The sequence below is a fragment of the Plantactinospora sp. BC1 genome (assembly GCF_003030345.1).
Lineage (GTDB): Bacteria > Actinomycetota > Actinomycetes > Mycobacteriales > Micromonosporaceae > Plantactinospora.
In genome coordinates, this window is the sequence record NZ_CP028158.1 from 6896243 (window position 1) to 7818988 (window position 922746).

General features: G+C 72.5%; 776 protein-coding genes, 9 tRNA genes, 1 rRNA gene, 1 other RNA gene, 17 pseudogenes and 4 riboswitches (1 of these 808 running past the window's edge). Of the genes and pseudogenes, 387 read left to right on the plus strand and 417 right to left on the minus strand.

The window, feature by feature from the left end; translation table 11 throughout:
* The first annotated feature begins 24 nt into the window (after positions 1 to 24).
* A complete protein-coding gene (locus tag C6361_RS30225; RefSeq protein WP_107263489.1) occupies positions 25 to 249 on the plus strand; it encodes a hypothetical protein in 225 nt (74 codons plus the stop codon).
* A gap of 77 nt (positions 250 to 326) precedes the next feature.
* Here C6361_RS30225 and C6361_RS30230 read toward each other — a convergent pair whose 3' ends face one another.
* The 6 genes from C6361_RS30230 to C6361_RS30255 all read right to left on the minus strand — a co-directional run bounded on the left by C6361_RS30230 (position 327) and on the right by C6361_RS30255 (position 5853).
* Positions 327 to 1124: a carbon-nitrogen hydrolase family protein gene (locus C6361_RS30230; RefSeq protein WP_107269818.1), complete on the minus strand. Its 798-nt coding sequence runs from the start codon at positions 1122 to 1124 to the stop codon at positions 327 to 329.
* 64 nt (positions 1125 to 1188) lie between these two features.
* A complete protein-coding gene (clpX, locus tag C6361_RS30235; RefSeq protein WP_101367583.1) occupies positions 1189 to 2481 on the minus strand; it encodes an ATP-dependent Clp protease ATP-binding subunit ClpX in 1293 nt (430 codons plus the stop codon).
* Between the two features lie 218 nt (positions 2482 to 2699).
* Positions 2700 to 3368, minus strand: coding sequence for an ATP-dependent Clp protease proteolytic subunit (locus tag C6361_RS30240; RefSeq protein WP_101367584.1), 669 nt, complete (start codon positions 3366 to 3368; stop codon positions 2700 to 2702).
* A gap of 12 nt (positions 3369 to 3380) precedes the next feature.
* Entirely contained in the window at positions 3381 to 4025 is a 645-nt protein-coding gene (locus C6361_RS30245; RefSeq protein WP_107263487.1) for a ClpP family protease, read from the minus strand.
* A 208-nt stretch (positions 4026 to 4233) separates the two neighbouring features.
* Positions 4234 to 5586, minus strand: coding sequence for a trigger factor (gene tig, locus C6361_RS30250; protein ID WP_107263486.1), 1353 nt, complete (start codon positions 5584 to 5586; stop codon positions 4234 to 4236).
* Positions 5587 to 5779: 193 nt separating this feature from the next.
* Positions 5780 to 5853: transfer RNA gene (locus C6361_RS30255), tRNA-Pro, on the minus strand.
* Between the two features lie 247 nt (positions 5854 to 6100).
* On the opposite strand from C6361_RS30255, the gene C6361_RS30260 reads away from it, so the two are divergent.
* A tRNA-Gly gene (locus C6361_RS30260) sits at positions 6101 to 6174 on the plus strand.
* Positions 6175 to 6331: 157 nt separating this feature from the next.
* Here the strand turns inward: C6361_RS30260 and C6361_RS30265 are convergent.
* Positions 6332 to 6574, minus strand: coding sequence for a hypothetical protein (locus tag C6361_RS30265; protein WP_107263485.1), 243 nt, complete (start codon positions 6572 to 6574; stop codon positions 6332 to 6334).
* A gap of 650 nt (positions 6575 to 7224) precedes the next feature.
* On the opposite strand from C6361_RS30265, the gene C6361_RS30275 reads away from it, so the two are divergent.
* Both C6361_RS30275 and C6361_RS30280 read left to right on the plus strand, forming a co-directional pair.
* Positions 7225 to 7983, plus strand: a complete 759-nt coding sequence (locus tag C6361_RS30275) for a helix-turn-helix transcriptional regulator (RefSeq protein WP_107269819.1) — start codon at positions 7225 to 7227, stop codon at positions 7981 to 7983.
* Positions 7984 to 7985: 2 nt separating this feature from the next.
* The gene (locus C6361_RS30280; protein ID WP_107263484.1) at positions 7986 to 8453 is read left to right on the plus strand and encodes an NUDIX hydrolase; all 468 of its coding nucleotides are present in this window, start codon (positions 7986 to 7988) and stop codon (positions 8451 to 8453) included.
* Here the strand turns inward: C6361_RS30280 and C6361_RS30285 are convergent.
* Positions 8450 to 9010 (minus strand): HD domain-containing protein, encoded by a 561-nt coding sequence (locus C6361_RS30285; protein WP_107271275.1) that lies wholly within the window; start codon positions 9008 to 9010, stop codon positions 8450 to 8452. The genes C6361_RS30280 and C6361_RS30285 overlap by 4 nt on opposite strands.
* An 84-nt stretch (positions 9011 to 9094) precedes the next feature.
* Here C6361_RS30285 and C6361_RS30290 point away from each other — a divergent pair, with 84 nt between their 5' ends.
* Positions 9095 to 9592, plus strand: a complete 498-nt coding sequence (locus C6361_RS30290; protein WP_234359116.1) for an NUDIX hydrolase — start codon at positions 9095 to 9097, stop codon at positions 9590 to 9592.
* Between the two features lie 1297 nt (positions 9593 to 10889).
* On the opposite strand, the gene C6361_RS30300 is transcribed toward C6361_RS30290, so the two are convergent.
* The 3 genes from C6361_RS30300 to C6361_RS30310 all read right to left on the minus strand — a co-directional run bounded on the left by C6361_RS30300 (position 10890) and on the right by C6361_RS30310 (position 13871).
* Positions 10890 to 11516 carry a class I SAM-dependent methyltransferase gene (locus C6361_RS30300; protein WP_107269821.1) on the minus strand — a complete coding sequence of 209 codons (627 nt, stop codon included), beginning with the start codon at positions 11514 to 11516 and terminating at the stop codon, positions 10890 to 10892.
* Positions 11517 to 11893: 377 nt separating this feature from the next.
* Complete coding sequence (locus tag C6361_RS30305) at positions 11894 to 12475, minus strand: GNAT family N-acetyltransferase (protein ID WP_107263401.1); 582 nt, start codon at positions 12473 to 12475, stop codon at positions 11894 to 11896.
* A complete protein-coding gene (locus tag C6361_RS30310) occupies positions 12468 to 13871 on the minus strand; it encodes an APC family permease (RefSeq protein WP_107269822.1) in 1404 nt (467 codons plus the stop codon). Before C6361_RS30310 ends, C6361_RS30305 begins: the two co-directional genes overlap by 8 nt.
* Before the next feature lie 112 nt (positions 13872 to 13983).
* Here C6361_RS30310 and C6361_RS30315 point away from each other — a divergent pair, with 112 nt between their 5' ends.
* Positions 13984 to 14457: an Lrp/AsnC family transcriptional regulator gene (locus C6361_RS30315; RefSeq protein WP_107264561.1), complete on the plus strand. Its 474-nt coding sequence runs from the start codon at positions 13984 to 13986 to the stop codon at positions 14455 to 14457.
* A 189-nt stretch (positions 14458 to 14646) separates the two neighbouring features.
* Positions 14647 to 17562, plus strand: a complete 2916-nt coding sequence (locus C6361_RS30320; RefSeq protein WP_107269823.1) for a tetratricopeptide repeat protein — start codon at positions 14647 to 14649, stop codon at positions 17560 to 17562.
* A 110-nt stretch (positions 17563 to 17672) separates the two neighbouring features.
* On the opposite strand, the gene C6361_RS30325 is transcribed toward C6361_RS30320, so the two are convergent.
* The 3 genes from C6361_RS30325 to C6361_RS30335 all read right to left on the minus strand — a co-directional run bounded on the left by C6361_RS30325 (position 17673) and on the right by C6361_RS30335 (position 20540).
* Positions 17673 to 18578, minus strand: a complete 906-nt coding sequence (locus tag C6361_RS30325) for a hypothetical protein (RefSeq protein WP_107269824.1) — start codon at positions 18576 to 18578, stop codon at positions 17673 to 17675.
* Positions 18579 to 18874: 296 nt separating this feature from the next.
* The gene (locus C6361_RS30330) at positions 18875 to 20056 is read right to left on the minus strand and encodes an alanine racemase (RefSeq protein WP_199853129.1); all 1182 of its coding nucleotides are present in this window, start codon (positions 20054 to 20056) and stop codon (positions 18875 to 18877) included.
* 94 nt (positions 20057 to 20150) lie between these two features.
* Positions 20151 to 20540 (minus strand): VOC family protein, encoded by a 390-nt coding sequence (locus C6361_RS30335; protein WP_107269825.1) that lies wholly within the window; start codon positions 20538 to 20540, stop codon positions 20151 to 20153.
* 308 nt (positions 20541 to 20848) lie between these two features.
* Here C6361_RS30335 and C6361_RS30340 point away from each other — a divergent pair, with 308 nt between their 5' ends.
* The 8 genes from C6361_RS30340 (at position 20849) to C6361_RS30375 (ending at position 29920) form a co-directional block, all read left to right on the plus strand.
* The gene (locus C6361_RS30340; protein WP_107271277.1) at positions 20849 to 21724 is read left to right on the plus strand and encodes an STAS domain-containing protein; all 876 of its coding nucleotides are present in this window, start codon (positions 20849 to 20851) and stop codon (positions 21722 to 21724) included.
* Positions 21724 to 22173, plus strand: coding sequence for an STAS domain-containing protein (locus C6361_RS30345; RefSeq protein ID WP_107269826.1), 450 nt, complete (start codon positions 21724 to 21726; stop codon positions 22171 to 22173). The genes C6361_RS30340 and C6361_RS30345 overlap by 1 nt, the downstream gene beginning before the upstream one ends.
* A complete protein-coding gene (locus C6361_RS30350; protein WP_107263395.1) occupies positions 22170 to 22595 on the plus strand; it encodes an anti-sigma regulatory factor in 426 nt (141 codons plus the stop codon). Before C6361_RS30345 ends, C6361_RS30350 begins: the two co-directional genes overlap by 4 nt.
* Positions 22577 to 23605, plus strand: coding sequence for a SpoIIE family protein phosphatase (locus C6361_RS30355; RefSeq protein ID WP_107269827.1), 1029 nt, complete (start codon positions 22577 to 22579; stop codon positions 23603 to 23605). Before C6361_RS30350 ends, C6361_RS30355 begins: the two co-directional genes overlap by 19 nt.
* Positions 23606 to 23618: 13 nt before the next feature.
* Complete coding sequence (locus C6361_RS30360) at positions 23619 to 25001, plus strand: sensor histidine kinase (protein WP_107269828.1); 1383 nt, start codon at positions 23619 to 23621, stop codon at positions 24999 to 25001.
* Positions 24998 to 26554 carry a fused response regulator/phosphatase gene (locus C6361_RS30365; protein ID WP_107269829.1) on the plus strand — a complete coding sequence of 519 codons (1557 nt, stop codon included), beginning with the start codon at positions 24998 to 25000 and terminating at the stop codon, positions 26552 to 26554. Before C6361_RS30360 ends, C6361_RS30365 begins: the two co-directional genes overlap by 4 nt.
* A gap of 166 nt (positions 26555 to 26720) precedes the next feature.
* Positions 26721 to 28997, plus strand: coding sequence for a transporter substrate-binding domain-containing protein (locus C6361_RS30370; RefSeq protein WP_107269830.1), 2277 nt, complete (start codon positions 26721 to 26723; stop codon positions 28995 to 28997).
* 134 nt (positions 28998 to 29131) lie between these two features.
* Positions 29132 to 29920 carry a hypothetical protein gene (locus tag C6361_RS30375; RefSeq protein WP_159079567.1) on the plus strand — a complete coding sequence of 263 codons (789 nt, stop codon included), beginning with the start codon at positions 29132 to 29134 and terminating at the stop codon, positions 29918 to 29920.
* A 252-nt stretch (positions 29921 to 30172) separates the two neighbouring features.
* Here the strand turns inward: C6361_RS30375 and C6361_RS30380 are convergent, their stop codons facing one another.
* A complete protein-coding gene (locus tag C6361_RS30380) occupies positions 30173 to 30895 on the minus strand; it encodes a CDP-alcohol phosphatidyltransferase family protein (protein WP_234359118.1) in 723 nt (240 codons plus the stop codon).
* A 215-nt stretch (positions 30896 to 31110) separates the two neighbouring features.
* Between C6361_RS30380 and C6361_RS30385 the strand changes: the two genes are divergently transcribed.
* From C6361_RS30385 to C6361_RS30410, 5 genes and pseudogenes are all read left to right on the plus strand, one after another.
* Positions 31111 to 32103: a zinc-binding alcohol dehydrogenase gene (locus C6361_RS30385; RefSeq protein ID WP_107269832.1), complete on the plus strand. Its 993-nt coding sequence runs from the start codon at positions 31111 to 31113 to the stop codon at positions 32101 to 32103.
* Between the two features lie 75 nt (positions 32104 to 32178).
* Entirely contained in the window at positions 32179 to 32577 is a 399-nt protein-coding gene (locus C6361_RS30390; protein WP_107263389.1) for a 6-carboxytetrahydropterin synthase, read from the plus strand.
* 241 nt (positions 32578 to 32818) lie between these two features.
* Positions 32819 to 33859, plus strand: a pseudogene (locus tag C6361_RS30400) (glycosyltransferase family 4 protein); the annotation flags it as partial.
* A gap of 242 nt (positions 33860 to 34101) precedes the next feature.
* Positions 34102 to 34965, plus strand: a complete 864-nt coding sequence (locus C6361_RS30405; protein WP_107269833.1) for a class I SAM-dependent methyltransferase — start codon at positions 34102 to 34104, stop codon at positions 34963 to 34965.
* A gap of 210 nt (positions 34966 to 35175) precedes the next feature.
* Positions 35176 to 36189, plus strand: a pseudogene (locus C6361_RS30410) (lysylphosphatidylglycerol synthase transmembrane domain-containing protein); the annotation flags it as partial.
* A 374-nt stretch (positions 36190 to 36563) separates the two neighbouring features.
* On the opposite strand, the gene C6361_RS30415 reads toward C6361_RS30410, so the two are convergent.
* A complete protein-coding gene (locus tag C6361_RS30415) occupies positions 36564 to 37256 on the minus strand; it encodes a dihydrofolate reductase family protein (RefSeq protein ID WP_107269834.1) in 693 nt (230 codons plus the stop codon).
* 228 nt (positions 37257 to 37484) lie between these two features.
* On the opposite strand from C6361_RS30415, the gene ribA reads away from it, so the two are divergent.
* The 7 genes from ribA (at position 37485) to C6361_RS30450 (ending at position 44652) form a co-directional block, all read left to right on the plus strand.
* Positions 37485 to 38192 carry a GTP cyclohydrolase II gene (gene ribA / locus C6361_RS30420; RefSeq protein ID WP_107269835.1) on the plus strand — a complete coding sequence of 236 codons (708 nt, stop codon included), beginning with the start codon at positions 37485 to 37487 and terminating at the stop codon, positions 38190 to 38192.
* 81 nt (positions 38193 to 38273) lie between these two features.
* Positions 38274 to 38762 (plus strand): GNAT family N-acetyltransferase, encoded by a 489-nt coding sequence (locus C6361_RS30425; RefSeq protein ID WP_107269836.1) that lies wholly within the window; start codon positions 38274 to 38276, stop codon positions 38760 to 38762.
* Between the two features lie 248 nt (positions 38763 to 39010).
* Positions 39011 to 39982: an acetylxylan esterase gene (locus tag C6361_RS30430; protein WP_107269837.1), complete on the plus strand. Its 972-nt coding sequence runs from the start codon at positions 39011 to 39013 to the stop codon at positions 39980 to 39982.
* Between the two features lie 2 nt (positions 39983 to 39984).
* Positions 39985 to 40728: a hypothetical protein gene (locus C6361_RS30435; RefSeq protein WP_199853131.1), complete on the plus strand. Its 744-nt coding sequence runs from the start codon at positions 39985 to 39987 to the stop codon at positions 40726 to 40728.
* A 262-nt stretch (positions 40729 to 40990) separates the two neighbouring features.
* The gene (locus C6361_RS30440; protein ID WP_107269838.1) at positions 40991 to 42628 is read left to right on the plus strand and encodes a S8 family peptidase; all 1638 of its coding nucleotides are present in this window, start codon (positions 40991 to 40993) and stop codon (positions 42626 to 42628) included.
* A gap of 27 nt (positions 42629 to 42655) precedes the next feature.
* Positions 42656 to 44014 carry a hypothetical protein gene (locus C6361_RS30445; RefSeq protein WP_107269839.1) on the plus strand — a complete coding sequence of 453 codons (1359 nt, stop codon included), beginning with the start codon at positions 42656 to 42658 and terminating at the stop codon, positions 44012 to 44014.
* A 194-nt stretch (positions 44015 to 44208) separates the two neighbouring features.
* Complete coding sequence (locus C6361_RS30450; protein WP_369930728.1) at positions 44209 to 44652, plus strand: ATP-binding protein; 444 nt, start codon at positions 44209 to 44211, stop codon at positions 44650 to 44652.
* A gap of 165 nt (positions 44653 to 44817) precedes the next feature.
* On the opposite strand, the gene fusA is transcribed toward C6361_RS30450, so the two are convergent.
* From fusA to C6361_RS30485, 7 genes are all read right to left on the minus strand, one after another.
* The gene (gene fusA / locus C6361_RS30455; protein ID WP_107269841.1) at positions 44818 to 46920 is read right to left on the minus strand and encodes an elongation factor G; all 2103 of its coding nucleotides are present in this window, start codon (positions 46918 to 46920) and stop codon (positions 44818 to 44820) included.
* A gap of 452 nt (positions 46921 to 47372) precedes the next feature.
* Positions 47373 to 48215, minus strand: coding sequence for a carbohydrate ABC transporter permease (locus tag C6361_RS30460; protein ID WP_234359119.1), 843 nt, complete (start codon positions 48213 to 48215; stop codon positions 47373 to 47375).
* A complete protein-coding gene (locus tag C6361_RS30465) occupies positions 48205 to 49212 on the minus strand; it encodes a carbohydrate ABC transporter permease (RefSeq protein WP_234359120.1) in 1008 nt (335 codons plus the stop codon). The genes C6361_RS30460 and C6361_RS30465 overlap by 11 nt, the downstream gene beginning before the upstream one ends.
* Positions 49205 to 50515, minus strand: coding sequence for an ABC transporter substrate-binding protein (locus C6361_RS30470; protein ID WP_107269842.1), 1311 nt, complete (start codon positions 50513 to 50515; stop codon positions 49205 to 49207). Before C6361_RS30470 ends, C6361_RS30465 begins: the two co-directional genes overlap by 8 nt.
* 221 nt (positions 50516 to 50736) lie before the next feature.
* Entirely contained in the window at positions 50737 to 51660 is a 924-nt protein-coding gene (locus C6361_RS30475) for an SMP-30/gluconolactonase/LRE family protein (protein WP_107263378.1), read from the minus strand.
* Between the two features lie 139 nt (positions 51661 to 51799).
* On the minus strand, positions 51800 to 52561 hold the full coding sequence (locus C6361_RS30480; RefSeq protein ID WP_107269843.1) for a response regulator transcription factor: 762 nt from the start codon (positions 52559 to 52561) through the stop codon (positions 51800 to 51802).
* Complete coding sequence (locus C6361_RS30485; RefSeq protein ID WP_159079568.1) at positions 52558 to 53766, minus strand: sensor histidine kinase; 1209 nt, start codon at positions 53764 to 53766, stop codon at positions 52558 to 52560. The genes C6361_RS30480 and C6361_RS30485 overlap by 4 nt, the downstream gene beginning before the upstream one ends.
* Before the next feature lie 305 nt (positions 53767 to 54071).
* Here C6361_RS30485 and C6361_RS30490 point away from each other — a divergent pair, with 305 nt between their 5' ends.
* From C6361_RS30490 to C6361_RS30500, 3 genes are read left to right on the plus strand one after another with little or no spacing between them, the layout of a single operon-like run.
* Positions 54072 to 54695, plus strand: a complete 624-nt coding sequence (locus C6361_RS30490; RefSeq protein WP_107271280.1) for a PH domain-containing protein — start codon at positions 54072 to 54074, stop codon at positions 54693 to 54695.
* Positions 54692 to 56314 (plus strand): PH domain-containing protein, encoded by a 1623-nt coding sequence (locus C6361_RS30495; RefSeq protein ID WP_107269845.1) that lies wholly within the window; start codon positions 54692 to 54694, stop codon positions 56312 to 56314. Before C6361_RS30490 ends, C6361_RS30495 begins: the two co-directional genes overlap by 4 nt.
* On the plus strand, positions 56296 to 56976 hold the full coding sequence (locus C6361_RS30500) for a DUF998 domain-containing protein (protein WP_107269846.1): 681 nt from the start codon (positions 56296 to 56298) through the stop codon (positions 56974 to 56976). Before C6361_RS30495 ends, C6361_RS30500 begins: the two co-directional genes overlap by 19 nt.
* Before the next feature lie 53 nt (positions 56977 to 57029).
* On the opposite strand, the gene C6361_RS30505 is transcribed toward C6361_RS30500, so the two are convergent.
* Positions 57030 to 57206 (minus strand): hypothetical protein, encoded by a 177-nt coding sequence (locus C6361_RS30505; RefSeq protein ID WP_234359121.1) that lies wholly within the window; start codon positions 57204 to 57206, stop codon positions 57030 to 57032.
* 287 nt (positions 57207 to 57493) lie between these two features.
* Here C6361_RS30505 and C6361_RS30510 point away from each other — a divergent pair, with 287 nt between their 5' ends.
* Positions 57494 to 57775, plus strand: coding sequence for a hypothetical protein (locus tag C6361_RS30510; protein WP_159079569.1), 282 nt, complete (start codon positions 57494 to 57496; stop codon positions 57773 to 57775).
* A 422-nt stretch (positions 57776 to 58197) separates the two neighbouring features.
* Here the strand turns inward: C6361_RS30510 and C6361_RS37270 are convergent, their stop codons facing one another.
* Entirely contained in the window at positions 58198 to 58971 is a 774-nt protein-coding gene (locus C6361_RS37270) for a hypothetical protein (protein WP_159079570.1), read from the minus strand.
* A gap of 477 nt (positions 58972 to 59448) precedes the next feature.
* Between C6361_RS37270 and C6361_RS37275 the strand changes: the two genes are divergently transcribed.
* Entirely contained in the window at positions 59449 to 60030 is a 582-nt protein-coding gene (locus tag C6361_RS37275; RefSeq protein WP_159079571.1) for a hypothetical protein, read from the plus strand.
* Positions 60027 to 60815 carry a hypothetical protein gene (locus tag C6361_RS37280; RefSeq protein ID WP_159079572.1) on the plus strand — a complete coding sequence of 263 codons (789 nt, stop codon included), beginning with the start codon at positions 60027 to 60029 and terminating at the stop codon, positions 60813 to 60815. Before C6361_RS37275 ends, C6361_RS37280 begins: the two co-directional genes overlap by 4 nt.
* A 594-nt stretch (positions 60816 to 61409) precedes the next feature.
* Here C6361_RS37280 and C6361_RS30520 read toward each other — a convergent pair.
* The 9 genes from C6361_RS30520 to C6361_RS30560 all read right to left on the minus strand — a co-directional run bounded on the left by C6361_RS30520 (position 61410) and on the right by C6361_RS30560 (position 71975).
* Complete coding sequence (locus C6361_RS30520) at positions 61410 to 62393, minus strand: phosphotriesterase (RefSeq protein WP_107269849.1); 984 nt, start codon at positions 62391 to 62393, stop codon at positions 61410 to 61412.
* 13 nt (positions 62394 to 62406) lie between these two features.
* Complete coding sequence (locus C6361_RS30525; RefSeq protein ID WP_107269850.1) at positions 62407 to 63309, minus strand: shikimate dehydrogenase; 903 nt, start codon at positions 63307 to 63309, stop codon at positions 62407 to 62409.
* 132 nt (positions 63310 to 63441) lie between these two features.
* Entirely contained in the window at positions 63442 to 64479 is a 1038-nt protein-coding gene (locus C6361_RS30530; protein WP_107269851.1) for a phosphoglycerate dehydrogenase, read from the minus strand.
* Positions 64476 to 66071, minus strand: coding sequence for a xylulokinase (xylB, locus tag C6361_RS30535; RefSeq protein WP_107269852.1), 1596 nt, complete (start codon positions 66069 to 66071; stop codon positions 64476 to 64478). The genes C6361_RS30530 and xylB overlap by 4 nt, the downstream gene beginning before the upstream one ends.
* Before the next feature lie 7 nt (positions 66072 to 66078).
* Entirely contained in the window at positions 66079 to 67134 is a 1056-nt protein-coding gene (locus C6361_RS30540; protein WP_107269853.1) for an ABC transporter permease, read from the minus strand.
* Positions 67131 to 68735 (minus strand): sugar ABC transporter ATP-binding protein, encoded by a 1605-nt coding sequence (locus C6361_RS30545; RefSeq protein WP_107269854.1) that lies wholly within the window; start codon positions 68733 to 68735, stop codon positions 67131 to 67133. Before C6361_RS30545 ends, C6361_RS30540 begins: the two co-directional genes overlap by 4 nt.
* Positions 68736 to 68748: 13 nt before the next feature.
* Positions 68749 to 69786 carry an ABC transporter substrate-binding protein gene (locus C6361_RS30550; RefSeq protein ID WP_107269855.1) on the minus strand — a complete coding sequence of 346 codons (1038 nt, stop codon included), beginning with the start codon at positions 69784 to 69786 and terminating at the stop codon, positions 68749 to 68751.
* Between the two features lie 32 nt (positions 69787 to 69818).
* Positions 69819 to 70415 (minus strand): glucose-6-phosphate isomerase family protein, encoded by a 597-nt coding sequence (locus C6361_RS30555; protein WP_199853132.1) that lies wholly within the window; start codon positions 70413 to 70415, stop codon positions 69819 to 69821.
* Positions 70416 to 71183: 768 nt separating this feature from the next.
* Positions 71184 to 71975 (minus strand): GntR family transcriptional regulator, encoded by a 792-nt coding sequence (locus C6361_RS30560; RefSeq protein WP_107269856.1) that lies wholly within the window; start codon positions 71973 to 71975, stop codon positions 71184 to 71186.
* Between the two features lie 67 nt (positions 71976 to 72042).
* Here C6361_RS30560 and C6361_RS30565 point away from each other — a divergent pair, with 67 nt between their 5' ends.
* Complete coding sequence (locus C6361_RS30565) at positions 72043 to 72414, plus strand: VOC family protein (RefSeq protein ID WP_107263364.1); 372 nt, start codon at positions 72043 to 72045, stop codon at positions 72412 to 72414.
* Between the two features lie 46 nt (positions 72415 to 72460).
* On the opposite strand, the gene C6361_RS30570 is transcribed toward C6361_RS30565, so the two are convergent.
* Positions 72461 to 74713 (minus strand): glycoside hydrolase family 127 protein, encoded by a 2253-nt coding sequence (locus C6361_RS30570; protein ID WP_199853133.1) that lies wholly within the window; start codon positions 74711 to 74713, stop codon positions 72461 to 72463.
* Positions 74714 to 75005: 292 nt separating this feature from the next.
* Positions 75006 to 75770 carry a hypothetical protein gene (locus C6361_RS30575; RefSeq protein ID WP_107269858.1) on the minus strand — a complete coding sequence of 255 codons (765 nt, stop codon included), beginning with the start codon at positions 75768 to 75770 and terminating at the stop codon, positions 75006 to 75008.
* A 130-nt stretch (positions 75771 to 75900) separates the two neighbouring features.
* Between C6361_RS30575 and C6361_RS30580 the strand changes: the two genes are divergently transcribed.
* On the plus strand, positions 75901 to 76614 hold the full coding sequence (locus C6361_RS30580) for a hypothetical protein (protein ID WP_107269859.1): 714 nt from the start codon (positions 75901 to 75903) through the stop codon (positions 76612 to 76614).
* Positions 76607 to 77659: a TrmH family RNA methyltransferase gene (locus tag C6361_RS30585; RefSeq protein WP_107269860.1), complete on the plus strand. Its 1053-nt coding sequence runs from the start codon at positions 76607 to 76609 to the stop codon at positions 77657 to 77659. The genes C6361_RS30580 and C6361_RS30585 overlap by 8 nt, the downstream gene beginning before the upstream one ends.
* 2 nt (positions 77660 to 77661) lie before the next feature.
* On the opposite strand, the gene C6361_RS30590 is transcribed toward C6361_RS30585, so the two are convergent.
* The 3 genes from C6361_RS30590 to C6361_RS30600 all read right to left on the minus strand — a co-directional run bounded on the left by C6361_RS30590 (position 77662) and on the right by C6361_RS30600 (position 80717).
* Entirely contained in the window at positions 77662 to 78177 is a 516-nt protein-coding gene (locus tag C6361_RS30590) for an O-acetyl-ADP-ribose deacetylase (RefSeq protein ID WP_107263359.1), read from the minus strand.
* A 96-nt stretch (positions 78178 to 78273) separates the two neighbouring features.
* Positions 78274 to 79296, minus strand: a complete 1023-nt coding sequence (locus C6361_RS30595) for a hypothetical protein (protein ID WP_107263358.1) — start codon at positions 79294 to 79296, stop codon at positions 78274 to 78276.
* 3 nt (positions 79297 to 79299) lie between these two features.
* Positions 79300 to 79433, minus strand: a riboswitch (cyclic di-AMP (ydaO/yuaA leader).
* A 255-nt stretch (positions 79434 to 79688) separates the two neighbouring features.
* Positions 79689 to 80717, minus strand: a complete 1029-nt coding sequence (locus C6361_RS30600; RefSeq protein ID WP_107263357.1) for an SDR family oxidoreductase — start codon at positions 80715 to 80717, stop codon at positions 79689 to 79691.
* 332 nt (positions 80718 to 81049) lie between these two features.
* Here C6361_RS30600 and C6361_RS30605 point away from each other — a divergent pair, with 332 nt between their 5' ends.
* A complete protein-coding gene (locus tag C6361_RS30605; RefSeq protein WP_107271283.1) occupies positions 81050 to 81784 on the plus strand; it encodes a polysaccharide deacetylase family protein in 735 nt (244 codons plus the stop codon).
* Positions 81785 to 81886: 102 nt separating this feature from the next.
* On the opposite strand, the gene C6361_RS30610 is transcribed toward C6361_RS30605, so the two are convergent.
* Positions 81887 to 83008 (minus strand): glycosyltransferase family 2 protein, encoded by a 1122-nt coding sequence (locus C6361_RS30610; protein ID WP_159079573.1) that lies wholly within the window; start codon positions 83006 to 83008, stop codon positions 81887 to 81889.
* Between the two features lie 155 nt (positions 83009 to 83163).
* Entirely contained in the window at positions 83164 to 83709 is a 546-nt protein-coding gene (locus C6361_RS30615) for a hypothetical protein (protein ID WP_107263355.1), read from the minus strand.
* Positions 83710 to 84059: 350 nt separating this feature from the next.
* On the opposite strand from C6361_RS30615, the gene C6361_RS30620 reads away from it, so the two are divergent.
* Positions 84060 to 84371, plus strand: coding sequence for a hypothetical protein (locus C6361_RS30620; protein WP_107269862.1), 312 nt, complete (start codon positions 84060 to 84062; stop codon positions 84369 to 84371).
* A gap of 39 nt (positions 84372 to 84410) precedes the next feature.
* On the opposite strand, the gene C6361_RS30625 is transcribed toward C6361_RS30620, so the two are convergent.
* The 3 genes from C6361_RS30625 to C6361_RS30635 all read right to left on the minus strand — a co-directional run bounded on the left by C6361_RS30625 (position 84411) and on the right by C6361_RS30635 (position 87119).
* Positions 84411 to 84884 (minus strand): ribose-5-phosphate isomerase, encoded by a 474-nt coding sequence (locus C6361_RS30625; RefSeq protein WP_107269863.1) that lies wholly within the window; start codon positions 84882 to 84884, stop codon positions 84411 to 84413.
* Between the two features lie 158 nt (positions 84885 to 85042).
* Positions 85043 to 86377: a DUF1015 family protein gene (locus C6361_RS30630; protein ID WP_234359122.1), complete on the minus strand. Its 1335-nt coding sequence runs from the start codon at positions 86375 to 86377 to the stop codon at positions 85043 to 85045.
* Between the two features lie 112 nt (positions 86378 to 86489).
* Positions 86490 to 87119, minus strand: coding sequence for a DsbA family protein (locus tag C6361_RS30635; RefSeq protein ID WP_107269864.1), 630 nt, complete (start codon positions 87117 to 87119; stop codon positions 86490 to 86492).
* Between the two features lie 219 nt (positions 87120 to 87338).
* Between C6361_RS30635 and pepN (C6361_RS30640) the strand changes: the two genes are divergently transcribed.
* Complete coding sequence (gene pepN / locus C6361_RS30640) at positions 87339 to 89891, plus strand: aminopeptidase N (protein ID WP_107269865.1); 2553 nt, start codon at positions 87339 to 87341, stop codon at positions 89889 to 89891.
* 190 nt (positions 89892 to 90081) lie between these two features.
* Entirely contained in the window at positions 90082 to 90645 is a 564-nt protein-coding gene (locus tag C6361_RS30645) for a Uma2 family endonuclease (RefSeq protein WP_107271285.1), read from the plus strand.
* A gap of 77 nt (positions 90646 to 90722) precedes the next feature.
* Here C6361_RS30645 and C6361_RS30650 read toward each other — a convergent pair whose 3' ends face one another.
* The 4 genes from C6361_RS30650 to C6361_RS30665 all read right to left on the minus strand — a co-directional run bounded on the left by C6361_RS30650 (position 90723) and on the right by C6361_RS30665 (position 93895).
* Entirely contained in the window at positions 90723 to 91148 is a 426-nt protein-coding gene (locus C6361_RS30650; protein WP_234359681.1) for a DUF5130 family protein, read from the minus strand.
* A gap of 4 nt (positions 91149 to 91152) precedes the next feature.
* Positions 91153 to 91431, minus strand: a complete 279-nt coding sequence (locus tag C6361_RS30655) for a hypothetical protein (RefSeq protein ID WP_107269866.1) — start codon at positions 91429 to 91431, stop codon at positions 91153 to 91155.
* 169 nt (positions 91432 to 91600) lie between these two features.
* Positions 91601 to 92881, minus strand: coding sequence for a kynureninase (gene kynU / locus C6361_RS30660; RefSeq protein ID WP_107269867.1), 1281 nt, complete (start codon positions 92879 to 92881; stop codon positions 91601 to 91603).
* A gap of 54 nt (positions 92882 to 92935) precedes the next feature.
* Entirely contained in the window at positions 92936 to 93895 is a 960-nt protein-coding gene (locus C6361_RS30665) for a tryptophan 2,3-dioxygenase (RefSeq protein ID WP_107269868.1), read from the minus strand.
* A 148-nt stretch (positions 93896 to 94043) separates the two neighbouring features.
* Here C6361_RS30665 and C6361_RS30670 point away from each other — a divergent pair, with 148 nt between their 5' ends.
* The 3 genes from C6361_RS30670 to C6361_RS30680 all read left to right on the plus strand — a co-directional run bounded on the left by C6361_RS30670 (position 94044) and on the right by C6361_RS30680 (position 96009).
* Entirely contained in the window at positions 94044 to 94496 is a 453-nt protein-coding gene (locus tag C6361_RS30670; protein WP_107269869.1) for an Lrp/AsnC family transcriptional regulator, read from the plus strand.
* Positions 94497 to 94645: 149 nt separating this feature from the next.
* Complete coding sequence (locus C6361_RS30675) at positions 94646 to 95167, plus strand: hypothetical protein (protein ID WP_234359123.1); 522 nt, start codon at positions 94646 to 94648, stop codon at positions 95165 to 95167.
* 14 nt (positions 95168 to 95181) lie between these two features.
* Positions 95182 to 96009, plus strand: a complete 828-nt coding sequence (locus tag C6361_RS30680; protein ID WP_107269870.1) for a class F sortase — start codon at positions 95182 to 95184, stop codon at positions 96007 to 96009.
* A gap of 128 nt (positions 96010 to 96137) precedes the next feature.
* On the opposite strand, the gene C6361_RS30685 is transcribed toward C6361_RS30680, so the two are convergent.
* Positions 96138 to 96671: an HNH endonuclease gene (locus tag C6361_RS30685; RefSeq protein ID WP_107263344.1), complete on the minus strand. Its 534-nt coding sequence runs from the start codon at positions 96669 to 96671 to the stop codon at positions 96138 to 96140.
* Between the two features lie 368 nt (positions 96672 to 97039).
* Here C6361_RS30685 and C6361_RS30690 point away from each other — a divergent pair, with 368 nt between their 5' ends.
* The 3 genes from C6361_RS30690 (at position 97040) to C6361_RS30700 (ending at position 100379) form a co-directional block, all read left to right on the plus strand.
* Positions 97040 to 98074 (plus strand): mechanosensitive ion channel family protein, encoded by a 1035-nt coding sequence (locus C6361_RS30690; RefSeq protein ID WP_107264544.1) that lies wholly within the window; start codon positions 97040 to 97042, stop codon positions 98072 to 98074.
* A gap of 341 nt (positions 98075 to 98415) precedes the next feature.
* A complete protein-coding gene (locus tag C6361_RS30695) occupies positions 98416 to 99792 on the plus strand; it encodes an MFS transporter (RefSeq protein WP_107269871.1) in 1377 nt (458 codons plus the stop codon).
* Between the two features lie 155 nt (positions 99793 to 99947).
* The gene (locus C6361_RS30700) at positions 99948 to 100379 is read left to right on the plus strand and encodes a globin (RefSeq protein ID WP_107263342.1); all 432 of its coding nucleotides are present in this window, start codon (positions 99948 to 99950) and stop codon (positions 100377 to 100379) included.
* Between the two features lie 25 nt (positions 100380 to 100404).
* On the opposite strand, the gene C6361_RS30705 is transcribed toward C6361_RS30700, so the two are convergent.
* The 4 genes from C6361_RS30705 to ettA all read right to left on the minus strand — a co-directional run bounded on the left by C6361_RS30705 (position 100405) and on the right by ettA (position 104111).
* A complete protein-coding gene (locus C6361_RS30705) occupies positions 100405 to 101007 on the minus strand; it encodes a YbjN domain-containing protein (RefSeq protein ID WP_107263341.1) in 603 nt (200 codons plus the stop codon).
* Between the two features lie 131 nt (positions 101008 to 101138).
* Complete coding sequence (locus C6361_RS30710; protein WP_199853134.1) at positions 101139 to 101927, minus strand: hypothetical protein; 789 nt, start codon at positions 101925 to 101927, stop codon at positions 101139 to 101141.
* A gap of 11 nt (positions 101928 to 101938) precedes the next feature.
* Complete coding sequence (locus C6361_RS30715) at positions 101939 to 102442, minus strand: thioesterase family protein (protein WP_234359124.1); 504 nt, start codon at positions 102440 to 102442, stop codon at positions 101939 to 101941.
* On the minus strand, positions 102435 to 104111 hold the full coding sequence (gene ettA, locus C6361_RS30720; RefSeq protein WP_107269874.1) for an energy-dependent translational throttle protein EttA: 1677 nt from the start codon (positions 104109 to 104111) through the stop codon (positions 102435 to 102437). Before ettA ends, C6361_RS30715 begins: the two co-directional genes overlap by 8 nt.
* A 356-nt stretch (positions 104112 to 104467) precedes the next feature.
* Here ettA and C6361_RS30725 point away from each other — a divergent pair, with 356 nt between their 5' ends.
* Positions 104468 to 105868, plus strand: coding sequence for a trehalose-6-phosphate synthase (locus C6361_RS30725; protein WP_101367673.1), 1401 nt, complete (start codon positions 104468 to 104470; stop codon positions 105866 to 105868).
* A gap of 11 nt (positions 105869 to 105879) precedes the next feature.
* A complete protein-coding gene (gene otsB, locus C6361_RS30730; RefSeq protein ID WP_107264543.1) occupies positions 105880 to 108474 on the plus strand; it encodes a trehalose-phosphatase in 2595 nt (864 codons plus the stop codon).
* A 97-nt stretch (positions 108475 to 108571) separates the two neighbouring features.
* On the opposite strand, the gene cobA is transcribed toward otsB, so the two are convergent.
* The 3 genes from cobA to cobC are packed head-to-tail and all read right to left on the minus strand — an operon-like array spanning position 108572 to position 112382.
* Positions 108572 to 110119 carry a uroporphyrinogen-III C-methyltransferase gene (gene cobA, locus C6361_RS30735; RefSeq protein ID WP_234359125.1) on the minus strand — a complete coding sequence of 516 codons (1548 nt, stop codon included), beginning with the start codon at positions 110117 to 110119 and terminating at the stop codon, positions 108572 to 108574.
* A 2-nt stretch (positions 110120 to 110121) separates the two neighbouring features.
* Positions 110122 to 111204 carry a nicotinate-nucleotide--dimethylbenzimidazole phosphoribosyltransferase gene (gene cobT, locus C6361_RS30740; protein WP_107263336.1) on the minus strand — a complete coding sequence of 361 codons (1083 nt, stop codon included), beginning with the start codon at positions 111202 to 111204 and terminating at the stop codon, positions 110122 to 110124.
* Entirely contained in the window at positions 111204 to 112382 is a 1179-nt protein-coding gene (gene cobC, locus C6361_RS30745) for an Rv2231c family pyridoxal phosphate-dependent protein CobC (RefSeq protein ID WP_107271287.1), read from the minus strand. The genes cobT and cobC overlap by 1 nt, the downstream gene beginning before the upstream one ends.
* 143 nt (positions 112383 to 112525) lie before the next feature.
* On the opposite strand from cobC, the gene C6361_RS30750 reads away from it, so the two are divergent.
* Positions 112526 to 114691 (plus strand): transglycosylase domain-containing protein, encoded by a 2166-nt coding sequence (locus C6361_RS30750; RefSeq protein ID WP_107269876.1) that lies wholly within the window; start codon positions 112526 to 112528, stop codon positions 114689 to 114691.
* Positions 114692 to 114714: 23 nt separating this feature from the next.
* On the opposite strand, the gene C6361_RS30755 is transcribed toward C6361_RS30750, so the two are convergent.
* Entirely contained in the window at positions 114715 to 115290 is a 576-nt protein-coding gene (locus C6361_RS30755; protein ID WP_107263333.1) for a GNAT family N-acetyltransferase, read from the minus strand.
* Between the two features lie 250 nt (positions 115291 to 115540).
* Entirely contained in the window at positions 115541 to 117907 is a 2367-nt protein-coding gene (locus tag C6361_RS37285) for a cobyrinate a,c-diamide synthase (protein WP_107269877.1), read from the minus strand.
* A 203-nt stretch (positions 117908 to 118110) separates the two neighbouring features.
* Between C6361_RS37285 and C6361_RS30765 the strand changes: the two genes are divergently transcribed.
* Both C6361_RS30765 and C6361_RS38515 read left to right on the plus strand, forming a co-directional pair.
* Positions 118111 to 118947 (plus strand): SURF1 family protein, encoded by an 837-nt coding sequence (locus tag C6361_RS30765; RefSeq protein WP_107269878.1) that lies wholly within the window; start codon positions 118111 to 118113, stop codon positions 118945 to 118947.
* Positions 118948 to 119078: 131 nt separating this feature from the next.
* Complete coding sequence (locus C6361_RS38515; RefSeq protein ID WP_234359126.1) at positions 119079 to 119717, plus strand: hypothetical protein; 639 nt, start codon at positions 119079 to 119081, stop codon at positions 119715 to 119717.
* 23 nt (positions 119718 to 119740) lie between these two features.
* Here C6361_RS38515 and uppS read toward each other — a convergent pair whose 3' ends face one another.
* From uppS to C6361_RS30785, 3 genes are all read right to left on the minus strand, one after another.
* On the minus strand, positions 119741 to 120517 hold the full coding sequence (gene uppS / locus C6361_RS30775) for a polyprenyl diphosphate synthase (RefSeq protein ID WP_107269879.1): 777 nt from the start codon (positions 120515 to 120517) through the stop codon (positions 119741 to 119743).
* Between the two features lie 51 nt (positions 120518 to 120568).
* The gene (locus C6361_RS38520) at positions 120569 to 122464 is read right to left on the minus strand and encodes an ATP-dependent DNA ligase (protein ID WP_107269880.1); all 1896 of its coding nucleotides are present in this window, start codon (positions 122462 to 122464) and stop codon (positions 120569 to 120571) included.
* 78 nt (positions 122465 to 122542) lie between these two features.
* Positions 122543 to 122749 carry a hypothetical protein gene (locus tag C6361_RS30785; RefSeq protein WP_101367685.1) on the minus strand — a complete coding sequence of 69 codons (207 nt, stop codon included), beginning with the start codon at positions 122747 to 122749 and terminating at the stop codon, positions 122543 to 122545.
* Between the two features lie 188 nt (positions 122750 to 122937).
* Here C6361_RS30785 and C6361_RS30790 point away from each other — a divergent pair, with 188 nt between their 5' ends.
* Positions 122938 to 124599 carry a peptidase gene (locus C6361_RS30790; RefSeq protein WP_159079574.1) on the plus strand — a complete coding sequence of 554 codons (1662 nt, stop codon included), beginning with the start codon at positions 122938 to 122940 and terminating at the stop codon, positions 124597 to 124599.
* Positions 124600 to 124788: 189 nt separating this feature from the next.
* Here the strand turns inward: C6361_RS30790 and C6361_RS30795 are convergent, their stop codons facing one another.
* From C6361_RS30795 to C6361_RS30805, 3 genes are all read right to left on the minus strand, one after another.
* Positions 124789 to 126147: a dipeptidase gene (locus C6361_RS30795; protein ID WP_107269882.1), complete on the minus strand. Its 1359-nt coding sequence runs from the start codon at positions 126145 to 126147 to the stop codon at positions 124789 to 124791.
* Between the two features lie 139 nt (positions 126148 to 126286).
* Entirely contained in the window at positions 126287 to 127456 is a 1170-nt protein-coding gene (locus tag C6361_RS30800; protein ID WP_107263326.1) for a M48 family metallopeptidase, read from the minus strand.
* A 91-nt stretch (positions 127457 to 127547) separates the two neighbouring features.
* Complete coding sequence (locus C6361_RS30805) at positions 127548 to 128300, minus strand: uridine kinase (protein ID WP_107269883.1); 753 nt, start codon at positions 128298 to 128300, stop codon at positions 127548 to 127550.
* Between the two features lie 48 nt (positions 128301 to 128348).
* Between C6361_RS30805 and C6361_RS30810 the strand changes: the two genes are divergently transcribed.
* Positions 128349 to 128759 (plus strand): rhodanese-like domain-containing protein, encoded by a 411-nt coding sequence (locus tag C6361_RS30810; RefSeq protein WP_107263324.1) that lies wholly within the window; start codon positions 128349 to 128351, stop codon positions 128757 to 128759.
* A gap of 79 nt (positions 128760 to 128838) precedes the next feature.
* Here C6361_RS30810 and C6361_RS30815 read toward each other — a convergent pair whose 3' ends face one another.
* Both C6361_RS30815 and C6361_RS30820 read right to left on the minus strand, forming a co-directional pair.
* Entirely contained in the window at positions 128839 to 130473 is a 1635-nt protein-coding gene (locus tag C6361_RS30815; protein WP_107271288.1) for a cobyric acid synthase, read from the minus strand.
* Between the two features lie 5 nt (positions 130474 to 130478).
* Positions 130479 to 131585, minus strand: coding sequence for a cobalamin biosynthesis protein (locus C6361_RS30820; protein WP_234359127.1), 1107 nt, complete (start codon positions 131583 to 131585; stop codon positions 130479 to 130481).
* Between the two features lie 471 nt (positions 131586 to 132056).
* On the opposite strand from C6361_RS30820, the gene C6361_RS30830 reads away from it, so the two are divergent.
* Entirely contained in the window at positions 132057 to 133595 is a 1539-nt protein-coding gene (locus C6361_RS30830) for an acyltransferase (protein ID WP_234359128.1), read from the plus strand.
* Between the two features lie 328 nt (positions 133596 to 133923).
* On the opposite strand, the gene ssb is transcribed toward C6361_RS30830, so the two are convergent.
* The gene (gene ssb / locus C6361_RS30835; protein WP_107269885.1) at positions 133924 to 134688 is read right to left on the minus strand and encodes a single-stranded DNA-binding protein; all 765 of its coding nucleotides are present in this window, start codon (positions 134686 to 134688) and stop codon (positions 133924 to 133926) included.
* Positions 134689 to 134859: 171 nt separating this feature from the next.
* On the opposite strand from ssb, the pseudogene C6361_RS30840 reads away from it, so the two are divergent.
* The 6 genes and pseudogenes from C6361_RS30840 to ligD all read left to right on the plus strand — a co-directional run.
* Positions 134860 to 135876: pseudogene (locus C6361_RS30840) on the plus strand (alpha/beta hydrolase); the annotation flags it as partial.
* 1231 nt (positions 135877 to 137107) lie between these two features.
* Positions 137108 to 137180: transfer RNA gene (locus tag C6361_RS30845), tRNA-Arg, on the plus strand.
* 194 nt (positions 137181 to 137374) lie between these two features.
* Positions 137375 to 138016: a ClpP family protease gene (locus C6361_RS30850; protein ID WP_107269886.1), complete on the plus strand. Its 642-nt coding sequence runs from the start codon at positions 137375 to 137377 to the stop codon at positions 138014 to 138016.
* A 95-nt stretch (positions 138017 to 138111) separates the two neighbouring features.
* Positions 138112 to 138594 (plus strand): annotated as a pseudogene (locus tag C6361_RS38525) (N-acetyltransferase family protein); the annotation flags it as partial.
* Positions 138595 to 138675: 81 nt separating this feature from the next.
* The gene (locus tag C6361_RS38530; RefSeq protein WP_234359682.1) at positions 138676 to 139077 is read left to right on the plus strand and encodes a DUF3224 domain-containing protein; all 402 of its coding nucleotides are present in this window, start codon (positions 138676 to 138678) and stop codon (positions 139075 to 139077) included.
* Between the two features lie 115 nt (positions 139078 to 139192).
* Positions 139193 to 140161 carry a non-homologous end-joining DNA ligase gene (ligD, locus tag C6361_RS30860; RefSeq protein ID WP_107260131.1) on the plus strand — a complete coding sequence of 323 codons (969 nt, stop codon included), beginning with the start codon at positions 139193 to 139195 and terminating at the stop codon, positions 140159 to 140161.
* A 169-nt stretch (positions 140162 to 140330) separates the two neighbouring features.
* On the opposite strand, the gene C6361_RS30865 is transcribed toward ligD, so the two are convergent.
* The 5 genes from C6361_RS30865 to C6361_RS30885 all read right to left on the minus strand — a co-directional run bounded on the left by C6361_RS30865 (position 140331) and on the right by C6361_RS30885 (position 145405).
* Entirely contained in the window at positions 140331 to 141662 is a 1332-nt protein-coding gene (locus tag C6361_RS30865; protein WP_107260133.1) for a PHB depolymerase family esterase, read from the minus strand.
* 182 nt (positions 141663 to 141844) lie between these two features.
* Positions 141845 to 142894 (minus strand): LacI family DNA-binding transcriptional regulator, encoded by a 1050-nt coding sequence (locus C6361_RS30870; protein WP_107260135.1) that lies wholly within the window; start codon positions 142892 to 142894, stop codon positions 141845 to 141847.
* Positions 142895 to 143016: 122 nt separating this feature from the next.
* Positions 143017 to 144012 (minus strand): asparaginase, encoded by a 996-nt coding sequence (locus tag C6361_RS30875; protein WP_107269887.1) that lies wholly within the window; start codon positions 144010 to 144012, stop codon positions 143017 to 143019.
* Between the two features lie 128 nt (positions 144013 to 144140).
* Positions 144141 to 144914, minus strand: coding sequence for a Clp protease N-terminal domain-containing protein (locus C6361_RS30880; RefSeq protein ID WP_107269888.1), 774 nt, complete (start codon positions 144912 to 144914; stop codon positions 144141 to 144143).
* Between the two features lie 56 nt (positions 144915 to 144970).
* The gene (locus C6361_RS30885; RefSeq protein WP_107269889.1) at positions 144971 to 145405 is read right to left on the minus strand and encodes a hypothetical protein; all 435 of its coding nucleotides are present in this window, start codon (positions 145403 to 145405) and stop codon (positions 144971 to 144973) included.
* Positions 145406 to 145808: 403 nt separating this feature from the next.
* On the opposite strand from C6361_RS30885, the gene alaS reads away from it, so the two are divergent.
* On the plus strand, positions 145809 to 148481 hold the full coding sequence (gene alaS, locus C6361_RS30890; RefSeq protein WP_107269890.1) for an alanine--tRNA ligase: 2673 nt from the start codon (positions 145809 to 145811) through the stop codon (positions 148479 to 148481).
* A 168-nt stretch (positions 148482 to 148649) separates the two neighbouring features.
* On the opposite strand, the gene C6361_RS30895 is transcribed toward alaS, so the two are convergent.
* Positions 148650 to 149288 (minus strand): hemerythrin domain-containing protein, encoded by a 639-nt coding sequence (locus C6361_RS30895; RefSeq protein ID WP_107260144.1) that lies wholly within the window; start codon positions 149286 to 149288, stop codon positions 148650 to 148652.
* Positions 149289 to 149467: 179 nt separating this feature from the next.
* Positions 149468 to 150640: a serine hydrolase domain-containing protein gene (locus C6361_RS30900; RefSeq protein ID WP_107269891.1), complete on the minus strand. Its 1173-nt coding sequence runs from the start codon at positions 150638 to 150640 to the stop codon at positions 149468 to 149470.
* 111 nt (positions 150641 to 150751) lie between these two features.
* On the opposite strand from C6361_RS30900, the gene C6361_RS30905 reads away from it, so the two are divergent.
* Entirely contained in the window at positions 150752 to 151228 is a 477-nt protein-coding gene (locus C6361_RS30905; protein ID WP_107269892.1) for a hypothetical protein, read from the plus strand.
* A gap of 46 nt (positions 151229 to 151274) precedes the next feature.
* Positions 151275 to 152126 carry an SDR family NAD(P)-dependent oxidoreductase gene (locus tag C6361_RS30910; RefSeq protein ID WP_107269893.1) on the plus strand — a complete coding sequence of 284 codons (852 nt, stop codon included), beginning with the start codon at positions 151275 to 151277 and terminating at the stop codon, positions 152124 to 152126.
* Positions 152127 to 152267: 141 nt separating this feature from the next.
* On the opposite strand, the gene C6361_RS30915 is transcribed toward C6361_RS30910, so the two are convergent.
* Both C6361_RS30915 and C6361_RS30920 read right to left on the minus strand, forming a co-directional pair.
* Entirely contained in the window at positions 152268 to 153098 is an 831-nt protein-coding gene (locus C6361_RS30915; RefSeq protein ID WP_107269894.1) for a hypothetical protein, read from the minus strand.
* 78 nt (positions 153099 to 153176) lie between these two features.
* Positions 153177 to 153629, minus strand: a complete 453-nt coding sequence (locus tag C6361_RS30920) for a hypothetical protein (RefSeq protein ID WP_107269895.1) — start codon at positions 153627 to 153629, stop codon at positions 153177 to 153179.
* Between the two features lie 340 nt (positions 153630 to 153969).
* Between C6361_RS30920 and C6361_RS30925 the strand changes: the two genes are divergently transcribed.
* Complete coding sequence (locus C6361_RS30925) at positions 153970 to 154167, plus strand: S9 family peptidase (RefSeq protein ID WP_107269896.1); 198 nt, start codon at positions 153970 to 153972, stop codon at positions 154165 to 154167.
* Between the two features lie 52 nt (positions 154168 to 154219).
* On the opposite strand, the gene C6361_RS30930 is transcribed toward C6361_RS30925, so the two are convergent.
* Positions 154220 to 155338, minus strand: a complete 1119-nt coding sequence (locus C6361_RS30930) for a nucleotide disphospho-sugar-binding domain-containing protein (protein ID WP_107269897.1) — start codon at positions 155336 to 155338, stop codon at positions 154220 to 154222.
* Positions 155339 to 155617: 279 nt separating this feature from the next.
* Here C6361_RS30930 and C6361_RS30935 point away from each other — a divergent pair, with 279 nt between their 5' ends.
* The 4 genes from C6361_RS30935 (at position 155618) to C6361_RS30950 (ending at position 158875) form a co-directional block, all read left to right on the plus strand.
* Positions 155618 to 155956, plus strand: coding sequence for a PadR family transcriptional regulator (locus C6361_RS30935; RefSeq protein ID WP_107260159.1), 339 nt, complete (start codon positions 155618 to 155620; stop codon positions 155954 to 155956).
* A complete protein-coding gene (locus tag C6361_RS30940; RefSeq protein ID WP_107269898.1) occupies positions 155953 to 156816 on the plus strand; it encodes an ATP-binding cassette domain-containing protein in 864 nt (287 codons plus the stop codon). The genes C6361_RS30935 and C6361_RS30940 overlap by 4 nt, the downstream gene beginning before the upstream one ends.
* A complete protein-coding gene (locus C6361_RS30945) occupies positions 156813 to 157496 on the plus strand; it encodes an ABC transporter permease (protein WP_107269899.1) in 684 nt (227 codons plus the stop codon). Before C6361_RS30940 ends, C6361_RS30945 begins: the two co-directional genes overlap by 4 nt.
* A gap of 191 nt (positions 157497 to 157687) precedes the next feature.
* Positions 157688 to 158875: an MFS transporter gene (locus tag C6361_RS30950; protein WP_107269900.1), complete on the plus strand. Its 1188-nt coding sequence runs from the start codon at positions 157688 to 157690 to the stop codon at positions 158873 to 158875.
* Between the two features lie 145 nt (positions 158876 to 159020).
* Here the strand turns inward: C6361_RS30950 and C6361_RS37295 are convergent, their stop codons facing one another.
* The 11 genes from C6361_RS37295 to C6361_RS31005 form a co-directional block, all read right to left on the minus strand.
* Complete coding sequence (locus tag C6361_RS37295; RefSeq protein WP_159079577.1) at positions 159021 to 159998, minus strand: hypothetical protein; 978 nt, start codon at positions 159996 to 159998, stop codon at positions 159021 to 159023.
* An 81-nt stretch (positions 159999 to 160079) separates the two neighbouring features.
* A complete protein-coding gene (locus tag C6361_RS30960; RefSeq protein WP_199853593.1) occupies positions 160080 to 162122 on the minus strand; it encodes a glycogen debranching N-terminal domain-containing protein in 2043 nt (680 codons plus the stop codon).
* Positions 162116 to 162523 carry an SCP2 sterol-binding domain-containing protein gene (locus C6361_RS30965; RefSeq protein WP_159079578.1) on the minus strand — a complete coding sequence of 136 codons (408 nt, stop codon included), beginning with the start codon at positions 162521 to 162523 and terminating at the stop codon, positions 162116 to 162118. Before C6361_RS30965 ends, C6361_RS30960 begins: the two co-directional genes overlap by 7 nt.
* Before the next feature lie 64 nt (positions 162524 to 162587).
* Entirely contained in the window at positions 162588 to 164651 is a 2064-nt protein-coding gene (locus C6361_RS30970) for a glycogen debranching N-terminal domain-containing protein (protein ID WP_107260172.1), read from the minus strand.
* Positions 164651 to 165022 (minus strand): SCP2 sterol-binding domain-containing protein, encoded by a 372-nt coding sequence (locus C6361_RS30975; RefSeq protein WP_107260174.1) that lies wholly within the window; start codon positions 165020 to 165022, stop codon positions 164651 to 164653. The genes C6361_RS30970 and C6361_RS30975 overlap by 1 nt, the downstream gene beginning before the upstream one ends.
* Positions 165023 to 165178: 156 nt before the next feature.
* Complete coding sequence (locus tag C6361_RS30980) at positions 165179 to 165595, minus strand: CBS domain-containing protein (RefSeq protein ID WP_107260176.1); 417 nt, start codon at positions 165593 to 165595, stop codon at positions 165179 to 165181.
* A gap of 360 nt (positions 165596 to 165955) precedes the next feature.
* The gene (locus tag C6361_RS30985; RefSeq protein ID WP_107271289.1) at positions 165956 to 166393 is read right to left on the minus strand and encodes a PPOX class F420-dependent oxidoreductase; all 438 of its coding nucleotides are present in this window, start codon (positions 166391 to 166393) and stop codon (positions 165956 to 165958) included.
* A gap of 80 nt (positions 166394 to 166473) precedes the next feature.
* Positions 166474 to 167499, minus strand: coding sequence for an aspartate-semialdehyde dehydrogenase (locus C6361_RS30990; protein WP_107269902.1), 1026 nt, complete (start codon positions 167497 to 167499; stop codon positions 166474 to 166476).
* A 114-nt stretch (positions 167500 to 167613) separates the two neighbouring features.
* On the minus strand, positions 167614 to 168975 hold the full coding sequence (locus tag C6361_RS30995; RefSeq protein ID WP_107260180.1) for a pitrilysin family protein: 1362 nt from the start codon (positions 168973 to 168975) through the stop codon (positions 167614 to 167616).
* Positions 168972 to 170270 (minus strand): pitrilysin family protein, encoded by a 1299-nt coding sequence (locus tag C6361_RS31000; RefSeq protein ID WP_107260182.1) that lies wholly within the window; start codon positions 170268 to 170270, stop codon positions 168972 to 168974. Before C6361_RS31000 ends, C6361_RS30995 begins: the two co-directional genes overlap by 4 nt.
* A gap of 59 nt (positions 170271 to 170329) precedes the next feature.
* Positions 170330 to 171319: an endonuclease/exonuclease/phosphatase family protein gene (locus tag C6361_RS31005; protein ID WP_234359129.1), complete on the minus strand. Its 990-nt coding sequence runs from the start codon at positions 171317 to 171319 to the stop codon at positions 170330 to 170332.
* 235 nt (positions 171320 to 171554) lie between these two features.
* Here C6361_RS31005 and C6361_RS31010 point away from each other — a divergent pair, with 235 nt between their 5' ends.
* Entirely contained in the window at positions 171555 to 175268 is a 3714-nt protein-coding gene (locus C6361_RS31010) for a M12 family metallo-peptidase (protein WP_234359130.1), read from the plus strand.
* Positions 175269 to 175662: 394 nt separating this feature from the next.
* Positions 175663 to 176157, plus strand: a complete 495-nt coding sequence (locus C6361_RS31015) for a hypothetical protein (protein ID WP_107269904.1) — start codon at positions 175663 to 175665, stop codon at positions 176155 to 176157.
* 128 nt (positions 176158 to 176285) lie between these two features.
* Here C6361_RS31015 and C6361_RS31020 read toward each other — a convergent pair whose 3' ends face one another.
* The gene (locus C6361_RS31020; RefSeq protein ID WP_107269905.1) at positions 176286 to 176867 is read right to left on the minus strand and encodes a GIY-YIG nuclease family protein; all 582 of its coding nucleotides are present in this window, start codon (positions 176865 to 176867) and stop codon (positions 176286 to 176288) included.
* 107 nt (positions 176868 to 176974) lie between these two features.
* Between C6361_RS31020 and C6361_RS31025 the strand changes: the two genes are divergently transcribed.
* Positions 176975 to 178003: a hypothetical protein gene (locus C6361_RS31025; RefSeq protein WP_107269906.1), complete on the plus strand. Its 1029-nt coding sequence runs from the start codon at positions 176975 to 176977 to the stop codon at positions 178001 to 178003.
* A gap of 291 nt (positions 178004 to 178294) precedes the next feature.
* Here C6361_RS31025 and C6361_RS31030 read toward each other — a convergent pair whose 3' ends face one another.
* Positions 178295 to 179035, minus strand: a complete 741-nt coding sequence (locus tag C6361_RS31030) for a phosphotransferase (protein ID WP_369930758.1) — start codon at positions 179033 to 179035, stop codon at positions 178295 to 178297.
* Between the two features lie 177 nt (positions 179036 to 179212).
* Between C6361_RS31030 and C6361_RS31035 the strand changes: the two genes are divergently transcribed.
* From C6361_RS31035 to C6361_RS31060, 6 genes are all read left to right on the plus strand, one after another.
* Positions 179213 to 179815: a hypothetical protein gene (locus tag C6361_RS31035; protein WP_159079579.1), complete on the plus strand. Its 603-nt coding sequence runs from the start codon at positions 179213 to 179215 to the stop codon at positions 179813 to 179815.
* 248 nt (positions 179816 to 180063) lie between these two features.
* Positions 180064 to 180903 carry a helix-turn-helix domain-containing protein gene (locus C6361_RS31040; protein ID WP_234359131.1) on the plus strand — a complete coding sequence of 280 codons (840 nt, stop codon included), beginning with the start codon at positions 180064 to 180066 and terminating at the stop codon, positions 180901 to 180903.
* A 66-nt stretch (positions 180904 to 180969) separates the two neighbouring features.
* Positions 180970 to 181551 (plus strand): dihydrofolate reductase family protein, encoded by a 582-nt coding sequence (locus tag C6361_RS31045; RefSeq protein ID WP_107269909.1) that lies wholly within the window; start codon positions 180970 to 180972, stop codon positions 181549 to 181551.
* A 135-nt stretch (positions 181552 to 181686) separates the two neighbouring features.
* A complete protein-coding gene (locus tag C6361_RS31050; protein ID WP_159079580.1) occupies positions 181687 to 182034 on the plus strand; it encodes a cupin domain-containing protein in 348 nt (115 codons plus the stop codon).
* 94 nt (positions 182035 to 182128) lie between these two features.
* Positions 182129 to 182848, plus strand: coding sequence for a DUF6193 family natural product biosynthesis protein (locus tag C6361_RS31055; protein ID WP_107269911.1), 720 nt, complete (start codon positions 182129 to 182131; stop codon positions 182846 to 182848).
* A 62-nt stretch (positions 182849 to 182910) separates the two neighbouring features.
* Entirely contained in the window at positions 182911 to 183690 is a 780-nt protein-coding gene (locus C6361_RS31060; RefSeq protein WP_107269912.1) for a hypothetical protein, read from the plus strand.
* A gap of 265 nt (positions 183691 to 183955) precedes the next feature.
* Here C6361_RS31060 and C6361_RS31065 read toward each other — a convergent pair whose 3' ends face one another.
* Positions 183956 to 184204, minus strand: coding sequence for a flavin reductase (locus tag C6361_RS31065; protein WP_107269913.1), 249 nt, complete (start codon positions 184202 to 184204; stop codon positions 183956 to 183958).
* A 651-nt stretch (positions 184205 to 184855) separates the two neighbouring features.
* On the opposite strand from C6361_RS31065, the gene C6361_RS31075 reads away from it, so the two are divergent.
* The 3 genes from C6361_RS31075 (at position 184856) to C6361_RS31085 (ending at position 186218) form a co-directional block, all read left to right on the plus strand.
* Positions 184856 to 185722 carry a helix-turn-helix transcriptional regulator gene (locus C6361_RS31075; RefSeq protein ID WP_107271291.1) on the plus strand — a complete coding sequence of 289 codons (867 nt, stop codon included), beginning with the start codon at positions 184856 to 184858 and terminating at the stop codon, positions 185720 to 185722.
* Positions 185719 to 185919, plus strand: coding sequence for a DUF397 domain-containing protein (locus tag C6361_RS31080; RefSeq protein WP_107260206.1), 201 nt, complete (start codon positions 185719 to 185721; stop codon positions 185917 to 185919). Before C6361_RS31075 ends, C6361_RS31080 begins: the two co-directional genes overlap by 4 nt.
* Positions 185920 to 185990: 71 nt before the next feature.
* Entirely contained in the window at positions 185991 to 186218 is a 228-nt protein-coding gene (locus tag C6361_RS31085) for a DUF397 domain-containing protein (protein WP_107269915.1), read from the plus strand.
* Positions 186219 to 186338: 120 nt separating this feature from the next.
* Here C6361_RS31085 and C6361_RS31090 read toward each other — a convergent pair whose 3' ends face one another.
* Positions 186339 to 186818 carry a hypothetical protein gene (locus C6361_RS31090; RefSeq protein ID WP_107269916.1) on the minus strand — a complete coding sequence of 160 codons (480 nt, stop codon included), beginning with the start codon at positions 186816 to 186818 and terminating at the stop codon, positions 186339 to 186341.
* 152 nt (positions 186819 to 186970) lie between these two features.
* Here C6361_RS31090 and C6361_RS31095 point away from each other — a divergent pair, with 152 nt between their 5' ends.
* From C6361_RS31095 to C6361_RS31105, 3 genes are read left to right on the plus strand one after another with little or no spacing between them, the layout of a single operon-like run.
* Complete coding sequence (locus C6361_RS31095) at positions 186971 to 188104, plus strand: sensor histidine kinase (RefSeq protein WP_234359132.1); 1134 nt, start codon at positions 186971 to 186973, stop codon at positions 188102 to 188104.
* Positions 188101 to 188760, plus strand: a complete 660-nt coding sequence (locus tag C6361_RS31100) for a response regulator transcription factor (protein WP_107264519.1) — start codon at positions 188101 to 188103, stop codon at positions 188758 to 188760. The genes C6361_RS31095 and C6361_RS31100 overlap by 4 nt, the downstream gene beginning before the upstream one ends.
* A gap of 56 nt (positions 188761 to 188816) precedes the next feature.
* The gene (locus C6361_RS31105; protein WP_199853135.1) at positions 188817 to 189446 is read left to right on the plus strand and encodes a hypothetical protein; all 630 of its coding nucleotides are present in this window, start codon (positions 188817 to 188819) and stop codon (positions 189444 to 189446) included.
* Here C6361_RS31105 and C6361_RS31110 read toward each other — a convergent pair.
* The 3 genes from C6361_RS31110 to C6361_RS31120 all read right to left on the minus strand — a co-directional run bounded on the left by C6361_RS31110 (position 189395) and on the right by C6361_RS31120 (position 191614).
* Positions 189395 to 190258 (minus strand): hypothetical protein, encoded by an 864-nt coding sequence (locus C6361_RS31110; RefSeq protein ID WP_107269917.1) that lies wholly within the window; start codon positions 190256 to 190258, stop codon positions 189395 to 189397. The genes C6361_RS31105 and C6361_RS31110 overlap by 52 nt on opposite strands.
* A gap of 6 nt (positions 190259 to 190264) precedes the next feature.
* Positions 190265 to 190780, minus strand: a complete 516-nt coding sequence (locus C6361_RS31115; protein ID WP_107263208.1) for a SigE family RNA polymerase sigma factor — start codon at positions 190778 to 190780, stop codon at positions 190265 to 190267.
* A gap of 66 nt (positions 190781 to 190846) precedes the next feature.
* Complete coding sequence (locus C6361_RS31120; protein ID WP_234359133.1) at positions 190847 to 191614, minus strand: MBL fold metallo-hydrolase; 768 nt, start codon at positions 191612 to 191614, stop codon at positions 190847 to 190849.
* Between the two features lie 66 nt (positions 191615 to 191680).
* Here C6361_RS31120 and C6361_RS31125 point away from each other — a divergent pair, with 66 nt between their 5' ends.
* A complete protein-coding gene (locus C6361_RS31125; protein WP_107271293.1) occupies positions 191681 to 192622 on the plus strand; it encodes a threonine/serine dehydratase in 942 nt (313 codons plus the stop codon).
* Positions 192623 to 192668: 46 nt separating this feature from the next.
* On the opposite strand, the gene C6361_RS31130 is transcribed toward C6361_RS31125, so the two are convergent.
* Positions 192669 to 193598, minus strand: a complete 930-nt coding sequence (locus C6361_RS31130; protein WP_107269918.1) for a DUF72 domain-containing protein — start codon at positions 193596 to 193598, stop codon at positions 192669 to 192671.
* A gap of 109 nt (positions 193599 to 193707) precedes the next feature.
* Between C6361_RS31130 and C6361_RS31135 the strand changes: the two genes are divergently transcribed.
* The 5 genes and pseudogenes from C6361_RS31135 (at position 193708) to C6361_RS38865 (ending at position 198863) form a co-directional block, all read left to right on the plus strand.
* The gene (locus C6361_RS31135; RefSeq protein WP_107269919.1) at positions 193708 to 194496 is read left to right on the plus strand and encodes an alpha/beta fold hydrolase; all 789 of its coding nucleotides are present in this window, start codon (positions 193708 to 193710) and stop codon (positions 194494 to 194496) included.
* Positions 194497 to 194611: 115 nt separating this feature from the next.
* The gene (locus C6361_RS31140; protein ID WP_107263211.1) at positions 194612 to 195205 is read left to right on the plus strand and encodes a TetR/AcrR family transcriptional regulator; all 594 of its coding nucleotides are present in this window, start codon (positions 194612 to 194614) and stop codon (positions 195203 to 195205) included.
* A gap of 125 nt (positions 195206 to 195330) precedes the next feature.
* Positions 195331 to 196773 carry a YibE/F family protein gene (locus C6361_RS31145; protein ID WP_107269920.1) on the plus strand — a complete coding sequence of 481 codons (1443 nt, stop codon included), beginning with the start codon at positions 195331 to 195333 and terminating at the stop codon, positions 196771 to 196773.
* Positions 196774 to 196938: 165 nt separating this feature from the next.
* Positions 196939 to 197628 (plus strand): annotated as a pseudogene (locus tag C6361_RS38860) (arabinan endo-1,5-alpha-L-arabinosidase); the annotation flags it as partial.
* Between the two features lie 86 nt (positions 197629 to 197714).
* Entirely contained in the window at positions 197715 to 198863 is a 1149-nt protein-coding gene (locus C6361_RS38865) for an RICIN domain-containing protein (protein WP_255416229.1), read from the plus strand.
* Positions 198864 to 198872: 9 nt separating this feature from the next.
* Here the strand turns inward: C6361_RS38865 and C6361_RS31160 are convergent, their stop codons facing one another.
* Entirely contained in the window at positions 198873 to 199769 is an 897-nt protein-coding gene (locus C6361_RS31160; RefSeq protein WP_107271294.1) for a LysR family transcriptional regulator, read from the minus strand.
* Positions 199770 to 199925: 156 nt separating this feature from the next.
* Here C6361_RS31160 and C6361_RS31165 point away from each other — a divergent pair, with 156 nt between their 5' ends.
* From C6361_RS31165 to C6361_RS31180, 4 genes are all read left to right on the plus strand, one after another.
* On the plus strand, positions 199926 to 200288 hold the full coding sequence (locus tag C6361_RS31165) for a DUF1801 domain-containing protein (RefSeq protein WP_107269923.1): 363 nt from the start codon (positions 199926 to 199928) through the stop codon (positions 200286 to 200288).
* Positions 200285 to 200680 carry a VOC family protein gene (locus tag C6361_RS31170; RefSeq protein ID WP_199853136.1) on the plus strand — a complete coding sequence of 132 codons (396 nt, stop codon included), beginning with the start codon at positions 200285 to 200287 and terminating at the stop codon, positions 200678 to 200680. Before C6361_RS31165 ends, C6361_RS31170 begins: the two co-directional genes overlap by 4 nt.
* Positions 200681 to 200912: 232 nt before the next feature.
* The gene (locus tag C6361_RS31175; RefSeq protein WP_107269924.1) at positions 200913 to 201830 is read left to right on the plus strand and encodes a hypothetical protein; all 918 of its coding nucleotides are present in this window, start codon (positions 200913 to 200915) and stop codon (positions 201828 to 201830) included.
* A gap of 348 nt (positions 201831 to 202178) precedes the next feature.
* Positions 202179 to 204146: an LVIVD repeat-containing protein gene (locus C6361_RS31180; RefSeq protein ID WP_107269925.1), complete on the plus strand. Its 1968-nt coding sequence runs from the start codon at positions 202179 to 202181 to the stop codon at positions 204144 to 204146.
* Between the two features lie 210 nt (positions 204147 to 204356).
* Here C6361_RS31180 and C6361_RS31185 read toward each other — a convergent pair whose 3' ends face one another.
* The gene (locus C6361_RS31185) at positions 204357 to 205040 is read right to left on the minus strand and encodes a DUF305 domain-containing protein (RefSeq protein ID WP_107263217.1); all 684 of its coding nucleotides are present in this window, start codon (positions 205038 to 205040) and stop codon (positions 204357 to 204359) included.
* A 344-nt stretch (positions 205041 to 205384) separates the two neighbouring features.
* On the opposite strand from C6361_RS31185, the gene C6361_RS38540 reads away from it, so the two are divergent.
* The 3 genes from C6361_RS38540 (at position 205385) to C6361_RS31200 (ending at position 208331) form a co-directional block, all read left to right on the plus strand.
* A complete protein-coding gene (locus C6361_RS38540; protein ID WP_107269926.1) occupies positions 205385 to 206884 on the plus strand; it encodes an LPXTG cell wall anchor domain-containing protein in 1500 nt (499 codons plus the stop codon).
* 112 nt (positions 206885 to 206996) lie between these two features.
* The gene (locus C6361_RS31195; RefSeq protein ID WP_107269927.1) at positions 206997 to 207557 is read left to right on the plus strand and encodes a hypothetical protein; all 561 of its coding nucleotides are present in this window, start codon (positions 206997 to 206999) and stop codon (positions 207555 to 207557) included.
* 195 nt (positions 207558 to 207752) lie between these two features.
* Positions 207753 to 208331, plus strand: a complete 579-nt coding sequence (locus C6361_RS31200) for a hypothetical protein (protein ID WP_107269928.1) — start codon at positions 207753 to 207755, stop codon at positions 208329 to 208331.
* A gap of 66 nt (positions 208332 to 208397) precedes the next feature.
* On the opposite strand, the gene C6361_RS31205 is transcribed toward C6361_RS31200, so the two are convergent.
* On the minus strand, positions 208398 to 209123 hold the full coding sequence (locus C6361_RS31205; RefSeq protein WP_107269929.1) for a peptidylprolyl isomerase: 726 nt from the start codon (positions 209121 to 209123) through the stop codon (positions 208398 to 208400).
* A 520-nt stretch (positions 209124 to 209643) separates the two neighbouring features.
* Between C6361_RS31205 and C6361_RS31210 the strand changes: the two genes are divergently transcribed.
* Entirely contained in the window at positions 209644 to 212169 is a 2526-nt protein-coding gene (locus C6361_RS31210; protein ID WP_107269930.1) for a DUF262 domain-containing protein, read from the plus strand.
* Between the two features lie 88 nt (positions 212170 to 212257).
* Here C6361_RS31210 and C6361_RS31215 read toward each other — a convergent pair.
* From C6361_RS31215 to C6361_RS31350, 30 genes and pseudogenes are all read right to left on the minus strand, one after another.
* Positions 212258 to 212331, minus strand: a tRNA-Ile gene (locus C6361_RS31215).
* Between the two features lie 214 nt (positions 212332 to 212545).
* Positions 212546 to 213886, minus strand: coding sequence for an FAD-dependent oxidoreductase (locus C6361_RS31220; protein ID WP_107271296.1), 1341 nt, complete (start codon positions 213884 to 213886; stop codon positions 212546 to 212548).
* A gap of 14 nt (positions 213887 to 213900) precedes the next feature.
* On the minus strand, positions 213901 to 216132 hold the full coding sequence (locus C6361_RS31225; RefSeq protein WP_107269931.1) for an MMPL family transporter: 2232 nt from the start codon (positions 216130 to 216132) through the stop codon (positions 213901 to 213903).
* 176 nt (positions 216133 to 216308) lie between these two features.
* Positions 216309 to 216381 (minus strand) — tRNA-Asn (locus C6361_RS31230).
* Between the two features lie 405 nt (positions 216382 to 216786).
* Entirely contained in the window at positions 216787 to 217137 is a 351-nt protein-coding gene (locus tag C6361_RS37795; protein WP_199853137.1) for a hypothetical protein, read from the minus strand.
* A 131-nt stretch (positions 217138 to 217268) separates the two neighbouring features.
* On the minus strand, positions 217269 to 218276 hold the full coding sequence (locus tag C6361_RS31240) for a sugar phosphate isomerase/epimerase (RefSeq protein ID WP_101367472.1): 1008 nt from the start codon (positions 218274 to 218276) through the stop codon (positions 217269 to 217271).
* Positions 218277 to 218656: 380 nt separating this feature from the next.
* Positions 218657 to 220807, minus strand: a complete 2151-nt coding sequence (locus C6361_RS31245; protein ID WP_107269932.1) for a ThuA domain-containing protein — start codon at positions 220805 to 220807, stop codon at positions 218657 to 218659.
* Positions 220808 to 220878: 71 nt separating this feature from the next.
* The gene (locus C6361_RS31250) at positions 220879 to 223770 is read right to left on the minus strand and encodes a PQQ-dependent sugar dehydrogenase (protein WP_107269933.1); all 2892 of its coding nucleotides are present in this window, start codon (positions 223768 to 223770) and stop codon (positions 220879 to 220881) included.
* Between the two features lie 356 nt (positions 223771 to 224126).
* On the minus strand, positions 224127 to 225194 hold the full coding sequence (locus C6361_RS31255; protein WP_107269934.1) for a polyprenyl synthetase family protein: 1068 nt from the start codon (positions 225192 to 225194) through the stop codon (positions 224127 to 224129).
* Entirely contained in the window at positions 225191 to 226660 is a 1470-nt protein-coding gene (locus C6361_RS31260; protein ID WP_107269935.1) for an alkaline phosphatase family protein, read from the minus strand. The genes C6361_RS31255 and C6361_RS31260 overlap by 4 nt, the downstream gene beginning before the upstream one ends.
* On the minus strand, positions 226653 to 227885 hold the full coding sequence (gene eboE, locus C6361_RS31265; protein WP_107269936.1) for a metabolite traffic protein EboE: 1233 nt from the start codon (positions 227883 to 227885) through the stop codon (positions 226653 to 226655). Before eboE ends, C6361_RS31260 begins: the two co-directional genes overlap by 8 nt.
* Positions 227885 to 228751: a TatD family hydrolase gene (locus C6361_RS31270; protein ID WP_107264525.1), complete on the minus strand. Its 867-nt coding sequence runs from the start codon at positions 228749 to 228751 to the stop codon at positions 227885 to 227887. Before C6361_RS31270 ends, eboE begins: the two co-directional genes overlap by 1 nt.
* The gene (locus C6361_RS31275) at positions 228751 to 229413 is read right to left on the minus strand and encodes an EboA domain-containing protein (protein ID WP_107269937.1); all 663 of its coding nucleotides are present in this window, start codon (positions 229411 to 229413) and stop codon (positions 228751 to 228753) included. Before C6361_RS31275 ends, C6361_RS31270 begins: the two co-directional genes overlap by 1 nt.
* Before the next feature lie 80 nt (positions 229414 to 229493).
* Positions 229494 to 230393, minus strand: coding sequence for a sugar phosphate isomerase/epimerase (locus tag C6361_RS31280; RefSeq protein WP_107269938.1), 900 nt, complete (start codon positions 230391 to 230393; stop codon positions 229494 to 229496).
* A gap of 68 nt (positions 230394 to 230461) precedes the next feature.
* Complete coding sequence (locus tag C6361_RS31285; RefSeq protein WP_107269939.1) at positions 230462 to 231340, minus strand: SCO3242 family prenyltransferase; 879 nt, start codon at positions 231338 to 231340, stop codon at positions 230462 to 230464.
* Positions 231324 to 232493, minus strand: a complete 1170-nt coding sequence (locus tag C6361_RS31290; RefSeq protein WP_107263231.1) for an inositol-3-phosphate synthase — start codon at positions 232491 to 232493, stop codon at positions 231324 to 231326. The genes C6361_RS31285 and C6361_RS31290 overlap by 17 nt, the downstream gene beginning before the upstream one ends.
* 777 nt (positions 232494 to 233270) lie before the next feature.
* The gene (locus C6361_RS31295; protein ID WP_199853595.1) at positions 233271 to 234446 is read right to left on the minus strand and encodes a Gfo/Idh/MocA family protein; all 1176 of its coding nucleotides are present in this window, start codon (positions 234444 to 234446) and stop codon (positions 233271 to 233273) included.
* 54 nt (positions 234447 to 234500) lie between these two features.
* Positions 234501 to 235583 carry a substrate-binding domain-containing protein gene (locus C6361_RS31300; protein WP_107269940.1) on the minus strand — a complete coding sequence of 361 codons (1083 nt, stop codon included), beginning with the start codon at positions 235581 to 235583 and terminating at the stop codon, positions 234501 to 234503.
* A 109-nt stretch (positions 235584 to 235692) separates the two neighbouring features.
* Complete coding sequence (locus tag C6361_RS31305; protein ID WP_107269941.1) at positions 235693 to 236823, minus strand: ABC transporter permease; 1131 nt, start codon at positions 236821 to 236823, stop codon at positions 235693 to 235695.
* Entirely contained in the window at positions 236820 to 238481 is a 1662-nt protein-coding gene (locus tag C6361_RS31310; protein WP_107269942.1) for a sugar ABC transporter ATP-binding protein, read from the minus strand. Before C6361_RS31310 ends, C6361_RS31305 begins: the two co-directional genes overlap by 4 nt.
* Before the next feature lie 64 nt (positions 238482 to 238545).
* Positions 238546 to 239724 carry an ROK family protein gene (locus tag C6361_RS31315; protein WP_107269943.1) on the minus strand — a complete coding sequence of 393 codons (1179 nt, stop codon included), beginning with the start codon at positions 239722 to 239724 and terminating at the stop codon, positions 238546 to 238548.
* 166 nt (positions 239725 to 239890) lie between these two features.
* Complete coding sequence (locus tag C6361_RS31320) at positions 239891 to 240847, minus strand: YihY/virulence factor BrkB family protein (RefSeq protein WP_199853138.1); 957 nt, start codon at positions 240845 to 240847, stop codon at positions 239891 to 239893.
* A 163-nt stretch (positions 240848 to 241010) separates the two neighbouring features.
* Positions 241011 to 241820, minus strand: a complete 810-nt coding sequence (locus C6361_RS31325; RefSeq protein WP_107263238.1) for an ABC transporter permease — start codon at positions 241818 to 241820, stop codon at positions 241011 to 241013.
* 60 nt (positions 241821 to 241880) lie between these two features.
* Positions 241881 to 242684 carry an ABC transporter permease gene (locus C6361_RS31330; protein WP_369931461.1) on the minus strand — a complete coding sequence of 268 codons (804 nt, stop codon included), beginning with the start codon at positions 242682 to 242684 and terminating at the stop codon, positions 241881 to 241883.
* A gap of 10 nt (positions 242685 to 242694) precedes the next feature.
* On the minus strand, positions 242695 to 243627 hold the full coding sequence (locus C6361_RS31335; RefSeq protein ID WP_234359134.1) for an ABC transporter ATP-binding protein: 933 nt from the start codon (positions 243625 to 243627) through the stop codon (positions 242695 to 242697).
* 59 nt (positions 243628 to 243686) lie between these two features.
* Positions 243687 to 244223, minus strand: coding sequence for a hypothetical protein (locus C6361_RS31340; protein ID WP_234359135.1), 537 nt, complete (start codon positions 244221 to 244223; stop codon positions 243687 to 243689).
* 3 nt (positions 244224 to 244226) lie between these two features.
* Positions 244227 to 245930 (minus strand): annotated as a pseudogene (gene dnaG / locus C6361_RS39335) (DNA primase); the annotation flags it as partial.
* A gap of 291 nt (positions 245931 to 246221) precedes the next feature.
* Positions 246222 to 246890: pseudogene (locus C6361_RS39340) on the minus strand (LAGLIDADG family homing endonuclease); the annotation flags it as partial.
* 15 nt (positions 246891 to 246905) lie between these two features.
* Positions 246906 to 247094 (minus strand): annotated as a pseudogene (locus tag C6361_RS39345) (CHC2 zinc finger domain-containing protein); the annotation flags it as partial.
* 76 nt (positions 247095 to 247170) lie between these two features.
* Positions 247171 to 248013 carry a siderophore-interacting protein gene (locus C6361_RS31350; RefSeq protein ID WP_107263242.1) on the minus strand — a complete coding sequence of 281 codons (843 nt, stop codon included), beginning with the start codon at positions 248011 to 248013 and terminating at the stop codon, positions 247171 to 247173.
* Positions 248014 to 248166: 153 nt separating this feature from the next.
* On the opposite strand from C6361_RS31350, the gene C6361_RS31355 reads away from it, so the two are divergent.
* Both C6361_RS31355 and C6361_RS31360 read left to right on the plus strand, forming a co-directional pair.
* Positions 248167 to 248391 carry a potassium transporter TrkA gene (locus C6361_RS31355; protein ID WP_107269947.1) on the plus strand — a complete coding sequence of 75 codons (225 nt, stop codon included), beginning with the start codon at positions 248167 to 248169 and terminating at the stop codon, positions 248389 to 248391.
* A 150-nt stretch (positions 248392 to 248541) separates the two neighbouring features.
* The gene (locus C6361_RS31360; protein WP_107269948.1) at positions 248542 to 250029 is read left to right on the plus strand and encodes a cation:proton antiporter; all 1488 of its coding nucleotides are present in this window, start codon (positions 248542 to 248544) and stop codon (positions 250027 to 250029) included.
* A gap of 18 nt (positions 250030 to 250047) precedes the next feature.
* Here C6361_RS31360 and C6361_RS31365 read toward each other — a convergent pair whose 3' ends face one another.
* Positions 250048 to 251655 carry an MFS transporter gene (locus C6361_RS31365; RefSeq protein ID WP_107269949.1) on the minus strand — a complete coding sequence of 536 codons (1608 nt, stop codon included), beginning with the start codon at positions 251653 to 251655 and terminating at the stop codon, positions 250048 to 250050.
* Between the two features lie 10 nt (positions 251656 to 251665).
* The gene (locus C6361_RS31370) at positions 251666 to 252361 is read right to left on the minus strand and encodes an SDR family oxidoreductase (protein WP_107269950.1); all 696 of its coding nucleotides are present in this window, start codon (positions 252359 to 252361) and stop codon (positions 251666 to 251668) included.
* Between the two features lie 370 nt (positions 252362 to 252731).
* Here C6361_RS31370 and C6361_RS31375 point away from each other — a divergent pair, with 370 nt between their 5' ends.
* Together C6361_RS31375 and C6361_RS31380 are read left to right on the plus strand one after the other, a co-directional pair.
* On the plus strand, positions 252732 to 254258 hold the full coding sequence (locus C6361_RS31375; RefSeq protein WP_107269951.1) for an alkaline phosphatase: 1527 nt from the start codon (positions 252732 to 252734) through the stop codon (positions 254256 to 254258).
* 15 nt (positions 254259 to 254273) lie between these two features.
* Complete coding sequence (locus tag C6361_RS31380) at positions 254274 to 255779, plus strand: hypothetical protein (protein ID WP_234359136.1); 1506 nt, start codon at positions 254274 to 254276, stop codon at positions 255777 to 255779.
* 19 nt (positions 255780 to 255798) lie between these two features.
* On the opposite strand, the gene C6361_RS31385 is transcribed toward C6361_RS31380, so the two are convergent.
* Positions 255799 to 257037, minus strand: a complete 1239-nt coding sequence (locus C6361_RS31385) for a deoxyguanosinetriphosphate triphosphohydrolase (protein ID WP_107271297.1) — start codon at positions 257035 to 257037, stop codon at positions 255799 to 255801.
* Between the two features lie 34 nt (positions 257038 to 257071).
* On the minus strand, positions 257072 to 257425 hold the full coding sequence (locus C6361_RS31390) for a VOC family protein (protein WP_107263248.1): 354 nt from the start codon (positions 257423 to 257425) through the stop codon (positions 257072 to 257074).
* A gap of 443 nt (positions 257426 to 257868) precedes the next feature.
* Between C6361_RS31390 and C6361_RS38545 the strand changes: the two genes are divergently transcribed.
* A complete protein-coding gene (locus tag C6361_RS38545; RefSeq protein WP_234359137.1) occupies positions 257869 to 258375 on the plus strand; it encodes a roadblock/LC7 domain-containing protein in 507 nt (168 codons plus the stop codon).
* 171 nt (positions 258376 to 258546) lie between these two features.
* Here the strand turns inward: C6361_RS38545 and ppdK are convergent, their stop codons facing one another.
* Complete coding sequence (gene ppdK / locus C6361_RS31400; RefSeq protein ID WP_107269953.1) at positions 258547 to 261255, minus strand: pyruvate, phosphate dikinase; 2709 nt, start codon at positions 261253 to 261255, stop codon at positions 258547 to 258549.
* A 386-nt stretch (positions 261256 to 261641) separates the two neighbouring features.
* On the opposite strand from ppdK, the gene C6361_RS31405 reads away from it, so the two are divergent.
* Positions 261642 to 263330 carry a beta-N-acetylhexosaminidase gene (locus tag C6361_RS31405; RefSeq protein ID WP_304598515.1) on the plus strand — a complete coding sequence of 563 codons (1689 nt, stop codon included), beginning with the start codon at positions 261642 to 261644 and terminating at the stop codon, positions 263328 to 263330.
* Positions 263331 to 263493: 163 nt separating this feature from the next.
* Here the strand turns inward: C6361_RS31405 and dusB are convergent, their stop codons facing one another.
* The 4 genes from dusB to C6361_RS31425 all read right to left on the minus strand — a co-directional run bounded on the left by dusB (position 263494) and on the right by C6361_RS31425 (position 267424).
* Positions 263494 to 264684, minus strand: coding sequence for a tRNA dihydrouridine synthase DusB (gene dusB / locus C6361_RS31410; RefSeq protein ID WP_107263252.1), 1191 nt, complete (start codon positions 264682 to 264684; stop codon positions 263494 to 263496).
* Between the two features lie 59 nt (positions 264685 to 264743).
* Positions 264744 to 266123, minus strand: coding sequence for a glycine--tRNA ligase (locus C6361_RS31415; RefSeq protein WP_107263253.1), 1380 nt, complete (start codon positions 266121 to 266123; stop codon positions 264744 to 264746).
* Positions 266124 to 266330: 207 nt separating this feature from the next.
* Entirely contained in the window at positions 266331 to 266807 is a 477-nt protein-coding gene (locus tag C6361_RS31420) for a hypothetical protein (RefSeq protein ID WP_107264529.1), read from the minus strand.
* Positions 266808 to 267082: 275 nt separating this feature from the next.
* The gene (locus C6361_RS31425) at positions 267083 to 267424 is read right to left on the minus strand and encodes an antibiotic biosynthesis monooxygenase (RefSeq protein WP_107263254.1); all 342 of its coding nucleotides are present in this window, start codon (positions 267422 to 267424) and stop codon (positions 267083 to 267085) included.
* Positions 267425 to 267519: 95 nt separating this feature from the next.
* Between C6361_RS31425 and C6361_RS31430 the strand changes: the two genes are divergently transcribed.
* The 6 genes and pseudogenes from C6361_RS31430 to C6361_RS31455 all read left to right on the plus strand — a co-directional run bounded on the left by C6361_RS31430 (position 267520) and on the right by C6361_RS31455 (position 271448).
* Positions 267520 to 267777, plus strand: a complete 258-nt coding sequence (locus C6361_RS31430; protein WP_107263255.1) for a hypothetical protein — start codon at positions 267520 to 267522, stop codon at positions 267775 to 267777.
* 109 nt (positions 267778 to 267886) lie between these two features.
* Positions 267887 to 268870 (plus strand): metal ABC transporter substrate-binding protein, encoded by a 984-nt coding sequence (locus tag C6361_RS31435; protein ID WP_107269955.1) that lies wholly within the window; start codon positions 267887 to 267889, stop codon positions 268868 to 268870.
* Positions 268867 to 269634: a metal ABC transporter ATP-binding protein gene (locus C6361_RS31440; RefSeq protein WP_107269956.1), complete on the plus strand. Its 768-nt coding sequence runs from the start codon at positions 268867 to 268869 to the stop codon at positions 269632 to 269634. The genes C6361_RS31435 and C6361_RS31440 overlap by 4 nt, the downstream gene beginning before the upstream one ends.
* A 76-nt stretch (positions 269635 to 269710) precedes the next feature.
* Positions 269711 to 270479, plus strand: a pseudogene (locus tag C6361_RS31445) (metal ABC transporter permease); the annotation flags it as partial.
* 213 nt (positions 270480 to 270692) lie between these two features.
* Positions 270693 to 270992 carry a helix-turn-helix transcriptional regulator gene (locus C6361_RS31450; RefSeq protein WP_101367512.1) on the plus strand — a complete coding sequence of 100 codons (300 nt, stop codon included), beginning with the start codon at positions 270693 to 270695 and terminating at the stop codon, positions 270990 to 270992.
* Between the two features lie 48 nt (positions 270993 to 271040).
* A complete protein-coding gene (locus tag C6361_RS31455; protein ID WP_107263259.1) occupies positions 271041 to 271448 on the plus strand; it encodes a Fur family transcriptional regulator in 408 nt (135 codons plus the stop codon).
* Between the two features lie 12 nt (positions 271449 to 271460).
* Here C6361_RS31455 and C6361_RS39090 read toward each other — a convergent pair whose 3' ends face one another.
* Positions 271461 to 274073 (minus strand): CHAT domain-containing tetratricopeptide repeat protein, encoded by a 2613-nt coding sequence (locus tag C6361_RS39090; RefSeq protein WP_107269957.1) that lies wholly within the window; start codon positions 274071 to 274073, stop codon positions 271461 to 271463.
* A 203-nt stretch (positions 274074 to 274276) separates the two neighbouring features.
* On the opposite strand from C6361_RS39090, the gene C6361_RS31465 reads away from it, so the two are divergent.
* The 5 genes from C6361_RS31465 to C6361_RS31485 all read left to right on the plus strand — a co-directional run bounded on the left by C6361_RS31465 (position 274277) and on the right by C6361_RS31485 (position 278873).
* Positions 274277 to 275584 (plus strand): S8 family serine peptidase, encoded by a 1308-nt coding sequence (locus tag C6361_RS31465; RefSeq protein WP_234359139.1) that lies wholly within the window; start codon positions 274277 to 274279, stop codon positions 275582 to 275584.
* Positions 275577 to 276275 carry an RNA polymerase sigma factor gene (locus tag C6361_RS31470; RefSeq protein WP_234359140.1) on the plus strand — a complete coding sequence of 233 codons (699 nt, stop codon included), beginning with the start codon at positions 275577 to 275579 and terminating at the stop codon, positions 276273 to 276275. Before C6361_RS31465 ends, C6361_RS31470 begins: the two co-directional genes overlap by 8 nt.
* The gene (locus tag C6361_RS31475) at positions 276250 to 276714 is read left to right on the plus strand and encodes a hypothetical protein (RefSeq protein WP_107271300.1); all 465 of its coding nucleotides are present in this window, start codon (positions 276250 to 276252) and stop codon (positions 276712 to 276714) included. The genes C6361_RS31470 and C6361_RS31475 overlap by 26 nt, the downstream gene beginning before the upstream one ends.
* A 325-nt stretch (positions 276715 to 277039) precedes the next feature.
* Entirely contained in the window at positions 277040 to 278077 is a 1038-nt protein-coding gene (locus tag C6361_RS31480; RefSeq protein ID WP_159079581.1) for a hypothetical protein, read from the plus strand.
* A gap of 181 nt (positions 278078 to 278258) precedes the next feature.
* Positions 278259 to 278873 (plus strand): hypothetical protein, encoded by a 615-nt coding sequence (locus tag C6361_RS31485; protein WP_107271301.1) that lies wholly within the window; start codon positions 278259 to 278261, stop codon positions 278871 to 278873.
* A gap of 89 nt (positions 278874 to 278962) precedes the next feature.
* On the opposite strand, the gene C6361_RS31490 is transcribed toward C6361_RS31485, so the two are convergent.
* Together C6361_RS31490 and C6361_RS31495 are read right to left on the minus strand one after the other, a co-directional pair.
* Complete coding sequence (locus C6361_RS31490; RefSeq protein ID WP_107269960.1) at positions 278963 to 279349, minus strand: DoxX family protein; 387 nt, start codon at positions 279347 to 279349, stop codon at positions 278963 to 278965.
* A 26-nt stretch (positions 279350 to 279375) separates the two neighbouring features.
* The gene (locus C6361_RS31495; protein WP_234359141.1) at positions 279376 to 280305 is read right to left on the minus strand and encodes an RNA polymerase sigma-70 factor; all 930 of its coding nucleotides are present in this window, start codon (positions 280303 to 280305) and stop codon (positions 279376 to 279378) included.
* 90 nt (positions 280306 to 280395) lie between these two features.
* Here C6361_RS31495 and C6361_RS31500 point away from each other — a divergent pair, with 90 nt between their 5' ends.
* Complete coding sequence (locus C6361_RS31500; RefSeq protein ID WP_234359142.1) at positions 280396 to 281364, plus strand: aldo/keto reductase; 969 nt, start codon at positions 280396 to 280398, stop codon at positions 281362 to 281364.
* 12 nt (positions 281365 to 281376) lie between these two features.
* On the opposite strand, the gene C6361_RS31505 is transcribed toward C6361_RS31500, so the two are convergent.
* Entirely contained in the window at positions 281377 to 283365 is a 1989-nt protein-coding gene (locus C6361_RS31505) for an acyl-CoA dehydrogenase family protein (RefSeq protein ID WP_107269962.1), read from the minus strand.
* Between the two features lie 379 nt (positions 283366 to 283744).
* Here C6361_RS31505 and C6361_RS31510 point away from each other — a divergent pair, with 379 nt between their 5' ends.
* Together C6361_RS31510 and C6361_RS31515 are read left to right on the plus strand one after the other, a co-directional pair.
* Complete coding sequence (locus C6361_RS31510) at positions 283745 to 284425, plus strand: DUF5753 domain-containing protein (protein WP_234359143.1); 681 nt, start codon at positions 283745 to 283747, stop codon at positions 284423 to 284425.
* Positions 284416 to 284604, plus strand: a complete 189-nt coding sequence (locus tag C6361_RS31515) for a DUF397 domain-containing protein (protein WP_107269964.1) — start codon at positions 284416 to 284418, stop codon at positions 284602 to 284604. Before C6361_RS31510 ends, C6361_RS31515 begins: the two co-directional genes overlap by 10 nt.
* A gap of 363 nt (positions 284605 to 284967) precedes the next feature.
* On the opposite strand, the gene C6361_RS31520 is transcribed toward C6361_RS31515, so the two are convergent.
* The 6 genes from C6361_RS31520 to C6361_RS31545 form a co-directional block, all read right to left on the minus strand.
* Positions 284968 to 285849, minus strand: a complete 882-nt coding sequence (locus tag C6361_RS31520) for a serine hydrolase (RefSeq protein WP_107269965.1) — start codon at positions 285847 to 285849, stop codon at positions 284968 to 284970.
* A gap of 31 nt (positions 285850 to 285880) precedes the next feature.
* On the minus strand, positions 285881 to 286573 hold the full coding sequence (locus C6361_RS31525) for a hypothetical protein (protein WP_159079582.1): 693 nt from the start codon (positions 286571 to 286573) through the stop codon (positions 285881 to 285883).
* An 82-nt stretch (positions 286574 to 286655) separates the two neighbouring features.
* Positions 286656 to 288587: an EAL domain-containing protein gene (locus C6361_RS31530; protein ID WP_107269967.1), complete on the minus strand. Its 1932-nt coding sequence runs from the start codon at positions 288585 to 288587 to the stop codon at positions 286656 to 286658.
* Entirely contained in the window at positions 288584 to 289165 is a 582-nt protein-coding gene (locus C6361_RS31535; RefSeq protein WP_107269968.1) for an RNA polymerase sigma factor, read from the minus strand. The genes C6361_RS31530 and C6361_RS31535 overlap by 4 nt, the downstream gene beginning before the upstream one ends.
* Before the next feature lie 379 nt (positions 289166 to 289544).
* Positions 289545 to 290054: a DUF6328 family protein gene (locus C6361_RS31540; protein ID WP_107271303.1), complete on the minus strand. Its 510-nt coding sequence runs from the start codon at positions 290052 to 290054 to the stop codon at positions 289545 to 289547.
* Positions 290055 to 290194: 140 nt separating this feature from the next.
* Positions 290195 to 290944 carry a sugar isomerase domain-containing protein gene (locus C6361_RS31545; protein ID WP_107263272.1) on the minus strand — a complete coding sequence of 250 codons (750 nt, stop codon included), beginning with the start codon at positions 290942 to 290944 and terminating at the stop codon, positions 290195 to 290197.
* Between the two features lie 132 nt (positions 290945 to 291076).
* A riboswitch (TPP riboswitch) is annotated at positions 291077 to 291184 on the plus strand.
* Positions 291185 to 291260: 76 nt separating this feature from the next.
* On the opposite strand from C6361_RS31545, the gene C6361_RS31550 reads away from it, so the two are divergent.
* From C6361_RS31550 to C6361_RS31560, 3 genes are all read left to right on the plus strand, one after another.
* Positions 291261 to 291851 (plus strand): ECF transporter S component, encoded by a 591-nt coding sequence (locus tag C6361_RS31550; RefSeq protein ID WP_107263273.1) that lies wholly within the window; start codon positions 291261 to 291263, stop codon positions 291849 to 291851.
* A 105-nt stretch (positions 291852 to 291956) separates the two neighbouring features.
* On the plus strand, positions 291957 to 293414 hold the full coding sequence (locus tag C6361_RS31555; RefSeq protein WP_107269969.1) for an ABC transporter ATP-binding protein: 1458 nt from the start codon (positions 291957 to 291959) through the stop codon (positions 293412 to 293414).
* Positions 293414 to 294214 (plus strand): energy-coupling factor transporter transmembrane protein EcfT, encoded by an 801-nt coding sequence (locus tag C6361_RS31560; protein WP_107269970.1) that lies wholly within the window; start codon positions 293414 to 293416, stop codon positions 294212 to 294214. Before C6361_RS31555 ends, C6361_RS31560 begins: the two co-directional genes overlap by 1 nt.
* A gap of 79 nt (positions 294215 to 294293) precedes the next feature.
* On the opposite strand, the gene C6361_RS31565 is transcribed toward C6361_RS31560, so the two are convergent.
* The 4 genes from C6361_RS31565 to recO all read right to left on the minus strand — a co-directional run bounded on the left by C6361_RS31565 (position 294294) and on the right by recO (position 298685).
* Positions 294294 to 296249 carry a serine/threonine-protein kinase gene (locus tag C6361_RS31565; protein ID WP_107269971.1) on the minus strand — a complete coding sequence of 652 codons (1956 nt, stop codon included), beginning with the start codon at positions 296247 to 296249 and terminating at the stop codon, positions 294294 to 294296.
* A gap of 194 nt (positions 296250 to 296443) precedes the next feature.
* Entirely contained in the window at positions 296444 to 296728 is a 285-nt protein-coding gene (locus C6361_RS31570) for a hypothetical protein (protein ID WP_107269972.1), read from the minus strand.
* A gap of 296 nt (positions 296729 to 297024) precedes the next feature.
* Positions 297025 to 297837: an isoprenyl transferase gene (locus tag C6361_RS31575; protein ID WP_199853596.1), complete on the minus strand. Its 813-nt coding sequence runs from the start codon at positions 297835 to 297837 to the stop codon at positions 297025 to 297027.
* An 8-nt stretch (positions 297838 to 297845) separates the two neighbouring features.
* Positions 297846 to 298685: a DNA repair protein RecO gene (gene recO / locus C6361_RS31580; RefSeq protein ID WP_107269973.1), complete on the minus strand. Its 840-nt coding sequence runs from the start codon at positions 298683 to 298685 to the stop codon at positions 297846 to 297848.
* A 156-nt stretch (positions 298686 to 298841) separates the two neighbouring features.
* Between recO and C6361_RS31585 the strand changes: the two genes are divergently transcribed.
* Positions 298842 to 299627 carry a DUF4097 family beta strand repeat-containing protein gene (locus C6361_RS31585; protein ID WP_107263280.1) on the plus strand — a complete coding sequence of 262 codons (786 nt, stop codon included), beginning with the start codon at positions 298842 to 298844 and terminating at the stop codon, positions 299625 to 299627.
* Here the strand turns inward: C6361_RS31585 and C6361_RS31590 are convergent.
* The 10 genes from C6361_RS31590 to C6361_RS31635 all read right to left on the minus strand — a co-directional run bounded on the left by C6361_RS31590 (position 299608) and on the right by C6361_RS31635 (position 309107).
* The gene (locus C6361_RS31590; protein ID WP_107269974.1) at positions 299608 to 300705 is read right to left on the minus strand and encodes an acyltransferase; all 1098 of its coding nucleotides are present in this window, start codon (positions 300703 to 300705) and stop codon (positions 299608 to 299610) included. The genes C6361_RS31585 and C6361_RS31590 overlap by 20 nt on opposite strands.
* Before the next feature lie 149 nt (positions 300706 to 300854).
* On the minus strand, positions 300855 to 301511 hold the full coding sequence (locus C6361_RS31595; RefSeq protein WP_107263282.1) for an MOSC domain-containing protein: 657 nt from the start codon (positions 301509 to 301511) through the stop codon (positions 300855 to 300857).
* 108 nt (positions 301512 to 301619) lie between these two features.
* Positions 301620 to 302459 (minus strand): NAD(P)-dependent oxidoreductase, encoded by an 840-nt coding sequence (locus C6361_RS31600; RefSeq protein WP_107263283.1) that lies wholly within the window; start codon positions 302457 to 302459, stop codon positions 301620 to 301622.
* 35 nt (positions 302460 to 302494) lie between these two features.
* Positions 302495 to 303457, minus strand: a complete 963-nt coding sequence (era, locus tag C6361_RS31605) for a GTPase Era (RefSeq protein WP_234359144.1) — start codon at positions 303455 to 303457, stop codon at positions 302495 to 302497.
* On the minus strand, positions 303454 to 303849 hold the full coding sequence (locus C6361_RS31610) for a cytidine deaminase (protein ID WP_107263284.1): 396 nt from the start codon (positions 303847 to 303849) through the stop codon (positions 303454 to 303456). Before C6361_RS31610 ends, era begins: the two co-directional genes overlap by 4 nt.
* Positions 303842 to 305275, minus strand: a complete 1434-nt coding sequence (locus tag C6361_RS31615; protein ID WP_107269975.1) for a hemolysin family protein — start codon at positions 305273 to 305275, stop codon at positions 303842 to 303844. The genes C6361_RS31610 and C6361_RS31615 overlap by 8 nt, the downstream gene beginning before the upstream one ends.
* Entirely contained in the window at positions 305275 to 305742 is a 468-nt protein-coding gene (gene ybeY / locus C6361_RS31620) for an rRNA maturation RNase YbeY (RefSeq protein ID WP_107263286.1), read from the minus strand. Before ybeY ends, C6361_RS31615 begins: the two co-directional genes overlap by 1 nt.
* 53 nt (positions 305743 to 305795) lie before the next feature.
* On the minus strand, positions 305796 to 306857 hold the full coding sequence (locus tag C6361_RS31625; protein WP_107263287.1) for a PhoH family protein: 1062 nt from the start codon (positions 306855 to 306857) through the stop codon (positions 305796 to 305798).
* Between the two features lie 362 nt (positions 306858 to 307219).
* Entirely contained in the window at positions 307220 to 308611 is a 1392-nt protein-coding gene (locus C6361_RS31630) for a serine hydrolase (RefSeq protein WP_107269976.1), read from the minus strand.
* Between the two features lie 142 nt (positions 308612 to 308753).
* Positions 308754 to 309107, minus strand: coding sequence for a histidine triad nucleotide-binding protein (locus tag C6361_RS31635; protein WP_107264534.1), 354 nt, complete (start codon positions 309105 to 309107; stop codon positions 308754 to 308756).
* 213 nt (positions 309108 to 309320) lie between these two features.
* Between C6361_RS31635 and C6361_RS31640 the strand changes: the two genes are divergently transcribed.
* Together C6361_RS31640 and C6361_RS31645 are read left to right on the plus strand one after the other, a co-directional pair.
* On the plus strand, positions 309321 to 310082 hold the full coding sequence (locus C6361_RS31640) for an SDR family NAD(P)-dependent oxidoreductase (protein ID WP_107269977.1): 762 nt from the start codon (positions 309321 to 309323) through the stop codon (positions 310080 to 310082).
* A 141-nt stretch (positions 310083 to 310223) separates the two neighbouring features.
* Positions 310224 to 312746 (plus strand): glycoside hydrolase family 3 C-terminal domain-containing protein, encoded by a 2523-nt coding sequence (locus C6361_RS31645; RefSeq protein ID WP_107269978.1) that lies wholly within the window; start codon positions 310224 to 310226, stop codon positions 312744 to 312746.
* 78 nt (positions 312747 to 312824) lie between these two features.
* Here the strand turns inward: C6361_RS31645 and C6361_RS31650 are convergent, their stop codons facing one another.
* The 3 genes from C6361_RS31650 to hrcA all read right to left on the minus strand — a co-directional run bounded on the left by C6361_RS31650 (position 312825) and on the right by hrcA (position 315892).
* Positions 312825 to 313568, minus strand: a complete 744-nt coding sequence (locus C6361_RS31650) for a 16S rRNA (uracil(1498)-N(3))-methyltransferase (protein ID WP_107263291.1) — start codon at positions 313566 to 313568, stop codon at positions 312825 to 312827.
* A 98-nt stretch (positions 313569 to 313666) separates the two neighbouring features.
* Positions 313667 to 314803, minus strand: coding sequence for a molecular chaperone DnaJ (gene dnaJ, locus C6361_RS31655; RefSeq protein ID WP_199187901.1), 1137 nt, complete (start codon positions 314801 to 314803; stop codon positions 313667 to 313669).
* A gap of 66 nt (positions 314804 to 314869) precedes the next feature.
* On the minus strand, positions 314870 to 315892 hold the full coding sequence (gene hrcA / locus C6361_RS31660; protein WP_107269979.1) for a heat-inducible transcriptional repressor HrcA: 1023 nt from the start codon (positions 315890 to 315892) through the stop codon (positions 314870 to 314872).
* Positions 315893 to 316172: 280 nt separating this feature from the next.
* Between hrcA and C6361_RS31665 the strand changes: the two genes are divergently transcribed.
* Positions 316173 to 316931 (plus strand): DUF4870 domain-containing protein, encoded by a 759-nt coding sequence (locus tag C6361_RS31665; protein WP_107263293.1) that lies wholly within the window; start codon positions 316173 to 316175, stop codon positions 316929 to 316931.
* A gap of 78 nt (positions 316932 to 317009) precedes the next feature.
* On the opposite strand, the gene hemW is transcribed toward C6361_RS31665, so the two are convergent.
* Entirely contained in the window at positions 317010 to 318233 is a 1224-nt protein-coding gene (gene hemW, locus C6361_RS31670; protein ID WP_107269980.1) for a radical SAM family heme chaperone HemW, read from the minus strand.
* A gap of 17 nt (positions 318234 to 318250) precedes the next feature.
* On the opposite strand from hemW, the gene C6361_RS31675 reads away from it, so the two are divergent.
* The 3 genes from C6361_RS31675 to C6361_RS31685 all read left to right on the plus strand — a co-directional run bounded on the left by C6361_RS31675 (position 318251) and on the right by C6361_RS31685 (position 321190).
* On the plus strand, positions 318251 to 319036 hold the full coding sequence (locus C6361_RS31675) for an enoyl-CoA hydratase-related protein (RefSeq protein ID WP_107263295.1): 786 nt from the start codon (positions 318251 to 318253) through the stop codon (positions 319034 to 319036).
* Between the two features lie 88 nt (positions 319037 to 319124).
* The gene (locus C6361_RS31680; protein ID WP_107269981.1) at positions 319125 to 319985 is read left to right on the plus strand and encodes a hypothetical protein; all 861 of its coding nucleotides are present in this window, start codon (positions 319125 to 319127) and stop codon (positions 319983 to 319985) included.
* A 302-nt stretch (positions 319986 to 320287) separates the two neighbouring features.
* The gene (locus tag C6361_RS31685) at positions 320288 to 321190 is read left to right on the plus strand and encodes a phytanoyl-CoA dioxygenase family protein (protein WP_107263296.1); all 903 of its coding nucleotides are present in this window, start codon (positions 320288 to 320290) and stop codon (positions 321188 to 321190) included.
* A gap of 377 nt (positions 321191 to 321567) precedes the next feature.
* On the opposite strand, the gene C6361_RS31690 is transcribed toward C6361_RS31685, so the two are convergent.
* The 4 genes from C6361_RS31690 to lepA form a co-directional block, all read right to left on the minus strand.
* Positions 321568 to 322329 (minus strand): hypothetical protein, encoded by a 762-nt coding sequence (locus C6361_RS31690; RefSeq protein ID WP_107269982.1) that lies wholly within the window; start codon positions 322327 to 322329, stop codon positions 321568 to 321570.
* 422 nt (positions 322330 to 322751) lie between these two features.
* Positions 322752 to 323039: a GlsB/YeaQ/YmgE family stress response membrane protein gene (locus C6361_RS31695; protein ID WP_107263298.1), complete on the minus strand. Its 288-nt coding sequence runs from the start codon at positions 323037 to 323039 to the stop codon at positions 322752 to 322754.
* A 77-nt stretch (positions 323040 to 323116) separates the two neighbouring features.
* The gene (locus tag C6361_RS31700; RefSeq protein WP_107269983.1) at positions 323117 to 323668 is read right to left on the minus strand and encodes an NUDIX domain-containing protein; all 552 of its coding nucleotides are present in this window, start codon (positions 323666 to 323668) and stop codon (positions 323117 to 323119) included.
* On the minus strand, positions 323665 to 325545 hold the full coding sequence (gene lepA, locus C6361_RS31705) for a translation elongation factor 4 (protein ID WP_107263300.1): 1881 nt from the start codon (positions 325543 to 325545) through the stop codon (positions 323665 to 323667). Before lepA ends, C6361_RS31700 begins: the two co-directional genes overlap by 4 nt.
* 346 nt (positions 325546 to 325891) lie before the next feature.
* Between lepA and C6361_RS31710 the strand changes: the two genes are divergently transcribed.
* Positions 325892 to 326875 (plus strand): phosphotransferase, encoded by a 984-nt coding sequence (locus tag C6361_RS31710; protein ID WP_107269984.1) that lies wholly within the window; start codon positions 325892 to 325894, stop codon positions 326873 to 326875.
* Between the two features lie 156 nt (positions 326876 to 327031).
* A complete protein-coding gene (gene rpsT / locus C6361_RS31715) occupies positions 327032 to 327298 on the plus strand; it encodes a 30S ribosomal protein S20 (protein WP_107269985.1) in 267 nt (88 codons plus the stop codon).
* Between the two features lie 246 nt (positions 327299 to 327544).
* On the opposite strand, the gene C6361_RS39350 is transcribed toward rpsT, so the two are convergent.
* The 10 genes from C6361_RS39350 to pepN (C6361_RS31765) all read right to left on the minus strand — a co-directional run bounded on the left by C6361_RS39350 (position 327545) and on the right by pepN (C6361_RS31765) (position 340039).
* Positions 327545 to 328357, minus strand: coding sequence for a hypothetical protein (locus C6361_RS39350; protein ID WP_369930795.1), 813 nt, complete (start codon positions 328355 to 328357; stop codon positions 327545 to 327547).
* A complete protein-coding gene (holA, locus tag C6361_RS31725) occupies positions 328354 to 329328 on the minus strand; it encodes a DNA polymerase III subunit delta (protein WP_107269986.1) in 975 nt (324 codons plus the stop codon). Before holA ends, C6361_RS39350 begins: the two co-directional genes overlap by 4 nt.
* Before the next feature lie 245 nt (positions 329329 to 329573).
* Entirely contained in the window at positions 329574 to 332021 is a 2448-nt protein-coding gene (locus C6361_RS31730) for a ComEC/Rec2 family competence protein (RefSeq protein ID WP_107271304.1), read from the minus strand.
* Between the two features lie 272 nt (positions 332022 to 332293).
* Positions 332294 to 333115, minus strand: coding sequence for a ComEA family DNA-binding protein (locus tag C6361_RS31735; protein ID WP_107271305.1), 822 nt, complete (start codon positions 333113 to 333115; stop codon positions 332294 to 332296).
* A 162-nt stretch (positions 333116 to 333277) separates the two neighbouring features.
* Positions 333278 to 334525: an alginate lyase family protein gene (locus C6361_RS31740; protein WP_234359146.1), complete on the minus strand. Its 1248-nt coding sequence runs from the start codon at positions 334523 to 334525 to the stop codon at positions 333278 to 333280.
* A 238-nt stretch (positions 334526 to 334763) separates the two neighbouring features.
* A complete protein-coding gene (locus tag C6361_RS31745; RefSeq protein WP_107269988.1) occupies positions 334764 to 335609 on the minus strand; it encodes a DegV family protein in 846 nt (281 codons plus the stop codon).
* 89 nt (positions 335610 to 335698) lie between these two features.
* A complete protein-coding gene (locus tag C6361_RS31750) occupies positions 335699 to 336331 on the minus strand; it encodes a histidine phosphatase family protein (protein ID WP_107263307.1) in 633 nt (210 codons plus the stop codon).
* Positions 336328 to 336726, minus strand: a complete 399-nt coding sequence (gene rsfS, locus C6361_RS31755; protein ID WP_107264537.1) for a ribosome silencing factor — start codon at positions 336724 to 336726, stop codon at positions 336328 to 336330. The genes C6361_RS31750 and rsfS overlap by 4 nt, the downstream gene beginning before the upstream one ends.
* Before the next feature lie 99 nt (positions 336727 to 336825).
* Complete coding sequence (gene nadD, locus C6361_RS31760; protein ID WP_107269989.1) at positions 336826 to 337422, minus strand: nicotinate-nucleotide adenylyltransferase; 597 nt, start codon at positions 337420 to 337422, stop codon at positions 336826 to 336828.
* A 94-nt stretch (positions 337423 to 337516) separates the two neighbouring features.
* Complete coding sequence (pepN, locus tag C6361_RS31765) at positions 337517 to 340039, minus strand: aminopeptidase N (RefSeq protein WP_107269990.1); 2523 nt, start codon at positions 340037 to 340039, stop codon at positions 337517 to 337519.
* Positions 340040 to 340109: 70 nt separating this feature from the next.
* Between pepN (C6361_RS31765) and C6361_RS31770 the strand changes: the two genes are divergently transcribed.
* From C6361_RS31770 to trpS, 3 genes are all read left to right on the plus strand, one after another.
* Positions 340110 to 340328, plus strand: coding sequence for a DUF397 domain-containing protein (locus C6361_RS31770; RefSeq protein ID WP_101371446.1), 219 nt, complete (start codon positions 340110 to 340112; stop codon positions 340326 to 340328).
* A 323-nt stretch (positions 340329 to 340651) separates the two neighbouring features.
* The gene (locus C6361_RS31775; protein WP_107269991.1) at positions 340652 to 343375 is read left to right on the plus strand and encodes a PQQ-dependent sugar dehydrogenase; all 2724 of its coding nucleotides are present in this window, start codon (positions 340652 to 340654) and stop codon (positions 343373 to 343375) included.
* Positions 343376 to 343667: 292 nt separating this feature from the next.
* Positions 343668 to 344699 carry a tryptophan--tRNA ligase gene (gene trpS, locus C6361_RS31780; protein ID WP_199853139.1) on the plus strand — a complete coding sequence of 344 codons (1032 nt, stop codon included), beginning with the start codon at positions 343668 to 343670 and terminating at the stop codon, positions 344697 to 344699.
* A 3-nt stretch (positions 344700 to 344702) separates the two neighbouring features.
* Here the strand turns inward: trpS and C6361_RS31785 are convergent, their stop codons facing one another.
* The 8 genes from C6361_RS31785 to C6361_RS31820 form a co-directional block, all read right to left on the minus strand.
* Positions 344703 to 345200: a GNAT family N-acetyltransferase gene (locus tag C6361_RS31785; RefSeq protein ID WP_107271307.1), complete on the minus strand. Its 498-nt coding sequence runs from the start codon at positions 345198 to 345200 to the stop codon at positions 344703 to 344705.
* Between the two features lie 120 nt (positions 345201 to 345320).
* The gene (gene obgE / locus C6361_RS31790) at positions 345321 to 346805 is read right to left on the minus strand and encodes a GTPase ObgE (RefSeq protein WP_107269992.1); all 1485 of its coding nucleotides are present in this window, start codon (positions 346803 to 346805) and stop codon (positions 345321 to 345323) included.
* A 155-nt stretch (positions 346806 to 346960) separates the two neighbouring features.
* Positions 346961 to 347218, minus strand: coding sequence for a 50S ribosomal protein L27 (gene rpmA, locus C6361_RS31795; protein ID WP_101367567.1), 258 nt, complete (start codon positions 347216 to 347218; stop codon positions 346961 to 346963).
* A gap of 29 nt (positions 347219 to 347247) precedes the next feature.
* Positions 347248 to 347562 (minus strand): 50S ribosomal protein L21, encoded by a 315-nt coding sequence (gene rplU, locus C6361_RS31800; RefSeq protein WP_101367568.1) that lies wholly within the window; start codon positions 347560 to 347562, stop codon positions 347248 to 347250.
* 229 nt (positions 347563 to 347791) lie between these two features.
* A complete protein-coding gene (locus C6361_RS31805) occupies positions 347792 to 348325 on the minus strand; it encodes a hypothetical protein (protein ID WP_107263313.1) in 534 nt (177 codons plus the stop codon).
* Positions 348326 to 348470: 145 nt separating this feature from the next.
* Complete coding sequence (locus C6361_RS31810) at positions 348471 to 351518, minus strand: Rne/Rng family ribonuclease (protein WP_107269993.1); 3048 nt, start codon at positions 351516 to 351518, stop codon at positions 348471 to 348473.
* A gap of 109 nt (positions 351519 to 351627) precedes the next feature.
* Positions 351628 to 352374: a TIGR03936 family radical SAM-associated protein gene (locus tag C6361_RS31815; RefSeq protein WP_107264539.1), complete on the minus strand. Its 747-nt coding sequence runs from the start codon at positions 352372 to 352374 to the stop codon at positions 351628 to 351630.
* A gap of 137 nt (positions 352375 to 352511) precedes the next feature.
* The gene (locus tag C6361_RS31820) at positions 352512 to 354500 is read right to left on the minus strand and encodes a TIGR03960 family B12-binding radical SAM protein (RefSeq protein WP_107269994.1); all 1989 of its coding nucleotides are present in this window, start codon (positions 354498 to 354500) and stop codon (positions 352512 to 352514) included.
* 235 nt (positions 354501 to 354735) lie between these two features.
* On the opposite strand from C6361_RS31820, the gene C6361_RS37305 reads away from it, so the two are divergent.
* Positions 354736 to 356772 carry a hypothetical protein gene (locus C6361_RS37305; protein ID WP_159079583.1) on the plus strand — a complete coding sequence of 679 codons (2037 nt, stop codon included), beginning with the start codon at positions 354736 to 354738 and terminating at the stop codon, positions 356770 to 356772.
* 37 nt (positions 356773 to 356809) lie between these two features.
* Here the strand turns inward: C6361_RS37305 and C6361_RS31835 are convergent, their stop codons facing one another.
* Both C6361_RS31835 and ileS read right to left on the minus strand, forming a co-directional pair.
* Entirely contained in the window at positions 356810 to 357496 is a 687-nt protein-coding gene (locus tag C6361_RS31835) for a 1-acyl-sn-glycerol-3-phosphate acyltransferase (RefSeq protein ID WP_107263317.1), read from the minus strand.
* A gap of 134 nt (positions 357497 to 357630) precedes the next feature.
* A complete protein-coding gene (gene ileS / locus C6361_RS31840; protein ID WP_107269997.1) occupies positions 357631 to 360804 on the minus strand; it encodes an isoleucine--tRNA ligase in 3174 nt (1057 codons plus the stop codon).
* A 378-nt stretch (positions 360805 to 361182) separates the two neighbouring features.
* Here ileS and C6361_RS37310 point away from each other — a divergent pair, with 378 nt between their 5' ends.
* Positions 361183 to 361986 (plus strand): hypothetical protein, encoded by an 804-nt coding sequence (locus C6361_RS37310; protein ID WP_159079584.1) that lies wholly within the window; start codon positions 361183 to 361185, stop codon positions 361984 to 361986.
* A 182-nt stretch (positions 361987 to 362168) separates the two neighbouring features.
* Here the strand turns inward: C6361_RS37310 and ndk are convergent, their stop codons facing one another.
* The gene (gene ndk, locus C6361_RS31855; RefSeq protein WP_107270000.1) at positions 362169 to 362594 is read right to left on the minus strand and encodes a nucleoside-diphosphate kinase; all 426 of its coding nucleotides are present in this window, start codon (positions 362592 to 362594) and stop codon (positions 362169 to 362171) included.
* A gap of 213 nt (positions 362595 to 362807) precedes the next feature.
* On the opposite strand from ndk, the gene C6361_RS39355 reads away from it, so the two are divergent.
* The gene (locus C6361_RS39355; RefSeq protein WP_369930803.1) at positions 362808 to 364598 is read left to right on the plus strand and encodes a VOC family protein; all 1791 of its coding nucleotides are present in this window, start codon (positions 362808 to 362810) and stop codon (positions 364596 to 364598) included.
* A gap of 31 nt (positions 364599 to 364629) precedes the next feature.
* On the opposite strand, the gene C6361_RS31865 is transcribed toward C6361_RS39355, so the two are convergent.
* The 3 genes from C6361_RS31865 to C6361_RS31875 form a co-directional block, all read right to left on the minus strand.
* Positions 364630 to 365154: a DUF4233 domain-containing protein gene (locus C6361_RS31865; RefSeq protein WP_107270001.1), complete on the minus strand. Its 525-nt coding sequence runs from the start codon at positions 365152 to 365154 to the stop codon at positions 364630 to 364632.
* On the minus strand, positions 365151 to 366422 hold the full coding sequence (locus C6361_RS31870; protein WP_369931462.1) for a folylpolyglutamate synthase/dihydrofolate synthase family protein: 1272 nt from the start codon (positions 366420 to 366422) through the stop codon (positions 365151 to 365153). Before C6361_RS31870 ends, C6361_RS31865 begins: the two co-directional genes overlap by 4 nt.
* A gap of 261 nt (positions 366423 to 366683) precedes the next feature.
* Positions 366684 to 369326: a valine--tRNA ligase gene (locus tag C6361_RS31875; protein ID WP_107263322.1), complete on the minus strand. Its 2643-nt coding sequence runs from the start codon at positions 369324 to 369326 to the stop codon at positions 366684 to 366686.
* A 68-nt stretch (positions 369327 to 369394) separates the two neighbouring features.
* Here C6361_RS31875 and C6361_RS31880 point away from each other — a divergent pair, with 68 nt between their 5' ends.
* Positions 369395 to 370126 carry a hypothetical protein gene (locus C6361_RS31880; RefSeq protein ID WP_107270002.1) on the plus strand — a complete coding sequence of 244 codons (732 nt, stop codon included), beginning with the start codon at positions 369395 to 369397 and terminating at the stop codon, positions 370124 to 370126.
* Between the two features lie 160 nt (positions 370127 to 370286).
* On the opposite strand, the gene rrf is transcribed toward C6361_RS31880, so the two are convergent.
* From rrf to C6361_RS31900, 4 genes are all read right to left on the minus strand, one after another.
* Positions 370287 to 370403, minus strand: a 5S ribosomal RNA gene (gene rrf / locus C6361_RS31885).
* A 145-nt stretch (positions 370404 to 370548) separates the two neighbouring features.
* Positions 370549 to 371361: an alpha/beta fold hydrolase gene (locus C6361_RS31890; RefSeq protein ID WP_107270003.1), complete on the minus strand. Its 813-nt coding sequence runs from the start codon at positions 371359 to 371361 to the stop codon at positions 370549 to 370551.
* A gap of 75 nt (positions 371362 to 371436) precedes the next feature.
* A complete protein-coding gene (locus C6361_RS31895; protein WP_234359147.1) occupies positions 371437 to 372606 on the minus strand; it encodes a MalY/PatB family protein in 1170 nt (389 codons plus the stop codon).
* Positions 372607 to 372691: 85 nt separating this feature from the next.
* Positions 372692 to 373360, minus strand: a complete 669-nt coding sequence (locus C6361_RS31900) for a helix-turn-helix domain-containing protein (RefSeq protein WP_107270005.1) — start codon at positions 373358 to 373360, stop codon at positions 372692 to 372694.
* 64 nt (positions 373361 to 373424) lie between these two features.
* On the opposite strand from C6361_RS31900, the gene C6361_RS31905 reads away from it, so the two are divergent.
* Positions 373425 to 374153, plus strand: coding sequence for a DUF899 family protein (locus tag C6361_RS31905; protein WP_107270006.1), 729 nt, complete (start codon positions 373425 to 373427; stop codon positions 374151 to 374153).
* 33 nt (positions 374154 to 374186) lie between these two features.
* Here the strand turns inward: C6361_RS31905 and C6361_RS31910 are convergent, their stop codons facing one another.
* The 4 genes from C6361_RS31910 to C6361_RS31925 form a co-directional block, all read right to left on the minus strand.
* Positions 374187 to 374366, minus strand: coding sequence for a hypothetical protein (locus C6361_RS31910; protein ID WP_107270007.1), 180 nt, complete (start codon positions 374364 to 374366; stop codon positions 374187 to 374189).
* A gap of 117 nt (positions 374367 to 374483) precedes the next feature.
* Entirely contained in the window at positions 374484 to 374681 is a 198-nt protein-coding gene (locus C6361_RS31915; protein WP_107270008.1) for a DUF397 domain-containing protein, read from the minus strand.
* Positions 374682 to 374758: 77 nt separating this feature from the next.
* Entirely contained in the window at positions 374759 to 375241 is a 483-nt protein-coding gene (locus C6361_RS31920; RefSeq protein WP_107270009.1) for a hypothetical protein, read from the minus strand.
* A gap of 96 nt (positions 375242 to 375337) precedes the next feature.
* Positions 375338 to 377239 (minus strand): ABC transporter ATP-binding protein, encoded by a 1902-nt coding sequence (locus C6361_RS31925; protein ID WP_107270010.1) that lies wholly within the window; start codon positions 377237 to 377239, stop codon positions 375338 to 375340.
* A 168-nt stretch (positions 377240 to 377407) separates the two neighbouring features.
* Here C6361_RS31925 and C6361_RS31930 point away from each other — a divergent pair, with 168 nt between their 5' ends.
* A complete protein-coding gene (locus C6361_RS31930; RefSeq protein WP_107270011.1) occupies positions 377408 to 378928 on the plus strand; it encodes a glycosyltransferase family 39 protein in 1521 nt (506 codons plus the stop codon).
* Positions 378929 to 378983: 55 nt separating this feature from the next.
* Positions 378984 to 379826 (plus strand): MOSC domain-containing protein, encoded by an 843-nt coding sequence (locus C6361_RS31935; RefSeq protein ID WP_107270012.1) that lies wholly within the window; start codon positions 378984 to 378986, stop codon positions 379824 to 379826.
* A gap of 84 nt (positions 379827 to 379910) precedes the next feature.
* Here C6361_RS31935 and lon read toward each other — a convergent pair whose 3' ends face one another.
* The 8 genes from lon to C6361_RS31975 form a co-directional block, all read right to left on the minus strand.
* Positions 379911 to 382253, minus strand: a complete 2343-nt coding sequence (gene lon / locus C6361_RS31940) for an endopeptidase La (protein ID WP_107262712.1) — start codon at positions 382251 to 382253, stop codon at positions 379911 to 379913.
* A 156-nt stretch (positions 382254 to 382409) separates the two neighbouring features.
* Entirely contained in the window at positions 382410 to 383450 is a 1041-nt protein-coding gene (locus tag C6361_RS31945) for a hypothetical protein (RefSeq protein ID WP_159079585.1), read from the minus strand.
* 47 nt (positions 383451 to 383497) lie between these two features.
* Positions 383498 to 384529, minus strand: a complete 1032-nt coding sequence (locus tag C6361_RS31950) for a LuxR C-terminal-related transcriptional regulator (RefSeq protein WP_107270014.1) — start codon at positions 384527 to 384529, stop codon at positions 383498 to 383500.
* Between the two features lie 150 nt (positions 384530 to 384679).
* Positions 384680 to 385744 carry a hypothetical protein gene (locus tag C6361_RS31955; protein WP_107270015.1) on the minus strand — a complete coding sequence of 355 codons (1065 nt, stop codon included), beginning with the start codon at positions 385742 to 385744 and terminating at the stop codon, positions 384680 to 384682.
* Entirely contained in the window at positions 385741 to 386772 is a 1032-nt protein-coding gene (locus tag C6361_RS31960) for a LuxR C-terminal-related transcriptional regulator (protein ID WP_107270016.1), read from the minus strand. The genes C6361_RS31955 and C6361_RS31960 overlap by 4 nt, the downstream gene beginning before the upstream one ends.
* 307 nt (positions 386773 to 387079) lie before the next feature.
* The gene (locus tag C6361_RS31965) at positions 387080 to 388078 is read right to left on the minus strand and encodes a fibronectin type III domain-containing protein (protein ID WP_159079586.1); all 999 of its coding nucleotides are present in this window, start codon (positions 388076 to 388078) and stop codon (positions 387080 to 387082) included.
* 184 nt (positions 388079 to 388262) lie between these two features.
* The gene (locus C6361_RS31970) at positions 388263 to 389555 is read right to left on the minus strand and encodes a hypothetical protein (RefSeq protein ID WP_159079587.1); all 1293 of its coding nucleotides are present in this window, start codon (positions 389553 to 389555) and stop codon (positions 388263 to 388265) included.
* Between the two features lie 203 nt (positions 389556 to 389758).
* Complete coding sequence (locus C6361_RS31975; RefSeq protein WP_159079588.1) at positions 389759 to 391078, minus strand: hypothetical protein; 1320 nt, start codon at positions 391076 to 391078, stop codon at positions 389759 to 389761.
* A 419-nt stretch (positions 391079 to 391497) separates the two neighbouring features.
* On the opposite strand from C6361_RS31975, the gene C6361_RS37315 reads away from it, so the two are divergent.
* Positions 391498 to 391662, plus strand: a complete 165-nt coding sequence (locus C6361_RS37315) for a hypothetical protein (RefSeq protein WP_159079589.1) — start codon at positions 391498 to 391500, stop codon at positions 391660 to 391662.
* Between the two features lie 15 nt (positions 391663 to 391677).
* On the opposite strand, the gene C6361_RS31990 is transcribed toward C6361_RS37315, so the two are convergent.
* From C6361_RS31990 to C6361_RS32000, 3 genes are all read right to left on the minus strand, one after another.
* Positions 391678 to 392280 carry a hypothetical protein gene (locus C6361_RS31990; protein WP_107270021.1) on the minus strand — a complete coding sequence of 201 codons (603 nt, stop codon included), beginning with the start codon at positions 392278 to 392280 and terminating at the stop codon, positions 391678 to 391680.
* The gene (locus C6361_RS31995) at positions 392280 to 393155 is read right to left on the minus strand and encodes an ABC transporter ATP-binding protein (protein WP_107264434.1); all 876 of its coding nucleotides are present in this window, start codon (positions 393153 to 393155) and stop codon (positions 392280 to 392282) included. The genes C6361_RS31990 and C6361_RS31995 overlap by 1 nt, the downstream gene beginning before the upstream one ends.
* Before the next feature lie 71 nt (positions 393156 to 393226).
* Positions 393227 to 393529: a hypothetical protein gene (locus C6361_RS32000; protein ID WP_107262702.1), complete on the minus strand. Its 303-nt coding sequence runs from the start codon at positions 393527 to 393529 to the stop codon at positions 393227 to 393229.
* A gap of 268 nt (positions 393530 to 393797) precedes the next feature.
* Here C6361_RS32000 and C6361_RS32005 point away from each other — a divergent pair, with 268 nt between their 5' ends.
* The 5 genes from C6361_RS32005 (at position 393798) to C6361_RS32025 (ending at position 399744) form a co-directional block, all read left to right on the plus strand.
* Positions 393798 to 396002, plus strand: coding sequence for an ATP-dependent RecD-like DNA helicase (locus C6361_RS32005; protein WP_234359686.1), 2205 nt, complete (start codon positions 393798 to 393800; stop codon positions 396000 to 396002).
* A gap of 113 nt (positions 396003 to 396115) precedes the next feature.
* Positions 396116 to 396421, plus strand: coding sequence for a CU044_2847 family protein (locus tag C6361_RS32010; RefSeq protein WP_107262700.1), 306 nt, complete (start codon positions 396116 to 396118; stop codon positions 396419 to 396421).
* 6 nt (positions 396422 to 396427) lie between these two features.
* A complete protein-coding gene (locus tag C6361_RS32015; RefSeq protein ID WP_107270023.1) occupies positions 396428 to 397282 on the plus strand; it encodes a hypothetical protein in 855 nt (284 codons plus the stop codon).
* Complete coding sequence (locus C6361_RS32020; RefSeq protein ID WP_107270024.1) at positions 397263 to 399188, plus strand: sigma-70 family RNA polymerase sigma factor; 1926 nt, start codon at positions 397263 to 397265, stop codon at positions 399186 to 399188. Before C6361_RS32015 ends, C6361_RS32020 begins: the two co-directional genes overlap by 20 nt.
* The gene (locus C6361_RS32025; protein WP_107270025.1) at positions 399172 to 399744 is read left to right on the plus strand and encodes a CGNR zinc finger domain-containing protein; all 573 of its coding nucleotides are present in this window, start codon (positions 399172 to 399174) and stop codon (positions 399742 to 399744) included. The genes C6361_RS32020 and C6361_RS32025 overlap by 17 nt, the downstream gene beginning before the upstream one ends.
* Positions 399745 to 399826: 82 nt before the next feature.
* Here C6361_RS32025 and C6361_RS32030 read toward each other — a convergent pair whose 3' ends face one another.
* Positions 399827 to 401032 (minus strand): LPXTG cell wall anchor domain-containing protein, encoded by a 1206-nt coding sequence (locus C6361_RS32030; protein WP_107270026.1) that lies wholly within the window; start codon positions 401030 to 401032, stop codon positions 399827 to 399829.
* Between the two features lie 410 nt (positions 401033 to 401442).
* Positions 401443 to 402219 (minus strand): A24 family peptidase, encoded by a 777-nt coding sequence (locus tag C6361_RS32035; RefSeq protein WP_107271310.1) that lies wholly within the window; start codon positions 402217 to 402219, stop codon positions 401443 to 401445.
* Positions 402220 to 402866: 647 nt separating this feature from the next.
* On the opposite strand from C6361_RS32035, the gene C6361_RS32040 reads away from it, so the two are divergent.
* From C6361_RS32040 to C6361_RS32095, 12 genes are all read left to right on the plus strand, one after another.
* The gene (locus C6361_RS32040; protein ID WP_107270027.1) at positions 402867 to 403427 is read left to right on the plus strand and encodes a hypothetical protein; all 561 of its coding nucleotides are present in this window, start codon (positions 402867 to 402869) and stop codon (positions 403425 to 403427) included.
* Positions 403421 to 404377, plus strand: coding sequence for a hypothetical protein (locus C6361_RS32045; RefSeq protein ID WP_107270028.1), 957 nt, complete (start codon positions 403421 to 403423; stop codon positions 404375 to 404377). The genes C6361_RS32040 and C6361_RS32045 overlap by 7 nt, the downstream gene beginning before the upstream one ends.
* Entirely contained in the window at positions 404374 to 405033 is a 660-nt protein-coding gene (locus tag C6361_RS32050) for an SAF domain-containing protein (RefSeq protein ID WP_107270029.1), read from the plus strand. The genes C6361_RS32045 and C6361_RS32050 overlap by 4 nt, the downstream gene beginning before the upstream one ends.
* 2 nt (positions 405034 to 405035) lie before the next feature.
* A complete protein-coding gene (locus tag C6361_RS32055; RefSeq protein ID WP_107270030.1) occupies positions 405036 to 405839 on the plus strand; it encodes a hypothetical protein in 804 nt (267 codons plus the stop codon).
* A 97-nt stretch (positions 405840 to 405936) separates the two neighbouring features.
* Positions 405937 to 407397 (plus strand): CpaF family protein, encoded by a 1461-nt coding sequence (locus tag C6361_RS32060; RefSeq protein WP_369931463.1) that lies wholly within the window; start codon positions 405937 to 405939, stop codon positions 407395 to 407397.
* A 55-nt stretch (positions 407398 to 407452) separates the two neighbouring features.
* Positions 407453 to 408349 (plus strand): type II secretion system F family protein, encoded by an 897-nt coding sequence (locus C6361_RS32065; protein WP_107271311.1) that lies wholly within the window; start codon positions 407453 to 407455, stop codon positions 408347 to 408349.
* Positions 408349 to 409218, plus strand: a complete 870-nt coding sequence (locus C6361_RS32070; protein ID WP_107264431.1) for a type II secretion system F family protein — start codon at positions 408349 to 408351, stop codon at positions 409216 to 409218. The genes C6361_RS32065 and C6361_RS32070 overlap by 1 nt, the downstream gene beginning before the upstream one ends.
* A gap of 34 nt (positions 409219 to 409252) precedes the next feature.
* Complete coding sequence (locus tag C6361_RS32075) at positions 409253 to 409495, plus strand: hypothetical protein (RefSeq protein WP_107262690.1); 243 nt, start codon at positions 409253 to 409255, stop codon at positions 409493 to 409495.
* 87 nt (positions 409496 to 409582) lie between these two features.
* Positions 409583 to 410020, plus strand: coding sequence for a TadE/TadG family type IV pilus assembly protein (locus C6361_RS32080; protein ID WP_234359687.1), 438 nt, complete (start codon positions 409583 to 409585; stop codon positions 410018 to 410020).
* Positions 410017 to 410523 (plus strand): TadE/TadG family type IV pilus assembly protein, encoded by a 507-nt coding sequence (locus C6361_RS32085; RefSeq protein WP_234359148.1) that lies wholly within the window; start codon positions 410017 to 410019, stop codon positions 410521 to 410523. Before C6361_RS32080 ends, C6361_RS32085 begins: the two co-directional genes overlap by 4 nt.
* Entirely contained in the window at positions 410520 to 410993 is a 474-nt protein-coding gene (locus tag C6361_RS32090; RefSeq protein WP_107270033.1) for a pilus assembly protein TadG-related protein, read from the plus strand. The genes C6361_RS32085 and C6361_RS32090 overlap by 4 nt, the downstream gene beginning before the upstream one ends.
* A gap of 15 nt (positions 410994 to 411008) precedes the next feature.
* Positions 411009 to 412175, plus strand: coding sequence for a LysM peptidoglycan-binding domain-containing protein (locus C6361_RS32095; RefSeq protein WP_107270034.1), 1167 nt, complete (start codon positions 411009 to 411011; stop codon positions 412173 to 412175).
* Between the two features lie 34 nt (positions 412176 to 412209).
* On the opposite strand, the gene C6361_RS32100 is transcribed toward C6361_RS32095, so the two are convergent.
* The 3 genes from C6361_RS32100 to C6361_RS32110 form a co-directional block, all read right to left on the minus strand.
* On the minus strand, positions 412210 to 412434 hold the full coding sequence (locus C6361_RS32100) for a DUF397 domain-containing protein (protein WP_107262686.1): 225 nt from the start codon (positions 412432 to 412434) through the stop codon (positions 412210 to 412212).
* Positions 412425 to 413228, minus strand: a complete 804-nt coding sequence (locus C6361_RS32105) for a helix-turn-helix transcriptional regulator (RefSeq protein WP_107264428.1) — start codon at positions 413226 to 413228, stop codon at positions 412425 to 412427. The genes C6361_RS32100 and C6361_RS32105 overlap by 10 nt, the downstream gene beginning before the upstream one ends.
* Before the next feature lie 178 nt (positions 413229 to 413406).
* The gene (locus C6361_RS32110; RefSeq protein ID WP_107270035.1) at positions 413407 to 414255 is read right to left on the minus strand and encodes a Rieske 2Fe-2S domain-containing protein; all 849 of its coding nucleotides are present in this window, start codon (positions 414253 to 414255) and stop codon (positions 413407 to 413409) included.
* A gap of 107 nt (positions 414256 to 414362) precedes the next feature.
* Here C6361_RS32110 and C6361_RS32115 point away from each other — a divergent pair, with 107 nt between their 5' ends.
* Both C6361_RS32115 and C6361_RS32120 read left to right on the plus strand, forming a co-directional pair.
* Entirely contained in the window at positions 414363 to 415406 is a 1044-nt protein-coding gene (locus C6361_RS32115; protein ID WP_107270036.1) for an NAD-dependent epimerase/dehydratase family protein, read from the plus strand.
* 31 nt (positions 415407 to 415437) lie between these two features.
* The gene (locus C6361_RS32120) at positions 415438 to 415797 is read left to right on the plus strand and encodes a nuclear transport factor 2 family protein (RefSeq protein ID WP_107271313.1); all 360 of its coding nucleotides are present in this window, start codon (positions 415438 to 415440) and stop codon (positions 415795 to 415797) included.
* Between the two features lie 46 nt (positions 415798 to 415843).
* Here the strand turns inward: C6361_RS32120 and C6361_RS32125 are convergent, their stop codons facing one another.
* A complete protein-coding gene (locus C6361_RS32125; RefSeq protein ID WP_107270037.1) occupies positions 415844 to 417031 on the minus strand; it encodes a serine hydrolase in 1188 nt (395 codons plus the stop codon).
* Between the two features lie 124 nt (positions 417032 to 417155).
* On the opposite strand from C6361_RS32125, the gene C6361_RS32130 reads away from it, so the two are divergent.
* Genes C6361_RS32130 through C6361_RS32140 form a run of 3 tightly spaced genes read left to right on the plus strand, consistent with a single transcriptional unit; the run spans position 417156 to position 419586 of the window.
* Positions 417156 to 417731, plus strand: coding sequence for a DUF402 domain-containing protein (locus C6361_RS32130; RefSeq protein ID WP_107270038.1), 576 nt, complete (start codon positions 417156 to 417158; stop codon positions 417729 to 417731).
* Positions 417732 to 417773: 42 nt separating this feature from the next.
* Positions 417774 to 418760, plus strand: a complete 987-nt coding sequence (locus C6361_RS32135; RefSeq protein WP_107270039.1) for a DMT family transporter — start codon at positions 417774 to 417776, stop codon at positions 418758 to 418760.
* Positions 418761 to 418818: 58 nt separating this feature from the next.
* Positions 418819 to 419586, plus strand: a complete 768-nt coding sequence (locus C6361_RS32140; RefSeq protein ID WP_107262681.1) for a crotonase/enoyl-CoA hydratase family protein — start codon at positions 418819 to 418821, stop codon at positions 419584 to 419586.
* A 42-nt stretch (positions 419587 to 419628) separates the two neighbouring features.
* On the opposite strand, the gene C6361_RS32145 is transcribed toward C6361_RS32140, so the two are convergent.
* The 4 genes from C6361_RS32145 to C6361_RS32160 all read right to left on the minus strand — a co-directional run bounded on the left by C6361_RS32145 (position 419629) and on the right by C6361_RS32160 (position 424953).
* On the minus strand, positions 419629 to 420222 hold the full coding sequence (locus tag C6361_RS32145; protein ID WP_107262680.1) for a pyridoxamine 5'-phosphate oxidase family protein: 594 nt from the start codon (positions 420220 to 420222) through the stop codon (positions 419629 to 419631).
* Between the two features lie 239 nt (positions 420223 to 420461).
* The gene (locus tag C6361_RS32150; protein ID WP_107271314.1) at positions 420462 to 422099 is read right to left on the minus strand and encodes a glycoside hydrolase family 13 protein; all 1638 of its coding nucleotides are present in this window, start codon (positions 422097 to 422099) and stop codon (positions 420462 to 420464) included.
* Positions 422100 to 422456: 357 nt separating this feature from the next.
* Positions 422457 to 423458: a LacI family DNA-binding transcriptional regulator gene (locus tag C6361_RS32155; protein WP_107262679.1), complete on the minus strand. Its 1002-nt coding sequence runs from the start codon at positions 423456 to 423458 to the stop codon at positions 422457 to 422459.
* 52 nt (positions 423459 to 423510) lie between these two features.
* On the minus strand, positions 423511 to 424953 hold the full coding sequence (locus tag C6361_RS32160; RefSeq protein WP_107270040.1) for an NAD(P)/FAD-dependent oxidoreductase: 1443 nt from the start codon (positions 424951 to 424953) through the stop codon (positions 423511 to 423513).
* A 318-nt stretch (positions 424954 to 425271) separates the two neighbouring features.
* Between C6361_RS32160 and C6361_RS32165 the strand changes: the two genes are divergently transcribed.
* The 3 genes from C6361_RS32165 (at position 425272) to C6361_RS32175 (ending at position 428589) form a co-directional block, all read left to right on the plus strand.
* Positions 425272 to 426651 (plus strand): ABC transporter substrate-binding protein, encoded by a 1380-nt coding sequence (locus C6361_RS32165; RefSeq protein ID WP_107262677.1) that lies wholly within the window; start codon positions 425272 to 425274, stop codon positions 426649 to 426651.
* Positions 426652 to 426732: 81 nt separating this feature from the next.
* Positions 426733 to 427689, plus strand: a complete 957-nt coding sequence (locus C6361_RS32170; RefSeq protein ID WP_107270041.1) for a carbohydrate ABC transporter permease — start codon at positions 426733 to 426735, stop codon at positions 427687 to 427689.
* A 12-nt stretch (positions 427690 to 427701) separates the two neighbouring features.
* A complete protein-coding gene (locus C6361_RS32175) occupies positions 427702 to 428589 on the plus strand; it encodes a carbohydrate ABC transporter permease (protein WP_107262675.1) in 888 nt (295 codons plus the stop codon).
* Between the two features lie 12 nt (positions 428590 to 428601).
* Here the strand turns inward: C6361_RS32175 and C6361_RS32180 are convergent, their stop codons facing one another.
* Complete coding sequence (locus C6361_RS32180; protein WP_107270042.1) at positions 428602 to 429549, minus strand: phytoene/squalene synthase family protein; 948 nt, start codon at positions 429547 to 429549, stop codon at positions 428602 to 428604.
* A gap of 191 nt (positions 429550 to 429740) precedes the next feature.
* Between C6361_RS32180 and crtI the strand changes: the two genes are divergently transcribed.
* The 8 genes from crtI to C6361_RS32220 all read left to right on the plus strand — a co-directional run bounded on the left by crtI (position 429741) and on the right by C6361_RS32220 (position 435185).
* Complete coding sequence (gene crtI / locus C6361_RS32185; RefSeq protein ID WP_107270043.1) at positions 429741 to 431228, plus strand: phytoene desaturase family protein; 1488 nt, start codon at positions 429741 to 429743, stop codon at positions 431226 to 431228.
* On the plus strand, positions 431225 to 431959 hold the full coding sequence (gene idi / locus C6361_RS32190; RefSeq protein WP_107270044.1) for an isopentenyl-diphosphate Delta-isomerase: 735 nt from the start codon (positions 431225 to 431227) through the stop codon (positions 431957 to 431959). The genes crtI and idi overlap by 4 nt, the downstream gene beginning before the upstream one ends.
* Entirely contained in the window at positions 431949 to 432875 is a 927-nt protein-coding gene (locus tag C6361_RS32195; protein WP_107270045.1) for a MerR family transcriptional regulator, read from the plus strand. The genes idi and C6361_RS32195 overlap by 11 nt, the downstream gene beginning before the upstream one ends.
* A 90-nt stretch (positions 432876 to 432965) precedes the next feature.
* Positions 432966 to 433757, plus strand: coding sequence for a polysaccharide deacetylase family protein (locus tag C6361_RS32200; protein WP_107270046.1), 792 nt, complete (start codon positions 432966 to 432968; stop codon positions 433755 to 433757).
* A gap of 138 nt (positions 433758 to 433895) precedes the next feature.
* Positions 433896 to 433968 (plus strand) — tRNA-Glu (locus tag C6361_RS32205).
* 37 nt (positions 433969 to 434005) lie between these two features.
* Positions 434006 to 434082 (plus strand) — tRNA-Asp (locus C6361_RS32210).
* Between the two features lie 103 nt (positions 434083 to 434185).
* Positions 434186 to 434259, plus strand: a tRNA-Phe gene (locus C6361_RS32215).
* Positions 434260 to 434660: 401 nt separating this feature from the next.
* Positions 434661 to 435185, plus strand: coding sequence for a GNAT family N-acetyltransferase (locus C6361_RS32220; protein ID WP_107270047.1), 525 nt, complete (start codon positions 434661 to 434663; stop codon positions 435183 to 435185).
* 102 nt (positions 435186 to 435287) lie between these two features.
* On the opposite strand, the gene C6361_RS32225 is transcribed toward C6361_RS32220, so the two are convergent.
* A complete protein-coding gene (locus tag C6361_RS32225; RefSeq protein ID WP_107270048.1) occupies positions 435288 to 435770 on the minus strand; it encodes a hypothetical protein in 483 nt (160 codons plus the stop codon).
* Between the two features lie 195 nt (positions 435771 to 435965).
* On the opposite strand from C6361_RS32225, the gene C6361_RS32230 reads away from it, so the two are divergent.
* Entirely contained in the window at positions 435966 to 436487 is a 522-nt protein-coding gene (locus C6361_RS32230; protein ID WP_107270049.1) for an SRPBCC family protein, read from the plus strand.
* A gap of 26 nt (positions 436488 to 436513) precedes the next feature.
* On the opposite strand, the gene C6361_RS32235 is transcribed toward C6361_RS32230, so the two are convergent.
* The 3 genes from C6361_RS32235 to C6361_RS32245 form a co-directional block, all read right to left on the minus strand.
* Entirely contained in the window at positions 436514 to 438718 is a 2205-nt protein-coding gene (locus C6361_RS32235; protein ID WP_107270050.1) for an FUSC family protein, read from the minus strand.
* Between the two features lie 157 nt (positions 438719 to 438875).
* Entirely contained in the window at positions 438876 to 439586 is a 711-nt protein-coding gene (locus tag C6361_RS32240; protein ID WP_107262665.1) for a DUF2786 domain-containing protein, read from the minus strand.
* Positions 439587 to 439671: 85 nt separating this feature from the next.
* Positions 439672 to 440061: a hypothetical protein gene (locus tag C6361_RS32245; protein WP_101368637.1), complete on the minus strand. Its 390-nt coding sequence runs from the start codon at positions 440059 to 440061 to the stop codon at positions 439672 to 439674.
* Positions 440062 to 440231: 170 nt separating this feature from the next.
* Here C6361_RS32245 and C6361_RS32250 point away from each other — a divergent pair, with 170 nt between their 5' ends.
* From C6361_RS32250 to C6361_RS32280, 7 genes are all read left to right on the plus strand, one after another.
* Positions 440232 to 441602 carry an ABC transporter substrate-binding protein gene (locus tag C6361_RS32250; protein ID WP_107262664.1) on the plus strand — a complete coding sequence of 457 codons (1371 nt, stop codon included), beginning with the start codon at positions 440232 to 440234 and terminating at the stop codon, positions 441600 to 441602.
* A 148-nt stretch (positions 441603 to 441750) separates the two neighbouring features.
* Complete coding sequence (locus C6361_RS32255) at positions 441751 to 442413, plus strand: hypothetical protein (RefSeq protein WP_107270051.1); 663 nt, start codon at positions 441751 to 441753, stop codon at positions 442411 to 442413.
* 249 nt (positions 442414 to 442662) lie between these two features.
* On the plus strand, positions 442663 to 442911 hold the full coding sequence (locus tag C6361_RS32260) for a hypothetical protein (protein ID WP_199853141.1): 249 nt from the start codon (positions 442663 to 442665) through the stop codon (positions 442909 to 442911).
* Between the two features lie 301 nt (positions 442912 to 443212).
* Complete coding sequence (locus C6361_RS32265) at positions 443213 to 446422, plus strand: ABC transporter permease (protein ID WP_107270052.1); 3210 nt, start codon at positions 443213 to 443215, stop codon at positions 446420 to 446422.
* Complete coding sequence (locus tag C6361_RS32270; RefSeq protein WP_107270053.1) at positions 446419 to 449220, plus strand: permease; 2802 nt, start codon at positions 446419 to 446421, stop codon at positions 449218 to 449220. The genes C6361_RS32265 and C6361_RS32270 overlap by 4 nt, the downstream gene beginning before the upstream one ends.
* A gap of 25 nt (positions 449221 to 449245) precedes the next feature.
* Entirely contained in the window at positions 449246 to 450232 is a 987-nt protein-coding gene (locus C6361_RS32275; RefSeq protein ID WP_107270054.1) for an ATP-binding cassette domain-containing protein, read from the plus strand.
* 53 nt (positions 450233 to 450285) lie between these two features.
* The gene (locus C6361_RS32280) at positions 450286 to 450999 is read left to right on the plus strand and encodes an ABC transporter ATP-binding protein (protein WP_107270055.1); all 714 of its coding nucleotides are present in this window, start codon (positions 450286 to 450288) and stop codon (positions 450997 to 450999) included.
* A gap of 78 nt (positions 451000 to 451077) precedes the next feature.
* Here the strand turns inward: C6361_RS32280 and C6361_RS32285 are convergent, their stop codons facing one another.
* Together C6361_RS32285 and C6361_RS32290 are read right to left on the minus strand one after the other, a co-directional pair.
* Entirely contained in the window at positions 451078 to 451287 is a 210-nt protein-coding gene (locus C6361_RS32285; protein WP_007073996.1) for a BldC family transcriptional regulator, read from the minus strand.
* A gap of 265 nt (positions 451288 to 451552) precedes the next feature.
* Positions 451553 to 452392, minus strand: a complete 840-nt coding sequence (locus C6361_RS32290) for a hypothetical protein (protein ID WP_101368644.1) — start codon at positions 452390 to 452392, stop codon at positions 451553 to 451555.
* A gap of 195 nt (positions 452393 to 452587) precedes the next feature.
* On the opposite strand from C6361_RS32290, the gene C6361_RS32295 reads away from it, so the two are divergent.
* Entirely contained in the window at positions 452588 to 453670 is a 1083-nt protein-coding gene (locus C6361_RS32295; RefSeq protein WP_107262658.1) for a Glu/Leu/Phe/Val dehydrogenase, read from the plus strand.
* Positions 453671 to 454013: 343 nt separating this feature from the next.
* Positions 454014 to 454229, plus strand: a complete 216-nt coding sequence (locus C6361_RS32300) for a DUF3073 domain-containing protein (protein ID WP_107262657.1) — start codon at positions 454014 to 454016, stop codon at positions 454227 to 454229.
* A 273-nt stretch (positions 454230 to 454502) separates the two neighbouring features.
* Here C6361_RS32300 and amcA read toward each other — a convergent pair whose 3' ends face one another.
* The 5 genes from amcA to C6361_RS32325 form a co-directional block, all read right to left on the minus strand.
* Positions 454503 to 454742, minus strand: a complete 240-nt coding sequence (gene amcA / locus C6361_RS32305; protein WP_107262656.1) for a multiple cyclophane-containing RiPP AmcA — start codon at positions 454740 to 454742, stop codon at positions 454503 to 454505.
* Positions 454711 to 455814, minus strand: coding sequence for a cyclophane-forming radical SAM peptide maturase AmcB (amcB, locus tag C6361_RS32310; RefSeq protein ID WP_304598558.1), 1104 nt, complete (start codon positions 455812 to 455814; stop codon positions 454711 to 454713). Before amcB ends, amcA begins: the two co-directional genes overlap by 32 nt.
* 178 nt (positions 455815 to 455992) lie before the next feature.
* Complete coding sequence (gene purM, locus C6361_RS32315; protein ID WP_107262654.1) at positions 455993 to 457138, minus strand: phosphoribosylformylglycinamidine cyclo-ligase; 1146 nt, start codon at positions 457136 to 457138, stop codon at positions 455993 to 455995.
* 144 nt (positions 457139 to 457282) lie between these two features.
* A complete protein-coding gene (purF, locus tag C6361_RS32320; RefSeq protein ID WP_107262653.1) occupies positions 457283 to 458848 on the minus strand; it encodes an amidophosphoribosyltransferase in 1566 nt (521 codons plus the stop codon).
* Positions 458849 to 459000: 152 nt separating this feature from the next.
* Complete coding sequence (locus C6361_RS32325; RefSeq protein WP_107270057.1) at positions 459001 to 459354, minus strand: sterol carrier family protein; 354 nt, start codon at positions 459352 to 459354, stop codon at positions 459001 to 459003.
* Between the two features lie 263 nt (positions 459355 to 459617).
* On the opposite strand from C6361_RS32325, the gene C6361_RS32330 reads away from it, so the two are divergent.
* Entirely contained in the window at positions 459618 to 461468 is a 1851-nt protein-coding gene (locus tag C6361_RS32330; protein WP_159079590.1) for a carboxypeptidase-like regulatory domain-containing protein, read from the plus strand.
* A 121-nt stretch (positions 461469 to 461589) separates the two neighbouring features.
* Here the strand turns inward: C6361_RS32330 and C6361_RS32335 are convergent, their stop codons facing one another.
* The 4 genes and pseudogenes from C6361_RS32335 to purS form a co-directional block, all read right to left on the minus strand.
* A complete protein-coding gene (locus C6361_RS32335; protein WP_107271315.1) occupies positions 461590 to 462366 on the minus strand; it encodes a 2-phosphosulfolactate phosphatase in 777 nt (258 codons plus the stop codon).
* 629 nt (positions 462367 to 462995) lie between these two features.
* A pseudogene (gene purL, locus C6361_RS32340) lies at positions 462996 to 465372 on the minus strand (phosphoribosylformylglycinamidine synthase subunit PurL); the annotation flags it as partial.
* A gap of 110 nt (positions 465373 to 465482) precedes the next feature.
* Positions 465483 to 466166 carry a phosphoribosylformylglycinamidine synthase subunit PurQ gene (gene purQ / locus C6361_RS32345; protein WP_107262650.1) on the minus strand — a complete coding sequence of 228 codons (684 nt, stop codon included), beginning with the start codon at positions 466164 to 466166 and terminating at the stop codon, positions 465483 to 465485.
* Positions 466163 to 466426 (minus strand): phosphoribosylformylglycinamidine synthase subunit PurS, encoded by a 264-nt coding sequence (purS, locus tag C6361_RS32350; protein WP_107262649.1) that lies wholly within the window; start codon positions 466424 to 466426, stop codon positions 466163 to 466165. The genes purQ and purS overlap by 4 nt, the downstream gene beginning before the upstream one ends.
* 380 nt (positions 466427 to 466806) lie before the next feature.
* Between purS and C6361_RS32355 the strand changes: the two genes are divergently transcribed.
* Entirely contained in the window at positions 466807 to 467463 is a 657-nt protein-coding gene (locus C6361_RS32355) for a trypsin-like serine protease (protein ID WP_369931464.1), read from the plus strand.
* A 158-nt stretch (positions 467464 to 467621) separates the two neighbouring features.
* A complete protein-coding gene (locus C6361_RS32360) occupies positions 467622 to 468140 on the plus strand; it encodes a YbjQ family protein (protein ID WP_369931465.1) in 519 nt (172 codons plus the stop codon).
* A 52-nt stretch (positions 468141 to 468192) separates the two neighbouring features.
* Here the strand turns inward: C6361_RS32360 and purB are convergent, their stop codons facing one another.
* The gene (gene purB, locus C6361_RS32365; protein WP_107270059.1) at positions 468193 to 469617 is read right to left on the minus strand and encodes an adenylosuccinate lyase; all 1425 of its coding nucleotides are present in this window, start codon (positions 469615 to 469617) and stop codon (positions 468193 to 468195) included.
* Positions 469618 to 469731: 114 nt separating this feature from the next.
* Here purB and C6361_RS32370 point away from each other — a divergent pair, with 114 nt between their 5' ends.
* Complete coding sequence (locus C6361_RS32370; protein WP_107262645.1) at positions 469732 to 470163, plus strand: uL11 family ribosomal protein; 432 nt, start codon at positions 469732 to 469734, stop codon at positions 470161 to 470163.
* Between the two features lie 45 nt (positions 470164 to 470208).
* Here the strand turns inward: C6361_RS32370 and C6361_RS32375 are convergent, their stop codons facing one another.
* From C6361_RS32375 to C6361_RS32385, 3 genes are all read right to left on the minus strand, one after another.
* Positions 470209 to 471522 carry an MFS transporter gene (locus tag C6361_RS32375; protein WP_107270060.1) on the minus strand — a complete coding sequence of 438 codons (1314 nt, stop codon included), beginning with the start codon at positions 471520 to 471522 and terminating at the stop codon, positions 470209 to 470211.
* A 2-nt stretch (positions 471523 to 471524) separates the two neighbouring features.
* A complete protein-coding gene (locus C6361_RS32380) occupies positions 471525 to 472088 on the minus strand; it encodes a transcriptional regulator (protein WP_107270061.1) in 564 nt (187 codons plus the stop codon).
* A 246-nt stretch (positions 472089 to 472334) separates the two neighbouring features.
* On the minus strand, positions 472335 to 473627 hold the full coding sequence (locus C6361_RS32385; RefSeq protein ID WP_107262642.1) for an acetyl-CoA C-acetyltransferase: 1293 nt from the start codon (positions 473625 to 473627) through the stop codon (positions 472335 to 472337).
* 57 nt (positions 473628 to 473684) lie between these two features.
* Here C6361_RS32385 and C6361_RS32390 point away from each other — a divergent pair, with 57 nt between their 5' ends.
* From C6361_RS32390 to C6361_RS32400, 3 genes are all read left to right on the plus strand, one after another.
* Positions 473685 to 475043, plus strand: coding sequence for a 3-oxoacyl-ACP reductase (locus C6361_RS32390; protein WP_107270062.1), 1359 nt, complete (start codon positions 473685 to 473687; stop codon positions 475041 to 475043).
* On the plus strand, positions 475043 to 475966 hold the full coding sequence (locus C6361_RS32395; RefSeq protein WP_369931466.1) for a MaoC/PaaZ C-terminal domain-containing protein: 924 nt from the start codon (positions 475043 to 475045) through the stop codon (positions 475964 to 475966). Before C6361_RS32390 ends, C6361_RS32395 begins: the two co-directional genes overlap by 1 nt.
* A 252-nt stretch (positions 475967 to 476218) precedes the next feature.
* Positions 476219 to 477199, plus strand: coding sequence for a polysaccharide lyase family 1 protein (locus C6361_RS32400; RefSeq protein ID WP_234359150.1), 981 nt, complete (start codon positions 476219 to 476221; stop codon positions 477197 to 477199).
* Positions 477200 to 477338: 139 nt separating this feature from the next.
* On the opposite strand, the gene C6361_RS32405 is transcribed toward C6361_RS32400, so the two are convergent.
* The 4 genes from C6361_RS32405 to C6361_RS32420 form a co-directional block, all read right to left on the minus strand.
* Positions 477339 to 478892 (minus strand): serine hydrolase, encoded by a 1554-nt coding sequence (locus C6361_RS32405; RefSeq protein ID WP_107270063.1) that lies wholly within the window; start codon positions 478890 to 478892, stop codon positions 477339 to 477341.
* A gap of 38 nt (positions 478893 to 478930) precedes the next feature.
* A complete protein-coding gene (locus tag C6361_RS32410) occupies positions 478931 to 479293 on the minus strand; it encodes a hypothetical protein (RefSeq protein ID WP_107262638.1) in 363 nt (120 codons plus the stop codon).
* Positions 479290 to 479673, minus strand: a complete 384-nt coding sequence (locus C6361_RS32415) for a winged helix-turn-helix domain-containing protein (RefSeq protein ID WP_107270064.1) — start codon at positions 479671 to 479673, stop codon at positions 479290 to 479292. The genes C6361_RS32410 and C6361_RS32415 overlap by 4 nt, the downstream gene beginning before the upstream one ends.
* Before the next feature lie 186 nt (positions 479674 to 479859).
* Complete coding sequence (locus C6361_RS32420; protein WP_107262636.1) at positions 479860 to 480507, minus strand: TetR/AcrR family transcriptional regulator; 648 nt, start codon at positions 480505 to 480507, stop codon at positions 479860 to 479862.
* A gap of 98 nt (positions 480508 to 480605) precedes the next feature.
* On the opposite strand from C6361_RS32420, the gene C6361_RS32425 reads away from it, so the two are divergent.
* The 3 genes from C6361_RS32425 (at position 480606) to C6361_RS32435 (ending at position 483947) form a co-directional block, all read left to right on the plus strand.
* Positions 480606 to 481058 carry an SCP2 sterol-binding domain-containing protein gene (locus C6361_RS32425; RefSeq protein ID WP_107262635.1) on the plus strand — a complete coding sequence of 151 codons (453 nt, stop codon included), beginning with the start codon at positions 480606 to 480608 and terminating at the stop codon, positions 481056 to 481058.
* Positions 481059 to 481131: 73 nt separating this feature from the next.
* Positions 481132 to 482346 (plus strand): acyl-CoA dehydrogenase family protein, encoded by a 1215-nt coding sequence (locus C6361_RS32430; RefSeq protein WP_107270065.1) that lies wholly within the window; start codon positions 481132 to 481134, stop codon positions 482344 to 482346.
* An 11-nt stretch (positions 482347 to 482357) separates the two neighbouring features.
* Positions 482358 to 483947 (plus strand): AMP-binding protein, encoded by a 1590-nt coding sequence (locus C6361_RS32435; protein ID WP_107270066.1) that lies wholly within the window; start codon positions 482358 to 482360, stop codon positions 483945 to 483947.
* A gap of 67 nt (positions 483948 to 484014) precedes the next feature.
* On the opposite strand, the gene C6361_RS32440 is transcribed toward C6361_RS32435, so the two are convergent.
* The 4 genes from C6361_RS32440 to C6361_RS32455 all read right to left on the minus strand — a co-directional run bounded on the left by C6361_RS32440 (position 484015) and on the right by C6361_RS32455 (position 488530).
* Positions 484015 to 484959, minus strand: coding sequence for an endonuclease/exonuclease/phosphatase family protein (locus tag C6361_RS32440; protein WP_234359151.1), 945 nt, complete (start codon positions 484957 to 484959; stop codon positions 484015 to 484017).
* Positions 484960 to 485076: 117 nt separating this feature from the next.
* Positions 485077 to 485700 (minus strand): hypothetical protein, encoded by a 624-nt coding sequence (locus C6361_RS32445; RefSeq protein WP_159079591.1) that lies wholly within the window; start codon positions 485698 to 485700, stop codon positions 485077 to 485079.
* 187 nt (positions 485701 to 485887) lie between these two features.
* Positions 485888 to 487177 carry a phosphoribosylamine--glycine ligase gene (purD, locus tag C6361_RS32450; protein WP_107271318.1) on the minus strand — a complete coding sequence of 430 codons (1290 nt, stop codon included), beginning with the start codon at positions 487175 to 487177 and terminating at the stop codon, positions 485888 to 485890.
* Positions 487178 to 487231: 54 nt separating this feature from the next.
* Positions 487232 to 488530, minus strand: a complete 1299-nt coding sequence (locus tag C6361_RS32455; protein WP_107262630.1) for an adenylosuccinate synthase — start codon at positions 488528 to 488530, stop codon at positions 487232 to 487234.
* A 126-nt stretch (positions 488531 to 488656) separates the two neighbouring features.
* On the opposite strand from C6361_RS32455, the gene C6361_RS32460 reads away from it, so the two are divergent.
* Entirely contained in the window at positions 488657 to 489652 is a 996-nt protein-coding gene (locus C6361_RS32460) for a hypothetical protein (protein ID WP_107270068.1), read from the plus strand.
* Between the two features lie 903 nt (positions 489653 to 490555).
* Complete coding sequence (locus tag C6361_RS38560) at positions 490556 to 492547, plus strand: chromosome partitioning protein (RefSeq protein ID WP_369931467.1); 1992 nt, start codon at positions 490556 to 490558, stop codon at positions 492545 to 492547.
* Positions 492548 to 492653: 106 nt separating this feature from the next.
* Here the strand turns inward: C6361_RS38560 and C6361_RS32470 are convergent, their stop codons facing one another.
* Complete coding sequence (locus tag C6361_RS32470; protein ID WP_107262627.1) at positions 492654 to 493082, minus strand: DUF3151 domain-containing protein; 429 nt, start codon at positions 493080 to 493082, stop codon at positions 492654 to 492656.
* A 352-nt stretch (positions 493083 to 493434) separates the two neighbouring features.
* Here C6361_RS32470 and C6361_RS32475 point away from each other — a divergent pair, with 352 nt between their 5' ends.
* Entirely contained in the window at positions 493435 to 494715 is a 1281-nt protein-coding gene (locus tag C6361_RS32475; protein ID WP_234359152.1) for an LOG family protein, read from the plus strand.
* Positions 494716 to 494806: 91 nt separating this feature from the next.
* On the opposite strand, the gene fbaA is transcribed toward C6361_RS32475, so the two are convergent.
* Both fbaA and C6361_RS32485 read right to left on the minus strand, forming a co-directional pair.
* On the minus strand, positions 494807 to 495835 hold the full coding sequence (gene fbaA / locus C6361_RS32480) for a class II fructose-bisphosphate aldolase (protein WP_107262625.1): 1029 nt from the start codon (positions 495833 to 495835) through the stop codon (positions 494807 to 494809).
* 229 nt (positions 495836 to 496064) lie between these two features.
* Entirely contained in the window at positions 496065 to 496445 is a 381-nt protein-coding gene (locus C6361_RS32485; RefSeq protein WP_107262624.1) for a phage holin family protein, read from the minus strand.
* A gap of 137 nt (positions 496446 to 496582) precedes the next feature.
* Here C6361_RS32485 and C6361_RS32490 point away from each other — a divergent pair, with 137 nt between their 5' ends.
* Complete coding sequence (locus C6361_RS32490; RefSeq protein WP_107270070.1) at positions 496583 to 496798, plus strand: hypothetical protein; 216 nt, start codon at positions 496583 to 496585, stop codon at positions 496796 to 496798.
* Here the strand turns inward: C6361_RS32490 and C6361_RS32495 are convergent.
* The 3 genes from C6361_RS32495 to C6361_RS32505 all read right to left on the minus strand — a co-directional run bounded on the left by C6361_RS32495 (position 496795) and on the right by C6361_RS32505 (position 500189).
* The gene (locus C6361_RS32495) at positions 496795 to 498384 is read right to left on the minus strand and encodes a glycosyltransferase family 4 protein (RefSeq protein ID WP_107271320.1); all 1590 of its coding nucleotides are present in this window, start codon (positions 498382 to 498384) and stop codon (positions 496795 to 496797) included. The genes C6361_RS32490 and C6361_RS32495 overlap by 4 nt on opposite strands.
* Before the next feature lie 174 nt (positions 498385 to 498558).
* A complete protein-coding gene (locus C6361_RS32500) occupies positions 498559 to 499707 on the minus strand; it encodes an LCP family protein (RefSeq protein ID WP_107270071.1) in 1149 nt (382 codons plus the stop codon).
* The gene (locus C6361_RS32505) at positions 499704 to 500189 is read right to left on the minus strand and encodes a SigE family RNA polymerase sigma factor (protein ID WP_107262621.1); all 486 of its coding nucleotides are present in this window, start codon (positions 500187 to 500189) and stop codon (positions 499704 to 499706) included. The genes C6361_RS32500 and C6361_RS32505 overlap by 4 nt, the downstream gene beginning before the upstream one ends.
* 102 nt (positions 500190 to 500291) lie before the next feature.
* Here C6361_RS32505 and C6361_RS32510 point away from each other — a divergent pair, with 102 nt between their 5' ends.
* The 3 genes from C6361_RS32510 to C6361_RS32520 all read left to right on the plus strand — a co-directional run bounded on the left by C6361_RS32510 (position 500292) and on the right by C6361_RS32520 (position 505291).
* Positions 500292 to 501803, plus strand: coding sequence for a 3' terminal RNA ribose 2'-O-methyltransferase Hen1 (locus tag C6361_RS32510; RefSeq protein WP_107270072.1), 1512 nt, complete (start codon positions 500292 to 500294; stop codon positions 501801 to 501803).
* Positions 501800 to 504379 (plus strand): polynucleotide kinase-phosphatase, encoded by a 2580-nt coding sequence (locus C6361_RS32515; protein ID WP_107270073.1) that lies wholly within the window; start codon positions 501800 to 501802, stop codon positions 504377 to 504379. Before C6361_RS32510 ends, C6361_RS32515 begins: the two co-directional genes overlap by 4 nt.
* A 195-nt stretch (positions 504380 to 504574) precedes the next feature.
* A complete protein-coding gene (locus C6361_RS32520; protein WP_107262618.1) occupies positions 504575 to 505291 on the plus strand; it encodes a DedA family protein in 717 nt (238 codons plus the stop codon).
* A 67-nt stretch (positions 505292 to 505358) separates the two neighbouring features.
* Here C6361_RS32520 and C6361_RS32525 read toward each other — a convergent pair whose 3' ends face one another.
* From C6361_RS32525 to clpB, 7 genes are all read right to left on the minus strand, one after another.
* The gene (locus tag C6361_RS32525; RefSeq protein WP_107270074.1) at positions 505359 to 506279 is read right to left on the minus strand and encodes a class II aldolase/adducin family protein; all 921 of its coding nucleotides are present in this window, start codon (positions 506277 to 506279) and stop codon (positions 505359 to 505361) included.
* Positions 506280 to 506373: 94 nt separating this feature from the next.
* Positions 506374 to 506751, minus strand: a complete 378-nt coding sequence (locus C6361_RS32530) for a helix-turn-helix transcriptional regulator (protein ID WP_007073957.1) — start codon at positions 506749 to 506751, stop codon at positions 506374 to 506376.
* Positions 506752 to 506808: 57 nt separating this feature from the next.
* Positions 506809 to 507348, minus strand: a complete 540-nt coding sequence (gene pyrE / locus C6361_RS32535; protein ID WP_107262616.1) for an orotate phosphoribosyltransferase — start codon at positions 507346 to 507348, stop codon at positions 506809 to 506811.
* 183 nt (positions 507349 to 507531) lie between these two features.
* Entirely contained in the window at positions 507532 to 508308 is a 777-nt protein-coding gene (locus C6361_RS32540; RefSeq protein ID WP_234359689.1) for an SDR family oxidoreductase, read from the minus strand.
* A gap of 328 nt (positions 508309 to 508636) precedes the next feature.
* The gene (locus tag C6361_RS32545; protein WP_107270076.1) at positions 508637 to 509389 is read right to left on the minus strand and encodes a hypothetical protein; all 753 of its coding nucleotides are present in this window, start codon (positions 509387 to 509389) and stop codon (positions 508637 to 508639) included.
* 174 nt (positions 509390 to 509563) lie between these two features.
* Entirely contained in the window at positions 509564 to 509941 is a 378-nt protein-coding gene (locus tag C6361_RS32550) for a hypothetical protein (RefSeq protein WP_107271321.1), read from the minus strand.
* A gap of 124 nt (positions 509942 to 510065) precedes the next feature.
* Positions 510066 to 512657 carry an ATP-dependent chaperone ClpB gene (gene clpB / locus C6361_RS32555; RefSeq protein WP_107270077.1) on the minus strand — a complete coding sequence of 864 codons (2592 nt, stop codon included), beginning with the start codon at positions 512655 to 512657 and terminating at the stop codon, positions 510066 to 510068.
* A gap of 259 nt (positions 512658 to 512916) precedes the next feature.
* On the opposite strand from clpB, the gene C6361_RS32560 reads away from it, so the two are divergent.
* From C6361_RS32560 to C6361_RS32570, 3 genes are all read left to right on the plus strand, one after another.
* Entirely contained in the window at positions 512917 to 513417 is a 501-nt protein-coding gene (locus C6361_RS32560; protein WP_107262611.1) for a cation:proton antiporter regulatory subunit, read from the plus strand.
* Between the two features lie 5 nt (positions 513418 to 513422).
* Complete coding sequence (locus tag C6361_RS32565) at positions 513423 to 514628, plus strand: cation:proton antiporter (RefSeq protein ID WP_107270078.1); 1206 nt, start codon at positions 513423 to 513425, stop codon at positions 514626 to 514628.
* A gap of 198 nt (positions 514629 to 514826) precedes the next feature.
* Positions 514827 to 515258, plus strand: a complete 432-nt coding sequence (locus C6361_RS32570; protein WP_107262609.1) for a hypothetical protein — start codon at positions 514827 to 514829, stop codon at positions 515256 to 515258.
* 354 nt (positions 515259 to 515612) lie between these two features.
* Here the strand turns inward: C6361_RS32570 and C6361_RS32575 are convergent, their stop codons facing one another.
* From C6361_RS32575 to dnaK, 7 genes are all read right to left on the minus strand, one after another.
* Positions 515613 to 516251 (minus strand): DUF4360 domain-containing protein, encoded by a 639-nt coding sequence (locus tag C6361_RS32575; protein WP_107262608.1) that lies wholly within the window; start codon positions 516249 to 516251, stop codon positions 515613 to 515615.
* 189 nt (positions 516252 to 516440) lie between these two features.
* The gene (locus C6361_RS32580) at positions 516441 to 517085 is read right to left on the minus strand and encodes a DUF4360 domain-containing protein (protein ID WP_107262607.1); all 645 of its coding nucleotides are present in this window, start codon (positions 517083 to 517085) and stop codon (positions 516441 to 516443) included.
* A gap of 252 nt (positions 517086 to 517337) precedes the next feature.
* Positions 517338 to 517883, minus strand: coding sequence for a DUF4360 domain-containing protein (locus C6361_RS32585; protein WP_234359153.1), 546 nt, complete (start codon positions 517881 to 517883; stop codon positions 517338 to 517340).
* 574 nt (positions 517884 to 518457) lie between these two features.
* Positions 518458 to 518850: a heat shock protein transcriptional repressor HspR gene (locus C6361_RS32590; protein ID WP_107264418.1), complete on the minus strand. Its 393-nt coding sequence runs from the start codon at positions 518848 to 518850 to the stop codon at positions 518458 to 518460.
* Between the two features lie 84 nt (positions 518851 to 518934).
* Positions 518935 to 520122 carry a molecular chaperone DnaJ gene (gene dnaJ, locus C6361_RS32595; RefSeq protein ID WP_107262605.1) on the minus strand — a complete coding sequence of 396 codons (1188 nt, stop codon included), beginning with the start codon at positions 520120 to 520122 and terminating at the stop codon, positions 518935 to 518937.
* A 140-nt stretch (positions 520123 to 520262) separates the two neighbouring features.
* Positions 520263 to 521219, minus strand: coding sequence for a nucleotide exchange factor GrpE (grpE, locus tag C6361_RS32600; protein ID WP_107262604.1), 957 nt, complete (start codon positions 521217 to 521219; stop codon positions 520263 to 520265).
* A 57-nt stretch (positions 521220 to 521276) separates the two neighbouring features.
* Positions 521277 to 523157: a molecular chaperone DnaK gene (dnaK, locus tag C6361_RS32605; protein ID WP_107262603.1), complete on the minus strand. Its 1881-nt coding sequence runs from the start codon at positions 523155 to 523157 to the stop codon at positions 521277 to 521279.
* 303 nt (positions 523158 to 523460) lie between these two features.
* Here dnaK and C6361_RS32610 point away from each other — a divergent pair, with 303 nt between their 5' ends.
* The 4 genes from C6361_RS32610 to C6361_RS32625 are packed head-to-tail and all read left to right on the plus strand — an operon-like array spanning position 523461 to position 528828.
* Positions 523461 to 525380 carry an ABC transporter gene (locus tag C6361_RS32610; protein ID WP_369930837.1) on the plus strand — a complete coding sequence of 640 codons (1920 nt, stop codon included), beginning with the start codon at positions 523461 to 523463 and terminating at the stop codon, positions 525378 to 525380.
* Positions 525377 to 527095 (plus strand): GTPase, encoded by a 1719-nt coding sequence (locus C6361_RS32615; RefSeq protein ID WP_107270079.1) that lies wholly within the window; start codon positions 525377 to 525379, stop codon positions 527093 to 527095. The genes C6361_RS32610 and C6361_RS32615 overlap by 4 nt, the downstream gene beginning before the upstream one ends.
* The gene (locus tag C6361_RS32620) at positions 527092 to 527589 is read left to right on the plus strand and encodes a hypothetical protein (RefSeq protein ID WP_107270080.1); all 498 of its coding nucleotides are present in this window, start codon (positions 527092 to 527094) and stop codon (positions 527587 to 527589) included. Before C6361_RS32615 ends, C6361_RS32620 begins: the two co-directional genes overlap by 4 nt.
* 9 nt (positions 527590 to 527598) lie before the next feature.
* Positions 527599 to 528828, plus strand: coding sequence for a hypothetical protein (locus C6361_RS32625; protein WP_107262600.1), 1230 nt, complete (start codon positions 527599 to 527601; stop codon positions 528826 to 528828).
* Positions 528829 to 528857: 29 nt separating this feature from the next.
* Here the strand turns inward: C6361_RS32625 and C6361_RS32630 are convergent, their stop codons facing one another.
* Together C6361_RS32630 and C6361_RS32635 are read right to left on the minus strand one after the other, a co-directional pair.
* Positions 528858 to 529472 carry a Uma2 family endonuclease gene (locus C6361_RS32630; RefSeq protein WP_107270081.1) on the minus strand — a complete coding sequence of 205 codons (615 nt, stop codon included), beginning with the start codon at positions 529470 to 529472 and terminating at the stop codon, positions 528858 to 528860.
* 154 nt (positions 529473 to 529626) lie between these two features.
* The gene (locus C6361_RS32635) at positions 529627 to 531159 is read right to left on the minus strand and encodes a M28 family metallopeptidase (RefSeq protein WP_107270082.1); all 1533 of its coding nucleotides are present in this window, start codon (positions 531157 to 531159) and stop codon (positions 529627 to 529629) included.
* 390 nt (positions 531160 to 531549) lie between these two features.
* On the opposite strand from C6361_RS32635, the gene C6361_RS32640 reads away from it, so the two are divergent.
* Positions 531550 to 532245, plus strand: coding sequence for an NUDIX domain-containing protein (locus C6361_RS32640; protein ID WP_107270083.1), 696 nt, complete (start codon positions 531550 to 531552; stop codon positions 532243 to 532245).
* A 30-nt stretch (positions 532246 to 532275) separates the two neighbouring features.
* On the opposite strand, the gene C6361_RS37320 is transcribed toward C6361_RS32640, so the two are convergent.
* Positions 532276 to 533088: a hypothetical protein gene (locus C6361_RS37320; protein ID WP_159079593.1), complete on the minus strand. Its 813-nt coding sequence runs from the start codon at positions 533086 to 533088 to the stop codon at positions 532276 to 532278.
* A 483-nt stretch (positions 533089 to 533571) separates the two neighbouring features.
* Here C6361_RS37320 and pdhA point away from each other — a divergent pair, with 483 nt between their 5' ends.
* The 5 genes from pdhA (at position 533572) to C6361_RS32665 (ending at position 540911) form a co-directional block, all read left to right on the plus strand.
* Positions 533572 to 534753, plus strand: coding sequence for a pyruvate dehydrogenase (acetyl-transferring) E1 component subunit alpha (pdhA, locus tag C6361_RS32650; protein ID WP_107262595.1), 1182 nt, complete (start codon positions 533572 to 533574; stop codon positions 534751 to 534753).
* Entirely contained in the window at positions 534753 to 535742 is a 990-nt protein-coding gene (locus tag C6361_RS32655; protein WP_107270085.1) for an alpha-ketoacid dehydrogenase subunit beta, read from the plus strand. Before pdhA ends, C6361_RS32655 begins: the two co-directional genes overlap by 1 nt.
* 5 nt (positions 535743 to 535747) lie before the next feature.
* Positions 535748 to 537223: a dihydrolipoamide acetyltransferase family protein gene (locus C6361_RS32660; protein WP_107270086.1), complete on the plus strand. Its 1476-nt coding sequence runs from the start codon at positions 535748 to 535750 to the stop codon at positions 537221 to 537223.
* A 236-nt stretch (positions 537224 to 537459) separates the two neighbouring features.
* On the plus strand, positions 537460 to 537597 hold the full coding sequence (locus tag C6361_RS37800; RefSeq protein ID WP_199853142.1) for a hypothetical protein: 138 nt from the start codon (positions 537460 to 537462) through the stop codon (positions 537595 to 537597).
* A gap of 359 nt (positions 537598 to 537956) precedes the next feature.
* Positions 537957 to 540911 (plus strand): hypothetical protein, encoded by a 2955-nt coding sequence (locus C6361_RS32665; RefSeq protein WP_107270087.1) that lies wholly within the window; start codon positions 537957 to 537959, stop codon positions 540909 to 540911.
* A 108-nt stretch (positions 540912 to 541019) separates the two neighbouring features.
* Here C6361_RS32665 and C6361_RS32670 read toward each other — a convergent pair whose 3' ends face one another.
* Positions 541020 to 541214, minus strand: coding sequence for a winged helix-turn-helix domain-containing protein (locus C6361_RS32670; protein WP_234359154.1), 195 nt, complete (start codon positions 541212 to 541214; stop codon positions 541020 to 541022).
* A gap of 346 nt (positions 541215 to 541560) precedes the next feature.
* Between C6361_RS32670 and C6361_RS32675 the strand changes: the two genes are divergently transcribed.
* The 6 genes from C6361_RS32675 (at position 541561) to C6361_RS32700 (ending at position 547438) form a co-directional block, all read left to right on the plus strand.
* Complete coding sequence (locus C6361_RS32675; RefSeq protein ID WP_107270088.1) at positions 541561 to 542586, plus strand: ABC transporter substrate-binding protein; 1026 nt, start codon at positions 541561 to 541563, stop codon at positions 542584 to 542586.
* Positions 542587 to 542597: 11 nt separating this feature from the next.
* Positions 542598 to 543389: an ABC transporter permease gene (locus C6361_RS32680; RefSeq protein WP_107262590.1), complete on the plus strand. Its 792-nt coding sequence runs from the start codon at positions 542598 to 542600 to the stop codon at positions 543387 to 543389.
* An 18-nt stretch (positions 543390 to 543407) separates the two neighbouring features.
* Complete coding sequence (locus tag C6361_RS32685; RefSeq protein ID WP_107270090.1) at positions 543408 to 544193, plus strand: trans-aconitate 2-methyltransferase; 786 nt, start codon at positions 543408 to 543410, stop codon at positions 544191 to 544193.
* 229 nt (positions 544194 to 544422) lie between these two features.
* The gene (locus C6361_RS32690; RefSeq protein ID WP_107270091.1) at positions 544423 to 544776 is read left to right on the plus strand and encodes a hypothetical protein; all 354 of its coding nucleotides are present in this window, start codon (positions 544423 to 544425) and stop codon (positions 544774 to 544776) included.
* A gap of 75 nt (positions 544777 to 544851) precedes the next feature.
* Positions 544852 to 546690, plus strand: coding sequence for an NHL domain-containing thioredoxin family protein (locus C6361_RS32695; protein WP_107270092.1), 1839 nt, complete (start codon positions 544852 to 544854; stop codon positions 546688 to 546690).
* A 70-nt stretch (positions 546691 to 546760) separates the two neighbouring features.
* A complete protein-coding gene (locus C6361_RS32700; RefSeq protein WP_107270093.1) occupies positions 546761 to 547438 on the plus strand; it encodes a hemolysin III family protein in 678 nt (225 codons plus the stop codon).
* 471 nt (positions 547439 to 547909) lie between these two features.
* Here C6361_RS32700 and C6361_RS32710 read toward each other — a convergent pair whose 3' ends face one another.
* Positions 547910 to 553786, minus strand: a complete 5877-nt coding sequence (locus C6361_RS32710; protein WP_234359155.1) for a ThuA domain-containing protein — start codon at positions 553784 to 553786, stop codon at positions 547910 to 547912.
* 342 nt (positions 553787 to 554128) lie between these two features.
* Positions 554129 to 554239: riboswitch (TPP riboswitch) on the plus strand.
* Here C6361_RS32710 and thiE point away from each other — a divergent pair.
* The 7 genes and pseudogenes from thiE to thiC form a co-directional block, all read left to right on the plus strand.
* Positions 554234 to 554854: pseudogene (gene thiE / locus C6361_RS32715) on the plus strand (thiamine phosphate synthase); the annotation flags it as partial. (Overlaps the previous riboswitch by 6 nt.)
* Positions 554855 to 554955: 101 nt before the next feature.
* Positions 554956 to 556021, plus strand: a pseudogene (gene thiO / locus C6361_RS32720) (glycine oxidase ThiO); the annotation flags it as partial.
* A 169-nt stretch (positions 556022 to 556190) separates the two neighbouring features.
* Positions 556191 to 556391 carry a sulfur carrier protein ThiS gene (gene thiS, locus C6361_RS32725; protein WP_107260853.1) on the plus strand — a complete coding sequence of 67 codons (201 nt, stop codon included), beginning with the start codon at positions 556191 to 556193 and terminating at the stop codon, positions 556389 to 556391.
* A 6-nt stretch (positions 556392 to 556397) separates the two neighbouring features.
* Positions 556398 to 557195 (plus strand): thiazole synthase, encoded by a 798-nt coding sequence (locus tag C6361_RS32730; RefSeq protein ID WP_107260851.1) that lies wholly within the window; start codon positions 556398 to 556400, stop codon positions 557193 to 557195.
* Positions 557192 to 557827 carry a thiamine phosphate synthase gene (locus C6361_RS32735; RefSeq protein ID WP_107270096.1) on the plus strand — a complete coding sequence of 212 codons (636 nt, stop codon included), beginning with the start codon at positions 557192 to 557194 and terminating at the stop codon, positions 557825 to 557827. The genes C6361_RS32730 and C6361_RS32735 overlap by 4 nt, the downstream gene beginning before the upstream one ends.
* Positions 557824 to 558726: a bifunctional hydroxymethylpyrimidine kinase/phosphomethylpyrimidine kinase gene (thiD, locus tag C6361_RS32740; RefSeq protein ID WP_107270097.1), complete on the plus strand. Its 903-nt coding sequence runs from the start codon at positions 557824 to 557826 to the stop codon at positions 558724 to 558726. The genes C6361_RS32735 and thiD overlap by 4 nt, the downstream gene beginning before the upstream one ends.
* A complete protein-coding gene (gene thiC, locus C6361_RS32745; RefSeq protein WP_107270098.1) occupies positions 558723 to 560315 on the plus strand; it encodes a phosphomethylpyrimidine synthase ThiC in 1593 nt (530 codons plus the stop codon). The genes thiD and thiC overlap by 4 nt, the downstream gene beginning before the upstream one ends.
* A gap of 205 nt (positions 560316 to 560520) precedes the next feature.
* Here thiC and C6361_RS32750 read toward each other — a convergent pair whose 3' ends face one another.
* From C6361_RS32750 to C6361_RS32760, 3 genes are all read right to left on the minus strand, one after another.
* Positions 560521 to 563544, minus strand: coding sequence for an MFS transporter (locus C6361_RS32750; protein WP_107270099.1), 3024 nt, complete (start codon positions 563542 to 563544; stop codon positions 560521 to 560523).
* A gap of 103 nt (positions 563545 to 563647) precedes the next feature.
* Positions 563648 to 564457 (minus strand): ABC transporter ATP-binding protein, encoded by an 810-nt coding sequence (locus tag C6361_RS32755; RefSeq protein WP_107260841.1) that lies wholly within the window; start codon positions 564455 to 564457, stop codon positions 563648 to 563650.
* A gap of 109 nt (positions 564458 to 564566) precedes the next feature.
* Positions 564567 to 565760 (minus strand): ABC transporter substrate-binding protein, encoded by a 1194-nt coding sequence (locus C6361_RS32760; protein WP_107260839.1) that lies wholly within the window; start codon positions 565758 to 565760, stop codon positions 564567 to 564569.
* 454 nt (positions 565761 to 566214) lie between these two features.
* On the opposite strand from C6361_RS32760, the gene C6361_RS32765 reads away from it, so the two are divergent.
* From C6361_RS32765 to C6361_RS32785, 5 genes are all read left to right on the plus strand, one after another.
* On the plus strand, positions 566215 to 569352 hold the full coding sequence (locus C6361_RS32765; RefSeq protein ID WP_107270100.1) for a sensor histidine kinase: 3138 nt from the start codon (positions 566215 to 566217) through the stop codon (positions 569350 to 569352).
* Positions 569349 to 569759, plus strand: coding sequence for a roadblock/LC7 domain-containing protein (locus C6361_RS32770; RefSeq protein WP_101368105.1), 411 nt, complete (start codon positions 569349 to 569351; stop codon positions 569757 to 569759). Before C6361_RS32765 ends, C6361_RS32770 begins: the two co-directional genes overlap by 4 nt.
* Before the next feature lie 64 nt (positions 569760 to 569823).
* Positions 569824 to 570192, plus strand: coding sequence for a DUF742 domain-containing protein (locus C6361_RS32775; protein WP_107260835.1), 369 nt, complete (start codon positions 569824 to 569826; stop codon positions 570190 to 570192).
* Entirely contained in the window at positions 570173 to 570826 is a 654-nt protein-coding gene (locus tag C6361_RS32780) for an ATP/GTP-binding protein (protein WP_369930847.1), read from the plus strand. The genes C6361_RS32775 and C6361_RS32780 overlap by 20 nt, the downstream gene beginning before the upstream one ends.
* A gap of 73 nt (positions 570827 to 570899) precedes the next feature.
* On the plus strand, positions 570900 to 571619 hold the full coding sequence (locus C6361_RS32785) for an SDR family NAD(P)-dependent oxidoreductase (protein ID WP_107260833.1): 720 nt from the start codon (positions 570900 to 570902) through the stop codon (positions 571617 to 571619).
* 75 nt (positions 571620 to 571694) lie between these two features.
* On the opposite strand, the gene C6361_RS32790 is transcribed toward C6361_RS32785, so the two are convergent.
* The 7 genes from C6361_RS32790 to C6361_RS32820 all read right to left on the minus strand — a co-directional run bounded on the left by C6361_RS32790 (position 571695) and on the right by C6361_RS32820 (position 581809).
* Positions 571695 to 572471: an ABC transporter permease gene (locus C6361_RS32790; RefSeq protein ID WP_107271324.1), complete on the minus strand. Its 777-nt coding sequence runs from the start codon at positions 572469 to 572471 to the stop codon at positions 571695 to 571697.
* A 169-nt stretch (positions 572472 to 572640) separates the two neighbouring features.
* Positions 572641 to 573660 carry an ABC transporter substrate-binding protein gene (locus C6361_RS32795; RefSeq protein ID WP_159079594.1) on the minus strand — a complete coding sequence of 340 codons (1020 nt, stop codon included), beginning with the start codon at positions 573658 to 573660 and terminating at the stop codon, positions 572641 to 572643.
* A gap of 416 nt (positions 573661 to 574076) precedes the next feature.
* Positions 574077 to 575165: a uroporphyrinogen-III synthase gene (locus C6361_RS32800; protein WP_107270102.1), complete on the minus strand. Its 1089-nt coding sequence runs from the start codon at positions 575163 to 575165 to the stop codon at positions 574077 to 574079.
* Positions 575165 to 575509, minus strand: coding sequence for a nitrite reductase small subunit NirD (gene nirD / locus C6361_RS32805; protein WP_107271325.1), 345 nt, complete (start codon positions 575507 to 575509; stop codon positions 575165 to 575167). The genes C6361_RS32800 and nirD overlap by 1 nt, the downstream gene beginning before the upstream one ends.
* Positions 575510 to 575574: 65 nt before the next feature.
* The gene (gene nirB, locus C6361_RS32810) at positions 575575 to 578142 is read right to left on the minus strand and encodes a nitrite reductase large subunit NirB (protein ID WP_107270103.1); all 2568 of its coding nucleotides are present in this window, start codon (positions 578140 to 578142) and stop codon (positions 575575 to 575577) included.
* Positions 578139 to 579626 (minus strand): FAD-dependent oxidoreductase, encoded by a 1488-nt coding sequence (locus tag C6361_RS32815; RefSeq protein WP_107270104.1) that lies wholly within the window; start codon positions 579624 to 579626, stop codon positions 578139 to 578141. The genes nirB and C6361_RS32815 overlap by 4 nt, the downstream gene beginning before the upstream one ends.
* Entirely contained in the window at positions 579623 to 581809 is a 2187-nt protein-coding gene (locus C6361_RS32820; protein WP_107270105.1) for a molybdopterin oxidoreductase family protein, read from the minus strand. The genes C6361_RS32815 and C6361_RS32820 overlap by 4 nt, the downstream gene beginning before the upstream one ends.
* Before the next feature lie 158 nt (positions 581810 to 581967).
* On the opposite strand from C6361_RS32820, the gene C6361_RS32825 reads away from it, so the two are divergent.
* The 7 genes from C6361_RS32825 to glmM all read left to right on the plus strand — a co-directional run bounded on the left by C6361_RS32825 (position 581968) and on the right by glmM (position 587594).
* Positions 581968 to 582666: a class I SAM-dependent methyltransferase gene (locus C6361_RS32825; RefSeq protein WP_107270106.1), complete on the plus strand. Its 699-nt coding sequence runs from the start codon at positions 581968 to 581970 to the stop codon at positions 582664 to 582666.
* Between the two features lie 170 nt (positions 582667 to 582836).
* Positions 582837 to 583088, plus strand: a complete 252-nt coding sequence (locus C6361_RS32830) for a DUF6364 family protein (RefSeq protein ID WP_107260817.1) — start codon at positions 582837 to 582839, stop codon at positions 583086 to 583088.
* A complete protein-coding gene (locus C6361_RS32835) occupies positions 583081 to 583371 on the plus strand; it encodes a type II toxin-antitoxin system PemK/MazF family toxin (RefSeq protein ID WP_107260815.1) in 291 nt (96 codons plus the stop codon). Before C6361_RS32830 ends, C6361_RS32835 begins: the two co-directional genes overlap by 8 nt.
* A gap of 125 nt (positions 583372 to 583496) precedes the next feature.
* A complete protein-coding gene (locus tag C6361_RS32840; RefSeq protein ID WP_107270107.1) occupies positions 583497 to 584945 on the plus strand; it encodes an MFS transporter in 1449 nt (482 codons plus the stop codon).
* Positions 584946 to 585204: 259 nt separating this feature from the next.
* The gene (gene rplM / locus C6361_RS32845; protein WP_107260811.1) at positions 585205 to 585648 is read left to right on the plus strand and encodes a 50S ribosomal protein L13; all 444 of its coding nucleotides are present in this window, start codon (positions 585205 to 585207) and stop codon (positions 585646 to 585648) included.
* A 20-nt stretch (positions 585649 to 585668) separates the two neighbouring features.
* Positions 585669 to 586121 (plus strand): 30S ribosomal protein S9, encoded by a 453-nt coding sequence (rpsI, locus tag C6361_RS32850; protein WP_107260809.1) that lies wholly within the window; start codon positions 585669 to 585671, stop codon positions 586119 to 586121.
* A gap of 114 nt (positions 586122 to 586235) precedes the next feature.
* Positions 586236 to 587594 (plus strand): phosphoglucosamine mutase, encoded by a 1359-nt coding sequence (gene glmM, locus C6361_RS32855; protein WP_107270108.1) that lies wholly within the window; start codon positions 586236 to 586238, stop codon positions 587592 to 587594.
* Between the two features lie 27 nt (positions 587595 to 587621).
* Here the strand turns inward: glmM and C6361_RS32860 are convergent, their stop codons facing one another.
* The gene (locus C6361_RS32860; protein ID WP_107270109.1) at positions 587622 to 588365 is read right to left on the minus strand and encodes an ABC transporter ATP-binding protein; all 744 of its coding nucleotides are present in this window, start codon (positions 588363 to 588365) and stop codon (positions 587622 to 587624) included.
* A 2-nt stretch (positions 588366 to 588367) separates the two neighbouring features.
* Positions 588368 to 591187 (minus strand): FtsX-like permease family protein, encoded by a 2820-nt coding sequence (locus C6361_RS32865; RefSeq protein WP_107270110.1) that lies wholly within the window; start codon positions 591185 to 591187, stop codon positions 588368 to 588370.
* A gap of 90 nt (positions 591188 to 591277) precedes the next feature.
* Here C6361_RS32865 and C6361_RS32870 point away from each other — a divergent pair, with 90 nt between their 5' ends.
* On the plus strand, positions 591278 to 591892 hold the full coding sequence (locus C6361_RS32870) for a PadR family transcriptional regulator (protein WP_107270111.1): 615 nt from the start codon (positions 591278 to 591280) through the stop codon (positions 591890 to 591892).
* A gap of 18 nt (positions 591893 to 591910) precedes the next feature.
* On the opposite strand, the gene C6361_RS32875 is transcribed toward C6361_RS32870, so the two are convergent.
* Positions 591911 to 593110: a pyridoxal phosphate-dependent aminotransferase gene (locus C6361_RS32875; protein WP_107270112.1), complete on the minus strand. Its 1200-nt coding sequence runs from the start codon at positions 593108 to 593110 to the stop codon at positions 591911 to 591913.
* 33 nt (positions 593111 to 593143) lie between these two features.
* Positions 593144 to 594241, minus strand: a complete 1098-nt coding sequence (locus C6361_RS32880; RefSeq protein ID WP_107270113.1) for an MmpS family transport accessory protein — start codon at positions 594239 to 594241, stop codon at positions 593144 to 593146.
* 257 nt (positions 594242 to 594498) lie between these two features.
* On the opposite strand from C6361_RS32880, the gene glmS reads away from it, so the two are divergent.
* The 7 genes from glmS (at position 594499) to C6361_RS32915 (ending at position 601891) form a co-directional block, all read left to right on the plus strand.
* On the plus strand, positions 594499 to 596397 hold the full coding sequence (gene glmS / locus C6361_RS32885) for a glutamine--fructose-6-phosphate transaminase (isomerizing) (RefSeq protein ID WP_107270114.1): 1899 nt from the start codon (positions 594499 to 594501) through the stop codon (positions 596395 to 596397).
* Between the two features lie 48 nt (positions 596398 to 596445).
* Entirely contained in the window at positions 596446 to 596814 is a 369-nt protein-coding gene (locus C6361_RS32890; RefSeq protein WP_101368082.1) for a holo-ACP synthase, read from the plus strand.
* A complete protein-coding gene (locus C6361_RS32895) occupies positions 596811 to 598280 on the plus strand; it encodes an NAD(P)H-hydrate dehydratase (protein WP_107270115.1) in 1470 nt (489 codons plus the stop codon). Before C6361_RS32890 ends, C6361_RS32895 begins: the two co-directional genes overlap by 4 nt.
* Before the next feature lie 65 nt (positions 598281 to 598345).
* On the plus strand, positions 598346 to 599464 hold the full coding sequence (alr, locus tag C6361_RS32900) for an alanine racemase (protein WP_107270116.1): 1119 nt from the start codon (positions 598346 to 598348) through the stop codon (positions 599462 to 599464).
* Between the two features lie 86 nt (positions 599465 to 599550).
* Positions 599551 to 600609, plus strand: coding sequence for an alpha/beta fold hydrolase (locus tag C6361_RS32905; protein WP_107264245.1), 1059 nt, complete (start codon positions 599551 to 599553; stop codon positions 600607 to 600609).
* 9 nt (positions 600610 to 600618) lie between these two features.
* Positions 600619 to 601122 carry a tRNA (adenosine(37)-N6)-threonylcarbamoyltransferase complex ATPase subunit type 1 TsaE gene (tsaE, locus tag C6361_RS32910; RefSeq protein WP_107270117.1) on the plus strand — a complete coding sequence of 168 codons (504 nt, stop codon included), beginning with the start codon at positions 600619 to 600621 and terminating at the stop codon, positions 601120 to 601122.
* An 82-nt stretch (positions 601123 to 601204) separates the two neighbouring features.
* On the plus strand, positions 601205 to 601891 hold the full coding sequence (locus tag C6361_RS32915; protein WP_107260788.1) for a uracil-DNA glycosylase: 687 nt from the start codon (positions 601205 to 601207) through the stop codon (positions 601889 to 601891).
* Position 601892: 1 nt separating this feature from the next.
* Here the strand turns inward: C6361_RS32915 and C6361_RS32920 are convergent, their stop codons facing one another.
* A complete protein-coding gene (locus C6361_RS32920; protein WP_107270118.1) occupies positions 601893 to 602594 on the minus strand; it encodes a helix-turn-helix domain-containing protein in 702 nt (233 codons plus the stop codon).
* 161 nt (positions 602595 to 602755) lie between these two features.
* Between C6361_RS32920 and tsaB the strand changes: the two genes are divergently transcribed.
* Genes tsaB through C6361_RS32960 form a run of 8 tightly spaced genes read left to right on the plus strand, consistent with a single transcriptional unit; the run spans position 602756 to position 610799 of the window.
* Complete coding sequence (gene tsaB, locus C6361_RS32925) at positions 602756 to 603457, plus strand: tRNA (adenosine(37)-N6)-threonylcarbamoyltransferase complex dimerization subunit type 1 TsaB (RefSeq protein WP_107270119.1); 702 nt, start codon at positions 602756 to 602758, stop codon at positions 603455 to 603457.
* A 29-nt stretch (positions 603458 to 603486) separates the two neighbouring features.
* On the plus strand, positions 603487 to 603948 hold the full coding sequence (gene rimI, locus C6361_RS32930) for a ribosomal protein S18-alanine N-acetyltransferase (RefSeq protein ID WP_107264244.1): 462 nt from the start codon (positions 603487 to 603489) through the stop codon (positions 603946 to 603948).
* A complete protein-coding gene (gene tsaD, locus C6361_RS32935) occupies positions 603941 to 604987 on the plus strand; it encodes a tRNA (adenosine(37)-N6)-threonylcarbamoyltransferase complex transferase subunit TsaD (protein WP_107260782.1) in 1047 nt (348 codons plus the stop codon). The genes rimI and tsaD overlap by 8 nt, the downstream gene beginning before the upstream one ends.
* A gap of 20 nt (positions 604988 to 605007) precedes the next feature.
* The gene (locus tag C6361_RS32940; protein WP_107264243.1) at positions 605008 to 605262 is read left to right on the plus strand and encodes a hypothetical protein; all 255 of its coding nucleotides are present in this window, start codon (positions 605008 to 605010) and stop codon (positions 605260 to 605262) included.
* A 58-nt stretch (positions 605263 to 605320) separates the two neighbouring features.
* A complete protein-coding gene (locus C6361_RS32945) occupies positions 605321 to 607027 on the plus strand; it encodes an ABC transporter ATP-binding protein (protein WP_107270120.1) in 1707 nt (568 codons plus the stop codon).
* Between the two features lies 1 nt (position 607028).
* Positions 607029 to 608792: an ABC transporter ATP-binding protein gene (locus C6361_RS32950; protein WP_107270121.1), complete on the plus strand. Its 1764-nt coding sequence runs from the start codon at positions 607029 to 607031 to the stop codon at positions 608790 to 608792.
* A 55-nt stretch (positions 608793 to 608847) separates the two neighbouring features.
* Positions 608848 to 609477 carry a transcriptional regulator gene (locus C6361_RS32955; protein ID WP_107270122.1) on the plus strand — a complete coding sequence of 210 codons (630 nt, stop codon included), beginning with the start codon at positions 608848 to 608850 and terminating at the stop codon, positions 609475 to 609477.
* Positions 609477 to 610799 carry an MFS transporter gene (locus C6361_RS32960; RefSeq protein ID WP_107270123.1) on the plus strand — a complete coding sequence of 441 codons (1323 nt, stop codon included), beginning with the start codon at positions 609477 to 609479 and terminating at the stop codon, positions 610797 to 610799. The genes C6361_RS32955 and C6361_RS32960 overlap by 1 nt, the downstream gene beginning before the upstream one ends.
* On the opposite strand, the gene C6361_RS32965 is transcribed toward C6361_RS32960, so the two are convergent.
* The 8 genes from C6361_RS32965 to C6361_RS33000 all read right to left on the minus strand — a co-directional run bounded on the left by C6361_RS32965 (position 610777) and on the right by C6361_RS33000 (position 618657).
* Entirely contained in the window at positions 610777 to 611520 is a 744-nt protein-coding gene (locus tag C6361_RS32965) for a copper homeostasis protein CutC (protein WP_107270124.1), read from the minus strand. The genes C6361_RS32960 and C6361_RS32965 overlap by 23 nt on opposite strands.
* Positions 611521 to 611683: 163 nt before the next feature.
* The gene (locus tag C6361_RS32970) at positions 611684 to 611980 is read right to left on the minus strand and encodes a DUF1707 domain-containing protein (RefSeq protein ID WP_107260772.1); all 297 of its coding nucleotides are present in this window, start codon (positions 611978 to 611980) and stop codon (positions 611684 to 611686) included.
* Positions 611981 to 612008: 28 nt separating this feature from the next.
* Complete coding sequence (locus C6361_RS32975) at positions 612009 to 613208, minus strand: ROK family transcriptional regulator (RefSeq protein WP_107260770.1); 1200 nt, start codon at positions 613206 to 613208, stop codon at positions 612009 to 612011.
* 8 nt (positions 613209 to 613216) lie between these two features.
* A complete protein-coding gene (locus C6361_RS32980; RefSeq protein ID WP_107260768.1) occupies positions 613217 to 614482 on the minus strand; it encodes a sugar ABC transporter permease in 1266 nt (421 codons plus the stop codon).
* A complete protein-coding gene (locus C6361_RS32985; protein ID WP_107270125.1) occupies positions 614479 to 615303 on the minus strand; it encodes an ATP-binding cassette domain-containing protein in 825 nt (274 codons plus the stop codon). The genes C6361_RS32980 and C6361_RS32985 overlap by 4 nt, the downstream gene beginning before the upstream one ends.
* Before the next feature lie 166 nt (positions 615304 to 615469).
* Entirely contained in the window at positions 615470 to 616561 is a 1092-nt protein-coding gene (locus tag C6361_RS32990; RefSeq protein WP_107270126.1) for a sugar ABC transporter substrate-binding protein, read from the minus strand.
* Positions 616562 to 616943: 382 nt separating this feature from the next.
* Positions 616944 to 617423: a Cys-tRNA(Pro) deacylase gene (gene ybaK, locus C6361_RS32995; protein ID WP_107264242.1), complete on the minus strand. Its 480-nt coding sequence runs from the start codon at positions 617421 to 617423 to the stop codon at positions 616944 to 616946.
* A 10-nt stretch (positions 617424 to 617433) separates the two neighbouring features.
* On the minus strand, positions 617434 to 618657 hold the full coding sequence (locus tag C6361_RS33000) for a methyltransferase domain-containing protein (RefSeq protein ID WP_107270127.1): 1224 nt from the start codon (positions 618655 to 618657) through the stop codon (positions 617434 to 617436).
* A 248-nt stretch (positions 618658 to 618905) separates the two neighbouring features.
* Here C6361_RS33000 and groES point away from each other — a divergent pair, with 248 nt between their 5' ends.
* The 3 genes from groES to C6361_RS33015 all read left to right on the plus strand — a co-directional run bounded on the left by groES (position 618906) and on the right by C6361_RS33015 (position 622740).
* A complete protein-coding gene (gene groES / locus C6361_RS33005; protein ID WP_199187625.1) occupies positions 618906 to 619220 on the plus strand; it encodes a co-chaperone GroES in 315 nt (104 codons plus the stop codon).
* A gap of 79 nt (positions 619221 to 619299) precedes the next feature.
* Complete coding sequence (gene groL / locus C6361_RS33010) at positions 619300 to 620946, plus strand: chaperonin GroEL (RefSeq protein ID WP_107260760.1); 1647 nt, start codon at positions 619300 to 619302, stop codon at positions 620944 to 620946.
* A 228-nt stretch (positions 620947 to 621174) separates the two neighbouring features.
* Positions 621175 to 622740: a molybdopterin-dependent oxidoreductase gene (locus C6361_RS33015; RefSeq protein ID WP_107271326.1), complete on the plus strand. Its 1566-nt coding sequence runs from the start codon at positions 621175 to 621177 to the stop codon at positions 622738 to 622740.
* A gap of 37 nt (positions 622741 to 622777) precedes the next feature.
* On the opposite strand, the gene C6361_RS33020 is transcribed toward C6361_RS33015, so the two are convergent.
* Positions 622778 to 623188 carry a WhiB family transcriptional regulator gene (locus C6361_RS33020; protein ID WP_107264240.1) on the minus strand — a complete coding sequence of 137 codons (411 nt, stop codon included), beginning with the start codon at positions 623186 to 623188 and terminating at the stop codon, positions 622778 to 622780.
* A gap of 253 nt (positions 623189 to 623441) precedes the next feature.
* Here C6361_RS33020 and C6361_RS38565 point away from each other — a divergent pair.
* Together C6361_RS38565 and C6361_RS39360 are read left to right on the plus strand one after the other, a co-directional pair.
* Positions 623442 to 624303: pseudogene (locus C6361_RS38565) on the plus strand (helix-turn-helix transcriptional regulator).
* On the plus strand, positions 624297 to 624488 hold the full coding sequence (locus C6361_RS39360) for a response regulator transcription factor (RefSeq protein ID WP_369930863.1): 192 nt from the start codon (positions 624297 to 624299) through the stop codon (positions 624486 to 624488). Before C6361_RS38565 ends, C6361_RS39360 begins: the two are co-directional and overlap by 7 nt.
* Positions 624489 to 624513: 25 nt before the next feature.
* Here C6361_RS39360 and C6361_RS33035 read toward each other — a convergent pair whose 3' ends face one another.
* Positions 624514 to 624939, minus strand: coding sequence for a DUF5319 domain-containing protein (locus C6361_RS33035; RefSeq protein ID WP_107260758.1), 426 nt, complete (start codon positions 624937 to 624939; stop codon positions 624514 to 624516).
* Between the two features lie 306 nt (positions 624940 to 625245).
* Between C6361_RS33035 and guaB the strand changes: the two genes are divergently transcribed.
* From guaB to C6361_RS33055, 4 genes are all read left to right on the plus strand, one after another.
* On the plus strand, positions 625246 to 626808 hold the full coding sequence (gene guaB, locus C6361_RS33040; RefSeq protein ID WP_107270128.1) for an IMP dehydrogenase: 1563 nt from the start codon (positions 625246 to 625248) through the stop codon (positions 626806 to 626808).
* Positions 626809 to 626857: 49 nt separating this feature from the next.
* Positions 626858 to 627976 (plus strand): GuaB3 family IMP dehydrogenase-related protein, encoded by a 1119-nt coding sequence (locus C6361_RS33045; protein ID WP_107260754.1) that lies wholly within the window; start codon positions 626858 to 626860, stop codon positions 627974 to 627976.
* A gap of 25 nt (positions 627977 to 628001) precedes the next feature.
* Positions 628002 to 629420 carry a M1 family metallopeptidase gene (locus C6361_RS33050; protein ID WP_107270129.1) on the plus strand — a complete coding sequence of 473 codons (1419 nt, stop codon included), beginning with the start codon at positions 628002 to 628004 and terminating at the stop codon, positions 629418 to 629420.
* A gap of 145 nt (positions 629421 to 629565) precedes the next feature.
* Positions 629566 to 631029, plus strand: a complete 1464-nt coding sequence (locus C6361_RS33055) for a M1 family metallopeptidase (protein WP_234359157.1) — start codon at positions 629566 to 629568, stop codon at positions 631027 to 631029.
* A 115-nt stretch (positions 631030 to 631144) separates the two neighbouring features.
* On the opposite strand, the gene C6361_RS33060 is transcribed toward C6361_RS33055, so the two are convergent.
* A complete protein-coding gene (locus C6361_RS33060; RefSeq protein WP_234359158.1) occupies positions 631145 to 632137 on the minus strand; it encodes a hypothetical protein in 993 nt (330 codons plus the stop codon).
* An 18-nt stretch (positions 632138 to 632155) separates the two neighbouring features.
* Entirely contained in the window at positions 632156 to 633229 is a 1074-nt protein-coding gene (locus C6361_RS33065; RefSeq protein WP_369931468.1) for an LCP family protein, read from the minus strand.
* A 271-nt stretch (positions 633230 to 633500) separates the two neighbouring features.
* Between C6361_RS33065 and C6361_RS33070 the strand changes: the two genes are divergently transcribed.
* Both C6361_RS33070 and guaA read left to right on the plus strand, forming a co-directional pair.
* Complete coding sequence (locus C6361_RS33070) at positions 633501 to 635297, plus strand: FAD-dependent oxidoreductase (RefSeq protein ID WP_107271327.1); 1797 nt, start codon at positions 633501 to 633503, stop codon at positions 635295 to 635297.
* Positions 635298 to 635376: 79 nt separating this feature from the next.
* A complete protein-coding gene (guaA, locus tag C6361_RS33075; RefSeq protein ID WP_107270133.1) occupies positions 635377 to 636930 on the plus strand; it encodes a glutamine-hydrolyzing GMP synthase in 1554 nt (517 codons plus the stop codon).
* Positions 636931 to 637135: 205 nt separating this feature from the next.
* On the opposite strand, the pseudogene C6361_RS33080 reads toward guaA, so the two are convergent.
* A pseudogene (locus tag C6361_RS33080) lies at positions 637136 to 637450 on the minus strand (PspC domain-containing protein); the annotation flags it as partial.
* A 166-nt stretch (positions 637451 to 637616) separates the two neighbouring features.
* Between C6361_RS33080 and C6361_RS33085 the strand changes: the two are divergent.
* From C6361_RS33085 to C6361_RS33095, 3 genes are all read left to right on the plus strand, one after another.
* On the plus strand, positions 637617 to 638564 hold the full coding sequence (locus tag C6361_RS33085) for an NUDIX domain-containing protein (RefSeq protein ID WP_107260741.1): 948 nt from the start codon (positions 637617 to 637619) through the stop codon (positions 638562 to 638564).
* 158 nt (positions 638565 to 638722) lie between these two features.
* Positions 638723 to 639652, plus strand: a complete 930-nt coding sequence (locus C6361_RS33090; protein WP_107271328.1) for an NUDIX hydrolase — start codon at positions 638723 to 638725, stop codon at positions 639650 to 639652.
* A gap of 443 nt (positions 639653 to 640095) precedes the next feature.
* On the plus strand, positions 640096 to 641001 hold the full coding sequence (locus tag C6361_RS33095) for a phosphatidylcholine/phosphatidylserine synthase (protein ID WP_234359693.1): 906 nt from the start codon (positions 640096 to 640098) through the stop codon (positions 640999 to 641001).
* A gap of 198 nt (positions 641002 to 641199) precedes the next feature.
* Here the strand turns inward: C6361_RS33095 and C6361_RS33100 are convergent, their stop codons facing one another.
* From C6361_RS33100 to C6361_RS33110, 3 genes and pseudogenes are all read right to left on the minus strand, one after another.
* Positions 641200 to 642453: a phosphatidylserine decarboxylase gene (locus C6361_RS33100; protein WP_107260737.1), complete on the minus strand. Its 1254-nt coding sequence runs from the start codon at positions 642451 to 642453 to the stop codon at positions 641200 to 641202.
* Positions 642454 to 642918: 465 nt separating this feature from the next.
* Positions 642919 to 643197, minus strand: a pseudogene (locus C6361_RS39365) (hypothetical protein); the annotation flags it as partial.
* Positions 643194 to 644807, minus strand: coding sequence for a PspC domain-containing protein (locus tag C6361_RS33110; protein WP_107270134.1), 1614 nt, complete (start codon positions 644805 to 644807; stop codon positions 643194 to 643196). The pseudogene C6361_RS39365 and the gene C6361_RS33110, both read right to left, overlap by 4 nt.
* 205 nt (positions 644808 to 645012) lie before the next feature.
* Here C6361_RS33110 and C6361_RS33115 point away from each other — a divergent pair, with 205 nt between their 5' ends.
* The 7 genes from C6361_RS33115 to C6361_RS33145 all read left to right on the plus strand — a co-directional run bounded on the left by C6361_RS33115 (position 645013) and on the right by C6361_RS33145 (position 653237).
* A complete protein-coding gene (locus tag C6361_RS33115) occupies positions 645013 to 646257 on the plus strand; it encodes an ATP-binding protein (RefSeq protein ID WP_304598560.1) in 1245 nt (414 codons plus the stop codon).
* Between the two features lie 5 nt (positions 646258 to 646262).
* Positions 646263 to 646946, plus strand: coding sequence for a response regulator transcription factor (locus C6361_RS33120; protein WP_107260733.1), 684 nt, complete (start codon positions 646263 to 646265; stop codon positions 646944 to 646946).
* 459 nt (positions 646947 to 647405) lie between these two features.
* Positions 647406 to 649037, plus strand: a complete 1632-nt coding sequence (locus C6361_RS33125) for an ABC transporter substrate-binding protein (protein ID WP_107260731.1) — start codon at positions 647406 to 647408, stop codon at positions 649035 to 649037.
* A gap of 180 nt (positions 649038 to 649217) precedes the next feature.
* Positions 649218 to 650144, plus strand: a complete 927-nt coding sequence (locus C6361_RS33130) for an ABC transporter permease (protein WP_107260729.1) — start codon at positions 649218 to 649220, stop codon at positions 650142 to 650144.
* 93 nt (positions 650145 to 650237) lie between these two features.
* Positions 650238 to 651176 (plus strand): ABC transporter permease, encoded by a 939-nt coding sequence (locus tag C6361_RS33135; protein ID WP_107260728.1) that lies wholly within the window; start codon positions 650238 to 650240, stop codon positions 651174 to 651176.
* A gap of 8 nt (positions 651177 to 651184) precedes the next feature.
* Positions 651185 to 652231 (plus strand): ABC transporter ATP-binding protein, encoded by a 1047-nt coding sequence (locus C6361_RS33140; protein ID WP_107270135.1) that lies wholly within the window; start codon positions 651185 to 651187, stop codon positions 652229 to 652231.
* The gene (locus tag C6361_RS33145; RefSeq protein WP_107270136.1) at positions 652212 to 653237 is read left to right on the plus strand and encodes an ABC transporter ATP-binding protein; all 1026 of its coding nucleotides are present in this window, start codon (positions 652212 to 652214) and stop codon (positions 653235 to 653237) included. The genes C6361_RS33140 and C6361_RS33145 overlap by 20 nt, the downstream gene beginning before the upstream one ends.
* A gap of 180 nt (positions 653238 to 653417) precedes the next feature.
* Here the strand turns inward: C6361_RS33145 and C6361_RS33150 are convergent, their stop codons facing one another.
* Positions 653418 to 653741, minus strand: coding sequence for a chorismate mutase (locus C6361_RS33150; RefSeq protein WP_107260722.1), 324 nt, complete (start codon positions 653739 to 653741; stop codon positions 653418 to 653420).
* 324 nt (positions 653742 to 654065) lie between these two features.
* Here C6361_RS33150 and pcrA point away from each other — a divergent pair, with 324 nt between their 5' ends.
* The gene (gene pcrA, locus C6361_RS33155; protein ID WP_107270137.1) at positions 654066 to 656471 is read left to right on the plus strand and encodes a DNA helicase PcrA; all 2406 of its coding nucleotides are present in this window, start codon (positions 654066 to 654068) and stop codon (positions 656469 to 656471) included.
* 45 nt (positions 656472 to 656516) lie between these two features.
* On the opposite strand, the gene C6361_RS33160 is transcribed toward pcrA, so the two are convergent.
* Both C6361_RS33160 and C6361_RS33165 read right to left on the minus strand, forming a co-directional pair.
* Positions 656517 to 657341 carry a M23 family metallopeptidase gene (locus C6361_RS33160; RefSeq protein ID WP_107270138.1) on the minus strand — a complete coding sequence of 275 codons (825 nt, stop codon included), beginning with the start codon at positions 657339 to 657341 and terminating at the stop codon, positions 656517 to 656519.
* 269 nt (positions 657342 to 657610) lie between these two features.
* Positions 657611 to 658336: a M23 family metallopeptidase gene (locus tag C6361_RS33165; RefSeq protein ID WP_107264236.1), complete on the minus strand. Its 726-nt coding sequence runs from the start codon at positions 658334 to 658336 to the stop codon at positions 657611 to 657613.
* 448 nt (positions 658337 to 658784) lie between these two features.
* Between C6361_RS33165 and C6361_RS33170 the strand changes: the two genes are divergently transcribed.
* The 4 genes from C6361_RS33170 to C6361_RS33185 all read left to right on the plus strand — a co-directional run bounded on the left by C6361_RS33170 (position 658785) and on the right by C6361_RS33185 (position 663201).
* Complete coding sequence (locus tag C6361_RS33170; protein WP_107270139.1) at positions 658785 to 659192, plus strand: cobalamin B12-binding domain-containing protein; 408 nt, start codon at positions 658785 to 658787, stop codon at positions 659190 to 659192.
* 434 nt (positions 659193 to 659626) lie between these two features.
* Positions 659627 to 660805 (plus strand): ADP-forming succinate--CoA ligase subunit beta, encoded by a 1179-nt coding sequence (gene sucC / locus C6361_RS33175; protein WP_107260715.1) that lies wholly within the window; start codon positions 659627 to 659629, stop codon positions 660803 to 660805.
* Position 660806: 1 nt separating this feature from the next.
* Positions 660807 to 661694, plus strand: a complete 888-nt coding sequence (gene sucD, locus C6361_RS33180) for a succinate--CoA ligase subunit alpha (RefSeq protein WP_107270140.1) — start codon at positions 660807 to 660809, stop codon at positions 661692 to 661694.
* A 169-nt stretch (positions 661695 to 661863) separates the two neighbouring features.
* Positions 661864 to 663201: a DUF6350 family protein gene (locus tag C6361_RS33185; protein WP_234359161.1), complete on the plus strand. Its 1338-nt coding sequence runs from the start codon at positions 661864 to 661866 to the stop codon at positions 663199 to 663201.
* 124 nt (positions 663202 to 663325) lie between these two features.
* Here the strand turns inward: C6361_RS33185 and C6361_RS33190 are convergent, their stop codons facing one another.
* Both C6361_RS33190 and C6361_RS33195 read right to left on the minus strand, forming a co-directional pair.
* Positions 663326 to 663889, minus strand: coding sequence for a DUF4190 domain-containing protein (locus tag C6361_RS33190; protein WP_107260711.1), 564 nt, complete (start codon positions 663887 to 663889; stop codon positions 663326 to 663328).
* Between the two features lie 29 nt (positions 663890 to 663918).
* A complete protein-coding gene (locus C6361_RS33195; protein WP_107260709.1) occupies positions 663919 to 664209 on the minus strand; it encodes a CD225/dispanin family protein in 291 nt (96 codons plus the stop codon).
* 229 nt (positions 664210 to 664438) lie between these two features.
* Between C6361_RS33195 and purH the strand changes: the two genes are divergently transcribed.
* Positions 664439 to 666637, plus strand: coding sequence for a bifunctional phosphoribosylaminoimidazolecarboxamide formyltransferase/IMP cyclohydrolase (gene purH, locus C6361_RS33200; protein ID WP_234359162.1), 2199 nt, complete (start codon positions 664439 to 664441; stop codon positions 666635 to 666637).
* 17 nt (positions 666638 to 666654) lie between these two features.
* On the opposite strand, the gene C6361_RS33205 is transcribed toward purH, so the two are convergent.
* The 6 genes from C6361_RS33205 to C6361_RS33230 form a co-directional block, all read right to left on the minus strand.
* Positions 666655 to 667119 carry a hypothetical protein gene (locus tag C6361_RS33205; RefSeq protein WP_107270141.1) on the minus strand — a complete coding sequence of 155 codons (465 nt, stop codon included), beginning with the start codon at positions 667117 to 667119 and terminating at the stop codon, positions 666655 to 666657.
* A gap of 285 nt (positions 667120 to 667404) precedes the next feature.
* The gene (locus C6361_RS33210) at positions 667405 to 668448 is read right to left on the minus strand and encodes an ABC transporter ATP-binding protein (protein WP_107270142.1); all 1044 of its coding nucleotides are present in this window, start codon (positions 668446 to 668448) and stop codon (positions 667405 to 667407) included.
* The gene (locus C6361_RS33215) at positions 668435 to 669481 is read right to left on the minus strand and encodes an ABC transporter ATP-binding protein (protein WP_107270143.1); all 1047 of its coding nucleotides are present in this window, start codon (positions 669479 to 669481) and stop codon (positions 668435 to 668437) included. The genes C6361_RS33210 and C6361_RS33215 overlap by 14 nt, the downstream gene beginning before the upstream one ends.
* 4 nt (positions 669482 to 669485) lie before the next feature.
* Complete coding sequence (locus C6361_RS33220; RefSeq protein WP_107270144.1) at positions 669486 to 670412, minus strand: ABC transporter permease; 927 nt, start codon at positions 670410 to 670412, stop codon at positions 669486 to 669488.
* Positions 670413 to 670425: 13 nt separating this feature from the next.
* Complete coding sequence (locus C6361_RS33225) at positions 670426 to 671364, minus strand: ABC transporter permease (protein WP_107260699.1); 939 nt, start codon at positions 671362 to 671364, stop codon at positions 670426 to 670428.
* A 101-nt stretch (positions 671365 to 671465) separates the two neighbouring features.
* The gene (locus C6361_RS33230) at positions 671466 to 673097 is read right to left on the minus strand and encodes an ABC transporter substrate-binding protein (protein WP_107260697.1); all 1632 of its coding nucleotides are present in this window, start codon (positions 673095 to 673097) and stop codon (positions 671466 to 671468) included.
* Between the two features lie 474 nt (positions 673098 to 673571).
* On the opposite strand from C6361_RS33230, the gene C6361_RS33235 reads away from it, so the two are divergent.
* Both C6361_RS33235 and mdh read left to right on the plus strand, forming a co-directional pair.
* On the plus strand, positions 673572 to 674453 hold the full coding sequence (locus tag C6361_RS33235) for a bifunctional methylenetetrahydrofolate dehydrogenase/methenyltetrahydrofolate cyclohydrolase (protein WP_107270145.1): 882 nt from the start codon (positions 673572 to 673574) through the stop codon (positions 674451 to 674453).
* Positions 674454 to 674584: 131 nt separating this feature from the next.
* Positions 674585 to 675535: a malate dehydrogenase gene (mdh, locus tag C6361_RS33240; RefSeq protein WP_107260693.1), complete on the plus strand. Its 951-nt coding sequence runs from the start codon at positions 674585 to 674587 to the stop codon at positions 675533 to 675535.
* 85 nt (positions 675536 to 675620) lie between these two features.
* On the opposite strand, the gene C6361_RS33245 is transcribed toward mdh, so the two are convergent.
* Entirely contained in the window at positions 675621 to 677294 is a 1674-nt protein-coding gene (locus C6361_RS33245; protein ID WP_107260691.1) for an alkaline phosphatase, read from the minus strand.
* 62 nt (positions 677295 to 677356) lie between these two features.
* On the minus strand, positions 677357 to 678175 hold the full coding sequence (locus C6361_RS33250) for an MBL fold metallo-hydrolase (RefSeq protein WP_107270146.1): 819 nt from the start codon (positions 678173 to 678175) through the stop codon (positions 677357 to 677359).
* 81 nt (positions 678176 to 678256) lie between these two features.
* Here C6361_RS33250 and C6361_RS33255 point away from each other — a divergent pair, with 81 nt between their 5' ends.
* On the plus strand, positions 678257 to 679474 hold the full coding sequence (locus C6361_RS33255) for an NADP-dependent isocitrate dehydrogenase (protein WP_107270147.1): 1218 nt from the start codon (positions 678257 to 678259) through the stop codon (positions 679472 to 679474).
* Between the two features lie 330 nt (positions 679475 to 679804).
* On the opposite strand, the gene C6361_RS33260 is transcribed toward C6361_RS33255, so the two are convergent.
* The 6 genes from C6361_RS33260 to cysC all read right to left on the minus strand — a co-directional run bounded on the left by C6361_RS33260 (position 679805) and on the right by cysC (position 687084).
* On the minus strand, positions 679805 to 680248 hold the full coding sequence (locus C6361_RS33260) for a VOC family protein (protein ID WP_107270148.1): 444 nt from the start codon (positions 680246 to 680248) through the stop codon (positions 679805 to 679807).
* Between the two features lie 70 nt (positions 680249 to 680318).
* Positions 680319 to 681491 (minus strand): serine hydrolase, encoded by a 1173-nt coding sequence (locus tag C6361_RS33265; RefSeq protein ID WP_107270149.1) that lies wholly within the window; start codon positions 681489 to 681491, stop codon positions 680319 to 680321.
* Between the two features lie 47 nt (positions 681492 to 681538).
* Positions 681539 to 682609, minus strand: a complete 1071-nt coding sequence (gene galT / locus C6361_RS33270; protein ID WP_369930876.1) for a galactose-1-phosphate uridylyltransferase — start codon at positions 682607 to 682609, stop codon at positions 681539 to 681541.
* 5 nt (positions 682610 to 682614) lie between these two features.
* Positions 682615 to 683394, minus strand: coding sequence for a DeoR/GlpR family DNA-binding transcription regulator (locus C6361_RS39095; protein ID WP_107260680.1), 780 nt, complete (start codon positions 683392 to 683394; stop codon positions 682615 to 682617).
* Positions 683394 to 685427, minus strand: coding sequence for a beta-galactosidase (locus tag C6361_RS33280; RefSeq protein WP_199853143.1), 2034 nt, complete (start codon positions 685425 to 685427; stop codon positions 683394 to 683396). The genes C6361_RS39095 and C6361_RS33280 overlap by 1 nt, the downstream gene beginning before the upstream one ends.
* Positions 685428 to 685554: 127 nt before the next feature.
* Positions 685555 to 687084 (minus strand): adenylyl-sulfate kinase, encoded by a 1530-nt coding sequence (cysC, locus tag C6361_RS33285; RefSeq protein WP_107270150.1) that lies wholly within the window; start codon positions 687082 to 687084, stop codon positions 685555 to 685557.
* Between the two features lie 264 nt (positions 687085 to 687348).
* On the opposite strand from cysC, the gene C6361_RS33290 reads away from it, so the two are divergent.
* From C6361_RS33290 to C6361_RS33305, 4 genes are all read left to right on the plus strand, one after another.
* Positions 687349 to 688344: an ABC transporter ATP-binding protein gene (locus C6361_RS33290; RefSeq protein WP_107260676.1), complete on the plus strand. Its 996-nt coding sequence runs from the start codon at positions 687349 to 687351 to the stop codon at positions 688342 to 688344.
* Positions 688344 to 689228, plus strand: a complete 885-nt coding sequence (locus C6361_RS33295) for an ABC transporter permease (protein ID WP_107270151.1) — start codon at positions 688344 to 688346, stop codon at positions 689226 to 689228. Before C6361_RS33290 ends, C6361_RS33295 begins: the two co-directional genes overlap by 1 nt.
* Entirely contained in the window at positions 689225 to 690136 is a 912-nt protein-coding gene (locus C6361_RS33300) for an ABC transporter ATP-binding protein (protein WP_107270152.1), read from the plus strand. The genes C6361_RS33295 and C6361_RS33300 overlap by 4 nt, the downstream gene beginning before the upstream one ends.
* 136 nt (positions 690137 to 690272) lie before the next feature.
* On the plus strand, positions 690273 to 690983 hold the full coding sequence (locus C6361_RS33305; protein ID WP_107271332.1) for an ABC transporter permease: 711 nt from the start codon (positions 690273 to 690275) through the stop codon (positions 690981 to 690983).
* Between the two features lie 54 nt (positions 690984 to 691037).
* Here the strand turns inward: C6361_RS33305 and ppc are convergent, their stop codons facing one another.
* From ppc to C6361_RS33330, 4 genes are all read right to left on the minus strand, one after another.
* Complete coding sequence (gene ppc / locus C6361_RS33310; protein WP_107260668.1) at positions 691038 to 693824, minus strand: phosphoenolpyruvate carboxylase; 2787 nt, start codon at positions 693822 to 693824, stop codon at positions 691038 to 691040.
* 660 nt (positions 693825 to 694484) lie between these two features.
* Positions 694485 to 695297 (minus strand): TetR/AcrR family transcriptional regulator, encoded by an 813-nt coding sequence (locus C6361_RS33320; protein WP_107270154.1) that lies wholly within the window; start codon positions 695295 to 695297, stop codon positions 694485 to 694487.
* A 168-nt stretch (positions 695298 to 695465) separates the two neighbouring features.
* Positions 695466 to 696884, minus strand: a complete 1419-nt coding sequence (locus C6361_RS33325; protein ID WP_107270155.1) for an alpha/beta fold hydrolase — start codon at positions 696882 to 696884, stop codon at positions 695466 to 695468.
* A gap of 65 nt (positions 696885 to 696949) precedes the next feature.
* Positions 696950 to 697873, minus strand: a complete 924-nt coding sequence (locus tag C6361_RS33330; protein WP_107260662.1) for an AraC family transcriptional regulator — start codon at positions 697871 to 697873, stop codon at positions 696950 to 696952.
* 300 nt (positions 697874 to 698173) lie between these two features.
* Between C6361_RS33330 and mfd the strand changes: the two genes are divergently transcribed.
* From mfd to C6361_RS33350, 4 genes are all read left to right on the plus strand, one after another.
* Entirely contained in the window at positions 698174 to 701815 is a 3642-nt protein-coding gene (mfd, locus tag C6361_RS33335; RefSeq protein WP_107271333.1) for a transcription-repair coupling factor, read from the plus strand.
* A 131-nt stretch (positions 701816 to 701946) separates the two neighbouring features.
* Positions 701947 to 702669 carry a hypothetical protein gene (locus C6361_RS33340; protein ID WP_199853144.1) on the plus strand — a complete coding sequence of 241 codons (723 nt, stop codon included), beginning with the start codon at positions 701947 to 701949 and terminating at the stop codon, positions 702667 to 702669.
* A gap of 73 nt (positions 702670 to 702742) precedes the next feature.
* Positions 702743 to 703747 (plus strand): nucleoside triphosphate pyrophosphohydrolase, encoded by a 1005-nt coding sequence (locus C6361_RS33345; protein WP_107270157.1) that lies wholly within the window; start codon positions 702743 to 702745, stop codon positions 703745 to 703747.
* A 180-nt stretch (positions 703748 to 703927) separates the two neighbouring features.
* Positions 703928 to 705289: a glycoside hydrolase family 6 protein gene (locus tag C6361_RS33350; RefSeq protein ID WP_199853145.1), complete on the plus strand. Its 1362-nt coding sequence runs from the start codon at positions 703928 to 703930 to the stop codon at positions 705287 to 705289.
* 33 nt (positions 705290 to 705322) lie between these two features.
* On the opposite strand, the gene C6361_RS33355 is transcribed toward C6361_RS33350, so the two are convergent.
* Together C6361_RS33355 and C6361_RS33360 are read right to left on the minus strand one after the other, a co-directional pair.
* The gene (locus C6361_RS33355; protein ID WP_234359163.1) at positions 705323 to 706492 is read right to left on the minus strand and encodes a glycoside hydrolase family 3 N-terminal domain-containing protein; all 1170 of its coding nucleotides are present in this window, start codon (positions 706490 to 706492) and stop codon (positions 705323 to 705325) included.
* Positions 706493 to 706674: 182 nt separating this feature from the next.
* On the minus strand, positions 706675 to 707610 hold the full coding sequence (locus C6361_RS33360) for a DMT family transporter (RefSeq protein ID WP_159079595.1): 936 nt from the start codon (positions 707608 to 707610) through the stop codon (positions 706675 to 706677).
* Positions 707611 to 707760: 150 nt separating this feature from the next.
* On the opposite strand from C6361_RS33360, the pseudogene C6361_RS33365 reads away from it, so the two are divergent.
* Positions 707761 to 709399, plus strand: a pseudogene (locus C6361_RS33365) (DUF885 domain-containing protein).
* A gap of 3 nt (positions 709400 to 709402) precedes the next feature.
* On the opposite strand, the gene C6361_RS33370 reads toward C6361_RS33365, so the two are convergent.
* A complete protein-coding gene (locus C6361_RS33370) occupies positions 709403 to 710119 on the minus strand; it encodes a hypothetical protein (RefSeq protein WP_107270159.1) in 717 nt (238 codons plus the stop codon).
* Positions 710120 to 710353: 234 nt separating this feature from the next.
* On the opposite strand from C6361_RS33370, the gene eno reads away from it, so the two are divergent.
* From eno to C6361_RS33395, 5 genes are all read left to right on the plus strand, one after another.
* A complete protein-coding gene (gene eno / locus C6361_RS33375) occupies positions 710354 to 711637 on the plus strand; it encodes a phosphopyruvate hydratase (RefSeq protein WP_107260652.1) in 1284 nt (427 codons plus the stop codon).
* Between the two features lie 33 nt (positions 711638 to 711670).
* A complete protein-coding gene (locus C6361_RS33380) occupies positions 711671 to 712348 on the plus strand; it encodes a septum formation initiator family protein (protein WP_107270160.1) in 678 nt (225 codons plus the stop codon).
* Positions 712345 to 712956 carry a DUF501 domain-containing protein gene (locus C6361_RS33385; protein ID WP_107270161.1) on the plus strand — a complete coding sequence of 204 codons (612 nt, stop codon included), beginning with the start codon at positions 712345 to 712347 and terminating at the stop codon, positions 712954 to 712956. Before C6361_RS33380 ends, C6361_RS33385 begins: the two co-directional genes overlap by 4 nt.
* Positions 712953 to 713507 carry an amino-acid N-acetyltransferase gene (locus C6361_RS33390; RefSeq protein WP_107270162.1) on the plus strand — a complete coding sequence of 185 codons (555 nt, stop codon included), beginning with the start codon at positions 712953 to 712955 and terminating at the stop codon, positions 713505 to 713507. The genes C6361_RS33385 and C6361_RS33390 overlap by 4 nt, the downstream gene beginning before the upstream one ends.
* A 117-nt stretch (positions 713508 to 713624) precedes the next feature.
* Positions 713625 to 714572, plus strand: coding sequence for a Ppx/GppA phosphatase family protein (locus C6361_RS33395; protein WP_107271336.1), 948 nt, complete (start codon positions 713625 to 713627; stop codon positions 714570 to 714572).
* 325 nt (positions 714573 to 714897) lie between these two features.
* On the opposite strand, the gene aspS is transcribed toward C6361_RS33395, so the two are convergent.
* Positions 714898 to 716223: an aspartate--tRNA(Asn) ligase gene (aspS, locus tag C6361_RS33400; protein WP_107270163.1), complete on the minus strand. Its 1326-nt coding sequence runs from the start codon at positions 716221 to 716223 to the stop codon at positions 714898 to 714900.
* 464 nt (positions 716224 to 716687) lie between these two features.
* Between aspS and C6361_RS33405 the strand changes: the two genes are divergently transcribed.
* Entirely contained in the window at positions 716688 to 717776 is a 1089-nt protein-coding gene (locus tag C6361_RS33405; RefSeq protein ID WP_369930884.1) for a lipoyl synthase, read from the plus strand.
* Positions 717777 to 717930: 154 nt separating this feature from the next.
* Positions 717931 to 719406, plus strand: coding sequence for an NAD(P)/FAD-dependent oxidoreductase (locus C6361_RS33410; protein WP_107261646.1), 1476 nt, complete (start codon positions 717931 to 717933; stop codon positions 719404 to 719406).
* A 41-nt stretch (positions 719407 to 719447) separates the two neighbouring features.
* Here C6361_RS33410 and C6361_RS33415 read toward each other — a convergent pair whose 3' ends face one another.
* Both C6361_RS33415 and C6361_RS33420 read right to left on the minus strand, forming a co-directional pair.
* Positions 719448 to 722381 carry an AAA family ATPase gene (locus C6361_RS33415; protein WP_234359164.1) on the minus strand — a complete coding sequence of 978 codons (2934 nt, stop codon included), beginning with the start codon at positions 722379 to 722381 and terminating at the stop codon, positions 719448 to 719450.
* A 162-nt stretch (positions 722382 to 722543) separates the two neighbouring features.
* Positions 722544 to 722726 carry a hypothetical protein gene (locus C6361_RS33420; protein ID WP_159079596.1) on the minus strand — a complete coding sequence of 61 codons (183 nt, stop codon included), beginning with the start codon at positions 722724 to 722726 and terminating at the stop codon, positions 722544 to 722546.
* 300 nt (positions 722727 to 723026) lie between these two features.
* Here C6361_RS33420 and C6361_RS33425 point away from each other — a divergent pair, with 300 nt between their 5' ends.
* Positions 723027 to 723719, plus strand: coding sequence for a DUF4191 domain-containing protein (locus C6361_RS33425; protein WP_107261650.1), 693 nt, complete (start codon positions 723027 to 723029; stop codon positions 723717 to 723719).
* Between the two features lie 7 nt (positions 723720 to 723726).
* On the opposite strand, the gene C6361_RS33430 is transcribed toward C6361_RS33425, so the two are convergent.
* The 3 genes from C6361_RS33430 to C6361_RS38590 all read right to left on the minus strand — a co-directional run bounded on the left by C6361_RS33430 (position 723727) and on the right by C6361_RS38590 (position 725609).
* Entirely contained in the window at positions 723727 to 723948 is a 222-nt protein-coding gene (locus C6361_RS33430; RefSeq protein WP_107261652.1) for a hypothetical protein, read from the minus strand.
* A 2-nt stretch (positions 723949 to 723950) separates the two neighbouring features.
* Complete coding sequence (locus tag C6361_RS33435) at positions 723951 to 724997, minus strand: LacI family DNA-binding transcriptional regulator (RefSeq protein ID WP_234359165.1); 1047 nt, start codon at positions 724995 to 724997, stop codon at positions 723951 to 723953.
* Positions 724998 to 725171: 174 nt separating this feature from the next.
* Positions 725172 to 725609, minus strand: coding sequence for an RDD family protein (locus C6361_RS38590; RefSeq protein ID WP_369930887.1), 438 nt, complete (start codon positions 725607 to 725609; stop codon positions 725172 to 725174).
* 339 nt (positions 725610 to 725948) lie between these two features.
* Between C6361_RS38590 and glnA (C6361_RS33445) the strand changes: the two genes are divergently transcribed.
* Complete coding sequence (gene glnA, locus C6361_RS33445; RefSeq protein ID WP_107270167.1) at positions 725949 to 727373, plus strand: type I glutamate--ammonia ligase; 1425 nt, start codon at positions 725949 to 725951, stop codon at positions 727371 to 727373.
* Between the two features lie 146 nt (positions 727374 to 727519).
* Here the strand turns inward: glnA (C6361_RS33445) and C6361_RS33450 are convergent, their stop codons facing one another.
* Positions 727520 to 728623 (minus strand): GDSL-type esterase/lipase family protein, encoded by a 1104-nt coding sequence (locus C6361_RS33450; protein WP_107270168.1) that lies wholly within the window; start codon positions 728621 to 728623, stop codon positions 727520 to 727522.
* 150 nt (positions 728624 to 728773) lie between these two features.
* On the opposite strand from C6361_RS33450, the gene C6361_RS33455 reads away from it, so the two are divergent.
* From C6361_RS33455 to C6361_RS33465, 3 genes are all read left to right on the plus strand, one after another.
* A complete protein-coding gene (locus tag C6361_RS33455; protein WP_107270170.1) occupies positions 728774 to 729217 on the plus strand; it encodes a helix-turn-helix domain-containing protein in 444 nt (147 codons plus the stop codon).
* Between the two features lie 125 nt (positions 729218 to 729342).
* Positions 729343 to 729747 (plus strand): PadR family transcriptional regulator, encoded by a 405-nt coding sequence (locus tag C6361_RS33460; RefSeq protein WP_107270171.1) that lies wholly within the window; start codon positions 729343 to 729345, stop codon positions 729745 to 729747.
* Positions 729744 to 730847: a GlsB/YeaQ/YmgE family stress response membrane protein gene (locus tag C6361_RS33465; protein WP_234359166.1), complete on the plus strand. Its 1104-nt coding sequence runs from the start codon at positions 729744 to 729746 to the stop codon at positions 730845 to 730847. The genes C6361_RS33460 and C6361_RS33465 overlap by 4 nt, the downstream gene beginning before the upstream one ends.
* Here the strand turns inward: C6361_RS33465 and C6361_RS33470 are convergent, their stop codons facing one another.
* Positions 730848 to 732356, minus strand: a complete 1509-nt coding sequence (locus tag C6361_RS33470) for a pyridoxal-dependent decarboxylase (RefSeq protein ID WP_107270172.1) — start codon at positions 732354 to 732356, stop codon at positions 730848 to 730850.
* A 330-nt stretch (positions 732357 to 732686) separates the two neighbouring features.
* On the opposite strand from C6361_RS33470, the gene C6361_RS33475 reads away from it, so the two are divergent.
* The 4 genes from C6361_RS33475 to C6361_RS33490 are packed head-to-tail and all read left to right on the plus strand — an operon-like array spanning position 732687 to position 739957.
* Entirely contained in the window at positions 732687 to 737093 is a 4407-nt protein-coding gene (locus C6361_RS33475) for an SdrD B-like domain-containing protein (RefSeq protein WP_159079597.1), read from the plus strand.
* Entirely contained in the window at positions 737077 to 737343 is a 267-nt protein-coding gene (locus tag C6361_RS33480) for a hypothetical protein (protein ID WP_159079598.1), read from the plus strand. Before C6361_RS33475 ends, C6361_RS33480 begins: the two co-directional genes overlap by 17 nt.
* Complete coding sequence (locus tag C6361_RS33485) at positions 737343 to 739313, plus strand: nucleotidyltransferase family protein (protein WP_107270177.1); 1971 nt, start codon at positions 737343 to 737345, stop codon at positions 739311 to 739313. The genes C6361_RS33480 and C6361_RS33485 overlap by 1 nt, the downstream gene beginning before the upstream one ends.
* A gap of 41 nt (positions 739314 to 739354) precedes the next feature.
* Positions 739355 to 739957 carry a lasso peptide biosynthesis B2 protein gene (locus C6361_RS33490; protein ID WP_159079599.1) on the plus strand — a complete coding sequence of 201 codons (603 nt, stop codon included), beginning with the start codon at positions 739355 to 739357 and terminating at the stop codon, positions 739955 to 739957.
* Here C6361_RS33490 and C6361_RS33495 read toward each other — a convergent pair.
* The 8 genes from C6361_RS33495 to C6361_RS33530 form a co-directional block, all read right to left on the minus strand.
* Positions 739945 to 740226, minus strand: coding sequence for a PqqD family protein (locus C6361_RS33495; RefSeq protein WP_107270180.1), 282 nt, complete (start codon positions 740224 to 740226; stop codon positions 739945 to 739947). The two genes, C6361_RS33490 and C6361_RS33495, sit on opposite strands and share 13 nt — an antisense overlap.
* A complete protein-coding gene (locus C6361_RS33500; protein WP_107261674.1) occupies positions 740223 to 741449 on the minus strand; it encodes an asparagine synthase-related protein in 1227 nt (408 codons plus the stop codon). The genes C6361_RS33495 and C6361_RS33500 overlap by 4 nt, the downstream gene beginning before the upstream one ends.
* Entirely contained in the window at positions 741442 to 742329 is an 888-nt protein-coding gene (locus C6361_RS33505) for an ABC transporter permease (protein ID WP_107270181.1), read from the minus strand. The genes C6361_RS33500 and C6361_RS33505 overlap by 8 nt, the downstream gene beginning before the upstream one ends.
* Complete coding sequence (locus C6361_RS33510; RefSeq protein WP_107270183.1) at positions 742326 to 742940, minus strand: ATP-binding cassette domain-containing protein; 615 nt, start codon at positions 742938 to 742940, stop codon at positions 742326 to 742328. Before C6361_RS33510 ends, C6361_RS33505 begins: the two co-directional genes overlap by 4 nt.
* A 49-nt stretch (positions 742941 to 742989) precedes the next feature.
* Positions 742990 to 743154: a lasso RiPP family leader peptide-containing protein gene (locus tag C6361_RS33515; protein ID WP_159079600.1), complete on the minus strand. Its 165-nt coding sequence runs from the start codon at positions 743152 to 743154 to the stop codon at positions 742990 to 742992.
* Between the two features lie 117 nt (positions 743155 to 743271).
* Positions 743272 to 745065: a hypothetical protein gene (locus tag C6361_RS33520; protein WP_107270184.1), complete on the minus strand. Its 1794-nt coding sequence runs from the start codon at positions 745063 to 745065 to the stop codon at positions 743272 to 743274.
* The gene (locus C6361_RS33525; RefSeq protein ID WP_107270186.1) at positions 745058 to 748270 is read right to left on the minus strand and encodes a bifunctional [glutamine synthetase] adenylyltransferase/[glutamine synthetase]-adenylyl-L-tyrosine phosphorylase; all 3213 of its coding nucleotides are present in this window, start codon (positions 748268 to 748270) and stop codon (positions 745058 to 745060) included. Before C6361_RS33525 ends, C6361_RS33520 begins: the two co-directional genes overlap by 8 nt.
* A 39-nt stretch (positions 748271 to 748309) precedes the next feature.
* Positions 748310 to 749125 (minus strand): type 1 glutamine amidotransferase, encoded by an 816-nt coding sequence (locus C6361_RS33530; RefSeq protein WP_107261688.1) that lies wholly within the window; start codon positions 749123 to 749125, stop codon positions 748310 to 748312.
* A 68-nt stretch (positions 749126 to 749193) separates the two neighbouring features.
* On the opposite strand from C6361_RS33530, the gene C6361_RS33535 reads away from it, so the two are divergent.
* On the plus strand, positions 749194 to 750123 hold the full coding sequence (locus C6361_RS33535; protein WP_107270187.1) for an LD-carboxypeptidase: 930 nt from the start codon (positions 749194 to 749196) through the stop codon (positions 750121 to 750123).
* A 62-nt stretch (positions 750124 to 750185) separates the two neighbouring features.
* Here the strand turns inward: C6361_RS33535 and C6361_RS33540 are convergent, their stop codons facing one another.
* Positions 750186 to 751823 carry a N,N-dimethylformamidase beta subunit family domain-containing protein gene (locus C6361_RS33540; protein ID WP_107270189.1) on the minus strand — a complete coding sequence of 546 codons (1638 nt, stop codon included), beginning with the start codon at positions 751821 to 751823 and terminating at the stop codon, positions 750186 to 750188.
* A 493-nt stretch (positions 751824 to 752316) separates the two neighbouring features.
* Here C6361_RS33540 and C6361_RS33545 point away from each other — a divergent pair, with 493 nt between their 5' ends.
* Positions 752317 to 752865 (plus strand): hypothetical protein, encoded by a 549-nt coding sequence (locus tag C6361_RS33545; protein ID WP_107271339.1) that lies wholly within the window; start codon positions 752317 to 752319, stop codon positions 752863 to 752865.
* Between the two features lie 94 nt (positions 752866 to 752959).
* Here the strand turns inward: C6361_RS33545 and glnA (C6361_RS33550) are convergent, their stop codons facing one another.
* A complete protein-coding gene (gene glnA, locus C6361_RS33550; protein ID WP_107261696.1) occupies positions 752960 to 754312 on the minus strand; it encodes a type I glutamate--ammonia ligase in 1353 nt (450 codons plus the stop codon).
* Between the two features lie 277 nt (positions 754313 to 754589).
* On the opposite strand from glnA (C6361_RS33550), the gene C6361_RS33555 reads away from it, so the two are divergent.
* Together C6361_RS33555 and panB are read left to right on the plus strand one after the other, a co-directional pair.
* A complete protein-coding gene (locus C6361_RS33555) occupies positions 754590 to 756395 on the plus strand; it encodes an NAD+ synthase (protein WP_107270190.1) in 1806 nt (601 codons plus the stop codon).
* 130 nt (positions 756396 to 756525) lie between these two features.
* The gene (gene panB / locus C6361_RS33560; RefSeq protein WP_369930896.1) at positions 756526 to 757383 is read left to right on the plus strand and encodes a 3-methyl-2-oxobutanoate hydroxymethyltransferase; all 858 of its coding nucleotides are present in this window, start codon (positions 756526 to 756528) and stop codon (positions 757381 to 757383) included.
* A gap of 69 nt (positions 757384 to 757452) precedes the next feature.
* Here panB and npdG read toward each other — a convergent pair whose 3' ends face one another.
* Complete coding sequence (gene npdG, locus C6361_RS33565) at positions 757453 to 758151, minus strand: NADPH-dependent F420 reductase (protein WP_107261700.1); 699 nt, start codon at positions 758149 to 758151, stop codon at positions 757453 to 757455.
* A gap of 140 nt (positions 758152 to 758291) precedes the next feature.
* On the opposite strand from npdG, the gene C6361_RS37330 reads away from it, so the two are divergent.
* Positions 758292 to 759062, plus strand: coding sequence for a hypothetical protein (locus C6361_RS37330; protein WP_159079601.1), 771 nt, complete (start codon positions 758292 to 758294; stop codon positions 759060 to 759062).
* Here the strand turns inward: C6361_RS37330 and C6361_RS33575 are convergent.
* Positions 759059 to 759262 (minus strand): hypothetical protein, encoded by a 204-nt coding sequence (locus tag C6361_RS33575; protein ID WP_107261704.1) that lies wholly within the window; start codon positions 759260 to 759262, stop codon positions 759059 to 759061. The two genes, C6361_RS37330 and C6361_RS33575, sit on opposite strands and share 4 nt — an antisense overlap.
* A gap of 291 nt (positions 759263 to 759553) precedes the next feature.
* On the opposite strand from C6361_RS33575, the gene C6361_RS33580 reads away from it, so the two are divergent.
* Together C6361_RS33580 and C6361_RS33585 are read left to right on the plus strand one after the other, a co-directional pair.
* Positions 759554 to 760135, plus strand: coding sequence for a hypothetical protein (locus tag C6361_RS33580; protein ID WP_159079602.1), 582 nt, complete (start codon positions 759554 to 759556; stop codon positions 760133 to 760135).
* Positions 760136 to 760211: 76 nt separating this feature from the next.
* Complete coding sequence (locus C6361_RS33585; protein WP_107271340.1) at positions 760212 to 760715, plus strand: NUDIX domain-containing protein; 504 nt, start codon at positions 760212 to 760214, stop codon at positions 760713 to 760715.
* A 294-nt stretch (positions 760716 to 761009) separates the two neighbouring features.
* Here the strand turns inward: C6361_RS33585 and C6361_RS38595 are convergent, their stop codons facing one another.
* Positions 761010 to 761750, minus strand: coding sequence for an alpha/beta fold hydrolase (locus C6361_RS38595; protein ID WP_107270196.1), 741 nt, complete (start codon positions 761748 to 761750; stop codon positions 761010 to 761012).
* Complete coding sequence (locus C6361_RS38600) at positions 761747 to 762022, minus strand: hypothetical protein (protein WP_234359167.1); 276 nt, start codon at positions 762020 to 762022, stop codon at positions 761747 to 761749. Before C6361_RS38600 ends, C6361_RS38595 begins: the two co-directional genes overlap by 4 nt.
* Positions 762023 to 762513: 491 nt before the next feature.
* Here C6361_RS38600 and C6361_RS33600 point away from each other — a divergent pair, with 491 nt between their 5' ends.
* Entirely contained in the window at positions 762514 to 763317 is an 804-nt protein-coding gene (locus tag C6361_RS33600; RefSeq protein ID WP_199853147.1) for an aminoglycoside phosphotransferase family protein, read from the plus strand.
* Between the two features lie 57 nt (positions 763318 to 763374).
* Here the strand turns inward: C6361_RS33600 and C6361_RS33605 are convergent, their stop codons facing one another.
* The 4 genes from C6361_RS33605 to C6361_RS33620 form a co-directional block, all read right to left on the minus strand.
* Positions 763375 to 763917, minus strand: a complete 543-nt coding sequence (locus tag C6361_RS33605; protein WP_107270197.1) for a GNAT family N-acetyltransferase — start codon at positions 763915 to 763917, stop codon at positions 763375 to 763377.
* 82 nt (positions 763918 to 763999) lie between these two features.
* Positions 764000 to 764566 carry a hypothetical protein gene (locus C6361_RS33610; RefSeq protein WP_107261712.1) on the minus strand — a complete coding sequence of 189 codons (567 nt, stop codon included), beginning with the start codon at positions 764564 to 764566 and terminating at the stop codon, positions 764000 to 764002.
* 287 nt (positions 764567 to 764853) lie between these two features.
* Complete coding sequence (locus C6361_RS33615) at positions 764854 to 765186, minus strand: transcriptional regulator (RefSeq protein ID WP_107261713.1); 333 nt, start codon at positions 765184 to 765186, stop codon at positions 764854 to 764856.
* A complete protein-coding gene (locus tag C6361_RS33620; RefSeq protein WP_107270199.1) occupies positions 765186 to 765659 on the minus strand; it encodes a hypothetical protein in 474 nt (157 codons plus the stop codon). The genes C6361_RS33615 and C6361_RS33620 overlap by 1 nt, the downstream gene beginning before the upstream one ends.
* Positions 765660 to 766079: 420 nt before the next feature.
* Between C6361_RS33620 and C6361_RS33625 the strand changes: the two genes are divergently transcribed.
* Positions 766080 to 766673, plus strand: coding sequence for a hypothetical protein (locus C6361_RS33625; RefSeq protein ID WP_159079603.1), 594 nt, complete (start codon positions 766080 to 766082; stop codon positions 766671 to 766673).
* Positions 766674 to 766742: 69 nt separating this feature from the next.
* On the opposite strand, the gene rnpB is transcribed toward C6361_RS33625, so the two are convergent.
* An RNA gene (gene rnpB / locus C6361_RS33630) (RNase P RNA component class A) lies at positions 766743 to 767183 on the minus strand.
* 128 nt (positions 767184 to 767311) lie between these two features.
* On the opposite strand from rnpB, the gene C6361_RS33635 reads away from it, so the two are divergent.
* Complete coding sequence (locus C6361_RS33635; protein WP_107270202.1) at positions 767312 to 768142, plus strand: sulfite exporter TauE/SafE family protein; 831 nt, start codon at positions 767312 to 767314, stop codon at positions 768140 to 768142.
* A gap of 321 nt (positions 768143 to 768463) precedes the next feature.
* Here the strand turns inward: C6361_RS33635 and mctP are convergent, their stop codons facing one another.
* Entirely contained in the window at positions 768464 to 770140 is a 1677-nt protein-coding gene (gene mctP / locus C6361_RS33640) for a monocarboxylate uptake permease MctP (RefSeq protein ID WP_107261725.1), read from the minus strand.
* A gap of 6 nt (positions 770141 to 770146) precedes the next feature.
* Positions 770147 to 770395, minus strand: a complete 249-nt coding sequence (locus C6361_RS33645) for a DUF3311 domain-containing protein (RefSeq protein WP_107261726.1) — start codon at positions 770393 to 770395, stop codon at positions 770147 to 770149.
* Positions 770396 to 770764: 369 nt separating this feature from the next.
* Between C6361_RS33645 and C6361_RS33650 the strand changes: the two genes are divergently transcribed.
* The gene (locus C6361_RS33650) at positions 770765 to 771643 is read left to right on the plus strand and encodes an alpha/beta fold hydrolase (protein ID WP_107261728.1); all 879 of its coding nucleotides are present in this window, start codon (positions 770765 to 770767) and stop codon (positions 771641 to 771643) included.
* A gap of 68 nt (positions 771644 to 771711) precedes the next feature.
* Here C6361_RS33650 and C6361_RS33655 read toward each other — a convergent pair whose 3' ends face one another.
* The 5 genes from C6361_RS33655 to C6361_RS33675 are packed head-to-tail and all read right to left on the minus strand — an operon-like array spanning position 771712 to position 776430.
* A complete protein-coding gene (locus C6361_RS33655; protein ID WP_107270203.1) occupies positions 771712 to 772890 on the minus strand; it encodes a bifunctional RNase H/acid phosphatase in 1179 nt (392 codons plus the stop codon).
* Positions 772891 to 772923: 33 nt separating this feature from the next.
* Positions 772924 to 773664: a zinc ribbon domain-containing protein gene (locus tag C6361_RS33660; protein ID WP_107261732.1), complete on the minus strand. Its 741-nt coding sequence runs from the start codon at positions 773662 to 773664 to the stop codon at positions 772924 to 772926.
* The gene (locus tag C6361_RS33665) at positions 773661 to 774554 is read right to left on the minus strand and encodes a Nif3-like dinuclear metal center hexameric protein (protein ID WP_234359168.1); all 894 of its coding nucleotides are present in this window, start codon (positions 774552 to 774554) and stop codon (positions 773661 to 773663) included. The genes C6361_RS33660 and C6361_RS33665 overlap by 4 nt, the downstream gene beginning before the upstream one ends.
* A 51-nt stretch (positions 774555 to 774605) precedes the next feature.
* Positions 774606 to 775175 (minus strand): flavoprotein, encoded by a 570-nt coding sequence (locus C6361_RS33670; protein WP_234359169.1) that lies wholly within the window; start codon positions 775173 to 775175, stop codon positions 774606 to 774608.
* 22 nt (positions 775176 to 775197) lie between these two features.
* The gene (locus C6361_RS33675; RefSeq protein ID WP_107261736.1) at positions 775198 to 776430 is read right to left on the minus strand and encodes a helix-turn-helix domain-containing protein; all 1233 of its coding nucleotides are present in this window, start codon (positions 776428 to 776430) and stop codon (positions 775198 to 775200) included.
* Positions 776431 to 776667: 237 nt separating this feature from the next.
* On the opposite strand from C6361_RS33675, the gene C6361_RS33680 reads away from it, so the two are divergent.
* A complete protein-coding gene (locus C6361_RS33680) occupies positions 776668 to 777348 on the plus strand; it encodes a bifunctional DNA primase/polymerase (protein ID WP_107270204.1) in 681 nt (226 codons plus the stop codon).
* A 275-nt stretch (positions 777349 to 777623) separates the two neighbouring features.
* Positions 777624 to 777878 (plus strand): DUF3040 domain-containing protein, encoded by a 255-nt coding sequence (locus C6361_RS33685; protein WP_107261740.1) that lies wholly within the window; start codon positions 777624 to 777626, stop codon positions 777876 to 777878.
* Between the two features lie 16 nt (positions 777879 to 777894).
* On the opposite strand, the gene C6361_RS33690 is transcribed toward C6361_RS33685, so the two are convergent.
* Positions 777895 to 778803, minus strand: coding sequence for an SWIM zinc finger family protein (locus C6361_RS33690; RefSeq protein WP_107270205.1), 909 nt, complete (start codon positions 778801 to 778803; stop codon positions 777895 to 777897).
* Complete coding sequence (locus tag C6361_RS33695; RefSeq protein WP_107270207.1) at positions 778800 to 782036, minus strand: DEAD/DEAH box helicase; 3237 nt, start codon at positions 782034 to 782036, stop codon at positions 778800 to 778802. The genes C6361_RS33690 and C6361_RS33695 overlap by 4 nt, the downstream gene beginning before the upstream one ends.
* Positions 782037 to 782412: 376 nt before the next feature.
* Between C6361_RS33695 and C6361_RS33700 the strand changes: the two genes are divergently transcribed.
* Together C6361_RS33700 and C6361_RS33705 are read left to right on the plus strand one after the other, a co-directional pair.
* Positions 782413 to 782736 (plus strand): zinc ribbon domain-containing protein, encoded by a 324-nt coding sequence (locus C6361_RS33700; protein ID WP_159079604.1) that lies wholly within the window; start codon positions 782413 to 782415, stop codon positions 782734 to 782736.
* A gap of 58 nt (positions 782737 to 782794) precedes the next feature.
* Positions 782795 to 783004, plus strand: coding sequence for a hypothetical protein (locus C6361_RS33705; RefSeq protein ID WP_107270211.1), 210 nt, complete (start codon positions 782795 to 782797; stop codon positions 783002 to 783004).
* Between the two features lie 112 nt (positions 783005 to 783116).
* On the opposite strand, the gene C6361_RS33710 is transcribed toward C6361_RS33705, so the two are convergent.
* From C6361_RS33710 to C6361_RS33730, 5 genes are all read right to left on the minus strand, one after another.
* Entirely contained in the window at positions 783117 to 783815 is a 699-nt protein-coding gene (locus C6361_RS33710; RefSeq protein WP_107261750.1) for a DUF4142 domain-containing protein, read from the minus strand.
* Positions 783816 to 784101: 286 nt separating this feature from the next.
* Positions 784102 to 784173 (minus strand) — tRNA-Val (locus tag C6361_RS33715).
* A gap of 123 nt (positions 784174 to 784296) precedes the next feature.
* Positions 784297 to 784761, minus strand: a complete 465-nt coding sequence (locus C6361_RS33720) for a peroxiredoxin (RefSeq protein WP_107264333.1) — start codon at positions 784759 to 784761, stop codon at positions 784297 to 784299.
* 150 nt (positions 784762 to 784911) lie between these two features.
* Positions 784912 to 785349, minus strand: coding sequence for a DUF3052 domain-containing protein (locus C6361_RS33725; protein ID WP_101367358.1), 438 nt, complete (start codon positions 785347 to 785349; stop codon positions 784912 to 784914).
* 110 nt (positions 785350 to 785459) lie between these two features.
* Entirely contained in the window at positions 785460 to 787874 is a 2415-nt protein-coding gene (locus tag C6361_RS33730) for a transketolase C-terminal domain-containing protein (RefSeq protein WP_369931470.1), read from the minus strand.
* A gap of 299 nt (positions 787875 to 788173) precedes the next feature.
* Between C6361_RS33730 and C6361_RS33735 the strand changes: the two genes are divergently transcribed.
* Positions 788174 to 789829, plus strand: coding sequence for an alkaline phosphatase (locus C6361_RS33735; protein WP_107270215.1), 1656 nt, complete (start codon positions 788174 to 788176; stop codon positions 789827 to 789829).
* Positions 789830 to 789945: 116 nt separating this feature from the next.
* Here C6361_RS33735 and C6361_RS33740 read toward each other — a convergent pair whose 3' ends face one another.
* Positions 789946 to 791598, minus strand: a complete 1653-nt coding sequence (locus C6361_RS33740; protein WP_107270217.1) for a DUF4139 domain-containing protein — start codon at positions 791596 to 791598, stop codon at positions 789946 to 789948.
* A 71-nt stretch (positions 791599 to 791669) separates the two neighbouring features.
* On the minus strand, positions 791670 to 792074 hold the full coding sequence (locus C6361_RS33745) for a YjbQ family protein (RefSeq protein ID WP_107261757.1): 405 nt from the start codon (positions 792072 to 792074) through the stop codon (positions 791670 to 791672).
* Positions 792075 to 792298: 224 nt separating this feature from the next.
* Between C6361_RS33745 and aceE the strand changes: the two genes are divergently transcribed.
* On the plus strand, positions 792299 to 795055 hold the full coding sequence (gene aceE / locus C6361_RS33750) for a pyruvate dehydrogenase (acetyl-transferring), homodimeric type (RefSeq protein ID WP_107261759.1): 2757 nt from the start codon (positions 792299 to 792301) through the stop codon (positions 795053 to 795055).
* 60 nt (positions 795056 to 795115) lie between these two features.
* Here the strand turns inward: aceE and C6361_RS33755 are convergent, their stop codons facing one another.
* Complete coding sequence (locus C6361_RS33755; protein WP_107261761.1) at positions 795116 to 795553, minus strand: SRPBCC family protein; 438 nt, start codon at positions 795551 to 795553, stop codon at positions 795116 to 795118.
* Positions 795554 to 795749: 196 nt separating this feature from the next.
* On the opposite strand from C6361_RS33755, the gene gltX reads away from it, so the two are divergent.
* Positions 795750 to 797159: a glutamate--tRNA ligase gene (gltX, locus tag C6361_RS33760; RefSeq protein WP_107271343.1), complete on the plus strand. Its 1410-nt coding sequence runs from the start codon at positions 795750 to 795752 to the stop codon at positions 797157 to 797159.
* Between the two features lie 76 nt (positions 797160 to 797235).
* Here the strand turns inward: gltX and C6361_RS33765 are convergent, their stop codons facing one another.
* On the minus strand, positions 797236 to 797880 hold the full coding sequence (locus C6361_RS33765) for a copper resistance CopC family protein (RefSeq protein WP_234359170.1): 645 nt from the start codon (positions 797878 to 797880) through the stop codon (positions 797236 to 797238).
* Between the two features lie 206 nt (positions 797881 to 798086).
* Here C6361_RS33765 and C6361_RS33770 point away from each other — a divergent pair, with 206 nt between their 5' ends.
* Entirely contained in the window at positions 798087 to 798743 is a 657-nt protein-coding gene (locus C6361_RS33770) for a hypothetical protein (RefSeq protein ID WP_107261763.1), read from the plus strand.
* Between the two features lie 47 nt (positions 798744 to 798790).
* Here C6361_RS33770 and C6361_RS38605 read toward each other — a convergent pair whose 3' ends face one another.
* On the minus strand, positions 798791 to 799498 hold the full coding sequence (locus C6361_RS38605) for a hypothetical protein (RefSeq protein WP_234359171.1): 708 nt from the start codon (positions 799496 to 799498) through the stop codon (positions 798791 to 798793).
* A gap of 200 nt (positions 799499 to 799698) precedes the next feature.
* Complete coding sequence (locus C6361_RS33780) at positions 799699 to 800256, minus strand: hypothetical protein (protein WP_107261767.1); 558 nt, start codon at positions 800254 to 800256, stop codon at positions 799699 to 799701.
* A gap of 205 nt (positions 800257 to 800461) precedes the next feature.
* On the opposite strand from C6361_RS33780, the gene C6361_RS33785 reads away from it, so the two are divergent.
* Positions 800462 to 801937 carry a sensor histidine kinase gene (locus C6361_RS33785; RefSeq protein WP_107270219.1) on the plus strand — a complete coding sequence of 492 codons (1476 nt, stop codon included), beginning with the start codon at positions 800462 to 800464 and terminating at the stop codon, positions 801935 to 801937.
* 98 nt (positions 801938 to 802035) lie between these two features.
* Positions 802036 to 802689 (plus strand): response regulator transcription factor, encoded by a 654-nt coding sequence (locus C6361_RS33790; protein ID WP_107264336.1) that lies wholly within the window; start codon positions 802036 to 802038, stop codon positions 802687 to 802689.
* Between the two features lie 36 nt (positions 802690 to 802725).
* Here the strand turns inward: C6361_RS33790 and C6361_RS33795 are convergent, their stop codons facing one another.
* The gene (locus C6361_RS33795; protein WP_107270221.1) at positions 802726 to 803388 is read right to left on the minus strand and encodes a phosphatase PAP2 family protein; all 663 of its coding nucleotides are present in this window, start codon (positions 803386 to 803388) and stop codon (positions 802726 to 802728) included.
* A gap of 59 nt (positions 803389 to 803447) precedes the next feature.
* On the opposite strand from C6361_RS33795, the gene C6361_RS33800 reads away from it, so the two are divergent.
* The 7 genes from C6361_RS33800 to C6361_RS33830 all read left to right on the plus strand — a co-directional run bounded on the left by C6361_RS33800 (position 803448) and on the right by C6361_RS33830 (position 810584).
* Positions 803448 to 804668, plus strand: coding sequence for a CdaR family transcriptional regulator (locus C6361_RS33800; RefSeq protein ID WP_107261773.1), 1221 nt, complete (start codon positions 803448 to 803450; stop codon positions 804666 to 804668).
* 133 nt (positions 804669 to 804801) lie between these two features.
* On the plus strand, positions 804802 to 805977 hold the full coding sequence (locus C6361_RS33805; RefSeq protein ID WP_107270223.1) for an acyltransferase domain-containing protein: 1176 nt from the start codon (positions 804802 to 804804) through the stop codon (positions 805975 to 805977).
* Between the two features lie 49 nt (positions 805978 to 806026).
* Positions 806027 to 806956 carry a beta-ketoacyl-ACP synthase III gene (locus C6361_RS33810; protein WP_107271346.1) on the plus strand — a complete coding sequence of 310 codons (930 nt, stop codon included), beginning with the start codon at positions 806027 to 806029 and terminating at the stop codon, positions 806954 to 806956.
* A 132-nt stretch (positions 806957 to 807088) separates the two neighbouring features.
* Positions 807089 to 807328, plus strand: a complete 240-nt coding sequence (locus C6361_RS33815) for an acyl carrier protein (RefSeq protein WP_107261778.1) — start codon at positions 807089 to 807091, stop codon at positions 807326 to 807328.
* Between the two features lie 2 nt (positions 807329 to 807330).
* Entirely contained in the window at positions 807331 to 808557 is a 1227-nt protein-coding gene (gene fabF, locus C6361_RS33820) for a beta-ketoacyl-ACP synthase II (protein ID WP_107261780.1), read from the plus strand.
* A 121-nt stretch (positions 808558 to 808678) separates the two neighbouring features.
* Positions 808679 to 809311, plus strand: a complete 633-nt coding sequence (locus C6361_RS33825; protein WP_107270224.1) for a cyclopropane-fatty-acyl-phospholipid synthase family protein — start codon at positions 808679 to 808681, stop codon at positions 809309 to 809311.
* Between the two features lie 10 nt (positions 809312 to 809321).
* Positions 809322 to 810584 (plus strand): D-arabinono-1,4-lactone oxidase, encoded by a 1263-nt coding sequence (locus tag C6361_RS33830; protein WP_107261784.1) that lies wholly within the window; start codon positions 809322 to 809324, stop codon positions 810582 to 810584.
* 18 nt (positions 810585 to 810602) lie between these two features.
* Here the strand turns inward: C6361_RS33830 and C6361_RS33835 are convergent, their stop codons facing one another.
* The 4 genes from C6361_RS33835 to C6361_RS33850 form a co-directional block, all read right to left on the minus strand.
* Positions 810603 to 812885 carry a hypothetical protein gene (locus C6361_RS33835; protein WP_107270226.1) on the minus strand — a complete coding sequence of 761 codons (2283 nt, stop codon included), beginning with the start codon at positions 812883 to 812885 and terminating at the stop codon, positions 810603 to 810605.
* Positions 812882 to 813985, minus strand: coding sequence for a glycosyltransferase family 2 protein (locus C6361_RS33840; protein ID WP_234359172.1), 1104 nt, complete (start codon positions 813983 to 813985; stop codon positions 812882 to 812884). The genes C6361_RS33835 and C6361_RS33840 overlap by 4 nt, the downstream gene beginning before the upstream one ends.
* Before the next feature lie 94 nt (positions 813986 to 814079).
* Positions 814080 to 815801, minus strand: a complete 1722-nt coding sequence (locus C6361_RS33845) for a glycoside hydrolase family 3 protein (protein ID WP_107270227.1) — start codon at positions 815799 to 815801, stop codon at positions 814080 to 814082.
* A 71-nt stretch (positions 815802 to 815872) separates the two neighbouring features.
* Positions 815873 to 816364, minus strand: a complete 492-nt coding sequence (locus C6361_RS33850) for a DUF3145 domain-containing protein (RefSeq protein WP_107261790.1) — start codon at positions 816362 to 816364, stop codon at positions 815873 to 815875.
* A 292-nt stretch (positions 816365 to 816656) separates the two neighbouring features.
* On the opposite strand from C6361_RS33850, the gene C6361_RS33855 reads away from it, so the two are divergent.
* From C6361_RS33855 to C6361_RS33865, 3 genes are all read left to right on the plus strand, one after another.
* On the plus strand, positions 816657 to 816986 hold the full coding sequence (locus C6361_RS33855) for a hypothetical protein (RefSeq protein WP_107261791.1): 330 nt from the start codon (positions 816657 to 816659) through the stop codon (positions 816984 to 816986).
* Between the two features lie 302 nt (positions 816987 to 817288).
* On the plus strand, positions 817289 to 818293 hold the full coding sequence (locus tag C6361_RS33860; RefSeq protein ID WP_107271348.1) for an alpha/beta fold hydrolase: 1005 nt from the start codon (positions 817289 to 817291) through the stop codon (positions 818291 to 818293).
* A 152-nt stretch (positions 818294 to 818445) separates the two neighbouring features.
* Positions 818446 to 820569 carry an AAA family ATPase gene (locus C6361_RS33865; RefSeq protein WP_107270228.1) on the plus strand — a complete coding sequence of 708 codons (2124 nt, stop codon included), beginning with the start codon at positions 818446 to 818448 and terminating at the stop codon, positions 820567 to 820569.
* A gap of 79 nt (positions 820570 to 820648) precedes the next feature.
* Here the strand turns inward: C6361_RS33865 and C6361_RS33870 are convergent, their stop codons facing one another.
* Positions 820649 to 820831 (minus strand): DUF397 domain-containing protein, encoded by a 183-nt coding sequence (locus C6361_RS33870; RefSeq protein ID WP_107261795.1) that lies wholly within the window; start codon positions 820829 to 820831, stop codon positions 820649 to 820651.
* A complete protein-coding gene (locus C6361_RS33875) occupies positions 820812 to 821597 on the minus strand; it encodes a helix-turn-helix transcriptional regulator (RefSeq protein WP_107261797.1) in 786 nt (261 codons plus the stop codon). Before C6361_RS33875 ends, C6361_RS33870 begins: the two co-directional genes overlap by 20 nt.
* Positions 821598 to 822305: 708 nt before the next feature.
* Here C6361_RS33875 and C6361_RS33880 point away from each other — a divergent pair.
* Together C6361_RS33880 and C6361_RS33885 are read left to right on the plus strand one after the other, a co-directional pair.
* The gene (locus tag C6361_RS33880) at positions 822306 to 822596 is read left to right on the plus strand and encodes a hypothetical protein (RefSeq protein ID WP_107270229.1); all 291 of its coding nucleotides are present in this window, start codon (positions 822306 to 822308) and stop codon (positions 822594 to 822596) included.
* Between the two features lie 463 nt (positions 822597 to 823059).
* Positions 823060 to 823578, plus strand: a complete 519-nt coding sequence (locus C6361_RS33885) for a cupin domain-containing protein (RefSeq protein WP_107261803.1) — start codon at positions 823060 to 823062, stop codon at positions 823576 to 823578.
* A gap of 49 nt (positions 823579 to 823627) precedes the next feature.
* On the opposite strand, the gene C6361_RS33890 is transcribed toward C6361_RS33885, so the two are convergent.
* Positions 823628 to 825025, minus strand: a complete 1398-nt coding sequence (locus tag C6361_RS33890) for a DM9 repeat-containing protein (RefSeq protein ID WP_107270230.1) — start codon at positions 825023 to 825025, stop codon at positions 823628 to 823630.
* Between the two features lie 43 nt (positions 825026 to 825068).
* Here C6361_RS33890 and C6361_RS33895 point away from each other — a divergent pair, with 43 nt between their 5' ends.
* The 3 genes from C6361_RS33895 to C6361_RS33905 all read left to right on the plus strand — a co-directional run bounded on the left by C6361_RS33895 (position 825069) and on the right by C6361_RS33905 (position 830250).
* Complete coding sequence (locus tag C6361_RS33895) at positions 825069 to 827768, plus strand: ABC transporter permease (protein WP_107270231.1); 2700 nt, start codon at positions 825069 to 825071, stop codon at positions 827766 to 827768.
* An 82-nt stretch (positions 827769 to 827850) separates the two neighbouring features.
* The gene (locus C6361_RS33900) at positions 827851 to 828765 is read left to right on the plus strand and encodes a cation diffusion facilitator family transporter (RefSeq protein ID WP_107264339.1); all 915 of its coding nucleotides are present in this window, start codon (positions 827851 to 827853) and stop codon (positions 828763 to 828765) included.
* Positions 828766 to 829012: 247 nt separating this feature from the next.
* A riboswitch (cyclic di-AMP (ydaO/yuaA leader) is annotated at positions 829013 to 829140 on the plus strand.
* Positions 829141 to 829146: 6 nt separating this feature from the next.
* On the plus strand, positions 829147 to 830250 hold the full coding sequence (locus C6361_RS33905; RefSeq protein ID WP_369930914.1) for a coiled-coil domain-containing protein: 1104 nt from the start codon (positions 829147 to 829149) through the stop codon (positions 830248 to 830250).
* A gap of 74 nt (positions 830251 to 830324) precedes the next feature.
* On the opposite strand, the gene C6361_RS33910 is transcribed toward C6361_RS33905, so the two are convergent.
* A complete protein-coding gene (locus tag C6361_RS33910; RefSeq protein ID WP_107261808.1) occupies positions 830325 to 831569 on the minus strand; it encodes a cellulose-binding domain-containing protein in 1245 nt (414 codons plus the stop codon).
* A 209-nt stretch (positions 831570 to 831778) separates the two neighbouring features.
* On the opposite strand from C6361_RS33910, the gene C6361_RS33915 reads away from it, so the two are divergent.
* The 5 genes from C6361_RS33915 to surE all read left to right on the plus strand — a co-directional run bounded on the left by C6361_RS33915 (position 831779) and on the right by surE (position 836695).
* Positions 831779 to 832111 (plus strand): YnfA family protein, encoded by a 333-nt coding sequence (locus C6361_RS33915; RefSeq protein WP_107270233.1) that lies wholly within the window; start codon positions 831779 to 831781, stop codon positions 832109 to 832111.
* A gap of 239 nt (positions 832112 to 832350) precedes the next feature.
* The gene (locus C6361_RS33920; protein WP_107270235.1) at positions 832351 to 834177 is read left to right on the plus strand and encodes a carbohydrate-binding module family 20 domain-containing protein; all 1827 of its coding nucleotides are present in this window, start codon (positions 832351 to 832353) and stop codon (positions 834175 to 834177) included.
* Positions 834178 to 834227: 50 nt separating this feature from the next.
* Positions 834228 to 834839 carry a hypothetical protein gene (locus tag C6361_RS33925; protein WP_107270236.1) on the plus strand — a complete coding sequence of 204 codons (612 nt, stop codon included), beginning with the start codon at positions 834228 to 834230 and terminating at the stop codon, positions 834837 to 834839.
* Between the two features lie 28 nt (positions 834840 to 834867).
* On the plus strand, positions 834868 to 835845 hold the full coding sequence (locus C6361_RS33930; protein WP_234359173.1) for a 1-phosphofructokinase family hexose kinase: 978 nt from the start codon (positions 834868 to 834870) through the stop codon (positions 835843 to 835845).
* Between the two features lie 22 nt (positions 835846 to 835867).
* Positions 835868 to 836695 carry a 5'/3'-nucleotidase SurE gene (surE, locus tag C6361_RS33935; RefSeq protein WP_107261818.1) on the plus strand — a complete coding sequence of 276 codons (828 nt, stop codon included), beginning with the start codon at positions 835868 to 835870 and terminating at the stop codon, positions 836693 to 836695.
* 54 nt (positions 836696 to 836749) lie between these two features.
* Here the strand turns inward: surE and C6361_RS33940 are convergent, their stop codons facing one another.
* Positions 836750 to 837121, minus strand: a complete 372-nt coding sequence (locus tag C6361_RS33940) for an STAS domain-containing protein (protein WP_107261820.1) — start codon at positions 837119 to 837121, stop codon at positions 836750 to 836752.
* A 436-nt stretch (positions 837122 to 837557) separates the two neighbouring features.
* On the opposite strand from C6361_RS33940, the gene C6361_RS33945 reads away from it, so the two are divergent.
* Entirely contained in the window at positions 837558 to 837701 is a 144-nt protein-coding gene (locus tag C6361_RS33945; RefSeq protein WP_159079606.1) for a hypothetical protein, read from the plus strand.
* A gap of 127 nt (positions 837702 to 837828) precedes the next feature.
* Entirely contained in the window at positions 837829 to 838263 is a 435-nt protein-coding gene (locus C6361_RS33950; protein ID WP_107270238.1) for a hypothetical protein, read from the plus strand.
* A 94-nt stretch (positions 838264 to 838357) separates the two neighbouring features.
* Here C6361_RS33950 and C6361_RS33955 read toward each other — a convergent pair whose 3' ends face one another.
* Positions 838358 to 841096: a cellulose binding domain-containing protein gene (locus tag C6361_RS33955; protein ID WP_107270239.1), complete on the minus strand. Its 2739-nt coding sequence runs from the start codon at positions 841094 to 841096 to the stop codon at positions 838358 to 838360.
* Between the two features lie 289 nt (positions 841097 to 841385).
* Positions 841386 to 843563, minus strand: coding sequence for a hypothetical protein (locus C6361_RS37815; protein WP_199853148.1), 2178 nt, complete (start codon positions 843561 to 843563; stop codon positions 841386 to 841388).
* 237 nt (positions 843564 to 843800) lie between these two features.
* On the opposite strand from C6361_RS37815, the gene C6361_RS33965 reads away from it, so the two are divergent.
* Positions 843801 to 844478, plus strand: coding sequence for a BON domain-containing protein (locus tag C6361_RS33965; RefSeq protein ID WP_107270241.1), 678 nt, complete (start codon positions 843801 to 843803; stop codon positions 844476 to 844478).
* 13 nt (positions 844479 to 844491) lie between these two features.
* Here the strand turns inward: C6361_RS33965 and C6361_RS33970 are convergent, their stop codons facing one another.
* Positions 844492 to 847332 carry a LuxR C-terminal-related transcriptional regulator gene (locus tag C6361_RS33970; protein ID WP_234359174.1) on the minus strand — a complete coding sequence of 947 codons (2841 nt, stop codon included), beginning with the start codon at positions 847330 to 847332 and terminating at the stop codon, positions 844492 to 844494.
* A 318-nt stretch (positions 847333 to 847650) separates the two neighbouring features.
* Here C6361_RS33970 and C6361_RS33975 point away from each other — a divergent pair, with 318 nt between their 5' ends.
* Entirely contained in the window at positions 847651 to 847989 is a 339-nt protein-coding gene (locus tag C6361_RS33975; protein ID WP_234359175.1) for a hypothetical protein, read from the plus strand.
* A gap of 262 nt (positions 847990 to 848251) precedes the next feature.
* Here the strand turns inward: C6361_RS33975 and C6361_RS37335 are convergent, their stop codons facing one another.
* A complete protein-coding gene (locus C6361_RS37335) occupies positions 848252 to 848665 on the minus strand; it encodes a peptidase inhibitor family I36 protein (RefSeq protein WP_159079607.1) in 414 nt (137 codons plus the stop codon).
* A 710-nt stretch (positions 848666 to 849375) separates the two neighbouring features.
* Positions 849376 to 850194, minus strand: coding sequence for a trypsin-like serine protease (locus C6361_RS33985; RefSeq protein ID WP_107270244.1), 819 nt, complete (start codon positions 850192 to 850194; stop codon positions 849376 to 849378).
* A gap of 165 nt (positions 850195 to 850359) precedes the next feature.
* On the opposite strand from C6361_RS33985, the gene C6361_RS33990 reads away from it, so the two are divergent.
* A complete protein-coding gene (locus C6361_RS33990; protein WP_107270246.1) occupies positions 850360 to 851520 on the plus strand; it encodes a MerR family transcriptional regulator in 1161 nt (386 codons plus the stop codon).
* 12 nt (positions 851521 to 851532) lie between these two features.
* On the opposite strand, the gene C6361_RS33995 is transcribed toward C6361_RS33990, so the two are convergent.
* The gene (locus C6361_RS33995; RefSeq protein WP_107270247.1) at positions 851533 to 851967 is read right to left on the minus strand and encodes a VOC family protein; all 435 of its coding nucleotides are present in this window, start codon (positions 851965 to 851967) and stop codon (positions 851533 to 851535) included.
* A gap of 144 nt (positions 851968 to 852111) precedes the next feature.
* Between C6361_RS33995 and C6361_RS34000 the strand changes: the two genes are divergently transcribed.
* Both C6361_RS34000 and C6361_RS34005 read left to right on the plus strand, forming a co-directional pair.
* A complete protein-coding gene (locus tag C6361_RS34000; protein ID WP_107270249.1) occupies positions 852112 to 853071 on the plus strand; it encodes a L,D-transpeptidase in 960 nt (319 codons plus the stop codon).
* Positions 853072 to 853190: 119 nt separating this feature from the next.
* Complete coding sequence (locus tag C6361_RS34005) at positions 853191 to 853997, plus strand: hypothetical protein (protein ID WP_159079608.1); 807 nt, start codon at positions 853191 to 853193, stop codon at positions 853995 to 853997.
* Between the two features lie 54 nt (positions 853998 to 854051).
* Here the strand turns inward: C6361_RS34005 and C6361_RS34010 are convergent, their stop codons facing one another.
* The 3 genes from C6361_RS34010 to C6361_RS37340 form a co-directional block, all read right to left on the minus strand.
* Positions 854052 to 854558: a GNAT family N-acetyltransferase gene (locus C6361_RS34010; RefSeq protein ID WP_107270253.1), complete on the minus strand. Its 507-nt coding sequence runs from the start codon at positions 854556 to 854558 to the stop codon at positions 854052 to 854054.
* 78 nt (positions 854559 to 854636) lie between these two features.
* Positions 854637 to 855389, minus strand: a complete 753-nt coding sequence (locus C6361_RS34015; protein ID WP_107270254.1) for a G5 domain-containing protein — start codon at positions 855387 to 855389, stop codon at positions 854637 to 854639.
* A 172-nt stretch (positions 855390 to 855561) separates the two neighbouring features.
* Positions 855562 to 855702 (minus strand): hypothetical protein, encoded by a 141-nt coding sequence (locus C6361_RS37340; RefSeq protein ID WP_159079609.1) that lies wholly within the window; start codon positions 855700 to 855702, stop codon positions 855562 to 855564.
* On the opposite strand from C6361_RS37340, the gene C6361_RS34020 reads away from it, so the two are divergent.
* Entirely contained in the window at positions 855691 to 856767 is a 1077-nt protein-coding gene (locus C6361_RS34020; RefSeq protein ID WP_107270256.1) for a BTAD domain-containing putative transcriptional regulator, read from the plus strand. The genes C6361_RS37340 and C6361_RS34020 overlap by 12 nt on opposite strands.
* Before the next feature lie 3 nt (positions 856768 to 856770).
* On the opposite strand, the gene C6361_RS34025 is transcribed toward C6361_RS34020, so the two are convergent.
* A complete protein-coding gene (locus C6361_RS34025) occupies positions 856771 to 857118 on the minus strand; it encodes a hypothetical protein (protein WP_159079611.1) in 348 nt (115 codons plus the stop codon).
* Between the two features lie 211 nt (positions 857119 to 857329).
* Positions 857330 to 857941: an ABATE domain-containing protein gene (locus tag C6361_RS34030; protein ID WP_107270260.1), complete on the minus strand. Its 612-nt coding sequence runs from the start codon at positions 857939 to 857941 to the stop codon at positions 857330 to 857332.
* A 111-nt stretch (positions 857942 to 858052) separates the two neighbouring features.
* Between C6361_RS34030 and C6361_RS34035 the strand changes: the two genes are divergently transcribed.
* From C6361_RS34035 to C6361_RS34045, 3 genes are all read left to right on the plus strand, one after another.
* Positions 858053 to 858799, plus strand: a complete 747-nt coding sequence (locus C6361_RS34035; RefSeq protein ID WP_107270262.1) for a metallophosphoesterase — start codon at positions 858053 to 858055, stop codon at positions 858797 to 858799.
* A 2-nt stretch (positions 858800 to 858801) separates the two neighbouring features.
* The gene (locus C6361_RS34040) at positions 858802 to 859440 is read left to right on the plus strand and encodes a LysE family translocator (protein WP_107270264.1); all 639 of its coding nucleotides are present in this window, start codon (positions 858802 to 858804) and stop codon (positions 859438 to 859440) included.
* A gap of 152 nt (positions 859441 to 859592) precedes the next feature.
* Positions 859593 to 860567, plus strand: a complete 975-nt coding sequence (locus C6361_RS34045; RefSeq protein WP_107270266.1) for a TIGR04222 domain-containing membrane protein — start codon at positions 859593 to 859595, stop codon at positions 860565 to 860567.
* Between the two features lie 79 nt (positions 860568 to 860646).
* On the opposite strand, the gene C6361_RS34050 is transcribed toward C6361_RS34045, so the two are convergent.
* A complete protein-coding gene (locus C6361_RS34050; protein WP_107270267.1) occupies positions 860647 to 861732 on the minus strand; it encodes an epoxide hydrolase family protein in 1086 nt (361 codons plus the stop codon).
* 141 nt (positions 861733 to 861873) lie between these two features.
* On the opposite strand from C6361_RS34050, the gene C6361_RS34055 reads away from it, so the two are divergent.
* Entirely contained in the window at positions 861874 to 862344 is a 471-nt protein-coding gene (locus C6361_RS34055) for a MarR family winged helix-turn-helix transcriptional regulator (RefSeq protein ID WP_107271352.1), read from the plus strand.
* Between the two features lie 222 nt (positions 862345 to 862566).
* Here the strand turns inward: C6361_RS34055 and C6361_RS34060 are convergent, their stop codons facing one another.
* A complete protein-coding gene (locus C6361_RS34060; RefSeq protein WP_107270269.1) occupies positions 862567 to 864609 on the minus strand; it encodes a prolyl oligopeptidase family protein in 2043 nt (680 codons plus the stop codon).
* A 90-nt stretch (positions 864610 to 864699) separates the two neighbouring features.
* Between C6361_RS34060 and C6361_RS34065 the strand changes: the two genes are divergently transcribed.
* Positions 864700 to 866547, plus strand: coding sequence for a copper resistance protein CopC (locus C6361_RS34065; RefSeq protein WP_369930925.1), 1848 nt, complete (start codon positions 864700 to 864702; stop codon positions 866545 to 866547).
* 9 nt (positions 866548 to 866556) lie between these two features.
* On the opposite strand, the gene C6361_RS34070 is transcribed toward C6361_RS34065, so the two are convergent.
* Together C6361_RS34070 and C6361_RS34075 are read right to left on the minus strand one after the other, a co-directional pair.
* Positions 866557 to 867213, minus strand: a complete 657-nt coding sequence (locus C6361_RS34070; RefSeq protein ID WP_107261859.1) for a response regulator transcription factor — start codon at positions 867211 to 867213, stop codon at positions 866557 to 866559.
* A 2-nt stretch (positions 867214 to 867215) separates the two neighbouring features.
* Positions 867216 to 868268 (minus strand): sensor histidine kinase, encoded by a 1053-nt coding sequence (locus C6361_RS34075; RefSeq protein WP_107270270.1) that lies wholly within the window; start codon positions 868266 to 868268, stop codon positions 867216 to 867218.
* Positions 868269 to 868555: 287 nt separating this feature from the next.
* Here C6361_RS34075 and C6361_RS34080 point away from each other — a divergent pair, with 287 nt between their 5' ends.
* The 3 genes from C6361_RS34080 to C6361_RS34090 all read left to right on the plus strand — a co-directional run bounded on the left by C6361_RS34080 (position 868556) and on the right by C6361_RS34090 (position 870821).
* Positions 868556 to 868828, plus strand: a complete 273-nt coding sequence (locus C6361_RS34080) for a hypothetical protein (protein ID WP_107261863.1) — start codon at positions 868556 to 868558, stop codon at positions 868826 to 868828.
* A gap of 153 nt (positions 868829 to 868981) precedes the next feature.
* Positions 868982 to 869440 carry a CBS domain-containing protein gene (locus tag C6361_RS34085; RefSeq protein ID WP_107261865.1) on the plus strand — a complete coding sequence of 153 codons (459 nt, stop codon included), beginning with the start codon at positions 868982 to 868984 and terminating at the stop codon, positions 869438 to 869440.
* A 94-nt stretch (positions 869441 to 869534) separates the two neighbouring features.
* On the plus strand, positions 869535 to 870821 hold the full coding sequence (locus C6361_RS34090; RefSeq protein WP_107270272.1) for an SLC13 family permease: 1287 nt from the start codon (positions 869535 to 869537) through the stop codon (positions 870819 to 870821).
* Positions 870822 to 870950: 129 nt separating this feature from the next.
* Here the strand turns inward: C6361_RS34090 and C6361_RS34095 are convergent, their stop codons facing one another.
* A complete protein-coding gene (locus C6361_RS34095; RefSeq protein WP_107270274.1) occupies positions 870951 to 871580 on the minus strand; it encodes an MBL fold metallo-hydrolase in 630 nt (209 codons plus the stop codon).
* Positions 871580 to 872668 (minus strand): S-(hydroxymethyl)mycothiol dehydrogenase, encoded by a 1089-nt coding sequence (locus tag C6361_RS34100; RefSeq protein WP_107261871.1) that lies wholly within the window; start codon positions 872666 to 872668, stop codon positions 871580 to 871582. Before C6361_RS34100 ends, C6361_RS34095 begins: the two co-directional genes overlap by 1 nt.
* A 485-nt stretch (positions 872669 to 873153) precedes the next feature.
* On the opposite strand from C6361_RS34100, the gene C6361_RS34105 reads away from it, so the two are divergent.
* The 12 genes from C6361_RS34105 (at position 873154) to C6361_RS37345 (ending at position 898069) form a co-directional block, all read left to right on the plus strand.
* Positions 873154 to 874308: a hypothetical protein gene (locus C6361_RS34105; RefSeq protein ID WP_159079612.1), complete on the plus strand. Its 1155-nt coding sequence runs from the start codon at positions 873154 to 873156 to the stop codon at positions 874306 to 874308.
* A 4-nt stretch (positions 874309 to 874312) separates the two neighbouring features.
* Positions 874313 to 875020: a hypothetical protein gene (locus C6361_RS34110; protein ID WP_159079613.1), complete on the plus strand. Its 708-nt coding sequence runs from the start codon at positions 874313 to 874315 to the stop codon at positions 875018 to 875020.
* Complete coding sequence (locus C6361_RS34115; protein ID WP_107270280.1) at positions 875017 to 879945, plus strand: DEAD/DEAH box helicase; 4929 nt, start codon at positions 875017 to 875019, stop codon at positions 879943 to 879945. Before C6361_RS34110 ends, C6361_RS34115 begins: the two co-directional genes overlap by 4 nt.
* Positions 879946 to 880232: 287 nt before the next feature.
* Positions 880233 to 880433: a transposase gene (locus tag C6361_RS34120; protein WP_199853149.1), complete on the plus strand. Its 201-nt coding sequence runs from the start codon at positions 880233 to 880235 to the stop codon at positions 880431 to 880433.
* Positions 880434 to 881102: a Crp/Fnr family transcriptional regulator gene (locus C6361_RS34125; protein ID WP_107270282.1), complete on the plus strand. Its 669-nt coding sequence runs from the start codon at positions 880434 to 880436 to the stop codon at positions 881100 to 881102. It begins immediately after the preceding gene.
* 43 nt (positions 881103 to 881145) lie between these two features.
* On the plus strand, positions 881146 to 882027 hold the full coding sequence (locus C6361_RS34130; RefSeq protein ID WP_199853150.1) for a hypothetical protein: 882 nt from the start codon (positions 881146 to 881148) through the stop codon (positions 882025 to 882027).
* Positions 882024 to 884072 carry a hypothetical protein gene (locus C6361_RS34135; protein WP_107270286.1) on the plus strand — a complete coding sequence of 683 codons (2049 nt, stop codon included), beginning with the start codon at positions 882024 to 882026 and terminating at the stop codon, positions 884070 to 884072. The genes C6361_RS34130 and C6361_RS34135 overlap by 4 nt, the downstream gene beginning before the upstream one ends.
* On the plus strand, positions 884065 to 884805 hold the full coding sequence (locus C6361_RS34140; RefSeq protein ID WP_107270288.1) for a hypothetical protein: 741 nt from the start codon (positions 884065 to 884067) through the stop codon (positions 884803 to 884805). The genes C6361_RS34135 and C6361_RS34140 overlap by 8 nt, the downstream gene beginning before the upstream one ends.
* Before the next feature lie 337 nt (positions 884806 to 885142).
* A complete protein-coding gene (locus tag C6361_RS34150; RefSeq protein WP_159079614.1) occupies positions 885143 to 885655 on the plus strand; it encodes a Pycsar system effector family protein in 513 nt (170 codons plus the stop codon).
* A 1605-nt stretch (positions 885656 to 887260) separates the two neighbouring features.
* Positions 887261 to 890368 carry a LamG-like jellyroll fold domain-containing protein gene (locus C6361_RS34160; RefSeq protein WP_369930932.1) on the plus strand — a complete coding sequence of 1036 codons (3108 nt, stop codon included), beginning with the start codon at positions 887261 to 887263 and terminating at the stop codon, positions 890366 to 890368.
* Positions 890369 to 890510: 142 nt separating this feature from the next.
* Positions 890511 to 897137 carry a putative adhesin gene (locus tag C6361_RS34165; RefSeq protein WP_107270296.1) on the plus strand — a complete coding sequence of 2209 codons (6627 nt, stop codon included), beginning with the start codon at positions 890511 to 890513 and terminating at the stop codon, positions 897135 to 897137.
* Positions 897138 to 897157: 20 nt separating this feature from the next.
* Complete coding sequence (locus tag C6361_RS37345; RefSeq protein ID WP_159079615.1) at positions 897158 to 898069, plus strand: hypothetical protein; 912 nt, start codon at positions 897158 to 897160, stop codon at positions 898067 to 898069.
* 1214 nt (positions 898070 to 899283) lie between these two features.
* Here C6361_RS37345 and C6361_RS38610 read toward each other — a convergent pair.
* The 3 genes and pseudogenes from C6361_RS38610 to C6361_RS34180 form a co-directional block, all read right to left on the minus strand.
* Positions 899284 to 899653, minus strand: a pseudogene (locus tag C6361_RS38610) (transposase); the annotation flags it as partial.
* Between the two features lie 349 nt (positions 899654 to 900002).
* Positions 900003 to 900440: a hypothetical protein gene (locus tag C6361_RS34175; protein ID WP_107270298.1), complete on the minus strand. Its 438-nt coding sequence runs from the start codon at positions 900438 to 900440 to the stop codon at positions 900003 to 900005.
* 80 nt (positions 900441 to 900520) lie between these two features.
* Positions 900521 to 901108: a hypothetical protein gene (locus tag C6361_RS34180; RefSeq protein WP_107270300.1), complete on the minus strand. Its 588-nt coding sequence runs from the start codon at positions 901106 to 901108 to the stop codon at positions 900521 to 900523.
* A 135-nt stretch (positions 901109 to 901243) separates the two neighbouring features.
* On the opposite strand from C6361_RS34180, the gene C6361_RS34185 reads away from it, so the two are divergent.
* The 3 genes from C6361_RS34185 to C6361_RS34195 all read left to right on the plus strand — a co-directional run bounded on the left by C6361_RS34185 (position 901244) and on the right by C6361_RS34195 (position 906303).
* Entirely contained in the window at positions 901244 to 904054 is a 2811-nt protein-coding gene (locus C6361_RS34185; protein WP_107270301.1) for a BTAD domain-containing putative transcriptional regulator, read from the plus strand.
* Positions 904055 to 904196: 142 nt separating this feature from the next.
* A complete protein-coding gene (locus C6361_RS34190; protein ID WP_107270303.1) occupies positions 904197 to 904436 on the plus strand; it encodes a hypothetical protein in 240 nt (79 codons plus the stop codon).
* A gap of 1 nt (position 904437) precedes the next feature.
* On the plus strand, positions 904438 to 906303 hold the full coding sequence (locus C6361_RS34195; protein WP_107270304.1) for a RiPP maturation radical SAM C-methyltransferase: 1866 nt from the start codon (positions 904438 to 904440) through the stop codon (positions 906301 to 906303).
* Positions 906304 to 906680: 377 nt separating this feature from the next.
* Here the strand turns inward: C6361_RS34195 and C6361_RS37350 are convergent, their stop codons facing one another.
* The 3 genes from C6361_RS37350 to C6361_RS38615 all read right to left on the minus strand — a co-directional run bounded on the left by C6361_RS37350 (position 906681) and on the right by C6361_RS38615 (position 908338).
* The gene (locus C6361_RS37350; RefSeq protein WP_159079616.1) at positions 906681 to 906887 is read right to left on the minus strand and encodes a hypothetical protein; all 207 of its coding nucleotides are present in this window, start codon (positions 906885 to 906887) and stop codon (positions 906681 to 906683) included.
* Between the two features lie 288 nt (positions 906888 to 907175).
* A complete protein-coding gene (locus tag C6361_RS38870; protein ID WP_255416183.1) occupies positions 907176 to 907574 on the minus strand; it encodes a low temperature requirement protein A in 399 nt (132 codons plus the stop codon).
* The gene (locus C6361_RS38615) at positions 907508 to 908338 is read right to left on the minus strand and encodes a low temperature requirement protein A (RefSeq protein WP_107270308.1); all 831 of its coding nucleotides are present in this window, start codon (positions 908336 to 908338) and stop codon (positions 907508 to 907510) included. The genes C6361_RS38870 and C6361_RS38615 overlap by 67 nt, the downstream gene beginning before the upstream one ends.
* 671 nt (positions 908339 to 909009) lie before the next feature.
* Between C6361_RS38615 and C6361_RS34215 the strand changes: the two genes are divergently transcribed.
* Positions 909010 to 909783, plus strand: coding sequence for a maleylpyruvate isomerase family mycothiol-dependent enzyme (locus C6361_RS34215; RefSeq protein ID WP_107270310.1), 774 nt, complete (start codon positions 909010 to 909012; stop codon positions 909781 to 909783).
* Between the two features lie 478 nt (positions 909784 to 910261).
* On the opposite strand, the gene C6361_RS38620 is transcribed toward C6361_RS34215, so the two are convergent.
* Positions 910262 to 911287, minus strand: a complete 1026-nt coding sequence (locus C6361_RS38620) for a hypothetical protein (RefSeq protein ID WP_234359177.1) — start codon at positions 911285 to 911287, stop codon at positions 910262 to 910264.
* Positions 911288 to 912148: 861 nt separating this feature from the next.
* Here C6361_RS38620 and C6361_RS34230 point away from each other — a divergent pair.
* From C6361_RS34230 to C6361_RS34240, 3 genes are read left to right on the plus strand one after another with little or no spacing between them, the layout of a single operon-like run.
* Positions 912149 to 912916, plus strand: a complete 768-nt coding sequence (locus tag C6361_RS34230) for an SAVMC3_10250 family protein (protein WP_107270311.1) — start codon at positions 912149 to 912151, stop codon at positions 912914 to 912916.
* A gap of 11 nt (positions 912917 to 912927) precedes the next feature.
* Entirely contained in the window at positions 912928 to 916524 is a 3597-nt protein-coding gene (locus C6361_RS34235; protein ID WP_107270313.1) for a WD40 repeat domain-containing serine/threonine protein kinase, read from the plus strand.
* A gap of 1 nt (position 916525) precedes the next feature.
* Entirely contained in the window at positions 916526 to 917443 is a 918-nt protein-coding gene (locus C6361_RS34240) for a tetratricopeptide repeat protein (RefSeq protein ID WP_107270314.1), read from the plus strand.
* Between the two features lie 140 nt (positions 917444 to 917583).
* Here the strand turns inward: C6361_RS34240 and C6361_RS38625 are convergent, their stop codons facing one another.
* The 3 genes from C6361_RS38625 to C6361_RS34250 form a co-directional block, all read right to left on the minus strand.
* The gene (locus C6361_RS38625) at positions 917584 to 917871 is read right to left on the minus strand and encodes an integrase core domain-containing protein (protein ID WP_369930938.1); all 288 of its coding nucleotides are present in this window, start codon (positions 917869 to 917871) and stop codon (positions 917584 to 917586) included.
* Entirely contained in the window at positions 917754 to 918629 is an 876-nt protein-coding gene (locus C6361_RS34245) for an integrase catalytic region (protein ID WP_234359179.1), read from the minus strand. The genes C6361_RS38625 and C6361_RS34245 overlap by 118 nt, the downstream gene beginning before the upstream one ends.
* Before the next feature lie 342 nt (positions 918630 to 918971).
* Positions 918972 to 919205 (minus strand): hypothetical protein, encoded by a 234-nt coding sequence (locus C6361_RS34250; RefSeq protein WP_234359180.1) that lies wholly within the window; start codon positions 919203 to 919205, stop codon positions 918972 to 918974.
* A 563-nt stretch (positions 919206 to 919768) separates the two neighbouring features.
* Between C6361_RS34250 and C6361_RS34255 the strand changes: the two genes are divergently transcribed.
* Positions 919769 to 921199 carry an extracellular solute-binding protein gene (locus tag C6361_RS34255; protein WP_107260090.1) on the plus strand — a complete coding sequence of 477 codons (1431 nt, stop codon included), beginning with the start codon at positions 919769 to 919771 and terminating at the stop codon, positions 921197 to 921199.
* Positions 921200 to 921234: 35 nt separating this feature from the next.
* Positions 921235 to 922746: the 5' portion of an ABC transporter permease subunit gene (locus tag C6361_RS34260; RefSeq protein ID WP_234359181.1), read on the plus strand. The gene runs 468 nt beyond the window's last position; only the first 1512 of its 1980 coding nucleotides appear in the window; it begins with the start codon at positions 921235 to 921237; its stop codon lies beyond the right edge, outside the window.

The window sequence follows — 922746 nt, forward strand, 5'->3', positions numbered from 1 at the left end:
GCCGGTCGTGTCAGAGTGGCAACCATGGCCGCGTTTGCGAGCTCCACACAGATCACCCTCGCGCAGGACAGCATCACCGCGCTCCTGTTGCCGTTCTGGCAGCTCGTGATCGGTGGGCTGGTGCTGGTGGCCGTGGTCGCCTCGGTACGCCGGCTGGCCCGCCGTGGCCGATCCCGGATGACCACCGGGCTGCTCGTGACGGCCTCCGCGATCATCGGCCTGGCCGTCGTCGGCATGCTGCTCCAGTGACCGTACGGCGGCCGGTGGGCCGATCGCTCCCGTGATCCGGGCCACCGTGGAAGCCCCCGACCGGATCGGCCCGTGCGTCAGAGGCGGCGGTTCGCCAGGCTGGGCAGCTCGGTGCGGATCTCCCGCAGCCGATCCAGATCGAGGTCGCTGACGACGATCCCGACCGTGTCGGGCGCCTGGCCGAGCACGGTCCCCCAGGGGTCGACCACCATGCTGCGGCCGAAACAGGTACGCCCGGGATCGTGGTCGCCGATCTGCGCCGCCGCCGCGACGTAACACTGGTTCTCGATCGCCCGCGCGCGCAGCAGCACCTCCCAGTGGTCCCGACCGGTGTGCAGCATGAAGGCGGCGGGCACCACCAGCAGCTGAGCCTGGCCGACGACCGCCAACTGCCGGTACAGCTCGGGGAAGCGCAGGTCGTAACAGATCGACAGGCCGACGCGTACCCCTTCGACGTCGACGGTGACCGGCTCGGAGCCGGCGGCGACGGTCTTGGACTCCAGGTAGGAGACCCGCCCGGGGATCTCCACGTCGTAGAGATGGATCTTCCGGTACGTCCCGGCGAGCGCACCCGTGCGGTCGAAGACCAGCGAGGTGTTGTAGGTGTGCTCCGGATCCGGGCCCGTCTCGTGAAACGAGCCGGCGTGCACCCATATTCCGTGCTGCCGGGCCGCCTCGGCGAAGAACTCGGCGAACTCGCCGTCGACCGGCTCCGGGGCCGGCAGCCCACGCGACGGGCCGAGATAGTCGACGTACTCCGGCAGGATCGCCAGGTCCGCCCCGGCGGCCGCAGCCCGGGCGAGCAGCTCGCCGGCGGCGGTCAGGTTGGCCTTCCGGTCGTCGCGGGCGTTGAGCTGGCAGACGGCGACGCGCATGCGGAGAGCCTACGGGGACGGTCCCCTGGTGACCAGGCTTACCGGAACGGTCGGCGGAGCGGCCTCAGGCCGAGCGCTCCTCACGCTCCCGGCGGGCGCGCCGGCCGGTGAACTCGCGCGGCACGATCGTCGGGTTGACGTTCTCCAGCACGACACCCCGGGTGATCAGGACGCGGGCCGCGTTGGGGTTGCTGGGCACCTCGTACATCACGGAGAGCAGGACCTCTTCGAGGATGGCGCGCAGGCCCCGGGCACCGGTGCCCCGCAGCATCGCCTGGTCGGCGATCGCCTCCAGCGCCGCCGGCTCGAACTCGAGCTCCACGCCGTCGAGCTCGAAGAGGCGTTGGTATTGCCGGACGAGCGCGTTGCGGGGCTCGGTGAGGATCCGGACCAGCGCCTCGCGGTTGAGGCTCCGGACGTTGGTGATCACCGGAAGCCGGCCGATGAACTCGGGAATCAGACCGAACTTGAGCATGTCCTCCGGCATCACCCGGCCGAAGATGTCGTCGGTCGAGCGCTCGGAGACCGAGCGGAGGTGGGCACCGAAGCCGAGCCCACCCTGACCGGTGCGGGCCTCGATGATCTGGTCGAGGCCGGCGAAGGCACCACCGCAGATGAAGAGCACGTTGGTGGTGTCGATCTGGATGAACTCCTGGTGCGGGTGTTTCCGGCCACCCTGCGGCGGCACGTTCGCCACGGTACCTTCGAGGATCTTGAGCAGCGCCTGCTGCACACCCTCACCGGAGACGTCCCGGGTGATCGACGGGTTCTCCGACTTTCGGGCGATCTTGTCGACCTCGTCGATGTAGATGATTCCGGTCTCGGCCCGCTTGATGTCGTAGTCGGCGGCCTGGATCAGCTTGAGCAGGATGTTCTCGACGTCCTCGCCGACGTAGCCCGCCTCGGTCAGCGCGGTGGCGTCGGCGATCGCGAACGGCACGTTCAGCATCCGGGCGAGGGTCTGGGCCAGGTGTGTCTTGCCGCACCCCGTCGGGCCGATCAGCAGGATGTTGGACTTCGACAGCTCCACGCCGTCGCTCGCGCCGGGCCCGCCGGCCGACTCCGCCTGGATCCGCTTGTAGTGGTTGTAGACCGCGACCGCGAGGGCCTTCTTCGCCTGGTCCTGACCCACGACGTACTGGTCGAGGAACTGGCAGATCTCCATCGGCTTGGGAAGCTCTTCCCACTTCACCTCGCCGGACTCGGCCAGCTCCTCTTCGATGATCTCGTTGCAGAGGTCTATGCACTCGTCACAGATGTAGACCCCGGGGCCCGCGATGAGCTTCTTGACCTGCTTCTGCGACTTACCGCAGAAGGAGCACTTCAGTAGGTCGCCACCGTCGCCGATCCGTGCCACCTACGTTCTCCCTGCGCTCATCGGCCAGCCTCGCTGAGCGGAGGCCCTGGCCTGCGGACGGTACACCCCGTCGGTTCTCTTCGCCGGCCGGTTCCGACCGGCCGTGGGCGGTGCAGAACCGACGTTACCCGCTGCGCGAGGTTTCTCCGACCCCCAAAACGGGTGTGTCAGAGGCCGGCCGCCGGACAGCCGGCCGGCCGGCCTCTGACCCAAGATGATCAGCTCGAGGCGTTCGCCGCGAGCAGGCCCTTCTTTCGGCTGGTCAGGATGGTGTCGACCAGGCCGTACTCACGAGACTCCTCGGCAGTCATGAACTTGTCACGGTCGATATCACGACGGACTCGTTCAATCGGCTGGTTGGAGTGTCGGGAGAGCATCTCCTCGAGCTGGGTACGCATCCGGAGGATCTCCCGAGCCTGGATCTCGATGTCCGAGCCCTGCCCGTAGCCGCCCTCGGTGGCCGGCTGGTGGATGATGATCCGGGAGTTCGGCAGCGCCATGCGCTTGCCGGGGGTACCGGCGGCGAGGAGTACGGCCGCGGCGCTGGCCGCCTGCCCGAGGCAGACGGTCTGGATGTCCGGCCGGACGTACTGCATCGTGTCGTAGATCGCCGTCATGGCGGTGAACGAGCCGCCGGGCGAGTTGATGTACATGATGATGTCGCGGTCCGGGTCGGTGCCCTCCAGCGTCAGCAGCTGGGCCATCACGTCGTTGGCCGACGCGTCGTCCACCTGCACGCCGAGGAAGATGATCCGGTCCTCGAAGAGCTTGTTGTAGGGGTTCGACTCCTTGACGCCGTACGAGGTGCGCTCGACGAAGGAGGGCAGGACGTACCGGTTGTGCACGGGCTGGAAGCCACCACCGGCAAGCAGGGTCGGGTCAGTCATCGTTTCCGCTCCTCAGCTCAGGGTCCCGGCGCCTTCCGGAACCTGCGCGGCTCCGGTGATCACCTTGTCGATGAAGCCGTAGTCCTTGGCCTCGGTGGCGGTGAACCAGCGGTCCCGGTCCGAGTCGGCCTCGATCTGGGCCTGGTCCTGGCCGGTGTGGTGGGCCACCCGCTCCTGGAACATCCGCTTGGTGTAGAGCATCTGCTCCGCCTGGATGGCGATGTCCGATGCCGTACCGCCCATGCCGCCGGAGGGCTGGTGCATCATGATCCGCGCGTGTGGCAGGGCGTAACGCTTGCCCTTGGTGCCGGCGCAGAGCAGGAGCTGGCCCATCGAGGCGGCCATGCCCATGGCGACCGTGGAGACGTCGTTGTCGATGAATTGCATGGTGTCGTAGATCGCCATGCCGGAGTAGACCGAGCCACCCGGCGAGTTGATCCACAGGTTGATGTCGCGGCCGGGGTCCTCCGCGGCGAGTAGCAGCAGCTGTGCGCAGATGCGGTTGGCGACCTGGTCGGTCACCTCGCTGCCAAGGAAGATGATCCGCTCCTTGAGCAGCCGGTTGTAGACCGAGTCGTCGAGGTTGCCACCAAGTGCGTCCGCACCGCGGGCTTCGGTCACCCGCAGGGGCATAGCTGAGAAGTCTGAACCAGTCATGGCAGCCCTTCGCTCTCCGTGCGTCTTACGCCCGACATTAACCGCTGGCCGGGGTCGTAACGTCCCGGTCCGGGCACTGTTCGCTAACAGCGCAGTTGCCGGCGGTACGGCAGCGGCGTGCTGACCGCCGGGGCGTACCCGGTGGGGTTCTGGTTGGTCGGGCCCGGAGCGGAGCGTCCGGGCCCGGCGGTCCGCGACCCCGCGCGGCTCAGTGCTCGTGGTCGTGGTCGTGCTCCTCGCCACTCGCGGCGCGGAGCTCGTCCATGTTGATCGGGTTGCCGGCCGAGTCGGTGATCTTGATCCGCTCCATCACCATGGCCAGCGCCTTGCCGCGCCGGACGTCGCCGAAGACCGCGCCGGCCGCGCCGGAGCGGACGAGCTGGTCGTAGTACTGCTGAGGGGCCATCCCGGCGCGCTGCGCCCGGTGCACGATCTCGTGCCCGAACTCGTCGTCGGAGACCTGGACCTGCTCGGCGTCGGCCAGGGTGTCCAGCAGCAGCTGGATCTTCACTCCCTCGGTGGCCGCGTCCTTCAGCTCGGCGTCGATCTGCTCCTCGGTCTTCTCCTCGGAGGTCAGGTATTCCTCCAGGGAGGCGCCGATCCGCTCAAGCTGGTCGACCATGGCCTGCTTGCGGTGCTCGACCTCCTCGCGCACGACCCCCTCCGGAGCCGGCACGTCGGCGGCCGCCACCATCTGCTCCAGGGCGCGGTCCCGGGCGGCGTAGATCTGCTCGATCTTCTTCGACCGGCTCACCCGCTCGCGGATGTCGCCACGCAGCTCGTCGAGGGTGTCAAACTCGCTGGCGAGCTGAGCAAAATCGTCGTCGAGCGGCGGAAGTTCCTTCTCCTTGACCGTGCGGACCGTCACAGCGACGTCGGCGTCCCGGCCGGCGAAGTCGCCGCCGACGAGCTGGGTCTGGAAGGTGGTCGAGTCGCCGGCCGAGAGGCCGACCAGCACCTCGTCCAGCCCCGGCAGGAGCTGCTTGCTGCCGACCTCGTGCGAGATGTTGGTGGCCGAGCCACCCGGCACCTCCTCGCCGTCGACGGTCGCGGCCAGGTCGATCTGCACGTAGTCGCCCTCCTGGGCGGCCCGCTCGACCGTCTTGAGGGTGGCGAACCGCTCCCGCAGACTGGCAACCTGGGCGTCGATCTCGCTCTCGTCGATCTGGAGCTCGTCGACGGTCACCTCGACCGTGGAGAGGTCGGGCAGCGTGATCTCGGGCCGGACGTCGACCTCGGCGGTGAACTTCAGCGAGTCACCGTCGTTGAACTCGGTGATCTCGACCTCGGGCCGGCCCAGCGTCTTCACGTCGTGCTCGCGGACCGCGGCGAGAATGTTCTCCGGGATGGCGTCCTGGACGGCCTCGTTCAGCACCGTGCCCCGGCCGACCCGCTGGTCGATCACGGCGGCCGGCACCTTGCCGCGCCGGAAGCCCGGGACGTTGACCTGCGAGGCGATCTCCCGGTACGCCTTCTTGAGGCTCGGCTCGAGCTCGACGAACGGCACCTCGATGGCGAGCCGCACGCGCGTCGGGCTCAGAGTCTCGACGGTGCTCTTCACAGGCGTACTCCTTGACGGATCTCGATCTTAATTCTGGGCCGGTCTTCAGCCCATCGCCGGTCTTCAGCCCATCGAGTGTAGGCGAGCCGGCAGCGGCGGCTGACGGCGCGGGGTGGTAGGACTCACCCCGCAGCCGAGGCTCACCCGCCCCGCGACCGAGGCTCTCCCCCGCAGCCACAGCCGCGGGCGACAGTCGGGGTGGCGGGATTTGAACCCACGGCCCCTCGCTCCCAAAGCGAGTGCGCTACCAAGCTGCGCCACACCCCGTGGCGGTGAAGAGTGTATGCCGTCCGGTCAGGGTCGCGCCCGCCCGGTCTCCGTGCCGGACCGCCGTGTCGTCCCGATCCAGCTTGATCCTGGCGTACGCGGGGTGCTGGCACTTCCGGTTCCGGCTGTCGGTGAGGGGTGGGCGGCTGTCGGTGAGGGGTGGGCGGCGCTCGGCGGGATGCCGGTATCCAGGGGGCGGGGCGACCCGTTAGGCTATCCGTCGCGTCCCGAGATGATCGGGGCGAGCGCGGGCGTAGCTCAATGGCAGAGCTTCAGTCTTCCAAACTGACGGTGCGGGTTCGATTCCCGTCGCCCGCTCCAGTCCTTCCGGCCCAGGTCAGCGGCAGTTTCGCCGAGCCTGGGCCGTTCTGTTTCCGGCTCTGATCGATCTTGCGGGCCATTGGTGTGGGACGGGCTGGTCAAGTAGCACCTGCGCGGCAAGCGGCTCCCTCCGGTCGCCGGCCCGACAGGTAGAGGCTCACTGCGAGGATCGGTCGGTGGCCAGCCGGGAGGCACGGACGAGGACCTGGGCCTGGTCGCCGGAACGACCGTCGTAGCCGATCTTCACGCCCTCCAGCCACACCCACTCGTCCTGCTCCGGCCGATTCGCCACCAGCCGTACGCCGGTCACCCACAGCACCACCGGGCCCTCTGTCGGACGGAGCCGGTCGGCGGCGGACAGCCGGATCACCTCGCCGAGCCGCACCCGAAGGTCGAACACGACGCCCCCTCGCTACCGGCGGACGTCCCGCCGAGACCGAACGCCGAGCCGGAGCGGCCAGACGGAGGCCGGCGAGGCGGACGAAGACGTCGCGCCGGTCGAGCGCCTGCCCGCGCTGATCGAGGACGTAGCCGGTCAGCCAACACCAGCCGTGGTATGTCGGACGGCCACAGACCACGGTCACTCGGAGCAGGATCGACCGGCCTCCGGCGAACTGGACCGACGCGTGACCATCCAGCAACAACAGGTCACCCGGCTTGGAACCACCCGCCATCCCTCCCCACTCGTTGGACGGGCGTCGAGGCGGGCGGGCATTCGGACGGCCGTACGTCGACCGTGCGGCCTGGCGCCGGCACCCACCCCGACGCCCAGCTCACGAAACAGTCACCGGACCCGAGCCCGCACAGTCCAGAGACGACGGCCGCGCCACCGCTCGCCTGAACAGCGGTGCCACTCCCACCGACCGCTGATGGCACCGGCGCCTTGTGACATCGACTCTCTCTTCCCAGGTGACAGCGGCTCGAAGGTCGGAAGACCGATGCCAACAGGGTCGATCAGAAACGGAGACGCTCCGACCCCACGGTTGGACAACTTGGGACGTCTTGACTAGTTTGAACCCGTCCCCACTTGTCCAGGGCGAGGGTCAGGGCATGCCGAACGACCGGCTACGTGACGTACTTCTGCGCAACGGGCTGACTCCCGTCGCCGTCGCCGAGAAGCTGGGCGTCGATCCGAAGAGCGTCGAACGATGGATGACGCAGGACCGGACGCCGTACCCCCGTCACCGGCACGCGATCGCGGCCCTGGTCCGCGAGAGTGAGTCGTACCTGTGGCCAAACGCGGTCTCGTCGGAGAGGGCGACCCGGATAGCTCAGTCGGAGGTTGTACAGGTCTACCCCCGGCGTGCCGCAGTACCGTCCGACCTTTGGGGCAGGCTCCTCCGCAACGCAGACAGCCAGATCGGCATCCTGGTCTACGCCGGCCTGTTCCTCGTGGAGCAAGAGCCCAGGCTGGTCCACCTTCTGAAAACCAAGGCGGTTGAGGGAGTGAAGGTCCGTGTCCTGCTCGGCGACCCTGAGGCGAAGGCGATTGCGTTGAAGAGCGTCGAGGAGGGAACCGCCGGGGTCATGAGAGCGAAGATCGAGCAGGTCATGCGGTATTACCGCCACCTACGAGGCGTCGCCAACACGCAGGTGCGCTTCCACCACACCACGCTCTACAACTCGATCTACCGTTTTGACGACGAGATGCTGGTCAACACCCACGTCTACGGCTTCCCTGCCCCCCACGCCCCGGTGCTGCACATCCGCAAGCTCTCCGGCGGCGACCTGTTCGACACGTACGCCGACAGCTTCGACCGGGTGGAGGCCGCAGCACGCCCGGCCTGGCCGGCAGAGGTGACAGCCTAGACATGACCAGGACCGATCACTACCACGAGCCAGACGCGCCGAAGGCCAACAGCATCGTTGTCGCCGTCACCGTGTTCGTTCGGGACGACCAGGACCGCGTACTGCTCATCCAGCGGGCCGACAACGGACTGTGGTCCATCCCCGGCGGCGGCCACGAGATCGGTGAGTACATCGCCGACACGGCGGTCCGGGAGACGCACGAGGAGACCGGCATCGACGTGGAGGTGACCGGGATCGTCGGCGTCTACTCCGACCCCAACCATGTCGTCGAGTACTCCGACGGCCAGGTACGCCAGCAGTTCTCCGTCTGCTTCCGGGCCGAATACCGAGACGGCAGCCCGACAACCAGCGACGAGTCACCTTCCGTCCGCTGGGTAGCACGCGACGAGCTGGACGATCTGACCATTCACCCATCGATCCGACTACGGATCGAGCACGGCTACGATCGCCGCGATCCCTACATCGGTTAAGCCAGCGACCTCCGGGCCAACCGCTGCTCCGTACGCCGCACTGCGGCCACGATCTCCGGCTCGGCCCGATTGATGAAACGGGTCACCAGATGCTCAGGTCCGTAACGGGAGCAGATCTCCGCCAACCGCTCCAGCACCTCGAAGCTCTGCCCGTCCGGACCGGTCGTCATGTCGGCGTAGCAGAGAGCATCGGTGACCGGGCCTTCTTCCCGCTCGAACTCCTCGCGCAACGCCTGGCCGAGCCCGCGCTCCTCTGCCTCCAGCCAGGCACAGGAGTGATGGGCGACCAGTGCGGTGACGCGCTCGTCAACCTGTTGTCGCCGGAGCCACCGGGCACCGTCCAGCGAGTGGAAGCCGGTATCCACAAGTCCCGGGCTGTAGCCCACGTCGTGAAGCCACGCGGCAGCGATCAAGGTTTCCCGATCCGAGGACGGGACCGCACCAGCAGCTTCATCTGCTTTGGCTGCGACGGCTTGGACATGTCGCCACCGGCGAGGCAGCGTCTCCTCTAGCCGCTGCCGGGCGAGGGAGCGAGCGGCAGCGACAGCAGCGGTCATGTGAAGGAGCCTACGTAGCCGCTCCATGCCTCCCTACCCGCGTGGCGCGTGCTGGCGGTGGGAAGCACATCTACGCTGCCGGGAGTGACCGCCTCCCAGCAGCCACCTATGGCAACGCCACGCGTTGCCGCAGGCGCCCTCTTCTTTGACGCCGCCGGCCGCGTGCTCCTCGTGCGCCCCAGCTACAAGCAGGGCTGGGAGATCCCTGGTGGCTACGTCCAGCTCGGCGAGTCACCCCGCGCCGCTTGCATGCGGGAGGTTCAGGAGGAGCTTGGTCTCACAGTTGACGTGGGCGCTCTCCTCGTCATCGACTGGGCGCCCGCTGCCAACGAGGGTGACAAGCTCCTTTTCGTCTTCGACGCGGGCCCTTTCGACGGTGACCGCCAACGCCGCATCGCCTTCACCGACGGCGAAATCACCGAGTGGCGGTTTGTCGCCGTCGAGGACTTGGACGACTACGGGCCAGACCGCCTGATCCGTCGCATCCGTACGGCGATCGCAGGCAGGACCCGAGGGCGCACGATCTATGCCGAACACGGAATGATGGCGGGTCCGCAGCCTGAGACCCTGCCCGAGCCGTGAGACGTTTCTGTACGTCTTCAAGGCGGCCCTTGACCGGCCGCACGCGCCGCCGCCTGAGCGCGCGGAGGGCGGGAAGCCCCTTGGGCCGCCGGATGACGACACGAGATGCGCTGCAGATCACCTCATCGGGCACCACAAGGGCTACCAGCCTCTTCAGACGGGGTCAAGGTCGTTCGTCCGGTAGCGCACTCCACCTTGGCCCCGTCCGGGGAGGCTGGACGGTCTACGACTGCCCGACGAGGAAATCCGCTTTCAAGCAGCTGGTAAACCAGGGCGATGCGGCAATGCATGCGGCTACTAGCTGGACTGGCGTCTGTTCCGGCGAGCCGGGAGAACTCGGTCGATCACTATCACCGGAAGCATGGCGATTGCACCGGCCACGGCGAGTGCCCACCAAGGCCAGTCGCTGAGGAAGAGCCCAGCCGCTGTCAAGATGGCGAAAGTCGACAGATAGGCGAGGTACACGGGCCAGCGCATGCCGCTCAGCCTAGATGGCAGGGGCAATCCCGTCGGCCATGAGCGGTCCGCAAGAGGCCGGTTGACGGCGGGAGAGCGGCGAGAGATGAGGAGAAGCAGAAACGCTGGTAGACCGCCGTCCGCGCAGCTTGTCGGGCCGCCCGTTTTGATCTCGTAATGCGTCGGTCGTTGTCCGGGGATGCCACCGGACAATGCCGTGACGATCGCACGGGTTGCTGGGGCATCGTCGAGCGTAGGGCGATCACTGCCGAGCCGCTTCGCGGCTTGCCACCGGAGTACGTGGTCCAGGCGCACGGTGAACCGGCGCCACGGCAAGCCGTCCCGGCCCGAAGGCCGGGGCGGGAAGCCGTACGACGCCGGCCAGTCGCCCTGAGGTCGAGCGCGTGCCAGCCACGTGCCAGAAGCCGATGCCGTAGACGGTCACCAGCGGGCAGTACCGGTCATCGCCATCCCGCCGTTGACCAGGCACAACGGACAGATCTGGGCAGGCGGAAACGATCTTCCAAACTGACGGTGCGGGTTCGATTCCCGTCGCCCGCTCCAGTCCTTCCGGCCCAGGTCAGCGGTGGTTTCGCCGAGCCTGGACCGTTCTGTTTCCGGCTCTGATCGATCTTGCGGGCCATTCGCGGGCCAGTAGCGCCGTCTCCCTTCCGGGGCGGTTTTGTCGCCGCCGAGGACTTGGACACCTACGGACCGGAGCGCCTCATCCGCCGCATCCGTATGGCGATCACAGCCAGGATCCGGGGCGCACGATCTACGCCGAACACCGAATCGATGATCAGGTGGATGGGGTTTCGGACTCGGCGCGTCGCGGGACTGGTCAGCTCTGTAGGCGCTGCGCCCAGAAGAGGGCGTGTCCGCTGGCGCCTTCCGGGATGAAGTCCTCGGCTGTGATCGTCAGTCCCGCCTGTTGTAGCCAGGACCGGTAGGTGGGGGCGTCGGCGTGGCTCCACCACATGGTGGCGGAGCCGTCGAGCCAGTTGTCCTCGGTACCGGTCCAGGCGCTGTTGCCGACGGTGGTCAGCAGCCAGCCACCGGGGCGTAGCCAGGTGGCGATGCTGTTGAGGAGCCGGGGTTGGTCGGCCAGGGGCATGTGGATGAGGGCGTAGAGGCAGACCACGGCGTCGAACGAGCCCGGTGGCAGGTCGAGTTGCGTGGCGTCGTCACGGAAGAAGGTGCCGGTCGGTACCAGGCGGCGTGCCCGCTCGATCTGCACGTCGCTGATGTCGACGCCGGTGACGTGGTGCCCAGCGTTGGCGAGGAAGCGGGCGACCGGCACGCCGCACCCGCATCCGAGGTCGAGGACCGCTGCTGACGCCGGTAAGCGGCGATGCAGGCCCGCGAGCCAGGGGGCGTACTGACCGTCGTCGGCATCGTCCGATCGATAGTGGTAGGAGAGTGCGTCGTACCCGCGTCGGACCAAGTCGCGCTCGTCGTTGCTGCCCATCCTCGGACGCTACGAGTGCGGGTGGCGCTTGCCGACTCATTTATCGGCACAGGGCTCCTTAGGATCACAGCGCCGCGCGAGATCCTGCTCATGTCTCACGGCGCGGTCGGCGGCCCCGGGCGGCCTGTTGCCAGCCATCAGCTCCACGTCCCGCTCCTGAGCCGGGCTCGTGGGCCGGGTGGTGGCTAGTTCGCAGCAACGGGTCGTACGAGATCGTGCCGCCCGGTACCACTCCCTGACCGTCCGCAGCGTCACCGCCGCCGGTCTCCGCTCGACGACCACCACCTACAGGTTCCTCGTGGTGGCCGAAGCCGCCCGGACCGGTTGACCAGCCGCCGGCCACGGTGGTGGTGGCGGCAACGCTCCAGCCGCCCGCGCTACCGTGGCCGCGCCCGGCCGACCGGGTCGCCGGGACCGGCCCACTCCTCCGCCAGCAGCCCGTAGATCAGGTTGTCCGCCCAGGTGCCCTTGGTCCAGTAGTCCCGCCGCAGGTGCGCTTCCCTGACCATGCCGACCCGTTCGCAGAGCCGCGCCGACGCCTCGTTCAACGCGTTGAGCTGTGCGATCACCCGATGCATCCCGCAGTGTGTGAAGGCGACGCCGAGGAACGCGCGTACCGCCTCGGTGGCGAAGCCACGGCCGGAGACCGACGGGTGAAAGGCCCAGCCCATCTCGCCCCGGGACAGCGTCTCGTCGGCCGGCCACAGGATCAGGTCGCCGACCACCTCGCCCTTGTGCTCCACCACCACCGCCAGCCGGGATTCGATCCCGGTGATGCTGGTGTAGTGGATCCGCCGGCCGACCATCTCGGCCGCGAACTCGCGCGTCCACGGCTCCCACGGGATGTAGCGGGCGACCACTGGGTCGCTGTAGTAGGAGTACAGCGCGTCCACGTCGTCGGGACGGTACTGCCGCAGCAGCAGTCGCTCGGTACGGATCGGCAGTGCCAGCTCAGACATGCTCCCAGTATCGTTCCTGATCTCCGTCGCACCCGGGCTGACCCGGCACGAGCCCCGACCGACCGGCGCCGGCGTCCGGGGAAGAGGAAGAGGCACCGGCCTGCGGGGAAGAGACATCGGCCCGCGAGGAAGAGGCATCGGCCCGCGGGCGGAGCCGAAGGCGGCCGGGCCGGCGTGCGGCGAGCAGGGCCAGTGCGGTGACGCAGGCGGCGGGAATCAGGGCGTACCCGCTGAAGGCCAGCACCACGACGACCGCGCCGAAGGCGACGGCGGCGACCGCCCGCAGCGGCCCCGCCAGCACCCGACAGGCGGCGGCGGTGCAGCCGAGGTAGACGACCAGGAAGAACGTCGTCGGCACGTTGACCAGGGTGGCCAGGCTGATCATCCCACTGCCGAGCAGCCCGATCAGCAGGGCGCCCGAGCCGAGGAGGGCGGCGACCAGCCACGGTGGAACCGTGTCCCGGGCGACCCGGCCGGGCGCCAGCGAGCGGGCCAGGCTGCCGGCGCCGGAGAGGTACGCGAGGACGGCGCCGACGGTGAGCACCACCGCGCCGACGGCGGCCACGGTCTGCCCGGCCGGGCCGACGGCGAGGGTGAGCAGCGCGGCGAGCGGCACCGACGTGCTCGCCTGCGGGCCGAGCGCGGCGACGGTGACGGCGCCGAGCGCCAGGTAGATCACGGTGGTGACGCCGAAGGCGATGCCGATGACGACCGGGAGTTGCCGGCGGGGCTCGGCGAACCGGTTGGTCAGCGGTGCGATCGCCTCCCAGCCGACGAAGGCGAGCATCAGGGTCGAGGCCGCCGGGCCGATCGCCGCCCAGCCGTGCGGCGCGAACGGCGTCCAGTTGGCGGTGCTGCTCGCCGGTGCCGCCCCGGCGACCGCGCCGACGACGATCGTGACGAGCAGCACGACCAGGCCGAACTGCACCGTGGCCGAGGTACGGACGCCGCGCAGCGTCACCCCGAGGGTGCCGAGCAGCAGCACGGCCGCGGTGGCGCAGGCGAGCCCGACGCCGCCGCCGAGCAGGTCGGCGACGTAGTTTCCGCAGGTGACACAGACGATCGGCGCACCGGTGACCACCCCGGCGAGGAAGCACCAGGCGACCGCCCGGCCGACCCGGGGACCGAGACCCGCCTCCGCGTACGCCCGGACTCCGCCGGCCGACGGGTGACGCACGCCGAGGGCGGCGAAGACGACCGCGAAGAGGCCGGACGCGACCAGCAGGCCGGCCCAGGCCAGGATCGACGCCGGTCCGGCCCGGGTCACCGCCAGGCCGGGCAACAGCAGCAGGCCCGGCCCGAGCAGGGCTCCGACGTAGAGCGCGGCTCCGCGCAGCACACCGAGATCGGGTACGACGGCCGCACGCTGGCCGGTCAGGCTCGTCACGCTGGTCATGCCATGGAGTCTTGCAGCGTACCCGAGGCATACGATGGCAAATGTGCGCGCCTGGACTCGCTGCTACGCAACATCGTTGCGTGACATGCAGATGTTGCCGCATCATGTGCCGATGGCCTCGTACGACTCCACGGACCGGGCGATCCTCGACCGCCTCCAGACCGACGGGCGGATCGCCAACGTCGACCTCGCCGAGGCGGTCGCGCTCTCGCCGTCGGCCTGCCTGCGTCGGGTACGCGCCCTCGAACAGGACGGGTTGATCGCCGGCTACCGGGCCGAGCTGGACCGGGCCCGGCTCGGGCTGGACCTGACGGTCTTCATCGAGCTGAAGGTCGGGCAGCACTCCCGGGAGACGGCGGCCCGGATCGAGTCGGTGCTGAGCGGCATCCCCGAGGTCGTCGCCTGTCACGTGATCTCCGGCTCCGCCGACTTCCTGGTGGAGGCGGCGGTGGCCAACCTCGCCGCGTACGAGCGGCTGCTGATCGACCAGATCCTGGTCATCCCGGCGATCGTGGACGCCCGCAGCACCTTCGCCATCCGCACGGTGAAGACCCGTGGACCCCTGCCGCTGAGCCAACTCCGCTGACCCAACCTCCGCTGACCCAACTCCGCTGAGCCAACCTCCGCTGACTCAACCTCCACCTCCGCTGACCGAGCCAGCGCGGCCGGGGACCGCCCGGCAGTCGCGAAATAGGCTGCTCGGCACCGGTACGGTGCGGCATCCTGCTGTCACGGCGTCACCGAACGTGACCCGGGTCAGGAGGTACGGCCGGCGATGGCGGTGGAGCTGTTGCTCTTCGGCGAGGTGCGGGCCCTGGTCGACGGGCGGCCGCTCGATCTCGGGCACGCGCGGCAGCGCTGCGTACTGGCGGCGCTGCTGGTCGACGCCAACCGGATCGTCCCGGCCGACCGGCTGCTGGACCGGGTCTGGGGCGAGCACCGGCCCCGGCACGCCCGCAACGCGCTGGCCGGGTACGTCTCCCGGCTGCGTACCCTGCTCGGCGGCAGCGGCGGGCTCGCCATCACCCACCGGTCGGACGGGTACCTGCTGACGGTGCAGCCGGACGCGGTCGACCTGCACCGGTTCCGCCGGCTGCTCGCCCGGGCCCGCTCCCTCGCCCGTCCCGAGAGCCTCGACACCGGCGGCGAAGCCCCGTCAACACCGCGGATCGACGGCGAGACCCCGGCGGCACTGCTCGAAGCGGCGCTGTCGCTCTGCCGGGGCGAGCCCTTCGGCACCCTCGACACGCCCTGGCTGGCCGGGCTCCGGACCACGCTCGCCGCCGAGCGGCTGGCCGCCGAACTCGACCTGGCCGATCTCGCCCTCGCCGCCGGCCGGCATGCCGAACTCCTCGGCGAACTGGCCGCCCGCGCCGCTGGGTACCCGTTCGACGAGCGGATCGCCGGGCAGGTGATGACCGCGCTCTACCGCTGCGGCCGGCAGGCCGACGCGCTCCGGCACTACCAGGAGGTCCGGTCCCGGCTGGCCGGGGAACTGGGCATGGACCCGGCCCCGGCGCTGCGCCGACTGCACCGGCAGATCCTGACCAACGACCCGACGCTGGACGGCCCGCCCGCGCCGGCCCCGGAGCGGCCCCCGGCCGGCACCGCCACCACCGCGTCGCCGTCGGTGCCGCGACAACTGCCGGCGCCGCCGGTCGCGTTCACCGGCCGGGAGTACGAACTGACCGAACTGGACGGGCTCCTCGACCCGCCCTCGGGTACCGGCGCCACCGCCGTGGTCTCCGGTTCGGCCGGGGTGGGCAAGAGCGCCCTGACGCTGTACTGGGCACACCGCAACGCCGACCACTTCCCCGACGGGCAGCTCTACGTCAACCTGCGCGGCTTCGACCCGGACGGCGTGGTGGTCGCCCCCGAGGAGGCGGTACGCGGCTTTCTCGACGCGTTCGGGATCGCCGCCCGGCGGGTACCGGTGGGGCTCGCCGCGCAGACCGCGCTCTACCGCAGCCTCGTCGCCGGGCGGCGGATCCTGGTCGTCCTCGACAACGCCCGCGACGCCGCGCAGGTACGCCCGCTGCTGCCCGGCGCACCCGGCTGCGCCACCGTGGTGACCAGCCGGAACCGGCTCGCCGGCCTGGTCGCGGTCGACGGTGCCCGGCCGGTCGGCGTCGACCTGTTCAGCCCGGCCGAGGCCCGGCACTTCCTGGCCCGGCGCCTCGGCACCGACCGGGTGGCCGAGGAGCCGGCCGCCGTGGCCGAGATCGCGGCCCGGTGCGCGCGGCTGCCACTGGCGCTGGCCGTGGTGGCCGCCCGTGCCGCCGCCTACCGGAGCTTCCGCCTCACCGACCTGGCCGCCGAGCTGCGGACCGCCGGCGACAGCCTCGACCCGTTCGACGGCGGCGACCCGGCGGCGGACGTCCGGGCGGTCTTCTCCTGGTCCTACCGGGCGCTGAGTCCCACCGCCGCCCAGGTGTTCCGGCTGGTCGGACTCCACCCCGGAGCCGAGTTGACCGGCCCGGCCGTGGCCAGCCTCGCCGGCCTGCCGGTGGCGGCGGCCCGCCGGCCACTGACCGAGCTGGCCCAGGCACACCTGCTCGACGAGCGGTCGCCGGGGCGGTACGCCCGACACGACCTGCTGCGGGCGTACGCCGCCGAGCGGGCCGAGGCGGAGGAGACCGGCACCGACCGGCGTACGGCGGCGAACCGGCTGCTCGACCACTATCTGCACACCGCGTACGCGGCCGACCGGCTGCTCTATCCGCACCGGGACCCGATCGTGCTCGCCGAGCCGGTGCCGGGGGCCGGAGTCGAGTCCTTCGCCGACCAGGCCGGGGCGAGAGCCTGGCTGCACGCCGAGCACCGGACGCTGCACGCCCTGGTCGACTGGGCCGGCCGGACCGGCTTCGACCGGCACTGCTGGGAGCTGGCCTGGAGCCTGACCAGCTTCTTCAACCTCAGCGGGTACTGGCACGACCAGGTCGCCGTGCAGCGTACCGCCCTGGAGGCGGCGGGCCGGATCGGCGACGAGGCGGCGCAGGCGCACGTACACCGGAATCTCGGCCGGGCACAGACCCAGCTCGGCCGCCTCGACCAGGCCCGGACCCACCTCGCCGAGGCGGCCCGGCTCTTCGTCGCGGTCGGCGACCGGGCCAACCAGGCGCAGACCCGGGTGAACCTCGCGCGGATCCTCGAACAGCAGGGTCGTGACCTGGAGGCGCTCCGTCACGACCGACGCTCGCTCGACCTCTATCGGGAGGCCGGCCACCTGACCGGGCAGGCCCGGGCGTTGAACAACATCGCCTGCATGCTGACCCGGCTCGGCGACCACGACCAGGCCCGGGAGCTGTGCCGGCAGGCGCTCCGGCTCAACGAGGAGATCGGCAACCGGCACGGCGCCGCCACCAACTGGCAGAGCCTCGGCTATCTCGAATGCGCCGCCGGGGCGTACCCGGCAGCGGTCGCCGGCTGCCGGCGGGCGCTCGATCTCTTCGCCGAGGTCGGCGACCGGGCCGGCGCCGCCGAGACGCTGACCTGCCTGGGCGAGGCGCTGCACGGCAACGGTGAGCTCCGGGCCGCCGTGCGGGCCTGGGAACGGGCCCTGCTGCTGCACGACGAGATGGGCCATCCGGACGCCGACCGGGTCCGCCGGCACCTGCTCGCGGCCCGGGAGGCCGGCCGGGTGCGGAGCGCGCTTCCGACGGGTACGGCCGGCGCCGCCCTGGACGGTTAGCGCGCGCTGTCCCGGATGGATAGCGGTGCTGTCCCGGCTCGGGATCCGCCGCCCGGCCCGGAACGTTCCGCGGGCCGCCACCGGTGGACGGTGGCGGCCCGCTCCGATCGTCAGGAGGCGCAGATCGCCTGGCTGACGATGAAGTCCCAGTCCTGGCTGACCGGGGTGTTCTCCACCGCGAACGCCTCGACGTCGTCGAGCGCGTTGGCCGGGTAGATCACCTGGAGCGACACGCCACCGGGTGCGGCGTCGGAGATGGCCGCACCCGCGCCGTGCACCCGGGTACCGGTCGGGCAGCGCGCGAACGCGATCTTCTCCGCCTCCGAGTCGCTCTGCGTCGAGGCGGTGGTGACCACCTGGTAGCCGGCCGGCCGGTTCACGCAGACCGCGTACGCGTCCACGGTCCAGTTCCCGGCGTAGCCGTCGGCGTCCTCGTGTGCGGTGGCCCGGAAGATGTCACCGGTGGCGGAGGCGCGGGACACCTGGAGTGCCACGTCCCGTCCCGGGTTGACGATCCGGGCGCCGCCGCCGAGGGCCCGCCTGGTGCCGCAGGACGCCCGCGCCTCCACCTCGACAGGTGACGAGGTCGCCGAGTTCCGGGTACCCACCACCTGGTAGCCGGCCAGCCCGGACGGACTGGCGCAGATGGCGTACGCCTGCACCCACCAGTCGCCGGTCATCGCGGCCGTGGTCTCCGAGCCGGTCACCACGTAGCTGTCCGGCGTCCCGTCGGTGCGGTGCTCCGGGAAGAGCTGCACCAGCGTCACCTTGGCGCTGTCCGCGGCGGCCACGGCGAAGGCCCAGCCCCCGCCGCCGATCACCCACTTGCCGGCCGGGCACTGCGCCCGGGCGGTGTGCGTCTGCTGTGAGTCGACCGCCGACAGCGGCGACGTCACCTTCTCGATGCCGGTCACCGCCGCGGCCGGGCCGGCGCCGGCCAACTGGATTCCGACCTGGGCGGCCAGCACGATGGTGGCGGCACCGGCCGGGGCGAACCAGCGGTACGTCCGAGTCATTGCCCTGTTCCCTTCTCGTTCCGGGTCGGCGATCGGCCCGGGTAACTGCCGACAACGGTGGCCGGCCGGGTTTCGGCAACTCTTCGGCGACGATGAAATCGCAGGTCAGCGGCCCACGCGGTGTGGGATCTCGTCCACTACCGGCGCGGGCAGGTGGTGTCCCGGTCACTGGCCGAGTTCTGCATGCTGCTCGACGTACCGCTGGGGATCGGTGTCGTCGGTCTCGCGTTCCTCGGCTGACCCTGGCGAGAGGAGGCCCGCCTGCTGCGCCGTACCGACGCTGGGCGGACGGGCGGCTACCAGCCGCGCAGCCGGGGCCAGACCTCGGTCGCGTCGCCGCTGGCCGGGTCGAGCACCAGATATTCGTCGTGCTGGGCGGCGGTCGCGCAGGCGTGGATCGGCAGGATCCGGACCCGGGTACCGACCGGAAGATCGGGCAGCGCGGCGGGGCTGCCCGGGCGGACCGTCAGGATGCCGTGCTCCTGGCTGGCGTCGGTCATCACCAGGTCCGGATAGAGCGGCCCGTCGAGCCGGGCGACCAGGCCGTACCCCTGGTCGACGGGCTGCGCCGAGGTACCCCGGTCGCGCGAGGTGGCCATCCAGCCGCCGTCGGTGAGGATCCAGCCCTTCTCCGGCCGGTGGCCGATGACCGTGACGACCACGGACATCGCCAAATCGTCCACGGCGCAGACGCCGATCCCGGCCATCACCAGGTCGAAGAAGACGAAGTTGCCGGCCCGGACCTCGGTGACCCCGGTGAGGTCCTCCGCGAAGTGCGCGGTCGGGGTCGAGCCGACGCTCAGCACCGGCGTGGCGAACCCGGCCGACCGGAGCAGTTCGGCGGCCCGGACAGCGCTGGCCCGCTCGTTCTCGGCCGCCGCGACGAGTTTCTCCCGGGACCGGCAGTGATAGGACTCACCGGCGTGCAGCAACACTCCCCGGGCCTCGGCGCCGCCCCGCTCCAGCGTCTCGGCGATCCGCACCGCCGTCGGGTCGTCCGGGAGCAGCCCGCCCCGGTGCCCGTCACAGTCGACCTCGATCAGTGCCGGGACGGATATCCCGGTCCGGGCCGAGGCGGCGGCCACCGCCTCGGCCTGGGCGACGCTGTCGATCAGTACCTGAAGGTCCACCCCGGCGCGGTGCAGCGCCAGTATCCGGTCCAGCTTCTGCGGGGCGAGCCCGACCGCGTACAGGATGTCGGTGTAGCCGTGTGCGGCGAACGCCTCTGCCTCGCGCAGCGTCGACACGGTGATCGGCCCCGGTTCGCCGTCGAAGAGCAGCCGGGCGACGGCGAGCGACTTCGCCGTCTTGACGTGCGGGCGCAGCGGGGTGCCCAGCCGGGCCAGCCGGGACCGGAGCCGGGCGATGTTCCGACCCACCCGCTCCGGGTCGACCACCAGGAACGGGGTCTCGGGCTGGCCCTCGGCGGGCCGTACCTCGCCGGCCGGCGCCGGCCGGGCGTCACTGGTCAGGGTCACGGCGCTCTCCTCCGGGTTGCCCGGGCAAGTCTAGGCCGCCCACCCCGGCCGGAACCGGGGCGGCCGGGGTCAGCAGCCTGTGCCGGGGCACCGGTCAGCGCGGCGGGCCGGCGACTCCGACCAGGTTGCCCTCGGGGTCGGTGAAGTGCCCGACCGAGAAGGCTCCACCGCTGTCCGGGGCGGGACCGAGCACCCGGGTCCCGCCGAGGCTCTCGGCCCTCCGCAGCGCCGCCTCTACGTCGGGGACTCCCACGTAGAACAGGACCCGACGCTGGTATCCGGCGCCGCCGCCGACGCCGCCGTTGATCCCGGTACCGTCGCCGGCCGCGCTCCCGTCGACGAAGCCGTACTCGCCCGGCGCGGAGACCGCCTCGGTGGCGGCGTCGCCGACGCCGAACTCCCAGCCGAAGAGTTCACCGTAGTAGCCGCGCAGCGCCGCTGGATCGGTACCGATGATCTCGAAGTGCACCACCTGATGTCCCATGGTCTTTCCCTCCAGGTCACGATGTCGCGCCCACGGCCAACGGCCCACGGCTCACGGCCGTCGACCCTCCGGGGCGCGGCGGCACCTTGGCGGCACCACGCAGCAGAGGTCGGAGCCGACAGCCCGTCCTCGACCTCCGGCGGCCCGGCCCAGGACCGCCGGCCCGGCCAGCCGCGCGGCCGGGGCATCGCGTACCGCCGATATCGGCTGGCCACAGCGGCCTCGGGACCGCTCCCACCGGGCCCGGTGATACAGTCCACCGGCCGGCCCGACCAGGAGTGGCCGCGACCTGGATCGGGGAGGGAATGATGGGCATCACGGCCGACGAGAGCAGCCGATTCGCCGCGGTACTCGAGACCCACTCGGAGCGGCTGGTCGAGCGCTGGACCGAGGTCGTCGCCGCCTCCCTGCGAGGTCGGATGACCCAGACGGAGTTGCGCCAGCAGGTGCGGGAGCTCCACAGGGCGTTGCGCTCCGCGCTCGACGACGGACGGTTCGACCTCTCCGCCGAGGGGTCGGCCGCGCTCCGGTCCACCCTCGTGGAGATGTCCCGCAGCCGGGCGCAGCAGGGCTTCACCGCCTCCGAGACGGCGGTCAGCGTCTTCTCGCTCAAGAACGCCCTGCTCGACGTGCTGGACGTCCATGCCGGCGACAAGCAGGCGCTGGCGGACTACGTCGCCGCCTCCGCGGTCGTCGACGAGCTGGGGCTGTTCACCTTCGAGCGGTACGCCCGCTCCCGGGAGGAACTGCTCGGCGAGCAGGCCGAACAGCTCCTGGAACTCTCCACCCCGGTGGTGAAGCTCTGGGAGGGCGTGGTCGCCATCCCGCTGGTCGGCACCCTGGACTCGGCCCGGGCCCAGGTCGTGATGGAACGACTGTTGCAGACCCTGGTCGACACCGGCTCGCCGTACGCGATCATCGACATCACCGGCGTACCGGCGGTGGACACCCAGGTCGCGCAGCACATCCTGAAGACCGTGGTGGCCGCCCGGCTGATGGGCGCCGAGTGCATCGTCTCCGGCATCCGGCCGCAGATCGCCCAGACCATCGTGGCGCTCGGCATCGAGTTCGGTGACATCGCCACCAAGGCGACCCTGGCCGACGCGCTCCGGCACGCCCTGCGGATGATCGAGCAGTCCCGCCGGAGCAACGGCAGCGGCACGGCCGGGACCCGGGGCGCCTGATGGACCGGGTACCGGTCCTCAAGATCGGCGACCTGCTCCTGGTTTCGATCCAGGTCGACATGGAGGACCAGACCGCGCTGGCCCTGCAACAGGACCTCTCCGACCGGATCGTGGAGAGCGGCTGCCACGGGGTGATCATCGACATCACCGCGATGGACATCGTCGACTCCTTCGTCGGCCGGATGCTCTCCACCATCGCGGCGATAGCCCGGGTCCTCGACGCCGAAACCGTGGTGGTCGGGATGCGCCCGGCCGTCGCGATCACCCTCGTCGAGCTGGGCCTGTCGTTGAACGGCATCCGGACCGCGCTCAACGTCGAACGCGGCATGGAGCTGCTGGCCCGGTCGCGGCAGGAGGAGCCGGATTCGGCACCGGGCGCGGAGTCGGACACGGCGTGGATGCTCGCCCTGAGCCCCGACTCCGACCACCCGACGGCGATCACGTCTTGACCGGGGCCGCCAAGCTGACCACTCCGCAGCTCGTGACGATCAGCTCGGACGCGGACGTGGTCCGGGTCCGGCAGCTCGTCCGCACCGCCGCCGTGGCGGTCTCGCTCTCCCTGGTCGACCAGACCAAGCTGGTCACCGCAGCGAGCGAGCTGGCCCGGAACACCCTGGTCTACGGCGGTGGCGGCGGCGCCGAGGTCGACGTCGTGGACAGCGGCCGCCGCAAGGGCATCCGGATCGTCTTCTCCGACGACGGGCCCGGGATCGCCGACCTGGAGCTGGCGCTCACCGACGGCTACACCTCCGGTGGCGGCCTGGGCCTCGGCCTCGGCGGCGCCCGTCGACTGGTCGACGAGTTCGAGGTGGACACCGGCAAGGGCCGGGGGACCCGGGTCACCATCACGAAATGGGCGCGGTCGATGTGAGCGGCGACCACCGGCTCGACGACGAGGGCGTTTGGTTCCAGGTCGAGGAGCCCGGTGCGGTCGGCACGGTACGCCGGGCCGCCGAGCTGCTGGCCGGCCGGATGGGGCTCGACGAGGCCCACGCCGGCGCCCTGGCCATCGTCGCGGCCGAACTCGCCAGCAATCTCGTCAAGCACGCCGACAGCGGACAACTGCTGGTCCGGCCGGCCCGGAACGACGAGGTGGCCGGGGTGGAGCTGATCGCCGTCGACTCCGGCCCCGGCATGAGCGACGTGGTCTCGTCGACCCGGGACGGCCACTCGACCGCCGGCTCCCTGGGCATCGGGCTCGGGGCGATCGGCCGGCAGTCGAGCTGGTTCGACGTCTACTCCCTGCCCGGACGCGGCACGGTGAGCGCCGCCCAGGTCTGGCCGGCGCGGGCACCCGAGCCGGACTGGATCGCCGGGCTCAGCCGGCCGATGAGCGGCGAGCAGTCCTGCGGCGACGGGTTCGCGGTGCGTACCGTCGAGGGCCGGCGGCAGGTGCTGGTCTGCGACGGGCTCGGGCACGGGCCGCTCGCCGCGGTGGCCGCCCGGGCCGCCGTGCACGCGTTCCACCTCGCCCCGGCGGCACCTCCGGCGGCGGTCCTCGAACACCTGCACCGGGCGATCAGCCACACCCGGGGCGCCGCCGCCGCGGTCGCCGAATTCGACCCGGCGGCCGGGCTGCTGCGGTACGCCGGGCTCGGCAACATCGCCGGCTCCGTGCAGCACTACGACGAACGGCGCGGCCTGGTCTCCATGCCCGGCATCGTCGGTCACCAGCGTCGGACCGTACGCGAGTTCGACTACCCGTTCCCCGGCGGCGCCTGCCTCGTCATGCACAGCGACGGGGTGACCGACCGCTGGCGGCTCGCCGACTACCCCGGACTGCTGGGGCGCTCGCCGCAGGTGATCGCCGGCACGCTCCTGCGGGATGCCGCCGTACGCCGCGACGACGCCTGCGTCCTGGTCGCCCGGGCCACGCCGTGACCAGGGACCGGAGATGACCGAGGGTACGGCGGCCGGCGCGGCACTGCTGCGGCTGACGCTGCGCGCCGAGTCGGACGTGTTCCTGGTCCGCCAGCGTGGCCGGGAGGTCGCCGCCGCGGTCGGCATGGAACACCAGGACCAGGTCCGGCTCGCCACCGCGCTCAGCGAGATCGGCCGGTACCTCGTGGTCACCCTGCCCACCGCGGCCCGGGCCGAGGTCGCCTTCACGGCCGCGGTCGGCGAGTCCGGGGCGACGCTGGTCACCGAGGTGACCAGCGTGCTGCCGGCCGGCACGTCGACGCAGACGCTCACCGGCGCCCTGCTCGTCGGCCGGCTGGTCGACACCTTCGACGTCGGCCGGGACGGTGACGCCACCGTCATCCGGATGACCCGCAAGATCCCCGCCACTACCACGCTGACGCCGGAGCGTCTCGACGTGATACGCGACAACCTGAACGCCTCGGCCGCCCGTACTCCGCTGGAGGAGATGGCCGAGCAGAACGAGCAGCTCCTCGCCGCGCTGGAGCAGACCCGGGCCCAACGCGACGAACTCGCCCGGCTCAACGCCGAACTCGCCGAGACCAACCGGGGCGTACTCGCGCTCTACACGCAGCTCTCCGAGGAACTCGACGAGACCAACCGGGGCGTCGTCGCGCTGCACGCCGAGCTGGAGGACCGCTCGGTGCAGCTCCGTACGGCCAGCGAGGCGAAGACCCGGTTCCTGGCCAACGTCAGCCACGAACTGCGCGCACCGGTGACCGCGGTGATCGGGCTTACCCGGCTGCTGCTGGACCCGGCCTCCGACCCGCTCACCGCCGAGCAGCGGGAGCAGGCCGAGCTGATCCGCAGCTCCGCCGCCGACCTGCTGTCGCTGGTCAACGACCTGCTCGACCTCGGCAAGGCGGAGTCCGGCGCGATCGAGCCGAACTGGTCCGAGGTCGAGCTGCGGGCCGTCTTCGGCCAGCTCCGGGGCACGGTACGCGCGATGGCCACCCGGCCCGAGGTCCAGTTGGTGGTCGTCGACCCCGAACCGCCGGCGGTGATCCGTACCGACGAGGTGCTGCTGACCCAGGTGCTGCGCAACCTGCTGCACAACGGGCTCAAGTTCACCGAGTACGGCGAGGTCCGGATGACGGCCGAGGTCGCCGACGACTCGTTGGTCGTCCGGGTCCGCGACACCGGGATCGGCATTCCGGCCGAACTCCAGGAGCGGATCTTCGAGGAGTTCTACCAGGTACCGGGGCGTGGATCGCCGACCGGCGCCCGGGGCACCGGCCTGGGCCTGCCGTACGCCCGGCGGCTCTCCCGGCTGCTCGGCGGCGACCTGCGGGTCGCCAGCGAGCCCGACCGGGGCAGCACGTTCAGCGTCCACCTGCCGCTGGAACCGGTGCCGTGAACAGCCCGGAACAGGTCGGCACCGGCGCGACCATCCTGGTGGTCGACGACAGCGCCGCCAAGCGCTACCTGCTGGTGAGCTGGCTCACCCGGGCCGGATTCACCGTGGTGCAGGCGGACAGCGGCGGTGCCGCGCTCGACCGGATGGAGCGGGAGGAGATCGACCTCGTCGTCCTCGACGTACGGCTCGGCGACATGAGCGGTTTCGAGGTGAGCGAGCGGATCAAGTCCGACCCTCGGCACGCCTCCCGACCGGTCATCCACGTCTCGGCGCACGCGGTCAGCGTGGCCGACCGGGCGCAGGGGCTGACCCGGGGCGCCGACGCGTACCTCGTCGAACCGATCGAGCCGGACGAGCTGATCGCCACCACCCAGGCGGCGCTGCGCTACTACCGGGCCCGCAGCCGGGCCGAACTGCTGGCCACCCGGCTCGCCCGGCTCGCCGAGACCACCCTGGCGGTGAACGCCGCACCCTCGTTCGCGTCGATGCTGACCGCTGCGGCGAGCGGAGCGGCCCGGATCTTCGGCACCGGGGCGCTGGTCGCCGGGCAGGACGCCGACGGTCGGGGCTGGGCGGCGGTGGTCGGCGAACCGGAGGGGCCGGCGACGATCCAGGAGTGGGCGGCCGATCTCCGGGCGGTGCCGGTCGGCGTCGGGATGCGCACCGAGACGCCGGCCGACTGGCCGGTGCCGGTCCACCCGGACGACCGGATCCGGGTCGCCACCGCACGGCTGCGGCCCGACCGCCCGGCCGTGCAGGTGGGGGTACCGGAATCGGTGCTGGCGACCGAGTCCGCCGTACTCAGCCAGCTCGTCCAGGCGGTGGCGACGGCGGTCGAGGCGCAGCGCTCGTACGACGAGGAGCACCGGATCGCGGTGACGCTCCAGCGCAGCCTGCTGCCCCGCCGGCTACCCGCCGTACCCGGCCTCGACCTCGCCGTCTGCTACGAGCCGGCGAGCGCGCAGACCGAGGTCGGCGGCGACTTCTACGAACTCGCGATGATCGACGGCCGGCTGGTCGTCGCGATCGGCGACGTGGCGGGCCACTCGCTGCACGCCGCGACCGTGATGGCCGAACTCCGGCACGCGATCCGGGCGTACGCCGTGGAGCGGCATCCGCCGGGCGGCATCCTGGAACGGGTCGACGAACTCCTGCGCACCCTGCTGCCGGGCGAGTTCGCGACGCTCTGCCTGCTGACCCTGGAGCCCGCGACCGGCCGGATCCGGCTGGCCAGTGCCGGGCACCTGCCGCCGCTGGTCGTCACGGCGGACTCGACCGAATTCGTCGTACACCGGGCCCCGCTGCTCGGCGTACGGGCCGATCGGCCGGACGACCTGGAACTCGTCCTTCCCCCCGGCGCCACCCTCGTGCTCTACACCGACGGCCTGGTCGAACGCCGGGACATCGATCTCGACCGCCGGCTGGACGACCTGGCCGGCTCGGCGGCGACGGTCGAACCGGACCTCGACGGGTTCTGCCGGCGACTGCTGGCCGAACTCGGCCCGGTCGACGTCACCGACGACATCGCCGTGGTGGCGTTGCGCCGGCACTGAGGCCGCCGAGCCGGACGCCGACCGAACTTCCCGGCGCACGCCCGACCATCCGACGCTCCGCGAGCCGCCGGCCGGCGTAGCCGGTGGCCAGCGAACGCGTGTCCGGGTTGGAGCCGGCGTCGGACACCGACGTCCGGGACCGTCGGGCGCCCACTAGGCTGCCAGGGTGACGGACGGTGGGTTCCGGCTGAGCGTCGACTATGGAACGTCGCACACCGTTGCCGTGCTGCGCTGGCCCGACGGGCGTACCCGGCCGCTGCTCTTCGACGGTTCGCCACTGCTCTCCTCGGCCACCTGTGTGGAGGACGGCGGCACGATCCTGTCCGGTCAGGACGCCACCGATGCCGCCCGACGACGGCCACAGGGCTTCGAGCCGTACCCGAAGCGGCGCATCGGCGAGGGCACCGTCTGGCTCGGCGACCGGGAGGTCTCGGTCACCTCGCTGGTGGCCGCCACGCTGGCCCGGGTCGCCGACGAGGCCAACCGGGTCGCGGGGCCGGGCGGGCCCGGATCGGTACTGTTCACCCTGCCCGCCACCTGGGGGCCGACCCGGCGGGCGCTGCTGGTGGCCGCCGCCGTCGAGGCCGGCCTGCCCGAGCCCCGGCTCGCCGCCGAGCCGGTCGCCGCCGCGAGCTATCTGGTGGGGGCCGGCGCGCTGGACGTGCCGGCCGGTGGTCACGTCGCCGTCTACGACCTCGGCGCGGGCACCTTCGACGCGACCGTCGTCCGGCGCACCGCCACGGGCGGCTTCACCGTGCTGGCCACCGACGGGCTGCCGCAGACCGGCGGGCTGGATCTCGACGCTGCGCTCGTCGACTACGTCGGCCGGCTGCTGGCGGAGCGCGATCCGGTCCGGTGGCGGCGGCTGACCGCACCGGGCGACGACGCCGACCGCCGCGCCGCGCTGGCCCTGTGGGACGAGGCCCGCCGGGCGAAGGAGAGCCTGAGCCGCACCTCGGTCGGTTACCTGCACGTCCCGCTCTTCGACGAGTCGGTGCCGGTCGGCCGGGAGGAGTTCGAACGGCTGGCCCGGGTGGTGCTGGACCGTACCGTCGAGGTGACGGTGGCGGCGGTCCGCTCGGCCGGCCCCGGAGTGGGACCGGCCACCGTCGTCCTGGTCGGGGGCGCGAGCCGGATCCCGCTGGCGGCGACGCTGCTGCACCGGGTCCTCGGGGTGGCACCGGTCGTCACCGAGCAGCCGGAACTCGTGGTGGCCGAGGGCGCCCTCGCGGTGTCGCAGGACGACATACTGCCCACCGGCCCCGCCCCGGCACCGCCCGGCCTTCCCGTCCCGCCGCCACCCGGCGCTCCCGTGCCGCCGCCATCGCCACCCGGCCTCTCCTCGACCGGCTCTCCCCTGGCCGGCGTTCCGTCGACCGGCGTTCCGTCGACCGGCTCTCCCCCGACCGGCTCTCACCTATTACCGGTCGACCCGGTGGCGCCAGCGCCCGGACCACCGGTAGCGGTGCCCGGCCCGCCCGCTCCGGCCGCAGGGGCCGAGTCGCCGGCCGGCGCCCCGGGCCGGTCCGCGCCGCCCCAAAGAAGCGGTCGGATGCTCCTCGCCGGGGTACTCGCGTTGGCCGTACTGGCCGTGCTGGCCATCGTCGTGGTGCTGAATCCGTGGGACCGACCCGGTGGCGGGCCTGCCGACCCGACGCCGAGCGCCCAGGCGTCGCCGGTCTTCGCCGAGGGTACGACCATGCGACGGTTGCAGGCGGCCCGGCAGATCGCGATCGGCAGCAGGTTCGACCTCCCCGGTACCGGCTACCGGGAGCCCGACGGGACGATGACCGGGTTCGACGTGGAGATCGGGCGGCTGATCGCCGGTGAACTCGGCATCGACCCCGACCGGGTGCGGTGGACCGACGCGCCGTTGACGGGCCGGGAAGAACTCATCGAGCAGGGCCGGGTCGACCTCGTCATCGCCAGCTACACCATCACCGAGACCCGCGCGCAACGGGTGGCGTTCGCCGGGCCGTACCACCTGCCGGGGCAGCAACTGCTGGTACGGGCCGGCGAGACCGCGATCACCGGCCCCGAGTCGCTACGGACCGAGGGCTACCGGATCTGCACCGTCACCGGAACTCCACACGGCAGGCGGCTCGAAGAGCACCTCGGTGGCCGGTCGCTGGCGCTGACGTCGCTCGGCGGCTACCAGGAGTGTGCGGAGGCGCTCGCGGCCGGCAGGGTCGACGCGATCACCGGGGACGGGCCGGCCCTGGTGGGACTGGCCGCCGGCAGCAGCGCCGGATTCCGCCTGGTGGGCCGGGCCTTCGATCCGCAGCCGTACGGGATCGGCCTGCGCCGGGGTGACGAGCCGTTCCGGGCCTGGCTCACCGAGACGTTGCGCCGGATCGTCGCCGACGGTCGTTGGCGGGCCGCCTGGCACCGCACACTTGGCCGGTACGACGAGCAGGAGCCCACCGTCCCCGAGGCCCGCTGACTCCCCGAGACCCGCTGAGTCCGCGAGGCTCGTTGCGTTTTCCCGGGGTGGAGGCGGCGTCGGGAACATCTCGGGCGACCGCTTCTGGGCGAGCCGCGACCGTCGGAGCGGATTCCCGGCCGAGAATGCATGGCATGCCGACGGTATCCGCAAGACCGGACGGTGCGGCCCGGTGGCCGTCCCGAGCCGTATCCCGGCCCGGGACGGCGGCGAGGCCGGTCGCCGCCGGGTCGATGCTGGACTACTACCTGGTCCGGCCCGACAACCCGGACTTCGCCGGCCCGGCGGGAATCCTCGTCGAGGAGTTCGTGTTGGACCGCGACTATTCGGCGGTCCGGCTCGACAGCACCGGGTGGACGGCCGGCGGCTCCCGTTGGCGGGGCGCCTCGGCGTTCAGCCGGGGCGTACGTGCCGACGCCGCACTGCGGGACCGGGTCGTCGGCGCCAACCGGCAGGAGGTCGAGTTCGTCTACCGCCATCTCGGCGGAGGCGAACTACCCGGCGAGGAGGTGCTGCGCGGACACTTCGACGACGGCATCCGGCTGCCCGCCTCGGCACCGCTGCGGCTGAGCCCCGGCCGGGCCACCCCGGGCTTCACCGAAACCCGGCTCTACCGGGTCCTCTTCACCGCCGGACTCGACCCGGACGCCCTGACCGGACTGCTCGGCACCTGGCGGATGCGACCCGGTCAGCGCGGCACCGGCGCCCTGACCGGAGTCGTCGGTACGGCGCGACGCCGGATCGGTGCCGACGCCTTCACCTGGGAACTACGCCGGATCGGTGCGGGTGCCGCCTGGTGCCTGGACCTGACGGCCGACCTGGCCGGCGACCGCGACGACGCCATCGGAGCACTGCTGCGCGAGCTGGCAACGGCGGCCAGGATGGCGGGGCTGATCCCGGTGACGATCGAGCGCCTCCGCTGACCGACCGGGCCGGAATGCGGCGGATGCCACACCCCGGTCACCGGCGCGGCAGGTTCACCCCGCCTCCGCCAGCCCCCGCGACGGACCGTGCGGAGGGGCGTTCCCCGCGACGGACCGTGCGGAGGGGCGTTCCCCGCGACGGACCGTGCGGAGGGGCGTTCCCCGCGACGGACCGTGCGGAGGGGCGTTCCCCGCGACGGACCGTGCGGAGGGCGTTCCCCCGCGACGGACCGTGCGGTGGGCGGACGGGGTTCAGCGCGAACCGACCGGTACCGGGTCGCGGTGGTGTGCCCGCCACAGCCAGCCGACGTCCCGGCCGAACGACCAGCAGAGCAGGGCCAGCGCCAGCCCGACCGACGCGTACGCCAGTGGTCCCGGAAGCAGCCCGGAACTCGCCACCGCCAGCACGATGCCCTGCATCGCGGCGACGGTCTTCCGGGAGAACCGGTGCGGCAGCGCCGCGTTGAGCCACGGCAGCGCCCAGGCGGCCGCGACGAAGAGGTACCGGAGGACGCCGATGGCCAGTACCCAGGCACCGAGGGACTGCGCCAGATAGGCACTCAGGACCAGGATGAGGAAGGCGTCGACCTCCATGTCGAACCGGGCGCCGAGCGCGGAGGTCGTGCCGGTGCGCCGGGCGACCTGACCGTCGACCCAGTCCAGCGCCAGCGCCACCCCTGCCACGGCGACCAGCAGCCCGACCGGGGCCGGCGACCAGAAGGAGGCCGCCACCAGCGCGGTCACCCCGCCGACCAGGGTGCCCCGGGCCAGGGTGACCTGGTTGGCCGCGCCGAGCATCCGGGCGCCGGAGCGGCGCATCGCCCGGCCGAGCAGCAGCCAGGTGACCACCGCGTACGCCGAACCGGCGAACCAGCCGGCGGGGCCCAGCCCGACCGTGGCGGAGAGCGCCGCCAGCAGCACGAACTGGACGGCCAGCCCCACCGCCGGTCCGTCCAGCTCCGCTGGCGTGCCCACCGGTACGGGGCGACGACCATCGAGCGGTACGGATACCGCCCGCTGCCGCGCGGGACGCAGGCGGACCAGGGATGTTGCGATCGGGTGATCACTGACAGTCAACGTTCCTCCGTCACGGTTTGGCGCGATCGACGCGCCGCGTATCGTTGCCGCTGCCCACCCCCGTGGAAACGGAAAACACCCGCGTTCGGTTCATCGCACCGGGAAAGGAGTTGATGACAGTGCGTGCCGAGGCCTTCTGGCTTGCCGCACCCGGCCGGGGCGAGATCCGGTCGGTACCGCTGGCGCCGCCCGGTGCCGACGAGGTGTTGGTCCGCACTCTCCACTCCGGGCTGAGCCGGGGCACCGAGACGCTGGTCTTCGCCGGCAAGGTGCCGCCGAGCCAGTACGCGACGATGCGCGCCCCGTTCCAGGAGGGCGACTTCCCCGGCCCGGTGAAGTACGGCTACCTCAACGTCGGCCTGGTCGAGGCGGGGCCGGAGCACCTGGTCGGCCGTACCGTCTTCTGCCTCTTCCCGCACCAGACCCGGTACGTCGTGCCGGCGTCGGCGGTCACCGTCGTACCGGAGGGGGTGCCGGCGTCCCGGGCGGTGCTCGCCGGCACCGTGGAGACCGCGGTGAACGCGCTCTGGGACGCCGCGCCGCTGGTCGGCGACCGGGTCACGGTCGTCGGGGCGGGGATGGTCGGCAGCGCGGTGGCCGGGGTCCTCGCCCGGTTCCCCGGCGCCCGGGTGCAGCTGGTCGACGCCGACCCCGGCCGGGCGGGAGTCGCCGCCGCGCTCGGCGTCGACTTCGCGGCGCCCGCCGACGCGTCCGGCGACCGTGACCTGGTGGTGCACGCCAGCGCCACCTCGGCCGGGCTGACCCGGTCGCTGGAACTGCTCGCTCCGGAGGGGACCGTCGTCGAGCTGAGCTGGTACGGCGACCGCCAGGTCAGCGTGCCGCTCGGAGAGAACTTCCACTCCCGCCGGCTGGTCGTACGCAGCAGTCAGGTCGGTACGGTGTCACCGAACGTACGCGGGCGGCGTACCTTCGCGGACCGGCTCGCGCTCGCCCTGGAGCTGCTAGCCGACCCGGTCTTCGACGCCCTGCTCACCGGTGCCTGCGACTTCGCCGAGCTGCCGGAGGTGCTTCCCCGGCTGGTCAGCGGGGAACTATCCGCGCTGTGTCACGTGGTCAACTACGGTGACGCGGCGATCGACCGTTAGCTCCGACAGACTGACCAGCTGCGACAGAGCGACCCGATCGGGCGACCCGATCGGGGAAACACCAGGAGGAGATCCTTGTTCAGCATCACCGTCCGTGACCACATCATGATCGCGCACAGCTTCCGGGGCGAGGTCTTCGGCCCCGCCCAGAAGCTGCACGGGGCGACCTTCGTGGTGGACGCCACGTTCCGCCGGCCCGAACTCGACGCCGACAACATCGTCGTCGACATCGGGCTGGCCTCCGGAGCGTTGGCCGAGGTGCTGGGCGAACTCAACTACCGCAACCTGGACGACGAGCCCTCGCTCGCCGGGATCAACACCTCGACCGAGGCGCTCGCCCAGATCATCGCCGACCGGCTCGCCGAGCGGGTGCAGGCCGGGCAGCTCGGTGCGGGAGCGCGCGGGCTGACCGGCATCACCGTCACGCTGCACGAGTCGCACATCGCCTGGGCCAGCTACGAGCGGACCCTGTGACGGGAGCGGATCCCGGCGGCCCGCCGGGGCCGGGGCCACGGACGGCGCGATGAACACCGGCGACACGGGCGCCACGCTGAACGCCGGGGACGGGCGGCCGGACGCGATGAACGCCGGCGACGCGGGCGCCACGCTGGGCGCCGGGGACGGGCGGCCGGACGCGATGAACGCCGGCGACGCGGGCGCCACGCTGGGCGCCGGAGATGGGCGGACGGGCGCGACGAGCGCCGGGACCGCTTACGTGGTGCTGCCCGGGGACATCGACGACCCGGCCACCCCGAGCGGCGGCAACGCCTACGACCGCCAGGTCATCACCGGGCTGGTCCGGCTCGGCTGGCAGGTGCGCGAACTCGCCGTGCCTGGGAGCTGGCCCCGGCCGGACCCGGCCGAGCGGGCGGCGCTGGCCGCCGCGCTCGACGGCGTACCGGACGGCGCGGTGGTGCTGCTCGACGGGCTGGTGGCCTGCGGGGTGCCCGAGGTCGTCGGCCCGGCCGCCGCTCGGCTCCGGCTGGCGGTGCTGGTGCACCTGCCGCTGCGCGACGAGACCGGGCTGCCGCCCGATCTGGCCGCCCGCCTCGACGACCTGGAACGGCGCACCCTGCGGGTCGCCCCGGCGATCGTCGCGACCAGCGCCGGGACGGGGCGGACGCTGGTGCGGCGACACGGCCTGCCCGCCGGGCGGGTGCACGTCGTGCCGCCCGGGGTCGCGGCCGCACCGCTGGCATCGGGTACGGACGGCGCCGCGAGCCTGCTCTGCGTCGCCTCGGTCATCCCCCGCAAGGGCCACGACGTACTGGTGGAGGCGCTGGCGAGCGTCGCCGACCGCCCCTGGACCTGCCGCTGTGTCGGCCCCGTGGACCGGGATCCGGAGTACGTCGACCGGCTGCGCCGCTCCGCCGCGGCGGCCGGACTGGCCGACCGGGTACTGTTCGCCGGTCCGCGTACCGGTGTCGAGCTGGCCGCCGACTACGCCGCCGCCGACCTGCTGGTGCTGCCGTCCCGGGCCGAGCCGTACGGCATGGTCGTCACCGAGGCACTGGCCCGGGGCGTACCGGTGCTGGGCAGCGAGGTGGACGGGCTACCGGAGGCGGTCGGCCGGGCACCCGACGGAGCCGTACCCGGACTGCTGGTACCGCCCGGTGACCCGGCGGCGCTGGCCACGGCGCTGCGCCGCTGGTTCGACGAGCCGGACCTGCGGCAGCGGCTCCGGGCCGCCGCCCGGGACCGCCGGGCGGACCTGCCGGGCTGGGACGTCACCGCCGCCCGCCTCGGCGAGGTGTTGACCGCGCTGGCCCGGCAACCGGGACCGCCCCGGCAGCCACGGTCGGCCGAGGACGATCCGCCGCCCACCGGCCAGGACGATCCGCCGCCCACCGGCCAGGACGATCCGCCGCCCACCGGCCAGGACGATCCATCGCCCGCCGGCCAGGACGATCCATCGCCAGCCAGCCAGGACGATCCGTCGTCAGCCAGCCAGGGCGATCCGTTGGAAGACCGCAGAAGTGAGCGCAGCGAGGGGACGGCATGACTGAGCACGGCGAGCGAACCGGGCAATCCGACGGCGGCGACGACGATTCGCCGTACAGCCTGGCCTGGCTCGGCCTGCGCGAGCCGGCCGACGCCCGGGCCCGGGCGGACGAGCTGGTGGAAGCGCTGCGTGGCCTGCTGCCGGACGCCGGCCCGATCGTGATCCGGGACCTCGGCTGCGGCAGTGGTTCGATGGGGCGCTGGCTCGCCGGTCGGCTACCCGGTCCGCAGCAGTGGGTGCTCTACGACCGGGAGGCCGGGCTGCTTGAGCACGCCCGGGACCACCTGCCGCGCACCGCCGCCGACGGCTCGCCGGTCAGCGTGCTGACCCGGGAGTGCGACCTCACCCGGCTGACCGCCGACGATCTCGCCGGGGCGTCGCTGGTCACCGCCTCGGCCCTGCTCGACCTGCTCAGCCTGGCCGAGGTGGAGCGGCTCGTCACGGCCTGCGTCGACGCCGGCTGCCCGGCGCTGCTGACCCTCTCGGTGCTCGGCGAGGTGGAAATCTCCCCGGCCGAACCGCTCGACGCCGAGATCGCCGCCGCGTTCAACGCCCACCAGCGACGCGACACCGCCGACGGAGCGCGACTGCTCGGCCCGGACGCCGTGGACGCGACCGCCGAGGCGTTCCGCCGGCTCGGTGCGCAGGTGCGGGTCCGGCCCAGCCCGTGGCGGCTCGGCCCGGCCGACGCGGAACTGGCCGCGTGGTGGCTGCGCGGCTGGGTCGCCGCCGCCGTCGAGCACCGTCCGGAGCTGGCCGGCCCGGCCGCCGGATACCTGGAGCGCCGGCTCGCCGCCGCGACCGCCGGTGAGCTGCGGGTGGTCGTCGGGCACGCCGACCTGCTCGCCACGCAGGCATGAGCCCGTACCGACCCGCTCGGCACGCACGAGTGAGCCCGTACCGACCCGCTCGGCATGCACGAGTGAGGCCGTACCGATCCGCTCGCCGGGCACGGATGAACCGCAGCCCCGGTTGCCTCGTATAACTGGCGAGACACCGATCGAAGGAGGCTGGCGGATGTGCGGGGCGAGGACGGCACGGCGGGGAGTTCCGGCGGACCGGGCGGCGTCGTGAGGCGTACGTTCTGGGCCTGGGCACGGCTGCTCGGCGGTGCCGCGATCCTCGGCTTCCTGCTGTGGCGGCTCGGCACCGAGGCGTTCCTGGACGGGCTGCGGGTGATCGACGCCGGCACCCTGCTCGCCGCGCTCGGGATCGGGCTGCTGACCACGGTGTTCAGCGCGTGGCGCTGGTGCCTGGTGGCCCGAGGGCTCGGCATCCGGTTGCCGCTGGGCAGGGCCGTCGCCGACTACTACCGGGGGCTCTTCCTCAACGCCGCGCTGCCGGGCGGCGTACTCGGGGACGTGCACCGGGCGGTGCGGCACGGCCGGGACGTGGACGACGTGAGCCGCAGCGTCCGGGCGGTGGTGCTGGAACGTTCGGCCGGACAGATCGTGCTGGTCACCGTCGGCGTACTGGTGCTGCTGCTCGGCTATCCCGCCCCGCTGCCGGCCGGGGTCGGCTCCAATCCGACCGGCCCGCTGCTGGTCGTCGTCCTGGCTGCGGCCGGGGCGCTCGGTCTCGCCTGCTGGCTGGTACTGCGGTCGCGACGGCGACTGCACGCTTCCGCTGCGGACCACTCCCCTTCCGCTGCGGACGGCGCCACCCCGGGACGGGTACGGCCTACCAGCCCGGAGGCGGTCCGCCCGGCCGGTTCGCGGTGGCGCCGGGCGTGCCGGACGGCCGTTTCCGACGTACGGCTCGGGTTGCTCGCCCGGAACAGTTGGCCGGGAGTGGCGCTCTCCTCCGCCGTGGTGCTGGCCGGACATCTCGGCACCTTCGTCGTCGCGGCCCGGGCCGCCGGCTCGTCGGCGCCGGTCGGCCAGCTCGTACCGCTGATGCTGCTGGCCCTGATCGCGATGGCGCTGCCGCTGAACGTCGGCGGCTGGGGTCCCCGGGAGGGCGTCACCGCCTGGGCCTTCGGCGCCGCCGGGCTGGGCGCCTCGCTCGGTCTCACCGTCGCCGTGGTCTACGGGGTGCTCGCCTTCGTCGCGAGCCTGCCCGGAGCCGTGGTGTTGGTCACCCGCTGGATCGCCGGGCTCCGCACGACCGAAACCGGACCGACCGCGATCAGCACAACCGCGATCAGCCAGACCGTGATCAGCACGACCGCGATCAGCCAGACGGCAGCCGTGGCACCTGCGGCCATGGCGTCCGCGACCCTGGCGTCCGCAGCCGTGGCACCCGCGACCGTAGCGTCCGCAGCGCTGGCACCCGCGACCGTGGCGTCCGCAACGCTGGCACCCGCGACCGTAGCGTCCGCAACGCTGGCACCCGCGACCGTGGCGTCCGGCAAGCGGGTGACGGCGCGCCTCCGGCTACCCCGAGCGGTCGCGTGACCGGCGGCAAGGCCTCCCGCACGCCCTTCGCCGCCCCGGCCGGCCCGGCGGCCGTCCACGGGTCACGTCGCGGCGAACCGCTCCGAGAGGGCGTAGCGCAACAGCACCACATCGTCGATCTGGCAGACCTCGGCGAGTTCCGCCCGGCGGTCGGGTCCCCACGGAAACCGGCCGTCGCCGACGAAGCGCGGCGCCCGGGAGTCACCGACGAAGAATGGCGCGATCACCAACTGCAACTCGTCGGCGAGGCCGGCGGTGAGGAACTGGGTGTGTATCTGCCCGCCGCCCTCGACCATCAGCCGGGCCACGCCCCGGGCGTGCAGGTCGGCGAGCACCATCTCCAGGTCGACGGGGTCGCCGCTGTCGACCACGGTCGCCACCTCGCCGAGACGCTTACGGGCCTCGTCCAGGCTGGCGCTCGCACAGTAGACGATCTTGTCGATGTCACCCGTGACGAAGAACCGGGCGGCCGGGTCCAGGTCGGCCCGACCGGTCACGGTCACCTTCAGCGGTGTCGGCCGCAGTCCCCGGGCCACCCGCTCGGCCCGGCGCCGCGCGGACCGGACCAGGAGTCGCGGGTTGTCCTGGCGGACCGTACCCGCGCCGACCAGGATGGCATCGCATTCCGCCCGTACCGCATCGACCCGGTCGAAATCCGCGTCGTTGGAGAGCAGCAGGCGCGTCTCGCCGGCGTTGTCCAGGTAACCGTCGATTGACATGCCGCAGCTGAGCAGTACGTACGGCCGGTCGCCCACTTGTCGCACCTCTCCGTCGATGAACAGCCCGCGCGGTGGGTCAGTCTTCCGCATCGTCGGCGCCCGTCCCCGCCGACCTCGCCCCGATGCTGGTCAGGTGGCCCGCATCGGATGACCGCGCACCGGGTACCAGCCTCCACGCTCTGCAGATGCGCGGGCGGGCAGACCCCCGAGAGAGGCACCCTAGATCTTCAGGGCGTACGCACCCGACCCCAAGAGGGAGAACTGATGCCGCACACACCGCCCCAGGTAACCACCGCCGAGGCGCCCGAAACGCTCGACGCCGTCGGGCCGGTTCCGGCCGCCACCGTCCGTCGGCAGGTGACCGTACCGCTCCGCTTCGCCGACGGCTACACCGCGACCGCGAGCGTCTTCACCTTCGACGGGCTGGTGGACGGCCGCGAGCATCTCGCACTCGGTCTGGGTGACTGGCGGAGCAGACTGGGCCAGTCCCTCGACGGCACTGCCGCGCCGCTGGTGCGGCCGCACAGCGAGTGCATGACCGGTGACGTCTTCGGGAGTCAGCGGTGCGACTGCGGCCCGCAGCTACGGGAGGCGGTCGAGCGGATCAGCGACCAGGGCGGGTTCCTGCTCTACCTGCGGCAGGAGGGCCGGGGCATCGGGCTGTACGCGAAACTCGACGCGTACGCCCTACAGGACGTGGGGCTGGACACCTACGAGGCCAACCTGGCGCTCGGGCACGGCGAGGACGAGCGGGACTACACCGTGGCGGCGCAGATGCTGCGTACCCTCGGCGCGGACCGGATCGCGCTGCTGAGCAACAACCCCGACAAGGCGGAACAACTCGACCGGCTCGGCGTGCAGGTCGCGGAGCGGGTACCCACCGGTGTGCACCTCTCCGCCGCCAACGCCCGATATCTGAAGACGAAGGCCAACCACACCGCGCACACCATCGACCTGCCGCTCGCCGACTGAGGGCCGGTGCCGGTCCGTGTGCGGCCACCCCCGCCGGGACGGAGCGCCGGCCGGGCGGGACGGAGCGGATAGAGTGCCGAGATGTCGTCGTCGCCGCGCCTGGAGAAGGTCACTCCGGACAACGTCGTCGCCGCCTGCAAACTGCGGATCCGCCCCGACCAGGAGCATCTGGTCGCGCCGGTCGCGCAGTCGCTGGCCGAGGCGTACGTCCAGCCGGAGGTCGCCTGGCCCCGGCTGGTCTACGACGCCGATCGGCTCGTCGGCTTCGTGATGGCCTTCTTCCTGGTCAGGTTCGATCCGGACGACCCGGCCGACGAGCCCCGCTCCGGGCTCTGGCGGCTGAACATCGCCGCCGACCAGCAGGGTCGGGGGTACGGCCGGTTCGCCGTGCTGGCGGTCTGCGACGAGCTTCGTCGGCGCGGGCAGGACCGGGCCTATGTGACCTGGGCGCCGGGCGAGCACGGACCGGAGCGCTTCTACGCCCGGCTCGGCTTCCGGCTCACCGGCGAGCGGATCGGCGACCAGGTGGTCGGCGTCCTGGACCTGACCCTCCCGAACGACCAAACCTGACCGTCCCGAACGACCGGACGGGCTTCCCGAACGACGGGACCTGACCGGCCCCGGACGACCGGAGCGACCTCCCACGCGACCAGGGACTCGACGACGATTTCGCGTCGTCCGCACCGCGGTGCCGCGCACCGGCACGTGGCGATCCGCGGCCCGGACGCTACCCTCCGATTTCGGGACGCCTCGGCTCGCGGCCGGGGCCGCTCGCGGGCTGCACCCCTCCAGCCCGCGACGACGAGAGGAGACGGCGCATGCTTGTCGACTGGCCACTGGACCGGTTGCGCGACTACCGACCGAAGCGCGAGGAACCGTCCGACTTCGACGCCTTCTGGGCCGACACCCTGGCCCAGGCCCGCGACGCCGGCACCCCGGCGCGGTTCGCACCGTACGACGCCGGACTCTCCACTGTAGAGGTCTTCGACCTCACCTTCTCCGGCTTCGCCGGCCAGCCGGTACGCGGCTGGTTCCTGCTCCCCCGGCACAGCACCGGCCGACTCCCCTGCGTCGTCGACTACCTCGGGTACGGCGGCGGGCGCGGGTTGCCGCACGAGTGGCTCGCCTGGAGCGCCGCCGGCTACGCCCACCTGGTGATGGACACCCGGGGCCAGGGCAGCGCCGGTCACCTGGTCGGCGACACCCCGGACCCGGACCCGGTCGGCCTGCCGCAGACCCCCGGTTTCCTCACCCGGGGACTCACCGATCCGAGCAGCTACTACTACCGGCGGGTCTTCACCGACGCGGTCCGGGCCGTGGAGACCGTCCGGGCGCACCCGAGGGTCGACCCGGAACGGGTGGTGGTGGGCGGCACCAGTCAGGGCGGCGGGATCAGCATCGCCGTCGCCGGCCTCGTCGACGGGCTCGCGGCGGTACTGCCGAACGTGCCGTTCCTCTGCCACTTCCGCCGGGCCACCGAGATCACCGACGCCACGCCGTACCACGAGCTGGTGACGTACCTGCGGACGCACCGGGGCGACGTGGAGCAGGCGTTCCACACCCTCAGCTACTTCGACGGGGTCAACTTCGCCAGCCGGGCGAGCGCCCCGGCGCTCTTCTCCGTCGCCCTGATGGACGCGGTCTGCCCGCCGTCGACGGTCTACGCCGCCTTCAACCACTACGCGGGCGAGGAGAAGGAGATCACGGTGTGGCCGTACAACGGGCACGAGGGCGGGGCGGGTTTCCAGTTCCCCCGGCAGGCCGCACTGCTCCGCCGGCTCTTCGGCTGACCGTGGGTAGCTCGGAGCAGCGGAGGGTCGCCGAGCCGGTCGCCGGCTACGGCGCCGCCTTCGACCGGCTCTTCGTCCGGGGCCGCGACGCGGTGCTGGCCGGCAACCACTACCGGGACTCCCCGCCGGTCGACGGCGGCCGGTGGGGGCTGTCGGTGGTGCTGCCGCCCGATCCGGCCTGCGCCGCCCGGCTCGCGGCGGTGACCGCCGAGGCGCTCGCGGTGGCCGGCCCCGACCACTGGCCGACGGGTACGCCGGAGGCGGCGCATTTCACGGTACGGGCGTTGGAGGCGCACCGCAGCGGCGTGCGGGCCGGCGATCCGCTGGTACGCCGGGCCAGCTCGGCGCTGCGTCGGGCCGCGGCGGCGTGCCGGCCGGTACGCCTGGTACTGCGCGGGCTGACACTCACCCCGTCCGGCGTGATGGCCTGCGGGTACCCGGTCGACCCGGCGGCGGACGAGTTCGCCGCGCGGCTCGGCGGCGAACTCGGTGCCGACGCCTGGTTCGAGGCCGACTTCACCCGGGACATCTGGTACGCCACCCTCGTGCACTTCACCGGGCCACTGCGCGATCCGGTGGGCCTGGTCGACTGGGTCGCCGCAAGTCGTGGCCTGCACCTGGGTGACGTGGTCGTCGGCGCGGCCGAGCTGCTGCGCTTCCGGTTCAACGGCCGCCAGCCGGTACGGGTGCCGCTCGCCCGCGCACCCTTCGGCACCGGCACCGGTACCGGCACGGGTACCGGATAGTCCTGGCACGGTCCGGACGCCTCCGGCCGACGGCGGCGGGAGGCGTCCGCGGACATCGGACGACGCGGCCACCTCCGCGACCGGGCGTGGGTCAGCGGGCCCCCACCGGAGGCGACCGTGGCCGTATGATTACCCGGCTCCCCGACCGGTCGCACCCGACCCGTCCGCAACACAGTCGACGACGACTGTCAGATCCACGTCCGCCGCTTCTCCTCCGGCCGTCCGTGAGGAAACGATGGTCCGGAAGTCACGGGAGGAATCGATGGACTCCGACAGCGTCGACCCGGGCCGTCCGACGGAGCCGCTGCCCGCCGAGTTCGGTTCGGCCGAGCAGAACGCCGACGGCGGCGACCGGGCGAGCCCGCTCTCGCCGGTGCCGACCTCACCCAGCCTGGTCACCGACTCGGTCATCGCCCGGCCATTGCAGGAGCGGATGCGGGAGTCGGGCGAGGAGCCGATCGGCGTGGTGATCGAGCTGCGCACCCGCTACGTCGGCGGCGTGCGCCGGGCACAGTCCCGGGTGACGGAGCTGATCCGGGAGGTCGCTGACGCCGAGACGCCGGTCTGGCCGATCGGCTCGTACGTCAGCACCGCCCTGACCGCCGCGCAGATCCGCGCCCTGGTCGCCGCCGACGCCGAGGAGGCCGAGGAGGTCGCCCAGGAGCAGGCGGAGATGGAGTCCGGGCTGGCGGAGCAGGCACCATATTCCGGCCCGGCCACCGAGGAGCCGTCGGCGTCGACGGTCGGCGCCGGTCCGGCCCCGCGCTCGGCGATCCACCGCATCTGGCCCAACTTCGAGGTCCAGCCGCTCATCCACCGCTCGGTGGTGACCACCAAGTGCCAGGCGGCACACCGGGCCTTCAACGCGTACGGCCAGGACATCGTCTGGGCGGTACTCGACTCCGGCATCGACGAGCGGCACGGGCACTTCCAGCGGCACGGCAACCTGGCCCTGACCCCGCCACTGGCGCACCGGTCCTTCGTCGGCGACAGTGACGCCGAGGCGACCAGGGACGTGGCCGGGCACGGCACGCACGTCGCCGGGATCCTGGCCGGCGAGCAGATCGTCGCCGACGACCAGGATCCGCTGACCGCCGCCACCTTCTATCAGCCGGAGGCGGGTGACCTGCGTACCGAGCGGCTGCGCCTGCGGTCGATCAGCGGGATGGCGCCGCGCTGCCGGCTGCTCTCCTGCAAGATCCTCCGGGACGACGGCTCCGGTGACATGGCGGCGGTGCTGGCCGCGCTGGAGTACATCCAGGAACTCAACGACCACGGCCGGGAACTCCTCGTGCACGGGGTCAACCTGTCGGTCGGCTATCCCTTCGACCCGACCTGGTTCGCCACCGGTCTCAGCCCGATCTGCCGCGAGGTCGACCGGCTGGTGCAGTCCGGCGTGGTCGTGGTGGCGGCGGCCGGCAACACCGGCTACGGCTACGTCATCGACGCCGGTGGCCGGCGGATGCGGACGGCGTTCGACCTGACCATCAACGATCCCGGCAACGCCGAGCTGGCCATCACGGTCGGCGCCACCTCGTGCCGGCCGCACGCCTCCGGCGTCTCCTACTTCTCCTCCAAGGGTCCGACCGGGGACGGCCGGGCCAAGCCGGATCTGGTGGCCCCGGGTGAGCGGGTGATCAGCGCCGGTACCGGCCGACTGCTCGACCAGGCGCGGCTGGGCGTCCCCGGCGCGACCTACGTGGAGAACTCCGGCACCTCCATGGCGGCACCGCACGTCTCCGGGGTGGCAGCGGCGTTCATGTCGGTGCACCAGGAGTTCATCGGCCGCCCGCACCGGGTCAAGCGGGCGCTGCTCGACTCCGCCACCGACCTCGGTCGGGATCCTTCGTTCCAGGGCCGTGGCCTCGTCGACGCGATGCGGGCCCTCCAGTCGGTCTGACCCAGACGCAACGGACGAGGTGCACTGATGCAGTTTCCGTACGCGGAGGTGGAGATCCGGTCCACCGGCGAGATCCACGACGACGCCCAGCGGCGGGCGGCGGTGGAGCTCGTCGCCTCCTCCGGCGCCACCGACGTACTCGTGCTCTGCCACGGCTGGAACAACGACATCCCGCAGGCCCGTCGCCTCTACCAGCGGCTCACCGACAACCTGGCGGCGGTACGCCCGGCGGTGCCCGGCGCGGCGTCCCGGACCCTGGTCGTGGTCGGCGCGCTCTGGCCGTCGATCCGCTGGTCGGACGAGGACGAGGTGGCCGGCGGCGGGGTCGCGGTCGGCGACCAGGCAACGGCGCTGGTCGGGGCGATCGCGACCCGGGTCGAGGATCCGGCCCGGGCGGCGCTGCTGACCCGGCTGGTGCCGAGACTGACGGATTCGGCCGAGGCCCGGCAGCGGTTCCTCGACGCCCTGCGGGAGCAGATCCCGCCCGCGCCGACCGCACCGTCGACGGCACCCTCGACGGCACCGTCGACCGGTGCGACGGAGGTGGACGAGGACCCGCCGCCGACGGCGCTGCTGCACGCCGACGCGGAGACGGTCTTCCAGGCGGTGGGTGGCCCCGTGGTCGACCTCGGGTCCCCGGAGCGGACCGGCGGCGCCGCCGCCAGCGGCAGCATGTCGGGCGGGATGGCCGACACCACGGCCGGGGCGACAGCCGGCGGGGCGGCCGGGTTCGGCTTCGACCTCGACAGTGTGCTGGCCAAGGCGCGCGGGGTGCTGAACATCACCACCTACTACACGATGAAGGACCGGGCCGGGAAGGTCGGCTCGGGTGGCATCGCGACGCTCCTCTCCGAGCTGGCCGGGGCGTCGATGTCGGGCGTACGGCTGCACCTGGCCGGTCACTCGTTCGGCGCCCGGGCGCTGGCCGCCGCCGCCGTACGGCAGCCCCGGCTGCACTCCTACACGCTGATGCAGGGCGCCTTCAGTCACCACGCCTTCGCGGTGGACTTCGACGGCCGGGGCGGGAACGGACACTTCCGCTCGCTGCTGGCGGATCGGCGGCTCACCGGCCCGATGCTGGTCACGCACACCGTCAACGACCGGGCGGTCGGCCTGGCGTACGCGGCGGCGTCCCGGCTCGCCCGGCAGGCCGGTGCCGGGCTCGGCGACGCCAACGACCCGTACGGCGGGATCGGCCGGAACGGGGCGCTGAAGACACCCGAGGTGGTCCAGCCCGGCGTCGAGCTGCTGGAGGTGGGCGGCAGCTACCAGTTCCGGCCGGGGCGGGTGTTCAACCTGAAAGCGGACAGGTTCATCAGCTCGCACGGCGACGTCAGCGGTCAACAGGTTGCCTACGCTCTGTATTGTGCGATCAACAGTCAGTGAGATCGGTGTCTCGGCCCTGCCCGAGGCGACGGTTCCGGCCCGCCCGGCGGGCTGAATCCTCGCTGGGCTTTGATTGACTCGGCCGCCGGTGGGTACCGTCCGCGCTGTACCCTGACGGGTCCGGTGACCTTGGAGGCGCCATGACGGACGGTCCGTTGCACGATCAACGGACGGAGACACAGCATGAGCCTCTGTTGCTCCAGGCCGAATTCGACGGGGACCAGGTCGCCGAGGTACGCCGCGCGCTGACCGAGTGCCTCCTCGTGGCCGGCTTGACCGGGGAGCGGCTGGACGACTTCGTGACCGCGGTCAACGAGGCGATGACCAACGCGGTCCGGCACGGTGGCGGAAGGGGCGAGCTGCGGTTCTGGCGGCGACGGCACCTGATCTGTGAGATCCGGGACTACGGGAGGGGCTTCGGCGATCCTCAACCGACCGTTCCGACCAGCCGTCCCCGCCCCTCCGCCAGCGGCGGGATGGGGCTCTGGCTGGCGCAGGAACTCGCCGACTCGATCGAGGTGCGCAGCGACGCCGACGGGGTCCGGGTACGGCTGAGCATGGCCGTCACCGGCCCGGCCGACGTACCGGCGGCGTCCGGACCGGACGGCACCGCTGGCTTCGGCCCGAGTCACGCCTAGATCGACCGGACCGTGTGACGGTTTGGCCCGCTCGACCTCCGGCCGACCGCGCCCCTCCGGGACGAGCGCGACGGACGAGCCGGCGACGGACGGATCGGGGACGGGCGAGCGGGGAGCTGCCATGCCGCAACTCCCCACCCGCCCTCCCCCGGGCAGCGGGTCCGGTCAGCCGCGCGGCACCGAGTCGGCGACCGCGCCCGGCACCGGCTGGTAGCCGGTGGCCCGGGTGCTGAACGTTCCCCGGCCCTGGCTCCGGCTGCGCAGCCGGGTCGCGTAGCCGAAGAGTTCGGCCAGCGGCACGGTCGCGGTGACCACGACGGTGCCGGCCCGGGTGGTCGAGCCGACGACCCGGCCGCGCCGGGCGGCCAGGTCGCCCAGCACCGCGCCGACGGCGTCGTCCGGCACGGTCACCGTCACCTCGACCACCGGTTCCAGCAGGACCATCTCGCTGGCGGCGAGCGCCGCCCGCAGCGCGAGCCGGCCCGCCGTACGGAACGCCAGCTCCGAGGAGTCCTTCACGTGGGTGGCACCGTCGGTCAGGGTGACCCGCAACCCGATCACCGGGTGGCCGCCGAGCGGCCCGTCGGCGAGCGCGTCCCGGCAGCCGGCCTCGACCGCCCGGACGTACTCCTTCGGGACCCGGCCGCCGACGACCGTCGAGGAGAACTCGAACTCCGGTACGTCGCCGTCGCCCGCCGCCGGATCGCCGGGAAGCGGTGCCACGTCGAGGACGACGTGCGCCCACTGGCCGGCGCCACCGTCCTGCTTGACGTGCCGGTACACCAGTCCGGTGACGCCGCGCACGACGGTCTCCCGGTAGGCCACCTGCGGCCGTCCCACGGTCACCTCCAGCCCCACGTCCTGGCGGATCTTCTCCACCGCCACCTCCAGGTGCAGCTCTCCCATCCCGGAGAGCACGGTCTGGCCGGTCTCCGGGTCGGTCCGGACGGCCAGCGAGGGATCCTGCTCGACCAGCCGGGCCAGTGCCGAGGCCAACCGTCCGGTGTCGGTGCTCCGGCGCGCCTCGACGGCGACCGAGACCACCGGGTCGGCGGCGGTCGGCGGTTCGAGCAGCAGCGGCGCCTCGGGGGCGCAGAGCGTCGTACCGACCCGTGCCGACTTCAGCCCGACCACCGCGACGATGTCGCCGGCCGCCGCCCGGTCCACTTCGGTGTGCCGGTCGGCCTGCACCCGGAGGATCCGGCTGACCCGTTCGGTACGCCCGGCTCCGGCGTCCAGCACCACTCCTCCCTTCCGGACTGTGCCGGCGTAGACCCGCAGGTAGCTCAGCCGGCCGGTACCGGTCGAGTTGACCTTGAACACGAGCGCGGTGAACGGCGCCGCCGGGTCGGCGGGACGCTCCCGCCGCTCGCCGTCGGAGGTGCTGCCGCGCACCGCCGGGACGTCCAGCGGTGACGGCAGGTAGCCGACGGCCGCGTCGAGCAGTGGCTCGATGCCGCGGTTGTGGTACGCCGAACCGCAGAGCACCACCACGCCGTCCCCGTCCCGGGTCAGGTCCCGCAGCGCGCCCCGGAGCGTCTCGGCGGCCAGCGTCGACCGTTCGCAGTACTCCTCCAGCGCGGCCGGATGCCGCTCGGCGACCGCCTCCACCAGTACCCGACGACGCCGCTCCGCCTCCGCCCGCAGCTCGTCGGGAACCGGGCCCTCGACGGGGGTCTCCGCGCCGTCGGCCCAGACCAGCGAGCGCATCGTGACCAGGTCCACCACGCCGGTGAAGTCGTCCTCCCGGCCGATCGGCAGTTGCACCACCAGCGGGGTGACCCGGAGCCGGTCGCGGATCGACCGGACCGCCGCGTCCAGGTCGGCGCCGGCCCGGTCCAGCTTGTTGACGAAGGCGATCCGGGGTACGCCGTGCCGGTCGGCCTGCCGCCACACCGACTCGCTCTGCGGCTCGACTCCGGCGACACCGTCGAAGACCGCGATCGCGCCGTCGAGTACCCGCAGGGCCCGCTCCACTTCGTCGGCGAAGTCGACGTGCCCCGGGGTGTCGATCAGGTTGATCCGGTGACCGGCCCACTCGCAGCTCACGGCGGCGGCGAAGATGGTGATGCCGCGGTCGCGTTCCTGGGTGTCGAAGTCGGTGACGGTCGTCCCGTCGTGCACCTCGCCGCGCTTGTAGGTGGCTCCGGTGGCGTAGAGGATCCGTTCGGTGGTGGTGGTCTTGCCGGCGTCGACGTGGGCGAGGATGCCCAGGTTACGCAGCAGACCAAGCGGGTGGGAAACGTTGCGGTGCAGCTCGGTACGCATGGCCGATGGCCTCTCTGGATGATCTGATCTCCGCTCTCCGACGGCGCGATTTCCGCGACGTCCCCTGGGCAGGACGCGGCCAGGCGGGACCCCCGGGCCGGCAGCCGGACCGACCGAGGCGACCAGCCGGTCGACGGACGCGACCACCCCGGCGACGACCGGGGTCGACGTCGGGGTGTGGCTCGGGGAGGATTCGTCACGGATCTGCGGTGTGGCCGCGCGGGCCGACACCGGACGTCAGGAAGACGCCAGAATCACCCGGTGCAGCGACTGGGGAATGACGACAGCGGTGCGGTAGCGCACGGCCGGCTCCCCTCACTCGTCGTCGCGCGCGTCCGCCATCGATGGCCAAGATCGCGCTGGGCTGGTCACGAGTGTACTGAACGGAACCCGGACGCACAGCCCGGTTTTCCGGGCCGCGACAGGGTCCGGACCGCCCGGCGCAGCCGTGCTCACTTCACGGCGCCGGCGGTCAGGCCCTGCACCAGGAAGCGTTGCAGCATCAGGAATCCGGCCGCGACCGGCACGCTGACCACCAGCGAGGCGGCCATCACCTGGTTCCAGTAGACACCGGCCTGGGTGGAATAGAGCTGGAGCCCGACCGGCAGGGTACGGCTCTGCTCGCTGGTCATGATCGAGGCGAAGAGCACCTCGCTCCACGCCGTCACGAAGGCGTAGATGGCGACCGCCACGATCCCCGGGGTGGCGACCGGCACCACCACCCGGAGCAGCGCGCCGATCGGCCCGGCGCCGTCGACCAGCGCCGCCTCGTCGAGTTCCCGGGGGATCGAGTTGAAGTAGCCGACCAGCATCCAGATGGAGAACGGCAGCGAGAAGGTCAGGTAGGTGATGACCAGACCGAACCGGGTGCCGTACAGGGTGATGCCGGTGAGCTGGTCGATGTTGACGTAGATGAGGAAGAGCGGCAGCAGGAAGAGGATGCCGGGGAACATCTGGGTGGAGAGCACGGTGACCGAGAAGAGGGCCCGGCCGGGAAACCGGAACCGGCTGATCGCGTACGCGGCGAAGACCGCGACCAGCACCGAGCAGACCGCGGCGGCGGTGGAGACCAGCACGCTGTTCAGGAAGTACCGGCCGAGCGGGATGGTCCGCCAGATCTCGGCGAACGGGCTCAGCGTCAGCTCGGTCGGCCACCAGTGGAACTCGCCCTGCACGTCCCGCAGCGGTTTCGCCGCCGAGGTCGCCATCACGTAGAGCGGCAGCAGCACGATGACGGTGAAGAAGGCCAGGCCCACCCAGCGGACCCAGCGGAACCAGCGGGGCTCAAACAGCACGGCGGCGCCTCCGGGAGGTCAGCAGCAGGTATCCGGTGGTGAGCAGGAGCAGGAAGAGCAGCAGCAACACGGACATCGCCGAGCCGAGCCCGAAGTTCCAGGTGACGAAGGAGGACTGGTAGATGTGCACCGATATCAGGTCGGCCTGGTCCGGCGTCGCCTCGCCGAACAGCACGAACGGGGTGGTGAAGTCGTTGAACGTCCAGAGGAAGAGCACCAGCGCCAGCACCAGGTTGACCGGTCGCAGCATCGGCAGGGTGACCCGGCGGATCTGCTGCGCCGGCCCGGCGCCGTCGATCGCCGCCGCCTCGTATAGCTCGGTCGGGATGTTCTGCATCCCGGCCATGATGATCAGGAAGGCGAACGGCCAGTGCCGCCAGATCGACACCATCACCACGGCGACGAAGCTGCGGTCGCCGAGCAGCCAGAACGCCCGGTCGTCGGTGAGGTGCAGGTTCTCCACCAGCAGGTGGTTGAGCATCCCGTTGTCCCGCTGGAGCAGGAAGTTCCAGGCGATCACCGCGGCGTACCCGGGCAGCGCGTACGGGACGAGGAAGAGGGTGCGCAGCAGTCCCCGGCTGCGCATCGGGCGCTGGAGCAGCAGGGCGGCGACGAAGCCGAGCAGCCACGAGCCGGCGACCGCCAGCAGGGCGTACGCCAGGGTGATCCAGAGCGAGCGGAGCAGCGCGGCACCGATCGCGGAGTCGACGTCGAGCGCCACCCGGTAGTTGCGCAGTCCCGCCCAGGGTGCCGCCGACCAGTTGCGGATGAAGAACTGGGTCAGTTCGCGGAAGCTCATCCAGACGCCGACGGCCATCGGCACCAGGTGGACCAGCAACTCCAGTACGAACGCCGGCAGCAAGAGCAGGTACGCCAGGCCGGGCCGGCGCCAACCGGCACCGGCCCGACGACGTGCCCCGGCCGTCCCGGGGCGGTCGGCTGCCCCGGCCGCCTCGGGGCGGTCACGTACCCCGGTCGAGCCGGGGTGGTCAGCCACCGGTGCCCATCTCCTGCTGGGCCTTTTCCAGCGCCGCCGCGATCTCCGGTTCACCGACCGGCTGTCCACTGGCGACCTTGGTGAACAGGTCCCGCATCCCGCTGCCGACCGTGGTCTCGAACTTGCTCTCCTCGGGGACCTGGGGCAGCGGCGCGGCGGTGTTGCCGAGTACGTCCTGGAAGACCTTGATCAGCGGGGTCTGGAAGGCGGGGTCGTCGTAGGCGTCCTTGACCACCGGCAGCGAGCCGAACGCCTTGTTGAGGATCCGCTGCTCCTCGCTGCTGGTCAGGAACTTCACCAGTTCGAGCGCGCCGTCCCGGTTGTCGGTGTTCTTGAAGATCGAGACGTTGATCCCGGCCACGTGGCTGTTCACCCGCCGGCCGCCGGCCGGCAGCGGGTCGGCGATCGGGATCGGGGCGACACCGTACTCGTCGGGCTTCATCCCGGCGGCGGCGAGCAGGCTCATCGCGTTGCTCTGCCAGAGCAGCATCGCGGCCTTGCCCTTGGCGAAGTCACCGATCGGCTGGTTCGGCGTGCTGTACTCGGCGTTGCTGGGGTTGGCGATCCTGTGGGTGGCCATGAAGTCGATGTACTGCTTGACCGCCATGACGTGGTGATGCCCGGTGAAGTGCGGCTTGCCGGCGTCGTCGAAGAATTCCGCCCCGTGCTGCTGGCCGAAGATGAAGGCGTGGTGCGCGTTCTCGGTGTAGCTCGCCCCCTCGACCGCCAGCCCCCACTGGTCGCCCTTGGTCAGCTTCTTTCCGGCGGCGACGAACTCGGTCCAGTTCTTCGGCGGGCTGTCGATGCCGGCCTCGGCGAAGAGCCGCTTGTGGTAGAAGAGCCCGTACGCCAGGCCGTAGAGCGGGACCGAGGTAGGCGGCTGTCCGGCGGCGCCGGTCGCCGAGAAGCTCGGCCCGAGGAACCGGGCGGGGCCGCCGAGCGGCTCCAACTCCGCGGACTCGAACGGCAGGAACGCCCCCGTGGCCTGCAACGAGGCGGACCAGGTGTTGCCGATGTTGAGTACGTCGGGTCCCTGCCCGGAGGTGGTCGCGGCCAGGATCCGGTTGAGCAGGTCCGGCCAGCCGATCACCTCCAGCTCGACCTTGATCCCGGTCTGCTGGGTGAACTTGTCGAGTTCCGGTTGCAGGACCTTCCGGTCCTCGTCCAGGCTCGGCCCCTGGTTGCTGGCCCAGTAGGTGAGGGTCTTGCCGTCGCCACCGCCACCGCCGTCGTCGCCGCAGGCGGCCAGCGGCATCAGCAGCAACACCGCCGCAGCGGTCGCGCCGACCTTCCGAAATCGCATGTCTACCCCCAGGACACCATCGCCGGAGCGGTCGGCGAGCCGCCGATCGTCATCGATAAATGGAAATCTATCGAATAGTGTCTGTCAAACCCCTGCGGGATCGCCATCCTCGACCGGCCGCGCCCGGCGGCACACCGGCCGGCGACCCGGGAACGGCGACGCCGCCGGCGAGCGGATGCTCACCGGCGGCGTCGGAGACGGATCGGGTACGACCGACCGCGCTACGGCTTCGGGATGGCCACCGCCGTGTAGGTGGTCTCCGGCGTCGGCGGGGTGCTGAACCGCGCGTTCGGCAGATAGAGCCGGTTGCCGTACGAGGCGACCGTGGTCGGGATGTCGAACCGGGGATCGGTCAACCGGGCGACGATCCGCCCCGAGCGACCGTCCGACGACATCCGGAGTACGGCCACCGTGTTGAGCCGGTTCAGCACGGCGTAGAGCGTGCGGCCCTCCAGCAGCAGCCCGTCGCCGTTGGTGAGGAGTTCCCCGCCCAGGTCCACCTGCCGGGCCACCCCGGAGGAGGGGTCCACCCGGAACAGCAGCCCGGTGTTGGACTGCACCACCAGCAGCGCCCGGCCGTCCGGTGTCCGGCAGATGCCGTTGGCGTTGTTCCCGGTGGTGTAGACGATGTCCCCGGTCAGCGGCAGGTTGCGGACCGTCGCCCGCCGGCCGGTCGACACGACGTACAGCACCGGGTTCTGCGAGTCGGTGAAGTACGCCGAGTGCGGGGTCAGCACCACGTCGTTGACGAAGCTGGTGCCGGTGGTGAAGCTGAGGTCGGCGAGCAGCCGGCCGCTCCAGGCGTCCACGATCCGGCCGGTGCCGGCCGTACCACCGGCGACGAAGAGCCGGCCCCTGCCGTCCAGCTTCAGCCCGATCGACGGGAAGCCCGCCCCCGGCCCCTGGCTGAGGACCCGACCCTTGCCGGTGGCCAGGTTGACCCGGTAGATCGAGCCGTCGGCCCGGGAACCGAAGTACGCGAACGGCAGCTCGCCGATCGTGATCCCCTCCGGCATCCAACCGTCGGGCAGGTCGAACGTGTCGGGGAACAGCCTGCCGGAGTGCGCGCTCGCCTTCTCCGGGGTACCGACCGCGGCGGCGATCCCCAGCGCGGCGAAGCCGGTCAGGACATTACGTCGGATCATGGGCGTTCTCCATCCGTACTCCTGAGTCTGTCGCAGTGCCGGAGGGCACTGGTCGCGCGAGAAGACACGCACGGGCGGATCGACGGGTTCAACTGCGGTCGGGATCGACCGACTGCCGGGACGAGGCGGCGGCCCGGTCCTACTCGTCGGCCGCGTCGTGGGCGAGCAGCGCGAGCTGGATCCGGTTGTCCAGGTCGAGCTTGGCCAGCGCGCTGGAGACGTACGCCTTGACCGTGCCGACGGAGAGGAACAGCCGGTCGGCGATCTCGCCGTTCGACAGCCCCTCGGCCACCGCCACCGCGACCGCCCGCTCCCGTTCGGAGAGCAGCCCGAACCGTTCCCGGGCCTGCTGCCGGCGCTGGTCCGTACGGCGGTGCGGGGCGACGCCCGCCACGTGGTCGATCAGGGTACGGGCGACCGTCGGGGAGAGTACCGGCTCACCGGCGGCGGCCCGGCGCACCGCGTCGACGATCTGCTCCGGCGGGGTGTGCTTGACCAGGAATCCGGCCGCGCCGTTGCGGAGCGCGTCGAGGATCGTCGCGTCGGCGTCGAAGGTGGTCAGCACGATGACCTCCGGACGGTGCCCGGATCGGGCGGTGATCGCCCGGGTCGCCGCGATCCCGTCGAGCAGCGGCATCCGGACGTCCATCAGCACCACGTCCGGGCGCAGCCGGGTCACCGCGTCGGCGACGTCGGCACCGTCCGCCGCCTCGCCGACGATCTCGATGTCGGGTGCCCCGCCGAGCATCAGCCGCAGCCCGGTCCGGACCAGCGCATCATCGTCGACGAGCAGTACCCGGATGGCCGGCTCGACACCCGACGCGGGGGGCTGGCGACCCGTCGCCGCCGGCTCGGCATCCGGTGCGGGCGGCTGGTGGCCCGGTGCGTCGCCCGGAGTCATGCCGGCCAGGGTAGCCGGGTGGAGAGCCGGAACGTCCCGCCGACCACGCCGTGCTCGATGGTCCCGCCGTCCAGGGCCAGCCGCTCGGCGAGCCCGGTCAGCCCGGCACCGGCCCCGGGCAGGTCGGCGGCCGCCCGCGGCGACGGCAACGGATTGCTGATCGTGGCGACGACGCCGGTACCGGGATCGACCTCGACCCGTACCGTCACCTCGGCCCGGCCGGCGTGCTTCCGGGCGTTGGTCAGTCCTTCCTGGACGGTGCGGTAGACCGTACGCTGCACCGCCGGGCGGAGTGACTCGGCCGCACCGGGCGCGCAGACCATCTCGAACGCGACCCGCTGACCCGCCGCCTGTGCCTCCTGGACCAGTCGGAAGATGTCGGCCAGCCTCGGCTGCGGTGCCGAACGGTGCGACGCCGACCGTTCGGCCGTACCGGTTTCCGGGTCCGGCCCGCTCCCGCCGTTGCGGTCCCCCCGCTCCGGCCGGAGTACGGCGAGTACGTCGCCCAGCTCGACGAGGGCCTGCCGGGCGTTGTCCCGGATCACCTCGATCGCCCCGCCGACCTCTCCCGGCTTGAGTGGGACACCCGCCCCCGCGTCGGCCTGGGTCGTCCGGTACGCCAGCGCGCCCGCGTGCACCGAGATCAGCGAGATCCGGTGCGCGAGTACGTCGTGCATCTCCCGGGCGATCCGCTCCCGTTCCGCCCGGCGGGCTCCGGCCAGCCGCTGCCGGTGTTCGTCACGCGCCCGGTCGACCTCGCGACGCAGGTTGGCGATCAGCTCCCGCCGGGCCCGGACCGCGATCCCCCAGCCGAGCGGCACCAGATACATCAGCAGGATCAGCGTCATGTATGCCCCCCGGGTGACGCCGGGCGGCGGATTCTCGTACCCGAACAACAGCGACGGCACCAGGTGCAGCACGGTGACCAGCGTGGCCGGCAGCCAGTTGCGGTGCACCGCGACGGTGAGCACCATGACCAGGGCCGCGCCGAGCCCGGTTGCCGCCAGCGCCATGATCAGCACCATCGCGATGCCGAGCAGGATCGGGAAGCGCCGCCGCCACCACAGGGTCAGGCAGCCGACCGCGCCGACCCAGGGGTCGATCGTGATCATCCAACCGGGGATCGTGTCGACGTAGTGCAGCGGAGCGCTGCGCCAGGTCCACACCCCGTAGAGCACCGCCAGGCCGAAGAGCACAGAATCCACGACCCAGTCCCGGACGCTGCGCCGCGCCCTGTCGCGCCGCGCCCTGTCGCGCCGCGCCCTGTCGCGCCGCGTCTCGTCGCGCCGCCTCTCGTCGCCGGGGTCGGTGTGGGCGGTCCGGGCCGGCGCGGCGGCGGTCCGGCCTCGACCGGGCCACCGAACGCGTCGGGCCAGCTCCATGCGCCGAGCCTACAAACGGTCGGCCCGTCGCCGGTCTGGTCGATCGGCCAACAGCCCTGGCCAGCCGACCAGAACCGATGGCCGACCGGCAGCGGCGCCGGGCCGGGTCCGTACCGCAACGTCCAAGGATGGGACAGCAGCAGCCGTACACCGGCGCACCGCCGACCGCCCCGGATCCGGACGACGGGGACTCCACCGGCCCGACCGTCGCGCCGTCGCCTCCGGTGGATTCCGCCGGGCCGGGCCCGGGGGTGGTGGCCGGGTCGATCGGGTTGCGCCCGCTGCGGCACCGGGTCGACCGCCGGGCCGTCGGCTGGTGGAGCACCCGGGTGATCTTCGGCGTCGCGCCGCTGGTCACGGTCCTTTCCATCGGGTACGCCGTGCTGCCCGCCGCCACCCGTGACTGGCTCGGCCCGATCCTGCTGGTGCTGGTACCGGCCTGGTTGGCATACCTGGCCGGGGTGCCGTCGTGGCGGTACGCCGTGCACGGTTGGGAGGTCACCCCGGAGGCCGTGTACGCGGTGTCGGGGTGGTTCGTCCGGGAGTGGCGGGCCGCCCCGATCTCTCGGATCCAGACCGTCGACACGGTCCGGGGACCGCTGGAACAGCTCTTCGGACTGGCCACGGTGACCGTGACGACGGCCTCGGCGAGCGGACCGGTCGTGTTGGTGGGACTCGACGCGGACCTCGCCGCGCGGACCGCCGAGCGGCTCACCGAGATCGTCCGGCAGACGGCAGGGGACGCGACATGACCGCGCCGTCCGAGACCGCGCGTGACTCGACTCCGGTGGCGGAGATCCCGTGGCGGCGGCTCGACGCCCGGATCATCTGGGTCGACGGGCTCTTTGCGCTGCTGTCGCTCGTACCCGCCGGGTTGGCCCTGCTCGTCGCCGACGAGCCGGGCGCCTCGACGCTGATCCCGGTGCTCGCGGTGGCCGTGGGTGGGGTTGTCGGCGCGGCCCGGGACACCCTGCGCTGGGTCAAGACCCGGTATCGGCTGACCGAGGAGCTGGTGGAGCTGCGCACCGGCCTGCTGGTCCGGCAACACCGCGCGCTGCGCCGGGAGCGGATCCGCACCGTCAGCACGACGGCGCGGCTGCGGCACCGGCTCGCCGGGCTGCGGGTGCTCACCGTCGGGGTCGGCCAGCCGGGCGCGACCGGGTACGAGGCGTTGCAGCTCGACGCGGTCACCCGGACCGCCGCCGACGAACTCCGCCGCGAGCTGCTGGCCGGTTCGGCGGAGACGGTTTCCGGTGGTACCGGTGCCGAGCCCCCGGGTGAGCGGGTCTTCGCCCGAATTCGCTGGTCGTGGGTCTGCTACAACGTGTTCAGTGTCTGGGCGCTGGTCACGGCGGCGGGGCTGCTCTGGGGCGGCTACTGGCTGGCGCAGTCGTTCGGGTTCGACGCGGCCGGGTTCGTCGCCGGGCTGGTCGACTGGCGGGCCCTCGGTCCGTGGCGTACCGGTGCGATCGCGTTCGTCGCCGTCGGCGCGCTCGGGGTGCTGGGCATGGCGGTCGCGTTCGTGGCCGAAAACTGGGCCTTCCGGCTGGTACGCGTCGACACGCCGACCGGCGCGGTGCTGCGCACGTCGCAGGGGCTGTTCCGGACCCGGGAGGTGAACCGGGACGTCAGTCGGCTGCGTGGAGTGGAGATCTCGGAGCCGCTGCTCTGGCGGTGGATGGGGATGGCGGACACCAACGTCATCTCGACCGGGCTGACGATCTGGAGCATGACGCCGGCCACCACGATCCTGCCGCGCGGCCCGATCGGCGTGGCGCGGTCGGTGGCCGCCCGGGTGCTGGACCTCGACGCCGGGGCGAGCCCGTTCGCCGTACCGCTGCGTCGGCATCCGGTCGCCGCGCTGCGGCGGCGGATCGGCTGGGCGACGCTGGTCACGGTCGCGGTTACCGGGTTGCTGGCCTGGCTGGGCGGTCTCGTGGCGGCGCTGCCGTCCTGGCTGTGGTTGGTCGGGGTGGGGCTGTTGCCGCTGGCGCTGGGCGCGGCGGTGGTGGCGTGGCGGGCGCTCGGGCACGGCATCGTCGGCGAGTACCTGGTGGTTAGGTCCGGGCTGGTCAGCCGGAGCACGGCGACGCTGGCCCGTCCGGCGGTGATCGGTTGGCGGCTGCGCCAGTCGGTGCTGCAACGACGCCTCGGCCTGGCCACCCTCACCGCCACCACCGCCGCCGGCCACGGGCAGTACGCGGCGGCGGACATGCCTGCGGGGACCGTGGTCGACTTCGCCGAGCAGGTGGTACCCGGATTGCTCGCCCCGCTGGTCGGTGACGTGCCTGTCGAGCCGTCGCCTGTGTCGTCCGCCGCGCCGTCCCCGGACGCTTCACCTTTGGAGGAGACATGTCACCGCGTCGGCTGACCCGAGTGCTGCTCTGGTGTGGGGTGGTCGGACCGCCGGTGTTCGTCCTGGTGTTCCTGGTCGACGGTGCGACCCGGGCCGGCTACGACCCGACGTACCACCCGGTGAGCGCGCTGAGTCTCGGGCCGCGTGGATGGATCCAGATCACCAATTTCGTACTGACCGGGGTGCTGCTGGTCGGCTTCGCCGTCGGGTTGCGCCGTGCGCTGCGTCCGGGGCGTGCCAGCCTGTGGGGGCCGCTGGCGGTTGGCGTGTTCGGCGTCGGGCTGGTGCTCTCCGGCGTCTTCGTGATGGATCCGGCTCGCGGCTATCCGCCCGGTGCGCCGTCGGACGGTGTCATGACCAGTTGGCCGGGCGTACTGCACGACAACTTCGGCATCGTGGTGTTCGTGTCGGTGCCGGTCGCCTGCTTCGTACTGGCCCGCCGGTCTGCCGGGCGGCTGACCGGTCGCGGCTGGGTCGGGTACGACCTCCTGACCGGACTCGCCGGCCTGGCCCTGTTCGTCACCTTCGGTACGGCGTGGGAAACCGACCATCCGTCGACCGGCCTGATCCAACGAGCGATGATCGCCGTCAACTGGACCTGGATCACGGTGCTCGCCCTCCGCCTGCTCGCCGAGAACAGTGGCCGGTCCGCCGAGCTGCCGCAGGTCGGACCCTAGGGTCAGCGCCGTACGGGTAACGGCGGATCTACGACCTCGTAATCCGCAGGCTGCTACGCCTGCTCGTCCTCGTCGTCCCGGTCCTTGAGCTGCTGAGGCCGGTACTTCCGGATGTACTCCTCGACGTCGCTACGCAGCCAAACCGAGCCAGCGATCAAGGTCTGGAACGGCGCGGGGAACCGGCGATCCGCGGTGATCTGCCGCAGCCGCGACCGGCCGACGCCGAGCATCTGGAGTATCTCGGCCGGGCCAACCAGAGGCCCCGGAGGAGGGTCCTGTCCCATCCACACGACGGTAGGCACACGCTGGTCTACCCATATCAGCGCGCATAATGTAACGCGCACATGTTGACAGGTCATCAGAGACGGGAGAGGATCCGACCAGGCCGTTGTCCGGGTGGCCATCGCAGGCGGTCGGGCAGGGTGCCGAACACGGGGCTGCTGCCGGCCCTTCTCTCAGGTCCTCCGGCGCCTGGCAGCAGCCCCCACCCGCCTACCCCAGCGAGGAGGGCAAACCCGTGCGAGTGGATGCGTACAGCTCTGACCCGCCGCCACCGATGACGCTGGAACAACAGAACGAGCGACTGAAAGCCGAACTTGCCTCCTGCCAGCAGGCCCTGTGCAACCTTCAGTCGCGGCTGACCGAGGCCAAGGTCCGGCTCGGGATGATCAGCCGGATCGTCCGTGACGTCGAACGAACCAGACGTGCACCAGGCGTGTCGTTCGCAGCCGTCCGAGCAGCCCTGTACGTCCAGCCGGACCGGCTCCGCGATCTCGGGGCCGACATACCCATCTTTTAGCTCAGGCCGAGTTCAAGGGCCAGCCCGGCGCCGCGACCCGTACCGGCACTGCCGCTGTAAAGCCATCCAGGTTTGGATCGTCGCGGCAGCACCTATCCCTGACCGACCTCTGGAACCCCTCTTCGTCCAGCAATCGAAAAGTCGCGATGGCTCCGCCCGCACATATGACGCGCTCGTAAGAATCAAAGCGATGTGCTGCCCGAGATAGTACGATGAGAACGCCGGGGTTGAGCCCGTTCGGGGTCGCTACGGCGAGACCACCATTGTTTATTACCCAGCCCAAAAGGGCATGATACTCGAGTCCCTTACTGCAGTGAGCGGTAAGTAGGACGACAGAGCCCGTACCCTCAACCGATCGAGCCGCCAGTCAGAGCAGAGGGCGATAACGGGAGCGACGTGTGCCCGGAGACCTTCCCCAGGGGCTACCACTGCCAACGAAACCCGGTCACTGTCTCCTCAATGAAGGGGATATATTTCCGCACAATGCCGTTCCTAATCTCCGTCCTTTCTTCTTCGACTAATGTTCCTCCTATCTGATCATCCCAGACGCACCACCACGCATCCCGTGGGGCTGCGCCCTGAAACTCGACGGCCATGTCGATATTTTCGACTCGGGCAAATGCGGTCCTTCTCACCTCGGAAAGACGCGACACCCCTTGCGTGAAATGAGCTCGATATTCTAGTGCTGTCGATTCAAACTTCAGTAAGGCGCTATCCAAAATAATCTCCGCACTATGGAGGCCTTCGCCATATTCATACCGTCTTCCAATCCTTCCTCCATGCATGACGTCGATCTTATCCGCCTCCGGCTCATGATTGAATATATAGATATCGACGCCATCTTCGATGGCACGTATAGTGTGCAGGGTGCGCCTGAAGAGCATCGCACCATCAGGGCCAACGGTGTAGCGCTCCACAAGGCTAACCGTTCGATGGCATTGACGTCTGATCATTTCCCGCCGTCGACGTAATGTGTGTGATATTCCCCCTCCTCCATGCCCCGCCCTTCCCGAAAAAACTTCCCAAAGGCGCTCTTGATCGTTCTGGTCCATACCGAAGGCATCAATGATCCATTGAAGCGTCTGTGCGGATAGCGACAAACCGTTCAGGGCTCTTGAAATGCGATCCTTCAACTGTCGCGCCAAGGAGGTTGCGCTCTCACTGCGCTCGCCGCTATCCCACAAGTAAAGTTCCACTACCTTAGCGACTGCCGCTTGGCTCAGATCGCTCCGGCTGCGCATGGCTCGGGCGCGCCACTGTCGCCTGTAACGAGGGTCGGTAGTGAGTAGATCCCGAAGCAGGGCGCTTGTTCGGGAAACATTTTGGCTGGGTCGCGGGTTTCCCGGCGACAACATGTTGACCTCCCGCTCCCCCGCTTCTCGTAGAGACTCAGTAGCCTGCTTCGTTCGTGGCGGAGCCGGGCGAAGGCCCGACTGACCTGCCCGAACGTCGTATTGGTAGTGACGGTTGGAGCCGGCGCGACGTAAGCGCGACGTTCCGGGTATGAGGTTGTACCCGCAGGACTCGAAGCGTCAAGAAGGGCCCACGGAAAGTCTCGCAGGAGGAGTACCATGATCCAAGCAGAAAGCGCTGGTCACGAGACCAGCGCACCAGCCACTGAGGGGCTATCCGATCATCAAGCATCTGGTGACGATCGTTCATATGTTCGAAGGATGGTTGGTTTCACCGAGCTGCGTGCGATGGAGACCGCGTACGCTGCGTTCGAACCCCTAGAGGAAGACGCACAAATACGTGCGTTGAGATGGCTTGGAGAGGCGCTGGGGATCGAGGGGATCCGACAGGAATCGGTGGAATCGCGAAGAACGCCATCGGTCTCCGTAGGTCCAACGGCATCGCTCGATGACACAAAGGACTTCCTGAGCCCCAGGGAGTTCATCAGCCAGAAGAAGCCACAGTCACTGGTCGAACGTATAGCCTGCCTAGGCTACTACCTCACCCATTATCGCGACACTCGTCACTTCAAAACTCCTGACATTGTTGCTCTGAATACCGAGGCGGCCGCACACAAGTTCGGCAACCCGTCTCGCGACGTCGATAATGCCGACCGTCAGAATGGGTACATAGTGTCTGCAGGAAAAGGCGCGAAGCAGCTTACGGTCCGCGGAGAGGCCCTTGTCGAAGCGTTGCCGGATCGAGAGGCCGTGAAAGCTGCACTTCACGAACATCCCTATAAGCCAAAGCGCTCCTCAACGGCGGCGAAGAAGGTGGCACCTCGCGATAAGGACGAATCATGACAGGGCGCATTACCGCTCTTCTCGAAGAAGCTTATGATACAGCTCTCGTGAAGGAACTCTTACTTGCATACGACGAGGCGAAGCGCAATTTCTACCTGGGTGGGCACCGTTTGAGTGCGGTGGAAGGTGGACGTTTTTGTGAAGCGGCGTACCGAATATTAGAGCTCAGAACTAAAGGTGCCTTCACTCCAATCGGAGAGGTACTGGACACCGAGAAGGTGGCGAAGCAGCTGAGTGGATTACCGTCTAGCGGCTTCCCCAAGTCACTAAGGATCTATATTCCTCGGGCGCTGCGAGTGGTGTACGACATTCGCAACAGTAGGGATGCGGCACACCTCGCCGACGGCGTCGATCCGAACCTTCAGGACGCGACCCTTGTGGTATCGATACTGGACTGGGTTCTTGCCGAATTCGTGAGACTAGGTGCCGGATCTTCCAGCAAAGATATCCAAGCGATGATTGACGGTCTCGTAACTCGACAGATTCCGGTAGTCCAGATATTTGGGCGGTATCCGAAAGTTCTGCGCACGGACCTAAGGGCTGGCGAGTTTGTGCTGGTGCTACTCTACCATGCCGGAGCCGCAGGTGTTCCAATACCGGATCTGCTCGCTTGGATCCCTAGCTCCATGAGAGCTAACCTGCGGCGAACGCTGCGGACACTTGAAACAAAGGCCCTCGTACACTTGGATGGTGAAGTGGCTCTTATAACCTACGCGGGCCAGAGAGTAGTCGAAGCCAAGCGGTTGTTCGATCCCCCCGTAACGGAAACCGCCATTCCGTCGTAGGTATGGATCAGACTACTCAATCGTCAAGGCTGGGGAGGGACCTCGGACACACACCCTTATGACAGGCTTCGGAGTAGCTTAGCGGGCTACTCAGGGCAGGGTGATGCGCGCCGGCATTGGGAGTAGGGGGAGTCAGCCCGATGACCCGGAGGCCGTCCCATTTGGCCCGTCTGACGCCTAGACGCTGGCAGGTCGGTCAATGTTCTAACATTATCGAACGGGCGAACTAGTTGACTCTAACAGTCGTGGCGGACGCTGTGACCGCCGGCTCGCAGTTCCCACCCCGAGGCTGCAAACATTGCCTCATGGTCCGACGCGCCCGACCGGTTTCCGGTTGCGCGGGCGCGTTTGTCCGCCGACGGCGACTGTTCCGCACTGATACGGTTACAAGGCCCGGTCGGCGATGCCCTAGCTGTCCCCCACTGGGGTCAGCCGATCTCACACCATCGAGTGGCCGCGTCACGGGCAAGATCAGCCCGTCAACGTATGCGACACAACCAGGCGGGATCGACAGTCTCGACTCTGCACGACAGCACCGAACCCGACTTCGCCGAGACCGCCCAGGAGCTGCCGGAACCGGTCGCTCGGCTGAGGTCATCCGAGTACCTCCGTGGTGGTCTTCCAGGTGAGTACTCGGGCAGGCGCGTCAACTACGATCCGCCGCACTACCTCCGGGCCGAGTCGCGCCCGCAGCCGGGGCAGGAACCGGTCCGGCAGGTACGCCAGCCCCGGCATCCCGCCGTACGCGACGTACCTGCTGCGGCGCGCCACGTCGCCGCCGAGCAGCAGGTGATCGGCCATCCCCTCCCCACACACCGCCTCGATCAACTCGATCAGCGCACTGTCCGGCTGCTCCCGGTGCCGGGCCATCCCGTCGTAGCCGAGGTACGCGCCCCGCTGGGCGAGTTCCACGTGCAGCCTCGGGTCCGGGTTCCGATCCGCGTGCGCCAACACCACCCGCCCGGCATCGACACTCTCCGCACCGAGCAGGTCGAGCACCTCGTGACCAGCACTCCCGTGCTCCAGGTGCACCATCACCGCAGCACCGGTCGCGCGGTGCGCCGCAGCCACCGCCCCGAGCACCCGCCGCTCGAACGCACTGATCGACCAGTACCCGATTCCCGCCTTGAGCAGCCCGGCCCGCACCGGCCGCCCCTCCGGATCCAGCGCAACCCCCGTACCCGCAGAAGCTGATTCGATGTCCCGGGCCGGGCAGCCGTCGACGAGGTCCGCCCGGAATCGCGCGGCGAGGTCCGACTCCGAAGCGGTGACCAGCGGATGGTCCGGCCCGTAGTGCGCCTCCCGGTGCGCGCCCGTGGTCGCCACCACCCGCATCCCGGTCGCGGCGCTGATCCTGGCCACCGCCGCCGGATCGCGACCCAGCCCGACCGGCGTCGCCTCGACCATCGCGGTGATGCCGGCGGCGAACAGCAGCCCGGTCTCCGTCCGGCTGGCCGCCTCGTCGTCCAGCTCGTCGCCGGGCAGCAGCGGAGTGACCTGGAACAGGTGCTCGTGATAGTCGGTCGGGCCGAGCGACTCCGGCGGCACGTCGCCGAGCACGGTCCGAACGAAGCTCACGAGCTGACCCCGATCACCGCACCGCCTCGGCCGCCGCCGACAGCCTCCGCACCGTCCGGGGATCCACGGGTACGTCGAAGATCTCGGCTATCGCCTGGCTCCAGCCGTGAATGAAGTACCGCCAGCCGTCGACCACGGTCAGCCCGCGCTCGTCCTGCTGCTCAGCAGCCTGGTGCAGGAACTCCAGGCTCCCCCGATAGTTGAAGTCCCAGGCGTAGCCGTCCCGGGGCAACCGAACCCCGGGCGGCAGCGGCGTCCCGGGCCGGTCTTTGCCGAGGCCGGTCGCGTTGACCACCAGGCTGCCGTCCGGCAGCGCATCGAGCACCGCGCCAACGTCGCCGGGATCGGCAACGAGCCGGTACCCGACAAGGTCGGCCGGCAGGCCGCCCCGCTCGACGACGTCGCGCAGGTGGGCGAGCCGGCTCGGGTCGGTGTCGGTGCAGACGATCCGGCGCGGTCGGTCGACGCGCTGGCCGAGGTACCAGACCAGCGCCGTCCCGGCGCCGCCCGCGCCCAGGCAGAGCACCTCGGCCCCGGTCGCCCCGAAATGATCGTCCGGCAGGAAGTCCCGCACGGCGAGCCCGGCGGTTATCGGGTCCTTGGCGCCGCCGCGCAGCCGGCCGTCCCGCTTCGCGATGCTGGAGATCTCGCCGCAGAGCTGCGCGAAGTCGTCCACCTCGTCGAAGAGGTCGTGCGCCGCCTGATAGAGCCGGAGCTTGTGGGTGGTGACCAGCGCGCCCAGGTGCGCCGGATCGTCCCGGATCCGCTTGACCAGGTCTCGATATTGCGCGTCGTCGGCGTCCAGCGGCAGGTCGTGCCCGACCAGCCGGTCGGTCGGCAGGCCGAGGATCTCGGCCCACCTCGGAAAGACCCGGTTGATCGACGAGCCGCCGGTGGTGACCCCGACGAAACCCATGTAGCCGGCTCCGTCCGACCCCCCGTCAGCCGATCCGCTGCGTTCGCCGTCGTCAATCCTCGCCGCGTCCACCGCTGATCCCCCTCTTGCCCTTGCCCTTGCCCTCGCCCCGCCCGTCAGTCTCCCGGCCGCTCACCCCGAGGCCGAGCCCGAGCCCGAGCCGGAGCCGGAGCCGGAGCCCGAGGCTGAGGCCGAGCCCGGCCCGCCGGCCGTCCGGACGGGATGCTTTGGAGTATCGCCGCCGAGCACCGCCAGCAGGTCGGCCACGGCGAGCGAGCCCATCCGGTCGATCGCCTCCACGGTCTGCGCCCCGAGGTGCGGGGTCAGGACGACCCGGTCGGCCAGATCTTCGGCGAGCAGCGGCGAACCGGCACCCGTCGACTCCGTGTCGAGGGTGTCGGCGGCATACCCGGCAATCGTGCCGGCACGCAGCGCCTCGGCGAGGGCCGGCTCGTCGACCAGGTCGGCGCGGGCGGTGTTGACCAGGAGCAGTCCGTCCCGGGCCCCGGCCAGCCACTCGGCGTCGACCAGCGGCCGGCCGCCGCCGGGGGCGTGCAGCGAGACGGCCGTGCAGCGGCGGGGCAGGTCGGCCAGGTCCGCGGGTTCGGCACCCGCCGCCCGGATCGCCGCCGTGTCCAACATCGGGTCGTACGCCAGCAGCGTGGCACCGAACCCGCGCAGCCGCTCCGCCACCGCCCGCCCGATCCGGCCGTACCCGACGAGTCCGACCGTCGACGAGCCGAGTTCCCGGCCCCGGGAGACGCTCCACTCCCCCGCCCGGACCCGGCGGTCCCCGGCCGGGATGCTGCGCAGCACGGCGAGGAGCAGTCCGACGGTCAGGTCGGCGACCGCCTCGGTGTTCGCCCCGGGGGTGTTGGTCACCACGATGCCACGTGCCGCCGCCGAGGTCAGGTCCACCGCGTCGACCCCGACGCCGTGCCGGGCCAGCACCGCGAGCTGCGGGGCGGCGGCGAGATGGTCCTCGGTCACCGGCGCGGTGCCGGCGATCCAGCCGACAGCGTCGGCCAGCAACGGCCGCAGCTCGTCGAGCCGGTGGTCGGTCGGGCCGCGTACCACCGTGAGGCCGGCGGCGCGCAGCTCGCCGAGCAGGTCCCGGGAGCCGGACGAGAACGACCGCGAGGTGACCAGCACGTTCCGCCGCCCGCTCATGCCGACCCGCCGCCCGTCGACTCGCCACTTCCCGACTTGCCACTTCCCGACTCGCCGCCCGCCGACTCGCCGCTTCCCGACTCGGCGCCCGCCGGCTTGTCGCCCCGGGTCGCGTTCCACGGCGCCAACCGCCGGTACGCGTCCAGGAAGATCGCGTGCCGTCGCCGGTAGTCGGCGTGTCGCCCCGGATCGGGCGTGAACTCGGCGGTGACCTCGGAGAGTTCCCGGGCGGCGCCGAAGTCGTCGACCAGGCCGAGCCCGACCGCCGCCGTCACCGCCGCGCCGAGGCTGTTCGCCTCCTCCACTATGGAACGTCGCCGGACCGTGGCGCCCCAGACGTCGGCGAGGATCCGCAGCCACGCGTCGCTGGCCGCCCCGCCGCCGATCGCGTCCACCCGATCCACCGGCATCCCCTGCTCGCGGAACGCGTCGACGCAGGTGAGCAGGTTGAACGCCACCCCCTCCAACACCGCCCGGACCAGGTGTGCCCGGTCGTGGTGCCGGCGGAGCCCGACGAACGCCCCGGCCGCCTCCGGATCCCAGTACGGGGACCGTTCGCCGAGCAGGTGCGGCAGGAAGTAGAGCCCGTCGCCGGCCGCCGTGGCGGTGTCGGCCGCCTCGACGAGCCGGTCGAACCGGTCCCCGTCACCGGCCGGCTCCAGCAGGTCGGCGATCCACTCCAGCGATGCCCCACCGGCCTGCATGGTGGCGGTCGGCACGTAGTGCCCGGGTACCACGTGGTCGAAGGTCATCGTCCGCATCGCCGGGTCGTGCAGCGGGCGCGGCGCGGCCAGCGAGATCCAGGACGACGAGCCGAGATAGCAGTACGCGCCGTCGGCCGGAGAGACGACTCCGGCGCCGACCGCCGCCAGGGGGCCGTCCCCACCGCCCATCAGCACCGGGGTACCGGCCCGCAGCCCGGTCGCCTCCGCCGCCGCCGAGGTCACGGTGCCCACCACGGCGGTGGCGGGGACGATCTCCGGCAGCAGCGCCGGATCGAGCCCGGCCGCGCCGAGCAGCACGTCCGACCAGGTCCCCCGCTCCTGGTCGTACGCGTTCGTGGACGAGGCGTCGGACGGGTCGGTGGCGAGTCGCCCGGTCAGCCGGTAGACGGCATAGTCCTTGGCGAGGCAGACGTGCCGGACCCGCCCGAACACCTCCGGCTCGTGGTCACGCACCCACATCACCTTCGTCAGCGAGTACGTCGGATTGAGCCGGTGCCCCAGCACCCTGTACGCCCGCTCCGCTCCGATCCGCTCCACCAGCTCGGCACACTGCGACCCACTCCGGGTGTCCGCCCAGATGATCGACGGCCGCACCGGCCGGTACGCCGCGTCGAGCAGTACCGCCCCCATCATCTGCCCCGAGATCGCCAGCCCCCGGACCTCCGCCGGGTCGACGTCGTGCCGGGCCAGCAGTTGCCGGGTCGCGTCGGCGAGCGCGCGCCACCAGTGCGCCGGATCCTGTTCGGCGACGCCGCCGGGGGCGTACCGGGTCGGGTAGGTCACCGTCACCGCGCCGACCAGCGCGCCGGTGTCGGTGTGCAGCGACGCCTTGTCGCCGGTGGTACCGAGGTCGTGCGCGATCAGCATCGCCCGCTCACGCTCCCCGACGCACGCGCCGCCGGCCCTGCAACTGGTCGACCCCCACCGCCACCAGGATCAACGCTCCGATCGCCACCTGCAACCAGAACGGGTCGATGCCGAGCAGCGTGCCGCCGTTGTTGAGCAGCCCGACGATCAGCGCCCCGACCAGGGCGCCGAGCGCCGAGCCCCGGGCGCCGAAGAGGCTCGCCCCGCCGATCACGCAGGCGGCGATGGCCTGGAGTTCGTAGCCGGTGCCGGCGGTCGGCACCCCGTTGCCGAGCCGGGAGGCGAGCAGGATGCCGCCGAGCGCGGCCAGCGTCCCGGCGAGCGCGTAGACGCTGAGCAGCACCGCCCGGACCGGTACCCCGGTGAGCCGGGCCGACTCCGGGTTGGAGCCGACCGCGTAGATGTAGCGGCCCCAGACCGTGCGTCGCAGCCCGAAGCCGACCAGCAGCGCGATCAGTACGGTCAACCAGATCAGGTTGGCGACGCCGAGGAACTCGCCGCCGGCGATCGAGGTGAAGGAGCGCGGCAGCGGCTGGATGGTCCGGCCGTCGGTGTAGAGCAGGGTGATCCCCCGGGCCATGCCCAGGGTGCCGAGGGTGACGATGAACGGCGGCATCTTGAGGATCGCCACCAGCACGCCGTTGACCAGGCCGACCGCCGCACCGGCGAGCAGCGCGAGCACGACGGCGAGCAGCACCGATCCGCTGCCGGCGGTGTCGAAGACCGCCTTCGCGGCGATCACTCCGGAAAGGCCCACCACCGAGCCGACCGAGAGGTCGATGCCGGCGGTGAGGATCACCAGGAGCTGCCCGATCGCGATGATCGCGTAGATCGAGACCTGGCGTCCGAGGTTGTCCAGGTTGGTGCCGGTCAGGAAGGTGTCGGTGGCCAGGCTCAACCCCAGGACCAGGAGTACGAGCACCGGCAGCCCGCCGAAGCCCCGGCCGAGCAGGCTGCCCAGCCCGAGTACCTCCGGCTCGGCCGTCGTGCCCTTCCCGGCCGCCGTCTCGGAGGCGGAGTCCGGAGTGGCGGCCTCGGCTACTTTGCTGTCGCGGGTGGTCATCGGGACTCCAGCGGGGGTCGGGGCGGCACGGAGGCTTGCGGTGACGAGGTCGGCGCCGTCGGGGTCGTCGGGGTCGTCGGGGTCGACAGGTCGGCGGCGGAGGTCGGCGGGCTGGTGAGCCGGAGGATGCCCTCCTCGGTCGCCTCGGCCGCCGGCAGCTCGCCGACGATCCGGCGCTCGCGTACCACGACGATCCGGTCGCAGAGCCCGAGCAGCTCGGGAAGGTACGACGAGACCACCAGTACGGCGATCCCGGTCCGGGCCATCTCGGCGATCGCCTGGTAGATGTCGGCCTTGGCGCCGACGTCGACGCCCTTGGTCGGCTCGTCCAGCAGCAGCACCTTGGCGCCGGTGCCGAGCCAGCGGGCCAGCAGTACCTTCTGCTGGTTGCCGCCGGAGAGCGAGGTGACCGGGTCGTCGAAGGAGCCGTACTTCAGCCGCAGCCCCTCGACCGCCTGCCGGACGTGCCGGCGTTCCCGGCCGCCACGCAGTACCGGCCCGCTGGCGACCCGGCCGAGGCTGGCGATCGAGACGTTCGCCTCGATGGAGAGTTCCAGCAGCAGCCCGGACTCCTTGCGGTCCTCGGTGAGCAGCGCGACGCCGTGCCGGGCCGCCGCCCGGGGCGAGCCGGCCGGGATCGGCGTACCGTCGACCCGCACCTCGCCGCCGTCGACCGGGTCGGCGCCGAAGACCGCCCGGACGATCTCGGAACGTCCGGCGCCGAGCAGCCCGGCCAGCCCGACGATCTCGCCCCGGTGCACGGTCAGCTCGACGGGGGCGGCGAAGCCGGGGATGCGCAGGTCGCGTACCTCCAGCCGGGGCGGGCCGATCTCGTGCCGCTCGCCGGGATAGAGGTTCTGCACCGGGCGGCCGACCATCGCCTGGATCAGCGAGTCGTGGTCGTAGTCGGCGACCGGCCGGGTCGCCACCACCCGGCCGTCGCGGAGCACGGTGACCCGGTCCCCGACCGCGAACATTTCTTCGAGGCGGTGCGTCACGTAGAGCACGGTGTGCCCGGCGTCGCGCAGCGCGGTGACCCGCTCCAGCAGGGCCGCCGCCTCCCGTTCCGAGAGTGCGGTGGTCGGCTCGTCGAAGATCACCAGCTTGGCCCGGGTGCCGAGGACGCGGGCGATCTCGACGAGCTGGCGGGTGGCGGTCGGCAGCGCGCGTACCGGCTGGTCCAGGTCGAGATCGGCCAGGCCGACCCGGTCCAGGTGGTCCAGCGCGGTACGCCGCTGCGCGGCCCGGTCCACGATACCGAGGAACCGGCGCGGGAAGCGGCCCATGGTGAGGTTGTCCAGCACGCTGAGGTCGGGCAGCAGGCTCAGCTCCTGGTAGACCACGCCGATCCCGGCGTCCCGGGTCTGCCCCGGGGACGGGCGCGGCCCGAGCGGCACCCCGTCGACCGAGTACTCGCCCCGGTCTCGGGCGACCGCGCCGGTCAGCACCTTGATCAGGGTCGACTTGCCGGCCCCGTTCTCCCCGGCGAGGCAGTGCACCTCGCCGGGGAGCAGCTCCAGGTCGACGTCGCCGAGCGCCGTCACCGGCCCGTACGTCTTGGTGACTCCGCGCAGCCGTACCACCGGCTGGTGCTCGGTCATCACACCTCCCCGCTCAGCCCTTGGTCTTCGGCGGGTTGAGCAGCGCCTTGAGGTCCTCGGCGTCCACGTTGGACTTGTCCACGAGTACGGCGCCCGGGTCGAGCCGCTGCGGCGCGTTGCTGCCGGCGACCGCCATCGCCGCCTCGACCACGCCCTGGTAGCCGAAGAAGAACGGGTTCTGTACGACGATCGCGTCGATCCCGCCGGACCGTACCGCTTCCACCTCGGCCGGGTCGGAGTCGAACGCCACCACCGCGACCCGGTCGGCGGCACCCTTCTCCTGCACCGCCTTGGCGGTGCCGACGCCGGAGGTGTTGTTGTCGGCGAAGATCCCGGCCAGGTCCGGCACCCGGGTCAGCGCGTCGTTGACCTGGCCGACCGCCTTGTTCAGGTCGTTGTCGTTGACCAGGGTCTGCACGATCGTCGCCTGCGGGCACTTCTCGGCGAGCCCCTGCTTGAACCCCTCGAACCGGTCGATCAGCACCTGTACGCCGGAGACGGCCGACTCGTGCAGCACCTTGCCGTTCGGCTTGCCGGCCTCGGTGATCAGTTCACAGAGCCGCTGCCCCGCCTGGGCGCCGGCCTTGACGTTGTCGGTACCGATGAAGCCGTCGGCCTTGGTCTGCACCGCGTTGTCGACGACGATCACCTTGATCCCGCCCGACCGGGCCCGGTCGATCACGCCGTTGAGCGCGGTGGAGGAGTTCGGGGCCAGCACGATCGCCTTGGCGCCGCGCGAGATGGCATCCTCGACCAGGCGTACCTGCGGTTCGATGTCCGCCTCGGAGGTCGGGCCGAACAGGTCGAGTTCGACGCCGAGGTCGCTGCCGGCCTTCTTCGCGCCGGCCAGCATCGACTGCCAGAACTCGCTCTCGGTGGCCTTGACGATGACGTCGATCTTCGTACCGGCGATCGCCGCCGTACCGGCGTTCCCGCCACCGCCGTCGTCGTCCGAGCCGCCGCCGAAGGCCCGGCCGGCGACGACGCCGACGGCCAGGGTGACGACCGCGGCGAGCCCGGCCGCGCCGAGTGAGACGCTCTTCGTTGCCATCTGGTCTCCTATCCGTGGAAGCTGGCGCTGGTTCAGGGCTTGCCGGCCGGTGCACCGAACGGGACGAGGTCGAGGCGACCGGGGTCCCCGACGCGCCGGGCGCGCAGGCCCATGCCGTGCTCGAGCACCCAGCCGTAGTCGTGCCCGGCGCTGCCCGGATAGACGGCGAGGAAGCGGTACGGCTCGTCGCCGACGTTGACGCTGCGGTGCGCCCAGCCGGGCGGGATGTAGCCGATGGTTCCCGGGCGCATCTCCAGCCACTCGGCCCGCTCGCCGTCGAAGAGCAGCAGACCGCCGTGCCCGGACAGGCCGAGGTAGATCTCGCCCTGCGGGTCGGGGTGCTGGTGCCCCTTGGTCATCCAGAACTCGCCGCCGGTGGCGCCCGGCTGGATCGTCGTGATCGACTGCGGCAGTTCCCGGGGGACCTCGGGAACGGGTGAGGAGACGACCGTGTAGACCACCGGATCGCCGTCGGCGACCGCCCGCGCCCAGGCATCGCCGTCGGCGAAGAGCCCTCTGAGGTCGGACATCCGCCGGGTCAGGACCTGGCCCTGCGGCTCCAGCGTGGCGTTGTCGGCGCCGAAGCTGATCGCGAAGGGCTGGATCGGCGGGGTGGCGCTGGTGGTCACGTCGTCTCCCGTTCTTCGGGTTCCGTTCCGGTCCCCATCTCGGTCCAGTGTCGGCCGTGTTTCGGGTTACTGTCGTCCTGTCATTACAGGATGTCAAGGGTTCCAGTAGAGATCAGCGAAGGATGCACCGTCCCGGAGGCCGAGCCGCCTGACCGGGGTTATCCCCTGTCGCGCACACTGTCGACCTGGGTGCACAAACGGGGCGGGACATTCCGGACAGCCGCCCAGCGAGACAGCCGATCACCAGCCGGCGGATGATGGCCTTCGCGGATCCGAGACCAGCGGAGGTGGCCTGCGGAGTTTGGCCGTCTCGACCGAGCCGGCGGACGCTGCCGTCCGCCGCGCGACTGTGACCGGCGGACGCTGCCGTCCGCCCCGCGACTGTGACCGGCGGACAGTGCCGTGCGTCTCGCGATCGGGACCGGTTCGGACGGGCCGCCCTCGCACTCCTTACTGGCCTGGAGCCCGGCAGCGGTTCGTGGGCGCACAGACGGGGCAGCTCGACAGGCGCGCGATCGGACAACCCCTGCTCGCCGCCCCCCCTCCCCGCGCGCGCCCGTCGTGGGTGGCGAGGGCGCTGGCAGCCAGGATTCTTGGCAAGAAAGGGCGCGCAGCGAACCAGAAATCGGCAAGAATCTTGCGCGCCCGACCACCCGACCGCCCGACCGCCTGACCGCCCGACCGCGAGTTCGGACGCCGAGGCAGAACCAAGGGGCCCGGGGCCGGGTGCAGGGACGGGGGCGAGGGGAGGTGCCGAGTGGGGGCGTGTCAGGCTTTCACGAGTACGAGTGGAGTGCCGGGTCGGCCGCCGGCCGTGGAGCGGGTCAGCTCGACCTGGAACCGGCTGCGGTCGCCCCGGTGCAGGGCGAGGAAGCTCTCCACCGGGCGGCCGGACTCCCCGATGCTGATGCTGCGCAGCGCCAGCACCGGATCGCCGCGCCGGATGCCGAGCAGCCTCGCCTGGGCGGCGCTGGCCACCGCCGCCTCGACCGAGCGCACCCCCCGGACCAGCCGCACCCCGTAGGACGACTCCAACACCTGATAGAGCGACCGGTCGGTGAGATCCTCGTCGACCAGCCCGGGGGCCAGATCAGCCGGCAGGTGCGTGACGGTCCAGACCCACGGCTCGTCGTCGACGAAGCGCAACCGCTCCAGGTGGATCACCGACTCGCCGGGGTCGATCTCCAGGTCGGCGGCGACGGCGGCGTCCGCCGGCAGCACCTCGACCCGGCGTACCTCGCTGCGCAGGTGACCGCCCCGGGCGGCGACGTCCTCGAAGAGCCCGGTGAGCGACTGCACCAGCCCCTCGGCGGTCTTCGGGTGCGCGACGAAGGTCCCTCGGCCCTTGACCCGCTCGATGACGCCCTCGTTCTCCAGGTCGGTCAGCGCCTGCCGGACGACGGTACGTGAGACGTCGTATCTGGCGCACAGCTCGTGGTCGCCGAGCAGGCGGTCGCCGGGCTGAAGGCGGCGACGCTCGATGTCCCGGACGATCAACTGTTTGAGCTGGTAATACATCGGCAGCGGCGAGCCGCGGTCGATCCGGTCCCCTGCCTGCATGTCATGAGAGGATAACAGGCGACGATCGGGGCGGCGGTGTGTCATACCCGCGCCCTACGCTGGCCCGATGGACTGGAAGATCGAACTCATCCCGGTGCCGGTGACCGACGTCGACCGCGCCAAGACCTTCTACGAGAAGGTGGGATTCAACGCCGACCACGACCACAGAGTGCACGAGGGTCTACGGTTCGTGCAGTTGACCCCGCCCGGCTCGGCCTGCTCGATCGTGATCGGCGACGGCATCACCGACAAGACGCCCGGCACGCAGGAGATCCAGGTCGTGGTGGCCGACGCCGAGGCGGCGCGCCGGCAGTTGGTCGAGGCGGGCGTCGAGGCGAGCGACGTCGACGCACAGCCGTGGGGAAGCTTCGTCTACTTCCGCGACCCGGACGGCAACCGCTGGTCGTTGCAGGCGATCGAGTCGCGCCCGAACGGTTAGACCTGACGCCACACCTCCGGCGTGGCGTCAGGTCATGGCGTACCCGTCAGGAGCCCAGCTCGTCCTCCGCGTTGCCGGCGGCGGTGATGATGTCCCAGCGTTCGTCCCGGGTGATCAACCCGGCCTGCACCCACTCGGTGGAGGTGCGGGAGACCTTCGTCATGAACTGGCTGTGGTTCTTGAAGGGTGCCGCCGCCCACACCTCGTCGAGGAACGACGTGCCGTCCGGCCGCTCCCGGTTCGGGACCCCGGAGTCGTGCGAGCCGAAGACGATCGCCGGCTCGGAGCGCCGGAAATAGACGTGCTGCGCCTGGGTGTCGCCGATGTAGAGCGGCCGCAGCGTGTGCTCGTTGGTGGTGAAGGTGCCGTCGCCGGCCGGTACGACCGCCCGGGAGAGGTCACCGGCCAGGGTGAAGTGCCGGTAGAGCGAGAACTCCTTGAAGCTGCTGCCGGTGCCGAGCGCCGGCAGCAGCACCGGGCCGTTGAAGATCGCCTGTACGTCCCGGTCGTCGAGCGCCTTCTCCAGCCGGAGTACGAACGGGATCGTCACCTCGATGGTGTCGCCGGGCTTCCAGTTCCGCTGGATGCTCAGGTAGCTGCCCGGGGTCACCTTCCCCTTCCGGGCCACCCCGTTGATTTTGACGGAGAAGCCCTCGGCCCAGCCCGGCACCCGGAGCCGGATGTCCAGCCGTCCCCGGCCCTGCACCGTCAGCTTGGCCTGCTCGCTGCGCGGATAGTCGGTCTCCTGCCGGATGATGAACCCGTTCGCCTCCCAGGTCAGCACCGACCCGACGTAGAGGTTGACGTAGAGCGTCGAGTTGTCCGCCGACCGGAAGTAGACGGACTCCTGGTATTTGGTGTGGTTCTCCAGGCCGGAGCCGCCGCAGCAGGTGCCGGTGTTGCCGTAGCCTCGGCTGCTGCCCGGGGTCAGCGGCAGGAAGTAGGTGACGTTCGGGGTGCTGGTGGACTCGTTGTCCCGCTTGGACCCGAGGATGTGGTTGAGCAGCGTCCGCTCGTAGTACTCCATGTAAGCCGGGTCCGGGTCGTGGAAGAAGAGGTTCCGGGCCACCTTGAGCAGGTTGTACGACGTACACGTCTCGGCGCCGTTCCCGGCGATCGAGCCCGCGATGTTCCCCCGGGGCTGGAACAGTTCGGCGTTGGTGTTCGCCGGCAGGTCCGGGGTGGCCGGCCAGGTGCCGCTGGTGCCGCCGTGCGCGTACATCCGGTGCGGCACCACCATGTGCCAGAAGTTCTCCGTCGCCGCGTGGTAGGTCTCCTCGGCGCCCTGGTCGAAGACGCGCAGGTAGCCGACGAACTGCGGTACGTGGGTGTTGGCGTGCAGCCGGGTGATGATGTCCCGGTCCTCCACACAGGCGTCGAAGAGGGACTGCCGGTTGTCGAAGCACTTCGCCGTGGCCAGGTATTTCGGGTCGCCGGTGATGGCGTGTAGGTCGGCCATCACCTCGTTCATCCCGCCGTACTCGCCCGCGATGTAGATGGCCCACATCCGGTTCAGGGTCTCCCGGGGCAGTACCGAGAGCCGGCTGTGCACCCAGTCGCCCATCGCGGTGACCACGGTCAGTGCCTGCGCGTTCCCGGCCAGCAGGTACGCGTCGAGCAGCCCTCGCATGATCTTGTGACAGGTGTAGTACGGCGCCCAGATCGTCGGGTACGTGGCGAAGGACTCCAGCCGGACGAACTGGTCCTCGGGGTAGGCGGCCAGGAAGCCGGGGTGGCTGTATTTTCCGCTCGCCGCCATCGCCGCCTGGCAGGCGGCCAGCTCGGCGACGATGTAGTCCACCTTGTCCCCGTAGGCCGAGTCGCCGGTGGAGGCGTACGCCTGGGCGAAGGCGGTGATCAGGTGGCCGCTGTAGTGCCCGCGCAGGTTGCCCGTGGCATCGTCCCAGCCGCCCGGCGGGGTGGACCCCTCCGGCAGCGGCAGCCCGGCGGTGACCCGGAAGTTGTGCAGCACCCGGTCGGCCGGGTACGCCCGGAGCAGGTTCAGGATCCGGTCCCGCTTCTCGGCGAAGAGCGTACCGTCGAGCAGTTCGACCTGGTCCAGCCCGAACGGCTTCACCACCCAGCGCGGGTTGCGGTCGTAGAAGTCCCCCTGGGACAACGTCGCGGCGGTCACCGCCGCCCCGTCCGGGACGGCGGCGGCGCGGGCCGGTGCCGCCTGGGCGGGTGCGGCCGATGCCGCCGCGCCGGGCAGCTGGGTCGCGGCGACGGTGCCGGCGGTCACCGCGCCGACGGTACGCAGGAAACGGCGACGGTCAAGTGCGTGCTGGTCTGCGACCACTGTCAACCTCCTCGGTGGTGGCTCTGATGTCTCCCGGCGCCCGCTGACGCAGATCGCGGCGCGGCAGGCACCGACGTGCTGGCTGACTCCCGATCCGTTGCGGCGCCTGACATTCCGGGGCGCGCGGTGACGCCTCGTCACCTCTCGGCAGGTCGACGCCGATGTGATCGCTAACATTCAACCAGAGACATGGCCGGCCATGATTGCGACAGTTGTCGAAATTCCCGGCCCGATCGACCGCCGACAGTTCGGCTGCCTGTCCACCGTCACCGGCCGGGCGGAGCGGACCTGATCAGCGGTAGCCGCACTCGGCGTGCAGCCGGGCCAGCTCGGTTGCGGTGCCGATCCCGGCCCGGTACGACGGATGTGCGACGTACTCCCGGATCGCCGAGGCGAGGAAGTCGGGTTGCACGTTCAACTGCCCGACCGGCAGCTCCTCGACACCCGGTGGACGGCCCGACCAGGGTTGCCGGCCCCGGCGGTAGAGCGTGATGCGGGGGCTGACCGGTGCCGGCTGCGGCGGCCCACCGGGCGCCAACTCGTCCCAGTCGATGGTGGTCGCGCCCGGGAACCCGGACACGGAGATCCCGGTCGGTGCCAGCACCAGACCTGCCCGTCGGAGGAACGGCGAGACCAGCGCGCACCCGACGAGGACGGCGAACATCGCACCGTGGTAGCTCTCGGACGGCCACTCGTTGAAGCCGAGCCTGTCCCGCGCCGGTCCGCGCTCGACCACGACCATTGCGGCGGCATTCCAGAGGAAGAAGATCGTCAGGACGCACTGGAAGCGCGGAAACCCCCCGACGACGAACCGGCGGCCGGCGGCGTCGACCTGGAAGGTGGCGGGCCGCCGCCGCAGCGGCGCGACGACCCGGATGAGGACGACGAGCGGCGCCACCAGGGTGAGGAACAGCGCCAGCAGTTGGAGCAGCAGGCCGAGGCCGGCGGGGTCGATCCGGTCGGTCACCGGTTCCACCCACCAGCTCACCGCGAACCGGCTCAGGAAGGCAACGATGCCGAGCGCCAGGGCGGCGGCCCGGAGCACGCCGAGCGACATGACCGCAGCGTAGCGAGGCCGGTCAATACCGTACCGACCGCGCGGGACAAGCCCGAGCCGCGCGAAATCCGATGGAGCCGCCCGCCGGGCACTGGTACCAAGAGCCGATGCGAACCCCATCCCGTACCGCGTGAGCCGCAGCCTGCACACCGACCCGTACCCGAGCCGCGCCGCCCGGCGACTCGACGCGCCCCGGGGCCGGCGCGCGGCCGAGCCGAGGGTACTGCGCCGCCGTGCCCGCCTCGCGGAGCAGCAGCGTCTCGCGCCCGAGCAGGTCGACCGGCCCGAGCCGATCGCCCGGCCGACGACCCCGTACCCCCCGCCCCGGCTCCCGATCCGGGAGTCTCCGGCCCGGCCGGGCTTCCTGCATCCGGCGACCGTCGGCGACGTCACCCGGCTGCTGGACTTCTTCGGCCCCGAACTGCGGTACGGGCTGCGCGCCGTCGAACTGCGGCACGCCGTCGGCGCCGACCGGCCCGGCCCGCTCCTCGCGGCGCTACTGGTGCCGGGCGTGGTGATCCTCTACGAGCAGCCGCGACCACCCTGGACCGTCCCCGGCCAACTCCTGCCACGGTCCCGGTCCCGACTGGAGCGGGCCGGTGCCCGGGTCGACTCCGCCGCGACGTCGACCAGGATCGACTGGCCCGGTACGACGCTGCGCGACTTCCTGCTCTTCGACGGCCTGCTGCACGAGATCGGCCACCACCTGGTGCAGCACGGCAGCGGCAGGCGGACCGCCCGGGTGCGCCGGACCGCCGACCACGAGCGCTACGCCGACGGGTTCGCGGCCCGCTGCCGGGAGCGCTGGACAGCCGCCGCCGCGCCCGGGGTCGCCCGTGGATAGCCCGGCCCGGCTGGTCGGTGACGGTCTGGAGAACCCGGCCAACGCGTACGCGCTGCGGGACGCCGCCGCGATGTTCGGGGTGCCGTGCCTGTTCCGGGACGGCCGGGGGCTGGCCGGGCGCTGGTCCGCCGAACGGGCCGGCGGGCCGCTGCACATCATCGACAGCGCCGAGCTGCTGGCGGCGTCGACCCCGATCGTCGCCGTCGAGAACGCACCCGGCGCGACCTCCGTCTTCGGTACCGCGCCGCCGGCCGGGCGACCGTCGGTGGTGGTCGGCAACGAACGGCTCGGCGTACGACCGGACGTGCTGCGGGCGGCCACCCGGTGCGTACAGATTCCGATGACGGGTCGCGGGGTGAACACCCTGAACGTCGCCTCGGCGGCGGCGGTGGCCCTGCACTACCTGCTGGCGGCGGTCGGCCGGCGTACCGTCCGGGGCACCCGTCCCGGTGCGCGCCGGCCGGCCGTACTCCTGCTCGGGCCCGGCGACCACGTCGAGGCGGGCAGCACGCTGCGCTCGGCCGCCGCCTTCGGCTGGCAGACGGTGGGACTGGACGACCGGGCGAAGGTGTGGTGGGGCACGCCCCGCCCGGTACGCACCGAGGCCCGGGCCGCCGCCCGCAGCTCCCGCAACCCGCTGAAGGTGGTACCGGTACCGGCGCAGCCGCCGTTGCCGGCCCGGCGGGTGGTGGTCGCCGGGCTGCACGTCGGCGGTCCGGCGCTGCACCGGGTCGACCTGACCGGCGGCCCGGAGACCCTGCTGGTGATCCCGGACGAGGAGGCGACCGGGCCGGCCGAACAGTGGCGGCGGCTCGGCCCGAGGGTGGAGTTCGCCCGGCTGGAGCTGCCGGCGGCGAACGTGCCGTACCGGTACCGGCTGGTCGCGGCGATCGTGCTCGCCGAGGTCGCCCGGCAGCTCGGTACCCGTGCTCCCGGCCGCCCCGGCCCGGCACCCCGGCACCGTCCCCGCTACGACAGCGCGCTCGCCCTGGGCGACTCCCCGGACGCCGAGCTGGTCACCCCGGCGGAGCTGGAGTCGTACTGAGGTCAGGCGGGGTCGGCACCGTCGAGGGCCGCCTGGATCAGGCCCCGGGTCTTCTCGTCGAAGGCGACCAGTCGGATCGACTCGACCGCCGACGGAGTGGAGCGGAGCGTCTGCACCGCTATCCGCGCCGCCCGGTCGGCCGGAAACCCGTAGACCCCGGTGGCGATGGCCGGAAAGGCGACGCTGCGCGCGCCCACCTCGTCGGCGACCGCGAGGCAGCGACGGTAGCAGGAGGCGAGCAGCTCGGCTTCGCCGTACCCGCCGCCCTCCCAGACCGGGCCGACGGTGTGGATGACATGCCGGACCGGCGGGTCGAGGTCGAACGCCGGGGTCGCCACCGCCTCGCCGGCCGGGCAGGGGGCGATCGCCCCGCCCGCCTCGGCGAGCCGCGGACCGGCCGCCCGGTGGATGGCACCGTCCACACCGCCGCCACCCAGCAACGACTCGTTGGCGGCGGTGACGATCGCGTCCACGTGCTCCCGGGTGATGTCGCCCAGCACGACTTCGATGGTGGCCATCCGCCGATGATGCCAGTCGACCGGCGACCTGTCCGCACAACGCCACCGCCCCGCCACCTGAGCGGACAGGTGACGGGGCGGTGGCGTTGGCTCGGGCTACAGCATCGAGACGTGCACGTGGTCGGTGTGGTCACTCGGACCGCTGTAGGAACTCCAGCCCTCGTCCGGGAACCAGATCTCCTTGTACCAGATCACGTAGAGGATGCCGAGCCGGTCCGCGTTGCGGATCAGGAACGCGGCCAGGTCGTTGCCGTACTTCATCTGGTCGTCGTTGGCAGCCCGGCTGAACCCGGAGTTGCGCAGCGACCAGTCACAGGCCCGGCCCTTCGGATGCTCGAACGGCCCACCGGGCCGGAAGCAGCCGACGAACCTCTTGAAGCCCGCCCGACGCACCTCGTTGTACATGTGGAGCGTTCGGGCGGTGATGCAGCCGCTGGTGGTCGGGTCCTTCTTGTTGCACGGCAGCCCGGGGAAGCCGTCCGCCATCCCCGGCCCCGGCCGGGCGACCGGCGAGGTGGCCGCCACCAGCCCCTTGTCGGGGCGCGAGTTGCCGCCCACCAGGGCGAGCGCCTTCTTCGCGTCCGACTGCTGCTTCTGGATGATCTTCTCTTGCGCGGCCTGCTTGGCGACCTCCTCGTCGATCGCCTTCTTGGCCGCGCCGACCTCGTTGCGCGCCTCGTTGAGCGCCCGGAGCTTGCTGTTGTTGAACAGGTTCAGCTCGTTGAGCGCCGAGGCCCGCTCGATGAACGAGTTCGACGAGGAGTCGGACGAGTTGTTGCTCAGCAGCATCGAGATGGCGCTGAGCTTGCCGCTGCGGTAGGACTCGGCCGCGATCTGGCTCGCCTCCGGCGTGAGCGCCGCCAGCCTGGCCTCCGCCTGCTTCAACTGGTTGCCGAGCTGCTGCTGCCGCCGCTGGGACTTGCTGCGCTCGGCCTTCGCCTCGGCGAGCCGCTTGCCGGCGCTGGCGAGCACGTCTCCGAGCACCGGCGAGTCGGCCTCCTCCTGGGGGGCCGGTTTCGGCGCGGGCGCCGCCGACGCCTCCGACGGGACCACGACCAGAGCTGCGGCGGTGAGCAGTGCCAGGGCAGTCGCCAGCCTTCGGCGTAGGGGTGCCCTCACATGTATCCCTTCCGTCGGCCGCCGACCGGGTTAGCTGACGGGTTCGGGATGGAAGTGGTCCCTACCGCTTGCGCGGATTCACCCCAGGGGTGCGTGGGTCCCCGGCTCGCCGGGTGGCGATTAGGCGGCGATCAGCGCCGGCACCACGCGGTATCCGGCGGCTATGAACGGCAGACAGCATACCCGGTTTCACTTCCGGAATGGCAAGCCCCGTTCGCGGGTAAAAGCGTTGCCGGACAACGACTATCAGTAATCACGGCGCGTCGGACGCATCGAAGGTCATGCTTTGTCCGCCATTATCGACTAGCTGCTGTCGGCTATTTACCAAGCGCGTTATCAACCGTCTGACGTGCGGAAACGTGTCCAGGTTGGTCGGTGGCGTGATTCCCCGGTCACCGTCGGCGCCAGGGCGTTGTGCCGAACAGCACACCGGCCACCGTACCGGCCGAGAGCAGACCCGCTGTCACCGCGCCCCGGTGCTGGGACAGCCAGAGTTGCGGACTCCGTGTCCGGTACGGCGTGTCGAACGAGCCGTGCGCGCCCCGGTCCACCCCGGTGCCGTCGTCGACCGGGTGCCACAGGTTGGCCGGTCGACCCCGCTCGGCCGGCTGCTCCGTCTGCTGGCCGGAGTACCCCGTCCGGGCCAGGTACCGGTCGAGCAGGCCGGGCACCAGCCGGTTGCCGAGGATGGTGCCGACCGTCGAGGCGCCGACCCAGTACTCCCGCCGGCCCGGGCGGTCGGCAGCGTGCACGATGGCCCGGGCCGCCAGTTCGGGCTGGTAGATCGGTGGCACCGGCTGGGCGCGGTTGCGCAGCCGGGACAGTACCCAGTCGAACTGCGGGGTGTTCACCGCCGGCAGGTGCACCATGGTGAGCCGGACCGGGCTCCGGTCGTGCAGCAGTTCGCAGCGCAGCGACTCGGTGAAGCCCGCGATGGCGTGCTTCGCGCCGCAGTACGCGGACTGGAGCGGGATCGACCGGTAGGCCAGTGCCGACCCGACCTGCACGATCGTGCCGCTGCCGCGCGCCAGCATCCGGTCGAGGGCGGCCCGGGTGCCGTGGACGTACCCGAGATAGCAGACCTCGGTCACCCGCCGGAACTCCTCCGGTCCGATCTCCTTGAAGGGCGCGAAGACCGAGACGATGGCGTTGTTGACCCAGAGGTCGATGGGCCCGAGTTCGCTGGTCGCCCGCTCCGCCGCCGCCTCCACCTGGCGGTAGTCCGCCACGTCGGTCTCGATCGGCAGCGCCACGCCGCCGGCCGCCCGGACGTCCTCGGCGGCGCCCCGCAGGCCGGTGTCGCCCCGGGCCAGCAGGGCGAGCCGCATCCCCCGGCTGGCCAGCAGCCGGGCCGTGGCCCGGCCCACCCCGGCACTCGCTCCGGTGACCACCGCCACCCGCGCCGCAGGTCGCCGCCGCATCCGCTCCCCCGTCCCGAACCTCCCCGGTCGCCGCGCGCCGGCTACCCGGCCGACGCCCCGACAAACTCCCGGACGCCCTCCGTCGCCGGGCCGCCACGGCACGCCGGGCCGCCACGGCACGTGCGGACGGGGGCTCTGGAGAGGCGGAGAGGCGGAGCCGGGCAGGAGGCGGGCAGTCGGAGTGACCGGCCGGGCCACCCGTCCGGGTGAGGATGAACCCCGGCCGGGCGGGTAACCGCGTCCGCGACGCGGCGGGCGTCGTCGAGGGGTGCGGCGGACGACGGTGCGGCGGGTGACGGTGCGGCGGGCGTCCGCGATGGGTGCGGCGGGTGATGGTGCGGCGGGCGGAGGAACAAGTGCGCGGCGGCGCGGTACCGGCGGCGACCGTCGGTGCCGCGCTGGCCGTCCAGGTGGTGCCGGCCGTGACGGTACTGCCCCGGGTACGGCTGCGGTTCTTTCCCCGGCTGAGCGGACGCGGCTCGCCGGGGCACGTCGCGCTCACCTTCGACGACGGCCCCGACCCGGCCTCCACCCCGCTCTTCGTCGAGACCCTCGCCGCACACCGGACCCGGGCGACGTTCTTCCTGCTCGGCTCGATGCTGGCCCGCGCGCCGGAACTCGGGCTGGATCTCGTCGCCGCCGGGCACGAGGTCGCGGTGCACGGCTGGGCGCACCAGAACCTGCTGCTCCGGGGGCCGCACGCCACCTACCGCGACCTGGCCCGGACCCGGGAACTGATCGGAGCGGTGACCGGACGGGTACCCCGGTTCTTCCGCCCGCCGTACGGGGTGTTCAGCGGCGCCGCCCTGATCGCCGCGCGCCGGCTGGACCTGACCCCGGTGCTCTGGACCTGCTGGGGGCGGGACTGGACCCGGTCGGCGACCCCCTCCTCGGTACTCGACACGCTGCGCGACGGGCTGGCCGGCGGCGGCACCGTGCTGCTGCACGACTCCGACTGCACCTCGGCGCCGGGTGCCTGGCGGGCCAGCCTCGCCGCCCTGCCCCACCTGCTGGAGGAGTGCCTCCGCCGGGGCTGGCGGGTCGGCCCGCTCGGCGAACACGGCTGATCCGGCCGCCCGGCGCCAAGAGCGCGGGGATCAGGCTCAACCAGCGGTTCGCCCGGGGTGTGCCGGTGCCCACTGCCCGGCGGGCTCAGCCCACCCGGTCGGTCAACTCACCCGGTCGGTCAGCTCCCCGGGTACCGCCTCGACCCGGCTGCCGGGCACGGCGGCCACCGGTGCCGACCCGGCGGCGTCGGCCGTCGGCCGCGACCCCAGCGGGTGCCGGACCCGGGTCACCACGCCGACGTGCGCCCGCCGCGCGGCCTGGAGCGCGGCGAAGAGCCCGTACGCTCCGCGACCGACCAGCCGGTGCTTGAGCCCGACGGCGCCGCCCGGCGGCTGGTAGCCGGCGGGCGGCAGGTGTGCCCGGTACCGGGTGACGATCTCGGCGAAGAACTCGCGGCGGCGCGCGGGCGGCACCCGTCGGGGATGGCCGAGCACCTGCAAGAGGTGCCAGATCATCCGCTGGAAGATCAGGTGACGCAGTTCGGCCGGCACCGCCGGGTCGGCGTCCAGCCCGGACAGCACCCGGTCCCAGTGCGCGAAGACCTCGAAGTGCCGGTCGCTGACCGTCGCGGTGATCGCACCCTCGGGACGCTGCCGGTACGCGTAACAGCAGCGGTCCAGCAGGGCGATCCGCTGCGCGGCGAGCATCAGCGGAAAGCTGAACGAGACGTCCTCGTACCAGCCGGGTCCGAAGGTCAGGCCGAGGTCGAGGAGGAACCGGCGCCGGATCACCTTGTTGCAGGTGATGTGCAGCACCGACAGCAGGGCCGGCCGCTGCCGGAGGGTGAAGGTATCCGGCCCCGGGCCTCCGGCACCGACCTGGGAGAGCGACAGGTGCCGGGTCCCGCCGTTCGGGTAGTACCGGGTGTACGCGGTGACCAGCAGGTCGGGCCGGGTCCGGGTCAACCGCTCGGCGACGGCGGTGAGGCTCCCCTCGGGCAGCCAGTCGTCGCCGTCGACGAACCACACGTACTCGCCGGTGGCCCGGGACAGGCCGGTGTTGCGGGCCGCCCCGAGCCCCTGGTTCTGGTCGAGGGTGACCACCACCAGCCGGCAGTCGCGTTCGGCGTACCGGGCCAGGATCGCCGCGCTGCCGTCGCGGGATCCGTCGTCCACCGCCACCAGTTCGAGGTCGCGGAAGGACGCGTCGAGGATGGAGTCCAGGCAGTCGGCCAGGTACGCCCGCACCTGGTAGACCGGGACTATCACGCTGAGCAGGGTCACCGTGGAAACCTCCGGGGGAGGACGGAGACCGAATAGTAGCGCCGAGTAATCAGCCGCCACGCGTTCAGTAACTAGCGAGTGACCAAATTGTGATTTGTCACTTCGATCAACACCTGTCCGGATCTACCGGTCAACCGGTTCGCGTACCCGGAGGGTCAGAGCCCCGCCACCCAGTTCCACAGGTCGACCACCCACTCGGTCTGGCGCAGGTACGCCACCCCGACCCCGGCCAGGAAGATCCCGGTGACCAGGTGCGCGCCCCGGGCACTACGGCGGATCTTGCCGAGCTGACGCTCCCAGACGACCCGGCCGACCAGCCGGGCCAGCGCGAAGAGGCCGACCGCGACGAAGAGGGTCAGCACGAAGGTGACCACCGGACTGGTCAGGTCACCCCGGGCCGAGATCGCCCAGATCCCCCAGCAGACGAAGGCAAAGAGGCCGCCCAGCATGCTCCAGTGCCGCCCGATGCGCAGCTGCCGCCAGTGGTAGCCCGGCGGAAGCTGCTCCCGCTCCTGCTCCACCACCGGCCACCCCGTACCGGTCGGCTCGTGCGGCGCCTCCGGCTCGGTACGCGGCCGAGGCACCCCGACCTGCGCCACACCCCGCCGGAAGCCCTCGGGACCCGGCGGCATCCCCGGTCCCTCGGCACCGGGCGGCATCTCGACGGTCCGCTCGGCCCACGGCTGCGTCTGGTCTGCCATCTGTCCCGTCCTCCCCATCGGCTCGGGTCCGGAACCCGCTCCAGTTCCGAGGGTAGCCAGCCGGCAAAGCCCGCGCCGAGCCACCGTCGATCGACCGGACCGGAAGCCGATCGACCGGACCGGGAGCCGATCGACCGGACCGGGACGATGACCTCCACGTCGTTCGACCTCCCGGCCCGGCCCTCCGCCGCGTTCGGCGGGCAGCGGGCACCCGCCGGTCCGGCGAGCTGCTGAGCCGGGACCGGCACGCCACCGGCCGGTAGGGTCGGCAGCATGACCGGGCGGAGCGAGGGCACCTGCCAGCTCCGGTCTGCCGGTCATGACGCCGACGGGCGGAGCGAGGAGGCGACATGACCGAGCCGGAGCGTCGACGGCGGAGGCTGCGGCACGACCCGTCGAGCGGCAGCGGCGGCACACCCGAACAGGGGCGTCGCGGCGGAGACCCGGGCACCGGGCCGGGCGCCGGGGACGACCGGGACGCGGAACGCGGCCTGCGCGGGCTGATCGGCTCGGGCGCCTCCCAGGTGAGTGTCGCGGCCGCGATGCGCGCCCGGGACGCGGCCCGGCCGACCGAGGCCGACCTCGCGGAGGCGGCCGAACGTCTGGTACTGGTCCGGCGCAACTGGGTACCCCGGGACGAGCTGCCGCGCGGCGGCCGCTGAGCGCCCGCCACCGACCAGCGGGGCGGGCGGCCCGTCCGGCTACGACGCCGGCAGTGCCGGCAGCGCGCCGGAGCGCTCGTACTCGGCGACCTGTCCGATCCGCCGCGCGTGCCGCTCGTTGCCGGAGAACGGCGTGGTGAGGAAGGCCTCCACGATCGCCGTCGCCTCGTCGAGGGTGTGCTGGCGGGCGCCGACCGCGACCACGTTCGCGTCGTTGTGTTCCCGGGCGAGCTGGGCGGTCTCGACGTTCCAGGCGAGCGCGGCGCGCACCCCGGCCACCTTGTTGGCGGCGATCTGCTCGCCGTTGCCCGAGCCGCCGATCACCACGCCCAGGCTGCCCGGGTCGGCCACCACCCGCGCCCCGCAGTGCAGGCAGAAGACCGGGTAGTCGTCGTCCGGGTCGAAGAGGAACGGCCCGACGTCCACCAGTTCGTAGCCCTGCTTGGCCAGGTGGTTGGCCAGGTGCACCTTCAGTTCGTAGCCGGCATGGTCGGATCCCAGATAGACGCGCATACCGCGCAGTCTGTCAGCCCGCCACCGGCAGCCGCCGGCAGGCACGGCGACAGCCGGACAGATCACAACTCGACCCCGCCCGCGGGCCCGGCCGGGCCACCCGGAACATCGCCGAGCGCCCGGCACCGTACGGCGGGTACCGCCAGTCCGCCGCAGGGTCAGTCGCGCGGGGTCTCCGCCGTGTCCCGGCCCAGCTCGGCCAGGACCAGGCCGGCCCGGGCCTTCGGGGTGAACCAGGTGCTCTTGCGGGGCATCTTCTGCCGGGCCAGGTTCACCGCGACGAAGTCCTGCACGGTCACCGGGGCGATCAGGATCGCCAGCTCCGCCCGGCCGGCGTCGACCTCGCCGACCAGCCACCGCGCCGGGTAGTCCCCACCGACGTACGTGATCCGCTTGTCGCCGGGGTCGAGCCCGAGCGCGTCCCGCAGCAGCACCCGCTCGACGAGCGCATGGTCCAGGTTCTCCACTCCCCCGCTTGGGCCCGAGGGGAGGGTGACGGCGTAGGTCGTGCCGGCCGCGTAGAGCTGGATCGTGCCGCCGGAGTCCGGTACCGCCGCCGGACCCGCCACCTGCTCGACCCGGGCGCCGGCCGCGCGCAGCCGGTCGAGCAGCTCGTCCGGGGTGCTGGTCAGCTCGCTGACCAGCCGGTTGTACGGCTGGATCGCCACCGAGCCGGGTGTGGTGACCACCGCGAGGAACCGGGGCAGCTCGCCGATCTGCGCGGCCAGACTGCGGTGGTTGCCGTCGGCGACGACGAGTTCTCCGGCACCGGCCAGCGCCAGCAACTCGTCCTGGCGGGGCCCCGGCCCCTCCAGCCAGATGGCGTGGGTCCGTCCCGCCTGGTCGGTGTCGGTCGCGGCCGGCGGGCCGGCGGCGTCGGTGGCCTCGGCCAGCGCCCGGTGCAGCGCCTCGCCGGCATTCGGCCGCGCACCGCCACCGCCGCTCGCACCGCCGCCGCCGCTCGCACCGCCGCCGCCGCTCGCACCGCTACCGCTGTCGCTCGCGCCGGGGTCGCCGCCGGCCCGGTTGCCGGTCTGGAGCAGCAGCACCGGCGAGAGGAGATGGCCGGTCGCCTCGGCGAGCGCCACCCGCTCCCGCACCTTGGCGATGAAGACGTCCTCGTTGCGGATCACCAGCCCGGGCTCGTCCGCACTGGTGGAGATCTGGTCGGTGTCGACCATGGCGAACATCCCGTAACCGGGCTCCTCGCCCGGCGCGGTGATCCGGTAGAGGACCACGACCTGCTCGGCCGGGGTGTAGCTGCCGTCCGCCCGCGCCTGCGCCAGCCGGGCGACCGCGTCCGGCAGCGCCTCGGTGAAGGACCGCCCGACGCTCTCCGGCGCCCGGTGCGGCATCTCGATCGCGAGTGCGCTGGCTGGGTTGTCCCGGATGATCGCCGTGATCTCGGCGTCGTCGGCGAACTCGTCGTAGTTCTGGGCGCCGGTGCCGCCAGTGGTGACCCAGGCGCGGCTGATCGGATGCACGACCGTCATGTGCCGGAACGCTACCGGCGGTGCCGGAGCCGGCGTACGGATACCCCGGCCGTTTCCACCCCGTGGGCGGCCCGGACCGGTGGGGTACCGGCCGAACCGCCCGGCGGTGCGCTCAGTCGAAGCTCGGCGCCTCGGTACGGGTCCGCTTCAGCTCGTAGAAGCCGGGCGTGCCGGCGACCAGGAGTACGCCGTCCCAGAGCCGGCCGGCCGCCTCGCCCTTCGGAGCCGGGGTGATCACGGGGCCGAAGAACGCGACGGTCTCCCCCGGCACCGGGCCGGGAGCGTGGACCACCGGGGTGCCGACGTCCTGGCCGACCGGCTTCATCCCGGCGTTGTGGCTGGCCCGCAGCGCCTCGTCGTACTCGGTGGAGTCGGCGGCCTCGGCCAGTGCCGGGTCCAGCCCGACGTCGGCCAGCGCCGCCCGGTACAGCTCCGGGCCCCGCTCCTCCTTGGCCAGGTGGATCCGGTTGCCGAGCGCGGTGTAGAGCTTGCCGACCGCCTCGGAGCCGTGCCGCTGCTCGACCGCGATGCAGATCCGCACCGGCCCCCAGGCGGTCCTCAGCCCCTCCCGGTACTGCTCGGGAAGGTCCTCCCGGCCCTCGTTGAGCACGGCGAGGCTCATCACCCGGAACCGGATGTCGACGGCGCGGACCTGCTCCACCTCCAACAGCCAGCGGGAGGTGATCCAGGCCCAGGGGCAGATCGGGTCGAAGAACATGTCAACGGACGCGCGCTCGGACACGGCGCGACTCCCTTCGTCGTCGGGGGCGGCCGAAATCGGCGGCACCGTTACAAATCTTCACCCGTGTACCCCGCACCGACAGCGGGATGAGACCGTGACATGGAGCACCAGTGCCATTCCCGCCGGCATGAAACACTCGACGTCGAGCCGTGGGGATGGCTCGGTGCTGTCAACGGGGACAGCCAGCGGGAAGACCGGATGGAGATTCACGTGCCAGGAGTGCGTAACCTGACCCAGGTCGAGGCGACGGATCGGGGTCGTCTGCTCGACGTCACCGGCTATGACATCCGCCTGGACCTGTCGTCCGCCGGGCTGGGCGCGGACGGCCGCACCTTCCGTTCGACGACCGAGGTCCGGTTCCGGTGCGCCGAGCCGGGTGCCAGCACCTTCATCGAGGTGGCCGCCGACTCGGTACGCTCCGCGACGCTGAACGGCACCCCGGTCGACCTCTCCGGCTGGTCGGCCGAGGACGGCCTCACCCTCACCGGTCTGGCCGCCGATAACACCCTGGTCGTGGATGCCGACTTCCTCTACTCCTCCAGCGGTCAGGGGCTGCACCGCAGCGTCGACCCGGTGGACGGCGAGACCTATCTCTACAGCCAGTTCGAGACCGCCGACGCGCAGCGGGTCTTCGCCTGCTTCGACCAGCCGGACCTGAAGAGCGTCTTCACCTGGCACGCGACCGTGCCGGCGCACTGGCGGGTCATCTCGAACATGCCGGTCAGCGGCGAGGAGCCGGCCGGCGACGACACCAAGACGGTCCACTTCGCCGAGTCGGTCCGGATGAGCACCTACATCACCGCGCTCTGCGCCGGTCCCTACCACGAGGTGCGGTACACCCACGACGGTCTCGACCTCGGCTACTTCTGCCGGACCAGCATGGCGCCGCACCTCGACTCGGCGGACCTGAACCTGATCACCGTCCAGGGCTTCGACTTCTTCCACCAGCAGTTCGGCGTCCGCTATCCGCTGCCGAAGTACGACCAGGTGTGGGTGCCGGACTTCAACGCCGGCGCGATGGAAAACTTCGGCTGCGTCACGCACGCCGAGGCGCACTACCTGTTCCGCTCGCAGGAGACCGACTTCGAGTACGAGCAGCGGGCCAACACGATCCTGCACGAGCTGGCCCACATGTGGTTCGGCGACCTGGTCACCATGCGCTGGTGGAACGACCTGTGGCTGAACGAGTCGTTCGCCGAGTGGGCCAGCCACTGGGCCAACACCAACGCCACCCGGTTCTCCGACGCCTGGACGACCTTCCTCTCCATCCGGAAGAACTGGGGCTACCGGCAGGACCAGCTCTCCTCCACCCACCCGGTCTACTGTGAGATGCCGGACCTGGAGGCCGTCGAGGTCAACTTCGACGGCATCACGTACGCCAAGGGCGCCAGCGTGCTCAAGCAGCTCGTCGCGTACGTCGGGGAGGCGCCGTTCCTGGAGGGCCTGCGCAGCTACTTCGGCAAGTACGCCTGGAGCAACGCCACCTTCGACGACCTGCTCACCGAACTGGAGGCGGCCTCCGGCCGGGAACTGCGCAAGTTCGCCGCCGAGTGGCTGGAGACCTCGCAGGTCAACACGCTCCGCCCGGAGGTGTCGATCGGCCCGGACGGGACGTACGAGTCGGTGGTGGTCCGGCAGGAGGCGCCGAGCGAGCACCCGACACTGCGTACGCACCGGATCGGGGTGGGCCTCTACGACCTGCGGGGCGACCGGCTGGTCCGGCGGGACCGGATCGAGGTCGACGTGGTCGGCGAGCGCACCGAGCTGCCCCAGCTCACCGGCGTCGCCGCGCCGGACGTGCTGCTGCTCAACGACGACGACCTGACCTACGCCAAGCTGCGGCTCGACGAGCGGTCCATGGCGACGGTGGTGCGGCACATCGCCGCGTTCGAGTCGTCGCTGGCCCGGGGCCTGTGCTGGGCCGCCGCCTGGGACATGGTCCGGGACGCCGAACTGGCCGCCCGGGACTACGTGGCGCTGGCGCTGGCCGGGCTGCCCGCCGAGACCGACATCAACCTGGTCACCGCGACGCTGCGGCAGGTCGCCGCCACGCTCACCTCGTACGCCGCCCCGCAGTGGGCGCCGACCGGCTGGGCGGAGTTCGCCCGTACCGCGGCGAGCGCGCTCGGCGCCGCCGAGCCGGGCAGCGGCCTGCAACTGGCCTGGGCCCGCACCTACGCCTCGGCGGCCCGCAGCGACGAGGAGCTGGCCGTACTCCGGGGCTGGCTGGACGGTACCGGCGTGCCGGCCGGGCTGACCATCGACACCGAACTGCGCTGGACGGTGTTGCGTGCCCTGGTCGCGGGTGGCGCGGCGGGGCGGGCCGAGGTCGACGCCGAGCTGGCCGCCGACCGCACGTCGAGCGGTGAGCGGGAGGCGGCGCTCGCGCACGCGCTGCTGCCCACCGCCGAGAACAAGGAGACGGTGTGGCGCACCCTGACCGGGGACGAGGCGCTGCCGAACTGGCGGCACCGGGCGCTGCTTCAGGGTTTCCAGCATCCGGCGCAGGTCGAGCTGACCGCACCGTACGCGGAGCGGTTCTTCCAGGTCGTCGGCCAGATCTGGAAGAACCGCGACAGCGAGCCGGCGCAGGAGTTCGTGATGCTGGCCTACCCGGCGTACCAGATCGGCGAGGAGACCATCCGGATGACCGACGCCTGGCTGGCCGAGTCTGGTCATCCGGCGCCGCTGCGCCGGCTGGTCGCCGAGGGCCGCGACGGGGTGGTCCGGGCGGTCAGGGCCCGGGCCAAGGACGCCGCGTCACCGGCCTGACCTCGCCGCCGAACTGACCGCCGCCGGGCGCCGGAGCCGATCCGACGCCCGGCGCCGTCGTCGCGCCCGGAAGCGATTCGGGTACGGCCACCGGGTGCGTCCCGTTCCGACCGCCACCCCAGGTCGGGGCGGTGCGGGGGCGACCGCCGGCCGGCCCGGGCCGTTAGGCTTCCCGATGGAGGTGGATTCGATGGCCCAACCGCGCTACGAGTGGCATCCGCCCGAGCAGGGGTGGACCGAGGACGATCTGCGCACCCTGCCTGCGGACGGGCACCGCTACGAGATCATCGACGGGAGCCTCCACGTGACCCCTCCGGCCGACTTCCAGCACCACGAGCTGGCCGACGAGATCCGCGCCGCCCTACGCGCCGCTACCCCACCGAAGTGGCGGGTGATCCGCGAGATCGGCCTCCGGGTACCGGGGGGCAACGCGATCCCGGACGTCACGGTGCTGCGACCGAGCGCGCCGCCGGACGCCATGTGGGCCGATCCGGCAGACGTGGCGCTGGTGGTCGAGGTGGAGTCGCCGAGCAGCCGGCGGCACGACCGGTTCACCAAGCTGGGCCTGTACGCCGAGGCCGGCATCGAGTCGTACTGGCGGATCGAACGCGCCGAGCGGGGCCCGATCGCCCATCTCTATCTGCGTGCCCCCGCCGGCCACTACGAGCTGCTCCGCTCGGTCCCGTCGACCGGCACCGAGCTGGTCGAGGTGCCGTTTCCGGTACGGGTCGCCCCCGGCAGCTGGCTGGGCTGACCGGCCGCCCGGCCCAGTGGCGGGGCGGCCGGACAGGCTACTCGGACGAGCCCGGCAGCGGCCGGACGGGCGCCGGGTCAGGCGGCGCGGCCGGCCCGGGTGGCGAGCTGGTCCAGCCCGCTGACGATGCCGCCGGTCAGGTCGCCGCCGCCGAAGGCGGCCACCATGGAGAGCGCGGCCAGCTTGGCGTCCCGGTCCGGGATCCGCTTGCGTGCCTCGGAGCCGGTGACGATCTCCAGCACCCGCTGGTTCGGCGAGAGGGCGACGAGTACCGCGCGGGCCGGGTCGACCAGCTCCAGGTGCAGCCGCTGCGCGTGCTCGCGTACCGGTTCGGTCAGCGGACCGACGTAGACGGTGAAGACCAGCCCGGTCGACTCGTCGGCGATCCGCAGCGCCTCGTCGATCCGGAGGAGCTGGCGGGTGGTGAACGGCCCGTCGAGCACGTCCGGCCGGGTGGTGGCGCTCGGTCCGACCTCGGCCTCGGGCCGTTCGGCCGTCGCCACGCTCTTACCAGCGGTCACTTGCGCCCCCTGTCACGCCGGCGCGCTTCGGCGCGCTGATGGTCTCGATCTCGCCGCTGCTCAGGGCCCGGGCCTCGGCGCCGGCCGGCAGCGCGTTCCGGGCGGAGTCGGTCAGGTGCTCGGGCGAGGAGAGGAACCAGACCGGAGTGAACTCGAAGGGCCGCCCCGGGCGGTAACGCCGGGCGTTACGGCCGCTCTTGCCGGCCCGGGCCAGCACGGTGATCACGAGCACCGCGGCGGCCGGGATGGCAACGAAGACCAGCAACGTGTCGGAAACAGACAACCTCAACGCCCCCAGGCGAAAACGGGATCATCGTGCCGGTCGGAGCAGGTGGCGAAGGTGTCCACCCGACCGACCCGGTCGCCGTTCACGGTATCGGAAACCGCCGCCCACCAGATCTCGGGGTGCCGATCCGGCCCGGGCGGCGCTCGGATCAGGCCCCGTCGACGAGCCGGGCCAGCGCCTCGGCCGCCCGCCAGCAGTCGTGGTACGTCGAGTAGAGCGGGACCGGGGCGAACCGGATCACGTCCGGCTCCCGGTCGTCGACGACCACGCCGTACTCCTTGGAGAGCCGCTCGGTCAGCGCGGCGGCCCCGCCCTGACCGATCCGGACGGAGAGCTGGCAGCCGCGCCGGGCCGGGTCGCGCGGGGTGAGCACGGTGAGGGGCCGGTCGGGGGTGATCTGGTCGAGCAGCCCTTCGAGATAGCCGGTCAACCGCTCGCTGCGGGCCCGCAGCGCGGGCATCCCGACCTGCTGGAAGATGGCCAGGGCGCTGCGCATCGGCGCCATCGCGAGTACCGGCGGATTGGAGATCAGCCACGCCTCCACGGTGGCCGGTGGCCGGGAGACCGGCGCCATCTCGAACCGGGTCGCCTCGTCGGTGCCCCACCAGCCCTCGAACCGGTCGATCGCCGGGTCGCCGAGGTGCCGTTCGTGCACGAACGCCCCGGCCAACGCCCCCGGCCCGGAGTTCAGGTACTTGTAGGTGCACCAGGCGGCGAAGTCCACGTCCCAGTCGTGCAGCGCCAGCGGTACGTTGCCGACCGCGTGCGCGAGGTCCCAGCCGACCATGGCGCCGGCGCGGTGCCCCGCCCGGGTGATCTCCGGGATGTCCATCAGCTCGCCGGTGAGGTAGTTGACCCCGCCGAGCAGGACCAGCGCCACCCGCTGCCCCTCCCGGTCGAGGTAGTCGACGACATCCTCGGTGCGCAGGGTCTCCTCGCCGGGACGGGGGCGCAGCCGGACGACGGTCTCGTCCGGATCCAGTCCGTGGTGCCGGGCCTGGCTGCGCACCGCGTAGCTGTCGGAGGGGAAGGCGCCGTCCTCGATCAGGATCCGGTCGCGGCCGGCGGTCGGCCGGTAGAACGAGACCATCAGCAGGTGCAGGTTGACCGTCAGCGAGTTCATCACCACGGTCTCGGCCGGCAGCGCGCCGACCAGCGCCGCGCTCGGCCCGGTGAGCGAGCGGTACGACGGCACCCACGGCCGGTCGCCGGAGAAGTGACCCGAGACGCCGAGCCTGGCCCAGGTCTCCAGTTCGGCGTCGATGTCGGCCCGGGCGGCCCGGGGTTGCAGCCCGAGCGAGTTGCCGACCAGGTAGGCGGCCTCGGCGTACCGGCCGCCCTCGGCCGGGGGCACGTGGAAGAGGTGCCGGTGCCCGGGGTCGGCCTCGTCGCGGCGCCGGGCCGCCTCCTCCTGCTCCGGGGTGGTCATCCGCTCGTCACTCCTCTGTCGCTCGCCTTCGGCACGGAACGGTAGCCGCCCGCGCTACATGTCGGTCCGGGCGGCCCACAGTTCGGGGAAGACCTCCCGGGCCATGCTCCGGCGCAGCCAGGCCGCGCCGGCCGACCCGCCGGTGCCGACCTTGGCGCCCATGGTCCGGCGTACCGCCTTGAGGTGCTGGTGGCGCCAGTCGTCGAACTGCTCGGCGATCTCCACCAGGGTCTCGCCGAGCTGTCGCAGCTGGTTGTCGGGTCCGGTGTCGGCGTAGATCTCCACCCAGGCGGCGGTCAGCTCGGCGCTCGGCTCGGCGTCGCCGGAGAAGTCCCGGTGCAGCAGCGTCTCCGGCAGCGGGAAGCCGCGACGGGCCAGCAGGGCGGTCACCTCGTCCCAGAGGCTCGGCGCCCGGAGCGTCTCCACCAGTTCGGCGTAGACCTCCGGCTGCCGGTGGAAGGGCCGGACCAGGGTGGCGGTCTTCAGCCCGAGCAGGAACTCCAACTGCCGGTACATCGCGGACTGGAATCCGGAGCCCTCGCCGAGCAGGTTGCGGAACCGGTTGAAGTCCGCCGGGGTCATCCAGCGCAGTCCCCGCCAGGCCGCGTTGAGCCCCTCCAGGTGCAGCGCCGCCCGGTGCAGCGGGGCGAGCGCCCCCCACAGGTCGTCGGCGCGCAGCCGCTGCCGCGCCTCGCGCAGTTCGAAGCAGGTCAGCCCGAAGTACAGCTCCATGATCTGGCTGACCATCAGGAACGACATCTCGCCCGGATCCTGGCTCAGCGGCTGCTGGAGGCGGTGCAGGGTGCTCGCGTGCACGTACGCGTCGTACGGCGTCCGCCCGGCCGGTTCCAGGGTCGGCTCGCCACCGTTGGCCGCCGCCCGGGCGGCCCGCTGGGCGGCGTTCACCGGGCGTACCCGGGGTCGACCGGGTCGCCGCTGCCGTTGGATGCTCTCCACCGTCGCCTCCGTTCCGCTCTCCACTGCCGCCTCCGTTCCGTTACGCACTACCGTCATGATCTCTCCCGTCCGACGCCGGATGGAATGCCGGACCAACGGCGCTACCGGCCGGCATTCGACGGTTCTGCGGTTCGGTGTTGAATTGGCTTAACGTTCGGAAGGTCGATCCGAGGTTCACGATTACGTCACGGAGAGTGAGGCAGCGGTGGACGACATGGACTGGGCGCTGCTCCGGGAACTCCAGGCCGATGCCCGGCTCTCGTTCAGCGAACTCTCCCGCCGGGTGCACCTCTCCCCGCCGGCCGTCGCCGAACGGGTCCGCCGGCTGGAGGAGTCCGGCGTGGTGACCGGGTACCACGCGCACGTCGACCTGGCCCGGGCCGGCCGGAACGTGGTGGCGATGATCCGGATGTCCTGTTACGGGGCGCGCTGCATCCTCCGGGACCCGGACGTGCCGGGGTGGCCGGAAATCCTGGAGATCCACCGGATCACCGGGGACGCCTGCTCGATGCTGAAGGTCGCGGCCGGGTCGATCGAGGCGTTCGAGCAGGTCATCGACCGTCTCGCCCCGTACGGGCAGCCGTCGAGCACGATGGTGCTCTCCAGCCCGCTGGCCTGGCACCCGGTGCTGCCCATCCCACCCACCTCGGGCGCCTGACCAGGGCAATCGTCCGGTTGTCGGCCCGCCGGAGGCGTGTGTGCGCCGGACCGGTGGGAACACGTCCCCCGACGACGGTCGCGCACCCGACCCGTGCGGCGATGCGACGGGTGCCCGGCCGAGGGGATGCACCGCCGGGGAGGGACATCATGCTCACTGCCAAGGTCGTCGGCCGTACGATCGCCGCCGGTGTCACCGTCGCCACGCTGGTCCCCGGGCCGCTGCTCGGGAACGCGGGCGCGGTACGGGCCGGACCGAACACCTTCGTCGAGGTGACCCCGAACACCGCCCAGGCGGGTACCCGGGTCAACATCCGGGCGAGCTGCGACGGCGCGAACAACCAGCAGGCCACGGTGCACTCGGACGCCTTCGGCCGGGTGATCGTACGCCCCGACAACGGCTTCCTGACCGGGTCGGTGACGATCCCGGGCAGCAAGGCTCCCGGGGCGTACGCGGTCAACCTGGCCTGCCAGCAGAACGGCAACAACGCCACCACCACGCTGACCGTGGTGAACATGAGCCAGGGCAGTCAGGGACCGGCCACCGGTGGCGGCGGTACGGCCGGCGGCCCGGGCGGGACGCTGATGATCGTCGGTGGTCTCGGCATCGTCGTACTCGCGCTCGGGTTCGGGGTGGCCGGCCGGCGACGGCGTACCGAACCGAGTAGCTGACCCGCGGACCGACGATGTTCCGCCCTCCCACGGCCGGTGGCACGTGGCGGGACCGGACGGGCCGGTGGTGGGCACGTACCGACCGGTGGCGACGCCGGACGGCCCGGCTCGCCCGGCAGGCCACCGCGGCCAGCATCACCAGCCCGGATCCGGCCGACGGCACCCCGCCCGGCACCCTGGCCGCCGCGCCACCCCGGCCGCCCCGGCGGGCGGGCCGGCGCGGTTGGGCCCGCCGCCCCGGGCCGGTACCGGTGATCAGCCTGCTGCTCGGCGTCCTCGTCACCCTCTTCGGGGTGCAGAGCGTCACCGGGATCACCCTGCTGCCCAGCGGGCTGCCGTTCGGCGCCCCGGCACCGCCGCGCAAGTTCCCGGTGCTGGAGTCGAGCCCGCCGGTCGCGATCGGCATCCGGTCGCTCGATCTGGACGCGCCGGTGCATCCGGTCGGGGTCGCACCGGACGGCACCATCGAGGTGCCGGCGTCGGACCGCCGCGACGAGGCCGGCTGGTACAGCCAGAGCCCGACGCCGGGCCAGTACGGGCCGTCGGTGATCGTCGGGCACGTCGACACCCGGACCGGGCCGGCCGTCTTCCACGACCTCTCCGGGCTCCGCCCCGGCGCCAAGATCGAGGTGGACCGGGAGGACGAGTCGGTGGCGGTCTTCGAGGTCAACTCCGTCAGGCGGTACAACAAGTCGGAGCTGCCGGTCGACCAGGTCTACGGCGACTTCAGCCGGCCGTCGCTGCGGCTGATCACCTGCGGCGGGCGCTGGGTCGGCGGCTCCACCGGGTACGCCGACAACGTCATCGTCTTCGCGTCCCTGGTCTCGGCCCGGCACACCTGACCCCGCGCACCGCCGCGCGGTTCCCGGTGCGGGTGAACGGCGCGGCGGGCGGTGGTGGTGGCGAACGGCGCGGCGGGCGGCGGTGCGGCTGGATGCCGGCGACCAGACCGTTGTGGGTCTGGCTGGCCTCAGGCCGCCTCGGCCTCGCGCAGGTCGAGCCAGTCCGCCCAGCGCGGGTCCGGGGCCCGGTGCCCCAGCACCCGCCACGCGATGCCCTTCGGCGCGGTCGGCAGCGAGTGCAGCCGCCAGCCCAGCTCCGCCGGAGTCTTGTCGCCCTTGGTGTGGTTGCACTTCGCGCAGGCCGCGACGACGTTCTCCCAGGCGTGCCGGCCGCCCCGGCTGCGCGGGAAGACGTGGTCGATGGTCTCGGCCGGGCCCCGGCAGTAGACGCAGCGCCAGTTGTCCCGGGCGAAGATGGCCCGGCGGGAGAGCCCGACGTGCGTCCGGTAGGGCACCCGGACGAACCGGGTCAGCCGGACGACCGACGGCACCGGCAGGGAGTTGCGGGCACTGTGCAGGATCCCCTCCCCGTCGGCCACGCAGACGGCCTTGGCGGAGAGAACCAGGATGGCGGCCCGACGCACTGAAACGACACACAGCGGCTCATAGGTGGCATTGAGCACCAACGCTCCGGAGCCCACCGTGGGTCGTATGTCAGGCATCGCGCTCACCCTCTCGGTTGTTTTCTCGTCCGCTCCCTCGCCCGCCTGGTGCCGGCCCCGGCCCGGTGCTGGTCGGCAGCAGGCGCCGACGACCGCCCAGACCACGGCCGACGCCGGCCGATCACCGGCGTCCGTGCGCCAATAGTCCCCGATAGCCGACGCGATTGCACGTACTAATCGGGGGTCCCGCAGAAAGCTTTCACGTCCCGTGGCAAGATGACCGGTTCCGTCCCGACCCCCGGCCCGACCCGGTCGCGGGACGGCGGCGTCCGCCACGTGCCGGCGGGTCGGCCGAGACCGCCGGACGTCGGTACGGTACGAAGGCATTCGTGAACCCCGCGACGCTGATCACCGCCGCCGTACTCGGAATGCCACACGCCGCGACGCCGGCCCCCGAGACGCCGGACCCGAAGCCGAGCTGCCTGGACAACCCGCTCTGCGACCAGGTCTACCGGGTGACCAAGTCGGCGTGGTTCGCCGAGGGCAGCAACCTCTTCCTGATCAAGCCGGCCACGATCGTGCTGATCCTGCTGGTGGCGGTCCTGCTCCGCTTCCTGCTGCACCGGACCATCAACCGGCTGGTACGCAGCACCTCGGAGAGCCGGATCCCGGCGGTACTCCGGCCGCTGCGCGAACGGATCCCCAGCGCCGCGCCCGACCCGCAGGCGGTGGTACCCGAACGGCGCCGGCAGCGGGCCGAGGCGATCGGCTCGGTGCTGCGCAGCATGACCACGGCGGTGGTCTTCGCGATCGCCGTGTTGCAGATCCTCAGCGAGCTCAGCTTCGACCTCGCCCCGCTGCTGGCCAGCGCCGGCATCGCCGGCCTGGCCCTCGGCTTCGGCGCACAGACGCTGGTCAAGGACCTGCTCGCCGGGCTCTTCATGCTGCTGGAGGACCAGTACGGGGTCGGTGACACGGTGGACCTCGGCGAGGCGACCGGGGTGGTCGAGGCGGTCGGCCTGCGGATCACCACCGTCCGGGACGCCCGTGGGGTGGTCTGGTACATCCGCAACGGCGAGATCATCCGGGTCGGCAACAAGAGCCAGGGCTGGGCGATGGTCGTGGTGGACATGCCGATCGGCTTCGCCCGTACCGAGGAGGCCACCGCCGTGCTGCGGACCGCCGCCGCCTCGGTCGCGGTCGACCCGGAGCTGGCGCCGGAGCTGGTGGAGCCGCCCGAGGTGGTCGGGGTCGAGCAGATCACCGTGGACGGTTCGGTGATCCGGACGGTCGCCAAGACCACCGCCGAGGGGCAGCTCCCGGTCTCCCGCGAGCTGCGCCGCCGGCTGGCCGAGGCGCTGGAGAACTCCGGCATCACCGCCGGCATCGCCGCGACCAGGATGTTCCCCCGGCCGTCGACCCCGCCGGCCGACGGGGAGACCGGCCAGGGTGGAGCGACCTGAGGCACCCCAACCCCTTCCGGGTACGCCGACCGGTTGACCCGGCATCGGTACGGGGCGCCGCCGCCCACGCCGGACGGTGCCGTACGGGTACCGGATGGCCTGACCGGAGGGCCGGCCGTCAGGGGTCGCGTACCGTGCGGGCGGTCGGGTATGGTCCGTTCGACCAGTCGCAGATGTGACGATCTATCCGTTCGCCCTAGCCAGTTGTCATACGATCGGGCAGAATCCAGAACTAGCTCCCTCCCGGAGCGTAACGAAGACCTTGCTGATCAGAACGTCTGAAACGTTCCCGGCAGCCCCATCACACGTGGTCAGCGGTCGAGAACGATGGAGGCCCACCGGTGTCCGAAGAGACACACACTCCCGAGCGGCCGGCAACCTATCGGGAGGTGTTCGCCCAGCGTGAATACCGGGCGGTCTTCGCGGCCACCGTACTGACCTGGACCGGCGACTATCTCGCCAAGGCGGCCGTCACGCTGCTGGTCTATCAGCAGAGCCAGTCCGTGGCCCTCTCCGCCGCCGCCTTCGCCACCAGCTACCTGCCGTGGCTGGTCGGCGGCCCACTGCTCACCACCCTCGCCGACCGGTACCCGTACCGCACGGTGATGGTGATCTGCGACCTCGTCCGGCTGCCGCTCTACGCGGCCATCGCGATCGACGGCCTGGACACGCCGGTGATCCTGGCGTTGCTCTTCGCGGCGACCCTGGCGAATCCACCCAGCCAGGCGGCCCGGTCCGCGATGCTGCCCCTGCTGCTCACCGGAGACCGGCTGGTCGTCGCGCTCTCCCTGCATGGCAGCGTGGGGCAGGCGGCCCAGGTGCTCGGCTACGCGGTCGGGGCCGGCATCGCGCTCTACAGCCCGGCCCTGGCCCTGCTGCTCAACGCCGTCGCCTTCGGGGCCTCCGCGGTGATCCTCTGGTTCGGCGTCCGGCACCGGCCCGCCGTGCCGCCGGAGCGGGGCCGGCGAAACCTGCTCCGGGAGACCGGTGCCGGGTTCGCCCTGGTGTTCGGCACCCCGGTGCTGCGGGCCATCGCGATCATGGTGTTCTGCGCGATGCTGTTCGCGATCGTCCCGGAGGGGCTGGCCGCGGCCTGGGCCACTGATCTCGCGGGTTCGGGCGCCGACCGGAGCGTCACCCAGGCGCTGATCATGGTCGCCGCACCGGCCGGTTTCATCCTCGGCGGCATACTGGTCGGCCGGACCCTCCGGCCGGACCTGCGCCGGACCCTGGTCCGGTTCTTCGCGGTACTCGCCCCGCTGGCCCTGGTGCCCGCCCTCTTCAACCCGCCGCCGCTGGTGGTCGCCCTGCTGGCCGCAGTCGCCGGCTTCGCGGTCGCCGGGCTGTTGCCGGTGACGAACGGGCTCTTCGTGCTGGCCCTGCCGCACGGCTACCGGGCCCGGGCCAACGGCGTGATGAACACCGGTGTGCAGGTGACCCAGGGCCTGGCGGTACTCGCCACCGGCCTGCTGGCCGAACGGTTCACCATTCCCCGGGTGGTCGGGCTGTGGAGCGCCGCCGGGGTGCTGCTGATGCTGGTGCTGGCGCTGCGCTGGCCGCAGCCGGAGCGGTTCGACGCGGCGATCGCGGAGGCCCAGCGCCGCTCCGCCGACCGGGAGGCGGCGGCTGGAGCGGCCCGTCCGGGCCAGCACCCGGCACCGACCTCCCCGCCCAACCCGAGGCCGCCCTCCTCCGAGGCGGGCATCGGCGCGGTCTGAGCCCCGAGCCGCCACCGATCGGCACGGTGTGAGCCCCGGTCCGCCAGCGGTGGGCGCGGTGTGAGCCCGCGCAGCGCCGCCGGTGTGAGCCAGCCCGCACCGGGGGTACGGCACAGACTGCCGACGATCGCCCACCCGAATGGCAGGATGGAGCGGTGAATCCCGCAGGTGAGCGAGAGCAGACCCGCCCGTCGCCGAACTTCTTCGAGGAGATCGGCGGCGAACCGACCTTCCGGAGGCTGGTCGACGAGTTCTACGCGGGTGTCGCCACCGACCCGGTGCTCCGGCCGATGTACCCGGAGGCCGACCTCGGCCCGGCGGCGGATCGGCTGCGGCTCTTCCTGATCCAGTACTGGGGTGGCCCGAACACCTACTCCGCGCAGCGCGGGCATCCCCGGCTCCGGATGCGGCACGCGCCGTACCGGGTCGGGCCGGTCGAGCGGGACGCCTGGCTGCGCCACATGCGGCAGGCCGTGGACCGGCTGGAGTTGTCGCCGGAGCAGCACGAGACCCTGTGGCAGTACCTGGAGCGGGCCGCGTACTTCATGGTCAACACGATGGACGAGACGCCGGGGCCGGCGCACTGAGCGCTGACCCTGCCGGGGGCCGCCCCTAGAGCAGCGCGCCCTCGTCGTGCAGCCAGTCGACGAAGGTGGTCGCCACGGCGGCTCCGCAGTCGAGCATCTCGACGAGCAGGGCGTCGTGCGCACCGGCGCTCAACGGCACCTGCAACTCGGCGTAGATGGGCAGCTGGCCGCGTTCGGTGGGGTCACCGACGTACGCCTTGCAGAACCGCCGGGTGTGGTTCCACTCGTTGACCACCCGGTAGGCCCGGTCGGCCCAGTCCGGCGGAACGGTCGAGTGTGGACGGGCCCGCATCACCAGGATCTCGTCGTCCGGCCCCTCCAGGGCGAACAGCACGGCGTGCCGCTCCCACATGGCCAGCAGGCTGCCGTCGCCGTCGGCGAGATAACGGACGTCGAGCAGGTCCAGCGCGTCACCGACCCGGCGGAGCGTCACCGGCGCGATCACCGGGGGGATCTCCCTGATCGAGGCCCGATCCCCGGGTCGGGCGTCGGGTTCCGGTCGGGAGTCGTGATCCGGCTCCCGGGGCGCCGGCGGCCCGACCCGGACGGCACCGTCCGACGCGATCCTGCTTCGAGTTTCCGGCTCGCCGCCACCGGCGTGGCCGGGGCGCCATGACCACCACGGCATCGCTTGCGCACCTCACTCCCCAGCGGATCCACGTGCCTACGTTGCGTTGGATCCGAGGCCCGACGGTACCCGTACAGCCGGCTCGAAGCACCCCCCCAACTACAGCCCCGGGACGGTTGGACCATACCGCCTCATCCGTTCGGATGATCACGCGCCGGTTTTATCGCAAGCTGACTGACTTTCTGTGACCATGCCACTCCGAATGGTGCGGCCAATCCGACCCAACGACCCATGATCCGCACCCGTACGGCGTCCTGACCGGGTGGGCCGGAGGAGCCGAGAAAGCCCATCCGGACGATGGCCTGGACCAGCCGTTGAGAGATCTCGATCCGGCCGCCGCCGGGTACCGGATCGGTGCCGGCGGTGCCGGCGTCGGGTACCCGATCGGTGTCGGCCGATGGCGCGGTCACCACCACCGCGACGTGGTCGAGCAGGGCGTCCCGGACCGCGCGCTGGCCGACCGCCCGGCCGGCGACGCCCTCGGCGGCGGCGCCGCGCAGCGTCTGCGCCGCCGCCACCGCGATCCGGCGCAGCTCGGCACCGGCGATGGTCTCCACCACCGTGCCGGGCCCGCCCGGCACCGGCCAGCGCCAGTCGGCGTCCCGGCGACGCGGCAGCGCCGCACCGCCACGGCCGAGTTCGGCGAGCAGCTCGGCGGCGGAGACCGTGGCGTCGCCCGGACCGGCCCCGGCCACCACCCGGCCCACCAGCACGTCCCAGGGCAGCCGCGCCCAGAGCACGGTCCGGTCCGGTGTCCCGGCCGCCGCACCGGGCGCCCCGGAGCGGAGCCGGACCACCGCGCCCGGGTCGAGCCGGGTCAACCGGGCCAGAAAGGCACCGGCGTCCGGCAGGCCGGCGAGCCCGTGCCCGGCACCGGGCGCCACCGGCCCACCAGCCGTAGCCTTCTCCGCAGCGGACACCGCATCGCTCCCTACGCTGGCTCGTCCCGGGTCACCGGCTCGACGAGGTACCGCCGGAGGAACTCCTGCTCCGCGTCGGTCAGCCGGCGCGGCCGCTGCTGTTCGAGGTCGAACGGCACCAGCACCGACCGGGCCCGGCTGGCCAGCACCGTACGGTCGAAGAGCTCGTAGGCGACGGTGAACCGGGACTGCCGCAGATCCTCGATCCACATCTCGATGCGTACCGTCGGGGCGCGCTCGGCGGTCGTCCCGTCCAGCGCGTACCCGACCGGGCGGAGGTAGTCGATCTCGTGCCGGTAGATCACCACGCCGTCGGCGAACGAGCCGACTCCCCAGGCCCGGCCGCCGGCGAACATCAACGCCACCCGCGCCTCCTCGTAGAGGGTGAGGAAGCGGGCGTTGTTGACATGCCCGTACGCGTCCAGGTCCGACCAGCGCAGCGTGCAGTCGTAGACGTACCTGCGGCTGTCGGACCGCTCCGCCTCCGCCGGCCGGGCCTGCACCGGACTAGTCACGGGTGAGCTTGCGGTAGGTGACCCGGTGCGGCCGGGCCGCCTCGGCACCGAGCCGGTCGATCTTGTTTTTCTCGTACGCCTCGAAGTTGCCCTCGAACCAGAACCACTTCGACGGGTCCTCGTCGTCGCCCTCCCAGGCCAGGATGTGCGTCGCCACCCGGTCCAGGAACATCCGGTCGTGCGAGATGACCACGGCGCAGCCGGGGAACTCCAGCAGCGCGTTCTCCAGCGAGGAGAGGGTCTCCACGTCCAGGTCGTTGGTGGGCTCGTCGAGCAGGATGACGTTGCCGCCGATCTTGAGCGTCAGCGCCAGGTTGAGCCGGTTGCGCTCGCCGCCGGAGAGCACCTTGGTCGGCTTCTGCTGGTCGGGGCCCTTGAAGCCGAAGGCCGCCACGTAGGCCCGGGACGGCATCTCGACCTTGCCCACCATCAGGTGGTCCAGCCCGTCCGAGACGACCTCCCAGACGGTCTTGTCGCCGGCCAGCCCCTCCCGGTTCTGGTCGACGTACGACAGCTTGACCGTGTCACCGATCTTGACCGAGCCGGCGGTCGGCTGCTCCAGCCCGACGATGGTCTTGAACAGGGTGGTCTTGCCGACGCCGTTCGGCCCGATGATGCCGACGATGCCGTTGCGGGGCAGCGAGAAGCTCAGGTTGTCGATCAGCACCCGCTCGCCGAACGCCTTGCGCAGCCCGTGCGCCTCGATCACGGTGTTGCCCAGCCGGGGGCCCGGCGGGATCTGGATCTCCTCGAAGTCCAGCTTCCGGGTCTTCTCGGCCTCGGTGGCCATCTCCTCGTAGCGGTCCAGCCGGGCCTTGGACTTGGTCTGCCGGGCCTTGGCGTTGGACCGGACCCACTCCAGTTCCTCGCTCAGCCGCTTCTTCATCTTGGCGTCGCGGCGCCCCTCGACGGCCAGCCGGGCCGCCTTCTTCTCCAGGTAGGTGGAGTAGTTGCCCTCGTAGCCGACCGCCCGGCCCCGGTCGAGTTCGAGGATCCAGCCGGCCACGTTGTCGAGGAAGTACCGGTCGTGGGTGATCGCCATCACCGTGCCGGCGTACTTGGCGAGGTGCTGCTCCAGCCACTGCACGCTCTCCGCGTCCAGGTGGTTGGTCGGCTCGTCCAGCAGCAGCAGGTCGGGTGCCTCCAGCAGCAGCTTGCAGAGGGCGACCCGGCGCCGCTCGCCACCGGAGAGCTGGGTGACGTCGGCGTCCGGCGGCGGGCAGCGCAGCGCGTCCATCGCCAGTTCGAGCTTGGAGTCGACGTCCCAGGCGTCGGCGTGGTCCAGCTCCTCCTGGAGCTGCCCCATCTCGGCCATCAGCTCGTCGGAGTAGTCGGTGGCCATCTGCTCGGCGATCTTGTTGAATCGCTCCAGCTTGGCCTTGGTCTCCGCCACCGCCTCCTCGATGTTGCCGAGCACGGTCTTGGCGTCGTTGAGCGGCGGCTCCTGGGCGAGCAGCCCGACGGTGTAGCCGGGCATCAGCCGGGCCTCACCGTTGCTCGGCCGGTCCAGGCCCGCCATGATCTTGAGCAGGCTGGACTTGCCGGCGCCGTTCGGACCGACCACACCGATCTTGGCCCCCGGCAGGAAGCTCAGCGTCACGTTGTCCAGCACGACCTTGTCGCCGTGCGCCTTGCGCGCCTTCTCCAGGACGTAGATGTACTGGGCCACGGTGCGGCCTACCTCCCACGGATGTGATGTCCCCGAATGCCGTGTTTACGACCGAGCACGACGTCGGGCTTGCTTGGACCGCGCTGTCGGTGTCACGCCGGCCACGCGGTGCGGCGGAAAACGCCATCGTCAATCCTGACAGGTCCGGCCCGGCCCGCCCACATCACCCTCCGCCGAGCCTCCGCCGGAGGGTGGTGTGGGAGCCGAGGCCGGACCGAACGGGTGGTCATGATCACCTTTGTGTTTTCGCACCGCGTCCCGCAGGGCAGTAACTGTGGCACTGGGGGTTAGGCACCGCAGCTACGCTCAGTACGCTCAGCGGTGGACCACCCGTCATCACCGGAGGTGCACTGATTGTGACCGTACGTAGCTCGTTCGTGGTCGTTGCGAATCGCCTGCCGGTCGACGAGGTGACAACTCCCGAGGGACGCCAGTGGCGGCGCAGCCCCGGAGGTCTGGTCACCGCCCTGCATCCGGTGCTCGCCCAGCACCAGGGCACCTGGGTCGGCTGGGCCGGCGGAGTGGGCGCCGCGCCGGAGCCGTTCGACCTGGAGGGCATCCGGCTGCACCCGGTGCCACTGAGCGCGGAGGAACTCGAACGCTACTACGAGGGCCAGTCCAACGCCACGATCTGGCCGCTCTACCACGACGCGGTGGAGACCCCGGCGTACAAGCGCCGCTGGCGTGAGGCGTACCGGCTGGTGAACGCCCGGTTCGCCGAGGCCGCGGCCGAGGTGGCCGCTGAGGGCGCCACGGTCTGGGTGCAGGACTACCAGCTCCAACTGGTGCCGGCGATGCTCCGCGAACTCCGCCCCGACCTGCGGATCGGCTTCTTCCTGCACATCCCGTTCCCGCCGATCGAACTCTTCATGCAGATGCCGCTGCGCGCCGAGGTGCTGCGCGGGCTGCTCGGCGCCGACCTGGTCGGCTTCCAGCAGCGGCTGGCGGCGCAGAACTTCGTCCGGCTGGCCCGGCACCTGCTCGGCCTCCGCTACGAGGGCCAGATGATCCAGGTGGACGGCCGGCAGGTCAAGGCGGGTGCGTTCCCCATCTCCATCGACGTGGCCGAGATGGAGCGGATGGCCGTCGACCCGGCGGTGCAGGCCCGGGCCAAGCAGATCCGTACCGAGTTGGGCGACCCGAAGACGGTGATCCTCGGGGTGGACCGGCTCGACTACACCAAGGGGATCGAGCTTCGACTCAAGGCGTTCCGCGAGTTGCTCTCTGACGGAAAGTTGACAGTTCCCGACGCGGTTATGGTGCAGGTTGCTACGCCAAGTCGGGAACGGGTGGAGCACTACCAGGCACTCCGGGTCAAGGTGGAACGCGAAGTTGGTCGAATTAATGGCGAATTCGGCCGGGTCGGCGTACCGGCCGTCCATTACCTCCATCAGTCGTACAGTCGCAGTGAACTGGCCGCGCTCTACTGCGCGGCCGACGTGATGATGGTGACCCCGCTGCGAGACGGAATGAATCTGGTGGCCAAGGAGTACGTAGCAACACGCGCCGACTCGGGCGGCGCCCTCGTGCTCAGTGAGTTTGCCGGCGCCGCCACCGAGCTGCGCCAGGCATTCCTCTGTAACCCGCACGACCCGGACGGAGTCAAGGACGCGCTGCTGCGCGCGGTCCACGTCGACAAGGTCGAGGCTCGGCGCCGCATGCGCATCATGCAGCGCCACCTGCGTACGCACGATGTCGGACACTGGGCCCGGTCCTTCCTCAACGAGTTGGGCGTACCCGAGACGGAGGACGAGTGAAGGTTGGTTCCCTGCTCGACGGGGGTCCGCGCACCCTCGACGGGATCGACCCCGAACTGCGGTCGGCCATCGGCCGGATCGCCCGGGTACCACAGCTCCTGGTCGCCTGCGACTACGACGGCACGCTCGCGCCGATCGTGGAGGACCCGACCAAGGCCGTGCCGCTGCCCGAGTCGGTCGCCGCGGTACGCGCGCTGGCCGCCCTGCCGCAGACCACCGTCGCCGTGGTCTCCGGCCGGGCCCTGCGCGACCTGGCCACGCTCTCCCGGTTGCCCAGCGAGGTACACCTGGTCGGCAGCCACGGCTCCGAGTTCGACATCGGTTTCGTCGAGCGGCTCTCCCCCGAGCTGATCGAGGTACGCACCCGGCTCCGCAACGAGCTGCGCCAGATCGTCGCCGGCCGGGGCCGGGTACGCCTGGAGACCAAACCGGCCAGCATCGCGGTACACACCCGGGGCGCCGACCCCGAGGTCGCCGCCGAGGTCGTCGCGGCGGTGGACGCCGGCCCGGCGATCTGGCCGGACGTCACCGTGACCCGGGGCAAGGAGGTCATCGAGCTGTCGGTGATCCCCACCAACAAGGGCACCGCGCTCGAACAGCTCCGCACCCAGCTCTCGGCGAGCGCCGCCCTCTTCCTCGGCGACGACGTCACCGACGAGAACGCCTTCGCCAAGCTGCACGGCCCGGACGTCGGCATCAAGATCGGCCCCGGCGAGACCCGGGCCACCTTCCGGATCGACGAGCCGGTCGACGCCGCCCGGGTGCTCGCGCTGCTGCTCGAGGTACGCCGGAACTGGCTCTTCGGCGAGCGGGCCGTACCGATCGAGCGGCACTCGATGCTCGCCAACGGGCGTACCGTCGCACTCGTCACCCCGGAGGCGAGCCTGAGCTGGCTCTGCCACCCCAAGCCCGACTCGCCGGCCATCTTCGCCGACCTGGTCGGCGGCAACCCGGCCGGCTATTTCAGCATCGCCCCGGAACGCGGTGGCCTGCCGCTCGGCCAGCGCTACCGGACCGGCACCATGACCGTGGAGACCCGCTGGTCCGGGCTGACCGTCACCGACTGGCTGGACCGGCCCTCCACCGACGGCGTGCCGAGCGGCCCGGCGGTGATCAGCGGTGACTCGACCCTGGTCCGGGTGCTCAGCGGCGCCGGCCGGGTCCGGCTGGACTTCGCCCCCCGGCCCGAGTTCGGCCAGGTAGCCGTGCAGCTCCAGCCGCTCGGCGACGGGCTGCTGGTGCTCGGCTCCAACGAGCCGATCGCGCTCTACTCCCCCGGCGTCGAGTGGGAGATCGTGAACGACGGCGGCTACGAGACCGCCCGCGCGGTGGTCGACCTGGCCGCCGCCGGTGGCCAGGTCACCTGCGAGTTGCGGTTCGGCTCGCACAGCCTGGAGCACCACCGGGTACCCGTGCAGGAGCGGCAGGCGGTGGCGGAGCAGCCGTGGCGGGACTGGGTCGCCGGGCTGCGGCTGCCCAGCACCGCCCGGGACCTGGTCGGGCGGAGCGCGCTGACCCTGCGCGGCCTGGTGCACGAGGCCAGCGGCTCGATCCTGGCCGCCGCGACCACCTCGCTCCCGGAGGAACTCGGCGGGGTACGCAACTGGGACTACCGGTACTGCTGGCTGCGTGACGCCGCGATGACCGCGCGGGCCCTGGTCGACCTCGGCTCGCTCGCCGAGGCCGAGGGCTTCCTGCGCTGGGTCGACGGCTGCGTCGAGCGCACCGGCGGGCACCCGGAACGGCTGCACCCGCTCTACACCGTCGACGGCTACGAACTCGGCGCCGAGGCGGTCATCGACACCCTGCCCGGGTACGCCGGCTCCCGGCCGGTCCGGGTCGGCAACCTCGCCAACCACCAGCTCCAACTCGACGTCTTCGGGCCGGTCGCCGACCTGCTGGCGGCCGTCGCGGACCTGCGCGGCGAGGTACGCGACACCGAGTGGCGTGTGCTGGAGAACATGGTCGAGGCGGTCGCCCGGCGCTGGCACGAACCCGACCACGGGCTCTGGGAGGCGCGGCTGCCACCCCGGCATCACGTCTACTCCAAGGTGATGTGCTGGATGACGGTGGACCGGGCGCTGCACGTGGTGCGGCGGCACGGCGACGGCGACCGGCCGGAGTGGGTGGAGCTGCGCGACCGGATCGGGCACAACGTGCTGGAGTTCGGCTGGCACGCCGGTGCCGGCGCCTACACGGTGGCGTACGGCGACGAGGAGATGGACGCCTCCTCGCTCTGGATCGGCCTGTCGGGGCTGCTGCCCGACGACGACCCCCGGTTCCTGGCCACCGTGCTGAAGGTCGAGGCCGACCTGCGCAGCGGTCCGGTGGTCTACCGCTACCGGTGGGACGACGGGCTGCCCGGCCGGGAGGGCGGCTTCCACATCTGCACGGCCTGGCTGATCGAGGCGTACCTGCGCACCGGTCGGCGGTCGGACGCGGAGGAGCTCTTCACCCAGATGGTCGACACCGCCGGCCCGACCGGCCTGCTCCCCGAGCAGTACGACCCGATCTCCGAACGCGGCCTCGGCAACCACCCCCAGGCCTACAGCCACCTGGGCCTGATCCGCTGCGCCCTCCTCCTGGACAACATGCTCAAGTCCTGACCCCCTCCGGGGGGTGATCCGCGCGCTACTTCGGTGCTGTGGTGGCCTCACGGCGTCCGTGAGGCCACCACATTCCGGAACCTGCTACGCGCCTGCCCTACGGGGCGGAGGAGGGGACCGCGGCGAGGGTCGTGGCCACGTCGCCGAAGACCACGACCGCGGGAGGGCGGAAACCGGCCGCGAGCGCGTCCGCGGCGACGGCGGCCAGGGTCGACCGGAGCACTCGCTGGCCGTGCGTCGTACCCTCCTGCACCACCGCCGCCGGGGTCTCCGGCCGCCGGCCGTGCGCCCGCAGCGCGGCAGCGATCGCCGGGAGGTTGTTCAGCCCCATCAGCACGACCAGGGTGCCGCGCAGCCGGGCCAGCGCCGACCAGTCGACCAGGGAGTCGGGATGCTCCGGCGGAAGGTGCCCGGAGACCACCGTGAACTCGTGCGCCACGCCCCGGTGGGTCACCGGGATGCCCGCCGCAGCCGGAGCGGCGACCGAGCTGGTCACCCCGGGGACCACGGTCACCGGTATCCCGGCGGCCGCACAGGCCAACGCCTCCTCGCCACCCCGACCGAAGACGTACGGGTCGCCGCCCTTGAGCCGGACCACCCGGGCGCCGGCCAGGGCGCGCTCCACCAGTACCCGGTTGATCTCCTCCTGGGCGGCGGCCGGACCGTGCGGGATCTTCGTGGCGTCCACCAACTCGACCTCGGGATGGAGTTCGTCCAGGAGCAGCCCGGGGACCAGCCGGTCGGCGACGACCACGTCGGCCTCGGCGAGCAGCCGCCGGCCCCGGACGGTGATCAGCTCGGGATCGCCGGGCCCCGCACCCACCAACGCGACCCGGCCGACGGGACGCTCCGGCAGCCCGGCCAGCATGGCTCGGCCGGCGACGACACTCGTGGCGGACCCGTCGACCGTCTCGGACCCGTCGACCGTCCCAGATCCATCGACGTCGTCCCGTCCCGCCGGCATACCGCCGTTGCCGGCCACGGGAACGTCCGATCCGGAGTCGGCGGCAGCGCCGGTCCTGCGGTTGCCGTCACCATGACCGTTGGTCTCGGTGTTGCCGCTGTCGTGGGCGTTGGCCGGGTTGGCGTTCTGGGGGCTCGGGTGCGTCGGTGCGGCGCCCTCCCTGGCATCGGCGGTGGCGTCGGGGGTGGCGCCGTCCGGGCCGGGTGGCGGGGGTGGCTCTGCCGCGACACCGGAGAGGGCGCCGGTGATCAACTGCTCTCGGATGGCGTCCCGGACCGCCACGGCGCGCCGAGGGTCGCCGCCGCCGAGCACGGCGACGGTGAGCGGGCCGTACCGGGTCACCGCCGGGGTCCAGGCGGTCGCGGCGTCGCGGTCGTCGGCGCGTACACAGAAGATCTGCCGCTCGAACGCGGCGGCGCTGACCGCCTCGGCGGCGGCCGGGTCGTCGACCGCCACCTGCACCAGCCAGGCACCGTCGAGGTCGGCCGGCGCGAACTCCCGGGCCACCCACTCCAGCCGTCCCGCGTCGACGTGTGCCCGCAACGCCGGGGTCAGCTCGGGGGCGACCACCACCACCCGGGCCTCCGCCTCCAGCAGCGCCGGTACGCGCCGGGTCGCCACCGCCCCGCCGCCGACCACCAGCACACGCCGGCCGGCGAGCCGCAGCGCAAGCGGATACATGATCATTTCTCCGACACTCCTGCCGCGTCGAAGGTGGCCACCTCGTGCAGCACCCGCACCGCACCGGCGACCACCGGATAGCCAAGCAGGGCGCCGGTGCCCTCGCCGAGCCGTAGGCCCAGATCGATTATCGGCAGCAGACCCAACCGGTCCAACCCGGCGGTCGCGCCCGGCTCGGCCGAGCGGTGCCCGGCGACCATCGCGCCGACCGCGTCCGGGGCGAAGGCTGCCGCCGCGAGCGCGGCGGCGACCGCGCTCACCCCGTCCAGCAGCACCGGGACCCGCCGTGCGGCACCGCCCAGGACGAAACCCGCCAGCGCCGCGTGCTCCAGGCCGCCGACCGCGGCGAGGACCCCGAGCGGATCGGCCGGATCGGGTACGTGCCGAGCCAGCGCCGCCCGGACCACGGCCACCTTGCGGGCGTACGTGACGTCGTCGATCCCGGTACCCCGGCCGGTGGCCTCGGCCGGGTCGATTCCGGTGAAGGCGGCGATCAGCGCGGCGGCCGCCGTGGTGTTGCCGATCCCCATGTCACCGGTCAGCAGGATCCCGGCCCCGGAGTCGAGCAGTTCGTGTGCGACCCGGATGCCGGTCTCGACCGCGCTGCGTGCCTCGTCCCGGGTCAGGGCGGGCCGGACGCTCATGTCCCGGCTGCCGGCCCGGACCCTGGCGCTGATCAGCCGGGGCGCCGACCGCGCCGACCGCTGTGCCGGCACCTTCACCTGGGGCAGCGGGGTGGCCACCCCGACGTCGACCACGGTGACCGTCGCGCCGATCTGCCCGGCGAAGGCGTTCACCACGGCACCGCCGGCCAGGAAGTTCCCCACCATCTGCGCGGTGACCTCCTGCGGCCACGGGGTGACCCCCTGGGCGTGCACCCCGTGGTCGGCGGCGAAGATCGCCACTGCGGCGGGCTCGGGCAGCGGCGGCGGACAGACGCCGGCCAGCCCGGCCAGCCGGATCGAGAGTTCCTCCAGCGCGCCCAGTGAACCGGCCGGCTTGGTCAGCCTCGCGTGCAGGTCCGCGGCCGCGGCCATGGCCGCCTCGTCGAGCGGACCGATCCCGGCGAGGGTGGCGTCCAACATCATTCCTCCAGGATTCCGGCCAGCGCGGCCACGAACAGGTCGGTGGTGGCAGTGTCCCGTACCGCGAGGCGCAGCCAGTCGGGGCCCAGACCGGGGAAGGTGTCCCCGCGTCGTACGGCGAAACCCCGGTCGCGCAGGGCCAGCCGTACCCGGGCCGCCCCGGGCAGGTGCACCAGGACGAAGGCGCTGGCCGGGGTACCCGCGACGCGTACCCGGGGCAGTTCGCCGAGCCGCCGGACCAGGTACGCCCGCTCGACGGCGAGTCGGGCGGCGATCCGGCGCTCCGCCTCGACCGCGCCGGGCGTGGCGCAGGCCGCCGCCGCGGCGAGCGCGGGGCTGGAGACCGCCCAGAGCGGTTGTACCGCCGCCAACCGCTCGACCAGCTCGGCCGGGGCGAGCAGGTAGCCGATGCGGAGTCCGGCCAGTCCCCAGGTCTTGGTGAGGCTCCGCACGACGACCAGCCCCGGGAGGTCACGCCGGCTCGCCAGCGACTCGGGCTCGGCGATCCCGCCGACCGTCGCTCCGAAGTTGGCGGTGACGGTGACGGTGGAGTCTTCGGTGATGGTGGAGTCGGCGAAGGCCTCGTCGACCACCAGTACCCGGCCGGGGCGGGCCAGGCCGGCCAGTACGTCGGCCGGGTGGAGTACCGAGGTGGGGTTGGTGGGGTTGCCGACGAAGACGAGATCGGCGTCGGCCGGTACCAGCTCGGGGTCCAGCCGGAAGTCGGTCTCCGGCGGCAGCAGCACCCGCTCGACCCGGTGCCCGGCCGCGCGTAGCGCCGCCTCCGGCTCGGTGAACTGGGGATGCACCACCACGGGCCGGTGGGCGCCCCGGAGCGCCTGGGCGAGCAGCACGAACCCCTCTGCGGCGCCTGCGGTGAGCAGTACCTCGTCGGCCGGGCGGCGGTGCCGGGCGGCGACGGCGGCCCGGGCCGGCGCCGGATCGGGATAGCCGGCCAGCGTCTCCAGTGCGGCGACGATCGGTTCCCGCAACCAGGCCGGCATCGGGTGCCGCTGCACGTTGACCGCGAGATCCACCAGACCGGGAGCGAGTTCGACGTCGCCGTGGTGGCCTAGATCCGGCCCGTCCGGGTCGAGCTGAGCGGGGGCGTGCCCGTCGGGCTGAACTGGGGCGTCCGGGTCGGGCTGAGCGGGCGGTGCGGGGGCGGGCCGGTGCATGGGCATGATCCTGCCGGGCGCCCCGGCGCGGGGGCCAGCGCCGTCCCGGAGCGGATCGGGAGCGGTCGAACCCGCCAGCCGGGAGACTCGCACATCTGCGAATCTTTATCATGTTTTACCGAGATTTATCATAGCTTGGAAACGTGACCAACCCCACCACCCGCTCCGCCTCTGGTCGACTCGTACCCCTGCTCCGTGCCGGACTCATCGCCGGTGTGGTCGTCGCGGCGGCGTTGTTCCCGTTCGTCGCGGTCGGTGGACTGGCCGCCAAGGCCGGCGCCGACCTGGTGGAGAAGACCCCGGCCGACCTGCTCGCCTCTTCGCCCGCGCAGACCAGCTACGTCTACGCCGCCGACGGGACCACCCTGATAACCACCTTCTACGAGGAGCACCGGCGGTACGTGCCGGTCTCCCAGATGTCGCCGTACATCCAGCAGGCGATCGTGGCCTCGGAGGACTCCCGGTTCTACGAGCACAACGGCGTCGATCCGAAGGGCGTACTCCGGGCCTTCGTCGCCAACCAGCAGGCCGGCGGAGTCTCCCAGGGCGCCTCGACGCTGACGATGCAGTACGTCCGGATGGCCCTGCGGGACAGCGCGAAGACGCCGATGGAGGCCCGGCAGGCCACCGAGCAGACGCCGCTGCGGAAACTGCGGGAGATGCGACTCGCCCTCGACCTGGAGAAGGAGACGACGAAGTCGCAGATCCTGGAGCGCTACCTCAACTCGGCCTACTTCGGCCACCGGGCGTACGGCATCTACTCGGCGTCGGAGATCTTCTTCTCCAAGCTGCCGAAGGACCTCACCCCGGTCGAGGCGGCCACCCTCGCCGGGCTGGTGAAGGCGCCGACCACGTACGACCCGGCCAGCTCGGACCGGAAGGCCGCCACCGACCGGCGCAACTACGTGCTCGAGCGGATGGAGGCGATGGGCTACCTCTCCCCGCAGGCCACCGCGGCGGCGAAGGCGGAGCCGATCCAGCTCCGCCTCAGCAACCCGCCGAACGACTGCGTCTCGGTGCCGGAGGAGCGCAACAGCTGGGGTTTCTTCTGTGACTACCTGAAGGCGTGGTGGGCCGCACAGCCGGCCTTCGGCAGCAACTCCCTGGAGCGCCTCGACCGGCTGCGCCGGGGCGGCTACACCATCGTCACCAGCCTGGACCCGAACATGCAGAAGGTCGCCGACGACCAGGTGCAGGCCGGGGAGGCCAACGGCAGCCCGTACGGACACGGCCTGGTCGCGGTCGAACCCGGCACCGGGTACGTCCGGTCGATGGCGGTGAACCGGTCCTACTCGCTGGACCAGAGCGAGAACGGGCCACACTCCGACCCGAGCAAACGCAACCGGATGAAGGGCAACTATCCGAACACCGTGGTCCCGCTGCTCGGCGGCGGGGATCTCCCCGGCTACCAGGCCGGTTCGACGTTCAAGATGTTCACCATGCTCGCCGCGCTGGACGCCGGGCTGCCACTCAGCACGGCGTTCAACTCCCCGCACCGGTTCGTCTCGATCTATCCGGACGGCAGCGGCGGCCCGACGGACTGCGGCGGATACTGGTGCCCGTCCAACGCCAGCGGCGCGATGAGCGGCAACCAGACCATGTGGTCCGGCTTCGGCAAGTCGGTCAACACGTACTTCGTCTGGCTGGAGCAGAAGGTCGGGGCCGAGAACGTGGTCCGGCTGGCCGAACGGTTGGGTTTGCAGTGGCGTACCGACATCGACAAGCGCCAGGCGTCACCGAGCCAGGCGAACAAGTGGGGTTCGTTCACCCTCGGGGTCTCCGACGTCACCCCGCTGGAGATGGCCAACGCGTACGCCGCCGTCGCCGCCGAAGGACGGTTCTGCGAGGCGCTGCCGGTCAGCTCGATCGTCGGGCCGGACGGCACCCCGGCGACGTACCGGAGCGGTTCCGGGATGGATCTGGAGATCGCGCTCCCCCGGTGCAGCCAGCAGGTCAGCGCCGACGCGGCCCGGGCCGCCACCGACGCCGCCCGGTGCCCGACCGGGGACACCCCGGCCCGGGGCTCCTGCGGCGGCTGGTCCACCGCCGACCGGGTACGGGGCATCGTCGGTCGGCCGGTGGCCGGCAAGACGGGTACCACCGACAGCGACCGGGCCGCCTGGTTCGTGGGCTACACCCCCGAACTGGCCGCCGCGAGTTTCCTCTCCGACCCGGACAGCCCGATGAACCCGGTCGGCTCGGGTCCGGCGAACAAGCCGATCGACGCCGTCGCCGGGTTCCTCAAGGGCGCGCTGAAGGACCAGCCGGTACGCCAGTTCAATCCACCCTCGGACGAGATGACCGGTTGACGGGAGGCGTACGGCGCGGGTGGTCAGTGTCGGTGCAGGTCGGCGACGACCAGGGACCAGACCTCCAGGTCGACCCGGCCGCTGTGCACGTACCCGGCGTTGCGCAGCAGCCCCTCGTAGGTGAACCCGGCCTTCTCGGCGACTCGCCGAGACGCGGTGTTGCCGGGGGCCACCCGTAGTTCGAGACGCTGGAAGCCGTGCTCCAGGATCAACGCTACGGCTATCGCGTCGACCGCCTCCGCCGCCATGCCGAAGCCGCGCGCCTCCGGCGCGACCGCGTACGACACCTCGGTGACCCGGCCTCCCCAGTCCGTACGCTTCGTCCACAGGCAGCCCACCAGCCGCTCGTCCTCGCGCCGGATCATGCCGTAGTGGTCGCCGTTGCCGCTGTCCCGCCGTTCCTGGGCCATCTCCGTGCACCATGCCTCGGCGTCGATCTCGCCGAGTTCACGCTGTAACGGCAGCCAGCGCCGGGTCTGCTTGTCGGCGAAGATCGCCGAGACCGCCTGCGCGTCCGTGCCGCGCAACGGCCGTACGTGCACCCGTGGCGTCGACACGGTCAGGGTCGGAAAGCGGCGCACCGCCACCTCTCCGCTCATTCCGCCGACTCACCCCATTCGCCGCCGGGTCGCCTCCCGACCGTCTCCCACCGGCCCGGCCGGCTGCCGATCCGGTCGTGCCGAACCGCCCACTCGGTCACATCCGCCACCTCATATCGGCTCATGCCCGCCGGGCCCGACATCCACGCAGAACACTGGCTCCCGGAGGTGGCGCCGACCCGCCCACCGGGGCCGGGAAGGGCCGTCCCCCGGGGTTCGGGGGCAGCCGCCCGCCCGGTCACCGACCGGATCACCCCACGGGTCCGCCAGCCGGACTGCTCGGTACCGCACCTGCGCTCCGCTCGGTCCCGGTCGTCCCGCCCGGTCCGGCGGCGTCCGCTGCCGACTCGGTACCCGTCCGGGCCGCCCCGGGCGCCGTACCCGATCCGTCGCCGGCCCGGGACGGACCCGGCCGGTCCGCGCTGCCACCGGGCACCCGCTGCTCGTCGACGGGCACCGGCTGCTCCTCTGCGGGCACCGGCCTCGGACGTGGCGCGGCCATCGCTGCGGGAGACTCGACCGCGCCGGCCGGCCGTGGCCGGGTCTGCGGTGTCGGTCCTGCCCCGGCTGGACCGGTGACCGGCCTCGGCGCACCGGCCGACGCCCCGCCAGTCGCACCATGCGGCGGACCGCCAACCGGGGTGGCGGCACCCGGAGGTACGGCACCCGGCCGGCCCGGACCGGACCGGCCGGCTGCTCCGGGTGGCGCGGCGCCACCGTTCGGGGCATGACCACCGTTCGGGGCATGACCACCGTCCGGGCCGGGGCGACCGGCGGGCGCGGGGCGGCCGTCCGAGCCGGGGCGACCCTCCGGGCCAAGGCGATCGGCCGGGACGGGGCGACCGGCGGGTGCCGGTGGCGACACCGGAGCAGCCGGTCCGACCTGTCCCGACGGTGAGACCGGGGCGGACGGTGAGATCGGGACCGACGAGGAGATCGGGGCCGACGGTGAGACTGGGACGGACGACGAGACCGGGGCCGGCGGTGCCGCCGGGGCGGACGGCGGGACCGGGGCCGAGGGTGCGACCGGACCCGGTGCTCCGGCCAGCGCGGGTGACACCGGCGCGGCCGGGCCGGTCGGGCCCGAGGGCGGAACCGCTCCGACCGGCCCGGCTGATGCCACGGCGGACGGCACGGCGGCGGCCGGGGTGGCCGGGACGGCCGGCGACACCGGAGCCGGGTTGGCTGAAGCAGGGTTTGCCGGGGCAGGGTTGGCCGGGGCAGGGGTACCCGCCGGGGCGGGCGTACCGGCCGACGCGGCGGCGGCGACCAGGCGGCTGGCGATCACCGGGCTGCTCGCCCAGTGCAACGTCAACTGGGAGGCGTGCACCCGGCGCCAGACGAACCCCTCCGGCGGGCCACCGCCCCAGCTCCACGCCGGGGTCTGCCCGGCCCGTGGGGTCAGGACGCCACGGTGCTGCTTGTAGCCGACCACCCGGGCACCGAGTCGGGCCACCGGGGTGTCCGCCTGCGCCGTCGCCTCGCGGTAACCGACCACGGTCCGGTCCAGGCTCGTCCCGGTGGCGTCCAGCACCCCGCACATCGGGCGGCCGTCGAACTCGCGGGCCAGCCAGAGCAGCCCGGCGCCCTCGGCGATCACGGGTCGACCGGTACGCGCCAGCTCGGCGACCGCGATGCAGAGCCGGCGGTTCGCCGACAGTTCCTCGGCGTACGTCTCGGGCAGCGCACCGCCGATCACCAGCGCGCCGGCCTCCGCCGGCAGTGTCTCGTCGCGGAGCGGATCGAAGGGGATCACCTCGGCACCGGCCGCCGCCAGCAGTTCCGCTGTCTCGGCGTACGAGTACGACAGGGCGGGGCCGCCGGCCAGCGCGACCACCGTACCCGTGGCGGGTGCCTCGCCGACCGGCCCCAGCTCGGCGAGCGCCTCCGCCGCCGACCAGGCGGTCACCGGTACCCGGGGTGCGGAGCGGGCCAGCGCCAGCAGCCGTTCGAGGTCGACGGCTCCGGCGATCGCCTCGCCGAGCCGCCGCACCCCCCGGTACGCCTCCACGCCGCGCTGCATCACCGGCACGACACCGTGCTGCCGGGACGGCAGTACGGCGGGCAGGTCCCGGCGGCGCAGCGCCCCGAAGACCGGTACCCCGATGTCGTCCAGCGCGTCCCGGAGCAGTTGCTCGTGCCGGTCCGAGGCGACCCGGTTCAGGATCACGCCGCCGAGCCAGAGCATCTCGTCGTACGCCCGGAAGCCGTGCGCCAGCGCGGCGACCGACTGGCCCATCGAGCCGACGTCGACGACCAGCACCACCGGGGCCCGCAGGGTGGTGGCGATCGCGGCGGTCGAGTCGACCTCGGGCCGGCCGGCCAGGCTGTCGAAGAGCCCCATCGTGCCCTCGACCACCGCGATCTCGGCGTCGGCGGAGCCGTGCGCGAAGAGCGGGGCGATCCGCTGCGAGCCGACGAGCCGGGGGTCGAGGTTGCGGCCGGGCCGCCCGGCGGCGAGTCCGAGATAGGCGGCGTCGGTGTGGTCGGGGCCGACCTTGAACCCGGCGGCGTCCAGCCCCCGGGCGGCCAGCGCGGCAAGCAGGCCGACCGCGATGGCGGTCTTGCCGTGTCCGGATGACGGTGCGCTCACCACTACGCGCGGCGCGGCGATCATGGTCGGCTCCTCGGGGCGCGGTCACCGGCCCGTGCGGGCGGTGCGGAGGTTCTGGTACGGACGGTGTGGTGGTGCGAGGGACGGCCCGGCCCGACCCGTCGATCGAACCGACGCGCGTGAGGATACCCGGCACCGCGCGCCGCGCCGGCCCGCCGAGCCGGCCACCTGGGAAACCGCCGGAACGGTCCGGGTAGCCTCGTGCTGTGTACCGGTTCCTGCTCACCCCCCGCTGGCTGGGCATCCTCGCGCTGACCCTGGTCGCGGCCACGGTGATGGTGCTGCTCGGCAACTGGCAGTTGAGTCGCTACCAGGAGCGGGCCGCGATCAACGAGCGGATCGACGAGACCGCGACGTTGGCGCCGGTGCCGGTGGACCGGGTGCTGCCCCGGCCGGGTGGCGCGGCCGGCACCGTCGGGCAGCCGCCGCCGGCCGGCGCGGCCTGGACCCGGGTCACGGTCACCGGGCGGTACGACAGCGCGAACGTGATCCTGATCCGCAGCCGTACCGTGCAGAGCAGGGTCGGCTTCGAGGTGCTCACCCCGCTGCGGCTGGCCGACGGTAGTGCCGTGCTGGTGGACCGGGGCTGGATCCCGCCGCTCCCCGGCGGGAGTGCGCTGGCCCGGCCCGAGATCCCGGCCGTACCGTCCGGTGAGGTGACGGTGGTGGGCCGGGTGCACCTGTCGGAGAGCAAGCCGGATGCGATCACCCGGCGGGACGGTCGGATCGAGACGCGGCGGATCGCCGTACCGGCGCTGGCCCGGGAGTTGCCGTACCCGGTCTACTCGGCGTACCTGCTGCTCGACGAGCAGACCCCGGCCGCCGACCCAGCCTTCTCCGCGATACCGATCCGGCACGAGAACGACTGGCAGAACGGCGGGTACGTCGTGCAGTGGTGGCTGTTCGCGGCGCTGACCCTGGTCGGCTTCGGCTGGGCGGCCCGCCGGGAGGCCCGCGGCGACGCGCCGGACGGCGACAGGAACCGGGACCGGGCCGCCGGTCCGGCCCGGCGGGACGAGCCGGCCGCGACACCGAGCCCCTGAGCCCGGCCGGCGGGTCGACCGGCGGTCGGGCGTGGGACGTCGACGTACCGGGTACACCTCGCGGTGGTGGCGGTCACGGTCCGGGTTAAGGTCTGCGGAACGGGCCGGGGTGGCACTGGGGAGGAGCCGGCATGAGCGTGGACCCGACCGGAGCGCCGGACGTGCCTCCGCCGCCGACCGATCCGTGGCCGACCGACGCCTCCGTCTCGCCCGGCTATCCGCCGTCGCACACCCCGGACGACCCGCCGACACCGACGCCGGCTCCGGGCCACCCGGGCCAGTCCTACCCGGTACCGGCGCAGCCGCATCCGGTTCATGCGCAGCCTCATCCGGTTCCTGCTCAGCCCCATCCGGGCGGGGGCCAGGCGGACGGGGGCCAGCCGGGCGGTGCGGCGGCGTGGCCGCCCCCGGCCGGATCGGAGCCGGTGGTCGCGCAGATCGGCGAGATCGCGGTCACCCCGTCGACGGTACGCACCCCGAGCGGCGACCTGCCGCTGGCCGGTTCACAGTGGCACGTCGCGGACTACTGGCAGAGCGAGCAGAAGACGCCGACCTGGGCGATCGTGGTGGCGGTGGTCGGCTTCTGCGTGCTGACCGTGTTCAGCCTGCTGTTCCTGCTGATCAAGGAGACCGTGCACCGTGGCACCGTGCAGGTGACGGTGACCAACGGGCTGCGGCAGTACGTCGCCCGGATCCCGGTCAGCGACCAGTTCCAGGTGCAGCAGATCCACCAGCAGGTCAACTACGCGCGGTCGCTGGCCGCGATCTGACTGGCTGCCGGCTGTCCCCCCGGTCAGGCGCCGTACCGGCGCTGCCGGCCGGCGTACGAGCGCAGGGCGCGCAGAAAGTCGACGTACCGGAAGCCGGGCCAGTACGCGTCGCAGAAGTACAGCTCGGAGTAGGCCGCCTGCCAGAGCAGGAAACCGGACATCCGCTGCTCGCCACTGGTCCGGATGATCAGGTCGGGGTCGGGCCGCCCCTGGGTGTAGAGGTGCGCCGCGATGTCCTCGGCGGTGAGCCGCTGGGCCAGTTCGGTCGGGGACGTACCGGCCCGGGCCGCCTCGTCGAGCAGGGAACGGATCGCGTCGACGACCTCGGCCCGGCCGTCGTAGCCGACCGCGATGGTGAGGTGGAATCCCGCCCCACGCTCGGCGGTCGCGTCCCGGGCCAGCTTCAGCGCGTGCCGGGTCGAGTCGGGCAGGGTGTCGAGCCGCCCCGCGAGGTGCAGCCGCCACCGGCCGGGGCGTTCGGCGAGCCGGGCGGCGACGATCCGCTCGACCACCTCCATCAGGTACCGGACCTCCTCCGAGGGCCGTTTCCGCAGGTTGTCGGTTGAGGCGACGAAGATCGTCACGTGTTCGATGCCGAGGTCGGCGCACCAGCCGAGCACCTCGTCGACGTGCTCCGCGCCGTACCGGTGACCGACGCTCGGGTTCTCGAAGCCCTGCTTGCGGGCCCACCGCCGGTTGCCGTCCATCACCATCGCCACGTGCCGGGGCAGCGAGCCGCTGACCAGTTGCGCCCGCAGGCGGCGGGCGTAGAGCCGGTAGAGGGCGTTCCGGAAGATCATTGCCGAACCGTAGCAACCGCTGACCAGTCGCCGGTGGTACCGCGACGGCGGTCAGTCCGGGCGGCGACCTGCGTGAATGGCGCGTACGGTGTCGATGGTGTCCGCCTCCGCCGCGCTCTTGTCGTCGCGGTAGCGCAGCACCCGGGCGAAGCGCAGCGCCACGCCACCCGGATAGCGCGGACTGCTCTGCACGCCGTCGAAGGCGATCTCCACCACCTGTTCGGGTCGTACCCGGACCACCCAGTCGCCACGCTCCACCGCCAACTCCTGGAACCGCTCGGTCTGCCAGCGCAGCAACTCGTCGGTCAGCCCCTTGAAGGTCTTGCCGAGCATCACGAAGCCGCCGGTCTCGGGATCGCGGGCACCGAGATGGAGGTTCGACAGCCAGCCCTTGCGCCGGCCACTGCCCCACTCGACGGCGAGCACGACGAGGTCGAGGGTGTGCCTCGGCTTCACCTTGATCCAGGCGGCGCCCCGTCGCCCCGCGTCGTACGCCGCGTCGGGCGCCTTGACCACGATGCCCTCGTGTCCCGCGTCGACGGCTGCGGCGAACGCCGTCGACGCCTGCTCGACCGTGTCGACGGTGATCCGCTCGACGAGCTGCGCCGGGGAGACGGTACGGGCCAGCGCGGCCCAGCGCTCGTGTCCGGGCGCGTCGAGCAGGTCGACGCCGTCCAGGTGCAGGATGTCGAAGAAGTACGGCGTCAGCACGACACCACCGCTGGTGTTGGCCGCTGCGGCCACTGCCGGAGCGACGGCCATCGGACGCTCCGGAGCGGGGATCTCGGCCGGTGCCGTCCCGGAGCTGCCGATCCGGGACACCTCGGAGATGTCCACCGGCCCGACCTCCCGCGCCGAGCCGGCCGTCGACGGCGCGACCGGCGCTGCCCCGAAGCTCCGGGCGCCGCCCGCGACGCCGCCAGCCTCCGTCCCGCCCGCCGCGCCGCCGCCGGCTCCCGCCTCGCCCGAGGCGTCGCCGATCGCTCCCGCCCCGCCCGAGGCGCCGTCGATCGCTCCCGCCTCGCCCGACGCGCCGTCACCAGTTCCCGCCGCGCCCGGGGTGCGGGCGGCCTCGTCCCGTACCGCTCGGCGGGCTCCCCTGGTGGCCGCCCGGCTCGCGGTCTCCTGGAACGGTCGTGGCCGGCCGGAGGCGTCGAGTGCGATCGCCTCACCGTCCAACACCAGCTCGCGGGCGGGCAGGGACCGGACCGCCGCCACCACCTCGGGAACCCGGGTGGTGATCTCGTCGAGGCTGCGGGTGAAGACCGCGATGTCGTCGCCGGAGCGGTGCACCTGGATGCGGATGCCGTCGAGCTTCACGTCGACCACCGCCGGCAGCCCGACAGCGGTCAGCGCCTCCTCGACCGAGGCCGCGCTCTGCGCCAGCATCGGTGCGAGGGGCCGGCCGACCTGCAACGCGAACCCGGTCAGCGCACCCGAGCCGCCGGTGAGCGCCGCCGCCGCGACCGTCTTCAGGTCACCGGCGAGCAGCAGGGCCCGGCGGACCGCCGGCAGCGGCACCTCGGCCGCCCGGGCGATCGCCTCGGCCAGCAGCCCGGCCTGGGCGCCCTGCCGCAGTTCCCCGCTGAACAGGCCGAGCAACAGCCGCCGCTCCTCGACGGTGGCGGCGCCGAAGAGGGCGGCCAACAGCTCGCGGCGGCGCTGCTGCGAGCCCGGCCCACGCACCTCGGCCAGCTCGGCTATCGCCGCGTCGACTCCGGCCACCGTCAGGGTCGGCTGCTCGGCCGCCGGCGGCAGCTCGCGAAGGCTGGCGTAACCGACCCCGGTCTGCCGCTGGCGAAGCTCTCCGGCCAGATAGCCGGAGCCGGCGACGAGTTCCTCCGGGGCGAGGTTTCGCAGCGCCTCGGCGAGCAGCTCGACCTTGGCCCGCCGCCCGGAGGTGGCGGCGACAGCGGCGGAGGTGGCTGCCAGGTCAACGAAGCGCACGGCTCCATCCTGGCAGCCACCGCCGACATCTTTTCGGCCGGCCCGTCCTCATCCCCCGGCTGAGCTGGGCGGGGACGCTCAGACCGGGGCAGGTTCCTCGATGCGCAGCCCCCGGGCGCGCACGCTGTCGGCCACCCGGGCGAGGGCGGCATCGAGCGCACAGAGAACGGTGGAAAGCTCGCCGAGCTGGTCCCGGAGCGCATCCTCGGACCACGCGGAGACGTCGACGTCCCGCAGCGCACTGACCGCGGCGTCGAGCCGCGCGATGGCCTCGTTCGTACTCATGTTCTAAATCTTACCGCCTCGGCGACCCCGCCGGGCGCTTTCTCCGCTTTCTTCCCGCGAACCTCCGTTCGTGAGACGAGTGGGCTATCTTCGGGTACGGACATCCATCCGTCCTCTGTCCACACTCCCCTCCAGCCAGACGCGGTCCGTTCCCGGACCCGGGCTCCGGCGAGACCCCCCGGAGAGTCATGACGAACGCCATCCTCCGCCCAGGCAGCCGGCTCGGCGCGGCTGCCGCCGCAGTGCTCGCGACGCTCGCCCTCACCGCCGCACCCAGCCCGGCGCACGCCGCCGCACAGCCACAGTTGCAGATCACCAGCGCCGTCGACGCGACGATCGACGCCGCCGGCACCACCATCGGCTTCCGGCTGCGCAACACCGGGGACGCACCGGCCACCGACGTCGGTGCGGTCTACGACGCCCAGCCCACCACCGACGACGTCATTTTCGTGGTCCCGGCCGGCCCCGAGGACTGCTACCAGTCCCGCAAGGCGGCGGACTGCCGGCACGGCGAACTGGCGGCCGGGCAGGAGCGGGTGGTCCAGCCGTTCATGCTGCGCAGTGGCCCGAACGCCCGGCCGGGTCCGGCGGGGGTGGTCCGGGTCAGCGTCACGGGCCAGGGTCCCGACGGCGCGGTCTCGGCGACGTACGAGCTTCCGGTGACGATCCGGGCCACCGGCTCGGGCCTGGTGGCCGAGGTGGATGACATCGGTTCCGAGGCGCAGCGGGTCGGCGGCGGTGACCGGCGCCCGCTGCACACCACCGTCTTCAACTTCGGCACCCGGACGCTGCCCGGCTTCGCTCTGACGATCACCCTCCCGCTCGGGGCGACCTTCGTCGAGCGCTACGGAGACTGCGTCTACGAGGACGATCTGCCCGGCGAGCCGCCCACGGGTTACGTCTACGGCCCGCAGCGGGTGACCTGCCAGATGCACCTGATCCTGGAACCCGGTTCCGGGGTCGCCTTCTCCGACCCGGTCTCCGGCGACGCGGCGTTCAACGTCGTCTTCGGCAAGAACCTGCCGGGGCCCGCCGAGCAGACCGGGCGGTTCGAGGTCGGCGAGCTGGACCAGCCGCTCCCCGAGGCCCAGCGCCGGGCGGAAGCGCCGGCCGGGCCGTCGCTGGCCGACAGGGTCGCCGAGCTGCGGACCAGGGCGGAGCAGCGGGCCGGGAGCGGGCAACGCGACCGGATCACGCGGACCACGCCGGGGCGGGCCACGACCGGCAGCACCGCGCCGTCCCCGGCGGCCGCCGGGGCGGAGCCCAACGTCGACCAGTTCAGCATCTGGACCAAACCCAACAGCCAGGATCTGGAGGTACGGGCAACCGAGGTCACCGGTTCGGTCGGTGACACCGTGGATGTGCCGTACACGATCACCAACCACGGGCCGTCGGACGGCGGTGCCGCCTGGCGGATCGTCGCGCCGAGCGGCACCGTGCTGCTGCCCAGCCAGTGGTGCACGTTCCGCGACGAGCAGGGTGAGCAGATCGCCGAAGCGACCGAGGTCGACTGCGGTACCGACAGCCGGTGGCTGGCGACCGCCTCCGGCGAGGGCGTGGTCTCCTCGGTCGTACGGGTGAAAATCACGTCGACGCCGGGTACGAACGGCAAGATCACTATCCGCGGTCTGGGCCCCTCCACGGAGACCGGTCCGAAGAGCAACAGCGCACAGCTCGTGATCAACCAGCCGGGCGGCGGTGGCGGCGCGGACGATGACGACGGACTCCCGATCACCGGTGTCCGGACCGGCCCCATCGCCGCCGTCGGGGCCGGCGCCCTGCTCCTCGGTGCGGTACTGCTGCTACTCGGCCGGCGGCGCCGGCCGGCGGCACCTCCGTCCGCCGAGTAGCCGGCAGGGAGGCCCGGCGGCAGGGACCGCCGAGGCGGGCGTGCTCCGGGGGTCGTGACCGGCGATCCGGTCCCGACCCCCGGGCGGTCAGCTCAGGAGGGGCCCGGCGTCGGGCCAGCTCAGGAGGCCCCGACTCCCGGGCCAGCTCAGGAGGGTCCGACGTCGGTCATACGGCGGTCTTGCGGACGGTCAGGCGGCGGCCTCGGCGACCTTGGCCAGCAGCAGCGCCTCGGCCAGGCAGACCCGGGCGAACTCGCCCAGGTGCAGGCTCTCGTTCGGCCCGTGGGCCCGCGCGTACGGGTCCTCGACCCCGGTCACCAGGATCGCGGCGTCCGGGAACATCCGGCGGAACGTCTCGATGAACGGGATGGAACCGCCCACACCCATGTCCACCGGCTCGACGCCGTCCCAGGCGGTCCGGAAGGCGGCCCGGGCGGCGTCGTACATCGGGCCGGAGGCGTCGATCACGCACGGCTCGCCGTCGTGTTCCAGCGTCACGGTGACGCTCGCCCCGTACGGGGTGTGCCGGCGCAGGTGCTCGGTCAGCGCGGCGTACGCCTTCGCGGCCTGGTCGCCCGGGGCCAGCCGGACGCTCAGCTTCGCCTTCGCCGACGGAACCAGCGCGTTCGGCGCCTCGGCGGTCGGCGGTGCGTCCAGCCCGATCACCGAGATCGCCGGCTTGTTCCAGAACCGGTCGGTCAGCCGCCCGGTGCCGATGAACGAGACGCCGTCGAGCATTCCGGCCTCGGTACGCAGCCGCTCCTCCGGATAGTCGACGCTGGCCCCCGGGGTGCTGACCAGCCCCTCCACCGCCACGTCGCCGGCCGGGTCGTGCAGGGTGGCGAGGAGTTGGCAGAGCGTGGTCAGCGCGTCCGGTACCGCGCCGCCGAACATGCCGCTGTGCACCGCCTGGGAGAGGGTACGGACCTCCACGAAGCAGTTGACGATGCCGCGCAGTGAGGTCGTCAGCGCCGGTACGCCGATGTCCCAGTTGCCGGAGTCGGCGATCACGATCACGTCGGCGGCGATCTCGTCCCGGTGCTCGACGAGGAGCCGTTCCAGCGAGTCGGAGCCGTACTCCTCCTCGCCCTCGACGAAGAGCACCACGCCGACCGGGAGCGCGTCGCCAAAGGCCCGCAACGCGGCGACGTGGGCCAGCACGCCGGCCTTGTCGTCGGCGGCGCCCCGTCCGTAGAGCCGGCCGTCCCGCTCCACCGGCTCGAACGGGTCGCTCTGCCACAGGCTCAGGTCGCCGACGGGCTGCACGTCGTGGTGCGCGTACAGCATCACGGTCGGTGCGCCGGGCGGGGCGGGACGTCGGCCGATCACCGCCGGCTGGCCGCCGGACCGGACCACCCGCACGTCGAGGGAGCAGCCGCGGAGCAGTTCGGCGACCGCCTCGGCGGACCGTTCGACCTGGGAGTGGTCGAAGCCGTCGAAGGCGATGCCGGGGATCCGGACCAGCCGCTCCAGGTCGGCCCGTACCCCGGGCAGCTCGCGCTCGATCGCGGCACGCAGTTCGGACTCGGTGCGGATAGTCGTGGTCATGGCAAAGATCGTATGCGCCGCCGGCCGGCGCCGGTCGTCGGAGTCCCCCGGGCCTGCCCGTCCGATCGCCGCCGACCTCGCCGATCCGACTCTCGGGGACGCTCGCCATCCGCCGAGGATGGTGGCCGGCGGGCGGCTGCTACCGGGTTTCCTCGTCGCGCGGTTCCGGCCCGTCGTCGTCGGCCCCGCTGCCCGGACCGGCGGTGCCGGCCGGGTCCGGCTTGCCGCCCCGGCGGGTACGCCCGGCGGCCCGGGCGGCGGCCTCGCCCGCCGCGTTCACCCAGGAGCGGGCCCGCCCCGCGCTGCCGCCGGCCCACTCGCCGAGGTCACTGGCGCCGTCGCCGAGCCGGCGCAGCAGACCGACCAGCGGGTCCTGGGAGCGTCCGAAAGCCTCCCGGTACGACTCCGCCGCAGCCTTGATCTCGGCGGAGACCGAGGTCAGGTCGTCGTCCTCCCGGCGCGGATAGTCGCCACCGAGCAGCCGGGCGTACTCGCCGGAGTCGACCCACCTGCGCAGGTCCGCCGCCCGGGCCACCGGCACGGGGTGGGTACTCCAGGCGGTCATCCGGATCTTGTGCAGGCTGTCCCGGAGGTCGCCGCCGCCGTCGTACTCTGATGCCTGCTCAAGGAAGGCGGCGGTGTCGATCTGGCTCAGGTCGCCGCCGCCGGCCATCTTCATCAGCACCCGCAGCGCCGCCGCCGGGTCCTGGCCGGCGAGCAGCCCGGCCCGGTCGCCGGAGAGTTCCGCCTTGCGCCACCACTCCAGCATCGCGGCGATGATCGCCCGGAGTGCGAGCGCGCCGACCGGCAGCCAGCTCAGGTTGGCCGCCCATCGGGTCAGGATGGTCAGAATGGTCTTGTAGACGGCGTGTCCGCTGCCCACGTGGCCCAGCTCGTGGCCGAGCAGGAAACGCAGCTCGTCGTCGTCGAGCTGGTTGACCGCGGCCGAACTGATCACGATGAACGGCCGGTCGAGCCCGATCGCCTCACCGGTCAGCCACGGCGACTGGGTCACGAAGAGTTCCGGCAGCTCGGCCACGTCCAGCGCCGCGCCCGCCTCGGCGTAGAGCCGGTAGACCCGGGGATACTGCCGGTGGTCGACCCGGATCGCGGCGGCCAGATAGGAGAGCCGGAAGCCGCGCTCGTTCCACATCCCGAAGAACGCCTTGACCACGTCGTCGAAGCCGCGCAGCTCGCGCAGCGCGGTCAGCGCGCCACGGTCGGCCGGATGCTCCCAGGCGCGGGAGCTGATCCCGCTGAGTGTCAACCTCCGTCGGGCCGGAGTGGGACTCGTGCCGTCGGTCGTCATGGTGTCCCCCCGCCCGCCGCTGCGTCGGCCTCTCCTGCCGATCGTGCCGCAGCGACCCGGATACGTCCATAAGCGGACCAGGGTCAGTCCGTCACCGGACGCGGACGAAGGCGGCGGCGTCCAGCGCAGGGCCGGCGGCGCCGTCCACCACCAGGTCGGCCCGTTCGGCGGTACGGTCCGCGGCGAAGTGCGCCCGCTCACCGCGACGCCAGACCGTGAGTCGAGGTGCCAGCGCGGCGCCGTCCCGGGCCAGGGTACGGTCCCGGCACAGCCGCGCCGGTGCGGTCACGAAGACGGCGAGGCTGAGTTCGGCGGCGATCACCGCACGGGCGCTGGAGACTCCTTCGACGATCACCACCGGGGCGGGCGGCACCACCGTCCAGTCCGGCCCGAAGCGGCCACGGGTCCAGTCGTAGCGGCGGTACCGTGCCGGGCGGCCGGCCCGCAGCGGGGCGAGTATCCACTCCTCCAGCCGGGGCCAGAAGGTGAACTGGTCCGCCCAGCCGTCGAGCAGGTCGTCGGTGTGCACCACCGGCGTCTTCGGCCCGTCGGCCGGCGTCTTCGGTCCGTCGGCCGGCGTCTTCGGTCCGTCGGCCGGCGGGTTCCGTCCATCGGGCGGCGGGTTCCGTCCGTCGGCCGGATTGGTGGAGGGTCCGTCGGCGGATCGGAGGGTGTCGTCGAGTGCCGGGGCGGCGTCGAGCGCGGCCGCCAGCCGGCTGGCGAAGACGGTCTTGCCGGCTCCGCTCGGCCCGTCGACGGCGACCAGCCGGGTCGGTCCCAGCCGGGCCGGCCGGCGCAGGATCCGCGCCGCCAACTCGGCGTACGCCTCGACCACGGGTGACATCCGGCCGACCCTACTCCGGGCTGACCTGGGCCGGGAGACACTGATCCGGTGTCGGATCAGGATCGGGGGGTGGCCGCACTGCTGGCTCGCTCCCGTGTCGGGGTACGCCGGTTGACGCCGCTGGAGACGCTCGCGGCCGGACGGCGCGGGGCGCTGCTGGTGGACACCCGTACCGATCAGCAGCGGGCGGAGCAGGGCGAACTGCCGGGCGCACTGGTGATCGACCGGACCGTACTGGAGTGGCGACTCGATCCGGCGAGCGGGTCGCGGATCCCGGAGGCGGTCGGTTACGACCTCGAAGTCGTGGTGGTCTGCCGGCAGGGTTACAGCTCCAGCCTGGCGGCGGCCAGCCTCCGCGGCGTCGGTTTGTGGCGGGCGACGGACCTGATCGGCGGCTTCGAGGCGTGGCGGCGGGCCGGACTCCCCCGTGCCGACGGCCCGGCCGACGTGCGGAGGTGATCCCTGCCCTCGACGCGACAGCCCGGAGCCTCCCACCGCCGTCGCCCGGCAGCCCCGGAGCCTCCCGTCGAATGGGCGGCTATCTCGTCGGAACGCCCGGGGCGGAGGCGGAGGCGGAGGCGGAGGCGGAGGCGGGGGCGGGGGCGGAGGCGGAGGCGGGGGCGGGGGCCGGCGGTGCGCCCGGCGGGACGAACGGTAGCCCGGCCGGTGGCCCCTGCTCGACGAGCCGCCACAGGGCGGCGGTGTCGAGGTGCTCCTCCACCAGGTCGCCGAGGAGGTCCAGGGTGCGTTCCCGGGCCGCCGCGAACGAGGTGTCCGGGGCGACCTGGAAGCCGTGCCGGCCGGCCAGTCGGGCCACCTCGGTGAGGAAGCGCCGACGAAACCCGTCCGAAGTGAAGGCGCCGTGCCAGTGGGTGCCGAAGAGGTGACCGAGCGCCGCTCCCTCCGGTCGGCCGTCCGAAGAGCGGATCAGCGGCGACGGTGCCGGGTCGGCGTTGGAGACGTACCCGTGGTGGATCTCGTAGCCCTGGACCGGGACCGACCCGAACGCCGTGCCCGCCGAGCGCGTCACGGTCTTGGCGGCGCCGAAAGTGATCTCGATGGGCAGCAGGCCGAGGCCGGCGACCCGGCCACGCCCACTCTCCACCTCGTCGTCGATGCTGCGGGCGAGCATCTGGAAACCGCCGCAGATGCCGAGCAGCGGTCGACCGGCGGCCACGTGTGCGTGCACCACGTCGGCCAGCCCGGTACGGCGCAGCCACTCCAGGTCCGCCACCGTCGACTTCGTGCCCGGCAGTACGACGAGATCGGCGGCGGCCACCTCGGCCGGCTCGACGGTCAACCGGACCCGTACCCCCGGCTCGGTGGCGAGCGCCTCCACGTCGGTGGCGTTGGAGACCCGGGGCAGCCGGACCACCGCCACGTCCAGCCACTCACCGCCCTTCGGCGGCGCCGGGCGGCCGAGCACCCGCCCGTAGGCGAGCGAGTCCTCGGCGTCCAGCCACAGGTCGACGTGCCACGGCAGCACCCCGTACGTCGGCCGTCCGGTGAGCCGGTTCAACATGTCGAGGCCGGGACGGAGCAGGTCCAGATCGCCCCGGAACTTGTTGACCACGAAGCCGGCCACGAGTTCCTGGTCGGCGGCGTCCAGCAGGGCCACGGTGCCGAACATCGACGCGAAGACGCCGCCCCGGTCGATGTCGCCGACCACGATCGTGGGCAGTCGGGCGTGCCGGGCCAGGCCCATGTTGGCGTAGTCGGTGTCCCGAAGGTTGATCTCCGTAGGGCTGCCCGCTCCCTCGCAGACCACCACGTCGTACTCCGCGCGCAGCTCGGCGAGCGCCTCGAAGGCGGCCGTCGCCAGCCGGGGACGGAGGGCACGGAAGTTGCCGGCGGTGACGGTGTCCACCGCCCGGCCGAGCAGCACCACCTGGCTCGACCGGTCACTACCGGGCTTCAGCAGTACCGGATTGAACCGCAGGTCCGGCGACACTCCACAGGCGGCGGCCTGCATGGCCTGGGCTCGACCGATCTCCCCGCCCCGCCCGTCCGGCCCGATCACCACCGCCGAGTTGTTGGACATGTTCTGGGCCTTGAACGGCGCCACCCTGACCCCCTGGCGGTGCAGCCAGCGGCAGATACCGGCGGTGAGCACGCTCTTGCCGGCGTCCGAGGTGGTGCCCGCGACCAGCAGTCCACCGCGCGCGGCCCGCACGGCGCTCACCGACCCGGCCGGGCTCGCCGACCCGACGGACTCTCCATGTGGGACCGGGCACCGAGTCGGGTCAACCGGCGGGTCAGCCAACCGGTCGTGACCCGACGCGGCCGGCTGGTCGCCGCGTACGCCACCGTCACGCCCAGCGCGGCGAGCCCGACCGCGCCGGAGAGCCGGGCGGCCCGATCGATGTGCCGCGCCTCCGGCCGAGGCCCGTCGCCGAGGAAGGGCCGCACCTCACACCGTCCGAAGTAGACGTTGCGGCCGCCCAGCCGGACGCCCAGCGCACCCGCCATCGCCGCCTCGCACTGTCCGGCGTTCGGGCTGGGATGGTCCGCCCGGTCGCGCCGCCAGACGTGCCAGGCACGTGTCCGGTCTCCCCTGACCAGCGGGGCGGCGCCGATGGTGAGCAGCCCGGTCAGCCGGGAGGGCACCAGGTTGAGCGCGTCGTCGAGGCGGGCGGCGGCGGTGCCGAACCGGGCGTACCGCTCCGAGCGGTGCCCGACCATCGCGTCCAGGGTGTTCACCGCCCGGTAGCCGAGCAGACCGGGCAGTCCCGCCACCGCACCCCAGACCAGTGGCGCGACCACCGCGTCGGAGGTGTTCTCCGCCACCGACTCGACGGTGGCCCGGGCGAGTTCCGGCTCGTCGAGTGCGGCAGGGTCGCGTCCGCAGAGGTGGCCCAGCCGTTGCCGGGCCGCCGGCAGGTCCGCCCGGCGAAGCGCCTGGCTCATGACCGTGGCCTCGCGGCGCAGCGTCCGCCCGCCGAGCACCGTCCAGGTGGCGGCGGCGACCAGCGCCGCGCGGGCCAGCGGCCGATGCCGGGTGGCGGCCGCCGCCGCCGCGCCGAGCACCACTGGTACGCCGACCGCCAGCGCCGCGAACCCGGCCCCCGAGGTACGCCGGGGCTGGTACAACCGCCGTTCGAGCGCCGCCGCGAACTGCCCGAACCCGGCGACCGGATGCCCCCGGCGGGGATCACCGAGGAGCGCGTCGAGTGCATAGCCGGCGGCCAGTCCGGCGGCGTTCGCCGCACCGCTGCCCAGCCACCCGGACGCCGCGCCCCGGCTGCCGGTCCGGTTCGCCCCGGCGGGCCACATCCTGCCGCGCAAGCCCGCCTCGTCGGCGGTTCCGGACGACCTGCTGTCGGTTCCGGGCAACCTGCTGTCTGGCCGCACTGCGACCACCTCCCCCGCCGGAGCCTAGTCCGGCCGCCCGGAGGCCGATCGCCGCTCCGCTGACCAGCGCCTCCGTCGGTAGGGCAGGCGCACCGGTGACCAGTGCCTCCGTCGGCAGGGCAGGCGCACCGGTGACCAGTGCCTCCGTCGGCAGGGCAGGCGCACCGGTGACCAGTGCCTCCGTCGGCAGGGCAGGCGCACCGGTGACCAGTGCCTCCGTCGGCAGGGCAGGCGCACCGGCAGATGCGCCGACGGCGGGCCGGCACGTCACCGGATAGGGTCGCGGACGAGCCCGCGACGGCGGGGGTACCCAGCCGGGAGGCCCCGTACGACCAGACACCCGGCACAATCCGGCCGACGGGAGGCGTAAGTGCTGGCCATCGATGTACCCAGCGAGGAGGTCCGATGACCAGTGTGACGGCCGTCACCGGGGAGTCCGCGGGCGGATCGGCTGCCGCCGGTGGGGTCGTACCGGCCGACCGAGCGGCGCAGATCGACCGAGCGGCGGAGACTGACCGAGCCGGGGATGGCGGCGGGCGGGGCGGCGTCGACTCGGCGGCGGGTGCCGGCCGGACGGGACGAGGCGGTGCGGACGGTGGACTGCACCGGCTGCCGTCCCTGACCGGATTGCGGTGGGTCGCCGCGATGCTGGTCTTCGGCTTTCACATCGGCACCATGCAGATCGTCGCCGAGCCCGACTATCGCCAGATCGTCGACTGGGTCTTCACGCTCGGCCTCTCCGGGGTGCAGTTCTTCTTCATCCTCAGCGGCTTCGTGCTGGTCTGGTCCGCCCGGCCCGGCGACACGAAGCGTGCGTTCTGGCGGCGTCGGGCGGCGAAGATCTACCCGAACCACGTCGTCACCTGGGCCGTGGTCATCGCCCTCGGGTTGTACTGGGCCGACCCCGTCAACATCAAGGCGGCGCTGGCCAACCTCTTCCTGGTGCAGGCCTGGATCCCGGTCGACGGCTACTTCTACAGCATCAACAACGTCAGTTGGTCGCTCGCCTGCGAGATGTTCTTCTATCTCACGCTGCCGTTCGTCCTCCCGCTGATCCGCCGGATGCGGGCGTGGCAGCTCTACGCCGTGCTCGTCGCCATGCCCCTGCTCATCCTGTTGATGTGGCCGGGCCAGCAACTGCTGCCGGAGACCGTCCGCTGGTGGTTCACGCAGATCTTCCCGGTCGTACGCTCCTTCGAGTTCTGGATGGGCGTCGCCGCCGCCGAACTCATGCTGCGGGGGAAGTGGCGAGGGCCGGGTTTGCTCCTCTCCACCGGTCTCTTCGTCGCGATCTGGGTGGCGTCGATGGAGTGGATCCGGGCGGAACTCTGGACCACCGTGCTGGCCTTCGGTTACATCCTGGTGATCGCCAGTGCCGCCCGGGCGGACACCACCGGTCGCTGGTCCCCGTGGCGGTCCCGTCCCCTGGTCTGGCTCGGCGAGGTGTCGTTCGCGTTCTATCTGGTCCATGTCTTCCTGATCAAGGCCATCTTCCGGTTCACCGGGCACAGCGGTGGGTTCCCCGGCTGGCAGGGGCCGGCCGTCGCGCTCGCCATGCTGGTGGTGAGCCTGTTCGCCGCCTGGTTGCTCTTCCGGTTCGTCGAGACGCCGATGATGCGTCTGCTCAATCCTCGGCGTCGACCTCGACCCACACCGCTGCCGCCCGGTGTCGTACGGCAACGGCAGCCCGACCGACCCGGTGAACCGACTCCGGATGCCGGGTCGGAGCCCGCCGGGACGGAGCCGGCGGGGACGGAGCCGGCGGGGATGGCGCCAGCGGGGACGGAGCCGGCGGGGGTGTCGGGTGGCGATGCTGCCGGGCCGGGGCAGGAGCGGCCGGAGCGGGTGAGTTCGGAGAGCCAGGCGACCGGGGCGGTGCCGGCACCCCGACGCGATCAGGAGTCTCGCGAGGATTCCGGAAGCCCGTCCCGGGCAAGGGCATAGCCCGCAGGGCCGGCCGAACCCTGCGATGCCCGGGCACGAGGCCCTCCGACGGCGGTGCGACCCGCTCGCCAGTACCACATCGCCCCTCGCTTTGAGACCGTGCGGCGAATTCGAGGCTGCCCGCCTAGACGGTTCGGGTGGGGAGATCGGCCAGTGCCGCGACCGATCTCCCCACCCTCGGTCAGCCCGGACGGCGGTGCGGAGGCGACCACCGCGTCGATCCGGGCGAACCGTTGTCCGGCCGACTATCGGACCGGACCGCCGGACCAGGCACGGTGAGATCGGACCCCTTTCCGACCGGAGTGCCTGGCCCGGATGTGTGGTGGGTTCAGACGGATACCGGCGTACGGCCACGACCACGTCGGCCACGACCGGCGCCACCGGTCTTGCCGAGGTCCGTGGTGTCCACGTCGGGCCCGTCCCGGAACTCCTGCTCGTCCTCGTCGGCACCGTTGGTGCCGGGTGCGACCTCGTCGTCCCCGAGATCGGCCGCGTCGACGCCGTCCAGCCCGTCGACGCCGTCCAGCCCGTCGAAGTGATCGGCGGGCAGGTGCAGGGAGTCGAGGCCCTGACCCGACGGAACCGGCAGGCCCCGGTAGTCGCCGTCGTCGTCGAACGGGCGCTCGTCGGGCAGTACCGGTGCTTCGTCGGGCGGGACCGATTCGGTGGTCTCGCCGTGCACCCGGGCCTCGGCCTCGGCCTCCTCCATCGAGGAGGTCGCCATCGAGGGCCGGTTGCGCGAGAACCGCCCCCTTCCCCGGGACAGGTCGTGGCCGACGGCCACCGCCTCCAACTCGTACATGGTCCGGTGGTTGCCCGCGTCGTCGGTCCAGTCCCGGGTGTAGAGCCGGCCGACCACGACGACCGGGTCGCCGACCATCACCGAGGAGGCAACCCCCTCGGCCAGCTTGCGCCAACAGTTCACCCTGACCCGCAGGCTGTTGCCGTCGACCCACCGGCCGCTCTCCCGATCGAGGCGACGGGCGGTCGAGGCCACCTTGAAGTTGGCCACCAGGGTGCCGCTCTGGGTGGTACGCCGCCATTCTGGAGCTGTCAGCACATTGCCGACAACCGTTACGTAAGTGTCGAACATCGTCCCTCCACAGGGATCCAGTTGTTCCCGTCCGAGCCGACTCGACCGACAGCCTCACCGCCGTACCCGCAAAGCCGCCACCGTGGCCGACACGCCTGTGGACAACCCGACGCCCTGTGGAAAAAGCCCTGATCAAAGACCGATCTGGTATTGCCGAGTAGCGTCGGGGAGGTGGAACCGGATCTGCTCGGACCGCCCTACGAGCGGCAGACGATCGATCTCGGCCGCGACGCCGAGGGACCGGTGGTGGCCACCCTGGTCCGGCGCCGGGCCAGCCGGCCGAGCGACCGGGCGGTGCTCTACGTGCACGGCTTCGTCGACTACTTCTTCCAGACCCACCTGGCGGACTTCTTCGTCGAGCAGGGCTGGCATTTCTACGCGCTCGACCTGCGCAAGCACGGACGCAGCCTGCTGCCGCACCAGACGCCGAACTTCTGTCACGACGTCACCGAGTACTTCCCGGAACTCGACGCGGCGGCCCGGATCATCCGCGAGACGGACGGCAACCGGACGTTGCTGGTCAACGGACACTCGACCGGCGGTCTGGTCACCGCGCTCTGGGCACACGAGCGCAGAGCCGCCGGAGTCGTCGACGGACTCTTCCTGAACAGCCCGTTCTTCGATCTCAACCTGCCCTGGCTGGTCCGCCGGCCGGCCCTGGCGATGCTCGCCCGGGTCAGCCGCCGGATGCCGTACCGGACCGTCCCCCGCCGGCTCTCCGCCGTGTACGGCCACAGCCTGCACGCCGAGCACCGGGGCGAATGGAACTACGACCTCACCTGGAAACCGGTCGGCGGATTCCCGGTCCGGGTCGGCTGGCTCGCCGCGATCCGACAGGCGCAGCGGCGACTCCGGGCCGGGCTGGAGATCCCGGTACCCGTGCTGGTGAGTATCTCCGAGCGCACCTTCCGGGGCCGGACCTGGCACGAGTCCGCCACCGGGTCGGACGCCGTACTGGACGTCGAGCACATCGCCCGGTGGGCGCCGAAGCTGGGCCGGCACGTGACACTGATCCGGTTCGACGGTGCCCTGCACGACCTCACCCTCTCCGGGCCGGCGGTGCGTCAGCGGGTCTTCACCGAGTTGGCCCGCTGGGCCTCGGCTTACGTCGTTTCGAGCCCCGCACCGGCGGCCGCTCCGGCCAGTCCGTCGTCCCTCCGTCCCCGGACGAACGCTGCCGGGGCACCCGGTACGGACCCGGCTCCGACCCCGAGGCGGCCCGCCACCGACCCCGTTCGGGCCCGGGTTCCGTCTCCGGCTCCTGATCAGGCTCCGGAGGGCCACCGTGCCACCGGGCCCGAGGCGCCCCGGACGCCGGCCGGGGGTCGTCCCGCCACCGATCCGGCTCCGATCCGGACTCCGGCCCCGGCCCCGGCCCCGGCCGAGAGTCGGCTCGCCGCCGCCCCGGAGCCGGACCCGGCTCCTCCGCTCGACGGGCACTCCGCCACCGCTCCGGCTCAGCTTCGATCTCAGGTTCGGGCGCCGGTCCCGGGGCCCCGCCCCGCCAGCGCCCCGACTCCCGGAACGGCTCCGACTCCGGCTCCGCGAACCGCTCCGGCTTCCGGAACCGCCCCGACTCCCGGAACGGCTGCGGGTCCCGGAACCGCTCCGGGTCCCCCCGGCGAGCCCCCCGGAGCCGCTCAGGACCCGGCCGCAGATCACGGTCCCGCTCAGGACCCGGCCGCAGGTCGCGGTCCCGCTCGGGAGCCGGCCGCAGGTCGCGGTCCCGCTCAGGAGCCGGCCGGCGATCCGGCTCCGGAGCCGGCTCCTCCCACCGGTCCGGCTGCGGTTCCGGCTCCGCCGTCGCCCGATACGGCGACCAGCCGCCCTGCCGCCACACCAGCAGCTCACGACTGAGCAGATTCTGGTCGCCCGCGAAGAAGATCCGGTCCACCGCCCGCCGTACCTTCTCCATGCCCGGTCGGGACGCCGTACCGGTGACTATCACCACGTCCCGGGCCGGTACGCCGACGACCAGCTCGCCCGGCACGGACCGCTCAAGGTCCTCCCAGACCTCGGCGGCGAGCAGCACCGTGGATTCCAGTCCGCCGAACGAGAGCATCGGCGCGGGCGGCTGCCCGTCGATCCGCAACCTGGGCAGGAGCCGGTAGAGATTGTCGACGGCCACCTGCCGCAACTCGGCCTGGCTGATCTCAAGCTCGTCAAGGTCATCCCAGGTGACGAGGCGATTACCGTACGGCGGTCCGAACGAATAGCCGACGTCGAGGTCCTGGGTGAAGTCTTCGAGCAGGTGGTTCTCGCCGTACCTGGTGTCTTCGGTGGAGACCAGGAGCGGCAGAAACATTGTGCTCGTCAACTGCACGCTTCGAAACCTAGTATGTGCTGGCCAGATCGTCACGTCCTCGTCGAGGCGTTGTCCCGGCAACGGTAACCTGCGGGGGCACACGACCACGTCCCCGCGCCCGTAGCTCAGCGGATAGAGCAGCTGCCTTCTAAGCAGTTGGTCGCAGGTTCGAATCCTGCCGGGCGCACCTCCTCCGGACCCACGGCCCGCGCGAGCCACCCCGGCAAAACCGGCAGACCGGCAGCCGCGAAAATCTCATGTACCCGGCCGCTGTCCCGTCGCCCGGGCCCGGAAGGTTGGCGGATTCCGCCGATGGCTGAAGACCTCCGCTGACAGCGTAAGCCGTCGATTCTTCCGGCCGGCCGTCACTAGGTTTCTGGCATGACTGACGTTGCTGGCACGACCGGCTCGCACACTCCACAGGCTCGCGGCGGGGAACAGCCGCACGGCACCCTCGACGACTCGGTCTACAGCCGGCTGTTGCGGGAGCGCATCATCTTCCTCGGCAGCGAGGTCACCGACGAGGTGGCCAACCGGATCTGCGCCCAGCTCCTGCTGCTCGCCGCCGAGGACGCGGAGCGGGACATCAACCTCTGGATCAACTCGCCGGGCGGGTCGGTCTACGCCGGCATGGCGATCTACGACACCATGCAGTTCATCGACAACGACGTCTCGACGGTGGCGATGGGGATGGCCGGGTCGATGGGGCAGTTCCTGCTCTGCGCCGGGACGCCTGGCAAGCGGTACGCGCTGCCGCACGCGCGGATCATCATGCACCAGCCGTCCGGCGGCATGGGTGGTACCGCGGCCGACATCGCGATCCAGGCCGAGCAGATGCTGCACACCAAGCAGATGCTGCTGGAGATGATCGCCCAGCACACCGGGCAGACTTACGACCAGGTCGTCCGGGACGCCGACCGGGACCGCTGGTTCACCGCGACCGAGGCCAGGGAGTACGGCTTCATCGACCGGGTGGTCAGCGGCACCGGCCGGGTCGCGGAGTCCACCGGTACGCCCGGTTGAGCCCGACACGTCAGCGGGATCCGGCCGCGCGGGCGGTAGGTGTCCGGGTCGGTATCCCGGTTGTCCGCCCGTGGCCCCGGCACTAGCCTCGCGGCGTGTTGATCCGCGAGTTCACCGAGGCCGACTGGCCCCGGGTGTGGCCGATCGTCCGGGACGTCGTACGGGCCCGGGAGACGTTCACCTACGACCCTCGGATGACGGCGGAGCAGGGGTACGACATCTGGGTCGAGTCGGCGCCGGGGCTGACCGTGGTGGCGGTCGAGCAGGACCGGCTGCTCGGTACGGCCAAGATGAGTCGGAACCGGCCCGGTCCGGGCGGCCACGTCTCGACCGCCAGCTTCATGGTCGCCGCCGACGCCCGGGGGCGGGGCGTCGGAACGGCGTTGTGCCGGTACGCCCTGGACTGGGCGAGACGGCACGGGTACGCCGGCATGCAGTTCAACGCCGTGGCCGAGTCCAACCGATCGGCCGTCGCGCTCTACCGGCGGCTCGGCTTCGCCGTGGTGGGTACGGTGCCGGGCGCCTTCGCCCATCCGACCCTGGGCCGGGTCGGCCTGCACGTGATGTACCAGGAATTCGCCGGCGCCGGCGGTGGCGCGAACACCCGATTCGCTGTCGGGGGGCCGACCTACGATGCCGGCATGACCGATGCCGACATGATGCGACAGACGGAGAACGCCCTCGCTCCGGGCACCGAGTTCACCGCCGACTTCGAGGTGACCGGATGGGACGAGCAGCCCTACGACGAGCCGGCCGAGGGCGGCACCCTGGCCAGGGTGACCGTGCGGAAGAGCTTCCGGGGCGTGATCGAGGGGACCAGCGTCGCCGAGTTGCTCACCGCGGCGAACCGGGGATACGTGGCGTCGGAGCGCTTCACCGGCAGCATCGACGGGCGGCCCGGGACGGTCGTCTTCCAGCACGCCGGCCTGGACGTCGAGCCTCCGCGTACCTTCGGGAACATCGTGCCGGGGACCGGGACCGGCGAGTTGACCGGCCTGACCGGGACGGTCAGTTTCCGCAACGACGAGTCCGGGCACAGCGTCCGGTTGGTCGTCGGCTGACCGGGTCGCGCCCGCGTGCCGCCGTGGCCACGGCGCCCGGCCCGGTGCGCGGCGGTCCGGTGCGCGGCGGTCCGGCCGAGTTGACCGCGCGGCGGCACCCCGGGAGAGTGGTTCGATGACGGGCAGAGCCGACGAGGTACGCGACGGGGTCTCGCTGACCAACCTCGACCAGCCGCTCTTCGACGGGGCGGACGCGACCAAGCGGGACCTGGTGGACTATCTCGACGAGGTGCGCGACCCGCTGATCGGCCAGTTGCGGGACCGGCCGCTCTCGGTGATCCGGGTGCTCCGGGGCCAGCCGCCGTTCATGCAGAAGAACGTTCCGCGTTACACCCCGTCGTGGGTCTCGACCGTGACGCTCTGGGCGGAGGCGTCCCGCCGCGAGGTGTCGTACGCCCTCTGCAACGACCGGCGCACCCTGTTGTGGTTCGGCAACCAGCGGGCCGTGGAATACCACCCCACCCTGGTCACGGCGCAGCGGCGGGACCGCCCGACCCATCTGGTGCTGGACCTCGACCCGCCGGCACCGGAGACGTTTCCGCTGGTCGTGAGCGCCGCGCACCTGGTCCGACAGGTGCTGGACGAGGCGGGGTTGTCCGGGGTGGTGAAGACCAGCGGTGCGAAGGGGGTGCACGTCTTCGTACCGGTCGACCCGGAGGCGCCGATCGAGGACGTGGCCGCCGCGACCCGGGCGCTGGCGGCCCGGGCGGAACGGCTGGATCCGGCGCTGGCGACCACGGCCTTCATCCGGGAGGACCGGGGTGGGCGGGTCTTCGTCGACTCGACCCGGTCCGGCGGCGCGACGGTGGTCTCGGCGTACAGTCCCCGGCTCCGGCCGGGGGTGCCGGTGTCGTTTCCGGTGCCGTGGGAGGAGTTGGACCGGGTCACTCCGGCCGACTTCACCCTGCGTACGGTGCCGCGCCTGCTGGCCGGGCACGACCCGTGGACCGAGCGGATGCCGCAGCCGCAGCGGCTCCCCGCCGACCTGGTCGCCGAGGGGCACACCATCCCGGTCGCCCGGGTGCAGGCGATGCACGAGGGCAAGCGGCGGGCCCGGGCCCGCCGCGCCGCCGAGGCGGACTGAGCGCGACCCGTACGCCGGTGCGAGCCCGGCCGGTACGCCGGTTCGAGCGGGTTCGCCGGACGGGACGGCGGGTTGCCGGCGGGGGATCATCCGCCGGCAACCCGCCCCTCCCTCGCGCGGCCCGTCGCGCTTCGATAACGGATTGGGGCCGACCGGGGTACGTCTCCGGTCAGCTCAGCGTGCAGGCCGTCCCGTTCAGGCTGACCGAGGCCGGCCTACCGGTGTTGCCGGTGTGGCTGGCCTGGAAGCCGATCCCGACCGACGCGTTCGGGGCGATCGTGCCGTTGTAGCCGGCGTTGCGGGCGGTCACCGCACCGCTGTTCGGGCTGTAGGAGGCGTTCCAGCCCGAGGTGATGGTCTGCCCGGCCGGCAGGGTGAAGGAGAGCGTCCAGCCGTTGATGGCCGAGGTACCCCGGTTGGTGATGGTGATCGCGGCGGTCAGCCCGCCGCTCCAGGCGTTCACCGTGTAGCTGACCGCGCAGCCGCCGGCCGGCGGTGGGGTCGGCGTCTGGGTGGGTGGCGGCGTGTTCGTCGGCCCGGCGGTCGGGGTCCTGGTCGGCGTCGGCGTGGCGGTCGGTGACGGGGTGCTGTCCAGCCCGAAGAAGCGGATCGCCTCGGCCGCGTTCACCGGCAGGTTGTGCGGCACTCCCTGCATGCTGATCGCCTCGACCGGCGCCGTCGGGCCGCTGCCGCCGTACCGGGTGCGGGTGTGCCCGGACTGCGGCGTGTCGGTGTAGGTCGGGGTCTGGCTCAGCCCGTGCACGTTCGTCCACTGCTTGATCTCTTCGCCGAAGTTCGCGTAGCGCAGCGTCTCGTCGTTGGTGCCGTGCCAGAGCTGCATCCGGGGTCGGGCGCCGGTGTAGCCCGGGTACGCGGCCCGGACCAGGTCGCCCCACTGCTGGGCGGTCCGGATGATCTGGCCGTTGGCGCACTCGCTGTTCCAGGTGGAGCCGCCGGTGGTGGCGAAGCAACTGTGCGGCACACCGGCGAAGGCGGCTCCGGCGGTGAAGACGTCCGGATAGTTGCCGAGCAGCACGTTGGTCATCATGCCGCCGGAGGAGACACCGGTGGCGAAGACCTGTCCGGTGCTGTAGCGCTGCTGCACGTACCGGACCATCGACATGATCGAGACGGGGTCGCTGCCGCCGTCGCGACGCAGCGCCTGCGGGGAGTAGACGTCGAAGCACTGGCCGCTGCGGGTCGCCGAGGGGTAGATGACGATGTAGCCGTAGCGGTCGGCGAGTGCGGCGAACTGGGTGCCGGAGTAGAACGCGGGTCCGGTACCGGTGCAGTAGTGCACGGCGACCACGATCGCGGGACGCGCCGCCAACCGGTCCGGCACGTACAGGTGCATCCGCAGGTTGCTGGGGTTGGTGCCGAAGTTGGTGACCTCGGTCAGTGCCGCCGCCGAGGCGGGGGTGGCCACCGTCAGGCTCACCATGCCCGCGCCGAGCAGCACCGCGCTGGTCGCGACGGCGAGTGCGCGTACGAGTCGTCGCATCCCGATCCTCTCTCCACCCGGCGAGGCGCGATCACGGACGGCGATCCGGGGCGTCCTGCCACTTGAAACATCCCAAAGTATCGATGGGAATGTTTCAATTCACAAGACATTGACCGACATGAGTTCGGTGGGGATGTCGCGGCGCGGGCCCACCAACCGGCCGGCGGGGTCGGCGCGAGTTTTCAGGCGGGGGTACGACCCGACGGCGGGGCGGTGCTCTCCCGCACGACGAGTTCGGTGGCCAGCTCGACCCGATGCTGGTCCAGCGCGTGGCCGGCCGCGAGGTCGATGATCATCCGGGCGGCGGTCGCCCCCATCTGCTCCAGCGGCTGCCGGATCGTCGTCATCGGCGGTCCGGACCAGCGGGTGAAGGAGAGGTCGTCGAAGCCGACCACGCTCAACTCGTCCGGGATGCGTACCCCGGCCCGCCGGGCCGCCTCGTAGACCCCGAGCGCCTGGAGGTCGTTGGCGGTGAAGATCGCGGTGGGCGGGTCGGGCAGCGCCAGCAACTCCCGGCCGTCGGCGAGACCGCCCTCGACGTAGAGGGTGCTGATCCGCACCAGGTCGGGATCGACCGGTACCCCCGCGGCGTCCATCGCCGCCCGGTATCCGTCGAGCCGGGCCCGGCAGCAGGGCCACTCCGGTGGTCCGCTCAGCATCGCGATCCGCCGGTGCCCGAGGTCGAGCAGGTGCCGGGTGGCGGCCAGCCCGCCGTTCCAGTTCGTCGCGCCGACCGAGGGGGTCTGGTGCAGCGGCTCCCCCGTCGGGTCCAGCACGACGAGTGGGATCGACCGGGTGGCAAGCTGCGACTGCTGTGCGACGGTCAGCTCGGAGAAGACCGCGATCACCCCGATCGGCCGCCGGGTCAGCACCTGCTCGGTCCAGGCCCGCCCCGGGGTCAGCCGCCCCTGCATCTCGGTGAGTACGACGGCCAGGTCGTGCTCCCGGGCGACCTTCTCGACGCCTCGGATGATCTCCAGTGCCCAGAGGCTCTCCAGGGCGTGGAAGACCAGCTCCACGATCGCCACCGAGGTCGACCCGCCCGGCCGGCGGTAGCCGTGCTCCCGCAGGATCGCCTCGACCCGTTTCCGGGTCTCCAGCGCCACTCCGGTCTGCCCGTTGATGACCCGGGAGACCGTCGGTGCGGAGACCCCGGCCAACCGGGCGATCTTGGCAACGGTGAGCACCCGGCCACGCCCGCTCCGGGCCGCCTGCGGATTGGTGCCGGTCATCGCCGCAGCCTACGCGAACATCGACCGGCGACACCGTCCCGGCAGCCGGGGTCCGGGCACTGCACCTCCCGGACGACCGCTCGTCGTCCGGCCAGAGTGGAGCGACCCGGGCCGCCGGCGGTTCACCGACCGGGCGGCGGGACCAGCCGGTCGAACCAGTCCCGGGCCGCCGCCACACCGCCGCCGTCGCCGAGGGCCACCATCAGCGCGGCCCGCGCCTTGCCGGCCGGCAGGCCCCGGGCGCCGATCGCGCCGACCCGGGCGGCCAGCCCGGCGGGTGGCGGCAGCTCCGCCAGGTCGACCGTCCGGGTCCGGCACCGGGAGGCGACCACCACCGGGACGTCCCAGTCGGTCAGCTCGGCGATCGCGGCGAAGAGGGCGGCCGGGACGTTGCCCGGCCCGGTCCCTTCGAGCACCACGCCCCGGGCGCCCGCGTCCACCACCGCGCCGAGCAGCCCGGAGTCCATTCCCGGGTACGTCTTCAGCAGCGCCACCTCCGACTCCGGCTCGCCGTACGCCTCGGGTGGCCGGGGCGGTGTCGGGCCGACCAGCTCGACCCGCTCCCCCACCACCCGGCCGAGCGGCCCGAACGGTGTCGACGAGAACCCTCGGACCGTGGTGGCGTCGACCAGGCCCACCCAGCGGGCGGCGTGCAGTTCGTCGTCCACGCAGACCACCGCGCCGACCCCACGCAGCAGCGGGTCGGCCGCGGCGGCGATCGACGACGCCAGGTTGCGCGGCCCGTCGGGCGAGAGTTCGTCGAACTGCCGTTGCGCGCCGGTGAAGACGATCGTGCCGCGTACGGCGGCCGGGCCGGCCAGCAGGTCGGTGAGGTAGGCGGTCTCCTCCAGGGTGTCGGTGCCGTGGCTGACCACCACCCCGTCGAATCCGTCGGCCAGGATCGCCGAGCGGGCCCGGCGGGCCAGCCCGAGCATCGTGCCGGGGGTGGTGTCCCAGCTCGGCTCGGCGAGTACGTCCTCGACCGTCACCTCGGCGGCGAGCCGCTCCGGCGGGATCGTGCCGAGCAACTCCGCCCCGGAGGCGACGCCCTCCCGTCCCGGGCCGGTCGAGTAGGCGATGGTGTCCTTGGTGGCGAGCAGCAGTACCCGACCGGGCACGTGAAGATCCTCTCCGGTGGCGGACCCGCGCTAGGGCAGGTCGGTCAGCAACGGCAACGCGAGTACCAGCAGGAAGGTCACCGTCGCGGCGACCGCCGGCACGATCCTGCGCATCCGAACCCGCCCGGTCAGTCGACCGCGTCGGTCCGGCCGGCCCGCTCCTCCAGCCGTTCGAGCCGGGCGACGATCGGCTGGAGTTCCCGGCGTACCGCGGCGGCCAGCAGCGCGGCGACCTCGGGGGACGGCGCGGCGCTGCCGGACGGCGGCTCCGCCGGGGTCTGGGCCCGCAGGTGGACGTAGCCGGCCAGCGCCGCCGCCACGGCCCGGCGGGTCAGTCGCAGCTCGGCGCCGAGTGACCGCAGCAGTTGCCCGCCGACCCCGTCGGGCTCGGCGACCAGCCCCAGGAGCAGGTGTTCGCAGCCGACGTAGTTGTGGCCGAACGCGGTCGCCTCGGTGACGGCCAGCTGTAGGGCGTTCGCCGCCGGGCCGCTGAAGTGCAGGCTGTCGTCGGGGTCGCCGCCCGGCTCGGCGGCGGGTTGGCCGGCGAGGTCCTGGAGCACCCGATCGGGCTCGATCTCCTCGACCCGCAGGACGTGCAGGGCCAGGTTGGTGCCCTCGGCCAGCATCCCGGCGAGCAGGTGGGCGGTGCCGACCGCCGCCGAACCCTCCTCCCGGGACCGGTCGACCGCGAGCAGCACCGTGGCGCGGGCCCGGGGGGTGAAGTTCGGCAGCCGGGTGGCCAGGTCGGCGTCGTCGAGGTCGCCGAGGGCGGTCTCCCGGATCGCGGTCACCCGGCGTACGGCCTGTTCGAGTGCGCGCTGGCAGACCGCCGAGACCGGAATCCCGGCGACCCGTACCGCCTCGGCCAGCTCGTCGGGCAGATAGACGTTGATCTTCGGCATCCCGGACTCCTCCTGTCGGTACCGCGACTGCCCCCACTATAACCCCGCTGGGGTTATCAGCTACCCCCATCCGTGGTCCGCAGGTCCGCCTCGTCGTCGGCGACCGGCCCGCCCAGCTCACCGGTGCCGTACGGGTCCAGGGTCTCCAGCACCCGCCGACCCCAGCGCTCGTGTGCCGCCTGCCGGCTGACCCCGGCCGCCCGGGCGATCAGTTCCCAGGTGACCCCCCAGCGGCGCAGCCCGACGACGCTGCCGAACGGGTCGACGCCGGACGCCAGCACGATCCGGAAGTGCACCAACTGGGACGCGATCTCGCGCTGCCGCCCGGCCGCCCCCTCCTGCTCGGCCGCCCACTCCGGGCTGCCGGGGGCCGGCCGGCCGCCGATCAGCAGGTCGGCCTGTCGGCTCGCCTCGTTGACGGCGGCGTCGGCGGCCGCCACGGCGGCGGAGGTGACGTCCACGGTGAGCGCGGTTTCCAAGAATCGATCCATGCTGTCAAGCTAGCCTTGACAGAAATCGCTGTCAAGGTGGGCTTGACGGAAAATAACGGCCTGCGATCCGTCGGGGGCCGGGTTACGCTCGACTGATCGCCACGGCCGCGCCGCCAGACGGACGGCGTCGCCTCGGCGGTGGGGTGGCCGGAACAGCCGGCCACGGATCGGACGGAGTGGACGATGGCGGCGGCAGGGCGGCGAGCTAGCCACGCCGAGCTGGGGAACGAGGACAGCGTCCTCGCCTGACCCCCTCGGCCCGGCTCGGCGTACCGCCCCTTCGGCCCCGGCCAGCCACGTTCCGCGCGAACGCCTCCGGACGGACACCGCGAGGACCCCGTACGGCTTCCGCCGTGCCGGGCTCCGGTACGCGTTCGCCACCCCACCCGACAGGGCCTCTCCGATGCGATCCTCAGACATCCGCCGCAGCTTCCTCGACTACTTCACCGAGCGCGGCCACACTCCCGTCCCGTCGAGTCCACTGATCCCGGACGATCCGGCGCTGCTGCTCACCATCGCCGGGATGAACCAGTTCAAGACGCACTTCCTCGGCGAGTCCACGCCACCCGCACCGCGACTGACCAGCGTGCAGAAGTGCGTACGCACCAACGACATCGACAACGTCGGCCGGACCAGCCGGCACGCCACCTTCTTCGAAATGCTCGGCAACTTCTCCTTCGGCGACTACTTCAAGGCCGAGGCGATCGGGTACGCCTGGGAGCTGCTGACCCGGCACTACCAGCTCGACCCGGACCGGTTGTGGATCACCGTCTTCACCGACGACGACGAGGCGGTCGACCTCTGGCGCCGGGTCGGCGTGCCGGAGCGGCGGATCCAGCGCCTCGGCATGGCCGACAACTACTGGTCGATGGGCACACCGGGACCGTCCGGCCCCTCCTCGGAACTCTGCTACGACCGGGGTCCGGCGTTCGGGCCCGAGGGCGGCCCGGCGGTGAACGACGAGCGGTACGTCGAACTCTGGAACCTGGTCTTCATGCAGCACCGGCGCGGCGCGGGCGGCGTCAAGCGGGACTTCCCGATCCTCGGCGACCTGCCGAGCCGCAACATCGACACCGGGCTGGGCCTGGACCGGCTCGCCACGATCCTCCAGGACGTCGAGACGGTCTGCGAGACCGACCTGCTCGCCCCGACCCTGCGGGTGGTGGCCGAACTCGCCGGCCGGCCGTACCCCGGCCGGGACGGCAGCCCCGAGTCGGTGTCGTTCCAGGTGGTCACCGAGCACGCCCGGACCGCCGCGTTCCTGATCGCCGACGGTGTGCTCCCCGGCAACGAGGGACGCGGCTACGTACTGCGCCGGATCATGCGCCGGGCGGTCCGGCACGCCCGGACACTCGGCATCGAGGAACCGGTGCTGGGCGCGGTCACCGGCAGTGTGATCGCGAACCTCGGCACCGCCTGGCCCGAACTCGTCGCCCAGCGCGAGCTGGTCGAGGCGGTCACCGCGCACGAGGAGGAGACCTTCACGGGTACCCTCCGGCAGGGTGGCCGGCTGCTCGACGCGGCGATCGGCCGGGCCCGCGAGACGAGCACCGGCCGGCTCTCCGGCGAGACCGCGTTCGAGCTGCACGACACCTACGGCTTCCCGATCGACCTCACCGTCGAGGCGGCCCGGGCGGCCGGGCTCGACGTCGACCGGGACCGCTACGCCACGCTCCTCGACGAGCAGCGCCGACGCGCCCGCGACGGCGGCCGGGACCGCGCCGCGGCGGCGCCGCACCGGATCCGGAGCTACCGGGAGCTGCTCACCCGGCACGGTCGGACCGACTTCGTCGGCTACACCGACCGGCAGGTCGAGACCGAGGTACTTGCCGTGCTGCGGGACGGCCGGCCGGTCGAGTCGGCCGGCGAGGGCGACCGGGTCGAGCTGGTGCTCCGGCGCAGCCCCTTCTATCCGGAGTCCGGCGGGCAGGTCGGCGACGCGGGACGGGTCCGGACCGCCGACGGCGGGCTGGTCCAGATCACCGACACCCGGTACGGGCTGGACGGCCTGCACGTGCAGTACGGGCGGGTCGCCTCCGGCGAGGTACGCCCCGGCGAGCCGGTCGCGGCGCAGGTCGACGGCGAGCGGCGGGCGGCCACCGAGCGGTCCCACTCGGCGACGCACGTGCTGCACGCGATGCTGCGCCGGGTGCTGGGCCCACACGCCCGCCAGCAGGGTTCGCTGGTCGCGCCCGGCCGGCTCCGGTTCGACTTCGCGCACTTCGCACCGGTCGACGAGACCGCGCTCGACACCATCGGCACCCTGGTCGACGACTACCTGCTGGCCGACCCGGAGGTGCGGGTCTGGCAGGCGAGCCGGGCCGAGGCGGAGGCGGCCGGCGCCACCGCGTTCTTCGGCGACCGGTACGGCGAGCAGGTCCGGGTCGTCGACATCGGAGACGCGTCCCGGGAGCTGTGCGGGGGTACCCACGTCGGGCACGGCGCCCAGGCCGGGCGGGTACGCATCCTCGGCGAGTCCTCCGTCGGCACCGGCGTACGCCGGATCGAGGCGCTGACCGGCCGGGACGCGCTCCGGCACGCCGACACCGAACGGCGGTTGCTGGCCGAGGTCGGCCGGCTCGTCGGCGCCCGACCCGAGGAGCTGCTCGACACCCTCGGCAAGCGGCTCGACGCGCTCGGCGCGGCCGAGGCGGCGCTGCGCCGGTACCGGCGGGCCGAACTCGACTCGATCGCCGGGACGCTGGTCGCGGAACGCCGGGCGGTCGGCTCGGGTTGGCTGGTCAGCGCGCGGCGCGACGACCTGACCCCCACCGAACTCCGGACGGTGGCCAGCGGCGTACTGGCGCGGAGTCCGGCCGGCACCCCGACGGTGGTGGTGTTGGCGACCGCGGACGACGAGCGGGCGCAGCTCGTCGCCGGGCTGGACCGGACGCTGCTGGACCGGGGCGGCCGGGCCCGTGACCTGCTCGCGGAGCCGGGTCGGCTGATCGGCGGGGGTGCCGGCGGGACCGGCAACCTGGCCCACGCGGGCGGCCGGCGGGCGGAGCGGGTCGGCCAGGCGCTGTCCCGGGCCGAGTCGGCGGCGGCCGACCTGCTCAGCCGGCACCCCGGCTGACCGGACCGCCGACCGGCCGCTGCGGAACGACCACGCTCCGGGGCCCTTCCGCAGCGCCGGGCGTGCCGGAGCGCGCCGGTCAGGAAGGCGAGGCCGAGCAGGGCGAGCGCGCCGCCGCCCACCAGCAGCGGTGCCGGCCCGACGGGGCGGCCGTCGGCGCCGGCCCGGTCAGACCTGACCCGGGTAGAAGCCGTGCCGGGCGAGCGGGCCGATCAACTGCGCCTCCTCGTAGGCGAAGTGCGACAGCAGGGTGTCGGTGAGCAGGTCGATCGCCTCGCTGATCGGGCCGTAGTCGGTGGGGTTGCGGGCCAGGTGTACGAGCGCCGCGTCGACCCCCTCCAGTACCTCGTGGATCGCCAGGTGCTCGTCGTGCAACCGGTCCAGTACCGCCGCCAGGTCCGGCTGGCTGCGCCGCAGGTGCGGGAAGATGCCCTGGCTCTCCATGGTGTGGTGGGTCGCCACTGCGCGGCACTGCGCCTGGCAGACCCCGCCCAGGGTCCAGTCGTTGGCCCGGATCGTCATCATGTTGAGCTGGTCGCGGGCGTCGCCGACCTGGGAGGTGCCCTCCCTGACCTGCTGGAGGATGTCGCGTACCTGCCGAAGTTCCGCCCGGTAGTGGTCGTGCACGTCGACGAGGTGCCGGCCGGCGTACCGGCCCTGGTGCGTGAAGGTGACCTCGGGCGGCGGTTCCGGCGCGGTCGGCCGGGTCGCCTCGTCCAGCACGCTCTTCGGGCTGAGCCGCTCGGTCGGCGGGGCGGTCGGCAGCACACCGGTCCGCCGGGTCAACCAGTCGTTCTGGGTGGTCATGACCTACCTTCACGATCTTCCGGGAGGTCTCGATTATCCGTCACGCCGGCCAGGGTGATCATCCGCAGGGTGTTCGCGCGTACGTCGGGACACCCGCCGACCATCTCGTGATCGAGTCGTGGCGCCCCGGCATCGGCTGGCGGCGACGGACCCGGGAGTGGATCCGCGCCAGGCGGTACTCAGTCCGGTTGCCGGGACAGCACCGCCCGGAGCGCCTCGACCAGGCTGACCGTCCGGGGGTCCGGGCCCAGGGTGACGCGGAGGCCGTTCGTCACGTACCCGAAGGCGATCCCGCTGGCCGGGTCGGCGTAGCCGAGCGATCCCCCGTGCCCGGGGAAGCCGAAGGCGGTCGGCGACCACCAGGGCTGGTCCGGCAGGGGCAGGCCGAAGCCGAGCGCCGGTCGGGTCGGCACCATCAGCACCCGGTCGACGCCGCTGGCCTGTTCGGCGGTGGCGGCGGCGAGCGTTGCGGCGTCGAGGATCCGGATCCCGTCGACCTCGCCGATCAGGCCGGCGTAGAACCGGGCCAGCGACGACGCCGTGCAGATGCCGTTGACGGCGGGTATCTCGGCCGTCCAGGTGGCGGGGTCGGTGAGGTCGAGTGGCGGATCCGTCACCGTCACCGACCGGACCGTCAGCGAGGCCGGATCGGTGTACGCGGCGAGGATCTCGCGCATCCGCTCGGTTACCTCCTCGGGAGCCGGCGCCGGGGCCGGCTGCTCGACGAGCCGACTGACCCGGTGCGTCTCGGCGGCGGGCAGGCCGATCCAGAAGTCCAGCCCGAGCGGCTTGCCGATCTCGTCGGCGAAGTACCGGCCCAGGCTGCGGCCGGAGACCCGACGCACCACCTCGCCGACCAGCCAGCCGTAGGTCAGCCCGTGGTAGCCGTGCGCCGTGCCCGGCTCCCAGACCGGCGCCTGCGCCGCCAGCGCCTCGACGACCGGGTGCCAGGCCAGCGCCTCGGCCAGCGGAACCCGACGGTCGAGCACGGGCAGCCCCGCCTGGTGGGAGAGGAGCCAGCGGACCGGGATGCGGCCCTTGCCGGCCGCCGCGAACTCGGGCCAGTACTCGGCGACCGGGGCGGCGAGGTCGAGCTGCCCGCGTTGGGCCAGCAGGTGCGCGCAGGCCGCCGGCACGCTCTTGGTGGCGGAGTAGACCACCTGGAGGGTCTCCGCCCGCCAGGCCCGGTCGGTGGTCGGATCGGCGGTGCCGCCCCAGAGCCGGACCACCTCGCGGCCGTACCGATAGACGGTGACCGCCGCGCCCAGCTCGGACCGGGTCTCGAAGTTCGCCAGGAACGCCTCCCGGACCGGCTCGTAACCGGCTGCCACCGTGCCGCTGACCACGGACATCACGCGCTTCCCTTCGCCATGGGTAGCCGCCCGGCGAACCCGTCCGGGCGACCGCGTCAGGGTATCCTGACATGCCACGTCAGGGAATCCTGACAGACATATGATTGCGGGATGGCGGAGGAACTGGCCCCGGGGCACGCGAACCTGATCGGGTTCCGGCTGCCGGACGGGACGCTGAGCACCGCCGCCACCGAACCCGCCGGCACGGTCGGCTTCCGCGCCCGGTGCTCCTGCGGCTGGACCGGCGCCGGCGACTATCCGCCGGCCGACGAGGGACGCTGGATGGCCGCCTCCGAGTGGAGCGGACACATCAAGCCGATCCTCGCCGCCACCCCGCCCGGCTGGCTGCTGAGCCGATCCGACACGCTCCGGGACAACGTCGCCGAACTCGCCACCACCTGGCCGTTGCAGGCGCTGGGCATCCTCGCCGAGGTCGAACGCTGGCAACGGCCACTGATCGAACGCGCCGTGGTCGCCGCCCGGGAGGCCGGACTCTCCTGGGCCGAGATCGGCAACGCGCTCGGCATCAGCCGCCAGTCGGCGCACGAGCGGTTCCGCAACGTCGTACCGGCCCGGCGGGCCAGCTGACGCCGCGTCCCCGGCGAGACCCGGCACCGGCCGGTACGGTGGGTCGATGTCGTACCCGACCGGCCAGGCCAGCCACCAGCGACCGTCCGGTTCGGACGGAGGCGGCTGCTATGTGGTGACCGGCGGCGGCCGGGGCGTCGGCCGGGCGATCGTCGAACGCCTGCTCGGCACCGCCGACCGGGTGGTGGTGCTCGAACGCGATCCCGAGGCGGCCGACCGGCTCTCCGGTCATCCCGCCGCGCGGCGGCTGGTCGTGGTCTCCGGCGACGCCGCCGACGAGGCGGTGGCGGAACGCGCCGCCGACGAGGCGAGCGCCGCCGGCCCGCTACGGGGCTGGGTGAACAACGCCGCCGTGTTCCGGGACGCCTCGCTGCACGACACCCCGGCCCGGGAGATCCTGAAGCTCGTCGCGGGCAACCTCGACGCCACGGTGGTCGGCTGCGGGGCGGCGATCCGGCGCTTCCTCGCCACCGGCACCCCCGGCGCGATCGTCAACGTCTCGTCCCACCAGGCCCAGCGGCCGGTGCCGGGCTGCCTGCCGTACGCGACGGCGAAGGCGGCCGTGGAGGGGCTGACCCGGGCCCTCGCCGTCGAGTACGGCCGGTACGGCATCCGGGTCAACGCGGTCGCCCTCGGCTCGATCGCGACCGAGCGCTACGCCGAACTGCTCGCCGGGGCGGACCCGGCCGGTGCGGCACGGATCGAGCGGGACATGCGACGACTGCACCCGATCGGTCGGGTGGGCCGCCCCGACGAGGTCGCCGCCACCGTCGCGCACCTGCTCTCCGCCGAGTCGAGCCTGCTCACCGGAGTGGTGCTGCCGGTCGACGGTGGACGGTCCGCACTCGGCCTCGACCCCGAGGCACCCGACCAGGCACCCGACTGGGCACCCGATTAGGCACCCGACCTCGCGGCACCCGACCAGGCGCCCGACCTCGCGGCACCCGACCAGGCACCCGATTAGGCGCCCGACCTCGCGGCACCGTCGAACCCGTCCTGAGCGTCCGGCGGGGGTGCCGACGCCGGACCCGTCGCAGCGTCAGCCGGCCCGGGCCGCGCGCCAGCGGCGGGCGGGGTCAGGCTGCCGGACCCCCTCGCTCGCCGACCCGACCGACGTCCCCGCCGGGGACGGCAGCCAGCGCCGGAGCGCCGCCGCGCGGCTGGCGGCGGCGAACGCCTCCTCCCGGAGGCTGCGGGCCGCCGCGGCGGCCACCTCGGCGTCCCGCCACGCGGCCCGTTCCCGCTCCTCCGCCGCCCGGTGCGCGGCCAGCGCACTGTCCCGGGCCGCCCGGCGAAGCACGATCTCCTGCTCGGCAGGGTGCCGGCGCGGATCCCAGCCGTTCCGGTTGGCCAGCGCGTCGCTGAGTTGCAGTACCGTCAGCTCCTGCCGGGTGCAGGCCGCCATCGCGGCGCGGTGCAGGAACCGCTCACGGTCGGCGTACTCGGCCGGCGTGCGCGGGGTACGCGGCTCGGGCAGTACGGCGGCGGCGGCGAGCCGGCGGGCGGCGGCGTCCGCCTCCTCGTACGCCTGCCAGGTCGACTCGACCGCCTCCTGCGCCGCCAGCCACTCGTCCCGGCGCCGCTGGGCGGTCACGGCCGACCGTTCGGCGGCGACCGCCACCTCCTCGGCGTACCGGTGCAGCTCGGCCGCCCGGGCCACCAGCCGTTCCCGGCGCCCCTCGGCGTCCCGGACCGCCACGTCGTAACCGGATTCGTCGTTCGGCTGGTCGGCGGCGGTGGCGGTGGCGGTGGCGGCACGCGGGCGCACGACCAGCCAGATGCCCGCCGCCAGTACGAGCCCGAGCAGTACGAGCCAGACGGCGGTGGCCCGGGTCACCTCGATCAGGAAGTCGAAGAGCAGATTTTCCATTGCGGCACCTCACGGGGTGGACGATGCGGACGAGGAGTCGACGGGACCGGACCGGAAGCGGTCGGGTGCGACCGGTCCTCAGCCGAGCGGGGGTGCGCGCGGCCCGACCACCCGGGCGTACGCGTCACCGGCCGGCGCCACCCCGGCCACCGCCCCGAGCGCCGGCCGATCCGGCTGCCCACCGAGCAGGTCGGCCCGGACCAGCACCGTCGGCACCACCGAGCCGGTCGCGGCGGACCGCTCGTCGGCCGCGACCGCGCTCTCGAACAGCACCGGAGGCTGCTCGGCCGCCGCGACGGGCGGCTCGTCGGAGACGCCGGAGGGCAGATCGGCGGCAGGATGCTGCTTGATCCGCACCACCGGGCCGGGATCGGGCGCGTCCGACCGAGCGGCCCCGACATCCTCCACAGTCGACTGTGCTGCGGCGGGCCGTGGCCCGGCCGCCGCGAGGGCCGGGCCGGAGGGTCCGGTCCGGGCTCCACCGGCGCCCAGCAGCAGGCCCATCAACACCAGGGCGGTCACGAACCGCACCGACCGGCACGCTATCCACCACACGGGGCGGACCAGCGCGACGGAAAACACGACCCCAAACTACCTCGGGTCACCGGGAACCGCTCGCCGAGCCGGAGCGGTCCCGGTCACGCCGCACCCCGCCCGACCGACCCGCCCCGGCCGAACTCCCGCTGCCCGACTGGGCCACCACGCCGGACGGGTCACGCCTGCCGGCCGCGTCGCGTCGCGTCGCCCCAAGGGTTACGCCGCCGGCCGGGTCGCGTCACCGCAAGGTTTACGCCGCCGCAAGGGTTACGCCGCCGCAAGGGTTACGCCGCCGGCCGGGTCACATCGCCGGAAGGGCCATCCGGGCAACCGGGTGCCGGTGCTGCTCGCGCACGGTCGCGCCGACGCGGCCGTACCGGTCGGGCAGGCGGTCGCGCTGACCTCGGCGCTGCTCCGGGCCGGCCACCCGGTGCACTCGCTGGTCACGGATGGCGGGCACGCCCTGCCGCTGCACCGGCCCGACATCCGTGCCGTCGTCGCGGCCTTCCTCGACGCGAACCTGCCCGGCTGACCGTCCCGTTCGGGGGCCGGTCGGGTGGCGCCGGGGCGGACCGGGCCGGCGCTCAGCCGAGCAGCGCTTCGAGCCGGGGTACCAGTTCCGCCGGTGCCGGCATCGCGGCCATCTCCCGGCGTACCTCGTCGGCGGCCGAGCGCAGCCCCGGGTCGGTGACGAGCCGGCCCAGTTCGGCCCCGCTGATCGCGCGTTCGGGTACGGCCAGCCCGGCGCCCCGGGCCGCCACCAGCTCCGCGTTGTGCCGGCGGTCGCCCGGGCCGGGCACCACGAGCTGCGGTACGCCCGCCGCCAGCGCGCCGAGCACCGAGCCGGCCCCGCCGTGGTGCACCACTCCGGCGCAGTACGGCAGCGCGGCGTTGATCGGGATCCAGTCGACGGTACGGACGTTGTCGGGCAGCGGCCCGTGCCGCAGTACCCGCCGGTCGGGGCGGACCAGCACGAACTCGGCGTCGACCCCGGCGGCGGCCCGCACCACGGAGGTCATCAGGGTGCCGCCTCCCGGGCCGGCCACCGTACTGCGACTGACCAGGATCCTCGGCCGCTCACCCGGCCCCCGCAGCCACTCCGGCAGCTCGCCGACGCCGGTGGACGGCACGCCGCGCAGCGGCCAGCCGGCCCGCTCGCCGACCACGCTGGGCGGGGCGATGGTCAGGGTGGCGGCGCTCGGGCGCAGGCTGCCGATCCCGCTGCGCTGTTGGGCCCGGACCAGCCGGGCGGCGGTCACCCGGACCAGTTCGGCGCCGTCGAAGAGCGAGTTCTCGTGCAGTACCGCCGGTACCGCCCGGCGGGCGGCGGCGAGCGCGCCGGAGACGGCCAGCGGTTCGTGGACGACGAGGTCCGGCTGCCAGCGGTCGGCGAGGGTGACCAGGCCGTCGACCATCTGCTCGTTGGCGGCGCCGAAGAGCAGCGCGACGCCCCGGGTGCCGGCCCGGCCGGCCAGTTCGGCCCGGGCGGTCAGCGGGTGCCGCAGCATGGTCCGCCGGGCGATCCGGTCGAACCGGAAGCCGGGGGCGATGTCCTCGACCGGCAGCCCGGTCCGGCCTACCGCGAGCCCGTCGCCGCCGGTGGCGAGCAGCACCTCGTGGCCGGCGTCCCGGAGCGCCTCGGCCAACGGCACCATGGGAAAGACGTGTCCGAGCAACGGCGCTGACGCGAAGAGGACCCGCATGCCGCCAGCCTAGTGAATCTTCCTCGATCCTCCCGTCGCGGCCGTGGGAACCCCGGCTGGAAGGGTTCAGTGCTCCGGTGACCATCCGGTGCAGCGGGCCGGTCGAGTACCGGACCGGGGCCGGTGATCCCGGCGAGCAGGGCCGGCGGCAACCGGGCACCGGCCGCCACCGCCAGCCGTCCGGGCGAGCGGCGCAGCGCCGTGACGTCGTGCCCGGGTACGGCGAACCGGCCCGCTAGGTCGCTGTGCCAGCTAGCTGACTGTGCTACCTTCTTCGCCGTGGATCAGGAGCGCCGTGGCCAGTGGTTGCGCGGGGTGCTCGACCTCTGCGTCCTCGCCCTGCTGCACCGCCGGGAGTCCTACGGATACGAGTTGGCCCAGTCGCTCGACGCGAGCGGGATCGGCCCGATCCAGGGCGGCACCCTCTACCCGGTGCTGCTCCGGCTGCAACGGACCGGCCTGGTGAGCGCGCAGTGGCGGGAGGGCGCCGCCGGCCCGGCCCGCAAGTACTACCGGATCACCCCGGCCGGCGCCGAGACGTTACGCCGGACCGCCGTCGACTGGGACGCCTTCGCCAGCGGGGTGGGGGCGGTCCTGCGGGAGGTGCAGACACGTTGAACTCCGACGGATGGCTTCAGGCGCTCACCGGTGAGCTGCACCGGCAGGGCCTCGACGCGGATCTCGTCCGGCACGTGGTCGCCGAGTCCGCCACGCACCTGCGGGACAGCGGCGAGCCGCCGTTGCAGGTCTTCGGCCCGCCGGGGACGTACGCGGCGGCGGTGGCGGAGAGCCTCGGCACGTCCCGGCAGAGCGCCGGGATCGGGACGGCCCGGGTGGGCACGCCGACCCGGGCACCACACGGCGCCGGCCCGGTCCGGCTGGAGGTACGCGGCATCACCAAGCGCTACCGCCGACGCCCGGTGCTGACCGGCGTGGACCTGACCGTACGGGCCGGTGAGATCGCCGCCGTGGTCGGGGCGAACGGCGCCGGCAAGAGCACCTTCCTGCGGATCTGCGCCGGCCTGCTCAGCCCGGACTCGGGCCGGGTCCGGGTGCACGGCACCCTCGGCTACTGCCCGCAGTCCGGCGGTACCGCCGACTTCCTCTACCCGGAGGAGCACTTCGTGCTGGTCGGTGCGGGGCGCGGGCTGCAGAGGGCACAGGCGCGGGCGGCCGGACGGGCGCACGCCGCCGCGCTGGACTGGGATCCGGCCGGCCGGACCCAGGCCCGGCACCTCTCCGGCGGGACCAGGCAGAAGCTCAACCTGGTGATGGCCGCGCTCGGCGAACCGGACGTGCTGCTGCTCGACGAGCCCTACCAGGGTTTCGACCGGGGCACCTATCTCGACTTCTGGCAGCAGCTCTGGCGGTGGCGGGCGGACGGCCGGGCCATCGTCGTGGTGACCCACCTGCTCAACCAACTCGACCGGGTCGACACCGTGCTCGACCTGACCCCGGCCCGGGAGACGTCGGCATGACCAAAATCTGGACGGTGGCGGAGCTGGCCCTGCGCGAGGTGGTCCGGCGCCGGGGCGTACTGCTGATCCTGCTGGTCTTCCCGCTGGCCTTCTACGCCAGCCGCCGGGACGACCACGCCGGCCAGTCGATCCGGTTCGTCTGTCTCGGGCTGAGCTGGGCGCTGAGCACCGCCGCGCTCTTCGCCGGGAGCGCCGCCCGGGGCATCGAGTCCCGGCTGCGGCTCTCCGGCTACCGGGCACACCACCTGCACCTCGGCCGGCTGCTGGCACTCTGGACGGTCGGTGCCCTGCTGTCGGTGCCGTACTTCCTGCTGGTCCGCTTCGACCAGGACGACGTCCGGTACGGCGCCATCGCGCTGATCATGGCGTTGACGGTGGCCACCGCCGTCCCCTTCGGACTGGCGCTGAGCGCGATCCTGCCCCGGGAGCTGGAGGGCACCCTGGTGCTGCTGATCGTGGTCGGGCTCCAGATGGTGATGGATCCGGCCGACACCGCCGCCCGGGCGCTGCCGTTCTGGTTCAGCCGGGAGATCGGCACCTACGCGATCGACCACACCGACAGCGGCTATCTGGCCCGTGGCCTGTTGCACGGCGTGATCCTGACCGTGGCGCTGACCGCGCTGGTGGCGACCGCCTCCGGAATCCGGCTGCGCCAGCGCCGGCACCTCCGGTTCGAGTGAGCCCGCCGGAGCCGTAGAGTTGTCCGGGTGATCCCGCTGGAGGCGGCCGCTGCCGCGTACGCGACCTGGATCACCCCTGACCTGCCGCTCTACGGCAACGACCACGAGCGCGCCGACTTCGCTCCCTGACCGGCCGGTTCCGCCCCGTCCACCGGCCCGTCACCTCCACCCCTCCCAGGGAGCGATCCACCATGTCGTCGACCGTCGACACCTCCGCACTCGCCGTCCTGAAAACCCCACAGACCGCCCGGGTACTCGCGGCCAGCCTGCTCGGCCGGATCCCGCTCGGCGCGGCACCGCTGGCCCTGCTGGTCTTCGCCCGGGAGACGATGACGCTGACCCTGGCCGGGCTGCTGGTCGGGGCGTACACCGCCGGGATGGCGGTCGGGCAGCCGATGCTGGCCCGGCTCGCCGACCGCTGGCGGCAGCCGCCGGTGCTCTGGCTGGCGGTCACCGTCTCCACCGCCGGCTTCGCGCTGGTCGCGGCGTCGCTGGCCGGCCCGTTGACCGTCGGTGCCGCCGCGCTGGCCGGGCTCGGGGCGCCGCCGTTCGAGGCGTGCCTGCGGGTGCTGTGGCGGGACCTGCTGCCGGAGGAGCGGATCCACACCGCGTACACGTTGGACACCGCGACCCAGGAACTGATCTTCGTGGTCGGGCCGGTGCTCACCCTCGGCGCCGTCGCCGCGTTCGGCCCGGCCGGCGGGTTGGCCGCCGCCGCGCTCTGCCAGGCCGTCGGTACCGCCTGGTTCGCGACCGCCCCGGCGGTCCGCCGCTGGCGGGGTGTGCCGGCGGTACGACACTGGGCCGGCCCGCTCCGCTCCGGGCCGCTCCGGGTGGTCCTCGGTGCGCTGGTGCTGATCGGTGCCGGCGTCGGCAGTGTGGCGGTGGCGGCGACCGGCTACGCCGAGGCGTCCGGCGGGCGGTCCTGGGCCGGCTGGCTGCTCGCCGCCCAGGCGGTCGGGGCGCTGGCCGGTGGCCTGCTCTACGTCCGGTCCCGCACCGCCCGCCGGTACGGCACGCTGCCCCGCGCGGCGGCGGCGCTGGCGCTGGGTTACCTGCCGCTGCTGCTCATCCCCGGCCCGCCGGTGATGCTGGCGCTGATGGCGGTCAGCGGGCTGGCCCTGCCACCGCTGCTCACCATCACCTTCGTCGGGATCGACGCGGTGGCACCGGCCGGTACCGCCGCCGAGGCGTTCGCCTGGGCCGCCACCGCCTTCTCGGTGGGCAGTGCGCTCGGCGCGGCGGCGACCGGTCCGCTGCTGGACGGCACCGGCAGCACCGCCGCCGGATTCGCCATCGCCCCGGTGACCATCGGACTCGCCTGGCTGGTCCTGGCCCTCGCCGCCCGCCGACCGACGCCCACCCCGGCCGGGGTGTGAACCCGGGCAGCAGCCCGGAGCCACCGACGCCGAGGGCAGCGGTGCCGGGGGCAGCGGTGCCGGGGGCAGCGGTGCCGAGCCGCCGGGCAAGCGGTGCCGGCGGGGCGGCAGCGACCGGCCGGCGGCGACGGGTGAGGTGGCCGGCTCAGGCGTCGTCGGGTCGCGGGGCGGGCGGATCGACGAAGAGGGCCAGCCGGTCGACGCTGACCGCGCTGGTCAGCAGCCGCTCCTTGCGGTTGCCGAGCAACCGGCGGGTCCAGTCGACGAAACCGCCGTCGCCGAGTTCGACCCGCTCGCCGTCGAGTACCGCTCCGAGCTTGAAGCAGCAGCCGGTGTAGTAGCCCCGGCCGCCGGAGCGGTCGGGGTCGTCGCGTACCAGGATCTTCGGATGGTCGGCCAGGGCGGCCCGGGCCGCCTCGGCGATCGGCGCCGCCGCCGGGTCCAGCACGGTGAGCGCGACCTCGACCGTCTCCACCCCGGCCGCCTCCAGCGCCGCGCAGAGGATCCGCAACTGCTCGGCGCAGCTACGCCGCTCGAACGCCAGGCTCCCGGTGTCCCGACCGGCGGTGACCAGGGCGAGGAGGCTGAAGTGGGCGAACCGGCCGGGCCCGCCGAACCGCTGGGCCCGGATCACCCGTTGCAGGGTGGCCAGCCGCACCGGCGGAGCCGACCGGCCGTCCCGGGCGAGCAGTTCCCGCCGCCGGACCGCCGCCTCCAGCGCCAGCCCGCTGGTCGGGTCGGCCGCCACCTCGCTGCCCCGGACCGTGGCGAGCACGTTGTTCTGGTTCACCCCGCCGACCACGGAGTGGGTGCCCAGCGGCGTGACCGGGGCGAGGGTGAGCAGTTCGTAGCGGTCCGGGACGGCGGAGAGCAGCAGGTCCTCGGCCCGGCGCAGCCGGCGGAATCCGGCCTGCGCCGGCGCGACGAACCGGTCCTCGGAGTACCGGCGGAGTACGTCGGCCGGGGTCAGGAAGCCCGCCCGGGTCCGGAACGCGGCCAGCAGCAGCGTGACCAGATCCGAACCGGAGAGGCGTACCCCCAGGGTGTTCAGGATCTCGGCGCCACCGGCCTGGCGCAGCACCCGGGCCAGCGCGGCCCCCTCGACCATGTCAGGATCCGCCATCGCATATCGCTATCACGGCGGATCGCCGTCCACCACCCACATTCGGCGTCCCGGCCCGTCACCGGCCGCTGCCGTCGGTCCTCACTCGGGCTCCAGCTGCACCCGGCCCCGGCCGAACGCGTCGGTCCGGCCCCACCGCCCCGGGATGCCGATCAGCTCGATCCGGCCGAGCCGCTCCGGGATCGCCGGGTCGATCGTCAGGTGGTCCTGGTGCGGCCGCAGGCCGAGCAGGGTACGGAGCAGCACCAGCGGGGTACCCGCCGACGAGCAGTGCGGGCTGCACGCCCGGGGGTACTGCACCGGGTACTTGGTGAGCTGGCGGTCGTACCCGGCGAACGCCTCCGGCATCCGGCCGCCGAAATACTCGGACGCCTCGATCATCGTCACCGCCAGCCGGGCCGCCTGCTCGACGAAGCCGTAGCGGCGCAACCCCATGGCGATGAGCGAGTTGTCACTCGGCCAGACCGCCCCGGTGTGGTAGCCGACCGGGTTGTACCAGGCCTGGTCGTAGGCGAGCGTCCGGACGCCCCAGCCGGAGAAGAGCGGCCGGCTGAGCAGGTGGTTGGCGACCAGACCGGCCCGGGACTCGTCGACGATGCCGCTCCAGAGCAGGTGGCCGATGTTCGAGGCGAGCGCGTCGACCTGGCCACCCTCGGCGTCGAGCGCGAGCGCGTAGTAGCCCCGTTCGGCGATCCAGAAGTCCCGGTTGAACCGGCTGCGCAGGTCGGCCGCCTCCCGCTCCAGCCGGTCCGCGTACGCCGGGTCGTTCCAGAAGGTACGCGCCAGCCGGGCACCCCGGATCTTGGCGTCGTAGGCGTACCCCTGTAGTTCGCAGGTGGCCCGGGGCTTGCCGGGCAGCCGGCCGTCGGCGTACATGACGGAGTTCCAGGAGTCCTTCCAGCCCTGGTTCTCCAGCCCGCCGGGACTGCGGCACTCGTACCAGACGTAGCCGTCGCCCATCAGGTCGCCGTACGTGTCGATCCAGGCCAGCGCCGACCGGGCCTCGTACTCCATCAGCCGCACCGTGTCGCCGTCCCCGGTCCACAGCTCGTACTCGTCGAGCAGGATCACGAAGAGCGGCGTGCAGTCGGCCGTTCCGTAGTAGGTGGTGTACGGGGTGTCCTCGAAGCCGCCCGGTTCGCCGTACCGGATCTCGTGCATGATCTTGCCCGGTTCCTCGTCCCGGAAGTCGTCGATCCGGCCACCCTGGAGCAGGGCGAGCAACCACAGCGCGCTGCGGGCGATGTGCGGCAGGAAGGGCAGCGTCTGGAAGCCGGCGAGCAGGCTGTGCCGGCCGAACAGCGTCATGTACCAGGGCAGCCCGGTCGCCGTCAGCTTCACCTGGCTGGTCAACCCGGTGTACTGCAACGCGGCGAGGTCGATCAGGCTGCGCCGGTAGGTGTCCGAGAGCGTCTCCGAGTCACAGGTGAGCTTCGGGGCCAGGGCCAGCCACTCCTGGAGTTCGCGCCGCTTCTCCGGCCGGACCTGCTGGTAGCCGCGGAGGTTCTCCCGGACGTCCCGGCCGCCCGCGCCCTGGATGACGCCGGTCGCCCGGATGGTGGTCGACCAGGTCCCGTGCGCGCCGAGTTCGACCCGGAAGGTGAGGCCGTCGGCGTCGATCTCGGCCGGCTCGCTGCTGGTGACGATCGTCTCGGAGACGTGCCGGTCCCGCTGGTGGCGAAGCCGCAGCCTGCCCTCCTCGACGAACTTCATCGCCCGCCCCGGCATGGACCGAAACTCCCGGGCGTCGAAGACGTCCGCGAAGTCGGAGTCGATCTCCATCCGCAGCGTCAGCACCACCGACTCGTCCCGGTGGTTGAGCACGGTCAACTGTTCCTCGAACGCCCCGCCGAGCGACCGGTGCCGGATCACCGAGGTCTTCGCGTCCACATAGTGGGTCGGCTGGCCGGGCACCAGGAAGAACCGCGACTCGAAGTACTGGAGGTCGTCGATGGAGAGGGCGTGCAGCCGCTCGCCGTCGATCGTGAGTACCCACTTGGAGAGGAAGCGGGTGTCCCAGGCGAAGAGCCCCGACGGATAGTCCGGCGACGGGTCGACGTCGCCGGTGGAGTCGCTGAGCATGAACGTGTTGCCGTCCAGGATGCTGACCAGGTCCTTCACGATCGACGCTCCCGTTCCCGAGCGCCGGTCCGGCCGGCGAACCGCTCCCGGATCCGCTCTCGGGGGTCCCGGGTGCCGGGCGGCGAGGGGAAGACCCGCCGGAACATCAGCAGCAGCGGCAGGCTCCCCCGTACCGTCACGTCGTTCCGGTTGTAGGCGGCGATCACCTGCGCCTCGCCGGTCGCACACCGGTCGAAGAGCGCCTTCTCGGCCTCGACCACACAGTCCGCGTCACGCTTCTCGTGCGACACCAGCACGTTGCCCCGGTTGATCGCGACGAACCAGTGGTCGACGTGGCCGTCCCGGTCGAGGTCGAACCGGAGCGTTCCCCGGGCGTGCGCCGGCAGCATCTCCGGCCCGTGCTCCTCGACCCGGCAGAAGAATTCGGCGGTCGGATCCGCCATCGGCTGGTGCCTCCCATTCCCGACTCGTCCGGCATCCCGCACAGCGGCGCGTGCCATCTCCCGATCACTCCATCAGCCGGGGCGGCATCCGGCTGTGCTCCGCCCGGCCCCGACCGAAGGCGTCGATCAGGCCCCACCGGCCGGGGATGTCCAGCAGCTCCATCCGGCCCATCCCCTCCGGCAGGGCCGGGTCCACCACCAGGTGCTCACCGTGCGGGTCGAGGCCCAGCAGGGTCCGGATCAGCAGCATCGGCGTACCGGTCGACCACGCCTGCGGGCTGCACGCCGTCGGGTACTGCACCGGATACTTCGTCAGCGCCCGGTCGTAGCCGGCGAACGCCTCCGGGAGCCGGCCGTCGAAGTACCGCCCGGCCTCGATCATCGCCTCGGCGATCTGGCCCGCCTCGTGCCGGAAGCCGTACCGGCGCAGGCCCCAGGCGATCAGCGAGTTGTCGAACGGCCAGACCGTGCCGACGTGATAGCCGATCGGGTTGTACCGCCCCTCCCCCTCGGCCAGCGTCCGCACCCCCCAGCCGGAGAAGAGCCTCGGCCCGAGCAGATGCTCGGCCACCTTCGCGGCCCGGTCCTCGTCGACGATTCCGCTCCACAGCAGGTGTCCCATGTTCGACGAGAGCGCGTCCACCTGGCCGCCCTCGATGTCCAGGGCCAGCGCGTAGTACTCGCCGTCGTCGACCCAGAAGTCCCGGTTGAACCGCTGCTTCAGCTCCGCCGCCTCCCGCTCCAACTGGTCGGCGTAGACCGGATCCTTCCAGCAGAGCCGGGCGAGCCGGGCGCCCCGCATCTTGGCGTCGTACGCGTAGCCCTGTAGTTCGCAGGTGGCCCGGGGGAAGGCCGGCAGCCGCCCGTCGGAGTACGAGATGCCGTCCCAGGAGTCCTTCCAGCACTGGTTCTCCAGGCCGTTGCGCAGGTTGCGTCGTTCGAACCAGACGTAACCGTTGCCCATCAGGTCCCCGTACCGGTCGATCCAGGTCAGCGCGGCCCGGGCCTCGGCCTCCAGCGTCCCGACCAGCTCGGTGTCCCCGCTCCACCGCTCGTACTCGTCGAGCAGGATCACGAAGAGCGGGGTCGAGTCGGCCGAGCCGTAGTACGGCGAGTGCGGCTGCTCCTCGAAGGCCGTCGACTCGCCGTACCGGACCTCGTGCAGGATCTTTCCCGGCTCGCGTTCCCGGAAGTCGTCCAGGGTCACCCCCTGGGACATCGCCAGGTAGCGCAGCGTCGGCCCGGCGAGTTCCGGGGTGAACGGCAGCGACTGGAGGCAGGTGATCAGGCTGTCCCGGCCGAACATCGTCATGAACCAGGGCAGGCCGGCGGCCGGCAACGGCGGCCCGGAGGTCAGCGGCCTGTACCGCAGCGCGGCCAGGTCGGTCAGGCTGCGCTGGTACGTCTCGGTCAGCGCCTCGCTGTCGCTGGTGAGCTTCGGCGCCCGCTCCAGCCAGGCGTCCAGGTCCCGCCGCATCTCCTGCGGGGAGCGGCTGTGGTGCTGCTGGATGCTGAGCCGGATGTCCCGGCCGCCGGCCCCCTCCACCAGGGTCTCCACCCGCAGCCGGGTCTGCCACTGCCGGTGCGCCCCGATCCGCAGCGTGAAGCTGATCCCACCCTCGTCGAACTCGGCGGGTGCGCTCGAGGTGATGATCGTCTCGCGCCGGTAGGTGTCCCGCTGGTAGCGCAGCCGCAGTCGGTCCTTCTCCACCAGCACGGTGGTGTTGCCGACCTTCTCCTGCACGTCCTTGATCTCGAACAGGTCGGCGAAGTCGCTCTCGGCGTTCAACCGGACGGTCAGCTCGACCGGCCGGTCCTGGTGGTTGAGGACGGTCAGATCCTCGACGAAGCTGCCGCCGATCGTCCGGTGCCGGATGATCGACAGCTTGGCGTCCACGTAGTGCGTCGGCTCGCCGGGCACCAGGAAGAACTGCGACTCGAAGTACTGGAGGTCGTCGACGGAGAGCGCGTTGAGCCGGTTTCCGTCGACGGTCAGCTCCCACTTGGACAGGAACCGGGTGTCGAACGAGAAGAGCCCGGTGGGAAAGGTCGGCGACGGGTCGATGTCGCCCCGGTTGTCGCTCACCACGAAGGTGTTTCCGTCGAGAATGCTGACCAGTGGTTTCATCACCGCTGCCCTCGCTGCCGTACCCAGTCCCGGGGCTCGTGCGCCCCCGGCGGCCCGGGAACGAGGTGGTTCAGGTAGCTGTACAGGCCGAGCTTCCCCTCCACCGTGACCCGGTTGCAGAGCAGCGCCGCGAACGGGTTCGACTCGCCGGCGGCGATCCGGTTGAAGAACTCGCGGTCGGTCCGCACCGTGCAGTCCGCCGAACGGTCCGTCTGGGTGGCGCTCACACTGCCGGCGCTGAGCACCAGCAGCCAGGTGTCGAGGTGCTCACCGGACTCGAGTTCGAAGCGGACGGTGCCGCGGATCCGGCTCAGCAACGGGTCCGGGGGCCGGTGGTTGAGCCCTTCGAAGAACTCCGTGGTCGGATCCATCGCCCTGCCCTCCCTCGCCTGCGACCGGGCACAGGTGCTGGCCCACGTCGAACCGCTGCCTCCGGGTCCCGGACGGGGACCTCCCGCTGCCGGAGCGGGGCGCACAGCCCGACGAGCCCGGGGACGCCGTTGTCGCCCGGACCCGTCGGGCCGGTCTCAGTTGTTCGGTTCATCGGCGCTGATGTCGGCGAGCACGGACTGCGGCTCCCGCTCGACCGCCAGGTCGCCGAGGGAGACCAGTCCGATCAACCGGCCGTCCTCGACCACCGGCAACCGCCGTACGCCGTACGTCCGCATCAGGTCGGCGGCGGCGACCGCGTCGTCGTACTGCGTCACGGTCACCACGTCCTGGGTGAGGATCTGGTTCAGCGTGGCGCTCGACGGGTTCAGCTCTTCGGCCACCCCGCGTACCGTGATGTCGCGGTCGGTGACGATACCTACCACGTCGTCCCCGTTGGTCACGATCACGTCGCCGATGGCGCTGTCCCGCATCTCCTGGGCGGCAGCGGTGAGCGTGTCGCCGCCGTCCATGGTCACCAAGCGGGTCGTCATGAACTCTCCGACGGTCGTCATCCTGCTCCCCTCTCAAGGTCGGCCGACGCGGTCTACCCGGGCAGACCTCGACGTAACGCCGCACGGCCGGGCCGGACGCTCCGCCCGGGGGCCACCCGCCCAGCACCGCAGGGCGGCCGCCGCCCGGGCCGGTCGGTACGGAAGGTCAGCATCGGTACGTTGTCCGCGGAGCCGTTCTTGTCCCGTCGGCGGAGATTCGCCCGGGAAGTACCCGGGTGTGCGGTTCTCGCCGGAGCCGGCGACGGGGCGGCGGCCGATCCGGCGGCATGCCCGAGGCGGGGAGCGGACCGAGCAATGTGGACGGTGCGGGTCCGGGAGAGGGTACGCCCGGTGGCCGGGCGGGTAGACCGTGCGGGCTAGCTAGCCGCGCGGCGGTGCGCCGTACACCCGGTCGACCGGGAGCCGCAGCACGAGTCGCCGGTCCGCGACCATCGCCCGGCGGTAGTCGTCCCAGTCCGGGTGCTCACCCTGGACCGCCCGGTAGACGTCGATCAGCTCCTCGACCGTCGGGTCGGTCCGCTCGGCCGCCACCGGGGTCAGCTCGGCGACGCCCTCGGCGACCGCGTACGCCCAGCCGTCGGCGGTGCTGACCTGGAAGCTCGCCCGGGGGTCGCGCCGCAGGTTGGCGGTCTTGGCCCGGTCGGCGGTGATGGAGACCCGGATCAGCCGACGCTCCGGGTCGTAGCAGTAGTTGACGTTGGACAGTTGCGGCCGACCGTCCCGCTTGATCGTCGCCAGCACGCCGAGCGACCCGTCCCGGATGATGCCGAGCAGCGCCTGTTCCGTCCGGTCGTCCACCACGCCCACCTCCAGAGCAGAATCGACCCCACCCTACCCACCGCCGCAGCCCCGCCGCCGGTGAGCGGCGGGGTCGGGCGTCAGCGCGACTCGCCGGCCACCAACTCGGCGATCTGCACGGCGTTCAGCGCCGCGCCCTTGCGCAGGTTGTCGTTGGAGCAGAAGAACGACAACCCGTGCTCGACGGTCTCGTCGACCCGGAGCCGGCCGACGTACGTCGGGTCCTGCCCGGCCGCCAGCAGCGGAGTGGGTACGTCCGCCAGCGCCACCCCGGGGGCCCCGGCCAGCAGCTCGCGGGCCCGCTCCGGGCGGAGCGGCCGGGCGAACCTGGCGTTGACCTGCAACGAGTGCCCGGTGAAGACCGGCACCCGGACGCAGGTGCCGGAGACCTTCAGCTCGGGAATCTCAAGGATCTTGCGGCTCTCGTTGCGGAGCTTCTGCTCCTCGTCGGTCTCCGCCGACCCGTCGTCGACGATCGCGCCGGCCAGCGGCAGCACGTTGAAGGCGATCGGCTGGGCGTACTGCCGGGGGGCCGGGAACTCGACGGCCCGGCCGTCGAAGGCGAGCGCGGCGGCACCGTCGGCGACCTTGCGGACCTGCTCGTCCAGCTCGGCGACCCCGGCCAGTCCGGAACCGGAGACCGCCTGGTAGGTCGCCACGACCAGGCTGAGCAGCCCGGCCTCGGCGTGCAGCGGACGCAGCACCGGCATCGCCGCCATCGTGGTGCAGTTCGGGTTGGCGATGATGCCCCGGGGGCGTACGGCGGCGGCGTGCGGGTTCACCTCGGCGACCACCAGCGGCACCTCGGGATCCATCCGCCACGCCGAGGAGTTGTCGATCACCACCGCACCGGCCTCGGCGACCCGGGGGGCGAGTGCCTTGCTCGTACCCTTTCCGGCCGAGAAGAGCGCGATGTCCAGCCCGGCGTAGTCGGCGGTCTCCGCGTCCTCGACGGTGACTTCACCGTCCCGCCAGGCCAGGGTGCGCCCCGCCGACCGGGCCGAGGCGAAGAGCCGCAGCTCGTCCACCGGAAACTGGCGTTCGGCGAGTATCCGCCGCATCACGCCACCGACCTGCCCGGTGGCCCCCACAATCCCGATCCTCATACCGCGAGGCTACCCAGCCGCTCCGGCGGCCCGGCAAGCCGATTACCGCACCGCCCAGCATCCGGTCAGCCCCGGCCGCCGGGCCGCCCGAACCGGGCCGCCCGGCGCAGCGCGTCAGCCGGCGGCGTCGACCAGCTCGCCGAGCCCGCTGGCGACCAGCTCGTCCCGGATCACCGCCGCGTCACCCTCGATCACCAGGGTCAGCCCCTGCGGATGCAGGTGCGTCGCGGCCGCCGCCGACACCGCCGGCTCGGCGGTGGAGAGCAACTGCTCGCGCAGCGTCGCGTGGTAGTCGTCCGGCAGGTCGTGCACGACCAGCGTGGCGAGCGCGCTGGCGATGGCCCGGGGCGTCTGCAACTCCACCGAGAGCTGCCCGGCCCGCCAGGCGCGGGCGACCGCCAGCTCCGGCTCGGTCACCCCGGCGTCCCGGGTACGGGTGATCTCGCCCACCGCGTCGACCAGGGCCGGCGCGGTGACGGCGGTCTGCACCCCGGAGCTGACCACGAACCGGCCGAACCGCCGGGAGTGGCCGAACTCGGCCCTGATCCCGTACGTGTAGCCGCGTACCTCCCGGATCAGGTGGTTCAGCCGGGAGGTGAAGGCCCCGCCGAGCACCGTGGCGGCCAGCGCCATCGGCACGTGGTCCGGGTGGGCCCGGTGCGGTGCCGGGTGCCCGAGCCGCAGCGTGGACTGGACCGAGCCGGGCCGGTCGACCAGGATGATCCGCCGCTCGTCCCGGACCGGCACCTCCAGCGGCGGACCGGCCGGCTGCACCGCACCGTCCGCACCGGCGAACGCGGTGGTGCCGAGCACGTCCAGGTCGATCCGGTCGAGGTCGCCGACGACCAGCAGGGTGCCGAACCGGGTCAGCCAGGCGGCGTGGAACGCGGTGACGTCGTCGACGGTGACCGCGGCCACCGAATCGGGATCGCCGTCCATCGGGCGACCGTGCCGCTGGTCCGCACCGAACAGGTCGGCGCGGAGCACGGCGTCGGCCCGTGGCCCCGGGTTGGCCCAGTACATCCGCAGCGCGGTGACCTCGTCGTCGCGTACCCGGGTGATGTCCGCCGGGTCGAGCCGCGGGGTCCGGACGGCCTCGGCCAGCAGCTCCACCGCCGCCGGCAGCCGATCCACCGGCACCAGCACGCTGACCTGAAACGCGTCCCAGTCGGTGGCGATGGTCAGCTCGGTGCCGAGCCCCTCCAGCGCCAGCGCGTACGCCGTGGAGTCGCGCCGGGTCGTCCCCTCCTCCAGCGCCTTCGCGAGTACCCCGGAGAGGCCCTCCCGGCCGAGCGGCTCCCGCCCGGCGCCCCCGTCGAGCAGCAGCACCGCGACGGCGAGATGGTGCCCCGGCAGGTGGGCCGCGACCACCTTGCCCCCGGCCACCGTCCGGCGGACCACCGTCGGGAAGGTGTACGGCCGGGCGGCCCCGGTCGGCGGCCGTTCCGTGATCAGGATGGGACCCGGCTCGCTCATGACGCCTCTTCCTCGGTCTCCGGCAGGTAGGTCAGGGTCGCCCGGTCCTCGGGCCGGAGCAGCTCGGCGGCGAGCGCGGCCACCTGCTCCGCGGTGACCGAAAGCCAGCCCGGCAGCCGGTCGGCGGCCCGGGCCGGGTCGCCGAGCTGGGTGGCGTGCCGGCCGAGGATGTCGGCCCGGCCGTCGACGCTGGCGAGCTGCCGCCACCAGCCGGTGGTGAGCAGCGCCTTGGCCCGGTCGAGTTCGGCTCCGGTCACCCCGTCGGCGAGCCCGTCCAGCACCTCGACGAGGCCCGCCTCCAACTCCTGCGCGGTCACTCCGTCCCGGGCGGTGGCGGTGACGATCATCGGAGCCGGCGCGTACGCCAGGTCGACGCCGAACGCGCCGATGCTGTCCGGCTGGGCGAGCCGCGCGCCGTCGGCGAGCCGCTGGTAGAGCCGGCTGCCCCGGCCGCTGCCGAGCAGCGTCGCCAGCACGGTCACGGTGTCGTAGCCGGGGCCGCCGAACGGGTGGGTCCGGTGCGCCAGGTAGACCCTCGGGGCGGGCACGTCAGCGGTGACGGTCTCCCGGACCGGCGCCCCGATGCTCGGCACGACCCGGCCGTCCGGGGCCGGCGGGATGTCCGGCTGCGGCACCAGCCTGCCGAAGTAGCGCTCGGCCAGCGCGAAGACCTCGTCGGCCGAGGCGTCACCGGCCACCGTGAGCACCGCGTTGTTCGGCGCGTAGTAGGTGGTGTGGAACGCCTGGAAGGTGGCCAGGTCGGCGGCGTTCAGGTCGGCCATCGAGCCGATCGTGGCGTGGTGGTAGGGGTGCCCGGGCGGATAGAGCAGCGGCAGCAGGCGCAGCCAGGCGTCGCCGTACGGGACGTTCTCGTAGCGCTGCCGCCGCTCGTTCTTCACCACCTCGCGCTGGTTGTCCAGGGTCTCCTGGGTCAGCGCCGGCACCAGGCCGCCCATCCGGTCCGCCTCCAGCCAGAGCGCGAGCGCCAGGTGCTCCGAGGGCAGCGTCTCGAAGTAGTTGGTCCGGTCCGGGTTGGTGGTCGCGTTCAGCGAGCCGCCGGAGCCCTGCACCAACTGCATGTGCTCGGTCTTGGCGACGTTGACCGAACCCTCGAACATCAGGTGTTCGAACAGGTGGGCGAAGCCGGTCTGGCCGTCGGGCTCGTGTCGTGAGCCGACGTCGTACCAGAGGTTGACCGCGACGACGGGGGCGCTGCGATCCTCGCTGACCACCACGCGCAGGCCGTTGTCCAGCCGGGTGGTCTCGATCGGCCAGGGATAACCGGTCTCGGGCATGGCCACGACGCTATCCGATCGGAGGGTTGCGGCGTGGACAGCCCCGCCGGGCGGGTGGGTCAGGTGGCCGGCAGGTCGACCGTCATCCAGATCGGCAGATGGTCCGAGGACTCGACCGGGGAGCCGGGCCGGCCACAGGTGTGCGGCAGTCCGGCGTTGGTGAAGAGATAATCGATCTTGATGGTGTTGGCGTTGTCGTGCGGGGTGCTCGTGTAGTAGGTGCCCGGCCCGGTACGCGGCGAACCGGTGCCGGCCTGGGCGCACTCCACGAAGGAGTCGTAGAGCGGCAACACCCCGCCGCCCGGATAGCTGACATTCGCCGGCGGTTGCAGGTTGAGGTCACCGCCGAAGATCACCCGGAACCGGGACGGCCAGACGTACGCCTGGTAGGCCGCGACCTGCTGGGTGCGGAACGCGTACGAGGCGTCGTCGCCGTTGTAGGAGAAGTGGGCGTTGCAGAGCTTCACCCACCACGACTCGACGGTGGCACAGATCGCCACCCGCCACTCCGCACCGTCGGCCGACGGCAGGTAGCGCGCCTCCCACCAGGTGTTCTCGTCCGGTACCGCGAGCATGATCCCGTAGTCGCCCCGGCCGCGTACGCACTGCTTGTCCGGGGAGGTCGCCGGGTCGGCGCTCTGCTTCAGCTTGATCGGCGCGAACCGGACGTCCCAGCCGTAGCCGTAGTGCTCCTCCAGTTGGTATTCGAGCGGCTTGGCGAAGGAGCTGCACACCTCCTGGACGATCGCCGCGTCCATCGGGGTGCCGTGGTTGCGCATGTGCCAGCGGATGGTCCCGATCAGCCCGTTCGGGTCCTCGTAGTATTTGCACGCCGAGTTGTTGCCGCAGGCGTTCCAAGTCATGATCTTGACTGTCCGGGCCGGTACCGCCGCGACCCCGACACCCGCCTCGGCCGGCCGGGCCGCCGCGACTCCGGACGCCTCCCGCCCGAGACCGCCGGCCCCCAGCGCGGCACCGGGCACACCGAACGTGGCCAGTACGCCCAGCACCGCCGAGGTGACCGCCAACCAGCGCCGTGTCGATCTCATCCGCTTCCCCCGTCGCAAGGCATCCAGAAGCACAGATATACACCACCGTGGCCGGGCCTGCGGGGGCGCCGGCCACGATGGTCGATCCCGGTTCCGGCCGCGTGGAGACTGTTGCCCGGCCGGTCCGGGCGCCTATCGTGCGGATCACCCCTGCACATTGGTCGATGGACCTGGCCGGGTGGCAGGAACGCCCGCGCGACCGACCGGCGCTCGGAGTAGTCCCAAGGAGACAGAGTTGACGACCCCCTCGACACCCGCCGCCACCAGCGGTCGGACGGCACCGCGCCGACGCCTGGCCACCCTCGCGGTGGCCGCCCTCGCCGCCGGCGTACTCCCGGTGCTGGTCACCTCCACCCCGGCCAGCTCGGCGCCGGGCCAGCCGGCCAACCCGTGGACCCGGCTCGCCGACGGCTCCAGCGCCGCCCGGTCCGCCGGGCCCACCGACATCCAGGCCGAGCGGTTCACCGGGTACGCCCTGGACCGGGCGAGCCTCGCCGCCACTCTGGAGCGGGCACCCGAGGAGCGCGCCGGCACCTCCCCGGCCCGGTCCCTGGTCGTGGCACTGCCCGCACCGGACGGTACGTTCCAGCGGTTCGCGCTGGTCGACTCGCCGGTGATGGCGCCCGGCCTGGCCGCCCGGCACCCGGAGATCCGGACGTACGCCGGCCGGGGGGTCGACGATCCGACCGCGACCGTCCGGGCCGACCTCACCCCGCTGGGCTTCCACGCCTCCGTCCGGTCCGAGCGCGGCGCCTGGTACGTCGACCCGTACAGCCGCGCCGACCAGGGCCGGTACGCCAGCTACTACGTGCAGGACGCCACGAACCCCGACGAGCCGTTCGTCGAGCGGGAGGACGTGGCGCAGACCGCCGAGGCGCTCGCCGACGAGGTCGGGGCGGCCCCGGGCGCGGCCGGCGGCGACGTGACACTGCGGACGTACCGGCTCGCCCTGGTCACCGACCCGTCCTACGCCAGCTACTTCGGGGCGGCCAACGTCACCGCCGCCAAGGTGACGCTGGTGAACCGGGTGACCCAGATCTACGAGGACGAGACGGCGATCCGGCTGGTGCTGGTCGACGAGACCGAGAAGACCAACCTGAACACCCCGGCCGAGGCGACCGGGGCGAACGGGCCGTGCGGTGCGGCGCCCTGCTACACCGAGGCGCAGCTCGCCTCCTGTGCCGGCGGCACGCTGAACCGCAACAACATCGTGCTCGGCCAGCTCGTCGGGGCGTCCGACTACGACGTCGGGCACATCGGGCTCGGCGTCAACGGCGGCGGGATCGCCGGGCTGGGCGTGGTCGGCGGGGCCAACAAGGCGCGCGGCTGCACCGGCCTGCCGACCCCGGTCGGGGACTTCTTCGCCGTCGACTACGTCGCGCACGAGATCGGCCACCAGTTCGCCGGCAACCACACCTTCAACGGCACCCAGTGGAACTGCTCCGGCGGCAACCGCAGCCCCGCGAACTCGTACGAGCCGGGCAGCGGTTCGTCGATCATGGCGTACGCCGGCATCTGCCAGCAGGACAACCTGCAACCGCACAGCGACCCGTACTGGTCGCAGCGCAGCTACACCGAGATCACCACGTACGTCGGCTCGGCCCGGCCGGCCGTCAACGAGGTCCAGAACGTCTCGCTGCGCGACTTCGACACCGACGGCGACTCGTTCACGCTGCGCTACGGCGATGCCGAGTCGGCGCCGATCGTCCGGGGCGCCAACTACAGCGCGGCCGGGATCAAGGCGGCGATCGAGGCGATCCCCGGCTGGCCGGCCGGCGCGCTCGTCGCCGTCGCGCCGTTCGGCGGCACCGGCGTGCTGGACGACACCGGATTCCAGGTCACCTTCGCCAGCGGCCCGGTGGCGGCGGTCAACGTCGGCACGCTCGCCGTCACCAACGCCAGCGGCGCGGACGGGTTCGTCGGCGAGACGGTCAAGGGCGGCCCGATCGACAACGGCGGCTGGCGGGTCGAGCAGACCGGCAACTCGGCACCGGTGGTCACCGCGCCGGCCGCGTACACCATTCCGGTCCGTACCCCGTTCGCGTTGACCGGCAGCGCCACCGACGCGGACGGCGACACCGTGACGTACCTCTGGGAGCAGAACGACCGCGGCGGCGTCAGCGGCGGCAGCACCGCCGGGACCGCGCTGGTCAGCAACACCAAGACCAACGGCCCGCTGTTCCGGCAGTTCGGCACGGCGGCGATCGTCAGCCCGACCGACACGCTGGAATACCACTCCCCCGGGCTGAACGCGGTCACCACCGACCCGACCCGGGTCTTCCCGGACCTGGCCCAGATCGCCGCCGACAACACCAACGCGAAGACCGGCACCTGCCCGGCAGCGCCGCCGCCACCGGTGAGCGGCGGGGCGAGCAACGTGCCGCCGGAAATCGTCGACTGCTACTCGGAGTTCCTGCCCACCGCCGACTGGGTCGGCTTCACCGGCGACCGGACCCTGCACTTCCGGCTCACCGCCCGGGACGGAAACCCGGGCGCGGGCGGGATCGGCAGCGCCGACACCGCGCTGACCCTGGCGCCGGCCGCCGGACCGTTCCTGGTCACCTCGCAGTCCGGCGCGCAGACCCTGACCGGCGGCGCCGCGCTGCCGGTGAGCTGGGACGTGGCCGGCACGGACGCCGCGCCGGTCGGGGTGAGCGAGGTGAAGATCTCGCTCTCCGTCGACGGCGGAAAGACCTTCGGGTACGTCCTCGCGGAGCGCACCGCCAACGACGGCGCCGAGACGGTGACCCTGCCGAACGTCGGCGCCAAGGCGGCCCGGATCAAGATCGAGGCGGTCGGCAACGTCTTCTTCGACCTCAACGACGCCGACCTCACGCTCCGGGCCACCCCGAAGGTGACCTTCGACGGTGGCGAGGTGGTGACGGTGCAGTACAGCGACCCGATCCTGCCCGAGGTGCGGGTCACCGCCACCGACCCGGACGGCGGTCCGGGACAGCTCACCGCGACCGCGACCGGGCTCCCCGCCGGCCTGGCGCTCGGCGCCAAGACGCCGGAGGAACCCGACGAGGCCGGCGCACCGGCGGTCTGGGGCGTCGTCGGCAACAACCGGGCCGCTCCCGGCGACTACCCGGTGACTGTGACCGTCACCGACCAGCACGGACAGACCGGAACGGTCTCGTTCACCGTCCGGGTGCTGCCGGAGGCGGCCGAGCTGGCCTACACCGGGGACACCCTGGTCTCCGGGTCCGGGCGGAGCGCGGAGGTGCTGCTCCAGGCCACCCTGCGGGAGATCCCGCCGGGTTCCGGCGCCGAACCGTGGCCGGGTGACGTCTCGACCGCGACGGTGACCTTCGCCGCCGGTGGCCGGACCCTCTGCACCGACGTACCGGCACCGCTCGGCACCGACGACTTCGGGGCGGTGGCGAGCTGCACGGCGAGCCTGCCGACCGGCAGCTCGGAGGTGACCGTCACGCTCGGCGGCAACTACGCCGGCAGCACGAAGGCGCGGGTCGAGGTGACCAGGGCGGGCACCTCCGTGGTGCTCGGCGGCGGCTCGGTGACCCCGACCAGGTCCGCCGGGGCGTACCCGGTGGAGCCGAAGTCCCGGGTCGACCTCAGCGTGCTGGTCGCGCAGACCCGGCTCGGCGGTACCGGTACGACGACTCTCTCCTTCCGGTCGGAGGGTCGCAGGTACGAGATCCGGGGCGTCGGGCTCGACTCGTTCGGCGTACGGTCCGGTGCCGGTGTCGACCGCCTGGACCTGCGCACCCGGGCCGGTCTCTACGACGTCACCGACCCCCGCCGACCGGTCACGGTGGCCACCGGGCTGAGCCTGCGGATCACCGGTACCGACCGTGGCCCGCTCGGCGGTAGGGACAGTGTGGCGGTCACCCTGACCGAGGGCGACCGGCTGCTCCTCGCCACCGACTGGACCGGCCTGACCAGCAAGGAGATCAACCTGACCAGCGGTACGCTGCTGGTCCTGTGAGTTGTGGGAAGGGCCTCTCCCCGTCGGATACGTACGGGAAGAGGCTCTTCTCCTTTTCCGTCCTCACGCCCTCCGGGAGTGATGGCCCTCGACCGGTGGCTCGACTGCTCTGGCAACCGCACGTACCAGCCGGACGACCCCGGCGACCCGCAACTCAGCTCGGCACCGGATGGGCCAGGACGCGAGTACCGATAGCCCTTCGATCCTGCCTTGGCGTCAGCCGACAGTTGACCGACCGTAGGGAGCCACGGCAACACCCAACGCTTTAGTGCTCGGCATGCTCAGCCACTGGTGCACCGTTCAGCGAGCGTGATACGGCCCGCCGGCCAGCGGCATGGGCGGATGCTCACTGTCGAGCCGGTGAGCAGCCCAGCCACCCTGGTACGAATGTCAGGTGGCCTACTTCGAGGACCTGAGCGCCTACCGCTATAGCGACGTCGACATCATCGAGATGGACTGGGGATGGCTTGAGTTCCGGCCCGGATACGAGCGGATCAACGTCGGTTGGCTCGATGCCTCGCACAAGTTCGACGAGGGACCCACCCCGAACTGGTTCGTGAACACGCTGCTCGACATCATCGAGGCACCGCGTATCAACACGATGCGCGGATTTCATCGGTGCCCCTTCTGTCCGGATCGTTCAGAGGGTTCGATGCTCTCCGTGGACCATCCGAACGGCGGGCTCCTGCTGGGACACACCGAGATCAGGGTACCGTCAGGGCCGGGCGTGATGTTCGCTGCACCGTCGCTCATCTGGCACTACGTCACCGCCCATTCGTACCGGCCGCCGACTGAATTCATCGAGGCCGTGCAGCAGTACGACCCGGGTTGGATTTCGGAAGCGAGCCCGTGGATACCCGACGATGCCACCCGCATCACGTTCGACTGATCCAAAGCGCCGACCGGCGTCGCGCCCATCGCGCCAGAAGCGCAATCAGCCGCCCCGACCACTCTCACCTCGGCTCGTGCGTGCACGGGGCCGGGCCATATCGGTACCTGCTCGCGCAGGGCAATCGGTCACGGCGCAGGCTCGGCCGGGCGGCTGCTGGTGTTGTAGGCGTTCTTCGCGGCGACCACGGCCGCCTGGACGTGTTCGGGGTCGACGCCGTGCACGTTGAGTGGCGGGTGCAGGCGCCGGACGAGTTCGGCCTCGATGGCCGCCGGCTCCGCGTCCTCGGCCCAGGTGAGGCGCAGGTGCGCGTACATCCACGCGGTCAACCGTGCCTCGTCCTCGGGGACCAGGACAACGCGGTTGGTCCAGGTCGTCCGGTAGCCCTCGGACGCGAGGAGCCCGGCCAGTGTGCGGCGCAGCGTCGAACTGCCCGAGCGCCGGAGATGAGTGCGCAGGATCCGGCCCCGCAGACTGGTCGCCCGACCGAGGTAGAGCAGCCGTAGCGACGGGACGTGCCCGTTCGGCGGTCCGGGGAGTTCGGGAAAGGTCGAAGGAGCGGCCCACCAGGCGTAGACACCGCTGCCGCGGCTGAGTCCCTTGACGGCGACGTCGAGTCCGACCGGCGTGCCGGACAGCAGGCGCAGAGCCTCTGCGGTACGGGCCTCGTTGGTGCGGACGTCGTCGGGTCGCATCTCGGGAGTGTTCATCGGGACGATGCTAAGCGTCCCGTCCGGTCCGGTCCTGTCGGTGCCGCTGGGACTGCCCCCGTTTCCTGCCGGGGCTGAGTGCTCGCGGGTACGTAGACTGCCGCGCCATGGGAGAGATCGTCGTGCTGGGCGAAATCAGCTGTCCGTCCGGGGAGGTTGTGATCCTTGACGGCGGCATCCTCGGCATGTGGTCCGGACAGCGCTCGCCGAACGAACTGGACCCGCGCGGTCTTGGTATCGACGATCCGCAGGTTTGCGCAGACGTGTCGGGAGCTGTCGACTATGCCGTTGTCGGACCCGATGCCGAAGGTGCCGCGGCGTCGTTCCCACGACGCCCGACGCGATACCACTACGACATTCCCGCCTCACGAACCGCCGACTGGACGGAGCTGTTCGCGCAGCACTGCCGCGAGCACCGGTGGGACGCCACCCTGCAACCCGCCGCAGCCCAGGTACCGCATCGTGAGCGGGCCCGCCGGTGCGCGGTCGAACGCCTTGCCGGGTTCCTGGTCTTCGGCCTGCCCGCGGTGGCGGTCGACGGGCTGCCCACCCGCGCCCCGGTCAGGCTCGAGGCCCAACGCTCCGACGGGCCGTGGCACGGCTGGTCGCAGATGATCCTCCGGGTGAGTGACGCACCGGTCGCCACGACGACCGGCGTGGGGTTGGTCGGCGTGGACGCCGCCCGACTGGCATTCGCCGACCCTGACGCGCTCGCCCAGTGGCGTCACGATGAACCACTGGACGGCCTGGCCGACGTCGCGTTCTGGGGAGTTGCCGCCGCCGAGGCGGCGGTGGAGTTCAGCGCCGACCCCCTGACCGCCGCCGGAGACGAGGGCAGCTACGGCTGGACAGACTTACCCATCCGATCCGCGCTGCGCCGCGCGACGACCATCGAGGCATGGATGAACGCCGAGCCCAGCCGGCGAATGGTGGTCGACTTCCGTCCACACTCCCACCACTGGCAGGTGATGCGGCAGGTCCGAGCCAGCGACAACGAGACCGGCCCCATCACCATCGGCGACGCCCAGATCCTGTTCGCCATGACCAGCTGGGGTGATGGGTTGTTCCCCGTACACGCGGACCGCGATGCCGCAGGGAATCTCGTCTCGCTCCGTATCACCCTGGCTGAACACTGAACAACTGAACACCGAACACCGAATTCGCGGCCGCTACGGCTCCGGATGGGGTGGTGCGCACGGATGGCCGCAGATGCCAGACGTCCATCGCGGGTGGGGTGCCGGGATGCGTCGCGCTCTCCGGAGCCGGAGCAGCGCGGCCTACGCGCGCAGGTTCACCGAACTCTGCGGTACCCGGGCATCGGATGCGCCCCGGCCCAGGGTCGTGACGTCGCCGCTCTATCGGGCGTCGACAACCGTCCAGCCGCAACGTTGCAGCTCGGCCAACACTGTCCCTTCCTCGTACGCGCTTCAGACCGCCCGAACTTCGGCAAGCCGCTTGACCGCGTACTCGTCGTCCCAGCAGACGGCGGCTTCCCATGCGGCCGACGCTTGTGCGGCAACGTCGTACGCGTCGTCGTCGAGGCCGGCAGCATTGTCGGGCAACACGAGGTCGAGGTCGGGGACGTCGACGTGTGACTCGTCCCAATCGACCAGCGCGACCTGATCTGCGGTCATGCGGACATTGCCAGGGTTGGGGTCGCCGTGGACGACGCATGTCTGACGCCCGGCGAGCCGGGCCCACGCGGCTCGGCATCGGACAACGCCCTCAGCGGGCATCACGCCGAGATCGATCTTCGTCCCGGTCTCGGCGTGCAAGAGGTCGGTCGACGATCGCCAGCCTGGGCGCTGCGGCCAGCCCTGCGTCAGCCGATGCAGCTCCCGCAGGGTACCGGCCACGCGACGCCAGTCGGCCTGCGTCTCGGGCGGTCCGCCCTCCAGGTAGGTCATCACCATCAGACCGTCGGCGAACAGCCGACCGTCCGTAGTCGGGATCGGCACCGGCACAGTCAGACCTGCGCGATCGAGGTACTGGAGGAGTTCGGTCTCCCACGCGAGGTCGGCGTCGCTCCTGGCACCGAGACGACCGACCGCGTGGCGCCCGTCGACGCGCACGATCCACACGTCGTTGGCGACTCCGCCAGCAAGCCGTTCGATGCGAGCGGCGTCTTCACCCCACTGCTCGAGTGCCTCCCACCCCACCTGCCACATTTTAGGGCGTTCCGAACATGACTGTTCTCGACATGATCGGACGCCGCAGCCGATGGGTCGGCCGAGACACCTGGATCGGGGTTGAAGGGTTGCCGGTCCAGGGTTGGACGCCCGCGCGTAGGTAGGAACGCTGATCCGTGTCCGATCAGGTTGCATCGTTCCGCTGCAATGGTCAGGGTGACCGCCGCTGCCACGTTGCGCCCCCGTCCGGCCGCTCTGGGCTCGCTGGCCGAGCCGATCATGCTCGTGTTCAGCGTTCCGGCTGCGATTGTGGGCGGCCTCACGGTCGGACTTCCGGCCGCCGTGGGAGTGCTGATGATCATGTGGCCGCCCGCCTTGGCCGGATGGATCTATGCCGCGCTGCGCCGACGCAACCTCCGGCTCGAGTTCGACGACGAGTGCCTGGTGCACGTGAACGTATGGCGGCAGCGCATCGTGATCCCGCGGACGGAGATCAGGGCGGCCCACGTCCTCTCGTTCGACGGTCCGGCCGGTGTGCCCGCCCAGGTCGTCATCGTCATGGGGCGGGACGGCGCGGTCGCACTGTCTCTATGGGAACCGCGATGGAATGTCGACCGTACGATCAAGTTCTTCGGAGGGCTGGTCCGGGTATTCGGGCAACCTCTGGGAGACAACCTCGACACCGTCCGCGCGGCGATCCCGGGCCTGCCCGTACCGTTCCGGGTGGCCCACCCGTTCCTCGCGGTGCTCGCGAAGTGGGCGGTCTTCACGGGCTACGTGGCACTGGCCCTGTGGCTCGTTGTCGCCGTGGCTACGTAACGCTGCACCGCATAGAGCCGTGGGACGGATCAGGTACCGCTCCGGCCAGCACCGGTCCTCGCCGATCGGGCATGCTTCCGTGCGACGGTAGCCACGGGAGCGGACCACGTCTACGAGATTCAGGCTGGCTGGCCTCGCCAAATCGATGTCGATGAGAGCGGCGGTCGGCGCCGGCTCGATGCTGGCGGCAGCGCGGGCTGGACCATCCCGGCGCGCGATGCCGGCGGGGCGTCGGCGATGCTGTGCGTGTGGAGTACGTGTCCAGAGTGTCGCGACCGCCGCTGGACGGGCTGATCGACGACCTTTACTACCTGGAGGGTACGCCGCCGTACGCTCGGCTGACGCTGCCGCCGATGCCGGCGGCGTTGCTCATCGTCAACCTCGGCGCGCCGTTCCGCATCCGCGCCGGTGCCGACATCGAGACGGCCGAGTACGCCGACGGCTGCGTGGTCACCACGCCCAGCCGCGCATTTGAATTCGGCTACCCACTCCCGACCCGGTCCGTCGGCGTGCACTTCAAGCCGTGGGGGCTGGCGCCGTTCCTGCCGATGCCCGCGGCCGAGCTGTGTGACCGGCCGGTGACGGTAGAGCAGGTCTGGGGCCGGCCCGCCATTGCCGAGCTGCGAGATCGGCTGGCCACGGCGGACGGACCGCACGAGATGCTGACGCTGCTCGAGGAGGAGCTGATGCGACGGCTCTGCGAGACCGCCGGCCTGGGGCTGGTCAGCCATGCGAGCAGCGTCATCGCGGCGACCAACGGTGCGGTGGCGATCGGCGACCTGAGCGTGGCAGCCGGTGTCAGCAGCACTCATCTGGCACAGCGGTTCAAGGAGCTGATCGGCGTCACGCCGAAGCGACTGGCCCGCACCTACCGCTTCGCCGCCACCGTGTTCGCGATCAACCCCGCCGTTCCGATCGACTGGGGCGACCTCGCCGGTGGCGCGGGCTACTTCGACCAGGCCCACTTCGGGCACGAGTTCCGGGCGTTCACCGGGCTCACGCCGACCCGGTACGTCGAAATCCGCCGGCGGTTCCTGCGCGAACATCCCGGTCACGCGCTGGACGGCTGGCCGCTGCCGGCGGATTGATTTCTTACAAGAGCGAGAGCCTACGTCACGCTAATTTAGGGGCATTCCAGAGCAGAGGAGAGCCCCGTGGGCACAGTGGTCATGTACAGCTCGGTGTCGGTGGACGGTTTCGTCGCGGACGAAAATGACCAGCCCGGACCGCTGTTCGACTGGTTGTCCAACGGTGACGTCCCGTTGGACGAGAGCGGCGCGGTGAAGGTGTCGCAGACCTCCTACGACTACACCCGGCCGTACTGGGACCAGATCGGGGCGACAGTCGTCGGCCGCCACGTCTTCGACCTGACGGACGGCTGGGACGGGAAGCCTCCGGGCGGGATCGACCACGTGGTCGTCGTGACGCACCGGCCGGCGCCCGAGGGCTGGGACCCCGAGGCGCCGTTTCACTTCGTCGACGGCATCGAGGCAGCCGTGGCCAAGGCGCAGGAGCTTGCGGGTGACCGCATGGTCGAGGTCGCCGCTGGCGACGTCGGCGGCCAGGTGCTTGCCGCCGGCCTGATCGACGAGGTGCGCATGGACGTCGTACCCGTCGTGTTCGGGTCCGGCAAGCGCTACTTCGGGTCGGTCGACGCGCAGCACCTGTTGGAGGATCCTGACGTGGTGATTCAGGGCAACCGGGTGCTTCACCTGCGCTATCGGGTGCGCCGTTGACCGATCTGAGCGGTACGCAAAGGACCCACCGACCGTGACAAAAGATCGGGTCAGCTGCGGCGAATTCAACTCAAGATCACTGGTTGCACCTTCTGTCGACCACCAGGACCAGGCCGGTTGGGTACGTTCATCCCCGTGACCGACTTCGTGATGCGGCGATGGAACCTGGCCCACTACCCGGGAGATCAGGCCCCACCTCATCGACACGACCGCTCCGACGAGGGATTCGTCGTGCTTCGAGGTCGTCTGGAGGTCCTGGTCGGTGCCGAACGGAGGATCCTTCAGCAAGGCGATCACGTGACCATTCCCGCCGGTACGACACACACGTTCGCCACCGTCGACAGTGAGGGTGCCGACGTCATTGCCGTCATGACTCCCGAGGTCGACCAGCTGGTAACGGCGCTGCACGCCGCAGCCACAGACGAGGAGCGGGCCGCTGTCTGGGAACGCTACAACTCCGCATTAGCGCCGGCCGATCGCTGAGTCGGTGCGCACGGACGGCGGCAGAAGCTGATGCCGTGACCCGGCCGTCTGGTGGTTGTCGCGGTGTTGCCGAGGCGCGGCAGAATCGTGAACCATGTCCACGTACCCCGATCCTGATGTTCTCTATCCGGAGGTTGCTGCTCACGGGAGCCTTGCGGCGGCACTGCGAGCGGTCGCCGTCGAGCAAGGGTTGTCTGTTCCCGTATCGGGGACGGAGTCCCGCTCGATGTACAACGCCGTCGTTTCCACCGCTGTCCCACACCGCGAGGAACTGCGGGGGTCCGCATGGCACGCGGAGCGTCAGTGGGCCATCTGGGGTGGTGAGCGTGCCCAAGGTCTGCCCCTCATCCAAGGAGAGACGCTGGATCTCGCTCAGATCGTCCGTGCCGCGCAGGCGTGGCACGACGGGGTTCCCTTGACCGGCATTGCCCGGGTCGCACCGTTCGTGAGGTTGACCGGACGGTTCGAGGTGCCCGACGGCGATCCGGCCCGGTTGATCGAATCGGAGTGGTTGTGCCTGCGTAAAGAGGCAGCGGAGGTGGACTGGCCCGAGCACCACGCGCTGATCGAGGCCGCGTACGCCGAGCCGGCGCTACGGCAGTACTACCCCTTCAAGAGCCATTGGACCTTGCGGTTCTCCACCAGCATCCGGCCCAAGCTCACCATCGTTCCCGTGTGCATACTTGCCGGGCTGGGCGAGGACTACACCGTCAGCGCGGGCTACCGGCAGCAACACCTTGGCGAGACCGCAACGGCGGAGGACGCGGTGGCGTTGGCGGTGCGCAACCTACCCGCCGACTTCACTCTCGGCTGAGGCGACCCGGCACGGTACACCGAACGACACCACGGTGCGGAGACGAACCGTACGATCCGGCGGTGATCGAGACGCCGCCACCCGTCGCGTACCTTGGCCTGCCGCTGTGGCTTGGCCCTCCGGTGCTGCTGATCATCATGCTGACTCGGGTACGGGTGGTACGCATCGTATTCGGAGTCGGGCTGTCCGCCGCTCTGACCCTCCTCTTCGCCGTCACCTTCGAGCTACTGCAGGGCCAGGGTCTGCCAAACTCTAACGAAGGGTTGGTGCTCTGGGGACCGACCACCCTCGCAGTGTGCGCCATAGCCCTCCTGGCCGATCGATGGCTTTCGCAGCGTCGAGGCGCTGGCCCCCGCCTGGAGTCAGGACAGAACCGGCGAGGATCGGTGGCGGGCCCGGGTGCGGCTAAGTTGCTGACGACAGCTTTCGTCGCCTGGTCAGCACTTTGCGGCTGTTGTACCTTCAGCCCTGCGGCCGTCGCCTTCGACCTGCGCCTCGACTCGCCTACACCGGGTCTCGTGCTGCCATTAGCGAAAGACCTGACCCTGGTCTCCGCCGACCGAGACTGCGGCTCGCAGACGTGCTCCGATACCTACCTCATCGGCTCACCCGACCAGGCCAGGGTGCAGGAGCTTACGGACCGCCTCTGGACGCACCTGGTCGCCACCAAGGGTTGGGAGCGTTTGCGTGACGACGCCGGATGCCAGCGGCCCGGATGGTTCCTACGGAACGAATTCTGCCTTTTCGTCGATGTCGAACGGACCGAGCCTGTCGCCGTGCTCAGCGTCCGCGTGACAGGGGCTTTGACTGTGGCCTCACTACCGCGCGTGACAGGGTACTGATCGGCCCGGGGAACGACGCGCGTCCAGCTCGTCGGGGGGCGACCGCGTCCGCGAGCGCCTGCGTCCCGATGGGCCCACCGCATCGTCATAGCCAGCGGAAAACTCGTCAGCCACCTGCCGTGGAGCGAGCGGCCCGCCGGTGAGGGCCGCACAACCGTTGGGCGGGCATGGGGTTCGGGGCGATACCGCAGGAACCTGCCCCGAGCTGCCAAGACCACGGCGAGATCGACAGCTCGGGGCGGGCACCGAGTGATGAGGGGGTCGGTCAGCGGCGGCGCGGTACCCAGTGGAGGAACCGGCCGGCGAGCAGTGCAGGGTGTACCTCGGGCAGGTCTTGCAGAGCGCGGGCAAGGTGGCTGCCGAGATACACCATCAGGCCCACCCGATCGCCCCGGAACCCGGTAAGCAGCGTCAGCCGCGCGTCCTGGCACGGCCAGTCAGCGCCGCAGTACCGGCACCGGTAGGAGGGATGCACCGGCACGTGCCGCCGCCAACGCTCCTCGCGGCCGATCATGGCAGCGCCGATCGGGCTTTCTCGGCTCGACGCGCCCGTGCGACCGGCCCGGGTGTCAACACATTGCCCCGGCCCGTCTGGGGTCGCCGCGATGGCACATTCCACAGTGGATCGCGGGCATTTCGCGCCCTGGGCCGAGCCGGCGGCACCGCACTGTCCGCCGTGACGCGCGCGGGAGCCGAGGCGCGCACGGCCGCCCGGTACTCGGCAGGGGAGAGTGGCGGCACCTTCGGCGCGTACGACATCGGGACCGGTTCGACCGAGTCCGGGCACCGCCAGCGGAGGCCGCACCGGCAGTACCGCCAGAGGCGACGCCAGTCCCGCCGATGCCGCACTCCTGAGCCGACCAGGAAGTCGATCAGGAAGTCGATCAGCGACCGGTAGAGCGTCCTCATCACATACCTCCTCGGGTGTTTTGGCGGGAGCCGGTCTCGGTGGGGAGAGCTGAGACCGGCTCCCGATGCGAGTTCCACCCGGGCGCTTGACGGTCACCGAGCGGTCCTGCTGCTGCCACTCTCGGTGCCCCCACAACAGACATGCAACGGTCTAAGCTGATGCATCCCTCGCTAGTCGTTCCTTTTTCACAATCCACCGAAAACAGTCCCAGAATCGATCGACTGATTGCTTCAAATTGAGACAGGAGGTCCGGTGATGACGGACGCGGGGTCGTCCATACCGCGCAGGCAACTCGGCCGGATTCTGAGGCAGGCTCGCGAACAGGCCGGGCTCTCCCTGGAGGCCGCCGGCACCGACCTCGAATGGTCGCGCTCCACGATGTACCGGATCGAGGGCGGTCAGGCCGCCGTCAAGGCGCGGGACGTCGAGGCGATGTGCCGGCTCTACGGCACCTCGGGCGAGATGACCGAGGCGCTGAAGAAGCTCGCCGCCGAGACCAAGGCGAAGGGGTGGTGGCACGCCTACGGTGACACCCTGCCGGCCTGGTTCGAGCTGTACGTCGGCCTGGAGGCGGCAGCCTCCCGCCTCCGCCACTGGGAACCCGCAGCACTGCCCGGCCTGCTTCAGACAAGGGAATACGCCGAATTTCTGCTCCGATCGCACCCGGATCTACCACCCCGCGAGGTCGGACGCCTGGTTGAGGTCCGGATGGAGCGCCAGAAGATTCTGAAGCGTAGACACCCGTTCCCGCCCCGCCTTGAGGTGATCGTGGACGAGAGTGTGCTGCGCCGGCCCTTTCCCGGGATGGCGGAACAGCTCGTCCACCTGCACACGCAGGTCAGCGACGGCACCGCAGCCATTCGTGTCGTACCACGATCCGCTCCACCCAACTACGCGCTGACGAACGGTGGGTTCGTCATCCTGGAGTTTCCGACCGCCGGTCTCCGGACCCCCGAGCCTGCCACCGTGTACAGCGAGTCCCTGACCGGTGCCCTGTACCTGGACAGGCCGAAGGAGGTAGCGACGTACGCTGTTGCTTGGAAGGTGCTCGAAGGGTTGTCACTCGACCCGGAACAGTCTGCGGACCTACTGATACAGATCGCCAAGGAGATGCAGCGATGAGCGAACTAAGCGGCGCAGTGTGGCGAAAGTCGAGCCGGAGCAACGGGGCTGGCGGGCAGTGCGTTGAAGTCGCCGACAACCTCTCCGGCGTCGTACTCGTCCGGGACACCAAGGACCGCGAAGGTGGCACGCTGTCGTTCGCTCCCGCACCGTGGCGAGCCTTCGTCAGCTTCGCAAAGCAGGCCCCGACCGGCTGACCCGCCGACGTACTCGCCCGGCCCCCCTCGGGCCACACCGGCAGGAAGCATGATCGGCAAGGAGATGAGCGATGACTGACCAGTCCGGCGCAGTGTGGCGCAAGTCCAGCCGGAGTAACGGCTCGGGCGGCGCCTGCGTGGAAGTCGCCGACAACCTCTCCGGCGTCGTACTCGTCCGGGACACCAAGGACCGCGAAGGTGGCACGCTGTCGTTCGCTCCCGCACCGTGGCGAGCCTTCGTCAGCTTCGCAAAGCAGGCCCCGACCGGGCGAACCCGAACCAGAGCGAGTACTGGATGAGCACCATCACCCTCGCCAACTGGGCCGCCGAACGCGGATACTCCGCATAACGCACGACCGAATGGGCCAGCCCCACCCCGGGGCTGGCCCATTCGCCGTCTCCGGATCCTCTCCGGCCCGTCAGGGACCGGCCGTCGGTTCGGCGGTGCCCAGCTCTGCCCCGAGCCGTTCGACGCCGTCCTTGATCATCTGGCCGTACGGGTCGTCGCCGAGCGCCGGCAGACTCTGCCGGGCCAGGGCCAGGTGTTCCCGGGCCCGGTCCGGCCGACCCAGCTTGCGGTAGTCCTCGGCGAGGTTGAGCTGCAACGACGGCCGGAACGCGGCGACCTGGAAACTGGCGTGGTGCTGCTGCACCCGATCGTCGGTCAGCGAGTCGGCGGCCTCCAACGCCCGCAGGTCCCAACGGAGTTCCTCGGCCGGGTCGGCCTGGAGGTCGGCCAGATAGTGCGCGAGAGTGCAGCGGTGGAACGGGTCCCCGGTCGGGCCGATCCGTCCCCACAGCTCGGTCAGCCGCTCGCGCGCCGCCTCGGTACGCCCGGCCCGCCCCCACTCGACCGCCTCGATGATGCTCGCCATCGTCTCGTCGGTACCCTGCTCCATCGTTCGTCCACTCCCCTGGTCGGCCGTGTGCCGCCACCGATGCTGCCGGCTCGACGAGGTCGAGGGTCAAGCCCGATACCCACCCGGCCCGGCCACCCCGGCTACCGCGTTCGTGGTACGTCTCCGGGTGCCCGGCTTCGTAGAGTGGCCGGGTGAGGGACGCAGCCGTGGCCGCGGTGGCGCTCGGCGGTGGCCGGTGGCGGCGCTGGGCGGTGGACGCCGGGATCGCGACGGCGGCCGGTGCCGTCACCGCGTACCGGATCGCGGTCGTGGCGGTGCAGCCGGGCGACCGGGCGCCGGACCTCTGGGCGTACGGCCTCGGCACGGCGATGGCCGCGGCCCTGCTCGCCCGGCGGCGCTGGCCCGCTGCGGTGCTGGCGGTGGTCGGCGGGCTGTTCCTGCTCTACCACGTCTCGCGCTATCCCGGCGGCGCACCGGCCGCGCCGGTCTGGGTCGCGCTCTACTCGGTGGCGGTCGCCCCGCGCCGCCGGCTCGGCCTGGCGCTGGCCGGACTCTTCGTCCTGCTGGACGCGCAGGGCCGGATCATGGTGGCCGGGGTGGGACCGCTGGACGCCACCCTGGACAGCTCGACCGTGGTCTTCGTGGCGGTACTGCTGCTCGGCGAGACGGTGCGGAGCCGGCGGATCCGGCTCGACCTGCTCACCGCCGAACGGGACCGCACGGCGCAGCGGCGGGTGGTCGAGGAGCGGATCCGGATCGCCCGCGAGCTGCACGACATCACCGCACACACCCTGGCGGTGGTCGGCGTGCAGGCCGGGGTGGCCGCCGACGTGCTCGACGACGACCCGGTGCAGGCGCGGGCGGCGTTGGAGGCGGTCCGGCGGGCCGCCCGGGAGGCGCTGACCGAGCTGCGGGCGGCGGTCGGGGTACTCCGGGACGGCACCCGCGCCGCCGGGCCGGAACCGCCGGCACCCAACCTGGACCGGCTGCACACCCTGGCCGAGACGACCGGCGCGGTACTGCGGCAGGACGGTACGCCGCGTCCGCTGCCCCGGGCGGTGGAGGCGACCGCGTACCGGATCGTGCAGGAGGCGGTGGCGAACGCGGTCCGGCACGCCGACGCCGACCGGATCGAGGTGCGGCTCGGCTACCGCCGCGACGGGCTCGACCTCACCGTCTCCGACGACGGCCGGGGGCCGACCGGACCGCCCGGCAACGGCCTGCGCGGGATGGCGGAACGGGCCGCCGGGCTGGGCGGTTGGCTGCGTACCGGTCCGGCCGACGACGGCGGCGGTTTCCAGGTACGGGGGTGGCTGCCGGGATGACGACGATCCGGGTGTTGCTCGCCGACGACCAGACGCTGGTCCGGGCGGGCTTCCGGGTGCTGCTGGAGCGGGCACCGGAGATCGAGGTGGTCGCCGAGGCCACCGACGGCGACGAGGCGATCGCGCTGACCCGGGCACACCGGCCGGACGTCGTGCTGATGGACATCCGGATGCCGGGCACCGACGGGCTGACCGCGACCCGGCGGATCCTCGCCGACGACCGGCTGCCGGGGGTCAAGGTCGTCGTGCTGACCACCTTCGAACTCGACGAGTACGTTTACGCGGCACTGCACGCCGGGGCGAGCGGCTTCCTGCTGAAGAACCTGGAACCCGACGAGCTGCGCCGGGCGGTCCGGGTGGTGGCGGCCGGCGACGCGCTGCTGGCCCCCGAGGTGACCCGCCGGCTGATCGCCGCCTACGCCGACGGTCCGGAGGTACCCGGCCTGCACACGCTGACCGCCCGGGAACGCGAGGTGGTGACGCTGGTCGCCGACGGACTCTCCAACGCGGAGGTGGGTGCCCGGCTCGGGATGAGTACGGCCACCGCCAAGACGCACGCGAACCGGGCGATGAGCAAGCTCGGCGCCCGGGACCGGGCCCAGCTCGTGGTCTTCGCCTACCGCGGCGGGCTCGCCGGGATACGACGACCGCGGTAGTCGGCGGCGCCGTCGGGCGGATCCGGCGGCGGCCGGCCGTTCGTAGCGTTCCCGGCATGTTTCTTCTTCTGGGACCGTTGCTGAACTTCGTCTCCGGCTTCTTCTGGGAGCCCGACTCGCAGGGCATCACCGGCGGTACGCTCGCCGCGCTCGCCTGCGCCTGCTGGCTCGTCGGCCTGATCGGCCTCTACGACCGGCTCCGCGCCGCCGCACCCCGCTACGTGGCGGTGGCGATGCCGTTGACCGTCTTCGCCGCCGTCGGCGGGGTGGCGTTCGGGGTGCAGAGCATCCACGAGGGACTCTTCGACGCCTCGCACGCCAGCACGATCGAGCTGCTCGACCAGCATCCGCTGGCCGCCTGGTCGCTCTACTGGCTCGCCGGTCCGCTCTTCCCGCTCGCCCTCTTCGCCCTCGGCGTGGCGTTGCTGAAGCTGCGCGCGGCACCGGTGCCGGTCGGCGTACTGCTCTGCCTGGGCGCGCTGGCGTTCCCGCTCAGCCGGATCACCCGGGAGCCGATGATCGCGCACGTGGCCGACCTGCTCCTGCTGCTGCCCTTCCTCTATCTCGGAGTACGCGCGCTGACCGGGGCCGACCGCCCGGAGCGGTCGTCCCCGGCCAGCCGGGCCGGGCTGGACTACCCGGTGACCACGTCGGCCGGCGGCTCGACCGTCACCGGTGCCCCGTAGCCGGAGAACTCCATGTTCACCCGCACCTCGCGGGTGAACTCGGTCGGCGGCTCCGCCGTGGTCCGCCCGGTCATCCGCCACTCGTAGCGCAGCGTCCGGACCCGGCCGTCGGCGTCGACCGTGACGTCGCCGACGAGCCGGACGGTCGCCGGGCCGGTGCCGGGGTCCGACTTCGTGGTCGCCTCGAAGTGGTACGCCCGGTCGCCCTTCTTGGTGACCTTCGCGTCGCTCTGGCGCAGCACCTCGAAGAGCCGTTCCCGGTCCGCCGAGCCGCTCAGCGCGCCGTCCAGCACGTGCGGGTCGAACGCCAGCCGCTCGGTCCTGCCCGACTCCCGGACGAACTGCCCGCCCATGGTGTGCGTGTAGAGCACCCCGTCGACCAGCCGCTGCTGCTCGACCCCGTCGAACCGCGAGTATCCGGTGGTCGTCGCCGGGTCGAACGCCCCCTCCGAGGTGTACGACGAGTCCGGCGCGCGGGTGTCGCCGTGCGACTTGTTGAAGGTGACCGTCGCCTTCACCCGGTAACTCACGTTCTCGCTCGCGGTGATCGCCGCCACCAGTTCCAGCCGGGGCGTCGGTGCCTCCGCGACGAGGGCCGGCCGGTCCGGTGCCGCCGGCTCAGTGGTGAGCGCGGTCCCCGCGACCACCCCGACCGCCAGTACCGCACAGGAGGCACCGACGATCGCGGCCGTCCGGCGCCGCCGGGCCCGCACCCCGCGCCGGAGGATCTGCTCGGTCGGGGCGGCCGACAGCGGCTCGCCGTCGACCAGGTCACGTAGTCCGCTCGCCAGCCGCGAGTCGAGAGAGTTCATCCCAGATCACCTGTTCCGTTCGAGAACCGGCTCGCGTACCAGGCTCCGCAGTTTGGCCATGGCCCGCGAGTACTGACTCTTGACCGTGCCGACCGAGCAGCCGAGCACCTGGGCGACCTGCCGTTCGGACAGGTCCTCGTAGTGCCGCAGCACCACCACCGCCCGCTGTCTCGGCGGCAACGCCCGCAGCGCCCGGCGGAGTTCGTCGGCGTCGGCCTCCGGACCGGCCGGCGCCGGCCGGTCGGGTACGTCCGCGACGAGGTTCTCCCGCCGGCGCCGCCGCCACAGCGAGGTGTGGTTGTTCGTCAGCACCCGTCTCAGGTACGCGTGCAGGTCGTCGTGCCGGGACAGCTTGCGCCAGCGTTCGTACATCTTGACCAGGCTGTCCTGCAACAGCTCCTCGGCCTGCCAGCGGTCGCCGGTCAACAGCAGCGCCAGCCGTAGGTGGCGTTGCCAGGCCGACTCCACGAAGGCCACGAATGAGGTGTCGGCCGCCGACGGCGGCCCTGCTCGGTCCGTCACGGTCCTACCACGTGACAGGGTCGGGGAAGGTTGCCTGGCGATCCGGAATCCGCGGCGGGCCGGCGTTCAGCCCGAGACGAGTTGCCGGGCCTCGGCCAGGGTGGTCGGCTCGCCGTGGCTGTCGAGGTACCACTCGTAGTCGTCGTCGAGCAGGTCGCGCAGCATCGCCAGGTCGGTGCCGTCGTCGGGGCCGCGCAGGTGCGCCGGTGGCGGATAGAAGCAGTCGCCGAGCAGCGCGACCCGGGCGTCCGGGACGTACACCACCGTCGAGTCGGGGGCGTGCGCGCCGCCGACGTGGCGCAGTCGTACCCCGGTCGGCAGGGTCAGCTCGGCGTCGAAGGTGCGGGTCGGCGGCAGGACCGTGAAGTCGACCCAGTCGTCCATGGCCAGCGCCCGGGCCCGGAAGCTGGGGCCGAGTCGCGGGTTGGCGCGTACCTGCTCGCGCAGGTAGCGGTGGCTCCACGGCCGGGCCGCCTCCTGCCGGAGCAGTTCCTCCCCGGCGACCTGCCCGACGATCTCGACGCCGGGCCAGGCGCAGGCACCCCAGACGTGGTCCCAGTGGTGGTGGGTGTAGACCAGCCACCTGGCCGGGGGCAGCCCGGCGGCCCGCATCGCCGCCTGGACCTCCCGGGCCTGCCCAGGGCTGTGCCCGGCGTCGACGACGACGCTGCCCCGCTCGTCGGCGACGACCGCCACCGCCGCCTGGACGTTCTCCGGGTCCGGGTCGCCGGGCGAGATCCAGACCCGGCCGGCGAGCTGCCGGAGAGTGCTGCCGTCGATGATCGCGCGACCTCCGGGGCGAGGTCCGGGAGCGGACCGGGTGGCTTGGCCCACACCCTATCCGTCTCCTCCGGCGGCCGGGGATACGGTACGGCGTACCAGGTGGAAGGGGCGACGACCGTGATCACCCGTACCGATGTGCAGGACGCGGCGGCCCGGATCGCCGGACACGTCCGGAGGACGCCGCTGGCCCGGGTGGAACCCGACCTCGCCGGACCGGCCGGAGCGTTCTGGCTGAAGCTGGAGTTCCTGCAACACTCGGGGTCGTTCAAGGCGCGGGGCGCGTTCAACCGGATGCTGGCCGCCGCCGAGCGCGGCGAACTGCCGCCCGCCGGGGTGGTCACCGCCTCCGGCGGCAACGCGGGCGCCGCCGTCGGGTACGCGGCGAGGTCCCTCGGCGTGCCGGCCGAGGTGTACGTGCCGACCACCGCCCCCGCCGTCAAGGTCGGCAAGCTGCGCCAGCTCGGCGCCACCGTGGTGCAGCACGGCACCGAGTACGCCGAGGCGTACGACGCCGCAATCAAGCGGGCCGCCGACACCGGGGCGCTGTTTTGTCACGCCTACGACCAGCCGGAGATCTGTGCCGGTCAGGGCACCCTGGCGCTGGAACTGTGGGAGCAGGCGGGCGAGCTGGACACCGTGCTGGTGGCGGTCGGCGGCGGCGGGCTGATGGCCGGGGTGGCCGCCGCACTGGACGGTCGGGCCGAGGTGGTGGCGGTCGAGCCGGAGGGCACCTCGGCGCTGCACGCCGCGCTGGCGGCGGGCGGGCCGGTCGACGTACCGGTCGCCGGGGTGGCCGCCGACGCCCTCGGCGCCCGCCGGGTCGGCGCGATCGCCTACGAGGTGGCGGTCCGGGCCGGGGTGCGCAGCCTGCTGGTCAGCGACGAGCGGATCGTGCAGGCGCGAAGGCTGCTCTGGAGCAACTACCGGATCGCCGTCGAGCACGGCACCGCCGCCGCGATGGCCGCGCTCCTCTCCGGGGCGTACCGGCCGGTCGCCGGGGAGCGGTTGGCCGTACTGCTCTGCGGGGCGAACACCGACCCCGCCGACCTGGCCGGCTGACGGCTGACGGCTGACTCCGGCCCGGCCCGGCCCGGCCCGCCGCCCGCTATCGCACCACCCGCAGGGCGGCGCGGCGCCGCTCGTACCGGCCGGGCCAGTCCGCCTCCGGGCCGAGCAGCGCGGCGAGCGTGGCCGCGTCCCGCTGCGCCTGCCCCGCGCAGCAGTTGTTCAGCAGGACGTGCAGTTCGTCGGTCTCGGCGGCGAGGTCGCGCAGCCGTTCCGCCCAGGCGGCGAGTTCGTCGTCGCCGTAGGCGTACCGGAACCGGTCCTCCTTGCCCCCGATGCTCCACTCCGGACTGTGCCCGTGGAAGCGCATCACCGCCGGCTCGGCGGTGGCGAGCAGCAGCGGCGGGACCGAGGACTCGTGACCCTGCGGCATGTCGACGCTGACCATGCTGATGTCGTGCCGGGCCAGGAAGCCGACGGTGTCCGGGGCGTTGTCGCCGTCGAACCAGGACGCGTTGCGCAGCTCGACCGCGACCCGCCAGGGCCGGCAGCGCTCGACGGCGTCCAGGATCCGCCGCTTCGCGTTCTCGCCGTGCGCCAGCCAGGGCGGGAACTGGAAGAGGAGTACCCCGAGCTTGCCGGCTCCGGCGATCGGCGCGACGGCCTGCCGGAACCGCTGCCACAGCTCGTCGTAGGTCGACGACGGCAGGTCGCGGCGACGCACCCGACCGGTGTCCCGGCCGTCCGGGCGCAGGTCCCGGGGCAGCGCCGCCAGCTCCGCCCCGTGCCCGGTGAAGAGGCCGAACGCCTTCACGTTGAAGGTGAAGTCCGGCGGCGTACGGTCCGCCCAGGCCGAGGTCGTCTCCGGCGCCGGTACGGCGTAGTAGGTGGTGTCCACTTCGACCAGGCCGAACCGCTCGGCGTAGTAGGCCAGTCGCCCGGCCGGGGTGTTGGCCGAGCGGGGGTACCAGCCGGATGCGAGCAGCGACCGGTCGGCCCAGGAGGAGGTACCCACCTTTATCTCGCCCATGTCCACAGTCTCTCCCCACCGGCCACGGTGGTCGAAACCTACCGAGGCGGCACAGATCGGAGAAGTACTCGATCGTGGACGGCCGGGTCGCCCTGCTACCGTCCGGCGAATGCCCGAGCTGTACGCCCCGGACGGCACCCGGCTGGCGCTGCACAATCTGGGCGGCACCGGTACGCCGGTGCTGCTCGTGCCCGGTCTCTGCGGTCACGCCGGGGAGTGGTCCGGCACCGCCGCCTGGCTCGGCGCGACGCACCACGTGCACGCGCTCGACCCGCGCGGTCACGGCGACAGCGAGCGGCGCCCCGCCGACGTCTCCCGGGACGCCCACGTCGCGGACGTCGCGGCGGCGCTGGCCGTCACCGGTCCGGCCGTGCTGATCGGTCAGTCGCTGGGTGGGCACACCGCGCTTCTCGTCGCCGCGCGCCACCCCGACCTGGTGACCCGGCTGGTGCTGGTCGAGGCGGGTCCGCAGGGACCGGATGCCGGCACCCCGGAGCGGATCGGGCGCTGGCTCGCCGGCTGGCCGACGCCGTTCCCGGACCGGGAGACCGCCGCCCGGTACCTCGGCGGTGGCCTGGTCGGGGACGCCTGGGCCGCCGGTCTGCGGCACCGGGGCGACGGGTGGTACCCGGCCTTCGACCGGGACGTCATGGTCGGGACGGTCGCCGCCGCCGTCGGGCCGCGCTGGGAGGAGTTCGCCCGGCTCGACCGCCCGACGCTGGTGGTACGCGGCGGTCGCGGCTGGCTGGACCCGCACGAGTACGCCCGGATGGCCCGGCATCCGGCGGTCAGCGCGGTGGAGATCCCCGAGGCCGGGCACGACCTGCACCTGGCGAGCCCGGACCGGTGGCGGGAGGTGCTCGTCGACTTCCTGCGCCCCGGGCCCCGGCGGAGCTGACGCCGCTCGGCCGGCCACCCCGGACGGCCGCACCGGCACCCGGAACGGCACTGCCGGGACCGCGCCGAACCGCATTACCGAGACCGACAGTTCCGACAAATCATATGCTGGTGCGGTGACGACCAGCGGCTCCCCGGACGGCCACCGCCGGGCACACACCGGTCGGCGCCGCAACGAGGAGGCCCGGCAGGCGATCCTCGACGCGGCGCTCCGGCTGCTCACCACCCCGCGCGACGGCGGGCTGACCGTCGACCTCATCGCCCACGAGGCCGGCGTCGGCAAGCAGACGATCTACCGATGGTGGCAGTCGAAGGGCGCGGTCCTGCTGGAGGCGCTGACCGACTGGAGCGACTCGCTGGTGCCGGTCCCGGACACCGGATCGCTCCGCGAGGACCTCTGCACCTACCTGGCGCACACGTTCCGCCGTACGGGCGAGCCGGCGACGGCGGCGGTGCTGCGTACCCTGGCCGCCGAGGCGGCCCGCGACCCGGGCACCGCCGAACTGTTCCGGCAGTTCACCCAGACCCGCCGGGACGCGCTGCACGCCATCGTCCGGCGGGGCCGGGAACGCGACGAACTCGGCCCGGAGCTGGACCTCGAACTCCTGGTCGACCAGGCGTACGGGCTCTTCTGGTATCGCTTCCTGCTCGGGCACGGTCCGCTGAACCAGGAGACCGCCGAGCGGCTGACCGACGTCCTGATCCGCTGACCCCGCCGGTACCTCGTCCGGCCGGTCGGCGGCGTGTCATGCTGGCCCGTCGGGTGCCTCCGGCTGCGATGCTCGGGCGGAGCCCCCGCCGACCGTCCCGACGAGGAAGGCCAGCAGTCGAGCCGATGAGTTCCGAACACGCCCACAGCCACCTGCCCGGCGCCGGCCGGCCGACCAGCCGGGCCGCGCGCCGGCTGAGTCTGGCCCTGCTGATCCCGGTGGCGGTGCTCACCCTGGTGTCGATGGCGCTGCTCTGGCCCCGGGACACTCCGCCGCCCGGTCCGACCGACGGACCGATCCGGGTACTCGGCACGGTCGTCGCCGTCGAGTCGGCCCCGTGTCCCGGGCCGCCCCCCGGGGAGGAGCTGCCGACCGGCGCACCGACCGACTGCGGCACGGTCACGGTCGACCTGACCGAGGGCGTCGGCGCCGGACAGCGGGTCAGCACCGACGTACCGTCCGGGCCGGGCGCGGTCCGGGTGGCCGCCGGGGACGAGGTGGTGCTGCTCTACCTGGAGGAGAGCCCGGAGCGGCAGTACTCGATCATCGACCACCAGCGCTCCACCCAGCTGTGGCTGCTCGGCGCGGTCTTCGCGCTCGCCGTCCTCGCCTTCGGCCGGTGGCGCGGCCTGAGCGCCCTGGCCGGGCTCGGCGTCACCTTCGCGGTGCTGCTGATGTTCATCGTGCCGGCCATCCTCGACGGGCGCTCACCGCTGCTGGTCGCCATCGTCGGCGCCGCCGCGATCATGCTCACCGTGCTGTACCTGACGCACGGCTTCAGCATGACCACCACGGTCGCGGTGGCCGGCACCCTGGTCAGCCTGACCATCACCGCGGCGCTCTCCGCGATCGCCACCGCCGCCGCCCACCTCTCCGGGATCGCCGACGAGACCTCCAACTACCTCTCCATCACCCAGGGCGAGGTGAACATGCGCGGCCTGCTGCTGGCCGGCATCGTGATCGGCTCTCTCGGGGTACTCGACGACGTCACCGTCACCCAGTCGGCCACGGTCAGCGAACTCGCGCTGGCCAACCCCGGCTACGGGTTCCGGCGGCTCTACTCGGCGGCCACCCGGATCGGCCGGGCACACATCGCATCCGTGATCAACACGATCGTGCTGGCGTACGCCGGCGCCTCCCTGCCGCTGATGCTGCTCTTCGCCGCCGACACCGCCACCCCGGTCAGCGAGCTGCTCACCAGTCAACTGATCGCCCAGGAGCTGGTACGCAGCGCGGTCGGCACCATCGGCCTGATCGCCGCCGTACCGATCACCACCGCCCTGGCGGCGCTGCTCGCCGCCCGGCGCGGCGCCGAGGCGGGGGCGGTGCCGGCGGCACCCACCCCGACCACCCCCGCTCCGGGCGCCGCCCCGGCACCGGCCGCTCCGGGCACGGCTCCGGCACCGGCCGCACGGCGCGGTGTGGGTGGAGAGCCGCCGGCGGCACCGGCATCGACTCCGGCAGCGGCACCGGGCGGAGCCGGACCGGGGACCGGGGCCGGCGGTGACACGCCGGAGGCCGATCCCTGGATGGCCTTCGTCGACCGTCATCCGGACCGGAAGCGGTAACCGGGGCGGCACCGCACAGGACCGGCGCCGCTCCCGCCGGCTCCCCGCAGCCGCGCGGCGCGGTTATGGACGCCAGGACGATGGTGTCGGGACAGGCCGTCGTGCCACCGTCGTGCTCAGCCGACTCCGTCCACTGCGGACGACGGTCTGGCGGAGGGAGCGGCCATGCTTCGCGCGATCACGGCACGGCACCGGCCCGGACCGGCTCGCGGGCACCGGCCCGGACCGGCTCGCGGCCGGCAGGGCGGCTCCGGACGGCTGGCCCGTACGGCGGTGGTCGGGCTGGTCGCCGCGCTCGCCGTACCACTCGGCGGCGCGCCCGCGCAGGCCGGCGCCGTACGACCGGACGCACCGGCTCCGGCACCCGCCCCGGTCGGCCGGATCGCGGCCGACCCGATCGCGCACGACCCGACCGTGATCAAGCAGGGCCGGTACTACTACACCGTCATCACCGGCGACGCCGCCACCCGCAGCTACCTGCCGATCAAGCGCTCGGCCGACCTGCTGCACTGGACCGAACTCGGCACCGTCTTCGACACCCCGCCGGCCTGGGTCGTCGCCGAGCTGGGCGTGACCCCGGCCGACTTCTGGGCCCCCGACCTCAGCTACTTCGACGGCGCCTACCACCTCTACTACGCCGCCTCGTCGTTCGGCACCAACAACTCGGTCATCGGGCTGGCCACCAGCCGGACGCTCGACCCGGCCAGCCCGGCGTACGGCTGGGTCGACCACGGCATGGTGATGCGCTCGTCCGGCACCGACACCTTCAACGCCATCGATCCGGACGTGGTCTTCGACGCCGACGGCCAGCCCTGGCTGTCGTTCGGCTCGTTCTGGGACGGCCTGCGGATCCGCCGGCTCGACCGGAGCACCGGGATGCCGGCCGACGGGACACTGCACCACATCGCCTCCCGGGGGGCGCCTCGATCGAGGGTCCGGCGATCGTCCGCCGGGGCGGCTACTACTACCTCTTCGCCAGCCTCGACTTCTGCTGCCGGGGCGTCAACGCCGACTACCGCACGGTGGTCGGCCGCTCCGCCCAGCTCACCGGCCCCTACCTGGACCGGGACGGGGTGCCGCTGCTCGCCGGTGGCGGCACCGACCTGCTGCGCGGCTACAACGAGTTCCGGGGCACCGGCGGCGGGGACGTCTTCGCCGGCCCGGGCGGCGACTGGTTCGCCCACCACTACTACGACACCACGGACGCCGGGGCGCCGAAGCTCTCGGTACGCCCGGTGACCTGGGCCGACGGCTGGCCCCGGCTCGGCGACCCGCGGTCCGGCAGCATCCGGGTCGGTCGCGGCAGCGCCTGGTTCCAGCTGGTCAACCGGGCCGGCGGCGCGGCGGTCGGGGTACCGGACTGTGGGTACGAGGGCGCCGACGTCCGGATCGTCGAGCCGTCGGCCGGTACCTGCCAGCAGTGGCGGCCGGAATACCGCGGCGACGGGTACGTCAGCCTGCTGCACCGGTCGAGCAACAAGGTCGCCGAGATCGCCGGCTGCGTCGACGCCGACGGTGCCCGGGTCGCGCTCTGGGGCTGGCTCGACAACGACTGCCAGAAGTTCCGGCTGCTGCCGACCACCGACGGCTGGTCGCGGATCGAGAACCGGCTGGCCGGACGGGTGCTGGAGGCGGCCGGCTGCGACGGCGTGGGCACCCCGGTGCAGGTCTGGAGCTGGCTGGAGAACGCCTGCCAGCAGTTCCGCCTCGAACCGGTCGGCGAGGTGCTGATCGCGGACGTGGCCGGGCAGCGGGTCTGGGGCGTACCCGGATGTGCCTGGCGGCCCGGCTCGGCCGGCCGGGTGGTCGCGGACCGGCCCCGGGCCGGCGACTGCCAGCTCTGGCGCTTCCTGCCCGTCGGGGAGGGCTACTTCCGGATCGTCAACCGGGGCGCGGACCGGCCGCTGACCGCGACCGCCGGCCGGGACGGCCGGGTACGCCTCGGGCTCGGTCCCCGCGACGGCGCCGGCCCGGCGGTGCGGTGGCGGATCGAGGCGGTCGACGGCGAGGGCTACCGCCTGGTCAACGCCGCCGGGGTCTTCGCCGCCCTGCCCGGTACGCCGGACCGGGTCCTGCTGCTGACCCCGTGAGCGGCACCGTCAGCCGGGCGGGGTCGGTCGGTTGGCGTCGACGGCGGCCCGGACGAACTCCCGGACCCGGGCGGTGGTGTTGGTGGCCAGCCAGATCGGGCCGCGTTCGATGGGTGGCGCGTCGGAGATCGGCACGTACGCGAGGTCGGGGCGCGGATAGTAGCGCCGGCTGTGCTCGCCGACCGGCAGGACGCCCCGGCCGAGCGCGACCAGCGAGAGCATCTCGGAGAAGCTCTTCCCGACCGGCCCCTTCGGCACCGGCCGGCCCGACGGGGTCTGCTCGGGGGTACGGTCGCGCTTGAACTGGGCGGAGGTGACCGCCGGATACTGCACCACCGGATGATCCGCGAGGACCTCCAGGGAGACCGACGGCGCGCCGGCCAGCGGATGGTCGGCGGCGACCGCGAGGACCCGCCCCTCGCGCAGCAGCGCCGGGCCGTTCATCATGCCGTCGAACGGGTACGAGGCGATCAGCACGTCGACCGAGCCGTCCAGCAGGCTCGACCGGGTGTTCGCGAGCTGCGCCTCGTGCACCTCGACCTCGCACCCGGGGTGGCGCTCGGTGAAGAGGTTGACCGCCCTGAGCAGCAGCGGTGCCGTCCCCTCACCCAGGAACGCCACCCGGAGCCGCCCGCTGACGTTGCGGCCGGCATCGACGGCCCGGCGTACGGCGTCGTCGATCCCGGCCACCAGCGGGGTCAGGTCGGCGGCCAACTGCCGCCCGATCGGGGTCAGCCGGACGACCCGACTGGTGCGCTCGAACAGCGGCGCGCCGATCCGCCGTTCCAGCTTCTTCACCACGTGGCTGATCCGCCCGGTGGTGACCCGGAGCCGCTCGGCGGTACGCCCGAAGTGCAGCTCCTCGGCGAGGGTCAGGAAGGTCTCGATCTCGTGTCGTTCCAGCACGTCGGCGCCCATCGTTGAATCTGGTTCAACGATCGTAGCCCGATCGCGGCTTGGTCCCGGTCAGCGCGGGGCGGATCGTAAGAGGCGTCACCAACGGGGCCGGATTTCGGCCAGCACGCCGGGGCGGAGCGGACCGGCGTGGTCGACAGGAGGAACATGGGCACCACCGAGATAACCGACTACCTGCGCGGTCTCGACGCACCGCTGCGGGAGACCGGCGAGAAGCTCCGGCCGATCGTCGACGCAGGCTTGCCGGAGGCGACCGCCGGGATGTGGCACGGCCACCCGACCTGGAGCCTGGGCGACCGACCCGGGCAGCGGCCGGTCTGCCTGGTCAAGGCGTACCGGTCGTACCTGACCTTCGGGTTCTGGCGGGGGCAGGAGCTGGCCGACCCGTCCGGGCGACTCGTCCCGGGCGCCCGCCGGATGGCGGCGGTGAAACTGCACTCGGTCGACGAGATCGACCCGGCGCTCTTCACCGGCTGGCTGCGCCGGGCCGGCGAACTGGAGACGAGGTGACGACGGTGCGGGTGAAGGCGTTCGACCATCTGGTACTCACCGTGCAGGACGTGGAACGCGCCCTGAACTTCTACTGCGGCACCCTCGGCCTGGCACCGGTCCGGGTCGACGAGTGGCGGGCCGGCAAGGTGCCGTTCCCCTCCGCCCGGGTCACCCCGGAGACGATCATCGACCTGGTGCAGGGCCGGCGGGGCGAGTCGAACGTCGACCACATCTGCCTGGTGGTGGAGCCGCTGGACTGGGCCGAGGTGATCGCGTCGGGGGTCTTCACCGTCCTGGAGGGGCCGGTCGGCCGGTTCGGCGCGCGCGGGGAGGCAATGTCGATCTACGTCTCCGACCCCGACGGCAACACCGTCGAGCTGCGCTGGTACCCCCAGGACCGCGCGGAATAGCGCGCCGGCAGCCGGCTCGGCCGGCCGGAGGTGCGGGGGCGGGCCGGGCGGCCGGAGGTTCGGGGCCGGGCCGGGCGGTTGGCCGGGTTGGCCGGTTGACCGGGTCGGTCGGGTCGGCCGGGGGTTGTCGGAACGATCGCGTGGGTCCGCTGCGATAGCGATATTCTTGGATGTGTTGAGTCTGCGACCGGCGGTAGCCGAGCGCGTACACCCGCACCGAGGCGGCGATCTCATGGCCAACCTGCTCGACCGGATCGACCGGGCCATGTCCGGTCTCTGCCCCTGCGGCGCCGCACCCGCCGACGGCTCGGCGTACTGCTCGGACGACTGCCGACCCAGCCATGTCGGCGACGACACCGACACCCGGGAAAGCGGCCACCTGGCGACACCGATGCGGTGGCGCCCCGACCTGGTCACCGCCGGTGACGACGACGACCTGGTCGGCCCCCGCACCGAGACCTGGTACGAGGGCCCGTACCGGGCGCAGATCTTCGAGCGGGCCAGCCGGCCCGGCAGTTGGCACCTGCGGCTGGACGACGGGCACCGGTACGTCGACCGGGACCTCGACGACCCGGTCGAGATCCGCTCGGGGCCGGTGCCCGAGCAGGTGGTCGGACGGATCCGGGAGATCTGGCGACGGCTGGAACGGGAACTGGGCGATCCCCGCCGCGCCACGCCGTACGCCGGGCCGTGGCAGGCCGCCTTCCCCGGCCGAGCCGGAGCGTCCCCGGTGCCCCGGGCCATCGGGCCGGCCCGGCTCGGCGGCACCCCGAGCCAGCCGTGGCAGCGACTGTGCCGGCGCTGCGACCGGCACGGCGTACCGCTGGACGGGCGGCGGGACGGCGCTCCCTGCCACCTCTGCCCGCACTGCCGGACGCCGTTCCCGGGACCGGTGCTGATCCCGACGCTCCAGTCCCACGGTCGGCACACCGTACTCAAGCTGAGCTACGTCGCCAACGGCGAGTACTTCACCCGCAGCGCCTTCGTCTCCGGGCGCGACATGATGACCGCCGAGGATCCGGCGGAGTTGTTGCAGTCCGCCTGGGACCGGCTCGAAACGTTCCTGCTGGACCAGATTCCTCGGTCCCGGACGGGCCACGGTCGCCTCGACGAGGTGCCGGCGGCGCCTGGCGACCCGGCCGCCGGATAGCGGTACGGCCCGATCCCCGGCGGCCGGCCGTCCACTGGGGACGGCGCGGTGGCGGGATCGGGACGGCACGGTGGCGAGGTCGGGACGGGGACGGTGGCGAGGTCGGGACGGTCGATCGGCGGTTCGGCTCGACCGGGTCGGCCGGTCGGCCCTGGTTGTCGACGGTTTTCGCGTCCCGCGCGAATATTTCCATGATCTTTTTGGGGCCAAACGCGGTACGGTCCTTACTACCGCGGCGTGCACGCGCCCCGACGCACGTCGCCACCACCTGGGGCATCGTGCACGGAGGACATACGCATGACCTATCGGTCGGAACGCACACCAGGCAGGAGACGCCGGATAGTCGGCGTGACGGCGGCAGCCGTACTCCTCGTCTCCCTGCTGCCGGGAACGGCGTCGGGCCAGGAACCCGCGCCGGACCCACGGATCGGCCTCGGCGCCGGATGGCTGGACGCGCAGAGCGCGAGCAGCAACCTCGAACTGCTGGCCCACCTCGACAAGCCGGCGGGCTTCGTCAACCCGGCCAACCCGGGTGACTTCGGCTACGCCGGATCGGATCTCGCCTTCGGCGGCGACCACGCCTTCATCGGCAACTTCAACGGCTTCAACATCTACGACATCTCCCGGCCGGCCAACCCGGCACTGGTCACCAGTGTGGTGTGCCCGGGTGGACAGGGCGACCTCAGCGTCCACGGCGATCTGCTCTTCATGTCGGTCGAGGAGACCCGGGGCCGGCTCGACTGCGGTACGAACCCGGCGGCCGGCACCCGTTTCCAGGGCGTACGCGTCTTCGACATCAGCGACGTGGCGAACCCGGTGCAGGTCGCGGCGGTGCAGACCTGTCGCGGCTCGCACACGCACACCCTGGTGACCGACCCGGACGACAGCGCGAACGTCTACGTGTACGTCTCCGGCACCGCCGGTGTCCGCCCGGCGAGCACGATGGCCGGCTGCAACAACACCCCGGCGGCCGGCGACGACCCGGCTCGCTGGCGGATCGACGTCATCAAGGTCCCGGTGGCCGCCCCCGAGCAGGCCGCGATCGTCAGCGGTCCCCGGCTCTTCGCGAACCCGCAGACCGGTGCGGTCGACGGGTTGCAGAACACCCCGCCGGCCCCGACCCACCCGTCGGGCAGCGGCTGGAGCCCGTCGCCGGTCACCGACGCCTGCCACGACATCACCGCCTATCCGGAACTCGGCCTGGCGGCGGGCGCCTGTGAGGGCAACGGAATCCTGATCGACATCTCCGACCCGGTCAACCCGGTACGGATCGACGAGGTCTCCGACCCGAACTTCGCGTACTGGCACTCCGCGACGCTCAGCAACGACGGCAAGAAGGTCATCTTCACCGACGAGTGGGGCGGCGGTACCGGTGCCCGGTGCCGGACGACGGACCAGCCGCAGTGGGGCGCCAACGCGATCTTCGACATCGTGGACCGGAAGATGCGGTTCGCCAGCTACTACAAGCTGCCGGTACCGCAGACGCTCCAGGAGAACTGCGTCGCGCACAACGGCTCGCTGATTCCGGTGCCGGGGCGGGACATCCTGGCCCAGGCGTGGTACCAGGGCGGCATCTCGCTGCTCGACTTCACCGACTCGGCCAACCCGCGCGAGATCGGGTACTTCGACCGGGGACCGATCAGCCCCACCAGCATCATGCTCGGCGGCTTCTGGTCGGCGTACTGGTACAACGGTCAGGTCTACGGCAGTGAGATCGCCCGCGGCTTCGACGTCTTCGGCCTCAAGCCCAGCAAGGACCTGAGCGCGGCCGAGATCGCCGCCGCCCGCGAGGTGCGGCTGCCGGAGTTCAACGCGCAGCACCAGACCAGGACCACCTGGACGCCGAGCTTCGCGACGGCCCGGGCCCGCTTCGACCAGTTGGCCCGGACCTGCACCTCGACCGTCAGCAAGCGACACAACGGACCGCTGACGGTCACCGGCGTCACCTGCCTGACCGGGGCGACCGTCTCCGGCCCGGTCACGGTCCGCCCGGGTGCCTCGCTGCTCGCGCTCGACTCGTCGATCTCCGGGCCGGTGTCGGCGTCGAACGCGGCCGCCGTGCATCTCTACCGGAGCACGGTGCGCGGGCCGGTGAGCATCACCGGTACGAAGGGCAGTACCGCCATCGTGGAGACGGAGATCTCCGGGCCGGCGGTACTCACCTCGAACCGGACCGGGACGGTCGAGCCGATCGTCGCGGACAGCACCGTACGTGGCCCGCTGAGCTGCACCGGCAACTCACCGGCGCCGATCAACCTCGGTGCGGCCAACACGGTCCGGGGACCGGTCGCCGGCCAGTGCGCCAGTCTTGACTGACCCACGGTAGGCACCGCCGCCAGGGGCGTGTCCGGTCGGAGTTCCGGCCGGGCACGCCCTCGGCGCGTTTCGGGGGCAGTGCCGGTTCTGCGGCTCTCCCCCGTACCCGGATCCTCCGGCCCGTGGCCCGGACCCGCCGGCCCGGCGTCGGGCCGGCGCCGGTCCGGCCGGCCGGTCCGTCGTCGCCGGTGGTCTCCGTCGCCGGTGGTCTCAGCCGGAGAGCTTGGCCAGCAGCTCCCGCAGGCTCCTGATCTCGATCGCCTGGTCGGCGTTGACCTCGCGGGCGAAGCGGTCGGTCGCCGGCTCCAGCCCACCGCCGGCCGCGTAGAGCTGCTGCACCATCGTCAACGCCCCGTTGTGGTGCCGAATCATGAAGTCGAGGAAGAGCCGGTCGAACTCCCGGCCCCGGGCCTGCCGCAACTGGCCGAGCTGCTCCGGGGTGAGCATGCCCGGCATCAGCGCCTCATGCCCGGCGTGATGGGTGTGCGGGCCGGGCACCTCGGCGCCGCGTTCGGTCAGCCAGCGCTCCATCTGCGCGGTCTCGTCCCGCTGCGAGGTCTGGATCCGGCCGGCGAGCAGCGACACCTCGGGGTTCTCGGCGCGGTCGGCGACCAGTGCGGTCATCTCCAGGGCCTGCGCGTGGTGCGCGATCATCCGTTGCATGAACTGGACGTCGGCCTCGGTGTGTGCCGGCGGCGGCGGCAACTTGGACTGCTCGGCCGGCGAGAGGGCACGACCGGCCTGACCCGGCGCTCCGGGTTGGACCACCCGGGTGGTGGCGGCCGGCTCGGTGGGCCGGTCCTCGGTGAACCGGAGCACGGCGAACAGTCCCGCGCCGAGGGCGAGCAGGGCGGCCGGCACGGCGATCAGGATTCGGCGACGGGTCGAGAACACTATTTGATCACCGTAGCCGAACTCGCGCCCGGCGGCGAGACCAGGCCGGACGGGTCCGGCCGACCGAACGGCGGCGGCTGACCGGTCGACCCGGTCGAGGCGGCTGGACCATAAGTTTCCATTATCTCTGGTTCAAGAAACCCGCATTTCCGCCCGCCGCGTTTGGCCAGGCGACGGCGCGGTCCCTACGGTGTGCGTGCGGCGTAAGGACGGCCCACGCGGCACCGACCTCGACCTACGGACGTTGTCGGGTCGCCAGCGATCGGAAGACGGTCGTCCTGCACGGCAGCCGGAACCCCCACCGGTCCGAGCCGCAGCGCATGATTTCGGGAGGTTTCATACACATGCGACGGTCGCACCGCGGTCGCGCCTCCACCGGTTCGGGCCAGCGCCGCCGCCTCCTCGCCGTGGCCGCCGCTCTCGCCGTGTTCGGTGGCCTGGTCGGTGTCACACAGATCTCCAACGCGGAGACCCGGCAAGCGGCCCCCGGCTGCGAGCCCGGTTCGCCGCCGCCGGCTGCCGGCGGATCCGAGAGTCCCGGCGCCGGCGCGTCCGAGACTCCCGGCGCCGGCGAGGCGTCGCCACCGGCGTCCGCCGAGAAGTGTCCGGCGTCGACCGCCCCGGCCACGCCGTCGGGTACCCCCGGCGGGGCCGCTCCGGGCGGCGGCCTGAACGCCCTCGGCGACGACTGCGAGGCGAGCGACCTTCCCGCGCACACCGGATTCCAGGACGGCGGCCGCTGCGTGGCGACCGCCTTCGGCGAGGTGGGCAGCGCGGAGCAGAACCCGACCCTGCTGATCACCCAGGCGCCCCGGACGGTACGCGCGGGACAGCCGTTCCGGCTCGTGGTGAGCACCCGCAACCTCGTCCGGGACCGGTTCCTGCCGGCCGGGCGGGGTGGCTACTACCTGGAATCCTCGCTGCTCACCGAGGAGGGTCTGGTCCGGGGGCACTTCCACACCGCCTGCCGGATGCTCACCAGCACGAGCGAGGCGGTCGACCCGGCCCCGGTGCCGGCGTTCTTCGTCGCGACGGAGGACGGCAAGGGCGGCGACGAACCGGACTCGGTGATCATCGAGGTGCCGGGCCTGCCCACCGCCGGCCTGGCCCAGTGCTCGTCGTGGGCCGGTGACGGTTCGCACCGGATTCCGATGATGGTGCGCGCCAACCAGATCCCCGCGCTCGACTCGGTCCGCATCCTGGTGCGACCGCCCGCCGAAGAGCCGCCCGCCGAGGAACCGCCGGCTGAGGAACCGCCCGCCGAGGAACCGCCCGCCGAGGAACCCGGTAACGAGGAGCCACCGGCGGAGGAGCCCGGCGGGGAGCAGCCACCGGCCGACGACCCCGGCAACGAGGGACCGGCCGGCGGCAACCCGGGCGGGGAGCAGCCGCCGGCCGACAACCCCGGCAACGAGCAGCCGCCCGCCGAACAGCCCGGCAACGAGCAGCCGCCCGCCGACAACCCCGGTGGTCAGCAGCCACCGGCCGGACAGCCCGGCGGCGACGCCCCCGAGCAGGAGCCGGACCGGCCGGAGCAGCCGGACAACGGGCAGGAACCGGCCGGACAGAAGCCGGCCCCGCAGAAGCCGGCAGCCGGCGCGGCCCGGCCGACCACTCCGGCCACCGAGTCGGCGGCCGAGGAGTCGCCGGCCGGCGGGGCGAACGCCGCCCAGGCCCCACCGCCCGCCCAGGACAACGCCGAGAAGGCGGCGTCCGGCGGTGGCGGCGGTCTGGCACTCACCGGTACGAACACGATCGCCTTCATCGGGGTCGGCGTCGCGTTGCTGATCGCCGGTATGGCGTTCCTCTACCTGAGCCGCCGACGTCGGACGGTACGACGCTGACCCTGGTCAGCAGCACGGTACGAGTCGACAGGGCAGGTGCGGTCCCGACGGGGCCGCACCTGCCCTCGTCCGTACAGGGTTGTGGCTGGTGGCCTGCGGGTAGGTGTCGAGCGTGGACGTACCGGGATGGTGGAGTGTCTGCTCCGGTGCCGGCGGCCTGATCCTCGCCGGCTACGGACTCTGGATACTGCGCACCGGTCGTCCGCCCGCGCCGGCGCGGATGTCGTGGAGGCGGCCGCGCGACGCCGGGATGTGGTACCTCTGCGTCGGCCTCTTCCTCGTGTTGCTGGCGGTCGGACACCTCGGTCGACTCACCGGGACGTTCGGTCCCGCGCCGGGCTGGGCGCTGATGGCCCTGGCGTTCGGGCTCTTCGCGGTCGGCCTGCTCAGGTACGCCCCGCAGGACGTCAGGAGTGGCGGCGCGGCTTCAGCGGGTGACGACGGTAACGAGGAGGCAGGCATGCCGGTTGGTCGAACCGCCATGCAGGTCCGCGGGGTGCTGCTGGTCGTCGTCTCGGCGCTGGTGGCCGTGGGGTCGATCCTGCTGATCCTGAGCGCCGACGGGAACATCGCCGCCTATGTCGTCGGCGGTGCGCTTCTGCTGCTGACGTTGTTCATCATCGTCAGCGCGCTGCTGCGTTGGAAGCAGGCGACGAACCCACAGGGTCGATAGGCAGCCGTGCGTGGGAGGGGTGCCCGGGCTGGCGGTCCACGGCGCTCCACTCGCCCGCTTGCGTCGATACGCGACCATCCGGCTGTGGCTGACGGAGACGCGACACCACCAACGGAGCCGACGCCGGACGAGTCGGCTGCCCCCGAACGGCAGAGGTCGAGCGAGGCCGGGGGCTTCTTCGCCAGGCACCAAGGGATGATCAACCTGGTGATGGTCGTCGTCACGACCATCGTCACGAGCTGGGGTTTCTACTATGCCCGCAAGGCTTACCTGACGGCGGAGAGGCAGGAGCAGTACCGGGATCCCTCCAGCGTCGCGATCTGGACCGTGCCGAAGGGAAGCGCCCTCAACCCGTACGACGGAGACGCGATCCAGATCCAGAACATGTCGACCGCCGTGGCGGACTCGGTGTATCTCCTGAACTGGACGAATCAACGCCAGCTGAAGTGGGTGGTGAAGGACGGCCGGGCCACCGTCGACTCGTACGGCGGGTGGAACCTCGCCGACATCGGCCCCTGTACCAGCATCATGATGCGGCACCCTGACCCGGAGAACGACGCGATCGGGCTGCTCTTCGTCCAGCAGGGCCGCACCTGGCTGGTCGTCGTCGGCCAGCCGCCGCAGCCCCTCGGCGACCGGGGATACGTGGTGAACAACAAGATGACGTCCGTGAGCTTTCCGGTCACCATCACCTTCTGGAACGGAAGCGGCGTTGCCCCCACCCCCTCGCCTACCCCGCCCATCGAGGGCCACTGGCGCGATTCCGCCTGCTGAAGCAGCCCCGATGGCGGGATCCGGCCCGGAACATCATCCAGATAGACGGATCTTGCCTCGTCGGTGCTAGATCGCCAGGCAGATCTCCGTGCGCAGGGCCGGGGCGCCGTCGACCGGGGCCGGGTCCTCGGCCGTCGGCGCCACGCCGCCCGCGGCGACCCGGTCGAGGGTACGCAGCCCGAGCGGCCGGACACTGCCGAAGATCGTGTAGTTCGGTCGCAGCGCCGAGTCGGCAAAGACCAGGAAGAACTGGCTGCCGTTGGTGTCCGGACCGGCGTTGGCCATCGCCAGCACCCCACGGGCGTAGACCTTCCGCTCGCCGGTCGGGTCGGTGGGCGCGGGCGGCAGGTCCGTCGGCAGTTCGTCCCTGTACCGGTATCCGGGGCCACCCGAGCCCGTGCCCGACGGGTCGCCGCACTGCAACACCTTCAGCGTCGGGTAGGTGGTGAGCCGGTGGCAGATGGTCCGGTTGTAGAACCTGTGCCGTACCAGGTGCAGGAAGCTCTGCACGGTGCACGGCGCCTGCGCGCGGTCGAGGGTCAGCGGGATGAGGCCGTGGTTGGTGATCAGGGTGGTCGTCACCGTGCCCCGGTCGGGCGTGTGCCGGGGATCGCGCGGCAGCGGCACCGGTCGTGCCGCCGGTTCGTCCGGAGTCTCGGTGTACTGGCAGGGCCCCTTCGTCACCTCCGGCGAAGCGGCGGCGGCATGTGCCGGAGCGGCGCCAGCGCCGAGCAGCAGGCCGGCAGTGAGCACCGTGACAGCGATCCGGTGTGGCACCACGTTGTCCTCCATCGACCGGTAGGAGTCTTCCCCACACGGTCTAACGAACATCGATGTACTCGTCAAGCGCGCAGAAAGTCACGTGATGCTCCAGGCTTGCTCACACCGCTCCTCGGCGACCACTTGAGAGATCTCGCAACAAGTGATGACTCTCTAACTGTACGTAAAGATGATCTTCCGAGACGTTGCCCCGGCTGCTGCTACAGATCTCGAAGTCGCGCGAGCGGCCCTTGTCGTGTCAACAGGTCGACAGTAGGTCAGCCTCGCCACGTCTCCGACGCTAAGGTGTAGCGCTCGCTGCTGCACAGAGCGACAGCCACCTGCCCGACACCTAGAGCAAACCACAGCACCCAGAACTGCATATCCGCCACCATCGGTGCCCGGTTCTCCGGTGCGGGCCGGACGCGGAGCGCACCTCGGAGGCCAGAACCTCTCCGGGACGCACGCCGCAGCATCCCTCCCATGGAAACAACGCTACCGACAGCAGATGTCGCCCAGAACGGGCGCTGACGGATGAGGTGACAGCCTACCGATGGTCGCTGCGGCCGAAACTACCCTGCAAGGCTTGCTGGAAGGCGCAAAGCAGTATCAGGTACCGCTGTATCAGCGCACTTATTCATGGATGGAGCACCAACTGGAGCGGCTCTGGCACGACCTTGTCCGGCTTTCCGACGACCGGCTTGAGAACCCTAAAGCGACCCACTTCATCGGATCCCTGGTGCTGGCGCCGAGTCCTGACAACGGTCCGGCTGGCGTACAGAACTTCCTGGTGGTGGACGGTCAGCAACGGTTGACCACCCTTTCACTACTGCTCTGCGCGATCCGCGACCATCGGATGGCCGTCGACGGTGCCGAACACCGCGACCGGCTCAATGATCAGTATCTGATCAACCGGTACAACCCGAACCGACGGTTGAAGCTCGTACCGACCCAGGCCGACCTGGACGCCTACGTAGCCTGCCTCGACTCCTCGGCACAGGCGGGCCAGGGCCCGGTCGGAGCAGCGTACGAGTTCTTCCGCGACAGGCTGGCCGAGCCGGAGAACGCAGCGCAAATCGAGCGCCTCGAGGAGGCGGTGATCTTCGGACTTGGGTTGGTCTCCGTAACCGCACAGGCCGGCGACAATGTTTATCGGATCTTCGAGTCATTGAACAATACTGGGCTCAAACTGACCCAGGCGGACCTGCTACGCAACTACCTGTTCATGCGACTGCCGACCCGTAGCCAAACCGTCTACAATGCACACTGGCTGCCGCTACAGGAACAGCTCAGCTCTGCCGAACTAGAGACCTTGTTCTGGTTAGACCTGGTCCACCGGGAGCCACGGGTCACTCAGGGCGACACGTACGTACGCCAGCAAGCCTGGCTCGATCGGTTTGCTACCGAAGACGAGATCGAGGCCGAGGTGCGCCGCTTTGCTCGACTCGGTGCTCTGTTGCGGCTCATCCTGCAGCCGGATGAGGAGAAGGACCCGGACGTACGTTACCGGCTCGCGCGCTTGAACTCCTGGGGAACCACCACGGTTTACCCAGTGCTGCTACACCTACTCGATCGCCGCAGCCTCGGCACCGCGACCGATGGACAGGTCGCCAGAGCACTCCACTACCTGGAAAGCTTCCTCGTCCGACGTCTGCTGATCGGCCGGGCTACCGCCAACATCAACCGCAACCTGATGTCGATCGTCACGGAGATGGACAAGCATCTGCCGGTCGACCAGGCGGTGCACGCCTACCTGTCGGCTGGGCGCAAGTACTACGCCACCGACAACGACGTCCGACATGCCGTCCGATCGCTGCCCTTCTACACCAATGGGCGGGCAGCCCAGCGATCCCTGGTGCTGCGCTGGCTCGAAGAGTCGTACGGCAGCAAGGAACCGGTCTCGGCTGGCAAACTGACCATCGAGCACGTTCTTCCGCAAAGCCTCAATCCCGAATGGCGGCAGATGCTCGCCACCGACCTCGAACCATCCGAGGATGTCGCCGAGGTCCACGCCTCACTGGTGCACACTCTAGGAAATCTGACTCTGACCGGTTACAACACCGAACTGGGCAACAGCCCATTCGCAGTCAAGAAGGTGCAGTTAACCAAGAGCGGCGTGCAGCTCACGCAGGATATCGTGGCGTGTGAACGCTGGGGTCGGCCGCAGATTCACGCCCGCGCGGACGCGCTCGCCGAACGCATCATCAAGTACTGGCCAGGGCCGACCTCCGTGGCAACCGATCAGAACGAGGTGCGCTGGGATCTGATGACACAGGCACTCGCCGCGCTGCCGGCCGGCTCCTGGACGACATACGGCGATCTGGCCGCCCTGATCGGCACGGCTCCGCAGCCTGTCGGCAATCGCCTGCGGGCCGTGCCGCTTCCCAACGCTCACCGGGTGTTGCAGGCCGAGGGCACCGTCTCAGAAGGTTTTCAATGGCCCGACGGCCGCACCGACGACCCGATCGCGGTACTGACCGCCGAAGGCGTCAAGTTCGACGAACGTGAGAAGGCCGACCCGTCTCAGCGGATCGACCTCGAGGAGCTGGCACAGCTGACCGGTGTGGCGCCGGACGAGCTTCCGAAACGGACTCCCAGGCAGCGGCCGGGCGAGGGACAGTCCCTGGCTGAACAGTTCGTCGAGCAGCTCAACGTGTTGCAGAACAGTCGGGCTGCCGCGGCTACGCTGGTGTTGCTGGATCGGTGGACCGAGTTGGGCGGCACTCTCTTGTATGGGGGCGGCGCGGAGACTTCCTGTTTCCTCATGGCCCGAGAGCGGGGTCATCGCGACGGTGACATCTGGCCCGCGACCATCTACCCGAGTGGCAGGTTTGAGGTCGTCTTCCAACATCTGAGCATCCGTACCCCTTTCGATGACACCGCGCTGCGGGAACAATTGCGACAGCGGCTCAACCAGCTGCCAGGAGTCGCCATCGCAACCGCGAAGCTGACCCTGCGACCAGCCTTTCCGTTGACCGTTCTCACCGACCGCGAGGCCCTCGAAGCATTGGTCGAGCACCTGGGTTGGTTCTACGAGCAGGCACATCGAGCCGACGAGAACGAGGTCATCACGGTCTAGTCCTCGCAGGCACAACCCGGTCCATTCGCCGGGCGTGCAGACGCGGCGCTCGCGGCTACACGCCCGGCGGCTGGCCATAGGGTGTGAGTGGGGCGGGCGGGACTCGAACCCGCGACCGAGGGATTATGAGTCCCCTGCTCTAACCTGCTGAGCTACCGCCCCGCAACGGGCGCCGGGATAGTAACCCGGCACGGCGTCGACCGGCCACCGACATGCGGCGCCCACCAGTGAAGATCGAGTCAGCCCTCTCCGGCCCACCGGATCGCTCGCCGGTTCGGCACCGCCCCGACGGTTCCGGCACGGCGAGGATACCAATCGGGATCGACATCGCGGCGACGCCGAGCGGGCGGCCGGGTCCGCGCCCGGCAGGGGGAGGTCAACCGCGCAGGTACCCGTTGATAGCGCCGGCCGCCCGCCAGCCGCTGGCCAGGGCACCCTGCACGGAGGGGCTCGCCCGGTGGTCCCCGGCCACGAAGATCCCCTCCCCCAGCGCCACCGGCTTGCGCAGCCGCCCCTGCGGTGCCGGCGCGGCGGGCAGCGCCTCCGGCACCGGGACCGTGGTCAGGTGCTCCCAGTCGTCGACCGGGCGGCCGTAGAGCCGGGCCAGCTCGGCCCGGACCACCGGCTCGGGCGGCACCATCGGCCCGGCCACCGAGGTCGCCACCAGGTGCCGCCCGGCCGGGGCGTACGTCGGCGCGGCGTGGCTGACCACCACCGTGTTGGCGATCAGTTCCCGCCGGTCCCCGTCGAGCAGCAGGATCGGCTCGGCCAGCGGCGGCTCGGCCGTGGAGTGGTAGTAGGTGGTCAGGCTCTGCATGCGGATCCGGCGCAGCGGCGGCAGCAGGGCGGTCGCGGTGCCCGGGTCGGTGGCGACGAGTACGGCCCGGCAGCGGACCGCCCCGGCCGAGGTGCGGACCAGTCCGGGCCGCAGCGACGTGGCGGAGACGCCGAGCGCGATCAGCGACTCCGGCAGCGGGGTGGCGACCGCCTCGGGCAGTGCCGCGATCCCGCCGGCCGGCAGCCCGATCCGGCCCCGGGCGAACGACCGGACGATCATCGCGAAGACGTGGCTGGAGGTGTGCAGCTCCCGCTCGCCGAAGACTCCGGAGAGGAACGGCCGGAGGAGTTCCTCGACGATCCGGTCGGAGAGCCCGGCCCGGCGCAGCGCCGTCTCGGTGCTGGTCTCCGGGGCCGCGAGCAGCCGGTCCACCGGAAGGCTCGCACAGCGGGCCGCCAGCGCCGCCAGCCGGAGCCGGTCCGTGGCCCGTCCGACGCTACTGATCCGGCGTACGTCCGCGAGCCGCCCGCCGACGACCCGGTCGACATCGTCGCCCGCCGGTACGTTTCCGAGCCGCCCGAGCCCGGCCGCGTCGGCGAGGCCGGTCAGCACCGTACGGGCCGCGCCGAACGGGTCCCGCAGCGGGTGGACCATCCGGTGCAGGGTCTCGCCCCGGCGCACCAGTACGCCCTGGGTGAAGTAGCCGAGTCCCAGCGAGGTCAGGTCCACCAGCGCCGAGAGCCGCGGGTACCCGGTGTTCACCACCTGGAAGCCGCGATCGATCAGGTAGCCGTCCACCGCCTCCGTGCCGACCCGGCCGCCGAGCCGCTCGGCGGCCTCGACCAGCAGCCACGGCGTACCGGCCCGGTGCAGTCGACGGGCGGCGGCGAGCCCGGCCAATCCGCCACCGACGATCACCACGTCGGTCTGTGCCGGCAGTTCGGTCACGCCGCTCACCGCGCCTCCGGCTGGGTATCCGGCTGGGTATCCGGATGGCCGCGGATCCGGGACAGCTTGGACGGCCACCAGACCGCCGGCCCGATGTCGTAGGTGAGCGCCGGCACCAGCAGCGAGCGTACGACGATGGTGTCCAGCAGGACGCCGAGCGCGACCGCCAACCCCAGCTCGATCAGGATCACCAGTGGCAGTACCGCCAGTGCCGAGAAGGTCGCCGCCAGCACGAACCCGGCCGAGGTGATCACCCCGCCGGTCACCACCAGCCCGCGCAGCACCCCGGACCGGGTGCCCCGGTGCACCGACTCCTCCCGGACCCGGCTCATCAGGAAGATGTTGTAGTCGATGCCGAGCGCGACCAGGAAGACGAACGCGAAGAGCGGAAACGACGCGTCGACGCCGGGGAAGCCGAAGGCGTACCGGAAGAGGAACGCGCAGAGCCCGAGGGTGGCCAGGAACGACAGCACCACGGTGAGGATCAGCAGGATCGGCGCGAGCAGGGCCCGGAGCAGCAGGGCCAGGATCACCGCGATCACCCCGAGTACCGAGGGGATGATCACGTTCCGGTCCCGGGTGTTGGCGTCGGCGGTGTCCACGCCGATCGCGGCGGAGCCGCCGACCACCGCATCCGCGTCCGGCACCCCGTGTACGGCGACGCGCAGCTCGCGTACCGTCTGCTCCGCCTCGGCGCTGTCGGCCGGCGCCGTCAGGGTGGCCTGGAGCTGGACGCGGCCGTCCACCACCTTCGGCGGCCCACCGGAGGCACCCGGCCCATCGGAGGGACCCGGCCCGGCGGGGGGACCCGGCCCGGCGGGGGTCCCCGGGGCACCGGAGGCACCCGGGGCACCCGGGGCGGCTTCCGAACCGGTCGCGTTCGGGTCGCCGGCCGGGACGGCTCGGATCTCGGCCACCCCCGGTACGGTGCGGGCCGCCGCGGCCACCCGGTCGGCCGCGCCGACCAGCGGGAAGATGGTCACCGGACTGCCCAGCCCACCCGGGTAGTGCCGGTCGATCACCTCCTGGGCGAGGACCGAGTCGGTCTTGTTGGTGAACAGTTCGGACTGGCTGAGCCGGGTGGCACCGAGCTGGGTCAGGCCGAAGCCGAGCGCGATCAGGGCCAGGGTGGTCACCACCCAGACGAGCCGGGACCGGCGGGCGACGAAGTGCGCGACCGGTTTCCACAGCCGGCCGACGGTCGCGGCGTGCGCGACGTACGGCGACCGGGGCCAGAACGCCCACCGCCCGCCGAGCAGCAGCAGCGCGGGCAGGAAGGTCAGCATCACCACCAGGGTGGCGCCGATGCCGACCGCCGCGACCGGCCCCATGGCCTGGTTGGAGCTGAGGCTGGAGAGCAGCAGGCAGAGCAGCCCGGCGATGACGGTGCCGCCGGAGGCGAAGATGGCCGGTGCGGCGCCCCGCCAGGCGGCGAGGATCGCGGTGGCGGTGTCGTGGTGCCGGCACAACTCCTCGCGGTAGCGGGCGATCAGCAGCAGGGCGTAGTCGGTGCCGGCCCCGAAGACCAGCACGGTGAGGATGCCCTGGGCCTGCCCGTTCAGCGTGATCACGTCGTTCTTGGCCAGGAAGTAGACCGCCAGGGCGGCGAGCGCGTACGACAGGCCGGCGGCGATCAGCGGGACGATCCAGAGCACCGGGCTGCGGTAGACCACCAGCAGGATGACGAACACCACCCCGAGGGTGACCAGCAGCAGCGGCCCGTCGATCGAGGAGAAGACCTCGATCAGGTCGCCGAGCATTCCGGCCGGGCCACCGACCACGACGACCTGGCCGGGCTCGGCGCCGTGCCCGGCGATCCGGCGCAGTTCGCCGACCACCTCGCGGGTCCGGTCGTCCTCGGCGTTGTCGATCGGCACGATCACCTGGAGCGCCTTGCCGTCGGCGCTCGGTATCGGCGGCGGCAGTGGCGCCACCACCCCCGGTACGGTGGCGAACCTGGCCAGGTCGGCGCCGACCCGCTGCCGGTCGGCCTCGGTGACACCACTGTCCCGGGCGTAGACCACCAGCGCCGGAATGGTCGGCCGCTCGACGAATCCGGCGGCGAGCCGTTCGCCCCGGGTCGCCTCGGCGTCCTCGGGCAGGAACGCGGCGTTGTCGTTGGTGGCGACCTCGCTGAGCCTGCCCGGGTACGGCGTCGACAGCGCACCCACCGCCAGCCAGCCGACCGCGAGCAGGGCGGCGAGCAGCAGGGCGGCCCGGCGCCGCGATCCAGCCATTTCCCACCCATCCGTCCCGTGCCACGTCCGCGCCGCCCGGCCGCCGCACCGCCGGTCCGGGCGCGGTGCGTCACGAGGAGCGACCGCCACCGTGGGCCGGCGGGTGCCGGAGGCCGGACGGACCCCAGATATGACGATGCCCGTCGGCGGGGCCGACGGGCGGGATGTTGGGAAAGCTCCCCCGTTTGGACTCGAACCAAAAACCTGCCGGTTAACAGCCGGCTGCTCTGCCAATTGAGCTACGGGGGATCGCATTGGCCGGCACTGGATCTCTCCGGTGCCGTGCGACGGGACAAGAGTACAGGACGGGCGGGGGTGTCGGGCTACCGGGTTATCGCCGGAGGTGCGCTGGGCCAGTTATCTGGACAAAACGGCACGGGGGCCACAACCAGGCATGACATCGGTGGAGGATGGGTAGGGACCTGGGGACAGACGACGCAGGCGCGACACGGTCGCCCAACGGGAAGCCGGGGGCGCTGACCGCGTCAGAACACGGAGAGGAGCCGTCATGCGCGGAAAGCTGTGGTTCGTCGGCGGGCTGGCTGTGGGCTTCGTCCTGGGCGCCCGCGCGGGCCGGGAGAGGTACGAGGAGCTGGTTCTCAAGGGCCGGCAGGTTCTCGACCACCCGACGGTGCAGGAGGCGGCCGGGGTTGCTCAGGCCCAGGCTTCCCGGCTGTACACCGAGGGCAAGGACCGGCTCAGCAACACCAGGCTGGGCGAGAAGATCGCCCTGGGCAACGGCAGCTCGTCCGAGTCGGACACCGACGACAGCGGTCGCACGAACGCGACCGCCGGGTCGGGGAGCACGTCCGGGTCGGGCAGCACGTCGGGATCGGGCAGCACGTCGGGGTCGGGCAAGGCGACCGGATCGAGCACGGCAGCAACCGGATCGGGTACGGCCTCCGGGTCGAGCACGACGTCCGGGTCGAGCACGAAGGCGGGAACGGGTACGAAGTCCTCGACGACCGCCCCCGCCTCCCGGGCGGCGACGGGAGCGAACGGCACCACCTTCTGAGCAGTGCACCACACCGCGTGACCGGCGCGGGGCCGACCCGGAATCGGGTCGGCCCCGCGCCGTTCGCCGTGCACGGAGCCTGGCTAGCCGCCGGCCGGTGCGGGCCGGCGACGCCGACGGGTCACTCCTTGCTGCTGAAGGCGGCGTCGAAGGCCGCGCTCGGGGCGTCGAAGGCGAGCCGGCGGACGAACTGCAACGCCTCGGGCGCCCCGACCAGCCGGTCCATCCCGGCGTCCTCCCACTCGATCGAGATCGGGCCGTCGTAGCCGATCGCGTTCAGCGCCCGGAACGAGTCCTCCCACGGCACGTCGCCGTGCCCGGTCGAGACGAAGTCCCAGCCCCGGCGCAGGTCCGCCCAGGGCAGGTGGGACGAGAGCCGGCCCCGCCGCCCGTCCCCGGTACGCACCTTCGCGTCCTTGCAGTCGACGTGGTAGATCCGGTCGGCGAAGTCGAAGATGAAGTTCACCGGGTCGAGTTCCTGCCAGACGAAGTGCGACGGGTCCCAGTTCAGCCCGAACGCCGGCCGGTGCCCGATCGCCTCCAGGGTCCGCCGGGTCGTCCAGTAGTCGTACGCGATCTCGCTCGGGTGCACCTCGTGCGCGAACCGCACCCCCACCTCGTCGAAGACGTCGAGGATCGGGTTCCACCGGTCGGCGAAGTCCTGGTAGCCCTTCTCGATCATCGACGGCGGGACCGGCGGGAACATCGCCAGGGTGTGCCAGATCGACGAGCCGGTGAACCCGACGACGGTCTTGACGCCGAGCTTCGCCGCCGCCCGCGCGGTGTCCTTGATCTCCTCGGCGGCCCGCTGCCGGACCCCTTCCGGCTCCCCGTCGCCCCAGATCCGGGCCGGCAGGATGTCCTGGTGGCGCTCGTCGATCGGGTGGTCGCAGACCGCCTGCCCGACCAGGTGGTTGGAGATCGTCCAGACCTTGAGGTTGTACTTGGCCAGCGTCTGGCGCTTGCGGTCGACGTACGAGTCGTCGGCGAGCGCCTTGTCGACCTCGAAGTGATCACCCCAGCAGGCGATCTCCAGCCCGTCGTAGCCCCACTCCGAGGCGAGCCGGCACACCTCCTCGAACGGTAGGTCGGCCCACTGGCCGGTGAAGAGCGTGATGGGTCGCGCCATGGTCTTTCTCCCTGTTGGTCACGCGGGATTCGCGACTGCGCCGCAGGCGGCGCCGGTGGACCGGGGCGAGGGTGGCCGTCCGGAACGGTGGCGGAAACCTCCCCGGCGGTGTGGTCGGCACGTGCGCAGCCGCACCCGAGCCGGGCGGGTTGCGCCTCCCGCCTGGTCGCCGGCCATCACCGAGGATCGCCACGACCACTCTAGGCCGTGCCGCCCGGCGCAAGGAAGCCCCGCCTTCCGGATCCGCGGACCCGGAAGGCGGGGCGGAGACGTTCCGACCCTGTGCACTGTTCGCGGCCGATCCGTCTCCCTTGCCGGCGGGTGGCGGGGTCGCGCTGGGCGGGTGGTGGGGATGGCGCGCCGCCCGCCCCCCGCTCAGCTCAGGGCAACGTCCACTTCTGGTTGGCGGCGCCGGCGACGCAGTCCCACAGGTGTACGTCCTGGCCGTCCGCCGAGCTGTTGTTCGACACGTCCAGGCACTTGCCCGAGCCGGGGTTGCGGAGCGTGCCGTCGGCCTGGGCGGCCCAGTTCTGCGCCCCGGTGGAGTTGCAGGTCCAGAGCTGGATCCTGGTGCCGTTCGCCGTACCCGAGCCGGAGATGTCGAGGCACTTGCCGAGCGCCCGCAGGGTCTGGCCGGTACGGGTCCAGGTCTGCCGGGCCGAGTTGGCGACGCAGGTGTTGATCTGTGCCTGCGTACCGTCGGCGGTGCCGCCACCGTCGATCTCCAGGCACTTGCCGGCCAGCCCGACCACCGGCCCGGTCCCGGAACCGCCGCCGCCGCTCGTCGAGCGCACCAGGGTGAACTCGTCGACGTCGTACAGTCCGGTGCCGGAACCGGCGACGGTGAGGTAGAGGTTCCCGGTGCCGGACGGCAGCCCGGTCAGCGCCGTACTCACCTCGGCGTAGCTCTCCCAGCCGCCGGTGTTGGAGATCGTCGCGGTGCCGTGCACCGGGCCGGTCTGCGAACCGGTCCGGACCTGGAGGGTGCCGCCGGCACCGCCGGAGACGACCCGGGCCCGCAGCGAGGTGACCCCGGTCAGGTTCTGCCCGTTGTAGGCCGCCCAGTCGCCCGGGTCCAGGTACCCGATCGTCGAACCGCCGTTGGCGCCGGCCTTGCCGACCACCTGGACCCCGCTCTGCGCGGTGAACGCCTCGGCCTGGACCGTGGTGTTCTGGCCCGGGTCCGGGCCGGGGCCGCCGCCGAGTTCCTTGATCCGGATGTTCCGGAACGAGACGTCGTCGCCGGTGCCGTGGTTCTGGATGCCGATGTGCCCGGCCAGCGACCGCACCGGGTTGGTGTTGGTGAAGTCGTTGATCAGCACACCGTTGAGGTAGATGCGCAGCCGCTCCCCCTCGACCAGCAGCTCGTAGCTGTTCCACTCGCCGGGCGGGTTGAGCGCGGCGTCCCGGGCCGCGATGTCGGCGGACTTGAAGGTGTAGACCGCGCCGGTGGTCCGGTCGGCCGCGTCGGTGGCGTCGATCTGGATCTCGTAGCCGTTGTCCACCGCCGACCACGGGTCGGACGACGGCGGAAAGCCGATGAAGATCCCGGAGTTGTCGTCGCCGGCCATCCGCCAGTCCAGCTTCAGGGAGTACGAGCTGAACTGCTTGGCGCTGTACCAGTAGAGGCCCATGCCGCCGACCGAGGTGAGCGTGGCGTCGGCGTTGGTGAAGCTGCCCGGCCCGGCCTGGGACCAGCCGGTGGTGGAACCGTTGTAGAGGGTGCTGTAGCCGGACTCGGGCCGGCAGTCGGCCTTGCTGCGGCCGGCGGCGTACCGGATGCCGCCGAGCAGGTGTGCCCGGAACGCCGGCTCGGCGTACGACGCCTGGGTGTGCCCGCCGCCGGTGTAGAAGGAGCGGCCACCCTCGTACGACTTGCACCAGGCGTGCGGGTGGTCCGCCCCCATCCCGCCACCGGAGTACGACGACTCGTCCAGGGTCGCCAGCACCCGGGCGGTGGACCGGGCGTTGGTGCGGTAGTTGTACCACTCGTCGGTGCGGGTCCAGGTCTGCGGCAGGTGGGCCGTTGCCGCGTGGCCCCGGTCCACCGCCTTGACGTTGGCCTGCTGGATGGCCGGGTGCGAGGCGAAGTACGCCCCGACCAGGTTGCCGTAGAACGGCCAGTCGTACTCGGTGTCGGCGGCGGCGTGCACCCCGACGTACCCCCTGCCGCTGCGGATGTACGACTCGAAGGCGCTCTGCTGGCTGGCGTTGAGGGCGTCGCCGGTGGTGTTCAGGAAGACCACCACCTCGTACTGGCCGAGGTTGGCGGTGGTGAACTGGGCGGCGTCCTCGGTGGCGGTCACGGTGAAGTTGTTCGCCGCGCCGAGTTCGCGGATCGCCTGGGTGCCGGCGGCGATCGAGTCGTGCCGGAACCCGGCGGTCTTGGAGAAGACCAGTACGTCGTAGGGGGCGTCGGCGGCGCTGGCCGGGCCGGCCGGCACTGTGCAGGCCAGCACCGCGAGCGCGGTGGTGGCGATGGCGAGGCTGGGACGGATCGTCTTCCGGGTGCTGCTGCGGAACAGTCGCATCGTCGCTCTCCTGTCGAGGGCGGTGGGGAGGGGCGCCCGCCGGTGCCGGACGGGCGCCCGTCCGGGCTACGTCAGGGCAGGGTCCACTTCTGGTTGGCGGCGCCGGCTATGCAGTCCCAGAGGTGCACGTTCTGGCCGTCGGCGGAGCTGTTGTCGGAGACGTCCAGGCACTTGGCCGAGCCGGCGTTGCGCAGCGAGCCGTCGGCCTGCGGGGCCCAGTTCTGGGCGGCGGTGGAGTTGCAGGTCCAGAGCTGGATCTTGGTGCCGTTGGCGGTGCCGGCGCCGGAGACGTCCAGACACTTGCCGAGGGTACGCAGGGTCTGGCCGTTCCGGGTCCAGGTCTGGTGAGCCGATCCGGTGCAGCTCCAGATCTGCGCCTGGCTGCCGTCGGCGGTGCCGCCGCCCTCGATCTCCAGGCACTTTCCGGCCAGCCCGACGATCGGGCCGGTGCCGCCGCCCCCACCGGAGCTGCCGGTGTTGACGGTGAAGGCGTCCACGTCGTAGAGGGCGCCGGTGCCGGAGCCGGCGAAGGTCAGGTACATCGTGGTGGTGCCGGCCGGCGGGTTGCTTATCGTGCCGGTGACGGTGGTGAAGGTGTCCCAGCCGCCGGTGACCGGGACGGTGGCGCTGCCCAGTACGGTGCCGGTGGCCGAGCCGGCCCGGAGCTGGATGGTGCCGCCGGCCCCGGCCGACGAGACCCGGGCGCTGAACGAGGTCGCGTTCGCCAGCCGGTACGGCGTGAAGGCGATCCAGTCCCCGTTGTTGATGTCACCGACGGTCTGGCCGCCCTCGGCGGCGGTCTTGGCGAACTTGTTCACCCCGGACGAGGTCTCGTAGTGCTCGGCCTGCCGGCGCTTCGGGGTCAGCTCGTGCTGGCTGTGCGTGGTCAGCCCGCCCCGGTCGGTGTACTCCGCGTCGAAGATCGGGAAGATGTTCGCCGCGTCGTCGTGCTCGCCGTCGACCGGGATGGTGATGGTGCCGGAGCAGCCGGTGGCCGTGGTGATCAGGTGGCCGTGGCTGTCGTGCCCGAGGACGTAGTTCATCTTGACCCGGGAGCAGTCGATCGTGCCGTCCTCGGGGTCGCTGACGGTGATCGAGAACGGTACCGCGTCCCCGAAGGCGACGAGCTGCCCGGCGGCCGGGGCGGTGATGGTCACCGTCGGCGCGGTGTTGCCGACCCCGATGGTGACGCTGGCGGTGCCGGTGGCGCCGGCCGGATCGCGTACGGTCAGCGTCGCCGTGTACGTGCCGTTCGCGCTGTACGTCTTCGTCGGGTTCGCCGCCGTCGAGGTGCTGCCGTCGCCGAACGCCCAGGAGTAGCTCAGCGCCCCGCCCTCCGGGTCGGACGAGCCGGCCGAGGAGAAGTTGACGGTCAGCGGGGCGACCCCGGAGGTCGGGTTGCCGCTGGCCACCGCGATCGGGGCCCGGTTGCCGCCGCCGACGTAGTCGAAGCGGTAGAGCGCCGAGTTGGCGTCCCCGTTGAAGTAGCCGGTGCCGTAGTCGAGCACGTAGTACGAGCCGTCCGGCCCGAACGCCGAGTCCATCACCTGCTTGCCGACCCACGGGAAGGTGTCGATGGTGCCGGGCGAGCCGTCGGTGTTCAGGTGGATCGGCTTGATCCAGCCCCGGCCGAACTCGGTGGCGAAGAACTGGCCGTCGAAGGACTGCGGGAACTTGGTGGCCGACGGGTTCGACGCGTTGTACCGGTAGACCGGGCCGGCCATCGGCGACTCCGAGCCGCCGCCGAAGGCTGGCGGGGTGCCGGCGTCACCGGCGTACCGGATCCAGGCCGGGCGGGCGGCCGGCAGGGTGGACTGGCCGGTGTTCCGGAACGAGTTGTTGGTCGGCCCGCCGGTGCAGTTGTACTTCGCCCCGCTCGGCCCGTCCGGGAAGGTCCACTCGTTGTACGTCTCGGTGCTGGTGTTCGTGCCGGTGCAGTACGGCCAGCCGTAGTTGCCGGGCGAGGTGACCCGGTTGAACTCGACCTGCCCGCTCGGGCCCCGGTTGGCGTTGGTGGAGCCGGCGTCCGGGCCGTAGTCGCCGACGTAGACGTGCCCGGTTGCCTTGTCGACGCTCATCCGGAACGGGTTGCGGAAGCCCATCGCGTAGATCTCGGGCCGGGTGTTCGCGGTGCCGGGCGCGAAGAGGTTCCCGCTCGGGATCGAGTACGTCCCGTTGGCGTTCACCCTGATCCGCAGGATCTTGCCCCGCAGGTCGTTGGTGTTGCCGGCCGAGCGCTGTGCGTCGTACGCCGGATAGCGGTTGGTCCGCTCGTCGATCGGCGCGTAGCCGGCGGACTCGAACGGGTTGGAGTCGTCCCCGGTGGAGAGATAGAGGTTGCCGGCGGCGTCGAAGTCGATGTCGCCGCCGACGTGGCAGCACATCCCCCGGTCCGCCGGCACGTCCAGCACCGTCACCTGGCTGCCCATGTTGAGGGTGAAGTCGGCGTTCAGGGTGAACCGGGAGAGCCGGTTGACCCCGGCGAAGGGCGCGAACTGCGCCGCCGTGCCGGTGGCCGGCGCGTCACCGGCCGGGGTGGAGAGCGGCGGGGCGTAATAGAGGTAGATCTGCCGGTTGGTGGCGAAGCCGGGGTCGACGCCGACGCCCTGCAACCCCTCCTCGTCGTGGGTGTAGACCGGCAGCGTGCCGAGCACCGCCGTGTTGCCGGCCGCGTCGGTGCGGCGCAGCGTGCCGTTGCGGGCGGTGTGCAGCACGGAGCGGTCCGGCAGCACCGCGATGGTCATCGGCTCGCCCACCTCGGCGACGCCCCGGGCCAGGGTCACCTGCTGGAAGTCGGCGGCGTTGATCGGGTGTGCCGCGGCGGGGGTGGCCGGGGCGATCACCGCCGGGAGCGTGGTGGCGGCCAGCAGCAGCGCCGCACCGGAGGCCCACCGCCGTCGTCTCGAAGGGGCTCGACCGGCCAGCGGCCGGCGGGGCGGATGTGGATGGTCGGTGGAAGACATGGTCGTGCACTCCCGTCCTGAACAGTTGCGTACAGGCAGGGCGCTCGCCGTCGCGCCAGATGCCGTCGGGGTGGATCTCCGCCCGGGGGCCGCCGTTCCCGCCAAGCCGCGACCGTGGACCGGCATGGGCACACCGGTACGTCGATCGCTGTCGTGGGCAAACCGCGCCGTCGGTTACCTCGACGTAACAACTCTGAGCTGTGCTCGACACAGTAATTTCCATGTGTTGATGTGTCCATACCTTCTGCCACGTCAACATGAACTTTTGTCGACACGGCGAAAAGTTGCGCCGTCGGTGATCAACCGGCCGCGCTGGGTACCACTGTGGAGCCCGGCCGCTCCCCCGTCGTCGGCGGCTACAACTGCCGGTCGACGGTCTCGGCGGCCAGCGCGGCGAGCACGCCCGCGGTCTCCTCGCCGAGTGGCGTGTCGGCGAGCGCGGCCAGCGCCGCGTCGACACGTACCTTGATCATCTGCTCGATCCGGTCCAGCGCGCCGGTGTCGACGATGATCGCCCGCAGCTCGGCCGCACCCTCCGGATCCAGCTCCGGATTGCCGAAGAGCGCCTTCAACCGCTGCGCCTGGGCCCGGTCCGCACTCCCCCGGGCCAGCGCCATCATCACCGTCGGCTTCCCCTCCCGCAGATCCTCCAGAATGGACTTGCCGGTCAACGCCGGGTCGCCGAAGACCCCGAGCACGTCGTCCCGGAGCTGGAACGCGTCGCCGAGCGGGTCACCGAAGGCGGCCAGCGCCGCCAGCAGCTCCGGCGAGCCCGCCGCCAGCGCGGCGCCGATCTGCAACGGTCGGGTCACCGTGTAACGGGCGGCCTTCATCCGAATCACCGTCAGGGCGCTCGCCACCGAGCCGTCCCCCACCCCGGAGACCAGATCCAGGTACTGCCCGGCGATCACCTCGGTACGCATCGTCGCGAAGACGCCGTACCCCCGGTGCACCTCCTCGGGGGTGAGCCCGCACTCGTGGAAGAGCTGGTCCGCCCAGGCGGCGCAGAGATCACCGCAGAGCAGCGCGGTACTGCGCCCGTAGGAGGCCGGGTCGCCGCGCCAGGCCGACCGGGCGTGCAGGTCGGCGAAGAGCCGGTGCACCGAGGGCTCGCCCCGGCGCCGGTCACTGCCGTCCATGATGTCGTCGTGGATCAGCGCGAAGGCGTGGAACAGCTCCAGCGCGGCGGCGGCGGCCACGATCGGGGTACCGTCCACGCCACCGGCGGCCCGCCAGCCCCAGTAGCAGAAGAGCGGGCGCAGCCGCTTGCCGCCGGCCAGCACGAACCGGTGCAGGGTGGTGAAGACCCCCCGGGGTGCGCCGTCCGGCCAGTCCGGGTCCTGCCGGTCGAGGAAGGCGACGAGCTGGGCGTCGAAGCGCTTCCGTAGTTCCCCGAGATCCACCTCCGGCACGGTCGCCGTCATGACCGCCCTCCCCCGGCCGAGGCGGGATCGACACCGGCCGGACCGGCGGCGGCGGGGACGGCACCGGCCGGACCGGCGGCGGCGGAATCGACACCGGCGAGGCGGAGCAGCAGGCTCTTGACCTCGGTGGCCTGGTAGCGGTCCCGGGCCGCCGACCGGTCCGAACAGATCAGCACCGGACCGTCCGCCGGGTCGGCCGGCAGCCGGCCGTGCGAGCCGCGTACCGCCCGGGCGCCGGCATCCAGCCCCACCACGCTCATCAGGTAGCGCATCCCGAGCTTCTTCCGGGCCAGCGCCACCGCCGCCCGGCGCTTCGCCGCACCCGGCGCGGCCGGGTCGAAGAAGAGCTCCGCCGGGTCGTACCCGGGTTTGCGGTGGATCTCCACCAGCCGGGCGAAGTCCGGGGCCCGGGCGTCGTCGAGCCAGTAGTAGTAGCTGAACCAGGCGTCCGGCTCGGCGACCAGCACCAGCTCGCCGGCCCGCTCGTGGTCCAGCCCGTGCGCGGCCTTGCCGGCGGCGTCCAGCACCTCGGCGACCCCGGACAGCCCCGCGCAGAGCTTCGCCACCGCCGGCACGTCGGCCGGATCCTTCACGTAGACGTGCGCGATCTGGTGGTCGGCGACCGCGAACGCCCGGGACGTCCACGGGTCGAGATACTCCATCCCGTCCTGGGTGTAGACCCGGAGCAGCCCCTCGGCCCGGAGCAGCCGGTTCACGTCCACCGGCCGGCTCGCCTCGGTGATGCCGTACTCCGACAGCACCACCACGGTCGCGTTCCGGGCGGCCGCCGCGTCCAGCAGCGGGCCGAGTACCCCGTCCAGTTCGCTCGCGGCGGCCGCCGCCTGCGGAGACGACGGGCCGAAGCGTTGCAGGTCGTAGTCGAGGTGCGGGACGTAGACCAGGGTCAGGTCCGGGTTCTTCTCCGCCATGATCTGCTCGGCGGCCCGGCAGATCCACCGCGACGACGGCAGCCCCGCCCCCGGCCCCCAGTACGTGAAGAGCGGGAACCCGCCCAGCTTCCCGGTCAGCTCGTCGTGCAGCTCCGGCGGGTCGGTGTAGCAGTCGGGCTCCTTGCGCCCGTCGGCGTAGTAGATCGGCCGGGGCGTCACCGTCCAGTTCACGTCGGCGCCCATCGCGTACCACCAGCAGACGTTCGCCACGGTGTAGTCCGGGCGCTCCCGGCGGGCCGCCTGCCAGACCTTCTCCCCACCCATCAGCGCGTGGTGCTGCCGCCAGAGGAAGACCTCGCCCAGCTCCCGGAAGTACCAGCCGTTGCCGACGATGCCGTGCTCGGCCGGGAGCGCCCCGGTGAGCAGGGTCGCCTGCGCCGAGCAGGTCACTGCCGGCAGCACGGTGCCGAGTTCGGCCCGGCAGCCGGCGTCGGCCACGGCGCGCAGCCGGGGCATGTGGGCGAGCAGTCGGGGGGTCAGCCCGACCACGTCGATCACGACCAGTGGGTCAGCCATCGTGCCTCCTCGGCGCGGAAACGGGGGCGGCGGCCGGGCCGGCGGGCGAGGCGGAGTCCTCGGTCAGTCCGAGCGCGACCAGTTCGTCGCGGGCGAAGGCCAGTTCGGCGGCGATCCCGCCGGCCAGCTCCGCGTCCGATCCCGGGCGCTGCCCGGCCGGCAGCACCCCCCAGGTGTACGTCTCGACGTCCAGGTGGTCGCAGCCGGCGACCGGCCCGGCGAACAGCTCCCGCAGCGCGTCCCGGAGCACCGGCACGGTGGACTCCAGCGGCGCGGCGGGTACGGCGTGCAGCGGTACGTGGTAGTGCACCCGCCAGGCGCCGGGCAGGTTGGCGTCCAGCGCCGCGTCCAGGTCGTCGGCGGCGTGTGCCGGGTCGGCCGGGTCGGCGGCCCCTCCGCAGGCGTCGGTGCGGGTCTGGTGCAGGAAGCGCGGTTCGACGTACCCGCGCAGCACGTCGGCGGCGGCGACCGGGTCGGCGGCGGCCAGCGCGGCCGAGACCTGCACCTTCACCACCGGCAGCCCGGCGGCGCGGAGCCGGCCGAGCGCCTGGGCCGGATCCTCCCAGGCGCAGGCGAGGTGGGCCAGGTCGAGGCAGATGCCGAGCCGGTCGGTGTCCACCCGGGACAGTGTGGCGACCGCCTGGCCGGTCGACTCGACCACGCAGCCCGGTTCCGGCTCGAAGCCGACCCGGACCGCCCGGCCGGTACGCCAGGCGATCTGGGTCAGCCCGGCGGCCAGCTCGTCCAGCACCCGGGCCGCCCGGTCGGCCTGGCGCCGCTCCCAGGGCTGGCGCCAGGCCAGCGGCAGGGTGGAGACCGAGCCCCGGACGGCGTCGTCGGGAAGCAGGTCGACCAGTACGGTGGCCAGGTTCAGGGTGTAGACCAGCCGCTCCCGGGTGGTCCAGTCCGGGTGGTAGACGGCCTGCTTCACCACCGGCGCGTGGAAGGACTGGTAGGGGAACCCGTTCAGGGTGACCACCTCCAGCCCGCGCGCGGCCAGCTCGGCGCGCAGCCGCCGCCGGGTCTGCGGGTCGGCGGCGAGCCCGGCCGCCACCGGCGCGGCCAGCCACAGCCCCAGTCCGAGTACGTCGGCGCCGAGCCGTTCCCGGATCGGCACCGCGTACGTGTCGAGCTGTCCCAGCACCCCGGCCAGGTCCTCGGCCGGATGCACGTTGGTGCAGTAGCTCAGGTGCACCAGTTGCCCGTCGGCGTGCCGCAGCCGCATCAGCTACCGCCCCGCAGGATCGAGTTCCCCTCGAAGGTGCCGGGCGGCGCCGCGCCGGAGGACTCGTCCGCGTCTTCGAGGTCCAGCCGGCCGGACTGGCCGTAGAACTCCACCGGGTTGCGCCAGAGCACCCGGTCGACGTCGTCGTCGTCGAATCCGGCGGCCAGCATCGCCTCACCGGTGGCCCGGGTCAGCAGCGGATCCGACCGGCCCCAGTCGGCGGCCGAGTTGACCAGCATCCGCTCGGTGCCGTACTTCCGGAGCAGCTCGACCATCCTCGGCGGCGACATCTTCGTCTCCGGATAGATGGAGAAGCCGAGCCAGCAGCCGGTGTCCCGGACCAGCGGCACCGTCACCTCGTTGAGGTGGTCGATCACCACCCGGCCGGGGTCGAGCCCGGACTCGGCGACCACCGCGAGGCTGCGCTCGGTGCCCCGGGCCTTGTCCCGGTGCGGGGTGTGCACCAGCGCCGGCAGCTCGTGCTCGACCGCCAGGGCGAGCTGGGCGGCGAAGACCTCGTCCTCCTCCGGCGTCATCGAGTCGTAGCCGACCTCGCCGACCGCCACCACGCCGTCCTTGTCCAGATAGCGGGGCAGCAGGTCGAGCACCTCGCGGCAGCGCGGATCGTTGGCCTCCTTCGGGTTCAGCGCGATCGTGGCGTGGTGCCGGATGCCGAACTGGCCGGCCCGGAACGGCTCCCAGCCGACCAGCGAGTCGAAGTAGTCGACGAAGGAGGCGGCGCTGGTCCGGGGTTGGCCGAGCCAGAACGCCGGCTCCACCAGGGCGCGTACCCCGGCGGCGGCCATCCGTTCGTAGTCGTCGGTGGTCCGCGAGGTCATGTGGATGTGCGGGTCGAAGATCCTCATCACGCCTCCTCCGCGCCCGGCCCGGTCGGGGTCCCCGACCGGTCGAGCGTGCTCAGTCGATCCAGCAACGCGGTCGCGTCGGCCGGCATCTCCCGGCCGGCCGCCCGGCGCTCGTCGGCGAAGCCGGCCAGCATGCCGGCCAGCTCGGCGTCGGCCCGCTCGTCGAGCCTGTGCACGGCGGCCAGCGGGATGCCGGTGAAGACGCACTTGAGCACCGCCTGCCGCCAGGCGGCCTGGTCGAGCCGGTCGGCGTACGGGCCGAGGGCGGCGGCGACCAGCCGGGTGTCGTTGGTCCGGATCGCGTCGTGCAGCAGCGGCACCCCGGCGTCGCCGACCGGCAGCAGCGGCAGGGCCCGGAGTACCGCCCGCTTCTCGGCCGCGTCGCCCTCGCGGTAGCGGGCCTCGACCTGGCCGGGCAGCTCGGCCGGGGGCAGCGCACCGAGCAGCAGTACCCGGGCGGCGTCGTCGGCGGACCAGTGCGGCAGGTCGGGCAGGGGTGCCCGGCCACACCTGCGGCCGGCCGCGGCGAAGAGCCGGCCGATCGCGGACGGTTCGGCCCCGACCCGACGTAACGCCTCGGCCAGCCACGGGTCGGGCGGCCGCCCGTCGGGTACGGCCAGCAGTGCCGCCCGCAGTCGTTCCAGTTCCGGTTCCGGTTCCATCCGGTCCTCCCCAGTCTTTCCGGTGTGGATGGTGGTCGCGGTCCCCCCGGTGGTGGTGCTTCGTCAGTCGGGTGTGCCGGTCACCGCCCCCGGTCCGGCACGGCGCTGCCCCGCGCCTCGGTGAGCCCGGCCTCGGCGGCGGCGCCCCGGAGAAAGTCGATCGACCGCGCCGCCACGGTGGGGGCGGCGTGCGAGTGCCGGGGCAGCTCGACGGCGACCAGCCCGGCGTAACCGGCCTCGGCCAGCGCCCGCAGTACGGGCGGGAAGTCGATCTCTCCGGTGCCGAACTCCAGGTGCTCGTGCACGCCCCGGCGCATGTCGTCGATCTGCACGTTGACCAGGTGCGGGGCCACCTGCGCGACGCAGTCCGGCACCGGGTGGGGCTCCAGGCACCGGCAGTGCCCGATGTCGAGGGTGATGCCGAAGCCGGGCGGGGCGCCCAGGGCCTCCCGCAGCCGCCACCAGTCGGCGATTTCCGCCACCAGCATGCCCGGCTCCGGCTCGAAGCCGAGCGGCATCCCGGCGGCGTCCGCGACCTCGACCAGTTCGGCGCAGCCGGCGACGAGCCGGTCCCAGGCGGCCGCCGGTTCGACGTCGGCCGGTCGTACCCCGGACCAGAAGGAGACCGCCTCGGCGCCGAGGTCGGCGCCGATCGCGACGGCCCGGCGGAGGAACTCGACCCGCAGCGCGTTGTCGTCGTGCAGCAGCGTCGGGGCGTGCTTGTGCCAGGGGTCGAGCAGGTAGCGGGCCCCGGTCTCGATCACCACGCCGAGGCCGTGCGCGGCGAGGCTCCGGCCGACCGCCGCCACCCGGGCCGCCAGGTGCGGGCCGAACGGGTCCAGGTGGTCGTGGTCCAGGGTCAGCGCCACGCCCCGGTAGCCGAGGTCGGCGATGACCCGCAGCGCGTCGTCGAGGCGGTGGTTGGCGAAGCCGTTGGTCCCGTACCCGAACCGCAGCCCGGGCAGCGCGGCGGCGCTCATGTCGGGGACACCAGTCGGGCGAGCCGTCGCCCGCTGACCCGGTGCGGCGGCGGACCCGGCACCGGCGCTCATGTCGGCGACACCAGTCGGGCGAGCCGTCGCCCGATCGGGGCGGCGGCGGCCACCGCGACGCCGAGCAGCGCGGCGCCGGTCCGGGCGACCAGCGCGCCCTGTAGCGCAGGCAGGCCGGTGATGCCGGCGCCGACCGCGGCCCGGACCCGGGACGCCTGCGGGTCGGCCGCCACCCGGGCCTGCGCGCTGCCGTAGTGCAGGCCGTACCAGCCGGCGAGGGCGGCCGGGACCAGGGCGCCCCAGCCGGCCCGGTGGGCCGGGTCGGCGGGGCCGGGCCGGGTTACCGCGGCGGCGGCCACCGCGGCGGTACCGGCCAGGGTCGCCGCCGGCAGCGCCCGGGTCGCCCCGGAGACCTCTCGCCGGGAGAGTTCGGTGACCGTGTACGTGTGCGCGGCCACCGTCAGCGCCGCCGGTACCGCCCGGGCCACCCGGCCCCCGCTCGCGCCGAGCAGCACGTCCAGCCCCCGACAGGCGGCCATCACCGCCGGCCCGGCCGGGGTGTTCTTGGCCCACAGGTCGTACGCCCAGACCGCGCCGGCCAGCGGCACCGCCACGGCCAGCGCCCGGCGACCGCCGGCCAGCCCGGCGAGCCCGATCCCGGCGGCGGTGAGCCCGGCCGAGACGCCGAGGGCGAACCCCGGCGAGACCCGGCCGCTCGGGATCGGCCGCTCGGGCCGCTCCCGCGCGTCGAGTTCGCGGTCCGCGAGGTCGTTGGCGGCCATCCCGGCCCAGTAGAGCAGCACCGATGCCCCGGCCAGCCCCGGCACCCGACGGTCCAGCGCGTCGGCGGCGGCGGCCCCGGCCAGCACGTCCCCGGGGACGGAGAGCGCGGCCGGCGCCCGGACCAGCTCGGTCAGGTCACGCAGCGACGGCATCCGGGTCCCCCGAAGTCGGCTCGGCGTCGAGTTCCCGGACGAAGGCGCGCAGCGTGGCCCACTGTTCGGCGAGGGCGTGCGGCACCTCGCCGAGCGGATCCTTGAAGAAGAACGCCAGTTCGGTCAGCGGGCCGGCCCGGCCGGCCCGGTGCGCGGCGGCGGTCAGCCGGGCCAGGTCGAGCACCAGGGGTGCGGCGAGCGAGGAGTCGCAGCCGTGCCAGGTGAACTCCATCCGCATCGGGGTGCCGAGGAAGCCGGCGAAGGTGACCAGGTCCCAGGCGGTCTTGAAGTCGCCGATGTCGTCGACGTACTCGATCCGGGTGTTGCCCTGCGGGACGTAGCCGAGGGTCTCGCCGAGTACCCGCTGCTTGCTGGCGGACTTGGCCGCGTTCGCCGCCGGTTCGGCCAGGTTGGCGCCGTCGCCGCCGCCGAGCAGGTTGGTGCCGGACCAGCTCCGTACCCGCAGGTTCCGCATCGCGAACATCGGGGCGAGAACCGACTTCACCAGCGTCTCGCCGGTCTTGCCGTCGTGCCCGGCGTACGGGAGGCCGGCCCGGCGGGCCAGTTCGGCGAGGGCGGGGAGCCGGGCGCCGGTGGACGGGGTGAAGTCCACATAGGAGCAACCGGCGGTGAAGGCGGCGTAGGCGTAGGTGGAGCTGACCGGCAGTGGGCTGCCGTGGGCGAGCGCGGCGTCCAGTTCGGCGAGGCTGGCGTGTGCCGGGTGCGCCTGCGGGGCCGGCTCGGTCGAGGAGACGTTCACCACCACCACCCGGTCGAGCCGGTGCCGTTCGCGGAATCCGGTCAGGTCGGCGACGATCGTCTCGACGGCGGCCGCCTGTGGGCCACCGGTCGGCGCCGGCCGCAGCTCGGCCTCGACCGCACCGAACTCCTCGGCCAGCGCCGCGACCAGCCGGGCCGGCAGTACGCCCGCCTCGGCCAGCGCCTCGGCCTTCTTCACCAGCGGGGTGGTGGCGATGTCGTGCCCGCCGAAGACCAGGTCGGCCAGGGCCGGCAGGGCGGCGCTACGCAGGGCCGGAAGCTCGGTCACGCAGCCTGTCGGCTCGGCCAGCCCGGCCCGCAGGGCCAGCGCCCCGACCGTACTGGTCACGGCGACCGAACCACGCCCGCCAACCAGCCAGACACCCGTACGCATCAGTGCTCCTCCCTCCGGTGCCGGCACGGCCCTGGGCCGACCGGGGGTGTACTACGACGAACCGTGCCATGTGTCGGATCGGCCCATCGGGTCCACCTATCGGGACATCTTGCCTCGCAACTGTGAAAAGCGCCCCGCCCGCCCGACCGTCGCGGTGGAACATCCCGTGCGGCAGCGCCGGAGTCGGCGGCAACGACACTGCTCGGGTCCGTGACCGTGCGGGCGGACGGGGCTTGGTAGGCAGGGCCGGTCGGCGTCGCGGTCCTGCCTCCCCCGGTCCGGGGCGACCGGGCGGCGGGGGTTGCCGGCTCCGGTCGCGGGTCTCGCTGTGGAGTTGTGCCCCTCACCGGCCACTGTGGACGGCGGGGCGAAAGTCGTCGGGCGGCCCGGCCGGGTGGCCGGGACGGGTCGTGCTGCGGGGCCGCTGCGGGGGTCGCCTGCGGCGGTGGTACCACCGGCCGGGGGTTGGCCGGTGCGGTTCCGGCGTCCGGTGCGACCGGGGAATCCCGGTCCGGCCGCACCGGACGGCCGTGTCACCTGTCGCCCGGCACGACCGGAGCGGGCTCCGTCGTGCGCGTGCGCACTCCTTCCGGGTCGACCTCCCTCCGGTCGCGGGGCGCAACCGCGACCGGACCCTCGCCGGCCGTTCCGGAAAGCTTCTCGGGTCGGGTTCCGGCCCGAGCCCGGGCCGGGCCACCCGACGGGTGGACAACTGTCTCCGGCGGTGCCGGCTCCGCGCCCGAGGGCTGGCGAAGCCGGCGTACGCCGGTCCTGCGGTTACGCGCTGACCGGAGCGGGCACCTGCTCCACCGCGGTGAAGGACGAGCCCAGCTCTCCCGAGCGCGCCACGGCGTCCAGTACGAGCTGGACCTGGAGCGCGTCGGTGAACGACGGGGACGGGTCCGACCCGGTGGCGATCGCCGCGAGGAAGTCCCGCAGCTCGTGCGTGAACGAGTGCTCGTACCCGATGATGTGTCCCGGCGGCCACCACGCCGCCATGTACGGGTGGTCGCCCTCGGTCACCAGGATCCGCCGGAAGCCCTGCTCGGCGCCGGGTTCCGTGGCGTCGTAGAACTCCAGCTCGTTGAGGCGTTCCAGGTCGAACGCCACCGAGCCGAGCGAACCGTTGATCTCGACCCGCAGCGCGTTGCGCCGCCCGGTGGCGAACCGGGTCGCCTCGTAGGTGGCGAGCGCACCGCCGTCGAGCCGGGCCACGAAGACCGCCGCGTCGTCGACGGTGACCTGGCCCATGGCGGCCCCGGCGCCGTCGGCCGAGGCGGCCAGTCCGCTCGACGAGGCCGGCAGCGGACGCTCCTTGACGAAGGTCTCGGTGATCGCGCTGACCCCGGTGATCCGCTGGCCGGTCACGAACTGGGTCAGGTCGATGATGTGCGCCCCGATGTCGCCGAGCGCACCGGACCCCGCCTTGTCCTTCTGCAGCCGCCACACCAGCGGAAACTGCGGGTCGGTGATCCAGTCCTGCAGGTAGACCGCGCGGACGTGCCGGATCGCGCCGAGCCGGCCGGAGGCGACCAGCTCCCGCATCAGGCTGACCGCGGGAACCCGGCGGTAGTTGAACCCGCACATGGCCCGTACGCCCACCGTCTGGGCCTTGGCCGCCGCGGCGACCATGGCCCGAGCCTCCTCGACCGTGTTGGCCAGCGGCTTCTCGCACAGTACGTGCTTGCCCGCCTCCAGGGCCGCGATGGTGATCTCGGCGTGGCTGTCGCCGGGCGTACAGACGTCGACGATGTCGATGTCGTCCCGGGCGATCAGCTCGCGCCAGTCGGTGGTGTGGCCCTCCCAGCCGAGCCGGCCGGCCGCGTCGGCGACCTTCGACTCGTCCCGGCCGCAGATCAGGGCCATCCGGGCACGTACCGGCAGGTCGAAGACGCGGTTCACGGTCCGCCACGCCTGCGAGTGCGCGGCGCCCATGAACGCGTAGCCGACCATGCCGACCCGCAGTTCTTTCTCATTCGTGGACAAGGTGGGTCTCCCCCCGGTGTGTCAGAACCCGAGCTTGGCGTACTGGCTCGCGTTCTCCTTCGTGATCGTCTCGGAGGCCAGAGTGATCTCCTTCGGCACCTGCAGCTCGACCAGGTCGGACATGCCCTTGCCCTGGCCGATGAGCCGGGCCAGCGAGATCGCCGACGAGGCCATCGAGGGGCTGTAGGTGACGGTTGCCTTCAGGACGCTGTTGTCGGCCGCGATCGCGTCGATGGCGGCCTTGGAGCCGGCGCCGCCGACCATGATGAACTCGGAGCGGTTGGCCTGCTTGATCGCCGCGAGTACCCCGATGCCCTGGTCGTCGTCGTGGTTCCACAGCGCGTCCATCTTGGGCAGCGCCTGGAGCAGCTGCGACGCCTCGCTCTGGCCGGTGTCGGCGGTGAACCGGGCGGCGCGGCGGTTCTGCACCTTGAAGCCGTAGACGGCCAGTTCGGCGGCGAAGCCGGCGGACCGCTCCTTGGTCAGCTCCAGCTCGTCCATGCCGGCGATCTCGCCGATGATCGGGTTGGCGATGCCCTTGGCCTTCATCTGCTCGCCGATGTAGCGGCCGGCCGCGACGCCCATGCCGTAGTTGTCGCCCTTGATCTGGAGCCGGTACGCCAGCGCGTCCGGGAACGCCCGGTCCAGGTTGACCACCGGGATGCCGGCCTTCATCGCCTCCAGCCCGGAGGCGTTCAGCTCCTTGCCGTCGTGCGGCAGCATGACGATCACGTTCGGCTTCTGCGAGATCAGCGTGGAGAGCGCGGCCCGCTGGGCGGCGGCGTCCGCGCCGGCGGCCACCGTCTTGAACTCCACGTCCGAGTAGACCTTCGCCTGCGCCTCGGCGTTCTTGGTGATGGCGGCGAGCCAGCCGTGGTCGGCGGCCGGGGCGGAGAAGCCGATGACCACCCGCTGGCCCGGCACGCTGTTCGGGTTGGCGGCGTTGTCCGCCTCCTTGACCTGCTCGTTCCCGCCGCCACCGGAGCCGGTCTCGTTGCTGGTGCAGGCGGTGAGCAGGGCACCGGCGCCCACCGCCGCCCCGCCGAGCAGCAGCCGGCGGCGGGACAGGTCACGCACCGGCCGGAGCGGATCGTGCTGGGTCATGACGACCTCCTGGTTATTTCGACTTCGGGTGGGGTGAGGTGGGTGGGGTCCACCGGCCGGCGGCCGGGGTGGCCACCGGCGGCGGGCGCCACCGGATTGCTGCGGTGCGTCAGTTCGTCGAGGTGAGCTTGTTTCGGGCGAGGAGCTGGGTGACCGACTTGAACCGGAACTGCTGGACCAGTACGGCGGCGACGATGATGCCGCCCTTGACCATGTTCTGCGCCTCGGTGGAGAGGCCGTTGATCGCGAACAGGTTGGTGATGGTGGCGAAGATGATCACACCGAGCAGGGAGCCGATGATCGTGCCCCGGCCGCCGCTGAGCAGCGTGCCACCGATGATCGCCGCGGCGATCGCGTCGAGTTCGTAGAGGTTCGCCATCGCCGCCTGTGCGGAGTTCGCCTGGGCGGTGAGCATGATCGCGGCGATTCCGCAGCAGAGGCCGGAGAGGGCGTAGAGCAGCATGCTGTGCCGGCGTACGTTGATGCCGGCCAGCCGGGCCGCCTCCGGGTTGCCGCCGACCGCGACCGTACGCCGGCCGAAGGTGGTGCGGTTGAGCAGTACCCAGCCGGCCGCCACCACCGCGGCGAGGATGTAGACCAGCACCGGGATGCCGAGGAGGTCGGTACTCGCGATGCCGTTGATGGTCGCGTTGTTGGAGACCTGGGTCTGCTTGTCGGAGATCTCGGCGGCCAGTCCCCGGGCGGCGACCAGCATGGCCAGGGTGGCGATGAACGGCACCAGCCGGCCGTACGAGATCAGGAAGCCGTTGACCAGCCCGACGCAGACCGCCACCACGATCGCGGTGAAGATCATCCCTCCGGCGCCGTAGCTCTGGGTCGCGACCGTGGTGCTCCAGACCCCGGCCAGCGCCACGATCGCGCCGACCGAGAGGTCGATCCCGCCACCGATGATCACGAAGGTCATCCCGACCGTCACCACGCCGACCACCGAGGCCAGGGTGAGGATCGAGAAGATGTTCGCCCGTATCCAGGACGGGTCGCCGTACAGGTCGGGGCGGGTGACGATGCCGATGATGATCAGCACCACCAGTACCCCGACCAGGCCCAGGTTGCGCCGGAACGTCTCGGCCGCGTCGCCGCTCCACCGGCCGGTGCCGTTCCCGGGCGCACCGGCGCCCTTGTGCACCGGCGCTCCGGCCGGTGCCGGCGACACCGGCGACGGCCGGTCAACCGGCGGCGCCGTTCCCGCCGGCGCGGCGGTCTCGGTACGTTCGGTCACGCTGGCGCCCCCTCCATCAGCGACCCCGCCATCACGAGGTCGAGCACGGTGTCTTCGTCGAGTTCTCCGGCCGGGGCCTCGTGCACCACCCGGCCCTCCCGCATCACCAGTACGCGGTCGGCCAGGCCGAGCACCTCCGGCACCTCGCTGGAGACCAGCAGTACGCCCACTCCCCGGGCGGCCAGCGCCCGGATCACCTGGTACAGCTCGGCCCGGGCGCCGACGTCGACGCCCCGGGTCGGTTCGTCGAGCAGCAGCAGTTTGGTGTCGCCGAGCAGCCAGCGGCCGACCACGACCTTCTGCTGGTTGCCGCCGGAGAGCGTCCGGACCGGTCGCCGGACGTCCCGGGGCCGCAGCTCCAGCCGGTCGGCGACCTCGTTCGCCTCGGCCCGCTCCCGGCCCGCGTCCGTGAAGCCCAGCCGGGCCCAGCGGGTGAAGGTGGCCAGCGTGACGTTGCGGTAGATCGGCTCGCCGAGCAGCAGCGCCTGACTCTTGCGCTCCTCCGGGGCCATCCCCATCCCGGCCCGGACGGCGGCGCCGACGCTGCCCGGCCGGACCGGCCGGCCGGCCATCGAGACCGTGCCGGAGCTGGGCCGGCGGGCCCCGAAGATGGTCTCCAGCAGCTCGGAGCGGCCCGAGCCGACCAGGCCGGCGATGCCGACGATCTCACCGGCCCGCACGGTCAGCGACACGTCGGCGAACTCGCCCTCCCGGCCGAGGTCGCGCACCTCGAGCAGGGTCTCGGCGGCCGGCGTCTCGGCCGGGCGGTCCGGGAAGACGTACTCGATGGTCCGGCCGGTCATCCGGCTGACCAGGTCGCGGGTCGGGGTGGACCGGGCCGGCAGGTTCGCCGCGGTGGTCCGGCCGTCCTTGAGTACGGTGACCCGGTCGCCGATCTCGCGGATCTCCTCCAGCCGGTGCGAGATGTAGATGACGGCGATGCCCTGCGCGGTCAGCTCCCGGATAATCCGGAACAGGTTGCCGACCTCGTCGTGTGCCAGTACGGCGCTCGGCTCGTCCATGATGATCAGTCGCGCCTCGTGCGAGAGCGCCCGGGCCATGCTGACGATCTGCTTGCCGGCCGACGGCAGTGCGCGGACCATCCGGCGGGGCGGGATCTCCGGGTGCCCGAGCCGGCCCAGGATCTCCCGGGTCTGCCGGGCCATGTAGCCGCGCCGGACGAAGCCGAGGGTCTTCGGTTCGTGCCCGAGGAAGGCGTTCTCGGCGACGGAGAGGTCCTCGACCAGGTCGAGTTCCTGGTAGATGGTGGCGATGCCAGCCTTCATCGCGGCCTGCGGGTTGCCGAAGGTGACCGGCTCGCCGAGCCACTCCACCTGCCCCGAGTCGGGCTGGTGGGCACCGGAGAGGACCTTGATCAGCGTCGACTTGCCGGCGCCGTTCTGGCCGAGCAGGCAGTGCACCTCGCCGGCCCGCACCTCCAACTGCACCCCGTCCAGGGCGCGTACCCCGGGAAAGGTCTTCACCACGTCGGTGAGCCGGAGGACGACCTCGCCGGGCACCGTGTCGGCGGGCGGGGTCACCAGCGGCGGCGGGTCGCCGACCGGGCCGGTCCCGTCCGGGTGCGGCGCGCCGGCCGCATCGGTCACGTCGGCACCGGTCCGTTCGGCGTCGCCGGACCGCTCGTCGGGTTCGGTCATGACGTCTCCTCGTTTGGCTCGTCGCCGCCACGACCGGGCCGGCCGGGGCTCGCGCTCCGGCCGGTCATGACGCCTCCGCGAAGGCGACGTCGGTGGCGAGCACGGCGGCGCCGGTGACCCCGGCCCGGGGACCGAGTTCGGAGAGCACCACCGGCAGGTTGCCGGTGGCCAGCGGCAGCGAGCGCCGGTAGACCACGCTGCGGATCTCCGCCAGCAGGATGTGGCCGAGCTGGGCCAGCCCGCCGCCGATCACGATCATCGACGGGTTGGCGAAGCTGACCAGGCCGGCGAGTACGCCGCCGACCCGCCGCCCGCCGTCGCGGATCAGCCGGATGCAGGTCACGTCCCCCTCGATGGCGCCCTCGGCGACGTCGAGCGCGGTGACCGTACCGGTGGCGGCGAGTCGCTCGGCCAGCGCCGGTGAGGTGCCGCTGCGGGCCGCCACGGTGGCCTCCTTGGCCAGCGCGGCACCGCTGAACAGCGCCTCCAGGCAGCCGACGTTGCCGCACGAGCACATCGGGCCGTGCGAGTCGACCTGGATGTGCCCGATGTCGCCGGCACAGCCGTCGGTGCCCCGGTAGACCTCGCCGGAGAGGTAGATGCCGCAGCCGATGCCGGTGCCGATCTTGACGAACAGGAAGTCGTCGACCGAGTGCGCCACCCCGCCGTGCCGCTCGCCGATGGCCATTATGTTGACGTCGTTGTCCACCACCGCCGGGCAGCCGTGCTCGCGGGTCAGCAGCTCCCGGACGGGGAACCGGTCCCAGCCGGGCATGATCGGCGGCGACACCGGTACGCCGTCCCGGAAGCTCACCGGCCCCGGTACGCCGATGCCGACGGCGTGCAGCCGCTCGTACGCCCCGTCGACCCTCGCCTTGTGCAGGAGTTCGTGCACCCGTTGCAGGATCACCTTGGGGCCGGAGCGGATGTCGGTGGTCTCGGCGTACGCGGCGACGGGTTCGAGCCGGCCGTTGACCACCTCGACATCGATCGAGCTGGCGCCCAGGTCGACGGCGGCGAACCGTAGGTCGGGGCTGAGTTCGACCAGCGTGGAACGGCGACCGCCCCGGGAGGCGGCGAGTCCGGCCTCCGCGACGTAACCGAGGCCGACCAGCCGCTCCAGCTCGGCGAGCAGGCGCGGCCGAGGAATCTGCAACCGGTCGGCCAGTTCGGCCCTGGACACCGCGCCCTGGTCGCGCAACAGCCGCAGCAGCCGCAGGTGCAGCGCTTCCGGGGTGCGCACAGGGAGTCACCTCCGTCAGGCTCACGTTCGCGTCGACGCAACGCCAGCGCGTTGTGTTCGACACAGTAGGAGGCTTCCGGAGCGGATGTCTAGAGCTTCATCCAAGATGACGCTAACTTTTGTCCTAACGGACGAAAGTTAGTTGTTGATCAAGGAAAGCGCGGGATCACTCACCGCGACCCCGCCGCTTCCTGAGCTTGCGGTCGTCCCGCAGCGAGACGTACGGCTCCCGCTCCGCCGACCCGCCCAACCGGATCGTCCGCTCCCGCTCCAGCTCCGCACTCAACTCGGCACCGAGCAGGATCGCGACGTTGGAGAGCCAGAGCCAGACGAGGAAGACGATCACCCCGGCCAGCGAGCCGTAGGTCCGGTTGTACGAGGCGAAGTAGCTCACGTAGAGCGCGAAGCCGGCCGAGACGACCGCCCAGGCCAGCACGGCGAAGACGCTACCGGGACTGATCCACCGGAAGCGCTGCCGGGCGTTCGGTGCCGCCCAGTAGAGCACCGCGAAGATCAGACTGACCAGCAGCACGAGTACCGGCCACTTGCCGATGTCCCAGGCCGTCACCCCGGCCTCGCCGACACCCAGCCGCCGGCCCACCTGCGCCGAGAGCCGCCCACTGAACACCAGCAGCACCAGGCTGATCAGCACCAGCAGCCCGATCAGGGCGGTCAGGCCGATCCGGAGCAGCAGGGTACGGGCGAGCGGCCGTCCCTCCGGCACGTCGTAGATCGCGTTGGCGGCCCGACTGAAGGCACCGATGTAGCCGGACGCCGTCCAGAACGCGCCGAGGATGCCGAGCACCGCGACCAGGCCGGCCGTGCCGGTACTCCCCTGGACCTGGGTGATCGCGGTCAGCAGGATGTCCCGGGCGGACGCCGCCGGCACGACGTCCCGGATCACGTCCTGCACACCGCGCACCGCCGCGTCGCCGAGCAGGCCCAGCACCGCCACCAGCACCAGCAGGGCCGGAAAGAGCGACAGCACCCCGTAGTAGGTCAGTGCCGCCGCCCAGTCGGTGACGTTGTCCTCCTGCGCCTCGCGCAGGGTCCGCCGCAGCACGGTGCCCCAGGCAGCCCGGGGCAGCCGACCCGGACTGCCGGTCCGTCGCTCCTCGGCCATCCCGCTCTCCCTCGAACGGCGCCGCCCGGGACGGTGCGACCACCGCCGAACCGGGCTACCGGTCAACTACTCACGGTAGTCGCAGCGGGCGGCCGCGTCGGTCCAACCGCCGTAGCCGGTGCGGTCGACCCACCACGGACCGGCCCCGTGCGGACTCGCGGGCTCACTTGCAGAGCAGCCGGCCCATCCGGCGTCCGGCGACGACCAGGCCGAGCGCGGTCACGCCGACCAGGTAGAGGACGTCGCCGAGCTCGCCCCAGCCGCCGCCCTGCACGGTGATGCCCCGGACCAGGTGCACCGCGCGGTAGAGCGGCGTCGCCTCGACCACCCAGCGCAGCACCGACGGGTACGCCTCGGCCGGCACGAACGTCCCGGAGAAGAGGAAGAGCGCGAACTGGGCCGAGCCCATCAAATCGAAGTCCTGCCAACTGCGCATGAAGGTGGAGAGCGCCATGCCCAGCGCGCCGAACGCGAAGCCGACCAGTACGGCGGCCGGAAAGGCGACCAACGCCCGGATCCCACTGGTCAGGTCCAGCCCCACCATCACGGCCAGGAACGCCGCCGAATAGAGGCTGCCCCGGAGCATCGCCCAGCCCAGCTCGCCGAGGGCGATCTCGAACGGCTGCACCGGGGTGGCGAGGATCCCGTCGTACAGCTTCATGTATTTCATCTTGCCGAAGAAATTGAACGTCGTTTCCGCCAGCGCCCCGCTCATCGCCGAGGCGGCCAGCATCGCCGGTGCCACGAACGCCGCGTACGTCACGACGGTGCCGCTCGGCAGCGTCAGGTCGCCGACCAGCGCCCCCACCCCGACGCCGATGGAGAGCAGATAGAGCAACGGCTCGAAGAAGCCCGAGATCAGCACCACCCAGTACGCGGACTTCAGCGCCGCGACGTTGCGCTCGGCCACCGAGGCCGCGCGGCGGGGTGCGCCCTCGAAGCTGATCAGCCGAGGCAGGACGATGCTGACCACGGAAGCCTCTCTCTTCGGATCGGAACGGACGGGAACGGAGCGCGGTCGCCCGGCGGTGGCTCAGACCACCAGCCGGCGGCGGAACGCCGCGTGCGCCAGCCACCAGCCGACGGCGACCCAGGCGCCGAGGTAGAGCAGGTGACCGGGGATCGACCAGGCGGGCGCGACGCCGAGGGTGGCGGCCCGGCACAGGTCCACGCCGTGCCAGAGCGGCGACGCGTAGGCCAGCCAGCGCAGCACCACCGGCAGCGACTCGACCGGGAAGAAGACCCCGGCGAAGAGGGTCATCGGGATCACCGCGAACCGGAACAGCAGCGCCAGATAGCTGTCGCTGCGCACCGAGGAGCTGTAGGCGAAGACCGGTGCCGCCACCGCCGCCCCGATCAGCGCCACCAGCGGCAGGGTGGCCAGCGCCCACGGCGAGTGCAGCGCGCCGAACGCCGCCGCCACGAGCAGGAAGGCGAGGCTGCTGGTGAGCACCCGGAACAGCACGAAGCCGAGCTGCCCGCCGAGGATGTCGGCCACCCGCAGCGGTGTCGCCGCCTGGGCGAAGTAGATCTTGATCCACTCGAAGTTGCCCAGCACCGGCCAGGTCGACTCGCCGATCGCGACCTGGAGCGCGGTCGAGGCGATCAACCCCGGTACGAGGAAGTCCAGGTAGGGCACCCCGGCCACCGGCGCCTCGACGTACGCCCCGACGCCCACCCCGAAGCCGACCATGGTGAGCAGCGGCAGCAGGAACGACGAGAAGACGCCGGCCCGCCAGGTGCGGCGGTAGGCGACGAGGTTGTATTCGAGCACCGCCAGCGCGGGGAACCGCCCGACGAGTCCGGCCCGGGGGCGGGTCGCCGCCGTGGCCTCCAGGAGCGCCATCTCAGTCCACCAACGTCCGGCCGGTCAGGTGCAGGAAGACGTCCTCCAGGCTGCTGCGCCGGACCAGCACGCTGGCCGGGGTGAGCGCCCGGGCGTGCACCTCGGCCACGGCGGCGTCGCCGTCGGTGACGTAGAGCAGGATCCGGTCCGGCAGCACCTCGACCCGCTCGGCGAGCCCGTCCAGCTTGCCGGCGAAGGCCTCCTGGGTCTCACCGGCGAAGCGCAGCTCCACCACCTCGCGGGTCGAGTAGCGGTCGATCAGCGCGCGCGGCGAGCCCTCGGCGACGATCCGGCCGCCGTCCATCACCACCAGCCGGTCGCAGAGCTGCTCCGCCTCGTCCATGTAATGGGTGGTCAGCACCAGCGTGACCCCCTGCTGCTTGAGCCGGAACAGCCGCTCCCAGACCAGGTGCCGGGCCTGCGGGTCCAGCCCGGTGGTCGGCTCGTCGAGCAGCACGATGTCGGGCTCGTTGACCAGCGCGCGGGCGATGGTCAACCGGCGTTTCATGCCGCCGGAGAGCGGCTCCACCTTGCTGCCCGCCCGCTCGGCGAGCTGCACGAAGTCGAGCAGCTCGGCGGCGCGCTCCCGGGCCACCCGGCGCGGGATGCCGAAGTAGCGCGCATAGGTGGTGAGGTTTTCCCGGACGGTCAGCTCCGGGTCGAGGTTGTCCAGCTGCGGACAGACGCCGAGCCGGGACCGGATCGCCGGCCCGTCCCGCCGGGGATCCATCCCCATGATCCGCAGCTCGCCGCCGGTCGGCGGCGAGACACAGCCGACCATCCGCATCGTCGAACTCTTGCCGGCACCGTTGGGGCCGAGGAACCCGAACGCCTCCCCCGCCCGCACGTCGACATCGATCCCGTCGACAGCGGTGAAGTCTCCGAAGCGCTTGACCAACCCTCGCGCCTGGATGAGAATCCCGTCCTTAGCCACGGGCTCGACCATAACCGTCAGGTCCGACACGCCCCAGCGAGTTTCCGGGGCCGGCGGGCTCAGAGGTCGGGGTCGGTGCCGGACCGGGCCGCCGCCACCAGCCGGTCGGTCTCGGCCAGCACGGCAGGGTCGTCGACCGGCGTACCGGGGTCGTAGCGGACGGTCCAGGTCAGGCCGTCGACGCCGCGCACCTGCCGGGCCGCGATCCGCAGGCCGCCGTCGGGCAACCGGTGATGTGCCGTGTACGCCACCGACCGGGTCACCCGGGCCCGCACCTGGTGCGGTACGTCACCCGGGTCGACCAGCAGGTAGGTGCGCACCGGCCCGTCGGCCACCACCCGGTAGTCGGTCCGCTCCTCGACCAGCTCGGCCGAGGTGACCGCCAGGTCCCGACCCGACCAGACCGCCTTGTGCACGCCGTGCCAGCCCAGCCGGGTGGCGTCCCCGGGCAGCCAGAGCCCACGGTCGGTGACCACCACGATCTCCTCGCCGTCACCCACCCGGGCCCAGTCGAGCACCCGCTCGCCGGACTCCAGCGGCGGCCGCTGATCGGCCGGCAGCTTCCGGCCACGGCGGAACAGGTTGAACGCCTCCACCGGCTACAGACCCCCCATCGCCTGCTCGCGCAGGGCTCGCGCGTGCTGCTCCAGGGAGAGCAGCTCACCGAAGAGCGCGAAGTATTCGTCCTTGTTGGCCGTCGGGTTGACCCGCTGCACCTTCGACTTCAGGTCCCGGATCCGGCTGGTCACCGAGCCCCACTCCAGCCGGGCCAGGGTGATCGAGACGTACCGGGGATCGGGGTCGGTGTCCAGCCGCAGCGGCTCCACGGCCAGCTCGCCGACGAGCGCCGCGGCGGCCAGGTCGTCGCAGGCGTCCCGGACCCGCTCGATCCAGACCGCGCCGGTGGTCGCCGCCGCCGCGCCGCCGGCCGACTCGATCGCGGCCCGCACCGCCCGGTGTACGGGGTGCAGGTAGACCTCGGCCGCGAGCGCGTCGAACATCGGGCCGGCCAGCACCGGCACCTGGAGGGCGAGCTTCAGCGCCTCCCGCTCCACCAGCGACTGCGGGTTGTCCACCACCGGCTCCACCGGTGCCGGCCGCTGCGGCGGGGTCGGCCCGGCGCCGTTGCCCCGGCGGGACTGCCCGGCCCCCTGGCCGGCGGCGGCGGCCAGTACCGCCCGCTGCACCGGCTCGATCTCCATCCCGAGGTCACCGGCGAGCTTGCGGACGTACTCCGGACGCTTCTCCCGGTCCTTGAGCTTGGCCACCAGCGGCGCCGCCCGGCGCATCGCCTCCACCCGGCCGTCGACGGTGTCCAGGTCGTACCGGTTGAGCACCTGGCGCAGCGCGAAGTCGACCAGCGGCTCGCGGCGGGCGACCAGGTCCCGCACCGCCAGGTCGCCCTTTGCCAGCCGCAGCTCGCACGGGTCCATGTTGTCCGGGCTGACCGCGATGAAGGTACGCCCGACGAACCGCTGGTCGTCCTCGAAGGCCCGCAGCGCCGCCTTCTGCCCGGCGGCGTCACCGTCGAAGGTGAAGATGATCTCGCCTGCCACCGCGTCGGTGTCCATCAGCAGCCGGCGGAGCACCGAGATGTGGTCCGCGCCGAACGCCGTGCCACAGGTCGCCACCGCCGTCGGTACGCCGGCCAGGTGGCACGCCATCACGTCGGTGTACCCCTCGACGATCACCGCCCGCCCCTGCCGGGCGATCTCCCGCTTCGCCTGCGAGATGCCGTAGAGCACGTGCGACTTCTTGTAGATCGGCGTCTCGGGGGTGTTCAGGTATTTCGGGCCGTCGTCGTCGTCGAAGAGCTTGCGGGCGCCGAAACCGATCACGTCGCCGGTCAGGTCCTTGATCGGCCAGAGCAGCCGGCGCCGGAACCGGTCGATCAGCGAGCCGGAGCGCGCCTCCCGGGCCAGCCCGGCGGTGACCAGCTCCTGACCGGTGAAGCCCTTCTGCCGCAGGTGCTTGGTGAGCAGGTCCCAGGCGTCCGGGGCGAAGCCGCAGCCGTAGGTCTGCGCCGCCGCGCGGTCGAAGCCGCGCTGGGCCAGGAACTCCCGGGCCGCCCGGGCCCCGGCGGTGCCGAGCTGGCCGGCGTAGAACTCGGCGGCGGCGGCGTGCGCGGCGACCAGCCGCTGCTTCTGCCCCTGCTGCGGCCGGATCGGCGCGGGGCCGGCCTCGATGTAGCGCAGTTGGATGTTGGCCCGGTCGGCGAGGCGTTCGACCGATTCGACGAAGGTCAGGTGCTCGGCGTCCATCAGGAACTTGATCGCGTCCCCGCCGGCCCCACAGCCGTGGCAGTTGCCGGTGAGGATGTTGTCTTCCAGCACGAACGCGTGGGTGCCTTCGACCACCGGGCAGAAGACCTCCTCCACCTCGCCGTGGTCCTCGACCCGTTCGACGGTCCAACCCCGGCGCTCGTACGCCTCGCGATGGGCGAGGAACCGCTCCCGGTGGGCGGAGATCAGGAAGAAGTCCTCCGGCAGGTCCGAACCCATCAGGGTCAGCCGGTAGACCGGCCCGGTGTAGCCCAGCTCCCCGTCGGGTCGGAGGTAGTCCTTGAAGCCGGTCCGGATGTACTCACGGATCCCGTAGCTGCCGACGCCGATCCTGGTGCAGAGGTCGCGGACGAACTCCAGGTGCTCCCGCGAGGTGGAGTCGAGCGAGATGCAGCCGTCGGCGGCGACGTCCCCGTCGGCCGCGAAATAGCCGGCCAGCCAGCCGAAAAGGTACGACAGCGATTCGTCGAGCGGCGGCAGGTCCGTCTTGAAGTATGCCGGCAGCCCGGACACCACCAGCCCGTTCTCCCGCTGGTAGGTGTGACTGAGTGGGAACCACTTGAGCAGTTCCGTGTCCTTGTCGCCGTAGAGCAGGGCGACACTCCCACCGCCGAACAGGGTCCCGTCGCCGAAGACGATGCCCCGAGCCACCCCGTACGGGGACGGGCGCAGTTCGTGTCCACCGTCACGGGTGGTCAGCGACCGTGGATAGGTGTAGGCCAGCCGGTCACCTGTCCGCAACTGCTCCGTCACCCGCTCCAGGTGCCGCTTGCGGTCTCGCCCTGCCCGGACGAACCAGCGGTGGTTCGCCGTCGCCCGGACAACCTTCTTCTGCCCGTTGCGGCTCAGGTGCACCCGCAGGACGGGCTGCTCACCGAAGGAGTAGAAGGGCGCCTCGACCCACCGCCCCCCGGTGGTCAGCACCGAGTGGCTGCCACCGGCCAGGTCCCCGATCTCTCGTACGCCGGACCGGGTCAGCACCCGGGTGTCGCCGGCAAAACAGAAGTAGACGTTTCGGGCAGGTGCCACCGTGAACGACGGGGTCTTCTCGTCGTGGAACGGGCAGAGGCCCTTGAGGTTGCCACCGCCGGCCGACTTGAGCGTGACGGTCTCGGAGATGATGTCGGCGATCGAGGTGCGCTCCCGTACCAGCGCGATGTCCTCGTCGCGGATCCGCCCGGCCACCGCCTCACCCCCTCCGGGCTACATCCTGCCCTGCCGGGCTGACGTGCACGGTGAAGGGGTGGCGGTGCGACGCGGCTCAGCCGACGACGACCGCGGACTCCTCGGCCTCGACCTGCCGGTTCCAGTCGGGCTTGGCGGAGCGCCAGCTCTCGTCGTCGTCGCCGCGACGCCAGTAGCCGGAGATGGAGAGCCGCTCCTTCGGCACCCGGAGTTCGCCGCGGAGCATCCGGCGCAGCTCGCGGACGAAGTACGCCTCGCCGTGCACGAAGGCGTGCGGCTGGCCGGCCGGGAAGGTGGCCGCGCGTACCGCCTCGACCAGGGCCTCGCCGACGACCCGGCCGGCGCGGTGCACCCAGACGATCTCGGCGTCCGCCTCGGTGCCGAGGTGTTGCTCCTCGGCCGGGCCGTCGACCTCCAGGAAGACCCGGGCCGGGGCGGCGTACGGCAGCCGCTCCAGCGCCGCGCCGATCGCCGGCAGGGCGCTCTCGTCGCCGACCAGCAGGTGCCAGTCGGCCAGCGGGTCCGGGGCGTATCCGCCGCCGGGGCCCCGGAACATCACCCGGTCGCCGGGGCGGGCCGCCGCGGCCCACGGACCGGCCAGCCCCTCGTCGCCGTGGTAGACGAAGTCCAGGGTCAGCTCCCGGGCCACCGCGTCCCAGGCCCGCACGGTGTAGGTGCGCAGCCGGGGCCACTGGTCGCGGGGCAGCTCGCGTTTGACCATGTCGAGGTCGAGCGGCACCGGATAGTCGACGCCGGCCGGCGGAAAGATCAACTTTACGTAGTGGTCGGTGTAGGTGTCGGCCGCGAACCCGGCCAGACCCTCCCCGCCGAGCACCACTCGGATCATGTGCGGCGTGAGCCACGCCGTGCGCAGTACGCTGGCGTACCTGACCCCGGTTCCGTTCGAACTTTCCGCCATTAGTTTAGGCTACCCTAAGTCTGGCCTCGGTGGCGCCCCGGGGCCGCCGATCCGCCCGGTGGAGACGTAGGCTGGCGGCACTCACCCCCTTGACCGGCCGGTCACCGACCACCGCCCGGCTGTGGGGGCGGCCATTCGTCTGGGGAGAGGGTCATGGGCCAGGGCGTACACGTGCAGGAGCTGCCGGGCATCGGCAAGCGGTACGACATCGATCTCGGGCACGGCGGCACCCGCGTCTCGGTGGTGGTACGCCGGGACGGCACCCGTGACCTCTACGTCTTCACCTCCCGCTCGGACGAGCCCACCGCCGTGGTCGAACTGACCGAGGAGCAGTCCCGCAAGGTCGGCGCCGTGCTCGGCGGGACCTTCTTCGCCTGACCCGCTCCGGCCTGCCCCCACCAGCCCTCCGCCCGGCCTCCCCCAGCCCCGACCCCTCTGCGCCCCACCCCCGCGCCTGACCTCCGCCCGCCCTTCGCCTGACGTCACCGGGGCCCCCGCCCGGCGCGACGGCATCCGATTGGAGACCCCATGCACGCCGATCTGATCGGGTTCGGCGCGATCGTGCTGGTCGCCGGCCTGCTGGCCCGGGCCGGCCGCCGGGTCGGCCTGCCCAGCGTGCCGTTCTTCATGCTGACCGGCATCCTGCTCGGGCCGGCCACCCCCGGCCCGGTCTTGGTCGAGCATCCCGAAGACCTCGCCCTGCTCGCCGCCATCGGCCTGGTACTGCTGCTGTTCAACCTCGGCGTCGAGTTCCCGGTACGGCAGGTCTTCGGCAGCGGGAAGCGCCTCTTCATCGCCGCCGCCTGCTCGATCGGGCTGAACGTCGGGGCCGGGCTCGCGCTCGGCTTCACCCTCGGCTGGGGCACCCCCGAGGCGTTCGTGATCGCCGGGGCACTCGGCATCTCCTCCTCGGCGATCGCCACCAAGCTCCTCATCGAGCTGCGCCGGCTGACCAACGCCGAGACCCCGATCATCCTCGGCATCATCGTGATCGAGGACCTCTTCCTCGCCATCTATCTGGCCCTGCTCTCGCCGATCCTGGCCGGCGCCACCTCCCCGGGCGACATCGCGCTGCACATCGGGATGAGCTTCGGCTACCTGCTGCTGCTGGTGGCGGTGGCGAAGTGGGGCGCCCGGGCGATCGGCGCCGTGATCGGCGCCCGCGAGGACGAACTGCTCGCCATCGGGATGGTCGGGCTGGTGGTACTGGTCGCCGGGCTCTCGGCCGAGGTCGGCGTCTCCGACGCGATCGGCGCGCTCATGATCGGCCTCGTCGTCGCCCGGACCGCCGTACGGGAACGGGTGGAGCGACTCGTCCTGCCGCTGCGCGACGTCTTCGCCGCCGTCTTCTTCGTCGGCTTCGGGTTGAGCATCGACATCGGGGCGTTCGGCTCGGTGGCCGTACCGGTGGCGATCGCGGTCGGGGTGACGATCGTGGCGAACATCGGCTCCGGCCTGATCACCGGTTCGCTCTTCGGGTTCAACCAGCGCGGTGCGGCCAACGTCGGGCTGACCGTGCTGGGCCGGGGCGAGTTCTCGCTGATCCTGGCCACCCTGGCCCTCGGCGCCGGGCTCGACGACCGGATCGGGCCGTTCGTCGCGCTCTACGTCCTGATCCTCGCGGTGCTCAGCCCGATGTTCGCGGCGCAGTCCCGCTATCTGGCCCGGGTCATCCCGGACCAGCTCCTCCGGTCGCGCTGGCGCTACGTCCGCGAGGAGACCATGAGCACGGCCTGCACCCACCTGGACCGGATCCACATCACCGAGACCGACGGGGACGCCTGCCGGGAGTGCCTCGACGCCGGTGAGGAGTGGGTGCACCTGCGGATGTGCCTGACCTGCGGCGCGGTCGGCTGCTGCGACGAGTCGTCGGGCCGGCACGCGACCGCGCACTTCGAGCAGACCGGGCATCCGCTGATCCGCTCGATCGAGCCGCACGAGGACTGGCAGTACTGCTACGTCGACGGCGCGCTGGTCCGCGAGCCGATCGGCCCCCGGGAGCCGGTCGAGTCCTGAGCGGATGAGGAGCACACGTCACGGGTTGGCCTGGGCCGGCAGCAGGTGGCTCACCTGCGGCAACCCCTCGGCGTGTTCCAGCGCGCGCAGCTCGGCGGCCTGGTCGGCCTTGGTCAGCCGGCCGCCGTGCTGCCGCAGGTGCTCGTCCCAGGAGGGCAGCTCGTAGACCTCCACGAAGAGGTCGGCCGACTCGCCCTCCCGGAACAGGCCCCAGCGCGACGCGCCGGTGCGCTGCCGCGCCGCCCGCACCTCCTGCATGGCCGCGACGAACCCCTCCCGCCGCTCCTCCCGGACCGTGTACGTCAGCACCACCATCACCGGCCCGACGCTCGGGTCGGGCTCGTGCACCAGTTCGAGGTCGGGCCAGTGCGTCGCCGGGTCCCGTTCCACCGCGCGCAGGTCCGGCAGCGGCCACATCTTCACGGTGAGCCCGCCGAGGACCATCAGCAGCCCGGCGGCGACGTGCGCGAGGACCAGCCCCGCCGTGTCGGCGACGACGCCCCAGACGAGCGCGCCGATCGCCTGCCCTCCGGCGAAGACCACCTGGTAGACGGCGAGGCCGCGGGCGCGTACCCAGCCGGGGAGGAAGAGCTGCATCTCGGCGTTGAGGTTGGAGAGCACCGTCACCCAGGCCAGGCCGGCCGGCACCAGTGCGACCAGCACCACCGCCTCGACCGGTACCAGCGCCACCACCAGCATCGCCGCCCCGTAGGTCAGCCCGGCGACCAGCAGGAAGAGGTTCGGCGAGAACCTGCTCCGGACCCAGGGCAGCACCAGCCCGCCGGCCACCGCACCGGCGCCGAGCGCGGCCAGCAGGACGCCGTACCCGCCGGCGCCGAGCCCGAGCCGCTGGTTGGCGATCAGCGGCAGCAGCGCCCAGAGCGCACTACCGGGTACCAGGAAGAGCAGCGCCCGCAGCAGCAGCCGCTGCACGATCGGCGAGTGCCGGACGTACCGGCCGCCGGCCCGGAGCGCCGCGGTGAACCGCTCCGGCACCTCCACCGAACGTGAGGTGCCGGCCCGCCACCGGAGCAGGGTGAAGGCGAAGAAGAGGAAGGCCAGGGTGTTGAGGGCGAAGACCAGCGGTACGCCGGTCCAGGCGATCAGCAGGCCGGCCACCGCCGGGCCGACCGAGCGGGCCACGTTCACGCTGATCGAGCCGAGCCCGGAGGCGGACTGCAACAGGTTGCGCGGCACCAGGTCGGGGATGATCGCGGCCCAGGCCGGCAGGGTGAGCGCCTGCCCGACCCCGAAGGCGAAGGTGAGGGTGAGCAGCAGCGCCGGTGGCATCCGCCCGGTCGCGGTGAGCAGGGTCAGCGCCACCCCCACCGCGACGATGAAGAACTGCACGGCGATCAGCAGCCGCCGCCGGTCGAGGGTGTCGGCCAGGGCACCGGCCGGCAGCGCGAGCAGCAGGATCGGTAGGGCGCTGGCGGTCTGCACCAGGGAGACCAGGGTGGAGGCGTTCCGTTCGTCGATCAGCAGCCACTGGGCCCCGACGGTCTGCATCCAGGTGCCGATGTTGGCGACCAGCATCGCCACCCAGAGGCTGCGGTAGGTCGCCACCCGCAGCGGCGCCCACGCCGAGGGTGGCGGCTCGGCGGAGGCCGGCCCGGCGCTGACCATCGCCGGCGGGTTACCAACGCCCGTCGGCGCGGAGCACCCTCTGCCCGGAGACGTAGAGGTCGTCCCCGCCGAGCAGCAGCAGCCGGACGACCTCGGTCGCCACCTGCTCGGGCAGCGCGAAGATCGTGTCGAGGAACTCGGCGCCGACCCGCTCCTGGAGTCTGGTCGGCATCGGGCCGGGGTGGATCTCCATCACCTTGATGCTGTTCGTGCCCTGCGCCTCGGCCAGCGACTCGACCAGGCTGGTGCCGAAGCTCTTCGTCGCCCGATAGAGCGGGATGCCCGGCCGGGGCACGTCGGTGGCGAGCGCGCTGACGTAGACGATGTTGCCGTACCCCTGTTCGCGCATCCGCAGCAGCGCCTCGTGCAGCAGGTACGCCGTACCCAGCACGTTCACCTCGATCGCCCGGCGGATCGTCTCCGGGGAGAGTTCCTCCAGCCTGCCGCCGGCCCACATCGCGGCGCAGTGCGCCAGGCCGTCGATCGGGCCGTACCGGGCGACGATCTCCGCGAGGGCGTCCCGGACCTGCTCGCTGCGGGACATGTCGCAGACGATGCCGTCGCAGCCCAGCTCGTCACGGGCCTGGGACACCTCGTCCGGGACGTTGCCGAGGATCACGACCCGGTGGTCGGCGGCGAGGATCCGGGCGACCTCCTTCCCGAGCCCGCTGGTGCCGCCGTCCACCACGAATGTCCTGGAGTCCATGCCCACTCCACCTCCTCGTCGACGACGCGGTCCTATCAAGGAGGGTTTCACCTGTGGCGCGGGCGTGCGGCCATGATCGGGTAATCCGGGCGGGCGTACGGCCACGGCCGGCCGCCCCGGACCGGCCGATTCGGGACGGCCCGATGCTCGGGACCCGATTCGGGACAGCGGGTGCGTGACCGACCTCCGGCCAGGCTTCCGGCAGCGGGTGGTACCCGGTGGTCGACCGCGCCGCCCCCGATCGGCGGTCCGCGAGGCGGCGCCGGAGCCGGTGTGCGCATCCGCCCGTCTCGATGCGACAGCCCGGTGTCATCTGGGGTTTCGCGACGGTGCTTCCCCCGTTAATCCGGAGGATCCAGGGTTACCGGCCATGCAGAAGATCAATCGCCGCATCTTCGTCCTGGGTGGACTCGGTGCCGTCGGCACGGTCGCGCTGCCGCTGCGGGGTGCCGTGGCCGCGACCCCCTACCCGTTCAAGCTGGGCGTCGCCTCCGGTGAACCAGCACCGGACAGCGTCGTACTCTGGACCCGGCTCGCCCCGTCGCCGCTGAACGCCGACGGACAGGGCGGGATGGCCAACGCGGACGTCACCGTCGAGTGGCAGGTGTCGGCCGAGGAGCGGTTCGGCTCGCTGGTCGCCTCCGGCTCGGTCGCCGCGCGATACGCCGACGCGCACTCGGTACACGTGGTCGCCGGTGGTCTCGCCCCGGACGCCGACTACTTCTACCGGTTCCGGGCCCAGGGACACATCTCCCCGGTGGGGCGTACCCGGACCGCGCCGGCGGCCGGCAGCTTCGGCCGGGACCTGGTGATGACCTTCGCCTCCTGCGCGCACTACGAGTCCGGCTACTACACCGCCTACCGGCGGATGGCCGAGGAGAACCCGGGGCTGGTACTGCACCTCGGCGACTACCTCTACGAGGACGCCACCACCACCGGCTCGGTACGCGAACACGTCGGCGCCGAGATCGTCTCGCTGGCCGACTACCGCCGCAGGTACGCCCAGTACAAGTCCGATCCGGACCTCCAGGCGGCGCACGCGGCCGCGCCGTGGCTGCTGGTGCCGGACGACCACGAGGTGGAGAACAACTACGCCGGCACGGTACGGGAGAACAACACCCCGGCGCTGACCGCCGCACAGTGGACCGCCCGGCGTACCGCCGCCTACCGGGCGTACTACGAGAACCTGCCGCTGCGGCCCAGCTCGGCGCCGTCCGGCAACAGCATTCCGCTGTACCGGCGGATCCGCTGGGGGCAGCTCGCCACCTTCCACATGCTCGACACCCGGCAGTACCGGGACGACCAGGCCTGCGGGGACGGCCGCAAGGTCTGCGCCGACGCCGACCTGCCCGGCCGTACCCTGACCGGCGCCGCCCAGGAGGCCTGGCTCCTCGACGGCCTGGGCCAGCGGCTCGGCACCTGGGACATCATGGGTCAGCAGGTCTTCTTCGCCCGGCAGCTCGACGCGGCCGGGGCGGCGAACATGGACTCCTGGGACGGCTACCGCGCCTCCCGGTCCCGGATCCAGCAGGGCTGGACCCAGCGCGGCGTACGCAACCCGCTGGTGCTCACCGGCGACGTCCACCAGGCCTGGGCCAACGACCTCAAGGCCGACTACGCCAACCCGGGTTCGGCGACGATCGGCACCGAACTGGTCTGCACCTCGATCTCCTCCGGCGGCAACGGCTCCGCCGACACGGCGATCCCGAACGGCAGCGTGAACCCGCACATCAGGTTCTTCTCCAACCGGCGCGGCTACGTGCGTACCACCATCGGCCGGGCCCAGCTCCGGGCCGACTTCCGGGCGGTGGCCAGCGTCACCGAGCACGGTGCCCCGGTCTCCACCGTCGGTTCGTTCGTCATCGCCGAGGGCCGCCCCGGCCTGCAGGCCGGCTGAGAGGAAGTACCTCCGTTGAACCCCGTCATCTCGCTGCTCGTCACCTCCCTGCTGACCGTGCCGGCGCCGGCCGTCCCGACGACGTCGCCCACGCCGGGACCGGCGACGTCGCCCACGCAAGCCCCGGCGACACCGTCCGCGCCGGCCCCGGCGACACCGCCCAGCCCGGTCGCACCGACCGCCCCGACCCCCTCCCCGACCGGCGCCGCGACTCCGACCCCGACCGGCGCCGCGCCCTCCGGCGGTACCCCGACTCCGAGGCCGACCGGTACGGCCGGGCCGGGGCCGACCGGCCGGGCGGTCCCGGCCCCGGCCCCGGCCGAAATGGCCGTCGCCGCCGCGCCGGTCACCTGGACCACGGCGAACAGCACCGCCAGCGGCGACCAGGACGTGCCGGCGATCGCCGCCAACCGCAACGGCCGGGTCGCGGTGGTCTGGGAGGACGACCGCGACGCGACCGCGCCCGAGGACGACGCGCACTCCGAGATCTACCTGCGGGTGTTCGACAACGGCACCCCGGTCTACGAGCTGAAGCTCTCCGCCGGTGGCACCTCCGGGACGAACTGGAAGCACGTCACCCCGGACGTCGGCATCGACGACCGGGGCAACGCGGTGGTCGTCTGGGCGGACGACCCGGACGGCAACGGCTTCTACAACGTGCCGTACCGGGTGGTCTCGCCGACCGGCAGCGTGCTCGCCTCGGGTCGGGCCAACGCCTCCGCCGACGGCCAGCAGCTCCATCCGAAGGTGGCGGTGGACCCCGACGGCGTACCGAACAGCAGCACGGCGGTCGGCTTCAGCGTGGTGTGGGAGGACGTCCAGGGCACCGGGCCGGCGACCGTCCGGGTCGCCGGCTACACCGGCAACACCAGCAAGGCGTACGAGATGCCGGCCAGCCAGTCGACCGGCGAGCACCACCGGCCGGACGTGGCGGTCTCGGCATCCGGTGACGCGCTGGTGGTCTGGGACGAGGACGGCGACGCGAACGGGTCGTACAACGTCGGCCTGGCCCGGTTCGCCCGGTCGAACGGCGCGGTGAACCTCTCCCGCCGGATCGCCAACTCGGCCAGCGGCGGGCAGCAGCGCCGGCCCGCGATCGCGGCCAACTTCACCGGCGACTTCGCCGTGGCCTGGGAGTCCGACCACACCGGTGCGGCCGGGGTCTGGCTGCGCTCGTTCAGCAGCGCGGCGGCGGCCCGGCACGACGACGTCGAGGTCTCCACCGGCGCCGGTGCGGTCGCGCCGAGCGTCGGGATCGACGACCAGGCCAACGCGGTGGTCGGCTGGACGGTGGCGACCGCCGCCCAGGACGTCGCGGCCCGGGGCTTCAACCCGGACGGTACGGGGACCGGCCGGCTGCCCGGTCAGGTGCTCGGGCAAACCACCACCGGCCGGCAGGAGCAGATCGCGCTCACCTCGTCCCCCTGGGGTGAGGTCAGCGTCTGCTACACCGACGACAACGACGGCAACTCCTTCGACCAGGTCATCCTCGGGGTGGACGGGTCCAACTCGGACTGGTAGGCGGATGCCCGGTCGCCGGTCAGGGGTCGCACAACCGCCCGTGCCAGGCGACCGCCGCCGGGTCGGTGAGCGAGGCGACCTGGTCGACCACCACCCGGAGTCGGGTGCGGTCGTCCGGCGCCGCCTTCCACAGTGGTGCGAAGACCGGGTCGAGCACCTCCGGTGCCCGGCTCAGCAGCGCCGTCACCAGTTCGGTCAGGATCTCCCGCTGGTGCTCGTACCAGTCCTGCGCGCCCGGGCGGCGCATCACGTACCGCAGCGCCATCCCCTTCAGCAGCGCGCACTCGGCGCGGATCCGTCGGGGTACCACCAGTTCGGCGGCGTACCGGCGCAGCGGGCCGGTACCGTGCCGCCGTTCGGTGGCCTCGACGGCCGCCGCGACGAAGCGCCCGGTCAGCAGGCTGGTGCTCGCCTTCAACGCGGCTAGGGCCCGGTGGCTGCCGTCGTAGTCGTAGAGCGGGGCGAGCACCGGGTCGGCGAGCAGTCCGGCCAGCACCTCGGCGAGGTCGTCCGCCGACTCGGTCGAGTACCGCCCGGCGACGTCGGCGCAGAGCGCGGCCCGCTCGTCGGGGTCGGCCCGCAACTGTGCCAGCCGGAGTCGCAGGTAGCCGCCGTGGATGCCGTCCTCGACGTCGTGCACCGAGTACGCCACGTCGTCGGCCCAGTCCATCACCTGCGCCTCCAGGCAGCGGACGTCGCCGTCCGGGGCGCCCCGGCGCAGCCAGCCGAAGGTGTCGGCGTCGTCGGCGTACACCCCGAACTTGCGCTCGCCGGGCCGGCGCTGCCAGGGGTATTTGCAGGTGGCGTCGAGGGCGGCCCGGGTCAGGTTGAGTCCGGCGGAGGTGCCGTCCGGGCCGTACACCTTGGCTTCCAGCCGGGTCAGCACCCGCAGCGTCTGTGCGTTGCCCTCGAAGCCGCCGCAGTCGGCGGCGAGGACGTCGAGCGCGGCCTCGCCGTTGTGCCCGAACGGCGGGTGCCCGAGGTCGTGCGCGAGCCCGGCCACGTCCACGATGTCCGGGTCGCAGCCGAGGCGCCCGCCCATCTCGCGGGCGATCTGGGCCACCTCCAGCGAGTGCGTGAGCCGGGTCCGGAGGAAGTCGTCGGTGCCGGCGGTGTGCACCTGGGTCTTGGCGGCCAGCCGCCGGAACGCCGCCGAGTGCAGCACCCGGGCCCGGTCCCGCTGGTACGGGCTCCGCCCGTAGCCGCTGTCCTTCGCCGGTTCGGCCACCCGGCGCTCCGCGTCAGGTTGGCTGACCACGCCACCGATCTTCACCCGGCCGCCCCCGGCTCCGTCAACTCCGCCGGGCGAGTACGCAGAACTCGTTGCCCTCCGGGTCGGCCAGCACGATCCAGGTGTCGTCCGCCGACTGCCCGACGTCGACGTGCCGGGCACCCATGTCGACCAGCCGCTCGACCTCGGCCTCCTGGTCGGTCGGGCGCAGGTCGATGTGCAGCCGGTTCTTCGTCTCCTTGCCCTCCGGCACCGGTACGAAGATCAGGCCGGGCAGCGTGTCGGGTGTCCGGCGGATCTCCACCTCGTCCGGCAACTCGGCGACGATCTGGTAGCCGAGCGCCTCGGCCCACCAGCGCGCGAGCCGAGCCGGATCGGCGGCATCGACCACCAGGTTCTCCCACACGATGCCCATGGGCCACACCTCCGTCACGAGGGAAACGAAGTTCGCGTGTCGCTCAGGTTACGCCCGGGTTCCCGAGTCGGGCGCGCCAACGAACCCCCGACACACCACGCGGTTGACCTGGCGATCCGTACGCAACCGCCAAACAGCCGAGAGTTGCCGGACGATTGCCGATGGTCATGGGACGGCGTCGGGACTTCGCTCGGTGTAGCGTGCCGGAGTCGGAAGGTTACCGGGCGGGGGACCACCGACCCCGGCGGCGGTCGGCGAGCAGCGGGCGGCGCTCCACCGGGGGCGGCCGGCCGACCCGGGCGGCGCGGACCGCGTCTCATGACGACGTGGCAGCACCGTCGGAGGGCACCCGGCGACGTCGAGCGGCAACGAGGCCACAGGCGACGAGCGACGGCACCGAGCAAAGTCCAGCGGCACGGACCAACGCCCAAGGAGAGTCACCAGTGAACACTGATGCCGCCCTGCTGGCCGAACTGCACCGGCTGCGACGCGCGGTACCGGAGATATCGGGTGCCATACTCGCCGCCGTGGACGGGCTGCTGGTCGTCAGCGACCTGCCCGACACCGATCCGCACCACATCGCCGCCCTCTCCGCGGCGGGGCTCGGGATCGGGAGCCGCTTCGCCGACCTGGTCGGGCACGGGTCGCTGCACGAGGCCGTGGTCCGGGGCGCGGAGGGCTCGGTCGTCGTCTATCCGGCCGGTGCGGACGCGATCCTCACCACCGTGGTCCGGCCGGAGACCGACCTGCTCCGGCTGCACGCCGAGGCCCGGCCGACCGCCCAGCGACTCGGTGCGCTCTGGGACGCCGTACGGCAGCCGACGGTGGCGACGGCGATCCCGCCGGCCACCGACCCGGACGCACCGCTGGCCACCCGTACTCCGATGGCCGCCCTTCCGGCCGGGCTCTGGTCCTCCTCCGGCGACCGGCGCTTCCCCGGCCGGCAGTGACCGGCACGGCGCCGGGGCCGCACCCCGGCCCGTCCGGCGGCGTCACGTGCCGGGCGTCGTTCGGTTTGGCGGTCGCCCGCTGACCGCGACCGGTCGTCGGCCCGGTACCGGTGGTGAACGGCGTTGGCCAGCACCGGTACCGGGCGACGCGTACGGGACGGGGCCGGAGGGTCAGCGGCTGTCGGAGCCGGTGGACTCGATCACCGCGCGGCCGGCCTCCAGCCGGGCCACCGGGACCCGGAACGGTGAGCAGGAGACGTAGTCCAGCCCCACCTCGTGGAAGAAGTGCACCGATTCGGGGTCGCCGCCGTGCTCGCCGCAGACGCCGAGCTTGAGGCCGGGGCGGGCCGCCCGGCCCTCGTCGGTGGCGATCCGGACCAGCCGGCCGACCCCGTCGGCGTCGATCGACTCGAACGGCGAGATGCCGAAGATGCCCAGCTCCAGGTAGCGCCAGAAGAAGGCACCCTCCACGTCGTCGCGGGAGAAGCCCCAGCCCATCTGGGTCAGGTCGTTGGTGCCGAAGGAGAAGAACTCGGCGGCCTCGGCGATCTGCCCGGCGGTCAGCGCCGCCCGGGGTACCTCGATCATGGTGCCGATCAACACCTCGACGGCCTGTTCCCGGGTGACCTCCGCGATGATCTTTTCGGCCTCGGCGCGTACCGTCTCCAACTCCTGGACCGCGCCGACCAGCGGGACCATGATCTCGGGCTTCGGGTTGCCGCCGGCCCTGGCGCACTCCACGGCCGCCTCGACGATCGCCCGCACCTGCATGGCGAAGAGGCCCGGGATGACCAGGCCGAGTCGCACCCCGCGCAGGCCCAGCATCGGGTTCTGTTCGTGCATCCGGCGTACCGCGTTGAGCAGGGCCTCGTCCCGGGCGGCGTCCTCGCCGCGCTCGTGCGCGACCGCGACGTGCACGGCCAGCTCCTCCAGCGAGGGGAGGAACTCGTGCAACGGCGGGTCGATCAGCCGGACGGTGACCGGCTGGCCGTCCATCGCCCGGAAGACCTCGCCGAAGTCGGCCCGCTGCAACGGCAGCAGTTCGGCCAGCGCGGCCTGCCGCTCGTCGTCGCTGCGGGCCAGGATCAGCCGCTCGACCAGTGCGCGGCGGTCACCGAGGAACATGTGCTCGGTGCGGCACAGGCCGATCCCCTCGGCCCCGAACCGCCGGGCCCGGGCCGCGTCCTCGCCGGTGTCGGCGTTCGCCCGGACGCCCAGCCGCCGCTTGGCGTCGGCGTGCGTCATGATCCGGTGTACGGCGGCCACCAGCGGATCGTCGGTGGTCGCACCGTCCACGCTGCCCTCGAAGTAGCGAACCACCTCGGAGGGCCAGACCGGCACCTCGCCGAGGTAGACCTTGCCGGTGGTGCCGTCGATGGAGACGACGTCCCCCTCGGAGACCGTCTGGCCGTTGACGGTGAACCGGCGTTGCCGGACGTCGACGTCGAGCGAGTCGGCGCCGCAGACGCAGGTCTTGCCCATTCCCCGGGCGACCACGGCGGCGTGACTGGTCTTGCCGCCGCGCGAGGTGAGGATGCCGCGCGAGGCGATCATGCCGGGCAGGTCGTCCGGGTTGGTCTCCCGGCGGACCAGGATGACGTCCTCGCCGGCGTCGGCGAGTTCGACCGCCCGGCTCCCCTCGAAGACCACCTTGCCGACCGCGGCGCCCGGCGAGGCGCCGATGCCGGTGGCCAGCGGGGACGGGTCGGCGTCGAGCCTGAACCGGGGGAACATCAGCTGGGCGAGCTGTGCGCCGTTGACCCGGTGCAGCGCCTCGTCCAGGTCGATCAGGCCCTCGTCGACGAGCTGGGCGGCGATCACGAACGCGGCGGCGGCGGTGCGCTTGCCGACCCGGGTCTGCAACATCCACAGTTTGCCGCGCTCGATGGTGAACTCGATGTCGCAGAGGTCGCGGTAGTGCTCCTCCAGCCGGGCCATGATGGCCAGCAGTTCGTCGTACGCCGGCTTGTTCAGCTCTTCGAGCTGTTGCAGCGGGACGGTGTTGCGGATCCCGGCCACCACGTCCTCGCCCTGGGCGTTGGCCAGGTAGTCGCCGTAGATGCCCTGCGCGCCGCTGGCCGGGTCGCGGGTGAACGCCACTCCGGTGCCGGAGTCCGGCCCGAGGTTGCCGAAGACCATCGCCACGACGTTGACGGCGGTGCCGAGGTCGGCGGGGATCCGCTCCTGCCGCCGGTAGAGCACGGCCCGTTCGGCGTTCCACGAGTCGAAGACCGCGTTGATGGCGAGTCGGAGCTGCTCCCGGGGCTGTTGCGGGAAGTCCCGCCCGGTGTGCTTCCTGAAGATCGTCTTGTACGCGTCGACCAGCGCCCGCAGGTCGTCCGCGTCGAGGTCGAGGTCGTTCTCGGTACCCTTGGCCCGCTTGGCGTCGTCGAGGGCGTGCTCGAAATCCTCGCCGGGTACGTCGCAGACCGTCTTGCCGAACATCTGGATGAGCCGGCGGTAGGAGTCCCAGGCGAACCGCTCGTTCCCGCCGGCCTGGGCGGCGAGGCCGGTCACGCTGGCGTCGTTGAGCCCGACGTTCAACACCGTCTCCATCATCCCGGGCATGGAGAACTTGGCTCCGGAGCGGACCGAGACCAGCAGCGGATCGGCCGGGTCGCCCAGCCGCTTGCCCATCCCGTCCTCCAGCGCGGACAGGTGCGCGTCGATCTCGTCGGCCAGCCCGTCGGGTTGGGTCCCGGTGGCGAGGTACGCCTGGCAGGCCTCGGTGCTGATGGTGAAGCCCGGTGGAACCGGCAGCCCGAGGTTGGTCATCTCGGCCAGGTTCGCGCCCTTGCCACCGAGCAGGTCCTTCAGGTCCTTGTTGCCCTCGGTGAAGTCGTAAACGTACTTGTGTCCCGCCGTCTGCTGCGCTGTCAACGGACCCTCCCACGTGCGCCGTTCGACACTGAACGAAGGTTTAGCCGCTCTCTACGTACCCAGGGGACGGTTGCCCGTACCAGCGGGAATCGCCGGCTACTGGTGGGCGAAGGCTAAGGGACCGACGCGCGCCTTGGGACCGTTCGGTGACAATCCGCACAGCTGCGAGGGCTGTACGTGTTCGCGCGGTTGTGTGGGAACGATCCCATGCGCAAGATCAGTCAGCCGGAAGAAATCGGGCCGCTTCGGCGTTGGGCTGGATCGACCAGGTGCCACGGAAGGGTCGTATCACAGGGTGACCAACCCTTGACACGCGGCCATTTCGTACGTACGTTTCATGAGATTTGCCCGGAAATCACCTGCGGCTCCCCCCGGAGAGATCTGCCGTGCGACCTACCACCTTTCAGTCCCGGTCCACCCGCACCCCGGCCGACACCCCGCCCCGACTGACCGACGTGCTCCCCGCCCCCGCCCGGGTCGAGCCGGCCGCCGGGGTGGAGTTCATCCTGACCCCCGGCACGACGATCCGGACCACCCCCGGCCCCGAGGCGAGCGCCGTCGGCCGACACCTGGCGGAGCTGCTGCGCCGCCCCACCGGCTATCCGCTGCCCGTGGTCACCGCCGGCCAGGCCGACGGGCCCGGCGGGATCTCCCTGCTGCTCACCGGCGACGACGGATCGACCGGCCGCTCCCGGAAGCCGCAGCCCGGCGGCGCCGGCTCGGCCGAGGGCTACCACCTGGAGATCAACTCCTCCGGCGTGGTGGCCCGGGCCAGCACCGCCGCCGGCCTCTTCTACGCGGTGCAGACGCTGCGGCAACTGCTGCCGCCCAAGATCGAGTCCGCCCGGCGGCAGCCCGGCCCGTGGGCGATCCCCGGCGGCACCATCGAGGACCAGCCCCGGTTCGGCTACCGGGGCGCGATGCTCGACGTGGCCCGGCACTTCTTCGCCGTACCGCACGTGCTGCGCTTCGTCGACCACCTGGCCCGGTACAAGCTCAACCACCTGCACCTGCACCTCACCGACGACCAGGGCTGGCGGATCGCCGTCGACTCCTGGCCCCGACTGGCCAGCATCGGCGGATCCACCGAGGTGGACGGCGGCCCCGGCGGCTACTACACCAAGGAGCAATACGCCGAGATCGTCGCGTACGCGGCCGCCCGGCACATCACCGTCGTACCCGAGATCGACCTGCCCGGGCACACCAACGCGGCGCTGAACGCGTACGCCGAACTCGCCCCGGACGGCGTCGCGCCACCGGAGTACACCGGCACCGACGTCGGGTTCAGCGCGGTCGCCGTCGACAACGAGCGGACCTACCGGTTCATCGACGACGTACTCGGCGAGGTCGCCGCGCTCACCCCCGGCCGCTACCTGCACGTCGGCGGCGACGAGGCGTTCACCCTGGACCGGGCCGCCTACACCCGGTTCATGAACCGGGTCCAGCGGATCGTCACCGGGCACGGCAAGCGGGTGCTCGGCTGGCACCAGCTCGCCGTCGCCGAGCACAGCGCCGGCCGGGTCGTCCAGTACTGGGGCACCGCGACCGAGGACCCGACGGTGGCGGCGGCGGTCCGGGACGGCGCGAAGCTGCTGCTCTCCCCCGGCAACCGCAGCTACCTCGACATGAAGTACTCGGCGACCACCCTGCTGGGCAAGGACTGGGCCGGGCTGGTCGAGGTCCGCGACGCGTACGACTGGGATCCCGGCGACTACCTGGCCGGGGTACCGGCCGAGGCGGTGCTCGGGGTGGAGGCGCCGCTCTGGACGGAGACGATCCGGACTGTCGGCGACATCGAGTTCATGACCTTCCCCCGGCTGCCGGCCATCGCCGAGCTGGGCTGGTCGCCGGCACGGGCCCGGGACTGGGCGGACTTCCGGCTGCGGCTGGCCGGCCAGGGCGTGCGCTGGAGCACGGCCGGGATCACCTTCCACCGCTCGCCCGACGTGCCGTGGGCGGGCGCTCCGGTCGTACCCGAGCCCCGGCCCGCCGGATCGACGGCGCGCGGCGGCGCAGCGGCGCCGGCCGGAGACGCGCCGCCGCCCGCCGACGACCAGCCGGTGCCGATCGCCTGACCGGGTCGGTCGGTCGCCTGCTCGTGCTCGGTCGGGTGGGCGCAGACGGGGCAGCTCGACAGTCCCCGGACCGAATGACATGTCGGGACGACCGAATGACATGTCGGGACCACGGTCGAACTCCCCGGCGGTCTTGCCGGCCCCGCGCGCGGTGCGGCGGCGCTCAGCCGCCGGAGTCGGCGAGTTCCGCGCCGGCCGGCACCTCGGCGCTGTCCCGGTCGGCCAGCCAGCCGTCCGGCAGGAAGACCTTGCCCGGCGAGTTCGTCCGGCCCCGGGGCTGGCCGAGCGTCTCCAGCGGGAACGGCTCGGCCGGGTCGAGCTTGCCGAGCAGGTCGTCCAGCTCAGCCAGGCTGTTCACCATCGCCAGGGCCCGGCGCAGCTCGCCGCCGACCGGGAAACCCTTCAGATACCAGGCGACGTGCTTGCGGAAGTCGACGCAGCCGTCCCGCTCCGCGGTGTCGGGCCGGTCGCCTCCGGCGAACCACTCGACCAGCAGCTCGGCGTGCCGGCGCATGGTCGCCGCGACCTCGCCGAGGGCCGGCAGCCGGCGTACGGGGCGGCCGTCGAAGGCCGCCGCCAGGTCCGCGAAGAGCCAGGGCCGGCCGAGGCAGCCACGACCGACCACCACACCGTCCGCCCCGGTGTGCGCGACCATCCGCAGCGCGTCGTCGCCCTCCCAGATGTCGCCGTTGCCGAGTACCGGCACGTCCAGCGCCTGCTTCAGGGTGCCGATCGCGTCCCAGTCCGCCGTACCGGAGTACCGCTGCGCGGCCGTACGCCCGTGCAGCGCGACCGCCGCCACCCCGGCCTCCTGGGCGGCGAGCCCCGCCTCCACGTACGTCAGGTGGTCGTCGTCGATGCCCTTGCGCATCTTGACCGTCACCGGCACCCCGGCAGGGGCGGCCGCCTCGACCGCCGCCCGGACGATCCGGGCGAAGAGCCGGCGCCGCCACGGCAGCGCGGCCCCACCGCCCTTGCGGGTGACCTTCGGCACCGGGCAGCCGAAGTTCAGGTCCACGTGGTCGGCGAGGTCCTCCTCGACCACCATCCGGACCGCCGCCGCCGTCACCTCCGGGTCGATCCCGTAGAGCTGGAGGCTGCGCGGCCGCTCGTCGCCACCGAACGCCACCATCCGGAGCGTCTTCGGGTTCCGCTCGACCAGCGCCCGGGTGGTGACCATCTCGCAGACGTAGAGGCCACCGCCCTGTTCCCGACAGAGGCGCCGGAAGGCGACATTCGTGATCCCGGCCATCGGGGCGAGCACCACCGGCGGCCAGACCGGATGCCCGCCCAGCTTCAGCGGGCGGGCAGCGGCCGGTGGCGCGAGGTCGGTCGTGGTCACGCGTTCGAGCATGGCACGTCCGTGCGGGACCTCGGTGACCAGGCGGGCCGGGCCGGCCGGACGCCGCCGGGTCAGCAGCCGGGCAGGCGCTCGAGCAGGTACTGCTCGACCCGGTCCAGGCCGACCCGCTCCTGGGTCATGCTGTCCCGGTTACGAACGGTGACGGCGTTGTCGTCCAGGGTGTCGAAGTCGACGGTGACGCAGAACGGGGTACCGATCTCGTCCTGCCGACGGTAGCGACGGCCGATCGCCTGCGAGTCGTCGAACTCGACCACCCAGCGCTTGCGCAGCGCGGCGGCCAGGTCCTTCGCCTTCGGCGAGAGCGAGGGGTTGCGGGAGAGCGGCAGCACGGCCACCTTCACCGGGGAGAGCCGGGGGTCGAGGCGGAGCACGGTGCGCTTGTCGACCCCGCCCTTGGTGTTCGGCGCCTCGTCCTCGTCGTACGCCTCCAGCAGGAAGGCGAGCACCGCCCGGGTCAGCCCGGCGGCCGGCTCGATCACGTACGGCACCCAGCGCTGCTGCTTCTCCTGGTCGAAGTAGGACAGGTCGACGCCGGAGTGCTTGCTGTGCGTGGAGAGGTCGAAGTCGGTGCGGTTGGCGATGCCCTCCAGCTCGGAGAACTCGGTGCCACCGAACCGGAACCGGTACTCGATGTCCACGGTCCGCTTCGAGTAGTGCGAGAGCTTCTCCTGCGGGTGCTCCAGGAAGCGCAGGTTCTCCTCGGAGAGACCGAGGTCGATATACCAGTTCCAGCGCTCGCGCAGCCAGTACTCGTGCCATTCCTCGTCGGTGCCCGGCTCGACGAAGAACTCCATCTCCATCTGCTCGAACTCCCGGGTCCGGAAGATGAAGTTGCCCGGGGTGATCTCGTTGCGGAACGACTTGCCGACCTGGGCGATGCCGAACGGCGGCTTCTTCCGGGCCGAGGCGGCCACGTTGTTGTAGTTGACGAAGATGCCCTGCGCGGTCTCCGGCCGGAGGTAGTGCAGGCCCTCCTCGCTCTCCACCGGGCCGAGGTAGGTCTTCATCAGGCCGTTGAACATCCGCGGCTCGGTGAAGGTGCCCTTGTTGCCGCAGTTCGGGCAGTTCAGCTCGGCCAGCGAGGCCGGCGGGTTGCCGTGCTTCTCCGCGTACGCCTCTTCGAGGTGGTCGGCCCGGAACCGCTTGTGGCAGGACTGGCACTCGGTCAGCGGGTCGACGAAGGCGTCCAGGTGGCCGGAGGCGGCCCAGACGTCCCGGGCCAGGATCACCGCCGAGTCGAGGCCGACGATGTCGTCCCGCTGCTGCACCATGGCCCGCCACCACTGGCGGCGGACGTTCTCCTTCAACTCCACGCCGAGCGGGCCGTAGTCCCAGGCCGACCGGGTGCCCCCGTAGATCTCGCTGGACGGGAAGACGAAGCCTCGGCGCTTCGCGAGACTGACGACGGCGTCGATACGGTCGGCTGGCATGGCTACCTCCTACACCGGCTGGCGGCCGGCGGGGACTTCTTCGGGACGGTCAGGGAAACAGGCGGACAGGGACGGCACTCGGACCTGGATCGGGCGGTACTCCGCACAACGGTACGGTCGCCTGCGGCCCGAGCCCAGCAGATTACTCCACCTCGGCGGCCGTACCGCCGCCGCCCGGCGGGCCGGCACGGTTCATCCGATGTCGCGTCATCTGATGTCGCAGACCCGCAATCCGCCGGTGGTCTGGTCCTGGTCCAGCAGGGCCTGGAGGTTGTCCTGTCCCCCGCCGGCATAGGTGACGTCCACCGGCACGCTCAACTCGCTGGTCAACGACACGTCGCCGATCCGGAACGAGTCGATCTCCGGCTCGGCGCTGACCCGGCGCTCGAACTCGGCCGGCGACTCCCGCTGCCGGGCGGAGTCGCAGAGCAGGTCGTACGCCTTGCGGAAGTCCCCGTCGTCGAGCGCGTCGAAGTAGTCGGTCACCACCGTCCTGGCCTGCTCGTTCAACGCCTGCGAGCCGGAGATCAACAGGCCGACCAGCGCCGCTCCGCCACCGCCGCAGAAGAGGACGACGGCGAGGGCGGCCACCCCGAGCCCGAGCCACAACCGCGCCCCACGCCCCTCGCTGGGCGGCGCGGCGAAGAGCGGCTCGGCACCGGGGCCCGGCGGCGGCGCCGGCACACTCGGCGGCGGCGGCCCGTACCCGGCGGGTGGCAGACCATATCCGGCGGGTGGCGGCGGCCCGTACCCGCCGGGCGGCGGGCCATATCCGGGCGGCGGACCGTATCCGGCGGGCGGCGATGGCGGGCCGGGCTGCGGGGCGGCGCCACCGGGTGGGGCCGGGTCGTCGGCCCGGACGGGCTCGGGTGGGGACGACGGCCCGCCGGGCGGTCCGGGAACGGTCATGGGGCAAGGGTAGTGCCCGGCGCATCACCGGCCGGAGTCAGCGGCCGGAGTCAGCGGCCGGAGTCAGCGGCCCGGTCGCTCGGGGTGACTTCGACCTGGCCGTCCGGTTCGGCGCTGGCCAGCGTCTCGTACGCGGAGGGCTCGTCCAGCGACTCGGCGAGCAACGGAGTGGCGTTGACCTTGACGTCGAAGGCGCCGAGGGCCCGCCGGTAGGTACCGACCGACTCCCACTCGGTGACCAGGCACCAGTGCCGGGGGTCGTCGAGGGCCCGCAGCAGTTGGCCCCGGCGGTATCCCGGCCGGGCGGCGAGGGCGGCCAGCGCGGCGTGCGCCCGTTCCGTGAAGGTTCCGGCGGTCTCCTCGGCCACCACGAAGCGGTTGGTCACCAGCACGTACGCCTCCTGCCGGGTGCCGGGGCCCGGCGAGCTGGGGTGTCGCTGACGACAGCTCACCGGCCCGGGCACCGAGATCTCGTAGAGTCTGTGGAATGCAGCGTACGCAGAGCGTTCTGCTGACCCGCCTGGCCCGGGTCAACCCCACGGGTGTGTTCCTGGCCGCCCTGGCGCTGATGCTGGTCGCCCTCTTCGCGCCGGGGATCGTCGGCGGTGCGCTGCTGCTGGCGATCGCGGCCGGGCTGGCCGCGCTGCTGGTGACCACCTGGCCGGTGCAGCGCCCGGCGACCCGGATCCTCCGGCTGGTGATCCTGACCCTGCTGGTCGGTGCCGCGCTGATGAAGATCCTCTGATGGCCACCCGCCAGCTGCCGGTTTCCCGACCGGTGCCGAGCGCATGACGCGGTTCCATGCAAGCATGCGTTTTTGACAATCATTCTCATTGTCGCGGAGAGTGGATGACATGGTGATCCGCTCCGCCCTCCGTACCGTCGCCCTTACCACCACCGGCCTGCTCGCGCTGGCCGGCGCCGCCGCCTGTGGCAACGACGGCAGCGGCGCCGACCCCGACCGGGTCGACGTCGTCGCCGCCTTCTATCCCCTCCAGTTCGTCACCGAACGTGTCGGCGGGGACGCCGTCCGGGTGACCAACCTCGCCAAGCCCGGCGCCGAGCCGCACGACCTGGAACTCAACCCGGGCCAGGTCGGCCAGGTCAGCGACGCCGAACTGGTCGTCTACCTCGCCGGCTTCCAGCCGAACGTGGACGAGGCGGTGCAGCAGCAGGCCGAGGACCGGGCCTTCGACGTGGCCACCGTGCAGCCGCTGCTGGCCGCCACCGCCGGCGGACACGAACACGAGGGCGAAGACGGACACGAGGGAGAAGACGGACACGAGGGCCAGGGCGCCGAGCAGGCGGAGGGCGCGGCCGGCAAGGACCCGCACGTCTGGCTGGACCCGACCCGGCTCGCCGGGATCGCCGACAAGCTGGCCGAGCGGCTCGGCACGGTCGACCCGGACCGGGCCGCCGACTACACCGCCCGGGCGAAGGCGCTCCGCACCGAACTGGAGACCCTCGATTCCGAGTACGCCAAGGGCCTGGCGAACTGCCAGCGGCGTGAACTGGTGACCAGCCACACCGCCTTCGGGTACCTGGCCGAGCGCTACCGGCTGGAGCAGATCGGCATCTCCGGGCTGACCCCGGAGGACGAGCCGGCCCCGCAGCGGCTGGCCGAGGTGGCCGCCGAGGCCCGGGAGCACAACACGAGCACGATCTTCTTCGAGACCCTGGTCAGCCCGAAGGTCGCCGAGACGATCGCCCGGGAGGTCGGGGCGAAGACCGCCGTACTGGATCCGATCGAGGGCCTGCAACCCGGCAGTACCGGGGACTACCTTTCGGTGATGCGCAGCAACCTCGCGGCCCTGAGGACCGGACTGGGATGCTCATGACCGGACCTGTCGTCACTGTGCAGCACGGCGTGGTCGCCTACGACGACCGGGCCGTGCTGCGCGGCGTCTCCCTGCGGGTCGACCCCGGCGAGGTGGTCGCCGTACTCGGCGCCAACGGCTCCGGCAAGTCCACCCTGATCCGGGCGATCCTCGGGCTGGTGCCGCTGGCCGCCGGGACGGTCACCCTGTTCGGCACCCCGCAGCGCCGGTTCCGGCAGTGGGCCCGGATCGGGTACGTGCCACAGCGGATGGGCGCCGGCAGCGGCGTACCGGCGACCGTGGCCGAGGTGGTCGCCTCCGGACGGCTGGCCCGGCGCGGCGTGTTCCGGCCGCCGGGGCGGGTCGACCGGACGGCGGTGGCCGAGGCGCTGGCGGCGGTCGGGCTCGCCGACCGGGCCGGTGACCCGGTGGCCACCCTCTCCGGCGGGCAGCAGCAGCGCACGCTGATCGCCCGGGCCCTCGCCGGCCGGCCGGAGCTGCTGGTCCTCGACGAGCCGACCGCCGGGGTCGACTCGGCCAGCCAGGACGCCTTCGCCGAGGCGCTGCGCGGGTTCGTCGCCGGTGGCGGGACGGTGCTGCTGGTCGCGCACGAACTCGGGCCACTGGCCGGGGTGATCACCCGGGCGGTGGTCGTACACGAGGGAACGATCGCGCACGACGGCGCGGTACCGGAACCGGCCGGGCACCACGCGGCGCCCGGACACGAGCACGTCCACCCGCACGCGCCGGAGGAGTCGACAGGGATGTGGGGCAGCCGGCCGTGAGCGAGCGAAGCGAGCGAATCAGCAAGCACAGTGTCGATGTGCCTCATGCCGGCACGGAGCGCAGCGGAGGGCCGGCATGAGTCTCTTCCAGTACGACTTCATGATCAGAGCCCTGGTCGGGGCGCTGGTGATCGGGCTGACCGCCCCGGCGCTCGGCATCTATCTGGTGCAGCGCCGGATGTCGCTGATCGGTGACGGGGTCGGACACGTCGCGCTGACCGGGGTCGGGGTCGGGCTGCTGCTCGACCGGTCCCCGGTGCTGACGGCGGTGATCGTCGCCGCGGTCGCCGCGATCGGCATCGAGCTGATCCGGGAACGCGGCCGGACCTCCGGCGACGTCGCCCTGGCGATGCTCTTCTACGGCGGCATCGCCGGTGGCGTGATGCTGGTCGGGCTCTCCGGCAGCCGGAGCAACGCCAACCTGATGGCGTACCTCTTCGGCTCGCTGACCACGACGTCGCCGCAGGATCTGGTGGTGATCGTGGTCCTCGCGGCGGTGGTCCTGACCGCCATGGTCGCGTTGCGCCCGGCGCTCTTCGCGATCTGTCACGACGAGGAGTACGCCCGGGTCTCCGGCCTGCCGGTCCGGGCGCTGAACCTGCTGCTCGCGGTGACCACGGCGGTGACCGTGACCATCGCGATGCGGGCGGTCGGGCTGCTGCTGATCAGCGCCCTGATGGTGGTGCCGGTGGCCACCGCGCAGCTGTTCACCCGGGGCTTCCTCGGCACCATGCTCGCCGCGATGGGGCTCGGGTTGCTCGCCTCCGGCTCCGGGGTGTGGCTGGCCGGCACCGCCAACACCGCGCTCGGGGCCACCATCGTGATCCTGGCGATCGGGCTCTTCCTGGTGGCCTCGGTGGCCGTGGCGGTACGCCGGGCGGTGGCCCGACGCCGTGCCGTGCCCGGGCCGGATCCGCACGTCGAACCCTGTGACGTGGTGCTCGACGCCGCCCGGCAAGCCGCCCAGGACCCGGCCCCGTCGACCGGGCCGGTCCCGGTTGACCTTGGAACCGCGCACCGAACGGCGGTACGCCGTTAACAACGGTTACCGTTACGGGGTGACGGGCACAAACGCCTACGAGGCCTACGCGGGCGCCGGTGAGCTGCTACGAGCGCTCGCCGCACCGATCCGGCTCGCCATCGTCAGCGAACTCGCGCACGGCGAACGGTGCGTGCACGAACTGGTGGAGACCCTCGGCGCCCCGCAGCCGCTCGTCTCCCAGCACCTGCGGGTACTCCGCGGCGCCGGGGTGGTACGCGGCTCGCGGCGCGGTCGGGAAATCGCCTATACCTTGGTCGACGAGCACATCGCGCATATCGTGGCGGACGCGGTGAGCCATTCGGGGGAAGCCACCTGACGGGGGACGTCCGGCGGCAGGCACCTGACACGACGCGAGGAGGGCGAGATGGCGGCGGCGGAGAGCGGCGCGGCGGTACGCAACACCCGACAGCGCAGCGCGGTCAGCGCCCTGCTCGGTGAGGTCGAGGGCTTCCACAGCGCCCAGGACCTGCACGCGATGTTGCGCAGCCGTGGCGAACGGGTCGGCCTGACCACCGTCTACCGCACCCTGCAAGGGCTCGCCGACGCGGGCGAGATCGACGTGATGCGCCCGCCGGGCGGCGAGCACCTCTACCGGCGGTGCAGCGAGGGGCACCACCACCACCTGGTCTGCCGGGCCTGCGGGCGTACGGTCGAGGTGGAGGGGCCGGCCGTGGAGAGCTGGGCCGACCGGGTCGCCAACAAGCACGGCTTCTCCGACGTCAGCCACACCCTGGAGATCTTCGGCACCTGCCCTGACTGCGCCGGCCGGTGAGCTGAGCCGGGGTCAGCCCGCCCCGAAGCAGACGAAGGCCGCCGCCGTGGCCTGCGCGGAACCGTCGCCGTCGGCGGCGAACTCCCGCTGGGCGGCGGCGAGCGCCGACGCCGGCCGGGCGCCGGCACCCATCCGGCGGTGCAGGTCCAGCATCAGCGTGCTGGTCAGATCGGCCGGCACCGGCAGCACGGTGGCGATCAGACTGCTGGCGCCGAGGGCCAGCAGCACCGAGGTGAAGCCCATCACCTCGTCACCGGGGCGTACCCCGGACAGCCCCGAGTCGCAGGCGGAGAGCACCACACAGCCGGGCGGTCGGGGCAGCCGCTCCAACTCGTACGCGGTCAGCGGTCCGTCGGCGAGGTCCAGTGTGGAGAAGAGCGGGTTGTCGGCCCGGAAGGTCCCGTGCGCCGCGATGTGCGCCAGCCGGGCCCCGTCCAGCCCCGTGGTCACCGCCTCGGCGGTCGCGCCCTCGCCGGCCAGCAGCCGCGCCCCGGGCAGTACCCGGCTCAGCAGGCGTACCTCGGTCTCGGCGGCCGGCAGGCGCGGGCCGGCGGCGAGCAGCGGCGGACCGTCCGGCAGCGTACGGCGGGCGGCGGCAAGCCACGCCGTCGCCGACGGAGCCACCGTCACCGGCCGTCCGGCGCAGGTCGGCAACCCCGCCCAGGCAACCGCGTGCAACGCCCCGATCGGCACCATCACCAGCGGCCGGTCGGCCAGGCGCGCCCGCAGCGGCCCGAAGAGCTGCCGGTCCAGGGCCGACGCGGCGTGCTCGACCCCGGCCCGCGCGTCGGGGGTGTCCCCGGTGACGACCAGCCGGCGCAGGCCGAACCGGTGCAGCCGGGCCGCGTGCAGTGCCGCCTCCAGCGGGCCGAGGTCGTGCAGGGTCGCCCGGCAGTCCCGGAGCAGCACCGCCCGGAGCCGCTCCCGGTGGGCCACCAGTTCCACCAGTACGGCGCCGCCGAGCCACTCGCCGAGGGTCTGCACACCCGGCGGCGCCAGCAGCCCGCCGTCCCCGTCGACCCCCCGGGCCAGCTCCCGGATCTGCCGTTCGAGCCGGGCCTGCCGGCGGCGCAGCGCGGTCACCGGGCGGCCGGCGAGCAGCGCCTCCTCCAGCGCACCGCTGACCATCCGCAGCTCGGCGAGGGCGGCGGCGAGTCCGACGTCCTGCGGCGGAAGCACCGCCCGCATCCGCAGCGCGCTGGCGCGCCACCGCTCCGTCCAGGCCAGCACCTGGGCGGGGGTACCGGAGGTGATCGCCAGGTCGACTCCCTCGGCCGCGAGTTCCTGGCCGTGTGCGCCGCTGTGCGCGCGCAACTCGGTGGCGCCGAGCGCGGCCCGGTAGCCGTCGAGTACCGCCAGTCCGCGCTGCAACGCGCGGGCGCCGCCCCGGTGGTCGCCGTCGAGCCGCCGGGACAGCGCCAGCGCGTACCAGCCCTGCGCCCGCCGCGACGCCGTACCCCGGCGGCGGGCCCGGGCGGCGACCGCCAGCAGTTCCGCCGCCCGACCGGTACGCCCCAGCGCGGTGGCCAGCGAAGCGGCCTCGATCCGGGTGGTCAGCGCCGGTCCCGGCCATCCGGTGGCGTCGAGCTGGTCGGCGGTACGCACCAGCGCGGTCAGCAGCGCCGCCGAGCGGGTACCCCGGCGCAGCTCGGCGCGGAGTTCGACGTGCCGGGCGAAGGCGGCCCAGGTGCGCCGCCCCTGCCGGCGGAACCGGGCCCGCGCCTCGGCGGCGGCCGTGGTGGCGGTCTCCAGGTCACCGGCGAGCAGCGCGGCCCGGGCCCGGGCGAGCAGCGCCTCGGCGAGATCCGAGGCCATCCCCCGCCGGCGCAGCTCGCGTACGGCGAGGCTGGCCACCTCGACCGCCTCGTCGACAAGTGGCACGGAGAGCAGCAGCTCGAACCGGTCCAGCAGCAGCGCCGGCCGGGGCACGTTGAGCCGGGCGTACTCCTCCTCGACGGCGGCGAAGCGGCGCAGCGCCCCGGGGATGTCGCCGCCGTGGCTCGCGGCGATGCCGAGGTTCCACCGGACGTCGGCGGCGGCCAGGTCGAGTCCGAGCCGTTGGAAGATGGCGGCGGCGCAACCGAGGTCGTCGTCGGCGCCGAGGGTGGCGCCCCGGTGTGCGTTGAGCAGCCCCCGGTTGTTCCGGGCGCGCGCCTCCAGCAGCAGGTCGCCCTCGCGCCCGGCGATCTCCACCGCGATCCCGTACTCCCGGACCGCCTCCTCGAACTGGCCGCGGAAGTGCAGCACCACGCCCCGCTGCATCCGGGCCCGCCCGGCGTCGGCGCCGGTCAGCTCGGGCAGCGCCGAGGTGACCTCGGCCAGGGCGGCGGAGGTGCGGCCGGCGTTGGCGAGTACGTAGCCGAGGCTCATCCTGGCCAGTGCCGCCACCCGGGGCGTACCGGCGGCGCGCAACGCACGGCGCAGGTGCCGCAGGGCCGCCGGCAGGTCGTTGAGTTCCCGCAGCGCCAGCCCGATCGCCCGCTCGGCGGTGGAGCGCTCGTCGGCGTCGGAGTGGGCGGTGGCCAGCACCCGCCGACCGAGCATGATCGCTTCGCGGGGATAGCGCTGTACGGCGTCGAGCGCCGCCCGGGCCGTGGGAGCGACGGAGCCGGCGCTGTCACCCATGCGGACAGAATCCCCGATCGATGACCTTGGGTCAATCTGTACGGTTATCCGAAAAGCGACGATTCCACGACCCCTCACGGATCCGCGATTATTGACAATCGACTATCACTGGAAAACAATCGACACGGTCGGGGAATGTCTCGGGGAGTTGGCCCGCCGAAGCGCCCGCCGACCGCACTTCTTTCGTTCATTTGGGAGGACCGGTGTCGCCTGACCGTCCCGTCGCGCCGCGCCCGATCGGTCGGTTGTCCCGCCGGCATCTCATGGCGCTGGCCGCGCTGACCGCAGCCACCCCGTTGGGCGCCGGACTCCGGCCCGGGCCCGCCCTCGCCGGCAGCGACGACGACGCGTACCAGCGGGCATTTCAGCAACTGCTGGCGGCCGATCCGGACGTGCTGGTCCACGACGAGCCCGGCCGGGAGTTCCTCTACCGCCCCCGGCAGTTGCTGGTGGCCAACCCGGACGCCGAACGGGTGGTGACCGCACTGCGCAAGGCCGGGCATCCGGTCACCCGGGGCGGCGAGTTCGCCGGCGTCACCCGGCTGCGCTTCGACCGGGAGGCCCACGTCCCCTCGGTCGTGGCGAAGCTGCGCGATCCACGGCAGTGGCCCGACCAACCGATACCCCGGGTGCAACCGCACCACGTGCTGCTCGGCTACGGCAACATCATGGGCAACCCGGGCGGGCCACCGCAGGTCGCCGCCGCCCTGCCCGCCCCGGATCCGGCGCACGCCGGGGACGGCGCCGGGGTGACGGTGGGGATCTGCGACACCGGGGTCTGGCGACTGGCCGGCGCCCGCCATCCGGAGTGGCTCGGCGGCGGCTACCTGCCGCAGGTCGACGACGAGGACCCGCTCTACCTGCACAGCGACGTGCTCGGCCCGCAGGGTGGGCACGGCACCTTCGTCGCCGGGGTGGTCCGGCAGGCCGCCCCCGGCGTGTCGTTCGACCCCGAGCCGGCGCTGAACCCGACCGGCGTCGGCGACGAGGAGATGCTGGCGGCGGCCCTGGCCGGACTCGGCCCGGACGTGTCGATCGTCAACCTGTCGCTGGGCTGTTTCACCCAGGACGACCTGCCGCCACTGCCGCTGGCGAACGTCCTCGCCGGCAAGCGGGCCGGCAGCGTCGTCGTCGCGGCCAGCGGTAACGCCGGCACCGCCCGGCCGGCCTGGCCGGCCGCGCTGCCGGAGGTGGTGGCGGTGGCGGCGGTCAGCCAGGGGGCGAACGCGCTGCTGCCGGCCGCGTACAGCGGCTTCGGGTCCTGGGTGGACGCCTGCGCCGTCGGCGAGCGGACCAGCACCTACGTGGACGGCCGGCTGCTGCTGCCCGGCCGGCCCGTCAAGGAGTTCCGCGGGTACGCGACCTGGGCCGGCACCTCCTTCGCGGCGGCACACGTCTCGGGCCGGCTGGCCGCCCTGATGAGCGCCACCGGGCTCGACGCCGAGCAGGCCCGGCTGGTCCTGCTCGGCGAGCCCGACTGGCACCCCGACTACGGCGTACTCGTTGACTGAGCAGCCGGATCCCGCCACGCGTCCGGACGCCGGCCCGGCGCCGGAGGTCCCGACGAGCGACGCGATCCTCGCCGGTCTGGTCTCCGCCGCCGCGAACGGCGACGAGTTCGCCTGGGTCGAGCTGGTCCGCCGCTACGCCCCACTGGTCCTGTCGGTGATCCGGGCGCACGGGCTGAACCGGACCGACGCGGCCGACGTCAACCAGACCGTCTGGCTGCGCCTGGTGGAGCACCTGGGCCGGGTACGCGAGCCCGCCGCCCTGGCCACCTGGCTGGCCACCACCACCCGGCGGGAGTGCTACCGGCTGGTCCGGGTCGGCCGGCGTACCCAGCCGTTCGACCCGCTCGACGAGGCCGTCGAGGCGACCATCGGCGCCCTGCTGCCGCCGGACTTGCGGACACCGGACGAGAATCTGCTCCGGGCGGAACGCCGGCAGGCGCTACGGGACGGCTTCGGCCAGCTTCCGGCGCGCTGCCGGGAGTTGCTCTCCCTGCTGGTCGCCGATCCCCCGACCAGCTACCGGGAGATCGCGCGACGGTTGGGCATGCCGATCGGCAGCATCGGCCCCTCGCAGGCACGCTGCCTGCGGAAGCTGCGCAACTCCCCCGCGCTCGCCGCGTTCGTCGGGGCGTCCTCGGACGCCGAGGGGAGCGGAGGTGACCGCGATGGGGCTGTGGCCGCCGGCCGATGACGACGCCCTGCTGAGCGAGCTGGGTGCGGCGCTGCGCGAGGCAGGGCCACCGCCGGAGGAGTTACTGACCGCCGCGTACGCGGCGTTCAGCTGGCGGACGGTGGACGCCGAACTGGCCGTCGCCGAGCTGACCTTCGACTCGGCGTGCGACCCCGAGCCGGCCGGGCTGACCCGGTCCACCGGCTCCACCCGCGCCCTGGCGTTCCACGCCGGTCCGGTCGTCGTCGCGATCGAGGTGACCGGGACCGGCATCGTCGGCCAGCTCTCGCCGGCTCGCGGCGGCCGGGTCGTCGCCCGCACCCCGGGCGGCCCCTACGAGGAGGTCGCCGTGGACCCGGTCGGCTTCTTCTCGCTGGGTCCGCCGCCGCCCGGCCCGGTCCAACTACACGCGCGGACCTCCGACTACGCGGTGGCGACCAGCTGGGTCTCGCTCCGCTGAGCCGACCGACCCGGACGCTCCGCCGCCACCGGCAACCGCCGCCACCCTCGACCGCCGCCGGGGCCGTCGCGTGCCCCCGGACAGGTGCGGCCGTACAAGAGGACCGTCGGGCTCCGTTGATACAAATAGGCACGTAATTCTTCCACTCGCATTCCGCCTTATTCGAGAATTACTCCCTCCCCGGCATATGCGGGCACGCGCGGCAATCGAATTATTCGCCTGTTCCATTGCCTCCGACCATTGGATTAGAGTCCTTTTGCCGGCCCGGTACGAGCGCGCTCCTCATTGCTCATCGCCCCAGTACCCGAGGAGAAGGAACCCCCAAATGACCACTGCGAGTCCACGTCTGTTCCGAACCGCCGGAGTGTTGTTCGGCGCGGTATTGGCGACGCTGCTGACCGTCTCGACGAGTGGCGCCGCCCTGGGCGGCGGCGTCGGCAACGGGTCGGAGGCCGGCGCGGCGGTCTCCGCGCGTACCGACGTGTTCATGAAGGACACCGCGTCGGACGTCGGGAACGAGCCGCACGGGGCGATTTATTCGTCCTTCTTCAACAGCCCGGACGTCAAGATCTGCCCCAGCGCGATCGAGTGCGCGTCGCACACGAACCCGGTCGTCGGGTCGACCAGCTACATCTTCGTCAAGCTCCGGAACCCGGGCCCGTACGGGTCGGGGATCAGCTCCGGCACGCTGCGTGCGTACTACACCACCTCGGGTGGCGCCGCGAACTGGCCGGCCCACTGGACCCCGATCGGCTCGAAGAGCCTGCCGGTCGCACCCGGTGAGACCGTCACCTCGATCGCGTGGCCGAACGTCCCCTCCATCGGCCACTTCTGCCTCCTGCTCCGCTGGGAGTCCGAGACCGACCCGATGAACTTCGAGGGGACGACGACCTCCATCAACACGCAGTACAACAACAACCTCGCCTGGAAGAACGCCAACACCGTCCCGGCCACCCCGGGCGGGCCGCCGGTCGACCGGCCGTACGCGCTGGCGAACGCGCTGCCGGTGCCGGCGAACTTCGATCTCGTGTTCCGCCCGGCGGACCAGGCCGCGCCGAACCTGAAGATCCTGGTCGACCTCGGCCCGGAACTGTTCGAGCGCTGGGTACGGGCCGGACGGGCGGGTGACGGCGTCCGGGTGGTCGGTCGGACCCAACTGGAGGTCGACCCGAACAAGGCACAGATCAGGGACCTGCTGATCAATCCGGAGGAGCGTCCCGTCGTCAAGCTCAGCTTCGCGGTCGGCGAGGGCGGGCAGAAGCCGTACGTGCTCCAGGTGCTACAGGTCGGACCAGCCCGGGAGGGCGGCGAGAAGTTCGTGCTGGGCGGGGTGGACTACACCATCGTGTCGGGCCGAGGCTGACGACGGAGGGCCGAAGCTAACGACGGAGGGCCGAGGCTGACGACGGAGGACGGTGGGCCGGGGAGCCGGGGAGGGCTCCCCGGCCCATCTGCCGTGCGCAGGCCGGCGCGACACCGGCAGCCTGCTCGGCCTCCTCGGAGCCGGTCGGCGACACGGTCCGGCCCGTGGCACGCTGACCGGCATGAGGATCTACGCCGATCGCTTCCCGACCGCCGCCCGCCAACTCCTCACCGACCTGCTCGTCGTCGCCTGGATCTATCTGTGGATCCGGGCCGCCATGTGGCTGCACGACCTGGTGCAGAAGCTCGCCGTACCCGGACAGAAGCTGGAGGGGGCCGGCGGTGGACTGGCCGACAACCTGGCCGACGCGGGCGGCAAGGTCGGCCGGGTGCCCGTGGTGGGTGACGAGCTGACCTCGCCGTTCGAGAAGGCCGCCGGGGCGGCGCGGGCGATGGCGGACGCCGGGCGGGAGCAGCAGGAGCTGGTCGGCGAGCTGGCGTTGGCGCTCGCGCTGGCGCTGCTGGTGTTTCCGCTCGGGGTGGTGCTGTTGGGGTGGCTGCCGCTGCGGGTGCGCTGGATGCGGCGGGCCGGTGCGGCCCGGGCGCTGCGGTCGGCGCCGGCCGGCCGGGACCTGTTGGCGTTGCGGGCGCTGGCGAACCAGCCGATCCGGCGGCTGACCCGGATCGACCCGGACGTGGCGCAGGCGTGGCGTCGGGGTGACCCGGCGGCGGTGGAGGCGTTGGCGGCGCTGGAGCTGCGGGCGCTCGGCCTGCGGGCCACTCCGGTACGCCGCTGACGCCGCCACCGCCGCCACCTTCGAGGATCACCTGAGAAGGCTGACCGAGGGACAGAGAAGGCTGACGGAGGGACAGCCGGGCCGCCGGCTCAGCCGGTGAAGGACTCGGGGCCGAAACGACCCCAGGCCACGAAGACGGCCATGCCGAGATAGACCAGGTCGCCGATGATCGTCGCCCGCTCGCCACGGCGGAGACGCATCGCCGCCGCCGCGCCGAACAGCAGCGCCACACAGGTGGCGGTGACCGGCACCAGAACCGGCGCGATGTCGAGTACGGCGGGCAGGATCAGGCCCGCGACGGCCAGGATTTCGACGGCTCCGATGGCCCGGAGTGCGCCGGGGCTGAAGTCGAGGACCCACTGGGCGGCGTGGCCACCCATGGCCGCCATCTTCTCCCTGTGCACGAACATCTTGGAGGTGCTGACCAGCAGGACGGTGGCCAGTACGCCGGTGACGATCCACAGAGCCAGGTTCATCAGGATTTCCTTTCGAGCACGGATGGTCAGCTGTCGGTTGGCGGTCGGCGGGGCTGGCGGCTGGCGCGCACCAGGCCGGCCAGGTCGCCGACCGGGCCGAAGTGCCGCAGCTTGTCGGGGTTGACGACGGAGTGGATCGTCTGGACCTGACCGTCGGCGATGCCGAGCCCGATCACCCCGACCAGCCGGTCCTGCGAATCGAACGCCATCGCGCCGGGCTGGCCGTTGACCTCGGCGAGCTGGACGCGCACGCCGAGGCGGGGCAGCGCGGAGATCCCGGCCAGCAGGGCCCGGGCCACCCGCTGCCGGCCGTTGAGTGGCCGCCCCAGCGCCGGCGCCCTGCCGCCGCCGTCGCCGTGCAGTGCCACGTCCTGCGCCAGCAGCTCCTCCAGCGCCCGCAGGTCGCCCTGGCCGGCTGCGGCGAAGAAGCGCTCGGCCAACTCTTCCCGCTGCCGCCGGGAGGCGTGATAGCGCGGCCGGCGCTCCCGGAGGTGGTTGCGGGCCCGGGCGACCAGGTGCCGGGCACCGTCCACATCGGTACCGACGATCTCGGCGACCTCCGGGTACGGATAGTCGAACACCTCGCGCAGCAGGAACGCGGCCCGCTGCTGCGGCGTCAGGCTCTCCAGCAGCACCAGGAACGCCAGCGACAGCGAGTCGGCGGTCTCCGCGTACTCGGCCGGTGACGGGTCGGTGACCAGTGGCTCCGGCAGCCACTCGCCGACGTACCTCTCCCGGCGCACCCGGGCCGAGCGCAGCTGGTCGATGGCAAGCCGGGTGACCAGGGTGGCGAGGTACGCCCGGGGCGAGGCGATCGACTCACCCCGGCGCAGGGTCTGGTGCATCCGCAGGAACGCTTCCTGCACCACGTCCTCGGCCTCGCTCACGCTGCCGAGCATCTGGTAGGCGATGGCGAACGCCTGCGGTCGCAGCTCGGCGTAAAGCTCCGAGGACATGACATCTCCGCTCGTCGGGTTCACCCATAGAGACGAGACACCCGGACGCCCCATGACCGGCAGTCAGCCAGGTCACAGTAGGGTGCGGTCGTGCACGGAGAACAGCAACCGCCGGACGCCTTCCCCCGCCGCCCGCTCGGCGCCACCGGCCTGCGCGTCACGCCGGTCTGCGTCGGCGGCGGCCCGCTGGGCAGCATGCCGGGCCTCTTCGGGTACGACGTCAGCGCCGAACGCGGCACCGAGACCGCGCTCGCCGCGCTGACCGGCCCGTTCAACTTCCTCGACACCGCCGCCGGCTACAGCGACGGGGAGAGCGAGCGACGGGTCGGCGCCGCGCTGCGCCGGATCGGCGGCGTGCCGGAGGGCTTCGTGCTGGCCACCAAGGTGGACCGGGACATGCGGACCGGTGACTTCTCCGGTGCACAGATGCGCCGCTCGGCCGAGGGCAGCCTGGAACGGCTCGGCCTGGACCGGCTGCCGCTGGTCTATCTGCACGACCCGGAGCACATCAGTTTCGAGGCCGGCATGGCGCCGGGCGGCCCGGTCGAGGCGCTGCTCGAACTACAGCGCGAGGGCGTGATCGAACACCTCGGGGTGGCCGGCGGCCCGGTGGAGCTGATGGCGCGCTATCTGCGTACCGGGCACTTCGCGGCTCTGATCACGCACAACCGGTGGACCCTGGTGGACCGCTCGGCCGGTGACCTGATCGACGAGGCGGTCTCGCTCGGCGTCGGTGTGGTGAACGCCGCCCCCTTCGCGAGCGGCATCCTGGCCAAGGGCCCCGCCCGGTTCACCAAGTACGCCTACCGGCAGGCCGACGACGCGATGCTGGACCGGATCCGGGCGATGGAGGCGGCGTGCGCGGCGCACGGCGTACCGCTCGCGGCGGCGGCGCTCCAGTTCTCGCTGCGTGACCCGCGGATCACCTCCACCGTCGTCGGGGTGTCCCGCCCGGAGCGGATCCCGGAGACCGCCCGGCTCGCCACCTGGGCGATCCCCGAGGAACTCTGGGAGACCCTGGCTCCGCTCACCGCCCCGAAGGAATCCTGGCTCTACTGACCCCTCCGGGTCTCAGTTTCCCCCGTCCGGCTTCGGAATCCGGCGGCGTACGTCCTCGGCGGTCGACGGGCCGGGCTGCCAGGGGGCGACCCAGGGCAGGTCGGCGGGCGGGGTGACGACACCCTCCTCCACGAAGGCGTACCGGCCGGCGAGGATCCGCTTCGCCGCCGCCGTGTCGACCGAGTCGGTGTTCTCCCAGAGTGCCCGGAACAGCGCGGCGATCCGCACCCTTGCCTGCCGGCAGAAGAGGTCGGCCAGTTCGACGCCCTCGGGCCGGGTCTCCCGTTCGGCGTGCGCCCGTACGCAGACCGCCGACATCGCGAAGAGTTCCGCGCCGATGTCCACGATCCGGCCGAGGAAGCCCTGCTTGTGCTCCAGTTTCCCCTGCCAACGGGACATCCCCAGGAACGTGGACCGGGCCAGCTTGCGGGACGACCGCTCGACGTGCCGCAGGTGACCGGCGAGGGGCCCGTACTCGGCGTACCCGCCGGGGTTCTGCCCGCGTCCGACCGCGAGGGTCGGCAGCCACCTGGCGTAGAACGCGCCCGCCCTGGCCCCGGCCCGGACCTTCCGGCCGAGTTCGGCGTCGGGGTCGATGATGTCGCCGGCCACCGAGAGGTGGGCGTCGACCGCCTCCCGGGCGATCAGCAGGTGCATGATCTCGGTCGACCCCTCGAAGATCCGGTTGATCCGCAGGTCGCGGAGGATCTGCTCGACGGCGGCCGGCCGCTCGCCCCGGGCGGTCAGCGAGTCGGCGGTTTCGTAGCCGCGCCCGCCCCGGATCTGCACCAGTTCGTCGGCGATCTTCCAGGCCATCTCGCTGGCGTAGAGCTTGACGAGGGCGGCCTCGATCCGGATGTCGTTGGTGTCGTCGTCGGCGAGCAGGCAGCAGAGGTCGAGCATCGTCTCCATGCCGTAGGTGGTGGCGGCGATGAAGGCGAGCTTGCTGGCGACGGCCTCGTGCCCGCCGACCGGCCGTCCCCACTGGACCCGTTCGGCGGCCCACTCGCGGGCCACGTTCAGCGACCACTTGCCGGCGCCGACGCACATCGCCGGCAGCGAGAGCCGGCCGGTGTTCAGGGTGGTCAGCGCGATCTTCAGGCCGCGCCCTTCGCCGCCGATGACGTTCTCGGCGGGTACGAGGACGTCGGTGAAGCGGGTCAGGCTGTTCTCCAGCCCGCGCAGTCCGAGGAAGGCGTTGCGCCGTTCGACGGTGATCCCGGGCGAGTCCGCCTCGACGACGAAGGCGGTGATCCCGCCGCGCCGCCCCTCGGACGCCGGCACCCGGGCCATCACCACCAGCAGCGAGGCCACGGTGCCGTTGGTGGCCCACAGCTTGACCCCGTTGAGCCGGTAGCCGGTGCCGTCGGGGGTCGGCTCGGCTGTGGTGGCCAGCCGGGCCGGGTCGGAGCCGACGTCCGGCTCGGTCAGCAGGAACGCCGACACCTCACCGGCGGCCAGCCGGGGCAGGAAGCGCTGCTTCTGCTCGTCGGTGCCGAAGAGTTTCAGCGGCTGCGGCACCCCGATCGACTGGTGCGCGGAGAGCAGCGCGCCGATCGCCGGGCTGGCCGAGCCGGCCAGGGTCAGCGCCCGGCAGTAGTGCAGATTGCTCAGGCCGAGGCCGCCGTACTTCTTGTCGATTTTCATTCCGAAGCTGCCGAGCCGGGCGAGCCCGGCGAAGACCTCGTCCGGGATCTCGGCGTCCCGCTCGATCGCCGCGCCGTCCACCTCGGACCGGACGTAGGTGTCGAGCCGGTCGAGGAACTGATGCGCCTCGGCGGCACGCTCGGGGTCGGGCTGCGGCCACGGGTCGATCAGGTCCAGCCGGAGCCGGCCGAGGAAGAGTTCCTTGCCGAAGCTCGGCTTGCGCCACTCGGTCTCCCGGGCGGCCTCGGCGACCTGCCGGGCCTCCCGCTCGGAGACCTGCCCGGCCTCCTTGGGCAGTGGCCCGACTCCGTCCGATCCGCTCGCCGCCGGCCTGTTCTGCTCTGTCGTGGTCACGGCAACCCCCTCGATCGAGTACGGCGGTGAGGGGTCACCCGCGCTCATCACTCCGTGTGGCGGAGCGGGCAAACCCCTTGACGTGCTGCGGCCGAATACACCACCAACGCTACCCGGTTTTGTTACCCGTCGGTAGCACAAAATATGCACATGCCGTCATCCCTGGCAGCGCGCCTGGCGCCGGCCCGGCCTGCCGGGGCCGGGCGCGCGGCCCGCCACCGGTGCCGGGCTCGCGGCTTGCCACCGGGCCGGGCGCGCGGCAGACGCACCGCCGCCGGAGGAGTGACAGTGCGTTGGCGAGACTGTCGAGCTGCCCCGCTTGTGCGCCCACGCCCTGAGCACGCGACGCGACAGGCGGATCAGCTTCTCCGGTTCCCTGGTGAGCGCGGTGGAGACCGGCACCCGCCCGCTGGACTTCCGCTACCTGGCCCTGGCCGACCGTGAGCTTGACACCGGCGGCCTCTTCGTGGAGCTGCTTCGGATTGCCACCCGGGACGGCCAGTGGTTCCGCTCGTGGCGGGACGCCGAACGGAACGCTCGGATACTCCGGACGTTCGAACCGAACCTGGTGCCCGGCCTGTTGCAGACCGAGGCGTACGCCCGGACGGTGATCGCCGCCGGCAGCAGGCTCACCGAGCAGGAGATCGAGCGCCGGGTGGCCGTCCGGCTGGATCGGCAGACCATCCTCACCCGGGAGATGCCGGTGCAGCTCTTCGCGGTGCTCGACGCCACCGTGCTGGGCCGGCTGATCGGGACTCCGGCGATCATGCGGGAGCAGCTCGACCACCTGATCGCGATGGCCGAGTTGCCGAACGCCGACCTGCTGGTCGTGCCGACCGGCATCGGCATGTACGCCGGGCTGGCCGGGCCGTTCGTGCTGGCCGCGCTGGAGGGCAACGGCTGGCTCGGCTATCTGGACAATCTGCTCCGTGGTCAGATCGTCACGCTGCCGGACGAGATTGATAGCCTGCAAGAGGCGTGGGAATGCGTCCGCAGCGAGGCGTTGCCGCGCCAGCACTCCCTCGACCTGTTCAAGGAAGCGGCGAAGACATGGACCTGAGCAACGCCCAGTGGCGCACCTCCACCCGCTCCTCCAACGGCGGCAACACCTGCGTCGAGGTGGCCGACAACCTCCCCGACGCCGTACACGTCCGCGACAGCAAGGACCGCCGGGGCCCCGTGCTCACCTTCAGCACCGACGCCTGGCGCACCTTCGTCCACACCGTCAGTACCCGCTGACCCCTGAGCCACGGCGGCCGGCCGGGATTCGGTCACCTGTACGCCAGAGGCGCTACGCCGGGCAGATAACGCCTCCGACGTCCAGGTGAGCACCGAGCGCCGGCCGGGCGGCACCCGCCCGACACGGCCGGCGCCCGAGTAGACAGCAGCTGGGTAGACAGCAGCTGGGTAGACAGCGCACCGGGCAGACAGCAGCCGGGCAGGCAGCGTGCCGTGGGTGCGCAGGTGGGGCAGCTCGACAGTCTCCGGCACGGGGTACCTGCCGGGCCAGCGGAGCCTTCTCCGGACAAGCGGGCAAGCGGGCAGGCGGGCAGGCGGGGCAAGCGGGGCGAGCTGGCAGGTGGGCCCTGCCGGCCGATCAGATCAGTTCGGCGAGCCACCGACCGGTGGGATCGCGCGCAGCTCGGTGAGGGCGTACTTCGCGGCCTTCTCCACCGCCGCGATCCCCTTCTGTTGCGTCGCATGGTGATCGGAGAGCACCGCGATCAGCCAGTCCCGGCCCGGCTCGACGATCCGGCCGATGCTGTTGGTCAGCCACAGCCCGTTGTCGGCGTCGACCGTCGTCCAGCCGTTCTTGACGTAGCTCGCGGTGCCGGCCCGACCGGCAGCGGCGGTGATCCCCCAGTCCTGCTGCTTGTCGACCTCACCCATCAGCCCGAGCAGGAACTCCCGGCCCTCGTCGCCGAGCGGGCCGGCCGGGTCGGTAACCGCGGTGAGCAGCCGGAGCTGGTCGGCGGCGGTCGTCGTGGTCATCCCCCAACTCGAACTCGGGGTGGTCTGGCGCAGCCCGAGGGTCCGGTTCGCGGCGGTCAGCCCGGATCGGTAGCCGATGGCGGCGTAGAGGCCGCTCGCCGCCGCGTTGTCGCTGACCACGATCATCGAGCGGGCCAGTCGCCGTTCGTTCGCGCTGAGCCTGCGCCCCTGGTCCTGGCGGCGCAGCAGCAACGCGGCCAGGATGTCGACCTTGACGATGCTGGCGGTCTGGTACCGCCGGGTGCCGGCGGTGACCGCCAGGCCGCTGGTCCGGTCCCGCACCGCGAGCGTGACCCGGCCGCCGACTCCGCGCAGGTAACGCTCGATCCGGGTACGCGCCAGCGCCGGGTGGTCCGGGGTCGGGCTGGGCGTCGGTCGGGGCGGGCTGGCCGCCGTCTCCGGCCCGGGGCTGGCACCCGCCGAACCCGCCCACCGGTACGCCAGCCCGGTGCCGGCCGCACCCGTGCCGAGCAGCGCGGCGGCGGTGGCCACGAGCAACTCCCGGCGGCTCGGCCCGCGACGGCTAGTCAAGGAGGTCCGCCAACTTCTTCGCCACCGCGTACCCGGTGTCCCGGTCCACCGGCCCCGGAACGTTCAGCGTCGAGAGCCGGTCGCCGTGGCGTACCGCCACCAGCAGCGTGGACCGGGCCGGCGCCCCCGGCGACTCGATCCGCCCCCGCACCAGCACAGCGTCGGTGGGCGGCAGGCCGGTGTCGAGAAGCGTGAACGAGATGCTGGCGCCGTAGGCGTCGTACCGGGAGCATTTGCCCACCACCCGGCGCACGTCGTCGAGGGCCCGCACCGCCCAGCCCGGCTCGTACGCCTCGACCACCTGCGTCGCGACCAGCTCGGTCGGCTCGTGCCGGTACCGGCGCTGCACGGCGTCGCTGCGATGCCGCTGGGCCGGATAGTCCTCCGCCCGGTACGCCGGGCAGTCGGCCTGGAGCCACGGCCACGGCGGCGGCTCCGGCGGATGCGGGCTCTGCCGCCATCCCGTGCCGAGTCCGCTCGGCTGGAGCAGGGCCAGGTCGAGCGCTGCCGGTCGGTCAGCCGGACCGCTCGCGGTCAGCCGGGCACCTTCGCCGGCCGACGATCGGGGTGCCGGATCGGCGGCACAGCCGGCGGTGAGGCCGGCGACCACCAGCACGACCAGCAGCAGGACGGCTGTCGCGAACTGCCTGTCGACGGCCGGTGACGACCTTGCTCGGGCTTCCACACCCCTTAATGACGACCATCGGCCCCGGGACTTTGCATGGACCGTCGACCGGCTCCGGTGAGCCGGCCGACGGTCGGTGCGGCTATCCGGTGGCGGCCCGCAGCTCCCGCTCCGGATCGACCTCCGGCTCGGCCGGCACCAGCGGGGTACGCGCCGGGCTGGTCACCGGCTTGGGCTTGCCGACCAGGTACCCCTGGGCGAAGTCCACCCCGTAGTCGCGGAGCAGATCCATGGTGGCCTCGTCCTCCACGTGCTCGGCCGCGGTCCGGATGCCCAACCCGCGGCACATCTCGACGATCGACCGCACGATGCCGCGGTTCGCCACCGAGTGCGCGATGCCGGCGATGAACTCGCCACCCACCTTCACCAGGTCCACCGGAAAACAGGTGAGGAAGGCGAACGGCACGTGCCCGGAGCCGAAGTCGTCGAGCGCGAGCTGGCAGCCGAGCTGGCGGATCCCGTACGCGAAGTTGTGCGCCTCGGTCAGGTTGCCGATCTGCGCCGTCTCGGTGATCTCGAAGGTGAGCTGGCCGGGATCGACGTCGTACTGCTGAAGCCGCTGCTGTACCCGCTCCAGCAGGTGCGGGTCGCCGAGCGACCGCCCGGAGAGGTTCACCTGGTAGTGCGAGGTACGCGGGCCCCGGGCGATGAGTTCGATGGTTCGGTCGATCACCCACCGGTCGATCGGCAGGATCTCGTCCAGCCGTTCCGCGTCGCCGAGCAGGGTCGACGCCGAGTGTGCCTGCCCGCCGTCGTTGACCACCCGGAGCAGGATCTCCTGCCGGGTTATCTGGTTGAGCCGCAGGTCGAGGATCGGCTGGGTGTAGAGGGTGAACCGGTTCTCCGCCACCGTGGCGCGTACCCGGCTCCGGCACAGCTCCCGGCGCTCGTCCTCGGCGGCCGGCTGGTCCAGGGCGACCCGGTCGACGCCGGTCGCCCGGGCCCGGCGCCAGGCCGTCTCGGCGTCCACGATCAGGTCGACGCCTCGGCTGCCGTCCCGCCCCTGGTAGCGGACCAGGCCGCCCCAGGCGTCGACCAGGCGGGTCCGGCCGAGTACGAAGGACTGCGACCGGATGCCGTCGATGATCCGCTCGGCGAGCGCGGTGGCCGAACTCAGCGTGGTGCGCTGCATCAGCACCCCGAACTCGTACGGACCGGTCAGACCGCAGACGTCGGTGCGGCGGGCGACCCGGCGGACGACCTGGGCGACCGCCACCGCCAGCCGCTGCTGCTCGTCCGCGTCGCCGCCGAACTCACCCTCCGGATCGGGGTCGAGCCCGGCGTCGGGGCCGGTGGCCGGGCCGACCGGTTCGACGGCCACCACCAGCAGCACGCCGGGCCCGCCCCGCTGGGCGGTGTCGATCTCGTCGGCGAACCTCGCCCGGTGGAAGAGCCCGGTGACCGGGTCCCGGCCGGCCAGTTCCGCCTGCACCGTCTCGCGGCGGCGGGCCAGTCGGGCCTGCTCCTGGCGGGCGAGTTCGAGTTCGGTGACGTCCCGGCCGGTGGCGATGATGCCGTACGGCCGGTTCTCCCCGTCGACGACGTATTCGAGGTGGCAGTGCACGTACCGGGTGACCCGGTCCGGGCCGATCACCCGGCAGGTCGTCTCCCGGACGGTCCGGTCCCGCCACACCGACTCGACCACCCGGCGTACCCCGTCGACGTCGTCGGGGTGGACCAGCCGGGTCAGCGTCGCGACCGAGTGCCGGAGGGTGCCGGGCGGATAGCCGAGGATCAGGGCCATCTCGTCGGACCAGGTCAGCTCTCCGCTGGCCCGGACCCAGGTCACGGTGCCGAGCTTGGCCAACTGGGCCGCCCGGGTGATCCGGGCCACCTCGTCGGTGTCGGTGGTCAGCGGATCGCGTACCTCGATGTCGCCGGTCAGGTCCCGGCCCTCGGAGAGCGCCCGCTGGTATTCCTGCTGCACCCGGCGGGTCGCCCGGCGGGCCCGGGCCCGTTCCAGTTCGCTGAGCGTCCGGTCGGAGGCCAACGACAGGATGTCGTCCAGGTTCATCCCCGCTCCCTCCCGGAGGGCGTGTCGAAGCCCGCCTGCTGGGCGAGTTCCTTCAACCGGGACCGCGCCTCCTGCCGGTAGGTCCGCACGGTGTTGTAGGCGATGCCGAGGATGGCCGCGATCTCGTGGTCGGACCAGCCGTCGAGTGCCAGTACGAAGACCTCGGCCTGCCGGGGTGGCAGCCTCGGCAGCCAGCCGCGCAGCAGTTCCCGGGCCTCCGCCGGGTCGGCCGGTTCGGCGAGCCGCTCCGGCGGCACCTCCTCCAGACTGACCGTCACGTCCTGCCGGCGCCGCCGTTGCAGCACCAGCAGCTTGTACCGGGCGGTCTTGTACATCCAGGCCAGCGGCTTCTCGTAGTCGCGGATCTGCTCCCACTTGTCCCGGGCGGTGATGAACGCCTCCTGTACGGCGTCCTCGGCCAGCCCCCGGTCCGGGCACTGGGCGAGCAGGAAGCGCTCGACCAGCACGAAGTTCCGCTGGCAGAACGCCTCGAAGCTCACCTCGGACTCGGCCTGGCCCCGGTCCCCCAACCGGGCGGCCGACTCGGCCCGCACCACCGCGTTGTCCCCGCTCCTCATGCCGCCTCGCCCCCGTCTGTTCGACGCAGACCCCGCAGCTCCACGACCCGGTGCCCGTCGCGGTCCCGCACCAACAGCCCCGACCCCCCGATCAGGCCCACCAGCACCGCCACCGAGCTCCCGGTCGACAGTCCCCCCAGAACCTCGCTCATCCTCGCCTCTCGCGGTCCGTAGTTGTCGTTCCGCGTATAACTCTCCGTCAAGGGCCTCGGCGTAGGGGGCGACCCGCCCAGGCGAAGATGACAATGATCAATAAAGCGGCAACGAGCTGGGGTATTTCCTCCGATCAGCCACAGTAGACAAGCCGATCGAACGAACACGTCTACTGTCCAGTATGGATTGCAGAGAGTTACGACAAGACGATCTGGGCGGGGCGAGTTCAGTCGACCGCGTCGGGGCGGGCGGTGGCCGGCTGCTCGTCGTCGTCCTCGTCGGCCTCGCCCCAGTTGCGGCGCAGGAACGGCAGCACGGCCCAGAAGGTCAGGAACCAGATCCCGGTCACCCCGCTGAGCACGAACGCCACCGGCCGGGGCAGCACGAAGTCGGTGATCAGCAGTACCGAGCTGACCATCGCGATCAGCATGAACGCCAGCCCACCGGTCGCCATGCCGTGCGCGAACCGGACCAGCTCCGGCTTGCGCCCCTGCCGGAAGAGCGCCCGGTGGAAGGCGACCGGCGAGATGATCAGTGCGGTGGCCGCGGCGGCGGCCAGCAACGCGACGATGTAGGTGTCCTTCTGGAACTCCGTGGCTCGCGGGAAGCCGTTGCTGAAGGGCAGGGTGAGCAGGAAGGCGAACAGGATCTGCACCCCGGTCTGCGCCACTCGCAGCTCCTGCAACAGGTCGGCGAAGTTTCGCTGCCAACGCTGCTTCTCCGTCTCCACGGCCACCTGGGCCTCCTCCCCCTCGGTCAAGTTCGCAGCAGTGTGCCCTGACCGACCGTACGTGAAACGCGAGGAAGGCTCGTCAGCGGACGGGGAGGCGGTACCGGGACCAAACCGGGCGGCCTGGGAGGTCGGAGCGTGCCGGGTCAGCCGCCCCGGCGGATCCGGCCGGCGTACCGCGCCTCCAGGCTGTTGTTGTGGTCGTCACTGTCCGGGATGTTCGCCGAAAGGTAGACCGGGGCCGTCTCCCCCGCCTCCACCAGCCGGCGGACCACCTCCACCACGACCTGCTGGGCGAGGAGCGCGGCAGTGATCGAGGAGACCGCGCCGACCGCGCCGCCACCGGGCAGCGGCAGCGTCGCGTCGCCGTACGGAGCGCCGTTGTCGAGTACCACGTCGGCGAGGTCGCTCAGCTTCCGGCCGGACGGGTGCCGGGAGGCGACCCGGGCCGAGTGCTGCTCCGAGGTGATCGCGATCAGCCCGTGACCGCGCTCCTTCACCAGCGACGCGAACTCGACGATGGTGCCGTTCACCCCGGAGTTCGAGGCGATCACGAAGACGTCCCGGGGGTCGATCGGGGTCAGCTCGTAGAGCCGGCGAGCCACGGTCGGGTCCCGCTCCAGGGTCGGGCCGAGGATCTCGACCGGCTCGCCGCCGCGCAGTACCAGGTCACGCAGCGCGATCCGGTTCGTCGGGACCAGCCCGCCGGCCCGTCCGGCGATCTCCATGGCCAGCGCCTCCGAGTGGCCGGTACCGAACGCCTGCACCACCCCGCCGGCCCGCAGCGCGTCGGTGACCAGGTCGGCCGCCCGGCGTACGCCGTCCCGGGCGGCGACCGCCACCCGCCCGATCGTCTCGGTGACCACGTCGAGATAGCCCTCGGGGCTGAGTGTCACGCCGCACGCGTCCCTTCGAGATGTTGATCTGGGCCATCCACCCTATCCCGCCGCCTGGTGGGCGCCGCCACATCCGCCGGTTCCACCGCTGTCGGCACCGCGGCATCCGGTGTACGGTCTGCGGAACAACAGCACATCCGACAGGGGAGCGCACAGCGCTGAGAGTGCGGGTGACACACCCGCAGACCCTCGAACCTGATCTGGGTAATGCCAGCGCAGGGAGTTCGGTCGAGTCTCCAGCCGCGCCGCAGTCCGGGCCGTCCCGGGTTGCGGCGTGCGTCTTGCCTGGTTCGCCACGCGACTGGGAGGCATGCCCATGAGTTCGTCCACCACCACCAGATGGCGCACCGTCGACATCGTCGTCGCCTCGGTCATCGCGGTCGCGTTCGGGGTCATCTTCTGGGCCTGGAACCTGGTCTGGGGTGCCACCGAGGGTGCCTTCACCTTCTTCCCGCCGGCCCAGGCGGTCATCTACGGCATCTGGCTGGTACCCGGCGTGCTCGGCGGCCTGGTGATCCGCAAGCCGGGTGCGGCGCTCTACTGCGAGTTCCTCGCCGCCTTCGTCTCGGTGCTGCTCGGCAGCCAGTGGGGCACCGTCGCGATCCTCCAGGGGCTCGCTCAGGGTGTCGGCGCCGAGCTGGCGTTCCTCGCCGTCGGGTACCGCTCGTTCCGGTTGCCGGTGGCGGTCGCCTCCGGCCTGCTGGCCGGGCTCGCCGCGGCGATCTTCGACCAGATCCGCTACTACTCCGAGTACGACTTCGACTCGTTCCGGCTGCCGGTCTTCCTCTTCACCGTGCTCAGTTCGGCGGTGCTGGCCGGTGCCGGCGGCTGGGCGCTCACCCGGGCCCTGGCCCAGACCGGTGTGCTGGACCGGTTCCCGGCCGGTCGAGACCGCACCGCCGTGTGAGCGGCGCGACTGCGGTGGTGCCGTCGTGAGCGAGCGGAGCGAGCGAATCAGCCAGCTCAGTGCGGATGAGCCTCATGACGGCACGCAGCGAAGCGGAGTGCCGGCATGAGTGAGGTGCGGCTGCGCGGCTTCGGCTGGCGGCACGCGGGCCGGCGGGCCTGGGCGGTCCGCGACGTCGACCTGCGGATCGGACACGGCGAGCGGGTACTCCTGCTCGGCGCCTCCGGTGCCGGCAAGAGCACCCTGCTGGCGGCACTGGCCGGGCTGCTCGCCGAGGACTCCGGCGAGCAGGAGGGCACCGTCGAGATCGACGGGCTCGATCCGCGGAAGGCGAGGGAGCGGGTCGGGATCGTCTTCCAGGACCCGCAGACCCAGCTCGTGATGGACCGGGCCGGCGACGACGTGGCGTTCGGCCTGGAGAACCGGGGCGTACCGGCGACGGAGATCTGGCCCCGGGTCACCGAGGCGCTGCACCGGGTCGGCTTCCCGTACGGCCTGGACCGGTCCACCGCCGCGCTCTCCGGCGGCGAGCAGCAGCGGCTCGCCCTGGCCGGGGTGCTGGCGCTGCGGCCCGGACTGCTGCTGCTCGACGAGCCGACCGCCAACCTGGACCCGGCCGGCGCGGAGCTGGTCCGCGACGCGGTCCGGGCGGCGGTCGACGACGACACCACGCTGATCCTGGTCGAGCACCGGGTGTCGGAGGCGCTGCCACTGGTCGACCGGGTGGTGGTGCTCGAACCGGGCGGCGGGGTACGCGCCGACGGGCCGCCGGAGCGGGTCTTCGCGGCGCACGGCGCGGCACTGGCCGCCGCCGGGGTCTGGGTGCCGGGGCCGCCGCCGGCACCGCGCCGGGCCGCGACCGGACCCGGCGAGGCGCTGCTCACCGCCGACCGGCTCGGCCTGCCACCCCGGCTGGCAAGCACCGACCTGCGGGTACGCGCCGGCGAGGCGCTCGCGGTGCTCGGCCGCAACGGTGCCGGCAAGTCAACCCTGGCGCTGCTGCTCGGCGGGCTGCTCCGGCCCGGCAGCGGCCGGCTGTCGGCCTCCCCGGAGCTGGCCGGGCGGCACGCCGGCACCGCACCGCACCGGTGGCGGGCGCCGGTGCTGGCCGGCCGGATCGGCTCGGTCTTCCAGGATCCGGAGCACCAGTTCGTCCGCGGCACCGTATTCGAGGAGCTGGCGCTCGGGCCGCGCCGGATCGGCCGGCCCGAGGCGACGGTCCGGTCGGTGGTGGACGAGCTGCTGGTGCGGCTCCGGCTGGACCGGTTGGCGGCGGCGAACCCGTACACCCTCTCGGGTGGGCAGGCGCGGCGGCTGAGCGTGGCGACCGCGCTGGCCACCGCGCCCCGGCTGCTGGTGCTGGACGAGCCGACCTTCGGCCAGGACCGGCGTACCTGGCTCGAACTGGTCGACCTGCTCGCCGGGCTCCGCGACGACGGGCACGGCATCGTCACCGTCACCCACGACGCCGACTTCGTCGCCGCGCTGGCCGACCGGACGATCCGGCTCGGCGGCGACGGGGCGACGGAGTCCGGGCAGGCCCGGGCGGCGGGGCGGGCCTGATGATCCCGTACCAGCCGATCGCCGCCCCCGGCGCACCGCTGGCCCGGCGCAACCCGGTGGCCAAGGTCGCCGCCGCGATGATCTTCTCGGTGGCGCTGATCGTCACGGTGGACCCGGTGGCTCCGGCGGTGGCGATCGCCTTCGAGCTCGCCGTGGTGCCGCTCTTCGGCGTCCGGTACGCCGCACTGGCCCGCCGGGCCTGGCCGCTGCTGCTCAGCGCCCTCGGCATCCTCTGCACCCTGGTGCTCTTCGCCGCCGAGCGGACCGGCAGCCTGCTGTGGCAGGCCGGGCCGGTGGAGGTCACCACCGGGGTACTCGGCACCGCGCTCGGCATGGCGCTGCGGGTGATCGCGGTGGCGCTGCCCGGCGTACTCGTCTTCGCCACCACCGATCCCACCGACCTGACGGACGCGCTGATCCAGAACGTCAAGGCGCCGCCCCGGTTCGCGATCGGGGCGCTGGCCGCGTTCCGGCTGGTACCGCTGCTCGCCCTGGAGTGGCGGATGTTGAGCCTGGCCCGGCGGGCCCGGGGCGTCGACGCCGGACGGAATCCGCTGGCCCGGCTGCGGCTGTTCGGCTCGACGGCGTTCGCCCTGCTGGTCGGGGCGATCCGCCGGGGTACCCGGCTGGCCACCGCGATGGACGCCCGGGGCTTCGACTCGGGCTCGCCGCGTACGTCGGCACGCCGGCAGCGGTTCACCGTCGCCGACGCCGCCCTGGTCGCCGGGGCCGCGATGCTGGCCGGCGGAGCGCTCGCGGTCAGCGTCGCGCTCGGCGCCTTCCGCCCGCTGGTCGGCTGAGCGACCGACCCTCGCCGGCAGACGCGCCCGGCCGGGCGGCGCGGCGCCGACCAGTCTCCGCCGAGCGGCGCGGGCCCGGTCAGTCCAGGGTGGCGATCTCGATGTCGCCGAACGAGACCCGGTAGGACGGCTCCCGGTCCGGGTCGGAGGTCGGGTCGGAGAAGATGCCCAGCACCACCCGGCCGGCCACCGGCGCGTCGTCCCGGGCGGCGCCGATCTGCCGACCGTCCTGATAGAAGCGGAGTTCCTCGCCGTCGGCGACCACGCCGACCCGGATCCGGCCGTTCGGCCGCCGATCCGCGGGGAAGGGGAAGTCGCCGGCCTCGAGCGCGGCATCGGGCCCGTGCCGCATCAGGTGGTACCCGTCGGCGCAGATCCGCAGCACGTACCCGCCCTGCGCGTCGGTGAACCGGAACCAGATCCCGGCGCAGCTGACCGGCTCGACCAGGACGACGTCGACCTCGGCCCGTACGTCGGCCCAGACCCGCTGCGGCCCCGGGCACCGGTACGGGCCGTCGCTCTGCTTGGAGACCACCAGTCCGCCGTCGAACTCGCAGCCGACCCGGTGCCGCTGGTCCGTCCTCGGTGTCCAGAGGCCGGACCTGGTCAGCGGATCGGCGACCACCACCCGGCCGGGCGGCGGTGCCCCGGCGGACGGGGTGGGACTCGCCGGCCCGGTCGGGCCACCGATCGTGGCGCCGGGTCCGGCGTTGGCCAGCGGACCCGGTGGGGTCTGGCCGACTCCCGGCCGCTCCGCGCCGGGCGGCAGCACCCCGCTGGCGTAGCCGACGGTGACCGCCGCGCCCAGCAGTCCGACGAGCGCGAAGAGCGCGCTGGCGAGCGTCCCCCACCGGCCGCCTCCTCGACGGTCCGGTGCGGCGGGGGCGACCGGCTGACCGGGCGGCGGCGCGGGCTGGAACACACCGGGCCGCCCGGCGGCTGCCGGATCGACGGCTCCCGGGACGGTCGCGCCGGAGGTGCCGGGCGGTGGGGCGTCCCGCACGACCAGCCCGTACGGGTTGCCGGCGAACCGCTCCGGGGCGCCGGGCGGGCCCGCCGTGCCGGGCCCGGCCGCCGAACGTCCGACCAGCGCGGTCTCGGCGAGCGGGCGCTGGTCGGTGACGGCCTGCGCCTGCTCGGCCGCGGCCAGCAGGTCCGGTTGCCGGACCAGCGTCTCGGCGACCTGACCGGTTCGGCCCGGCCCGCCGGCCAGCAGCCGGTCCAGCAGGTCACGGGTGTTCGGCCGGCGGTGCGGCTCCTTGGCCAGCGCCAGTTCGACCAGTTCGCGCAGGGGTCCGGTCAACCCGTCGAGATCGGGCTCCTCGGTCATGATCCGTACCGCCGTCGCGGCCGGTGTCTCCGCGGCGAACGGGGTACGCCCGGTGCCGGCGTACGCCACCACGGCGCCCCAGGCGAAGACGTCGGCGGCCGGCGTGAGTACCCCCTTGGTCGCCGGCTCGAACCGTTCCGGCGCCATGTACGCCACCGTGCCGATCACCTGGTCGGTACGGGTACCGGCGGCGGTGCCGTGCATCGCGCGGGCGATCCCGAAGTCGATCACCTTCGGGCTGCCGGGCGGCAGCAGCACGTTGCTCGGCTTGAGATCGCGGTGGATCACCCCGGCGCCGTGGATCGCGGTGAGCGCGGTCGCCATCCCGATCGCGAGTCCGTAGAGGTTGCCCGGGGTGAGCGGGCCACGGTCGGCGACCACCGTGGACAGACTGGGGCCGTCGACGTACTCGACGATCAGGTAGGGCGGGTCGTGGTCGGGGTCGGCGTCGAGCACCTCGGCGGTGCAGAACGGCGGCACCTGCCGGGCCCGTTTCACCTCGCCCCGGAACCGGCGCCGGAACTCGGCGTCGTGCGCCAGGTCCGGCCGGATCACCTTGACCGCGACCGTCCGCGCATCGGCCAGCCGGGCCAGGTAGACGGTGCCCATGCCGCCCTCGCCGAGCCGACCGACCAGCTCGCACGGGCCGAGTTGGCGTGGATCGGTGGGCCGGAGCGGTTGTGCCCCGGAGACCTCGCCCGTCATCCCGACCCTCCACCGCCCCGCGGACCAGCCACCCCGTCACCGGAAGTCGAGTAAGTATCACATTGGATCAGCTCCCTCGGGAGGCCGGTCGGCGCCACCGTGTGCGCGCGACTCGGCGACGGGGCCTCCCCGGACAGGGCGGACGGCGCCGGGCGGGTGGCCCGGCGCCGTTCCCGTGGATGGGTGCGGCCGGCTCAGCTGCGCCGGAAGGCGTACTGGCGGGACGACGCGCTGCCCCGACCACGCCCGACACCGGCCGGGCCGCCGCCGTTGCGGATCGCCGGACCCGCCTTCGGCGCCGCCGGCCGCTGGCGTGCCGGGCTGTCGTCACCCGGCGACCCGGTCGGGGTGTCGTCACCCGGCAGCACGATCGGGGCGGCGAGTTCGATCGGGTCGTCCGCCGGCCGGGCGACCCGGGCCGGGAAACCGCCCTTACCGGTCGAGCCGGTGGTCTTCCTGGACTTTCGTTTGGCAGGCATACGGTGTTCTCTCCTCCTGGTCGGGACCGCCCTGCTTGCGCAGCGGCAGCGGCGCGCGGGAATGGGATCCCGGGAGTCCGTTCGCGGAGGTGTCACCGATCGGTGACGGGTCGCCGGAAAAGGCGGAACGGCACGGACGCCCGGAGCGCTCGCACCCGCGCCGCGCGGAACAGGCGGGCGGGTCGGCTCGGATGAAGGGGCATCAGTACCGCATGTCTGGACCATAGCCCGGTTCGCTCCCCGGGCGCACCTGTTTTTCGACTCGAAGTCGAACCGTCTTCCGCGGGCCCGCGCGGTCAGCCGTGTGCCGGTCCGGGCGCGACCGGGTTGGGCAGGGCACCGCCGAACCTGCGGTCCCGCTGCGCGTACAGCTCGCAGGCGTACCAGAGGTGGCGGCGGTCGAAGTCCGGCCAGAGGGTGTCCAGGTAGACCAGTTCGGCGTACGCGCTCTGCCAGAGCAGGAAGTTGGAGATCCGCTGTTCGCCGGAGGGGCGGAGGAACATGTCGACCGGCGGCACCTCGGGGTGGTAGAGGTACCGCGAGATCATCTTTTCGTTGACCTTGCCCGGATCCACCCTGCCGGCGGCGACGTCCCGGGCGATCGCGGCGGCCGCGTCGGCGATCTCGGCCTGCCCGCCGTAGTTGACGCAGAACTGGAGGGTCAGCGTCGAGTTGCCCCGGGACATCTCCTCGGCCGTCTGCAACTCCGAGATCACGCTCTTCCAGAGCCGGCCGGCCCGCCCGGACCAGACGACCCGGACCCCCAGCTCCACCAACTGGTCCCGGCGGCGCCGGATGACGTCCCGGTTGAAGCCCATCAGGAAGCGCACCTCGTCCGGCGAGCGCCGCCAGTTCTCCGTGGAGAAGGCGTACGCCGACAGATAGGGGATGCCGAGTTCGATCGCGCCCTCGATGGTGTCGAAGAGGGAGTACTCGCCCTGCTCGTGACCCTTGGTCCGGGGCAGTCCGCGCTGCTTGGCCCAGCGCCCGTTGCCGTCCATCACCACCGCCACGTGCTTCGGCAGCGCCTCGACCGGCAGCGCCGGGGGGCGGGCCCCGGACGGGTGCGGGGTCGGTGGCACCGGGCCCCGACGGCCCCGGTTGGTCATCGCTCGGATCACTGTGCTTCCTTCGTTACGTCCGCCGGGTCGGGGCGCGGGAGGTGCCGCGCCCGCTCGGTACGCTCACCGGTCGATCCCCTGTCGACCAGCGGCAAGGAGCGTAACCCCCGCTCCAGATGCCATTGCAGGTGTGCCGCCACCAGCCCGCTGCACTCCCGGCGGTGCGGCGGCTCGGCGGCGTCCGCGGTCCGCCAGTCCCCGGAGGCGAGCGCGGCCATCAGGTCGAGGGTGGCCGGCGCCGGATGGGCGGCGCCGGGCGGCCGGCAGTCCGGGCAGACACAACCCCCGGCGGGTACGGAGAACGCGCCGTGCCGGCCCGGCGTACCGCAGACCGCGCAGGCGACCAGTGCCGGTGCCCAGCCGGCCAGCCCCATCCCGCGCAGCAGGTAGGCGTCCAGCACCAGGGTGCTGGCGTGCTCCCCGTCGGCGAGCGCGCGCAGCCCGCCCAGGGTGAGCTGGAACAGCCGCAGCGACGGCTCCCGCTCGACCGGGGTGAGCCGCTCCGCCGTCTCGGCGATCGCGCTCGCCGCCGTGTAGCGGGGATAGTCGGAGACGAACGCCTTGCCGTAGAGCGCGATCCCCTCCACCTGGCTGATCGAGTGCAGCGAGCTGCCCTGCTCGCCCTTCGGGTCGCCGGCGATCTGGAGGTCGACGTGGCCGAACGGCTCCAGCCGGGCACCGAACCGCGAGGTGGTCCGGCGTACCCCCCGGGCGACCGCCCGCAGCCGGCCGTGCCGGCGGGTCAGCAGGGTGATGATCCGGTCGGATTCGCCGAGTTTCTGCACGCGCAGCACCACCGCGTCGTCGCGGTAGAGCTGTCGGCGGTACCCGGGCACCCGCCCATTGTTCCCTGCCGCCGGACCCCGCCGGTCGCCCGGTCCGCCGGGCGCTGCCCCGGTCGGCGACCCTGAGACGGTTCTCAGGGTCGGATCGGGGTCGGTCGGTGGCGGACCCGGATGTCCCGGGCCCCGCCGCCGCCATACTCTTCGGCAATGCTGGTTTCCCGGACCACCGCCCTGACCGGCGGGCTCGCCCTGGTCGCCCTGATCGGCCTCGCCGGCTGCGACGGCTTCGCCGAACAGCGCCTCACCTACGACCGGACCGAGGACGTGAAGATCACCGAGATCGAGGTGCTCCCCGGCGCCGGAGACGTGGTGATCCGGACCGGAGCGGTGCAGAACGTCCGGATCGAGCGGGTGGTGCAGTACCGCGGCCCCGAGCCGAACGACGCCACCTACCGGATCGAGGGCACGAAGCTCGTCCTGGACACCGACTGCGGCAAGCACTGCGGGGTCTCCTACGACGTCCTCGCTCCGGCCGGGGTCGCGCTGCGCGGCGAGAACGGCTCCGGGAACGTCACCCTGACCGCGCTGACGACGGTGGACATCAAGGTCGGCTCCGGCGACATCTCGGTGACCGACGCGAGCGGCGCGGTACGCGTCGAGACCGGCTCCGGGGACATCCGGCTGAACCGGGTACCCGGCACCGTCTCGGCCCGGGCCGGCTCCGGATCGATCGAGGGACGCTCGCTGGGCGCCGGAAAGGTGAGCGCGCAGACGGGTTCCGGCGACATCTCGCTGACCCTCGTCGCCGCCGGCTCGGTCCAGGCCAGCGCGTCGAGCGGCTCGATCGACGTCACCGTACCGGCCGGCGGCTACCAGGTGACCGCGCACGCCGACTCGGGCAGTACCGACGTGCGGGTGCCGAACGACCCGGCCGCGAAGTCCGTACTCGACATGCAGACCGGCAGCGGCGACATCACCGTCCGGTCGAACTGAGCCCGGCGGGCTCGCCGGCCGGCGTACCCCGGGCCGGCTCCCTCCGGACCGCCGCCGTGGCGCCGCCGGCCGGCGCCCGGACGGTGCCGCCGGGCAGCAGGCACGGTGGACGCCGGGCCGCCACGTCCTCGACCCAGCCGAAGAGCGCGACCGCGACCGCCACCAGCACCGCGACGGCGGCCAGCCGGGTCGCCAGGCCGAGCGCGGAGGAATGGGCGAGCCCGAGCCCGGAGAGCAGCTCGTTGACGGCGATCACGAAGGGCATGTGCCAGAGATAGACGGTCAGCGCCCGGGCGTTCAGCACGGTCACCGCCCGGCGCAGCGGCGCCCAGCGGTCGACCGGGGCGACCGCCGAGGGAGCGAAGCCGAAGACCAGCAGCACGAAGGCGACGGACCAGAGCGCGTTGCCCAGCGGTACGTCGTTCAGGTCGTAGCCGCGCGGCCCCTGGTGGCTCAGGGTCCAGGCGAGCCCGACCGCGCCGACCGGTACCGCGACGGCCAGCAGCAGCCGGCGGGACATCCGCCGCAGCAGCCCGTCGTGCTGGGCGAAGCCGAGCAGCCAGGCCCCGTAGTAGAGCCCGAAGTCGCGGAGCAGTCCCGGCGCCTCGGGATAGCCGAACTCGACGACCCCGAGCAGCAGGTACGGGGCGAGCAGCGTCGGCACCGGCCAGCGGCGGAAGAGCCAGCGGGCCAGCGGCGAGACTGCGACGAACCACAGGTAGTCCCGCAGATACCAGACCACGCTCAGCGTCAGCGCGCCCCAGGAGTTGGCCGGCGGGTCGGCCAGCGGCAGTACCCAGAAGACCAGCCGCCAGGACGGCGCCAGGCCGGTGAGCAGCATCGCGGGTACGAAGAGCAGCGCCACCAGCCAGAGCGACGGCAGCAGTCGACGCAGCCGCCGGCCGACCGCCGCGGGACCCCAGCGGTCGAGGGAACTGGCCATCAACGCCCCGGCGAGGGCGAACATCACCGACATGGCCGGGAACGCCAGGGTGAGGAAGGCCCAACCGGTGACGTGGTAGACGACGACTCGGACGATGGCAAGACAGCGGAGCAGGTCGTAGTACCGGTTTCGCATCAGCCTGACTTGTCGCCGGGAGGAGGGGACAGGATGCCTTCGTACCCCGCATCCCCGCCCCGACAACCGATTCCGCGCAGGTTCCGCGATGAACCCTCCGGGAATTCGCGGCGAACGGCCCGGAACCGCCGTCGGACACCCCTACCGGGTCAGACCCCCAACCGTCGCCTGACCTGCTCGCGCAACTCCTCCGGCGCCTCCTCGACGGCGAGCAGCCGGTGCAGCAGCTCCGGCTCGGACATCCAGGCCCGGAACCCCTCGGCGACCGTCACCCCGTGCTCCGGCCGGTGCGACACCGTCACCTCGTCACCCGCGCGCACCTGCCCCGGCCGCACCACCCGGAGGTACGCCCCCGGCCGGGCCGCCTGGGTGAACCGCTTCAGCCAGCGCGGCAGCCCCATCTTGACCTGGAAGGTGGCGCACGGGATCCGGCCGAACGTGGTCTGCAACACCAGCTCGGAGCCGACCTGCCACCGCTCGCCGAGAACCGCCCCGTTCACGTCGAGCCCGACCGTGGTCAGGTTCTCCCCGAAGAGGCCGCCGGGGAGCGGGCGCCCCAGTTCCGCCTCCCACCAGTCGTAGTCCTCCCGGGCGTACGCGTAGACCGCCTGGTCGTCGCCGCCGTGGTGCGCCAGGTCGAAGATCTGGTCACCGACCAGGCCGCTGCCCAGCCCGACCTTCTTCGGCCCGGGTGCCCGGACCAGTACGGGCCCGTCCACCGGGCGCTTGTTGATGCCGGTGGTCCCGACCGCCTTGGCGCTGTTCGGCTCGGGCACGGCCAGGTTGACGGAGAGGATTTTTCCCATGGATCCGCACCCTACCCAGTGCCGTCCTTCGACATGCACCGATTTCATGCGCTCTCCGGGGGCCGGAGACGCCGCCGGTCCGGCCGCGCGGCCCCGTCACCCGTCGGGTCACTGCCGCTCGCCGAGCGGATAGGCACAGAACTGCGCGCCGACCAGACCGGCGGTGGCCTCCTCGCCGTCGAGCGGACGCGCCCGGTCGGCGTAGGGCTCGGCGTCGTCCTCGGGCTCGTACCCGATCTCCCGCCCCTCGGCCAGCGACCACCACCGCCGGCTGTTCCGGCTGATCCCCCAGAGCAGCCGGAAACCGGTGGCGTCCGACCGCAGGCAGGCGTCGACCAGCCGGGCACAGTCGTCCGGGGAGATCCAGTTCTCCAGCCCGCTGATCCCGGGCGGCTCGGGGAAGCAGGCGCCGAGCCGCAGCGCGAAGACCACCATGCCGAACCGGTCGGCGTAGAGGCTGCCGAGCGACTCGACGGCCGCCTTGGACCAGCCGTAGTAGGTGTCCGGGCGGGGCGGCGCCGTCGCTGGCACCCCGTCCGGCCCGGTCGGTGCCGGTACGCCGGCCGGCTCCGGGCTGCTGCCGGCCCGGCGGTACCAGCCGGCCGCGTGGATCGACGAGGCGAGCACCACCCGGGGTACCCCGGCCACCCGGGCCGCCTCCAGCAGGCTCTGGGTGCCCGCCACGTTCACCCGGAGCAGTTCCGCGAAGGTGTCCTCGCCGGGAATCGCCGCCAGGTGCAGTACGGCGTCGACGCCGGAACAGGCCGACGCCAGCGCCACCGGATCGTGCAGGTCGGCGCGGACGATCTCCACCGGTTCGCCGGGCGCCGCCGGAGGCTGCTCGGCGACGTCGAGCAGCCGCAGGAACCGTTCCGGGCCGGCCAGCCGGGGCCGGAGCAGCCGTCCGATCCGCCCGGCCGCGCCGGTGACCAGTAGCCGTGCCGGCATTCGCGCCCCCTCCCCCGACCGATCCGCGACCGGGCTCAGAAGCCGAGCTTGCGGAGCTGCTTCGGATCCCGCTGCCAGTCCTTGGCCACCCGGACGTGCAGGTCGAGATAGACCCGGGTGCCGAGCAGCTCCTCGATCTGCTGCCGGGCCCGGATGCCGACGTCCTTGAGCCGGCTGGCCCGGGCGCCGATCACGATCGCCTTCTGGCTGGAGCGTTCCACGTAGACGTCGGCGTAGATCTTCATCAGCCGGTCCTCGGGGATCATCTCCTCGACCACCACCGCGATCGAGTGCGGCAGCTCGTCCCGGACCCCCTCCAGGGCCGCCTCCCGGATCAGCTCGGCGACCAGGATCTGCTCCGGCTCGTCGGTGAGCATGTCGTCCGGATAGAGCTGCGGCGACGACGGCAGGTAGCCGGTCATCACGTCGACCAGGGTGTCCACCTGGTGGCCGGAGACCGCGCTGACCGGTACGACCTCGGCGAAGTCGCCCAGCTCGCTGACCGCGAGCAACTGCTCGGCCAGCCGCTTCCGGTCCACCAGGTCGGTCTTGGTGACCACCGCCAGCACCTTGGCCTTCAGCTCGGCCAGCTCGCCGGTGATGAACCGGTCGCCCCGGCCGATCGGCTCGTCCGCCGGGATGCAGAGGCCGATCACGTCGACCTCGCTCCAGGTCTGCCGGACCAGGTCGTTGAGGCGCTCGCCGAGCAGGGTACGCGGCCGGTGCAGCCCGGGGGTGTCCACGAGCACGAGCTGCGAGTCCGGCCGGTGCAGTACGGCCCGGATCACGTGCCGGGTGGTCTGCGGCTTGTTGGAGGTGATCGCGATCTTCTGCCCGACGATCGCGTTGGTCAGCGTCGACTTGCCGGCGTTCGGCCGCCCGACGAAGCAGGCGAACCCGGCCCGGTAGCCGGCCGCCTGGCCGGTCGAGCGGTGCCCTGCCGCCTGGCCGGTGGAGCGGCCGCCTGCCCGCTGGCCGGCGGAGCGGGGTGCGGTCACTCCAGCACCGTGCCGAGCAGGGTGCCGTCCGGGGCGGCGACGTGGATCGGCGCGTCCGCCGCGAGGTCCCGGACGGCGGCGTGCCCGGCGCCGTCCAGCGTCGACGCCTCGGTCACCACCGCACCGGCCTCCAGCCGGGTCGCTCCGGCGGCGACCGCCGAGGCGACCGCGAGCTGCAACGCGGTGATGGTCAGCGACGGCAGCGAGACACTGGCGGCGGCGTACGTCCGGCCGTCCTGGTCGCGTACTGCCGCGCCCTCCACCGCGCCGACCCGGCCCCGGGCACCCCGGGCCAGGACCACCAGCTTGGTGTCCTCGGCGGTCAGCTCGACCGTCGCCGACGGGGTGTGTCCACCGACCGGGGCGGTCGGTGGGGCGGACGGGTCAGGCATCGGCGGGTTGCCTCTCCTCGGCCCGGGAGTGCTGCTCCCGGGTGCTCTGTGCGCCCCGGGACTCGGGGTCGGTGGCGGTCTGCTGCTGCTCCGGCTCGTCGGCCTCGGTGAGCCGGCGGACCAGTACGGAGTCGATGTGGTTGCGCCGGCCGGTGGTGCCCTCGGCGATCAGCCGCAGCCCGCCCACGTCGGCCGAGGCACCGGGCAGCGGCACCCGGCCGAGGGACTGGGCGAGCAGCCCGCCGACGGTCTCCACCTCGTCGGCCGGCAACTCGACGTCGAAGAGCTCGCCGAGATCCTCGACCGGCAGCCGGGCGGTGACCCGCACCTGGCCGTCGTCGAGGCGCTCGACCGGCGGGCGCTCGACGTCGTACTCGTCGGTGATCTCGCCGACGATCTCCTCCAGGATGTCCTCGATGGTGACCAGCCCGCCGGTGCCGCCGTACTCGTCGACGACGATCACCATGTGGGTCCGGGCCGCCTGCATCTCGGAGAGCAGGTCGTCGACCGGCTTCGACTCGGGCACGAAGGTGGCGGTGCGCATCACCTCGGAGACCGGCCGCTCGGCGGCGGCGGGGTCGTCGCCCTGGGTCTGCCGGATCACGTCCTTGAGATAGAGCACCCCGAGCACGTCGTCGACGCTGTCGCCGATCACCGGGATCCGGGAGAAGCCGGAGCGGAGAAAGAGCACCAGCGCCTGCGGCAGCTTCTTGTGCGCCTCGATCCAGACCATCTCGGTACGCGGCACCATCACCTCGCGGACGATGGTGTCGCCGAGCGCGAAGACGGAGTGGATCATCTGCCGTTCGCCGTGCTCCACGACGCCGCGCTGCTCGGCCAGGTCGACCAGCTCGCGCAGCTCGACCTGGGTGGCGAACGGGCCCTCCCGGAAACCGCGCCCCGGGGTCACCGCGTTGCCGATCAGGATCAGCAGCGAGGCGAGCGGGTTGAGCACCCGGCCCAGCCAGCGGACCAGCGGCGCGGTGACCCGGCCGACCGTGTAGGCGTGCTGCCGGCCGATGGTGCGCGGCGCCACGCCGACCACCACGAAGCTGACCACCGTCATCGCGCCCGCGGTGACCAGGGCGGCGGTCCAGCCGGCGCCGAAGGTGTCCACCGCGACGAGCGCGACCAGCACGGTCGCGGTCAGTTCGCAGAGCAGTCGCAGCAACAGCAGCAGGTTGATGTGCCGGACCGCGTCGGCGGCGACGACCTGGAGGGTACGCGCGCCGCGTACGCCGTCCCGGGCCAGCTCACCGGCCTGGGCCGGGGAGACGGCGCCGAGCGCGGCGTCGGCCATCGCGAAGATGCCGGCGAGCACCACCAGGCCGGCGGCGAAGAAGAGCAGTGCGAGATCGGGTAGGCCGCCCGGGGCGCTGACGGTGGACGCCAGCGGCGCGGGCAGCGCGGCTAAATGACCAGGCATCACTGGGTCCGGGTCGCGCGCCAGCTGTCCAGGAGCCGCGCCTGTAGCGCGAACATCTCCCGTTCCTCCTCCGGTTCGGCGTGGTCGTAGCCGAGTAGGTGCAGTACGCCGTGCACGGTCAGCAGGTGCAGCTCGTCGGCGGCCGAGTGCCCGGCGGTGGCGGCCTGCTTGGCGGCCACCTCCGGGCAGAGCACGATGTCGCCGAGGAGCGCCGGCTCGCCGCCGTTCACCTCGCCGGGCCCGTGGTCGACGCTCCCCTCGTCCATCGGGAAGGCGAGTACGTCGGTCGGGCCGTCCCCACCCATCCAGCGGTGGTTCAGCTCGGTCATGTAGTCGACGTCGACGAGCAGCACCGACAGCTCGGCGAGGGAGTTCACTCCCATCTCGTCGAGGGCGTGCCGGGCGACGGCGAGCACGGCGTCGGTGTCGACGCTGCTCCCCGACTCGTTGGCGATCTCGATGGACAACTGGTTCCCCTGATGCGCTGTCGGAAGCTGTGGTGGCCGCACTGTCGGCCGGTCTAGCGGCGCCGGCCGGTCCGGCCGCCGTGCGCGGTCCGTCCCGGTACGGCGTGCACGCCCTGGCCCTGCTGCTGGGACTCCCGCTCGGCGTCCCAGCGGGCGTACGCGTCCACGATGTCACTGACCAGCCGGTGCCGCACGACGTCGGAGCTGGAGAGCTGGGCGAAGTGCACGTCGTCGACGCCTTCGAGGATGTCCCGGACGGCGCGCAGGCCGCTGGTCGTCCCGCCGGGCAGGTCGACCTGGGTCACGTCACCGGTCACCACGATCTTGGAGCCGAAGCCCAGCCGGGTGAGGAACATCTTCATCTGCTCGGGCGTGGTGTTCTGCGCCTCGTCGAGGATGATGAACGCGTCGTTGAGGGTACGGCCCCGCATGTATGCCAGCGGCGCGACCTCGATCGTCCCGGCGGCCATCAGCTTGGGGATGGAGTCCGGGTCGAGCATGTCGTGCAGCGCGTCGTAGAGCGGCCGCAGGTAGGGGTCGATCTTCTCGTGCAGGGTGCCGGGGAGGAAGCCGAGCCGCTCGCCGGCCTCGACCGCCGGCCGGGTCAGGATGATCCGGTTCACCTGCTTGGCCTGGAGCGCCTGCACGGCCTTCGCCATCGCCAGGTAGGTCTTGCCGGTGCCGGCCGGGCCGATGCCGAAGACGATGGTCTTGCCGTCGATCGCGTCGACGTACCGCTTCTGGCCCAGCGTCTTGGGCCGGATGGTCCGGCCGCGCCGGGACAGGATGTTGAGCGTCAGCACCTCGGCGGGGCGCTCGGTGCCGCCCTGCTCGATCATGCCGAGGGTACGCCGCACGGCGTCCGTGGTCAGTGTCTCGCCCTTCTCGATCAACTCGAGCAGCTCGGTGAAGAGCCGCTCGGCGAAGGCGTTGTCGGCAGGGGCACCGGTGAGGGTGATCTCGTTTCCCCGGACGTGCACGTCACTGGGGATCGACCGCTCGATGAGCCGCAGGATCTCGTCGCCCGCGCCGAGCAGATTAACCATGATCTTGGGGTCTGGGACCGTGATCCTGGTCTGCACCCGGGGCTGCCCGGGGGGTGGGGTACCGGTCATGGGTCGGGCCCGAGGCCCTGTGCCACCTGCTTCCGATCTCGGTGCCGCTGCGCCGCCGGGAGTCTCCCGGCCGGTCGCGCGACGTGCGGACGTTGGAGTCATCGTATCTGTTCAACGCCGACGGCACGCTGCCCATTTCCGCCACCGACCGCCGGCCCGGGCAGGGCGTGCCGCACCCCGTCCGCGCCGGAGCCCACCGAGCCGCCCCGCCGCCGCGAGGCCGGCGCGGCCGATCCGCTCGCCGACCGGCCGGCACCCCCACCGACCTGGACAACCTGGGCGTAACGGGACGGCGGTGACGCCGCTCCGGCACAGGTCGGGGCCCGGCGCGCCGGCGGGAACCACACGGGAGGCACCAGCCGTCAGCTCGCGCGGAAGTCGAAGCGGTCGAAGGTCTCCTGGCGGCGGGTGAAGCGGTAGGTGGCCCAGTGCATCCTGACCACCTCGCCCCGGTCGTCCCGGGTCAGCCGGAGCAGTTCGCCGACCTCCCGGCCGGAGACCGTACGCAGCACGTCCGGCCGGTCCGGCAGCGGCGCGAAGACGGCCGGCGGCTTTCCGGCCGGATCGGCCGCGCCCCGGGCCCGCAGGGTGCCGTCCCGCCACGAGAAGACGTACTCGAAGCCCTCGCCCCACCAGCGGCCGAGCAGCCCACGGTACGGCTCCGGAGCCGGCTCGCCCGGAGCCCACGGCACGATGTCGGCGGGATCGTCCTGGGCCGAGGCGGCCAGGAGCTGGTGCGTCAGGTCGTTCACCGCCACGCCGGTACCGGAGGACCCGAGCACCGCGCACCCCATCGCCCCCGGGGTGCCGGGCCCGCCACGCCGGCCGTAGACGCTGGCCAGGAAGCCCGGCATGGCGCCGTCGTGCCCGACGTGCGTGATCCGCTCGGCGGCGCCCGACGCATCCCGCTGGGGCAGCAGGATGAGTCCCAGCCCGAACCCGGCGGTCCAGAGCGACTCGTCGGTCACCGTCAGCGGCCAGCGCATCTCGTCGAGGGTGGTGGACCGGAGCACCGCGCCGGCCGGATCCACCGCCGCCGGGTCGGCCAGGAACGCCGCCCAGCGGGCCATATCGGGTGCGGTGCTCCAGAGCTGCGCGGCCGGGCCGACCGCGCCGAGGTCGGTGTTCGGCTCCGGCCGGGCGTGGTCGGAGTAGGCGTCGACCAGGAACCCGGTCGCCGCGCCGGCCGGCGGCTGCGGCTGGGTGTCGGCCAGCCCGAGCGGACCGAGTACCCGCTCGGCGAGCACCTCCGCCCAGGTACCGCCACGGAGCCGGGCGACCGCCTGGCCGAGCAGCGCGGCCCCGAGGTTGGAGTAGTGGAAGCGGCGGCCCGCCGGGAGCACCCGTTCGGCCCGGGCCAGGTCGGCGAGGAACTCGTCGAGTTCCGGCGTGTGCAGGGTGTCCCAGATGTCGCCGTACGGCTCGCGCTGCACCCCGGAGGTGTGCGACAGCAGCCGACGTACGGTCAGTTCGCCGTGCGCCGGTACGTCGAGGTGCGCCCCGATCGGGTCGTCCAGGTCGAGCAGGCCGTCGTCCCGACACTGCATCACGAGTACGGCGGTGAAGGTCTTCGTCACCGAGCCGATCCGGAACGCCGTACCGGGGCCCAGCGGCGCGTCGTTGCCGGTGGTGCCGACCGTGCAGGTCCGCAGCGGCCGGTCGGCCCGGTGCAGCGCGGCGGAGACCGCCGGGATCCGGGACTCGGCCTGCGCCTGCCGGACCAGCCGCTCGAACCGTCCGTCTCCCTCGGCCACGATGCCCCCTCGCCGGCGATCCCTTCGCCAAGATCACGGATCCTAACGCCCGCCCACCTGGCCGTCCCCGCTGGCCACCGCCCCGGCCGCCCCGGTCCGCGCGGGTTTCCCGACCGGTGGGGCGGGGCGGGGGAAGCCGCGCTCAGCGGGCCAGCATCGGCCCCAGCGGCGCGCCGCCCAACACGTGGGCGTGGGCGTGGAAGACCTCCTGCCCGCCGTACGGGCCGGTGTTGAAGATCAGCCGGAAGCCGTCGGCGGCCAGTCCCTCGGTCTCGGCGACCACCGCCGCGGTGCCGAGCACGTCGCCGGCCAGCCCCGGATCGGCCTCGGTCAGGGTCACCACGTCGGCGTAGTGCTCCTTCGGGATCACCAGCACGTGCACCGGTGCCTTCGGGTCGATGTCCCGGAAGGCGAGCGTGGTGTCGGTCTCCCGGACGACGGTGGCCGGGATCTCGCCCGCGACGATCCGGCAGAACAGGCAGTTGGTCTCCATCATCGCCATCGTAGGGGCTGCCCCTGCCCGACGCGGCCCGGCCGGCACCCGGCACGACACGGCCCGGCCGGCACCCGACACGACGCGGCCCGGTTGGCGCACGGCGCGGCACGGCCCGGTTGGCGCACGGCGCGACACGGCCCGGCCGGCGCGCTCTGGCACGGGCCGGGCCGGCCCGGTCGGGCCGGGGTGGGCGGCGACCGGCATCATGGCCGGATGACTGGACGAGCGGTGCTGGTGACGGGGGCGTCCCGGGGAATCGGGCGGGCGGTGGCGACGGCGTTCGCCGCCGGAGGCGATCGGGTGGCCGTGCACCACCGCGACTCGACGCCGCTGGCCGAACAACTCGTCGCGGCCCTGCCCGGCGAGGGGCACGTGGTGGTCCGGGCCGACCTGGCCGACCCGGAGGAGGTACGCACGATGGTCGACGACGCGGCCGACCGGCTCGGCGGCCTGGACGTACTGGTGAACAACGCCGGGATCTTCGGCAGTGCGGATGCCGGGCACCCGGTCTTCGAGTCCTCCTACGAGCAGTGGCAGCAGCAGTGGCGCCGCACCCTCGACGTCAACCTGCTGGGCGCGGCCAACACCATCTGGTGTGCCGCCCGGCACCTGCCGCAGCCGGGTGGCCGGATCGTCAACGTCTCGTCGCGGGGCGCGTTCCGGGGCGAGCCGACGCAGCCGGCGTACGGCGCCAGCAAGGCCGGGCTGAACGCGCTCGGCCAGTCCCTGGCGGTGGCCCTCGCCCCGTACGGCATCGCGGTCGCCACGGTCGCGCCCGGCTTCGTCGAGACCGACATGACCAACGAGCACCTCAAGGCGCCGCGCGGCGACGCGATCCGGGCGCAGAGCCCGTTCAACCGGATCGCCCGGCCGGAGGAGATCGCCGCCGCCGTGCACTGGCTGGCCTCGCCCGAGGCGGAGTGGGCCTCCGGCACCATCGTGGACCTCAACGGCGCCTCCTACCTGCGTACCTGACCGCCGCCGCCGGACGACGCCGACCGGCGCCGGACGACGCCGACCGGAGTAGTCCGGAAATCGGGCGGTGGTCGTCGGGCGGCGGGCGGCGGCCCGGACTGGCAGGATGATCGATATCCGGCCGGTGGAAGGGGCGCGACGATGACGGTGGATCGGCGGGACACGGCGGAAGCCGACGGAGCGAAGGCCGACGCGGCCGACGGGGCGGACGGGACGAAGGCCGACGGGGCGGACGCGGTGGTCGACCCGGCGGAGGCGGTGGTCGAACGGGCGCTCGCCGCGCTGGACCTGGAGACCAAGGTCCGACTCCTCTCCGGCCAGGACTTCTGGACTCTGCCGGCCGTACCCGAGATCGGGCTCGGCTCGCTGGTCATGTCCGACGGCCCGATCGGGATACGCGGCGTTCGCTGGGCCCCGGACAACCCGTCGATCGCCCTGCCCAGCCCGACCGCGCTGGCCGCCACCTGGGATCCTGCGCTGGCCCGGCAGGCGGGCCGGGTGCTCGGGGCCGAATGCCGGCGCAACGGCATCCACCTGCTCCTCGCCCCCACCGTCAACCTGCACCGCAGCCCGCTCGGCGGCCGGCACTTCGAGTGCTATTCGGAGGATCCGCTGCTCAGTGCCGAGATCGGCGTCGGTTACGTCACCGGCGTACAGGACCTCGGCGTCGGGGCCACGGTCAAGCACCTGGTCGCCAACGACTCGGAGACGGACCGGATGACCGTGGACGTCCGGGTCTCCGAACGGGCACTCCGGGAGCTCTACCTCGCCCCGTTCGAACGGATCGTCGCCGCCGGGGTCTGGGCGGTGATGGCGGCGTACAACGGGGTCAACGGGCACACCATGACCGAGCACGCCGGCCTGCTCCGGGACCTGCTCAAGCGGGAGTGGGGCTTCGACGGGATCGTGGTCTCGGACTGGACGGCGGCGAGGAGCACCGAGGCGTCCGCGAACGCCGGCCTCGACGTGGTGATGCCGGCCGCCGGGGACCCGTGGGGCGCCGCGCTGGTCGCCGCCGTCCGAGCCGGCACGGTCGCCGAGACGGAGGTGGACGACAAGGTACGCCGGGTGCTCCGGCTCGCCGGCCGGGTCGGGCTGCTCGACGGCGTACCCCCGGCGGTGGCCCCCGCCGACCGGCCGCGCCCGCCGGACGGCGCCGCCCTGGCGCACGCGGTCGCGGTCCGCTCCTTCGTGCTGGCCCGCAACGACGGCGACCTGCTGCCGCTCGATCCGGGCGAGCTGCGCCGGGTCGCGGTGCTCGGCGCGCTCGCCGACGACGCGCGGATCCAGGGCGGCGGCAGTGCGCTGGTCGTGCCGCCGCACGCCATCTCCCCGCTCGCCGGGCTGACCGCCGCGCTGCCCGAGGCCGACCTCGACCACGCGGTCGGCGCCGACCCCCGGCTCCGGCTGCCGGCGGCCGGCGGGGTGGCCTGGACGCCGATCACCGCGACGCTGCGCGACGCCGACGGCCGGGAGCGCTACCGGACGGAGCTGGACCGGGCGACGGTGCGCTGGATGGGTGAGCTGCCCGACGGGCTGCCGCCGGAGGAGCTGGCCAGCATCGAACTCACCGCCGTGCACACGCCGCTGCGCAGCGGCACCGCCCGGCTCGCCGTCGAGGGCTTCGGGGTCCTCACCCTCACCGTGGACGGCACGGAACTCTTCGACGGCCCGCTCTACGAGCCGTCGGAGGAGCCCGGCACCGTCTTCCGGGCCACCGTGGAGCGCCGGTTCGAGATCGCCGTACGGGCCGGTGAGCCGGTCGAGGTACGGCTCACCCGCCGGATGGTCGACGGCGAGCACCCGGGCTTCGTCTCCGTCACCCTCGGACACGCCGAGCCCGCGGTCGCCCCGGACGACGCCCTGCTCGACGAGGCGGTCCGGATCGCCGCCGACGCCGACGTGGCGGTGGTGGTGGTCGGCACCACCGAGGAGGTCGAGTCGGAGGGGTTCGACCGGAGCACGCTCACGCTGCCCGGCCGGCAGGACGAGCTGGTCCGGCGGGTCGCGGCGGCCAATCCCCGGACGGTGGTGGTGGTCAACGCCGGCTCCCCGGTGCTGATGCCCTGGGCCGACGAGGTGGCGGCGATCCTGCTCACCTGGTTTCCCGGGCAGGAGGCCGGGGCGGCGCTCGCCGACGTGCTGCTCGGCCGGGCGGAACCGGGCGGACGGCTCCCCACCACCTGGCCACGCCGCCCGGAGGACTGCCCGGCGCTTTCCACCACCCCGGTCGACGGGGTGCTCGACTACACCGACGGGATCTTCGTCGGCTACCGGGGCTGGCGGGCCGCACCGCTCTTCCCGTTCGGGCACGGCCTCGGCTACACCGACTGGGCGTACGAGTCGCTGACCGTCGAGGAGGGGGCGGAGGGGCCGGTCGCGGTGGTCACCGTCCGCAACGCCGGTCGCCGTCCCGGCCGCGAGGTGGTGCAGGTGTACGTCGGCCCGGAGGCCGCCGAGCCGGACCGCCCGGTCCGCTGGCTGGCCGGCTTCGCCGCTGCCGAGGCGGCTCCCGGAGCGGCGGCGACGGTCCGGGTGCCCCTGCCGGCCCGGACCTTCCAGGTCTGGGAGCGGGACGGTTGGCAGACCCGCCCCGGCCGTTACCGGGTCGAGGCGGCGCACAGCATCGCCGACGTTCGCCAGTCCACCACCCTCGACCGCTGACCCACCCCTTCCCGCAAGATTCTTGTAGATCTGTGGTTCGGAGCTGACCACAGATCTACAAGAATCTTGAACTGCGGGTCACCACCGGCCGAGCCGGGTCGACAGTACGGCGAGGGCGGCTACGCCGGCGGTCGAGGTACGCAGCACCTCCGGGCCGAGCCGGACCGGTACGGCACCCGCCGAGGTGAGCGTCGCCAGCTCGGCCGGCGACACGCCTCCCTCGGGACCGACCACCAGCACGATGTCGCCGGAGGGCGGCAGGTCGGCGGTGCCGAGCCGCGCCCGCGCCTCCTCGTGCAGCACGAAACCGGCCGCCGCCTCGGCGACCCGCCGGGCCACCGCCCGGGTCGACTCGTCCGGCGCCTGCGCCGAGCCGGCGACCGTCGGCAGCCAGGCGCGGCGGGCCTGCTTGGCCGCCTCACGGGCGGTCGCCGCCCAGCGGTCCCGGGCCCGGGCGCCCCGGTCGCCGCGCCACTGCGCCACCGAACGCTCCGCCGCCCAGGGCACGATCTCGTCCACCCCGACCTCGGTCATCGCCTGCACGGCCAGCTCGGCCCGGTCGCCCTTGGCGATGCCCTGCACCACCACCAGCCTCGGGTCGGGCGGGTCGACGTACCGCCGGGAGGTGACCGCGGCGGTCAGGGTGCCCCGTCCGACGGCGGTGACCACGGCGGTCAGGGTGCCGCCGCGTCCGTCGGCGAGCAGCAGCTCCTCGCCGGTACGCAGCCGCTGCACGGTCGCCGCGTGATGCCCCTCCGGACCGTCCAGCGTGACGGAGTCGTCCGGCGGCAACGACTCGACCAGGAACAGCGGCGCGCTCACGGCGAGCAGGTTAGCGGGTCGTCCGGCCGGCACGGCTCGCCGGCCGGACGACGCGCCAATCAGGCGTGACCGTCAGGCGTGGCCGTCAGGCGTGGCCGTCAGGCGTGGCCGTTGAAGGCGTCGCGCATCCGGGAGAAGAAGCCGCCCTGCTTGGTCAGCTCGGCGACCTCCTCGCCCCGGGTCTTGGCGAACTCGCGCAGCATCCGCTCCTGCTCGGCGTCGAGCTTGGTCGGGGTACGCACGTCGAGGTGCACGTAGAGGTCGCCCCGGCCGGTACCGCGCAGGTGTGGCACTCCCCGGGCGCGCAGCCGCAGCGTCGAGCCCGGCTGGGTGCCCGGCTTGACGTCGACCGGCTCCTCGCTGTCCAGCGTCTTGATGGTCAGCCGGGTACCGAGTGCGGCGGCGGTCATCGGCACGGTGACCCGGCAGTGCAGGTCGTCGCCCTTGCGGGAGTAGACGTCGTGCGGCCGCTCGTGGATCTCGACGTAGAGGTCGCCGGCCGTACCGCCGCCGGGGCCGACCTCGCCCTGCTGGGCCAGCCGGATCCGCATGCCGTCCTCGACGCCGGCCGGGATCTTGACGGTCAGCGAGCGACGGGTACGCACCCGGCCGTCCCCGGCGCAGGTCGGGCAGGGGTGCGGGATGACCGTGCCGTACCCCTGGCAGACGGTGCACGGCCGGGACGAGACTACCTGGCCGAGGAAGGTGCGCTGGACCGACTGCACCTCGCCCCGCCCGCCGCACGCCTCGCAGGTCGCCAGGTGGGTGCCGGGCGCCGTGCCGGCCCCCGTGCAGGTGGTGCAGAGCACGGCGGTGTCCACCGCGATCGGCGCCTCGACCCCGAAGGCCGTCTCGTGCAGGTCGAGCTCGAGCCGCAGGATGGCGTCGGCACCCGGCCGGGTACGGGGGCGCGGCCCCCGGGAACCACCCGCCGCACCGAAGAAGGCGTCCATGATGTCCTGGAAGCCGACGAACGGCCCACCGGCACCGCCCGGGCCGGCACCGGGGCCGCCACCGGGAGCCAGCGGGTCGCCACCGAGGTCGACGATCTGCCGCTTCTGGTCGTCCGAGAGGACTTCGTACGCGGCGTTGATGTCCTTGAACTTCTCGTGTGCCTCCGGATCCGGATTAACGTCCGGGTGGTACTGCCGCGCCAACTTGCGGTAGGCGCGCTTGATGTCGTCGTCGGAGGCGTCCCGGCTGACGCCGAGAATCCCGTAGTAGTCCTTGGCCACTGCGTTCCGTGTCCTCATGTCTGTCTCGCGTTACCGTCCGCCGGTCGTCAGGGGTGAGCTTGGTGGTCAGTTCTGCGCCAGCACGTCGCCGACGTAGCGTGCCACGGCCCGCACCGTGGCGATGGTGCCCGGGTAGTCCATCCGAGTGGGCCCCAACACGCCGAGTCCGCCGACGATGGTCGTACCCGGACCGTATCCGGTGCTGACCACCGAGGTGGCCCGCAGATTGTCGATCTCGTTCTCGTCGCCGATGCGCACCTGGAGGGTGTTCGGCTCCACCTCGCCGATCAGCTTGAGCAGAACGACCTCCTCCTCGAGTGCCTCGAGAATCGGTCGCAGTGAACCCTGGAAGTCGAGCAGTCCGCCCCGGGTCAGGTTGGCGGTGCCGGCCATCACGATCCGCTCCTCGTGCCGCTCGACCAGGGTCTCCAGCAGCACCGTGGCGAGCGTGGTCATCGCCGGGCGGAGCCCCGGAGGCACCTCCTCGACCAGCGCCTGGACCAGCGGCGGGGTGTCGGCCAGCTTCTTGCCGACGAGCCGCTCGTTGACCAGCCGGCGCAGGTCCGTCACGTCGTCGGCGCTGATCGGGATGGGCAGCTCGACCAGCCGCTGCTCCACCCGACCGGTGTCGGCGATCATGACCAGCATCAGCCGGGTGGTGGAGATCGGCACCAGTTCCAGGTGCCGGACGGCGGAGCGGGCCAGGCTCGGGTACTGCACCACGGCCACCTGCCGGGTGAGCTGGGCGAGCAGCCGGACCGTACGGTGCACCACGTCGTCGAGGTCCACCGCGCCGACCATGAAACGCTCGATCGCCCGGCGCTCGGCCGGGGTGAGCGGCTTGACCCGGGAGAGCCGGTCCACGAAGAGCCGGTAACCACGGTCGGTGGGCACCCGGCCGGCGCTGGTGTGCGGCTGCCGGATGTAGCCCTCCTCCTCCAGCACGGCCATGTCGTTGCGGACGGTGGCCGGGGAGACCCCGAGTTGGTGCCGCTCGACCAGGGCCTTGCTGCCGACCGGCTCCTGGGTGGCGACGTAGTCCTCCACGATCGCGCGCAGCACGTCGAGCTTGCGGTCGTCGAGACCCATCCTCACCTCCCTGCGACGTCCCGGCCCCGGCTGGGCGAAACGACCGGGGCGACCACGACGGTCGGGCCAGGTCCGCCCTGGCACTCGACTGTAGCGAGTGCCAGTCTACGACCAAGGCGTACCCGGCGCGATGATCGTTTGGAGGGGATATCCGAACCTGGACAACAGGCTTGCCAGCACACCCTACCCCGGTGGACCTAGCAGGTACGGTCGGCCATTGTCCAGATTCGATTCGGGGGGCGGCTGGCGCTGGTTGATCGGGAGTCCTACCGTGACCTCCATGACTGAACCGCCTCGCCCTCCCGGAGAATACGGCGGTCCGCCCCAGGACCCGACCACCCCGATGAATCCGGGCCAATACCCGACACCAGGCGAGGGGTACCCCCCGCCCGCCGCACCGCAGTACGGTGCGCCCGGCACGCCCCCGCCGACCTCGGGCGGCGGGACGTACCCGACCTCGGGCGCGGGGACGTACCCGACCTCCGGTGGCGGGACGTACCCGACGTCAGGTGGCGGGACCTATCCGACCTCCGGTGGCGGTTATCCCCCGCCCGGCGGCGGTTACCCGCCGGCCGGCGGTTACCCACCTCCCGGTGGCGGCTACCCGCCCCCCGGCGGTCAGCCCCCGGGTGGGTACCCGGGCGCCGGCTACCCGCCGCCGGGTGGCTACCCGCCGCCGGGCAACCCGTACGGCGCCCCGGCACCGTCCGGCTACGCCAACAGCGACGAGAAGACCTGGGCCCTGATCGCGCACTTCGGCGGCATCGTGGTCGGCTTCATCGCCTCGCTGGTCGCGCTGCTCGCCAAGGGCAACGAGTCGCCGACCGTACGCGCGCACGCGGTCGAGGCGCTCAACTTCCAGATCACCTGGGGCATCATCTCGATCGTCTCGCTGATCGTCGGGACCTGCACCATCGTGCTGTTCTTCCTGCCGTTGATCGCCTGGGTGATCGTGCTGATCTTCTCGGTCATCGCCGGCATGAAGGCCAACGAGGGCGTGCTGTACCGGTACCCGATGACCATCCGCATGATCAAGTAACGTCCGAACCGTCTCCGCGACGGCCCGCGCCGGCTCCGGCGCGGGCCGTCGCGCCGTCCGGGGTCGAAACGGGTCGGATCAGGGCAGCAGGTCCCGGACCACCGCGTCGGCCAGCAGCCGGCCGCGCAGGGTGAGCACGGCCCGCCCCGCGTCGTACGCCGCCCCGTCCAGCAGACCGGTCCGGCAGGCTCCGGCCGCAGCCGCCCGACCGGCGTCGTCGAGGACCGACAGCGGCAGCCCGGCGGCGAGCCGGAGCCCGAGCAGCACCTCCTCCGTCCGCCGCTCCTCGGCCGAGAGCACCTCCCGGGCCTGCCCCGGGGAGTGCCCCGCCGCCAGCCGGGCCGCGTAACTCGACGGGTGCTTGACGTTCCACCAGCGGACCCCGCCGACGTGGCTGTGCGCGCCGGGGCCGAGGCCCCACCAGTCGCCGCCGGTCCAGTAGAGCAGGTTGTGCCGGCAGGCCGCGGCCGGCGTACGGGCCCAGTTGGAGACCTCGTACCAGGAGAAACCCGCCGCCGAGAGCGCCGCCTCGGCGGCCAGGTAGCGGTCCGCCGCCACGTCGTCGTCCGGGTACGCCAGCTCGCCGCGCCGCATCCGGGCGGCCAGCCGGGTGCCATCCTCGACGATCAGGGCGTACGCGCTGACGTGGTCGACCCCGGCGGCCAGCACCGCCCGAAGCGACGCCGCGAAGTCCTCGGCCCGCTCCCCCGGCGTTCCGTAGATCAGGTCCAGGTTGACGTGGTCGAAGCCGACCTCCCGGGCCTCCTGCGCGGCCTCGGTGGCCCGGCCGGCGGTGTGCCGGCGGTCGAGGATCGCCAGCACCGGCTGGGCGGCCGACTGCATGCCCAGGGAGATCCGGGTGTAGCCCGCCGCCCGGAGCGCCTTGAGCGACTCCCGGGTCACCGACTCCGGGTTCGCCTCCGTGCTGACCTCGGCGTCGGCGGCAAGTCCCCAGGTCCGGTCGATGCCGTCCAGGATCCGGGCCAGGTCGTCCGGGGGCAGCAGGGTGGGGGTACCGCCGCCGACGAAGACCGTGTCGACCCGGGTCGGCGGCCGGTCGGCCAGCACCCGGTCGGCCAGGCGCAGTTCGGCGAGTACCTGGTCGGCGTAGCCGTCCCGGCCCGCCGAACCGCCGAGTTCGGTCGCGGTGTACGTGTTGAAGTCGCAGTAGCCGCAGCGGCTGGCGCAGAACGGCACGTGGACGTAGACGCCGAAGCCGCGGTCACCCACCGTGGCCAGGGCGGCGGCGGGCAGCGCCCCGTCGACGGGTACGGGCTCGCCCGCTGGGAGCACTCCAGGCATGGGACTAGTGTGCCGGCATGACCTCAGCCCCTGATCCGCTCGTCCGGGTGTCTACCACGCACGGAGTGACAACTCTCACCCTGGACAGCCCGCGCAACCGCAACGCGCTCTCCAGCGCCCTGCTCGGTCAACTGCTCGACGCGCTGGGCGCGGCGGCGGCCGACGACGACGTCCGGGTGGTGGTGCTCTCGCACACCGGGCCGGTCTTCAGCTCGGGTGCGGACCTGAAGGAGACGGCGGCGGCGTACCGCGAGGGCACGGTGCCGGTGGCGATGCTGGGTGACGTGCTCGCGGCGATCTGGGAGTGCCCGAAACCGGTGGTGGCCCGGATCGGCGGGCCGGCCCGGGCCGGTGGGCTCGGCCTGATCGCGGCGGCCGACGTGGCGATCTGCGCCCAGGAGGCCACCTTCGCGTTCACCGAGGTACGGCTCGGGGTGATCCCGGCGGTGATCTCGGCGACCGTGCTGCCCCGGTTGCAGCCACGGGCCGCCGCCGAGCTGTATCTGACCGGGGACACCTTCGACGGCCGTCGGGCGGCCGAGATCGGGTTGGTCACCACGGTCACCTCGGCCGAGGCGCTGGACGAGACGGTCGCCTCGTACTGCCTGGCGCTGGTCCGGGGTGCCCCCGGCGCGCTGGCCGGGGCGAAGGAGCTGCTCCGGCGCGGCTCGACGGAGAGCTTCCGGGCCGAGCTGGCGCGGCTGCGCGACCTCTCGGTGCGGTACTTCCACTCCGAGGAGGGGCGCGAGGGTGTTGCGGCGTTCGGGGAGAAACGGCCCGCCCGGTGGGTACCCGGTAGCTGACTCGGGCCCGGCCGGCCGCTGACCCGACCGTGACCCGGTCCGGATTTTGGGCGGTCGAAGTAGGCTGTGTCCGACTATCGGGCAGGGGGTGGCGGTGCGGACTCGGGCCGTGGTGGCAGCGGGCGTGGCGCTCGCGGCGGTTGCCGGATTCGGCGTCTACCTGGGTGCCCGGGAGTTCGGGCACAAGCTGCCGCTACCCAGCGCCGCCCCCGGCTGCGTGGTCGAGGCGGACGGCCGGGTCACGTTGAACGCCGAGCAGATGGCGAACGCGGCCACCATCGCCGCGGTGGGCATCCGGCGCAAGATGCCGGAGCGGGCCGTGGTGGTGGCCCTGGCGACCGCGTTCCAGGAGTCCCGGCTGCGCAACCTGGCCGGCGGTGACCGGGACTCGGTCGGGCTGTTCCAGCAGCGGCCGAGTCAGGGCTGGGGCACGCCGGAGCAGATCCGGGATCCGCGCTACGCCGCGACCAGGTTCTACAACGCGCTGAAGAGGGTCCGGGGCTGGGAGCAGATGGAGGTCACGGTCGCGGCCCAGCGGGTGCAGCGGTCGGCCTTCCCCAACGCGTACCAGCAGTGGGCGGACGAGTCCGAGGTGCTGACCCGGGCCCTGCTGGGCAACGCCACCGGCGCGGTGGCCTGCACGGTGGGCCGGGAGCCGGCGATGCGCGGGAACGCGGCGGCGGTGGCGTTGGCCGCCGGGCTGAAGCTCGACTGGGGCCGGCTGGAGACCTCGGTGCCGCCCGAGTTGACCGGTCTGGCCGTACCGACGACGGATCCGCAGGTGGGCTGGCGTTACGCGCACTGGCTGGTGTCGCACGCCGACGACCACGGGGTGAAGACGGTGCGCTTCGGCGACCTCCAGTGGACGGCGGACGGCGGCACCTGGGCGCCGGTCAAGGGCGTACCGCCGACACCGCACCAGGTGGTCGCCGAGGTCTTCACCGACTGAGCCGCCTCACCGACTGAGCCGCCTCACCGACTGATCCACCTTCGCGGACTGATCCGCCGGCGATTCTGTTGCTTCCCGGAACGATCACTAACTGGCAGTGATTGCACAAACGGTCAGATCGCCACAGGCTCCCTCATTTTTCGACCGTTTCGTTGCGGTGTGTCAAAGGCTCGCTGCCCTGCGTACCCCCGGATGGCCGCCGCCGATCCGGCGGCCGAGCGCCGGGCTGCGGGTCTTGCGGAGGGAGTTACGATCGGCAGCCTGTGCTCAGAAAGAGTTTCACCCTATGGGGAGGGGACGCGGTGTTCGACTACGGCGGCCGCACTGGCTACGAGCCGATCAGTGACACGGATCGCAAGGAGTTCCACGAGCAGGGCTTCCTGTTGCTCCGCAACGTCCTGACCGAGGACCACCGCGCGGCCCTGGAGGCGGCGGTCGACCGGGTCTACGCCGAGGAGAAGGCGAAGGGCAACACCACCAAGGACGGCACCCTGCACCTGCTCGGCTTCCTGGAGCGGGACGAGCTCTTCGGCGAGCTGCTCACCCACCCGATCTCGTTCCCCTACATGTGGGGCCTCGCGGGCTGGAACATCTACACCCACCACAACCACCTGGACGTCACCCCGCCGGCCCTGGAGCCGGAGAAGCCGTACTGGGGCTGGCACCAGGACGGTTACCGGCAGAACTCGGACCCGGAGACGATGGATCCGAACCTGCCCCGGCCGATGTTCTCGCTCAAGGTCGCGTACGTGCTCTCCGACCTCTCGGAGAAGGGCCGGGGTGCCACCAAGGTCATCCCGGGCAGCCACCTGTGGAACTCGCTGCCGCGTCCGGCCGACCTGACGGTGCAGAACCCGGACCCGGAGGGGACCGTGGAGATCACGGCCAACCCCGGCGACGCCTTCATCTTCGACCGGCGGCAGTGGCACTCCCGGTCCACCAACCTCTCCAACATCACCCGGAAGATGCTCTTCGTGGGCTACACCTACCGGTGGATCCGCCCGTTGGACGAGCTGCACCCGGACAAGAACGGGCAGTGGTACCAGAACCGGACCCCGGTGCAGCGCCAGCTGCTCGGCGAGGGTACGCACACCGCCAACTACTGGGGCATCAACTGGAACGGGTACGTCGACGACGAGATCCCGCTGCGCAAGGAGCTGAAGGAGCGCGGTCTGCTCGACCGCAGCATCCCCTGGCTGCGCTGAGCTTCCGGGCCGAGGGTGGTGGCTGTGCCGGTTCCGTCGGGACCGGCGCAGTCACCACCGCTTTGTTTCCGGAGATCGGGCCGAACCCCGACCGGTCAGCCGGCCGGTGATTTCCGGCCGCCGGTTCCGAACCCTTTGCGCCGAATGAAACCGACGCATAACCCTGGGTAATTCACCCGTCGCATTGGCAGTTCTACCGATGCCGTAGGAAGTGGTTCGGGACGGGCCTGCCGCCTCGGCCGGGATGCGGTCGCCGATTCGGGTGGACGGCGACGACCGGTCGGCGCCTATTCTCCCCGCGGAACGCGGACGCCAACGCGACGGAATTGCCGAACCATTCATGTTCGACCGAGCCGACCGGCACCGTTCGGGTCGCGCTAGGCCAGCCGACCGGACATCCGGTAGACGTCGACGAGAAGGGCCCACAGCTCGTTATTCAATGGCTGGCCCTCCTCGTTGGTCAGCCGGTGCGCCGGACACTTCATGGTCGGGCTGGTCACCTCGACCCCGTGCGGCGGAACGCTGCCGAACCGGATCCTCTGCTGCCCCTCGGGGCCGACGGCACGGAACTTGTCCGGCCCGATCCGGAAGGCGCCCCGGACGATGTCCGCGACGGTGAACCTCGGATGCTGGATCTCGGTCGGGTCGCCGGTCAACTGCCGCATCCGGGCCATCTCCTGCTGGTCGTGCAGGACGGAGAGGCTGGCCAGCATGGAGGTGCTGCCCCGCAGGGTGCGCTCCAGCGTCTCTCCGGACAGGCCCAGGGTGTCCCGCCCGTAGCTCAGGGCCGACTCCAGGCAGATCAACGCCTCCAGCAGGGCGAGGCTGATGTTGCGCTTGAACTTGTGTCGCAGCGAGGCGGCCAGCTCCTCGGCACCGGCACCCGGACTCGGCACCAGCTGGTCCTCCCAGACGACCGCCTCCCGGTGTGCGGCCACGACCGCGACGGCGCGCTCCAGTACCGGTGTCGGGTGTGCGAACATGCCGTCGACCAGGTCCCGGAAAAGCTGGTCGAGCCTTTGCAGATTCTCGACGAGATCCCGGCCCGGCCCGTCCTGCCGCAATTCCCTCAGCCCACTGGAAACCCGCAGCGCGGAGAACCACTCTTCGACCAGGGGGGTGTACGCCTCAAGGTACAACGCGACCTTGGGATGCTGATCCGAAAGCTGTAGAGGCGACACCCTGACGCTTCCCGGGAGAGAGTCCGTGGACACTTACAGAGCGTAACATGGGGAGATCATTTGAGCAAATGCGAATGGACGTTCACAACTATAGGTGATGCCGGCTAGTCGATCACGACAGTCGATCGTACGGCCGTGGTGAATTTAGCGGTTCCCGGCAATCGGCGCCAGACCGATCCGGCCGATCTGCCGCTCCCGCCGGCAGCGGGCTCGACGGCTCCGGCCGGCAGCGGGTTCGACGGCTCCCGGCTACAAGCGGGCTCGACGGCTCCCCGGCGGCAAGCGGGCTCGACGGTTCCGGCGGCAAGCGGGGCGAGAACGCCAGCAGGGGCGCCGGCCGAGAGTCGGCCGACGCCCCTTGCTACCGGGGAGCGGGGTGCTCAGTACCGGCTGACTCGGCGCCGACGACCGACTCCGGCCACCAGGGCCACACCGATGGCGGCGAGCGCGACCTGGATCAGCAGCTCCATCCAGTCGATGCCGGCCGTCTCGGTCGCGATACCGGCGGCCCGGGCGATGACCGTACCGAGCAGCGCGGCGCCGACACCGATCAGCATGGTCAGCCAGATTGGGATGTCCTGGCGGCCTGGTACGACCAGACGACCGAGGGCGCCGATAACGAGACCGACGATGAGCGCGGTGATGATACCCCAGACGGTGAGTTCCACGGCCGTCCTCCTTCGGATGCGTCACACGTTGTTGTGGTGACTGGTAGATTCCCGAAGGCCGAAAATCTCAAACCGCCCTAGGCACCCAAGCGTCGCGCCGCCTCCCGAACCGCCACGTCCATCGTGCCGAAGGCCAGCGGTGGCGGATCCACCAGGGAAAACCAGCTCAGCTCGGCAGACTCGGCCGGGTCGAGCACGACCCGCGGGTCGTCCAGGGTGGCCAGAAAAAAGTTGTCGAGGACCGGCAAAATCTCGTCCTGGAACTCGTAGCTGCCGACGTACATGCCGAGATGGTCACCAAGGGTGATCGACACCCCGAGTTCCTCCCGGGCCTCCCGGACCGCCGCCTCGGCCGGGTGCTCCCAGCCGTCGCAGAACCCACCCGGCGTCTCCCAGCGGCCGATCATCGGTTCCGCCGCCCGCCGCAGGGCCAGGAAGCGCGGCTCCGCGACCGCCGGAGCGGCCGACCCGGACGACGGACGGTCCAGGATGACGAGGCCGACGGTCGGACGGGCGTTGACGAAGAGCTGGTAGCCGCACCGGGTACAGGTGGTCGGTGCGGGGCCGGGCAGGGCCGCCGCGCACCGGGGACAGAAGGAGGCGCCGGGGCCGTACCCCCGGGGAATCACTTCTTGCCGCCACCCTTGCCGTCGCCGGAGTCGCTGGTGGAGAGGGCGGCGATGAAGGCCTCCTGCGGCACCTCGACCCGGCCCACCATCTTCATCCGCTTCTTCCCCTCCTTCTGCTTCTCCAGCAGCTTGCGCTTCCGGCTGATGTCACCGCCGTAGCACTTGGCCAGCACGTCCTTGCGGATGGCCCGGATGGTCTCCCGGGCGATCACCCGGTTGCCGATCGCCGCCTGGATCGGCACCTCGAACTGCTGCCGGGGGATCAGCTTCTGCAACTTCGCCGCGATGTTGACGCCGTAGTTGTAGGCCTTGTCCTTGTGCACGATCGCGCTGAACGCGTCCACCGGCTCGCCGTTGAGCAGGATGTCGACCTTGACCAGGTCGGAGCGCTGCTCGTCGGTGGGCTCGTAGTCCAGCGAGGCGTAGCCCTTGGTACGGCTCTTGAGCTGGTCGAAGAAGTCGAAGATGATCTCGGCGAGCGGCAGCGTGTAGCGCAGCTCGACCCGGTCGGCGGAGAGGTAGTCCATCCCCTGCAACGAGCCGCGCCGCCCCTGGCAGAGCTCCATCACCGCGCCGACGTAGTCGTTGGGGGTCAGCACGGTGGCCCGGACCACCGGCTCGTACACCTCGGCGACCTTGCCGGTCGGGTACTCGCTGGGGTTGGTCACCGTGACCTCTTTGCCGTCCTCCAGGCCCACCCGGTAGACCACGTTGGGGGCCGTCGAGATCAGGTCGAGGTTGAACTCCCGTTCCAGCCGCTCGCCGATGATCTCCAGATGCAGCAGGCCGAGGAAGCCGCAGCGGAAGCCGAAGCCGAGCGCGGCGGAGGTCTCCGGCTCGTAGCTGAGCGCCGCGTCGTTGAGCTTCAGCTTGTCGAGCGCGTCCCGCAGCGCCGGATAGTCGGAGCCGTCGATCGGGTAGAGCCCCGAGTAGACCATCGGCTTCGGGTCCTTGTAGCCGCCGAGCGCCTCGCTCGCCGGCCGGGCGTTGATGGTGACGGTGTCACCGACCCGGGACTGCCGGACGTCCTTCACGCCGGTGATCAGGTAGCCCACCTCGCCGACGCCGAGCGCACCCGCCTTCTGCATCTCCGGGGAGATCACGCCGAGTTCCAGCAGCTCGTGCACGGCACCGGTGGACATCATCTTGATCTTGTCGCGCGCCTCGATCCGGCCGTCGATCACCCGGACGTACGTCACCACACCCCGGTACACGTCGTAGACGGAGTCGAAGATCATGGCCCGGGCCGGCGCCTTCGCGTCGCCGACCGGCGGCTTGAACTGCCGGACGATCTCGTCCAGCAGGTAGGGCACGCCCTCGCCGGTCTTGCCGGAGACCCGGATGCAGTCGCTCGGATCCCCGCCGATCAGGTGCGCCAACTCCTCGGCGTACTTGTCCGGCTGGGCGGCCGGCAGATCGATCTTGTTGAGTACCGGGATGATGTGCAGGTCGTTCTCGAGCGCCAGATAGAGGTTGGCCAGGGTCTGCGCCTCGATCCCCTGGGCGGCGTCGACCAGCAGGATCGCCCCCTCGCAGGCGGCGAGCGACCGGGACACCTCGTAGGTGAAGTCCACGTGCCCAGGCGTGTCGATCATGTTCAGCACGGCCTCTTCGCCCTGCTGGTCGCCCTCCCGCACGGTCCACGGCATGCGGACCGCCTGGCTCTTGATCGTGATGCCGCGCTCCCGCTCGATGTCCATCCGGTCGAGATACTGGGCACGCATCTGCCGGGGGTCGACCACGCCGGTGAGCTGCAACATCCGGTCGGCCAGCGTCGACTTGCCGTGGTCGATGTGGGCGATGATGCAGAAGTTCCTGATGCGGCCGGGGTCGGTGGCACCAGGGGAGTTCGCGCCGGAGTCGGGCGTCGGTGGCACGGCGGTCCGTTCTGCTTGGCTGACGACGATGGGCCTTCTATGTTCCCATGCCGCCGGACGGTGCCCGGCCGAGGCCGCCGGATCACCGCCGCGAGTTCCGTCACCATCACCGGGATTCCGCTCCCAGGGGGCTTCCGGGGCGCCGCCGTAACACGGCCGGCGGCGGCCGATCCGCCCGGCGGCGGGGGGGGCACCCCGGCCGGCGACAGCGGGCACCCGAGCCCGGCGGCGGCGGGCGCCCCGGCCGGCGACAGCGGACATCCGAGCCCGGCGGCGGGGGCGCCCCGGTCGGCGACAGCGGGCCGAAATCCCGGCCGATCGGCCGGGCCGGGGCAGACTTGACGACATGGCCGCCATCTCGGTACCGCCCCGACCGTATGACGCGACCGCCGTACGCCCTGGCTGGGCCGATCTCCCCGCCGACCTGCGGGCCGCGATCACCGCCCGGCTGGGCGCCCGGGTCGGCTGGGCCGGCACCGCCGGTGGCGGCTTCACCCGGGGATTCGCCGGAGTCTTGCAGACCGTCGCCGGGGACCGGGTCTTCGTCAAGGCGGCGTCCCTGGTCGACCAGCGACACCTCAGCGACTGGTACGCCCGGGAGGCGGCGATCACCGCCGTACTGCCGGCCGGGCTCGCCGTCGCCCGCCCCCGCTGGACGCTGACCGCCGCCGGGTACCACGTGATCTGCCTGGACGCCATCGACGGCCGGATGCCGGGGCTGCCCTGGGCGCCGGCCGAGCTGGCGGCGACCCTCGACGCGTACGCGACCGCCGCGGCGGCGCTCCGGCAGCCCCCGGTGGAACTGGCGGCGCTCGGCGTACCCCGGCTCGCCGACCTCGCCCGGGCGGACCTGGCCTGGTGGACCGAGCTGGCCGCCGGCCGGGAGACGCTGCCGGAGATCCCCGCCGTCGCCGGGCACCGGCTGCCCGAACTCGCCGCGTTGGAGGCCCGGCTGCCCGGGTACGCCGACCGCCCGTCGATGATCCACGGCGACCTGCGGGTGGACAACGTACTGCTGGACCGGGCCGGAGTCGCCTGGCTCTGCGACTGGACGTGGCTCTGCTACGGGCCGCCCTGGTTCGACCTCGCCAGCCTGCTGGTCACCGCGTACGCCAGCGGGCTGGACGCCGACGCCCTGTTCGCCACCCATCCGGCGGGGCTGGACGCTCCGGCCGACGGGCTGGACGCCGCACTCGCCGCACTCTCCGGATACTGGCTGGTACGCGCGGCGGCCGGCAGCGGCACCGGCTCCCCGCACATCCGGGCGCACCAGCGGTGGAGTGCCCAGACCGCGCTCGACTGGCTGGCCGAGCGGCAGGGATGGCGGTGAGCTGGGGCGGGGCGGCGATGGGCTGTTTTGGCCCCGGCGGGGCGTACCTGGTAACGTGGCTCTTCGCGCGTGCCGACACGGGCCGTACTCCGACGTGCGTCGCCGCCCGCGCATCAAAGGCAAACGTAACCCTAGCTATTAGGACGAGGCTGTCGCGTGGCGAACATCAAGTCCCAGATCAAGCGCAACCGGCAGAACGAGAAGCGCCGGCTGCGTAACAAGTCGGTCAAGTCGTCGCTGAAGACCGCCATTCGCAAGTTCCACGAGGCGACCGAGAGCGGAGACAGCGCCAAGGCGACCGAGCTCATGCGGGACGCCTCGCGCAAGCTCGACAAGGCGGTCAGCAAGGGCGTGATCCACCAGAACCAGGCGGCGAACCGCAAGTCGGCGATCGCCAAGCGGCTCCAGTCGCTCTCCGCCTGACAAGCGGGACACCACACACCTGACGTGTGGCCCCCGAGCCGGCCGGCTCGGGGGCCACACGTGTTCTTCCGGCACGGCCAGCCCACGTATTCGGGTCAGGTGTTCTTCGGCACGGCCAGCCCATGTCTTCGGGTCAGGTGTTCCTCGGCACGGCCAGCCCATGCCTTCCGGTCAGGTGTTCCTCGGCACGGCCACATCTCACGCTCGGGCTCAACGTGGCCGGTGTCGATTTCCTCGGCGGCCCGGCTAGCGGTAGCGGCGTCTGGCGGACTGCCGGCCGGTGTCGATCGGGTCCTGCCGGGAGACCCAGCGGCGCTCCGGCCGCTGGTCCAGGCGCTCGGCCAGGCCGCTGTTCCGGGCCCGGGCGGCGGCTGCCGGTGGCGGTGCTGCCTGCCGGGTCTGTGGCAGGCCGAGACGTGGCCGCCCAGCCTCCCGCCCGGTGACACCGCCGACCTCCTGTCCCAGCCGGCCGTCGCCCTTCGACGACCGGCTCGCCGGGGTCGACGGGCCGATCAGGTCCGGCGTGACCGCCTCGGGACGGGGTCGACGGCGGGCGCCGAGTTCGAGCCGGGCCCGGACCATCGCGGTCATGCTGAACGGGCGGGCGACCAGGAACCGGGCCGGCAGCCGGTTACCCGGGGCGGTCCGAGGGGCCGGCGCGTCGTCGGCTGCGACGCCGGGTCGCGGCGCGGTCAGCCGGTGGGTCTGCCCGGACCCGACCAGTGACCGCTTGGGCACGCTGGCCCGGCCGACCGCCGGCTGGAGCTGCCGACGGAACCGTTCCCGTTCCTGCGTCGGCACCCGGGCCGCCGACCGAAGCACCGCAGCGGCCACCACGTCGTTGACCTTCACCATCACCGCGACGGTCGCGGGCAGGACGAGTACGCCCCACCAGCTCACCAGCTCGGCGAGCGCGAGCAGCAGGCCGAGGGCCACGGTGCCCTCGAAGTAGACGAAGCAGAGCATCCCGCCCGGGTCGACGTGCCGGAGCCGCAGCACACGGGCGTAGAGCGGTCGTAGCCGCTCCTCGTCCGCCGGCACCGCCGTCGCCGTGCTCATCGCGAAGCGCTCGCCCTGCGGGCAGCCGCGACCGCGACCACGGCACGCTCCAGGGCGTAACCCCGGTCGTCGGAGCCGCCCTTGACGGCGGCGTTGCACTCGGCGGCGGCGTACATGGCGTCGGCCAGCCCCTCCGGGGTCCAGCCCCGGCCGACCCGCTGCGCCTTCTCGATCTTCCACGGTGGCATGCCCAGGCTGCTCGCCAACTGGTAGGCGCTGCCCCGACCCGCCGAACTGACCCGGGCCACCGTCCGTACCCCGTCGGCGATCGCGTCGGCGATCGGCACCGGGTCCACCCCGACGTGCAGCGCCCAGCGCAGCGCCTCCAGGGCGCCCGGCACGTCACCGGCCATCGCCGCGTCGGCGACCGTGAACCCGCTGACCTCGGCCCGCCCCCGGTAATAGCGGGCCACCGTGTCGACGCCGATCCGCCCGTCGGTGTCGGCCAGCAACTGGGAACAGGCGGAGGCGAGTTCGCGCAGGTCGTTGCCGACCGCCGCGATCAGCGCCTCGGCCGCGTCGTCGGTGCACCGGCCACCGCCGCGCCGGATCTCGTCCCGGACGAACGCGACCCGGTCCCGGTGGCTCTTCAGCTTCGCCGCCGGCACGACCTCCGCGCCGGCCGCCCGCAGGCCGTCGGCGAAGGCCTTGCCCTTGGCTCCGCCGGCGTGCGCGACCACCAACTGCACCTCGGGGTCGGGATTCTTCGCGTACGCCAGCAGCGCCGCCGCCAGATCCTTCCGGGCGTCCTGTCCAGCCCGGACGATCAGCACCCGCCGACCGCCGAACAGGGACGGTCCGAGTAGTTCGGCGATCTCCCCCGGCCCCAACGCACCCGCCTCATGGTCGTGTACGTCGACGTCCGGGTCGGCGGCTCTGGCCGCGTCGACCACTCCGGCGACCGCTCTGGTGGCGAGCAGTTCTTCGTCACCGAGCACGAGTACGACGGGGGCGAGACTAGCGGGGGTCACGAGGTCATCGTCGCACGTGGCGTGCGTCCATCGGGCCTGGTCACCCGGCTCGCTGCGGCTGACCCCGCACTTAGTGCAAATCCAGACATTTATCTTAACCCTGGCATTCCACGCCAGTGGTTGTGGTGACCGATCGCAGCGTACCGCCGGAGCGGACGGTAACGGCGTCACCACGCGGGGCGGTAACCGACGCACCCGAACGGGTACCTGCCGCACGCGCCGGTCGGCGAGGACCACGAGAAGGCTCACCGGGTGGACGGGTCGCCGGGGTCCAGCCCCCGGACCGCCACCGACAGCCGCCCGCTGCCCGGCTCGACCACCGCCAGATCCCCCTGCTCGTCGGTCCGGAGCACCCTGGCGCCGGCCCGGGACAGCCGGGCGAGTACCCCGGCGTTGGGGTGCCCGTACCCGTTGTCGGCGCCGACCGGCACCAGCGCCACCGCCGGGCGTACGGCGTCGAGGAACGCCGGCTCCTGGTACGCCGAGCCGTGGTGAGCGAGTTTCAACACGTCCGCCCGGAGCCGGGCGACCGGTACGACCTCCAGCAACGCCTGCTGCTCCTCGGTCTCGGCGTCCCCGGTGAGCAGGATGCTGACACCGTGGACCTCGGCGCGCAGGACCAGCGAGTTGTTGTTCGGGTCCGAACGGGTGCCCCGGATCGGGTGCGGCGGCCCCAACAGGGTCAGCGTCACCGGGCCGGCCGCATAGGTCCAGCCCGCCCCGGCCGCGCCGACCGGTACGCCGTTCGCGCTGGCGGCGCGCTCGACGGTGCCGCGTCCCTCGACCGGCTCCAGCCACTGCGGAACCACCACAGCGGCCACCCGACGTCCCCGGAACACCCCGTCCACCCCCTGCACGTGGTCGGCGTGGAAGTGGCTCACCACCAGCAGGGACACCTCCCGTACGCCGAGCCGGCGCAGGCAGCGGTCCACCGCCCCGGGGTCCGGACCGGCGTCCACCACCACCGCCCGGCCGACGCCGACCGGCAGCACCAGGCTGTCGCCCTGACCCACGGCACAGGCGACGACCACCCAGCCGGTCGGCGGCCATCCGGTGGCGATCAGCCGCACCGGCAACGCACCGACCAGCACGGCGGCCGCGACCACCGCGACGAGCCGGCGCACCGGTGGCCGACGGGCGGCGACCAGCAGCGCCACCGTCAGGGCTCCGAGCAGCAGCCCGCCGGGCACCCCGTCCAGCCAGGGCAACGTCCCGGCGGGCAGGCGTGCGCCGTACCGGGCCACCAGGACCAGCCACCAGGCCGGCCAACTGCCGAGCCACGCCACACCCTCCGCACCGGCCGGCCAGAACGGCGACAGCACCGCCGCCGTCACCCCGAGCACCGTGGCCGGTGCCACCGCCGGCACCGCGAGAAGGTTCGCCGGTACGGCCACCAGGCTGATGGTGCCGGAGAGTCCGGCCACCACCGGGGCGCAGGCCAGTTGCGCCGCCGCCGGGATGGCCAACGCCTCCGCCGCACCCGCTGGTACACCCCGCTGCCGCAGCGCGTCCCGCCACCGGGGGGCGAGCAGCAGGAGCCCACCGGTGGCCAGTACGGAGAGCGCGAACCCCGGGTCGCCGGCCAGCTCCGGATCGACAAGCACCAGTACGGTGACCGCGCTGGCCAGCGCCGGTAGCGCTGCCCGGGGGCGTCCGACGGCGAGCGCCAGCAGACCGATCGCGCCCATCGTGCCGGCCCGGACGACGCTCGGCGACGGCCGGGCCAGGATGACAAAGCCGACCAGCGCCGTGCCACAGAGGACGGCGGCGAGCCACGGCCCGGCCCGGCCCCACCGGGCGAGCAGTAGCACCAGGCCGACCACGATCGCCACGTTGGAGCCGGAGACCGCGGTCAGGTGCGTCATCCCGGTGGTCAGGAAGTCCTCCTCGACCGCCGGTTCCAGCCGACTGGTGTCGCCGACCACCAGTCCCGGCAGCAACCCGCCCGGTTCGGTGGGCAGCGGCGCACAGGCCCGTTGCAGCCCGGCCCGTAACGTGCCGGCCGCCCGCTGCGCCCAGGACGGGGTGCCGCGCAGCACGGGTGGGGTGCTGACCGTCAGCACGGCGGCGGTGAGGTCGCCGCCGCGCGGTGGCGCCAGTCGCCCGGTGGTGGTAACCCGCTGGCCGGGCAGCAGTCCACGCCAGTCCGGGTCGCTGGCCAGCACCAGGATCCGGACCGACGCGCTGACCCTGTCGTTCCCCGCCTCCCCGGCGGCCCAGACCAGCCGGGTCGACAACAGATAGGTCGCCGGCCGGCCGGCGACCCCGCCGATGGGCCGTGGATCCTCCCGGACCACCAGCTCGGCGCTGACCCTGGCTCGTTCCTCGGCCAACCGGGCGATCGACGGGGCGTCCCGTACCCCCGACCGGGCAGCCGTGGCCACGCTCCCGCAGACCACACCGAGCAGTACGGTCACCACCACCCAGCCGTGCCGGCCCGGTACTGCCGGCAGCCGGCGGGTCGACCGACAGGCCAGGACCAGCGCGGCGCCCCCGGCCAGCACCGCCACCAGCACGGCCGGCCCGGTGCCGATCAGGAGCCCGGCCAGCGCCGACAGCCAGGCGCCCACCGCCAGCCCGGCCAACCGCAGGTCCGGCGGCCGTCGAGGCGGCTCGGCCGCCTCTGCCGCGTCATGACCCGCATCCGGCGGCCCTGCCGTCGGACCCGGCGGGCTCGCCGTCGAAGCCCGCAGACTGGCCGTCGCGCCCTGCTGCCGGGCCGCCGGACCCGGCGGACTCGCCGTCGAGACTCGCGGGCTCGCCGTCGCGCCGAGCAGCCGGGCCGCCAGACCCGGCGGACTCACCGTCGACGCTCGCAGGCTCGCCGTCGAGACTCGCGGGCTCGCCGCCGAGGATTGTCCACCGGCCCACGAAGCCCTCAGTCCGGTCGTCGGATCTCGGGTATCGGCCGGTGGACCGATCTGGTTCGCCGGGTCGACGGGGTGCCGGGGGCGGGGGCGGTCTGTCACACCGTCACCAGGTCTTTGAGGTCCTCGTAGCGGGCGTCGCCGATGCCGGTGACCTGGCGGAGGTCGGCCACCGAGCGGAATCCGCCGTGCTCCTCCCGGTGCGCCACGATGCGCTGGGCGAGCACCGGGCCGACCCCGGGCAGTGTGTCGAGTTGCGCCACGGTGGCGGTGTTGAGGTTGACCTTTCCGCCGCCCGGTTGGGCACCGGTGGCTCCACCGGGCGCCCCGGGCGGGCCGGCGCCGGCCGGGCCAGCCCCGGGCGGCGGAGTCACCCCGACCAGGATCAGCTCGCCGTCGGTCACCTTGCGGGCAAGGTTGAGCAACGCCACGTCGACGCCGGGCAACGCGCCGCCGGCGGATTCGAGGGCGTCGGCGACCCGGGCACCGGCGGGCAGGCGTACGAGGCCGGGGCGGCGTACCTTGCCGGCGACCGCGACCACCACCTCGGCGGCGCCGACCGCGGCCCCCGAGGTCGACGATGCGGGCGCGAAGGTCGCCGCCGAGGCGGGCGGGGGCGCGACCGGCTCGGTCCGGGGCCGGGACAGCCAGGCCCAGCCGGCCGCACCGAGCACCACGACGACCGCCACCACCGCGAGGGCCTTCACCCCACGCCGTCCCGGATCGAAGGCGCCGGGACCGGCCGGATCGAAGGCGCCCGGACCGGCGAGCCGCCCCGGCTCCGCCGGTGGGTCCGCCGAGGGGTCTGGTCCGGTGCCGGCGGGAGCGGGTCCGGCGGCCGACCGCTCCGCCGGGATGGCGCGGTCGCCGAGCAGCCGGGAGAGGCGTTGCCGTACCACTGTTTCGTCGTCGTCGGACACCCGGCGAAGGTAGGCGACGCAGAGGGCGTCCCACCGGCCGTGGACCACCGGCTGTGGACAAAGGACGCCAGTGTGGACAACGCCCTGATCAAGCAAAACTGTGCTAGCGCCGCCGCGACCCGGGTCGCCGGCCGACCGCGTGCCGGCCGGCGACCCGACGTCTCAGTTGGGGTTGCCGGCGTGGGTCAGGGTCTCCCAGGCGACGAAGAGATAGTTCGTGCCGGCCGGGCGTTGCCGCTCGGTGAGCTGCTGCGTCCGGGTCATCGGGATGCCCCGACGGTTGTTCAGGGCGTTGAAGGCCACCTCGGTGACCGGGCCGAGCCCCAGGGTCAGGCTGCCGCCGCAGAGCGTCGAGGGTACGGCGTCGCCCAGCTCGTACCTGGCGTGGAAGCCGAGCGCGTGCCGCAGCCGGTCCTGGATCTCCGGGTAGATGTCCTGGCCCTGGTGCCGGAGCGTCTCGGCGACGTGCGAGATGGCCGAGATGCCGTACCCGGTGTGCGTGAAGTCGCGGCAGGTCTCCTGGGAGAGGCCGTCGGAGAAGACCTCCTGGTCGTGCCAGTACGACACGATCTCGGCCCGGGTGTCGATGCTGCTGCCGGCCGGGCCGCGCGGGTACGCCCCGTCGCTGCTCAGGTAGAGGAAGGCCGGCAGCCGGTCGCGGAACTTGCCGACCGCCCGGTCGTAGACGGCCCGGTCCTCCAGGAAGACCGCGATCCCGAGCGAGGCCTCCATCATGCTCAGTTCCCAGTTGCCGTTGCTGGTCGCGTTGCCGTTGATGATCTCGGGCAGGTAGACGTCGCGCAGCATCGCGCCGAACCGGCTGATTCCGGCCGAGGACCAGCCGCCGTAGGTGTACCGGATGATCTCGGCGGCCCGGGGCCAGCTCGACCCGGCCCAGGCGGTCTGCAACGGGGCGTTGCTGTTGGTGTGGTCCCGGATCGTCGCCGACCAGGCGTCCATGATCTGGATCGCCTTCTCCGCGTACCGGCTGTCCTGGGTGATGTACCAGGCCAGCGCCAGGCTGTACGCGGCCAGCGCGTCCTGCCGCTCGTCGGTGCAGCCGTTGTTGGGGTTGGAGTACGAGCCGCACTCGACGACCGCCCGGGGCTTCGGGGTACGGCTCAGCGAGGCGAAGGCGCTGGCCATCATCTGGTCGTAGGCGCCCTTCCAGGGCTGCGCCCCGGCGTTGACCCGGCCTCGGACGAAGTCGAGTTGCGGCCGGCTGACGAGTACGCCCGGGTGGGTGAAGGTGGGTGGCGCGGCGATCCGCACCTCGGCGCCGGGCGGGGCGGCCTGCGCGGCCGGCGCGGCAGCGCCGGGACCGGCGTACGGGACGATCACGGCGGTCGACAGCAGTACTCCGGCGGCGATCATCCGGGACGTTCTGGCGCGGAGACGGGATCTGGACACGCTGCTCCTCCTGCTCGCGGCGTCGGCGGGGGTGACGGACGACCACAATCTCTTAGGAAGGTTTACTGTCCCATAAGATCACCCAGATCGACCCCGGTCAACGCCTACCGGGCAAGAAGCCGCCTTGTCGCGACAAAACCAACAAGGCCGACAACACCAGCAACGCGAACAACCCGGCGCGGCCAGCAACGCCACAAGGCCGACAACACCAGCAGGGCGACAAGACGGGCGCGGCCAGCTACAAGCGGTGCACCACGACACAGACCAGTCCCGGTCCGGTGTGCGTGGCGATCACCGCGCCGGCCTCCGTGACGTAGCTGGCCCGGAGCCGGTCACCGAGGCGCCCGCCGAGCTTCTCCGCCAGTTCGGCCGCGCGCCCGGGTACGGCGAGATGGTGCAGCGCCACCTCGACCTCACCGCTCCCGGCCGCCTCCACGGCGAGGTCGACCAGCCGGGCCAGTCCCCGTCCGGCGGTCCGGACCCGGTCCCGCAGCGCGATGCCGCCGTCCGCCATGTGCAGGATCGGCTTCACCGACAGGGCGGTGCCGAGCAGCGCCTCGGCGGCGTTGATCCGGCCACCGCGCCGGAGGAACTCCAGGGTGTCGACGTAGAAGAAGGTGCTGGTCCGGTCGATGGCGTCCAGCGCCGCCCGGCGTACCTCGGTCAGGCCCGCACCCCGGGCGGCGGCCGAGGCGGCGGCGAGCGCCGGGAAACCGAGACCCATCCCGGTCGACCGGGCGTCGACCACGCTGACCCGGGGACCCAGCTCGGCGGCGGCCAGCCGGGCCGCCTCCACCGTGCCGGAGAGTTCCGCGGACAGGTGTACCGAGACGACGCCGTCGGCCCCCTCGGCCAAGAGCCGGCGGTACGTCTCGACGAACTCCTCCGGCGCCGGCCGGGAGGTACTCATCGCGAACCGCCGGGCGGCCAGCGCCTGGGCCGCGTCGGCCGGCCCGACGTCGACGCCCTCCCGTCCCGGCGTCCCGTCGAGGACGACGATCAGCGGTACGACGGTGAGCCGGTGCCGGTCGGCCAACTCGGCCGGCAGGTAGGCGGTGGAGTCGGTGACGACCGCGACAGGCATTCCGGCACGTTAGCCGATCACCGGCGGCGGAACGACCGGCCGGCCACCGGATCGTGACCCAGCCGGGCGGAGGACCCGCCGGGAGCGGCTCAGACGGGGGCCGGGGCCGGGCCCGGGGCGACCAGGCGGCCGACGTTGTGCCCGCGCAACTGCCAGCCGCGTACCTCGTCGTGCCGCAACTCGGTCCAGTGGCAGTTGTTCAGCGAGCCGACCGACCGCAGCACGGTGGAGTCCCAGCCGAGCAGATAGCCGCAGCCCTGCCGGGCGCCGCCGCCGTGCGTGGCGATCACGACCGTGCCGCCCGGTACGGCGTCGGCGGCCTCCTGCAACGCCGTGCCGACCCGCTTGCCGAGGTCGTCGAGGCTCTCCACCTCGGCGCCCGGATCCGGGTCACCGCTGCGCCAGCGGGCGTGTTCGGCGGGGAAGCGCTGCGCCACCTCGGTCATCAGCAGCCCCTGCCACTGCCCGTAGAACCGCTCCCGGAGCCGGGGGTCGGTGCGGATCGGCAGCCCGGTCAGCGCCGCCAGCGCGGCGGCGGTGTCGGCCGCCCGCCGCAGGTCACTGGCGACGATCGCGTCCGGGCGCAGCCCGGCGAGCAGCGGCGCGGCCTCGGTCGCCTGTTCGCGGCCGAGGTCGTTGAGTGGTACGTCGAGTTGGCCCTGCACCCGGTTGGCGGCGTTCCAGTCCGTGTTGCCGTGCCGCCAGACGATCAGCCGGGTCATTCGGCGATGCCCGCCTCGGCCTCCACCAGGTCCCGGTCGACGAACGGGATCGTCGGGCAGTCCTTCCAGAGCCGGTCGAGCGCGTAGAACTCGCGTTCCTCGCTGTGCTGGACGTGCACCACCAGGTCGACGTAGTCGAGCAGCACCCAGCGGCCCGCCCGCTCACCCTCGCGGCGGACCGGCTTGGCCTTCTCTGGCAGGGCGAGCAGTGCCTCCTCGATCGCGTCCACGATCGCGGTCACCTGCCGCTCGTTCGGCGCGGAGGCGAGCAGGAACGCGTCGGTGATCACTAGCTGGTCCGCCACGTCGATGATGACGATGTCCTGCGCCTTCTTGTCGGCGGCGGCCTGCGCGGCGGCCGTTGCCAGCTCACGGGCGCGGTCGGAAGCTGTCACCATTCTCCTTCGATCAACCGTCGGACCCTTCTAGCCTCTCACACCCGGGGACCGTACGGCCCGGCGGTTAACGAACGATGAGCATGAAACCGGGCGGAATCACCCCCGGTACAGCCTCCGTTTGGCGATGTACTGCACCACACCGTCCGGGACGAGATACCAGAGTGGCCCACCGGCGGCCACCCGGGCCCGGCAGTCGGTCGAGGAGATGGCCATCGCCGGCACCTCGACCAGGCTGACCGTGTCGGCCGGCAGGTGCGCGTCGGAGAGGACGAAACCGGGCCGGGTGACCCCGATGAAATGGGCCAGTTCGAACATCTGGTCGAGATCCTTCCAGGAGAGGATCTTCTCCAGCGCGTCGGCACCGGTGATGAAGAAGAGCTGCACCTTCGGGCCGTACTCCGAGTGCAGGTCGCGCAGCGTGTCGACGGTGTAGGTCGGGCCGCCCCGGTCGATGTCGGCCCGGCTCACCTGGAAGCGCGGGTTCGAGGCGGTCGCGATCACGGTCATCAGGTAGCGGTCCTCGGCCGAGCTGACCGGCTCGTCGGCCTTCTGCCACGGCTGGCCGGTGGGCACGAAGACCACCTCGTCCAGCTCGAACCGGTCGGCGACCTCGCTCGCGGCGACGAGGTGCCCGTGGTGGATCGGGTCGAAGGTACCCCCCATGATCCCTATCCGCCGGATGTCTGCCTCCACGGCTTGATCGTAAGCCGGACGCGCCGCCCGGTCCGGCGAGCATGAGCCAGATCGCATTTTCCGGCCCACCGGAGCGGCCCGGCCCGGCCGGGGCTCAGCGCCGCGCGGCGAGCGCCCGGCGCAGGTCGTCGTCCTCGTCGACCACCACCCGGCGCAGGCCGGAGGGCAGGTCGTCCCGGCCCAGCAGCGCCGCCGCCAGTTCCCGGGTCCGCGCGGAGACGGCGTAGCGCGGATAGGCCAGCGCCGCGACCCGGTCGGCGACCCAGGGGGTACGCCGCCGCGCCGCCGCCGGCATCTCGGCGAAGTACCGCTCCACATAGGAGTCGGTCAGTTCCGCCTGCTCCGGTTGCCAGAACCCGCGCGCCGTCGCCTCCAGCAGCCGGTTCGACAGGCTCGTCTCGCCGACGAGCAGCCGCCAGGCGTGCTCCTTGGCCGCCGGGTCCGGCAGCGCCGCCCGACAGGTGGCGGCCCGCTCCGCCCCGCTGGCACTTCCGTCCTCGGCCTGCTCGGCGGCGACCTCCGGCTCCCCCACCGCACCGAGTACGGCCAGCCGGCCCAGCACCGCCCAGCGCAGCTCGGCGTCGACCGCCAGCCCGTCGGGCACCTCCTTGCCGGCCAGCCAGCCGGTCAGCCGGGCCACCTCGACGGTCGAGGAGATCCAGCCGCGCGCCGCGGCGAGCTGCCCCGAACCGCCGGGCGGGGCCACCGCGAGCAGCCGCGCGCAGGCCCCGGCGAGCTGCTCCAGCGCGGCCGGCCGGACCTCCGGCTGGAGATGGCGGTCGAGCAGGTCGCAGGTCCGGGCCAGCACGTCCTGCACCACGACCACCTCGGTCTCGGCGGGCAGGGCGGCCACCACCAGCGCCACCAGGTCGGCGACCGGCCGTTCCCCGTCGGTCACCGCGTCCAGCGCCTCCGCCCAGAGCAGCGCCCGGGTCAGCGGATCGGCCAGCTCGGGCAGGGCCGCCGGCACGGCGGCGACGGAGGCGGCGTCCAGGCGTACCTTGGCGAAGGTCAGGTCGCCGTCGTTGGGCAGCAGCAGCCGGGCCGCCGGCTGACCGGTCAACCCGGGCAGCACCGTACGGCCGCCGTCCGCCGCCGGGTCGAGGTCCACCTCGACCCGGTCCCGCAACCGCAGCGCGGTCCCCCCGCCGGCCGGGTCGGGATCGTAGAGCCCGACACCGATCCGGTGCGGGCGCAGCACCGGATGCTCCGGCGGGGCGGTCTGCACCAGGGCGACCTCGGCGTAGTGCCCGTCGTCGCGCAGCCGCACCTCGGTGCGCAGGGTGTTGAGCTGCGGCTGCCGCAGCCACACCGCCGCCCAGCCGGCCAGGTCGCGGCCGCTGCCGGCGGCGAGCGCGGCGAGCAGGTCGGCGAGGGTGGCGTTGCCGAACCGGTGCGCGGCGAAATATCCCCGCAGCCCGGCCAGGAAGGCGTCGTCGCCGAGCCAGGCGACGAGCTGGCGGAGCACCGAGGCACCCTTGGCGTACGAGATGCCGTCGAGGTTGGCCAGCGCCTCGGTCGCGTCGGCCACCTCCGTCGGCGCGACGGGATGGGTGGAGGGTCGCTGGTCGGCGGCGTAGCCCCAGGCCTTGCGGCGCAGCGCGAACGTGGTCCACGCCCGGTCGAACCGGGTCGCCTCGGCGGTGATCCGGGTGCCGAAGTACTCGGCGAACGACTCGTTCAGCCACAGGTCGTCCCACCAGCGCAGGGTGACCAGGTCGCCGAACCACATGTGCGACATCTCGTGCGCGATGCTGTTCGCCCGCTGTTCCCGCTCGGCGTCGGTCACCGCCGACCGGGGCAGGAACTCGTCCCGGAAGGTGACCAGGCCCGGGTTCTCCATCGCACCCATGTTGAACTCCGGCACGAACGCCTGGTCGTACTTGCCGAACGGGTAGCGCACCCCGAAAAGCCGGTGCAGCCGGTCCAGGCACTGCCGGGTGACGGTGAGGATCTCCTCGGCGTCCCGGTCCAGGTGCTCGGTGAGCGAACGCCGGCAGTAGAGGCCGAGCGGGATACCGTCGTGCTCGGCCCGGCGCACCGCGTACGGGCCGGCGACCAGTGAGACGAGGTAGGTGGCCAGCGGCGGGGTCGGGGCGAAGACCCACCGCCCGGCGACCGGCCCGCTGTCGAGCCGCCCGTTGCCGGCGACGATCCACTCCTCCGGCGCGACGACGGCCAGGGTCACCGGCGCCTTCAGGTCGGGCTGGTCGAAGCAGGCGAAGATCCGCTGGGCGTTGTCCATCCCCGACATCGCGTAGAGGTAGGTCTCGCCGTCGGCCGGGTCGACGAAGCGGTGCAGCCCCTCGCCGCTGTTCGAGTACGCCATCTCCGCCTCGACCACCAGCGTGTTCTCGGCGGCCAGCCCGGTCAGCGGGTACTGGTTGTCGTCCAGGGCGGCCGGGTCCAGCGCGGCGCCGTTGAGTCGTACCCCGAGCAGTCGAGCCGGCCTGACCTCGACGAACGTCCCGGCCCCCGGCGTGGCCGCCCGGAACCGGACCGTGGTGGTCGACCGGAACCGCTCCGCCGACCCGGTGAGATCAAGTTCGATGTCGTACGACTCCACGGTGAGCAGGGCGGCGCGTTCCGCCGCCGCTACCCGGGTCAGGCTCGGCATCCGCTTATCCTGCACGATGGGTCCGCGGACGGTTCGGTCCCGGCCAGATCACGCTATGGAGGAACCGACGATGGCGCAGCACCCCAAGGGTGATTTCGACCTGTCCCGCGCCGTGTGGCAGCGGGCCGAGGGCGACGACTCCGAGGGCGCGGTCGAAATCGCGTTCGTCGACGATCTGATCGGCATGCGCAACTCCGCCGAACCGGACGGTCCGGTGCTGGTCTTCACCCAGGCCGAGTGGGACGCCTTCGTGGCCGGCGCCCAGGACGGCGAGTTCGACCTCGACTGACCGGGGCGGCGCAGCGGGCGGCTGCGCACCCCGGGCGGCCGTGTGGCGGCGGCCGGCCGGTCGGGTGGAACCGGTTCGCCCGACCGGACAGGCACTCTCCGATGATCCGCTGAGGCGGTGCGTCGTGATCCGGGCGGCATCATCCCCATACATCAGATGACGTACGGTTAGCCCGTAGTCACGAGATGCTCACTCCGGGCGGGACCGGGCTGCCGCGCCCCGCCCCTCCCCCTAGCGTGACAGGTCCTTTGTGCACCCGGTCCCGGACCGGCGCGAAGGTCGCACCGTGCACTGCTTGGAGCTGCGCCAAGTTGGGGGAACGAATGCCATCTTCCGCACGACCGTCACCGGTCAACCGCCTACTACGGACAGGAGTCGCGGTCGCGCTGGTCGCGGCGCTGGCCGCACCGATCTCCGGTACGGCACCCGCCGCCGCCGTGGTGCTGCCGACCGGCTTCCAGGAACAGGTCGTCTTCACCGGCCTGAACCAGCCGACCAATATCGAGTTCGCCCCGGACGGGCGGGTCTTCGTCGCCGAGAAGGGCGGCCGGATCAAGGTGTACGACGACCTCGCCGACACCACCGCCACCGTCTTCGCCGACCTGTCGGCGAACGTGCACAACCAACACGACCGGGGACTGCTCGGGCTGGCCCTGCACCCGGACTTCCCGACCCAGCCGTACGTCTACGTGCTCTACGCCTACGACGCCCCGCCGGGGCAGACCGCGCCGTACTGGAACGACAACTGCGCCTCGGTCGGCGGTACCAACGGCGGGCGGTGCATCGTCACCGGCCGGCTCTCCCGGCTGACCGCCGCCGGCAACACGATGACCGGCACCGAGCAGGTCTTCATCGACGACTGGTGCCAGCAGTACGCCAGCCACGCCACCGGTGACCTGCGGTTCGGTGCCGACGGGATGCTCTACGCCACCGCCGGGGACGGAGCCAGCTACGACCTGGTCGACTACGGCCAGCTCGGCACCCCGCCGAACCCCTGCGCCGACCCGCCCGGCGGCACGATGTCCCCGCCGACCGCCGAGGGCGGCGCGCTGCGCTCCCAGGACTCCCGGACCACCGCCGACCCGACCAGCCTGGACGGTACGGTGCTGCGGCTCGACCCGCTGACCGGCGCCGCCGCCCCCGGCAACCCGTCGGCGGCCAGCCCCGACCCGAACACCCGACGGATCGTCGCGCAGGGGCTGCGCAACCCGTTCCGGTTCACCATCCGGCCCGGCACCAACGAGGTCTGGGCCGGTGACGTCGGCTGGACCCGGTGGGAGGAGGTCAACCGGGTGGTCGACCCGACCGCCTCGGTCACCAACTTCGGCTGGCCGTGCTTCGAGGGCGCCGGCCGGCAGAGCGGCTACGACAGCGCCAACCTCGACATGTGCGAGAGCCTCTACAGCGGTGCCGGGCAGACGGCGCCGTTCTACACGTACGACCACGCGGCCCGGGTGGTGGCCGGGGAGGCGTGTCCGACCGGCAGCTCGTCGGTCTCGGGTGCCGCCTTCTATCCGGCGGCCGGCGGCAGCTATCCGGCCGAGTACGCGGGCGCGCTCTTCTTCTCCGACTACTCCCGGGACTGCATCTGGGCGATGTTGCCCGCCGCACCCGGTGGGCTGCCGGTGGCGAGCAGCCGGCGTACCTTCGGCAGCGCCGCCGCCAATCCCGTCGACCTGGCCATGGGGCCGGGCGGTGACCTCTACTACGTCGACCACGCCGGTTCGGTACGCCGGATCCGCTACTTCCCCGGCAACCAGCCGCCGGTCGCCTCCATCGCCGCCTCCCCCACCTCCGGGACGGCGCCGCTGACGGTGAACTTCGACGGCACCGGCTCCTCCGACGCGGACCCGGCCGACGCCGGCCGGCTGCGCTACGAGTGGGATTTCACCAACGACGGCACCGTCGACGCCACCACGGCGACGGCGACGTACACCTATCCGGCCGGCGGCCCGTACACCGCCCGGCTGACCGTCTACGACACGCTGAACGCCTCCGGCACCCAGACGGTGCCGATCCAGACCGGCAACAGCATGCCGACCGCGGTGATCGACAGTCCGGGCGGCGACTTCACCTGGGCGGTCAACGACACGATCAGCTTCACCGGGCACGCGACCGACCCGGACCAGGGCACCCTGCCGGCCAGCGCGCTGCACTGGCGGATGCTGCTGCACCACTGCTACACGCTGGACAACTGCCACATCCACACGTTGCAGGACTTCACCGGCGCCAGCGGCAGCATGTTCGGGCCGGACCACGAGTATCCGTCCTATCTGGAGCTGGTGCTCACCGCCACGGACAGCGGCGGGCTGTCGCACAGCACCAGCGTGCGGCTCGACCCGAAGACCGTCGACCTGACCTTCAACTCCAGCCCGCCGGGTCTGCAACTGGTCTTCGGGGCGACGGCCCAGGCGGCGCCCTTCACCCGTACCGTCATCCAGGGGTCCAGCAACACCGTCAGCGCGGTCACCCCGCAGACCCTCGGCGGCGTGCCGTACGTCTTCGGTTCCTGGTCCGACGGCGGGGCGCAGACCCACGTGATCACCGCCCCGACGACCCCGACCAGCTACACCGCCACCTACAACCCGCAGTCCGGCAGCACCCGGCTGCCGCAGTCGGCCTGGACCGTGGCCGGGGCGGACAGCCAGGAGACGCTCCTGGTCAACGGCCGGGCCAACAACGTCCGGGACGGCAGCAGCTCGTCGATCTGGCACACCCAGCGGCTGCTCTCCAACCCGGCGCACCCGCACTGGATCGACCTCGACCTGGGCAGCGCCCGGACGGTCAACCGGCTGTACTACCTGCCCCGGCAGGGCTCGAACACCGGCGGCCGGATCACCGGCTACGAGGTGTACGTCTCGAACAGCCGGAGCAGTTGGGGCACCCCGGTGGCCACCGGCACCTTCCCGAACAGCGCGGCGGAACAGACGGTGACGATCCCGCCGACCAGCGGCCGGTACCTCCGGCTCCGCGCCCTCGGTGAGGTCAGCGGCAACCGGTGGACCTCGGTGGCCGAACTCAACGTCGGTGTGGTGCCGACCGGCTGACCCGTCGAACCGGCTCCCCGGCGAGCGCCGGTGACGGCTGACGACCGTCGCCGACCGCTCGCCGGGAGCCGCCCGGCACCAGCCCGCCGACCGGGGCGCGGCGGACCTCCCACCCGGCGCACCGGCCCTGCTACCGTGGAGGTGTGCGGATGACCTCGAACGGTTGGTGGCTGCCCTGACGGGCGGCCCGCGCATCCGCGTACCCGAACAACAGCCAGCGGCCGCCCTCCGGGCGGCCGTTTCGCATGTGCTCACCCGGGGGCGACCGCCACACCGGTAAGGAGCACCTGTCATGGCCCCGAGCACCGCACTTCCGGCAGCCACCGCACTCGCCCCGAACGCACCGGCACTGCGCCGGATCACCGGCCTCAAACCAACCGGCCACCTGCACCTGGGCAACCTGGTCGGTGCGATCCGGCCGATCGTCGCCGGCCAGTACCGGGCCGAGACGATCGTCTTCCTCGCCGACCTGCACGCGCTCACCGTGACCCACCAACCGGCGCAGATCCGGGCGCTGACCCTGGAGCAGGCCACCGTACTGCTCGCCGCCGGCCTCGACCCGGACCGGGCGCTGCTCTACGTGCAGTCACAGGTGCCGCAGCACACCGAACTGCACTACCTGCTGGAGTGTGCCACCGGCTACGGCGAGGCGCACCGGATGATCCAGTTCCGGGAGAAGTCGGCGCGGCACGGGCAGGTCCGGCTGAGCCTGCTCAGCTATCCCGTGCTGATGGCCGCCGACATTCTGCTGCACGACGTGCAGGAGGTGCCGGTCGGCGACGACCAGAGCCAGCATCTCGAACTCACCCGCGCCGTGGCGACCCGGTTCAACACCCGGTACGGCGACACCTTCACCATCCCCCGGGCGGTCCATCCGACGGTGTCGGCCCGGCTGATGGACCTGGCCGACCCGACCGCCAAGATGGGCAAGACCAGCAGCAGCGAGGCCGGCACCGTCTTCCTGCTCGATCCGCCCGAGGTGATCCGCCGCAAGGTGCTGCGCGCCGTCACCGACCCGGGCCGGACCGTCGAGTACGACCCGCAGCGCCGGCCCGGCGTGGCGAACCTGCTGGAGATCCTGGCGACCTGCCTGGGCGGCTCCCCCGCCGACCTGGCCGCCGGGTACGGCTCGTACGCCCAGTTGAAGAACGCGGTCGCCGAGGCGGTCGAGGCGATGCTCCGGCCGATCCGACTCCGCTACACGGAACTCGCCCGCGATCCGGGCTATGTCCGGCGGGTACTCGCCGACGGCGCCGACCGGGCCCGCGACAACGCCACCGACACCGTCCACCGGGCGAAGCGCGCGCTGGGGCTGCTGCCCTGAGGGCTACCCCAGCGAGACTGTGGCCTCGGCCCGTCCGGGCAGCCGCTCTCTCCCCGAGGTGGCCGGCTGCCGCTTCTCGAAGCAGACGCTGTAGGGGTTGCTGGTGTATTCGCCGTAGGCGGGGATCTCCACGTAGCCGGAGGAGAGGTAGAGCTGGATGGCGCCGGGGAGGTAGCTGCCGGTCTCCAGCCGCAGTACGGTCTGCCCGGCCCGCAGGGCCAGTTCCTCGAGCGCGCCGAGCATCTGCCGGGCGAGGCCCTGACCCCGGTGGGCCGGCCGGACGTACATCCGCTTGACCTCGGCGGTGTCCCGGTCCAGCGTCTGGATCGCCCCGCAGGCCACCGCCCGGCCGGCGATCACGCCCACCAGGTAGCGGGCGTCGTCGTGCGGCATGAACACCTGCCCGTCCAGACCGCCGTCGGCTTCCCGAAGCTCACGCTGCTGGGCCACCACCAGGGCGGCCAGCTCGGGATCCGACGACGAACGCGACTCGATCAGCACACCGCCGACGGTAACCACCAGGCGTTTCGTCGAGGTTTCGGCCAAGTGGACCCGATACGCCGACGCAGCGAACTAATCCGCCTACGACGCAGCTAACTAGTCCACGTCCGGCACAGCGAACTAGTCCGCGTCCGGCGCCGTGCCGCTGTCGGGCCGCTGCACGGTGCCGTCCGGGGTCGGGTCCGGGGTCGCCTCCTCCGGCGGCCGCTGCCGACGGGCCTTGCGGGCGGCGAGCCGCTCGGCCGCGGTCGGCCGGGTAACCTTCTCGGCCAGCCGGCTGTCGGTGCCCCGGGCACTCGGCACGTACTCGGCACCGGCGTAGAGCGTCGGCTGCCAGTCGAACTCCCGCTCCCCGATCCGGACCAGGCTGCCCGGCTCCGCACCCGCCTTGGCGAGCTGCTCCTCGACACCGAGCCGGGCCAGCCGGTCGGCCAGGTAGCCGACCGCCTCCTCGTTGTCGAAGTTGGTCTGCTTGACCCAGCGCTCCGGCCGCTGCCCGCGTACCACGTACGCGCCGTCCGGCGCCGTCTCGATCGTGAAGCCGGCGTCGTCGACCGCGACCGGCCGGATCACGATCCGGGTCGGCTCCAGGTCGGGCGCCACCGCCCGGGACTGCTCGACCAGCTCCGCCAGCGCGAAGGTCAGCTCGCGCAGCCCCTCCCGGGTCACCGCCGAGACCTCGAATACCCGCAGGCCACGGGCCTCGATGTCGGGGCGGACGATCTCGGCGAGATCCCGCCCGTCCGGTACGTCGATCTTGTTGAGTACGACCAGCCGGGGCCGGTCGGCCAACCCGCCGTACTCGGAGAGCTCCGCCTCGATGGCGTCGATGTCGGCCAGCGGATCGCGCCCCGGCTCGGGGTTGGCCGCGTCCACCACGTGCACCAGCACCGCGCAGCGCTCGATGTGCCGGAGGAACTCCAGCCCGAGCCCCTTGCCGGTGGCGGCACCGGGGATCAGGCCCGGCACGTCGGCGACGGTGAAGGTGTGCTCGTCGACCCGGACCACGCCGAGGTTCGGCACCAGCGTGGTGAACGGGTAGTCGGCGATCTTCGGCTTGGCGGCCGAGAGGACCGAGATCAGCGAGGACTTGCCGGCCGACGGGAAACCCACCAGGCCGACGTCGGCCACGCTCTTGAGTTCGAGTACGACGTCGAGCCGGTCCCCCGGCTCGCCCAGCTCGGCGAAGCCGGGCGCCTTGCGCCGGGCGTTGGCCAGCGAGGCGTTGCCCCGACCGCCCCGACCGCCCCGGGCCACCTCGAAGGTGGTGCCGGCGCCGACCAGGTCGGCCAGCACCGTGCCGTCCATGGCGTGCACGACCGTGCCGTCCGGGACCTTGAGCACCAGGTCGTGCCCGTTGGCACCGTCCCGGTTGGAGCCGGCGCCGCCCTTGCCGTTCTCGGCCTTGACGTGCGGCCGGAAGTGGAAGTCGAGCAGGGTGTGCACCTGGGGGTCGACCACCAGGGACACGCTGCCGCCGTGTCCGCCGTTGCCGCCGTCCGGCCCGCCGAACGGCTTGAACTTCTCCCGGTGGATCGAGACGCAACCGTGCCCGCCGTCACCGGCCTGCAGGTGCAGTACGACCCGGTCAACGAACGTCGTCACGCTGCAATCCTTTCATCGGCGCCGACCGGCGGCGCCGGATACGGCACAGGTCGGTCGCCCGGCCGGACGGCCGGGCACGGTCGACCGGTGCCCGAGAAACGGCGGAGCGGGCCCGGACACCAGGTCCGCGGCCCGCTCCGCCGGAAAAGCTGACGTTACCGCTCGGACGGCACGATGCTGACGACCTTGCGGCCGCGCTTGGTGCCGAACTGGACCGCACCGGCGGCCAGCGCGAAGAGCGTGTCGTCGCCACCGCGACCGACCAGGTCACCGGGGTGGAACTTGGTGCCCCGCTGCCGAATCAGGATCTCGCCGGCGCTGACGACCTGCCCACCGAACCGCTTGACGCCGAGTCGCTGCGCCGCGGAGTCGCGACCGTTCCGCGAGCTGGACGCACCCTTTTTGTGAGCCATCTGAGGACGACCTGTCTTTCCGCTGGGGCTTACTTGCCGTTGGAGATGCCGGTCACCTTGACCTGGGTCAGCGGCTGGCGGTGACCCTGGCGCTTGTGGTAGCCGGTCTTGTTCTTGAACTTGTGGATCCGGATCTTCGGACCCTTGGTGTGTGCGGCGATCTCGCCGGACACCGCGACCTTGGCCAGCTGCGCGGCGTCGGTCACCAGGTTGTCCCCGTCGACGAGGAGGACGGCGGCGAGCTTGATCGCGTCGCCGGGCTGGCCGACCAGCTTCTCGACCTCGATCACGTCGCCCTCGGCGACCTTGTACTGCTTGCCGCCGGTCTTGACGATCGCGTACATCGGACGCGGACTCCCTGTCGTTGAGGCTGCGGGTGGTTGTTCGCGACGGTCCGCTCGACCGCACGGGAGGTGCGGGGCGGGCACGCGAGAACGTGGCGCGTAATCAGCGCCGCAGGTTAGCGTACGCCATGACGGGCCGCTCACCCAAACCGGGCCTGCCGATCGGCCCGGGCGGCGGGGGCGGTGACCAGGCTCGTCACCCTCCTCGGCGCTGCCGGGCCGGTCGGGATCAGCTCGGGCAGAGCACGTCCAGCCGCTGCTGCAACTGCTGGAGCTTGTTCTCGTCGACCGACTCGACGCTGGCCTTCATCGTGCCGACCTCGGTCGCGATCTCGGCGAGTACCGTCTTGAGCCGCTCGTCGGTGGCCCGGGCGGACTGCTCCCGCATCGCCGCGCCCCAGGTCTGCAACGCCGCCTCCGCCTTGCGCTGGGCCGCCTGCGCCCCGGCGGTGTCGCCGCTCCCCGCCGCCTGGAGCGACTTGCCCAGTTCGGAGACGAAGGTCTGCACGGAGGAGGTGGCCGCCTTGGTGGCCGCCGCGCAGACCTCCTTGCCGTTGCCGCCGGCCGGGCTCGTCTCCACCGGCGGTGACCCGGCCGGACCGCCCGGGCTGGCGCCCGGCGTCGCGGTGGCCGACGACGACGGTACGCCGGCCGACGGGCCGCCGGAGGGCCCGGGCCCGGCGACACCGTCCCGCTCACCCGAGCAGCCGGCGGCCGCGAACAGCGCGGTGGCGATAGCGGCGGTCACCAGCAGGCGTCGCATGATCTTCTCCTGTCGGGGGGCGGCCGGTCCCGAGCGGGGCGGTGCCGACGGTGGTCGGACGCCCGGCCCGGGATCGCGAGGGAGTGAGCCCAGCCTAGCCACCAGCGGCGTCAGCGGAGCAACCGTCTCCGCCGACGGCGCCGAGTCAGGGCCGGGTGCGGCGGCGGGTACCGCCACGTCGGGCCCGGCGACGACCGCCGCCGATCTCCGCGCCCTCGCCCTCCGCGTCCAGGTCACCGGTGTCCTCGATCCCGTCCGGGTCACCGGCCCCGGCCAGTCGCATCGACTCGGCCGGTGCGGCCTCGACGACGTCGCCGACCTCGGGGGTCTCCGCCTCGTAGCGGGACAGGTCGTACCCCATGGTGTCCTCGTACTCCGAGACCTCGACGACGACCCGCTCCGGCGCGGCGGCCTTGCGGCCCCGGCGCCGACCGCCGCCGGCCGGTGCCTCCGAGGCCGGGGCGGCGGCCGGTGCCGAGGTACCGGTGGCCGAGGCGACCGCCTTCACCTTGTCTCCCGCGCCCGGGCGGGACTTCTCCGGCACCGGCTCGGTGTGGATGATCACGCCACGGCCCTTGCAGCAGTCGCAGGTCTCGCTGAACGCCTCCAGCAGCCCGGCACCGATCCGCTTCCGGGTCATCTGGACCAGGCCGAGCGAGGTGATCTCGGTCACCTGGTGCTTGGTCCGGTCCCGGCCCAGGCACTCGGTGAGCCGGCGCAGCACCAGGTCCCGGTTCGACTCCAGCACCATGTCGATGAAGTCGATCACGACGATGCCGCCCAGGTCACGGAGGCGGAGCTGCCGGACGATCTCCTCGGCCGCCTCCAGGTTGTTCCGGGTGACCGTCTCCTCCAGGTTGCCGCCGGCACCGGTGTACTTGCCGGTGTTGACGTCGATCACCGTCATCGCCTCGGTACGGTCGATCACCAGGTGACCGCCGGAGGGGAGGAAGACCTTCCGGTCCAGCCCCTTGAGGATCTGCTCGTCGATCCGCCGCTCGGCGAAGACGTCCGCCGTACCGGTGTGCCGGCGCAGCCGGGGCACCAGGTCGGGCGAGACGTGCGAGAGGTAGGACTCGACCATGTCGTACGACTCGTCGCCCTGCACTACCAGCTCGCGGAAGTCCTCGTTGAACAGGTCCCGGACCACCCGGATCACCAGGTCGGGCTCCTCGTAGAGCAGCACCGGGGCGCCACCCTCGGCCGCCTTCGCCTGGATGTCCTCCCACTGCGCCTGGAGCCGCTTCACGTCCCGGGCCAGCTCGTCCTCGCTGGCGCCCTCGGCGGCGGTCCGGACGATCACTCCGGCACCGTCCGGGACCAGCTTCTTCAGGATGTCCCGCAGCCGCTTGCGCTCGGTGTCGGGCAGCTTGCGACTGATCCCCGAGGCGTTGCCGTGCGGCACGTAGACCAGGTGCCGCCCGGAGAGCGCGATGTGGCTGGTCAGCCGGGCGCCCTTGTGCCCGATCGGGTCCTTGGTGACCTGCACCAGCACCGAGTCACCGGAGCGCAGCGCCTGCTCGATCGAGCGGGCCCGCCCCTCCAGGCCGGTGGTGTCCCAGTTGACCTCTCCGGCGTAGAGCACGGCGTTGCGGCCGCGCCCGACGTCGACGAAGGCCGCCTCCATGCTGGGCAGCACGTTCTGCACCTTGCCGAGGTAGACGTTGCCGGCCATCGTGCCGGCGGAGGCGCGGGTGACGTAGTGCTCGACCAGCACCCCGTCCTCCAGTACGGCGATCTGGGTCCGGTCGCCGCGCTGGCGTACCGCCATCACCCGGTCGACCGCCTCCCGGCGGGCCAGGAACTCCGACTCGCTCAGGATCGGCGGCCGGGTACGCCGCTGCTCACGACCGTCCCGGCGGCGCTGGCGCTTGGCCTCCAGCCGGGTCGAGCCGGAGACGCCCTGCACCTCGTCCACGCTCCGGCGGGGCTCGCGGATCTTGATGACCGTGGGTACGCCGTCGTCCGCCGCGCCGTCGGTCTCCCCGGCGCCCTTGCGCCGACGTCGGCGGCGGCGTCGGGTGACCCCGTCGCCGGCCTCGCCGTCCTCGTCCTCGTCGTCGTCGGCCCCCTCCTCGGCCTGGGCCGCCGGCTCGTCGCCCTCCTCGGAGTCCTCGACGTCGTCGGCACCGCCCTTGCCCCGGCCCCGGCCCCGGCGGCCGCGTCGCCGCCTGCGCCGGGCCGCCGCGCTCTCCTCGTCCTCGTCGGCCTCGACGTCGGAGTCGGTGACGTCGGCGGCCTCCTCGTCAATGACCGCCTCGACCTCGGCCTCGACCTCCGGCACGGCGGGCTCGGCGGCACGCCGGCCACGGCGACGCCGTCGGGCGCCCTCGACGGGCTCGACCGGCTCACCCTCGGCCTCGACCTCGGTCGGTCGGGTCGCCGCAGCGGGCTCGACCGCCGCACCGACCCGGGCCGGCGGGGTCTCCGGCTCGGGAGCCATGAACAGCACGGTCGGCGCGGAGAGCGCCGCGCGGCGCCGACGCCCACGGGGCGTCTCCTCGGCCACCACCTCGGCCTCGGCCTCGGCCGGGCCGCCGGCCGCCGGCAGGCCGGCTCCGCCGGTCAGTTCGGGGGCGGCCGGGGCGCCGACGTCGGACCCGGTCACCGGGACCTCGCCGGCCGCCGCCGGGGCGCTCTCGACGGCCTGCGGCGGGGCGACGGCCGCGTCGGTCGGCTCGGCCGGCGGCGCCGCCTTCTTCCGGCGGGTACGCGTCACCTTCACCGGCGGTACGGCTTCGATCGCGGCCGCGTCGTCGGCACCGGCGGCGGAGGTACCCGGGTCGACGGCCGCGGCCGACTCGCCGGCCGGAAGTCCGGTGTCGTCCTTCTTCTCCGCCGTGGTGGCCTTGCGGCGTCGCCGGGTCGCCTTCGGGGCGGGCTCGATGTCGGCGGCCACCGGTGCCAGCACCTCGGCGTCGGGCGCCTCTCCGCTGGTGGTCCGGGCCGTGCTGGGCGCCTCGGCCGGTACGCCGGTCGGCGCCGGTTCACTGGACGGGCTGGAGGTGCGGCGCCGGGTGGTACGCCGACGAGCCGGCGCCTCGGCGCCGCCGCTCTCCGCGCCGCCGCTCTCCGGGCTGCCGCCTCCGGCGCCCGTGCTACCGGTGTCGCCGGTGTTGCCGCTTGCGGTGGTGGCGTCGACGGCCGGCTCAGCGCCGGTCCGGTCTCCGCCCTCTGGCTCGTTCTCGAGCATGGACGTTCTCCAGTTCTGGCTTCCCCGGGCGCGGGTGAGCGCTGCCACGCAGGGTTGCCGCAAAGTATTTCCGGTGACGCGTCAAGGTGACCGGGTCGCCGAAGTCTGCCTACCTGACCGCCGGCCGGGCTTCCGGCTGGCGTTCGCCGATGGCGGTCCCGTCGCGATCCGCCTCCAACGGATCCACGATCTCCCCCTGCGTGGTCAGCGTGCCCTGTGCCAGCCGGGTCGCCCTCGGCGGCACCGGCGGCTCCAGGTCGGCCACCACGCGGAGGCCGGAAAGGACGTCATCGGGCCGTACGGACGGGGTGACCTGCCGTACGACCACTTCGAGTATCGCACACGGTACGCCCGCGACCCCGGAAGGTGCCTCGGTCCTCTCGATCACATCGATGGTCGTGACGGCGGCACGGGTGTCGAAGACCCGTCGTCCCTGCTTGGTCATCCGCTCGACCAGCACCTCGGAGGCGGCCAGAAAGGTCGACACGGCGGCACGGAGGACATCCGGCGCGACACCGGGCAGTTCGATCCGCCAGCGGGAGGCGTCGATCCGGTCGGCGAGGCTGCCGCCGCCGGCCACCACCGCGTCGAGTACGTCGAGTCCGGGCGAGAGCACGCCGTCCAGGGCGATCCGCAGCTCGGTAGGGTCCACCGGCCGCTGGAGCCCGATCTCCAGGTACTCCGCCTCGCTGGCCACCCCGGTCGGGGCCGCGCTGGCGTAGGAGATCTTCGGATGCGGGGTGAAGCCCTGCGAGAACGCCACCGGTACGCCGGCCCGGCGCAACGCGCGCTCGAAGGCCCGGGCGAAGTCCCGGTGTGAGGTGAACCGCAGCGGACCGCGTTTGGCGTACCTGATGCGGATCCGCTGTACGACCGGCGCCTGGCCGCCCTCCGGCTGTGGTTTTCTGCTGATCGTGCCGCTCCTCGGGTGCGGATGGTCGGGGTGCGCCCGTTCCCCTGCGGAGTCGACTGCTCCGGCGGGAACGGGCGAGGTCAGTGTCCGGTGCCGGCCGGCAGCCGCAGGCCGGTGTTGACCGGCGTCAGCGGCAGCAGCTTCTTGCCGGTCGGACCGATCTGGATCTCGGTGTCCATGGAGGGGCAGACGCCGCAGTCGAAGCACGGCGTCCACCGGCAGTCGTCCTGCTCGTACTCGGTGAGGGCGTCCTGCCAGTCCTGCCAGAGCCAGTCCTTGTCCAGGCCGGAGTCGAGGTGGTCCCAGGGCAGCACCTCGGTCTGCTCCCGCTCCCGGACGGTGTACCAGTCGAGGTCGACCCCGAAGGTCGGCAGCACCTCGGCGGCGGCGTCGACCCAGCGCCGGTAGGAGAAGTGCTCGCTCCAGCCGTCGAACCGGCCGCCGTTCTCCCAGACCCGCCTGATCACCGCGCCGACCCGGCGGTCACCCCGGCTGAGCAGCCCCTCGATCAGCGACGGCTCGCCGTCGTGGTAGCGGTAACCGATCGCCCGGCCGAGCGACCGGTCGGAGTTGATCGCCTGCTTGAGCAGCCTGAGCCGGTTGTCGATCACCTCGGGGCGCTCCATCGGCGCCCACTGGAACGGGGTGTGCGGCTTGGGCACGAAGCCGCCGATCGACACGGTGCAGCGGATGTCCTTGGAGCCGGTGGCGGCCCGGCCGGCCTTGATCACCTCGTGTGCGAGCCGGGCGATCTGGAGGACGTCGGAGTCCTCCTCGGTCGGCAGCCCGCACATGAAGTAGAGCTTCACCTGCCGCCACCCGTTGGTGTAGGCGGTGACCACGGTGCGGATGAGGTCCTCCTCCGACACCATCTTGTTGATCACCTTGCGGATCCGCTCCGAGCCGCCCTCCGGGGCGAAGGTCAGCCCGGTACGCCGGCCGTTGCGGGACAGCTCCTGGGCCAGCTCGATGTTGAACGCGTCGACCCGGGTCGACGGCAGCGAGAGCGAGACGTTCGTGCCCTCGTACTGCTGGGCGAGGCCGGAGCACATGTCGCCGATCTCCGAGTGGTCGGCCGATGACAGCGACAGCAGCCCCACCTCGTGGAAGCCGGAGTATTCCAGGCCGTCCCGCACCATCTGCCCGACGGTGGTGATCGAACGTTCGCGTACCGGCCGGGTGATCATGCCCGCCTGGCAGAACCGGCAACCCCGGGTGCAACCCCGGAAGATCTCCACCGCGTACCGCTCGTGCACGGTCTCGGCGAGCGGCACGATCGGCTTCTTCGGGTACGGCCAGGCGTCCAGGTCCATCGTCGTGCGCTTGTGCACCCGGAACGGCACGTCCGCCCGGTTCGGCACGACCCGCTGGATCCGGCCGTCGGGCAGGTAGTCGACGTCGTAGAAGCGCGGCACGTAGACGCTCTCGGTCCGGGCCAGCCGGAGCAGCAGCTCGTCCCGCCCGCCGGGGCTGCCCTCCTCCTTCCAGACCCGGACGATCTCGGTGATCTCCAGTACGGCTTCCTCGCCGTCGCCGAGCACCGCCGCGTCGATGAAGTCCGCGATCGGTTCCGGGTTGAACGCGGCGTGCCCGCCGGCCACGACCACCGGGTGCGCGTCGGTGCGGTCGGCGGAGAGCAGCGGGATGCCGGCCAGGTCGATCGCGGTGAGCAGGTTGGTGTAGCCCAGCTCGGTGGCGAACGAGATCCCGAAGAGGTCGAAGGCGCCGACCGGCCGGTGCGCCTCGACGGTGAACTGCGGCACGCCCTCGGCGCGCATCAGCCGCTCCAGGTCGGGCCAGACCGCGTACGTCCGCTCGGCCAGTACGTCCGGCAGCTCGTTGAGCACCTCGTAGAGGATCTGCACGCCCTGGTTCGGCAGGCCCACCTCGTACGCGTCCGGATACATCAGCGCCCAACGGACGACCGCCGACTCCCACTCCTTCACCACCGCGCCCAGTTCGCCGCCGACGTACTGGATCGGCTTGCTGACCTGGGGCAGCAGTTGCTCGAGCTGCGGCCAGACCGTCATCGCCGCTGACCTTTCCGCGGCGGACGACGCGGCGCTCATGGAACCTCCCGGGACACTCCGTTGGAACACCAACCATTCAGGGTACGCGCCACCCCCGCACCTCGGCGCGGTAGTCCCCGGGCCCCTCCCGATGCGGTGTTTCCACCGGAACGTGCCACGCACGCCCGCTCGCCGGGATTTCCCCGCCGTCCGAGACGCTCGTACGATCCGGCGTGGAACGACCGATTGGTCGGGCGGTACTAACCTCGGACGGGCGCGAGAGGAGATCCGCACAATGCCCCAGCCCCAGCCGGAGGAGACCGTACCGGCGGGCCGAGTCACGCCGGCCGGACCGCCCCCGGCCGACGGACCGGCGACCGTGGCGTCCGGCGACCAGCACGCCCCGGCCGACGACCAGCACGCCCCGGCCGACGACGAGCACGACGGCCGAGCCGCTGACCAGCAGGAGCGTGCCGCCGCCGACCAGCAGGAACGTGCCGCCACTGACCAGCAGGAACGTGCCGCCGCTGACCGGCAGGGCCGGACCGGCGAGCCGGACGACACGGCCGTGGACGTCCCGGCCGGGCCGGACGGACCCGCCGACGGGTCGGCCGATGTCGACGCCGATATCGACGCCGAGCTCGACCTACCGACCCGGCCCACGCCGCGGTCGCCCGACCCCGCGGCCTCCACCGCCACCTCCACGCTCGCCGAGCCCGACGGGGCGGTGCCACCGCCGCCCGGCCCCGACGAAGGGTCCCCGGCCGAAGGACCGCCGTCCCCGGCCGCCTCCGAAGCTCCCCCGAGCGAGGAAGCGCACTCCACCCCCACCAAACGTGACGTGGCCGAAGAATCGCCCGCCACGGTCGACGGGCCACCATCCCCGGCCGGTGCCCCACCGTCCGCCTCCACGGCCGCTACCAGCCCCGACCGGACCGCCGCCAGCCCCGACCCGACCGCCGTCAGCTCCGACCCGACCGCCGTCAGCTCCGACCGGACCGCCGCCGATTCCGACCCGACCGCCGCCGGCCCCGAGCCGCCGGCCGGGGCCGGTACGCCGGCAACGTCACCGTCGGAGGATGACGAGGCGGCCCCTACCCGGGTCGCGGCGCCGCGCTGGACCGGCTCGGCGGCCGTACCACCGCCCCGGCCGCGCAAGCGTCGCTGGTTCCGGGGCGGCCCCGAGGAGCCCGACGAGGCGGCGGCACCGACGGCGCGCACCCGGCCACCCGATCCGACCCTGCGGATGCCGGCCGTCGAGGCGGACGAGGACGAGATCCCCACCCCGGTCGACCCCTGGGCCGGTGCCGCCGAGGACCCGTGGGCGGCGCACCCGCCGTACCCGCCGGTCGCCGGCCACCCGCCGGCGGCGAGTCATCCACCGGTCGGCTACGACGCGCCGGTCAGCCCACCCCCGGCCCGGCAGTTGCCGGTGACCCGGCGTTTCCCCGCGCCGACCGGCCCACCGCCGCCACCGCCACCGCGCACCGCACCGGCACCGCGCACCGCACCGGCACCGCGCACGCCGCCACCGCCGCAGACTGCGCCACCGCCACCGCCACCGCCACCGCCACCGCCGGCTCGGGCCGCCCGACCGCCGGCCGCGCCCGCGCCCCGGAAGCAGCCGCCGCCACCGCCGGTCGCCCCGCCCCGGCCGGCGAAGCAACGGCGCCGGCCGGAGGCACCACCGGTCCGCAAGGCGCCGCCCGCACCCGTTCCGCCGGTACGCCGACGACGCCGCTGGCCCCGGGTGATGTTCACGCTGACCCTGCTCAGCATCGCCTGCTGCTGCGGCATCCCGGCGTACTACGCCAAGCCGGTCTGGGACCAGTACCCGGCGTCGCCGAAGGATCCCCTGCCCAGTGAGGTACTCGACCTGCGGCTGCTGGACAACGCGTCCGGCCGGCAGACCGCCGAGCAGTTGAAGCAGGAGGTCCAGGGGCGGAACTGGTTCAACGGCGGCGAGGCGTTCGCCGGGGTCTACCGGGCCTCGAACGGCAAGCGGGTGGTCATCTTCGGCAGTACCGGTTTCCGGCTCAGTCCGGAGTCGGCGGTGCAGGAGGAGGTCACCCGGCTCCAGGACGAGTACGGGGTCGCCTCGGTCGAGTCGGTGCCGACCGGCGTACGCGGCGAGTACCGCAGCTGCGGCACGGGCCGGGCCGACGGTGACGAGGTGGTGGTCTGCACCTGGGCGGACCACGGCAGCCTGGCCACCGCCCTATTCACCCGACTGTCGATAGCGGACAGCTCCGAGCTGCTGACCACGCTGCGGGAGAACATCATCGAGCGGGACCCGGTCGGCTCCGGCGGCGGCAGCCCCAGCACGGGCTGAGCCGGCCGACGCCCAGCGGCGGCGGACGGACGGGGGTCTACGAGCCGCCGTTCTCCGCCGCGTTGCGGGCCGGCGCGTACCGGGGCACGTACTCCTGCCCGGTCAGCTTCTGGATCTCCGCCATGATCTCGTCGGTGATCTGCCGCAACGAGGTACGGTCCGTCGGGCGGCCGACGAACTCCATCGGCTTGCCGAACCGGATGGTCACCTTTCCGGTGCCCAGCCGGGGCAACCGGGCCCCGATCGGCTGGACCCGTTCGGTGCCGATCACACCGACCGGGATCACCGGCACCTCGGCGGCGAGGGCCAGCCGGGCCACCCCGGTACGCCCCCGGTAGAGCCGGCCGTCCGGCGACCGGGTGCCCTCCGGGTAGATCGCCACCAGGTCACCGGCGCGGAGCACCGGGATCGCCCCGTCGAACGCCGAGAGTGCGGCTCGGCCGCCGGCCCGTTCCACCCGGATCGCACCGAGCCCGCTGATCACCGACCGGGTGATCCAGCCGCGCACCCCGGTACCGGTGAAATACTCGGCCTTGGCCCAGAAGGCGAGGTGCCGGGGCACCACCGAGCCGAGGAACAGCTCGTCGGCGACCGAGAGGTGGTTGCCCGCGAAGATCGCGCCGCCGGTCGCGGGGACGTTCTCCAGGCCCTCCACGGTCGGACGCCAGGCAACCCGCATCGCGGTGCCGACGGTGTACTGGCCGATGGTGTAGAGCAGCGGCACGGGACCTCCGGCGGTCGAGGTAGTGGGGCGCTGTCACGTTAACCGACGGCCGACCGGTCCGCGTAGGTGACCGTCTCGATCACCCACCCGGACCGGTCGGACCGCACCCGGCAACGCTCAGCGCGACGGACCGCTCAGCGGCGGCGTACCGCCACCGTCACCCGGTCGCCCTCGCCGACCTCACCGGCGAAGCCGTCGACCCCCTCGGCGAAGCCGGCGGAGTCGGCCTGGTCGGCGAAGCCGATCGAGTCGGCCAGCACCTCCCGGGCCACGAAGTCCCGGTACGCCTCGACCGCCGAGACGACCTCCGCCGGAGCGGCGAGCAGCACCTCAATCCGGTCCGACACGTCCAGCCCGGCGTCGCGGCGGGCCTGCTGCACCACCCGTACGACGTCCCGGGCCAGGCCCTCGGCGGCGAGTTCCGGGGTGACGGCGGTGTCCAGCACCACCACGCCCTCCCCGCCGGGCAGCGGCGCGGAGTGCTCGGCGTCGGCGGGGACCAGCTTCAGCTCGTACTCGCCCTCCTCCAGCCGGACCCCGGCCGCCTCCGGTACCCCGTCCACCAGCGTCCAGTCGCCGGCCTTGACCGCCTTGATCACGGTCTGCACCTGCTTGCCGACCCGGGGGCCGAGCGCCCGGGGCACCACCGTGAGCACCTGCTGGCAGTAGCTGGCCAGCTCGTCGCTGAAGGTGACCGCCTTGACGTTCACCTCGTCGGCGACCAGGTCGGCGAAGGGCCGCAGGGTGGCCGCGGCCGGGCTGGCCACGGTCAGCGACGACAGCGGCAGCCGGACCCGCAGCCCCTTTGCCTTGCGCAGCGAGAGCGCCGCCGAGGCGACCGCCCGGGTGGCGTCCATCGCGGCGACCAGCTCGTGGTCGGCCGGGAACTCGGCGGCCTCCGGCCAGTCGGTCAGGTGCACCGACCGCTCGCCGGTGAGTCCGCGCCAGACCTCCTCGGCGGTCAGCGGGGCCAGCGGGGCCAGCACCCGGCTAACCGTCTCCAGCACCGTGTAGAGGGTGTCGAAGGCGTCCCGGTCGCCGGACCAGAACCGGTCCCGGGACCGTCGGACGTACCAGTTGGTCAGCGCGTCGAGGAAGGAGCGGACCGTGCCGCAGGCGCCGGAGATGTCGTAGACGTCGAGCTGCCCCTGTACCGCCTCGACCAGCTCCCGGGTCTTGGCCAGCACGTACCGGTCGAGCAGGTGCGTCGAGTCGGTACGCCGGACGGCCTGGTAACCCTCCGCGTTGGCGTAGAGCGAGAAGAAGTACCAGACGTTCCAGTACGGCAGCAGCACCTGGCGTACCGAGTCCCGGATCGTCGTCTCGCTGACCACCACGTCGCCGCCGCGCAGCACCGGCGAGGACATCAGCGTCCAGCGCATCGCGTCCGAGCCGTAGCTGTCGAACATCTCGTAGACGTCCGGATAGTTGCGCAGGCTCTTGGACATCTTGCGCCCGTCCGAGCCGAGCACGATGCCGTGCACCACGGCGTTGCGGAACGCCGGCCGGTCGAAGAGCGCGGTCGCCAGCACGTGCATGGTGTAGAACCAGCCGCGCACCTGCGGGACGTACTCGACGATGAAGTCCCCGGGGTAGTGGTGCTCGAACCACTCGCGGTTCTCGAACGGGTAGTGCACCTGGGCGAACGGCATCGAACCGGACTCGAACCAGCAGTCCAGTACCTCCGGCACCCGGCGCATGGTGGAGCGCCCGGTCGGGTCGTCCGGGTTGGGCCGGGTCAGCTCGTCGATGCCGGGCCGGTGCAGGTCGGTGACCTTGACCCCGAAGTCGGCCTCCAGCTCGGCGAGCGAGCCGTAGACGTCGACCCGTGGATACTGCGGGTCGTCCGACTTCCAGACCGGGATCGGCGAGCCCCAGAACCGGTTCCGGCTGATCGACCAGTCCCGGGCGTTCGCCAGCCACTTGCCGAACGAGCCGTCCCGGACGTGCCCCGGAGTCCAGCTGATCTGCTGGTTCAGCTCCAGCATCCGGTCCTTGACCTTGGTGACGGCCACGAACCAGGAGGAGACCGCCTTGTAGACCAGCGGGGTGTCGCAGCGCCAGCAGTGCGGGTACGCGTGGGTGTAGGTGTCCTGCCGGAGCACCACCCCGCGCTCCTTCAGCTCCCGGATCACCGACTTGTTGACGTCGAAGACCTGCTCACCCTGGTACGGCGGGACCAGCGCGGTGAACCGGGTGTGGTCGTCCACGGTCACCACGGTCGGGATGCCGGCCGCGTTGCACGCCTTCTGGTCGTCCTCGCCGAAGGCCGGGGCCAGGTGCACCACCCCGGTACCGTCCTCGGTGGTGACGAACTCCGCGCCGAGCACCTGGTAGGCGTTCGGCCCGCCCTGGTCGACGAGGAAGTCGTAGAGCGGGGTGTAGCGGCGGCCGACCAGGTCCCGGCCGTGCACCGTGCCGAGCTGGGTGTAACCGTCCAGCTCCTTCGCGTACGCCCCGAGCCGGGCGGCGCCGACGACGTAGCGCTGGCCGTCCCGCTCCAGCACCGCGTACTCGATGTCCGGGCCGACCGCGAGCGCCAGGTTCGACGGCAGCGTCCACGGCGTGGTGGTCCAGACCCCGACCCGGACCGGCCCGCGCAGCGGCTCCGGGGCGCCCTCGTCCGGGGTCAGCTCGAACCAGACGGTCAGGGTCGGGTCGTGCCGGTCCCGGTAGACGTCGTCCATCCGGGTCTCGGTGTTCGACAGCGGGGTCTCGCAGCGCCAGCAGTACGCCAGCACGCTGAACCCCTCGTAGACCAGCCCCTTGTCGTGGAGCTGGCGGAACGCCCACATGACGCTCTCCATGTAGCTGAGGTCGAGCGTCTTGTAGTCGTTGCCGAAGTCGACCCACCGGGCCTGCCGGTTGACGTACCGCTCCCAGTCCCGGGTGTAGGCCAGCACCGACGTCCGGCAGGCGTCGTTGAACCGCCCGACACCGAGGTCGAGGATCTCCGCCTTGGTGGTGATGCCGAGCTGCTTCTCCGCCTCCACCTCGGCCGGCAGGCCGTGGCAGTCCCAGCCGAAGCGGCGCTCCACCCGCCGGCCGCGCATCGTCTGGTATCTCGGCACCAGGTCCTTGACGTAGCCGGTCAGCAGGTGGCCGTAGTGCGGCAGGCCGTTGGCGAACGGCGGGCCGTCGTAGAAGACGTATTCGTTGGCGCCGTTCGGGCCGGGGTCGCGGCCCTCGACGCTGGCCTCGAAGGTCTTGTCGGCCACCCAGTGGTCGAGCACGCGCTGCTCGACCGTCGGCAGCTCCGGACTGGCCGGCACGCCCGTGCCGGCGGGGGCGTTCTTCGGGTACGCCATCGCGGGTCGTTCTCCTCGTCGCAGCTCACTGACCGTGGTCTGCGAGGACGAGCCCTGGTACGCCGGAAGCCGGCGCGGCCGTGGGCCCGCGGTACCACCCCGCTTGGTGGTCGGGAATCGACCACCCGCTCGTTGGCCGGCTGTGACGGGCCGGTCCCGTCCGGTTCTACTGGGGTGTTTCCACCTGTTCTTCCGGAGGCTCGCCGGTGATGGCCGGGTCGACGCCTGTGCCCGTCAACGATACTCGACCGTCGCTGCGGCTCCCACCCGATATCCCCGGCCGGGCGCCGGCCGGCGGCACCCCCGTCCCCGCCGTCCGGGCAGCGCCGCCCCGAGCACGGCGGTTACGCTGCCCGGACGGCACGGATCGGGGGACGGATGCGTACGGCACCAGCGCTGGCGGTCGGGACGGCGCTGCTCGCCCTCGTCGCCTGTACCCCGCAGCCCGGTACGGCCCAGCCCAGCCGCCCGGTGCCACCGACTCCACCGCCGGCCTCGACGGCGCCGCCCAGCGTGGCGCCGGGGCCGCCATACCAGCCCGAGGCGGTGCTCGCCGCCCTGGCGACCACGGTCCGGTCCCGGGGCACCGTGCCGCCGCCGTCGCTTCTCGCCGAGGACGAACTCGCCTCGGTGCAGATCACCCCGTGCCGGTTGTTCACCGCCGAGGCGCGCCCCGGGGAGTCGTTCACGCCGCCACTGCCGATCTTCGCCGGGCTGGTCGAGGTCAACCCGATCGCCTCGTTCACCTCGGTCGAGCGGGCGACCACGATCATGGAGGTCACGGTGACCGGGTTCGCCAGCGCGGCGGCGGCGGAGCGGGTCGCCGACCGGGCCCGCTCGGCCCGGTGCACCCCTGGGTTCACCCTGAGCTACACCACCACCGACGCCCGCCGGGCCACCGACGTGATCCGGATCGGCGCCAGCCGGGCCCGGCTGACCACCGGTACGGCCCTCGGCCCGCACCCCGAGCAGGGCTTCGGCTTCGTACCCGGCGAGGCGCGCCTGCTCCTCGCACACGGCCCGCTGCTGCTCACCGTCGGGGTACTCAGGCTCTGGCAGGGCAGCACCGGCCCCGAGGTCACCGCGATGGCCCGGCGGACCGCGATCGAGGTCGCCACGGCGGCGCTCAGGGCACTGCCGCTGACCGGCACACCCACCACCCCGGCCGCCACCCCCTCCTGACCGGGCCGGTCCCGACCGGGCCGACCGCCAGCGGGCCGACCGCCAGCGGGCCGACCGCCAGCGGGCCGACCGCCAGCGGGCCGATCGCCAGCAGGCTGATCACCAGCGGGCGGTTCGCCAGCGGGCTGACCGCCAGCGGGGCGCGGGCGGACCGTCGCCGGGGCGCCCGGGCCGCCGGCCGGTCAGGTCAACTCGGGGAACCAGAGTGCGATCTCCCGGCGGGCGGTCTCGACCGAGTCGGCCGCGTGCACCAGGTTCTCCCGGGACGAGCAGGCCAGGTCGCCACGGATCGTGCCGGCGACCGCCCGACGCCCGTCGGTCGCGCCGACCAGCCCACGGACCATCCCGACCGCGCCGGAGCCGGAGAGCACCAGCGCGACCAGCGGCCCGGAGGTGATGAACTCCCGCAGCGCCGGATAGAACGGCTGGCCCACGTGCTCGGCGTAGTGCAGATCGGCGAGCCGGTCGTCCATCCGGCGCAGCGCCATGGCGTCGATGCCGAGGCCCTTGCGCTCGAACCGGCCGAGGATCTCGCTTACCAGCCGGCGCCGTACCGCGTCGGGCTTGATCAACACGAGGGTACGCTCGGCGGAACCGCTGCTGACCACGGAAGACCCCTCGGTACGGCCGGAGAGCTGGGCAGGGCCAGCGTATGTCGGCGCCCAGCGGCCCCGACGCCGGAGTCGACCCGGACCGGCCGGTCGGCACGTTGGGCCGGCGTACGACCGGACCGATCGGGCGACGGGGGCCGCGTACCGGCCTCGGGTCGTTCCATTCCCGCCAGATCCGGCCTAGCCTGGCCTTAACCAGGGAGGTCCACTGTGGCAGATGGTCGTCGCCGCCAGGTCGCGCCGGTGCGCAAGCTGGTCGCCGCTGTGCTGGGCACCTTCGCCACCTTCGTCATCCTGTTCGGCTTCGGGATGCGCAGTTGGGCGATCGCCGTACTCGGGGTGGCACTGCTCGCCCTGGCCATCGCGCTCGTCGCGGTCACCGCCGTACGCAGCGGTCCCCGGGCCTGGGTGACCGGCATCGGACACGTACACAGCGTCACCGAGCCGCCCGCCTCGTCGACCTTCGGCCGCTGCGAACTTCAGATCGTGATCGACGCGCCCGGGGTGCCGGGCCGGTCGGTGCGGATCCGCGATCCCCGGGTACCGGTGTCGAAGTGGCCGGATCCCGGCGCCACTCTCCCGATCATGGTGGCGATCGACGACCAGCGGCACGTCCGGATCCTCTGGGACGAGGTGTTGACCCACGCCGAGGCGGCGGCCGGCGGCGACCTGCCGCCGGAGTTCAACGACTTCGACCCGGTCGACGACGACATCCTGATCGGGCAGGAGGCGCCGCCGTGGGCCCGGGGTGGACGGGACGACCCGTACGCCGCCGCACCGCCCGGTGGCCCGCCGGTCGGCGACCCCCTGACCGAGGACGATCTCGCCCCGCTCCGGGACGATCTGGAGCCGCTCCGGGACGACCGGGCAACGCCCCGCGAGGAGCCGGTAGTGATGCGGCAGACCCCCGGCGGAACGATCGTGCTGGAGGGGACCCTGGTCGACCCGCCCTCCACCGCGCCGCTGCCCCGCCGTTCCCGGCCGACCCCGGGCCCGGGCGGCCGGACCCGCCGACCCCGCCCCGGCCCGACTCCGACCCCGACCGCCACCGGTCCGGCCCCGGCCGCTGCCGGACCCGTCCCCGACGCGCCACCGGCGCCGCACCCGACCGAGCCCGACGTCCCGCCGACGGAGGCCGGTGGCGGTGACACACCCGACGACGGCACCGGGCGGCGGCCCGGGACTCCCCCGATTCCGGGGGCCCGGTCCGGTGGCAGCCCGGGGAGGGCTGCGGCACCGGCCGATCCGGATTGGGAAGCACCCGGCCCGGCCCCGGTGACCCCGGAACCCACCAAGACCGACGCCGCCCGCTCGGGCGCTGCCGCGGACGACTCCGGCCCCCGCTCCGCCGGCCCGGCCGGCAGCTCGTACGACGAGTCGTACGACGAGATCGACATCCCACTCGACGACCCCGACCCGGCCCCCGTCCCCGACCGCGCCTCCGCGGCGGACCTGGACCAAGACCGGGACCGCGACCTGGACCGCGATCTGGACCAGGAGCCGGATCTCGACCCGCGAGCCGGCGCGGCGTCGTCGTCCGGCGACCAGGTGGCCGACCCGGACGACGAGGCGATCCTGGCGGACCTGATCGCCACCCAGCCGCCGGCCCGGCTCGGCGGGTCCGGGCCGATCGCCGGGGTCGGGATCACCCTGCTGGTCACCGACCTCGAACGGTCGATCGCGTTCTACCGGGACCTGCTCGGCTTCTTCGAGATCGACGGTGGCGAGGGCAACGCCATCCTCGCCTCCGGCGCGACTCGGCTGGTGCTGCGGGCGATCCGTGAGGTGGCGCCGATCAACCGGCGGCTGGTCCACCTCAACCTGGAGGTGAACGACGTGACCGCCGTCTACGAGGAACTCCTCGGCAAGGGCGTGAAGTTCACCTACGCTCCCCGGGCGGTCAACCGGGGCGCCAAACTCGAACTCTGGGCCGCCGCGTTCCGGGACCCGGACGGGCACGGGATCGCGCTCACCCAGTGGCGGAGCCGGGCCACCGGCTGAGCCGTACGCGGTGCGCCGGCCGCCGCCCGGGTCAACCGAGGATGACCCGCCGGACGTGCAGCACGTACGCCCAGACGGCGGCGAAGATCAGCCCCAGCGCGCCGAGTGACCAATGCAGGAAGCCGGCGAGCAGCAGCAGCCCCTGTAGGACGGTGGCGGCGTGCCAGGCCCACGGCCGGCGCAGACACCCCGCCAGTACGGCCGCCAACACCGCGAGCCCGACGACCACCCCGATGGCAGCGCCGCCCAGGTCGCCGCCGAGGAGTCGGATCGGTTGGATCGCCAGCAGCAGCACCAGCGTCTCGACGCTCAGCGTCAGGGCGCCGAGGCCGCGTACCGCCCGCCCCGGGTCCCGCAGTCCGGAGGGCCGACCACCGGGGGTACCCGGTGAGCCGCCGTCGTCGACGCGGCCGGCCGTACCCGTCGGACCGCCGCCGTCGACGCGGCCCGCCGCACCCGTCTGATCGCCGCCGTCGACGCGGCCCGCCGCACCCGTCTGATCCGGGCCGTCGACGGCCCGGTCGGCCGGGTTGACCGCCTCGTCCGGCGCGCTCATCGCTTCAGCAGCCGTCGCGCGTCGGCCACGGTCACCACCGAGCCGGTGACCAGCACACCCACCCCGCTCAGCTCGCCCTGCACGTCGGATTCGGCCAGCGCCACGGCGGCCTCGATCGCGTCCGGCAGTTCCTCGGCCACCTCGACCCGGTCCGGTCCGAAGACCTCCTCGGCCAGTTCGCCGAGTGCCGCCGCCGACATCGCCCGGGGCGAGCTGTTCCGGGTCACCACGATCGCGTCGACCACGGGTTCGAGGAGTTCGAGCAGGCTTGCGGCATCCTTGTCCTCCAGTACGCCGACCAGCGCGATCAGTCGGCTGAACGCGAACTCCTCCTGGAGTGCGGTGACCGTGGCGGCCATGCCGTGCGGGTTGTGCGCCCCGTCCAGCAGGATCGTCGGGGCGGACCGCACCCGCTCCAGCCGGCCGGGTGAGTCGGCGGTGGCGAAGCCCTGCCGGACGGTCTCGACGTCGAGCTGGCGGGACGCGCCCGCGCCGAGGAACGCCTCGACGGCGGCGAGCGCGATCGCGGCGTTCTGCGCCTGGTGTGCGCCGTGCAGGGGTACGAAGACGTTGTCGTAGACCCCGCCGAGGCCCTGCAACGACAGCACCTGGCCGCCGACCGCCATGCTCCGGCGCAGTACGCCGAACTCGCCGCCCTCCCGGGCGATGGTGGCGCCCACCTCGGCGCAGCGTTCCAGGATCGGCCCGGCGGCCTCCTCCGGCTGGACCGCCGAGATCACCGTCGCGCCCTTGTGGATGATGCCGGACTTGTGCAGCGCGATGTCCTCGATGGTGTCGCCGAGCCACTCGGTGTGGTCGAGCCCGATCGGGGTGATGACGGCGATCCCGGCACCCAGCACGTTGGTGGAGTCCTCCGCCCCACCGAGCCCCACCTCGACCACCGCCACGTCGACCGGGGCGTCGGCGAAGGTGGCGAAGGCGAGCGCCGTGGTCATGTCGAAGTACGTCAACGGCTCGTCGGCGCGCTCGTCGACCAGCCGGGCCAGCGGCGCCACCTCGCGGTAGACCGAGACGAACCGTTCCTCGCTGATCGGCTCGCCGTCCAGGCTGATCCGCTCCCGCACGGTCTCCAGGTGCGGGCTGGTGTACCGGCCGGTGTGCAACCCGAACGCCCGGAGCAGCGAGTCGATCATCCGCGCCGTCGACGTCTTGCCGTTGGTGCCGGTCAGGTGGATCGCCGGGTACGCCCGCTGCGGGCTGCCGAGCACGTCGAGCAGTTCCTCGATCCGCCCGAGGTCGAAGACCATCCTGGTGTAGCCGCGATCGGCCAGTTCCGCCTCGACCCGGGCGAACTCGGCCGCCCGCTCCGTACGCTCACTCACCGCGTTCCTCGTCCCCGCACCGTACGCCCCCCGCCCGTTCCGCCGGACCACCACACTCCCGACCGCCGCCACACTCCCGACCGCCGCCACGCTTCCGACCGCCGCCACGCTTCCGACCGCCGTACCCTGACCACCGCACACCGCCGTCCCGCACCCGCAAACCCTCGATCCGCACCCCGTCGCCGGTCAGCCGAGTGCCGCGAGGGCGGTGGCGATCCGCTCCAGGTCCGCCTCGGCCGCCGCCAGCCTGTCCCTGATCTTGTCGACCACCGGCGCGGGCGCCTTGGCGAGGAAGGCCGGGTTGTCGAGTTTCGCCCGGGCCTGGCTGATCTCCTTCTCCGCCGCGGCCCGGTCCTTGGTCAGCCGGGCCCGCTCGGCGGCGACGTCGATCGAGCCCCGGGTGTCCAGTGCCACCGTCACCGCGCCGGAGACGGCGAGCGTGGCGCTGGCGGCGAAGTCCGAACCCGCCTCGTCCAGCCGGACCAGCGAGCGGATCAGCGGCTCGTGCGCGGCGATGCCGGCCCCGGCGAGCCCGTCGAGCCGGGCCGCCACCCGCTGCGCCGGCCGCAGCCCCTGGTCCGAACGGAACCGGCGGATCTCGGTGACCACCCGTTGGAGTTCGGTCACCTCGCGCTCCGCCGCCTCGTCGCGCAGCGTCGGCACCGCCACCGGCCAGGCGGCGGTCATCACCGACGCCCCGGCCGGGTCCGCACCGGCGTTCTCGGTACCGGCCAGCGCGGTCCAGAGCTCGTCGGTGACGAACGGCACCACCGGGTGCAGCAGCCGCAGCAACTGGTCGAGCACGTGCCCGAGTACCCGGCGGGTGACCTCGGCCGGCTCGCCACCGCCGGCCAGCACCGGCTTGGCCAGCTCGACGTACCAGTCGCAGACGTCGTCCCAGGCGAAGTGGTAGAGCACGTCGCAGACCTTGGCGAACTCGTACGCCTCGAACTGCTCGTCCACCTCGGCGGTGACCTGCTGCAACCGGGAGAGGATCCACCGGTCCACGGTCGAGAGCCGGGCCGGCTCGGGCAGTTCGCCGGCCACGTGCGCGCCGTTCATCAGGGCGAACCGGGTGGCGTTCCAGAGCTTGTTGCAGAAGTTGCGGGAGCCCTGGCACCACTCGTCGCTGACCGGCACGTCCTGACCGGGGTTGGCGCCCCGGGCCAGGGTGAACCGGGTGGCGTCGGCGCCGTACCGCTCGATCCAGTCCAGCGGGTCGACCACGTTGCCGAAGGACTTCGACATCTTCTTGCCGTACTGGTCACGCACCATGCCGTGCAGCGCGATCACGTCGAACGGCTGCCGGCCGTCCATCGCGTAGAGGCCGAACATCATCATCCGGGCGACCCAGAAGAAGAGGATGTCGTAGCCGGTCACCAGCACACTGGTCGGATAGAACTTCGCCAGGTCGGGCGTGGACTCCGGCCAGCCGAGGGTGGAGAACGGCCAGAGCGCGCTGGAGAACCAGGTGTCCAGCACGTCCGTGTCCTGCGTCCAGCCGTCGCCGGTCGGCGGCTCCTCGTCCGGGCCGACGCAGCGCACCTCGCCGTCCGGGCCGTACCAGACCGGGATCCGGTGCCCCCACCAGAGCTGCCGGGAGATGCACCAGTCGTGCATGTTGTCGACCCAGCCGAAGTACCGCTTCGCCATGTCGGCGGGCTCGATCTTGACCCGGCCGTCCCGCACCGCGTCACCGGCCGCCCGGGCCAGCGGTCCGGTGTTGACGAACCACTGCAACGACAGCCGAGGCTCCACCGTCGTACGGCACCGCGAGCAGTGCCCGACCGCGTGCGTGTACGGCCGCTTCTCGGCGACGATCCGGCCCTGCTCGCGCAGCGCGGCGACGATCGCCGGCCGGGCCTCGAACCGGTCGAGTCCCTCGAACGGGCCGGGCGCGGTGATCACGCCGCGCTCGTCCATCACGGTCAGCGAGGGCAGGTCGTGCCGCTGGCCGATCTCGAAGTCGTTCGGGTCGTGCGCCGGGGTCACCTTGACCATGCCGGTGCCGAAGCTCGGGTCGACGTGCTCGTCACCGACGATCGGGATCCGTCGCCCGGTCAGCGGCAACTCGACCTCGGTCCCGATCAGGTGCCTGTAGCGCTCGTCCTCCGGGTGGACGGCGACGGCGGTGTCGCCGAGCATCGTCTCGGCCCGGGTGGTGGCGACCACCACGTCGTCGCTGTAGCGGATCGAGACGAGTTCACCGTCGTCGTCGGTGTGCTCGACCTCGATGTCCGACAGGGCGGTGAGGCAGCGCGGGCACCAGTTGATGATGCGCTCCGCGCGGTAGATCAGGCCGTCGTCGTAGAGCTTCTTGAAGATCGTCTGTACCGCCCGGGACAGCCCCTCGTCCATGGTGAAGCGCTCGCGGTCCCAGTCGACGGAGTCGCCGAGCCGGCGCATCTGGCCGAGGATCTTGCCACCCGACTCCGCCTTCCACTGCCAGACCCGCTCGACGAACTTCTCCCGGCCGAGGTCGTGTCGGGAGAGCCCCTCGCTGGCGAGCTGGCGCTCGACGAGGTTCTGGGTGGCGATGCCGGCGTGGTCCATGCCGGGCAGCCAGAGCGCCTCGTAGCCCTGCATCCGGCGGCGCCGGGTGAGCGCGTCCATCAGGGTGTGCTCGAAGGCGTGGCCCATGTGCAGCGAGCCGGTGACGTTCGGCGGCGGGATGACGATGGTGAACGGGGGCTTGTCGCTCTCGGCCGAGGCCCGGAAACGCCCGGCCGCTACCCACTCCTCGTAGCGCCGACCTTCTACCTCGCCCGGCTGGTACTGGGCGGAAAGGGTCGGGGCCGCGGCGCGGTTCGCATCCAGAGTCTCGGTCACCCTCGAAGTCTACGAGCCTGGGCGCCGGGCCCGTCGTGCGCCACCTCCCGTCGCGTACGGTGGCGGCTATGTCCGATGCCCCCCGCTCCGAACGGCCTGCCACGACCGATTCCGGTGCCATCGAGATCACCTCGGAACCGATCGTGCTGCACCAGAGGACCGGCCGGGAAGCCGAGGCGGTCGACGTCACTCCGGCACCCGACGGCGAGCCTGGTGCCGCCGGCCCGGCCGGCAAGCCGTCGTCACGCCGCCGGAAGATCGTCCTCGGTTCGGTACTCGCGGTCACCGTCGCCGGAGCCGCCGTCTTCGGCACCGTGGGCTGGCGCATCATGCAGCAGAAGGACGCCACCCTCGCCACGCCGGTCGAGGTCGCCGGGCTCACCCGGGACGAGAGCGAGGGCGCCCGGGCGACCATCGAGTACCTCCGGACCGCCGTCAACGCCGAAATCAACTTCGCCGAGAGCTTCGGTGCCGTTTACGCCGACCCGGCGGGCCCGGACCGCAGCGTCCTGCTCTTCGGCGGTACGACCCTGGTCTGGCAGCCCGAACGGGACCTCGACCGCCTCTTCGACCTGGCCTCGGAGGAGGACAGCAAGGTCTCGGGCGTTCGGAAGGTGGACGCCGGTCCGCTCGGCGGGGTGATGAAGTGCGGTACCGCCCCGATCCGGGACGGCGAGCTGGTCTTCTGCGGCTGGGCCGACCACGGCAGCATCGCGATGGGCATGTTCGCCGGTCGTCCGCTGGACGAGTCCGCCACGCTGCTACGGGAGATCCGAAACGCCGTACAGAGCCGGGACTGATCCGCAGGCGGCGCAGGCGGCGCGTGGTCAGGCACGGCACCGGGGTTGAGCGCGCCGTGCGTTGAGCCGCGGGCGCGTCGTCAGACCCGTCCCAGGCGACACAGGTCAGGTAAAACACGAGTGGCGCCACCCGCATGGGTGGCGCCACTTCGTAGAAGATGTCCGGCGGCGTCTTACTCTCCCACACCCTCCCGAGTGCAGTACCATCAGCGCTGGAAGGCTTAGCTTCCGGGTTCGGAATGTAACCGGGCGTTTCCCCTCCGCCATAACCGCCGTAACCCTACCAACTCCCACCGACCCGGCAAGCCCGGGGGGGACTGCTGCTGCGGACGTACGCCGGGTATAACCACCGCCACCGGCCCGGTGTTCCGCGATCCGCCCCCACCCACCACCCGATCATGACCAAAAATCGGACATCCGGGTCACGACCGGATGGCGGTCAACCCGTCGAACAGCGCCAGCACCCGGGCCGGGTCCTCGACGTGGGCGTTGTGCCCCAGACCGGACAACGTACGCGTCGGCACACCGAACCGGGCCAACTCGTCGTCACCGACCATCGGGTCGTGCTCGCCCCGGGCCAGCAGCACCGGGGCGGAGACCGCCGCCAGCAGCCCGGCCATCGCCGGAGCCCCGACGCCGAACGCGCGCGGATCCATCGCCAGCCGCCAGCGGCCGTCCCCGGTCGGGACGATTCCGCCGTCGACGACCGGATCGTCCGGTTCGACGAGCCCGACCAGGCCGGAGACCCGCAGATGGCGCCGCGCCGCCTCGGCCCGGGAGTCGTACCAGGCGACCGGGCGGTCGGCGAGCGCGGCGGTTCTGCCCAGCTCGTCGGCGGTCCAGCCGACCTTCACACCCAGCCCGAGAACCGCCTCGACCGCCCAGCCGGACCCGCTACCGGCCGGACCGTCCGATCCGCGCCCCGCCAGGGCCAGCCCGACCGCACCGCCCAGCGAGTGCCCGAGCACCACCACCCGGTCACCGGACGAGAGCAGTCCGGCCAGGCCGGCCGCCAGCGAGTCGAAGGAGTACCGGTCGAGTGGCGCGGAGCCGCCGTGTCCGGGCAGGTCCGGTGCCAGCCAGCGTCCCGGCCAGCGGTCGGCGAGCAGCCCCGCCCAGCCCCGCCACACGTCACCGGTGGCGCCCATCCCGTGCAGCAACAGCAGCAGCGGCCGCCCGGTGCCGCCGCCGAGCGCCACCCGCAGGTCCCCGGCCGCCGGATCCGCACCCGTCATGCCGAGCAGTCTGCCACCGGGAACCCTCCTGCCGAGCCCCGCACCGACGGCGGATTCTGCACCGCCGCCAGCAGGTCAGCGCAGCGCGGCGGCCATCCGGCGGACCGCCTCGGTGACCACCTCCGGTGAGGTCGCCAGGTTGAACCGGGCGTGTCCGGCACCGCCGGTCCCGAAGAGCGGCCCGGAGACCAGCGCGACCCGGCCGCGCTCCAGGAACACCTCGGCCGGGTCGGCGGGCGCGCCGGAGCCGTCGACCGGCAGCGGCAGGTCCCGGCAGTCCAGCCAGGTCAGATAGGTGCCCTCCGGAGGCCGGTACTGCACCTGCGGCAGGTGCTCGGCGAGCAGGTCACCGAGGAGCCGACGGTTCTGGTCGAGCCCGGCCAGCAGTTCGTCGAGCCATCCGCCGCCGTAGCGGAACGCGGCGGTGTGCGCGAGCGCGCCCAGATGACTCGCACCGTCGCCGGCCACCTTCGGCAGCCGGGCCAGGTCGTCGGCGGCCGCCGGCCCGGCGATCGCCAGCGCCGCCTTCACCCCGGCCAGGTTCCACGCCTTCGAGGCGGAGTGCAGCGCGAGGCCGCGTTCACCGCCGGGCATCGAGAGGTACGGCCGGAACGTCACGCCCGGATAGATCAGTGGCGCGTGGATCTCGTCCACGACGACGCGTACGCCGTACCGGTCGGAGAGTTCGATCACCATCGCGAGTTCGTCGGCGGTGTGCACGGTCCCGGTCGGGTTGTGCGGGCTGCACAGCAGGTAGGCGGCCGACCGGCCCCCGTCGACGGCCTCGGCGAAGGCACGCTCCAGGGCGTCCGGGTCGAGCCGGTACTCCGCGTTCAGCGGCGCCTCGACGACCCGCCGCTCGTTGCTGCGGAGGAAGTCGTAGAACGGCGGATAGACCGGCGGGTTGATCACCACCGCGTCGCCGTACCCGGTGACCAGCTTGACCATCTCGACGACGCCGAGCATCACGTCGGGGACCAGCCGGGTCTGCTCGATCTTCGGGGCCCAGCCCCAGCGTTCCCGGGCGAATCCGGCGAGCGCCGAGGCGTAGTCCGTACCGTCCGGCGGATAACCGGTGTCACCGAGCGCGACGGCGTCGGTCAGCGCCCGCGCGACCGGCTCGGCGAGCGGTACGTCCATCTCGGCGACCCAGAGCGGGAGTACGTCCGGCGGATAGCGCCGCCACTTCTCGCTGGTACGGCGTCGCAGGTCGGCCAGGGAGAGGGTCTGCAAGGGGTTGCCCACCACGCCACGGTACTTCGCCGCGGGGCCGGCGTGGCTGGTACTCCGGCCGGAACTCTTCCCGGCGACACCGCCCGGCGGCGAGTGCTCAGGAGTAGAGGCGCAGGATCCGTACGACGGCCGCCCGGTCGCCTTCGACGCGCACGGTCCCGTCGCGCTCGGCCTGCCCGAGTGGCACATCGGCGAAGAGGAGGCGACTCCAGACCGTCGACTCTGCGGTCACTGTCGCCGCCGGCTCGGTGGCCACACCCGCCCGGACGTCGATGCGCCCGTCGACCGGGGCCACCCGGTAGTCGCAGATCGGCGGGTCGGGGCGCCGGCCGTCGTACAGGCGGAGGGCCAGGACCGGCGCCTCGCCCGGCACCTCCGGTGCCATCGTCCGCATGGCGAGGACCGTCCCGTCCGGAGTCATGCCGCCGTCGGTGCGCGGGTCGGGGCCGGCGGAGTACCAGCGCCCCAGCGATCCCAGGACGGACTCCAGTTCGCGTCCCCACTCCGTCGCGACGTACGCGCGGGTGCGGGCCAGATCCGAGAGGACGACCTGCTCGACGATCCCGGTCTCCTGTAGCGACCGCAGCCGGTCGGCGAGAACGGCCGGGGTGATGCCACGGACCGACTCTTGCAGGTCGGTGAAGCGCTTGGGTCCGAGAATCACCTCACGCACCACGATCAGCGTCCATCGATCGCCCACCAGGTCGAGAGCGTTCGCGGCACGGCAGGCGTCGCCGAGTTCCCGAAAGGTCCGCTTGGTCGGCACGCCGTCTCACCGCCTTCCCTCTAACTATGGTCAAGCAAGTACTCGCTATGTTTAAGCTATCAGCATGACAACCGTCCACACCACGACCCCCGCCCCTCCGGTCGTCGACCGCGAGACCTGGCTCGCCGAGCGCGAGGCGTTGCTCTTCCGCGAGAAGGCGCACACCCGCCAGGGCGACGCGATCGCCGCCGCCCGGCGCCGCCTGCCGATGACCGAGGTGACACCGATCTCGCTCATCGGAGCGCACGGCCCGACACCCCTGCCGGACATCTTCGCCGGCCGCGACCAGCTCGTCGTCTACCGGCACATGTGGCACCTCGGAAAGCCCTTCGAGGACCAGTGCGAAGGCTGCACGGCCAGCATCTGGGACTTCCAGAACGCGGCATACCTCGAGGAGCGGGGCATCTCCTTCGCGGTCTTCTGCGAGGGGCCGTACGAGGAGATCGCTCCCTTCCGGGACTTCATGGGCTACACGCACCCGTGGTATTCCACGCACGGCATCGACGACCCCGCCTATGCCGGCGGCGGCGAGATCGCCTGCTTCCTGAAGCGAGACGACCGGTTCTTCCTGACGTACGAGACGACCGGCCGGGGCGTCGAAGCGATCATGTCGTCACACAGGCTGCTCGACATGACCGTCTACGGCAGACAGGAGGTCTGGGAGGACTCACCGGAGGGCTGGCCGCAGGAACCGACCTACACGAGGTGGCGCAGGGACGGCCGACCCGTGCCGCAATGGACCAGGCCCGGAGTCGGACCGGTCGGCGCAGCACACCAACAGCACTGCCACTGACGGTCGGCGGGTGGCGGGCCCCCGGTGGGACGGTCAGTTGCGCACGGGTGGCCCGAACACCCGCTCGCGGTCGAACGGGCAACTGGAGACCTCGTCGCCGAACAGCTCGGCGACCAGGTCGCGGGCGCTCGGCAGTACCGGGCGCAGCCCGCGCCGCCCGTCCCCGCCACCCGGTCGAGGATGCGCCCGGCGTCGGCCCGCATCCGGGGCCACGCCGCCAGGAACGACGGGCTCCGCGGACGGTACGAGAAGTGGTGGGTGTAACCCATGCCAGGAATTGTCGCGGCACGAGGGACATTTCGGCGGTTCCGGTCGAGCCGTCCGCCGCCGTCAGCCAGCCGTGCCGCACGGGATCTCCCGGCTGACGAACGCCCGCCACGCGTCGGCGGCGAAGACGAGCACCGGCCCGGACGGGTCCTTGCTGTCCCGGACCCCGACCGCCCCCGGCAGGCCGACCGCAACCTCGACACACGCGCCTTGAGAGTTGCTGCGAACGCTCTTGCGCCAGTGGGCTCCGGTCAGATCCATGTCTTGGCCACCTTCGCTATCAACTCGGTCGACTGCGGCTGGTCCGGCCGCGCCTGCTGATCACCCGCGCCCGGCGGTTACGGCATCTGTATGGGATATGACCCCGGCCCGTACGGCATCGAACTCGGCTGCACCGGATGGGTCTCCCGGCGCTCGGCCTGGGCGAACCCGGCGGACCGGCTGTTCACCTGCGGCCAGCCGCCGGCCTCGTGGAACAGTCGCAGCGCGGTCGCCACCACCTCGGCCAGCGACTCGTTCGCCTCGATCTCGATGGTGGCGCCCGGGGTGTCGATCCGGACCTTGGTCGGACTGGCCGAGCCGTCGCCCGACGACCTCGACGCCGCCTCGTCGGCCGGAGCCGACGCCGGCTCCGACGCCGGCTGTGCCGGCATCGCGGGGTGCGGCGTCGGCGCCTCGGCGCCGGTCGGACCGTCCGGTGCCGCGGGGACGGCCGGCGGCGGGGTGGTCTCGGGGATCGGCGTGGTCTCGGGTACCGGCGAAGTCTCCGGGGCGATCTCCGGCGGCGCCGGCTGGGCGGGGACCGATCCGGCAGACGACACGACTCGGGATGGTTCAAATGTCACCCCGTCATTGTCGGGTCGAGCCGCACCGGTCCGCCACGCCGTCCCGGGGCGCCGGACGCGAGGTGGGGCCGGTCAGCCGGCGACCAGCTCCGCCTCCTCGGCCCGGGGCCGCTCCTCTTGCGCGAACTGGGTCCGGTACAGCTCCTCGTAGCGACCGCCGGCCGCGAGCAGTTCGTCGTGGGTGCCGCGCTCCACGATCCGGCCCTCCTCGACCACCAGAATCTGGTCGGCGGCCCGTACGGTGGAGAGCCGGTGCGCGATCACCAACGCCGTACGGTCGGCCAGCGCCTCGCCGAGCGCCGCCTGCACCGCCGCCTCGGAGGTGGAGTCGAGGTGCGCGGTCGCCTCGTCCAGGATCACCACCCGGGGTCGGGCCAGCAGCAGCCGGGCGATGGTCAGCCGCTGCCGCTCACCGCCGGAGAGCCGGTAGCCGCGCTCGCCGACCACGGTGCCGAGCCCGTCGGGCAGCCCCTCGATCAGGTCGGCGAGCCGGGCCCGGCGCAACGCGTCCCACAGCTCCTGCTCGGTCGCATCGGGCCGGGCCAGCAGCAGGTTGCTCCGGATGGTGTCGTGGAACAGGTGCCCGTCCTGGGTGACCAGGCCGAGCGTCTCCCGGATCGAGTCGGCCGACAGGTCCCGCACGTCCTGCCCGGCCAGGCGTACGGCGCCGGAGTCGGTGTCGTAGAGCCGGGGTACGAGCTGGGCGATGGTGGACTTGCCGGCCCCCGAGGAGCCGACCAGGGCGACCAGTTGACCCGGCTCGACCCGGAACGAGACGTCGTGCAGCACGTCGACCCCGCCCCGGGTGTCCAGGGTCGCCACCTCTTCGAGGGAGGCGAGCGAGACCTTCTCCGCCGACGGGTAGCCGAAGGTCACCCCGTCCAACTCGACCGAGACCGGCCCGTCCGGCACGTGGCGCGCGTCGGGCTTCTCGGTGATCAGCGGCTTGAGGTCGAGGATCTCGAAGACCCGCTCGAAGCTGACCAGCGCGCTCATCACCTCGACCCGGGCGCTGGCCAGGGCGGTCAGCGGGGCGTAGAGCCGGGTCAGCAGCAGGGCGAGCGCGACCACGGCACCGGGCTCCAGTTGGCCGCGCAGCGCGTAGAGGCCGCCGAGGCCGTACACCAGGGCGAGAGCCAGCGCCGAGACCAGGGTGAGCGCGGTGATGAAGACCGACTGGACCATGGCGGTGCGCACCCCGATGTCGCGGACCCGGCGGGCCCGGAGCGCGAACTCGGCGGACTCCTCCGCCGGCCGGCCGAAGAGCTTGACCAGGGTCGCGCCGGGCGCGGAGAACCGCTCGGTCATCTGGGTACTCATCGTCGCGTTGTGGTTGGCGGCCTCGCGCTCCAGCCGGGCCAGCCGGCTGCCCATCCGGCGGGCCGGCAGCACGAAGACCGGCAGCAGCACGAGCGCGAGCAGGGTGATCCGCCAGGAGATCCCGATCATCACCACCAGGGTGAGCAGCAGGGTGACGAGATTGCCGACCACCCCGGAGAGGGTGTCGGAGAACGCCCGCTGCGCGCCGATCACGTCGTTGTTGAGCCGGCTGACCAGCGCACCGGTCCGGGTCCGGGTGAAGAAGGCGACCGGCATCTTCTGCACGTGGTCGAAGACGGCGGTACGCAGGTCGAGGATGAGCCCCTCGCCGATGCTCGCCGAGAAATAGCGGGTGAGCAGCGCGAGGCCGGCCTCGGCCAGCGCGACGACTCCGATCAGCACGGCGAGCCCGACGACCAGGTCGGTGCTTCCGCCGCCGACGATGCCGTCGACCACCCGACCGGCGAGCACCGGCGTGGCCACCGCCAGCACGGCCAGCACCACGCTGAGCAGCAGGTAGTAGGTCAGCCGGCGGCGGTGCGGCCGGGCGAAGCCGGCGATGCGCCGGAGCGTGGCCATCGAGAACGGCCGTCTGTCCTGCTGGGCGTGCATCGCGTGGTAGAGCGAGTTCCACGCCGTGACTTCCATACTCATCGCTGGCACCCTCCGTGAACACCGAGTCGCCCGGACCTTATCGGCGCCCACCGACAGTACGACCTCAAGCAATGTCGAGGTCAACCGTCGCGGTCCCGCCCGGAGTGGCGGCCGGGGCGGCGGTCGGGGCGGAACGAAACGACTGAAGATGTGACAGACTCGCGACTCGTGCCGCTCCGCCTCCCCCGCCCCGGCCGCTACGGCCTGCTCGCCGCCGCGCTGGGCGCGCTCGGTGTGCTCTGGCGGATCTGGCTGACCGTGGTCGGCACCCCGCCCACCAACAGCGACGAGGCCACGATGGGACTCGCCGCGCTGCACATCGCGCAGGGGCGGGACCTGCCGGTCTTCTTCTACGGGCAGCACTACATGGGCACCGTCGAGGCGTACCTGGCGGCGCCGCTGGTCGCGCTGGCCGGGCCGTCGGTGACCGCGCTGCGGATCCCGACACTGCTGCTCTACGCGCTCTTCCTGCTGCTGATGTACCTGCTGGTCCGCCGCGTCTTCACCGCCGGCCTGGCGGTGCTGACCGTCGGGCTGCTGGCGCTGGGCTCCGACCGGACCGTGAAGAACCAGTTGATCGCCGGTGGGGGCTATCCGGAGACCGCCCCGATGGTCGCCGGGCTGCTGCTGCTCGGCTACCTGCTGGCCACCCGCGCCACGACCCGCTGGTACGCCTTCGCCGGCTGGGGCGCCCTGTTCGGGCTGATCGCCTGGAACCACTGGCTGCCGGCGCCGTACCTGCTCGGCGCGCTGGTGGTGCTCGGCACCGCCCGGGTGCTGACCCGGCGCACCGCCGGACTGGTCGGGGCCGGGCTGCTGGTCGGGGTGGTGCCGTTGATCGTCGGGAACGCGCAGGCCGGCTGGGCGGAGAACCCGATCGCGGTCTTCCTCCGGCTGAACGGGGCCGGCACCGACGCCGGGATCTGGGAGCGGATCGTCGGCGGCGCCTGGCTGGGCCTGCCGCTGGGCACGGGCCTCTGCGAGCCGGGTTACTGCGCCGGCTGGTCGCTCTGGTGGGGACCCGTCCTGCTGGTACTGCTCACCGCGGCCCTGCTGCTCGCGGTACGCCGGCTGCGTACCCCGGCACCGCTGGACCCCGTCGACCGCACCCGGGCGGTGACGCGGCTGGTGATGGCCGCCGCCGGGCTGCTCAGCGTGCTCAGCTACGTACGCAGCCCGGCCGCCGCGGACTCACCTGTGGAGAGCGCCCGCTACCTGTCGGTGCTGCTGGTCTCGCTGCCGGTGGCGCTCTGGCCGCTCTACCGGCTGGCCCGGGCCGGCGGCCGTGCGGCGATACCGGCGGCGCTGCCGATCGCCGCGCTCGCGGTCACCATGCTGGCCGCCACGGTGAGCCTGGTCGGCACCGTCGACGAATACCGGGCGGAGCGTGCGGAGCGGTCGCAGGTGCTGGCGGCGCTGCGCGAGCGCGGGCTGAGCCAGGTGCACGGCGGGTACTGGACCTGCAACTGGATCACATACCTGAGCGCGGAGCGGACCACCTGCGGCGTCGTCGACGACCGGCTCGACCGGGGACTCAACCGGTACCCGGGCTACTGGCACCCGCGCCCGCAGGCCGTACTGGCGCCGATCGGCTCACCGCTGGACGCCGAACTGGCCCGGCGGATGCCCGACAGCACCCCGGAAACCGTTGCCGGCTACCACCTCTACCCGCCACCGCCGGCAGCCTGAGAATCCGCCGCAGCGAGGTTACCCCCGTCACACCACGTCGTGTCATCCTGACCGAATGCGAGTCACCTCGATGTACACGTACCCGGTGAAGGGGTGCCGTCGGATGGACCGCGACACGGCCCGGGTCGAGCCGTGGGGCCTGGACGGCGACCGGCGCTGGTTGATCGTGGACGAGAACGGGCTCGGCCTGAGCCAGCGCCAGCACCGGGAACTGGTGACGATGCGGGCGATCTCCCGGCCGGGCGGGCTGACCCTGGAGGCGCCGGGGCGGTCCCCGCTCGACCTGGCCGAACCGACCGACGGCGAGCCGCTCCAGGTCCGGGTGTACCGGGCGCGGCCGCCGGCACCCGTCCGCGCCGCCGGCCCGGAGGCGGACGAGTGGCTCCACCGGCTGTTGGGACGTACCGTCCGGCTGGTCTGGCTCGGCGACCCCACCGGCAACCTCGTGCCCTGGCCGGTGCCGACCGAGGTCGGCGCCGAGCTGAGCTTCGCCGACGGCACCCCGCTGCTGCTGGCCAACACCGCGTCGCTGGACGCGTTCAACGGCTGGCTGCGGGAGTCGGGCAGCGCCGAGGGGCCACTGCCGATGATCCAGTTCCGCCCCAACGTGGTGGTCGACGGTGCCGCGCCGTGGGCCGAGGGCGAGTGGGTCGGCCGGCGGATCAGGATCGGCGGTGCGGTGTTCCAGGGCGCCGCCGAGTGTGGCCGGTGTCTGATCTCGACGATCGACCAGGAGACCGGGGAGCGGGGGCGGGAGCCGTTGCGGATGCTCGCCGCCCGCCGGAACATCGGCCGGAGGCTCCTCTTCGGTCTCCAGCTGACGGTGTGGGCCGAGTCGGGCGGGGTTGCCGAGGGTCGTACGGTCAGCGTCGGTGACGCCGTGGAGGTGCTGGACTGACCCGGAACGTACCGCAGCCTGGGAGCGACGGCGACGGGCCGCCCGCGCATCGCGGACGGCCCGTCGATCGGTTGTCGGGTCAGGTCAGGCGGCGGCCAGCGCCGGGCCGTCGGCCGTGTCGAGCAGCCCCGGGTCGTCGGCCGGCCGCAGGGCCAGCGCCAGTACGTCCGCCACGTCGGCCAGGGTGTGCACGGTCAGTGCCTCCCGCACCTCGGTGGGCAGGTCGTCCAGGTCCGGCTCGTTCCGGGCCGGGATGATCACCTCGGTCAGCCCCGCCCGGTGCGCGGCGAGCAGCTTCTGCTTCACCCCGCCGATCGGCAACACCCGGCCGGAGAGGGTGACCTCGCCGGTCATGCCGAACTCCGGGCGTACCGGCCGGCCGCTGGCCAGCGAGGCCAGCGCGGTGACCATGGTGATGCCGGCGCTCGGACCGTCCTTCGGCACCGCACCCGCCGGGACGTGCAGGTGGATCCGCCGTCCGGCCAGCGCGTTCGGGTCCAGCCCCAGCGCCCGGCCGTTCGACCGGAGGTAGGAGAGGGCGATGTGCGCCGACTCCTTCATCACGTCGCCGAGCTGCCCGGTCAGGGTCAGCCCCGGCTCGCCCTCCATGCTGGTCGCCTCGATGAAGAGCACGTCACCGCCGGCACCGGTCACCGCCAGCCCGGTCGCCACCCCGGGCACCGCCGTCCGCTCCGCCGACTCCGGCGTGAACTTCGGCCGGCCCAGGTAGCTGGTCAGGTTGTCGGTGTCGACGCGTACCGGACCCTCGGTCGAGGCCAGCGCGACCGCGACCTTGCGGAGGATCTTCGCCAGCGCGCGTTCGAGCTGGCGTACCCCCGCCTCGCGGGTGTGCTCGGCGGCGATCCGGCCCAGCGCCTCGTCGGAGACGCTCACCTCCTCGGCGGTCAGTCCGGCCCGCTCGATCTGCCGGGGCAGCAGGTGGTCCCGGGCGATCGCGACCTTCTCCTCCTCGGTGTAGCCGTCCAGCGTCACCAGCTCCATCCGGTCCAGCAGCGGGCCGGGGATCGCCTCCACCACGTTGGCGGTGGCGAGGAAGAGCACGTCGGACAGGTCGAGGTCGACTTCCAGGTAGTGGTCCCGGAACGTGTGGTTCTGCGCCGGGTCCAGCACCTCCAGCAGGGCGGCGGCCGGGTCACCGGCGTACCCCGCCGAGATCTTGTCGACCTCGTCGAGCAGCACGACCGGGTTCATCGAGCCCGCCTCGCGCAGCGCCCGGACGATCCGGCCGGGCAGCGCGCCGACGTACGTCCGGCGGTGGCCACGGATCTCGGCCTCGTCCCGGATGCCGCCCAGGGAGACCCGGACGAACTTCCGGCCCAGCGCCCGGGCGACCGACTCGCCGAGGCTGGTCTTGCCGACCCCGGGCGGGCCGCCGAGGGCGAGCACCGCGCCCGAGCCACGGCCGCCGACGACCTGGAGGTTGCGGGCCGCGCGCCGGTTGCGCACCGCCAGGTACTCCAGGATGCGGTCCTTCACGTCGGCCAGGCCGGCGTGGTCGGCGTCGAGCACCTGCCGGGCCTGGACCAGGTCGGTGTTGTCCTCGGTACGCGTGGACCACGGCATCTCCAGCACCGTGTCCAGCCAGGTACGGATCCAGCCCGCCTCCGGGGAGGCGTCACTGGCCCGCTCCAGCTTGCCGACCTCGCGCAGTGCCGCCTCGCGTACCTTGTCGGGCAGTTCGGCGGACTCGACCCGGGAGCGGTAGTCGGCCGAGCCGTCCGGCTCGTCCTCGCCCAGCTCCTTGCGGATCGCGGCGAGCTGCTGGCGGAGCAGGAACTCGCGCTGGGACTTCTCCAGTCCCTCCCGCACGTCGGAGTTGATCTGCTCGGTGACCTCCTGCTCGGCCAGGTACGCCTTCACCCAGCCGACCAGCAGGTCGAGCCGGGCCGTCACGTCCGGTGCGGCCAGCAGTTCGATCTTCTGTTCCAGGGTGAGCCACGGCGCGTAGCCGGCCGAGTCGGCCAACTCGGCCAGGTCGGTCATCCGCTCGACCGCGTCGATGACCTGCCAGGCGCCGCGCTGTTGCAGAAGTGACGTCACCAGTGCCCGGTACTCCCGGGCGAGTTCCTTGGCCCGGCCGGCCGGTGCCGGCTCGGTGATCTGGACGGTCTCGACCCAGAGGGCCGCACCGGGACCGGGCACGCCGGAGCCGATCCGGGCCCGGGCCTCGCCACGCACCACGGCGGCGGGTTCGCCGCTGGGTAGCCGGCCGACCTTCTCGATCGTGGCGATGACGCCGATGGAGCCGTACTCCCCGTCGACCCGGGGCACGGCCAGAAGCTTCTTGTCGCCCGTGGCCCGGGCGGCGTCCACCGCTGCCTGGGTGGTCGCGTCCAGGGTCACCGGGATGACCATGCCGGGCAGCAGGACAGCGTCGGTCAGAGCAAGAACCGGAAGAGTTGCCATCACACACCTGCCATCGTTAGTTGAGCTTGTACGACTCAAGTAACAAACGGTGCTCCATGTTCCGGCTTGTGATCCAGAGCACTGCGGCTGTCCGGAGTTCCGGGGAAACGTCCGGACCTCAGGGGAAACGTCCGGGACGCCGAGGGAACCGGACAGTCAATCCGGGCGGGGACGGCCGGGGCAGGGCGGGATGAACCAGCCGCGTCGGGCCGTTCGGAGCAGCGCCGCGTGCCGGTCCGGGGCGTCCAGCTTGGCCACGATCCGCGCGACGGTCTCGGCGACGGTGCCGACCGGCAGGCCCAGGCCGACCGCGATGCGCCGGTCCGACCAGCCCTCCAGCAGCAGGCCGACCACCACCAACTCGCGGCGGGTCAGCACCGACCGGCCGCCGGGCAGCGCAGAGAGCACCAGCACCCCGACCACGGACGGCGGTGCGGTGGCACAGCCCAGCACGGCGACCTGGAGCAACCCCGACCGGTCGTCGGGCTCCAGTCCGACACAGGCCGGCCAGAGGAACGAGGCGGAGCCGCCGCAGCTGACCGCCTGGTGCAGGGCCACGCCGGGCAGCGCCGAATCCGGGGCCAGCAGCGGATGCCCGGGCAGGCCGGGCAGCGGATGCGCATCGCCGCTGCGGGTCAGCACCGCACCCGCTCGGGCGTTCCGGACCACCTGGGCCAGCACCGCCAGCGACCGGACCTGGTCGACGGCGGCGGCGACCTGTGGAGCCAGCGCCGCGACCAGATCCCGCTCGGCGTCGGTCGGCCGATCGGGGTCGTCGGTGCACATGACCAGTACCCCGACGTGCCGGCGGTCCGGGGTGAACAGGCCGACCGCGATCCCCTCCCGGAAGCCGGCCGGAAAGTAGTAGTCCCCCCAGACCGGCAGCTCGGCCAGCGGCACCGGCGAGTCACGGGCCCGCTGCGGCACGGGCGAGCTGGTCAGCCCGACCAGTTCGACCTGCTCCAGCAGCGCCGCGGTGCCGAAGTAGTTCCGGATCCGGGTGTCGTAACCGAAGCTGGCGACCTCGGCGTACCGGCGCTGCCGGTCGTCGAGCAGGGCGAGCCAGGCGGCCTGGACCGGCACCACCGCGCCGATCCCGGCCAGCAACTCGTCCGGCTGACCGGCGCGGGCCACCGCCGAGGCGATCTCGGCCAGGCCACGGATCGCCTTCGACGATGATGGTGGAGGAGCGGTCATCACAGAACCTTCGTCGGCGGACAGGCCGGTACGACGACGCGGAACGGTCAGCGTCGGATCCGGGCGAGGGGCTGGGGGACGTAGAGGCCCAGCCGCAGTGCACGGACGGCGGCCAGGGTACGGGTCGGGGCATCCATCTTGTCCAGGATGTGTTCGATGTGCGCGGCAACCGTGCGTTGGGTGATCACCAACTGGCTCGCCATTCGCTGGTTTGACCAGCCGTCGACGAGCAGTCCGAGGATCTCCAACTCCCGCCTGGTCAGGCCGCGCAGGTCTCTCGTGGGGGAGATCAGCAGCACCGCGAGCAGGTGTGGCGGCGCCGAGGCCGGACAGGCCAGTACGGTCACCTGGAGGTGCCGGCCCGAATCGTCCGACGACGGGTACGGGCAGAGGAACGAGTTGTGCACGTGCCCCTCGCGCAGCCCGGCCGCCGCCACCTCCAACACCGGCGCCCCGACCTCCAGCAGCGGATGGCTCGGCAGCCCGGGTAGCGGCAGCACGTTGCCGGCCCGGGTCAGCACCACACCCCACTGCGCGTCGGCGACGATCCTCGACAGCGTGACGATCGACCGCATCGGGTCGACGGCGTCGGCCAACGTCGGCGTGAGCAGCCCGAGGAAGTCCCGGATCGCATCGCTCGGCTGCGCCGGGTCGTCGGTGTGCAGGGTGATCAGTCCGAGATGCCGTCCGTCCCGGCTGAACAGGGTGAGGCCGATCCCCTCCCGGAAACCCGCCGGCTCCAGGTGCTCCGCCCAGGACTGCAACTCACCGGGCGGTACCGGCGCGTCGCGTACGCACATCGGCGGCCGGTCCCGGTCCATGCCGAGCAGCTCCATCTCCCGGTAATGCTCCGAGCTGCGCATGTAGGCGAGAGTCGCCTCCGTGTAACCGGACTCCCCCATCGCCTCGAACTCCCGACGCTCCGGGTCGAGCACGTGCATCATCGAGCCGCCGGTCGGCATCAGCCGGTGCAGTACCTTCAGCAGTTCCGGCACCCGGTCCCGCACATCTCCCGGCAGCGCCGCGATCCGCTCAATGTCAGCCACGATCTCGGCGGCACCGGGTGGCAGCTCAACCATCCCCCGTACCGGTACACCGAGCCGTCGCCCGCATGATGATCCACTCCTCGCCGTGTCCGCAGCGCCGCCACCACACTGCCCGCACTGATGCGGTTACCTAAGAGAACGGCGAGGACCGCCGCCGGAAACGGCGGCGGACCCGAACGGCACTCAGTTCGGTGGCGCCGCCCCGGGCAGGTGCGGGATGAACCAGCCCCGCCGGGCCGCCCGCAGCAGGGCGACGTGCCGGTCCGGGGCCTCCAGGCCGGCGACGCACCGCTGCACCGACTCGGCGACCGCCGCACCCGGCAGGTCGAGCCCGACCGCGACCCGCTCCTCCGTCCAGCCCGCCAGGAGCAGACCCAGCACCACCAGTTCGCGCCGGTCCAACGGGCAGCCGCCGGCCGGCACCGGCGCGAGCATCGCCACCCCGACCAGCGGCGACAGGGCGGCGGCGCAGCCCAGCACCACGACCCGGAGCAGTTCGTCCCGCACCTCCCACCCGCCACCCGCCGGGCGGTACGACGGCTGCCGCCGGTGCCGCGCCGGCCAGAGGAACGAGACGGCGCCCTCGCCCCGGGGCGCGTACTCGTCGATCACGGCCAGCAGCGTCGAACCCGCCGCCAGCAGCGGATGGTCGGGCAGTCCGCAGAGGGGCAGCGGCTCGCCGACCCGGGTCAGCACCACCCCGGCGACGGCGTCGTGCACCACCCTGGCCAGCGTCGCCAGCGACCGCAACGGGTCCAGGGTGGCGGCGATCCGGGGCGTCAGCAGGCCGATCACGTCCCGCTCCGCGTCGGTGGGATGGTCCGGGTCCTCGGTGCTCAGCACGAGCATGCCGACGTGCCGGCGGTCCCGGCTGAAGAGCCCGGCCGCCAAGCCCTCCCGGTAACCGGCCGGCAGGTAGTAGTCACTCCAGACCGGGTACTCGACGGCCGGAACCGGCAGGTCCCGACCGCGACACGGCAGCGGCGACTCGGTCAGCCCCGCCTGCTCGGCCTGCCGCGTCGTCTCCCCGGTGCGGAAGTAGTTGCGGATCCGGTCGTCGTATCCGGCGCCGGCCACCTCGGCGAACCGGTGGGACCGGTCGTCGAAGAGGGACAGCCAGATCGCGTCGTACGGGACCACCCGGCGCAGCAGCGACAACCACTGTGCCGGGCGGTCGGTGCCGGGCGGGCTGGCGAGGATCGACGCCGCCTCGTGGAACAGTTCGGGGAGGGCGGGGGTACGGGTCATCTTCCGCTCCGAGTCAACGATCGCGGCACGTAGAGCCCCAGCCGCAGCGCGCGTACGGCGGCCAGGGTCCGGGACGGGGCCGCCAGTTTGGCGAGGATGTGTTCGACGTGCGCGGCGACGGTACGCGGGGCGACCACCAGGGCCTTCGCGATCCGCTGGTTGGGCCAGCCGTCGACGAGCAGCCCGAGGATCTCCAGTTCCCGAGGGGTCAAGCCGTGCAGGTCACCGGGGGGCAAGAGCAGCACCACGGCGTGCAGGTACGCCGGTGCGTGCCCCGAGCAGGACAGCACGGTGACCCGGGCATAGCCACGGTCGGCCGGGTCCCGCCCGCCGGGGCAGAGGAACGCGGCGTGCCGCTCCCCCTCGGCCAGGCTCTCCGCCGCCGCGACGAGTACCGCCGAGCCGGGCCGCAGCCGGGGATGCTCCGGCAGTCCGGGCAGCGCGAGCACCTCACCGGCACGGGTGAGGACCACCCCGGCGACCGCCGAGGTGACGACCGTGGACAGTGTGACGATCGAACGCATCGGATCCACCGCGTCGGCGATCACCGGGGCGAGCAGGCCGAGAAAGTCCCGAGCCTCGTCGGTCGGGTGCTCGGCGGTCTCGGTGTGCAGGGCCAGCACACCTATCTGCCGGCCGTCCGGACTGAACAGCGGGACCCCGACGCCCTCCCGGAAGCCGGCCGGGGCGAAGTGCTCGACCCAGGAACAGATCTCGGCCAACGGTATCGGGGCGTCCCGGACCCGGACCGGGGCCCGGTCCCGGTGCAGCCCGAGCAGCTCGACCTCCTGGTAGTGCGCGGCTCCGAGCAGATGCGTCATGATCGACTCGCGGTAGCCGACGGCGCCGAGCGTCTCGAACCGGCGCCGCTCCGGATTCAGCACCTGGAGCACACCCGCCTCGTACGGGACCAGCCGGCGCAGCACCACGAAGAGTTCGGCCACCCGTTCCTCGGTACCGGCCGACGAGGACGCCACCCGCTCGACCTCGGCGGCGATCTCCGCGGCGTACGGCGGAAGTTCGCCCACCGGTCAGTGTCCGGACCGTCGGCGCATCGGATCGACGACTCCCTCTCATATCGGCAGTCCTGTCAATCGACAGCACGGGCACAGGTGCGATTACCTAGGTAAACGCCGGTCTGCACCGCAGGACACGCGGCCGCCGGCCCGGGGGATGAACCGGTCCGACGACGGACGGGAGCCAGCCGGCGCGATGGTCGTGGAGGGCGCGCACGCTCCGGCGCGCCCTCCACCCGCACCCGGCCGGCGCCCGGTCGGCCGGGCCTCTCGGGCCGGTCAGCCGGCCGACGTCCATTCGGCGAGGGCTCTCGGGCGGTCAGCCGGCCTGGCAGAGCTGGCCGTTGAGGGTGATCCGGTCTGGTTGGAAGGTTCCGGCGGCGAGATATCCGATGGTCACCGTCGCGCCCGGGGCGATCACCGGGTTCCAGCCGACGTTCCGGGTGGTGACGACCCCGCCGACATGGCTGACCAGCGCCGCGTTCCAGATGGCGGTGATCCGCTGCGAGTCCGGCAGCGCCCAGGTCAGCGTCCACCCGTCGACCGGGGTCGCGGCGACGTTCCGGACCGAGATCCAGACATCCGCGCCGCCGCGCTGGGCCCGGGCCGTGCAGGTCGGCGCTGGCCCGGTGGTCACGGCGACCTGGTTGGAGAGCGCCGATTGGTTGCCGGCCTCGTCCACCGCGCGCACCGCGAACCGGTACGCCGTGCGCGGCGCCAGCCCGGAGACCGTCAGCGCGGTACTGGGATAGGCGGGCGGCAGCATGGGGACCCGTCCCACCACGCTGGTCTCCCCGGTCGGCCCGATCGACAGCACCTCGTACCGGGCCAGCAGCACGTTGTCGGTGGAGGCGTTCCAACGCAGGCCGACGCTGCTCTCCCCGACCTCCGCCACGGTGAGCGATTCGGGTGCGGTCGGCGGCTGGCTGTCGCCCGGCGGCAGGGTGAAGCGCAGCGACGGCGGCGCCGTCGACCGGTTGCCGGCCGCGTCGACCGCCCAGACCCCGAAGGTGTACGTCCGGGACGGCTGCATGCGGGTGAGCACGATGCTGTTGGTGGGGGTCCGGTGCAGCATCGCGATGTCGGTGAAGATCTGCGAGACGTGGTATTCCACCACCCCGACGTTGTCGCTCGACGGTGCCCAGGTGAGTTCGACGGAGTTGGTGGTGGCGGCGGCGACCGTGATCGGGCCGGGCGTGCTGGGCGGTTCGGTGTCCTCGGCCGCCGCGTGCGCGGCGGGCCCGCCGGTGACGGTCAGGGCGGCGACGAGGACGGCCAGGATCAGGGTACGGGCCGGGCGGGACGGACGACTGCGCACGGAATCCTCGCTCTCGGTCACCAACGCCGGTACCGGCGCCGGATATTCATCTTGAGCGATGGATTTCGGCCCCGGATCCCCCGGCCGGGCAGTACTTCACCGGCGGCGGGTGACCGGAGCCCTCGCCGGCCTCGGTCACCCGGACGTCGTTCCCCGCCCCCGTCGCGGGGTACGACGTCAGAACTCAGCCGACGGCGCGGCGCAGGTGGGAGACGCAGGCCCGGTCCAGCGCCGCGAAGCTCTCGCCGAGAGACTCCCGGGTCGCCGGCTCGTAGTTGGCCGAGCCCTCGCTCACCATCGCGTACCACCACCTGAAGAGCTTGGCCTCGCCGTGCCGGTCGGCCACGCACGTCATCGTCAGGTGGTTCATCAGGTAGAAGACCCGCGCCTCGGCGTCGGAGGAGGTGCTGGCGAGCCGGGGAAGCTGGATGCTGCCCCGCCACTGGCCGCCGCGCAGGTGGGCACGCACCTCGGTGAGCTGGGCCCGAGCCGGCGGCTTGCCGCCCCACTGGATGTACTCGGCGATTCCCTCGACCAGCCACTGGTGGATGCTGCCGAGGATGTCGTCGGTCCCGGGCACGGTGATCACGTGCCCGAACTCGTGGCGCAGCGTACCGAGCAGCCCGGCACGGTCGCGCATCTCGGCCATCTGCACCACCACGTTGCTGGGCGTCTTGCCCGCGCCGTACGCGTAGGCCGCCGCCCACTCCGGAGCCGTTCCGCCCCGCCAGGTGCGCCACTCCCTCGCACCGGCCAGGAAGACGATGTAGCGCTCGGGCACCTCCCGTCCGGCGAGCCGGCCGTACCGGTCGACGACCGACGCGGCCTGGTCACCCGCCGACACCGCCTCGGCGAGCCGCTCGGTCTCGCCCGGCGCGGCGGCCACGATCACCCGCCGCCCCTCCCGGACGGTCAACCCGCCGTCCTCCCACGGCAGTGGACGGGAACCGTAGCGATCGCGTTCGGCGGCCCGGGATCCGGTGATGGTGACGGTCTGTTCGTCCGGCCCCCACCGCACGGTCAACTCCTGGGTCAACTGCGGAGCCTCGGGACCGACGAACCTGGCCGGCGGGCACTTCGGTACGGCGAGACAGTAGGCGACGGTGACGTCGGTGCTGGTCTCCTCGCCCCGCTTCAGCAGGGGCCGGACCACCGGCCTCGCCTGCCAGGAGGAGACCCGCAGCGCGCGAAGTGTCCTGAACTGGCTGCGGTACGCCTCCCGCAGCTGCGCGTCGTCCGGGTCGAGCGGCGCCAGCCAGCCCTGCTCGTCGCCCCGGAGCAGCGCCTCGCCCTGCGCCCTGAGCAGCTGCTCCAGTCTCTCGCCCGGCTGCACGTAGCCGCTCTGCCCCGACGTCGGTGCCAGTACGACGTCGGGGCCCGAGTGGACCGCCTGGCTGGCCACCAACCGCACCAGCGAGACCACCCCGACCAGCAGCAGCACGCCCGCTGCCGCGCCCACCGCCAGCCAGCGCCCCACCGACCAGCCGGTCGGGCCGGCGGACCGGGGCGCGGGCGGCCGGCCCGGGTATCCCGGCCAGGGCGCCGCCGGATGACCGGGATGCGGAGCCGGCGGCGGGTACGGCGGTGCCGCCGGGTACCGGGCTGGCGGCGGCGGGTACTGCGGTGTCGGGTGACCCGGTGCGGATGGTCGGTCCTGGTCGGGCACAATCTCCCCGTTCCTCAGACGGTGCGGCGGATGTAGGAGAGGCAGGCGCGTTCCATCGCCGTCCAGCTCTCGCCGAAGTGCTTGCGGGTCGCCTGGTCGTCGTCGACCTCGCCGTGGACCACGTCGATCCACCAGCGGAACAGCTTCGGCTCTCCGTGCCGCTTGGCCAGGCAGCTCATGGTCAGATAGTTCAGGCCGTAGAAGGCGTCCACCTCCACGTCCTCCGCCTCCACGTCCAGCGACGGCAACTTGATCGTCCGCGGCCAGCCCTTCTGACGCACGTACTGTCGGATGGCGCCCATCCGTGGCGTACGGGACGCCGGCTCGCCCGACCGACCGATGTACTCCGCGATCCCCTCCACCAGCCACTTGTCGAACACCGACGTGCCGTAGGGGTCGGAGCCGGTCGCCGTGACCACGTGCCCGAACTCGTGTCGCAGGATCGTCTCCATGTAGTCCCGGTCGACCCGGCTCATCCGGATCACCACGTTGCTGGTCATCAGGCCCACCCGATAGGCGTATCCGCTGACCCACTTGCCCTTCTTGCCACCCCGCCAGGCGTTCCACTCCGTCTCGCCGGCCAGGAAGACGATGTAGTGGGTGGGCGGCTCACGCCCGGCGAGCCTGGCGTAGCGGTCGACGATCGGGGCGGCCCGGTCGGCGGCGGCGACCACCTCACCGAGCCGGCTCAGTTGGCCGGCGGGGGCGGCCACGATCACCCGCCGCCCCTCCCGTACGGTCAGCCGCTCGCTCTCCCAGGGCAGCGGGCGCGCCTCGAACCGGTCCCGCTCGGCCGCCTTCGACCCGGTGACCAGAATCGTGCCGTCCTCGCCCCACCGGACCCTCAGGTCCTGGGTGAACTGCGCAGCCTCGCCGTACAACTGCTTGAACTCCGGGCACCTGGGGGTGCCGAAACAGTAGGCGACCATCATCCGCGCCTCGGTCTCCCTGCCGAGCACCACTATCGGCGGGATGCCCATCCTGACCTGCCAGGCTGAGACCTTCAGCGCCCGCAGCACCGTGAACTGGCTGCGATAGTGCTCGTAGAGCTTCCGGTTGCCCGGGTCGATCGGGGCCAGCCAGCCCTGCTCGTCACCACGGAGCAGCGCCTCCCCCTGCGCCTTGAGCATCTCCTCCAACCGGTCCGCCGGATGCACCGAGCCCTCCGGTGACGCCGAAGCGGACGGCTGGTCCGCGACCACCGGGGCGTCGCCACCCCTGCCGACGACCACCGCCGCCGCACCCACCAGCAGTACGACCAGGACAGCGGCACCCACCGCCAGCCAGAGCTTGTACGACCGCCGCCCGCCACCCTGCGGCGGCACTCCGCCCACCGGTCCCGCCCCCGGCGGCGCCATCCGCCCGGGCGGTACCTGCCCAGGCGGTACCTGCCCAGGCGGCGCTTGATATGCCGGCGGCAGCCCCGGATAGCCCACCGCCGGTGGCGGGTTGCCCGGTGCCGACGGCGGACTCGGATAACCCGCTGCCGGTGGCGGGTAGCCCGGTGCTGGTGGCGGATAGCCGGCGGCGGGCGGCCGATGCCCCGGCGGCGCTCCATCCGGCTTGGAGTGTCCCTCGCCAGGCACCGGCCAGTGGTCGTTCATTGCTTCCCCCCGGATCCTGCCCGGCACGGAAGTCGCCGAGACAATCCCTGATCCTGGAGTTGCACTCGATAGATCGGCGATACGCCGCGTATCGATCCGCCCGCAGCCTCCGGCCAGCCCGGTCGGTGCCGTGCCGCCATCTGGCCGGGGTGGCTGATGCCCTGTTCGAGGACGGCACCGACCTGCCGCAGCGGCTGCGCCAGATCGCGGAACGTCCAGCCGGCGCCCCGGTAAACGAGTACCGGCCCGCTCCGTTCTTGCTGCCGCCGGAGCACGATGACGACGACCAGGACGTCGTTGACGAGAACACCTGACGACGGCCGAGGCGGTCAGTCGCCGGTCAGGTCCCGGCGGACGGCGATCACCGCGCCGAGCAGGGCCAGCACCGTCCAGCCGACGGCGATCAGCAGGCTGGTCCGGTCACCACCGCCGGCACCCAGGAAGGCCGAGAACGGCAGCGGCGCGGAGAGCCGGCCGAGCAGGCCCTCGACGAAGACGAACCAGCCGGCGTACCCGAGGAACAGCCAGGTGGGTCGGCGTACCACCGCCGCGTTGGCGGCGCCGAAGACCGCCATCACCGGCGCCAGGACCAGGGTGTTCCGGTACTGCGTCAGGTCGCCCTTGGCTAGCACGGTCACCCCGCTGACGGCGGCGAACCCGACCGCCACGATCACGCCCGCCACGATCTGCCCCAGCAGGGTCGGCAGCCGACCCGGTCGGGCCAGATGCAGCAGCACGGCCGTACGGTGTTGGTAGTGCTGGGTCACGCCGAGTACGGCGAGGCCGAACGCGCCCATCCCGGCCAGCAGCGCCCAGGCGTCGACGTTCACCGCGCCGAAGAGCGCGCCCAGCACGCTGAACACGGCGATCGAGATCCAGCTCGACCGGATCGTCGCCACCCGGTACAGCTCGCTGCGGACCAGTGTGATCATCAGGCCGCCGCCAGGTTGAGGAAGATCTGTTCGAGGTTCGGGGCGTCGCTGGTCAGCTCGTAGATCGGTACCCGCGCCTGGAAGGCGATCTCGCCCGCCTCCTCCGGCGAGAGGCCCAGCACCTCCAGCACGTACCCGTCCGAGCTGACCCGGCCGCCGGCCCGCTCGAACGCCTGCCAGAGCCGACGCGGGTCACGGCCCCGGATCCGCAGCCGGCGGGTGGTGCCGCCGTACAGCTCGGCGAGCGGGGCCGCCCGCCTGACCCGGCCCTTGGCGATGATCACCACGTCGTCGATGAGCTGGGCCAGCTCGGCCAGCAGGTGGCTGGAGATCAGGACGGTGCCGCCCGCCCGGGCACGCTCGCGCAGCAGCTCCCGCAGCCAGGCGATCCCCTCCGGGTCGAGACCGTTCGCCGGCTCGTCCAGGATCAGCACCGGCGGGTCGCCGAGCAGCGCGGTCGCCACCGCGAGCCGCTGCCGCATGCCGAGCGAGTAGTCGCCGGTGCGCTGGTCGGCGGCGTGCGCGAGGCCGACGTACTCGACCAGGTGGTCGACCCGGGACCGGCCGGCGCCGGCCAGGATCGCCTGGGCCACCAGGTGCGCCCGGCCGGTCTGGCCGGGGTGGCTGATGCCCTGTTCGAGGACGGCACCGACCTGCCGCAGCGGCTGCGCCAGATCCCGGAACCGCCGCTTGTTGATCAGCGCCCGGCCGGAGGTCGGCCGGCTCAGCCCGAGCAGCATCCGCAGCGTCGTGGTCTTGCCCGAGCCGTTCAGCCCGAGGAATCCGGTCACCCGGCCCGGCACGGCGGTGAACGTCACCCCGTCCACGGCCCGGACCCGCCGGTACTGCTTCGTCAGTTCGATGGCCTCGATCATCGCGGCCATTCTTACCCGACCGGGCGGCGCAGCGGGGGCGGCCCGCGCCCGCCTCCCGACCCGGCGGGCCGCTACATGCGCTGGAGTTCGCCGGTGTCGTCGAGTTCGCGCACCCCGGCGGCACCGCCGAACTCGCGCTCGACCATCTGCTGGAAGGCCGGCGGAACCGGCCGACCGGTCGCCGCGTAGAGGCGCTTGATCGCCGCACCGGGACGGCGGATGTCGTCCAGCATTCCCGGGTTGATCCGGTCGAACTCCGCCTCGATCAGCCGGGTGGCCGTTTCGCCGACCGTCTCGTTGCGGCTGTTGGCGAGCATGACCAGCAGGTCGTGCAGTTCGCCGTCGATCACCAGCGCCCGCTCCCCGTCGTCCATGGCCTCACGCTAAGCCCGCTCACCCCGGCCGGGACCCCGATCGACCGGAGTGGCGACCGGCGGGGCCAGCGAGCCGAACGGGGCCCCACGGGCCGAACGGGCCGAACGGGCCTAGCGCGCCCAGCGGGTTTAGCGGGCTGAGGGTGACTGTCGGGCACGGGGTGACGGGGGTGTGCGCCATGATGCTCCGGTGACCGGACAGCAGGCACCGACCGCCGTACGGCCGGCGTCGACCGCCGGGGACGGCCCCACCGAGCGGCCGGCCGGGGTGGTGCTGGAGGCGGTACTGGAGCGGATCACCTACGCCAACGAGGAGACCGGCTACACCATCGCCCGGTTCGCCACCGAACGCAGCGGCCCCGACCTGCTGACCGTGGTCGGCTCGCTGCTCGGGTTGCAGCCCGGCGAGAGCGTACGGCTGGTCGGGCGCTGGGGCACGCACCCGAAGTACGGGCGGCAGTTCGAGGTGCAGTCGTACACGACGGTGCTGCCGGCGACGGTCCAGGGCATCGAGCGGTACCTCGGCTCGGGGCTGATCAAGGGGATCGGGCCGAAGATGGCCGAACGGATCGTCGGGCATTTCGGCGTCGACACCCTGCGGGTGATCGAGGAGGAGGTCGGGCGGCTGGTCGAGGTCCCCGGGCTCGGCCCGAAGCGGACGAAACTCATCGCCGCCGCCTGGGTCGAGCAACAGTCCATCAAGGAGGTGATGGTCTTCCTCCAGGGCGTCGGCGTCTCCACCTCGCTGGCCGTACGCATCTACAAGAAGTACGGCGACGGCTCCATCTCGGTCGTCCGCAACGAGCCGTACCGGTTGGCCGCCGACGTCTGGGGGATCGGCTTCAAGACCGCCGACACCATCGCCCAAGCGGTCGGCATCCCGCACGACAGCCCGCAGCGGGTCCGGGCCGGCATCCAGTACACCCTCTCCGAGGCCGCCGACGCCGGGCACTGCTACCTGCCCGAGCCGAACCTGGTCGCGGACGCCGCCGAGATCCTCGGGGTCCCCGTCGAACTGGTCCGGGACTGCCTGGCCGACCTCGCCGCCGACGAGGGCGTGGTCCGGGAGGCGGTGCCGAACCCGAGCGCCGAGGGCGGCACCATTCCGGCGGTCTACCTGGTGCCGTTCCACCGGGCCGAGTCGGCGCTCGCGGCGAGCCTGCTCCGGCTGCTGCATCACCGTGACGACCGGATGCCGGCCTTCGCGACCGTGGACTGGGCGAAGGCGCTGGCCTGGCTGCGTACCCGGACGGGTGCCGAACTGGCCCCCGAGCAGGAGGCCGCGGTCCGGCTCGCCCTGACCTCGAAGGTCGCGGTGCTGACCGGCGGACCCGGCTGCGGCAAGTCGTTCACCGTCTCCTCGGTGATCACACTCGCCGCCGCCAAGGGGGCGAAGATCGTGCTGGCCGCGCCGACCGGCCGGGCCGCGAAGCGGATGACCGAACTTACCGGGCATCCGGCCGCGACCGTGCACCGGCTGCTGCAACTGCGCCCCGGCGGCGACCCGACGCACGACCGGGACAACCCGATCGACGCCGACCTGGTGGTGGTGGACGAGGCGTCGATGCTCGACCTGCTCCTGGCGAACAAGCTGGTCAGGGCGGTCGCACCCGGCGCGCACCTGCTGCTGGTCGGCGACGTCGACCAACTCCCCTCGGTCGGGGCCGGCGAGGTGCTCCGGGACGTGCTCGGCGCCGGGTCGATCCCCCGGGTCCGGCTGACGAAAATCTTCCGGCAGGCGCAGCAGTCCGGGGTGGTGGTGAACGCGCACCGGATCAACGCCGGCCAGTCCCCGCTGCTCGGCGAATATCCCGACTTCTTCCTCTTTCCGGTGGACGAGCCGGAGGCCACCGCCGACCTGGTGGTGGACATCGTCGCCCGCCGGGTGCCCCGCAAGTTCGGCCTGAAGCCCCGGGACATCCAGGTGCTCACCCCGATGCACCGGGGCCCGGCCGGCGCCGGCAGCCTGAACACCGCGCTGCAACAGGCGATCTCGCCCTATCGGGAGGGGCAGCCGGAGCGTCGGCACGGCGCCCGGGTCTTCCGGGTCGGCGACAAGGTCATCCAGATCAGGAACAACTACGACAAGGGCGCCGCCGGGGTCTTCAACGGCACCGTCGGGGTGGTCACCGAACTGTCGGTCGAGGACCGGAAACTCACCGTCCGCACCGACGAGGCCGAGGAGATCGGGTACGACTTCGACGAACTCGACGAGCTGCAACACGCGTACGCCATCACGGTGCACCGGTCCCAGGGCAGCGAGTACCCGGCGGTGGTGATCCCGGTGACGATGAGTTCCTACACGTTGTTGCAGCGGAACCTGCTCTACACGGCGGTGACCCGGGCCCGGAAGCTGGTGGTACTGGCCGGCTCGCGCAAGGCGCTGGCGATCGCGGTCCGTACCGCCGGCACCGGCCGCCGGCACACCGCACTCACCCACCGGCTCGGCGGGCTCGACCTTGCTGTGACGTGAATCACGGGTCCGTTCTCGACCGATAACGCGGCGATGTCTCGTTAGGACTCTTGCCGTCCGGCGTACGCCCGCCGCGCCGGCCCGAGTGTCCCCCTGTCACCGGACGGAACAACATGTCGCACACACCGGTCAGAGTCGAGATCTTCCCGACCGACGGCACCGATCCCCGCCAGATCGGCCCGAGTCGGCGGCTCACCACCCTGCTACAGGAACGCGCCGACGACATCGGCACCGCCGTCCGGGACATCTCCCGGATGCTGCGCGAGTCGGTGCAGACCGAACCCGACGACACCGGATTCCGGGTCTCGACCGTGACCTCGACCTTCGGGCTGAGCCTCGCCACCAGCGGCGGCGTCGTCGTCACCCGGGCGTCGGCCGAGGTCTCGTTCGAGGTCACCCTCACCATCGAACGTGCCTGAGCCGTCGTGCCGTCCCGGAACTCCTACCTGGTCAGGATCCGTCCGCGCGACAAGCCCGACGCGACACCCGGGTACACCGTCGGGTTCCTGGTCAGCAGCCACTGGGTGATCACCGCAGGGCACTGCCTCGCCCGGCTCGCCCAGGACGAACCGGTGACGATGACCGTGGCCGGCAGCGGAACGGTCGACGGGCGGGTGGTGCGGATCGCCCGACGCGACGACCTCGGCCTGATCTGCGTCACCGGCACGCTGCCCCGGGCCGTCGTCCGGCCGGTGCTGGCCAGGGCGGCCGACAACGACGGCTGGGTGGCACCGGCCCGGCCGGAGGCCAGCCCGCACCGGCTGACGGGGTCGGTGCTCAACGCCGACCTGCGACACCGGTGCACCGGCGGCGGCGAGATCGCGGCGCTCGAACTCAAGGTCGAGCAGGAACTCGGCGACTACCGGGGCTACAGCGGCGGTCCGGTCGAGCGGGTACGACGCCCCTCCGACGAGCCCGGCCCACCGGCCGTACTCGGCATGCTCGTCGAGCAGGCACCGAAGTGGAACCACTCCGGCGACGCCACCAACGTACTGATCGCGGTGCAGGCCGAGTACGCCCTCGCCGAACTCGACGTCCTCGCCGACGCCCGCCGGATCGCCCAGGAGAACACCCGGGCACTGCAACGGGCGTACGACGCCGAACCGGTCGGGCTGACCGAGGAACTCCGGGAACTCAACGTGATGGGTGACCAGCTCGACCGCATGATCAGTCGGGGCCTGCTGGGGCGCCGCAAGGCCCGCCGTTTTCTGCACAAGGTGCTGGACCGGACCCTCCGGTACTGGATCGCCAGGAGCAGCCGTGACCAGATCCGCACCTGACGACCTCGTACTCGACGAGCTGCTGCCCCGGGCCATCGCGGAGGCCGAGGCGGCGTTGCGGCGGCCGGGCCGGTGCCGGGCCGGGTTCGACCCGCTGCGGCCGGCGCTGAGTTCGCTGGCCGCCTTCGACACGAAGCGGAACCCGGGCGCCGTGCACCGGCTCGCGATGCTGCTCACCCGGCTCGGCCTGCACGCCGAGGCCGGACGGCTGCTCGACTGGGCGGCCTGGCGGACCACCCGGGGCAGCGACGCCTGGCTGGCCACCGAGAACGTCCGGGCGATCCTCGCCGCGGCCCGGGGCGACCGGGACCGGGCGGCGATCCTGCTCGACCTGGCCCTGCGCACCACCGACCGGCTCTCGGTGACCAGCGCGAAACTCCACGCCAACCTCGCCGTCCTCTGCCTGGAGACCGGCGAGTCCGGTCGGGCCGCCCGGCACGCGACCGCCGCGCTGACCGCCGCGATCGCCACCGACCGCCCGGCGGAGTGGCCGGCCGACCTGCTGGCCAGCGCGGAAACCAGCGCCATGCAGGCGATCGAACGGTCCGCCACCGATCCGCCGGGTACCGCGCAGGAGTTGCGGGACCTCGCCGAGACCCAGTTCGCGCTGGCGATGCGGCGCCGACGGCTCGACCTCGTGGAGTCGGCGATCGAGGTGATGGAGCTGGCCGGTCAGCACCTGACCGCCCGGCTGCCGGCCGGCCACCCGGAGGCGGTACGGCTGGGCGAGGAACTCGCCACCGCCGAGGAGCGGTACGCCGACCTGCGCGCGGCGAACCCCGCCACCCCGGCCGACGCGACCGCACCGACCGCCGCCGGCCACCCGACCGCCGCCGGCCCGCCGGACGCGGTCGTCCCGGACGCGCCACCCGGCACCCCGCCGGATCGGGGCAGGCTGGGCGTGCCGGAGGCGTACCACTGGGTGGTGGAGCGCTATCTGGACAGCGTCTTCCGGTTCGTCTACTACCGGGTCGGTGACCGGCGACTCGCCGCCGAACTGACCTCGACCGCCGTACGCCGCGTGCTGCACCGGATCGACACGTTCGCTGGCCCCGACCGTGAGCTGGGCGCCTGGCTGATCGACACCGCCCGGGAGGTACTGGCCGACCACCGTCCGGGTGACCGGTCACCGGTCGACGACCCGGACCACCCGCTCCGGGACGGCGCCGCCGAGCTGGTGAACGGCCCGCTGCTGGCCGCACTCCGGCACCTCGACCCGGAACAGCGGGACTGCCTCGTCCTCCGCTTCCTCCAAGCGTTCTCGCTGGCGGAGACCGCCCGGGCGATGGGGCAGGCCGAGAGCCGGATCCGGGCGGTACAGCACCGGGGGGTCCGGGCACTGACCCGGCTGCTGCCGCCCGGGCCGCCGCCGCCCTGGTCGGACCTGACGCGGCGCCGGGTGCACCAGGGCCGGTACCTGCTGCGCAGGCTGCTCCGCCCCAGCCCACCCGACCTCTTCCGGGGCGACGGCGAGGACAGCGCCCCCGCCGCCGGCCCGGGCGTCGTGCACAGTGCCGACCGGCTGATCGTGCTCGGGCTCCAGCTCCGGGCCATCCCGACCTCGCCCGCCAGCTGCCCTGCCCCCACGAGCCCCTGCCGGCAGCACCCGACCGGCTGTCCGCCGGCACTCCTGCCGCCGGACGCCGACGCCCGGCTCCGGAGCATGCTGCTGGCGATCGTCGGTGGAGCGGCCGTCACGATGGCCGGTGCCGACGACAGCGGCGCCGCACCGGGTACGTCCGGCGGTGCCGCCCGGAGCGGATCCCGGATCGTCGTGCCGGGGCGGGCCGGGTCCGGGCGGGGCGCTGAGGAGGGCGGACTCCGCCCGAGGCGGAGAAAGACATCGACAGACGTTTCCGTATCTGGCGCCGGGTGCGTACGGTGGCGCCATGAGGCAGCCCGGTGACCGTGCCCCCGCACCCGGACCGCTAGCGCTGGTGCAGGACCTGTTGAACACCGTCGACATCGAGGCGGGCCGGGACCGGCTGCGCACGATCGCCGAACTCACCGCCTTCGCCGCCGCGCACGGCGCGACCGGACTCAGCTTCACCGACTCCGACGTGACGGAGACCCGACGGTTCCGGGAGGCGTTACGGGACGCCTGCCGGGGGCACACCGGCAACGAGGTGCCGAGCGCCTCCGCCGCCGCGCTGCGCTACACCCTCGCCACGTCCCCGCTGCTGCTCACCATCGACGCCACCGGGGCGGCCCGGGCGGTGCCGGCGACCGGGCTCGGCGGGTCGGCGGCGTTGATCGCCGAGGTGGCGGCGGCGATCCTGAACGCCGCCACCGCCGGCACCTGGCCCCGGCTGAAGGCATGTGCGGCACACCGGTGCCAGTGGGTCTACTACGACCACAGCCCGGCCGGACGCGGTCGGTGGTGCACGATGAGCGTCTGCGGCAGCCGGGCGAAGATGCGCGTCTACCGGGCCGCCCGTTCGGTGGGCCCGTCGGCCGGCTGACCTCGCCGGCCCGGCCCGCCGCACCCGGTCGGCGTTTCCGGACGGGACGGCCGCGCCGCCCCGTCCGGAGATCCGCGACCGGTCAGGCGGCCGGCTTCTCGTCGCCCGGGGTGACCAGTACGACCCGGCGGCGCCGGGCGAGCAGGAACAGCGCCCCGCCGAGCAGTACGACGCCGGCTCCGACGCCGCCGACCAGGCCGGCCTGGACACCGGTCACCGGAAGGCCGCCACCGCCACCGCCGGTACCGTCACCCGACGGCGCCCCGATGTGCGCCCGGAAGGTGTCGGTGTTGTCGGCCGGGTCGGCGTCGTCGACCTGCTTCGCCGACATCCCCTTGGCGCCCTCCGGCAGTCCGGTGCTCCGGCTCCGGGCCACCGAGGCCGAATCGACCCCGTCCTCGACGGCGAGGGCGCTGCTGAACATCTCGCCGCCCCGGGCGACGACCGGGCCGGGAGCGTCCTCGGCGACCTTCACCGGGAAGACGATTCCGACGGCGGAGATGACGTCGTCGGAGTCGTCGGTGTCCCGGTCGGCGGGGACCAGGGTGATCTGGTCGTAGTCGCAGGTGACCGTCCGGTTGCCGGCCGAGTACTCGCAGCCCGGCTCGACCTCGTCGAAGGTCAGGTACTGCGGCAGGGCGACCCGCACCCTGACGCCCTTGGCGATGGTGTCACCGAAGTTGGCGACCACCCCGAAGGTCAGGGTACGGCCACCCGGCGGCACGGGCCGGTCGGTGAACTCGCCCTCCTCGGTGACCTGGTGGACGTCGTCGGCGTAGACCGCCAGGTCCACCCCGATCGCCGGCACCTCGACCTCGACCTTCGCCGAGTTGTTCGTCTGGTCCGGGTCGGTCTCCGAAACCGCGGTGACCGTGTAGGAGCCCGCCCTGCCGTGCTTGCCGGGCACCTTCGTCAGGGTGAACGGGGTGGGCTGGGCGAGGCTGTGCCCCGGGGCGAGGCCCATGGTGGAGCAGCGGATCTTCTCGCCGGTCAGCTCGCAGCCGAGGTGCAGGCGGTCGCCGAGCGTCACCACGCTGTCGTCGAGCCCACTCAGGTCGTACTCGAACTGCCAGCCCGCGGCGTCGCCCGGGCCCTTGTTCAACGCCACCGCCCGGTGCGCGGCCAGCGGTTCGCCGACCGCGACGGAGTCGGACGAGACGGTCAGCTCCAGGTCGGCACCGGCGTCCGCGTGGGCGGCGCCGCCGATGGCGATCATCGCGCCGCTGGTGAACAACGCCAGGCCGCCCGCGCCGGCCCGGGCCAGCAGGCGCCGGGTACGCAGCTTCATGGTTCCCCCGAATTGCAGAGTCGATCGGATGACCGACGTACGGTACCGGTCACCAGGGGGAACGGGCCGTCCCGGTGATCTTCTGCTCACCCGGGGCACCCGGAGCGGCGCCGGATTGCGGCGCATTTGCGGCGGCGTGCCGGGCGGCCCGTCGAGTGATCGGCCAGAAACCTCGACCGGCCAGCCGGCCGACCGCTCCACCGTCCGGAGGAGACGCTCCGGACGGCGGCTGCCCTCGTCGGCCGGAGACCGGCCCGCGCCGCCCGGCCGCACGGCTCGGCGGCGCTGCTGTCCCGCCGCACGGCTCGGCGTCGCCGTCGTCCAGGCGCACGGCTCGGCGGCGCTGCCGTCCCGCCGCACGGGTCGGCGGCGGTGCCGGGTGGCCGGGTGGGGCGGCGGGGTCGCGCGGGTCAGCTCAGTGCCAGGGTGCCCAGCGTGCCGAGGACGAGGAACGGGCCGAACGGCAGGTGGCCGCCCCAGCCGATCCGGCGGGTGGCCAGCAGGGCCAGCCCGCACAGCGCCGAGGAGCCGAAGGTCAGCAGCGTGCCGAGCAGCACCGCCGGCCAGCCGAGCCAGCCGAGTACGGCGACCGCGCTCAGCGCCAGCTTGGCGTCGCCGAGCCCGAAGCCCCGGCGGCCGAGCAGCAGGGTGGTGCCGGCGAGGAAGAGGGCCGCGCCGAGTCCGGCCAGTACGGCCCGGCACCAGGCCGTGGGGTCGCCGGCCAGCAGGGCGGCCAGGCCGAGCAGGGCCAGGGTGCCGACGGCGGCGGCATAGCTGAGCCGGTCCGGCAGCCGGTGTACGGCCAGGTCGACGAAGAGCAGCGGCACGGCACACGCGGCCCACCAGCCGAACGCGATCGACTCGACCGGCGACCGTCCGGCCACGACCACCGCCGCCACGGCGAGAAGCAGGGCGAACTCGACGGCCAGCGGCGGGGCGCCGATCCGGCCGCCGCAGCCGGGGCAGCGGGCCGACGGGGCGAGCGCGCGCAGTGACCCGGCGGGGCCGATCGGGACGCCACAGTGGTCACAACCTGAGCGGCGCGGGTGGCCGTACGGGACCGACTCGGCGGCGACGAGCCAGCGCAGTACCGGGGCGACGGTGAGCAGCGCGAGCCACCGGACCGGCCGGCGCGCCGCCGCTCCGGCCGGCTGCACCGGGGTACGCGGTGTCGCGGTGTTCCGCATCTCGACCTCCCGTTCGGCGGCGGCCCGGTACGCCCGGATCCGGGGCAACCCAGAACACGCAGAGTAACTTCATGATCGCTGTTTCCGGATCTCCGCCGGCCCGCCGAGCCGACGCCCACCGACCGGACGGCGACGGGGCGGCGCCGCGACGAGAACCACCGAACCCCGGCCGACTGTGCGGCAAGCACCGGTACGGAAGCTGTCAGATCATCGTCATCCATGGCATTTCGCTCCCCGGAGCCGGCACAATCGGAGCGGAAGGGGCGGCGGTTCTGCACCGTCCAACAGCTATTGATCAAATAAGCGCCATCGACCGACATCATATGACCGCGATGTCGATCGACAACAGAGATCGTAACCGTACGTATTCTCTCAAATAGCCCCTGTTGTATCGTCGGCGGTCAGCCTATGCTCGCCCTCTGGACGGCGCACAACCGTCGGCCAACAGGCGACAAAAAGATCGACTGGCAATACCACACCGAGAATCTAGATCGACTCACCCGAATGTGGATGCAGCGGCGCCGGGCCCGGTCCAGGGCCTCCGGGGCGGAGCGGCCGTGCCCACGTCCCGACCGACGCCACCGGCGGGAGCGACCGGTCAACCCTGCTCAGGTGGGCGGTCAGCGGCGGAGCAGGAGGAGGCACCGTTGCGAACCCGGCAACCGGCGTACCTCTGGAGCACCCTGCTCACGGTGGCGCTGCTCGTCGGCGGCACCGGCTGCGGCAACCGGCCGGGCGGCGCGGCCCCACCCGGCGGCGACGCCGAGCCGGCCGCCAGTGCCGACGCCCGGGCCGCCGAGGCGGAGAAATCCGCCCTGGCCGCCTATGCGGGTTATCTGGCCGCCGTGCGGAAAGCGGAACGGTCCGGCGATCCACTTGATCCGCAACTGCGGAAATATCTCGCCGATCCACTACTGACCCGGGTCAGGCTCACCATTCGCGACGCGAAGGAGCACGGCGCGATGCGTACCGGAAAGCTCGTCTCCAATCCGTCGGTCACCGCGGTCGACCTCGACTCCGACCCGGCCACCGTCTCGATCCAGGACTGCATCGACGCCACCGGCTACCGGCTGGTCTACAAGAAGGACCGGAAGGTGGTACCCGGTTCGGCCAGCGGCCGACATCTCGCCACCGCGACCGCCACCCGCTATCCCGACGGCCGCTGGCTGATCAACGTCGGCGCGGCGCACCAGGACCAGCCGTGCTGACCCGGCGCGGGCCGGCGAGGGGCCTCTTCGGCGTGCCGGCCCGGCGGTCGCTGGCGACCGGTGCCGTGGCCCTGCTCGCCCTGGCCGCCGCGCTGGCGGTGCCCGCCGGTCCGGCCGGGGCCGACCCGGTCGCGGAGTGCCCGCCCGGGCAGGACAACTGCGACGTCTGGCAGAACCTGCCGGGTGAGCCGGGCGACGGCGGCGGCGACGGTTCGGGCTCCGGTGACGGCGGCGGCTCCGGCGGCGGCGACCGGGTCTGCGAGAAGGACGACGGTACCGAGGTGCCCTGCTACGACGACGTGCTCGGCTGGTTCAACAGCGTCGACGACTGCTACTACAAGCGGGCCGAGCCGCAGCCGCCGAACGTCGAGGCAGGAAAGACCGCCTACCTGAGGACGTGCAGCGCGGCGGGCAGTTCCCAGGTGGTGGAGTTGACCGACCCGCCGACCGGGTTCGCGCCACCGGACCCCGAGCAGATGGCGCTGAACCTCTTCGCCAGCCTGACCCTGGAGCCGCCGGAGATCCGGACCGCGCCGAGCGACGCGCCCGGCCTGGTCGGTGTGCCGGTCTGGCTGCACGACGCGTCGAGCTGGGAGGACGAGCGGCAGACCGCGACCGAGGGCGGCGTGACGGTCTGGATCGAGGCGATCCCGACGAAGATCGTCTGGCGGATGGGCAACGGCGAGACGGTGGAGTGCGGCTCGGCCGGCATCCCGTTCAAGGCCGGCACCCACGACCCGCGCCAGCCACCCCCGGCGGCCTGCGCGTACCCCGGCTATCCGCGATCGAGCGGCACCGAGCCGGGCGGGCGGTACGAGATCACCGCCGTCAAGCACTGGCGAGTGCCGTGGGGCAGCAGCACCGGTGAGGGTGACGAGGACGCGCTCACCGCCGAACGCTCCGACACGACCTCGATCCGGATCGACGAACTCCAGGTGGTGACGAGGTGACCGTGGCGACCAGTCCGACCACAGGGGTCCCGATCGACGCGCCGATCACCCCGCCCCGGATCGTCCGGCAGCGCCGGATGCGACCCGGGCTGCTCGGCCTCGCCGTACTGCTGATCGCGCTCGGCGGGCTCGGCTCCGCGTTCGCGATCACCTCCGTACGGGCCACCGGCAGCTATCTCGCGGTCGCCCGGGCCGTACCGGTCGGCACCGCGCTCAGCGCCGACGACCTGGTGACGGTGCAGGTGGCCGGCGGTCAGGGCCTCGAACCGGTGGCCGCCGACCGGATCGCCGAGGTGGTCGGCAAGCGGGCCACCGTGACGCTGACCCCGGGCACCCTGCTGACGATGGCGCAGCTCACCGACAAGCCGCTGCTCGGCCCCGGCCAGCAGCAGGTCTCGGTCGGGCTGCGCCCCAGCGAGGTACCGGCGAAGCGGCTCCGCCCCGGCGACAAGGTGCTGCTGTTCAGTACCGCCGGTGACGACGCGCGGGCCGCCGCCGCACCGGCGACCCGGTTCCAGGCCACCGTCATCGACATGGCGACCCCGGCCAGCAACTCGGTGGTCCTCTACCTCGCGCTCGCGGCCAAGGACGTACCGGCGGTGGTGGCACTGGCCACCAGCGACCGGATCGCCGTCGTGCTGAACGCGGCAGCCTGACCGTGGCCATCGTCGCCCTCGTCTCGGCAAAGGGATCGCCCGGGGTCACCACGACCGCCCTCGCCTGCACGCTCACCTGGCACCACCGGGTGGTGCTCGCCGAGTGCGACCCGTCCGGCGGATCGGTGCTGGCCGGCTATCTCGGCGGGGCGCTGCCCGGGCCCCGGGGCATCGGCGAGCTGGCCGTCGGCGAGTTGCGGGACGGCAACCTCGAAGAGGCGTTCTGGTCGCAGCTCGTCGACCTCGACGCGCCCCGACGGGAACGGCTGCTGCTGCCCGGGGTGGTCGACCCGGCACAGGCCGGCAGCGTCGTACCGCTCTGGCAGCGGTTCGCCGACTTCTTCACCGGGCTGGCCCAGGGCCGCCCGGCGTACGACGTGCTGGTCGACTGTGGACGGCTCCAGGTGGTCGGGCCACCGTGGCCGCTGCTCCGGGCCGCCGACCTCGTACTGGTCGTCACCGCCGCCCGGCTGCCGCACCTGTCCAGCACCCAGGCGACGATCCGGGCCATCGAGCGGGACTTCGCCGAACACCGGGTACCGGCCGACACGCTGCGACTGCTGCTGATCGGTGGCGAGCACGGCCGCAGCGAGGTGGGCAAGGCGCTCCGGATCCCGGTCATCGGGCAGTTGCCGGACGACCCGCGTACCGCCGAGGTGCTCAGCCACGGCGGGACGGTACGGGCCAACCGGCCGCTGATGCGCGCGGCCAGCGCCCTGGAGGTGCCGGTCCGGGCGGTGCTCGACCGGCGCCGGGCCCGGCTCGGCTGGCCGGCCGCGATCGAGGGGGTGCCCGGTGCGATTTGAGCCGGTCTACTCCGACCCGCGTCCCCGGGACCCGGACGCCGCGGCGACCGCCCCGGTCTGGCAGGTCGTCCCGCACAACGGGCACCGGCCCGTACCGCTGCCGAGCGGCGGCGGCCCGACGCCGCCGTACGCGGCGGTGCCGCAGCCGGTGACACCACCCACCCCGCCCAAGCCCCGGGTCGACTTCGCGGTGGTCCGGGAACTCCGGCGCGAGTTGAGCGAGCGGTTGACCCTGTGGCAGCGCGGCCGGGAGTTCAGCACCGCCGAGGAGGACGTCGAACGGGCCCGGCTCGCCGTGGCGGTGGTCGCCGAGTACGCCGACTCCACCCGCCGGGCCGGTACCCCGATGTCGGCGGCCGAGGAGCGGATGCTGCTCGACCAGGTCAACGCGGAACTCGTCGGGCTGGGCCGGTTGCAGACCCTGCTGGTCGACAACTCGATCGAGGAGGTGCACATCCTCGGCTGCGACTCGGTGCGGATCACCCGGCGCGGCGGTGGCGTCGACTGGGCCGAGCCGATCGCCGACAGCGACGAGGAGATGGTGGAGATCCTCCAGGCGGCGGCACGCCGGGCCGGCGCCACCGAGCGGTCCCTCTCCACCTCGAAGCCGACCCTGGACCTGCAACTGCCGGACGGCAGCCGGCTGGCGGCGGTCTTCCTGGTCAGCCACCGCCCGTACGCGGTGATCCGCAAGCACAACACCATCGAGGTGACCCTCGACGACATCTCCGGCGGCCGGGCCGACCTGGACGAGATGCTCGACGTGCTGGTCCGGGACTTCCTCCGGGCGGCGATGCGGGCCGGGCTGAACATCATGGTCGCCGGGCTGGCCGGGGCGGGCAAGACCACGGTGATCCGGGCCATGATGGACGAGATCCCGGCCGACGAGCCGTACGTGCTGCTGGAGGAGAGCCGCGAGCTGCTGCCCGCCCGGCGGGGCCGCAAGCACCGGGCGGTGATGAGCTTCGAGTCCCGGGAGGGGCACGGCGACCGGGGGCCGGACGGGCGGCCGGCGGGTGAGGTGACCATCGCCGACCTGATCCCGGTGGCGCTGCGGATGGGCGTACTCCGGATCATCGTCGGCGAGGTCCGGTCCCGGGAGATCGTGCCGATGCTCCAGGCGATGACCACCAGCCGGGGTTCGATGTGCACCATCCACGCCCGTACCCCGGCCGGGGTCAGCGAGCGGATCATCGAGCTGGCGCTGTCGCACGGCCGGGAGATGACCGTCGAGCAGGCCAGGCGGATGGCCGGCAACGCGCTCGACCTGATCGTCTACGTGACCATCGAGGACGAGACCGCGATCGGCGGTCGCAAGCACCGCTTCGTCTCGCACGTCGAGGAGGTGGTCGGGGTCGGCGAGGGCAACCGGATCACCACGACCACCGTCTTCGGGCCGGGGCCGGACGGCCGGGCGGTCCCCCGCCACCTGCCGGAACGGGTCCGCGACCAGTTGCTCCGGGTCGGGTACGACGCCCGGCTGCTGACCCGCTACATCGAGGCGGGTACCGGCGCGTGGCGGCGGCCCCGGCACAGTCGACTCGGGCGGCCGGCATGAGGCGTCGGGTCCGCCCCGGCGAGGGTGCTCGGGGCGCGGGGGTGGCATCGTGACGCTGCCGTCGCAGATCGAGCTGATCGCCGTACTCTCCGGAATCGCCTGCGCGACCGGGCTGGTGCTGGTGGTGGCCGCGCTGGTCGGGACGAAACGGCCGGCGACGCCGCGCCGCGACTCGGTGCTGCGTCGGCTCTGGCTCGGCCCGGGGACGAGTGCCCGGGAGCGGCGGGCGCACCAGACGCTGCTGGTCGGGGCGGTCGTGGCCGGGGCGGTGGCGTTCCTGCTCACCGGGCTGCCGGTGGTCGGGCTGCTGGTCGCCGTCGCGGTGCCGGGCGTGCCGTGGCTGCTCGGCACCGGCCGGGCCGAACGGCGGGCGATCAACCGGATCGAGGCGATCGGCGAGTGGACCCGCCGGCTGAAGGACGTCTCCGGCACCGGCCAGGGCCTCCAGCAGGCGATCATCGGTACGGTCGCGACCGCACCGGACCAGGTCGACGAGGAGGTACGCCTGCTCGCCGCCAGGCTGGCGGCCGGCTGGCAGGGGCGGGCCGCACTGCTGGCCTTCGCCGAGGAGATCGGTGACCCGGTCTGCGACCAGGTGGTCGCCGCGCTGATCCTGCACCTGACCGACCGGGGTGAGCGGTTGGGTGACGTGCTCGGGGCGATCGCCTCGGCGGCGGCGGCCGAGGTGGTGACCCGGCGTGAGGTGGAGGCGAAGCGGGCGCAACCCCGGTTCGCGGTGCGCTTCCTGACCGGGATGACCCTGCTGGTCCTGGCGTACGGGCTGCTGAACCCGGACTACATGGAGCCGTACGGCACCCCGGACGGGCAGTTGGTGATGGTACTGCTCGGTGCCGCCTTCGTCGCCCTGCTGGCCTGGGTACGGGCGATGAGCCTGCCGCCCCGGCCGGCCCGGTTCCTCGCCCCGCCGGACCGCGAGGCGGCGCTGAAATGATTCTGAACTGGCACCTGACGTTCGGGGTACTCGGCGGCGCCGCCGTCGGGCTGGGACTGTTCCTGCTGGTCCGGGAGGCGTTGCCGGCGACTCCGGCGCTCGGTCCGGCGCTGCGCCGGCTGCACCAGCCGGCCGGGTTGAGTCGTCCGGCCCGGGCGTCCCGCCGCGATCTCGACTGGCTCGCCGGTACGGCCCGCTGGCTGCGTCCGCCGCACCGGCAGCTCGCGCTGATCGGGCAGTCGCCGGAGCAGTACACGCTGTCGTTGCTGCTCTCCGGGCTGATCGGGCTCGCCACTCCGGCGGTGTCGACCGCGATCCTCTTCCTGGCCGGGATCCGGCTGCCGTTCGTGGTGCCGACCGTCGGCGCGCTCGGCTTCGCGCTGCTCTGCGTGCTGATGGCGCACCGGAGCGTACTGGTCAAGGCGGAGCGGGCCCGGCGCGAGTTCCGGCAGGCCGTCTGCGCCTATCTGGACCTGGTCGCCCTGCAACTGTCGGCCGCGCACGGTCCGGTGCAGGCGCTGGAGCGGGCGGCCGAGGTCTGCGACGGCTGGGTCTTCGAGCGGATCCGGGAGGCGCTGCGGCTGGCCCAGTTGCAGATGCACTCGCCCTGGGACGAGCTGCGCGACCTGGCCGAGAAGATCGGCATCCCGGAACTCGGCGACGTGGGGGCGATCATGCAGTCCTCCGGCACCGAGGGCGCACAGGTGCACGACTCGCTGCGGGGCCGGGCCGACTCGCTGCGCGACCAGATCCGGACCGACAACCTGGCCCGGGCCGAGGCGGTGACCAGCCGGCTGGACGTGCCGGGCGCGCTGCTGGTCTTCGTACTCGTCGGCTTCGTGCTCTATCCGTTCGTGGCCCGGATCTGACCCCGACCCACCGTTGCCCTGAAGGGAGACCGCAATGTCGATCATCAACTACCTGCACATTGCGTTCGTCGTGCGGATCGCCGAGCTGCGCCGTACCGGTGAGGGGGATCGGGGTGACAGCCCGGTCCCGACCGCAGTGATCATCTTTGGTCTGGTGGCCGCCGCCCTGGCGGTCACCGTCGCCGTGTCCCGCAGCGTCACCGACTGGATGGACGCCATTCCGGAGCCGGGCGGCGGCGCCGACACCGGCGGCGACCCCGGACTGCCGCAGGACTGATCCGTGCCAGGACCGCGCGACCGCATCCGGCACCGGCCTCCGGCGACGACGGCCGGGCGCCGGTCGCGCCGGCGCGGTGGTGGGCGGCTGGTCCGTGTGCGGCGGGACCGGATCGTCGGCGGGCGGCTGGCCGGGGTGGAACGGGACCGGGGTGCCAACCCCGTCGAGTTGGCCGTGCTGATGCCGGCCATCCTGATCCTGCTGCTCGCCTCGATCCAGGCCGCCGCCTGGTTCATCGCCCGGGCCACCGCACTGAACGCCGCCCAGTCGGCGGTCAGCGCGCAACGCGCCTACCAGGCCGAGCCGGGGGTGGGGCAGCAGCGCGCCGAGGACTTCCTGGAGCGGGCCGGCGACTGGCTGGCCGGCTGGGAGGTGACGGTCACCGCCGTGGAGCCGGACGACACCCAGGTGAGCGCCACCGTCACCGGCGAGCCGCTCCGGGTCGTGCCGCTGATCTCGCTGCCGCCGATCAGCGAGACGGCCTTCGGCACCGTGGAACGGTTCACCGACGAGGAGACACCGTGACGACCGTGCGGGACGGCGCGCGGCGGCTGCGGGGGCGCGGCCGGGACCGGGGGTCGGTGTCGGTGGAGACCGCGATCCTCACCCCGGCCTTCCTCGCCCTGGTCGCGCTGGCCGGGGTCGCCGGCCGGACCGCCGTCGCGCACGAGGCGATCGAGGCCGCCGCGCACGACGCCGCCCGGGCCGCCTCGATCTCGCGTACGGCGGGCGACGGGCGGGACGCGGCACGGGCGGCGGTGCGGAGCCGGCTCGACGCGGAGGGGCTCTCCTGCTCGGACGAGCCGGAGTTGGACTTCGCCGGTACGGTCGACGGCCAGCGGACCGGCTTCGACGAGACGTACGTGACCGGCCTCGGCACCGACGCCTCGGTCGTCGTCACGGTCACCTGCGACGTCTCGGTACGGGACCTGCGGATGCCGCTGCTGCCGGGCGTACGGAGGTACAGCACCGTCGAGGCGACGTTCGCGTCCCCACTGGACCGCTACCGTGGCCGGAGCGCCGGGTGAGCGCCCGACGCCCCGCCGCCGGTGACCTCGTCGGGCCGGAGCACCGACTCGGACCGGACTCGGGGCGGGTCAGCCTCTTCCTCGCGGTCGCGCTGATCGGCGTACTCGCGATCATCGGGCTGGCGTACGACGGCGCCGGCCAGCTCCGCACGATGCAGCGCGCCGACAACCTGGCGGCCGAGGCGGCCCGGGCCGGCGGCCAGGCGATCGACCTCGGGCAGTTGCTCCTCGACGGCACCACCCTGTTGGACCAGCCGGCCGCCCGGACGGCGGTCGGCAACTACCTGGCGAGCGTGGACGGCGTCGAGCGCTGGGAGGTCGACTTCGCGGTCGCCGGGGACAACTCCACGCTGACGGTCAACCTCGAACTCGACTACGACACGGTCTTCCTCGACCTGTTCGGTTTCGCCGACAACATCACGGTGCCCGGTACGGCCACCGCGACACTCCTCACCACGACGAACCGCTGAATAGGGGGCATAGTCATGCCTGCATCCCGGGCGGCCCGCCGGGCCGGCCAGTTCTGCACCGGGCTCGGGGCGTTGATCGTCCTGATCGGACTGCTGGTCGGCGCGCCCCTCGCGCTGCTCGCCCTGGCCGGCAATCCGCTGCCGGACCACGTGCCGGGGCTCGACGAGATCGGCACCGCGCTGACCAGCCGGGACGACGGTCAACTCTTCCTCCGGGCACTGGCGGTCGTCGGCTGGGCCGGCTGGGCCACCTTCGCCCTCTCGGTACTCGTCGAGATCCCGGCCCGGATCCTGCGCCGGCCGGCGATCCGGCTGCCCGGACTCGGCCGTCAGCAACGCTGGGCCGCGACCCTGGTCGGCTCGGTGGCGCTGGTCCTGGCGGTCAGCCCGGCCGCCACCGCCGCCAGCACCGTCCTCGGGCCGACGGCAGCGGCAGCAGCCGCCCAACCGGGCCTGGCAGGGCCACCGGAGACGGCCGGGCAGCCGGTCGGCGTCGGGCAGGCGGCGCCCGGGGTGCAGCCGGTCAGCGGAGACGGGCCGGCGTCGGGGCCGGCGCCGCACTGGCTGGCGGCGGAACCGGCCTCCGGGCCCGCGCCGCAGTGGCTGGCCGGGAAGCCGGAGGAGCAGCCGGAGCCGGTCTACCGGGTGGAGAAGGGTGACTACCTGGGCCACATCGCCGGCCGCTACCTCGGCGACTTCGACCGCTATCCGGAACTGGCCCGACTCAACGAGATCCGCGATCCGGACCGGATCCGGCCGGGCCAGCTACTGAACCTGCCGCCGGCCGCCGAGGACCGGGGTGCCCGCCAGCACGCCACCGGGCTGGTCGCGACCCCGCCGCCGCCCGGTGGCTGGCCGCAGACCGTACCCGCCGACCCGGCGCCGAAGACCGGGCAACCGGAGGCCGGGCAGCCGGAGGCTCCGCAGCCACCGCCCGGTACCCGGCCTCCGGCCGAGCCGCCGCCCGCGCAGCCCTCCGGTGGTGACGACGACGGCACCACGTACCGGGTCACCGCCTCCCGGGCCGGTGCGGCGGAGGAACTGAACCGGCCACTCGCGGTCTCCGCGGTGATCGCCGTGGCCAGCATCGTCGGCGCGCAGGTCGGTGCGGTCTTCGGGCTGCGCAACCGCTCGGGCCGCCGGCCTTCCTTCGGCAACGGTCGACATCGGCAACACGACTGAACGGCAGGGACGGCCGGCCGGCCTGGGACAGCCGTCAGGCGACGGACAGGCCCTGTGCGGGTGTCCGGTCGGTCAGGACGCCGACGTGGGCGACAAAGGCTCGCCACGGTTCAGGGCCGACGGTCAGCGCCGGACCGGCCGGATCCTTGCTGTCCCTGACCGCGACGACGCCGGGCAGGTTGGCCGCGACCTCTACGCAGGCACCACCGCTGCTGTTGCTCCGGCTGCTCTTCCGCCACTCCGCGTTGGTCAGGTCCACGTCTCCGCCACCTCCGCTATCAACTCGATCGACTGCTGGTGAGGGAGCGCCTCGCCCCGGATCGAGTCCCAGACATCGAGCATATGGTTCACGTAATCCGCACGGTCGACCATCTGCCCGTGGAAGTGGCCTTCGAAGTACGCGACCGGCTCACCGACCGGCGGGGTGGCGATGATGAACGGCCCGTCGAGCCCGGCGTACGCGCCGACTCTGGACGGTACGACGTGGATCCGCACCTGAGGCAGGCTGGTACCGACCTTGACCAGGTGCAGGAGCTGTTCACGCATCACCGCAGGGCCGCCGATCGGTCGGCGCAGCGCGGACTCGTCAAGAACGACCGTGAACAGCGGCGGCTTGTCCCGGGTCAGGATCTCCTGTCGGTCCAGCCGGGCGGTCACCTGCTGCTCGACCTCCTCGGTGGTGAGCAGGCCGGTGCTGGACAGCACGGTCCGGGCGTACGCCTCGGTCTGGAGAAGGCCCGGCACGTACGCCGGTTCGAACCAGCGCAGCGCTTTGGCCTCCTGCTCGACGCCGGCCCACTCACGGAAGTACTGAACGATGATCTCTCGGCTGATCCGCTTCTGGATCCGTTCGAACCGCCCGTCGGTGTCGAACAGCCTGTCGCAACGACGGGCGAAGTCCAGGCTCGGACGCCGCCCGCAGTTCTCCACCTTGGCCACCATCGCCTGGGAATAGTTGATCGCCTCGGCGAGCGCTTCCTGCGACATACCTGCCGCCGACCTGGCGAGCCGCAGTTCCTCGGCGAAGTGTTCGAGCATGGGCGAGCGCTCCATGGAGTCCTCCGGGCGATACGGGTGACATGCGGCCCACGCCGATGCAGAACGCCGTACCGGGAGTGCAGCGCGCATATCCGCTGATGCAGACGGATGTAAACCCTGCACAGGCTAGCGCCACGAACTCCGGAAAGAAACGTCTCGATTGCGGAACGTAAGGGCCAAGTATGGACTGTCCTCAGGGCAGGCGGGTCTGTAGGACGCCGCCGACCACCCGGGTGGGCAGGACCTGCTGGTCGGTGCTGGCCGGGCCGTGCACCACCTCGCCGCCGTCCAGCTCGAACATGCTGCCGTGCCAGGGGCACTTCACGCAGGTCCGCCCGTTCTCCTGGACGACCTCGCCGGCACCGAGCGGGCCGCTCTGGTGGGCGCAGCGTTCCAGCATCACCGTGACGTCGTCGCCCTGCCGGTAGACGATGACCGCGATGTCGTCGATCCGGCGGGTCAGCAGTTCCTTCTCCGGCAGCGCGGACATGTCCGCCAGCGCGTGCCAGCCGTCCTCGATCCGGCGCAGGTCCGGCACGCCCTGGTTGACGTTGGCCGCCTGCTTGTAGGCGAGGTGCCCGCCGATGAATCCGCCGCTGCCGACGGCGGCCAGGCCCAGGTAGCCGAGGGTACGGCCGAGGCCGCGCCGCCCGGAGAGTCGGGCGGCCAGCGAGCCGGCGTACATCGCGATGGCGACGCCGTTGGCGAGCGCGTGCACCAGGCCCACCCGCTGCTGCTCCCGGGAGAGTGCCCCCCAGTCGTTCCAGCCGGAGATCGCGGTCGGCACCGCGACGGCCGTGCCGACCGCCACCAGGGTGGTGGCGGCGCGCCGCTGGTTCGGCATCAGGTCCAGCACCGCGGTACTCATCCAGGCGCCGATCGGCACCTGCACCAGCGCCGGATGCAGCGGATGCCCGATCGGCACCCCGTGCAGGAGGTCGCGTAGCCACTGCGGCCGGATCGCTGCGGCGACGACCCGCTGCATGCGTTCCGCCGTCCGGTCCAGGCCGGTCGCCTGCTCAAGTTTCAGGATTGCTCGCACCGACCCGGACTACCCGGCGCCTGGCCGGACAAACCTCGCGGCTCGACGGAGCCGTCCGATATCACCCGGCCGGGTTACCCGGGCGTCCTCCGGGTAGACCGGCCGACATGCGGATCGCGATCACCGGGGCCACCGGCAACGTCGGTACGGCGTTGCTGCGTCGGCTGGCCCGCGAGTCGGACATCGAGGTGATCGGCATCGCCCGGCGCTGCCCGCCGCCGGACGCCGGGCCGCCGTACGACCGGGTGCGGTGGCACGCCGCCGATCTCGGGGACCCCGCCTGCCTGCACTCGCTCGCCGAGCGGCTCGCCGGGGTGGACGCGGTGGTGCACCTGGCCTGGCAGATCCAGCCCGGTCACCACCGGGCGCGGCTGCGCCAGACCAACATCAACGGCAGCCGGCACGTCCTCAACGCGATGCTGGCGGCCGGGGTACCGAAGCTGGTGTACGCGTCGTCGGTCGGGACGTACGCCCCCGGGCCGAAGGACCGGCGGGTCGACGAGAACTGGCCGGTCACCGGCGTCGGCCGCTCCGGTTACAGCGTCGACAAGGCGGCCGTGGAGGCGATGCTCGCCGACGCCGAGCGGGACTATCCGGTACTCCGGGTCACCCGGCTGCGCACCGCGCTGGTGCTCCAGCACGACGCCGGTGCCGAGGTCACCCGCTACTTCCTGGGCCGGTTCGCCCCGGTCTCGCTGCTCCGCTCGGGGCGGCTGCCGGTGGTACCGAGGCACCGGCGGCTCCGGGTCCAGGTGGTGCACGCGGACGACGCCGCCGAGGCGTACCTGCGGGCGTTGCGCAGCGACCGGACCGGCGCGTTCAACATCGCCGCCGAGCCGGTGGTGGACGGGCCGCTGGTCGCGGCGGAGCTGGGCGGTTGGGCGGCGCCGCTGCCGTTGACGCTGCTCCGGCTGCTGGCCCGGGCCGCCTGGTGGACCCGGCTGGTACCGATGGACGAGGGTTGGCTGGAGATGGGTGCGGCGGTACCGCTGCTGGACTGCTCGCGGGCCGAGCGGGAGTTGGGCTGGCGACCCCGGCGGGACGCCCGGGACGCGCTGCGGGACCTGCTCACCGGGATCGCCGCCGGCTCGGGGACGACGAGCCCGCCGTTGCGGCCGACGGAACGGTTCGCCGACCGTCAGGCGGCCTGACGTGGCACAGTCGAGCCTCATGGAGGGCGTCATGGACCGGACCCGGGTGCAGGACTGGATCGTCGGCTACGAGCGGGCCTGGCGTGCGCCGGGCACCGAACCGCTCTCCGCGCTCTTCACCCCGGACGCGAGCTACCTGCCGGGGCCCTACCAGCGGCCGGTGGTCGGCCTGCACGACATCGGCGAGATGTGGGAGGCCGAGCGGGAGGGGCCGGACGAGGAGTTCGAGATGACCAGCCAGATCGTCGCGGTGGACGGCGACGTCGGGGTGGCCCGGATCGAGGTCCGGTACGGCAACGGCGAGGAGTTCCGGGACCTCTGGATCATGACTTTCGCCGGAGACGGCCGGTGCGCGGCGTTCGAGGAGTGGCCCTTCTCGCCGCCCTCCTGACCAGCCGGCACCGGCCGCCCCGACACGTCCCCGGGAACGTCTTCCGTCAGCGCATGCCCAGCACCGCCTGGACGATGGCCCCGGTGACCGGGTTCTGGCCGTCGCCCTTGGCGTCGGTCGAGGTCACCGAGTAGGCGACCCGGAACGAGCCGTCCCGGGTGCCGGCGAGCGCGGCGGAGTAGCCGTACCGGGAGCCGGACTTGACCCAGAGGGTTTCCCCGGTCGGCAGCCGGAAGGCGGTCAGCCCGACGCTGTAGAGCGCGGGTCCGCCGTCGACGTCGTCGACCGCCGGCAGGGTGAACATCTCGGCGAGCTGGGCGGCCGGGAGCAGCCGGCCGCCGAACAGCGCTTCGGCGAAGGTGTCCAGGTCGGCCAGGGTCGAGATCAGGTCACCGGCGGCCGGGGTGATGCTCTGGTTCCAGTTCGTCACGTCGACCAGCGTGCCGGTCCCGTTCCGGGTCACGCTCTGGTAGCCGTGTGCGTGCGGACCGCGGATCGTCGGGTCGTCGCCGGGGACGTACGTGTCGTGCAGGCCGAGCGGCTGGAAGATCTGCCTGCGCATCTCCCGGGCGTACGAGTGGCCGGTCACCTTCTCGATCAGCATCCCGGCGACGATGTAACCCATGTTGGTGTACTGCTGCTTCTTCCCGGGGTCGAACGCGCGCTCGTTGCGCAGTCCGAGCCGGACGAGCTGCTCGGGCGTCCACCGGTCGTAGCGGTGCGCGAGCGCCCACTCGATGTCGTCCGGGAGGGTCGGGCTGGGCAGTCCGCTGGTGTGGTCGAGCAGTTGCCGTACGGTCACCGTCGGATAGTCGGCGGGCAGCAGGCCCGGCAGGTACCGCTGGACCGGGGCGCCCAGGTCGATCCGGCCCTCGGCGGCGAGCTTGAGCACCACCGTGGCGGTGAACACCTTGGTCACGCTGCCGATCCGGAACCGGGCGTTGCGCGGCACCGGCGCCTCGGTGCGCAGCCTCGCCACACCGGTGGCGCCGGTCCAGCAGCCGTCGGGGGTGGTCACCCGGACCTGCGCGCTGGTCGCCACCGCCTCGTCGGGAAGGCCGGCCATCGCCTGTTCCAGGGCGGCCGTCTCCAGGTGGCCGGCCGGGCAGGCCGCGGGTCTGTGCCGGGTCGCGGCCGGGCCGGCGGCGCTCGCGGGCGAGGCGAGCGGGGCGGCGCCGAGTGCGGCGGCGGCCACCAGGGCGACGGCGCGGGTACGACCCTTGCTGATCTTCATCGTCCGAGTCTCTTGCCGTACCGCACCTCCGGACATCCGGTCACTGCCCTGGCCTGACCCCGAAGCCACCACCTAGGGGTCCGGTACCGTCGGCCGCGACGACACGGCACGCGGGGGGAACGGCATGACGGTCCGGGACGACGGCAACGGTGGCGGCAACGACGGCAACGGTGGCGGCGACAGCAACGGTGGCGGCGACGGCGGTGCCGAGGTTCTCGCGGTCGGCCAGCCGGTGACCGTCCGCCTGGTCAAGGCTCCCCGGCCGGACCTGAGCTATCCCGCGTCGGTGCTCTCCGACGACGGCACCCACCTGGTGGTCCGGGCTCCCTGGGGCAAGGACGTCGTCCGGGACATGGGCTTCGTCCGGTTCGTGCCGGGCGACGTCTGGACCGAGCACTACTGGCGGGACCGGTGGTACTCGGTCAAGGAGGTGTACGACGCCGCCGGCACCCTCAAGGGCTGGTACTGCGACGTGTCCCGGCCGGCGACCGTCCGGGACGGCGTGGTCGTGGTGCCGGACCTGGACCTCGACCTGTGGGTCTCCGCCGACCTGAGCCAGGTGCTCCGGCTCGACGAGGACGAGTTCGTCGCCAGCGGCCTGCCCGAGCGGGAGCCGCAGACGGCCGCCCGGGCCCGGCAGGCCCTCGACGAGCTGGCCGAACTGGCCGTCAGCGGCTTCGACACGATCACCGGCCGGTAACCCGCTCGCCTTCGGGGCGGCCCGGGCCGGAGGATGATCGGCATGTCCGGGACGTACACCTGCACCGTGGGCCCGTCGGGGGCGGAGCCGGCGCGGGCCGGCGTGGGCCGGCTCGCCGCCCTGGCCGGGCCGGACGCGGTGCCGCCGCCGCTGCTGATGCTGCTCGGCATGGTCTCCACGCAGGTCGGCGCGGCGATCGCCACCCAGCTGTTCCGGACCACCAGCCCCGGCGGTACGACCGCACTGCGGCTCGGCTTCGGCGCCCTGGTGCTGCTCGCGGTGGCCCGGCCGGCACTGCGGCTCGGCTGGCGCACCGCCGGGCTGGTCGCGGCGTTCGGGGTGGCGATGGCCGGGATGAACTTCGCCTTCTACACCGCCCTGCAACGGGTGCCGCTCGGCATCGCGGTCACCATCGCGTTCACCGGCCCGCTGCTGGTCTCGGTCGCGACCAGCCGTCGGGCCCGGGACCTCGGCTGGGTCGTACTGGCCGGGCTGGGGGTGGCGCTGCTCGCCGGCCTGCTCGACCTCGGCACCCTGACCGGCTCCGGCTCCGGTGGCGGTGGCGGTGGCGGCCCGGACGGGACGGGCCGGCTCGACGGTACGGCGCTGCTCTGCTGCGGGCTCATCGCGCTGGGCTGGGCCGGTTACGTCGTGCTCGGCAAGGCGGTCAGCACCCGGCTGGGCGGCAGTCGGGGCCTCGCCCTCGGCATGGCGGTCGGAGCGGTCTGCGTACTGCCGTTCGGGATCGCCGGCAGCGGAACGGCGCTGTTCGACCCGTGGACCATGACGCTGGGGCTCGGCGTCGCGCTGCTCTCCTCGGTGCTGCCGTACTCGGCCGAGATGGCGGCACTGCGCCGGATGCCGGCCCGGGTCTTCGCGGTACTGCTCAGCCTGGAACCGGCGATCGCGGCGCTGGTCGGCCTCGCCCTGCTGCACGAGACGCTGGGCTGGCCGCAGCTGCTCGGCATCGGCTGTGTCGTCGCCGCCTCGCTGGGCGCCCTCACCGGCCGGTCGGGGCGGACCGGCTGAGACCGACCGGCGATATTGGGGGGTGCGGAGCCGGGGAGTGGGACGGCATCCTTGTTCGGTGGGCGTACGAGTTGAGCAGAACGGTCCGGTGCGGACGGTCGTACTGTCCCGGCCGGAGACCAGGAACGCGGTGGACGGCCCGACCGCGCGGGAGCTGGCCGCCGCGTTCCGGAGCTTCGACGTCGACCGGGAAGCCTCGGTCGGGGTGCTCTGGGGCGAGGGCGGCACGTTCTGTTCCGGCGCCGACCTGAAGGCGATCACCACACCCAGCGGCAACCGGGTCGAGCCGGAGGGGGACGGCCCGATGGGCCCGACCCGGATGCGACTCGGCAAGCCGGTGATCGCCGCCGTCTCCGGGTACGCCGTCGCGGGCGGGTTGGAGTTGGCGCTCTGGTGCGACCTGCGGGTCGCCGAGTCCGACGCGGTGTTCGGGGTGTTCAGCCGACGGTGGGGCGTACCGCTGATCGACGGCGGGACGGTGCGGCTGGCCCGGCTGATCGGGCAGAGCCGGGCGATGGACCTGATCCTGACCGGTCGACCCGTCCCGGCTCCGGAGGCGTACGAGATGGGGCTGGTCAACCGGCTCGTCGAGCCGGGCGAGGCACGGGCCGCCGCCGAGGCGCTGGCCGCCGAGATCGCCGGCTTCCCGCAGACCTGCCTGCGCAACGACCGGCTCTCCGTGCTGGCCGCCGCCGGTCGGCCGGAGGAGGAAGCCATGCGCACCGAGTTGGCGTACGGGATGAACTCGCTCGCCACCGACGCCACCGAGGGGGTGGCCCGGTTCACCTCGGGCGAGGGCCGGCACGGGTCGTACACCCCGGCGTGACGCCCGGCCGGCGGGCGGCTCGGACCGGTGGGCGGCTCGGGGTCAGGCCGGCAGCGCCGGCAGCGGCGGGAGTGGGAGGGGCAGCGCGGGCAGGTCGTCGATGCTGCTGCCGACGTGGTCCTTGCGCTCGCAGTACGCGGCGAACTCCTCGTCGGTCTTCCGGCCGAAGTAGTCGGCGTGCAGCGTCCGCTCCTCCCGGTAGTCCATGAACGGGACGGAGTAGCCGCAACTGTCGCTGATCCGCCCTGCGGTGACCAGCACGATCGCCCGCAGTCCCGGCGAGCCGGACTGCTCCGGGAAGTGCCGGATCAGCTCCGCCCACCGGGGGTCGTCCCGGAACACCGCCTCGCCCCGGCCGTGCACCCGGACGATGTTCGGCGGGCCCTCGAAGGCGCACCACATCAGCGTGATCCGGCCGTTCTCCCGCAGGTGCGCGACGGTCTCCGCCCCGCTGCCACCGAAGTCGAGATATGCCACGGTCCGCTCGTCGAGCACCGCGAGCGACCCGGCGAGCCCCTTCGGCGAGAGGTTGACGTGCCCGTCGGCGGCGAGCGGCGCGGTCGCCACGAAGAAGACCTTCTGCTGCTCGATGAAGGTGCGTAACCTGCCGTCGATCCGGTCGTACGTCTTTCCCATCTGGCCATCCTCCCTGCTGAGCCCCGGCCCACCGTAGTCGCGCCGGGCAACTCCCCCCGGTCGGGAGAGGGCGGTGCGCCACCTCGGGCCGGCGGGTCAGCCCGGCGGTGAGCCCGCCGGCGGCGGGGTCGGCGTCCCCACCGCCGGCGTGCACCACCGCGACACCGGTGAGGTCGGCGTACCCACCGGAGCCGGCACCGCCACGGGGGCGGTGGCCGCCACGCCCGGCCCGCGTACCGTCAACTCGCGTCGGCGGTACGCAGCCAGACGGCGGTGTCGGACGGCAACAGGTCACCATCCACCGGCCGGCTGGCCAGCAGGCGGCCCTGATGCGGCGGAAGCTCCACGGGAGCCTCGGAGAGGTTCACCACGCAGGCGAACCCGGGATCGCGGGCGAAGGCGAGTACCCCGTCCGGCGCCGGCAGCCAGCGCAGCGTGCCGTCGCCGAGCGCGGGCAGGCTCCGCCGGATCCGGATCGCCTCGCGGTACAGCTCCAGCATCGAGTGCGGGTCGTCGGTCTGCGCCTGCACGGTCTGGTCCTTCCAGGCGGCCGGCTGCGGCAGCCAGGGCGGGGTGGAGGCGTCCTCCGGGCTGAACCCGAACGGTGCGGCGTCCCCCGCCCACGGCAGCGGCACCCGGCAGCCGTCCCGGCCGGGGTCGACGAATCCGGAGCGCGGATACATCGGGTCCTGCCGCAACGCCGGTGGGATGTCCTCGACCTCCCAGAGCCCCAGCTCCTCGCCCTGGTAGACGTAGGCGGCGCCGGGCAGGGAGAGCGAGAGCAGCGCGGCGGCGCGGGCCCGCACCGTGCCCAGTTCCAGGTCGGTGTACGTCCCCTCGCGCTTGCTGGCGAAGCTGAACGTGGTGTCGGCCCGACCGTAGCGGGTGACCACCCGGGTCACGTCGTGGTTGGAGAGCACCCAGGTGGCCGGGGCGCCGATCGGGGCGTGTTCGGCGAGCGTGCCGTCGATGCTCTCCCGCAGCTTCGCCGCGTCCCAGGCGCAGCTGAGGAAGTCGAAGTTGAAGGCGGTGTGCAGCTCGTCCGGGCGCAGGTAGTTGGTGAACCGCTGCCGGTCCGGCAGCCACACCTCGCCGATCAGCGCACGCGGCTCGGGATAGCTGTCGGCGATCCGCCGCCAGCTCCGGTAGATGTCGTGCACCCCGTCCAGGTCGTGGAAGGGGTGCGGCGCGCCGTCGACCACCTCGGGCAGGGTGGCGTCCTTGAGCAGCAGCGCCGCCGAGTCGATCCGGATGCCGTCCACCCCCCGGTCGAACCAGAACCGGAGGATCTCCTCGAACTCGGCGCGTACCCGGGGGTGGTCCCAGTTGAAGTCGGGCTGTTCGGCGGCGAAGAGGTGCAGGTACCAGTCGCCGGGGGTGCCGTCCGGGTTGGTGGTCCGGGTCCAGGTCTGGCCGCCGAACTCGCCGACCCAGTCGGTCGGCGGCTGGTCGCCGTCCGGGCCGCGTCCGGGACGAAACCAGAACAGTTCCCGCTCCGGCGCGTCCGGACCGCCGGCCAGCGCGGCCTGGAACCACGGATGCCGGTCCGAGCAGTGGTTCGGCACCAGGTCGGCGATGATCCGCAGGCCCTGCCCGTGTGCCTCGGCGATCAGCTCCTCGACCTCGGCGAGGGTGCCGAAGACCGGCTCGATGGCCCGGAAGTCGGAGACGTCGTAGCCGGCGTCGGCCATCGGCGACGGATACCACGGACCGAACCAGATGGCGTCGACGCCCAGCCCGGACAGGTAGCCCAGCCGCTTCCGGATGCCGGCGATGTCGCCGATGCCGTCACCGTTGTCGTCGGCGAAGCTGCGCGGGTAGACCTGGTAGATCACCGCGTCTCGCCACCACCGGCGGTCGCGCTCTGATGTGGACACGAGTACCTGCTCTCTGGATCGGTCCGGCGAGCGTTCCACCGGCACCTGCACGCTGGGCCCGGGGTCGGAGTGATGCTGGGACCTCTGATGTGCCTCGTTTCGTGCCGATGACGATACAAACTCGATTGCGGCACCGCAATAATCCGACAGAACTCTGAAAGATGACGACGGGAGTTCCTCGGCGCCGGGCGGGTGGCAGACGGGTGGCAGAGCTGCGCAGAGCAGGGACGCCGGTCGCCACGCCGCCGCTGGGGCAGGCACCGGACGTGCCCGGTCACCCCGGGCGGGTCGGCCGGGGCGGGCCGACCGAGGCGCGGTACGGCCCGACGGAGGTCGGGGTGGAGATCCCGGTGGCGGTCAGTGCCCGGGTGCCGGGGCGGTCGAGCCGCGTACCACCAGCTCGGGCTCGAAGAGCAGCTCGTCGGTGAGCACCCCGACCCCCTCGATCTGGTTCACCAGCAGGTCCACCGCGGCCTGGCCCATCATCTCGATCGGCTGCCGCACGGTGGTCAGCGGCGGGTCGGTGCAGGTCATCAGCGCCGAGTCGTCGAAGCCGACCACCGAGATGTCGGCCGGCACCGACCGCCCCAGCCGACGGGCCGCCCGGATGGTGCCGAGCGCCATCACGTCGCTGGCGCAGATGATCCCGGTGACGCCGCGCTCGATCAGCTTGCTCGCCGCGACCCGGGCACCCTCCATGGAGAAGCTGGACCGCTCGACACACTCCTCGTCGTCGGCCCAACCGGCGACGTTCGCCATCGCGGCCAGCTTCCGGCGGGACGGTACGTGGTCGGCCGGGCCCAGCACCAGACCGATCCGCTCGTGGCCGAGCGAGCGCAGGTGCCCGTACGCCTGCTCGACCGCCACCGCGTCGTCGGTCGACACGCACGGGAAGCCCAGCTCGTCGACACCGGCGTTGACGAGTACCACCGGCAGGCCCCGGTCGGTGAGCCGCCGGTAGTGGTCGTGCGGCGCGTCGGCCAGCGCGTACGAGCCACCGGCGAAGATGACTCCGGAGACCTGGTGGTCCAGCAGCATCTCCACGTAGTCCATTTCGGAGATTCCGCCGATGGTCCGGGCGCAGAGCGCCGGGGTGAGCCCGCGCTGGGCCAGCGACCCGGTGACCACCTCGGCCAGGGCCGGGAAGATCGGATTCTGCAACTCCGGCAGGACGAGCCCGACCAGCCGGGCCCGTTCGCCGCGCAGCTTGCTGGGGCGCTCGTAGCCGAGCACGTCCAGCGCGGTGAGCACGGCGACCCGGGTGCTCTCGGAGACGCCGCCCCGGCCGTTGAGCACCCGGCTCACCGTGGCCTCGCTGACCCCGGCCTTCCGGGCCACCTCGGTGAGTCTTCTGGTCACGGCCGCGATAGTACGACAGGTACTTGCAAAAACCGAACCAAAGTTCGCCGGCCTACTGCAACAGTTCGCGTACCGCCGTCTCGATCGCGCGGTGGAACGTCGGATAGGCGTAGATCATCCCGGCCAGCGTCGTCACCGGAACCTCGGCGTGTACCGCCACCGCCAGCGCGCTGAGCACCTCGCCACCGACCGGCCCGGCCGAGGTCGCGCCGACCAGTACGCCCCGGTCGGCGTCGGCGACCAGCTTGATGAAACCCTCGTCGCCGACCTGGTGGATCCAGCCCCGGCTGGACTCGGAGAGCGGGGTGAAGGCGGTCCGGACGTTCAGTCCCCGGTCCCGCGCCTGCCGCTCGGTCAGCCCGACCGCACCCACCTCGGGATCGGTGAAGGTGACCCGGGGCAGTGCCCGGTAGTCCGCCCGGGGTCCGTCCCCGGCCGTGTCGTCGAGCACGCCGGCCCGGCGCAGGATGTCGTCGATCGCGATCCCGGCCTGGTACATCGCCACGTGGGTGAAGGCGCCGTGCCCGGTCAGGTCGCCGACCGCCCAGATCCCGTCGCCGGCCCGCACCCGGTCGTCCGTGGCCACGAACCGTCCCGTCGGGTCCAGCCCGACCGTCTCCAGGCCGAGCGTGTCGAGTACGGCCCGGCGGCCGGTGGCCACCAGCAGCCGTTCGCCCCGGAGCTGGTCACCGTCGGCCAGGTGCACGGTGAAGCCGCTCCCGTCGTGCTCCACCCGTTCGGCCCGGGCGCCGGTGTGCACCGTCACCCCGTCCGCGCGCAGCGCCGCGGCGACCCGTTCCGACGACTCCGGCTCCTCCTGGGCGAGGATCCGCTCGCCCGCCTCCACCATGCCGACCCGGACACCGAACCGGGCCAGCACCTGGGCCACCTCCGCGCCGATCGCCCCGCCGCCGAGGATCACCACCGACCCGGGCAGTTCGGATAGCTCCATCGCCTCCCGGTTGGTCCAGTACGGGGTGCCGGCCAGCCCGGGCACCGGCGGGATCACCGGGGTGGTGCCGGTACCCAGCACGACGCCGACCCGGGCCCGGAACGTCTCGTCGCCGACCCGGACCAGGCCGGGGCCGACCAGCCGGCCGGAGCCCCGGACGAACCGGCCGCCCCTGGAGGTGAACCGCTCCACCCCGGCGTCGTCGGTCCAGCCGGCGGTGGCCTCCTCGCGGATCCGCTTGGCCACGATGCTGAAGTCCGGCTCGACCCGGGCCTGCCCGGCCAGCTGGTCGACCCGGCGCGCCTCGGCCAGCGCGTTCGCGGCCCGGATCATGATCTTGCTCGGCACGCACCCCCAGAACGGACACTCGCCGCCGACGAGGTCGCGCTCGATGCCGACGACCGAGAGGCCGGCGGCGGCGAGCCGGTTCGCCGTCTCCTCACCACCGACGCCCAACCCGACCACCACCACGTCGACCTCCGCCGTCACCTCCGTGGTCGCGGTCTCGTCGGTCTGCACGTGCGTCCGCTCCTGTTCAGCCATACCGCCAGCTTTCCCGATCCGTCCCCGGCCGACCAGGTGGATCGGTCGGTCAGCTCGGTCGCGTCTGTCCTGATTTCGGCTCCGTCGGCAATCCGTTGTCACCATCTGCCGTAATCAAGTCGTGTCTTTGCAGCAGACGATCGACATCTTGCTGGAATGAGTTCGTCTCGCTACAGTGACCGCACTCACACACGACGCCACCCAGCTCCAGGGCCCGGTCACACGGCGGGTCCGGACCAGCCGCAGGACACCGCCACGGTGACGATCCCGCGGACCCGCACAGGTCATGGAGACTCCCGTTCCCGAAGGGATGGACAGATGTCCGTACCGCAGTACCGGAAGGCCGCGGCGCTGGCGCTCGTGGCCGGCCTGGGACTCAGCCTCACGGCATGCTCCACGAAGAGCGACGACGGCGACTCGAACGCCGGCGGCAAGGTCACCATCACGGTCGACTGCCAGCCGGTCGGCTCCCAGAAGGAGCTGTTGCAGAACTGGAACGCCGACGTCGCCGAGTTCCAGCGGCAGAATCCCGACATCGTCGTCAAGAGCGTCAGCGTCGGCGAGCAGTGCAACAACCCGCCGGACTTCACCGCCCGGCTCGCCGGCGGCACCGTGACCGACGTCTTCTACGGGTACATGACCGACCTGCAACAGGTGCTGGACTCCGGTCAGGCGATGGACATCACCGAGTACGCCAACAAGGAGAACGTGCCGACCTGGGACAGCGTCGACCCGGCGCTCAAGGAGGTCTTCACCGACGGCGGCAAGCTCTACGCCGTACCGGTGAAGAACTACTCGATGGGGCTGGTCTACAACAAGGTCCTCTTCCAGCAGGCCGGACTGGACGTGAACAACCCGCCCAAGACCTGGGCCGACGTCCGGGCCGCCGCCAAGAAGATCTCCGCGCTCGGCAACGGCGTCGCCGGGTACTCGGAATACAGCGCCGGCAACACCGGCGGCTGGCACTTCACCGCCCTGCTCTACTCCCAGGGCGGCCAGGTCCTGACCCCGGACGGCAAGAAGGCCGACTTCAACAACCCGATGGGCCGGCAGGTCCTACAGAATCTCAAGGACATGCGGTACGGCGACAACAGCATGGGCGCCCGGCAACTGCTCCAGTGGGGCGACCTGCTGACCAACGCCGCCGCCGGCAAGGTCGGCATGTTCATCGGCGCGCCGGACGCCACCCAGGCGATCGTCAGCCAGTTCCAGGGCAAGTTCCAGGACTGGGCGATGGCCCCGATGCCCGGCCAGGACGGCCCGGCCAAGGGGACGCTCGGCGGCGGCGAGGGCTACTTCTTCAAGAAGGGCCTCACTCCGGAGCAGGTCAAGGCCGGTCTGAAGTGGATCGCGTACCAGAAGCTGACCCCGGGCAAGGGCCAGTTCGACTACGTACGCGCCAAGCCGCAGAACTACCCGGTCGGGCTGCCGCAGCCGCTGCTCTTCGCCAACGGCAGCGAGGCGCAGAAGCAGGAACTCGAACTGCGCAAGGCGAACGCCAACCTCGACACCGCGAACTTCGCGCTCTTCGAGGCGACCCCGGTCCCGATCAAGGGTGAGCCGCGCAACGCGCAGGCGATCTACGCGGTGCTCGACGCGGCGATGTCCGGGGTGCTGACGAACCCGAACGCGAACGTCGACGCGCTGCTCAAGACGGCGGAGGACAAGGTCAACCAGCTCCTGGCCGCCGAGAGCTGATCCCGGCGGGGTGGGGGCCGACGGCACCGGTCCCCACCCCGCCGCCGCACCAGTACGGTCACCGACTTCCCAGGAGTTGCCTTGGCGATCACCACCGCCCCGGGTACCACCAGACCGGGTCGCCCCGCCCGGCCGTACCCGGCACCGCCACGGCCCAGCAGCGGTTTCGGCCGGAAGGTCCGGGACAACCTGACCGGGCACGCGTTCCTGATCGGCGCGGTGGTCTGCTTCGCCGTCTTCTCCTGGTACCCGATGATCCGCGGCGTCGTGATGAGCTTCCAGCGCACCCGGCGCGGCGAGACCACCTGGGTGGGCTGGGACAACTACCTGCGAATCCTCGACGACCCGAGCTTCTGGCCGGCCTGGAAGAACACCATCTACTTCACGGTGCTGGCGCTCGTCCTCGGCTACGCGGTGCCGTTCTTCGTGGCGATCCTGCTCAACGAGTTCCGGCACGCCAAGGGGTACCTGCGGATCCTGGTCTACCTGCCGGTGATGCTCCCGCCCGCCTCGGCGCTCTTCCTCTTCAAGTACTACGCCTACGACCCCAGCGAGGCCGGACTCTTCAACGCGGTACTCAAGGCGCTGCACCTGCCGACCTCGGAGTGGATGCAGTCGCCGGAGATGACGATGCCGGCGATGGTGATCGCCTCGACCTGGATGAACATGGGCAGCGCGGTGCTGATCTATCTGGCGGCGTTGCAGAACATCCCCGGCGAACTCTACGAGGCGGCCGAGCTGGACGGCGCCGGGATCTGGCGGCGGATCGTCAACGTCACCGTCCCGCAGACCCGGCTGATCCTGCTGCTGCTGGCGATGCTCCAGATCGTCGCCACCATGCAGCTCTTCATCGAGCCGCTGATCCTGGCCAACGGGGCCGGCGCGGAGGACTCGGCGACCTCGGTGGCGTACCTCATCTACCAGCACGGGTTCTTCCAGAACGACCTCAACGGTGCGGCGGCGCTCGGCGTGATCATGCTCGTGGTACTGGCCGGCTTCTCCGCCGTCTACGCCCGACTGACCGCGAAACAGGACTAGGACAGGCGAGACATGGCACAGGACTCCGGCACCCGGACCCTCATCTCCCCCGCCCAGCTCCGCCGGGGACGCGGCAGGGTCGTCTACTGGACGCTGCTCACCGTCGTCGTGGTGGTGTTCACGCTGGTCTTCCTCGGCCCGCTCTACTGGATGGTCACCGGCGCGCTCAAGTCCGGCCAGGAGATCGCGCAGACCCCGCCGACCCTCTTCCCGCGCGACCCGCAGCCGCAGAACTACGTCGACGCGTGGAACAACCTGGACCTGGCGAAACTGCTCTTCAACACGTTCTACTACGCGGCCGGGGCGCTGCTGTTCCAGCTCGTCCTGGACACCGCGGCGGCGTACTCGCTGTCGAAGCTGCGGCCGGTCTTCGGCAACGCGATCCTCGGGCTGATGCTGGCGACGCTGATGATCCCGGCGATGGTGCTGATCGTCCCGCAGTACGTGACGGTGATCGACCTGCCGATCCTGCACATCAACCTGCTCGACTCGCCGTTCGCGATCTGGCTGCCCCTGGTCGCGAACGCCTTCAACATCTTCCTGCTGAAGCGCTTCTTCGACTCGATCCCCGAGGACCTGATGGCGGCGGCCCTGATGGACGGCGCGACGCCGCTGCGCACGCTCTGGTCGATCATCCTGCCGATGTCCCGCCCCATCCTCGGGGTGGTCTCCATCTTCGCCGTGACGGCGGTCTGGAAGGACTTCCTCTGGCCGAAGCTGGTGATGCCGTCGCCGGAGACCCGTACGGTCAGCGTCGGCATCTACGCCTTCGCCGGCGGTACCCCGATGAACGTCGTGATCGCCGCCTCGGTGATCGCGGCGATCCCGACCGTGGTGATCTTCCTGATCTTCCAACGGAACATCATGTCCGGGCTGACCACCGGCAGCATCAAGGGCTGACCACCGGGAGCATCAGGGGATGGCCAGCCGCTCCGGCACCCCGCGACCCGTCCGGGGCGGCGCTCCAGGTGCCACCACCGGAGTGCCGGTCGGGGTCACCAGCGCCCGCGCGGCGACCGCCGCCCGGCGTCGGCGCGGCACCACGGCCCGGCCGGCGAAGACGTCGTACCCGGCGGCGACCACCTCGTCGAGGATTCCGCCGTAGAGCAGGTAGGCGGTGCGGATGCAGGACTGCGAGGCCGGGGCGAGCAGGGTCACCCCGGGCGCCGCGGCGAGGTAGTGCGCCCGGGCGCGGCTCACCTCGTACTCGATCAGTTGCCGGATCCGCGGCGTGGCCCGCCCCCGCCGCGCCGCGTCGACCAGGTCGGCCGGGGCGACCCCGAACCTGGCCAGGTCCTCCGCCGGCAGGTAGACCCGGCCCCGGCCGAGATCCTCGGCGACGTCCCGGATGAAGTTGGTGAGCTGGAAGGCGAAGCCGAGCTGCCGGGCCGGCTCCCGGGCGGCGGCCGGGTCGGCGCTGCCCAGGATCGGCAGCATCATCGTGCCGATCGCCGCCGCCGACCCTTCCATGTAGTCGAGCAGGTCGGCGTAGCGGGGATAGCTGGTCACGGTCAGGTCCATCGCCATGCTGCGCAGGAACGCCGCGAAGTCCGCCCGGTCGAGGTCGAAGACCGCGATGGTGTGCAGCACGGCCGGCAGCAGCGGATCGGCCACCGGCTCGCCGCGCAGCCCGGCGAGGAACCGCTCCGACCAGTCGGCGAGCCGGGCCGTCCGGACCGGGGTCGGCAGTTCCTCGGTGCGGTCCACGATCTCGTCGGCGTACCGGGTGAAGCCGTAGAGCGCGTGCACGTGACGCCGTTTCCAGGCGGGCAGCAGCCTGGTCGCGAGATAGTAGGTCCGGCCGTGCCGTTTGTGCAGCTCACGGCAGCGCTCATAGGACCCGCCGAGACTGGTGTCCACCGACCCTCCAGGAGTATCGACGCATCAATCGACGCAACTCGTAGGCTTCAGGGTACGCTCGATCGGCTCTCGGGTGGGCGGTTCGCGGCCCGGCCAGGTGTCAACAAGGGATCTTTCAGCTACAAAAACGGAAGAAGGATGCCTTCGGCGACCTGGGGCGCAGGATGATGGTCGATCCAGGAGGTGATCGGGTGCGAACCGTGGGTGGACGGACCGACCGGGTGGTGGTGGTCGGCGCCGGGCTCGGCGGCCTCGCCTGCGCCCTGCACCTGGCCGGCGCCGGCCGCCAGGTCACCGTGCTGGAGCGCGAGGCCGTACCGGGCGGACGGGCCGGCCGGCTCAGCGTCGACGGCTACGAGTTCGACACCGGACCGACCGTGCTGACCATGCCCGACCTGATCGCGGAGGCGCTCGGCGCGGTCGGCGAGGAGCTGGACGACTGGCTCGACCTCGTCCCGCTCGACCCGGCGTACCGGGCGCACTATCCGGACGGGTCCACCCTGGACGTCGTCACCGACACCGCCCGGATGGCCGGGGAGATCGCCCGGGTCTGCGGCCCCCGGGAGGCCGACGGCTACCTGCGGTTCGTCGACTACGCCCGCCGGCTCTGGCAGCTCGAACGCGCCGACTTCATCGACCGCAACCTGGACCGCCCGACCGACCTGCTCACCGCCAACCTGGTCCGGCTGGTGGCCGCCGGTGCGTTCCGGCGGTTGCAGACCAAGATCGACCAGTTCTTCGCCGACCCGCGTACCCGGCGGATCTTCTCCTTCCAGGCCATGTACGCCGGCCTCGCCCCGCACGACGCGCTCGCCATCTACACCGTGATCTCCTACCTCGACTCGGTCGCCGGGGTCTACTTCCCGCGCGGCGGCATCCATGCCGTCTCCCGGGCCCTGGCCGGCGCCGCCGAGAAGCACGGCGTGCAGATCCGGTACGGCAGCACCGTCGAGCGGGTGGAGACCTCGGCCGGCCGGGCCACCGGGGTACGCACCACCGACGGCTCGGTCGTCCCCGCCGACGTGGTGGTACTCAACCCGGACCTGCCGGTGGCATACCGTGACCTGCTCCCCGACGGCGCCCCGCCGCGCCGGCTGCGCTACTCGCCGTCCTGTGTCGTGCTGCACGTCGGCGCCCGGCAGGGCTACCGGGGCATCGCCCACCACAACATCCACTTCGGGCGGGCCTGGCGGCGCACCTTCGACGAGGTGATCCGGCGCGGCGAGCTGATGTCGGACCCGTCGCTGCTGGTCACCAACCCGAGCCGGACCGACCCGTCGACGGCACCCGCCGACCGGCACGGCTACTACGTGCTCGCCCCGGTGCCGAACCTCGACCGGGGCGCCGGACTCGACTGGCGCGGCGACCTGCCCCGGCGGTACGCGGACGAACTGCTGGCCACCCTGGAACGCCGGGGCTACGTCGGGCTGGCCGACAGCGTCGAGGTACTCCGGACCGTCACCCCGGCCGACTGGGCCGACGCGGGGATGGCCGCCGGTACCCCGTTCGCGGCCGCGCACAGCCTGTGGCAGACCGGCCCGTTCCGCCCCGGCAACCTGCACCGCGACCTGCCCAACGTGGTGTTCGTGGGTTCCGGCACGCAGCCCGGGGTGGGCGTGCCTATGGTGATGATCTCCGGGAAGCTCGCCGCCGCCCGGGTGACTGGAGGTGGCCGATGACAGCCGACCGCGACACGCCGGGCCGGGACGACGGGGCGGACCGGCCGGAACACGGCGCGGCGCGGGGCCGCCCGACCGACCGGGAACGGCACCTGGTGGAGCTGGTCGACGAGGCCGGCGCCCCGCTCGGTGCCCGTACGGTCGACGAGGCGCACCGGTCGCCGGGCCAGCTCCACCGGGCCTTCTCCGTACTGCTGGTCGACGCGGCCGGGCGGATCCTGCTCCAGCAGCGGGCCGCCGCCAAGACCCGGTTCCCGCTGCGCTGGGCCAACACCTGCTGCGGGCATCCGGAACCCGGGCAGGCGCTCGACACCGCCGCCGGCCGGCGACTGCGCGAGGAACTCGGCATCGAGGCCGTACCGCTGACCGAGATCGGGGTCTATCTCTACCGGGCCGAGGACCCCGGCACCGGCCGGGTGGAATACGAGTACGACCACGTGCTGCGCGGCGACTTCGACGCCGGCCGGGCGGTGCTGCCCGACCCGGACGAGGTGGCCGACCTGCGCTGGGTACACCCCGACGAGCTGCGGGCCGGGCTGGACGCCGACCCGGAGGCGTACGCGCCGTGGCTGGGTGGGGTGCTCAGCCGGCTGACCGGCCCGGCACAGTCGTCGCCGGCCGGTGCACCGTCCGGGCCACCGCGCCGGTCGGGCAACCGTGGCCGGTGGGAGCAGGTCCCGGCCCCCACGGGTCAGGAGGAGAACCCGGCGGAGCGGTCGGGTGGCCGATGACGCGCTGAGCGCCGGTGCTGTCGCGCGGCGGCTCGGCATCGCCGTCACCACCCTGCGGAGCTGGCACCGGCGGTACGGGCTGGGCCCGAGCCGGCACGTCCCGGGTCAGCACCGGCGGTACAGCGTCGAGGACCTCGACCGGCTGGACGTGATGCGCCGGCTGACCGCCGAGGGGGTCGCCCCGGCCGAGGCGGCGCACTGGGCGCGCCGGGGCACCGTACCCGGGAAGGAGCCGGACCGGGACGGGCCGCTGCCGGCGCGGGCCGGTGGCGGCACGGCGATCGCGGTGGGCCGGGCCGGGCCGGCGGCCCGGGGCCTGGCGCGGGCCGCGATGCGGCTCGACCCGCTGGCGATGCGCGCCGGCATCAGCGCGGCGATCGAGGCCGACGGCGTCGTCACCGCCTGGGAGCGGGTGCTCCGGCCGGTGCTGGCCGGCATCGGCGACCGGCACGCCGCCAGCGCGGCGTTCGTCGAGGTGGAGCACCTGCTGTCCCGGTGCGTGTCGGAGGCGCTGGCGGCGGTGCCCCGACCGCCGGCCGGCGCGGCGCCACCCCGGATCCTGCTCTCCTGCGCCGACGAGGAGCAGCACAGCCTGCCGCTGGAGGCGCTCGCCGCCGCGCTCGCCGAGGCCGGCGTGCACTGCCGGCTGCTCGGCGCGCGGGTGCCGGTGCCGGCCCTGGTCGAGGCCGTGGCGCGGACCGCCCCGCAGGCCGTGCTGGTCTGGTCGCAGCTACCGGCGACCGGCGACCCGGCCCAGCTCGACGCGGTGCGGGCCGGCGCCTGGCCGCCGCCGCTGCTGGCCGCCGCCGGCCCCGGCTGGCCGTCCGAGCTGCTGCCCTCCGGGGTACGCAGGCCGGCGACGCTGACCGAGGCGGTGGCGATGCTGCGGGACGTACCCGGATCTTCGGGGCGCTGACTCGGCTACCGAGCATTCGGGACATCGCCACCGTACGCACTCCGCTAACGTGGGTCAGCCGTAACCCGAAATCCCCTCGGGAGCCGCCCGATGACCCGACGTACGGCGCTCGCCGCCGGCCTCGTCCTGCTGGTGCTGCTGTCCACCGGATGCGCGAACCAGCAGCCGGCGCCGGCCAGGTCACCGCTGCCCTATCCGCCGATTCCGCAGGTGACGGCGACGGCGACCCCCGCACCGACCCAGCCGCCGGCCAAACCGAGCCGGAAGAAGCCGGCCCCCCGGGGCACCGTCGGCCCGCTGAACACCCAGCGGCTGACCGGGGTACGCGGGGTCGCGCTGACCTTCGACGACGGCCCGCATCCACTGTGGACGCCGAAGGTGCTCGACCAGCTCCGCAGGGCCGGGGTGCGGGCCACCTTCTGCGTGGTGGGGGTGAAGGTCCGCAAGTACCCGGCGCTGGTACGACGGATCGTCCGCGAGGGCCACACGCTCTGCAACCACAGTTGGCAGCACGATCTGAAGCTGGGCACCCGGAGCGCGGCGCAGATCCGGGCCGACCTGCGCCGGACCAACCAGGAGATCCAGCGGGCGGTACCCGGGGTCAAGGTGCGGCACTACCGGCAACCGGGCGGCAAGTGGACCCCGGCCGTGGTCGGAGTGTCCCGGGCCCTCGGCATGAAGCCGCTGCACTGGGACGTCGACCCGGTGGACTGGGACGACACCAGCACCGTGGAGATCAGCCGGCGGGTGGCCGAGCAGGCCCGGCCCGGCTCGATCGTGCTGCTGCACGACGGCGGCGGTGATCGAAGTCGCACCCTCGGCGCCTGCCCCCAGGTGATCAGCTCCCTGAAGCGGAAGTACGGGATAACCCGGCTGAGGTGAGGCGGTTTAGGGCGGTTTGTCCGATGGGCAATACCGGTTTGGTCGGGCGGCTGGCCATCACGTATGCTTTCGGAGCCTCCGGCGGGGCCGGATGGGAGCACAGCCGCTGAAGTTGTCATGTGCAATGATGGCGGGGCCGCCCTCATCGTCTAGCGGCCCAGGACGCCGCCCTTTCAAGGCGGTAGCACGGGTTCGAATCCCGTTGGGGGCACGACCCCGGTCTCGACCGGGGACAGCAGTAAGAGCAAGGTCCTGTGGAGCAGTTGGAGTGCTCGCCGCCCTGTCAAGGCGGAGGTCGCGGGTTCAAGTCCCGTCAGGACCGCCAGCGCCGCTCGCCGCGCGTGCAAACGCGCGGCGGTCTGCGTTTCGGCCCGGATGATCGGGACGGCAGCGGGTAGGCCGGACCGGTAACATGTGCCGAGTAACCCGGCCAGGTAGCTCAGTTGGTACGAGCGTCCGACTGAAAATCGGAAGGTCGGCGGTTCGACCCCGCCCCTGGCCACATAGCCTTTCGCCGGGCTATCAGAGCGGCCCCCACCAGCGGAAACGCCGGACGGGGGCCGCTCTATTTTCGCACCCGGTGAAGGCGTGCCCGGTGAAGGCTGGTGGATCATCTGTCGGCCGGTTTGGTCGCACCAGCTCTTGCAGTAGCGATGCGAGTTGGCGGTACCTCATCGTGGCGATCACTGATCATCCGACGTGCTGCAGAGCGGCCTGGCGGACAGTGCGTGCGGTGGCGTACTGCGAGGCGCGGCTCCAGTCTCCGGCGATGCCACCGGTCATCGACCCGCCCACCGGGCGCCAGCGGCCGTCCTCACGCCGGTGGTCGCCGTCGGTACTCCTCGATCAAGTGTCGCCGAACTGGAGGCCCGCATCCCGGCCGTTCGGGCGTAGCCTTCGACGGTGGTCGCCTACCGCCGGCTCGACGGCCCGTCCGCCACGCCGTTGTTCGCGCCGCTCGTCGAACTGTACGGCGTCGTGTATGCGGAGCCACCGTACGAGGAGGGCCCGGACGAGGTTGCCGGTTTCGCGGCGAGGCTTCCTGAGGAGTCCTCGCGGCCCGGCTTCGCCCTGGTCGCCGCCGAGGATGGCCTGGACCTGATCGGCGCCGCCTATGGCTGGACGATGTCGCCGGGAGTGTGGTGGTCACGTGCCGACACCGCTCCGGCTCCCGAGATCCTGGCGGCGGCCAAGCTTGCGGTGATGGAATGGATCGTCCACCCCGACCACCGCCGGCAGGGCATCGGCGCCGAGCTGATGCGTCGACTCCTTGTCGGCCGCCCGGAGACGTGGGCAACCCTCGCATCCGACCCGCGATCCCTTGCCCGACGCCTGTACGAGCAGGCCGGCTGGCGGAAGGTCGGCACCTCACATCTGCCATGGGGGCCCGCTATGGATCTGCTCGTACTGCCCCTGCCAGTCCACTGATCGGGTCGGCGCCCCCAGCTACGGCTGCCCCACGACGGGGTGTTCCTAGATCGCCTAGCGTTTGGCCGGCCTGAGCAGGCCGGACGCTACCTGCAACGCGGGTCAGTCGCGGGGGGTGGTGCGGTGGTGGAGGCGGCTGAGGTCGTTGGCGAGCAGGGCGAAGAGCGCGAGCAGGGCGGCGAGGCCGGTACTGACCAGGATGGCGAAGCCGCGCTCGGCGCCGTCCGGCGCCAGCACGATTCCGAGTACCGCCGCGACGGCCGCGACCAGCACCATCCCGATCCGGCCCACCCGGGCCAGCAGTACCGCTCGGGCCAGCCGGGCCGGATCCGGGGAGCCGGTGCCGAGGCCACGGCGGGCGTACCAGGCGGCGGTGGCGAGGGTGCCGGCGCCGAGCATGCCGGCCAGCCCGACGAGCGCCCAGGGCAGCCCGATCCGGTCGACGCCGGAGCGGCCCGCCGCCAGGCCCGCGCGGGCGACCAGGGCCGACACCAGCACCGCCAACAGGTACGACAACGCGATCCCCAGCAGTCGACGGCGTGCTCCACGCCCGTCGGTGCGGACCACGGTGGGATCGTCGGGCACCTGGAACTCCTTCCCGCACCGCCGTCGCCCGACGCGGGCCAGGTCGGCCGCGCGAACAGCGTTCCGGGTCGATGCTAGTGCCGGGAGTCGGCACCGGCCTCGACAGCCATTGATGATCTACCGCTCGGCGCAGGGATCGACCGCCCGCCGATGCAAAGCTGCACAGCTCAGCAGCAGCCGGTATGGTCCCGGCGTATGGGACAGGAGACTACGAACGCCTCCGACATCCAGCAGGACACAGGCACCTACTCCGTGCGCAGCAGCCTCCGTGTCCCGGGCCCGGCAGACCGGGCCTTCGCTGCCTTCACCGAGGGTCTCGCCGACTGGTGGGTCAAGGAATACACCTGGTCCGGCCCGCAGAAGCTGGCCAAGCTCGGCATCGAGCCCGGTAGCGGCGGGATGCTGTACGAGATCGGTCCGCACGGGTTCCGCTCCGACTGGGGCCGGGTGCTGGACTGGCAGCCGCCCCGCCGCCTGGTCTTCAACTGGCAGATCGGCCCGGACCGGGCTCCGGTGCCGGACCCGGACCAGGCCAGTGTGGTGGAGGTGCGGTTCGCGCCGCAGGCCGACGGGAGCACCCTGGTCGAGGTGGAACACCGGGACTTCGACCGGCACGGCGAGGCCGCCGAGGGCTACCGCGAGGCGCTCACCGCCGGCTGGCACGAACTCCTCTCCCGGTACGCGAGCGCGGTCGAGAACTCCGCCGACCAGGACTGACGACTCCGCAGCCCGACGGCTGTCGGTCACCCGGATCGGGGCGGGGTCGGATTCGACGTCATGCCGGCCGACTGGATCCGCTCCAGATCGGCACCGGCGCCGGTCAGCCAGGTCTCCACGTCCACCAGGTTGAGCGCGGCGGCCCGGGACTCGCCCGTCGCCAGCACACTCCGTACCCGGGCGTCGAAGTCCTCCGGTGGCGGCGGTGCACAGACCCGGCGACTGAGCCGGCCCGCGGCCAACTGCTCGGCCAGGTCGGCGTAGCCGCGCCGGAGCCGGCCGGCGAGTTCGTCGAGCGGCCCGGCCGCGTCCTCCACCCGGGTCAGCCGGGCGTGCGCGCCACGGCGCAGCCGGTACACCGCCCCGAGGTGCAGATGCTGGCCGGCGGCGAGCGCGGCCTGCCAGTTGACCGACGGCAGCCGGGGGTCGTCCCGCTCCAACTGGTATTGCAGGAACGACGCCTCGGCGAGGATCCACGCCTGTCGGGCCGCACCTACCGCGTCCTGGCGGGACGGCCGGCCGGCCAGGGTCCGGGTGACCTCCTCGGCCGCGGCGGCGCTGACCGCCAGATACCGGGCGATGGAGCGGCGCAGTTCCCCGCTGCCGCCCTTCGGCCAGAGCAGCAGGCCGGCCAGTACCCCGACCACCGAGCCGATCACGACGTCCAGCAGCCGTGCCCCGGCGATCTGTAGGCTCGCCGGACCGGCCTGGGCGAAGACCATCACGAACAGCACGGTGAAGAGCGCCTGCCCCCAGAGCTGCGGCAGCAGCGGCCCGATAGTGAAGGTCAGCACCATGCTCAGCGGCAGGGCCGCCAGCAGCAGCTCCGGGACTTCGCCCGCGCCGTACAGCAGCAGGCTGCCGACGGCGGCGCCGAGCAGGGTACCCAGCAGCACCGGACGCAGCGCGCTGCGGGTGTCGACGGCCGAGGTCCGGATCAGGGTGAGGATCGCCAGCAGTACCCAGAACCCGTGGTTGAGGTGCAGGAAGCCGGCGACCACCCGGGCGGTGGCCAGGGCGAGGGAGACCCGTACCGCCCCTTGCAGATAGACCGAGCGGGTCGTCAGGTGGAAGCGGAACTGCTGCCAGTAGAGCGCGAACGGCGAACGGTGGGCGTACCAGAAATCGTCCAGGCCCTGGCCGCCGGGTGACCGGGCCGGCGGGCGCAACCCGACGGCGATCCGGGCCGCGACGCCGAACGCGTAGACCTCGTCGGCGACCCGCAGGCTGACCGCCTCCCTGCGCAGTTGCGCCGGGCCGGAGGCGTCGGTCGGCGGCGCGGGTACGGTCGGCGGCCGGTCGTAGAGGTCCTTGATCCGTGCCTCCAGCTCGGTCAACCGGGTCATCTCGACCGCTCCTGCCCCGCCGCACAGCGTCCGGGCGGCGGCGTCCAGCACCTCCGCCGACTGCCGCAGCAGCCCGGCCAGTTCGTCGTCGCGGAGGTCGCCGAGTTCGTCGACGATCCGGTCCACGTGGTGCAGCAGTTGGCGCAGCAGCCGGTCGCCGTGCCGCAGCGCCCGGTCGCGCGGCCCGGCCGAGGCCGGCCGCTGGGTCGGCGGGATCCGGGCCAGCCACACCCCGTCCATCGCCCGCTCGGACGCCTCCTGCCGCCGGGATATCTCGGCCCGGTCGGCCGGCACCCCGGCGGGGAGCCCGGCCACCAGGTCGAGGCAGCGGTACACCGAGTGGGCCGCCTCACCGAGGCGCTGCCGGTAGCCGGGCGGTGTCGGATCGGGCCAGAGCACCAGCTCGGCGGTGATCAGCAGGGCCACCCCGAGCGTCACCCCGGCGAGCCGGGACGGCAGGGTGTCCGGTTGGTACGGCGGGAACGACGCCGCGATGTAGAAGAGTTGCAGCCCGGTGGCGAGGCCGAGGATCCGTGGCCCGCCCACGCCGGCGAACGGGATGACGAAGCCCACCACCAGCATGCCGGCCGCCGCGATCCAGGTGTTGACGGCGAGGAACGTCCCGACGGTGACCAGGAGCCAGGCGACCGGCAGCGCGGCGATCAGGGTACGGGCCCGCTGGGTGGGGCCGCCGGGCACCTGTGAGATGAAGCCGGTCGCGATCGCCCCGAAGAGGGTGTAGAGCCCGAGCAGCGGGTTGCCGAGGCCGTACGTGCCGCCGAAGAGTCCGGCGGCGGCGACCAGTGCGAGCCGGGCGCCCCGGCGGAGTACCCGGTAGTCCGGGTCCCGCCGACGCAGCCACTGCGCGACGCCGATCCTGGTCATGGGTGCCCTCTGCCGTCGCGCCCGGACCGGACCGCCGAGCGGGACGTGGCGGAGATCAGGGCAGCGGCGTTTCGCGGCCCCCGTGGCCGCCCGACCTCACCCTCTCACCTCCGTCGGCGCCCCGCCGACGCTTTCCGGCGTCCCACGGTCGGGACGGTCAGGCGGGCGAGAGCGGGGTGGACCGGCCGGGGTTGAGTCCGGTGCCGCCGAGGTCGGCCCGCCGGCCCGCCGCCGCGCCCTGCTCCAGGCCGCCGCCGAGCAGCCGGCGGGGTGCGGCGGTACGCAGTCGTGGGTAGGTCTCGGCGAGGCGCCGGTCGACCCGGTTCGACCGGTCGGCGAGGACCAGGGCCATCGAGGGGGCACCGGACGGGGCTGCCGAGGCGGCGGCCGCCTCCGCCCGGCGCAACCGGCCGGCGACCGCCGCGGCGAAGCCGGCCAGCCAGGACCGGCGGAACGCGGCCGGATGGTCACCCGGGGGTACCGGTGCGACCGAGATGCCGTGCGCGGCCTGCACCAGCAGCGAGGTGAAGAGCACCTCCACCCGTTCCAGGTCGCTGGCGAAGCCGAAGAGGTGCATGACGAATCCGCTGTCGCCGCGTCGGCGTACCGACCGGCACCGCAGCGCGTCGGCGACCCCGGCCAGCAGCCCCACCTTGTCCAGGGCGTACGGGGCGGGGATGTCGACGATCCGGTCGCCGACCGGATCGGTGCCCGGGTCACGGGCGGCGAGCAACGCCCGGTCGACCCCGTACCGCGCGATGAGTTCGGTCGCCTTGGCGGTGAACGCCTCGGCCTCGGCCGGCGTGCAGGCCGGGTCCTCCGCCTTGGCCAGCAACTTGCGGACCTTGCTGAGCATCGCGTCGGACATGCACCAGAGCTATCACACCGGCCGGTCGGGTGCCCCCTGGACAAACCGGCCGAGGAGCATGCAAAGATGGACGTCGATGAAGGCTCTATCCGGCACGGTGCCGCAGCGTCGCGACGGCCGACCCGGCGAGGGTGAGCAGGCATTCCGGCAGCTGCCCGTCGGCGAGCGCGGCACCGAAGAGTGCGGCTCCCGTGTCGCCGTCGGCGTTGGCGTACGCGCTGACGAACCGGGCCACCCAGCGCGCGTCGTAACCCGCCTCGTCGATGCCGGGGAAGTCGAGGGTCCACGCGCCCCGGGGCACACCGTCGCCGACCATGGTGGCGGCGAGGCACCAGGCCACCTCGTAGGCACCCGCGACACCGGACCGGTCGACCACCGCGTCGAACGTGCCGACCACGCCGTCGCTGTCACCGGCCAGCGCGGAGGTGAGCACCGCGGTGGCGTCATCCAGCGTCTCCTGCGGAACGTCCGTCACGTGCGGAAGGGTATGCCGCCAGGTCAAGCAGCGTCCGACAAACGGCATGAACGCTGCCTAACCAGGATGATAGTGCCCCTCGATCGGCAATTGACGGTCGACCGCGGGCGCGCGCCGGAACCAGGCGCGCTAATCTGCGCAACGGATCTCCGGGGAGGAAGGACACCCCCATGCTCGAATTCCGCGGCACCCGCCGCGCCGCCCTGTCCGCCGCGGCCTGTGCGGCACTGCTGCTTGCCGGCTGCGGCTCGGACGGCGACGGCGAGGCCGGGCAGGCCGAGCAGACCCGGCCGACCCAGGTCCGGCTGTACGGCACGGACGGCAACATGCAGAACTCCTTCAAGGCGGAGTTCGACCAGCAGACCGGCCTGCTCAAGGGCATGAAGGGAACCACGCCACTCACCCCGCTCTCCGAGGACTTCAAGAACCGGCTGTTGCGGAAGGACCCCAAGCTCTCTGACTTCCTCTACGCCGCCGAGTCGTACGACGCCGTCGCGATCAGCGCGATCGCGGCGCAGCTCGCCGGCTCCACCGACCCGGCCGAGATCGCCAAGCAGATCGTCGGGGTCACCACCGGCGGCGAGCACTGCGACTCGATCGCGGCCTGCCTGCAACTCGCCCGGAACGGCACCGACGTCGCCTACCGGGGCGTCTCGCTGAAACGGGGTGGCTTCACCGACGTCGGCGAGCCCTCCACGGCGAGCTACGCGACCCTGCACTTCGGCAGCGACGAGCAGCTCGACAACGGCAAGACCGAGTTCCTCGGCGCCGGTGACGAGTCCACCGCCAGCGTCAAGAAGCCGCCGGCCGGCAAGAAGCAGACGAGGGCGGTCGAGGAGCGCAGCGGCGCGCCGTTGAAGCTCGGTGGACTGCTGCCGCGCACCGGCGACCTGGCGCTGGCCTACCCGCCCATGGTGGCGGCCGCGACGCTGGCGATCGAGGAGGTCAACGCCGCTGACGGCGTACTCGGCGAGCCGGTGGTCTGGGTCGACGGCGACGACGGCACCAACCCGAACACCGCGAAGGCGACGGTGGCGCAGCACGTACGCGCCGGGGTGCACGTGATCATCGGGGCCGGTGGCTCCGGCATCTCCCGGGCGGTACTCCCGGACGTGATGGCCGCCGGACTGGTGCTCTTCTCGCCGAGCAACACCGACGCCGGGCTCAGCACCGTGGAGGACAAGGGGCTCTACTTCCGGACCGCCCCGTCGGACATCCTCCAGGGGCGGGCGCTCGCCGACATGATCCTGCGGGACGGGCCGAACCGGATCGCGCTGGTCGCCCGGCAGGACTCGTACGGCGAGGGCCTCCAGGGCAACGTCCGGGCCGAACTGGAGCGGGCCGGGCACGGCTCGGACCAGGTGCGGCTCTTCAACTACGAGGTGAAGGACGGGCCGGACGCGCCGCCGGTGGACTTCACCAAGGGCGCCCAGGAGATCAAGGAGTTCGGCGCCGACGCGATCCTGGTGATCGGGTACGGCGAGTCGGCGAGGGTCATCGAGGCGCTCGCCGCCGCCGGGGTGAGCATCCAACAGCAGTAGTCCCGCCCCGGGCCCGCCGCCCGGGGCTTCCGCCCGGTACGCCGTCGGAGTGGCACACTTCCGGGAGTCGCCGGGCGGGCTCGTCGCCCTAGCGTTACCCCTGTGTCCGACGGTCCCGTCGGGCACAGGGAGACCGGGGAGGTACGAGATGAGCTACGACGGCGACCCCAGCGCGCTGGGTGAGGCCCTTCCGGAGCAGGAGCTGCCCGGCGTCGACGACCAGCAGGGTTTCGGCCCGGCGGTGGAGCTCACCCCGGACCCGCTCTCCCCGGACCCGCTCTCCTCGGACCCGCTGGCGGCCGACGGGCTGGAGGCGGGCGACGAGCCCGCGCCGGTCACCTCCGTCGTCACGCACTACGCGGACGGCATCACCGAGGTCGCCACCGACCTCGACGGCGACGGCTACGCCGAGCTGCTCGAGTTCGACGTCAACGGCGACCGGGTGGCCGACGTGCGCTACCAGGACACCGACTGGGACGGCCGGCTGGACAGCGTCGAGCGGGACTCCGACCTGGACGGTCGGGTCGACCAGGTGCTGGAGGACAACGACGGAGACGGCCGGGTCGACTCGGTGGTCACCGACACGAACCGGGACGGCGTGGTGGACCGGGTGGTCGCGGACGCCGACTTCGACGGGCGGCCGGACACCTGGATGACCGACAGCGACTTCGACGGGCGGCCGGACGAGATCCGGGTCGACCCCGACGAGGACGGTCGGGCCGACCGGCTGATGCTGGACACCGACCACGACGGCACCGTCGACCAGGTCAACTACCAGGACCGGCAGACCAACCCGTACGTCACGAACTGATCGCGGCGGACCGGCCCGGCGGGCGGCTACCCCGCTCGGTGCCGCGCCGGATCCGTCCGGCTTGGCTGCCTCTGCCCCGGTCGACCCGGGTGGCGCCGCACCCCGGTCGGCATGCTCGGGGGCCCACGGGGGTAGTGCGAGGTGGCACAGTGCGGTAGTCGTGTCGGGGAGGTTCTCGTGGGTGTCCGGGCGGCACGCGAACCGAGGGTTCCGGCGTGGCCAGACTTCAAGCTGACGGAAGGGCAACAGATGAGCGAGTCGCAGGAGACCGTCGACACCCGCGGTGACGAACGGATCGAACTGCTCCGGGCGGACGCCAACCAGGACGGCAAGACCGACGTCTGGGTGGTCGACACCGACGGCGACGGCAAGCCGGACCTCTTCCAGTTCGACACCGACGGCGACGGCAAGGTCGACATCACGATGGTCGACGCCGACGAGGACGGCAAGCCGGACGAGGTGGTGGACGGGGACGGCGGGCACCCGCCGACCGCCTGACCGGCGGCAGACCGACAGACATCGGCCATGGCGGCGGCTCCTGCGGGTACGACGACCCGGGGAGCCGCCGCCACCGTCTTCGGGTACCCCGCCCCGGCCGACGGATGCGGCCCTGCCCAGCCGGGCCGGTAGCGGCGCACAACGAGTCGATCTCAGTTCAGTCATGATCAGGTCACGAAGTCGCCCCTGGTGACAAATCACTGCCCGGCACGCCAACCTTTCGCTCGCCCTCGCGCGCTTCGCAGCCAGGAGGGGCGGCGACCCACGCCGCCCTCCTCGCCCATGGGGGAGAAGCAGAACGATGAGGCTGGTGTTTCGGCGTGCCCGGGGAGCGAAGAGTCTGCTCCTGGCGGCCACCGGGGCGACCCTGATCGCCACCGCCCTGCTCACCGGGCTCGCCGGCTACAGCCAGGAGGTGGTCGACTCCGGCACCGAGCGCGCCGTCGCGTCCGCCTCCCAGGAGGAGCGGTCGATCCTGGTACGCGGCACCGCCGGCAGCACGCCGGAGAGTCTCGCCGAGCGGGACGCGGCGGTACGGTCCCGGTTCGTCGACGGCTTCGGCGGAGTACCGGCCGGCGTCTCCGGTGCGGGGTACGCGGCCGGGCGGCAGTTCGCCGGCCGCACCGGCAACGCCGTACCCGACGCCCAGGGCCTGGTCTTCGCCCGGGTGGTGTTCCTCGACGACCTTCCCGGGCACGCCCTGCTGACCGACGGCGCCTGGCCGAGCCCGGGCCGGCGGCCGGTGCAGACCGCGCTCGCCGAGCCGGTAGCGAAGATCCTCGGAGCCGGGGTCGGCGACCGGATCCCGATCACCGACCGGGTCACCGACCGGGTGACCGAGGTGACCGTCACCGGCGTCTGGCGACCGCGCGACGTCCGGGACCCGTACTGGCGGCTCGTGCCCGAGGTCACCGACGGGGTCGCCACCGGATCCGCCACGTACGGGCCACTGGTCGTCGACCGGGCCGACTTCCTCGACCACTTCATCGCGAACGCCTCCGCCGGCTGGCTGGTCGAACCCGACCTGTCCGGCGCGACGACGAACTCGCTGGGCCGGCTGAGCAAGGCCGCCGACCGGACCAGGGCCAGCCTGCCCACCGAGACCGGGCTCGGCAGTTCCGGACTGGTCACCACACAGCTCGGCGAACTCGTGCAGCGGCTGGAGCGGGCCGGGCTGGTCGGCCGGTCGGCGCTGGTCACCCCGATGCTGCTGGTGGTGGTCCTCGGCGGGTACGCGCTGCTGCTGGTCGCGCTCCTGCTCACCGAGCAGCGTCGGGGCGAGGCGGCGCTGCTCCAGGCCCGGGGCGCCGGCCGGGGACAGTTGGCCGGACTGGCCGCCCGGGAGGCGTTGCTGGTCGTCCTGCCGGCCGCCGTGATCTCACCCGTACTCGCCACCGAGCTGGTCCGGCTGGCCGACCGTACCCCGATGCTGGCCGCCGCCGCGCTGCACCTGAGCCCCCGGCTCGACGCCCGGACCTGGCTGATCGCCGGGCTGGCCGCGCTCGGCTGCGCGCTGGCGATGCTCGGCCCGGCACTGCGTCGCGCCGGCAGCTACGTCGGCGAGCTGGCGAGCCGGTCCCGGCCGAGCCGGCGGACGATCGCCCAGCGCGCCGGGCTGGACGTCGCGCTGGTCGCGCTGGCGGTGCTCGGCTGGCTGCAACTGCGGCAGTACTCCTCCCCGCTCGCCGGTGCCCGCCCGGACGGCACCCTCGGGATCGACCCGCTGCTCGCCGCCACCCCGACGGTGGGGGTGTTGGCCGGCGCGGTACTCGCGCTGCGCGGCCTGCCCCCGATGGCCCGGCTCGCCGAGCGGTGGGTCGACCGCCGGTCCTGGACCGGCACGATGCTCGGGATGTGGCAGGCCGGCCGCCGGCCGCACGCCGGCCCGGTGCTGCTGCTCGCCCTGGCGGTGGCGGTCGGCACCCTCGCCTGGTGCCTGGCCGCCACCTCGGAGCGGTCCCTGACCGACCAGGCCGACCACCAGGTCGGCGCCGACCTGCGGCTGGTCGAGGCGAGCGGGGTCGCGCCGCCGGCCCGGGCCGGCCAGCTCGCCGCACTGCCCGGCACCGAACTGGCCCTGCCGGCCTGGCGGGACACTCCCCGGCTCGGCACCGACGCCCTGCCGGCCGGAATGGTCGCGCTGGACGTCGCCGAGGCCGAACGGGTCGTCCGGCTCCGGAGCGACCTGGTCGACGGCGGCGCCGCCGGACTCTTCGCCGGGATGACCGACGCCCGGCTGACCGCCCCGGTCGTGACGCTTCCGCCGCAGACCCGCCGGCTGACCGGTCAGATCACCACCACCGGCACCGGCGGCTCCGCCCGCGTCCCGGTCCGGACCGCGGCGGTGCTCACCGAGCCGCACGGCGGGCACCTGCGGATCCCGCTCGGCGCGAGCTACGACGACACGCCGCTGCGGTTCGACGTGGAGCTGCCGGCGGGCGACGACGGGCCGCCGACACTGGCCGGCTTCGCGGTGGACACCCTCGGACCTCCCGGGTACGTCGTCGACTGGCAGCTCACCGACCTGCGGGCCGTCCCGGCCGGCGGCGCCGGGACCGCCGTACCGCTCGCCGACGGGCGGGACTGGCAGGCGGTGCAGCGCTCCGGCAAGACCGAACCCGCGACGGCGGGACCGCGCGGGCTGACCGCGCAGCACCAGTCGTCCCCGTCGGGGGGCTGGGCGGGCGTCAGCTCGTCCGTCTCGTTCGCCGTGACCGTCGCACCCGAGCAGGGGCAGGTGCCGGTGGTGGCCACCCCGGAGGCGCTGGCGGCGCTGCGGCTGGGCGTCGGCGAGCAGACCGTACTCGTGCTGGCCGGCGGAGCCGTCGACGTACGGGTCACCGGTACGGTCGCCGCGCTGCCCGGCGTACCCGAGTCGGCCGCGCTCCTGGTCGACCTGCCGTCGCTGGCTACGGCGCTCTTCCATCAGCGGGGTGTCACCTCCGCGCCCGAGGAGTGGTGGCTGACCACCCGCCCCGACCAGCACGCCGAGGCGGCCCGGGCGGCGGCCGGACTCGGCGGGCTCCAGGTCGCCGACCGGGTGGAGGTGGCCAGCCGCTCGGGTGAGGACCCGTACGGCGTCGGCGCCCGCGCCGCCCTCTTCGCCGCCGCGCTCGGCGCCATCCTGCTCGCGGCGGTCGGCATCACCGTGGACGTCCGGGCCACCGCCCGACGCCGGGTCACCGAGCTGGCCGTGCTGCACACCCTGGGCGCCGGCCCCCGGCTGCTGGCCCGGTCGCTCCTGGTCGAGCAGGCGTTCCTCGCCGGCATCGGCGTGCTGGTCGGGCTGGCGGTCGGCATCGGCGTGGCCGCCACGATGGCCCCGCTGGTCATCCTCACCCCGTCGGCACAGCGGCCGGTACCGCTGCCGCTGCTGGACGTCGCCTGGCTGCCGGCCGCCGGGACCGCCGCCGTGCTGCTGCTGCTCGCGCTGGCGCTGAGCGGGTTGACCGCCGCCACCATGCGGCAGCGGCTGGCCGCGGCCCAGCTCCGGATCGGGGAGGACCGGTGAACGCGGAACCGGTGGAGAGCAACTCGGGACCGGTGGAGGGACGGGACGCTGTGCGGGAAACACCGGTGACGAAGCGGGCCGGAGGTCGACTGCCGGGGCCGCTGCGCCGGGCCCGGGTCTTCGCCGGCTATCTGGGGCTGCTCGGCGTACTCGGGCTGGTGGCGGCGCTGCTGGTGACCGGGGCGCCCCGGCTGGCGAACGAGTTCGCCGACGACGGGATGCGACACGACGTACGCGAGCTGCCGTACCAGGTCCGGGACCTGACCTTCAGCGCGTCGTTCAACCCCACCGAGGGCCCGCCCGCCGGGGTGGCGGCGGGCTGGCTCGACCGGTTCCGGACGCGGTTGCCCGGACCGCTGCCCACGCTGGTCGGTCAGCAGTGGTTCGCCGGCCGGATCGGCCCGAAGGACCTGAGCGTGGCCGGCGACGCGCCGTCGCTGCGCGGGACCTGCCGGCCGGAGCTGCAACTGCGTGGCCAGGCCGACGTCGAACGGGAGCTGCGGGTCGTCGAGGGACGCTGGCCGGCCTCCCGCAGCGGGGTCGAGGCGGCGCTGTCCCGGGAGGCCGCCGACCTCCTCGGGCTGCGGGTCGGCACCCGCGTCGTGCTGGGCGGCGGGGGCACGGCGCGGGGCTCCGTCCCGGTCCGGATCGTCGGGGTGTACGACCCGATCGACCCGGCCGCGCCGGCCTGGGACGCGATGCGGATCGCCGAGGTGCCCTGCCCGGACCCGACCGCCGGCACCACGCACCGGGTGACGCTGCTGACCGACCTGGACGGGATCACCGCCGCCGGCCAGGTGCTCGGGATCGGCTACGAGTGGCGTTACCGGGTCGACGAGGAGCGGATGACCACCGCCGACATCCCGGAGGTGCTGACCGCGGTCGCGGCGAGCCGGCGTACGCCGCCGGACCGTGGGCTGGTGCTGGCGACCGGCCTGGACAGCGGCCTGAGCAGGTACGACGATCAGCTTCGCGCGGTGCGGGCGCTGCTCGCGGTGGTGCAGGCCGGCATCCTGGCCACCCTGCTCGGGCTGGTCGCCCTGGCCGCGGGGCTGGCGGTGCAGCGCCGCCGGGAGGAGTTCACCCTGCTCCGGGCCCGTGGCGCCACCGCCGTGGAGATCGGTGCCCGTACCCTGCGGGAGACCGTCGCCGTGCTGCCGCTCGCGGTACTCGCCGGCTGGCTGCTCGGTCGGTTGGCGCCGGGTCGCCCCGCCGGAGCCGAACCGCTCGGGGTCGCGCTGGTGGTCGTCGGCACCACCCTGGCCATCCCGCTGCTGGCGATGCTCGGCCAGCGCCGGGCGAGCTTCGTGGGCCGGCGACGGGACCTGGTGCGGCACCGCCCGTCGGCACGCCGGCTGACCGCCGAACTCTTCGTGCTGCTGCTCGCGGTGCTCGGCGTGGTACTGCTGCGACGACGCGGGCTGAGCCAGGACAGCGGGATCGACCCGTACCTGGTGTCGGTGCCGGTGCTGCTGGCGGTGGCCGCCGCGCTGGTGGCGCTGCGGCTGGTGCCGTGGCCGCTGCGTCAGGTGGGTCGGATCGCCGCCCGGGCCCGTACGGTCGTGCCGTTCGTCGGCCTGGCCCGGGCCGGCCGGGGCGCGCCGGTGACCGTCGGGCCGCTCGCCGTGCTCGTCGTCGCGATCGCCACCGGCGTCTTCACCAGCGTGGTGACCAGCACCGTCGGCGAGGCCCGGGACCGGGTCACCGACCAGGAGGTCGGTGCCGACGCCCGGGTCGTCGGCTCCTACTCCGACCGGGCCACCGCCGACCGGCTCGGCGCGTTGCCGGGGGTGGCCGAGGTCAGCCCGCTGGCGGTCGAGGTGGGCCAGCCGCTGCGTTCGCCGACTCCGAACATGCTGGGCGGGCGTGACCTCGGCCAGACCCAGGTGTTGGTGGTGGACGGGCCGTCGCTGGCCCGGGTGTTGGCGGCGAGCGGCGTCGACGTGAGCGTGCCGGCCGGGCTGACCGCGCCGGGGCGGATCGACGGGCCGGTGCCGGCGCTGGTCTCGCCGGAGGTGGCCGAGGCGGTCGGTGCCGGTGCGGTCACCGAGGTGCAGGGCCGCCGGTACGAGTTCCGGGTCGACGGGGTGGCGTCCGGCTTCCCGGGTCTGGCGGCCGACGTACGCCGGTTCGTGGTGCTGCCCTGGCAGGCGCTGCCGGTGCCGGAGTTCCAGCCGATCCGGTCGAACCAGTTCATGGTGGCCGGGGAGGGTTTCTCGGTCGCCGAGCTGACCGCGACGGTCGACACCGCCCAGCGGGAGTACCTGGCGAAGGTGCTGGCGCAGCCGGTCGAGCGGGTACGCCCGCAGACGTCGGTCACCGTCACCACCTGGGCACAGCACCGGCAGGCGCTGGAGCGCAGCGGCGTCAACCGGCTGCTCAGCTTCGCCTTCGGCACCGGGGTGGCCGGGGCGACCGCGTTGGCGCTGCTGGCGGTCGGTTTCGCCGTACTCGCCGAGGCGCCGGGCCGGGGCCGGATGCTGTCCCGGCTGCGCACGATGGGGCTCTCCGGGCGGCAGGGCCGAGGGCTGCTCGTCTACGAGCTGGTGCCGTTGATCGGCGTCGCGGTGCTGACCGGTGGAGTGGTCGGGGTGGCGCTGCCCCGGCTGCTCGGGCCGGCGTTGGGGCTCGCCGGCTTCACCGGCGGCCTGCCGGCCCGGATCCACCTGGATCCGCTGCTGGTGGTCGGCGTACTGCTGCTGGTCGTGGTGGCGCTGGTCGCCGCCCTCGGTGTCGAGAATCTGGTCAACCGGCGGATGCGCCTCGGCGAGGTGCTCCGTCTCGGAGAGGAGAACTGATGGCCCGGAGAGGGGACGAGAACTGATGGCGAGTCCGACGACTGTCACGGCGGCGCCCGATCTCGCCGTACTCCAGCGCAGGGCCGCCGAGCGGGCGGCGGCGCGGGCCGGCGGCGAGGACCGGCTGCGCGGACACATCGTCTGCGACGGGCTGGTCCGGATCTTCAAGACCGAGGGCGTCGAGGTGGTGGCGCTACAGGGGCTGGACCTGGTGGTCGACCGGGGCGAGCTGCTCGCCATCGTCGGCGCCTCCGGCTCGGGCAAGTCGACGGTGCTGAACATCCTCTCCGGGCTGGACGTGCCGACCGCCGGGATCGCCCGGGTGGCCGACTTCGACCTGTTGACGATGTCGCCGAAGCGGCGGCTGCGGTACCGCCGGCACACCGTCGGCTTCGTCTGGCAGCAGACCGCCCGCAACCTGCTGCCCTATCTGACCGCCCGGGAGAACGTGGAGCTGCCGATGCGGCTGGCCCGGGGGCTGCGCGGCCGGGCGGCCCGCGAGCGGGCGACGGAGCTGCTGGAGATGGTCGGCGTCGGCTACTGCGCGGACCGCCGGCCGGACCAGATGAGCGGCGGCGAGCAGCAGCGCTGTGCGGTGGCGGTCGCGGTGGCGAACGACCCGGAGGTGCTCTTCGCGGACGAGCCGACCGGCGAGCTGGACGAGGCGACCGCGGCCGAGGTCTTCGGCGCGCTGCGCACCATCAACGCCGAGCTGGGCGTCACCATCGTGGTGGTCACGCACGACCACGCCGTCTCGTCCCAGGTCCGCCGGACGGTCGCGATCCGCGACGGGCGGACCGCCTCCGAGGTACGCCGTTCGACCCGGCTCGGCGCGGACGGCGTCGAGGAGCTGGTCACCGAGGAGTACGCGCTGCTGGACCGGTCGGGTCGGATGCAGTTGCCGGCCGCCTTCGTCGACGCGCTGAGCCTGCGCGACCGGGTACGGCTGAACCTGGAGCCGGACCACGTGCAGGTCCGGCCGGGCGGCACCGGGGACGGGGAGCGGCCGTGACCGGCGGGGCGGGGCGACCGGACAGTGGCGGGGAAAGCGCGGGAGGGCGGCTGATGGGCGAGGAACTGGTCCGGGTCGAGGGGGTCGGGCGGGACTTTCCGGCCGGCGACCGGGTGGTGCACGCGGTCCGGGAGGTCTCGTTCACCGCCGCCCGGGGCGAGCTGGTGGCGATCCGGGGCCGCTCCGGCGCGGGCAAGACCACCCTGTTGAACCTGATCGGGGGTCTGGACCGGCCGAGCCACGGGCGGATCCACGTCGCCGGGCACGAGATCACCGCTGCCGGGAGCGGCGAGCTGCTGGAGCTGCGCCGCTCCACCATCGGTTTCGTCTTCCAGTCCTTCGGGCTGATCCCGATCCTGTCGGCGGCGGAGAACGTCGGTGTGCCGCTGCGGCTGGCGAAGCGGCGTCGGGCCGAACGGGAGGAGCGGGTGACGATGCTGCTCGAACTGGTCGGGCTGGGCGGTCAGGCGGCGCAGCGGCCGTACGAACTCTCCGGCGGCCAGCAGCAGCGGGTGGCGGTGGCCCGGGCCCTGGCGAACGATCCGGCGCTGCTGATCGCGGACGAGCCGACCGGTCAGCTCGACTCGGAGACCGGTCGTTCGATCATGGATCTGCTCCGCGCGCTGGTGCACGCCCGGGGGATGACCGCGCTGGTGGCGACGCACGATCCGACCCTGATCGACCTGGCGGACCGGGTCCTGACGCTGCGCGACGGCCGGCTGGTGGACGGGGCGGGTCTGGAAGAGGCGGCGCTGGCCGGGAGCTGACGGCCCCCGGACACGATTCAGGGGTGGGATTCGTACGCTCGTACGAGCCCCACCCCTGAGCCGACGTTCGTTCGAGTCTCAGTCGCCCTGCCGCTGCTGGGGGATCTGGCCCTGCAGCAGGGCACGAACCTCCGACTCGCGGTAACGGCGGTGCCCGCCCAGCGTTCTGATCGCGCTGAGCTTCCCCGCCTTAGCCCACCGGGTCACGGTCTTCGGGTCGACACGGAACATCGACGCGACCTCTGCCGGCGTGAGTAGCGGCTCAGGTTCATGCGTACGCGATGCCATCGGTCACTCCTCCACAGGTGCCTATAGACATCGGCCGGGGTCCCGCCGGCCGACGCGTCTCCCATGGTCCGGCTAGTCCCCGATGTCCGACATGGGCCGAACGGCCGAAGGTCCCTGGATGGACGGATGAACAATGACCGATATATGGCCCTTTTTTATGCCAGAAAAAGACTTAACCGGACGGCCGATTGCCCCTCGTAACGCCGATATTACGAGCGGCATTCACCTGTGTGCGCTCCCAATGGGCCCTGAGCCGCATTGTTCGCTAATTGCAACGCTCCAGTAACTGCACCGCCCGCCACCGCGCCACCAGCTTCTCGTACGCCTCGGTGGCCGCCTCCGCGTCACCCCTGGAGAGCCCGGCCAACCCGGCCGCGACCAGCTCCGGAGAGTCGTCCGCGGCCAGCGCCTCGTCCGGGAGCAGGTCGACCAGCCCGCCGTAGTCCAGCTCCACCACCGACCGGGGATGGAACTCCTCCAGCCAGCGGGCCCCCTCCTCGACGGCCTCGGTGATCGGCGCGTCCCCGACCGACTTGCGCAGCACCGACAGGCCCCGGGAGGCCCGACGGCGGGCCTTGGAGATCTCGGTGCGGTACCGCAGCACCCGCCGGTCCGGCCGGGTGGTCAGCTCCCGCTCCTCCGGGTCGACGAAGACGAACCAGCGCAGCGGCACCCCCCAGGTGGCGATCTGCTCGTGCAGCCTCGGCACCCCGTGCTCCAGCACCCGCGCCCCGCTGCGCCAGTCCTCCACCACGGCCTTCGCCTGGCCGGCCAGCACCGGCGGGACGAACGCGTCGGCCAGCACCGGAGGCACCCCGTCCCGGGCGCTCAGCGCCGCCTCGGCGACCCGTACCCGCAGGTTCCAGGGGCAGACCAGCAACGTGTCGTCCGCCTCCAGGACGTACGCCTCCTCGGGCAGGTCGGGCAGCCGGGTCCAGCCGGCACCGAGCGCCTCGATCACCGCCGTCCGCTGCCGTACCGGCCCCTCCAGCGGGGCCACCGCCCGGCCCTCCTTGACGTAGCGACGCCAGAAAAGCTGCCGATCCCGGTCGAAGGCGGTCAACGGCTCGTACACCCGCAGGTAGGAAGCGAAGAGCGACGGCACGGCGCGATCCTCCCACGAAACGAGAGCCGAGGAGTCTCCAGCATCTCCAATCAGTCTCGGGCGCGTTGGCCGCGACCACGCCCGGGTCGATCGCGATTAGGCTCGGAGCAGGCCGGCAACATCCCCCGCCGGCACCGGGAGCCCCCCTCCCGCCGCATCCCACAAGGATGCCCACCTCCAGATCAGGAGCGAGACATGGACGTATTCGCCAGTACCGACGGTCCGGAATCCGACGGCCACGAGCAGGTCGTGTTCTGTCAGGACAAGCAGACCGGGCTCAAGGCGATCATCGCCATCTACTCGACCGCCCTCGGCCCCGCGCTCGGCGGCACCCGGTTCTACCCGTACGACACCGAGGCCGAGGCGCTGCACGACGTGCTCGACCTGTCCCGTGGCATGGCGTACAAGAACGCGCTCGCCGGGCTGGACCTCGGCGGCGGCAAGGCGGTCATCTGGGGCGACCCGGAGCGGATCAAGACCGAGCCGCTGCTGCGGGCGTACGGCCGCTTCGTCGAGTCGCTGGGCGGCCGCTACTACACGGCCTGCGACGTCGGCACCTACGTCGCCGACATGGACCTGATCGCCCGGGAGACCCGCTACGTGACCGGCCGCAGCGTCGAGCACGGCGGCGCCGGTGACTCCTCGGTGCTGACCGCCTGGGGTGTCTTCCAGGGGATGCGCGCCGCCGCCGAGCACGCCTGGGGCTCGCCGACCCTGGCCGGACGCCGGGTCGGCGTCGCCGGGCTCGGCAAGGTCGGCAAGCACCTGACCGGCCACCTGATCGACGACGGCGCCTCGGTGGTGGCGACCGACGTGAACCCCCGGGCGCTGGACTGGGTCCGGCAGGCGTACCCGCAGGTCGACGTGGTCGCCGACAACCAGGCCCTGATCACCTCCGACATCGACGTGTACGCACCCTGCGCCCTCGGCGGCGCCCTGGACGACGACACCGTGCCGGCGCTGCGCGCCTCGGTGGTGGTCGGCGCGGCCAACAACCAGCTCGCGCACCCGGGCATCGAGAAGCTGCTCGCCGACCGGGGTGTGCTGTACGCCCCCGACTACGTGGTGAACGCGGGCGGGGTGATCCAGGTCGCCGACGAGATCGAGGGCTTCAACTTCGAGCGGGCCAAGCTGCGGGCCACCCGGATCTACGACACCACCCGGGAGATCCTGCGGCTGGCCGACGCCGAGGGGGTGCCGCCGGCGGTCGCCGCCGACCGGCTCGCCGAGCGCCGGATGGCCGAGGTCGGCCGGCTGCGCACCATCCACCTGCGCTGACCGTCGCGGTCTCCGCAAGGGGCGGAGCCGAGCGGGTACCCCGGCTCCGCGCCCCGGCGGGACGGACCTCCGCCGGATTGCCGGCCAATCAGGCGGAAAGTACGCTGTACTGGACCGATGGGTCCGGAGGCCTCAAACACGTCACGGACAGGGCGGGCGGGCGCTCCTTACTGAGTAGGATGGGACCGCCCGTCGATGTCCCCGCGACGCGCGGGTACGGGCGGTGGTAACCCGAGGTGCCGAACCGGGGCATCCCCATGTACCGTAAGAGCCACGAGAGATGCCTGACGTCATCGGGGCCCGCCTTCGGGCTGCCCCGAATTCTGTGCGAGGGGGTCGAGCCATGGGGCGCGGCCGTGCTAAGGCCAAGCAGACTAAGGTCGCCCGGGAGTTGAAGTACCACTCCCCGAACACCGACCTCGCCGCCTTGCAGCGAGAACTCGGCGGCAGCCGCAAGTCGGACCACGACTTCGACGACGACTACAAAGAGTATGTCGACGACGATGACGAGGATCATGACGCGGGCGACGACCCGGGTAACTGGGTCTCGGCCCGCTGACCTCTGGTCACATCTGAGCACGCGGTAACACCGCGTGCTCACGCGTGTCCGAGTGCCTGCGGGCCGTATCGCCGATCGGGACGCCAAACGGTAAGGACCTGCCGGAGTCGGAGCATGTCTCCGGCCCGCCGGCAGGTCCTTCCGTTGGTCGTGACCGTCCACCACCGGTAAGGCGCGGCGGAGCCGCCGCTGACCGGGTCACCACCGCAGCACGGACGCCCGCCCGCCGAACAGGCGGAACGGGACGCCCGGCGCACCGGGTGCGTACCCGGTTCAGCGAGGGCGGTTGTTCCAGTTGTAGAACGTCGGGATGTTCTCGAAATGGTTCCAGGCGCAGACCGCGCTCGCGCCGTCCCCGCCGGTCGCCACCTCGTCCCGGAGCCGGCGCGCCTCCGCCGCCTCCCGCAGCAGGCTGGTGAGGCCGGCCCGAGCATCGAGCACCCGGGCGGCCACCCGATCGTGCGGTACGGCCTCGACGGGCTCAGGCGGCCGTGGGCTCGTGATCTCGGGCATGGTCCAACACTCCCTCTAGTAGACGGATCTTGCTGTTGCGGCAGTGGTCGGTCTCCGTACCGTCGAAACGCCCGTGCTCGAAATAGCGGTTGGCGGCATGCCCACCCCCGCAGAACCCGAAGTACGGGCACCGGGCGCGGCAGTTCTCCACGCCGGTGAGGAACTCCGCCACCCACGGCGTACGCCCGGCCGTGGCGAGGATGTCCCGCAGCGGGGTTTCCAGGACGTTTCCGCTGGTGAAGTCGGCGTAGTCCGGGTCGGCGAAGCCGGCGAGTTCGGGGGAGAGCAGCACCACCGAGCCGTCGTACCCGATGGTCGGGATGGGATCGAGCTGGCGGGGCAGCACGTCGTCCTCGGTCCCGTCGAGGACCGCCGCCGCGTACCGCAGCGACCACTCGACCTCCCGGAGGTGGATCCGGGGGTTCCGGCGCCAGGCGGTGACGAGTTCGGCCCAGAAGCCGCTGACCAGCTCGGCCGGGTGGGCGTTGCGCCGGGTGTTGACCCCCTCCGTCTCCTCGATGTTGATCCCCAGCACGTCGCAGCCGAGGTCGAGGAAGTAGTCGTACAGCTCGGTGGCGAGCCCCGGCTCCGGCCGGCCCACCACGCAGAGCGCCGAGTAGGAGATCCCGTGCCGGCGCAGCGCTTCGACGCCGGCCATGATCCGGTCGTACGACGGCTGGCCGCCCCGGCCGACCCGTTCCCGGTTGCGGTCCCGGGGCCCGTCGACGCTGACGCTGACCCGGATCCGGTGCGCGGCGAAGAACTCGCACCAGGCGTCGTCGATCAACGTCGCGTTGGTCTGCACGTGGTGCTCGACGGCGGAGTCGAAGGGCGCCAGCAGGGCCGCCAGGTGCTCCCGGCCGGCGGCGAGCGGCTCGCCCCCGTGCCAGACCACCGAGAACCGCCCCTGCCGGGCCCAGCCGTTGACCGGGCCGGCCACCGCCGCCGCCACCGGTACCGTCATCCGGCGGTCCGCCGCCCGGAAGGGGAGGTAGCAGTAGGCGCAGTCGAGGTTGCAGAGCGTGGTCGGCTGCATCACCACGTAGCTGGGGACCGCGGCGATCCCCCGCATGCCGGAAAACTCCTGTCCACGGACAGCCATGGCCCTCCTCCCCCGCCTCTGAGGTGCCCCTCAGGCTAGGTGGCGGTAGCCACCCCGGTGAAGCTGACCAGGTATGCCGAGAATCACGGGCAATATCGCGGATGCGGGTTTTGGCGTTTTTGTTGTGCTGGACCCGGTCTGGCTCGGGTCAGCCTCGGGTGTGCTGGCCGATCATGTGCACCTCGCCGGTGCCCTCGATGATCTCGCCGGCCTGCCACGCCTCGACACCGCGGCCGGTCAGGCAGGCCAGCGCCCGGTCGGCGTCCTCGGCCGAGACGATCGCGAACATGCCCACGCCCATGTTGAAGGTGGACTCCATGTCCTGGTCCTCGATCCGGCCCTTGGCCTGCACCAGGTCGAAGATCGGCTGCGGCCGCCAGGTGGCCCGGTTGACCACCGCGTCGACGTTGTCGGGAAGCACCCGGACCAGGTTGCCCGGGATGCCGCCGCCGGTGACGTGCGCCAGGGCCCGCACCTCGGCCTCGGCGATCAGCTTCAGGCAGTCCTGCGCGTAGATCTTGGTCGGGGTGAGCAGTTCCTCGCCCAGGGTGCGCTGCTTGCCGAAGTCCTCGATCACGCTGTCCAGCCGCATCCGGCCGGCGCCGAGCAGCACGTGCCGGACCAGGGAGTAGCCGTTGGAGTGCAGGCCCGAGGAACCCATCGCGATCACGACGTCGCCGACCTCGACCCGCTCCGGGCGGAGGATCTCGCTCTCCTCCACCACGCCCACGCCGGTGGCCGAGACGTCGTACTCGTCGGGGCGGAGCACCCCGGGGTGCTCGGCGGTCTCGCCACCGAGCAGCGCGCAACCGGCGTACCGGCAGCCGTCGGCGATGCCGGCGCCGATCTCGGCGACCTTGTCCGGTACGACCTCGCCGCAGGCGATGTAGTCGAGCAGGAAGAGCGGCTCGGCGCCGCAGGCGACCAGGTCGTCCACCACCATCGCCACCAGGTCGATCCCGACGGTGTCGTGGATGTCCATCTGCTGCGCGATGACCAGCTTGGTGCCGACCCCGTCGGTGGAGGAGGCGAGGATCGGGTTGCGGTACTTCTGGGTGTCCAGCCGGAAGAGGCCGGCGAAGCCGCCGATGTCGCCCATCACCTCGGGACGCCGGGTGCCCTGCACCTTGGGGCGGAGCAGTTCGACCGCGCGCTCACCGGCGTGGATCGAGACGCCGGCGTCCGCGTACGACACGGTGCGCTTGCGTCCGGACCGGCCCATCCCCGCCGTCCAGGGCTGATGGGTGCCGCCCGGGCCGTTTCCTGCACCACTGCGCTCGGTCACGTGCGTCACGGTTCTCCCCTTTGTGGTTCTCGCGGCTGGCCGCGTCGGTAGCGGTCGAGGATCGCTCGACTTCGTGCTGCCCGGCCGGATGTGTCCGGTTGGGCCGGTCCTGGCGCCGGGCGTCGTGCCCATCAGCGGTGCCCGGCGTGGTGCCTACGCGTGCGACGACACCTCGCCGCCACTGGGACTGCTCACGAACGGCTGACCGCCCGGACCGCGGGTGGCCCCGGTCGAGGCCACCTCCTCCGCCCCGGCGCCGGCGACCCGGCGGTCAACTCCTTCGAGTACGTGCTTGCCGATCAGGTTCCCCGCCGGCAACTCGATCGGATATTCCCCGTCGAAGCAGGCCCGGCAGAGCCGGGTCTTCGGCTGTTCGGTGGCCGCGATGAGACCCGCCAGCGAGACGTACCCGAGGCTGTCGGCCCCGATGGACCGCCGGATGCCCTCGTTGTCCAGCCCGTTGGCGAGCAGCTCCGCCCGGGTGGCGAAGTCGATGCCGTAGAAGCAGGGCCAGTTGACCGGCGGCGAGGAGATCCTGACGTGCACCTCCAGGGCACCGGCCTCGCGCAGCATCCGGACGATCGCCCGCTGGGTGTTGCCGCGCACGATCGAGTCGTCCACCACGACCACCCGCTTGCCGCGGACGTTCTCCCGGAGCGGGTTGAGCTTGAGCCGGATGCCGAGCTGGCGGAGCGTCTGCGACGGCTGGATGAAGGTGCGCCCGACGTACGGGTTCTTCATCAGGCCGGCGCCGTAGGTGATGCCGGACTCCTCGGCGTAGCCGATCGCCGCCGGGGTGCCGGACTCCGGAACCGGGATCACCAGGTCGGCCTCGACGGGGTGCTCCCGGGCGAGCCGCCGGCCGATGCCGACCCGGGCGGCGTGGATGTTGCGCCCGGCGATCGTGGTGTCCGGGCGGGCGATGTAGACGTACTCGAAGAGGCAGCCCTTCGGCTCCGGCGCGGCGAACCGGGCCGACCGCAGGCCGTGCTCGTCGATGGCGATCAGCTCGCCGGGCTCGATCTCGCGGACCAGGCTCGCCCCGACGATGTCCAGCGCGGCGGTCTCGCTCGCCACCACCCAGCCGCGCTCCAGCCGGCCGAGCACCAGCGGACGGACCCCGTACGCGTCACGGGCGGCGTAGAGGGTGGTCTCGTCCATGAAGACGAAACTGAACGCGCCGCGCAGCGTCGGCAGCACCTCCAGCGCAGCGGCCTCGACCGAGAGGTCGGGGCGGCTGGCCAGCAGCGTGGTCACCAGGGCGGTGTCGGAGGTCGAACCGTCCGAGTCCATGCCGCGCTCGATCGCGTCCCGGGCGAGTTCGGCCGTGTTGACCAGGTTGCCGTTGTGGGCCAGCGCGATCGTGGTGCCCGCCGTGTTGGCCCGGATGGTCGGTTGGGCGTTTTCCCAGGTCGATCCACCGGTGGTGGAGTATCGGGTGTGCCCGATCGCCAGGTGGCCGCGCAGGCTCGCCAGCGTCGGCTCGTCGAAGACCTGGGCGACCAGGCCGAGATCCTTGTAGACCACCACGCCCGACCCGTCGCTGACGGCGATGCCGGCAGCCTCCTGACCGCGGTGCTGGAGCGCGTAGAGACCGAAGTAGGTGAGCTTCGCCACCTCTTCGCCCGGAGCCCAGACTCCGAAAACACCGCACGCGTCCTGTGGTCCGGGTCGTTGGGGGTCGAGGTCATGGCTCAACCGGCCGTCGCCTCGGGGCACCTGCCGCTCCCTCTTGCTGATCTGCTCGGGACTCGCCTGTCACCCGGCTGATTTCGGGTTCTGTCGACTCAGACAGTGTACGCGAACCGCAGCCGATACAGAGAGCCACGTTATGACCCCCGTAAGTGACAGATGGTGATGGAAGAGTGTGGCTAAACCGGAAGAAATGGGGAGATATCCGAACGATTGCCGCTGGTCTGCACCAGTCCTTCGGCGACCGCCGTCGACCACGACAACCGCCCGGTCGCCAGCCGGATCCAGGTCTCCGGTGCCATCTCGACCACATTCGGCGGGGTACCACGGGTGTGTCGCGGTCCGGGACAACACTGGATCGCCCCATAGGGTGGCACCCGGACCTCCACCGCCCGGCCGGGAGCGGCCCGGGCCAGCTCGCTCAGCAGGGCACGAACGGCGTCCCGCGACGTCGTCCGGTCCGGCGTACGGCCGGCGTCGAGGTCCGCCAGCGCGGCCGTGACCGCTGCGGACTTATTGTGCGGAGAGGACACGTCGGGACGATACGACCCGGCTTCGTGGCATTTTTCGCCGCCCCTGGGTCGCGCTCATCCGGTCGGACAAGGCATAGTTGCCGACGGTGTAGTCGTATGGGTAGATCCCCGCCGACGACGGGTCGGCGGCGGAGCCCCGGAAGGCGGTGGACGTGACAGCACACCGACGAGCCTGGATCTCCCGGGCCGGTGTGGTCGTGGCGCTGGCAGCCAGCGCTGTATTCGCTCTCCCCACCACACCAGCTTTGGCTGACGATCCGGACGTGACGATCACGGGCGTCAACGCCAACCTCAACGCGGGGCAGACCACCACGCTCAGCTTCAGCGTCAAGAACAACAACGGCGGCGTACTGGGCGGGGACACCTCGTTCAACATCAACGTCCGGGGCTTCAACGAGTTGCAGTGCCAGGGCGAGCGGTGCGACTTCACCGACACCATCGACCTCGGCGCGACCAAGTCCTACAGCGTCACGCTCCGGGCTGGAAACGTCCCGGCCGGACAGACCCGGTCCGGCAGCGTCCAGATCAACGCCCAGGTCGGTGACGACAGCGACTCGGCCGCACGGAACATCACCGTGCGCGGGCCGGAGGCACCGCCGGAGGTGCAGACGGTCGCCGAGGTCTCCGGACGGGTCACCAACGAGGCCACCGGCGAAGGGGTTCCCGGCGCCAGCATGCGGCTGACCGACGGGCAGGGCCGGACCCACAGCGCCACCACGAGCAGCAACGGCAACTACCAGTTCAGGGGCTCCCAGGACCGGCCGATCGCGCCGGGGCGGCTCCAGATCCGGGCCACCAAGGACGGCATCAGCGACACCAAAGAGGTGAACGGGGCCGCCGGTGCCCGGGTCAACGGGCAGGGCATCCAGCTCGCCCTGGCCGGCGCGCCGACCGCGACCCCGGAGGCAACGGTCGAGCCGACCGAGGACGCCGCCGAGGAGGAGCCGACCGAGGAGGCCGGTGCCGAGGAGAGCCAGGAGGCGGGTGCGCCGGACCAGGCCGCCAACGAGGAATCCGGCGGCGGGCTCGGCTCCTGGGTGCTGATCCTGGCCGGCGGCCTGCTGGTCGCCCTCGGCGTCGGCGCGATCGTGCTGCTGCTGATGCGCCGCAAGGAAGACGGCGGAGATGACGACGTGGACGGCCCGGGTGGGCCGGGACCGCGCGGCGGCGCGGCGGCCGGCCGGGGTGGCTACCGGGGCGACGACGACGCCACCCGGGTCACCAACCGGGCCGGTGCCGACCCGACGATGGTCAACCGGGGCGGCAACCTCGCCGACGCGCCGACCATGATGCACAGTGCTCCGCTGGTCGACGACGAGTTCCCGGACCCGTACGGTGCACCGCTGCCCGGGCCGCAGACGCCGGGTTACGGCGCCGGAGAGCCGGGCTGGGGCGGCAACGCCAACGGCTACGGTGACCGGCCCGGGTCCGGTGCCGGCGCGTACGGCAACGCACCCGGCTCGGGTGCCGGCTACGGCGCCCCCGCCTCCGGGGCCGGCTACGGCAACGCACCCGGCTCGGGTGCCGGCTACGGTGCCCCCGTCTCCGGCGGTGGATACGCCGCCAACGGTGCCGGTGGCTACGACGACGGGTACGACGAGCCGACCGGGCGCTACACCGGCGCCCGGGGCGGTGCCGACGAGTACGGCCCGGCGGCCGACCCGTACGACACGAACGCCTACCGGCCGTCCTCGGGTGCCGGCCACGGCGGCTACGAGCCGACCCAGCAGTACGGCCGGGACGACGACGGGTACGACGCCGCAGGCTACGGCGCGGCGGGCCAGCCCGGCTACGGTGACGAGCCGCGTACGGGTGCCGGATACGAACGCGCCGACGACGGCTACGACCAGCAGGGCTACGACAACCGGGCCGGCTACGAGCAGGGTTACGGCGCCGACCGGGCCAGCTACGACCAGCCGACCACCGGTGCCGGCTACGACCAGCCGCGTGGTGGTTACGACGACCAGAACGGTTACGACGACCGTGCTGGCTACGACCAGCAGCAGGGCGGCGGCTACTACGACGACGCACCGCGGGCCGGGCACAGCCGGACGGGTGCGCCGCAGCAGTCGAGCCGTTCGGAGCGCCGGTCGCTCGACTGGCTGGACGACTGAGCCGACCCGCACGACACAACCCGGAGGGGCCCGGTTCGCGACGGCGAGCCGGGCCCCTCCGGGTTTCGCGGTACCGCTGTGCCGACCGATCCGGCGGTGACGACAGGCGGAACGGTCCCGGTCAGGCCGGCGAGTAGACGCCGTTGCGGAGTACCGGCACCACGTCGGAGACACCGACCTGGACCGCGATCTCGACGTCCTGACCGAATCCCCGGGTGACGAGTTCCCGGCCGGAGACGCTGCCCCGGACCGCTGCCGGCACGTCGGGCAGGCTGTTCAACGCGGCCAGCGCCAGCGCCGCCTCGACGGAGAGCCCACCGGACACTGTGGAGAGGGCGTCGAGTACGGCCGCCGCGCCGAGCTGGTCCTCGACACCGGGCCGGAGACTGTCGTCCGGCCAACGCTCCCCGGCCGCCACCACTCCGATCGGTGCGGTGGTCGAGCCGTACCCCTGGGCGAGGAGCCAGCGCCCGACGGCGCTGGCGTTGCGCAGGCAGGCCGCCACCACCGGCAGCCCGGTCGCGCTGGCGGCGGCACTGATCGCCGAACCGTTCGGAGACGGCAGTACCAGATCCGGCACGACCGGTGCGGTGTACAGGGCCGCCGGGGAGAGCGACCAGGGATGGTCCGGGGTGACCGCGCGACGGCCGACGGCGGCCACCGCGCCGACCCGGGTGGCGTACTCCGCGGCCTGGGCGCCCCACGGGAACGGGTGCACCCGCATCCCCCGGGCGACGGCCACCTCCACCGAGGTGGTGAAGGAGAGCACGTCCACGATCACCAGTACCGCGCAGACCCGGCTCAGCTCGGCCGCACCGGCCAGTCCCCAGTCCAGCCTGGCGCCGCTACCGGGCTGGGCGTAGACAGACTCCGCCGAGCCGTCCGACGGTCCGGTCAGCTCCGTCACGACGCGGTTCCTCCGCCGCCGGATCGACCCGACCGCCGCGCAGCCGGGTCAATCCGTCCGGCGATCTCCGGCATCGGTCTGGTCCGCCGGCTGCTGCTCCGCCGGCCGCTGCTCCGCCGACTCCTGGTCCGCCGACTCCTGGTCCCCGGCCGGGGTGGTCGGAGCGGTGGTGGTGGTCGGAGCGACGTCACCCGGAACCACGGCTTCGGGAGCGATGCCCTCGGCTGCCACGCCGTCGGCAGTAGCGCCCTCGGCTGCCACGCCGTCGGCAGGGGCGGCGTTGGCTGCCGCGTCCTCGGCAGGGGCGGCGTTGGCTGCCGCGCCCTCGGCAGGGGCGGCGTTGGCTGCCACGTCCTCGGCAGGGGCGGCGTCCGGGCCGCCAGCGGTGGGATCGGCGGCCGACTCCGGCTGCGGCGCCGAGCCGGCAGCGGAGGCCACCGGCTCGGGCCGGTCGGCATCGTCCGACTCGGCCCGGTCAGTGCCGGTGACCGGCTGGGCGGTGCCGGTGACCGGCTGCTCAGTGCCGGTGACCGGCTGGGTCTCGGCCCGGTCGGGACCGGTCGGCCCGGCCTCCGGCGTGCTCGTCCCGGTCGCGACCGACTCGGCCAGCGCCGCCGCGCTCTCGCCGAACAGGCTCGGCAGGGTGGCGCTGAACGCCGCGCGCAGCTCGGGCAGGCCGACGGTGAACTGGCCCCGGATCTCCAACTCGTCCGCGCTGGTGTCGGTGACCCCGATCAGGGTCCACGGCACCCCGCGCTCGACGCAGAGCGCGGTGAACGCCTTCTCGTGCCCGCGCGGCACCGCCACCATCGCCCGGCCGGCCGACTCGCTGAACAGGAAGACGAACGGCATCGAGCCGGCGGTGAAGCCCTCCGGGAGGGCGATCCGGGCCCCGACGCCGTGCCGGAGGGTCGACTCGACCAGCGCCTGGGCGAGGCCGCCGTCGGAGAGGTCGTGGGCGGAGCGCAGGTGCCCGACCCGGGCCGCCTCGGCGATCAGCTCGGCGAGGCTACGCTCGGCCGCGAGGTCGACCTTGGGCGGTACCCCGCCGAGGTGCTCGTGGGTGACCCAGGCCCACTCGGAGCCGGAGAGCTCCACCCGGGTCTCACCGAGCAGGAAGATCAGGTCGTGGTCGGCCCCGGTGGTCCGGGCGAAGCCCATCGGCACCCGCTGGGCGACGTCGTCGAGCACGCCCAGCACCCCGACGACCGGGGTGGGGTGGATCGCCGCCGCACCCGTCTGGTTGTAGAAGCTGACGTTGCCGCCGGTGACCGGGATGCCCAGCTCGGCGCAGCCGTCGGCGAGCCCGCGTACGGCCTCGGCGAACTGCCACATCACGCCCGGGTCCTCCGGCGAGCCGAAGTTCAGGCAGTCGGTCACCGCGATCGGCTTCGCGCCGGTCACCGCCACGTTCCGGTACGCCTCGGCGAGCGCCAGCTTCGCCCCGTGGTACGGGTCGAGCCGGGCGTACCGGCCGTTGCCGTCGACGGAGAGGGCGACGCCCAGCCCGGACCGCTCGTCGATCCGGATCACTCCGGCGTCCTCCGGCTGCGCCAGCACGGTGTTGCCGAGCACGTACCGGTCGTACTGCTCGGTGATCCAGGTCTTGTCGCAGAGGTTCGGCGAGGCGATCATCCGGAGCAGGGTCTCCCGGAGCGCCTCGGCGGTGGCCGGCCGGGGCAGCGTCTCGGCCCGGTCCGCCTGGAGCAGGATCAGGTCGGCCGGCTCCCGCATCGGGCGGGCGTAGACCGGACCGTCGTCGACCAGCGACCCCGGCGGCACGTCGACCACGGTGTGCCCCTGCCAGGTGACCAGCAGCCGGCCCGGCCCGGAGCCCTCGGGGGCACCGGTCACCTCACCGATCGCGCTGGCCGGGATGCCCCACTTCTGGGCGATCCCGAGCACCGCGTCGAGCTTCTCCGGGGCGACGATCAGCAGCATCCGCTCCTGCGACTCGCTGGCCAGGATCTCGTGCGGCTGCATGGACGCCTCGCGCAGCGGTACCCGCTCCAGCCAGACCCGCATGCCGGTGCCGGCCGCGGCGGCGGTCTCGGTGAGCGCGCAGGTCAGCCCGGCACCGCCGAGATCCTGGATGCCGACGACGAGTCCGGCGTCGTACAGCTCCAGGCACGCCTCGATCAGCAGCTTCTCCATGAACGGGTCGCCGACCTGCACCGACGGGCGGCGCTGCTCGCTGCCGTCGTCGAAGGTGGCGCTGGCCAGCACGGAGACCCCGCCGATGCCGTCCCGCCCGGTCTTGGCGCCGAGCAGCACCACGACGTTGCCGGGGCCGGCGGCGGCCTTGTTCTGCAGGCGCTGCACCGGAAGCACACCGAGGCAGAGCGCGTTGACCAGCGGGTTGCCCTGGTAGCAGGCGTCGAAGACGACCTCGCCGCCGATGTTGGGCAGCCCGAGCGAGTTGCCGTAGGTGCCGATCCCGGCGACGACGCCGGGGAGTACCCGGGCGGTGTCGGGGTGGTCGGCGGCGCCGAACCGCAGCGGGTCCATCACCGCGACCGGCCGGGCACCCATCGCCAGGATGTCCCGGACGATGCCGCCGACACCGGTCGCCGCGCCCTGGTGCGGCTCGACGAAGCTCGGGTGGTTGTGCGACTCGACCTTGAAGGTCACCGCGAGCTGGTCGGAGATCTGGATCACGCCGGCGTTCTCGCCGATGCCGGCGAGCAGCCGGTCGCTCGGCGGGGCCTTCTCGCCGAACTGCCGCAGGTGCACCTTGCTCGACTTGTAGGAGCAGTGCTCGCTCCACATGATCGAGTACATCGCCAGCTCGGACTGGGTGGGACGGCGGCCGAGGATCTGCCGGATCCGGTCGTACTCGTCGTCGCGCAGGCCCAGCTCGGCGTAGGGCTGGAGGTCGCCGGGGGTGGCCGACGCGTTCGGCACGGTGTCCACGCCGCCCGGGTAGCCGTTCACCGGCAGTTCCGCGGCGCCGCCGACCGGCGCCGGCTGGCCGGGTACGGGCGACTCGGCCGGAATCATCCTGGCCACCGCGTCGACGGCCGAGATGGGTACCGGGGCGGGATCGGGGGCCGAGGGGTGGCCGGCGAGGGCGGGCTCTGGCTGGCCCATGACCTCACTCCGTTCGATCATGCGGGTACTCCCGCGAGGTGCTTGAGGACCGACGTGAAGAAGCCGAGTCCGTCGAGGGACGGCCCGGTCAGCGCTTCCACGGCGTGCTCCGGGTGCGGCATCAGCCCGACCACGTTGCCGGCCTCGTTGCTGATCCCGGCGATGTCCCGCAGCGAGCCGTTCGGGTTGCCGCCCAGGTAGCGGGCCACCACCCGGCCGGTCGCCTCCAGCTCGTCGAGGGTGCGCTCGTCGGCGACGTAGCAGCCCTCGCCGTTCTTCACCGGGATCAGGATCTCCTGGCCGGGCTGGAACGCGTTGGTCCAGGCGGTGCCCGCCGACTCGACCCGCAGCACCTGGTCGCGGTTGCGGAAGTGCAGGTGCTGGTTGCGGGTCAGCGCGCCGGGCAGCAGGTGCGCCTCGCAGAGGATCTGGAACCCGTTGCAGATGCCGAGCACCGGCAGGCCGTCCCGGGCTCCGGCGGCGACGGACTCCATCACCGGGGCGAACCGGGCGATGGCGCCGCAGCGCAGGTAGTCACCGTAGGAGAAGCCGCCGGGCAGCACCACGGCGTCGACGCCGTGCAGGTCGGGGTCGTCGTGCCAGAGGGACACCACCTCGGCACCGGCGATCCGGGCGGCCCGGGCGGCGTCCCGGTCGTCCAGCGAGCCGGGGAACGTCACCACGCCGATCCGGGCGGTCATGGATTGCGCTCCTCGACGTCGCCGGCCTCGGCGACCCGGACCGAGAAGTCCTCGATCACCGGGTTCGCCAGCAGCTTGTCCGCGATCTCCCGGGCCCGGTCCAGGTCCGGCTGGCCGGTGAACTCGATCTCGATCCGCCGGCCGATGCGCACGGAGGACACGTCCGTGACTCCGAGCCTCGGCAGCGCATTCGCGACGGCCTGGCCCTGGGGATCGAGAATCTCCGGCTTGAGCATGACGTCGACGACGACGCGAGGCACTGGGCACTCCTGACTGTGTACGCAGTTGGGTGCCGGCCCACGAAAGGGGCGAGCGGAGCCAGCGTACCCGGCCGACCAGCCAGTTGATGCACGGGCCGGCGCGTCGATGCCCCGACCGACCCCGGGCGCCCGCCGGGCGCCTCCGGTGGACCCGGTCACCCGCCGGAGAGGGTCGGAAACCGACCGCAGAGGTTCACCCTTGTGAATAGGTGACGAACGGCTTAGCGTGTGGCGTCAAACGTCCGGTTGGCTACACCGAACGTTGACTGTCCAGGTCCGTACGGCGGACATCCTCCCGCCTACGGCGGCTCAACCGACCCGGTGACCCCGGGTAAACCCCCCGGAAGGAGCCCCCTGTGCGTCTTCGCCGAACCCTGGTGATGCTCGCCACCGCCATGGCCGGCGCGCTCGTCGCGCCGTCCGTCGCCACCGCCGCCCCCGCCACCCCGTTCATCATCGGCGGCGGCACCGTCTCCTCGGCCCCGTGGGCCGCGGCCGTGCTCAGCAACGGCTCGTTCACCTGCTCCGGCACCATCATCGCGGCCCGCTGGGTGCTCACCGCCCGGCACTGTGTCAGCGGCACGATGTCGGTGCGGGTCGGCAGCGTCAACCGGTCCTCCGGCGGCGTCACCAGTGGCGTGACCGCCAGCTACTCCCGGTACGACCTCGCGCTGCTCAACCTGTCCACCTCGATCAACACCAGCTACATGCCCCTGTCCAGCGCCTACCCGCCGGTCAACTCCACCAACTCCATCTACGGCTGGGGGATGACCTGCTACAGCGGCTGCTCGGCGTCGACCACGCTGAAGACCGCGACGGTACGGGTGACCAGCACGAACGTCACCGACGCGTACGGCGGGCGGGCGATCCGCAGCACCCGGGTCAACGGCAACGCCTGGCGTGGTGACTCCGGTGGCCCGCAGGTCTACAACGGCGCCCAGGTGGGCGTCGCCTCCACCGCCGACGGGCAGAGCATCCAGAACTACGGCAGCGTCGCCTACAACCGTTCCTGGATCACCTCCGTCTCCGGCGTCTAGGCACCACCCACACCCTCCTCAGGGGTATGGCGCGGACGTTCCAGCTGCGATGGGACGTCCGCGCCGCGCCGTTTGGGCCGGCTGCGCGCCGTTTGGCGACGAGGCGGCCGGGAACGGGCTCCGGCGGCCGGTTCGCGGCAGCCGCGTCGTTTCGCAAACTGGAGCGATGTGAACAGCCCTCGCAAAACGCACGGGCCCGGCTCTGCCAGCATCAAGCTGTGCTGGTCGTGACGACGGATCACCTACCGGGGTACGAGATCCGCGCGGTACTCGGCGAGGTCGTATCTTCCCAGGCCCGAACCCGGAACCCGTACCGGGAAGGCGTGAAGAACCTCCGTGGTGGCGCCTATGACCCCAAGGCGCCCGAGAACCTCACCCGCTGGCGTACCGACGCCGTGCAGAAGCTGGGTGAGGAGGCGACCCGGCTCGGCGCGAACGCCGTGATCGGGATGCGCTTCGACCATCGCGAGGTCGGCGAGATGTGGATGGAACTCTGCGCGTACGGCACGGCGGTGGTCGCCGTCCGGCAGCCGCCGGAGAATCCGCCCAGCGACCAGCCGAAGGTGGCGGCCGAGACGGCGCACCTGGCGGAGCCGCTGGACTCCGGGGCGATCGCCGAGGCGCCGAGCGCACCGGACCTCGGCAGCGCGGCCGGCACCCCGACACCGCGGAGCTGACGGCGAACCCACCGGCGGTCGGGCTCTTCCCCGGCCCCGGCGGGTCGGCCGCTCAGAGGATCGGCGCCGGGTCGTACCCGGCGGCCTCGGGGTGCGCCGCGACCACCGCGGCGATCCGGTCGGCGACGGCCCGGACCTGCGCGGACGCCGCCCCGGTGAAGCCGGCGCGGTCGGCGACCAGCTCGTCGATCTCGGCCCGGGTCAGCCCGAGCCGGCCGTCGGCGGCGAGCCGGTCGAAGAGGTCGTTCTCGGTGGCGCCCTTCTCCCGCATCGCCAGCGCCACCGCGACCGCGTGCTCCTTGATCACCTCGTGCGCGGTCTCCCGACCGACCCCGCGCCGCACCGCCGCGACAAGGATCTTGGTGGTGGCCAGGAACGGCAGGTAGCGGTCGAGTTCCCGGGCGATCACCGCCGGGTACGCGCCGAACTCGTCCAGCACGGTCAGGAAGGTCTGGAAGAGCCCGTCGGCGGCGAAGAACGCGTCCGGCAGCGCGACCCGGCGCACCACCGAGCAGGAGACGTCGCCCTCGTTCCACTGGTCGCCGGCCAGCTCGCCGACCATCGACAGGTAACCCCGGATGATCACCGCGAAGCCGTTCACCCGCTCGCTGGACCGGGTGTTCATCTTGTGTGGCATGGCGCTGGAGCCGACCTGGCCGGGGCGGAAGCCCTCGGTGGCGAGTTCCTGGCCGACCATCAGCCGGATCGTGGTGGCCAGGCTGCTCGGCGCGGCGGCGGTCTGGGCCAACGCGGAGATCACGTCGAAGTCCAGCGAGCGCGGATAGACCTGACCGACGCTGTCCAGCACCCGGCGGAACCCGAGGTGCTCGGCGACCCGGCGCTCCAGCTCGGCCACCCTGGCCGGGTCCCCGTCGAAGAGGTCGAGCTGGTCGGCGGCGGTACCGACCGGACCCTTGATCCCACGCAGCGGATAGCGCTCGATCAGGTCGGTCAGCCGCTCGTAGGAGATCAGCAGCTCCTCGGCGGCGCTGGCGAACCGCTTGCCCAGCGTGGTCGCCTGGGCGGCGACGTTGTGCGAGCGGCCGGTCATCACCAGGTCGGCGTGCTCGACGGCGAGCCGGGCCAGCCGGGCCAGGGCGGCGACCACCCGGTCCCGGACCAGTTCCAGCGAGGCGCGGACCTGGAGCTGCTCGACGTTCTCGGTCAGGTCCCGGGAGGTCATCCCCTTGTGCACCTGCTCGTGCCCGGCCAGCGCGCTGAACTCCTCGATTCGGGCCTTCACGTCGTGCCGGGTCACCCGCTCCCGGGCCGCGATCGAGGCGAGGTCGACCCGGTCCAGCACCCGCTCGTACGCCTCGACCGCGCCGTCCGGCACCGGCACGCCGAGGTCGCGCTGCGCCCGGAGTACGGCCAGCCAGAGGCGGCGCTCCATCCGGATCTTCTCCTCCGGGGACCAGAGGGCGGCCAGCTCGGCCGAGGCGTACCGGTTGGCGAGGACGTTGGGGATGCTGGTCACCCCGCCATTGTCTGCCATCCCGACGGTTCCGCTTCGGACGGGTGCCCGGGATCGGACGGGTGCCCGGGAAATGGCGTTGACCCTCCAGTCGCTGGAATCCATAGCTTCGCCGGCATGGCACCGCAGAAGAAGATCAACCGCCAGCTCACCCTGGAACTCGACGCCGGCAACGCGGCGATGGTCGACATCGGCAAGATGCTCGGCCCGACCGGCGTCAACACCCGGCAGCTCAAGCTCGACTACGACGCCGCCACCGCGGCCCAGCGCGGCGAGATCGTTCCGGTGGTCGTCACCGTCTTCGACGACCGGTCGTACGCGCTGCGGCTCAAGACGCCGCCGACGGCGTACCTGATCCGGAAGGCGCTCGGGCTGGCCGGCGGCTCCGGACGGCCCGGCTCGCAGACGGTGGCCAAGATCTCCCGTCAGCAGCTCCGGGAGATCGCCGAGCGGAAGTTGCCCGACCTGAACACCGAGGACGTGGCGGCGGCGATGCGGCAGGTCGCCGGCACGGCCCGCTCGATGGGGGTACTCGTCGCCGACGACTGAACAGCGTCGGCCGGGTCCGGCACCGGTGCGGTGGGTGCGGCGGCGCTAGCCGACCTTTCCCGCCGGAGCCGGCCCCGGTGCCGTCGACGGAGCAGCCGGCAGCACGGGTCCGGTGGGTCCGGCGTCCTCGGCACGGGCCGGAAGCTCGGTCGAGAGCCGGCGTACGCCCGGATCGGCCAGCATGCCGAGTACCGCCACGAAGACGACCCCGGCGGCGACCAGCAGCGTCGACTCGTTGCCGATGGTCTCGGCCACCGGGCCGATCGTCATCTGGCCGAGCGGGATCGCCAGGAAGGAGCCGAGCGCGTCGTACGAGTAGACCCGGGCGAGCTTGTCGGCGGGGATGTTCCGCTGCATCGAGGTCTCCCAGGCGACCGAGAACTGCTCGACGGCCACCCCGGCCACGAACGCGGCGGCGATCAGCACGGCGACGGACGGTGTCCAGGCCAGCCCGAGCAGCAGCAGTACGTCGGCGAACATGCAGAGCACGCCGAGCCGGAGCAGCCGGCGTACCCGGATCCGGAGCGCGACCAGTGCCCCGGCCACCATGCCGGCGGTCTGGGCGGCGAGCACCAGGCCCCAGGCGGGTCGGCCGATCGTCTCGTCCGCCACGGCGGGGCCGAGGACGTTGACCGAGCTGGCGTAGGCGAAGTTGATCAGCAGGAAGCCGAGTACCACCACCCAGACCCAGGAGCGCGCGACGAACTCGGTCCAGCCCTCGCGCAGTTCGCGGACCGGGTTGGCCCGCTCGGTGCGCGGGGCGGCGACGGCCTGGACGCGTACCCGGGAGAATGCCAGCCCGGCCAGCGCGAAGGTCGCGGCGTCCACCAGCAGCCCCCAGCCCGGTCCGACGCCGGCCACCAGCACACCGCCGAGCGACGCGCCGCCGATCATGGCGGCGTTGGTGCCGAGCCGGTTGAGCGCGTTGGCCGACTGGAGCAGCTCGGCCGGCACGGTCTGCGGGACCAGTGCGGCGGCGGCCGGCCAGGCGAAGGCGGCCACCACGCCGTTCACGGCGGCGAGCGCGACCAGCGCCGGGATCGTCGCGGTACCGGTCAGCACCAGCGCCGCGACCGCGCCCTGGGTAAGCGCGGCGAGGGCGCAGGAGACCACCATCACCGTCTGCCGGGGCAGCCGGTCGGCGAGCACGCCGCCGAAGAGCAGGAACAGCACGTGGGTCAGCGACCGCGCGCCGACGACCAGGCCGAGGTCGCGCACGCTGCCGGTGAGATCGAGTACGGCGAACGCCAGCGCGACCGGTGCGACCGCGTTGCCGAGCATGGTGGCGGACCGGCCGATCGCCAGGTAGCGGAAGGGCCGGTGCCGCAGCGGCGCGAGCGCGCCGTCCCGGGTACCCATGGTCAGTCCTCCATCCGGAAGAGCGCGACGGTGGCGCTCACCCGGTGAGTGCCGGGGGTGTGCGCGGGCCGGGCGGCGTGGTGCAGCCGGGCCGACGCCTCGGCGATGGTGTTCCGGATCTCGTCCCAGGTCTCGGGGTCGATCCAGAACTCGGCGTCGGTGAGGAAGTTGCCCGGGCCGGGCCGCAGGTGATGCGTTCGGCGGCGCAACTCGGCGGCGAGCGCGTCGTAGAGCAGCCGGTGGTCGGGGGTGGCCGGGCCGGCGGCCAGCCCCGACCCGGGCCGGTCGCGCTGGCTCGCCGGGTCGTAGCGGTAGCGCTTGGCGGCGCCGCCCCGGATGCGTTCCTCGCCGGCCACCTCGATCAGGCCGGCGGCCAGCAGGTGCCGCAGGTGGTAGCTGGCGTTGGCGTGCGTGAGGTCCAGTTCGCGGGCGATCTCGGCGGCGGTGAGCGCCGACGCGGTGAGCAGGGAGAGGATCCGCATCCGTACCGGATGGGCCAGCGCCCGCAGCCGGACGGTCGGATCCGGCGCGTCGGCGTCTGGATCGTCGTCAACCCCCAAAGACATGTTTGGGAGTGTAGGGGATGTCGGCGCGAGGCGGGGTGGCCATCCTCGCCGCAGAGACTGTCGAGCTGCCCCGCTTGTGCTCCCGCCGCCAGCACCCCCCGCCAGCACCCCGCTGACGACCGCCACCCGGCCATGCCGACGCCTCGACCCGGACACCGGAGGCGTTACGACGCAGGGTTAGCGCGTCTGGTGTCCAGGTCACCGATTCCGGCGGTCGGCTTTCCGGCGGGCTGTCGCCCGGCCAGCTCAGCGTTCCAGGATCGCCACCACGCCCTGGCCGCCGGCCGCGCAGATCGAGATCAGCCCGCGCCCGGAGCCGCGCTCGGCGAGCAGCTTGGCCAGGGTGGCCACGATCCGGCCGCCGGTCGCGGCGAACGGGTGGCCGGCGGCCAGCGACGAGCCGTTGACGTTCAGTTTGTCCGGGTCGATCGACCCCAGCGGGGCGTCCAGGCCCAGCCTCTCCTTGCAGAACTCCGGCGACTCCCAGGCCGCCAGGGTGGCCAGCACCTGCGAGGCGAACGCCTCGTGGATCTCGAAGTAGTCGAAGTCGGCCAGGGTCAGCCCGGTCCGGGCGAGCAACCGGGGTACGGCGTACGCGGGAGCCATCAGCAGCCCCTCGTCGCCGTGTACGAAGTCCACGGCGGCGGTCGTCGACGCACCGAACCAGGCGAGTACCGGCAGGTTGTGTGCCCTGGCCCACTCCTCGGAGGCGAGCAGCACCGTCGACGCCCCGTCGGTGAGCGGTGACGAGTTGCCGGCGGTCATGCTGGCGTGCTCGGCGTCCGGTCCCCGGGTGCCGAAGACCGGCTTGAGCCGGCCGAGCTTCTCCACGCTGGTGTCGGGGCGGAGGTTCGCGTCCCGGGTCAGCCCGAGGTACGGGGTGACCAGATCGTCGAAGAACCCCCGGTCGTACGCGGCGGCGAGCCGCTGGTGCGACCGGACCGCGAGTTCGTCCTGGGCCTGCCGGTCGACGTGCCACCGCCGGGCGGTGACCGCCGCATGCTCGCCCATCGACAGTCCGGTACGCGGCTCCGCGTTGCGCGGGATCTCCGGCCGGAACGGCTGGGCCGGCCGGAGCCGGCTGGCGGCCCTCAGGCGCCCGCCGAGGGTACGGGCGGCGTTGATCTCCAGCAGGGTGCGCCGCAGTTCCTCGTTGACGGCCAGCGGCGCGTCCGAGGTGGTGTCCACGCCACCGGCCACACCGACGTCGATCTGACCGAGCGCGATCTTGTTGGCGACCAGGATCGCCGCCTCCAGGCCGGTGCCGCAGGCCTGCTGGAGGTCGTACGCCGGGGTGCGCGGGTCGAGCCGGGAGCCGAGTACCACCTCCCGGGTGAGGTTGAAGTCCTTCGAGTGCTTGAGCACCGCCCCGGCGGCCACCTCGCCGAGCCGCTCGCCGGCCAGGCCGAACCGGGCGATCAGCCCGTCCAGGGCGGCGGTCAGCATGTCCTGGTTGGACGCCTTGGCGTACCGACCGTTGGAGCGGGCGAACGGGATCCGGTTGCCTCCGAGGATCGCGACGCGACGTACGGCTTCCATGGTGACGCCTCCAGAACGCAGGGTTGTTCCTACCTTACCCGCGAGTAGGCTTCTCTCATGAGTGACAGGTACGCCAGCTTCGCCCACACCGGTCCCGGCCGGGCGCTGGTCAAGCGCCTCGGCCTGCCCGACCCGCCCAAACTGCGCCGGTACCGCCCCGGTGACCCGCTGACGCACGGCCCGGTACGCCTCGACGCCGCCTCCGGCGGCCGCCTGGTCGAGCCGCTCGGCAAGCTGCTCACCGCCGCCGGGGTGGAGATCTCCGACCCGGCCACCACCCGGGCCGCCGAGGACGACGGTCGGGTACCCCCGCAGGCCGCCCTCCTCTACGACGCCACCGGCATCACCGACTCGGCCGGGCTGCGCGCGCTCTACGACTTCTTCCACCCGCTGGCCCGGGCGCTGCACCCGTCCGGCCGGGTGGTCGTCTTCGGCACCCCACCGGAATCCTGCGCCACCCCACGGGAGGCGACCGCCCAGCGCGCCCTGGAGGGGCTGACCCGGAGCATCGGCAAGGAGTTCGGCCGGGGTACGACGGCGCAGCTCGTCTACGTCGCGCCGGGTGCCGAGCGGGCGGTCGAGTCGACCCTGCGCTTCCTGCTCTCCGGCCGTTCGGCGTACGTCTCCGGGCAGGTGATCCGGATCGGTCCGGCCGAGGTGCCGGAGGTCGACTGGGCCCGCCCGCTGGACGGCAGGATCGCCCTGGTCACCGGCGCCGCCCGGGGGATCGGGGCGAAGGTCGCCGAGGTGCTGGCGGCGGACGGTGCCCAGGTGGTGGCGCTGGACGTACCGGCCGCCGGTGACGCGCTCGCCGAGGTCGCCAACGCCGTCGGCGGTACGGCGGTACAGCTCGACCTGACCGCGCCGGACGCGCCGCTGCGGCTCGCCGACCACCTCGCCGACCGGCACGGCCGGGTCGACGTGCTGGTGCACAACGCCGGGATCACCCGGGACAAGACGCTCGGCCGGATGCGGCCGGACTGGTGGGACTCGGTGCTGGAGGTCAACCTCACCAGCCAGGAACGGATCAACGACGTACTGCTGGACCGGGGGCTGATCCCGGCCGGCGGGCGACTCATCGGGGTCTCGTCGATCGCCGGGATCGCCGGCAACCGGGGCCAGACCAACTACGCCACCTCCAAGGCCGGGGTGATCGGCCTGGTGCACTCGATGGCTCCGGTCCTCGCCGAGCGCGGCATCACCGTGAACGCGGTCGCGCCGGGCTTCATCGAGACCCGGTTGACCGCCCGGATCCCGCTGGTGCTCCGCGAGGCCGGCCGGCGGATGAACAGCATGGCGCAGGGCGGCCTGCCGGTCGACGTCGCCCAGACGATCGCCTGGTTCGCCTCGCCCGGCTCGGCCGGGGTCACCGGCAACGTGGTCCGGGTCTGCGGTCAGAGTCTGCTGGGGGCGTGATGTCCGAGATGCCGAACGAGACCGGGGGCGGTACCCCGGTCGGGCCCGGGAGCGCGCCGGAGGGGTCCGGGGTCGAGTTGGCGGCGCTGCCGGCCGCCGGGCCGCTCTACCGGCAGGCGGCGATCGGGCTGGCCCCGAGGTTCGGGGCGGCCCGGCGTGCCGACCGGCTCCCCGGGACCGAACTGCTGGTCCGGGCGGTCACGGTCGACCGGAACCACCTGGCGGCGTACGACCGGGTGTGCGGGTTCCGGCTCGCCGACGCGCTGCCGCCGACCTATCCGCACGTACTCGCCTTTCCGCTGGCGCTGCGCCTGATGAGCGCGCCGGAGTTTCCGCTGCCGCTGGTCGGCCTGGTGCACGTGGCGAACCGGATCACCGCGTACCGCCGGATGGACGCGGCGGAGCCGCTGGACCTGGCGGTACGCGCCGTCGACCTGCGCCCGCACGACCGGGGCCGGCAGTTCGACGTGGTCTGCACCGCCTCGGCCGACGGGGAGGTGGTGTGGCGCGGGGTCTCGACGTACCTGCGGCGGGAGCGTACGGCGGCCGGCGGCCGGCGCGACTCGACGGAGCAGCCGGCGGCCCCGGCCCCGACCGCGCTGTGGCGGCTGGACTCCCGGGTGGGCCGGGACTACGCCCGGGTCTCCGGTGACCACAACCCGATCCACACCTCGCGGGTCGCCGCCCGGCTGTTCGGCTTCGCCGGGCCGATCGCGCACGGCATGTGGAGCAAGGCCCGGTGCCTGGCGGCGCTGGAGGGGCGGCTGCCCGACGCGTACACCGTGGAGGTGGCGTTCAAGCGGCCGGTGCCGCTGCCCGGTACGGTCGCGTTCTCCGCCGCCCCGGGCTGGAGTTTCGGGCTGCACGACCCGTCGCGCGGCCGTGCCCACCTGCTCGGCGAGGTGACCGCGACCGGGGTCTGATCCGGTGTGATCCGGACTGATCACGCTCTCGGGCGAAGCCCGACAGGACGGAACAAACATCGAGATTTGTCGTTGACACGACTGATGTGCATCGATAGTCTTCGCTTGATGCTGGAAAGCGCTTTCCAGCATCCCCGTCCCCCAACAAGTGCGCCCGGAACGGCCGGCCGCACCGTCCATCCTCGCTGGCGGCGCCCGCGTCCCACCCGCGACCCGGCCGCCGAGGTGGATCACTTCCGCTCGGAGGTATCTGTGTCCAGCACCGAAACCACCACGTCCCAGCGCGTACGACGGCTCACCCGGACGCCACTGCTCGCCGCAGCCACCGCCGCCGTACTCGTCACCACCTCGATGGTCGCGATGCCCACCGCGTCGGCCGCCTCGTTCAACATGCAGGGCTGGGCGACCCAGTGCGGCGGCACCACCGGCGGCGGCAACGCCTCCCCGGTGACGGTCACCAGCGGCAGCCAGCTGGTCAGCGAGATGCAGGCCAGCGGCGCACGGGTGATCCGGGTCTCCGGCAGCCTGTCGATCAGCGGCATGCAGAAGGTCGCCGCCAACAAGACCATCATCGGGGTGGGCAGCAACGCCGCCATCACCGGTGGCGGGCTCAACGTCGCCAGCGTCAGCAACGTCATCATCCGGAACATCAACTTCCGGAACTGGAGCGACGACGCGATCAACGTGCAGTACTCGACCCGGGTCTGGATCGACCACAACAGCTTCAGCAACGGCTCCGACGGCGCGGTCGACATCAAGCGGGCCTCGGACTGCGCCACCGTCTCCTGGAACCGGGTCTTCGACCACGACAAGTCCTTCCTGCTCGGTCACTCCGACGACAACGCGAGCGAGGACAGCGGCAAGCTGCGGGTGACGTACCACCACAACTGGTTCGACGGCTCCGAGCAGCGGCACCCCCGGGTCCGGTTCGGCAACCCGGTGCACGTCTTCAACAACTACTACAACAACGTCGGCGGCTACGGCGTCGCCTCCACCGAGGGCGCCGGTGTGCTCGTCGAGGGCAACTACTTCGAGAACACCGACGACCCGTACCACCTCGGCGAGGCCAGCTCCGGCCCCGGCACCCTGGTCGCCCGGAACAACCACTTCGTGAACTCCGGCAGTGGCCAGGCCGGCGGCAGCGTACGGAGCCTCCCGTACAGCGTCAGCGTCGACCCGGCGGCCAACGTCAAGTCCATCGTCACCGGCGGCGCCGGCACCGGCCGGATCTGACCGTCGGCACGGCGTCGCCCGATCCGACCCGCGCCACCGGCGACGTGACGGGTGCTCCGGTCCCACCGGACCGGAGCACCCGTACCCCCGTTTCCGCCGACCGGCGGCCGCACCCTCGCCCGGCGCGGCACCCGGACGGTCAGCCGACCACCTCGTAGCGCGGTCGGGCCCGCGGCACCGACCGGCGACCGGCCAGGGCGACGGCGGCGACGCCGACCCGGGCCAGCGCCAGCAGTCCGGCCAGCACCGCCACCGCCACCATCGCGTCACCGACGTCCGGGGCGAAGAGCCGCACCTGCGCCAGGCCGGCACCGTCCCAGGCCGCCGGGATCGCCCGGGTCACCCCCACCGCCAGGCCGGCGCAGCCGACGACCCAGCCGGCCGCTCCGGCGAGGATCCGCCGGCGCGACCCGGCCCGCCCGGCCGGACGGCGGACGATCCGGAGGAGCGACCAGACCAGCAGGCCGAGCAGGAGCAGCGCGACCGCACCCAGCCCGGCGAGCAACCGGGTGAAGGTCGGATCCTTCGCCGCGCCGGCCTCCGCCTCGGCACCGCGCAGGATCCGGGCCACGTTGAAGGCCGCCGAGACGAGCGGACCGTCCATCATCAGGCCGTAGATGTTGGCCAGCACCACCACGGCCAGGTCCGACCCGGGTACCAGCACGATGTGGCCGAACGAGTTCGCCGTCGCCCCGGCGTGCCAGACGATCCGCTCGGCCGGGTCGCCGAGCGTGCTGTCCCGCCACCCCATCGCGTACCGGCCGGCGCCGCCGGTCGGGACCTGGCCGGTGTGCAGCTGCGCGACGCCCTGCGGCGACAGGACCGGACGACCGGCGTACCGGCCGCCGCCGAGCTGGGCCATCGCGTAGTGGGTCACGTCGGTCAGGCTCGCCGCCAGGAAGCCGTACGTCACGCCGGAGCCGTCGAAGCCCGGGTCGAAGCGCTGCGGGCGGCCGAGGTAGTAACGGTGTCCGGGCGGCACCCCGACCGCCTCCGCCTCGGCGCCGGTGGCGGCGGAGTCGACCATCCCCAGTGGATCGAGTACCTGCCGGCGCAGGTAACCGCCGTAGCTCTCCCCGGTCACCTCCTCGACCAGTACGCCCAGGATCAGGTAGTTGGCGTCGCTGTACTGGTGGACCCCGCCCGGCTCGGTCGTCGGCCGGACCGCCGCGAGGTCCCGTACCGTCCGGGCCAGCGCACCGGGCGTGTTGTCGTACCGGTCGGTGAGCCCCATCGACGCCACCTGCGGCAGCCCGCTGTTCTGGACGAGCAGCTGCCGTACGGTGATCCGGACCGCGATCGACTCGTCGGCCAGCCGCAGCCACGGCACGTACCGGCGGACCGGTGCGTCCAGCTCGACCCGGCCGGCCTCGACGAGCTGCATCACCGCCAGTGCGGTGAACGACTTCGTCACCGAGCCGAGCACGAACGGCGTGCGCGGGGTGATCCGGTTGCCGTCGCCGTCGACCCCCCAGGCTCCCTGCCCGACGACCCGGTCGGCCCGGACCACCGCGTACGCCAACCCGGGCGCGCGGACCTCGGCCATGTGCTGCCGCAGGTAGCTCTCCACCCGGGCCAGGTCGTCCGGGGGTGGCGCCCCGGCCGCCGGGCCGGCCCCGGCGGCGACCGCCGCCGGCAGCGCGAGCACCACCGCCAGCACCGTCCGGACGGTGTGTCGCAGGCTGGATCCCATTCGCGTTTCCTCCCCGTGAAGTGCCGCCGGCAGACAGCTCAGCCGATCTGGCTGAGCAGCCGCTCCAACTCGGCCAGCCGCCGCTTGACCTCGGTCGTCTCGTCCCGGGTGCCGCGCAGCTCGGCACGGAGCCCGGCCAGTTGCTCGGCGGTCGCGGCGGTGGCCTCCGCCGTCCGGGTCTCCGCCTCGACGACCCGTTCGACCAGTGCGCGGTACGCCGCCTCCCCGGCCGTGCTCCGCCGGGCCCGGTAGAAGCCCAGGCCGACGAAGCCGACGACGGCGACCAGCGCCACCCCCAGTACGGCCGTGGCGATCGTGGCGGTCTGCGCGATGTCCAGCGCGGCCGACGCGACCGTGGCGGTCCGCGCGATCTCCGGCTCCGCTGCCAACAGTGTGGTCACCTGCTCGTGTCCTCTCCCGATCCGCCCGCTGCCGGGCCGTTCCCTCCGGTCGCGCCGGCTCCGGGCTCCGCCTCGGCCAGCGTCGGGACGGCTCCGGCGATCACCTGCGGGGTGAGTGCCAGCGCGAAGGGCACCACCTCGAAGTACTTCACCGAGCTGCCGTCCCGGGCCGTCTCCAGCTCGCCGACGACCAGGCCGGCCGCCTCCAGTCGCTGGAGGTGCATGTAGAGCAGTGGCCGGTTCATCCCCAGCCGGCGGGCCAGTTGGCTGACGTAGCTGCGGCCCTCGACGAGCGCCGCGACGATCCGCAGCCGGTGCGGGCTGGCCAGCGCGGTGAGCATCCGCAGCAACTGCTCCCCCGAGGGCGGGGCCTGGTCCATGCGTCCGGTTCCCTTCCCGGGTGTCAGTTTCGTCTGACACCCCCTGTCAGATGAGACTGACACCCAGGGCGGCCGGCGTCAAGGGCGAATCGGCGCGGGTGAGGGCGCGGGCGCGAGCGACGGCGTGGGCGAGGGCGCGAGCGACGGCGTGGGCGACAGCGACAGGCGGTCGAGGCGGCAGGGGCGTCAGTCCGTCGGAGCGGCCGGGGGGCGCCACGAGCGGCCGGCGAGCAGATCGCCGGCGCCGGTCCAGACGAAGTCCATCATCCGGCCGGCCATCGCGTCCGGGTCGGCGTCGGGATGGTCGGCCAGCCAGTCGGCGACCGACTCCGAGGCGCCGACCAGGGCGTACGCCATGACCTCCAGCTCGGGGCCGCGGACCTCGCGGCCGTCGGCGGCCAGGCCCCGGGCGAGCATCCCGGCGACCACCTCGATGATCCGGCTCCGCATCACCGCCACCTCGCTGGCGAACGGCCGCTCGCCCCGGGCCTGCCGGTAGAGGACCGCCCAGCCGTCCCGGTGCGCCCCGACGAACCGGAAGAACGCCCGCAGGCCGCGCCAGAGCCGCTCCTCGAACGGCAGGTCCGGCACCACCGCACCGACGATCGCCTCCACCAGCCGGGTCCCCTCCCGGTGCAGGCAGGCGGTGAAGAGCTCCTCCTTGGAGCCGAGATAGGCGTAGACCATGGGTTTGGAGATGCCGGCTCCGTCGGCGATCTCGTCCATGCTCGCCGCGTGGAAGCCGCGTCGGGAGAAGATCCTGACGGCGGCGTCGAGGATCTGCTGCTCCCGTACGGCCCGGGGCAACCGCCGGAAGGCGGGCGGAGTCGACACCCTTGCGAGCTTACCTACTCGTGCGTAAGGTTACGCGTGAGTAACCAATAAAGTTGACCGGAACAGCGACAACCACCAGCAGCCCGGAGGACTCTCGAATGACCGACTTCGACCCGGCGAACTTCGCCTCGCTCGAGCCCAAGCAGTTCGCCCAGATCGTCAAGTCCACCCCGGACGACAAGCTGGCCGAGGTGATGAGCGGCGACCTGCGCGGCAAGGTCCTCGACGCGGTGTTCGGCCGGATGCCGACGCTGTTCCGGGCCGACCGGGCCGGCAACACCAACACGGTCATCCACTGGACCATCACCGGGCGGGCCGACGGCGGCTCCGACACCTACGAGATCGTCATCGAGAACGGGACCTGCCAGGTCTCGGAGACCCCGCAGCGGGAGCCGAAGCTCACCCTCACGATGGGTCCGGTGGAGTTCCTCAAGATCGTTTCCGGTGGCGCCAACCCGGTGATGATGTTCATGACCGGCAAGCTGAAGGCAAAGGGCGACCTCGGGCTGGCGGCCAACATCGCCAACCTGTTCGACATCCCGAAGGCCTGACCACCCCGGCACCCGGGCCCGGCCGCCGAGCCGGCGCCCGGACCCCGGACCCGACGACCCACGAGGGGACGGCGTGACCGAGTTCTCGCTCGACCTGAACGAAGAGCAACGGGACCTGCGCGACTGGGTGCACGGCTTCGCCGCCGAGGTCGTGCGCCCGGCCGCCGCCGAGTGGGACGCCCGCGAGGAGACCCCCTGGCCGGTGATCCAGGAGGCGGCGAAGATCGGGCTGTACGGCTTCGAGTTCATCGCGAACTGCTGGGCCGACCCGACCGGCCTCTCCCTGCCGCTCGCCAACGAGGAACTCTTCTGGGGCGACGCCGGCATCGGGATGGCCCTCTTCGGCACCACCCTGGCGGTCGCCGCCATCTACGGCTCCGGCACCCCCGACCAACTGGTCGAATGGGTGCCGCAGTGCTACGGCGACACCGACCGACCGGCCGTGGCGGCGTTCTGCACCACCGAGCCGGAGGCCGGATCCGACGTCTCCGCCATGCGCACCCGGGCCCGCTACGACGAGGCCACCGACGAGTGGGTGCTGACCGGGCAGAAGGCGTACGCCACCAACGGCGGGATCGCCGCCGTGCACGTGGTGACCGCCTCGGTGGAGCCCGAACTCGGCTCCCGTGGCCAGGCCGCCTTCGTGGTGCCGCCCGGCACCGAGGGGCTGACCGCGACGAAGAAGCTCAAGAAGCTCGGGCTGCGCGCCTCGCACACCGCCGACGTCTTCCTCGACGAGGTACGGGTGCCGGGCCGCTGCCTGCTCGGTGGGCCCGAGGCACTGCGCGAACGGCTCGACCGGGCCCGCTCCGGCCAGCGCGGCAAGAGCCAGGCGGCGATGCGTACCTTCGAACTCTCCCGGCCGACGGTCGGGGCCCAGGCGATCGGGGTGGCCCGGGCGGCGTACGAGTACGCCCTGGCGTACGCCCAGGAGCGGGTCCAGTTCGGACGGCCGATCATCGAGAACCAGGCGATCGCGTTCCAGCTCGCGGACATGCGGATGGAGATCGACGCCGCCCGGCTGCTGGTCTGGCGGGCCGCCTGGATGGGGCGGAACAACCGGCCGTTCAACGCGGGCGAGGGCTCGATGTCCAAGCTCAAGGCCGGTGAGGTGGCCGTCTCGGTGACCGACCGGGCGGTGCAGATCCTCGGCGGCGCCGGCTTCCTGCGCGAGCACCCGGTCGAGCGCTGGTACCGGGACGCCAAGATCTACACCATCTTCGAGGGGACCTCGGAGATCCAGCGACTGGTCATCTCCCGGGCCATCTCCGGTCGCCAGATCCGCTGATCGGAGCACCCTTGCCGTCGGACCTCGCCTTCCTCGTCACCACGCTGACCCGGCGTGGACTGCTCAGGCCCGGCTCGCCCCGGCGGGTCGCGGCGCAACTCGGCGCGCTGCGGAACTGGGGCTTCAGCCTGGTCGGCGAGCTGCGCCAGGCGGCGGCCCGGGACCCGGACCGGATCGCGCTGATCGACGAGGAGCAGGGCGAGATCAGCTACCGGGAGCTGCTGGACCGGGCCGAACGGCTGGCCCGGTCGTTGCGGGCCCGCTACGGCATCGCGGAGGGCGACCGGATCGGGGTGCTCTGCCGCAACCACTCCGCCCTGGTGGAGACGGCCCTCGCCGGCGGGCTGCTCGGCGCCGACATCGTGCTGGTGAACACCGGACTCTCCGGAGCACAGCTCGGCACCGTCGCCGAGGAGCAGCGGATCCGACTGCTGGTGCACGACACCGAGTTCCTCGACCGGGTGGTCGGGCTGCCGGCGGAGGTGGAGCGGGTCGACGAGCGGGAGTACCCGGAACTGGTCGCCGGGGCGCCCCTCGGCGAGCTGCACCCGCCGGGCCGGGACGGCCGGACCATCGTGCTCACCTCCGGCACCACCGGTACCCCGAAGGGCGCCCGCCGGCCCACCCCGAACGGACTCGGCCCGCTAGTCGCGATCATCGGCCGGATCCCGCTGCACAGCGGGGTCCGGATGATGATCGCGGCCCCGCTCTTCCACACCTGGGGGTACGCCGCGCTCCAGATGGCCTTCGCGCTGCGCGGCACCGTCGTACTGCACCGCAGGTTCGAGCCGTCGGCCGCGCTGGAGGCGGTGGAACGGCACGGCTGCACCGCGCTCTTCGCCGTACCGGTGATGGTGCAGCGGCTGCTGGAGGTGCCGCCACCGGCGACCCGGCCGCCGCTGGAGGTGGTGGCGGTGAGCGGATCCGCACTGCCCGGCGGGCTGGCCACCCGGTTCATGGACCGCTACGGCGACGTGCTCTACAACCTGTACGGCTCCACCGAGGTCTCCTGGGCGGCCATCGCCACCCCGGCCGAGCTGCGCCAGGCGCCGGCCACCGCCGGCCGGCCCCCGCACGGCACCCGACTGGTGATCGTCGACCCGCGCGGCGAGCCGGTCCCACCCGGCCAGGTGGGCCGGATCCTGGTCGGCAACGAACTGCTCTTCGAGGGGTACACGACGGGCGGCCGGGAGACCGACGGTCGGGGCGACCCGGCCGGCGGGCGGCTGCTCGACACCGGCGACCTCGGCCACCTGGACGCCGACGGGCTGCTCTTCGTCGACGGCCGCGCCGACGACATGATCGTCTCCGGCGGCGAGAACGTCTATCCGTCCGAGGTGGAGAACCTGCTCGCCGAACTGCCGCAGGTACGCGAGGTGGCGGTGATCGGCGTACCGGACCGGACGTACGGGCAGCGGCTGGCGGCGTACCTGGTGCTGCACCCGGGCGAGACGCTCGACCCGGACGCGGTACGCGAGTACGTCCGCCGCTACCGCGCCCGGTTCTCGGTGCCCCGGGACGTGCTCTTCGTACCCGCCCTGCCGCGCAACGCGACCGGCAAGGTGCTGACCCGGGAACTACGCCGCTACCACCGGGCCTGACCGCCGGCCGTCGCTCGGCGGTCCACGGCCGGGCCCGGGGCAGGCCGACGACTCAGGTGCCGACGGCTCAGGTGGTGACCCGGACGGTGACCGTGCCGATCAGGATCCGGTGGTCGGAGCAGGCGCCGCCGCAGGCGGTGGAGATGGAGAGCGAGTCGCCGGTGTACGCGCCGACGATCCGGTCCTCGCGTACGAAGATCATGTCGATCTTCTTGCCCTGGCCGTCCGGTCCGCTGGTGTCGCCGTCGGCGACGGTCGTCTCGCCGTAGCCGGGGCTGTCGGCGTGGGTGTCGTCCAGCTCCCGGTAGTCGCCCCGGTTGCCGCCGTTGAGCGGCACGTCCAGGTTGCGGGAGTACCAGGGGTTCATCCGGCCGTAGTCGGGCTGGGCGTTGAAGTCACCGGCGATGATCACGGTGTCCCCGGCGGCGTGGTAGTTCTCCACCACGGTCAGCACCTCGCCGAGCTGCCGTTCGTTGATCTTGAGGCCGCCGATCACGTCGTTCGACGGGGTTATGTGGGTGGTGCAGAACCGCAGGTGCGGACGGGCCTCCAGCGGCGCACAGAGCAGTTGGCGCCGCTCCGAGCTGCCGTCCGGCGCCAGCGGGAAACGGTCGGCCGGACCCATCGGCTGCCTGCTGAAGATGGCCAGCCCGAACGGCTCACCGTTGCAGTGCGTCGAGTTGTGCTCCTGGAACCGGGAGAAGTTCTCCACGGCCGCCGGCCAGCCCGAGGCCCGCAGGTTGGACTGCACCGCCTTGTACTGGCTCCAGCACAGCTCGTTGAGGGCGGCGAAGTCGGCCTTGCGGTTGCGGATCGAGTTCGCCAGTACGGTGATCAGCCCGTTGCCGGTGGCACCCCGGTGCATCTTCCAGCCGGCCACGTTCCAGGTCCAGACGTTGTAGCTGGCGTTCACCTCGCCAGCCGATGCCGGCGCGGCAGCCGACAGCACCACCGCCGGCACCATGGCCAGTACCGCCGCCGCGAACGTCGCGAGCCCCCGTCGAAACCGCATCGCCCCTCCTGATGATCATCGAATCGATGTCGGCGAGGATAACGGATCACGGGGGTTCGCGTCACCGGCCGTACACAGGGGACGTCCGAAGAGGACGGTGGGGGCCGGACGGCCGGCTCAGACCTGGGGAATCTCGTGCACCAGGGCCGAGGCGCTCACCGTCTTGGAGCGCACCTCGCCGCCGCCGACGGTACGCAGCTGGTAGGTGTGCTGCACGTACCCACCCGGCTGCCCGTCGCCGCAGGGAAAGTTGATCGTCGCGGTGCCGACGGCCGGGTAGCTGTCGTAGACCCCGGGCCCGTCGACGGAGATGGTCACCCGGTCGGCGCCGGTCACCTTCCACTCCAGGATCACCGGAAGGCCGGGCACCCGGTTCACGTTGGTGCCCTGGTCGCACTGCGGCTTCTGCTTGATCCGGTAGTAGACGATGGTCGGACCCGCCGGCTTCTTCTCCTTCGTACCGCCGGGGTTGCCGCCGCCGCTGCTCCCGCCGCCGGGATTGCCGGCACCGGGGTTGCCGCCGCCGGGCTGTCCGGCCTGGCCGGCCGGGCTGCCGGTCGGGCCCGGCTGCGCGGTGGAGCCGGCCGGCGGCACGCTGCCCAGACCCGCGCTCCCATCGGCGGCCGGGGCCGAGGTGGCCGGGGTGGGACCACGGTTCCCGGGCGTCCCGCAGCCGGTCGTCGCGACGGCGATCGCGCCGCCGAGGGCGACCACGGCCGCCCGAGTCAGGTACCTGTGCATGGTCGCTCCTCCGTCGCTGGTCCCCGGGACGACCGCCGGGGTCGGTCCCACGGTAGGGAACCACGGGCGACCGGTGAATCACGGTTTCGTGCCAGCCGAGCCGGAACGGACGCCCGTCGCCCAATTCCGCGACCGGCCCGGCGCGGGCGGGCGGCGGCGCGCGGGCGGGCGGACCCGGTCGACCCGGTCAGCCGGTCGGCGACCCGACCCGGTCCGGTGCGGTGAGCCGGCCCGTCGCGGCGAGCGCCGCGATGTCTGTCCGGTGGTGCCCGCCCGGCAGGTCGATCCCGGCGACCAGCTCGTAGGCGGCGGCCCTGGCCGTGTCGAGGTCGGCGCCGAGGCCGGTAGCGGCGAGGACCCGACCCCCGGCGGAGACCAGCGCGCCGTCGGAGTCCCGGCGTGCGGTGCCGGCGTGCACGATCCCGGCCCGCTCGGCGCCGGTGATCACGTCACCGGTCCTCGGCGTACCCGGATAGCCCGCCGAGGCGACCACGACGGTGACCGCCGCACCGGACCGCCAGCGCAGCGGCGGATGCGCGGCCAGCGTGCCGGTGGCCGCCGCGTGCAGCAGGCCGGCGAGCGGCGTCTCCAGCAGCGGGAGTACGACCTGCGTCTCCGGGTCGCCGAACCGCGCGTTGAACTCGATCACCCGTGGCCCGTGCCGGGTGATGGCCAGCCCGACGTAGAGCAGCCCGTTGAACGGCGTGCCCCGACGCCGCAGCTCGGCCAGGGTCGGCCCGACCACCGTGGCCATCACCTCGTCGACGGTGCCCGGCGGCAGCCACGGCAGCGGCGCGTACGCCCCCATGCCGCCGGTGTTCGGCCCGGTGTCGCCGTCGCCGACCCGCTTGAAGTCCTGGGCCGGCAGCAGCGGCAGCGCGGTCTCGCCGTCGGTGACCACGAAGAGCGACACCTCGGGCCCGGCAAGGTACTCCTCGACGACGACCCGGCCACACCCGGCGGCGTGGTCGAGTGCCGCCGACCGGTCCTCGGTGACCAGTACGCCCTTGCCGGCGGCGAGCCCGTCGTCCTTGACCACGTACGGCGGGCCGAACTCGTCGAGCGCCTGCCCCACCAGGGCCGACCCGATCCCGGTGCCGGGGTTGTCGACCGTCCGGGCCCGGGCCGTCGGCACCCCGGCCGCCGCCATCACGTCCTTGGCGAACGTCTTGGAGCCCTCGATCCGGGCCGCCGCGCCGGACGGGCCGAAGCAGGCGATGCCCTTGGCGCGTACCGCGTCGGCGACCCCGGCGACCAGCGGCGCCTCCGGACCGACGACGACCAGGTCGGCCTGGACCTCGACGGCGAGCGCCGCGACCGACGCCGGATCGGTGGCCTGCACCGGGCGCAGCTCCGCCAGCGCCGCGATGCCCGGATTGCCCGGTGCGGCGATCAACTGGTCGACGGCCGGGTCTGCGGCGAGGCCGAGCGCCAGAGCATGCTCCCGCCCGCCGCCACCGAGAAGTAGTACGCGCACGGCCACCGATCCTACGGGTCCGGCCCGGAACCGCTCGCTCCCGGCCGGAAGTGCCTAGCTCCTGGCCGAGATCAACTCGTGCCGGACGACGTTCTCGTCCCGGCCGGGGCCGACGCCGACCACGCTGACCCGGGCCCGGCACAGCTCCTCGATCCGGGCCACGTAGCGGCGGGCGTTCTCCGGCAGCTCCGCCTCCGACCGCGCCTTGGAGATGTCCTCCCACCAGCCGTCCAGCTCCTCGTAGATCGGCTTGGCGTGGTGGATCGCGGTCTGCGTCATCGGCATGTCGTCGTACCGCTCGCCGTCGATCTCGTAGCCGACGCAGATCGGCACCTTCTCCAGCCCGGAGAGGACGTCGAGCTTGGTGACGACCAGGTCGGTGATGCCGTTGAGCCGGACGGCGTACCGGGCGATCACCGCGTCGAACCAGCCGCACCGGCGCTCCCGGCCGGTGGTGGTGCCGTACTCGGCGCCGACCTTGCGCAGGTGTGCGCCGTTGTCGTCGAAGAGTTCGGTCGGGAACGGCCCCGACCCGACCCGGGTGGTGTACGCCTTCGTCACCCCGATCACCTGGTTGATCGCCATCGGCGGGATGCCGGAGCCGACACAGGCACCGCCGACCGTCGGGTTGGACGAGGTGACGAAGGGGTACGTGCCGTGGTCCATGTCGAGCATGGTGGCCTGGGCACCCTCCAGCAGCACCGTCTCGCCCCGGTCCAGCGCGTCCCAGAGGATCACCCGGGTCTCCGCGATGTACGGCCGCAGCCGCTCCGCGTAGCCGAGGTATTCCTCGGTCACCGCGTCGACGTCCAGCGCCTTGCGGTTGTAGACCTTGAAGAGGATCTGGTTCTTCTCCCGCAGCGCGAGTTCGAGCTTCTTGCGCAGGATGCCCGGGTCGAGCAGGTCCTGCACCCGGATGCCCATCCGGGCCACCTTGTCGCCGTACGCCGGGCCGATGCCCCGGCCGGTGGTGCCGATCCGGGACGAGCCGAGGTAGCGCTCGACGACCCGGTCCAGCGCCCGGTGGTGCGGCATGATCAGGTGCGCGTCGCCGGAAATCCGCAGCCGGGAGACGTCGACGCCCCGCTCGGCCAGGCCGTCGATCTCGGAGATCAGCACCTTCGGGTCGACCACCACACCGTTGCCGATCACGATCACCGCGCTCGGCGAGAGCGCGCCCGACGGCATCAGGTGCAGCGCGTACTTCTGCCCGTCCGGGGTCACCACAGTGTGCCCGGCGTTGTTGCCGCCGGAGTAACGGACGACGTAGTCGACCCGGTCACCCAGCAGGTCGGTAACCTTGCCCTTGCCCTCGTCGCCCCACTGCGCCCCGATGAGCACGATCGCCGGCATCTCTAAACCCGCCTCCAGGGGGCTCGGGTGCCAGGTGGCGACCGCGTGGCGAGCCCGAGGTGTCAGGCTAACAAAAAGTGACGACCCGGCCGGCAGAGGCCGGCTGGCGGCAGGAGGCGACTCCCGGTGTACGACGTGGTACTGCTCACCCTCGCCCGGGGTGAGGACACCCCGACGGGCTGCGGCGCGGGCGGCGACTGCTGTTCGTCCGCCGCGGCCCCCGACCGGGCGAGCTGCGCGGAGACCCCACGGGTACCGGTACTGGCCTGCGCCGACGCGCTCACCGAGCGGGGCGCCCGGGTGGAGACGGTGACCGCCCGGTCGGATCGGGAGATCGACGCGGTACTGGCCCGGTTGGACGGTCCGCCCCGACCGGACGGGCTCGACTGGCCCGACCCGGACGACAAGACCCGGCTCGTCGTCGCTACAGCGAGTGACGCACAGTTACGCGCCGTCATGCGTCGGCTGGTCCGTCGGTACGCCCCGCCGCCCAGCCGCCGCCCGGCCGACCTCGCCGGCAACCGGACCGTGCCCGACCTGCCGGCGATCGGCGTACTGCCACTGGAGCCGAGCCGGTCGGCGGCGTCCGGTCCGCCCCGGGACCTCGCCGGGCAGCTCGGCCTGCCCCGCGAACCGGCGGCGGTCGCCGCGGCCGTGCTCGACGGTCGGGTACGCCGCCTCGACCTGCTCCGCAACGACGGCGGTTCGGTGACCCTGGACGGCGTGCTGCTCGGTGCCGCCAACGACGCGGGTACCCCGTTGGCCTGGCACGGCCGGGTGGAGGTGGACGACATTGTGCTGTCGGCCGGCGACGACCCGCTCTTCGCCTGCGCGATCGGCAACGCGGGCGGCTACGCCGAACTGGGCGGGGTGCGCCTGCTGTCCACGGCGGACCCGGCCGACGGCACGGTCGAGGTGGCGGTGGCCGTACCGGTGACCGAACGGTCCCGCTGGGGCCGCCGGAAGGTACGCCTCGAGGTACGGCGGGCGCGTGGCCGTGCGGTCGCGGTCGCGCCTAGGGATCCGGAGGTTCCGTTCCTGGACGACGGGGTAACGGGGACCCTCGACCGGAAGCGATCGTGGTGGATCGAGCCGGGGGCATGGGCGGTGTACGACCACTGATCTGTTGTGGAAGGCTGTAGGTGGGACCTTCGTGCCCGGCCCGAGGCCGATCGGCGGGCATATCCTCGGGTGTGGGAGGGGGGTAGGTAGGTCGTGGTGAACAATCATGGAGACCGGGTGTACGTGCCGGGCCAGGTGCCGCCAGCGCCGCAGGAGGCCGAGCCGCTGTGGCCGCCGGACGAGATCGTCGCCGAGCCGCGCGACGAGTCCAATCCGATCAGTTGGGCGCCGACTCCACCGCCGCCACCGGACGCGACCCCGCCGGGCCCGATGGCCGGGGTTCCGCAGCCCGTCGCGCACCAGCCCTACCAGTCCACCCCACCACCCGCTCCGCCGCCCGCGGTACCGGTGCCGCCGGTCCCGCCATCGTTCGGCCCCGTGCCGATCCCGCCCGCGCCACCCGTACCACCGCCCGTTCCGCCGGTGACCGCCGTTCCGCCACCGGTCCCGCCGGTGACCGCCGTACCGATGCACCCGCCGGTTCCGCCGGTGCCGGCGCCGCCACCGGGTCCGGCGCCGCACGGCGGCGCGGCCGAGACGCCGGTGCACTCGCCTACCCGGGTCTGGCCGACGGTCGCCCCGAGCAACCAGGGGCGGGCCTCGGTCGGTACCGGTGACATCCGTCGCCCGGACGCGACCGGCCGGCCGGAGCAGGCCGGTGGCCCGGACGCGGTCGGCCGGGCCCGGCCGGAGTCCCCGGACCGGCCGGCGACGACCGGCGAGGAGCGCACCGGCGGCACCGGTACGGCCGAGCCGCGAGCCGCCGGCAAGGCCAGCGTCAGCCCCACCGCTGGCAAGGCGAGCGTCAACCCCGCCGCCGGCAAGGCAGCGGTCAACCCGGTGAGCCCGTCCGCCGGGAAGGCGTCCGTCGCTCCGGCCGCCGGCAAGGCGACGGTGAACCCGGTGAGCGGAGCGGCCCCGGTGAGCGGAGCGGCCCCGGTGAGCGGAGCAGCCCCGGTGAGCGGAGCGGCCCCGGTCGTCCCGGCCGGCGGCACCGAGCCGGTCAGCGGGACGAACCCGACCGGCGGGACCCACCCGGCCAGCGGCGCTACTCCGACGAACGGCTCCGCCCCGACCAGCGGCCCGACCCCGACCAGCGGCCCGACCTCCACCGGCGGGGTGATTCCGGTCGGCGGCGCGGCGAGCGGCGGCGGGCAGGGTGCCGGGGGCGCCGAGTCCGGCGCGCCGCAGAGCGGCCCGGCGGCGCCGTCGGGAGCGGTCGAGGCGGGCGGGGGCCAGCCGGAGGCCGAGCCGACCGAGCAGCGGGAAGGTGCCCGGGCCGGCGAAGCGGCCGAGCAGGCAGAAGGCGTCCGTGCCGCCGAACCGGCCCGTGGCCGGGCGACGCTGCCGGCCACCAGCCGGAGCCAGCCGGACGGCGGGCCGGCCCGGCCGCCGGCCGAGTCACCGTGGGCACAGCCGCCGCAGCGACCGGTCGGCCCGCAGCACGGCGTCCCGACACCGCTGGCAGCACCGGTGCCACCACCGCCGGTACCGGCAGCACAGCCGGTACCGCCGCAGCCCGTCTCCGGTCCCGGCCCCGGTCCGGTCAGCGGCGCCGCGCCGCCGGTCGGCCCGTACCCGCCCACGATGGCGCCCGGCCCGTACTCGGCGGCGGTGCGTCCGGTGTCGGCCTACCCGCCGCCGCCGTCGCCCCAGCAGCCGGTACCGCCGCAGCCGCCGTTACCGCCTCCGGTGCCGGCGCACCCGGCCTACCCGCCGCAGCCACCGGACCAGCACGGTCCGCCGGGTTATCCGAGCCAGCCCGGCTACCCGAGCTATCCGCCGCCGCCACCGGTACCCGGCCCGCAGTCCGGCTGGGCACCACCGCCGGTGCCGCCGGTACCGCCGCACCCCGGGGTGACCGAGGTGCCGCAGCAGCCGTACGCCGAGTCGGCCGGGGTGCAGGGGATGCCACCGCAACCCGTCAACGCCTACCCCGACCCGCTCTGGACACCGGACTCCGGTACCCCCACCGCCGAGGACTTCGCCCGGCGCCGGGCGGTACGCCCCGCCGACCCCGTGGCGCAGACCGGGCTGCGCGCCGCCGTCAACAAGACCACGCTGGGGCTGGTGAAGCTCGCCCCCGGACGGCACGAGCAGGAGATCAAGCAGGACATCGAGATGATCCGCCGGAACTTCGGCGGGCTGCGGCAGGTGACCGTCGTCAACCCCAAGGGCGGCGCCGGGAAGACCGTGGCGATCCTGCTGCTGGCGATGACCTTCGGGCAGAAGCGCGGCGGGTACGTGCTGGCCTGGGACAACAACGAGACCCAGGGCACTCTGGGCATGCGGGCCCAGCAGGACTTCCACTCCCGGACCGTGCGGGACATGCTGCGCGACCTCTACCAGTTCAAGGGTGCGCACGGCCGGGTCGGCGACCTGTCGCAGTACGTCCGGTCGCAGAGCGAGGGCATGTTCGACGTCCTCGCCTCCGACGAGTCGGCGACCGGCGGCGAGATGCTCACCGCCGCCGCCTTCGCGGAGATCCGCGAGGTGGTCAGCCGGTTCTACAAGCTGATCTTCGTGGACACCGGCAACAACGTCCGGGCGCAGAACTGGCAGGCGGCGATCGACGCCACCGACCAGCTCGTGGTGACCATGTCGGCCCGTAACGACTCCGCCGAGACGGCCGCCCGGATGCTCGACCACCTGGAGCAGAGCGGCCGGCAGCGGCTCGTCCGGCAGGCGGTGACGGTGGTCTCCATGCCGCCGTCCCGCAAGGAGATCGACCTGCCGGCGATCGAGCGGCACTTCGCCGCCCGCACCAGGGCGGTGCTGCTGGCACCGTACGAGCGGTTGATCGACACCGGCGAGCCGATCCGCTACGCCGGACTCTCGTCCGCGACCCGCGACGCCTGGCTCAAGATCGCCGCCTCGGTGGCCGAGGGGCTCTGACCCCGGTCACGACGACCGGTCGACGACGACTCCGGTCACGGCGGCTCGCCGACGGCCGGGAGCGGGTCAGGTGGCCGCCCGGCCGCCGACGCCGGACCGGTGCCGGTCAGCTGCCGGAGAGGGCGTCACCGGCCGCCGGGTCGCAGTCGCGGAGGAACTGCGCGCAGCGGGCCGCCTCGTCGGACTCGCCGATCTCGCCGGCCGCCCGGGAGAGCACGTGCAGGCAGCGCAGGAAGCCCCGGTTCGGCGCGTGGCTCCACGGCACCGGCCCGTGCCCCTTCCAGCCGCTGCGGCGGAGCTGGTCCAGGCCCCGGTGGTAACCGGTGCGGGCGTACGCGTAGGCGGCGACGACCTGGCCGGAGTCGAGGGCCCGCGCGGCCAGGGCCGCCCAGGCGGCGCTGAACGTCGGGTGCTGCGCGGCGGCCGAGGCGTACGCCTCGTCGGTGTCCGCCGCCCGCGCGGCGGCGAGCGCCGCCTCGGCTTCGTCGTCTCCGGGCAGGAGGGTGGCCGGCGGTTCGGGCAAGAGGTTCTGCATCGGACCATTCAACCCGGCCGCCAGCTGGGTCGGCGAGCGGGGTATGTCACGTTGGCTGGCTGAAAGGCTGAGTGATCTGTCACGCGTGCGGCCGGTGCGGTACGGGCGGGACTGGACTACAAATAGAGATCCGGAGCCTCCCCAGGACCCGGTAACAGAGAGCCCGGCGACCTGTGTCGTCGGGCTCTCGCCGGTCTGGGGCCGTCGGGCTCTCGCCGGTCTCGGGCCGCCCCGTCGTGCACGCCGCGCCCCGGCTCACCGGTCGAACCCGGCTGGGGTCTCCGTGCCCTGCGACACCGGCCGCGACGGGTCCGAGGCGGGCCGGCTTGCCCGGCCGGGGCAAGATGGCAGGGTGCCCACCCCACCCCCCGCCGACGTGCTCGAACCGCACGACGACACCGCCGACGAGATCGAGTCACGCGAGGAACTGGATCTCCATCTCCGGGGCGGCAGCCTCGCCGGCCTGACCGTGCAGGGGCTCCGGCTGGATCTCGATCCGGTGCCGGACCTGGCCGAGGTCGACCTGACCGGCACCCTCTTCGCCGGGTGCCGGTTCGTGTCCCGGGAGGTGGAGGCGGAGCTGGTCCGGCGCGGCGCGACCGTGGTACCGGCGTTCACGGAACTGCCGTACCCGACGCATCCGTCCCGGCTCTACACCGCCGACGAGCTGGCCGCCGGCTTCGACACCGGCGGCTTCGCCGGGATGTACGACACCGTGGTCTACGAGCACTTCCGGGCGCACGGCGGCGCGCTGCCGGAACTGCGGGAGGCGTTGGCCCAGCGGCTGCACGACCACGCCGTCGACAACGCGCTGACCGACGCCACCCGCTCCTGGCTGGCCCGGCACGGTCCGGGTTCGGTGGTCGGGGTGATGGGCGGGCACGCGGTACCGCGCGGCACCTCGGCGTACCGGCTGGCCGCGACGCTCGGCTGGGAGCTGGCCCGGGCCGGCCGGCTGGTGGTGACCGGCGGCGGTCCCGGGGTGATGGAGGCGGCCAACCTCGGCGCCTACCTCTCCGAGCGGTCGGCGGCCGACCTCGGCTCGGCGATCGACCTGCTGGCCACCGCGCCGGACTTCACCGACCACGATCCCTACACCGCGGTCGCGCTGCGGGTACGGGCCCGGTTCGGGCCGGCGATACCGCAGCCCCGCACCAGCAACGGCAACGGAACCGGGAACGGCGACGGGAACGGCAGCGGGAGCGGCAACGGCAACGGGAAGCGGGACGTCGACCCGGACGGCTGGGCCCGGCGCGGCGGGCTCGCCATCCCCACCTGGCTGTACGGGCACGAACCGGCGAACCTCTTCGCCGGCCGGATCGCCAAGTATTTCTCCAACGCGATCCGGGAGGACACCATCCTCCGGCTGGCCCGGGGCGGGATCGTCTTCGCCGCCGGTCGGGCCGGCACCGTGCAGGAGGTGTTCCAGGCGGCCACCAAGACGTTCTACGGCACCGACGGCGACAGCGGGCCGTACGTCTTCCTGGACAGCGCGTTCTGGACCCAGACCTTGCCGATCGAGGCGCTGCTCCGGCCGCTGCTGGCGCTGGCCCCCGCCGGTGACCTGGCCCGCTCGGTCTACGTCACCGACGACGTGCACGAGGCCGTCCGGCTGCTCACCGCCGCCGGATAGCGGCGCAGGGCCGCAGCCCGGGGCGGGTGGGCTGGCCGGTTCACAGATCGCCGACCGTGGCCCACCCGTCGCCGGGATGGAGTGCCGGAAACTACTTGGCCAGCGTCGTACCGGTCGAGCGCAGGTGCTCGCACGCCTCGACGACCCGCTGCGCCATGCCCGCCTCGGCCGCCTTGCCCCAGACCCGCGGGTCGTACTGCTTCTTGTTGCCGACCTCGCCGTCGACCTTCAGTACGCCGTCGTAGTTGCGGAACATGTGGTCCGCCACCGGCCGGGTGAAGGTGTACTGCGTGTCGGTGTCGATGTTCATCTTCACCACGCCGTAGTCGAGCGCCTCGCGGATCTCCTCCAGCAGCGAGCCGGAGCCGCCGTGGAAGACCAGGCTGAGCGGCTTGTCGCCCTTGTTGTACTTGGCGCCGACCGCCTGCTGGATCTCGTTGAGGATCTCCGGGCGGAGCTTGACGTTGCCGGGCTTGTAGACGCCGTGCACGTTGCCGAAGGTCAGCGCCGCCATGTAGCGACCCTTCTCGCCGAGGCCGAGCGCGTCGACCATGGCGATGCCGTCCTCGACGGTGGTGTAGAGCTTCTCGTTGATCGCGTTCTCGACGCCGTCCTCCTCGCCGCCGACCACACCGACCTCGATCTCCAGCACGATGTGCCCGGCCGCCGCCTCGTCGAGCAGCTGCGACGCGATCTCCAGGTTCTCCGCGACCGGCACGGCGGAGCCGTCCCACATGTGCGACTGGAAGAGCGGCTCCTCGCCCCGGGCCACCCGCTCCTTGGAGATCGCCATCAGCGGCCGGACGAACTTGTCGAGCTTGTCCTTCGGGCAGTGGTCGGTGTGCAGCGCGATGTTGACCGGGTAGTTCTTCGCCACCTCCCGGGCGTACGCGGCGAACGCCACCGCCCCGGTCACCATGTTCTTGACGGTCGGGCCGGAGAGGTACTCCGCGCCGCCGGTGGAGACCTGGATGATGCCGTCGCTCTCCGCGTCGGCGAAGCCGCGCAGCGCCGCGTTCAGGGTCTGCGAGGACGTCACGTTGATCGCCGGGTACGCGTACCGGCCCGCCTTGGCGCGGTCCAGCATCTCGGCGTAGACCTCGGGGGAAGCGATGGGCATGTGAAACGCTCCTTACTAACCACTCTCGGCCTGCTCGGCCGCTGTCTGGATGAACCTCTTTCCCACCTCCCCTCGCGGCCCGTGGTTTGGTCCCCGGGTGAGGGTCGATGCGCGGGCGCCGCGCGGCTCAGGTGGGAAAAGACTCGCTGGGTGCGCCCGGACCGCGCTGTCCTCCGCCCCGAAGTATCCCGTAGTCCGCTCGCGCCAATTCAACCCACCCGGCCCCGGCTCAGCGTTCGGGCCGGCCCGGCCAGACCACGCCGAGCAACCAGCTCACCACCGCCATCACGATCGCTCCGTAGAAGGCCGGCCAGAAGCCGTCGATCTGGAACGGCAGGTCGAACACCTGCGCGATCCAGTCCGTGAGCAGGAAGAGCAGCGCGTTGACGACCAGCGCGAACAATCCCAGCGTGAGCACGTAGAAGACACAGCCGACGACCCGGATGATCGGCTTGAGTACCGCGTTGACCACCCCGAAGATGAACGCGACGACGAGTACGGTCAGCGCGTCGTCCGCGGTGGTCCGCCCGGTCAGCTCGATACCGGGCACCACCAGGCTGGTGATCCAGAGCGCCAACGCGCTGATCACCAGCCGGATCAGGAAGCCCACCGCATCATCGTGGCACGCGACCCGGGGCCGGACGGGCGGTTTAGCCCGCTTCGGGACCGGGCACGGTGCTCCGGGTACGGGTCGCCCGATCAACCCGTACGGTGAAAAACAGCGGCACCGACCGGCAGGAGTAGGACATGGGCCAGCCCGACGAGGACTTCGCTCCCGGCGACCACCTCACCCCGGACGAGCGCGATCCGGAGGCGCCGGCCGAGGACGCGCTGGAGCAGGCGACCGTCGCGGACCCGAACGTCGAGGAGCAGCCGGCCGTCCAGCGCGGGCTGGAGGTCAACGAGTGGGACGCCGTGGAGCAGGCCCAGGTCGTCGGCTCCGACGACGACGACTACCGCTAAGCCGCCGGCACCGGTAACTCCGCCGCGCTCCCGGGCACCGTCGGCGACGGGCCGGAGGGCTCGGCCGGCTCCCGCGCCCCGGAGACCGGCTGCCGCGCCTCGGCGAGCAGCCGGCGGTAGATCCCGGTGAGGATCTCGGCCTGGGCCGCCCAGGTCCAGCCCGCCAGCAGCCCCGGCCGGTCGTACGCGGCCCGGTAGCGCCCCGGGTCCGCCAGCACCGCCCGGACCGCGCGGGCGTAGTCGGCGACGTCCCGGGCCCGGAACACCTCGCCCTGCCCGGTCGACCTGACGGTACCGGCCATCGTCCGTACGTCGCTGACCACCAGCGGCAGCCGGGCGTGCGCGTACTCGAAGAACTTGGTGATCAGCGCGATCTCGTGGTTGGGCCAGTGGTGGATCGGGATCGCCCCGACGTCCGCGCCGGAGAGGAACGGCACCACCTGCCAGTGCGCGACGTACGGCAGCACGTGCACCCGGTCGGCGACACCGATCCGGTGGGCGTGCGCGACGAGCTTGCGCACGTACTGGAGGTCGGGGTTGACCACCAGGGCGGTGTGCACCCCGGGCAGCTCCGGCAGCGCGTCGACCATGGTCCGCAGGCCGCGCTGCTCGGCGGCGCTGCCGCTGTAGACCACCAGCGGCACGTCGGGCCCGATCCCGCAGCGCTGCCGCAGGTCCGGAACGGCTCCGTCCACCCCGGTCGGTGCGTGCTCGGCGGCGGGCGCGTTCAGCACCACCGCCGGCTGCTCGGCGAGCCGGTGCTCGGCGCGGAGCAGGTCGGCGAGCGCGTCCGAGACGGTGACCACGGCGTCGGCGTACCGCGCGTACTCGCGCTCGTGCGCCCGCATCGCGGGCAGCCAGCGGATGTTCGGCTGCCACGGCCGGATGCCCGGCAGGAATTCGTGGGCGTCCCAGACCAGCCTGACCGGCCGGCCGGCGGCCTGTGCCCTGATCTTGGCCCGGGCGCCCACCCCGAGCATCCGGAAGTCGTTGGCGTGGATCAGATCCGGCGCCAGCTCGTCGACGACCGGCCCGTACGCCAGCTCGTAGTCCCAGAGCCCCGGTTCGAGCCGCCGCCAGGCACCGTCGCCCATGGTCAACTGCCAGCAGAACGTGTACGCCCGGTCCCACGGGTTGCGGTAGCGGCGGGCGTGGAGGCCGCGGTTGTGCATCTTCGTCCGGACCCAGACCCAGCGGCCGGCCAGGGCGGCCAGCAGCAGCCGGAGCCGGAGCCAGAGTTCCGCCGCCCGGTCCCGCCGACCGGCCCGGGCGGCGAGTGCGAGCTGCGCGCCCCGGAACCGCAGGTCCGCCCGCCAGGCGTCGACCTGCCGGGCCCGGTATTCGGCGATCCCGTTCGGCGGATAGCCGAACGGCCAGCGCAGCCAGGCACGCCGGTACTGGTGCCGCTTGCGGAACAGCGGCTCGGGCATCGGCAGCAGCCGGACCTGCGCCCCGCCGAGCTGCCAGCCCTGCGGCGCCCCGGTCGGCGACCGGCCGAGCAGGATCACCTCCCAGCCGGCGTCCGCCGCCGAGCGGGCCTGCTTCTGCACCCGGGAGTCCCCGTTGACGCCGTTGTCGACCAGCATGACGATCCGGCCCCGCACCTGGCGGTCCGCCCCGGCATCGTCCGGCGTCATCGTTCGGCTCCGTCCCACGCACCGCCCCACGGACCCGGCGAGTGTACGAGCCGACCCCGGTGACCAGGGCGGGAACGAGATGACGCGGAGGTGAACAGCGCGCGACGGAACCGGTCGGACCGGTCAGCGGGTGACCCGATCCGGGTGCCTGCCGACCCACTCGGCCAGGGTGTCCCGGGCGAACGCGTCGAAGAGGCTGCGGCTCTGGGCCGGGTCCAGGCTCTCGACCTCGCCGACCGGCCCCCGGTCCGGGTGGTACGTCCAGCCGATCCCGACCGCGTCCGCCGCGGCGACCGTACGCAGCGCGCCGAACAGCTCCTGCGGGGTCGTCCCGGCCAGGTCGAGGGTCAGGTTCCGGCCGAGCACCCGGACGATCTCGGCGATCCGGACCGGGTTGAGCCCGTTGGCCGGATCGGTGACCTCGTGCAGCAGCGCCTCGGCGAACCGCTGCCCGTTGCGGTCCCGGTCGTGCGCCCCCTGCGCCAGGCCGTACCGCTGGCGGAGCAGGTCCTGCGCGGCGGCGCCGTCGAGCCGCTGGCAGCCGGCCGGGAAGACCCGGGTGGTGTGGTGGGACCGTACCTGCTGTGGCAGGCAGGTCCGGACCCCGCCGACGGCGTCGGTGAGCTGCCGCAGCCCGGCGTAGGTCAGCGTCGCGGTCGCGTCGAACCGGATCCCGGTCAGCGCCGTGACGGTCCCTTCGGTCAGCGCGGCGCCGGCGGCCAGGTCCGGCCGGCTCCCCGGCCGGTGGCTGCCGAGGTAGAAGGCGCCGCTCAGCTTCCCGAAGCCGTGCCCGGGCACCTCGACGCCGAGGTCCCGGGGGACCGAGACGAGATAGAGCCGGCTCCGGTCCGCCGGTACGTGCACCAGCAGCACGGTGTCCGCGCGGTGGCCGTTGCTCCGGCCGTCCCCGCCGTCGACGCCGAGGACGAGGAAGTTCAGCGGCTCGGCCGGGTCGGTCGACCGGGCCGTGAGCGGGGGCGCGGCGACCTCGGAGACCGGCGGCACCCCGACGGTACGGCCGAACGTCGGCACCGCGAGCATGCCGAGCATGGCGAGGGCGGCCCCGGCGACCCGGGCGGCCCGCCGCCGGCGACGTCGGCGGGAGGCCCGGCGGTCGATCGCCGCCCGCACCGGCCCGGCGTCCGGGGTCAGCGACTCGTACCGGGCGAACGCCGCCCGCAACTCCTGCTCGACCGGCCGTGGGTCCGGGCCGGCACCCGACCCGTCCGACCCGGCCGAGTCGTCGAACACCCGGATGTCGTCGTCGCTCATTGACAGGCCTCCACGAATTCGGCACGAAGGGTGGCGAGGGCGCGCGAGATGGCGGACCGGACGGTGCCGACGGCGCAGCCGAGCACCTCGGCGATCTCGGCGTCCGGCAGGTCCTCGTAGTAGCGGAGCACCAGCGCGGCCCGCTGCCGGCGCGGCAGCCGGGCCAGCCAGCTCCACACCTGGTCCCGCTCCACGGTGGACTCCGCGTGGTCGACGCGTACCGCCACCGCCTCGTCGGGCTCCGCACGCAGCAGTACCCGGCGTACCCAGGAGCCGCGCTGCCAGTCGAGGTACTGGTTGGTCAGCATCCGGCGTACGTACCGTTCGGGCGCGTCGGCACGGGTCACCCGGCGCCAGTTGAGCTGGACCCGCACCATCGTCTCCTGCACGAGATCCTGGGCGAGATGGGGATCGCCGGTCAGCATCACCGCGTAGCGCAGCAGCGCGGTGAGCCTGGAGTCGGCGAACTCCTCGTACGTCACTGGCACCTCCGGGCCTCTCCTCCCTATAGACGGAAGTGTGGGACAGGAAGATTGCGGTTAATCGAGGCGACGGGTCGGCGGTGAGCTGTCAGCATTGTCGACGTGTTGATCACCGTGACCACCACCCACCAGCCGGCCACCGACCTGGGCTACCTGCTCGTGAAGCATCCCGACCGGGTGCACACGTTCGGGATGCCCACCGGTACGGCGTACGTGGTGTATCCGGAGGCCGGCACCGAACGCTGCACCGCCGCCCTGCTGCTCGACGTCGACCCGCTGGCGCTCTCCGGCGCTGGCCGGGGACGCCGGGGCCGGTCCGGCCGGGGCGGGAACCCGACGCCGGACGGCTTCACCCTCGGCCAGTACGTCAACGACCGCGGGTACGCCGCCTCCAGCCTGCTCTCGTCCGCACTGTCCGGCGTGTTCCGCTCGGCGCTGCGCGGCAACTCGAAGGACCGGCCCGAGCTGGCAGCCACCCCGATCCCGCTGGAGCTGCGGGTGCCGGCGCTGCGCTGCCGGGGCGGGGCCGAGCTGGCCGGGAAGCTCTTCGCCCCGCTGGGCTGGACGGTCACCGCCGAGCCGATCCCGCTGGACCCGGACCGCCCCGACTGGGGCGACAGCCGGTACGTCGACCTCACCCTGACCGGCACGGTCCGGCTGGCAGACGCCCTCAACCACCTCTACGTGCTGCTGCCGGTGCTGGACGACGCCAAGCACTACTGGGTCGCGCCGGACGAGATCGACAAGCTGCTCCGGGCCGGTGCCGGCTGGCTGGCCGAACACCCGGAACGGGGTCTGATCACCCGTCGCTACCTGGCCCACCGGCGGGCGCTGGCCGGCGTCGCCCTGGCCCGCCTCGCCGAGCAGCGGCTGGTCGACGAGCCGGCCGACCCGGACTCCATCGTGGAGAGTCCGGACTGCGGTGCGGACGAGGAGGCCGGGCTGCCGGCGGCGGTGGACCGGCAGCCGCTCGCGGCGCTGCGCCGGGCCGCCGTACTCGACGCGCTCGACTCCTGCGGCGCCACCCGGGTCCTCGACCTGGGCTGCGGCGGCGGCGCGCTGCTGACCGAGCTGGTCAAGAATCGCCGGTACACCGAGATCGTCGGCACCGACGTCTCGTCCCGGACCCTGGCGGTCGCGGAGCGCCGGCTGCGGCTGGACCGGTTGCCGCCCCGGCAGCGCGAGCGGATCAAGCTGTGGCAGTCCGCGCTGACCTACCGGGACGACCGGCTGCGCGGGTACGACGCCGCCGTGCTGATGGAGGTGGTCGAGCATCTCGACCCGCCGCGCCTGCCGGCGCTGGAGGCGGCCGTCTTCGGGCACGCCCGGCCGGGGACGGTGGTCGTGACCACCCCGAACGTCGAACACAACGTGCGGTATCCGGGGCTGGCGGCCGGGGGTTTCCGGCACGCCGACCACCGGTTCGAGTGGAGCCGGGCCGAGTTCGCCGACTGGGCCGGCTCGGTCGGCGCCGGTTACGGCTACGCGGTGACGATCAGCGGGGTCGGCGCCGACGACCCCGAGGTCGGCAGCCCGACCCAGCTCGCGGTCTTCACCCGCACCGCACCCGGCGGCACCGGGAACGGAACCGAGAACGGAGGAGGCGCCCGATGAGCAGCCTGGACATTCCCGAACTGGCCCTGGTGGCCCTGGTCGGCGTCTCCGGCTCGGGCAAGTCGACCTTCGCCCGCCGGCACTTCGCCCCGACCCAGGTGCTCTCCTCGGACACCTTCCGGGCGATGGTGGCCGACGACGAGAACGACCAGTCCGCCTCGGCCGACGCCTTCGAGGTGCTGCACCACGTCGCCGGGAAGCGGCTGCGCGCCGGCCGGCTGACCGTGGTGGACGCCACCAACCTCCAGCAGCACGCCCGGGCCGGGCTGGTCACCGTCGCCCGGGAACACGACGTACTCCCGGTGGCGATCGTGCTGGACGTGCCCGAGCCGCTCTGCTGGGAGCGGACCCAGGCCCGGCCGGACCGGACCTTCGGCCGGCAGGTCCTCGGCCGGATGCAGCGGGACCTGCGGCGCAGCGTCGGGCGGCTGGAGCGGGAGGGCTTCCGCAAGGTGCACGTGCTGCGCGGCGTCGAGGAGATCGAGGCCGCCGAGATCCGCTACGAGAAGCTCTTCAACGACCGCAAGGAGCTGACCGGGCCGTTCGACATCGTCGGCGACGTGCACGGCTGCCGGGCCGAGTTGGAGGCGCTGCTGCTCCGGCTCGGCTGGACGCTGCACCGCGACGAGCAGGGGCGGCCGGTGAACGCCACGCACCCGGAGGGGCGTACCGCGATCTTCGTGGGTGACCTGGTCGACCGGGGGCCGGACTCGCCCGGCGTACTCCGGCTGGTGATGGGGATGGTCGGCGCCGGCACCGCGCTCTGCGTGCCCGGCAACCACGAGCAGAAGCTGCTGCGCAAGCTGCGCGGCCGCAACGTCACGGTGTCGCACGGCCTGGCCGAGACGCTGGCCCAGCTCGACGCCGAGGAGCCGGGCTTCGTCGCCGAGATCTCCGCGTTCGTCGACCGCCTGGTCAGCCACTACGTGCTGGACGGCGGCCGGCTGGTGGTCGCGCACGCCGGGCTCAAGGCCGAATACCAGGGTCGGGCGTCCGGCCGGGTCCGGGCGTTCGCGCTCTTCGGCGAGACGACCGGGGAAACCGACGAGTACGGCCTGCCGGTGCGCTACCCGTGGGCCCGGGACTACCGGGGCTCGGCCATGGTCGTCTACGGTCACACCCCCACCCCGACCCCCGAGTGGGTCAACAACACCATCTGCATCGACACCGGCTGTGTCTTCGGCGGCACGCTGACCGCGCTGCGCTACCCGAGCCGGGAACTCGTCTCGCTGCCGGCGGCGAAGGAGTACTACCCGCCGGCCCGGCCGCTGACCGCCGCACCGGCCGCGTCGCCGTCCGGGTCAGCCGGCCGGTCGGCCACCGGTGAGCGGGACGATCTCGGGCTGGACCTGCGGGACGTCACCGGGCGGCGGCACCTCGACTACGGCTACGGCACGGTGACCGTACCGGCCGAGAACGCCGCCGCCGCGCTGGAGGTGATGAGCCGGTTCGCCGTCGACCCGCGCTGGCTGCCCTGGCTGCCGCCGACCATGGCACCCTGCTCCACCTCGACCGTCGACGGTTTCCTGGAGCATCCCGCGCAGGCGTTCGAGGACTACCGGCGGGCCGGGGTCGACCGGGTGGTCTGCGAGGAGAAGCACATGGGCTCCCGGGCGGTGGTGCTGGTCTGCCGGGACGAGACCGACCCGACGGGTGCCGGCCGGTTCGGTCCGGGCGACGGGGTGGTCTACACCCGGACCGGCCGGCCGTTCTTCGGCGGGACGCTCGACCGGGCACTGCTTTCCCGGGTACGTGCCGCCGTCGGCAGCGCCGGGCTCTGGGCCGAACTCGACACCGACTGGCTGCTGCTCGACTGCGAACTGCTGCCCTGGTCGGCCAAGGCCGGCGCGCTGATCCGGGAGCAGTACGCCCCGGTCGGTGCGGCGGGCCGGGCCGCGCTGCCGGCCGTACTCGACGCGCTGGACCGGGCGGCCGGGCGGGACCTGCCGGTCGCCGACCTGCGGGCCCGGATGGCCCGCCGGGCGACCGACCTGGACCGCTACACCGAGGCGTACCGGAGCTACGTCCGGCCGACCGACGGCCTCGCCGGGGTGACCCTGGCGCCGTTCGCGGTGCTCGCCAGCGAGGGCGCCTCGCACGCCGGCCGGGACCACGGCTGGCACCTGGCCCTGGCCGACCGGCTGCACGGCGCCGACCCGGAGCTGTTCACCCCGACCCGGCGCCGGGTGGTGGACCTCGCCGACGAGGCGGCGGTGTCGGCGGCGACCGAGTGGTGGCTGGAGCTGACCGGGGCCGGCAGCGAGGGGATGGTGGTGAAGCCGTACGCCGGGCTCGGCGCCCGGGACGCCGACGGCCGGCTGCTCCAGCCGGGCCTGAAGTGCCGGGGCCGGGACTACCTGCGGATCATCTACGGCCCGGAGTACGCCGAACCGGACCAGTTGGCCGCGCTCCGGCACCGGTCGCTGGGCCGCAAGCGCGGGCTGGCCCTGCGCGAGCACGGGCTCGGCCTGGCCGCGCTGGACCGGCTGGCCGAGGGCGCCCCGCTGTGGCGGCGGCACGAGTTGGTCTTCGCGATCCTCGCGTGCGAGTCGGAACCGGTCGATCCCCGGCTCTAGGGCGACGTCCGCCCTGGTCGGCGACGGGTTCGACCCGTCGCCGACCGGGGCGGGGCGGCCCGATCCGTTCCCGGTACGCCCCGGCGGCGGCATCGCGCGGCGACTGTCGGGAAGGTCCGCCTAGACTGCTGTGGTACCCGCCACCATGCTGGCGGACCCTTCACCGGCCATGCCGAGAGTTCCGGAGGTCTCCTCGTGCCGACGCCCACCACCACGCTGGCCCTGGGTCCGGATTGGCTGGATCCGGAGTGGTTGATCTCGACTTTCGGGCTGCTCGGCATCCTGGCCATCGTCTTCGCCGAGTCCGGGCTGTTGATCGGCTTCTTCCTGCCCGGTGACTCGTTGCTCTTCACGGCCGGCCTGCTGACCGCCGACGGGGAATACATCACCTACCCGCTCTGGCTGGTCTGCCTGCTGATCACGATCGCGGCGATCGCCGGTGACCAGGTCGGGTACGCGTTCGGCAAGAAGGTCGGTCCCGCGCTGTTCCGGCGCCCCAACTCCCGGCTGTTCAAGCAGGAGAACCTGCTCAAGGCGCACGAGTTCTTCGAGAAGTACGGCGCCCGATCGGTGGTGCTGGCCCGGTTCGTACCGATCGTCCGTACCTTCACCCCGATCGTCGCCGGGGTCAGCGGGATGCGCTACCGCACCTTCGTCATCTACAACGTGATCGGCGGCATCCTCTGGGGCACCGGGGTCACCGTGCTCGGCTACTTCCTCGGCCAGATCCCGTTCGTCAAGGCGAACATCGAGCTGATCCTGATCGCCATCGTCTTCGTCTCGGTGATCCCGATCATCATCGAGCTGCTCCGGGCCCGGATGGCCGCCCGCCGGGGCACCACCCCGGCCGAGCGGGCCGAGCTGGAGCACGCCGCCCAGGAGGCGCAGCGGCACCGCCGCACCGGCTACTGAGCGCAGCGGCATCCGGCGGGCCGGCAACGGCCCCTCGCCGGTGACCGCGCGACAGCGGCGCGGCCGGTCACACGCTGGTCGCGCCGCCGTCGATCCGGGACAGGAACTCGGCGGGCAGCTCCGGCAGTTCGGCCAGCCGCCCGACGGCGAGGGCCCGGTACGTCAGCCGGGCCGCTTCCTCAAGATTCGCGGCACGCTTGTGCGCCAGCTCCACACTGTCGGCCAGTACCGAGCAGCCGTGCCGGCTCAACACCAGACAGTTGGTGCCGTCCCGGGTCGCGTCGGCGGCCAACTCGGCCAGCTCGGTGGTGCCGGGCAGCCGGAACGGCACCCGGGCGACCCGGCGCAGATAGAAGCCGTGGTCGGTGGTGACCAGCCGGACCTGTTCACCGAGCGCGTCGAGCAGCAGCACGGTCTGCGGGTGCAGGTGCACGATCGCGTTCACGTCCGGCCGGGCCCGATAGGTGGCGAGGTGCAGTTCGACCTCGCTGGTCGGCATGATCTGCCGGCGCTGCGGCCCCGTCGGCCCGCCCGCCTCCCGGGCGTGCGGAAGCGCGGAGTGTCGCCACGGCGCGTCACCAGCGGCACCGGGCACCCCGACGGACGCGGCGGCACCACCGGCGGCCGGTGCGTCCGGCACCCGTGGCGCGGGCAGCGCCGTACCGTCCGGGACGGCGGCGCCGTCCCGGAGAGACTCTCCGGCCGGCTGTGCCGGGCCACCGTCGGCGGCCTGGCCCCCGGGGCGGCGCGGATCGTCCGGGTAGCCCGGAGGGTCCGTGCGGACGGAACCATCCGAGATGCGCACCCGGACGAAGGACGAACGGTCAAGCCGGTCCAGCCAGGTGCCGCCAGCGGTCACCCAGCAGGAATCGCCGTCGGGCAACCGGGCGGACAGGTTGCCGCCGGAACCGACCACAAGACCGGTCCGGACGACGTCCTGTCCGACGTACGCGAGCTGATCCCGCAGGTCTCCCCGGAGATAGTTCACGCCGGAAGCCCACCCCGTCCCACCGCGTCAGCAGCGGTTGGACCGTCTGGCGCCGTCCTGTGAAGGGCGGCCACCAGACGGGCCGTACGCTGATTCAGCGGGCCTTCTTGGTGGCCCGCTTACGCGGCGGGGTCAGCAGGTCGGCGATCGTGGCGATCGCCGTCGGCACCAGCCGGTAGTAAGCCCACACGCCCCGCTTCTCCCGCTCCAGCAAGCCGGCTTCGGTGAGGATACGGAGGTGGTGGCTGACCGTCGGCTGAGAGAGGCCGAGCGGCGCGGTGAGGTCACACACGCACGCTTCGCCCTCCGGTGCCGACTGGATCAGGCTGAGCAGCCGAAGCCGAGCGGGGTCGGCAAGGGCCTTGAGGACACCCGCCAGCCGCTCAGCGTCGGCGCGCTCGATCGGCTCGCCGGCAAGCGGCGAGATCTGAGGCATAGTCATTTCGGCCAACGCAGTTCCCACGTATTCCATCCTTCCACCAGCAGCATCGACCCGCCTGCATATCAGCAGATCCGAATCGGCAAACTTTTAGGCCACTAGGCCGAGGTCAGCCAACGTATAGGCTGCCCGGTATGGCAATCCGGCGGCTCGTACGGCGTCGCCCGCCCCACGATCAACAATAACCGCCACGCCCACGACCTCGGCTCCGGCCTCCCGTAACGCCTCCACCGCGGTCAGCACACTGCTTCCCGTGGTGGAGGTGTCCTCCACCGCCAACACTCGGCGGCCACTCAGCTCCGGACCCTCGATCCGGCGCTGCAACCCGTGCGTCTTGCCGGCCTTGCGCACCACGAAAGCGTCGAGTCGACGCGACGTCGCCGAGGCGGCGTGCAGCATCGAAACGGCGATCGGGTCCGCACCCAACGTCAGGCCGCCAACCGCGTCGTAGTCCCAGTCCCTCGTGAGGTCGAGCATGACCCGGCCGACCAACGGTGCCGCCGCGTGATGCAGGGTCACGCGCCGCAGATCGACGTACCAGTCCGCCTCACGACCAGAGGACAGCACCACCCGACCATGCACGACGGCGAGGTCAGTGATGAATTTACGCAGGTCGTCGTGGTCGCCCATGGCCGGTAAGGGTACTGCGCCAAGGTGAGAGCCGAATGGCCGACCCGGTGACGGGGCCGTTCGAGTCGGTCTGACGGTGGCCGATGGGACCGAAAATCGGCTACTCTCCGCACTGAATCTTGCCCACGGGCGGGCGTCTCAACGCAGCCCCGGGAAGCCCCGGATCCGTGTCGTGCAGCCGGATCACAACTCTGCGCGACCGGTCCGCCCCCGGGCGTTCTTGGCCACCGCCCGCCAGAGCCGGCCCGGTGCGTGCCGCAGGCCGAAGACCGCCACCTTGTAGCGCCAGTCCGGGACGCTGACCATGCGGTTCCGATCCAGGTCACGAAGGGCGTCCCGCACCACGTCGTCGGCGCGCAGCCACATCCAGTCCGGGGTCTTCGACATGTTGATGCCGGCCCGGTCGTGGAACTCCGTACGGGTGTAGCCGGGGCAGAGCGCCATCACCCGTACGCCCATCGGCCGTACCGACTGGGCCACCGACTCGCTGAAGTTGGTCACCCACGCCTTGCTCGCCGGGTACGTCGAGCCGGGCATCACCGGCCCGAAGCCTGAGACGGAAGAGACATTTATCACTGCGCCGTACCGCCGCTCGACCATCCTGGGCAGGGCGGCGAGGGTCAGCCGGAGCACGGCGTGCACGTTCAGCCGGAGCAGTCGCGACTCGTCGGCGACGGTCGAGCGCAGGAACGACCGGTTGAGACTGATCCCGGCATTGTTGACGAGCATGTCGACCGGTGCCGACGCGTCGGAGAGCCGTTCCTCGACCGACCCGCACCCCTGGTCGGTGGCGAGGTCGGCCGGGAGGACCTCGACCGTGGTGCCGTGCCGGGCGGTCAGCTCGGCGGCGGAGTCCGCGAGCCGCTGCGCGTCCCGGGCCACCAGCAGCAGGTCGTAGCCGTCGGCGGCGAGCCGCCGGGCGAACGCGGCGCCGATCCCGGCGGTGGCGCCGGTGATCAGGGCGCGCCGGGCTCCGCTCCGGCCCGGCCCGGAGGGCCCGCCGGCGTCGGGTTCGGTGCCCGACGGCGGAACGGCTGCTGCCACTGACTTCCCTCACCTCGACGACCACGGGGGGTACCGCTCCCACAAGGTAGCGGAGCGCCCGGGGATCGGAAAAGGACCTCCTCCGGCGGGGAGCGGCTCCGACGGCGGGCCCGGCGGGCGAGCGCCGCACCCGGCGCCGGTCCGATTCGACCACCCCGGCAGCGCCACCGCGCGGCCCCCGACCGCCGGACGTGCCGGATCCCCCGGCGGCCGGTGCCGACCGGGGGATCCGTGGTGCGGTGGTTCAGCTGGCCGGCGGGTTGCCGGGCGGGTTCGACGGCGGGTTCGACGGTGGGTTGCCGGGCGGGTCGGAGGGCGGCCCGGCCGGCGGGTACTGCGGGTACCCGGGGTCGGTGCCGGTGGTCGACGCCTGGCCCGGGTAGGGCGGTTGGCCCGGGTACGTCGCACCCGGCACCGGCGGCTCCCAACCGGCCGGCTGCTTGCGGAAGAACTCGTTCGACGCGGGCAGCGCGAGCAGGATGATCGCGGCGATCAGCGCCAGCAGCGCGACGATCGAGCAGATCAGCGTCAGCGGCTCGCTCCAGGAGGGCAGCTCCGCCTCAAGCCGCCGCTGGATCTCGGCGTTGTCCGGGCCGTCCGCTGTGGAGCCTCCACCGGTGCCCACCCCGGAGAGCGCCTGGCCGGCGGCACCGAACCCGGTGCAGCAGACTCCGAGCCCGGCAACCACCCAGGTGGCGATCCGGGCACCGTTGCGGCCCTGGTTGTTCAGCAGGGCCAGCACCACCAGGCCGATGGCGATCAGCAGTTGCAGTACCACGCTGAACACGGTGATGCCGACGGCGAAGCCCTCGGCACCCTCGACGGAGGTGCCCGCGTACTCCTCGCGGAAGATGGTTGAGACGGTACCGAGCGTGGCGAGGCTGACCACCGACGACACGGCGATCAGGGCGGCCGCCAGATAGAGCAGATAGCTGGCGTTGGTGACGGTGCTCGGGCGCGGCCTCGCGGTCGGCGCGGAATTGGCTGGTTCCGACACGGCTCTCCTTTCCTGGCTCGGGTCCCCCGGCTCGGAGGCCCCGGGATCGGCTTGTGCGGATCGAACGTTCCCAGATCAGAATTCCCAGATTCCGGACCACCGTATCGGTACCGGTCCCGCCGCCCGGGGGTGAACCGCCGCCGGCAGTACGGCCCGGAGTGGCCCGGAGTGGCGTCAGTCCCGGCCGAGCCGGCCGGCGGCGTACTCGCCGAGGGTGGTCTGGTCCATCAGGCAGCCGCTGAAGGTGGTCAGTTCGGCCGGATCGCCGAGCAGCCCCCGCCAGGCGTCCCGGGCCGCCACCGGGTCCAGCCGGTCGAGCAGCGTCGCCGCGTACGCCTTGCCGGCCGCCGACCCGTTCGCCAGCAACCACGCCAGCCGGGGACGCAGCTCCACGGCGTGCTCGGGCAGGGCCGCCTCGACGGTCCGGTACGCCTCGGTCGGCGGCAGCACCTGGCCGGCGAGGCCCACCCCGCCGAACGCGACGACGTCGGCGCCGGCCAGCTCGCGTACCGCCGTCGCCAGTTCGTCGTCCCGTCCCGGAAAATCGGTCATGCCACCAATGGTCACCCGATCCGGCCCGGAGCGCTCGCCGGCGGGGCGCCGGACGGCCGGGGAGTCGGCGACCGACGACGGGGCCGGCCCGATCGTGCGATCGGACCGGCCCCGGTGCGTCCGCTCAGACCCGGACAACGCTCAGCGACTCCTTGTTGTCGGCCAGGTCGACCCGGACGGTGTCGCCGTCGCGCACCTCGCCGGCCAGCAGCGCCCTGGCGAGCCGGTCGCCGATCGCCGACTGCACCAGCCGGCGCAGCGGCCGGGCGCCGTAGATCGGGTCGTACCCGTGCTCGGCGAGCCAGCTCCGGGCCGCGTCGGTGACCTCCAGGCCGAGCCGCCGGTCGGCGAGCCGCCGCCGCAGCCGGTCGAGCTGGATGTCGACGATCCCGCGCAGTTCCTGCCCGGTCAGCGAGGCGAAGACCACGATGTCGTCGAGCCGGTTCAGGAACTCCGGCTTGAAGTGCGACCGGACCACCGCCAGCACCGCCTCCCGGCGCTCCTCCTCGCCCAGCGTCAGGTCGGAGACGACCGCCGTGCCGAGGTTGGAGGTGAGGATCAGGATCGCGTTGCGGAAGTCGACCGTACGCCCCTGGCCGTCGGTGAGCCGGCCGTCGTCGAGCACCTGGAGCAGTACGTCGAAGACGTCCGGGTGCGCCTTCTCCACCTCGTCGAGCAGGATCACCGAGTACGGGCGGCGGCGCACCGCCTCGGTGAGCTGCCCGCCCTCCTCGTACCCGACGTAGCCGGGCGGGGCACCGACGAGCCGGGCCACCGAGTGCTTCTCGGCGTACTCGCTCATGTCGATCCGCACCATGGCCCGCTCGTCGTCGAAGAGGAACTCCGCGAGCGCCTTGCCCAGCTCGGTCTTGCCGACGCCGGTCGGGCCGAGGAAGAGGAAGCTGCCGGTGGGGCGGTCCGGGTCGGCGACCCCGGCCCGGGCCCGGCGTACCGCGTCGGAGACCGCGGCCACCGCCTCGGCCTGGCCGACCACCCGGGCGCCGAGCGACGACTCCATCCGGAGCAGCTTCGCGGTCTCGCCCTCCATCAGCCGGCCGGCCGGGATGCCGGTCCAGGCGGCGACCACCGCGGCGATGTCGTCGGCGCCGACCTCCTCCTTGAGCATCGCCCCGTCGGCCTGCAACCCGGCGAGTTCGCCCTCGGCCCGGGTCAGCGCGGCCTTCAGCTCGGGGATCCGGCCGTAGCGCAGCTCGGCGGCGCGTTCCAGCTCGCCGTCCCGCTCGGCCCGCTCGGCCTCGCCGCCGAGCCGCTCCAGCTCCTCCTTGGCGGTGGAGATCCGGGTGATGTGCTCCTTCTCCAGCCGCCACCGCTCGCTGAGCGCGGTGAGCTGCTCGCGCTTGTCGGCCAACTCCTTGCGGAGTCGTTCGAGCCGCTCGGCCGAGGCCGGGTCGGGCTCCTTGGCCAGCGCCATCTCCTCGATCTCCAGCCGGCGTACCGCCCGCTCGATCTCGTCGACCTCGGTCGGCCGGGAGTCGATCTCCATCCGGAGCCGGGAGGCGGACTCGTCGACCAGGTCGATCGCCTTGTCCGGCAGGAACCGGTCGGTGATGTACCGGTCGGAGAGGCTGGCGGCGGCGACCAGGGCGGCGTCGGTGATGCGTACCCCGTGGTGCACCTCGTAGCGCTCCTTGAGCCCGCGCAGGATGCCGATGGTGTCCTCGATGGTCGGCTCGCCGACCAGCACCGGCTGGAAGCGCCGCTCCAGCGCCGGGTCCTTCTCGATGTGTTCGCGGTATTCGTCCAGGGTGGTGGCGCCGACCATCCGCAGCTCGCCCCGGGCCAGCATCGGCTTGAGCATGTTGCCGGCGTCCATCGAGCCCTCGCCCTTGCCGGCGCCGACCACGGTGTGCAGCTCGTCGAGGAAGGTGATGACCTGGCCGTCGGAGTTCTTGATCTCCTCCAGCACCGACTTGAGCCGCTCCTCGAACTGCCCCCGGTACTGCGCACCGGCGACCATCGCGCCGAGGTCGAGCGAGACCAGCTTCTTGTCCCGCAGCGACTCGGGGACGTCACCGGCGACGATCCGCTGGGCCAGCCCCTCGACGATCGCGGTCTTGCCGACGCCGGGCTCGCCGATCAGCACCGGGTTGTTCTTGGTACGCCGGGAGAGCACCTGGATCACCCGGCGGATCTCGGCGTCCCGGCCGATCACCGGGTCGATCTTGCCGTCCCGGGCGCTGGCGGTGAGGTCGACGCCGTACTTCTCCAGCGCCTGGTAGGTCTGCTCGGGGTCGGCGGTGGTGACCCGGCGGTCGCCGCCGCGTACCGCCGGGAAGGCGGCGACCAGGTTCTCCTCGGTCGCGCCGGCCTGCTTGAGGGTGCTGGCGACCGCGCCGCCGACCCGGGCCAGCCCGGCCAGCAGGTGCTCGGTGGAGGTGTACTCGTCGCCGAGCGGCCGGGCGATCTGTTCGGCCGCGCCGATCGCGTTGACGAACTCCCGGGCCAGGCTCGGCTCGGCGACGCTCGATCCCCGGGCGGCCGGCTGGTTCTCCACGGCCCGGGCGGCGGCCCGCCGGATGTCGGCCGGATTCGCCCCGACCGCGCGCAGCAGTCCGGCCGCGGTGGACCCGCCGGTGTCCAGCAGGGACAGCAGCAGGTGCCACGGTTCGACGGTGGCGTGGCCGCGCTGGTTCGCCGTCGCGACGGCGCCGGTGATGACTTCGCGGCTCTTCGTGGTGAGGCGTTCGGCGTTCATGGGGCTCCCAATACGGTCCGCCGGCCGTGGTACGGGCCGGCATCGGCAGCGTGGCGGGCGGTGACGCCGCCGCCCGGCGACACCACCTCCAGTACGAACGACACAACCAGAGTTGAGTCTATTCCACTCAACTCTATCGCCGTGACATCAGTCACACTCACTCGCCGGTCGGTCGGCGTCACCGCCGCCACCAGCACACCGTCCGACCACCCCCGACGCCGCTACCGGCCCTCGATCGACAACCGGTACGGTTGGTTACGTGCGAGTACGTGTTGAGCAGACGGCGTTGCCCGGGATCGGCGTACGTCACGACGTGGTCACCGCCTCCGGACGCCGGCTCGGTGTGGTCACACACCGCAACGGCCGACGCGATCTGGTGCTCTACGACCCGGACGATCCGGACTCCTGCACCGCCGACGTCCCGCTCACCGACGACGAGGCGGAGGCGCTGGCCGACATTCTCGGCGCCTCCCTGATGCTCGGCCAGCTCTCCGGGCTGCGCCAGCAGGCCGCCGGGCTGCTCACCGAGCAGATCGCCATCCCGGCCGGCTCGCGGTACGTCGGCCGGCGGCTGGGCGACACGCAGACCCGCACCCGTACCGGCGCATCCATCGTCGCGGTCCTGCGGGAGCGCGAGGTGATCGCCTCACCCGATCCGACCTTCCGGTTCGAGGCCGGCGATGTGGTGGTCGTGGTTGGCACCCGCCAGGGACTGGACGGTGTCACCGCGATCCTCGCCGAGACCGACCCGGACGGCTGAGGCGTATGCACCACACCACAGTCCTGCTCATCGAAGTGGGCGCGCTGCTGCTCGCCCTGGGACTGCTCAGCCGGCTCAGCCGGCGGATCGGGCTCTCGCCGATCCCGCTCTATCTGCTCGCCGGGCTCGCCTTCGGGCACGGCGGGCTGGTGCCACTCTCGGCCAGCGAGGAGTTCTTCGAGGTCGGCGCCGAGATCGGCGTGATCCTGCTGCTGGTCATGCTGGGCCTGGAGTACTCCGCCGACGAACTCGTCGGCAATCTGCGCGCCGCCGCTCCGGCCGGACTGATCGACGGCCTGCTCAACGCGCTGCCCGGTGCGGCCTTCGGGCTGCTGCTCGGCTGGGGCTGGATCGGCGCGATCGTGCTGGCCGGGGTCACCTGGGTCTCCTCGTCCGGCGTCATCGCCAAGGTGCTGGCCGACCTCGGCCGGGTCGGTAACCGGGAAACTCCGGTCATCCTGTCGGTGCTGGTCATCGAGGACCTCGCGATGGCGCTCTACCTGCCGCTGGTCACCGCGATCCTCAGCGGCCAGAGCCTGCTCGGCGGCGGTATCGCGCTGGCCGTCGCGGTCTTCACCGTGGTCGTGGTGCTGGTGGTGGCGATCCGGTACGGCCACTTCATCTCCCGGATGCTCTCCGCCCGGGACCCGGAGGCGCTGCTGCTCGGCGTACTCGGGCTGACCCTGCTGGTCGCCGGCATCGCGGCCGGCCTCCAGGTGTCGGCGGCGGTCGGCGCGTTCCTGGTCGGCATCGCCCTCTCCGGGCCGGTGGCACACAACGCGACCGAGCTGCTCTCGCCGCTGCGGGACCTCTTCGCCGCCGTCTTCTTCGTCTTCTTCGGGCTGAACACCGATCCCCGGGCGATCCCGCCGGTGCTGCTGCCGGCGCTGGCCCTGGCCGTGGTCACCATGGCCACCAAGGTGCTGACCGGTTACGTGGCGGCGAAACGGGTCGGCATCGGGCTGCCGGGTCGGTGGCGGGCCGGGCTGGCCCTGGCACCGCGCGGCGAGTTCTCCATCGTCATCGCCGGGCTGGCCGTCGCCACCAGCGTGGTCAATCCGCAACTCGGCCCGCTGGCCACCGCGTACGTGCTGATCACCGTGGTGACCGGCCCGATGTTGGCCCGGCTGCCCGACTTCGCCTGGTTCAAGCGGTGGCTGCGCCGCCGGGCCGCCCCCGGTAGCCCGGCACCGGCTCCGGCGACGGAGTGAGTCGGGGCGCGGCGGGTGTCGCGCCCCACATACCGGGATCACCGTTCGGCCGGTTCCACCAACGCGTAACGGGTTGATGAAATAGCACGTGGCGACCCTTTCGCAGGTTGGCAACAGCGCGTTACCGTGTCGCCGCAGTAGCCACAGGTACCCGCGGTGCCGGCGTGCCGGCAGCCGCGCGAGCGGAAAGGCGGCCCGTTGAGCGTGCAGGACTCCGCGTTCCGGGGCTTTGCCAACCCGGTGGACCCGTCCCCCGCCGAGCTTCGGGCCTGGGCCTACGAGCCGGACTCGGTGCCGTTGCACACGATGCCGAAGGACTGGGACCTGCTGGTCTCGGGAGACCGGCTGATCGGCACCCTCTTCGATCTGGCGATGGACCCGTCCTGTCCGGCCCGCCGCTTCGCGCTGCACTGCCTCTACATCTACGCCGCGGACGGCATCCGGACCAAGTTCCAGGCGCACCCGAAGCGGCGGTTGCGGAAGCTGGTCGAGCAGGCCGAGCGGGTCGGTGACGAGCCGATGGTCATCTGGGCGCACAACACCCGGATGCTCCAGGCGAGGCCGGAGCTGTTCGACTACCGCGACTGGTGCGAGGGCGGCCTGGTGCGGCAGGGGCGCCGGTTGAGCTGAGCCCGGGCGAGCGGTGGGCCGGGACCCCCCGTGGACCCCGGACCACCAGCTGGTGCCGGCGCGGAGCACGGGACCTGACCTGCGTACCGGAGGACCGCGACCGCGGAACTCGCGCCATCAGCCAGGTTACTGATCTCACCGGTCCGGCGGGCCGGAACCGGGCAGCGGGCCGGGCGGACCATCGGGGTTCGCTGTGCCGGCCGGGACAGGAAGAGCTGGCGCTCGAAGCACCTCTCGACGAGCGCCAGCGGAGTTCTTCGCTTGAAGCGTCACGACGCCGGTCGGCGGTTGCCGTACCGGTGCGTGTGGATGTCGCCCTGCCTCGTGCCCACCGGGACCCGTTCCCGGCGAGGACTAGTCGCACCGCATCCAGTTGAAGTGGTACGTCGTGCTGACGCTGCTGTCGGTCGAGTCCATCATCATGAAGCTGGTGGTCTTCGGGTCCGACGTACCGCGGTTCACCCGCAGCTCGGTGTTGATGTTCAGCAGCCGGACCTCGCCGCACGGGGCGTAGACCAGTTCGGCCATGTCCGTGACGTCGGTGGTCTGCCAGTTGTCACTGAGCGGACCGGGGATGTTGTGCGTCTCGGTCGCCGTCGGCGACGTCCCCTGGATGTAGTAGCTCGCCCGTTGCATGCCGCTGGCGCCGCGTTCGAGGTGGGCGAAGCCGCGGTAGTCGGCCTGCCGGATCGCGTACGTGAAGCCGCCCGGGACGTTCACCTGGAGGACCAGTTGGCAGTTCTTCCGGAAGTCGGTCGGTGCGGCACCCGCGCCGGCCTGGGCGAGGTAGTCGCTGTAGGTCACCGTGAAGGCGGTGTTGTCCGGCGCCGCGGCGACCGCCGCCGTCCCGAGCCGGCAGCCCGACCCGTTGACCGTCTTGACCTCGATGGTGATGCGCTCGGCCGGCGGATTCGTGGTCGGCACGGGGTCGGCGAGTACCGGCAGGCCCATTAACGACGCCGCCAGGCTGCCGATGACTAATGTGTGCAACATTTCCGGGGCTCCCTTCGGTCACCGTCGCGCGAGCCGTTGCCCGCGCGATGTATCAAACGTCATCCATCGATCGGATGGCCCTCTTCGCCGGTGCCCGCTCGGCCCGGACAATCCCCGACCGGGCGGGCCCCCGCCCCCAGGGCCGGGATGCCGGAGCAGATTCCCGCATCCCAACCCGGAGGCATCACGTCAGGACTCTTCGCACTTCTTCCATGCGAAGTGGTAGATGGTGTTGATGCCACCATCGGTCGAGTCCATCGCCATGAAGCTGGTGGTGGTCGCCGGGTTGGACGTCCCGACGTTCACCCGCAGTTCGGTGTTGATGTTGAGGAAGCGCATCTCCCCGCAGGGCGCGTAGCTCACCGAGGTGAGTTCCGAGGTGTCGGTGGTCTGCCAACTGTCGTCCAGCGGGCCGCTGAAGTTGTGGTTCTTGTACGTCGTCGGCGAGGAGCCCTGGAAGTAGTAGTTCGCCCGGGACACCGCGGTCGCACCGTTGGCCAGGTAGGCGTAGCCGCGGTAGTCGGCCTGGAGAATGGCGTAGGTGAAGCCCTCCGGGACGTGTACCTGCAGAGCCAGCTGGCAGTTCTTCCGGGCGTCGGTCGGCCGCGCCCCCACGCCGACCTGGGCGAGATAGTCGCTGTAGGTCACCGTGAAGGCGGTGTTGTCGGGGGCGACCGCGACGGCCGCGGTCCCGGCCGGGCAACCCGAGCCATTGATGGTAATGACCTCGATGACGATCTGCTCTTCCGGAGGCTCCACAGGCGGATCCGTCGGGATGACAATCCCGCCGAGCATCGAGGCAACGAGACTGCCAATGGCCAGCACACTGATCATGGGTTCCCTCCCGATCGTGGCGATAATGTCGCGCGCGCAGCCACACTTTAACGCTATTAATTGATGTTCGTCAATGTCCTAAAGTTGAATGAGTAATGGCCGAAAAGGTGGTAGTACTGCGACTTGCGGCGGAAAACGCGGAGGGCCCCTGGGTCAGCACGATGGACATTCAATTCCATCGGCCGACCCAGGGGCCCTAATTCGCGCTAACCCCACAGACCGCCGTAAGGGGACGCGTTTACGGCGTCGCGATCAGCACTCTTTCCAGCTGAGGTGGTAGACGCTGCGCACACTGCCCCGGCTCGAGTCCATCGCCATGAAGCTCGTGCCGTTGTCCGCGTTGCCACCGTCGACCCGCAACTCGGTGTTGACGTTGAGGTTCCGCGCCTCGCCGCAGGGTGCGTAGACCAGGGCAGCCGCCCGGTCGGAGGTACGCCAGCCGCCGTTGTACGGCCCGGTGAACTCGTGGCTGGTCTGCGCGGTGGACGAGCTGCCCATCCAGTAGTAGTGCGAGTGCTGCGAGCCGCTGGCCCCCCGCTGGAGGTACGCGTAGCCCTGAAGGTCCACCTGGGCCACCGCGAAGGTGAGCCCCTGTGGGATGTTCACCCGCAGGTTGAGCTGGCAGTTCTTCCTGAACTCGGTCGGCTTCGCCCCGGCACCGGCCAGGACGAAGTAGTCGCTGTAGCTCACCGTGAAGGCCGTGTTGTCGGCTGCGGTGCTCACCTCGGCCGTCCCCGCCGGGCAGCCCGATCCGTTGACGGTCTCCACGCTGATGGTGATCCTCTCGGCAGGAGTCACCAAAGGCTCGGTAGCTACCGTCGAGGCAAACAATGCCGCGAGTACGCCGCCGACAGCCATCACGTTGGACATGGTAGTTCCCTTCCGGTCGTCGCGATGCGGTCGCGCCCGCAGCCCACCATAGTCATAACATTGATGGCCGTCAATAAAACAATCTTGTAACCCAGGACATTTCAAGAACTGCTGATCAATTGCGTCGGATCAGATCACAGGCATCCGCAGGACCGCGTCATAGCGCGGCACCGGGACACTGTTCGGCGACCCGCCGCCCACCCCGACTCGCGGGGACGGGACGGACAAGACGCTCCATGACCTTTGCCGGGCGTACGACGGAAAGATCCGGCGATCAACAGACCACCGGACTCCGACGTCACCGCTATGTACGGTGATGGCTGGCGGCGCGCTCGGGGTAATGGTTTCCGAGCCTTCTCGCTAATGGATTACGAGAATCGGGCGTAATGTTCCCGAAACACCCAGGGTAATGGTTTCGGACACCCCACGGGGGTATCCCGACGTCCCGTGATGCGGGAACGGCCACCCCCGGGTCGGTTCGGCGCCCCCGGCCGACCTCGGATCAGGCCGAGGGGTCGGCGCTGCGGCGGGGGCGCCAGACGACCAGCGCGGTGGAGGGCCGGTTGGTCGGCACCAGGTCCCGGCGGGGCAGCCCGCCCAGCGCCTCCAGCTCGGCCACCCGGCGGTAGGCGGCCTCCAGCTCGGCCTGTAGGCCCGCGATCCGCTGCTGGAGCTCGTCGACCATCTGCTCCAGCACGATGATCCGCTTGATGCCGGCCAGGTTGACGCCGTCGTCCTGGCTGAGCCGCTGCACCTCACGGAGCAGCGCGACGTCGCGGACGCTGTACCGGCGCCCGCCGCCCGGGGCGCGGCCGGGCTGCACCAGCCCCATCCGGTCGTACTGCCGCAGCGTCTGCGGGTGCATGCCGGCCATCCGGGCCGCGACCGAGATCATCAGAACCTTGGCGTCGGACGCCTGCTCGATCGAGACGACGACGTACTCCTCGGCCACCTTGATCACCTCCGCGTTGCCAACAGCTCAGTTGAAACGACGCACCCGGGCGTCGAGATGTTCCCGTGCCGCCGCCGGGGTCTGCGCGGCGAACTCCTCCAGTGCCTTCCTCGCCTCCGGCGAGAGCTGCTCGGGGACCACGATCTCCACCGTCACCAGCAGGTCGCCGGCCTGGCCGTCCCGCCGGACCACACCCCGGCCCCGGGCGCGCAGCGTACGGCCGCTCGGGGTGCCCGGCGGCACCCGCAGGGTCACCGCCGAATCCAGGGTGGGCACCCGCAGGTCCGTCCCGAGCACCGCCTCCGCGATGGTGATCGGCACGGTCAGGGTCAGGTCGTCGCCGCTGCGCCCGAAGAGGTCGTCGGAGCGGACCTTGACCAGGACGTACAGGTCGCCGGGCGGGCCGCCCCGGTCACCCGGCTCACCCCGGCCGGCGAGCCGGATCCGCTGGCCGTCCGCGACCCCGGCCGGAAACCGGACGTTGAGCGTGCGGGACTTGGTCACCCCACCGGTACCCCGGCACTCCGGGCACTTCTCCTCGACGATCGTGCCGACGCCCTGGCACTCCCGGCACGGCTCCGAGAAGCTGAACGAACCCTGGTTGCGGGTGACGACCCCGGCTCCCCGGCACTGCGGGCAGGTCTGGGGCAGCGTCCCCGGCTTGGCGCCGTCACCGTGGCAGGTGTCGCAGACGCCGGGAGCGCGCAGCGTCAGCGGCACCGTGACCCCGCGTACCGCGTCGCCGAAGTCGAGCATGACCTCGGCCTCCACGTCCCGGCCCCGGGCCGGGCCACGGGTCCGGGTCGGACCGCCGCCGGAGAAGATCGAACTGAACAGGTCGGAGAAGCCCGCCCCGCCGAACCGGCGGTCACCGCCGGCCGCGCCGCCCGGCTGGCCGGCCCCGCCGAAGAGGTCCGAGACGTCGAACGGATAACCGCCGGGCCCGCCCGTCCGGGCGTTGCGGCGGAACGCGCCCGACCCGAAGAGCGAGCGCATCTCGTCGTACTCCTTGCGCTTGCGCGCGTCGGCGAGCACGTCGTACGCCTCGGAGACGGCCTTGAACCGCTCCTCGGCCTGGGCGTCACCCGGGTTGTGGTCCGGGTGCGATTCCCTGGCCAGCTTCCGGTACGCCTTCTTGATCTCGTCAGGAGAGGCGGACTTGGCCACCCCCAGCACGGCGTAGAAGTCCTTCTCCAGCCAGTCTTTGGAACTCATCGGTCGTCCACCCCCTTCCCCTGTGGCGCGGTCGAGGTGCCGCCCGCACCCCGTCCGACGGACGGCGTACGGACGGCACCTCGACCGCGACGCACCGGCTCAACCTCGCTTCGACCCGGTTTCCGCTGGCGCCGGAGCGCTCACTCCGGCTCCGGGTCGGCCACCGCGACCATCGCCGGCCGCAGCAGCGCGTCGTTGACCTGGTAGCCGCGGCGCAGTACCTCCACACAGGTCGGCTCGGTGACCTCGGCCGAGGTCTGGTGCGCGACCGCCTCGTGCTGGTTCGGGTCGAAGGGGTCGCCCTTCTCGCCGAACGGGGTCAGCCCGAACTTGGCCAGTGCCCCGATCAACTGGTCCGCCACCGTGCCGAACGGCCCGACCAGGTCGCCGTGCTCACGGGCCCGGTCCAGGTCGTCGAGGACGGGCAGCAGCGCGGCGAGTACGACCCGGGTGGCCCGGTCGGCGTCCCTGGCCCGCTCCCGGTCCATCCGTCGGCGGTAGTTGGCGAACTCCGCGGTCACCCGCTGGAGGTCCCTGGTCCGCTCGTCCAGCTCCGCCCGGAGCGCCCCGAGCTCGGCGCCGAGCGGGCCGGGCCCGTCGGCGTCGGCCTCGGTGACCGGCTTGACCGGGGCGTCCACCACCGGCCCGTCCGTGCCGGACGGCGGTCCCTCCGCCAGCACCTCGGCGAGTTCGTCCTCGTCCACCACCGGGGAGGTCGGGTCACCGGAGTCGTCGGTGGTCGCCCCGCCCCGTTCGGTCGTCGCGTCGTCGATCACCTCCGGCCCGTCCTCGGCCGACTTCGCGTCGTCCACGGAGGCGGCGGCACCGCTCGAACCGGTGTCGTCGACCTCACCGGCGGCCACCACCGGCTCGGCGTCACCCGGCGGCTCCGGATCCGGGTTCGGGTCCTTCGCCGCCAGCCTGGTGCCGTCGGTCGTACCGTCCGGGACCGGCTGCTCGTCGGTCAGATTGATCTTCCGGTTGTTCCGGATGACGACGCCCTCGCCGGCCGTGCCCGAGGCAGGGTCGGCGGTCGCGGAGCCACCCGGCGCCGACCCGGTGGGTTCCGGATCGGCGGCTCGTGGCTTGTCCGTCATTCAATTACCTCGATCCGTTGTGCTTACGGCCAGCCCGGGTACGCACCGAACGCGTCGTCACTTCTTGTCGTCCTCGTCGACGATCTCCGCGTCCACCACGTCGTCGGCGCCGCCCTTGGCACCGGTCGGGCCGCCCTCCGGGCCGGCACCGGCGGCACCCGGCTGCCCCTGCTGCTCGGCCTGCTGCTGCGCGTAGAGCAGCGAGCCGGCCTCCTGGGAGACCTTGAGCAGCTTCTCGTGCGCCGACTTGACGTTCTCCAGGTCGGTGCCGCCGAGCGCGGAGCGCAGGTCGCCGAGCGCCTCGTTGATCTTGTCGCGCGGCTCGGCCGGCAGCTTGTCCCCGCTCTCGGCGAGGAACTTCTCGGTCTGCCACTGGAGCTGCTCGGCCTGGTTGCGGGTCTCCGCCTCGTCCCGGCGCCGCTTGTCCTCGTCGGCGTGGTCCTGGGCGTCCCGCATCATCCGCTCGATGTCGTCCTTCGGCAGCGCCGAGCCGCCGGTGATCGTCATCGACTGCTCCTTGCCGGTGCCGAGGTCCTTCGCGTTGACGTGCACGATGCCGTTCGCGTCGATGTCGAAGGTGACCTCGATCTGCGGTACGCCGCGCGGCGCCGGCGGCAGGCCGGTCAGCTCGAAGGTGCCGAGCTTCTTGTTGTACGCCGCGATGTCCCGCTCGCCCTGGAAGACCTGGATCAGCACCGACGGCTGGTTGTCGTCGGCGGTGGTGAAGACCTCGGAGCGCTTGGTCGGGATGGTCGTGTTGCGCTCGATCAGCTTGGTGAAGATGCCGCCCTTGGTCTCGATGCCCAGCGACAGCGGGGTCACGTCGAGCAGCAGGACGTCCTTGACCTCGCCCTTGAGCACACCGGCCTGGAGCGCGGCACCGACCGCGACGACCTCGTCCGGGTTGACGCCCTTGTTGGGCTCGCGGCCGGTGAGCTGCTTGACCAGCTCGGAGACGGCCGGCATCCGGGTCGAGCCGCCGACCAGGATCACGTGGTCGACGTCGGAGACCTTGACCCCGGCGTCCTTGATGGCCTGGTCGAACGGGCCCTTGCAGCGGTCGAGCAGATCCTGCGTCATCCGCTGGAACTCCGCCCGGGTCAGCGTCACGTCGAGGTGCAGCGGCGCCGACGGGGCACCGTCGCCACCCGCCGGGCCGGCGGTGATGTACGGCAGGTTGATGCTGGTGGTGGTGGCGGCGGAAAGCTCGATCTTGGCCTTCTCGGCCGCCTCGCGCAGCCGCTGCATCGCCATCTTGTCCTGGGACAGGTCGACGCCGTGCTGGCCACGGAAGGTCTTCACCAGGTGGTCGATGATCCGCTCGTCCCAGTCGTCGCCACCGAGGTGGTTGTCACCGCTGGTCGACTTGACCTCGATGACCCCCTCGGCCAGCTCCAGCAGCGACACGTCGAAGGTGCCGCCACCGAGGTCGAAGACCAGGACGGTCTGCTCCTTGGAGCCCTTGTCCAGCCCGTACGCCAGCGCCGCCGCGGTCGGCTCGTTCACGATCCGCAGCACGTTGAAGCCGGCGATCTCCCCGGCCTCCTTGGTGGCGGTCCGCTGGGCGTCGCTGAAGTACGCCGGAACCGTGATCACGGCGTCGGTGATCCGCTCGCCCAGGTACGCCTCGGCGTCCCGCTTGAGCTTCATCAGCGTCCGGGCGGAGATCTCCTGTGAGGTGTACTTCTTTCCGTCGATGTCGACGGACCAGTTGGTGCCCATCTCCCGCTTGACCGACCGGATGGTCCGGTCCGGGTTGGTCACCGCCTGACGCTTGGCGACCTCACCGACGAGCACCTCGCCGTTGCGGGCGAACGCGACGATAGAAGGAGTCGTCCGCGAGCCCTCGGCGTTCGCGATGACGGTGGGCTCACCGCCTTCGAGAACGCTGACGCAGGAATTCGTCGTGCCGAGGTCGATGCCGACCGCACGTGCCATCTTCGCTTCCTCGCTTCGTTACAAGGCAGGTGACGGGCACCGCCCGCACTGCACCCACCGCAAGTTGAGTGGACCGGACTCAATAGTGCCACGATCCGCCGTACGTGCAAAGTCGGACTTGAGTCACATCGACGCAACCCACCCCAGGGCCCTCACCACTGCGAATCCCTCCACCCGTCGGCGCATCGACAGTGGTCGTGGGGATCCGGACACCCGGCGAGGAAAGCGACGGCCGGCGCCGCGCTGATCCGCGAGCAACCGTGCCTGTTGTCTGTGTTGCAGGGATCGGGCAGTCTTTACCCCGTGACGACCCACGGCGAACCGGCCACCGGCCTCGGCACGCCCCTGGTCGGCCCGGAAACCCCCATCGCCGACGCGGATCGCGAGCCGGCGGAAAGCACCCCACGGCACCCGCCGGCCGACGACCCGGCCGCTGCGACCGAGGAGCTGCCGACCGCCCCCGTGCCGCCCGGGACCGCCCCCGCAGCGGACTCCCCGGCCGGGGACGGGTCCGACCTGCGCTGGGCGCTCACCCGGCTGCGGGCCGCGATCGACGTCACCGCCTATCCGCTGACACTGCCCGGGGCGGACGAGGCCCGACAGCTCGGCTCGACGCTGCGCGCCCAGCTCGCCGACTACCTGCTGCCGCGACTCGCCCGGCTCGACGCGCCGCTGCTGGTGGTCGTCGGCGGCTCGACCGGCGCCGGCAAGTCGACCCTGGTCAACAGCCTGGTCCAGGCCCGGGTCAGCAGCGTCGGGGTGCTCCGGCCGACCACCCGCTCCCCGGTGCTCGTCTGCAGCCCGCTCGACTCGGCGTGGTTCCGCCAGGGCGACCTGCTGCCCGGACTGACCCGGACCACCACCCCCGGGGACCAACCGGACACCCTGCACCTGGTCACCGCGCCGGCCCTCCCCGCCGGGCTGGCCTTCCTGGACGCCCCCGACATCGATTCGGTGGTGGACGCCAACCGGGTGCTCGCGGCCCAACTGCTCGCCGCCGCCGACCTCTGGCTCTTCGTCACCACCGCCGCCCGGTACGCCGACGCGGTGCCCTGGGAACTGCTGCACACCGCGCGGCTGCGCGGCACCGCGATCGCGCTGGTCCTCGACCGGGTACCACCGGCCGCCACCGACGAGGTGGCCGCGCACCTGGCCGAGATGCTCGCCGAACACCAGCTCGGCGCCGCATCCCTCTTCGTACTCCCCGAGACCGTCGTCGACGGGCAGGGGCTGCTACCCGGACGGCTGACCGAGCCGCTGCGCTCCTGGTTCGGCCGGCTCGCCGCCGACTCGGAGGCCCGGGCCGCGGTGATCCGGCAGACCCTGCACGGCGCCGTCGCCGCACTGGTCCCGGCCGTCGAGAGCCTGGCCACCGCCGCCGACCAGCAGGCGAACGCCGCACAGGCGCTGGACGAACGGGTCCGCAGCGGCTATCGGGGCGCCCGCCGCTCGGTCGAGGAGGCGCTGCGGGACGGCCGGCTGCTCCGGGGCGAGGTGCTGGCCCGCTGGCAGGAGTTCGTCGGTACCGGTGAACTCTTCCGCACCCTGGAGGCCCGGGTCGGCCAGCTCCGCGACCGGGTCGTCGCCGCGCTGACCGGCCGACCCGCCCCGAACGCCCAGCTCCGCAGCGCGATCGAGTCGCAGCTCGTCACCCTGCTGCGCGAGGCGGCCGCCACGGCCGCCGAGCAGACCGCCGCGGCCTGGCAGACCCACCCGGCCGGCGCGGCACTGCTCACCCCCGAGCTGTCCCGGCCCGCCGAGGACCTGCCCGAACGCGCCGAGCGGCTGGTCCGGGACTGGCAGCGCGGCGTACTGGAACTCGTCCGCGCCCAGGGCGGCGACAAGCGGTTCGTGGCCCGCAGCGCGGCGTACGCGGTGAACGCCACCGGCCTGGCGGTGATGATCGCGGTCTTCGCCTCCACCGCGTTCATCCCGACCGGCCTGGAGGTGGCGGCGGCCGGCGGCACCACCGTCGCCGCGCAGAAGGTACTCGAAGCGATCTTCGGCGACCAGGCGATCCGTACCCTGGCCACCCGGGCCCGGGCCGACCTGCTCGGTATGGTCGACCGACTCTTCGACGAGGAGGCGGCCCGCTACCTGGCCCGCACCGCGGCGGCCGGTGTCGACGCCGCACACGGCGACCAGCTCCGCGAGGCGGCCCGGCTGGTCGACGCCGCGCGGGGCGACGCGGGCGAGACGGCCGGAGCGGAGGCGACCCGATGACCGACATCCTGGGCAGGGTCCGGGACGCGATCCGCCCCGACCAGCGGGCCGACCCGGACCGGCTGGTCGAACGCCTGCACGCGGTCAACCGGTTCCTCGGCGCCGTCGACGGCCACCTGCCCGACGAACGGCTGGTCGCGGCGCACACCCTGATCGAGCGGGCCGGCACCCGGCTGGCGCTCTCGCTGAACCACACCGTGGTGGCGCTGGCCGGTGCCACCGGCAGCGGCAAGTCCAGCCTCTTCAACTCGCTGGCCCGGTTCGAGATGTCACCGGTCGGGGTGCGCCGGCCGACCACCGGGGTCACCCACGCCTGCGTCTGGGGGCCGCTGGACGACGCGACCCGGCTGCTCGACTGGGTCGGCGTACTGCCCCGGCACCGGTTCGTCCGGGAGAGCGCGCTGGACGGCGCCGACGAGGCGGCCCTGCACGGCCTGGTCCTGCTCGACCTGCCCGACTTCGACTCGGTCGAGTGGTCGCACCGCTCCGAGGTGGACCGGCTGCTCGGCCTGGTCGACCTCGTCGTCTGGGTGGTCGACCCGCAGAAGTACGCCGACAAGGTACTGCACCGCAGCTACCTGCGCGAGTTCCACCGGCACCGGGACGTCACCGTGGTGGTGCTCAACCAGGCCGACCGGCTGGGCCCGGACGAACTGCCCCGGGTGCTGGCCGACCTGCGCCGACTGGTCGACGCCGACCAGCTCGACGGGGTGCCGGTGCTCGCCACCTCGGCGCTGACCGACGCCGGTACGGCACCGCTGCGGGCCGCCCTGGAGCAGGCTGTCGCACAGCGGCAGGCCGCGCTGCGCCGGCTCTCCGGCGACGTCGACACGGTCGTCGACGGGCTCGGCGATCTGGTCGACTCCGGACGGGCCGACGACGACGTCGACCGGCCGACGATCCGGCGGCTGATCGACGCGCTGGCCGGCGCGGCGGGCGTACCAGCGGTGGCGGAGGCGACCGAGCAGGCGTACCGGCACCGGGCGGTGGCGGCGACCGGCTGGCCGCTGGCCCGGGGCCTGCGCCGGCTCCGCCCCGACCCGCTCCGCCGGCTGCACCTGGCCGAGGCACCCGCCGAGCCGGAACGGGTACCCGAGCCGGGTGGACTGCTCGGCCTCGACCGCCCGCCGGTGGCCGCGACCTCGGTACCCGAGCCGACCGCAGCGCAGCGTTCCGCGGTCGGGCTGGCCGTCCGGGCGGTCGCCGACCGGGCTGCCGCGACCCTGCCCGGTCCCTGGTCGGCGGCGGTGACCGCGGCGTCCCGGTCCCGGCTGGCCGACCTGCCCGACGCGCTCGACCGGGCCGTCGCCACCACCGACCTCGGGATGGACCGCCGGCCGGTCTGGTGGCGGCTGGTCAACGCCGTGCAGTGGCTGGTGACCGTCGCCGCCGCCATCGGCCTGGGTTGGCTGCTCTTCGGCTACGCGGTACGCGCCCTCGGGCTGCCGGAACTGGACTACCCGATGGTCGGGGCGGTGCCGCTGCCCACCGTCGCGCTGCTCGGCGGCCTGCTCTGCGGTGCACTGCTCTCCCTGCTGGTCAAGCCGGTGATCAGGTGGGCGGCCCGGCGGGCCCGGTGGCGGGCCGAGGGGCGGATGCACGACGCGGTGGCCGAGGCCGCCCGGGGGTACGTGGTGACCCCGGTCCGCGAGGTGCTGCGCGCGTACGCCGAGGCGCGGTCCGCGCTGGCCGTCGCGTCGGCACGTCGCCGATGACCGACGGCACCTCGACGAACGACAGCGCTCCGACGAACGAGAGCGCCCCGACGAACGACGGCGCGTCGGCGACCCTCGGCAGGTGGCGGCCGGTCCTGGTCCGGGGCGGGCTGGCGCTGCTCGGCATACTCCACGTCTCCTGGGGAGTGCCGGCCGTACTGGCCCCGCGCTGGTTCTTCGACAACTTCCCCGGTTTCGGGCTGGCCTGGACGGCCGGCTACCCGCCGTACAACTCGCACCTGATGACCGACGTGGGGGCGGCGTTCCTGACCCTCGGCGTGATGCTGCTGGCCGCCGCCCGGTTCGACGACCGGCGGGTCACCGCCGTGGTGCTGACCGGTCTGCTGATCTTCAGTACCGTGCACCTGGTCTTCCACCTGGGGCACGTCGGGACGCTGAGCAGTGCCGATCTGCTCGCCAGCCGGGGGACGCTGCTGCTCGGCGTGCTCGGTCCCGGCGCGCTGCTGATGCTGGACCGCCACCGACGGGCGTAGGGTCGATCCATGGCCTCGCCTCGGACCCCCTTTGAAGCCGTGCTGCATGCCGCCCGCGACGTGACCAAGCTCGACTGCGCGCTCGACGCCGAAATGCTCGGCACCGCCCTGCTGGGCAGCGTCTACGCGATCGCGGAGGAAGACCGCAACAACGCCGTCCGGGACTTCGTCGGCGACTTCCTCTCCGCGACCTCCCGTCGGCGTACCGCCGCCGCGACCACGATCCGGACCGTCTTCGCGGCCCTGGTGCCGGACGCCGCCGGTGCCGCCTCGGTCAAGCCGGGAACGCAGGCCCCGTCCTGGTCCGGCCAGCTCGGCAAGGTACGCCTGACCGGCAGCTACGCCTACGGCGACGTGTACGGCGACCAGACCTCCTACCTCGCCACCTTCGCCTACGACGACACCGCGTCGGGCGGCCCGGAGCACGCCGTGGTGGCCCTGGTCGACCACAACATCGGGATCACCAAGGACGTCTTCGTCGGCGGCCCCGCCGAGAGGATCCTCGGACAGGTCCGGGAGATGTGTGCCGGCGACGCGCTGACCTGGTTCCGCGAGGAGGATCCGGCCCGGCTGCGCGACGAGGTGGCCCGGCACCTGGACATCACCGACGAGCTGGGCGACCTGCCCGACGAGGGTTCGCTGGCCACCGACCGGACGCTGGTCGGTGCCCGGCTGGCGTTGCTGCCCCGGGCGGCGTCGACCGCTGCCCTCCCCGACGAGCCGGAGCCGCTCTCCTCGGCGGAGCGGGACCGGCTGGTCCGGGCCTTCCTCGCCTCGCCCGAGGCGGCCCGGTTCGGGCTGCCCGAGGTGCCCGAGGCCGACCTCGCCTCACTGCACTTCTGCCTCAGCCTGGTCCTCGACCACTCGGCGAGCTTCTCCGACCCGGATCCGCTGCGGTGGAGCCCGGCGGTGGCCGGTCTCTTCCTGCTCGACTGGGTGCACCGGCGGGCGGTACTCGACATGGACGACGCGGCGATGCTGCCCCGGGTGGTCCGGAGCTGGGCCGCGTACGCCGCCCGGCTGCGCGGACTGCCGGCCGAGGCGGCGGCCCAGACCGACACCTCGGTCGAGGAGATGGTGCCGGAGTTCGTCCGGCTCTACACCACCGGGGAGCGGCGCAGCCCGGCGACGGCGGCGGTGGCCCAGCTCATCGCCGACGGCGTCGACCCGAACGACCCGGCGGCGCTGGACGCCTGGATCGAGGCGAACCGGCAGCGCCTGGACGACGACCCGGTGTAGCGAGTCGCCGCCGAGTCCTCCCCGCCCGCTCAGTCCTCCCCGCCGGGTCGGCGCAACAGCTTCGCCCGGCGGGCGGTCAGCGCGGGCAGGTCCACCCGGAGCGGCCACGGGTGCCCGGTCGCGAACGGCTCGGTGGTGTAGTGGGTGACGTAGCGGTATTTCCGGCTGCCGGGGTCGAGCACCAGTTCGGCGAGGGAGATGGTCGGCTTCTCCTCCTCCGGCACCACGATCCAGTACGCCGGGACCCCGGCCCGGGCGTAGAGGGCCCGCTTGGTCTCGGTGTCCCGCAGCGCCGAGGTCGGCGACACCACCTCGACGACCAGCAGCGCGTCGGTGATCGGAAACGGGGTACGCCGCAGGTGCTCCGCCCGGGTCACCACCACGTCCGGCCGGGGCTCGTTGTGCTCGTCGACAGTGGTCGACTGGTCGGTGCCGACCACGTAGTCGTCCGATGGGTTGGAATCCCACAGGACGTTTGCGATCCACCGGGCGACGGTGTTGTGGTCGATGGTGGCCGAGGGGGACACGATGAGGCGCCCGTCGATCAGCTCGTAGCGCCGGCCGTCATCGGGCAGGGCGTGCAGGTCTGCCGTGGTGTAGCCGTGCGGGCCGGGCCGGTCGAGGGCGATCGGGGCGGCACTCATCGGAGAACCTCCGGGATCGGTCGGGGAAGCCACGAGGTCAAGGCTACGGGTGGGGCGGTCACGGGCGCCACGCTGACGGAGAGCACCGACGTTTTCACGTAACGGCGACGGGGCGGCGCGAGTGCGCCGCCCCGTCGTCCGCGTACCGGTCAGATCAGCTCGCGACCTCGTGGTCGTCGTGCAGGCCGCCACCGCCACCGGCCGGCGCGGTGGTGCCGCTGGCCGGGCCGGTCGGCGGGGTGCCGAGGCTGCGGGTGTCGTAGGCGTACGTGATGAGTGCGTGCGCGATCGCGTCGGACATCTCGTCGATCGCCTTCAGGCTGATGTTGTCGATGTCGTCGCAGGCCTGGTGGTAGCACGGGTCGTATGCGGCACCGGCGGTACCGCCGTAGACCCGGGCCTCCTCGGCCGTCTTGACCAGTTCGGCCCCGGTGAAGAGGCCGCCGGACGGGATGTCCACCCCGGCCGCGATGAACGGTCCGTAGTCACTGCGTCCGGAGAACGGCGTCTCGGCCGAGGCCAGTCGCTGCGACCGGAAGTAGTCGTGGAAGAGCTTCTCGATCGCTCCGGAGCCGGGCGGTCCGGCCGCCGACCCGGTGCCGGGCGGGAAGGCCGAGTTGTCGCCGTCGTAGACGAACCGGACGTAGTTCGGCGAGCCGACCATGTCGAAGTTCAGGTAGAGCGCGATCCGGTCCCGCTCCGCCTGCGGCAGGTTGGCGATGTAGTACGTCGAGCCGACCAGGTTGGCCTCCTCGGCGCCCCAGAGCGCGAACCGGACCTTGTTCTTCGTCGGGAACCAGCGCATCTGCTCGGCGATCTCCAGCAGCGCGGCACTGCCGCTGCCGTTGTCGTTGATGCCCGGACCCTCCGGTACGGAGTCGAGGTGGGCGCCGGCCATCACCACGTTGCCCGGGTCGCCCCAGCGCGACTCGGCGAAGATGTTCTCGGTGGTGGCCTGTCCCCGGAAGGTGTCGGTGAAGACCCGCAGGGTGAGCCCGCCCGCGACCTGGCCGACCAGTTCCTGGCCGAGTGCCTGCGAGACGCCGAGGGCGGCGAAGTCCAGGGTGTACCCGTTGCCGAGGGTCCCGGAGAGGTCACCCGGGATGTTGTTGTAGATGACCACCGCCGCAGCGCCGGCCGCCGCCGCCGTACTGGCCTTCTGTCCGAACGGGCAGGTGCCCCGGCTGATCACGACGATGGTGCCGACGTTCGCCGGGCCGAAGTCGCCGGGGTTGCAGCCCTGGGAGTCGCCGGTCGGCACGCTGGCCGGGGCGGTCACGTCGGCGCTGCCCGAGTAGCTCATGATCCTGTGTGGCAGGTCGCCGGCCGGCGCCGAGACCCGTTCCAGTTCGGACGGAGTGTCGATCAGGAAGGTCTGGAAGTCGAACGCCTGCCGGGTGACCCGGTATCCGGCGTTCCGGAACACCTTCTCCGCGTAGTCGACCGACCTGTCGTATCCGGGTGCACCCGAGGCGCGGTTGCCGTTGTTCCGGTCCGCGATCTTTTGTAGTTCCTTGAGATGCTTCTGTACGCCCTTGGCGGTGACCGCCTTGCGCAGCACCCAGGAGCCGAGGCTCCCCAGGCCGGAGCTGGCCTGTGCCGGCGCTGGTGCCGCCGCCACCGCGAGTGCTGTCACGAGCGTGGTGGCCAGTAGGCCACGGCTCCACCGTTTGCTGGTGCGACCCACGCTGCCTCCCTGTCGGGTCACCGGGGTTACCGGTCTTATCGAGGGAGGTCAGCATAGCCAGACGTCACTGACCGGTGAATAGTCCACACGAGTGTGCTTACCGGCCGGTAGGCGGCACGGGTGCGCATGATCGGCCATCGATGGCCGGCAGGCCGCGACCTGGGAGAGCAGGCCGGGCCCGCCGGCACCACCGGTGACCGGGCTGGCCCCCCGCCAGCCGATCGGGGCGACGGCGCCGGCCCGGAGGCCGGCGCCGCCGAAGGCCGTCGTTGCCGGTCGACGACCTCGTCCCGGTAGTTCGGTCCGGCCGGTGAGGCGGGACCGAATCCTTTTTCGTCCTACTGACGATAACCACTGTGGTAGCTTCTCGTCAAGGTGGTGATAATTCAGATGGCCGAGTACCCGCCGTTCGCCGTGACCGTCGACCTGGTGGTCCTCACCGTGCGGGCGGACGAGCTCTGCATCCTGCTGGTACGCCGGGGCATACCGCCGTACCAGGACCGCTGGGCGCTGCCCGGCGGGTTCGTCGGGTTCGACGAGGACCTGCCGGACGCCGCCGCCCGGGAACTGACCGAGGAGACCGGGATCCCCGAGCCGATCGGCCACCTCGAACAGCTCGGCACGTACGGGTCGCCGAAACGGGACCCCCGGGGCCGGGTGGTCACGGTGGCGTACCTGGCGCTGCTGCCGGACCTGCCGACGCCGGTGGCCGGTACGGACGCGGCGGCTGCGGACTGGCTCCCGGTGTCCCGGGTCGCCGACGCCCGACTCGCCTTCGACCACGACGTCATCCTGGCCGACGGGCTCGAACGGGCCCGGGCCAAACTCGAGTACACCCCGCTGGCCACCGCGTTCTGCCCACCGGAGTTCACCATCGCCCGGCTACGTACGGTCTACGAGACCGTCTGGAACAGCCGGTTGGACCCGCGCAACTTCCACCGCAAGGTCACCAGTACCCCCGGTTTCGTCGAGCCGGCCGGCCGGGTCACCGAGGGCGACCGGGGACGGCCGGCCCAGCTCTTCCGGCGCGGCCCGGCCGAACTGCTGCACCCGCCGATGCTCCGCCCGCCGGTCACCGGGCACTGAGCGGCACACCGGGCACTGCCGGGACCGGGCTCAGGAGGCCGTCCCGGCGGGCGGGCTGCCGGGTACCGGCACGGGGGTCGGCGCCGGGGTCGGCGCGGCGGTGGCCGGCGGCAGGGTCGGTACCGGGGCGGAGGGCGGCCCGGCCGAGGCCGTCGGGCCGGGCGTGGCCGCGGGCTCGGTCGGCGTCGGCGAGCCGCCGGGCTCGGTCGGTGCCGGTGCGGCGGTGCCGGACGGCGGCGCGGGCGACGAGCTCGGTGCGGACGGCGACCCGGTCGGTGCGTCCGGCGACGGCGAGGGTGACGTCTCCGGCGGCGGGGTGGGCGCGGGCGACTGGGTCGGCGGCCCGGCGGTCGGTGGCACCGGTACCCCCGGCTCGTTCGCGCCCGGCGGGTCGACCGGCGGCGGCAACCGCCCGGGTTCGGTTCCGGACGGGCCGGGCCGGTCGGGCACGGCGCCGGGCGGGACGAGGAGCGGCAGCCAGCCGGTCCGTTCGGACCTGGCGCCGGTACCGGCCGGTCCGGGCTCCACCACCGGCGGCACGCCCGGTTGCCGGGGCACCACCTCCGGCGGCGCGCCGACCGGGGGCGGGACGAACGGGGTGGCGTCGGCCGGGCGCATCCCGTCGGAGACCGTCGCCGAGCCGCTGCCGATCGCCGCCATGATCGGCAGCGAGGAGGTTCCGGCCAGCAGCGCGACGGTGAACAGGTACCGGCGGGCCGGGCCGGCGAGCCCCTCCGCCCGGTGCACTCCGGTCACCCTCCGATATCCGACGTGCGCGCCACCGGACCGGCGGTGCCGGGCCAGCAGCATGGGAGCCGGTGGCTCGTAACCGTGGTTGGGCACGGAAAACTCCTCGTCGTCGGCGGCGCGGGCCAGGCGGCGGCCGGGTGGGACGGGTCGCGGCGACCGTGACGCCGCCGCTACCTACAGTGGCGGAGTAACCCTCTGTTGGCCAGCGTCACACAGCGTGTCAGCGGTTGAGTTTCGATCGACTCGACCTGCGTACCCGATCAAATCGGTTGATGTGGTGCGAAGCCGGCGGCGACCCGGATCCGACGGAGGCCGACCTGTAGCGATACCGACCTGCTCTGCGAATATGGAGCCGACGGCAACGCGGCCGCGACCTTCGCGCACCCCGCGGCAGGCAGGACGTGGTGCCGGCGCTCGGTGGACCAGGCTCGGCCAGAATCTGGTCCACGCCGCGCGGCTACCCCTACCGGGGAAAGGCGCGGCAGCCACCCCCGGTCCGGCACCAGCCGGACGGGCGCACGAGCTGCGCGGTCGGGACACCCCCGGTGCCGACGCACGAACGACAGGGAGATAGGGATGGCGAAGGGCGATCCCGCGGGCACGGCCCGCGGCAGGCGAGCCACACCCCGGTCCGCACGGTCTGGTGGGAAATCCCCAGGCACTGACCTGGTGCAACTACTCACGCCCGAGGGCGACCGGATCGACAAGGTGACCTGGTCGGACGGCACGGAATACAGCGTCGACTTCACCGACGAGGAATACCGCGGCCTCTACCGGGACCTGGTGCTGGTCCGCCGGCTGGACGCCGAGGCGACCGCGTTGCAGCGGCAGGGCGAGCTGGGCATCTGGGCCAGCCTGCTCGGCCAGGAGGCGGCGCAGGTCGGCTCGGGCCGGGCACTGCGGCCGCAGGACATGGCCTTCCCGACCTATCGGGAGCACGGCGTGCTCTACTGCCGGGGCATCGACCCGATCATGCCGCTGGGCCTGTTCCGCGGCGTCGACCTGGGCGGCTGGGACCCGAACGAGTTCAAGTTCAACATGTACACGATCGTCATCGGGGCGCAGACCCTGCACGCCACCGGCTACGCCATGGGCGTGAACATGGACGGCCGGACCGGCACCGACGACGGCGAGGCGGTGATCGCCTACTTCGGTGACGGCGCCTCCGCGCAGGGCGACGTGAACGAGGCCTTCATCTGGTCGGCCGTCTTCAACGCCCCGGTCGTCTTCTTCTGCCAGAACAACCAGTACGCGATCTCCGAGCCCCTGGAGCGGCAGACCCGGATCCCGCTCTACCAGCGGGCCGCCGGCTTCGGCTTCCCGGGCGTACGGGTGGACGGCAACGACGTACTGGCCACCTACGCGGTGACCCGGGCGGCGCTGGACAACGCGCGTCACGGTCAGGGCCCCACCCTGATCGAGGCGTACACCTACCGGATGGGCGCGCACACCACCACGGACGACCCGACCCGCTACCGGATCGCCAGCGAGGTCGAGGCCTGGCAGGCCAAGGACCCGATCGCACGGGTCAAGGCGTTCCTCACCAGGCAGGGCATCGCGGACGACGCGTTCCTGGCCGAGGTGGAGGAGCAGGCCAAGCAGGAGGCGCTGCGGCTGCGGGAGCGGGTGCTGGAGATGCCCGACCCCGAGCCACTGACCCTCTTCGACAACGTCTTCCCGAACGGCTCGCCCGAGGTGGACGCGCAGCGCGAGTTCACCGCCCGTTACCTGGACTCGTTCGAGGGGAGCGTGCACTGATGGCCACCGAGACCCTCACCCTGGGCAAGGCGATCAACCGCGGCCTGCGCCGCGCACTGGAGCACGACCCCAAGGTCGTGATCATGGGCGAGGACGTCGGCAAGCTCGGCGGCGTCTTCCGGATCACCGACGGCCTGCAGAAGGACTTCGGCGAGAACCGGGTGATCGACACCCCGCTCGCCGAGTCCGGCATCATCGGCACCGCGGTCGGGCTCTCCATCCGGGGGTACCGGCCGATCTGCGAGATCCAGTTCGACGGCTTCGTCTACCCGGCGTACGACCAGATCGTGTCGCAGGTGGCCAAGATGCACTACCGCTCGCAGGGCAAGGTACGGGTGCCGATGGTCATCCGGATCCCGTTCGGCGGCGGCATCGGCGCGGTCGAGCACCACTCGGAGTCCCCGGAGGCGTACTTCGCGCACACCGCCGGGCTCAAGGTGGTGGCCTGCTCGTCGCCGCAGGACGCGTACACGATGATCCAGCAGGCGGTCGCCTCCGACGATCCGATCGTCTTCCTGGAGCCGAAGCGGCGCTACCACGAGAAGGGCCAGGTGGACCTGGACGCCCCGCTCGGTGACGCGTACCCGCTGCACGCCGCCCGGGTGGTCCGGCCGGGCCGGGACGCCACGCTGCTGGCGTACGGGCCGATGGTGCGTACCGCGATGGAGGCGGCCAGCGCCGCCGAGGAGGACGGCCGGGACCTGGAGGTCATCGACCTGCGCACCCTCTCCCCGCTGGACCTCGGCCCGGTCTACGAGTCGGTGAAGCGCACCGGGCGGTGCGTGGTGGTGCACGAGGCACCCGGCAACCTCGGGCTCGGTTCCGAGATCGCGGCCCGGATCACCGAGGAGTGCTTCTACTCCCTGGAGGCCCCGGTGCTCCGGGTGACCGGCTTCGACACGCCCTATCCGGCCGCCCGGCTGGAGGAGGACTACCTGCCCAACCTCGACCGGGTGCTCGACGGCGTCGACCGCACCTTCGGGTGGTGAGCGGGATGTCGCGGGTGCGGGAGTTCCCCCTGCCGGATCTCGGCGAGGGGCTGACCGAGGGCGAGATCCTCAAGTGGCTGGTCGCGGTCGGTGACACCGTCGAGTTGAACCAGCCGGTGGTCGAGGTCGAGACGGCGAAGGCGGCGGTCGAGATCCCGGCGAAGTGGGCCGGGAAGATCACCGCGATCTTCCACGACGAGGGCACGGTGGTCGACGTCGGCTCGCCGATCTTCGCGGTGGACACCGACCCGGGCGCCGGTGACCTGCCGGAGCCGTCGGCGGCGTCGCTGGCCGCCGTCGAGATCGCGCCCGCCGAGGGCGCCGTCGAGCCCGGGCTGATCGGCGGGCCCGCTCCGGGTGGCCGGACGGCGGTGCTGGTCGGGTACGGTCCGCGCACCGGCGCCGCGAAGCGCCGGCCGCGCAAGGGTGCCGGGGTACCGGCCCCGAACGGTGTCGCGGTGACGGCCTCGGCGCCGGCTCCGGTCGCGGCCCCGGCTCGCGAGCCGGTACGCCCGACAGCGCCCGAGCCGGTGCGTCCGGCGGCCGCCACCCCGGCACCCCGGACCGGCGGGACCGCCGCCGGAGCGGGTGGACTGGTGCTGGCGAAGCCGCCGGTGCGCAAGCTCGCCAAGGATCTCGGGGTCGACCTGCGTACCCTGACCGGCTCGGGACCGCTCGGCTCGATCACCCGGGACGACGTACACCTGGCGGCGGCGGGCGCGACGACGGCGGCCGAGCCGGCGCCGACGACCGGTGCCGCGACGGCGCCGGCCTTCGGGCCGGACCGGGAGCAGCGGATTCCGGTCAAGGGCGTGCGGAAGCTGACCGCGCAGAACATGGTCGCGTCGGCGTTCAGCGCGCCGCACGTCACCGAGTTCCTGACGGTCGACGTGACCCGCTCGATGAAGGCGCTCGACCGGCTGCGCAAGCGCCGGGAGTGGCAGGACGTCCGGGTCTCCCCGCTGCTGCTGGTCGCCAAGGCCGTGCTGCTGGCGGTCCGGCGGCACCCGATGGTCAACTCGACCTGGGCCGGCGAGGAGATCGTCGTCAAGGAGTACGTCAACCTCGGCATCGCGGCGGCGACCGAGCGCGGCCTGATCGTGCCGAACATCAAGGACGCCGGCCGGCTCACCCTGCGGGAGCTGGCGGACGCGATGACGGCACTGGTGCAGACCGCCAAGGCGGGGAAGACGGCTCCGGCGGACATGACCGGCGGCACGCTGACCATCACCAACGTCGGCGTCTTCGGGGTCGACACCGGTACCCCGATCCTGCCGCCCGGCGAATCGGCGATCCTGGCCTTCGGCGCGGTCCGGGAGATGCCCTGGGTGCACAAGGGCAAGATCAGAGTGCGGCAGGTCACCACCCTCGGGCTCTCCTTCGACCACCGGATCATCGACGGCGAGTTGGGTTCGAGGTTCCTGCGTGACGTCGGCGACTTTCTGGCCGACCCGGAGGCGGCGCTGCTCGGCTGGACCTGACCTTCGGCACGGCACGAACACCTGGCAGGAAGCGGCCGGTGTGTCCCGGGTTACCTCCGGGCACACCGGCCGTATCCATATGGTTACGAAGAATCATCGTGCAGATGACCGCCAGACCTTAGATTCTTAGGCTGGTGGTCCAGCTCACCTAATAATCGGTGGCAGGAGCGTCCCCCGCGAGGTTCAATGGACACATCAGACGCGGAGACAACCGAATAGCCAGGGGGCGCAACACCATGAGCATGCTCAACCGAATTCGTAACCGCCGGGACAGCGCGCGTCGGGCGCGGGCCATCGAGCGGGCACTGCGGGCGACCAGTTCGCCGGCTGCCCGTGACGAGATCCTGATCGCCGCGCAGCGTTACTACGGCTGACCTCGACAGACTCCTCACCTCCTCCGCACCACACCGACGGCCCGTCCGGAGCGCTCCGGGCGGGCCGTCGGTGTTTCCACCCGCACGCCACCGGAGTACCGCCGCCACTACACCGCCCGGTACGGTGAGGCTCGGTCGTCGCCCGACCGGCCGGTAGGACGTACGCCGAACAGATGTCGGTTCGGCTCGCCCTGGACGACCGGGCCCGGCGACCCGCGCTGCCCGAGCGGTGCCGGTTCGTACCGGCTACCGTGCGGGGAGCTTGCCCAGCCCGGTGTCGCGCCGGAGTCGTCGGCAACCTGGCTGGCGACCGGCGCGCGAGACCGGCGCGGCCGACATGTGATGGAGGAGGCGCGCGCATGACGTCCGAGGATCCGCAGCACCCCGGCCGGTGGCCGGACGAGGCTGCGCCGGGCGCCGCAGGCCCAGCCCCGTACGGCAACCCCGCACCACACCACGACGACCGGTTCCCGCCGCAGGGTTCCGTTGGTACGCCACCGGCCGATCTCGGCTGGGCCCCGCCGCCGTCGGCGGGCCGGGCCAGCGCGCCGGTGGCCTGGAACGAATCACCCGGTGCGCCCCCCGGGCACCCCGGCCCGGCCGGCTGGGCAGCTCCGGGCGAGGACCCGGGCCCGGCCGGCTCCCGGCCGGACGGCCCGTGGGGCCCGCCGCCGGAGGCCGCCGGCGCACCGTCGGCGCCCTCGGAGGGGTCGGGCTTCCCGCCGGAGTGGGGGAGCCCGCCCAACCAGTCCGGCCCACCGCGCTGGACCGGTGCCGGCCAGCCCGCCGAGCCGTCGAGCGGCCCCCCGGGATATCCGCCCGGGTCCGGCGCGTCCGCCGGCCCGCAGGGCTACCCCGACCAGCCCGGCGGACCGCCCGGCTACCCCGACCCGTCGCCCGGCGGCGCCCCCGGCTACCCCGGCCAGCAGTACGGCGCCCCGGGCTACCCGTCGGCGGCACCGGGCAGCCCGGCGTACCCGTCGGCGGCGGGCAGCCCCGCCCAGCCCGCCGAGCCGCCGAGCTATCCGCCGGTCAACCGCCCGGCCATCCCGGAGGGTGAGCCGTGGCCGGCCTCCGAGGCCTGGGGCGCGGCGTCCCGCCCGGATTCCGGCTCTCGCCCGGACGCCGGGTCCCGGCCGGACGCCGGTGGGCCGCCGAGCGACTATCCGCAGCGCCCCGCCGACCGCAACCACCCGGGCGAGCCGGAGCCGCCGCACGGCGGTGCACCGCAGGCGTCCGCCTGGGCACCTCAGGCGCCGACCTGGTCGGCGGGACCCGGCGACGGCAGGCCCGGCCCGTTCGAGCCGGCCCGGCCGGAGTTCGACCGCCGGGAACCCGATTTCGAGCGGCGCGAGCCGGACTTCGAGCGGCGCGGACCCGAGTTCGACGGGCGCGGACCGGACTTCGAGCGGCGCGGACCCGAGTTCGAGCGGCGTGAGTCGGACGGGCCGGCGTACCAGCCGGGTCCGGCGCCGGGGATCTCGCCCGGCAACGCCGTACCGCTGCCGCCGCAGGAGACCCGGATCCCCGGGGCCAGCCTGGCGGCGGCACCACCGGCCGACTATCCGCCGGCCCCCAACCGCCAGCCGGCCGGCGAGTACGGCTCGCCGGCCCGGGAACAGGGCGGCTGGGCGCCCGGGGTCTCCGAGGCGGCACCGCAGTCGCCGGCACCGACCCCCGGGGCCGCGCCGGTCGTACCGCAGCCGAGGGTGCCGACCGATTCGGCGGTCGCCGGCCGGGTCTCCGTACCCGGCGTGCCGGGGACGTCGGAGTCGGCGGGCGCACCCGAGCGGGCCGCCGGTCGCGCCGTCGCCGGAAGTGCCGCCGTACCGGCGGCGAGCCGGGTACTCCCGCCGGCCGACCTCGCCGCCGCAGCGTCGGTACCCGCGCCGAAGCCCAGGGTGTACGGCCGCCCGGCCGGCGCGGACGAACCCGACCAGCAGCCGGGTCCGGCGAGCGGACCGGGCGGCTGGGACGACGCCCAGCCAGGATCGCCGGCCGGCCCGGCCGGTTGGGACGGCGACCGGCCGGGCGGCGCGGAGGCGCGCCGGGCCGGGCCGACGGTCTACGGTGCGCCACCGGCCCAGCCGGGGCCGGGCGAGCACGGTGACGCCTTTTCCGACGAGCCTCCGGCGACCCGGGTGGCCGTTCCCGGCGCCCGGACGCCGCAGTCCGACACGCCGAACCGCCCGGCCAACGCCTCGCCCTTCGCCGACCTGATCGGACCCGGCGGCATGCCCGGTCAGGGCCCGGGCGGGGTCGGCGTGGACGGGCCCGGTCCGAACGGGCCGGCACCGTTCGACGGAGACCGCTTCGGCGGCCCCGGACAGGCCGAACCGGACGGTTTCGGCAGGCCCGGACAGGCGGAACCGGATGGTTTCGGCAGGCCCGGACAGGCCGAACAGCACCGCTTCGGCGGACCCGCCCCGTTCGACGGGGACCGGTTCGGCGGTCCCGGGCAGGGCGAGCCGGACCGGTTCGGGCCCGGACCTGCCGGTGGCGGCCAGTTCGGCGGCCCCGGACAGGGCGAGCCGGACAGGTTCGGCTCCGGACCGTCCGGCGGCCAGTTCGGCGGACCCGCACCCTTCGACGGGGACCGTTTCGGCGGCCCCGGCCCGGGTGGCGCTGGCCAGGCCGGTCCCGGCCAGTTCGGCGCGTCCGCCCCGCCCGGCACCGACCGGTTCGGCGGCCCACCCGGACCGCCCGACTTCGGGCCACCGCCCGGAGGGCCGGGCTTCGGCCCGCCGCCGGACGGAGACGGGCCCGGATTCGCCCGGCCCGGCCCGGCGGGGGCGGGACCGACGACGTACGGGGCGCCCGGGGCGGGACCGGGGACGTACGGGGCACCGCCCGGCGGCCCGCCGCAGTACGGCTCACCGGCGTCCGCCGGCCCGGGCTGGGGCGGCTCCGACGACGGTGCACCCGGACGGTTCGACTCGTTCAAGCCGGAGTCGGCGGAGTCGGAGAGCAAGACCGAGCCGCCGACGCCACAGGTACGCAACGGCAAGGTGCTCTTCCTGGTCCTGGTCGCGGCGGTACTGCTGCTGGCGATCCCGCTCGGCACGCTCTGGCTGCTTGGCAAGATCGGCGGCGAGGACGCGGCACCGCCGTTCAACCCGGCGGTGGGCGCCTGCGTCAAGGACTCCGGCGGCACCCCGGTGATCGCGGACTGCGCCGAACAGGGCGTCTTCAAGGTCGCCTCGAAGGTGACCGACAAGAACGAGTGCCCGGCGGACACCCCGCAGACGATCGTCGTACCGGATCGCAAGGAAGTGCTCTGCCTGCAACCGGCGGCGGCTCCGGCCGGCGGATAGCAGCCGGCCGGCCGAACCGACCCAGCGCCCCGCCCCGGGAACCCGAGGCGGGGCGCTGGTCGTCTCGTGCCGTTCCGGGGTGGGTGGGGTCGGGCCTGCGCGCGCGTGTCAGTCGGGGGCGGGCGTGACGTACACGCCCCGGCCCTGATGCCCCTGGAGCACACCCCGCTCCTGTAGCCGCGCCAGCGCCTGCTTGATGGTCGGCGCCGAGCACCGGTACTGCTCGCTGAGCTGGCTGATCGACGGTAACTGGTCGCCCGGCCCAAGCTCGCCACTCGCGATCTTGGCTTCCACGTCCCGCATGACGCGGCGGTACACCGGCTCGGCCGGCGAGGCAGGTGCAGGCATCTGAGGTCCCCCTGGGTAGTCAACCAAGATCGGACCATGAGTGACCTGGCAACACAAGCAAGCCCACGCATCGACGTTGACTTGTCCTACCTGGCAATCTAAGTTGGCTGGGCAGGTCGGGTGATCTCCACGGCGGGCGGCTCCTCCGAGTCCGTCCGCACCGCTCCTTTCGTCGCGGGACGACAACCCCCTGACCATGGCCCGCATCGCACCGTGCCCCAGCCGCAGCGGGGCGCCCCTCGGCCGGAGGATCCCGACCACCAACTTGGCTTACCAAGCTTTACAAGTGTGAGGAGCTCAGATGACGCTCGTACTGACACGCCGCCGCCTGCTGGCCGGTGCGGCGGTTACCGCCACCGCGGCGATGACGGCCTGCGACGACGGCGAGGGCAGCGCCAGCGCCCAACCGGAGGTGGAGAAGGTCTCGATCCTGAGCGGGGCGGGCTTCCAGGGCCGGGAGGCCCCGATCTTCGTGGCCCGGTCCAAGGGCTGGTTCAGCGAGGTCGGGCTGGAGGTGCAGGTCCTGTCGGGCAAGGGCACCACGAGCAACCTGCAGACCCTGGCCGGTGGTCAGGCCACCTTCGCCACGGTGGACGTGAACGGCGCGATGATCGAGTTCACCCGGAACGGCGGGATCAAGGACTTCAGGCTGACGTCCGTACTGCACCAGCGGAACCTGGCGTGCTTCGTCGCGCTCAAGTCGAGTGGCATCGCCACGCCGCGTGACCTGGCCGGCAGGACGCTCTCCTACCTGCCCGGCGGGATCAACTACCTCCTCTTCAGCACCTATGCCCGGCTCGCCGGCTTCGACTCCTCCAAGGTCAAGTGGGTGAGCAACCCGATCGCGACCCAGCACGCGGCGATGCTCGCCCAGAAGAGGGTCGACGCGATCAGCCAGTTCGTCCCGGCGGTGGAATCGGTCCGGACGGTGGCGAAGCAGGATCTGGTCACCCTGCCCTTCACGGACTACATCGGCGACCTGCACGGTTCCGCCATCGGCGTCACCACGGAAACCGCCCGGAACAAGCCGGATCTGGTCCGTCGGTTCAACCGGGCGCTGCTGCGCGGGCTGGAGTACGCGATCAGCCATCCCGAGGAGGCCGGTCAGATCTACGCCGCCGAGAAGGAGACGCAGGGACAGCCGCCCGCGGCGGCGGTCGCCGAGGTGAAGGCGCTGCGGGCGTACGTCGAGGGCATCTCGGACGGCCCGCTCGGCCACTTCAACGAGGCGCGGATGGCCAAGAACATCGCGATTCTCCAGGCCGCCGGGACGATCCCCGTGGGGCTCACCCCGGGCGACATCATCGCGCCCGACCTGGTCGGGTAGGCCCCGTCGGCATGCCACGCCGCGCAGGCTCCGCGCATCCGCCCCGCTGGCGTTCCGCGCTCTCCACCGTCGGAACGCCGCTGGTGGGCGTCGCCGGGTTCGTCGCCGCCTGGTGGGCGGCGGTCGTCGTCCTGGACGTCGCGCCGTACGTCGTGCCGGGGCCGCCGGCGGTGGCCGCGGCGATCCGGGACGAGCCGGGTTACCTGCTGCGGAACGCGGCCGTCACGCTCGGCGAGGCGATGGCGGGATTCGCCCTCGCGATCGCCTCCGCCGTGCTGCTCGGTACCGTCCTCGCGGCCTCACGCCGGCTCGAACGGGCCCTCTACCCGATGCTGTTGACCATCAGCAGCACACCGAAGCCGGTCTTCGCTCCGCTGCTCATCACGATCGGCGGTTTCGGGGCGGGACCGAAGGTGGTGCTGGTCTGGCTGATGTGTTTCTTCCCCATCGCCCTGGCCACCAGTACCGGGCTCACCGCCACCGCCGCGGAGTTCGTGGAGCTGGCCAGGTCCCTGAACGCCTCGCGCTGGACCACCTTCGTGAAGTTCCGGGTGCCGGCCGCACTCCCGCACATCTTCGGCGGTCTCCGGATCGCGCTACCACTGGCACTCATCGGCGCGACCGTCGCCGAACTCTTCGGGGCGACCGAGGGGCTCGGCGTCGTCGTCCAGAACGCCGGCACCAACGCGGCGCTGGCCTGGGCGGCGATCGTCGTACTCGCGGCGATGAGCATCAACCTCTTCTACGCCCTCACCGCCACCCTGCGGGCAGTCGCCCCCTGGATCCGGCACACCACCGCCTGACAACCACGAGGAGAACCTGTGTCGACCACCTACATCTTCCGGGACGCGGAAACCGACAACGACGTCATGCTCCGGGCGCTGGCGGGGATGTACGACCCGTTCAGCGAGCGGCGACTGCGCGAGGCGGGGATAGCCGAGGACGCCCGGTGCCTGGTGGTGGCGGTCGGTGCGAGCGGCATCGCCCGGACGATCGCCGGGCTGGCCCCGCGCGGCGAGGTGATCGCCACCGATGTCGACCTGCGCCCCTGCCAGCGGGACCCGCGCGTCGACCTGCGTGAGCACGACGTGGTGACCGATCCGCTGCCCGGGATGTTCGACCTCATCCACGTCCGGCTGCTGCTCGGACACCTGCCGCAGCGGCTCGACGTGCTCGGGAAACTCGTCGACGCGCTCAACCCGGACGGCGTGCTGGTCGTCGAGGAGTTCGAGGCGACCTGGCGTACCAGCGTGCTCGCCGCACCGGACCCCGACGAGGCCGACCGGCTCTTCGGCGCCTACCACGACGCCTTCCAGGCCGCGTTGCAGGACGCCGGGAACCGCTCGAAGTGGAGCCGCCGGGTGCACGGCGCCATGCTCGACCTGGGTCTGACGGAGTGCGACACCGTCGGGTACACCGGGACCTGGGCCGGCGGCAGCCACGGCTGCCTGCTTCCGTGGGGCACCGCCGGTGCGATCCGGCAGAAGCTGATCGACGCGGGCATGTCCGCGGCCGACCTGGACGCCTTCCGGCAGCTGCTGCTCGTCCCGGAACTGAGGGTCAAGGGCAATCTGGCGTTGTCCACCGTCGGCCGGCGGCGGCGTTGAGCGGGTACCGGAGAAGGTCGGAATCGGGGCGGAGGCGTGCCGCCGTCGACCGCGCCGACTACCGGCAATCTGCCAGACACCTGACCGAATGGTGTAACACATATTGGATAGGGTCTATCCGGCGCTGCCGGCGGACACCATCGAGTCACCCAGCGTGACAGTGGATGCCTCGGCACCACAGTTGTGCACTTCCGGATCCGAGATGCTGACAGTTCGCAAGGAGCCACCGATGAGCAGCGATCCTCATCCGGGCTGGTGTGACCCGGGCGAATGCACCGCGAGCTTTCGCGGCCTCCACCCCGACGCCTCGCCGCCGACCCACGCCAGCCGGTGGTACGACTGCAATCCGCAGGACGACCGGCAGGCGGTCGAGGTCACGGCCCAACTCGTGCAGTACGTCGACGACCCCCGGCCGCGACCCTTCATCCGCTTCGCCCGGGCCGACTTCGAGGACCGGCAGGTCTTCCACATCACCGTCGAGCAGGGCGGTGCGCTGGTGGAGGCGCTGGCCGACATGCTCCGCCGGGCCGGCGCCGCCGGGCCGGCCGCCGGGGCACGGCCACGGGTCAACTCCTCGCCGTAGCCGCCGGCCGGTTCGGCGTACCACAATGCCCGGGGCCCGGGGACGGTCCCGGCGATGGCATGGCAGGGTTGCCGTATGGCTACTTCGCCCCGCGTACGCGCACCCGAACTGAGGGGCCGCCGGTGGCTCAACACCGGTGGAGCGGATCTGACCCTGCACGACCTGCGCGGCAAGATAGTCATTCTGGACTTTTGGACCTTCTGCTGCATCAACTGCCTCCACGTGCTGGACGAGCTGCGCCCGCTGGAGGAGAAGTACGGCGACGTCCTGGTGGTGATCGGGGTGCACTCGCCGAAGTTCGAGCACGAGCGTGACCCGGAGGCGCTGGCCGCCGCCGTCGAGCGGTACGGCGTCGCCCATCCGGTACTCGACGACGCCGAGATGGCGGTCTGGCAGCAGTACGCCGCGAGGGCGTGGCCGACGCTGAACGTGGTCGACCCGCAGGGGTACGTCGTCGCCACCATGGCCGGTGAGGGCCACGCCGAGGGGCTCTCCCGACTGCTCGACGAGTTGATCGCCACGCACGAGGCGAAGGGCACGCTGCACCGGGGCGAGGGCCCGTACGTGCCGCCGGCCGAGCCGGAGACCGCGCTGCGGTTCCCCGGCAAGGCAATCGAGTTGGCTGGCGGGAACCTGCTGGTCTCGGACTCGGCCCGGCACTCGCTGCTGGAACTGGCCCCGGACGGCGAGACGGTGCTGCGCCGGATCGGCTCTGGCGAGCGGGGCCGGACGGACGGGCCGGCCGAGGTGGCCCGGTTCGCCGAGCCGCAGGGCGTGTGCCGGCTGCCCGAGCACGCCGCCGAGGTCGCCGGCTACGACATCGTGGTGGCGGACACCGTGAACCACCTGCTCCGGGGCGTACGGCTGGCGACCGGCGAGGTGACCACGGTGGCCGGTTCCGGCCGGCAGTGGCGCTCGACGGTGGACGACCACGCGCACGACGCGCTCGCCGCCGACCTCTCCTCCCCCTGGGACCTCGCCTGGTACGACGACCGGGTGATCGTGGCGATGGCCGGCATCCACCAGCTCTGGTGGTTCGACCCGATCAGGCGGACCGTCGGCGTCTACGCCGGCACCACCGTCGAGGCGTTGCGGGACGGGCCGCTGCCGGACGTCTGGATGGCCCAGCCGTCGGGGCTCTCGACCTCCGCCGACGGCCGTCGGCTGTGGATCGCGGACAGCGAGACCAGCGCGCTGCGGTTCGTCGCCGACGGGGTGTTGCACACCGCCGTCGGGCAGGGACTCTTCGACTTCGGCCACGTGGACGGCCCGGCCGAGCAGGCGCTGTTCCAGCATCCGCTGGGGGTCGGCGCGCTGCCGGACGGCTCGGTGCTGGTGGCCGACACCTACAACGGCGCGGTACGGCGGTTCGACCCGGCGACCGGGACCGTCTCGACGGTGGCCACCGGGCTGGCCGAGCCGAGCGACGTGCTGCTGACCGGGGACGGCGAGGTGCTGGTGGTCGAGTCGGCCGCGCACCGGCTGAGCCGGCTGGCGCCGGGTGCCCTCTCCGCCGCCGGGGCCAGCACGGTCGCCGGGAGCCGGCACCGTGCGGAGCGCCCGCCGACCGATCTCGCCGCCGGGGAGCTGACCCTGGACGTCATCTTCGAGCCGCCGCCCGGGCAGAAGCTGGACTCCTCGTTCGGCCCCTCCACCCGGCTGGAGGTCTCCGCCTCCCCGCCCGAGCTGCTGCTCGACGGTGCCGGGGTGAGCACGGAGCTCTCCCGCCGGCTGGTGTTGAACGACCAGGTCGACTCCGGGGTGCTCCAGGTCGTCGCGCAGGCCGCCACCTGTGACGCCGAGGCCGAGCACGCCGCCTGCCACCTGAGCCGCCAGGACTGGGGGGTGCCGGTGCGCATCACCCCGGACGGGGTGCACCGGCTGCCGTTGGTCCTGCGTGGACTGGACAGCTGACCGGGGACGTGACCGGAACCACTGACCGATCACTACCACCGAGTAACCTACGGTGCCGTAACCTGGTTGGGTGAGTACCTCAGCCCCGATCCGACTGCGCCCCGTCGACCTGGGCAAGCCGCGGATGCGAGGCTGGCTGCACGCGTACGCCTTCTTCGTCGCGGTGGTGGCCGGCGTCGTGCTCTGCGCGGTCGCCGCCACCCGGCCGGGCTGGACGCCCCTGGTGAGCTGCCTCGTCTACAGCGTCACGGTCTGCGGCCTCTTCGGCACCAGCGCGCTCTACCACCGGCGGGTCTGGTCCGAACGGCGCTACCGGCTGATGCGCCGGCTCGACCACTCGATGATCTTCGTGTTCATCGCCGGTACGTACACGCCGTTCTGCCTGCTGCTGCTCTCGGCGGAGAGCGCGGCGGTCCTGCTGCTGATCGTCTGGGGCGGCGCGGTGGCCGGGGTGGCGATGAAACTGGTCTGGCCGCACGCGCCCCGCTGGGTCTCCGCCCCGCTGTATCTGGCCCTGGGCTGGGTGGCCGTCGCGGTCCTGCCGGACATCCTGGACCGGGGCGGGGTCACCGTACTCGCGCTGCTGGTCGCCGGTGGCGCCGCCTACAGCGTCGGCGCCGTCTGCTACGCGCTGCGCCGTCCCAACCCCTGGCCCACGGTCTTCGGGCACCACGAACTGTTCCACGCCTGCACGCTGGTCGCGGCGATCTGCCACCACGTCGCGATCTACTTCGCCCTGTTCGCCTGACCCCTCACGGGTCGGCCGGCCCGCGAGGGGATGCTCCTATGGAAGTCAAGGGGTGTTGAGGGCGGTGAAGTCGGCGAGGAGGGCGGTGTGGACCTCGCGGACGATGTAGCGCTTGAGGCAGCGCATGATCTCTTTCTTGCTGAGTCCTTGTTTGGGTCCATGTGGTGAAGAGGGCGTGTGTGTGGGTGTCTGTGCGTGGTCGTATAGAGATTGATGGAGGGTAGGATAGAGTGGTGTGGAATTAGTTTGTTGGGGGGGGGGGGTGGTGGGTGGTGGGGGGGGGGGGGGTGTGGGGGGGGGGGGGGGGGGGGGGAGGGGGGGAGGGGGGGGGGGGGAGGGGGGGGGGGGGGGGGGGGGGGGGGGGGGGGGGGGGGGGGGGGGGGGGGGGGGGGGCGGGGGGGGGGGGGGTGCGGGGGCGGCCGGTGGTGACCGACCGCCCCCGCGACTACCTAAGGTGCGGAACGTTCCGGGTCAGAGCCTTCCGCCCCGCTTCACCCGGGTCGGGTCCTCGACCAGCCGACCGGTGCCCTGCACCGGCTTGCCGTCGTTGGCCCTGACCCCGGAGGCGCTCGGACTGCCACCGAGCCGGACGATCATCGCGTCGGCGTCCCGGACCAGTACGTCCCGGATCTCCGCCTCGGCGACCAGCCCGGCGTCGGCGGCGAGCGCCTTGAACTGGCCGAGCTGGTTGATCGCCCTGTTGTCGTTGCCGTTCGCCTCGGCCTGGCGGACCGTGTCGAGCTTGTTCGACAACTGCTTGTGCCCCTTGGCCGACAGCCGACCCGTCGCCTTGAACCGGTCCAGCAACTGCTGCATGTCCCGGAACGAGGTGGTGACGAAGAACCGTACGGTCGAGGTCGTCACGTTGCCGGCCCTGTCCGTCGCGGTCACGGTCAGCTCGTGCAGGCCGAGCGGCAGCTCGTACATCGCCTGGAGGGTGTTCGGATGGTACGGCCGACCGTCCAGCGTGCCCACCGTGGCCTTGATTCCGGAGGTCGGGTCGACCGCCGACCAGTTCACCCGGACGTCCTGACTGTCGCCGTAGAGCTGGCCGTCGGCGAGCCCGGAGACGAGTACGGTCGGCTTCACACCGTCGATCTTCAGGATCGCCGACTTGAGCGTCTCGGCGTTGCCGGCCGCGTCGGTGGCCCGGTAGAGCAGCTCGTGCTGCCCGTCCCCGGTCACGTTCACCGGCTCGGTGTACGCCGTCCAGGCGCCGCCGTCGAGCGACCACTCCAGTGTGGCCACCCCGGAACCGGCGTCGGTCGAGGCCAGCGTCACCGGGATGGTGCCGCCGTGCCAGCCGTCGTCGGTCGGCGGGGCGAACGCGGCGGTGCTGACCGGCGCGGTGGCGTCGATCTTCACCTCGACCGACTTCGTCGCCTCGACGTTGCCCGCCTCGTCCACCGAACGGAACCGCAGGGTGTGCGGGCCGTCCCCGGCGACGAGTACCGGCCCGGCGTAGGGCGTCCAGGTCGTCGCGTCGTCGAGCTGGTGTTCGGTGCGGGCCACCCCGCTGCCCCCGGCGTTGTCGGTGGCGGCGAGGGTCACCGTCACCGGGCCGGTGTGCCAGCCGCCGGTCGGGGTGCCCGAGACGGTGGCGGTGGTCACCGGGGCGGCCTCGTCGACCGTCTCCGTGCTGAGCCGGAAGTAGTCGAAGGAGACCGTCTTCGAGGCGGTCTGGGCCGCACCGAGGCTGAACAGGCCGATCCGCGGCGTGGCACCCACGGCGGCGTTGGTCAGCGGCGCCAGCTCCGTCCAGGTCGCCCCGTCGGTCGAGTACGCCGCCGTGTAGGTGTCGCCCGACCTCGCCAGTCGCAGGTGCCACACCGACTCGGTGAGGTTCGTCGCCTGCGGCTGCGGGTCCTGCACGGCCGCGGCGATCTCGCTGCGGAACTCGATGCGCCGGTTGACCGGCTGCCCCACCTGGTTGTCGGCGATGAAGTCGAACTTCAGGTAGTTGTCGTCGTCGCCGTAGACGATCAGGCCGGCCTGCTGGTACTGCTCGTCCAGTTTGCTGCCGTCGACCCTCGTCTGGATCGTCCAGTCCCCCTCGGGGGCGGTCTGGAGTACGAAGTTCGTCGGCCCGGTGTTGTTGCCGGTGTAGATGTCACCGTTCGGCACGTCGATGTGCAGCGCGCCGTCGGCGACCCGGTAGCCCGTCGGGTCCTCCCGGACGATCCCGTCCCACCGGCACTTGTCGAGGCTGGTCCCGGTGAACTCGTCGTTCGGGGTCACCTCGCCGGCCGGCTCGTCCGGGGTGACCTGGAACCAGTCGAAGCTGGCGTCCACCACGGGTGCGGCGGTGCCGCCGTTGAGCGCGAACAGCCCGATCCTCGGGTCAGTGATGCCGGCCAGCGCCGCCGACCGGCCGACCGGGGTGAAGGTCTGCCCGTCGGCCGAGAAGGCCGCGGTCAGGTTCACTCCGTCGCTGGTCAGCCGCAGGTGGATCGTGTCGCTGGCCGGTGCGGCCGCCGAGTCGCCGCCCTCGTTGCGCGGGGTGCCGGCGGTCTCCCGGATGAACTCGACCCGCCGGCTGCCGTTGTACAGCAGGTCCAGCTTGGCGTAGTTGTCGTCGTCGCCGTAGACGATCAGGCCGGCCTGCTGGTAGTTCTCGACCGCCGCCAGGCTCAGTTTGGTGGTGGCCTGCCAGCTACCGTCCGGCGCGGGTTGCAGCACGACGTTGGTGGCGTCGTTGCGGCTGCCGTAGAGGTCGCCGACCGAGGTGGGCAGGACGAGCGCGCCGCCCCGCACCCCGTAGAGCTGGTTCTCCCGGACCACCGTCGACCAGCGGCCCTTGTCCAGCTCGCCGCCGGTGAAGTCGTCCGAGCGGGCCCCGAAGCAGGAGGTGTTCGGCGCCTCCACCTTCACCGTCACCGTGGCGTACGCGGCCGCGCCGCGCGAGTCCGTCACGGTCAGGGTCGCGGTGAACGTCCCCGGGCCGGTGTACGTGTGCGTGGCGTCCAGGGTGTCCGCCGTGCCCCCGTCCCCGAAGTCCCAGGCGTACGTCAGCGGGTCGTCGCCCTCGGCGTCGCTGGCGGTGCCGTCGAAGCTCACCGCGACCGGCGCGGTGCCGGTGCTCGGGGTGGCGGTGGCGGTCACCGTCGGCGGCGCGTTGTCGGTGACGCCGCGACCGAGGAAGTCGACCCAGTTGACGTTGACGATCGCACCCGTGCCGGTGGCCCCGACCGGGTTCTTCGCCACGAAGAAGAGCGGCCCGCTGGTGGTGCTCGGTGCGGAAAGCTCCACCGTGGCGTTGGCGAAGGTCTGCCAGCCGCCGGTGTCCGGCACGGTGGCGGTGGCCAGCACCGGGCCGTCGGCCGCGCCGGAGCGTACCTCGATCCGGGCGCCGCCACCGGCCGAGGAGGCCCGGAACCGGAACCCGGTGATCCCGGTCAGGTTGGTCGGGTCGAAGCTCCAGTAGTCGCCGTCCTCGACCCAGCCGATGTTCTGGAAGCCGCCCTCGACGTCGGTGGTGGCCTGGGTCTGCACGCCCGGGTCACCGCCGCCGACGCCGTCCGGCGCCCGGCCGGTCGCCGCGAAGTATTCCGCCTGCTTCCGCTTCGGCTGCAACTGCTCGATCGCCCGGCCGGTCAGCGCGTTGGACCCGCCGGCCCCGCCGCCGTCGGTGTAGCTGGCCTCGAAGACCGCGAAGACGTTGGCGTCGGCGCCGTGCCCGGAGGCGAGCGAGGTCTGCACGGTGCCGGTGCAGCCGGTCTGGTCGTCGAGCGGGTGGGCGTGCTCGTCGTGACCCAGGTAGTACTGGAGGGTCACCCGGTCGCAGTCGATCGTCCCGTCCTCCGGGTCGGTCACCCTGACCGTGTACTTCACCTGGTCGCCCCAGTCGAAGAACCCGCCGTCCGGCGGGAACTCGATGGTCACCGTCGGGGCGGTGTTGCCGACCGTCACCGGTACGTTCGCCACCGCCGTCCGGCCGGTGTCGCCCGTGACGGTGAGCTGGGCGGTGTAGTTGCCGGCCGCCGGGTACGTGTGCGTCGGGTTCGGCTCGGTCGAGGTGCCGCCGTCGCCGAAGGTCCAGGCGTAGCTGATCGGGCCGCCGTCCGGGTCCCGGGAGCCCTCGCTGGAGAAGGCCACGGTCAGCGGGGCCGGGCCGGAGGTCGGGTTCGCGGTGGCGACCGCGATCGGCGCCCGGTCACCGGCGATGTACTCGATCCGGTAGACCCCGGAGTTGTCGTTGTTGCCGCCGAAGCCGCTGCCCCACTCGATCAGGTACAGCGCACCGTCCGGGCCGAACTCGAAGTCCATCGGCCGGACGAAGGTCATCCCGGTGAGCAGCTGATTGATGTCCACAAGGGACTTGCCGTCGTCGGTGACCTGGAAGGCGTACATCTTGTTCTGGTTCCACTCGCCGAACATCGCCTTGCCGTCGTAGTACGCCGGCCACTTGCGCTCGGACGGGTTCGCCGGGTCGTACCGGTAGACCGGGCCGCCCATCGGGGCACCGCCGCCACCGATCTCCGGGAAGAGCGGGTTGCCGCCGTAGTCGTAGTCCACGGTGGCCGGGATCGCCGGGGGCAGGTTGGTCAGCCCGGTGTTGTTCGGCGAGTTGTTCACCGGCGCGGCGCAGTCGAACTTCGCCCCGCTCGGCCCGGACGGGAACTGGTAGTCGTTGTAGGCGTAGTTCGCGCCGTGGCAGTACGGCCAGCCGTAGTTGCCGGGCTGGGCGACGGCGTTCCACTCCACCGTCCCCTCCGGACCACGGTTCGGGTTCGCCGCCCCGGCGTCCGGACCGTAGTCCGCCACATAGAGGGTGTCCGACTTCGGGTCGATGCCGATCCGGAACGGGTTCCGGAAGCCCATCGCGTAGATCTCCGGCCGGGTCTTCTCGGTGCCCGGGGCGAAGAGGTTCCCCTGCGGGACGGTGTACGTCCCGTCGTCCTCCGGGTGAATCCGGAGCACCTTGCCGCGCAGGTCGTTGGTGTTGCCGGAGCTGCGCTGCGCGTCGAAGTCCTGCCGGCCCGGCCGCTCGTCGATCGGGGTGAAGGAATTCGACTCGAACGGGTTGGTGTTGTCGCCGGTGGCCAGATAGAGGTTGCCGGCGCTGTCGAAGACCATGCTGCCGCCCGCGTGGCAGCAGGTGTTCCGCTGCGTCGGCACCTGGAGCACGATCTTCTCGCTCGCCAGGTCGAGGGTGTCACCGACCACTGTGAACCGGGACAGGTAGTTGCGGGCCGCCCCGCCGTTCGGGGCGTAGTAGAGGTACACCCAGCTGTTGGTGGCGAAGTCCGGGTCGAGCCGGATCCCGATCAGCCCGTCCTCGTTGCCGGTGAAGACGTCGAGGTCGGCGGCGGTGACCGTGGTGCCGGTCTCCGGCTTGATGATCTGGACCCGGCCGTCGCGTTCGATGTAGAAGACCCGCCCGTCGGCGGCGACGTCCAGCTCCATCGGGTTGTTGGTGTTGCTGTCCAGGGTGATCTTCTCGAAGCTGCTGGTCAGCGAGGCGGAGCAGTCGGCCTCCACCGCACCGGCCGCGGTCCGGATCCCGCCGAGCAGGTGGTCGAGGAACTCCGGCTCGGCGTACGACTGCTGGGTGTGGCCGCCGGCCGTGTACCAGGCCCGGCCGCCGTCGTACTCCTGGCACCAGGCGAACGGGTGGTCGTGGCCCATCGCCCCGGCGCCGGGGGCGTAGCTGGTCTCGTCCAGCGAGGCGAGCACGTGTACGTCGCCGCGCGGGTTGTCGCGGAAGTTGTACCACTCGTCGTACCGGGACCACTTCGCCGGGAGGTCCTTCGTGGACTCGTGCGCGTGGTCCTCGACCTTGATTGTGGCCTGCTGGTTGGCCGGGTGCGAGGCGAAGTACGCCCCGACCAGCTCGCCGTACCAGGGCCAGTCGTACTCGGTGTCCGAGGCGGCGTGTACGCCCGCGTATCCGCCGCCGGCCTTGATGTAGCGCTCGAAGGCGGCCTGCTGCTCGGCGTTCAGTACGTCGCCGGTGGTGGAGAGCCACATCACCGCCTGGTACCTGCCGAGGTTGGCGTCGGTGAAGGCCGTCGCGTCCTCGGTGGCGTCGACGGTGAACCCGTGCTCCGTGCCGAGCTGCTGGATCGCGGCGATGCCGGCCGGGATGGAGTCGTGCCGGAAGCCGGCCGTCTTGGAGAAGACCAGCACCCGGAAGGATTCCGCCTCGGCGGCCGGTTCGAGTGCCGGCGCCTTCTTGACGGGTGCCTGGGCCTGGGGCAGGACCGCCGGGGCGGCCGAGGCGGGGGTACCGGCCAGTGCGGTCGTGCCGAGCAGGAGTGCCGCGGTCGCGCCGACCAGGCGGCGCCGGAATCTGCGATGGGGGTGCGGAGGGTGCGAGGTGCCGCCGGAGCGGCCGGGGCTGGACACGGAGGATCTCCTTGGTCCGGTGAGGACAGGGGGATCCCGGGTCGGTACGCCGAAGACCGCCACGGGGTGTGGAGGTACGACCGGAACTCGCCGAAGCTCCGGCCATCGAATTCTGCCTTGTGGTTGAACAAATTAGGGCCGCCTGCCGGGCGGCCGGAATAAGGCGGTGAGGTTAATTCAGGTAACGGTTACGTAACGAGGTGGAATCATCCGGATAGGACAGACATATCCGTCGGGGCGCCGGTCACGGCACCTCGCACCCCGGTACGTGGTCGAGCGCTGACACTATGCGATAGGTCACGGCCCTTTACGGATCCGTGACCGGCCACGTACGCTCGCCGACAAGTAACCCACGGGAGCCCGGTGGACCGGGCTGAGAGGGGGGCTGTCGAGCCCCCGACCGTCGAACCTGATCCGGGTAATGCCGGCGCAGGGAGGAGCGTTGCCGTGCTATCCATCGGACGACTTCACCTCATCACCGACACCCGACCCGGGCAGCGGGATCCGCTCGCGGTGGTCGACGCCGCCCTCTCGGTCGCCGGCCCCGAACTCGTCGTACAGGTCCGGGTGGCCGACGACACCGACGACCGGACGGCGTACGAGCTGGCCGCCGAGGTGACCCGCCGGTGTGCCGCCGTCGGGGCGTCCTGCCTGGTCAACGACCGGCTGCACCTCGCCCTCGCGATCGGCGCGGCCGGTGGGCACGTCGGTGCCCGCGACCTGCCGGTCGACGCCGCCCGCCGGGTGCTCGGCCCGGACGCCGTGCTCGGCGCGACCGCCCGCGACCCGGAGACCGGTGCGGCGGCGGTCGCGGCCGGCGCCAGCTATCTCGGCGTCGGCCCCTGCCACGCCACCTCCACCAAGGACGGACTCCCCGCCCCGATCGGCCCGGACGGAATCCGCCGGGTCGCCTCGACCGTGCCGGTACCGGTGATCGCGATCGGCGGGATCACCGCCGACCGGGTGCCGGCACTGCTCGCCGCCGGGGCGTACGGCGTCGCCGTGGTCGGCGCCGTCTCCGGCGCCGCCGACCCGGCCCGGGCCACCGCCGATCTCCTCACCGCCCTGCGCACCGATCCGCCCCCACCCGATCCGGGACGGGGAACATCGCCGGGGTGGGACCCCCGGCGCGGTTCCCCGCACTCCGGCGCGGGTGCGGGGGCGGGGGAATGCTAGGCGGGGACCGGGCGGCGGACGTCGCGGTGGTCGGCGGCGGCCCGATCGGGCTCGCCGTCGCCTGGCGCTGCGCCGCCCGGGGCCTGCGGGTCAGCCTCCACGACCCCGCGCCCGGCTCCGGCGCCTCCGACGTCGCGGCCGGAATGCTCGCCCCGGTCGCCGAGAGCTACTTCGGCGAGCGGACGCTGACCGGACTGCTGGTCGAGTCCGCTGCCCGCTGGCCGGCCTTCGCCGCCGAACTCGCCGAAGCGACCGGGCTGGACCTGGGCTATCGGACCGAGGGGACGCTGACCGTCGCGCTCACCTCCGACGACCTGGCCGAGGCGGAGCGGCTCTGGACGTACCAGCGGGACCTGGGGCTGCCGGTGACCCCGCTGCGGCCGGCGGAGCTGCGGGACCGCGAACCGCTGCTGGCCACCCGGCTGCGCGGCGGCGCGCTCGCCGCCAGCGACCACCAGGTCGACCCGCGCCGGCTGGTCACCGCGCTGCGGGCCGCCGTCGAACGCGCCGGGGTGACGGTGCTGTCCCGACCGGTCCGGGACCTCGCCGAACTGGACGCGGCGGCGACGGTCGTCGCGGCCGGCTGCGGCACGGCGGCGCTGACCGGCCTGCCGGTCCGGCCGGTGAAGGGGCAGATCCTGCGGCTGCGCGCGCCCGGCGGCGCGGCGCCCGGCTTCCGGCACGTGATCCGGGGCCACGCCGACGGCCGGCACGTCTACCTGGTACCCCGGACCGACGGCGAGGTGGTGGTCGGGGCCACCGTGGAGGAGCGCGCCGACCTCGGCGTCACCGCCGGAGCGGTACTCGACCTGCTCCGCGCCGCCACCGACGTGCTCCCGGAACTCGGCGAGTACGAGCTGGTCGAGGCGCGCTCCGGGCTGCGCCCCGGTACGCCGGACAACGCACCGCTGCTCGGCCCGCTGCCGGACCGGCCCGACGTGGTGGTCGCGGCCGGACACTTCCGGCACGGCATCGTGCTCACCCCGCTCACCGCCGACCTGATCGCCGACCTGCTGGCCACCGGCGTACCGGATCCGGCGCTCGGACCGCTCTCGCCGGCCCGGTTCGCCGACCCGGTCCCGCCCGGGCCGACTCGGGTCGGGCGGGCGGCGCCAGCGGGAGCGGGTGCGGAGGCGGAAGCCGAGGCGGGAGCGGAGGCAGGTGACGGGCCGGTGCCCGGCGGGAGGCCGGGGCCGGACGACGGAACGACCAGGGTGGGGAGGACACGGTGGAGCTGACCGTGAACGGAGTCGAAGAGCGGCTGCCCGGCGAGTTGACCGTGGCGGAGCTGGTGCAGCGGATCACCAGCGCACACCGGGGCGTGGCGGTCGCGGTCAACGGCGAGGTGGTGCCGCGCGGCGGCTGGCCGGCCCGGCAACTCCGGGACGGCGACCGGGTCGAGGTGCTGACCGCGGCGCAGGGCGGGTGACGCGCGATGTCGATCGGAGCACCCGACCCCGAACCCGGATTCGTGCTCGCCGGTGAGAAGTTCGACTCCCGGCTGATCCTCGGCACCGGCGGGGCGACCAGCCCGTACGTGCTTGAGCAGACGATCCGGGCCAGCGGCAGTGAACTGGTCACCGTCTCGCTGCGCCGGATCGACAGCAACGCCACCATGGGCGGCGGAGTGCTGGAGGTACTCGGCCGGTGCGGCGTACGGCTGCTGCCGAACACCGCCGGCTGCCGTACCGCCGCCGAGGCGATCACCGTGGCGCAGCTCGCCCGGGAGGCGTTCGAGACGTCGTGGATCAAGCTGGAGGTGATCGGCGACGAGCGGACCCTGCTGCCGGACGCGGTCGAGCTGGTCAGCGCCGCCGAGCGGCTGGTCGCCGACGGGTTCACGGTGCTGCCGTACGTCACCGACGACCCGGTGCTGGCCCGCCGGATGCAGGATCTCGGCTGTGCTGCGGTGATGCCGGCGGGCGCGCCGATCGGTTCCGGGCTGGGCATCAACAACCCGCACAACCTGCGGCTGCTGCGGCAGAACGTGGACGTACCGGTGATCCTGGACGCGGGCGTCGGCACCGCCTCGGACGCGGCGCTGGCGATGGAACTCGGCTGCGACGCGGTGATGCTGGCCAGCGCCGTCACCCGGGCGGCCGACCCGGTACGGATGGCCACCGCCATGCGGTTCGCCATCGAGGCGGGCCGGCTGGCCGCCGGGGCGGGACGGATCCCCCGACGCTTCCACGCGCTGGCCTCCACCCCGGACGAGGGGCGGCCCGAGCTGTGACCGGGCCCCGGGGAATCGTGCTGGTCACCGACCGGTGGCAGGCGAACCGGCCGCTCGACGAGGTGGTCCGGGCCGCGGTCGACGGCGGGGTCCGATGGGTACTGCTGCGGGAGCGGGACCTGCCCCGACCCGAGCGGCTCGACCTGGCCCGGCGGCTGCGCGCGATCCTCGCCCCGGTGCGCGGCACCCTGCTGGTCGCCGGGCCGGACCCGCTCGACGGCGACGCGGTGCACCTGCCGGCCGCCGGCCCCTATCCGGCACCGGCGCTGCCGCTGGTCGGCCGCTCCTGCCACGACCTCGCCGAGCTGGGGCGACTCTGCACGGAGGACTACGTGACGCTCTCGCCGGTCTATCCGAGCCCGTCCAAGCCCGGATACGGCCCGCCGCTCGGCCCCGCCGGCCTGGCCGGGCTGGTCACCCGCAGCCCGGTACCGGTGGTCGCGCTCGGCGGCATCGGCACACCCGAACAGGTCGACGCCTGCCTGGCGGCGGGTGCGGCCGGTGCGGCGGTGATGGGTGCGGTGATGCGCTCGGCCGACCCGGCCCGGCTGGTCCGCGACCTCTGCGCGGCCGTCCAGGCCCGGGCCGGTGTGCCGGTACCGGCCGCTCCGGCAGCGGAGCGTTCGCGGTGACCCCGCCGGTGGTGCTGACCGTGGCCGGCTCCGACTCCGGGGCGGGCGCGGGAATCCAGGCCGACCTGAAGGTCTTCGCCGCGCTCGGGGTCTACGGCACGTCGGTGCTCACCGCGGTCACCGCGCAGAACACCCACGAGGTACGGGCGGTCTTCCCGGTCTCCGCCGAGATGGTGAGCGCCCAACTCGACGCGTTGACCGAGGACCTGCCGCCGCTGGCGGTGAAGACCGGGATGCTCGGCGACGCCGAGATCGCGGCCGCGGTGGCCGGAGCCGCCCGGGCCGGCCTGCTGCCGAACCTGGTGGTCGACCCGGTGCTCGTCTCGACCAGCGGAGCCCGGCTCGGCGTGGTCGGGGCGATCGAGCGGCTGCTGCCGTACGCCCTGGTGGCGACGCCGAACCGGGCGGAGGCGGCGGCGATCCTCGGCCGTACCGTCTCCGGTCCCGACGAGATGGCGCAGGCGGCCCGGCAGCTCGCCGCGGGCGGCCCCCGATACGTCGTGGTGACCGGCGGCGACAGCGACGACTCGGGGCTCGCGACCGGCGGCGGCGAGGCGTTCGGCGGCGCCGTCGACGCGCTCTGGACCGGCGCCGAGGTGCGGCTGTTGCGCGGGCCGTGGGTGCCGACCCGGAACACCCACGGCACCGGCTGCTCGTTCTCGGCCGCGATCGCCGCCCGACTGACCCTCGGCGACCAGGTGCCGGAGGCGGTGGCCTTCGCCAAGGAGTACGTCACCCGCGCGCTGCTCGGTGCCCGGAACTGGTCGTTGGGGCGCGGTCACGGGCCGCTGGACCACTTCGGCACCTCCGGTACGGCGGCGGGCGTCGGGTCCGGCCCGTCCAGCGGGTCCGGTTCATCCAGCGGATCCGGCTCATCCAGCACAGGGAGGTTGTCATGAACGCTCGTCGCAAGGTGTACGTGACGGGGGCGCGTCCGGACGTCCGGGTGCCGTTCGCGGAGGTCGAACTGGCCGGCGACGAACCACCGGTACGGCTCTACGACACGTCCGGTCCCGGCTCGGACCCCGCCGAGGGGCTGCCTCCGCTGCGCGGGGCGTGGATCGCGGAACGCGGCGACGTGGCACCGGTACGCGGTGCCGGCACCCCGCTGGCCGGCCGGGACGGCGCCCGACCCACCCAACTCGGCTACGCCCGGGCCGGGATCGTCACCCCGGAGATGGAGTTCGTGGCGGTCCGGGAGGGGATGCCGGCCGAGGTGGTCCGGGACGAGATCGCGGCCGGCCGGGCGGTACTGCCGCTGAACGTCAACCACCCCGAGTGCGAGCCGGCGATCATCGGCAAGCGGTTCCTGGTGAAGGTCAACGCCAACATCGGCACCTCGGCGGTCACCTCGTCGATCGCCGAGGAGGTGGAGAAGCTGACCTGGGCCACCCGGTGGGGTGCGGACACCGTGATGGACCTCTCCACCGGCAAGCGGATCCACGAGACCCGGGAAGCCATCATCCGCAACTCCCCGGTGCCGATCGGGACCGTTCCGATCTACCAGGCCCTGGAGAAGGTCGGCGGTGACCCGGTGAAGCTCTCCTGGGAGGTCTTCCGGGAGACCGTGATCGAGCAGGCCGAGCAGGGCGTCGACTACATGACGGTGCACTCCGGGGTACGCCTCGGCTACGTGCCGCTGGCGGTCAACCGGGTCACCGGGATCGTCTCCCGGGGCGGCTCGATCATGGCGGCCTGGTGCCTGGCGCACCACGAGGAGAACTTCCTCTACACCAACTTCGCCGAACTCTGCGAGATCCTCGCCCGCTACGACGTCACGTTCTCGCTCGGCGACGGGCTGCGGCCCGGATCGATCGCGGACGCGAACGACGAGGCGCAGTTCGCCGAGCTGCGTACCCTCGGGGAGCTGACCTCGGTGGCCTGGGAGCACGGCGTACAGGTGATGATCGAGGGGCCGGGCCACGTGCCGATGCACAAGATCAAGGAGAACGTGGACCTCCAGCAGGAGCTGTGCCACGAGGCACCGTTCTACACCCTCGGGCCGCTGACCACGGACATCGCCCCGGCGTACGACCACATCACCTCGGCGATCGGCGCCGCGATGATCGGCATGTTCGGTACCGCCATGCTCTGCTACGTCACCCCCAAGGAGCACCTTGGGCTGCCGGACCGGGACGACGTCAAGGCGGGGGTGATCGCGTACAAGATCGCGGCGCACGCCGCCGACCTGGCCAAGGGGCACCCCGGGGCGCAGGCCTGGGACGACGCGCTGTCGAAGGCGCGGTTCGAGTTCCGCTGGGAGGACCAGTTCAACCTGTCGCTGGACCCGGAGACCGCCCGGGCGTACCACGACGCCACCCTGCCGGCGACGCCCGCCAAGACGGCACACTTCTGCTCCATGTGCGGCCCGAAGTTCTGCTCCATGAAAATCACCCAGGAGCTGAAGGAGTACGCGGCACAGGGCATGCAGGAGAAGTCGACCGAGTTCCTGGCCTCGGGCGGCAAGGTGTACCTGCCACTGGCCTGAACCCCTGGCGGCGGTGCGCCCGTCCGGCTCCCGACGCACTGCCGTGGGCTCATCGGCTCCCGCGCGCCGCCGGTGGGTTCTGAGCGGTCGGTGGCCGGAGCGGCGGAGTTCGTTCACCTGGACGCCAGAGGCGTTATCCGGCGGTGGATACGCCTCTGGTGTCCAGGTCGAGCCGGCGCCGCGCCCGCTCGGATGGGGGCAGCGGTCAGTCGGCGTGGTGCCGGCCGGTCGAGCGCAGCGAACGGCGTACGCTCCGGTCCAGCCCGAGGTCGTCCGCCGCCGGGTCGGGCTCGCTGAGCCCGCTCACCCAGTCGACGTACTCCTCGTCGCGGGCAGGCACCGGTTCCTCCGTACGGTTGCGGCCCTTCGCCTCCCGCTGCTTCGACTCGCCCCTGCCCGGCTTCGACTCTCCCTTGTCCTGCTTCGAGTCGCCCTTGCCGGTCTCGACGGTGCCGGTCTGCTCGGCGGCGTCGGTACCACCCCGGTTGCGCCGGAACAGGCCGCGACGGAGCCGCCCCGCCGGCCGCTGCGCGTCTCCGGTGCCCGACCCGGACTCGACCTCGGCGGTGGTCTCCGGCCCGGGTCCGGCCGGCGGCGTGCCACGATCCGGCCTGGGTCCGGCCGGCGGCGTGCCACGATCCGGCCCGAGTTCGGCCGGCGGCGTGCCTCGATGCGGGCCGAGTTCGGCCGAGGGCGCACTGCGACCAGGGGCGGGTTCGGCCGGGGACATGCCGCGACCAGGTGCGGGTCCGGCCGGGGGCGTGCCGCGATCCGGGGCGGCGGCCCGGCCCGAGGTAACCCCGAGCTGGTCCGGCGTATCCCCGACCTGGCCCGGGCCATCCCCGGCGACCACCGGGATGGGCGGGATCCGTTCGGTACGGGTGGGGTCTGCTCCGCTCGGCTCCGTTCGGTTCCGTCCCGTCTCGGCCGATCCGGCTCCCGTCCCACCCGACCCGACCGGAGCCCGACCCGGTGTCGCCCCGATCCCGCCCCACTGCGCGGGGATACTGCCCGATCCCGTTCCGCTCGGGTACGACCGGTCGTCGCCGACCCGGCCGACGTCGTTCGACCCGCTGCCGAGGTCGCCCCGGCCGGTGCCGGAGGCGACAGTGCCGGAGGCGACGGTCCCGGAGGTGGCGGGGTCGGAGGTGGCGGGGTCGGAGGTAGGAGCCGGACCGGGGGTGGGGGCCGCACCACCCTCGCCCGTCCGGTGCGCCGATCCGATCGCCGGTCCGGTCGTCGATTCGGTCGCCCGTCTGGTCGTCGATTCGGTTGCCGGTCCGGTCGTCGCTTCGGACACCGGTCCGGTCTTCGTCGATTCGGCCGTCGGTTCGACACGGTCGGGGCGGGGACGGCTGACCGGCGTGAAGGCGTCCCAGACGTCGTCGCTACGGGACGGTGTCGCGGACGGCGGCGGTGGCGCGGACGGCGGCGGTGGCGCGGACGGCGGCGGTGGCGCGGACGGCGGCGGTGGCGCGGACGGCGGCGGTGGCGCGGACGGTGGTGTGGACGTCACCGCCGGTGGCGTCGCAGTGGCCGGTGGCTCCGGCGTTGTCGAGGGCGTTGTCGAGGGCGTTGTCGAGGGCGTTGCCGCAGTTGGTGTCGACGGTCCCGTGCCCCCCACCGGCGTCGACGGCGCGACCGGCGGCGTCGTGGTCGGCCAGAAGTCCTCGGTGCGAAGTCGGCGGGCACCGGCCCAACCGCCCGAGAACCCGGCATCCGTCGCAGCCGCGCCAGGTCCGCCGCCGGCCGGACCGGCCGATTCCGGGCCGCTTCGCTGACCGCTTTCGGGCACGGTCGGCACCGGTGACCCGAACCGGTCGGTGGGGGTCGAATCCTCCGTGGAGGTACGCGGGGACGGTACGCCCCTGCCGATGTCGAACGACCAGCTTCCGGGACTCGGCGGCTGCTCAGCCGAGGGCCTCGTCGGCTCGCTGGCCGGTCGCCCGCCGGCCGCCGCCGTACCAGGTGTCCAGGTGCGGGCCGGTGTCGGTCCGGTACTCGGGTCGCTGGCGCTGCCGCCGGCACCGGCCGGGGGTTCGTCGCGCGGGACGCCCAGCCGCCAGGTCGGGGCGGCCGAGGTACCGCCGCCGCTCGGCGAGGTCACCGTCGGGATGGTCTCGGTGGGTGCGTCGTCGACGCCATCGGCACCGGACGTCCGGCCGCTGCCGCTCCCGTCCGGCGTCCTGGCGGTGCCGCTCTCACCTGGCGTTCCGCCGCTGCCACGCTCTGCGGTCGCCGCCGTGCCGGCGGTGCCGCCGAGCGTCGCGGCTGCGGTCGGGTCGGCTGCGGTCGGGTGGGCTGCGGTCGGGTCGGTTGCGGTCGGGTCGGCTGTGCCGGCCTGCTCCGGGGCGCCCGTGGCCAGCGCCGGGGTGGTCGTGGTCAGCGGCCAGCGGGCCCACGCCGCAAGCACCGAACCCAGCGCACCGGCACCGACGGCGATCAGTGCGCCCCAGTACGGTGCCGCCTGGTAGGCGTCGGCCGAGTCACCCGGGCCGGCGACGAGGTACGCCAGGGCGAGCATCGCCGGGCCCGCCACCCCGCAGCTGGCGACCACCGGCGTCGGCAGCTCGCGCCGCCGGGCCAGGGCACCGGTGAGGGCGCCCGCGACCAGGGCCAGCGCCGGCATGGTGACCACCGCCAGCCGCTGGCTGGTACCGGCGCTGAGCCAGCTCGGGTCGACGCCGCCGAGCCGGACGGCGGGCAGCGGGTCGGTGGGGCCGAGCGAGGGGAGTACGGAGAGTACGGCGAGGAACCAGATCGCCCCGGTCACCGCCCCGATGTTCCAGACCACCGGACGCTGGCTGAGCGCGGCCAGGGCGGCGACGAACCCGACCCCGGCACCGATCAACGCGGCCACCCCGGTCAGGCTGACCGGGTCTGCCGAGGCGACCTGCGCCGCCCGGGCGGGCTGCATGGAGAGCGGGGCCACCGCGAGTGCGCCGAGGGCGGCGAGCGCGGAGATGACGGCTCGGTTGCCGAGCGTGCTGGGTAGGGTGTACCTGCGGGCGAGCCGGTCCGCCAGCATCGCGCCGAGCACGGCCGCCACCATGGCGAACCAGCCGACCCAGCCGAGCTGGGCGGGCCAGTGGTTCACCGTGGCGCCGTCGAAACCGCGGTTGAAGCGGACGAGGCCGAGGCCGTACGCGATCCCCAGCTGGCCGGCGCCGCTGACGATCCCGACGAGGAGTGCGGCGAGCAGCACTCTGCCCCAGGTCCGGTAGGCCATGCCGGGCACGTTACGCACTCGTCCGGCCGGCCCGCCACCCTGGGCCGGACGTCGGGCACCGGCAGGGGCGCCCGACCGGCTGCCGATCGTGCTGACCGTCGGGTCAGCGCTGCTGGTCCGCCTGGCCGCTGCCGCTCAGGGCCAGGCCGGGGCCGCTCTCGGGGTGGTCGATCAGGAGTTCGTGCAGTTCCGCGCTGGCCCGGGCGACGTCCTCGAAGTGCGCGTTGCGGCCCAGGGAGCGGGGACGCGGGATGTTGATGTCGAGCACCTTGCGGATCTGCCCGGGGCGCGGACTGAGTACGACGACCCGGTCGGCGAGCAGCACCGCCTCGTCGATCGAGTGGGTGACGAAGACGATCGTCGCCGAGTGCTCCATGTGAATCCGCTGGAGTTCGACCGAGAGTTCCTCCCGGGTCAGCGCGTCCAGCGCGGAGAACGGCTCGTCCATCAGCAGCACCTTCGGCTGCTGGATCAGGGCCCGGCACAGCGACACCCGCTGCTGCATGCCGCCGGAGAGTTCGTGCGGAAGCCGCTTCTCGAACTCGCTGAGCCCGACCATCGACAGCAGTTCGCGGGCCCGGTCGCGGTGCGCGGCCTTGCTCCAGCCGAAGATCTCGGTGGGCAGCATGACGTTGTCGAGGACCGACCGCCAGGGCAGCAGCGCCGGGCGCTGGAAGACCATGGCGATGTCGCGCCGTGGCCGGGTGACGACCTCGTCCGCCACCCGGATCTCGCCCTCGGTCACCGGCAGCAGACCGGCGACCAGGCGCAGCAGGGTGGACTTGCCGCAGCCGGAGCGGCCCACCACGGCGAGGAACTCGCCCTCGGCGACGTCGAGGTCGATCCGCCGCAGCGCCTCGACGGAACCGGACCGACCACCGAAGGTCCGGGATACTCCGGAGAGTCGGATCATCGCTTTGCCACCCCATTCGACAGGTCGACAGTGTCGACAGGCTATCCCGGACGCCTTCCGGCGGCGAGGACTCGTTCCGCGCCGCCGGGCCGCGTCGTCGATCGCCGGCTCAGCCGGCCAGCCGCCAGCGGCCACCACGGGCCACCAGCAGGCTCAACGCCTGGGGCATCAGCCCCGAGTGGTTCTCCGGCGTCATCCGGATCGGGCCGGAGAGGCCGTCGGTCTCGGCGGTCTCCAGCAGGCTGCGGATGCGTGCCCGGTCCGGCTCCTCGCCGCCGCCGGCCCGTACCGCCGCGTCCACGATCAGTTGCAGCGCGTCGGCCGCGAACGAGGAGTACCCGTAGTAGCCGCCGAACCGGGCGGTGTAGTCCCGGAACCACTGCTTGCTCGCCGCCTTGGCCGGGGTGGTCGCGATCACGTCGTCGATCACCATGGTCTGGGTGAAGACCATCGTGGTCCTCTCCGCCGCGCCGCCGCTGTTGCCGATGAAGAGGTCGCCGGCGGCCACCGCGTCGAGGAAGATGTGGCCCTTGAAGCCCTCGGAGGCGAGGCGCCCGATCGCCAGGTTGGCCTGGTCGGCCGGGGTCCACACGATGATCGCGTCCGGCTCTTCCGCCACCAGTGCGGCGACCGGTTGGCTGACGTCGGTGTCGGTCACCTTCACCGTCCGCTTCGCCAGGATCGGGATGTCGGTGGCGTCCTCCTCGACGCCGACGAGTTCGCTCGCCAGCGTCCGCGCGCCCTCCTCGCCGTACTTGTCGGCGGTGTGCAGCAGGGCCACCGATTCGACGCCGCGGACCCGGAGTTCGGCGGCGATCGCGGCGACGTTGTCGCGGGCGTTCGGGCCGAGTTTGAACATGTATTCCCGGTCCGGTCCGGGTGCGGCGACTTCACCGGCGGGGGCGAGCGCGATCGTCGGAACCTGCTTGCTCTTCACCGTCTTCGCCGCACCGATGGCGCAGTCGTTACAACTGCCCATGATGATGCCGCTGATCGCCGGGTTGGCGGTGAAATCGCCGATATTGGTTGCCGAGATGCTGGGGTCGAACTTGTTGTCCCGGACCTCCAGGCGAACCCGACGACCGTCCAGCGCACCGGACTCGTTCAGTTGTTCGACCTTGAGTTCCAGTGCCCGCTGGTAGGCCTTGCCGACCTGTGGGGCCGCGCCGGACAGTTCCAGGTCGGCGCCGATCACGATCTCCCCGGACTCCTTCTCCGGCGCGCCGAACTGGCAGCCGGTCAGCGAGGTTGCCAGGATGGCCGACGCGAGCAGCGCGGGTATCGCGGAGCGGATGGGCCTCAACTCAGTCCTCCAGGTATCCGGCGCGGGCGGGGTGCTTGCCCGGCCGCCGATCCAGTCGTCCACAATGGATGGCAGCGATCTGCCGTACGGTTCACGCGAAGCCTTCAAACCCGCAAAACCTTGCCAATGCCGGACGCCTGGGTCAAGCGGTGGATGCCCGGCCGGTTTCGGGATGACGGGTCTCACATAGTGATAAGAGGGGGTACGGGTGCGGGATAACTTTCCAGATACAAGTGACCACTCTAGAGATATATGTGCTGATCAGAGACTTGCCGATTCATCGATCTCCCGGCGCCGAGGGTAGCCGACGTCCCATGATGGACCTTTGCTGCCCTCCCGTCGCTTCCCAAAGCGGCCTTCTTCTGATGAAATCGCGGCCGTGCCGCGTGCGGCTCGATCCGCTGCAGCAGGCATCGGTCGACGGGTCACGTAATGAAACGACGGAGGCGATGTCGTGAGCACCGGACCTACGACCCTGCCCGCAAAAGGTCTGCGGGGGGGCGCTGCACCGCGCCGCTGGCTTCCCCGGCTACGGGACACCCGGATCCGGTCCAAGCTCGCACTCCTGCTCGTCGTCCCGGTCGCCGCGGTCCTCGCGCTCGCCACGATCCGACTGGTCGACATCGGACAGGGCGCCTACCAGGCCGGCGTGCTCCGGTCGCTGACCGAACTCTCCGCCGACATCTCGGCGCTCACCCAGGACGTGCACAAGGAGCGGATCGCCGCCGCGCGGCTGCTGGCCGAGTCGAAGGAGACCACGACCGAGGCGTACGACGCGTACGTGCAGCGCACCGATGCCCGGATCGCCGCGTACAACGACCGGCGGGCCCAGGTCAGCGACGTCCCGGCCTCGGTGGAGGACCGGCTGCGGGTCATCGACGACCGGCTGGCGACGCTCAACGGCACCCGGCAGGAGGTGCTGGAGCGCCCGCAGATGCCACCCGGCGAGGCCACCCTGCGGTACGGCATGATCATCGGTGAACTCGTGGCGTACGGCGAGGCGCTCGGCCAGATCTCCGGGGAGAGCGCGGTCGGCGACAGCCTGCGTACCCTCTCCGCGCTCGCCCAGGCGAAGGAGGCGGTGGCCGAGGAGGAGGCGGTGGTCTACAGCGCCCTCGCCAACACCCAGGTGCTGGACCAGGAGCAGTTCTCGGCCTTCATCGCCACCCTGACCAGCCAGCAGGAGGCGCTGCTGGCCTTCGGCGCCTCCGCCAACGCCCGGCAGGAGGCGGTGGTCAACGGCGCCGTCACCGGCGACGCGGTGATCCTCGCCGACAAGGTGGCCCGGGACCTGACCCGGTCGGTCGGGCAGCGGGCACCGATCAGCGCCAGCTCGGCGGCGATCGCGATCGGCTCGATCAACGACCTGATGCGCTGGGCGGAGACGCTGCTCGAATCCGACCTGCTGGACCAAGCCGAGTCGGCCCGCTCCGAGGTCGTCCAGCAGGCGATCATCGAGTCGGTGATCGTGCTTCTCACGCTGATCGTCGCGCTCGCCCTCGCCGTGGTGCTGGCCCGGTCGCTCAACCAGTCGCTGCGCCGGCTCCGCGAGGGTGCGCTCTCGGTGGCCAACCACGACCTGCCCGAGGCGGTCCGCCGGCTCCGGGACGTCGGCACCATCGGCGACGGCGGCGTCGACGAGATCGTCCGGCAGGTCCGGGACCCGATCCGGCTCAACAACAAGGACGAGGTGGGCCAGGTCGCGCTGGCCTTCAACGTCGTACACAAGGAAGCGGTCCGGATCGCGGCCGAGCAGGCCGCCCTGCGGACCAGCGTCTCGGCGATGTTCCTCAGCCTGGCCCGCCGAAGCCAGACCCTGGTCGACCGGATGATCGGTGAACTCGACGCGATCGAGCGGGGTGAGGAGGACCCGAAGCGGCTGGCGCAGCTCTTCGAGCTCGACCACCTGGCCACCCGGATGCGCCGCAACGACGAGAACCTGCTCGTGCTGGCCGGCGCCGACTCGACGGCGCCCCGCCGCGAGGACGCGTTGCTGATCGACGCGCTGCGGGCCGCGCAGTCCGAGGTGGAGCTCTACAACCGGATCGAGTTCGGCACCGTCGATCCGGACATCTCGGTCGCCGCGCACGCGGTCAACGACGTGGTCCGGCTGGTCGCCGAGCTGCTCGACAACGCGACCCGCTTCTCGCCGCCGCACACCACGGTGGTCGCCGACGCCCGCCGGATCCGCGACTACGTGTTGATCCAGGTGGAGGACCGGGGACTCGGCCTCAGCGAGGAGCAGATGGACGCCCTCAACCGCCGGCTGGCCGAACCGCCGGCGGTCGACGTGGCGGCCTTCCGGCTGATGGGCCTCGCGGTGGTGGGCCGGCTGGCGCACCGGCACGACATCCGGGTCGACCTGCGCCGCAACGTCGAGGGCGGCACGGTCGCCCAGGTCACCCTGCCGGCCAGCACGGTGGTGCTGCCGAACCCGCGCGGTCGCGACCAGGTCCTCGGCCGGCAGCGGCAGCCGCTCGCCGTCGAGCAGGGACCGGCCACCGGCCGGCCGTCGACCGGCGCCGCCTGGCAGGAGACGCTCTCTCCGGTCGGCGCGTCGCGTACCGCCGGCACCCTGACCGAGCAGTGGCGCAGCGCGGCGGGCAACCAGTGGCAGACCGGGGGTGACCCGGCCGGAGCGATGCCGGCCAGCACCGGTGCGCCGGTCAACAGCCAGTTGACGGCGAGCCAGTTGCCGGCGATGCCCGCGCCGACGTACCAGCAGGGCATGACGCCGACCTACCAGAACCCGGCGTCGACGGCACCGCCCGCGCACACGGGTCTGGCCGGTTCGACCGGGGTCACCTCGCCGACCGTGCAGTACCCGACGGTCGCGTCCTCGCTGCCGCAGCGCGGCGGCATGGGTGCCGGCCCGGCCGCGACGCACGCCATGACGCCCGCCGGGGCGGCACCGTCCGGCCTGCCCTCCGGCCCGGTCGCGGGTACCCCGGTGAACGCCGCCTCCGCGGTCGCGCCCCGGGTGGAGGACACCGGCGAGGCGCCGATCTTCCGCGAGATGGAGGCGGTCTGGTTCCGTTCCCACGGCTCGGACTCGACCGCGATCTTCACCGTGCCGCCGGGCGGCTACCAGTCGCCACCGGCACCGAGTGCTCCGCCGTCGCCGAACTCGGCGACCCCGGGCCGTACCCCGCTGACCCCCCGCACTCCCGGGCGTTCGGCACCGCCACCGGCCCCCTACGCACCACCGACGCCGCCACCGGCGGCCGCACCGCCACCGGTCCCCGCGCCCGCGCCGGCCGCGGCACCTCCGGCGCCGACCGCGCCCGCGCCGGCCGGACAGGCCGGGCCCGAGGGATCCTGGCGGACCGCGGCCGACGAGGGCTGGGCCCGGGCCAGCCGGGCGGCGGAGCCGGCCGCCGCTGGCACGACCCGGTCCGGCCTGCCGAAGCGGGTACCCCAGGCGCAACTCGTGCCCGGTGGCGTCGAGCCCAAGACCGGGCGCGAGCGGACCAGGCGTACCCCGGACGAGGTGCGCGGTCTGTTGTCGGCCTACCACCGTGGCGTACAGCGCGGGCGGACGGCCGGTTCCGAGCAGAACGGCATGATCTCAACCAAGGAGACGAGCGGATGAACAGGCCAGCAGCGATGCAGGACATGGGTTGGCTGCTCAGTAACTTCGCCGACAGCGTCGCCGGCATCGCACACGTCGTCGCGGTCTCGGCGGACGGCCTGCTCCTCGCCTCGTCCCGGGACCTGCCGCCGGACCGGGCCGACCAGCTCGCGGCGATCACCTCCGGCGTGGTCAGCCTGACCGACGGCGCCTCCCGGATGTTCAGCGCCGGCGGGGTGCTCCAGACGGTGATCGAGATGGACAGTGGCTACCTGTTCCTGATGTCCATCAGCGACGGTTCCTCGATGGCGGTGCTCGCCGCCCGGAGCTGCGACGTGGGCCAGGTCGGCTACGAGATGGCGCTGCTGGTGGAACGGGTCGGTGCGGCGCTGGTGCCGTTGCCGCGCGAGGCCGTTTCGCGTCCGTAATCCGGCGCACACGAAGGATGGCAACGGTGAAACCGCGACTCGACTCTGAGGAGGTGACCACGGTATGGAGGGACGACGCGATGACCCGCGTGGCGCGCTCGTCCGACCGTACGCGGTCACCCGCGGCCGTACCGAACCTCGCCAGGACATCGCGCTCGAGGCGGTGCTCGTGGCGAGCCCGGCCGCGGTCGTGGAGTCCCGGTTCGCCGGCCATGACAAGCACCGCATCGCCACGATCTGCGAGGGCCGGGCGCAGTCACTGGCGGAGATCGCCGCGTACACCCGGCTGCCGTTGGGTGTCGCCCGGGTGCTGGTCGCCGACATGGTGGCGGACAGCCTGCTGACGCTGCACAATGCCGCTCCACCGTCGGAGGCGTACGAGGAGCGGATGGAACTGCTTGAGAGGGTGCTAAGTGGACTTCGCAGGCTATGACTCGGCCAGGCCGCGTCGCGGCGGTGGTGGCGGTGGCGGCGGCGGTGGTGGTGGCGGGATCACCTCCGCGAAGATCGTTATTGCCGGCGGGTTCGGGGTCGGCAAGACGACGCTCGTGGGCGCGGTCTCGGAGATCACCCCGCTGACCACCGAGGCGGTGATGACCGCGGCCGGGGTCGGCATCGACGACCCCTCCAAGGTGCCGGGCAAGGAGACCACCACGGTCGCCATGGACTTCGGCCGGATCACCATGGCCCAGGACCTGATCCTCTATCTGTTCGGCACGCCCGGACAGACCCGGTTCTGGTTCATGTGGGACGAGATCATCCGTGGTGCCGTCGGCGCGGCGGTGCTGGTCGACACCCGGCGGATCACCGACGCGTTCGCGCCGCTGGACTACTTCGAGAACCGGCACCTGCCGTACGTCGTGGCGTTGAACTGCTTCGACGGCGCACCGCAGTACGAGGCGGAGGAGGTACGCGAGGCGCTCGCGATCGCCCCGCACGTGCCGCTGGTGATGTGCGACGCCCGACACCGCGAGTCGGTCAAGCACGTGCTGGTGAACGTGGTACAGCACGCGATGGAGACGTTGCGTGCGGAGCACGGCCGGGGCCAACCCACCCCGGTCGGCTGACCCTCGCGATACGCAGGCTTGCCGGGCCCGGGGAGGCTCCGCGGTTCAATCCTGCACAACGAGAGGGACAGACATGCCACAGCACGATGGCCCCGATGGCGGCTCCGTAGTCGTCATCGGGGGTACCTCCGGCCTCGGCCGGGACGTGGCCGAGCACTACGCGAAGCGGGGCCTTGAGGTCGTCGTCACCGGCCGCGACGCGGCCCGGACCGAGGCGGTCGCCGCCGAGATCGGTGGCCGGACGACGGGTCTCGCCGTCGACCTCGCCAGGCCCGAGTCCATCGCCGCCGCGCTCGCCGGGATCGGCGAGATCAAACACCTTGTCCTCTCCGCCTTCGTCCGGGACGTCAACAAGGTCGCGGACTACCAGATCGACCGCGCCGTCAGCCTGGTAACGGTCAAGCTGGTCGGCTACACCGAGGTGGCGCACACCCTCGCGTCCCGGCTCTCCCCGACCGGTTCGATCCTGCTCTTCGGCGGCGGTTCCAAGGACCGGCCGTTCCCGGGTTCGGCGACGGTCTCCACGGTCAACGCCGGGGTGGTGGGGCTGGTCAACGTGCTCGCCGCCGAGCTGCGGCCGGTCCGGGTCAACGCCCTGCACCCGGGCATCGTCGGCGACAGCCCGTTCTGGGCCAAGCAGCCGGCCGAGGTGCACGAGACCTACCGGGCGCGTACCCCGACGGGCCGGCTGACCACCATGGCGGACGTCACCGACGCCGCCGTGTTCCTGCTGGAGAACCCGGCCGTCAACGGGGTCAACCTCAATATCAACGGCGGTTCCGGACTGATCTGACCCGGTGGGCGGATCACCGCCGGCCGTGGCCGCAGCGGTGATCCGCCCGATCGGTTCGGCGCGGGACGGGCCGGCTCAGGCGGAGATCTTCCGGGCCCACGGCACCGCGAGCCGTTCGGCCACGACGACCGCGTAGAAGACGCTGATCCCGATCACCCCGGTCAGGGTGATCGCGGCGAACGCCAGCGGGGTGTCGAAGGACTGCTGGGTGTTGTAGATGATCGCCCCGAGCCCCTGGTTCAGGGTCTGCAACTCGGCCACCACGGCGCCGATCAGCGAGAGCGTGATGCCGAGTTTCAGCCCCACGAAGAGCTGGGGCAGCGCCCAGGGCAGCCGTACCTTCAGGTAGGTCTTCAGTCGGGACGCGGAGAGCGACCTGGTCAGCTCGTAGAGGTCGGTCGGGGTGGAGGTCAGGCCCGCCATGGTGGCGATCATGACGGGGAAGAACGCGATCAGGACGACCAGGGTGAGCTTCGTCCGCGCGTCGTAGCCGATCCAGAGGATCAGCAGCGGTATGAGCGAGACCTTCGGCACCGCGTTGAATGCCACGATCATCGGCAGGGTGGCCTGCTCGATCAGGCGCGAGCTGGTCAGCAGCAGCGCCGCGACGATCCCGCCGACCGCCGCGAGACCGAAGCCGACGAGGGTTCCCCAGAGGGTCGCCCAGGCCGCTTCGAACAGATAGGCGGGCTGCCGGCGGAAGGCGTCGACGACCTCCGGCGGCGACGGCAGGAAGAGGGTCCGGACGTCGAAGACGACGGTCACCAGCCACCACAGGGCGATCGCGAGGACGGTGCCGGTGATCGGCAGCGCGACCCGGGCGCCGGGGGAGAGGTTTTGCCGGCCGGTCACCGGAACCACCCCGGTCTGCGGCCGGCGCAGGGGCCTGCCGGCCGGCACCGCGGGTCGTGGGCATCGCTGTCCGGAGGGGTACGGACGCGCAACATGTTCGCTCCTCTGCGTCGAAAAGGGGACGGCGAGTGGCTGTCCACTCGCCGTCCCCGAGGTGTCACGCCGTCGGTCAGGCCTTGGGCGCGATGGAGAAGTCGATGACCTTGTCCGGGGTGAGGCCGGCCGGGATCAGCTCGGCGCCCTGGAGGATCGCGATGGCCCGGGCGGCACGCTGCTCGTCGAGCGCGCCGATCGTGTTACCCGGTGCCGAGGTGACGTACGGCGTCATCAGCTTGATCTCCGCCGCCGCGCCCTGCTCGTTCACGTTCGGGTTGTTGGCCTTCATGATCTTGGCGGCCTCTTCGGGGTTCTCCACCGTGTACTTGAGGCCCTTCATCGCCGCGTCCTTGAAGCGCTTGACGATGTCCGGGTTCTCCTGGGCGTACTTGGCGGTGGTGGTGAGGCCGGTGCCGAGCAGGTCCCGCAGGTAGTCGGTGAGCGGCATGACCGTCATCGTCTGCTTGGTCACCGTCTCCACCGTGTTCTTGGTGATGACGAAGGTGCTCAGCACGTCGACCCTCTTGCCCACCAGCAGGCCGACCAGGGACTGCGGGGTGGCCTCGACGAACTGGAGCCTGCTGGCGTCGAAGCCGGCGAGCTTGCCGTACGCCGGCAGCAGGGTCCGGGTGATCGAGCCGGCGGCGACGCCGACCCGCTTGCCCTCCAGGTCCTTCGGCTTGGTCACGCCGGAGCCGGGCGGCGCGAAGATCGCGACCAGCGTGCTCTGGTGCACCGCCGCGATCACCCGCATCTCGGTGACCTGCGCCTTGCCGGTCTGGATCATCAGCTGGGTCACGTCGCTGTAGGTGAACTGCGCCTTGCCGGAGAGCAGGCCCTGGTTGTTGGTGGCCGGGGCGCCCTGCTGAATGGTGACGTCGAGCCCGGCCTCGGAGAAGAAGCCCTTGTCCTTCGCCACCCACGCGAATGCGTCGTGGCCGCCGGTGCCGAACCCGGTGAGGTACGTCACCTTGTCCGGAGCCTTGCCGCCGGCGTCGCCGCCGTCGGAGTCGTCCGAACCGGAGCAGCCGGCGGTGACCAGCATGGCCGTGGCCAGCGCCGCAGCGGCCAGCACGCGTATACGCCTCGTCATTCCTACCTGTCCTTTGAGGAGAATCCATTGAGGATGTGGATCGGTCGCCCGGTTCAGGATCGGCCGCGTCCCGCTGATGGCGCCACGGGTGCAGATGATTGCCGGCGGCTCTCTATGGCCGGTGCCCGCCATGATCGTAATGCCTTGCCCGATGTCTCCGGCAGTCCTCCTGACGCGTTCGCGAGCAGGGTGTGACGCGACCCGAAATATTCTCTGTCAGGGCGATCGGGCGCCTCCACCCGTCCCCTGTGCACAGTCCCGGAGGGCAGTTTACGGGCGCTTCCGGGACGTTGCGGCCTTACCCTGCCAACCGCCTGTCCGCCAGTCAAGGGATCAAACCGAGCCGATACCCAAGCGTGAGGCGGCGGCTCGCGGGCCGTCGCCCCTGGTGAAGCTTCCTCTGGTCGGGACCGGCCTCAGTCGACCGGCAGCCGGTAGCCGCGTTTGACCACGGTCTGCACGACCCCCGGGGTGCGCAGTCCGGCCCGCAACCGGGCCACCGCCATCTCGACGGCGTGCTCGTCGGCGCCCCTCGGCAGGGTGCGCAGCAGGGCGGCCCGGGACATCACCCGGCCGGGGGTAGTCGCCAGGGCCCGGAGTACCGCCATCGGGGCCGGGGCCAGCGGGCGCAGCTCACCGTCCAGGATGGCCGCGTGCCCGCGCAGGGTCAGCAGGTGGCCGGCGACCTTGACGCTGATCGCCCGCTGCGGCAGCTCGTCGACGATGGTCCGGACCAGCGCGCCGAGGCGGGCCCGGCTCGGCGCCACCACCGGTACCCCGTACCGGCGCAGCGGCGCGGCGGTGACCGGCCCGACGCAGGCGGCCAGTACGTCCGAGCGCATCGCCTCCAGCACCGCGTCGGTACTCGACCCGGCGGCCCGGAGCAGTGCGGTGACCGCCGGTGCGGAGGTGAAGGTGACCGCGTCCACCAGCCGGCCGGCGATCAGGTCGACCAGCCGGTGCAGCGGGGCCGGGTCGGTCGGTGCCGCCCAGCGGTAGACCGGCACCTCGATCACGCTCGCCCCGGCCGCCTCCAGCGCCGCCGTGCACTCCGGCTGCCGCTCGCCGTGCAGCTGCATCGCGATCAACTGGCCGCGTACGCCACGCTGCCGCAGGTGCTCGATCACCTCGTCGCAGCTCTCCGAGGCGGGCGACCACTCGTCGTGCAGCCCGGCGGCCCGGATCGCGCCCCGGGCCTTCGGCCCCCGGCTGACGATGTAGGCCCGGCCCAGCACCGAGCGCAGCGGCTCGGCCAGCCCCCACCCCTCGGCCGCCTCCAGCCAGCCGCGCATCCCGATCCCGGTGTTCGCCATCAGCACGTCGGGCGGGTTGTCCAGGCAGGCCCGGGTCGCCGCCCGCAGTTCGGTGTCGTCGGCCAGCGGCACGATCCGCAGCGCCGGGGCGAGCACCACCCGGGCGCCGCGCCGCTCCAGCATGGCGGTGAGTTCGTCGCGGCGCCGGTCGGCGGTGACCCCGACGGTGAAGCCGGAGAGTTCGCCGGCCATCAGGCGCCCCCGGCCGGCCGGTGCCGAGGTGCCACCTCGACCAGCCCGTCCCGGCACCGCACCCGGTAGGTCGGCACCGCCACCCCGGGCACGTCGAGGCAGTCTCCGGTGCGCAGGTCGTACACCTGTTTGTGCAGCGGGGAGGCGACCGTCGGGATCTCGCCACGGCTGCCGACGATGCCCCGGGCCATCACGTACGCGCCGGCGATCGGGTCGCGCTGGCCGATCGCGAAGAGCCGGCCGTCGTGGGTGCGGAAGACCGCCACCTGGTCGCCGTCGACGAGTGCGGCCACCCCGCGCTCCGGCTCCAGCCGGGGGTACGGGCAGACGACCGTCCAGCGCACCTCCCCGGCGAGCTCGCCCAACCCCTCGTCGACCGCCGGTCCGTCGCCGATCGTGGTCTCCAGAGTCAACTCGGTACCCCCATGGTCGTCGGGAGGCCGAGCGTCACCGGTCGGCGGTCTCCCAGGGCCGGAACGGGCTGTCCCCGTTCCACCTCGAACGTGATCGACGGGTCCGGCACGTCGGGTGCGTTGACGAAGGAGGTGAACCGGCGCAGCCGGTCGGGGTCCGCCAGCGTGTCGCGCCACTCGTCGGAGTACGCCCCGACGTGCCGGGCCATCGCGGCGTCGAGTTCGGCGCAGAGCCCGAGCGAGTCGTCGACGATGACCGCCCGCAGGTGTTCCAGGCCGCCCTCCATCGCCTCGATCCAGGCGGCCGTCCGCTGTAGCCGGTCGGCGGTGCGGATGTAGAACATCAGGAACCGGTCGACGTACCGGACCAGGTCCTCGGTGGAGAGGTCCTGGCCGAAGAGTTCGGCGTGCCGGGGCCGGAAGCCGCCGTTGCCGCCGAGGTAGAGGTTCCAGCCGCCCTCGGTGGCGATGATCCCGAAGTCCTTGCTGCGGGCCTCGGCGCACTCCCGGGCGCAGCCGGAGACCGCTGACTTGATCTTGTGTGGGGCGCGCAGTCCCCGGTAGCGCAGCTCCAGGGCGATCGCCAGCCCGACCGAGTCCTGCACCCCGTACCGGCACCAGGTGGAGCCGACGCAGGACTTGACCGTACGCAGCGCCTTGCCGTACGCGTGCCCGGACTCGAACCCGGCGTCGACCAGCCGGCGCCAGATCTGCGGCAGCTGCTCGACCCGGGCACCGAAGAGGTCGATCCGCTGCCCACCGGTGATCTTCGTGTAGAGCTGGAAGTCCCGGGCCACCTCGCCGATCACGATCAGCTTCTCCGGGGTGATCTCGCCACCCGGGATCCTCGGCACCACCGAGTAGGTGCCGTCCCGCTGGATGTTCGCCAGGAAGTGGTCGTTGGTGTCCTGCAACGACGCCTGCTCGCCGTCGAGCACGTAGCCGTTGCCGAGCGAGGCGAGGATCGAGGCGACCGCCGGCTTGCAGATGTCGCAGCCCCGGCCTCGGCCGTGCTCGGCGACCAGCCGGGAGAAGGTGCGGATCCCGCGTACCCGGATGATCTCGAAAAGCTCCTGCCGGCTGTGGTCGAAGTGCTCGCAGAGCGCCCTGCTCAGGCTCACCCCGGAGACCGCCAGCAACTGCTTCAGCATCGGTACGCAGGAGCCGCAGCTCGTACCGGCCCGGGTGCACGCCTTCAGCCCCGGTACGTCGGTGCAGCCCTCGGCGATCGCGCCGACGAGCTGGTCCTTGGTCACCGCGTTGCAGGAGCAGACCTGGGCCGAGCCGGGCAGCGCCGCGATCCCGGCCCCGGTACCGGTGCCGTCGCCGGCCGGGGCGAGCAGCGCCAGCGGCGGGCCGGGCAGCGCGCCGCCGACGCTGGCCCGCAACGTCGGGTACGCCGTCACGTCACCGACCAGCACCCCGCCGAGCAGGGTCTTCGCGTCGTCGGAGAGGACCAGCTTGGCGTAGACCCGGGTGGCCGGATCGGTGAAGGTGACGTCCAGGCAGCCCGGCGTCCGGCCGTGTGCGTCACCGAACGAGGCGACGTCCACCCCGAGCAGCTTCAGCTTGGTGGAGAGGTCCGCGCCCGGGAAGGTCGCCGTACCGCCGACCAGCCGGTCGGCCACCACCTCCGCCATCGCGTAGCCGGGGGCGACCAGGCCGTAACAGGTCCCCTCGACGGCGGCACACTCGCCGATCGCCCAGATCCGCTCGTCGGCGCTGCGACAGCTCTGGTCGACCCGGATCCCGCCGCGCTCGCCCAGCTCCAGGCCGGCGGAGCGGGCCAGCTCGTCGCGGGGCCGGATGCCGGCGGCCACCACCACCAGGTCGGTGGGGAGCCAACTGCCGTCCGAGAGGGTCAGCCCGGCGAGTTCGCCGTCCGGGCGGGACCGGATCGCGGTGGTGGCCACCCCGAGCCGGGGCACCACACCCAGCTCCTCGACGTAGCGGCGCAGCATCGCGCCGCCGGCCTCGTCGATCTGCACCGGCATCAGCCGGGGGGCGAACTCCACCACCGAGGTGGCCAGGCCGAGCAGCCGCAGCGCGTTCGCCGCCTCCAGGCCGAGCAGCCCGCCGCCGATCACCGCACCGCTGCGCCGGCCCTTGGCGAAGTCCCGGATCGCGGCCAGGTCGTCCAGGGTGCGGTAGACGAAGACCCCGGGCCGCAGCGACGGAGTCGGACCGGGCGCGTCCGGGCCCAGCGCCGCGTACGCGCCGTCGATCGGCGGCACGAACGGGTACGACCCGGTCGCCAGCACCAGTGCGTCGTAGGAGTATTCCCCGCCGCCGGTGACCACCCGCCGGCCGGTCCGGTCGATCTCCATCACCGGCTCGCCCAGCCGCAGGTCGACCCCGTCGTCGGGCCGGTGCAGGCTCAGCTCGTCCGCGTCCACCCCGTCGAAGAAGGCCGAGAGCCGCACCCGGTCGTACGCCGGCCGGCCCTCCTCGGCCAGCACGGTGACCTGCCAGCGGCCCCCGGTGTCCCGGGAGCGCAGCGCCTCGACGAAGCGCTGCCCCACCATGCCGTTGCCGACCACCACGAGTCGCCGCCGCTCGGTCATGCCGCCACCTCTGCTTCCACCGGGTCGGGAGTGTCGATCGAGGAGAGCCAGCCGAGGATCCCCTCGACGGCGTCCCGGCAACTGCCGCAGCCGGTGGTGGCCCGGGTCGCGGCGACCACGTCGTCCAGGGATCTCGCCCCGGCCCGCCAGCAGCGCACCAGCGCGCCCTTGCGCACCGTGTTGCACTGGCAGACCGTGGCCGCGTCCGGCATCAGCGCCGGTGACTCGACCGGGGTCGCGCTCGCGCTGTCCCGGCTGCGGCCGAGCAGCAGGGTGCGGCGGTCGACCGGCACCGGCGTACCCCGGTCGAAGAGCTGGATCACCGTGCCGACCGCCGGGTTGTCACCGAGCATGATCGCCCCGGTGAGCCGTTCGCCGACGATCCGCAGCCGGGCGTAGGTGCCCCGGACCGGGTCGGAGAAGCTGAGTTCCTCGACGTCCGGGGCCGGGCCGGCGGCCGCGTCGCCCATCGCGGCGAGGTCGATCCCGGCGGCCTTGAGCCGGGTGACCGGCGGCTGCGGCCGGTAGCGTGCCCGCGGATCCTGCCCGGCGAGCACCTGGGCCAGCACCCGGGCCTGCTCCCAGGCGGGTGCGACCAGGCCGGTGACCACGCCGGCGTGCTGGGCGCAGTCGCCGATCGCCGAGATGTGCGGGTCGCTGGTGCGCAGCCGGTCGTCGACCACCACCCCCCGGTCCACGGTGAGCCCGGCGGCGCGGGCCAGCTCCACGTCGGGGCGTACCCCGCAGGAGAGGACCAGCAGGTCGGCGTCGAGCAGACGTCCGTCGGTCAGGGTCAGGGTCAGCCCGTCGGGCCGGGTGTGCACGGCGCTGGCCGCCACCTCCAGGTGGGTGGTGACGCCGAGCGCGGCCAGGGTACGGGCCAGCACCGCGCCGGCCGCCGGATCGAGCTGCCGCTCCATCAGGTGCCCGACCGGGTGTACCACGTGCACGTCGAGTCCCCGGGCGGCGAGCCCCCGGGCCGCCTCCAGCCCGAGCAGTCCACCGCCGAGCACCAGGGCCCGGCGCGCTCCGGCGGCGGCGGCCAGGATCCGCCGGCAGTCGTCCAGGGTGCGGAACACCGCCACCCGGTCCGGCAGCCGCTCCCGGTCCAGCCCGGCCAGCGGCGGCACCAGGGCACGTCCGCCGGTGGCGAGCACCAGGTGGTCGTACCCGATCAGGTCGCCCTGGCCGGTCGTCACCGTGCGGCTCGCCCGGTCGACGGCGGTGACCTCGACCCCGGGGCGTACGTCGATGCCGTGCCCGGCCGCCTCGGCCAGCTCCACACCGGACTCGTCGACCTTGCCGGCCAGCAGGCTGGACAGCATGATCCGGTTGTACGCCCGGTGCAGCTCGGCGCCGAGTACCGTGATCTTCGCGTCGCCGAGCCGGGCGGACAGCTCGGCCGCCAACCGCGCGCCGGCCATGCCGTGTCCGACGATCACGACGCGGTTGCGTGACCCGTCCACCGTCTCCTCTGTCGTCATGCCGTCCCCTCGCCAGCGCGCGGTGTCGCCGTCTCGGCCCGGACCTTCTCGACCCTGACCGCGCATACCTTGAACTCGGGCATCCTGGAAACCGGGTCGAGCGCGTCGCTGGTCACCGAGTTGACCCGACCCGCACCCGCCCAGTGGAACGGCGCGAAGACGGTGTCCGGCCGGATGGTCGGGGTGAGCCGGGCCGGCGCCCGCATCTCGCCCCGGCGGCTGGTCACCCGCACCTCGTCGCCGTCGTCGATCCCCAGCCGGGCCGCCAGGTCGGGATGCAGCTCCACGAAGGCGTGCGGGGCGGCCCGGCGCAGCGCCTCGACCCGCCGGGTCTGCGCACCGGACTGGTACTGCGTCAGCACCCGCCCGGTGGTGAGATAGACCGGATAGTCCGGGCAGACGTCCTCGGCGACCGGGCGGTGCTCGACCGGCAGGAACCGGGCCCGCCCGTCCGGGGTGGGGAACCCGTCGGCGAACATCCTCGGCGTGCCGGGCCCGTCCTCGGCCGGGCAGGGCCAGAAGACGCCCTCCTCGGCGTCGATCCGCTCCCAGGTGATCCCGGCGTAGTCGGCGGCACCGCCGGCCGAGGCGCGGCGCAGCTCCGCGAAGACCAGCTCCGGCGAGGCCGGAAAACGGGACCCGCCCCGACCGGTCCCCCGACCGGTCGCCCCGTCCACGTGGTCGAGCCGGTCGGCGAGTTCGGCCAGCAGCGCCAGGTCGGTGCGTACCCCGGGCGGTGGCGGGCGGAGCGCGCGGCGGCGCAACACCCGGCCCTCCAGGTTGGTCATCGTGCCGTCCTCCTCGGCCCACTGGGCGGTCGGCAGCACCACGTCGGCGATCTCGGCCGTCTCGGAGCGGACGAAGTCGGCCACCACCAGCAGGTCGAGGTCGCGCAGCCGGCTGGTGACCCGGCCCGCCCGGGGTGCCGAGACGACCGGGTTGGAGCCGAACACCAGCAGTCCCCTCGGGCCGCCGTCGGTGCCGAGGGCGGTGAGCAGCTCGTACGCCGACACGCCCGGGCCGGGCAACACGTCGGGATCCACCCCCCATACCCCGGCGACGTGTGCCCGGGCGGCCGGGTCGTCGATCCGGCGGTAGCCGGGGAGCTGGTCGGCCTTCTGCCCGTGCTCCCGGCCACCCTGGCCGTTGCCCTGGCCGGTGAGGCAGCCGTACCCGGAGCCGGGCCGCCCGGGCAGGCCGAGCGCGAGGGCCAGGTTGATGAAGGCGGTCACCGTGTCCACGCCCTTGGCGTGCTGCTCGGCGCCGCGCGCGGTGAGGATGATCGCCCGGTCGGCGGTGCCGAGCGCCCGGGCCGCCGCCTCCAGGTCGGCCACCGGCACCCCGGAGAGCCGCTCCGCCCGGGCCGGCCAGTAGCCGGCGGTCACCCGCCGCACCTGGTCGAATCCGCTGGTACGGGCGGCCACGTAGTCCTTGTCGACCAGGCCCTCGGCGAGCGCGATGTGCAGCAGGGCGTTCGCCACCGCCAGGTCGGTGCCGGGGGTGGGTTGCAGGTGCAGGGTGGCCTGCCGGGCGGTGGCGGTGGCCCGGGGGTCGACCACGATCAGGGTGCCGCCGCGCTGCCGCTGCTCGACCAGATAGCGGACCAGCGGCGGCATCGTCTCGGCGACGTTCGCGCCGACCAGCAGCAGGGTGTCGGCGGTGCCGAGGTCGGCCAGTGGGAACGGCAGCCCTCGGTCGATCCCGAAGGCCCGCATCCCGGCGGCGGCGGCCGAGGACATGCAGAAGCGTCCGTTGTAGTCGATGTTGCGGGTGCCGAGCGCGACCCGGGCGAACTTGCCGAGCGCGTACGCCTTCTCGTTGGTCAGTCCACCGCCGCCGAAGACCGCGACCGCGTCCCGGCCGTACCCGGACTGGATCCGGCGGATGCCGTCCGCCACCCGGTCCAGCGCCTCCGGCCAGCTCGCCGGGCGCAGCTCCCCGCCGGGGCGGTCCCGCAGCAGCGGGGTGGTCAGCCGGTCGGGGTGGTCGAGCAGCTCGGCGGCGGTCCAGCCCTTCTGGCAGAGTCCGCCCCGGTTCGTGGGGAACTGCCGGGGCAGCACCTCCACCCGCTCGGCGGTACGGCGCAGCGTCATCCCGCACTGGAGTGCGCAGTATGGGCAGTGCGTGACGACGTCCTGGGACACATCCTCCGAATGCGTCGCAGTGCGGGCACCGTCTGTCATGTCCGGAAGCGTGCCGGCGCCCGGTTTCGCGGCCGGGTCCCTCTTGTTTCGGGCCTGTCAAGAGCCGCTCACACGGACCTCGCTCAGCGGGTCGGCTCGGCCTGCCGGCAGTGGATCTATGATGTGGAAGGTCGTTCCACATCATAGGAGGCACTCCGATGGCCGTGGTGTCGCTCTTCGACGCGGTGGCCGGGTCGTACGACGAGTCCCGCCGCCGGCTCGTGCCGTGCTTCGACGACTTCTACGGCACGGCGGTCGAGGTGGCGGCTCCGCCGCTGCGCCGGGCGCTGGCCTCCGGGCGGGTGCCGACCGTACTCGACCTGGGCGCCGGTACCGGGCTCTTCTCGATCCTGCTCGGCGCCGCCGTACCGGGGGTGCGGAGCACCCTGCTCGACGGTGCTCCGGCGATGCTCGCGGTCGCCGAGGGGCACCTGACCCGGCGCGGGGTACCGCACGAGACGGTGGTCGCCGACCTGACCGCGCCGCTGCCCGGCGGCCCGTACGACGCGGTGGTCTCCGCGCTGGCCATCCACCACCTGCCGGACGCCGACAAGCGGGACCTCTACCGCCGGATCCGGCAGGTGCTGGTCCCCGGCGGGGTCTTCGTGAACGCCGAGCAGGTCTCCGGCGGCACCCCCGACCTGGACTCCCGGTACGACGAGGTGTGGCTCGCCCAGGTCACCGCGCTCGGTGCCACCGGGGCGGAGATCGCCGCCGCCCGGGAGCGGATGCTGCACGACCGCCCGGCGCCGATGCCGGACCAGTGTCGCTGGCTGGTCGAGGCCGGTTTCGTCGGTGTCGACTGCTTCTACAAGTCCTGGCGGTTCGCCGTCTTCGGCGGCCGGCGCGAGCTGTAGGACGGCTGACGCGGGCGGTAGGGACGGTCGGCGCGAGCGGTAGGGACGGCTGGCGCGAGCGGTAGGGACGGCTGGCGCGAGCGGTAGGGACGGTCGGTGCCGGGGTGTCGGCCGGACCGGTCACGGCGGTCGGAATGACGGCTGGTCATACCGCCGGTAGGCTGAGCGGCATGACCGCCAAGGTGACCCTCTCGTTCTCCGACGAGACGATCGAAGAGGCCCGCCGCTTCGCGAAACGGGACGGCATGTCGCTTTCCGCCTGGATCGACCAGGCCGCCCGGGAGAAGGCACTCCGCGAGGTCTTCACCGCGCACGCCGCGGCCGTCGGCCGGGCCCGCCTGGACATCGAGGCCGCCGCCATCGCCGACGCCCAGGAGGCCGCACTGGTCGACGCGGCTCTCGGCGGGCGCCCGAGTGCGTAGGGGCGAGATCTGGCGGATCGACGGGGCCCGGTCCCGGCTCGGTCTGGTGATCAGCTCCGACGTCTACAACTCCACCGACGTGCCGATCGTGATCGTCGCCGAGGTGGTCGACTCCGAGCTGCTCCGGGACTCCCCGCTCGCCGTCACCATGGGCGAATACGTGGTGATGCCCGACCGGCTCTCGTCGCCGATGAAGAAGTGGTTCACCGAGCGCGTCTCGGTCGCCGACGCCGACACCATGTTCCGGGTGAGCCGGGCGCTGCGTATCCTCCAGGGCATCTGAGCGCCCCGCCGCGCCGGGTGGCCGCAGATCTCACCGCCTGCCGGGGCCCGCCGTGCGCCGACCGTTGCCGGTCCGACTTCACGCGCGAACCGCCGGGAAACCCCGCGCTCCTACGTTCGGGCGGCATGACCAGTACTGCCACCGGCCCGACGGCCGGCACCGGGACCGACAGCACGGCCACCGCCCCGGCGACCGGCCTCGGCACCCTCGCGCCGCCGGAGCCCGCCGCCGCACCCGTGGCCGCCCGCCGGCACCAGCTCGACGACTGGCGCCCCGAGGACCCGGACTTCTGGCGTACCACCGGAGCGCCGATCGCCCGGCGCAACCTGATCGTGTCGATCGCCTCCGAGCACATCGGGTTCTCGGTGTGGAGCCTCTGGTCGGTCCTGGTGCTCTTCCTCGGCCCGGAGTACGGGATCGACCCGGCCGGGAAGTTCCTGCTCACCGCCGTACCGGCCGCGCTGGGGGCGGCGCTGCGGCTGCCGTACACCCTGGCGGTGGCCCGGTTCGGCGGGCGGAACTGGACGATCGTCAGCGCCCTGCTGCTGCTGGTGCCGGCGGTGCCGATGACGATCCTGATCGAGCCCGGGGTGTCGTACGGCACGCTGATGGTGCTGGCCTGCCTGGCCGGGGTCGGCGGCGGCAACTTCGCCTCCTCGATGGCGAACATCAACCTCTTCTACCCGCAGCGGCTCAAGGGCTGGGCGCTCGGCCTGAACGCGGGCGGCGGCAACATCGGGGTGGCCGCCGTCCAGCTCGTCGGGCTGGCGGTGCTGGCCACGGCGGGTGCCGCGTACCCGCGCCTGGTCCCGGCGGTCTACCTGCCACTGATCGTGCTCGCCGCGCTCGCCTCGGCCCGCTACATGGACAACATCACCGGGGTCCGCAACGAGCGGGGGGCGATCCGGGAGGCGGCCCGGGACCCGCACACCTGGGTGATGTCCGTGCTCTACATCGGCACCTTCGGGTCGTTCATCGGCTTCGGCTTCGCCTTCGGGCAGGTGCTGCTGGTGCAGTTCGGTGACCGGTTCGGCACCCCGCTCGACGCGGCGTACCTGACCTTCCTCGGGCCGCTGGTCGGCTCGCTGATCCGGCCGGTCGGCGGCCACCTGGCCGACCGGTACGGCGGAGCCCGGGTGACCTTCGCGACCTTCGCCGCGATGGCGGCCGGCGCCGGACTGGTCCACCACGCCTCGGGCGAGCGTTCGCTGGCCCTCTACCTGATCGGGTTCATCGGGCTCTTCGTGCTCTCCGGGGTCGGCAACGGATCGACGTACAAGATGATCCCGGCGATCTTCCGGGCCCGGGCGGCCCGGGCGGTGGCCGCCGGCGAGCTGGACCCGGACGCCGCGCAGCGCCGGGCGTGGCGGCTCTCCGGCGCCCTGATCGGGATCGCCGGGGCGGTCGGCGCGTTCGGGGGCGTACTGGTCAACATCGCCTTCCGGCAGTCGTTCCTGGCGTACTCCTCGGCCGACGCCGCCTACCTGGCCTTCATCGCCTGGTACGCCCTCTGCCTGGTGGTGACCTGGGTGGTCTACCTCCGCCCGTCGCCGGGTCGCCTCGCCGGGGTGTGACACCCCCGGTCGGGCGGCGGCGGGGCCGGCGGCTATCGTTTCTCCAGTGGAGGCGGGGTCCCGCCATCGCCGCAGCCCGCCGGGGGGTGTCCCGTTTTGACCCCGGCACCGGCGACCGGGTATCGTTGCCTGCTGTTGTGTGACACCCAAGTTTTCACGTGACATCCGCGGGCGTGCCTTTCCCGGGTACGCTTGGTCGTTTGTGCGTGCCTGGCGACCGGTGCGCGACCCCAGACCGACGACGAGACAAGGTAGACCTGTGCGTACGTACAGCCCGAAGCCGGGTGAAATCGAGCGTCAGTGGCACGTCATCGACGCGTCAGACGTCGTGCTGGGCCGTCTGGCCACCCACGTTGCCACGCTGCTGCGGGGCAAGCACAAGCCGACTTTCGCGCCGCACGTGGACACCGGTGACTTCGTCGTCGTCGTGAACGCGGGCAAGGTGGCGTTGACCGGCAACAAGCGGCACACCAAGGTCGCCTACCGGCACTCCGGCTACCCGGGCGGTCTGAAGCAGGTCGGCTACGACGAGCTACTGACCAAGCGTCCCGACCGGGCCATCGAGCTGGCCGTCAAGGGCATGCTCCCGCACAACAAGCTCGGCCGTAAGCTGATCAAGAAGCTGAAGGTCTACGCCGGTGCCGAGCACCCGCACGCCGCGCAGCAGCCGGTGCCGTTCGAGATCAAGCAGATCGCGCAGTGAGCGCGGGCGAAGGAAACAGCATGACCGACACCATCGCGACCACCGAAGCCCCGGTGCCCGCCCCGGTGGCCCGGGCTCCTCGTGGCGACCGGCCCATCCAGACCGTGGGCCGGCGCAAGGAGGCGATCGTCCGGGTCCGGATCGTCCCGGGCAGCGGCAAGATCACCTGCAACGGTCGTGAGCTGGAGGCGTACTTCCCGAGCAAGGTGCACCAGCAGCTCATCAAGGAGCCGCTGGTCACCGCCGAGAAGGCCGAGGCGTTCGACATCATCGCCAACCTGCGTGGCGGCGGCACCACCGGCCAGGCCGGCGGGCTGCGGCTGGCCATCGCCCGGGCGCTGATCGCCAACGACCCGGACGACCGCCCGGCGCTGAAGAAGGCCGGCTTCCTCACCCGGGACGCCCGGGAGAAGGAAAGCAAGAAGTACGGTCTCAAGAAGGCCCGCAAGGCGCCCCAGTACTCCAAGCGTTGATCCGCGGCAACACCTTGTACGTCTGACGTACGGCCGGAAACCGCCCCCTTCCGCGGTGGCGGTGTCCGGCCGTTTCGTCGTTTACCACTGGTGCGCTTCCCGGAGGTTTCGCGCATGGGGCGGCTGTTCGGCACTGACGGCGTACGCGGACGCGCGAACGCCGACCTCACCCCCGAGTTGTCACTCGCGGTCGCGGTCGCGGCCGCGCAGACTCTCGCCGAGTCCGACCGGAGCCATCCACCGCTCGCGGTGGTCGGCCGGGACACCCGGGCGAGCGGCGAGATGCTGGAGGCCGCGGTGGTGGCCGGGCTGACCAGCGCCGGGGCCAACGTGGTCCGGGTCGGGGTGCTGCCCACGCCGGGCGTGGCCTTCCTGGTCGGCGAGGCCAAGGCCGACCTCGGGGTGATGCTCTCCGCCTCGCACAACCCGATGCCGGACAACGGCATCAAGCTCTTCGCGGCCGGCGGGCACAAGCTCCCCGACGACGTCGAGTTGAAGATCGAGGCCGCGGTCGAGGCGAACGGTTCGGCCGGCTGGCAGCGGCCGACCGGTGCCGGCGTCGGCCGGGTGCACGACCTGCTCGACGGTGCCGAGCACTACATCCAGCACCTGGTCGGCACGATCCCGCACCGGCTCGACGGGCTCAAGGTCGTCGTCGACTGCGCGAACGGCGCCGCCTCGGAGGTCGCCCCGGTGGCGTACCGGGAGGCCGGTGCCGAGGTGATCGCCATCCACGCCGAGCCGGACGGGCTCAACATCAACGACGACTGCGGGTCGCAGCACCTCGACAACCTGCGGGCCGCCGTGGCGGAGCACGGTGCCGACCTCGGCATCGCGCACGACGGCGACGCCGACCGGTGCCTGGCGGTCACCGCCGACGGCAGCGAGGTGGACGGCGACCAGATCATGGCGATCCTGGCGCTGGCGATGCGGGAGGCCGGGACGCTGACCCAGGACACCCTGGTCGCCACCGTGATGAGCAACCTCGGCCTGCGGCTGGCCATGTCCGCGGCCGGGATCCGGCTGGTCGAGACCAAGGTCGGCGACCGGTACGTGCTGGAGGAGCTGCGCGCCTCCGGGCTGGCGCTCGGCGGCGAGCAGAGCGGGCACCTGGTGCTGCCGGCGTACGCGACCACCGGCGACGGCATCCTCACCGGGCTGCACCTGATGTCCCGGGTGGCGGCCACCGGCCGTACCCTCGCCGAGCTGGCCTCGGTGCTGACCAAGCTGCCGCAGGTGCTGATCAACGTGCCGGTCGCGGACCGGACGGTCGGAGCCGGCGCACCGGGCGTACTCGGCGCGGTGCAGCGGGCCGAGGCCGAGCTGGGCGAGACCGGTCGGGTGCTGCTCCGCCCCTCCGGCACCGAGCCGCTGGTCCGGGTGATGGTCGAGGCGGCCACCGTGGAGCTGGCCCAGGAGATCGCGGAGCGGATCGCCGCCGAGGTGCGTACCGCCAGCCCGGTGCCGGCGTAACGCTGCCCGTGCCGCCCGCCCCGGTTGCTAGAGCCGGAGCTGGCTGGCCCGGGCCAGGGTCTGCGCCGGCCCCTCGCCGACGGTGAGGTCGAGGTCCTCGGTGACCCGGCCGTCCCGGAGCCGGACCAGCCGGTCGCACCGGGCGGCGATGTGCTGCTCGTGGGTGGCCAGCAGGATCGTGACGCCCCGCTCGTCGCGCAGCCGCAGCAGCAGGTCGAGGATCTCGCCGCCGCTGGTCGAGTCGAGGTTGCCGGTCGGTTCGTCCGCGAGCAGCAGCGCCGGCTCGCCGATCAGCGCCCGGGCCACCGCGACCCGCTGCTGCTGGCCGCCGGAGAGCTGCGCCGGCAGCGCCCGCTCCCGGCCGGCGAGCCCCACCGCGTCGAGCAGTTCCCGGGCCCGGGCCGTCCGGTCGTAGCCGACCCGGTACGGCAGCACCGGCGCCAGTACGTTGTCCAGCGCGGTCAGCGCGGGCAGCAGGTGGTAGCGCTGGAAGACGAAGCCGACGGTCCGGCGGTATCCGGCCAGGGCGCGACGGGTTAGCCGGGTGATCTCCTGCCCGCCGACGACGACCGAGCCGGAGTCGGCCGGCTCGATCGCGCCGACCAGGTGCAGCAGCGTCGACTTGCCGGAGCCGCTCGGCCCGGTCAGTGCCACCACCGAGCCGGCGGCCACGTCGAGCGACAGCTCGTCCACCGCGACGATCGGGAGTTCGCCGCCGGAGAACCGCTTGGTCAGCGCGGTGACGGTGACGCCGACTCCGGTGTCCGTCATGGTTACTCCTCGGCTAGCAGGTGGCCGGTGGGGACCCGGCGCAGCAGTGCCGCCGGGACGAGCGCCGCCAGGCAGGCGACGAGCGCACCGGCGGCGGCGGTACCGACCCCGGTGAGGACGACTCCGGTGGAGAGCCCGCCGATCAGCGCGGCGGCGCCGGCCAGCCCGACCGCCGTACCGGCCAGCGCGCCGAGCAGGCCGATCCCGGCTCCCTCGTAGGCGGCCAGCCGGGTCAGCGCGGACTCCGTCCAGCCGGTCGCGCGCAGTGCCGCCAGCTCGCCGGCCCGGTCGCGGATGTTCAGGTAGAGCACGTCGGCCACGGCCGCCGCGCCGAGCAGCACGGTGGCGGTCGCGGCCACGGTGTCGGCGGTCCGCACGGTAGCCGAGACGGTGTCGCCGAGCAGGCTGCCCAGCACCGTGTCCCGGAAGGCGTAGTTGATCGCGGCGAGCACCGTCGAGGCGGCCACCCCGATGCCGAGGGCCGCCGCGCCGAGCAGGGCCCGGCCCGGTGCCCGGACCAGGTTGAGCACGGCGAGGCCGAGCACTCCGCGTACCCGTCGGGTCAGCCGGACCGGGGCGGCGGGCGGCCGGAGCGCGCCGGCCGGATGGGAGCGGGCGGCCCGCACCGCCGGGCCGGCGCCGGCCACGACCGCGACCAGCAGCGCCACGGGTACGGCCAGCGCCGCCCGCCACCAGCCCACCTCGACGCCGAGCAGGGCGCCGAGCGGGGCGGCGAGGAGCAGCGACAGCAGTCCGGCGGCGAGGCCGATCAGCGCCACCTCGCCGAGGATCGCCGCGCCGATCCGCCGGGCCGGCCAGCCGAGGCAGGCGAGCACCGCCAGCTCGGCCCGACGGTCCCGGACGGCGGCCGAGACCGCGTTGGCGAGGAAGAGCGCGCAGACGGTGAGGACGAGCAGGAAGAGTACGACGCTCTTCCGGTCCACCGCCCGGACGATCACCGACGCGACGCCGATCGAGGACCAGCCCTCGGTGAGCCGCAGCTCGGGCCGGCCGAACGAGCCGGCGGGCAGCTCGACGGTCTGCGGGGCCGGTGAGGAGCCGAAGGTGACGTCGACGTCGAGTCCGGTACGGGCGGCGATCCGCTCCGCGACCTGCCGGACCTGCCGTTCCGCCGCCCCGGTGTAGCCGGCGACTCCGGCGACCCGGATCCGGATCGCGCTGATCGGGGCGGCCAGTTGCGGGTCGTTGCCGCCCTCCAGCAGCTTCGGTACGGCGGCGAGGCTGGTCAGCAGCAGGGGCGGGCTGGAGAGGTAGCCGGCCGGGTTTCCGCTGGGCAGCAGCGGACGGTCGCCGAGCGCCTCCCGGCTGGCCCGGTCGGCGCCGACGGCCTGCGGCGGGGCGTACGTCTCCAGCGGCACCTGGGAGAGCGCGCTGAAGCTGGTCAGCCGTTCCGGGTCGAAGATGCCGACCGCCTGCCAGCCCATCCCGCCCCCGGTCTGCGCACTCGGCTGGCCGAGCTGGCGCAGCGGCCGGAAGGCGACGTCACCGGCGAGCCAGGGCGCCGGATAGGTGCCCGGCCCGTCGGCCCGGTACGCCGGCAGGTCGGGGCTTCCGGCCCGGGGCCGCAGGCTGCCGTCGGAGAGTTGGTGGTAGTCGATCGGCCCGGCCTGGACGACCGGGCTCAGGCTGCCCAGCCCGGTCTGCTGCCGGACGGCGTCGCGCATCTCCTGCCGGTAGTTGGTGGTCGGGTCGGCGCTCGCGCCGCCGGCCGGCTCGCCGCCACCGCTCAGCGCGGCCAGCAGTTCGCCCGGTTGCAGGCCGGCGACCCGGTCCGGGCGCAGCCGGCTGTAGCTGGCCGTCACCCTGCCGTCCAGGTAGGGGCGGCTGGTGGCGAGCACCGGGACGTTCCGGTGGCCCGGCCCGAGCAACCTGTTCTCGACGGTCGTGTCGTCCCGGCTCAGCGGCCGGCCGTCGACCACGGCGTCGGCCAACCCGACCAGCCGGTCCTCGGCGGGCGGGTCGACGGCGGCGAGCAGGAACGGGACGATCCACCGGACCGGCAACACCAGCCGGTCGGTCGCGGTGGGGGTGGTGCCCCGGATCCCGGCGGGGGCGTGCGGCGAGTTCTCGAACCGGCCGTCCGGCAGCAGCCGGGCGACGACGACCTCGGTGTAGTCGGTGTCCGGCGAGGTGCGGGTGAGGGTCGGCTCCGCGCCGATGTCGCAGACCGGCTCGGTCCGCCCGTCGGGGAGGATCTCCCGGGGCACGATGTAGCCGTTCCGGCAGGCGTTCAGCGGGTACCGCCGGCCGTCGGTGTAGAGGGCCGCGCTGGCGATGCCGCCGTCCTCCCAGACCGGGTAGGCGAGGCGGTTGCGGGTGAGGTAGACGTACCGGGGCTTGCCGGTGGTCCGGGACAGGCCGCGTTCGGCCAGGAAGGTCGGGTCGACCCGGATCACCTGCCGGTCGAGGGACCGGTCGACCGCGTCGGTGAGGTCGAGGTGGGCCCGCATCTCGTGCAGGGAGTAGCCGAGCATCGCCACCGGGGCGGCGACGTCGACGCCGTCGACCGTGCGAACCTGCTCGTACTGGGCCATGCTGATGCCGCCGAAGAGGCCGGAGAGGTAGTTGGGCCGGACGACACCCCGCGCCGTCTCGAGATCGGCCTGTGTCCCGTTCGGACGGACGAGAATGTCGTACGCGGCGCGGGTCTCGCGTTGCACCCGATCGTTCAGGCGCAGTTGGGAGGTGGTGGTGGTGCCGGTCAGCACGACGAAGCCGGTGGTCGCGACGAGCACGCCGGTCAGCAGGGCGAGTGATCGCCAGAGCCGGGTCCGCAGTTGCCGCCAGATGAATCCGACCACCGCGCCCCTCCTCTTCTCCCGCAGGACACTCTGCGCTATACATTGTCGCAATGCAAGAGGCCGTGCGGACGGCCGGAAGGTGGGTCAGGGATGGCCATCCAGCATGCGGTACTCGCGTTGCTCGCCGACGGCCCGAGTTACGGATACGAGCTGAAGGGTGCCTTCGAGACGGCCGTCGGTCCACAGTGGGGGTCGCTGAACATCGGCCACCTCTACCAGATCCTCGACCGGCTGGCCCGGGACGAACTGGTCCGGGCCGAACGGCAGGCGCAGCCGGTCAAGCCGGACCGGGTGGTCTACGAGATCACCCCCGCCGGCCGGACCGAACTGGCCAGGTGGCTGGCCGAGCCGAGCCCGCGCAGCGGCGGCTTCCGGGACGACTTCTTCCTCAAGGTCACCGCCGCCGCCCGCTCCGGCTCCGCCGACGTGGTGCGTACCGTGCTCGCCAACCAGCGCGGCTATCTGCTGCGCGAGCTGCGCAACCTCGGCACGCTGCGCCGGGAGGCGACCGACCCGGTGGTCGAGCTGCTGCTCTCGGCCGCGAGCCGGCACGTCGAGGCGGATCTGGCCTTTCTCGACGACGCCGAGACGGGCCTGCTCGACGGCGCCCGGATCCGGATCCCGTCCGCGCGGACGGCCGGCGCCGATGCCGTACCCGGGGCGCTGCCCGACGGTCGCGCAGCCGGCCTGGCGGAGGGCGCCTGAGCCACGCCACGACCGGGGTCAGGCCGGGGCGCCGCCGAGCGTGCGCAGCCGGGTCACCGCCTCGGCCAGCACCTCCGGGCGCTTGCAGAAGGCGAACCGGACCAGCCGCCGCCCCGCCTCGACGTGGTCGTAGAAGACCTGGGTCGGCACGGCGACCACCCCGCAGCGCTCCGGCAGCGAGCGGCAGAACTCCACCCCGTCCCGCCCGCCCAACGCGGTGATGTCGGCGGTGACGAAGTACGTCCCCTCCGGGACCAGCACCTCGAAACCGGCCTCGACCAGCCCGGCCGAGAGCTGGTCCCGCCGCGCCTGGAGGTCGGCCCGGTAACCGTGGTAGTAGTCGTCCGGCAGCGCCAGGGCCACCGCGACCGCCGGTTGCAGCGGTGCCCCGCCGGTGAAGGTGAGGAACTGCTTGACCCGCATCGTCGCCGCCACCAGCGGCGCCGGGCCACTGGCCCAACCGATCTTCCAGCCGGTGCAGGAGAAGGTCTTGCCCGCCGACGAGATCCGCAGGGTGCGTTCCCACATGCCCGGCAGGGTCGCCAGCGGGACGTGCGGGCTGCCGGCGTCGGTGAAGACCAGGTGCTCGTAGACCTCGTCGGTGACCGCGATGGTGTCGTGCTCCTGGCACAGCCGGGCGATCAGCGCCAGCTCGTCGGCGTCGAAGACCTTGCCGGTCGGGTTGTGCGGCGAGTTGAGCAGCACCAGCCGGGTCCGCGGCCCGAACGCGGCGCGCAGCTCCGCCGGGTCGAAGGCGTACCGGCCGCCGTCGACCGGGCGGAGCGTGACCGGCCGCCGGACCGCCCCGGCCAGGGCGATCGAGGCGGCGTACGAGTCGTAGTACGGCTCGAAGCAGACCACCTCGTCGCCGGCCTCGCAGAGCCCGAGGATCGCCGCCGCGATCGCCTCGGTCGCCCCGGCCGTGATCAGCACCTGCCCGTCCGGGTCGTACTCCAGTCCCCAGAACCGGCGCTGGTGTGCGGCGACGGCGGCGCGCAGCGCCGGAACGCCCGGACCGGGCGGGTACTGGTTCTGCCCGCCGCGCAGCGCCGCCACCGCGGCGGCCAGCATCTCGGGCGGCCCGTCCGTGTCCGGAAAGCCCTGGCCGAGGTTGACCGCGCCGGTGCGCACCGCCAGCGCCGACATCTCCGCGAAGATGGTGGTGCCGAACGGGCGCATCCGGCGGACCAGGGGATCGGAGTCGGTTGTCGTCGTCACCCCGTCACCCTAGAGCCGTGCCGTGCCGTTTCGTCAGATCCCGAAATCCGAGCAGGTGAGGGTCGCGTAGTTGCCGCTGGCGGTCTTCGAGGCGGTGGACTTCCCGTCGACCGTGATCTTGCAGGAGATGTCGCCGGAGCCGCCGCCGGTGCGGATCGCCACCACCGTCTTCAGCTCGTCCTCGGGAAGCTTGACCTCCTTCTTCCACGGAAGGTCGACCGACGGCAGGTGCACCTGCTTGCCGGCGCCGTCGATGTAGGAGAGCGCCACCCGGCCGTCGCCGGTCACCTCGTAGACGACCGTCTGGCCGCCGCTGCCCGGGTTGCCGCCATCCTGACTGTCCGAGGTGGACGGTGGCGGAGTCGCGTCCAGGCTGGTCTCCACCGACTTCCGCAGCTGGTCCATGAAGGACAGCGGGCCGAGGCAGAGCCCGACGCAGGCGACCAGCACGACCACCACCACGGCCACGATCACGATGATCATGGTCTTGTTGCTCTTCTTCGGCGGTGCCGGCGGGTACGGCCCGCCCGGGTAGCCCGGCTGTCCGGGCTGTCCCGGCTGTCCGTAACCGGGGTAGCCGCCGGCACCGGCCGCCGCGTAGGGGTCGGTGCCGGGCGGGGCGGACTGCGGCGGGCCGGACTGCGGCGGGTAGACGCCGTAACCGGCGTCCTGCTGGTTCGGCGCCCCGCTGGTCGGGTATGGCGTGGCTGGTGGGCCGGACTGCGGCGGGTACGCCGGGCCGGCACCGTAGGCCGGGGCCGGCGGCTGGCCCGGGCCGGGCTGCTGCGGCGGGGCGTACGGGTTCGGCTGCTGCGGCTGGCCGTACCCGGCCGACTGCGGCGGCTGGCCCCAGGCGGGCTGCCCGTACGGGCCGGGTTGGGGCGGCTGTCCGTAACCGCCCGGCTGGGCCGGGGGCTGGCCGTACGTGGTCGGCTGCGCCGGCTGTCCGTAGCTGGACGGCTGCGCGGGCTGGGGCGGCTGCGGCGGGGCGTACCTCGTCGTCGGGGCGTCGTCCTCCTCCTCGGCCGGGTTCTCCGGACGGGGCTGCTGCGGCGGGCCGAACTTCGTCGTCGGCGGCTCGTGCTCGGCGGAGGGGTCGTACGGGTTGTGCGGGGGCGGCGAGTCGGTCATCGGGTCTGGCTCCAGAGATGGCGGACAGCAGGGGCGCGGCGACCGGGAGAGGGAGGCGCCGGAGGAGATGGCAGCGAATGCGCCAGTCACGGTACCGCGTCACCGCTGGCCGCGATGTACCGGTGAAGGGTGGGCCGGCCAGCGGAGTGGTGGTTCGTCCGGTTGTCCGGGCCGGCCAGAATACCGCGCAGCATCAGTGATCGAACGAGCACCTTTCGAGCAGGTCAGATGAGCGAACTTAGGTTAGGCTGCGGGCCATGTGCGGAATCGTGGGTTACGCCGGCGCCAGGCCGGCGCTGAGCATCGTGCTGGACGGGTTGCGGCGGCTGGAGTACCGCGGCTACGACTCGGCCGGCGTGGCGGTCGTCGCCGAGGGTGAGCTGCTGACCGAGAAGAAGGCCGGCAAGCTGGCCAACCTGGAGAAGGCGCTGGCCGAACGGTCGGCGGACGACGACGCGGTGCCTGGCATCGGCGCCGGTACCACCGGCATCGGGCACACCCGGTGGGCCACCCACGGCGGGCCCACCGACCGCAACGCGCACCCGCACCGGGCCACCGACGGCCGGGTGGCGGTGATCCACAACGGCATCATCGAGAACTTCGCCAAACTCCGCGCCGAGCTGGAGGCCGACGGCGTCGAGTTCACCAGCGACACCGACACCGAGTGCGCGGCGCACCTGCTCGCCGGTGAGCTGTCCCGGCTGCGCGCCGCCGGTGAAGCCGACGGGCCGGCGCTGCTGGCCGCCGCGATGCGCCAGGTCTGCCAGCGGCTGGAGGGCGCCTTCACGCTGCTCGCGGTCGACGCCGCGATCCCCGGCGCGGTGGTCGGGGCCCGGCGCAACTCGCCGCTGGTGGTCGGGCGCGGGGCCGGGGAGAACTACCTGGCCAGCGACGTCTCCGCGTTCATCGAGCACACCCGGGAAGCGGTCGAGCTGGGCCAGGACCAGGTCGTACTGATCACCGCCGACGCCATCGAGATCACCGACTTCGCCGGTGCACCCGCCGCCGGCAAGGACTTCCACATCGACTGGGACGCCTCGGCCGCCGAGAAGGGCGGCTACGACTACTTCATGCTGAAGGAGATCGCCGAGCAGCCGCAGGCGATCGCCGACACCCTGCTGGGCCGGCTCAAGGAGAACGGGGAGATCGTCCTCGACGAGGTCCGCCTCTCCGACCAGGACCTGCGGGACGTGGACAAGGTCTTCATCGTCGCCTGTGGCACGGCGTACCACGCCGGGATGGTGGCGAAGTACGCCATCGAGCACTGGACCAGGATTCCCTGCGAGGTGGAGCTGGCCAGCGAGTTCCGCTACCGCGACCCGGTCCTCGACCGGTCCACCCTGGTGGTGGCGATCTCCCAGTCCGGCGAGACCATGGACACCCTGATGGCGCTGCGGCACGCCAAGGAGCAGAAGGCCCGGGTGCTGGCGATCTGCAACACCAACGGCTCCACCATCCCGCGCGAGTCCGACGCGGTGCTCTACACCCACGGCGGGCCCGAGGTGGCGGTCGCCTCCACCAAGGCGTTCCTCACCCAGTTGGTGGCCTGCTACCTGATCGGCCTGCACCTGGCCCAGGTGCGCGGCATCAAGTACGCCGACGAGGTGGCCGCGGTGGTCGACCAGCTCCAGGAGATGCCGGACAAGCTGCGGGAGCTGCTCGCCGGCATCGAGCCGATCCGCGACCTGGCCCGGGACCTCAAGGCGGCGCCGACGGTGCTCTTCATCGGCCGGCACGTCGGCTTCCCGGTCGCCCTGGAGGGCGCGCTCAAGCTCAAGGAACTCGCCTACATGCACGCTGAGGGGTTCGCGGCCGGCGAGTTGAAGCACGGCCCGATCGCCCTGATCGACCAGGGCACCCCGGTGGTCTGCATCGTGCCCTCCCCGGCCGGGCGGGGCATGCTGCACGACAAGATCGTCTCCAACATCCAGGAGATCCGGGCCCGGGGCGCCCGGACCATCGTGATCGCCGAGGCGGGCGACGAGGCGGTGACGCCGTACGCGGACCACCTGATCTACGTACCGCGCACCCCGACCCTGCTGGCCCCGCTGGTGACCACGGTGCCGTTGCAGGTGCTCGCCTGCGAGATCGCCGCCGCCCGGGGGCACGACGTCGACCAGCCGCGCAACCTGGCCAAGTCGGTCACCGTGGAGTGAGCCGTTCACCGTCACGTGCGCTCCCGCGCCCGCCGGTAGGGTGAGGCGGTGATCGTCGCAGTCGGCATCGACGTCGTACTGGTCGATCGGTTCGCCCGGGCGCTCGCACGCACCCCGCTGCTGGCCGATCGACTCTTCACCGGGGCGGAGCGGGTCACCGGGTCGGGCAACCCACGCTCGGCCGAGTCGCTCGCCGCCCGGTTCGCCGCCAAGGAGGCGGTGGCCAAGGCGTTGGGCGCACCGGCCGGGCTGCACTGGCACGACTGCGAGGTGGTCTCCGACCCGGACGGGCGGCCGTGGCTGACCGTCTCCGGCACGGTCGCGGCCGCCGCCACCGAGCGCGGGGTGCAGCGCTGGCACCTGTCGCTGTCCCACGACGGCGGGATCGCCTCGGCGATGGTGGTGGCCGAGCGATGAGGGCCGCGTGGCGGGTGGCGGACGTACGCGCCGCCGAACGCGCCCTGATGGCCACCCTGCCGGCCGGCACCCTGATGCAGCGGGCTGCCGGCGGGCTGGCCGGGCACTGCGCCCGTTTGCTCGCCGAGCGGGGCGGCGGGGTCTACGGCGCCCGGGTGCTGCTGCTGGTCGGCTCCGGCGACAACGGCGGCGACACCCTCTACGCGGGTGCCCGGCTCGCCGGCCGGGGTGCGGCGGTGAGCGCGCTGCTGCTGGCGCCGGAGCGGGTGCACCAGGGCGGCCTGGCGGCGCTGCGGGCGGCCGGTGGGCGGATCGTCGACGGGCTGCCGGACCGGGCCGACCTGGTGCTGGACGGGATCGTCGGGATCGGCGGCTCGGGCGGGCTGCGCGAGCCGGCCGCCCGGCTGGTGGCCGGGCTGCCCGGCCTGACCGGCCGGTCCGGAGACCGGCCGCCCGTGGTCGCGGTGGACGTGCCGAGCGGCGTCGAGGTGGACACCGGCGACGTGCCGCGCTCCGTCGGCCTGCCCAGCACGGTGACCGCGGACCTGACGGTCACCTTCGGCTGCCTCAAGTCCGCCCTGGTGGTCGGCCCGGCCGCACCCCGGGCCGGGCGGGTCGAGCTGGTCGACATCGGGCTCGGCCCGTCGCTGCGGGGCACCCCGGCGGTACGCGTCACCGAGTGGTCGGACGTGTCCGACTGGTGGCCCCGGCTCGGCCCGGAGGAGGAGAAATACAGCCGGGGCGTGGTCGGGCTGGCCACCGGCTCGGCGACGTACCCGGGTGCCGCGGTGCTCTCGGTCGGCGGCGCGGTCGCCGGACCGACCGGCATGATCCGGTACGCCGGTGGCGCCCGCGCCGAGGTGCTGCGCCGCTATCCCTCGGTGGTCGCCGCCGACCGGGTCACCGAGGCCGGCCGGGTGCAGGCCTGGGTCTGCGGCTCCGGGCTCGGCACCGACGATGCGGCCGCCACCGAGCTGCGCTGCGTACTCGCCGCACCGGTGCCGGTGGTGCTGGACGCGGACGCGCTCACCCTGCTGGTCGACGGCTCGATGGCCGAGCGGCTGCGGGAGCGGGACGCGCCGATCGTGGTCACCCCGCACGACCGCGAGTACGCCCGGCTCTGCGGCGAGCCGCCCCGGGACCGGGTCGCCGCCGCGCTGCAACTGGCCAGCTGGATGAACGCGGTGGTGCTGCTCAAGGGCGACCGGACGGTGGTCGCCACCCCGGACGGGCAGGCCTTCGCCAACCCGACCGGCACCCCGGCGCTCGCCACCGCCGGCACCGGCGACGTGCTGGCCGGGTTGCTGGGCTCGCTGCTCGCCGCCGGAGTGCCGGCCGAGCGGGCGGCGGCCGCCGCCGCGTACCTGCACGGGCTGGCCGGGCAGGAGGCCGCCCGGCGCGGGCCGGTCGTCGCCGCCGACGTGGCCGCCGCGCTGCGCCGGGTGATCGCCAGGCTGCCCCGGTGAGCGGCGGAGTGTCCTGGTCGCGCCACCCGGGGCCATTTCGATCTACCCACAAGTAGGCTGAGCGCATGTGGCAGGCCGAGGTACGCGTCGATCTTGACGCGATCCGCGACAACGTGTCCCGACTGCGGTCCGGGACGAGCGCCGAGCTGATGGCCGTGGTCAAGGGTGACGCGTACGGCCACGGCATGCTCCCGGCCGCCGGGGCGGCGCTCGACGCCGGGGCCGACTGGCTGGGTGTCTGCACCCTGGACGAGGCGTTGACGCTGCGCCGGGCCGGGATCACCGCACCGGTGCTGGCCTGGCTGTTGGCGCCCGGGCTGCCGCTGCACGACGGGGTGGCCGCCGACGTCGACCTGGCCGCCGCCAGCCTGGGCCAGCTCGCCGAACTGGTCGCCGCCGCCGAGCGCGCCGGCCGGCCGGCCCGGGCCCACCTCAAGATCGACACGGGCCTCTCCCGGGGCGGCGCGACCCTGGACGACTGGCCCGAGCTGCTCGACGCGGCGGCGAAGGCCCAGGCCGACGGGCTGATCGAGGTGGTCGGGCTCTGGAGTCACCTGGTCTACGCCGACGCGCCGACGCACGCCACCACCGACCGGCAGCTCGCGGTCTTCACCGAGGGACTCGCCCTGGCCGAGCGGGCCGGGCTGCGCCCCCGGCTGCGGCACCTGGCCAACTCGGCGGCCACGCTGACCCGGCCGGACACCCACTTCGACCTGGTCCGTCCCGGCATCGCGATGTACGGGCTGTCGCCGGTCCCCGGCGAGCAGTTCGGGCTGCGGCCGGCGATGACCGCGCAGGCCCGGGTGACGTTGACCAAGCGGGTGCCCGCCGGCACCGGCGTCTCCTACGGGCACACGTACCACACCGAGCGGGAGACGACGCTTGCCGTCGTGCCGCTGGGCTATGCCGACGGGGTGCCCCGGCACGCCTCCAACGTCGGCCCGGTCCAGCTCGCCGGTGCCCGGCGGCGAATTGCCGGCCGGGTCTGCATGGACCAGATCGTGCTCGACTGCGGCGACGACCCGGTCGTCCCCGGCGACGTGGCGACGCTCTTCGGCGACGGTGCGGCGGGGGTACCGACCGCCGACGACTGGGCCGAGGCGATCGGCACCATCAACTACGAGATCGTCACCCGGTTCGGCGGGGTCCGGGTGCCCCGGGTGTACGACGGACGGCAGCCGTGAGCCCGGCCAAGCGGCTCGCCCCGTCGCGGGTACCGGCGCAGCGGCAGCCGTCCCGGCGTACCCAGACCCGGACCGGACTCTTCCGGGTGGCCGGGATCATCGGCGCGGCGGCCGGGGTCGCGGCGGCCGGCATCGCCGCCGGGGTGGCCGCCGAACGGGCGGTGGTACGCCGTTCCAAGACCGCTCCCGGCGACCGGTACGCGACGGAGCCCTTCGGCACGCTGCCCTACGACGAGTCCTGCATCGTCTCCACCGCCGACGGCACCGACATCCACGTCGAGATGGTGGGCCCGCCGCCCGGTCCGGGGCGGCCGACGCTGGTCTTCGTGCACGGTTTCTGCCTGGACATGGGGACCTTCCACTTCCAGCGCAGGATGCTGACCGAGCTGGGCGAGGACCGGCTGGTCTTCTACGACCAGCCGGGACACGGGCGGTCCGGCCGACTGGAGTCCGGCGAATACCAGCTCCAGGCGCTCGGCGAGACGCTCCGCTCGGTGATCGACCGGACCGCGCCGACCGGGCCGCTGGTGCTGGTCGGGCACTCGATGGGCGGCATGACCATCATGGCGTTCGCGGAGCGCTATCCGGAGCTCTTCGCCGAGCGGGTGATCGGTACCGTGCTGATGGCCACCTCGGGCGGGCTGGTGGCGGAGACGAAGTTCGGCCTGCCGACGATCGTGGCCCGGGCCGGCGCACCGCTGCTGCCGGTGGTCGACAACGCCACCCGGCTGACCGGCAGCGTCCTCGACCGGGCCCGGCGCGCCTCGGCCAACCTGGCCTGGCTGCTCACCCGCCGGTACGGCTTCGGCACCCCGACGCCCAGCCCGGCGCTGGTCTCCTACGTGGAGAAGATGAACTCGCGGACCTCCACCGAGACGGTGGCCCGCTATCTGCGCACCATCTACACCCATGCCCGCTATCCGGTGCTGGCCGCGCTGCGGGACAGTCCGACGCTGGTGATCGTGGGCGAGCGGGACATGATCACACCGGTCACCCACTCCGAGGAGATCGTCCGCTGGCTGCCGGACGCCGAGTACGTCAAGGTGCCCGACAGCGGGCACGTGGTGATGCTGGAACACGCCGACGAGGTCAACCGGGCGCTGCTGGACTTCCTCGACCGGCTGCCCGGCCGAGGAAGGGATTGAGCTGTCCCGATGAGTGACGCGTTGCGCGGTACCGAGCTGGTCCGCGAGCTGCCGACGGTGGCGCAGACCCACGAGTTCGGGCGGCGGCTGGGCCGGCTGCTCCGCCCCGGGGACCTGTTGGTGCTGACCGGCCCGCTGGGCGCCGGCAAGACCGCGCTGGTGCAGGGGATCGCGGCCGGTCTGGGGGTACTCGGCGAGATCACCTCGCCGACCTTCGTGATCGCCCGGGTGCACCGGCCCGATCCGGCTCGGGGCGGTCGGGTCACGCTGGTGCACGCCGACGCGTACCGGCTGGGCGAAGCCGTCGACCCCCGGGCCGAGATCGACGACCTCGACCTGGACGCCTCGGTCGACGAGGCGGTCACCGTGGTCGAGTGGGGCGAGGGCATGGTCGAGCACCTGGTGGACACGCATCTGCGGGTGGTCATCGACCGGCGGGACGACGACACCCGGCGGATCGAGCTGGTGCCGTTCGGTGGCGACTGGGCCGACCGTCTCGCCGAGCTGCGCTGAGAGGGTCGCGGTACCGGGATCCCCGCTGTCGTACCGGACTTCTAGAGTGCGGGAAACGACAGTGGCGTTCGAGAGGTTACCGATGACCCTGGATCTTCCGGCCCTGCTGCCCCCGGCCTGGCGGGCGGCGCTGGACCCGCACCTCGATCCGGCCCAGACCGCCGCGTTGGGCGAGTTCGTCGCCGGGGAATACGCGACCCAGACCGTCTTCCCCCCGCTGGAGGATCTCTTCACGGCCTACCGGCTCTGCGCCCCGGAGGACTGCCGGGTGCTGATCCTCGGCCAGGATCCCTACCACAGGGCGGGTCAGGCGCACGGGCTCAGCTTCAGCGTCCGGGACGGCGTCTCCGTGCCACCGTCGCTGCGCAACGTCTTCAAGGAGCTGGCCGACGATCTCGGGGTGCCGGTGTCGCGCAGCGGCAACCTGACCCGCTGGGCGAGCCAGGGCGTGCTGCTGCTCAACGCCGTGTTGACCGTCCGGCAGGCTACTCCGGGATCGCACGCCAACAGGGGCTGGGAGGCCTTCACCGACGCCACCATCAAGGCCCTCGACGCCCGCCCGGACCGGGTCGTCTTCCTGCTCTGGGGCGGCTACGCCCGCAAGAAGGCGGCCCTGGTCACCAACCCGGCGCACGTGGTGCTGGAGGCCGGCCACCCCAGCCCGATGAACCCTCGCGGTTTCCTCGGCAGCCGCCCCTTCAGCGCCTGCAACAAGGCGCTCGCCGACGCCGGTCGGCCCACCGTCGACTGGGACCTCTCGGCCCGTTGACTCAGTCCGTTCGAGCGAGCCGGGCCCGCCACCGCCGCAGCAGTTCGGCGGTGGCCGGCTCGGTCGCCTCGACCAGCGCGAGCGGCACCACCCGATAGCTCCGGTCGCTGTGTCGGACCTCGATCGCCTCCGGCAGTTCCTCGCACATGCCGGCCCGCAGCACGCCACCGACCACCTGCCAGCGGTGCTCGCCGGGGTCGCGCGGATCGGTGGGTAGGTAGCCGAACTCCTCCCACGCCGGGTTCCAGCGCTGGGCGTAGTGGCGCTCCAGCCAATCCGCGAACCGTTCGGCGTCCCGCCAGGCCACCGCCATTTCCAGGTCGCCCACCGGCACCGGCGCACCCTGCAACAGGGCGGCCGTGGTCCCGGTCAACACGTGTGGCAGCTCCGCGAGGCGGTCCAGCATCCGGTCCAGACCGACCGCGTCGACCCGCTCCGCCACACTCCGGGCCGCCAACTCGTCGATCCGGGTGTCGATCTCGCTATCGAGCGGCTCGACGCCGACGGTGAGCTGGAGGCCGAGCGCGGCCAGCAGTTTCTCCAGCATCGCCACGGTCGGCGCCCGCTCGCCCTGCTCGATCCGGGTCACCGTCGACCGATCGGTGCCGGCCAGCCGGGCCAGCGCGTGCTGGGTGAGGCCACGTAGCTCGCGCTGCTGCCGCAGTGTCGTGCCGATCAGGGCGGTCAGCCGGGATGTGGGCATTCCTCGGATGCTGCCGCTATCCCGGCGAGCAAGGTGTCACTGTGTCACCAAGGTGACTCCCTGGCACCTTGCTGACCGGACTACCCGGGGCCAGGCCGGTGCACGCCCCGACCCGACCGGGTCCCGTCAGCCCGGGGCGACCGCCCGGTTAGGGTGCCTATGTGCTCGTACTCGTGTTGGACTCCTCGACCCCGGCGGTGACCGCCGCGCTGGCGGAGATCACCGCCGACGCGGTCTCGCCGCGCGGCGAGCGCAGTGTCGTCGACGCCCGGGCCCACGGCGAACTGCTCGCGCCGCAGGTCTCCGAGGTGCTCGCCGAGGCCGGCGCCCGGCCGGCCGACCTGGCCGCCGTGGTGGCCGGGGTCGGACCCGGGCCCTTCACCGGGCTGCGGGTCGGCCTGGTCACGGCGGCCACCATGGGACAGGTGCTGGGCATCCCCACCTACGGCGTGCCCTCGCTCGACGCCATCGGGTGGGCCGCGACCCATCCCCGGTCCGGCGCCGCCCCCGAGGTCGGGCCGGTGCTGGCAGCCACCGACGCCCGCCGCCGGGAGATCTACTGGGCCGTCTACGACCTGGCCGGCGAGCGGCTGGCCGGGCCCGAGGTCGACGTCCCGGCCGCCGTCGCGCAGCGGGCCCGGGACCTCGGCGTCCGGGTCGCGGTCGGCGAGGGAGCCCACCGGTACGCCGACATCCTCGGACTACCGCCGCGAGCCGGCCTGGACTACCCCCCGCCGTACGCCCTGGCGGAGCTGGCGGCCGAGCGGGTCCGGGCCGGCGCCCCCGGTGAGCAGCTCACACCGCTCTACCTGCGCCGGCCCGACGCCGTGGCGGCGACCGGCCGCAAACCGGTCCTGCGGTGAGGACGGCGGTCGGGGAGGGTAGCGCCGCGGTGACCAGGCTGAGCCCGTTCCGCTGGTGGCACATCTCCGAGGCGCTGCTGATCGAGGCGGACCTCTTCGGCGCCGAGCAGTGGTCGGCGGCGATGTTCTGGAACGAACTGGCGAACGGGCACCACTACGTCGCGGCGCTGGACTCCACCGACGCGCTCGTCGGCTACGCGGGGCTCGCCCTCGCCCCGCCGGACGAGGCGTGGGTGCAGAACGTGGCGGTACGCCGGGACGCCCAGCGCAGCGGCATCGGCCGGATGCTGCTGGTCGAACTGCTGGCCGAGGCGAACCGGCACGGCGTACGCCGGGTACTGCTGGAGGTGGCGGTGGACAACGCACCGGCCCAGCGCCTCTACGCGACGTACGGCTTCGAACCGGTCGGCGTGCGGCGCGGCTACTACCAACCGAGCAACACCGACGCACTGGTGATGCAGCTCGAACTGGAGCGGGCGAACAATGGCTGACGAACCCCTGATCCTCGGGATCGAAACGTCCTGCGACGAGACCGGCGTCGGTGTCGTACGCGGGCACACCCTGCTCGCCGACGCGCTGGCGTCCAGTGTGGACGAGCACGCCCGGTTCGGCGGGGTGGTGCCGGAGGTGGCCAGCCGGGCCCACCTGGAGGCGATCGTGCCCACCATGCGGCGCGCGCTGGACGACGCCGGGGTGACCCTGGCGGACATCGACGCGATCGCCGTCACCGCCGGCCCCGGGCTCGCCGGTGCGCTGCTGGTCGGGGTGGCCGCCGCCAAGGGCTACGCGCTGGCCGCCGAGAAGCCGGTGTACGGGGTCAACCACCTGGCCGCGCACGTCGCGGTGGACACCCTGGAACACGGCCCGCTGCCCGAGCCGGCGATCGCGCTGCTGGTCTCCGGCGGGCACTCCTCGCTGCTGCTGGTGGACGACCTGGCGACCGGGGTCACCCCGCTCGGCGCGACCATCGACGACGCCGCCGGAGAGGCGTTCGACAAGGTGGCCCGGCTGCTCGGGTTGCCGTTCCCGGGCGGCCCGCCGATCGACCGGGAGGCCCGGGCCGGCACTCCGGACGCGATCGCCTTCCCGCGCGGGCTGACCGCCCCGAAGGACCTCGCCGCGCACCGGTTCGACTTCTCCTTCTCCGGCCTCAAGACCGCGGTCGCCCGCTGGGTCGAGGCGAAGCAGCGGGCCGGTGAGCCGGTACCGGTACCGGACGTGGCCGCGTCGTTCCAGGAGGCGGTCTGCGACGTACTCACCAGCAAGGCGATCGCGGCCTGCCGGGACCGGGGCGTCGAGACGCTGGTACTCGGCGGCGGTGTCGCGGCGAACTCCCGGCTGCGGGCGCTGGCCGAGGAACGGGCGGCGAAACACGGCATCCGGGTCCGGGTACCCCGGCCCAAGCTCTGCACCGACAACGGTGCGATGGTCGCGGCGCTCGGCTCCCACCTGGTGGCCGCCGGCGTGGCCCCGAGCCGGCTGGACCTGCCCGCCGATTCCGCGATGCCGCTCACGATCGTCAGCGTGTAGCGGGGAGAGTGACGGCCGACGTGATCGTACGGATGTGGGAGGTACGCGCCGAGCGTGCCGGCTTCGCCGACCTGATCTCCTGGGTCTGCGACACGGCCCTGCCCGAGCTGGAACACGACCCGATGCACATCTCCAGCGAGGTCTTCTCCTCCACCGACAACCGGCTGGTGGTCATCTCGAAGTGGCGGGCCAACCCCGTCTCGCTGCCCGACCCGCCGGCCCGGATGCTCGCCCGTACCCCGCACGTCTGGGACTTCACCCAGGTCGACCGCTGAACCGGAGCGGCGGAAAACCCGTGGCGATCGTGGCGATTGGTTCCATACCGTCACCCTGATGCGCCCCCTACCCGTCCCCGACCCGGGTGTGCCCGACCGGCGTTCGGCGACCAGGTTCCTGCTCTGGCTCGCCGCGCGGATCTGGCCCACCCTCGGCTGGGGGATGGGACTGGCCGTGGTCGCCTTCGTCGGCCAGGCCCTGATGCCGGCCGTACTGGGCAGGGCGATCGACGCCGGTCTGATCGCCCGGGACACCGACGCGCTGCTGCGGTGGGGGCTGGTGCTGCTCTCCCTCGGCGTGGCCCAGGCGATCGTCGGGATCGTCCGGCACCGGTTCGCCACCTTCAACTGGCTGGCCGGGGCGTACCGGACGGTGCAGATCACCGTCGACCACGCCAACCGGCTCGGCGCGACCCTGCCCAAGCGGCTCGCCACCGGCGAGGTGGTCAGCATCGGCACCGCCGACATCAACCACATCGGCGGCGCGCTCGACATCCTCTCCCGGGGCACCGGCTCGCTCTTCGCGGTGCTCACCATCACCGTGATCCTGCTCGCCACCTCCGTCCCGCTCGGCCTGGTGGTGGTGCTCGGGGTACCGGTGCTGATGGCTGTGGTCGCCGTGCTCATCCGGCCACTGCACCGACGGCAGGAGGCGTACCGGGACCAGCAGGCGACCCTGACCACCCGGGCCAGCGACATCGTCGCCGGGCTACGGGTGCTGCGCGGGGTCGGCGGCGAGGCGGTCTTCTCGGCACGGTACCGGGCGGAGTCGCAGGCGCTGCGGCACGGCGGCGTACGGGTGGCCCGGGTGGAGGCGCTGCTGGAGGCCACCCAGGTCCTGATGCCCGGCATCTTCCTGGTGCTGGTCACCTGGCTCGGCGCCCGGTTCGCCCTCCGGGGCGAGATCACCGTCGGGCAGCTCGTCTCCTTCTACGGCTACACCGTCTTCCTGATCGGTCCACTCCGGATGCTGACCGAGCTGATCGACCGGATCACCCGGGGGCACGTCTCGGCCCGTCGGGTGGTCTCCATGCTCGACCTGCGACCGGGGATCACCGATCCGGAGCATCCGGTCGCGCTGCCGGACGGCCCCGGTGAGCTGGTCGACGTCGAGTCCGGGGTGACGGTGCGGCCCGGCCGGCTGACCGCGCTCGCCGCCGCCGCACCGCAGGACGCGGTCGCCATCGCCGACCGGCTCGGCCGGTACGTCGACAGCGAGGCGACGCTGCGCGGCGTACCCCTGCGGAAGCTGACGCTGGGCACGGTCCGGCGCCGGATCATGGTGGCCGACAACGACGCGCGGCTCTTCTCCGGGCCGCTCCGCGCGGAGCTAAACCCGCACGACCGGGCCGACGACGAGACGATCGCGGCGGCCCTGGACGCGGCGAGCGCCACCGACATCGTGGCGGCGCTGCCGGGCGGGCTGGCCGGCCGGGTCGCCGAGCGGGGCCGGGAGTTCTCCGGCGGGCAGCAGCAGCGGTTGCGGCTGGTCCGGGCCCTGGTCGCCGACCCGGAGATCCTCATCCTGGTCGAGCCGACCAGCGCGGTCGACGCGCACACCGAGGCGCGGATCGCGGACCGGCTCGGCCCGGCCCGGCGCGGCCGGACCACCCTGGTCTGCACCACCAGCCCGCTGGTGCTGGACCGGGCCGACCACGTGGTCCTGGTCTCCGACGGCAAGGCGGTGGCCGAGGGCGGGCACCGCGAACTGCTCGACACCGAGCCGCGCTACGCCGCCGTCGTGACCCGCAGCGAGGAGGACTGAGGTGACAGCCCGCGACTCGCTGCCGATCGCCGACCCGGCGCAGGTGCGACGGTACGCCCGCGGCCTGGCCCGCCGGCATCCCCGCGCGCTGGCCGGTGCGCTCGGGCTGCACGCGCTCGCCGCGGTCACCGGCCTGGCCGCGCCGCGCCTCCTCGGCGACCTGGTCGAGGCGATCTCCCAGGGCACCGGCACGGTGACCGTGGACCGGATCGCGCTGGCGATCGCCGGCTTCGTGCTGGCGCAGGCGGTGCTGGTCAGGTTCGCCCACTTCGCCTCGGCCCGGCTCGGCGAGCGGGTCCTCGCCGAGCTGCGGGAGGAGTTCGTGGACCGGATCCTGGCCATCCCGCTCTCCACCGTGGAGCGGGCCGGCACCGGCGACCTGCTGACCCGGAGCAGCCGGGACGTCGCCGCGCTGTCCCGGTCGGTCCGGTTCGCCGTGCCGGAGACGCTGATCGCCGTCGTCACGGTCTGCGCCGTGGTCGGCGCGGTGCTGCTGACCGATCCACTGCTCATCCTGCCCGCCCTCGTCGCGGTGCCGATCCTGGTCCCGGCCACCCGCTGGTACCTGCGCCGGGCCGGGACCGGCTATCTCGCCGAGAACGCCGCCTACTCCGACATCACCGACGGGATCAGCGAGACCGTGGAGGGGTCCCGGACCACCGAGGCGCTCCGGCAGCAGGCCCGGCGCCGGGCCCGGACCGACGCCGACATCCGCCGGTCGTACGCGGCCGAGCGCTACACCCTCTTCCTGCGTACCGTCTTCTTTCCGCTGGCCGAGACCGGCTACGTGCTGCCGGTCGCCGCGACCCTGGTCTTCGGCGGCTGGTTCTACGTCGAGGGCTGGGTGACGCTCGGCGAGGTCACCGCGGCCACCCTCTACGTGCAGCAGTTGATGGACCCAGTCGACCGGCTGCTCTCCTGGCTGGACGAGGTGCAGGTCGGCGGCGCGTCGCTGGCCCGGCTGCTCGGCGTGGCCCAACGTCCCGGGGACGCGCCGGCCGCCGGGGCGGCCACGACGGCCCGGCCGACGGACCAGCGGCTCGTCGTCGACGACGTGCGGTACGCCTACCAGCCGGGGCGGGACGTGCTGCACGGCGTCAGCCTCGCCCTGGCCCCGGGGGAGCGGCTGGCCATGGTGGGCCCGTCCGGGGCCGGCAAGTCGACGCTGGGCCGGCTGCTCGCCGGGATCCACCAGCCGGGCAGCGGCTCGGTCACCGTGGGCGGTGTCCCGCTCGCCGACCTGCCGCTGGCCGACCTGCGTACCGAGGTCGCGCTGGTGACGCAGGAGCACCACGTCTTCATCGGTACGCTCCGCGACAACCTCAGGATGGTCCGGCCGGACGCCGACGACGACCGGGTACGCGCCGCGCTCGCCGCCGTCGACGCGCTGGACTGGGCGGAGCAGCTTCCGGCCGGGCTGGAGACCGAGGTCGGCTCGGGTGGCCATCCGCTCTCCGCCGCCCAGGCGCAGCAGCTCGCGCTCGCCCGGCTGGTCCTCGCCGACCCGCACACCCTGGTACTCGACGAGGCCACCTCGCTGCTCGACCCCCGGGCGGCCCGGCACCTGGAGCGTTCGCTGGCCGCCGTGCTGCGCGGCCGTACGGTGATCGCGATCGCCCACCGGCTGCACTCCGCGCACGACGCCGACCGGGTCGCGGTGGTGGAGGAGGGCCGGATCACCGAGCTGGGCCCGCACGCCGAACTGGTCGCCGCCGACGGCTCGTACGCGGCACTCTGGCGCTCCTGGCACGGTGACCGCCGCTGAGCCGATCGCCACGGGCCTCTTGCAAAGAACTCTTTGCAAGAATAGCGTTGCAAACATGTCTGCGGATGAAGTCCGGCTGAACCCGACCTCGCTGCGTGGCCTCGCCCACCCGCTGCGGGTCCGGATCCTCAACACGCTGCGGGAGCACGGTCCCGCCACGGCCACCCTGCTCGCCGAGCGGCTCAACCAGTCCACCGGCGCCACCAGCTACCACCTGCGACAACTCGCCCAGTACGGCTTCGTGGTCGAGGAGCCCGGGCGGGGCGCCGGGCGGGAACGGTGGTGGCGGGCCGCGCACCGGAACACCCGACTCGACAGCGAGGTCGGCCGGGACGCCCTCCCCGACGTCGAGACGTACCTGCGATCCGTCGCCGCGCTCTACGCCGAACGGGTGGACCGGTGGCTGAACGAGTTGACCAACCTGCCGGCGGAGTGGGAGGGGACGTCCACGCTGAGCAACTGGCAGCTCCGGTTGACCCCGGCCGAGGCGCGGGAGTTCTCCGACGCGCTGACCGCGCTGATCGGCCGGTACCGCCGCGACGAGCCCGGCGTGACGGCGCCCGAGGACGCCGAGCCCTTCGTGGTGCAGGCGCAGCTGCTGCCCTTCGTCCGGCGCAACCACCACCGGCGGCCGGAGGACGACCGCCCGACGGAGGACGACCGGGCGCCGGAGTCGGCGGACTGATGACCCGCAACCGCCGGCCGTTGGTCGGACTGCTGGTCGCCGAGGGAATCTCCCTGGTCGGCAGCCGGATGAGCATGGTGGCGCTGCCCTGGTTCGCCCTGCTGGTCACCGGCAGCGCCGCCAGGACCGGCCTGGTGGCGTTCGCCGAGATGCTGCCGTACGTGCTGGCCTGCGCCCTCGGCGGCCCACTGATCGACCGGATCGGCGCCCGCCGGACCAGCATCGTCGCCGACCTGGGCAGCGCGGTGGCGGTGGCCGCCGTACCGCTGCTGCACCTGGCCGGTGCGCTCGACTTCGGCACGCTGCTCGGCCTCGTCGCCGTGGCCGGGCTGCTGCGCGGGTTCGGTGACACCGCCAAGCGGGTGGTGTTCCCGGAGACGGTGGCGGCGGCGGAGATCCCGATGACCCGGGCGACGAGCCTGCACGACGGGCTCAGCCGGCTCGGTACCCTGCTCGGCGCGCCCCTGGCCGGGCTGCTGATCGCCATCCTCGACGCCCCGCTGGTGCTGCTCCTCGACGCGGCGACCTTCCTGCTCTCGGCGGCGGTGCTCGCGGCCGCCGTACCGGCCCGGGACCGTGCCGACAGGACGGAAGAGTCCACGGTGGAGGCGACCACTGTGGAGGAGGAACAGGAGTCGTACCTGAGCGCGCTGCGCGGCGGCCTGCGTTACCTGCGGCGGGACCGGCTGGTGCACGGCATCGTGCTGATGCTGCTCGTCACCAACCTGGCCGACGCGGCGTACACCTCGGTGCTCACCCCGGTCTGGGCCAGCGAGGTGATCCGGTCGTCGACCGCGCTCGGCCTGCTCACCGCGAGTTTCGCCCTGGGCGCGGTGCTGGGCAACGTCGTCTTCACCGTCGTGGCGGACCGGGTGCCGAGGTTCGCCGTCTTCGCGGTCGGCTTCCTGCTCGCCGGGGCGCCCCGGTTCGTCGCGCTCGCCCTGCTGGACCGGCTCTGGGTGATCTATCTGATCTCGTTCGTCGCCGGGGTCTCCGTCGCGGCCGTCAACCCGATCCTGGGCGCCGTGAGCTTCGAACGGATTCCCGAGCGGCTCCGGGCCCGGGTGCTCGGGCTGGTGCACGCGGCAGCCTGGGCCGGCATCCCGCTCGGCGGGTTGCTCGGCGGGCTCGCCGTGCAGGAACTGCGGCTGCCGGTCGCCTGCCTGGTCTTCGCGGTGGCGTACCTGCTGGTCACGCTCATGCCGTTCGTGATGCCGGTCTGGCGCGGGCTCGACCGGCCGCCGACCCCGCCGACCCCGCCGGCCGAGCCGGCGTCGACGACGCCGGCCGGGCCGGAACTTACGGACGCACCGCGCCGATGATCTGGCCGATCCGCTCCGGCGAGGTCTCCGAACGCTGGTACTCGGGGCGGCTCAGCACGCCACCCATCCGGGGTACCGGGTTGCGGTGCGTCGCCGGGCCGTCCGAGCTGACCCGGGCGGTGAAGTGGTATTCGTCGGCGCCGGTGGCGGCGACGATCCGGGCGATGTTCCGCTCGTTGATCCCGCCGCCGGCCATCACCGCGATCCGGCCGGCGGCCTTGCCGACCAGGTCGGCGATGAGCGGAGCACCGGCCAGCGCGGTCTCCTCCTGACCCGAGGTGAGCACCCGGGGGATGCCCAGCTCGATCAGCTGCTCCAGCGCCTCGAACGGGTCCCGGACCATGTCGAAGGCCCGGTGGAAGGTAACGTCCGCCCCGTCGGAGGCATCGAGCAGCCGCCGCATGGTCGGCAGGTCGAGGTCGCCCTCCGGGGTCAGCGCACCGATCACGATGCCGTGCGCGCCGACCGTCACCGCCGCCTGCACGTCGCGGACCATCGCGTCGACCTCGTACGGGGAGTAGATGAAGTCCCCGCCCCGGGGCCGTACCAGCACGTGCACCCGGATCCGCTCGACGTGCCGCAGGGCCAGCTCGATGGTGCCGATGCTGGGGGTCAGCCCGCCCTCGAACAGTCCCGCGCAGAGTTCCACCCGGTCGGCGCCGGCCCGCTCCGCCGCCAGCGTCCCCTCGACGCTGTCGACACAGATCTCGAACGTGCTCATGCCAGCCTTTCCGATGACCGAACCAGGTTCTTGACAACCCGAACCACCAGGGCCATCCAAGGGTGCCCGATCGGTCCGGGCAACCGCATGTGGGAAAGAACGCCTTCGGCGGCCGGTCCGGCGGGGCGGAACGTGACGCCCGGGGCGGGACCGGACGAAGCGCTCAGCGGGTGATCTCCATGAAGGTCACCAGCAGCAGCAGGGTGGCGACGGCGACGGCGAAGACGATCAGCAGCTCCCGCCGGCTTCCGGTGCCGCCGCCGACCGGCTCGGCGACCTCCGGCGCCGCCGGCAGGTCCCGGGTGACGGTGGCCAGCTCCCCGAGGGTACGGGCGGTGTAGACCGCACCGACCCGCTCGGAGAACTCCTCCAGGCTCAATCTGCCCTGTTCGGTGTGCCGTTGCAGGTCGGCGACCACCCGTTGCCGATCCGAGTCGGAGGCGCGCAGTTGCCCGTCCACGCCGGACAGCGTACGCCCCGGTGCCCGGTCAGCCCGCGTCGAGCGGGTCGGCGAGCAGGTGCTCGAAGGCCAGTTCCGCGGCACCGACCAGCGCGCCGTCCTCGCCCAGTTGCGGGGTACGCAGGCGCACCTGCTCGCGCGGGGTGGGCAGGGCCAGCGAGTTGAGCCGGCTACGCACCCGGGCCGCCGCCGCGAGGTAGACGTCCCGGAGGGTGCCGCCGAAGATGACCACACCCGGGTTGAAGATGTTGATCAGATTCGCCACCCCGAACCCGAGCCAGTCGCCGACCTGCCGGACCGCCGCCTGGGCGTTCGCGTCACCCCGGGCGGCCGCGTCGACCACCCGCAGGGCGGCCTCCCGGCCCACGGCCTCGCCCCGGCCGGCCGCCAACAGCAGGGCGTACTCGCCGATCTCGGTCTCCCAGCAGCCGTACGAGCCGCAGCCGCACGGACTTCCGCCGGGGTTGACCACCATGTGCCCGACCTCGCCGGCGTAACCGCCCTGCCCGGTCAGCCGCCGCCCGCCGACGATGATCCCGGCGTCGATGCCGACGTCCCGGTGCAGGTAGATGACGTCGTCGTAGCCGCTGGCCGCACCCCGGGCGTGCTCGGCGACCGCGCTGGCGTCGGCGGCGTTGCTGACCAGCACCGGGCGCTCCTGCGGCAGCAGTTCACCGAGCGCCTCGGCCAGTCGCTTGTCCAGCTCGCCGCCGCCGGCCCAGGCGGCGCTCTCCGGCCGGATGTGCACCGCGCCGTCCGGGCGGCGCAACCGGCCGCAGACCGCCACGCCGCTGCCGACGTAGACCGAGCCGTCCGGTACCGCCTGGTGCATCTCCTTCACGAAGCCGGCCAGCAGCGGCAGGCTCTCCACCGCCGGCAGCCCCGGCGGCCGCTCGGCCTGCCGGCGGTCGAGTACGACCCCGCCGAGCCCGATCCGGGCGGCCCGCAACCGGTCCACCTCGACGCTGTACGCGTACGCGAAGACCCGCCCCGACTCGGGCCGGACGACCAGCGACGGCCGTCCGGCCCGCCCGGTCTCCCGGGGTGCCCGTTCGCTCACCAGCCCGGCGGCGGCCAGTTCGGCGGTGAGGGCGCCGATGGTGCTCCGGTTCAGCCCGAGCGAGGTGGTCAGCTCCGCCCGGGAGGTCGCTCCGTGGATGTGCACGTACCGCAGCAGCGCGCCGAGATTCTGCCGGCGAATCTCCTCCTGGCTCGGCCCCGCGCGCATCGTGCCCCTTATCGGTTACCGGTCGCTGCGGCCCGGCGTCGGGAGAGGGCGTCCACACTGGCCGCGAGCAGCAGCACCAGTCCGGTCACCACGAAGGTGAATCCGGAACTGCGGCCGAGCAGCCCCATCCCGTTGTCGATGACCGCGATCACCGCGCCGCCGAGCACCGCGTCCACGATCCGGCCCTTGCCACCGAAGAGGCTGGTGCCGCCGATCACCGCCGCGCCGACCGCGTAGAGCAGGACCTTACTGCCCCCGGTGTTGGCGTCGACCGAGGTGGCCCGGCTGGCCGCCACGATGCCGCCGATCGCCGCCATCGAGGAGCAGATCACGAAGACGGAGATCCGGATCCGGTCCACGTTGATGCCGGCCCGCCGGGCCGCCTCGCGGTTGCCGCCGACCGCGTAGACATGCCGGCCGTACGCGGTGCGTTGCAGTACGAAGGTGAGCACGACCAGCAGGACGACGATGATCGGCACCACGATCGGTACGCCCTTGAGCGAGACGAGCACGTTGCGGCTGCGTTCCAGGTTCAGCAGGTAGACGGCGGTACCGGCGATCACCGCCAGCGCCCCGATCCGGATCAGCACCACGGCGAGCGGCTCGGTGACCAGCCCGAGCGCGCTGCGCTTGCGGTGCCGGATCAGCTGCACGGCGGCGTAGCCGGCCACGCCGAGCAGGGTCAGCGCCCAGCCGAGCCACGGCGGCATGTTCCGGTTGGCGATCGCCACCAGCACCTCGTCCCGGACGGAGACGTTGGTGCCGCCCTTGATCAGCAGCAGCACGATCCCCTGGAAGGCGAGGAACGCCGCGAGGGTGACCACGAAGGACGGGATGCCGACCTTGGCCACCAGGAAGCCGATCACCAGCCCGATCACCACGCCGGTGACGAGCGCGGCGGCGACCGCGACGTACCAGGGATAGCCCTGGAGGGTGACGAGCTGGGCCAGCACCGCCGCGCAGACCCCGCTGGCGAAGCCGGCGGAGAGGTCGATCTCGCCGAGCAGCAGGACGAAGACCAGCCCCATCGCGATCAGCGTCACCGCCGCGCCCTGGGTGAAGAGGTTGGCGAAGTTCCCCTCGGTCATGAAGTTCGGGCGCAGCGCGGCGAAGACGACGCAGAGCACGATCACACCGAGTACGGCCGGCAGCGCGCCCATGTCGCCGCCGCGTACCCGGGCCAGGTAGTCCCGGAAGTGGCTGCCGACCGTGGGCACCGGCGCGGCCGGCACCTCGACCGGCGGCACCACGATGGTGGGAGGGGCGGCGCTCATCTGTCGACTCCTGCGCTCGTCGTCTCGGTGCTGGGTGGGGTGTCGTGCTTGCCGTTGCCGTTCTCGCCGGTCAGCCCGAGGCCGCCGCTGCGGCCGGCGGTGATCAGCTCGACCACCTGGGCGTGCGTGACGTCGCTGGTCCGCAGCTGCGCGACCATCTGCCCGAGGTAGAGCATGGCGATCTGGTCGGAGACGGCGAAGACGTCGTTCATGTTGTGCGAGATGAGCACGACGGCGAGGCCGTTGTCGGCCAGCCGGCGGACCAGTTCGAGCACCTGGGCGGTCTGCGCCACGCCCAGTGCGGCGGTCGGTTCGTCGAGGATGACGACCCGGCTGTTCCAGAGCACGGCCTTGGCGATCGCCACGGTCTGCCGTTGCCCGCCGGAGAGGCTGGAGACGTGCTGCCGCAGCGACTTCACGGTCCGCACGGAGAGCCCGGCCAGGGTCTCGGCGGCCATCTGCTCCATGGTGGGCTCGTCGAGGACGAGGCCGCTGCGCTTCTCCCGGCCGAGGAACATGTTCTGCACGATGTCGAGGTTGTCGCAGAGCGCGAGGTCCTGGTAGACGACCTCGATGCCGAGGGTGGCGGCGTCCCGGGGGTTGTGGATCTGCACCGGTCGGCCCTCGAAGAGGATCTCGCCGCCGTCGGCCGAGTGGATCCCGGCTACGCACTTGACGAGGGTGGACTTGCCGGCGCCGTTGTCACCGACGAGCGCGGTCACCTCGCCGGGGTTGACCGACAGGTCGACGTCGCGGAGGACCTGGACGGGACCGAAACTCTTGTCGATCCCGCGCAGCTCCAGCAGGGGTGTCGCGGACACGGGTTGGTCTCCTTTACACGGGTGTCCGGTGGCGGGTGCCGATCGCGGGGTGTCCGATCACGGGTCCGGTCCAGTTCTCTGGGGCGGCGAGGACGCCGCCCGGTACGGATGGTTCCGTACCGGGCGGCGTCTCGGCGGGGCGGTCGAGCCCGCTGCCGTCGTACGGTCAGCTCACGCCGGCCTCGGTGCAGGCGGCGGCGAAGGCGTCCTTGCAGAGCTCTTCCTTGGTGACGTAGCCGTCGGCGACGACGTCCTTGACGTTCTCCTTGTAGATGGCCTTCGGCTCCAGCAGCACGGCCGGCACGTCCCGGTTGCCCTCCGGGTCCCGGACGGTGGTGGGTGCGGCCTTCTTCTCGCCCTTGGCCAGCGCGATCGCCAGCTCGGCGGCCGCGTCGGCCTCCTGCTTGACCGCCTTGTAGACGGTCATGCACTGGTCACCGACGAGGATGTTCTGCAGGCCCTGCACGGTGGCGTCCTGGCCGGTCACCGGAACCTTGCCGTTGAGCTTGTTCCGCTTCAGCACGGAGATGACCGCGTTGCCCAGCCCGTCGTTCGCGGCCAGTACGCCGTCGATCTTGCCGTTCTGCTGGGTCATCATCTGCTCGAAGATCGTGCCGGCCTGGGCGTTGTCCCAGGCGGGTACCCACTGGTCGGGGCCCTTGACGTACTCCTTGGAGTCGTACTTGGCCTTCAGTACGCCGTCGTAGCCGTTCTTGAAGAGCGTGGCGTTGTTGTCGGTCTCCGAGCCGTTCAGTTCGGCGATTACCGGGTTCTTGACGCCCTTGTCGGTCAGGCACTTGACCAGACCCTCGCCCTGGAGCTTGCCGACGGCCTCGTTGTCGAAGCTGACGTAGTACTCGGCCGAGCCGCCGAGGGTCAGCCGGTCGTAGTCGATGGTGGGTACGCCCTGGCTCTTGGCCTTGTCCAGCACCGCCTTGCCGGTGCCGGAGTCCAGGTTGACGATCATCAGGACGGTGACGCCCTCGGTCAGCATCTGGTCGGCGAGGGTCTGGAACTGCGCCTTGTCGCCCTGGGCGTTCTGGATGGTGTGCTTGACGCCGGCCGCGTCGAACGCCGCCTCCAGGTATTTGCGGTCCGCGGTCTCCCAGCGGACCGAGGAGGCGCTGTCCGGAAGGATGACGCCGATCTTCGGCTCGGGGGTGTTACCGCTGCCGTCGCCGGAATCGTCGCCGCAGGCGGCGAGGCCGCCCGTGGTCAGCAGGCCCACGGCGGCGATGGTGAGGATCCCTCTGCGCATTGCACGGGTCCTTTCGGGGTGGGTGTGGTGTCTCGGGTTCCAGCGGTGGTACGCCTGGACGGTCGTCGTGCGGCCCGTGGCCTCCCCCCGTTGGGCTGCCTGGATAGCGGCTCCGCCGGGTCGCGCTCCGGCGGGGCGTCGGTGGGCCGTGGCGATCGCCCGCCTCACTTTTGTTGTGTCCGGCAACGTATTGCGCGAAGACTCCTCGGGGCAAGGTCACCGAGGCCACGAGTTTGTTGTTGGCGATAACAATTCGGCAACGTGAGCGACATCCCGGGATCGGCCGGTGGCGATACGCCGGAAATGATCGTTCCTGCGGCGGCCCGGACGGACCGCCCGGACCGCCGGCCGAGGGCGTGGACCGGGCGACCGAGGACCGGGATCAGGGTGCGGCGACCGGCGCGGTGGTGGCCGAGGTGAGCCGGATCAGGTCGGCCGGGGCGAGTTCGAGTTGCAGCCCCCGGCGGCCCGCCGAGACGTAGATGGTGGGGAAGCGCTCGGCGGAGGCGTCGACCACGGTACGCAGCGCCTTGCGCTGACCCAGCGGACTGATCCCGCCCCGGACGTAGCCGGTGGTCCGCTCGGCCAGCGTCCGGTCGGCCAGCGTCGCCCGCTTGCCACCGACCGCCGTCGCCAGCGTCTTCAGGTCGAGTTCCCCGGTGACCGGTACCACCGCCACGGTCAGCACCCCGTCGACGCTGGCGACCAGCGACTTGAAGACCCGCTCCGGGGGTACGCCGAGCGCCGCCGCCACCTCGGCGCCGTAGTTCGGCGTCTCCGGCGCGACGTCGTACGGGTGCAGCGTGTGCGGGATCCGCTGCCGCGTCAGCAGCGCGGTCGCCGGTGTGCCCCTGCCCGCCACGGTCCGCACCCTACCCGGTCGACGCCGCCGGTTCCGGGGCCGGCACCGGACGGCAGAGCAGCACGGTGGGTGCGTCGGCGACCCGGGTCAGCACCAGGCTGACCGGCAGCGAGCCGGTCAGCCGCAGGTCGCGGCGGAGCCGCTCCGGCTCCAGCGCCGAGCCCCGCTTCAGGATCTCCACCCGCCCGACGTCGAGGTCGCGCAGCCGGGTACGCAGCCGCTTCAGTGAGAAGGGCAGCGACTCGAGCACCTCCAGGCACCGGGCGTACGGGGTGGGCCGGGCGGTGTCGGCGTAGACGTACGCGATCTCGGGGTCGGCGAGGGTGCCGTCGACCGTACCGGCGAACTCGGCCACCAGGTGCGCCCGGACCACCGCCGGGTCCGGGTCGTAGAGGAAGCGCCGGACCGGGCCGACCGGGGCCCGGCGGGTCCCGTCCCCGGTCAGTTCCCGCACCGCCGTCCCGGCCAGCAGGGTGGCCCGGCGGGGCTTGGCGGCGAGCGGGCCGGACCAGACGGTCGCCTCGACCAGGTCGCCGTCGACGCTGACCCACTCGCCCTCGGCGCCGGCCGGCAGCAGCCGGTGGTCGATCCCGGGCGCCACCTTGAAGACCGTCCGGGGCACCCGGTCGGCGAGGCCGAGCAGGAAGTCCCAGGGCGGGGAGTAGGCGGCCGGGTCGAAGATCCGCCGGCCGGTGCCGGCCCGGCGCCGGGCCGGGTCGCAGAAGACCGCGTCTGCCGGGTCGTCGACGGCGGTCAGGTCGAACCGGGTCGCGTCGCCGAGCGTGACGGTGAACCGGTCCGCCACCCCGGCCGCCTCGGCGTTCGCGGCGGCCATCGCCGCGGTGACCGGGTCCGCCTCCACGCCGTACACCCGGATGCCGGCCCGGGCGGCGGCGAGCGCGTCGGCGCCGAGACCGCAGCCGAGGTCGACCAGGGTGGACACCCCGGCGGCGCGCAGCCGGGCGGCCCGGCGGGCCGCGACCCCGGCCCGGGTGGCCTGCTCCAGCCCGGCCCGGGTGAAGAACATCCGGGCCGCCGCCGGGCCGAACTTGGCGGTCGCCCGGCGCCGCAGCTCGGCCTGGGTCAGCGCGGCGGCGGCCAGCCCCGGGGGTACCCCGGCCGAGCGCAGCGCGGCCGCCGCGCCCAGCGGGTCGCCGCCGGCCAGCTCGGCGGCGGTGGCCAGCGCGGTTGACCCGTCCGGAGTACGCAGCGCGGCGAGCTGCTCGACGTCCACCGGAGCATTGTGCCGGCCGGGGGCGGTCCCGGGCGTGTCGGGTTGGCACTCTCCTTGACGGAGTGCTAGCCGTCGGCATAACCTGCCGTTAGCACTCTCAAACCGAGGGTGCCAGCTTTCGGGCCGCTGTCCGGGAGCTGAACGCCAGGCGGACCGGCACCCGCGACGACGGACCCGCCCGGTGGCATGTGGCAGATTGACGCTGGTCGGCTCGCCGGCCGGCACAGAAACCAGTACCCCAGGAGGGTATGCCCGTGACTACCGCGACCAAGGTTGCGATCAAGCCGCTCGAGGACCGGATCCTGGTCCAGGCGAACGAGGCTGAGACGACCACGGCGTCGGGCATCGTGATTCCCGACACCGCCAAGGAGAAGCCGCAGGAGGGCACCGTCCTCGCTGTCGGCCCCGGCCGTTTCGACGACGACGGCAACCGGATCCCGGTTGACGTGAAGGTCGGCGACACGGTCATCTACTCGAAGTACGGCGGCACCGAGGTCAAGTACGCCGGCGAGGAGTACCTGGTGCTCTCCGCCCGCGACGTCCTCGCCGTCATCGAGAAGTGATCTGACTGATCCAGTGACGCTGCCCCGGACCGGCCCTGCCGGGCCGGGGCAGCGCTCGTGAAGGGACCCTGTTTACACAATGGCGAAGATTCTGAGCTTCTCGGATGACGCCCGGCACCTGCTGGAGCACGGTGTCAACACGCTCGCGGACACGGTCAAGGTCACTCTCGGCCCGCGCGGGCGCAACGTCGTCCTGGACAAGAAGTTCGGTGCTCCGACGATCACCAACGACGGCGTGACCATCGCCAAGGAGATCGAGCTCACCAACCCGTACGAGAACCTCGGCGCGCAGCTGGTCAAGGAGGTGGCGACCAAGACCAACGACGTCGCCGGCGACGGGACCACCACCGCCACCGTGCTGGCCCAGGCCATGGTCCGGGAGGGGCTGCGCAACGTGGCCGCCGGCGCCGGGCCGGCCGCGCTCAAGCGGGGCATCGACCTGGCCGCCGAGAAGATCTCCGAGGCACTGCTGGAGAAGGCCGTCGAGGTGGGCAGCCGGGAGTCGGTCGCGAACGTGGCGACCATCTCGGCGCAGGACGCCACCATCGGTGACCTGATCGCCGAGGCGATGGAGAAGGTCGGCCGGGACGGCGTCATCACCGTCGAGGAGGGTTCGACCCTCGCCACCGAGCTGGAGGTCACCGAGGGTCTCCAGTTCGACAAGGGCTTCATCTCGCCGAACTTCGTCACCGACACCGAGTCGCAGGAGGCGGTGCTCGACGAGCCGTACATCCTGATCACGACCCAGAAGATCTCCTCGATCGAGGAGCTGCTGCCGCTGCTGGAGAAGGTCCTCCAGACCGCGAAGCCGCTGCTGATCATCGCCGAGGACGTGGAGGGGCAGGCGCTCTCCACCCTGGTCGTCAACGCGATCCGCAAGACCGTCAAGGTCTGCGCGGTGAAGGCGCCCGGCTTCGGTGACCGGCGCAAGGCGATGCTCCAGGACATGGCGATCCTGACCGGCGGCGAGGTGGTCGCCCCCGAGCTGGGCTACAAGCTCGACTCGGTCGGCCTGGAGGTGCTCGGCACCGCCCGCCGGGTGGTGGTCGACAAGGACAACACCACCGTGATCGACGGCCGGGGCCGGGACAACGACGTCTCCGAGCGGATCACCCAGATCCGCAAGGAGATCGAGGCGTCCGACTCCGACTGGGACCGCGAGAAGCTCCAGGAGCGGCTGGCCAAGCTCTCCGGCGGCATCGCGGTGATCAAGGCCGGTGCGGCGACCGAGGTCGAGATGAAGGAGCGCAAGCACCGCATCGAGGACGCCATCGCCGCGACCAAGGCCGCGGTCGAGGAGGGGACCGTACCGGGCGGCGGCGCCGCGCTGGTGCAGATCCGCTCGGCGCTCGACGGCGACCTGGGCCTGACCGGTGACGAGAAGGTGGGCGTCTCGATCGTCCGCAAGGCACTGGTCGAGCCGCTGCGGTGGATCGCCCAGAACGCCGGCCACGACGGCTACGTGGTGGTGCAGAAGGTCGCCGAGCAGGGCTGGGGCAACGGCCTCGACGCCGCCACCGGCGAGTACAAGGACCTGGCCAAGGCCGGCATCATCGACCCGGTGAAGGTGACCCGCAACGCGGTCACCAACGCGGCGTCGATCGCCGGGCTGCTGCTGACCACCGAGAGCCTGGTCGTGGAGAAGCCGGAGAAGGCCGAGCCGGCCGCCGCCGGTGGGCACGGCCACGGTCACGGTCACGGCCACCAGCACGGTCCGGGCTTCTGACCGGTCCGGTCCGGATCACACCGATCCGCACCGCCCGACCGCGACACCGGGATCCGCGTGAGCGGGCCGGCGTGGGACTCTCCACGTCCGGCCCCGCTCACGCGGATCTTCGTTTCCGGGCTGTCGCCGCCCCCGGCCCACGTACCCCGGCGCGCCTTTCCGCCCGGGCCACGGCCGACGGACACTGGTCCGATGAGGGTGCTCCCGGATCTGGGCGGTGACGGGCCGATGGCGACGACCCCGGCGGGACGCGGCGGCCTGCCGCGCCGGTTCGGTGCGCTGGCCGGGGTGGCCGCCGCGGCGGTCGCGGTCGGCGCGGCCGAGGTGGTGGCGGTGTTCACCGGCGCCCGCTCCGCCCCGCTGGTCGCGGTCGGCGGCGCGGTGGTGGACCTGGCGCCCGCCCCGCTCAAGCGGTTCGCCGTCGACGTCTTCTACGTCTACGACAAGATCGCACTCCTGGTCGGCACCGCCGTGCTGCTGGCCGGGTTCGCCGTCCTGGTCGGGCTGGTCGCGGTCCGGTCACGGCCCCTCGGGTACGCCGGGATCGCCCTCTTCGGCGCGGTCGGGGTACTCGCGGCGCTGACCCGGCCCGGGGCCGGCCCGCTCGCCGCGCTCCCCTCGCTGGTCGGCGCCGTACTCGCGGCCGGCGTACTGCGGCTCTTCGTCGCCGGACCGCTCGGCCGGTCCCTGGCCGCACCGACCGTCGCGGTCACCGCCCACCCGGACGAGTACGCCCGGCGGCGGTTCCTGACCGGGGTCGGGCTCGCGGTCGGCGGGGCGGCGGTGGGTGGCTTCGGCGGGCGCTGGCTGTCGACCCGGCGGGGTGTCTCGGCCGCCCGTGCGGCGGTCGAGTTGCCGGCCCCGGCCAGCCCGGCGGCGCCGGTGCCGGCAGCCGCCGAACTCGGGGTTCCGGGGCTGTCGTCGTACGTCACGCCGAACCGGGACTTCTACCGGATCGACACCGCACTCGTGGTGCCCCGGGTGGACCCGGAGAGTTGGCGGCTGCGGATCCACGGTCGGGTGCGGAACCCGGTGACGCTGCGCTTCGCCGACCTGCTCGCCCGGCCGATGATCGAACGGCACATCACCCTCGCCTGCGTCTCCAACGAGGTCGGCGGGGAGCTGGTCGGCAACGCCCGCTGGCTCGGCGTACCGCTCGGCCCGCTGCTCGCCGAGGCCGGGCCGCTGCCCGGCGCCGACCAGGTGGTGGCGCGCTCCTCCGACGGCTGGACCTGCGGCAGCCCGACCGAGCTGCTCACCGACGGCCGGGACGCGATGCTGGCGGTCGGGATGAACGGCGAACCGCTGCCGATCGAGCACGGCTTCCCGGCCCGGGTGGTGGTGCCCGGCCTGTACGGCTACGTCTCGGCCTGCAAGTGGGTGGTGGAGCTGGAGCTGACCAGCTTCGCCGACTTCGACGCCTACTGGGTGCCCCGGGGCTGGTCGGCGCGGGGGCCGGTCAAGACCCAGTCGCGGATCGACACCCCACGGGCGGGCCGGACGGTGCCGGCCGGCCCGGTCACCGTCGCCGGGGTGGCCTGGGCGCAGCACGTCGGGATCCGCCGGGTGGAGGTACGCGTCGACGACGGGGACTGGCAGCCGGCGACCCTGGCCGGATCGGTCTCCACCGACACCTGGGCGCAGTGGTCCTGGCGATGGCTCGCCACCCCGGGCGAGCACACCCTGCGGGTCCGCGCGACCGACGCGACCGGGACGGTGCAGACCGGGCAGTCGCGCCCGGTCGAGCCGGACGGGGCCACCGGCTGGCACACGGTCACCGTGACGGTGGGCTGAGCGCCCGGGGGCGGGCCGGGCGCGGGCCGTCGTCGGGTCAGGCGGAGCGTTGGATCGGTACCGGCTCGGGCCGAGCGTTGGTGGCGGGCATCGTCGACCGGAACGGCCGGCCGAGCCGGGCTTCCAGCCTGGCCACGTCCACCCGGCTCTGTCGACGGTCGGCGAGGTCCTCCCAGCCGACGGCGAGCAGGCGGAGCCGCTCGGACTCGCTGAAGCCACCCCACACCCCGTACGGCTCGCGTACGGCGAGCGCGTGGGCGGCGCATTCGGCACGAACCGGGCAGGTCACGCAGACCGCCTTGGCGCTGGCCTCGCGACGGTTGCGGGACGAGCCTCGCTCACCCTCCGGGTGGAAGAACTGGGCACTGTCCCGGCCCCGGCACGCGCCAAGCCGTTGCCACTCCCACAGATCGACGATGGGTCCAGGCAGCCTGCGTACGTTCGACATCAGCACCCTCCTTCCGCGCGGCACCGCGATGACCTGCTCGGCCGAGATCCGGGCGGCGGGCCGCGCAGGCGCACCGATCCGACCACGGGTTCCGGTACCCCGGGTGTGGACGGCTCACACGTACTTGATCGCGAACTTCTGGCGCCGAATCCGCTCCCTGGGGCGAATCGTCCAAAAAGTTTGTGGTTCATCCGTGGAAACTCATCATGATCATTCACCGGCGTGGTCTCCTCGTTGCGGAGAGGAGAGCACCGTGCGCACCGTTCTTGTCTGCGTCCGGACCCCGCTCGCGGCCCAGAACGTCGCGGCGGCGGCGGCCCGGCTCGGGTTGGCCGCCGCTGTCCGCACCGCGGTGTCCGACCCCGAAGCCATGCTCCGGCTCGCCGAGCGGCCGGCGGACGTGGTGCTCGCGGACACCGCGCTCACCCGCCCGGACAGCGTCGGCTTCACCCGGCGGGTCCTGGCCCGGTCACCCGGGGCGGCGATCCTGCTGCTCGGCGCCGAGGACCCGGGAGTCGCCGCGGCGACCATCGCGGCCGGCGCCCGGGGGTTGATCCAGGGCAGCGACCACGACCTGGTGAGCGTGGTCGCGAAGGCGATCCTGCTGCTCGGCGGCCGGCCCGGTCGGGGCGGTGCCGCCCTGCCCGGCGGCGCGCTGGCCGGTGGCGGTCAGGCCGGCCCCGTCGGCGCCGGCCGCGGCGGCGAGCCCGGTGAGCCGGGCGGCCAGCCCTCGGCCGGGCAGCGGCTGGGCAGTGTGGTGCGGGCGCCCACCGGACCCGGCCGGGACGGTCCGGGCGGGGAGACGCCGGGCGGCCGCTCACCGGGGGACGAGTCGGCCCCGCGTCGGCGCGAGGACCCGGAATCGCGTACCGGTGCCGGCGAGACCACCGGGGAACAGCCGACCGGGCCGGCGGTGGTACCGGCCCAGCGTGGCGACGACCCGAACGCGCCGACCGACCAGGGCACCTCGACCGGTACCGCCCCGGGGCAGTCGTACCCGGCGGAGAAGGCCGGCCCGGACGGGCCCGGCGGAGGCGCTCCGGGCCAGGAGTCGCGCGGCGCCGACGGCCCGGGCGGAGCCGGCCGGGCCGCTCCGGCCCGCCGGCCGGTGCTGACCGAGCGCGAGATGCAGGTGCTGGTCGGGATGGCGGACGGGAAGAGCAACGCGGAGATCGGCCGGGAACTCTTCGTCTCCGAGGACACCGTGAAGACCCACGCCCGGCGCCTGTTCCGCAAGCTCGGAGCCCGGGACCGGGCGCACGCGGTGGCGGCCGGGTTCCGGGCCGGCCTGGTGGCCTGACCCCCACCCGGTGGGCCGTCCCCGCTCAGCGCGGGGTCTCGGTCTCGGCCTCGCCCTCGTTCTCGTCGGCGGTCTCGCTCAGGGTGTCGTGCACCCCGTCCGCGTAGCCACGGGCGTATTCCCAGGTGACGTAATGATCGGGGTCGGGATCGTAGGCCGGCTCGTGCACCCGGGGCCGGCCGGAGGTCAGCAGGTGCCGCAGGTTGCCCCGGAGCAGGTCCCAGTCGAAGTAGTGCGGCTCCCGGCAGTCCTCGCACTCGATCACGAGGCCGCGTACCCCGACCGGACCCAGCAGCGCCTGGTAGATCTCCAGGTCGGCGAGGTCCTCCAGCACGTCCTGGCGCTCGACCTCGCTGAGCGGGTCGAGTTCGGTCTCCTCGCCCGGGTCGTCAAGGCCGGCGGAGGGATCGGCGGGGTCACCGTTGAACGGGTCGATCGGCTCCTCGTGCACCCCTCCACCGTAGTCCCAACACCGCCCGGCGTGGTCACCCGTTGTGGCCTGTACCGCCGCTGTACCCGCGCCCGCGACGCCCACCCCGCCGGATGGGTACGATGAACCATCGCGCCGTACCCCGGGGCGAACCCTGGCGCCGCCCCGCGCGGGCAGCCTGTCCGACCAGCTCAGCGCCGACCGACCCGCGTCGGCGAGATCGCGGCCGGGTCGGCGGTGACCGTCGTCGACCGTCAACCGGAGCACCGTCAACCGACCAGAGCACCGTCAACAAGCATCGTCAACCACAGCAGCAGGGGACACATCGTGGAGAACCGACCCACCAACGACCTTCCGCTGGCCACCGACGCCGACCAGCTCGCCGGGCACCTGCCCGAACTGCCGGCCGGTTCGGCCCGGGTGGTGCCGCTCGGGTTGACCTTCGACGACGTACTGCTGCAACCCGGCGAGTCCGAGATCATTCCGAGCCGGGTGAACACCATCACCCGGCTCAGCCGCAACGTCGAGATCGCCATCCCGCTGGTCTCCAGCCCGATGGACACGGTGACCGAGGCGCGGATGGCGATCGCGATGGCCCGCAACGGCGGCATCGGGGTACTGCACCGCAACCTCTCGATCGAGGACCAGGCGCTCCAGGTCGACTTGGTGAAGCGCTCCGAGGCCGGCATGGTCACCAACCCGGTCACCTGCGGGCCGGACGACACCCTGCGGGACGTCGACGCGCTCTGCGGCCGCTACCGGATCTCCGGGGTGCCGGTGACCGACGCCCAGGGCACTCTGGTCGGCATCGTGACCAACCGCGACATGCGGTTCGTCACCGACGGCGGCACCCCGGTACGCCAGATCATGACCCCGATGCCGCTGGTCACCGCCGAGGTCGGGGTGACCAAGGAGGAGGCGCTCGACCTGCTGCGCCGGCACAAGGTCGAGAAGCTGCCGATCGTCGACCCGGACGGGCGGCTGCGCGGCCTGATCACCGTCAAGGACTTCGCCAAGAGCGAGCAGTACCCGCTCGCCACCAAGGACGACGCCGGCCGGCTCCGGGTGGCCGCCGCCGTCGGGGTCGGCGAGGACGCCTACAAGCGGGCCCGCGCGCTGGTCGAGGCCGGGGTCGACGTGCTGATCGTGGACACCGCGCACGGGCACCAGCGGGCCGTGCTCGACATGGTCGGCCGGCTCAAGAAGGACACCAACGTCGACGTGATCGGCGGGAACGTGGCGACCTACGCGGGGGCGAAGGCGCTGGTCGAGGCGGGTGCCGACGCGGTGAAGGTCGGGGTCGGGCCGGGCGCCATCTGCACCACCCGGATCGTCGCCGGGGTCGGCGTACCGCAGATCACCGCGATCATGGAGGCGGCCCGGGCCGCCCGCCCGGCCGGGGTGCCGGTGATCGCCGACGGCGGAATCCAGTACTCCGGCGACATCGCCAAGGCGCTGGTGGCCGGCGGCGACACCGTGATGCTCGGCAGCCTGCTCGCCGGCTCCGAGGAGAGCCCCGGCGAGCTGATGTTCATCAACGGCAAGCAGTTCAAGGCGTACCGGGGGATGGGGTCGCTGGGCGCGATGCAGTCGCGCGGGCAGGCCCGGTCGTACTCCAAGGACCGCTACTTCCAGGACGACGTGGCCAGCGAGGAGAAGCTGGTGCCGGAGGGCGTCGAGGGCCAGGTGCCCTACCGTGGCCCGCTGGCCCGGGTCGCCCACCAGCTCGTCGGCGGACTGCGGCTGGCGATGGGCTACGTCGGCGCGGAGACCATCCCCGAGCTGCACCGCCGGGGACAGCTCATCCGGATCACCGCCGCCGGGTTGAAGGAGAGCCACCCGCACGACATCCAGATGACGGTCGAGGCACCGAACTACCACACCCGCTGACGGTCACCGCCTCCCCGCCACCACCCCCCTTTCTACTCTGGAGTGACCCATGCGTGACGTGGTCGAGATCGGGCTGGGCAAGACCGCACAGCGCGGCTACCACCTGGACGACATCGCGATCGTGCCGAGCCGGCGTACCCGGGACGTGGACGACGTCTCGACCGCCTGGCAGCTCGACGCGTACCAGTTCGGGATCCCCTGCGTCGGGCACCCGTCGGACGCCACCATGAGCCCGGAGTCGGCGGTCACCCTCGGCCGGCTCGGCGGGCTCGGGGTGCTCAACGTCGAGGGGCTGTGGACCCGCTACGAGGAGCCGGCCAAGATCCTGGAGGAGCTGTCCCGGCTGGAGGAGGGCTCCGCGGCCACCCGCCGGCTCCAGGAGGTGTACGCCGAGCCGATCCGCCCCGAGCTGATCGCCGAGCGGGTCCGGCAGATGCGCGAGGGCGGCTCCACGGTCGCCGTCCGGGTCTCCCCGCAGCACACCCTGGCGCTGGCCCCGGTGATCCTGGACGCCGGGGTGGACATCCTGGTGATCCAGGGCACCATCGTCTCGGCCGAGCACGTCTCCACCACCGACGAGCCGTTGAACCTCAAGGAGTTCATCGCCGACCTCGACCTGCCGGTCGTCGCCGGTGGCTGCACCGACTACAAGACGGCGCTGCACCTGATGCGTACCGGCGCGGCCGGCGTGATCGTCGGGCTCGGCGGCGACGACTGGTCGACCACCGAGTCGGTGCTCGGCATCCGGGTGCCGATGGCCACCGCGATCGCCGACGCGGCGGCGGCCCGCCGGGACTACCTCGACGAGACCGGTGGCCGGTACGTGCACCTGATCGCCGACGGCGACCTCCAGACCTCCGGCGACATCGCCAAGGCGCTCGGCTGCGGCGCCGACGCGGTGATGCTCGGCGAGCCGCTCTCGCTCTGCGCCGAGGCGCCGGCCGGCGGTGCCTGGTGGCACCCGGCGGCCAGCCACCCGAAGCTGCCGCGCGGCGCCTACGGGGTGGCCGACGAGCCGCTCGGCTCGATGGAGAAACTGCTCTACGGGCCGTCGGACGACCCGGAGGGCCAACTGAACCTGTTCGGCGGGCTGCGCCGGGCGATGGCCAAGTGCGGCTACCGGGACCTGAAGGAGTTCCAGAAGGTGGGGCTCGTCCTCGACCGGTAGTCGCCACCGTGATCGCGGAGGCGTGATGATCAGGCCGGGGCGGCCGGCGCTGGCCGGCGTACTGGCGACGCTGCTGGTGGCGCTCTCGACCGGCGGCTGCACCGGCACCCGCCGGGACGACCGGCCGACCGGGGGCTTCCGCCCCGGCGCGCCCGGGATCGGCGACCCGTACTTCCCGACCTACGGCAACGGCGGCTACGACGTCGCCAGCTACCACCTCCGGGTCAGGTACGACCCGGCGACCGACGAGCTGACCGGCGACGCCAGCATCGAGGCGACCGCCACCCAGGACCTGTCCCGGTTCAACCTCGACCTGGCCGGGCTGACCGTCTCCTCCGTACAGGTGGACGGCGTCGACGCCGCGCACGCTCGGACCGGCGCCGAGCTGGTGGTCACCCCGGCCACCGGGCTCGGCGAGGGCAGCCGGTTCGGGGTACGGGTCCGCTACTCCGGCAAGCCGGCCCCGATCACCAGCCCCGAGCTGGGCAGCGGCGGGCTGTTGCACACCTCGGACGGTGCGATCGCGCTCGGCCAGCCGGAGTCGGCGAGCACCTGGTTCCCGGTCAACGACCATCCGCTGGACAAGGCGACCTACCGGATCGAGGCCACCGTGCCCGACGGGCTGGCGGCGCTGAGCAACGGCACCCCGGGCGGCAGCAGCACCGACGCCGGCTGGACCACCTGGCGCTGGGCGGAGCGGGCCCCGATGGCCAGTTACCTGGTCACGCTGGTGATCGGGAAATACCGGGTCAGCACCGGTACGCACGCCGGCAAGCCGCTGGTCACCGCGATCGCCGAGGGCCTGCCGGCGGGCGGGCCGGCGGAGCGGTCACTGGCCCGTACCGGTGAGATCGTCGACTTCCTGGCCAGCCGGTTCGGCCCGTACCCGTTCGAGGCGTACGGCGGGATCGCGCTCGCCGACAGCCGGATCGGGTACGCCCTGGAGACCCAGTCCCGCCCGGTGTACGGCCCCTCGTTCTTCGCCACCGGCCCGAACCTGGAGGTGGTGGCGCACGAGCTGGCGCACCAGTGGTTCGGGGACAGCGTCTCGATCCGGCGCTGGAGCGACCTCTGGCTCAACGAGGGCTTCGCCAGCTACGCCGAGTGGCTCTGGACCGAGCACGACGGCGGGCCGAGCGCGCAGACGATGTTCGAGCAGGAGTACGCCGGCACCGACTGGGCGGAGCCGGCGCTGGACCCGGGCCGGTCGGAGATCTTCAGCCGGGCGGTCTACAAGCGGGGTGCGCTGGCCGTGCACGCGCTGCGGCGTACGGTCGGCGACGAGATGTTCTTCCGGATCCTGACGAGCTGGACGACCGAGCGGCGGGACGGCAACGCGACCACCGACGACCTGGTCGCGCACGCCGAGCGGGTCTCCGGGAAGCCGTTGCGGCCGCTCTTCGACGCCTGGCTCTCCGGCACCACGGCACCACCCGTTCCCTGAACGTGTTGATCTGGCCAGGCGATCGGGTGGTACGTCCGATCGCAACGGCCGGTGACCCGGCAGCCCGTGACGAATCACCGACGGTAGGGTCACAGTCCCCACGGCGCAGCAGGTCGCGTCGGGAATCACTCACGGATTGGTGCAGATGACGACGACGCGGCGCTATCGGGCGGCAGTCGGCATGGTGGTGGCTGGCGCGCTCGGCCTGACCGGTTGCCAGGGCGACCCGGAGAAGACGGCGGTGCCGCCCGGCCCGACCCCCTCCGCCACCCCCAGCTACAACTTCCAGCCGGGTGCAAACGGTGTCGGCGACGACTACTTCCCCACGTATGGCAACGCCGGCTACGACGTCGACCGGTACGAGATCAAGGTCCGGTACGACCCGAAGACCGACCAGCTCAGCGGCACGACGACGGTCTCGGCGAGCGCCACCGCCGACCTGGCCCGGTTCAACCTCGACCTGGCCGGCCTCACGGTACGGTCGGTCACCGTGGACGGCGCACCGGCGACCTCCGCCCGGCAGGGCAACGAACTGGTGGTCACCGCGGCGAAGGGGCTGCCGACCGGCACCCGGTTCAGCACGGTGATCGAGTACCACGGTAAGCCCGCACCGCTGCGCAACAAGGACCTTGGCGACGGCGGCTTCCTGCACACCGCCGACGGCGCGATCGCGCTCGGTCAGCCGGAGTCGGCGAGCACCTGGTTCCCGGTGAACGACCACCCGGTGGACAAGGCGACCTACAGCTTCGAGATCACCGTGCCGAAGGGCCTGGTGGCGATCAGCAACGGCACCCCGGGCGGCAGTACCGTCGACGCCGGCTGGACCACCTGGAAATGGTCGGAGAGCACGCCGATGGCCAGCTACCTGAGCACGCTGGTGATCGGTAAGTACCGGGTGAAGACCGGCACCCACAAGGGGCGGCCGCTCTATACGGCGGTGGCCGACTCGGTGCGCAGGGGTGCCGCCGACACGGCCATGGCCAGCACCACCAAGGTCGCCGACTACCTGGAGACGCTCTTCGGCCCGTACCCGGTCGAGGCGTACGGCGGGGTGGTGGTCGCGGACGACCGGATCCGGTACGCCCTGGAGACGCAGAGTCGCCCCGTCTACGCCTCCGTCTTCTTCGGACCGAACGCCCGCAACGAGGTGGTGGCGCACGAGTTGGCGCACCAGTGGTTCGGCAACAGCGTGGCGCTGAAGACCTGGCAGGACATCTGGCTCAACGAGGGCTTCGCCACATACGCCGAGTGGCTCTGGGCGGAACACTCCGGCCGGCAACGGGCCCAGCAGGCGTTCGACGTGCGCTACCAGCAGATGGACAAGTCGGTGTGGCAGCTCCCGCCGGGTCGGCCGGGCGCGGCGAACATCTTCAGCGAATCGGTGTACCAGCGCGGCGGCATGACGCTGCACGCGCTGCGGGTCACCATTGGCGACGACGCGTTCTTCAAGCTGCTGCGCACCTGGGCAGCGGAGAAGAAGGACGCGAACGCCAGCACCGAGGAATTCGTGGCGGTCGCCGAACGGGTCTCTGGCCAGCAGTTGGACGCCCTCTTCGACGCCTGGCTCTATGGCAAGAAGCGCCCGGCCCGGCCGAAGCACGCCGAATAACGCAGCGGCGCGGACCGGTGCTTCGAGCCGGGCCACTTCCGATCGCGGCAACCGGCGTGGGAATCGCTGTGACTCAATCGCTGAGTCACAGCGATTCCGCGCTGGTCGGGATGCGTCAGGCCGCGACGTAGCCGTCGAAGACGTGGATCGCGTCGTGGGCGCCGCTGGAGTTCGCCCGGTTGGTGTTGAAGTAGAGCTTGCCGTCGCTGATTCCCACGCCCTCGATCTCGAACAACGTGTACGCCGAGGACGTGATCCGGAAGGAGAGGTCGGCGGCTGCCGGCGCGGTTCCGGTCGTCGTCGGCGACACGTTCCGGTAGACGAGCACGATGCTGCGGTTCTCCTTGGTCAGCGGGTAGTAGAGAACCTTCTTGGGCGCGTCGTAGAAGAAGCCCTGGTTGGTGAAGGTCCCGAGGTCCGGCACCACCGCGCCGTTGACGAGGGCGCCGTCGACCTGGAGGTTGAACGCGTTCGTCAGCTCGATGGTCCCGGAGGAGGCGCGCAGCGGGAGACTGCCGTTGTAGATCGTCCGTCCACTCTTGAACATGAACGTGATCGTGGTGCTGGTGACCGAGACGCGGTGGATCCCGGACGGCGTCGCCACGGCCCCGTTGAGACGCAACTCGTACGACCCGGCGTGGTAGTAGGTGGTGCCGTCGTAGCGGAGCCGCACGAGCTGCGGGCCGCTCGCCTTCATGGTGACGACGAACATGTGGTGCTGCGCGTCGATGTCGACGATCGTCATGTCGTTCGCGTGCCCGAGCCACGGGTTGGTCGACCCGCCGTTCGTGCCGTTCGTCATCAGCACCCGCGCGCCGGTGGTCTTGTGGACGCGGTAGATGACCGAGGTGTCGTCGTAATTGGTGCGGTTCTTGATCGAGTAGAGGTAGGTGGATCCGGCCGCGAAGCCCTGTACCCCGGTGCAGCAGCTCGTGTTGGGCGTGCTGGCGATGGTGGTGTAGGTGTTGTAATAGGCGGCCTGAGCTGGGGTTCCAGACAGGACCAGGGAACCGAGAACCAGTGTGACCAGGACTGTCAGTCGTTTACCGAACTGCATGTTGTCCTCCCCGAATCTCGACGACCCGAGGCCGGATGCCTCGGAGATCATCGAGTGCAGGCTATTGCTTCAGTTCCTGATCACAAGTTTCGGGTTGGCCGCCAGGTAGGCGTCGGCCCGGCCGGCGCGTAGTTCGGCGATGAACTTGCGGCCGACCGAGGTGAGCTGCTCGCCCCGGTAGCCGCTGCCCCGGCCGACTCCGCTGCCGGGGAGCGCCACCAGGGTCATCGTCTCGGGGCGGAGCCGGCTCAGCGCGTACCCGAAGTCGACGATGTCGGAGCCGCTGCCGCTGCTGAAGGTCAGCGCGTCGCCGAGCGCGCGGACGACCTGGCGTACCCGCTCGGAGTCCCGGGCCAGGTCCTGGCTGAGGATCTTCGTCAGCATCGCCTTGATGAGCTGCTGCTGGTGCCGCTGCCGGGTGTACGCGCCACCGGTGGTGTAGCGCTGCCGGGCGTAGTCCAGCGCCTGCCAGCCGGTCAGGGTGCGGCGGCCCTTCTCGTAGACCATCTGCGGTCCGACGTAACCGCCGCCGCGCAGCGCGCGGTGCGTGCCGTCCGGCTCCCGGTGCTGCGAGACCACCCGCTGGTCCACGTAGAGGTCCACCCCGCCGAGGGCGTCGACCAGCTCGTCGAAGCCGCCGAAGGTGAGCACCGCACCGGCGTCGAACCGCTTGATCCCGGTGTACGCGCTCACCGTCGCGGAGAGCAGTTGGAAGCCCTGCGCGGTGCTCGGGCGCTTGTTCCGGCCGGGTACCCGACTGCCGTAGCTCATCGCGTGGGTCAGCTTGGTGCGGTCGCCGGGGAAGTTCGCCCTGGGAAAGCGCGGGATGTCGACGACCAGGTCGCGGGGGAGCGCGAAGAGGTATGCCCGGTCGAGTTCCTTCGTGACGTGCAGGACCAGCACCGCGTCGGCGTGCGGCTCCCAGTCCGGCTTGCTGACCCGGGTGTCGACGCCGACCAGCAGCAGGTTGAGTGGCCCCTTGATGTCGGCGCCGGGTTCCGGAGTCGGGCTCGGCGTCGGTGCCGCCGTGGTCGGTGCCGGCGTACTCGGCCGGGCCGTCGGAGCCGGATCGGAGCCGCCGCCGCCCCAGAGGCGGTTGGCCGCGTAGGCCGTACCGGCGAGCAGCACCGCGACCGCGACGATCGCGGCGAGCCAGACGATCCGGCGCCGTCTCGGCCGGCCGCCGCCGTGGCCGGATGCCGGCCCGTCGTCGTTTCCGGGTACGCCGGTAGCGCTTTCCCCGTGATCAGCCACGCGTCCACTTCCCCTCGGCCGTGCGGTCTGCCAGGACCGGCCGTAACCCATAAGACGCCTCGTCGGCCCGCCGACGTTGCACCGCAGGAGCGCGGCAGCAGGAAATGATGGCGCAGATCCCGCCTGGTGCGATAGCTACCGCTCGGTAATGATGCTCAACATGGGGCAATCCGCCGGCACCGATCCCACCGACAGCACCGAACCGCCCGTCGACGTCGACGTCGACGTCGACGTCGACGTCGTCGTCATCGGGTCGGGCTTCGGCGGCAGCGTGGCGGCGCTGCGCCTGGTCGAGAAGGGTTACTCGGTCCTCGTCCTGGAGGCCGGGCGACGGTTCGCCGACCACGAGCTGCCGAAAACCTCCTGGCGGATCCGCCGTTTCCTCTGGGCGCCCGCGCTGCGCTGCTACGGCATCCAGCGGATCACCCTGCTCCGCTCCACCGGCCGTGCCGCCCCCGGCGAGCACGGCGGCGGTACGGCACCGGCGAAGGTGCTGGTGCTCTCCGGTGCCGGCGTCGGCGGCGGCTCCCTGGTCTACGCCAACACGCTCTACGAGCCGCTGCCCGCGTTCTACGCCGATCCACAGTGGCGGGAGATCACCGACTGGCAGGGTGAACTCGCCCCCCACTACGACCAGGCGAAACGGATGCTCGGCGTCACGACGTACCCGAAGGAGACGGCGGCGGACCGGGCGATGCGCGCGGTGGCCGACCGGATGGGGGTCGGGCACACCTTCCACGCCACCCCGGTCGGGGTCCACCTGGGCCGGCCGGGGGAGCGGGTGGCCGATCCCTACTTCGGCGGGGCCGGCCCGGAGCGGACCGGCTGCCTGCACTGCGGCGCCTGCATGACCGGCTGCCGGCACGGCGCCAAGAACAGCCTGGTCAAGAACTACCTCTGGCTGGCCGAGCGGCACGGCGCGCAGGTCCGCCCGCTGACCACGGTCACCTCGGTCCGGCCGGCGCCGTCGGGCACCGGCTACGAGATCGAGACGGTACGCACCGGAGCCTGGCCGGTCCGGCACCGCCAACGGATCCGGGCCGGTCAGGTGGTCTTCGCGGCCGGCGCGTTGCAGACCCAGCGGCTGCTGCACCGGATGCGCGCCGCCGGGGCGCTGCCGCACCTCTCGCCCCGGCTCGGCGCGCTGACCCGGACCAACTCGGAGGCGATCCTCGGCGCCACGGTGCCGGTACGGGCCGCCCGGCGTGGCGGGCTGGACTTCACCGACGGGGTGGCGATCACCAGCTCCTTCCACCCCGACCCGGCGACCCACGTCGAGCCGGTCCGCTACGGCCACGGTGCCAACCTGATGGGACTGCTCCAGTCGGCCCTGGTCGACGGCGGTCCGCGCCGAGTCCGGCGCTGGCTCGGCATCCTGGCCCGGCGACCCCTGACCTACCTGCCGCTGCTCTCGGTCCGGGACTGGTCCCGGCGCACCGTGATCGCGCTGGTCATGCAGTCGCTGGACAACTCGCTGACCGTGCACTACCGCCGTGGCCGGTTCGGCCGGCACCGGCTGGCGACCGCGCCCGGGCACGGCGCCGGCAACCCGACCTGGATCCCGGCCGGCAACCGGGCGGTCCGGTTGCTCGCCGAGCAGATCGGCGGCATCCCCGGCGGGTCGGTGACCGAGCCCTTCGACATGCCGGTCACCGCGCACCTGCTCGGCGGGGCGGTGATCGGGGCGACCGCCGCCGAGGGGGTGGTCGACCCGTACCACCGGGTCTTCGGGCATCCGGGACTGCACGTGGTGGACGGGGCGGCGGTCTCGGCGAACCTCGGGGTGAACCCGTCGCTGACCATCGTCGCCCAGGCGGAACGGGCGATCTCGCTCTGGCCCAACCGGGGTGCCCCGGACCTCCGCCCCCCGCTCGGCGCGGCGTACGCCAGGATCCCGCCGACACCGCCGAGCCGCCCGGCGGTACCGCCCGACGCCCCGGCCGCGCTCCGCTGGTGATCCACCGCGTTCCCCGGTGCCCCGTCCGCCCGTGCGGCGGTTTCCGGGTCGGGACCCGTGCTGGGTAGGCTTCGTACACATGAACACGCCGCGCCCGGTCCTCGTGGTGGACTTCGGAGCCCAGTACGCCCAGCTCATCGCCCGCCGCGTCCGGGAGGCCCGGGTCTACTCGGAGATCGTCCCGCACTCGATGCCGGTCTCGGAGATGCTGGCCAGGGATCCAGCCGCGATCATCCTCTCCGGCGGCCCGGCCAGCGTCTACGCGCCGGGCGCCCCGCAGGTCGACGCGAAGCTCTTCGACAGCGGCGTGCCGGTCTTCGGCATCTGTTACGGCTTCCAGGCGATGGCCCGGGCCCTCGGCGGCACGGTGGCGCACACCGGCGGCCGGGAGTACGGCGGCACCGCCCTGCGGGCCCGGTCCGACGCGACCGCACTGCTCCGGGACCTGCCGGCCGAGCTGTCCGTCTGGATGAGCCACGGTGACTGTGTGACGGAGGCGCCGGACGGGTTCACCGTGACCGCCGAGTCGCCCGGTGCGCCGGTGGCGGCCTTCGAGGACCTCGTCGGCCGCCGGGTCGGCACCCAGTTCCACCCCGAGGTCGGGCACACCGAGCACGGCCAGCGGATGCTGGAGCGCTTTCTCTACGACGTGGCGGGGATCGAGCCGACCTGGACCCCGGAGAACATCATCTCCGACCAGATCGCCGAGATCCGTTCCCGGGTCGGCGACAAGGAGGTCATCTGCGGCCTCTCCGGCGGGGTCGACTCGGCGGTCGCCGCCGCGCTGGTGCACCAGGCCGTCGGCGACCAGCTCACCTGCGTCTTCGTCGACCACGGCCTGCTGCGGGCCGGCGAGGCCGAGCAGGTGGAGTCGGACTACGTCGCGGCGACCGGGATCAAGCTCAAGGTGGTCGACGCGGCCGACCGGTTCCTCGACGCGCTCGCCGGGGTGACCGACCCGGAGCAGAAGCGCAAGATCATCGGCCGGGAGTTCATCCGGGTCTTCGAGGCTGCGGCCCGGGAGGTGGCCGCCAGCGGGGACGTCGAGTTCCTGGTGCAGGGCACCCTCTACCCCGACGTGGTCGAGTCCGGCGGCGGCACCGGTACGGCCAACATCAAGTCGCATCACAACGTCGGCGGCCTGCCGGAGGATCTGAAGTTCTCGCTGGTCGAGCCGCTGCGCACGCTCTTCAAGGACGAGGTACGCCAGCTCGGACTGGCGCTGGGGCTGCCCGAGGCGATGGTCTGGCGGCACCCGTTCCCCGGGCCGGGGCTGGCGATCCGGATCATCGGGGCGGTGGACCGGCAGCGGCTCGACCTGCTCCGGGCGGCGGATCTGATCGCCCGGGAGGAACTCACCGCCGCCGGTCTCGACCGGGACGTCTGGCAGTTCCCGGTGGTGCTGCTCGCCGACGTACGCAGCGTCGGGGTGCAGGGTGACGGACGCAGTTACGGGCACCCGGTGGTGCTCCGGCCGGTGTCGAGTTCCGACGCCATGACGGCGGACTGGTCCCGCCTGCCGTACGACGTGATCGCCCGGATCTCCACCCGGATCACCAACGAGGTCGCCGAGGTCAACCGGGTGGTGCTCGACGTGACGAGCAAGCCGCCGGGCACCATCGAGTGGGAGTGACCCCGGTCCGCCTCGGTTAGCGCGGGTTCGGCGGCGTACCGCCGAACGCCTCCGTCGGCCCGTCCACGCCGGCCGGCGGGCCGGTCGGTGCGACCGGCTCGGCCGGGTGCGTCTGCTGCACCCCGGGCGCCGGCGCGGCCGCCGGAGCACCGGTCGGTGCGGCCGGAGCCGTCGGGGCGGTCGGGGCGGTCGGGGCGGTCGGCGGGCCGGCCGGCGGGGTCGGCGTAGCCGTCCGGGTGCCGTGCGCCCAGCTCGGCGGCCAGACCGGTCCGGTGCCGGGCGGGTGCGGCCAGGCGGGGGCGTCGGCCGGCTCCTCCGGCATCAGGAACCAGAGCACCGGATAGGCCAGCAGGCCGAGCCCGCCGGTGAAGACCGCGATGGCGGCGAAGACCACCCGGACCAGGGTGGGGTCGACGTTGAAGTAGCGGCCGAGTCCGCTGGCCACACCGGCGATCATCCGGTCGGTGGTCGGTCGACGGAGCTGCTTGTACGGGGGCTGGCTGAACGGTATCTGCGTCATGGTTCCACGGTCCGCCCGGACGGCCGGCGCGTCCTCGGTGACCGCCCGGATAGCGACCCTGACCCTCCCCTGACCGGTGCCACCGGCATCCCGACAGTAGGGCCAACTGTCAGGAATCCGACTCTTTTCGTGGTCGGGTTGGATGATCAAGGGAGAATTTGGTCCTGTGACCCCCGCGCTGGAACCGATCCGCAAGATCGCTGCATACGCGATTTGCACCGATTCAACCGATCGGGTGCTCCTGGTCCGGGCCTCCTCCCGGTCCGGAACGCCCGGCGTCTGGTCGCTGCCCGGTGGCGCTGTCGACCACGGCGAGGACCCGAACCACACCGTGGTGCGCGAGACCGCCGCCGAGACCGGCCTCTCCGTCTCCGTCGTCGGGCTGCGGGACGTCCTCGCCGACATGAGGTCGCTGCCGCACCGGGGTGTCACGATCCACACCGACCGGCTGCTCTACCAGGTCTCCGTACGCGGCGGCACGCTCTGCGACCGGATCGGCCAGCCGACCGACCTCGCCCGCTGGCACAGCCTGGCGGAGGCGGAGAAGCTGCTGCTGCGGCCCTTCACCGCGCGCGCCCTCGGCCTGCCCAGCGGGCCGATCGACCTGCGGCCGGAGGAGGCGCCGGAGTTCCCCTCCTTCCACGCCGTGCCCGGGCCGGACGGGCTGCACCGGGCCCAGCGCTTCGCGGCGTACGCGGTCGCCACCGACCCGGACGGCCGGGTGCTGCTGACCCGGGTTGCCGACGGCTACCCCGGCGCGGGCTGCTGGCACCTGCCCGGCGGCGGCACCGACTACGGCGAGCAGCCCGGCGCCGCACTGATCCGGGAACTCGTCGAGGAGACCGGGCAGCGCGGCCGGCTGGTCGAGCTGATCGGGGTGGCGAGCCACCGGGACGCCGCCTCGCTCGGCCCCGAGGGCTATCCGATCGACTGGCACGGGGTACGCGCCTTCTACCGGGTGGTCGTCGACTCGCCCGCCCCGCCGACCGTCGGTGACGTCGGCGGCTCCACCTCCGAGGCCCGCTGGTTCGGCCGGGAGGAGTTGGAGGCGCTGCCGGTGGACCGGCTGACCGAGGTGACCGCCGAGGCCGTCCAGGCGGCCCGGCTGGGCTGACCGCCACCCGGTTCCCGACCCGCTTCCCAAGCCGCTTCCCGGCCCGGTTACCGGCCCCACGTCCGACTCCAGCTCCGACCCCGTTTTCCGACCCGCCCGCGCCGGCCGTCGGCCCGGACCGGCATGATCGGTGCGGGCGCGGGGGAAGGGGCGGCGTGGTGCGACGGCGACGGCGGATCGGGGCGTACGGGCTGTGTCGGGACGGTGAGCGCGTGCTGCTCGTCCGAGGCTCCGCGGCCCTACCCTTTCCCGGCGTCTGGCAGGTGCCCGGGGGCGGCGTCGAGCACGGGGAGCATCCGAGGGCGGCGTTGCAGCGCGAGTTCGTCGAGGAGACCGGGCTGACCGTCGCGGTGACCGGGCTGCGGGTGGTGCTCGCCGACGTGATCCGGCTGGCCGAGGTCGACGGGCCGGTGGCCGAGCACACCGACCGGATCGTCTACGACGTCGTACCGACCGGCGGCGAGCTGCGTGCCGAGGCGGACGGCGGCACCGACGAGGTCGCCTGGATCGACCGGGAGGACCTGGCCGGGCTGGCCCTGATGCCGTTCACCGCCGAGTTGCTCGGCCGCCCGGCGGACCCGCTGCCCGAGGGCGCCTGGCCCGCACCGGACCCGGCCGGGTCCGCGCCGGGCGGTACCGCGCCCCTGGCACCGCCCGACCGGTACCAGCGGTTCGCGGCGTACGGGCTGGCCACCGATCCCGCCGGCCGGATCCTGCTGACCCGGATCGCGACCGGGTTCCCCGGCGCCGGCCGGTGGCACCTGCCCGGCGGGGGTACCGACCACGGCGAGCAGCCGGTCAGCGCGCTGCTGCGGGAACTGGTCGAGGAGACCGGCCAGCTCGGCCGGGTGACCGGGCTGCTGCACGTGTCGCACCGGCACAACACCGCCGAGTTCGGCCCCGAGGGTCGGCCGCTGGACTGGCACGGGGTCCGGGTGATCTACCGGGTCGAGGTCGACGCGCCCACCGAGGCGAGGGTCACCGAGGCGGCGGGGGGCTCGACCGAGACGGCCCGCTGGTTCTCCCGGGACGAGGTGGCGGAGCTGCCGCGTACCGAGGTGGTGGACGCGGCGCTGTCGCAGCTCTAGGCGCACCTCCGGCCGCTGCTCCCCGGCCGGTCGGGCGGCCGGCGGGGCGGGCAGCGAACGCGGAAATCTCTCCCGAAACGATGACTGTGACTGGTTCGGCTAGAGTTGCAGGCGGGCCGGCAGTGTGTGCCACGCCGGGGGTAGCGCCCCGGATGGGAGGTCTGAGTGCCTTGGGTGTTTTGGGATAAATACCCCTCAGGCAGCTATCGCCAATCCCTGCCGTCTGTGCGATGGTGTAGGCCGCAATTGGTTGCCGGCCAAGGAGTCCCGGCGCCCGATGGCGCTTGGGCGGGTGCCGCCACGGTGGCGGACAAAGTTGATCCGGTGATGGAGGAAACGTGCCGAGAGCCCCATGGCGTCGGCGTCGTACGTCGGACAGCCCGCGCCCGGCAGGGCGTCGCTGGGCGGGGCGGCTACGCCGCAGCGGTACGTTCGCCCGGCAGGTGTTGCTGGTCCGGGTGGGACGCCGGGATCACGACCTGGGCGACGACAGCCCCGGTGTCCTCGTGCGGCCCGACCGCTTCTACCCCGAGGACTCCACCCGGCTCGACCCGTACGACGTCGGCCCGCTGACCGCCGCCGAGATCGAGGCGGTCGTGCCGGTGAGTCCGGCCGTCGGCCCGGCCGATCCGGTCGACGCACCCGGAGCGGGGATGGCGATCCCGCTGCTGCCCGGCGAACGGAGCATGGCGCGCCGGATCAAGTTCGCCGTGGTCAACGCCTGCACCCTGGCCAGCCTGACCCTCGGGCTGCTCGCCATCTTCCAGGCCATGCAGGGCGACGTGCGGGTGGCGGCGTACTGCCTGATCGCCTGCGTGGCGTTCGACGGCCTCGACGGGGCGCTGGCCCGCAAGATGGGCGTGGCCAGCCCGTTCGGTGCCCAGATGGACTCGCTGGCCGACATGTGCTCGTTCGGCCTGGCCGCCCCGGTGGTGGTCTACGCCTCGCTGGTGGGCTCGGTCTCGACCGCCGCCGCAGCGGTGGCCTGCGCACTCGTCGCCGCCTGCGCGGCGATCCGGCTCGCCCGGTTCAACGTCTCGCCGAAGGACGGGCGGTTCTTCTGCGGCGTGCCGACCACGATGGCCGCGGCGGTGCTCGCCCTGGCGGTGCTGATCGGGTTGCCGGTCTCCGGTGGGGTGCAGGTGGCCGGTGTCGGGCTGCTGGCCTTCGCCATGGTCTCCAGCTTCCCGTACGCCAAGCTGGCCCGCCTGATCAAGCTGCCGCCGTGGCTCTGGCTGGCCCCGCTGATCGGTGCCCTGGTCGACATCCGACTCACCTTCGCGATCCTGGTGGTCGGTTACCTGGTCAGCGGCCCGCTGCTCTGGTTGCGCCAGCGCCGCACCGCCTGACCGCCCCACGGTCGAGCGGTCGGCCGGCGTCACCCGCCCGCCCGCCGCCGGATCCGCCCGGGGAAGAGCTGGAATTCTCGAAAGCAGTACGGCCGTGCCGCAGACTCACCACGGTGATCTGCGGCACGGCCGTTTCCGCTGACACGCCGCCGGTCCGCCCGGCCGGCCGGGCGTAGGGGCGGCGGCGCTGTCCCAGGGTCAGCGCCAGCGGGCGATCACGGAGGATCCGCCGATGACCCGCTCGCCCGGGCCGACCACCGGCTCGGCCGCGTCGGCCGGCAGGTAGACGTCGGTACGCGAACCGAACCTGATCAGGCCGAACCGTTCCCCCCGGGCCAGCAGTGCCCCGATCGGTGCCCGCTGCACGATCCGCCGGGCGATCAGGCCGGTCCGCTGGGCCACCACCACCGTGCCGTGCTCGGTGTCGAGCACCGTGTACGCGGCGACGTTGTGCTCCGCGTCCGGTTTCATCGCCGCCGCGAACCCGCCGTCGGCGACGAAGTAGTCGACCACCTTGCCGGCCACCGGTGCGCGGTTGACGTGCACGTCGAGTACGGAGAGGAAGACCGCGACCCGGAGGAACTCGCCGTCACCGAAGCGCTCGTCCCGGAGCCGCTGCACGGAGAGCACCTGACCGTCGGCGGCGGCGACCACGGCGGACTCGTCGTCCGGGATGTCCCGCTCCGGGTCCCGGAAGAACGCCGCCACCGGGCCGGCGGCGAGCGCGGGCAGCAGCCAGAGCCGGGACTTCGGCCGGGTGACCCGGGTGAGCGCGGCCAGCCCGAGCGCGATGCCGGCCGCCGCGACCCCGTTGGAGTCGATGTGCATCCCGCGGGTCAGCGGAATGCTCGACGTACGGTGCGCGGGCGCCAACCGGGCCGCCACCGAGACCTCGGCCGGGGTGAACCGGAGCCGGTGCGCGCGGACCGGCGGCTGGTTGACCAGGACGAGGTCGCTGCCGACGCCGAAGAGCGCGCTCTGCCGTTCGAGTTCGCCGACCGCCCCCGGCGCCCGGCCGGGCAGGGCGGGCACCAGCACGCTGAGTACCCCGCCGTCGGTCAGGTACTTGCCGAGTCCGTCCAGCGCGCTCCGGGTCTCCTCGGCGCTGCCGGCCAGCGGTTCCGCGGCGATCACCACGTCCGCCGGGTCCGCGTCGGCCAGCGAGTCGGCGACCCGGACCCGTTGTGCGGTCCACTGCCCGAGGGCGGTGACGTGCTCGCGGAGCTGGTCGGCGCCGAGCGCGTCCGCCGGCACCACGGTGAGTACGTCGCCGGGGAGCAGCGCGTCGACCGCCGCCGCCAGTACGGACGAGTCGGTGGTGACCCCGACCAGCAGGGTGGTCTTCGGGCCGTGATGCCGGGCCATCTCGGTGGTGAGGACGCGGGCGGCGCGCTCGCCGACGCGGACCGGGCGGCCTGGGCCGGTGGCGCGTACGGCGGGGGACTGGGTCATCTCGGGCGGGCTCCTCGCGAGGTCAGGACGGGCGGCTGCCGATGGCGGCGCGGGCTACGCGGTGCGGCGGTTTCCCGGCCGCTGGCACGTGACCGGCCGGCGGAGGCGCGAACCTCCGCCGGCCAGTTTAGGCACGCCCTGACCGAGTCGCACTGATCGTGCCGGCCGCTCGTGGCGTCACGCGGGCCGCTCGTCCCGCCGGTCCGCCGCCGTGTCGGGCGCCTCGGCCGGTTCACCGGCCGCCGTCGGGAGTACCTCGGTGTCCCGGTCGGAGAGCCGGTCGAGCCGCTCGGTCGGGTCCGGGTCGAGCCGCTCGGTCGGGTCCGGGTCGAGCCGCTCGGTCGGGTCCGGGTCGAGCCGGCCGGTGGGGTCCGGGTCGAGTCGGTCGGTGGGGTCGGGGTCGAGTCGGTCGGTCGGGTCCGGGGTGAGGAGCGGGTCCCGGTCGAAGAGCGTCCCGAGGGGCGCGTCGGTCGGTCCGGGGTCGGCGGCGTCGCCGCCGGTCGGCGCGGCCGGGGAGCCGGGGTCGGGCGCCTCCGGCGCCGCCGACGGCTGCCGCCCGGACCGGTTGGCCCGGAGCGCGCCGACCAGGCCCAGCGCGCCGACCCCGATCAGGCCGGCGGCCACCAGCCAGCCGATGGCCGGCAGTGTGACGTGGGTGAGCTGCGCGAAGAGCCACCAGGCGGTGACGCCGAGAAAGATCACGGCGAACGTCAGCGACACTCCGTCGGTACGGTGTGCCTTCATCGAGTCACCTCCGCGGTGGCGGCGTCGACCGACAGGTTGAGCAGCAGCTTCCCGCCACCGGGTCCGTCCTCGCCGAGGTCGGTCACCTCCCGTTGGTTGCCGTCGAAGTTGCTGTACCTGCGGTCCAGGACCAGGGCGTCGCCCGCGTTCACGTCGAGTCGTACGGTCACGTCGACGGTGGGCGGCAGGATCACCTTCACCTCGCCGAGATCGACGTCCACGCTCACCCGGGCGTCCCGGTTCGTGAAGTCGATCCGGGTCAGGTCGAGCGTGGCGTTGCCGAGCCGGGTCTCGTAGCGGTCGGCCATCACCTCGTAGCTGGCCGGTGCCCAGAGCACGTCGTCCTCGGCGCGCAGCCTGGTGTAGGACTCGGCGACCGTGGAGATGCCGAGGGCACAGGCCGCGACCAGGCCGAGGGCGATCAGCCAGCGGGCCCGGCCGAACCAGGCCCCGACCAGCAGCCCGAGGGCGATGGTCAGCAGGACGGCGGCGAAGTAGGTGGACGGCATGACCCGGACCGCGTCGGTCAGGTCCAGGATCGCGACCACGCCGATCGCCACGAAGATCATCGAGAAGGTGGCGGCACCCAGCGCGGAGCGCTCACGAGGCCGCTTCGGTGGCTTGACCTTCGGCGGTGGCGGCGGAGCCGGAGCCGGCCGTGCGGCGTACGGGCCGTGCGGCGCGAACGGCGCGCGGTAGCCCCCCGGTACGGGTGGTACCGGCGGTACGCCCGGGTGCGGTCCGGTCGGTACGGCCACCGGTGGCGGGTTCGTCGGCCAGGCCGGAGCCGGCGGGGCCGGGGCGGCCGTCGTCGGCCCGGCGGGGTGGCCCGGCGCGGCGGTCGGCTGGGGTGCCGGCGGGTACCAGACCGGCTGGCCGGGCGCGGCCTGCGGCGGTACCGGCTGGCCGGGTCCGGGTGGCGGATAGCCGGCTGGCGGCGGTGGCCCGGCACCCGGTTGCCAGTACGGTCCGGTGCGGTTCCGGTCGCGGTTGAGCAGCAGCGCGCCGCCGATCAGCACCGCCGCGCCGAGCAGTACGGCCCGGTAGGTGTCGGTCACGATGAAGCCGAACATCACCGCGGCGACGATGCCGAGGATCAGCACGGTGACCGGGGACATGCTCGACCGGCCCCGGCCGAGCATCGACTCGACGGGCGAGGCGGTGTCGCCCTCGGCGGGGATGATCAGCCAGGCGGCGAGGTACACCAGCAGGCCGATGCCGCCGAAGAAACCGAGTACGGCGAGGAGGACCCGCCAGAGGATCGGGTCGCTGTTCGTGGCCCGGCCGATCGCGGCGCAGACCCCGGCCAGGTAGCGGCCCTCGCTCGGCCGGACCAGCCCGTACCGGTAGGTGAACCCGAACTCCGGCGGCGGCCCGCCGGCTCCGGGCGGTGGTGGGCCGGGGGGCGGGGTCGTACCCGGTGGTGGGGTCGGGCCGGGGGGCGGGGGCCAGCCGGTACCCGGTGGCGGTGCCGGCTCGGTCCGCTCCGGGCCGGCGGCGGCCGGGCCGGGCGTGCCGGGTGCCTCCGGGGCCGGGCCGGGGCGCTCCGCTCGGTCGGGGTCGCCCACCGGACCGGGCGTTCCACGGGCGGCGGCAGCGTCGTCGGTCATGCTCCGATCCTCCGTCGTCGCAGGTGCGGCCGGCCTCAGGCGACAACCCTGAGCCCACCCTGAGATATCCGGTACGTGAAGTCCGGGGAGTCCCCATGGCTGCTAAGCCGGCCGACGTGTGACGATCGGAGCGTCGGTGGAACGGGACGTGACCGGGCAGGTCCGCCGGGTCACCCCGCCGCCCGAGACGACGAGGAGTCCGAAGATCCGCGCCACGACCGAGCCGCCCCGCCTCTACCGGGCCCGCGACCACCGGATGGTCGCCGGCGTGGCTGCCGGGATCGCCCTGCACCTGGGCATCCGGGCGGTGTGGGTACGCGTGGCGTTCCTGCTGCTGCTCGGGTTCAGCGGGCTCGGCCTGCTGCTCTACGCGGCGTTCTGGGCGGTGGTGCCGCCGCTGCCCGGTGGGGCCGCCCCGCCCCGGCGCAACGTCTTCCAGTTGCTGCCGTTCGTCGCCATCGGCCTCGCCGTGATCCTGATCGAGGTACTCGCCTTCAAGTCCGACGGGGTGGCCGGCACGGCCGGCTGGCTGGTTTCGATCATCGCGGTCGGCGCCGGGGTGATCTGGCACCAGTCCGCGCCGGAGCGCCGCTGGCAGTGGGACCAGTCGCTGCCGGTGCCGTGGCTGGGGGCGGTGGTGGCGGAGAGCGACCGGCGGGCCTTCGTGCTGCGGTTCATCGGCGGCGGGGTGCTGGTCGCGGTCGGCCTGATCGGGGTGGTGGCGGTCTACCGCCCGCAGGGCAACTTCGACGCGGTGGTCAACGGGGTGATCTTCGCCCTGGTCGCGCTCGCCGGGGTCGGCGTGGTGGCCGCCCCGGTGCTCTGGCGGACCTACAACCAGCTGCGGGCCGAGCGGGAGGGGCGGATCCGGGAGCAGGAGCGGGCCGAGCTGGCCGCGATGATCCACGACCAGGTGCTGCACACCCTCGCCCTGATCCAGCGCAACGCGGCCGACGTCAAGACGGTGCAGCGGCTCGCCCGCGGGCAGGAGCGCTCGTTGCGGAGCTGGCTCTACAAGCCGACCGGTTCGCCGAACGAGCGGTTCGCGGCGGCGCTGGAGCAGGCCGCCGCCGAGGTGGAGGACACCTTCGCGATCACCGTGGAGGCGGTGGTGGTCGGCGACCGGGAGACCGACGAGCGGGTCGGCGCGCTGGTGGCCGCGGCCCGGGAGGCGCTGGTCAACGCCGCCCGGCACGCCAAGGTGCAGACCGTCTCGCTCTATGCCGAGGTCGAACCGGAGCAGGTGAGTGTCTTCGTCCGCGATCGCGGTGCGGGGTTCGACCCGACTACCGTTGAGGACCACCGGCACGGCGTACGCGGCTCGATCATCGGGCGGATGAAGCGGCACGGCGGGCGGGCGGAGATCCGCAGTACGCCGGGGGACGGCACCGAGGTGAGACTCTTCCTCCCGATACCCCGGGAGGGCGCGGCACCAGGGAAGGACAGGTAACGATCATGGTTGAGCCGACGGAGCCGGCGCGGGAGGAAACCCCGGCGCCGCGACCGCTGCGGGTCTTCCTCGTCGACGATCACGCGATGTTCCGGGCCGGCGTCCGCGCCGAGCTGGGGGCGCACGTCGAGGTGGTCGGCGAGGCCAGCACGGTGGCCGAGGCGATCAGCCGGATCGCCGCCACCGAGCCGGACGTGGTGCTGCTCGACGTGCACATGCCGGACGGGGGCGGTCGGGCGGTGCTGGAGGCGGTCCGGCGTACCCGTCCGGAGGTGCGGTTCCTGGCGCTCAGCGTCTCCGACGCCGCCGAGGACGTGATCGGGCTGATCCGGGCCGGTGCCCGGGGGTACGTCACCAAGACCATCTCGCCGGACGAGCTGACCGCCGCGATCCGCCGGGTCGCCGACGGCGACGCGGTGTTCAGTCCCCGGCTGGCCGGGTTCGTGCTGGACTCCTTCGCCTCCCGGCCGGACGCGCCGGTCGCCGACCCGGAGCTGGACCAGCTCACCAACCGCGAGCGCGAGGTGCTCCGGCTGCTGGCCCGGGGCTACGCCTACAAGGAGATCGCCAAGGAGCTGTTCATCTCCATCAAGACGGTGGAGACGCACGTCTCGAACGTTCTGCGCAAGCTCCAGATGTCCAACCGCTACGAGCTGTCCCGGTGGGCGGCCGACCGCCGGCTCGTCTGAGCCGCGACGTCCGTCGGCGGCGGCGGGCGGGTCGTCGGTGCGGCGTCGGCGATCCACCGGTACGGCATCAGCCGAGCGGTGGGTGTCCGGACGGTGACGATCGGATACGCTGAATCGATGTCCATCACTGTCTGGCGGGCCGCCGGACCCCCGGTGCGCAGTCCCGTATCGTCCAAACGGACGAGCACGGTAGGTATGCGCTTGACATCGGAGAGCGCCCGGGGTGACGCGGGAAAGGTCACAACAAGCCGTGCGGACGGCCGTCGGAGCGGCCCGCGTCGGTGACGTTTCGCCTGCTCATCGCCGTGTTCGGAGGGGTGGTCGGGTGGCCGGGCACACGCCTGAAACATTGCCGGCAACTAACGGGTTGATAACGGCACCTTTCCGCGCTAGGCGGCTCAGTGTCACAGTGTCAGTCACCTCACAGTCCCTCGTGAGCGCCCTGAGGAGGCTTCACTCATGCGCGGGCAATTCCCGTTAAAGATGGCGGTCGGAGCGACCGCCATAATGTTGTTGGCGGCAGGCTGCGGCGGCGGCGGCGACGACGAGACCTCGGCGGCCGACGCCCTGGTCTCGATCGGCATCGGCGAGCCGCAGCACCTGATCCCCTCCAACACCACCGAGTCCAACGGTGCCGAGGTGCTGGCCGCACTCTTCAGCCCGCTGGTGGACTTCGACGCCGAGAACAAGCCGTACACGGTCGCGGCCGAGTCGGTCGAGTCGACCGACAACAAGGTCTGGACGATCAAGCTGAAGGACGGCTACACCTTCCACAACGGTGAGAAGGTCGGCGCCGACAACTACATCAACGCCTGGAACCACGCGGCGTACGGCCCGAACGGCAACGGCGGCTCGTACTTCTTCGAGCGCATCGAGGGCTACAAGGACCTGCAGTCCGAGGACCCGGACGGCGACGGCCCGCAGAAGGCTCCGGACCCGAAGGCGAAGACCCTCACCGGTCTGAAGAAGGTCGACGACCTGACCTTCACCGTGACGCTGAGCGAGCCCTTCTCCGGCTGGCGCTCGGTCATGGGCTACACCGTCTTCTACCCGCTGCCGAACGCGGCGTTCGCCTCCGAGGGCGTGCTCAAGGAGGACTACGAGCAGGCCCCGATCGGCAACGGCCCGTTCAAGATGAAGGGCACCTGGCAGCACGACTCGAAGATCGAGGTCGAGCGCTACGCCGAGTACCCGGGCGACAAGCCGAAGGTCGGCGGCGTCACCTACAAGATCTACCAGGAGCAGACCGCCCAGTACGCCGACCTGATGGGTGGCGCCCTGGACGTGGTGACCCAGATCCCGATCGAGAACCTGGGCACCGCCCCGGCCGACCTCGGTGACCGCTTCAAGACCAGCTCGAACTCGGTCTTCCAGTTCGTCGGCTTCCCGACCTTCCTCCCGCAGTACTCGAAGGTCGAGGTCCGCAAGGCGATCTCGATGGCGATCAACCGCAAGGAGATCACCGACAACGTCTTCCGTGGCTCGCAGACCCCGGCGACGTCGTTCGTCTCCCCGGCGGTGGCCGGCTACCGCGAGAACAGCTGCGGCGAGGCCTGCACCTACGACCCGGCCAAGGCCAAGACGGCGTACGAGGCCGCGGGCGGCCCGAAGCAGATCAAGATCACCTACAACGCCGACGGTGGTCACAAGGCGTGGGTGGACGCGACCTGCAACCAGCTCAAGACCAACCTGGGCGTCGACTGCGTCGGCGTCGGCGAGCCGAAGTTCGCCGACCTGCTCACCAAGGTCGAGAACAAGGAAGACGTCGGCATGATCCGGCTCGGCTGGATCATGGACTACCCGCTGATGGAGAACTACCTGGGCCCGCTGTACGGGACCGGCGGTTCGTCGAACTACTACGGCTACAGCAACCCGGAGTTCGACAACCTGGTCAAGCAGGGCTCGGCCGCGCCGACCCAGGAAGAGGCCATCAAGCTGTGGCAGCAGGCCGAGGACATCCTCGCCCGCGACATGCCGGTGATTCCGCTGCGGCTCGGCCAGAACGTCTTCGGCCACTCGGAGCGGGTCAAGAACGTCGAGGTCGACAAGTTCCAGAAGGTCGAGCTCCTCAAGATCGAGGCGACGAGCTGACCTGACTGCTCCAGCGACGGACGGTCCGGTCCGCCCGGCCCAGCTCGGGTCGGATCGGACCGTCCGTACGAGCCTCACCGGCCCCGGTGACCGGGACCGGTGAGGCTGCGGTCGCTACCGTGCGCATCACGGTCTGCTGCCCAGCAGGCAGTCACCGATGCTCGTCTCTAAGGACTTGATATGTTCCGCTACTTCGTGCGGCGCGTCCTGCAAGGGGTCCTGACGTTTTTCGGGGCCACCTTCATCGTGTACGCGCTGATGTTCGCCAACCAGGACGACCCGCTCCAGGCTCTGGCGGGTGAGCGTCCGCTGCCGGAGAACGTCCGGCAGGCGCTCACCGAAAGGTACCATCTGGACGACCCGTTCATCGTCCAATATGGCCACTACATGCGTGGCCTGTTGACCGGTGACTTCGGCATCTCGCTGACCAACCGGCCGATCAGCGACATGATGCAGCAGGCCTGGCCGGTGACCATCCGGCTGGCGGTCTTCGCGATCATCATCTCGGCGCTGGTCGCCGTCACCGCCGGCATCGTCTCCGGAATCCGTCGCGGCGGCGTCTTCGACACCACCACGCTGATCATCACCCTGATCCTGCTCTCCCTGCCGATCGTGGTGCTGGCGCCGCTGGCGCAGCTCATCTTCGGGGTGCAGCTCAAGTGGTTCCCGGCGACAGCCGGCGCCGATCCCGGGTTCTATCAACTCATCCTGCCGGCGTTGGTGTTGAGCTGTCTGGTGATCGCCACCCAGATCCGGGTCACCCGGGCCTCGGTGGCGGAGAACCTGCGCTCGGACTACGTTCGTACCGCCCGGGCCAAGGGACTGGCGAACCGTCGGGTCATCGGCGTGCACGTGCTGCGCAACTCGCTGATCCCGGTCGTCACGCTGATCGGTGTCGACCTGGGCAACCTGATGGCCGGGGCGATCGTCACCGAGGGTGTCTTCAACATCCCGGGCGTCGGCTTCAACCTGTTCCGCGGGATCCGGACCGAGGACGGCCCACTGGTGGTCGGCTTCGTCAGCATCCTGGTGATCGTCTTCCTGGTGGCCAACCTGGTCGTCGATCTGCTGTACGCGGTACTCGACCCGAGGATCCGCTATGAGTGAGCGAAGTGCGCGAATCAGTCGGCTCGGCGTGACACCGTCCCGGTGGCGGCGCCGAGCGGAGCGAGGCAGCGGCACGAGTAAGCGAGGCGCCCGATGAGCAACGTCGAATCCGTCACCCAGGCGGAGGTACCCAGTGCCGCCGGTGTGCCGGTGTCCCCGGACGGCGGTCAGGAGAAGCCGCGGAGTCTGACCGGGGATGCCTGGGAAGACCTCCGGCGCAACTGGATCTTCTGGGCCGCCGCCGTCCTGGTGCTGGTGGTCGTGGTGATGGCGGCCTTCCCGGGCCTGTTCACCTCGGCCGACCCGGACGCGTGCGCACTGTCCCGGCAGCACCAGGGACCGAGCGGCTCGGCCATCTTCGGCTACAACTTCCAGGGCTGCGACGTCTACGCCCGGACGATCTACGGCGCCCGCAACTCGGTGCTGATCGGGCTCTTCGCGACCATCATCGCCGGAGTGATCGGCCTGATCGTCGGCATGGCGGCCGGCTACTTCGGTGGCTGGGTCGACGCCCTGCTCGCCCGGGGCATCGACATCGTGCTGGGCATTCCCACCCTGCTCGCGGCGATCGTGCTGGCCCGGCGGCTCTCCTCCGACCCGCAGAACTCGGGCTTCGTCGCGGTGGTCTTCACCCTCGGCGTCCTGACCTGGACGACCGGCGCCCGGATCATGCGGTCGTCGGTCATCTCGGCGAAGAACCAGGACTACGTGGCGGCGGCCCGGATGCTCGGCGCCGGCTCCGGCCGGCTGATGTTCCGGCACATCCTGCCGAACGCGGCGGCGCCGTTCGTGGTGGTGCTGACCATCCTGCTCGGCGTCAACATCTCCACCGAGGCGACCCTGACCTTCCTCGGCGTCGGTCTGCGCGGCGACGCGATCTCCTGGGGGATCGACATCTCCACGGCGGCACCGTACGTCCGGGAGACGGCCACCCCGCTGGTCTGGCCGTCGGTCTTCCTGGCGATGACCGTGCTGGCGTTCATCATGCTCGGCGACGCGATCCGCGACGCCTTCGACCCGAGGCTGCGGTGAGCTGACCCATGACCGATATCAAGGCAGAGATCGACGTCCTGCCCGGGCTGGACTCGTCCGCCCGGCTGCTGGAGGTCGACGGCCTGCACGTGGAGTTCCGTACCCAGGTCGGTGTCGCCAAGGCGATCAACGGGGTGGACCTGCACCTGGATCCCGGTGAGACGCTGGCGATCCTGGGCGAGTCCGGTTGCGGCAAGTCCGTCACCGCCCAGGCGATCATGGGCATCCTCGACTCGCCGCCCGGGTTCGTCACCGGAGGCGCGATCCGCTATCGCGGCGTCGACCTGCTCAAGCTCCCCGAGGAGCAGCGCCGCAAGGTACGCGCCAACCACATCGCGATGATCTTCCAGGACGCGCTCTCCGCGCTGAACCCGGTCTTCCCGGTCGGCTGGCAGATCGGCGAGCTGTTCCGGATGCACCGGGGGATGTCCCGGGGGGACGCCAAGAAGCGGGCGATCGAACTCCTCGACCTGGTCAAGATCCCGGCCGCCAGGCAGCGGGTCGGCGACTATCCGCACCAGTTCTCCGGCGGCATGCGGCAGCGCGTCATGATCGCGATGGCGCTGGCGCTCGACCCGAAGGTGCTGATCGCCGACGAGCCGACCACCGCGCTGGACGTCACGGTGCAGGCCCAGATCATGAACCTCCTCGCCGAGCTGCGGCGGGAACGGAACATGGGCCTGATCCTGATCACCCACGACATGGGGGTGGTCGCCGACGTGGCCGACCGGATCTCGGTGATGTACGCCGGGAAGGTGGTCGAGGAGGCGCCGGTGCTGGACATCTACGCCCGGCCGGCGCACCCGTACACCAAGGCCCTGCTGGAGTCGATTCCCCGGCTGGACCTCAAGGGGCAGCAGCTCAATGTGATCAAGGGACTGCCGCCCAACCTGACCCGGATCCCGGCCGGCTGCCCGTTCCACCCACGGTGCGGGTACGCCCGCGACGTGTGCCGGGCCGACCCGCCCCCGCCGCAGTACGAGGTGGATCCGGTGCGGACGGCGCGGTGCCATTTCTGGACGGAGGTGGTCGGCGATGAGCCAGTTGTCAGGTAACGAGGTCGTGCTGGAGACCCGTGGGCTGGTCAAGCACTTCCCGATCACCCGGGGCATCGTCCTGCAGAAGAAGATCGGTGCGGTACGCGCGGTCGACGGCGTCGACCTGCACCTGCGCCGGGGCGAGACCCTCGGCGTGGTGGGCGAGTCCGGCTGCGGCAAGTCGACGCTGGCCAAGCTGCTGGTCGGGCTGGAGAAGCCGACCGGTGGCGCGATCAACGTCCGGGGTCAGGACATGACCCGGCTGGGCGGCGGCGAGCTGCGCAAGGCCCGGCGCAACATCCAGATGGTGTTGCAGGACCCGTACACCTCGCTGAACCCGAGGATGACGGTCGGCGACATCATCGGCGAGCCGTTCGACATCCACCCGGAGGTCGCCCCGGCCGCCGAGCGGAAGCAGCGGGTCCGGGAGTTGCTGGATCTGGTCGGGTTGAACCCGGAGCACATCAACCGCTATCCGCACCAGTTCTCGGGTGGGCAGCGGCAGCGGATCGGGATTGCCCGGGCGTTGGCGCTCAAGCCGGAGATCATCGTCTGTGACGAGCCGGTGTCGGCGCTGGACGTGTCGATCCAGGCGCAGGTGATCAACCTGCTGGAGCGGTTGCAGGACGAGCTGGGGCTCTCGTACATCTTCATCGCGCACGACCTGTCGGTGGTGCGGCACATCGCCGACCGGGTCGCGGTGATGTACCTGGGCAAGATCGTGGAGATCGGTACCGAGGACGAGATCTACGAGCGGCCGACGCATCCGTACACCCAGGCGCTGCTCTCGGCGGTGCCGGTGCCGGACCCGACCCTGCGCGGCCAGCGGGACCAGATCGTCCTGGAGGGCGACGTGCCGTCGCCGGCCAACCCGCCCTCGGGCTGCCGGTTCCGCACCCGGTGCTGGAAGGCGCAGGAGATCTGCGCCACCGAGGAACCGCCGCTGGTGGAGCGGGAGCACTCGGCGCACCCGAGCGCATGCCACTTCGCCGAGGAGCGGGACGTGGTGCACGCGGTCGAGTAGACCCGTCAGACGCGGTGGTGGACCTGACCCGGCCCACCACCGATGCGAGAAGAACGCCTCCTCACTGCCCGGGGCGCGGGCCGCCATCCATGCGGCCGGCGTCCCGGGCTCGCGTTCGCACCATGGCCGCCGACGGCCGCGACGCCGCGCCGGTCGCCGCGGACCCGTCCGGGGTACGGCTCAGAGCGGGCCCCGGCCGGCCCGGAGCAGCAGCAGGGCGAGCTGGGTACCGTCGGCGCCGAGCGCCTCCCGGAACCGGTCCAGGATCTCGCGCTCCCGGGAGAGGACGAGCCGGGTGCCGCCGGAGGCCATCCGGGTCCGGCCGACCTGCTGGGAGAGCGCCGCGCGCTCCTGCCAGAGGGCGATCAGCTCACCGTCGATCTCGTCGATCCGCTCCCGCAGCCCGAGGATGTGCTGCGCGGCCTCCGGCGCGGTCGTCCCGGTCTCGGGCTCGGCGCCGTTCGCCGGAAGCTCTGCCACCTCTGCCGCCACCTCTGTCGCCATGGGGTCCTCCTTGCCAGCTAGGCCCCCGGTGCCTGGATCCCGACGCGAAAAGCCCCGGGCTCCAGGAGCCCGGGGCTTTTCGTAGGTCATGTTCAGGCGCGACCCACGGCTGCCGGACTCCCGGAGCCGTAGTAAAAGTAAGCCTGCGCCCGACGGATCACGGGTTTGAGTATGCCCAGCCAGCGGTGTCTTGGCAAGCACATCGGCGATGCCCGCGGACCGCCGCCGGAGCGCCCGGCGGGAGCGGTACCCGGGGCGGCGGAGCCGGGTACGGGCCCGGCGCAGGCGTACGTTGTCTGCCCGGCGGCATAGACTCGCGGGGCGATGCATGCTCTCTTCGAACCTCCGCCGCCCTCCGTCCCTCCGGCCCCGGACGCGCCCCGGCACCGGCCGTCCGGCCCCGACCCGCAGGCCCTGCTGGCCGGGCTGAACGGGCCACAGCGGGACGCGGTGACCCACTCCGGGGCGCCGCTGCTGATCGTGGCCGGCGCCGGCTCGGGCAAGACCCGGGTGCTGACCCACCGGATCGCCTACCTGCTCGCTGCCCGGGACGTGCATCCGGGGCAGATCATCGCGATCACCTTCACCAACAAGGCGGCCGGGGAGATGAAGGACCGGGTCGCCGCGCTGGTCGGGCCGAGAGCCCGGTTGATGTGGGTGTCGACGTTCCACTCCGCCTGCGTACGCATCCTGCGGGCCGAGCACGAGCACGCCGGGCTGAAGTCGACGTTCTCGATCTACGACGCCGACGACTCGCGCCGGCTGATGCAGATGGTCACCCGGGAGCTGGACCTCGATCCGAAGCGCTACCCGGCCCGGGGGTTGACCACCCAGGTCTCCAACCTGAAGAACGAGCTGGTCGACCCGGAGACGTTCGCCGCCCGGGCGAAGGGGCCGAACGAGCGGGCGCTGGCCGAGGCGTACACCCTCTACCAGCGGCGGCTGACCGAGGCGCACGCACTCGACTTCGACGATCTGATCATGACGACGGTGCACCTGCTCCAGTCGCACCCGCACGTCGCCGAGAGCTACCGTCGCCGGTTCCGGCACGTACTCGTCGACGAATACCAGGACACCAACCACGCGCAGTACACCCTGGTCAAGGAGCTGGTCGGCGGTACGCCCGGGGTCGAGCCGGCCGAGCTCTGCGTGGTCGGCGACGCCGACCAGTCGATCTACGCGTTCCGGGGCGCGACGATCCGGAACATTCTGGAGTTCGAACGGGACTTCACCGACGCCCGGACGATCCTGCTGGAGCAGAACTACCGCTCCACCCAGACGATCCTGAACGCCGCCAACGCGGTGATCGAGCGGAACAGCTCGCGCAAGCCGAAGCGGCTCTGGAGCGAGGAGGGCGCGGGGGAGCAGATCGTCGGCTACGTCGCCGACACCGAGCATGCCGAGGCGGACTGGGTGGGCCGGGAGATCGACCGGCTCTGCGACTCCGACGCGGCCCGCCCGGGCGACGTGGCGGTCTTCTACCGCACCAACGCGCAGTCCCGGGTCTTCGAAGAGGTCTTCATCCGGGTCGGGTTGCCCTACAAGGTGGTCGGCGGGGTCCGGTTCTACGAGCGCAAGGAGGTCCGGGACGCCCTGGCCTACCTCCGCGCCGTGGTCAACGACGACGACACGGTGAGCATCCGGCGGGTCCTGAACACCCCCCGCCGGGGCATCGGCGACCGGGCCGAGGCCTGCGTGGAGGCGCTGGCCACCCGGGACCGGATCTCGTTCGGCGCCGCGCTGCGCCGGGCCGCCGAGGCGCCCGGCATCTCCACCCGGGCGGCCAACTCGATCGCCGAGTTCGTCAGCCTGCTCGACGGGTTGCGGGAGCTGGCCGAGACCGCCCTGCCGGAGGAGGTGCTGGAGGCGGCCCTCACCCGCTCCGGCTACCTCGGCGAGCTGGAGGAGAGCATCGACCCGCAGGACGCCGGCCGGGTGGAGAACCTCCAGGAGCTGGTCAGCGTCGCCCGGGAGTACACCGAACGGGTGGAGGCGCTGGCCGAGGAGGGCGGTCCGGGTGCCACCCTGGCCGGCTTCCTGGAGCAGGTGGCGCTGGTCGCCGACGCCGACCAGGTGCCGTCGGACGACCCCGACCACCAGGGCGTGGTCACCCTGATGACCCTGCACACCGCCAAGGGGCTGGAGTTCCCGGTGGTCTTCCTGACCGGCCTGGAGGACGGCGTCTTCCCGCACCTGCGGGCGCTCGGCGACAACCGGGAGCTGGAGGAGGAGCGCCGGCTGGCGTACGTCGGGATCACCCGGGCCCGCAAGCGGCTCTACCTCTCCCGGGCGGTGACCCGGTCGGCCTGGGGGCAGCCGTCCTACAACCCGCCGTCCCGGTTCGTCGACGAGCTGCCGGGCGACCTGGTCCGCTGGGAACGCACCGGGGCCGCCTACACCTCGTGGTCGGGGACCGGCGGCGGGGTGGGTGGCCGGTCCGGCTCCGAGGACCGCTCCGGCGCCTACCGGGGCGGCGGCTTCTCCGGGGGTACGCCGAAGGCCGCCCAGCTAGCCTCGCGGCTCGGCATCGACGGCAGTCGGCTCAGTACGGCGAGCGAGTTGAAGCAGCCGCCCAAGGTCGCCGCCGGGGATCGGGTCAACCACCAGCGCTACGGTCTCGGCCGGGTGCTGGCGGTCGAGGGGCACGGTTCGGGTGCCCGGGCGCAGATCGACTTCGGTGACCAGACGCTCTGGCTGGTGCTCCGGCACGCCCCGATCGACAAGCTCTGACCTTCCGCCGGGCGGCCCGAGTTCCCGCTCGACCGCCGACCGGGCTCAGCAGCCCAGGTCGACCCCACGGGCCCGCATCCACGGCGCCGGGTCGACCTGGTTCCAGAGCCCGTTGTGCACCTCGAAGTGCAGGTGCGGCCCGGTGGCGTCGCCGGTGGCACCCTCGTACCCGATCACCTGGCCGGGCTTGACCCGGTCGCCGACGCTCACCACGGTCCGGCTCTGGTGGGCGTAGTGGGTGAGCCAGCCGTTGCCGTGGTCGACGACCACCGAGATGCCGTACCCGGCGAAGGCCCAGCCGGCGTCGACCACCGTGCCGGCTCCGGCGGCCCGGATCGGGGTGTCGGCCGGCATCGCCAGGTCGATGCCGGCGTGCATCGTCCCCCAGCGCATCCCGTAGCAGGAGGTGACGCCGGCGCCCGGCATCGGGTCGACCCAGGCGGCCGCCTTCCGGGCGGTCGGGCTGGCCGCCTTCGCGGAGGCGCTGCTCCGGCTCGGCTTGGGGGTCGGCGGCCGGGTGGTCGCGGTGGTGGCCGGGGTCGGCGTCGCGGTCGCGCTCGGGGTCGGGGAGGTCGTCGGGGCGGTGTCCTCCCGTGCGGACCGGTCGGCGCGCTGCGCGGCGTCGGCCCGGGCCGACTCCTGCTCGGCCACCGACATCCGGTCGGTCGGCCGGTCGTCGCCGAGGGCCACCGCGGTCACCGCGCCGGCCACGCCGAGGCCGAGCAGTGCGACCAGTCCGGGTACGAGGTACCGGCGCCGGCCGCCGACCCGGTGCCGGGCGACGCCGGATCCTCCGGTACGCCGGGGCGCGGTGGGCTCGGCGGCCCGGTCATCGGTCGGCTCGGGCTGGGTCGGATCGGTCTCCGGCACGACGGGTCCCTTCTGGTAGCGGAGTGGACCCGGAAATGGTGGTCGGCGCCGTGCTGCCCGCTCCGCCCCGGGTCGTCGAGCACGGCCGGGGGCCGGACGGCAGCGCCGGGGTTATGCCGTGAATCGACCCGGTTGACCCGTCTGACGGATGGTTCGGCTGTGCTGTCCGTCACATCGACCGGTGTGGCGCAGGAAACTTCGTCGGACCCTGGACGAAAGAAAACCGCCCAACCGGTCTCGGTCGGGCGGTAATGCGGCGTGACGGCGCGTCAGGAGGCGGCTACGCCAGCGTACGGATCGTCGACTTGTAGCTGAATGTCCACGTCCCGGTCCCGCAGGTAGGGGATGGGGTCGGTCGGCTTGCCTTTGACATGCAGCTCGAGATGCAGGTGTGAGCCGTAGGAGTGGCCGGTGTTGCCGACCAGGCCGAGCTGGTCGCCGGCCTTGACCTCCTGCCCCTCGGTGACCAGCAGCTTCGAGGAGTGCCCGTAGATCGACTCGGTGCCGTCGGCGTGCTCGACGATTACGCAGTAGCCGTACCCGCCGAACCAGCCGGCCTTGGTCACCGTGCCCGCGTGCACCGCGTGGTAGGGGGTCCCCTCGGGGGCGGCCAGGTCGATGCCGGCGTGCAGCTTGTTCCACTTCATGCCGTACGGCGAGGTGAAGCTGTACTTGTCGAGCGGGAGCCGCCAGACGTCCGGTGCGGCGGCGAGGGTGGAGGCGAGTCCGTCGTCGCCCCGGTCGTCCCGGGACGGCCGCTCGGCGTCGGCGGCCCGCGCGCTCAGGTCCTCGCTGGTGGCCGCGGCCTTCTCCAGGTCCGCCAGTGCGGACGGGCTGACCGCCTTGGCGTCGGGGAGAGCCCCCGCGCCGAGCGCGACGACGCCGGCTCCGACGAAAGCCGTGGTGACGACGGCGGCGTAGCGGCTGCGCGGGGGTGTGGGGACGCGGCGTCGCCCTCGATAGCGATCGGGCTCAGACGACAGGCGCTGGCGCACGCACACCCTCCGTTGTCGGGTCAGTGTTGCGACCGTGACCGATGTTCGACGATCGAAGTGAACTCCGGTTGACCGCGTTGTCGCCGGGTCGTAGACCTGATGACAACCGTGGGCCACGGTAACCAACCCCTAGGCGCGCCACAAGTCGCAGCGCCAGATTGCCGGTTCGCTGTGCGGTTGTGCGTCATGGAATGCCATATCTCGTAACCTTTTGCGACCGGCCTCGTTAGTAACTCTCGGTTACTTCTGATGCAGCGGTGTGTCATCGATCCGACCCGCGGGAGAGCCCGCTCGGTGGCCTCCCTAGGGGTGTCGCCGGACGGGTGCCGGGTACCCCGACCCCGCCGCTTCCGGCCTCGTCGCGCCGGGGGAGTTCCCGGGCGGCCGGCAACCGGGTTACCGTTCGTTAAGGTAACTCTGACCGGTGTCCTGGAGAGGTGTTGCGCTGATGAGTTCTCGGATCCGGGTGGTCGTCGCCAAGCCCGGCCTGGACGGGCACGACCGGGGTGCGAAGGTGGTCGCCCGGGCCCTGCGGGATGCCGGCATGGAGGTCATCTACACCGGTCTGCACCAGACGCCCGAGCAGATCGTCGAGACGGCGATCCAGGAGGACGCCGACGCGGTCGGCCTGTCGGTGCTCTCCGGTGCGCACATGACGCTGTTCCGCCGGGTGCTGGAACTGCTCGCCGAGCGGGACGTGACGGACCTCGTCGTCTTCGGCGGCGGGATCATCCCGGACACGGACATCCCGGAGCTGGAGCGGCTCGGCGTCGCGAAGATCTTCACCCCGGGCGCCACCACCGGCTCGATCGTGGAGTGGGTCCGCGACAACGTCGGCCAGCCGGTGATCGGCTGACCCTGCCACCCCGCCGGCGCGCCGAGTGGTACGGGCCGGGGCGCCGGGTCCGGAGATGGGGGAGAGGCCGGACGCACCCCTCACACGTCCGGCCTCTCTATGCGCGATGCCCCGCCGCCACCCCTCGACCGACAGGGCATCGGCCGTCTCCGTCATCGCGCTCCCCCAGCGCTCCGACATCAGACTCAACGACGTCCCTTACGCCGGGTTACGCCGCCCGGGAAATCTTTTCCCCGCCGCCCCAGGTCGGCGGCCACACCGACCCGCCGGCCTGCTGTGCGTTACCGCACACCGAGCACCCACGTGGATGCCGGGCGTGCTCACCTCGCTAGGCTGCGGCCGACGGCCTGTTCGTGCCTACAGCAGGCCCAACTCATTCACACGCTGGCGGCGGTGCGACGGCGCGCCGCGGAGACGGGACGGGACGCGCAATCGTGGACCTGTACGAATACCAGGGGCGTGAGCTGTTCGAGCGGCACGGGTTGCCCGTGCTGGCCGGCGGTGTCGCGACGACCCCCCAGGAGGCCCGCGCGATCGCCGAGCGCCTCGGCGGCCGGGTGGTCGTCAAGGCTCAGGTGAAGGTCGGCGGCCGGGGCAAGGCGGGCGGCGTCAAGCTGGCCGAGGGGCCGGACGAGGCGGTGGCCCGGTCCACCGACATCCTCGGCATGGACATCAAGGGCCACACGGTCAACAAGGTCATGCTGACCGTGACCGCGGACATCGCCGAGGAGTACTACTTCTCCTACCTGCTCGACCGCGCCAACCGCACCTTCCTCTGCATCGCCAGCGTGGCCGGCGGGATGGACATCGAGCAGGTGGCCGCCGAGACGCCGGAGCGGGTCGCCAAGGTGACGATCGACGCCAACGCCGGGGTCGACGAGGCCAAGGCGCGGGAGATCGTCGAGGCCGCCGGCTTCCCGGCCGAGCTGACCGACCAGATCGTGCCGATCGCGGTACGCCTGTGGCAGGCGTTCGTGGCCGAGGACGCCACCCTGGTCGAGGTGAACCCGCTGGCCCGGACGGCCGACGGAAAGGTGCTCTGCCTCGACGCGAAGGTCTCGCTCGACGAGAACGCCGGCTTCCGGCACCCCGACCACGAGGCGCTGGTCGACCAGGCCGCGGTGGACCCGCTGGAGCAGCGGGCCAAGGAGAAGGACCTCAACTACGTCAAGCTGGACGGCGAGGTCGGCATCATCGGCAACGGCGCCGGCCTGGTGATGTCCACCCTCGACGTGGTGGCGTACGCGGGCGAGTCGCACGGCGGCGTCAAGCCGGCGAACTTCCTCGACATCGGCGGCGGCGCCAGCGCCGCGGTGATGGCGAACGGCCTGGAGATCGTCCTCTCCGACCCGTCGGTACGCAGCGTCTTCGTCAACGTCTTCGGCGGGATCACCGCCTGCGACGAGGTCGCCAACGGCATCATCCAGGCGCTGGCCCTGCTCGCCGAGCGCGGCGAGACGGTCGACAAGCCCCTCGTGGTACGCCTCGACGGCAACAACGCGGAGGCCGGGCGGGCCATCCTCGACGGCGCCGCGAACCCGCTGGTGCAGCGGGTGGACACTATGGACGGCGCGGCCCAGCGGGCCGCCGAGCTCGCGGCTGCGGGGGTGTGAGATGGCTATCTGGCTGACCAAGGAGTCCAAGGTCGTCGTACAGGGGATGACCGGCTCCGAGGGGATGAAGCACACCAGGCGGATGCTGGCCGCCGGTACCAACGTCGTCGGTGGGGTCAACCCGCGCAAGGCGGGCCAGAAGGTCGCCTTCGACAACGTCGAGCTGCCGGTCTTCGCCAACGTCGCCGAGGCGATGGCGGCCACCGGTGCCGACGTCACCGTCATCTTCGTACCGCCGCAGTTCACCCGGGGCGCCGTGGTCGAGGCGATCGACGCCGGCATCCCGCTCGCCGTGGTGATCACCGAGGGCGTACCGGTGCACGACACCGCCGCGTTCTGGGCGTACAACGTGGCGCAGGGGGAGCGGACCCGGATCATCGGGCCGAACTGCCCCGGCATCGCCTCGCCGGGCGCCTCCAACGCCGGCATCATCCCGGCCGACATCACCGGTGCGGGCCGGATCGGCCTGGTCAGCAAGAGCGGCACCCTGACCTACCAGATGATGTACGAACTGCGCGACATCGGCTTCTCCACCTGCGTCGGCATCGGCGGCGACCCGATCATCGGCACCACCCACATCGACGCGCTCGCGGCGTTCCAGGCCGACCCCGAGACCGACGCGATCGTGATGATCGGTGAGATCGGCGGTGACGCCGAGGAGCGGGCGGCCGAGTTCATCAAGGCCAACGTCACCAAGCCGGTGGTCGGCTACATCGCCGGCTTCACCGCACCGCCCGGCAAGACGATGGGGCACGCCGGGGCCATCATCTCCGGCTCGGCCGGTACCGCCGACGCGAAGAAGGCCGCCCTGGAGGCGGTCGGGGTCAAGGTCGGCAAGACGCCGAGCGAGACCGCGCGACTGATGCGGGAGCTGATGTCCGGCGGCTGAGCCGTCGACCGATTCTCTCCGGGGTGGTCGGCCTGTGCCGGCCACCCCGTTCCGTACCCCGCACGACCGGGCTTCCGGCGGGGACAAAGCGGATATCGCGCCGGCCTCGCCCATCCGTACGGTGGTGTCGCGAACCGGCCGACCCGCCGCCGTGCCAGAGTAGGCGCTGATGCCACCACCCACCGTTCCCGACCGGCCGGAGTCGCCGGAGACCGAGCCGGCCGAGCCGGCCGCTGCCGCGAGGCCGGCGGACGGCCGGGAGTCGCGCCGGAGCCGGCCGGCCGGGGAGCCACCGGCCGGGCCGCGCCGGGTGCCCCGGCCGAGAGCGGGCGGGGCGGCACGGCGCGGCCGGGCCCCGCTGGCGGTCGCGGCGGCGGTCGCCGCCGGCTGGGCGGCGCTGGTCGGCTACCTGCCGGTCGCCGTGGTGCTCGGGGTGGCCCGGTTCGCCGAGGGCGGCGGCGAGGTCGTCGGCGCCGCCCGGCTGGGGCTGGCCGGCTGGCTGCTCGGGCACGGCGTGCCACTACAGACCGACGCCGGGGCGTTCGGCCTGCCGCCGCTCGCCCTGGCCATGCTGGCCGCCTGGCGGCTGAACCGGGCCGGGGTGCACGTCAGCCGGGCCGTCCGGGTCCGGGAACGGCCGAGCACGGGCCGGGCACTCGCCGTCGCGGTGGCGGTCGGCATCGGGTACGGCGTCATCGGCGGGCTCGCCGCGCTGCTGCTCGGCGGCGCCGGGCCGACCGCCGACCCCGTACGCGCCGTGCTGACGCTGGCCGGCTTCGGCACCCTCGCCGCGTTCTTCGGCGCGGCCCGGGCCAGCGGGGTGCTGGCGGCGGTGGCCCGACGTACTCCGCTGGTGCTCCGGGACGGGCTGCGTACCGGGGTGGTCGCCACCATGCTGCTGCTCGGGGCCGGTGCCGGGGTGGCCGGACTGGCGGTGGCCACCGGCGGCGGGGAGGCCGGCGACATGATCGGCGCCTACCGCACCGGTGTGCTGGGCCAGGCGGGCATCACCCTGGTCAGTCTCGGCTACGCGCCGAACGCCGCGGTCTGGGCGGCCAGCTATCTGCTCGGGCCGGGCTTCGCGATCGGCACCGACACGGTGGTCCGGACCTCCGAGGTCTCCATCGGAGCGCTGCCGGCCGTACCCCTGCTGGCCGGGCTGCCGCAGGGTCCGCTCGGCGGGGTCGGCGGCGTCGTGCTGGCCGTACCGGTGCTGGCCGGCATGGCCGCGGGCTGGCTCCTCGCCCGCCGCCGGATGCGTTCGGCGGCCGAACGGAACGTGGCACCGCCCGGCTGGGCCGCGCTGCTGGGCGCGGCGGCGGTCGGCGGCCCGGTCGCCGGGGTGGTACTCGGGGTGGCGGCCCTGCTCTCCGGCGGCCCGCTCGGCGGCGGCCGGCTTGCGGAGGTGGGGCCGGCGCACTGGCAGGTTGCCGCCGGGGCGACCGTCGTGGTGCTGGTCGGCACCCTGATCGGCGCCGCCGCGACCCGGGCCCTCGCCCGGGGCTGAGCCGCCGGCCGCGCCGGCCGGAACGCGCTCGGGGCGCCCCGAGAACTCCGGGGCGCCCCGATGTGGCTGTCACGACTCGCGGACCGTCACCTCTCCGGACGGCCGCGTGCCGCCCGGCCGGTGGTCACGGCGTGTAGCTGAAGCCGTTGACGTTCAGCACGACCGCCAGGATCACGTTGACCACCCCGAGGAGCAGGCCGACGGCGCCGCAGATGAGGCCAGCCAGCGCCTGACCCCCGTTGCTGGCCTCACCCCGGCTGGCCTTGCCCCGGCCGAGGAAGCCGAGCACGACACCGGCGATGCCGGCGATGATGCCCAGCGCGGCACAGCACGCCGCCGGAATCGAGATGATGCCGACGATCATCGCGATCAGGCCGAGGGTGTTGTTCTGCCCGCCGCCCGGCGCGTATCCGCCGGTCTGGTAACCGGGTGCCGCGCCGTAGGGCTGGCCCGGCATCGGCTGCTGACCGTACGGGTCCTGGTACGGCTGCTGCGCGTCCTGGTACTGCGGCTGTCCGTACGGCTGGCCCGAGGTCGGTTGCCCGTACGGCTGGCCCGAGGTCGGCTGCCCGTACGGCTGCCCCGAGGTCGGCTGCGGTGGCTGCGCGTACGGATCCTGGTGCTGCGGTGCGTTCGGATCCGACGGCTGCTGCCCGTACGGGTCCTGACCTGGGTAGCCGGGCTGCATGACAAGACTCCTTCGACAGGTCTTTCAGACTAGATGCTCGACGCCGAGTTGGCGCTGATGATGAAACTGATGACGCAGCAGATCAGCGAGACCGCCCAGAGGCAGATGCCGATGATCAGGGCCAGCTTCGACCACTTGCGGGACTCGGCGGCGGCGGCCTGGGCCGCCTGGTAGTTGCCCTGCTGGAGCAGGGGGTTCACCTTCGAGGCGTTCATGATGGCCGGGATGGCCAGCGGCCAGAACAGGAAGATCGCGACGATGGACATCGTCATGTTGTTGTTGATCTCTTGCGGCGGGTGTGAGGGGTAACCGGGTTGCATGTGTGTTGGGCTCCTTGGCCTGCACTCAGCGCATGTATGAAATTACCGAGGGGGTATCTCCGGGGACAGGTCACTGCCCCGAGCGTCCGGCAGCGTACCTAATCAACGCCACTTTGGTGGCCCGCTCGCCGCCCGACATGCCGATCGTGATCGACACCGCGCTCTCCGGTGACGCCGCGCGGGTCGCGCCGCCGGGGAGTCGGCCTGACCTGCCCGGTAGGGTGCTGGGGTGACTGAGCCCGTGTCGGCAGCCCGCGTCGTCGTCCTCGTCTCCGGCTCCGGGAGCAACCTCCAGGCCCTCCTCGACGCCTGCGCGGACCCGGCGTACGGCGTCCGGGTGGTCGCCGTCGGCGCGGACCGGGACGGCATCGCCGGGCTCGACCGGGCCGCCTCGGCCGGGGTACCCACCTTCGTCGATCCGGTCCGGGCGTATCCGACGCGCGAGGAGTGGGACCGGGCGCTCACCGCACACGTCGCCGAGTACGAACCCGACCTGGTCGTCTCGGCCGGCTTCCTCAAGCTGGTCGGCCCGCACTTCCTGGCGGCCTTCGGCGACCGGTACGTCAACACGCACAACTCGCTGCTGCCCGCCTTTCCCGGCATGCACGGCCCGCGCGACGCCCTCGGCTACGGGGTGAAACTCGCCGGGGCCACCCTGTTCTTCGTCGACGCCGGTGTCGACACCGGGCCGATCATCGCCCAGGTGGCCGTGCCGGTGCTCGACGACGACGACGAGGAGACCCTCACCGAGCGGATCAAGGTGGCCGAGCGACGGCAGCTCGTCACGCAGGTCGGCCGGCTGCTCCGGGAGGGTTGGACGATCACTGGAAGGAAGGTCACGATCGGAGTGAGCGACACGAGTTCCGGCGCGGACGGCCGGCGGCCGATCAGGCGCGCGCTGCTCAGCGTCTACGACAAGACCGGGCTGGTCGAGCTGGCCCGGGCGCTGCACGGCGCCGGAGTCGAGATCGTCTCCACCGGCAGCACGGCGGCGACCATCGAGGGGGCCGGGATCCCGGTCACCCCGGTCGAGACGCTGACCGGGTTCCCCGAGGTGCTCGACGGCCGGGTCAAGACGCTGCACCCGAAGGTGCATGCCGGGCTCCTGGCCGACCTGCGGCTGGAACGGCACGCGGCGCAGCTCGGCGAGCTGGGCATCGCCCCGTTCGACCTGCTGGTGTCGAACCTCTACCCGTTCACCGAGACGGTGGCGTCCGGCGCGGACTTCGACGCGTGCGTCGAGCAGATCGACATCGGTGGGCCGGCGATGGTCCGGGCGGCGGCGAAGAACCACGCCTCGGTCGCGGTGGTGACCTCGGTGTCGGCGTACCCGTCGGTGCTGGCCGCCCTGGCCGACGGCGGTTTCAGCGCCGGGCAGCGCCAGCAGCTCGCGGCCCGCGCCTTCGCCGACATCGCCGAGTACGACGTGGCGGTGGCGAACTGGTTCGCGGTGCGGACCGGGCCGGCGGAGCAGGAGTGGCCGACCTTCGCCGGTCAGGTGCTGACCGCGCCGACCCCGCTGCGGTACGGCGAGAACCCGCACCAGGCGGCGGTGCTCTACGTCGACCCGGCCTCCCCGCCCGGGCTGGCCCAGGCCGAGCAGTTGCACGGCAAGGAGATGTCCTACAACAACTACGTCGACGCGGACGCGGCCTGGCGGGCGGTGAACGACTTCGCCGACCGGCCGGCGGTGGCGATCATCAAGCACGCCAACCCGTGCGGCATCGCGATCGGCGCCGACGTGGCGCAGGCGCACCGCCGGGCGCACGCCTGCGACCCGGTCTCCGCGTTCGGCGGGGTGATCGCGGTCAACCGGCCGGTCTCGGTCGAGATGGCGCAGCAGGTCGCCGAGGTCTTCACCGAGGTACTGGTGGCACCCGACTTCGAGCCGGGTGCGGTGGACGTACTCTCCGGCAAGAAGAACATCCGGCTGCTGCGCGCGCCCGCCTGGGCGCCGTACCCGGCGGAGTGGCGCCCGGTCAGCGGGGGCGCGCTGGTGCAGATGGCCGACCGGGTGGACGCGCCCGGTGACGATCCGGCCGGCTGGCGGCTGGTCACCGGGGAGCCGGCCGACGAGTCGACCCTGGCCGATCTCGCCTTCGCCTGGCGGGCCGTCCGGGCGGTGAAGAGCAACGCGATCCTGCTCGCCGCCGAGGGTGCGACCGTCGGGGTCGGGATGGGTCAGGTGAACCGGGTCGACTCGGCGCACCTGGCGGTCTCCCGGGCCGGTGCCGAGCGGGCCCGGGGCGCGGTCGCCGCCTCGGACGCGTTCTTCCCGTTCCCGGACGGGCTCCAGGTGCTGATCGACGCCGGGGTCCGGGCGGTCGTCCAGCCCGGCGGCTCGGTGCGGGACGAGGAGGTCGTCGCGGCGGCGACGGCGGCCGGGATCACCATGTACCTCACCGGCACCCGGCACTTCTTCCACTGACCGCCCCTGACGTGCGGTCAGCCGACCCGCAGCACGAGACTGCCGGTCGCGCCACTGGACCGGCTGGCCCGTACGGTCCAGCAGCCGGCGGCGGGGAAGGTCCATCCGGTGCCCCACTCGTCACCCGGCCTGGTCCAGGTACTGCCGTCGTGTCGGGTCGGGCCCCAGACCGGCTCGACGGTGACCCCGTCCGGGCCGGTGGCCTGGATGCTGAAGCTTCCGGAGCCGGTCATCCGCCAGACGATCTTCTCCTCCCGGCCGCTGTGCAGGCTCGGGCCACCGCGCGGGAACAGCAGGGCCCAGAACGAGTGTCCGGTGTCCGCGACCCCTGGCAGCTCGGTCGCCACCCCGGTGACGGCCGGGCAGGTGGCGCCCGGATCGGCCACGCCCGCCACGCCGCTTCCCGTCGGGCCGACGGCGGGCGGCGGTTCCGCACCACACCCGGCCAGCGGAACCGCCAGGGCCAGCAGAACCATCGTCACGGGTACGACTCTTCGTGCCATGTAGGGGAGAGGCCGGAAACCATTGTGTGGTTCCCGGCCTCTCCACCGTCGCCGTACCGGTCGGTCCGGCGACGCTCCTCCCGGACAGTGTCCGAACTGGAGACTGTCGAGCTGCCCCGCTTGTGCTCCCGCCGGTGTAGGCGACGCGATGTCGGGATTGTCGCGCCCCGCCTGCGCACCCAGCTCGACAGCCTCCGCCAGAGGTAGGCACGACCAGGCCGACGGCCGCCCGGTCGGAACCAGGGCCCGCCGGCCGGAGCGGGGTCAGGAGACGACGTGCTGCTTGAGCTCGGCGAAGTGGCAGGCGGACGGGTGCGGCTCGACGGCCCGGAGCACGAGCTGCGGCTCCTGGGTGGCGCAGATCTCCTGCGCCTTCCAGCACCGGGTGCGGAACCGGCAGCCGGAGGGCGGGTTGGCCGGCGACGGCACGTCACCGTCGAGCCGGATGACCTCGCGGTGCGCCCGGGCCTTCGGGTCCGGCACCGGCACCGCCGAGAGCAGCGCCTGGGTGTACGGATGCGTGGGCCGCTCGTAGATCTCGTCCTCGGTACCGATCTCCACGATCTTGCCCAGGTACATCACCGCGACCCGGTCGGCGATGTGCCGCACCACGGACAGGTCGTGCGCGATGAAGATGTACGAGAGCCCGAGTTCGTCCTGGAGGCTCTCCAGCAGGTTGATCACCTGCGCCTGGATCGACACGTCCAGCGCCGACACCGGCTCGTCACAGACGATGATCTCCGGCTTGAGCGCCAACGCCCGGGCGATCCCGATCCGCTGCCGCTGCCCGCCCGAGAACTGGTGCGGATAGCGGTTGATGTGCTCCGGGTTCAATCCGACCAGGTCCAGCAGTTCCTGCACCCGCTGCCGGCGGGAGCCGCGCGGCGCCGCGTCCGGGTGGATGTCGAACGGCTCGCCGATGATGTCGCCGACCGTCATCCTCGGGTTCAGCGAGGTGTAGGGATCCTGCATGACCATCTGCACGTTCCGGCGCATCCGGCGCAGTTCCCCGCCGGAGAGCTTGAACAGGTCCCGGCCCTCCAGCATCGCCCGGCCCGAGGTCGGCGTCTCCAGCCGCATCAGCAGCTTGGCCAGGGTCGACTTGCCGCAGCCGGACTCGCCGACGATGCCGAGGGTCTCGCCCCGGTTCAGTTCGAAGCTGACCCCGTCGACCGCCTTGACGGCGCCGATCTGCCGCTTGAAGACGATGCCCTGGGTGATCGGGAAGTGCTTGACGACGTTCTCGACCCGCAGCACGGTCTCGCCGCGCGGCTTGGCCGGGCTGGTCTGCTGGTCAGAGGGTGCCATCGAGGACCTCCTGGGCGAAGTGGCAGGCGCTGGTCCGGCCGTTGCCGAGCGACCGGCTCGCCGGCACGACGTCGACGCACTCCTGTCGGGCGTACGGGCAGCGCGGGTGGAACGGGCATCCACTGGGGATGCGCATCAGGTTGGGCGGCAGCCCCTTGATCGTGGTCAGCCGCTGGCCCTTGAGGTCGAGCCGGGGAATCGACTCCAGCAACCCCTTGGTGTACGGGTGTGCCGGTGCCTCGTACAGCGAGTGCACGTCGGCGTGCTCGACGATCCGGCCGGCGTACATCACGGCGATCCGGTCGGCGACGTCGGCGACCACCCCGAGGTCGTGGGTGATCAGGATCATCGCCATGTTCAGGTCCCGGCGCAGTTCGCCGAGCAGGTCCATGATCTGCGCCTGCACGGTCACGTCCAGCGCGGTGGTGGGCTCGTCGGCGATCAGCACCGCCGGGTCCAGCGCCAGCGACATCGCGATCATGACGCGCTGGCGCATGCCGCCGGAGAACTGGTGCGGGTAGTCCCCGATCCGCTGCTTCGCGGCCGGGATCTTGACCAGTTCCATCAGCTCGATCGCCCGGCGCTTGGCCTGGGCCCGGGACATTCCCTCGCGCAGCCGCAGCATCTCACCGATCTGCCAGCCGACCGGGAAGACCGGGTTCAGCGCGGAGAGCGCGTCCTGGAAGATCATCGAGATCTGCTTGCCGCGTACCTTCCGGCGCTCCTCCTCGCCGAGCTTCAGCAGGTCCGTACCGCGGTAGAGGATCTGGCCGGACGGGATGACCGCCGGCGGCATGTCCAGGATGCCCATGATCGCCTGGGCGGTCACCGACTTGCCGGAGCCCGACTCGCCGAGCACCGCCAGGGTCTCCCCGGCGTCCAGGTGGTACGAGACGCCGTTGATCACCTTGGCGACGCCGTCCCGGGTGCGGAACTCGACGAAGAGGTCCCGTACCTCCAGCAGGTGCCCGCCGTCGTCCCCGGCCGGTCGCCGGTCGCCGAGTCCGCTTCGTTCGTTCAGGTAAACCGTCATGTGGTCACCGCAGCTTCGGGTCGAAGGCGTCGCGGATCGCGTCGCCGAGCATGATGAAGGCCAGTACGGTCAGCGCCAGGAAGGTCGAGGGCACCACCAGCGGGACCGCCGACTCCCGCATGTGCGTCCGCCCGGCGTCGATGTCGATGCCCCAGGAGATGGTCGGGGCCTTCAGGCCGATGCCGAGGAAGGAGAGCGTCGCCTCGGCGGCGATGAACGAGCCGAGTGCGATGGTCAGCACCACGATCACCGGGGCCAGCGAGTTGGGCAGGATGTGTCGCCACATGGTCCGGCCGTTGCCGGCGCCGAGCATCCGGGCCGCCGCCACGTAGTCCTGCTGCTTGGCGCTGATCACCGAGGAGCGGATCACCCGGGCGGCGGTGGTCCAGCCGAGGATCGCGAGTACGAAGATCACCGCGACGATCCGGACGTTCGGGCTGTCGCTGCTGATCCGCTTGAGCATCACGATCGCGGCGAGCAGCAGCGGGATGCCGAGGACCACGTCGATCACCCGGGAGAGCGCCGCGTCGACCCACCGGCCGAAGTAGCCGGCGAGCATGCCGACGGTGATCGCGATCAGCCCGGTGACCAGTGCGGAGAAGGCGCCGACCAGCAGCGACGCCCGGGCACCGAAGACGGCGCGGGCGTAGATGTCGCAGCCCTGGAAGTCGTACCCGAACGGGGCGCCGCCGCCGGGGCCGGCGTGCTGCCGGGCGAGCGTGCAGTCGTGCGGGTCGTTCGCGGTGAAGAGGCCGGGGAAGGCCGCCATCGCGGTGACCGCGAGGACCAGTACCAGGGAGATCCAGAAGATTGGGTTGCGGCGCAGGTCGCGCCAGGCGTCGCCGGCCAGGCTGCGCGGCCGGGCGGCCGGGTCGGTCCCGGCCTTGCCGCCGGCCGTCCCGGCCGCGGCGACAGTCTCAAGCTCACTCATGCCTGTTGATCCCTCACTCGTACCGGATGCGGGGGTCGAGGACGGCGTAGAGGACGTCCACCACGAGGTTCGACACCAGATAGACCACGACCAGCACGCTGACCAGGCCGACCACCAGCGGGCCGTCCTCGGTCTTGATGCCGCGGAAGAGGTTGAACCCGACGCCCGGGATGTTGAAGACACCCTCGGTGATGATCGCGCCGCTCATCAGGTTGCCGAGTTCGACGCCGAGGAAGGTGATCACCGGGATCAGCGAGTTCCGGAGTACGTGCACGCTGACGATGCGGCGCACCGGCAGCCCCTTGGCCTTCGCGGTCCGTACGTAGTCGGAGCGCAGGTTCTCGGCGACCGAGGTACGGGTCAGCCGCAGCGCGGTGGCCAGCGACAGGGAGCCGAGCACGATGCCGGGCAGCAGCAGGGCGTAGATGCTGGGATCGGAGCCGGCGGTCGGCGGGAAGAGCGGCAGCTTGACGCCGAGGAAGTACTGGGCGAGCGGCGCCAGCACGATGGTCGGGATGCCGAGCACCAGCAGGGTCAGCGCCAGGGTGGCGTTGTCGAAGATGCCGCCCCGGCGCAGCCCGGCGATGACCCCGGCGGTGACGCCGACCACGATCGCCACCAGCAGTCCGATGATCGCGAGCTTCACGGTGACCGGCCAGGCCTGGGCCAGCATGTCGCCGATCTCCCGGCCGGTGAGCGAGTCACCGAGGTCGCCCCGGAGGAGGTTGCCGACGTAGTCGAAGTAGCGGTAGAAGAACCCACCGACACCGGTCTGGTCGAGGTGGAACTTCTCGGTCAGGTACGCCCGCTGCGCCTCGCTGACCGGGCGCTCACCGGCGAGTGCCTGGATGGGGTCACCCTGTCCGGCGAACATCAGCGCGTAGACGATCAGAGTGGTCCCGAAGAAGGCCAGGACCATCTGAAGCAGGCGCCGCACGATGTAGCGGAACATGCTGCTTACTCTCCGTGGGGATGGCTGGGGCGCGGTGTGCGGGAAACGGTCCGGGCCACCCGAGGAGTTACCGGGTGGCCCGGACCGGCCGTGCGGTCAGCTCAGCTGACGACCTCGATCTTGGTCATGTCGACGACCTGGAAGAGGTCGACCTCGACGTTCTTGACCCGGGTCGAGTGCGCGTAGACGTTCTGGCCGAACCGGAGCGGGATCACCGGCATCTCGGCGGCCAGGATGTCCTCGGCCTGCTGGTACTTCTTGACCGCCTCGTCCGCGGTCGCGGCCGTCGTACCCTCCTGCACCAGCCGGTCGAACTCCGGGTTGCTGTACCCGTAGTAGTTCGACGAGCCGTTGGTGGTGTACAGCGGGCCGAGGTAGTTCTCCATGGACGGGTAGTCCATCAGCCAGCCCAGCCGGATCAGGCCGACCGGCTGCTTGTTGTCGACCTTGGTCAGCAGGTCCGAGAACTTCGGCTCGGCGACACCCACGCACTCCACGCCCAGGTTGGCCTTGAGCTGGTTGCAGGTCGCGTCGACCCAGTCCTTGTGCCCGCCGTCACCGTTGTAGGTGATCTTCAGCTCGCTCGGTCCACCCGCGGCCTGGTAGAGCTCCTTGGCCTTGCCCGGGTTGAACTCGCAGGCCTCGCCGCAGGTGTCGTCGCGGTAGCCGGCGACCACCGGGGAGACGAACGAGCGCGCCGAGATCTGCGAACCCTTGAAGATGGACTTGCTGATCTCGTCCCGGTCGATCGCCATGGAGACCGCCTTGCGGACGTCCGGCTTGCTGAACTCCTCCTCGAACGTGGGGAAGGCCACGAACTGGAAGGAGGAGGCCGGGCTCTGCTTGAACCGGTCACCGAGGTCGGTGGCCGCGGTGCTCAGGTTCTCGGTCGGGACGGTCACGTCCACGTCGAGGTTGTCCGAGAGCACGTCCGCGTACGCGGCGGTGAGCTGCTGGTAGATCCGGAACTCGGCACCGGCGACCTTCGGCTTCTCGCCCGGGTACGCGTCGTAGCGCTCGACCTCGACCTTGGCGTCGTGCTGCCAGGTGCCCTTCATCTTGAAGGGGCCGTTGCCGATCGGGGCGTCCTCGAAGCCGTCCTTGATCACGCCGGGTGCCGAGAAGGCGGCGGCCGGCAGCGGGTAGAACGCGGTGTAGCCGAGCACGGTCTTGAACTCGGTGTACGGCTTGGCCAGCGTCACCGTGAAGGTCAGGTCGTCGACCTTCTTCAGCCCGCTCATCGTGGTGGCCTTCGGCTCCGGCGCCTTCTGCGGGCCGTCGCCGTCCGGGTCCTCGGACTGGAGGTCCTCGTAGCCGGCGATCTTCTCGAAGAAGTAGCTGTTGCCCTGCCCGTTCGGCGCGTAGGCGCCGTAGTTCCAGGCGTTGATGTAGCTGTCCGCGGTCACCTTCTCGCCGTTGTGGAAGGTGTAGCCGTCCTTCAGCTTGATCGTCCAGGTCACGTTGTCGGTCGAGTTCACGGACTCGGCGGCGACCTCGAACGGCTTGTTCTGCTCGTCGTAGTCGACCAGCGGGGTGAACAGGGCGGAGAGCACCTGGTTACCGCTCGACTCGTTGGTGTTGGTCGGGATCAGGTGCTGCGGTTCCGCGATCTGGATCGAAACCGTCGCATTCGGGTCGCTCTCCCCCGAGTCGCCGCCCCCGCCACAGGCCACGAGGCCGAGGGTCGCGGCAAGGGGGAGGGCGGTCCAGGCAGCGAGCCTACGAACCTGCATTGAGCCTCCTCGTCTCCTTACGCTGAGCAGCCGTCCCCACACAGAGGTAACGCTGTGCAACGCTCGGCAAAGGTAGGTCGGAGCAGGACCCCTGGCCAAACTGGATGATTACGAGTCAGTAACACAGCCCCCCGACAGGACTTGCACATATGCCGGTTGAGCTGCTATCGGAAGGCTGGTCCGGCCGATCCGCAGATTCGGTCATCCGGAACTTATCCGGCCCAACGGTACGGGCTGGGCGGTGTGAGCCGGGCAACGCCGCCTCGGAGATTAATCCGTATTCGCCCTGATCGCGTCTTCCATATTGTGGACAACTCCACAAGATCTCACTGAGCGTGACTAAGAACACGGCTACGTATAGTTAGCATCCCGTGCCGGTCGCCCGGCCGAAGGGGCCTTGGCCGAGTGGCCGATCCCGGTACCGACCAGCCGGGTGCCGGGCCGACCCGCCGTACCGCGTGAGACGATCTGGCTGTGACGGCGACCCTTCTCGACGGCAAAGCGACCGCGGCACACATCAAGGACGAACTCCGGGACCGGGTGAAGGCGCTCGCCGATCGGGGCGTCGTGCCGGGGCTGGGCACCGTACTGGTCGGCGAGGATCCCGGCTCCCAGGCGTACGTCAACGGCAAGCACCGGGACTGCGCCGAGGTCGGCATCGCCTCGATCCGCCGGGAGCTGCCGGCCGACGCCACCCAGGAACAGGTCGACGCCACGGTCGCCGAACTCAACGCCGACCCGGCCTGCCACGGCTACATCGTGCAGCTCCCGCTCCCGGCGCAGCTCGACACCCAGCGGGTGCTGGAGATGATCGACCCGGACAAGGACGCCGACGGGCTGCACCCGGTCAACCTCGGCCGGCTGGTGCTCGGCTATCCCGGGCCGCTGCCCTGCACCCCGCGCGGCATCGTCGAGCTGCTGCGCCGGCACGACGTGCCGCTGCGCGGCGCCGAGGTGGCGGTGGTCGGCCGGGGCAACACCGTCGGCCGGCCGCTCGGGCTGCTGCTGACCCGACGCAGCGAGAACGCCACCGTGACGCTCTGCCACACCGGCACCCTCGACCTGGCCGCGCACACCCGGGCCGCCGACATCGTGATCGTGGCGGCCGGCGTGCCGGGACTGCTCACCGCCGACATGGTCCGGCCGGGCGCGGTGGTGGTCGACGTCGGGATCACCCGGGTGATCGGTGCGGACGGCAAGGGCCGCTACACCGGGGACGTCGGTCCGGACGTCGCCGAGGTGGCCGGCAAGCTGGTACCGATGCCGGGCGGGGTCGGCCCGATGACCCGGGCGATGCTGCTGGCCAACGTGGTGGAGCGGGCCGAGGCCGGGCTGGAGCCGGTGGAGCAGGGCTGAGGTCGGCACCCGGTCCCGCCCGTCCGGCGGATGTGAGCGACGGCAGGCAATTCCGCCCCTGGCCAAAACCGAACACTCCTGACTGATACCGTCCGGAAATAACCAGACGGGTATCAGGGAGTGGGACGACCATGGGCAAAAAGGTCACCGTAGTCGGTGCCGGCTTCTACGGCTCGACGACCGCGCAGCGCCTGGCGGAGTACGACGTCTTCGACACTGTCGTGATCACCGACATCATCGAGGGCAAGCCCGAGGGCATCGCGCTGGACCTCAACCAGTCGCGCCCGGTCGAGGGCTTCGAGACCAAGGTCGTCGGCGTGACGACCGGCAAGGGCGGCGAGGGCTACGAGCAGATCGAGGGCTCCGACGTCGTCGTGATCACCGCCGGGCTGCCCCGCAAGCCGGGCATGAGCCGGATGGACCTGCTGGAGACCAACGCCCGGATCGTCCGCCAGGTCGCCGAGAACGTCGCCAAGTACGCCCCGAACGCCGTGGTCATCGTCGTCTCCAACCCGCTGGACGAGATGACCGCGCTGGCCCAGATCGCCACCCAGTTCCCCAGGAACCGGGTGCTCGGCCAGGCCGGCATGCTCGACACCGCCCGGTTCACCAACTTCGTCGCCGAGGCGCTCGGCGTGAAGGTCGGCTCGGTCCGGACCCTCACCCTCGGCTCGCACGGCGACACGATGGTGCCGGTGCCGTCCCGCAGCACCGTGGACGGCAAGCCGCTGCGCGACGTGATGCCGGCGGAGCAGATCGAGGAGCTGGTGGTACGCACCCGCAACGGCGGAGCCGAGGTGGTCGCGCTGCTCAAGACCGGTTCGGCGTACTACGCGCCGTCGGCCGCCGCCGCCCGGATGGCCCGGGCCGTGGCCACCGACTCCGGCGAGGTCATGCCGGTCTGCGCCTGGGTCGACGGCGAGTTCGGCATCTCCGGGGTCTACCTGGGTGTCGAGGCGGAGATCGGCCGGGAGGGCGTGCGCCGGATCGTGGAGACGCCGCTGGACGCCGACGAGATCGAGAGCCTGAAGGCCGCCGCGGAGGCGGTCCGGGCCAAGCAGGCCGACGTCGCCAACATGTGATCGATCAGCACAACGGTGGGGCCCGGCGTGTCCGTACGCCGGGCCCCACCTGCTTCCTCCCGTTCCGAGCCCGTCGGACCGCCGGTCAGCGCAGCGGGAAGGAGTCCTGGTGCTCGGTCACCTGATAGGTCGGGCCGGTGCTCGCCCGGCTGCGCGCGGCGGCGGTGGCGGCCGGGCCCTCCTGGCTGAGCACCGAGATGCCCGGCTCACCGGCGAGCACGACGAACTCGGCGGCGGTCCGCACCGTGGCGGTGGGCGCCCAGACGGTGTCGACCAGCCGCAACGAGCTGAGCATCCGCTCCGGGGTCACGTCGCAGACCAGATAGCCGCGCTGGTTGTCGATGTACTTCCAGTGCGGGCTCTCCGCCATGATCGGGTCGTACGTGCGGTGGAAGGCGGCGGTGTCCGGGTTGCCGCCCGAGGTGATCGACGTACCGGTGATCTCGGCGCCGACCACCGGTGAGGCCGGGTCGTCGAAGTCCGGCTTCAGGTCACAGACCCAGGTGCAGTGCCGGTCCCCGGTCAGCACCACCGGGTTGGCCACCTGGCCGGAGCCGAAGAACTCCAGCAGCCGGCGGCGCTGCGCCCGGTAGCCGTCCCAGTTGTCCAGGTCGAAGGTCTGCCCCGGACCGGCCTGCCGGTCGTTGGACGCCCACATCACCTGGTTGGCCAGCAGGTTCCAGCGGCTGCCGGCCGACCGCATCCCGTGCACCAGCCAGCGTTCCTGCTCCGGCCCGGTCATCGACAGCTCCGGGTTCTGCGCGTCGGCGAGGGTGGCCGGCTGGTCGCTGCGGTACTGCCGGGTGTCCAGCACGTGCACGCTGGCCAGGTCGCCGAAGCGGAACCGCCGGTAGAGCCGCAGGTCCAGGCCGCGGGGCAGGGCCGACCGGCGCAGCGGCATGTGCTCGTAGTACGCCTGGAAGGCGGCTCTGCGGCGTTCCCGGAACGCCTCCGGGGTCTGCTGGGCCGGATCCTGCGGGATCTCGTCGGCCCAGTTGTTGTCCAGCTCGTGGTCGTCGAAGGTGACCACCCACGGAAACGCCGCGTGCGCCCGTTGCAGGTCAGGGTCGGTCTTGTACTGCGCGTGCTGGTTGCGGTAGTCGGTCAGCGAGTACGGCTCGTCGGTGCCCTGGTGCACCCGGTACGCCGCCGGATTCGGCCGGTTCTCGTAGATGTAGTCGCCGAGGAACGCCACGAAGGCGAGCTCCTCCTCGGCCAGGTGCTGGTGCGCGGTGTACGCCCCGGCCTGGTAGTCCTGGCAGCTCGCGAAGGCGAACCGCAGTCGCCGGGGCCGGGCGTGCGCCGCCGGTGCGGTCCGGGTACGGCCGACCGGGGAGTTTTCCCGACCGACCCGGAACCGGTAGTGGTACTCGGCGTCGGCGCGCAGCCCGGAGACCTCCACGTGCACCGAGTGGGCCAGCTCGGTCACGGCGAGCGCGGTGCCCCGGCGACGGATCCGGCGGAACCGCTCGTCCTCGGCGACCTCCCAGTGCACCGGTACCGGCCGGTCCGGCATGCCGCCGCCGAGCAGCGGCTGCGGGGCGAGGCGGGTCCAGAGCACCACGCCGTCCGGCAGCGGGTCACCGGAGGCGACCCCGAGGGTGAAGAGGCCGGTCGGCAGCGGTCCGCCGGCATGGGACGGGATGTGTGCCGCCGCCCCCGTCTGGTCGAGCAGCATCGGTCCGACCACCAGGCCGGCGGTCGCGGCACCGGCCGCCGAGACGAAGCGTCGGCGGTTGAACGGGTACGCAGGAGTCATGCCCTCGATGCTGCGCAGCTGGGGCGAAGCACGCCACCGGTAACAATCGACCTGAAGCAGTACTACAGCGGAACGAAGGGTGTACTCAGGTGCGGGGTGCCGAGCGTGCCGGCCGGCCGGGCGGCCAGCTCGGCGAGGAGTCGCTCCCGGGAGGCGCGGGCGGTGACCGGGTCGTCCTCGTGCGCGTACGGCAGCTCGGGCGCGACCAGTTGCACCGCGTGCACCAGTAGGTCGCCGGTGAGCAGCAGCGCCTGGTCGGAGTGCTCGACCAGCACCGACTGGTGCCCGGGGGTGTGGCCGGGGGTGGCGACGATCCGTACCCCGGGGGCGAGCCGCAGGTCGCCGTCGAGCGCGTCGAGCTGTCCGGCGGCGGTGAGCGGGTCGAGCAGGTAGCCGGCCACCCCGGAGGGGTCGTGTCGGCGGAACGCCGCGATCTCGGCCCGTTGCAGCAGATAGCGGGCGTTGCCGAAGTACGGCGTACCCGGATCTCCGGTGACCGCCCAGCCGACGTGGTCGGTGTGCAGGTGGGTGAGGATCACCGTGTCGACCTGCTCCGGCGCGATGCCGGCGGCGGCGAGTTCGGCCGGCAGCCGGCCGGGGACCGGGGCCCAGCTCCGGGCGGGGGCGTCGGCCGGGCCGATGCCGGCGTCGACCAGGATCACCCGGCCGGCGGCGGGGCCGTCGTCGAAGCGGAGCGCGAAGCAGCGGAACGGCAGTCGCCACTGCCCGTCGGCGGTCACCGCGCCCGGGTCGCGTTCGTCGGCCAGCCGCCAGTGTGCGGCGGTGGCGGTCGGGAACGCCTCGGTGCGGGGCTGGAAGAACAGCCCCTCGGCGTCCGGCAGCGCGACGACGGTGACCGGGCCCACGGAACGGCTGAGCATGGCAGGCAGTGTACGGGCGCCCGGCGCTCTCCAGTACGCTCGTACTGCTAGAGCAGATGTCCCGGAGAGGAGCGTCGCCCGATGGCGAAGATCAAGGTTACGAATCCGGTGGTAGAACTCGACGGCGACGAGATGACCCGGATCATCTGGAAGCAGATCCGCGATCAGCTGATCCTGCCGTACCTCGACGTCGACCTGCACTACTACGACCTGTCGATCCAGTACCGCGACGAGACCGACGACCAGGTGACGGTCGACGCGGCGAACGCGATCAAGCAGCACGGGGTCGGCGTGAAGTGCGCCACCATCACCCCGGACGAGGCCCGGGTGGAGGAGTTCGGCCTCAAGAAGATGTGGCGTTCGCCGAACGGCACCATCCGGAACATCCTCGGCGGCGTGGTCTTCCGCGAGCCGATCATCATGTCCAACGTGCCCCGGCTGGTACCGGGCTGGACCAAGCCGATCATCATCGGCCGGCACGCGCACGGCGACCAGTACAAGGCGACCGACTTCGTGGTGCCGGGGCCGGGCACGGTCACCATCACCTACACCCCGACCGACGGCGGCGCCCCGGTCGAGATGGAGGTGGCGAACTTCCCCGGTGGCGGCGTCACGATGGGGATGTACAACTTCGACGACTCGATCCGGGACTTCGCCCGGGCCTCGTTCCGGTACGGCCTGGACCGTGGCTACCCGGTCTACCTCTCCACCAAGAACACCATCCTCAAGGCGTACGACGGCCGGTTCAAGGACATCTTCGCCGAGGTCTTCGAGGCGGAGTTCAAGTCGGACTTCGACGCCGCCGGGATCACCTACGAGCACCGGCTGATCGACGACATGGTCGCCGCCGCGCTGAAGTGGGAGGGCGGCTTCGTCTGGGCCTGCAAGAACTACGACGGTGACGTGCAGTCCGACACCGTCGCGCAGGGCTTCGGCTCGCTGGGCCTGATGACCTCGGTGCTGATGACCCCGGACGGCCGTACGGTCGAGGCCGAGGCGGCGCACGGCACGGTCACCCGGCACTACCGGCAGTGGCAGAAGGGCGAGAAGACCTCGACCAACCCGATCGCCTCGATCTTCGCCTGGACCCGGGGCCTCGCGCACCGGGGCAAGCTGGACGGCACCCCCGAGGTGAGCCGGTTCGCCGAGGCGCTGGAGCAGGTCTGCGTGGAGACCGTCGAGGGTGGCCAGATGACCAAGGACCTGGCCCTGCTGATCTCCCGGGACGCCCCGTGGCTGACCACCGACGAGTTCATGGCCGCGCTCGACCAGAACCTGGCGAAGAAGCTCGGCGCCTGACGTTCTCGCATCCGGTGGGCGTCGACGACCCGTGGTCCTTCCCACGGCGTCGACGTCCACCGGGCGACCGGCTCGGCGACGTCCAAGAACGGTTGGTTTGTGCCGTTACTGTCCGGGGGGCGCCCTCGTTGGACAGGGTGGACGTGATGCCAGTCGCGTCCAGGAAGACCGGCCCGGTCGAGGCCGCCGCGAGAGGTCCGTACCGGATGGAGCGGTCTTCCCGGCTGTTGCGCACAGCCGGCCGTCCCTTCCCTGCGGGGGGCCCTGTCCCGGGCCCCCCGCGCCCTCGTTCCTGACCGATGTCGAGCCCTTCGCGGCCAGACCAGGGGGTTACTCCTCGATCGGGCCGAGCGTCACCCGCCCGTCCTCGGCCACCTGCCAGTCCGGGTTGTGCGCGACCTCCCAGAGCAGCTCGTTCGGGTCCGAGAAGTAGCCGTGGTATCCGCCGAAGGCGGCGTTCCGGCCGGACTTGACGATCGTGGCGCCGGCGGCGGCAGCCTGCGCGAGTACCCGGTCGACCTCGGCCGGGCTCGCCACGTTGTGCGACAGGGTGAAGCCGGTCGGTGCCGGCAGCAGCGCCCCTGCGGTACCGAGGTCGGCGGCGAACGCCTCCGCCTCGAAGAGCCCGAGCACCACCCCCGGAGCCACCTGGAAGAAGAGGATCTCGTCCGGTACGTCCAGGGTCGGGGTCCAGCCCAGCCCCTCGACGTAGAAGTCCCGGGCCCGGTCGAGATCCCGGGTGGCCACCGTGACGAAGTGCACGCGTTGTTCCATGACCAGTCATTGTCCAGACCGACGCGGACGGTGGTGCCGGTTTGCCGAGCCCGGCGCCGGAGTGCGGCGGTCAGGCCAGTTTCCGGAACTCGGCCAGCCCGCCGTCGAAGAGGAAGTCGGCGGTCTGGGTCAGCACGATCGCGATCAGGTCCCGGTGCGGGTCGGTGAACCAGGCGGTGCCGTAGCCGCCGGTCCAGCCGTAGCCGCCCGGGACCGCGGACGCCTCGTCCGGGGTGACGGCGACGGAGACGCAGTAACCCCAGCCATAGCCGTCGAGCACCGGGCCGCCGCTGGCGATCTGCTCCGGCGTCAGATGGTTGGTGGTGATCAGCTTGACCGACTCCTCCGACAGCAGCCGCCGCCCCTGGTGCACCCCTCGGCACAGCAGCAGGCGGGCGAAGGCCAGATAGTCCGGCGCGGTCGAGACCAATCCGTTCGCGCCGGACGGAAAGACCGGCGGCGCCGCCCACTCGGCCGGACCGGAGACGTCCCGCTCGGCCAGCGCACCGGTCGCGCGGTCTTTCGCGTAGAACCCGGCCAACCGGTCGGCGTGCGCGGCCGGCACGGTGAAACCGGTGTCGACCATGCCCAGCGGCGCGAATATCCGGTCCCGGAGCACCTCCGGCAGCGGTCGGCCGGCGGCCCGGGCGACCAGCACGCCCAGCACGCCGGCGGCGGAATCGTACTGCCACCGCTCGCCCGGCTGGTGCATCAGCGGCAGGGTGCCGAAGCGCCGGAGCCACTCCGCCGGCTCGTGCGGGGTGCGCGGATCGGGCGGCCCGATCGCCAGCTCAAGCTCGTCGGTGGCGGTGACGATCGGGTACGCCGGTTGGAAGCTCGGCTCGAAGATCATCCCGTGCCCCATCCGGAAGGTCAGCAGGTCCTCGACGGTGGTCGGACGCGCGGCCGGCACGGTGTCGTCGAGCGGACCGTCGAGCCGGCGGAGCACGCCGCGCCCGGCCAGCTCGGGCAGCAGCCGGTCGACCGGCTCGTCCAGCGCCAGTCGACCCTCCTCGACCAGCATCATGGTGGCGACCCCGAGCACCGGCTTGGTCATCGAGGTGATCCGGAAGATGGTGTCGGCGCGCATCGGGGCAACACCGCCGACCGTCAGCGTCCCGATCGGGTCGACCCACACCTGGTCGCCCCGGGCCACCACGGTGACCAGGCCGGGCAGCTCGGCATCGGCGACCCGCGCCGCCATCGCCGCGTGCAGTCTCTCCGGCCCGGTCCAGTCGGTCATGGCGGAAGCCTACGGCCCGGCACCGACAAAGAGGGTCGGTGCGCGGATCAGCCGGCGTCCCGGAGCAGTTGGGCGGCCCGCTCCGGCGCGATGTCGTTGATGAAGACCCCCATCGCCGACTCCGAGCCGGCCAGGTATTTCAGCTTGTCCGCCGCCCGCCGGATGCTGAAGACCTGGAGGTGCAGGTGCGCCAGGGCCGGGTCGGCGTGCACCGGCGCCTGGTGCCAGGCCGAGATGTACGGCAGCGGCCGGTCGAAGAGCCGGTCGAGCCGGCGCAGCAGGTCCAGGTAGAGCGGGCCGAAGGCGTCCCGCTCGGCGTCGTCCAGCGCCGGGATGTCGGGTACCGGGCGGTGCGGCGCGACGTGCACCTCGAACGGCCAGCGGGCCGCGGCCGGCACGTACGCCGTCCAGTGCTCGTTGGCCAGTACCACCCGTTCCCCGGCGGCCCGCTCGGCGGCGAGTACGTCGGCGTAGAGGTTGCGTCCCCCGGTGCGTTCCGCGTGCCGCCCGGCGGCGGCCAGCAGGGCCCGGCTGCGCGGCGGCAGGAACGGGTACGCGTAGATCTGGCCGTGCGGGTGGTGCAGGGTCACCCCGATCTCCACCCCCCGGTTCTCGAAGCAGAAGACCTGCTCCACCCCGGGCAGCCCGCGCAGGGCGGCGGTACGGTCGGCGAGCGCCTCCAGCACGGTACGCACCCGGCTCGGCGGCAGGCTGGCGAAGGACGCGGAGTGGTCGGCGGTGAAGCAGACCACCTCGCACCGCCCCGTCCCCGGCCGCACCGCCGTGTACGGGGTGATCTGGCCGGGCGGGTCGCCGGGCCGGTCGCTGAAGGCCGGGAAGCGGTTCTCGAAGACCACCACGTCGTAGTCGTACGCCGGGATCTCGCTGGACCGTTCCGGAGTGGACGGACACAGCGGGCACTGGTCGGTCGGCGGCAGGAAGATCCGGCCCTGCCGGTGCGCGGCGACCGCGACCCACTCGTCGACCAGCGGGTCGTAGCGGAGCTGCGAGGCGGGCGGCGGCAGCGGCAGGTCCCGTCGGTCCGGCCCCTCCCGGACCGCGTCCGGGTGCTCGTCGAAGTAGATCAGCTCGCGCCCGTCGGCCAGTTTGACCGCCATCCGCCTCACGGTGTCACCTCACAGAGCAGTAGTTCGGCCACCTGCGCCCGGAGGATCTCCCGGGCCGGTTCGGGCAGGCCGGTGTCGGAGACCACGGTGTGCGCCTCGGCCAGCTCGGCGAAGGACGAGATCCCCACCGTCGCCCACTTGGTGGAGTCGGCCAGCACCACCAGCCGGTCGGCCGAGGCCAGCAGCGCCCGGTTGGTCTCCGCCTCCAGCAGGTTCGGGGTGCTGAACCCGGCCCGCTCGCTCATCCCGTGCACGCCGAGGAAGACCAGGTCCAGGTGGAGCGAGCGGATCGTGGCCACCGCCACCGGCCCGACCAGCGCGTCGGACGGGGTGCGTACCCCGCCGGTGAGCACCACCGTCTGGTCCGGCCGGCCGGAGCGGTGCAGGATCTCGGCGACCGGGATCGAGTTGGTGACCACGGTCAGCGCCGGTACCCCGGCCAGCCGGCGGGCGAGTTCGGCGGTGGTCGTACCCGCGGAGAGCGCGACCGCCATCCCGGGGGTGACCAGCCGGGCGGCCTCGGCCGCGATGGCGGCCTTCTCGGGCCGCTGCCGCACCGACTTGACCGCGAAGCCCGGCTCGTCGGTCGAGCCGGGCCGGGCGGTGGTCGCCCCGCCGTGCACCTTGGCCAGCAGGCCGCGTTCGGCGAGCGCCTCCAGGTCGCGCCGGATCGTCATGTCGGAGACGCCGAACTCGCCGGCCAGCTCGGTGACCCGGACCCCGCCGGCGGTGCGGACCCGGTCGAGGATCGCCTCCTGGCGCTGCTGGGCCAGCATCAGGGCGCCCCGGTCGGTTCCGGCTCCGGCCGCTGCGCCAGCACCGCGACGCCGTGCGGCTCGACCGTGGTCGGCCCGGCCCAGCGGGTGCCGGTCAGCAGGTCGGTCCCGGCCGCGTCGACCTCCGCCGGCCGGTCGGAGCGGTTGAAGAGGAAGAGGTACGACCGGCCGTCCGGGTGCCGCCGCCGGATCTGCTCCACCCCGGGTACGGCCGGCGCGGCCGCAGCGGCACCGGCCTCGTCGGCGATCCGGGCCAGCAGCCGACCCAGCGCGGTCTGCTCCAGCCGGGTACCGAGATACCAGGCCGCTCCGCCGTCCGCGCTGCGCCGGGTGACCGCCGGACCACCCGCGACCGGCCCGTTGTCGTACCTGACCAGCACCTCGGCGTCCGCCGCGACCAGCGCCTCGGTCCAGACCTCCGCCGAGGTGCCGTCGTCGAGCCGGACGGTGCCGGCGGCGGGGAGCGGGAAGAACTCCTCGACCCGTACGCCGAGCAGCTCGGCGAAGCCGCCCGGCAGGGGTGCCGGGCGGACCCGGTCGCGCTCGTCGACCAGTCCGCTGTACGGGCCGACCACCAGGGTGCCGCCGGAGCGGACGTACCCGGTCAGGTTGCCGATCGCGGCGTCGTCCACCAGGTAGAGCGCGGGGGCGAGCACCAGCTTGTACCCCGTCAGGTCGGCGCCCGGCGCGGCCAGGTCGGCGGTGATCCCGGCCCGCCAGAGCGCGCTGTGCCAGCGGCGGATCTCGTCGAAGGCGACCATGTCGGTGCTCGGCTGGTTGGCCGCCTCCTGGGCCCAGACGGAGGAGTAGTCCAGCAGCACCGCGACCTCCGCCTCGGTGCGGGAGCCCTCGATCTCGGCCAGCGCCCGCAGGTGCCGGCCGAGTCCGACCACCTCGCGCCAGATCTTCGAGTCGGTGCCGGCGTGCGGCAGCATCGCCGAGTGCCACTTCTCCGAGCCGGCCCGGCTGGCCCGCCACTGGAAGAAGAGCGCACCCTCCGAGCCCCGGGCCACGTGCGCCAGCGCGTCCTGGCCGAGCTGCCCGGCCGGCTTGGCCAGGTTGCGCGGCTGCCAGTTGACCGCGCTGGTGGAGTGCTCCATCAGCAGCCACGGGCCGCCGGCCAGCGACCGGCTCAGGTCGGCGGCGAAGGCGATCTGGGCCGGCGGTTCGAGCGGATGCTCACCGAGCAGGTAGTGGTCGTTGGAGAGCAGCCGGTCCGCTCCGGTCAGCTCCCGACCCCAGGCCCAGTAGTCCAGGTTGACGCAGCTCGCCGTCATCAGGTTGGTGGTGACGGGGATTCCGGGGGAGAGCCGGTGCAGCGTGTCGCGCTCGGCGGTGAAGCAGGCCAGGTGCTCGTCCGAGCTGAACCGCTTGAAGTCCAGCACCTGCGTCGGGTTGGACGAGGTCGGGGTGGCCCGGGGCGGCTGCACCTGCGCCCAGTCGGTGTAGGTCTGTGACCAGAACGCCGTACCCCAGGCGGTGTTGAGGCCGTCGAGGTCGCCGTACCGGGCCTGGAGCCAGCCGCGGAACGCCTCGGCCGAGGTGTCGCAGTAGCAGTGCGCGTTGTGGCAGGCGTACTCGTTGTGCACGTGCCAGACGGCCAGCGCCGGGTGGTTGGCGTAGCGCCGGGCGAGTTGCTCGGTCAGCGCCACGGCGGCCCGCCGGTAGACCGGTGAGCTGGCGCAGATCGCCTGCCGGCTGCCGTACGTCAGCCGCCGGCCGTCCGCGTCCACCGGCAGCGTCTCCGGGTGGGCGTGGGAGAACCAGGGCGGTGGCGAGGCGGTGGCGGTGGCGAGGCAGACCCTGATCCCTCCGGCGTGCAGCATGTCCATGATCCGGTCCAGTCGGTCGAAGTCGTACCGCCCGGCGGCCGGTTCGAGCCAGGCCCAGGCGAAGACGCCGACGGTGACCAGGTTGACCCCGGCCTCGCGCATCAGGGCCACGTCTTGCGGCCAGACCTCCTCGGGCCACTGCTCCGGGTTGTAGTCCCCGCCGTAGCTCAGGCCCTCGATGTTCGGCACCAGACCGCCCACACCGCCTCCAAACGTGCTCGCACGTAATCCAACAGATACGAACACTAGCGCCCGGGTGGTGGAGCTGGGTAGGAGCGGCGCCACGCCGACGGGACGCCTCCGGCTCGGCGGAACCGGGCCCGGGGCGTCAGGCGGGTTGCAGGCGGGACTCGACCCAGCCGGTCTCGGTCAGGTGCGCGAGCAGCAGGTGTACGCACTCCTCCACCGTCAGGTCCGTGGTGTCGAGCACCAGCTCGGCGTCGGTCGGCTCCTCGTACGGGTCGTCGACCCCGGTCATCCCGGTGAGCTGGCCGGCCCGGGCGCGGGCGTACAGGCCCTTGCGGTCGCGCCGCTCGCAGACCGCCAGCGGGGTGGCGACGTGCACCAGCACGAAACCGGCACCGGCCGAGCGGGCCATCTCCCGGGCGATCGCCCGGGCCCGGTGGTACGGCGCGATCGGGCAGCAGATGGCGAGCCCCCGGTGCCGGGCGACCTCGGCGGCGACCCAGCCGATCCGGCGTACGTTCAGATCCCGGTCGGCCCGGCTGAAGCCCAGCCCGGCGGAGAGTTCCCGGCGGACCACGTCACCGTCGAGCAGCGTGATGGTGCGGTCCCCGCTCTCCCGCAGCGCGTCGGCCAACCCCCGGGCGATGGTCGACTTGCCCGAGCCGGAGAGCCCGGTGAAGAAGACCACCAGACCCCGGTGCCGGCGGGGCGGCCGGGCCCGGGTCAGCTCCTTGGCCACCGTCGGCGGGGTGTGCCACTCCGGCAGCGGGAAGCCCCGGTCGAGCAGGTCCTCGATCTCCTCCTGGCCGAGCGGCAGCCGCCGGTTGCGCGGCGGGATGTCGTCCCGCCACCGCCACTGCCCGTCCCGGTTGTCGTAGGCCAGCTCGCGCGGGACCAGCATCCGCAGCCCGCCGCCGGTGAGCATCTCGGTGGTGGAGAGGACGTGGGTGACCCCGTAGGCCCGGGCCACCCGGGCCCGCAGCAGCGCGTCCCAGATGTCGTCGCCGCGCCGGGCGATCGGCACCGCCACGATGGTGGCCGGAGGCATCCGGTCCCGGGCCCCGAAGATGCTCCGGACCAGCACCTCCGGCGGCAACCCGTCCGAGCTGGTGTTGGCGACCGGGATCAGGATGAGCAGGTGGGCGGCGAGCGTCCGGACCGCGTGGGCGATCTGCGCCAGCTGCGGCCGGTGCAGCGGCCGGTCGGCGATCACCCCGAGCACCCGGCCCGGCGGCAGCAGCTCCCGCACCTCGGCCGGGGGGCGGCGGAGCCGCTGGAACGGGCCGTGCCCGCCGTCGCCGATCCGCCGCACGGGACCGCCGACGCCGAACCAGCCCTGCGTGGTCGGCCAGAGGTCGGCGACCTCCAGCAGCGCGGTCGGCGCCCCCTCGGGGTCGGTGAGGACCAGGCCGCGCTCGACCGGATTGTTCAGGTCGATGCCGCTGACCAGGTCGGCCGGGACCTGGAGGGTCACCGGCACCGGCCAGCCGGAGCCGTCGGCGAGCCGGCCGCGCCGGGCCACCGAGGCCAGATCGGCCCGGCCCATGAAGCCGGTGAGCGGGGCGTACGCTCCGGAGAGCAGCAACTCCAGGTCGGCCAGCTCATACGGGCGCGGCGTGTACGCCGGAGCGTCACGCAGCAACTCATCGGGCAGCACCCACCCGTTGCTCATCCGCACCCCCAACTACCCGGCCGGCCGGCACACAGTTTCGCAGCCGCCCGTCGATCGGTCGAGACCGCCACTCCCGTTTGGACGCCCGGATCGGCGACGCCTGTCGGCAGGTGGCCATCAGGAGGTTACCCAACCGGGCGCGGGGGCTACGAAAGTCTCACCCGGCCCCTAGGGGAGGCGGCTGCCGCCGCCGGGGCGATTCAGGGGTACTTCCAGGGTGGTTTCCTGACCTCCGGTACGTGCCACCGGCCCTACCCTGGCAGCGTGACACTGATCGCGACCCAGTCGCTGACCAAGACGTACGGCAATCGGGTGACCGCGTTGTCCGACCTGACGGTCACCGTCGAGCCGGGCATCGTCGGTCTGGTCGGAGCCAACGGAGCGGGCAAGTCGACCTTCATCAAGATCATGCTCGGCCTGCTGGAGCCGACCGGCGGACAGGCCCGGGTGCTCGGCCTCGACCCGCTGGTGGACGGGCACCAGGTCCGGGCCCGGGTCGGCTACATGCCCGAGCACGACTGCCTGCCGCCGGACCTGTCCGCCGCGGAGTTCGTCACGCACATGGGACGGATGAGCGGGCTGCCCAAGACGACCGCCCGGGAGCGGGCCTCCGAGACGCTGCGGCACGTCGGCCTCTACGAGGAGCGCTACCGCCAGGTCGGTGGCTACTCCACCGGCATGAAACAGCGGGTCAAGCTGGCCCAGGCCCTGGTGCACGACCCCGACCTGCTGCTGCTCGACGAGCCGACCAACGGGCTGGACCCGGCCGGCCGGGACGCCATGCTCGCCCTGATCGAGCGGATCGGCACCGAGTTCGGCATCTCGGTGCTGGTCTGCTCGCACCTGCTCGGCGAGGTCGAGCGGATCTGCGACGCGCTCGTCGCGATCGAGGGCGGCAAGCTGCTCCGGTCGGCACAACTGGCCGACATGACCGCGGTGACCGAGGTGCTCTCGGTGGAGGTGAGCGAGGGCACCGCCGAACTGGCCGCCCGGCTCGCCGCCGCCGGGCTGCCGGTCCGGCAGGACGGCCGGCTGCTGCTGGTCCCGATGCTCGACCCGGGGGCGGCGGCGGCCGGCGCGCAGGCGCGGGACTCGGCACTCGACAGGACGTACGACCTCATCCTGACCGCGGTCGCCGAGCTGGACCTGCCGCTGCACCGGCTCGACCAGCGGCGGCACCGGGTCGTCGAACTCTTCGCCACCGATCCGGCCCGGGTTGCCGAGCCGATCGCCACCGGCACCGCCCTGGAGGGCGCCTGATGACCACGCTCGACGCCCCGCGGACCGACCGTCCGGCCGGGGTCATCCACGACATCGGCTACCAGCGGTACGACGGTCCCCGGCTCGGCCGGCGGCACCTGGTCGGCGCGCTCTACCTGCACAGCCTGCGTACCGCCTTCGGGCTCGGGCGCACCTTCAAGGCGAAGATCTTCCCCTGGCTGATCGTCGGGGTGTTCGGGGTGGTCGCCGCGGTGCTGACCGCCGTACGGGCCCAGATCGGCGAGTCGCCGCTGAGCTACGCCGAGTTCCCCGAGGTGCTCAGCGTGCTGATCATCTTCTTCTGCGCCATCGTCGCCCCGGAACTCGCCTCCCGGGACCTGCACAGCGGGGTGCTGCCGCTCTACTTCGCCCGCCCGCTGCACCGCTCGGACTACGCGCTGGTCAAGCTGGCCGCGCTGATCTCGGCGACCTTCCTGACCATCGGCGTACCGCTGACGGTGATGTTCGCCGGTGCCGCGTTCATGGTCGACGGCATCGGAGCGGTCTGGGACGAACTCGGCGACTTCCTGCCGGCGCTCGGCTACGTCGCCGTACACGCGATCGTCTACTCCGTGCTGGCGCTGCTGGTCGCCTCCCTGGTCCGGCGCCGGGCCGTCGCGGCCGGGGCGATCGTCGGCGCGTTCCTGCTGACCACCCCGGTGGTCGCGGTGCTGTCGGTGATGCCGTACGAGGCGGCGAACCAGCTCGCCGGGCTGGCCAGCCCGGTCACCCTGGTCGCCGGGATCGGTGACTGGGCGATCGACGCGAGCAGTGACCTCGACGTCGGCCGGTACGGCCCGCTCTACGGCCTGGTCGCCGTCGGGTTCGTCGTCGCCGGCACCCTGCTGCTGCTCGCCCGCTACCGGAAGGTCGCCGCCCGATGAGCAACCTGGAATTGGCCGGGGTCTCCCGCTGGTACGGCAACGTGGTGGCCGTCAACGACGTGTCGATGAACCTCGGCCCCGGAGTCACCGGACTGCTCGGGCCGAACGGCGCGGGCAAGACCACCGTGCTGCACATGATGGCCGGCTTCCTGGCCCCCTCGAAGGGCACGGTGACGCTCGACGGGGAACCCACCTGGGAGAATCCGGAGGTCTACCGCCGGCTCGGCCTGGTCACCGAGCGGGAGTCGGTCTACGACTTCCTCAGCGCGTACGAGTTCGCGCTGGCCAGTGCCCGGTTGCACCGGCTGCCCGAGCCGGATGCGGCGGCCCGCCGGGCGATCGAATTGGTCGAGCTGACCGACGCGCAGGACCGCCGGATCGGCACGTACTCCAAGGGCATGCGCCAGCGGGCCCGGGTCGCCGCCGCCCTGGTGCACGACCCGCAGGTACTCCTGCTCGACGAGCCGTTCAACGGGATGGACCCGAGGCAGCGGCTGCACATGATGGAGCTGCTGCACTCGCTCGGCGAGCAGGGCCGGACGATCCTGTTCAGCTCGCACATCCTGGAGGAGGTCGAGCAGGTCTCCGGCACCGTCCAGGTGATCGTCTCGGGCCGGCTGGCCGCCTCCGGCGACTTCCGGACCATCCGGCGGCTGATGACGAACCGGCCGCACGTCTTCGCGGTGCAGTCCAGCGACGACCGGCGGCTTGCCGTCGAGCTGATCGGCCAGCCCTCGGTGACCGGGGTCGACCTCAACCGGGACGGGCTGACCGTCCGGGCCGGCGACTACGGCAGCTTCACCCGGGCCCTGCCGAAGATCGCGCTGGCCTCCGGCATCCGGATCCGCCGGCTACTGCCGTCGGACGAGTCCCTGGAGAGCGTCTTCTCCTACCTGGTGGAGGCGTGAGGGCTGTGAGCGCGAGGAGTGAGCCGGTGTTGCGAGCCCCGCAGTCGCGAACGGAAGGTGCGGCTGTGAGCGCGAGGAGTGAGCCGGTGTTGCGAGCCCCGCAACGAGCCCCGCAGTCGCGAACGAAGGAGTGACCATGTCGACTGTTTCCTGGATCACCGCGCGTGGGCTGCTCGGCCGGCGGCGGTTCCTGTTGCTCTTTCCGCTGCCGCTGCTGCTGGTCGGGCTGGCGGTGCTGGCCCGGGCGACCGGCATCGCCCCGACCGAGTGGGGCCAGCCGGTCGTCTACGCGCTGGGGCTCGCCGTGGTGCTGCCGGTCACCGCGTTGATCGTCGGCACGGCGGTGCTCGGTTCCGAGATCGACGACGGCACGTTGCTGCACATCCTGACCAAGCCGCTGCCCCGGTGGCAGATCGTGCTGCCGAAGCTGGCCGTGGCGACCGGGGTCACCGCGCTGACAGTCGCCATCCCGCTCTACGTCGCCGGGGTACTGGTCGAGTCCGTACGCTTCGGGCTCGGGCTGGCCGCCGCGAGTGCGGTCGGCGCGCTGGCGTACTCGGCGTTCTTCCTGGCCCTGAGCCTGCTGACCCGCCGCCCGGTGCTGCTCGGCCTGGTCTACGTGCTGATCTGGGAGGGCCTGCTCAACAGCATCGTCAGCGGCACCCGGGTGCTGTCGGTGCAGCACTACGTGGTGACCCTGACCGACCGGATCGCGCCGACGGCGCTGCTCGACGGTTCGGTGTCGCTGCCGGTGGCGATCGTGATGAGCGCGGTCTTCACGGTCGGCTTCACCCTGCTGGCCATCCGCCGGCTGGGCAGGTTCAGCGTGGCCGGCGAGACGAGCTGAACCGGTCGCAGGTGGCGGCCCGGCGCTGCGGGCCGCCACTCCAGCCCCGAGGGGTCAGCCGGTGTTGCGCATCCCGGCGGCGATGCCGTTGACGGTGGTGAGCAGGGCCCGTTCCAGCGCCGTACCGTCGCCGGGGGCGCGCCGGCCGCCCGGGGCGGTCGCCACGGCCCGGCCGGCGGCACCCGAGTCGCGGTACTGCCGCAGCAGCGCCACCTGGAGGTGGTGCAGCGGTTCCAGGTAGGTGTCCCGGACGGCGAGGGTGCGTTGCAGCACCGGGGAGTTCTCCAGCAGCGCGGGGGAGGCGGTGATGGCCAGTACCTCCCGCTTGGTCAGCTCGTACTCCGCCTCGATCATCTCGAAGATCGGGTGCAGCGGCTCCGGGACCAGGGTGTCGACGTACCGGCGGGCGATGTTCAGGTCGGTCTTGCTCAGCATCATCTCGACGTTCGACAGGAACGTGCCGAAGAAGTGCCAGGCCCGGTGCATCTCGGCCAGGATGTCGGCCATTCCGGCCTCCCGGGCGGCGGCCAGCCCCGTCCCGACGCCGAACCAGCCGGGGACGATCTGCCGGGTCTGGGTCCAGCCGAAGACCCACGGGATGGCGCGCAGCCCGGAGAGCCCGGCCCCGGTGTTCGGCCGCTTCGCCGGCCGGGAGCCGATGTTGAGCGCCCCGAGCAGCTCGGTCGGGGTGGAGGCCCAGAAGTACGCCGGCAGGTCCGGGTTCTCCACCAGCGACCGGTAGCGCCGGTAGGCGGCACCGGAGACCACGTCCATGGTGGCGTCCCAGCGGTCCAGCGCCTCGGCCGGCTGCCGGGGCGTGGTGTGCAGCAGGGTGCTCTGCAACACCGCCGCCAGGGTGAGTTCCAGGTTCTCCCGGGCCAGCGAGGGCAGGGTGTACTTGTCGGAGATGACCTCGCCCTGCTCGGTGACCTTGATCTCGCCGTCCAGCGTGCCGTACGGCTGGGCGAGGATCGCCTCGTGGGTGGGGCCGCCGCCCCGGCCGACCGTACCGCCCCGGCCGTGGAAGAGCCGCAGCCGTACGTTGTGCCGGGCGGCCACGTCCCGCAGCGCCCGCTGGGCCCGGTGGATGGACCACTGCGAGGTGGTGATCCCGGCCTCCTTGTTCGAGTCGGAGTAGCCGAGCATCACCTCCTGCACGTCGCCCCGGGCCGCCACGATCGCCCGGTACGCCGGCAGCGAGAGCATCTCGTCGAGCAGTTCGCCCCCGGCGTCCAGCTCGGCCGGGGTCTCCAGCAGCGGCACGAAGCCGACCCGGGCCCGGCCGGTGTGCACGTCGACCAGCCCGGCCTCCCGGGCCAGCACCACGGCGGCGAGTACGTCGTCGACGCCGAGCGTCATCGAGATGATGTACGACTCGATCACCTCGACGCCGAACCGCTCCTGCACCTCGCGAATGGTGCCGAAGACGTCGAAGGTCTTCCGGGCCGGCTCGGTCAGCGGAGTGTCCATCGTGGAGAGCGGGCGGCGGCCGGCCAGCTCCTCGGCGAGCAGCTTGGTCCGGTCGGCCCGACTCAGTGACGAATATTCCGGCACCTCGCCGACCTGGGCGTAGAACTGGGAGAGCACGACGTGGTGCGCCTCGGCGTGCTCCCGGATGTCCATCGTCGCCAGGTGCGGCCCGAAGGCGGCGACGGTGCGGATCGCCGAGGCGAGCCGGCCGACGGCGGTGAGCTGGCCGGAGTTGCGGGCCAGCGAGGCGCGCATCAGCTCCAGGTCGGCGAGCAGGTCGGCGGAGCCCCGGTAGTCCCGCCCCGGCACGTGCGCGGTGCCCTGGTTGAGCCGGCGCCGGGTGTTGGCGAGCTTGGCCCGGACGCAGCGCGCCTTGAGCCGGTACGGCTCTTCGGCGTTGACCCGGCGGAACCGGGGGGCCACCTCGGGGAGCGCGTCGAGGTCCTTGGCGAGGCTGGCGCTGAGGTCGAGGCTGACCCCGCGCAGCCGCCGGGAGACCGAGATCTCGTTGATCAGCGCCTCCATCGCCGCCTCGGTCGCCTGGATGCCGTGCTCGTACTGGATCAGCAGCACGTCCCGGGTGACCTGCGGGGTGACGAAGGGGTTGCCGTCGCGGTCGCCGCCGATCCAGGTGCCGAAGGTCAGCGGCCGGGCGGTCGGCGCGGTCTCCACGCCGAGCCCGCGCAGGGTGTCGGCGAGGTCGTCGAGGACCTGCGGCGCCGCCTCGGCGTAGAGGTCGCGCAGGTAGTAGATGGCGTTGCGGGCCTCGTCGGTCGGGTCGGGGCGGTCGAGCCGCAGCTCGTCGGTCTGCCAGAGCAGGTCGAGCAGTTCGGCGAGGCGGCGGCTGGCCGGGCCCTCGTCGCTGGCGCCGTAGAGGATCGCGGCGGCGGCCTCGGCGTCGAGTTCGTCGGCGACGGCGCGCAGCTTGGAGAGGATCGACCGGCGGGCCGCCTCGGTCGGGTGGGCGGTGAAGACGGGCCGGACGGAGAGCCGGCGGGCGACCGAGGCGATCTCCTCGGGCGGCACCCCGCGCTCCCGGATCAGCCGGGCGGCCTGGTCCAGCCAGCCGCCGTGCGCGGCCCGCTGCCGGCGCAGGTCGCGGGAGCGGTGCACCTGTTCGGTGATGTTGGCCAGGTGGAAGTAGGTGGAGAAGGCCCGGGCCAGCTTGGTGCCGGTGGTCACGTCCATCGCGCCGAGCCGCTGGGCGGCGGCCTCCGCGTCGTGCCGGACCAGGGCGCGGACCTCCTCGACCAGGTCGAGCAGGGGCGGGCCCTCCTGGCGGGCGAGGGTCTGGCCGAGGAGCTTGCCGAGCCGGCGGATGTCCGCCCGCAACGCGGCGTCGGGTCCGTCGTGATCATGCTGGTCGGTCACCGTGCGCTCCTTGATCGAGTACGGAGGACAGCGTTGTCCGACACAGTGGATGCTATCGGCGGCCGGTCCCGGAACGCTAACGAGGCTCGTGCCGTACCGGTTGGCCGCAGGTACTGGTAGAGCCTATCCGGTGCCGGCAAAACGTACGTTATGTCGAGTCTCGGGCGTCGGTACCCGTGATCGTTAACTTGCTCACGCCCCGCCCCGGCCGCTGATGGCTGGCGGTGGCGACAGTGCCGTGGCCGGACCTGGCGAGCAGACCTTCCCCGCGCAGACTGTCGAGCTGCCCCGCCCGTGCACCCACCGGCCGGGTGCCCGGGTTCTCGCTGCCCCGACGTCGGCCCGTCCGGAGCAGGAGGCGGCCACTGTGATCCGCCCGGTACGGGAGCCGGCTCCGGGCCGACCCGTGCAGACCGCGCCGTCTGCCCCGTCCGTGCAGACCTCGCCGTCTGCCCCGTCCGTGCAGACCTCGCCGTCTGCCCCGTCCGTGCAGACCGCGTCGTCTGCCCCGTCCGTGCACCCAGCTCGACAGTGTGCGCGGGAGGTGGTCTTCCCCCGGGCGAACCGTGGTCGCAAACGGGCGAACCGTGGTCGCAAACGGGCGAACCGTGGTCGCAGGCGGGCGAGCTAGTGCATGCGGCGTGTCCCGGGCTGGTCGGGTCATCCCTCCGCGGGCGCGCGGCCGGCGGCCCCGGCCGCGCGCTGGATGCCGTCGAGCAGCAGGCGCAGCCCGAACCGGTAGGCGTCGGCCATCGCGTCCGGGGTGTCGACGAAGCCGCCGGCCTCCCAGGTGCGGTTCATCGCCGGATAGCGCGCGACGTCGAAGTGTTCCGCCCAGAACGAGTCCCGGTCCGACCACCACTCGTCGGTCGACTGCCCGGTGGTCCGCTCCAACTGGTCCGCCTCGGCCTGCTGCCGGGCGGCGGCGTCGACGAAGCTGACGATCGCGTTGCCGGCGGCGACCGTCTGCCGGGCCGGCAGGCCGAGGTCGGCCAGGGCGGCGAGCAGGTACTCCTGCTGGGCGAGCAGGCCCGGCCCGAGCGGTGGGCGGACGGTGGAGACCTCTCGGAGCCACGGGTGGCGCTGGTACATCGTGCGGGTCCGGTCGGCGTACAGCTCGATCCGGGTTCGCCAGTCCGTCGGGCGTACGTCGTCCGGGCCGGGGAGGTCGCGGTCGGCCATCACCCCGTCGACCATCAGGTCGATCAGCTCGGCCTTGCCCGGGACGTACGTGTAGAGCGACATCGTGCCGACGCCCAGCTCCTCGGCGACCCGGGCCATCGACATGGTGGCCAGGCCCTCCCGGTCGGCGACCGCGATCGCGGCCTGCCGGATCTGCGGCACGGTCAGCCGGGGCGGGCGGCCCCGGGCGGGTCTGCCGGCGGCTGCCGGGGAGCCGGGCGACGGCTGGGCGGTCCAGAGCAGCGCCAGGGTGCGGTCGGGATCCCCGCCACCGCTGCGCTCCACCGGCATCGTCCGCCTCCTTCCGGGTACGGCCCGATGTTACTTCCCGTACCCGGTACGCGAATGACGGCGCGCCCGACGACCCCGATGGGCGGGTCCCGGTCCGGATCTCCCCCGTCGGAACGCCGGTCGGGGCCGCTCCGTGAGATCCGAACCCGGACCCGCCCAGCACCGGGCTCAGGCCGTCGGCCCGAGCAGGAACCGCCGGACGGCCGAGTCGCCCTCGGGATGGCGGCCCTGGATCGAGTGGCCCATCCCGGCGATCACCACGAGTTCGCCGCGCGGCGTCCGCGCCGCCTGCTCGACCGCCCACTCGACCGGGGTCGAGAGGTCACGGTCGCCGTTGAGCAGCAGCACCGGCATGGTCAGGGTGTGCCGGGGCGGCCGGGGGTTCGGCCGGGACACCGGCCAGTGCAGGCAGGTGGAGATCAACGCCTGCTCGGCGGCGGTCTCCCGGGGGAACGGCCAGACGTGGCCGGGCCGGATCTGCCGCACCGCCCGGTCCAGCGCCCTCGCCCGCCGGCCGGGCGGCGCCGTCGAGTCACCCCAGGGCGCGTCGGTCTGGTCGGCGCAGACCGTCGCGGCGTGCAACCCGGAGCTGTACTCGGCGAACGGCGTGTTCTCGCCACCCTGGAGATCGTCGATCGCCGACATCAGCGGCTCCGGGGAACCCTCGGCGGCCATCCGCAGGAAGGGCAGCACCGGATAGAAGGTCTCCCCGGTGAGCTTCGGGTCCACGATGCTGGCGATCACCAGGAAGTCGAAGATGCCGACCGCGTTGCCGTACCGGCGGATCGTCTCGGCGACGTCCGCCGCCGGGTCGGAGCCGCAGGACTGCTCGCGGCAGGCGGTACGGAGTACCCAGGCCACCCGGTGCAGGCTCGGCAGGTACAACCCGTCCAGGGTGTCCTGCGGCACCACCGAGTCCAGCACCATCCGGGCCACCCGGTGCGGGTACGTCAACCCGTACTGCTGGGCGACGAAGGTCCCGTACGAGATGCCGTCGAGGGTCCACCGGTGCACCCCGAGGGCGCGACGCAGCTCCTCCAGGTCCGCCACCGTGTCGGCGGTGGTGTAGAAGTTCCGGGTCCTGCCGAGCAGCTCCGCGCAGCCTCGGATCGCCTCCGGCGAGGCGGGGGTGATGTCGGAGGAGCCGACCTCGGCCTGGAGCTGCGGGCAGTCGATCCCGGCCGGGCCGGTACCCCGCTGGTCGATCATCACCAGCCGGTAGTCGTCCATCAGGTAGCGGAACCGGGGTTCCAGCCGGGACAGCAGGCCCGGCCCGGGCTGCCCGGGCCCGCCGGAGAGCAGCAGCAGGGTGCCCCGGGGCGCGTCGGCGTTCTCCGCCACGGCGACCCGCAGGCGCAGCTCGCCGGGGGTGCCGCCCCGGCGGTCGAGCGGCACGGTCAGCTCGGCGCAGGTGAACCCGGCCGCCTCGGCACACGGGCGCGGGTCGGTCAGCCCCGGACGGTTTCCGAGTGCCGCCGGACCGGAGAGGGGCGGCGCGGCCGCGACGGGCGAGCCGGCGGCGAGTACGGCGAGCAGTCCCAGCAGGGCGGTGCCGGCCCGCCCGAGGAGCAGAGGTCGGTGTCGCATTCGGGGCCTCCTAAGGTCACCTCATGCTGTCGCCGGTGCCGGTCGACCGCCTTGAAGATCCGTGCTCACCTCCGGGCCGGCCCTGACGTGGTGGCCAGGAGCCGCCGGAGCTGGGTCGGGGAGTGTCCGAGCTGCTGCCGCAGGGTGCGGGTCAGGTGGGCCTGGTCGGCGAAGCCGTACTCGGCGGCCAGGCCGCGCAGGCTGGCCACCTCGCCGGCGGCCAGCGCGGTCAGCACGGCCCGGGTCCGCAGCTGGTTGCGGTAGGCGGTCAGGCTCTGCCCGGTGGTCCACTGGAAGACCCGGCTGAGGTGATGCGGCGAACAGTGGACCTGCCGGGCCAGCTCGGTGAGGCCGAGCGCGTAGCCGCCACCGCTGACCACCTCGCGTACCCGGTCGGTGAGCCGGCGGTGCGCGGCGAGGGTGCCGGGGCGGCGTCGTACCGCCCGGTCCAGCTCCTCCCCGGGCCGGTCCGGGCCGGCGGCGAGCAGGCGGCCGAGCAGCCGGTGCGTCCGTTCGGTCAGCTCGAAGCGGTCGGTGCCGCGCAGCGAGTCCGCGACCAGGGCCCGGTGCTCCAGGTCGAGGTCGGCGCGGAGCCGGCCCTCCCAGCCGGCACCGGTCAGCCACCGTTCGCCGTCCGCCCAGCCGACCAGCAGCTCCGGGTCGACCTCGATCACCGTGTAGCTGTCGCCGCAGCCGAGCGGGTGCGAGATGGTGAGGTCGTCGGAGGGTTTGAGGAACAGGGCCGAGGTCGGGTCGACGAAGCGTTCCCGCCCGTTGAGCCGGCGCAGGTAGCCACCGGAGCGGGCCAGGTGCACGGTGAAGTGGCCGCTCGGCCGGGCGGGTTCCCAGCCGCGCCTGGTGTTGTGGCAGCGCACCTCGTAGAGGCCCATCCCGTCCGGACAGCCGAGCCATCGCCACCGCGCCTGGAGCCGCCCGTCGGCGGCGAACGCGTCCCGGAACCCGGGCATCGCATCGTGAGAATCCGACATCGCGCCTCCTCCCGGAGGGAAACGCCCGAGCGAGGTTCTCAGGTTGTCCCCGGACCGTGCCGCGAACGCCAGCCGGCTCCGCTGCCCGCCGGACCCGCGGTGCCGGCTCCGCCGCCGGCCGGGCCTGCGGTGCCGGCCGTGCCGCGGGGTTTGTCGGGCTCAGGGGATAGGCTTGACGACGGCGTTGAGGAGGGGCCCTTTCCGGCACGGCAACGCCCCGGGTCCTGCCTCACCCGCACCCCCCGCCCGCGTCGGGCGTGGGGCGTTTTCCGCGTGCCCATCTGCAAGGTTGTGATCTGCGTGCTCACCGGTCTGCTCACCGCCGCGCTCCGCGATCCCGCGCTGGCCCGGGCCCGCTCGCTGGCCCGCACCGGCGGTCCGGACGCCGACGGGCTCGACCTCACCGCCCCGCCCGCGCTGCGGCCCTTCCTGGTCGCCGCCGTGGCGGCCGGCGAGGAGGCGGGCGGTGCCGGGCGCCCGGTGCTCGCCGTCACCGCCACCACCCGGGAGGCCGACGACCTGGCCGCCGCGCTGGGCAGCCTGCTCCCGCCGGAGCAGGTCGTGGTCTATCCGGCCTGGGAGACGCTGCCGCACGAGCGGCTCTCGCCCCGGTCCGACACCGTCGGCCGGCGACTCGGCGTGCTCCGCCGGCTCGCCCACCCCGACCTCGCCGAGCACCCCGGCCCGGTCCGGGTGGTCGTCGCCCCGGTCCGGTCGGTGTTGCAGCCACAGCTCAAGGGGCTGGGCGACCTGGAGCCGGTCCGGCTCGCCGCCGGGGCCGAGGCCGGGCTGGAGGAGACCGCCCGCCGCCTCACCGACCTGGCGTACGCCCGGGTCGACCTGGTCACCAAGCGTGGGGAGTACGCCGTCCGGGGCGGCATCCTGGACGTCTTCCCGCCCACCGACGAGCACCCGTCCCGGGTCGAGTTCTGGGGCGACGAGGTGGAGGAGATCCGCACCTTCGCCGTCGCCGACCAGCGGACCATCGAGGCGGTACCCGCCCTCTGGGCGCCGCCCTGCCGGGAACTGCTGCTCACCGAGCCGGTCCGGCGCCGGGCCGCCGAGCTGGCGCAGCAGCACCCCGAGCTGGCCGAGATCCTGGACAAGCTCGCCGAGGGGATCCCGGTCGAGGGGATGGAGTCGCTGGCCCCGGCCCTGATCGGCGCGGACTCGCTCGAACTCGTCCTGCACTGCATGCCGGCCGGCAGCCACGTACTGCTCTGCGACCCGGAGCGGATCCGGACCCGGGCGCACGACCTGGTGCGTACCTCGGCGGAGTTCCTGGAGGCGAGCTGGGCCGCGGCCGCCGTCGGCGGCCAGGCCCCGGTCGACCTCGGCGCCGCCGCCTTCAAGACCCTGGCCGAGGTACGGGCCACCGCCGCGACCCTCGGCCAGCCCTGGTGGTCGGCGTCCCCGTTCGGCCTGGTCGAGGCCGCCCCCGGCCCGGCGGCCACGGTCGAGCCGTGGGCGGTGGAGCCGGAGCCCGAGGTGACGGTGGTGCCGGACACCGGCGAGTCGGTGGCGCTGCACGCCCAGCCGGTGCCGCTCTACCACGGCGAGACGGCCCGGGTCGTCGACGACCTGAAGCGCTGGGTCGGCGACGGCTGGGGGGTGGCGCTGGTCTTCGAGGGGCACGGGCCGGCGCAGCGCGCCGTCGAGGTGCTCCGGGACGCCGGGCTCGGCGCCGCGCTCACCGAGGAGGTGCCGGCACCGCCGGCCTCCGGCGAGCTGCTGGTGACCTGCGGCTCGCTCAACCACGGCTTCCTCGACTCCACGTCCCGGATCGCGGTGGTGACCGGCAACGACATCACCGGCGGCCGGGGCTCGTCGACCCGGGACATGCGCAAGATGCCGAGCCGGCGGCGCAACACCATCGACCCGCTGGAGCTGCGGGCCGGCGACTATGTCGTGCACGAGCAGCACGGCATCGGCCGGTACGTCGAGCTGGTGCAGCGCACCGTCAACGGCGCCGACCGGGAATACCTGGTCATCGAGTACGCGGCCAGCAAGCGCGGCCAGCCCGGCGACCGGCTCTTCGTCCCGACCGACCAGCTCGACCAGCTCTCCCGGTACGTCGGAGGCGAGCAGCCGACCCTGCACAAGATGGGTGGCGCCGAGTGGCAGAAGGCCAAGGCGCGGGCCCGCAAGGCGGTCAAGGAGATCGCCGCCCAGCTCGTCCAGCTCTACGCCGCCCGCAAGGCGTCCAAGGGGTACGCGTTCGCCCCGGACACCCCGTGGCAGCGGGAGCTGGAGGACGCCTTCCCGTACACCGAGACGCCGGACCAGCTCGCGGCGATCGAGGAGGTCAAGCGGGACATGGAGCAGTCGACCCCGATGGACCGGCTGATCTGCGGCGACGTGGGCTACGGCAAGACCGAGATCGCGGTGCGGGCCGCCTTCAAGGCGGTGCAGGACGGCAAGCAGGTGGCGGTGCTCGTCCCGACCACGCTGCTGGCCCAGCAGCACTACAACACCTTCGCCGAGCGGATGGGACAGTTCCCGGTGCAGATCCGGCAGCTCTCCCGGTTCCAGACGCCGAAGGAGGCCGAGCGGACCCTGGAGGCCGCCGCCGACGGCAGCGCGGACATCGTGATCGGTACCCACCGGCTGCTCCAGTCGGCGACCCGGTTCAAGCAGCTCGGCATGGTGGTGGTGGACGAGGAGCAGCGCTTCGGGGTCGAGCACAAGGAGCACCTGAAGACCCTGCGTACCGCCGTGGACGTGTTGACCATGTCGGCGACGCCGATCCCGCGGACCCTGGAGATGGCGATCACCGGCATCCGGGAGATGTCCACCATCGCCACCCCGCCGGAGGAGCGGCACCCGGTGTTGACCTTCGTCGGGGCGTACGACGACAAGCAGGTCGCGGCGGCGATCCACCGCGAGCTGCTCCGCGACGGCCAGGTCTTCTACCTGCACAACCGGGTCGAGTCGATCGACCGGGCGGCGCGGCGGATCCGGGAGCTGGTCCCGGAGGCCCGGGTCGCGGTCGCGCACGGCCAGATGGGCGAGGACGCCCTGGAGAAGGTCATGGTCGGCTTCTGGGAAAAGGAATACGACGTCCTGGTCTGCACCACGATCGTCGAGTCCGGCATCGACATCCCGAACGCCAACACCCTGATCGTGGAGCGGGCCGACCTGCTCGGCCTGGCCCAGTTGCACCAGATCCGGGGGCGGGTCGGCCGGGGCCGGGAGCGGGCGTACGCCTATTTCCTCTATCCGCCGGAGAAGCCGCTGACCGAGCACGCGCACGAGCGGCTGGCCACCATCGCCCAGCACACCGAGCTGGGCGCCGGGATGTACGTGGCGATGAAGGACCTGGAGATCCGGGGCGCCGGCAACCTGCTCGGCGGCGAGCAGTCCGGGCACATCGAGGGGGTCGGTTTCGACCTCTACGTCCGGATGGTCGGCGAGGCGGTGCAGGCGTTCAAGGGTGAGCGGCCGGAGGAGGAGGCCGACATCAAGATCGATCTGCCGGTCGACGCGCACCTGCCGCACGACTACATCGGGGTGGAGCGGCTGCGCCTGGAGATGTACCGCAAGCTCGCCGAGGCCCGGGACGCCGAGCGGCTGGCCGAGGTGGTCGCCGAGATGACCGACCGGTACGGCGAGCCGCCGGAGCAGGTCGCCAACCTGGTGGCGGTGGCCCGGTTCCGGCTGCTGGCCCGGGCGTACGGCCTCACCGACGTCTCGGCCCAGGGCCGGCACCTGCGGTTCTCCCCGCTGCCGCTGCCGGACTCGAAGCAGCTGCGGCTCAAGCGCTACCACCCGGACGCGGTCTACAAGTCGGCCACCGACCAGGTGAGCGTGCCGCGCCCGACGACCCGGCGGATCGGCGGCGAGCCGCTGCGCGACCAGGCGTTGCTGGACTGGTGCGCCCAGCTCCTCCGCGACGTGCTCGGTGAGCCCGCGAAGGCGGCGACGGGGGAGCCGGCGAGGTGAGCCCGACCGGGTCGGCCCGCGAGGTCAGCGTGCCCGCAGCAGCCCTGCGGAGCGAGCGCCCCCGGCGGGCCGCCCCGGGCGGGTCCGACCCCGTGCCGCAGGCGGTCGGGCTGCGTGAGAGAGTGTCGAGCATGCAGCGTGCCCGTCGTCTGGCTTCGATCGCGGTCATTGCCGTGCTCGGCACCACCGTCCTCTCCGCCTGCCGGTCCGACTCCAGCGTCGCCGTCTACCTCGGGGATAAGAAGATCACCGAGGACGAGGTGACCTCGGTGCTCGACGACGTCCGGAGCAAGGCGGCCTCGCCGGCTCCCACCGAGCCGGGCGCCACGCCCGCTCCGGGCGCCCCCGAGCCGAAGACGCCGAGTCGGGCCGAGGTGGTCGGCACCCTGGTGATGCGGGAGGTCTGTCTCAAGCTCGCCACGGACAAGGGCTTCAAGCCGTCCGAGCAGGCTCCGATAGAGCGGATCGCCGAGGCGACCGGCCTGCCGGCGGACTCCCGCTACGTGCGGCTCTTCTCCGAGCTGGACGCCTGCCGGGCCGGCATTCCGGTGACCCAGCCGGTGGCGCCGACCCAGGAGGAGCTGATGGACGTGGTGGCCCGGGGCCGGGTCGCCGGGGTCATCCCGCCGGACGCCAAGGACGGCGAGGCCGGGCAGCAGCTCGACGGTGACGTGCTGCGCCGCGCGCTGGCGATGCGGAACACCCTGACCGAGGCGCTGGAGAGTTCCGACGTCACGGTCAACCCGCGCTACCGCCCGCTGGAATACCCGGTGCTGACCTTCTCCGACAGCAGCCCGGCGCTGGTCGTGCCGATCGGCCAGTCCGGCTCCGACACCGTGGTCGACGCCCGCTGAGCGGCCCGCGACGCCCCGCCCGCACCACCGGCCGTGCCGTGACGATCCCGCCGTCGACCAGCCCCACCGGCCGATGACCGGGGTAGCGCCCGGCCCGGCCGGCCGGATCGTGCTGCTGGTCACCTCGCCCCGGCTGCCGGCCGGGCTGTTGACCGCGTCCGCCTGGGACGTCGTACGCGGCTTCCCGGTGCTGGCCGGCGCGGAGAGCGAGCTGGCCACGGCGGTACGCGCGGCCGGCGCCGAGGTGACCGTCACCGCGACTCCGGTTCCGGACCTGCTGGGCACGGTCGCCTCGCACGGTACGGCGGTCTGGCTGGCCGGCCCGGCCGGGGACGAGGCACTGGCCCGGGAGCTGGGACTCCGGCTGGCCCGTCAACCCGGGCTGGCCGAGCTGGAGCTGATGTACGGCTCCTGGGATCCACCCGGTGCCCGGCTGCTCGACGCGGTCGAGGTGATGGACCGGCTCGCCTCGCCCGGCGGTGACCCGTGGAAGCGGGCGCAGACCCACGCCTCGCTGGCGCAGTACCTCCTCGAAGAGTGCTACGAGGCGTACGACGCCATCGCCGCGAACGATCTCGTGGCGCTCCGGGAGGAGCTGGGCGACGTGCTGTTGCAGGTGGTGCTGCACGCCCGGCTGGCGGAGAACCTGCCCGAGGAGGAGCGCTGGTCGATCGACGACGTCGCCGGTGGGCTGGTGGCGAAGATGGTCCGGCGCAACCCGCACGTCTTCGCCGGCACCGAGGTCGGCGGCATCGACGAGATCATCGAGAACTGGGAACGGATCAAGCGGGCGGAGAAGCCCCGGGCCTCGGTACTCGACGGGGTCGCGCTCTCCCAGCCGGCGCTGGCGCTGGCGGCGAAGGTGCTGCACCGGGTCGCCCGGGCCGGGCTCGACCTGCCGCCCGCGGAGCCGCCGGCCGGGGCGGACGAGACGGTACGGCTCGGCGCGACCCTGCTGGAGACGGTGGCCCGGGCCCGGGCGGCGGGGCTGGACGCCGAGGCGGCGCTGCGTCAGGCGACCCTGGCCTACGCGGCCACGGTGCGCGCGGCCGAACAGGATTCGATACCGCCGTCCTGACTCCGGGGAAGCGCGCGTGCGCGGAAGGTGCGGGGATGGCATGATGGATCGAAGTTTGTAAATGGCAGGCGGGGTCCTGCCGGTCACGGTGCCGCCCGGTCCGAACCGCTCCGAACCGCTTCCGGGCCGCCCCGTAGCGGGCCGTACCCGGCGCCGACCCGGTGCTGAGGAGCCAGTGTCATGACCATGCGCCGTTCCGGACGCGTACCCGCCCGGGGCCGTACGGCCCTCGCCGTCCTCGCCGTACCCGTCCTGCTCGCCGGGGCGCTCGGCAGCGCCGGTCCGGCCGGTGCCACCAAACCGCCGCACCTGATGGTCAACCCGTACGCCGGGGCCCGGGTGTACGTGAATCCCGAGTGGTCCGCCCGGGCCGCCGCCGAGCCCGGTGGCGGCGCGATCGCCGGCCAGCCGACCGCCGTCTGGCTGGACCGGATCGCCGCGATCGAGGGCACCGACGGAGCGATGGGGCTGCGCGACCACCTGGACGCCGCCGTGGCGCAGCGGGCCGACCTCGTCCAGGTGACCCTCTACAACCTGCCGTCCCGGGACTGCGGCCGGCCGCTGCCGCAGGGCGAACTCTCGATCGACGAACTCGACCGGTACCGGACGGAGTTCGTCGATCCGACCGTCGAGATCCTCGCCGCCCCCCACTACGCCGGGCTGCGGATCGTCGTCTTCGTCGAGCCGAACTCCCTGCCCAACCTGGTCGTCAACACCAGCCCTCGGCACACCGCCACCTGGGCCTGCGACCAGGTGCTGGCCCGGGGCACCTATCCGGACGGGATCGGGTACGCCCTGTCCCGGCTCGGCGCCCTGCCCAACGTCTACCCGTACCTGGACATCAGCCACCACGGCGAACTCGGCTGGCCGGAGGACTCCGGCCCGATGACGGCGCTGCTGCACCAGGCCGCGACCAGCGCGGGCAGCACGGTGGCGAACGTGCACGGCTTCGTCGCCAACACCGCCAACTACTCCCCGCTGCACGAGGAGTGGTTCCAGGCCGACGATGTCGTCAACGGCTACCCGGTGTACCAGTCGAGATGGGTCGACTGGAACCCGTTCGTCGACGAGGTGCCGTACGCCCGACACATGCGGGAACTGCTGGTCGGGGCGGGCTTCTCCGCGCGGGCGAGCCTGCTGGTCGACACCTCGCGCAACGGCTGGGGCGGCCCGAACCGGCCCACCGGACCGGCGCCGGCTACCGGCGACCTGAACGAGTACGTCGACCGGAGCCGGATCGACCGGCGAACCCACATCACGAACTGGTGCAACCAGGCTGGCTCGGGCCTCGGCGAGCGGCCCGCCGTCGACCCGGAGCCCGGCATCGACGCGTACGTCTGGGTCAAACCGCCCGGTGAGTCCGACGGCACCGGTGTCAGCCGGGACGTCGGCCAGCCGTACGAGCCGATGTGCGATCCCAACTACAACCCGCCGGGCGGCAGCTTCCGCATCACCGGGGCGCTGCCGGGCGGCCCGCCGTTCCGGCAGTGGTTCCCGGCGCACTTCCGGCAGTTGCTGGCCAACGCCTGGCCGCCGCTGTGAGGGACGCCCGCCGGGATGGCGCGGCGGCCGGGGTCAGCGCTTCGGGCGGAGCGTGTCGACCCGGGCGACCGACTCGTCGATCCGCTGCTCGGTGAGGCGCCCGGAGCGGACCAGCCGGACGACGGTGTCGAGGGTGTGGCCGACGACGTTCGGGTCGTACTCCTGCTGGTTGCCGAAGACCAGCAGGTCGACGCCGGCCTCCAGGGCCAGCGCGACGGCCTCGTCCCGACCGAACCGGCTGGTGACCGCGACGGCCTGCATGTCGTCGCTGACCACCGGGCCGCGCCAGCCGAGCCGGCCGCGCAGCAGGTCGGTGACGACCGCCCGGGACAGCGACGCCGGCCGGTCCGGGTCGAGCTTCCGGTTGAGTACGTGGCCGACCAGCACCGAGTCGGCGGTGCCGGAGGCGATCAGCTTCTGGAACGGTTCGAGTTCGGTCTCCCGCCACGAGTCGCTGACGTCGACGGCGGTGAAGTCGGTGTTGCCGGTCGCGCTGCCCAGCCCGGGAAAGTGCTTGAGCGAGGTGCGTACCCCGGCGGCCCGGTGCACCCGGATCTCCTCGGCCGCGTTCCGCACCACCACGTCCGGGTTGGCGGAGAAGCTGCGTTCGAGCTGGCCGACGGCGGGACTGTCCGGTCGCAGGTTCAGGTCGACCACCGGCGCGTAGTTGAGGTTGACGCCGATCGAGGTGAGACTCCGGACGAGCCCCTCCGCCCAGGCGCGGGTGGTCGGGATCGAGTCGGCCCGGCCGATCTCGGCCTCCGAGCGGGTGGCCGGGAAGCCGTTGCCGGGGTTGAGCCGGGCGACCCGGCCGCCCTCCTGGTCGATCGAGACGATGAGCCGACCGGGCGACGCCTGCTTCAGGGCCTTCACCAGCGCGGTCACCTGGCCCGGCGAGCTGATGTTGCGTACGGTGTCGGTCTTCAGGTCGCGGTCGAAGAGGATGACGCCGCCGAGCCCCTGCCGGATCGCCGTCCGCACCCAGCCGGCCTCGGCCGCCTGCTGGCCCCGGAAGCCGACCACCAGCAGACTCGCAATCTTGCGGCGGAGTGCCGCCTCGTCCCGCCGGGCCGGGCCGGGCGGCCGGGACGGGGTGGGTGCGAGCCGGGCCGGGCCCGAGCCACATCCGGAGGTACCCGCCGCCAGCGCGGCCGAGCCGACCCCGGCGAGCAGCAGCCGACGGCTGAGGCGGGCATCCTTCACCCGGTCCACGCTACGGTCGGTGACCGGGGCCGCGCGGCACAATCCGAGCAGCGGCGCGGGTTCCGGGCAGGTCGACACGGGGGAGCGGCTGTCCGCGTTCCCGCACCGGCGCCCGTCCACGTTCGCACCGGCGCCCGTCCGGGTTCGCGCACTGCCGCGTTGACGTTCCGGCAGCACCCCGGCTAGCCAGCCGGTGCGGCGACGCTCTCCGCCGGGGTCCGGTCGCGGCGCCGGTGACCCGCGCGCAGCCCGACCGCGATGCCGAGCGCCGCCACCAGCACCCCGGCGGTCTGGCCCGGATCCGGCAGCCGGCCGGCCTGGACGGCGGCGGTCAGCAGGGTGGCGATCGGCATCACCCCGACGAGTACCCCGGCCCGGTCCACGCCGAGCTGGCGCAGCCCGGTGAACCAGGCGAGGAAGGCGATCACGGTCATCATCGCCGCCAGATAGCCGAACGCGGCGGCCTCGGTGGGAGTGGGCAGTCGCCATCGGGCCAACTCACCCGCCGGGATCGCCGCCAGCAGCAACAGCGGTACGGCCAGCCCGCAGCTGTACGCCGCGACGCGTACCGGCCCGAGCCGGGGGAGTACGGCCGCGGCGAGCAGCGAGAAGGCGATCTCGCCCCCGAACGCCCCGAGCGAGGCGATGATGCCGATCGCGTCCGCCCGGCCGCTGCCCTGCACCAGTGCGGTACCGGCGACGACGATTCCGGCCGCCGCGACGAGTCGGGGAGCCGGCCGGCGGCCGCCGGTGAGCGGACCGAGCAGGGCGAGCCCGAGCGGTGCGGCGCCGATGAAGGTGCCCACCATGGCCGGGTCGGCGTGCGGCAGCGCGACCAGGATGCAGGCGTTGAACCCGGCCATGCCGGTCAGCGCGAGCGTGGTCAGCACGACCAGCTCGCGCCGGTTCGGCCGGCCGGGCGGGGGCGTGTCGCCGGCCAGCAGGCCGGGAAAGCGGCGGACCAGGGCGAAGAGTACGGCGGCGGCCAGCGCGTACCGGGCCGCCTGGCCGGTGAGGTGCGGATAGTCGAGGACCAGTTGGCTGATCGAGACGGAGCTGCCGACCAGCACCATCCCGCCGACACAGAGCAGCACCGCGGCCGGGTTGGAGAGTTTCACCAGACCGACGCTAGGAGCCGTTTGGTCCATGAGACAGAGCCAAACAAGGGCATCATCAGAGGACCATTCGCTCCGGTACCGTCGGCACCGCGAGTGGACGGGCCGATGCGCCGGCCGACGGCGGAAGAGCTGATCGTCTAGGTTTTTCCCATGCCACCATTCGTCCCGCTCGCCGAACGGATCGTCGACGCGCTCCTGGCGAGCGATCCCGAGCTGGCCTCGTCGGTCGGCGAACACGGTTTCGACGACCAGTTGCCGGACCGCTCCGCCGATGCCGTCGCCGGGCGGGTGGCGATGCTGCGGGACGCCGCGCACGCGCTCTCCGAGGTGGACGCCGAGGAGTTGGACGTACCGGAACGGGTCGACCACGCCGTGCTCACCGCACTGGTGGACCGGGGGATCTTCGAGCTGACCGAGGTGCGGTCGCACGAGTGGAACCCGCTGGTGCACAACCCGGGACCGCTGCTGCACGCGCTGGTCGCCCGTCCGTTCGCCCCGGCCGAGGTGCGGCTGACCAGCCTGGCGGGTCGGCTGGCCGCCGTACCGGACGCGCTGGCGACGGCGCGGGCCGGGCTGCACGACGTACCCCGGATCCACGCCGAGACCGCCGTCGGGCAGTTCGAGGGCGCGGCGGCGCTGGTCCGGGACCAGGTGCCGGCCCTGCTCGCCGAGGCGCCCGAGCTGCGCGACGTGGTCGAGCCGGTCGCCCGGACGGCGATCCGCGAGCTGACCGGGTTCGCCGACCGGCTCCGCGCCGGACTGCGCGACGACGCGGGGCCGGGTCGGGACCCCCCGGCTGGGGCGGCGGCTCTGGGAGGCGCGGCTCTGGCACACCCTGGACACCGAGCTGGGTGCCCGGCAGGTCCTCGACTCGGCCTGGGCGAACCTGGAGCGGGTCACCGAGGAGATCCGGGCGGCGGCGGTCGAGCTGGTCGGTGGTCCGGCCTCGGACGAGACGGTACGCCAGGCGCTGGCCCTGCTCGCCGACGAGCACCCGGACAACTCCTCGGTGGTACCGCTGGCCCGGACCACCCTGGACGAGGTGCTCGACTTCGTCGCCGACACCGAGCTGGTGTCGCTGGTCGACGACGCCTGCGTGATCAGGGAGATGCCCGAGCACGACCGGGGGGTCGCGGTCGCCTACTGCGACGCGCCGGGTCCGCTGGAGCCGGCGGCGGTGCCGACGTACTACTGCATCGCGCCGACCCCGGCGGACTGGTCGGCGGCCCGGGTGGAGTCGTTCTTCCGGGAGTACAACGACCACATGATCCGCAACCTGACCGTGCACGAGGCGGTGCCGGGGCACTTCCTCCAGCTGGCGCACGCCCGCCGTTACCGGGGCAGCAGCCGGGCCCGCGCGCTCGGCCACTCGGGGACGTTCATCGAGGGCTGGGCGGTCTACGCCGAGGAGGCGATGGTCGAGCGGGGTTTCGGCGGCCTGGCGGTGCGGTTGCAGCAGCTCAAGATGCAGCTCCGGATGACCATCAACGCCATCCTCGACCAGTTGACGCACTGCGAGGAGCTGTCCGAGTCCGACGCGCTGGAGCTGATGACCGGGCGGGGCTTCCAGGAGGAGGGCGAGGCGGCCGGCAAGTGGCGCCGGGCCCTGCTCACCTCGACCCAGCTCTCCACCTATTTCGTCGGCTACCACCAGGTCGCCGGGATCGCCGCGCGCCGGCCGGCCGGGGTGCCGGTCCGGCAGTGGCACGACGCGATGCTGGCGCACGGCTCCCCGGCGCCGCGGCACCTGCCGGCCCTGCTCGGCCTGGACGAATACGACCTGGCCTGAGGGTCAGGCGCTCGGTTGCCCCGCATTGGCCCGCCGGTCGACCAGTCCGGCACCGGCGGGCAGGTCGAACGCGCTGCTCTCCACCGCGTCGCGGTAGCGGCTCAGCGCCACCTCCAGGTCGGTGCCGTCGACCGTACCGGTGAAGCTGCCCAACGCGCCCTCGCTGGTGATGCAGGCGTCGAAACCGGCCGCCGGGGCGTCGCTGAGCTGGTCGACCTCGACACAGGTGGCGTGCCGCCCGGCGACCGTGGTGTCGTACTGCCGGATCGTCGCGTCCGGGTCGAGCGCGGCGGCGGTGAGCAGGCCGACCACCACCGGCGGGCTGACCAGGCCGCGCTTGTTCATGTCGGCGAAGACGGTGACCGACGGCTTGGCGTTCGCGGCCGGCGGTGCGGTGAGGGTGCAGGTCGGCTTCTTCGTGCTGGTGTCGCAGGCCGTGGTCGCGTCGGTGGTGACCGTCAGCTTGCCACCCGGATAGGTGTACGCCGCGCGCAACGGGTCCTGCGACTGCGCGATGGAGGCGCTCCGGCCGCCCGGGAGCTGGTAGTCCGCCGAGTAGGTCAGCTCGTTGGCGCGGTCCAGTCGGGCGGCCAGGTCGTTGACCAGGTCTGCCCGGCCGATCACCCGCCCGGCGTCGTCCAGGGTCTGGCACCCGGAGACCGCCAGTACGGAAATGATCGCCCCCGCGAGTACCCGGAGTGAGATCGACACAGCCGGCATGGCCCACAGCCTTCACGATCGGGTCAAGCGCGCGCAAACCGGTTCCCACGTACTGTGAAGGATCTCCGCAAATGTCGGACGGTCCCGCGCCCGGGCGGCCGGGCCCGGAGGCAGCGCCCGAAGCCCCGGGCCGGACCGATAGGCTGCCTGCGGGAGCCTGCGCCGCACCGCCGCGACGGGGACGGACCGCCATCGGCTATCGATGGACAGACTTCGATTTTGAGGAGCAGGACAGTGGCCACCATCGAGGGAATCGTCGCCCGGGAGATTCTCGACTCGCGCGGCAACCCGACCGTCGAGGTCGAGGTCGGGCTGGACGACGGTACTGTCGCCCGCGCCGCGGTGCCGTCCGGCGCGTCGACCGGAGCCTTCGAGGCGATCGAGCTGCGCGACGGTGACTCCGACCGCTACAACGGCAAGGGCGTGGAGAAGGCCGTCGCCAACATCGAGGACCGGATCGTCGACCAGCTCGTCGGCTACGAGGCCAGCGAGCAGCGGCTGATCGACCAGAAGATGCTCGACATCGACGGCACCGACACCAAGTCCGAGCTGGGCGCCAACGCCATCCTCGGGGTCTCGCTGGCGGTGGCCAAGGCGGCGGCGAACAGCGCCGAGCTGAGCCTCTTCCGCTACCTGGGCGGCCCGCACGCGCACCTGCTGCCGGTGCCGATGATGAACATCCTCAACGGTGGCGCGCACGCCGACTCCAACGTCGACGTGCAGGAGTTCATGATCGCCCCGATCGGCGCGCCCTCGTTCCGCGAGGCGCTGCGCTCGGGCGCCGAGGTCTACCACGCGCTCAAGTCCGTGCTGAAGAAGAAGGGCCTGGCCACCGGCCTCGGCGACGAGGGCGGCTTCGCCCCCGACCTGCCGACCAACTCCACCGCGCTCGACCTGATCGCCGAGGCGGTCGAGAAGGCCGGCTACCGGCTCGGCACCGACATCGTCTTCGCGCTCGACGTCGCCGCCACCGAGTTCTTCGACGACGGGGTCTACACCTTCGAGGGCAGCACCAAGACGGCGGACGAGATGACCGCCTACTACCACAAGCTGGCCGACGAGTACCCGATCGTCTCCATCGAGGACCCGCTCTCCGAGGACGACTGGTCCGGCTGGGCCGGGCTGACCGCCGCGCTCGGCGACCGGGTCCAGATCGTCGGTGACGACCTCTTCGTCACCAACCCGCAGCGGATCGCCCGGGGCATCGCGGAGCGGACCGCGAACGCCGTACTGGTCAAGGTGAACCAGATCGGTTCGCTGACCGAGACGTTCGAGGCGGTCGACATGGCGCACCGGGCCGGCTTCAAGTGCATGATGAGCCACCGCTCCGGCGAGACCGAGGACACCACCATCGCCGACCTGGCGGTGGCGACCGGCTGTGGCCAGATCAAGACCGGTGCGCCGGCCCGCTCCGACCGGGTGGCGAAATACAACCAGCTGCTGCGGATCGAGGAGGAGCTGGCCGACGCGGCGCGGTACGCCGGCACCGGCGCCTTTCCGCGTTACCGTTCCAACTGACGGGTCAGCCTTCGGGGGAGGGGTGCGACGGCGATGACGCAACGCCGTACGCCGAGCGGGCAGGGCCCGGCTCGACGGCCGGATCGTGCCGGCCGGTCCGGGACGTCCCGGACCGGTCGCGCCTCGGGTCGGGAGCCGGGCTCCCGGGCCGAGCCACGACAGGGCCAGGCCCGCTCCCCCGGAGCCACCCGGGCCACCGGTTCGACCCGGGCCTCCGGCGCCGGCCGGGGCGCGGACGGCGCCCGCTCGGGCAGCCGGCCCGCGGCGGCCCGCCGGACCGTCGCCGCCCGCGCGGTGAAGCGGACGTACGCCCAGCATCCCCGGCGCTACACCGGCCGGGCGACCGTACTCGCCGGGGTGCTGGTGGCGCTCGCGCTGGCCTACACCTATCCGGTGCGGGTCTATCTCAACCAGCAGGCCGACATCGCCCGGATCGAGGCGGCCCAGCAGGCGCAGCGGGAACTCATCGGTGACCTGACCGAGGAGGCGGCGCTCTGGGACGACCCGGAATACGTCAAGATCCAGGCGAGGGAGCGCTTCTACATGGTGGTGCCCGGCGACACGCCGTACGTGGTGCTCACCGACCCCAAGGGCGCCGCCCGGGACGCCGGGATCGACCCCAACGCGACCGAACGGGCCCCGGAGCCCTGGTACGACACCCTCTGGGGCAGCGTGCAGGCCGCCAACGAGCCGGACAAGGCGGCCCGGTGAGCGGTTCCGACCCGGTCGGCGTACCCGATGCGGCGGGTCGGGCCGGCGCGAAGCCGGCGGCGGCCGGCGTGCCGGCACCGGTGCGGGAGCCGGCCACCGACGCGGACCTGGCGGCCGTCGCCGCCCAGCTCGGCCGGACCCCGCGCGGCACCCGGGCGGTGGCGCACCGCTGTCCGTGCGGCCAGCCGGACGTGGTGGAGACCACCCCACGGCTCGCCGACGGCACCCCCTTTCCGACCCTCTTCTATCTGACCTGCCCGCGCGCGGTGGCCGGGTGCAGCCGGTTGGAGTCCGCCGGGCTGATGCGCGAGATGCAGGAGCGGCTCGGTGCCGACCCGGAGCTGGCCGAGCGCTATCTGGCGGCGCACCGGGACTATCTCGCCCGGCGGGAGGCGATCGGCACCGTGCCGGAGATCGACGGCATCTCGGCCGGCGGCATGCCGGGCCGGGTGAAGTGCCTGCACGTGCACCTCGGGCACGCGCTGGCCGCCGGCCCCGGCGTCAACCCGTTCGGCGACGAGGTGCTCGAACTGCTCGAACAGTGGTGGGCCGCCGGCCCCTGCGTCGAGCCGGTCGGATCGGCCCGGTCGGGAGAGCCCGCCGCATGACCGGCGACGACGCTCCGGCTCCGGCTCCGGCTCCGGCTCCGGCTCCGGCCGAGTTGATCATCCGGCGGGCCCGGACCGCCGACGTACGCGGAATCCGCGACCTGATCGACACCTACAGCCCGGAGCGGCGGCTGCTCAGCAAGGCCACCGTCACGCTCTACGAGGACGTCCAGGAGTTCTGGGTCGCGGTCGACCCGGCGGACGACACGGTCGTCGGCTGCGGTGCGCTGCACGTGATGTGGGAGGACCTGGCCGAGATCCGGACGGTGGCGGTGCACCCGGCACACCGGGGCCGCAAGATCGGTCAGCGGATCGTGGCGGAACTGCTGACCACCGCCCGCGAACTGGGCGTCGCCCGGGTCTTCGTACTCACCTTCGAGACCCGTTTCTTCGCCGCCTTCGGCTTCGTCGAGATCGACGGCGCGCCGGTGCCGCAGGCGGTCTTCGAGCAACTCCTCCGCTCGTACGACGAGGGCGTCGCCGAGTTCCTCGGCCTGGAACGGGTCAAGCCGAACACCCTCGGCAACGTCCGGATGCTGCTCCGGCTCTGACGGCCAGCCACCCCGGCGCGGACGGCTGCGGCGCTGCGGGCCGTGCCGACGACGTGTCACCGGGACTGCGCCGACGTGAGCTGGAGGACAAGTAGGGTGAAGATCGTGACTAACCGGGTGGCCGCGATCGACTGCGGCACGAACTCGATCCGGCTGCTCGTGGCCGACCTGCCGGACCCGTCCGCCGGGCCGGCGGCCGAGCTGGCCGACGTGGTACGCCGGATGGAGATCGTCCGGTTGGGCCAGGACCTCGACCGGACCGGGCGACTGGCTCCGGAGGCGCTGGAGCGGACCCGGAAGGCGCTGATCGGGTACGCCACCTCGATCGAGTCGCTCGGCGTGTCCCGGATCCGGATGTGTGCCACCTCCGCCTCCCGGGACGCCTCCAACGCGGGCGAGTTCCGGTCCATGGTGGTGGACACCCTCGGCGTCGAACCGGAGGTGGTGACCGGCGACGAGGAGGCCCGGCTCTCCTTCACCGGTGCGGTACGCGGGCTCGGCGACGACGTCCGGGCGCCCTACCTCGTGATCGACATCGGCGGCGGCTCCACCGAGTTCGTGCTCGGCGGCCGTCCGTCCGGTGGCGGTGCACCGACGGTCGACGCGGCGATCTCGGTCGACATCGGCTGCGTCCGGATGACCGAGCGTCACCTGCACGGCGACCCGCCGACAGCAGAGCAGTTGGCGGCGGCCGAGGCGGAGATCGGCGCGGTGGTGGACCGGGCGCTCTCGGTGGTACCGGGGCGGGAGGCGGCGACCCTGATCGGGCTGGCCGGCTCGGTGACCACGGTCGCCGGGATCGCGCTGGGCCTGCCGGAGTACCGCCCCGACCGGATCCACCACGCCCGCGTCCCGTACGCCGACGTGGTGAAGGTGACCGGCGACCTGCTGGCCCGCTCCTCGGCGGAGCGGCTGACCATCCCGGTGATGCACCCGGGCCGGGCCGACGTGATCGGTGCCGGTGCGCTGGTGCTCAGAATCATCATGGAACGCACCGGAATGACCTCCGTGATCGCCAGCGAACGGGACATCCTCGACGGCATCGCCTACAGCCTCCTGCGCTGACAGGCCGGGCGCCCCCGCACGTCACCCCGGCGCGCCCTACTTCTGGGAAAGAGTCCCCTCCGTCCCTGTTCAGGGCACTCTTTCGGCGAACTGGTGCGAACCTCCTTTGTCCACAGGGGTGGGGGTTTTGCACAGGGGGCGGGGTTGGGACCCGGCTGATGGCCGCCCGCCTCGCTGGCGAGGACATCGAGCCGCAGGGCCCGATCGAGACCGAAGCGGCTCGACGCCTCGACAACGAACTCAACCAGAAGTAGTCATCCAGTTACCCAACACTCTCTGAGGCGAGATCCCGCTGTCTCCCCGAAACAGTGGGAGCCGCCCCCGCTCACGGGGTGAGGCGGTGCGGGTCGCGGGGGAAGGCGGTGGCCTGGCGGACGTTCGGCAGGCCGAGCAGTTGGGTGACCATGCGTTCCAGGCCGATCGCGAAGCCGCCGTGCGGGGGCATGCCGTGCCGGAACGCGTCCAGATAGCCGGCGTACGGCTCGACCGGCTCGCCCCGCTCCGCGAGCGCGGCCAGACAGTCGGCGTACCGGTGCAGCCGCTGCCCCCCGGTGACCAGCTCCACGCCCCGGAACAGCAGGTCGAACCCGTTGGAGTACGCCCGCGTCACGGCGGCGCCCGGCGGGTTCTGCCCGGTGGCCGGGTGGGTGTAGAAGGGGCGCCTGGCCAGCGGATAGCCGGTGACGAAGAGGAAGTCGGAGCCGTGCTCGGTCCGGGCCCACTCCCCGAGCGCACGCTCGTGTGCCGGTGCGAGGTCGGGCTCGTCCGGCGGCGCCCCGGCGATCGCCAGCGCCTCGGCGAAGTGCACCGCCGGGATCTCCACCGGCACCGCCGGAGGCTGCGCCGGCACCGCCGGAGGCTGCGCCGGCAGAGGCTGTGGCGTCGGGAGGTCGGTGAGCCGGTCGAGCATTCCGGCGAGTACCTCGCGGAGCAGCCGCATCACGTCCCGGTGGTCGGTGACGAAGCCGAACTCGACGTCCAGCGAGGTGTACTGGGTCAGATGCCGGGTGGTGTCGTGCGGCTCGGCCCGGAACACCGGCCCCACCTCGTAGACCCGCTCCAGCACACCGACCAGCATCTGCTTGTAGAACTGCGGCGACTGGGCGAGGTAGCCGGGCCGGCCGAAGTAGTCCAGGGCGAAGACGTTCGCGCCGCTCTCGGTGGCGGCGGCGACGAGCTTCGGGGTGTGCACCTCGACGAAGCCAAGCCGGTCGAGGGTGGCCCGGAACCCGGCCACCAGGGCGGCCGAGACCCGCAACGCCGCCGAGCGGGTGGGATGGCGCAACGCCACCGCCGCATGGTCGAGCTGGGTCGGCAGGGCCGCGGTCAGCTCCGGGCGGTACACGTCGAAGGGTGGCGGCACGGCCGGGTCGCCGAGCGGGCGTACGGCCGGGTCTGCCACCTCGACCCCGGCGGGCGCGGCGGGGTTGCCGACCACCCGGCCGGTCACCTCCAGCACCGACTCCTCCGGCAGCTCGGCCAGCCGGGCCCGCAGCGCGGCGTCGGTCACCACCACCTGGGCGAGTCCGGCGGCGTCCCGCAGGATCAGGAACGTCACCGACTTGAGCTGCCGGCGCCGGTGCACCCAGCCGGCGGCGGTCACGGTCGCGCCAACGTGCGCCGGCAGGGACGTGGAAAGGACCCGTGGCACCTGTGTTCACTCCTGTCGCGTGTCGCGACGCGCGCCCGAGGCGGACCGCGCCGTAAGACCCCGGGGAGTGTGGGCGAGCGGGAACTCGCGGTGCCACCACACCTTCACCACCGGCGGTACGGCCGGCGGCCTCGTTCGTGGCCCGTGACGCGGGCCGGACGGCGGGGTCTACCGGGCGCCGGGGCGCCGTTCTTCCCGCAGCTCGGGAGGGTCTTCCCAGCCCGGCCGGAGATCACCTTTCCAGCGACGGTGACTCTCTGGACTCCGGTTGTCGGGTGGTACTCGGCTCCGTCAACGCTCTGCCCGGACGGTAGCCGAGGCGGGTGGCGCGCTGACACCGAATATCCGCCCCCGGCGCGGCCCGCGGCACCGGAGGGCGGCGTGAGTGGTATCACCTGGTCCGGCACGTGAGTCCGGTCGCCTCTGGTCGATCGGCCGACCCCTCGGCGCGTAGGCTCGGATTCGTGACCATCGAGCACTCCGCGCCATCCTCCGCCGCCGAAGCCGGAGGGGTGAGCGTCGTGACCGCACCGGAGATCCGTACCGGCAATCCTGTCGCGCCGGAGGGGCGTCGGCTGCTGCGGGTCGAGGCCCGCAACGCGGCGACGCCGATCGAGCGCAAGCCGCCGTGGATCAAGGTCAAGGCGAAGATGGGTCCGGAGTACACCCAGCTCCGTGGGCTGGTCTCCCGGGAGGGGCTGCACACCGTCTGCCAGGAGGCCGGCTGCCCCAACATCTACGAGTGCTGGGAAGACCGGGAGGCGACCTTCCTGATCGGCGGTGACCAGTGCACCCGCCGGTGCGACTTCTGCCAGATCGACACCGGCAAGCCGGCCGACTTCGACGCGGACGAGCCGCGCCGGGTCGCCGAGTCGGTGGTCGCGATGGGGCTGCGCTACGCCACCGTCACCGGGGTGGCCCGGGACGACCTGCCGGACGGCGGCGCCTGGCTCTACGCCGAGACGGTCCGGCAGATCCACGCGCTGACCCGGCGGGAGCGGCCGGCCGACGCCGACGGTGCCACCGAGGGCATCCTGGAGGCCCTGCCGCACTGCGGGGTGGAGCTGTTGATCCCCGACTTCAACGGCAACCCGGCACAGCTCGCCGAGGTCTTCGGCGCCCGGCCGGAGGTGCTCGCGCACAACGTCGAGACGGTACCCCGGATCTTCAAGCGGATCCGGCCGGCGTTCCGCTACGAGCGCTCGCTCGACGTGCTCACCCAGGCCCGGGCCGCCGGGCTGGTGACCAAGTCCAACCTGATCCTCGGGCTCGGCGAGGACCGCGCCGAGATCTCCCAGGCGCTGCGCGACCTGCACGCCGCCGGCTGCGAGCTGGTCACCATCACGCAGTACCTGCGCCCGACGCCCCGGCACCACCCCGTCGAGCGGTGGGTTCGGCCGGAGGAGTTCGTGGAGCTGCGCGAGGAGGCCGAGGAGATCGGCTTCGCCGGGGTGCTGAGCGGGCCGCTGGTGCGTTCGTCGTACCGTGCCGGCCGGCTCTACCAGCAGGCCGTCGAGGCCCGGACCGCACCGACCGGCACCACGGCCCGGTAACTCCGGCGGCGGTCTCGCCAGCCTCTCTTCCACCTTCACCCCGGCTCGCCCACGCGCGGTGGCGAAGCGCGCTCCACCTGTCGCAGCGTGTTAGATTCCGGCCGTCAGCCGGGAGGTGCTTGCCGGCAACACGTCGAAGGTGATGAATAGAAGCATGACAGCACCCCACACCGTGATCATCGGCGCCGGCCCCGCCGGACTGACCGCGGCGTACGAGCTGACCAAGCGGAACGCCACCGTCGAAGTGTTCGAGGCCGACGACGTGGTGGGCGGGATCAGCCGTACCGTCGAACGCGACGGCTGGCGGTTCGACATCGGCGGGCATCGCTTCTTCACCAAGGTGCCCCAGGTCGAGGCGCTCTGGCACGAGATCCTGCCCGCCGAGGACTTCCTGCTCCGGCCCCGGATGAGCCGGATCTACTACCGGGGAAAGCTGTACGACTATCCGCTCAAGGCCAGCAACGCGCTGCGCAACCTCGGCATCGTCGAGGCGCTGCGCTGCGTCGGCTCGTACCTCTGGGCCAAGGTCGCGCCGCCGAAGGACCAGTCCCACCTCGCCGGCTGGGTGACCGCCCGGTTCGGCCGACGGCTCTTCGAGCACTTCTTCAAGACGTACAACGAGAAGCTCTGGGGCGTACCGGCGACCCAGCTCTCCGCCGACTGGGCGGCGCAGCGGATCAAGAACCTGTCGCTGTCGAACGCGGTGCTCAACGCGCTGCTGCCCCGGCGCAACCAGAAGGACATCACCAGCCTGATCGAGGAGTTCAACTATCCGAAGCACGGTCCCGGGATGATGTGGGAACGCTGCGCCGAACTCGTCGAGAAGCGCGGCGGCCGGGTCAACCTGAACACCGGGGTCACCGCCGTGCACCGGGCCGGCGGCCGGGCGGTCGCGGTCACCGTCGCCGGGCCGGACGGGTCGCGCCGGGTCGCCGCCGACCACGTGGTGTCGTCGATGCCGATCTCGCACCTGGTGCTGGCGATGGACCCGCCCGCCCCGCCGGCCGTACGCGCCGCCGCGAACGAGCTGTTCTACCGCGACTTCCTGACCGTCGCGCTGGTGGTGCCGGCCGAGTTCAGCTTCCCGGACAACTGGATCTACATCCACGCCCCGGAGGTGAAGGTCGGGCGGATCCAGAACTTCGGCTCCTGGTCGCCGTACCTGGTCAAGGACGGCCGGACCTGCCTCGGGCTGGAGTACTTCCTCAACATCGGCGACGAGCTGTGGAACAGTCCGGACGCCGACCTGGTCGCGCTCGGCACCGCCGAGCTGGAGCGGCTCGGCCTGGTCCGTCCCGGCTCGGTCGAGACCGGCTACGTGGTCCGGATGCCCCGCGCCTACCCGTTCTACGACTTCGCCTACAAGGAGAACGTCGCGACGATCCGCGGCTGGCTCGCCGCCGAGGTGCCGAACGTGCACCCGGTCGGCCGCAACGGGATGCACCGCTACAACAACGCCGACCACTCGATGATGACCGCGCTGCTCTCGGTGTCGAACATCCTGGACGGCACCGACCACGACGTGTGGACGGTCAATGTGGAGGAGGAGTACCACGAGGAGAAGGGTCCGGGCGAGCACGGCACCGGCCGGGCCGCCCCGGTGCTCCCCCGCGACCCCGTCCCGAGCTGACCCCGGGGCGCCCCACCGGCCAGGACACCCCGGAACACCGGTCAGCCGGCCGGGACGCCGTCGTCCCGGGTCGGCTGCGGGTCGAGCAGCCCGAGCCGGTGTGCGACCGCCGCCGCCTCGATCCGGTTCGCCACGTCCAGCTTGGCGATGATCCGGGAGACGTGCACGCTCGCCGTCTTCGGCGAGATGTAGAGCCGCTGCGCGATCCGGCTGTTGCTGTGCCCCTCCGCGACCAGCCGCAGCACCTCCTGCTCGCGGGCGGTGAGCAGGTCGGTGCCGGGCGCCGCGCCGGGCCCGGCCCGCAACCCGAGCCGCCGGGCCAGCGTCGCCGCCTGCTCCCCCAGGGGTACGGCCGCAAGCTCACCGGCGATCGCCGACACCTCCTCCAGGGCGCTCGCCGCCAGCGTCCGGTCCCCGGCCGTGGCCGCCGCCTCGGCCAGCCAGAAGAGTGCCCGGCCGAGCGGGTACCGCTGACCGTCCACCCGCCACGCCGCCACCGCCTCCTGCCAGCACGGCACCGCCTCGGCAGCGGCGGCGAGCGTCGCCGACACCTGGGCCGCGTACGCCACCTCGGCCGGATAGCGGGCGGCGAGTCCGGTGCGCGCCGCCCGTACCCGGTCGGAGAGTTCCGGGTCGGCGGCCGCCACGGCGGCCCGGGCGGCGGCGGCCAGCGCCGGCCAGGCGTACCGGGGGTCGGTGTCGAGCCGCCGGCCGAGCAGGGCCCGGGCGGCCTCCACCGCCGCCGGGACGTCCCCGCCGGCCAGTGCCGCCTCGACCCGCAGCTCGTGCAGCGGCAACTCCAGCGGCAGGTACGGCCGGCGGAGGAAGCCCAACGCCCGGGCGACCAGCTCGTCGGCACCGGCCTGGCCCCGGGCGAGCCGCAGCCCGGCCCGCAACTGCAACCAGTGGTAGCCGTTGATGCCGGGCAGGTCGAGCCGGGCCGCCTGCCCGCACAGCTCGTCGGCCTCGTCCCACCGGCCGAGTGCGATCAGCGCCTCGGCCTGGTTGGAGAGGAGGAAGGCGCCGGTGGAGCGGTTGATCCCGACCCGCCTCGCCTCGGCGTACCCGGCGGCGGCCGCCTCGGCCGACTCGGCGTACCGGCCGACCTCGCAGAGCGCGTCGGAGCTGACCACCAGGGCGGTCACCAGGGTCTGCGGGTCGCCCGCCGCCCGGGCCAGCTCGACGGCGCGGCGCAGGTCGGCCAGCCCGGCATCGGACGAGACCGCGCGGCTGCACACCCAGCCGGCGGCGAGCGTCGCGCTCAGCACGGCGTCCTCGTCGGCGAGTGCGGTCGCGGCGGCCACCGCCTCGGCGGCGATCCGGGCCCCCTCGGCACGGTCGACCCGGGCGATCTGGAAGGCGATCTCGGCGAGCAGCCGGGCCCGCTGCGGATCGCCGTCGACGTCGGCGACCAGCGCGTACGCCGCGCGCAGGTCCTCGGCGCCGTCGGACTTGCCGAGGATCCGGAGCAGCCGCCCGCGCAGCAGCCGTACCCGGGCGGTCCGGACCGGTTCGGCCGCGCCGTCGAGTTCGGTCAGCATGGCGCGGGTCAGCGTCAGCGCCCGGCTGTAGTCGCCGGCGGTAGAGGTGGCCGAGAGGGTCGCCTCCAGCACGTCGAGGTGGTCGCGGCCGAGTCGCTGCTCCGCGTCCGGCACCTGCTCCCAGAGTTCGAGTACCCGCTCCAGCAGCCGCCCCTGCTCGGCGTACGCGTACCGGGAGCCGGCCGCCTCGGCGGCGGCCCAGGCCGAGGTCAGCGCCCGGGGGTAGTCGTGTGCCGCGTACCAGTGGTGGGCCAGCTCGGCCGGGACCCGGCCGTCGGCGACGAGCTGCGGCTGCGCCTCGATCGCGGCCGCGTACCGGGCGTGCAGCCGGGCGTGCTCGCCGGGGAGCAGGTCCTCGTGCACGGCCTCCCGGACCAGCGCGTGCCGGAACTCGTAGCCGCCGTCCGGGTCGGCGACCACGAGCTGGGCGGCGACGGCGGCCCGGAGCGCCTCCTCCAGCTCGGTCTCCGGCACTCCGGCGACCTCGGCGAGGAGTTCGTGGGCGATCCGGGTGCCGCCGGCCCCGGCGATCCGGAGCACCCGCTGGGCCGGCTCGGGCAGCCGGTCGACCCGGGCGAGCAGCAGGTCGCGCAGGGTGTCCGGCAGGTCGGCGCAGCCGCTCGGGTCGCTGGCGGCGGCGAGTTCCTCGACGAAGAACGGGTTGCCCTGGGTCCGGTCGTGGATGGTGTCGATGGCCCGGTCGCTGGGCTCGAAGCCGAAGAGGTCGGCGAGCACCTGACCGGTCCCCTCCCGGTCCAGCCGGTCGAGTTCGAGCCGTTCGACGCCCCGGGCCCGGTCGAGTTCGGCCAGGAACGGGCGGAGCGGGTGTCCCCGGTGCAGCTCGTCGGAGCGGTAGGTGCAGATCAGCAGTACCCGGGACGGCCGGACCGCGCGGGCCAGGAAGGCGATCAGGTCCCGGGTCGACCGGTCGGCCCAGTGCAGGTCCTCGATCACCAGCACCAGCGGGCGCTGTGCGGCGAGTCGGGTGAAGAGCCCGGCGACCAGCTCGAAGAGGTAGCCCCGGTGCGGGTCCAGGGAGAGCCCTGGCGCGTCCGGTGCGTGCCGGGTGTCGGTGCCGGCCGACACCGCCCCGAGCCGGTCCAGCTCGGGCAGCAGGCGGGCGAACTCCCGTTCGTACCCCTCGAAGGCCGCCGCCCCGTCGCGGCGCAGCACCTGGCGGAGCGCGGCGGCGAACGGCGCGAACGGCAGGCCCTGTTCGCCGAGTTCCAGGCACTGGCCGACGAGGATCTGGTTGCCGTCGGCGACGGCGTGCCGGCCGAACTCCTCGATCAGCCGGCTCTTGCCGACCCCGGCCTCGCCGCCCACCAGCAGCGCGGTCGGCTCGTCGGTCCGGACCCGCTTGAGTGCGTCCCGCAGGACGGCGAGTTCGGACTGACGGCCGACGAGAACGCTGCTGGCGGCGCGAGTGGTCACGGGATCGAGGATGCCACGCCGGACCGGATCTTCGAAGATCCGGACGGTGGCACCGGCCCCGGTCGGCGGGCCGGGGCGGCCGGCCGGACCGGTGCCCGGGACGGCGGACCGCCCGTCGACCCGGTCGGGTCGGCGGACGGCGAGGGCCGTGTCCGGGTTCACCTAGGCCGCCGGGGCGCGGGACGCGGCGGAGTCGAGCCGCCGTTTCCGCGCGGTGCGCCTCGGGTCCCGCCGGGAACCGCGCGCCACCGAGGAGGCCAGCCGGGCCGAGTCGGCCTCGGCCCGCAGTTCGGCGGCGTGGGTACGGTGCAGGGTGAGCAGGAAGTGGGCGTCGGTGCTGAACATCGTCGAGCTCCATTCGATCGGGTTCTCTTCGCTGATGTCCACTCTTCGCCGGAAGGCACCCCGGCCACATTGGCGTTCCGCCTCATCTCCGCCCGGCCGGCCTCCTTAGTTCCGCCCACCTGCGGTGCCGTGCGGCCGTAAGGTCCTTACCCGGCCCGGCTCGCCAGCCGGTCGCCCCGATCCCCGGCCGGCGTCCCACGGCCCCGCCCGACCGGCCGGTACGGCCACGACCGGCCGGGCCGGGCTGCGGTGCCCGGCCGGGGATCGGGCCGGCGGTCCCGGCCCACTAGACTCCGTTGCATGGCAAAGGCGCAGGAGAAGGTGTCGTTCGGCCAGCGGCTGAAGCAGATCGGGATGGTGTTCTCGTTCACCGCCAAACGCGACAAGTGGTTCGTGCCGCTCGCCGTCGTCGCGGTGCTGGTCCCGATCGCGCTCACCGTGGTCGCGGTGCTGTCCTGGGGCTGGCTCTGGCTGCCGATCGGCATCCTGGTCGCCCTGCTCGCCCTGCTCATCGTGCTCAACCTGCGCTCGAACCGGGCGATGATGAACGCCGCCGAGGGGCAGCCGGGGGCGGCGGCGCAGATCCTGGAGAGCATGCGGGGTGACTGGCGGGTCACCCCGGCGGTCAGCTCCACCACCCAGATGGACATGGTGCACCTGGTCGTCGGCAAGCCCGGGGTGATCCTGCTCGGCGAGGGCAACCCGCAGCGGACCCGCAGCCTGCTCGGCCAGGAGAAGCGGCGGCTCGCCAAGGTGATCGGCACGGCGCCGCTCTACGACTACCTGATCGGGCAGGGCGAGGACGAGCTGTCGATCCGCAAGCTGCGTACGACCCTGTTGCGGCTGCCGCCGAACCTCAAGGGCAAGGACGTGAACGCCCTGGACAAGCGCCTCAAGGCGCTCTCCGCGGCCCGGCCGCAACTGCCGAAGGGCGCGATTCCGAAGAACATGCGCCCGCCCAAGGGGGCCTTCCGGCAGATGCGCGGCCGGTAAGCCCGGGTCAGGACGTGCAGGTCCGGGTGGTCGGGGCGGGCCCTACCTGCTGGGCCGGGGCGAGCCGGTCGGCGACCTGCCGCAGCATCGCCGCCGTGCCGCGACGCAGCCGGCCCGGGCCACCGCCGGGGTTCGACTCCCGGTCGGGCCGGACCGGTGCCTCCGGCCGGGCGGACCGGACGTGTCGCTCGGTCGCACCGAGCGCGAGGTGGTAACCGACGGGATCCATGGTCACTTCCTTTCGACGGGACCGGTCGAGGCGCGGACGACCAGGTCGGTGGGGAGTAGCACCTGACGGTCGGCGGGATCCTCCGGTGGCTCCAGCAGCAGCCGGCCGGCGATCGCGCCCTTCTCCACCGCCGGTTGCCGGATCGTGGTGAGCCCGGCGGCGGCGGCCTCCGGGATGTCGTCGAAGCCGGTGACCGAGACGTCCCGACCGGGTCGCAGGCCGCGGGTGGCGAGCGCGTCGAGCACCCCGAGCGCCAGCAGGTCGGTGATGGCCAGCACCGCCGTGGGCCGGTCCGCGCGGTCGAGCGCGTACGCCGCCGCGTTGGCTCCCTCGGTGCGGCTGTTGGCGGCGGCGTTGCAGAGCAGCAGGTCGGGCCAGTCGACGCCGCCCTCGGCCAGTCCCTCGGCGAAGCCGCGCAGCCGTTCGCGGGTGACGTCGTACCGGATCTCAGCCGGGTCGGCGACGGTGACCGGTCCGGTACGGCGCTGCGCGACCAGGAAGTCGGAGACCACCGCGACCCGGCGATGCCCCAGCCGGGCGAGGTGGCTGCCGACGGTACGGGCGGCGGCGGCCTCGTCGATCCCCACGTACATGGTGTCGGGTCCCACCTCGGCGGGGCGTTCGGCGGCGACCGTCGGCAGTCCACGGGACCGGGTCACGTCCAGCGCCCCGTGCCAGGCCGGTACGCAGTAGACGCAGAAGCCGTCCACCGCCGCGTTCCGGACCGCCTGGATGCCGGCCTCCTCCTCCGACTCGGAGAGCGGGACGATCAGCAGGCCGCTGCCGTGCCGCTCGGCGGTCTCGGCGATGCCCCGGAGGAACTGCACCGCGTACGGGTCGGTGAAGGCGTAGGAGAGTGCCAGGGTGAAGAGCACCCCGATGGCGCCGACCCGGCCGCGCCGCAGCGACCGTGCGGTCGGGTCCGGCCCCGGGTAGCCCAGTTGGCGGGCCGCCTCGTGGATCTTCTCGCGCAGTGCCGGTGACAACTGGTCGGGCCGGCTGTAGGCGTTGGAGACCGTGCTGCGGGAGACGCCCACGGCGTCGGCCACTGTTTGCAGTGTCGGCTTCACCGGTCCGCCTTCTGTATCGATCCAGTAGACCTTCTGGATCGATACAGTACGCCGCTCCAGCGCGATTCGCCAGTCTCGATCCGCCGCCGCGGACGGGGCGAGAAGAAGGGAGGAGAAGGGTTCGGCCCCGGCGCGGGGCCGGAGCAGCCCGGGTCAGCGGGTGGGCGTGGATCCGCCGACCGGTTCGGACGACGGCACGGGCAGCACGATCGAGCCGGCCGCCCGGTCGTGCAGGCCACGCCGGCGGTCGTCCATGATCACCGCCGGCACCACCAGCCCGAGCAGGGTGCCCCGGAGCAGCGCGCGGAGGATGCCGATCCGGCCGCCGTCGGCGTACCCGACGCATCTGATCCGGCACACCCACATGCCCGGCGTCTGCGCGAAGAGGCCGATGAAGAAGCCGTAGACGACGATCAGCGTGAGGACCGGCGCCCAACTGTCGGCGATCGGGTCGGCGTAGAGGTTGGTGGCGAGCAGGCAGAGGATCCAGTCGATGCTCAGCGCACCGAACCGGCGCGACAGGCTCGGCAGCGGGCTGGTCGGGTCGGCCGCCGGCCCGAGCGGAGCGGCACTGTTCTGCGGTGTTGCCACGGTCGACCAGAGTATCGGCCCGGCACCGCCACCCACCGGCTGGCTCCGCCGACCGGGACGTCCGACACTCCGGACGCCGGCCCGACCGCGTCGCCGGGCGGCCCCCGCCGACACCCACCGCGGCCGTACGCCGACCCTGGGCGGCGAGCGAAACGCGACAAACTCAGCCAACCCGCCAAACCGGAGTATCATCCCGGAGTAGACCCGGGCCGGTCACCTGCGGGGATCACGCTCCGCAGACGACGTAACACGGCAGAAACATCAGAGACATGCTCGGGCAATCGCATGGCCATAGCGTCGCCACCAGCCTAGCCATCAGTGGACGTGCCAGGAGGACGTGTGTTCGCCAACCCCGAGGAACTCCTGCGATACCTCAAGAACGAGGACGTAAGGTTCGTCGACGTTCGTTTCTGTGACCTGCCCGGCGTGATGCAGCACTTCAACCTGCCGGTCGAGTCGTTCGACGAATCGGTCTTCACCGACGGTCTCGCCTTCGACGGATCGTCGATCCGTGGTTTCCAGGCGATCCACGAGTCGGACATGCTGCTGCTCCCCGACGTCGCCACCGCCTTCATCGACCCGTTCCGGGCACAGAAGACGCTCGCACTGAACTTCTTCATCCACGACCCGTTCACCCGCGAGGCATACTCCCGGGATCCGCGGAACGTGGCGAAGAAGGCCGAGGCCTACCTGGCGGCCAGCGGCATCGCCGACACCGCGTACTTCGGCCCGGAGGCCGAGTTCTACATCTTCGACTCGATCCGGCACGAGACCTCGGCGCACCAGGCGTATTACTACATCGACTCGATCGAGGGCGCCTGGAACAGCGGCCGCGAGGAGGAGGGCGGCAACCGGGGTTACAAGACCCCGTACAAGGGCGGCTACTTCCCGGTCCCGCCGGTCGACCACTACGCCGACCTGCGCGACGAGATCGTCCAGCGGCTGCTGGGCGCCGGTTTCACCGTCGAGCGCTCGCACCACGAGGTGGGCACCGCCGGCCAGGCTGAGATCAACTACAGGTTCTCCACCCTGCTGCACGCGGGCGACCAGCTCCAGCTCTTCAAGTACATCGTGAAGAACACCGCCTGGGCGAACGGCAAGACCGCGACCTTCATGCCGAAGCCGCTCTTCGGCGACAACGGCTCCGGCATGCACACCCACCAGAGCCTCTGGCTGAACGGCGAGCCGCTCTTCTACGACGAGACCGGCTACGCCGGTCTCTCCGACACGGCCCGCTGGTACATCGGCGGCCTGCTGCACCACGCGCCGTCGCTGCTCGCCTTCACCAACCCGACGATCAACTCGTACCGCCGGCTGGTCCCGGGCTTCGAGGCCCCGGTCAACCTGGTCTACTCGCAGCGGAACCGCTCCGCCTGCACCCGCATCCCGGTCACCGGCAGCAACGCCAAGGCGAAGCGGGTCGAGTTCCGGGTGCCGGACCCGTCGGCCAACGTCTACCTGGCGTTCTCGGCGATGATGATGGCCGGGCTGGACGGCATCAAGAGCAAGATCGAGCCGCCGGAGCCGATCGACAAGGACCTCTACGACCTCCCGCCGGAGGAGTGGGGCTCGGTCAAGCAGGTGCCCGGCTCGCTGCCCGAGGTGCTCGACTCGCTGGAGGCCGACCACGACTTCCTGCTGGAGGGTGGCGTCTTCACCCCCGACCTGATCTCCACCTGGGTCGAGTGGAAGCGTGCGAACGAGGTCGACCCGGTCCGGCTGCGGCCGACCCCGCACGAGTTCGCGATGTACTTCGACGTCTAGCACCGGACGCCGGCCCGGGGGCGCCCACGCACCCCTCGGGCCACCCGGCACAGGCACCTCCGGCGCGCCGCAGACCGACCCGCAAGGGCCCGGTCTGCGGCGCGCCGCACTCTGTGCTGGAACCTGGAGGGACTCCGCGCTGGAACCTAGAGGGCGAGGGTTTCCAGGTCCACGGCCTCGGCCATGGCCTGAGCGCCGTTGTCGTTGAGGTGCATGCCGTCGCCGCTGTCCAGCGCCGGATGGATGTAGTCGGGGGCTTCGGGGTTCTCGACGGCTCGGGCCACGTCGAAGACGGCGTCGAAGATGCCGCTGGTACGGATCCAGTCGTTGACCTCGCGCCGCACGGCGAGCCCCTCGGGGGTACTGATCCCGGCGTAGACGGCGCCCGCGAAGGGACCCATGGTGGCGACCAGGATCTTCAGGCCGGCCTGGTGGGCGCGACCTGCCAGCGTCTCGAAGCCCTTGACCAGGTCGTCGGCGCTGGGCAGAGCCTCGCCCGACATGCCGGGGAGGCCGAGATCGTTTATGCCGAAGTGCAGCAGGACGTGGGTACGACCGGGAATCGCCAGCACGTCGCGGTCGAAGCGCGCCAGCCCGTGCTCGCCGATCTCGTCCCGCAGCAGGCGGTTCCCGGCGATGCCCTGGTTGACGACCCAGCCCCGCCCGAGGCGACGGTTGAGGAAGTCCACGGAGCGGTTGTTCGCGCTGGTCGTGGAGCCGACCCCCTCGAACCACGAGTCGCCGAACGCCACGGCGATCGCGGTGTCGTCCGGGGCGAGCACATCGACGCCGGAGACGTAGAACCTGGCTTCCACCCGCTCGGCCCCGGGAAGTTCGGCGGACGTGACATGGTTCCCTCCGACTATCCGCGCCACCTCCATCGGCATGTGGGAGTAGGTGGCCAGGCCGGTCTGCTCGGGCAGATAGAGGCTGAGCGACAGGTCGGTGCCGGGGGCGACGGGCAGGTCGACCGGGTCACCGACAACCTCCGCACCCGGCGGGATCACGATCTTCTCGGTACCGTCGAAGGTCAGGGCGGCGCGATCGTCTTCGACCGCGACCGTCGCGGCGGCGATGGTCAGCGGGGTGCGGCCGTAACGGTTCGTCAGGCGTACGCGGAGGCGTTCTCCGCCGCCGGCCATGTGCAGCACCTGACGTACCGTCTGGTCGGCGAAGCCGCGCGGTTCGCTGAGCTTGAGCTGCTCGTAGGGACTGATCACGGCGGTACGGAAGCCCGCTGTCCAGATCATGGGCACTCCAGTTCGTTCATGGGTCGGCTGGGCTGCTGCTGTCTTCGACGGCTGTCCTGCACCACGATGGACCGGTTACTCTCCAACGGGAAGTACGCACCTGAAAGTGCGTAGGACACCCGTCGGTATGGATACCGGGAGGGGCGATCGATGGCGACGATGACGGCGACCCAGCGGCGGTCACAGGCCAAGGCGGACTACGACGCTTTCCTGGCGCGCTGCCCCAGCCGCCAACTGCTCGACCGGATCTCCGACAAGTGGGTGGCGCTGGTCCTGGCCGCGCTCGGCAGCGACGGTCCGCACGAGTCCGGATGCGACCGCGTCGGGCAGCCGCGACCGATGCGCTACTCCGAGCTGTCCCGCAGGCTGGCCGGGATCAGCCAGAAGATGCTGACCCAGACGCTGCGTTCCCTGGAGCGCGACGGCCTGCTCACCCGCACCGTGACGGCGACCGTGCCGGTCACCGTCACCTACGAGCTGACCGACCTGGGCCTCTCGCTCCAGCAGGTGATACGCGGCGTCAAGAACTGGGCCGAGACACACATGGACGAGGTGCTCGCCAATCGCGAGCACTACGACGCGCGGGCCAACTGAGCGCCGAGCGGCGGCGCGGCAGGGCGGCCGACCGGCGGGGCGGCGGAGCCGGCGCCACTGCCGAGTCGCCGCGCCGGATAACTTCTTGACCGTTATAGCTTGGTCACCGGTATATAGTCTCCGGCATGAGTACACCCGTCCCGTTGCGGGAACCGACGTTCCTGATCCTCACCGCCCTGGCCCGGGAGCCGATGCACGGCTACGGCATCGTCACCGAGGTCGCCGCGCTCTCCGACGGCCGGCTGTCGCTGCGACCCGGCACCCTCTACGGCGCGCTCGACCGGCTCGCCGACGAGGGCCTGGTCGAGCCGGACCGGGAGGAGATCGTCGGCGGCCGGCTCCGCCGCTACTACCGACTCACCGACAGCGGGACCGCCGCGCTCACCGCCGAGACCGAGCGGCTACGCCGGAACGTCGAGGCCGCGAGCCAACGCCTGCGGGCCCGTGGCGCCCGAGCGTCCGAGGGGTCGGCCACCCGTCCGGCGCCGGCGGTCCACCCCGCCATCCGGCTCGCCGGAGGCCCGGCATGACCGACCAGCCCGACACGACCGGACAGCCCGACGGCACCGGACAGGACCACCCGACCGCCGAGGTGAATCCGCTGGAGCGGCGCTACCGGCGACTGCTGTACGCGTACCCGAATCGCTACCGGTCGAGTCGGGGCGACGAGCTGGTCGGGACGTACCTCGATCTGGTGGATCAGGATCGGCGCTGGCCCTCCCGGCACGACGCCGTCGACGTGCTCCGCGGCGGGCTGCGGCAACGGCTGCGCGAGCAGGGCGCCCTCGGGCTCGCCGCCGCCCTGCCGGTCGCCGCGACGGTCGCGGTGAGCACGCTGGCGGCGCTCGCCGCGTTCCTGCTGATCCAGGTCGAGTTCACGAACCTGCCGGCCGACGTGCTGCCCGCGCAGGTCGGCCCGGCGCAGAGCCTCGGCGTGTTCCTCTGGGTCGGCTGGCTGCTGGCCGCGCTCGCCACGACGGTACTGCCGACGGGCTGGGCACGCCGGGGCGTCGCCGCCGCCATCCTGCTGACGCTGGCCGTGATCCCGGCCGCGCCGCTCTCCGGACTGCCCCGGCCCCCGCTCTACGTGCTCGTCCCGGTGTTGGCGTTCGGCCTGACGGCGCTGGCGTTGCCGGCCCGTCCCGGCTGGGCGGGCCGAGTCCCGCCACTGCTCGGGGCGCTGACCGGTACGGCCGTGGCCGGGCTGTTCGAGGTCGCCGAGGGTGGCGGGAACTGGTTCACCAGTTACCACTCCACGGTCGAGGTGCTGGGAATGGCGAGTGTGGGACTGGTCGGACTGGTTCTGGCCTTCGGTCTCCTTCGGGCGCTCACCGGTGACAGCAGGGCACTCTGGTCGGTCGTACCGCTGGTCACCCCGGCCAGCCTGCTCGGGATCCGGCCGATCGCCGAGTGGTACTGGGGCGGCGCGCTGACCTGGGGCGAACTCGCCGCCACCGCCGTCGTGCTCACGCTGGCCGGCGCGGGCCTGCTGCTGATCGTGGTCGCCTGGCACGGCGCCCGGTACCGGGCGATCCGGGCACGTTCGGTCGGCAACCCGTGCCCGACCTGCGGACACGTCGCCGACGTCGTACGGCGGGCCGACGCCGCGAGCGGTCGGGCCGCGCCCTGATCAACCGGAGCGGGGTGCCGGAGCAAGCTCGGTGAGGAGTTCGCGTACCACCTCGACCAGCAGGTCGATCTCCGTCTCGGTGGTCCGCCAGTTCACGATCGCCGGGCGGAGCGCGACCCGGCCGTCGTAGACGGTGGTGCCGACGAAGACCCGGCCGTCCTCCAGCAGGGCCGCGCCGAGCCGCCGGTTGAGGTCGTCGAGTTCGTCCGCCGGCACGTGCGCCGGGGCGGCCCGGAAGCAGACGATGCAGAGCGGCACCTCGGCCAGCCGTTCCAGGTCGGGCGCCTCGTCCACTCCCCGGGCGAGGCGCTGGGTCAGGTCGAGCTGCCGCTCCACCATCGCCCGGTGCCCCTCCCGCCCGTACGCGGCCAGGGTCGCCCAGATCGGCATCGACCGCGCCCGGCGCGACGACTCCGGCCCGTGCAGGGCGTAGTCGACCGGCCCCGGCTGACCCGACCAGAGTGGACTGCCCGGCCCCGGCAGGTAGGTCGTGCCGGGCATCCCGAACGCGACCGGCAGCCGGGCCGGCTCGCGGAGGAACGCGAAACCGCTCTCGTACGGCACGTTGAGCCACTTGTGCCCGTCACAGGCGATCGAGTCGGCCCGCTCGATCCCGCGCAGCAGCCCGGCGGTCCGGGGTGAGAGCGCGGCGAAGAGCCCGAACGCGCCGTCCACGTGCAACCAGGCGCCGTACCGCTGCGCGAGGTCGGCGAGCGCGTCGACCGGGTCGAAGTCGCCCGCGTTCACCTCCCCGGCGTTGGCGATCAGCACCGCCGGCCCGTCCAGCTCGGCGAGCCGCCGCTCGATCGCCGGCAGGTCGACCCGGCCCACCCGGTCCCGGGCGTACACCTCGGCGCTGTCCCGGCCGTGACCGAGCATCTGCAACGCCTTACGGGCGCTGGCGTGCAGGTAGCCGCCGGAGAGCACCGGCATCCGGGGCAGTGCGACCAGCCCGTCCGCCGCGACGTCCACGCCGTGCTGCTCGGCCCACCAGTGCGTGGCGACGGCCAGCGAGGTGAAGTTCGCGAAGGTGGCGCTGGCGACCAGTGCCCCGCCGTACCGGTCGGGGAGCCCGAACAGCTCGCGCAGCCAGCGCAGCGCGATCGCCTCCAGTTCGGCGGCGAGCGGGGAGGAGGCCCGGAACCCCGCGTTCTGGTCCAGCAGCGCGGCGGTCCAGTCGGCCGCCAGCGCGGCCGGGGTGGCGCCGCCGATGACGAAGTGGAAGAAGCGTGGCCCGCTGGAGTGGGTCGCGGCGGCGGTGCCGATCCGGAGCAGCCGCTCCAGGGCGGCCGCCGATCCGAGGCCCCGCTCCGGCAGCGCACCGTCCGGAGCAGCGCCGTCGGCCACCCGGGCGGGGTCGCCCGGTCCGGCGAGTTCGCCGAGCAGCGCCTCGGTGGCCCGCTCGTGCACCGGGCGGTCGGCGAGCGAGTCCAGGTATGGACCGGCCGCCTCGTACACCTGGCGCAGCACCGCCGCCGCCGCGTTCCGATCGTCCAACGGGTCGCCCACGCGCTCCTCCTCCGCTCCGGGCGCGGCCAGCGGCGCGCCGTCCGCCCGGGTCGGAGCCGGGCCGGTCCCACCCTGCCACCACCGCGTCGACCGGTGGCAGGGCCAATCGCCGGACGGTGGTACCGCAACGGCTGGCCGACGGCCGGGCGGCCCGGCGGAGGTCGGCACGCGACGTCGGCTGTTCCGGCAAGGCCCGCAAAACGGGTATAGTTAGTTTAACGATTATTGAGGACAATTCACCTTCCACTGTATCCTTTCGGCGTAGACGGGGACGCCCGGGTCGCAGCAGTACCGAATCACCGCACCCGCGCTCAAGGAGGCGACTCCGTCGTGCACCACCGTCCTTCCCGTACCCTTCGGTCACCTCAGCGCTTCCTCCTCGCGGCCACGGTCGTCACCGGCACCGTCGCGGCGGCCGGCATGGTCGCGCCCGCCGCACCCGCCGCCGCCGCGGTGAACCAGATCTCCCTGGCCGTCCTCTCCGACGGCACCGCCCCGTTCGACAGCCTCGACAGCGGCCCGACCAACGGCGTGGTCCGGACCCGGGACGTACTCAGCTACGAGTGGCGGTACTCGTCCGACTCCGGGGCACCCGGCCCGGTCACCTTCGTGCAGACCCTGGACACCTCGCCCCGGGTACGCTTCGACGCCTCCAACCTCGCCCAGTGCACCGGCCCCGACGCCGGCACGCTCAGCGCCGACGGGCACACCCTGACCTGCTCGGTCGCCGTCGACGCGACCGGTGCCGGTTCGGTGCCGATCACCGTCACGCTGGACGGCTCGGTACCGAACGGCACGGTGATCAACTCGACGCTCACCGCCAACTCCGGCGCCCTGGTCGGCGGCTCGCGCAGCACCACAGTGGCCGCGATGCCGCAACTGAACCTCCAGGCGCGGCTCTGGGGCACCCCGACCGCGGCCTCGGTCGGCGGCGCGGCGGGCAGCGGCTACGTCTTCAGCTTCGTGGTGACCCAGCCGGCCAACGCCAAGGGCACCGAACTGGTCACCGCCCCGCTGACCTTCACCGCCGACCTGAGCACGATCTCCCCGAACGCGGTACTGGTCGCCGGCTCGTGCGCCCCGGTCAACCACGGCGGCTACGCCATCCCGTACGGCCGGATCGGCATCAACCCGAACGCGACGGCGAACAACTCGGTGGTCAACTCCGGCACGGTGAGCTGTAGCCAGACCGGCCGGGTCGTCACGGTCACCGTCACCGGCGCCGACCTCGCCGGCACCAGCAACCCGACCACCGGGGCGCAGGGCAACACGCTCTCGAACAGCCTGCGCTATCTGGTCTCCGGCAGCTTCACCGTCTTCGTACCCAGCACCGACAGCGGCTCGGTGATCCAGTCGACGATCCAGTACCGCGGCTTCGACCCGTTCAGCATCACCGGCCAGTCGAACTTCGGCACCGGCTACGAGCCCGGCGGTGAACCCTCCGCCGCGACCTGCACCTACGTCGCCGACAACACCAACCGGAGCAACGACAACTGCTTCTCCACCACCTTCGGCCCCCGGGCGGCCGGCTACAACGGCTACTTCTGGACCACCGACACCCCCGGCGGGATCCCGGCCGGCAACGCCAGCAACGGCACCTCCGGAGACGGCGTCGCCTCCCCCGGACAGACCTACTACGACCGGCTGCACCTCTACTCGACCAGCGGACCGGCGCTGACCGGCGCGGCGATCTGCGACAAGTGGAACCCGGCCGAGACCCGGATCGTCGGGATCGGCCGGGCGTACCGGAACAACACCGTCGTCGCCGCCTCCGAGTACACGGTGGAGTACGCCGTGCTGCCGATGGCCGACGACAACGCCCGCCGGACCACCTCCTGCGGCACCGGCACCTGGTATCCCTCGGTCGAGGCGGCCGGCGGGGCGAGCCTGGTCAACGCGGTCCGGTTCACCCCGAACTGGACCATCGCCAACGGCGAGACCAGCTATTTCCACCCGCAGTTCCAGGTGCAGCCGAACCCGGTCGGCACCATCCTGGCCAACTTCGACAGCGCCCGGCTCGGTGCCGCCGAGACCTGGGGGCCGTCGTTCTACAACCGGGTCACCAACAACCCGTCGTACACCGGAAACCGGCTGACCGTCACCGACGGGGTGCTCCGGGTGGCCAAGACCAACAACCTGCCGCCCAGCCAGCAGTTCATCGCGGCCGGCGGCACCGTCACCTACACCCTGACCCCGACGGTGACCCGGGCGACCTCGGCGACCAGCCCGGTCGGCGGGGTACGGATCACCGACACCCTGCCCGGCTGCCTGAGCTACGTCGCCGGCAGCGCGCACTACGTCTCCGGCGGCGCCAGCCTCGGCGTCGAGCTGACCGCCGGCAACAACGGCGCGGACGGCATCCCGTGCACCGGGGACAGCGGCGAGACCGGGCAGAGCCTGCTGCTCAAGCTCGGGCCGATCGTCCCCGGCGGCAGCATCCCGGCGATCGCCTTCCAGGCCACCGCGCTGCGGATCACCCCGGACAGCACCGGCGCGGCCAACACCGCCGTGATCGGCTCCGACGCGGCGGTACCGATCGACCTGGCTAAACGCACCGCCACCTCTACGATCACGGTACGCAACCAGACCCAGTTGGCCATCTCGGAGACCACCGCCACCCCGCAGATCACCGGCGACGAGCCGCTGAGCTACACGATCGCGTACCGGAACGTCACCGGACTGACCATCCCCTCGCTGGTGATCCTCTCCGAGCTGCCGTACAACGGCGACGGGCGGTCGTCGTTCAGCGGCACCCTGACGTACGCCGGATCCACCGCGCCGGCCGGCGCCACGGTGCAGTGCACGACCCGGCCGCACGGCACGCACACCGGCGACCCGGCCGACTATTCGACGGCGGCCTGCGGCCCGGCCACCACCGGGGTACGGATCGTCGTCACCAACCTGACCAACACCACCGTCAACGCGGTCCGGCTCAACCTGACCACCAGCGGCAACAACACCGGTGACCGGTACGTCAACACCAGCACCGGCAGCTATCTGCCCAGCGGTGGCAGCACCCCGATCACGCTGCCCAGCGAGACCGCACAGGTGACCGTGGTGTCGTCGACGATCAGCGGACGCACCTGGCGGGACGCGAACGCCGACGGGATCCGGCAGTCCGGCGAGGGCCCGCTGGGCGGCTTCCCGGTGGCGCTCTCCGGCACCAACGACCTGGGCAGTCCGGTGACCCGGTCGACGACGACCGCCGCCGACGGGACGTACGCCTTCACCGGGCTGCGGGCCGGCACCTACACCGTGACGTTCAACCCGGCCGCGCTCGCCGCGGACCAGCGCTTCTCGCCGCAGGGCCAGGGCGCCAACCGGGGGGTCGACTCGGACGGCGATCCGAGCACCGGCGCCACCGCCGTACTGGCGCTCGGCACCGGCGCCACCCGCAGCGACATCGACCAGGGGATCCGGCTGGTCCCGCCCACCGTCACCGTCACGCCGTCGCGCGTCAGCACGAACTTCGGCGACGAGGTGACGCTGACCGCCGACGTCTCGCCCTCCGCCGCCACCGGCACGGTCACCTTCACCGCCGGCGTGACCACCGGCCCGTCGGCCGGCTCGACGGTCACCCTCGGCACCGCGCCCCTCAGCGGCGGGCGGGCGACGCTGACGGTGACGCTGCCGGCGTACGGGCCGAACACGGTGACCGCCGGCTACGGCGGGGACGCGACCTATCCGGCCGGCACCTCCAGCGGGCATGTGGTGCAGGTCTCCGCCGCCAATACCCGACTGCTGGTCAGCGAGTTCCGGCTCTCCGGCCCCGGTGGCCCGACCGACCAGTACGTCGAGCTGACCAACACCAGCCCGTTCGCCGTCCCGCTGGCCGGGTTCACGGTGAAGACCGACAACGGCGCCGCCGTCACACTCCCCCGGACGGCACCGACCCTCGGCTCCGGCCGGGCGTACCTGGTGGTCGGCGGCGGGTACTCGCTCTCCTCGCTGGCCGCGCCGGACCTCGTCGTCGCCACCCTGGGCACCACCGGCGGGGTCCGGACGACCGCACCCGACGCGGCCGGCACGGTCACCGACGCGGCCGGGTCGAGTCCCGGGTACTCCACCGGCACCCCGCTGCCCGCGCTGACCGGCCAGCCGACCGACCAGTACGCCTGGGTGCGGCTGGCCCAGACCGGCACGTTGCAGAACACCCGCGACAACAACACCGACTTCGCCCTCGTCTCCAGCACGGGCGGCCCGGTCGGCGGGGTGCAGTCCACCCTGGGCTCCGCCTCGCCGAGCGGCACCACCAGCCCGGTACGCCGACCGGCCCACCTGGTCTCGTCACTGATCGACCCCGACCGGCCGGTCAACGCCGCACCGAACCGGGAGGTGACCGCCGGCCAACCCCGCATCCTGACCGTCCGGCGCACCATCACCAACAACTCGGGCAGCACGGTCACCTCGGCCCGGCTCCGGATCATCTCGATCAGCGCGGCGAACGGCGCACCGAAGCCGGGCGTACCGAGCCAGCCGGCGGACCCGGCCCGGCTGCGGGCGGTGAACTCGGCGACGCCGGTCACGGCGATCACGGTCGGCGGCCGTACGGTACTGGCGCACAGCGTCACGCTGGCGGCTCCGGCCACCGATCCACCGGGCGGTGGCCTGAACAGCACCCTCGCCGTTCCGCTGCCCAGCGGCGGGCTGCCGGCCGGGGAGAGCGTCTCGGTCTCGATCACGTTCGCCGTCGACAGCGGCCGGACCTTCTGGTTCACCTATGACGTCGAGGTTTAGCCCGTCGGTCCGGGCCGCGGTGCTGCTCGCGGTCACCGCCGCCGTCATCCTGATCGGCCTGCTGCTCTTCACCTCGGACCCGGCGAACCGGGAGTCCGACCGACCTGCCCCGGTGCCGGAACAGTCCGTCCCGGCGCCGGAACAGCGCGCCCCCACCCCGAACCGGCAGGTCTCGGCGCCGGTCGAGTCCGGCACGCCGGCCGGCGACGCCGGAGAACTGCCGCCGGCCCCTGAACCGGCGGACCGCTGATGACGACCGGAGCGGCGACCGGGCACGGCACCGACGGGAAACCGCACGACCGCCAGCCCACCGGTCGACGGGCGGACGAGCCGACCGGAGCGGCGTCGGCCGGCCCGGCCTGCGGCACGACGACCCCTGGACGGTCGGCGTACGGGCTGCGGGTGCACGGCCTCGACGAGGTCGCCGAACTCGGGCCGGCCCGGGAGTGCCGGCCCGACGCACCAACCGTCCGGGTGGGGCAGGCGGCCGGACCACCGCCCGGACCGCTGCCGCTGGACGGCCGGCGCGGGGTACGGGTACTCGCCGACGGCCGGCACCTGGCGCTCGATCGGGACCGGGGCCGGGCCACCTTCTACGGTCCACCGCTCGCGGCCGATCTGCTCGCCCACCCGTACCTCGGTGCGGTGGCCACGGTCTTCAACCGGTGGGCCGGTCGGGAAGCGTTCCACGCCGGGGCCTTCGTGCTCGGCGGACGCGCCTGGGCGCTGCTCGGTCCGCGTACCGCCGGCAAGAGCAGCCTGCTGGCGGCGCTGGCCGACGCCCGGGTGCCGGTGCTCACCGACGACATCCTGGTGGTCGACGGCACCACCGGGTACGCCGGGCCGCGCTGCCTGGACCTGCGCCGACCGGTACCCGGTCTCCGGCTCGACTGCCGGCCGGCCCGGCGGGACAGCCGGTCCCGGGTACTGCTGCCGCCGGTCCCGGCCCGGGTGCCGCTCGGCGGCTGGCTCTTCCTGAGCTGGGGAGACACCCTCGGGATGACCCCGCTGGGCGCACCGGAGCTGCTGGCCCGACTCGCGTGCCGGCGGTCGTGGCGGAACCTGCCGTCGGATCCGGCGACCATGCTGGCCCTGGCCACCCTGCCCGCCTGGGACCTGGTCCGCCCGCCGGACTGGAGACTCCTCGACGCCACCTGCCGGTTGCTGACCCTCACCCTGACCGGCTCGCCCGCCCCGGCACCGACGCCCACCTCGGCACCGGAACCGATGGCCGAGCCGGAGCCGGTACCCGCACCACGATCGGCGGCGACGACCGCGACGGGGGCGGCGGCGACCGCGCAGGCCGTACGCGGTCTCGGGCTCGACGCCCTGGCGGTGCGGACCGCAGCGGCGCTGCGCGACCGGGGCATCGCGAGCGTCCTGCTCAAGGGTGCCGGCCTGGCCCACCGGCTGCGGAACGCCGGATCCCGCCGGTACGGCGACGTCGACCTGCTCGTCGCGCCGGCCACCTTCGACGCGACCCAGCGGGTGCTCCGCGACCTCGGGTACCGGCCGATCCTGGCCGGCGCCCGCCAGGACGACTGGGCACACTGGCACGCCCGCCCGTGGCGGGCACCCGGACCGGCCGCGCTCACCGTCGACCTGCACCGGGGATTCGCCGGGGTCGCCGATCCGGTGGCGTTCTGGTCGGCGGTCTCCACCACGGCCGAACGGCTGGACCTGGCCGGCGGCACGGTGACGGTACCGGACGAACCCTGCGCCGCGCTGCTGGTCGCACTGCACGCCGCCAGTCCGGGCCGGTCCGGGCGCCCCGGGGACGATCTGGCCCGGGCCCTGGCGGTGCTGCCGGCAGCGACCTGGCGGGCGGCGGCCGGAATCGCCCGACGGACCGGCGCGGTTCCGGCCTTCGCGGTCGGGCTGCGCCGGGACGCGCGGGGCGACGCGCTCGCCACAGAGTTGGGACTGCCACGCCGGACGGCGGTCACCGGCTGGCTCGCCGCGCATCGCGGCAGGTCGGCGGCGTACTCGCTGGCCCGGCTCGCCGAGCTGCCGACCTGCCGTGCCCGGCTCCGGCATCTCGGCCTGCGGCTGGTGCCGTCGCCGGCCGCGATGCGGCACGCGTACCCGCTGGCCGGCCGGGGGGTCGCGGGGCTGCTGCTCGCCTATCTCCTCCGGGTCGGCGACCTCGCCCGGCGTACCCCGGGTGGCCTGTGGGAGTTGCGGATCGCGACCCGGCGGGCCGGCGGTGACCAGCGGTGACGGCGGTACCGGCCCGCTGGCTCCGGGTGTCGGGTCGAGCGGTGTCCGCACTGCTCCGGCTGGCCCGGCGCCGGGGACTGGGCGGGCTCCGGACGGCACTGTGGACGGTACGGGCCTGGCGTCGGGTACGCCGGCAGCTGCGCAGGGCCGGCATGGACGGCGTACGCCTGCCGGCCCCACCGCCCACCGCCGACGTCGACCGGACGGTGGTCTCCGGCGTACTGCACCGGCTCGGGGCGAGTTGCCTGGAACGCGCACTCGTACGGCAACGCTGGTACGCCGCCCGCCGGACTCCCCGGACGCTGGTGATCGGGGTGACCGCGCCGAGCAGCGGGTTCCGGGCGCACGCCTGGCTCGACGGCGAACCCGACCGGCACCGGCACGGGCTGGTCGAGGTCCTGCACCGCCCACCGCCGCCGGAGTGGCTGCCCGCCGACGACGGCGAACTGTCGGAGGGAGCGGAACCGGAGCGGCTGCCGGCCGGCGACCGTGAACTGTCGGGGGGAACGGAACCGGGGCGGCTGCCCGCCGACGGCCGCGAACTGTCGGAGGGAACGGAACCGGAGTGGCTGCCGGCCGGCGGCGCCGAGACTTCGGCGGCAGCGGAGAAGGCGGAGACCGGCCGCGGCGGTCACGTGGGCTGAATCAGGCCGTGGTGCAGCAGGGCGTCGAGGAAGCGCCGGACGTCCGCGACGGCCCGCTCCGCCGGGACCGGGGTGTCGGCGGTCAGCGCGGCGACCAGTTCGGTGCTGGTGGCCCCGTCGACCAGCCGGCTCCAGAGCAGCGCACCGGACCGGTCGAGTCCGAAATAGACGGAGCTGGTGGTGTCGAGTACGACGATCTCGTCGCCGGCCCGCCGCCACGCCGTACCGGCCGGCGCGACCCGGTAGACCGGCTCCGCCGTCCCGGTCATCGGCGCGGCTCCGGTCCGGAGGGCCGGGGCACGGCTGGCCGGCCGGACTCGCCGCCGCCGGAACTGGAGGCGAGCCACACCTCCTGGACCAGTCCCGCCGTGCCACCGGGGATCGGCCACCGGGACCAGAGCGTGCGCAGCGCCGCCACGTCGACGAGTTCCTCGTCGACGCCGCTGCCGTCCCAGCGCTGGACGAACCGGCGGGTCGGCCCCCGGAGGAAGACCTCCAGGAAACGGGCCTTCGGCCGGGGCGCGGTGACCACCTCCGGCAGCAGCCCGGCGGCGATCTCGGCGACCAGCCGGTCCCGGGGCGGGCACCGGCGCCGGCCGTCCGGTCCGGTCAGGGTGGTCAGGAACCCCGGGTCGAGCAGTGGATTCACCACCGCCACGCCGTGCGCGGCGCCGAGCGCGGCCAGGCTGGCGCAGGTCAGCCCGAGGTCACGCCGACGGACGTGCCAGGCGATCCGCCGGTCGAGCCGGCGCGGTTCCCGGCGCCGTTCCGCCCGGAAGGCGCGGTGGATCTCCGCCGACACCTCCGGCCGCAGCCAGGGGAACATCTCCGGGCCCGGTCGGCGCATCCGCAGTACGGCCCGGAACTGGCCGGCGCCCCGGCGCAGCCGTACCCGCAGCGGGCCGGGGCGTGCCCGGCGCCAGCCGCCGAGCACCTGGTCCCCGCCGGCACCGGTGAGCATCGACCCGCCGGTCGCCAGCTCGACGATGGGCAGGTGCAGGTGCAGGTTGGCCGGGTGCCGCAGGCCGTGCCGGCGCAGCAGCCGCCCCGCCGTCGGCCCGACCAGGTCGAGGTCGTCGTCGGCCTGGAGCAGTTGCCAGTCCCCGATGCCCAGCGCCTGGACGACCCGGTCCTGCCACCGCGACTCGTCGGCCCGGGGTGCCCCGGTGAACCGCCAGGTGACCGGTACCGGATGCGGCAGACCCTCCCGGCGGGCGACCCGGAGCGCGACGGCGAGCACGAGTGATGAGTCCAGCCCGCCGGAGAAGCTGACCACGCACGGCGGTCGGCGCAGCGCGGGCAGCACCGCCTGTTCGAGAGCGCCGAGCGGGGTCACGGCACGCTCCGGGACCGGTGCGGTCTCCGGCGGCGTCCAGCCGAGCGACCAGCGGGCCGGCCCGGTCCGGTGTGCCGGCGGCTCCGGTACGTGCCCGAGCACCACCCCGGAGGCGATCTCGCGTCGGGTCAGCCGGGAGGCGGGAGGATCAGCCACGGGTCAGCGTCCCCCGGCTGCGGGCCGAGCGCAGGGCCAGGCCGAACGTGCAGATCGCGGCCGGCAGCAGTACGACGGTGGTCCCGAGCAGCGCCAGTGCGCTACTCCCCCACTCCTCGCCGGCGATCGCCGCGCGCAGCCCGTCCAGGGCGAGCCGGGTCGGCAGTACGGCGACGAGCGGGTGCAGTTCGGCCGGCAGCGCGGCGGTCGGGAAGTAGGTACCGGAGACGAAGGAGAGCCCGACGACGAGCAGCCGGGCGACGGTGCCGCCGTGCCCGACCGCCACCGAGACCGCCATCAGCGCGACGCCGATGCCGAGCACCGCCGTGCCGCCGAGCCCGAGCAGCAGCACCACCCCGAGCCAGTCGGCCCGGTCGGTTCGCAGCCCGAGCAGCAGGCTCAGCACCAGCAGATAGAAGCCGGCCCGGAGCAGGGCGAAGACGAACGGGTAACCGGCGACGCCCAGCGCGAGCGCCCAGACCGGTACCGGTTGGGCGGCCAGCATCTCCAGGGTGCCGCCGCGCTGCTCCGCCGCGATCCGGGCGGTGAGCTGGGTGGCGGCCGACTGGAGGACCAGCATGAAGGTGATGCCGATCGCGACGAAGTCGAAGTAGCTCGCGGCGCCGGCCAGACCCGTCGCGGCGGACTGCTCAGCGGTGCCGTCGGGTTGGCCGAGCAGCCGGGAGATGAAGAGGAAGACCAGCAGGTTGACGATGCCGAAGGTGAGGTCGAGCAGGAGCGGCAGCCGGACGAGCCGTCGCCCGCCGAGGTCGCGTACGACGAGCGCGGCCACGGCGCGTGGCCCGGTGCTCCCGCGGCGAGCGGCGGTGACCGTCGCGGTGTCGCCGACCGGGGCGTCGGTGCGCAGGGTGCCGGTCATCGCGGGGCGGTGAGGGTGAGCAGGCGGTCGCAGCGGTCCCGGTCGGTGTCGTGCGGCGAGGCGATCACGCAGCCGAGCCGGGGACGGCGGTCGAGGGTGGCCCAGAGCAGCTCCCGGGCCCGGTCGTCGAGGGAGCGGCCGGGCTCGTCCAGGAGCAGCAGCTTCGGATCGCCGAGCAGGGCGCGGGCGATCGTCACCCGGGCGCGCATTCCGGTGGAGCAGTGCCGGATCGGCGTACCGGAGAAGGTGTCGACGCCCAGCTCACCCTCCAGCCGGCGCACCTCGGCGGACCGGTCCGGCACCGGCAGCCGGAGCCGGGCGACCAGCATCAGGTTGTCGCGGGCGGTGAGCTGCTCGTAGAGGCCGAGGTCGGTGGCGAGGCCGACCCCGACCAGGTGCCGGGCGGCCGGCGAGCCGACCGGGTGGCCGGCCACGGTGGCCCGGCCCGCGCTCAGGGCCAGCGTGCCGGCGAGGCAGCGCAGCAGGGTGGTCTTGCCGGACCCGTTGCCGCCGACGACCAGCAGCCGCACCCCGGCGGGCAGGTCGAGGTCGAGGTCGGCGAAGACGGTACGGCGGCCGAAGCGGCGGCCCGCGCCGCGCAACCGGAGCATCAGGCCCGCTGCGGGTACGGCGCTCCGGTGCCGGTCACACCGACCCCCGTCACACCGATCCCTCGTCACCCGCGCCGCCGAGCCCGTCGTCGGGGCCGACGGTGCCGCCCCGGGTCAGCTCGGCCAGCGTGCCCAGCCGGCGCACGGTCGGTGCCTGGTAGTCGGCGGGGTCGTCGTGCGGGTGCCCGGCCGAATCATCCCGAATGAGGTTCACCAAAAGTGCCTTTCATTCAAGACCGGGAGCAAATGGACAGAGAGATAGTACCGCCACCCGATGCCGCCCTCCGGCAACGACGCGTCGGGCTCGACCACGGCAGTCCCGCCGCTCCGGTCACCCCGGACAGCGCGGACCGGCGCCGGTCAGGCTCCCCGTGATCGAGTACCGGCCGGGGCGCGTCACCCGGAGCACGGTCCAGTCGGCGTACGGGGCCAGGCAGGCGTCCCGGCCACCCTCGACCCGCAGCCACCTCGACCAGCGGAGCCGGACCAGGGTCTCCCCGGCGGCCGGTACGTCGACCGTCAACTCCACCGAGGTGGCCCGCACCAGTTCGGCACCCGGGGTACCCGGACCCGCCCCCTCGGCGCCGTCCGGCGGGTCGCCCCCACCCGGCCCGACCGCCCCCGCGCCGAGCGCCTGCACCACGGAGGGGGCGCCGGTCACCGCGTACAGGGTCCAGTCCGGGTGCTGCCAGACCGGGGTCAGGTACGGCAGCCCGCCCCGGATCAGTTCCGCCTCCCGGCGGCCGACCCAGGACGGCTCGGCACCGGCCAGGGCGACGTACGCCACGCCGTTGTCCCGCAGCCAGTGGCCGTACGACTCCGCGTCGACGCTGCCGTCCAGGAAGAGCCGGTTGTGCGCCTGGTCGGCCTGGCGCAGCCAGCCCCGGGCCAGCGGCGCGGCCTCCGGCACGTACGCCGCCTCCCAGTAGTTCGCCGTCGGCACCACCTCGATCCGGCCGGGCGGCCGGCCGGCCAGCTCGGTCAGCAGCGGTGCGAAGTAGCTCCGGGACGCCGTCGGGTCCCCGGCCGCGCGCAGGTCCGCCACGGAGACCGGCGGCTCCACGACGGCGACCAGCACCACGATCGCGGCCAGCGCGAATCCGGTCGCCCGCCGAGACCAGCCCCGGGCCGATCCGGTCCCCCGTCGCAACCAGCCCCGGGCCGAGCCGGTCCCCCGTCCGGGCCAGCCCCGGGCTGGGCCGGGCGGCAGCGTCGCGTAGCCGGCCAGCACCGGCAGCGCGAACATCGCGGCCAGCCGGGTGGCGTTCAGCCCGACCGGTGTCCGGACCGCGAACGCCGCCAGCACCCCGAGGGTGGCCAGCACCGCGCCGATCCGCAGTACCCGCCTCGGCACCAGGAGCGCGACCAGCGCACTCGCCAGCGCCGAGGTGACCGTGTCGGTGAGGCTGATGTTCATCCAGCCGCCCGCGCCGAAGCCGAGACCGAGCACCGCCACCGGCACCCCGGCGCCCACCGCCAGGACCGTCCCGTCGACCAGGCCCGGCCGCCACCGGTCCCGGCTCTCCCCGGCGTCGCCGGTCGGCGGTGCGGGGAGGGACGCCGCGAGCGCCAGCGCGACTCCGGCGAGGCCGACGAAGAGACCGGCCACCGGGCTCGCCGCGCCGGCCAGTGCCGCCGCTGCCCCGGCCGCCGTCCACCGCACCGCCGGCCGGAGTGTGCTGGTCAGCAGCAGCAGGGCGAGCAGCCCGAAGGCGACCCCGATCGCATAGGTGATCCGGCCGGAGACCAGGTTGCCGGCCACACAGGCGGCGCCGAGCAGGCTGCCGAGCAGCGGCCGACGGGCACCGGTACGCACCATCAGCAACGCCAGCGCCGCCGCCGAGCCGAGCAGCGCGAGCGCGCCGGCCAGCCGGGGGCCGAGCGCGTCGGCGCCGAGCCAGTGCATCAGCGGCGGCGTGAAGAGGCTGTAGCCGTACGGGGAGATGCCCGCGTACCAGCCGAGGTCGAGGACGGCGGATCCGTGCCGGCCGAAGAAGTTAGCCCGGGCGACCTGGGCGGAGAGGTCGGTGCCGAGCGGCGGGGCGAGCAGGAAGGCGACCGCCAGCACGCCGGCCAGGCCGACCGCGCCGGAGAGGACCGTCGGGACGCGGCGCCGGTCAGGCATTCAGCACGCGCTCCGCCGCCGCCCGGCACCGCCGCGCCGTCCGCAGGTAGTGGTCCAGGAACTCGCCCGGGTCGTCGCCGCCGAGCAGGCGTACCACGCCGGCCAGTTCCACGCCGTGCCGGGGCAACTGGTCGCCGGCCCGGCCGCGGACCAGCATCAGCGCGTTGCGTACCTGGGCGGCCATGCTCCACCCGGTGGCCATCGCGGCGGCGTCGGCGCCGTCGATCACCCCGGCCTCCCGGGCGGCGGCCAGCGCGTCGAGGGTACGCGTGCAGCGCAGCTCGGGCAGCCGGCCGGCGTGCCGGAGCTGGGTGAGTTGCACGGCCCACTCCACGTCGGCCAGCCCGCCCCGGCCCAGTTTGGTGTGCGTGGCCGGGTCGGCGCCCCGGGGCAGCCGTTCGGTCTCCACCCGGGCCTTGATCCGGCGGATCTCCACCACCTGCTCCCGGCTCAGTCCCCGCTCCGGATAGCGCACCGGGTCGGCGACCGCCTCGAACTCGCGCCCGAGGTCGGCGTCGCCGCAGACGTGCCGGGCCCGCAGCAGCGCCTGCGCCTCCCAGACCTTCGACCAGCGGGCGTAGTACTGCGCGTACGCGCCGAGGCTGCGGACCAGCGGCCCTTGCCGCCCCTCCGGGCGCAGGTCGGCGTCGACCCCGAGCGGCGGGTCGACGGCCGGCATGCCGAGCAGCCGGCGCAGCTCCTCGGCGATCGCCCGGGCCGCCGCGCTGGCCGCGTCGTCGGCCACCCCGGGCGGCGGGTCGTAGACGAAGAGCACGTCGGCGTCGGAGAGGTAGTTCATCTCGTACCCGCCGAGCCGGCCCACCCCGATCACCGCGAAGCGCAGGCCGGGCAGCTCCGGCTGGGTCGCCCGGGCCACCCGCAGCGCCGCCCGCAGGGTGGCGTCGGTGACGGCGGAGAGTGCCGCGCCGACGGTGAGCACGTCGGAGTCGCCGACGACGCCGGCCGGGGCCGGTTCCGGGGTGAGGGTCGCGGCCACCCCGGTCGGGCCGGCCGGCGCCAGCGAACCCGCCCGGTACAGCACGTCCGCGCAGGCGATCCGGACCAGTTCCCGGCCGCGCAGCGCCCGGACCGCCCGGATCGCCTCGGCCGGGTCGGCGGGCGTCGGCCCCCGACCGACGAGGTAGCGGTCGGCGGCGGCGGTGAAACCGTCGCGCAGCACCTCGGCGTCCCGGGGGGTCAGCTCGGTGTCGTCGGCGAGCAGCCGGAGCGCCTCCGGGTCCCGGGCCAGCAGGTCGGCGACGTAGCGGGAGACCGCCAGGGTACGGGCCAGCCGGCGGGCCACCGGCCCCTCGTCGCGGAGCAGCCGCAGATACCACGGGGTGCCGCCGAGCTTGTCGGAGACCTGGCGGTAGTTGAGCAGCCCCCGGTCGGGTTCGGGTGCGTCGGCGAACTCCTGGAGCAGCACCGGCAGCAGGGTGCGCTGGATCGCCGACGTCCGGGTCACCCCGCCGGTCAGCGCCTCCAGGTGCCGCAGCGCCCGGGTCGGGTCGGCGAACCCGAGGATCTCCAGCCGGTTCCGGGCCGCCTCCGGGGTCAGCCGCAGCCCGTCGGCGGGTACCCGGGCGACCGCCTCCAGCAGCGGGCGGTAGAGGAGTTTGGCGTGCAGCCGGCGTACCTCGGTGGCGTGGCCGACCCAGTCGGCCCGGAACGCCTCGACGGCGTCCCGGCCGGGCAGCGCGGTGTAGCCGAGGGCGTGCGCGAGCCAGCGCAGCGCGGGACGGTCCGCCGGCACGGTGTGGGTACGCCGCAGCGCCTGCAACTGGAGCCGGTGCTCGACCCCCCGGAGGAAGCGGTACCCGCGCAGCAGCGCCTCCCCGTCGGCCCGCCCGACGTAGCCGCCGGCGACCAGCGCCCGCAGCGCCGGGATGGTGCCCGGGGCCCGCAGCGACTCGTCGACCCGGCCGTGTACGAGCTGGAGGAGCTGCACCGCGAACTCGATGTCGCGCAGCCCGCCCGGCCCGCGCTTGATCTCCCGTTCCAGCTCGCGCGGCGGGATGTTGTCGATGATCTTGCGACGCATCGCCCGGACGTCCTCGACCGCCTCCGGCCGCTCCGCCGCCCGCCACACCAGCGGGGCGAGGGCGTCGATCCACTCCTGGGCCAGTTCGACGTCCCCGGCCGCCGGGCGGGCCTTGAGCAGCGCCTGGAACTCCCAGGTCCGGGCCCAGCGGCGGTAGTACGCGAGGTGGCTGGCGAGGGTACGCACCAGCGGCCCCCGGTTCCCCTCCGGCCGCAGCGCGGCGTCGACCGGCCAGGCCACCAGCCCGCAGATCTCGATCATCCGGGTCGCCACCTGGGTGCCGGCCGGCAGGTCCTCGTCGGTGGCGGCCACGAAGATGACGTCGACGTCGGAGACGTAGTTCAGCTCGTTGCCGCCGCACTTGCCCATCGCCACCACCGCCAGCCGGGGCACCGGGGTCCCCTCGGGCAGCTCGCCGACCGCGATGCCGTACGCGTCGGCCAGGGTGGCGTCGGCCAGCGCCGAGAGCGCCACCATGGTCTGCTCCAGGCCGCGCCCGCCGGTCAGGTCGGCCGCCGCGATCCGCAGCAGGGCCAGCCGGTACGCCTGGCGCAGCGCCGCCACCGCCGGCAGCGCTCCCGAGCCGTCGTGCGGCCCGGTGGCGTCCGGGTGCAGCAGCCCGTCGGCGTTCGGCGCCACCCCGTCGACCCCGGTACGCAGCGCCCGCCACTGCTCCGGGTTGGCCACCAGATGGTCGCCGAGCGCCGACGAGGCGCCGAGGATCGCGAGCATCCGCCGACGCAGCCCGGGATCGGCGTGCAGGGCGGCGAGCAGGCTCTCCGCCCCGTCGCCGCTTCCCGCCCCGTCGCCGCTTCCCGCCTCGTCGCCGGTTCCCGCGCCGTCGCCGGTGGCCGGGGCGACGCCGGTGGCCGGGGCGACGCCGGTGGCCGGGGCGGCGGACCGGCGTTCCGCCTCGACGATCCGGTGCAGCTGGCGCAGCGTGAGGTCCGGATCGGCGGTCCGGGAGAGCGCGGTGAGCAGTTCGCCGGCCGGGGCGTCGACCGGCTCCTGGGTCTCCGGGTCCCAGAGCCCGAGCCCGTCCGGCCCGAGCAGCTCGGCGGCCCGGCCCACGCCGTTGCCGCCGGCCCGCTCCCCGTCGCCCACCCCGAAGCCGTACCGGGCGAGCCGGGTGAGCCGGCCGGACGCGCTGGTCGGTCTGCTCATCGGCGGCGGATCCCGGTCTCGGTCATCGGCGCTACCCCCTTAGTGCCCGAGCAGCGGCAGGGTGGGCCGGGACGGCGCGCCGTCGAGCCGGCCCTGGGCCAGCGCGGCGAACCGGGCGGCGAACGGCTGCCACACCTCCTCCACGTCGGTCAGCACCTCCGCGCAGGCGGCCACCACCAGCTCCGGGTCGTAGTCCAGCGCGGCCAGGGTCGCCGAGTCGGTCGCCCAGTCGGCGATCATCTCGGCGTCGCACTCGATGTGGAACTGGAGCCCCCAGGCCCGGTCGCCGAGCCGGAACGCCTGGTGCGGATAGCGGGTCGAGGCGGCCAGCAGGGTGGCGCCCTGCGGCAGCTCGGTGATCTCGTCGACGTGCCACTGGAGCACGTCCGGGATCATCGGCACGTACCGGAACAGCGGGTCGTGCTCGGCGGCGTCCCGCTTGCCGACGACGCTCGGCCCGACCTCCGGCCCGGCCGCGCTGCGCTGCACCGTACCGGCGTGCGCGGTGGCCAGCAGTTGGGCGCCGAGGCAGATCGCCAGGGTCGGCACCCGGTGCCGGACCGCCTTGCGGAGCAGCCCCTCCAGGGCCGGGAACCAGGGCGCCCCCGGGCTGCCGTCGGGTCCCGGATACGGATGCTGGTAGCCGCCGAGTACGACGAGCGCGGCGTACCCGGTGAGGTCCTCGGGGAGCGCGTCCCCGGCGTACGGCCGGAGCACCGCCAGGTCGAGGCCGGCCTCGGTGAGCCACTCCCCCAGCCGGCGGGCGTCGTCCGTCGGGTCGTTCTCGATCACCAGCGCTGTCGCGGCGCCGCCCGCGCTGCCGGTGTCGCTCTCGGTTCCGGTCTCGGTTGCCACGGTGTCGAGGCTATCCGGTGCCCCCGGCGGCCACCGATAGGCTCGGGGCCGACGATCGAGGAGGCGGGGTGCCCGACGACCAGGCGGTGCGACCACCGGCGCTGCGGACCGGCGACACGGTGCTGCTGGTGTCGCCGTCCGGGCCGACCCGGCCGGAACGGGTCGCCCGGGGGATGGAACTGCTCACTGGTTGGGGCCTTCGTCCCGTCCTCGCCCCGAACGCGTACGCCCGGCGCGGCTACCTCGCCGGAGACGACGCGCTGCGCGCCGCCGACCTCAACGCGGCCTTCGCCGACCCGGCGGTGCGGGGCGTGCTCTGCACCCGGGGTGGCTACGGCGCGCAGCGGGTGGTCGACGCGATCGACATGTCGGCGGTGCGCCGCGATCCGAAGGTGGTGGCCGGGTTCTCCGACATCACCGCACTGCAACTCGCGCTCTGGCGCGGCGCCCGGCTGGCCACCGTGCACGGCCCGGGGGCGGCCTGGCTGGACGAGCGGACCCCGCCGGTCTCGGCCGAGTCGCTGCGCACCGCGCTGATGTGCCCCGAGCCGGTGGTGGTGCACCGGCTGCCGACCGAGGAGACCGCGGCGGTGCTGGCGCCCGGTACGGCCACCGGGCCGCTGCTCGGCGGCAACCTCTGCCTGCTCACGCACTCCCTCGGTACCCCGGACATGCCGGACCTGACCGGCGCGATCCTGCTGGTCGAGGATGTCGGGGAGCCGCCGTACAAGGTCGACCGGATGCTCACCCACCTGCGCCGGTCCGGTGCGCTGGCCGGGGTGGCCGGGGTGGCGGTGGGCCAGTTCACCGACTGCGCGGACGGCTGGGCGGTCGGGGTGGCGGAGGTGCTGGCCGAGCGGCTCGGCGATCTCGGGGTGCCGGTGCTGGGCGGGCTGCCGATCGGGCACGGGGTCGGGCAGCTCACCGTGCCGGTGGGCGTACCGGCGACGATGGACGCGGACGCCGGCACCCTGACCGTGACCTCCGCCGTACGCTGAGCCGCTCACCAAGCGCCCGGCGCAGCGCCCAGCCCGGCGCAGCGCTCAGCCCGGCGCAGCGCTCAGCCCGGCGGGCGCAGTACGCGGTCGAGCAGGTTGCGGGTCGCCCGCTGTAGCCGGGCGTCGACGAAGCCGCTGGCGTAGAGGGCCCGGGTCCAGCCCAGCGAGCCCGCGTCGAAGACCCAGGCCCCGGACTGTGCCTGGTAGAGCGAGGTCTGTTGCTGGTAGGCCCGCCCCCGGCGCCGGTACGGGGAGTCGGCGAGCAGGACCCGGTCGGTGGCCCGGGGAGTGCGCAGCGCCGGCTGCACCCGGTCCGCCTCGCCGTACACCACCCGGGGGATGCGGTCGCCGTCGCGCAGTTCGGTACCGGCCCAGAACCAGTGCCGGCTGTCCCGGACCACGAGCGGCGCCTGCCCGTCCACGATGCTGACGTACTGCCCGCCGAGGAGTTCCTGCTCCGGGCTGCCCGCGTTGCGCCACCGGGTCGTCAACGGGACCTCACCGTCGTACGGGGGCAGGCTCTTGGCACAGTCGATCACCCGTTCCGCCGAGCGGCTCTCCGGGCCGGCGTACCGGACGCGCCAGTAGCAGTTGTTGGCGGCGAGGAAGACGAGGCTCGTCCCGGCGTCCCGGGCGGCGGCGGCCAGCCGGCGCATCTCGACGGACCAGTACTCGTCGTGTCCACAGAAGACCGCCGCCCAGTACCGTCGCGGGTCGACCCGGCCGGTGTGCAGGTCCTCGCTGGTGGCGTAGGCGACGTCGTAGCCGTGCTGTTCGAGCCACTGCACGAAGCCGATGTCGTGCCGGCTCTGACTCGGAATTCCGCTGCCCCGGTAGGGCCGGTCGTGGCAGACGGCGGTGGCCCGCAGCTCGGAGTCGCGCCGACCGGCCGGGTCGAATCCGTTGTAGAGGCTGGTGCCGGTACGCCCGTCGTCCGGCCACATGTTGTACGCCTGGTAGGTGCTGGTCGGGACGACGACCAGCCCGGCCGCCAGCCGTCCCGGGTCACGGACCACGAACGGGACCCACCGGCACCAGCCGTCGGCGTTGGTCAGCAGCGCCAGGTAGAAACCGCTGACCCAGTCCCGGCCCACCCGCAGGCGCCAGTCGACCGGCCAGTCGCAGTGCACCATCCCGGTCTCCGTCGACACCTTCGGCGGCGGCTGCCGGCGACCGGTGAGCCACGGGCTCGTCGCGACGAGTCGTCCGCCGAGCCCGCCGTAGTGGCCCAGCCGGTAGACCTCGATCCGGTAGGACTGCGCCGGTGCGACCGAGACGTGGAAGCCCAGTTCCGCACCGATCTCCACCCCGCTCGACGAGGTGTAGCCGGCGATCTGGTTGCGCACGTCGTCGCCAAACCGGTGGCGCTCGATGCTGAACCCGGCGGCGCCGGGCCGGGAGTTCTCCCGGGCGACCGCGGACTGTCCGGCACCCGAGGCGCGGCGCGGGGGCGCCTCGACCGGGCCGGGCTCCGCGTCACCGGGATAGTAGGGGTCGGTCGACGGGGCGGCGGTGGGCGTGCCGGACGCACCGGCCGGGGCCGGCACCGAGCCGCCCCAGCTACCCGTGCCGGTGGGCTTCACCGCCCCACGGGCCTTGAGGACGCCGTACGCCCCGGCGGTGCCGAGCGAGGCGAACGCGCCGGCTCCGAAGAGCGTCAGTGTCGTCCGCCGTGACCACCGGACCGACCGATCCGCCATCTGTCCCCTTCCACGCCGGTCACCGAGCTGCCACAGCGACCGGCCCCGGCGATGTCGTCCCGGGGAGCTGATCGGTGTGCGGGTCGGCCGGTGGCGTCACGACCCGACCGACACGGTGCCGCGCCGGTGCGCGGGGCGGACCGGGCGGGCGCGAAGAGCATATGGGGCCGGGCATCGGGACGGCCGCCCGTAACCGCCGGTTCCGTCAGGACCGACAATCGCCCCAGAGTGGACGGTCCGGGCGGCGTCGGGTACAGGCGCGGCGTCGGCGGACAACCGACGCAGGGGGCGGCTACCGCCGCAGGTGACGGCGGAAGGTCGGGAAGCTCCCCGCGCTCCGACGACGATTCTCAGCCGACTGCCAGCGGGCACCCGGATTGCCAGCCGGCTGACAGGTCCTTCCGGGGTGCGGTCCAGCGTGCTGCCGCAATCTGAGGGACTGGTACCGGTACGCGCCAGGTTGGCGTACGCACCCGAGGAGGTAATCCACAGCATGGGCACTCTGCTTTCCCGGAAGAGGGTCGTCGGCGGTCTGCTGGCCGCCGGAGTACTCACGGTGGGGCTGGCGGCTCCGGCCGTGGCGTTCGCGGAGGACGCGACACCCGCCCCGACCCCGTCGACCTCGGCCGAGCGTGACCAGACCGCGCCCGGGCACGACAAGCGCCTGGCGGAGCAGCGCGGCAGGCTCGCCGAGCAGCTCGCCGAGGAACTGGGCGTGCCTCAGGAGAGGGTCGAGACGGCGCTGGCGAAGATCAAGGAGCAGCACCGGGCCGAGTGGAAGGACCGGGCCGAGCAGCGGGGCAAGGGCAGGCCGGACGCGCGGTCGAAGGCCGACCGGCAGGCCATGCTGAAGGAACGGCTCGACCAGGCGGTCTCGGACGGCAAGCTGACCCGGGAGCAGGCCGACGCCGTCATCGCGGCGGCGGAGTCGGGGGTCTTCCCGGCCTGGGGCGGCGGGCCCGGTGCGGGTGGCCCGAAGCACGGCGGCCCGGCCGACGCGCCGGCCGACGGCGCCGAGTCGGACACCCCGGCCGGCAAGTAGTCCCGGGGCGGCACTCCGGGCCACCGGGTCGCGCGTCTCGTCGGCGCGCGGCCCGGCACCCCGAGCCGGCCGGCACGACGGTGCCGGGCCCGGCCTAGAGCAGACCCAGGTAGCGCTGCCGCTCGTACGGGGTGACCTCGCGGCGGTACTGCTCCCACTCGGCGCGCTTGTTGCGCAGGAAGAAGTCGAAGACGTGCTCGCCGAGCACCTCGGCGACCAGTTCCGAGCCGGACATCACGTCGATCGCCTCGGCGAGGTTCTCCGGCAGCGACTCGTACCCCATCGCCTTGCGCTCGGCGTTGGAGAGCGACCAGACGTCGTCCTCGGCGCCCGGCGGCAGCTCGTAGCCCTCCTCGATCCCCTTGAGGCCGGCGCCGAGCAGCACCGCGAACGCCAGGTAGGGGTTGGTCGCCGAGTCGGGTGAGCGGACCTCCACCCGGGCCGAGTTCGGCTTGCCGTACGCCGGCACCCGGACCAGCGCGGAGCGGTTCAGGTGCCCCCAGCAGACGTACGCCGGGGACTCGGTGATCCGGTCCGGCAGCGCCTGCGGGAAGAGCCGCTTGTAGGAGTTGACCCACTGGTTGGTGACCGCGGTGTATTCCCGGGCGTGCACCAGCAGGCCGGCGATGAACGCCTTGCCGACCTTGGAGAGCTTCATCGGGTCACTGGCGTCGTGGAAGGCGTTGCGCTCCCCCTCGAAGAGCGACAGGTGGGTGTGCATCCCGCTGCCCGGCTGGTCGGTGAAGGGCTTGGGCATGAAGCTGGCCCGTACCCCGGTGGAGAGGGCGACCTCCTTGACCATGTGCCGGAAGGTCATGATGTTGTCGGCCGTGGTGAGCGCGTCGGCGTAGCGCAGGTCGATCTCCTGCTGGCCGGGCGCGACCTCGTGGTGGCTGAACTCCACCGAGATGCCGATCCGCTCCAGCGCCAGCACGGCCTGCCGGCGGAAGTCCCGGGCCACCGCGTGGGTGGTGTGCTCGAAGTAGCCGCCGGAGTCGACCGGGACCGGCAGCGAGCCGTCGTTGGGGCCGTTCTCCAGCAGGAAGAACTCGATCTCGGGGTGGGTGTAGAAGGTGAAGCCCTTCTCGGCGGCCCGGGACAGCGCCCGGCGCAGCACGTGCCGCGGGTCGGCCCAGGAGGGGCTGCCGTCGGGGAGCAGGATGTCGCAGAACATCCGGGCGCTCTCGCCGGAGACGCCGCCCTCGAACGGGAAGACCTGGAAGGTGGTGGGGTCGGGCATCGCGACCATGTCCGACTCGAAGACCCGGGCGAAGCCCTCGATGGCGGAGCCGTCGAAGCCGATCCCCTCGTCGAAGGCCGCCTCCAGCTCGGCCGGGGCCACCGAGACGCTCTTCAGCGTGCCGAGCACGTCGGTGAACCACAACCGGACGAAACGGATGTCACGCTCTTCCAGCGTGCGGAGCACGAACTCCTGCTGACGGTCCACCTCAACCCCTCGCACACTCTGTTCGGACCGGCCCAGCCGGCGCACGGCCTAGCGGTCCAGTCTTCACCGGTTCCGTTACGCGGACGTTACGTGAACTAGACCGGTACCGATGCGCGGGCTGGCGCGGCCTGCGTACTTCCTGGGCGTTCGTCCCAAACATAGCCCGCGGACCCTCCCCGGCGCGCGCCGGGCGGGTGCCGCGGTGGGTGAGCGCCGCCACGGCCGGCGCCGGCCGCCGTGCCGAGCCCGACGGGGCCGGCTGCGGCAAGATGGAGTCATGCCGACCTTGCGCATCGCCCTGGCCCAGGTCAACCCCACCGTCGGGGACATCACCGGCAACGCGGCGCTGATCCGCCAGCGGTCCCGGGACGCCGCCGGAGCCGGCGCGCATCTCGTGGCCTTCCCGGAGATGGTGCTGACCGGATATCCGGTCGAGGACCTGGTCTTCCGGGACTCCTTCGTCGCCGCCTCCCGGGCCGCCCTCGACCGGCTCGCCGCCGACCTCGCCGCCGACGGGCTCGGCGGGCTGCCGGTGCTGGTCGGCTACCTCGACGCCGACGGACCGGCCAGCGCCAACGCCGAGGCCACCCCGACCCGGGGGCCGCGCAACGCCCTCGGCGTGCTGCACGGCGGACGGGTGGTGGCCCGCTACTTCAAGCACCACCTGCCGAACTACGGCGTCTTCGACGAGGACCGCTACTTCGTCCCGGGCGACAGCCTGACGGTGGTCCGGATCGGCGGCGTCGACGTCGCGCTGACGGTCTGCGAGGACCTGTGGCAGGCCGGCGGCCCGTTCACGGTCGCCCGCCGCGCCGGGGTCGGGCTGGTCGTCAACATCAACGGCTCGCCGTACGAACTGAACAAGGACGACGTACGCCTGCCGCTGGTCCGCCGCCGGGCCGCCGAGGCCGAGGCGACCGTGGCGTACGTCAACATGGTCGGCGGCCAGGACGAGCTGGTCTTCGACGGAGACTCGATGATCGTCGCCGCCGACGGCACCCTGCTGGCCCGCGCCCCGCAGTTCGTCGAGCAGCTGCTCCTGCACGACCTCGACCTGCCCGAGGGCCGCGCCGACCTGCCTGAGGGCCGCGCCGACGCGGCCACCGGCACCGAGCCGGCCCGACCGGCGCCGGCCGACGCGCGGGCGGAGATGGCCGTCACCCGGGTCCGGGTCAGCGACGGACTGCCCGCCCCGACCGGCCCCCGGGCCACCGGCGGGGTGACCGAGCCGGTGGTCGACGAGGGCGAGGTGTGGCAGGCCCTGGTGCTCGGGCTGCGCGACTACGTCGACAAGAACGGCTTCCGCTCGGTGGTGCTCGGCCTCTCCGGCGGCATCGACTCCGCGCTGGTCGCCGCGATCGCGGTGGACGCGCTCGGCCCGGCTCGGGTGGTCGGGGTCTCGATGCCGAGCCAGCACTCCTCGGAACACTCCCTCGACGACGCCGCCGACCTGGCCAAGCGGACCGGGCTGGACTACCGGGTCGAGCCGATCCAGCCGATGGTCGACGGCTTCCTGGCCAACCTGTCGCTCTCCGGGATGGCGGTGGAGAACCTCCAGGCCCGGGTACGCGGGGTGCTGCTGATGGCGCTGTCGAACCAGGAGGGCCACCTCGTGCTCACCACCGGCAACAAGAGTGAGCTGGCGGTCGGCTACTCCACCCTCTACGGCGACTCGGTCGGCGGGTTCAACCCGCTCAAGGACGTCTGGAAGAGCCTGGTCTGGAAGCTGGCGAACTGGCGCAACGCGGAGGCCGGGCGGCGCGGCGAGACCCCACCGATCCCGGAGAACTCGATCCGGAAGCCGCCGAGCGCCGAGCTGAGCCCCGGCCAGCTCGACACCGACACCCTGCCGGACTACTCGATCCTCGACGCGATCCTGGTCGGCTACGTCGACGGCGACCAGGGCCGGGACGACCTGGTCGCGGCCGGGCACGATCCGGAGGTGGTGGACAAGGTGCTCCGGATGGTGGACATCGCCGAATACAAGCGCCGGCAGTCCGCGCCCGGACCGAAAATCTCGATCAAGGCGTTCGGTCGGGACCGCCGGGTGCCGATCACCAACCGGTGGCGCGAGCGTCCCTGACCGCTTCGGCGAGGCCGGTCTCCCCGGTGTGAAAACCTGCACTCTCCCTGCCGTACCCGCACCTGACGGTGGGACGATCGGCAGTGACCCGGGGACCGCGAACGCGGCCTCGAGGCGAGAGGAGACGACGATGTCCGAGCAGCAGATGGCGTCCGCCCCGGCCGAGGTGGCGACGCTGTACGGCGGTCCGGCGACCCGACGGGTACGCGCCCGCGACCTGGTCGCCGCCAAGGAACGCGGTGAGCGGTGGCCGATGCTCACCTCGTACGACCAGTACACTGCCGCGATCTTCGAGGAGGCCGGGATTCCGGTGCTCCTGGTCGGCGACTCGGCGGCGAACAACGTCTTCGGGCACGAGACGACGGTGCCGGTCACCATCGACGACCTGCTCCCGCTGGTCCGCGCGGTGGTACGCGCCACCAGCTACCCGCTGGTCGTCGGCGACCTGCCGTTCGGCTCGTACGAGGAGGGGCCGACCCAGGCGCTGCGCACCGCCGTACGGTTCATGAAGGAGGGCGGCTGCCACGCGGTGAAGCTGGAGGGCGGCCGGCAGGTGGCCGAGCAGATCCGGGCGATCACCGGGGCCGGCATCCCGGTGATGGCGCACATCGGCTTCACCCCGCAGCGGGAGCACACCATCGGCGGCTACCGGGTGCAGGGCCGGGGCGACGCCGCCGACGAGGTGGTGGCGGACGCGCTCGCGGTCGCCGAGGCCGGGGCGTTCTCGGTCGTCCTGGAGATGGTGCCGGGCGAGGTGGCCAAGCGGATCACGCACGAGCTGGCGATACCCACCATCGGGATCGGGGCCGGCCCGGACACCGACGCGCAGGTGCTGGTCTGGCAGGACATGGCCGGGCTGCGCTCCGGCCGGATGCCCCGGTTCGTGAAGCGCTACGCCGACCTGCACGGCACGCTCGCCGAGGCGACCCGGCGGTTCGCCGCCGAGGTCCGGGAGGCCGAGTTCCCCACCGCCGAGCACACCTTCTGAGTCCTGACCGCCTTGGGAGGGCCGCCCCCGGGTGGCTCTCCCGACGGGCCGGATCGGCCACCGCCGGCCTCAGACGTCGGTGACCCGGACTCCGGCGTGCGCCTTGTAACGCTTGTTGATCGCGATCAGGTTGGCGGTGAACGCCTCGATCTGGTGCGCGTTGCGCAGCCGCCCGGCGTAGATGCCGCGCATTCCGGGGATCCGCGCGGCGAGCGCGCCGACCAGCCCGACCAGCTCGCGCTCCTCGGTGCAGATCAGCACGTCCAGCTCGATCCGGTCGACCTCCGGGTCGGCCAGCAGCGGCGCGCTGACGTGGTTGAAGGCCGCGCAGACCCGGGAGTCGGGCAACAGCGCCGCCGCCTGCTGCACGGCGCTGCCCTCCTCGACCCGCAACGGGTACGGCCCCTGCTTGTCGAAGCCGAGCGGGTTGACGCAGTCGACGACCACCTTGCCGGCCAGCGGCTCGCGCAGTCCGGCGACGGTGTCCCGGTGCCCCTCCCAGGGAACGGCGATCACGACCACGTCGGAGCGGCTCGCCACCTCGACGTTGTCGCCGCCGGAGATCGCCGCGTCGGCCGGCATCCCGGGCAGGGTACGGAGTTCCGCCGCCGCCTGCTCCGCCCGGCCCGCCGAGCGGGAACCGATGAGTACCGGCTGACCCGCCCGGGCCAGCCGGTAGGCCAGTCCCCGCCCCTGGTCGCCCGTGCCGCCGATGATCCCGACGGTGAGTCCGGTGACGTCCGGCAGCACGCTCGCGTCATATGCCATGCCGGAATCCTCGCAGACCGTCCGGCGCACCGGCGGCATCGGGCCAGGTTGCGTACCCGGGGGTGTGGCACCGCACCGGAACGCCCCGGAAGGCGTCCCGGTGCGAAGCTCAACCCATCGTCTTCCGGGCGGTCGCCCTGGTGGCCTTCCGCGCCGGCGCCTTGGCCGGAGCCCTCCGCGCCGCGGCCTGCTTGCCGGGCGCCTTCCGGCCGGTGACCTTGCTCGCCGCCGTGCCGGTCCGCTTCGTCGTCGCGGTCGCCCGCTTCCCCGGAGCCTTCTTCGCCGTCGCCCGCTTCGCCGGAGCCTTCGTCGCGGTCGTGCGCTTCGCCGGTGCCTTCTTCGCGGTGGTGCGCTTGGCGGGAGCCTTCTTCGCCGCCGCGGTGGTCCGCTTCGCCGCCGTGGTGGTCTTCCGCGCCGCGGCGGTGGTCTTCTTGCCGGCCGTGGTCCGCTTCGCCGCGGTGGCGGTCTTCTTCGCCGCCGCCGAGGTCGTGCGCTTCGCGGTACCGGTGGTCTTCTTCGCCGCCGCCGTGGTGCGCTTCGCCGTGCCGGCGCGGCCCGTCGCCGCCCGCGTGGTGGTCTTCGCGGTGGCCTTCTTCGCGGGCGCCCGCTTTGCCGGTGCCTTCTTCGCCGGCGCCTTCTTCGCCGCCGTCGCGCGCTTGGCCGGGGCCTTCTTCGCGGGCGCCTTCTTGGCCACCGACGAACTGGCGGCCTTGCGGGCCGAGGTGCCCTTGCTGGCACCCGCGGTCCGGCTGCGCGCCGCGGTCTTCTTGCCGGCAGCACTTCTCGCTACCGTGCGGGTGGCCCTGGTTGCTTCGGCCATCTGTGTTCCTCCTTGCGGGACATGCTCTCGGGGGTCTCCTCGCGGAGCACCACGGAGTTTCTCGACGCGGGCTGTCGCCGCGCCGGTCTAGCGCTCCTCCCCGGCCCAGCGGGCATCCTCGGCGTCCCACGCTTCGTTGCGCTGCTGCACCCGCTGCAGCGCCTGCTCCGCGTCGGCTCCCGAGGCGTACGGACCGAGCACGTACCTCGCCGGGCAGACGTCGGCACCGGTCTCGACCCGGTGATGACGGATGCACCAGAAGTACTGCACATCACTCCCGCTGTCGCTCATGGGGTAACTGTGCACGGCAAACCGACCAGGCGCTACCGTTTCGCGCAAAATGACAGAGCGACTTCCACAGTAGACCCGATCGGATAACCGTCACCGGGGAAACGGCAAAGTGTCGCCGTACGGGGGAAAGGCATTCTGCGACAAGGGATTCACCGCCGTCAGCGGCCGATGAAGGGGGCGAGGACGTGCTGCGCGAGCGCCGGAAAAATTTCCCCCGCCGACCGGCTCCAACCGCCGCCTCATCAGGCTGACCTGGCACTTCGCGGCGCGGAATGGAGCACAATTCGCGGTGTGGGTGGCATGCGACAGGCGGGTGGGACGGGACGGCTCGGCCGGGTCCTGTCAATCGTCGCGTCGGCCATTCTGCTGCTGCTCGTCGGCAGCGCCGCGTACACCATTATGGGTATGGCGACCGAGCCCTCGATCGAGGAACAGGCCCGACAGGAAGCGGTACGTCAGGCCGCGCTGATCGGTGACGCACTCGTGCACGGCGTCGGTGACAGCGCCGCCGCACTCGGGGAGACCGCCGCGCGGAGCGGACGGGTCGAGGTACTCAGCGTCGACGGCACCGACCGGCGCCGCTCCCCCGGCGTACGGATGGTGTTCCGGGTGCACGTGGCGATGTCCCGGCCCGCGATGGCCGGGCGGAAACAGGCCGAGGTACGGATCTGTTTCCGTCAGGTCGTCGACCAGGAACGGGCGGACTTCTCCCGGGTCGAGGTGCCGTGCCCGGACAGCCTGCTGCCCGGCATGACGCCGACGGCGGCACCGAGCGAGCCGGCCGGCCACCCCGCGCCGGCACCCGGCACCGACCCGGCCGACGCGCCCAACCCGGCGGACGCGCCCAGCCCGGCCGCCGGACCGGGCGGCTGAACCGGGCGGCTGAACCAGCACCGCGCAGACCGGGCCGATCGGTTCGGCCGGCCGGCGGGTGGTTATGGTCCTCGGCATGGCCGTCCCGGAGTACGTCGCGCGGATTCGCAAGCTCGTCGGGCACGACCTGCTCTGGCTGCCCAGTGTGAGCGCCGTGGTCTGCAACGACGCCGGGGAGCTGCTGCTGGGCCAGCGGGCCGACGACGGGCGCTGGTCGGTCGTCAGCGGCATCGTCGAGCCCGGCGAGCAGCCCGCCGAGGCGCTGGTCCGGGAGGTCTTCGAGGAGACCGGCGTACGGGTGCTGCCGGAGCGGGTGACGAGCATAGTGGCGCGCCCGCACACCTACCCCAACGGCGACCAGTGCCAGTTCCTCAACATCGGCTTCCGGTGCCGGCTGCTCGACGGCGTCGCCCGGGTCAACGACGACGAGTCGGTAGCGGTCGGCTGGTTCGCCCCCGACCGGCTGCCGCCGCTCGACGAGCACGGACGGATCACGATCACGCACGCGCTGGCTCCGGCCACCGCCGCCAGCTGGTTCGCCCCGGACTCCTCCGCCCTCTCCCGGGGCGCCCGGACGTGACCTCGGCGGCTGCCGGCCCGCCTACGGCACGCCACCCGCCGCTGACCTGATCCGCCGTCCTTCACCGGTCCGCCTGCGGCGCGTCATCCGGCCGCTGGTCCGACTCCGGATCGCCGCCCGGTCGACTGGTCCGGTACGCCGTCGGGTCGCTGTCGGTCCACTCCGGATCCGGTCGTCCCGGCAGTCGAGGTCGCCGGCCGGGTCGGTCCCGGCAGTTGGGGTCGCCGACCGGGTCGTCCCGGCAGTTGAGGTCGCCGGCCGGGTCAGTCCCGGCAGTTGGGGTCGCCGGCCGGGTCAGGCCCGCCGGGCGGCTTCGGTCCGCCCGGCCCAGTAGGCGTCGAGGCGGTCGGCCAGCTCGATCGGGTGACCGAGCATCCCGAGGTGCCCGCCGGGCATCTCGTCCGGCTCGATGCCGAGCCGCTCCCGCGCGACGCGGCGGACGAAGTCGGCCGGGAGGAAGCGGTCGTCGCGGTGCAGGAGTACCCGGGTCGGCACGTCGGGCCAGGTCGTCACCGGTACCGGGTCACCGAACGGCTTGTCGGCCTGGTGCCTGCCCCGCCGGAAGACCTCGGTCACCAGGGTTGGCGGAAGGTCGTTGGCGAACAGCGCCGCCATGTCGTCCTCGGCCCGGCCGTCACGGATGTCCTGCTCCCGCCGGGCCTGCGGATAGCCGGTGTTGGCCCACCAGTCGCCGGGCGCCTCGCCGGGCAGTGGTATCTGCGGTCCCAACAGCACCAGCAGTTCCACCGGTGTCCGGTCGCAGACCACCGGGGCGGTGAAGGCACCGAAGGAGTGCGCGACCACCACCAGCCCGCCCCGGTCTGCCGAGCCCGTCCGGTCGGCGATCGCCGCCAGCGCCGCGTCGGCGTATTCGGAGAGGCCGGCGGAGTCGTCGTCGCAGGGCAGGTCGACCGCGACCACGTCGTGGCCCCGGGCGCGCAGCTCGGCGGCCAACAGATGCCAGCACCACGAGTCGGCGGCGGCACCGTGGATGAGCAGGTAGGTCGGCGGGGTCGTCCGATCGGGTCCGGTCACCGGTTGGCCGCCAGACCCGGCCCGCCGGCCAGGCCGCCGGCTCCGCCCCGGCGCGGCCTGTCGCCGGGTATCGGCGCCGGTGCCTGGCGTTCGGCCTGCACCTGGATCTCGATCTGCGACCGGTGTGCGGCCGGGTTGTAGACCTCGTCGAGCGGACCCAGCACCGCCCGGCCGACGCCGCGTCGCCGGGTCCGGGCGGCCAGCCAGCGAAGCCCGCCCAGGACCACGGCGAGTGCGCCGGCCAGCGCCACGAACGGCACGATCTGCTCCACGACACGGAGTGTAGGTGCGAGCACCGACACTTGCCGATCGCCTCGTTCTCCGGGAGCGACGGGCGGGATCGCGGGATCGCGCGACCGGGGATCGGCGGCCCCCGGGGATCGGCGGAACCGGGGATCGGCGGACCGGCGGGACCGGGGATCGGCAGGTCGGGGCACCCGGTGGGAGCGGCCCGGAAAATCGGTGGCGGAGGGTGGGACGGTGTCGTAGCCTCGCGACACCCGACTCTTCGAGGAGGTCGATGATGGCAGGCAGCATGGTCATTGGCGCAGTAGCCACCACCGCCACGACGCGCGGTCACACCGCGAGCTGACCTCCGGACACTCGCCCCACCGGCTTCCGTCGGCCTCCTGCGCCGGCTGATCCGCCGGCTCCTCGCGTCGTAAGCGGTCCCGCTGGCCGCGGCATCCCCGCGCCGCCAGCCTCTTGCGCCCTGATCCGGCGCTGTCTCTCACCGCTCATTGCGCTGAACCGAGGAGTACCCGTGGATTCCGCTACATCCTTCGAACCGCTGACCGCGGCCGAGGGCGGACCAAGTCATGTCATTCGTACCGGCTCGATCGTGCGGCGTGCCGCCAAGCCCTGGACCGGTACGGTGCACGCCCTGCTGCACCACCTTGAGGAGGTCGGGTTCGCCGGCTCCCCCTGGGTGGTCGGTACCGGCATCGACGACAACGGCAACGAGATGCTGACGTACGTCGAGGGCGACATCATCCACCCCCGGGCCTGGACGGACGAGGGGATCTGGCAGGTCGGCACGCTGCTGCGCGAACTGCACACCGCCACCGCCAGCTTCCGTCCGCCGCCGGACGCCCGGTGGCAGCCGTGGTGGATGCACCGGGAGGGGCCCGACTCGGTGATCGGGCACTGCGACGCCGGGCCGTGGCACATCGTCGCCCGGGCCGGCCGACCGGTGGCGTTCATCGACTGGACCCTGGCCGGGCCGGTCGACCGGCTCGACGAGGTGGCCGCCACGGCGTGGTGGAACGCCCAGTTGCACGACGACGACATCGCCGAACGCCACCGCCTGCCGGATGCGGCGGGCCGGGCCCGGCAGTTGCGGCTGTTCCTGGACGGCTACGAACTGCCGGCGGCAGAGCGGAGCGACCTGGTCAGCCGGATGATCGAGCTGGCGATCCGGGACTGTGCCGCCGAGGCGATCCGGGCCCGGATCACGCCGGAGTCGACCGACCCGGCACCGATCTGGGCACTCGCCTGGCGGGCGCGAGCCGCCGGATGGATGATCCGGCACCGTACCCTGCTCGAACGCGCCGTCCGCGGCGGCTGAGCGATCCGGAGGTCGTCGGCGTGCTCCGCGCGTCGGCGGCCTCCGGCCCGCCGGCCGTCAGGGCGCCGGAGCCGCGATCGGCTTGCGCATCCGGACCAGCCGCACGGGTACGCCGCCAGCCGGCTCCTCGACCTCCTCGACCGGCACGAAGCCGGCCGCCTCGTAGAGTGGCCGGCCGGCGAGCGTCGACATCAGTTCGAGGGTACGGAATCCCTCGGCGGCGGCCGCTTCCTCACAGCGGGCGAGAATCAGCCGGCCGACGCCACGGCGGGTGCAGTCCGGGTGGGTGTACATCGCGCGGACCTTCGCCGGATCCCGGGCCGGGTCCAGCATCGCAGGATCGCGCCCCTCCGAGTGGTCACCGCCGTAGAGGGTGGCCCGACGACTCCACCCGCCGCAGCCGGCGAGCCTGCCGGCCGCCTCGACCACGAAGTAGGTGCCGTCGTCGATCAGCTGGGTGTCGATGCCCATGATCGAACGGCTGGAGGCGATCTGCGCCGGGTCGAGGAAGCCCTTCTGCAACTCGTTGATCGCGGCGTCGATCAGCGGCAGCAGCTCCGGCAGGTCCGCCCGCCGGGCGAGACGGCTGGTCAGCGTCATGGCCCTCCTCGCAGATGCGCCCCGGTCACGGCCCTGCCCGTTCTGGTGCCTGGCGCGGGTGAGCCCCGGAGGCGTCATTCAATCAGCCCCGCTCCGTGCCCCCGACGGCACCGTCCCGGGGCGCGATCCGGTACGTCATCGACACCAGCAGCACGGTCCGGCCGTCGTGCCGGTGGTCCGGGTTGAGCCGCAACTCGACCCGGCGGCCGTCGATCGTCCTGACCCAGCGGCGTGTCGGAGCCGTGCCGCCGGCTGTTGCGTCCGCCGTGCTCTCGGCCGTACCCTCGCGGACCGGCCACCCGCGTCGCTCGGCCAACTCCCGGTAGAAGCGCTGGATCTCCTGCCTCGGCGGTTCCGAGCCGGCCGGATATGCCCAGACGGTGACGGCTCCGCCGCGCCAGTTCCCGGCGCCGAGGCTCTCGCACGGCTCGGCGTACCGGGTCGACTCCAGTTCCATCCCGGCCGGCGCCCGGGTCAGCAGCGGGTCCGTCGCGAGCCCCGCCGCGAACGCCCGCTCCTCGGCCGCGCAGACCGGACGCCCCGGCGGCTCGGCCATCCGGTGCACCAGCCGCAGCCCGACCACGCAGGCCGCGCCCAGCGCCACCGTGGTGGCCAGCCCGGCCAGACCCGTCAGCGTCCTTCTGCCCATGACCGCCCCCGCCGTCTGTCCAGGACATAACCTGCTGACGATAGGGGCGGCGGTGTGATGGTGACGTAAATGCTGGCTGCTGTTTGCTGTTGCAGTTTGCTGTTGCTGTTGCTTGTTCGCCGGGTGCCGAATGACGAGTGCCGAAGGACGGTCGACGCGGGCGTGCCCCGGCCGCTGCCTGTCGAGCTGCCCCGCTTGTGCCTCCGGCCGTCCGCGCCGGCTCGGTCGAAGGTCTTCGCGCGCGTTGACGGTCGGTTCGACCGCCACCACCCCCGCGTCCGACGACTTCAGACGGGCTTCACCGCGTCCGGCACGGCCGGCTCCGTCGGCGTGCGTGCGGCGGCGACGATCTGCTCCAGCGCGGCGGCGTGCCGCTGAAACGCGTGCCGCCCGTGCGGCGTGAGCTGGACGGAGGTACGCCTTGCCCGGCGCTGCTGATCCTTGCGGACGGCCACATATCCGGCCTCGGCCAACGCGGAGACATGCTTGGACAGCGCCGAATCGCTGGTCCCGATCGTGTCGCGCAGGAAGCCGAAATCCACCCAGGTGGCCGGCGCCAGCAGCGCGAGGATCGACAATCGTGCCGGGACGTGCAGAAACTCGTCAAAGCGGGGATCCATCAGATCGAACCGCTCCCGCGCTGCACGATCGCCCGGAAGATCCGCCGGACCAAGGGCGTGATCGCGACGTAGGCGGCGGCGGTGACGGCAGCGGCAAGCGTGCCCTGGGACATCAGCCCTTCTGGTGGCAGGGCCAGCCACGCCCAAGCGGCGATCCGGGCGATTCCGAACAGCAGCATGAGCCCCGTCGCCAACCCCGCCCAGAACAGTCCCTCCAGAGCGGTGGGCTTCCGCCCTACGAGGCTCCGGTGCTCCTGCACGATGCCCACGCCCAGGAAGAGCCCGAATCCGAGCAGGATGGCGGCGGTACGCCAGGGGTTCTCGAGATCGACGGACACGAGCCCGGCGAAGAGTCCCACCGCTGCCAGCGGGACGTAGGTAGGGGTGAAGCGCTGCCGGACCATCTGCTCGCGAGTCCTGTCCTGCATGCGCCGGATGTCGTCGAGCGAAAGCTGCGCATCGTTCGGGTTCATGAACCCATGATCGATCTTCCGACTACTTTCCCGCAAGGAAAACAGTCGTGGCTTTCCTCACAGGAAAGTAGTCGTTCGGGCGGCGGGCTCCGGGTCGCCAGCGGCTGGGTGAGCGCCCCCGGAGGCCGTCGGTACGCGGTGCACCCAAAGCCTCCGGGCTCTCGTCGAAGACGCCGACCAGGCAGGCACGGGTCAACTCATGCCGCAGAACTTCGTCCTGTGGCATGTACGCAATCTCATGCAGGACTAGCGAAGTCGCGCAGACCCCCGGAGAGGCTGGCGAGGAGCCGGGGCTGTCTCGCATTGCTACGGTCGAACCGTCCCGACCACGGATCCGGCAACCGAGAAAGGAGAGCCCATGACGACCTACCAGGATCGAGACTCGATTGCAGCCGGTTGCTCGCCGACGGGACCTTCGCGGTGACTCCCGACGACGCGCTGGCGCTGCTTCGCGCGGACCGGGCGGCGCACGACCATCAATCGCTGTTGACGGTGTACAGGGAGGCCGACCACGAGGGGACGCGCCAACTCCGGGACGCCGCTGAGCAACTGCTCGTCAAGAAGGGCGACCGCTGTCCCGTCGGGGCCGTCTGCATCCTGTCCTGGTCCCAGTGGGGCATCTTCGAACGGGACCGCCTCAACCGGCTCGTCAACCGCTACCTCCAGCGGGGTCCCCTGCAACAGCTTGGCCGGGTACTGCAGGCACAGGCCGGCTGTCTCAATCCGATCCAGGTGAAGGCGCTGGAGGCCGTCGCGGCAGGTGACCCGCTGCGACACCTGCCGGTGTGCGCGGCAGTCCTTTCCAACGACGCTTCGACAGGGGCGGTGTGGGAGGCGCTCGCCACCATTCTGCGGAACTCTACCGATCCGGACGCTTTGGCCGGCGCCTATGACGCCACCGAGCAGGCCGGGGTACACGCGGACTCCCATGAAATCATCCGGTCCCGCCACCTCTCCCGAGCCGAACTGGAAGCCATCGGCGCACGGACCCGGGACCGCAGATCGTTCACCTAGGGCGTCGCCTTGAGCGGGCAGGGCCTCACGACCCCGGGATGGCCGTCAGGACCATGACCTGGGGTACGACGGACGAGTCGACCTGTACGCCGGATTTTGTGCCCGGCACGCACCGTTGCCGGTGGTGCCGGCGGCGGTCATCCATCTCGGCCTACCGTTGCCGGCAGGCTCCAGCGGCCTACCCGCAGACATCGGGCGGGCCGCCCTCGAACGCCTGCGCGGGCCGTTGCCTTTCGGCGATGGCCCTTTCTTGGCCTTGCTCCGGGTGGGGTTTACCGAGCCATCCCGGTCACCCGGGATGCTGGTGGGCTCTTACCCCACCGTTTCACCCTTACCGAACCGGTCGATCAACGCGTTTCCGCGTAAACCACCCGTCCGGCGGTCTGTTTTCTGTGGCACTTTCCCGCGGGTCACCCCGGGTTGCCGTTAGCAACCACCCTGCCCTGTGGAGTCCGGACGTTCCTCGGCGGCGGGCTCGCGGCCCGCCGACGCGACCGCCCGGTCGACTCGTCCGTCGCGTACCCAATGGTAGCGATGATCCCGAAGAGCGATCCACCCGGCCGCTGCCGGGTACGCCTCGGGGAATCCGGCAGGCCACCGAGCGGCCGGGAACGGCGCGCGATTAGCCTCGACAGGTTATGGATTTTCCCGAGGCGCTGCTACTGCTCGCTGCCGGGCTCGCCGCGGGCGTGGTCAACGCGGTGGCCGGCGGCGGTTCGCTGATCACCTTTCCCGCCATGATCGCGGTCGGGCTGCCGCCGATCCCGGCGAACGTGAGCAACTCGATGTCGGTCTGCCCCGGCTATCTGGCCAGCGTGTGGGGCAGCCGGGCCGACCTGCCGGACCGGCGCTGGCTGCTCCGGCTGGTTCCCGGCACCGTGCTGGGCACCGCCGCCGGGTGCGCGCTGCTGCTCTCCACCCCGGCCCGGGCGTTCGAGCTGGTCGTACCGTTCCTTGTGCTGGGTGCGACCGCCGTACTGGCGTTCCAGGACCAGCTTCGCCGCCTCGTCGGCCAGCCCAGCACGCCCCCGGAGAGCGGCCGACCCGTCGCGGCCGTAGCCGGCTACCGGGCCGCCGCGGGCGGGACGGTGCTGCGGAGTACCTCCCGGCAGACCCTCGCGCTGCACACCATGGTCGTGGTCGGCGCTGTCTACGGTGGATACTTCGGTGCCGCGCTCGGGGTGATGCTGGTGGCAGGGCTGGCGCTGGTGCTGGACGAGACGCTGACCCGGGTCACCGCGATCAAGAACGTGCTCTCCGCGGTGGTCGGGCTGACCACGATCGTCGCCTTCGCCGCGTTCGGCCCGGTGAACTGGACCGCCGTCGCGGTGGTCGCCCCGGCGACCGTCATCGGCGGGTACGCGGGCGCGCGGCTCGTCCGCCGAATGGCACCGGAGCTGCTCAAGACCGTGATCGTGCTCTTCGGTACGGCGATCGGCCTGCTGCTGCTCTACCGCTCCTGGACCTGACCCGGAAGCAGGGGGCAGATCGCCGGCTCAGTGCCTGCTGCGTTGCGCGGGGTAGCGTCGGCGGACCTCGGTCAGCATCCAGCCGAAGAACGCCAACTCCAGCAGCCCGAAAGCACCGACCAGCACCATTTCGATCATCTGCCGCACCTCCGGTCCGGATCGACTCGCGGGTCGCTTCCTTCCACGCTAGCAACACCCACCGCCTGGCACCGGGCAAGAGATCCCCGCGACCAGGTCGGCGTACCCGATGGGTTGCCTGCGCTGGCCACGGGGATCTCCCCGGGGGCGGGCGTGGTGGGGCCGGTGTCGGTGCCGGGTCGGTCAGACCTTCGGGGCGGGTTCGACGCTGTCGTCGGCCACCTCGTCGGTCGACTCCCTCGGGCTGGGTACGAGTCGCGGGTCGCCCTCGTCGGCGAAGTAGTCGTCCTGCTCGGTCCCGTCGACCCCGTCGGCGACCTTGGCGGCCCGCAGGATCAGCGTGACGATGGCCGCGACCAGCAGGTTGACCACGACCGCGACCAGACCGACGTAGATGGTCTTGGTCGAGCCGTCGAAGCCGAGCTTCTCCAGCGGGAAGGCGGAGCCGCCGAAGTGCGCCCGCTTCGTGGCCGGGTTGGGGATCTGGTAGAGCATCCACATGCCCAGGCCCATTCCGGCCGCCCAGCCGGCGACCAGCGCGCCCCGGTGGAACCACCGGGTGTAGAGGCCGAGGGCGACCGCCGGCAGCGTCTGCAGGATGATGACCCCGCCGATGAGCTGGAGGTCGATCGAGAACTGCGGGTCGAGGAAGACGATGCAGGCGACCGCACCGATCTTCACCACCAGCGACGTGATCTTGGAGACGTTCGCCTCCTGGGCCGAGGTGGCGTCCTTGCGCAGGTACTCCTTGTAGATGTTCCGGGTGAAGAGGTTGGCCGCCGCGATCGACATGATGGCGGCCGGCACCAGCGCACCGATCCCGATCGCGGCGAACGCGATCCCGGCGAACCAGCTCGGGAACTGCTGCTCGAAGAGGAGCGGTACCACCGTGTTGTTGTCCACGGTGCCCTCGGTCGCGCCGGGCAGCGGGGTCACCCCGGCGGCGATGGCGGCGTACCCGAGCAGGGCGATCAGGCCGAGCAGCAGGCTGTACGCCGGCAGCGCCGACATGTTCCGCTTGATCACGTCCCGGCTCCGGCTGGCCAGTACGCCGGTGAGGCTGTGCGGGTAGAGGAAGAGCGCCAGCGCCGAGCCGAGGGCCAGGGTGATGTACTGCAACTGGTTGTTGGCGTTGAGCGTGATCCCGTCGTTCGGGGACGGGCTGGCGTCGAACTTCGCGTCCGCCGCGTCGAAGATGCTCCCCCAGCCACCCAGCTTGTAGGGCAGGTAGACGATCGCCACCAGGATCACGATGTAGATCAGCGAGTCCTTGACGAACGCGATCAGCGCCGGGGCCCGCAGCCCGGACTGGTAGGTGTAGGCGGCCAGGATGGCGAAGGCGATGATGATCGGCAGGTGCCGGGCGATGGTGCTCTCCCCGGTCACCCCCATCGTCTTGAGTACCGCCTCGATGCCGACGAGCTGGAGCGCGATGTAGGGCATCGTGGCGACGATGCCGGTGATCGCGATGATCAGCGCCAGGGTCGGCGAGTCGAACCGCTTCCGGACGAAGTCGGCCGGGGTGACGAAGCCGTGCCGGTGCGACACCGACCAGAGCCGGACCAGCACCAGGAAGACCAACGGATAGATGATGATCGTGTACGGCACCGCGAAGAACCCGGCCGCGCCGGCTCCGAAGAGCAGCGCCGGTACGGCCACGAAGGTGTACGCCGTGTAGAGGTCGCCGCCGACCAGGAACCAGGTGATCCAGCCGCCGAAGCTGCGGCCGCCGAGGCCCCACTCGTCGAGGTGCGCCATGTCGTTCGGCGCACGCCACCGGGCAGCGACGAAGCCCATCGCGCTGACCAGCAGAAACAGCAGTGTGAAGATGATGATCTCAGTGAGATGGTCCTGCCACACCGTTGGTCACCCCCGCTTCTTCGTCATCTGGTACACCAGGGTCGTGGTGCCGACCCCGAGCAGGATGAAGGCCAACTGGAGCCAGTAGAAGACCGGGAAGCCGAAGAGCCGGGGCGAGTCGGCGTTGAAGAGCGGGGTGATCAACGGTACGACGATCGGCAGGAAGAGCAGCCAGTTCCAGGGGCTGTGGTCCTTCGCCCGCGCTCTCGACACCACCTGACGGGTCGGTGCCGTCGGCGTCTCAGAGTCACTCATGCCGGCACTCCGCTTCGCTCCGTACCGTCCTGAGACTCGTCGGCGCTGAGTTCGATGGTTCGCTCGCTGCGCTCGCTCATGCCGTCTCCTCGCTGCGCTCGGCCCGGTGACCCGCCCGGTCGACCCGTGTCGTGGGGACGTCCGGTGACGTGTCGTCGCTGACCTGTGTGTGACGCCGGAGGTTAGGGCAGAGTGACGGCGGTCACCCTGACGAAACGGGACCGGTGCGCCCAACGGCGACCACGGTGCGCCGAATGGTGATCAACGGCCGAAATAACGGCTCATCAAACGGAACTATCACCACAAACACTACATCGAAGTACGACGATTGCTCTTGATCGAGGGTCGGTCGGTTGCCATGCTGGCCGGGTGCCGCGATTCTCCTCGTACGACAGCACCGCGCTCGCGTACCACGTGCTGGGGTCCGGGCCACCGATCGTCTGCCTGCCGGGCGGGCCGGCCCGGGCGTCGAGCTATCTCGGCGACCTCGGTGGACTGGGTCGGGAACGCACACTGCTCCGGCTCGACCTGCGGGGCAGCGGCGAGTCGGCCGTCCCCGAGGATCCGGCGAGCTACCGGTGCGAACGGCTGGTCGACGACGTCGAGGCGTTCCGGGTCCACCTCGGACTGGACCGGATGGACCTGCTCGCCCACTCGGCCGCCGGCAACCTCGCGGAACTCTACGCGGCCCGGCATCCACACCGGATCTCCCGGCTGCTGCTCGTCACCCCGGGCCTGCGCTCGGTCGGGGTGGAGACGATCGGTTTCGCCGAGGCGGTCGCCGCCCGCGCCACCGAGTGGTGGTATCCGGAGGCGAAGGCGGGGCTGGACGCCTGGCAGGAGGCGGCCGGCCGGGGCGCCGGCCCGGAGGAGGTGAACCCGCTGCGCAGCGCCGCCGCGCCGTTCGCGTACGGGCGGTGGGACGAGCGGGCCCGGGCACACGCCGAGGCCGAGCAGGAGGAGCGACCCGACGAGCCCTCCGTCGGCTTCTACGACGGCTTCGCCCCGGAGACCGCCGAGGTGCGTGCCGCGCTGGCCCACCTCGACGCCCCGGTACTGGTCGTCGCCGGTGAACTGGACCCGGCACCCACCCCGGCGGCGGCCCGGGCGCTCGCCGCGCTCTTTCCGAACGCCGAGACCGTGGTCCTGGACGGCGCCAGCCACTTTCCCTGGCTCGACGACCCGCCCCGGTTCGTCAAGACCGTGCTCACCTTCCTCACCGAGGAACCCCGTAACCTCGGCGAGTGACCCCGGAACCCTCGCCGCCCCGGACTGACCCGGCCGGCTGACCCGGCCGGCTGGGCGGCCGGATCGGGTCAGATGCCGGTCAGGTGGGCCGTGTCGTTGACGGTCCGCACCGCCATCCCGCCGTCCGGCCAGATGTCCAGCAGAGACAGACCGGCCGGGTCGAGATAGAGCCGGTGCAGGAAGGCGTCGGTCGCGGCCAGCGCGTCGCGGAGCGCGATCTTCACCGGAGAGACGTGCGAGACCACCACCACGGTCTCCCCCGGATAGTCGGCCAGCAGCTTGGCCATCGCCCGGCTGACCCTGGCGCCGACCTCGACGAAGGACTCCCCACCGGGCGGGGCGACGGCCGGCGAGGCCAGCCAGGCGTCCAGTTCGGCCGGCCAGCGCTCGCGTACCTCGGCGAAGGTGCGCCCCTCCCAGTCACCGAAGTCGCACTCGATCAGGTCGGGCTCGACCACCACCGGTACCCCGCCGAGGCCACCGGCGACGATGCCGGCCATCGCCGTACACCGGGACAGCGGCGAGCTGACCACGGCCGCGACCTGGTCGACCAGCCCGGCCACCCGCCGGGCCGTCGCACCGGCCTGGGCCAGGCCCCGGTCGGAGAGCGGCACGTCACCCCGGCCGGAGTAGCGGCCCTTCGCGGTGTAGTCCGTCTCGCCGTGCCGGAGCAGCAGCAGCCGGGTGGCGGTCTCCGCCGGACGCGGCTCCCAGGAACTCTTCGCGGTCGACCCCTGCGCGGCGACCTCGTGCGCCTCCGCCCGCCCGGTCGCGCCGGCCGGCGCCGCGGCCTCCGGCTCGGCCGCGCTGTCCCGGGCGACCTCCGGCACCTTGCCGGCCGCCAGGTCCATCGCCGCGTTCGCCAGCGCGTCCGCGTGCCGGTTGCGCTCCCGGGGAATCCAGGTGTACGTCACCGAGTCGAACTTCCGGACCAGCCCGGCCGCCTGCGCGGCGAGCGGACGCAGCCCCGGGTGCTTGATCTGCCAGCGGCCGGCCATCTGCTCGACCACCAGCTTGGAGTCCATCCGCACCTCGACGCCGGACGCGCCCACCTCGCGGGCGGCGTCCAGCCCGGCGATCAGGCCACGGTATTCCGCGACGTTGTTGGTGGCGACGCCGATCGACTCGGAACGCTCGGCCAGCACCTCGCCGCTGCCGGCGTCCCGGACCACCGCCCCGTAACCGGCCGGGCCGGGATTGCCCCGCGCTCCGCCGTCCGCCTCCACCACGACCTTACGACCCGGCACGGGCCCACCCCCCGATCCCGCCACCGACACCGGTCACAGTCCGGACTCGGCGGTACGCACCATGATGCGGCGGCACTCCTCGCAGCGCACCACCTCGTCCGGGGCGGCGGCCTTGATCCGGGCCCGGTCCGCACCGTACAGCTCCAGCCGGCAGCCGCCGCAGCGCCCACCGGCGACCAGGGCCGCACCGAGCCCGCCCGACGACTCGCGGATCTTGTCGTAGAGCGTCAGCAGGTCGGCCGGGAGGTCGGCCGCGAGCGGCTGCCGCGAGCCGGCCTTGAACTCCTGCTCCTTGCCGATCTCGGCAAGGGCCTGGTCCCGCCGCTGTTCGGTCTCCGCGCGCCGCTGCCGGGCCGCCGCCAACCGCTGCTCGATCCCGTCGAGTACGCCCTGCGCGGTCTCCCGCTGCTCCATCAGCTCCAGCTCGGCGTCCTCCAGCTCGGTCTGCCGCCGGTTGAGCGAGGCCAGCTCGTGCTGCAACGCCTCCAGCTCGCGGGCCGGCCCCGAGCCGACGGTCAGCCGGGCCTGGTCCCGGTCCTTGCGGATCCGCACCTGCTCGACGTCGCGCTCCAGCCGGGCGATGTCCCGGTCCAGGTCGTCCACCGCCACCTGGGCCCGGACCCGCTCGTCCTCCAGCGCGGAGAGTTCCCGGGCCAGCGCCTCCAGCTCGGCGTGCTCCGGCAGCGTACGACGCCGGTGCGCGAGCTGGGCGAGCCCGGTGTCGATCGCCTGTAGGTCGAGCAGGCGACGCTGGTCTTTCGGATCGGCCTTCATCGCTGGGACTCCTTGTCCGGGGAGGATGCGGGGGTTAGCACGGGTGGTACCGGAGACGCCGCCTGCACCGTCCACGGGTCGGTGTCCAGATCGGACACCAGGGTCTCGACGCCCAGCCGCTCGCGCAGGTGGGCGGCGAGGTCGTCGAGCCAGGGCCGCTCGGTCGCCCAGTGCGCGGCGTCGAGCAGCGCCGGCCCCTCCTCGGCGAGATATTCGCTGACCGGGTGGTGCCGCAGGTCGGCGGTGAGGAAGGCGTCGACACCGGCCCGGAGGGCGTCACCGAGGAAGGAGTCGCCGGCCCCGCCGCTGACCGCGACGGTCGAGATCGTCCGCCCGGGGTCGCCGGCGGCGCGTACGCCCCAGGCGGTCGGCGGGAGCGCCCGGGCCGCGTACCCGGTGAACTCGGCCAGCGTCGTCGGCTCCGGCAGCCGGCCGATCCGACCGAAGCCCCGCCCCGCCCCGGCGGCCGGACCGGCGGGGTCGGCCGGGCGCAGCGGGCGCAGCTCGGTCAGGCCCAGCCGGGCGGCGAGCGCGTCGGAGACCCCGGGATCGGCGACGTCGGCGTTGGTGTGCGCCACGTACAGGGCCACGTCGTTTTTGATCAGCTGGTGCACGATCCGGCCCTTGTACGTCGTCGCGGCCACCGACGAGACACCGCGGAGCAGCAACGGATGGTGCGCGACGATCAGGTCGGCGCCGTACCCGAGCGCTTCGGCGACGGTCTCGGGCACCACGTCCACGACGCAGCAGACCCGGCGTACCGGTGCGGACGGCTCACCGACCACCAGTCCCACCCGGTCCCACCCTTCGGCCCAGGCCGGCGGATAACGCTGGTCCAGCGCTGCCACGACGTCGGCCACGCTGACCGTCCGAGCTCCGGATGCACCCACGGCGGCCCAGCTTACCGGCGCCGGGCCGGCCCGCTGCGCCGTCCGCCCGGTTCAGCCGAGCTGACCGCTCACCGAGAGCCTGGACCGCAGCGCGGTGACCGCCATCTCCCAGGGAAACCGCTCCAGATAGCGCTCCCCGGTGCCCGGCGGATGCAGTGGCACGACGTGGTCGCCGAAGAGCACGGTGACGTCCCAGTCGCGCAGCCGGGCGAGGCTGGTCAGGAAGGCCGGGTGGGCCGCCATCGCGGCGTTGGTGAACGGCATCGCCACGATCGGCAGCCCCTTGCCGAGTCCCTCGACCAGTAGGCCGAGGGCGAGCGTGTCGGCTATCCCGGCGGCCCACTTGTTGATCGTGTTCACCGTCGCCGGAGAGACGATCATCGCGTCCGCGTCGGGCAGTACGTCCGGATCACCGGGGTTCTTGTACGTCGACCGCACCGGATGACCGGTCTGCCGGCGCAGCGCCGGTTCGTCGGCGAACTTCGTCCCGTCCGGGGTCAGCACGACGCAGACGTCCCAGCCGTCCCGCTGCGCACAGGTCACCAGCCGACCGACGTGCCGGGTCAGCGGCGAACCGCAGGCGAGCACGTAGAGCACCCGCGACCCGGTCGACCCCGTCACCGGACGATCCCCCGCGCCGGGGTCATATCGCTACTCCCATCTGCTCAGCCAACTCCGCAATCGGCGCGGGCGGCGCACCCCGTGTGCGACGCAGCACGTTTGACATCACCTCGTGCGCGATCGGCCGGCACCGGATCTCGGACGGGGCCAGCCGGTCGCCGTCGACCAGCGCCTCGCCCGCCCGATCCAGGTCGCCGATCTGGGCGAAACCGCGGGCCAGGTCGAGCATGTGGTGCGCGCGCCGCTCCGGCAGCAGCGCGTTGAACCCCTCCCGCCGCATGATGCTCCGCTCGTGGGTCTGCACCGCGTTACCGCCCTCGCCGAGTTCGACCGCCGCCGCCGCCCGGTGCAGCTCCAGGTTCGTCGGGCCGAAGCTGGTCCAGTAGCGGTTCTGGTCGCCGCCGAGCCGGTCGGCCGCCCCCTCGGCCTCGTTGACCAGGTCCTTGACGGTGTTGTTGTCGCCCATCCGGGCCGCCGCCATCGCCCCCTGCAACAGCAGCATCCCGTAGACGGAGAGCCGGTCCGGCCCGGCGTCGTTGCCGCCGCCCGGCGCGAGGCGGTTGGCGACGCTCACGTTCACCTCCAGCGCCGGCCGGGCCCGGCCGAGCGCCAGCAGGGCGTTGCCGACCCGGTAGGTGGCCACCCCGGCCAGCAGCGGGTCGTCGGCGCGCTGGGAGACCGCCATCGAGCGGTCGGCGGCGAGCCAGGCCAACTCGTACTCGCCGAGTTTGCGCAGCGCCGACGAGGCGATCTGGTAGACCTGCCCGAGCAGGTGGGCGGCCTTGCCGGCGTCGTCGCCACCGGCCACGCTGTCCAGCGCCTGGGCGTCCCGGAGCAGCTTCGGCAGCGCCCGGGTCAGCACGCCGTACCGGGCGTACTGGTACGTCAGCCAGGCGTGGTTGACCGACTTGGTCATCTCGGCCAGCGAGGGTGGCTGCGGGGCGGTACTGAAGAAGGATCTCATCGAGTCGTACCGCTCCAGCGCGGAGCGGATCTCCTCGACCTCCACCTCGTCGATGCAGGTGAGCCCGTCGGCCCGCCGTTCCGGTGCCTTGCCGAGCAGAAGTTGGGCGTCGAGCTGGAGTACGTCGGCGATCTCGTACAGCACCGAGAACTTGTCCAGTCGGCGTACGCCCCGCTCGACCTTGTCCACCCAGCTCTTCGACTTCCCGAGCCGATCGGCGAAGACCTGTTGCGACATCTTGCGGCGACCGCGCCAGTAGGCGACGCGCCGCCCGATCGGCAGTTCGTCCACGTCCGGCCCTCCTTTCTGCGTCGGCGGTCCGGTCAGGGGGCCCGCGCCGGTGCGAAACGGGGTGCGACTCACGTCTGTGCTGGTCGCACAGCATGTACGTCACTCCGGAGACGGCCGCTCGTAGCTTTCGATGCAACTTGCGGCTGTCTGCCCGGACAAACGACCGCGTCAGACGCCAGTGACGGGCTTCGACCTGCATTACTGGCCGAGATCGATAAATGTAGGGGGTTCACGAAAATGTGGGAGAAAGTCCGTCCACGTTCGGTCCGTTTCGTCCAACTCGACCGGGTCCGGCTGCGTCGCATCGCGGTCCGCTACGCCGCGCACGGTTGGCAGGTCACCCCCGGCGCCTGCCTGGCTCGGCACCGGTTCGTCTGCGGCCGGGCCGGCTGCCCGACCACCGGCTGTCATCCGGCGCTGGAGCAGTGGGAGCAGAGCGCCACCGCCGACCCGGCCCGGGTCGCCACCTGGTGGCGGCTGCGCCCGCACTCGATCCTGCTCGCCACCGGCGGGGCCTTCGACGTGCTGGAGGTCCCCGCCTACCTGGGCCGGTTCGCGCTGGAGCAGGCCCGACCCCGGCTCTTCGGCGCCGTCTCCGGCCAGGTCCGCGGGCCGGTCGCGGTCACCCCGGACGGCCGGTGGATGTTCCTGGTACGCCCCGGCGAGCCGCTCCGGCCCGAACTGGAGCAGAGCCTCTACGTGGTCCGGCACGGCTCCGGGTCGTGGATCCCGGCTCCACCGACGCGGCTGCCGGAGGGGACGGTGCGCTGGCTGGTGTCGCCGGAGGAGACCCGCTGGCGCCTGGCCGACCCGTACGGCGTGCAGGAGCTGCTCGTCGAGGCGCTGGAGGCGGTCGCGCCGGCCCTGCCCGAGCCGCTCTTCCCGGCACACCTGCCCGCCCCGCGCCGGGGCTACTGAGTCCGGGCCGTCCGGTCCCGTCCCCGCCGGGCCGTCCAGGAATCGCCGCGCTCCGCGGTGCCGGCGTCCCCGCCGGCCCGATCTGCCCGGCGGGTCTCTTCTGCCGGCTCCGGGCCGGTCCCGCCCCACTGGGCGGTTCGGTCCGGACCGCCCAGCGCGAGCCCCGCGCGGCCGGCGGTCAGGGCCGGCAGCAGGGGTACGAGCAGCGTGAGAGCCGCCCCGGACCGGGTAATCCGGCGCCGGACTGGTTGACGCCTGAGGAAAGGGCCCACGCCATGCTCAGCAAAGAGGATCAGCGCCGGTTTGACGAGATCACGCACCATCTCCGGATAACCGATCCCGAGTTCGTCGCCCGGCTGGGCGACCGGAGCAAAATGCGCCGCGCTCGGCTGATACTCGTGTTGACCTTCGTACTCTGGGCCACCGTGCCGGCCCTGGTCGTACTCGGCGGCTGGCTGGCCGTCGCGATCGCCCCGGCGGTACTGGTGGCGGCCACTCTGTTGATGTGGCAGGCGCGGCGGAACCGGTGACCCGGCGACGGGTCGCTCAGTCCGGGGCGCCGTCGCCGAACCGGGTGTAGGCGCGGCGGAGCCGTTCGGCCAGGCCCGGCCCACCGATCGCCGCTCCCGGCGGTCCGAGCTGGCGCAGTATCAGCTCCGGTTCGGTCGCCAGGGTGGGCGCGCGGGCCGGCAGTGGCACCGGGGCGACCCAGAACCGGTCCAGCATCCCGGCCAGCGGCTCGGCGGGCAGGTCGGCGAGGGCCAGCCCGGCGCCGACCGGCGGCGGGTCGACCGGGGCGGTGTCCCGCTCGGCCTCCCCGCCAGCGGAGTCGGCAGCGGAATCGGCATCGGAGTCGGCGTCCGCGTCGGCACCGCGCAGTGTGCGCAGCCGGGCCAGTAGCCGGGACCGGTCCCGGCCCCGCCAGTGCAGCAGTTGGAACGGGTCCGCGTCGAACGCCTCGGCGAGCAGATAGAAGGTGGCGGCCAGGTGCTTGCACGGCACGGCGAAGTCCGGGCAGTCGCAGCGCTGGGTCAGCTCGTCGACGCCGGCCGGGAAGAGCGGCGCGCCCGCCTCGGCGAAGACCGCCTCCAGTTCCGGGGGTACGTCGCCGGCCAGCAGCCGCGCGCTGAACAGCGCCTGCGCGGCGAGCAGCGTCTCCAGCCGGGTCCAGACCCGTTCGGCCAGCGGCCGGAACCGGATCGACACCCGGTACGGCGTCGGCCGGGAGCCCTGGACCACGGCGGTCACCTCGCCCGGTGCCACGTCGAGCGAGAGCACCTGCCCGGCGCGGGCGTACGAGCGGCCCCGGGTGAGCCGGGTGCCCAGCGCGAAGGACTCGAGTACGTCGAGGAAGCGGCGGGACCACCACGAGCGCCCGATCGCCCCCCGGGGGGTACGCGCCCGCAGTCCACCGTCGACCTTGCGCGGCCGGCCGTACTCGCGGAAGTCGGTCATTCCACCACCGCCCCGCTCTCCAGCGCGAAGAGCTGACGCAGTTCCGAGGTGGACAGTTCGGTGAGCCACTGCTCGCCGGTGCCGACGATCCGGGCGGCCAGTCCCCGCTTCTCGTTGATCATTGCCGCCACCTTCTCCTCCACGGTGCCGGCGCAGACGAACTTGCGTACCTGCACCGGGCGGCGTTGGCCGATCCGGAACGCCCGGTCGGTGGCCTGGTCCTCGACCGCCGGGTTCCACCACCGGTCGACGTGGATGACGTGGTTGGCGGCGGTCAGGGTCAGCCCGGTGCCGCCGGCCTTCAGGGAGAGGACGAAGAGCGCGGGGCCGGTCGACCCGTCCCCGGCGGAGGACTGGAACCGGGCCACCATCGCGTCCCGGTCCGCCTTGCCGACGCCGCCGTGCAGGTAGAGCACCTCGCGGCCGAACCGGGCGGCGAGGTGGGCCCGGAGCATGCCGCCGAACTCGGCGTACTGGGTGAAGATCAGCGCCTTCTCGCCGGCCGCGAGGACCTCGTCCAGGATCTCCTCCAGCCGGGCCAGCTTGCCGGAGCGACCGGGCAGCGCCGAGCCGTCCCGGAGCACCTGGGCGGGGTGGTTGCAGACCTGCTTGAGCCGGGTCATGGTGGCCAGCACCAGTCCGCGCCGTTCGATGCCGTCACTGGACTCGATCTTGGCCATCGTGTCGTCGACCACCGCCTGGTAGAGCGACGCCTGCTCGCGGGTGAGGTTGCAGAGCACCTCCATCTCCAGCTTCTCCGGCAGGTCGGTGATGATCGACCGGTCGGTCTTCACCCGCCGCAGCACGAACGGGCCGGTGATCCGGCGCAGCCGGGCCGCCGCCTCGTCGTCGCCGTGCCGCTCGATCGGTTCGGCGTACCGCTTCTTGAAGGCCGGGGCGGCGCCGAGCAGGCCGGGGTTGGCGAACTCCATGATCGACCAGAGGTCGGCGAGGCGGTTCTCCACCGGGGTACCGGTGACCGCCACCCGGTGCCGGGCGGGCAGCGACCGGACGGCGGCGGCCTGCCGGGTCGCGGCATTCTTGATCGACTGTGCCTCGTCCACCACGATCCGGTGCCAGTCGACCTCGGCCAGCGCGGCGGCGTCCCGGGCCGCCAGCGAGTAGGTGGTGAGCACCAGGTCCGCGTCCCGGACCGCCGCGCCGAACTCCGCCCCGCGCGGCCGTTCCGCGCCATGGTGTACGTGCACCCGCAGCTCCGGGGCGAACCGGGCCGCCTCGCGCTGCCAGTTGCCGACCAGCGACATCGGGCAGACCAGCAGGGTCGGGCCGGCCTCCGGCGGGTCACCGGCGAGCAGCGCGAGCATCATGATCGTCTTGCCCAGCCCCATGTCGTCGGCGAGGATGCCGCCGAGCCCGAGCGACTGGAGGAAGGCCAGCCAGGCCAGCCCGCGCTGCTGGTACGGCCGCAGCGTGCCCCGGAAGGACTCCGGCGCGTCCCGGGGCGTCAGGTGCCGCTCGACCTGCCCGGCGAGCAGGTCGCCGAGCGGGCCGTCGGCGCTGACCTCCAGCACCGGCAGCGCCGCCGGGTCGTCCTGGGCGGCCAGTCCCAGCCGGAGCAGGTCCCCGACGGTCAGCTCGCCACCGGAGCGGAGCAGTTTGAGCCCGGCGGCGAGCCGCTTCGCGTCCAGCTCGACCCACTGGCCGCGCAGCCGGACCAGCGGCGTCTTCAGTTTGGCCAGCGCCCGCAGCTCGGCGGCGTCCAGCGGCTGGTCGCCGAGGGCCAGCTCCCACCGGTAGTCGACCAGCGCCTCCATGCCGAGCGCGCTGCGCGAGGCGACCGTCCCCGGCGCGGTACGGCTCTTCGCCTGCAACCGGGCCCCGAGCCGGGCACCCGGCCGCTGCCACCAGGAGGGGAGCAGCACCCCGAACCCGGCGGCGTGCAGCACCGGCGCACCGTCCCGGAGGAACCGGTGCGCTCCCTCGGTGTCCAGCTCCAACGCCTCCGGCGCGGCCGTACGGAGCGCGTCGTCCAACTCCGGCCAGAGCCGGCTGGCCCGGCCCAGCTCGGTCAGCAGGGTCTCCTGCGGGTCGGCCAGGTGCCGGGCCAGCGCCGGCAGGTCGCCCCGGGCCGCCCAGATCCGCTCGGCACCGACCACCAGGCTCGGCTCGTCGGCGGCCTGGAGCGCGAACTCCACCCGCCAGCGCCGCCCCGCCTCGTCCGCCTCGGCCGACCCGTCCGACCCGTCCGCCACGGCCAGCCCGGCCGGCCCGGTCGACGCCACGTCGATCTCGACCGGCAGCCGTGGTTCGACGAGCCGGAAGCAGGCCCGTACCGGGCTGCCGGCGGCATCCCGCTGCCAGGCGCGCAGTTCACGGTCGAGTCCGGCCAGCGCCTCCGGTGTCGCGCCGAAGTCCCGCTGCCGCCCGGTCAGCGCCCGGAGCCAGGCCCGTACGGCGGCATCGGCGGCACCGGCCCGACCGGCTCCGATCAGCCGTACCCCCTCCAGGGCCGTCCGGGCGGCGGCGTCGGTGAGCGCGTCCAGGGCGTCCACGACGGTGGCCGCCGCCGAGCCGCTCGCTCCGGGAGCGTCGCCCGGCGGGACCGCCGCCGGCTCGCTGCCGTCGTCGGGTCGGATGCTCCCCGACCCGTCGCCGTCCGGCGCGGCGGCCCCGGGCGCGGGCGGGTCGAGCGCGGCGCGGGCCGCCGGCGGCAACGCCATGGTCAACGCCCGGGCCCAGCCGGCGTCCGCCCCGGTGAGCAGCGGGCGCCAGACCGCCCGGGCCGAGCCGGGGGTGGCCGGCGTGTGGAGGCCGGGCAGGGTCCTACCGCGCCGGACGAGTTCCACCGCGAACTCGGCCAGCAGGGCGAGGTGGCGCAGCGACGCGCCCCGGACCGGCGCCCCGGAACCGTCGCCGAAGGCGAGCAGCACCGGCAGGGCGTGGTCGGCGTCGTACTCCAGCACCGGCACCCGCCACGACGCGAGGCCGACCCGGCCCCGGCCCGGCGCGGCCGGCTCGGCCCGGACCAGTTCCGCCGAATCGACGGGTGCACCGGCCCGGGTCGGCAGGGCGAGCAGGACGGCACCGGTGGTCGCCTTCGCGGCGAGTTCGCCGAGCGCACCGGTCAGGCCGGAACAGCCGACCGCGAACGGGTGCGGCCGGTGCCGGGGCGGGCGGCCGGGGCGGCGCGGCGGCCGGGCGGGCAGCGTGGAGTCCTCCCCCCACACCGCGAGCCGACCACCGGCCAGCCACACGGCGTGGACGACCAGCACGCACAGGTCCCTTCTCGGCCATCGGGTCAGCGGGCGGATCCCTTTCTAGCACCCCGTCCGGCACCGTCGCCGGGCGCGCACCGAGGTCCGGCTACCGGTCGGCGGCGTCGAGCGGGACGACGGCCGCCGCGCACCGCTCCAGGAGTTCCCGTTCGGCCGTCCGCGCGGCGAGCAGTTCCTCTGGCGTCATTTCCGCAGGCTATGGCGTGATCCACGCCGGCAGGGCGAATATCCGGGACCGACCGGACCCGGGATTGTTGGTGATTTTCGGCCTTACCCCAGTCACGAATCGAACAGTTCCGCCCCGGCAGCCGTACTAACGGAGAAGATGACGACAGGCATGGATGCGTCGGCATCACGAGGCGAGGCGGTGACCATGGACTTCCCGATCGTGAAGCGCGCCACGCCAGGGCGCTATCTGCTCCGCGGGCTGCTCTCCTGCGGACCCTGCGACGAGCTGGTGATCCCGTCCTTCTCGTCGAGCGGGCGCCGCTACTACGGGTGCCCCCGGCGGCAGTGCCCCCGCCCCTGGATACCGGCCGAGCAGACCGAGCAGGCCGTCTGGGCGCACGTCGCGGCGACGTACGCGGAGGCGACCCGGGACGTGCCGCAGGACCAGCGGCAGGCGCTGCTCGCGGCCGTACTGGCCCGGGTCAGCATCGGGGTGCGGGTCGCCGACCTGCACTACCAGTGGCGCTGAGCCGGCGGTGACGCCCGATCCGCTGCGCCGGACAGGGCACCGGCGGCAGGATGGCCACATGGAGGGCAGCACCGAGATCCCGCTGGTCGGTGGCGCGGGCGACGGCGGCACCGTGGCCGTCGAACTCGACGTGCACGGCCGTCCACCGCTCACCCACCACCACGTGGTCGACGGTGGACTCGCCGGGGCCGAGATCTACGAACTGGAGGCGGCCCCCGAGGAGGGGCCGCCCTGGCTCTACCGGTGGCGCGGACCGGCCCCCTCCTGAGCGGAGGCCGGTCCGGAATCCACCCGGCGCGTGGGCCGGTCACCCGCCCCGAAATACGAGCCGGTCACCCGCTCCGGAGCAGGAGTGGTCACCCGCCCCGAACGCGGGCCGGCTACTTGCCCCGGAACACCCGGACCGTGGCCACGCCGCCCAGGGCCAGCGCGCCGAGGAGTACCGCCCAGATGACCGTGGTGTTCAGGCCGGTGCCGAACTCCGCGTTCGCCTTGGCGTTCGCGGCCAGCGACTGGTCCTGCGGCGCGGGCACCACCACCGGGGGAAGTTCGGCGTAGCGCACCAGGCCGGTGCTCTCCAACAGGGTCATGTGGGTCTGCACGAAGCCGTTGGCCTGCTCGGCGAGCGTGCGTACGGTCTCGTTCCGGGTACCGGCCCGGACCGCGCCGATCACCGGGAAGATCGCGCCGTGCGCCGCCCGCAGCCGGTCCACGAAGATCCGGTCGAACCGGGCACCGGACGCGTTCGTCATCTCGGTGATCCAGCCCTTCTGCTGGGCCGTCGGCTCGCTGGGCAACTGGACGCCGAGCTTGTTCGCCGCCTCGACGGTGAGCTGGTCCAGCTCGACGTGCTGCTTGGCGATCTCGGCGCCGATCTCCCGGACCCGGGCGCTGTCACCCTTCTCGGCCGCCATCTGGCCGGCCGGCATCTCCCAGAGCCCGGCCAGCCGTACCCCGCTGAGCAGTGCCATGTCGGCGGCGCCGAGCTGGGTCGGCCCGGCCGGCGCGGCGATCGCCGCCCCCGGCAGCACGAGCAGTCCGACCACCAGACCAGCCAGCAGAACAGCCGTCGGGCGCATTGCCTTTACCGCAGATCGGGCCGTGGCCACGTACTCAACCTCCCAGAAAGCGGCGCCAGAGTGGCAATGGAGTTGTCGGCCAGGACGCTATTGCGACGCACGCTTATGAGTCAATCTCGGACGCCGGAGCAGAGCGAAGCTTAGGCCCGATTTAAAGGAAACCTATACCGGCGGGTAGCGACGGCTCGACGAGCTGGGCGGCGGGTGGCGGGAAGATCACTGTCGGCGACCGATCGACGGCCGGCATCGACGGGTGGCACCTCGGGTGAGGTGAACGGGAATCGGGTGGGCGCGGCAGGTTTCGAACCTGCGACCCCTCGCTTGTAAGGCGAGTGCTCTCCCACTGAGCTACGCGCCCGGAGCGCCTCTGCGGCCTACCGGCGGCGGCAAGCTTACCCTGCCGCCCTGGTACCCGGTCCACCCAGTTCGCCGGTCCGCCGGATCCGGAGGCGGCGACGACGGTCGGGCTGCCGTGCCGGGCTCAGGTCAGTGCGGCGGCCAGGGCCTTGCGCCAACCGGCCTGGTCGCGCGGTTCGCCGGGACCGTTGCACTCGGCGAAGCGCACCGTACCGGCCTTGTCGATCACGAAGGTGCCCCGGTCGGCGAAGCCGGCGACGTCGTTGAAGACGCCGTACGCCCGGGCCACCGCGCCGTGCGGCCAGAAGTCGGCCAGCATCGGGAACTGGTAGCCCTCCCGGTCCGCCCAGACCTTGTGCGCGTAGACCGAGTCGACGCTGACCGTCAGCACCTGGACGTCGTCGTTCTGGTATTCGTGGAGGTTGTCCCGCAACTCGGCCAGCTCACCCTGGCAGGTGCCGGTGAAGGCCAGCGGATAGAAGACGAGCAGCACCACCCGCCGGCCCCGCAGCTCGGCCAGGCTCACCTGCTGGTTGTTCTGGTCCTTCAGCACGAAGTCCGGCGCCTGGGCACCGACGTCGATCGGCATGCGGTCCTCCCTGGTCGTGGGGCACCGACCGGCTGACCACGTCGGGTCGGCCGGTACGTCCGGTACGGTGCCCACCGGGAGCACCGTCCGGGGTGGGTCTCGCCACGAGCACCGTCCTGGATCAGACGGCGCCCGTGCCGCTCCTCCGGGCTACTTCTTCGCCTTGGCACCACGGCGCAGGACCAGTCGTGCTCCGCTCCAGTCCTTGCCGGCGTTCACGGTCGACGTCTGCTGGAGGCCGGCGGTGACCGCCGTCTCGCTGATCTCGCTCGGCTCGACGTGGCCGTCCCGCCCCGCCTTCGGAGTCAGCAGCCACACCACACCGTTGTCAGCCAGCGGGCCGAGGGCGTCGACGAGCATCTCGAACAGGTCACCGTCGCCGTCCCGGTACCAGAGCAGGACCGAGTCCACCACCTCGTCGGTGTCCTCGTCTACCAGCTCTCCGCAGCGATCGGTCAGGGCGTCCCGGAGATCCTGGTCGACGTCGTCGTCGTACCCCATCTCCATGACGACCATCCCCGGCTCGATGCCGAACCGGTCCGCCAGACTCCGTACGCCGTCGGCGGCCTGACCAGCGGTCGCGCTCACTGTCACGTGCCTCCTCATCTCCCTGCCAGCGGCATCCGTGCGACGCCGATGACGCAAAGTCCACACAGTTGTCCGGTCGCGCGCAAGTGGCGCACCGAGTCGAAGGGAATTTACCGTGCCAGCAGCGTTCGGGCACCCTGGGTAATGGCCTCTTCGGAGACCAGTACGTGACGGGCGGCCGGACCCAACGGGACAAAGGTATCGATAGAAGCCACCCTACGGGCAGAACCGACAAAACCGGCGTCAACCAGTGCCGCCACCACCCCCTCGCCGACCCCGCCGGACCGGCGCGTCTCGTCCACGACCAGCACCCGGCCGGTGGCCTGGGCCTCCCGGATGATGTCCGCGACCGGCAGCGGAGCCAGCCAGCGCAGGTCCAGCACCCGGACGCCGACATCCTCCTCGGCCAGCTTCGCGGCGGCCCGCAGCGACATGCGAACGCCATTACCGAACGTGATGATCGTGACGTCCTCGGCCGAGCCGACGCCGTACACCCGGCCCCGGCCGATCGGCACGTGGCTGGCCGTCCAGCCGCCCGGACCGAGGTACGGGGCGAGCCACTCCCCGTCGCCGTCGGCGTGCAGGTCGCGGGTGTGGTAGAGCGCGATCGGCTCCAGGAAGACGCAGACGCTGCCGTCGACCGCCGCGCTGGCCAGGCAGGAGCGCAGCATCGGGGCGGCGTCGTCGGCCCGGGCCGGCACCGCGAGCACCAGCCCCGGAACGTCCCGGAGTACGGCCAGCGAGTTGTCGTTGTGGAAGTGCCCGCCGAACCCCTCCTGGTAGGCGAGCCCGGCGATCCGCACCACCATCGGGTTCCGGTAGGCGCCCCGGGAGAAGTACTGCATCGTCGCCGCCTCGCCCCGCAACTGGTCCTCGGCGTTGTGCAGGTACGCCAGGTACTGGATCTCGGGCACCGGCAGCATCCCGCTCAGCCCGGCACCGAGCCCGAGCCCGAGGATCGACGTCTCGTCCAGCAGCGTGTCGAAGACCCGGGGCGCGCCGAACCGCTCCCGCAGGCCCTTGGTGACCCCGTACACCCCGCCCTTGGCCGCCACGTCCTCGCCGAAGACGGTCATGCCCGGATAGTCGAGCAGCCCGTCGGCGAGCGCGGCGTTGATGGTCTGGGCCAGGGTGAGCGGCCCGGCCTGCTCCGGCAGCTTGCCGTCGAAGGCGGCGCTGCGGGCGGCGGCACCCGGCCCGGCGGCCCGGCCGGCGGCGTCGGTGACCGCCCGGGCGACCCGGACCGGCCGCCGGGGTGCCAGCGGCGCCACGATGTCCGCCGCACTCTCCAACTTGCGCTCGCCGAGCACCTCCTCGGCGACCTTGCGGACCTGCCAGCCGACCTCGTCGTAGCGGGCGATCAGCTCCTCCGGGGTGGCCAGGCCGGCCTCGGCGAGCAGCCGGGCGGTGGCCACCACCGGGTCCCGGTCCACGTCCCGGGCGATCTCGGCGGCGCTCCGGTACGCGATCTCGGCGTCCGCCCCGGCGTGCCCCATCAGCCGCACCGTGGAGAGGTGCAGTACCGCCGGGCGGCGGTGCCGGCGCACCCAGGCCGCCGCCTCGACCGCCACGTCGTACGTCTCGACCAGGTCGCAGCCGTCCGCCGAGAAGTACCGGATCCCCGGCTTGGCCCGCAGCGTCTGCGCCACCCAGCCGTCCGGCGACCGGACGCTGATCCCGAGCCCGTTGTCCTCGCAGACGAAGAGGACCGGGATGCGCAGCCCGGTGTGGTCGCACCAGCCGGCGGTGTTGAACGCGGCGACGGCGGTGGCGTGGTTCACCGAGGCGTCGCCGAACGAGCAGACCACGATGGCGTCGGCCGGCCAGGCGGCATCGGTCTCGCCGCGCTGTCGGGTCGGGCCGCCGGCCGCCCGCCGCCCGGTCGGCCGGCCCCGACCGTCACCGAGCCGGCGCAGCCGTTCGACGGCGAAGCCGATCCCGACCGCCCGGGGCAGGTGCGAGGCGATGGTGGAGGTGGTCGGCACGACGGCGATCGAGGCGTTGCCGAAGACCTTGTGCCGGCCACCGGCGATCGGCTCGTCGGCGGAGGCCACCACCCCGCGCAGTACGTCCCGGGCGGCGTCGAGGACCGGCTCCGGCGCGCCTGCCCCGTCGTCGGCGTCGCCGTCCCGGTCGGTGGAGTTCCCGTTGCCGTCCTGGCCGCGCATCGCCTCGGCCACCCGTTCGGCGACCCCGACCCGGTGCGCCGGGCCGTCGGCCTGTCCGGCCCGCGCGGCGGCGCCCTCGGCCTCGGCCTGCGCCGCCCGGGCGCAGTAGAACGCGCCGGACCGGTAGTGCAGCAGGGCCGGGTCGGTGGGCCGGACCGCGAGCGCCACCGCCGCGTTCCCCTCGTGCCCGGAGGAGCCGATGGTGTAGAACCCCTCGCCGAAGCTGCGCAGCCAGCGCGCCGCGAGATCAAGATGCCGGCTGACCAGTTGGGCGTCGAACAGTTCCAGCGCCGTACGGCCGTCGAGCGTGCCGCCGTCCCGGACCGGGTCGGCGGGCGTGCGCCCGGTCGCCGACACCTCGATGGCGCCGACCGCCTCCCGGAACCGTTCGTCGAGATCTTGGGGGGTGGTCACGTCCGACAGCATTACCGACGCCGGCCACCCGTGACCACTCAGACACGTCACAACCGCCCGTGGCGTCCGCAACCCTCCGTGCAGGTTCGCCGGGGCGCGCTGCGGCGGGGAAGGCCCGAACCGGGCAAGCCGCCCCTTTCCTTCACGTACTGTTCGACGGGGCGTTATCGGGACGATCGGCCCGAGGAACCGGTGCTCGCCAGGCTGCTCGGAGCCTGTCCACCGGATCTTGGGAGATCTCGATGGCTCTGTCCCGCCGTACCCTCCTGCTCACCGGCGCCGCGGTCGGGGCCGCCGGCGCGGTGACCGGCCTGCCCGCCGCGTCCGCCGCCGCCGCCCGGCCGCTGGCCGCCGACCCCTTCACCCTCGGCGTCGCCTCCGGCGACCCGGACTCCGACGGCTTCGTGCTCTGGACCCGGCTCGCGCCGACCCCGCTGGCCGAAGACGGCCTCGGCGGCATGCCGAACCGGGCCGTCCCGGTCCGCTGGGAACTCGCCGCCGACGAGCGGTTCCGGCACGTGGTACGCCGGGGCACGGCGGTGGCCCGCCCGCAGTCCGGGCACAGCGTGCACGTCGAGCTGCACGGCTTGCAGCCGGGACGCGAGTACTTCTACCGGTTCCACGCCGAGCGGCACACCTCACCGGTCGGCCGGACCCGTACCGCCCCGGCGCCCTGGGCGCTCGGCGGCGCCCTGACGATGGCCTTCGCCTCCTGCTCGCAGTACGAGCACGGCTACTTCACCGCCTACCGGCGGCTCGCCGAGGAGGAGCCGGACCTGGTGCTGCACCTCGGCGACTACCAGTACGAGTACGCGAAGGACTCGTACACCATCCCGGGTGGGAACCCGCGCGACCACGAGGGGCCGGAGACGGTCACCCTGGCGAACTACCGGCAGCGGCACGCGCAGTACAAGTCCGACCCGGACCTGCGGGCCGCGCACCAGGTCGCGCCCTGGGTGGTGGTCTGGGACGACCACGAGCTGGACAACAACTGGGCCGACGAGGTCTACGAGAAGCCGGAGATCCCACAGCCGGACTTCCTGGCCCGTCGGGCGGCGGCGTTCCAGGCGTACTACGAGAACATGCCGCTGCGCCGCACCTCGATCCCGAACGGCATCGACATGCAGCTCTACCGACGGATCCGCTGGGGGCGGCTGGCCAACTTCCACATGCTCGACACCCGGCAGTACCGGGACGACCAGGCCTGCGGCGACGGTACGAGGGACTGCCCGGCGGCGCTCGACCCGGCCCGCTCGATCACCGGAGCCGAGCAGGAGCGCTGGCTGATCGACGGCTTCCGCCGCTCCGAGGCCCGCTGGGACGTCCTCGGCCAGCAGGTCTTCTTCGGCCAGCGGGACACCGACGCCGGCCCGGCGAGGTTCACCTCGATGGACAGCTGGGACGGGTACGTCGGCTCCCGGGACCGGATCACCCGGGGCTGGGTGCAGGCGAAGGTCCGCAACACGATCGTGCTCACCGGTGACGTGCACGCGCACTGGGCCACCGACCTGAAGCTCGACTACGACGACCCGACCTCCCGGACGGTCGGCGCCGAGCTGGTCTGCTCGTCGATCACCTCGGGCGGCAACGGCGCCGACTCGGTGACCGGCAGCCACCCGTACTTCCCGCACAACCCGCACCTGCGGTTCCACAACAACCAGCGCGGCTACGTGCTGACCCGGTTCACCTCCCGGGAGCTGCGGGCCGACTTCAAGGTGCTGCCGCAGGTCAGCACGCCGGGGGCGGAGGCGTACACCCGGGCGTCGTTCGTGGTCGAGGACCGGGTGCCGGGGCTGCACCAGACGTACGACCGGCCGGTCGACCCGGCCACCGCCACCGCCCGGTCCCTGGTCGACCAGGCGGCGGAGACCGCGGCCCGGGAGAACCTGCGGCCCTGACCGACCGCGCACCGCGTCGACCCGCCGGTCCCGCCGGGTCGACCCCTGGCCGGCCCGGTTCGCCGCCCGGGCCGGCCGGGCCGGCCAGGGGCCGCCGGCCGGGCACCCGTGGCGGGCTACTCGCGCCAGCCGAGCAGTTCGACCCCCTTGGCCAGCTCCACCCGCAGCCCGGTGACGATCTCCCGGGAGCCGCCCGGCGGCAGCTCCAGCCGCCAGATCAGCTCGCCGAGCGGGGCCCGCTCGTCCGGCGGCGGGTCGAGCCGCAGCTCCCGGACCGTGATCCCCTCGCTGCGCGAGACCGGGAGCTGGTCCCGCACCGTCAACCGGGCCGGCCGGGGCGTGTGGTTGGCCAGGGTGATCCGGTACTCGACCTCGCGCCGCCGGCTCGAGCCCAGGGTGGCCCTGGTGTCGCTGCGCCGCACCAGCTCCCGCTTCACCCGGATCCGGTCGTCGAGTCCGAGCGCCACCTCGACCTCCTCCCCCGGCGCCCAGGTCGGCAGCGTGGTGCCGCCGACGAAGTCACCGCCGTGGAAGACCGACGCGGGCCCGGGCAGCAGGGTGTGTTCGGAGCCGTTGACGGCGGTGGCCCGCAGGTGCACCCCGGGGGTACGCACCGGCGCGGTGACGTGGTCCAGCCGGGCCGCCAGCTCCAGTACGGCGACGACGGCCCGGTGCGCGCCCCCGTCCGCCGGTACGGCCACCGGGCGGGCCGGCCGGTAGGTGGCGGCCAGCGCGCCCTGGGTGAGGGTGGCCCCGGACTGTGCCACCGGGGCGGGCGGCCGGGGTGCGGCGCCGAACGGCTGGGCCTTGCCGGCGGCAGCCGACGCCGGCATCGCGGCCGGGGACATCGGCCCGCCGGCCGCCCTCGCCCGGACCGGTTCGCCGCCCCGGCCGCCCTGCTGCTCCAGCCGGCCCACCGGCTCCGCCTGGTGGAGATACCACGGCTCCAGCTCCGGCAGCTCGGTGCCGGTCGCCGGGCGGGCGGTGGAGAGCAGCAGTTCACACTCGGGCCAGTCCTCCCCGGTGCGCTGGCTGACCAGCCCGAACCAGGTGAGCGTCAGGGTCTCCTCGACCAGCCGGAGGTCGTACGAGGAGGTCCAGCCGGCGCCCTCCACCACGTACGACAGCTCGAGCTGGACCTCGGCGGAGCGCTCGGATCCGTCCGGCTCGTCGTCGCCGTCGGGCTCGATCCGCAGGGTCACCTCGGCGGCCAGCCGGTCCGGCGACCGCCGGCCGGAGAGCGCGGCGATCTCCCGCTCGACGGCGGCCAGCCGTTCCCGGGCCTCCTCCTGCTGGCGGGACAGTTCCCGGCGGCGGGCCTGGCTCGCGGCGGTCTGCTCGGCCACCGAGTCGGTGAAACCGGCGACGTCGCCCGGGGTGGCGTCCCCGGCGGCGAGGGCCCGGGCGTAGCTGGCCCCGGCCCGCTGGGTGAGCAGCGCCAGGAAGTCGGCGCGCTGCTGCTCGACGGCTTCGGCGTCGGCCAGCCCGGCCAGTTCGGCGGTGATGTCGCGACGCCGCTGCGCGAGTTCGGCGGCGGTCCCCTCGGTGGCCCGGGGCAGCACCTCGGTCGACACGTCCACCCCGAGTACGGTCGCCGGGCCGCGCCCGCCGACCCGCAGCGAGTCGCGGAGCAGGCCGAGCGGCAGTGGTCCGATCCCTATCCGGTGCTCACCGGGCGGGAGCTGGAGATCGGTCCGGCGGGTCACCCGGGCCCGGTCCGGATAGACCGTCACGGCGACGATCGGCGCGTCGATTCGGGATGGGGTCATCGCGCGAGGCTACCGATCCGCCGCCACACCGGGCTGTCCCGAGGTTTCCTCCGGTCCGGCAGGAGAACCGGTCAGCCCGGCAGGAAGGAGAACCGGACCTGGCGGGTGGCGTTGTCGCCGTTCGGGTCGACGAGGCAGATCGACTGCCAGGTGCCGAGCGCGAGCCGGCCGTCGAGTACCGGCAGGGTCGCGTACGGCGGCAGGAAGGCGGGCAGGACGTGGTCCCGGCCGTGTCCCGGTGAGCCGTGCCGGTGCCGCCAGCGGTCGTCGGTGGGGAGCAGTTCGTCCACGGCGGTCAGCAGGTCGTCGTCGGAACCGGCCCCGGTCTCGATGATCGCCAGCCCGGCGGTGGCGTGCGGGACGAAGACGTGCAGCAGCCCGTCGCCCCGGCCGGCGAGGAACTGCTCGGCCTCCCGGGTGATGTCCCGGACCACGGGCCGGGAACCGGTCCGAATGGTGATCACCTCACTCTGCATCCACCCAGTCTCCCCGAGCCGGCGGCGGCAGGTCGGGGCGGCCCGCTTTCCGCCCCGCCGCGCGATCCTGGAATTCCTGAGGTGAAAACGACCTGTTGCCGGAAAGTTACCGCCTGGTACCTGTGTCGCGCGTCGCCTCTGCCGGGTCTAGAGGTGACGGAGCCAGGCATGAGGGGGCAGGATGGCGCTAGAGACCTATCCCACACACAACCTAGGGAACGCCTGTGGCCACGGAACGCAAGCGCCCGGTGATCAGCGACGGCCTACCGAGCCAGCTTCCGGACATCGACCCCGAAGAGACCAGCGAGTGGGTCGAGTCGCTTGACGGTGTCATTGACGAGCGCGGTGCCAAACGCGCCCGCTACGTCATGCTGCGCCTGCTGGAGCGGGCCAGGGAGCGCCAGGTCGGGGTGCCGCCCCTGACCACCACCGACTACCTCAACACGATCCCGCCGGAGCAGGAACCCTGGTTCCCGGGGGACGAGCACATCGAGCGGCGGATCCGGGCGTACATCCGGTGGAACGCCGCCATGCTGGTGCACCGGGCGCAGCGGCCGGAGATCGGCGTGGGCGGGCACATCTCCACCTACGCCAGCTCGGCGTCGCTCTACGAGGTCGGGTTCAACCACTTCTTCCGGGGCAAGAACCACCCGGGCGGCGGCGACCAGATCTTCTACCAGGGCCACGGCTCCCCCGGCATGTACGCCCGGGCGTACCTGGAGGGGCGGCTCACCGAGGACCAGCTCGACGGCTTCCGGCAGGAGCTGTCGCACCCGGGTGGCGGCCTGCCGTCGTACCCGCACCCTCGGCTGATGCCGGACTTCTGGGAGTTCCCCACCGTCTCGATGGGGCTCGGCGGGATCAACGCGATCTACCAGGCCCGGTTCAACCGCTACCTGCACCACCGGGGCATCAAGGACACCTCCCAGCAGCACGTCTGGGCGTTCCTCGGCGACGGTGAGATGGACGAGGTCGAGTCGCTCGGCGCGATCGGCGCGGCCGCCCGCGAGGAGCTGGACAACCTCACCTTCGTGATCAACTGCAACCTGCAACGGCTGGACGGGCCGGTGCGGGGCAACGGCAAGGTGATCCAGGAGCTGGAGGCGTTCTTCCGGGGCGCCGGCTGGAACGTGATCAAGGTGGTCTGGGGCCGGGAGTGGGACCCGCTGCTCGCCGCGGACACCGACGGCGCGCTGGTCAACCTGATGAACACCACGCCGGACGGCGACTACCAGACCTACAAGGCGGAGTCCGGGGCGTACGTCCGGGAGCACTTCTTCGGCCGCGACCCGCGCACCCGCAAGATGGTCGAGGGGCTCTCCGACGACGAGATCTGGAACCTCAAGCGGGGCGGGCACGACTACCGCAAGCTCTACGCGGCGTACAAGGCGGCGGTCGAGCACACCGGCCAGCCGACGGTGATCCTGGCGAAGACGATCAAGGGCTGGACCCTGGGGTCGAGCTTCGAGGGCCGCAACGCCACGCACCAGATGAAGAAGCTCACCCTGGACGACCTGAAGAGCTTCCGCGACCGCCTCTACCTGGACATCCCCGACTCGGCGCTGGAGCCCAACCCCTACCTGCCGCCGTACTACCACCCGGGCGAGAAGTCCGAGGAGGCGGAATACCTGCGCGAGCGGCGCCAGCAGCTCGGCGGCTACTTGCCGAGCCGGCGTACGGAGTGGGCGCCGCTGCCGGTGCCGGGCAGCGAGCGCTTCGCCGACGTCAAGAAGGGCTCCGGCAAGCAGAAGATCGCCACCACCATGGCCTTCGTCCGGCTGCTCAAGGACGTGATGAAGGACCGCGAGTTCGGCAAGCGGTTCGTGCCGATCATCCCGGACGAGGCGCGGACCTTCGGGATGGACTCGCTCTTCCCGACCCAGAAGATCTACTCGCCGCACGGCCAGAAGTACACCTCGGTCGACCGGGAGCTGTTCCTGTCGTACAAGGAGTCGACCAGCGGGCAGATCCTGCACGAGGGGATCAACGAGGCCGGTTCGGTGGCCTCGTTCACCGCCGCCGGTTCGTCGTACGCCACGCACGGCGAGCCGATGATCCCGCTGTACATCTTCTACTCGATGTTCGGCTTCCAGCGCACCGGCGACGCGTTCTGGGCGGCGGCCGACCAGATGGCCCGGGGCTTCGTGCTCGGCGCCACCGCCGGCCGGACCACGCTCAACGGCGAGGGCCTGCAACACGAGGACGGCCACTCGCACCTGATCGCCGCGACCAACCCGGCCGTGGTGGCGTACGACCCGGCGTTCGCGTTCGAGATCGCGCACATCTTCGAGAACGGCCTGCACCGGATGTACGGCGAGCGGCCGGAGAACGTCTTCTACTACCTGACCGTCTACAACGAGCCGATCCTCCAGCCGGTGGAGCCGGAGAACGTGGACGTGGAGGGGCTGCTCAAGGGGATCTACAAGTACTCGCCGGCGGGGTCGGTCGGCGGGCAGGACGGCGGCGACGCGCCCCGGGCCAACATCCTCGCCTCGGGCACCGGCATGCAGTGGGCGCTCAAGGCGCAGAACCTGCTGGCCCAGGACTGGGGGGTGGCGGCCGACGTCTGGTCGGTCACCTCCTGGACCGAGCTGCGCCGGGACGCGGTGGAGTGCGAGGAGTACAACCTCCTGCACCCGGGCGACGAGCCTCGGGTGCCGTACGTACAGCGCAAGCTGGCCGACGCCGACGGACCGGTGGTGGCGGTCAGTGACTGGATGCGGGCGGTACCGGACCTGATCTCGCGGTGGATCCCCGGCGACTACACCTCGCTCGGCACCGACGGTTTCGGGCTCTCGGACACCCGGCACGCGCTGCGCCGGCACTTCCACGTGGACGCCGAGTCGGTGACCGTGGCGACGCTGCGCCAGCTGGCGCGGCGCGGCGTGGTGCCGGCGTCGGTGCCGGCCGAGGCCGCGAAGAAGTACGCGATCGACGACATCGCGGCGGCACCGGTGGGCGAGACCGGCGGGGACTCCTGACGGTTCCGCACTGATCGGCAGCCTGGGGGGCGGGCCGTCGCCGTCGCGACGTCCCGCCCCTCAGCCGACGGTGGCCAGCCCGGTGAGCCGGGCGAGCGAGCCCTCCAGGTCGGCACCGACCCGACGCATCCCCCAGCGCAGCAGCGCCCCGCTGACCGGACCGGCGGGCCAACGGACCATGATCAGGCGTACCGAGGTGCCGTCCTCCTCGGGTGCCAGTTCGACGTAGACCTCGGTGCGGGCCTCGGCCCGGGCCCCGGAGCCCTCGGCCCGCTCGCGCCAGGCGATCAGGGTCGGCTCCTGGTACGCGATCACCTCGGCGTCCATCGCCCGTCCGGCCGCGTGCACCCGCTGGCGGCGGCCGATGCCCTCCCCGGAGAGCACCTCCGCCTGTCGTACCCCGGCCAGCCAGCCCGGCAGGTGTTCGGCCCGCTGAACGAGGTCCCACACCGCCTCGATCGGTGCGGACACCCGCGTGCTGCGTTCGATGAGCATCATCCTCAGTCGCCTCCATTGCGGACAACCCGTGACCATTGGCAGCTTATTCACGATTACGGACGAAAACGGACGATTAGCCACCGACACGCCGGGGGAAACTACCGCCGTGGGATTCGCCAGCCCGGAGCACCCGTGGAACCGGACGACGGGAAACCTGGTGGCGGGCCGCCCGGGGGCCGTGCGTAGGCTGGAGGCCGTGACGGTACGCGTACGCTTTGCCCCCTCCCCGACTGGAATGTTCCACGTCGGAGGCGCCCGCTCGGCCCTGCAAAACTGGATCTTCGCCAAGCAGCAGGGCGGCGTTTTCGTGCTGCGCGTCGAGGACACCGACGCGGCCCGCAACCGGCCGGAATGGATCGAGGGCATCCTCTCCGCACTGGACTGGATCGGGATCGCCCGGGGCAGCTACGAGGGACCGTACTTCCAGTCCGCGAACGCGGGCGAGCACCGCGACGCCGCGACCCGGCTGCACCGCGCCGGCCGGGCGTACTACTGCGACTGCACCCGGGAGGCGATCCAGGCCCGCACCGGCTCGCAGTACCAGGGCTACGACGGCTTCTGCCGCGACCGCGGCCTGGAGGCGGCACCGGGACGCGCCCTGCGCTTCCGCACCCCCGACGAGGGCGAGACGGTGGTCGTCGACCTGATCCGCGGCGAGCCGACCTTCGAGAACAGGCTGATCGAGGACTTCGTGATCGCCCGGGGCGACGGCTCGCCGGTCTTCCTGCTGGCCAACGTCGTGGACGACCTCACCATGGGCATCACGCACGTGATCCGGGCCGAGGAGCACCTGCCGAACACCCCCAAGCAGCAGCTCCTCTGGGACGCGCTCGGGGTCAAGCCGCCGATCTGGGCCCACGTGCCGGTGGTGGTCAACGAGAAGCGCCAGAAGCTCTCCAAGCGGCGCGACAAGGTGGCCCTGGAGGCGTACCGGGACGAGGGCTACCTCGCCGACGCGATGCGCAACTACCTGATGCTGCTCGGCTGGGCGCCCTCGGGCGACCGGGAGATCGTGCCCTGGTCGGTGATCGAGTCCGAGTTCCGGCTCGCCGAGGTGAACCCGTCACCCGCCTTCTTCGACGAGAAGAAGCTGCGGGCCTTCAACGGCGAGTACATCCGGGCGCTGTCCGTCGACGAGTTCGTCGCGGCCTGCCAGCCGTGGCTGACCGGTACCGACACCATCGCCCCGCCGCCGTGGCAGCCGGCCGAGTTCGACCCGGCCGCGTTCGCCGCCGTGGCGCCGCTGGCACAGACCCGGATCGCCGTACTCAGCGAGATCGTGCCGAACGTCGACTTCCTCTTCCTGGACTCGCCGCTGATCGACGAGGCGGCCTGGGCGAAGGCCATGAAGGAGGGTTCCGCCGAACTGCTCGACGAGGCGATCGCCGCCTTCGAGGCCCTGCCGGAGTGGGCGGCCGAGCCGCTGAAGGCGACCCTGGAGGAGGTCGGCGCCCGCCGGGGGCTGAAGCTCGGCAAGGCGCAGGCGCCGGTCAGGGTGGCCGTGACGGGGCGCGGCGTCGGGCTGCCGCTCTTCGAGTCGCTGGCCGTACTCGGCCGGGAGCGTAGCCTCAGCCGGCTCCGCGCGGCCCGCCTCCGGCTGGTCTGACCGACGCTTCGGCTGCTCGGATCGACGCTCCGGCTGCTCGGATCGACGCTTCGGCTGGTCCGACGGAGGCAGCGCCTCAGTTCGCCGAACCCTGGCGGCCCGATCCCCGGCGGCGGAGCAGTACCGCGCCGGCCAGCGCGGCCAGCGCCAGCACGGCACCGGCGAGCCAGGGCCACCATCCCGGCCCCGACGAGTCGGCGGCCGGGCTCAACGGCTCCGCCTCGGCCGGTGACGGCGGAGCGGCCGGTGCGGAACCGACCGGAGCGGTCGGGGTGGGCACGGCGGCCGTCGGCGAGGCGGTCGGGGTGGCGCCCACGGTGAGGGTGAACCGGACCTCCCCCTTGACCGGGTGCCCGTCGCCGGAGGCGACCCGGTACCGGACGATGTAGAGCCCGGCGGCCCCCGGCCGGACCGGCACGGTGACCCGGGGGCCGGAGAAGACCGGCTTTCCCGCCGCCGCGTCGACGTTGTCCGGGCCGGTTAGCGTGACCCTTGTGGTACCGGGGTCGAGCTTGTTCAGGAAGGTCAGCCGCACGGTGGCCGGCGCCTTGCCGAGCCGGGCGCCGTTGCGGGGATCGCTGCCGGTCAGCGAGTTGTGCGCGGCGGCGGGACCGGCCGGCAGGAGCACGCCGAGCGCCACCAGCACGACGCTCAGCACCAGTGTCCCGACACGGGTGACCCGGGCCCCCATGATCGCCTCCATCCCGCTACGATTTCGCACAACTGATCATTGGCTCGTCACTTAGTCGACCCTAGATCGCAGATAGTTCCAAATATCCGCTCGTCCAGGTGCAACCGAGCGGCGTTCTGCGGAGTCTTTGTAGTGAGTACGACAGGTCCATCCCGGACAGTGTCGTGCACTCCACCGACCAACCAGCGCGTGACCTGCATCATGGCCACCATCGAGACGGGGCGAGGAGGTCGGCGATGGCCGGAGAGGTGAGTCGTCGACTTGTCGGCGTGGCCACGTTGTTGATCGCGGCGGCGAGTTGGCTCGGGATCGCGGGCGCCGCCCAGGCGAAGCCGGCCAGACCGACGTCGGTGGTGATCACCGGCAAGGACCTGGCGACCCCGGTGACCATCCGGGCCCAGGGCAAGCCCGAACTCTTCGCCGCGCTCCTCGACCAGGTGGGCTTCCTGAAGACGGGCCCCGGCAACACGGGTGGGCCGAAGGCCGCCGACCTGGGTCCGAAATACACCATGGTGGTGCACGTCGGCGACGCCGCGCAGCAGTCGTACGACCTCTACCCGCTGGCCAAGGGCGGGCCCCGGGTCTACCGGCCGGCCCGGCAGCCGGACAAGAGCCGCCCCGGCGCGGCCTGGTTCTTCGGTCGGCTGACCATGGCGGAGGCCCTGCTGGCGGCCGGTGCGCCACTGCCCGAGCAGACCGTCACCAGCCTGCACGGTGGCGGGATCGGCGGCGGCGAGCGGGTGATCCCCGACGACGCGATCGGCACCGGTAAGGATGTCGACCGGCTGCTCGGTGAACTGCGGCAGTTGATGCTGCTCAACGGCGCCGTGCTGCTCGCCATCACGCTGGGGCTCGCCGGCATCGCGCTGCTGGTCCGGCGCCGCACCCGCTGACCGGAGCAGCCCGCCGGGTCAGGGGCAGCGAGAGCAGCGGCAGGGGCTCAGCACCAGCGGCGTGGCGGACGGTCACGCCGGACGGAGCGCCGCGACGGGCGTACGGCCCCGTGCCGGTGCGCCCCGGCCCAGCCCGGCAGATCGGTCTGACAGCCCGGCGTACGCTGGCTCGCCGGCTCGGGCGGCGTGCCCGGCGCCGCGCCCGGCTCGCCCGGCCCGCTGGTGGCACCGGCCGGCCGGCCCCGCTCGTCGCCGTCCGGTCGGCCCCGGTCGTCAGGGTCCGGTCGGCCCCGGTCGTCGCCGGCCGGTCTGCCCCGGTCGTCGCCGTCGGGCTCGCCGGGGCGGGGGCGGGGAATCAGCCTCGACCGGTCGCCCAGCCGCCCCGGTTCGGTCGCGGCATGCTCCGCGCCACCGGCGTCGGAGGCCAGCACGGCGCCCTCCCCCGGCTGGCCCGGCCGCGCCATCCCGACCTGGTCGTCCGCTGCCGTCGGTCCGGCCGGACGCGCTCCGGTCCGCGCCGCCGCCGGGCGGGTCGACCCGGGCGGGTCGACCGGCTCGGCGGCCGACAGCCGATCCACCGGCTCCGCGCCGGGCCGGTTGGGCGTCGCGTCGAGCGGGCCGGCCGGCAGCCCGGCACTGGCACCACAGACCCAGCGGAACCGACCGACCGGGCCGAGCGGGGGCAGCGGCCCACGATCGCCAAGCAGCGAGTCCTGCTCGTCCTCCGAACAGCCACGCTCGGCGTCATGCGCCATCCAGGCCTCCTCACACACACTCGCCGCCGGGTGGGCGGTCGCCCCGGCGCGCGGCACCCACGCGGTTGACGGTGAGCCAGTGCGGGAAAGCGCATCACCGGGACCTTGTCACCGTACTGGTCCCCGACGACGAGTTCGACGTCGCCGTGGCGAGAAACTGCTGCATTCCGCTGGTGTGGAAGATCCAGGTCACGAACCGGTTAACCTCTGGCCGGCGGTGACTCCGGCTCGGCGGGCTTGGGAAAGACGGTCGCCCAGACCGGGAAGGCGACGAGCCAGATCACCATCGCCACGCTCAGCCGCGCGATCCAGGCCAGCAGCTCGGCGGTGCGGTCCAGGTCGCCGACCATGAGGATGCCGAGGCCGAGCAGACCGCAGGCGATGGCCCAGCCGAGCAGCCCCTTACCCCACTCCCGCCACTCGTAGCGGGCCCGGGCCCGGCCGCCGCTGGGCGGCTTCCACGGCGGCGGCCCGCCCGCGAACCGGTGCGCGAACCGCTGGTCGGCCCAGCGGATCATGCTGTGCCCGAAGGCGACCGAGAAGCCGAGGTACGCCGCCGCGAGCCCGTGCGTGAAGTTGGCGGTGGCACCGGCGCGCAGGTCGATCACGGTGGCGACCAGGATCACAAGATCGATCAACGGCGTACCGAGCAGCAGCAGCGCGCCGAGCCGGGGCATCCGGAGCGGATAGCGCGCGATCAGGCCGGCACCGAGCAGTACCCAGAACCCGATCTCGCCCGCGGCGATCACCGCCAGCATGCCGTACCCCCGATCCTCACCCGGCCGCCACCCGCCCGGTCACTGTCACCAGTCTCGGCAGCGCGGCGGGCCGGGACCTCGGTACCGATACCGAGATCCGGGTCCGCCGAAAGAGGTACGCGTACACCCTTCGACGGACCCCGGCCGGGGCCGCCTCGTCGTCGGGGCCGACGGGAACGGCCCGCCGGTGTGATGGGATCGAGGGGTGACCGCACGGCTGCGCCTGGAACGCGGGTCCCTGTCCCGGGACATCGCGCTGGCGTCCGCGTCCCTGGCCGGCGGGCTGCTGATGATGGCGCTCGGGGTCTACCACCCGCTCAACCCCGGCCTGCTGGACGCCTCGCCGGGTCTCACCGTCGGCACCCTCGCCGTGACCTGCCTGGCCGTGGCGCTGCGCCGGGTGGCGACCCGGCTCGGGCTGGCGCTGGGCACCGTCGCCGTCGTCGTCGACCTCCTGCACGGACCGTCGCTGGGCACCACGCTGGTCTACACCCAGGTGCTCTTCGACTCCTGCGTCTACGGGTCGGCGCGGCTCTGGCGCCGGCTGCTCCAGGTCAACCTGGCACTCACCGGCCTTGCCGCGCTGGTCGGGGTCCTGCTGGCCACCCCGGCCTGGCAGGGCATCGGGTTGGCGATCCCGGTGGTGCTGATCGGGGTACTGCCGGTGGTCAGCGGCATCGGCGTCCGGCAGTACCGCGACCAGGCCGCCGCCGAACGCGCCCGGGCCGAGCAGACCGCCCGGCTGGCCGAACTCGACCGGCGCCAGGCGGTGGCGGCGGAGCGGAGCCGGATGGCCCGGGAACTGCACGACGTGGTCGCCAACCACCTGAGCGCGGTCGCCATCCACGCCACCGCGGCGCTCTCGGTCTCCGGGCTGGACCGGGCCCAGCTCGACCAGGCGCTGCGGGTGATCCGGGAGAACAGCGTGCAGGGGCTCGCCGAGATGCGGCAGATGATCGGCCTGCTCCGGGAACCGGCCGACCCCGGATCGGTCCCGACCGGCGCCGAGCCCGCTCCGCCCAGCCGTGACCCGGGCCGGCCGGCCGCCTCGGACGGGGGCGGGAGTTCCGCCTCGGGTGCCCGCTCCGGGGCCGGCGCGGAGTCGACCGGGGCACCGGCCCGGGGCGGCCTCCCCGGCACCGAACCGGCCCGGCTGGGCACGGGCGACGGTCCCGTCCGGGCCCGGCTCGCCGAGGTGGACCGGCTGGTCGGCCAGGCCCGGGACGCCGGCCTCCCGGTACGGTTCGAGACGACCGGCGAGGCACGCCCGCTGCCGGTCGGCGTGGACCTGGCCGCGTACCGGATCGTCCAGGAGTCGCTGACGAACGCGCTCAAGCACGGCGCCGGCCAGACCATCCTGACCATCTGCCACGAGCGCCGCTCGGTCAACCTCACCATCGTGAACCCGCTGGCCCGCTCCGGCGAGCCCCGGGGTGCCGGGGCCGCGGCCGGGGCCGGGCTGCCCGGGGCGGGTGCCGGCCTGATCGGGATGCGGGAGCGGGCCGCCCTGCTCGGCGGCCGGTTCGAGGCCGGCCCGCGCGGAGCGAACTGGCGGGTGCACGCGGAACTGCCGAACGCCGACTTCCCCGGCCCGCCGGCCCCGCCCACCGGGACGCCCGGGGCGGGCGACGCCGACGGGGAGACCGGCCGGCCGGCTGCGGCACCGACGGTCCGGCCGTGACCGGGCCGGACGCCGACCCGGCCGGCGGCGGGTCCACGGTGGCCGACCCGACCGGCGTCGACCGGCCCGGGACCGCCGACGCGACCGGGGCGGGCCGGGTGATCCGGGTGGTGGTCGCCGACGACCAGGACGCGGTGCGGGCCGGTCTGGTGCTGATCCTCGCCGGTACGCCCGGACTGGAGGTGGTCGGCGAGGCGGCCGACGGCGAGGAGGCGGTGGCGCTCTGCCGGCGGCTCCGGCCGGACGTGGCGGTGCTCGACGTCCGGATGCCCCGGCTCGACGGTGTCTCGGCAACCGGGGAGATCGTCGCCGAGCGGCTCGCCGACGTCCTCGTGCTGACCACGTTCGACCTCGACGAGTACGTCTTCGGCGCGCTCCGGGCCGGCGCCTCCGGGTTCCTGCTCAAGGACACCGACGCCACCGGGCTGGTCGACGCGGTGCGTACCGTCGCCCGGGGCGAGGGGATCATCGCACCGGCGGTGACCCGTCGGCTGATCAGCGCCTTCGCCGCCGCCGTACCGGCCACCCCGGCGACCGCCCGGGCGGCGTTGGCCGACCTGACGCCACGGGAACGGGACGTGCTGGCCTGTCTCGGCCTCGGGCTCTCCAACCAGCAGATCGCCGAGCGGTTGACGATGGCGGAGAGCACCACCAAGACGCACGTGAGCCGGATCCTCGGCAAGCTCGGCCTGCGCAGCCGGGTACAGGCGGCGATCCTCGCCCAGGAGCTGGCCCTGCCGCCACCGCCCTGACCTGCCCGCCCCCGTTGGCCGGGGATGGGGCCGGGTCTACCGGACGGCGCGGTCCGGACTGGCCTCGCGGAGCTGCGGAGTGCCGGCCGGGCGCCGCACCGCCCGGGCGGCCAGCGGGACGACGGCGAGCGCGAGCAGCCAGCCGCCGAGCACGTCGGTCGGCCAGTGCGCCAGCAGGGCCACCCGGGTCAGCCCGACGAAGGCCGCAAAGGCCACGGCCAGCCCGACGGTGAGCGCCCGGCCCGGTTTGCCGAGCCGGGACCAGAGCAGGAGTACGGCCACCAGCGCCGCCGCCGCCGCGTTGCTGGTGTGCCCGCTCGGAAACCCGTTGCTGGTGATCACGACGAAGCCGTTCTCCGGCCGGGGGTGGTACACCAGCCAGTGCATCAGCCCCCAGAGCACCGGGATCAGCACCGTCACCAGAGCACAGAACGCCGCCGGCCGGCGCCCGCCCCGGGCGGCCAGCCCCACCGTGACGGCCAGGCCGGCGACCAGGAACGGCACCGTGGCGGCGACGTCGGTGGCGATCCGCAGCACGTCGACGGTGCGGGGGCTGGCGTCGCCGTACCCCCGGAAGGCGTCGCTGACGGCGGCGTCGAAGCGGTCCAGCGGCGCCCAGCCGGCCACGGTCAGGGCGAGCAGCGCCAGGAAGCCGGCGAGCGCGAGCAGCGGGACGACCAGCGGCGGGCGGGCGACCATCGGGCCATGATGCCACGGCCGGTGGCGGCGTCCGGAGTTCCGCGTGGCACGCTGGGCCGATGGCGAGCGAGGCGGGTGACGGCGAACTGGCGGCCACGCTGCGCCGGATCGAGCGGGCGGCGGGCACGCTGGCCAGCGCCAGCGTCACCCGGATGGACGAGACCCTGCCCTGGTTCCGCGACCTGCCGGCCGAGCAGCGCTCCTGGGTGATGCTGGTCGCCCAGGCCGGCGTCCGGTCCCTGGTCGAGTGGCTGCGGTCGCGGCCGGCCGCCGACGGCCCCGGCGGCGCCGACGCCCTGGCGGACAGCCCCGACGAGGTCTTCGCCGCCGCGCCCCGGGCGCTGGCCCGGTCGATCAGCCTCCAGCAGACGGTGGCCCTGATCAAGGTGACCATCGACGTGGTGGAGGAACAGGTGCCGCACCTGGCGGCGCCGGGCGAGGAACGGCTGCTGCACGAGGCGGTGCTCAAGTTCTCCCGGGAGATCGCCTTCGCCGCCGCCCGGGTCTACGCGCGGGCCGCCGAGTCGCGCGGCTCCTGGGACGCCCGGCTCCAGGCGCTGCTGGTGGACGCGCTACTCCGGGGCGACTCCCCCGACGTGCTGGCCAGCCGGGCGGCGGCGCTGGGCTGGACCGACGCCCCGCCGGTGGCGGTGGCGGTGGGCCGCTCCCCGGGCGGCGAGGTCGCCGCCGTGCTGCACACCATCTACCGGGTCACCCGGCGACTCGGCCTGGAGATGATCGGCGGGGTGCACGGCGACCGGCTCGTCCTGGTACTCGGCGGCGCCACCGACCCGCTGGCCGCCACCGCGAAGATGCTCGCCGGCTTCGGCCCCGGCCCGGTGGTGGTCGGTCCGGCGGTACCGAGCCTGGACGCGGCGACCGACTCGGCCCGGGCGGCACTGGCCGGCTTCCGGGCCGCACCGGCCTGGCCGGCCGCACCCCGCCCGGTGGCCGCCGCCGACCTGCTCCCCGAGCGGGCCCTGGCCGGTGACCCGGAGGCCCGACGGGCGCTGCGCCAGGACGTCTACGCGGCGCTGGTCCGGGCCGGCGGCGAGTTGCTGGAGACCCTGGACGCGTTCTTCGCCGCCGGCGGGGTACTGGAGAGTGCCGCCCGGACCCTCTTCGTGCACCCGAACACCGTCCGGTACCGGCTGCGCCGGGTCGCCGATGTGACGGGATTCTCCCCGCTGACCGCCCGGGACGCCTTCGCGTTGCGGATGGCGCTGACGATCGGGCGGCTGGACCCGGCCGCCCCGGTCGGACCTGGGGCGGGACACTAACCCCGATTGGGACAGACGGAACGAGAAGTCCGTGATCGCCATGGATTTTTGTAGGGTCCTCACAAAGGTCGTAGTGCGGATTGGTACATCACGGCAACCGCGCCGGAGCGCTTGATCCAGGAGAGTCGTAAGCGTGCTCGCCGTACTCTCACCCGGCCAGGGTTCCCAGAAGCCCGGCTTCCTGACCCCGTGGCTCGACCTGCCCGGCACCGAGGCACGGCTGCGCTGGTGGTCCGCGCTGGCCGGCGTGGACCTCGTCCGGCTCGGCACCGAGGGCGACGCCGAGGAGATCCGGGACACCGCGCGTACCCAGCCGCTGCTGGTCGCCGCCGCCCTGCTCGCCGCCGAACAGCTTCCGATGCACGACGTGTCGGTCACCGCCGGGCACAGCGTCGGCGAACTGGCCGCGGCGGCACTGGCCGGCGTACTGAGCCCGGAGGCGGCGGTCACCCTGGCCGGCGTACGGGGCCGGGAGATGGCCGCCGCCTGTGCGCTCGAACCGACCGGGATGTCGGCGGTGATGGGCGGCGACCCGGAGGAGGTGCTGGAGGCACTGGCGGCACACGAGCTGCACCCGGCCAACTTCAACGGCGCCGGCCAGCTCGTGGTGGCCGGCGCGGTCGACCGGCTGGCCAAGTTCGCCGCCAACCCGCCCGCCGGCACCAAGGTGATCGCCCTCAAGGTGGCCGGCGCCTTCCACACCCCGTACATGGCACCGGCCGAGCGGGCCCTCGCCGCCGTCGCCGCCGGGATCGTCCCGGCCGACCCGACCCGGATCCTGCTCTCCAACGCCGACGGTGCCGCCGTCGGCCACGGCCGGGAGATGCGGCAGCGCCTGGTACGCCAGGTGACCGCCCCGGTCCGCTGGGACCTCTGCGTCCGCCGCCTCGTCGACCTCGGCGTCACCGCGGTGATCGAGCTGCCCCCGGCCGGCACCCTGGCCGGGCTGATCAAGCGGGAACTCAAGGGCACCGGGCAGGTCCCCGAGATCGTCACCCTGAACACCCCGGGCGACCTGGCCGCGGCCCGCGACCTGATCGCCCGGCACGGCACACCGTCCCGGCCCGCGCCCGCCGCGCGGTCCCGGGTGGTGGTGGCCGGCACCGCCGGCACCTTCGCTCCGGTCGAGGACCTCGCCGAGGGAGCCGCCATCGAGTCCGGGCAGGTCGTCGGCCACGTCACCACCCGGCAAGGCGCGGTCGAGGTCACCGCGCACGGCTCCGGCGTGCTCACCGAATGGCTCGCCCACCACGACGACCCGGTCGCCCCGGGCCAGCCCCTCGCCCGCATCGGAGGACAGCTTTCATGACCGGCCACCGTACCCCGGGCCACCGCTTGGCGGTGACCCGGTGAGCAGGATGATCGCGCTCGGCCACTACCAGCCGTCACGGGTCCTCAGCAACGACGACCTGGCCCAGATCGTCGACACCAACGACACCTGGATCCGCGACCGGGTCGGCATCGCCACCCGGCGGATCGCCGACACCGAGACCGTCGCCGACATGGCCGCCGCCGCGGCCGACAAGGCGCTGGCCAACTCGGGGCTGGCCGCCTCCGACATCGACCTCGTGGTGGTGGCCACCTGCTCGGCCGTGGACCGCAGCCCGAACACCGCCTGCCGGGTCGCCGCCAAGCTCGGCATCGACGCCCCGGGCGCGTTCGACATCAACACCGCCTGCTCCGGCTTCTCCTACGCGCTCGGCACCGTCGACCACGCGCTGCGGGCCGGCGCCTCCCGCAACGCCATCGTGATCGGCGCGGAGAAGCTCTCCGACTTCGTCGACTGGACCGACCGGTCGACCTGCATCCTCTTCGGCGACGCCGCCGGTGCCGCGGTACTCACCGCCACCGGGGAGGGCGAGCCGGACGGCATCGGGCCGGTGGTCTGGGGCTCGGTCCCGGAGCGCAGCGACGCGGTCCGGATCGAGGGCTGGCGCCCGTACATCCAGCAGGAGGGGCAGTCCGTCTTCCGCTGGGCCACCACCGCGCTCGCCCCGCTCGCCCTGAAGGCGTGCGAACGGGCCGGCGTCGCCCCGTCGGAGATCGCCGCGTTCGTGCCGCACCAGGCCAACCTGCGGATCATCGAGGGCATCGCGAAGCGGCTCGACATGCCGCAGGCGGTCATCGCCAAGGACATCGTCGAGTCCGGCAACACCTCGGCGGCGAGCGTGCCGCTGGCCCTCTCCAAGCTCGTCGAACGCCGGGAGGTGCCCTCCGGCGCCCCCGTACTGCTGTTCGGCTTCGGCGGCGGCCTCACCTACGCCGGGCAGGTCGTCCGGTGCCCCTGACCGGGTGCCCCGGGCCCGGGGCGGCGCACCCGCCGGCCCCGGCCCAGCAACGTCCACCGGTCGAACGCTGACCAGCGGCGGCGGACCGATCCGCCACCGCAGACATCCATCCATGGAGAGGAAAGAACCACAATGACCCGTGACGAGATCACCGCCGGCCTCGCCGAGATCCTCGAAGAGGTCGCCGGGGTGAGCCCGGACGACGTCGCCGAGGAGAAGTCGTTCACCGACGACCTCGACGTCGACTCGCTCTCCATGGTCGAGGTCGTGGTGGCCGCCGAGGAGAAGTTCGGCGTCAAGATCCCGGACAACGACGTCCAGAACCTCAAGACCGTCGGCGACGCCGTCGCCTACATCGAGGCACAGTCCTGATCATGAGTCGTCCCGACGTCGTCGTCACCGGGCTCGGCGCGACGACCCCGCTCGGCGGGGACGTCGCGTCGACCTGGGAAGCCATGCTGGCAGGCCGCTCCGGGGTGGGTCCACTCACCCAGGAGTGGGCCGGGCAGCTTCCGGTACGCATCGCCGCCCAGCTCGCGGTCGAACCGACCGAGAAACTGGACCGGGTCAAGCTGCGTCGGCTCGACCGGTCGGAGGCGATCGCCCTGATCGCCGCACACGAGGCGTGGGCCGACGCCGGCCTCGCCGACTCCCCGCCGGACCCGGAGCGTCTCGCGGTGAGCGTCGGCTCCGGCATCGGCGGCGCGCAGACCCTGCTCGCCCAGGACGACATCCTGGAGGCGTCCGGGCCACGGCGGGTCTCCCCGCACACGGTCCCGATGCTGATGCCGAACGGTCCGGCCGCCTGGGTCGGGCTGGAGCTGGGTGCGCAGGCGGGGGTGCACTCGGTGGCCAGTGCCTGCGCCACCGGGGCCGAGGCGATCGCGCTCGGCCTCGACATGATCCGCTCCGGGCGCGCCGACGTGGTGCTGGCCGGCGGTACCGAGGCGGTGGTACACCCGCTGCCGATCGCCGGGTTCGCCTCGATGCGGGCGATGTCGACCCGCAACGACGACCCGGAGCGCGCGTCCCGCCCCTGGGACAAGGGCCGGGACGGCTTCGTACTCGGTGAGGGGTCCGGCGCGGTGGTGCTGGAGCGGGCCGACCACGCCGCCGCGCGCGGTGCCCGGGTCTACGCCCGGCTGGCCGGCGCCGCGCTCACCTCCGACGGCTACGACATCGTGCAGCCGCACCCGGAGGGACGGGGCGTGATCCGGGCGATCAACATGGCGATCGCCGACGCCGGCATCGACCGTTCCGACATCGTGCACGTCAACGCGCACGCCACCTCCACCCCGGTCGGTGACATCGCCGAGATCGTCGCGCTGCGCTCCGCGCTCGGTACCCACCCGGTGCTGACCGCCACCAAGTCGATGACCGGGCACCTGCTGGGGGCCGCCGGCGCGCTGGAGTCGATCGCCACCATCCTCTCCATCCGGGACGGGGTGATCCCGCCGACGATCAACCTCGACGACCCCGACGACGCCCTCGACCTGGACGTCGCCGCGCACAAGCCCCGGCACATGGACATCCCGGCGGCCCTGAACAACGGGTTCGGGTTCGGCGGTCACAACGCGGTCCTCGTCTTCGCCCGGGCCTGACCGTCCGCCCGACCTCCGGTACGGCGGGCGGTGGTAGATTCTCGGGCGTTCCGGCGCCCGCCGCGCCATCGGGCGCGGCGGGCGGGACTCCCACCGGACGGCGAGCCGAGGAGAGGCGCGGATGCTGGCGGCGTTGAAGGGGTTGCTCGGGCACGAGGCGCTCTACGTGGCCCTACAGAAGGGCCTGGGCGCGGACCGGCTCCGCTACCGCTGCCTGGACGAGCTGGCCCTGGTCGACGGCGACACCATCATCGACGTCGGCTGCGGCCCGGCCTACTACTTCGGGCGGCTGCCGAAGGTCCGCTACTACGGCTTCGACACCAGCGAGAAATACATCGCGCACGCCCGCAGGCGCTGGGGTGGTGACCAGGTCGAGTTCCGCTGCGAGGTCTTCGGCGAGCAGCACCTGGCCCAGATCCCGCCGGCCAACGCGATCCTGCTGCTCGGGCTGCTGCACCACCTCTCCGACGACGAGTGCCGGCACCTGTTGCGGGTCTGCGCCAAGGCGCTCGCCCCGGGCGGCCGGGTGATCGCCGTCGACCCCACCCTGGTGCCGGGGCAGCATCCGATCTCGCGGTGGATGTCGAAGAACGACCGGGGCGAGTACGTCCGCACCCCGGAGGCGTTCGTGGCGCTCGGCCGGGAGACCTTCGCGGACGTCGACGGCGAGGTCGTGGACGACGCCACCCGGATACCGACCAGCCACTGGATGATGCGGATGCGGACCCCGGCGCTCGTCCCCGACGCCGGCTGACGGCCCCGCGATGACCATCCCGCTGAGCAACTGGGCCGGCAACGTCGACTTCCGGGCCCGCCGGCTGCACCGGCCGACCTCCCTGGCCGAGCTGCGATCGCTGGTCGCCGGCAGCGACCGGATCCGCGCCCTCGGCACCGCGCACTCCTTCAACCGGATCGCCGACACCACCGGTGACCTCGTCTCGGTCGCCGGCCTGCCGCCGGTGCTGGAGATCGACCGGGCGGCCGGCACCGTCACCGTCTCGGCGGCGCTGCGCTACGGCGACCTCGTCGGCGAGCTGGACCGGGCCGGCCTCGCGCTGCACAACCTCGGCTCGCTGCCGCACATCTCGGTGGCCGGTGCCTGCGCCACCGGCACGCACGGCTCCGGGCCGGGCAACGGCAACCTGGCCACCGCCGTCGCCGCGCTGGAGCTGGTCACCGCCGACGGCGAGCTGCTGACGCTGCGCCGGGGCGACGACGACTTCCTCGGCGCCGTGGTCGGGCTCGGCGCGCTCGGCGTGGTCACCCGGCTCACCCTCGATCTCGTCCCCGCCTTCGAGATCGCCCAGTACGTCTACGACGACCTCCCCCGCGAGCAGCTCGACGCGCATTCCGCCGAGATCCTCGGCGGCGGCTACAGCGTCAGCCTCTTCACCGACTGGACCGGTCCCCGGATCAACCAGGTCTGGGTGAAACGGCGGACGGATGTCGACGGCGGCGCCGCCGAGCCGCACTGGTACGGCGGCACGCTGGCGGCCGAGCCCCGGCACCCGGTGCCCGGGATGTCGGCGGTGCACTGCACCGAGCAGCTCGGCGTGCCGGGGCCGTGGCACGCCCGGCTGCCACACTTCCGGCTCGAGTTCACCCCGAGCAGTGGTGAGGAACTCCAGTCCGAATACTTCGTGCCGCGCGAACACCTCGGCGCGGCGATGGCCGCGCTGGACGGCATCGCCGACCGGATCGCCGCCGTGCTCCAGATCTCGGAGATCCGCACCATCGCCGCCGACGAGCTGTGGCTGAGCCCGAGCCACCGGCGGGACAGCGCCGCGCTGCACTTCACCTGGGTCAAGGAGACCGAGGCGGTGCTTCCGGTGCTGGCGGCGGTCGAGGAGCGGCTCGCGCCGTACGCGCCCCGCCCGCACTGGGGCAAGCTCTTCGGCACCCCGCCCGAGCAGCTCCGCGACCGCTACGACCGGTACGCCGACTTCGCCAAGCTGATCCGCCGGTACGACCCGAGCGGCAAGTTCCGCAACGAGATGCTGGACCGCTACTTTCCGGCCGCCGGCTGACCCCGGGCGCCGCACAGCTCAGCCGAGCAGCTGGTAGACCGCCATCCGGTCGTTCTCGTAGCGCAGCCGGGCCAGCCGGCCCAACTCCGGGGACTCCACCCCGACGGTCCGGTCCACCACCAGCCACCGCACGGCGTGCCGGTCCCGCAACTCCCGCAGCCCCGCCCCGGTCGGCTCGGTGAACGCCGCGTCGTTGCGCCGCAGCAGCTCCTGGTCCCAGAACGGGGTGTACGCCCCCGACGAGGCCACCCGGGGCGCGAACCCCCAGCCCTCGACGAGTACCCGGCGCTCGGCGTACGCGCTGAGCCAGAACGAGCGCGCGTCGCACCAGCCGTTCACCACGGCCAGGCAGTGCACGTTGGTCGCCAGCACGTCACCGGGTTCGCTGTGGTCCCGGGCCCAGCGGGCGGCGTCGACCCGGCTCTTCGGCAGCGAGATGTTGGCGTAGGCGCCGCCGTTCGGGGAGCGCTCCGACTTGCGCATGTCCATCAGCAGGCCGGGTGCCCCGACCACCAGGACGGCGGTGAGCAGCGCGATCGCGCCCCGCCGGTGCAGCGCGGCGATGCCGAGGCTGGCCGGCAGCCAGATCCCGACGGCGATCACCGCCAGCACGGCGAGACCGGCCGACCACCAGAGCAGCGGTCGCAGCCAGTCGAACATGGTCTCCCCGGCGGCCGGCCCGGCGTACCGGAACTGGAGCGCGACCAGCGCGACGGCCAGGGCCAGCGCGCAGAGCCCGAGCACCGTGCCGGAGCGCCGGGTCAGTCGGGCCCGGTCGGCGACCATCAGGTACCCCCAGGCGGAGAGGACCACCGCGAAGGTGAAGCCGGCCCGGGTGAAGTACTGGTTCGCCCCGCCGGGCTGGCGCAGCAGCAGGTAGAGCAGCGGCCCGGCGAGCGCGCCGCCGAGCAGGAACCACTGCACCGGTTCGAGCCGGCCCCGGCGCAGCCAGAGCAGCGGCCCGATGCCGACCACCCGGAGCTGCATGTTCACCGCGAAGGCGACGACCACGGCGAGTACCGCCAGCGGGGCGGGCCAGCCCTCCGGCGGCGGCGTCCAGTACGGCTCCAGGCTGCTGGCCAGCGGATCGACCTCGATCCCGTACGCCTTGAACCGGTAGAGCACGGCGGTGGCGAAGAGCTGCGCGGCGGCGGTGGCCAGCCCGGCACCGACCACCGCCCACGGGATCCGCCGGGTGGCGACCAGCAGCGTCACCGCGGTGAACGCCAGGGCCAGCCCGACCACCGGCAGCGAGCTGGCCTTCGCCCCGCTGGAGGCGAGCATCAGCAGCGGGGCGAGCACGAACGCGCCCCGGCCGATCGCCGCGACCGGCCGGTCAGAGCGCCGGTCCACCACGTCGGCGAGGACGGCGATCAGCGCGATCAGCAGGACCCAGCTGTAGATCATCGACATGCCGTGCCAGATCACGAAGGACGCCTGGGTGCCGAACGGCATCGTCACCGGGTCGGTGAAGTTCGTCTCGCCGATCACGAAGAAGAGCACCGCGGCGACCGCACCGACCGCCGGCCGGCCGCTGACCCGCCAGCCGAGTACGGCGGTGAGCACGATCGCCGCCGCGCAGAGCGCCGGGATGGTCAGCCGGAGCGCCACCACCGGCAGGTCGATCCCGCCGATCAGGCTGGTCGCGGCCATGTGCACGTAACCGAACCAGTGGTAGTCGAGCGGTTCGGCGGCGACCTGGGGCAGGTGGATCGGGAACTGGTGCTTCGCCTCGCCGGCCAGCGAGAGCTGGTAGGCGAGATCGAGGTATTGGTGGGTGTTCTCGGAGGTGGGCAGGATCGGGTTGCGTTCCAGGAAGGTGCTGGAGAGATAGGTGGTGAAGAACGCCACCGCACCGGCCACCGACCACGACCAGCCGACCGGGGTGGGCCGGTAGTCTCGGACCAGCCAGTGCCGGCGCAGCCGGGGCACCGCCAGGAAGAGCGCGACGATCGCCGCCGGCCAGGTCCAGAGCCAGCCGGCGAGGCCGAGCCAGGCGTACAGCGCCCAGGCGGGCAGCTCCAGCACCAGCCCGACGGCGGCGCCCATCGCCACGTCCTCGACCAGGGTGTGCGGCCGGCGGCGCAGCGCCCGGTAGACCAGGGTGCCAGGCAGGATCAGGGCCAGCAGCAGGTAACCGGCGTACCGGAGGATGTCGGCGGGGTCGGTGTCGGCGGCCAGCAGCACCACGGCGAAGTGGCCGGCGCCGGCCAGCAGCGGCGCCCAGCGCAGCAGCGCGGGTGCGGGCCGGGGTGCGGCCGGGGCGGAGGAGCCCGCCACCGCCGCTTCGGTAGCGGTCACCGGACCACCCGCACGCCGCCGTTGCGACTGGCCGGGCTCCCGGTCTCCCGCGCCGCCGGATGCTCTTCGGCGCCGTCCCGGGCGGCCGGTGTGGCCGGGACGTGCTCGTCGGGGGCGGGGGGCGGCGGCGTACCCGTCGGCACCTCGGTCGCCGCGGCCGGCTCGTCGGCGGTGTCGGAGCCGACGAAGTACGCCGGCCGGCCCTGCACCGCCGCGTAGATCCGGGCGATGTACTCGCCGAGCAGCCCGAGGCAGAGCAACTGGACGGCGCCGAGGAAGAGCACCGCGACGTAGAGCGAGGCCCAGCCGGTGACGGTCGAGTCGCGGATGTACATGACGACCGCGAAGACCACCATGAGCAGGCAGAGCAGCATGCCGCCGGCACCGAGCCAGGTCGCCACCCGCAGCGGCGCCTCGGAGAAGCTGATGATGCTGTCGGTGGCGAGCCGGACCATCCGGGAGAGCGAGTATTTGGTACGGCCGGCCGCCCGCGCCTCGCGGCTGTAGCTCACCTCGCCGCTGGGGAAGCCGAGCCAGGGCACCACCAGCCGGAGCACCGGGCGACGTTCGGGCAGCTCGCGCAGGGCCTCGACGGTGGCCCGGCTGAGCAGCCGGAAGTCGCCCGCCTGGGCCGGTACGGCGTTGCCGACCAGCCGGCGGACCAACCGGTAGTAGACGCCGGCGGTGTACCGCTTGAACCTGGTGTCGGTGGAGCGGTCGCCGCGTACCCCGTAGACGATGTCCAGGCTCTCGGCACGGGCCAGCCGCAACATCTCGACCAGCACCTCCGGCGGGTCCTGCAGGTCGGCGTCGATGCTGGCGACGTAGTGGCCCCGGGCCCGGAACAGGCCGGCGATCAGCGCCGCCTGGTGGCCGCTGTTGCGGCGCAGCCGGACGACCCGCAGTTGCGGCCAGCCGCGCCGCATCCCGACCAGGATCACCGGGGTGGCGTCGCTGCTGCCGTCGTCGACGGCGACCACCTCGTACGGCTCGCCGAGCCCGTCGAGCACCGGCCGCAGCCGTTCGACCAGCAACGGGAGGACGCTCTCCTCGTTGTAGATCGGCACGACCACGGAGAGGGTCGGCTCCCGGCTCGTCACCGTGCGTACACCCCCGTTTCCAGATCACCGGACAGCCGAACGCTACCAGCCGGCCCAGTGACCGATCTCACCAGCGGCGGGCGGAGCGGCCAGGTCAGGAGCAAGTCGTCCGGGGCAGGCCGCCCACCGGCACCGGGGAGCGCCCGGTCGGTCGGGTCCGGCCGGCCAGCACCTCGGCGAGCGCGGTCAGCGAGGCCGAGTTCGACGAGTACGTCGCCAGCAGCACCTTGGAGCCGGCCCGACCGAGCAGGTACGGGGTGTCCATCGCCACCGTCACGGCCGCGTCGGCGCGCAGGTCGGCGGCGGTGTCGCCGTACCCGACGAGGTGCACCACGGCCCCGCCGGACGGTGCCACCCTGACCCCGGCGGCGGCCAGTGCCCTGCCGAGCCGGTCCCGGCTCCCCTCCCGGCCGCTCGCCGCGGTCACCGTCACCGGCCCGGTCACCGGCGGCCGGCCGCAGTTGCCGCGCAGCATGGTGATCGACGACGCCGCCGCCCGGCGCGCGGCCTCCTGGTGACCGGGGCTGTTCAGCGTGCCCATCTCCGGCCGGGGCTGCCCGGCCAGCCGGAACTTCAGCGTCAGCACCCGGGTCACCGCCTCGACCAGCCGGGCCCGGGGCAGCGAGCCGTCCCGCAGCGCCGCCAGCACCCCGTTGTACGCCTCGGTCACGTTCGGTGGCATCAGCACCAGGTCGTTACCGGCGTTCAGCGCCCGGACCGCGGTCGTCCCGGGCGACTGCTTCGCCACCGCCGCCATGTCCATCGCGTCGGTCACCAGCACGCCGGTGAAGCCGAGCTGTCCGCGCAGCACGTCGGTGAGGAGCTTGCGGGAGAAGGTGGCCGGCACCTCCGGGTCGACCGCCCGCACGTCGAGGTGTCCGGCCATCACCAGCCAGGCCCCGGCGGCGATCCCGGCCGAGAACGGCGGCAGGGCGGTGGACTCCAGCTTCTTCCGGTCGGCGGTGACCACCGGCAGGCCCTTGTGCGAGTCGGCGGCGGTCTGGCCGTGCCCCGGGAAGTGCTTCAGGGTGGCCGCGACGCCCGCGCCCTGCAATCCGCGTACGGCGGCGCCGACCTGCGCCCCGGCCGCCTTCGGATCCGAACCGTACGACCGGGAGCCGATCACCTTGCTGTTCGCCTCCAGCACGTCGGCGCTGGGCGCGAAGTCGACGTTGACCCCGAGCGCGGCGAGTTCGGTGCCGGCGGCCCGCCAGGCCGCCTCGGTGATCGCCGGGTCACCGGCCGCGCCGAACGCCATCGGGCTGGGCAGGTTGGTCACGCCCTCGGAGATCCGGGTGACCACGCCGAACTCCTGGTCGATGCCGATCAGTGCCGGCGCGGCTCCGGCCGGCAGTTTTCCGGCCGCGGCCTGCAACCCGGCGGTCAGCTCGCGTACCTGGGCCGGGTTGTCGACGTTGGTGGTCGGGTTGGTGTCGCTGGTCGGGTCGTCGGCGGAGAAGCCGACCAGGATCAGCCCGCCCAGCCGGTACTTGGCGATCATCTCGGCCGGGGTCTCGACGCCGGCCAGCTTCCGGTTGCCGGCCGCCGAGCCGCCCGACACCTTGGTCGCCGAGTTGCCGTAGGCGTACGGCATCAGCACCTGGCCGACCAAGTCCTCGTCGGCGAGGGTGCCGACCAGCTGGGCCGCCCGGGCCGCCGGATCCGGCGCGGCCGTCGGGGCGGCGCTGGTCGGCGCCGCCGACGGCGAGGCGGGCGCGGGGGCCGCCGCCGGCTTCCGCGAGCCGGCGCAGCCGGAGACGATCAAGGCGGTGACGAGGGGAAGCACGACCAGAGCGCGCCGGAGGGGAGACGACACGCCCGCTATCCCACCAGCCCGTCCCCGGCCGGGCAACTTGACCAACGGCCCGGGGAACGGGCGGATGTCGCTCAGCCGACCCGGGTGAGCAGGGTGACCGGGGCGCCGTCCCCGGCGTACCGGTAGGGCTCGAGTTCGGCGTCCCAGGCGGTGCCCATCGCCTTGTCGAGCGCGTGCGCGAGCGCCTCCGGCGCCCGGGCCGACTCCATGATCGACCGCAGCCGGTCCTCGCCGAGCTGGATGTCGCCGGCAGCTCCGGCGGTGGCCCGGAAGAGCCCCCGACCGGGCACGTACATGAACCGCTCACCGTCGACGCCGGGACTCGGCTCCTCGGTGACCTCGAAGCGGATCATGGGCCACTGTCTCAGCGCAGCCGCCAGCTCCGCGCCGGTCCCTGGCCGGCCGGACCACCCGCACTCCGCCCGTCGGGCGCCCGGATCGACCGGTTGGGCCGTCCAGTGCAGGGTGACCGGCGCGGTTAGGACGCGCGCGATCGCCCACTCGACGTGCTGGCACACGGCGAGTGGGGTCGAGTGGACGTATACGACGCCACGCGTTGGCACGGTGACCTCCCGGAGAGCGAGGTGCGTCTTCCCCTACGACCTCGGCCTCGGCGGCTGATCACCCGTGCGATTGCTGGAACACATGATGACGCTTGTGACGGATGGTACGCCAGGGATTCACGAAACTGCCCCGGGGGAATAGCCGTACCGGTGACGGTAGTTGGACCCCACGTCAGCGGCGGTAGCCGTCCGGCCATCACCGGTGTCGTGTAAAATTTGCCCGGCGGCGTCTGCCGCCCAGGCTGTCCCCTCGGACTTCCAGTCCTCCCGTACGTCTTCAAGGAGTACCTCCGTGGCGAGCAACACCTCCAAGACCGCGCGCGCATCCGTCCGTGCCGGCCAGGCAGGCCAGGGTGGGGCCCTGAGCGTGCTCGGCGAGTTCAAGTACCTCATCCCGCTCAACGGCGGCAAGCACGCCTACGTGCGGAACCTGACCAACGGCAAGACCTCGCACCTGCGCACCGACTCCGAGGCGTTCGTCGAGGAGATCCGGACGCTGGCCGGTGCCGGCCACGCCATCAAGATCCGGGCCGAGCTGAACAACCTCGCCGCGGCCTACCCGGCCGACGGTTGGGACACCACCGAGAAGCGCCTGGTCGAAGCCGGCGTCTTCGAGGCCTGAGCCGCGCCGGCACAGACCCAGCGGCACGACCCGTAACGCCCCGACCCGGATCATCCGCGTCGGGGCGTTCGCATCTGCGCCGCCGACCCCGGTCGATCTTCCGGGACGGCGGGGCCCACGCCCGGTTCGGATGATTCGCCCGCGCGGCACGCGGGTATCCACCGGCGCAGCGACGCGTTCCGGCATTTCCGCGGACGTCGGCGCCGCGCCGGCCAGACCCGTCGGCGCCACCGCAGCCGAGCGCCGCACCGGGCACAATTGTTACCCACCGGTACGGCTACCGGCCCGACGCGGAGGTGACCATGCCCCACCCGGCCTCGGTACGGCTCACCGACGGCGTACGGCTGCACGTCGACGTCTCGGGCCCGGACACCGCCCCGCTGACCGTGGTGCTGCTGCACGGCTGGACCCTGGACGGGCGTACCTGGCACCGGCAGACGGCCGCGCTGCGCGAGACGTACGGCGACGCCGTCCGGGTGGTCTGCTACGACGCGCGCGGGCACGGCCGGTCCGGGCCGACCACGCTCCCCTCGGCCACCCTCGCCCAGCTCGGTGACGACCTGGCCGAGGTACTCGCCCAGGTGGCGCCGACCGGGCCGGTGGTACTCGCCGGGCACTCGATGGGCGGCATGACGATGATGGAGTACGCCCACCGGCACCCCACCGACTTCGCCCGCCGGGTCGCCGGAGTCGTCTTCGTCGCCACCACCGCCGAGGGACACGCGCACACCGGGTACGGCGTACCGGCCCCGCTGGCCCGGCTGATCCGGCTCGCCGAGACCACCTGCGCCGGCCTGCTGGCCAGGTGCGGCGGCCTGCGCACCCCGCCGCCCCTGCTGCACGCGCTCCGCCCCACCCTGCGCTGGCTGCTCTTCGGCGACGCCTGCGACCCGGCCGACATCCGGCTCACCACCTCGGCGGTGGCCCGGGCCTCGCTCGTCTCGATCGGCGGGCTCCGGTCGTCCATCGGGGCGCAGCGCCGGCTGGAGACGCTCGCCGCCCTCGGCGACCTGCCGGCGGCGGCCCTGGTCGGGGACCGCGACCGGCTCACCCCGCCGCCCTGCACGGCGTCGATCAGCGAGGCCCTCTCCGCCGCCGAGCTGACCGTCTGCCCCGGCGCCGGCCACATGCTGATGCTGGAGCGCCCCGAGGAGGTCACCGCCGCACTCTGCTCGATCGTCGACCGGGTCCGGTCGGCGACGAAGATCACCCGGAAGGCGACGCGCGCCATCCGGGCGAGGCGGACCGCGACCCTCCTCGAACAGCCCAGACGGGTCCGCGCCCGGCGCGGCGTACCCTGCCCCTGAGCCGAATCCGCACCGCCGCCCGACTGGCGTGGCCGAGCCGGGCCGAGCCGGCACGGCGTACCCTCGCTTCCTGGCAATTCGGCGCGCGACCGCCCGGACTCCGGTGCCGGGACGGTCAGGTCGCCGCAGATCGATCTCCGGGAGCAGAAGCGTTGACCGACAACACCACGCTGCGGCAGGAGATCGAAGCCGAACAGCGCCACCTGGACCGGGTCTACGCCCGGCTGGCGCAGTTGCGGCACTCCGCCGTACTCGCCGAGCGGGAGGGCTACCAGCTGGCCCGGGTCGGCAACTTCGGCGCGCTGGTGGAACGGGACGCGATGGTCTTCCACGCCGCCCGGCGCCGGCACACCCTGGACGCCGAGCACGAGGGGCTGGTCTTCGGCCGGCTGGACCTGCGTACCGGGCAGGTGCTGCACGTCGGCCGGCTCGGCGTACGCGGTGAGCACGCCGAACCGCTGGTGATCGACTGGCGGGCACCCGCCGCCGCCGCGTTCTACCAGGCCACCGCCGCCGAACCGCGCGGAGTCGTACGCCGTCGGGTGATCAGCTCCAGCGGCGAGCGGGTGACCCGGATCTCCGACGACCTGCTCGACCCGGCGGCGGCGCCGGACGGGATGCGGGTGGTCGGCGACGGCGCCATGCTCGCCGACCTGTCCCGGACCACCGGCCGGGAGATGCGGGACATCGTCGCCACCATCCAGCGGGAGCAGGACGAGGCGATCCGCTCCCCGGCCGGCGGGGTGACGGTGGTCTCCGGCGGTCCCGGGACCGGCAAGACGGCGGTCGCCCTGCACCGGGCCGCCTACCTGCTCTACTCCGACCGCAACCGGTTCGCCGGCGGCGGCGTGCTGGTGGTCGGCCCGTCCGCCGTCTTCGTCGACTACATCGCCTCGGTGCTCCCCTCGCTCGGCGAGAACGCCGCCACCCTGCACTCGCTCGGCTCACTCTTCGAGGGGGTGGCGGCGACCCGCACCGACCCGGCGGCGGTCGCCGCGGTCAAGGGCTCGCTGCGGATGCGCCGGGTGCTGGAGCGGGCGGTGAGGGACCAGGTCCCGGACGCCCCCACCGAGCTGCGGCTGCTCTACCGGGGCGAACTGCTCCGGCTCACCGACACCGAACTGGAGCGGATCCGGACCCGGGCGCTGCCGCCGGGCGCCCGCCGCAACGAGGTGCGCCGGGCCGGCTTCGACGGCATCTTCGCCGCGCTCTGGGCACAGGCCCAGGAGTTGCGGGTCGGCCGGCTGCCGGACCAGCGGAGCTTCGAGGACGAGATCGCCGAGCGCCCCGAGTTCCGGGACTTCCTGCGCGCCTGGTGGCCCCGGCTGCACCCCCGGCACGTACTCCCCTGGCTGGCCGATCCGGAGCGGCTGCGCCGGTACGCCGCCGGGATCCTGTCCCGGGCCGAGATCCGGCTGCTCGCCGAGGCGTACCGGACGCTGGGCAGTGCGGGACCGACCGTCGCCGACGTCGCACTCCTCGACGAACTCGACCACCTGCTGGGCCGGCCGCCCCGCCCGGCCCGACGCAACCGTGACCCGTACCAGTTGGCCGGCGGGGTCCGCGAGGTGACCACGTACGCGGACCGGCAGCGCTCGCCCCGGGCCGGCCGGGACGCTGCGGCCGAGCGGCCGGCGGACTACCGCGAGTACGCCCACGTGGTGGTCGACGAGTCCCAGGACGTCTCCCCGATGCAGTGGCGGATGCTGGGCCGGCGGGGCCGGCACGCCTCCTGGACCGTGGTCGGCGACCCGGCCCAGACCGCCTGGACGGGTGACCCGGCCGAGCTGACCCGGGCCCAGGACAAGGCGCTGGGCCGGCGCCCCCGACACGAGTTCGTCCTCACCACCAACTACCGCAACTCGGCGGAGATCTTCGCGGCGGCGGCCCGGGTGATCCGGGAGGTCTCCCCCGACCTGCCGCTGCCGGTCGCGGTCCGGGCCACCGGGGTGGCACCGGTCGAGCTGGTGGTGCCGGCCGCCGAACTGCCGGACGCGGTCCGGGAGGCGGCGGCGAAGCTGCTCGCCGAGGTCGAGGGGACGGTCGGGGTGATCAGCGCCGTCGAGCGCCGGGCCGAGGTCGCCGGCTGGCTGGAGCAGGTCGCCGACCCGCGCCTGGCGGTGGTCGACACCATGCAGGCCAAGGGCCTGGAGTACGACGGCGTCGTGCTGGTCGGCCCGACCGAGATCCGGGCGACCTCTGCCGCCGGGGTACGCACCCTCTACGTCGCGCTCTCCCGGGCCACCCAGCGACTCACCACCGTCGAGCCGCTCTGACTGCTTTTCGGGGTGGGCCGATGTCTCTGGCTCGGCCCGGTGCTCAGCCGGTTAGCCGCGCGGGAGGCGCGGGGCGGGCTCAGGCGTGCGTCTTCGCCAGGTTGACGAACGCCCGCCAAGCGGCCGGACCGAAGCTCAGCGTCCCGCCGTCCCGGTCCTTGGTGTCCCGGACCAGCACCCGGCCGGGAAGGTTGTCGGCAACCTCGACGCAGTTGCCGGCGTTGCTCCCAGAGCGGGACGACTTACGCCACTTCGGGGTCATGATCATCAATCGCCTTCAGAATGAGGTCGCGGGACATCTCACAGGGTAGTGCGCGCGCGTTGACCGACTCCCACGCGATCACCGCGTGCCGGACATCGCCCACCTGTGACCCGACGGTACCCGCTCGAAGCGCGTCCATGTAGATCACCGTCGCCCCGTCCGGGAGGGTGGCAAGGGCAAACGCACCTGTCATGCCCGAATGAAGCCCGGCGGAGAATGGCACCACTCGGACGTGGACGTTCGGGCGGCACCCGACGTCTACAAGGTGCTCAAGCTGAGCCTTCATGACAGCGCCACGGGGACGCAGGACAGCCTCTCCGATGATCGCCGTCAGAATGGCCGGATCGGGTCGGTCGAGGACACTGGCTTGTCGGGCCAGTCGGATCCGCACGGCCTCCTCGACCTGCTCCGGGGTGTGTCCGCCGATCTCAATGATCGCCCGCGCGTACGCCTCCGTCTGGAGCAATCCGGGAATGACGGAGTGCTCGAAGGTTCGGAGCGCAATCGCGCGACTCTCGTTGTCCGCCCACGGACGCAGCCACGGTGCTACAGCCTCACCCCGGGATCGGTTGGCGCTGGCCCGAAGTTCGCCGCTGGCCTGAAGCACCCCATCCAGCCGTTCCGCCATGTCGTCGGGCGGGATGCTCCGACCCGACTCGTAGTGGCCCACCTGTGAGCCACTGACGTGCACCGCAGCGCCCACGGCATCCTGAGACAGCCCTTGCTCTGTCCGAAGCTTGCGCAACAGATGGCGAAACTCATTCATGTCGGCCAACTGCGCCCCTCCGTCCGGATGTAGGCCACGAGTGCCTTTAGTACATCTTCCGTTACCGCGCACTCACGGTCCAGGGTGGAGGGCAGACGGAAAAGCCATTACAGCGGCCCGCTTCAACATGCCGGGGGCGTGGCCCGCAAGATCCGCCCCGATGGTGGGTCGTCTTTCCGTCAACGGGGGCGGTGCTCGTAGCGGACACGGGCGCCGCCCCCTTTCCTGTTGTTTACCGGAACGGGAGGACACATGAGACAGACACGAGGGGCCAGAATTCGCCACCGTCGGATCTGGTGGCGATTTTGGCGGTATTGCCTGTGTGGACGCCGATGGGTCTGCCCCGACTCGGATGCCGGCGTGTTCTCTTACTACCCCCGGCGGGGTAGTAAGAGCACACGATCGGCGGGTGCCCACACCCCACCCGCCGAGAGTGCGTCCTTGACGAGCGTCGAGTTCCGTCGGGCGGTTCGGGCTGCCACGGTTGACGCCAGGATCGGCCGGGAAGCACGGGCCGGGCAGACGGAAGCGCCGCCCCCGGCGCCGAGAGAGCCACAGCGCCCGTGGACCGATTTCCCCGACTCCCGCAACGCGGGCCGGTACGCCGGGTGGAACGGGCCGACCCGGGCGTACCTGGCCAACGGCCGGGCGGGCGGCCTGACTCCGGCCCAGCAGCACCGAGCCCGGCACGCCGAGCGGGTGTAAACCGTGATCGGGCCATGGGCGCGGTGGGAGCGGCACGCTGCGCGACGGCGGGCGCGTGAGCGCCGTGCCCCCGGGCAGCACGTCCCCACGGACACCTACGCCTGCCGCGAGTGCGCACACGACTGGCCCTGCGCGCCGGCCCGCCTGGCACTGCTGATCGGCTTCGACGGCAACCGGGTGGGACTGATGATGTATCTCGCCGCGCACCTCGCCCGCGCCCTGGAGGCGCTGCCCGACCGGCATCCCGCGCTGGTCGTCGGGCAGATCATCTACTGGGTGCCCCGGCGCCGTTAGCGCCGGTTCGGCACCGCCCGAAACGTCGGCACCGGCCTCCGCTTCCCGCGCATCACCCGGGGCCGGCACCGACAGGGAAGCATCCCGGGGCCGCCGTTATCCCCTTTGGAGTGGCCTCGGGGTGCGACCCGGATCGTTCGCTTTATCTATCCCTCACGGGTCCATCCGCGACACCGGACCAACAGCCTCACCTACGAACTCGCCCCGGGCGTACGCCGGGGCGGTGCGTGCAAACGGGGAATGCGTTCGCGCCGGCCTCATGGTCGAACTCGTAGGCGCCCCGGCCGGGCGCACAGGAATCGATGGAGTTGTCGTCACGCCAGCGGGTCGATCAAGTGCCGAGGCCGGCTACGCGCAGCCAAAGCGGGGTGACGCTGCCACGGGTTTGGCACCCTCTCCTGCGGGTACCTGCGCGAAGCCGACCAACGATGCACTTGGCGTCTGATCCGGCCGGGAGGATTGAATGTCGCCCTCAGCGCTACCGCCCGACGATCCGGCACGCGAACTCGTCCATGTGCGGCCCGGCGACTCCGGCCTGGCACACCTGGCCATCGCCGGTGGCACCTACACCGTGCTTGTGGGTGGCGACCAGACCGCCGGACGGTATTGCCTGATCGACATGCGAGTACCACCGGGTGGTGGACCACCGCCGCACCGCCACGACTTCGAGGAGATGTTCACCGTGCTCGGCGGCGCCGTGGAATTCACGTTCCGTGAGGAAAAGGTCGTCGCGCAGGTGGGCGAGACAGTCAACATACCGGCCAACGCGCCGCATTTCTTCCGGAACGCCACCGACCAGCCCGCCCGTCTGCTGTGCATGTGCAGCCCCGCCGGGCAGGACGAGTACTTCCGCAAGGTGGGTGACCCGGTCGACGGACCCACCGCCCCGCCGCCGCTACTGAGTGCGGAGGAACAAGACGAGCGCCGACAGCGTGCGGCCCGTCTGGCCCCCGACTATCGAACAGAATTGATGGTCTCGTAAAGGCCTTCATTGCTCGATGCTGACCGCCCGCAGCCCGCCAGAATCACCATCACGCCGGGCGGCCACGATAGCCGATGGGGCCCTCCCCAACCCGCTGATAGGTACCCAGGAACCCGCCGTCGCCGAAGGCGACCGTGCCGTTGTTGCCACGGCCGTCGCGCCAGGTCAGCCTGGTGACCGGGCGGCCGGCCACACCCACCGTCAAGAGCAGGTCGCCAGAGGGGTGCCACCCACCGCCCCAGCCCTCCTCAGCCGAGAAGCGCTGAGCTTCCTTGGCGACGGAGCCGCGCTCGATCAGCCGGCCGCGGAACTCCCTCGGCCGCTCACCCGGCTGCCGGCGCCAGCCGTAGAAGGCAGCCTGCTGCTTCTCGAAGGTGATCGCATACTCGGCGCCGGACGCGTCCGCCCAGGCCACCTGGTCGAGGACGGCCTGCTCGCCACGGTCGACGAAGATGGTGACCTCACCGGCGTCGCTCGCGTACCGCAGCACGGGCTCGGCGAGCGCCTGCCGTTCGAGCGCCAGCCCCGCCTGATCGTGTGCGTGCATCGGGTCGATCGTCACCCGGTACAACCACAGCATGCTCCGGGCATCGTCACCGCTTTCGATCCGCAGCCTGTTCCGGCCGGCCACCAACTCCTCGGCCGGGACCGCGAAGACCAGCCGTTGCGGGAGTCCACCGCCGTTCGGGATCCGCAGCCGCTCGGCCAGAAGTCTGCCGTTCAGCCGAACGGTGAGCGGGGCGTATCCGGGGGCCTGGGAGAGCATCGACGCGAGCGCCACGAGGGCGACGCAGGCCTCGCGGACGACGGCGGGATCGGGTACGTCGAACTCCAGCTCGACCGACCCGCCGGCGCCGATGGCCAGGTGGTCGCCGGCAGCCGAGGACCGGTCGACGCCGGTGATCGTGACGTTCCCGATGCGTGGCGGCTCGGTGCCGAAGTCGGCGTAGGTGGGTGCCATCTGGATCCCGGCACGCCCCGGGGCCGCCGGCGGAGGAGACGACGGGCGCAGCAGTACCTCGTACGAGAAGACGGTGTGCTCGCCGTCGCCGTATCCGACGTTCGCGGCGCCGAATGCGGGCCGCACCTTGCCGATGTGCAGTGCACCGAGCGCGACCGCCGCGCGGGCGACGTAGAGCGGTTCGCCGTTGCTCTCCCGGCCCGCCGGCAGCGCATCCCCGGGCACCGCGCCGCCGGACGCGATACCCCAGACGCCGCGATCCATCAACACCTCGTACTCGTCGACGCTGACCTCTCCACCGCCCCAGGCCGCCTGGGCCGCGCCGAAGCCGGGGCGGACCTTGCCTGGGTGTACGCCGCCGTTCATCCGGACTCGGCACGCCCACAGTGGCTCGCCGTCCGCCTCGTAGCCGTGCGGTACCGCGCCAGGTGGGATCCGGCCGCCGCAGGCGGTCTCCCAGCGATACCCATCGGCCGAAATATCCATTCCGTGAGGATAGATCAACAGCTTCGGGAATCGCGGGCCACCGATGGCTGGCGAGTTCGTCGGCGGGCCGGCCGACGGCGCGGCGGCGCCGTACTGCGGGGCGGCGGCGGGCCTGTCCACATCGCGACAGCTCGGCGGCGCGGCGCTCGGCCTCCGGCGACACTGGTCCGATGCGCCCCGTCGAACCGGTGCACCCCGGCGGATGAACCCGCCGCTGCTCCGGCTCGCCCTGGCCGGGCTGCGCGCGCACGCCGTACGGGTGGTGCTGACCGGGTTCGCGGTGGTGGTGGCGGTCGGCTTTCTCGCCGGCACGCTGGTCTACGGCGACACCGCCCGGGCGGCGTTCTACACCGACCTGGCCCGGTCGGCCCGGAACGTGGACGTGCTGGTCGAGCCGGAGCACGGGCTGCTCACCCCGGCGACGGTGCAGCGGGTCCGGGCCGTCGACGGGGTGGCGGCGGCGGACGGCCGGGTGGTGGCCTGGCTGGGCGTACTCGACCGGAACGGCAAGCTGATCACCAGTCAGGACCACATCGGGTACGCCCTCTCGGTGCCGGGTGACGCCGCGCTCGCCCCGTACGACGTGGCCGCCGGCCGGCTACCGCAGACCGCTGGCGAGGTCGCCCTGGACCGGGCCACCGTGGCCGGCGCCGGTCTCGCCCTCGACGGGCCGGTGACGGTGCTGGACCGGGCCGGCACGACGCACCGGCTGCGCCTGGTCGGCGTGCTGGAGCTCGGGGTGAACCGGCTCTTCGGCGGCTCCGCCGTCGCCGCGCTGACCTCGGCCGACCTCGGCACGCTGACCGGTACCACCGACTACGCCCAGGTGGTGGTCCGGGCCGGCGACGGCACCGACCCGGCCCGGCTGCGGGAGCGGATCGCCGAGGCGGCCGGCCCCGGCACCCGCACCCTGTCCGGGGCGGACCTGCGGGACCGGCTCGCCCGGCAGGCGGCCAAGTACGTCGACGGCTTCCTCGCCGTACTGCTCGGCTTCGGCCTGGTCTCGCTCACCGTCTCGGCGTTCGTCATCTACAACACCTTCGCCATGCTCGGCGCGCAGCGGGTGCGGGAGGTGAGCCTGCTCCGCTGCGTCGGCGCCTCCCGGGCGCAGGTGCGCGGCGCCGTACTCCTGGAGGCCGGCATCCTCGGCCTGCTCGCCTCGATCGGCGGGCTGCTGGCCAGCCTGCTCGTCGGGTACGGGCTGATCCGGGGACGGGAGCTGGTCGCCTCCGACATCCCGCTGCACGCCCCGGTGGTGCGCTGGCCGACCGTGCTGGTCGCGCTCGGCTTCGGCACCCTGGTCACGGTGCTGGCCGCGCTGGTGCCGGCGGTGGAGGCGAGCCGGGTGCCGCCGCTGGCCGCGCTCCGGTCCCGGGACGCGGTCGAGGCCGGCGCTGGCCGGCGCCGCCGTACCCGGGTCGCGGTCGCGCTCGGGCTCGCCGGGACCGGTGTGCTGGCCGTACTCGTCGGGTTGCCGCTGGCCTTTCCCGGGCTGCCGCTGGTGCTCGGCGGCGGCATGGTCGCCTTCCTCGGCGCGGTGGTGGCGGCCCCGCTGCTGGTGCCCCGGGGGGTCCGGCTGGTCGGCTGGCTGCCGGCCCGGATCTTCGGCCCGGTGGTACGGCTGGCCGTGGCGAACGCCCGGCGCAATCCCCGGCGGGCGGCGGCGACCTGCACCGCGCTGACCATCGGGGTGGCCCTGATGGCGATGTTCAGCGTGCTGCTGGCTACCGCCCGGGAGCAGGCCGGACGCGAGCTGTCCGAGAACTTCCCGGTCGACTTCGTGCTGGACCGGGTCCGCACCGACGGTTCGCCGACGGCGGTACGCGGCCCGCTGCCGCCGGGGCTGGCACAGCGGCTGCGCCCCGATCCGGCGTTCGGCACCGTCGCCGAGGTACGCCTGGCCGACTCGCCGCTGGACGACCGGATCCGGATCTGGACCGTACCGCCCGAGCGGCTGCACGGGCCGATCCGTCCGGAGGTGACCGCCGGCAGCCTGGCCGGGCTGGCTCCGGGGACGGTGGCGGTGAGCCGGCAGCTCGCCGCCGACCGGGGCGTCGGGGTCGGCGACCGGATCGCCCTCGGGCTCGGCCCGCCGGGGCCGCTGACCGTGGTGGCGGTCTACGACGACAGCCCGGTCGACGGTGCGGCCCTGGTCTCCTGGGCGTCGTTCACCGGCGCGTACGGCCCCGGGGAGCCGGACCGGCTCCTGGTCGACCTCGCCCCGGGGGTGTCGACGGCGGCGGGCCGGCAGGCGCTGGACGCGGCCCTGGCCGACCAGCCGGCGGTCCGGGTACGCGGGCTCGCCGACCAGGCCGACGCACTCTCCCGCACCCTCGACGAACTGCTGGGGATCTTCGCCGCCCTGCTCGGCATGTCGGTGCTGATCGCGGTGCTGGGCATCGGCAACACGCTCGCGCTCTCGGTCGTCGAACGCCGCCGCGAGTCGGCGACGATCCGGGCGCTGGGCCTGTCCCGCCGGCAACTGGCGACCATGCTGCTGACCGAGGCGGCGCTCGCCGGCACGGTCGGGGCACTGGCCGGGATCACCCTCGGGCTCGGTCTCGGCTGGACGGCGGCGATGGGCCTGATCAGCAGCTACGGGCACGGGCTGCCGGCCGTACCCGTCGGTCAGCTCGCCCTCTGCGCCGCGCTGGCCGCCTCGGCGGCGGTGCTGGCCAGCCTGCCGCCGGCCCGGCGGGCCGCCCGGGCGCCGATCGCCGCCACCCTCGGCGACGAGGGATAGCGATCCGGTCGTTTACCGGATGGGACGACCTCACCGGCCGGCAGTATCGACGGCGGGGGCGACCGGGACGGAAGGAGGCGGGTTGGGGGCCGGGCACGACCACGGGGAGCGGTTGACCTGGGCGGCGGAACGACACCGGGGACGGCTCTGGGCCGCCTTCGGGCTGCTCGCCGTCCTGATGGTGGTCGAGACGGTCGCCGCGCTGGTCACCGGCTCGCTGGCGCTGCTCTCCGACGCCGGGCACATGTTCACCGACGTGCTCGGGATCGGGATGGCGCTGGCCGCGATCACGGCGGCCCGGCGGGCGGTCGGTGACCCGCAGCGCACCTTCGGCCTCTACCGCCTGGAGGTGCTGGCCGCGCTGGCCAACGCGGTACTGCTGTTCGGGGTGGCGCTCTACGTGCTGGTCGAGGCGGTACGCCGGTTCGACGACCCGCCCCGGGTGGCGGCCGGCCCGATGCTGGTGGTGGCCACGCTCGGCCTGCTGGCCAACGTCGCCGCCTTCGGCCTGCTCCGGGCCGGTGCGCGGGAGAGCATCAACCTGCGCGGCGCCTATCTGGAGGTGCTCGGGGACCTGCTCAACTCGGTGGGGGTGATCGTCGCCGCCGTGGTGATCATCCTGACCGGCTGGCGCTGGGCGGATCCGATCGTGGCGCTGGCGGTCGGGCTCTTCATCCTGCCCCGCACCTGGCGGCTCGGCCGCAGCGCCGTACGGATCCTGGTGCAGGCCGCGCCCGAGCACCTCGACGTGGCCGCCGTACGGACCCGGCTGGCCGGGGTGCCCGGCGTCTGCGACGTACACGACCTGCACGTCTGGACCCTCACCTCCGGGATGGAGGTGGCCTCGGCGCACCTGAGGCTGGACCGCGACGCGGAGGTCGGTACCGTACTCGCCGCGGCCCGGTCGGCACTGCGCGAGGACTTCCACATCTCGCACGCCACGCTCCAGGTCGAGCCGAACACCGCTCCCGGGGGCTGCGGTCCCACCGACTGGTGACCGGCAGCCACGTCGCGTCACGCATGGTCAGCCCGAGACGCCGCTCTCCCGGGTCCGCCGACCGTCGAGACTCACCGATAGTTAGCGGCATCTTAAGTTTCCGGCGGGCGCTGGACATCTTTGTCCGGATACATCCGCCCAACTGGGAAAATCGCGAATCTAACTCCGGCAACGCCACGTATCCCCGGACGGCGACTGCCGGTAAGCTCGGCTCCGGTCTCCGCCGGGCGGCGCCCTCCGGCGCCTGCGGGGACCGTCGCCTAATCGCACGCGCGAGCCGGGGAACCACGTACCAGGGGTGTATCCGCGCCAGCGGTAGGGATCTTCCGTCCCGAACCCGTCAGCTAACCCGGTCGGCGGCTGACGGAAGGACATTGTCATATGCCGTTCCTGGCACCCACCCGACACGCTCCGGCGTCCGCGCGGAGCGCCACGAGACCGTACCGGAAGGCCGCGACCACCGCGGCCCTCGCCCTGGGCATGGTCCTCGCGGCACTCGGCGGCGCACCCGCGCACGCGGCACCGGAGTACGCGACCCCCGGGGCGCTGGCCGCGGCACCCGGCGGCGACGACATCGACGGAGGCACGGACAGCCTGCGCGAGCAGCTCCAGGCCGCCAGCAAGGGCTATCTGACCGCCAAGACCAAGTTGGACAACTCCGTCAAGCGGCAGAAGGAACTGAACCAGCAGCTCGCCACGCTGCGCACCGAGGTGACGACCCGGAGCGAACGGGTCGCCGAGATGGCCGGCATGGCGTACCGGACCGGTCGGCTCGGACAGGTCTCCGCGCTGCTCAACAGCGGATCTCCGACCAGCCTGGTGGACCGGGCCGCCGCACTCGACACGATCTCGGCGAACGAGAGCCGGGAACTGCGCGGGCTGCGGGAGAGCCTGGACAAGGAGACCCAGGCCAAGGCGGCGCTCGACAAGGAGATCGGCGAGCAGCGCAAGCAGGTCGAGGTGATGGAGACCCGCAAGAAGCAGGCCGAACGGGCGCTGGCGGCGGCGAACAACAGCGGCGGTACCGGCTCGGGAGTCAGCGGCAGCGGGGGCGGGTCGGCCCGACCGGCACCCCGCAACGCCGACGGCTCCTTCCCCGACGAGTCGTGCAGTCTCGACGACCCGACCACCGACGGCTGCATCACCGCGCGCACCCTGCACGCGTTGAAGCAGGCCCAGGCGGCCGGCTTCACCCGGTTCGTCTCCTGCTTCCGCAGCGGAGGCAGTGGCGAGCACCCGAAGGGTCAGGCCTGCGACTTCGCCGCCCAGAAGAACGGGTTCGGCGGAGTGGCGACCGGCGGCGACCGGACGTACGGCAACAACCTGGCGGCGTACTTCGTGCGGAACGCCGATCGACTGGGCGTGCTGTACGTGATCTGGTTCAAGCAGATCTGGCTGCCGAGCAGCGGTTGGAAGACGTACAACGGGGGCAACGGTGACCCGTCCAGCGACCACACCAACCACGTACACCTGTCGATGAACTGATCCACCGCGCCACGCACCATCGCGAACCGCCGGCACCGCCCGCCACCCCTGGGCAGTGCCGGCGGTTCTCGCTCTCAGCAGCCGATCCGGGTCGAGCCGAGCGCCACGTCGTCGAACCAGAGCGTGTTCGCGCCCTCGCCGTAGCTCTCCCAGCCCAGCCGCAGGTCGGTCAGGTTGGGCCGCCAGTTGGCCCGGTTGTACCACTGCCCGTCGACGTCGTGCGTGGGCGTACCGTCGGCGGTCAGCCCGGTCACCGCGGTCCCGTTGACCCAGGTGGAGAGCCGGCCCTGCGCGCCGTCCACCATGAACTCCAGGCAGGTCCACTGGTTGACCGGCAGCGGCGCGCTGAGCGCGACGCCGTTCGGGCTCTGCTCCGGCAGGGTGGCGTCGTCCGACGCACGGTTCCATTGCAGGGCCCGGTTCTGCCCGCCCATCCGCAGGTCACGGTTGCCGTCGGCGGCGTCCCGCATGGCCAGGAAGGTCACGTGCGAGGTCGGCAGCGCGGTGGTGTGCCGGACCCAGAGCCGGGCGTAGCGCACCGCCCCGACGCTGCTCAGATCCCGGGTGGAGCCGACGAAGACGTGGTTGCAGTAGCCGACGGCGCCGTTGATGCGTACCGACCGGGTGCCCTGGTGTGCGACCGAGGTGTCGATGCTGGCGGTGCCGCTGCCGGAGCAGTCCGGGTAGCTGACGCTCCAGTCGCCGGAGGGTGCGGTGCCGGTCTGGTTCTCGAAGCCGTCGCAGAGCACCGCGCCACCGCAGCCGCCGCTCGGCGGCGGGGTGGTCGGCGGCCGGGTCGGCGGCGGCGTCAGCGTCGGCGGGACGCTGGTTGGCGGGGTCGTCGGCGGCCTGGTCGTCGGTGGTGCCGTGCTGGGCGGGGTGGTCGGCTCGGCGCCGTTGCACGGTTCGCCGTTGAGGGTGAATCCGGTCGGTGCCGCCGAACTGGCGGCGTAGCTGCCCTGGACGCCGAACTCGGCGGAGCCGCCGGCCGGCAGCGACCCGTTCCAGGCCACGTTCCGGGCGGTGACGGTCGCGCCGGACTGGCTGACCTCGGCGTTCCAACTGCTGGTGATCCGCTGGTCACCACCGTAGGTCCAGGTCACCGTCCACCCGTTGACCGCGGTGTCCCCGGCGGTCACCCGGACGGCGGCGGTGAAGCCTCCGGTCCACTGGTTGGCGGTGTAGTCGACCAGGCAGCCGGCGGCGGCCTGCGCGGTCGGCGTCAGACCCGTGCCGAGTACGGCGACGCTGCTCGCGGCGATCGCGGTCACCGTGGCCAGGGCCAGGGAGACACGACGGTACGGTGCGGAGATCCGCATGGGAGTTCCTCTCGGACGACTGCCGGCCCGTCGCCGCCCCTGGCGCGTGCCGGCAGTGCTGTTACGACAACGAGTGACCGACTCCCGAGATCACCTGTCCAGCACGACACCGGCCAGCCCGTACCGGTCGCGTGGTGGCGCCGACCAAGCTTAGAGACAGCCATCGATGCAAGCAACCGAGGCGACCGCCGGCCAGCGACAATGGCGGGATGACGATCGCCCGCTCGCTGCTGCTGTTCCTGCTCGCCGCCGTCGCCGAGATCGGCGGCGCCTGGCTGGTCTGGCAGGGCGTACGCGAGAACCGCGGGCTGCTCTTCGTCGCCGCCGGCATGCTGGCGCTGGCCGGGTACGGCTTCGTCGCGGCGTTCCAGCCCGATCCGCACTTCGGCCGGGTGCTCGCCGCGTACGGCGGCGTCTTCGTGGCCGGCTCGCTCGGCTGGGCCGTACTGCTCGACCGGTTCCGCCCGGACCGCTACGACCTGGCCGGCGCCGCCATCTGCCTCGTCGGCGTCGCCGTCATCATGTACGCCCCGCGCGGATGAAAGTTGTGCAAGGACCGGACGAAGACCCACCCGCACCGGACCTGCGGCGACAGCCCCGAGCCCTCCGCCGGCCACGGCGATCTCTGCAAACCGAACCACCAGCAAACCTGGCAAACCATGCCAGATATTGATCCTCGGCTCTGCTTTACGGCCTCGGAACCCGGTGATAGCTTCCCGGCAACATTTGCAAGAACTTGCAGGTCCGCCCTCCGCTCTTCTCGCGCGCACGGGAGGTTCCGATGCGTACCCGACGACTTCCGACCGCCGCCCTCCGAAGAGGCACCGCCCTCGCCCTGACCGGGGTGCTCGCCGCCGCGCTGGCGGTGGGCATCGCCGACCGGCGGGCCGAGCGCGCCACCGCCAGCCCGACCAGCCCGGGCGGCAGAGACGTGATCGTGCACCTGTTCCAGTGGCCGTGGGCCTCGATCGCCAACGAGTGCACCACGATGCTCGGCCCGAAGGGCTTCGGCGGGGTGCAGGTCTCGCCACCGCAAGAGCACGTCGTACTGCCCGGTCGGGGTTACCCGTGGTGGCAGGACTATCAGCCGGTCAGCTACCGGTTGACCACCCGGCGCGGCGACCGGGCCGCCTTCGCCGCGATGGTCCGGACCTGCCACGACGCCGGAGTGAAGATCTACGTGGACGCGATCGTCAACCACATGGCCGGCGGTGCCTCGACCGGGGCGGGCAGCGGCGGCGCGACCTACGGCCACTACGACTATCCGGCGGTGCCGTACGGCAGCGGCGACTTCCACCACTGTGGGCGCAACGGCAACGACGACATCGCCAACTGGGCCGACCGGTGGGAGATCCAGAACTGCGAGCTGGTCGACCTCTCCGACCTGCGTACCGAGTCCTCCTATGTGCGGGGCAAACTGACCGGGTACCTGAACGACCTGGTCTCGCTCGGCGTCGACGGCTTCCGGGTGGACGCGGCCAAGCACCTCCCCGCCGCCGACCTGGCCGCGATCATCGACCCCGTGCCCGGCGACCCGTACGTCTTCAGCGAGGTGATCGAGGGCGGCGCCGGCGAGCCCACCCCCGAGGAGTACGCCGGGATCGGCGACGTCACCGAGTTCCGCTACGGGGACGTGGTCGGCACCGCGTTCCGGGACGGCAACCTGGCGAACCTCGCCAACCTCGCCTCGTCGATGCGGCTCGGCTCCGCCGACGCGGTGGCCTTCGTCGACAACCACGACACCCAGCGCAACGGTCGGGCCCGGCTGACCTACCAGAACGGCTCGGCGTACGCGCTGGCCGAGGCGTTCATGATCGCCTGGCCGTACGGCGTTCCGCAGGTGATGTCGAGCTTCACCTTCAGCGATCCGGAGGCGGGGCCACCGCGCACCGGCAACGGCACCACCAGCGCCGTGGACTGCGGCAACGGCGGCTGGGCCTGCGAGCACCGCTGGCGGAGCACCGCGAACATGGTCGGGCTGCGCAACGCCGCCGCCGGGGCCGGGGTCACCAACTGGTGGAGCAACGGCGGCAACCAGATCGCCTTCGGCCGGGGCAGCGCCGGCTACGTCGCCTTCAACCGCGACGGCGGCCCGTTGACGCGTACCTTCCAGACCAGCCTGCCGGCCGGCGGCTACTGCGACGTGATGCGCGGGGACTTCACCGGCGGCACCTGCACCGGTACGACGTACCAGGTCGACAGCGCCGGCCGGGTCACCGCGACCGTGCCCGCCAACGGCGCCCTGGCGCTGCACGTGAACGCGCGGACCTCGGGTGGCGGTCCCGGCCCGACCCCGACGGGCGGCTCCTGCCCGGCCGTCGCCGCCACCTTCGCGGTCACCGCGACGACGGTCTGGGGCGAGAACGTCTTCGTCACCGGCAACGTCCCGGCGCTGGGCAACTGGGATCCGGCGAACGGGGTGCCGCTCTCCTCGGCCGGCTATCCGGTCTGGCGGGGCACGGTCGACCTGCCCGCCGGCACGACGGTGCAGTACAAGTACGTCAAGCGCAACGGCGGCCAGGTGGTCTGGGAGAGCGACCCGAACCGGTCCCGGAGTACCCCGTCCGCCGCCCCCTGCGCCGCGACCTGGACCGACACCTGGCGCTGAGCCCGCCCCGGCCCCGATGTGTCGGTGCGGAGAGGTTCCTGTGAGTCACCATGGTGACTCACAGGAACCTCGCGCGGGGAACCACCCGCCGCCGGCCCGGGCTGGGCCGCCGCCGCTACGTCGAGCTGCGTAGCCGGCCGGTCCACACCGGCACGACGCCCCGGCGGCGTTCCGCCGGCAGCATCGACGCCGTGAAGCTCTCTCCGCCATGGCGAAAAGCCCTGCTCACCCTGCACGTGATCACCGCGGTCGGCTGGTTGGGGATCGACCTGGTGCTGCTGACCCTCGGCGTGGCCGGGTCGAACGGCGCCGACCCCGACGTCGTCTATCCGGCGACGGCCCTGGTCGGCCAGACCGTCTTCGTACCGCTGAGCGTGCTCGCCTGGCTGGTCGGGGTCGCCAGCGCGCTGCTCACCCCCTGGGGGCTGGTCAGGCACCGGTGGGTGCTGGTCAAGCTGGTGATCACCACCGTGATGCTCGGCGCGGTGCTCTTCGCGCTGCTGCCGAACCTCCAGGCCGCCGAACTCGGCGCGGCGACCCCGCAGGACGCCCGGCAGGGGCTGCTGGCGGCGCCGATCGTCTCCAGCACGCTGCTGGTGGTCGCCACGGTGCTCTCGACCTACAAGCCGTGGGGCCGCAGGAGTGGCCGGCGAGCTGCATAAATAACCACTAAGAGGGTATCTAACGGGCATGAGCGGACATGTCATGGTCTTTGCCCCGGATCCCCAGTTGACGGTCACGATCGACCAACCCGCCGACGAGACCGAGATCCATCTCCATCCCGGCGGCCAAGGCGTGTGGCAGGCACGGATGATCAAGTGCCTGGGCGTTCACGTGGTGCTCTGCGCCGGGCTCGGCGGCGAGATCGGGCAGGTGCTGGAACCGCTGCTCGCCGGCGAGGGGGTCGACCTCCGGGTGATCCACCGGGAGTCCAGCAGCGGCGGCTACGTGCACGACCGGCGGGACGGCAACCGCCAGGAGATCGCCTCGGTGCCGGGCCACCCGCTCGCCCGACACGAACTGGACGAGCTCTACAACCTCGCCCTCAGCGAGGGGCTGAGCGCCGAGGTCAGCATCCTCAGCGGGCCGGGCCACCCCTCGCTGGTCGCGCCGGAGATCTACCGCCGGCTCGCCGCCGACCTCGGCCACAACGGCAGCCGGGTGGTCGCCGACCTCTCCGGGGAACACCTGGCGGCCGTACTGGACAGCGGCGTCTCGGTACTCAAGGTCAGCCACGAGGAACTGCTCCGGGACGGCCTGGCCAGCGACGACAGCGAGGCGGAGCTGATCCGGGTGATCCAGACGCTGCACGCGCAGGGGGCCGAGTCGGTGGTGGTCAGCCGGGCCGAGGAGCCGGCCCTGGTGCTGATCGACGGCGAGGTGGCCCAGCTCGACATGCCCCGGCTGGAGGTGGCGGACCCGCGCGGTGCCGGCGACTCGATGACCGCCGGGGTGGCGGCGGTGCTCGCCCAGGGCGGCGACCTCCGGCGCGCCATCCGGACCGGGGCGGCGGCGGGGGCGCTCAACGTCACCCGGCACGGGCTCGGCACCGGTCGGCCGGACGCGATCGCCGGCCTGGTCGACCGGGTGACACTCGCGCCGATGCAGGTGGACCGGCAGGATCGGCTGACCCCGGACGAGTTGGCGCACCGGACGACGAAGTCATGACGATCCGGGTACAGGGCACGGCATGACGATCCGGGTACTGGTCACCAACGACGACGGCATCGCGGCTCCCGGGCTGCGCTGGCTGGCGCGTACGGCGGTGGAGCGCGGACTGGACGTGGTGGTGGCCGCCCCGAGCGAGGAGGCCAGCGGCGCGAGTGCCGCGATGAGTGCCGTGGAGCGGGACGGCCGGGTGGTCGTCGAGGAACACCCGATCGAGGAACTGCCCGGCGTACCGGCCTACGGGGTGGCCGGCTCACCGGCGCTGATCACACTGATCGCCCTGCACGAGGCGTTCGGGCCGGCGCCGACGGTGGTGCTCTCCGGGATCAACCGGGGCGCCAACGCCGGTCGTGCGGTGCTGCACTCCGGCACGGTCGGCGCGGCGTTCACCGCCGCCGCGAACGGCTGCCACGGGATGGCGGTCTCCCTCGACGTACTCTCCGTGCACGAGGCGAGCACCGGGAGTGGCGGTGCGGCGGTGGCCGTGACCCGTCCGCACCGGGACGAGCGGCGGCACTGGGCGACCGCGGCCCGGGTGGCGCTGGATCTGCTGCCCCGGTTGACCGCCGGACCGGTGCACAGCGTGCTGAACGTGAACTCCCCGGACCTGCCGTACGAGCGGCTGCGCGGGGTGCGTCGGGGCACCCTGGCCGGGTTCGGGCAGGTGCAGATGACGGTGGCCGAAGCCGGCAGGGGTTTCGTGCGTACCGCCCTGGAGGAGTCCGGCCAGCACGTCGAGCCGGGCACGGACGTGGCCTGGTTGGCGGAGGGTTACGCCTCGGTGACGGCGATCCGGGCGGTCACCGAGGCGTCCGACGTGGACCTGTCGGAACTCGACGATCCACGGTAGCGGGCGGATGAGGGGTTCCCGGGCCGCGACGACCACGCCACGGGCCGGGGACGATCAGACGCCGGGAACCTTCGCCTCCTCGGCGACGGCCGCGGCGCCCGCGAAGTAGGGCTCCGGCGCGCCGAACAGGCCGAGGAGCCCGGTGACCCAGAGCTGCCGGTGGACGAACCGGCTCGGTTCGGTGACCACGAGCTTGACGCCGCTGACCTCCGCGGTCTGGAAGCCGGCGACCATGGCGCTGATGCCGACGGAGTCGATGAAGCTGACCAGTCGCATGTTGAGCTCGATCCTGGACGGTCGCCCCTTGGTCAGAACCCCGGCGATCGCCTCACGAACCTCGTACGCCGTATCGACGTCGATTTCTCCCCGAGGGGCGATCTCCACAACTCCGCCAGGCAGGACCGACTTGACGATCGACAGGCTCACGCGAGCACCTCCACTCGCCCATGTCCGGGCGCCTAATCAGTACGCGGGCCGCGACCGAGAGTATTCCTCTCACGGCCCCGATCGCCACCCTTCCGGACGGGCAATCTATTCAACGAGCCGACAAACCACGCTGGTAACGGGGCAAACTACGCTAAATTTTCCTGCACCGTCCGCTTCCGCACCTCCACCGTCACGTCCTCAGCGTAGCCGTCCCGCAGGTCGGGGCGGGCCACCGGTGCCCTGTGTCGTACCTCGCCCGACCGCAGCCGTGCCGGTACCCGAATCCCTGTCGCCTATGCGACAGCCGGGCACCACCGGGGCCGCTGGAGCCGGTGCGACCGGTGTCGCCGAACGGGGCGGGCGGTACCAGCGAGCACCTAGCATGGGCGCATCGGCCGTCGTCGGACGGCGATCCGGGCTCGGGAAGGGACACCTGATGCTGAGGAAACTGATCGGACTCGCCGGGGTCGGCGCGCTGCTGGCTCTGGTACTCGCCTGCGGATTCGGCGGCGGAGGCGATGACGACGACGGTGACGACGACGATTTCGCCCGACGTGCGCCGGTCGTCCTGGTCGACTGAGAACCTGGCGATCGCGGGTTTGCCAGGAAAGACACCTGGGCACCTCCCGAGTAGCAACCCGCAACCGCGCCGAACAACGCCTCTGTCCGAAGTGGCCGCTGCGTTCGGCAACCGAGGAGGTAGCACGATGCTCGGAACGAACCTGCTGAAACATCAGAGCAAGCCCGAGCGGATCGCCGACCAGGCGTGGGAATACCTGACCAGCGCGGTCAACTCGGCCGGCGACTCGGTGAAGTACACCGCCCGCTCGGCGCGGCGGACCGGCTCCCACCTCACCAGCAACGCCGGTGACCGGGTCGGTGCCGTGACCGACGAGGCCCGGGTGCGTGCCGGTCGGGCCTACGACGCCCTCGCCGGCCGCCGCCCGGGACTGCCCTGGGGATGGCTGATCGGGGCCGGCCTGGTCGGCGCCGCCGTGGCCTGGGCCGCCTCCACCGCTTCCCGGGCCGCGCTGGCCCGGGCCGAGCGGGAACTGCCCGCCCACGACGTGGAGTTCGTGGACGTCGACCGGGCCAGCTCGGTCGACCGAACCAGCTCACCGGTCCGGGTCGACACCGCCTGATCCCCGGGTACCTGCCCGGCCGGTCGGGCGGGTACCCGGACTCCGGGGCCCGGCGCGGGAACGCGCCGGGCCCGTCGGGCGCTCATTGCCCTGCTCAGCTCCGCGCGCAGCTCAGCGGAGCCGGTACGGCGTTCGCACCGGTCCAACTGCCGAGGAAGCCGAACGTCGTGGTGGCGTTCGGCGCCAGGTTGCCGTTGTACGCGACGTTCCGCACCGAAACCGACGAACCGCTCTGGGTGTGCGAACCGCCCCAGACCTGGCTGATCGTCTGCCCGTTCGCGAAGCTCCACCCCACCGTCCAGCCGGTCATCGCCGACGTGCCGGTGTTCTGCACGGTCACCTCGGCCTGGAAGCCGCCCTGCCACGAGCCGGTCACCCGGTAGGCGGCCGTACACGCCCCGCTCGGCGGCGGTGTGCCGGTCGGGGTCGCCGTCGGCGGCCGGGTGGTCGGGGTCGCCGGGGGGCGGGTGGTCGGGGTGGATGTCGGCGGGCGGGTGGTCGGAGTCGCCGTCGGCGGGTTGGAGGGGCCGCCGAGCCGGTCCGCGACCAGGATGCCCCGACCGTTGGTGCCGAGGTAGACCCGGCCGTAGACCCTCGGGTCACCGGTCAGCGCCTCGCCCATGTTGCCGTACTGGTGCTGGTCGTCGTTGATCCGCACCCAGGCGCCGCCGGCGTCGTCCGACCGGTACACCCCGCGCACCCCGTCGACGGTGGCGACCGCGAAGACCGCCGGGTACGTCTGCCCGGGCGCCGCCCGGCCGAAGCCGACGTTCACCGCGCTGCTCACGTTCGGCAGCTTCGTGAAGCTCGCTCCGGAGTCGGTGGACCGGAAGATCCCGGTCTCGCCGGCCAGCCAGACGTGCCCCTCGGCCCCGGCCACCGCCTTGAACTTCGCCCCGGTGGCCGGCAACCCGGTCGCGGCGGTGGCGGTGAAGCTCTGCCCGCCGTTGGTGCTGAGGTAGAACCGGCCGGCCGAGTACCCGTAGAACCTGTTCGGGTTCACCCGGTCGGCCTCGACGGTGGCGTTCGCCGGGATGCCGCTGGACTGGCTCCACGAGTTGCCGTACCCGACGGAGTAGACGACCTGTTGCCCGGCGTCGCCGGGCGCCCAGACGAACCGGCTGCCGTCGGCGGCGGCCGCGACCGTGCCGCCGCTGTTGACCCCGCCCGGCTCCTGCGCCTGGAACCAGTTCGCCCCGCCGTCGGTGGAGAAGGCGACGTGGCTGTCGTTCGGCCGGTCGGCGTCGGTGAAGTTGCCGGCCCGGACCATTACGCCGGGGTTCAGCTCGGCGAAGTCCAGGCTGGTGGTGCTGGTGAAGACCGGCTGGGTGAACATCGTCGCCGGCACGGCGTCCAGGCTGGTGTGCCGGAAGCCGCCGATGTCGCCGAGCCCGCTGACCAGCGGGGCGCCCGACGGCGGGCTGACCAGGTCGAGCACGGCGGTCTCCTCCAGGCCCCGGACCATCGGCCGGATGGTGACCGTACCGCCGGTGTCCCAGTTGCGCAGGTTGGTGGTGCCGTAGATGGTGGCGCCGGTGCCGTACATCAGCCGGTTGCCGTCGAACGGGTCGATCTCCACGGACTCGTTCATCCAGCCCAGCTTCGGGGTCTCCTCCGGCGGGGTCGGGTTGGCGCCGAAGGTCAGCCACGGCACCGAACTGATGTCCATGGTGTAGCGCTTGGTCCGGTTCGGGTACGCCCCGAAGTCCCAGATCCGGGTCCAGGTCGCGCCGCCGTCGGTACTCCGGAAGAAGATCGCGTCCGGCCACCAGGAGATCTGCGTCGCCACCATGATGGTGTTCGGGTTCTGCCGGTCGATGGTCAACCCGCTGTAGCCGTAGTACGCGTCCGCGCTGCTGGACGGCACCGGGCTGATCTGCGTCCACGCCCCGGTGGCCCGGTTGAACTTCCAGACGTCGCCCTTGCCGCCGTCGTACGGGCCGCCGGTGTCGCTGGTGGCGATGTAGAGGAAGCCGCCGACCGGGTCGACCACACCCTTGTGCGCCAGGTAGCCGGTGGGCTGCCCGGCGATCCGCTCCCAGCTCGTACCGCCGTTGGTGCTCCGGTAGACCGGGTTCTCCTTGTCCGCGACGCCGACGTAGATGGTCTGGGTGGTGTTGCCGGCGGTGCCGGTCGACCTGTCGAAGCTGACCCAGGTGACACCCTGGTTGCCGTTCAGGTAGTTGTTCGGGTCGTTCGGGTCCTGGGCGTAGTTGCCGGCGTTCGGGAAGTTGCCCACCTTCGCCCAGGTGGCGCCGTGGTCGGTGCTGCGCCAGAGCCCGTTGCCGCCCTCGGCGCCGTAGTAGACGATGCTGTTCCGGTTCGGGTCGACGGCGAGCCGCTCCCCCTGCCCCCGGCCCGGCATGTTGCCGCCGACCTTGAACGGCAACTGGTACGCCTGCCAGGTGTTGCCCTTGTCGGTGGAGCGCAGGATCGCGCCGTTGTTCGGGTCCCAGTCGTTGGTGTACATCCCGACCGCCGCGTAGACCCGGTTGGTCTGCACCGGGTCGGTGGCGATGCTGAGCACGCCGTTCCAGCCCCACCGGTCCCAGCCGACCCAGTCCAGCAGCGGGGTCCAGCTCTGGCTGGACTGCTCCCAGCGGTAGGCGCCGCCGATGTCGGTGCGGGCATAGATCAGGTTGCGCTCGGTGGGGTTGAAGACGATGCCGGGGACGAAGCCACCGCCGTCGATCCGGACGTTTTTCCACGAGTACGGCTCGGCCGCCGCGGCCGAGGCCGGTGCCGAGGCGGGGCTGACGGCGACCTGGGCCACCACGGCCACCGCGCCGGCGGCCAGTACGGCCGCGAGCGCGCTGGCGAGACTTCTACGCATGTACGGCTCCCTGTGTCACAGAGCTTGCGCTGGTTCGGCGTACGCGAGGGCTATCCCCGGGGACGGACGAAGCGTCGGCGCGGCGGGCGCTCCGGATGGTTGCCGGGAACGCTCCGCCACCGGTGCGGTCGCGCCGATCGCGCGCACGGACGGAAGGCTCGAAGCCGGGAGCTGCCCCTGCTCCCGTGGCGTCGTCCTGGCTCCCGGAACGGCGTCGTGCAGACGTTCACACACGGCTCTGCACGCTGTCAATAGTTGGAGGACCAAACTAACCCCGTGCCGGACCGGTTCAGCCGAGCCGGAACACCACCGAGCCGGAGACCTCCTCGCGGGTGATGCCCAGGCCGTCGACCGGCCGGTTCAGCACGTCCTGCCACGGCGTCCCGGCCAGGTACTCCGGCAGCACGACGACGGTACGCACCCCGATCCGCCGCAGGTGGTCGACGCTGAACCGGTCGGGGAAGCCCGCCGTGATGCCGAGGGTCTGCGCCTGCGACTCCGGGGTGAAGGCGGCGAGCCCGTTCACGATCTTCGGGAAGCCGTCGGTGGACCAGAGCATCACGCTGAACTCCAGCGTCCCGCTGCTCGGCAGCACCAGCAGCGGGCCCTCGACCCCGCGCAACGCGGCCGGCTGCGGGATCACCGGTGCGTGCGGGGTGGTGTTGACCCCCTCCAGGACGATCAGCGCGAGCGGGACCAGTGCGACCAGTCGGACCAACGCCCTGCGGAACCCGGCGCCGCGCCGGCCGGGCGCCGGTCGGTCCGGTTCCTCGGTGCCGGGCGGCGGCTGGTAGGCGGCCTTGCGGAGTACGGGTAGCGCTGCTCCGGGCCGCTCCCCCGGCTCCGGCGCGACCTGGTCCGCGTCGCGGTCCGGACCAGGCTGCCCGGACTCGGCACCGACGGCCGACGCAGTGCCGTCGGCGCCCGACGGGGTGGCGTCCGGGGTCGGCGGGGTGACGTCGGCGGCCGGCGGGGTGGTGTCCGGGGTCGGCGGGGTGACGTCGGCGGGGTCGCCGTCCGGTGACCGGTCGGCGGACGGTTCCGTGCCGAGCTGGGTCAGCGCGGTCAGCGTGCCGGCGGCCAGGATGCCGAGCAGCAGCGTCGTCCAGAGCACCAGCCGGCCGGAGGTCCGGATCGCGTCGAAGCCGGGCGCGTGCAGCACCAGGGTCGCGTACCCGGGATCGCCGTCGCCGCCGAGGGTGGTGCCGCTGGCCAGCCCGACGCTGACCAGCACGCCGAGCGCGAGCATTATCCGGTGCCGCACCCGCCAGGCCGAGAAGAAGAGCCCGGCGAAGGCCAGCCCGATCAACGCGACTCCGGGCAGCAGGGTCATCTCCCCGGCGAAGCTGAGACTCTCCCGGGCGACGGCGTGCCGCTCGCCCCAGAGCCAGTTCTCCGGCGGTGCGGTCAGGAAGCCCCGCCACGGCGGCGAGAACATCTCCACGTGCGCCAGCGTCCGCCGGCCGGCCGGATGCCGGGCCACCACCTCCAGGTAGGGCAGCGCCATGAAGATGCTGACCCCGCTGAAGACCGCACCGCCGGCCAGGTCGGCCAGGAGCAGCCGTCGACCGAACGGCGGACGGGACCGGCGCCGCCACCACGACCAGGCGAAACCGGCGCCGGCCGCCAGGCAGACCAGCGCCAGCACGTAGCCGAAGGGCAGCCCGATGCCGAAGCCCAGGGTCATCTGCCAGGCCGCCACCAGCCAGCCGGCGAAGGCCCAGCCGGGACGGCGCCGCTCCGGCCGGTAACCGTGCCGCAGCGACCAGCCGTGCCCGCGCGCCAACATCGCAAACGCCAGCGCGATGCCGCCGATGGAGAGCACGTGCAGGTGGCCGGCCTGGGCCAGCTTCCAGGGGGCGTACCCGAAGGCGACCCCGGCCGCCGCCGCGCCGATCCGGCCCGCCCCGAGCTGCCGGACCAGCGCGTACGCCCCGACGAAGGCGAGCGCGTGCACGAGTACGTAGAGGATGTTGTAGCGGACCACGCCGGCCACCGGACCCTCGCCGATCATGCCGGCCGGGGCGTAGCCGAGCAGGGTGTCCGAGTAGGCGTAGGTGTAGGGCTCCGGATAGAAGGTGTTGGAGTGCCACAACTGGGTCGGATCGTGCAGCAGCACGTGCCCGCCCCAGGCGATCTGCCACGCCTGGAGGGTCGGGTCGCCGATGTCCTGCGGGATCGTGCTGGTGATGTCGCGCAGGGTCGGCCAGGTCAGCACCACGGCCAGCAGCAGCCCGCCGAGCACGGCCAGGGTCCACTCGTGGCTGACCAGGCGTACCAGGAAGGGAGCCCGGGACACCCGAGCCGGGCCGGCGGGCGCGGCGCCGGTCTCCGACGGCGCCGTCCGGTCGTCCGCGCTCCCCCCGGCCGCCCGCCCGGCGGAGCCGTCCCCGGCCGCCGGGCCGTCGGGCCTCTCCCCCGCCCGGTCGTCGGGTCCGGCCGGCACCGTCTGCCGCTCGATCGTCATCCTGCCCATTCCTTCCGGCCCGGGCCCTGTCCCGCGCACCACACCGGCACTTCCCGGAGCACATCGGCATTGATGATCCCTGATGCCGGCCGGGGCTGTCACGCCCCCGCTCCGGCTCACCCCCGCCGGGTGAGGAACGCTCACCCGACCGCGAGCCAGAGTCGATCGCGGACGTGACCGGAAGGCGCAGCCTACCGGTCGACCCGACCGCCGCACTCGACCGTCGGAGGAGCGAAAATGGCCAGCCGCGCGACGAGCCGCAGTGACGAGGAGATCCAGCGCGACATCCTGGCGGAGTTGGCCTGGGAACCCCGGGTGCAGCCGAACGAGATCGGCGTCGCGGTGCAGGAGGGCGTGGTGACCCTGCGCGGCTGGGTCGACAACTACGCCAAGAAGTGGGCGGCGGAACGGGCCGCGCACCGCGTGCACCGGGTCCGGGCGGTCGCCAACGACCTCGAGGTACGCCTGCCCTCCTCGGCCGAGCGCGACGACCCCGAGATCGCCGCCGCGGTCACCCGGGCGCTGGACTGGGACGCCTTCGTCCCCACCTCGGAGATCGACGTGACCGTCTCCAACGGCTGGGTCGTACTGCGCGGCGAGGTCGAGTGGGAGTACCAGCGACGCGCCGCCGAACAGGCGGTACGCCGGCTCGCCGGAGTTCGCGGCCTCACCAACGGGATCTCGGTGCGGCCGCACGAACGACCGGAGCCGGACGAGATCTTCGGGCGGATCCAGAGCGCACTGGTCCGCAGCGTGGAGACCGACGCGGCGGGGATCGACATCCGGATCGAGGGCGACTCGGTGGTGCTGACCGGCGACGTCCGGTCCTGGCTCGAACGCGAGGAGGCCGAACGGGTCGCCTGGTCGGCGCCGGGCGTGACGCACGTCGACAACCACCTGACGGTACGGCTGTGAGGCGCCGGGCCGGTCAGATCAGGTTGAGTTCGCGGGCCCGGCGTACGGCGTCGCGCCGCCGGGTGGCGTCGAGCTTGCGGTAGATGTTCCGGACGTGCGTCTTGACGGTGTTCACCGAGAGCGACAGCTCGGCCGCGATTTCCACATTGGACAGGATGCTCTGCAGGTAGCGGAGCACCGTCAGCTCCCGCTCGGTCAGCGGCTCACCCAGCGGCGGCGGTGTCGGCGTCACCGGTCCGGCTGCCCCGTCGGCGGCGTCGAGCAGCTCCCGCACCATCGGCCAGTACGCCGTACCCGAGTCGAGGTGGGCGGCGAGCAGGTCCCGTACCGGTGGATCGGCCCGGGTGAAGACCTGCCGGAAGCCCTCCGGTTCGGCCAGCCGGAGCACCTCTTCGAGCACCCGGGTGGCGCGACGGTGGTCACCGGTCAGCCGGGCCGCGCTCGCGTCGAGCACTCCGGCCGCCAGCCGCAGCGGAAGCGGCCCGCCAGCACCGGCCGGCGCCGCCCAGTCCGGCAGCGTACGCAGGGCGGCCTGCGGATCCCGCCCCCGCAGGTGCGCCCGGGACAGCGCCACCGCCACCGGCTCGACCGGAGCCACTCCGCGCTCCACCGCCGGGGTCAGCATCTCCCGGGCCAGCTCGACGTCGCCGTGGTCGATCCAGAGATCCGCCTCGGCGGCGAGCAGCCAGTTCGCCAGTGGCTGCGTCTTCGCCCGGTCGCCGAGGCGGCGGCGGCTGCCCGCCAGCACCTGGTGCGCGCCGGTCAGGTCACCCCGGTCACGCAGCAGCCGCGCCTGGATCATGCCGACCAGTCCGTGTACCAGCGGTTCGTCGACGTGCTCGGCGGCCGGGAGGCCGAGCGCCAGGTTGGCGTCCGCGTCGTCCGCCCGGTCCCGGTGCAGCGCGACGAGCGCCTGCGCGAGATAGGCGTGTACGCCGTCGGCCGGCCGGACCAGCCCGTCGAAGGGCGCCGTGCCGAGGGCCGCGCGGGCGGCCTCGTCGGCGCCGGTCAGCTCGCCCCGGACCGCCCGGGCCAGCGCCAACCGGCCCAGGCAGAGCCGACGGGCCCGGGTCAGTCCCGCCCGGGTCGCCTCGGCCAGCCCGTCGGCGAGCTCCGGCTCGGCGGCGGTCAGCTCGCCGGCCCCGAACCGGATCATCCCCGGCACCATCCTGGCCACCGCCCCGGCCCGCAATTCCAGATCGTCCCGCTCGGAACCCGCCGGTCCGGCCGGATCGAGGTCTGGGTTGGGGTGGGGGTCGAGCGGATCCGGGCGGAGGAGGTCGGCGACACCGGCCCGCACCGCCGGTTCGTCTCCGCGCAGGTGCGCGGCGGCGAGCCGCAGCGCCGCCGCGATCCGCCGGAACCGGTGCCGGCGGGCGGCGTCGAACAGGTCGGTGTGCGCGGCGGCCATCCCGAGGTAGTCGGTCGCGGCGGCCGGCTCGCCCCCGTCCAGCCGGTCGGCGGCGCAGGCCAGCCCGAGTTCGGGATCGGTACGGACCACCTCCGGCGAGGGTGCCGGCGGCGCCGGCCGGGTCGGCGCGTACTGGCCGTAGGGGACGAGGTCCGGCCAGTGCCGCAGCAGCACGCCGATCGCGTACGGCCAGTCGTGGGCGGCCAGCGCGTGCCGGAGCGCCTCGGCCGGCAGGTCGTTCGCGGTGAACCAGGTGGCGGCCCGACGGTGCAGCTCGGCCACCTGCTCGGCGGGGCGGCGGGCCAACTCGGACCGGAGCAGTTCGCCGAGCATCGGATGGCACCGGTATCCCGCCGGCCGGCCGCCGAGCGGAACCACGAACCCGCCGAGACGGTCCAGTTCGGACAGTACCCGGGCCGCGTCGGTCCGGCCGGTCAGCGTGTCGAGCAGTTCCACGGAGAAGCCGGCGACCAGTGACGCCCGGCAGAGCGCCTCCCGGGCGGCACCGGAGAGCCCGGCGATCAACTCCTCGGTCAGATAGGCGGCGACGTCCGGATGCTCCCCGGTGAACTCGTCGACGAACCGGGCCGGGTCGGGGTGGCCGGGCAGGGCGAGCGCGGCGAACCGCAGGCCGGCGGGCCAGCCCTCGGTGCGGCTGACCAGCCTGCGGGTCTGCTCCGGCGGCAGCGGCTCCCCGTACGCGGAGAAGAGGTCGGCGACCTCGTCGGGACGGAACGCCAGGTCGGTGGCGCGGATCTCGGTCAGCTCCCCGCTGAGCCGCCAGCGGTGCAGGCCGAGCCCCGGGTCGGTACGGCAGCCGATCACCAGCCGCAGCCGTCCCGCCGTGTGCCGGAGCAGGAACTCCAACCCGCTGGAGACCTCGGGGTCGTCCACGTGGTGCAGATCGTCCAGGATCAGGGTCGCCGGTCCGGTACGCCGGGCCAACTGGTCGGCGAGGGATTCCAGCCCGTACGCCGGGTCCGGTTCCGCCCCGCCGTCCGGTTCCGGCCCGTCGACGGCTGGGCGCAGCGCGGCGTACAGGTATGACCAGAGTCGTGCCCCGCCGTCACCCGGCTCCAGCGAGAGCCAGCCCACCGGGCCCCGGTCCGGGCTCTTCCCGGCCCGGCCGTCGGTCGCGTTGCGGGCCCGGCACCAGGAACTGAGCAGCACCGTCTTGCCCCAGCCGGCCGAGGCCGAGACCACGGTCAACGGTCCGGCCGTGCCGAGGTCGAGCAGTTCGAAGAGCCGGGGCCGGGGCAGCAGCACCGCGCCGGAGCGGGGCGCGGCGGCCAGTTTGGCGGTGAGCAGCGGCGGCACCGGACGCCCGGCCCCGCCGTCCTGGCCGGCAGGTGCCGCTCCGGTGCCGGGCACGACGGTTCCGACCAGTTCCTCGATCCGTTCCTCGACCCTGGCCTCGACCCGAGCCTCGATCCGTTCCGACAATGCCCACCACCTCTTCCGACCCGCCGGTACGACGGTCCGAGGCGGTTACCCGGCCCGTCGCGGTTCACCCCTTGCGGACGAGCCTGGTTCACCCGGCGCCGCCGGACGATGGCGACCCGGGCGCCCCCGGCGCGGTGACCTCGCGCCATGGCACGGTGCCCGGGGCCCCGGACCGAAGCGCGCATTCGAGACCACGGGACGCGGACCTGTGAACCCCCGGACAGGCGGCACAGGACAGCCGAGACAGCACAGCCGAGACGGGCCCGAGACAGCACAGCCGAGACAGGACAGACGGCGCCGGGCCGACCGGCCCGGGACGTGAGCGCGGCGGAGGAGGCGATGGGGGTACCCGACTGCCGCGTCGACGCCGCCGGTTCGCGGTCGTACGCGGTGACGATCGACCGGCCGCCCGCCGAGCTGGCGCCGGACGGGCAGCTTCCCGAGCCGTTGGCCGGTCTCGGTCCCGGCGTGACGGTGACGGTACGCCCGGCGCCCGGTGGTCGCGGCACCGAACTCGTCGCCGTGCTCTGCGAGGACGAGCCGCCCCCGCTCGCCAGACTGTCGGCCTGGCTGACCGGCGAGGACCGCCGGGAGGCGGTACGCACCGCGCTGCGCCAGGCGAAGCAGTTGGCCGAGACCGGCGAGGTACTGCGGTGACGGGCGCCCTGCCGGCCGCCCGGTCCGGACCGGGTGCCGCCGCCTCGCCGGCCGGCCGGGGTGCCGCCGTCCCCGGCCGGCCGACTCGCCGGCGTTCCTGCCGGTCGTGCCGGTCGTCAGCCGATCCCGGCCGCCGCAGCCGTTCCCGACTGCCTCAGCCGCTACCGACTGCCTGAACTGGTCCTAACTACTCTCGCGGTTCTTCTCCGGTGGTCAGCCTCTCCCCGGCCGCCCCCGCTGTGCCCACTCCGCTGGGGAGGGCTCAGTAGACGAAGACGCTCTTCGCCGGGAAGGTGAAGGCGGGGTTGCTGCCGCTGAGCAGCATCGGCCGCCCCGTGCAGTCGTCGTTGACGTAGAGCAGCGCCGCCCGGCTGTTCGTGTTGATCCACGAGTGGGCCCGCTCGCCCCAGCCGTGCTCGACCAGGTCGACACAGGCTCCGACGGCCGGGTCGAGCGCGGAGACGGTGAACCGGGCCCCGGTGTACGACGTCCCCTCGAACAGGCACAGCGCACTGGAGAACTCGCAGGTCCCACTACTCGTCGTCGCCCGATCGGCATCGGCCGGGGCCGCAGTGGCCGTCGCAGGCCCGGCGTACGCGCCGAGGATAATTGCCGCGGTGGCCAGCGACAACAACACCCGGAAGCCGTTCCGCCTATTGGTGCGCAATTTTCGCATGATGTTTCCCCCTTTTTCTGACCGATTCCAGAAACGATGGCAAAAGGCAGGGAGGAGTCCCGTCCGGTAAACCGGGTGCGAGTGCGTCGGGGCACGGGCCGACGTCGACGGAAGGCCGGGCGACACGATGGCCGGGTGTAACGCCGCAACACCCGGAGCGGTCGTGGGCCCGCAGCCCACCGCTGACGTATCCACAGGCGACGACGGCTCGCCCGGCACTGGTGGCGCTCGGACGGGAAGCGGTCGCCGGATCGCCCGGAGCCGGTCCGTGACCGGCGGGCGGCGGCGCGGGCGTACCGGCGGTGGCCGTGGCCCGCGTGGTGTCAGCGAGTCATCGATCGGGTTCTTGCCCGGCACACCATTGTGCGGCATCGAACAACGGAATTCTCACACTCACGCGACGCCCCCGTACGCGGTCCTCGGTGGAGAAAGCAGGAATCGCCCTGGCCAAGCCATCAGACAACGTCGATACCATAACACGCTGCCATGGCGCTCACAACAACCCGTAACCCGATTCGACACCGTTTATCGCAACTGTTCGACAACCACCCAGGACCGGGCGCAGGACTATGGCCGTACAGTTTCCGGCCCGTTACGTCTTTTCTCGTACCCCGGTCCGCCCCACCGTCGTCGGCTCCGCCCCGGCGGCACGACGCGGGCCCGGCGAACCGGTCGCCGGGCCCGGGTGGGGGTCTTCGGAAGCGGGTCGGTCAGGAGGGCAGCCCGCCGACCTGGGTGTTGATCCAGGACCGGATGGAGGGCAGGTCGCCGTAGATGGACGGCCCGGTGGCACAGGTCGAGTTGTTGTTACCGGCCCGGCTGGTCGCGCCGATCAGGTTCCACCGGCCGCCGACGCTGCGCACCTGCGGGCCGCCGGAGTCGCCGTAGCAGGCCCCCGCGTTGCCGTTGGTGTTGTTGGTGCAGATCTCGTACGTCCCGTTGATGCCGGAGCACCGGCTGTCGGCCACGATCGAGGTGTCCAGCTCGTTGGCGATGGTCGGCGCCGAGCCGCAGCCCCGGGTCGGGCAGGTCTGCCCCCAGCCGATGATCCGGGTCGCCGTACCGACCGCGCCGGAGGTGCTCGGGATGACGGCGGGGGCGTAGCTCACCGAAGTGCCGAGCTGGAAGAGCTTAACGTCGATGGAGGGGTGGTTCACCGCGCGTACCACGCTGACCACGGTGCCGCCGCTGCTGCGGTTCACGCTGCCCACCCGTACCGAACTCGGCGTCGGGCAGTGCTTGGCGGTGACCACCCAGTTGGCCTTGATCAGCGAGGCCGAGCAGCCCGAGGTGTAGACCAGGAACGAATAGTTCTCCGACGCCGGCCGGCCGTTCACCACCAGCGTGCCGACACCGCCGTCGCCGTCGGTGGCCTCCGGTGCGGGCGCGTCGGACGCCGCCGGCACGTTCGCGTACGCGGTCGAGGGCGCCGCCGAGGCGACGGCCGGCAGGGACAGGCCGGCGGCGACCAGCGCGGCCACCAGGCACGTGCGGCGGATGAGCACGCGCGCCGGGTGTGGTCGGGACATGGGCAGACCTCCAGGGGTGTCGGAGTCGCGGTCAGCCAGCACCCTAGCGCCGAATAGATGCTCGTAGATACATATCCCTTCTCCCCTACCACCGCGCGATGCGCCGGACGGCAGGGGTGCGGCGGGTTGACCCTCGACCTGGTCGAGGGGGCAGAATGCCTGCTCATGAACAGGAGCGGCCGACTTCTCGGCATCGGCGAGATGGCCCGGGCCAGCGGCCTGAGCATCAGCGCGCTGCGCTTCTACGACGGTGCCGGCGTGCTGCCACCCGCGTCGGTCGACCCCGGCAGCGGTTACCGCCGGTACGCCGAACGGCAGTTGCCCGCCGCCCGCCTGCTGGCCGGCCTGCGCCGGATCGGGATGCCGCTGGCCGAGATCACCCGGGTACTGGAACTGCGCGGCTCCGACCCGGCCGCCGTCTCCCGGCTGCTGGACGCGCACCTGCACCGGCTGGAGGAGGGGCTCGCCGACGCCCGCCGGGAGGCGGCCCGGCTCCGGGTACTCTGCACCGCCGCCGAGCCGGAGGTCCGGCTGACCGTACCCGGCGGGAAGCTCGCGGCGGCGGTCGACGCCGTCCGGTTCGCGGTCGGGGCCGACCCCGGGCTGCCGATGCTCGGCGGCGTGCACTTCGAACTCGACCGGGACGTGCTGCGGCTGGTCGCCACCGACCGGTACCGGATGGCCGTCTCCGAGGTCGTCGCCGACACCGGCCCGCACGACGCCGCCGAGGTCGTCGCCGACACCGGCCCGCACGACGCTGGCGCGGGCGGGGCGGCGTCCCGGCTCGGGGTCTCCCGGCTGACCGCGCCGGTTTCCTTCGTCGACGCGGCCCGGGCCCTGCTGACCGGTGGCTGGCCGGCGACGCTCACCCTCGGCCCCGCCGCCGTCAGCCTGCGGGTCCGGGACCGCCGGGTCACCGGTACCCCGATGGAGCACGACTTCCCGGACTACCGCCGGTTGCTCCGGGCCGCGACCGGCGGACCGGAACGCCGCCGGGTGACCGTCGACGTGGCCGGACTGCGCGAGCGGCTGACCACCGGCGAGACCCGCACCGTGGTACGCCCCGACGACGGCACCCGCTGCGCGGTCAGCGTGCTGGCGGTCGACGCCGCCGACCGGCTCACCGTCTCCGCCGCCGACGCCCCGCCGGCCGACCCGGTGGTGCGGGTCGGAGTCGACCGGGAGTTCCTGCTCGACGCCCTGGACGCGGCCGGGCCGGGCCAAGGCCAACTGGTCCTCGAACTCGACGGGCCGATCCGTCCGCTGGCGGTACGCCGACCCGACGACGACCGCGCCTTCTCCATCCTGATGCCGGTACGGATCTGACCGGCCGGAACCTCAGTCCGGCTCCGGGCCGGGGTGTTCGGGTTCGGCATCCAGTTCGGTGAAGAGGGTCAGTTGCAGGTGCCCGGGCGCGGCCAGCCGGGAGTTGAGCGAGTTCCACGGCGTACGGGTCGGCTCGGCCAGCACCGTCGCACCCGCGTCGGCGAGGGTCGCGGTCACCGCCGGGCTGTCGTCGACCTCCAGGGCGACCCGGATGTGCCCGGCGACCCGGCGGCCGACCTCGACCTCGTCGATGTACTCGGCGTGCCCCGGATCGGTGATCTCCAGGGTGGCCCGGCCGGCCTCCAGGATCGTGACCCGACCGTCCGGGGAGGAGAAGGCCGCCCGCTCGGGCAGGCCCAGCACGTCGCGGTAGAACCGGAGCGCCTGGTCGTAGTCGTCGGCGGTGACCACCAGCCGGAGTTGTCGGACCGGGGACGGCTCAGTCATGGCCCTCAGTCTGGCACGGGTCCGGCTGGTCGCCCGGAAGGTGGCATCGCTTCGACCGGAGCAGCCGCTCTCCGCCGCCGGCCGGGGACACGCGGGCCCGCCCGAATGACCCGGCGGAAGGAGTCGATCGCATAAGGTAACTAGATGCCTTTTGTCCGCTTCAACCCGATACCCTCGGGGCGGGCGCTCCGTCGGACCGGTGCCGCGCTCGCCGTACTCGGCGGGGTGTTCGTGCTGGCGGTGGTGGTGGTCAACGAGGCACCCGGACCACGGCGGACCGCCGAGCACCCACCGGCGGCGGTCGACCGGCTCCCGCCGACGCCGGCCGCCCCGGACGCACCACCGAGCGCCGAGCCGGCGCTGCCCGCCGCGCCACCCCCGGCGAACCTCCCGACCATCGACTACGGCCCCGCACCGCGCGGCTTTCCCCGCGACCCGGCGCCGATGTCGACGGTACGGCTCGGCGAGGGCCTCCGGCCGATCCGCCGGGTCGCCGCGTACGACGCACCGGGTGGCCGGCCCCGGGCCTTCATCGCGCCCACCATCAGCGGAGTGCCGGTGACCGTGCCGATCGTGACGCGCCGGGCCGGCTGGGCCGCCGTGCTGCTGCCGTCGGCGAACCGGACCATCGCCTGGGTGCCGCCCGGGCCGTGGAGCGCCACGCGACTGCGCGACCTGGTCGTGGTGGTCCGGCGGACCCACCGGCTGCACTGGTACCGGGACGACCGGCTGGTCCGCTCCTGGCCGGTCAGCGTCGGCACCTCGGCCACGCCGACCCCGCTGGGCCGGACGTTCATCCTCGGCCGCTCGACCCTGCCCGGCCGGGTCTACGCCGACACCGCCGTCTTCGCGCTCGGCGCCGTACCCGACGAGCCGAACTCGGTACCGTCCGGGCTGCGCGGCGCGCACATCGGACTGCACGCCTGGTACGACCCCGGCCAGCTCGGCCGGAACAACAGCAACGGCTGCATCCGGATAGCCCGGACAGCACAGGAACTCCTGCTCGCCGAGTTGTCCCCCGGCACCGAGCTGCTGGTGCTGGACCGGTTCTCCGCACCCGAGCGGCTCTCCGGGGCCGGCCCGGTCCCCATGGCGGCCCGCTGACATCTCCGGACGGTCCCGCCCGGGTGACCCCTCCGGCCGCTCGGCCGGCACGCCGCCGCTCGCGTGCTAGGCTCCGCCGTTCTACGGATGGTTACCGAGACACCGGAACGGGGAGCGGGATGACTCGGATGCACCGTGGTGGTGCCGTGCTGGCTGCCGTCGTGGCGCTGGTCGTGCTGACCGGCTGTCAGAGCCTCGGCGGGGGCGGCGAGTCCGGGGCGGCGCCCGCGGAGCCGACGGCGATGCGGGGCGCGACCGACGCGGTCAAACAGGCTCGGACCCTGCGTGCCACCTTCAAGACCAGGCAGAGCGGCGGCACGATCGCCGGCGGGACCATCACCGGCGAGGCCCAGGTGATGGCCGGCAGCGGGATGGCGGTCACCTGGAGCTACCGGACCTCGACCGGCTCCGGCGAGCCCCGGACGATCGACGGTCGACTGGTCGCGGTCGACACGTCGGCGTACCTGACCTCGTCGCAGTGGAAGCTGCCGGAGGGCAAGAAGTGGTTTTCGGTCCCGGCGGGCTGGCGGGCCACCCTGGACCAGCCGATCGCACCCGAGTGGTTCGTACTGGTGATGTCGCGGCTGCTCGACCCGCTGTTCCTGCTCGACCAGGGCCTGCCCGAGGCGACCGGCCTGGAGGCCACCCCGGCACCCGGGGAACCCGAGGGCACCACCGGTTACACCGTGGACTGGAACTTCTCGCTGGACTCCGCCGGGCCGCAGATGGCGGCCTGGGCGAAGCAGGTCGGCGAGGCCGTCGTGCTGGAGGTCTCGCTCTATCTGGACGGAAGCGGCCGGCCGGTACGGCTGAAGGTCGGCTCCTCCACCCAACTGATGCTCTTCGACACCGAGGTCACCTTCGCGAGCTACGGCACTCCGGCCGAGGTCGCCCCGCCCGCTCCGGCCCAGGTCGAGAAGATCTGAGCCTGTTGCGGTCCCCCGGCCACCCGCCGGGCGCTCTCGGGGCGCCGGACCGGGCTACAGGTCCCGGCGCATGCAGGTCCGGGGCCACCGGTCCAGGCCGTGTGCCGCCTCGCGGGCCCGGATCGCGACCAGCCCCGGGGTCAGCTCCGGCTCGTCGAGGACCACGAAGCCACAGCGCGCGTAGTACGGGGCGTTCCACGGTACGTCGGTGAAGGTGGTCAGGGTCAACGCCGGTACCCCGGCCGCCCGGGCGTGTGCCGCGAGGTGTTCGAGCAGTTGCCGGCCCACGCCCCGGCGGGCGGCCCGGGGATGCACCGAGACCTGTTCGACGTGCAGGTTGCCGTCGACCGGCTCGGCGACCAGGTAGCCGACCGGTACGTCGTCGGCGTCGACCGCGACCCAGGCCAGGCCGGCACGCTGGTGCCGGGCCAGTTCCTCGACGGAGGGTGGTTCGTCGTCGGCGACCTCGGGCATCCCCACGTCCCGGAAGGACCGCCCGGCGGCCCGTTCGATGTCCCGCAGTCCGGGGAGGTCCTGCCGGCGGGCCGGTCGGATCCGCATCGGGTCATCCTCCCGGCCCGGCCGGCAGGCGGCCAGCGATATTCCGCCGTCCACCCCCGCATCCTGACCCCGACGCGCTCAGTCGTCGCAGCCGTAGCCGTCGCCGTCCCGATCCAGGTCGTAGATGTCGTCGCCGATCACCCGTACCGGGCCGCTGACGTACTTCGGACCGTTGCCGCCGCCACCGGCGCAGTCGACGTCACTGGCGATCGGTACGCAACCGCTGTAGTTCGGATCGCACCTGCGGGTCTCCTTGGTGCCGACCGCGACCACCTGGGTCACCGGTTTCCTGGTGACCACCTCTTTGACCAGCTTCTTGGCCGTCTGCACCCCGTTGACGTAGGTGACCTCGTAGGTGAGGGTCTTCGCGCCCTTCACCCCGGCGGTCCGCACCTCGCGCTTCCCCTTGGCCAGCGACGAGTCCTGCATGGTCCGCTGACCGAACGGGATGCTGCGGGTCTCGGTGACCCTGCGTCGCTCGGTCGTCGGGCCCGCCGAGGTCGGCGCGGGACTCGGGACCTGCGACGCCTCGGTCACCGGGGAACTCGGCGACCCCGACGACGCGGCCGGAGCGGGCGCATCCGCCGCCGAGGAGGTGTTCGCCGAACCGGCGTCGGGATCGGCGCCGTTCCCGATCGCGGCCAGCCCACCGCAGCAGAGCAGGAGCGAGAGCACCGGGCCACCGACGAAGAGCGCGGCCTTCTGCCCCGGACCGAGTCGGCCGAGCCGGCCGGGTCGGGGACGGGCCGGGTACGCCGGGCCGGGCGGCTGGTACACCGGCTGCTGCGGGGTGTGCGGGTAGGCGCCGGGCTCGTGCGGTTGATAGGTCACGGGAGCAGTCTTGGCGCAGAGCTAGATCATCCATAGTGGTCGACCGGCGACACTTCGTGACGCCGACCGGCCTCCGCCGACCCACCGATGGCTGCGGCGGGTGGCCGGGAGGCTCCGCTCGCCGCCGTACGTAGGAGCACCCGGGTACCCCCGGGACGACATCCGAGCCCTCCTACCGGGTCACCGGGTCCGGCCGGACGATCCGGCGCGGGCCGACCGCCACCGTGCCGAGCCGCCACCCACCGGGTCCAGCGGCGATCCAGTCGGCGTCCAGTCCCGGCTGCGAGTCTCGGCGCAGCCGATGGATCGGCATCTACGTCTACCGCTGCGGTGGGGGTCGGGCGCTGTGCGCGAAGAGTCGGGCACGTTCGGCGCGTTGCTCCGCGGATACCGGACGCGGGCCGGGATGACCCAGGTTGCCCTGGCGACCCGGGCCGGAGTGGGCGTACGGACCGTACGCGACCTGGAGCACGACCGGGTACGGCAGCCGCAGCGCCGGGTACTGAACCGGCTCGCCGCCGCCCTCGACCTCTCCGCCGCCGAGCAGGCCCGGCTCGGCTCCACCACCACCGCCGGCCGGCCCGGCGAGCGGGACCGGTCGCTCCGGATCGACGTGCTGGGTCCGCTGCGGATCCGCCACGGCGACCGGCCGGTCGACGTGGGGCCGCCGAAGCACCAGCTCCTGCTCGGTCTGCTCGCCGTCCAACCGGACCAGCCGGTGCCGGTCTGCGACATCGTCGACGTGCTGTGGGACCGGCCGCCGCGTAGCTGTCGCGGCCTGGTCCAGACCTATCTGACCAGGGTGCGCCGGCTGGTCCGCGCCGGGTACGCCGGTTCGGCCACCGCCCCGGTCATCGTCCGCGACCGTCACGGGTACCGACTCGCGTTGCCGGCCGACCGGGTCGACGCGGGACGCTTCCGCTGCCTGGCCGAGCGGGCCGCCCGGGCGCACCGCCGGGGGCAACTGGACCGGGCGGTCGAACTCTTCTCCGCCGGGCTGGCCTGCTGGCGCGGGCCGCTGCTCGCCGGTGCCGGGACCGGGCTGCTCCGGCATCCCGCCGCGACGGCCCTGTCCCGGCACCGGTTGGACTGCGTACTGACCCTGGCCGACCTCGCCTTCGCGACCAGCGCCGCCGGTCGGGCGACGACGCCGCTGGCCGAGGTGGCCGAGGTGGAGCAGTTGCACGAGGGGCTGCACGCCCGGCTGATGCTGGCGCTGGCCGGTACCGGGCAGCAGGCGAGCGCGCTGCGGCTCTTCGGCCGGTTGCGGGCACGCCTCGCCGACGAACTCGGGGTACTGCCCGGCGCGGAACTCCGGGCCGCACACCTGCGGGTACTGCGCCAGCAGGTACCCGGCACCGACGGCCGCCCGGCGTGACGGTCAGGAGTTGGAGATGATGTACGCGTTGGGCGAGGAGCTGCCCCAGTTGACGACGCAGGCACTCAGGTGCACGGGCCCGTAGACGATCCGCCAACCGCCGGGTATGGGCGAGAACTGGCACACCGTCAGGGACGAGCCGGCGGGCATCCCCTCCGCCTGCTGCACGAAGAGATAGCTGGCCCGGGTGTTCGGGTCGCAGATTCCGCCGTACGCCAGCACGACCCAGCCGGCCGGCACGCTGCCGCAGGACCAGCGCTGGTCACCGGGGGCCGCCAGGGCCGGCACCGGTGGTGCGACCAGTGCGACTCCGATGGCTGCCGCGGTGAGCACGGCGAGAATCCGACGCATCTTCCTGCTCCCATCGCCCGGGGGTGTGCGGTACCCCCGCAACGCTATGGCGCGGTGCCGGGCGTACCCGCGGTAGCGGGGCGTGCGCCGGGCCGGCTCCGGGCCAGCCCGCCTGGGCTGGGCGGACCCGGGCCGGAGCGCGGCACGGACCGGCAGAACCGGCAGAACCCGCCACGCCGGGCGGAAGTGCCGCCGGCCGGATGAGCACGGGTCAGTCGGTCCGGTCCGCCGCGTGGCGCCGGTAGTGCCGGTGGACGCGGGCGCGGTTGCCGCAGGACGCCTTGCACCACTCCTGACGCGGGTGCTCCCGGACGAAGTAGCGCACGCAGCGGGGCGCCGGGCAGGCGGCCAGCCGGTCCCGGGCCGGGCTGGTCAGGAACTCGATCGTGGCCCGGGCCAGCCCCGCGACCAGGCGTACCCGGGCATCGGCCGGTTCCCCGGACCAGGCGAGGGTGGGCTCCGCCTGGTCGGGCCAGCTCAGTACCGGCCGGACCGGCCAGAGCCCGGCGGCCCGGTTGAGCTGGTCGACGGCCTCCTGCGCCGGGAGCAGCGCGGCGGAGTCGGCCCGGCTCGGCGGCCCCGGGTGGACCGCCCGGGCGAAGAGGGTACGCGCGGCGCGGCGCACCCCGACCACGTCGAGCCGGAGCCGCTCGTCGGCCAGTTCCCCGTCCGGATCGAGACTGCCGGCGTACTCGCGCAGTGGCTCGGCCTGCTCCCCGAGCCAGCCGGTCAGCCCGGAGACGTCGGCGAGGTCGTCCGCGACGCCGCCGTTGCCGTCGTGCCGGATCGTGCCGGCGAGGGCGAGCGCGAGTTGCTGGGACATCCTGCCTCTCCTCTGCTGACGGGTCTCCGCTGCTGGCGGCTTGTCCGGGCGACCGGGCCCAGGGTAGCGTCCCTAATGGTTGAAGCGCGAGTAACCATTAGGGGGAACCGAGTGCTCGTCATCGCCCACCTCAGCGACACCCACCTGGACAGCGATCCCCGGTCGGCGGACCGGACCGCCCGGGTGATGGACTACCTGCACGCCCTGCCGCGACCGGTCGACGCGATCCTGGTCACCGGGGACATCGCCGACCACGGCGAGGTGGCCGAATACGAGATCGCGGCCAAGCTCCTCGCCTCGCCGCTGCCGGTGCTGGTCTGCCCGGGCAACCACGACGCGCGGGACGCGTACCGGAAGGGTCTGCTCGGCGACCCACGCGGCGGAACCGGCCCGATCAACCGCCGGCACGACGTGGCCGGCGCGGTCTTCCTGCTCGCCGACTCGTCGGTGCCCGGCCGCGACGACGGGCACCTCGACGCGGAGACCATGGGCTGGCTCGCCGACCAACTCGGCTCGACGCCGGCCGGGGCACCGGTCTTCGTCGCCTTCCACCACCCGCCGGTCGCGCTGCACCATCCGGTCGCCGACCCGATCCGGCTGCTCCCGGCCGAGCCGCTGGCCGAACTCCTCGCCGGCCACCCGCAGGTCGTCGCGGTGCTGACCGGGCACTTCCACACCGCTGCCGCGAGCACCTTCGCCGGCCGGCCGCTCCGGATCGCCCCCGGCGTCGCCTCCACACTCCGGCTGCCCTGGGAGGGCGACGGGCCGCTGCTCGACCTGACCCAGCCACCCGGGGTGGCGTTCCACGTCTACGACGACGCGGGCCTGCTGACCACGCACTACCGGGTCGTCGGCTGAGCATGCGGGGCATCGCCGTACTCGGCTTCCTGGCCGCCGTCGCGCCGATCACCGCGACCCCGGGCACCAGTCTGGCCCTGGTCGTCTCGCGGGTCGCCGCCGGTGGGCGCCGGCAGGGCTGGTGGGTGATCCTGGGTACGCTCAGCGGCCTCTACGTGCACGCCCTGCTCGCCGCCGTCGGGCTGGCCGCGCTGGTACTCCGCTCCTCGCAGGCATTCCTGCTGGTCAAACTGCTCGGTGCCGGCTATCTCGTCGGCCTCGGACTGTGGTTGATCCGGTCGGCGAGCCGCCGCCGACCGAGCACGGTGGACGAGCCGGCCGCGCCCCCGGCCCGGCGGCTGCCGTGGCGCGGGCACCACCCGTACCTTCAGGGATTTCTCGGCAACGTACTCAACCCGAAGGCGGCGGCCGTCTATCTGACCCTCGCACCGCAGTTCCTCGACGTGCGGGGACCGGTGCTGGTCCCGATGCTGGTGCTCGGCACCGCGCACGCGCTCCTCGCCGGCTGCTGGCTCGCCGGCTGGACCGCGATCTCGGGCGCGGCCGCCCGGCTACTGCGCACCGTACGGGTCCGCCGGGCACTCGACCGGGCGACCGGCGCGATCCTGGTCGGCCTCGGCGTCCGTACGGCGGTCAGCTGAGCGTTCCGGTACCCGGCCGAAAGCTCCGGCTTGCGGACGAACCGGCCCGCCAGCCGCAAGCTTCGGTCAAGAAACAGTGATCAACGGCACTGCTCCGTCCTCCCGGCCGCACAATCTAAGAACGTTCGGCCTAAGTGGACGGAGACGGGGCCATGACTCTTGATCCGAGCAACCTGACCTGGGGAATCAGCGCGTCGGCCTTCCTGGCGGGCTACCTCCTGCTGGCGGTGGTGGTCGTCGGGTACGCCACCGCGCGGCGTCGACAGATCCTCGCCGGGCCGGAGAGCGTACGCACCTCGGCGCTGACCGCCGACCAGGTCGGCTACCTCAACGGCGGCGAGCGGCTGGCCGTCTACACGGCCCTGGCCGGGTTGCGCAACGCCGGTGCGATCGCGATCGGTCCCGCCCCGGACCGGTACCTGGTGGTCGCCGGGGACCGGCCGGTCGGGGCGAGCGGTCTGGCGGCGGCGGTCCACCGCTTCGCCGGGCAGCGTCGCCGACCACGGGAGCTGACCTGGGACTCGGGCGTCGCGATGGAGCTGTCCCGGCTGCGTACCGGGCTGGAGCAGGCCGGGCTGATGCCCGGGGCCGAGACCCGGCGGGCACTTCGCGGCTCGACCTGGCTCCTCGGCGGGGTGCTGCTGCTCGGCGTACTCCGGTTGCTCGCCGAGGTCTCGACCGGCGAGCCCTGGCTGCCGCTGGTGCTCGTCCTGGTCGGGCTGGGCATCGCCACCGTACTGCTCGGACGCCGGCCACCGGTGCGGACCCGGGCCGGCGACTGGGCGCTGGGCAACCTGCGTACCGCACACGCGCACCTGTCCCCGGCCCAGCAGCCGGCCTGGAACACCTACGGTCCGACCGGCGCGGCGATGTCGGTCGCGCTCTTCGGCCCGGCGGCGTTCTGGGCGGCGGACCCGGAGTTCGCCGCCGAGGCCGGGATCCAGCAGCGGCTCGGGGTCGCCACGGCCGGCGGGTCGAGCGGCGACTCGGGCGGCAGCGGCGGCTTCGTGTGCAGTGTGGGCGGGTTCGGCTCCGACAGCGGCGGCTGGCACGGTGGCGGGAGCGACAGTGCCGGAAGTGGCTGCGGGGGCGGCGGCGGTTGCGGCGGAGGCGGCGGCGGTAGCTGACCCGGCACGCCAACGAAGGCGTGCCGACGAAGGCGTGCCGACGAAGGCGTACCGACGAAGGCGTACCGACGAAGGCGTTTCAGCGGAGGCCCCAGAAGAACGCCCGGACGTCGTCGACGAGGAGTTCCGGCACCTCCAGCGCGGCGAAGTGGCCGCCCCGGTCGAACTCGCTCCACCGGACGATCGGGTACGCCCGCTCCGCGAGGCTCCGGATCGACCGGGTGATGTCGTGCGCGAAGACCGCCACCCCGACCGGCACCGGGCAGCTCTGCGGCCCGATCGGACTCTCCCGGTGCAGCCGGGCCGACGAGCCGGCGGTGCCGGTGAGCCAGTAGAGCATCACGTTGGTGAGCAGCCGGTCCACCGGGATCGTCGAACTCGGATCGGTCCACTCGGTGAACTTCTCGGCGATCCAGGCGAGTTGTCCGACCGGCGAGTCGGTCAGCGCGTACGCCGGGGTCTGCGGCCGGGTGCTCTGCAACACCATGTAACCGGGGCGCTGGGCGACGTACTGCCGGATCCGGGCCAGCCGCTCCCGGTCCGACTCCGACAGCTCGGCCTCACCGGTCCAGCCGGGTGGCGGTGGCGTGGGCAGGTACGTCAGGTGCACCCCGACGACGTTCTCCGGGGCGTACTCGCCGAGGGCGCGGGAGATGGCCGAGCCCCAGTCGCCGCCGTGGGCGCCGTAGCGCCGGTAACCGAGCCGGCGCATGAGTTCGGCCCAGGCGCGGGCGACCCGGTGCACGTCCCAGCCGCGTTCCCGGGTCGGCCCGGAGAAGCCGTACCCGGGGATGGAGGGTACGACGAGGTGGAAGTCCTCGGCGAGTGGGCCGAGCACGTCCAGGAACTCGACGACCGATCCCGGCCAGCCGTGCGTGAGCAGCAGCGGCAGCGCGTCCGGGTCGGCGGCGCGCAGGTGCAGGAAGTGCACGTTCTGCCCGTCGATCTCGGTGGTGTACTGCGGCAGCTCGTTCAGCGCGGCCTCCTGCCGCCGCCAGTCGTAGCCGGTGCGCCAGTGGTCGGCGAGTTCGCGTACCCGTTCGAGCGGGATGCCGTAGTCCCAGCCCGCCTCGGGTAGCTGCTCCGGCCACCTGGTCCGGCGCAGCCGCTCGGCCAGGTCGGTCAGGTCGGCCTCCGGGATCTCGATCCGGAACGGCTTGATCATGCGGTCGTCCTCCCTCGACTCCGCGACCTCGGTCGCGGGTCTCGACGCGTCATTAGTGCGACTAACGTTTGGAGCACTAACGATAGTACGACCGGCACCGGAACCGTTAGTCCTCCGAACGACTTTGTTAGGGTGGTCACCGTGGAGAGCCCGACCGGAGAGAGCCCGCCAGCTCGGCTGGCCGGCCTGCCGAGCTGGCTGCTGACCCAGACCGCCCGGCACGCCCACCGGCTGGTCACCGAGGGGTTCGCGGAGATCGGCTCCCGGGGCTACCACTACCGGCTGTTGCTCACCCTCGACGAGGTCGGCCCGACCAGCCAGGCCGACCTGGGCCGGCGCAGCGGCATCCACCTCAGCGACGTGGTGGCGGCGGTCAACGACCTCGCCGACCGGCAGTTGGTCGAACGCTCCCCCGACCCGACCGACCGGCGGCGCAACGTCATCACCCTCACCCCGGCCGGGCGACGCCAGCTCCGCCGCCTGGACCAGCGGCTGACCCGGATCCAGGACGACCTGCTCGCCCCGCTCGCCCCGGCCGAACGCGACCAGTTGACCCGGCTGCTGACCCGGCTCCTCGACCACCACCGGGGCAGCCCGGCCGCCGACGACTGAGCCGGCCGCGCGCCGCCACCGGCCGCGCGCCGCCACCGGCCGCGCGCCGCCACCGGCCGGACGCGGATCCGGGCCGACATCGCCGCACCCCCGGCACATCACCCGGACGAGCCGGCCGGGCGAGCGCGTCAACGTGGCGGGCCAGGCGAGCGCGTCAGCCCAGCGGGCTAGACAGCGCCTGAACGCGGCCGGTCCGGCGAGCGCGTCAGCCCGGCGGGCGGGTCAGTGCGGCGGGTCGGTCAGCCGGCGCCAGAGGAAGCGCAGCATCAGCGCCCACTTGAAGGCCAGTTGCGCGTTGTCGGCGGCGGCGCCGTGCCCGCCCTCGACGTTCTCGTAGTAGGAGACGTCGTAGCCGTAGCTCCGCATCCGGGCCGCCATCTTGCGGGCGTGCCCCGGGTGCACCCGGTCGTCCCGGGACGAGGTGACGAAGAGGACCGGCGGATACGCCCGACCCGGCCGGACGTTCTGGTAGGGCGAGTACTCGCGCAGGAACGCCCAGTCGGCCTCGTCGTCCGGGTCGCCGTACTCGGCCATCCAGGAGGCGCCGGCCAGCAGCAGGTGGTAGCGGCGCATGTCGAAGAGCGGCACCCGGGCCACCACCGCACCGAACAGCTCCGGAAACCGGGTCAGCATCACGCCCATCAGCAGCCCGCCGTTGCTGCCGCCCTCGATGCCGAGCCGGGCCGGCACGGTGACGCCCCGGTCGACCAGGTCGGTCGCCACGGCGGCGAAGTCCTCGTACGCCCGCAGCCGGTTCTCCCGCAGCGCCGCCCGGTGCCAGCGCGGGCCGTACTCGCCACCGCCCCGGATGTTGGCGACCACGTACCTGCCGCCCCTGGCCAGCCATCCCCGGCCGATGATCCCGCTGTAGCTCGGTGTCCAGGCCACCTCGAAGCCGCCGTACCCGGTCAGCAGGGTCGGCCCGGTCGACTCACCCGCCGGCCCGACCAGAAAGTACGGCACCCGGGTCCCGTCGGCGGACCGGGCGTGCAACTGCCGGACCGTCATCCCGGCCGGGTCGAAGAACGCCGGGTCCCGCTTCAGCGTCTCGGCCGACCCGTCGACCGTGCCGTAGTGCAGCGCGGTCGGCGCCAGGAAACCGGTGCTGGCCAGCAGGTACTCGTCGCTCTGCTCCGGGTTGGTGTCGACGATGACGACGTGCCGCTCGTCGCCCGGAGCGGCGGCGGTCTCCAGCAGCGGACGCCGTCGCCAGCCGTCCTCGCCGGGGCTGAGCACCTCGGTCCGGCTCCGCACGTCCACCAGGGTGTTCAGGATCAGGTGCCCCCGGGTCCAGGCGTGCCGGCCGGGCGCGCTCTCCGGGCCGGGGGCGAAGACGACGGTCAGGTCGCGCTCACCGGCGAGGAACCGGTCCAGCCGGGTGACCAGGATCGTTCCGGCGGCGTACGTCCGGTCGGCCACCGTCCAGTCCGAGCGGAGGGTGATCAGCAGCCACTCCCGGTGTACGTCGGTTCCGGCGTCCTCCGGCACGTCGATCCGGACCAGTTCGCCGTCGACGGTGCGCAGGAATTCCTCCCGGCGGAAGAAGTCGAGCCGGCGGCCGAGGAAGTCGCGGACGAAGCCGGGGGTGGGGTCGTGCACGGCGTACACCGAGACGTCGTCGTCCCGACCCTGGTAGACGACGGTGGCCTCGGCGAGTGGCGTACCCCGGCGCCAGCGCTTGACGATCCGGGGGTAGCCGGAGGCGGTCAGCGACCCGGGGCCGAAGTCGGTGCCGACGTAGATGTGGTCGGCGTCGATCCAGCCGACGTCGCTCTTCGCCTCGGGCAGGCAGAAGCCGTCGGGTACGAAGGTCCGGGTCGTCAGGTCGAACTCGCGGACCACGCTCGCGTCCGAGCCGCCCCGGGCCAGCCGGAGCAGGCAGCGTCGGTACCCGGGCCGCGCCACGACCGCGCCCTGCCAGGTCCACGGCTCGCCCTCGGCGGCGGCCAGCGCGTCGACGTCGAGCAGCACCTCCCAGTTCGGCTCCGCCCGGCGGTACTCGTCGAGGGTGGTACGCCGCCACAGTCCCCGGGGGTGGGCCTCGTCCTTCCAGAGGTTGTAGAGGTAGGTTCCGTCCCAGTGCACGAACGGCACCCGGTCGGCGGCGTCCAGCACCTGTCGCAGCTCGGCCTCCAGCGCGGCGAACGCGGGATCGTCGGCCAGCGCGTCGCGGGTCTCCGCGTTGCGGGCGCGGAGCCAGGCGGTCACCTCGGGGCCGGAGAGCGCCTCCAGCCAGCGGAATTCGTCGTCGAGATCCGGGGACACGCAGGGTTCCTACCACAGGAGGTGAACAAAGTTTCCACTCAGTCAGATGGCGGATTGAACTTCCCGGCGCCGAAAAACGATCTAACTGAGGTGGGACGTTCTCCGCTCGAACCCGGACCGCTCGAACCCGTAGCGCCCGAAACCGGACCGCTCGAAGCCGGACCGTCGGTCCGGGTGGTGGCGCTGGGGCGTGCCGTGCTGGCGGTGCTGCTGCTCGGGGCGGTGGCGGTGCTGCTCGCCCCGGCCAAACCGGCGGCGGCACACGCCGCGGTGGTCGGCACGGTGCCGCAGCAGCAGGCGGTACTCGGCTTCTCCCCCACCGAGGTCACGATCACCTTCAGCGAACCGGTGGCCCTGGTGCCCGGCCGGGCCCAGGTGCTGGCCCCGGACGGCAAGCGGATCAACGACGGGGACGCCAGCGTCCGGGACGCCACGCTGCGGATCCCGATCCGGGTCGCCGACCGGCCGCTCGGCAGCTACCTGGTCAGCTACCGGGTGATCTCCGCCGACAGCCATCCGGTCGCCGGCAGCTACACCTTCGCGGTCGGTGCCGCCTCGGCCACCCCGCCGGAGCCGGCCGACGAGACGGTACGCCCCGACGTCCAGGTCGCGATGCCGGCGACCAGATACCTCGGGTACGCCGGCCTGGTCCTGCTGATCGGCCCGACGCTGCTGCTCGGGCTGCTCTGGCCGCGCCGGCTGCCCCGCCGGGGCGCGATCCGGCTGGTCCGGGCCGGTGTGGCGCTGGTCACGGTCGGCGCCCTGGCCGGATTCTGGACGCAGGCGCCGTACACCAGCGGCGCCGGGCTGCTGGACGTCTCCGCCGCCGAACTGTGGCAGCTGCTCGGCTCGGACTTCGGGCTGGCGCTCGCCGCCAGGCTCGGCATTCTGGCGCTGGTCGCCGCCCTGCTGCCGCCGGTGCTGGCCGGTCGGGCCGGCCGGGCCCGGGTCGGGGTGCTGGTCGCGCTCGGGCTGGCCGGCCTGGCCACCTGGCCGCTGGCCGGGCACGCCGCCGCCTCGCCGACCCCGCTGGCCAGCGGCATCGCCGCCGTCGTACACCTGGCCGCGATGTCGGTCTGGCTCGGCGGGCTGGTGACGCTGGTCTGCTTCCCGCTGCGCAGCGCCCACCCCCGGGTGCTGGCGGTCCTCCTGCCGGTCTGGTCCCGCTGGGCCGGCATCGCGGTGCTCTGGCTGGTCGCCGGTGGGGTGGTGCAGGCGGTGATCGAGATCGGCGCACCCGGAGCACTCCTCGGCACCGGCTACGGGCGGCTGGTACTGGCCAAGGTGGCGCTGCTGGCGCTGCTGCTCGGCGCCGCCGGGTACGCCCGCCGCCTGGTCCGCCGCCGCGCGACCGCCGGGCTGGCCACCGCACCCGCCACCGCCCGGACCGGGCTGCTGGTCTCCGCCGGCGCCGTACCGCCGGCCGCCGCACCGGCCCGCCCGCCCGCGCCGCCCGGTGACAGCGCTGCGGCGGCGGTCGCCGGACGGCGACGGTTGCGCCGGACGGTCGGCCTGGAGGTGCTGGTCGGGTTGGTCGTGCTCGGCGTCAGCGCGGTACTGGTGCAGACCACCCCCGGGCGCAACGCCGGGATCGAGGCCGAGATCGCCGCCTCGGACACCTTCGCCCAGACGCTCACCTCACCGCTCTACACCCTCCAGTTCGACATCTATCCGGTGCAGCTCGGGCCGAACAACACCGTGCACGCGTACGTCTACACCCCGCAGGGCAAGCCGCTGCCGGCCGTGGAGTGGACGCTGACCGCCGGGCTGCCGGCCCAGGGTGTCGAGCCGACCGACACCCCGATGCTGGGCATCGAGCCGCACCACGCGGTCGGCGCGGTGAGCTTTCCGGTCCCCGGTGACTGGGAACTGCGGTTCACCGTCCGCACCTCGGAGATCGACCAGGCCACGGTGCGGACCGTCGTACGGGTGCGCTGAGGCGCGGGGTCAGGGCTCGACCAGGCCGGCCCGGATGGCGTACCGGGTGAGGTCGATCCGGTCCCGCATGCCGAGTTTGGCCAGGATGTTGGCGCGGTGCCGGTCGACCGTCTTGACGCTTATCACCAGCGCCTCGGCGATCTGCTTCGCGGAGTTGCCCTCGGCGATCAGCTTTATGATCTCCTCCTCCCGGGGTGTCAGGATGCTCTCCGGCAGCTTCTCGCCCTGCCGGGCCCGGTGCAGATAGTCCCGGATCAGCGCGGTGATCGCGCCGGGATAGAGGAACGGCTCGCCGCGCATCGCCGCCCGGCACGCCTCCAGCAGGTCCCGGTCGGCGACCGACTTGAGCACGTAGCCGGAGGCTCCGGCCCGGAGCGCCTCGAAGAAGTACTGCTCGTTGTCGTGCATCGAGAGCATCAGGATGCGTACTCCGGGCGCCCGCCGGGAGATCTCCCGGGCCGCCTGGAGACCGGTCATCCTCGGCATCGCGATGTCCAGGATGACCAGGTCGATCTCGGTGCGCCGGACCGCCTCCACCGCCTCCGCCCCGTCGGCCGCCTCGGCGACCACCCGCAGGTCGGGCTCGGCGTCGAGGATCAGCCGCAGTCCCCGGCGGACCAGCGCGTGGTCGTCCGCCAGCAGGACCCGGGTCACGGTCGCGGACATGGTCACGCCTCCCTCTCCGCCGAGTCGTCGGCGGGTACGGCCAGCCGGATCTCGGTGCCGGAGCCGGGGGTGGCGGTGATGGTCAGCCGGGCCCCGATCAACAGTGCCCGCTCCCGCATCCCTCGGATGCCGGCGCCCTCCCGGGCTATCTCGCCGAGGCCGTCGTCGACGACCCGCAGCACCACCGTGCCGGCCTCGGCCCGCAGCGACAGCTCGACCCGGCCGGCCCGGGCGTGCCGGGCCACGTTGGTCAGGCTCTCCTGGGCGATCCGATAGATCACCAACTCCTTCTCGGCGCTCAGCGCCGGCAGGTCGGGCGTCGACCGGCGCACCACCGGCACCCCGCTGACCTGGGAGAACTCCGTCGCCAGCGCGTTCATCGCGCTGAGCAGCCCCAGATCCTCCAGTACGTCCGGCCGGAGCCGCCGGGCCACCCGCCCCACGTCGTCGAGGCTCTCCCGCAGCGTCTCCTGCACCGCGTGCAGCTCCTCGCGCAGCTCGGCCGGGGCGCGGTCCACCGCCCGTTTCAGCCCGAGCAGCACCACCGTGAGGCTCTGCCCGATCTCGTCGTGCAGCTCCCGGGCGATCCGCTGCCGCTCCCCCTCCTGGGCGGCGAGCGCGTGTGCGCTGCTCGCGCTGCGTTCCGCCTCCAGCCGGTCGAGCATCGCGTTGAAGGTCTCGATCAGGTTGGTCAGGTCGCCGTTGCCGGCGTCGACCAGCCGGTCGCCGGTACGCAGCAGGTCGACCCGGCGCATCAGCGTGGTCAGCGCGTCGAGCGGGGCCAGGCTGGCCCGGAGCAGCAGGGCGTTCGCCGCCAGGATCAGGGCCAGCCCGATGGTCAGCACCGGGATCTCGGCCAGCAGCACCGGCGACGAGACGGTCGCCGGGGAGAGCGCGAGCACCAGCGTGCCGACCGTGAAGACCAGGCCGTTGAGCAGGAACAGCCGCCGGAACAGCGCCTGGGCGGGTGCCCGGCGCCCGGGACGGCCGGAAGCGCCGGATCGTCCCGGGCTGTCCGGTCCGGGCGCGGCTGCCCGGTCAGCGGTGTCGGTCACGCTGCCAGCCTCGCCCGGGAGCTGCTGTTTTGTCCATCTGATCCGACACCCAACCCCGGCGTGCCCGACCGGTCAACACCCCGGCCACCTGCATGTTCCGCCCCACCGCAGATGGGTGTCGCACCCGATGGTCGGCCGGGGTGCCGTCCCGAATTCTTGATATCGGAACCGGCGGCCAACCCGAGACCGAGACCGGAACCGGCATCCGAACCCCTGCGACCGAGCCCGACCACGGCCGGCGTACGGGACGGCGCCGCCCCGCCGCCCCTACCCCGAGCGAGGCCACAGTGGACATCACCCGGACCACAGTTCCCGGCGTCGGCGTCGTACACCACTTCCTGACCCGGGGCGGGCAACGGTTCGGCGTACTGCTGGACCAGGCCGGCCTGCGGTCGCTGCTGCTGTACGGGCCGGACGATCCGGACGTACCGGTGGACCGGATCGCACTGGAACACGACGAGGCCGACCAGATCGCCGAGGTGCTGCACAGCGCACCGATCGCAGACCGGCTGGCCAGCCTGGAGCGCCGTCTCGCCGAGCTGCACGGCGGATCCGCGTGATCGCGGTACGCCCACGCGGCCGCCCCGCCGGCCAGGCCCCCTGCCGGCGGGAGAACCCGTCGTCATCGGGAGGCTATGTTGTCGAACAATCCCTCAGGCCCTACCGTTGCGGCGCGACGGCCGATGCCGGCCCGCGCCCAGGGAGATGGTGGAATGCAGGCGCAGCAGATCGCCGCGGTGGTACCGACGGTGACCGTCCGAGACTCGGTGGCCCGGGCGGTCCGGCTGATGGCGCTCCGCCGGCTGCCGGGCATGATCGTGGTGGACGACCGCGGCCGGCCGAAGACGGTGCTCCCCGGCACCCAGGTGCTCCGGATGGCGGTGCCGAGGGCCTATCGGGAGGATCCGATGCTGGCCCGGACCATCGACGAGGCCCGCGCCGACCTCTTCTGGGAGGAACTGGACAACCTGACCGTCGGCGACTGCCTGTTCCGGGAACCGGACCGGGTGACCACCGTCGGCCTGGACGGAACGCTGCTGGAGGTCGCCGCGCTGATGGCTCGACAGCGCAGCCCGCTGGTGGCGGTGGTCGACGGCGCCGGGGTACTCGTCGGGGCGATCACCCTGGACCGGGTACTCGCCGAGTTCGCGGTGGCCGACTCCGACACCTGACCCCGGCCCGGCCGGCCGCCGCGCGTCGTGCGGCGGCCGGCCCCTCCGGCGGCGCCGCCCCGGGTGGCAGCACGACCGGACCGGAGTACGCCCGATGAGCGCCGTCGCCGCGCTCGTCATCTTCGTGGTGGCGTTCTTCTTCATCGCCACCGAGAAGGTGGACAAGGTCAAGGTGGTGCTGATCGCCGCCGCCGCGATGCTGGTGTTCGGCTTCGCGCCGGGGGCGGAGGTCTACTTCTCCGAGCACGAGGGGATCGACTGGAAAGTCATCTTCCTGCTGCTCGGAATGATGATCATCGTTGGGGTGCTGAAACAGACCGGCCTCTTCGACTACCTGGCGATCTGGGCCGCGAAGAGATCGTCCGGCCGGCCGTACCGGCTGATGGTGATGCTGATGCTGATCACCGCCATCGCCTCGCCGTTCCTGGACAACGTCACGACGATCATGCTGGTCGCCCCGGTGACGGTGGTGGTCTGCAACCGGCTGCACATCCCGGCGCAGCCGTACCTGATCGCCGAGATCCTGGCCTCCAACATCGGTGGCGCCGCGACCCTGATCGGCGACCCGCCCAACATCATCATCGGCAGTCGCGCCGGACTGACCTTCACCGACTTCCTGGTGCACATGGCGCCGGCCGTCGTGGTGATCTTCGCGGTCTTCGTACTCTTCACCCGGGTGCTGTTCCGCAAGTCGTTCAAGTACAACCCGGAGCACGTCGAGGCGGTACTGGCGTTGCAGGAGCGACGGGCGATCACCGACGTACGGCTGCTGGTCCGCTGCCTGGTGGTGCTCGGCCTGGTGGTGGTCGCCTTCGGGCTGCACTCGGTGCTGCACGTCGACCCGTCGGTGGTGGCGATGGTCGGCGCCGGGGTGATGCTGCTGGTGTCCAAGATGGACGTCTCCGACGTGCTCGGCGAGGTCGAGTGGCCGACCCTGGTCTTCTTCATGGGGCTGTTCGTGATGGTCGCCGGGCTGGTGCACACCGGCGTGATCACCACCTTCGGCGAGTGGGTGATCGAGCAGGTGGACGGCAACTTCTTCGGTGCCGCCACCGCGCTGCTCTTCGGCTCGGCGGTGCTCGGGGCGTTCTTCGACAACATCCCGTACGTCGCCACCATGGCACCGGTGGTGGAGGGGCTGGTCGCCACGGCACCGGACCCGCAGACCGGGCAGGCACTCTGGTGGGCGTTCGCCTTCGGCGCCGACTTCGGCGGCAACGGCACCGCGGTCGCCGCCAGCGCCAACGTGGTGGCGATCGGCATCGCCGCCCGTACCGGTCACCGGATCTCGTTCTGGCAGTTCACCCGCTACGGCATCATCGTCACGATCATGAGTACCGTGCTCGCCTGGATCTACGTCTGGCTGCGGTACTTCATGTGATGCCGGCCCGGCACCGGAGCGATTCGCCCGGCGCCGGGTCAATCGTCCGGGTCGCCGGGGAGCCAACCGTGCTCCCCGGCGACCCGGACCGCCTCGGCCCGGGTCCGCGCCCGGGGCGACGGCTTCCGGTCAGTGCCCCCGGGCCAGCCACTCGTCGAGGTGCGGCGCCTCCGCGCCGATGGTGGTGCTCGCACCGTGCCCGGTGTGCACCACCGTCTCCGGCGGCAGGCTCAACAGCCGCCGCCTGATCGACTCGACGATCGTGCCGAAGTCGCTGTACGACCGCCCGGTCGCCCCCGGGCCGCCCTGGAACAGGGTGTCGCCAGTGAAGACCGCCCCGAGCGAGGGCGCGTAGAGCGAGCATGCTCCCGGGCTGTGCCCGGGGGTGTGCCGGACCTCCAGCGTGGTGCCGGCGACCTCGATCGACTGCCCGTCGGCCAGTTCACCGCCCGGCGGCACCTCCGGGTGCACCATGTCCCAGAGCACCCGGTCGGCCGGGTGCAGCAGCACCTGGGCACCGGTCGCCTCGGCCAGTGCCGGCGCGACGCGTACGTGGTCGTCGTGCGCGTGCGTGGCCAGGATCGCCCGCACCCGCCGGTCACCGACCGCCGCCAGGATCGCGTCCACGTCGTGCGGCGCGTCGATCACCACGCACTCGGCGTCGTCGCCGACCACCCAGACGTTGTTCTCCACGTCGAAGGTCTGACCGTCGAGAGAGAAGGTGCCCGAGGTGACCGCGTGGTCGATGCGGGCCGCCATCAGAAGATCACCACGGACCGCAGTACGTCGCCGTGGTGCATCTTGCCGAACGCGTCCTCCACCTGGTCGAGGGCGATCTCCTCGGTGACGAAGGCGTCCAGGTCCAGCCGGCCCTGGAGGTAGAGCGAGGTCAGCATCGGGAAGTCCCGGTCCGGCAGGCAGTCGCCGTACCAGCTCGACTTGAGCGCCCCGCCCCGGCCGAAGACGTCGAGCAGCGGCAGTTCGGGCACCTTCATCTCCGGGGTGGGTACCCCGACCAGCACGACGGTGCCGGCCAGGTCGCGGGCGTAGAACGCCTGCTTCCAGGTCTCCGGCCGGCCGACCGCCTCGATCACCACGTCGGCGCCGTGCCCGCCGGTCAGTTCCCGGATCGCCTCCACCGGGTCGGTCTGGCGGGCGTCGACGGTGTGCGTCGCGCCGAACCCCCTGGCCCAGTCCAGCTTCCGCGGGTCGGTGTCGACCGCGATGATCGTGGTCGCGCCGGCCAGCGCCGCACCGGCGACCGCGCCGTCGCCGACACCACCGCAGCCGATGACCGCGACCGAGTCGCCCCGGGTGACGCCGCCGGTGTTCACCGCCGCGCCGAGCCCGGCCATCACCCCGCAGCCGAGCAGCCCGACGGCGGCCGGCCGGGCCGCCGGGTCGACCTTGGTGCACTGCCCGGCGTGCACCAGGGTCTTCTCCACGAACGCCCCGATGCCGAGCGCCGGGGAGAGTACGGTGCCGTCGGTCAGGGTCATCTTCTGGCTGGCGTTGTGGGTGGCGAAGCAGTACCACGGCTTGCCGCGCCGGCAGGCCCGGCAGTTGCCGCAGACGGCCCGCCAGTTGAGCACCACGAAGTCACCCGGCTCGACGTCGGTCACCCCCGCGCCGACCTGTTCCACGATCCCGGCGGCCTCGTGCCCGAGCAGGAACGGGAAGTCGTCGTTGATGCCGCCCTCCCGGTAGTGCAGGTCGGTGTGGCAGACGCCGCAGGCCTGTACCCGCACCACGGCCTCACCCGGGCCGGGATCCGGTACGACGATGGTGGCCACCTCGACCGGCGCACCCTTGGCCCTGGCGATGACGCCGCGTACTTCCTGGCTCACGCTGCCTCCTCAAGATCTCGATCCCGATCCGCCGTAGCATGTCACGGCCGTCCAGCCTGCCCGCCAGGCTCGCCCGCCGTCCGGAGCGCACCAGGAAGTCTGGCAGGCCGGGGCGGCGTTCGCACCGGTCGGGACGGCGGACATTGACGGACAGCCCTCGCCGTCGGGCCGATTCGCGGCATGCCCCGCTGGTGCCCGAGGGTCAGGGGCGGAGAGCACGGGTCGGCCGTCCCGTCTCCGCCCGGGTGTCCGGTTTTTGGTCATGATCGGGTGGTGGGTGGGGGCGGATCGCGGAACACCGGGCCGGTGGCGGTGGTTATACCCGGCGTACGTCCGCAGCAGCAGTCCCCCCCGGGCTTGCCGGGTCGGTGGGAGTTGGTCCGCCGCCGCACCCAGGGCAAAACCGACCGCGAGATCAAACGCTGCCTCAAGCGCTACATCACCCGAGAGCTCTACCGACGCCTCGAAACACCACCCTCAACCACTTGACGCACCATAGGAGCGTCCACGACACGACGGTCGACCCGTGGCGGGACCTTGCCCGCCCCTTGGCCGGCCCCTACGAGATCACCGTTCGGGGTCCGCTCGGCCGCGGCCTGGCCCGGACGCTGGAGTTCGCCGAGGGGCTGTCCGTCATCTCCCACCCCGCCTGGCGAGAGATCACGGCGAACGGGCTGGAACCGGCCACCGTAGGAGCCGACGCCACCCTGCCCGACCTATCGGTCACGCCCCCAATGACCCACCTGGGCCCCGCCGACACCGCTGTCGAGCTGCAGCTCGACAGCCCGGGCGGCGCGACCACCGTACGGGTCACGCCCGCCCACATGGCGCTCCAACGGCTCGGCGGCGGCAGCCGCGGCGAATGGTCCCTGCAACCGCTGCGTCTGGACACCGAGACAATCGGCGAGGGTGAACTGCTGGTGCGGCTACCGCGGGCGGTCGACGCGCGGTTGATCGTCCGGTCCGGGGGCCGCGAGCTGCAAACCGTTCCGTCCGGAGAAACCTACGGCCAGCCGATGGCCCGGTTCCGGCTCGCCGCCATCGCCGACACGGTCGGCGCCCACGGGCTCGCCCAGCTCGACGTCCGCTTCGACGGGCAGGACTTCCCGGCAGCGCGCTGCGTACCCCGACGCCTCGCCAGCGCGGTGCACCTCGAGGACGACCGGCTGGTGCTGGTCGACGGCGTGCGGGCCGAAGGGCTGACGGCCGCGCTGTACCAGGTGTACGCGCCGTGGGAGCCGCCATACCTCGCGCGCCTCAGCGCGGACCTGGTCAGCGACCCACTGCCCACGCGGGTCATCACGGCGGGGCCACTCGTGGCGCTGTTGCGCATCGAGGATCCGTGGTTGCCGTCGGACTGGCCGGAGTGGCCCGGCCGCGACAACTCCTTCGACCTCGCCGAGCTGACGTGGCAGCCGACCGGCCAGGACCCGGCGGGTGAGGCGGTCTCGGCGTACCTGGCCGGAGCAGCTGCCCTGCCCGACCTACCGGACATCGCGCCGCTGCTGTTCGACCTCTACCCGCGCGGACGACCTTCGTATCCGAGGTGTCACGGCCAACATCCGGGGCGCCGCGCCGCTCCTGCGCCCGCATCCCGCCGCCGCGCTGGCCGTGCTCACCAAGCACCGCGCCTCGGCTGACCAGGTGGTCGCACCCCTGGTGCACTCCGGTCTGATCGCCCTGCCTCCCGACAGGTACGTCAGTGCGACCGACGAGGCGCGGCTATGGACAGCGAGCCCGCTGGCCGCCATGCTCGCCTCGGCCCACCGGCTGCCTGAAATCGCCTCAGATGCCGACCTGGGCGAACAGATCGCCGCGGTATGCGGTGCGGTGGCAACGCAACTGCTCGCCGGCGGTCCCGATCCGTACGAGACGGTCGGCAGGTTCGACCAGTCGGCCGAGGTGTTCGCGTTGCTGCCGGCGGAGGAACGCGACCGGGTGTGGCGGGCGATGCGCGTCGTTCCCGGCGGCCTGCTCGACGCCGACGAACGGATGGTTGCGGCCCGTCACCTGTTCGAGGTACGGGTGCGGCCCGGCCTGGGACGGCTCTCCAGCAACGCGGAGGGGCTGCTGCGCGCCCTGCAAAAGCCCTTAGCCGAGTGCGGTGGGCCGCGGGTGGTAGCCGCGGTGCAGGCCCGCAACCCGACTCGAGGGTGGCTCGCTCTCCCCGCGCTGTCGCTGGCGTTCGCCTTCGTGGCGCGGCTGGCCGCCCGAGGGCACGTGGCTCCGGCCGGGCTGCTGCCACGAATCCTTCCCCTACACGCGACGCTCGCCCGCAGCGCGCCGCGTCTCGTCGCGATCGACCTTCTCCTCGCGGAGTTCCTCCTGACCGGAGCCGGAGCATCCGAATGATCCTCGACCCCCTCGCCACCAGTGACGCGATCGTTTCCACCTACCGGCGCTATCTTCGTTCCCTCGTGGAGCCGAAGGATCCCCGGCTGGCGAGCGCGCTCGAAACTGCGATCGGCGACGCGATCAACCAGGAGATCACCAAGGGTCCCCTGCTCGAGGCGACCCCGCCCTACGTCACCAGCGCCACACCCCGGCAACTCATCGACGCGGGCGTGCTCGATCCCGGCATGGCCTGCCTGGGCGCCGGGCTGGCCATGGACCGTCCGCTCTACCAACACCAGGAGCGGGCGATCCGGAAGGCAACTGCAGGGCGCAACATCGTCGTTGCTACCGGCACCGGATCCGGCAAGACCGAGAGCTTCCTTATCCCCATCCTGAGCCGGCTGATGGCCGAACGTGCGGCGGCCAGCCTCGGGCCTGGCGTGCGGGCGCTGCTGCTGTATCCGATGAACGCGCTGGCCAACGATCAGATGAAGCGGCTGCGGGGCCTGCTGGCCGAGGCGCCGGACATCACCTTTGGTCGGTACACGGGTGAGACCCGCCGCAGTCGCCGGGAGGCCGTGGAGGTCTTCGAGCAGCAGAACCCTGGCGAGCGGTCGCTGCCCAACGAACTGCTCAGCCGGGAGGAGATGCAGCAGCGACCGCCGCACCTCCTGCTGACCAACTACGCCATGCTCGAATACCTACTGCTGCGGCCCTTGGACATGGACCTCTTCGAGGGTGAGCACGCCGGGCACTGGCAGTTCATCGTCGTCGACGAGGCGCACGTCTACGACGGGGCTCGCGGGGCCGAGCTCGCGATGCTGCTGCGCCGACTCGCCGACCGGGTGGATTCGGGCCGGTCGGTGCAGTGCATCGCGACGAGCGCGACCGTCGGTAGCGACATGTCAGCGGTGGTCGACTTCGCTGCCTCCCTCTTCCCCGTCCCCTTCGAGTACGACCCCGCCGATGAGGCGAGGCAGGACGTCATCACCGCCGACCGGGTCCAGCTGCCGCCCGGGCCCGAGTGGGGACCCCTGCCCGCCACGGCGTACGAGAAGCTGCTCAACACGCCGGACCCCGCCGGCGCCGTCGTGGCCCTCGCCCGCGAGCACGGGTACGCCGGGGGCGACCCGGCCGAGGCGCTGGCGTACGAGCAGCGCGTTCGCCGGCTCAAGGCGCTGCTCGCCCACGGGCCGATACCGCTGCACGAGGTCGCCCAGGCCCTGTTCCCCGTTAGCGGCGCGTCCGAGACCGCGTCGATGGTCGCTCTCGCCAACAGCATCCACGATGAGGCCGGCACCCCGGTGCTCTCCGCTCGCTACCACCTCTTCGCCCGCGCGACGGAAGGAGCTTTCGCCTGCCTCGGAGCCAACGGGCCGCACGTCAGTCTGACCCGGCACGAGCGCTGCGGACGGTGCGGCGACGCCGCCTTCGAGTTCGGTACCTGCCGCCGCTGCGGCACCGTCTACCTGATGGGCACGTTGGAGCGGGTCGGCACCTTCACCGTGTTCCGGTCCCGCCGCTCCCGCGACGAGCAGCAGGTGTGGATGGCGCTGGTCGACGACGTGGCGACCGACGAGGACGAGGAGATGTTCAGCGGTGCTGCCCAAGCGGCCGGCGAGCTGGGCGCGCTGTGCACCCGGTGCGGGGTGTTCCAGATCGGTAAGGCGGCCCACTGCCCGCGCTGCCCGGACGGCGCCATGCGCGCCGTACGTTTCCTGCGGCAGCGCAGCGACGAGCTCACTGCATGCCTCTCGTGCGGGGGACGCGGAGCCGGCCTGATCCGGCTCTTCGCCAGCGGCAACGAAGCCTCCGCCTCGGTCCTGGCGACCGCCCTCTATCAGAAGCTGCCCATGGCATCCGATCCCATCCAGCGAGGCCTACGAGGCGGCGGACGCAAGCTGCTGCTGTTCAGCGACAGCCGGCAGTCGGCGGCCTACTTCGCGCCATACCTTGAAGACTCCTACGAGCGGGTGCAGCGCCGGCGGCTGCTCCACGAGGGTGCCGTCGCCGCAGCGGCGGCTGACGACGAGGTACGCCTCACCGACGTCGTCTACCACACCTCCCGAGTAGCCGACCGGTACGGCATCTTCGAACGGCGGCAGAGCCGACAGGCCCGGGAGAGGCAGGTCGCCCTCTGGGCACAGGTCGAGGCCGTCGGCGTTGACGAACGCAACTCCCTGGAGGGCAGGGGACTCATCGCCTGGGACATGTCCCGCGACCCCGCGTGGCTACCACCCCAGCCGCTGCTCGCGCTCGGCCTCAGCGACGAAGAGGTCTGGGCGTTGCTCTCCGAGTTGATCCGATCGATTCGGCTCCAGGGCGCCGTCGGTGCCCTCGACGGCGTGAACCCCCGCGACGAGGCGTTCCAGCCGCGGCTCGGCCCGATCTACGTACGCGGCATCGGCTCCGACGCGCGCCGCAAGGTCCTCAGCTGGCTGCCGACCAAGGGGACCAACCGGCGGGTCGACTTCGTGACCCGCGTGCTTGCTCGGCTCGACCGGCAGGCGGACCCGATCCAACTACTGGAGGGCGTGTGGCGCCTGCTGAGCAGGGGGCCACAGGCCGAGTGGCTGATCGCCGGCACCGAGGTCGGCATCGGCCAGGTCCATCAGCTCGACTCCGCCCTGATCACCTGCACGCCGACGGCCGGCGGCCTGACCATGTGGCAGTGCAGCAGGTGCCGAAAGCTCACCCCATTCAACGTGCGCGCCACCTGCCCCACCATGGCCTGCACCGGCGACCTCGAACCATGGACGCCCCCTGCTGCGGGCACCGACCCGGACCACTACCGCAACGTCTACCGGGACATGTACCCAGTGCCGCTGCGCGTCCTCGAACACACCGCCCAGTGGACCAGCGAGCGAGCCGCTGAAATTCAGCAGCAGTTCGTCCGCGGCGAAGTAAACGCCCTCTCCTGCTCCACCACGTTCGAACTCGGCGTCGACGTCGGCGAGCTGCAAGCCGTCATGCTGCGCAACATGCCTCCGACCACCGCGAACTACGTCCAGCGGGCCGGTCGGGCCGGCCGCCGAACCGATTCAGCCGCGCTCGTGCTCACCTATGCCCAGCGCCGCTCGCATGACCTGTCCCGTTTCGCCGAGCCCGACCGGATGATCGCCGGGGAGGTCCGGGCGCCGTACGTGCCCCTGACCAACGTGCGCATCGATCGGCGGCACGCCCACTCCGTCGCGCTCGCCGCGTTCTTCCGGCACCAATTTCGGACCCACGGCACCATCTGGCGTACAGCAGGGGAGTTCTTCCTGCCAAGAGACGACGGGATCACCCCGGTCACGTTGGTCCGTGACTTCCTTACACCGGTGCCGCCGCAGGTCAGCGACTCGCTGCGGCAGGTGCTGCCGGCCGAGGTGCGCGACATCATCGGCGTCGACTCCGAAGAGTGGGTCAAGCAGCTGGTCGACCTGCTGGAGTCGGTCCGGTCCGAGCTGCAGCAGGATGTCGACACGTACGAGCAGAAGCGGCAGGAGGCCTTCACCGCCCGCCAGGACGACAAGGCCGCGCGGTACGGCCGCGTGATGAACACGATCACTCGCCGCGAACTGCTCGGGCTGCTCGCCAACCGAAACGTCCTGCCAAAGTACGGATTTCCCGTCGACACCGTCGAGCTGCGACTGGCCTTCGCGGACGCCCCCATCGCCAAGCAACTGGAGCTTTCCCGAGACCTCTCGTCGGCCATCTACGAGTACGCACCCGGTGCGGAGGTCGTCGCCGGGGGACTGGTCTGGCAGTCGGCCGGCCTGTACCGGCTGCCCGGGCGGGACCTTGAGCGACGCTACTACGCGGTGTGCGACGGATGCGGCCATTACCGCGACTCGATCGACCGCCTCGACCAGGAGTGCCCGGCCTGCGGTGCCGCCCTCGTCGGCGTACCTCGTCAGTACGCCATTCCCGTCTTCGGGTTCGTCGCGGCACGCGGTACCGGCCGGCGACCCACCAGTGCGCCGCGACGGGCCTGGCACGGCGCAACCCATGTCGTGTCGCCGGGTGCCGAACTCTACGCGGACAAGTTGGACCTTGCCGGAGGCGCGATCACCATCCGGGCCGGTGCCCGGGGCGAGCTGGTGGCAATCAGTGACGGCGCGATGGGACGCGGCTTCCTCGTCTGCGCGACCTGTGGCTTCGCTGGCCGGGCCATCGACGGTCGGGTCGACCACGAGAGTCCACTTAGCGGCCGCGAGTGCCGTGGCCGCATGGAAAACCTGTCGCTGGCCCACAAATATCAGACGGACGTCCTCGACCTGAGCTTCGACGGTGCGGTCGTGATCGGAGTCGAGGACCCCGTCTGGCGATCGGTCGCGTACGCGCTGGTGGAGGGGGCGGTACGCGCGCTCGAGATCTCTCGCGACGATATCGACGCGACGGTCTACCGAACCGAAGCCGGCCGCAGCGTGATCATGCTCTACGACACCGTGCCCGGAGGAGCCGGCCACGTCCGCCGCATCGCTGAGCGGCTGCGGGACGTACTCGACCAGGCCCTGCAGCGGGTCCGCGACTGTGAATGCGGCCCGGAGACCAGCTGCTACCGCTGCCTCCGGGTGTTCCGCAACGAGCGCTACCACGAGCAGCTACGTCGCGGCGTGGCGGCGGACGTGCTCAGCCGCCTCCTCGGCAAACACGACCTGGCACCCACCGGGGCGCTGCGGGTATCGCTCTCGGACGTCGGGCCCGCCCTCACCGCGACTCGCCGATTCCTGGTGACGGAGGCGCCCGGCGAGGTCTTCGAGCCCATCACCTCCGGGCAACTCGACCTCTACGAAGGTCGTATCGTCCTTGCCCGCCGTGATGGCGACGCCGCGGTGGGGCGGCTCTGGCTCCGACGCGATGCCGACGGTGTGGTCGGGGCGGGCCTGCAGCCGATAGCCGGAGCGCCGTTGGATGACGGTGCAGACGATCTTATGCTGATCGGCGTTGCTGTGTGGTGATGTGGGGCTGGCTGCAGTTCTGTGTACCTCGCCGATTGCCGCGAGCAACTCAGCTTATGATCGGCAGTACAGACTTGTCGGCCCTCTTCGTTACTTTGGTCGATGCTGGCGAGTGTGCGGGCGAACCTCGATCCTGGGTAAGCGAGGTAGGTGCGCCCGCGCGTCCGTCGATCGGCAGGCGCGGGAGGAAGACATGATCGAGGAGCTGGCAGTTGTCTGAGTGATGTTCCCCGGTTGGTGGAGTCGGTTTGGTTGACTCTCGTGCGTTCCACTCGTTGAGGAGAGACGTGCCGAGGAGTTACCCGCCCGAGTTCCGCCGCCGCAAGGTCCTTGATCTGCTGAAGGCCGGCCGATCGGTGGCCGACCCGGTTCGGGACCTACAGATCAGCGACCAGACCATCTATACCTGGCGCCGCCAGGAGTTGATCGACACCGGGCAGCTACCCGGGATCACGTCGAAGGACGACCGTATCGACGTAGCGTTTTAAATGAACTACTTTCTGTATGTGACGGATGTTCTGGTCAGGATGGCCCGGCAACTGGCCGACCGCATTCCGGCGGAGGACTGGTTCGGGCTGCTCGATTCCGGTGTACCTGTTCACTTCCTCGACCGGCAGATTCTGTTCCATCAGGGCGACGTCGGCCGGCACGTGTACGCGCTGCGGCGTGGCACGGTCAAGGTTGTTCGCGTCGAGGCCGACGGCGGCCAGGCGATTCTCACCTGTCGCACCGCAGGAGACGTGCTGGGTGACATGGCTGCCCTGGACGGGGGCCGCCGGTCGGCGACCGTCGTGGCGTTGGGCCGGGTAGATGCGCAGATGGTCACGGCGGCGCAGTTCCGGGCCTTCGTGGCCCGTCCTGCGGTGTTCGCCGGCTTCACTCTCTACACGGTGGAACGGCTGCGCGAGGCGGACACCCAGCGCAGTGAGATAGCCCTGCTGCCGGTGCGGGCCAGGGTCGCCCGTGCCCTGCTGCGGCTGCACGACAACACGGTGATCCGCATGGCCCAGCAGGACCTCGCCTGTTACGCGGGCGCGTCCCGGAACGCCATTGTCGAGGAGTTGGGAGCGCTGCGGGCCGCGCAGATCATCCGCACAGCCCGGCGGGCTGTTGTCATCGCTGACTTCGATCGGCTGCGCACGATCGCGGAGCTCTGACCCCGCCCCGCTGTCGCGCTCATCACGGCCGGAGTGCCCACTGGTGTGCAGTCTGGCGCGGGCGGCGATCCGCATCCTGTTGGTGTCCGATGTCGTGCGACACGAAGAGGCGCAGATGACCGACGAGCCCGATGTCCCGTACGTGACCTCCGAGACCTTGCCGCCCTACCGAGGAATCCTCGCGGTTGACGCCCGTGGTTTCACCGATCTGCCCGGCCGGCTGCACCAAACCATCAGCGGACTGATCCCGCAGGTGGTGGAACGGGCACTAGCCGACGCCGGGCTGGCCGACGCCTGGAACGAGCCGGCGTTCTTCGGGCCGACCGGCGACGGTTTCGCCATCGGTGTGCCCACCAATGTGCTGCCGTTCCTCCTGCATCCATTCCTGCCGGAGTTGCAACGGGTGCTTGCCCGGCACAATGCGAACACTCGGTCCGGCGACGCTCGCATGCAACTGAGGGTGAGCATCAACGTCGGACCGGTGAAGGATGGGCCGAACCCCTATCTGAGCGGCAACGGCACTGCCCGCAACGACACGCATCGGCTGCTGGACTCCGTACCTGTGAAGGCGATCCTGTCCGCGGCGAGCCCCAGCGTGACCTTCGTGGCGGCGATCATCTCCGAGCGGGTCTATCAGGACGTGGTGCTGCAGGGATACGCCGGCGTGCACCCAGACCGCCTCATCGAGGTGCCGGCGACCGTGGAGGGCAAGAGCTTCGCCCAACGTGCTTGGCTCTACGTGCCCGAGCCGTCTGGGAGCCTCGCCGCCGTGCCGGCGCTCCGGCCGGTCGACCCTTCCTCCACACCGGAGAAGAAGGCGGCCCCCGCAGGGTCGTCGACCGTGATCAACGCGCCGGACAACAGGGGCGGTGTCAGCGGCACCGTCCAGGGCGACATGAACATCGGCCTCGGGAGGGAGTCGTGACCGAGCTGCTGGAACCGCCGGAGACCGTCGACATCGGCGAGATCGAGGAGCGCTTGGCGGAGACCCAGATCAACGCGGCGGGTAACCGCGGGCTCGTCGTCGGATCGGTCGCCGGGGATCTCCTGGTGCAGGTGGACCGTCTGCGTCGAATGGAGCGCCTGGACCCGGAGTACGTTCGCGCGACCGTCGCCGCATACGTCGACCGGTCGTTCCGCACGGTGGCCGGCCAGGAACTGCGCACCGATCAGGTCGTGGAACGGCTGCGGGCGCACCACAGCGTCGTGCTCCTTGGCGAGCCGGGATCGGGCCGGCACACCGCAGCCGTTACCGCGCTGGGCCGGTTGAACGTACCGCTCGAACGGATCCCCGCCTGGGACGCCGGACAGCCCGGGCAGTTCCTTGCGGCCGACCTGCCGGCTAAGGCCGGTACCGGTTATCTCTTCGTCCACCCGGACGACGAGACGACTTCCGGCGAGTTCGGGCGGCAGTTGCGGGCGTACCGCGATCGGCTGGCTGCCAAGGGCGCCTTCCTAGTGGTGGTGGCCCGGGAGGTGGCGTGGCGGGCGACCGGCGAGTCGTGGCCCGACCTCACCTTCGCCGCATGCATCCCGGACCGGCGGCAGCTGCTCGCCGCACGGGTAAGCGCCCGCCGGCCGGGCCGCGACTTGTCCCGGATGATCGGAGACGAGCGCGTCGAGGAGCTGATGTGCAAGGCCTCGCCGCGCGATGTCGCCCGGCTCGCCGATCTGATGGTCGACACCGCCGGACGGGCCGAGGCGGGACAGGACGACGACTGGATCGTCGGTGAGGTGGTCGGTGCCTACCAGGAGTGGACCCACGAGCTGGACGACTGGTTCGGCAAGCACCCAGACGTCGACGCACGGCTGTTTCTGCTCGCGGCCGCCGTGCTCGAGTCCAGTCCGGCGGGGCGCGTGTTGAGGTGCGCCGAGGAACTCGCCGAGATGCTGGAGGGCCGGCAGGTTGGGAGAAACAGCGTCACCACCGCCGGGGTGCGGCAGCTGGCCAAGGCGATCGATGCGCGACTCGAGGGCGATGACGCACGGCTCTACTTCAACCGGCCCTCGTACGCCGAATCGGTGGTCGAGTACTTCCTGACGGACCGCTCGGACGGCTTTCGGAGGGTGTTCACCGACTGGCTGATTCAGGTGCCCAAGGTACCCGGACAGTACGAGGCGACCCAACTGGCCCAGCTGGTCGCCGGCGCGGTGCTCGGGGTAGTCCGCCGGCGCTCTGACATCGGCCTCGTACTGCGGATCGCCAACCGGTGGGCGTTGTCCGGCCTGCTGCGTCCGGTGCTGGCGTCCCTGGTTACCGCAGTGGCGCTCAGCCCCGAGGCCGGCGCGCGGATGCGGGCCCGGCTCAACCAGTGGGCCACCTACTCCGCCAGCATCGACGTGTGGCGGCTGGTCGCCGAGGTCTGCACCGGCGATCTCGCCGACGCCTACCCCCAGGTCGCCCTGACCCGGGTGAAGAACCTCGCGGTGCGCGCCGACGGGCCACTCGTCCCACTGGTCGTGCAGGCCGTGATCGACCTGTGGCAGCGCCCCGCCCTGCAGCGCGATGTGCTGGAGCGTCTGCTGCAATGGCTCGGCGACCCAGCGGCGCCGGCCTTCACGGTGGCCGGCCGGGTCGTCGCAACGCTGGGCACGGCGACCATCCGCGTCGCGTACGAGCAGAACGCCGGCCTGGGCCCGGCACTGCCCGCCGCCGTCGGCAACCTGCTTGAGCACCTCGACGAACCGGAGCACTTGCGCGACACCCTCTACAGCTGGCTCGACCAGGCGGTCGACGACGAGCACTTCGCCGGCTGGCTCATCGAGGTGCTCGCGGCGTCCGTCCGCGGTCCGGGTTCTGCGCTGCGGATCACCTGCGTCCGCACCTTCGCCTACGGCTGGGAGACGCGGGCGGTGTCCAGCCGACGTGCGGCGTTGCGCGAGCGGCTGGTCGACCGGGTCAGCAACGCCAACGCGACCATTCTCGGCTGGGTCCGGGCCGTGCAGCCGGAGGGGGACGGCGATGCCTGACTGGCTCGACCGCCTGTTCCCGGCCCGGCCGGCAGTGACGGCCGCCGCCGCGATCCCGCCAGTCACGTGGATCGACGACGCGTTCCCGGCCACCCTGCCCAGCCGGGTCGAGGGCGGCTGGTTCTCCGCCTTCTTCACGGCACGCTGGTTCGGCGACCCGGCCCGAGGCGACCTGCGCGACTGGCTGCGCGGCGCCATCGTGCGCCGCGCCGAGCGGGTCACCCGAGACCTGAGCGTCATCCACCTCGACACCGCCCAGCTCAGGGTCAACGCCGGGCTGCGCGAGATCACCATCCCAGCCGACGTCCCCGTCCGGCGCCTCACCGTCACGGCGACCCTCACCGCGACCGAGGAGGCGCGGCGAACAGCCGCTGAGTGGGAGGAGTTGCGGACCAAGCTGGCGCTGCGACAGATGAACGACAAGCTCGAAATTGAGCGGCTGCGACACCTGCGGGAAGACATCTTCCGGCGGCCCGAGGTCGCCCGCACCTACTGGCTCGACCGCCATCCGGACGCCATGGAGAGCCTGCTGGACGACCGGTTCGAACGGATCGCCGAAAAGCTCGGCTCGGCGCCGGACAACTCGGCCATGGTAATCGCGAATGTGCTGCGGGACTTCCTGGGCGACCTGGACGCCGAGCACAAGCGGACGCTAATCGACCTGTTGAGACGGTTATTGATTGATTTCCGTCGCGGCGAGCTGGTGGCGAAGCTTCCAGAGGAGCCGGCATGAGGGCGGAGGCGGCGGCGTGGGGCGTCCTCGCCACGGGCGCGTCCGGGCAGGTAGCCGTCGAGATCCTGGCCGGCGACGGAGTCGCCGCACGGGCGACGGCGCTGAGCCTGACCGTCGTCCTCCTGGGGGCGAACGCGGCCGGCCGACGTCATCCGCAGTGGATTTCTATCGCTGTGTGCGTCGCCAGCCTCCCCCTATGGGTCAGTCACGGCGCCGGAGCGCTCAGCATGTATGACCCGGGGGGCGGAGCCGCGTCAGCGCTAAGCCCCGTACTGCTGATCGTCGGGACCCTCCTGCTGCATGTCGAGAGGCAGGACCGCCCCGCAAGAGGAGAACCATGACCCGTGCGCCGCGAAAACCGGACGTCATCGACGCCTGGCACATGGTCTCGCTCGTCGTCGAGTGGACCAAGCACGCCGACACGAAAGCCGGCGCCACCCTAACTGGCGCCGGAGTACTCGGCGGCCTGCTCTACACGCTGGTCGGCAAGGTGCACCGGCCGGCGCCGGTCTTCGTCGTCGCGGTCGCAGCTTGCGCGCTGTCGGTGATCGGCACCGCAGTCGCGGCGATCGTGGCCGTCAGCCCGCGTGTCCGGGGCGGCCGGGCGGTGCAAGCGCCGCTATTCTGCGTGGACATCGCGGAGCGCTTCGCCGACTCCCTGGCGTACGCCACCGAGTTCCAAGCGCTCACCCGCGACCGGAGGATGCTGCACGTCGCCCTGTCCGATCTGATCTGGCACAGCGCGACCATCGCGGCCCGCAAGTACCGAGTGGTCAAATGGGCGACGAGCGGGCTCGTGTTGAGTGTGATCTTGCTGGCGGTAACGGCGGTTGTCAGTACCTTAGCCTGAGTGAGCGACCTGTCGCGGGACTGGAAATAACGGGCTGATCGACCGATCAAGGGAGAGACGCCAGATGACGACCGACACCGCTGTGGGACAGCTGGCCGCCGAGCCGGCCATAGCCAAAGTCGTCGACGCGCCGTGGGAGATCGCCACCGGCTCGGATCTTGTCTTCCCCGAGGGTAACCGGCCGCCGCACGGCACGGACCCGCATGGTCAACGCGTACCTGCCCCGGCTGCACGCCGCAGCCGCCACCGACGCGAGCCTGGGTGCCGCGTTCGTACGCGTGACGGGCCTGCTCGCTGCGCCCACCAGCCTGCTGCGACCGGATCGGGTGCTACGCGTCCTCCTCAGCCGCGACAGCGCCGCATCGAATGGCGCCGACGCGGTCGTACCTCCACCGGTCAGCCTGCCGGCCGACCCGGCCGCCACACTAGGCGGTCAGAGACCCGCCGGCTGACCATCGCAGTGGTCCAGGTCGAGACCTACCTACGTCGACGCGGTGTCGCCGCACCATCTCGAGTAAGGCCAACCAGGACCCGGCGGCAAGGGGTCCCAAGAGGGCCTCTTCTTCCAGCACGGACATGCCCATCGCTCCGCCTTTATGGCCTAGATCACAACATCGTTGGCTGCCTATTAATGTCGGTGACTCTCCGAAGTAACCCCACTTCGCTGCCTTCAACGAGCCGGTTGCGGGTGTCCGTTCTTGATCGTTTCCGGCCTTGTTGCCCAGTGTTGGCGTGAGACTGCGGAGGGTGTTTATGGTCTTCGCCGTTGCTCCGAGCGGTTAGGGGTGTGGCGTGGGCCGTCGGTGGTGCCGCAGGCTGGCTGTGTGGGTGGTGGCGGTGGTGGCCGGGAGCGCCTTGGCTGTGCCGGGCGTGTCGCGTCCTGTTGCGGCGGCCCCGGCGTGTACGGGGGTCGCTGGTTCCGAGGCTGAGGCGTCCGCGATGGCTGCTGCTTGTGCCGAGCCTGTTCTGGTCGAGGGTTCGCGTACCGAGTTCGCGCAGGTGGTGGCGCAGCCGGATGGACGGCTGCGGTTTGAGTCCGGAGTCGTGCCGCAGCGGACCCGCAAGGCGGGAGGCTGGGCGGACGTCGACCTTACGCTGGCTCGTGGCGCCGACGGCCTGTTGCGGCCTGTTGCGTCAGTAGCCGACGTGGCGTTCTCCGGGGGCGGTTCCGGTCCGTTGGTGGTGCTTGCGCGCGACGGTCAGACGATGGAGATGTCGTGGCCGGGGGGCGCATTGCCCGCACCGGTTCTCTCGGGTGACTCGGCGACCTATCCGGATGTGTTGGCCGGTGTGGACCTGGTGGTGCGGGCGACGTGGACGGGGTTCAGCCATGTGCTCGTGGTCAAGTCGGCGGCGGCTGCGGCGAATCCGGCGGTGCGGCAGATCCGGTTCGGTCTTGGCGGAAGTGTGCAGGTGCGATCGGGTCCGGATGGGCGGCTTCGGGCGGCGGCGGGCACCAGGGTCATTGCCTCGGCGGAGCCGCCGGTGATGTGGGACTCGCGCACCGGCGCGGCGGGAGGTTCGGCAGGGCAGAGGACGTCGTCGGCGGAGTCGACGTCCGCGGTTGCGGGGGACGCTGCCCGGGTCGCGCCGGTGGAGGTGGAGGTGTCGGGCGGGGATCTGTTGCTGCGCCCGGACACGGAGTTGCTCACCGCCCCGGACGCGGTTTTTCCGATGTACGTCGATCCGGCGTGGTCGGTGTACAAGACGAAGTGGGCGTACGCGACGAACAACAACTCGTCGAACACCGACTACAGCGTGGCCCGGGTGGGGTTGAACCCGGACACCGGTGCCGTCTACCGGTCGTTCTTCGAGTTCTCCACCACCGCGAACGGAGTTTCGTTGGCCGGCAAACACGTCGAGTCGGCGTACGTGCAGATGAAGCTTGACCACTCCTGGTCGTGCGGTGACACGGTGACGTCGATGTACTCGACGTCGGCGGTCAACGCGACACCGAAGGCGTCGTGGTCGACCGGGCTGAAGGCGCTTCTGGACACCGCCTCGGGTCACGCCAACGAGTCCGGGGGGTGCAGCTCGATCCAACCCGACATGATCATGAACTTCTCGGGGTCGACGGTGACGAGCCACCTGCGGAGCGCCGCGACCGCGAAGTCGTCGACGATTACCGTCGGGTTCACCGCGCGGGACGGGGAGGGCTCGGGGGAGTCGACCCAGGACCGGTGGAAGAAGTTCTTCCCCAATGACGCGAAGCTCTACGTGGATTACGACAGCAAGCCCGGCGTACCGAACGGGCTCCAGGTCGCCGGGGTCGCCTGCCCGGCTTCGAGTGTGTTGACCGTCGGCACGTTGGCCCCAACGCTGTCGGCAGTGTTCCCGGACGCGGACCGGGCCGACTCGTTGACCGGGACGTTCGAGTGGATCGAGGTGCCGGTCAAGGGGATGGGGGTGGTGACCGATACGTTCCCGGGCCGTCAGACCCCACCACCGGCGAAGGCGGGTGTAACTCCTAACGCCCGGGCGACGAGTAGCGCGCTGTCGATCGCGACTGGCAAGACGTATGCGTTCCGGGCCAGGGGCACGGACAAGGCGCCGTACTCGCTGACGGGATCATGGTCGGCGTGGTGTCAGTTCGCCGCTGACACGAAGCGGCCGCCGGTCGTGGTGAAGGTGTTGACGGTACCGGCGGGCCCGGGGATGAAGGGCCGGTTCCGGTTCGAGTCGACGGACACCGACGTGACCAGGTTCCAGTACGGCTGGGACGCCGCGACCAAGGAGATCGCCGCCCAGGGCAGTGGTCCGAAGTACGCGGAGGTCGATCTGACCGCGCCCGGGTTCGGCCGCAACGTGCTGCTGGCCAAGGCGATCGACGCCACCCTCAACGAGGGGTACGGGTCGGTCGAGTTCGATGTCAAGCGCCCGTCACCGCCGGTCGCCGAGTGGGGTCTGCAAACCTATCCGGGGGTCAACCAGGCGGCGGCGCTGGGCGACCGGAAGAAGGCGCCGACCGACTCCTCACTCACCGCCGCGAATGTGACCTGGCCGGATGGTCAGCGAATGGTCGGTGGGCAGGCCGCCACCTTCAACGGCCTCTCGTCCGCCGCCACGACCACGGCCAAGGTGGTGGACACCAACGCCTCGTTCAGTGTCGCCGCCTGGGTACGTCTCGGTGCCCTACCTACCGCCGACGTGAAGATCGCGACCCAGGAGGGTCAGGACGCGGCCGGGTTCGACTTCGGAGTACGGCGCATGGGCACCGGGTTGACGCCGTACTGGTCGTTCCTGATGAAGGACACCGCCGCCCAGTCGAGCACGTCGCGGATGGCGGTGTCCCCGACGGCGATCACCGCGGCGGATGTCGGGCGCTGGACTCATCTGGCTGGCGTCTACGACGCGACGGAGAAGAAGATCCGGCTGTACGTCGACGGCCAGCAGGTTGCCGAGGCTGATCGCACTGCCGTGCCGTGGCAGGCGGCTGGCAGGTTCGCGGTGGGCCGGGGCTTCGGCTCCGGCGCGGTGGAGAACTGGTGGAACGGCGCGATAGCCGAGATGCAGGTGTTCGACCGGGTGCTGGTGGCCCACGACTTCACCGGGCAGCTGGCGAGTGATCCGCTCTCCGGTGGGTTCAACGAACCGGGGATCCTGACGCCGATCCAGGTCGGGAACTGGAACTTCGAGGCCGCGACACCCTGCTACCTGGCCAACCTTAAGGACACCTGCGAGGCGCCGGACACGACGACCGCATGGGACAGGTGGCTCGCTCTGACCAGAGGCGCCGCGATCGGGGCGGGACACACCGCCAGCGGCTCCGGCCTCTGGTTGGACTACGAGTACTTCCCGGAGGAGGGCTACACCGAACCGTCCGAGGAGTACGCCCGCAGCGCGGTCAAGACAGGCGTGACACCGCCCGACAGCGACGGCAACGAGTTCACCCAGTGGCAGGAGACGCCGGTACTGCGGACCGACGACTCGTTCACCATGTCGGCCTGGGTGATGCTGGACCGCCTCGACGGGATGCGTACCGCGGTGTCGCAGCGGGGAACGCACGAGAGCGCGGCGTGGCTGAAGTACTCCACGACCGGTCAGTGGCAGTTCCGCGTCAGCGACGAGGACGTCACGACGACGGCCACCGCCAGCGTCAGCTCGACCTCCGTGCCGCAGGAGGATGTGTGGACGCACCTGACCGGGGTGTACGACGCCTCGCGTGGCGAGATCCGCCTCTACGTCAACGGCGAGTGGGAGGCCACCGAGAAGGTGTCGTTCCGGCCGATGGCGTCGTCGGGCCCGCTGCTTGTCGGCCGCGCGCTGTGGCACGACCAGATCGTCGACCAGTGGACCGGCGGCATCGACGACATCACGGTGTTGCAGGGGGCGATGACCGATACCGCGGTGTTCGAGTGGCACCAGGCTCAGATCCCGGTGACCCCGGGAACCAACGTGCTGCCCCGTGGCCAGGAGCTTACCGAGGGCCAGTACCTGCGGTCGGACATCGGTAACTACCAGCTGCTGGTGCAGTCCGACGGCAACCTGGTGCTGCAACAGGCCGGCCATCCGCTGTGGAGTTCCGGAACCGCGAACAATCCGGGTGCTCACCTGCTGCTCCAGGTCGACGGGAACCTGGTCCTCTACAGCGCGGACGACGTCGCGCTATGGGACAGCGGAACCTGGGGTACCGCCGCGGACCGTCTTGTTCTCCGCGACGACGGCGACCTGGTCCTGCTCGACGCGAACGGGCAGGTCCTGTGGCGCCGCTGAGGAAGGGCCTGGTCGTGACCTCACCCGCAACGGCTGCCGCCGCGCAGACAGTGATCACGACACATGCGAGCCGATCGAACCGGATGACATCCATCAACGTCCACAACGTGATCTTCCGATTCATCTCCGGAGGGAAGAGCTGATGTTCGCAGGGTCGGCATGCGGTTCGCGACGCGGACATCGGCGGTTAACGGCCACTGGTACCCGGCGCGCAGTCGTCAGCGGCGTGGTCGTGGCGCTACTGCTGTCGCTGCTGCCGGGCAATCCCGGGTACGCCGCGCCGGACATTCCGCCGAAGAAGCCCGCGGCACCTCCGGTCGAGAAGCTCGACGCTGACGGCGGGCCGGTGACCGCCAAGGCGTGGGCGCAGAAGCGGGTCACTTCCCAGCCGGCCCCGACACCGATCTGGCCGGCAGCGGCGACCGCCCGGGTCGAACTGCCGACGACGACCGCGCGCACCGTTGCGGGCCGGGGAATCCAGGCCGGGAAGATGCCGGTGTGGGTGGGGCGCGTCGCCGGTGACGCCGGCAAGCGACTATCCGCTCTGGATCTGGAACTGATGGATCGGGAGACCGTTCCGCCGGCGTGGCGGGACGGCCTGGTGCTGAAGGTCGCCGCCCCGAACGGGAATGCCGGCGGCACCGCGACGCTGTCGGTGGACTACAACCAGTTCCGGTACGCGTCCGGCGGGTCATGGGCTTCCCGGCTTCGGCTGTGGCAGGTACCGGTCTGCGCGCTCACCACACCCGAGGCGCCGCAGTGCCGATCGGTACCGCTGCGTACCGCCAACGACCTCGCGGCAGGCGTGGCGTCGGCGCAGGTGACCGTGCCGGCACCACCGTCGACGGCCGCCGCCCGGACGACGCAGCAGCCCACCGCAGAGACGGCCTCGCTCGTGGTCCTCGCCGCCGGCCCGTCCGGCGGCGACGGTGACTTCGCCGCCACCAGTCTGGCTCCTTCGTCGACGTGGTCGGCCGGCGGCTCCTCCGGTGACTTCTCCTGGAGCTACCCGTTGCGGACGCCGCCGGCGACCGGCCCAGCACCGGACATCTCCCTGGCCTACTCCTCCTCGAGCGTCGACGGTCGGTCCGAGGTCACCAACAACCAGCCGTCATGGATCGGGGAGGGATTCGACTACTCGCCCGGCTACATCGAGCGCCGGTACGTCCCCTGTGCGGAGGACTCGAAGAACGGGGCGAACAGCACCACCTCGAGCGGAGACCAGTGCTGGCGGTCGGACAACGCGACGATGAGCCTCAACGGTCGCGGCGGTGAACTCATCTTCCAGTCGGGGAGGGGGTGGCATTCCCGCAGCGAGGACGGGTCGAAGATCGAGAAGCTGACCGGCGCGTCGAACGGGGACGCGGGCGACCCGACCTACGGGGACGTCGGCGAGTACTGGAAAGTGACGACCACCGACGGCACCCAGTACTTCTTCGGCCTGCACAGCCTGCCGGGTCAGAGTGCCAAGACGAACTCGACCCTGACTGTTCCCGTTTTCGGCAACCACTCCGGCGAGCCGTGCCGCAAAACCACCTTCGCCGGCTCCGACTGCGTCCAGGCGTGGCGGTGGAACCTCGACTACGTCGTTGACGTGCGTGGTAACACCATGTCGTTCTGGTACGGCAAGGAGACCAACAAGTACGCCCGTAATGCCACCGACTCCGACGACGTGTCCTATGACCGGGCCGGGTACCTCACCCGGATCGACTACGGTACCTACGACCGCACCGCCGCGACCCACGACGTGACCGAGCGCAGCGTCAACCCGTACGCCCGGGTGGTGTTCGAACCCGACATGCGCTGCACCTCCAACTGCGGCACCGAATCCGCCCCGGTCAAGGAGAACTGGAAAGACACACCCTGGGACCAGGAGTGCAAGGAAACCGCGACCTCCTGCCCGCAGCAGTACACGCCGACGTTCTGGACCTCGAAGCGACTGAAGAAGATCACCACGCGGGTATGGGACACGACAAGGCCGACCCCGGGCTGGCAGGACGTCGAGTCTTGGACCCTGTCGCACACCTACGCCGCGACCGCAGACTCTACCCACGAGGGCCTGTGGCTCGACCGCATCGACCACGCCGGCCTCGTCGGCGGCACAGTGAATCTGCCGCCGGTGACATTCGAGGCCGAGTCGCTGGCGAACCGGGTGTTGACCGAGCACGGCACCACCGACAACTGGCTGCGGATCTCCAGCATCGTCACCGAGACCGGCTCACGGATCAAGGTCGACTACTCGGAGCCCGAGTGCACCGCGGCGATGGTCGAGACGCTGCAGCCGCACACCAACACCAAACTCTGCTACCCGGTCAAGGTGCCCGACCCCGCCGACCTGACCGGCAAGAAGCTGGTCACCGAGTGGTGGCACAAGTACCGGGTCGAGCACGTCGCCGAAGACGACGTGCAGCTCAAGAATGGGCACCAGGCGCCGACGAAGCACACCTGGTACGACTACGGCGGCGATCCGGCGTGGCACTACGCCGACGACGACGGCCTGTCCAAGCCCGACCGCAAGACGTGGAGCCAATGGCGCGGCTACGCCCAGGTCAACACCCGGGTCGGTGACGAGGCCGCCACCCAGACCCTGGCCGTGACCAAGTTCATGCGTGGCATGCACGGCGACAAGGCCAGCCCGTCCGGTGGCACCCGCAATGTACCGGTGACCGCGTCGCTGGGCTCGGAGACCGTCTACGACGAGGACCAGTTCGCCGGACAAATCCGCGAACAGATCGTCTACAACGGCGTGGAGAGCAAACCAGTCTCCAAGACCGTGCACGTCCCGTGGCGCTCCGAACCGACCGCCAGCCGCACCATCAACGGCGACCTGGTCGAGGCACGCTTCACCGACACGCAAACCACCTACACTGCCACCGCACTCGGCGTCGATGGCGACCGCGGCTGGCGCGTCTCACGAGGTCACCAGGACTTCGACCACCGCTACGGCACAATCAACTGGTCCCAGGACGACGGCGACATCGCCACCACCGGCGACGAGAAGTGCGTCACCTACAGCTACAACCGCAACCTCACCAAGAATCTCACCCAACTCGTCAAGCAGACCACCACCACAGCCCTGCCATGCGACGCACTGCCGACGAGCGTCCACGACGTGATCACCGACTCGCGCGACTACTACGACGGCGCCACCAGCGTCGACACCGCACCCCGATTCGGGTCCGTGACGAAGACCGAGGAACTGAAGGACTGGGCCCGCGCCACCGGAACGGCGTGGCGCACCACCTCCCAGGCCAGCTACGACAGCACGGGTCGGCAGCTCACCAACACCGACGTCAAGGGCAACGTCACCACCACCGCCTACACCCCGACCGTCGGCGGACCGGTCACCAAGACCACCACAACTGGCCCGGCACCGTACAACTGGGTCACCAGCGAGGACTACAACCCGTACTGGGGCTCCACCACCAAGTCCACCGACCCCAACGGGAAAATCAGCGGGGAAGCGGAGTACGACGCCCTCGGACGGGTCGCCAAGGTCTGGCAGCTCGGCTGGTCGAGGACTGACAACCCGACCAAACCCTCCGCCCAGTACAGCTACACCTTCGCGTCCGGCCGTAACGCCTACCCGTATGTCCGGTCGCAGACGCTGAACCCGGACGGCAACTACATCACCTCGTACCAGATCCTCGACGGCCTGCTGCGCCCCCGGCAGACCCAGTCCATCTCCCTCGGCGGCAGCGGTGACCGGGTGGTCACCGACACCATCTACGACGAGTTCGGACGGCCGGCGACCTCCTACGCGGCGCACGCCGAGCCGGGCGCACCCGAGGGCGTGCTGTGGTGGGAACCCGAATGGTCTGTGGCGGCCGTGTCGAAGACCCTCTTCGACCGGGCGTCCCGCCCCACCAACGAGATCTACTTCGCTGGCGACGGGGAGGTCAACCTGGTCGAGAAGTGGCGCACCGTCACCAGCCACGAGGGGGACCTCACCAAGGTCACCCCACCGGAAGGCGCGACACCCACCACCACCCTCACTGATATCGAGGGTCGCACCGTCGCGGTACGGCAGCACACCACCCCGGCCGGCGTCAGCGGGCCATACCAGGAGACCAAGTACGTCTTCAACCGCAAAGACCAGCTCGTCAAGAGCATCGACCCGGCCGGCAACGAGTGGATCAACGAGTACGACGTCCAGGGCCGGCACTGGCGGGTCACCGACCCGGACAAGGGCGTCACCACCAGCACCTACAACGACTTCGACGAACTGGTCAAGACGACCGACGCCAACAACGAGGTGCTGTGGTACGTCTACGACCAAATCGGCCGCAAGACGCAACTGCGTGACGACTCCGCCACCGGCCCGCTACGGGCCGAGTGGAAGTACGACAGCCTCTACACCGGCCAGGGCGGCTACCGCGGCCAACTCACCCAGGCCACCCGCTACGAACCGGCCGGATCGAACAACGCCTACCGATGGCAGGTACGCCAGTTCGACAACCGCTACCAGCCCAAGGGCGTCAACTACGTCATCCCGGCCGCCGAGACCGGTCTGAACGCCACCTACCTCTACGCCTACACCTACTCCGACTTCACCGGCACCCCGATCACGATGTCGTACCCCGGCGCCGGCGGTCTCGTCACCGAAGAACTGACGACCGACTACGACGCCACCACGGGCATGCCCACCCGGCTGGACACCAGCCTCACCGGCTCGGCCGGCACCATGGCCACCGCCTCCTACACCGCCTACGGAGAACGCTCCGGATCCATCTACAAGATGCCCGGCGGCAAGTACACCCAGGAGGTCGTCCGCCGGGAGGAAGACACCCGCCGCGTCGACCGCGTCACCATCGAGCGGGAAACCGCCGACGGGATGGTCTCCGACCGCAACTACGACTACGACGACGCCGGCAACATCACCGCCATCGCCGACACCCCGACCGCCGGCGAAGCCGACACCCAGTGCTTCCGCCAAGACAGCCTCGGCCGACTCACCACTGCCTGGACGCCGAAGACCGAAGTCGGTTGCGACCCCGACCCGACCATCGACAGCCTGGGCGGGCCGGCACCGTACTGGCAGGACTGGACCTTCGACACCACCGGGTCACGACTGACCGAGACCAGCCACACCCCGGCCGGTGACACCACCCGCACCTACGCCGTGCCGACCGGCGGGCAGGACGTCGTCCGACCACACGCCGTCACCCAGATGACCACCACCGGCCCAGGTCAACCCGCTGTCACCGCAAAGTACGACTACGACCAGGCGGGCAACACCACCTGCCGACCGGCCGCGATCACCGCTAACGACTGCACCACCGCCACCAACAGCCAGACTCTGCAGTGGAACGCCGAAGGCAAACTCGCCACCGTCACCACCGGCGGCCAGACCATCGAAACGAACATCTACGACGCCGACGGCGTACGACTTATCCGCCGCGACGCCACCGGCACCACCCTCTACCTACCCGGCCAGGAGATCCGCCGCGAAGGCGGAGTCAACACCGGCACCCGCTACTACAGCTTCGCCGGCACCATCTGCGCCAGCCGCAAGGGCAGCTCCGCGATCAGCGACCTGACCTGGATCTACCCCGACCACCAGGGCACCCAACAGACCGCCATCAGCGCCGACGGCACCCAGGCCGTCACCATCCGCCGGCAGACCCCGTACGGCGACAGTCGTGGCGAAAGCCCGGTATGGGTCAACAGCAAAGGCTTCGTCGGCGGCGACATCGACCCCACCGGCCTGGTCAACATCGGAGCCCGGCAGTACGACAGCATCCTCGGCCGTTTCATCTCCGTCGACCCGGTCATGGACCTGGCCGACTCACAACAGTGGAACGCCTACGCCTACAGCTACAACAGCCCGATCACCCACTCCGACCCGACCGGCCTGCGACCCGACTGCGGCGGCGGCACCGGAACGTACAGTTGCAGCAGCAACGTCCCCAAGGCAAACCCCGAGATCAACAAGGGTAACTGGCCCGACACTAAGAGTAAGAACACCGCAGTCACTGGCGCCTACGCCGCAAAACTGCGCGCGCAGGCGATTGCGGAACGTAAGAAGCGCGAGTGTCAGTCCAGCTTCTGGTGCCGTAATGCGGGCGCGGTGGGCGCGGCAGCTGGTATCGCGGCGGGCGTGATCGTCGGTTCCGCCTGCACGGCAGGGAGCTTCGGCGTGGGCGCCGTCGGCTGTGCAGCCATTGGCGGTTTTGTCGGTGGTGCCGTCGGCTCGCTCGTCACTAACGCGCTCGATGAAGACGATGAGAGCGGCTGGCAACTCGCCGGCGAGGCGCTCCTCGGAGGTGTCATCGGCGGCGCATTCGGCGCAGCTGGCGCAGCCGTCGGCGGTGCTGTCGCCAGCCAGGTGGCTGGACGTGGTGTAGGCGGGGCTTTGTCGAGAAGCTTGGCTCGCCCTAGTGGGCGGCCGGGCCCGGCACCGCCGCGTAGAGTAGTGGAGGGTGGTCGACCCGATGGAGAGCGTGTCTTTGCGGGGCACGGGGAGCACAGCTTGTCCAATGGCAACTTCACCGTCCCCGAAGGAACGCGAGTCGCTGTATACGCCCGATACGGGCAGTCGCTTGACGATACACAGGGGTTTGCCGTGGAGAGTGGGAGCTCGTCGGTACGTGCGGTTCGCGTGTATGAATCCGGTGAGTCAATGCCGAATTTCACGTTGATGCCTCCGAGTAATTTACGAATTCGTGCAAATTCACAAACAGTGGAGGCTCCCACTTTGTTGAGTGATCTGGTCAGGCCCAACATGGGAAGATGTCACTGGGCGGCCTGCGGTGGTATAGGTAGATAGAGTATGATGCTATGGGGGTCGTGTCCCGCACGATCCAGGGATTTGGTGTGGGATTATTTGGAACGGTGTGCCTATTTATGCAAACTGGTCGCGAAGAGGCGTCAATTCAGGTTTGGTTGGACGAAGTATGGTCCAGGGCGCGGCGGGTGGTGGTCTTGCAAGGCGGCGAGGGTGAGCCGCCTACAGGAGAGCGGCAGACCCTCGCGGTCATCGAAGACGGCGCCTCGCTGAATCGTATACGAGAGTGGACCACAGCTGGTGAGTTCGTAGCCGACATCTGCCGCTGCCCTGGGGATTTGACGCTTGTCCTCTACGATAGTGAAAGCTCGGCCATCGGTTCGGCAAGTCTGCACCCGGACAGAGTCGCCTGGGAGCGGAGTATTTTTCTGAGCGATCTATGTGGTGCTGATTTAGTTGCGTTGCGCCTCTTTCTCTCCGGTTTGGGAATTAATGGCGCCTCCGGCGCGGTGTTAGACAAGTTGATTTCTGTATTGAATCTTCACGAGGGTGACGTGCAGTTCCGTCGAGCGGGCGATCGTGCCGAGCTTGTCGCGCGCCGTGTTCCCCTCTCCTTGGTTGACGTCCTGTCTCTTAAGTCAGGAGAACAGGCCGCCAATCTCGAACAGGACCTGGTCGAGCGGCTAACTGCTGATCTGGTTCGGGCAGAAGGTAGCTGGCATGCAGCCATTAAGAGGTTGTTCGCATGGCTTGGGTCCGTGACTTGGCCAGCTGAAGCGGTTGCGGGTGACGGGCAACTCGTGCGCCGAATGTTAGATGAGTTTGATGCAATCGCTATTGCGCGGGTGCTTCCCGAGCTCGCCGGGCCGCCTGAAGTAATGGGGGCAGTGGCTTGGGCGGCATTTCGTGGCGAGGATGCTTCAACTATGAGTGTTCTTGGGTCAGCGATTATTCGTCTTTTGCGCCAATCATAAGAGGAGCCTCCCGCTTCTGCTGAAACTCCTGGACGGGCTGCAACCTGGTGAACGGAAGATCTGCTCTGGGCGGATCAAGTGACCACACGCACCTCACACGAACCGCTATGGATGTCTGCTCGAGTTGTGAGGGAAGGCTCATGGAAGTCGAGCCTTTGCGGGTAGAGCTCAGCCCATGGCCGCCATAGCCCGCGTCTGGATCGTCGTCGGATTCGTCAATGAGGCCGAAGACGACGTTGGCCCGCGACTCTCCTTAACCTAATTCCTCGCAGGTCACCGAGTCGCTGCGGCAGGTGCTGCCGGCTGAGGTGCGTGACATCATCGGCGTCGACTCCGAAGGCTGGGTCGAGCGCCTGGTCGCCTGTGGGTTCGGCCAGGGCGGCGAGCACTCCGGCGGCGTGGGTGACATCTGACGTAGTCCTCCGTGCCGCCTCTAGCTGTGCCCGTAGTGACTCGATGATTGCTGACGCCTCATCCCGGTCGGTGAGTGCGGCGGCGAGTTCCTGCCGAGCGGCGTCGCGTTCACGGACGGCCCACACGAGCTAACCACGCGCCCGGTCGCGGGCCTTTCGCAATTCAGCGAGGTTGCGTTGGAGCCGGTTGGCGCGGCGTTCGTCGACGGTTTCGGGGTCTTCCTCTTCGGCCGGTTTGCAGGTGGGTCGAACCGTGTAAGGTGCCAAAACTGATTCTGGCCGCTGACCTGCGACTTCAAGGACTCGTTTAGGTGGCCCGGTGGTACTCGTCGATGGTCCCTCCCATCCGTCGTCAACGTCGGACGACGCCATCGATCGATCAGCACAACCACCTCTTGTTGCGGTCCCGGTGTCCGGTCGGGGCAGGCGGGCCCGGGTCACGATCTCGCAGCTGCACTGTGGGGCTGCAACTGCGCTGGCAGCAAGGGAGCGGCAGTCACGTGCCGGCGGCGTACGGGGGCGTCACCGCTGTTACCAGTCCGAAGGCTGCCGCTGGTCCCGACCTGTCCACTGCGGCGCCTACCGCACGGACGAGACCCGGACACCCGGATAACCCTGCGACAGGTAGCTTGACGATCCCCCAACTGCTGGGGTCGAGCCAGCCCCGCTGGCGGCGAATGTGGTCGCAGGCTGAGCCGCCCCCGCTTTGATGGAGCTTCTGATGTTCCCCGGGTTTGGTGGAGTCGGTTTGGTTGACTTTCGTGTGATGTTCCCCGGGTTTGGTGGAGTCGGTTCGGTTGGCCGCTCCTGCACGTACTCGCACAGCCGCTCATTGGCGACCAGCTTCGCCGCCTTCGGACGCCTCGCGAGCAGTTCCGCCTTCACTGCGCGACCGACGCCCGGTAGTCGAGCTTGCCTCCCCGGGTCGCCGCGTTGCGACGCAACTCTCGCGAGACCGTCGAAGGGTCACGACCCAGCCGACGGGCGATCGCCCCGACTCCAAGACCCCCTGATCCTTGAGCGAGGCGATCTCCTCCCGTTCGGCGAACGACAGATACCGGCCCGTCACCTGGGTAACCATGAACAACGGCATGCCGCCACGCTGCCGGAACCACCTGCTCCCGACCGTCTGCGACACACCCACCGCGACCCCGGCATCCTCGCTGGTCAACCGGCGATCCCGAGCACGACCTGCGGCAAAGGGGCGCGGTCGGCACGCTGGGGCGGCGGCGCAACATGCCGGTGAGGGCCGGCCGAGTCGGCCGGGGACGACATGGTGTGCTCCGCTCGGGCCGTCGGCGGCACCATGTCGTCCCCGCGCGTCGTGGGTGTCAGCGGTAGAGGCGGATTGCCATCACGGTCGCCGGCGACACCACGAACCGGCCGGACGCCGTGCCCTGCGTTGACCTCCGACCCCCGGACCGATGTGGCCGCTGACGGTGATCACGCCGCCGTCGTGCGGCACCGCGTCGTGTGCCGTCATGCTGGCGAGCCCCTGAACGTATGCGTTCGCGCGGTGTTCAGGTCCAGCGGATGGATCCGACCGGGAACGGCACCGGGCCGTTGCCGTCCTCGAACGTCCGCCCCTGATAGTTGGGCAGTTCGTAGTGGGTGGCCGTGCAACCGGCGAAGGTCCGGTAGGAGCCCAGGTACTGCGGCCAGCCAGGCGATCCCACGAACGGCATCGCGTGGTCGACGTCCGCGGTGGACGCGGTGCAACCGTGCGGAGCGGTGATAAACAGTGCCGGGCCCTCGAAGTCCGGGTCCTCGTACAGGATCTCGATGACCACCTCGGCGGAGGCGGCCGGGCAGTGGTCCTGCCCGCCGGTGTGTCGCAGGTCGACGGCGCAGACGCGGGCCGCCGCGCGGGCCGGTTCGGCGGGCATGCCCGCGGTGGACAGCAGGATGGTGCCGAGAGCGGCGGTCAGCAGTGCGGTCGTACGGATGCTGGGGCGCATGGTCGTTTCCCTTCCGGTTTTCGCTCTTCTTCGAATGGCGGTGCGGGGACGGCGCTGCCGAGTGCCGTCCCCGCGATCCGTCAGGTCCAGGTGATGGAGCTGGCCTCGTCGTCCATCCAGCCCATGTCGGCCTGCCCGGCGTCGTACGCCGTCGAGACGCCGGTGAAGTTGATGTGCTCGTAGTGCTTGGCGAGGCAGTTGGCGAACGTTTGGTAGGAGCCGATCTGGTCGTTCCAGCCGGCGGGCAGTGTCGCCATCAGCCAGTCCGTCTCGGCGGAAGTGCATCCGCTGGTTGCGGTGACGAGCAGCCGGCTGTCTTCGAAGTCGCTGTCCTCGTACTCGATGCCGATGACGATGTCGGCGGCGGCCGCGCGAGACCCGGACGGCTTTCCGCCACGGGTGTTGCTGGCCTCCAGACGGGCCCGGAAGGCGCTGTCGCGCAGCGCCGCGTTCCCGTCCGCCGGGGCGTTGGAGATCCGGCCGCCGGTCGCCCGGGCGACCGCTTCGCTGAAGCTGGCGAAGCACACCGGGTTCGGTGCGGCGACACTGACGTCCAGGACGCACTGAGTGACCGGCTTGGCCTGTTCGGCGGCCTGCGCCGGTGCGGCGGCCGGCACGGCCAGTGCCAGAGCGACGACCGGTGCGAGCGTGAGCGCACGCAGAAGCATGAGGTTTCCTCCTCGATTCGGGTTAACCGGGCCCCGCGCCCGGTGAAAACACCTTCGCGTCCGGTTCTGGTCAGCAACCTTGCGGCGACCTTGCGGTCCAGTTCAGGATCGATCGACGGTGATGAAGGGTGGGTCGTGGAGTTCCTGCTGCTCGGGGAGGTCCAGGTGCGGGCCGACGGGGCTGGCGTGGATGCCGGCACGCCTCGGCAGCGGGCGGTCCTGGCGGCACTCGCGGTCGACGCTCCCCGGCCCGTCACCATCGAAACGCTGGTCGACCGGGTCTGGGACGAGGAGCCGCCGGTCGAGGCCCGCAACGTGGTGTACTCGCACGTCAGCCGGCTGCGGCGCATGCTGCGCCGGGCCGGCGGGAGCGCGGCGCCGCAGATCGCGCGCCGGCCGTCCGGGTACGCGTTCGAGGTGGAACCGGACCGGATCGACCTGCACCGCTTCGGACGCCTCGCCGGCCGGGGGACCGATCCGCTCTGCCCCGATCGGGAGCGGGTCGACACGCTCGGCGCGGCGCTGCGGCTTTGGCGTGGTGTGCCGCTGGCCGGGTTGACCGGTGCCTGGGCGGAGCGGGTCCGGGACACCTGGCAACGGCGCCGGCTGGACGCCGCGGTCGCGTGGGCGCTTGCCCGGGTCCGCCTCGGCCAGCCCGAATCCGCTGTCACGGTGCTCACCGAGCTGGCCGTCGAGTACCCACTGGCGGAAGCGCTGGAGGAGGCGCTCATGCGGGCGCTGCACGCCGCCGGACGCGACGCCGAGGCCATCGCCCGGTACGCCACCCTGCGCGAGCGGCTCGCCGACCAGCTCGGGGTGGAGCCCGGTGCCGGCCTGCGGACCCTGCACCAGGCTCTGCTGCGCGGCACCCTGCCGCCGGCCGTGCGTACGCCCGGCGCGTCGCGCCGGCCGGTGACACCGTTGCAGCTGCCACCGGACGTGCTGGTGTTCGCCGGGCGGGAGCGAGAACTGGCCCAGCTCGAGGAGGCCGTCGCGGCCACCGAGAGGCACGGCACGGCGCTGATGATCGTGACCGGTACCGCAGGGGTCGGCAAGACGGCCCTGGCCGTACGGTGGGCGCACCGGGTGCGGGACCGGTTCCCGGACGGGCAGCTGTACGTCAACCTGCGGGGCTTCGACCCGACCGGCACGCCACTGGAGCCGGCGGAGGCGCTACGCGGGTTCCTCGACGCTCTCGGTGTGCCGCCGGAGGGCGTACCGGCCGGCTTGCAGGCTCGGGCCGGCCTGTACCGGAGCCTGCTGGCGGACCGCCACACGCTGGTGGTGCTGGACAACGCCCGCGACGCGGACCAGGTCCGGCCGTTGCTGCCCGCGGCCGCCGGTAGCGCGGCCGTCGTGACCAGCCGTGACCAGCTCACCGCGCTGGTGGCGGGGGGCGCCCGGCCGGTGACCCTCGGGCTGCTCGACCGCGTCGAGGCCGGTGACCTGCTGGCCCGTCGAATCGGCGTGCGGCGGATGGTCGACGAGCCCGGCGCGGTCGACGACATCATTTCCTGCTGCGCCCGGCTGCCGCTGGCGCTGAGCATCGTGGCCGCCCGGGCGGTGCTGCATCCACACTTCCCGCTCTCCACGCTCGCCGCCGAACTCGTCGGCGGCCACGGTGGGCCCCCGCAGGCGCGACTGCTGCCCTTCGCCGCTGCCGGGCCGCAGGCGGACCCGCGTACGGTGTTCTCCTGGTCGTACCTGCGGCTGACCCCGGCCGCGGCGGCGCTGTTCCGGATGCTCGGCGTGCATCCCGGCCCCGATCTGACCGTGCCGGCCGCGGCCAGCCTGGCGGGCCGGCCGCTGGCCGATGCCCGCACGTCGCTGGCCGAGCTGGCCCGCGCACACCTCGTCGAGGAGCACCTGCCGGGCCGGTACGGGTGCCATGATCTGTTGCGGGCGTACGCGGCGGAGCTGGCCGAGACGGTCGACTCGCCAGCGGACCGGCGGGCGACGGCGGGTCGGATGCTGACGCACTACGCGCACACCGCCGACGCCGCCGATGCCCTCATCGATCCGCATCGTGACGTGCCAGCCGGCGTACCTTCCGTTCCGGCCGGTGTGCGGCCAGAGCCGGTGACCGGCAACGCGCAGGCGCTGGCCTGGTTCACCGCGGAACGGCCGGTGCTGCTCGCCGTCCTGCGCCGGGTGGCCGGCTTCGACGCGGAAGCCTGGCACCTGGCGTGGGCGATGCGCCGTTTTCTGGCATACCAGTGCCACTGGCAGGACGAGATCGAGGCGCTCACGACAGCGCTGGGTGCCGCGCGACGGATGGGCGACTCGTCACGGGAGGGTTTCGCGCACTGCTACCTCGCGTGCACGCAGGTCCACTTCGGCCGCACCGACCTGGTACGGCGCCATCTGGCCTCGGCGCTCGACTGCTACCGGAATGCCGGAGACTCCGCCGGCCAGGCGCGCACCCATCACGTCCTTGCCTGGACGCTCGACGCCGCTCACCGGTACTCGGAGGCGCTGGCGCACGCGGAGGCCGAGCTCGACCTGTACCGGACGATCGGCCACCGCGCCGGCCAGGCCCGCGCGCTCAACGCGGTCGGCTGGTTCCACACCCGTCTCGGCGAGCACCACGCGGCCGTCGCCCAGTGCGAGGAGGCGCTGCGGCTGCAACGGCAACTCGGTGACCGGCTGAGTCAGGCGGGCACGCTGGACAGCCTCGGCTATGCCCGGCACCAGCTCGGGCAGCACGACCTCGCCTTCGCCCACTACCGCGCCGCCGCCGGCCTCTACCGCAGCCTCGGCCACCGCTACTACGAGGCGAACGTGCTCACCGCGCTCGGCGACGCCTGCCAGGCCACCGGGGACACGGCCGCCGCGCGCCGCGCATGGCAGGCGGCGCTAGACAACCTGGTCCTGTTGCGGCATGTCGACGCCAATGGGCTCCGGACTCGGCTGGCCGCACTGTCAACCGTGGACGAAACGGCTTGACGCACCATATCGAGCCAGGCATCCTGCGCAGAATCGAACCTTTCAGCCTGAACCGCGCGGCGCTCGCACATCGCGTCCGACGTCGCGGTCCGCCGCACCGCGAGGAGAGGGTGAAAGGTTCACCGACAACCGGGGAGAACCGATGACTTCGCTGACCTTCACCCAGGAAGATCTCGACGGCCTCGCCGCAGCGCTGGACACCTTGCAACTCAACCAGAAACAGCGCACGCTGCTGACCGCCGTACTCGCCAATGCCGCCACCTCCGTAGCGCTGCACACGCCACCGTCGTTCGACTCCTTCGCCGAGCAGTTCGACGCCGCCTACAGCCCCGGCCTGGCGCAATTCCTGGTGGATCCCGCCGGCCACATCATCCGCGGCTGACATGCCGACCAGCCCCGACCGGACGGCGTATCCGGTGGTGCTGGTGAGCATGCCGTTCATGGCAGCCGACCGGCCCTCCATCCAGATCGGCCTGCTCGCCGCGATCCTGCGCGAGCACGGGTTTCCGGCCACCACCCGGCATGCCGCTCTGGACTTCGCCGCCCGGCTGGGGCCCGCCCGCTACGACGCCCTCGCCCAGCACCGGGAACGGCTGATCGGCGAATGGCTCTTCTCGGTGGAGGCGTTCGGTGCCGCGGCTCCCGACCCGCAGGGCCGCTTCCTCGACGACTTCTCCGAAGATCTCGCCCACCTCGGTGCCGGGGGCGAGACCCGGGAATGGCTGCTGCGCACCCGCGACAGGGACGTTCCCGCCGTCCTCGACGCGCTCGCCGACGAGGAAGCCTGGGCAGCTGCCCGGGTGGTCGGGTTCAGCTCCACCTTTCAGCAGAACGCCGCATCCATCGCCCTCGCCCGTCGCCTCAAGGCACGCCACCCCGGGCTGATCATCGTGTTCGGCGGCGCGAACCTCGACGCCGAGATGGGCGCCGCGTTGATGCGTACCGCCGACGTAATCGACTTCGGTGTCGCGGGGGAGGCGGACACCGCGCTTCCGCGCCTGCTCGACGCGCTGCGCAGCGGTCAGGACGGGGCCGACATCCCCGGTGTGATCCGGCGTACCGGCGGCCAGGTCGTCGCCGCACCGTCGGCGGCGCAGCTGGAGCACCTCGACGCGTCGCCGCCACCGGACTACGACGAATACTTCGCGCGTGCCCGGCAGCTTCGGCTGTTGCCCGGCGGCGGCCACTGGAACGTCTGGCTACCGTTCGAGTCGGCCCGCGGCTGCTGGTGGGGCGCCAAGCACCATTGCACCTTCTGCGGTCTCAACGCCACCAGCATGCGATTCCGTACCAAGTCCGTCCCGCGGCTGCTGGCCGAACTCACCGGGCAGGCGCGGCGGTACGGCAGTCTCCGCTTCGAGGCCGTCGACAACATCCTCGGCACCACGCACCTGACCCACCTCATGCCCCGGTTGCAGGAGACCCGCGCCGACTACGAGATCTTCTACGAGGTACGCGCCCACCTCACCCGCGCCCAGCTCCGCCTGCTCGCCGGCGCGGGTGTTCGGCACCTGCAACCCGGCATCGAATCACTCAGCAGCGCTGTGCTGCGTCTCATGGACAAGGGCACCACCGCCGCGCAGAACGTGAACCTCCTGCGGTGGGCCCGCTACTACGGCCTCACCGTCAGCTGGAACATCCTCTGGGGCTTCCCCGGAGAGACCGCGCGACAGTACGCCGACCAGGCCCGCCTGATCCCGCACCTGACCCACCTGACCCCACCCGCCGGTGCCTCGCGGATCTGGATGGAGCGCTTCAGCCCGCTGTTCAGCCAGCCGGAGCGCTTCCCCACGGTGTGGCGCGCACCGGAACGAAGCTACGCATACGTCTACCCGCCGGGCACCGATCTGGACGAGTTGGCGTACTTCTTCGAATACGAGCTGGCGGACACGCTGCCGGACGAGGCGTACCAGCCGCTGCGGGAAGCCGTCGCAGACTGGTCCGCGGCATGGCAACGCCCGGAACCGCCCGCCCTCACGTACTGGTCGTCTCCCGGCTACCTGAGGATCTACGACGCGCGGCATCCGAGGCGGGAAGGCACGTACGAGTTCCGAGGGCTCCTCGCCGAGATCTACCTCGGCTGCGCGGAGAGGCCGACCAGCGCCGCGGCCCTCCGCTCCCGCCTGTCCACGCCGGTACCCGTACCCACCGTCGAGGAGGCCATCGGCGAATTCTGCGCACGCGGGCTCATGTTCCGCGACGGATCACTCGCGCTCTCGCTGGCCCTCCCTGCGGTAGGGGGCCGGTAGAGAGCATTACGGCACCGGCGGGGGAGCACGTCCGGCGTCACGGGGCCGCCCTGCCGGCGGAGCGTCGCCGTCTCTCACCAGTTCGTGCCGACATCCGCCCAGCGGTCCGGGCCACGTCACCGTCTTCCACAAGCTGGCCGCGGGGCGACCGGCTCTGACGACGCCGCCCGCCGCGCTGTTGCCGAGTCCGCTCGCCTCACCCTCGGCACCCCGGCCGCCGTTCTCGGCCTGGTCGAAAGCATCTCCGACGCTCTCGCATGCCGTGCCCGGCCCGTCGGCGGCACCCGGGGCGATGACCAGGGGCCGCCGACGCCCGTTTGCGGTCGGCGGCTACACCGCGCCCGCCGTGTGCGCCTCGTTGACCGGCACCGCCACTGTCAGCGGCCAATCCGGTCCAGGTCCGGTAGGGGGTGCTCGGCCACCGCCCTTCCGGCCGCGTCGTAGCCGACGAGCGTCGGTGGGTCGACGCGCTCGTCAGCCAGGTACCAGAAGAAGAACTGGCCCTCGGCGAGCAGTGCCGACCGGGTGGTCCCATCGGCCAGCCGCAGCTCAGCCCGGGCCGCGCCGCCGGCGGCGGCCCACATGGTGTGTATCCCACGGTCATCCGCCGACCCGCCGGTGCTGTGGAAGGGCCCACTGCCGCTGCCGCCGTCCCGGTCCGACTTCCGCTCACAGCTCCCGCCGGCCAGCCGGAAGTCCGCCGGAGCGGGCCGGTCGAGGGGGCCGGGCGTGTACCGTGCCAAATCCTGTCGGACAGGCTGTGAGCTGGGAGTCCTCAGCTCGAGCTGATGATCTCCGGCTTGGTCGTGCGGCTGTTGTACCTGGGAATGATCCGCCTGTTCAGCCGCCGGCCCATCGGCACGTCCGGCGGTTCACTGCGACTGTGCTGGCAACTCCGCCGGTCGTCCGTGACTGCGCATGGTGTCGGCGGCCGCGACCCCGGCCAGCACCAGGGTGCCGGCGGCCGTTACCGCCAACGCCGGCAGGTACCGTGCCCCGGGCACCGCAGCGGCCAGGACGACGATCGCCACCAGCCGCTGCGGTGAGACCCGGCGGAAGACCTCGTACTCGAATCGAGCCCGGCCGGCCAGGAACAGTGCCGGGCCGCCTAGGGCGATCAGTACCCAGGCGGTGGTGACCGCGCCGGCCGGATCGTGGATGGCGAGGGCGAAGCTGGCGGCCGTGACCACGACGCCCGACATCATCACCAGGTGGCTGTACAGCGTGCCCTGTGCGGACCCGCTGGGCCCGCCGATGGTTTCGATCGCCATCGGCAGGACCTGGCCCGCGCGGTGCCGGTAGATCCGCCACAGCAGTACGGGCTGCCGAGCGTCACCGCGAAGGCCGTGAGGTGCGGGGCCTCGAAGGCACTTCGGCTCATCGCGATCCCGATGATCAGAATGGCGTCGCCAAGCGAGATGATGAAGAACTGCTGGAGCCGTTCGGCCAGGTGGTCGGAGACGACGAAGAATCGCGACGACGCGAACCGGCGCAGCCGGGGTACTGGAAAGCGCAGTCCGAAGCCGAGACTGTCGATACCCAGCGCGACCGCCCAGAGCACCACCCGGCGGGTGCCGTCGCTGACACCCCCGGCCATCCAGAGCACGCCCGACGCGGTGAACCAGGAGAGGACGCTGATCGCCCGGGCCCGGGCCTCCGGCTGGCCGCGGAGGGCCGGCGCCAGCAGGAAGCCCCGGGTAAGGTGGATCCCGACGTACGCGGACGCGAAGACCACTCCGTGCGGGCCGAACGCGGTGGGAATGGCGGCGGTCATCAGCAGGCTGCCCACGAGGGCGCAGAGAGTGGTCAACTGGATGAGCGAATGCTGCGGGTCGTAGAGGTTGCTGACCAGGACAGTGACCGCCCAGACCCACCAGAGCGCCATCAGCAGTATCAGGGCGTGCAGGGCGTCGAGCCAGCCGGGACCCGACTCCAGACGTTGCGAGATCAACGCGAGGACGACGACGTAGACCAGGTCGAAGAAGAGTTCCAGCATCGTCGGCCGGCGTGCGTCCTTTGGGCGGGGCAGCAGCATGTCAATCCGTGGCTCGGCGTCGGCGCCCGATCATGGACCGGGCCGGGCCCAGTTTCGCATCCGCGGCCGCCACGGCGGGCGGAATTCGGCAGTAGTCGCGCGGTTGGGCGCGGACCCGCACGGTTTGCTAACCCAGTTGGCCGCAACTACCGATCATGGCAATTCAGGGTCGCCGGCCGGGCTTGCGCCGGACGGGTCGCGTACCGGCGCTCACGTCTCGAGGCCCTCGTGCTACGGCACGAGATAGTGGTCGCTCCGCCTCCTCGAGTCGGCGCTCGAAGGCTCCCTCCGTAACCGACCTCCATTGCGACTGGTCGTGGTGCGGGGCGAGGATCACCTGGCGCGGCATCTGTCGTCGGTCCTCCGGGCCTGACCGCGACCGCCTGGTCGCCGGCACGCGGACGATGCTCTTGGTCCAGTGGTCCTCATCGAGGTCGTACTCTCCGATCTGGAAGCCGTCTGGCTTGTCGGGGAAGCCCGGTAGAAGACGCGCGCGGCAGATCCGCTCTTCGGCCACGGCCTCGGAGGAGTAGTAGCGGTCGAAGTCGCCGTTGCCGAGCAGTGCGCGGAGTTTCAGGACGGCTTCGGCGCCGGCGTTGCGCCCGGCCGTCGACCCGTTCGTCCGACAAATTCGCTACCCGGCGGCCGGAGCGCCGTGATACACACCCGGCGTGCAAAACATCCTGGAGTTCTCCGAGGTCCTGCGGCTGATCGAAGACCGCTCGGCCGCGTTCCGCGCCGTGATCGCGTCCGCCCCCGACCTTGAGGTCCAGGTCCCGACCTGCCCGGACTGGACGCTGCGCGAACTGGCGCAGCACCTCGGCGACGGCCGCCGCCGCCAGGCCGCCATCGTCGCGGCGGGCCCGGGCGCTGAGCCCCCGGCGAGGACGGACCCGAAGGGCGCCCCGACCGCGCCCCGCGACCGCGAAGCCTTGGACGCCTGGCTCGCCGAGTCGACCCAGCTCATGCTCGACGCGCTGCGCGAGGCCGGCCCGGATCGCGGCTGTTGGACCTGGTGGGGCCGCTCGCAGGCCCCGGAGACCAGCGGAGCCGTGGCGCGGCACCAGATCCAGGAGATCGCCGTCCACACCTACGACGCCCAGCTCACCCTGGGGGCCGCACAGCCGCTGCCGACGGACGTCGCGGTCGAGGGCGTTGACGAGTTCCTGACGACGGTCTCGGCGACGACCGTCCCCTGGCCGTTCAAGCCGGCGACCATCGACCTGCACACGACCGAGGGCCGCTCCTGGCGCCTGACCCTCAACGCCGACGGCGTCCGCTGCGACGACCTCGCCGCCGACGCGGAGCCGGGCGACATGGCGATGCGAGGCGCAGCGAGCGAACTGGTCCTCTACTTCTACGGCCGCGTCCCGCTCGACGGCCTGGAGACCACCGGCGACACCGAGCCGATGGAGCAGCTCGCAGACTGGGACCCGAACGCGTAAAGCGAGCACTTGTGACGCATCTGTCGGTTGTGTGCGCGCTCCTGCGGCGCTATTGGGCCCGGGACTGCGGACATCGCGCGGCTGCGGGCAGGCCGCGGGCCTGCTGTTCAAGGGCGAAAGCGCACCTGCGGGGCGGCTCGCGCTCGACTGGGGACAGCGCGTGGCGGGCGCAGATTGCTGGGACTGACCTCGTAGATCAAGCAGCGAGTCGGTAGCGGGCCCGGTGACTGCGCTGGTGTTCTTGGTCGAGGTGGAAGGTCCAGTAACGGTCGAAGTCGCCGTTGGCAGCAGGCCGCTGAGTCTCAGGACGGCTTCGGCGCCGGCCAGTGACCATCGGGGTCGTCAGGGTTGAGTACGTCAGGGTTGAGTAGGCGGGGACGGCCTCCCGCCCACCTAGGGTCCAGGCAGGCCGGGCCGCTCTGGCTGGACCGGTGGATCACGTCCCGCACCGTGTCGTCGGCCTGCACCAACTGAGCGATCACTGGAACTCAGTTGCCCCGGCCGAGGTCAGCAGCATCATCGACCGTCGATAGCGCACTGTGTTGGTGCTGCCCCGGCGAACGGTCCGTTGTAACTGCTGGTCCTTCTGGTCGGTCAGCCTCCTGATCTTGACGAGCTCCGCCACCACGCCCCCAGCTCCGTCGGATGTCCGTCCCATCCAACCGGTTCCGGCCTCGCCGTCGCCAAGCCGGTAAACGTTCCCGGGTAGAGCACTAGGCAACCCACGGGCAGGCGGGTCGCACACCGTTAGGCCGGCTGTCTGGTGACCTGATCGAGTACGTGACGGGAGTTGGCGGCCTGTTCGGGTTGTACTCGATTCGTGGCGGCTGGACCCGGGCGGGCGATGTGTTGGTGAACGAACCGAGCTATGGGCACCGGCAGGGCGAGGCTGGCTGGTTATGTGGCGGTACCAGGCGTCGTAACGTCGCACCTGGTGCTGGTCCAGGCCGACCTCGGTCTTCGCGCTCTGGAAGCACTCCTCGATTGCCCACCGTGCGCCCGCCACCCGGGTCAGAGTTTCGTCGTCGGTGCCGGCGGGGCCGAAGCAGAGGTAGTAGGCGCGGTCGTCGGGGTTGGTGCTGCTGCGCCGGATCAGGAGCCACTGGCGGTAGCCGTCGACGTCGGTGTCGGGCAGGGTGGCCGTGGCCCAGTCGTAGAGCCGTGGACCTTTCGCGCCGTCGCCGCAGCTGCGTCGTCTCCACGCCTCGACCGGTGCGGCGTTGGCGAGCAGGTCGGGGCGCCAGTTGCCCGCCGTGGTCGGGATGCGTTGGTTGCGGGGAACGGCGAGGACGTAACCGACCTGTTGTTGTTGTAGCCAGGTCCGGAACTTCGAGTCCAGACCGTAGGCTTCAAGGGTCCAGTCGTTCTTCGCCGCCAACGGCGACAACAACCCGACCAGGTAGCTGAGCGCCTGCTTGCGCGGTTCCGCACGCCCGAACCGGTGCGCGAACCGCGCCAGCGGATCATCCAGACCCGCCCGCCACCCGACGATGTGATTGACCAACACAAGCGCGATAGCCTGCCCGGCCCGCCGCTGAAGGCGTCAGACACGAAGTGCGATCACCTGGTCAGTCCGGCGACTAACATCGATGCCGGCAGCTATCGCACCGGCACCGACGGGACACCGATCATGTCGCTGACGTGCCCAAACGCCAGGAACCGCAGCTACGGCTGGAGGACTAGAGTTCTCTCGCGAAGAACTGATCGCAATACGGGTTTCGAGTTAGAGTCTCGTTAGGACGATGCTCGTGATGGAGCTTCGTTGCCCCGAATATGGTCAGATATGACTCTTGCTCAGCCACCGAATCCTGGGATGCGCCTGAGTTATTGTGCACCGTTTGATCGATTGCGCGTGACTGAGGAAGTTGAGGTTAGCCAGAAAGAGGCGGACGCTCGGGCAAGGCGAAGGGTCGACCTTTATAGGAAGAAACTTCCTGCCAGATGAATGATGTCGTACGGGAAGGTTTGCCTCGGCCCGGTCCAGTGAAGGCCGGGGGCTTCGTCGGCGTGGGCCGCTTGACGGTGGTTTCCGACGAGGCGCAGCAGGACAGCGCCGATCTCGCGTAGCGGCTTGCGCTGCTACAACGGCCAGTCCAGCCGCTATGGCGATCTGGTGTGCTGCGTATCAACAGGCCCGGCCTCTGGTGCCGGATGAGCAGCCCGGCGGCCGGGGCGAACTGTCCCTCGGCGGCCTCAGGTAGACCCGGCAGGGGCGTGCCAACTGCCGTCCGCGCCGTGCCCGACCCGCTGGGCGCGGCGCGGACGGGTACATCGTTACCGATGTAGGCTGGACGGACCGGCACAGCATCGCACCCCGATCGTCACGCACCCCTCGCCGCTCCGGCCGGAGACATGGCAGGTCCACATGTCGATTCGCTACTACCTCTACATCAGCGACACCAAGCTCGACATGCTGCTTCCACAGATCGACCCCGCGTTGCTGCGGCAACGGACATCCGGCTGGGGCGGGGGCGGCAAAGTCTTCCAGTGGCGGCGCGAAGAGGTGCGGGAGCGGGAACGCGTTGCCGGCCTGGAGCGGGTGGTCCGCCATCTTCAGGACCATGGAGACGTCGGCGCGGTCGACGAGCCGGGCCAGTTTTTCTGGGGCATCATGCCGATGCGCTGGGATCTGGTGCAAAACAGCGTCGACGCCGGCATGGTCTACTTCGGTGGCCGGACCGAGCGCACAGTGGTCGGACTCGGCGGGTCGCCCCGCCACCTGCTCCATTCCCCGGTCGACCGGCCGGAGGAGCTGGTGCCGGCCTCGCTGACACCGGCCATGCTCACCTTCCTCCGGGCTCTCGGCGAAGCCGGGGAGCCGGGCGACGGGTCGGCCGCGTCGGGCGACGACGCCCATGGTGGGTGGCGGCCGGTGGACCCCGCCGGCGGCGACGCCGTCGGCGGAGGGCTGGCGGCCGGGTTGGACATCGACCGCCGGGACCCGCGGGCGAGAGACGCGGGCGACGATCGCGCCGCGCTCGCGATGGTGCATCGGGTGACCGCAGGCATGCGGGGGCCGACGCAGAACCTGGAATTCCTCGCCAAGCGGCTGCTGCACGGACGGAGCCCGTACGCCGAGCGCGGCGAGTCCGTACTGCTGGGTTCCCCGCTGTACGTCGCACAAGTGGACTGATCGGCGGCGGGATGTCGACGGCGGAGGCGGGGCCGCAGTGGCGACCGGGCGACGTCGTACTCGACCTCTACGAGGTCCGTGGGGTGATCCACAGCGGAGGAATGGGCCTGGTGTACCGGGTGTACCACCGTGGCTGGAACGTCGAACTCGCCGTCAAGGTGCCACGCCCGGAGCTCGTGTGGTCGCCGGAGGATGTCGCGTCGTTCGAGCGGGAGGCCGAGTCGTGGGTGGAACTCGCGCCGCATCCGCACGTCGCGTATTGCGCCTACGTGCGGCGGGTGGATGGCCTGCCGCTGATCTTCGCAGAGTGGGTCGACGGCGGCAGCCTCGCCGGGGCTGTCCGGGACCGCCGCTTCTACCGGCACGGTGCGCGGCGGTCGCTGCGGTATGCGCTCGACGTCGCGATCCAGTGCGCGTGGGGACTCGACCACGCACACCGGCACGGGCTGGTTCACCAGGACGTCAAGCCCGACAACGTACTGCTGACCGGCGACGGCGTCGCCAAGGTGACCGACTTCGGGCTGGCCCGGGCAGCGGCGCGCGCCGCTGCCCGGGAGGGGCCTGCGGCCGTACCCGAGCTTCGGTCGCCAGCCGGAGGAGGGGCCACCGGGCGGGATCGCGGCGCTGCCGCCGGAGGGGGCGCACCCGCTGGGGGGACCGGGACCAGCCTGCTGGTCAGTCTTGGTGGGCTGACGCTGGCGTACTGCTCACCGGAGCAGGACCTAGCCGCCCGGGGGGCCCGGGTGCCCCTTACCCGCGCCACCGACGCCTGGTCGTGGGCGGTCACCGTGCTGGAGCTGTTCGCCGGGCGTCCGCCGACACCGCACGGCCCGGACGCCGCCGCGGCGCTGGACGGGTTGCTCGCCACATGCCCGCCGCAGCCGCACCTGCCGGCGTTGCCCGGCGCGCTGGCCGAGATGCTCCGCCGTTGCTTCGCGCCGGACCCGTCCGTCCGGCCGGGCCGGATGAGTGACCTCGCCGACGAGCTGATCGAGATCTACGCCCGCGAGGTCGGACGGCCCTACCCTCGCCGGCCGGCCACGGCGCATCGGCTGCTCGCCGACGGTTTGTCGAACCAGGCGTTGTCCATGCTGGACCTGGGCTTTTCGGACCGGGCGGAGCAGTGCTGGAGCCGGGCGTTGGCTGCCGATCCGCACCATCTGCCCACCGTCTACAACCGTGGCCTGCATCGGTGGCGCAGTGGCCGGACGACCGACGTCCAGCTCGTATCGGGAGTGGCAGAGGTCCGGTCCAGCCACGACGGGAGCTGGCTCGGCGACTACCTCCTCGCGTTGGTCGAACTGGAGCGCGGCGACTCCGGCCGGGCACAGGCGCTGTTGGCGGCGGCGGCTGGCGGCGGCGCTCCGGCGAGCCAGCTGGCCGGGGCAGCGGAGCTGGCCGGGCGGCCCAGTGCGATGGTACCGCCTGCCGTCCTCCGTGGACCGCCCGTCGGCTGGCTCGCGGGGCACGCCGCCGTGCCGGTGGCCCTCAGCGCCGACGGCTCGGTCGTCGCGGCAGCGGGTGCGGACGGCAGCCTCCTGGTCTGGCAGGTGCGCGCCGGGGCCCCACCGGCGGTGTTTTCCGGCCCGGCCCGGCAGGCGCCGGCGGTGGCGCTGGACACCTGCGGCCGGCGGGTCGCCGTCGGCGGCGACCCGGGACAGGCGGAGGTGTGGGAGGTAGCCACTCGGCGGCGGCTGTGCCGGCTGGATGGACACCACACCGCCGTCGCCGCGATCGGGTTCAGCCCGGACGGGCACCAGGTGGCCACCGTCAGCGAGGATGGCGCGCTGCGGCTCTGGGACGCCGACACCGGCCGCCCGGTGCGCACGTTCGCCGAACCCATTCCGAGCGGCTGGAAATCTAGGGGCCCGGCCGCCGTGCGGATCGACGCGCGTTTCGTGGTGCACTGGGAGCCGAACACCGAGCGCGTCCGGGTGTGGGATCTGGTCACCAGCCATCTGGTACGGTCGATCCAGCTGAGCCGGTTCGCCACTGTGCTCAGCGGCGACGGCCGGGCGGCGCTGGCCGTCCGGGACGGTGAGGTCCAGGTGTGGGAGCCGGCAACCGGTCGTCGGCTGTACCGGATCAGCGGTGCCGTCCTGTGGGGGACGCCGGTGGCGGTCAGCGGTGATGGCCGCACGGCGCTGGTGGGCGGTCAGGCCGGCGTACAACTGTGGGACCTTCCAGCCGGCCGGTGCCTGCGTACCCTGCCGGACCACCCCGACCGGCCGGCCGTGGTTGCGGTCAGCGCCGACGGCAGTTACGGGCTCGCCCATGCCGGCGACGGCACGCTGCGACGGTGGCCGCTGCTACCGGCCGGGCCGCCGGCGGCCTGGAGTCATGCGCGGCCGACGGCGCCGGGCGAGCTGTCCCGATCGGCGGACCTGGTGGCGGAGGCGCTGCGCCGGGTGACCGTGCTGGCCGGGCGTGGGCAGTGGCGCGCCGCCGCCACGGAGCTGAGGGCTGCCCGGCGAGTACCGGGGTACGAGCGGGACCGCGGCCTGATCGACCGGTGGGCGCACCTTGGTCGACGCGGCCGGCCGGTGGGGTTGCGGGCGGCGTGGCAGTTGTGCGAGCTGCCCAACCCGGATCGGGGCCGGCCGGTGCTGAGCGGCGACGGCCGCCTGGTCGTGGGTGGACCGGGTCACCAGGTGGACGTGTGGGAGGTGGAGACCGGCCGGCTGCGGCACCGAACCGGCGGAAACGGGACGCAGGTGGCGGTCGACCCGGACGTGCGGCTGGTGGTGACCGGCAGTGTCGGCGCGCCAGAGCTCCCGGACCGGATGGTGCGGGTGTGGGACGTGGCAACCGGTGAGCTGCGGTACGCCGTGCCGGGGCACCACGGCGAGACGGGCGCGGTCGCGATCGGCGCCGGTGGCCGGTTGGCGCTGTCCGGTGGTGTGGACGGCACAGTGCTGGTCTGGGAACTCGCCACCGGACGGTACCGGCGCATGCTCGGCCCGGTCGACATGGAGATCGTCTCGGTCGCGCTGAGCCGGGACGGCAGCACCCTCGTGGGCGGCGGTCCGCAGGGCACGGTGGCGGTCTGGGACCTGAGCGCCACCGGCCGGACTCCGCGCTTCCTGGGCGGTTCGGTGGGCCGCCGGTCCCCGGTGGCGGTGAGCGCGGACGGGCGGGTGGGCCTGCTGGCCGGGCCGGGGAAAACGGTGTGCGGCTGGAACCTCCGCACCGGCGCCCGCCGGGCGGTCCTGCACGGGCACACCGACCGGGTGACCGACCTCGCCGTGACGCCGGACGGGACTACCGGCGTCTCCAGCGGAGCGGATGGCGACCTGAGGGTGTGGGACCTGGTCGCCGGCCAATGCGTGGGCAGGCTTGCCGGCCACTCCGGACCCGTGCCTGCCCTCGCGCTCACCCCGGATTGCCGGTTCGTGCTGTCCGCTGGTGCCGACGGCACAACCCGGGTGTGGGACGTCGGATCGGGCCGCTGTCTGCGCGTCCTGACCGGCCACACCGGCGAGGTGGTGTCGGTGGCGGTGAGTGCGGACGCCCGGACGGTGCTGACCGCCGCCACCGACGGCACCGCTCGGCTGTGGGAGCTGGACTGGGATTACGAGCTGCCCGCGCAGGGCGGAAGGGAGTCCTGAGGTGTTGCTCGCCTGTGCCGGCTGGTCCTGTCCCCGGCTGATCTCGGTCTCGGCGGTGTCCGGCGGGAATCCGGTCGCCCGCGAGGACCCGGAGGGATTCGCGACGCGGTTCATGACCTGCGAGGACTGCGGACACCACTTCTGTGACCGCTGCCTGGGTCGCATCTCCGGGCAGCAGCCGGAGGGGGTGCACTGCGTCCGGTGCGGCGGCCCGCTGTCGACGCGGTACCGGTTCCGGTACCACGAGGCGGTGAGCGCGTCGGTGCCGGAAGCCATCCGGCACTACGAGCAGGCGTTGACGCTCGTCGACGAGGGGCGGCGCGAAGAGGCGGTGCGGGAGCTGGACCGGGCCGTGCTGCTGCGCCCGGCGTTCGCGGCGGCCTACTACGAGCGCGGCGTGGCGCTGCGGCATCTGGACCGGCCGGCCGAGGCGGTGACCGCGTTCGAGGCGGTCCTGCGGCTCGACCCGGGCAACGTCGAGGCCCGGTTCGAGCTGGGCGGCGCCCTGCGCCGGCTTGGCCGGCTGCCCGAGGCCGCGCACGTCTACCGGGAGGCGGCACGGATCGAGCCGCGCTACACCTCGACCCTGATCAACCTCGGCATCACGCTGAACGAGCTGAACCGTTGGGAGGAGGCGTTGGAGGTCTTCGAGGAGGCGATCCGGCTGCACGCTGAGTTCCGGGCGATCGGCGACGCGACCGGGTACGGGGCCTCGGTCGCCCAGGCCGGCAAGGGCGCCACCCTGACCAATCTGGGACGCTATGCGGAGGCGCTGGCCGCCATCGACGCGTCGATCAGTTCCGGACCGGACGACCCGCTCAAATGCGCCAACCGGGCGTACGTCCTGAAACGGCTCGGCCGGCTCGAGGAGGCGCGGCTCGCCGCACAGGTGGCCGAGGAGATCCGCCGCCGCACCTGACCGCGCGCCGAGGCGATCGAACTCCCGCGGTAGCCCCCAACGACCGCCGTTCAAGGCCCAACCATCGCCCACTGCGCGTCGGTTGATCAGTCGTCGGAGGCGTACGGGACGAAATCCTCGCGCTCAGGGGTCGTGGCGCGTCACAACCACGGCCAGGTCGACCTCATGCGTCGTACGGGCTTGTCCAAGGGGATGATGATGGCCGGGTCGTGGTCGGGCGGGCGCTGCTGTCGTCCTTGATGCGGGCGGTGGTTGTTGAAGTGGTCGACGTACTCGCCGACGACGGTCAGTGCGTGGCGTTCGTTGTAGATCAACATGTCGTCGGTGAATTCGTTGCGGAGGCTGCGTCCCCAGCGTTCGATGTAGCAGTTGGCTCTCGGGGTGCGGGGCGGGGCCTTGACCACGGTGATGCCTTCGGCGGTGAACACCGTGTCGTGTACTTGGAGTCGCGGTCGCGGATGAGGAATCGGCACCGGTTGGCGTGCTCGTTCAGGTCGAGGGTGAGGTTGCGGGCTTGCTGGGTCACCCACTGTCCGGTGGGGCGCGTGGTGATGCCGAGGAGATGGACCCTACGGGTGGCTACCTCCATGACCACCAGCAGATACAGGCGTCGTAGCAGGATGGTGACGAGGTGGAAGAAGTCGATCGCTAGCAGGCCATCGGCCTGGTTGCGCAGGAAGGTGCGCCAGATGGTGTCCTGCTGGCGGGGCGGTGGGCCGATACGTCGGCGGGTCAGGATTCGTCGGATCGTTCCGGCGCCGATGCGATGGCCGAGTCGCTGGAGTTCGCCTTGGATTCTGCGGTGGCCCCATCGGGGGTTTTCTCTGGCTGTCCGCGGCACGAGGTCTCGGATCTGGTTGCTGACGGGTGGTCGGCCGGGGCGGTTGGGGTAGGTCCAGTGGCGTCGTACCAGGTGGTGGTGCCAAGCCAGCAGCGTGGCCGGGGTGACGATCCGATGTTCTCGTATCCGGCGGGGTAGTAAGCGGGCCAGGGCGGACAGGATCGCTCGGTCTGGCCAGGACAGCCGCGGCCGGCCGTGGACGTGGTGGTGGAGCACCGCTACCTCGTGCCGCAACGCGAGGATTTCGATCAGCAATGCCCTGTCGCTGCGGTTCAGCATCCCCAGGGCGTTGAACAGGCTGATGATTCCCAGGTGGAGCAATCGTAGGAGCATACCGGCGATCATCGACGGAAGTTGAGACCTTCCAGCTCACGGCGTGTGCGACGGGTTTTGGCGCGGTACAGGCCCTGCCCGTCACTCGTCGTGCCGGGCCGCTTGATCTCATCCCGCGACGTCTGGCGCAGGTCGGGGTGAGGGCCATGACTCCTTTACTCGGCCGGTTTATGCTTGCAGCGACCTGGGCAAACGTGCGTTAGCATGCCGCTGGGCCACCGGACTACTGGGGGTCAAGGGGTCGTCGGTTCGAATCCGGCCGTCCCGACAGACAGAAAGCCCTGAACAGCGGAAACGTTGGTCAGGGCTTTAAGCTTGTCTATGAGGTTTTGAACCGCCCCGAAAACCTCCCATCTACGGGTGTCGCAACCGGCCCTGTCTCACATTCGGTGGTGACGGAGGGTGGCGAGGCGTCGCTGATTCCTGCTCGACCAGCAGCCGCTCGAACGGCCTGGAGGCGAAGCCCTTCTCCGTGATCGGCAGGATCCTGTCGTGCTCGGCGACCACCCCGGCCACCACCTCCAGCATCGCCGCGAGGACCTCGCGTTCGCCGATCTTCGGGTTGGCCAGGGCCCACAAGATCGGCATCTTGATCGCAGCCTGGGCCCGACGACGAACGTGCTCGGCGTCGAGGTTCCCGGGCGCGACCATGCTGCCCTGGCGCCCGTCGAGGATCGACCAGGTCCGGCAGTGCGGTGGGCTTCGGCACCCAGCGTCTGCCGGGACGGGCGCGTGCGCGGGGGACGGATGCTGACTTCGACGCCACAACGATGCGCATGACCGTCCTCAATGGCGCAGCCCTCGGGGAGACGTGGAATCGCTGGATCGCGTCATTGATGGCGACAAATGGTATTGATCCCTCGATTCCGCTCGACCCCTAGGCGCCACTTACCGCAATGTGTAAGGTGAGCGCACCGCCGGACAGGCCGACATCCCGGACCGGCGGCGCGGTTGTCTGGGGGGCAAGTCGGGGGAGAGTCCCGCCGCGTACCGGGGGCAACTTCCGATGACTGCGCGGCAGGGACGGGCTGCGACCGCTCGATCGGGCGATCCGTCCTCGTGAGTGGTTCGCGGTGTCCACAGCGGAGGCGTGACGCTTCTCGGCCCCCTTCGACGTATAGCGGTGAGGTGAGACGAAGGAGGCAATAGCCATGGAGGACAACCCATTGCGATCCCGGCGCGGCTTTCTGGGAATGGGGGTGGGGCTGCTCGGCGCGGCCGGTCTGGCCGCGTGCGGGGACACTTCACCGTCGACCCCCCAGGTGCAGGCCGAGGTCCCAAAGGAGCTGATCGACGCTGCGGCATCGTTGAAGGGCTCCTCGATGGGCATGCTGTCGCAGAAGCTGTACTCGGAGGCGGCGAACGCCGCGCTCGACAGCTCCATCAAGAAGTTCGCCGACACCACCGGTACGAAGATCGACAACAGTCTGGTCCAGGCCGACGCCGGAGACGTGGTGGCCAAGATCCACGCCGAGGTCGAGGGTGGCGTGGCTCGGGACCTCGCGTTCATGACCGACTCGCGGTTCGTCGCGCAGTTTCAGGCCCTCGGCGACCTGGAGGACGTGACGGACGTCGTCCAGGCGCTGACGGCCAAGTACGGCGAGCCCACCGCGGAGTCCAAGAACTTCTGCGTCTTCGACGGCAAATGGTTCGCCATCCCCTACCACTTCATCGGGATCGGCTCGTTCCTGCGCAAGGACTGGATGCAGGACAAGGGCATCACGCCCAAGGACATCTACAGCTGGGAGGAACTGCGAGACCTGTGCCTGGCCATCTCCGATCCGTCCAAGCGCCGGTTCGGCTGGGGCATGACCGTGAACCGGTCCGGTGACGCGAACGGCATGATCGAGGCGCTGATCAACTCGTACGGCGGGTCGATCGCCTCGAACGACGGCCGGAAGGTCACGTTCAACTCGCCGGAGACGGTGCAGGCGGTGACCTTCCTCGGCGACATCTACACCAATCCCAAGTACAAGCCGATGTTGCCGCCGGGGGTGGCGGCCTGGACCGACTCCAGCAACAACGAGAACTGGCTCGCCGGGATCCTCGGCTACACCCGCAACCAGCTCAGCGTCTACGCGGACTCCAAGACCAAGAAGAATCCCGTCTACGACAAGACCCACGTCTTCGCCGACTGCATCGGACCGGCCACCGACAACCCGCTGCTGCTAGGCCAGTCCCAGGCCTTCGTCATCTTCAAGGGCGCCAAGAACGCCGCACTCGCCAAGCTCCTGGCGCAGTACCTGGTGACTGCGCCCGCGCTGCTCGGGGTGGCGAAGGAAGCGCCCGGCCTGGCGCTGCCCGCCTGGCAGAAGGTCTGGGACGCCGACCCGTTCTTCACCAGCGGTGACCCGGCGTTCCCCATCATGCGCAAGATCACCGAGCTGTCGCTGCCGCTGACCACCAAGAACGGCCTGAACTTCCCGCAGAAGGCCAGCGCGGGCCAGCAGGCCGCCGTCGGTGCCTACGTGCTCACCGACATGATGCAGCAGGTCATCCAGGGCACGGCGCCCGCGCAGGCCGTGCAGGCCGCCCACGCCAAGATGGTGCAGATCTTCAACCAGCAGGGGCTGCCGCAGTGACGTCGGTCCGTCCAGCACCGGCCCCGGCGACGAAGGTGTCCTCGCCGCCGGGGCACGGCACTCTCAGCACGACCCAGCGGCGGCTGGGTCGTGACTGGCGGCTGGCGGCGCTGTTCCTGGCGCCCACCGCCGTACTGGTCGGCGGACTCGTGCTCGTGCCGATCGCCTGGTCGATCGTCACCAGCACGACGGAACGGCACGGGCAGCAGAGCGTGTTCGTCGGGCTGGCCAACTACGTCACACTCGCCAGCGACGACCAGTTCCGCACCGGCGTGGTGAACTCGTTCGTCTTCACCGCGTACGCCGAGGTCTTCAAGGTGGTGCTCGGGCTGTCCGCGGCCCTGCTGCTGCACCATCTGCGCCGCGGGCGGGCGGTGTTGGCCGGGCTGCTCCTGTTGCCGTGGGTGGTGCCGACGGTGGTCACGGCGTTCAGCTGGCGCTCGCTGCTCGATCCGATCTTCGGCAGCGTCAACATGCTGCTCACCGAGTCGGGGATCGGGCCACTGCTGGCCAAGGCGCACCTGGTCGACACCTGGCCGGCAGGCTGGCTGTCCGAGGCGTCGCTGGCCATGCCATCGGTGATCCTCGTCAACGTGTGGAAAGGGGTGCCGTTCTTCACCGTCGCGTTCCTGGCGGGGCTGAAGGCCATCCCGGCGGACCTGTACGAGGCCGCGACCGTCGACGGCGCCTCGTCGTTGCAGCGCTTCCGCCACGTGACGCTGCCCGGGCTGCGCCATGTGATCACCGTGACGGTGACCCTGTCCTCGATCTGGACGTTCAACAACTTCGACCTCATCTGGTTGCTGACGCAGGGCGGCCCGGGCAACGCGACCGCGCCGTATGTGCTGGTCGCCTACTCCAAGGCGATCCTGCAACTCCAGTACGGTGCGGGGGCAGCCGTCACGCTCGTGATGCTGCCGGTCATCGGCGTGCTGGTGTTCGTCCTGGTCCGGTTGTTGCGTCGGGACGCCGGCAACGGGCTGCCCCGACGTGTCCGCACGGCGTGGAAGGCGGAGAAGGCGCGGAAGGCGCTGCCGTGGGTCGTCGCTCTGGTGCTCACCGGTCTGCTGGCCTGGGCGTCGCCACACATCGTCTGGAAGGCGGCGGTGGTCCTCGGGGTGATACTGCTGATCGCGGCGGCGGTCGGCCGGGTGGTGTCGGCACTCCAGACCTGGGGACGTCGCCGGGCGTCGTCGGTGGCGTCGCGCCTGGCGTCCGGTGTCGCGCTGGCCGGGTTGCTGCTCTTCGTCCTGGCCCCGCTGTACTGGATCGCCGTCACGGCATTCAAGTCCGAGGGTCAGATCGTCATGCGCGAGCACGACCTGTGGCCGACGCCCTGGACCTTGCAGCAGTTCACCGACCTCTTCGCCACCAAGCCCTTCGGCCGCTGGTACCTCAACACCGTGCTGGTGTCCGCGGCGTCCACCGCGGTGGCACTGGTCTGCGCCGCCCTGGCGGGCTACGCGTTGGCCCGGCTGCGTTTCCGCGGTGCACAGAGTTTCACCGTCACGGTGTTGATCACCTACGTGATGCCGGGTGCGCTGCTG

Bases quoted from the DNA above. Each gene is read 5' to 3' on its own strand.
- C6361_RS30225 (WP_107263489.1), top strand. From the start codon at position 25: ATGGCCGCGTTTGCGAGCTCCACACAGATCACCCTCGCGCAGGACAGC.
- C6361_RS30230 (WP_107269818.1), bottom strand. From the start codon at position 1,124: ATGCGCGTCGCCGTCTGCCAGCTCAACGCCCGCGACGACCGGAAGGCC.
- C6361_RS30240 (WP_101367584.1), bottom strand. From the start codon at position 3,368: ATGACTGACCCGACCCTGCTTGCCGGTGGTGGCTTCCAGCCCGTGCAC.
- C6361_RS30245 (WP_107263487.1), bottom strand. From the start codon at position 4,025: ATGACTGGTTCAGACTTCTCAGCTATGCCCCTGCGGGTGACCGAAGCC.
- C6361_RS30275 (WP_107269819.1), top strand. From the start codon at position 7,225: ATGCCGAACGACCGGCTACGTGACGTACTTCTGCGCAACGGGCTGACT.
- C6361_RS30280 (WP_107263484.1), top strand. From the start codon at position 7,986: ATGACCAGGACCGATCACTACCACGAGCCAGACGCGCCGAAGGCCAAC.
- C6361_RS30285 (WP_107271275.1), bottom strand. From the start codon at position 9,010: ATGACCGCTGCTGTCGCTGCCGCTCGCTCCCTCGCCCGGCAGCGGCTA.
- C6361_RS30300 (WP_107269821.1), bottom strand. From the start codon at position 11,516: ATGGGCAGCAACGACGAGCGCGACTTGGTCCGACGCGGGTACGACGCA.
- C6361_RS30305 (WP_107263401.1), bottom strand. From the start codon at position 12,475: ATGTCTGAGCTGGCACTGCCGATCCGTACCGAGCGACTGCTGCTGCGG.
- C6361_RS30310 (WP_107269822.1), bottom strand. From the start codon at position 13,871: ATGACCAGCGTGACGAGCCTGACCGGCCAGCGTGCGGCCGTCGTACCC.
- C6361_RS30315 (WP_107264561.1), top strand. From the start codon at position 13,984: ATGGCCTCGTACGACTCCACGGACCGGGCGATCCTCGACCGCCTCCAG.
- C6361_RS30320 (WP_107269823.1), top strand. From the start codon at position 14,647: ATGGCGGTGGAGCTGTTGCTCTTCGGCGAGGTGCGGGCCCTGGTCGAC.
- C6361_RS30325 (WP_107269824.1), bottom strand. From the start codon at position 18,578: ATGACTCGGACGTACCGCTGGTTCGCCCCGGCCGGTGCCGCCACCATC.
- C6361_RS30335 (WP_107269825.1), bottom strand. From the start codon at position 20,540: ATGGGACATCAGGTGGTGCACTTCGAGATCATCGGTACCGATCCAGCG.
- C6361_RS30340 (WP_107271277.1), top strand. From the start codon at position 20,849: ATGGGCATCACGGCCGACGAGAGCAGCCGATTCGCCGCGGTACTCGAG.
- C6361_RS30345 (WP_107269826.1), top strand. From the start codon at position 21,724: ATGGACCGGGTACCGGTCCTCAAGATCGGCGACCTGCTCCTGGTTTCG.
- C6361_RS30355 (WP_107269827.1), top strand. From the start codon at position 22,577: ATGGGCGCGGTCGATGTGAGCGGCGACCACCGGCTCGACGACGAGGGC.
- C6361_RS30360 (WP_107269828.1), top strand. From the start codon at position 23,619: ATGACCGAGGGTACGGCGGCCGGCGCGGCACTGCTGCGGCTGACGCTG.
- C6361_RS30375 (WP_159079567.1), top strand. From the start codon at position 29,132: ATGCCGACGGTATCCGCAAGACCGGACGGTGCGGCCCGGTGGCCGTCC.
- C6361_RS30385 (WP_107269832.1), top strand. From the start codon at position 31,111: ATGACAGTGCGTGCCGAGGCCTTCTGGCTTGCCGCACCCGGCCGGGGC.
- C6361_RS30405 (WP_107269833.1), top strand. From the start codon at position 34,102: ATGACTGAGCACGGCGAGCGAACCGGGCAATCCGACGGCGGCGACGAC.
- ribA (WP_107269835.1), top strand. From the start codon at position 37,485: ATGCCGCACACACCGCCCCAGGTAACCACCGCCGAGGCGCCCGAAACG.
- C6361_RS30425 (WP_107269836.1), top strand. From the start codon at position 38,274: ATGTCGTCGTCGCCGCGCCTGGAGAAGGTCACTCCGGACAACGTCGTC.
- C6361_RS30430 (WP_107269837.1), top strand. From the start codon at position 39,011: ATGCTTGTCGACTGGCCACTGGACCGGTTGCGCGACTACCGACCGAAG.
- C6361_RS30440 (WP_107269838.1), top strand. From the start codon at position 40,991: ATGGACTCCGACAGCGTCGACCCGGGCCGTCCGACGGAGCCGCTGCCC.
- C6361_RS30445 (WP_107269839.1), top strand. From the start codon at position 42,656: ATGCAGTTTCCGTACGCGGAGGTGGAGATCCGGTCCACCGGCGAGATC.
- fusA (WP_107269841.1), bottom strand. From the start codon at position 46,920: ATGCGTACCGAGCTGCACCGCAACGTTTCCCACCCGCTTGGTCTGCTG.
- C6361_RS30470 (WP_107269842.1), bottom strand. From the start codon at position 50,515: ATGCGATTTCGGAAGGTCGGCGCGACCGCTGCGGCGGTGTTGCTGCTG.
- C6361_RS30475 (WP_107263378.1), bottom strand. From the start codon at position 51,660: ATGATCCGACGTAATGTCCTGACCGGCTTCGCCGCGCTGGGGATCGCC.
- C6361_RS30480 (WP_107269843.1), bottom strand. From the start codon at position 52,561: ATGACTCCGGGCGACGCACCGGGCCACCAGCCGCCCGCACCGGATGCC.
- C6361_RS30490 (WP_107271280.1), top strand. From the start codon at position 54,072: ATGGGACAGCAGCAGCCGTACACCGGCGCACCGCCGACCGCCCCGGAT.
- C6361_RS30495 (WP_107269845.1), top strand. From the start codon at position 54,692: ATGACCGCGCCGTCCGAGACCGCGCGTGACTCGACTCCGGTGGCGGAG.
- C6361_RS30500 (WP_107269846.1), top strand. From the start codon at position 56,296: ATGTCACCGCGTCGGCTGACCCGAGTGCTGCTCTGGTGTGGGGTGGTC.
- C6361_RS30505 (WP_234359121.1), bottom strand. From the start codon at position 57,206: ATGCTCGGCGTCGGCCGGTCGCGGCTGCGGCAGATCACCGCGGATCGC.
- C6361_RS37275 (WP_159079571.1), top strand. From the start codon at position 59,449: ATGGTTGGTTTCACCGAGCTGCGTGCGATGGAGACCGCGTACGCTGCG.
- C6361_RS37280 (WP_159079572.1), top strand. From the start codon at position 60,027: ATGACAGGGCGCATTACCGCTCTTCTCGAAGAAGCTTATGATACAGCT.
- C6361_RS30525 (WP_107269850.1), bottom strand. From the start codon at position 63,309: ATGGGTTTCGTCGGGGTCACCACCGGCGGCTCGTCGATCAACCGGGTC.
- C6361_RS30530 (WP_107269851.1), bottom strand. From the start codon at position 64,479: ATGAGCGGGCGGCGGAACGTGCTGGTCACCTCGCGGTCGTTCTCGTCC.
- xylB (WP_107269852.1), bottom strand. From the start codon at position 66,071: ATGCTGATCGCGCACGACCTCGGTACCACCGGCGACAAGGCGTCGCTG.
- C6361_RS30540 (WP_107269853.1), bottom strand. From the start codon at position 67,134: ATGACCACCCGCGACAGCAAAGTAGCCGAGGCCGCCACTCCGGACTCC.
- C6361_RS30545 (WP_107269854.1), bottom strand. From the start codon at position 68,735: ATGACCGAGCACCAGCCGGTGGTACGGCTGCGCGGAGTCACCAAGACG.
- C6361_RS30550 (WP_107269855.1), bottom strand. From the start codon at position 69,786: ATGGCAACGAAGAGCGTCTCACTCGGCGCGGCCGGGCTCGCCGCGGTC.
- C6361_RS30560 (WP_107269856.1), bottom strand. From the start codon at position 71,975: ATGCAGGCAGGGGACCGGATCGACCGCGGCTCGCCGCTGCCGATGTAT.
- C6361_RS30565 (WP_107263364.1), top strand. From the start codon at position 72,043: ATGGACTGGAAGATCGAACTCATCCCGGTGCCGGTGACCGACGTCGAC.
- C6361_RS30575 (WP_107269858.1), bottom strand. From the start codon at position 75,770: ATGTCGCTCGGCGTGCTCCGGGCCGCCGCCCTGGCGCTCGGCATCGTT.
- C6361_RS30590 (WP_107263359.1), bottom strand. From the start codon at position 78,177: ATGGCCACCATCGAAGTCGTGCTGGGCGACATCACCCGGGAGCACGTG.
- C6361_RS30600 (WP_107263357.1), bottom strand. From the start codon at position 80,717: ATGCGGCGGCGACCTGCGGCGCGGGTGGCGGTGGTCACCGGAGCGAGT.
- C6361_RS30605 (WP_107271283.1), top strand. From the start codon at position 81,050: ATGGTGCGGCGGGCGGAGGAACAAGTGCGCGGCGGCGCGGTACCGGCG.
- C6361_RS30615 (WP_107263355.1), bottom strand. From the start codon at position 83,709: ATGGCAGACCAGACGCAGCCGTGGGCCGAGCGGACCGTCGAGATGCCG.
- C6361_RS30620 (WP_107269862.1), top strand. From the start codon at position 84,060: ATGACCGAGCCGGAGCGTCGACGGCGGAGGCTGCGGCACGACCCGTCG.
- C6361_RS30625 (WP_107269863.1), bottom strand. From the start codon at position 84,884: ATGCGCGTCTATCTGGGATCCGACCATGCCGGCTACGAACTGAAGGTG.
- C6361_RS30630 (WP_234359122.1), bottom strand. From the start codon at position 86,377: ATGACGGTCGTGCATCCGATCAGCCGCGCCTGGGTCACCACTGGCGGC.
- C6361_RS30645 (WP_107271285.1), top strand. From the start codon at position 90,082: ATGGCCCAACCGCGCTACGAGTGGCATCCGCCCGAGCAGGGGTGGACC.
- kynU (WP_107269867.1), bottom strand. From the start codon at position 92,881: ATGACCACCCCGGAGCAGGAGGAGGCGGCCCGGCGCCGCGACGAGGCC.
- C6361_RS30665 (WP_107269868.1), bottom strand. From the start codon at position 93,895: ATGACGGTAGTGCGTAACGGAACGGAGGCGGCAGTGGAGAGCGGAACG.
- C6361_RS30675 (WP_234359123.1), top strand. From the start codon at position 94,646: ATGCTCACTGCCAAGGTCGTCGGCCGTACGATCGCCGCCGGTGTCACC.
- C6361_RS30680 (WP_107269870.1), top strand. From the start codon at position 95,182: ATGTTCCGCCCTCCCACGGCCGGTGGCACGTGGCGGGACCGGACGGGC.
- C6361_RS30685 (WP_107263344.1), bottom strand. From the start codon at position 96,671: ATGCCTGACATACGACCCACGGTGGGCTCCGGAGCGTTGGTGCTCAAT.
- C6361_RS30690 (WP_107264544.1), top strand. From the start codon at position 97,040: ATGCCACACGCCGCGACGCCGGCCCCCGAGACGCCGGACCCGAAGCCG.
- C6361_RS30705 (WP_107263341.1), bottom strand. From the start codon at position 101,007: ATGCCGTGGTGGTCATGGCGCCCCGGCCACGCCGGTGGCGGCGAGCCG.
- cobA (WP_234359125.1), bottom strand. From the start codon at position 110,119: ATGTATCCGCTTGCGCTGCGGCTCGCCGGCCGGCGTGTGCTGGTGGTC.
- cobT (WP_107263336.1), bottom strand. From the start codon at position 111,204: ATGTTGGACGCCACCCTCGCCGGGATCGGTCCGCTCGACGAGGCGGCC.
- cobC (WP_107271287.1), bottom strand. From the start codon at position 112,382: ATGCACCGGCCCGCCCCCGCACCGCCCGCTCAGCCCGACCCGGACGCC.
- C6361_RS30755 (WP_107263333.1), bottom strand. From the start codon at position 115,290: ATGAGCGGAGAGGTGGCGGTGCGCCGCTTTCCGACCCTGACCGTGTCG.
- C6361_RS37285 (WP_107269877.1), bottom strand. From the start codon at position 117,907: ATGATCGCCGCGCCGCGCGTAGTGGTGAGCGCACCGTCATCCGGACAC.
- C6361_RS38515 (WP_234359126.1), top strand. From the start codon at position 119,079: ATGAGCGTGGACCCGACCGGAGCGCCGGACGTGCCTCCGCCGCCGACC.
- uppS (WP_107269879.1), bottom strand. From the start codon at position 120,517: ATGATCTTCCGGAACGCCCTCTACCGGCTCTACGCCCGCCGCCTGCGG.
- C6361_RS30785 (WP_101367685.1), bottom strand. From the start codon at position 122,749: ATGAGTACGAACGAGGCCATCGCGCGGCTCGACGCCGCGGTCAGTGCG.
- C6361_RS30790 (WP_159079574.1), top strand. From the start codon at position 122,938: ATGACGAACGCCATCCTCCGCCCAGGCAGCCGGCTCGGCGCGGCTGCC.
- C6361_RS30795 (WP_107269882.1), bottom strand. From the start codon at position 126,147: ATGACCACGACTATCCGCACCGAGTCCGAACTGCGTGCCGCGATCGAG.
- C6361_RS30800 (WP_107263326.1), bottom strand. From the start codon at position 127,456: ATGACGACCGACGGCACGAGTCCCACTCCGGCCCGACGGAGGTTGACA.
- C6361_RS30805 (WP_107269883.1), bottom strand. From the start codon at position 128,300: ATGTCACCCGTGGTCGAGGCGTACGCCGAGTTGGCGGCGCGGATCCTG.
- C6361_RS30830 (WP_234359128.1), top strand. From the start codon at position 132,057: ATGACCAGTGTGACGGCCGTCACCGGGGAGTCCGCGGGCGGATCGGCT.
- ssb (WP_107269885.1), bottom strand. From the start codon at position 134,688: ATGTTCGACACTTACGTAACGGTTGTCGGCAATGTGCTGACAGCTCCA.
- C6361_RS30850 (WP_107269886.1), top strand. From the start codon at position 137,375: ATGACTGACGTTGCTGGCACGACCGGCTCGCACACTCCACAGGCTCGC.
- C6361_RS38530 (WP_234359682.1), top strand. From the start codon at position 138,676: ATGCGACAGACGGAGAACGCCCTCGCTCCGGGCACCGAGTTCACCGCC.
- ligD (WP_107260131.1), top strand. From the start codon at position 139,193: ATGACGGGCAGAGCCGACGAGGTACGCGACGGGGTCTCGCTGACCAAC.
- C6361_RS30865 (WP_107260133.1), bottom strand. From the start codon at position 141,662: ATGCGACGACTCGTACGCGCACTCGCCGTCGCGACCAGCGCGGTGCTG.
- C6361_RS30870 (WP_107260135.1), bottom strand. From the start codon at position 142,894: ATGACCGGCACCAATCCGCAGGCGGCCCGGAGCGGGCGTGGCCGGGTG.
- C6361_RS30880 (WP_107269888.1), bottom strand. From the start codon at position 144,914: ATGCCGAAGATCAACGTCTATCTGCCCGACGAGCTGGCCGAGGCGGTA.
- C6361_RS30885 (WP_107269889.1), bottom strand. From the start codon at position 145,405: ATGGATCGATTCTTGGAAACCGCGCTCACCGTGGACGTCACCTCCGCC.
- alaS (WP_107269890.1), top strand. From the start codon at position 145,809: ATGCGATCCTCAGACATCCGCCGCAGCTTCCTCGACTACTTCACCGAG.
- C6361_RS30895 (WP_107260144.1), bottom strand. From the start codon at position 149,288: ATGACCACCCAGAACGACTGGTTGACCCGGCGGACCGGTGTGCTGCCG.
- C6361_RS30900 (WP_107269891.1), bottom strand. From the start codon at position 150,640: ATGTCCGTGGTCAGCGGCACGGTGGCAGCCGGTTACGAGCCGGTCCGG.
- C6361_RS30905 (WP_107269892.1), top strand. From the start codon at position 150,752: ATGGCGGAGGAACTGGCCCCGGGGCACGCGAACCTGATCGGGTTCCGG.
- C6361_RS30910 (WP_107269893.1), top strand. From the start codon at position 151,275: ATGTCGTACCCGACCGGCCAGGCCAGCCACCAGCGACCGTCCGGTTCG.
- C6361_RS30915 (WP_107269894.1), bottom strand. From the start codon at position 153,098: ATGGAAAATCTGCTCTTCGACTTCCTGATCGAGGTGACCCGGGCCACC.
- C6361_RS30930 (WP_107269897.1), bottom strand. From the start codon at position 155,338: ATGCGGGTCCTCTTCGCGTCAGCGCCGTTGCTCGGACACGTCTTTCCC.
- C6361_RS30945 (WP_107269899.1), top strand. From the start codon at position 156,813: ATGACCAAAATCTGGACGGTGGCGGAGCTGGCCCTGCGCGAGGTGGTC.
- C6361_RS30950 (WP_107269900.1), top strand. From the start codon at position 157,688: ATGTCGTCGACCGTCGACACCTCCGCACTCGCCGTCCTGAAAACCCCA.
- C6361_RS37295 (WP_159079577.1), bottom strand. From the start codon at position 159,998: ATGGCGGATCCTGACATGGTCGAGGGGGCCGCGCTGGCCCGGGTGCTG.
- C6361_RS30965 (WP_159079578.1), bottom strand. From the start codon at position 162,523: ATGGCGGATCCGACCGCCGAATTCTTCTGCCGGGTCGAGGAGCACGGG.
- C6361_RS30970 (WP_107260172.1), bottom strand. From the start codon at position 164,651: ATGAAACCACTGGTCAGCATTCTCGACGGAAACACCTTCGTGGTGAGC.
- C6361_RS30975 (WP_107260174.1), bottom strand. From the start codon at position 165,022: ATGGATCCGACCACGGAGTTCTTCGAAGGGCTCAACCACCGGCCCCCG.
- C6361_RS30980 (WP_107260176.1), bottom strand. From the start codon at position 165,595: ATGACGACCGTCGGAGAGTTCATGACGACCCGCTTGGTGACCATGGAC.
- C6361_RS30990 (WP_107269902.1), bottom strand. From the start codon at position 167,499: ATGAGGATCGGGATTGTGGGGGCCACCGGGCAGGTCGGTGGCGTGATG.
- C6361_RS30995 (WP_107260180.1), bottom strand. From the start codon at position 168,975: ATGAGCGAGCCGGGTCCCATCCTGATCACGGAACGGCCGCCGACCGGG.
- C6361_RS31000 (WP_107260182.1), bottom strand. From the start codon at position 170,270: ATGCCCGAGACCGGTTATCCCTGGCCGATCGAGACCACCCGGCTGGAC.
- C6361_RS31005 (WP_234359129.1), bottom strand. From the start codon at position 171,319: ATGAGATCGACACGGCGCTGGTTGGCGGTCACCTCGGCGGTGCTGGGC.
- C6361_RS31020 (WP_107269905.1), bottom strand. From the start codon at position 176,867: ATGAACACTCCCGAGATGCGACCCGACGACGTCCGCACCAACGAGGCC.
- C6361_RS31025 (WP_107269906.1), top strand. From the start codon at position 176,975: ATGGGAGAGATCGTCGTGCTGGGCGAAATCAGCTGTCCGTCCGGGGAG.
- C6361_RS31030 (WP_369930758.1), bottom strand. From the start codon at position 179,035: ATGTGGCAGGTGGGGTGGGAGGCACTCGAGCAGTGGGGTGAAGACGCC.
- C6361_RS31055 (WP_107269911.1), top strand. From the start codon at position 182,129: ATGTCCACGTACCCCGATCCTGATGTTCTCTATCCGGAGGTTGCTGCT.
- C6361_RS31065 (WP_107269913.1), bottom strand. From the start codon at position 184,204: ATGATCGGCCGCGAGGAGCGTTGGCGGCGGCACGTGCCGGTGCATCCC.
- C6361_RS31075 (WP_107271291.1), top strand. From the start codon at position 184,856: ATGACGGACGCGGGGTCGTCCATACCGCGCAGGCAACTCGGCCGGATT.
- C6361_RS31080 (WP_107260206.1), top strand. From the start codon at position 185,719: ATGAGCGAACTAAGCGGCGCAGTGTGGCGAAAGTCGAGCCGGAGCAAC.
- C6361_RS31085 (WP_107269915.1), top strand. From the start codon at position 185,991: ATGACTGACCAGTCCGGCGCAGTGTGGCGCAAGTCCAGCCGGAGTAAC.
- C6361_RS31090 (WP_107269916.1), bottom strand. From the start codon at position 186,818: ATGGAGCAGGGTACCGACGAGACGATGGCGAGCATCATCGAGGCGGTC.
- C6361_RS31100 (WP_107264519.1), top strand. From the start codon at position 188,101: ATGACGACGATCCGGGTGTTGCTCGCCGACGACCAGACGCTGGTCCGG.
- C6361_RS31105 (WP_199853135.1), top strand. From the start codon at position 188,817: ATGTTTCTTCTTCTGGGACCGTTGCTGAACTTCGTCTCCGGCTTCTTC.
- C6361_RS31110 (WP_107269917.1), bottom strand. From the start codon at position 190,258: ATGAACTCTCTCGACTCGCGGCTGGCGAGCGGACTACGTGACCTGGTC.
- C6361_RS31130 (WP_107269918.1), bottom strand. From the start codon at position 193,598: ATGGGCGAGATAAAGGTGGGTACCTCCTCCTGGGCCGACCGGTCGCTG.
- C6361_RS31135 (WP_107269919.1), top strand. From the start codon at position 193,708: ATGCCCGAGCTGTACGCCCCGGACGGCACCCGGCTGGCGCTGCACAAT.
- C6361_RS31145 (WP_107269920.1), top strand. From the start codon at position 195,331: ATGAGTTCCGAACACGCCCACAGCCACCTGCCCGGCGCCGGCCGGCCG.
- C6361_RS31165 (WP_107269923.1), top strand. From the start codon at position 199,926: ATGGGCACCACCGAGATAACCGACTACCTGCGCGGTCTCGACGCACCG.
- C6361_RS31175 (WP_107269924.1), top strand. From the start codon at position 200,913: ATGGCCAACCTGCTCGACCGGATCGACCGGGCCATGTCCGGTCTCTGC.
- C6361_RS38540 (WP_107269926.1), top strand. From the start codon at position 205,385: ATGCGACGGTCGCACCGCGGTCGCGCCTCCACCGGTTCGGGCCAGCGC.
- C6361_RS31200 (WP_107269928.1), top strand. From the start codon at position 207,753: ATGATCAACCTGGTGATGGTCGTCGTCACGACCATCGTCACGAGCTGG.
- C6361_RS31205 (WP_107269929.1), bottom strand. From the start codon at position 209,123: ATGGAGGACAACGTGGTGCCACACCGGATCGCTGTCACGGTGCTCACT.
- C6361_RS31210 (WP_107269930.1), top strand. From the start codon at position 209,644: ATGGTCGCTGCGGCCGAAACTACCCTGCAAGGCTTGCTGGAAGGCGCA.
- C6361_RS31225 (WP_107269931.1), bottom strand. From the start codon at position 216,132: ATGGCTGGATCGCGGCGCCGGGCCGCCCTGCTGCTCGCCGCCCTGCTC.
- C6361_RS31240 (WP_101367472.1), bottom strand. From the start codon at position 218,276: ATGGCGCGACCCATCACGCTCTTCACCGGCCAGTGGGCCGACCTACCG.
- C6361_RS31245 (WP_107269932.1), bottom strand. From the start codon at position 220,807: ATGCGACTGTTCCGCAGCAGCACCCGGAAGACGATCCGTCCCAGCCTC.
- C6361_RS31250 (WP_107269933.1), bottom strand. From the start codon at position 223,770: ATGTCTTCCACCGACCATCCACATCCGCCCCGCCGGCCGCTGGCCGGT.
- C6361_RS31255 (WP_107269934.1), bottom strand. From the start codon at position 225,194: ATGACGGCGACCGTGCCGGAGGTGGATCTCGGGGAACTACGGAAGCGC.
- C6361_RS31260 (WP_107269935.1), bottom strand. From the start codon at position 226,660: ATGGCTGACCCACTGGTCGTGATCGACGTGGTCGGGCTGACCCCCCGA.
- eboE (WP_107269936.1), bottom strand. From the start codon at position 227,885: ATGCGGCTGCGGCACGCCGACGGGCAACTGGTGCACCTGAGCTACTGC.
- C6361_RS31270 (WP_107264525.1), bottom strand. From the start codon at position 228,751: ATGAGGATCTTCGACCCGCACATCCACATGACCTCGCGGACCACCGAC.
- C6361_RS31275 (WP_107269937.1), bottom strand. From the start codon at position 229,413: ATGGAACCGGAACCGGAACTGGAACGACTGCGGGCGGCACTGCTGGCC.
- C6361_RS31280 (WP_107269938.1), bottom strand. From the start codon at position 230,393: ATGAGCGCCGCCGCGCTGCCCGGGCTGCGGTTCGGGTACGGGACCAAC.
- C6361_RS31285 (WP_107269939.1), bottom strand. From the start codon at position 231,340: ATGCCGTCGCTGCGTGACCTGACCGAGCTGGTCCGGGCGCCGGCCGCG.
- C6361_RS31290 (WP_107263231.1), bottom strand. From the start codon at position 232,493: ATGCGTACGGGTGTCTGGCTGGTTGGCGGGCGTGGTTCGGTCGCCGTG.
- C6361_RS31295 (WP_199853595.1), bottom strand. From the start codon at position 234,446: ATGGTCGGCTACGCGTTCATGGGCGCCGCGCACTCGCAGGCGTGGCGG.
- C6361_RS31300 (WP_107269940.1), bottom strand. From the start codon at position 235,583: ATGACCCAGCACGATCCGCTCCGGCCGGTGCGTGACCTGTCCCGCCGC.
- C6361_RS31310 (WP_107269942.1), bottom strand. From the start codon at position 238,481: ATGACCGAACCCGACGAGCGGTCCGGCGACGCCGAACGGACCGGTGCC.
- C6361_RS31320 (WP_199853138.1), bottom strand. From the start codon at position 240,847: ATGGCCGAGGAGCGACGGACCGGCAGTCCGGGTCGGCTGCCCCGGGCT.
- C6361_RS31350 (WP_107263242.1), bottom strand. From the start codon at position 248,013: ATGGCGGAAAGTTCGAACGGAACCGGGGTCAGGTACGCCAGCGTACTG.
- C6361_RS31355 (WP_107269947.1), top strand. From the start codon at position 248,167: ATGGGCCAGGGCGTACACGTGCAGGAGCTGCCGGGCATCGGCAAGCGG.
- C6361_RS31360 (WP_107269948.1), top strand. From the start codon at position 248,542: ATGCACGCCGATCTGATCGGGTTCGGCGCGATCGTGCTGGTCGCCGGC.
- C6361_RS31365 (WP_107269949.1), bottom strand. From the start codon at position 251,655: ATGGTCAGCGCCGGGCCGGCCTCCGCCGAGCCGCCACCCTCGGCGTGG.
- C6361_RS31370 (WP_107269950.1), bottom strand. From the start codon at position 252,361: ATGGACTCCAGGACATTCGTGGTGGACGGCGGCACCAGCGGGCTCGGG.
- C6361_RS31375 (WP_107269951.1), top strand. From the start codon at position 252,732: ATGCAGAAGATCAATCGCCGCATCTTCGTCCTGGGTGGACTCGGTGCC.
- C6361_RS31390 (WP_107263248.1), bottom strand. From the start codon at position 257,425: ATGGGCATCGTGTGGGAGAACCTGGTGGTCGATGCCGCCGATCCGGCT.
- dusB (WP_107263252.1), bottom strand. From the start codon at position 264,684: ATGCTCGAACGCGTGACCACGACCGACCTCGCGCCACCGGCCGCTGCC.
- C6361_RS31415 (WP_107263253.1), bottom strand. From the start codon at position 266,123: ATGCCAGCCGACCGTATCGACGCCGTCGTCAGTCTCGCGAAGCGCCGA.
- C6361_RS31430 (WP_107263255.1), top strand. From the start codon at position 267,520: ATGCAGCGTACGCAGAGCGTTCTGCTGACCCGCCTGGCCCGGGTCAAC.
- C6361_RS31435 (WP_107269955.1), top strand. From the start codon at position 267,887: ATGGTGATCCGCTCCGCCCTCCGTACCGTCGCCCTTACCACCACCGGC.
- C6361_RS31440 (WP_107269956.1), top strand. From the start codon at position 268,867: ATGACCGGACCTGTCGTCACTGTGCAGCACGGCGTGGTCGCCTACGAC.
- C6361_RS31455 (WP_107263259.1), top strand. From the start codon at position 271,041: ATGGCGGCGGCGGAGAGCGGCGCGGCGGTACGCAACACCCGACAGCGC.
- C6361_RS39090 (WP_107269957.1), bottom strand. From the start codon at position 274,073: ATGGGTGACAGCGCCGGCTCCGTCGCTCCCACGGCCCGGGCGGCGCTC.
- C6361_RS31475 (WP_107271300.1), top strand. From the start codon at position 276,250: ATGGGGCTGTGGCCGCCGGCCGATGACGACGCCCTGCTGAGCGAGCTG.
- C6361_RS31480 (WP_159079581.1), top strand. From the start codon at position 277,040: ATGACCACTGCGAGTCCACGTCTGTTCCGAACCGCCGGAGTGTTGTTC.
- C6361_RS31485 (WP_107271301.1), top strand. From the start codon at position 278,259: ATGAGGATCTACGCCGATCGCTTCCCGACCGCCGCCCGCCAACTCCTC.
- C6361_RS31490 (WP_107269960.1), bottom strand. From the start codon at position 279,349: ATGAACCTGGCTCTGTGGATCGTCACCGGCGTACTGGCCACCGTCCTG.
- C6361_RS31495 (WP_234359141.1), bottom strand. From the start codon at position 280,305: ATGTCCTCGGAGCTTTACGCCGAGCTGCGACCGCAGGCGTTCGCCATC.
- C6361_RS31515 (WP_107269964.1), top strand. From the start codon at position 284,416: ATGGACCTGAGCAACGCCCAGTGGCGCACCTCCACCCGCTCCTCCAAC.
- C6361_RS31530 (WP_107269967.1), bottom strand. From the start codon at position 288,587: ATGAACCTGGACGACATCCTGTCGTTGGCCTCCGACCGGACGCTCAGC.
- C6361_RS31535 (WP_107269968.1), bottom strand. From the start codon at position 289,165: ATGAGGAGCGGGGACAACGCGGTGGTGCGGGCCGAGTCGGCCGCCCGG.
- C6361_RS31550 (WP_107263273.1), top strand. From the start codon at position 291,261: ATGAGTTCGTCCACCACCACCAGATGGCGCACCGTCGACATCGTCGTC.
- C6361_RS31555 (WP_107269969.1), top strand. From the start codon at position 291,957: ATGAGTGAGGTGCGGCTGCGCGGCTTCGGCTGGCGGCACGCGGGCCGG.
- C6361_RS31560 (WP_107269970.1), top strand. From the start codon at position 293,414: ATGATCCCGTACCAGCCGATCGCCGCCCCCGGCGCACCGCTGGCCCGG.
- C6361_RS31565 (WP_107269971.1), bottom strand. From the start codon at position 296,249: ATGACGGGCGAGGTCTCCGGGGCACAACCGCTCCGGCCCACCGATCCA.
- C6361_RS31570 (WP_107269972.1), bottom strand. From the start codon at position 296,728: ATGCCTGCCAAACGAAAGTCCAGGAAGACCACCGGCTCGACCGGTAAG.
- C6361_RS31575 (WP_199853596.1), bottom strand. From the start codon at position 297,837: ATGACCAACCGGGGCCGTCGGGGCCCGGTGCCACCGACCCCGCACCCG.
- C6361_RS31585 (WP_107263280.1), top strand. From the start codon at position 298,842: ATGCTGGTTTCCCGGACCACCGCCCTGACCGGCGGGCTCGCCCTGGTC.
- C6361_RS31590 (WP_107269974.1), bottom strand. From the start codon at position 300,705: ATGCGAAACCGGTACTACGACCTGCTCCGCTGTCTTGCCATCGTCCGA.
- C6361_RS31595 (WP_107263282.1), bottom strand. From the start codon at position 301,511: ATGGGAAAAATCCTCTCCGTCAACCTGGCCGTGCCCGAGCCGAACAGC.
- C6361_RS31600 (WP_107263283.1), bottom strand. From the start codon at position 302,459: ATGCCGGCACGGCTACTGGTCACCGGCGCGGCCGGGCGGATCGGACGG.
- C6361_RS31610 (WP_107263284.1), bottom strand. From the start codon at position 303,849: ATGCCTGACCCGTCCGCCCCACCGACCGCCCCGGTCGGTGGACACACC.
- C6361_RS31615 (WP_107269975.1), bottom strand. From the start codon at position 305,275: ATGCCTGGTCATTTAGCCGCGCTGCCCGCGCCGCTGGCGTCCACCGTC.
- C6361_RS31625 (WP_107263287.1), bottom strand. From the start codon at position 306,857: ATGACCGGTACCCCACCCCCCGGGCAGCCCCGGGTGCAGACCAGGATC.
- C6361_RS31635 (WP_107264534.1), bottom strand. From the start codon at position 309,107: ATGATGGAGACCAACTGCCTGTTCTGCCGGATCGTCGCGGGCGAGATC.
- C6361_RS31640 (WP_107269977.1), top strand. From the start codon at position 309,321: ATGACTGGACGAGCGGTGCTGGTGACGGGGGCGTCCCGGGGAATCGGG.
- C6361_RS31645 (WP_107269978.1), top strand. From the start codon at position 310,224: ATGACGGTGGATCGGCGGGACACGGCGGAAGCCGACGGAGCGAAGGCC.
- hrcA (WP_107269979.1), bottom strand. From the start codon at position 315,892: ATGGGTCTCGACGACCGCAAGCTCGACGTGCTGCGCGCGATCGTGGAG.
- C6361_RS31665 (WP_107263293.1), top strand. From the start codon at position 316,173: ATGACTGAACCGCCTCGCCCTCCCGGAGAATACGGCGGTCCGCCCCAG.
- hemW (WP_107269980.1), bottom strand. From the start codon at position 318,233: ATGCCTGGAGTGCTCCCAGCGGGCGAGCCCGTACCCGTCGACGGGGCG.
- C6361_RS31675 (WP_107263295.1), top strand. From the start codon at position 318,251: ATGACCTCAGCCCCTGATCCGCTCGTCCGGGTGTCTACCACGCACGGA.
- C6361_RS31710 (WP_107269984.1), top strand. From the start codon at position 325,892: ATGGCCGCCATCTCGGTACCGCCCCGACCGTATGACGCGACCGCCGTA.
- C6361_RS39350 (WP_369930795.1), bottom strand. From the start codon at position 328,357: ATGAGCACGGCGACGGCGGTGCCGGCGGACGAGGAGCGGCTACGACCG.
- C6361_RS31745 (WP_107269988.1), bottom strand. From the start codon at position 335,609: ATGCCTGTCGCGGTCGTCACCGACTCCACCGCCTACCTGCCGGCCGAG.
- C6361_RS31750 (WP_107263307.1), bottom strand. From the start codon at position 336,331: ATGACCCGGCTGATCGTCTGGCGGCACGGCAACACGGACTGGAACGCC.
- pepN (WP_107269990.1), bottom strand. From the start codon at position 340,039: ATGCCGAGCCTGACCCGGGTAGCGGCGGCGGAACGCGCCGCCCTGCTC.
- C6361_RS31770 (WP_101371446.1), top strand. From the start codon at position 340,110: ATGGCGCAGCACCCCAAGGGTGATTTCGACCTGTCCCGCGCCGTGTGG.
- C6361_RS31775 (WP_107269991.1), top strand. From the start codon at position 340,652: ATGCCATCTTCCGCACGACCGTCACCGGTCAACCGCCTACTACGGACA.
- trpS (WP_199853139.1), top strand. From the start codon at position 343,668: ATGGCCCCGAGCACCGCACTTCCGGCAGCCACCGCACTCGCCCCGAAC.
- rpmA (WP_101367567.1), bottom strand. From the start codon at position 347,218: ATGGCTCACAAAAAGGGTGCGTCCAGCTCGCGGAACGGTCGCGACTCC.
- rplU (WP_101367568.1), bottom strand. From the start codon at position 347,562: ATGTACGCGATCGTCAAGACCGGCGGCAAGCAGTACAAGGTCGCCGAG.
- C6361_RS31805 (WP_107263313.1), bottom strand. From the start codon at position 348,325: ATGCGACGCCTGCTGGTGACCGCCGCTATCGCCACCGCGCTGTTCGCG.
- C6361_RS31810 (WP_107269993.1), bottom strand. From the start codon at position 351,518: ATGCTCGAGAACGAGCCAGAGGGCGGAGACCGGACCGGCGCTGAGCCG.
- C6361_RS31820 (WP_107269994.1), bottom strand. From the start codon at position 354,500: ATGAGCGCCGCGTCGTCCGCCGCGGAAAGGTCAGCGGCGATGACGGTC.
- C6361_RS37305 (WP_159079583.1), top strand. From the start codon at position 354,736: ATGCCCCAGCCCCAGCCGGAGGAGACCGTACCGGCGGGCCGAGTCACG.
- ileS (WP_107269997.1), bottom strand. From the start codon at position 360,804: ATGGCGTACCCGAAGAACGCCCCCGCCGGCACGGGCGTGCCGGCCAGT.
- C6361_RS37310 (WP_159079584.1), top strand. From the start codon at position 361,183: ATGCGTACGGCACCAGCGCTGGCGGTCGGGACGGCGCTGCTCGCCCTC.
- C6361_RS31865 (WP_107270001.1), bottom strand. From the start codon at position 365,154: ATGAGCGCGCCGGACGAGGCGGTCAACCCGGCCGACCGGGCCGTCGAC.
- C6361_RS31870 (WP_369931462.1), bottom strand. From the start codon at position 366,422: ATGGTCTTCGACCTCGGGCGGATCGAGGAACTGCTCGACGTGCTCGGC.
- C6361_RS31880 (WP_107270002.1), top strand. From the start codon at position 369,395: ATGTCCGATGCCCCCCGCTCCGAACGGCCTGCCACGACCGATTCCGGT.
- C6361_RS31890 (WP_107270003.1), bottom strand. From the start codon at position 371,361: ATGACGGGTGCGGATCCGGCGGCCGGGGACCTGCGGGTGGCGCTCGGC.
- C6361_RS31905 (WP_107270006.1), top strand. From the start codon at position 373,425: ATGACAACCGTCCACACCACGACCCCCGCCCCTCCGGTCGTCGACCGC.
- C6361_RS31915 (WP_107270008.1), bottom strand. From the start codon at position 374,681: ATGGATCTGACCGGAGCCCACTGGCGCAAGAGCGTTCGCAGCAACTCT.
- C6361_RS31925 (WP_107270010.1), bottom strand. From the start codon at position 377,239: ATGAGTATGGAAGTCACGGCGTGGAACTCGCTCTACCACGCGATGCAC.
- C6361_RS31935 (WP_107270012.1), top strand. From the start codon at position 378,984: ATGCGAGTCACCTCGATGTACACGTACCCGGTGAAGGGGTGCCGTCGG.
- lon (WP_107262712.1), bottom strand. From the start codon at position 382,253: ATGGCAACTCTTCCGGTTCTTGCTCTGACCGACGCTGTCCTGCTGCCC.
- C6361_RS31945 (WP_159079585.1), bottom strand. From the start codon at position 383,450: ATGACCGCTCCTCCACCATCATCGTCGAAGGCGATCCGTGGCCTGGCC.
- C6361_RS31950 (WP_107270014.1), bottom strand. From the start codon at position 384,529: ATGGTTGAGCTGCCACCCGGTGCCGCCGAGATCGTGGCTGACATTGAG.
- C6361_RS31955 (WP_107270015.1), bottom strand. From the start codon at position 385,744: ATGACCCGTACCCCCGCCCTCCCCGAACTGTTCCACGAGGCGGCGTCG.
- C6361_RS31990 (WP_107270021.1), bottom strand. From the start codon at position 392,280: ATGATCACACTGGTCCGCAGCGAGCTGTACCGGGTGGCGACGATCCGG.
- C6361_RS31995 (WP_107264434.1), bottom strand. From the start codon at position 393,155: ATGATCGAGGCCATCGAACTGACGAAGCAGTACCGGCGGGTCCGGGCC.
- C6361_RS32000 (WP_107262702.1), bottom strand. From the start codon at position 393,529: ATGGACGACGGGGAGCGGGCGCTGGTGATCGACGGCGAACTGCACGAC.
- C6361_RS32010 (WP_107262700.1), top strand. From the start codon at position 396,116: ATGTCGCACACACCGGTCAGAGTCGAGATCTTCCCGACCGACGGCACC.
- C6361_RS32025 (WP_107270025.1), top strand. From the start codon at position 399,172: ATGAGGCAGCCCGGTGACCGTGCCCCCGCACCCGGACCGCTAGCGCTG.
- C6361_RS32030 (WP_107270026.1), bottom strand. From the start codon at position 401,032: ATGAAGCTGCGTACCCGGCGCCTGCTGGCCCGGGCCGGCGCGGGCGGC.
- C6361_RS32035 (WP_107271310.1), bottom strand. From the start codon at position 402,219: ATGCGGAACACCGCGACACCGCGTACCCCGGTGCAGCCGGCCGGAGCG.
- C6361_RS32075 (WP_107262690.1), top strand. From the start codon at position 409,253: ATGTCGATCATCAACTACCTGCACATTGCGTTCGTCGTGCGGATCGCC.
- C6361_RS32095 (WP_107270034.1), top strand. From the start codon at position 411,009: ATGCCTGCATCCCGGGCGGCCCGCCGGGCCGGCCAGTTCTGCACCGGG.
- C6361_RS32105 (WP_107264428.1), bottom strand. From the start codon at position 413,228: ATGGAGCGCTCGCCCATGCTCGAACACTTCGCCGAGGAACTGCGGCTC.
- C6361_RS32115 (WP_107270036.1), top strand. From the start codon at position 414,363: ATGCGGATCGCGATCACCGGGGCCACCGGCAACGTCGGTACGGCGTTG.
- C6361_RS32120 (WP_107271313.1), top strand. From the start codon at position 415,438: ATGGACCGGACCCGGGTGCAGGACTGGATCGTCGGCTACGAGCGGGCC.
- C6361_RS32125 (WP_107270037.1), bottom strand. From the start codon at position 417,031: ATGAAGATCAGCAAGGGTCGTACCCGCGCCGTCGCCCTGGTGGCCGCC.
- C6361_RS32130 (WP_107270038.1), top strand. From the start codon at position 417,156: ATGACGGTCCGGGACGACGGCAACGGTGGCGGCAACGACGGCAACGGT.
- C6361_RS32135 (WP_107270039.1), top strand. From the start codon at position 417,774: ATGTCCGGGACGTACACCTGCACCGTGGGCCCGTCGGGGGCGGAGCCG.
- C6361_RS32145 (WP_107262680.1), bottom strand. From the start codon at position 420,222: ATGGGAAAGACGTACGACCGGATCGACGGCAGGTTACGCACCTTCATC.
- C6361_RS32160 (WP_107270040.1), bottom strand. From the start codon at position 424,953: ATGGCTGAACAGGAGCGGACGCACGTGCAGACCGACGAGACCGCGACC.
- C6361_RS32165 (WP_107262677.1), top strand. From the start codon at position 425,272: ATGTCCGTACCGCAGTACCGGAAGGCCGCGGCGCTGGCGCTCGTGGCC.
- C6361_RS32175 (WP_107262675.1), top strand. From the start codon at position 427,702: ATGGCACAGGACTCCGGCACCCGGACCCTCATCTCCCCCGCCCAGCTC.
- idi (WP_107270044.1), top strand. From the start codon at position 431,225: ATGACAGCCGACCGCGACACGCCGGGCCGGGACGACGGGGCGGACCGG.
- C6361_RS32200 (WP_107270046.1), top strand. From the start codon at position 432,966: ATGACCCGACGTACGGCGCTCGCCGCCGGCCTCGTCCTGCTGGTGCTG.
- C6361_RS32230 (WP_107270049.1), top strand. From the start codon at position 435,966: ATGGGACAGGAGACTACGAACGCCTCCGACATCCAGCAGGACACAGGC.
- C6361_RS32235 (WP_107270050.1), bottom strand. From the start codon at position 438,718: ATGACCAGGATCGGCGTCGCGCAGTGGCTGCGTCGGCGGGACCCGGAC.
- C6361_RS32240 (WP_107262665.1), bottom strand. From the start codon at position 439,586: ATGTCCGACGCGATGCTCAGCAAGGTCCGCAAGTTGCTGGCCAAGGCG.
- C6361_RS32250 (WP_107262664.1), top strand. From the start codon at position 440,232: ATGCTCGAATTCCGCGGCACCCGCCGCGCCGCCCTGTCCGCCGCGGCC.
- C6361_RS32255 (WP_107270051.1), top strand. From the start codon at position 441,751: ATGAGCTACGACGGCGACCCCAGCGCGCTGGGTGAGGCCCTTCCGGAG.
- C6361_RS32260 (WP_199853141.1), top strand. From the start codon at position 442,663: ATGAGCGAGTCGCAGGAGACCGTCGACACCCGCGGTGACGAACGGATC.
- C6361_RS32265 (WP_107270052.1), top strand. From the start codon at position 443,213: ATGAGGCTGGTGTTTCGGCGTGCCCGGGGAGCGAAGAGTCTGCTCCTG.
- C6361_RS32275 (WP_107270054.1), top strand. From the start codon at position 449,246: ATGGCGAGTCCGACGACTGTCACGGCGGCGCCCGATCTCGCCGTACTC.
- C6361_RS32280 (WP_107270055.1), top strand. From the start codon at position 450,286: ATGGGCGAGGAACTGGTCCGGGTCGAGGGGGTCGGGCGGGACTTTCCG.
- C6361_RS32285 (WP_007073996.1), bottom strand. From the start codon at position 451,287: ATGGCATCGCGTACGCATGAACCTGAGCCGCTACTCACGCCGGCAGAG.
- C6361_RS32295 (WP_107262658.1), top strand. From the start codon at position 452,588: ATGGACGTATTCGCCAGTACCGACGGTCCGGAATCCGACGGCCACGAG.
- C6361_RS32300 (WP_107262657.1), top strand. From the start codon at position 454,014: ATGGGGCGCGGCCGTGCTAAGGCCAAGCAGACTAAGGTCGCCCGGGAG.
- amcA (WP_107262656.1), bottom strand. From the start codon at position 454,742: ATGCCCGAGATCACGAGCCCACGGCCGCCTGAGCCCGTCGAGGCCGTA.
- amcB (WP_304598558.1), bottom strand. From the start codon at position 455,814: ATGCGGGGGATCGCCGCGGTCCCCAGCTACGTGGTGATGCAGCCGACC.
- purQ (WP_107262650.1), bottom strand. From the start codon at position 466,166: ATGACCGCCCGGATCGGCGTGGTGACGTTCCCCGGCTCGCTGGACGAC.
- C6361_RS32355 (WP_369931464.1), top strand. From the start codon at position 466,807: ATGCTCGCCACCGCCATGGCCGGCGCGCTCGTCGCGCCGTCCGTCGCC.
- C6361_RS32370 (WP_107262645.1), top strand. From the start codon at position 469,732: ATGGCACCGCAGAAGAAGATCAACCGCCAGCTCACCCTGGAACTCGAC.
- C6361_RS32375 (WP_107270060.1), bottom strand. From the start codon at position 471,522: ATGGGTACCCGGGACGGCGCGCTCGCGCCGCTGCGGCACCGGCCCTTC.
- C6361_RS32380 (WP_107270061.1), bottom strand. From the start codon at position 472,088: ATGTCTTTGGGGGTTGACGACGATCCAGACGCCGACGCGCCGGATCCG.
- C6361_RS32385 (WP_107262642.1), bottom strand. From the start codon at position 473,627: ATGGAAGCCGTACGTCGCGTCGCGATCCTCGGAGGCAACCGGATCCCG.
- C6361_RS32390 (WP_107270062.1), top strand. From the start codon at position 473,685: ATGAGTGACAGGTACGCCAGCTTCGCCCACACCGGTCCCGGCCGGGCG.
- C6361_RS32395 (WP_369931466.1), top strand. From the start codon at position 475,043: ATGTCCGAGATGCCGAACGAGACCGGGGGCGGTACCCCGGTCGGGCCC.
- C6361_RS32405 (WP_107270063.1), bottom strand. From the start codon at position 478,892: ATGGGATCCAGCCTGCGACACACCGTCCGGACGGTGCTGGCGGTGGTG.
- C6361_RS32415 (WP_107270064.1), bottom strand. From the start codon at position 479,673: ATGGACCAGGCCCCGCCCTCGGGGGAGCAGTTGCTGCGGATGCTCACC.
- C6361_RS32425 (WP_107262635.1), top strand. From the start codon at position 480,606: ATGACCGACTTCGACCCGGCGAACTTCGCCTCGCTCGAGCCCAAGCAG.
- C6361_RS32440 (WP_234359151.1), bottom strand. From the start codon at position 484,959: ATGCGGTTTCGACGGGGGCTCGCGACGTTCGCGGCGGCGGTACTGGCC.
- C6361_RS32445 (WP_159079591.1), bottom strand. From the start codon at position 485,700: ATGCACAGGTACCTGACTCGGGCGGCCGTGGTCGCCCTCGGCGGCGCG.
- C6361_RS32455 (WP_107262630.1), bottom strand. From the start codon at position 488,530: ATGCCGGCGATCGTGCTCATCGGGGCGCAGTGGGGCGACGAGGGCAAG.
- C6361_RS32470 (WP_107262627.1), bottom strand. From the start codon at position 493,082: ATGCAGAACCTCTTGCCCGAACCGCCGGCCACCCTCCTGCCCGGAGAC.
- fbaA (WP_107262625.1), bottom strand. From the start codon at position 495,835: ATGCCCATCGCTTCCCCCGAGGTCTACGCCGAGATGCTGGACCGCGCC.
- C6361_RS32490 (WP_107270070.1), top strand. From the start codon at position 496,583: ATGGGCCAGCCCGACGAGGACTTCGCTCCCGGCGACCACCTCACCCCG.
- C6361_RS32495 (WP_107271320.1), bottom strand. From the start codon at position 498,384: ATGCTGGTCGACAACGGCGTCAACGGGGACTCCCGGGTGCAGAAGCAG.
- C6361_RS32500 (WP_107270071.1), bottom strand. From the start codon at position 499,707: ATGAGCGACGACGACATCCGGGTGTTCGACGACTCGGCCGGGTCGGAC.
- C6361_RS32515 (WP_107270073.1), top strand. From the start codon at position 501,800: ATGAGCAGCCTGGACATTCCCGAACTGGCCCTGGTGGCCCTGGTCGGC.
- C6361_RS32530 (WP_007073957.1), bottom strand. From the start codon at position 506,751: ATGGAATACGTGGGAACTGCGTTGGCCGAAATGACTATGCCTCAGATC.
- pyrE (WP_107262616.1), bottom strand. From the start codon at position 507,348: ATGGGCGACCACGACGACCTGCGTAAATTCATCACTGACCTCGCCGTC.
- C6361_RS32550 (WP_107271321.1), bottom strand. From the start codon at position 509,941: ATGACCGATTTTCCGGGACGGGACGACGAACTGGCGACGGCGGTACGC.
- clpB (WP_107270077.1), bottom strand. From the start codon at position 512,657: ATGAACGCCGAACGCCTCACCACGAAGAGCCGCGAAGTCATCACCGGC.
- C6361_RS32565 (WP_107270078.1), top strand. From the start codon at position 513,423: ATGCACCACACCACAGTCCTGCTCATCGAAGTGGGCGCGCTGCTGCTC.
- C6361_RS32575 (WP_107262608.1), bottom strand. From the start codon at position 516,251: ATGTTGCACACATTAGTCATCGGCAGCCTGGCGGCGTCGTTAATGGGC.
- C6361_RS32580 (WP_107262607.1), bottom strand. From the start codon at position 517,085: ATGATCAGTGTGCTGGCCATTGGCAGTCTCGTTGCCTCGATGCTCGGC.
- C6361_RS32590 (WP_107264418.1), bottom strand. From the start codon at position 518,850: ATGATCTCGGTCGCGGCCCGGATGGCCGGCATGCACCCGCAGACGCTG.
- dnaJ (WP_107262605.1), bottom strand. From the start codon at position 520,122: ATGAGTTCCAAAGACTGGCTGGAGAAGGACTTCTACGCCGTGCTGGGG.
- grpE (WP_107262604.1), bottom strand. From the start codon at position 521,219: ATGACGGACAAGCCACGAGCCGCCGATCCGGAACCCACCGGGTCGGCG.
- dnaK (WP_107262603.1), bottom strand. From the start codon at position 523,157: ATGGCACGTGCGGTCGGCATCGACCTCGGCACGACGAATTCCTGCGTC.
- C6361_RS32615 (WP_107270079.1), top strand. From the start codon at position 525,377: ATGACCGACATCCTGGGCAGGGTCCGGGACGCGATCCGCCCCGACCAG.
- C6361_RS32620 (WP_107270080.1), top strand. From the start codon at position 527,092: ATGACCGACGGCACCTCGACGAACGACAGCGCTCCGACGAACGAGAGC.
- C6361_RS32625 (WP_107262600.1), top strand. From the start codon at position 527,599: ATGGCCTCGCCTCGGACCCCCTTTGAAGCCGTGCTGCATGCCGCCCGC.
- C6361_RS32630 (WP_107270081.1), bottom strand. From the start codon at position 529,472: ATGAGTGCCGCCCCGATCGCCCTCGACCGGCCCGGCCCGCACGGCTAC.
- C6361_RS32640 (WP_107270083.1), top strand. From the start codon at position 531,550: ATGGCCGAGTACCCGCCGTTCGCCGTGACCGTCGACCTGGTGGTCCTC.
- pdhA (WP_107262595.1), top strand. From the start codon at position 533,572: ATGGCGAAGGGCGATCCCGCGGGCACGGCCCGCGGCAGGCGAGCCACA.
- C6361_RS32655 (WP_107270085.1), top strand. From the start codon at position 534,753: ATGGCCACCGAGACCCTCACCCTGGGCAAGGCGATCAACCGCGGCCTG.
- C6361_RS32660 (WP_107270086.1), top strand. From the start codon at position 535,748: ATGTCGCGGGTGCGGGAGTTCCCCCTGCCGGATCTCGGCGAGGGGCTG.
- C6361_RS37800 (WP_199853142.1), top strand. From the start codon at position 537,460: ATGAGCATGCTCAACCGAATTCGTAACCGCCGGGACAGCGCGCGTCGG.
- C6361_RS32665 (WP_107270087.1), top strand. From the start codon at position 537,957: ATGACGTCCGAGGATCCGCAGCACCCCGGCCGGTGGCCGGACGAGGCT.
- C6361_RS32670 (WP_234359154.1), bottom strand. From the start codon at position 541,214: ATGCGGGACGTGGAAGCCAAGATCGCGAGTGGCGAGCTTGGGCCGGGC.
- C6361_RS32675 (WP_107270088.1), top strand. From the start codon at position 541,561: ATGACGCTCGTACTGACACGCCGCCGCCTGCTGGCCGGTGCGGCGGTT.
- C6361_RS32680 (WP_107262590.1), top strand. From the start codon at position 542,598: ATGCCACGCCGCGCAGGCTCCGCGCATCCGCCCCGCTGGCGTTCCGCG.
- C6361_RS32690 (WP_107270091.1), top strand. From the start codon at position 544,423: ATGAGCAGCGATCCTCATCCGGGCTGGTGTGACCCGGGCGAATGCACC.
- C6361_RS32695 (WP_107270092.1), top strand. From the start codon at position 544,852: ATGGCTACTTCGCCCCGCGTACGCGCACCCGAACTGAGGGGCCGCCGG.
- C6361_RS32730 (WP_107260851.1), top strand. From the start codon at position 556,398: ATGTCGATCGGAGCACCCGACCCCGAACCCGGATTCGTGCTCGCCGGT.
- thiC (WP_107270098.1), top strand. From the start codon at position 558,723: ATGAACGCTCGTCGCAAGGTGTACGTGACGGGGGCGCGTCCGGACGTC.
- C6361_RS32750 (WP_107270099.1), bottom strand. From the start codon at position 563,544: ATGGCCTACCGGACCTGGGGCAGAGTGCTGCTCGCCGCACTCCTCGTC.
- C6361_RS32755 (WP_107260841.1), bottom strand. From the start codon at position 564,457: ATGATCCGACTCTCCGGAGTATCCCGGACCTTCGGTGGTCGGTCCGGT.
- C6361_RS32770 (WP_101368105.1), top strand. From the start codon at position 569,349: ATGAACAGGCCAGCAGCGATGCAGGACATGGGTTGGCTGCTCAGTAAC.
- C6361_RS32775 (WP_107260835.1), top strand. From the start codon at position 569,824: ATGGAGGGACGACGCGATGACCCGCGTGGCGCGCTCGTCCGACCGTAC.
- C6361_RS32785 (WP_107260833.1), top strand. From the start codon at position 570,900: ATGCCACAGCACGATGGCCCCGATGGCGGCTCCGTAGTCGTCATCGGG.
- C6361_RS32795 (WP_159079594.1), bottom strand. From the start codon at position 573,660: ATGACGAGGCGTATACGCGTGCTGGCCGCTGCGGCGCTGGCCACGGCC.
- C6361_RS32800 (WP_107270102.1), bottom strand. From the start codon at position 575,165: ATGGCCGGCGAACTCTCCGGCTTCACCGTCGGGGTCACCGCCGACCGG.
- nirB (WP_107270103.1), bottom strand. From the start codon at position 578,142: ATGACCGAGCGGCGGCGACTCGTGGTGGTCGGCAACGGCATGGTGGGG.
- C6361_RS32815 (WP_107270104.1), bottom strand. From the start codon at position 579,626: ATGACGACAGAGGAGACGGTGGACGGGTCACGCAACCGCGTCGTGATC.
- C6361_RS32820 (WP_107270105.1), bottom strand. From the start codon at position 581,809: ATGACAGACGGTGCCCGCACTGCGACGCATTCGGAGGATGTGTCCCAG.
- C6361_RS32825 (WP_107270106.1), top strand. From the start codon at position 581,968: ATGGCCGTGGTGTCGCTCTTCGACGCGGTGGCCGGGTCGTACGACGAG.
- C6361_RS32830 (WP_107260817.1), top strand. From the start codon at position 582,837: ATGACCGCCAAGGTGACCCTCTCGTTCTCCGACGAGACGATCGAAGAG.
- C6361_RS32840 (WP_107270107.1), top strand. From the start codon at position 583,497: ATGACCAGTACTGCCACCGGCCCGACGGCCGGCACCGGGACCGACAGC.
- rpsI (WP_107260809.1), top strand. From the start codon at position 585,669: ATGACCGACACCATCGCGACCACCGAAGCCCCGGTGCCCGCCCCGGTG.
- glmM (WP_107270108.1), top strand. From the start codon at position 586,236: ATGGGGCGGCTGTTCGGCACTGACGGCGTACGCGGACGCGCGAACGCC.
- C6361_RS32860 (WP_107270109.1), bottom strand. From the start codon at position 588,365: ATGACGGACACCGGAGTCGGCGTCACCGTCACCGCGCTGACCAAGCGG.
- C6361_RS32870 (WP_107270111.1), top strand. From the start codon at position 591,278: ATGGCCATCCAGCATGCGGTACTCGCGTTGCTCGCCGACGGCCCGAGT.
- C6361_RS32880 (WP_107270113.1), bottom strand. From the start codon at position 594,241: ATGACCGACTCGCCGCCCCCGCACAACCCGTACGACCCCTCCGCCGAG.
- glmS (WP_107270114.1), top strand. From the start codon at position 594,499: ATGTGCGGAATCGTGGGTTACGCCGGCGCCAGGCCGGCGCTGAGCATC.
- C6361_RS32895 (WP_107270115.1), top strand. From the start codon at position 596,811: ATGAGGGCCGCGTGGCGGGTGGCGGACGTACGCGCCGCCGAACGCGCC.
- alr (WP_107270116.1), top strand. From the start codon at position 598,346: ATGTGGCAGGCCGAGGTACGCGTCGATCTTGACGCGATCCGCGACAAC.
- tsaE (WP_107270117.1), top strand. From the start codon at position 600,619: ATGAGTGACGCGTTGCGCGGTACCGAGCTGGTCCGCGAGCTGCCGACG.
- C6361_RS32915 (WP_107260788.1), top strand. From the start codon at position 601,205: ATGACCCTGGATCTTCCGGCCCTGCTGCCCCCGGCCTGGCGGGCGGCG.
- C6361_RS32920 (WP_107270118.1), bottom strand. From the start codon at position 602,594: ATGCCCACATCCCGGCTGACCGCCCTGATCGGCACGACACTGCGGCAG.
- tsaD (WP_107260782.1), top strand. From the start codon at position 603,941: ATGGCTGACGAACCCCTGATCCTCGGGATCGAAACGTCCTGCGACGAG.
- C6361_RS32945 (WP_107270120.1), top strand. From the start codon at position 605,321: ATGCGCCCCCTACCCGTCCCCGACCCGGGTGTGCCCGACCGGCGTTCG.
- C6361_RS32955 (WP_107270122.1), top strand. From the start codon at position 608,848: ATGTCTGCGGATGAAGTCCGGCTGAACCCGACCTCGCTGCGTGGCCTC.
- C6361_RS32960 (WP_107270123.1), top strand. From the start codon at position 609,477: ATGACCCGCAACCGCCGGCCGTTGGTCGGACTGCTGGTCGCCGAGGGA.
- C6361_RS32965 (WP_107270124.1), bottom strand. From the start codon at position 611,520: ATGAGCACGTTCGAGATCTGTGTCGACAGCGTCGAGGGGACGCTGGCG.
- C6361_RS32975 (WP_107260770.1), bottom strand. From the start codon at position 613,208: ATGCGCGCGGGGCCGAGCCAGGAGGAGATTCGCCGGCAGAATCTCGGC.
- C6361_RS32980 (WP_107260768.1), bottom strand. From the start codon at position 614,482: ATGAGCGCCGCCCCTCCCACCATCGTGGTGCCGCCGGTCGAGGTGCCG.
- C6361_RS32990 (WP_107270126.1), bottom strand. From the start codon at position 616,561: ATGCGCAGAGGGATCCTCACCATCGCCGCCGTGGGCCTGCTGACCACG.
- groES (WP_199187625.1), top strand. From the start codon at position 618,906: ATGCCCGTGACTACCGCGACCAAGGTTGCGATCAAGCCGCTCGAGGAC.
- groL (WP_107260760.1), top strand. From the start codon at position 619,300: ATGGCGAAGATTCTGAGCTTCTCGGATGACGCCCGGCACCTGCTGGAG.
- C6361_RS33015 (WP_107271326.1), top strand. From the start codon at position 621,175: ATGGCGACGACCCCGGCGGGACGCGGCGGCCTGCCGCGCCGGTTCGGT.
- C6361_RS33020 (WP_107264240.1), bottom strand. From the start codon at position 623,188: ATGTCGAACGTACGCAGGCTGCCTGGACCCATCGTCGATCTGTGGGAG.
- C6361_RS33045 (WP_107260754.1), top strand. From the start codon at position 626,858: ATGCGTGACGTGGTCGAGATCGGGCTGGGCAAGACCGCACAGCGCGGC.
- C6361_RS33050 (WP_107270129.1), top strand. From the start codon at position 628,002: ATGATCAGGCCGGGGCGGCCGGCGCTGGCCGGCGTACTGGCGACGCTG.
- C6361_RS33055 (WP_234359157.1), top strand. From the start codon at position 629,566: ATGACGACGACGCGGCGCTATCGGGCGGCAGTCGGCATGGTGGTGGCT.
- C6361_RS33060 (WP_234359158.1), bottom strand. From the start codon at position 632,137: ATGATCTCCGAGGCATCCGGCCTCGGGTCGTCGAGATTCGGGGAGGAC.
- C6361_RS33070 (WP_107271327.1), top strand. From the start codon at position 633,501: ATGGGGCAATCCGCCGGCACCGATCCCACCGACAGCACCGAACCGCCC.
- guaA (WP_107270133.1), top strand. From the start codon at position 635,377: ATGAACACGCCGCGCCCGGTCCTCGTGGTGGACTTCGGAGCCCAGTAC.
- C6361_RS33100 (WP_107260737.1), bottom strand. From the start codon at position 642,453: ATGACCCAGTCCCCCGCCGTACGCGCCACCGGCCCAGGCCGCCCGGTC.
- C6361_RS33110 (WP_107270134.1), bottom strand. From the start codon at position 644,807: ATGACCGACGACGCTGCCGCCGCCCGTGGAACGCCCGGTCCGGTGGGC.
- C6361_RS33120 (WP_107260733.1), top strand. From the start codon at position 646,263: ATGGTTGAGCCGACGGAGCCGGCGCGGGAGGAAACCCCGGCGCCGCGA.
- C6361_RS33125 (WP_107260731.1), top strand. From the start codon at position 647,406: ATGCGCGGGCAATTCCCGTTAAAGATGGCGGTCGGAGCGACCGCCATA.
- C6361_RS33130 (WP_107260729.1), top strand. From the start codon at position 649,218: ATGTTCCGCTACTTCGTGCGGCGCGTCCTGCAAGGGGTCCTGACGTTT.
- C6361_RS33135 (WP_107260728.1), top strand. From the start codon at position 650,238: ATGAGCAACGTCGAATCCGTCACCCAGGCGGAGGTACCCAGTGCCGCC.
- C6361_RS33140 (WP_107270135.1), top strand. From the start codon at position 651,185: ATGACCGATATCAAGGCAGAGATCGACGTCCTGCCCGGGCTGGACTCG.
- C6361_RS33145 (WP_107270136.1), top strand. From the start codon at position 652,212: ATGAGCCAGTTGTCAGGTAACGAGGTCGTGCTGGAGACCCGTGGGCTG.
- C6361_RS33150 (WP_107260722.1), bottom strand. From the start codon at position 653,741: ATGGCGACAGAGGTGGCGGCAGAGGTGGCAGAGCTTCCGGCGAACGGC.
- pcrA (WP_107270137.1), top strand. From the start codon at position 654,066: ATGCATGCTCTCTTCGAACCTCCGCCGCCCTCCGTCCCTCCGGCCCCG.
- C6361_RS33170 (WP_107270139.1), top strand. From the start codon at position 658,785: ATGAGTTCTCGGATCCGGGTGGTCGTCGCCAAGCCCGGCCTGGACGGG.
- sucD (WP_107270140.1), top strand. From the start codon at position 660,807: ATGGCTATCTGGCTGACCAAGGAGTCCAAGGTCGTCGTACAGGGGATG.
- C6361_RS33185 (WP_234359161.1), top strand. From the start codon at position 661,864: ATGCCACCACCCACCGTTCCCGACCGGCCGGAGTCGCCGGAGACCGAG.
- C6361_RS33190 (WP_107260711.1), bottom strand. From the start codon at position 663,889: ATGCAGCCCGGCTACCCAGGTCAGGACCCGTACGGGCAGCAGCCGTCG.
- C6361_RS33195 (WP_107260709.1), bottom strand. From the start codon at position 664,209: ATGCAACCCGGTTACCCCTCACACCCGCCGCAAGAGATCAACAACAAC.
- C6361_RS33210 (WP_107270142.1), bottom strand. From the start codon at position 668,448: ATGGCACCCTCTGACCAGCAGACCAGCCCGGCCAAGCCGCGCGGCGAG.
- C6361_RS33215 (WP_107270143.1), bottom strand. From the start codon at position 669,481: ATGACGGTTTACCTGAACGAACGAAGCGGACTCGGCGACCGGCGACCG.
- C6361_RS33220 (WP_107270144.1), bottom strand. From the start codon at position 670,412: ATGAGTGAGCTTGAGACTGTCGCCGCGGCCGGGACGGCCGGCGGCAAG.
- C6361_RS33225 (WP_107260699.1), bottom strand. From the start codon at position 671,364: ATGTTCCGCTACATCGTGCGGCGCCTGCTTCAGATGGTCCTGGCCTTC.
- C6361_RS33230 (WP_107260697.1), bottom strand. From the start codon at position 673,097: ATGCAGGTTCGTAGGCTCGCTGCCTGGACCGCCCTCCCCCTTGCCGCG.
- mdh (WP_107260693.1), top strand. From the start codon at position 674,585: ATGGGCAAAAAGGTCACCGTAGTCGGTGCCGGCTTCTACGGCTCGACG.
- C6361_RS33245 (WP_107260691.1), bottom strand. From the start codon at position 677,294: ATGACTCCTGCGTACCCGTTCAACCGCCGACGCTTCGTCTCGGCGGCC.
- C6361_RS33250 (WP_107270146.1), bottom strand. From the start codon at position 678,175: ATGCTCAGCCGTTCCGTGGGCCCGGTCACCGTCGTCGCGCTGCCGGAC.
- C6361_RS33255 (WP_107270147.1), top strand. From the start codon at position 678,257: ATGGCGAAGATCAAGGTTACGAATCCGGTGGTAGAACTCGACGGCGAC.
- C6361_RS33260 (WP_107270148.1), bottom strand. From the start codon at position 680,248: ATGGAACAACGCGTGCACTTCGTCACGGTGGCCACCCGGGATCTCGAC.
- C6361_RS33265 (WP_107270149.1), bottom strand. From the start codon at position 681,491: ATGACCGACTGGACCGGGCCGGAGAGACTGCACGCGGCGATGGCGGCG.
- galT (WP_369930876.1), bottom strand. From the start codon at position 682,609: ATGGCGGTCAAACTGGCCGACGGGCGCGAGCTGATCTACTTCGACGAG.
- C6361_RS39095 (WP_107260680.1), bottom strand. From the start codon at position 683,394: ATGCTGGCCCAGCAGCGCCAGGAGGCGATCCTCGACCGGGTCCGCACC.
- cysC (WP_107270150.1), bottom strand. From the start codon at position 687,084: ATGAGCAACGGGTGGGTGCTGCCCGATGAGTTGCTGCGTGACGCTCCG.
- C6361_RS33295 (WP_107270151.1), top strand. From the start codon at position 688,344: ATGACCACGCTCGACGCCCCGCGGACCGACCGTCCGGCCGGGGTCATC.
- C6361_RS33300 (WP_107270152.1), top strand. From the start codon at position 689,225: ATGAGCAACCTGGAATTGGCCGGGGTCTCCCGCTGGTACGGCAACGTG.
- C6361_RS33305 (WP_107271332.1), top strand. From the start codon at position 690,273: ATGTCGACTGTTTCCTGGATCACCGCGCGTGGGCTGCTCGGCCGGCGG.
- C6361_RS33320 (WP_107270154.1), bottom strand. From the start codon at position 695,297: ATGCCGGTGGAGCGCAGCGGTGGCGGGGATCCCGACCGCACCCTGGCG.
- C6361_RS33325 (WP_107270155.1), bottom strand. From the start codon at position 696,884: ATGCGACACCGACCTCTGCTCCTCGGGCGGGCCGGCACCGCCCTGCTG.
- C6361_RS33330 (WP_107260662.1), bottom strand. From the start codon at position 697,873: ATGTCGGATTCTCACGATGCGATGCCCGGGTTCCGGGACGCGTTCGCC.
- C6361_RS33340 (WP_199853144.1), top strand. From the start codon at position 701,947: ATGCAGCGTGCCCGTCGTCTGGCTTCGATCGCGGTCATTGCCGTGCTC.
- C6361_RS33345 (WP_107270157.1), top strand. From the start codon at position 702,743: ATGACCGGGGTAGCGCCCGGCCCGGCCGGCCGGATCGTGCTGCTGGTC.
- C6361_RS33350 (WP_199853145.1), top strand. From the start codon at position 703,928: ATGACCATGCGCCGTTCCGGACGCGTACCCGCCCGGGGCCGTACGGCC.
- C6361_RS33370 (WP_107270159.1), bottom strand. From the start codon at position 710,119: ATGCCGGCTGTGTCGATCTCACTCCGGGTACTCGCGGGGGCGATCATT.
- C6361_RS33380 (WP_107270160.1), top strand. From the start codon at position 711,671: ATGACGCAACGCCGTACGCCGAGCGGGCAGGGCCCGGCTCGACGGCCG.
- C6361_RS33390 (WP_107270162.1), top strand. From the start codon at position 712,953: ATGACCGGCGACGACGCTCCGGCTCCGGCTCCGGCTCCGGCTCCGGCT.
- C6361_RS33410 (WP_107261646.1), top strand. From the start codon at position 717,931: ATGACAGCACCCCACACCGTGATCATCGGCGCCGGCCCCGCCGGACTG.
- C6361_RS33420 (WP_159079596.1), bottom strand. From the start codon at position 722,726: ATGTTCAGCACCGACGCCCACTTCCTGCTCACCCTGCACCGTACCCAC.
- C6361_RS33425 (WP_107261650.1), top strand. From the start codon at position 723,027: ATGGCAAAGGCGCAGGAGAAGGTGTCGTTCGGCCAGCGGCTGAAGCAG.
- C6361_RS33430 (WP_107261652.1), bottom strand. From the start codon at position 723,948: ATGGATCCCGTCGGTTACCACCTCGCGCTCGGTGCGACCGAGCGACAC.
- C6361_RS33450 (WP_107270168.1), bottom strand. From the start codon at position 728,623: ATGATCTGGACAGCGGGCTTCCGTACCGCCGTGATCAGTCCCTACGAG.
- C6361_RS33455 (WP_107270170.1), top strand. From the start codon at position 728,774: ATGGCGACGATGACGGCGACCCAGCGGCGGTCACAGGCCAAGGCGGAC.
- C6361_RS33460 (WP_107270171.1), top strand. From the start codon at position 729,343: ATGAGTACACCCGTCCCGTTGCGGGAACCGACGTTCCTGATCCTCACC.
- C6361_RS33465 (WP_234359166.1), top strand. From the start codon at position 729,744: ATGACCGACCAGCCCGACACGACCGGACAGCCCGACGGCACCGGACAG.
- C6361_RS33480 (WP_159079598.1), top strand. From the start codon at position 737,077: ATGACGTCGAGGTTTAGCCCGTCGGTCCGGGCCGCGGTGCTGCTCGCG.
- C6361_RS33485 (WP_107270177.1), top strand. From the start codon at position 737,343: ATGACGACCGGAGCGGCGACCGGGCACGGCACCGACGGGAAACCGCAC.
- C6361_RS33495 (WP_107270180.1), bottom strand. From the start codon at position 740,226: ATGACCGGGACGGCGGAGCCGGTCTACCGGGTCGCGCCGGCCGGTACG.
- C6361_RS33505 (WP_107270181.1), bottom strand. From the start codon at position 742,329: ATGACCGGCACCCTGCGCACCGACGCCCCGGTCGGCGACACCGCGACG.
- C6361_RS33510 (WP_107270183.1), bottom strand. From the start codon at position 742,940: ATGCTCCGGTTGCGCGGCGCGGGCCGCCGCTTCGGCCGCCGTACCGTC.
- C6361_RS33520 (WP_107270184.1), bottom strand. From the start codon at position 745,065: ATGCCTGACCGGCGCCGCGTCCCGACGGTCCTCTCCGGCGCGGTCGGC.
- C6361_RS33525 (WP_107270186.1), bottom strand. From the start codon at position 748,270: ATGAGCAGACCGACCAGCGCGTCCGGCCGGCTCACCCGGCTCGCCCGG.
- C6361_RS33540 (WP_107270189.1), bottom strand. From the start codon at position 751,823: ATGGCGGATCGGTCGGTCCGGTGGTCACGGCGGACGACACTGACGCTC.
- C6361_RS33545 (WP_107271339.1), top strand. From the start codon at position 752,317: ATGGGCACTCTGCTTTCCCGGAAGAGGGTCGTCGGCGGTCTGCTGGCC.
- C6361_RS33555 (WP_107270190.1), top strand. From the start codon at position 754,590: ATGCCGACCTTGCGCATCGCCCTGGCCCAGGTCAACCCCACCGTCGGG.
- panB (WP_369930896.1), top strand. From the start codon at position 756,526: ATGTCCGAGCAGCAGATGGCGTCCGCCCCGGCCGAGGTGGCGACGCTG.
- npdG (WP_107261700.1), bottom strand. From the start codon at position 758,151: ATGGCATATGACGCGAGCGTGCTGCCGGACGTCACCGGACTCACCGTC.
- C6361_RS33575 (WP_107261704.1), bottom strand. From the start codon at position 759,262: ATGAGCGACAGCGGGAGTGATGTGCAGTACTTCTGGTGCATCCGTCAT.
- C6361_RS33585 (WP_107271340.1), top strand. From the start codon at position 760,212: ATGGCCGTCCCGGAGTACGTCGCGCGGATTCGCAAGCTCGTCGGGCAC.
- C6361_RS33605 (WP_107270197.1), bottom strand. From the start codon at position 763,917: ATGACGCTGACCAGCCGTCTCGCCCGGCGGGCGGACCTGCCGGAGCTG.
- C6361_RS33610 (WP_107261712.1), bottom strand. From the start codon at position 764,566: ATGGGCAGAAGGACGCTGACGGGTCTGGCCGGGCTGGCCACCACGGTG.
- C6361_RS33615 (WP_107261713.1), bottom strand. From the start codon at position 765,186: ATGGATCCCCGCTTTGACGAGTTTCTGCACGTCCCGGCACGATTGTCG.
- C6361_RS33620 (WP_107270199.1), bottom strand. From the start codon at position 765,659: ATGAACCCGAACGATGCGCAGCTTTCGCTCGACGACATCCGGCGCATG.
- C6361_RS33635 (WP_107270202.1), top strand. From the start codon at position 767,312: ATGGATTTTCCCGAGGCGCTGCTACTGCTCGCTGCCGGGCTCGCCGCG.
- C6361_RS33645 (WP_107261726.1), bottom strand. From the start codon at position 770,395: ATGAGTGACTCTGAGACGCCGACGGCACCGACCCGTCAGGTGGTGTCG.
- C6361_RS33660 (WP_107261732.1), bottom strand. From the start codon at position 773,664: ATGAAGGCCGATCCGAAAGACCAGCGTCGCCTGCTCGACCTACAGGCG.
- C6361_RS33680 (WP_107270204.1), top strand. From the start codon at position 776,668: ATGTGGGAGAAAGTCCGTCCACGTTCGGTCCGTTTCGTCCAACTCGAC.
- C6361_RS33685 (WP_107261740.1), top strand. From the start codon at position 777,624: ATGCTCAGCAAAGAGGATCAGCGCCGGTTTGACGAGATCACGCACCAT.
- C6361_RS33690 (WP_107270205.1), bottom strand. From the start codon at position 778,803: ATGACCGACTTCCGCGAGTACGGCCGGCCGCGCAAGGTCGACGGTGGA.
- C6361_RS33700 (WP_159079604.1), top strand. From the start codon at position 782,413: ATGGACTTCCCGATCGTGAAGCGCGCCACGCCAGGGCGCTATCTGCTC.
- C6361_RS33705 (WP_107270211.1), top strand. From the start codon at position 782,795: ATGGAGGGCAGCACCGAGATCCCGCTGGTCGGTGGCGCGGGCGACGGC.
- C6361_RS33710 (WP_107261750.1), bottom strand. From the start codon at position 783,815: ATGCGCCCGACGGCTGTTCTGCTGGCTGGTCTGGTGGTCGGACTGCTC.
- C6361_RS33720 (WP_107264333.1), bottom strand. From the start codon at position 784,761: ATGCCGATCGACGTCGGTGCCCAGGCGCCGGACTTCGTGCTGAAGGAC.
- C6361_RS33735 (WP_107270215.1), top strand. From the start codon at position 788,174: ATGGCTCTGTCCCGCCGTACCCTCCTGCTCACCGGCGCCGCGGTCGGG.
- C6361_RS33740 (WP_107270217.1), bottom strand. From the start codon at position 791,598: ATGACCCCATCCCGAATCGACGCGCCGATCGTCGCCGTGACGGTCTAT.
- C6361_RS33745 (WP_107261757.1), bottom strand. From the start codon at position 792,074: ATGCAGAGTGAGGTGATCACCATTCGGACCGGTTCCCGGCCCGTGGTC.
- C6361_RS33755 (WP_107261761.1), bottom strand. From the start codon at position 795,553: ATGATGCTCATCGAACGCAGCACGCGGGTGTCCGCACCGATCGAGGCG.
- C6361_RS33770 (WP_107261763.1), top strand. From the start codon at position 798,087: ATGGCCGGAGAGGTGAGTCGTCGACTTGTCGGCGTGGCCACGTTGTTG.
- C6361_RS38605 (WP_234359171.1), bottom strand. From the start codon at position 799,498: ATGGCGCATGACGCCGAGCGTGGCTGTTCGGAGGACGAGCAGGACTCG.
- C6361_RS33780 (WP_107261767.1), bottom strand. From the start codon at position 800,256: ATGCTGGCGGTGATCGCCGCGGGCGAGATCGGGTTCTGGGTACTGCTC.
- C6361_RS33795 (WP_107270221.1), bottom strand. From the start codon at position 803,388: ATGGTCGCCCGCCCGCCGCTGGTCGTCCCGCTGCTCGCGCTCGCCGGC.
- C6361_RS33800 (WP_107261773.1), top strand. From the start codon at position 803,448: ATGGCGAGCGAGGCGGGTGACGGCGAACTGGCGGCCACGCTGCGCCGG.
- C6361_RS33810 (WP_107271346.1), top strand. From the start codon at position 806,027: ATGATCGCGCTCGGCCACTACCAGCCGTCACGGGTCCTCAGCAACGAC.
- C6361_RS33815 (WP_107261778.1), top strand. From the start codon at position 807,089: ATGACCCGTGACGAGATCACCGCCGGCCTCGCCGAGATCCTCGAAGAG.
- fabF (WP_107261780.1), top strand. From the start codon at position 807,331: ATGAGTCGTCCCGACGTCGTCGTCACCGGGCTCGGCGCGACGACCCCG.
- C6361_RS33825 (WP_107270224.1), top strand. From the start codon at position 808,679: ATGCTGGCGGCGTTGAAGGGGTTGCTCGGGCACGAGGCGCTCTACGTG.
- C6361_RS33830 (WP_107261784.1), top strand. From the start codon at position 809,322: ATGACCATCCCGCTGAGCAACTGGGCCGGCAACGTCGACTTCCGGGCC.
- C6361_RS33860 (WP_107271348.1), top strand. From the start codon at position 817,289: ATGCCCCACCCGGCCTCGGTACGGCTCACCGACGGCGTACGGCTGCAC.
- C6361_RS33870 (WP_107261795.1), bottom strand. From the start codon at position 820,831: ATGACCCCGAAGTGGCGTAAGTCGTCCCGCTCTGGGAGCAACGCCGGC.
- C6361_RS33875 (WP_107261797.1), bottom strand. From the start codon at position 821,597: ATGAATGAGTTTCGCCATCTGTTGCGCAAGCTTCGGACAGAGCAAGGG.
- C6361_RS33885 (WP_107261803.1), top strand. From the start codon at position 823,060: ATGTCGCCCTCAGCGCTACCGCCCGACGATCCGGCACGCGAACTCGTC.
- C6361_RS33890 (WP_107270230.1), bottom strand. From the start codon at position 825,025: ATGGATATTTCGGCCGATGGGTATCGCTGGGAGACCGCCTGCGGCGGC.
- C6361_RS33895 (WP_107270231.1), top strand. From the start codon at position 825,069: ATGGCTGGCGAGTTCGTCGGCGGGCCGGCCGACGGCGCGGCGGCGCCG.
- C6361_RS33905 (WP_369930914.1), top strand. From the start codon at position 829,147: ATGCCGTTCCTGGCACCCACCCGACACGCTCCGGCGTCCGCGCGGAGC.
- C6361_RS33910 (WP_107261808.1), bottom strand. From the start codon at position 831,569: ATGCGGATCTCCGCACCGTACCGTCGTGTCTCCCTGGCCCTGGCCACG.
- C6361_RS33915 (WP_107270233.1), top strand. From the start codon at position 831,779: ATGACGATCGCCCGCTCGCTGCTGCTGTTCCTGCTCGCCGCCGTCGCC.
- C6361_RS33920 (WP_107270235.1), top strand. From the start codon at position 832,351: ATGCGTACCCGACGACTTCCGACCGCCGCCCTCCGAAGAGGCACCGCC.
- C6361_RS33925 (WP_107270236.1), top strand. From the start codon at position 834,228: ATGGTGACTCACAGGAACCTCGCGCGGGGAACCACCCGCCGCCGGCCC.
- C6361_RS33930 (WP_234359173.1), top strand. From the start codon at position 834,868: ATGAGCGGACATGTCATGGTCTTTGCCCCGGATCCCCAGTTGACGGTC.
- surE (WP_107261818.1), top strand. From the start codon at position 835,868: ATGACGATCCGGGTACTGGTCACCAACGACGACGGCATCGCGGCTCCC.
- C6361_RS33945 (WP_159079606.1), top strand. From the start codon at position 837,558: ATGCTGAGGAAACTGATCGGACTCGCCGGGGTCGGCGCGCTGCTGGCT.
- C6361_RS33950 (WP_107270238.1), top strand. From the start codon at position 837,829: ATGCTCGGAACGAACCTGCTGAAACATCAGAGCAAGCCCGAGCGGATC.
- C6361_RS33955 (WP_107270239.1), bottom strand. From the start codon at position 841,096: ATGCGTAGAAGTCTCGCCAGCGCGCTCGCGGCCGTACTGGCCGCCGGC.
- C6361_RS37815 (WP_199853148.1), bottom strand. From the start codon at position 843,563: ATGACGATCGAGCGGCAGACGGTGCCGGCCGGACCCGACGACCGGGCG.
- C6361_RS33965 (WP_107270241.1), top strand. From the start codon at position 843,801: ATGGCCAGCCGCGCGACGAGCCGCAGTGACGAGGAGATCCAGCGCGAC.
- C6361_RS37335 (WP_159079607.1), bottom strand. From the start codon at position 848,665: ATGCGAAAATTGCGCACCAATAGGCGGAACGGCTTCCGGGTGTTGTTG.
- C6361_RS33985 (WP_107270244.1), bottom strand. From the start codon at position 850,194: ATGTCCCGACCACACCCGGCGCGCGTGCTCATCCGCCGCACGTGCCTG.
- C6361_RS33990 (WP_107270246.1), top strand. From the start codon at position 850,360: ATGAACAGGAGCGGCCGACTTCTCGGCATCGGCGAGATGGCCCGGGCC.
- C6361_RS33995 (WP_107270247.1), bottom strand. From the start codon at position 851,967: ATGACTGAGCCGTCCCCGGTCCGACAACTCCGGCTGGTGGTCACCGCC.
- C6361_RS34000 (WP_107270249.1), top strand. From the start codon at position 852,112: ATGCCTTTTGTCCGCTTCAACCCGATACCCTCGGGGCGGGCGCTCCGT.
- C6361_RS34005 (WP_159079608.1), top strand. From the start codon at position 853,191: ATGACTCGGATGCACCGTGGTGGTGCCGTGCTGGCTGCCGTCGTGGCG.
- C6361_RS34010 (WP_107270253.1), bottom strand. From the start codon at position 854,558: ATGCGGATCCGACCGGCCCGCCGGCAGGACCTCCCCGGACTGCGGGAC.
- C6361_RS34020 (WP_107270256.1), top strand. From the start codon at position 855,691: ATGGATCGGCATCTACGTCTACCGCTGCGGTGGGGGTCGGGCGCTGTG.
- C6361_RS37340 (WP_159079609.1), bottom strand. From the start codon at position 855,702: ATGCCGATCCATCGGCTGCGCCGAGACTCGCAGCCGGGACTGGACGCC.
- C6361_RS34025 (WP_159079611.1), bottom strand. From the start codon at position 857,118: ATGCGTCGGATTCTCGCCGTGCTCACCGCGGCAGCCATCGGAGTCGCA.
- C6361_RS34030 (WP_107270260.1), bottom strand. From the start codon at position 857,941: ATGTCCCAGCAACTCGCGCTCGCCCTCGCCGGCACGATCCGGCACGAC.
- C6361_RS34040 (WP_107270264.1), top strand. From the start codon at position 858,802: ATGCGGGGCATCGCCGTACTCGGCTTCCTGGCCGCCGTCGCGCCGATC.
- C6361_RS34045 (WP_107270266.1), top strand. From the start codon at position 859,593: ATGACTCTTGATCCGAGCAACCTGACCTGGGGAATCAGCGCGTCGGCC.
- C6361_RS34050 (WP_107270267.1), bottom strand. From the start codon at position 861,732: ATGATCAAGCCGTTCCGGATCGAGATCCCGGAGGCCGACCTGACCGAC.
- C6361_RS34070 (WP_107261859.1), bottom strand. From the start codon at position 867,213: ATGTCCGCGACCGTGACCCGGGTCCTGCTGGCGGACGACCACGCGCTG.
- C6361_RS34085 (WP_107261865.1), top strand. From the start codon at position 868,982: ATGCAGGCGCAGCAGATCGCCGCGGTGGTACCGACGGTGACCGTCCGA.
- C6361_RS34090 (WP_107270272.1), top strand. From the start codon at position 869,535: ATGAGCGCCGTCGCCGCGCTCGTCATCTTCGTGGTGGCGTTCTTCTTC.
- C6361_RS34095 (WP_107270274.1), bottom strand. From the start codon at position 871,580: ATGGCGGCCCGCATCGACCACGCGGTCACCTCGGGCACCTTCTCTCTC.
- C6361_RS34115 (WP_107270280.1), top strand. From the start codon at position 875,017: ATGATCCTCGACCCCCTCGCCACCAGTGACGCGATCGTTTCCACCTAC.
- C6361_RS34125 (WP_107270282.1), top strand. From the start codon at position 880,434: ATGAACTACTTTCTGTATGTGACGGATGTTCTGGTCAGGATGGCCCGG.
- C6361_RS34140 (WP_107270288.1), top strand. From the start codon at position 884,065: ATGCCTGACTGGCTCGACCGCCTGTTCCCGGCCCGGCCGGCAGTGACG.
- C6361_RS34150 (WP_159079614.1), top strand. From the start codon at position 885,143: ATGACCCGTGCGCCGCGAAAACCGGACGTCATCGACGCCTGGCACATG.
- C6361_RS34165 (WP_107270296.1), top strand. From the start codon at position 890,511: ATGTTCGCAGGGTCGGCATGCGGTTCGCGACGCGGACATCGGCGGTTA.
- C6361_RS34175 (WP_107270298.1), bottom strand. From the start codon at position 900,440: ATGCGCCCCAGCATCCGTACGACCGCACTGCTGACCGCCGCTCTCGGC.
- C6361_RS34180 (WP_107270300.1), bottom strand. From the start codon at position 901,108: ATGCTTCTGCGTGCGCTCACGCTCGCACCGGTCGTCGCTCTGGCACTG.
- C6361_RS34190 (WP_107270303.1), top strand. From the start codon at position 904,197: ATGACTTCGCTGACCTTCACCCAGGAAGATCTCGACGGCCTCGCCGCA.
- C6361_RS34195 (WP_107270304.1), top strand. From the start codon at position 904,438: ATGCCGACCAGCCCCGACCGGACGGCGTATCCGGTGGTGCTGGTGAGC.
- C6361_RS37350 (WP_159079616.1), bottom strand. From the start codon at position 906,887: ATGTGGGCCGCCGCCGGCGGCGCGGCCCGGGCTGAGCTGCGGCTGGCC.
- C6361_RS38870 (WP_255416183.1), bottom strand. From the start codon at position 907,574: ATGGCGATCGAAACCATCGGCGGGCCCAGCGGGTCCGCACAGGGCACG.
- C6361_RS38615 (WP_107270308.1), bottom strand. From the start codon at position 908,338: ATGCTGCTGCCCCGCCCAAAGGACGCACGCCGGCCGACGATGCTGGAA.
- C6361_RS34230 (WP_107270311.1), top strand. From the start codon at position 912,149: ATGTCGATTCGCTACTACCTCTACATCAGCGACACCAAGCTCGACATG.
- C6361_RS34235 (WP_107270313.1), top strand. From the start codon at position 912,928: ATGTCGACGGCGGAGGCGGGGCCGCAGTGGCGACCGGGCGACGTCGTA.
- C6361_RS34245 (WP_234359179.1), bottom strand. From the start codon at position 918,629: ATGATCGCCGGTATGCTCCTACGATTGCTCCACCTGGGAATCATCAGC.
- C6361_RS34250 (WP_234359180.1), bottom strand. From the start codon at position 919,205: ATGCCGATCTTGTGGGCCCTGGCCAACCCGAAGATCGGCGAACGCGAG.
- C6361_RS34255 (WP_107260090.1), top strand. From the start codon at position 919,769: ATGGAGGACAACCCATTGCGATCCCGGCGCGGCTTTCTGGGAATGGGG.